This is a genomic window from Trinickia acidisoli (genome assembly GCF_017315725.1).
Taxonomy (GTDB): domain Bacteria; phylum Pseudomonadota; class Gammaproteobacteria; order Burkholderiales; family Burkholderiaceae; genus Trinickia; species Trinickia acidisoli.
Window position 1 is genome coordinate 749730 of the sequence record NZ_JAFLRG010000002.1, and the last position, 922746, is coordinate 1672475.

The following is a 922746-nucleotide window of genomic DNA, read 5'->3' on the forward strand; positions in this document are numbered from 1 at the left end:
AGGATTTCGGAGAGTCGCTGCTGCCGGGTGTCTTAGGCCGATTCGCCCGCGCGCACCCGAAGGTGCGTATCGAGGCGCGTGTCGCCCGCAACGCGGATCTGATGGAACGGCTCGATGCGGGTGAACTCGACCTCGCACTCGTGTGGGACGATCTCAATCTGTCGATGCAAGCTCGGCGCGCGTCTGGTGCGAATGTCGAGGTTGCCAAGCCGGCCCTGCATTGGATTGGGTCGGAGGCACTGGAATGGACGCCCGATTCGGGCGAGCCGCTGCCGCTCGTCTTATTCGACGGCGCCTGCATGCTTTGTTCGCTGGCGACCGACGCGCTCGATCGCGCGGGCGTTGCCTGGCGTGTGGCGCTGACGAGCCCGAGCCTGGCCGGCTTATGGGCCGCCGCCGCCGCCGGGCTCGGGATGACCGTGCGCACGCCGTACGGCCTGCCGTCGACCGTGCATACGCTCGACCCGAACGCGTTCGGCTTGCCTAAGCTGCCCTCGCTCGGACTGTCGCTGGTGCGCGCGTCGAGCGCCGCGACGCCGCCTGTGGAGCAACTGGCGACGATCGTCGTCGAAGCGGTGCGCGGCTACGCGAGTGCCGGCGGCGTCGGCAGCATCGCAGCCTGAGCGCGGCTGGGCTGGGCCGCTGCGGCATTCAGTTCCGTTCAGCCGTGTTCAGCCGTGTTCGGTCGCATCCGGCCGGCTCTAGCCGCGCGTGCCGCGGGCGATCTCGTCCCCGGCATTGGGGGCGAGCCGGCGCGTGATCGGGATGGACCCGAGCGAAAACGCGCCGACGACGAGAAACGATGGCCAGAAATCCGACCACATCGCGTGCGTATGGCCGTGCAGCCCGCGCGAGATCTGCAATACGATCCCGCCCACGGTCACGCCGAGCCCGAGCGACATTTGCTGGACGACACTGCCGAGGCTCGTTGCGCGGCCGACGTCCTGGCTCGCGATTTCGGCATAGATCATCGAGTTCAGGCTTGTGAACTGCAGGGCCGGAAAGAATCCGCCGAGCAGCACGACGAGCCAGATCACCCAAATCGGCGTGCCGGGAAAGAACGCGCCGTAGGCCGCGATCGCGATGCCCGAGAAGATCGCGTTGTAGATGAGCACCGTGCGAAAGCCGTACTTGCGCAGGACCGATGACGTCAGCGAGCGCATGAACATGCTGCCGAACGCCGACGCGCAAGTGATCGCGCCCGATTGAAACGCCGACATGCCGAGGCCGTTCTGCAAGGCAAGCGGCAGTAGGAACGGTACGGCGCCGAGCCCGATGCGGAACATCGAGCCGCCGAGCACGCTCGCGCGAAACGTCGGTACGCGCAGCAGCCGCAGGTCGAGCACCGGCCGCTGCGCGCGCTGTGCGTAAAGGACGTAGAGCACGACGAGCAGCGCGCCCGTGACGCACATTTCGTAAGCGGTGCGATCGGAGACGAGATCGCTGCCGATCAGCGAAAGACCGAGCAGCAAGAGCGACGCCCCGCTGGCCGAGAGCATGAAGCCGAACCAGTCGAGCGGACCGGGATGCGGCTCGTGCGTGTTGACGATATGGCGGTTCGTGAGATAGATGCCGAGTATGCCGACGGGCACGTTGACGAAAAAGATGAGCCGCCAGTGCAGGTACGTCGTGATGAAGCCGCCGAGCAGCGGCGCCGCGGCCGGCGCGAACATGGCGGGCAGACTCAGATAGTTCATGGCTCGCACGAACTCGGTTTTCGGCACCGCGCGAAAGATGATGATGCGGCCAACCGGCACCATCATCGCGCCGCCGATGCCTTGCAGAAAGCGGGCGAGCGTGAAAACGTGCAGCGTGTGCGCGAAGCCGCACATGATCGAGCCGGCAACGAAGATGCCGATCGCCGTGCGAAAAACGGTGCGCGCGCCGAAGCGGTCGGCTAGCCAGCCACAGATCGGAATGAATACGCCGAGCCCGACGACATAGCTCGTGATCGCCACTTTCAGCGCGATCGGATCGGTGCCGAAATCGCGAGCCATCGACGGCAACGCAGTGACGACGATGTTGCCGTCGACACTTTCCATGAACATGGCGCAGGCCACGATCAGCGGGGCAATGAAGGCTTTGATGGCGAGCGGCATGGACAAGCGGCGCTGCAACGACGTGTCGTGGGCAATGACGCAAAGCAAGGATTATGCGCCGACTTTTGCGAAAGTGTCCGCAAATGCGCATGAGCTTGTTGCGCGCACAACGAAAGAGCCGGCCCGGCAATAGGGCCGGACCGGCTCGCAGGCCGGCATCGCCGCTCGGTTCAAGAACGGCTGCCGGCGCTCGACAGCGGGCTCAGGTCGCGCGGGCGGTCATTGCCCGACCGAATGGCCTTTCATGTAAGACGCGAGGTTCGACATGATGAAGCTGCCCCAGCCGGTCGGATAGTCCCAGCCCTTTGCGGCTTTGTAGCCGTAACTTTGATAGCCGTTGCTGCCGGACGTCACGTCGTGTACGAGCGAGGGCGTCGATTTCACGGTGCTGTAGATGCTCGACGCAGGAAAGCCCAGCGTATTCGAATGGGCCGATTCGAGCCGTGCCCACAATCCGACGAAGATCGGCGAGGCTAGGCTCGTGCCGCCGATCTGCTGGATTTGGCCGTAGTTGTAGACGAGCGCACCCGAGCCTTGCGCGGCGTCGAATGCGATGTCGGGCACGGCGCGCCCGGTGGGCTTGGGGCTCACCGACAGCGAGCGTTGCCACGAGGGCAGCGATTCGACCTGGCTGATGCCGCCCGTCGACGCCCACAGTTTGCCGTTACCGTCGAGCCCTTCGTTCCAGACCGTTTCATTGGCCCAGTTGCTGCCCGAAGTGAAGAGCGTCGTGCCGCCGACGGCGATGACGTTCGGCGAAGAGGCGGGCCAGGAGATCGAGTAGGTGCTGCCGTCGGGATACCCGCGGTTGTTGCACTCGTAGACGCCTTCATCGCCCGACGACACCGAGAACGTTTGCCCTTGCGCCACGGCCATTGCGAAGATCTGATCTTCCGCGGCCACCGTACCGTCGGCTTGAGCATCGGTCTCGCACCAGCCGAGCGAAACGTTGATGACCTTGGCGGTGTTGTCGCTGACGGCTTGGTTGAACGCTTGCGTCAGCCCCGTGTTGCCGGATGCGGACTGATCGGCCTCATAGAAAATCAACTGGTTGACGGCACCGCCCGCCGCGCCGACGATGTCCTGGCTGTCGAGATCCCATTCGCTTTGACCGTCCTGGTCGTCGCTGTAGTCGCCGCTCGGATCGCCTGTTTGCTCGGCCGAGACGTTGACCTGAGCCAAGTCGTTCGCGCTCGTGAACTGGTTCAAATCCTGCGTGGCTTGGCTTGCGCCGCCGATCGTGATGATGCCGACCGTGGTCTTGGACGCCGTCGGCAGGCTGCTCGCGTTATAGAGCGAGCCGAATTCGAGTGGGTAGTGGCCTGTTTCCGTGCCCGTCGCCATCGTCTTCGCTTGCGTGCGCGGGCCTCGCACTGCCATCGTATGCGCGCGCGTCACGTTCTGCAGCCCGAGCACCGACAACACCGTGTCGCCCAGTGCCTCGGGTACCTCGGCCGGCGCGGAGTTGGCGAAGACGGGGCGGCTACCCTCGAGGAAATGCACGAGCGGCGTATTGAAGGCGGTCTTGACCGTGCCCGCCGTGCCATCGGCGGAAATCAGCAGACGATTCTTCGACGCGCGGATGTTGACAAAGCCGCTCTCGCGCAGATAAGCGACGACCTGTTGCACTTGCGCCTCGGTAGGCGCAAACCCCGCGAGAAATGCCGCCGGCGTGAGGAAATGATGGTACTGCGCGTTGCCGCGCTCGTTGGCCGCTTGTCCGAGCGCCTGGAGCTTGCTCATATTGCGTACGCGCAGGCTGACGAGGACATGTGCGGTTTCACCAGCCATCGCCTGCGCTTGCGGCGCTGCTGCAAACGCCGTCATCTGCTGTGGCGTGAGAAAAGCGCGCGTTTCGGTGCTGACCCATGTCGTCGGCGCGGTGGCCGCATGAGCCGGCAATGCCGCGACGACGAGCGGCAAGGCAAGCGCCGCCGTTTTGCAAATGCCGGGTACCGATCCCTTCGATTCGAATGTCGACTTCAATTTGACCTCCTAGGATTGCAACGCCAAGAGACGCCGTATCCGCGGAATAGCGGTGAGCCAACGGATTTTAAATTTGATGCCGTCTCGAGCCATCGTTTGAATTAATTTGACTTAATAGCACCGCTCAAAGATTTATTGAGCATGTTTAACCTAACAGGCCAAAAGTGCCGCGGGCTAGCTGTTAGCAGTGGTAGTGGAAGTGGCGGTCTGTCCGTGCTGAGCAAGGATAGGCCAGAAATGAAGAGGCCGAGGCAGTGATGCGGGCGTGTTTATGTAGCGATGAATCAATTCAATTCTAAATTGGCGCTTCTTGTGTTTTCTGCATCGCCTTTTATATGCAAATTAAATTATTGTTTATATCGGAAATATCCGAAAATTCTCTATATGTGATCTATCGAGTGAGTCGTGAATTCCACCTGGAATGATTGTTCAAGGATGAGCCGCATCGTCGTAAAATCGTGCCAAATCGCTCTTGAGGGCATGAAGGGCCGAGTCGTCGAGATAGATCATGTGTCCCGTCGCATAGTAGGTCACGCTCAGGTTCTTGCGCAGGGACGGCTCCAGGTTCATGTGGGCAAGGTCGTATTCGGTCTCGAAGAACGGTGTCGCAAGATCGAAGTAGCCGTTCGCGGACAGCACCTTCAGGCGGGGATTTTGCCGCATCGCTTCAGCCAGATCGGCGGCCGCGTACGGCACGCTGAGCGTTTCATCCCACCACTCGCGGTGCTTCCAATCCCATGTTGCGAGCACGTGGTCGTTGAAGACGCGATAGGGGCTGTCGCTCGGATAGTGGAGATCTTGGGCCAGGTGATGGTGAAGCGCCGCGTCGAACGCGCTCGTGATGTATTTCTCGGCGGCATCGTAATCGGGCGAGGACCAGGCGTCGTCGTATTCGATGCTCTCGAAGCGGCTGTCGTAGCGGCCGACGCCGCGCGCTTGCCCAAGCAAGAGTTGCTTGCGGAAGTGAGCAGGCTCGATGCGAAGTCGAGTCCTGACGACGTATTGCGCATCGAGCCCCGTGTAGCGAGCGACTTGCGCGGCGATCGCGTCGCGCTCGGCATCGGTCAACGCATCGCCCTTGGCGAGCGCTTGCGCATACGGCCCCGCCGCAAACTCGCGGACTTCGTCGAGAAATGCGGGCAAATCGGCAGGCTTCGAGGGGCCGAGCTTGTCGTGGTACCAAGCGGTCGCGGCGTACGACGGCAAATAGCGCACGTACATCAGATCGAGGCCCGGTGAATTTTCGGCCGAATTGAGCACCGACGAGATCAGCACGACGCCGTTCAGCGAGATGTCGTGCTCGCCGAGACGGTATGCCAGCATGGCCGCGCGCGCCGTGCCGTACGATTCGCCGATCAGGAATTTGGGCGAGTTCCAGCGGTCGTTGACCGTTAAATAACGGTCGATGAAACGGATGAACGCGTCGAGATCGCCGTCCACGCTCCAAAAGTGCTTGCCTTCCCCATGGCCGACGACCTTTGAGAAGCCCGTACCAATCGCGTCGATGAAGACGAGGTCGCTCTTGTCGAGCAACGAATCGGGATTGTCGGCGAGCACATACGGTGCGGGCGGGGTGGCCGACGGGCTCGACGTCTGGACGCGTTTCGGCCCGACCGAGCCCATTAGCAGGAACACGCTTGCCGCGCCCGGGCCGCCGTTGAAGAGGAACGTGACGGGACGAGGCGTGCCGCGCTCGGCTGGGCTCGTGTACGCCACGTAGAACATGCTCGCCTCGGGCGCGCCCTTGTCGTCGCGTAGCAGCAGCGTGCCTGCCGTGGCGCGGTACTCGATGCGGCGGCCATCCAGGCGCAGCGAGTGCTTCGTCACGACCGACGTTTCGCGCGGCGCGGGCTGGGCGGCAACGCTTGCCGCGGCCGACGACGCATGGGGTGCGCTTGCCGCGACGACGGCGTTCGTCCCGGCCTCGTCGGCGTCGGTATCCGCAAACGCAAGCCCGCCCGAGCCGAGCGTATAAGCGACGGCAACGGCGAGCGCGGCAAGCTTGGCCCCGCGGGTGCGGCAGTTGCGGCTGGATGAGGCGGAGAAACGCAAGTGCATGGCCGCTCCTGATGCGACGAACGTTCGAGGAAAATTCGAGGAAAGTTCGCTGAGATTCTTTGCAAAGAACGATTCGATGTCAATGACGCAGTGATCGGTCCAGGCGATATTCGATAAGATGTCGGCGATCGACACATCCATTGCAAAGGCGATCTTCATGCCCATTTCCCCGCTTGCCACGAAAGACTCCGAGGACCGAAAGCGGAGGCAGCGCGCCGCCACGCTCGCGCTCTACGCGGGGCTCGTGGCGCTCGCATTGTGGATCATTCGATCGTTCATCCCGGCGATGGTATGGGCGCTCGTGATTGCGATCGTCGTTTGGCCGCTGCTGCAGCGCTTGAGTTCGCCGAAGCAGAGCGCCCTTCGCTCGAGTGTCGTGGCATTGGCATTGACGACCGTGGTCGGTCTTTTCGTGGTCCTGCCGATCGTCGGAGTATTCACGCAAGCCCTGCATGAGATGCATCACTTGATCCATTGGGCCACGGACATCGAGGAGAACGGCATCGCCGTGCCGCTGTTCGTCACGCAACTGCCGTTCGGCAACCAGATTGCGCAATGGTGGCAAGCAAATCTCGCGCGGCCGCTCGCGGGCTCGCCGGCTTTCCTGGAGTTGCGCGGCAGCCACGTCGCCACGGCCGGTAGTCATTTCGGCACGCTCGCGCTCCGAGGCGCCGTGCACTTCGGCTTCATGCTGTTGACGCTGTTCGTCTTGCTGCGCACGGGCCCGCAAATGTCGGAGCAAGCGGTCAAGGCCGTGCGCCGCGTGTTCGGCGCGGACGGTACGCACCTTGCGATACGGATGGCCGCGGCCGTACGCGGAACGGTGACGGGCCTCGTCGTCGTCGGGCTAGGCGAGGGCGCGTTGATCGGCGCGTCGTATTTCGCGACGGGTTTGCCGCACCCGGCCGAACTCGGTTTCGTGACGGCGATTGCCGCAATGCTGCCGTTTTGCGCGCCGATCGCATTCGGCGCAGCGGCGCTATGGCTCTTCGCGCACGGCCAGGTGGGCGGCGCCATCGCGGTGCTGGCGACGGGCGGCATCGTCGTGTTCCTCGCGGAGCACTTCGTGCGCCCGGGCCTCATCGGCAGCGCGACGCGGCTGCCGTTTTTGCTCGTGTTGTTCGGCATCCTAGGCGGTGCCGAGACGTTCGGTCTCGTCGGTCTGTTTATCGGCCCTGCACTGATGACGGTGCTGACGGTGCTTTGGCGCGAAGCATTGCGCTGACGCGATCGAGGCGAAGCGGGCGCTCAAACCGCTTCAGGCAGCGGATTCCTGAAGCTCACGTTGAGCACGTTCCATGCGGTGATCGTTGCGATCACGAACCCCAGCTCCGCGATTTCCTCGTCGGTGAACTGTTCGCGCAGCCGTACGAACGCTTCGTCGCTCGGGTCGGTATACGGTACCCCTGTCACGAGTTCGGACCATTCGAGCGCCGCGCGTTCGCGCTCGTCGAAGAACGGGGCTTCGCGCCACCCCGTGACGGCGTTCAGGTGCCGAGGGTCGGCGCCAAGCTTGATGAGATCGCGCCAATGCATGTCGATGCAATACGCGCAGCCGTTGATTTGCGAAACGCGCAGCAGGACGAGGTCGACGAGACGATGCCCGAGCAGATCGCGACGTAAGCCCGTTGAAAGCTGGTATAGGTTGCGAAATGCCGTGGGCGCGAGCTGGCGATAGTCGATGCGAGCGGTATGTGTCATGGCGTTGCCTTTCGATTGGAAGCGGAGCGCCGCCCCATGCGGTGTCCATGCTTCCAAGACGTGGCGTTCTTGACGCTTGTGACAGATTTCGCGGGTTTTATCGAGGGAGCGTTTGAGGAATGTGCGCGAGCTTGTCGGGGTTGCGCACGGCGTAGATGCCGACGATGCGTTCGCCGTCCGTCGCGAATGCCAGCGCCGATTCGAGCTGACCGCCGACATACCGCAGCAGTCCGGGTTCGCCGTTGATGAGCGCGTGGCGGTAGACCGCTTGCGTGCCCCAACGCCGCGCGGTGACCCAAAAAAGATTGGCGATGCGATAGGGCCCGTGCAACACCTTGAAGATGGCCGGCACCTTGCCGCCGCCATCGCCCACGAGCTCTACGTCCGCGGCCAGCAACGCTTGAATGGCATCGCGCTCGCCCGATTGCGCTGCACGCATGAACTTTTCGACGACGCGGCGGTGTGCCTCGTGCGGCACGTCGAAGCGCGCGCGGGTTTGCTGCACGCGTTCCGAGGCGCGATGGACCATCTGCCGGCACGCCGCTTCGGTCTTGCCGAGCAGGGCGGCGATCTCGTCGTAATCGTGATCGAACACTTGGCGCAGCAAAAACGCTGCACGCTCCTCGGCCGACAGCCGCTCGAGCACCCAAAGCAGTGCGACCGACAAATCGCTCGCCAGCTCGGCGGCCGTCTCGGGCGTGCGCTCGTCAAGGGTTTCCACGAGCGGCTCCGGCAGCCACCAGCCGACATACGCTTCGCGCTCGGCTTTGGCCGCCCGCAGGCGATCGATCGAGAGCCGCGTCACGATCGTAACGAGCCAAGCCTCGGGCGACTTCACGGCCGCGCGATCGGTGTTCTGTCGCCATCGCAGCCAGGCGTCTTGGACGACGTCCTCGGCGTCGGCGCGCGTACCGAGCATGCGGTATGCCGCCGAGAAGAGGCGGGGCCGGAGGGCGTCGAACGGATCGGAATCGGCGGGTGATTCGGGCAGATCGGTGGTCATGTCGAGCTTGAGCAAAACGGGGGCGTGAGTCCTCAATCACCCTTAGACGACGCACGCTCCCGGTTTGTGACAGTCACGCGCGTTGCGGGATCGACAATCCGAACTCGCGGGCGAGAAGGTCGGCTACTTCGCCCGGCGCTACCGTGCGCTTGTCGGTATGACCGTTGGCGACGATCTTGAAGCTGTCGCCGCCGAGGATCTTGCGGCCGGCTTCGGTCATCAGCACGGCGACGATCTTTTGTACGAAGATCGAGTCGGGATGCGTCGAATTCAGGTGATTCGCCGGCACGAAATCCACCCACTCCTGCGTCGAAAGGTCGAAGGCGTACTGGTTCGCCCATTCTCCGTCGACTTTTGCCCGAAGCAAGTAGAAACCGTCGTCACCTAGGCTCAGCATGAACGTGTCGTTGTCCTGAACGATTTCGACGTCCAAATCGGAAAGACGCATCGGGGCGCGAATGCCGTAGCTGCCGAAGCCGAGGTCGCACAGCCAGCGTTCGCCGTCGAGCGTAACCACGACGACCATATGCGTGCGCGGGCGGCGAGCGGGATAGATCATCGGCCGCGCGGCGGCGAGCCGATAGGGAATGCCGAGTGATTCGAGCGCCATCGCGAATAGGCCATTCACTTCGTAACAGTAGCCGCCGCGTTTGCGATGAACGATTTTCTCGACGATCTCTTCGGGCACGAGCGAGACGATCTTGCCCGCTTGCACGTCGAGGTTTTCGAACGGCACGGAGAAGAGGTGGCGCCGCATGATGCGCGCAACCGTTTCGATGTCGGCCTTTGGCGTGCCCGTATAGTCGATGCGATGGAGGTAGTCGGTCAGCGAGAAGTTATCGGCGTGCATAGGTCCATCCTGCGTTGAATCGATAAATGGTTGTGTGCGCAACGAAATATGCCTGGTGGTTTTCCGTCAACGCAGCAAAAATTTCGAGGCGACCGAGAGCGCGTCGGAGACGGCTTGAGCATCCACGTCCAGATGCGTGACCCAGCGCTGGCGCGTCGAACCGTAAGTCGACACGACGCCGATGCCGTGCTCCGCGAGATGCGCGGCGAACGCAGGCGCGCGCGATGCCTCGACGTCGACGAACACGATGTTCGTGTCGGGCTGCGTGACGGTCAGCCCCGGCAGCTTGGCCAAGCCTTGCGCCAGCGTGCGCGCGTTGGCGTGGTCCTCGGCAAGGCGCTCGACGTTGTGCTCGAGCGCGTAAAGGCCGGCCGCGGCGAGGATGCCTGCTTGGCGCATGCCGCCGCCGAGCATCTTGCGCCAGCGGCGCGCACGGGCAATCGCCGCCTTGGCGCCGACGAGCACCGAACCCACCGGGGCGCCGAGGCCCTTCGAGAGGCAGACCGATACCGTGTCGAATGGTTGCGCGAGTGTTGCCGCGGGCGTGCCGAGCGCAACGGCGGCATTGAACAGACGTGCCCCGTCGAGATGGCACGACAGGCCGAGCCGCTTGGCAAGCGCCGTCGCGGCCAGCACGTAGGCGGTGGGCAGCACCTTGCCGCCGATCGTGTTTTCCAGTGCGAGCAGACGCGTGCGTGCGAAGTGCGGATCGTCGGGCTTGATCGCCGCTTCGATGGCCGCGAGCGGAATCGTTCCGTCGGCGGCATTATCGAGCGGTTGTGGCTGGATACTGCCCAGCACGGCCGCGCCGCCGGCTTCCCACCGATAGCAGTGCGCTTGCTGGCCGACGATGTATTCGTCGCCGCGCTCGCAATGCGTCATCAGCGCGATCAGGTTCGATTGCGTGCCGGACGAGACGAACAGGGCCGCTTCTTTGCCGATGATTTCGGCGGCGCGCGCTTCGAGCTGCTTGACCGTCGGATCGTCGCCGAACACGTCATCGCCGACTTCGGCCGAGGCGATTACCGCGCGCATCGCCGCGCTCGGGCGCGTGACGGTATCGCTGCGAAAGTCGTATTTCAATGCTGCTGCTTCCATCTTCGATCTCCTATCCGATGCATTTCGTCAGTGCGCCCATGATGGCATGATCCGTGTTGCGTCCCTATACACAACAGCGCCGAATCTGTTACATAACAGATTTTCGCGATTTTCTCGGAGCGTCATGGATTCCGGTGAGCAGGATCTGCCTTTGTACCGCCAATTGGCGCAACGGCTACGGGACGGTATCGAGCAGGCGGCGATGGCCGAGGGGACTCGCCTGCCGTCGGTGCGCACGCTGGCGGCTCAGTACGGCGTGAGCATGACGACGGCGCTGCAAGCGCTGCGCTGGCTTGAAACGCGTGGACATATCGAAGCCCGGCCGCGCTCGGGTTATTTCGTCGCTAGGCGGGCGCGACGCGGCAAGCGGGCGAGCAGCGCGGGCGATGTGGGCGATGTGGGCGACGCGAAGACCGGCGGCGCCAAGCGATGGGCGAGGCCCGCGCCCGAACTCGACGCACAGGCGCGCGACCATCTCGCGATCGCGGGGGCGCCCGCTAGCGTGCGGCTCGATCTGGCCTCGGCGGAAACGTCCCTCTATCCCATCGAGCGATTCAGCGTGCTCCTGCGCCGCTTCGCCTATCAACAACGAGATCTCGTAGGGTCGCACGTGCGCGGCACCGGATACCCCGCGTTACGCGCGCAGATCGCGCGGCAGGCGATGCAGTACGCTTGCGAGCTCGACCCCGACGAACTCGTCGTGACGAACGGATGCGTCGAAGCGCTGAATTTGGCACTGCGCGCCGTAGCCCGACCCGGCGACGTCATCGCCGTCGAATCGCCGACTTATTTCGTACTCCTACAGATGTTGCGCGCGCTCGAGATGCGCGCCTTTCCGATTCCGTGCCGGCCGCACACGGGCATCGACGTCGACGCGCTGAAACAGGCACTCGATCGCGGCGAGCCGATCAAGGCAGTGGTGACGGTCGCGAACGGCAACAATCCGCTCGGTAGCGTGCCGAGCGATGCGTCCAAACGCGCGCTCGTCGAGCTCTTGCACGAGCGCGATGTGCCGCTGATCGAAGACGACATCTTCGGGGATCTGTGTTTCGGCGAAACACGTCCGCGGCCTGTGCGCGCTTTCGACGATGCGCACGGCAACGTTTTGCTCTGCGGCGGATTCTCGAAGAGCTTGTGCCCCGGATTGCGCTTGGGTTGGATCGCGGCGGGGCGTTTCACCGAGCGTGTGAAGGCGCTCAAGTACACCACGAGCATGGCGACGGCGGAACTGCAGCAAGCGGCCGTTGCGGAAATATTGGCCACGGGCGGCTATGCGCTGCATCTGCGTCGCCTGAAGGCGGCGTTGCAAGAGCAGCAGCATGCGCTGCGCGATGCCGTGCTGCGCTGCTTTCCCGATGGAACGGAGGTGACCGATCCCGTCGGCGGTTTCGTGCTTTGGGCGAAATTGCCTCGGATCGACGGGCAAGCGCGCAGCACGCGCGTGCTGTTCGAACAGGCGCGGGCGGAAGGCATCAGCTTCACGCCAGGCCATTTGTTCGGCGAGGCCGCGACGTTCGACGATTGCCTGCGCTTGAACGCGGGCAATCGCTGGACGAGCGAGTTGGAGGCGGCCGTGCGCCGCTTGGGCGCGCTCGCGACGCATGCCGTGCGAGCCGATCGGGATGAGCGTGCCGAGCCGGTGCCTTGACGCTGTGCGGCCTACGTCATCGCCGCAGTTCATCGAACGCTTGCAACAATCGTTCGATGTCGGACGCGTTGATATCGCCCATAGTGGAAATGCGGAAGAGCCGCTTCGACAAGTCGCCTTGGCCCGCGTAGATCACGAACCCCCGTGCCTTGAGCGCATCGTGCAGCGGTTCGTAAGCAATGCCCGGCGGTAAGTCGTAGGCGCGCAGCACCACCGAGGATTGCTCGGGCGGCAGGATCGATGCGATGCCGCGCGAGGCGAGGCCGCCGCGGACTTGTTCAGCCAGTGCCGCATAGCGGGCATGTCGAGTGGACACACCGCCTTCGTCCTCGAACTCCCGCAATGCTTCGACGAGTGCGTAATACGCGTGAACGGAAGGTGTAAACGGCGTATTGCGCTGCGCTTGCAGCCTCGCAAGACGGGCTAAGTCGAGGTAGTACGCGCGGCTCGCCGCGCGTTCGATGGCTTCATGACGAGCGACGACGAACGAAGCGCCCGGCACCCCGTGCAGACATTTGTTGGCCGTGGCCGCGACGGCGGCGATGTTGGCCTCGGAAAAATCGATCGCCTCGGCGCCGAAGCTGCTCACGGCATCGACGAGCAATTGCGCGCCGCGCTCACGACAGAGGGCGCCGATTTGGCACAGGTCGTTCAGGCGTCCCGTCGTCGTCTCGTGGTGAACGACCGCCACGTGCGTAAACGGCTCGCTCGTATCGAGGCATGCCGCGATGCGCGCCAAATCGGGCGCATCCATCCAATCGTGGGCCAGCGTTTCGTATGCGATCCCATATTGCTTGGCGATGTTGGCGATCCGCTCGCCGTAGACACCGTTTTGCACGACGAGCAGCTTGCCGTGTTGCGGGACGAGCGAAGCGATCATGCTCTCGACCGCGCCTGTGCCCGAAGCAGTCATTAGGACTGCCGACCATTCCTGCGGATCGAGCCGATAGACATCGAGCAAGCGCTGGCGCGCTTCGTCTTGCAAGTCGTAGAACTCGCTTTCGCGATGGCAAAGATCGGGTTGCAGCAGGCTTTGCCGCACGCGCTCGGTCAACGTGACGGGGCCGGGGTTCAACAACAGCGTTTTCATCGTGAGCGGTTCCTCAGGCAGTTCGTTATGCGGCGCCGATATGGCGCATCAAACGCGCCTTGACGTCGGTGGGCGTGATCGTTGGACGGGGCAGACCGTCGGGTGTGCCGCGCCGAATCGTTAGGTGTCCGAAACGAGGCCCGCTGCGCGTGGCGTCGGGCGTCTTTTTCGCGAGCAGCAGATCGACGAGCGAAACGTCGTCGCCTTCGATTGCCGATGCATAGCCGCATGCCGCCGCGACCCCGGCAAACGATACGTGAGGCGAGACGGTGGCCTGCCCGCCGGTGGAGTCGTGCGCGCCGTTGTCGAGCAGCAGATGCGTGAGATTGGCGGGACCATACGCGCCGAGCGTCGAGAAAGCGCCTAGGCGCATGAGCGCGGCGCCGTCGCCGTCGAGTGCGACGACGTGCAGATCGGGCCGTGCCAACGCGAGACCGAGCGCAAGCGTCATCACGCATCCCATCGACCCGACCATATAGAGCTGATTGGGCCGGTCGTCGAGCGCATAGAGCTCGCGTCCGCAAAATCCCGTCGATGCGAGCACGACGGTCGATTCGAGCGGTGTATGTGCGATCACGCGTTTCAGCGCGTCGCGCCGAGACGGCAGGCCATCATCGGTCGCGTCGTGCCGGTACGATCGCGGTGCGCATGCGGCGAGGCGCGGCGTGGCCGCATCGGCGAGCGGGTAGGGCGCGACGCTGCCCTTCTGCATGACGAGCGCGTAGGGGCGCCCCGTTTTATCCATATGCGCCACGGCGCGCTCGAGCGCGGGCTCGATGGCTTCGGCTTCGCGTGGAAACGGCTCCCACGGGATTTCCATGGTTTCGAGCAGCGCGGGCGTAATCGGCCCCATCAACGCATGCTGCGGTTCGTCCGCCACACCGGGCTCGCCGCGCCACGTGACGATCAGCAATTGCGGTAGCCGAAACGTCCAAGTCAGCGACGTCAACGGACTCACGGCGTTGCCGAGGCCCGAGTTCTGCATCATCGTGACGCCCCGCGTGCCGTCGCGCGCACCGAGCGTAGCGCCCGCGATCAGCGCAACCGCATCGCCTTCGTTTGCGGCACTGAAATAGCGTAGCGACGGATCTTGCAGGACATAGTTGATGAAAGGCGTGAGAAACGAGCAGGGCACGCCCGCATACCACGCGAATCTGCGGCGCCGAGCCGCTTCGACGAATTGTGCTGCTTCGATCATGGTGCCTCACCGTGGCCGTTGCGTCCCAACGCGAACGGCGTTTGCGCATGCGCGAAATCACCCGCGCGCCGGAAGTCTTCGAGGTCGTTGACGCCGCACCAGTGCCCGTGGACATATTGCACTTCGACCGCTTCGCCCGCGTCGATGAGCGCGTTGATGAGTGCGGGCACGTCGAGCGAATCGAAGTCGGGCTGCAGCCTCAACTCCGCGAGCATCGTCCGCAAGCGCTCGATGCCACGCCCGCGTACGCTTAGTAGTCCTATCCATCGCCCATCGGGCGGCGCAGCCCCCGGCTTGCCGCTGCAAATGTGCTTGAGCAGCGTCTTGCGGCCGAATAGCGCGCGATCGTCGGGTGCCGAGCAATACGCGAAATCGCGCACGCTTTGATTTGCAGCGTGCGATTGCGACGAATCGACGACAACCGTGAACGGCGCATCGCTTTCGGCAAGATCACGCAAAATGTAGCTGCGAAAGAGTAGATCGCCGTACGAGAGCACGGTATCGGCGGTGAGCTTGTCGGCATCGACGGCGCAGGCGAGCGAGGCCAGTTCGCCTGTCTGCGCGTGCTTATCGTTGACGACGAGCTTGATGCCGGCGGTGTCGATCGCGTCGGCGCGATAGCCGCCGACGACGGTGATGTCGTTGACGCCTTGCTTCTTGAAGGCGTCGACGAGCCAGCGCAACAGCGGTTTGCCGGCCACGGGAAGCATGACTTTCGGGCGTTCGGCCGTGACCGCCTCGAGCCCGCTGCCTCGGCTCGCCGCAAGCACCACGGCGGCACCGGGCCTGCGCGATGCCGACAGATAGAGGCGCTCGGCCGACGCGTACTCATCAGCGTTTTGCAGCCGGAAAATCTCTTCGACGCCTGCGATGCGCTCCTCGACGTTGACGAGCGTCTCGCTGTCGTGAATCTCTTTCGCGACGGCCTGCATCGACGATGCCGCGGCGCGGACGAGATGGTTCGCCCAGATGACGGTGCTGATGCCGGCTTTGCGGAACACTTCGGTCGGCGTGCTGTAGTACTTCGTCGGCACGATGACGAGCGGTGCGCGGCCCGCCCATTCGCGTGCGAACGCGAGGATCTCGTCGGGGCGCGAAAGCTTGCTGTGGATCAAGATCGCATCGGCGCCGGCCAGGCGATACGCCTCTGCGCGCTCCAGCGCTTCTTGCAGGCCCCAGCCCGCGATCAGCGCTTCGACGCGTGCAACGATCGAAAAATTTGCTTCGGACTGCGAATCTTTTCCGGCCTTGATCTTGCCGCAGAATTCATCGACGTCGGCAAGCGGTTGACGCTCGCCGCCGATGAAGCTGTTCGTTTTCGGAAATTGTTTGTCTTCGATACAGACGCCTGCGATGCCGCGCTGCTCGAGCTTGCGCACGAGGCGCCGGACGTTGTTGAAATTGCCGTATCCGGTATCGCCGTCGAGCAAGATCGGCAGGTCGCTTGCGTCGGCCATGAATTCGAGTGTATCGACGACTTGCGTCCAGCTTGCCTCGTTGTTGTCGCGCACGCCGAACTGTGCGGAGATCGCGAGGCCCGACGCCCAGATGCCTTTGAATCCGGCCTCCCGCACGATGCGTGCGGATAAGCCGTTGTGCGCTTCCATCAAGAACTCGAGCTCGTGGCTGACGAGCATCTCGCGCAGCTGCGCGAAGCGCGAGCGCGTAGCGATTATCGGTTCGCGCGCGTTCATCGTGCGACTCCGGCCGGTTGTGTAAGGCGCGGCAACACCTCGTTTTCGGCGCGCGCAACGTCGCCGGGAAAGTCGATTTCGATCCACGGCAGCCCGGTGACGTCCGCTACGTCGTAATGGCGATCGCCTTCGAGCAGCAGGTCGCGCACGGCTTCCTCGTGCGGCATGTTTTGCCGTCCGCTCGCGACATAGCCGGCCACGATTTCGGCAAGCCGTCGCGCGGTGCTTTCGCGGAAGCGGAAGAAGCCGACGGATTCGCCGATCGTGTCGTATAGGAGCCCGACCGCAAGCTGTTTGCGCAGCTCGACGGGCACGCCTTGCGCGAGGCACAGCTTCACGGGCTCGTCGCCCGTTTCGAAGTCGCGATCGATCAGCAGACGATCGGCACTCGATCCGGTCACGAGCGCTTGCAAAATTGCTTCGTCGTACAACACGTCGGCGTCCATCAACAGCACGTCGCCGCCGCGCGTGAGTGCGTCCGCCATCGTGTGCACGGTCAGCACGCTGCCGAGGTCGTAACGGTCGTTCAAGACGATCGAAGGTCGCGGTTGCCATCCGAGGCGATCGAGTTCGGCTTCGACTTGCTGCGGTTGAAAGCCGAGCGCGAGCTCGACTTCGTCTACGCCGGCTGCGCGCAACGCACGCAAGTGGCGCTCGAGCAACGTCATGCCTTGAAAGCGCAACAAGCACTTCGGGAATTGCTGCTCGGGCGGTTGCTGCAGGCGCAGGCCGAGGCCCGCGGCGAGAATGATCGCTCGCATGGTTCTTCTTCTCCTGGCAAAAGCCGACAGGCGCGAGGCGTGCCCGCGTCAATCGGCGAGCGGCAAGCCGGGTGCACGCCGGCGTCGCCAATCCCGTTCACTCCAATGCAAGTAGACAAGGCCCGGCAATCCGAGCGCGAGTTCGCGTGCGCGCTTGGCGAGCGAAAGCGCGAGCGCGGCGTCCGGCGAGAGGCCCACGACGGGCGCAAGCAGCAGATAGCCGCCTTCCTGCGCGCCGAGCGACCCTGGAATCGCAAATGCCGCGCCGCGAATCGCTTGCCCCACGCTTTCGAGCAGCAACGCATCGAGCCAACTCACCGGATGACCGATGAAAGCGAGCGCGAACCATACTTCGCCGATGCCGACGACCCATCCGACGAAACTGAGCGCGAACGTGGCCGCGATGCGCCCGCGCCGACGGTATAGCGCGCGCACCGCCTCGTCGATGGCGTCGGCGCGCGATGCCGATGCCGATATCATCGCGCCGCGCGCGCCGAAGAGTTTGCCGGCCAAGCGCGAGAAGCGGCCGAACAAGCCCTGCTGCTGCGCGTAGAAGAACGCCGCGACGGCAACGGCAAGCACGACGCTGGCGCCCAGCGCGGCGAGATGCAGCGCGTGCGTCGCGCTCGCGCTTTTCACCGTCGCGAACGCCGCGAATGCGGTCAGGCCCATGAGCGCGAAGGCGATCTGCGCCACCGATTGCATGGTCGTCGATACGGTGATGGCCGCTGCCGCGTCGTGCATCGGCGTGCCGCGCTGGGCGAGATGCCGCGCCATCAATACGGGGCCGCCGATTTGACCGGCCGGCAGCAAGCTGTTGACCGATTCGCCGGCCCATCGCGCGCGTAGCGCATCGGCAAACGACGCGGGCCGTGCGATGAGCACGGCGATTGCGGCTGCGTCGACGACGAGCGGCAGCAGATGAAACGCCGCAACGAGCGCAAGACCCCAGCCTGCCGCTGCAAGCGTGGCGGCAACAGCGCCGGCGCCTTGCCACGCGAGCAACGCCACGAAAAGCGCCGTTCCGAGCGATAACAGAATTACGCCGGTGCGCGTCATGCGGTGTCCTTGCCGGGGAGCGAGGCGCCGCGCAAGCGAAACACTTGCCGAAAGCCGAAATAGGCGATGGCGTCTTTCATGTTCGAAACGAAGCGGCGCCACGGCCGCATGCGCGCGTCGGTCACGTACTCGAACGTCAAGGACACGCGCATTTCGCCCGCTTTCGAGGGCGTGATCCGATGACGCAGCTTGTCGCCGTCAAATAGCACGATCGCACCGGGCGGATACTGGATCGAGCCGGCCACCACCGTCGCGCCCGGCGTGCGGGTATGGAGTTCGTAGTCGAGGCGGCACGACGTATCGTCGATGACGCCGATCAGCAGCGTATAGCGTCGGCCCTCGTAATACGAGGTGTCGTAATGCCAGCCGATATGATCGCCTTCGCGCGTGTAGTAATAGAGCGCATAGGCGTGCGGATCGTCGTCGGGCGAGGGCAGCAGCCTATCGCCCGTGATGCGCTCGAGCCACTCGATAAGCGCGCGCGAGCGATAGAGTTCGGCGATCCGCGGCGCGAGCCGATCGATCGTATGACGGCTGACGCTGCCGCCTTGCTTATGGCCGGGCAAGTAATTTCGATTGACCGCCGGCACGAGTGCTCGCGCGCTATCCGCGAGCCCGGCCGTGACGTCGCTGGGCAGAAAGGCGTCGAGATAAAGGAATGCGCCTTGCTCGACGAACTGCTCGCGTAGTCGTTGCTGATCGAGGCGCCGTGTCACCGCATCCAGCGCGCAGTCGATCGGCGCCATCGCTGCCTGCCCCGCGCGAGCCGGTGGGTTCGCATCGTCCACGCGTGCATTCACCGCGACACCCATGCTTCGCTAGATTGCTCCGGCTGACGTGTGCGGCGCACAATGCGCCGATAGTCGAGCACGACCCAGAGTGCGAATACGGGGGCGCCGATCGATGCTGCGACGATGAAAGGCTCCACGCTGTGCGAGAGCGTGACGAGCGGCAGCAGATACAGCACGTCCTCGGTTTCGAAGCCGGCTGCCGATGCCTGCTTCGTTCCGTCTTTGCCGGCCATCGATTCGATGCGCATGCGCAGATAGAAGATGAGTGCGACGGCAATGCCGGCGATACCGCCGAGCCAGGTCGGCTCTGCGAACGGCCGGTCGTCATGCGCGGCTGCGACCCCGACCCCCATGCAGACGAACAGCGCGACCGTGACCAAGGCATCGCTCGCGAGATCGTAGAAGTGGCCGAGCTTGCTCGATTTGCCGCTGATGCGTGCGAATTCTCCGTCCGTATGATCGATAAAGTTGGACAGGACGATCAGCAGCGCACCCGCATTGGCCCAGGCGAATCCGCTTCGTGCAAGCGCGGCAGCGCCGGCAAGGCCGACGATAAGGCGCACAGTTGTGAGGTGATTCGGGGTGACGCGCGACGTTTTGAGGGGAGTGACGAGACGGCGAGCGAACCGGGCGTCCCACGTGCGAGGCATGGGAGGGATGGCGCGATTGGAGGAGTCGACGCGATTGTCCATCCACAGCAATATATACGTTTTCCCGTTGTGTTGTCTTCTAGGCCGGCGGGCATGCAGCCGGCCTGTGCCCGCAAGCCCAGGGCGGATATCGGGCAAGTCTTCGCCAAACGCGGTAAAGTGCCGGCCTTTCGCCTAGATTGAATTCGGCACGCCGCGTGCAAAACGCCATTCCGAAGCCGTGACGCTGCCGGCCGTGTTCCCGATGTCATTGCCATCATGAAACGATTCGTCATTGCTCTCTTCATTCTTGTCGCCTCGGCATTGCCCGCGTTTGCGTGCGCGACGTCGCTCGACGAATCGCTCCATTGCGATCGTCCCGCGCATGCATTCATCGGCGCTTTGGAGGCGCAAGGTTTGATCGATCCGCATCCGTCGCGCGTCGAGTCGAACTCCATCAATGCGTTCGATCCGATCCACGGCGTCGATTTGACCGCGTTCGGTTTTCACGTCTTCGCCATCGTCGGCTTTCAAAAAGATGACCCGATGTTTCGCAAGGGCGATGGCAAACCGATTGCCGATTCCGCGTACGGCGCGGTCGTGCTCGGTGCGACCAACAAGGTAAAAGCGGCCGTCGAGGCAGGCGGCAGCACGGCGATCGTCGAGCACGTCGCACCATTGGTGACGGCGATCTTTTGCCAGCAGGACACAAGTGCACCTGCGGACTCGCATTGAATTCGCTTTCAATTTTCTTTCGCTGTTTCTTGCGTTGCGGCGCATCGACGGTTGCCAATGGCAGTTCATTCTCAGGGTTAATCCTAGGTGGGGCCCGTTTTTGCCTACCGCTATCGACGAATGAAAGCCATTGCTGTCTCCTCAGTTGGCAATACGCAACGATGCTTCGCGAGTGCGCGCACCACGATGGACTTGCCGATCCTGTCGTGCAACCATCCTCTCCATTACGTCGTCATGACGAGCAGTTCGAGAGAGACCGAGCGCGATTCGATCGCCGGTCGCCGGTTGCGGAAACAGCAAATGACGGGCATGGCCCGGACAACAGCGGATCTCTCAGTCAATTCGTCGGTTTGGAGCATTCGATGAAAAAGCATGTGTTTTCTCTCGTCGCGCTGACGGCTTTCGCAGCGCCAGCATTCGCCCAAAACAGCGTCACGTTGTACGGTCTGATCGATGAAGGGTTCAATTACACGAACAACGTGCAGGGCAACCACAATTACGAGCTGGCCAGCGGGGACGCCCAAGGCAGCCGCTGGGGCTTGAAGGGCGCGGAGGATCTGGGCAACGGCCTCAAAGCGATCTTCCAATTGGAAAACGGTTTCGACGTCAACACGGGCCGCTTGAATCAAGGCGGCCGCCTGTTCGGCCGGCAAGCGTTCGTCGGCTTGTCGAGCGACTTCGGTACCGTCACGCTCGGGCGCCAGTACGACTCGGTCGTCGACTATCTCGCGCCGACTACGGCGAACGGCAACTGGGGCGGCTATTTGCTCTCGCATCCGTTCGACAACGACAACACGGACAACTCGTTCCGCGTCGACAACACGATCAAATACGCAAGCCCGAATTATTCCGGCCTCCAATTCGGCGGCACGTACAGCTTCAGCAACAGCACGGGATTTTCCGACAACCGTCAATACAGCCTCGGTGGCCAATACCAGAACGGCGGCTTGCTGGTTGGCGCGGCCTACTTGCAGGCGAACAATCCGGGCGTGACCGAGGGCGGCGCCATCGCAACGGACGACGCGAATTTCACCTCGTCGCGTTTGCGCATTTTCGGTGGCGGCGTCAATTACACGTTCGGGCCTGCGACTGCCGGCTTTGTCTATACGAATACGAACATCAGCAATCCGACGGCCGATGCGTATCTCACGAGCGCCGATTCACTGCTGCCCGTCACCGGGCCGCTCGCCGGTGCGACGTTGAATACGCTGAAGTTCCAGAACTTCGAAGTGAACGGCAAATATCAGCTCACGCCTGCGATGTTCATCGGCGCGCAGTATGTCTATACGATAGAGAACTACGACACGACGCTCGGCGGCGTAACGCCGAAGATTCATACGTTCGGGCTGATGGTCGATTACAACCTCTCGAAGCGCACGGACGTCTACATTCAAGGCGCGTTCCAGAAGGTGGCGGGCGATAGCACGGGCTCTTCGCTCGATCACGCCTACATACCGGGGGCGGACGACTTGTCGAGTACCTCGAAGCAAGCCGTGGCGCGTGTAGGCATTCGTCACAAGTTCTAATCATCATGGCCAACACGCAAGAACTTGCCGCGCGCATTGTGCAGGCGCGCCGCACGCATACGCTGATCGATCCGGGCTCGCTCGCATCGTGCAAGCCGGCCAATGCCGACGAAGCCTATGTCGTGCAGCAGCTCGTGCTCGACGAATTGGGCGGCTGTGCCGGCTACAAGATTGGCGCGCCGTCGCCGACGGCCGCGCCGCAGTGTTCGCCGTTGCCCGCGACGAAGGTGTTCGGTGCGGCCACGGGTATTCGCCGTAGCGACTATGCACGCATCGGTCTCGAACTCGAGATCGCTTTCAGCTTTGCCGAAGACGTCGACCATCGGTTGTCCGAGCAAGCGGATGACGTGATCGATGCGATCGATACGATGTCGGTCGTCGCCGAAATCGTCGACAGTCGCTTCGACGGCTGGCCGAAGGTCGACCCATTGCTTCAGCTTGCCGATTTGCAAAACAACGGAGCGCTCGTGATCGGCGATACGCGGCCGTATGATCGCAACTTCGATTTCAGCGCGCCGCGTCTGAGTTTTTACTGCGACAACCACGAGATTTTTCGAGGCACGGCGCGGCATTCGGCGGGCGATCCACGACGCTTGATTGCGTGGCTCGTGGCGCGAACGTTGGAGACGGGGCATTCGATACCGGCACGCACCGTCTTGACGACGGGTTCCTATACGCCGTTCTACATCGCGACGGGGCCGGGCGTGGTGCGTGGGACGATCGAAGAGTTCGGGAAGATCGAGTTCGAGATCAAGTAGGGGCTTTCTAATCCCCATCCGTCACGCGCCGGCCCACGACGTCGACGAGCCGATCGCCGGTGAACGCGGCCGCCGCAAGTGCGGCGACCTCGGGATAGGCTGCGCGTGCAATGGTGGTCAGCACATGCCCCGGCGGCGCCTCGACAAGCAACGTTGCTCCGCGTTCGACGATCGTCGTCAGCGCGTCGAACCATCGCACCGTATAGCGCATATTGGTGGCCAGGTCGTCGCGGATATCTTCGCCTTTATGCAGCGCGCGAGAGCGCCGATTGCCGATGTATATTTGCGTAGGTATCCTAAACGTTACATCGGCGGCATACGCTACGAGCGCTTCCGATGCCTCACGCAATAGTTCGCAGTGCGACGGAACGCTGACGGCGAGCCGTGTGGCACGACTCGCACCGCTCGCGGTGGCGCGTTGGTTGAACGCTTCGAGCGCCTGATCGGAGCCGGCGACGACGATTTGCCGTGGCGCATTGACGTTGGCGACATACACGCGAGCCGCCAGTGCCGCAGCCGCCGAATCGATCAGCGCCTCGACTTGCGCCTCGGTCAAGCCCTCGATGGCGGAGAGGCCGTATCCGCGCGGATAGGCTCGCTCCATCAACTCGGCGCGCATCTTCACCATCCGCAGCGCATCGGCGAACGCAATGGCGTCGCAGCCCACGGCGGCAGCATAGGCACCGACCGATAGACCCGCGTGCAGTTGCGCCTCGATGCCGGCATCGGCGAGACGCCGTGCAATTGCTACACCGGCCACGACGAGGGCGATCTGAACCGCGACGCTCGAGCGCAGCGCATCGCTCGAATCTAGCGCGGTGACGTCGAGCGCCAAAACGTCCGAGGCTTCCGCGATCGTCGACGCGACGATAGGATGGGGCGGCAGTCGATGCAGAAAGCCCGCGCTTTGCGCACCTTGGCCGGGATAGAGCAGCGCGAGCATCAGCCGTTCGCCTCGCCGAGCGAGCCCGCGCTCGCCCAGGGATCGGCGATGAGGCTTGGGCCGCATGCCGAACGCGCCAGTACGCGCGCTTTGTCTTCGGCCCATTCGCTGAGCGCCACGCCGCCGGCAGGCGTTTCGAGTTGCGCATCGATGCGCACGCCCATGTTGCGCTCGACGACGCCCAAGCGTGCGCGTAGCGTGCGCGCATGCTCGCGCACGAGCGGCGAAGGCGTTCGAATCAGTAGATCGAGATCGCTCGTGTCGGTCGCGGTGGGCCGGGCTGTCGCGAGCTCGAAGCCCACGCTGCCGGTCGGCCCCCAAACGAGCGATCCGAGGCAACCGCTTTCGACGATGACACGCAGCGCCGAAAACGGCGCGAGCGTCCAGCGGCCGGGACCGGCATGCCGATGCAAGAGTTGTTCGGGGGGCGATGCGGACTCGATGTCTTCATGTGCGACGAATGTCCCGTATCGTTGCTGCCGAGCGTGCCCGCGAAAACCCACGGCGACGGAACCGCGCGGCGCCTGCGCGCGCCGTACCACGGCGAACGGGGCATCGGCGAACGCGCCGGGGAGCCACGCGGGCATATCGTCGGCCAAGGGGAGCGCGTGCAACCGAAGCAGATCATGTGCTTCGTACTCCTTAGCATTTCGAAGGCTGTCCGTATGCATTCGCTGCCCGTATTGATCTTCACTCATCGCCGCCGATTCGATGTATCGACATATCGGCTCATCATGGCTATCCGTCGACGGCATCCCACTGCATCGCGAGACGGCGCCTGACCTCGATCGAAGCGGCTCGCGTCGTGCGCGCCGTGTCAGAATCGAGTCGCCGCGAGAGCTCGCGCGAGCCCGTACGTGCCGATGCCGCGGCTTCCGTTAGCGCACGGCGCACCGTCGCGATCTGTTCGTCGGTTGGCGCATCGGCATCGACACCCTCGATGAGACGATCGAGCAAACCGAGCTTGGCGAATGCCGCAAGCGAATAGGACATCGGCGTAATCGTCTCGCCCAATGCATCGAGTGCCTCGACGCAGCGGCGCGTCACGCGTGCGGCCGCTTCCTTGCCCATGGCATGCACCATCGTACCCGGCGCGGCGAGCGCGAGGATGCGATTGGCCTGGTAGCCGTGCGCGAGAAAGGCACCCGACATCGCCGGCCCGACGATCAAGGCGACGACCGGGTGTCCGGCGAGCCGCGCACAAGCGTAGGCGTCGACCGCCGCCGCGCAGGCGAGATGAATGCCGAGCATTTCCTCGCGATACCCGTACGCCTGACTTTTGACGTCGACGATCGCGACGATCGGCCGGCGCCGTTGCGCATGCGCATCGGCATCCACGACGTCGCGCACCGCACGTGCCAAGCGCCATCCCTGCTCGAGGCCGACGACGTTTTCGCATGCGCGCGGAAAGCGGTTCTCTGGATCGGGCACGACGGCAATATAGCGGGCCGATTCATCGCCGAGCAGGGCATCGGCGTAGCGCACGGGGGCCGGACTTGCCGACTGGCCCGCGAGAAGTTGGAGCCATCGCTCGCCGCGGGAGGGGGAGATCGTGTCGTTCATTAGGACTCCTTAGCGATCACGAGGTCACCGAACAGGGCTCGCATGTCGCCGGGCGAAACGGTTGCGGGATCGACCTGCGCGAGCAGTGACAGGTAGCGATCGACGGCTTCCGATCGATGGATTGAGGGGACACCCGCGTCGAAGGCTGCTCGTACGGCTGACCCGATCGCGTCGACGTCGTCGTCGACGAGATAATCGGCGAGCCCCGATGCGACCCGCTGTTCGCCGCCGATCAACTGCCAAATGCGCCGCCGGTCGCTCGAGTCGAGCTCGTCGATGCCGGCCTCCTGTTCGATCACTTCGGGGCCGTTCATGCCAAGCCGCCCTTGCCGTGTCATGATCAAGCGCGAGCAGAGCGCTGCCGCGAGCGACATGCCGCCGAAGCATCCGACCATGCCGGCGATGACGCCGACAACGGGCACGTGCCGTCGCAGCGCGACGATCGCCGCTTGTATTTCAGCGATCACGGCAAGACCGAGATTCGCTTCCTGCAATCGAACGCCGCCCGTTTCGAAGACGATGACGGGGCGAACGATCTTGCCGCGCTCGCAGTCTCGCCGTGCGAGCTCGAGGGTCGCGGCGATCTTGCTGCCCGATACTTCGCCGATGCTTCCGCCTTGAAAGGCCGACTCGATCGCCATGACGACCGCGGCCTCGCCGTCGATCGCGCCGCGCGCGATCACCGCGCCGTCGTCGGCCTGGCAGACGATCCCTTGCAACGGCAGCCACGGCGATGTGATCCGATCGAACGGGCCGAGCAATTCGCGGAATGTCCCATTGTCGAGCAGACGCTGCGCGCGCTGGCGCGCCGTGAGTTCGATGAAGCTCTCACGTGCGACGAAGGCCGGCGCGGCGAGGGAATCGACGGTGCTCATGCATTTTCTCCTTGCCCGCCTTCCACGGCCTCGACGGCTTCGGCGAGCCGCAGCGCGACGACGCCCGGTGTCGCGCCGAAATCGTTGATTTCGATCGACGCCGCCCCGTCATATCGAGTGAAGAACCGATCGAGCACGCTCTTCCAAATGTGCGCGTAACCGTCGACGCTCGTATTGACGACGACGCGCGCTTGCATCGCATCGTTCGGCGCGAGCAGCACTTCGAGATCGCCCGAGCCGACCACGCCCACGTGTGCGCGCGCGGCAACCGTGCGGCGCGCCGGGAAATCGAATGTCAGATGCTCCATGTTTGTGATCCCCCATTGGCGCTCGGCGGCGCCAGCCTGTCGATGAAAAGCGTTGCGGCGAGCAGATCGGCAGCGCCGCCCGGCGAAGCATTGAGTGCGAGCAGACGCGCTTCGAGCCGGTCGAATGCGGCGCGCCCGCTCAGTGTGGAACTGCCGCCCAGCGTCAGTATCTCGCGTGCGCCGTCCTTTGCCGCCGCCAGCGCGGGCGGGCCGGCGCGATGCAGTAGGCAAGTGTCGTCGAGCGTCGTCATGATTGCGAGTAGCGCGTCGATTCGCGCGGCGTTCTCGGCGATGCCGCAGCGTCGCGCCGCGTGCAACGCAGGTAGACCGGCGTGCAGTATGTGCGGGAACCCCTCCTGCGCTTCGCGTCGCGCTCCGCCGACACCGTAGCGTTCACGCACGCGTGCGCCGTTGCTCTCGATGAGCGGAGCGCCGTGATCGGGAAAGCAGGCGATTTGCGCGCCGATGCAGCAGATCGCATCGGCAAAGCGCGGCCGCCCCTGCGCGAGCTCGCCGTAAATAGTTGCACCCGCAACCAATAGACCGATAATCCAGATTGCGCCTCGGTGTGCGTTGCTGCCTTGCGTCGCGCGCATCATCACGGTTTCACCGGCACGGCCGATGGCGGCCAGGTCGGTGCGCAATGCGGCCGAGGGCCGTTTGCCTCGCGATGCGCGCGCGAGCGCGGCGAACGTGGGTTCGAGCGAATACGCGGATCGTTCCATCACGGCAACGCTCAAATCGCGATGCGCTCCGCTGCCGCGCCGATCGACGAGCGCGGGTTTGGGCGTGACGTGCGCTTCTTCGATCAGCGCATCGGTGGCGAAGCGCGCGAGCCGCATGGCGATGTCGTCATGCGGCGCCGCAATGTCGCGCTCGACGCGATGCGTTCGACGAACGGCTCGGGCAGGCATCGGTCACCAGCTCCGGAAGCGGGCCGGCGGCGCATAGAGCCCGCCCGACCATGCGACGAGATCGTCGATGCTGCGAGCAGCCAGCAGCGAGCGCTTGGCTTGAGCGCGCCGAATGCCGAGGTCTTCAGGGTAGGCGACGATGCCGCGACGCCTGAGCTCGGCCGTGCGCTCGGGCTTCGCTCGCAACCCGATCGACGTGACGCCGGCCACGGCGGCAAGCGCCGCGCGCCGCTCTTCGATGCCTTCCGCCTTGTGCAGATAGGCAATGCCTTCCTCGGTCACGACATGGCTGACGTCGTCGCCGTAGATCATCACGGGCGCAATCGGCATGGCGTTTTTGTTGCCGACGGCAATCGCGTCGAGTTCGTCGACGAACGTGGGCTCGCCGCCTTTCTTGTACGTCTCCGCCAGTTGGACGACGAGCTTACGGCCGCGCGCGACGGGGCCGTCGGTTTGCTTCAGCAGCTTGAGCCATGCCTCGCTCGCGTGGCGGCGTCCGTGCGGATCGTGGCCCATGTTGGGTGCACCGCCGAAGCCGGCGAGGCGCCCGCGCGTCACGGTGGACGAATTCGCATCGACATCGATTTGCAGCGTCGAGCCGATGAATAGATCGACGCCGTACTGGCCGGCCAACTGGCACAGCACGCGGTTCGAACGCAGGCTGCCGTCTCGCCCCGTGAAGAAGACGTCGGGACGCGCGGCAACATAGGCTTGCATGCCCACTTCGCTGCCGAAGCAATGGACGCTGTCGACCCATCCCGATTCGATCGCGGGGATCAGCGTGGGATGAGGGTTGAGCGTCCAGTTGCGGCAGATCTTCCCTTTCAAGCCGAGCTCGGCGCCATACGTCGGCAGAATCAGTTCGATGGCGGCCGTATCGAAGCCGATGCCGTGATTGAGCGACGTGACACCGTATTGTTCGTAAATGCCGCGAATGACCATCATCGCGGTGAGCACCTGCAAATCGCCGATGTGACGCGGATCGCGCGTGAACAGCGGCTCGACGGCGAACGGCCGGTCGGCCTGCACGACCACGTCCACCCACGAGCCCGGAATGTCGACGCGCGGCAGCGTGTCGACGACCTCGTTGACCTGGACGATGACGATACCGTGCCGGAATGCCGCCGCTTCGGCGATCGTGGGGGTGTCTTCCGTGTTCGGGCCGGTATAGAGATTGCCATGGCGATCGGCTTTCTCCGCACACAGCAGCGCGACTTGCGGCGTTAGGTCGACGAACATGCGCGCGTAGAGTTCGACGTAGGTGTAGATCGCGCCGATCTCGAGCAGACCGTCTTCGAGCAGTTGCGCGACCCGCAGGCTTTGCGGACCCGCGAACGAGAAATCGACCTTGCGTGCGATGCCGCGCTCGAATAGCGTCAAATGTTCCGGGCGGCTAATGCTGGAGATCAACAAATGGACGCCGTTGACGGTCTCGGGATCGACGCGTGCCAGCGCGCGCGACAAGAAATCGGCTTGCTTTTGATTGTCGCCTTCCAATGCGACGCGGTCGCCCGGACGAATCAGCGCTTCGAGTGCATCGACGATGCGTTCCGACGGCAAGATGCCGTCTTCGAGCCACGGCGAAACGACGGCGAGCCGCCGTGCTTTTTCGTCGCGCAGAGTGGTCCACGTGCGCTGGACCGGTGCTTCGGCTGCGGATGTCATCGGGCGAATCGGCTCCTATATAGGGAAGGGGCGAACGGGGGCTATCCGTGAGTACGCCTGCCGCGCTTTTTCGGCGCGAGCATCGACCCTTCCGGCGCCGATGCATTGCCGCGCTTGCGTGCGGGAGTGCCCGACGCGGATGCTTGTTCGCTCAGCAGACGATAGAGCAGTTGTCCGGTGCCGAGCAAATGCTCGGCGATCAGCTTTTGCGCAGCCGGAATGTCTTTGCGGCGGACGAAGCGCAGCAACTGTGCGTGTTCTTGATCGGAGACGCGCTTGTGCTCGGGCAAGCCGAACTTGACGCGCAAGTAGCGCTCGCCGCGCCGATGCAGCGTGCCGATCATGTCGATCAATTGCGGGCGGCCCGCGAGCGCATACAGGCTCATGTGAAACGCTTCGTTGCGCGCCACGTAGAGCGCGGGATCGCGTTCGAGTTCCGCTGCTTCGTGGAGCGCTTGCACTTCACGCAAGGTTTCCTCGGTGTGGTTCGGGATCGCGAGCGTAATCGCAAGGCTTTCGAGCGCCGCGCGAATTTCATAGATCTCGCGCGCTTCGTCGGCCGACAGCGGGGCGACCGTGGCCCCTTTGTGCATTTCGACCCTCGCCCATCCTTCGCTTTCGAGTTGACGCAGCGCCTCGCGCACCGGAATCGCGCTGACCGAAAAATGGCGGGCCACGGCGTCCTGGCGCAGCGGTGCGCCGGGCGGCAGCCGACCATCGACGATCGCTGCGCGCAGCGCATCGGCCACCATGCGCGATGCGCTCGTGCGTGGCGCGACGGCTACCGCTGCAAGCGGCAGGCCTGGGTCGGACTCGACCTCTAAGGGAAAACGATTCGTTGCGTCAGTCATGATGCTCGATATTATATATAAAATATTGAATCCGAAATCGGGCAAACCCGAGGCACATCGGGGTGGCGAAAGCGGGCGTGGCAAGCGCCGCATTCACTCGCAGTCATGAGAAATCAGTAGTCCTAACCGTTTCACCGGAGGAGCCAGATGAGTTCAACGACGGAAAGCGCGCGGGTCGCGCGACGGCGCACGCCGCTCAATCGTGCGCAGATAGCGGGATTTTGGGGCGCATGGGCAGGATGGACGCTCGACGGGATGGATTCGTTCATCTACGCGCTGGTGTTGACGCCCGCGCTGACGGAACTCTTGCCGCACTCGGGCATTGCGGCGAGCCCCGCGAACGTTGGCTTGGCTGGGTCGATCTTGTTTGCGTTGTTTTTGGTGGGGTGGGGCCTGTCGTTCATTTGGGGGCCGATTGCCGACCGCTTTGGGCGCACGAAAGTGTTGGCCGGAACGATCTTCATGTTCGCGATCTTTACAGGGCTTGCGGCCACGGCACATAGCGTCTATGAACTCGGCTTCTATCGCTTTCTGGCCGGCGTGGGGATCGGCGGCGAATGGGCGCTTGCGGGAACCTACGTCGCCGAGGCATGGCCTGAGGATCGACGCAAGATGGGCGCCGGGTATTTGCAGACGGGCTATTACGCGGGGTTCTTCTTGGCAGCCGCGCTGAACTATACGATCGGCGTGCACTTCGGTTGGCGTGCGATGTTCTTGACCGGGGCGGTGCCCGTCGTCATCGCGATCGTCGTGCTGTTGCGTGTGAAGGAGCCTGAGAAGTGGAAGCAAGCCGAGGCGCGCGTCGTCCACACCAAGCCGCTGAGAGAAATCCTCGGCCCCGGCTATCGCCGCCGCACCTGGGTGGCCTGCGTGCTGCTGACGATCGCGATCGTCGGTTTGTGGGCCGGCGCCGTCTATGAGCCATCGGCCGTCATTCAACTCGCTTTCAAGTCCGGTATGAATAAGGCGGGGGCGATCAAGACGGCCTCATTGGCAACGGGGCTGCTGTCGATCGGCACGATTCTCGGTTGCTTGGCGTTGCCGCCGCTCGCGGAATGGATCGGGCGCAAGAAGACATTGGCCGTGTATTTCGCGGGCATGGCGGTATCGATCGTCGGCGCCTTCGGCTGGGCCTTCTATTTGCCGAATGGGCTGGCGCCGTTCATTGCTTGGTTGTTTGTACTCGGATTCTTCGGCGGCAATTTCGCGTTGTTCAGCCTGTGGCTGCCCGAGCAGTTCGAAACGCGCGTGCGCGCGACGGCATTTGCGTTCTGCACCTCGTTCGGCCGTTTCATCGGCGCGGGGGTGAACTTTCTGCTCGGTGCGGCCGTGCTGCATATGCACACGCTCGGGCTGCCCGTTGCGTTGACGGCGGTGGTCTTCGTCTTGGGGCTGCTCGTGATTCCATTCGCGCCGGAGACGCGGGGCGAGGTGTTGCCGCAGTAGGGTGGGGGTGGCCGAGTCAGCCTTCGTTTTGTCGCCGCGCCTCAGTTCGTCTGATTTCTCGAGCCCGCCCGCGGTCACGCCACTTCTCGCATGGTAAAAGAGTAGCTTTTAAGCTACAACTGTGCCATGATCGAAGTTGTTCGGTACCGCAGCGCGGGTGGACGGGAGCCGTTTACGGAATGGCTTTGCTCGCTGCGGGATAAGGTCGCTCAAGCCCGCATCCGTATTCGGCTCCGACAGGTGCAAACCGGCAATCTTGGCGATTGCGAGTCAGTCGGTGAAGGGGTCATAGAGCTGCGCGTCCATATCGGTGCGGGTTACCGACTGTATTGTGCTCACCATGGGAAGGCCGTTGTGTTGCTTTTGTCCGGCGGCGACAAGGCCAGCCAAGCGGGTGACATCAAGCGAGCCAAGCAATTGTGGTCGGAATGGAAACGGAGGCAATGATGAACAACCTTAAAGGAGTGGTGTCGCACCATGACGCGGAGGTCGCCGAATTGCGCGCCGACCACGCATTGGCCGTGGAATATCTAAAGGCCGCGATGGAATCGCTCGACGATCCGAACGATCGGGCGGCTGGTTTGCTGGCTTTGCGCACCCTGGCCGAGGCATACGGGGGGTTGGGCGCTGTCGCGGCCACAGCCGGAATTAGCCGTGAATCGCTCTATCGCGCACTATCTGCCAAAGGTAACCCTACGCTGAAGACGCTATTGGCGGTCCTTAAAACGATTGGCATGAGGCTCTCCGTTGAACCCGTACACCACGCGCACGCGTGAGCCGCGGCCTCCATCCCTCAACTCGCCGGATTCTCCTCATCGGGCGGCGGCGCCGCGCCGCTCGGCATGCCGAGCACGCTGACTTGAAAGATCCGTGTGGCGGCCAGCGATTCGAGGCTTGGATCTTCAGGAATCCTAAGCAATAGCGGAAAGATCACCGATCCGCCGATCACGGCGCGACGGCTGTTGTCGGCCGGGCGCATGCCCCAGATGTCTTGGTAGACGAGCGGCACCGTACGCCCGTCGCGCGTCGTATTGCCCAGATACAGCATGACGTGGCCGCCGATATAGATCAGCGTCCGCATCGGCTTGCCGTGCTCGACCAAATAGTCGATCCGTTGCGCCGGCGAGTCCGACGAAAGGTCGGTCATGTCGCCGGCCGTCATCTGCGCCGACGAATGCCGCGGCAGCCAAACGCCAAACGTCGCGAAAATGCTTTGCAACTCCGACGAACAGTCGTTGTAGAAATTCATGTTGCCCCATCCGTAGGGGCGGCCGATCAGCGATTTGATCAGTACGGCTAAATGATGCGGCGTGGCGGCAATGGGCGCCGGCGCGAGTGCCGCATCGGGCATTTGCGCTTCGCGTATCACGGCGCGGCCGTCGATGTCGCGAGCGGGCACGAGCACCGTGTATTGCAGCGCTGCTGCCGTTGCGCTCTGCGCGAGCGGCAGCAGCGTGCCCGCCGTTGCGTCGAAGCGAAACGTGCCGCGTTGGTCGCGTACGGGCATGGATGCCGCGATCACCACGCCCCAGCCGTCGCTTGCACGATGCGACCAGGCCGAGACGAACGCGTCATCGACGAAGCCGACGCCGTGTGCCTGCACCCATCCTTGAACGTCGGGCGTTTGCACGTAATCCCATGCGCCGTCAATGCTGTGGCCCAGCACGTAGAGCGGCGTACCGGGACGCACCGACGAAATTTGCAGATTGTCGAACGGATAACCCTCGCCCGCAAGCCGGTGCGAATAGAACGACGGATCCATCGTCGGCAACTCGCGCACGAGTAGCGCGTCGGTCGCGATCGCTCGGGCGTTCGGCGCATAGTGCGGTGCCTGCGAGAACTGCTGCAGGTTCATGTTGCGCTCGACGTCGTAGATCCACTGAGCCGTGTGCGGACGGTAGTTCTGACCGTAGCCGATCGATCGGGTTGGTTTGCCCTCGTTGTCGTAATTGCCGATGCGGCGCAATTGCAAATCGACGATGTCGGCGCCGCCCTGGCCGTAAAGGCGATTCGTGATGAACGCCGGATTCCACGGCGATGCATCGTGCTCGCGCGTGCCGAAGTAGCGAGCGAGATAGGCTTCCCAGTGCGCGCGTTGCTGAGCGGTGCTCAGGAACGGGGTGTCGTAGTTCGCGCTCGCCGGGGCGATCCAATGGTCGACGTTCTGATCGTAGTCGGCCATCGGAAACAGCCCAATCGGGTCGACATAAGCGTGCGGCGCGATCGCAGGTGGTGTCGCACAGGCGGCGAGGGCCAACACGAGCGAGGCGAGTGCGGCGCGAGCGGCGAGCGTACGCGTCGGGGAAATGGCATGGAAGGACATCGAGGCAACCATTCGTCGAAGACGTCGAAGAAAGCATGAGGCCATCATGATACGGCCTGCCGTGAGCGAACTGGCTATGCGTCGTTGCCGCGTGGCAGGCCGACGTCGCGCAAGATCGTCATGGGCCCGATTCGGCGTATCGCATCCAACTGCTGCGCGTCGCGCACGAACAGCGAACCGGCGAAGCCGAGCGAGTTGATTGCGATGCCGTTGGCCTGCTCGGCCGAGCGCGGTACGATCAGCATCCAGTGCCGCGTGACGAGTAGATTGTAGGGGGCCGATTGATGCACGTGGTGCGTACGATGCGCGTGGTCGCCGGCGGCCACGGTGCGCAGCGCGAAGGCGTCGAGCAACATCCGATAGCGACCGAGCGCTTGCGCCGCGGCGTGTTCGGGCGATGCCGGCGCGAGCCGCGCGAACGCATGCCGGAACGGGAGCGCGGGCAGCGTGCCCACCGCACCGTCGAAGGTCGCAGTCTCGATCAGCGGGGCGAGCGGCAGCGATTGTCCGGCATCGCCGAGCGGCAGCGGCACGATCTGCAAATGCTTGTGCGGCTGGCTCGAGCCGGCGTCGCGTCCCCCGTTGTAGAATCCGAGCCCGTCGAATTGGGCAAGGCACGCGAACCATGCTTCGAAATCCGCGAGATCGAGGAGTGCTTCTTGTGGCTCGAACGCTCGCGTGACGATCAGCAGATGATGATCGATGACGTTGAACTTGTTGAGCAGCGCGAAATGCGTGGCCGACACGTCGGCGACGAATAGATCTGGGTCGTGCGGGAGGAACGGGTCGACGAACGGCCGCGGCGAGGGTGTTTCCTGCTGTTGCGGTTTGCGGGCCAAACTCGAAACCTGCCTGACGACGAATCGTATGCCGCCGTCGTCGAGCGTGGTTTGGATCGTCTCGATCGGGCGCAGCGCGCCGCATGCGAGCGCGTGGGCGGTGCGGCCGACGACGGCGGGCCAGAGCGTGCCGGGTTGCATGGAGCGGGCCGCTATTCGCTGAAGAGGCTGCGAATGTCCTTGCCTTCGTCCGCATCGGACAAGTTGTATTCGGCTTGCGCTGCGGTCAGCACCTCCTCGACGAATCGCTCGTACCCGAGCGCGTTGCCGAAGTGTTTCATGGTCCAATTGCAGCCCGTCGCGTCGGGTTCTTGCTTGTGCGGGCGCGGCACCCGGATTTTGACGCCGTCCTCGACGATCTCGTGGATGCGGTGAAGGCGGCGGCTTACTTCGTCCTGTAGACGGGAAGCGTTGAGCGTCTTGCGTATCACGGCGGCTCCTCATGGGTTCGATGTTGGGCCTGCCGTGACTATGCCATGGATACCGTTACCTCGGCACGCGTAGCGTACGCACCACCTGCGTCAATTGACGAGCACAGGGGGCACGTAGGCGCCGTAATACGGCGGCGGCGTACCTGTTCCCGGGCCCACGTTCGTCGGAACGTAGTTGGTGACGAAATGCCCCTGTATGTACTTGCCGCTGCCGCCGACCGACGCGTCGATTTCGAACGGCGCGAAGGCGACGATCGGAACGGCAGCGTTTGTGCTGACGTCTACGACGACTGGCAGCAACACTTCGACCGGCGTGTTCACGGCGTTGTAGATGGCCGTCTTCGTGCCGGGTTCGATCCACGTGTCGCTGCCGACGCTGAGCGAAGTCGGATTGCCGTTCGCAATCAGGTTCTCGACGGCCGGCGTGTCGTTCACGTTGAGGTTGAACGTCGTCCATTGTCCCGACAAGCAAGAGCTGTAGTGATACGACGAGCCGATGTCGAACTCGTAGGGCTTGCCTGTCGTCGGATCGATCACCGGCTCACCCGTGGTCGAATTCCAGTAAGTGTTGTACATACACTGCGTGATGGCGAGCGGGAACAGCGCGCCGGGGTTGGCCGTGCCGGGCGGTGTAATCGCTGCGACGGCCGTGGCGCTGACGTTGATCGTCTTCGTGCCGATGAGTCCCGCAAAGTACGTCTGGATAGGGCCGCCGTTCGAACCCGCCACGCGGCTGACCGTGACCTTGATTGCCGGCCTGTCGTCGGTCCCTGGCGTGATCGTCGTGGATTGCATCCCCGAGGGCGAGCCCGTCAGGTTCCAGTAGCCGGCGGTGACCGTGCCGGTGCTGAGCGTCTGACCGTCGGCCGCGTTGAGGCTGACCGCCGCCGTAGCCTTCGACGTGGCATTTGCCCACGTCGTCGAGGTATTGGTCCATTGGAGCTGCTCTGCGCCCGCCAGGGCGGCGGCGTCGGCGGCGTTCTGCAACTGATTGCGTACGACTAGTGCGCGTCCGATGTCGACGGCCAGCGCGATGAAGCCGATGGCGATCGGCAGCAGCAGCGCGACATAGATCGCGATCGAACCGCGTTGCCGGCCTGCACGCCGTGCGAGTTGCGCATCGTTTCGCATGATTTCCTCCGGTCAATCTGCCTTCGCATTTTCGGTGCTGAGCCGTGCAAGCGACTCGGCTCATTCGTAATTCATCGTGGTCGTCGCGCTCATCGACAACAAGCTCGGCATCGGATCGAGCACCGAACTCATGCCGAGGCTGGTATAGCCGTACGAAACGGTGACCGTGAGCGGGTTGCCCGCGCTCGTGCCCGACGAGTGGCTAACGGTGACGGTTGGCGTGGGTTTGCTGCCGAGGGCGATGAGGTAGTTCGCGCAATAGTTCGTCGCGACGGCGGAAATTTGCGTATTCGTCAATTGCGGTGATTCATAGACGATGCCCGCACGCGCCGCTTCCCGGCTCGCATTGGTGATGACGGCTTTGTCGTAGAGCGCGAGTGCGAACTCGATGATGCCGAACGTAATGACGAGCAGCAGCGGCAGCAACAGCGCGAATTCGACGACGGCGGAGCCGCGCTGATTGCGGCGACGCACGTGTGCGCGCGCGACGCGGCCCGATGTCCGGGGTGGGACGCGAAACCCAATGCGGGTCGATAGACGATTGTTCATGATTGCCCCGAGTAGTTGCGCTACGGCCGCGACGAACCGCCTGCCGGCGTTCCGTTCGAGCGACGGACTGACCTTGTGCATGGCTGCGGCGATGCTTGGTTTTGCAAGTGTCTGGTTGCCGCGACTGAATGGTTGTCGATCGAGTTCATTCAACCTCCACCCATGTGTGCCATCGTCGGCAGAAGCTGACGGTAGATTTGGATTGCCGCGGGGCCGACAAGGACGACCACGAGCGTCGGAAAGATGAAGAAGATCAGCGGAAACAGGAGCTTTAGCGCAATCTTCGCCGCTCGTTCCTCGGCCTTCATACGGCGTTTCGTGCGTAGGCTGTCGGTGTAGACGCGCAGCGAGTCGCCGACGCTCGTGCCGAATCGGTCGGCTTGAATCAGCATCGTCGTCAGCGCATCGATATCCTCGACGCCCGTGCGTGCCGCGAGGTTGCGCAGCGCTTTTTCTCGGCCCGCGCCGGCGCGCAACTCGAGCAGCACGAGTTCAAGCTCTGTTTTCAACGCAGGGCTCTTGTTGCCGATTTCTTCCGTTACGCGCTGCATCGCGGCGTCCAGGCCCAATCCCGCTTCGACGCATACCGTCATTAGGTCCACGGCGTCGGGTAGTCCCTCGACGATGGCGCGCTGGCGGTGGACCGTGAGCCGGGAAAGCACGACGTTCGGCGCGTAGAACCCGAGTGCCGAGGCGGCCAGCAGCACGAACAATGCATCCAACGTATGCCCGGCCGAGAAACTGGGTGCCGCGACGATCAGCGCCGCGGCAGGCAGTGTGAGCGCGAGCACCGTTTTCGCCGCGAAATAGTAGGCGGGGGCCGCCGCACCGCGAAAGCCCGCATGCATGAATCGGCAGCGCAGCGCAGAGCGATCCCAGTCGTCTTTCGGCAGCGAGAGCTTGGCTACCTGTTTGGACACCTGAGTGATTCGCTCGCCCCATTTGTTGTCTTCCGGCGAACCGAGGCTGCCCATGCCGCCGGCTCCAGCCGCCGACCCGGCGAGCGGCATCGAGAGTCCTTCGACGCGACGCTTCAACGGATCGGGGCGTGCGAGCTGCAGAGCGCGCAGCACGACGCCGAAGACGATGAGAAACATCACCGCGAGCAAGACGATTTGTTCGGTTTTCATGATCGATCCTTAAGGTATCCTCACGATCAGACGCGAAGCCGCACGATTCTTCCCATCCACAGAATGCCGAGCACCATCATGCCGAGGCAGATGCCGGCAAGCTTTTCCGCGGCGGGGTCGGTCCAGAAGATCTTCATGAATCCGGGGCTCAGGACCGATAGCACGCCGATGACGACGAACGGCAGCAGCGCGAGGATCCAAGCGGAGAGGCGCCCTTCCGCCGACAGCGCGCGAACTTTGGCGAACAGCTTCAGACGTTCGCGAATGATGAGTCCGATGTTGCCGAGGATTTCCGCGAGGTTGCCGCCAGATTCACGTTGTATCAGCACCGCGATGACGAAGTAGCGCAGATCGTCGATCGGCACGCGCTCGGTGAGGTTGTATAGCGCCGTGTTCATCGATACGCCGAAATTGATTTCGTCGAAGACGATCTTGAATTCGGTGCCGAGGGGATCGGCCAGTTCTTCGGCGAGCATGCCGAGCGCACTGGCGAACGAGTGTCCGGCTCGCAGGGCACGGGCAATGAGGTCGGCCGCATCCGGCAATTGCCGTTCAAGCTGCTTCAGACGTTGGTTGCGCTTGCGTCGTATCGCCAGCCACGGCAGCAGCGCGAATGCGCTTGCCAGCGTGAGTTGAACGAGAAGCGGAATCGGGAACACCGCGCCGAGCACGAGTCCTACCGCGGCGCAACCCAGCGTATAGCCGAGGAAACGGCCCACCGTCGTCGTCAAGCCCGCCTGCTTCAGTAAGCGATCGACCGCGTGCACGCCCGGCACGTCAACGAGCAGATGTACGAGCCAGCGCGAGTCGCTGAGCTTGCGCTCCTTGAGAATCGACAGGGGCTGGCCGCCGGCCTGCGCATTGCTGGACCCGAGCTCGATGCGCGCGGTGATGCGCTTGGCTTGGGCGCCGTGGCGACTGATCCAATACAGGTAGAGTCCTTCGACCGACAACACCGTCGCGAAGAAGAGCAGGACAGCAAAGCCGAGAAACGTCGTATCCATGGCTGGCTCCTTGTCGGCTTACGCCTCGAAGCGGCGCGACGGATCGAACAGATCGTCGGGCAGCGCCACGCCGAACGCCGCCAAACGCTCCGAGAACTTCGGACGCACGCCCGTGGCGCAGAAGTAGCCCGTCACCTTGCCCTCGGTATTCACGCCGGTTCGCTTGAACGTATAAATCTCCTGCATGTTGATGACGTCCCCCTCCATGCCCGTGATTTCTTGCACGCTCGTGAGCCGGCGCGTACCGTCGGTCAAACGCACCGCCTGTACCACGACATCGATCGCCGATGAAATCTGTTGGCGCATCGCTTTGACAGGCAACGAAAATCCGGCCATCGACATCATATTTTCGAGGCGCGTGAGCGCGTCGCGCGCGGAGTTGGCATGCAGCGTCGCCATCGATCCTTCGTGCCCCGTGTTCATCGCATGGAGCATGTCGAGCGCTTCCGCGCCGCGCACTTCGCCCAAGATGATGCGGTCGGGGCGCATCCGCAGCGCGTTGCGCACGAGCGCGCGCTGCGGGATCTCTCCCTTGCCTTCGATGTTCGGCGGGCGAGTCTCCAAGCGCAGCACGTGCGGCTGGCGCAATTGAAGCTCGGCCGCGTCTTCGATCGTGACGATGCGTTCGTTCGCCGGGATGAAACCGGACATCAGGTTCAGCATCGTCGTTTTGCCGCTGCCCGTGCCGCCGGAGATCAGGATGTTGAGCTTGGCCTTGCTCATCGCCTCGAACATGCGCGCGATGGCGGGCGTGAAGGTGCGGTTGCGGATCATGTCGTCGACCGTCAACGGATTGACGGCGAAGCGCCGAATCGAGACGAGCGGGCCGTCGATCGCTGAAGGCGGGATGATCGCGTTGACGCGCGAGCCGTCGGGCAAGCGCGCGTCGACCATCGGCGTCGACTCGTCGATATGCCGTCCGACGCGCGAGACGATGCGCTCGATGATCTTCATCAAATGCGCATCGTCGAAGAACGTGATGTCGGTCAATTCGAGCTTGCCGCGCCGCTCGACGTAGACCTGCCGCCATGTGTTCACGAGAATGTCGTTGATCGTGGGGTCAGCGAGCAGCGGCTCGAGCGGCCCTAGGCCGAACATTTCGTTGTGCACGTCTTGTGCGAGCCGGCGCCGCTCGGCCTCGTTGAGGGGAATCTTTTCCTCCTCGACGATGCGCTCCACGAGCTGGCCGAGTTCGCGCGTGACTTGCTCGGGCGTTAAGCGCTGCAGTTTGTCGAGCTCGACGCGTTCGATGATCGTTCGATGGACGTGCATCTTCAACTGCTGATACGCTTGGCCCGCCGTATGAGTCTCACCGGTACCCGCCGTTGTCGTGCCGATCGTCTCGAACGCTACGACGCCGCTTTGCATCATCAATTGTTCACGCAAGGACATGGCTGTCTCCGCGATAGGTCAGGATTTCAGGATTCGGTTTTCAGCGTGCGCATCGGCGACGCGGCGGCCGGCTTGGAAGCGAACAGGCGAGAGAAAACGCCCGCCGGCGCGGCGGACGCCTTCGGCCAAAGGAGCTCGGTCAGCGCGTCGATGCCATGCGCCAGCGCGCTCGACTTCGCCACTTCGAGCAGGGGGGTGCCCTGCTCGATCGCCTGGCCTGCATGCTTTGCGTCGTGAGGCAATCGATGTGCGACGCGCACGCCAAGCGCGTGCTCGAGCGTTCCTACGTCGACGCTTGCGCTCTTGTCGTAGTGATTGAGCATGACGCGTAGCTTGCTCGTCGGATAGCCGAGTTCGCGCAGGATGTCCACGAGCCTGCGGCCCGTGTGCAAATGCGGGATGCTCTGGCGCAACACGACGCCGATATCGCTGCTGCGATCGAGCGCGAGCATCGAGATCGGGTCGATGGATTGCCCGAGATCGACGAGTACGACGTCGTAGCGCGGCAGCACGAGCGAAAAGATGCGCTCGACTTGCGCCGGCTTCAGGTCGGCAGCCTGAATCGGATCGCGCGCGCCGGCGAGCACATCCAAATTCGGATGGACGTGCATCGCGCACGTATCGAAGAACGCACCGTCGAGCCGTTCGATTTGTCTGCACAAATCGACGAGCGTCGCGGTGGGCGGTTTGTCGGCCAGCATCAGATGCGCATCGCCGAATTGGCGACTCAAGTCGACGACGAGCGTGCGCTTGCCGCGCTCGCGCGCCAACGCATAGGCGAGATTGACCGTGATGAGCGTCGTGCCGCAGCCCCCGCGCGGCGAGACGAACGACAACATGCGGCTTTCCCGACCCATGCCGGCGGATTTCTTTTCTTCGATGAGCGCAAGCTCGGCAGCGAACGATGCTTCGTCGATGGGCCACGACAGCACGTGGCGCATGCCGGCGCGCATGGCCGCGACGAGCCAGTCCTGCGAAAGCGACGGTGTCACGAGCAGGCAACTGAGCCGTGGGGCGTTGGCCGCGACCGCTTCGACCGCCGTCAAATCGCCTTGCTTCAGATGAATGTCGTCGATGATCAGCAGATCCGTGTTTTGAGCGTTATCGCGGTACTCGGCAAGCCTGGCGGCGCCGGCACGAATCGTACGTAATCGGTGACTGGCGTTTTCCTGGGCGACGAGCGTGGCAATCCGATCCGCGCGCTCCTCGTCGGACGAGATCAGCAGAATGTCGAGCATGGCGTTACCTCGTTTGATCGCTAGGTGGCGTGGGGCTTGCGGGGCTTTCGTCGCATCAGTTGCCTGAACCGCTGCCGCTCGAGGAGCTCACGCCGATCGTGAACATGTTGGTCGGCGGTGGAGGGGCCATGAACGACTTGCCGTAGTTTTGCTGCGCGGCGGTGGCTGCCGTGCCATCGATGCCCATGACCGGGTCGGTGTTGGCGGATGCGTTCGGATTGAGCGTCTGCATCGCCGTGATCGCGTTGACGGATTCGCCGAACGTGCGGTCCCAAATCGGCGTGGAGCTGAGGCAGCCGTCCAGGATCGCGCAAGCGCCGACGATGAGCGCAAGGCGAAGAGCAATCTGTTGGATCTTCATGTCGATCTCCGATGTCTTTGGTTTGTGGCGTAGGCGGTCAATGGGCGGCCGGCTGCGTTTGATCGTCGGCAAGCTTGGCCGGCGCATCGGGCAACGGCGTGGCGACAGGGTTTGCCGTCGCTACGGGTTGCGCCTTCGCGTCGGGCGTAGCGGCATCCGGACGGGCCGCCGTATCGGGCTGTGCGGTTGCCGAAGGCGTTGCCGGCGCCGACGGGGCGGGCAGCGCGCTGACGGGCGCCGACGAGGGCGTGGCGGGAGCCGGCGCCGGAGCCGGAGCCGGAGCGGCAGGCTTGTCCGAACGATGCCCTTCCATATTCCCGGTTGCGAAGATGCCGCCTTCGGTCACCTTGCCGAAGTGATCGGTCGGCAGCGTATAGTTCTGCGGCAGCGGTTTGGCCAAGTGCGGGGTGATGACGAACACGAGCTCTGTCTTGTCGGCTTGGTAGTTCGTGCTGCGCGCGAGCGCCCCGAGGATCGGCAACTCTCCCACGCCGGGAATGGCCTTGAGCGTGCCCGTGATGTTGTCCTTGAGCAGGCCGCCGATGGCAAAGCTCTGTCCGTCGTTGAGCTGAACCGTCGTCGAGGCGCGTCGCGTCGTAATGAGCGGCAGGACCGAACTGTTGTTGCTGTTGGACGCCGTCACGACGACGCCCGTCGGCGACAGCTCGGACACTTCCGGCGCCACCTTCAAATTGATGCGGCCGTTCTCGAGCACGGTGGGGGTGAACGTGAGACCGATGCCGAATTGCTCTTCCTGCAGCGTGATCGTCGTGCCGCCGTTGCCGTTGCTTTGCGGCACCGGGATGAATACCTTGCCGCCGGCGAGGAAACTCGCTTCCTGCCCGCTGATCGCCATGAGCGTCGGTTGCGCGAGCATCTTGACGAGCTCGTCGTCCTTCTCCGCGTCCAGCAACAGGCTCAGCGGCTTATTGTTCGCCTTGGAGAGCGAGAGCGCACTCGCGCCGCCCGATAGGAAATTGGCGAGCAGACCAACGCTCCAACTGCCGAACGCGCCTTGAATATTCGGTGCTGCGCCGAGTTCGTCGATCAGCGTTTTCGACACTTCGGCCACTTTGACTTCCAGCATGACCTGCTGCGGCGCGGCGATACGCATCATGTCGATGATGTGCAGCGGCGTCGGGCTCGTCGTGGAGGGCGCGGCTGCGGCTGCAGGCGCGGCCACGGGCATTGCCGTCGCGCGCCCTGGCATGGCGAGCGGCGTCGCGGGACGTTGCGCAAACGCATTGGCAAGCTCGAGGATGCGCTGCGCCTTGACCGAATCCGAGACGGTGCCGGTAAGAACGAGCGTATCGGCTGCCACACGGACCTTGACGCCGCTCTCGTCGGGCAAGAGTTCGTTGATGGCCTGCTGCAGGCCGTCCGGGTCGGCGCCGACGACGACGTCGATGATGCTGCACGAGCCGCTGCGCCCCTGCACGATCATGTTCGTCGTCCCGATGTCGGAGCCGAGCAGATACAACGTGCGCGGGGAGACGAGCATGGCTTGCACGACCGAGGGATTGCCGACCGTGCGCGTGCGTACAGGCTCGGGCAGGTCGACCATCGTCGACTTGCCGAGCGGAACGACGACGGAGGTGTGCATTGCCACGTCGCCGACGCAATTCGGTCCATGCTCGACGAAAGGCATCGCTCGCGTCGACGCTTGCGCCGCAGCGGCGGCAACGGGCTGCGCCTGCACGTTCGTCAGCACGCTGAGGAACAGCGCGCCGGCCATGCCGCACGCACGAGTCTTCCAGAAGCGTACGCCTGCTTGCGAGTGAGCCTGCGCACGTACGCGGCGCGGCGATCGGCTGAGGCGGTCGGATTGAGTCTTCATGTCGTTCCCCCGGTGATGCGATAAGTGATGCAGATTCCGCTTTTCGCTTTCGAACCGCATGCCATGCGGCTCCTGCGTTATTGCGTTATTCCCGTGTTACGGTCCTTCGATCGGCCGCTGCGTTGTCACGCTGGTCAATTCGTTAGCAGTCCGAACGATCGATTCCATTTCATCAGAAGCATTCTTGCGTGCTGTTCGCTCCGTCGATGACGTGCACGCAGTCGCGCGGCGCTGCCTGGCGATGCACGGCGACCTTGACGGGCGCGGGGCGTGCGGGCGCCACCGGTTGCGGCAGCGTGAGCAGCGTGGCGCGCGTGGCGCCGTCCGTCTTCGGATCTTGCGGATCGACCTGATTGCGCAATACGAGCGAAAGAGTGCCGATGCTGCGGGCCAGGTCGATCTTCTCGGCCTGTTCTGGCGTGACTTGCAGGGTGACGGCATCGACGACCTTCGGCTTCGTTTCGTCGCGGCCGACCTCTTGCGCAACGGCGAGCACGAGGATGTGCTCGAGCACGATCTTCGAGATCTTCTGATCGGACTGCGCGTTGGAGTCCTTTTGCGTGTTGACGATGATGTCGACGTAGTTGCCCGGCAGCGCGAAGCCAGCCACACCGATCACGTCGTTTACGCGTACAGTGATCGCTCGCTTGCCCGGATCGATAACGGCCGACAAGCCTCCGGTCGTGCCTTGCGGCGAAAGCTTCGCCTCGAGGATCGGCTCGCCGCGCATCGCGCTTTCCTTGAGCACGCGCCCGTCGACTTTATCGACGTCGTGGAACGCGCCGGACGGCACGCTGCCCGAGGGCCAGTCGATCGTCTTGACGAATTCGGGCGAGATGCGTTGTCCGAGATCGATGTCGGAGGTGGCGACGACGACCTTGGTCGTGGTGCCCGAGTTTTGCTCCATCATCCAACGCGACGCGAATACGACGGCCGTCAATCCGGCCGCGGCGGCGATTAGAAGCATCATCAATGCGCGAAGGTTTTTCATGTCGTTCACCTATCGGTTGCTTCGCGGCACGCCCGGCATGCATGGATGCCGGCTGTGCGCGTCGAGGCGGCGTGAATCAATCGTGTCCCAATGCGGCGTCGCCGCGGCGTGTCGATATCAAGGCTCGGGGGAGTCGTGCAACGAGGCCGCAGCCCGCGTCGCTTTTCGCGTACGCGTCGTACACGTGCCGGATTGCGGCTTGGTTTGGCGTGACCGCCGTTCGCGCGGTCCGTTTGACGTTCTGACTCATTGCACTTCCCCCGAATAAGCCCGCCTTGCGGCGAGCGGAACATGTGGACGACGTAGCTGCGCGTCGCCGCGTATCAGCCCGTTGTCCTTGGCGTCCGCGTTTTCCTCCCGCACGCGGCTTCTCGTTGTCGTTGTCGTCGCGGCTTCGTTACCGGTGCATTGCACTCGGTTCGGCCGCGATCGACCCTCCCGGCCCCCTGCTAGTCCAATTCATGGCCCCCGCCCGGTCACGCGTTCACGATCAGCGTGATGGCCGATCCGATCGCGATCGCGACGCCGTAGGGCAGCGAACCTACGCTGAGCTCGCTTGCACGCGCCGGCTCCTTCTTGCTCGAAACGCTTTCTTCCGGCATGGCCGACATCGTGATGAGCATCGACATCGCGCTTGCCATGCCCTTGCGCAGCCTGCGTCTTTGCATCAATGCGACGAACGAGAGCACGCCGCCGACCACCGTCGCCGCAAGCACAGCTTCGAGGGCGCCGCGCGGCCCGAGCAGCGCACCGACCGCTGCCATCAGCTTGACGTCGCCTGCACCGAGCATGCGCATCAGATAGCCGGGCGTGAGCAGCAAGCCGCCCGTCAGCGCGCCGGCGAACCACCAGATCGGACCGATCGGCAAGCCGTTGGCGACAATTTGCACGGGCAGTGCCGCAATCAAGGCCGTCGCCACGAGCCAGTTCGGGATACGTCGTGCATGCAGGTCGTACGACATGGCGATGACGACGAGCGCCATCACGCATGGGCCGATCGGAAAGAGCACTGTGTTCATTGCATTCCCCGTTCGTCGCATTCGAATTCGGATGAGCACGTCGCCACCCGCAGGCACCGTACCGCTCGCGGCGGCGGGTGACGGTATTGCGTTGTTTGCGTGTGGCGAAGCGCTCGTGCTGTCGTCGTGATCGGCCTACGGGGCGACCACGGTGGCGAGTGCGGTGCTGACATAACCGAATACGGTGTTCAGATTCGTCCCGATCGCCGTAACGGCCACGACGATGGTCACCGCGATCAGGCCCGCGAGCAGACCGTATTCGATCGCCGCCGCACCATCTTCATTGCGTAGAAGCTGCTGGAGCTTGCCCATGTTTTCCCCCGTTCGATGTAAGTTGTGTCCGGCTCTCGAGCGCCGTCGGGCGCTCGAGATCGTCGGTCCGAGGTCAGGGCGCCACGACGCCGGCAAGCGCCGTGCTGACGTACCCGAAGACGGTATTCAGATGCGTGCCGATCGCGGTGATCGTTGTGATGATGGCCACTGCGATCAGCCCTGCCAGCAGACCGTATTCAATTGCCGCCGCACCGTCTTCTTCGCGCAGAAAATGTTGAAGCTTGCTCATGTTTGCCCCCGATGGAGAGGTTGAGATCAACCAAAACGCCACGGCCGTTGGTCAAGACCGCAGCATGCTTAGTCGTCCTAACGGACGACGACCTAGGCGGGGCATCGCTCGTATGTCCGCATCGCTCGCATAGCGCCGCGATGGCCCGTCGTTCTTCGGCTACTGCGTGCATGTCATGTCGCGCGCCCTTGCCGAAGCTCGTTGCCGCAGTCGATCAAACAGATCCGATGGCGGCGAATTCGTTTGGGATGCGATAAGGCAACGGATATGCCATGTGGCCGCAAACCGTTGTGCGACAAGGCACTCGACAATTGGCGTCATCACGTCTGGCGGTTATGGAAAGGGAGATGTTTCGTTTCTGAAACATGACGGCGGGCATTAAAGCGAGTGGTGCGTACGAATCGAACGTTCGTTTGACGATATTCATTCGATTGCCGCACCGCAGCGATAGCGTTGTCCGACACGGCACCCTCACGTCCGGCAATGGGATGAATTGAAAGAATCGGGGCACGGGACGGCCCAAAAACGTTCGTGCCACGGATGTCGCATTGCTGAGACGGTCCGCTCGAAGGTGTGTCGGGGCGGCCTTTCGCGCTACCTGCGGATGGCTACGCGCGCCAGCGAACGCAAACCGGTAAGAAATGCTGCGACTCCGTATTGAGCCGCATGGCGTTTTTTCCTATAGCAATTCGTAAGCTTCAAGACTATGTTGCATTGCATAACGAAATAAAGCGCTGCCGACGTCATGCATGACGAGACGTGTCGGATGGCGCCGCGCGGAAACTGATCGAGATCAAAAATGGCTTCGATTCGACGAGGTAACCTGGCTCGAGGAAACTCGCGTATCGACACGGGGGTAATACATGGGTACCGTTTCTGATTCGCTGCACGCGGAACGCACCGTCCTTCTCGTTTCGCTCAAGCCGGACGCGGAAAGCGTCGATCGGCTCGTCGCCGCGGGGTGGCACGTCGTGCACGCGAAGACATCTCAGCAAGTACAGCGGAGCGTCGAGCGCGGCGTTATTCACGTCGGTCTCGTTCAATTGCCGATCGACTGCAGTTCGCAACAGTTGGCCGAGCTCGAGTCGTGCATTTCGCACAGCGACGTGGCGTGGATTGCGGAGGTGCGCGCGGGGCAGGCGGACGATCCTTCGATTCGCCGCTTCATCCTCGATTTCTGCTTCGACTTCGTTACGCTGCCGTGCAACGACGAGCGGCTGACGATCTTGATGGGCCATGCCGATGGCCTATGGGCGCTGCGCGACACGGCGAACCATGAGGTGCCGGCGGTGCCGAGCAGCACGATGATCGGCCAATGCGAAGCGATGCAGCACTTGAACCGAGGCATGGACAAGTGCGCTCGCACCGAAGCGCCCGTATTCATCTCGGGCGAATCGGGCACCGGTAAGGAATTGACGGCGCGTGCCGTCCACGACCGCTCGGCTCGCGCGAAAGAAGCTTTCGTTGCGATCAACTGCGCGGCGATTCCGCCCTCGCTGCTGCAATCGGAATTGTTCGGCCATGAGCGCGGTGCATTCACAGGCGCGCTGCAACGGAAGATCGGCCGGATCGAGGCGGCGGCCGGCGGCACGCTGTTTCTCGACGAAATCGGCGACATGCCGCACGAATGCCAGGCCGTTCTGCTGCGCTTCTTGCAGGAAGGCACGATCGAGCGGCTCGGCGGGTCGGGGCCGATCAACGTCGACGTACGCATCGTCTCGGCGACACACGTCGATTTGATGTCGGCAATCGAAGCAGGGCGCTTCCGTATGGATCTCTATCACCGCTTGTGCGTCTTGCGGCTGGATGAGCCGCCGCTGCGCGCGCGCGACAACGACATCAAGCTGCTCGCGCAGCACGCACTCGAGCTCTATCGCCGCGACGGCGCCCGCAAGATTCGCGGGTTTTCGAGCGATGCGATCGCCGCGATGTTTCATTACAGTTGGCCCGGCAACGTGCGTGAGTTGATCAATTGCGTGCGCCGCGCCGTCGTAATGGCCGAGGGGCGCTTCATCACGGCCGCGGATTTGGGCTTACCTGGCGTGGAGACCAAAATCGGCCGCACGCTGGCCGAGATTCGCTGCGACGCCGAGCGCGCGGCCGTACGCGATGCGCTCGCGCGCCATGCCTACAGCCTGTCGAGCGCCGCGATCGAACTCGGCATTTCGCGCGCTACCCTGTACCGTTTGCTCAATTCGAGCGGGCTGCGTGACGAGGCGCCCGCGCCGCGTCATCCGCGTGCCGAGCACGGTTGCGAGCATCCCGTCGATTCGGCCCGGCAGGGAATCGAGCAGATGGCGCCATAAGCTGCCCGCCGGGAGCGCATCGCCGTTCGGCGCTTGGAAAACCCGGCCGCAGCGCATATCCTGACCTTCGACGTCCGCGCGCCCGCGAGGCGCGCGTTTTCATTGTGCGGACTAGGAGGAGTAGATACATGACGCGTGCCGTCGATTCGGGAATCATTCTCATTGCACGTTTAGCGCTCTCGGTGCTGTTTCTTTGGTCCGGCGTGATGAAGCTGCTCGGCTACGCGGCCTTCGTCGGCTATCTGCATGCGAAGGGCGTGCCGTTCGTGCAAATCGCGGCGCCGCTCGCAACGGCGGTGGAGGTGATCGGCGGGATCTTGCTCGTCGTCGGCTTCGCGATTCGACCGCTTGCGCTCCTGATGGCCGTCTATACGATCGCGACAGCCGTACTGGGCCACGACTTCTGGAACGTCACCGATGCGGCGCTTCAGCACGACATGGTGATTCACTTTTGGAAAAACGTCGGCATCGCGGGCGGCTTCTTGCTGCTGTTCGTGACGGGCGCCGGCGGCGCGAGCATCGACGCCGCGCGGGCGCCGAGAAGGCCTTTGCTGTAAGCGAGCCGGCCGCCGGTCGACCGAGGCGCGTCGCGCACGGTCTTTGCTTCTCCGATGAGATGCGCGTGCGCGAAAAGGAGGGCCTGCGAATGATTCAAAGCTTCGAGCAGCAAATCGACGGACGCACCATGCAATTTTGCGCCAGCCTCGGCGAGGGCGAATCGACGCATCGCGTCATCATCAGCCGCGACGATTCAGCCGAAACGCTCGTGATATTCGATGCGTCGGGGCTGTTCGGAACGTTGAAGGCGGAGATGGTTGCACCCGAGCAATTGATTGCGGACGCAATACGCAAGGCGCGCGACGAAGGACTGATCGAACGCGCGCTCGATACGGGTGCCGTCCTGAACGCGACGCTTTAGCGCTGCGCGATACATTCTGTTTCAAATTCGTTCGTTGTGTGGCCGCGGCGACACGCGGCGGCGCAGCGTAGCGTAGCGCGGCGCCGCTATCGCTGCGCGCTGGAGCGTGCCGTTTCCTTGTCGGCGGCCTCGCGCGCATGCGCCGACGGATGGACGAGGGCCGAGAGCAGCGCCCCCACGACGAGCAAGGCAGTTGCAATCGCCGCCGATATTTGCATACCGGAGACGACGGAAGCAGAACCGACTCCGCTCGCAAGTGCGCCGAACGCCGCGACGCCGACTGCGCCGCCCGCTTGCCGTGCCGTATTGAGCACCGCCGATGCGGTGCCCGCGCGCTTGTGCTCGACCGATGCGAGGACGGCCGTCGTCATCGCGGGAACGGCAAGGCCCATGCCCGCCGGGATCAAAAGAAACGGCACCAGCATCGCGGCGATCGGCGTATCGGCTTGCGTCAGGTGCAGCAGACCGTAACCGAGCGCGCCGACAATGGCGCCGATCATCATCGGAAGGCGCGGGCCATAACGCGCGACCACCCATCCGCTCGCGACGTTCGACACGAGAAATCCTCCGGTGAGCGGCAGGAAGGCAAGGCCGGCCTGCAGCGGCGTTTCGCCGTGCACGCGCTGCAAATAGAGGCTCAGCACGAAGACGGTGCCGTAGTAGGCCAAGTTGACGCAGACGCCGAAGACCACCGCGGCGCTGAACGTCTTGTCGCGCAGCAAAGCAAGCGGCACCATCGGCGCGCGGCTTTTCGCTTCGACCGCGACGAACGCGAGCGCCGCGAGTACCGTTGCGGCGAGCGCGCCGATGATCAGCGGATGTCCAACGCCGAGCGGCCGCATTTCGATGACCGCACCTGTGAATGCGGTCAGTGCGACGATCGCGATGCACTGGCCGGGCAGATCGATGCCGAGCGGTCGATGCGCGTGAGCCGCGCTGTCATCGCGGCGCGGTACCCATGCGAAGGTCGCGATGAGGCCCGCCAGGCAAATCGGCACATTGACGAGAAAGATGCTGCGCCATCCCCATGCCGCAATGAATATGCCGCCGAGCACCGGCCCGGCCGCGATCGAGATCGAGCCCGAGGCGGTCCACAATCCCACGGCGCGCGCGCGTAGGCGGGGGTCGTGGCTGCACATGCGATTGAGCAACGCGAGCGAGTTGGGCAGCATGGCCGCGGCGCTGATGCCTTGCGCGGCGCGTGCGGCGACGAGTGCGACGGCATTCGGCGCGAGTCCGCAAGCGAGCGACGACGCCGCGAACAGCACGAGGCCCGCGGCGAACAAGCGTCGCGCGCCGAAGCGATCGCCGAGCACGCCGGCAGACAGCATCAGCACCGCAAACGCGAGCGTATAGGCATCGACGATCCATTGCAGTACCGATACGGGCGCATGCAACTGCGAGCCGATGTTCGGTAATGCAATATTGACGATCGTCACGTCGAGTTGTGTGACGACGAATGCCACGCTGACCGTGGCGAGCACGCGCGCAATAGTGGGCGTGAAGGCGGGGGGAGAGGGATGTGTGTTCATGGCGACCATGCTAGCAGCGTGGTCGCGTCGATGTTTCGTGATCTGACGAAATGTCGAATTCGGAATCGGGCAACGCGCATTTGCCGGCGACTCGCCGATGGCAGATAAAGATTATCTACATATCAACTGCTCTATCACGGAGAGTGCGGGAAACAGTGTGCGCCTTCCTACACTTTCATTCGATTTGATAGCGCGAGAAGTGGTTTAACCGTGCATGCTGATAACGCAACGTAACGAATAGCGCTGAACCCCCTTCGGCCTATTCGTCCCGTGCTGATCAAACCTGAGATCCCTTCCGAGATGCGCCATCGAGCATCCCGGCGGGTCATTGCATGCCCAAACATGTTCGCTGCCGAGACCACGTGCGGATGAACAAGAAGGAGCCGGTTATGCCTGTTCGCGACATTTCCCCTCGCCGCCGCCAATTCGTCCCGTTGGCGATGGCCGCGCTTTTAACGATCACGCTTTCGAGCGGCTTCGCGTCGAACGAAGCTCGCGCCCAAAGCACGTCGAATAAAGGCGCAACGTTCCCCAATCCTGCCAGCAGTTTCAAGGTGCCGCCTCGTCCTATTCTTTCCGGGCATTTTCAAATCCAGCCTGGGATGTCGAAAAAGGATTGGGCTGACGCCTATAAGGAAACGGGCCGTCCCAAATTCAAACCCAACACCGTCAAGCGCGTAGGCGGCACGGTCGAACGGGACTAGGGAGAACGCAATGAAAAAGGTCATTCTCATCCTGGCGTTGTTGGCCGGATTCGCACAACTGACCGTGCCGGTGACGGCGCGGGCGCAGACGACGACGGCAAGCACGCTGATTCTGTACGACAACCCGCAGAACGATCCGTATTCGAAGCTCGGCTTGATGTACGCGATCATGCTGCAAAATCTGCTCGGGCATTTCAACACGACCGTTACGCTCGAGCCCGTGCAAAACTACACGGCGGGCCAGATCAACAGCACGACGGCCACGTTCTACATCGGCGACTACTACAACAACCCGTTGCCCACGGCGTTCATGAACGACGTGATGACGACGAAAAATACGGTCGTCTGGTTCAAGTACAACTTGTGGCAGATCGCCTGGAATACCGCTTACACGTTCACGCAAACCTACGGCATCAACTTCCTCGGGTTGGCGGGCCTCAATGCGACACCGACGTCCAGCAATCCGACGCCGGGCTTTTACGACACGGTGTCCTATAAGAACATGTCGATGGTGAAGTACTACTCGTTCGACGCCACGACAGGTGTGGTCAGCGCCGATCCCGACCTCGGCCTCACGTCGGTCGCCAATTCGGCGCTCGCGCAATCGCTCGTCACGATCACGAACAGCACGACCGGCGCGACGGCACCTTACGTGATCCGCTCGGGCAACCTCTGGTACTTCGCCGATATGCCGTTCTCGTATATCGGCCCGACCGACCGGTACCTCGTGATCTGCGACATGCTGCACGACATCCTCAACACCGGCGCGCCCACCAACCATCGCGCGATCGTGCGGCTCGAAGACCTCGACGCTTACACGACGACGACCTCGATGAAGACGCTCACCAACTACCTGTACGGCTTGAAGATCCCGTTCACGATGGCGACGATACCGCTGTACACGGACCCGAACGGCTACTACAACGGCGGCGTGCCCGAGACGATCCATCTTGCGCAAGCCACGGGGTTGAAGTCGGCGCTCACCTATGCGATTGCGCACGGCGGCTCGATCATCATGCACGGCTACACGCACCAGTACGATTCGACGCCGAACGTGCAGAACGCCGTATCAGGCAACGATTATGAGTTCTGGTACGAAGTGCAGAACCGGCCCGTCGATGAGGACTCCGAACAATGGGCGGAGGGGCGGATGAAGGATGGCTTGGCCGAGTTCACGAGCAACGGCTACAAGGTGGCCGGCTGGGGTGCCCCGCAATACCAGATGTCGCCGCTCGCCTCGCAAGCCGCTGCCGCGGAGTTCACGAGTTCGTATCAGCGCGCCGTCTACTACACCGCGACGGATCCGCAGATCGGCACCGGTGCAGCCAATCAGGATTTCTCGGCCGGCCAGTTCTTCCCGTACATCATCAATAAGGACTACTACGGAGAGCGCATCGTTCCCGAGAACCTCGGCAGCATTCAATACGACATCTGCAACATCGATCCGTTTTCGTGCACGGCCTACACGGAGCAGCAAATGCTGACGAACGCGCAGTACGCGCTCGTCGTGCGCGATGGTTTCGCGTCGTTCTTCTTTCACCCGTATTGGCTCGAGCCGGATCTGAAACTGCCCGCGATGAGCGACTTCGAGGCCCTCGTATCGGGAATCACGAAGCTCGGCTACACGTGGGTCGACGCAACGACGGCTAAGTAAACGGAGGTCCAGTGCCGAGCGTTCGAGCGGCAGGCAGGCGCAAGAGCGCTCGGTGGACCATGAGAAACGGCGTTCGCGAAATCAGCGGGGAAGAAAATGAAGAAGGTTTTAACGGTATTCGGTACGCGGCCCGAGGCGATCAAGATGGCGCCGCTCGTGAAGGCGCTGGCCGATGAGGATGGCATCGACGCGAAGGTGTGCGTGACCGCACAACACCGTCAAATGCTGGATCAGGTCCTGGACCTGTTCGAGATCGTGCCCGATTACGATCTCGATCTGATGCGCGAGGGGCAGACGCTGACCGATCTGACTTCGGGCATCTTGCAGACGATCGGCGCCGTCTACGACGATTGGCAGCCCGATGCGGTGCTCGTGCACGGCGACACGACGACGACGCTCGCGGCAAGTTTGGCGGCGTTCTATCGCTACGTCCCGGTCGGTCATGTGGAGGCGGGCTTGCGCACGGGCAATGTTTGGTCGCCGTGGCCCGAAGAGTTGAACCGGCGTGTCACCGACGCCGTTTCGTCATGGTTGTTCGCGCCGACCGAGCAGGCGAAACACAATCTCTTCAGCGAAGGCGCGCCAGCGTCGCAAGTGAGCTTGACCGGCAACACGGTGATCGACGCGCTGCTGCAAGTCAAGCTCAAGCTCGACCACGATGAAGCGCTCGCGGCTTCGATCGCCGCGCGCTATCCGTTTCTCGATGCCTCGCGCCGTCTGATTCTCGTCACCGGGCATCGGCGTGAAAGTTTCGGCGAACCGTTCATGCACTTCTGCGAAGCACTGCGTCAAATCGCGGTGAAGCACGACGACGTGCAGCTCGTCTATCCGGTCCATCTCAATCCGAACGTTCGCAAGCCTGTCAACGCGATACTGAGCAACCAGCCGAACGTGCATCTGATCGATCCTCAGGACTACTTACCATTCGTCTATCTGATGTCGAAGGCGTATTTGATCATCACGGATTCAGGTGGCATCCAAGAGGAAGCGCCTGCGCTCGGCAAGCCTGTTCTCGTCACACGCGAGACGACGGAGCGGCCGGAAGCCGTGCGCGCCGGTACCGCTAGGCTCGTCGGTACTCATACGGAACGGATCGTCGCCGAAGTGGGCAACCTGCTCGACGACCGCAGTCAATACGCGGCGATGGCGCATGCGAACAATCCGTACGGCGATGGCCATGCGAGCGAGCGGATCGTCGATACGCTGCTGACCGTTCCCGCGACGTTCTCGTCGACGAGCTATGCGGCGGCACATCCGATGCCGTTGCACAACGCGATCGCTTCGGGGCTGCAGGCATTGCGCTCGGCTTGAGCGGTGGCCGGGTCCGACGGCGCAGTCAGTGTGGGACGACGCACGGTCGTCGGCCGGCATTCGCCGCACGATGCAAGCGCGGCGATCAAAAAACGGCTGCTCGAAAATGCACGACATATCGATATGGGGTTCTTATCTGAGCGGATTGAACGCCGTCGCCATGACGACGGCGCTCATCATTTTCATCAGCACGATCGACGACCTATTTCTCGACGGATATTACTGGCTGTTCGAAATTAGACGCATGCTGCGCGGCGAATCGAGCGCGAGCGTCGACGTCGCGGCGCTGCGCGACCTCGATGAACAGTACTTGGCGATCATGGTGCCGGCGTGGAAGGAATACGACGTCATCGCGAAGATGATCGACAACACGCTGGCGACGATGGAGTACGAGCACTACCTCATTTTCGCAGGCACGTATCACAACGACGCGGAAACGACGTCCGAAGTCGAGCGGATGGTGCGACGCCATCCGGGCCGTGTCGTGCGCGCGACCGTACTGAACGACGGGCCGACTTGCAAGGCCGATTGCCTGAACTGGATCATCGCCGCCATTCGCCGCTACGAAACGACGCATCACATTCAGTTCGCCGGCGTAGTCATGCATGACTGCGAGGACGTGATCCACCCGATCGAGCTCAAGTATTTCAACTACGCGATCTCGGACTTCGATCTCGTGCAGTTGCCGGTCTTGTCGCTGCCGCGCAAGTGGAATGAATTCGTGGCCGGCACGTACATGGACGACTTCAGCGAAACGCACCAGAAGGATATTCCCTCGCGTCAATTGCTGACCGGCATCGTGCCCGGCGCCGGCGTGGCCTCGTGCTATAGCCGCCGCGCAATCGAAGCGGTATCGGTCGAGCGCGGCGGCAAGCCGTTCAATACCTCCACCCTGACGGAGGATTACGACTTCAGCTTCCGGCTGCGCGAACTCGGCATGAAGGAGATGTTCGCTCGCTTCCCGATTGCCGACGTCGTGCGCGAGCAGGTGCGCCGGCATCGTCGGCGCATCGCCACGGCGCGCAACCTGCTGGCGACGCGCGAGTATTTTCCGAGCACGCTGCGCACGGCTTATCGGCAACGCACGCGCTGGATTCTCGGGATTTCGTTTCAGGGCTGGCAGCAGCTCGGATGGAAGGGCAGTTGGCGCGACCGCTATATGTTCTTTCGCGATCGAAAGGGGATGGTCACGTCGATCATGTCGATCGTCGCCTACGCCGTGCTGATCAACTACTTGTCGGTCGCGCTGCTGCGCGCGCTGGGCGTGGCACCGCAGGGCGTCGCGGGCGAGGGGCTCGTGAGCGGATCGCTCGCGCCGCTCCTGACGATCAACAGCGTGCTGCTCGCGCTGCGGCTCAGCGAGCGGTTCTACTTCGTCGCGAAGCTGAACGGCGCATTGCAAGGCGCGCTGTCGCTGCCGCGCTTGTTCGTCAACAACCTCATCAATTTTCTAGCGGTCTGCCGCGCGTGGCGCATCTTCGTCAATCACCTCGTCACGGGAAAGCCGATCGCTTGGGACAAGACGAGCCACACCTACCTATCGAACGATCAGCTCGGCAAGGAGCGGCGCAAGCTCGGCGAGATTCTCGTCGAGTGGGGCGTCGTGACGGTTGCGCAAATCGAGGCGTGCCTCGCGCGCCAGGCCGAATGCGGAAAACTGCTCGGCGAGTTGCTGCTCGAAGGCGATGCGCTCAGCGGCGAGACGCTTGCCGATGCGCTATCCGAGCAAGCCGAACTGCCGCGCGTGAGCCTGGCCAACGTGGCGGCGGGACATTTCAAGGCCGCGTTCGCGCTCGAATTGCAACAGGCCTATCGAGCCGTGCCGTTTTCGACGGGTGACGATGGGACCTTGAACGTCGCCGTCGGCAGCCCACTCACGGAAGACGAGCGAGAGACCGTCAAGCGTGCGGCGGGCTGCAACGTGTCGTACTTCGTGGCATGCGATGCGGAAATCGCGACGGAACTCGCGCGTCATGTGCGGCGCTCGGATCTCGATCGCGGCATAGACGCCGCCGGACTGCACGCGCGCCGCGCGGCGCCGTCGGTTCAACCGGGGGAATGCAGATGAAACGCGCAAGATCGACGCGAACGAGGCGCCTGCCGGCGATCGTTCGCACGGGGGGGCTCGCGGCATTTGCCGCGCTCGCGCTCCATGTGAATTTGGCTTGGGCGCAACCGGGGAAATTGACGCCGCGTGCATACCGGCTTGCCGATGCCGCATACAAGGCGATCGCCTCCGGCGATCTGCCGCAGGCCGAGGATTATGCGGCACGTGCATTGAAGGTGCAGCCGTCGAGCTTGCAGTTGAGTCTATTGTTGCTCGACGTCTATTTGCGCGAGGGAAAGATCGAAGAGGCCAACCGTGAAGCCGATGCGCTGCTCAAGCGGTATCCCGACGACGGCAACGTGCTTGCGCAACACGGCTTCCTCGAGCAGAAGCAGCAGCGTTACGACGAAGCGGTGACCGAGTTTTCGGCCGCACTCGAAAAAGGCACGTGGGACGACACTCAGCAGCGCAATCTACGGCTCGCTTGGGCGGACAGCGCATTGATGGCGCATGAGCCCGATCAGGCCGAAAAGGCGTTGACGCCGATCGAAAACGATCCGGATGTGGCGGTTCAACTTCGCGTCGCCCAATTGCGCCTGCGCAACGGCGACCGCAAGGGCGCGCTCGAAGCGGCGCAGCTCGCGCAGGCGAATGCGAGCTCCGACGACGACAAGAAGAGTGCGGCGGCATTGATCGGTTACGCGCAGCAGAGCGAGCCCGATCCGCGCGACGAGCAAGCGCAGAAGACGCTGCAAAAGGCGTATGACCTGTTGCGCGAAAACAAGGACGAGGATGCGCTGGCGGCGTTTCAACAAGGGTTCGCCCTCGGCGGCGGCAAGGCCGGCAACTATGCCGACGCCGGCTATGCGGCCAAACGACTTGGCGACAACGACGAGGCCGTGAAACTCTTCGAGGCGAGTCTCGATGCCGACGACAACGAACATGCGTTCGACGATCAACGCCGTTTCGGCTATCGCCGCGAGGTCGAGGAGCTCGATCGCACGTGGGGTTTCGTCGTCAGCTTGCCGTATCAGGTGTCCGCGTTTTCGTATCAAGGCACGGTCAACGTGTTGCAGCCGGGCATCGAGGCGTATTGGCAGCCACCGACGATCGGCTATCGGAACGGGCGCATTCTGCAGTTCTTCGTGCGTGGCTACGGCACGGCCTACGATGGATCGGGCAACGTGACGGGCCTGCCGACGCTGCAAGGATCGATCGGCGCGCGCTACAAACCGCTCGTCGATCAGAATCTGGTGCTGAGCGCCGAACGACTCGTGCGCTTGGGCAACCAGTCGGTGAACGATTGGTTGGCGCGTATCGGGTTTTCTTCGGAAGCCGGCACCGATATGCGCGTGACCGAGCCGAGCTGGCGTAGTTGGCAGGTTTATGCCGAGGCCGATTACTTCGTGCAACAAGGCCGCTACGTGCTTTACTCGCAGTTCCGTTACGGGCATACGTGGGCGATTCCCGCAATCAGCGATCACTTGACCGTCTATCCGCACGTCGCGCTCGTGTACGATCACGACAGCCGCGAGGTGAACCAAACGGCGATCGGCGTCGGCCCCGGTCTTCAGTTTCGCTTCTGGTTCCGCGAGAGCCGTTACAGCGCCCCGGCCAGTTGGGCCGACTTGACCGTGCAGTACCGCTTCCCGCTGACGTCGGCTGCGCGCGCGCGCGGCGTTGCCGCCCAGCTCACGCTGTGGTACTGACATGTCGTATCGGAGGGGGCATGGTACGGACCGAGCGATGTCGATCGAAAAGGCGGATTCGATTAGCAATCCTAACGATCGGATATGGTCTTTCCGTCGCGTTGACGGCATGCACGAATATGCCGCGCGATAGCCAAGCGCAAGGCATCGTCTGGCAGGTCGACAACGCCACCGCCAATCCCGTCGGCGATTGGCATCTGCTCGGCGTGCGGCAATTGCTGGTTCAATGGATCGTCGTCGACGATACGGCGTTCGTACCGAACACCGGGCTGCCGAACGCGGCGAATATGCCCGACTGGGCACGCATCGGCCGAGAGCCGTGGGCGCACGACGTCTTGCTCGGTTTGGCAGGGTATAGCGATGAAAAGCGCGCTCGCGCCAATATCGAAAAGTTGGTGCGCGAGTCGACGCAAGTCGCGCGCGTGTCGTTGCCCTTGCATGTAACCGGTTACTACTTCCCGGCCGAAGTCGATCCGACTTGGACCGATGCGCCCAAGCTGGCTGCGTTGTTGCAGCCGCTGCCGCGCCCTTTATGGATTTCCGTCTACGATCGCTCGAACGTCGGCGGCAAGGCGCTCGCCGATTGGCTTGCAACCTGGCTGCCCGCCGACGTCGGCGTTTTCTTTCAAGACGGCTGCGGCGTCTACGCGCGTGGCCCATCGGTTGCGCGCGCGTATCTCGACACACTCTCGGCGCGGCTCGGCCACGATCGCGTGCGCGTCATCGCCGAAGCGTTTCGCCCGAGCGAGCACGGCGGCTTTCGCGCCGCGACCGCCGATGAGTTGCGCGCGCAACTCGCGGCATATCACGGGTACTCCATCTACCTGTTCGACGGGCCGCACTACGTATCGAACGACCTCGCCAAAGCGCTGGCGCCCCATGCCGCGGCGCGACACGGGGCCGGCTCTTGAAACGCCGCTGATTAAGCCGGCGCTTTCAGGTTGAGGACGGTGCTGCGAAGGAGCGTGAAGTACTTGCTCGTCGAGTACGGAAGCATTTCTTCAGCGTAATACCACCAGAAGAAGCCGCCGATGAACTTCGGATCGTTCAGGCTATCCACCATCGGATAGTACGTGCTGATCAGGTTCGATTGCACCGACCAAGGCGCGGACGTGTCCGACGTCCCGATCTCGCCGAAACCGACCTTCGCGTTCGGGAACAAGCTCTCGAGCGTCGAGAAGTCGCTCTTCCACGACGGATTGAGATCCGGGCAATCCTTGTAGGGGTAGTAGCTGAACAGGGCGTAATCGGCACCTTCACGCACGGTCGACGGCAAGAACTGCGTCGGCCACGTGCGCCAGTTGTCGATCGGCAACTCCCAGCAGTTGTTGCCGGACGGATCTTGGTTGTAGTACATCGTGACGGCCACCTTGCCGCCCGCGCCCTTCACGATGTTGTAAGCCGATTGGACCATCTGGCCGATTTGCTGCTCTTGCGTCGTGGCCGTGGCAGTGGGGCCATTTTCGTTAGGGCGCAGCCATTCGCCGTTGATCTCGTTCGCGATCTCCCAAACGTCGACGTTCGAACCGAGTGTCGAGACGAGTTCTTGCGTCCGCGCGGTGTACGTCGACAAAGTCGTCGGGAAGTAATACGAATCGTAGATCTCGCCCATCACGTACGCGTACTGATGGAGCTTGACGATGTAGGGGTAGTAATCCGCTGCCGACGTGCCCGGATCGAACACTACCCGGACGGTCGGACGGTAGGGCAGATTTTGTAAAGAAGCGATGATCTGGTTGAACTTGCTCAGATCGTCGAGCGTTACGCCGTAGATGGGCGCTTTCGGGGTTTCGACCTGCGCGTGCGCGGTTTGTGCGAAGGGCAGGTACAGTGCGCAGCTAAGCAGCGCGGAAGTGGCTAGTTTGGAGAAGGTTTTTAATCCTCTGAACATCACGTCTCTTCCTCCTAGTGGGTTGAAAGAAGCGCGATGTTACACGGAAATAAAACACTATTATCCGACGATAACCGTTTATTCGTGTGAGGAACAGGTTGATAAAATAGTTGTATTGGCAACTATTTGCCGCTTGAGATTGGCGGCGAGCGCGGCGTTTGGAAGCGAGAGTTTGGCGGTTGGAACGCGCCGATCAGGCGTAGGGAAGCGGCGTTGAAAGCCGCTTCCGGTGGGGGATTCAGAGCGTCGGCAATGGCGGCCGAGATTCGATAGTATTCCTAATTAATTGCTCGACGGCATTGCGTTCCTCGCCGGCGAGCGGCAGCCGCGGCGGACGTACCGGTTCGGTGCCGAGGCCGACGATCGCTTCGGCGAGCTTGATGTTTTGCACGAGCTTGGACGATACGTCGAGCGCGAGCAGCGGTGCGAACCAACGGTAGATCGTGCGCGCTTCTTCGATGCGCCCGGCTTGCAATAAGCGATAGATTGCGACCGTTTCGTGCGGAAACGCACAGACGAGACCGGCGACCCAGCCATGCGCGCCCATCAGCATCGCTTCCATGGCGAGGTTATCGACGCCGCAAAAGATCGCATAACGCTCGCCTACCGCGTTGATTAGATCGGTTACGCGTCGTACGTCGCCGCAGGACTCCTTGACGGCGACGATCTTCGGCTCGTCGGCGATTTCCTTGAACATGTCGGGCGTCATGTCGACGCCGTAGGCCAGCGGATTGTTGTAGACCATGATCGGCAGCGGGCTTGCCTTGGCGACCATGCGGAAGTGATTGATCGTCTCGCGCCGGTCGGACAAATAGCGCAGGCCCGGTAGAACCATGTAGCCGGCGGCGCCGTGCTTCGCGCCGCGCTGGGCCTGGCGGCAGCCTTCGAGCGTGCTGTCTTCGGCGATCGTCAGCAGCACCGGCACGCGGCCGCGTGCGGCTTCGACACCGATGTCGAGCACTTCGAGCTTTTCGTCGAGCGAGAGCGTCGACGCTTCGCCGAGCGAACCGCAGACGATGATGCCGTCCACGCCGGCGTCGATTTGCGCTTCGATGTTCTTCTTCGTCCAAGCGCGGTCTATGCTGAAATCTTCGTGAAATTTCGTCGTGACGGCGGGCATGACGCCTTGCCAGACTGGTGCCATTTCGTTTCTCCGGAAGCGGTCGTTAAGCAGAATGCGAGGGCAGTGTAGGACGCAGCCCGTGCGGCGTCTTGCGTCGTTCGCGCATTCGCGATGACGATTTCGGCACAGTCGCGCGCCGCGCGGAGAATATGCCGAAATCGGCACGCTCGACGCGCACCGGCGCCAAGACGCGGCGGCCCGGTGTTCCTACCATTAGGCCCATGAAAACCATCGACATCATCGATTCCCATACAGGCGGAGAGCCGACGCGTCTCGTGATCGCGGGCGGCCCGGACCTCGGGAGCGGCCCGCTCGCGGAGCGGCTCGAAATCTTGCGCACGCGCCACGACGATTGGCGCGCGAGCGTCGTGACGGAGCCGCGCGGCTCGGACGTCGTCGTTGGCGCGCTACTTTGCGAGCCATACGATCGGAGCTGTGCCGTGGGCGTCATTTTCTTCAACAACGTCGGCTATCTCGGCATGTGCGGCCACGGCACGATCGGGCTCGTCGCGTCGCTGGCCTATATGGGCCGGCTCTCGCCCGGGCGCCACCGCATCGAGACGCCGGTGGGCATCGTCGAAGCGACGCTGAACGCCGACGGCAGCGTATCGGTGCGCAACGTGCCGGCCTATCGCTATCGGCGCGACGTCGTGGTCGACGTACCCGGCGCGGGCCGGCTTGCCGGCGACGTCGCATGGGGCGGCAATTGGTTCTTTTTAGTCTCCAATCACGGCCGCATGCTCGAACCGTCTCGCATCGGCGAACTGACGGCCTTCACGCACGAGATTCGCGAGGCATTGATCGAGCAGGGCGTGACGGGGGCGGACGGTGCACTCATCGATCACATCGAACTGTTCACGCCTGGCGACGAGGACGGGATCGATAGCCGCAATTTCGTATTGTGTCCCGGCGATGCGTACGATCGCTCGCCGTGCGGCACGGGCACGAGCGCCAAGTTGGCTTGCCTCGCGGACGACGGCAAGCTCGCGCCCGGTGCGGTGTGGCGCCAGCAAAGCATCGTGGGCAGCGTGTTCGAAGGGCGGTATGCGCTGCTCGATGCGGCCGAGGGCTTGCCGCCCGGCACGCCTGCGATCGTGCCGACGATCACGGGCCGTGCCTACATCATGGCCGAAGGCCAGCTGCTGTTCGAGGAGAGCGACCCGTTCGCCGTCGGCATTCCGAGCACGCGCCCGGCATGAACGCCGATGCCGTCGTCATCGGCGCCGGTATCGTCGGGGCGGCCTGCGCCGCTGAGCTGGCCGCGCAAGGCATGACTGTCGAAGTGCTCGACACGGCCGGGATCGGCGGCGGCGCGACGGCGGCTGGGATGGGGCACATCGTCGTGATGAACGATTCGCCTGCCGAACTTGCGTTGTCGCGCTATTCGCGCGAACTTTGGCTGGCGCTGGCACCGTCGTTGCGCAGTGCCGATGCGTTCTCGCGCTGCGGCACGCTGTGGGTCGCGGCCGATGCCGAGGAATGGGCCGCGGCCTGCGCGCTGCGGCACGCTTTGGCCGGCGCAAACGTAGATGCGGAGTTGCTCGACGCCGCAACGCTTCGCGAGTGCGAGCCCGCGCTCGCGGTACCGATGGCGGGCGCGTTGCTCGTGCCCGACGATGCCATCGTTTATGCACCGCGCACCGCGCAGTGGCTGCTCGAACATTCGTTAGGAGCCCGAAATATTCGGGTTCGCTCCGGCTGCGAAGTGACCAAGCTGGCGAGCGGCGAAGCGCGGCTCGCCAACGGCGAGGTCGTCCACGGCGGCTTGATCGTCGTCGCCAATGGGCTCTTCGCTCAGCGGCTCGTGCCGTGGCTGCCGATCGTGCCGAAGAAGGGCCATCTGCTGATTACCGATCGCTATCCCGACTACCTTCATCATCAAGTGCTCGAACTCGGATACATCAAGAGTGCGCATCAAACGCAAGGGGCGTCGGTGGCATTCAACGCGCAGCCGAGACCGACCGGGCAAGTGCTGCTCGGCTCGTCGCGCCAATTCGACACGATCGATCCAGCCGTGGAATGGCCGGTGCTCGCGCGTATGATCGAACGCGCGGCGCGCTATTTGCCGGCGTTTTCGTCGCTGAACGCGATTCGCGCATGGACAGGCTTTCGGGCGGCGACGCCGGATGGGCTGCCGATCATCGGTCCGGCGGGCGATGCGCTGCCGGGCGTATGGGTGGCCGCGGGGCACGAAGGGCTCGGCGTGACGACCTCGTTGGCGACGGCGAAACTGCTCGCCGCGCAGATCGCCGGGACGCGGGCGGCGATCGATGCGGCGCCGTATCGGGTGGACCGTTTTGCCGCGGAGGCGAGCGATGGCGCATGAGACGGCGATGGACGATCGCGAAGCTACGCACGTTATCGTGACGATCGACGGCGCGCCGATTCGGGTGCCGGCGTATACGACGGTCGCGGCCGCGGTGCTGCGCCACTACGGCATTCGCGGCACGCGTGTATCGGTGAGCGGGCAGCCGCGCGCTGCGTTGTGCGCGATGGGCGTGTGTCAGGAGTGCCGCATGACGATCGACGAGCGTGCGCATGTGCTGGCCTGTCAAACGGTTTGCCGCAGCGGCATGACGATCCGCACGGAAGGCATGGCTTCATGAAGGCGACATTCGATCTCGTCATCGTCGGCGCGGGGCCGGCCGGGCTTGCCGCAGCGCGTGCGGCCACGGCAAGCGGGCTTGCCGTCGCGCTGGTCGACGACAATCCTCGGGCAGGTGGGCAAATATGGCGTCAAGGTCCCGGAGTCGTGGTGCCCTATGCGTTGCATGAATTGCTTGCTGAATTGATTGGCAGTCCTAACTTTACGCATTTTGGCGGCAGCAGAGTGTCGGCATTCGCAGGCTCGCGCGAGATGATCGTCGAATCGTCGGAGCGCGGTGGACTGTCGATTTCTTTCGGACAACTCATCATTGCCACAGGTGCGCGCGAGCGATTGCTACCGTTTGCGGGGTGGACATTGCCGGGCGTGACAGGGGCCGGCGCGCTGCAAGCGTTGATCAAAGGCGGGACGCCGGTGCGCGGCGAGCGTGTGGTGCTGGCCGGCAGCGGGCCCTTGCTCGTCGCGGCGCTGGCCACGGCGCGCGCGGCCGGCGCTCGCGTGGTGGCCGTCGTCGAGCAGGCGCCGTGGCGCGCGCTGTTGCCGTTCGGTTTCGCGCTCGGCGCGACACCGTCCAAGGTGTGGCAGGCGATTCGATTGACGCGCGGTTTCGTCGATACGCGTTATTGGCCCGACAGTGTCGTTGCTCAGGCACTCGGGGACGGGCGAGTCGAAGCGGCCGTCATCCGCCGCGGCGAGCGCGAGGTGACGCTCGAATGCGAGCGTATCGCGTGCGGGTATGGTCTCGTGCCGAACGTTTCGCTGGCGCAGATGAGCGGTTGTACGCTCGAGCAGGGCGCAATTGCCGTCGACCGTGCGCAGCTCACCTCGGTGCCCGGTGTCTGGGCCGCGGGGGAGTGCACCGGCATCGGCGGCATGGAGCTGGCGCGCGCCGAAGGCGAGATCGCGGGACTTGTTGCGAGCGGCCAGCCTGTGTCGGTCGCGCTCATCCACGAGCGCGATCGTTGGCGCCGCTTCGCGCAACGCGTGGCGCGGTCGTTCGAACTCGGCACACGGATACGTGCGTGGCCCAGCAGCGAGACGATTCTGTGCCGCTGCGAGGACGTGGCATTCGGCGAGGTTGCTGCGCATCCAACGTGGCGCGATGCGAAACTGCACACACGGTGCGGCATGGGTCCATGCCAAGGGCGTATCTGCGGTGCGGCCGTGGAAACGTATTTCGGCTGGAACGCGGCGACGCCGCGGCCGCCGCTCGTGCCGACGCGGATCAGCGCGTTGTTGGAGGCGCAGCGCCCGGACGGCGCTCGCCTATAATCGAGGCGCTTCGCGCGGCGCATCCATGCCGCGCTGTTTTCCGTGCCCAGTGACGATGCCTCCGACGATTCCGTTGCCGCAAATGCCCGCCGCCGAAACGCTGGCCGATATGCTGCCGTATTACGCGCAGCTCGAGCCGGTCCTCGATGCGCTACCCGACTTGGTCTTCTTCGTGAAGGATCGCGATGCACGCTATGTGCTCGTCAATTGCACGCTGGCGACGCGTTGCGGCTGCAAAGACAAGCGTGGAATCGTCGGGAAGACGACGGAGGAGGTTTTCCCGTCGCGTTTCGGCGCAGCTTACATGGAACAGGACCAGTCGATCGTCAATGGCGGCGCACCGATGATCGGTCAACTCGAACTGCATTTGTATCCGGGCCGCCAACCGGGATGGTGCTTGACGTCGAAAGTGCCGCTGCGCAACAGCGCGGGGCAGGTCGTCGGTATCGCCGGTGCATCGCGCGATCTGAAGGCCAACGAGCGGACGCATCCGGCCTATTCGAAACTTGCCGAGGTCGTTCAGTACATTCAAGAGAATTATGTGCAGCCGCTCAATTTGACGTATCTCGCGCAAATGGCAGGCATGTCCGTTGCTCAACTAGAAAGGTATTTCCATAAGGTGTTTCATCTGACGCCGCGGCAGGTGTTGCTGAAAACGCGTCTCGACGCGGCAACGGCATTGCTTGCATCGAGCGACAAGGTGACCGACGTGGCGGCGCTATGCGGTTATACGGATCACAGCGCCTTCACGCGCCAATTCAAGGCGACCGTCGGCGTGACGCCGAGTGAGTACCGGATGCTGTTGCATGGCGCGACCTCGCGCTGAAAACATGCACCGCGTGAAAGAAGTACGAACGCGTTGCGTGCGGACAAATGGCGTCGGATCCATTGGCATGGATCTACGAACTTCTGGCGGATTTGGCTGGCGCGAATTCGCGACTTCGTCTTGACGCATAGGAGCGGGTGAATGATAGTGGGCCACTTGTTCGATTCGATCAGTCGATGTCATGGTTAAGCTTTCCCATCGAATCGGGCGGTTAATCGCGCTCGCGCCGACGAGCGCTTATTCGAAGCGAGGCGCAACGTTTGCGTCGTCCGCACATTAGGAGTGCGGATATGCGCGATCAAACCGCTCACGAGCCGAAATTTCCGACAGCATGCGCCCGCTGTGGCGGCCGGATTTCGGAACCCGTTGCCTTCTGCCCCCACTGCGGCGCGCATGCGCGTTTCGCGTTGACCGGCGATGCGCCGCATGCAAGCAGTGCCGAGCGTGCGGGCTTTGTCGAGCGCGGTGGGCCTGCCGCGCACGCTGGCTCCGCCCGGCGCGAGCCGTACAGCGCGGCTGCGGCGGCATCGGTGCGCGCTGAGCCCACGGTGCCCGTCTACGATTTCGAGGGCGATCTGGATCCGCCGTGGCCCGGGCCGCCCACTCCCTTGTTTGCATCGCCCGACGGCGATCCTTATGGCGAAGTTCACGCGGGCGCATTTCGCGGAACGCGTCAATGGGGGCTCAAAGGCGGAACAGGGTTGGTCGTCGCCGCTTTCGTCCTCCTTTACGGCGGCGCGGTACTCGTGCATCGGCGCGACGATACTTCGTCAGTGTCTTCGTCGATGTCTTCGTCCGTATCGCAGCAGAGCGCATCGAAATCCGTGGAAGGCGCGATTGGGTCGAACGAGGACAATGCCGCGACATTCGCAGCGCCGACGAACGGTGGCGCGCTGCAGCCGCCGGCACCGTTCGCGAACGGCAACGGCGCTGTGCAGGCACCCTCATCGAACGATGCCGCCGCGCGAGCGAATAGCGTGCCACCGAGCGATGTGACGTTGAACAATACAGCGCCCGCGCCGAAGGCCGGCACGCCGATGTCGCCCAACACGGCCATTGCGTCGCTGCCGCCCCCGGTCGCTCCGGTTCAGGTGCAGCCCAGTGGTGTTGACGAGCAGGGCAAGTGGAACAGGCACGCGCACGGCTATGCACGCGAAGCCAACGCGCGCGCATTCGAAGGCGATGCGGCGATCACGCAAGCGAAACCGAAATCGCAACCGCAACCGAGGGAGGCGCGGACCGGGCATGCCGCGTTCGTGCGCGCGTTGGACAGTGCGCAAGTGCGGTTTGCAAAAAGCGATCTCCGAGGCGCGCGCGCGTCGCTGGCGAGCGCGTTGGCGGCCGATCCGAATAACGGCGATGCACTTGCGTTGCGCGATCAGCTCGTCTCGCGCGAGCAGCAACGCGATGCGTCATTGGGTGCGGCACGCGCGTGCGTCGTAGCATCGCGTTGGAATTGCGTGTGGCACAACGCGGGCAAGGCGCTCGCGATCGATGCCAGCAGCACCGAGGCGAAGGCGCTCGTGGACCGAGCGATCGTCGAGTCGGGCGCGGCGACGACGCCGGCCGGCCCGGGGCCGGACAACGTCGCAGTGCCGATGGTGCAGTAGTCGGCCGCGCAGTAACGCGAACGCATCGAGTCGGTGTAATTATCGGCGTTGGAGCGATTTCATGATCTCGTGAAATGCCGCCGATCGAGACGATGAATAGGTGCCTGCGCTTACCGATGCACGCGCTCGGCGATCGCGTCCGTGGCGATTTTCGTCAGGTAGGTCAATTCGGCTGCGGCGAGCCCGAGCAGCCCGTGCGTCGACTCAAGGCCAAAGCGCGAGAAAGGCGCTGGGATTGGCCGCGCTTCGGCGATCGCGGCTGCGAGCAGTTCGCCGGCGGCGGTCGTGGGCGCGACGCCGTGTCCGCCGAAGCCCACCGCATGCCAGACCCCGTCGCTGCCTCGCCCGATCTGGGGCATCTTGTGCCGCGCATAGCTCATCATGCCGCCCCATGCATAGTCGAGCTTGACGCCCTTCAATTGCGGATAGACGCGCAGCAAATCGCGCGTCAACAACGTGGCGATCACGCGCGGATTGCGTTCGAAGATCGAAATGCGCCCGCCCCAGAGTATGCGCGTGTCGGGAAGGGGCCGGTAATAATCGAACGCGAAGCGCGTATCGTAGACAGCCGCGGCGCAATCGATCGCTTCCTTCAGGCCTGCATCGAGCGGCTCGGTCGTCACGACGTACGTGGCGATCGGCAACACGGCGCGCTCGACAGGGCGATAGACGCCGCGCGCATATGCACCTCCAGCCATGACGACGTGCCGCGCTTCGATCGATCCGTTAGGTGTACTAATCAAATATCGATCGTGCTCGCGCTCATGTTCGAGGCGCAGTGCCGCGCTGCGTTCGTAGATACGCACCCCGGCGTCCATTAGGGTCTTTGCGATTCCGAGCGCGTATTTGAGCGGATGGAAATGAAAGCCGTGCCGCTCGAGCAGGCCGCCGTGATAGCGGTCGGTTTTCAATCGATCGCTCAGCGCGCTTTTCGAAATAGGCTCCCATTCGACACCGAACGACGTGCGCATCAATTCGCGCTGAGCGGCGAGGCTGCCGGGGCGGCCGAACCAATCGGCCAGGATGACGCCGGCATTCACGACGTCGCAGTCGATTTCGTAACGCGCGATGCGCTTGCCGATCAACTCGACGGCGTCGAGCGTCAGCCGATAGAGCGATCGCGCGTCCCGCGGGCCGAGCGCGCGCAGCAGGTCGGCACAATCGAGGCTATAGCCGCCGAAGACGAAGCCGCCGTTTCGACCGGACGCACCGAAACCCACGCGCTCCGCCTCGAGAATGACGACGTTGCGCATACCACGTTCCACGAGGCCGAGCGCCGTCGCGAGTCCGGCAAAGCCGCCGCCGACGATGCACACGGCCGCCTCCTCGCGCATGGCTGCCAGCGAGGGACGTTCCGTCCGCTCGACCGTGGCTTCGTAAAAGCTCGATGCTGCCGTTCGCATTGGGTATTCCTTGTTATGCCAGGTTTCGCGTGATTGTCCAGGCTACCTTCGCAATCGCGTGTTCTCATTCGCTCCGTTGAAAGAGCGATGAATATCGTCGTTTCTGCGGTCAGCGACAATCGACGATAATTTTTCAGACACAAAACTATTTCTTATGGATCTTCGTGTATGGCCAGACATCTGCCGCTCAATGCTCTGCGAGCATTCGAATCGTCGGCCCGCCATCTGAGCTTTACCCGCGCCGCGCGCGAGATGAACGTGACGCAGGCCGCCGTCAGCCAGCAAGTCCGCGCGCTCGAGGAGCGGCTCGGCGCTCAACTGTTCAAGCGGTTGCCGCGCGGGCTGGGGATGACGGACGAGGGGCAAGCGTTGCTGCCCGTCCTCTCCGACGCATTCGGCCGCATCGACGCGGTGCTCAAGCAGTTCGAAGGCGGCCATTTCCATGAGGTGTTGACGGTCGGGGTGGTCGGCACGTTTGCCGTGGGCTGGCTCATGCCGCGTCTGAATCGGTTTCGCGCGGCCCATCCGTTCATTGAATTGCGACTGCTGACGCACAACAATCTCGTCGATTTCGCGGCCGAAGGCCTCGATTTCGCGATCCGTTTCGGCGACGGCAATTGGCCCGGCACGCAAGCCGCGGCATTGCTCGATGCGCCGCTCACCGCATTGTGCGCCCCCGATTTGGCCAAGCGCCTGCGCGTGCCGCGCGATCTCGCAGCCGAAACGCTGCTGCGCTCTTACCGCGCCGACGAATGGGCGCTCTGGTTTGCCGCGGCGGATCTGTCGGCGGGAGCGATACGCGGCCCCGTATTCGATTCGTCGCGCCTGATGGTCGAGGCGGCGATGCAAGGCGCCGGGGTGGCGCTCGCGCCCGCACGCATGTTCGAGCGGGAGCTTCAGGCGGGACGCCTCGTGCGCGTGTTCGATGTCGAGGTCAACACCGGCAGCTACTGGCTTACCTGGCTCAAATCGAAGCGGATGTCGCCGGCGATGCAGGCGTTTCGCGATTGGATCGTGTCGGAGGCGGCGGCTTAGGGCGCGTTCGCCACGCTTTCGAAGATCGTTCGCGGCGCCGGCCATCGAAAGGGCCGGCGCAAGCCCGTGATTTGCGTGAACAGGCCCTGGCAGGCGCGTCGCTGTCACGGGCGCGACGCATCTGACGCCTGCGGCACGACGGGCACGAGCGAAGCAAGCCATTGCGAGAGGGCAACGAACGGCTCGTCGTTCGCGCCCGCGTCGGGGGCGACGAGGTAGTAGCCGGCGTCGCTCGCGAGCGGCATGTCGAGCGCGACGGCAAGCCGTCCTGAAGCGAGTTCGTCGGCGATCAGGATTTCCGGCATCAGCGCGACACCCATGCCGGCCAGCGCGGCGCTCGCCAGCATCGTGAACAGTTCGTAGCGCGGCCCGCGTACGGCGCGGGCGTCGTCGCCGAAACCGTGCGCGCGAAACCACTCGCGCCACGCGTCGGGCCGCGTCGATAGGTGCAGGAGCGGCATGTCGACCAAGCGTTCGCGCGTGAGCGGCGCGCAATCGGCCATCAATGCCGGGCTGCAGACCGGCACCGCATGGCCTTCGCGAAAGAGCAGCGTGCCTTGCGTGCCGGGCCATACCGCTCGACCAAAGTAGACGGCGGCGTCGAACGGCGAATCGCTGAACAGAAACGGCTCCGTGCGGATCGAGAGGTTGACCGTAATGTCGGGCCGCAGCGCTCGGAACCGCGGCAGGCGCGGAATCAGCCATTGACTTGCGAACGTCGGTACGACGGCGAGTTCGAGCACGCGGCCGACCCCGCGTTGCGCCATCAGCTCGAGCGTATCGCGCTCGATGCGCTCGAGGCTCTTGCGGATCTGCGCGGCATAGTGGCGTCCGTGCGGCGTCAGCACGACCCGCTTCTTGATTCGCAGGAACAAGGCGACGCCGAGCCGGTTCTCGAGCGAGGCGACTTGCCGGCAGACGGCACTTTGCGTGAGCGCGAGTTCGTCGGCCGCGCGGGTGAAGCTTTCGTGGCGTGCCGCCGCTTCGAAAACCTGCAGCGCGGCGAGATTGGGGATGCCTTTTCTCATCGTTGGGGTTGCGCCGGGAACAGGCTTCCGGCGGCAAGTTGGTGATTTTTGCGAATGAAGTGGTGAGTTTAAATCAATTGTCGGCTGGAGGGCAGGCGACGACAATCAATCTGATCAACGGGAACGGGTGCGCATGGAATAGGCCGATGTGCCTTGTCACGGAATGCGCTGCACCTCACAAAAACGGAAACGATGCAATGAACGGCAATCTCGACGCAATGCTCGCAGCCGCCTGCGGATCAGGCGCCGCCCAGCAGTTAGTGACATTGATGAATGTGCCGCCCTCGATGGAACGCTGGGAGGCCGGCATCGTGACACGCGCCGAGCTTGCGCAGGCGCTCAACATGGCGCTTTTCGCCGGGCTGCTCGATCGCGTCCCGACGGGGCGCGCCTATACCGACGGCGTCGCTCGCGAGGATGGGCGGGTACAGTTCGATCACGGTGCGCTTCGCACCGTGCGCTGGCCGCACTGCGGCGCGTTGCCTCCGGGTGAAGCCGCATTCACGCGCATCCTCAAGCCGCTCGGCTATCGTTTGAACGGCACCTATCCGCTCGATCGAATCAAGATGACCGGGCGCTCGTACGCGCATCTCGATGCGCCCGAGCACATCGCGCAGTTTTTCGTCAGCGAGTTGCACCCCGAGCGCTTTTCTAGCGCACTCCAGCAGGCTGTCACGAACGTCGTCGGTTCGTCGGCGGACCCGTTGACGCCGCGGGCCGTCGCATGGCTCGCCGAACTCGAGCGCGATGCGGCCTTGCCGCTCGCCGATGCCTGCGCGCTGCTGCCGATCCTCATACGCTGCTTCGATCGCCAGCATGCGGTGCCTCGTCTCGCCGACTATCTCACGTTGCTTGCCGAATCGGCTGAAATGGCGTGGATCGCTACGGAAGGCAACGCCTTCAACCATGCAACCGACCGCGTGTCCGACGTGTTCGCGGTGGCGGATGCGCAGCGCGAACTGGGCCGGCCCATCAAAGAGCACGTTGAAGTGTCGAAATCGGGCCGTGTCAAGCAGACGGCGTTTCAAGCCGATCCGGTCGTGCGTGTTTTTCTCGGCGACGACGGCAGCGAAGTGCGCCGCGAAGTGCCAGGTTCGTTCTATGAATTCATCACGCGCGACACCTACGTCGACGCGGAAACAGGGCGCGTGGCGCTGGATCTGGGCTTCGATGCAGGCAACGCGACCGGCATCTTCAAAATGACCGCGGCAGCGTGATGGCCATGCGCGAGGTCGTGCCCATCGTGCGAGATCGAGCGGAGAGGAGTGCGATGGCTTCTGCCGATACGACAAGTTCCGACACGCGAGACGATGCGTACGAATTTGCCGCGCCGTTTCGTGCGCCGCAGGGCTCGCCGATCCGCGAGCTGTTCAAGTACGTCGGCCGTCCGGGCATGATTTCGTTCGCGGGCGGGTATCCGTCGAAGGATTTGTTCGATCGCGACGGCTTCGCACACGCGCTCGATGCGGCCTACCGCAGCGATCCGATTGCATGTTTGCAATACGGCGATACGGCCGGCACGCCGGCTTTGCGTGGATCGCTTGCCCGGCTCATGGGCACGCGCGGCGTTGCTTGCAACGCCGACGATATCGTGGTGACGACGGGCTCGCAGCAGGGGTTCGATTTGCTGCTGCGCACACTGATCGCTCCGGGCGATACGGCGCTGATCGAAGAGCCGGCTTATCCCGCCGCGATCCAGGCGCTGCGGCTCGCGGGCGCGAACATCGTCCCGGTTCGGACCGATCGCGACGGGATCGACGTGGACGCGCTCGCCGCCCAACTCGATGCATGGCCCGCGGCGCCCAAGCCGAAGCTGCTCTATACCGTCCCCACGTTTGCAAACCCGACCGGGGCGACGCTGTCCCACGCGAGGCGTGAAGCCCTCGTGCGGCTGGCGGCGGCGCGGCGCATCGTGCTCGTCGAAGACGATCCGTACGGCGAGTTGCGCTTTTCGGGCACGCCGGTACCGCCGATGCGCGCATTGGCCGACGCATGTCCCGGAGCGCGCGACTGGGTGGTTTATTTCGGCAGCCTGTCCAAGATCGTCGCGCCGGGTTTGCGGATCGGTTGGGCGATTGCGCCCGCGCCCATTGCGCGCAGAATGATCGTTGCAAAGCAAACGAGCGATTTATGCACCTCACCGCTCGCGCAGGAGACGGCGCGCCATTATCTGGACAGCGGCAGCTTGGGGTTGCACCTGCGATCGATCGTCGGGGCTTATCGCTCGCGTTGCGAGGCGCTCGTCAAGGCCCTTGGGCATTTTGCGCCGGGCGAGATCGCGTTCACCGCACCCGAAGGCGGCATGTTCGTCTGGGCGAGATTGACTGGCGGGCGCGACGCCGGCGAGGTGCTCAAGCGCGCCATCGAGCGCAATGTGATGTTCGTTCCGGGCCCAGCGTTTTTCGTGCGCGAGCCGGATGCAAGCAGCTTGCGCTTGTCGTTCGCGGCGCCGAGCGAAGCCGAGGCGTTCGAAGGCGCGCGCCGGCTCGCGTCGGCGCTGGCGCAAGCTTAAGGGGCCGATGCAAGCGTAGCGCGCCCGCTTGCATAGGTGGCGTGAACGCGTTTCAATCGCCGGATCGAGGGCAATTTCATGCTGCGTGCCGTGTGCGGGCGGATGAATGGCTCCGGACAAATTTTGACGATGTAACTCGACACTAAGAGGACGTGATGGTAGTCAACGACATTCTCGCAGCGCTCAACGTCGACCTTTCCGCTTGGAAGGGCGATGCCTTGACGGCTCGTTCGCCGCGCGACGGCGCGACGCTCGCGACGCTGGCCGTCGATTCGGCCGCCGCTGCCGAGCGCAAGATCGATGCCGCCCACGCCGCCTTTCTGAAGTGGCGCACCGTGCCGGCGCCGCTACGCGGCGAACTCGTGCGTGTTTTCGGCAACGTGCTGCGCGAACATAAGGACGCGCTCGGCCGGCTCGTGACCCTCGAAGCGGGCAAGATCCGCTCGGAAGGGCTAGGCGAAGTGCAGGAAATGATCGACATCTGCGATTTCGCGGTCGGGCTGTCCCGCCAGCTCTACGGTCTGACGATCGCGTCGGAGCGTCCGGGCCACCGGATGATGGAAACATGGCATCCGCTCGGTGTCTGCGGCGTGATCTCGGCGTTCAACTTCCCGGTGGCCGTATGGGCCTGGAATGCCGCGCTCGCTTTCGTGTGCGGCGATCCGATCGTTTGGAAACCGTCGGAGAAGACGCCGCTCACGGCCATCGCTTGTCAAGCGTTGTTCGCGCAAGCCGTCCGCGAATTCGACAAGGTGCACCCGGGCGTCGCGCCCGAAGGGCTGTCGCAATTGATCATCGGTGGCCGCGAGGTGGGCGAAGCGCTGACGCATTCGCACAAAGTGCCGCTCGTGAGCGCGACGGGCAGCGTGCGAATGGGCATCGAGGTGGCACAGACGCTCAGCAAGCGGCTCGCGCGCAGCATTCTCGAGCTCGGCGGCAACAACGGCATGATCGTCGCGCCGAGCGCCGATCTCGACCTCGTGGTGCGCGCCGTCACGTTCGCGGCCGTCGGCACGGCGGGCCAGCGCTGCACGACGCTGCGCCGGTTGATCGTGCATCGCAGCGTCGCCGATACGCTGCTGCCGCGTCTTGAAAAGGCATTCGCATCGGTCAAGGTTGGCGATCCGCTCGATGCAGATACGCTCGTCGGTCCGCTGATCGATCGCGGCTCGTTCGACGCCATGCAGACGGCGCTCGCACAGGCGTGCAAGGACGGCGGACACGTGACGGGCGGCGAGCGCGTCGACGTCGGCCGCGACGGCGCTTACTACGTGCGCCCCGCCATCGTGCGGATGCCGGCCCAGACGGCCATCGTCGAACGCGAAACGTTCGCGCCGATCCTCTACGTGCTCGTGTACGACGACTTCGAGCAGGCGCTCGCCGTGCACAATGCGGTGCCGCAGGGGTTGTCGTCGGCGATTTTCACGAACGACGTGCGCGAGGCCGAGCAGTTCATGTCGGCGGCCGGCAGCGATTGCGGGATCGTCAACGTGAACATCGGCACGAGCGGCGCCGAAATCGGCGGGGCATTCGGCGGCGAAAAGGAAACGGGTGGCGGCCGCGAATCAGGCTCCGACGCCTGGAAGAGCTATATGCGCCGAGCGACGAACACGATCAACTACAGCCGCGAGCTGCCGCTCGCGCAAGGCGTGAAATTCGACGTTTGAGCGAGCGCTTTCTGTCTCGAGCCCCGGCGATGATCGCGCTGGGGCGATCGATTATCGCCGGCAGCCCGGGTGCCAGGTGCTGCCAGCGGGGTGCATCCTTACGCTCGGCCCAGGCGCTTCGAGAGGTCAGCGACGAGAATCGCGAGGCGTGCCGGCTTTTCGTAGCAAGCCACATCGAAGCGGCGGATGACTTCGCTGATCTCAGACTCGCTCGCCTTGCCGCTCAGGAGATCGCCCGTCAGCAGAAAGATCGGCGCATCGGGTTGCGGCGAGCGGCGCACCGCCTCGATGGCCGTTGCTGCCGTGTGCTCGTCGAAGAGCCAGTCGGTGACGACCGCGTCAAACGTTTGCGTTTGAAGCGCGTCGATAAACGCGGAGAGGCGATCGTAAGCGGTGGCCGCGAAGCCGTTTTGCACGAGGTAGTCGTTAAGCGCTTCAGCGGCGGCGCGATCGGCGTCGACGACGGCAACCGTCGCGCGCTGGGCTTCGCCTCGGCGCGGATGAATTTCGATCTTGAGTACTTCGTGCGCGTGTTCGCCGGGCGTGCCGTCGCAGCGGACGATGCGCCAGCGGTTGCCTTCTCCGTAGGCGACGAATTCGGCACGCTCGTAGGGGCCGAGCGCCTCGCCGATCCAGGCGATGCAGGGCCCTTCGAACGCGCCGACGTTGAGCATTGCCTCGCGCGGCTGCGTGCCGGTGACGCCGAGCCCATTCTCCTGCGTGGCGAATAATTGCGTCGGCGGCTCGCCGAACGCTTCCGCTACCTTGCGAATCTGCGCAAGCGTCCACGGGCTGCTGCCGCGCAATTTGCGGTGCCCTTGGGAAAAGCTCAGATCGAGGATGCGGCAAAGCTCGGTGGTCTGCTGCCGCTTGCCGATACCATGGCGAACCATCAATGCGCGCACGCGGTCGGCAACGGCGAGAGAGTCCGCTAAGGTGGCTTCAGTGGTCATACTGCTTCATGGCGCGGCGGCGTCGGTGGTGGTCACGGAACGAAGCCGTCGAGGCGCGAAATCGTGCGGCGGCGGCAAAAATAAGGAGGCGGGCGTATTTTAACGGGCAACGCGCTACGTGCCTGCGCCAAATATGTATCGACAGGTTACGTTCGTTACTGGTAGTCAACGCCGAGGCGCGAAGCAATCGGCAAATGCCCGATCCGGCCGCTTCCGGGCGAGGCCCCCTTATCCGATTGGAGAAAACCCTATGAAGCGGTTTTGCGCGTGGTTTGACCGTCATTGCAACGAGGCGCGCTAACGATGCTGCCGATCGACGTGGACACGTCCCTCTACTCCATCGTGCCGCTCGCTCGCGAGGACCTGCCCGTCGATACCGTCGAGCTTGCGCGCTTCATGGTCGGCAAGTGTCTCGTGCACGATTCACCCGAGGGCCGCGTGAGCGGGCGTATCGTCGAAACCGAAGCGTATCCGATCGGCGATTCGACGAGTTACGCCTACCGCGGCCTGCGCCCCTACAACGCGGCGTTGTTTCGCGCGCCGGGCCATGCGTACATGCGGCTCGTCTACGGCGCCTCGTACACGATCAATATGTCGTCGGAGCCGGAGGGAGAGGGGGCCGCCGTGCTGTTTCGCGCCGCCGAGCCGCTGGACGGCGTGCCGCTCATGACACGGCGGCGGCCTGCGGTGAAGTACGCTGATCTCGCGCGCGGGCCGGGGCGACTGTGCGCGGCCTTCGCGATAGGCCCTGAATGGGACGGCGTCGACCTATGCGGCGGCAGCTCGCTTTGGATCGGACGTCTAAACGGCGACGACGCGCCGTTTGCACGCGTCGCGGCCGCCAAGCGCATCGGCCTCTCGCGCGAAATGCACGAGTTGCTGCGGTTTTACGAGCCGGGCAGCCCTTTCGTCAGTGGTCCTAAGCGATTGCTCGAGCCCCTCGTGCGCTGAGCGGCGCAGCTTCGCACCCCCGAACAGCGCTTTGTGAGTTTGCTCGCCGAGGCCAATCGATAGGGCGACTGCGTTGACCTTGCCGATCCGCAGCGGCGGGCCGAAGCGCCTCGTTTCGATGCGAGCCCGCACGAGCAGCCGCTCGACCGCGGTGGTCGTAACGGTCACGTAGTTCGTGAGGTCGAGGTGGTCGGCAAACGTGACGACCGCTCGCATTGCATCGAGGGCCAACTCGCCGAAGCCGTACCCCGCGCACTCGCGCGAGACGATCGCGAAGCGGCTCAGCTCCCAGGTTTTCGACGACGAAGGGGCCTCCTGCCCATGCAGGAGCCGGGGAAACGTATCGCGCAACATGTACGGCCCTTGCGTCGGCAATAGACGCCAACACCCACATACGATGCCCGAATCGTCGTGCACGAGCATGTAGTAGGGCGAATGCGCATCGTAATCGTCGATTTCCATCCCCGATAATACGGCGACCTCCCACCCCATCCGCTCGCCGAAAACTTTGGCGCGCAGCCGATACATCTGCGCCAGTGCGTCGAGATCGAAGCTATGTTGTTTATCGATCGTGATCTTCGCATTCATCTCGCTCTCCCAGGTTGTTACTAAGTTTTTCGAAAGTATTGTCATACACATGAGACAATACGTGCATGAAATCGAAACGCACATCGGACGGCCGGAAACTGGACCACGCGACGTTGCAGGCGATGCGCCAGCAAGCGGTGAAGGCCATACGCGAAGGGCAGGACGTGGCCAGTGTGGCGGCGGCCTACGGGGTGAACGAACGCAGCGTGTATCGTTGGCTGGCCGATTTCGCCAACGGCGGTCAAAACGCGTTGCTGGCCAAGCCGATACCGGGGCGGCCGTCCAAGGTCAATGCCGAAGAGATGCGCTGGCTGGCACAAGCGGTGCGAGACAATACTCCACTGCAGTTCAAGTTCGAATTCGGGCTGTGGACGCTGTCGCTGATTGCCGCGCTCATTGAGCGGCAGTTCGGCAAAAAGCTGGCGCTTTCCGGGGTGAGCCGCATCATGAAGCTGTTGGGCTTCACGGTGCAAAAGCCCCTGTATCAGGCGTGGCAACAGGACGCGACGCTCGTTCGGCAGTGGGAGTTCGAAACCTACCCGGCGATTCGAGCCGAGGCACGAGCCGTTGGCGCGAGCATCTACTTTGCCGATGAGTCGGGCATTCGCTCGGATTACCACACGGGCACGACATGGGCGCCGCAGGGCTGCACGCCGGTGGTGGAAGCGACAGGCAGGCGTTTCTCGCTGAACATGATTTCGGCGGTCAGTGCTCAGGGCGAGTTCCGCTTCATGGTGCATGAGGGAGCCGTCACCGCTGTCGTCTTCCCAGAGTTTCTCACTCGCCTGATGCTCGGCGCACGCGAGCCGGTGTTCCTCGTAGTCGACGGCCATCCGATTCACAAGGCCAAGCTGGTCCAGGATTTCGTGAAGGCGCAGGAAGGACGACTGAAGCTGTTCTTTCTGCCGCCTTACTCGCCGCACCTGAACCCTGACGAGCAAGTTTGGGCGCACGTGAAGCGCAGCGTCTCCAAACGTCTCGTGCAGTCCAAAGACGAAATGAAGCGATTGGCTATCGGTGCTCTGCGCCGCATCCAGAAGTTGCCCGCGCTGGTGAAGTCCTTCTTTCGCCAGCCCGAATGTCAATATGCCTCTATGTGACATTTCTTTCGGAAATCTTAGTATCTCATCTAAGGGGCATCGACCATATGCAGTTTGCGTGCTAGCTGTAACTGTCAAGCAAGATAGGTACAAATCTTCGGTGACACTTGGGATGATGTGGGTATCGAGTACGTTCCCCCATCAGGTGAAAGCCATGTCCACAGCCGATATTCGTCAACCGCAAACCGAAGATGCGGCCCGTCCGGTTCGGACCGAAATCAACAGCACCTTCGTTCAGACTTACCGGAAGCAGGCGAAAGAAAGTCAAAAAACTTTCTGGGCCCGCTTTGGTGTTACGCAATCGCGTGGTAGCCGTTTCGAGCTTGGCGCCAATATCCCAAAACCTGTAATGATCCTCTTGAGACTCTATTTCGAGGCGCGGATCTCGGACGAAGACATTCGCAGCGTTTCGCAAAAGCGCGCGCCGGCGCTTCGGCCGGCACTGCTCAATCAGGATCTATCAACCCCATTCGGGTCGCCTTGACCGCCGCGGCGCTCCTCGAACTTACCCCGAATTTGCTACGGATGTTCGTCATGTGAAAATTCACGGTTGCTTCGGCGCAGCCGAAAATCTTGGCGATTTCCCACGTCGATTTTCCCTGCGCCGTCCATTTCAAGCATTCGTACTCGCGTGGCGTCAGCTTCGGTACGAGCCGCTCGGTGTAGCCGTCGAGGAAACGCTGGCTCGTATCGAAGGCGACGTCGCGCAGCAGCGTCAGCATCGGCAGCGTGCGTTGCACGTGCGCTTCGTCGAGCGAGTGCGGCGCCTGGTCGCTGCGCACGAAACACAGCATGCCGACCTCTTGCTTCGGGCCATGAATCGGCAGCGAAATGCCCGTGCAAAGCCCGTGATGGCAGGCCTCCTCGTACATCTCCTGCTGGCTGCGCTCGGCAAAGTGAGATGATGTCCAGATGAGCGGCGACGTTTGCGTCAGACAATGAGCGACGGTTGGATCGATGCGAAACAACGCTCGCTCGTCGTAGGTCTGACGCCAACTCGCATCATAAGTGCTCCGCAGGTAAGCGTCGGCGAAGCGCATGCCCGGTCGCGGCACGACCGCAAATAACGTATGGTCGAAGCCGTATTTCCTCCCCAGCAACGCAAGCGCCTCGAACCACGATTTCTCGTCGGTCGCTCGCCATAGCGGCGACATCGGTTCAATAAATTGGCGTGACATATGTCCTCGCATGTCGAAAATATTACTTGCCCGAAACAGGTAAATCGCCCAATCTACCTAATGAATTTTCGGGTGCATCCGTTTTTTGCGAAATCATATCAGACGTAAGTAATGTTATCCGCTTGTTTTCAGGATTGCCGGACCTTGTATGGCTGAAAATATGGGTTTTCGAATAGAAGTTCGACGAAGGGGTGAGCGAGATCGATTTCAGTTGCAATGCCGAATATTTGTGCGCTCGTTGAAATTATCGATGATCGTTTTTGGCGGCTCGAGAATGAGATAAACCGATTCCATCCCCGATGGCAGGGCATTTAAATGTTGTTGGGAATGATGTGAAGGGTATTGGGATATTTGCGATCAATGCAAGAGTGATTAACAAAAATCCGTATTTTTGAGTTTCTACGCGAAGCGCAGGCCGATTTCGACGTTCGGTACCGGTGCCGGGCGAATGAACCTGGAATGGGGACGTCTGGAAATGAAACCGATCGTGATCGCTGGATGGATGGCGTGCGGTTGACGGCGCGAGGGAGCCGAGAGGCCGGGATCGATCCTTCGGCTCGTGACCGAAGCGCAGGCGCTCGGGCCGGCGTTCTGCTGCTCGAGCGCCTGTGTCCCCTGCTTGGGCGCGTTAGGTGTGAACGCCCGAGATGTAGTGCTCGAGTTGCTGAATGGTGAACTGCTGCTCGGAGATGATCGTTTTGACGAGATCGCCGATCGACACCATACCGACCAACCTGCCGTTGTCGATGACCGGCAAATGGCGCATCCGGTGCTCGGTCATCAAGGCCATGCATGCCTCGGTGGTGTCGGTCACGCGCACGTGCAGCACTTGCTTGGTCATGATTTCGGCGACGCGCGTCGATTTCGACGACCGGTCCATCAAGACGATTTTGCGGGCGTAATCGCGCTCGGTGATGATGCCCGCGATTTTTCGCTCGCTGCCCTCCGTGACGATCAGCGCGCCGATCTGATGCTGGGACATCATTTTCACGGCTTCGAAGACCGATGCGTCGGCGTCGATCGTGATGACCGGCTGCTCGGCGATCCTTTTTGCGGCCTGTGGGTCATCCAGCTTCGACTTGAGAATCTGCGCTACGTTGGGCATGAGAGTCTCCGTCTTCTCGTTTGGGGGCGGGGATCGGCTCCGCCGCGCGACCGCGTCGGGCGAGCGGGCTATGTCCCAGTATAGGCGGTAGCGACGTGCGATGCGGCGCGCGCGGCCGGTCGCGTCGGACGATTCGCGTTAAACTTCCGGTGCGCGTACCGCCGTTGGTGCGCGCGCGAACCATCAATGCGTCATTCTCGAGAAGTCATGCCCATGCCATCCCAGCCGCCCCTAGCCGGCGGCGAAAGCACCACGCAATGCGTCACGTTGGCCGCCAAGGCCACTTTGCCCACTCGGTACGGAACGTTCATGTCGTACGCTTTTCGTGTCGAGGCGGGAGATGTCGAGCATCTGGCGTTGGTGATGGGGGAGGTGGACGGGCAGGCGTCGGTGCTCACGCGGTTGCATTCTGAATGCCTGACGGGCGATGTGCTCGGCTCGTACCGTTGCGATTGCGGCGAGCAGCTCGACCTCGCGCTGCGCTACATTGCCGCGGAAGGGCGTGGGGTGCTGCTCTACCTGCGCGGACACGAAGGCCGCGGCATCGGGTTGTCGAACAAGATCCGTGCGTATGCGCTGCAGGAGCAAGGGCTCGACACGGTCGAGGCGAACCTCGAACTCGGTTTGCCCGACGATGCGCGCGAGTACGATTCGGCGGCGGCGATCCTGCGAGAACTGAACGTCACGTCCGTTCGGTTAATGAGCAACAATCCCGAGAAGTTCGATTCGCTTTCGAAGCACGGCATTCCGGTCTGCGAGCGTGTTGCACTCGCCATCCCTGTACGCGACGAGAACGAGCGGTACATTCGGACGAAGCAGCTCAAGTTCGGCCACTACTTCGACGAGAACGAATAGCTTGGATTTGGGGCTGCGAGTGGTCGGCCCGATCTTTCCAGCAGGGCGAGGTGCCGCTTTTCCTCATCAGCCTGACGTCCGGGGAGCCTTGGCGGCTTTCATTCAGCGGATACGTCATTGAGTTCAAGGTTTTGCTCCAGCGATTGCTGGACGAGCCACCCGGACCGAACGGCAGCACGAACAGCGAGCGCAGTCGTGTCTTGCGGCGCGCCTTACGGGAGCTCGATTCCCCATCGGCAGGCTAGACTGATTGGCGATTTCCGCATCCATGTCTGAAACGCCCGCAGGGATCATCCGGCCGGCGAAGTATGCTGTCAATTCGGCAAGATTTGCATCGGTAACCCATTGTAGGATAAGGATTTTTATCTGGTTTATAATGGAACCTCGTACGCCGGATCTGGAGGTGACGGATGAACCTGGACAGTAAGCTTTTGATGTCGTTGAAGAAGCGCTCGGGCAACGTCGTGCTTCGACGCGAACTGGCTGGTCTCGGGAGTCCGTCACACCTGAGCGCCGCGCTTCAGCATCTCGTTGCCGATGGACGCATCATTCGACTTGGAGCGGGCGTTTATGCCAAGACGGGTCTGAATCTGGAAGGCCACGCACGATCTGCCGTTGGTAATGAGGTACTGTTGCGTGAGGCACTCGGGAAACTGGGCGTTGAGGTGCTCGATGTGACAATTGCGCACGAAAACGATCGCTCCGTTTGCCTGGTTAACACGGGCAAGAGCCGGATTTCTCGCAAGCTTGGGTGGGACAACGTCACGGTGCGGTATGTCGGTCAACATGAAAGACCGCGAACGGGCGTAGCGCCCAAGCTACCAGCAGATGTCGACAAGCTGCCGACCCGAAATGTCGGCAAGTTTGTTGAGCAGCTCGCGCAAGCCTACGGCATTCAATACCGGCGCTCGGGCCTCGATGATTTCGCGGAAGCAGTGACGCGAGCCGCGGGTGACGATGTCGAACTCGATCTCACGGGGAAACTGCTGGTTGCGCTCAAGAAGCAGGAGCGGATTAACGGCCGGCAGTTTGCCCGATTGATGGCGAACCACATAAGGGAGATCAAGCGTGTTCGACCCGTTCGGGGACTACGAAACCAGGGGCTACCTGCGTAACGTTGACGGCATCAAGGATCTGGACGAGCTCAAGTACATCGAACACGGGTTCTTCGAGTCGAACCTCGAGGCTGCAATGGCGTACCTTCACGCAGTCAAAGGGCCTATTGCCTACGTGCACTTCCTTGAGGTTCATCGGATCCTGTTCAGTGAGTTCTACCCGTGGGCGGGCCAAGATCGCCATAGTCTCGGTGTTGGACGATTGGTCGGGAAGGGGCAGCGAATACAGTTCGAAGCTTCGGAGTTGTGTCAGCGGGCCGTCGAATGGGGGCTGTCGGCTGGCAATAATCCCATGACGATGTGCGGAAAACCGGGCATGGTAATGGGCGCTTTCGCCTGGGGGCATCCTTTTCTTGACGGGAACGGTCGCACCATGCTTCTCGTCCATGCGGAGCTTTGCCACCGCGCAGGCTTCGCCATTGACTGGAATGCGTCCCGGAAAGACGATTACTTGGAAGCGCTCACTCGGGAACTGGGAAATCCCCATGGCAAGCACCTGGACTCATATCTTCTGCCATTGGTGGTCGCTCCCATTGTCGGCGGTGATCTCCGTGACCATCTCATGTCGTTGCCCGGCCTCAACGGAGAGGATGGCAGCAGTGCTCCGAATGTTGCATACCGGGCGGACGATCCTGTGGCAAACCAGAACTACCTCGAGTTGAAGCGTGCGCGTGGGGAGAATTAAGCGGCGTCCCGCGCCAGCGGGGAATTCTGCGGCATTTGTGGCGTAGGTTTTGGCGTAAGTTTCATCAAGCGGGCTTGCTGCGCAAGGCCAATGCACTACTCGACGAAAACGAATAGCTTCCCGCTCGCGAGGTCATGACGGCACGCTGGGGCCAGCAGGTGGGCAAGCCGCCTGCAATCGAAGCATTGGCGAGCCAATGCTCCGCCGTCATTCCCAACTGGCGTGTCGCTTCGGCCGCGATCCAGCGGCAGGCTGCCTCGGTGCATGCCCGAACGACGTCATCGGCCGCGTGGAACACGAAGCGAACTTCGACTTCATGGTCGATCACTCGCGTGAGCATCTCTCGCAAGTCCGCTGCGACACAGCTCATCCGTGCTCGTGCGCGTACCTCGGCGAAGTGGTAGTCGAGCCAGTGCGAAAAAAAGCAGGCGTCTTCGTGGTTTGCCACCGTAAAGATCGTGTCGCACGCTACTCGATAGCGTAGATCGTCAGCGCTTGCCGCCATCGATACTGTTTCGCGTCGCGACGCTGCTGTGCTCGATCGTGCCTTGGAGCGGGCGGAGGCATCATCCTGCCGCGCACGTGCTCTATCGGGCTGATCCGCGCCCGCCTTGACGCTGGCCGATCGCTCGCCCGACGGCGCTGCGCCCCCGTTGATGCGATAGGCGCAAAGCGCCTGCCACAGTAAGGCATGATCGTCGGCGCGCGACGGCTGTAGCGTCACCGTGATGGCGTGCCCTTCGGCGCGAGTCGCCGCACGCGCGACAAGCCTCAGTTCGCATAGCGGCACCGAATCGCCGACGATCAAGGCCCGCCTCGGCAAGCCGATCGACGGCAGCTCAGCATCGTCGCGGACAGCCACGGTCAGTCCATGCCGATCGAGCCGCAACAGCGGCATTGATCGTGCGGGATCCGCATACTTCACGGCGATTCGTGCCCATGCGGCGAAATCGTCATCGGAAACGGGAAGCGGCACGTCGCGAGAGGTATACATAGTGTTTCTCCTTCCATAGGACACAGGCCCGAGGGGCAACCGTGACCGGCATGCATGCCAGCCTTCGACATCAAAGGCCGACGCGTAAAGCAAGGTGATCGAGCGGCGCCGTGGCGTCGCGGCGCAAGGGTGTCCCGTGGCTGCGTCTGTCTCGTCCGACTCGCTCGTGCGAGGCAACCAACGCTTCCACGACGGCCTGCGCCAGCATCCTGGCGAGTGGCCTCGACATCAACGCGAACGCGGCTGCATCGAACGTCGGTGGTCGATGCAGCCGCGCGCGCCGCTGCGCGAGCGTTGTCTGCAAATCGTCGACGAAAGACGCCGCCGCGCAGGGCGTTGCGCGCAGGCGAGCGAGGAGCGCAGGTCGCGCGAGGAGCATCTCGATCGCCGGACCCGTCAACTCGCTCGCTGCCCGGCTGCCCGTCAGGAGCAGTTGCGTGGCGGCAGCCGTCGCTTCGTCTTGGATCGGGCCTAGCCGCGGCCGCCAGGCTGTTTCGAGCGCGGCGAACAGGTTGGGCACGCAACGCGTATAGCGTGGATACCGATACGCTTGGACGAACATCCTGCGCAATTCGTCGAGTGCGACCGTGAGGCCAGCGAGGCGCCGGGGGCAGAGCTGGTCCGGCTCGGCGAGGGCGCCCAATACGCACGCCAGGTGATGGAGACGGCGCCGCTGCTGATCGCCGAGCCCCGCCCAGGCCGCGAGCACGTCGGGCCATAGCGGTTGCGCCACTTCCTGAACGATATCGAAGCTCGCGCGCTGACGTGCTCGAATCAGCCCCAGACGCGCGAGCGCCAAGCGGCGGGCTTCAGCGAGCAATGCAGCGAACGTCGACTCGGTGCAGACCTGCTCGAGCCAAGCGAGAAACGCTTCGTGCCCGCTATGCGAGCGCGGACAGACGAGGCGAGCCAACAGGATCTGGACAGGCGCGGACATCTCGATTCGCCAAGCGGTGCCGAGCGTATCGAGTGCTGCGACCGCTTCGTCGCATATGCGCTCGCCGCGCGCCATCCCCCGTAATCCGGGGGGGCCGTCCGCTCGATTCGCGCTCGGGGTGTCGGGGGGCAGTGCGGGCGACTTCATGAGCGCTTCTCCAAGCGGCGATGCGCGCGCCGCGGAGCGCTCAGGCGCAGGCTTGCAGGGTCGGCTCGCAGCCGTCGCGTTGCGCAAGGACGGATGAATCGAGGCCGAGTGCTTCCAGCGTTTGGACATCCAGATCGATCCAACACGCAACGACCATGCGGCCGTCGATACGCTGCGCGGGCCCGGCCCGGTGAGCATGCACGCCGATGCGGCGGAACAGCCGTTCCATACTGAGGAACGTCACGCCGATCAGTTGGCGCGCGCCGAACTTCACCGCGCAATCGACCACCGAGGCGAGCATCGGGCGAACGGCCCACACGCCGGCATCCTCCCCGAACGCGCCATCGGCCGTGCTCGCGGCGAAGCGCGACAACTCCCATACGCCCATGGTCCGGGGCGGCACCATGCCGTCGGCCAGCAAGAAGGGGAAGAGCTCTTGCAACAGATAAGGATGAGTAGTAGGCAACAGCCTTGCACAACCGCAAATGGCCCCCGATTCGTCATGAGCGACGACATACACGGTGTCATCGCGATCGTATTGGTCTCGCTCGTAGCGGTCGTCGGCACACGGCAGGCTCCATCCCAACTGTTCGACGAAGACTCGGTGCCGATAATGCGCGAGTGCAGCATCGAGGTCCTCGGGCAGGCGCCCGTCGCCGTGAACAGAAGTCCGCATGAAATCCCTCGCTTATCGTTTTTTGATGAGCGCATTACAGCGCGCGCTCCGAGGGGCGGTAACTGTCAACCTTGACAGGACGGCGAAGGGCGTGACTATCCCTCCCGAAGCGTCGCGGCGCTTCAGGGCATATCAGTCGAAACTAATAATGAGATTGAAATGAGCCGACGATTTGCTTATAAATGAGACCTGTGGATGAATGTACTGATCAATCGAGCGTAGACCGGCCGATGCGGCTGCTCCGCTCGGCCTTATTGAAGCGTCGGACCGTGTACGGCCAGCCTGCCCCATGGGGCGAGAGCGGCTTGCGCAACGGCGTTCGGCCAGTTCAGGCCGGCGACGCGTCGCAGCAGGGCTTGCGTCGTACGGGCCATGCCGAGATCGAGGCCGCGCGGATCGACGCACATGACGTTGCTGCGAATGTCGCCCCAGGCGACGACCAATGCTCCGGACGTGCGGTCGGTATACCAATCCCAGCCAAGCGTGACGTGGGCCGCGCCGGGACCGCGCATGCGTTGCCATTCCGTGTAGCCGGCGCTGCTTGCATCGATGCCTTCCGCGCGCAGCTCTTCGAGCAGGCCGTCGTCGAGCGCGGAGTCGACATGCACGAGTTGGAGTTCGGTAAGTGCGTGTTCTTGCAGGCGGACGTAGCCGTCGGCGGATTGGCCGGGCAGCATGGTAGAAGGATGTTTCATGCGCCCGACTGTAGCAGCCTGCCGCAACCGTGGGACCTGGCAACTATGACAGCGTTGTGTCCCGTCTTATTTACGTTTTTGAGGTATTCATGGATACGCCGTTGCGCTGGCAAGATAGTTACGAACAACTGCGCGCCGCATCCGACGAGAGGCAATTGTTCGAGCGGATCGCGGGGTTCGCGAAGCGCCTCGGCTTCGAATATTGCTGTTACGGGATTCGAGTGCCGCTACCGGTGTCGAATCCGTCGGTTGCGATCTTCGATACGTATCCGTCGGGGTGGATGAAGCACTATCAGGAAAATCACTTCATCGACATCGATCCGACAGTGCGCGAAGGTATGTCCAGCTCGCGGCTCATCGTTTGGCCGGAGGCGTCGTCGAACTCGCCGCGCTTATGGACCGACGCGCGTGATTTCGGTTTGCGCGTGGGCGTAGCGCATTCGAGTTGGGCCGCGCACGGTGTGTACGGCCTGCTGACGATGTCGCGCCATGCCGACGCCCTCACGAGCGCCGAGGTCGACGAGCTGACGCTGCAAGCGAGTTGGCTCGCCAATCTTTCGCACTCGCTGATGAGTGAATTTCTCGTGCCGCGGCTCGCACCCGAAGCGAGCGTCGTGTTGACGCCGCGCGAGTGCGAGGTGCTGTGTTGGACCGGGGAGGGGAAGACGGCTTGCGAGATCGGCCAAATCCTCAATATCTCGGAGCGGACCGTCAATTTTCACGTCAACAACGTGCTGTTGAAACTGAACGCCACGAACAAGGTGCAGGCGGTCGTCAAGGCGATCGCGATGGGTCTCATCGCGTCGTGCTGACGTTTGGCCGGCCAGGGGTTCGCTTACGACGGCAACTGCGACGAACGATGCGGCGGCAGCTCGCCGAGGTCGGCGAGCGGATGCCGGGCGCTCGGCCAAGGCGAAGCCAGAAAATGCGCGACACGCTCGGGCCGAACGTCGGACAGCGAGGCCGGCTGCCAGCACGGCGTGCGATCCTTGTCGATCAAATGCGCGCGTACCCCCTCCAGAAAGTCACCTTCCTCGATCGCGCGAGACACGATCCCGAGTTCCATCCGGTAGGCATCGGCCAGCGTGATCCGTCGTCCGCGCACAATCGCCTCGCGCGTGACGTGCAGCATCGTCGGCGAATATCCGTGCAGCGCATCGAGCGCCGTTTGCAGCCACGCGCGCAGCTCGGCCGGCGGGTTCGAGATCAGCGCCGCCGCTAACGAAGCGGCCATTTCGTCTACGGCCAGCCGCGCGTCGAAATGCTTTTCGATGGCCGGCAGCAACGCGTCGATCTGCGCAGGCGGCAGCGGAGCCGACTGCGGGACGAAAGCTTCACGCAGGCGCGCGCCTACCTGGTCCGGCGGCAGGCTTTCGAGGCGCGCTTCGAAGCCTCGCAGCCATTCGCTCGGCACGCAGGCGTCGGCGAGACGGCAGCGCACTGCGTCGGCACCCGATAGCACCGCGCCCGTGAGGCCGATGTAGAGCGCAAGCTCAGCCGGCATCACGCTCAGGAAGCGAGTCGCGCCGACGTCGGGCACGAAGCCGATGCGCGTCTCGGGCATCGCGATCTTGCTGCGCTCGGTGACGATGCGCAGCGATGCGGCCTGGGCGAGACCCATGCCGCCGCCCATCGCGATGCCGTCGGCGAGCACGACGATCGGTTTGGGAAAGGCGTGCAGCGCGAAGTCGAGCCGATACTCGTCGATAAAGAATTGGCGCCAGCCATCCTCGCCTTCGGCAAGGCCCGCATTCGCCGCGTGATAGAGCGCGCGGACGTCACCTCCCGCGCACAGTCCCTTTTCGCCGCTGCCGCGCAGCACGAGCGCGACGATCGCGTTGTCTTCACGGCAGCGCTCGAGGTGCTGCGAGAGCGTGCGCACCATGGCATGCGAGAGCGCATTGAGCGCTTGCGGCCGGTCGAGCGTCAGGATGGCGACACCGTTGACGACGTGACAGAGCACGCGTCCCTCGGCCGGTTGCGTGGCGCCCGATACGCCGTCGCGAGCGGCTTGCGAGGGTTCGACACGTGCGTTCATTCATTGACTCCTTTCATGGTCGTTTCGTGGGCGGTCGCGCCGCGTTTCACTGCTTGGCGGCGCGACGTTGATAGAGCGAGATGACGGCGGAGAAGTCGAGTCCGCCTTGGCCGTTTGCGCTCATCGCCTGATAGAGCTGTTGCGCTAGCGCTCCGAGGAAGATCGGCTGCTTGGCCGAGCGGGCCGCCTCCGCCGCCAGCCCCAGATCCTTGAGCATGAGATCGGCGCCGAAGCCGCCCGTGTAGCCGCGCGACGCGGGGGCCGTCTCGACGATGCCCGGATAGGGGTTGTACGTGTCCGAACTCCAGCAGCGGCCCGTCGACGTATTGACAATGCCGGCCAATACCTTCGGATCGATGCCGAGCGCGGCGCCGAGCGACATGGCCTCGGCCACGCCCGTCATCGTGATCGCGAGCAGCAGGTTGTTGCAGATCTTCGCCACCTGGCCCATGCCGGTGTCGCCGCAGCGGACGATGTTCTTGCCCATTGCGCCGAGTACTGGGCTGATGTCGGCGAACAGCGTTTCGCTCGCACCGACCATGAACGTCAGCGTGCCGGCCGCGGCGCCGCCCGTGCCGCCCGAGACCGGCGCGTCGGCGAATGCATTGCCGCTCGCGGCGGCAAGCTCGGCGAATGCTTGTGCGCTGGCCGGGTCGATCGTGCTCGAATCGACGATCGGCACGCCCGGTGCGATCCCGGCAAGTACGCCTTGCTCGCCGGTCAATACGCCGCGCACGTGCGCGGCGGCCGGCAGCATCGTGATGACGAGCTCGACGTCGGTGGCCGCCGACTTGGGCGATGCGCAGGCCGTAGCGCCGGCATCGGTCAGCGAGCGCAGCGCCGCCTCGTTCAAGTCGAACGCTTGCAGCGAATGGCCGTTCTTGAGCAAGTTGCGCGCCATCGGTGCGCCCATGTTGCCCAGGCCGATGAATCCGATTTTCATGGCGAAGTCTCCGTGTTCGGTGCGATCGGGGGCGTTAGCGCAGGCTGATCGTCGTGTTGACGCCATCGGCGGACGACGGGGCATCGTCGAACCAACGCGACGTGACGGTTTTCGTCTGCGTGTAGAACTGGACGACCTGCTTGCCGTAGGGGCCGAGGTCGCCGAGCTTGGAGCCGCGCGAGCCCGTAAAGCTGAAGTAGGGCACCGGCACCGGAATCGGAATGTTGATGCCGACTTGCCCGACGTCGATTTCGCTCTGGAACTTGCGCGCCGCCGCCCCGCTTTGCGTGAAGAGGCCAACGCCGTTGCCGAACGGATTGCGGTTGACCAGCGCAATCGCGTCGTCGAGCGTCGCGACGTTCAGTACGACGAGCACCGGGCCGAAAATTTCCGTGCGGTAGATCGTCATTTCCGTCGTCACGTCGGAAAAGATCGTCGGGCCGACGAAATTGCCTTGTTCGTAGCCGGGCACGGTTACGTCGCGGCCGTCGAGCAGCAGCGTTGCCCCTTCCTCGACGCCCCTTCCGATCAGCGACAAGATTCGATCCTTGGCGGCCCTCGACACGACCGGGCCGATGTCGGTCTGCGGCTCGGTGCCGGCGTTGACTTTGAGCGTCTTTGCTTTCGCAACGAGATCGGGCAGCCAGTCGCGCGCCGCCCCCACGAGCACCACGGCCGACGTGGCCATGCAGCGCTGGCCCGCTGCGCCAAAACCCGCTCCGGCGAGCGCGTTTAGCGTCTGTTCGCGATTGGCATCGGGTAGCACGACGGCGTGATTCTTCGCCCCCATCATCGATTGCACGCGCTTGCCGTGCTCGCTGGCCAGCGTGTAGACGTGCGTGCCTACAGCCGTCGAGCCGACGAACGAGACAGCCTTGATCTGTTCGTGCGTGCACAGCGCATCGACCACTTCCTTGCCGCCGTGAACGACGTTCAGCACGCCGCGCGGCACGCCGGCTTCGAGCGCGAGTTCCACGAGTGCCATCGTCGAGAGCGGATCTTGCTCGGACGGCTTGAGGACGAACGTATTGCCGCACACGATCGCCATCGGGAACATCCACAGCGGAATCATGGCCGGGAAGTTGAACGGCGTGATGCCGGCGCACACGCCGAGCGGCTGGCGCAGCGTGTAGGTGTCGACGCCCGAGGCGACGTTCTCGGCGAACTCGCCCAGTTGCAGCGTGCCGATCGACGCCGCGTGCTCGACCACCTCGAGGCCGCGGAAGATATCGCCTTCGGCATCGGGCAGTGTCTTGCCTTGCTCGGCCGTCAGGATCTTCGCGATGCGCGGCATATGCTCGCGGATCAGCGCTTGATACTTCAGCATGATGCGCGCGCGAGCGGCAATCGGCGTGGACTTCCATTGCTCGAACGCCGCGTGCGCGGCACCGACGGCCGCATCGACTTCGGCGCGCGTCGCGAACGGCACGCGCGCGAGCACTTCCTGCGTGGCGGGATTGATGACGTCGCGCCATTCAGTCGAGGCGGATTCGACGAATTCGCCGTTGATCAACAGCTTGACGGTCGGGCGGCTCGCGCCGGCGGCGGAAGATGCGCTCATCGATAGACTCCGGTTCGGTTGTTGGAAATGCGCGGCGGGCAGACGCTCGCCGCGCGAAGACAAGCCGACGCGCAGGCGTGCGCGGCTTGCCGTGACGGGACAATCGGGTGGTGCGGTTGCGCCATCGTGGGAGGGCTCACCGCAGGTCAGGGAAGTCGTCTTCCCAATACTCGCCGGGCAACCGCTCGGCGGCATCGCCGCGCGCCATCTCGCGACGGCGCAATTCGACGCGGCGGATCTTGCCCGAGATCGTTTTGGGCAGGTCGTACGCCTCCAGGCGCCGGATGCGCTTGTACGGCGAAAGGCGTTCGCGGGAGAACGCGAAGATGCTTTTGGCGAGCTCCGGGCTGAACGTATAGCCGTGGCGCAGCATCACGTAGGCTTTCGGGACCGACAGCCGCAGCGGATCGGGGCTCGGCACGACCGCGGCCTCGGCGACGGCCTCGTGCTCGATCAACGCGCTTTCGAGCTCGAACGGGCTCAAGCGATAGTCCGATGACTTGAAGACGTCATCGGCGCGGCCGATGTAGACGTAGTAGCCGTCATCGCGTTGCATCGCGACGTCGGACGTGTGGTAGCGGCCGTCGCGCATGACGTGTGCCGTCGCATCCGCGTTGTTCGCGTAGCGCGTCATGAGGCCGAGCGGGCCCTTACGGCCTTGCGCCGCGCCGGGGGCCGTGCCGGCGTCTGTCTCGAGCGGCAGAGCGATCTCGCCTTCCTCGGCCGGTTGCCCGTCGGGGTCGACGAGCAACACGCGGTAGCCTGGCATCGGGCGGCCCATCGATCCGGGCACGACGGCCTGGCCCGGCGAATTGCCGATTTGGCAGGTCGTTTCCGTTTGACCGTAGCCGTCGCGGATCGTGATGCCCCAGGCCGCTTTCACGCGTTCGATGATCTCGGGATTGAGCGGTTCGCCCGCGCCGACGATTTCTCGCAGCGTGACCGCATACGAAGCTAGCGGCTCCTGCACCAGCATGCGCCAGACGGTCGGCGGCGCGCACAGGGTCGTGACGCCGTGGCGGATCAGCGTGTCGAGCACGGTCTTCGCGTCGAAGCGTGAGTAATTGAGCACGAAGACGCAGGCCTGCGCGTTCCAAGGCGCGAAAAAGCAACTCCACGCGTGCTTGGCCCAGCCTGGAGAACTGATATTCCAATGGATGTCGCCCGGTTGGAGACCGACCCAGTACATCGTCGATAAGCTGCCGACCGGGTAGCTCTCGTGCGTGTGCTCGACGAGTTTCGGTTTGGACGTCGTGCCCGACGTGAAATAGAGCAGCATCGGATCGCGCGCGCGCGTGGCGCCGCGCGGATCGAATGCGGGCGAGGCTTCGTAGCCGTCGGCAAAGCGGTGCCAGCCGGCCGGTGCTGCGTCGCCTTCGGCGCCGACGGCGATCTTCACGAGCGCGGCATCGATACCTTCGAATTTGCCGCATTCGGCGGCGTCGACGATCGCGAATGTCGGTTGTCCGATGTCGATGCGTTCGCGCAGATCGTCGGCTGAGAGCTGCGTGGTGGCCGGCATCAGCACGGCGCCGAGCTTGATCGCCGCCAGCATGGCGTCCCAGAGTTCGACGCGGTTGGGCAGCATCAGCAGGATACGGTCGCCGCGGCCGACGCCGAGCGCGCGCAGAAAATTGGCGATGCGCGAGGAGCGCACGGACATTTGCGCGAACGAGAGCTTGATGTCTTGGCCGGTGCCGGCATCGACGAGCCAGAGTGCCGGCTTGTCGTTCCCGTGCGCGATTTCATCGAAGTAATCGATTGCCCAGTTGAAATCGTCGAGCGCCGGCCAGGCGAAGTCGCGGTAGGCTCGGTCGTAGTCGGTCCGATGGCGCAATAGGAAATCGCGCGCGGCCAGAAAGCGCAGTGATGCAGTCATCGTTGTCTCCTTCCTATGTCGACGTGCGACCCAAAGCCAGCCTCGATCGCTTCGGCCATGCCGGTGCGCTGCGTATACGCGTTTCTTGAGTTATAGGACGTCGATGCGTCGACGCCGCCGGCACAACGCGCCATTGGGCGTACATGCCGATCTACTACGCGTCGAAGTGTAGGCAGCGGCCGGACCGCTTTCGATGCTCAAGCCGCTCACTTTGCGTGAGCGCATTTGCCACCTGCCGGACGCGCGGCGGCAACAGAAGAAGAAAGGCGGAAGAAAATCAGCTCAATCCGAGTACCCGCATGACGGCGTTGCCGTCCTCGGTCAATTGGAAGCGGGTGCCGCCCGACTCGAGCGTGATGGGTTCGACCAAGCCGGCCTCTTGCAACATCGGAATCTCGGGTTTCGCCGAAACGTCGATCGGCGAATGAAGCAGGAGCAGCAGCGTGGCGATTTCGTGATGGCTCAGGATGCGCCGCAGCATCGTGCGCGGCTTGCGCGGCACGGTATGTTCATTCAGGTCAGTCATCGGGCCGGCCTCCATCGCGAATAGCAGCGGCCCGATGGTGCGCACGGTTCCTTAAGCGATTCTTAAAACAGAAGATTCGGACTGAAACGGCATGTTACGGGGCGATCGGCTCGGCAGCTTTATCGCACCGTCCCGCGGCGGTCGGGTTCGTCTCTTACAGATGACGGGCGATGACCATGCGTTGAACTTCGCTCGTGCCTTCGTAAATTTGCGTAATGCGCGCGTCGCGATAATGGCGCTCGACGGGGTAGTCGGCGAGGTAGCCGTAGCCGCCGTGGATCTGGATTGCTTTGGAGCAGATGTCTTCGGCCACCTCGGACGCATAGAGCTTGGCTTGCGAGGCCTCCGACAAGCAAGGCTTGCCCGCGCTGCGCAGGCGCGCGGCGTGGTGGACGAGCAGCCGTGCCGCGTTCAGGCGCGTGGCCATGTCTGCCAGCATGTGGGCGATCGCCTGGTGCTCCCTGATGGCTTTGCCGAACTGCACGCGCTCGCCCGCGTAGGCTCGAGCTGCATCGAACGCGGCCCGCGCGATGCCGACCGCCTGTGCCGCAATGCCGATACGTCCGCCCTCGAGGTTGGACAAGGCGATCTTGAGGCCTTCGCCGCGCGCGCCGAGCAGATTGCCCTCTGGGATGGCGCAGTTTTCGAGCGTGATCGGGCAAGTGTCCGATGCGCGAATGCCCAACTTGTTCTCCGGTCGCCCAACCGAAAAACCCGGCGTGTTCGTCGGCACGATGAACGCGGACAACCCGCGCTTGCCGAGATCCGGATCGGTGACGGCAAAGACGATCGCCATGCCGGCCCGCCCGCCGTTCGTGACGAACTGCTTGTTGCCGTTGATGACCCAGCGCCCATCGTTCAGCACGGCGCGTGTTTTGAGGTTGTTCGCCTCGGAGCCGGCATGCGGCTCGGTCAGGCAAAACGCGCCGATCGTCTTGCCGAGCGCGAGATCGCCGAGCCACTGCGCTTGCTGCGCCGCCGTACCGAACTTGAGGATCGGCCCGCAGCCGACCGAGTTGTGAACGCTCATCATCGTCGCGCAGGCCGCGCAGCCCGCTGCAATCTCTTCGAGGGCTAGCGCGTAGGCGAGGTAGTCGGTGTAGGTGCCGCCGAGCTCGGCCGGCACCATCATGCCGAGCAAGCCGAGTTCGCCCATCTGCCGAACGACGTGAGCGGGCAACGCACCCTCGCGGTCCCATTCGGCCGCGTGCGGCGCAAGGCATTCGGTCGCGAACTGCCGTGCGGCATCGCGGATCATCCGTTGTTCGTCGGTATAAAACTCGTCCATGGCGGCGCAGTCGTGCGAAATGTGCGAAGTGGGTCAAAGAAACGTGGATCGAAAAGCGCGAATCGAAGCAACGCACCTCGTCCCGAGACGACGCGTCGCACCGCGTGCGGCGCGGTCGGCAGCTTGGCGGCGGGCGTTGCGGGCTTTACACTGTCGTGCTTTCGGCAGGCGGCCGGCCGAGCGCGGCGGATCGACGCGCCCGCCAGGCGAGCCGCACACGCGTCGAAGTGTAGGCAGGCTTGCGCCGGCTTTCGATGCTCAGGCCGCTCAATTGTCGTGAGCGCATTTGCCACGGGGGATCGGATGCGTCGGCGGTCCGTCGGAACGAGTCATGGATAAAGAAAAAGGGACCATCGCCGTCAGCCTCGTCGAAGAAGCCGTGCGCTGCGTCAAGCGCCGCGGCGTCGATCCTGCGCCGATGCTCGAGCAAGCGGGCATTTCCCCGCAACTGATGGCGTCGCCCCAGGCGCGCGTGTCGTCGGCGCAATACGGGGCTTTGTGGAGCGCGATCGGCCGCGGTCTTGACGACGAATTCTTCGGCCAGGACTCGCACCCCATGCGAAGCGGCAGTTTCATCACGATGTGCCAAGCCGCGCTCACCGCGCACAATGGCGCGCAAGCGATTGCGCGTGCGACGCTGTTCATGCGTCTCGTACTCGACGACATCGTGGCGCAGGTGGACACGACGAGCGAGCGCGTGCGTCTCGTCTATCGCCTGCGAGACGGCGTGCACGAGAAGGAGATGTTCGCCTACGCCACGCATTTCATTCTTGTGTATGGCCTTGTGTCCTGGCTCGTCGGGCGTCGCATTCCCGTGCGAGCCGCGCGCTTCAGTTGCCCCGAGCCCGCCGCGGGCCATGAGTATCGCTCGATGTTTTGCGACGATTTGCGTTTCGGGGAGCGGGAGTCCTACGTCGAGCTTGCGCCCGGCTTCTTGGCGTTACCCGTCGTTCAAACGCCGAAGTCGCTGAAAACGTTTTTACGCAATGCGCCGGCAAGTTTCATCGTGAAGTATCGCAACCCCGACTCGCTCGGCGCACGCGTGCGCCGAGCGCTCCGTACGCGTGCGATCGCCGACTGGCCGGCCTCGGACGCGCTGGCTGCCGAGCTCGCCATCGCCGAGGCGACGATGCGTCGCAAGCTCAAGCGCGAAGGCGAGACCTATCAATCGATCAAAGATGCTTTACGCCGCGATATGGCGATCGCCGCGTTGCAAAGCGGGGAACGTACGATCGCCGACATCGCCGTGGCAGTCGGATTTGCCGAGCCGAGCGCATTCCATCGCGCGTTTCGCAAATGGACCGGCGCTCGCCCGACCGATTATCGCCCGCCGGGCCTGGCTGGCGAATAACGATAATCATTACAAATCACTTTCAAATTCGATGAATGACGATTTGTCGTTGTGATTCGTCAGTCGAATTCCTATCTTGTAACGAAGCATCGTATGCACGTTCGAGGTGAAAGCAAATGGACATAGCTGTCAAACGGTTGGGGTTAGGCAGCACGGGGATCGGCCGCGCGGCGCAGCGCTGGGCCGGATGGGGTTGGCCCCTCATCGGGGTGCTCATGCTCGTGACGGCCGGGATCGGCGCGTTCGGCACGGTGAGCCTCTACAGCAGCGAAGCCGAAGTCCAGCATTCGAACGCGGTCTACGCCGGCCTCGAACGGCTGCTCGCGCTCGCGCGCGATGCCGAAACGGGGCAGCGAGGATACGTCATCACCGGTCGCGACGAATATCTCGAGCCCTATCGAGCGGCCGAGCCGCAGATCGGCGCGCAGTTCGACAGCCTGGCGTCGCTGCTCGCGGGCGATACCGCTCAGGAGCAGAGGCTGGCGCAATTGCGCATCCTGCTGGACGAAAAGCATCGCGAGCTGCGCACCGTCATCGACATACGGCGGATGCAAGGATTCGGACCCGCGCAGGCGATCGTTCTGAACGACACGGGCAAGACGTTCATGGACAAAGCGCGCGCGATCGTCGTCGACATGGAGCGCAACGTCGCAGCTCAACTGGCCGTGCGCCAAGCGAGCGCGCGCCGCACGCGAGACTTGGCGGTAGCCATTGGTCTCGCATCCGGGGTGTTGACCGTGCTCATCGTCTTGTCGTTCGGTTACCTGGCGCGACGCATGCTGCATGAGGTGTCGGACTCCGCTCGATCGCTTTTCTTGCAGAAGGAATTGCTCGAGGTGACGCTCACGAGCATCGGCGACGGCGTCGTTGCCGCCGACGTCGACGGACGCGTCACGTTTTTCAACCGGGTGGCGCAGGCGCTGACCGGCTGGCGCCCGGAGGATGCGCTCGGTCACCCCATCGACGATATCTTGCGGTTCGAGCGAAGCATCGACGGCAGCAGGGCGGACAATCCCGGCGTCGTGGCTATTCGCGAGCGATCCATCGTCGAGCATTTGCGTGGCACGGCGCTCGTCGGGCGCGACGGGAAGCGAACGCACGTGGACGCGAACGGCGCGCCGACGTTCGATTCCGAGGGCAAGCTCGTGGGTTCGGTGCTCGTCTTGCATGACGTCACGGAACGAGAGCGTGCCGAAGAACGTTTTCGCGTCGCCGTGGAGGCGGCGCCCAACGCGATGATCATGGTCGATCTCGCCGGCAAGATGACGCTCGTCAATACCCAAACGGAACGGCTGTTCGGCTATACGCGAGCCGAACTGCTCGGGCGCCCGATAGAGATGCTCGTTCCCGAGCGTTTTCGAGGCCACCACGTCAGCTATCGCACCGCGTTCTTCGCCAAGCCGTCGGCACGACCGATGGGTTCGGGGCGCGACCTGTTCGGCCTGCGTCGAGACGGCACGGAATTTCCGATTGAAATCGGCTTGAATCCGATCGAGACCTCCGAAGGTGTCTTCGTCTTGAGTTCGATCGCCGATATCACCGAGCGCAAGCGCGCGGAGCGGCAGTTACGGCAGCGCACCGAGGAGCTCGCGCGCTCCAACCGCGATCTCGAGCAGTTCGCGTACGTGGCTTCGCACGATTTGCAGGAGCCGCTGCGAGCGGTGGCCGGACCGTTGCAGTTGCTGCAGCGGCGCTACGAGGGGCAGCTCGACGAGCGCGCCGACGAGTTCATCGGTCACGCCGTGGACGGCGCCACGCGCATGCAGACGCTGATCGACGATTTGCTCAGCTATTCGCGCGTCGGCCGCCTCGAAGATCCGAAGCAGTCCGTGCAGCTCGCCAACGCGCTCGAGCTCGCGCTCAAGAATTTGGCGGTCGTCGTGGAAGAGACCGGCGCGCAGGTGACGCACGACGCGCTACCTGTCGTGCAGGCGATTCCGATGCAGTTGAGCTTGCTGTTTCAAAACCTGATCGGCAATGCCATCAAGTTTCGGGGCAAGGACCGGCCCGTGCGCATCCACGTCGGCGCGCAAGCGACCGCCGACGGATGGCAGATTTCGGTGGCCGACAACGGCATCGGCATCGACGAACAATACTTCGAACGCATCTTCGTCATCTTCCAGCGCTTGCATACGCGCCGCGAATATCCCGGCACGGGGCTCGGGCTTGCGCTGTGCAAGCGCATCGTCGAGCATCACGGGGGAAAAATTTGGCTGGCATCGACGCCGGGCAAGGGCACGACGTTCTTCTTCACCGTGGCCCGTTCGGCGGGCGCAGACGCAGGCTAACGCATCGTTCTTGGGAGTGTGTGCTCATGCTACGCGATGACAGCGGCAAGCTCGTTCATATCCTGCTCGTCGAGGACAGTCCCACCGACGTCATGTTGACGAAGGAGGCGATGGAGCAATACAAGGTCCTCAATCCGCTCGACATCGTCGAGGACGGCGTCGACGCGATGGACTACCTCAAAGGGCGCGGCAGGTACGCCGATAACCCACCGACCCGCCCGGGGCTCATCATCCTCGATCTGAACTTGCCGCGCATGAGCGGGCGCGAAGTGCTGTCCGAGCTCAAGAACGATCCCGAACTGCGCAACATTCCCGTCGTCGTGTTGACGACGTCGAAGTCGGAAGAGGACGTAGTCAAGTCTTATTGTCTCCACGCGAATTGCTACATTACGAAGCCCGTGGATTTCGCGAAGTTCATCGACGTCGTACGCAGCATCAATGAGTTTTGGTTCGGCGTCGTCACGCTACCGCCGGTTCGATCTTGAATACGCCGTCGTCCGTCAGGGTTTTGCTCGTCGAGGACAGCCCCACCGATGCGTTGATCATCGGTGAAGCGCTAATCGACGTTACCGAGTTCGAGCACGAGCTGACCCGCACCGAGTCGCTCGCCGACGCGCTCGCGCATGCGCAGGCGACGCGTTTCGACGTCGTCTTGCTCGACCTGGGGTTGCCGGACGGCAACGGCATCGATACGTTCCGCCGTTTCCGGCAGGTCGCGCCGGAAACACCCGTGCTCGTCCTGACGGGGCTCACCGATATTTCCGTCGGGCTCGTGGCGATTCAGGAAGGCGCGCAGGACTATCTGCTCAAGCGCGAGATTCAAGCGGCGCTGCTCAGTCGCGCGATACGCTACGCCATCGAACGCAATCGTGCGCTGACCGCGCTTGCGGCGAGCGAAGAGCGATTTCAACTGGCGGTCAGCGGTGCCAGCGCGGGCCTGTGGGATTTGAATCCGCATACCGGCGAGTTGTACCTGTCGCCGCATTTCCGCGAGATCGTCGGACACGACGAGGACGAACTGTCGAACGACATGCACGCGCATTTTCAGATCATTCATCCCGATGACGTCGAACGCGTCACGCTCGCGTTGAGGGCGCATACGCAGGACCGGCATCCTTACGACATCGAATATCGCGTCCGCACGCGCGCGGGGGACTACCGTTGGATTCAGTCGCGCGCACAGGCGCTTTGGGACGCGTCGGGCACGGCCTATCGGATGGTCGGCTGGATTTTGGACGTGACCGATCGGCGGCGTGCGAACGAGGCGCTGCGCGAATCGCGCGAAGAGTTGCAGCGTTTGTCGGCGAACATTCAGCACATCCGCGAAGAGGAGAAAACGCGGATCGCCCGCGAGTTGCACGACGATCTCGGACAATTGCTGACCGCGATGAAGATCGACATGGCCCGTTTCGAGCAGACGTTCGAAAGCAGGATCGACGCGGCGTCGGGCGGCGCGCTGCGCAACATCTATGGGCTCATCGATCAGCTCGTCGCTTCCGTGCGCCGCATTGCCGCCGATCTGCGTCCGGTGATGCTCGACGACCTCGGCCCAATTCCCGCGATCGATTGGTTCATCCACGAGTTTTCTGCGAGGCATGGCATCGTCGTCAATGCGCAACTCGACATCAACGAAGTCGCGTTCAATCGAGACAGCGGCACCGAGGTGTTTCGCATGGTGCAGGAAGGATTGACGAACATTGCTCGGCATTCCGGCGCGAGCGAGGCCAGTATCGAGATCGCCCGTGACGAGCCGTTTTGCATCGTCAAGATCCGCGACAACGGGCGTGGCGCGTTGCCCGACGCACGGCGCAGCCGCAAGTCGTTCGGATTGCTCGGGATGCGGGAGCGGGCCGCGCGGCTCGGCGGCGAACTGAGCGTCGAATCGGCGCCGGGCGAGGGCTTCGCGTTGACCGTCACGCTGCCGCTTGCCGTCGTCGAGACACCCGATGTCGACGATGCCGGCGTCGCAAGCATCGTCAAACACTGATTCGCCATTTCTCCTACGCGCGACCTCCAATCGAGCGGGCACGCGTATTGCTTGTGCTGTGCCCGGCTATGCCCTGGGGGCACGGCAGCCTGGGCGCGCGGGGCGCCGTTGCGAGGATTGCGGCAACCGGCCGCGGCATGAACGACGGAACCGCTGCGCTTACGACAAACCGTATGGAGGATTGAGTTCGTGGCGACGTACAAGGAATTACTGGCAAGAAAACAAGAGCTCGACGCCGAGATCGAGGAGGCGCGCAGAGTCGAGGCGGAGGCGGCGCTGGCAAGCGTGCGCGAGACTATTGCCGCATTCGGATTCACCCCGGACGACCTGTTCGGCACCCGTCGTAAATCACGTAGCGTACCGATCGCCGCACCGCGCTTTCGCCACCCGGAAACCGGTGAAACCTGGGGCGGGCGAGGGCCGCGGCCGCGGTGGCTGAAGGGCAAGGATCCGGAGCAGTTCCGCGTCGGCGAGTAACGATTCGGGGCTGACGAATCGCGCGGCGGACGGTAAATTTGCGCGTCGTTTCACGTAAGTTTTTCCGGCCATTGACTGGCCGTCGATCAAAAGATGGACTGCCGCTTGCCGCATCACACCGGCGGCTCCACGTCTGCCGCAAGTGTGATGCTCCGCACGACCTCGATGGCGCGCCGATACGACGCGTCGAACAGCGTACCCAACCGCTCGAAGCCGTCCACTTCGCCCGTGGACGCGCACGCCTCGATCTCCGCGCACAGGTCCCCGAGCGGCAACGCGCCGATCGAACGAGATGACGACTTCAGCTTGTGCGCAATGGCGGCCGCTTCGTGCGCGCGGCCATCGGCCAAGCGCGCACGCAATTGCTCGGCGAGCTCGGCCGAGCATTCGACATACTCGACCAGCAGCGCTTGCACGGTCTCATCATCGTCGCCGACGATGCCTTTGAGAACGTTGATGTCGACGATCGTTCCGGCGTCGTTGCTTTTCGCGGGTGGATTTGGCGCGTCGCGCGCAAGGTCTTTCGGCGCGGTGGCGGTAGCGGAAGGGGAAGGACTTACACCGTTCGGGGGCGACGAGCGCGGCGTCATGTGATCGCTCGCATGGGCGACGGCCGTGGCCGCGCCGTCTTGCTCGCCGCCGTGTCGTGACGGGGTCCATTGCGAGAGCGCTTGTGCGAGCAAGTGCAGTTTGAGCGGCTTCGTCAGGTAATCGTCGATGCCGAGCGTTTTGGCGCGGTTCGCTTCGCCGGTGATCGCATTGGCCGTCAATGCGACGATCGGCGCGCGTGCACGCGCGTTCAGCGCTTCGTCCGCGCGAATCGCCTGCGCAAGTTCGTAGCCGTCGCGCCGGGGCATGTGCAGATCGGTCAGAACGAGCGTGTAATCTTTCGCGCGCCACATCTCGAGTGCCTGCTCCCCATCGACGGCCATATCCGCCGCGTAGCCGAGCAGCGCCAATTGCCGCGAAATGACGCGGCGGTTGATCTCGTCGTCTTCGGCAACGAGCAACATGACGTCGTCGCCCGCAGGCGTTTTGAGAGCGAGGTCGTGTTCGCCCTCCGGGGCCGCCATCGTTTCACAGTTCGCGCGGCCGGCGGCGAGCGCGACGGCGTCGACGAGAACGCGCCGGCGCAGCGCCTGCGCGCCGATCGAGACGGTCGTGCCCGTGCGCGTCATTGGCGCGAGGCTGCGCGATGCCGCGATCAGCACATCTCCCGCCAGCACGGCCACCGCGGCCGACGTGCGAGGCCCGACCGTGTCGGTCGGGCAGCGTTCGTCGTGTACGAGCACGCGCGGGCCAGCCACGCGCGAAAGCGCTTGCCAGGCATCGTAGGCGTCCGCGGCGATCTCGACCTGCGCGCCCGCGTGCCGCAGATAATCGGCCGCATCGTCGCAGCGCCAGTCGGGCGAAGCGACGACGACGCAGGTGAGTCCCGACAGGTCGGCCAGCTTGCGCGGGACGGCGCCGGTCGCGGGCTGAAGCGGCAACTCGACGGTGAACGTCGAACCCCGGCCCGGCTCGCTTTGCACCGACATCCGGCCGCCCATTAGCGCGACGAGGCGGCGGCAGATTGCGAGGCCGAGGCCCGTGCCGCCGAAGCGGCGCGTCGTCGACGCTTCCGCCTGGCTGAACGGCTGGAACAGTTTCGCCAGCGTCTCGGCCGTCATGCCGATGCCGTTGTCGCTGACATCGAACCGCGCCTCGGGGATGGCGCCTTCGACGAGCGTCGCACGCAGTGCGATGCAGCCTTGAACGCCGGTGCGTCCCGCCGAAAACTTGATTGCGTTGCCGACGAGGTTGTAGAGAATTTCACGCAAGCGCGTGTCGTCGAACATCGCACTCGGCGGCAGCGCGGGCGAGACGTAGGTACGCAGCGCGACGGCGCGGGCATCGGCGACGGTCGCGAGCGACGACGCCAAGCTGTCGACGACGTCCTCGATCGAGGTCGGTACGCAGTCGATCTGCAGCTTGCCTGCCTCTATCTTCGAAAAATCGAGAATATCGTCGATGATCTTGAGCAGCGCCGATGCGCAATCGCGAATCGTGCAGACCATTTCCTTTTGATCGGCCGACAGCGTCGAGCGGGTCAACACCTCGCTCATGCCGATTACGCCGTTCATCGGCGTGCGGATCTCGTGGCTCATCGTCGCGAGAAAAGCGCTCTTCGCGCGCGACGCCGCTTCGGCATCGGAGCGGGCCTGTTCGAGCTGCGCGCCTTTCGCGATTTCCCGCTCGTGCGCGGCGGCCAAGCTCTGCAGCAAGGTCTTCGTGCGCCGCTCCGTCGCGACGATCAGCACCGTCAGCAACACGGCGGCGGCCAGCAACAGCAGGCTGCGTGTGCGCCACGCGACGAGGTACTCGCTCGTTGAATAGCCGACGGCGACGGCGAGCGGATAGTCGTTCAGCGTGCGATAGCTGATGATGGTGTCGCGCCCGTCGATGAACGAGGCCGTGCGCAAGTTGCCCGAGGGCGAGCGGGCCAATGCACGCCGAAACGGATCCGTCGGAGGCAGCGTGGCGCCGACCGTTTCGTCGTGACCCGAGCGCAGCGCGCGAACGATGAAGTCTTTCGTGCCGACGACGGCAACCACGCCGCTCTTGCCGATACGCAAGCCGTTGTAGAGTTCGGTGAAGTAGCTCGGGTCCACCGACACCACGACGACGCCGAGAAAGCGCCCATCGAGCGAGCTGATTCGCTGCGAAAGCTGCAGCGACGTCTTGCCGCTCGCGCGGCCGACGACGGGCCGGCCGATCATCAACGCCGTGCTCGGGTCGTGCACGTGAATCTGGAAGTGCTCGCGGTCGGACAGATTGATCGGCGCGAAGCCGGGTACCGTCGATGCACGCAGATAACCTTGCGAATCGATGACGGCGACTTGGACGAACACGTCGAGCTTGAGCAGCCCCGAACTCACGTAGTAGGCGAGCGGAATCGAAACGCCGTCGTTTTGGACTTGCCACGAGACGAGCGCCGCCACCTGTTCCGCCTCTCGTATGACGCGCACCGTGTGTGCCGATAGCGCATCGGCGAGCGCGGCGGCGCCCGATCGCGCGCTACGCATTTCGGCGTTGGCATCCCACAGCGTCAACGCGCCGAATGCGAGCCAGAGCGAGGCGATCAGCAACAGGCTTTGCAGCTTCACGTGCGTGAAGCGGCGGCGCAGCGAATTCGGCGACGAATCGATTGCCGCGGCGGGCGAAAGGTTCGAGGTGTCGAGCGGAGCATCCATGTTCGAGGCGCGAAAAACGTGGAAGCGGTGATCAGCGAAAGACGCCTGGTCATCGAGCGAATGGCGTTTACTACGGCGCGGCGCGCGAAAACTTCATACGGATTTCTCCGATTCGGCTTGTGTCTTTGTTGATAACGATCAATAGAACGTCACGCGAGCGTGCACGGATATTGCAGGGCGAATAGGGCCGCGACGAGCGCCAGCGTCACGGCACCCCTACCGGGTACCGCTCCGGCGTGAGGCGCGAGCGTCTACAATCGCCGCATTCTCATACGTTCACATCGAATTGCGCTCTCATGACGACCGAAGCACGGCGCGCACAGGCCAAGGCCTACCACCTCGCGGGTAACCTCCAGGCCGCGCGGCAGTTATATGAAGCGATTCTCGCCGACGATCCAACGGACGACGACGTATCGTTTCGCCTCGGCATTCTCGAATGGCAGATGAGCAACGGCGAAACGGCGCTCGTTCGCATCGCAGGGGTGCTGGCCCGCCAGCCGATGCAATTGCGCTATCGCTTGGGCGAAGCGCAAATTCTGGCCTCGCTGGGGAGGTTCGACGAAGCGGTCAGCGCATGCCGGCGCCTGCTCGCCGATGAGCCCGATTCGGTCGACGGTTGGTTCGCCCTCGCTTCGGTGTTCGAGACGCGCGGGCAATGGGACGATGCGGCACAGGCATACGCTTCGCTGCTCGAACGCGAGCCGGCCCATGCCGACGCCCTCAACGACCTCGGCAACTGCCGGCGGCGGCTCGGTCAATGGGAGGCTGCACTGTCGGCCTATCGCCGTGCGCTAGACGCGCGCCCCGGCTTTGCGGATGCACTCACGAACCTGGGGACACTATTGCAGGCGCGGGGCTTCGTCGATGACGCCATCGATCTGTTGCGCGAGGCAGCGCGTGCCGAGCCCAGCGTGGCCGTGCATCACGCAAATCTTGGCGTGGCGCTGGCTGCGTGCCGCCGGTTCGACGAAGCGGCGCAGGTCTTGTCCCAGGCGCGCGCGCTCGGGCCCGGCAGCGCGGATATCGCCTACAACCTCGGTAGCGTGCTCCATGCGCTCGGTCGCCATCGCAATGCCGTCGCTCAGTACGAAGCGGCTGTGGCGCTCGCGCCGGAACATGCCGACGCCTACAACAACCTCGGCATCGTGCTGAAAGAACTCGGCGCATTCGCGGCGGCGGCGCAGGCGTTCGATGCGGCGCTGCGCGTCAGGCCGGCTTTCGTTGCGGCGCGCAACAATGCCGGCAGCCTGGCGCGCACGCTCGGGCGCATGGATGACGCCGAGACGCACTATCGAGCGGCGCTCGCGTTGCAGACCGACGAAGCATTCGCCGATGCGAGCGCAGCGGCGCAATGCTCGGCGACCTACAACAACCTCGGCAACGTATTGAAAGACACCGGTGCGCTCGACGAAGCCGTCGAATGCTACCGGCGGGCCATCGCGTGCGACAGCGCCAACCTCGTCGCGCACTGCAACTTGGCTTACGCATTGACGTTTCAACTCGATGACGGCTACGCGATTCTGGCGGAATGCCGACGGCTGGCCGAGCGTCACGAGACGCCGCTCAACCCTACGCCGACGGTCCATGCCAATGCGCGCGTGCCGCACAAGCGGCTGCGGATCGGCTATGTGGCGGCCGATTTTCGCGATCATTGCCAATCGCTGTTCACCGTGCCGCTGTTGGCGCACCACGATCATGGCGCGTTCGAGATCGTTTGCTATTCGAGCGTCGAGCGCCCCGATGCGCTGACGCGGCGCTTGGCGGGCTACGCGGACCGATGGCGCGAGGTGCGCGAGTTCGACGACGACACGTTGTCCGACGCGATTCGCGAGGACGGCGTCGACGTGCTCGTCGATTTGACGATGCACATGGCTGACGGCCGCCCGCTGTTGTTCGCGCGCCGCCCCGCGCCGGTTCAAGTCGCATGGCTGGCCTATCCGGGTACGACCGGCAGCACGGCGATCGGCTACCGTCTGACCGACCCTTGGCTCGATCCGATCGACGCGGCGCTGAGCGACGATCGCTACAGCGAGCGCTCCGTTCGCTTGCCCGATACCTTTTGGTGCTACGACCCGCTAACGGACGAGCCCGCTGCGACAGCGCTGCCGGCAGGGCAAGCGGGGCGGCTGACGTTCGGCTGCCTGAACAACCCCTGCAAGCTGACCGAGCGGACGATACGCCTTTGGGCTCGCGTCCTCGCGGCCGCTCCTGAAAGCCGGCTCATGTTGATGGCGCCGCAAGGACGTGCGCGCATTCGGCTCCTCGACCGGCTGAAAGCCCAAGGCATCGACACGGCGCGTGTCGAGTGCGTTCCGTTCAGGCCGCGCGCCGAGTATTTGCGTACCTACCGTGAGATCGATCTCGCGCTCGACACCTTTCCCTACAACGGCCATACGACCAGCCTCGACGCGCTATGGATGGGCGTTCCCGTCGTGACCCGCGTGGGTGCGACGCCGGCCAGCCGCGGCGGCTTCAGTCAGTTGTCCAACCTCGGGCTGGCCGCGTTGGCAGCGCACACCGACGACGACTACGTGCGAATCGCAACGACGCTTGCGGCAGATCGCGAAGGTTTGGCGGCGCTGCGGGCCGAGTTGCGGCCGCGCATGCAGCGTTCGCCGCTGATGGACGGCCCGCGCTTCGCACGCAACGTCGAGCAGGCCTATCGGGCGATGTGGCGTGATTGGTGCGAACAAGGCGCCCCGCGCTGAACGCGGTTCTACGCATGCAGCGCGGCATGCTGCGGCGGCTCGCCGGGCAAGTCCGGGATCACTTCGAGACGATAGCCGTGCCCGTACACGGGCGTCAGGCGCACGCCGTTGTCGGGCCTCAATTGCAGCTTGGATCTCACGCGCGACATATGGGTGTCGAGCGTTCGAGAGATGGCATTTTGCGACTGACCCCAAAGCGTTCCGCCAATATGCTCGCGCGATAGCACGCGCCCCACGTGTTGGAAGAGCAGCAGGACGAGATCGAATTCCCGCCCCGTCAATTCGATCGGCGTTTCCTGTAGAAAGCACGCGCGGCGGATGGGGTCGATGCGGTAGCGGCCAACCTCGATCGTCGTCTCGGCCGCGGTTGCGTCGGGGTAGGCACGGCGACTGAGCGCATCGATCCGCGCAAGCAACTCGCCGTTGCGGATCGGCTTGATCATGTAGTCGTCGGCGCCCGCCGACAGCGCGGTCACGATGTCGCTTTCGAGCGAGCGGCTCGTCATGAACAGAATCGGCACGCGTTCGGGGAGATTGGCGCGTGCCCATATCGTGACTTGATGGCCGCTTACCCCAGGCAGGCTCCAATCGAGCAGTAATAAATCGAAATGTTCGCGCTTCAATCGGCGGATCAACTGGCTGCCGTCGCGAAACAACTCGCATTCGTGACCATTCGAATGTAATGTCTCGCCGATGTGCTCAGCGAGGACGTCGTCGTCTTCCAAATAGGCGATCTTCATTTTTTCTGATCTCGCTCGCATACATCGGATATGCTTGGTAAGTTTGCGTGGGAGGAATGCGACTGGAATTTATTTCGATCGAATTGTACCGCCGTTCCCAAAAAATGGATTGCCGGCTGTGCTGCGGGGAGGGTGATTGACACTTGTTTGCAATTGCCGCGGGGGTTCCCGGCCGCCCGTCGCCAGTGCTTGACCTACCGCAGTTGGAAATCGAATGTGGTGCACAAGTGCTGCGCTCGGCGGTGCGCGGGATAAAAATTTTTGTTGGCTCGCGGCTCCGGCATTCGTGAACGGGCGCGGGAAAGAGAGTGGGGAAAAGATGTCAGTTTCGGTGCCGATGCTGCATGCGGTTTTTGTCATTTTGGCCGCCGCTTCGATAAAAACAATCGTGCGTTCGTAGATAAGACAATGCATACCCAATACGCCGTCTCTGCAACGGCTTCGCGCGAGAAAGCGCTTGGCGTTCGTGAGACTTGGCGTCGCATATGGAATCGCCGTTCGGCGACAGCCGCTGTCGTCACAGCCGTCGCGGCCATCGCGCTCGTTGCCTCGTCTTCCGCCCGTGCGCAGACGACGATCGGCTCGCGTGATACGGCCGCCTATATCACCGTCGCCGGCGATACGCTCTACGAGGTGGCGCAGCGTTATTTGAGCGACGTTGGAGATTGGCGAGCATTGGCTCGGCTCAACCATGTCAGTGCGCCGCGACTCTTGCCCGCCGGGATGACGCTGCGGTTGCCGCTTGCCTTGCTGCGGCGCGACTCGATGCCGGTGAGCGTCGTCGCATTGAGTGGGCTCGTGACCGCGCGATTGCGACACCGCGCGCCGGACGGGCCGGCGGCTCCCGCCGTGCCGTTATTGGCGGGGCGCACGCTGGGCGAAGACGATATGGTCAGCACCGGAGCCAACGGGTTCGCCACGCTGGAGCTCGAAGATGGGTCGCTCGTCAGCCTCACGCCGAACAGCAGCATCGTGCTGTCGATTTTGCGCAAGATGGCGCTCACCGGTATCGAAGATCGCGTCATCGAGCTGGAGCGCGGCGAAGTCACGAACGAGGTGACCCATGCCAAACATCCCGACGATCGCTTCGAGGTACGTACGCCGTCGATCGTCGCCGGTGTGAGGGGCACGCACTTTCGAGTCAACGAGACGCCGTCGATGACGGCGGTCGAAGTACTCGACGGTACGGTGGCCGTCGGCGCGGATGACGCAAGTCGCGGCAAAGCGGATCGGAAAGCCGACGTGCAGCGCTTCGTCGGCGCGGGACAAGGCAGTGCGACGCCAAGCGGCGGCGCGGTCGGCGCGCCCGTGGCGCTGTTGCCGGCGCCGCGGCTCGTCGATCCCGCGAAGGTGCAAGCGGGGCGGGTGGTGACGTTCAACCTCGAGCCTGCATCGGGTGCGAGTGGTTATCGCGTGCAAATCGCGCGCGATGCCGATTTGCTCGATCTGATCCGCGATGCGCGCGTGCAAGCGCCGACAGCGACGTTCTCCGACGTGCCAGACGGCACGTACTTCGTGTGCATTTCGTCGATCGGCGCCAACGGCCTCGAAGGCTTGACGCGCGTCTACGCATTCGAGCGGCGGGCGAACGAGCTCAGTGCATCGGCCGCGCCGCGCGCGCTCTCTCACGAGTACCGGTTCGCTTGGCGCACGTCGCGCGCCGATGCGACCACGCGCTTTCGCCTGGTGCTGTCGCGGTATCAAGACCTGCGTGATCCGATCGTCGATGCGGTGGATTTGACGAGCGCCTCGCTCGTCGTCTCCGATCTGCCGGCCGGCGACTACTACTGGCGTGTCGTTTCCGAACAATACGATCACGGTCGTTTCTACGAAACGATGGGTCCCGTGAGCTCGTTCGTGCTGGCCACGCCAGGGGCACACGAATGACGGCTGACGAGCCGCTTGCCCTGCCACGCCGAGCGCGCTTGGCGTGGCGCCCCACGCTGAGCGTCTGGCAACGCTTCATATGGGAGTGGCTGGCCATCGGCTGCTTCGGCATCGTGGTCGTCTTCGTCTGTGTCTTCGGCGGCATCACGACGAATTTCAACCGGCTCGTCTACGACCGCATGCTCACGCTGCGGTCGCAACCGCTCGCGCGGGAGATCGCGATCGTCCGCATCGACGACGACAGCGTGTCGGAACTCGGCCGCTGGCCGTGGCCGCGGGAACTGCAAGCTCGCCTGATCGATGCAGTGGCCGACGCCGGTGCCGCCGCGATCGTCTATGACGTCCTGTTGACGGAGCCGTCGCAAGGAGACGAAGCGTTGGCGCAAGCGCTGCGCCGCGTGCCGACCTATCTGCCGCTGTTCGTCGATGCGGGTGCCAGCGGACAAGCGGTTCGGCCCGTGCCGGGACTGGCCGCGGCGGCGGCCGGAATGGGCCATATCGATGTCGAGCCCGATTCGGACGGCATCGTGCGCAGCGTCGCGCTGCGCGAAAGCGTAGCCGGGGCGACTTGGCCTTACTTGGTCATGCCGTTGCTCGCCGACATTCGCAGCGGCAAAGTCCCGCTCGCCAACGGGCGCTACCTGGTCGATCCGGAATATCCCCTTGCCGATGCCGCGGCCACGGACGATTCGATCGAGGACGGCGCGTCCCGCGTGCTCATTCCGTTTTCGGGCCGTGTGCCCGACAACGCCCAGGTTTCGGCGCGAGACTTACTGGACGGCCACGTGCCGAGCGGCAGGTTGCGCGGGAAGGTCGTGTTCGTCGGCTTGACCGCGTCGGGGTTATTGACGCACTTGGCGACGCCGATTACGGGACAGTGGGGGCCGACGGCGGATACGTTGCTGCATGCGAACGCGCTCAGCGCACTGCTGACGGGGCGGGAAATCCGACCGGTGAGCCCGCATTGGCTGTTCGTGACATCGCTGGCACCGCTCGCGGCGATGCTGGCGGGGTTGCTGTTTCTGTCGCCCTGGCGGACGCTGCTGCTCACGCTCTGTCTCGGTGTCTTTTCCTTGGTGCTCAGCGCCGTGCTGCTCGAGCGCGCCTGCATTTGGCTCTCGCCCATGCCGGCGCTGATCGCGCTGTCAGTCGTCTATCCGCTATGGAGTTGGCGTCGGCTCGAGATGACGATGTCGCGCATGCAGCGCGAACTGCGGCGGCTGGCAGACGATACCGACATGTTGCCGAGTATTCCGGCGCGCCCGCGCGACGTGCGCGGCGATGCGCTGGAACGGCATATCGCCCTCGTCGAACAAGCTGCCGATCGGGTGCAGGACATGAAGCGGTTCGTGTGGGACTGCTTGAACAGCTTGCCCGAACCGATCTTGGTAGCGGACCGAAACGGCTGCGTTTGCGTTGCGAACAAGGCAGCGCATGCCGTCTTCGGACGGGTAAGCGGCCTGCCTTTGGAAGGGCGACTGCTGACCGAGATGCTCGGCGAAATGACGTTTATCAAAACGATGGCCCCCGAGGTCGTTTCCGACGCGGAGGTCCAAGCGCGCTGGCCCGAGGTTCTCGATCCGACCGATCTCGAGCGCGTGAAAATCGTCGATCGCGGGATCGAGGTGCGCGATCGCTCGGAGCGCGACTTCCTGCTGCGCTACGCGCGCTGCCGCAATGCGCGTGGCGAGGCGTCGGGATATTGGGTCGTGGGCCTGACCGAAGTGACGGCGCTCCATACCGCGGAGCAAGCGCGAGAAGATGCGCTGAGGCTGCTGTCCCACGACATGCGCTCGCCGCACGCATCGGTGCTTGCGCTCATCGAAGAAGAGATGGCCTCCTCGCGCTCCGAACGCGTGCGCACGTTGCTCGAGCATATCGAGCGCTACACGCGACGCGCGCTGACGCTCGCCGACGACTTCGTGCAATTGACGCGCGCGGAGTCGCACGCTTATGTCTTCGAGCCCGTCAATCTCGCCGACATCGTGCTCGATGCGAGCGACGAGATCTGGCCGCAGGCACGCGCCAAGCGCATTCTCGTCGAGACGCACTTCGAAGGCGAGGGGCATTGGATCCATGCCGACAGATCGTTGATGACGCGAGCAGTGACGAATCTGCTCAACAACGCCATCAAGTACAGCCCGAGCGAAACGCTCGTTCATGTGTCGGTGATGCACGGCGCAAACCATCGTGTGCATTGCCGAATCGTCGACCAAGGCTACGGCATGACCGAAGATGCGCTCGCCCATTTGTTCGAGCGTTTTCGTCGATTCAGATCGCCTGGGCAGCCGCATTCGCAAGGGGCCGGCTTGGGTATGGCGCTCGTGAAGACGGTTGTCACGCGTCACGAAGGCGACGTGACCGTCACGAGCGAACCGGGGCGCGGGACCATCGTGACCGTGTCGGTGCCACAGTGGGAGGGCGGTGTTTGAAGCCAGCCGCTCACACGAGTCGAGGCGTTGCGACGTCGGCTGCCTCGCAACGACAACACTATGACGACCGCATGAAATGAAAACGATCTTGCTGTTCGCGGCTTGCGCGGCCGCGTTGATGGGGTGCGCACAGACCGAGACGGCCGTGCGCGTGAATTGCACACGCGCTTTCGGCACTGGTATGCACACCTACGCGTTCGCGGGCGATCCTGCAAGTCCATCCGATGCCGAGGACGAGCGCTATGCATCGGCGATCGCGCATCGGCTGGCCGAACTCGGCTATACCGCCGCGCCGGCCAAGGCGGCGCGCTATCGCATTGCGCTGTCGTACGCGACGCGCCCCGCGTCGGTCGGCGTTGCCTATCCGAGTTGTGCCGGCGGCCCGCCTTGCGGCGAAACCGCGCTGCCCGCCGGCTTCGTCTGGCCCGGCGCGCAAACGTATATCCATTCGCTGACGCTGCGGTTCTTCGATCGTGCCGACGGCAGCGAGCCCTATAGCATCAGCGTGACGAAACGCGATCGGGAGCCCGACTCGACACACGATATCGACTATCTCGTCACGGGGGCGCTGGCACGCCTGCCGTTTGCAACGGCGACGCGCAGCGATGACGGCGATAGGGGCAAGTTGGCCACCTCGGCTACCTCGGCCGACTGCGATGGCCACGCGGATTGGAAGGTGACGTTCCTCAAGGGTGGAACCGATGCCACGCCCCGTGTGGCCCGGATGACCTCGCTACCGCACTGACGGCCCGGCGCCGCCGCCGGCCGCACCGCTGCCGCATGGCTCGTACTCCCCGCCATTCTTCCGTAGAATGCGCGATGCGTACCTCACGCGCTTCACCTTTTTTCGCTTTAGAGCCGCGTCGCCGAAACAATCGCGACGGATGGGACGGTTTGGAATAGGGCCGGCGTATACGCGCAAGCGAGAACTCCGGCCTACCGCGAAGCATGGGACCTGGAGACACATGATGAATACGACAACGATGGCGCCGGTAGGCGATCCCCCTCGCACCGTGCGCCGCATCACGGGCTGGTATGCGGCCTTTCTCCGCGCGGCGTTCGCGCTGCTGCCGGCCTACCTGATCGCCTACCTTTACTACTTTCAAGACCCGCGTCTGCTGTTCGAAAGCCACATGTTTCACGAATTCGCCATCGCAGCCGCCACGCTCGAGGGTTTGTTCGTCAGCTATGTGACGTGGCAATGCTATCGCCTCTCGGGCGAGCCGATTCTGCGCTGGATGACGCTCGGCTTCACCGGCTTCGTGCTGATCTACGCGCTGCACGGTGCGTTCACGCCGCTCGCCCATCACCACATGTGGCTCTTCTTGCTTTACGGCCCGGCTTCGCGGCTGGTCATGTCGATCCTGCTTTTCATCGGCCTGCTTTCGTACGAAGCGAAAGCCGATTCCGTCGAGCGACGCACGGACCGTTGGCTATGGGGCATGTGGTTCGCCGCATTCGTCGTCGCCGATTTGCTCGTCGCCGTACTCGCGAATTCGTCGATCGCCGGCTCGCTCGGCGTGCGGCTTTCGCTCGAGGGCGGCGCGATGGTGATTTCGCTGCTCAACGTCGCGTGCCTAGTCGTTCGTCGGATCCGCTCGCCGCTCATGCAGATCTTCGGCATTTCCGTCATGGCGTTCGCGATGTCGTCGCTCGCGTTTCTCCTCGGCAAGCCGTGGAATCATATGTGGTGGCTCGCTCACGCGATCTTCGCCGGCGGCTTTTTCCTGCTCAGCTACGGCATCGTCCAGGCGTTTCATACGACGCGCTCGTTCTCGACGATCTACAGCCAAGAGGAATTGATGGCACGCCTGCGGGAGCAGATGGCGCGTACCGAAAGCGCGTTGCAGGAGTTGCAACGCAGCAACCAAAAGCTCGAATCGTTGGCGGCCGTCGATCCGATGACAGGTGCAACGAACCGGCGCACCTTCGTCGAACGCTTGGAGGCGGAAGTCGGCGCGGCCAAGCGCGGCGGGGCGCCGTTCTCGCTGCTGGCTGTTGATCTGGACAATTTGCAGCGCGTCAACGCACGGTTCGGCGAGCAGATGGGCGACGCCATCCTCAGAACCGTTGTGACGGCCTGCACCGAGGCAATGCGCCCTTATCACGGCATCGCGCGCGTAGGCGGCGGCGAATTCATGGCCGTACTGCCTCACGCCGCGCTCGATGCTGCGCTGATGGTCGGCGAGCGTATCCGTACGGCGATTCAATCGCTGCAATTCGATGGCGGGAGCGAACGGTTTTCTGTTACGGCCAGCATCGGTATCGCTCAGTTCGGGACGGACGGCACGACGTCCGACGCCGTCATGCGCGCGGCCGGCGATCGCTTGAAACGGGCCAAGACGCACGGGCGCAATTGCGTCATTGCGGTCTGAGCGCTTGCTTAGCGCGGCTTAAGGCTGCGTTAAGCTGCGCTATGCGATGCTCGGTGCGCACCGTTACCTCGAAACAAACGAAACATGCGCTTGCTGTTGGTCGAAGACGATCGGATGATCGCGGAGCCCGTGCTCGATACGATGCGCCGGGCCGGCTATGCGGTCGATTGGGCCCAAGACGGCCGTGCCGCGGAACTTTCGCTCGGCAATGGCGTGTACGACTTGGTGCTGCTCGATCTAGGCTTGCCGAAGAAGGACGGGATTGCCGTGCTGCAAGCCTACCGCGACGCCGGGGGGGCGGCGCCCGTCATCATCCTGACGGCGCGCGATGCCGTCGACGAGCGTGTGCGCGGCCTCGACACGGGGGCCGACGATTACCTCGTCAAGCCGTTCGATCTCGATGAGTTGGCCGCTCGCGTACGGGCGTTGCTGCGCCGGCGTACGGGCCAGAAGCATCCGGTCTACACGCACGGCGAACTCTCGCTCGATCCCGCCGCGCACGAAGTGACGAAGAACGGCGTACCCGTAGCGCTCGTTCCGCGCGAGTTTGCCTTGCTGCGCGCGTTGATCGAATCGCCCACACGCGTGCAAACGAAGGCTCAACTCGAAGAGAAGCTTTACGGCTGGGGCGAAGAGATTGGGAGCAATGCCGTCGAAGTGCACGTCCATAGCTTGCGGCGCAAGATCGGCGCCGAGCAGATCGTGACCGTGCGCGGCGTCGGCTATCGCTTGAGGCGCGTCGAATGACGTCGATTCGCCGCTGGTTGCTCGGTTGGCTCATTTTCGGTTTTGCTGCGGCCTCGTGCGTCGCGGGCTATGCAATCTTTCGGACCGCGCACGAGGAGGCGAGCGAACTGTTCGATTACGAGTTGCGTGCCGTGGCGATCTCGCTGCCGCCGAGCCTGGCGGCAACCGGTGCCTTGACGCATGGCTCCGCGATGACCGACATCTCCGACGATCGCATCGCGATCGAAGTATGGAATACGCAGGGGGGGCTCGTTTATCGATCCGAAGAAGCGCCGAGCATCGCGCGATTGGCGGAAGGCTTTCGAACGATCGAGCGCAGCGAAAAGCATTGGCGTGTGTACGGCTTGCGTCAAAGCGAGCGCTTCATTCAAGTTGCCCAGCCTGTTTCCGTACGCGAGGCACTCGCTCTGCGCCTCGCATTGCGCACGCTGTGGCCGCTCGGATTGTTGCTGCCGTTGATCGTGGCCCTGGTGCTGTTCGTGGTGACGCGCGCGCTTGCGCCGATCGGTGCGCTTTCGCGCGCGCTATCGACCCGCTCGCTCGACGCCCTCGAGCCCGTTCGCTTGCAGGGTGCCGTGCCGATCGAGATCCTTCCGCTCGTCGAGGCGTTGAACGACTTGCTCGAGCGGCTCAATGCCGCATCGAGCGCACAGCGGACGTTCGTTGCCGATGCAGCCCATGAATTGCGTTCGCCGCTGACCGCGCTGAAACTGCAATTGCAAGCCGCGCAGCGCGACGGCACGCTCAGGGGCGAAGGTCAGACGCTCGCACGACTCGAAGAGCGGCTCAACCGCATCATTCGCCTCGTGCAGCAGTTGCTCGCGCTCGCGCGCGAAGATGCCGAGCCGAACTCCGCCTTGACGAGCGTTGGATTGCGCCGCCTCGCCGAACAGGCCGTGAGCGATTTTTCGTTGCTTGCCGAGGAAAAATCGATCGACCTCGGATTGGAAATCGCGCCGTCCGCCGATACGAACGATACGAACGACGCATTCGACGTGCTTGGCGAGCCGCATGCTTTGTCAGTACTCCTGAATAATTTGCTCGACAATGCCATTCGGCACACGCCACATGCGGGACGTGTCGACGTTGTTTTGCATCGCGACGCAGGGCGCGTTTCGTTTGAGGTGAGAGATACGGGCCCCGGCATTCCCGAGGCGGAGTTGTCGCGCGTTTGCGATCGATTCTATCGAGGCACTGAAACCCAAGGGGCGGGCAGCGGGCTCGGGTTGGCTATCGCAGCGCGCGTGGCGAAACGTCACCGTGCCGAGCTTTCGTTGCGCAACAATGCCGACGGGCGCGGGCTCACCGTGACGGTGTCGCCGCTTAGGCCCACACCCGCGGATCTTCGTTTGGGAAACGCATCGGGCTGATTGCGGTGGCTCATGCGCCGCTCATGCATCAATAACCGCCGTTGCCGCCGCTATCGCTGCTGCTGCCGCTACTCGTACCGCCGCTGCCCGACGAATTCATGGAATCGCCGGTCGACGAGCACCCCGATGCCGATAGCGAGGAAAGCGCAAGCGCGAGCGTGATGAATAGCGCGGAAAGTATCCTGAGCGATCTCATCTTCGTTCCTCCAAGTGGGCTCCGGCGCCAAGGCGGCGCCGGTCGTGCCGTTTGAAGGATAGGACGGCGATGCACAATGCGACAGGGCCGGCGCATTCGGCCGGCCCTGTCGTCGATCAAAGATGTTGCGGCCACTAAACGGGCGTACCGCTGCCCGGCGCATCGTCGTACGAATCAGTACTGATGCGGCGGGGGCGGACGATGATCGTCGTGATGATCGCCTCGCGGATCGTGCGCATGCGGATGGCGGCGCATCCAGTCGTCGTGCGCCCAATAGCGGTGGCCGTCCCAATAGCGATCGCCGTGCCAGCCGAGCGAGATCTGCACGTCCACCGGCATCATGTGGGCCTGCCCGTACACGGGCGGTGCTTGCTCAGGCGCGTATTGCGCGAACGCGCTGCTCGCTCCAAGCAGCGCGCCGCCGGCGACGAGAGCGATCAAAATCGAACGGGGCTTCTTGTTTAACGGCTTCATGAGTGCTCCCTCCAGAGTTACGTTGCGAGCGTTGGCTCGAATCGAGCAAGACCAAACCGCGACTCGTGCTGTTTGTTTGCATGATGACCACCTTACCAGCACTGTCTTTTAACAAACGTGAGCACTTGTAAGAAAGATTACGCGTATGAAGTTTGGCGAAGCGCGATGAGGGCGATCGAACGCGAAAGCACTTCACGGATAGGCCGGTCGATCATGCCGTGATGTCTTTCGAAAGCCCTGTGTGAATCATGTCTTCAATTGAAGTGAGTTTCTCCCGCGGTTTCCCTAGATGCCTACCACTGGAAATTTCCTGCTCGTTGATCGCACACCAATCATTCCAACTCACTATTGGAGACTTGGTCAGAGATCGGATAAACGCCAAGTCAGGCGCGGGACGATCTGCCGGCATGCCGACTAGATCTCCCAGCATATGCTTCGTCGTCTCCGTGCTGTCGGAAAGATTCGTGCCGATAACCCCAGTAGGGCCACGCTTGATCCAGCCGGTGGTATAGAGCCCGGGAATGCGGTTGCCTTGGGCGTCAACCACTCGACCTTCGAGATTTGGAATCCGCGCGGAAAGGTCATCGAACGGTATCCCATCGACGCGTTGTCCGCGGTAACCCACGCAGCGCACCAGAAGATCGCACGGGACTGTGCTTACCGTGTCCTCTGAAAGCGCGATCTGACCAAACGGCGGCCCGGACAGACGGTTGCTCGTCAACTCCAGTCCGGTGACTCGGTCGGTACCTTGGACTGCTTTCGGCGATCTCAGAAAATCGAATTCGATGATTCGGTCATCAGCGCCATGCGGATGTTCGCGGTGTCCCAATGTGCTCAATATCTCCACGAGAGTTCGTTGCATCGCAGAACGGCTATCCGCGAGTTCGACCAGGCTGACGTCATTGAGTTCGAGATAACGAGGGTCGATCGCGACATGCCAGCCCTCGAGAGAGACGAGTTCACGAAGCTCCGCTGCGGTCACCTTCAGTTGGGCTGGGCCGCGACGGCCGACGATCCGAATGCTTGAAATGCTGCTGGTCCGAAGCTGACTCAATGCGTAGCCGGAGATGTCGCTTGCGGCAAGGCGGTCAGGCGCGGAGGCCAGAATCCGAGCTACGTCGCAAGCTACATTTCCTTGTCCGATGATGACGACGGACCGGACTGTTGCAAGATCGATCGGCAAGCTCGCGTAGTCTGGGTGACCGTTGTACCAGCCGACGAAATCCGCCGCATCCACGATGCCGGGCAACCACTCGTTCTTTATCCCAAGCGGCGTTCCACCACTCGCGCCAGTCGCGATCAGAAGGGCGCTGTATAGCGTCGTTAATGTCTCGACGCCGATGTCGTGGCCTACCCGGACATTGCCGAAGAATCGGAATCGTTCGGAGCCTGCTACCGTATCGAATACCCGAGTAACAGCCTTGATTTTCTGATGATCGGGCGCCACGCCGAAGCGCACGAGACCGAACGGGACGGGCAAGCGCTCATACATATCTACTTTTAAATTGCTATCACTGCGAAGCAGGTTCTGGGCGGCGAAGAACGCGGAAGGCCCACTACCCACGATGGCGACGGACTGGTTGCGCATGGGAGCCTCCTAGAAACCCAGTTCCGCTCTGCGTTGTTCAGCACCCGGCAGCGGTGCATGCTGTATCGCGATGGGTGGCTTCAGCAGCGATTCCCTGGCGTTGATTTCGACCCATTCGCGTTTGTCCTCGGGAAGATCGAACTCGTCGAAAATCGCATTGACCGGGCACTTCGGCACGCACGCCGAACAATCTATACAGACTGCCGGGTCGATGTAGAGCATGCTTTCACCAAGGCGGAAGGCTGCAACCGGGCATACAGTTACGCACTCGGTAAACCTGCACCCTTGGCAATTGTCGGTAACAACGATGGTCATGGCATCTCCTCTGTCGAATTCTCAACTGCCGCTTGCCTTACCTCGACCAACGTATCGTGGAAGGCGGCACCGCCACCCCAGTCTGAAAGTTGGTCATTGGTGAGCATATTGGCCACGCCCTTGTTTCGCTCGCCTTCCGCGGGCCAGGCAAAAGGCATCGAGACAAGTCCGGCGCGAACTTTATCGCTTATCCTTGCCGTCACCGAGATGCATCCTCGGTCATTGAATACTTCAACGACATCTCCGTCGGAAATTCCTCGATGCTCGGCATCCTGCCGACAGATATCTATCGAACAAGGTTCTTCGGATCGCCGATGTCGCGCCATGTTCGAGTAACAGGTGTTCAGAAAGTGTGATGATTTCTTCGTGATCAGGATCAAGGGGTAACGTGCGAAAAGCTGCGCATTTCCCCCGGGACTTTCTTCGAGCGGCTTGAACTCGGGGAGTGGGTCAAAGCCCGCGGCTTCCAACGACTCCGAATAAAATTCGAGCTTGCCCGACGGCGTGGTGAATCCGCCGTCTTTAAACGGCAACCAACCGTCAGGTACATCAACTCGACGCCATCCGTTTTCGGACAACGATTCGAAGTTGACGTTGTGCATCCACGGGTGCTCGACATCCAATACATCTCTAACCAATGTTTCGTCGTCGTCGAAGAGTGCCGCTTCGGTGAGTCCCATCGCCTTGGATAGCCGCCGAAAGAATTCCGTATTCGAAACCGATTCGCCTAGTGGTTCGATGGCGGGGCGATTCAGTGCAATGTTCAGGAATCCCCACGATGGGACGATATCGAGCTTTTCTATCTGCGTCGAAGCTGGAAACACGTAATCGGCGTATTTCGCCGTATCGGTCACGAATTGATCGAGGACGACGGTCAGCAAATCTTCGCGCTCCAGCCCGCGGCGAACGCTGGCCGCATTCGGAACGATGACTGCCGGATTGCAGTTGTACACAAGCAGCGCGTCGACTTTTGGATCGAGAGTCGTGTCATTCAGAATCTCGCCCAGTCTCGCCATGTTGAAAACCCGTGACGAGGCGCGCGCCAGATCGGGCCTTGTCAACTTGTCGAAGTTGAGCATTTCGCCCAGCACCGCGAAGGTGGAGCGGACCAAGCCTCCTCCTCGCACTTTCCACGCGCCGATCAGCGCGGGCAGACAGGCTATCGTTCGAAACATCATCGCGCCGTTTTCGTGGTGCTCCAGCCCGATCATCAGGCGGATTGCGGCTGGCGCGGTGCTGGCATAAGCGATGGCGAATCTTTCGATCTCGTCTTCCGAAAGCCCTGTGATCCGAGATACCTTTTCGGGAGAATATTCCTGCAACCTTTCCCGCAGCTTTTCGAATCCCTTGGTATGAGCTTGGATGTAATCCGAGTCGTGCAATTTTTCGCGCACGATTACGTGCATCATGCCGAGCGCTAAAGCACCATCCGAGCCAGGAAACGGTCGGATATGCCAGTCGGCGGCGGCGGCAGTCTTGGTCACCAATGGATCGATTACTACGATCTTGGCGCCCGCACTCTGCGCCTGCCGAATGGTGGGCCACAAATGAAGGTTGTTTGTCATCGTGTTGGTACCCCACAGCACGATGAACCGACTGTGCGCGAGATCCAACGGGTCGATGCCTTTCGCGTTGCCTTGTGTAGCGGCTAATCCCGCGCTCGCGGTGTCGCCGCACAACGAACGTTCAAGTTGGCTTGTCCCGACAAACGACGCGAAGCGTCTGTCGAGCGAGCAGTATTCGAGCAGGCCCTGTGAACCGGCAAAGCTAAAGGGCAAAATGGCTTGCGGTCCAACCGTCTCGATCATCTTGTTAAGACGCGCGGCGACATCGGACAACGCCTCATCCCAGGAGACACGTGTGAATTCTCCCGCGCCCTTGGGGCCCGTCCTCTTTAGCGGGTACAGAACTCGATCGGGATTGTAAACACGCTCGAGGAAATGACTGACTTTTGCACACAGCCCGCCTCGTGTGATCGGATGGTCGGGGGCGCCACGCAGCGCCGTCGCCTTTTCATCGCGTACGGTAACGTCCCACGCACATGAATCCGGGCAATCGTGTGAACAGACGCCTCTCACAGAGCGCTCGATGACCTCTGCTGAGGTTGAATTCGTGATAGGTTGCTGCATGGTTTTGCCGCCTCTGAATCCGCAGACATGATGGCCGCACTTGAAAAATGAAACGTGCTTCCGGTGGATCTCTCGCTCTAATCGGTGCCCGTGTTAAAACAAACGACCTTTGTTTCAGACATCTCTCTGACAGAGGCTTCGACGCCTTCTCTTCCTATTCCGGATCGGTTTCTTCCACCAAACGGCGCGGTATCGACGCGGAAATCGGTGGAACCATTGATCACAACGGTGCCGCACTTCAAATCAGTCGAAGCGCGCAGTGCATAATCAAGATTCTTCGTGAAAATTCCAGCCTGGAGGCCATAGTGGGAATCGTTCGCGAGGTGGATTGCATGGTCGAAATCATCGGCGCGCTGGATGACGGTCACAGGCCCGTATACTTCTTCACGACAAAGCGAGTCGTCTGACCGAGTGTTTTCGATCACAGTGGGTCGATAAAAACTCCCCGCATGCTCGCCGCCGGTCAGTACCCGAGCACCTCGCTCAGTCGCTGCGTAAACCATCTGATTGACCCGCTCGATGGCTGCCCGATTGATCAGCGGGCCCATGTCCGTTGTTTCGTCGAGCTTGCTACCCGTTACGATATGACGCGATCCGTCGACGAACCGCTCGCGAACCTCTTCGTAGATGGGCGTTTCGACGATGAGGCGCTGGACGTGAAGGCAGTTTTGGCCGGCAGCCCAGTAGGCGCCGGACAAACAATCAGGAATGGCAAGGGACAGATCTGCGTCGCGAAGGAGGATCGTTGCAGCATTACTCCCGAGTTCCATTGCAAGTTTCTTTACGCCGGCAGCTTTCGCGATGCTCGTCCCCGTCGCGTACCCTCCAGTGAAAGTGATCATATTGATGCGCTCGTCGGAAACCATCGCCGAACCTACTGTGCGGCCTGGTCCCGTTAAGACCTGGAGTTGACCGGCCGGAAGCCCCGCTTCCTCAAAGCATTGCGCCAGCATCAAACTGGTGAGCGGTGTGGCCGAGTGGGGCTTGAGAAGAACGGCGTTTCCGCTGGCGATTGCCGGGCCGACTTTATGAGCGACAAGATTCAGAGGATCGTTAAAAGGCGTTATGGCAAGGACGACGCCTATCGGTTCGCGCATCACGTAACCGGTTCGACCGCTACCGTGAGGCTGGCGATCGAACGTTATGCTGTCATGACCGACGGCCCCTGCATGATCCGCGCAGAACGATAAAGTCTGGATGGCGCGTGTGACCTCACGCCTCGCCTCCTTGATCGTTTTTATTCCCTCGCTAGCGATCGATGTCGCAAAACTATCGAATCGCTCCTCCAGCAATATGGACACGCTTCGCAGAACGTCAGCCCGGCGATAGGTGGGAACGCGGCGCGCGGCCGGTGCCCCAACGTTATGGGCGAAATCGATGGCGCGTTCGACGTCGGAATCACTGGCGAACGGTACGACATCCAAAATGTCGAGATTCTCTGGATTCCGCACTTCAAAAACGCCGTGTCCCTCGCTCCACTCGCCAGCTACGTACATTTTCATATGATGTTTCTCTTTGACAGATCCAAACTCAATTCACCCGATCGATCTACTCAGTGCGCCGAACTCAATACGCCCCAGGCGCTAGATGCGCGGTAAGGTACGTTTCCTTGTCGGGATATTCCTGCGATATCGCGTTCACCCACGCGTTACGCTCTGCGTTTATCACCACTTCCTCCCATACGCAGCTAGCGAAAGGCTGCGTGACGGGCTTGAAAGAACTGCCGGGCAATCCATCGTTTGAAGAAAGTAGCTGGCAGCGGATATCCGTGTTGGCCCACCAGTTCAACAGTAGCCAGGTAGCGTCCTTTCCTGCGTGAATGACGACGAACCCAACCTTCTCGGAGCCTCCTGCTTCATCGATCTCAGGCGTGCGATTCCGTACATGTTCGAAAGCTGCCTCCAGGACACCGCCTTCTAGCCCGTTGGGGCTCACGCTGATGCCGTAGACCTTCAGGTCGATCGCGTCGAGATTCCAGATTCCATGGAAAGTGAAATGCCGCGGCCGATAGCATCCCAGGCTGTGAGTAGCGGACGCACCTTGCGCATCCCGCTGGGCGTGAATCAAAGGTGGCGCCTTGATCTTTCTGAAGGCGTTTTTCGAAAAAAGCTTGCCGTCCCGGAAACGCAGTAAGTCACATCCGATGGATACTTCCTCGCTGCCATCGGCTTGCCTGAAGCGGTAAGTCCAAGTCTGGAACCCGACATCGCCGACGATCGCGATATCGTCGATGCGGACTTCAGAACCTGCGTCGTAGGCGAACATTGCGCTCAACCCGTCGCGGAGCTCCGTCGATGTCTTCCAGGTCGAGCCGGGCTCGGGGCCAACGGAAGACGAGTAAACGAAGTCCGGATGAACGGTTTCGAGCACGGTATCCGGATCATGCGTTGCCCACGCGGAAAGGAAGCGATCCAGCGCTGCCCGGTTCTGGTCGGAAGTGTCGGTCATGTCATTCTGCCGGTGTCGTTAGGGTGTATTCATGTTAGTTCGATGTGGACCTATACTTGAGACCATTCAGAAGCGGACCATAAGGCCATTACATGAAAACGCGGGATGCCACGTGGTTGTCTTTGTTCGAGCGGGACGAAAACTCGCATTTGTCTTTGACGGAAAGAATCTGCAGTACCGTGCGAGGCGCCGTGGGGGCCGGTTACTTGGGTTCGGGTGACAGGCTGCCTGCCAGCCGCGTGCTCGCGATTGATCTGCAGGTGTCTCGCATCACCGTGGAAGCCGCCTACGGCCGGTTGGAGGCTGAGGGCTATGTCGTTAGACGGGTGGGCGATGGGACGTTTGTCGCACTGACGATGCCCTCGACCGACGCGCGCCGCAAATCGGGAAGGCTGATACAAGCGCAACTCTCTCGGCGGGGGAGCGAATTGGTTGCGACAGGAGGCTGCGTGGATGCGAGAGTCGCTCATGCATTCACAGCGGGTTTTCCCGACTTACCGGCTTTTCCTCATGAAATCTGGCGCAGGATCGCGGCGAGGAAACTGAGATCCGATCCCATGATTGCGATGGGTTATGGCGATCCTCAGGGTTTGCCGGAACTGAGATCTGCGATTTCAAGCTATCTGTTTCAGTACCGCAACGTTCAATGCAGTCCGGAGCAGATCGTTGTCACGACGAGTTCTCAGCAGGCCCTGACGTTGATCTTTACGCTTTTGATCGACCCGGGAGACCCTGTTTGGGTCGAGGATCCTTGTTATACGGGCGCATACACCGCGCTCGTCAGTGCGGGGGCAGCCGTGGTTGGCATTCCGGTCGATGAGAAAGGGATATGCGTGCCGCCTGCCTCGGAACGTCCCGCACCGAAGATTGCTTATCTAACCCCGGGCCATCAATATCCGACCGGCGCTATCTTGTCGATGGAAAGACGGATGCAGATCGTGACCGATGCATTTCTCCAGAACACATGGATCGTGGAGGATGACTACGACAGTGAGTTTCGCTACGACGCACAGGCATTGCCGTCGCTACAGGGGCTCGACAAGCGGGGACGCGTCATCTACGTCGGTACTTTCTCGAAGTCGATGTTTCCGTCGCTGCGTATAGGCTACATGGTTCTCCCGCCAGGCCTGGTTGCCTCTTTCGTCACGGCAAGAACGACGCAAGATGGGCACCCGCCGTACCTTTCTCAGGCAATCGCGGCGGAGTTCATTGCGGAGGGACACTTCACGGCGCATATACGGCAAATGCGCCGGCTCTACACGAGTCGATGCGACTGTCTTCTCGAGTCGTTGGCCGAACATGTTCCGCGAGTATGGAGAACTTCGCCGGAACGAGCCGGCTTGCAAGTTACCGTCTGCGCGGACGTGCCGTCGGACTTGAACGTGGCACGCGATGCGAAAAAAGCAGGACTCGAGCTTGCCTGCCTTTCGCCCTTATATATCGGTGATTCTGCTCGGCAGGGCTGGATGCTTGGATTTTCCGCACTCGATAATGCTTCGATCAGGGCCGGCGCCAAAAAGCTGGGACGTCTGCTCGATGGTCGAGCCTGAACAATCCTTGAAGCGTTATGTGGCAAGGCATATCGGCGCATCCCCTCGTTACTTCTCCAACTCGACGAACAGCCAATCCTGAAAGCTGCGCAACTTCGGCAAATCGGCGCGCGATTTGAGTAAGTTCAACGTATAGCCTTGCACCTTCAATCCTTCCAAGCCGAGCGGCGCCACGAGTCGCCCCGATTCGAGCTCTCGTTGCGCGAGCAACAAACTCTCGAGACACACCCCTAAGCCGTCGACGGCAGCGCTGATCGACATGAATGAGCGATCGAAGCGCGGGCCGCGCGTGATATCGAGCGGGATCTTGCGATGCAGCCGCATCCAATCGCGCCAACCGACCAAACAGCCTTCGCTGTGAATGAGTGCGTGCTCGCGCAAATCGGCGACACGCGCGATCGGATGCGGGCCCTGCGCAAGCGCGGGAGCGCACAAGGGCACGACGGTTTCCGGCGGCAGTTCGAGCACCATCGTACCGGGCGGCTGCAGCTTGCGCGCGCCATATCGGATATCGACGTCGACGCTCTCGGAGACGAGGTCCACCGCGCCCGTGGAGGCGTTGAGCCGCACGTCGATGTCCGGGTGCAATGAACTGAAGCGAGCCAGGCGCGGCATCAGCCATTGCGTGGCGAAGCTCGGCGTGCAGTGGATCGTGAGGATGTCGCTTTTCTCCACGCGGCCGATCTCGCGCGTCGCATGTTCGATCCGCGTGAATGCCGCCGTGATTTCTTCTGCATATTGCCGGCCCGAGTCGGTCAGGATTGCCGCGCGGTGCACGCGATGGAACAGTTTGATGTTCAACTGCTCCTCGAGAAGCTTGATCTGATGACTGACCGCCGACGGCGTCACGAAGAGTTCTTCGGCCGCAAGCGCAAACGACGAGAGGCGCGCCGCGGCCTCGAATGCCTGGATCGACTTGAGCGTGATGCGATTGTGCATTGCAGCGTCAACATGAATTGAATTCAACGATAGGGGCATCGTAATTCGTTTGAGCGCAGCAATTCAAGCCGTTACGCTTTCTTCACTGGCGATGACTGCGGCGAAAGGGCTCGCAAGACCACCAGTGCAAAGCGAGCACAGGCACGTTGCCGCTCGCATTCGGCAATCGAAAGCGCCCGCGCATGAGATGCGCGGACCGCCAAAGGAGGACATAGTGACTAGGAGCGACAGCGGACGTCACGCTTATCTCGCACAGTGCGCGTACCGCATCCGGCGCAACGCAGTGCGGATGGGCGAGGTGCAGGGGCAAGGCTACATCGCGCAGGCACTCGATATTGCGGACGTCCTGGCGGTCGCATACTGCGACGCGCTGAGGCTCAAGCCCGAAGATCCGGAATGGGAGGAGCGCGATCGCTTTCTGCTTTCCAACGGCCACTACGCCATCGCGCTCTATGCCGCCCTGATCGAGGCCGGCATCATTCCCGAAGCGGAATTGGAAACCTATGGCAGCGACGACAGCCGCCTGCCGATGTCGGGGATGGCGAGCTACACACCGGGCATGGAGATGTCGGGCGGCTCGCTCGGGCAAGGCCTCGCGATTGCGGTCGGCCGCTGCCTCGGGCTCAAGCGCAAGGGTTCCGGCTCACTCGTCTATACGCTGTTTTCAGACGGCGAACTCGATGAGGGATCTGTATGGGAAGCGATCATGTCGGCGGCGCATTGGAAGCTCGACAATTTGATCGGCATCGTCGACGTGAACAATCAGCAGGCGGACGGGCCCTCGAGCCAAATCATGGCGTTCGAGCCGCTCGTCGACAAGCTCGAAGCATTCGGCTGGTACGTGCAGCGCGTGAACGGCAACGATCTGGCCGCCGTCATCGATGCGTTCGATGCGGCGCGCGCCCATGCCGGACAACGTCCCCGAATGATCGTTTGCGATACGAAGATGGGGAGCGGCGTGCCGTTCCTCGAGGCACGCGAGAAGAATCACTTCATTCGCGTCGAACCCCACGAGTGGCAACTGGCATTGGCGGCGCTCGACGCCGGGAGGCCCGCATGAGCACAACTGCGTCGAAACCGCGGATGAAGACGTCCGCGATGATCGCCTCGATTGCGGGCGAAGGGCAAAAGACACGTTCGGCGCCGTTCGGGCATGCGCTCGTCGAACTGGCGCGAGAACGCGGCAACGTGGTGGGCATGACCGCCGATCTCGGCAAGTACACGGACTTGCACATTTTTGCGAAGGCATACCCCGAGCGGTTCTACCAAATGGGCATGGCCGAGCAATTGCTGTTCGGCGCGGCTGCCGGCATGGCGCACGAGGGCGCGTTGCCGTTCGTGACGACCTATGCGGTGTTCGCGGCGCGCCGTGCCTACGATTTCATTCATCAGGCCATTGCCGAGGACAACCTCGACGTCAAAATCGCCTGCGCCTTGCCGGGCTTGACGACGGGGTATGGGCCCAGCCATCAAGCCGCCGAGGATTTGGCGCTGTTCCGTGCGATGCCGAACCTCACCGTGATCGATCCGTGCGATGCAATCGACATCGAGCAGATGGTGCCGGCGATGGCGGACCATCGAGGCCCCGTGTATGCGCGGCTCTTGCGCGGCAACGTGCCCGTCGTGCTCGACGAGTACGACTACCGCTTCGAAATCGGCAAGGCGAAGATGCTGCGCGATGGAGCGGACGTGCTCATCGTCTCGTCGGGAATCATGACCATGCGTGCGCTCGAAGTTGCCAAAGCGCTCGAGTTCGATCGAATCGGGGTGGGTGTATTGCATGTGCCGACGATCAAGCCGCTCGATACGGTCGCGATTCTGCGCGAGGCCAAGCGCAGCGGGCGTCTCGTCGTCGTCGCCGAAAACCATACCGTGATCGGCGGCCTGGGCGAAGCGGTCGCTACGCTGCTGCTCGCCAACGGCGTGACGCCGCCGTTCCGACAGATCGGCCTGCCCGACGCCTTTCTCGACGCGGGCGCGCTACCCACGCTGCACGACCGCTATCGCATCTCGACCACGGCAATTGCCGACACGATCAAGGTTTGGCTTCGCTGAAACCGACTCGATGCGTCGGCGCATTCAATCCATTCAATCGCCAATTAGTTAGGAGAACTACATGTCTGAAGCACGTCTGCTCGAAGGCAAAGTCGCCGTTATTTCGGGTGCGGCATCGCCGCGCGGCATCGGTCTGGCCACCGCGCGCATGTTCGCACGGCACGGTGCCCGCGTCGCCATCCTCGACCTGAACAAGGCCGACGCGTCCGAGGCTGCGGCCTCGCTCGGCGAAGCGCATCGCGGCTATGCCTGCGACGTCACGGATCGCGACGCGTGTCAGGTGGCCGTCGAGCGCATCGTCGGCGAGTTCGACCGGATCGACATCCTCGTGAACAACGCGGGCATCACGCAGCCGGCCAAACTGCTCGATATCGATGCCGCCGGCTGGGACCGCATCCTCGACGTCAATCTGCGCGGCGTGCTTTACCTCTCGCAGGCCGTCATCCCCCAGATGAAAAAGCAGCGCTCGGGCTCGATTGCCTGCATGTCATCGGTGTCGGCGCAGCGCGGCGGCGGTATTCTGGGCGGCCCGCATTACTCGGCCGCGAAAGCCGGTGTGCTGGGCTTGGCCAAAGCGATGGCGCGCGAGTTCGGTAACGACGGTATTCGCGTCAATTGCGTCACGCCGGGATTGATCCAAACCGACATCAATGCGGGCAAGATCAGCGAGGAAAAGCGCGTCGAGATTCTCGCCGGCATTCCGCTGAACCGGCTCGGCGTGGCCGACGACGTCGCGGGCGCGTTTTTGTTCCTCGCGTCGGAGCTATCCTCGTATATCACCGGCGCGGTGATCGATGTCAACGGCGGCATGCTGATTCACGGCTGAGCGCGCGTATTCCCGGCAGCAAATCGGCGCGCTCGACTGTGCGCCGACTCTCGACGAAAACTAAAAAACGACCCACACCATGTTGGAGGAGCAGATCATGACGACGGATTCGAACACGAAGAACGGGATGGACCGCCGCGCGTTTCTGAAAGCGGGGGCGGCGCTGTCGGCCGCGGTGCCGCTCTTGGGCGTGGCGCGTAAGGCATCGGCGGCGCCGCAGTTTTCGTACAAGCTGGCAACGGGACAAGATCCGACCCACCCGGTCAACGTGCGCGCCAAGCAGGCGGCCGATCGCATCTTGAAGGCATCGGGCGGGCGGCTCGAAATACGCGTTTTCCCGAGCAACCAGCTCGGCTCCGATACGGATCTGTTGTCGCAGATCCGCAATGGCGGCGTCGATTTCATCAACATGGCGGCCTCCGTCATGTCGACGCTCGTGCCCGCGGCCGGGATCGCGAACACGGGCTTCGCCTTCCCGGATTACGATCACGTCTGGAAGGCGATGGACGGCGACCTCGGCAAGTACATTCGCGGCCAGATCGAAAAGGTGGGGATGTTGACGATCTCGCGGCCGTGGGACAACGGCTTTCGGCAGATCACGTCGTCGTCGAAACCGATTCGGACTCCTGACGATCTGCGCGGCTTCAAAATCCGCGTGCCCGTCGCGCCGATGATGATCTCGCTGTTCCGCGCGCTGCAAGCGGGGCCGACTCCGATCAATTTCAACGAACTCTATTCGGCGCTGCAAACGCATCTCGTCGACGGCCAGGAAAACCCACTGCCGATCATCGCCACGGCCAAGCTCTATGAAGTGCAGAAATACGTGAGCCTGACGAGCCATGTGTGGGACAGCTATTGGATTCTCGGCAATCCGGCCTCGTTCAAGCGCTTGCCGCCGGACCTCCAAACGATCGTGCAGCACGAGTTCGACCGTGCCGCGCTGGAGGAGCGGGCCGACATCGCGAGCTTGAACGACTCGCTCGCGCAAAGTCTTTCGGCGAAGGGCTTGCAGGTACTCGACGTGGATAAGCAGGCGTTTCGCGCTCAATTGCGCAAGACGAGCTTCTACAAGGATTGGCGCGCGAAGTTCGGCGACCAAGCATGGGCGCTGCTGCAAAACACAACCGGAGCATTGGCATGACCGGCGTACTGTCTTTCGGCGAGCATCGTCCGCCCGTATGGCAATTGCGATGCGACACGGTGCTCGGCTGGATCGTCGAATTGCCGGCGGCGCTCGTCGTGCTGGCCGAGGTGGTCGTGCTGCTCGCCGGCGTCATCTCGCGCTTCGTGTTCGGCTATGCGCTCGTATGGGGCGACGAACTGGCTTCGATCTTGTTTCTCTGGCTGGCGATGCTCGGCTCCGCCGTTGCGTTGCGTCGTGGCGACCACATGAGAATGACGGTGATCGCACATCGTCTGCCGCCCGCGTGGCGCGCATTCGCTGAAGCGCTCGCCATCGGCGCGCCGTGCGTGTTCCTTGCGATCATGCTTGGGCCATCGATCGACTACGCACAAAATCAGTGGGTCGTGCAAACGCCGGTCATGGGGCTGTCCGACACCGTGCGCGTGGCTGCGGTGCCGGTCGGCAGCGTGCTCATGCTGGCCATTTGCGGTGTGCGGCTCGCGAGTCATCGGTGGCGCGAATTGGCCGGTGCACTCGGCACGCTCGCCGTGATCGCGCTCGCGCTCTATCTCGCGAGAGATTGGATCTGGTCGATCGGCAATTGGAGCCTCGTGATCTTCTTCGGGGTGCTGCTTGCCTGCGGCGTGCTCGGTGGCTTGCCGATCGCGTTCTGCTTTGGGCTCTCGACGGTGGCATGCCTGCTCGGCACGACCACCACGCCGCTGGCCGTCATCACCGGTCAGATGAATGAAGGCATGAGTTCGCTCGTGCTGCTGGCCGTGCCGCTGTTCGTGCTACTCGGGCAACTGATCGAGATGACGCGGATGGCGAACGCGATGGTCGCGTTCCTCGCTTCGTTGCTCGGGCACGTCAAAGGCGGCCTGTCGTTCGTGCTGATCGGCGCGATGGTGCTCGTATCGGGCATCTCGGGCGCAAAGACGGCGGACATGGCTGCCGTCGCCCCCGTGCTGTTCCCCGAAATGAAGAAGCGAGGCATTCCGGAGGGCGAGCTCGTATCGCTGCTTGCCGCCTGCGGCGCGATGGCCGAGACGATTCCGCCTTCGCTCGTGTTGATCATCATTGGCTCCGTGACCGGCGTGTCGATCGCGGCATTGTTCACGGGCGGCCTGTTGCCGGGCCTGGTGCTGGCGGTCGCGCTCGGCGCGATCGCGCGACGGCGCACCGGTGACTTGGCCGGCAAGACACCCCGCGCAAGCGCCAAAACGGTGATGCGAACGTTCATCGTAGCCGTGCCCGCGCTGGTGCTGCCGGTGTTGATCCGCTTTGCCGTGGCCGACGGCGTGGCCACGGCCACCGAAGTGTCGACGATCGGCATTGCCTATACGGTCGTCGTCGGCTTGCTCGTCTATCGCCACTTCGATTGGCGGCGCATTTACCCGATGCTCGTCGAGACGGCATCGCTGTCCGGCGCGATCTTGCTGATCATCGGCGCGGCGACGGCGATGGCGTGGGCGCTTACGCAAGCGAGTTTTTCGCAGGCGCTGGCGCAGGCCATGGCGCATATGCCGGGCGGCTCGTGGGGCTTCCTGTTCATCTCCGTCATCGCGTTCATCGTGCTCGGCAGCGTGCTCGAAGGCATTCCCGCGATGGTTCTGTTCGGGGCGCTGTTGTTTCCGATCGCGCGTCAAGCGGGCATCAATGAGGTGCATTACGCGATTACCGTGATTCTCGCGATGGGCATCGGCTTGTTCACACCGCCTTTCGGATTGGGCTATTACGCAGCATGCACGATTGGGCGCGTCGATCCCAATGCGGGCCTGCGGCGGATCTGGCCGTATCTCGGCGCGCTCGTCGTCGGCCTCGCGGCGGTCACGGCGATTCCTTGGATTTCCACGGGCTTCTTGAGTTGATGCGAGCGAGACTTCGCACGCGCATCGATTCCTTTCCCTCTCCCTTACGTTGCCGGCAGCGGCCCTGAAACAGGGCCGCGCGGAGGATGCTTTTGCTATGACGACTATGGATACCCCCCCGTTGGCCAACGCGATCCGGTTTCTTGCCATCGACGCGATACTGCGTGCCGGCGAAGGACACCAGGGCGTGCCGCTCGGAATGGCCGAAATCGCAACGGCGCTGTTTACGCGCCATCTGAAATTCAATGCGAGCGATCCCACTTGGCCCGATCGCGATCGATTCGTGTTGTCGAACGGCCACGGTTCGATGCTCCTGTATGCATTGCTGTACTTGACCGGCTATGAACGGGTGGGGCTCGACGAGATCAAATCGTTCCGAGAGCTAGGTGCGCATTGCGCAGGGCACCCCGAATACGACCGGGCATCGGGCATCGAAGTGACGACGGGGCCACTCGGGCAAGGCATCGCGAATGCACTCGGTATGGCGATCGCCGAAGCCTATCTCGCGGCGAAATTCGGCCGCGAGGTCGTCGATCACTACACCTACGCGTTCGTCGGAGACGGTTGTCTGCAAGAGGGCGTCGGTCAGGAAATGATTTCGCTCGCGGGTCATTTGCAACTGGGCAAGCTCATTCTGTGTTGGGACGACAACCGCATCACCGATGACGGCAGCACAACGCTGTCGATCAGCGAGGACGTGGGCGAGCGCTTTCGCGTCGCGGGCTGGCACGTGCAGGAGGTCGACGGTCATGACGTCGAGGCGGTGTCCGCGGCGCTGACGCTCGCGCGCAAAGACCCGCGGCCGTCGATGATTGCGTGCCGGACGGTCATCGGCCGCGGCATCGCGCGCCTCGAAGGCCAGCGCGGCGGGCATAGCGGACGCTTGTTCGCCTCGGACGCCGACGATGCCCGAACGCGGCTCGCATGGCCACACGCCGAATTCGACGTACCATCCGCAACGCTCGACGCATGGCGTGCGGCGGGGCGACGAAGCGAAGCCGAATACCGCCAGTGGCAGGCGCGCGTTGCAGCGTTGCCTGCAAACGATCGAGCCGAGTTCGAGCGCGTGATGGCCGGCGCATTGCCCGACGACTGGCACCAGGTACTCGACACCTATCGCCGCCGCGCGATCGAATGCGATGAAGCTGCGCCGGGCATCATGATTTCAGCCGACATCAACGACTTGCTCGCATCGTGCTTGCCCGAGCGCGTCGTGAGCTGCGCCGATCTCGAAGCGCCGACGGGACACAAGCGTCAATTGCAGGCGTTCACGGCGCAAGATCGCGCCGGGGCCTACGTGCACTGCGGCGTGCGCGAACATCTGATGGGCTCGATGGCCAACGGCATGGCCGCGCACGGCGGCGTCATTCCGCTGGCGGTGACGTATCTCGCGTTCTCGGACTATGAGCGTCCGGCGATGCGCATGGCCGCGCTCATGGGTTTGCCCGTGAAATTCGTGTTCAGTCACGACTCGATCGGCGTGGGCAAGAACGGCCCGACGCATCAACCGGTGGAAATCCTGGCGTCGCTGCGCGCGATGCCGAACATGCTCGTGATGCGCCCGGCGGATGCGGTCGAAGCTGCCGAATGCTGGGAGGTCGCGCTCGAGCATCGCACGGGGCCGAGCACGTTGGTATTCGCGCGTCAGTCGCTACGTCCCGTTCGACGCGAGCATGTGCCGCAGAATCTCAGCCGCAAGGGCGCTTACGTACTCGCGCAGGCCGAAGGCGGACCGCGCCGCGTCACGCTGCTGGCCAGCGGTTCGGAGGTCGTCGTCGCGCTCGATGCACGGCTGCAATTGCAGGCTGCGGGGATCGCGACGGCAGTCGTCTCGATGCCGTGTTGGGAGCAATTCGATCTGCAAGACGCGGCTTATCGCGCGTCCGTACTCGGTCCGGGCACCGTTCGCGTAGCCGTCGAGGCCGCGGTTCGATTCGGTTGGGATCGCTATCTCGGCGAACGCGGCGGTTTCGTCGGAATGACCGGATTCGGCGCGTCGGGGCCCGCCGATGCGCTCTACGAACATTTCGGCATCACGGCCAAGCACGTTGCAGCGGAAGCGATTCGCCTCATTAATTTAGGATAACTAAGTAGTTATTAGCACATGCACAAGATCGTCTTTCTCGACCGGGCCACGCTGGCACCGCATATCCATCTGCGCTCGCCGTCCTTTGCGCACGAATTGATCGAATATGACCGCACCGCTGCAAACGAGGTAGCCGAGCGGCTGGCGGGCGCCACGATCGTCATCACCAACAAGGTTGCGTTGCCGGGCGAGGTATTGAGCGCGTTGCCGGATCTGATGTTCGTTGCAGTCGCGGCGACGGGCACGGATTGCGTGGACAAAGCCGCGTGCCGGCGGCTCGGCGTCGTCGTGAGCAATATCCGCGGCTATGCCGTCAACACTGTTCCCGAGCATACATTCGCGCTCATGCTCGCCCTGCGCCGCAATCTCGTCGCCTATCGCGACGACGTGCTGGCGGGCGAGTGGCAGAAGTCCGGGCAGTTTTGCTTTTTCAACCATGCGATCCGCGATCTTGCGGGCGCTCGTCTCGGGATCATCGGCGAAGGCGTGCTCGGGCAACGCGTGGCGGAAATCGCGAAGGCGTTCGGAATGTTGCCGATGTTCGCCGCGCACAAGGGGCGGGAAGGGCAGGGCAGACTCTATACGCCGTGGGACGAATTCCTTGCGACGAGCGACATCGTCACGCTGCATAGCCCGCTCACGGAAACCACGCGCAACATGCTGGCGCTGCCCGAGTTTCGCGCGATGAAGCGGCGGCCGTTGATCATCAACACGGGGCGGGGCGGTTTGGTCAACGAAGCCGATCTCGTCACGGCGCTCGACGAGGGGCTCATCAGCGGCGCGGGGTTCGACGTTGCCGATGGCGAGCCGCCGTCGGTAACCAGCCCGCTCATGCGTGCGGCGTCGCGCGGCAACGTGATCTTGACGCCCCATGTCGCGTGGGCGTCGGACGAGGCGCAACAGGCGCTGGCCGATCAATTGGTCGATAACATCGAACGATTCGTCGAAGGCGCACCGACGAACCTAGTTTGAGAGTGGCGAAGCCAATTGTATTAACATCGAGCGCGGCAGTGATAGACGGCCGCGCTCGATTCGCCCATGCGGCGAGCGTGATACGGAACGCTTACGCATTGAGCCATGACCCCAGGCAAACGCCGACTCTTCGTCTTATCGTCGATTCTTTTGATCGGCGCCGCGCCTTTCATTTCGGTTTCGATCGCCGAGGTCGTCGCCAGTGCGAACCAATGCCGGCTCGATGAGGCTGGCATCTATCCGTGCGTCGTTCACGGGCACGATTTCGGCAACCTGCTGTCGACGATGTTCGTGGCCGGCTGGGCCGGCTTGGTGACGATTCCGGCTGCGATCTGCGCGCTCATGCTGTGGGGTGCCGTCGCGTTGATTCGTTCGGGGCGGCGCCTTAAGTCATGACAAATGACGGCAAATAGCGACAGTTGTCTTACCCATCCTCAATCCTTCTCCGCCAAGAGCTTTTCGATCCACGCTTCGGTCTCCCGGTATTGCCCTTCGCCGACGTGCGTGTAGACGATGTGCCCTTTCTTATCGATCAGATAAAACGCCGGCCAATACTGATTGCCGTAGGCATTCCACGTCGCATAGTCGTTGTCCTGAGCCACCGGGTAGCGAATGCCGTAGCGTTGGATCGCATCCTTTAGATTCGCGGTACTGTGCTCGTCCGGCGTTTCCGGCGTATGAATGCCGATGACCGTCAAGCCCTTGTTTCGATACCGCTGATCCCATTCCTTCACGTAAGGTAGCGTATGGAAGCAGTTGATGCAGCCGTAGGTCCAAAAATCGACGAGCACGACCTTGCCGCGCAAGCTTTGCATCGTCAGCGGGGGGCTGTTCAGCCAATGATCGATGCCCGTGAATTCCGGTGCCGTGCCTTGCATGGCGGCCGGAGCGCCGACGCCGTTCGCTTTGCTGACCACGGAAGCCGCGGCCGCGGCAACGAGGACCAAAACGGCGAAAACGCCTAGATGTCGAGTCGATTTACGCATGTCAGGTTCCTTCGAGGTTGGATTCGACCGCCGTGCGGTTACCTGACAATACGCACGCTTTCGGCGATCGGATGCATGCTCGCTCGGACGCGGCGTATGCTGACGCCTGCCGATTGAAAAGAAGCACACAGCCGCACAGCCACTCACGAAGTCATCGCCACGATCAACGATAAAAGCCATGCAGCGTCAATTCGGAGACCTCCTTCTGGGCAGCATCGAGCTGTTCTGCCTCGCGGCCGAATCGGAAAGCTTCACGATCGCCGCAACGGCCGCCGGCGTCAATCCGGCGGCGGTCAGCCGCTCGGTCGCACGCTTGGAGGCGCGGCTCGGCGTGCGTCTATTCGTCAGAACGACACGGCAAATCAAGTTGACCGATGCGGGCCGGCGATACTTCGAGGAATGTAGACAAGCGCTATCGCAATTGGCCGAGGCGGAGCGCGAGGCGATGGGCCAGCAAACGACGCCAGCCGGCGTGCTGCGCATCAGCATGCCGACGCCGTATGGGCACTATCGCATCCTGCCGTTGTTGGCGACATTTCGCGCGCGCTATCCGCAGGTGAAGATCGAAGCGCATCTGAGCAATCGCAACATCGATTTCGCCGAGGAAGGTTTCGACCTCGCGATTCGCGGCCGCGCACCCAGAGACTCGAACCTGATCGCGAGAAAGTTGGAGGATGCCGAACTCGTCGTCGTCGCCGCACCCGACTACTTGCGGCGAGCCGGCAAGCTCGAAACGCTCGACGATCTCGCTCGCCACGACTGCATCCAGTTCGAGTTGCCGAGCAACGGCAGGCCCGTACCATGGATGTTCAAGCAGGGCAAAGAAATCGTCGAGATTGCGCCGAGCAGTGCCTACGCGACTTCAGGCGACGTGCTCGCCGGCGTGACGCTGGCCCGGCACGGCGCGGGGCTGTTTCAGACCTATCGCTTTCTCGTCGAGCAAGATCTCGCGAACGGCACGCTAAAGGAAATGCTGACTGTCCATGGCGGCTGCACGCGACCGTTCGTACTGCTCTATCCGCACGGCCGCCATCTGTCGTCGCGCGTGCGCAGCTTCGTCGATTTCCTCGTCGAGCAAGTGCGCAAATAGCGCGTCACGTCTGTTCGGCCGAGCGTTGTTTGCGAAAGGCTTGCACCGGCAGTCCGCCCCAGCCCCAGTTTTCCAATTCGACCTCCTCGATCACGACGAACGTGGAGTCGAGCGGCTTGGCGAGGACGTCGCGCAGCACGTGGCTCACGCCCTCGATGAGGCGCGCCTTTTCTTCGGCCGTGATCGAATCCGCGCCTGGGCCAGTGCCTTCTCGCGTGACTTGAATAGTGACGATGGGCATGATGTTTTCCGTTCAATGACCGGCGCTTTGGCCGCCGTCGACGTGCAAGATTTCTCCCGTCACGAACGGCGCCGAGTCGAGATAGAGAATGGCGCCGACGATGTCGCTCATCTCGCCCATGCGGCCGAGCGGATGGAACGCGGCGAGCGTCGAGTGCGTTTCAGGCGCATGCATTGGCGATTTGATGATGCCGGGCGCGACCGCGTTGACGCGAATGCCGGCCTTGGCATATTCGATCGCAAGCGATTTCGTCGCAGCGTTCAGGCCGCCCTTCGTTAACGAAGCGAGTACGGACGGCACCTTGCTGTTCGCTTGATCGACGAGGGTCGCCGTGATCGTCACGACGTGGCCGCTGCGTTGCTTTTCCATCTGCGCGATCGCCCGCTGCGTGATATGAAAAAAACCGTTGAGATTGACGCCGTTGAACGCGGCGTAATCTTCAGACGTGTATCGAGTGAAAGGCTTGGCGATGAAGATGCCGGCGTTGTTGACGAGCGTATCGATGCGGTCGAAGCGGCCGATGGCGGCTTCGACGATGCGCTTGGCTGTCTCGGGGTTGCCGAGGTCGCCGGCAACGGTGACGAGATTGGGGTCGTCCGACGACGCGATCGAGCGAGCATTGGCAACAACGCGATGACCATTGGCGAGGAAGGCCTTGACGGTTTCCGCGCCGATGCCTTGCGATGCGCCTGTAACGATAATGACTTTCGATGTGTTCATGGTGGGTCTCGATGCAAAGGGATTCGGCTTGATGGCCGATCGAATCGTCGATCCGATGGCGCAACTGTAGGCGCCTGGATTCGCGTGTCGAAGACCCACCATGGACAAATAGTCTTGCGTCTGAGGAACAAATCGATCGCTATGCTGCGATGCACAGAACGATCACCGCTCCTAGCCTTCCTCGTGCCGTTTGTATTGCGCCGCGAGCTTGTCTTGCTGATTCGGCGGCACGGGATCGTAGTGGCTGAGTTCGATGCTGTAATTGCCGTCGCCGCCGGCCATCGCGTTCAGGCGCGACTGATATTCGGCCAGTTCCGATAGCGGCACCTTCGCCGCCACGGCCACCATATGTCCGCCGAGCGTGCGCGAGCCTTGCACCTGCGCACGCCGCGAGGACAGATCGCCGATGATGTCGCCCATCGCCGCTTCGGGCGCCGTCACTTCGAAATCGACGATCGGCTCGAGCAAGATCGGTTGCGCCTTGAGTACCGCATCGATGAAAGCCTTGCGACCCGCAACGACGAACGCCACTTCTTTCGAATCGACGGGGTGGTGCTTGCCGTCATACACCGTCACGCGAACGTCCTGCATAGGGAAACTGGCGAGCGGCCCACTTTCGATTACCTGAAGAATGCCTTTTTCGACGGCGGGCATGAATTGCCCCGGCACGGCGCCGCCCTTGACCGCATCGACGAATTCATAGCCCGCGCCGCGCGGCAACGGTTCGACGCGCAGCATGACTTCGCCGAATTGCCCCGCACCGCCCGTTTGCTTCTTGTGCCGATAATGCCCTTCGGCGGCCGTGCCGATGGTTTCGCGATACGCGATTTTCGGCGGACGCGTGACGACCGCGAGTTTGTACTGTTCGGTGAGCCGCTCGAGCATATGCCGAAGATGGAGTTCGCCGAGCCCGCGAACGACGGTTTCGTTGGTCCCTATCGGGTGTTCGATGCGCAAGCAAGGATCTTCGGCGGCCAGCTTTTGCAGGATCTCCCAGAGACGCTGCTCGTTGCCGCGCCGCTCGGGCTCGATCGCGAGCGCGTAAATCGGATTGGGGAATTCGAGCGGAGCCAGATGGATATTGCCGTCTTCGGGCGCATCATGCAGCACGGCATCGTAGCCGATCTCGTCGACTTTAGCCGTCGCACAGATATCGCCGGGGCCTGCCTTGGCGATGTCGACGTGGTCCTTTCCCTGCAGCAGCATCAAATGCGCCACGCGAAACGGTTGGCGCGCGCTGCCGATATAGAGTTGGCCATCGCGCCGCACCGTGCCCTGGTGGATGCGAAACAGGGCCATCTTGCCGATGTAGGGGTCGACCACGATCTTGAACACGTGAGCGAGCACATGCTTGTCGGCCACGGGCTGCGCTTGCACCGTTTCCCGACGATCGTCGACGTCTCGATAGAAAAGCGGTGGGTTGCCTTCGAGTGGATTCGGCAGCAGGCGTGCGAATACGTCGAGGAGTTCTTGGATGCCCGCACCTGTCGCAGCCGACGTGAAGCAGATCGGAATCAAATGTCCTTCGCGCAGCGCTTGCTCGAACGGCGCATGCAGTTGCTCGGGTTGGATGGCCTCGCCTTGCTCCAGGTAAAGCTCCATCAAGCCGGGGTCGAGTTCGATGACTTGATCGACGAGCGCATCGTGAGCTGACGCGACCGTCAGAAAATCGGCGTCGCCGGCCGGATTGAAGAAGCAGTCGACGACGCCGCGCGCTTGCTGCGCAGGCAGATTGATCGGCAAGCACGTCTTGCCGAACGTTTCCTGGATTTGCTCGACGAGGGAGGGCAAGTCGACCTTCTCGCCGTCGATGCCGTTAACGACGATGATCACGCAGAGCTTGCGTGCCTTGGCCCACGCCATCATCCGGCGCGTGGTCATTTCGATGCCGGTTCGGGCATTGACGACGACCGCGACCGTCTCGACGGCCGACAGGGCACTTAGCGAAAGACCCGAAAAATCGGGATATCCGGGCGTATCGACAAGATAGACGCGCGTGTCGCGGTAATCGAGGTGGGCGATGGCCGAAGTCAGCGAGTGGCGATACTTGCGCTCGAGCGGATCGAAATCGCACACCGTCGTCCCGCGCTCGACGCTGCCGGCGGTATGGATAGCGCCGCTTCGGTACAGCAGTGCTTCGATCAGCGAGGTCTTGCCGCAACCGGCATGGCCGACCAACGCGATGGTACGAATGGCTTCGGGTTGGAAGTCCATGGCGGCCCTCGTCCAGCGATCGCAATTGGGCCATTATTCGCGAAAAAAGCGCGCGCCGCCACCCGGTGCGGCGCCGATCTGCGCGGTCGGGCACGACGCCGACCCGCATCCGCCATGCCATCTAAACGCTGAGATCGCTACGGTCGAGCCGCGGGTCATCGCATCATGCGCTGCAACATGGCGCTTCGGCAAAGAGCGAAAGGCAGATCAAAAATCACAAGAGAACTGAAACGGTGGTGCCCCTTTGCGTTAAATGAATCTTGATCGATGGGTCGATAAACCCAGTAAACCTCGCGCCTGCGATAAACCACAACAATTGTCAATGTTGCTTTTTGGGGCGATCAAAATAGCGCCGCAATGTGGCCCGCTTTCGTACTGCGCGACCCCAATTTCTCGCGATCGCCGCCTACGCCCGGGAGTTGGGCGACGTGAAAAGGTAGAACGATCTTTGCAAAGCAATGAATCATAAATATTCATTATGTTTCTTGACATGCAATGCGCTACTTACTAGATTTATTTTCGGTTTCATATTTCGATCGTTTGGTGGAGCCGGGGTGTGGCAGCTCCGCTGCGGCACGGGGCAATGAACGGAGTGCTGGGTACCGTCCCGGATAAAAGTACAAAGGGTTTGCCGCGCTCCGCGCCGTACGAAAAACTGAGATAACAGTAGCAAAAAAGCTATTTCAAGTTGCATTCCCATGTTTCGGTACTCGATGTCTAGTGGCGTATGTCGCTGCATTCGATGCGATCGCGTGCCGGAATGGATCGACTGGTAGAGCAGCATTACGGCTGTGCGATTACCTTGTTCGACACGCTTATTCATCTAAATACCGGGGGCAAAACATGGACGATGTCGTGCGTTACGGAGATCAGGTCGTGTTCGAGAACTGCGAGAGCTGCGAGGGCGGCGAGCATTTGTTCCTCGGAATCGTGCAGCGCAAGGCTGGCCGGCGCCATCCGCTGCAACTGTCGACCGAAGTCGCCGAACCCGACAAGTACCCGGAGCGAGATTACCAATGGCGCGTGCTGCCCGTGGTCGGCGCGAAACGGAAGTGGGGCGATCCCGTCGCTTTCGCCGATCGCATCCGGCTGCAAATGGTCGACGACAAGGGCCAGTCTCGAATGCTGGCGGTCAGTCACTTGGACGACCGGTCGATCATGGCCGAGAGACGGCCGGCGCGGGTCGAATCGTGTACTTGGTGGCTCTCGTACACGAGGGAGTTGACGGTGGCCCGAGACGGGCGCGTGGCGCCGGCGGGCGAATTTTCCGAGTACCTCGAGTACGGCGACCTCAATTACGTTGCTCTCGTCAACCGGACCGGCTATCTCGGCGCGATGGACGACCCGTATCGAATCCTGCGCAAGCGCACCCTATTGCTCGACGATCTTCCAGAGAGGGGGAAGGCGGCCTGGTGGCGCGTGTATCGGTCGACGTCCGAGGTCGTTCCCGTTATGCGACACGTGCCGCGTGCGGTCATGGCGCAAGAAGTGCCGATGCGTTCGCTTTCGGTAGCCTAGCTGAACGAACCGGTCTACCACTGCCGGTGACCGCATCTCGAGCGATGGGCATATCGAAAGCCACGGTGGAACACGATCAGCGGTGGTATGCGACAACCTCGCCGTCGACGGACAACCGCACCCGCGTGCCGACAGCAGGCGCGCGATAACCAGGTACGCGCGCGTAAACGGCGATGCCGCCCGCCGCTGATGGATGTTCGAGCCGCAGGCTTAGGCGCGCATCGTGTCCGTAAAACGTCACCGCTTCGACGCGAGCATCACACTGTCCTTCGGTCGTGCGATCGGCGGCATCGTGCACTGCTACATGGATTTGTTCCGGTCGGATCATGACGTCGACGAGGCCATCGACATGGGGCGCCGACAGCTTCAGCACCCCGAGATCGCATACGACGCTACCTTGCTCGACGGTGCCCGGCAAAACCAGCGCTTCGCCGACGAACGACGCGACCTCGCGCGAGACGGGGCGTCGGTACAGGACGTCGGGCGACGCCGTTTGAATCAAGCGCCCATCCCAGAGCACGGCAACCTCGTGCCCCATCGACAGCGCTTCCGATTGATCGTGCGTCACGAGCACGGCCGTGGCGTTCGCATGCACGAGCGCGTCCGCAACGGCTTGGCGCGTTTCCGCGCGCAGCGAGGCATCGAGCGATGAGAACGGTTCATCGAGCATGACGAGCGATGGCGACGGGGCCAGCGCACGCGCGAGCGCAACGCGCTGCTGCTGCCCGCCGGACAACTCGTGCGGTGGCCGATTGCCGCAAGACAAGGGCAGGCCGACGAGTTCGAGCAGTTCGTCGACACGGTGACGGGCGTGGCGCTGCGGACGCGAAAGGCCGAACACGATGTTGTCGGCAACCGACAGATGCGGAAACAGCGAGCCTTCTTGCGACACGTAGCCGATGCGGCGTGCTTCTGCACGGACATGCACGCCCTCGCCGTCGACTTGGCGTCCGCCGATGGCGATCGTCCCTTGGGTCGCTCGCTCGAAACCGCACACGGTACGCAGCAACGTCGTCTTGCCGCTGCCGGATGGGCCGAGCAATGCGAGCAAGCCGCCGTTCTTGACCGAAAGATCGACGCCGCGCAAGACGGCGCGCTCGCCGAAGGCCTTGTGCAGGCCGCGTATGGTTAGGTCGCTCATCGGGGTGTCATGGCCGGCGGCCGAATGAAGCGTGGCATGTCAGATATCGGCGCGCGCCACGATGGAGCGGCCCAGAAAAGTGAACAGCAGGGCCGACGCTCCCAGCGAAATGCCGACGAGCAGGGCTGCATAGGGCGCCGCGGCGGCAAAGGCGAGCGAGGCGGTATCGCTCCATACTTGCGTGGCGAGCGTTTGCGTATCGAGCGGCGAGAGCAGCAGCGTCGCATTGAGTTCAGTGACGACCGAGATGAACACCATCGTCCCGGCCGCCCCTAAACCTGCACGTGTCAGCGGCAGCAGCACGCGACCGAGAATCGGCGCGGTACCGAGCCCTAGCGAGCGTGCGGCTTCCTCCAATCTCGGCGACATCTGGAGCAACGACGCGCGCACGCTGACGAGCGCGAGCGGCAGAAAGAGCGCCGCGTAGGCAGCGATCAGCAGCGTGGTCGTCTGGTAAAGCGGCTTGGCAGCATGCACGGCCAGCGATACCAGCGCGAGTGCAATGACGAGCCCAGGGACGCCTTGTGCGAGCAAGACGATGCGCTCGAGCCACATGGCGAACCGTCCGGGATAGCGAACGAGTAAAAACGCGAGCGGTAAGGCGAGAGCGGTTGTTACGAGCGCGGCGTTCAGGCCCAAGCTGACGGATGCTTTCGCCGCGTCCAGTAGAGACGCGGCCGAGACTTCCGAGGGCGTGATGGCCGCGGCCCCGTGCTGCGTCAACCAATAAGCGATGGTGCCGAGCGGTACGCCGAGCGTGACGATGCTTAGGAGTGCGAAGCATACGACGACGGGCCAGCGCCAATGGCCGAGGACATAGCGCGAGGCCGTTCGGCGCGTGCCGCGATCGACGCGGGCATAACGCGCGCGGCCGCGGACGCGGTGCTCGAACGCGATGCATGCCAGGCCGACGACGATCAACACGCATGCGAACATCGATGCCCCGCCGCCGTCGAAGCTCGTGCGGTACTCGGCGAAGATCTCAGTGGTAAACGTCCGAAAGCGCAGCAGCGAAAACGCGCCGAACTCGGACATGACGCCGAGCGCGACGAGCAGCATGCCGCCGAACAATGCCGGGCGAAGTTGCGGCAAGATCACGCGCAGGAAAATTGCGCGGCGGCCGCAACCGAGCGAGCGCGCCGTTTCCTCGAGCGCCGGGTCCATGCCGCGCAACGCAGCCGCTACCGGTAAGTAGACAAGCGGGAAATAAGTGGACGTGATGACGAGCAGTGCACCCGCGAAATCTTGCAGGTCGAGGCTCAGCGATACCCACGCGTAGCTCGCGATGAACGGCGGCATGGCGAGCGGGGCCACCATCAGCCCAGCCCAAAGCCGGCGCCCGGGCAACATCGTGCGTTCGACGAACCATGCTGCGGCGGTGCCGATGACGGCGGAAGCGGCTGTCGCCGAGACGGTGATCAGCACCGTATTCGCGAACAATTCGCCGACGAGCGGACGAAACAGCAGATCGATCGCGTCGCTAAGCCCGAACGTCGCGGCACGCCAAGCCGTGAATGCGATAGGCAACAGTACGAGCAGCGCCGCGAGCATTGCCGCGATCGATAGCGCGCGTGGAGGACGCGGGCGCTCGCGTCCCGTCGGCTGTGTTTTCTGCTTGGGTGCTCGCACTACCGCTGCGGTCATTTACAGCAAGCCTGCTTCTCGCAACAGCTTCGCGGCCTGGCTATCGTCGCCGAGTTGCTCGACGGTCAGAGCGGGCGGCTGCAATTCGTTGAAAGGTTTGACCATCGGATCGGGCGCAACGCCTGCGCGCAGCGGATATTCGTAGCCGATGTGACCTTGCGCCATCAACTGCTGCGCATGCGCGCTGACGAGGTAGGTGAGGAAGCGCTGAGCGCCGCTAGGGTTGTGCGCGTTCTTGAGCACGGCCGCACCCGACACGTTGACGAGCGCGCCGATGTCGCCGTGGCCGAAGTGGTAGAGCGCGCTGCGCATCTTGTCCTTACCGAGTTCGGTATACAAGCGATCCCAGTAATAGTTGTTGATGATACCGGTCGCGACCGCGCCGCGATTGACGGCGGCAACTACGCCTTCGTCGTCGTCGAAGATCTGCGAGTTGTCTTTCAAACCCTTGAGCCATGCCAGCGTTTGGTCGTGGCCCTTGAGCGCCAGCACGCCGCTGACGAGCGGGAGGAAATCCGAATCGCTCGGCGCGATGCCGACCTTACCTTTCCACTGCGGCCCGGCGAGGTCGATCAGCGAAGCGGGGAGCTGCGCCGGCGTCATCATGGCCGTGTTGTACGCCAATACGTTTTCGCGCGCGAATACGCCGACCCAATTGCCGCTCGGCGAATTGAAGCGGGCGGGGACCGTCGCCAGCGTCTTCGAGTCGACCGTGCCGAGCAGGCCTTTTTCTTGGAGGAGCATCAGCTCGGGCGAGTTCTCGGTGAAGTAGACGTCGGCCGGCGTCGCCGAACCTTCGGCAACGAGCTGTGCCGCAAGCGCGGGGCCTTCGCCGCTTCGGACGCGGACCGTAATGCCCGTTTCTTTCGTGAAATCCTTGGCGAGTTGCGCGACCAATTGTTCGTGCTGCGCGTTGTAGAGCGTGATGGACTCGGCTTGGGCGAACGAGGATGCGCTGCCGAGCACCGCGAGTGCGAGCGAGGCGACGATCGTATGCACGCGTTTGCCAAATCGGGATTGCTTCATATTCGGTTCTTTCATGGACGTAAGGTTTCGATCGCGGCGCTTGTCCGACGCCGCGATTGTGCTCATATTGTTCGAGGTGTTCAAGCCTCGAATAGGCCGGCGCCGATGAACGAGCCTTGCTTCACGCCAGGCGGGCACGCGAAGATCGCGCTCCCGACGTGCGTCGTGAACTGGTTCATCATGTCGAACTTCGAGAGTTTCTCGTTGATCGGAACGAAGGCCGTACGCGGGTCGCTCTGATGCGCAATGAAAAGCAGGCCCGCATCGTACTCGGTTTCTTGGCGCCACGGCGGCCAGCGCTCGATGTAGAAATTCGTGCTGTCGTTGTAGGAATAGGCGCGACGCAGAAGCCGCATGCCGTCGTGGCTGCCCGGGTTTGACAAACGCACGTGCGAATTGTCGGGAATGACCGGGTTGCCGTCCTTGTCGGTGGCGGCGAGATCGACCGGGTCGAATTCGTTTTGCTTGCCGATCGGCGCGCCGCTGAGCTTCTGGCGCCCGACGACTTGCTCTTGGAAACCGAGCGGCATTTGATCCCAGTGCTCGAGCGTGATGCGGATGCGCCGAACGACCGAATACGTGCCGCCTTGCATCCAAGCGGGACCGTCCGCGCCGGCCCAGACGAACTGCGCCATCAATGCGGGGTCCGAGCTCGAGGGGTTGTTCGTGCCGTCCTTGAAGCCCATCAAGTTGCGCGTGGTCTTGCCGCGGGCGCCCGACTGGAACCCGGCTTGGCCCCAACGCATTTGCACCGCGCCATACCCCATGCGCGCGAGCTGGCGTACCGCATGGAAGGCCACTTGCGGATCATTGGCACAGGCTTGCACGAACAGATCGCCGCCCGATTTCGCGGGCAACAGTTGATCGCCGTTGAAGTGCGGCAGATCGATGAGCGCGGGCGGGCGCCGCGCGGCCAGACCGTAACGGTCTTTGCCTTCGTGCGTAAAGAGGCCCGGCCCGAAGCCGAACGTGATCGTCAGACCGGCCGGGCCGAGGTCGAGCGCTTCGCCCGAATCGGTGGGCGGCTTATCGTCATTCGCCTGCGCCGGACGCGCCGGTTCGCCGCGGGTCAAACGAGCGGCCGCATCGGTCCATTCGCGCAGCAGGTTGATGACGTCGGCGCGTTTGTCGGTCGTCAGATCGAACGCCGCGGCATAGCTGTGGCTTTGCTGCGGCGTAACGATGCCGCCTTGATGCTCGCCGAAGAACGGCTCGACGGCCGTCATCGGATCGGGTGCGTCGGCCTGCTGGGTGCGCGCCGCGGTCGTGGCGGCGCGCGCCGCCGTGCCGGCGCCGAGTGCGCCGACCGCGGCCGTAGCCGCGCCCGCCTTCAGGAAGGCGCGCCGTGCGGCGTGCTTGGGGGGAGTATCGTCGTCGTGTGCCATGTCACTTCGCCAGTACGAGGGTGTTGACGTCGTCTTGAACGTAATAGAAGCCGTCGCCCTGCGGGGTCATTGCGATACCGAACAAGTCGCCGCTGCCCGGCGGCGATTGAGCCTTGTCCGCATCGATCCAGCGCGCGTAGAGTTGCTTGGCGCTGGCCGGATCGATCTCGACGACTTGCCCGTTCAGCGCATTCGTGACGAGCAGATGGCCGTTCGGTGCCGTCACCATCGCGAGCGGGCGATGGAGCAAGCCGTCCGCGGTCAGTTGGCGGCCCACGCCCGCGCTCGTATCACGCGTGAGCGGATCGTCGACAACGGTGATTCGATTGCCGATCGCGTCCGAGACATACAGTTGCTTCTGGTCCGCCGACAGCGCGAGCCCCGTCGGCCCAATCAGGAACACGCCTTTGTCCGCTTGCGCACCGAATCCGCCGGCGACGACCGTTTGCTTCTTGACGACGGGTGCCTTGCCCGGCGCAATCTCGAGATCGAGACGCAAGACCGTCGATTGCTTGAATACGGGCACTTCGCCGTCGGGGCCGGCGTTCGGACCGCCGACGCCAAAGCCCGCGTTGCTCACGAACAGCGTTGCCGTAGCGCCGTTGTCGACGACGGCCATGTTGCCCCACGGATCGTTGATGTTCTCGCCGGTGATCGTCGAGACGACCTTGCCGTTGCTGTCGAGCACGATCAGGCATCCGGCGCCTTTCGTCGTGGTCGTGCCGTCGTTACTGGGCGTGCTGCCCACGATCACCCAGCCCGACTTGAGCATCGTCATCGCGGTCGACAGGCCGATGCCGCCCGGACACGCCTTCAAGTCACGCGGTACCGTCGCGAACACCGACATCTGCTTCGTATCGGGGTGGAAATCGACGATCGTGCTGCCCGTGCCTTGCAGATTCGTCGAGTTGTTGAAGTTGTCGACGAGCACGTCACCCGCCTTGACCGTCCCGGCCGAGACGGGCGCGACCGCGATCGCATACGGGTTTTGATCGCCGTTGTCGGGTACGGTGTTGATGAGTGTCTTGTCGTGCTTGATCGTTTCGAGGAAGCCTCGCGGTTCGGCATGCGATGCGTTCGATACGACGGCGAGGACAGCCGCGACGGCGGCGGCTCGGGCAATGGCGATGGATTTCATGAAAATGCCCCGTCGAAGGTTAGAAGGTGATCGTGGTGCGCATGCCGACGACGAACGTATTGCGCAGCGTTTGCGTCGGATCGCTGGGGTTTTGGCCGGCGCCGGCGTTGAACGTGTATTGCGCGTCGCCTTGCAGTACCCACCACGGCGTGACTTGATATTGGTAAGTGGCTTCGAGCGCCGTTTCGCTGCCGCGCACGACATTGCCGCTATCGGCGTCGAGGCCGGCCGCATGGCTGCCGACCTTGACGTAGGCGAGGCCTAAGCCGACGCTGTCGTTGTCGCGCCCCTTGAACGGCGCCTTCATGACGACGCCCAAATTCGCGCTGACGCTGACGAGATTGCGGTCGCCCGGCGCGCCCATCAAGCGAGCGAATACGCCGATGCTGCGCGGCTCGTCGGGATTGGGGCGCCATATCATTTGATCGGCGACGGCGTAGAAGCTGTAATCGCCTTGATGCTGCGCGGCGACGCCGCTCGAGAGCGGGCTTGCCAGCGAGAGTCCCGTGTTGTCGATACGCTGATCGGCGAAGCGCTCGTTGTTGTACCAGAGGCCGAGCCTATAGGTGCCGGGCAGGCCGCCGCTCGGCTTGCCGGTGCCGTAATCCATCGCGCCTTCGTTCGGCTGATTGATGGCGTATTGCAACTCGCCGATATAGAGCGCGCCGTTGTGCAGATTGAAGTTCGTGCCGCTGCCGTTGAGCTTCTGCGGATCGCCCGTGCCCGGTGCCGGATTGCCGTCGAACACGCCCGCGAGCGCGGTGATCGACGGCGAGAGCTGTGCGCGCACGCGCACGCCGAGCGCGGACAGCGGATAGGCGGGGCCGCCCGACGGCATGTCGTACGAGGGCAGGCCGGCCCAACCGAACATCGTATTGACGAACGTGTTCGCGTACGTGCTGACCATGAATTCCTGGTCGAGACTTTGCTGCCCGACCTTGAAGTCGACATGGCCGTCGAGTATCGATTGCTGATACCAGAGTTCCCACAGGCGCGTCGTATCGTCGGCTTCGATGCCGCTTGCCGTGTTCAGCGTGCCGAGGTTGTATTGGCTCAGATTGCGGCCGTGAATTTGCAGTGCGCTGACGTTGAAGGTGCCGCCGGGCAGGCCGATCGCTTTTTGCGTATCGACGCTGAGCGTCATCGTGGTCAACCCGTCGTACGTGCCGCCGGTTGCGAGACCACCGCGCAGATTGTCGAGGTACTCACTGGTCTCGGTCATGTTGAACGTGATGCCGTATTTGCCGAGCCAGGGACGCAAGCCGCCGATATCGCCGAGCAGATTTTGGCGCGTGGCGAGGCCTGTCCATTGAGTGGTCGGCTGCGCTTGGATGCTGAGGTCCTGCTCGGGAGCTTGCGGCAATGCGTCGGGCGAACCCGCGGCAACGGCGGCGCACGATGCGAAAGCGGTCCAGGCCAGAGCGGCGTAACGCGCCAACGGTTGAGCGTTCTTGCGCATGGCGCGGCGAGCGGCTGGTCTGAACCTCATCGAAACTCCTCTTGTTGTCGGCACGATGGCGCAGTCTGCTTCGCGGCACAAGGCAGAAATGTCGACGTGCGCACAATCGCGGGGTGCTTGTATGCGTTACGTAATGCTAGGTGGCGCGGTGGCATGACCGTGTCACGCAGCGTTACGCGGATTGGGAACGAATTGTACTTAGTAAAAGTGGAAATGCAAATACTAATGCGAACCGTTCGCATTAGACGTTTAGTGTGATTATTTCAATTTGCTTTCAATTGAGCGCTTGAGCACGACTGAAGCACTGCCTAAACGTCTCTTAGGCGGTTAGGCAGTTAAGCGATGGGATGCCCGATGCCCGCGCGCGAAGCGTGCATGGCGTGTCCCGACGGGCTGCTGCGGCCTGCGCGAAAGAAAACGGATGACGGAATCATCGCTCCGTGCGCATCAGGCCTTCGATGAGCAGGGCGACACTTCGCCGCGCGGCGCGTTCGACCAACGCCGGTTGTTGCGCGCCACGCACTTGCCCGCCGCAGATCAGTAGGGTCAAGCCGTGAACGAGCGACCACGCCGTCAATGTCAGGTCCTCCGTCTTTGTCGATCGGAACACGCCCGCGCTTTGTCCGGCCTTGACGACGTCGGCTAGCACCCGCGCCAACGCGTCGCCTGCTTCGATGAGTGAGGGATAGGACTGCCGGTCGGCGATGATGCCGCCGAACATCAACTGCAGCACGTGGGGTTGCCGCACGCCGTACCGCACGTACGCCAAGCCGATCGCCTGCAATTGCCGAACGGGACCGCTCTTTGCGGCGCGCACGGCGCGTTGCATCGTTTCGTGCAACTCGCGAAAGCCCGATTCCGCGAGATCGGCCAATAGCGCTTCCTTGTCGGCGTAATGGCGGTAGACGGCCGTATGGCTGACGCCCGCCGCTTGCGCGATTTCCCGCAGGCTCACGGCGTGGACACCTCTTTCTTCCATCAGCGTGCTGGCCGTTGCGCGCAGTGCACGCTTGAGATCGCCATGGTGATAGGTGTGTTTTTCGAAGGAGTTTGCCGAGGTGTGCATTCCGTAGAGGGCATCTATGTTGACAATGGTCACATGTTCTCATACATTCCTCCGTGTTTCCAGTGGAAACATAAGGGTCGCATTGCGAAGCGGTGGCTGCGCGATCACGTTCAATTCCTTTCCTTTTTGCCGGATATCATGCTGACCATCCATCACTTGAACAATTCGCGATCCCAGCGTGTGCTTTGGATGCTCGAAGAACTCGGCATCGACTACAAGGTCGAGCGCTATGAGCGCGATCCCCAAACGATGCTGGCGCCCGAGACGCTGCGCGCGGTTCATCCGCTGGGCAAATCGCCGGTCATTACCGACGGCCCGCTCACGCTGGCGGAGTCGGGTGCGATTCTCGAGTATCTCGCCGAGCAATACGGCAACGGAACGCTCGTGCCCGAGCACGGGACGCCCGAGTATCGAAGCTATCGCTATTGGATGCACTATGCGGAAGGCTCGGCCATGCCGCCGCTGTTGCTCAAGCTCGTGGCGTTGCGCATTGCCAATGCGCGCATGCCTTTTTTCATCAAGCCGGTTGCGCGCAAGATCGCGGCTTCATTGCAGGCGGGTTTCGTCGATCCGCAGTTGGCGCTGCATTTTGGCTATGTCGCCAAGGCGCTTGAACGCAGTGGCTGGTTCGTCGGAGATTCGTTTAGCGTGGCCGACATTCAAATGAGCTTTCCGCTCGAAGCGGCGATGCAACGTGGTCCCGCGGCGGCGTATCCGACGATCGGTGCGTTTCTCGAGCGCATTCATGCGCGGCCGGCTTATCGGCGCGCGTTGGAGAAGGGTGGGCCGTATGCGTTTGCGCAGTAGGGGGGGGCGGGGTAGTGCGCGGTCGGGATTCGTGAAATCTTCGCCAAAATCAATTCGGTTCGCCGCAGGGCAACAGCCTTCGCTCCAGATCGCGTGCAGCGCGTGCTCGACGCACTACGATCGCTGCATCATTCTCAAGCGGCAGACTACCCATGAGCCCCGTCAATCCACTTCGCTCGGCGCCCGCTCCGGAGCCGGCCACTAACGCCCCATCGTCTGCCACGGGCACACCGCAGCGTCCGCCAATGCCGCCTCGCTCGCGATTGCGCGGCGTAACGTCAGGAATGCTATCGGCGTTGAACATACGGGGCGCGACGCATGAGCGCGGCGAGTCATCGGCGCAGCCACGACGCGCGGCGGTGCCGTCATCGGCGCTCGTCGCATCGGAGCAGGCGCATCGCGCAGCGGAGACGGCATCCTCATCGTCGGCTAGCCGCGCGGCGCCGATGCACACCGGCGAAGCGCAGCCTACGTCTGAAATGGGCGTCGACCTTGCTGAAGTCTACGCAGTCGCGCGACCGTCGATTCCAGCGCACATCCTTCCGACGCGCGGCGCGATTCCCGTCTACGAGGAGAAAGAGCCCGGCCGGCAGTTGGATGCTGACGAGGAAAACACGCTCGAAGCGTGGTCGGAGCGTATCACCGGGCATTTGGGCGGCCGGGCGCTGGCCACGTTCCGCAAGGAACTGGCTGAGTTGAAAGCAGACATGGAGGATGACCCGCATCTGCTTGGGCTGTGCATAGATCAGATGAAAGAAGGACTGAGGGATTGCGACGACCGCGCGTTCCTGATGTGGCAGCAGGTCAGAACGGCCCAAGAGGTGCATCGCGCCGCGAGCGGGCAATACGATGGCGCACAGGTTTTCGCAGTCGGGCGAGGCATGTATCGGCTCTCGGAAATTGACGACTATGTTGCGAAGCGCCGAGGGCCGACGTTCTTGCTCCAAGACGAAACCGCTGAAGGCATACTTTACGCGCGAGATCTGCTGCGAACGTCACTGAGCCTACCGGTTCCGCCGGCAGTGGGAATCGGAACCGGTGTCGCTGCGAATTCGCGCGATTTCAACGAGTCGGCGATTCGCGCGTTAGGCGCCCGTATCGTTCGGTGCGAAAAGGAGAACGACCAAAAGCCGCTTCGCGATTTTCTCGCTTCGTGGCTGCCGATGCAGACCCATCTGGCAGCGAACATGCCCGCACTGCGCGAAGCGCATGCGTCGATCAACGAATACCGGTACGCCGTGCTCGACAAACTCGATGCACACAACGGCGGCAAACTGCCCGTCGAGACGCATCCCCCGCTCAACAGCGCCGAGTACAAGGCACGCAACGACCAGTTGAAAAGCGAAGCCGAACAGTTGATGCGTGCCGCAAATCTCGCCGCGGTAGAGGGGATGTATTTCGCCTCATTCGAAGGCCGGTTGATGCAGGAAATGAAGATGAGCAACCCGCGCGTCGGTCGGCAGCATGTCGGCGCGCTGCGCGAGGCTGTGGCGCGCGGTAGCCTGGATGCCGAGTGGACGCACCCGACATATGGGTGGAACGCCATCCATATCGCCGCGGCCGCGGGGGAGGCTGAGCTGACCCGATCCCTGGCTGCTGCGGGAGTGAAAATCGACGTTGCCGATCGCGATGGGTTGTCTGCGCTGCACGTAGCGGCAGCGAACGGTTACTCGGACGTTGCCGCCGCACTGCTCGCGGCGGGAGGAGAGCCCAATGTTCCCGATGCGCGGGGCTATCCGCCGCTGCACTACGCAGCATTGTCGGGCAAGCGGGTGGTTGTCGAAGCGTTGGTGAGCGCGGGCGCGGAGGTCAACGCGCGCGACTCGCGAACCGGCAACACGGCGCTTCATGTGGCCGCCTCGCGCGGCGACGTCAGCCTCGTGCGCGCGCTTCTCTCGACCGGTGCGAACCCGACCATCAAGGCCGAAGACGGAAAGACGGCACGCACGTACCTCGAGTCGTCAGATACGTCGCGGGCTTCGAAAAGCGACTACAAACTGACCCTCAAGGCGCTGAAAGAGAGCGAAATCATCTGGAGCAAGATCGGCGCTGGCCGGGCTTCGTGAAGCTGGGGGGCAGTTGAATCAGGCGGATGCCCGATTTCAGTGCGCGTTCTATTCAAGCTAAACACCCCCATCCTCATTCGGTACGCCCTCGAGCTCCGCAAGCCAAGCGCTTGCCGTCGAATCGCTCGGCGCGCGGTAATCGCCGCGCGGCGACAGCGAGCCGCCCGAGCCAACTTTCGGCCCATTGGGCAAACAACTGCGCTTGAACTGCTGACCGCCGAAGAACCGCTGCAAAAACACACCAAGCCAGCGTTTGATCGTGCCGATGTCGTAGGCGTGCCGCTCCTCCTCGGGCAGATCCGGCCATGATCCGAGCGTCGCATCATGCCAAGCGGACCACGCGAGAAACGCAACCTTCGATGGCCGATAACCGAAGCGCAACAGATAGTAGAGATTGAAGTCCTGCAATTCGTAAGGACCGACCGTGTCTTCGGTCCGTTGAATCGCGCCGGTCTCGCCGGCCGGAATCAGCTCGGGACTGATCTCCGTGTCGAGCACGTCGAGCAAGGTAGCGCTTGCTTGATCGTTCAGCGTGCCCCATTGCGCGCTGCGGCGAATCAAGTATTGAATCAACGTCTTCGGCACGCTCGCATTCACACCGTAATGCGACATGTGATCGCCCACGCCGTAGGTGCACCACCCGAGCGCCAACTCGCTGAGATCGCCCGTGCCCACGACGAGCGCCCCGTATTGATTAGCCATCCTAAATAAATGATTCGTGCGTTCGCCGGCTTGCACGTTTTCGAACGTCACGTCGTGCACAGGCTCGCCGTTTGCGTACGGGTGCCCAATGTCTTCGAACATACGCAGACAACTAGGGCGAATGTCGATCTCGCGCGCTTCACATCCGAGTGCAGCCACGAGGCGGCGCGCCTGATCGAGCGTGCGCTCGCTCGTGCCGAAGCCGGGCATGATGCAGGCGATCACCGCCGTGCACGGCAGTTTCAGCGCAGCCACGGCACGTAGGCAAACAAGCAGCGCTTGCGTCGAATCGAGCCCGCCCGATACGCCGATCACGAGCCGCGATACCTTGGCGGCACGCATTCGCGTGACGAGCCCCTGTACCTGAATGTCGTAGATTTCGCGACAGCGTTCGTCGCGCAGCGCCGGATTCGAAGGCACGTAAGGAAACCGCTCGTACGTGCGTTCGAGCGGAAGGCGAATCGTGCGCGGCAGAACGGCGGGCACCGAGATCGTCCGAAAGCGCGCGCACGCGTCGCGATGCGTGTGGGCCGTATCGCCGAACGTCGTTTGGCGCATCCGTTCGCTGATCAACCGGTCGAGGTCGATATCGGCAACGAGGCATTGAGGCGCATCGAGAAAGCGCTGCGTTTGCGCAAGCAGATTGCCGTTTTCGTAGACGACGCCGTGTCCGTCCCAAGCCAAGTCCGTCGTCGATTCGCCATAGCCGGCCGCGCTATAGGCATAGGCGGCAAGGCATCGCGCGGATTGACCGCCCACGAGTTCGCGGCGGAAATCGGCTTTGCCGACGGTCACGTTCGATGCGGACAGGTTGAGCAGCACGGTTGCGCCGGCCAATGCCGCAAACGAGGACGGCGGCACCGGCACCCATAAGTCTTCGCAAATTTCGATATGGAACGTCAACAGCGGTTGTTGCTCGAGACGAAACAGCAAAGCGCCGCCGCAGGGAACGTCGGATTGCCCGAACAGCGCAATCGAATCCCTCAGTAAGCGATCGCCTCGCGCAAACTGCCTCGATTCATAGAACTCGCGGTAATTCGGCAGATAGGTTTTCGGCACGAGGCCGAGTATCCGTCCGCGGTGCACGACGGCCGCGCAGTTGAACAGCAAACCATCGATGTCGAGCGGCAAGCCGACGATCGCAACGGTCTCGATGTCGCGTGAGGCGATGACTACGTCGTTCAGTGCGGTGAGGCAGGCGTCGAGCAGTGCGCGCTGCTGGAACAAGTCATCGCACGCGTATGCCGAGAGCCCGAGTTCGGGAAACAGCGTCAAGGCCGCATGGCGCGAATCGGCTTCGCGCATCAGTGCGATCGTCTCTTTGGCGTTCGACGACGGATCGGCCACGTGCGTCCTGGGCACCGCCACGGCGATGCGGGCGAAGTTGTGTCGATACAGGTTGAAAAAGCTCGGCCCATCTGTCATGGCGAAACATCCTTGCGGTCGAAACGGCGGGCGGGCGCCCATGCGCGTATTGATAGCAGATCACGGAATCGAACGCATCTGAATTCGACCGCTAGACGCTCACATACACCCACGCTTCGGCGCCCGACTCGAGCTTGACGCTGACACGCCGGTAGTCCGCCACCTCGTAACGATCGGCCGCTTCCAGTTCCTCTGCGGTGATCTCGAACACCATGCCCGAAATCGCGCTCGATGCATCGGCACATGGGCGGATGATCGGATGGTGTGTCTTGCCGCTCGTGGCGACCACCTCCGGATCCTTGATCTCGACCCAGGCCTGTTCGTATCCCATCATGGCGTCGGGTCTTCCAGAGAGTTCGCGACCGAAATTCGCCAACTGCACGGCCTTGTCCTGAAGGGTGCCGTAGGAGAAAAGGAGAATCGGAGGGTTCGAGGCACGTGTCATGATTCAGCTTGTGTTGACCGAGAAGTATGATTCTGCCGGGCTCGGACGGGCGCGGCAACGCTGGTTTCGTTGTTCCGAGCCGGCACCGCCCCTCTGCCGATTGAGCCACTTGTCGCCAAAGAGAATGCGAGGCATTCGCCGACTCGTGGCTTATACAAGCACCGTAATATACAGAAAAATATAGCGTAGGCCGAAATTTGCCAGTTGCCGCGCCGCGCAGTTCCGAATGGGTACGCTTTCAAGCAAAGCATGCGTTCGTGTATGCTTTCGCGCATGACGAACCCTCGCACCCATTTAAAACGCACAGCTTCCGATCTACCGCAAGTGAGTTTCCGGATGCGCGTCCGCATAGGCGAAACGGTTGCGGTCGGGCCAGGCAAGGTTGCGCTGCTCGAGGCGATTCGCGAGCACGGCTCGATTTCCGCCGCGGCGCGGAGCCTCGACATGTCGTATCGACGCGCCTGGATGCTGCTCGACGAACTCAATCGTTCTTTGACCTCGCCCGCAACCTTGTCCGAGCAAGGCGGTGCGAACGGCGGCGGCTGTACGCTCACGCCCGTGGGCGAAAAGATCATTCGCGTTTATCGCGATATCGAGGATCGAGCGCGGCGAAACTGTGCGACGCAAATCGCTGCCCTGACCGCGCTTCTGCAGCCTTGATATCGGGCGGCCTCTGTCCAGTTACCGAAAGCACGTAAAAAAAAGGCCGAACACAAGGTTCGGCCAAACTGCTGGTCAGACAGGAGTCAGACAGAAAACAAACAACATCGCGACACACATCAACTGCAAAGAAGCAGGGCGGCCGGGCGGTGTTGCGCCCGGTACGCCGTTGAATACGTATCTTCCGACTAAATCGAACCCAATCTCGCTTTCAACGCACGCTGCGCGTGCGGCGCACGTGATCGAAGAGCACTGCGAGCAAGAGAATGCCGCCACGGATCAAATACTGATAGAACGTCGGCACGTTGAGCAGGCTCATCGCGTCTTGCACGGAGCCCATGATCAGCACGCCCACCAGCACACCCGAGATCGTCGCCACGCCGCCCGTGAGCGACACGCCGCCGAGCACGCAAGCCGAGATCACGCCGAGCTCCAATCCGACCGACGTCTTCGGATCGCCTAGGCTCATCCGCGACGCGAGCATGACGCCCGCGAAACCCGTCACGAGCCCCTGCAGCACGAACACGAGGATTTTGATGCGCATCACGGGCAAGCCCGCGAGCAGGGCTGCTTCGCCGTTGCCGCCCACGGCAAGAACGTTCTTGCCGAACACCGTTTTGCGCAAGATGAACCCGAACACGACGAAGCCGACTATGTTGCTCCAAATCGGATAGGAGATGCCGAGGAACGAGCCGCCGCCGAGATCGAAGAAGCGCTCTTCGGAGATCATGACCGCGTCGCCGTTCGAGACGATGAAGGCCAGCCCGCGCACGACTTCCATCATGGCCAGCGTGACGATCAGCGAATTGATGCGATAGCGCGCAACCAGCACGCCATTGAAGAGCCCGACCGCACCGCCGGCAATGACGCCGCCGGCGACGCCGAGCAGGACGCTGTGCGTCGCGGTGATCAGCGTCGAGGCGACGACGCCCGACAGCGCGACGATCGACGCCACCGACAGGTCGACTTCGCCGAGCGCGAGCACGAACATCATCGTCACCGCGATCGAGCCGATCAGCGTTACCGACAACAGCAGGCCCTGCATGTTGCGGCTGGTCATGAAGTCGGGCACGGTGAAGCAGAGGGCGACGAACAAAATCGCGAACACCATGACGATGCCGGATTTGTTGACCAGTCGCCAGGCGCTGGCCGCGTAAGCTGCCGGCCCGTGCGCGGTGGTTTGCGAAAAGCTTTGAGGTTGTTGCATGGTGTCGTGAATCCGTAGTTCAGTGCAGATGATTCATTGCGGCAATGCCAGCTTGATCAATTGATCGGGGCTCGCTTGCGCCTTGGGTAGATCGCCTACGATACGGCCTTCCTTCATGACGATGATCCGATCGGACACGCCGATGACTTCGGCGAGATCGCTCGATACGAGCAACACCGTGCGCCCCGCCTCGGCAAGGCCGTACAGCAACTCGTAGATTTGCGCGCGCGCGCCGACGTCGATGCCGCGCGTCGGTTCGTCCATGACGAATACGTCGATTTTTTCGGCGAGCCAGCGCGCCAAGATGACTTTCTGCTGGTTGCCGCCCGAGAGCTTGCCGATCGGTGTCGTGCCGTCGCGCGTCTTGATCGACAGTTTTCCGATGTACTCGTCGGTCAACTCGCGCTCGCGCCGATCGTTGAGCAGCCAGCGCGCAAAGTTCGAATGGCGGCGCGCGCTGATGTTCAAGTTGTCGGCAACGGATGCGATCGCGACGATGCCTTCTTGCTTGCGATCTTCAGGGCATAGCGCAATGCCTGCGCGCACGGCGTCGCGCGGGGTCGAGAAGCGCATGCGGCGGCCATCGAGTTCGATGTGGCCTTCGCTCGGCTTGACCGCGCCGCAAACTAGCTTCATCAATTCCGAACGGCCCGCGCCGACGAGCCCGAAGAAGCCGAGAATCTCGCCGCGGCGCGCACCGAACGAGGCGCTCTCCGACAGGCCACGGCCGAGCAGCGACTTCGCTTCGATGCGCATCTCGCCCAGCGTGCGTGTCCGGTATCCGTAGACGTCTTGGATCGAGCGGCCCACCATCGAGCTGATCAAGCGGTCTCGTTCGAGGCCGTCGACCGCCTCGAACGTTTCGATCGAATGGCCGTCGCGGAACACCGTCACGCGATCGCATAGCTCGTAGACTTCGTCCATGCGGTGCGTGACGTAGACGATCGCGCGGCCTTCCTGGCGCAACCCGTTGATGATCTTGAACAACTGTTTCGTTTCGCGGGCCGAGAGCGAACTCGTCGGCTCGTCGAAGGCAATCACGCGTGCATCGCGCATCAAGGCTTTGCCGATCTCGATCATTTGGCGCTGCCCGATCGAGAGATGCTTCACTTGCGCACGCGGATCGATGTGCTCGCCGAGCCGTGCGAGCGTGTCGGCCGCCCGCTCGATCAATGCGCGTTCGCTGAGCACGCCGAGACGGCTCGGCAGTTGGCCGAGCATGAGATTCTCGGCAACCGTTAGCTCGGGAACGAGATGCAGTTCCTGATAGATGATGGCGACACCTGCTTCGATCGCCGCTTTCGTTCCGGAGAAATGCTGCTCGACCCCGCCGAGCGTCAACGTACCCGCTTGCGGCACGTTGACACCCGACAGCACCTTCAACAACGTCGATTTGCCGGCGCCGTTCTCGCCCATCAGGCCGTGCACCTCGCCGGCACGTACCGCGAACGACACACGATCGAGCGCAAGCACCCCGGGAAAACTAACGGTGATGCCCTCGAGTTGCAGGTAAGGCGAGGGCGTGTCATCGTTGGCCGCGTCCCTACGCGAGGGCGTGGTCAATACACTCGGGGGCGGCACGGCGTGCTCCGAATGGATGTCGTTCGCGTCATGCATGCCGTTTAGATCCCCAGTTCCTTACGCACGTCGAGCCAGTTTTGGCGCGTCATCAGCTTGCCCGTCGTTTGCGTGTCGGCCGGCGGTTCCTTGCCCGTGCGAATCCACTGGACGAGGTTCTCGGCGCTTTCCTTGCCGTGATTCGTCGAGCTGACCGCGATCGTGCCGTAAAAGCCCGTCGCTTCCTTCTTCTGGAACTCGGCAAACGCTTCGCCGGCGCCGTTGATGCCAACCCCGATCACGTCGGACGAAGGAATGTGCAACTGCTCGGTCGCGCGCACGCCGCCGAGCACCGACTCTTCGTTCAGCGCGAAGATTACCCACTTCTTGATGTTCGGATGCTTGGACAGCACGGGCGACGATGCGACGAAACCGCCTTCGTCATCGGTCGTCTTTTGCGGCGCGTCGAAGATGTTCTCCTTCTTGAAGCCGTTCGCGAGCAGTGTTTGCGTAGCGCCGTCGGTGCGCAGCTTGGCCGTCGGCAGTTCGTAGTCGGAAATGCGGATCGCGCCCACTTCATCGGGATTCCAGCCGCGACGTTTCATCTCGTCGGAGATGGCTTGGCCCACTTGATTGCCGATCTTGAACGCGGACATGCCGAGGTGGGGCACGCCGGCCAGCGGCTTACCCGACGAATCGACGAGCTGGTCGTCGACGGTTACGAACTTCATGCCGTATTTGTTCGCGCGTGCTTGAATCGCAGGTCCGAGCCGAACGTCGGGCGCGCAAATGACGAAGCCCTTCGCGCCCTGGGCGCCGAGGTTGTCGATGGCGCTGAGCACGCGCTCGCCGTCGGGCGTGCCGATGTTGACGACGGCAAATCCTTCGCTCTTGCCGACCGCCGTGGCCGCTTTCTCCTCGTTGATGAACCATGCCTGTTCGGGCATCTTCACGAGGAAGCCGATCTTCAGAGGCTCGTCGGCGTGGACGCCGAACGAAACCGCGAGCGGAGCGGCTATAAGGGCGGCCAAGGTGGCGCGCAACGTGAAGCGGCGAAGCTTGCTGGTCATACTAGTCTCCTTCTTGTCGGTCTGCGTGGACCGTGTGATGATTCCCATTGAATCAATTACTTAGTAGTACTAAATATCTATGCATGTATCCTGCGCATCGCGGGAACACACAAAACCGGAATATCAGGTAGCGTTCGGTTTGGCCGCGCAAGCGAGTACTGAAACCCAAGCACCCGTCTTGCGCAGCGCCCCGGCGACGGAACTCATTCGACGAACGCTTCGACGCGCTCCCTTTGCCCCAATAAGAACGCATCGGCAACGAGACTCAGCGGCCGCACGTCGACGTCGCATTCGCCGCGCCCGATCAAGTCGTGCCAGCGGCTATAGAGCGCCGGGTATTCATGCACCGCGCCGAGCGCGACTTCGCGATCGTCGATCGTCAAGCGGTTACCGCCTTGCGAAAGCAACATTGCGCCGTCGGCAGTGCGAACCTCGATCTCCCATTGCTCGCGCGGGCCGTGGCGCCAGTCGAACTCCACGTGCACGGGCACGCCCGCCGTATCGGTCAACCGCAGATCCGCGGCGATCGGCATCTGCCGATTCGAGGGGATACTGAGCGTCGACGAGACGAGCGCGATCTCGCGCGGCAGGATGCGCGTGATGATCGATAGGGCGTTGATGCCCGGATCGAACACGCCGAGCCCGCCCGGCTCCCAAATCCACTCCTGACCCGGATGCCAGCGTCGCACGTCCTCTTTCCAACGCACGTGCACGGCACGCAGATCCTGAGTGGCAAGCCACGTGCGCGCGGCCTCGACACCGAGCGCGTATCGCGAATGCCAACTCGAAAATAGCGTCCGTCCCGCCGTGAGGGCCATCTCCTCGAGCGCACGTACTTCGCTCAAGCACGCGCCCGGCGGCTTTTCCAACATGACGTGCTTGCCGGCGGCAAGCGCCGTGCATGCCTGGGCAAAGCGCGGCTGGGGCGGTGCGCACAGCGAAACGGCCTCGATGCCGGGCTCTGCCTCCAGCAATGCCTCCAGCGTCGGATAGTTGCGTACGCCGTCCACCTTTGCATTGCGGCTTGCGCATGCAACGAGGTCGAAGCGTGGATCGGCCGCGATGGCCGGCAGGTGTTGGTCACGGGCAATCTTGCCGATACCGATGAGCGCGATCGAAATCTTTTTCATCTCTACCTCGGCACTCACAGGCCCCAACGCAGCGCAAGCGGCTGCGCCTCGTGCGCCAGTTCGAGCAATTCGGCCCGTGTGGCGGGCGAGAGCGCGTCCAGCGGACGACGAACGGCGTCGCTCTTGATGACGCCGCCTTCCTTCATGACGGTCTTGGTCGCTCGCAATCCGCATTGGCGGTTTTCATAGTTGATGAGCGGCAAGATACGTGCATAGCCCGCGCGCGCTTCATCGCGTCGGCCTGCGCGGTGATCGTCGAACACGGTGCGGATCAAATCGGGCAGCAGCGCGCTCGACATCGTGCCGGTTGCGCCCGCGTCGAGATCGGGCAGCAGCGTGATCGCTTCCTCGCCGTCGAACGGGCCTTCGATCGCCGCGCCACCGGCCGCGATCAGCGCACGCAGCTTAGCCGCCGCTTGCGGCACTTCGATCTTGAAGTAGCGTACGAGCGGCAGTTCACGCGCGACGCGCGTGAGGAACGGCACGCTCAACGTCACGCCCGAGAGCGGCGCGTCTTGAATCATGACGGGCACGTTTGCCGTCGCCGCAATCTGGGCGAAGAAATCGAACATTGCGCTTTCGTCGACGCGCAGCGTTGCCCCGTGATACGGCGGCATCACCATGACGATGCTCGCACCGGCGTCGGCAGCGCGCTTTGCGCGTTCGGCGGCGATCTGCGTGCTGAAATGGCTGCAAGTCACCATGACGGGCACGCGGCCGGCCACGTGCGTCAAACATAGGTCGACGAGCACGTCGCGTTCGGCATCGGTCAGCAGGAACTGCTCGGAGTAGTTCGCGAGGATGCAGATGCCGTCGACGCGCTGGTCGATCATGCAATCGAGTACGCGGCGCTGGCCGTCGAGGTCGAGTTCACCCGTTTCGGTAAACGGCGTGGGGGCGACGGGGAATACGCCCGAGAAGGGGCGGGTCGATGCGGTCACTATTCGGACTCCTAATAAAAACTATCCATGCATGCGCGGCAGCCGCGCGAGGCGTGCACGCAAACCGAGAGGGGCGGCGCCGCTTTGCCCATCGTCGACGTCGCGCTTCGCGCCGTCGCGGGCCGTCGTATTGCCGAGGCCCGAGCCGTTCGACTTGCGGCGCGCCGCTTGCCGTTCGATCACGCGCTGCAGCAGGCAGAACACGCAGAGCAGGGCGCCGATCACGATGCGCGTCCACCACGAACTGAGCGTGCCGTCGAACGTGATCAGCGTTTGAATGGTGCCGAGCACGCCCACGCCGAAGACGGAGCCGACGATATAGCCTACGCCGCCCGTCAACAACGTGCCGCCGATGACGCTGGCAGCGATCGCGTCGAGCTCCATGCCTTGTCCTTGCAAGCCATAGCCCGAGAGCACGTAGAGCGTGAACACGAGGCCGCCCAGCGCCGAGCACAGGCCGCCCAACGCATAAACGCCGACCTTCGTGCGGGCCACCGGCAAACCCATTAGGAGTGCAGACTTTTCATTGCCGCCGAGCGCATAGACGTTGCGTCCGAAGCGCGTGAAGTGCGCGACGTAGATCGCAACGGCCAGCGCGCCGAGCGCGATCAATGCACCCGCGGTCAGCGTGCCGCTGCCGATTTGCAAGCTGTAACCGGCCACCGCATGAAACGAAGGTTCGTCGATCGTGATCGATTGCGTTGTCACGAGAAAGCATGCGCCGCGGGCGAGAAACATGCCCGCGAGCGTCACGATGAACGGTTGCAGCTTCAGATAATGGATCAGCGCGCCCATTGCGGCGCCATAGGCCGCGCCGATAGCGAGCACGAGCGGGGCAACGGCCCAGATCGGCCAGTGCCAATGCTCGGCGCCGACCGCGCAAACGATCGTGGTGAAAGCGACGACGGCCCCGACCGACAGATCGATGCCCCCCGACAAAATCACGAACGTCGTGCCGATGGCGACGATGAGCAGGAACGAATTATCGACGAGCAGCCCCAACAGGACTTGCAGCGATCCGAAGCCCGTATACATGAACGAGCCGAAGCCGAACAGGGCCGCGAACAACGCGATCGTCACGACGATCGGCAGTGTGCGCGGATCGAGAAGACGGCGAATCAATGCGCTCATTGCACCTCCGGCCGGGCGCGGGTGGAAGAGATGGACGCAGCAAGCCGCATGGCGAGCCGAGCGAGCAGGTTGCGCGCACGCGCTGACTGAATGACGCTGACGATGAGCACGACGACCGCTTTGACCACGAGCGTCGCCTCGGGCGGCACACCGATCGAGTACGTGGTGTACGTGAGCGTTTGAATGATGAGCGCGCCGAGCACCGTTCCCGCGAGCGAAAAACGCCCGCCGTCGAGCGAGGTGCCACCCAACGTGACGGCCAGGATCGCGTCGAGTTCGAGCAGCAGCCCGGCGTTGTTGCCGTCGGCGCTGCGCACGTTCGAACTGATCAGGATGCCGGCGATCGCCGCGGTCAACCCGCAAAACACGTAGACGCCGAACACGATCGCGTTCGAACGCAAGCCGACGAGCCGTGCCGCGACGGGATTGACGCCGATCGCACGCACGAGCAGCCCGAGCGCCGTGCGATTGACGAGCAGCGACGTGATGGCGAGAACGGCCAGCGCGATCCAAACGGCGCACGGCACCATGAACAGGAAACCGTCGCCGAGCCGAAGATAGTCGCGAGCGCCGATCGGGATGATTTGACCGGCTGTCAGCAACTGCGCGACACCGCGCCCGGCAACCATCAGGATCAGCGTCGCGATGATCGGCTGCATGCCGACGAATGCGGTGAGCAAGCCATTCCATGCGCCGGCCAGCAAACCGACGCCGAGCGCCGCGGCTAGCGCGATGCCGATGTGGGTCGGATTGCCGGCCAGCAGGATGGCCGCGGTGGCGCCGGCGATGGCGACGATGGTGCCCACCGAGATGTCGATGCCGCGGGTGGCGATCACGAGCGTCATCCCGAGCGAGACGACGACGAGCGGCGCCGCGCGGTTGAGAATGTCGATCGGCGCACCGAAGAAGTGACCGTTGAGCATCGTGATCGCGAGGAAGTCGTGCCGGTGCGCGACGTCGAGCGCGAACAGCAGGACAAGCGTGACCACGGGCCACAACAGAGGATGGCGCGCGATCCTCTGCAACGAGCGTGCGATCATGTTTGGCCTCCGGCGATGAGTCGATAAACGGCTTGCTCATCGAGCTCGTCGCCCGAGAGTTCAGCCACCTTGCGCCGGTCGCGCAACACGGCGATGCGATCGCTCATGCGCAGCACCTCGGCGATCTCGGAGGAAATCAGCAAAATACCCAGCCCCTTCGCACACAGTTCTTTCACGCGATCCATGATTTCGAACTTGGCCGCGACGTCGATGCCGCGCGTCGGCTCGTCGAGAATCAGCATCTTCGGATCGGTCGCGAGCCAGCGCGCGAGCAATGCCTTCTGCTGATTGCCGCCCGAAAGCAGTTCGATCGGTTGCTCGATGTCGCGTGCACGTATGCCGAGCGTTTTCATATAGTGTTCGGCGATACGCTTTTCCTTCGCGCGACCGAGCGGCCGCCACCAGCCGCGCCGCGCCTGCAGTGCCAGCACGATGTTCTCGCGGACGGACAGCGCCCCGACGATTCCTTCTTTCTTGCGGTCTTCGGGGCAATAGGCGATCCCGTGCCGCACGGCATGCCGCGGCGAGCCGAGCTTGATCGGCTTGTCGTCGACGGTGATCGTGCCCGTATCCGCGCGGTCGGCGCCGAACAGCAGCCGCGCCGTCTCGGTGCGTCCCGAACCGAGCAGGCCGGCGAGGCCGACGATGCGCCCAGGCTCGAGTGTCAGATCGATCGGCTGCACGGCGCCGCGCCGGCCTATGCCGCGCATGTCGAAACACGAGGAGGTAGAACCGACGGGTACCGAACCGGCCTGCGCCTTCGACGTCGAGCGTTCGCCGGCAACCGGTATGTTGCCCACCATCTTGCGCACGAGCTCGTCGACGGGTAAGTCCTTCGCCAGATACTCGCCCTCGCGTTCGCCGTTGCGCATGACGGTGATGCGATCGGAAATGGCATACGTCTGCTCGAGAAAATGCGTGACGAACAGAATCGCGATGCCTGACTGCTTCAAATTGCGTAGGACTTCGAACAATTTCGCCACTTCGGAATCGTCGAGGCTCGAAGTGGGTTCGTCGAGAATCAGTACGCGCGCTTCGACGCTGACCGCGCGTGCGATCGCCACCATCTGCTGCACGGCGATCGGGTAGGTATCGAGCGATTGCGTGACGTCGAGCGAAATATTCAATTGCGCGAGCGCCGCGTGGGCGCCCGCATGAATCGCCTTCCAATCGATCGCGCCGCGACGCAGCGGCTGGCGGCCCGCGAAGATGTTTTCCGCAACCGAAAGGTTGGGACAGAGGTTGACCTCCTGATAGAGCGTACGAATGCCGGCCGCCTCGGCTTCGAGCGGCGCGGCAAAACGAACGCTCCGACCGTCGATGCGGATCTCGCCCGCATCGTGCGAATGAACGCCGGTCAGCACGTTGATGAGCGTCGATTTGCCGGCACCGTTCTGCCCCATCAGCGTATGCACTTCACCGGCGTGGAGACGAAAGTCCACGCCTGCGAGCGCGCGCACGCCGGGAAACGATTTGGTCAAACCGAGCGTTTCGAGTACGAGGGGGCCGGTCATGGGCGTCGCTCGCTTGGCGCGTATCAATACTTACGCGTCGGCAGCACTTGCGCCGCCACGTTCTCGGGGAACACCGTCTCCTTCGTGACGATGCGCTTGGGCACCGTCTTGCCGGCGACGAGATCCTTGACGGCGCTCATCAATTGCGGCCCGAGCAGCGGGCTGCATTCGACGTCGACGTTGATCTTGCCCGCGATCATCGCTTGGAAGCCGCCCTTGGTGGCATCGAACGAAACGACCTTGACGTCGGTGCCCGGCTTGATACCGGCCTCTTCCATCGCTTGGATCGCGCCGAGCGCCATGTCGTCGTTATGTGCGTAGACGACGTTGATCTGCTTGCCGTACGTCTTCGCGAACGCTTCCATGACTTGCTTGCCGCCCGCGAGCGTGAAGTCCCCGCTTTGCGATGCGATGATCTTGAACTTCGGATCGTTCTTGATGATTTCCATCAGGCCCGCATGGCGATCGTTCGCCGGTGCGGAACCGACCGTGCCTTGCAGCTCGGCAATATTGATCGGACCGGGATTGTTCTTGTATTCCTCTTCGAGCCAGCGGCCCGCGCGACGCCCTTCTTCGAGGAAATCCGAGCCGATCATCGTGACGTACAGCGACTTGTCTTTCACATCGATGTTGCGGTCGGTCAGGATCACGGGGATACCGGCCTTCTTCGCTTCGGTCAGCACCGGCTCCCACCCTGATTCCACGACGGGCGAGAACGCGATGACGTCCACCTTCTGCGCGATGTAGGAGCGGATCGCGCGAATCTGGTTTTCCTGTTTCTGCTGTGCATCGGAGAACTTCAAATTGATACCGGCGTCCTTCGCGGCCTCCTTGATCGAGACCGTATTCGCCGTGCGCCAGGCACTTTCCGCGCCGACCTGGGCGAAACCGAGCGTGATTTTCTTGTCCTGCGCGTGGCTATCCACGACTAACGACATTGCAAGGCTCACCCCGAGCAATGCGTTGAGTGCCAACCGTACCGTACGTCCCATGCTTGTCTCCGTTTGTCCTTGGTGCTTGCTTGGTTTTGCTACATCGAACGAACTACCGCGACTGCGCGCCGCACCGGCCTGTTGCTCGCCGCTGGACGCGCCGTTTTCTAAATAGCCATACTATAGGCACCAAGAACACCCGAATCGATTAGCGTTTTCCCCAGCTTCGTCAGTCAAATAGTCATGCTATTTATATTGGCAATCTGACAAGAAGTGCCTGGAAAGGCGTAAGATCGTGCCAACATATGGGACATCGCCGGTGCGGACGGTAGGGAAAGTCATCCTGCGATGAGGATCGACCCCTGCACCGACTTCTTTAATCGTTTTACTATATCTGCCTAAGACAGGCATCTAGCAATGACAGACAAACCCCGCAAGCTTCGCTCCGCCCAATGGTTCGGTACGGCCGACAAGAATGGCTTCATGTATCGCAGTTGGATGAAGAACCAGGGCATCCCCGATCATGAGTTCCAGGGCAAGCCGATCATCGGCATTTGTAATACGTGGTCGGAGCTCACGCCTTGCAATGCGCACTTTCGCAAGCTGGCCGAGCACGTCAAACGCGGCGTGTTCGAGGCCGGCGGGTTTCCGGTCGAGTTTCCGGTGTTCTCGAACGGCGAGTCGAATCTGCGCCCGACGGCGATGTTCACGCGCAATCTGGCGAGCATGGACGTCGAAGAGTCGATTCGAGGCAATCCGATCGATGCCGTCGTCTTGCTCGCGGGATGCGACAAAACCACTCCGGCCTTGCTGATGGGCGCGGCGAGTTGCGACGTGCCGGCGATCGTCGTCAGCGGCGGGCCGATGCTCAACGGCAAGCACGAAGGGCGCGACATCGGTTCGGGCACCGTCGTGTGGCAGTTGAGCGAACAAGTGAAGGCCGGCCACATCACGCTGCACCAATTCATGGCGGCGGAGGCGGGGATGTCGCGCTCGGCCGGCACCTGCAACACGATGGGCACGGCATCGACGATGGCCTGCATGGCCGAAGCGCTCGGCGTGACGCTGCCGCACAACGCGGCCATTCCAGCAGTCGATTCGCGCCGCTACGTGCTCGCGCATCTGTCGGGCATGCGCATCGTCGAAATGGCATTGGAGGACCTGCGGCTATCGAAGCTATTGACGCGCGAGGCGTTCGAGAATGCGATTCGCGCGAACGCGGCGATCGGCGGCTCGACCAACGCCGCGATTCACTTGAAGGCGATTGCGGGACGCATCGGCGTGCCGCTCGAACTCGACGATTGGAGGCACATCGGGCGTGGTACGCCGACGCTCGTCGATCTTCAGCCGTCGGGGCGATTCTTGATGGAAGAGTTTTATTACGCGGGCGGATTGCCGGCCGTATTGCGCCGCCTCGGCGAGGTCGGCTTGTTGCCGCACCCGAATGCGTTGACCGCGAACGGGCATTCGCTGTGGGAGAACTGCAAGGAAGCGCCGATCTATAACGACGAGGTCATCCGTCCGCTGGTCAACCCGCTCGTCGCCGACGGCGGGCTATGCGTGTTGCGCGGTAACCTCGCGCCACGCGGCGCGGTGCTGAAGCCGTCGGCGGCGACGGCATCGCTGCTGCAGCATCGGGGCCGTGCGGTCGTCTTCGAAAACTTCGACGACTACAAGGCTCGCATCGCCGATCCCGAGCTCGACGTGACGGCCGATTCGATCCTGGTCATGAAGAACTGTGGGCCGAAGGGCTATCCCGGTATGGCGGAAGTCGGCAACATGGGCTTGCCGCCGAAGTTGCTCGCGCAAGGCGTGACGGACATGGTGCGCATTTCCGACGCGCGCATGAGCGGGACGGCCTACGGCACGGTGGTATTGCACGTGGCGCCCGAGGCGCGGGCGGGCGGGCCGCTTGCCGTCGTGCGCAACGGCGATTGGATCGAGCTCGATTGCGAGGCGGGGCGCTTGCACCTCGACGTCGATGAAGAAGAACTCGCACGGCGTTTGACGACGTGGCGCGAAACGAATTCGCAACGCAATCCGGCCGATCTCAGCGGCTATCGCAATCTCTATGTCGATCACGTGTTGCAGGCGGACGAAGGGTGCGATTTCGATTTTCTGGTCGGATGCCGCGGGGCGGAAGTGCCGCCGCATTCGCATTGAGCGATTGAGGGGCGCAGCGGTATAAGCGCTATCGATATGAAGTGTGAGCGCCTTCGCCGGCAACGGGCGAGGGCGCTCGGCGCATTTTCATCGTGAAATCGTCTAACGTTCGGTGCGCGCGCCGATGACGAGAATCGTCTCCGCATCCGCCTTCGCATGTTCCAACTGCACGAGGCTCGCTTGTCGCGCCCCCAGCGGGTCGCGATGCTCGATCGCGGTCAGAATCGCCCTATGCCGCGGCAGCGACAACGCATGCGTATCGGGGTGACGGCTCGTCAATTTGATCGATTCGCTCAAGGCCATCGACATCATGTTGCCGATGAAGGCGAGCATGTCGTTGTGCGTCGAGGCCATCACGGCGCGGTGAAACTCGAGATCCGGTTCGAGCAATTCGCTCGCCGTCTGCGCACGCTCCATCCGCTCGAAGGCTTGGCGAATGCGCACGATATCCTCTTGCGTCGCTTCGGTCGCGGCCAGCGCGGCGGCCGCCGGTTCGATAATGCGGCGAACGGTCAATAGCGAACGAAAGAATTCGCCTTCCGGCGTGACGTTGATCGTCCAGAACAGAACGTCCGGATCGAGCATGTGCCACTCTTCGCGCGGGCGCACCACGCTGCCTACGCGCGGCTTCGATACGACAAGCCCTTTCGCGACGAGTACACGCGTAGCTTCGCGCAATACGGGGCGGCTTACGCCATAGGCTTCGCACAGCGTGGGTTCGGGCGGCAGCCGTTCGCCGGGTGCGAACTTGCCGCTGACGATCTCGATGCCGAGTTCCTGCACGATCCGCGCGTGCATGCTCTTGCGGTTCTTGAGATGTCGATAGTCCATAGGGTGGGCGTGATGTCTACTTCGCGCTTATGCGGCCGTTATGCGGCCGGCGAAGTGTTCGGCAGGATAGCACATGGGATGTGCCCCTTACGACCGGAACTAACCCTTGTGCGCGCCCCCTGTGCGCTTGCGCCGCACTGTTTCAGCGCATCGCGCATACAATGCGACGCAGAGCGGTCCGAACGGCAGCGGGCGATGTGAGCGACAAGCTTCGCACGTCAAGACGCGAGCCGGCACCGCGAGCGGAGACCGAGCATGGCCGAGGCATTTCGCTTTCAAACCGTTCCGACGATCGTGGTCGAATTCGGCGCCGCGCGGTGCCTCGGCGCGTTGCTGCGCGAGCGCTATCCGGCGCTTGCGCGGCTCTGCTTGGTCACCGACGGGTTTCTTCATCGCAGCGGATTGCTCGGGCCCGCGCTCGCGGATTTGGCTGCGAACGGCTGGACGGTGAGCGTGCTCGACAACGTCGTGGCCGATCCGCCCGAACACGTCGTGCTCGAGGCCGCGGAGCGCGCGCGCGATGCACAGGCCCAACTCGTCGTCGGGCTCGGCGGCGGTTCGTCGATGGACGTCGCCAAGCTGCTATCCGTTTTGCTCGCGTCCCAACAAACGCTTGCCGACATGTACGGCGTCAATCGAGTCGAAGGAGTGCGCGTGCCGCTCGTGCAAATCCCGACGACGGCCGGCACGGGCTCGGAGGTGACGGCCGTGTCGATCGTGACGGTGGGCGAGGCGACGAAGATGGGCGTCGTGGCGCCGCAATTGATCGCCGATCTCGCGATCCTCGATGCGGAGCTGACGTTGGGACTTCCGGCCGCGGCCACGGCAGCGACGGGTATCGACGCGATGGTGCATGCAATCGAGGCCTATACGTCGGCACGTTTGAAAAATCCCATCTCCGACATGTTGGCCGTGCGCGCGTTGCAACTGCTGTCGACCCATTTACTGACGGCGTGCACGAATGGCGACGAGCGCAAAGCGCGTGAAGCGATGCTGCTCGGTGCGACTTTCGCGGGACAAGCGTTCGCCAATGCGCCCGTTGCAGCCGTTCATGCGCTTGCCTATCCGATCGGCGGGATTTATCACGTGCCGCATGGGTTGTCGAATGCGCTCGTGCTGCCGCACGTATTGAAGTTCAATGCGCAAGCTGCCGCGCCGCTCTATGCGGAACTCGCCGAAGCCGTGCTGCCCACGGTCACGGGCAGTGCCGAAGAAAAGACGCGCGCGTTGATCGATCACGTGGAGCGCTTGATCTCCGACACGGGCATTGCGTCGACGTTGCGTGAGGTCGGCATCGAGCGCGACGGCCTCGAGCGCATGGCGAAAGACGCCATGCTGCAGCAGCGGTTGCTCGTCAATAATCCGCGGCCCGTGACCGAGGCGGACGCTTTGGCGATTTATCGCGCGGCGTTTTAGCGTGCAGCGGGATAGCGCGACGCCGCATCAATAGACGTCGCGCACGTACCGCTTGTCTCTCGTCAGCGAGGAGACATATTCGGCGGCCTTGTCATCGGACAGGCCACCGTGCGACGCAACCGCCGATCGCAGCGCGGCATCGACATCCTTTGCCATCCGGCTCGCGTCGCCGCAGACATAGAAGCTCGCGCCTTCCTGCAGCCATGCCCATATTTCGGCGCCGCTTTCGCGCATACGGTCCTGCACATAGACCTTGTCTTGCTGATCGCGGGAGAACGCCACGTCGAGCCGGCTCAAGAGGCCGTCGTTGCGCATGCCCTCCAGTTCGTCGCGATAGTAGAAGTCGGTTGCCGCATGCTGCTCGCCGAAGAACAGCCAGTTGCGCCCCTTGTCGCCGCGGGCGCGCCGCTCGTGCAGGAAGCCGCGGAACGGTGCGACGCCGGTACCCGGACCCACCATGATCATCGGCGTGTCGCCGCTGCGCGGGGGGCGAAAATGCGTGCTTTTCTGCACGAACACGGGGACGTTCGCATCGTCGGCGCGATCGGCAAGAAACGTGGACGACACGCCTTTGCGTTCGCGCCGGCCATTGCTGTAGCGCACGGCGGCCACCGTCAGATGCACCTCGCCCTCGTGCACTTTGGGGCTCGACGAAATCGAATACAGCCGCGGCTGCAAGCGCTTGAGCATGCCGAGCAACTCTTGCGCCGTCGGCGCGACCGGGAATTCATGCAGTACGTCGGTAAGCTGCTGCCCCCACAGCCATTGTTTGAGGTCGGCTTTACGATCTTCGCCGAGCAAGGATTTCAACGCGTTCTCGGGCGTGCGCGATGCGATGAAGGCCAACGCTTCGGGGTTCGGACGCGCGATCTCGAAGTGCTTGGCCAACGCATCGGCGAGCAGCATGTCGCCGATGCCCGACACGGACACGGACGCATCCGCCTTGAGCCCCGTCAAACCGAGCAGTTCATCGACGAGCTCCGGGCAATTGGTCGGCCATACGCCCAGTGCGTCGCCTACCTCGTATTCGAGACCCGAGTCGCCGGTCGCGAGCGCAAACGAACGCGTGTCCTTCGATGCGCCGGTCTGGTTCAGGCGCACGTTCCTGAGCAGACGCGACGGAGCAGGCCGCGCCTTCGTCGCCGCACAGCCGGGCAGCACCTCGGGTATCGCGCCTTCCGCGGGCACCGCGTGCAGCGCTGCATCGTCTTCCTTGATACGCACGGCGATGCGCTCGAGCCACGCGTCGGCATCCGGCTGGAATTCGGTGTCGCAATCCACGCGATCGAGCAGGCGGGCCGCGCCGAGTTCCGCCATCCGGCTATCGAGGTTGCGGCCATGTCCGCAGAACTGGTCGTAGTTGCGGTCGCCGAATGCCAGCACCGCGTAGCGCAGGGAGCCGAGACGAGGTGCGGAGTCGGCTTTCAGCGAGGTCCAGAAATCCTGACCGTTGTCGGGCGGATCGCCGTCGCCGAAGGTACTCGTCATCAGCAGCACGTACTGCGCTTTTGAGAGGTTGGCGATCGCGTAGTCGGCCATGCACGTAGCACGGATCTCGAAGCCGGACTTCATCAACTGCGTCGCGTAGCGTTCGACCAGCGATTCCACATTGCCGGTTTGCGAAGCCCACAGCAACACGACCTTCGGACGCGTGTGAGCGATTCGCATGCCGGCGCCCCTTTCATTCGCCGCTTCGCTCGCCTTCTCGTCGGCGAGCGCCAGAGCGGCAGGCGCTGCGAGCGCGGCCGCACCGGGTACGTCGCTGCGGCTGAACAGCCCGGCCAGCAAACCGTCGAGCCAGGCACGGGTCGTTGCCGGAAAGGGGGCATTCGTCGGCAGCATCGGCACGCCACGGTCGCTTCCCGCGGACGAACGCAGCCCGCTGACGAAGCCGGCCAGATACACGCGTTCCGCGCCGGACAGCGACGGTGCGGCGACGTCGCCGAGATCGAGGAGCGCTGCGAGCGCGTCAATACGGGGCATGTAGGATTCCTGTTTCGAAGGGGCTGCCTCGACGGCCGGGGTGGAGGATGGCTGCGTATGAGCAGTATCCGGCTCGAGCGATGAAGGTTCGGATTCGGTTGCGACCCGACTCAAAGCGACTGCGCAGAATTTGAATTCGGGCTGCTGAGAAATCGGATCGATTGCGTCGCTCGTCACCGCGTTGATGCACAACTCGTCGCCGAACACATCGTTCCAGTGCATCGGCGCGAAGCAGTTGCCGGGGCGCACGCGATCGGTTACGACTGCCGGCAGCACCGCGCGGCCGCGACGCGAGCGAATCTCGACTCGGTCCTTGTCCGCGATGCCCAAGGTCGTCGCGTCTTCGGGATGAACCTCCACGAACGGTGTGGGGCTCAGCTTGTTCAGCATGGCGATCTTGCCGGTCTTCGTCATCGTGTGCCACTGATGCTGAAGCCGGCCGGTATTGAGCACGACCGGAAACGTCTGATCGGGCATCTCCGCCGGATCGGTGTGAGGCCGTGGGAAGAACACGCCCTTGCCATGCGGCGTGGGGAATGCGAGGCGCGGGCGGCTGCCGTCGGCATGTTCTTTCAGGGTCTGGCTCACGCCGTCGTTCAGGTAGCGGATCGGGTTGCGATTGCGCGACTGATCGGGTGGACAAGGCCATTGCAACGGCGTGTCGCGCAGCGTTCGATGACTCGCGCCGCGCAGGTCGTAGCCGGTCTTCGGATTCGAGAAACGAGTGATCTCATCGAACACTTCTTCGGCCGACGTATAACCGAACGCATCGGCAAAACCCATCGCGCAGGCGACACGGGCGATGATCTGCCAGTCGGGCAGCGCTTCGCCGGGCGGCTCGATCGCTTTCTGCATGAGCGTCATGTTGCGTTCGGAGTTGATCATCACCCCTTCGGCCTCGGCCCAGAGCGCGCCCGGCAGCAGAACGTCGGCATAGCGGTTCGTCTCCGTGTCCAGAAACGCGTCCTGGGTGATCACGAACTCCGCCGCCGTGAGCCCGGCAATGACGGTCTGCCGATTTGCAACGGTCGCCACCGGATTCGTGCAGATGATCCAGCAAGCCTTGATGGTGCCGTCGGCCATGCGCGAGAACATATCGACGGTGCCCCCTCCCACCGACGTTCTCAACGTGCCGGGCGCAATGCCCCACGCGTCCTCGACGAACGCGCGATCCGCATCGACGAGCACCGAACGTTGTCCCGGCAAGCCAGGCCCCATGTAGCCCATTTCACGGCCGCCCATCGCATTGGGTTGGCCCGTCAGCGAGAACGGCCCACTGCCGGGCCGACAAATGCGGCCCGTCGCCAGATGCAGGTTGCAGATCGCATTCGTGTTCCAGGTGCCGTGCGTGCTTTGGTTCAGCCCCATCGTCCAGCAACTCATCCACTCCGGCGCCTCGCCGATCCATTGCGCCGCACGGCGGATGTCGTTCTCGGCGATGCCCGTGATCTCGGCGACCTTCGCCGGGGTGTAATCGTCGAGGAAGGCAGGCATGTCGCACCAGCCCTCGGTGTGCTGCGCGATGAAGTCGGCGTCGGTGTGGCCGTTCGCGTGCAGCAGATGCAGCAGGCCATTGAGTAGCGCGAGATCGGTGCCGGGCCGGATCTGCATGAACAGATGCGCCTTGTCGGCCGTCGCGCTGCGCCGCGGGTCCACCACGATCAGCTTCGCACCTGCTTTCACGCGGTCCATCATGCGCAGGAACAGAATCGGATGACAGTCGGCCATATTCGCGCCGATGACGAAGAACAGGTTGGCCTTGTCGAAGTCCTGATAGGAGCCCGGTGGCCCGTCGGCGCCGAGCGACAGTTTGTAGCCGCTACCGGCGCTGGCCATGCACAGGCGCGAATTCGATTCGATGTTGTTGGTGCCGACGAAGCCTTTCGCGAGCTTGTTCACGAGGTACTGCGCTTCGATCGACATCTGGCCGGACACGTAGAACGACAGCGCGTCGGGGCCATGCGCGTCGAGGATCGAGCGCAAACGCCGCGCGGTGTCGTCGATCGCCTCGGCGATCGGCGTCGGCACGGGATCGCCGCGACGCACGTGGCGCACGAACGCGTGCTCGAGCCGGCCCGACTTGCGCAGTGCGACGTGTGCCGAAGAGCCTTTCGTGCAGAGCCGGCCGAAGTTGGTCGGGTGGTCCTTGTTGCCGGAGATCTTGATGACTTGTTCGTTCTGGACGTGCAGCGTCATGCCACAGCCTACGCCGCAGTATGGGCACACGGTATCGACGGCTCGGTCCGTCACGCGCGGTTCCTCGAGATGGCGACGTGATTCCTGTTCATTACGGTCCAGAAAATAGAAAAGCGTCCTGCAAATCCGATTGCATGACCGGATCTGCGGACGCCGTTGCCCAATGCTGCTTATTCTTTGTAAATGTGTTGCGATGCAGCCATCCGGACCCACGATGGCGCGGACCACAAAGCCTACGCAAGTTCTGCGCCAGGCGTTCGATCGATCGCAATCTCAAGCGGAGACGGGGTTCGGCTATGTATCCGAGGGCAGCTTGCCGCGCGACAACACATTTCAGCGCAGTGCGGCACAGGGATGGTGCGACGCAGCACTTTTCATGTGCGGGGAGGGGAGACGCAATTGATTGCGTTTTCACGAGAAGAACAGGAGACTCACCGAACAACACATGGAGATGCCATGTCGACGACGAAGATCATGTTGATTCGCCACGCCGAGAAGCCGACCGGAAACATCGGCGGCGTGTCGCCTGACGGCACAGCCGATGCCGCAGACCTCATCGTGCAAGGCTGGCAGCGCGCCGGCGCGTTGGTCGGACTGTTCGATCCGCCGGCCGGGAAGGGATGCAGAGCCGGGTTGGCGACGCCGCAACATGTGTTCGCCTCCGGAATCGGCAAGCACAGCAATAGCTTGCGGCCCCAACACACGATTACGCCGCTATCGGCCAAGCTCGGCATCGAGATCGATACGCAGTATCTAAAGGGCGATGAAGCGAAGCTCGCATCTGCTATCACGGAAGTGGGCGGCGTCGTGCTCGTCGCTTGGGAGCACCAGAACATCCCGGCCATCGCTGCGGCGATTTTCCCCGGCGGCCCGTATCCGTCGAGTTGGCCCGACCCTCGATTCGATCTGGTGTGGGTGTTCGACCGCGTGTCGGGGAGCAACGCGTGGGCGTTCTCGCAAGTGCCTCAACTCTTGCTTGTGGGCGACCAGTCGAGCGTCATTGCGCCGAGCGGAAATCCCGATTGAGCATGCGTTGAGCTACGAGCATTCGTAAGCGAGCGACGCCTAATGCTGCGGTGAGCGCCAACGCTAGGCGTCGGCTAACGCGTGCGCAATGTGGGCGTACGCGACGGACAACTGCGGTCCGCTCATCGGCAAGCGGCTTGCGATGGCAACCAACGGCTGGCGTTGTTCGGCCGAATGCGCGGTGGAGAAGTATTCGACGCTGCCGGGGGCATGCGCGTGTGCGGTTAGGCTAGCTTCATGCAACAGCGCTTGCACGCGCCGCGCGATCGCCGAGCCCGTCTCGATCAACGCGAAGCGATTGCCGAACAAGCGGCGCACGGTTGCGGCGAGCAGCGCGAAATGCGTCGATCCGAGGATGACGGTATCGGCGCCGGCATTAGCCATCGGGGTGAGATAGCGCGTGAGCAAATCGTCGACGATCGCGCCGTCGAGCCTACCTTGTTCGATCTGCTCGACGAGACCGTGACCTGCTTGGCAAACGAAACGGCACCGTGCCTCGTGCTCGGCAATCAGCGCTTTGAGCCGATCGCTACGCAACGTAGCCGCTGTTGCCAGCACGCCCGCGATACCGCTCACGGTGGCGAATGCGGCCGGCTTCACGCCGGGCTCCACGCCGACCACGGGAACCGTCAGCGACGATCGCAGGTAGCCGATCGCGTGCGTGGTGGCCGTGTTGCAAGCGACGACGATCATCTTCGCCCCACGCTCGACGAGCCAGTCGGCAATGGCTTTACTGCGTTGCCGGATGAAAGCATCCGTTTTTTCGCCGTAGGGGGCGTAGCCGGAATCGGCGATATACACCATCGATTCGTTCGGCAGCCGCGCGCGCATTGCGTCGAGGACGGAGAGGCCGCCGAGCCCTGAGTCGAAAACGCCGATCGGCGCGTCGCGGGTCATCATGTCGGTTTCACGTAAGGCATTGAATGTCTGCGCATGGGTGGCGCAGCGATACGGGCGCGCTGTAGACACGCCGCAATCGACGAGATGATACACAGAAGCGGTTTGGTTCGTTCGCGGACGATTCGCGCGCGTCATGATTCGATGATGGCCAATTCGATCATCAATCAATTCAATCGTCCTGTGATCGACTGCCGCTCAAAAACGACTGATTATCACCCGGCGTCTGTCAGACTAGCATCGCTCCTTGTTTCAGGCATTGTCGGCTGCCGCGGCCGACGACCCCATCTTTTAGGAGCGACGCAATGACAATTCAAGCAAACGGTATTCGCATACATGTCCAGGAAGCGGGTGACGGCGATTTGGCGCTTGTCTTCCTGCATTACTGGGGCGGCTCGTCGCGCACCTGGCAACGGGTGATCGATGCATTGCCGGCCGGCCATCGAACGATTGCGTACGACCATCGCGGCTGGGGCGAGTCGGATGCGCCCCCCGATGGTTATGGGATCGGCGATCTCGCCGGCGACGCGCAACGCGTCATCAACGGCCTCGGCCTGCAACGTTACGTGCTCGTCGGTCATTCGATGGGCGGCAAGGTCGCGCAATATTTGGCCGCTCGGCGTCTCGAGGGTTTAGCAGGCCTCGTCCTTGTCGCGCCGTCTCCGCCCGTGCCGATGGCGCTCAGCGACGAGCAGAGGGCGCAGATGGTCGGCGCTTACGACTCGCGCGAATCGATCGAAGGCGTGCTCGATCATGTCCTGACGGCACGATCGCTCGATGTCGAAGCTCGCGAGCAAGTGATCGCCGATAGCCTTCGCGGCGTGCCGCAAGCCAAAGCGGCCTGGCCCAACGTTGCGATGCGCGAGGATATTTCGGAACTAGTGAAGGCTATCGACGTGCCGGTGCTCGTCATTGCCGGTGAGCATGATCGCGTCGATAGCCCCGAAACGCTGCGTCAGTCGTTGCTACCTTGTATTGCGCAAGCGCGGATGGAAATTCTGCCCGGTACCGGGCATCTATCGCCGCTCGAAGCGCCTGGCGCCGTGGCGTCGCTGATCGAGCGATTCGTCCGCGAATTGGATAAGTGATGCAGCGAAACATGGGCGGTGCACGGCAGTTGCGGATTTCGAATCCGCTGGGTGTCGCTTAAGAACGCTTGCTCATTCGCAAACGCTCGACGCTGCAATCGAACCGCATGGACGGTATATTTTGGTGCGTTCCGCACGACTTGAGCCACCGGAGACATGCCACCATGACGGACGATCGAAGCGAAGCACCCGATGCAACCGCGGTACGCGTTGCGCTCTGGCGCGCAATGCATGTTCAGGTCGATGCACCGCCTCACGTGCTCGAAGACGAGATCGGGCTCAAGCTCATCGCGCCCGCTGACGGTTGGCGCGATAGGCCCGACATGCATCCCGAGGGTACGCGCGGCTATCGCGCTTCGATCGTCGCACGTGCACGCTATATCGAGGAGTTGGCGATCGAAGCGGCCGCGCGCGGCGTTCCGCAGTACGTTCTACTTGGCGCAGGTCTCGATACGTTCGCACAGCGCAGGCCCGACGTAGCCGGCAGCTTGCTCATATTCGAAGTCGACCAACCCGCGGCGCAGCGATGGAAAAACCGACGCCTGATGGAATTGGGCTTTGGCGTCCCGCCTTGGCTGCGGCTGGTCCCCGTGGACTTCGAGGCCGGTGCATCGTGGTGGGACGAGCTTTTGTCCAATGGCTTCGATGCCGACCGTCCGGCTCTCGTGTCGTCGACGGGCGTGTCGATGTATCTGACGCGAGAGGCGATCATGGCCATGCTTCGACGCGTCGCCGCGCTGCCGAAAGGATCGACGCTCGCCATGACTTTTCTGTTGCCGCTCGAACTGCTTGCCCCGGAGGAACGGCCGCGGCACGAGACCGTCTACGAACGTGCGCGTGCGGCCGGCACGCCGTTCATCAGTTTCTTCACGCCCGATGAAGTCGTGGCGCTCGCGCACGAAGCAGGCTTCGCGCAGGCCCGGTATATTTCGGCCGACGATCTGGCACAGCGCTATTTCTCCGATCGCGCGGACGGATTGCGGCCGGCGACGGGCGAAGCATTCCTCGTGGCCGGCACGTAGATCGGCCCGACGCGATGGGGTGTTTAACCATGAGATACCTGGGATTCCCGTCTCGCGGAGGTCGGTCCAAGCCCAACGGCAATCCCGGCAGCGACTTGGATCGGCGCCCCAGAGCACCATGATTGTCTCTTCGAATGTCTACCGACCTCGGGTTCGCAGGAATTGCTGAAGGCGTTTCATTCCGGCTTCGATCTGTGGCGGCTGCCGCGCGATATTGATCCGGATGTAGGGCGACGCACCGCAATCCGCTCCCGGCAATACCAGCACGCCGGTTTCGTTGAGCAACGCATCGGCAAAGTCGCGATCGTCGTTCGCAAATACGGAAACGTCGACAAACAGATAAATGCCGCCGGCGCCGGCTGCTATCCGGAGCCCATCCATCGTGCCGATCATATCGGTGGCCATTTGCCGGTTCTCGGCCACACGTTGGACAAGCGCTTCCCGCGCCGCCGCGCCATCGACGAGCGCGGCAAGCGCTGCCGCCTGTCCAATGCTGGAAGGCGACGATGTGATCTGCGATTGAATCTTGGCCATTTCGGCAATCAGCTCCGGTGCGCCGATACCCCAGCCGATACGCCAACCCATCATCGCGTAAGACTTGGAAACGCCGCCGACGGTGAGTATCCGATCCTTGAGTGTCGGAGCAACCGCCGAGAAAGCCAGATGTGAGTGGCCATTGCAGACAAAGGCCTCATAAAGCTCATCCCACAGGATCAATACGTCGGGATGTCTGATCAGGATCGCACCCAGCGCAAGCAGATCGTCGACACCGTACACCGCACCCACGGGACTGGATGGGCTAGTCAGAATGAGCCAGCGGGTGCGGGGCGAAATGGCGGATTCCAAGGCATCCGCGGTGAGTTTGTAGCCGCTGGCGGCGTCACATGGAACGATAACCGGGGTACATCCCGCCATGACCGCCATGTCGATGTACGACGACCAGTAAGGCGCGGGGATGATCACTTCGTCTCCGGGTTCGGTGGTAACGAAGAGGCCGTTGTACAACGCCTGCTTCGATCCCGTCGAAACGATGACGTTGTCGTCGTGAACCGGTACGCCGTGTGCGGTGCGAAACGCGCTGGCGATTGCCGCCTTGAGACGTCCTTCGCCATCGACATTGGTGTAACCAACGGTCCCGGAGCGCGCCGCTTTCAATGCCGCCTCGATGGCAACGTCGGGAGTAGGGAAGTCGATGTCGCCCGATGCGAAATTGATGACGCTTTTGCCTTGCGCACTGAGCGCGCGCGCTTTCTTCGAAAGCATCGTAGCGGGGCTTTCTTTTACTTCCAACATCCGTGATGAACGATGCACGCGTGTCTCCTCATGAAATAGGTGCTCGCACTCAGTTCTTCTAGTTCGCCGGCACCGGCCCCAGCACCTGGGCGGCACGTATCAGCGCAGTTTCGTAGCGTGCCTGCGCCTCGGCAATTTCCGCTTCCGTCCAGCTACGCATGCCGCGTTTGGTCTTCATGCCGAGGTGGCCCCGAGCGACCAGTTCCGCAAGCGTCCGGCTCGGTATGGTGTCGTTGCACAGGGACGGATAGATCACTCTCGCGGCGGCATGCTGCGTATCGAAGCCGGCGAACTCCTTGAGCAAAATCGGGCCGGCTGCCGCGTATCGAAAGCCAAAACCGAACTGCACAGCAATATCGACATCGCCGGCACTCGCGAGTCCACTATCGATCACCGAAAAAGCCTCTCGCATCAGCGCGTGCTGAATCCGGTTCGCAAGGAAGCCCGGTACATCCTTATTCACGCGCACCGGTGCACGACCGAGTTCTCGGAAGATCGCATATAGCGCGTCGATGGTTGTCGCGTCGGTTTTTTCCCCCTTGGCGATTTCGACGAGCGGGACCAGGTGGGCCGGTTGAAAGAAGTGCGTGTTGGCCATACGAGAAGCAGTTTTACAGCGCTGCGCGACATCGCTGATTCGCATGCTCGAACTGTTGGACCCAATTGGAACGTGCGGCGGAACCCGATGATCGAGGGATTCGAAGAGGGCCTGCTTCGCATCCAAATTTTCGACGATGGCTTCCAGCACTACGTCCGTATCGTCCCAAACCACATCGCTGAGTCCTGCTCTGAAAACGAGCCTGTCGCGATCGAACGATGCCCCCAACTGTTGCACGGCTGCCGCGATAAGCCGCGCCGCGTCCGGCCATTTCGCCGCGTTCGACTCCACGATCTGCACGGTCCAGTTGCCGGCCAGAAAAATCGCTGCGATGTCGCGGCCCATGATCCCGCAACCAATCATTACACTCTGTCTCTCTTGCATACACCCGCCATAGTTGTCTATAAAATTGCATGCACTCATCGCCGAGCCATTCCTTGAACACAGCCGGATTCGGCGTTCAACGATGAGAAGCGTAGTGATCGAGCATTGCCGTCACAAGGATCTGTATGGAAGATCATGTTGCAGTGTATGTAGCCAACCATATGACGACTGGCCATGGTCCGGCCTACATGCGTATCGTCAAGGCGCTTGCCAGCGGCATCGATTCAGGGGAACTGAGGGCCGGTCTGCCGATGCCGTCCCAGCGTGAGCTTGCTCGCCAACTGGGCCTGCATTTCACCACCGTGACTCGAGCATGGAGCGAAGCGCGAAAACGAGGATTGATCGACACACAACCGGGGCTCGGAACCACGATTGCGGCCGGCGAGCCGCAACCAGGGCCGCTGCGGGAAAACGCCGCCGCAGGATCGGGGGTCATGGATCTATCCTCGGTATGGTCGCCGGTATTGAAGATTCCCTTTGATCTGTCGAGCGCACTGATTGCGCTGGGCGGGGATCAAGGTATTGCCTTGTTTTCCGCGCGAACGGGGCGCAAGGATAGCCGCGCGGCGCCCGCGGCTATCGAATGGCTACAACCGCGATTCTCGAAGGCGATCGAAGCGCACGTGGTGGCTAGTGCCGGCGCGCGGGCAGCATTGCTCGCTGTGATGCGGCTCGTGGTCGGCAATGGCGGTACGCTGCTGACGGAATCGATGACCTGGCCGACGGTTCGGGGGATGGCCGGCATGCTCGATATCCGATTGCGCGGCGTCGCGATGGACGATGAGGGTCTTATTCCGGCCTCGCTCGAGCAGGCCGCGCGTGAAACGGGAGCCCGGGCCTTGTATTGCGTGCCGACTTTCCAGAATCCCACGAACGCAGTGATGTCCGTCGCGCGCCGAAAAGCACTTGCGGAAGTCGCTGTCAGGCTCGGCCTCACGATCTTCGAGGACGACGTCTATGGTCAGCTAGTCGAACATCCGTTGCCGCCGCTCGCCGAGTTCGCGCCGGAGTGTACGTACTATATCGCTGGCCTTACCAAATGTTTGTCGCCGAGCATGCGTGTAGCGTATGTCGTCGCACCGAGCGCGCGGGCAGCCTCGCAGCTCAATGATTTACTCCGCACTACCATGCTGTGTCCCGCGCCCATCGAAGAGGCGCTGGTGAACCAGACCATGGCCGATCACTCCGCCTTGCGGCATATCGCCAAGGTGCGCGCCGAAGCGCGTCTTCGGATGTCGATTGCCGAGTCGGTATTCGTCGAGTTTCGCGATCTGATACACGTCGGACCGCTCTTTATCTGGTTGAAGCTGCCTACCTACTGGCATCGCACCCAGTTTGCCGAGGTTGCGAGAACACAGGGCGTCATCGTTTCGCCGGCGGATATATTCGCCGTCGACGGCGAACGTAGTGAGAACGCCATACGGATCGCGACGGGGGCCGCGCAGAATCAGTCGCGATTGCGCGATGCACTTCAGATCATTGCCGATATCGTTTCTACGCCTGCGGCGCTTTCCGTTCCTGGTAATTGAGTGAGTGAGTTGAGGTGCATGTTGAGCAATCACCCGCGCTAGGCGGCCTGCTCGCGTCCTTGCAAGACGGAATTTCGCGGCGCGATAACCGCCACGGCCGGCATGACGTTCGGTATGTATGGCGTATTGTTCCTGCTGCCCTTAACGCGGCAAAGCACCGGCAGGCTCGATGTCGCAGTCCTTGGGGCCGTGTTCGCGGCGGCGCATGGCGGGCCAAGTGGTCTGCGTCTCGCGATGCTGCTTGGAGGTCTCGTTCAGATTACGTGCGCTGCGCTCGCATGGACGACAACGCGTCCGGCTCCAGGCATGGCACGCTGAGCGTGTCCTGCATGCGAAGTTGTGTATGAAAACAAGAAGCGATGCTGCGGGTGCCTCGCATGAAACGGCGTTTACCGGAGTTTGTTTTCTCGGTGTTTTTCGTACGCCGAATTCGTTTTTAATCCGTAAGAAGAACCCGAAAACCCGATAACACGCCGACATCCGCTGTTCTGGCCCGATCGAGGTGTTCCAAATAGTTAATCGCTATCGATCGATGAGCATATGAATAGCGAGATTTATGCTTTTGTGCCGCGATGCGTCCTCACTAGAATTCGTAACTTTTGAACCGGACGCATCTGCCATGCCGATCGCCAATGCCCGGATGTACTCGGTCAATCCAGTTGCACGCGAAGATTGGAAAGCGCTATTTCATTGGATATTGGATCGGGCAAATCTCGAGTGGAGTGTGATCGACTACGACGCACCCGCACCGCTTGCCGCTTTATGGCAGCGCACCGATCTTGGCGCCGCAATGATGTGCGGCTTGCCGTTTGCGCAGCGCTCGCCCCAACCGCAGCTCATTGCGGCGCCCATACCGTCGCTCGCGCATTATGGCGGAAGGCCCGTGTATTTCACCGAATTCGCGGTGGCGGCAAAGTCCGCCCATCGCACCCTGGAGGACACGTTCGGCGGCCGCATCGGCTATACGCTCGACGATTCGATGTCCGGTGGCGTCGCGGTGCGCCATCACCTTGCGCCTTACCGAGCAGCCGGTAAGGAGAAGCTCTATCGCGACGCCATCGGGGGTCTCGTCAATGCGCGCGGCGTGATTGCGGCACTCGATGCCGGCACGATCGATGTCGGGCCGCTGGATAGTTATTACCACGATTTGCTGCGCGCCTATGAGCCGGAGTTGGCATCGAAGGTCCGCGTGGTGGCCAGCACGAAGTTCACGCCGATTCCGCCCGTGGTGTCGACCGCAAGCCTTAACGGCGACGTGCTCAGCCGGCTGCGGATGGCCTTCGGCGCGGTGGAATCCGCCACGGAATTGGCGCCGCTCAAGGCACGCCTGCTTTTATCCGGCTTCGCGTTTCCCGATGTGACGGATTACCAAGCGTTGTCGCGGATTGCCGGACATTCGATGCCTGCATTCGGGCAACTCTGAAGAAGATTTTTCGATCGACTGAAGGATGGATCTTGCATGAACCGGTTGAAACAGTTCTATGACCGATACGAGTTGCCCACGGTCGCGCTCGGCCTCGTGCTGTACGGCAGTTGGCTGCTTCTCACCCGCTACTACTACGTCATGCCAGGCTGGCTGCTGTTCCTTGCCGGCGGTTACGTGACGCAATGGCATTTCTCGTTGCAGCATGAAAGCATCCATGCGATGCGCAACTGGCCAGCATGGCTGCGCACCGCATTCGTGTGGCCGCCGATCGGTTTGTGGATGCCGTATCCGATCTACCGCCGCAGTCACAGTACGCATCACGTCAACTATCGGATCACGCACCCGGCCTACGATACCGAAAGCTACTACCAGTTCCGTGACGCATGGCCTGCCTATGGGCATGCGCACCGCGTCCTGTTACGGCTCAATCAAACGCTGTCGTTTCGCCTCGTATTCGGTCCATTCCTGCGCTTGCAAAAGCTCGCCACGCGCGAGATCGGCCGCTTGCGCCGCCGCGATTTCTCCCATGTCGGGCACTGGTTGGCGCATGTCGTCAGCGTCGCGGCATTGCTTTACTGGGTGATCGGTATCGCGGGCATGCCGCTCTGGAAATACCTGCTTTGCTTTGCCTATCCGGGGATGTCGCTCGGCATGTTGCGCACGTTCACCGAGCACCGTTACGGCAAATTGCCGATGGAGCGCGTGGCGATCGTCGAATCGAATCTGCCGATGGGGATTCTGTTTCTGTACAACAACCTGCATCTGGTGCATCACCGTCAGCCAACCATGCCGTGGTATCGGATTCCCGCGAGTTTTCGCGAGAACCGCGAGTCGCTGCTGGAGGTCAACGGCGGTTTTTACTATCGCGGCTATCTGGACATCACGCGGCGCTTCCTGTTCCGGTCGGTCTTCGAGCCCGCCCATCCGGAATGGTGAGCGCCCAACGCAGTGCCGCAAGAACGAGGCGCACGCGCCTACATCGTCGAGGAACGATTACACGGAATGACCATGGAATTCTCGCAAAGCACCAACATAAGCTGGGTTCGATCCGAGCCGGCGGTATCGTATAGAAAATTGATCGCGGCAGCGTCGCTAGGCACAGTGCTCGAATGGTACGACTTCTTCATCTATGCGCTGCTGGCGTCGATCATCGCTAGGCAGTTCTTTTCCGGTCTCGACGAAACCTCCGCCTATATCGTCACGCTGCTGTCCTTTGCTGCGGGAACGTTGATTCGACCATTGGGCGCTTTGTTCTTTGGCCGCTACGGAGACCGATTCGGGCGCAAACGCACGTTCATCGTCACCATTACGCTGATGGGCGTTGCCACCTTCTGCATCGGACTCCTTCCGAGCTATGCGACCTGGGGCGCGCGCGCAACGTGGCTGCTGATCGGCCTGCGCCTAGTGCAAGGATTTGCGCTCGGCGGCGAGTATGGCAGTGCCGCGACCTATCTCGCCGAGCATGCCCCCGAAAAGCGACGCGGGTTTTATACGAGCTGGATTCAAATCACCACGCCATTGGGCCAGATTTTCGCGTCGATCGTGATCTTCCTCATTCAGTTGAGCGTCGGCGGCAAGGACTTCAATGCGTGGGGCTGGCGAGTGCCGTTCGCGCTCTCGATCCTTTTGCTCGTGATTTCGTTGTGGATCCGGCTGTCTGCTTATGAATCGCCGATGTTTTCACACCTTCAAAAAAGCAATGCGGTGTCGAAGACGCCGATCAAGGACATGCTGCTCGATCGCGAGAACCGGCGCGCGCTGGTGTTGGCGCTCTTCGGCTTGACGGCAGGGCAGGCGGTGGTCATCAACGTCGGCATGACCTATTCGTTCTTCTTTCTAGCGCAAACGCTCAAGGTGAATCTGCAGACCGCCAATGTGCTTGTCGGTATCGCACTGGCGGTGACTGCACCGCTGTTCGTCGTTTTCGGTGCGTTGTCGGATCGGCTCAATCGCAAATATCTGATCCTCGTGGGTCTAGCGGCTGCGGTATTGACTTATCGGCCGATATTCCAGCAACTGACGCACTACGCCAACCCGGCGCTCGAAACGGCATGGCGCGATGCGCCGGTGAGGGTCGTCGCCGATCCGCAGGATTGTTCGTTCCAGTTCAATCCCACGGGAGTCGCCCACTTCAAATCGTCGTGCGATGTCGCCAAATCGTTTCTGAGCCGGCGCGGCACGCCTTACGTGAATGTCGACGCACCCCACGGCACGATTGCACACATCGAGATCAATGGCCACTCAGTGCAAAGCTTTGACGGCAGCGCGCTGTCGAGTCGGCAGTTTGCCCAGCGCGCAGCGCCGATCAACGCTGCGTTCGACAAACTGGTGACCGATGCGGGTTATCCGCTCAAGGCTGACCCCAAACGGATCGACGCGCCTAAGGTGATTGCATTGCTCGCGCTGCTGATGGCTTTCGCCGCGCTCGTGTATGGACCGATGGCGGCGCTGCTCGTGGAAATGTTTCCCACACGCGTGCGCCTGACTTCGGTATCGACCGCCTACAACATCGGCAATGGTTGGTTCGGCGGCTTTACGTCGCCGATTGCGTTCGCATTGATTGCAGCGACGGGCGATATCTATGCGGGCCTCTGGTATTGCATCGGCGTGACGTTGCTCACGTTGGTCGTGTCGGCGCTGTTTCTCAAACCCGTCCCTAGGGCGATCGCCTAATGTTTCCTTGTCGCGAGGCCGACTCCTCATGTTCTACGAACCGCATCTGAACAATCACGCGCTCCCGCACAATCCGCTGAAATCGTGCGTCGTGCCGCGGCCGGTCGGCTGGATCACGACCTTGGCCGACGACGGGCGAATCAATCTGGCGCCGTTCTCGCAATTCAACATCGTGGGTTTCGATCCAGCCTACGTGATGTTTTCGGCCAATCGGCATCCGCCCGATTGGCGCAGAAAGGATTCGCTGGAATTGGCGGAGCGTCGCTCCGAGTTCGTCTACAACATGGCCACCTGGGATTTGCGCCATGAGGTAACGCGCAGCTCGCAGATCTACGATCCGACGATCAGCGAACTCGATGCAGTGGGCCTGACAGCAGCACCTAGCAAGATCATCAAAACGCCGCGCGTGGCCGAGTCGCCGGTTTCGTTCGAGTGCGTGCACCACACCACGCTGTGTTTGCCGGGCGACACGATCGGCACTACGCACTACGTTGTGGTGGGGAAGGTGGTCGGCGTACATATCGCCGACGACGTGATCGGCGAGGACGGCAAGCTCGATATTCCGAGGATCAAACCATTGGCCCGCCTCGGCTATGCCGACTACACCTATGTGGATCGCGTGCTGCCGATCGAACTGATCGACGACTTTGCCGGCCAGGAGGAGGCGGCGAGACATAACCGGTACGGCCTGTTTGGTGGAGCCTGACGTTTCGCAACGCTGCGCTTCGATGCGCAGCGTTCGGTACACGAAGTATGCGTGCACCGCGAGACAGCGGAAGTGATGGGCCTTCCAGCAAGGCCCGTCACGCATCAATCGACTACGTTATTCCTGAGCGCGGCTCAAAAATTTGAATAGCGGATTTCCGCGAAAATTGAGCCGTCTCGACCAGCGGGGCGGTTCGTTCTTTTCAGGCATCGGTTGACCGATACGTGCGTAGAAGATGTCTTCCGGCTGCACTTGATCCACCGTGTAGTTGATCAGCTTCGTAGCAATCTTGATCGCGCCGTCCGCCTCCCTTTTTATCAGGAAGGTGTCGATGCCATCGGTTACCTGGTTGTGCATGATCTTCGGATCCCGGTAGGCCCAGCGCTCGGTCACCCACGTGCCCTCGGTGCCGGTTTCCCTGACGACCGTGTCGAACACGAGGTACTCGGTCGTCTTGAGCAAATGCGTTAGCCAGGCCGCGGACGTTTGAATGGCTTGCTCCCCGCGTGCGTTGAAATTGACTTCGCCCGTTAATGCGAACACCAGATCTTTCGAGTAGTTTCTTTCCAGATCCAGTGCGAGCAAGTCACCGCCGCATAGACGCAGGAGGATGTGCTCCCAGTACACTTCGCTGCCAGAACGTTCCCCTTCAGGCGGCAGATTCCCGCTGATCACGCTTTCGAGCGTTTTACGGCTCGGGCGGTCTGCCGGACTGTCGATGCTCGCGCAGAGCTTGTCGAACTCACCGCGCAGCCATGCCTCGCCCTCTGGCGTTTTCGGGTCGGTGATTTGATGGGGCGCTTCGCCACGCAACGCTCCTACAATCTTGCGCAGCCGCTGTGCCAAGTCCGTGTCGGATATGTGGGCCTGGATCGCTTGAAATGTAGGATGTTGGCGCACAGCTTGGCGTGCATCGAATGCACGCTGCGCGAGCCTACTCTCGGGCGGAAGCGGGGTGCCTTGCCCGCCAGGCAAACGATCGGACCGCAGCATAACGGCGATCGGCTCGCCTTGGGGCGCGGCTTCGGTGACCCTAGCGATGCTGGAACGGGCAGGCCCCACCGGGCCGCCAGGAAAAGACGCCCCCTCCCAAGCATTGAGGCCTGCTTGCGATTGTTCGGCAGGCAACTCGCTCGCCTCGGATTGGCTGCGTAGCAATCGACGACGGCGATTCAGCCGTTCGAGGAGAGGCGAGGATGCAGTCGGCTTCGGTGAAACCTCGGTGCGATCGTCGAGGGGCCGTGAGGATTCAGTCAAATTCTGAATTGCATCGTGGATTAGAGCTCCGATCGAAAGTCTTTCTGTCATGATCTTATTCCGTGAGCTTTTATAGCTAGAACGGGAGCGCAAAAGCGCAATGGAATCGACGCAGCGTGTCTGATCAGACGATGCTAAGAGCATGATCGAAGGGGTATTGCACACCAAAGCGAATCGAGATATTGCCGAGCGAAAATAATTAACGCATCATTTCATCGTTGCTTATTGAAGTATGAGATATATTTTAATGATGAATGGTTTTTATAAAAACAGATAAAGCAATGCCAGTGAAGTTCAATTAATCAGGCGCTTGGACGCGATCGCCCCCTTCGGCAATGCGATCTCATTGCCGACTGCTTGCCTGCTGATTCGACGGCTTGACGCCGTTCCACTGCCAACCGCCACCCAGGTTCTTGACGAGTCCGACGCTGCTTTGCACGAGCAGCGAGCGCGTATCCTGCAGATTCTGGTCGGCTTGCAACAACGTAAGCTGCTGCGTCAGTAGGTTCAACTCGCTCGCCGTACCTGCCGAAAGCTGCGCCTTCTCGCTCGCGAACAGCGCCTGATTGCGTTGATAGATATTCGCGTAGGCATCCGCTTGGCGCGACAGATGCGTCCATGACGACAGACTGTCTTCGACGCTCTGGAACGCCGCGAGCACCGTCTGTCGATAATCGGCGACTTCCTCGTCGTAAGTCGCGCGCGCCCCGCGCACGGCTGCCGATCTCGCTCCGCCGTCGAACAATGTCGCTGCAAGATCGGGACCAAGCGTCCAGACACGGCTAGGCAATGAGAACAGATGCGCGAACGTATTGTGCGAAAAACCGCCTTCGGCGCTCAAATCGAGTATGGGGAAGAACGCTGCCTCGGCCACGCCGATCTTCGCGTTGGCCGCGGCCGCGGTGCGCTCGGCGGCAACTACGTCGGGGCGCCGCTCGAGCAGTTGCGAAGGCAGCGCGAGCGGCACGGCCGGCGTCTCGAACCGGTAGTCGAGCCGCGGCGCGAGCGCGAACACCGCCGGCGGCTCGCCGAGCAGCACGGCGATCGCATGCTCGTCCTGCTCGCGCGACGTCTGCGTCGACTGCAACTCCGCGATCACGGCTTCGAGCGTGTCTTGAGCCACGAGCACGTCGTCGTTCGATGCGGTGCCTTGCGTATAGGCCGTGCGCGTGATGTCTAGAATCCGCTCATCGATGCTGCGCTGCTTCGTCAACGATGCGATGTCGAGATCGGCCTGCCGCAGCGCGAAATAATCCGTCACGACGCTCGCGGCAATCGACAGCCGCTCGCCCGCCAGTTGCGCATCGGTCGCCTGCGCGCTGGCCTTGCTCGACTCGATCTCGCGCCGGATTTGCCCCCACAGATCGGGCTCCCAGCTTGCCGCCAGGTTCGCACTGACGACGTTGCGCACGCCCGTGCTGGTGCTGGTACTGCTCGTCACCGCGGCGGGCCCGCTGCCGCTGCGTGTAGCCGATAGCCCCGCCGAAACCACGGGGAAGAGCGAGGCCACGCTCGAATCGACACTCGCCTGCGCGACGCGGTAGGCCGCCTCCGCGGCCGCGATCGACTGATTGGCATGCAGCGATTGTTCGACGAGCCCCGTCAGCGTGGGATCGCGATAGATCTCCCACCAGGTGCTCGACAGCGACGCCTGCGGATTGGCCTCGGCCCGCTGCCAATCGACCCCCTCCTTGAATGTGGCGGGAATCGCGACTGTCGGCGTGTGGTAGTCGGGGCCGACCGCGCAGCCGGCCAGGCACAGCAGCGCGATCGCCGCGCAGCAGCGGCGTACCGTGAAGCCGGGCCGCGCGCTTGCGAACGGGACAGGGGAGTTCGTCATGATGATGCTTCCTTCATACGACGGCGACGCAAACGTTGGTAAGCGCGGTCGAGCCAGAGATAGATGACGGGGGTCGTATAGAGCGTGAGCATCTGGCTGAACAGTAGCCCGCCGATGATGGAGATGCCGAGCGGCTTGCGGAATTCGGACCCGTAGCCGGAGCCGAACACGAGCGGCAGCGCGCCGAGGATGGCCGCGCTCGTCGTCATCATGATCGGGCGGAAGCGGATCAGGCAGGCGCGCGTGATGGCTTCGTCCGGCGGTAGCTTGCGCTCTCGCTCTTCGGTAATGGCGAAGTCGATCATCATGATCGCGTTCTTTTTGACGATGCCGATCAGCAGCACGACGCCCACGAGCGCGATGATCGAGAGTTGCGTGTGCGTAGCGAGCAACGCGATCATTGCGCCGACGCCGGCCGAGGGCAGCGTCGAGAGAATCGTCAGCGGATGCATCAGGTTCTCGTAGAGCATGCCGAGCACGATATAGACGGACAAAATCGCGGCGAGCACGAGCAGCGGCTCGCTCGCGACGGCCTGCTGGAATACCTGCGCCGTGCCCGCGAACTGGCCGACGATGCTGGCCGGCATCCGCAATTGCGCAACGGCCGCATCGACCTCGCGCGTGGCATCGCCGATCGAAGCGCCGGGCGCCAGGTTGAACGATGCGGTCACGGCCGGGAACGTGCCCTGATGGTTGATCGAGATCGCCGTGCGGCCAATCGTGAAATGCGCCACGGCCGCGAGCGGCACGAGCGCTTGGCCGCTCGACAAGGCAGCCGTCGATGGCGTGCCGGCCGGCGCGCCCGTGCCGCTCGCCGCTTTCGGAAACAGCGCCGAACTCGCACTCGTTGCCGTGCCCGAGCCGCCCGTCGAGCCGCCCGCTGCCGCGCTCGGCGCGCCGGCCGGGACGTAGATGCCCTGCAGCGCAGCCGGATCGGTCCAATACTCAGGCGCGAGTTCCATCACAACGTGATATTGATTCGCCGATCGGTAAATCGTCGAGACCTGGCGCTGACCGAACGCATCGTAGAGCGCCTGGTCGATCGAATCGAAGTTCACACCGAGCCGTGCGGCCGTATCGCGACTCACCTCGACGCTCGCCTGCATGCTGTTGTCCTGCTGGTCCGTGTTGACGTCTTCGAGGATCGGGATCTTGCGCATCGCGGCTACGACCTTCGGCACCCAAGTGTCGAGCTCGCTTTGGTCGTCGGCCGTCATCGTGTACTGGTATTGCGCGGCGCTTTGTCGCCCGCCCACCGTGATGTCCTGGGACGACTGCAAATAGAGCCGCGCGCCGGGCACATCCGAGAGCTTGCGGCGTATCTGCGCGATGACGGTGTCGGCCGTCACCTTGCGCACGCCGAGCGGCTTCAGCGTCACGAACATGATCGCCGTGTTGATCGAATTGGTGCCGCCGATGAAGCCCCCGACCGCCTCCACGTTCGGGTTCTGCAGCACCTGCTGCGTGATCTTCGTGAACTTCTGCTGCATGAGCCGATACGAGATGTTCTGCGAAGCCTGAATCGAGCCGATCAGGCGCCCCGTATCCTCCTGTGGGAAAAAGCCCTTCGGCACGATCACATAGAGCGTCACGCTCAGCACGATCACGAGGATCGTGACGATCCCCATCAGCGATGGGTGAACCATCACCCAATGCAGTGTGCGTGCATAGAAGCGGTGGAAGCGCGAATCCGGATACTCGCCTTCGTTGTGCCCAGCATGCTCCTTGCGCAGCGCGACGCTAGATAGCATCGGCGTGACGGTCAGCGAAATTACCATCGAAGTCAGGATCGCCGCGGCGAGCGACACCGAAAATTCGCGGAAAAGGCGCCCGACGATACCGCCCATCAGCAGCAGCGGAATGAAGACGGCGACGAGCGAGATACTGATCGTCAGCACCGTGAAGCCGACTTCGCGCACACCTTGCAGCGCGGCCAGCATGGGCGGCTCGCCGCGCTCGAGGTGCCGCATGATGTTCTCGACGACCACGATCGCATCGTCGACGACGAACCCGGTCGAGATCGTCAGCGCCATCAGCGAAAGGTTGTTCAGGCTGAAGCCGAGAAAGTACATCACGCCGAACGTGCCGAGCAGCGAGAGCGGCACGACGATGGCCGGCACGAGCGTCGCGCGCCAGTTGCGGAAGAAGACGAACGTGACCGCGGTGACGAGCAGGATCGAGATCATGAGCGTGATCTCGACTTCGATCAGCGAAGCGCGGATCGTCGTCGTGCGGTCCATCAGAATGTTGAGCTTGATGGTCGGCAGGATCGACGACTCGAGATACGGCAGTTCGGCCTTGACGTTATTGACCGTATCGATGACGTTGGCGCCGGGCTCTTTGTAGATGATCAGCAGCACCGCGGGCTTGGCGTTCGAAAGCCCGTAGTTCTCGAGGTTCTCGACGTCCTGGCGCACGTAGCCGAGATCGGAGATGTGCACCACATCGTTGCCCGACGCCCGGACAACTAGGGGCCCATAGTTAGCCTCGTTGTAGAGCATGTCGTTCGCGCCGATCGTATAGCCGACCCCGCCGAGCGCGGCCGTGCCCTTCGGCAAGTCGACGTTTGCAGCCGCGATGACACTACGGACTTGCTCGAGGCTGATGCCGTAATGGCTCAAGCGATCGGGGTTCAGTTCGACACGCACGGCAGGCAGCGCACCGCCGCCGACCGTCACGTCGCCGACGCCGGGCGTCTGCAGCAGCTTTTGCTGGAGGACGGTGGACGCGGCGTCGTAGAGCTGCCCGCGCGTGGCCGAATCGGAAGTCAGGCTGACGATCAGGATCGGCGCATCGGCCGGATTGACCTTGCGATAGGTCGGATTGCCGTCGAGGTTCGCGGGCAGATTCGTGCGTGCCGCGTTGATCGCAGCCTGCACGTCGCGCGCCGCGCCGTCGATGTTGCGGTTCAGGTCGAACTGCATCGTGATGCGCGTCGCGCCGAGCGAGCTGACCGAGGTCATCTGCGTGATCCCGGCAATCTGCCCGAACTGGCGCTCGAGCGGCGTTGCCACCGAGGTCGCCACGGTGTTCGGATCGGCGCCGGGCAGGTGCGCGGTCACGTTGATGGTCGGGAAGTCGACCTCGGGCAATGGCGCGACGGGCAGCAGCTTGAACGCGAGCATGCCGAAGAGCGCGATGCCGATCGCGAACAGCGTGGTCGCGATCGGGCGCCGGACGAACGGCTCGGACAGGTTCATTGCGCGTCGCTCCGCGGCTCGACGCGTGGGCGTGAGGTGCTTTCGATGCGATGCAGCGCAAGGTACATCACGGGTGTCGAGAACAGCGTCAACAACTGGCTCACTGCGAGCCCGCCGATGATCGCGATACCGAGCGGCTGACGCAGCTCGGCCCCCATGCCCGTGCCGAACGCGAGCGGCACCGCGCCGAAGAGCGAGGCCATCGTCGTCATCAGAATCGGCCGGAACCGTAGCTCGGCCGCGCGGCGGATCGCATCGATCGCCGAGAGTCCTTCGTTGCGCTCGAGATCGAGCGCGAAGTCGATCATCATGATCGCGTTCTTCATGACGATACCGATCAACAGCACGATGCCGATCAGGCCGATGATGTCGAACTGCGTGCCCGTCAACACGAGTGCGCCGAGCGCACCGAGCGCGGCCGAGGGCAGCGTCGAGAGGATCGTCACCGGATGGATGAAGCTCTCGTAAAGAATGCCGAGCATCAGATAGACGACGATGATCGCCGCCGCCACGAGAAACGCTTCGTTCGAGAGCGAGGACTGGAACGTCGCCGCCGAGCCTTCGAGCGAAGCCTGTACCGAGGCCGGTAGGCCGATGCGCTGCTCGACGTCGGTCAGATGCGAAAGCGCCGTGCCAAGCGAGTAGCCGGACCCGAGGTTGAACGAAACGTCGGCATAGGGAAACTGGCCCTGGCGATCGATCATCACGGGCATCGGCACGATCTTCACGCGCGCCATGGTCGCGAGCGGCGCAACGCCGCCCGACGATGTATCGACGTAGAGGTTGTCGAGCAGATGGGCCGGGTCGCTCGACGTGCTGTCCGCGGTCAGCACGACATGGTACTGGTTGAGCTGCGTGTAGATCGTCGAGACCTGGCGCTGACCGAACGCGTCGTAGAGCACGTCGTCGATCGCCTGCGGCGTAACGCCGAGCCGCGAGGCGCTCGCGCGGTCGAACGTCAGCTCGATCTGATTGCCCTTCTGAAGCGACTGGCTCTGCACGTCGGCGAACGCCGGATCTTGGCGCAGCGCGGCAATCAGCTTGCCGGCCCAGAGATCGAGCGTGGCTGAATCGGTCGACTGCAAGCCGATCCGATAGCTCGTCGTCGACACGGTGTCATCGAGCGTCAAGTCCTGCACCGGATGGAGGAACAAACGCATACCCGACTCGCTCGCCGTCGAATCCGACAAGCGCCGGATCACCTCGGCTGCTCGGTCGCGGTCGCCCACGTCCTTGAGGTTGATCAGAATCGTGCCCTGGTTCAGCGACGGGCTCGTCTGATTGATACCGATGAACGACGACAAACTCGCGACGGCCGGGTCCTTGAGGACCTGACGAACCAGTTGCTCTTGCTTCTGGACCATGTGCGGGAACGAGATGCCGGGCGCCGCCTGCGAGATTCCTTCGAGGAGCCCCGTGTCCTGCTCGGGGAAAAAGCCCTTCGGCATTGCATAGAGGATCGCGAACGTCAGCCCGGCCGTCACCGCGAGCGAGACGAGCGTGGCCACACGATGCTCGAGCACCCACCCGAGCGCCTTCACGTACTGCGCGTTGATGCGATCGAAGAAGTCGGCGCGGTGCTGCTCGCTCGCATGTTCGTCATGCGGCTTGAACATGCGCGAGCACATCATCGGCGTGAGCGTCAGCGAAACGAACGCGGAGATCACGATCGCAATCGCGAGCGTCAGCGCAAACTCGCGGAAGAGCCGCCCGACCACGTCGCCCATGAAGAGCAGCGGAATCATCACGGCGATCAACGAAACCGACAGCGAGATAATCGTGAAGCCGATCTGCTTCGCCCCCTTGAGCGACGCCTCGAGCGGCGTCAAACCCATTTCGAGGTAGCGCGAGATGTTCTCGATCATCACGATCGCATCGTCGACGACGAAGCCGGTGGCCACCGTCAGCGACATCAGCGTGAGATTGTTCAGCGAGAACCCGAGCGCATAGGCAATCGCGAGCGTGCCGATCAACGAAAGCGGGACCGTTACGGCCGGAATGACGGTGGCGGCGATCTTGCGCAGAAAGATGAAGATGACCATGACGACGAGCGCGACCGCGACGGCCAGCTCGTATTCGACGTCTTTCACCGAGGCGCGGATCGTTTGCGTGCGGTCGGTCAGCACGTCGACCTTCAGCGTACCCGGCAGGCTCGCGCGCAGTTGCGGCAGCAGCTTCTGTACGCGATCGACGACGTCGATGACGTTCGCACCCGGTTGACGCTGTATGTTGAGAACGATCGACGGCTTGTCGTTGGTCCAAGCGGCCTGCCGCAAGTCTTCGGCGCCATTGACGGCCTTCGCGACCTGCGAGAGCCGGATCGGCGCGCCGTTCTTGTAGGCGATCACGAGATCGGTATAGTCGTCGGCCGACTGTAGCTGGTCGTTCGCGCCGATCGAGTACGACTGGAACGGACCATCGAGATTGCCTTTCGCCTGGTTGACGTTGGCATCCGCGAGCGCCGTGCGCACATCGTCGAGCGACATTCCGAGCGCGTTCAACGCGCCCGTGTTCGTCTCGATGCGCACGGCGGGGCGCTGCCCGCCGCTGATCGTCACGAGGCCCACGCCGGAAATCTGCGAGATCTTCTGCGCGAGACGCGTATCGGCGAGGTCCTCGATCTTCGTGAGCGGCAGCGTGTCGGAGGTCAGCGACAAGGTCAGCACGGGCGCATCGGCCGGGTTCACCTTGCTGTAGACAGGCGGGTAGGGCAGGTTGGCGGGCAAGTAGCTTGCCGATGCGTTGATCGCTGCCTGCACTTCCTGCTCGGCCACATCGAGCGATTCCGATAGATCGAACTCGAGCGTGATCAGCGAGACGCCGTTCGAGCTGGTCGAGTTCATCGTCTTGAGGCCGGCCATTTCGCCGAGCTGCACTTCTAGCGGCGCGGTGATCGACGAACTGACGACATCGGGCGCGGCACCCGGGTACTGCGTGTAGACCTGGATCGTCGGATAGTCGACTTCGGGCAGCGCCGAGACGGGCAGCAGGTGATAGCCGAGCAGGCCCGCGAGCAGCACTGCCACCATCAGCAGCGCCGTCGCGATCGGCCGTTCGATGAAAGGACGGGAGACGTTCATCGGGCAATGATCAGTGCGAAACGACGCGCACGAGCGAGCCGTTATCGAGCTTGTCGGCGCCATCGGTCACGACCTGCTCGCCGGCCTTCACGCCATTGCCGAGCACGGCTGTGTCGTTGCCGGTGACGGGCCCTTCTTTGATGTTGCGCAGTTGCGCCTTGTTGCCGGGCCCCACGACGAAGACGAAATCGCCGTTGGTGCCATGCTGGATCGCCGCGGTTGGGATCACGGGCACCTGACTGAGCAGGTCCGCCTGCATGCGCGCGTTGACGAACTGGTTAGGGAAGAGCGCATCGCCGACATGCGGGAATACGGCACGCACCTTGACCGTGCCCGTCGTCGTGTCGACCTGATTGTCGAGCGCGAGCAGCGTGCCCGTCGCGAGCAGCGTGCGCTTGTCGCGATCGTAGGCGAGCACCTTGACGGGGCCGCGCCCCATCGCCGTATGAATACGACCTAGATAGTCCTCGGGCACGGCGTAGATGACCGTCGCGGGCTCGAGTTGCGTGATGACGGCCATGCCGGTCGTGCTCGTCGTGCTCACGTAGTTGCCCGGATCGACGAGCCGCAAGCCGATCACGCCATCGACGGGCGAAGTGATCGTGCAGTAGCCGACCTGCACTTGCAGGTTCTTCACGTTGCCCGCGTCGGCCTGCACGGTGCCTTCATCCTGCGCCACGGTGGCCGTCTGCGTGTCGAGTGTCTGCTGGGTAATCGAGCCGACCTTGATCAACTGCTGATAGCGCTTGAGGTTCAAGCGATCGTTCGTGAGCGTGGCCTTGTCGTGCTCGAGCGTACCCTGGGCCTGCTGCAGTTCGGCTTCGAGCTGGCGCGAATCGATATGGGCGATGACCTGCCCCTTATGAACGCTCTGGCCTTCCTTGAAATCGACCGAGTCGAGAATGCCGTTGACCTGCGTGATGAGCGTGACGGTGCGAACCGGCGTCACCGTGCCGAGCGCATCGATGTAAACAGGCACGTCCGCGAGCTTGACCGCGACGGCGGTGACCGGGGTGCCGCGCGGCGCTGCCGTGGGCTTGTCGGCACCGTGCGCGAAATGGGTTGCCGTCGCCCACACGGCGACGCATGCTAGCAGCCCCGCGGTGGCCAGCACCGGCCAGCCGAAATGTGTTCGTTTCATAAGGCCTCGTTCGGCCATCGGCTGCGGCACCGTCGTCTCGTGACGCCATCATCGGGACACGGCGCCGCGCAGCGTATGGTCATGCATGAAGGGGGAAACAATTGCGGGGGCATAATGGCAAGAAGCGTGCCATCGATGCCCGCTCGACTCGGCGGGCGGTTCACGACGGGCGCTGATCGTCAGCCGTCGGGAATCGCGACGGCGACTGTCGTGATTCCCGACACTCGTGCACCGATTTCGCGCGCAAAGTCCGATCGGGGCCGCCGGCGAGGCCGAGCGGTCCGTGTCCCGCACGCCGCGACGATCGCGGCGATCATCTGGCACGGCTTTCGCGTACGATAATGCCCGTCGATTTCTCAACCGCAACCTGCATAAACCGGAAACAGGCGATGCTCCGATCCCTGCGCGGGCGCCTCATCGTGCTGCTCGCTTTGCTCGTCTGCGCGGCCCTCGCATCGGGAATGCTGATGGTCGGGCTGTTCCATCAGTCGGCCGCCGCCCAGCTTGCCCAGGCCGCCACCGAGAACAGTCGAGCCTGTGATGCGATCGCCTCCGCCTATCGCCAATACAGCGTCACGCACCCTCGGCTCGTCGATACGACCAACTACACGGCGCTCAGCGAACAGCTCAACACCATGCTGGAGCGCTCGCTGCGCGAACGTCCGACCGTCCAGGGCGGCATCTGGCGCGACACGACAGGCTCGCTCGCGTACGCCTTCCCGACCTACGTCGGCGCGGTCAAGCGCACGACGCCGCCCGACGGCGAACTGCCGAGAATCCGCGCGATCAATGCAGCCGCGGTAGGCGGCGATCATACGGTCAGCCAGCATTATGGGAGCCAGTCGCAGACCCTGCTGCTCGCCGCCTGTCCGCTGCCAGGCCCGATTCCCAATCTAACTGCCTGGACGATGAGGTGGACGTTGAACTTCCCGAGCCGCAGCTATCACCAATTGATGGCCGGGCTTGGCGTCCTGCTCGCAACCGTGCTCGCGGCCGCGGTGCTGCTTACCCATTTGACGATGACCTGGTCACGCCATGTATCGCAGATCGAAGCCGCACTCAATACACATGATCTGGCCGAGCTTCCCGTGCTGCCCGCAACGCGCGAGCGCGAACTCGACCGTATCGTGCTCGCGCTCAACGAAGCCGGCGGGCGCCTTTCGGCCGCGCGCCGCCGCGCCGATACGCTTGCGCGGCAGATGGCGACGGCCGAGCGACTCGCGGCGATCGGGCGCGTGGCGGCCGGCGTCGCGCATGAGATCCGCAATCCGATCGCCGCAATGAGACTCAAAGCCGAAAGTGCGGTCGCGGCCGGGCCCGAACGGCAACCGCAGGCGTTACAGGTGATCCTTGGGCAGATCGAACGACTCGATGCGCTCGTGCGGCGCTTACTCAGCATCACCGAGCATGATGAGCCGCAGCGCGAGCGCGTGCGCATCGGCCCGTTTCTCGATGCGAGCATCGCGCAGCACGTCGACCTTGCTGGCGCGAAGCGTCTGACGATTAGGCACAGCGGCGATCTCGACGAGGCGCGCTTCGATCCGAACCAGGTGCAGCGCGCGCTCGACAACCTCGTGCTCAATGCGATCGAGGCCGCGCCGCCTGGCACGGCGATCGAAATCTCGGCACGGCACACAGCCGAGGCCGCCGTCTTCTCCGTGCTCGATCAGGGTGCCGGGCCGCCGGCGCAGATCCTCGATCATCTGTTCGAGCCGTTCGTCACGGGGCGCCCGGACGGCACGGGGCTTGGCCTCTCGATCGTGCGCGAGGTGGCGGAGGCGCACGGCGGCTTTGCTCAACTCGTGCCGACGCCCCAAGGCACCCTCTTCGAAATCGTTCTGCCATGGCCCAAGTCCTGATCGTCGACGACGACGAGACTATGCGCGATGCGCTCGCCGAGGTCGTCCGCGACCTCGGCCACAACGCTTGCCTTGCGCCGAACGGCGCGGTCGCGCTCGACCTGCTCGACCGCGAAGCGATCGATGCGGTGTTGCTCGACCTACGGATGCCGGGCATCGATGGGCTCGAAGTGCTCAGGCGCATGCGCGAGCGGCCCGTCATGCCGGCGGTAACGGTGTTGACCGCACACGCGACCGCATCGAACACGATCGAAGCGATGCGGCTCGGCGCGTTCGACCATTTGACGAAGCCGATCGGCCGCGACGACCTCGCTCGCGTCATCGAACGCATGCTCAGCAGCGTGGTGGGGACGCAATCGCCCGCGGCGAGCGCCGAGCCCGAGACGCTGGTTGGTTCGAGCGATGCGATGCGCACGGTGCAAAAGACGATCGGCGTGCTCGCCGACAGCGACGCGACGGTGCTGATCACGGGCGAGACCGGCACAGGCAAGGAAGTCGTGGCGCGCGCGATCCACGAGCACGGCCGGCGCCATCGCGGCCCGTACGTCGCGGTCAATTGCGCGGCGATTCCGGACGATCTGCTCGAAAGCGAGCTATTCGGCCACGTGCGCGGTGCATTCACGGGGGCAACCGCCGATCGTGACGGCGCGTTCCGGCAGGCCGAGCATGGCACGTTGTTTCTCGATGAGATCGGCGACATGGGGATCGCGATGCAGGCCAAGATCCTACGCGCGCTGCAAGAACGAATCGTCACGCCGGTCGGCGGCAGGCCGATTCCGGTCCAGGTGCGTGTGATCGCCGCGACGCATCACGATTTGACGCGCGCCGTGCGCGAGGGCACGTTCCGCGAAGATCTCTACTATCGGCTGCACGTCGTGCCGATCCACCTGCCGCCGCTGTCGGCGCGTATTGCCGACATCGTCCCGCTCGCCGAGTATTTCTTGGCGCGCGCGGGGGTGCGTAAGCGCTTGTCCGCCGACGCCGCCGCGCGCCTGATCCGCCACGGCTGGCCCGGCAACGTACGCGAACTGAAGAACGCGATGGAGCGCGTCGCGGTAATGGTGCGCGGCGAGTACATCCATACGACCGACCTCGTCTTTCTCGAGCAGGATCGCGAACCCGGCGAGCCGATCGTCGATTGGCCCGACGAGGACTTGCCGTCGGCGCTCGCGCGGCTCGAGGAGATGCTGATACGGCGTGCGCTGAAATACAGCGGCAACAACCGGACCGATGCGGCGCGGCGGCTCAATATCAATCGGCAATCACTTTATGTGAAGCTCAAGCGATATGGGATCGAATCGCCGGACGAAGATGCCGGCGCGGCCGAGACGGATCATTCGAATGGCTCGAATGCTGCGCCGCCGCGGCGCAGTGGGCCGGGGGCGTAGTCTTATTGGTCAGTCTGCGTTACGCTGCGGACTTGCGAATGGGCAACGACCACGTGACAATGCCCAGTGAAAACGGCGAGCCTCTGGCGGAAAAGCGCCGCGTTCGTCTTGATGCTTGCTTTGGTTGTGCCCAGCAGGAGGCGCCTGCCGTGCGTACCAAGCTTTGCCGGTGGGCCGGAGTCCTCTGTCATCTGAAGGCAGTCATCGTATCCGGAGGCTGGTATGAGCCAGGCATCGCCCGCCCCAGCGAAGCGCTCGAGCCTTTCCCGCGTGGTGATTGCGGTCGTGGTGCTCGTGCTCGTCGCGCTCATCGTCATGCATATTCTTCACAAGAAGGCGCCCGCGAGCGGCGCGGCGCGGCAAGTGGTGACGGTTGCCGCCGCGACGCTCGGCGCGATGCCGGTCGTCCTGTCCGAACTCGGCACGGTCACCCCGATCGCCACCGTTACCGTGCTGCCGCAACTCAGCGGCTATCTGGTCGAGGTCGGCTACCGCGAGGGGCAGGACGTCGTGAAAGGGCAGTTTCTCGCCCAGATCGACCCGCGCCAATATGAAATCTCGAAGCAGCAGGCCGAGGCGCAACTCGCCAAGGACAAAGCCTCGCTCGCGCAAGCCCGCTCCGACCTCGCGCGCTACTCGCAGCTCTACGAAAAGAAATCGATCGCCGAGCAGACCTACATCGATCAGAAGTTTCTCGTGCAGCAGGACGAGGCCGCGGTCAAATCCGACGAAGCCAACATCGCGCAGTTCGCGCTCGATCTCACTTATTGCCATATCACCTCGCCCGTTTCCGGACGGGTAGGCTTACGTCTCGTCGATCCCGGCAACTACGTGACGGCGTCGAGCCAGCCCGGCATCGCCGTCATCACGACGATGAAACCGACCACCATCGAGTTTACCGTGCCGCAGAACTCGCTCGGTGACGTGCTGCAGCGCTTCAACGCGGGTGCGAAGATGACGGTGACCGCGTACAGCAGCGACAACACGCGCGAGGTCGGCACCGGCACGCTCTACGCGATCAACAACCAGATGGCGACGGCCACCGGTACCGTCTCGATGCGCGCGACGTTTGCGAACGACGACGAAGCGCTGTTCCCGAACGAGTTCGTCAACGTGAAGCTGCTCGTCGATACGATGCAGAACGCGGTGCTCGTGCCGACGCCCGCCGTGCAAAGCGGCGCGCCCGGCGACTACGTCTATCTCGTCAATGCCGACCAAACCGTGTCGGTGCACAAGGTCACGCTCGGGCCGAGCGACGGCAAGCATACGGTGATCGCGTCAGGCCTCGCGGCCGGCAACACCGTCGTCACCGACGGCATGGACAGGCTCTCCGACGGCGCGAAGATCCAAGTCGCGCAGGCGCGGCCCGCGGCCAGCGGCGCAGCCGCGGCGTCGGCGCCCGGCGGTGCGAGCGGTACGCACCACCGGCGCGAAGCGAGCGCCGCGTCGCAAGCTTCGTAAGGCGCGAGGCGCACGCCGATGAACATCTCGCGCCTCTTCATCCTCCGGCCGGTCGCCACGTCGCTGCTGATGATCGCGCTCGTGATGCTGGGGCTCGTCGCCGTGCGCTTCCTGCCGGTGTCGTCGCTGCCCAACGTCGACTATCCGACGATCCAGGTGCAGACGTTCTACCCCGGCGCGAGCCCGACCGTGATGGCAACCACGGTGACCGCTCCGCTCGAAGTGCAGCTCGGCGAGATCCCCGGTTTGCAGCAGATGATTTCGTATAGCTCGGAAGGCGCGTCGGTCATCACGTTGCAGTTCGATCTATCGCTGAACCTCGACGTCGCGCAACAGAACGTCCAGCAGGCGATCAACGCGGCCAACAGCTTTTTGCCGAGCGGCCTGCCGGCGCCGCCGACCTACGCGAAAGTGAATCCGGCCGACCAGCCGATCCTCACGCTCGCGGTAACGTCGAAATCGATGTCGCTGACGCAGTTGCAAGACGCCGCGAACAACCGGCTCGCCACGAAGATCTCCGAGGTGTCGGGCGTGGGCGTCGTCACGACGGCGGGCGGCAACGTGCCGGCCGTGCGCGTCGAAGCCGATCCGCAAAAGCTCGCGGCCTACGGCCTCAATATCGACGACTTGCGCTCGCTGCTGGCGAACGTCAACGTGAGCCAGCCAAAAGGCAACTTCGACGGCCCGGAGCTCGACTACACGATCAACGCGAACGATCAGATCTCGGACCCGCAAGACTATCTCGACGCCGTGATCGCCTACCAGAGCGGCGCGCCGGTCTATCTGCGCGATGTCGCGCGCGTGAGCCAGGCGGCCGAGGATGTGGAGCGCGGCGCCTGGTACGGCCGTACGCCCGCGATCGTGCTGAACGTGCAGCGGCAACCGGGCGCAAACGTGATCGCCACGGTCAATCAGATCAAGAAGCAACTGCCGATACTCGAATCGACGCTGCCGGCGGGCATGCAGGTGACGATCGTCGGCGACAGCACCGGTGTGATCCGCTCGTCGGTCTCCGATGCCGCATTCGAACTCTTGCTCGCGATCGCGCTCGTCGTGGCCGTGATCTTCGTGTTCCTGCGCAACGTGCCGGCGACGGTCATCCCGAGCATCTCGGTGCCGGTGTCGCTCGTCGGCACGCTCGCGGTGATGTACGAGCTCAACTACTCGATCGACAACCTCTCGCTGATGGCGCTCATCATTGCAACGGGCTTCGTCGTCGACGACTCGATCGTGATGATCGAGAACATCGTGCGCTATCTGGAGGAGGGCATGAGCCCGCTCGAAGCGGCGCTCGAAGGGGCAGGGCAGATCGGTTTCACGATCCTGTCGCTGACCGTTTCGCTGATCGCGGTGCTGATTCCGCTTCTGTTCATGGGCGGCGTGATCGGGCGACTGTTCAGTGAATTCGCAATCACGCTCGCGGTGACGATCGTGATTTCGGCCGTAGTGTCGCTGACCGTCGTGCCGATGATGTGCGCGCGGATTTTGCGCGCGCAGGCGCAGCGGCACCCGAGCCGCTTCGAGCGCATCAGCGAAGGCCTCTTCAACAAGACCCTCAACGCCTACGACCGCGGCCTGCGCTGGGTGCTCGAGCATCAGATGCTCACGCTGCTCGTCGCGCTCGGCACGCTCGTGCTGACCGTCGTCTTGTACATCGTCATACCGAAGGGATTGTTCCCGGTGCAGGACGTCGGCGTGATCCAAGGCATCAGCGAAGCCGACAACTCCGTGTCGTACCACGCGATGGTGACGCGTCAGGCGGCGCTTGCCGACGCAATCCTCAAGGATCCCGACGTCGTGTCGGTCACGTCCTACGTCGGCATCGACGGCACCAACACGACGTTGAACAACGGGCGTTTTCTCATCAACCTGAAGCCGCGCGACGACCGCTCGCTCACGGCCCAGGAAATCGCGCGCCGCTTGCAGGACGAAGTTGCCGATGTGCCCGGCATCAAGCTCTATGTGCAGCCCGAACAGGACTTGACGCTCGATACGACAATCTCGCCGAATCAATACAAGTTCGTGCTGCGTGGCCCGAGCCAGCAGGCGTTCAACCAGTACGTGCCCGCGCTCGTCGAGAAGATGAAGCAGATTCCCGCGATCACGGACGTTCAGAGCGACCTCGACACCGACGGCATGAGCGTGAACGTCGAAGTGAACCGGCAGCTCGCGGCGCGCTACGGCATCACGGCGGCGACGATCGACAACGCGCTCTACGACGCGCTCGGCCAGCGCATCGTCTCGACGATCTTCGAGCAGTCGGACCAATACCGTGTGATTCTCGTGGCCAAGCCCGAATCGCTGTCCAACGTAGCGTCGCTCGGCAATCTGTATCTGCCGAGCCAGACGGGCAGCAGCGGGCAAGTCCCGCTCAAAGGCATCGCGAAGATCAGCATCACGCGCTCGCCGCTCGTCATCAGCCATCTCGCGCAATTCCCCGCGGTGACGATCTCGTTCAACCTCGCGAAGGACGCGTCGCTGTCGACGGCCGTCGATCGCATTCGCGCGGCCGAAAAAGCGGTCAACCTGCCGCCGTCGATCCAGTCGGCGTTCCAGGGCACGGCGCAGGCGTTCGAGGATTCGCTCTCCAGCGAGGTCTATCTGCTGATTGCCGCGCTCGCCGCCGTCTATATCGTGCTCGGCGTGCTCTACGAGAGCTATATTCATCCGGTGACGATTCTCTCGACGCTGCCGTCGGCCGGGATCGGTGCGCTGCTCGCGCTGATGATCGCGGGCAGCGACTTGGACGTGATCGGCATCATCGGCATCGTGCTCTTGATCGGCATCGTCAAGAAGAACGCGATCATGATGGTCGACTTCGCGCTCGTGGCCGAGCGCGTGCACGGCAAGCCGCCGAGGGAAGCGATTTTCGAGGCGTCGCTGCTGCGCTTCAGGCCGATCCTGATGACGACGCTCGCGGCCATGCTCGGCGCGCTGCCGATGCTGCTCGGCACCGGCACGGGCTCGGAGCTGCGCCGCCCGCTCGGCCTTGCGATCATCGGGGGGCTGATGTTGAGCCAGCTACTCACGCTGTTCACGACGCCCGTCATCTATCTGATGTTCGACCGGCTCGCGCAGCGCGTGCGTAACCGGAGCAACCGGAGCAACCGGAGCAACCGGAGCAACCGGAGCAACCGGAGCAACCGGAGCGCGCCGTGAACATCTCGGCCATCTTCATCCGGCGGCCCGTCGCGACCACGCTGCTTGCGATCGCGATTGCGCTGTCGGGTGTGCTGGCCTATTTCCGTCTGCCCGTCGCGCCGCTGCCCAACATCGCTTATCCGGTCGTCGTCGTGCAGGCGAACATGGCGGGCGGTAGCCCCGAAATCATGGCATCCACGGTGGCCGAGCCGCTCGAGCGGCGCCTCGGCACCATCGCGGGCGTGAACCAGTTGACGTCGATCAGCTATACGAGCTCGTCGATGATCATCGTCGTGTTCGACTTGAATCGCGACATCAACGGCGCCTCGCGCGACGTCGAAGCGGCGATCCAGGCCGCGCGTGCCGACTTGCCGACGACGCTGCGCAGCAACCCGTCTTACCGCCAATACAATCCGGCCGACGCGCCCGTGATGGTGCTCGCGCTCACCTCCGATACGCTCACCACGGCCCAGCTCTACGATTCCGCCGATTCGGTGATTCAGCAGCAGCTCTCGCAGATTTCGGGTGTCGGGCAGATCACGCTGGGCGGCGGCGCATTGCCGTCGGTGCGAGTCGAATTGCAACCGGGCAAGCTCACGAGCTACGGCATCGGCCTCGAAGACGTGCGCGCGGCGATCGCGGCGGCCAATGCGGACAGCGCCAAGGGCCACATCGACCAGGGCGACCAGCGCTACGAGATCCTGTCTAACGATCAGATCAGCACGGCCGCGCCCTACAAGGATCTGATCGTCGCCTACCGCAACGACGCACCCGTCAAGTTGCGCGACGTGGCCGAGGTCATCGATTCGAACGAAAACATCCGCAATGCGGGGCTGTACAACGGAAAGTCCGCCGTGCTCGTGATCGTCTATCCGATGCCGGGCGGCAACGTGGTCAAGACGGTCGAGCAAATCCGCTCGCGCTTGCCGATCATCGAGGCGGCGCTGCCGAGCAGCATCCACGTCGGCATTGCGATCGACCATTCGCAGTCGGTGAAGGCGTCCGTCGACGATACCGAACGCACGCTGTTCATCGCCGTGCTGCTCGTGATCGGCGTGGTGTTCATCTTCCTGCTGTCGCCGCGCGCCACCCTGATTCCGGCCACCGCGCTGCCGTTATCGATCGTCGGCACGTTCGGGCCGATGTACCTGCTCGGCTACAGCATCGACAATCTCTCGCTGATGGCGTTGACGATCGGCACCGGCTTCGTCGTCGACGACGCCGTGGTGGTGCTCGAAAACATCGTGCGTCACGTGGAGGCGGGCATGCCGCCGCGCGAGGCGGCGTTGCAAGGCAGCGCCGAAGTCAGCTTCACGGTGATTTCCATGAGCTTGTCGCTGATCGCGGTGTTCCTGCCGATCATGCTGATGCCGGGCATCCTCGGCCTGCTGTTTCATGAGTTCGCGATGACGCTGTCGATCGCGATCCTGATCTCGCTCGTGATTTCGCTGACGGTCACGCCGACGATGTGTGCCTACGTGCTCACGCGCCAGAGCGTCGAGCATTCGAAGTCGCGCTGGGCGATGTGGATCGAAAGCCAATTCGACCGCTTCAAGAACATGTATTCACGCACGCTGCATGCCGTGCTCGACCATGCGCTATTGATCGGCCTCCTGCTGATCGGTTTGCTGGCGGCGAACGTGTTCCTGTTCCGGCTGCTGCCCGCGACGTTCTTCCCGGAGCAGGACACGGGCATCCTGATTGGCCAGATCATCGCCGACCAGAGCATCTCGTTTCCTGCGATGAAGCAAAAGCTCGCGCAGTTGCAGGGCATCGTGCAGCAGGATCCAGCCGTGGCGGCCGTCGCCGGTTTCACGGGCGGCCGCGCGCTCAATACCGCGAACGTCTTCATCGAACTCAAGCCGCTCAGCGAGCGACATCTTTCCGCGACCGAAGTCGTCAACCGGTTGCGGCCGAAGCTCAATGCCGTATCTGGCGCTCGGCTCTTCCTTCAGGCACAGCAGGACTTGCGGATCGGCGGCAGGCAATCGGCGGCCGAGTACCAGTACACGCTGACGAGCGACGATCCCGATGCGCTCTTCAAATGGGTGCCGAAGCTCGTCGCGGAGCTCGGCAAGTACCGCACGCAGATGACGGACGTGAACTCGGACCTGCAACAAAACGGCTTGCAGACCTATCTCAGCATCAGCCGCAGCACTGCGATGCGCTACAGCTTCGCGCCGAACCAGATCGACAACGTACTGTACGACGCGTTCGGTCAGCGTACGGTCTCGACGATCTACAACGCGCTCAACCAGTACTTCGTGGTGATGGAGGTGGCGCCGCCTTACTGGCAATATCCGCAGACCCTCGACAACGTCTTCCTGAGCACGGCGGCCGGCAACGCGAGCGGCACGAACCAGACACAGATGCCCGGAGGCACCGTCTCGGCGGTCCGGCAAGCAGTAGCGGTGAGCGGCGCGCAAAGCGCCGCCGAGACGACGAACTCGCTGAACGCGAATGCCGAAGCGAACCAGCTCACGAACAGCATTTCGAACAGCAAGGGCGGCAGTTCGAGCGGCAGCGCCGACAGCACGGCGGCCGAAAGCATGGTGCCGCTGCCCGCGATGGTGACCTACGCCAGCAATCACACGGCAACGCAGGTGAACCACCAGAGCGGGCTCGTTGCCGCGACGGTCTCGTTCAACCTGCCGACGGGCGGCTCGCTCAGCGAGGCCAAGACGGCGATCGACAAGGCCGCGCTGGCGATCGGCATGCCCGCATCGATCCACGGCGCGTTCGCCGGCGCCGCGCAAGCATTCGCGCAGTCGTTGTTCGCGATTCCTTTGCTGATCCTCGCTGCGCTGATCGTCGTCTACATCGTGCTCGGCGTCCTCTACGAAAACACGATCCACCCGCTCACGATTCTCTCGACACTGCCGTCGGCCGGCATCGGCGCAACGCTCGCGATGCTGATCTTCGGGACGCCGTTCTCGGTGATCGCGCTGATCGGGATCATCCTCTTGATCGGGATCGTGAAGAAGAACGGGATCATGATGGTCGACGTCGCGATCCAGTTGCAGCGCCAGCAAGGCATGGACGCGAAGCAAGCCATCCACGAAGCCGCCGTGATCCGGCTGCGGCCGATCATGATGACGACCGCGGCCGCCGTGCTCGGCGCGGCGCCGCTCGCGGTCGGCATCGGGCAGGGCGCTTCGCTGCGCCAGCCGCTTGGCGTGACGGTGATGGGTGGCTTGATCTTGAGCCAGGTCTTTACGCTGTACACGACACCTGTGATCTACCTCTACCTCGACCGTCTGCGCGCGAGGCTCGTGAAGTGGAGCGCGCGGCTGCCGTGGAACCGCCGACCGGATACGAGTGCATGACGATGAAGACATTCTCCAAACCGCTGGCCGCCGTCATGATCTTGCTGCTCGGCGGCTGTATGGTGGGGCCCGACTATCGCAAGCCCCAAGTGGCCGTGCCCGCGCATTATCAAGAACTCGAAGGCTGGACCGAGGCCGAGCCCGACGCGGCGGCGGGGCCGAAGGGCGATTGGTGGACCGCGTTTCATGATCCGCTGCTGGACGAGTTGGAACCGCTCGTTAGCGTGTCGAACCAGACCGTGCGTCAAGACTATGCGAACTACCAGCAGGCGCTCGCCGAGGTGCGTGTCGCGCGCAGCGCGCTGTTTCCGACACTAGGCGCGACCGGCTCCGTCACACGCGCGCGCACCTCGACGGGCAGCCTCGCTAGCGCGAGCAGCTCGCGGCTCGGCAACTTCCAGGCCGTGAACAACTCCGGCTCGCTCGAAGGCAGCGTGAGCTGGGCGCCGGACTTATGGGGCCTCGTGCGTCGCCAGATCGAAGAGAGCGCGGCCACCGCGCAGGCGAGCGAGGCGACGCTTGCGAACGCGACGCTCTCGGAGCAGATCGCGCTCGCCACGGCCGTCATCGATCTGCGCATCACCGACGCCAACATCGATCTTCTCCAACGCACGGTCGAGGCGTACACGGGATATCTGCGAGTCGTCGCCGATCAAGACAAAGCGGGCACCGTGCCGCCGTCCGATCTCATCACCGCGCGCACCCAGCTCGACAACGCGCGAGCGAGCCTGATCGCGCTCGGCATCGCCCGCGCGCAGAACGCGCATGCGATTGCGGTGATCGTCGGCAAGAACCCCGAGGATCTCACGATTGCGCACAGCCCGGCGCTGCCGATACTGCCGACGATTCCCACCGGCGTGCCGTCGACGCTCTTGGAGCGCCGCCCCGACATCGCCATTGCCGAGCGGCAAATGGCGTCGGCCAACGCGTCGATCGGCGTCGCGGTGGCGGCTTATTACCCGTCGATTTCGCTCTCGGCGCTCGACGGCTTCACTCAATCGCCGCTCAACGGCCTGCTGCGGATCGGCAACTACGTGTGGTCGCTCGGCGGCAGCGCCACCGAGACGATCTTCGACGGCGGCGAACGCAACGCCGAAGTCGCCGCCGCGAAGGCCGCTTACGATGCCGCCGTCGCCAACTATCGCGGCGCTGTGCTCACGGCGTTCCAGAACATCGAGAACGACCTGGCCGGGCTACGTATCCTGGCACAACAGGCCGATGCGCTGGCCGCCGCCGTGCGCGACGCGACGCGCGGCACCGAAATCGCGCTCAACGAATATCAGGCAGGCACCGTCGACTACACGACAGTCGCGACCGCGCAGACGACGCAACTCACCGACGAGCAAAGCGCGTTGAATGTCCAGCAACAGCGGCTTCTCGATGCGGCGTCGTTGATTGGCGATTTGGGGGGAGGGTGGTCGGCGGATACGCTGCATGATCCGCGGCGGCAGCCGCAGCGTGCATGGGTGCCGTGATAACAACACGCGTGAACGGAGCGGTGGCGCGACCGAACGCATTGATATTCGGTCGCGGCAGATCTCAATTTGCAGATTGGTCGACGGCACGTCGTGAGAACGAATACACGCCGTTTACAGCCAGGAAAACAATTTGTCGATAATGGATTGGTGATCGGCAGGCGGCATCGGTGAAACATAGTCTGTATCGACTTCCTCTTCGCTAGCCCAATTGCGGTCGTACTGAGCAGTCAATTGGTTCGGATCGGCGAACGAACCATCCGGCTTGAGACCGCCTGCAGAAATCATCAATTCGTCGTCGTTGACGTAGGGATTGACTGGATCGGAACCCGGTTTGGACGGCATGGAGATGACGACGCCGAGCCCCGTACTGCTGCCGTCAAGATTGTAGCCGTTGAGGTTGTACGCGACATCCACCGAGATGGCGGGCGTATTCACAGTGCCGCATTGCAGCGTCACCTCTTGCTGGGGACCTTGAGTGAAATAGTCGTCGGGATCTGGGGCGAGGTCCTCGGAATGAAGGCCACCCTGATTGACGATGTTGCCGTCGACATATGAAAACGTCGCTGCGCGTGTTTTTCCGGTATTCGGGTCGACGCGAGGCTTGCCCGTACTCGGGTCGTATGCAGTCACGGTAACGGTATCGTTCGCATGGTCGACGACGACCGAACCGACCGTTTGATTCTGATTGTTCTCGAGCGTTGCGGTTGCCGTCACGCCGTGTCCGTCGACGCCCCAGACGAGATGAGCATTGCCGGCTGTGATTCCCGAATCGGCCTTCTTCGCGGGCGGCGGGTTATGTTGCGGCGGCGTCGAATCGGGAATATAGCCAATCCGTGCATGGATCGGAGCAGTACCTGTGGGATACACGTTAGTTCTCCTAAGTAAATACCGAAAACCCGAGCGCGAAACGGCGAACCACGGTTGCCGCTCGCAACGTGCATCATCCCAATTGCCTCGAACGCGGTGCACGTATTGATGGGCCGGAATTATGTGCGACGCCCCACGCGTTCGAAGGGCTTCGTTCCGTAGTCCGCGCCATGACAATTCGATGAAACCCTTCGCAAACTGCGAACCCGGGTCGTTACTTACGAGAGTTAGTAGCACTTGCAACGTCGGTGTAAGTAGCAAGCGCCCCATAGACAATCGGATGCCCACGTGACGACAACAATCGAAGGAGGCTCAACCGCTAAGCAATCAAAGCACGCTCCAAGACCCTGGCCACGTGGACCGCTTCTGTTTGAGCGCCGTCCTTGATTTGATGCCTACAACTGGTACCGTCCGCGACGACGATCGCGCCATCGGGACGTTTGCGCACCGCCGGCAGCAATGACAATTCCGCCATCGCCTGCGAGGTTGAGAAATGCTCCGCCTCGTAACCGAAGCTGCCTGCCATTCCGCAGCACGACGATTCGATGGGGGAGACATTGAGCTCCGGAATCCAACGAAGGACCGTCTGCACGGGGGCAAACGCATCGAAGGCCTTCTGATGGCAATGCCCGTGCACGAGTGCCTCCGATACATCGAGCGCGCGTAGAGGCAGCCTCAATCGTCCCGCTTCGTGCTCGTGCACGAGGAATTCTTCGAATAGATAAGCCTGACTGGCCAATCGCTTTGCGTCATCGCCATAGCCGTAGGTCAGAAACTCGTCACGCATTGAAAGCAAGCAGGAAGGCTCGAGTCCGACGACGGCGACACCCCGCTCGAGATAGGGCCGCAACGCATCCAGCGTGCGGCGTGCCTCCGCCTTGGCTGCGTCGACAAGACCTGCAGCGAGGAACGTGCGGCCGCAACACAAGGGGCGCTCGCCCGCCCGAGTATTGAAGCGAACGGTGTAGCCGGCAGCCTCGAGGACGGCCTGAGCCGCGCGTGCGTTCTCTGGCTCGTAATAGTTGCTGAATGTGTCGACAAAGAGCAGAACTTCCCGAGAGGAAGATTCGATGTCGGAAGAAGAGAACTGAACACGCGACAGGAATGGCCGCGAAAATTTCGGCAACGTCCGCTGCGATGCCAGCCCGATCCATCGTTTCACTGCGGGCGCGATATATGGCACCTTCTCCGCAACCGTCAACGCGCGGCGCACGCGTGCAGCCCACGGCGCATAACGCGGCAGATAGGCAATCAGTCGCTCGCGCAGGGTCGATCCGTGCTTCATGTTCCAGGCATGGCGTGCTTCGATCTTGAAGCGCGCCATGTCGATTCCGGTCGGGCAATCGCGCTTGCATCCCTTGCAGGACACGCAAAGATCCAGCGCCGCCTTGACGTCGTCGCCGGCAAGGCCGTCTCGACCGAGTTGTCCTGTCACCGCAAGGCGCAACGTATTGGCGCGGCCGCGCGTGACGTGTTGTTCATCGCGCGTCACGCGATAGCTCGGACACATCGTGCCTGCATCGAACTTTCGACAATGGCCATTGTTGTTGCACATCTCCACGGCCGAGGCGAGGCCATGCGTGGCGTCGGCGCCGGTACCGGGATCGGTCTGCTTGCCGGTCAATGGATCGCGGTTGACGTTCCACGCGGACCAATCGAGTGCGGGCTGTAGCGGCAGGGCCGCGTAGCCGGGCGCGAAGCGGAAATGCTCGCGCGCGTCCATGCGCGGCGGGTCGATGATCTTGTTCGGGTTGAAGCGGTTGTCTGGATCGAAGAGAGCTTTGATCTCCGCAAAGGCCGCGTTGATGCGAGGGCCATATTGCCAGGCCACCCATTCGCCGCGGCAAAGGCCATCGCCGTGCTCACCGGAGTAGGCCCCCTTGTATTCCCGCACGAGCGCGGCGGCCTCGTCCGCGATCTCGCGCATATGCGTTGCCCCGTCTCGCCGCATGTCGAGAATGGGGCGCACGTGTAGCGTCCCGACGCTGGCATGCGCATACCACGTGCCCTCGGTCCCGTGTTTGTGGAAGACATCGGTCAATCGACGCGTGTATTCGGCCAAATTTTCCAGCGGTACTGCGCAATCTTCAATGAAGGACACCGGTTTGCCGTCGCCTTTCATGCTCATCATGATGTTCAAGCCGGCCTTGCGGACATCCCACAGCGCTTTCTGAGCATTGGCCTCGGGCATCTTCACTACGCTGCCGGGAAAACCCAAATCGGCCATGAGCTCTGCAAGGCGATCAAGTTGACTGAGTTGGATGTCGCGCGACTCTCCGGCAAACTCAACGAGCAATATCGCGTCGGGTTGCCCCACCAAAGCCTGCTCGATGACAGGGCGGAACGCGGGATTCTCCATCGAAAGGTCGATCATGGTCCGATCGACCAGTTCCACTGCCGTCGGCTTGAGCGCGACGATGTGTTGCGTCATCTCCATCGCTTGGTAGAAGGTCGGAAAATTCACGACCCCTAAAACCTTATGTGCCGGCAGCGGCGCAAGCTTGAGCGTAATCCGACGGCTGTAGGCAAGCGTGCCTTCGGAGCCCACGAGGATATGAGAAAGATTGGCGTGGCCGTCGTCGGAATACGCGCGCGGGTTCTGGCATTCGAAAAGGTCGATGTTGTACCCCGCCACTCGGCGCAGCACCTTCGGCACCCGTTCGACGATCTCGTCGCGCTCGCGCCGTGCGATGCGCTCGAGGCCTAGTAAAATGTCGCGCGTACGATCGCCCTCTATCGAATGCGCCAGCGAGCCGAAATGGCATTCGCTGCCGTCAGCGAGCACCGCATCGATCGCGAGAACGTTGTGCACCATATTCCCGTATTCGATCGATCGAGAGCCGCACGAATTGTTGCCGGCCATGCCCCCGATCGTGCACTGTGCGCCCGTCGATACGTCCACCGGAAACCACAGCCCGTGCGGCTTGAGCCAGGCGTTCAAGTGATCGAGCACGATACCGGGCTCGACGGTCACGGTGCGCGCATCGGCATCGAAATCGACGATCCGATTGAGCCATTTGCTATTGTCGATCACGAGCGCTTCGCCGACCGTCTGTCCGCACTGGCTGGTACCCGCCCCGCGAGCCAGGACCGGAATCTTCCGGTCGCGCGCGATATCGAGCGCCACGAGGAGATCGGCTTGATCGCGTGGCACGACGACACCCAAAGGCATGATCTGATAAATGGATGCGTCCGTGGCATAGCGTCCACGGGTTGCACGATCGGCGTAGACGTCTCCGCGCAATTGCTTGCGAAGCTGCGAAAACAGCGGCGAGAGCGCGGCGCTGTGCGACGGCAAGAGACGTACGGGTTGCAACAATGGCGAAGAGACAGCGGAAGTCATGGCGGCGATGGATACGGAAAGAGATGACGTGTCAGATGAACGTGACGCTCACGGGAGGGAGCCCCGGGATGTGGCCGTTCGCCGAGCCCGCGTCCCCCGGAAAGTACATGCCGGTGTATGAGCCCGTGGTGACGATCGTGCCGGCGGGTAATGCCATTGCTCGCTGCGTTGCATGATTCACGAGCCGAGGCAGAAGGCGACGCGGGTCGCCCGCGGGATTGCACGCAGCGCCGCTGATGACGCTATGGCCGCCGAACGTGAACGACGGCTCCGGAGTTGCGAACGGAAAATCGGCGCGATAGGGTACCGTCTCGCCGACCACGAGCGCCCCGTGGTTCAACAGATCGGCAAGTTGCGCCGTGGGGGGGACCCCGGGCCATTCTCGATAGCGGCTGGCGACCACCTCGATGGCCGCGGCCATCTGTGCGATGCTGCCGAGCACGTCCTCATCGCTGTAGGCTGCAGGGCGCGGTTCGAAATCGCGCCCGAAGCGGAACGCGATCTCCAATTCGAGGCCGAGCGGTCGAAAAGCGCGGCGCGATAGCGTCGCGCCACTCTCTCGCAGGCAATCCTTCGGCAACGGCGAGCAACGGATCGCGTCATCCGGCGATTTTGCGCCGACCTTCCAGCCGCCGATCGCGGCGTTGCGTAGGCACAGCAGTTGATCCTGCACGGCATACGCGGCGTCGATATCGGCGGGAACGAGTTCGGCCGGCAAATCGCGGAATGCGATACCGTTCTCCCATCCGGCTGAGAGCAGGGCGGCCAGTTCGTGCGTGGTGTGAGTCATTGGATTCAAGAATTGATGAGCACTGCCGGTTGGGCAGCGCAATGTTGGGCTTATGCAGGGGAACGCTTGCTAACGGCTTGGGGTGCGTCGCACTCGTTGACGAAGCGGCTCTCCGGCTGCATGCGAAATGCGAGGATCGCGCCCAGCGCTGTCAGAGCGATACTTCCGATAAACGGCAATTCCCAGCTACCGAACCGATCGATCACGTAGCCGGAGATAACGGGCGACAAGATAGCCGCAAGCGCGGAGCCCGAATTCATCATGCCGCTGGCCGTACCGGAGTACTCGGGTGCAACGTCCATCGGCACCGCCCACATCGGCCCAATCGTCATTTCGGCGAAGAAGAAGCCGGAGGCCAGGCAAATCACCGACACGTAGAGATCGTGCATGAACAGCAAGGGCAGGAGTGACGACATCGTCAGCAGCATGCACACGGCAACCATCCAACTCCGAGCGATTTTCAGGCGGCCCGTTTTCGTATAGAGCTTGTCGGTCACCACGCCGCCCAGGGTGTCGCCGAGCACTCCGGCGAAGAACACTGCGGATGCGAACACCGCGGACTTTTTAAGATCCAGCGAATAGCTGTGCAAAAAGTATTGCGGGATCCAACTCAGAAAGAGCCACAACGTCCAGCCGTAGCAGAAATAGACGACCGTAACCGGCATCATGCGCTTGAAGAGCGAACCCCACGGGATGTTCGTCGATTTCTGCCGCGGCAACGGAAGGATGGCGAGTTCGGCCTGCGTCATGCGGGGATGGTCTTTCGGGTCTTCGGTATAGGTCAGCGCCCAAGCCAACAACCAGAGCAGACTGAGGCCACCGCAAATGTAGAACGACATGCGCCAACCGTACACGGCCATGACCGCTACGATCGCGGTCGGCGCGACGGCGTTACCGACACGAGCGCAGGCATGCGTGAGGCCCTGCGCAAAGCCGCGCTTCTCGCGAGGTACCCACCGTGACATGGCCGCGGTCGCGGCCGGGAAGGTCGCACCTTCGCCGAGTCCGAGAAGAAGCCGGGCAGCCAATAACGCGAGGAGTCCGCCCGCGCAGCCGGTGAGTACCGTTGCCACGGCCCAGAGCAACCCGCACGCGAGCAGCGTGCGACGAGCGCCAAAGCGGTCGCTCACCCAACCGCCGATGATCTGGAATACGAGGTACGGATAGGCGAAGGCCGAGAAGACGAGCCCGATCTCTGTTTTGTTCAATCCGAATTCCCGGCCGAAACCGGCAGCGGCCGTGCTTACGTTGACACGGTCGAGGTATGTGATGAAATACATCACGCACAACATCACCAATACGACATTCGTCGCGCGGACCAGCTTCATGTCTCGTCTCCTGATGTTGTAGGCCCGGTACTTGGAGCCGGGCTTATTTGCGGCTACATGTTGTGTCAGCGAGATTTCACGATCGCCCATCGACCTGGGCGAAGTAATCCCATGCGGACAAGTAGCAATCGAATGGAAGCGATGGCGCGCGGCTGTCGTGCGCGCCACCTTGCAGATGCGCTCAGGCTGCCGCGCGCAACGAGGCGGTTCGTGCGGTCGAGGTCAGATAGTCCATCGCCGCGACCACGCCGCTCGCCGCGACAGCAACGCCGGCGAGCCTCAATCCCATTTCGCAGCCGGCGAGCGTCGCCATCAACGTGAGGTCGTTGCAGTCGCCAAGATGGCCGATACGGAACATCGTGCCGCGGATTTTGCCGAGTGCTTGCCCCAGCGACATATCGAACCGCTCGTAAACAATTTTGCGTACGGCATCGGCGTCGACACCCTCGGGCATGATCACACCGGTCAACACCGGACTGTAGACAGCCGGGTCGGCGCACTGAATCTGCAGGCCCCACGCGCTTACGGCGCGGCGCGTGGCCTCCGCTAACCGGCGATGGCGGGCGAACACGTTCTCCAATCCCTCGCCGAGGATCATGTCGAGCGCTTCCGACAGGCCATAGAGCAAGTTGGTATTGGGTGTGTATGGCCAGTAGCCGGTCTTGTTGGCTTCGATGATCTCGGCCCAGCCCCAGAACGCGCACGGCAATTTCGCGTGCTGGCTTGCTTCGATTGCTTTGGGAGAGAGCGCGTTGAAGCTGATGCCGGGCGGCAGCATCAACCCCTTTTGCGAACCGGACACCGTCACGTCGACACCCCATTCGTCGTGGCGATAGTCGGCCGATGCGAGACCGGAGATCGTATCGACCATCAGCAAGGCTGGGTGACGCACCGCATCGATGGCGCGCCGAACGGCCGCTATATCGGACGTGACGCCCGTCGACGTTTCGTTGTGCACGACGCAAACCGCTTTGATTGCGTGGGCCGTGTCCGCGCGCAAGCGCGCTTCGATCATGTCCGCCTGCACCCCGCGTCGCCAGCCGTCTAGGCCCGGAAGGCCGATGAATTCGGGCTTCAGGCCCAGCGCCTCGGCCATTTTCTTCCAGAGCGTTGCGAATTGACCGGTTTCGTACATCAGCACGGCGTCGCCGGGACTCAGGGTGTTGGAGAGCGCTGCCTCCCATGCACCCGTACCGGAAGCCGGATAGATGATCACCGGGTGTTCGGTCTTGAACACCTTCTTGATGTCGGCCAGCACCTTGCGTCCCAGCGCACCGAATTCGGGGCCGCGGTGATCGATGGTCGGGTAACTCATCGCCCGCAGAATGCGATCGGGAACGGGGCTCGGCCCCGGGATCTGCAGGAAATGGCGACCGGACGGATGAAAGTCGAGGTTCAGCATGGCCTTTTGGCTCCTTGGTTGAATTTTGAATTTTGCATGCAAAATACTGTAGCAGACCGAGGGGCCGATCTCCAGGGAAGATTTCGCTATATCCCGTGGTGTTTACCCGGTGCTCGGGGGTAGCTTAGTGCGGGTGCACGAGTTGCAGTAAAATCGCGGCAGATGAGGACAAAGGACTTTGCATGCAAGAATCCACCCAACGAACCCCGAGTGGCGGGGCGCCTCTGCTCCCGCCGCTGGAACGCCAACGGCTGCACGACACGGTGGTGGAACACCTACGCAGGTTCATCGTGGAAGGCGTGCTCGAGCCGGGTACTCGGCTGAACGAGCGGGAGATGTGCGAGACGCTCGGTATCTCGCGGACTCCGCTGCGGGAGGCCCTCAAGGTGCTGGCCTCCGAGGGCTTGGTCGTATTGCTGCCCAACCGCGGGGCAAGCGTCTACCGCATGAGCGAATCGGAAATCCGGGAGACATTCGAACTGATGTCGGGGCTCGAAGCGTTTTCCGGTGAGTTGGCCTGCGAGCGAATGACTGCGGCGGAACTTGCCGATATCAAGGCGCTGCATTACGCAATGCTGGCGTGTCGATTACAGAACGATCTGCCGGGCTACTACAGCCGCAACCAAGAGATCCACGACCGTATCAACGAGGCGGCGCGTAACTCGGTATTGCGCAATACGTATCAGTCGATCAACCGGCGCATCATGGCCATGCGTTTTCGCTCGAATCAGCACGTCGAGAAATGGGATCGCGCGGTGCACGACCATGAAGAGATCATCAAGGCACTGGAGGCGCGTGACGGGAAAGCGCTAGCCGGCATTTTGCGGCGTCATTTGTTGGAGAAGCGCGATGCGGTGTTGCTGATGGGTCTGGAGGATTCGGGGACGGTGGGGGATGTGGCGTGAGGAAAGAGATACCCCTCAACTCTGCCTAATCTGACGCGATAGGTTGAATAGCATCGTTTTCATATCGCGTTGCCTGTTGCGGAGGGGGCCAAATCGCCATCGCCGTGCGTACGACCGCCTCCAGCGTTTTTTGCGTGACGCCGTCGCGCGCTTGTAACGACATGCCATGCAACACGGTAACGAAATAGGCCGTGAGATCGTCGACGTCGGTGCTCTTCGGCAATTCTCCGTTCGCCAGACCTTGCACAAGGCGTTTGCGGATGTCTTGTGATGTGGCAAGCCGCAGGCCGCGCAAAAACTCATTCGCCGCCCCGTTGGGCGGCGCGCAGTTGGTGGCGCCTAGGACCACAAGGCAACCGCGTGGCCGCCCATTCATGGTGAGATCGGCAGTTGCCGCCATCAACATACCCTCAACTGCTTCGCGCGCGGAAACAGCTTCGCGCAATGCCTTGCTGGTCGAACTGCCTTCGGTGGCGCGATAGTGCGCCACCGCCTCGCGAAATAGCGCTGCCTTGTCGCCGAATGCAGCATACAAACTGGGCGCCTTGATCCCCATTGCAGCAGTCAGGTCAGCCATAGACGTGCCTTCGTAGCCACGCGCCCAAAACACTTCCATTGCCTGCTGCAGAGCCGTTTCACGATCGAAACTGCGCGGACGTCCACGTTCGGGCATGCCGGATCCAATTTTTTAACAGTTACTAAAGAATTTGACGATCTCAGATATTTCTGGCTATTCTATAACGATCGTTAATCAATCGGAAGGACATACGATGACTCGACTGACTGGAAAGGTCGCGCTGGTAACGGGCGCAAGCCGTGGGATCGGCGTGGCAATCGCAAGGCGGATGGCCCAAGAGGGCGCGGATGTTGCCATCACTTACGCCAGTTCGGCGGCCAAGGCGATCGGCGTGGTGAAGGAGATCACCGAAACGGGTAGGCGCGGGCTGGCGCTTGTCGCTGACAGCGCGGACCCACATGCCGTCGTCGAGGCGGTGGATCGAACCGTAGCCGAGCTGGGACGCATCGATATTCTCGTGAGTAACGCGGGCATCGGCTACTGGAAGACATTCGACGAATTTACGTTCGACGAGTTCGAGCACATCATGGCGGTGAACGTGCGCGCCGTGTTCGCCGGTGCACAGGCCGCAGCGAGGCACATGGGAGAAGGCGGCCGCATCATCACCATCGGCAGTTGCAACGCCGAACGTGTGCCGCTGCCCGGCAGCGCACTGTACGCGATGAGTAAGTCCGCGCTGATCGGCCTGACCAAAGGCATCGCACGCGATCTCGGCCCGCGCGGCATCACGGCGAATCTCGTGCAACCAGGCCCCATCGACACCGACATGAACCCGGCCGATGGCGCGCACGCAGATTCGTTGCGTGCATTGATGGCGCTTGGCCACTACGGCAACGGCGAAGATATCGGCGGCTTTGTTGCCTATCTCGCCAGCGACGAAGGTCGCTTCATCACCGGCGCGGCGTTGACTATCGACGGCGGCTACAACATCTGAGATGCACTGCGGCGAGTAGCGGATAGCTACTCGGAACCCGAAGCATGTCCTTTCCATGGATGAGGTCTGCTGCTATGCAGAGTCGCCTGTCGTTCGATTTAAAAGCGCGCGCTAAGGATTTCAGATGGAAGTAACCTCGGAGAGCGATGCGAATAGACATCGCACAGACGGCGCCGACGCCAAAGCGTTCATCTTGGCTACCGTCTGCCTGGCAGGACTGGCGATGCCGCTCAGTTTCACCGGACCGGCGGTTGCCACGCCCGTGATCGCGCGCGAACTGGGCGGCAACCCGATGGCGCTTGCCTGGGTGGTCAACGCGTTCGTGCTGGCATTTGGCAGTTGCGTGATGGCAGCCGGCGCGCTGGCCGATCAGGTGGGACGCAAGCGCATCTTTCGCGCTGGCATGATCGGGTTCACGATGCTGTCGCTCGTGATCGCACTGGCGCCCAATCTTGTCGTGCTCGATGTGCTGCGCGGCGCGCAGGGCATCGCCGCCGCGCTCGCCATGGCGGGTGGCGCTGCGACGCTCGCGCAAGAATTCGAAGGCCCGGATCGCACCCGGGCCTTCAGTCTGCTGGGCACGACCTTCGGCGTGGGACTCGCGTTCGGACCAATGTGGTCAGGATTTCTGATCGAATGGCTGGGCTGGCGCGCGATCTTCTTTACCGGCGCGATCCTGGGCTTGCTGGTGCTGATTTTCGGCGTGCCGCGCATTCACGAAACGCGCGACCCGGATGCGCGGGGCATCGACTGGTTGGGCACGCTGAGCTTTACGGCGGCGTTGTCGTCCTTGATCTTCGGCATCACACTGGCGCCGCAATCTGGCTGGGCAAGTGCGTGGGTGCTCTCGTTGTTGCTGAGTGCCGTGGCGTTGCTGGTCGCTTTCGTGCGGATCGAATTGCGTCAGACGCGACCCATGCTCGACGTGTCGCTGTTCCTGTATCCGCGTTTCATCGGGGTGCAGTTGCTGCCGCTGGCGACCGCCGTCTGCTTCGTGGTGCTCCTGATTGTGATGCCGATCGGTTTTATCGGTGTCGAAGGCTATAGCGCCATCAAGGCCGGCACGATGATGATTCCCTTGTCCGCACCCATGGCCATCGTGCCGTTTCTCGCCGGCAGGCTGGCGCGGCGCGTCTCGTCGGGAACACTATCGGCGGTTGGCCTGGTGATTGCCGCAATCGGTCTCGTGTGGCTCGCGTTCGTACCGGTGGGGCAGCAGTCGATGGCGGTGATCGGGCCAATGCTGCTGATCGGCATGGGCACGGGCTTGCCTTGGGGCCTGATGGACGACCTGTCGGTCAGCGTGGTGCCGAAGGAGCGTGCCGGCATGGCCACCGGCATTTTCTCGACCATGCGGCTGGCCGGCGAAGCGATTGCGCTGGCCGGGGTCTGGGCGACGCTGATGGCACTGATACATTCCGATTTGCAGCGCAATAGCCTCATAGCGGGAGAGGCGATTCGGGCCATCACAAACGATATGGTGGCCGGCAACTTCGCCCACGCCGCCGCGATTGCGCCTCGAGCGAGCCGTGCGCTGCTCATTACGGTGTATGCCGACGCTTTCCGCACTACGCTGTTCGCGCTGGCGACATTGACCGTGTTGGCTGCGGTGACGTCGTTCGTTATGCTGCGCCTGCCGCGCAAGGCAGCGAGCGGCAGCATGGCGCTCAATTGCGAAGCGTAGCGTGGCTCGCCTTTGGAGAGGTCGATGAACGCAGACGTTATATGCCATTACGTCGCTGTGCTCGAACGGCAACAGCGGGGCGCCTGGCATATCCATGTCGCCGTAAGCGGCCGGCAGAATTGGAAGCTACTGCGTTCGATCTGGCTATCGGTCGTGAGCAAGCGCGGCACGGACGGCGCGGTGAACGACAGCACCGGGGCGCTTTAAGAAGTACTGCGCTTTCAAGCCGATCGGCGGCAAGGGCCGTGCGATGCGGCATCGGATCGCGAGCTACATCGCGAAGTACATCGGCAAGGATGCCGGCGCGTCGACGTTCAATAAGAAACGCTATTGGACGAGCCGGGGAATCGTTGTGCCTGAGGTCGAGCCATATGTGCATCTTGGGCGCGAATGCAGCGCACAACAGGCTGTAATTGCAGCGCACCAGTGCATCCTGTCGAGCGGTGGTACCTGCAATGTTGCACAGTTCTATTGGAATCAGGGAGTTGGCGTGTTCTGGATGGCAACGGGAAACATTTTTTAGTCACCAGAGTAGCCTCAGTTCCCTCGCGGTTGCGAACGGGGGTATTCTCTGAGGATTGCATTCCAACGGGGAGATAAAGATGGAGTGGGGATATCCTAAGAAGACGGGAGATTCAACGTATGAGATTCCGGGGCATTGGCTTCATATTCACTATTTTGAGGCGCTCAATATTTTATTTCGACTTGAGAATTCGCTTCGCATGTTTGTTTTCTCCGTGCTGAAAAACGCCATGTTCGACAATTGGGTTAACATTCAAATATCCGTCGAGGATGGGGGGCCATCAAACACAATTAGCGTAACGGCCAAACGCCGAGCAGGTCAGGCAAAAGGATTTGAATATCTTGGTTATCAGGTGGCATGCCCCATCATGTATTTGACGGGTGGTGAATTGTCGAGAATAATCGCGTCCGAAGAATATTGGAGGTTGTTCGCAGGCCACCTAAAAGGTTCCAGGGAATTAATTAAAACCAAGCTCGATGAAATTGGTTATATTCGCAATGCGTTGGCGCACTTTCGCCCTATCAGTGGCGACGATATCGAGGTGATTCGGCAGAACGCAAAACAAGTTTTGTCTCCGGTGGAAGACTATCTTGGCGGGATGACAAGCTCCACGGGCACCGTTCCTACAAATACCGACGACAAGTGGTACCACGATCTGCAGGCCCTTGCGGCTGTCTGCGCTGAAAATGACTATAGATTTGTACCGCGTCAGGATAACACCGGTGATTGGGTCGAGTTGGCTGTCGGATTTTCATTGCCAAATATAAAAGAACGACGCGACGGCAAATATCGCTCCGTTACCACTACGCTGTTGTGGACGTCTGCAATTCCACGTTTATTTCCGATTATTGGGAAATATATTACGCGGATTTCGGAGTCGTCGATATGGTTTGATGCGCCCGATGATGATTCATGCGAAATTAGAAAGAATTGCAAATTTTCTTTTCGAAAGAAAGTGCTTGAGGAGCACTCGGAAGAAATCGCCGAAGCGTTTGTTTCCTTGATTAAAAAGGTTGTGGAAGAAACGGTGCTGGTTGCCGAGGATAATCTTGCTCGGGGATCTCTTGTGCGATCCGGCCGGTGTCACGCCATATGGAAGGAGGATGCCGAACGGTGGGAGGGACGAATTGAGCGGTTGTGGTGTCCTGTTGGTGAGGACGATGCGCCAGAATACTGGGGTAGGTTAGATTTTGGCTTTGTCGATATCGTTGCGGGCGCATCGAGGTATCCGTGGATGGCAGTTGACGTTTCTTCGTCGACAGGATGGAAGATGTGAAAGATGGTGGAAGGCGGCGGTCGCCGCCTTTGGCTGTGTTCGCTATTTCATGCGATGTCTAGGCGAAGCTGCACTGCGTACTGTCGGTCGTTGGCTGCAGGCCGTACTTTGATATCGTCATGGTGATCGTGTCCGTTGCAGCCATCGCCGCCTCCGGCACCGGAGAATCGGCGCCGGTCAAGCTTAGGCCGCTTCAAAGCGGACATCTGAACTTGGCTACAAGCGGACGTTACAACTTAGCCACTACAACTAGCTCGGTTGATAATTGAGATTATGTCAAATATCATGACCGCGCTGCGCTGCGCGATTCGTGCATCGACAAGAAATGAAGCATCGTGCGAACCAACACACCAACACTCTCAGTGAGCTACGCCGCTACAAGCAGCCCCGCATCGAGCGCAAACGGCAGCCACATCAGCAATTGCGCACTGATCTCGTCCTGAGCCCGCCCGAGTTCGCCCGCCACGCTCGGAATCAGGTCGCGCACGCTGCCCTCTGTATCCCCCAGCAGGCTAAGGAACGAAAACGACCATGGCTCGAGCCGATGCAGCCGCACGCGATAGTGGCTGCGGGCCACGGCGACGTGTGTGTCGCCCGCTGCGGGATTGCTGAACGGCTGGTCGGCCGCCACCGCCGCAATCAGACTCGAAAAATCGAAGTCGAGCCGCAAAAGCCGCAGCGACGCCGGCGCGCGCAAGCGAAGCGCGTGTAACAAAACGATATCGAACGGAGCAGGAAACAGCGAACGTTCGCCCCCTTCGATACCGGGCGCGCGCTCCACTTCCGCAAACGCACGCTCGAGCCGCGCGAGGCTCGCCGGCAGCGCTTCGAGCGTGCCGCGCCCATCGTTGGGCTGCGGCCGCGCGGCTTCGAGAAAATCGGCAAAGCCAGCGCCCAAATCGAACAGCGTATAGGACGAAGGCGGCTTGGCGCCGAGATACGCGCCGGCAAAGAGATCGAAAACCTGATCGCCGACGAAACGCCTCAGCACCGGAAATTCCGCGCGCAGGCATTCGATGAGACGCATGCGATAGCTGACCACATAGATCTCGAGGCGCTGGCGCGCCGGCAATCGCTCCGTACCAACGATCGCCGCATCGCAATCGATACCGTATTGGGCTGCGACGCTCAGCGCGTCGTCGAGCGTCCAGGATTCGCCGGCGACGACATCTTGCATCCAGTGTTGCAGCGTGGCGAGATCGCGATCGTTCACGTTATCGGTCAAAGTCAGCGGCTCAATTGAAAGTCGACTGGGGTGGACAACGCCCCCCCTGTCACGAGGCGCACGTCGCCCGCCTCAGGCATCGCGCCGCCGCGCGCAACTTTCGCCTTGCCGAGTTCGTCGAGTAACGCGGCAAACGGCGGAATGCTCGCATCCCATTCGAGCAGCGTCGCCACACCCGCCGTGCGCGCCTGCGCGAGCGCGTAAAGCGGCCACACGGCGGCCGGCACGGGTTGGTCGTGCGTGTCGATGAGATGGGTACCGCAATCGCTAGGGCCCGCGAGATGGATCTGCACAATGCGCTCGGCCGGCAACTGCTCGATATAGGCGACGGGGTCGAAGCCGTGATTCCTGGCGCTGACGTAGACGTTGTTGACGTCGAGCAACAATCCGCAGTCCGTAGCGTCCGCCAGCCTCGCGAGAAATTCCGCTTCGGACATCTGCGACGCGTGAAACGTCAGATAGCTGCTCGGATTCTCAAGAATCAGCGCGCGCCCAAGATAGTCCTGCACGGCGCGAACGCGATCGGCCACGTGCGCCAGGCTTTGTTCGGTGAGCGGCATCGGCAGCAGATCGTGCGTATTGCGGCCGTTGACGCCCGTCCAGCAGAGATGATCGGAAATCCAGGCGGGGCGAACGCGCTCGGCCAGTTCGCGAAGCTTGCGCAGGTAGACGCGATCGAACGGCGCGACACTGCCGATCGAGAGCGACACGCCGTGCATGACGATCGGCCGATGCGCCGCGATGCGCTCGAGCACATGAGCCGCATAGCCGTGGTGATCGAGAAAGTTCTCGCTAATGATCTCGAACCAGTCAACGCCCCATTCCGACGGCGCCGTCGCCATCAAATGTGGAAAATGGACGTGACGCAGCCCGACCCCGTCACCGAGATTCGGCAGGCCGAGGCGGCAAGCCGATGCGCTTGCCGCCTCGTACAAGACGGCCCCTGCGGTCATGTCGACGGCGGCATGGCGATGCGCAGCGGGTTCGGCGGCAACTCGGGCGGCACCTCTTGCTTTCTTGCCTCCAGCACGCGCTTGTAGGCCTCGTAGGCGATCTTGTCGATGCGGTCGCCCTTCTCGAATGCGATCGTCGCGTCCGGGCCTTCGAGCGCTACCGCCTGCCAATGCGGTTGGAAACCGCCGATCTGCTTGTAGTCGAACAATTGCATCGTGCCCGCAAGCGGGAAGCGCTGAGAGGCCGAAATCGGCACCGCGCAACCACCGAAGCCCTGGCAGCGGTTGTCGCCGGGCGCGCTGTAAACCGGTAGCGGATTGCAGCCGTTGCCGAACGTGCGCATCTGCAGCGCCGTGCTCGCACTCGTGCTTGTGCCGCAATTGCCGCCGCCCGAGACCTTTTGCACGAAGCCGCAGCCGCCCTGTGCGTTGCATTGATTCGAGCCGCGGCAGCTATGGAAAACGCCGACCTGGGCGCAATCGTTCGGCGCTTTCGCGACATTGAGGTCGAGCCCTTGGCACGCGTGATACAAAATCTTCGAATCGAGCGGCTCGAGACCGATCGACAAATCGGGCGCCTTCCCATAAACGGCCCAACAGATCGCCATGCGATCGCCCGAGCCCACCATCGACGGAAACGGGAACTGTACGGGATTCTGTGCCTGGGCCGCGGCGCTCCAAAAGTCGTCGAGCACGGTCAGCACGCCCGCGATCGAACCGACCGCGGCCTGGCTCAGCGTCGGGTAGTAGCGCGCCGGCTCCGCGCGCAGCGTGTTGAGCGCCTCGGCGACCTGATCCGGAGAAGGAATGGGATCGTCGGCCGGCCGCACGTAATCGGGCTTCTTCAAATCGCTACCCTGCCAGCCACCGCCCTCCTTCGCCCGTTCGGCCCACCAGTCGATCCATGTGCGCACGCCGCCCTGCTCGAACAGATCCCGGATATCTCTGTTGAACCGCTCGAAGTGGTCGGCTTCGTCGTGATCGGTACGCGCCGCCGCATCGGCCGAAGGCATGAGCGCGCCGCTATCGTTAAAGCTCGGATAGTCCGATTCAAGCGCGACGGGCGACGGACGATACTCCTTCTTCACCGCGCGCAAACCGATCTCTCTCGCGCGCTGCAGCAGTTGCTGCTTGCGCTCGCCGCCTTGCAACAGCCCTTGCGGCTGCGCCGTCAGTTCGGCAAGCACCGGGAGCGCGTCTTCGGGCAAAGTATCGACCCCGAGCGCATCCTTGAAAACCTCGTGAAGGTTCTCGTAATTGTGCGTCTCGATCGCCTCTCCGAGATGCTCGCCGAGCACCGCCACGGCCTTTTCCACGCGCCGACGGACCCGCTCTTTGAGCGTGCTGCCTTCGCCTTGATCGGTGATGGCGCTCATCATATTCAACATCTGCTCTTTGGCGATGTCCTTGTATGTGAGCGCGATCGTTGCCTCGAAGCCCATGAACTCGCGCATCGGATGACCCGCGCCCGAGAAGTTGTTGAACAGGTCGTTTTGCTGGCCGTTCGGATTGAACACGCAATCCCACAACGTCGAGCCGTCCTCGTAGACCACATTCACATAGTTGCCGTAACACTGATACATCCAGCCGATCGAGCCGAATTGCGGCAGCGGCTCACCCGCCTCCCAGGGGCCGCGCTCGCCGCCCGACTTCCAGATATCGTCGAACGGGGCGATCGGGAAATACTCGCCGCGGTACTGCTCGAGCACGTCGGTGCGCGCGTCGGCATCGTCGCGCTCGATCGCGCAGAAGAGCCACAGTTTCTCGTCATTGAGCGCGCCGACATCGACATCGGCCGCCAGCCCCTGCTCTTTGCGATCCTGATAGCTTTGCGTATGAGCGAGATCGATGATGTTCGGAATGCGCGTCTTGCCTGGGCCGTAGCATTTCCATGCGTGCGTCTCGGGGTCGACGAGCGAGCAAGTGCTGTATTTCGGCGGCGAATTCGGGTCGCTGACGGCCGTCGCCATATTCGAGGCGAGTTGCAAATGCAGCATTTCGTCGATAAAGACGGAGAAGAGAATATTAAACGCCCGCTCTTCGTTGCTCGCCGGATTGCGCACCGGCTTCGCGCCGGGCCAGAGACGACCCTTGTAGAAATCGAGATTTTTTCCCGTAATGGCATGCATGCCGTAAATCGAATACAGGCTCGTCATATACAGTGGAATCGTGAAGAGCTCGACCTCGAGCGCGGCTTGGGCGATGGCCCGCAAGGCGGCGATGTCGGTTTCTTTATGTGCGGGGCTCCGCTTGTTTTCTCCGACTCCGTTACTGCTTTCAATGCTTTCCATGCGTGGTCTCCTACTGATCGGCGAGCGCATCGGAATGTCGGTCGCCGGCTGCGGGTGGGAAGCGACGGCTGGTAAGCCGTCTTTTTTTATAAAGACAGGCAGAACGACGAGCAACGGGCTTGGACCGGTTTCTCCGCACCGACCTTACATCTGACGAAACCATACGGTAGCCATATCGGCGTGTCAAGCGATGAGATGAGATTCAACTCACGCACCGCAAAGCCTGCAAGGCCATGGTGGGGTTGCTTGAACTGGCCGCGAATCGCGGAGTCGAGGCGGTTCTTGCCGAGCGGCTCGAGACGATGCTCACCGCTCGTGTTACGCTGCGCCGAAAGCAGATATTTGAGCTTGGCTAGAAGCGCACATCACGACTTAGTCGTTACAATTGAAGCGCTCCATGCAAGGCATGATGCATCAATAATTTACGATTGACAAAGGAGAGGTGTCGAACTTATGGAAAATAACGTCCCCCAAGAAAAAATACCCGCCCCTGTTGTGCGAGTGTCGCAGGCAAATTTTGATTCGAATCGATTTGCGGAAGTGAATAAAATGGCTGAGGATATCGGCAAATATTTGATTCCCGCAATAAATAAATTGCCAGGACTCATTCACTATTATGCAGCCTGCTCCCCTGCCGGCTTCATGATTCATGTAAGCATTTGGGATACGGATGAACATGCAAAACAAATGAGCCACCTAAAGGAAATGATCATTGACGCCAAAAATGATGCGGAAAAGGTAGGCGTTATCTTTACCCCCATCATTCACTACCCTATCAACTGGGAGATTGTTGCTCGATAGTAAATTTCTATCGTCTATAGCAATATTTTCTTCCAGCGCACGCTTGCACGTAAAACCGAGGAAGAGCCGCGGCCCTTCCTCTCGCACTGCACGGGATCGACGCCAATCAATCGTAAAGTACGGCTGCGATCTTCGGATCGTTCATATTGGTCTTGTCGTACCAGTAAAAGCCCGTGTCGACTTTCTTGGGCAACTTCTCGCCCTTCAACGCTTTCACCGCTGAATCGACGACGCATTTGCCGATGCCTACCGGGTTTTGCGTGATCGCACCCGCCATCAGGCCGGAGGTGATGTCGTCCTTTTGCTCCTTGCCGGAGTCGTAGCCGATCAACACCAGTTTCTTGCCCGATTCCTTGACGCCGATCGCCGCGCCTTCCGCCGAGCCTTCATTGGTACCGAAGATGCCTTTGATGTTCGGGTTGCCCTGGATCATCGCCTTCGCGATCTCCGCCGACTTCAAATGGTCGCCGCCGCCGTACTGCACGGAAACAATCTTGATGCCAGGATGCTTCGACTTCATCTCGTTGAGAAAGCCGTCGCGGCGATCGATACCCGTGCGGCTCGTCTGGTCGTGCACGATCATGCCAACCTCGCCTGAATTGCCGATCATCTCCGCCATCTTGTCGGCGGCGAGCGCGGCGGCCGCAACGTTATCGGTTGCGCACGTCGTCAGCGGAATGTTGCTGTCGACGCCCGAGTCGAATGCGATCACAGGTATCTTGTTGGCCTGCGCGCGTTTGAGCAGCGGAATGACCGCCTTGCTGTCGAGCGCGGCGATGCCGAGCGCCTGGGGATTCTTGGCGAGCGCGGCCGAGAGCATGTCGATCTGCTTGTCGACCATGGCCTCCGTTTCCGGGCCTTCGAAGGTGATCCTGACGTTGTGTTCCTTCGCCGATTGTTCCGCACCGGCTTTCACGGCTTGCCAGAACTGATGCTGGAAACCCTTCGAAATAAGCGGAATGTAGGGTTCTTCGGCATACGTCGAACCAGCCGCCCCGACAAGCGCGCCGACTCCGATCACGACACTGATGAGTTTTCTTTTCAACATGGCTTCTCCTCCTAAGGTGGGCTATCAACCTCCTGCCGTTAAGGGAGCCTTTCGGTACTCCCTGTTCTCTCTTTGCTGTTCCGCTCTTCCTTATCGGCCTCTCTTGCGCCGCAAGATATCCGCGTAGACGGCGAGGATGATGATGAGGCCCGTCACCACGATCTGCCATTCCTGCGCGACCGACATGATGCGCAATCCATTGGTCAGCACGCTGATGAGGAAAGCGCCGATGATGGTGCCGAGTATCGTGCCCGAGCCACCGCTCAACGACGTGCCGCCTATCACGACGGCCGCTATGGCTTCCAGCTCGTAACCCTGACCGAGCGCCGGTTGCGCCGAATTCAGACGCGATGCGATGAGCAGCCCCGCAATCCCGCAAATCGCCCCGCCGAGGCCATAAATGGCGATTTTCCAGCGGTCGACGTTCACGCCGGAAAGGCGCACGGCCTCTTCATTGCTGCCGAGCGCAAACGTATAGCGGCCAAGCGCCGTGCGATTGAGCGTGATCGAGCTGAGAACGGCGAGTACGAATAGGATCAGCACCGCATTCGGCACGGGCACGCTCGGCAGGATGCGGCCGATCAGCGAATCCTGCGAAATCATGTAGAAGTTTTCGGTGTCGGTGAAATAGATGGGCCTCTCGCCCGAGACGACGAGCGAAAGCCCCTTCAGCACCAGCATCATGCCCAGCGTGGCGATGAAGGGTGGGATTTTCATTTTCGCCGTCAGCGTTCCCGAAACGGTCCCGCTCAGCGCGCCCGTTCCGATCGCAGCGAGGATGCCCGTCCACATCGGCAGGTGCCAATAGCTGAGAAACACGCCGCAAATCACGGCCGTGAAGGTCATCAACGTGCCTACGGACAAATCGATGCCCCCCGTGATGATGACGAACGTACTGGCAACGGCCAGCACGCCATTGACGGCCGTCGCCTGCAAAATGCCGAGCATATTCGCTATCTGCATGAAATCAGGCGACGCGAAGCTGAAAAAAATCAGCATCAGAAGCAGGCTCGCAAAGGCAAGCAGCTTTTGCACCGCAGTCGGCGAGAAAATGCGCGCCCGCAAGCCGGACGACCGTTTTTGGTCGGACAGCGCCGCGGTATCCGATTGCATCGTCATGGATTCGACCTCTCGGGGCTCATGCTGTTCGTAAGGTTTCGCGCTGCGTCGCGAGATGCATGATGCGCTCCTGCGTTGCCTCGCCTGCGGAGAGTTCGCCGGTGACACGGCCTTCGCACATCACTACGATCCGGTCGCTCATGCGCAGGATTTCCGGAAGTTCCGACGAGATCATCACGATTGCCTTGCCTTGTTCCGCGAGCGCGCGCAAAAGCTTGTAGATCTCGCTCTTGGCGCCGACATCGATGCCGCGTGTCGGCTCGTCGAAGAAGAGCACGTCGCAGTTCCGCTCCAGCCACTTCGCAATGACGACCTTCTGCTGGTTGCCGCCCGACAGCAGCCGAACCGGCTGCGTCGCAGAAGGCGTGCGGATGGCGAGCAAATTGATGAAATGTGCCGCCGCCTTGCGTATCCGCACGCGACGCAGGAACAGGTTCAGCGACAGGAATTTGCCGAGGTTGGACATGACGATGTTCGATTCGACGTCCATGCCTGTCGCAAGGCCGAAGCGCTTGCGGTCTTCGGAGAGATAACCGATGCTGTGCGCAACGGCGTCGCTCGGTTTTCTGATCGGCGCCTTCACGCCTTTGACGAAGATTTCGCCGGATTCGATCGGGTCGGCGCCGAACACGGCGCGCGCGACCTCGGTGCGGCCGGCGCCCATCAGTCCGGCAAACCCCAGAATCTCGCCTTTGCGCAACGTGAAGCTCACGTCCTTGACGAGCGGACCAGCGTTCAGATGCTTCACTTCGAGCGCGATGTCACCCAGATGCGCACGACCCTGATAAGGCGCGACGTCCGCAAGCGTTCTTCCCACCATCATGCCGATGATGGCCTGCACGCTCGTATCGGCGGTGGCGACGGTGGCCACGTATTCGCCGTCTCGCAACACGGTGACGCGATCGGAAATCTGCTTGAGTTCATCCATCTTGTGCGAGATGTAGATGATCCCGACTCCGCGCGCCTTCAATTGACGAATGATTCGGAAGAGTTCGGCGATCTCCGCGTCATTGAGCGCGGAAGTCGGTTCGTCCATGATGAGCACACGCGAATCGAACGACAAAGCCTTGGCGATCTCGATCATCTGCTGGCTGGCGACAGTAAGCGTGTCGACGATGGTGCGTGGGTCGAGATGCACATGCATGCGGGCGAGGATCTCGCGCGCTCGTGCATTGAGTTCGTCTTCGTCGAGCAACAGACGCAAACGAGCGCGCGGCTCGCGGCCGATGAACATATTCTGCGCGACGGTCAAATGATTCATCAGTTGAAGCTCCTGATGAATGATGCCGACGCCCGCGGCTTGGGCCTCACGCGGGCTCGCGAACGCGACGGGCCGGCCGTCATAGAGAATTTCGCCTGAATCGCGGGTATATACGCCGGCGAGAATTTTCATCAGCGTCGACTTGCCTGCGCCGTTTTCCCCCATCAGCGCGTGCACTTCTCCCGCCGCGAGTTCGAATTGGACTTCATGAAGCGCTCTCACGCCGGGAAAGCTCTTGCTGAGCTTGTTGACGGAAATGAGCGGAGTCATTTTGACGTACGCCTAGGATGCGAAAAGATCCGGCCGTTCTTTCGCGGACCGATGCAACTCCGCCACCACCTGATCGAGATGCTCGTGCATCGCCTTTGCCGCCGCGTCGGCGTTGCCGGCGCAAATGGCCTCGAAAATACGTTCGTGCTCGTCGAGCGTGTGCACGAGCCGCTCGGGACTTGCCAGCAATTGCCTTGCGCGATCCAGCGCGTTACGTGATACCGCGACGATTTCCTTTACTCGCGGCAGATTCACCGCATCGAGCAGGATTTCATGAAAGACCAGATCGAGCTTATGAAAAGCAAGGCGCTGGCCGTTCCCGGCAACCTTACTCTGCTGACTGAGATTCTCGGCCAGTGCATCGATCGTGGCCCGGTCTCGCATCAGCGCGACACCGCGTACCGTTTCGACTTCGAGCGCGCTACGGATGAACAAATGCTGGCGGATGTCGTCGAGCGCGATCGGTTTGACGCGCGTGCCGCGCTGCGGCAACACTTCGACGAGGCCGGCATGGGCAAGCCTCGCCAGCGCGGCGGAAACGGGAAAGCGCGATACCCCCATCCGTTCGCAGATCGCCATCTTGTCGATCATCATTCCGGGTTCCAGCGCAAGCGTCACGATCGCTTCTCTCAGCGCCTGTTCAACCGTGTCGGTCAGGCTGCCGCGTTCGCCACCGCTCACCTTTTGCAGTGCGACATAAGGATTGCGGACGGCACTCGATACATCGGGTAAAAAGCTCACAGCGTGCTTGATTTTCAAGAGACATGCTAGCATGCTAGGTAGTGAATTCGGCATTGTCAACGCGTGCAAACGCCTGATTCCCCTCGCTTTGTCGATGTCGCTCGTACCGATGCACGCGTGAAACGGTTCGTCGTCGCTAACCGGCCAAAGCCGATAGCCGTCCCCCTGGAGGGAGGTCAGATGACCACGATCACAAGGCTGTCCGTTCGGGATATCCGGTTTCCCACTTCGCGTTCGCTCGACGGCTCCGACGCGATGAACGCGGCGCCCGATTACTCCGCCACTTACGTCACGCTCGAAACCGATTCGCCCCGCCAGTTCACGGGACACGGTCTTACGTTCACGATCGGGCGCGGCAATGAAATCTGCGTGACGGCCGTCAATGCGCTGATGCCGCTCATCGTCGGCAAGCGTCTCGAAGACATTACCGCGAATATGGGCGCATTCTGGCGCGCGTTCACGTCCGACAGCCAATTGCGCTGGATCGGCCCGGACAAAGGCGCGATTCATCTGGCTACGGCGGCCGTCGTGAATGGCGTTTGGGATCTGTGGGCGAAGTCGGTTGGTAAGCCGGTGTGGAAGCTGCTCGTCGATATGAGCCCCGAAGAACTTGTGCGCTGCTTGGATTTTCGCTACGTAACAGATGCGATCACCCCTTACGAAGCGTTAGCCATGCTGCACCGCCACGCGAAAACCAAGGGCGCGCGCGAAAGGGGCATACTCGCGCAAGGTTATCCCGCCTATACGACCTCGGCCGGCTGGCTTGGCTACGACGACGACAAGATCCGGCGTCTCGCGCGCGAAGGCGTTGCGCTGGGCTGGACGCATTTCAAGCAGAAAGTAGGCGGCGATCTCGACGAAGACGTGCGGCGGGCCCGCGTTCTGCGGGAGGAAATCGGCGAGAACCTGAAGCTGATGATGGACGCCAATCAGGTGTGGGACGTCGACGAAGCGGTTGCGAACATGCGGCGTCTAGCGGAATTCGACCCATGGTGGATCGAGGAGCCGACAAGCCCCGACGATATTCTCGGTCATGCGACGATACGCCAGCGCCTGGGAGGGATTGGAGTCGCGACGGGCGAGCACTGTCACAATCGCGTGATGTTCAAGCAGTTGTTGCAGGCGCACGCGATCGACTTCTGTCAGGTGGACGCTTGCCGGTTAGGCGGCCTGAACGAAGTGATCGTCGTGCTGCTGATGGCGGCGAAGTTCGGCGTGCCCGTCTGTCCGCACGCGGGCGGCGTCGGATTGTGCGAGTACGTGCAGCACATTTCGCTGATCGACTATATCTGCGTGTCGGCGTCGCTCGAGAACCGCGTGCTCGAGTATGTCGACCATCTGCACGAGCATTTCGTCGATCCGGTCATGATCCGCAATGGCCGGTATATGCCGCCTCGGCAGCCGGGTTACAGCATTGAAATGAAGCTCGACTCGCTCGAGAAGTACGCTTTCCCCGAAGGCGAAGCGTGGCGGCCTTAGACAGTGAGTTGAAATCAGTGAGTTGAAATGACAGGGGGAGTCTCTGACACTCCCCCTGTCATTTCAACTTTTAATCTCGAAGAAGCTCCATGAGTTTCTGCTTGATGAACGCTGCGTCCACGGGGTTGAGCGCTGGGCCGCCAGCCATATGCCCCCATATCGACGGAATGACGTGCAGTTGAGCATTGCGCATGTGCGCGACTTCGATCTCGCTATCTTCCGGCGGAAAATACAGATCCGTTTGCGACGGCATCACGAACGCTCGCGCGCGAATCTCCTGCAGTGCCCTTTTGAAGTCGCCGCGATAGTGCTCGTTGTCGCCGATATCGCCATGCTGCCACGTCCATAGCATTGCCAATAGGTCGTTGGCGTCGACGTCGAGAAAAGCACTTTCCCAGAATCCGATGATGAAGTCTTCGAGCGACGAGTAGCCGAGCGCCGTCAGGTCGAGACCTTCGCGATAGAACGCTTGCGATAGCGCCCAGCCGGCATATACGCGCCCCATCGCACGCAGCCCGCGCTCCGGGCGCGTCGTGTACGCCCCTCGCGCAAACGCCGCGTCCGCCGTAAGCGCCGCCCGCACCCCTTCGAGAAACACCTGATTATGGCGGGAACAGCGAGCGGCGCCGCAGAACGGCGCGATCCTGCGAACCAAGTCGGGATAAAGCGCCGCCCAATGAAACGCTTGCATGGCGCCCATCGACGATCCGGTCACCAGCTCGATATGCTTGACGCCGAGATGCCGGGTCACGAGTTCGTGCTGCGCACGCACGTTGTCCACCATCGTCACGGCCGGGAAGCGCGGCCCATCGAACGGCGCAGGCGTATTGCTCGGCGACGAAGACAGCCCGTTACCGAACAAGTTCGGCACGATCACGAAGTACCGCTCGGGGTCGAGCGGCTCGCCCGGACCAATGAGCCATGTATTCATGTCGTGCGTACCGGCAAACCATACCGGCGCGACGATGGCATTGTCGCGCGCGGTGTTCAGCGTGCCGTGGGTCGTGTATGCGAGTTTCGCCGCGCGCAGCGTGCCGCCCTTTTGCAGCTTGAAATCACCGAGATCGAAGACGAGAAAAGGAGTCGATGTCATACGAAAATGCACCTGAAAATTGCAGTGAAAAATGCCGATGTCTACGCGGTACGCTATCTAAGCGGTCCATGCGAGCTCATGCGGCAATGAGGAGGCAGGCAAGCGCATCGCAATGTCGAGCAAATCGCGATCGCTTCCGCGTGGGCCGATCAGCGATAGGCCGATCGGACACTTCGCGTGACGCGCGATCGGCAGCGTGATCTGCGGCAGGCCGCCGAGGCCGGCGATGCATGTCAGCGCGAGAATGCGCGCGCGCTGCAGGTCGAGTGTCTCGGCCGATGCGTCGCGCAACGGCGCGATGCCGGGTGCGCTGGGTATGCACAGAATCGTTGAAGGCGACACCGCATCGGCAATACGTTCGCGCACGTCGGCCAGTGTGGCCGCGTGGCTCGCGGGCGGCTCGGCATGGAGCTCGCGGCACGCCCGCAAGCGCGCCTCGATCGCGCTGTCGAAACGGGGGCGCTGCGCGGTGTACCACTCACCGTGCGCCGCCCAGACTTCAAGCGACTGCGCAACGCGATACGTTTGCGCCCACGCATCGAGGCTATCGACACTTAGGCATATCTCCGCGCATGCGTCGAAGCTGTCGCGCACCAGCATCAGCGCGAAATTCAACGATTGCGCCACGCCGGGATCGAGCAACGCGAAGGCGTCGCTCGCGATCGCGAGGCGGTAGCCCGACACTGCGTCGCGGCGTGGTGCGTGTCTCCTCGCCGGCAGCAGCACGTTGCCGAGACATTTCAGCATGCGGGGCTCGCGCGCGAACCACCCTACCGTATCGAAGCTAGGCGCAAGCGGCACGATACCCGTGGTATCGATCGCGCCCCAGGTCGGCCGCATGCCGTACAGGCCACACCAGGACGCCGGCAAGCGAACCGAACCGGAGGTATCGGTGCCAAGCGCCGCGTCGGCCAATCCCGCTGCGACGATTGCCGCCGATCCGCTCGACGAGCCGCCCGGCAGGCGATCGGGCGCCTGCGTATTCAGCGGCGTTCCATAGTGGATATTGCGGCCCGTTATCGAAAATGCGAGCTCATCGCAGAGCGTCTTACCGATGATCGTCGCGCCGGCGTCGAGCAGCTTCGCAACAGCAGCCGCATGGGTCGTAGCGGGTTGCGCCGTGCGCGCGAAATCCGGATTGCCGGCGCCGCTGACATGGCCTGCAATATCGAACACGTCCTTGACGGCGATTCGAAGGCCACGCAACGGCCCGCTGTCGAGCGGTGGGTGAACGCATACTCGCCGGTCGAAGCCGTAACGGTCGTACTGTTCAGTCATGCTTGCGTTCCTTTGGCGCAAGAAGGCCCTCGGCGTTGATGATCGATTCGGCCATCGCCGAAATGGACATTTGGCGCGCCATGGCTTCGGCGCGCATTGCCGCGTAGGCGGCGTCCTCGCTCAGTTCCAGCCGCGCCGAGAGCACGCGCGTGGCCCGCTCGATCAGACGGCGCGACTTGAGCGTGTCGTCGAGACGGGCGATACGTGCAAGCAGCTTTTCCTCGTAACGAGAAAGCGTGCACGCCACGAACACGCTCGCGAGAATGCCGAACGTGCGTATCGGCTTGCTGACTACCGCATGTGCATTAGCCGCGGCGATCGCTTCGAGAACCACCGGGTTCTCATAGGCAATGACCGCGACGCGCACGGCGGACACGGGCTCCGCGTGCCACAGATGGCGATGTCTGCCGGCTGGGTCTTCGAGGTAGAACACGACGTCCGCACGCGCAGGCAGCATGGCCGGCGGCGGCCACATTGCCGTCACGCGGCAGCCAATGCGGCGCAACTGCTGGCACAGCGCGGTACAGTCTTCGTCGTCGGGATGGATCACGACGACGAACGCTCGCGCCAGCGACCGGTATGAAGGTGGATCCCATGACATAGGACGGCTCCAGTTGCCGCCGGGTTAGCGGACGTGGCGGTTGTAGCTGACGAGATACGGATCGGGTTGCACGGCCGATTGCGCCTCCCAAATGATCTCGAAGCTCCCGTCGGGCCGCGCGCGGCCGATGCGCGGCTGCAACGACACGTGGTTGTTCTCCGCGTCGACGACGATCTCTCCGTGCGGCGTTCCGAGACGTGCGCCTTGCAGCGCCGCAAGCACCGCGCCGGTGTCGGTCGCACCGGCCTGCCTCACGCCCAAGGCGAACAGATGCACCTGGGAGTAGGCGCTCGCGGCATACATCGACGGCCATTCGGCGAGACCATAGCGCTGTTGATAGCGTTCGACGAACGCGCGATTCTCCGGCGTATCGATCGCGGGAAAGTAGGGATTGGCGGTCAGCACGCCTTCGCGCGCGCGAGGTACGGCGCGCGCAAGCTCGCCTTCGCCGGCGGTGAGCGTCGCGACTGGCGTGCTGCTCGCCCGTATGCCATGCGCGTTGCAGGCATTGAGCAGCGCGGCAGTGTCCTCGCCGACGACCGTCGAAAGGATCAAGTCCGCGCGGGCCTTGGCCACCTGCTCCACCGCGACGCGCAACTGAGCGGCACTCGGTGAAAAATCCAGATACAGCTCACCGGCGACGATCGCCTCGCTCTCTTCGAGAAACTCGCGTGTGATGCGGTTGATTTCTCGCGCGAACACGTAATTGGAGCCGATCAAGAACACCTTGCGGCCGCAGGTGCTGAACAGATATTCGAGCAGCGGCACGACTGACTGGCTCGGCGTGGGGCCACTGTAGATCACGTTCGGCGAGTACTCGAATCCTTCGTACACAGAAGGGTAGAACAGCAGCGTATCGTGCCGCTCGACTACGGGCAACACGGCTTTGCGGCTCGCCGACGAACAGCAGCCGAAGATCGCGCTGACGTGATCGTGAACGATCAATTTCGTCGCTAGGTCGCGATAGTTGATGTGATCGTCGAGCGGCGACTCGATATAGGGAATCAGCATCCGCCCTTCGATGCCGCCGGCACCGTTGATCTCGTCGATCGCAATCAAAGTGCCGCGCAGCATCGCTTCCTCAGTGACCGCCATATGTCCGCTCTGCGCAAACAAGACCCCGACGGCGATGCCGGTTTCCTCGACCGTACGCGCTGCAAGCGTGGAAATCGGAGCGTCATTCATCTGCTATCTCCTGTCGCGATGGCAAGCGCCTTCTCAGCGTGAACCTGTGCCGGGCCGCGCGTGTGCCACTCGCTCAATTGCTGAAAGCGTATGCCGATTTCGAGCAATGCGAAATCGGTCCCTGGCCGTCCGAGCAACGATAGGCCGACCGGCGCCCCCGCTTCGCCGATACCGCATGGCAGGCTGACGCAAGGCATGCCGGTGAAGTTCGCCAGCCACGGCATGCGCGTCATTGCGTCCTGCACGCTGACCCGGGTGTCGCCGAGCGTCACATCGGTTTCGTCCGCGAGCGGCGCGACGATCGGCAACGTCGGCAACACCCACGCATCGCAGTCGCCGAGCGCAGTGCCGCACTGCTCGAGGAAGGCGTTGCGATATTGTTGCGCGCGCAAGTAATCGACCGCGCTGATCGAACGCCCTGCCTCCAGGCGGCTGCGCACCGCCGCGGAATATGCGTCACCCGAACGGTCGAGCAAGTTTCGGTGCCATGCGCTGGCTTCGGCATGCATGATGACCTTCCAGGCCGCAAAGCCGCTTGCCAGATCGGGCGGATGGCGCGTCTCGATCGCGGCGCCGTCCGCAGCCAGCAATGCGAGCGCTTCGTTCACACATCGTCCGACGTCGGCGCTCGTTTCGAGTCCGACGCCGTCAAGCACGCCGATACGCAGCCCGCACAACGTAGCGAGGCGGCGCGCGGCGCGAGGCGGCGGGCACGCGCCCTCGGTCGTCGGGTCCTTGGCGTCCGGTCCCGCCAGTACGCGCAGCAGCAAGTGGAGATCCGCGGCGGAGCGGGCGATCGGGCCCACGCAGTCGAACGACCACGCAAGCGGCAGCACGCCATGACGGCTGACGAGCCCGTGTGTCGGTTTGATCCCGCTCACGCCGCAGGCGGCGGCCGGAATACGCACCGAGCCGCCCGTGTCCGTGCCGAGCGCGGCCGGCACGATGCGCGCGGCGACGGCGGCGGCCGAGCCGCCGCTCGATCCGCCGGAGATCCTGCCCGTGTCCCAGGGATTGCGGCATGCTCCGTAACGCGACTGGGCATTAGTCGCGCCATAGGCCCATTCGTGCATGTTCGTCTTGCCGACGACGATCGCGCCCGCGGCGCGCAACCGAGCCACCGAGGTCGCGTCCTGTGCCGCGCAGTCGGTCCCACGCACGTGCGAGCCGGCCGTGCTCGGAAAATCCGTCGTCAAGCAGTTGTCCTTGATTGCGAGCGGAACGCCCGCCAGCTCGCCGAGCGTTTCGCCCGCTTGAATCGCGATGTCGACGCGACGCGCCGCCTCGAGCGCAGCTTCGCGATCATGAGTGACGAAAGCGTTGATCGGTCCATTCAGGCTCGCCAGTGCATCGAACGTTGCGCGCATGACCGCTTCCGCGCGAATCTCCCTGCCGCGGATCGCTTGCGCAAGCGCTTCGGCGCTCAAGCCATTCAGTTGCGGGACGTTCATCGGCCGCACTCCGGTTTAGCGGCATCGAACCGCGGCCGAAAGGAGAAAGCCGGCTCGCGACCGCCGACATCCGGCAACATCGCCATGGCAGTCGCCAGTTCCTCGACGATACCGGCTACCTGCGAGGCAAAGGCAACGCCCTGCTCCCAAGGTTCGGCGATCGCGCGAGGCGGTACAGGATGAGAAGTATTTCGCATGTTCAGTTCCGTATCCGTCGTCGCTCAAACGGCAAGCAGCTCATGCAGCAGCGCCTTGTCGCCGAGCAGATCGTCGCGCGTGCACTCACGTGCGACAGTGCCGTGGTCCATCACATACGCGCGCGATGCGATCGACAGACAGAAGTCGAGATCCTGCTCGGCTATCAGCATCGCCAGCCCCGTTTCGCGATTGAGCCGCGCGAGAATGCCGGCGATGTCATCGACGATCGAAGGCTGGACGCCCTCGGTCGGCTCGTCGAGCAAGAGCACGGCCGGACGCGTGGCAAGCGCCCGCCCGATCGCGAGAATCTGCTGCTGCCCGCCGCTCAGCTTGCCGGCGAGCACCTGAGCGTGCTCGCGCAACATGGGGAATGTTTCGAAAAATGCAGCGACCGCCGCGGCACGCGGATAACCGCAGGCGTATGCGGCGACGGCAACGTTCTCGGCCACGGAGAGCCGCGCGAATACGCGGCGCCCCTGCGGCACATAGCCCAGGCCCTTGCGTGCGCGCAGCTCGGGCGAAGATCCCAGGCGCTCGCCGCGCAAGCTGACTTCGCCGCTCTGTTTGCCTGCGAGCAGCCCCATCGCGTACTGCATCAGGGTCGTCTTGCCAACGCCGTTGCGGCCGAGCAGACCGACCATCTCGCCGTTTCGGACCTCCAGCGAGACGCGGTGAAGAATGGGCGTGCCACCGTAGCCGCCGCTTGCATTAGATATCGAGAACATGTTTGCGTCTCCCGAGGTAAATGTCGAGAATCCGGTCGTCGTTGCGCAGCGCCTCGATATCGCCTTCCGCGAACACCTCGCCCCGATGCAGCACGGTGACGTGCGCATCGAGTTCGCGCACGAAGTCCATGTCGTGTTCGACGACGATGACGACGCTATGAGAGGCCAGCGCGCGAATCAGCGCGCAAAGTTCGCGGCGTTCCGCTCCGGTCATGCCGGCGGCGGGCTCGTCGAGCAGAATGACGTCGGGTGACGAGCACAGCACCATGCCGATGTCGAGCCACTGCTGCTCGCCGTGCGACAGCTCGCCCGCGAGCCGCTCGCCGATCGCGCTCTGGCCGATGACGCGCAGCATGTCGTCTGCATGGCGCGACGCTTCGTCCGCGTCATGCGACTTCGCATAGGCCGCGATCCACAAGTTCTCGCGCACGCTGATCGCATCGAATACTTGGGCGACTTGCATCTTGACGCCAAGCCCCGCCCGCACCCGCTCGAACGGCTTTGCGCGCGACATGTCGCGGCCGTTCAGTTCGAGACGGCCGCTATCGAGTGCGTACACGCCCGTGCAACAGCGCAGCAGTGAGCTCTTGCCGGCGCCGTTCGGGCCGATCAGGCAGCGGACGCGGCCGGGCGAGAACCTCAGGCTGACCTCGCGCACCGGAACCACGCCGCCGAACGCTTTGACGAGGCGATCCGCCGACATCGAGGGCGAGTGGTTCGCAAGCGGCGCGCGTAGGTCGGCAAGGCGCGCAAGATCGATCTTCGGCGTGTCGACGCCCTCCGCGCTCACTCGAGCCGACGCCTGGGTAAGACCGGATGGCGAATGCGCAACCGCCGTATCGACGCGCGCTTGCCCGGGCGTGCGTCCATCCTGCTTGCGCTTGAGCAGCGCGCCCAGCAGGCCCTCGCGCAAGAACAGCACGAGCAGGATCAGGCACACCCCCATCACGAGCGTCGTCTGCCCTCCGATCACGCCGCCGCCGAGCCAGAAGGACAGGCCGCCCACGAGAGCCGCACCCATGAACGGGCCGATCAGCGTGCCGAGACCGCCGACGAGCACATAGATCGGCAGCATCAGCGCCTCCTGGGCGCTGAAGATCGACGGACTCAGGTAGTGGGACCAAGCGCCGTACAACGCGCCCGCAATGCCGGCGATCCCGCCGGACAGCGCGAACAGCACGGTCTGATAGCGGCGCACGTCGTAGCCGAGCAACTCGGCCTTGTCGACGTTCATACGAATGCAGTCGATGACGCGGCCAAACGGAGAGCGCATCAGCGAGCTCGCGGCCACGCCGATCGCCACGGCAATGGCCAGCACGCAGATGAAGCCGGCGCGCGGCGTGAGCGCGGCCGCGTCGGCACCGAAGCCGAGGACCATGTTCGGGATGCCGGACAGGCCGTTGTCGCCGCCTACCGTCGCGGCGCCGACCTGGACGTTCAGCGAAACGGATGCGGTCCACAGTAGCAGCGTGCACGCGTACGTGAGGATCGTGCCTTGCAACGGCCCCATACGCCCGTAGAAGATCGCCGCGCCGAGCGCACCGGCCAGTAGCGCACCGGCCAGCGCACCAGCCGGCAGCGACCAGATCAACGTGTCGCCGGTCAACGGCGAGAAGTTGATCGCGACGATGCTGCCGACGTAGCCGCCGATGCCGTACAGCGCGCTTTGACACAGACTCAGGAAGCCGCCACGCCCCCATACGAGATCGAGGCTCAGGCCCGCGAGCCCGAAGATCAGCCACGACGTGGCGACATAGCTGAGGTAGGGGTCGGCAACCGAAGCGCCGATCACGAGCAGTAGAACGATGCCTGCGAGCAGATACAAACCGCGTCGTTGCGCCCCGTGGGTCGAGTGTCGCAGGCTGGGCATGCTGCCGGCAAAGAAAAGGTTGGCCAGGGTTTTCATGGGATGTCAGCTCTCAAAGTTTGATGCGCCATCCGGCGGACAAGCCACGGGGGAAGACGACCAGCAACGCGATCGTCGCGGCGAAGAACAGGAGATCACCCGCCACGCTCGACCAATACGTCGCACTCGCGCTCGCGAGTGCTCCCAGTACGCCGCCGGAAACGAGCGTGCCCGCGAGCGTCACCGGACCGGCGGCGACGACCGCGAGGAACGCCTTGATGACGAATGCAAAACCCATCCCCGGCGTGGCGGGAATGATGGGGAGCAGTACGGCACCCGCGAAGCCCGCAAGGCCCGACCCGAGCGCGAACGTTAGATTGTTCAGACGCACGGTCTGCATGCCGAGCGCACGAGCGATGTTCGGATCCTGAATCGCGGCGCGCGCGGCGATGCCGTAACCGGTACGCGTAAACAGCAAATACAAGCCGGCGAAAAGCAGCGCGGCAACGCCGATCATCGAGAGCGAGTACAGCGAGATCGAGTACGCGCCGATTTGCACGGACGTGGTCGCGATCGCCACCCCTGGGGTCACCGTGCCGAACATCAGTACCGCGCCCTGATAGAGCGCGAGACTGAGTCCCCATGTCGCCAGCATCGTGTCGAACAAACGCCCGTACAACCGGCTGATGACGAGACGTTCGATGAGCGCACCGAAAGCAGCGGCGACGAGCGTCGCGATCGCGATCGCGAGCACGAACGGCACGCCGGCACGGACGGCGCTAAGCGCCGCGTAGCCGCCAATCATGATGAACTCGCCGTGAGCGAGATTGATCACGCCCATGAGTCCGAACACGATCGCAAGGCCCAACGTGGCGATCAGCAGAATCGATGCGCTAGACAACGAGAGAAGCACCGTCTGCAGCAGATAGTCGAGATGCATGGCGCACTCCGTTACGGGTTTCGCGCCGGCGTGAATTGCGTGGCCGTGGCGGGATGGTGAATGAGGTCGCAGGTCTCGTTTTCGTACACCGGCGCAACTGCCGTGTGCGATTGCACGAGTTGGAAGCCGCGCTTGAGATCGGCGCGCACGATATAGATGTTTTCGCGCACGTGGTGCGAACCGGGCTCGAGCGTCACCTCGCCATTCGGGCCATCGAAGCCGATGCCCGATTGGAGCGCGGCAATCGTCTTGTCCGGGTCCGTGCTGCCGGCCTTCGATACGGCTTGGGCCCAGAGGTGCAGCGCATTCCACGTGTTCACCGCGACGCCGAGCACCGGCTCGGTATTGCCGTACGTCTTGTGCCAGAGCGCCTTGAACGCGGCATTTTCAGGCGTGTCGAGCGCGTCGAAATACTCGAGTGCCGAGACCACGCCGGCGCTCGCCGCCGGCGACACCACGACCTGCTGATTGCCGGAACCGTAGTTCGTCGATACGAGCGCGATCGAATGCTTGAGACCGGCAGCCGCGAACTGCTCGACGAACCCGGTCTGATTCGCGCCAACCGGCAGCGCCACGACGAAGTTCGGCCGGGCGGCCTGGATCTTCTGCAGCGTCGGCCCGAAATCGCTCAGCGTCAGCGGCAGGAACTCGACGCCGGCCACGGTGGCGCCATTCGCCTTGGCGTAGCGATCGATCCATTGCGCTGAGATCGTGCCGAAGTTGTAGTCGGGCGCCATCACGTAGATGCGCTTGCCATACTGCGCCACTGCCCATTTGATGAGCACGCTGAGTTGCTGCGATGCGCTGGGCCCGGTGACGAAAGTGAAGCGATCGCAAGCCCCGCCTTCATAGAGCGACGTGTAGAAGTACGGAATGCGGTAAGCACGCACGACGGGCCGAATCGCTTCGCGCGCCGCGCTCGTCAAGCCCGCGAACAGCGCAACGACCCGGTCGCGCATGATCAGCGTATTCGCGTACTGGGTGTACTTGCTTTGCTCCGACTGCGCATCGGCCTCGACGATTTTGATCTGATGGCCGAGCACGCCACCATGCTTGTTGACGTCGTCGACGGCCAGATGCAGCGCGCGGCTCTGCTGGATGCCGTAGATGTTGAGGCCGCCGGTCAGGTCGAAGATCGCGCCGACCGGAATGGCGTCGTCGGCCATGGCCGGACGCATGACGCCGACGAAAAGCAGGACGAGCACCGCGCACGCGCGCGCAATGACCGCGCAACGCAGTCTGCTCGATGAAAAGAAACGGTTCATTTCAGTCTCCCGCAGGATGAACTGTCGCGGCGGCGACAATTCATTGCCGCGCACCGCGATGGACCACCGGGAGAAAGGGAGAGCAGAAAAGCAAAAACGCCCTTCCTCCCGGAATCCGGGTAGGTAAAGGGCGTCATTGCCTCAGTAATGTCGGCTCGATACGTCTGCCGTTTGCACCGCTTGCCGCCACGCGAATGACGGAAACAGCGACGCTAGATTAGGTCTCGCAAACCCGCGAGACAACGGGGGGAAACCCGGGGGGAAACCCATAACTCGTCGTTCGAGCCGGCTCGAACCGGACCGTACGCCTCATGGACTCATTCGGTTTGCCACGCACTGCCCGGCGAGCGTGCGCGCCGGGCGATCGTCTGAAGCGCCATTTCCAGGATCTCTTTGGGCGGCTGGCTCAGCGCGAGGCGAACGGCCGCCGGCGGAAGGCCCGCGACGTTGAACGCCGATGCGGGCGTCACGGAGATACCATCCCTCGCTAAAGCCACGGCAAACGCATCCGCCGACGCCTGTGCTGGCAGCATGAGCCAGCAATGATATGCGCCATCGCCCCAACGCAGATCCAGGTCTCGTAGTAATCGTCTGGCAATCTGCATCCGTTGATGAGCATCTCGTCGCTTGGCCTGACAGATCTCGTCGACCGTTCCTTGTGTGATCCATTCGACCGCCGCTTCGACGGAGAACGCCGAAGGCGTCCAGGCACCGGCGCGGATCGCCGCAAATACCGCGTCGCGCAAGGCGAGCGGCACCGCGAGGATGCCCAAGGTCAGGCCCGGCGCCAGGCGCTTGGAAAGACTGTCGACGACGATGCAGTGGTCCGGCGCGAAGCGCGCGATCGGTGGCGGTGAATCCGCAAGGAAGGCGTAGATCGAGTCTTCCACGGCAACGATGCCCAGCTTCGTCAGCAACGCGCCTAATTCGCGGCGGCGCGCCTCGGATTGGGTCGCGCCCGTCGGGTTGTGAAGCGTCGGCTGAAGATAAACGGCTTTGATGGCGTGAGTGGCATGCGCATCGCGAATAGCCTGCGGCGTGACGCCCTGCTCGTCCATCTCCAGCGCAACCAACTCGAGGCCCATGCGTGCGGCGAGTTCCTTGACCTGCGGATACGTCAGCCGTTCCACGCCGATACGGTCTCCGCGCGCCGTCAGCGCGGCCAGGGCCGCCGCAATAGCCTGCTTGCCGTTACCGGCGAACAGCACCTGCGATTCGTCTGGATGCCAGTCGTGCTGAGCGAGCAGTTGTGCGGCGGCGCTGCGCGCGGCACTCGACACAGCCGGGTCGACCGGTCGGAGCGCTGCCGCGAGCGACTCCGGCCGCCGAAGGATCCGGTTCAATGCGGGCGCCATCAACGCGCTCTGCGACGCCAGCACGGGAAAGTTGTTTTGAAGGTCGACGCTCTCGTGTCCCTTCCCGGCAGCGATGGGCATTCGCACGAAACTGCCCCGCCCGACCTCCCCGATGATCAGCCCGCGGCGCACCAACTCGCGATACGCCCTTCCGGCGGTGGACGGCGCGATGCCGTACGACTGTGCGAATTCGCGCTGCGGCGGCAGGCGATCGCCAGGTCGCAGTTTTCCGGACAGGATGTCGGCCGCAATCGAATTCGCGACGGTTCGATAGTCTTCCATAGCTCAACTCAATTTTGTAAATTGCACCGATAAATTTTTCGTCACCCCAAGCGATTCTCTTGATTTCCGTGCAATCAAGAGTTTAAATTAAGAATCAATTCGAATCAATTACTTAAATTGCACTTACACAGGAGAAGCAAATGGCCATAGCGAAGACTGAAAATCTGACGATTCACTACGACGATGCAGGCGATGGAGACCCCCTTCTGTTCATCCACGGTCACCCCTTCGACCGGTCGATGTGGCGCGAACAGGTGAGCCTGTTCAGCCGCAGAGGGTATCGCGTCATCGCGCCCGACTTGCGCGGTTATGGATCGACTCCGCTGCCGGAAGGACCTGCCGGCTTCGAGGTGTTCGCACAAGACCTCGCGCAGTTGCTGGATCATCTCGGGATCGACCGCGTAGTCGTCTGTGGATTGTCGATGGGCGGGCAGATCGCGATGGACTTCTGTCGCCAGTTTCCCTCGCGCGTCCGTGCGCTGGCATTGATGGCAACCTTCCCGCAGGCCGAAACGGCACAAGGCAAGGTCGCCCGTAACGCCATAGCCGACCGGTTGGAACGAGAGGGGGTAAAGGACTACGCGGTGGAGTTGTTACCGAAGATGCTCGCGGCCAGCACGATCGAGCAGCAACCCGCCGTCGCGGCGGGATTACTGCGCTTGATGGGGTCGTCGAACGCAAGCGGATGCGCGGCCGCACTACGCGCGCGCGCAGAACGCCTCGACTTCGCCGAAACGTTGGCTGGCTTGCGCGTGCCTTCTCTGGTCGTGGTGGGAGATCAAGATGCCTTCACCACGCGCGCGGACGCCGAACGCATGCACGAATTGCTGCACGACTCGAAGTTGATCTGGATGGAAGACGTTGGCCATATGCCCAATTTGGAATCGCTCGCTTCGTTCGACGAGGCTTTCAGGCAGTTCCTGCAATCCGTTTGTCAAAGCGAGGCAGCCCAATGAGCACGCCGATCGAAACACCCTCCACCGTCCTCGTCACCGGTGCCAGTGCCGGCTTCGGACGTGCCATCGCGCGCCGGTTCGCCTCGAAAGGCTGCAAGGTCGTTGCCACAGGCCGGCGCCTGGAGCGCCTACAGGCCCTAGCCGACGAGTTCGGCGAGAACCTCGTGCTTCCGATGCTTATGGACGTACAGGATCTGGCGTCCATCCAACGCGCGATCGCCGACCTGCCGCCGCCGTTTGCCGCTATCGACGTCCTGGTGAACAACGCGGGCCTCGCGCTCGGCCTGGCCACCGCGCCGTCGGCCAGCCATGAGGATTGGAGCCAGATGATCGACACCAATTGCAAGGGTCTGGTGCACGTCACCCGCGCGGTGTTGCCCGGCATGACCGAGCGCGGCCGGGGGCACATCGTCAATCTTGGTTCCGTGGCCGGCACCTACCCCTATCCGGGCGGCAACGTTTATGGCGCGACCAAAGCCTTCGTCCATCAGTTCAGCCTCAACCTGCGCAGCGACCTTCACGGTACGGGCCTACGGGTGACGTGCATCGAACCCGGCATGTGCGGCGGCACCGAGTTTTCGCTCGTGCGATTCAGTGGCAACGCGCAAAAAGCGCAGTCTGTCTACGATGGAATGGTGCCGCTTTCTGCCGAGGACGTGGCGTCGGCCATTGATTGGGCCGTTTCATTGCCGCCGAACGTGAATGTCAACACGATCGAGCTGATGCCGGTGGCGCAGAGCTTTTCATCCTTCCAAGTCCACCGGCAGTCGTAGCGCCGAAACGGATTGTCAACGCACGGCGGGCGCGAGATCACCTCCTACTTTCCTCAGCCGCCCGCCCGATCCCGCAGATCAATTACACTTACGCCTTCCGGTCGAGGCATTGGGTTCTTTGTCGATCGGCACCGATTCGCAATTAGCCCCGAAAAATCGCGGCGATAGAGAGATCGCCGAACGCGATCGTCCGGCGCCGTGCGCAACAAAGCGGCTGCTCGACGATCGTCTCGTACTCGATAACTATGAGCGCCAACATCAGCGGCAGCGTTCCAGCCGCACGCCCCGACGCGGACGCCGCGGACAGCGAGGCAATTGCCCCGTCCTCGGTCCCGGCGCAGCCGTCGCAGCCGTCGCAAACGGCCCCAGGTTATGCCCCTGGGCTCTCGGGCCTCGAGCGCGTGCGCCTTGCTCGAAAACCCGAAACGACGCGCCGCCTACATCGGCTACGCCACGAACTCGGGAAGATCAGCCCTCTTCCATCGAACCCAACGCAAGCGCGTATCGAAATCGTGGATGCGATGGCAAGAGCCAACCTCTCCGCGTGGACCGTACCCGAGCTATCCGGTCCCTCGGCCGTTCGCCATGCCGACGGATCGATTTACGTCACGCTGATCTCCCACGCCATCATCTTCAATCCAAGTGGAGCGTTTCGGATAATCGATTTGCATCATGATGGGCGCGTCTACTTCGAAATGGCCGGCGAAGGAAATCTTACATTCCGTCAACTCGGCCGAGATGCGGGCGAGCCTGGCGCGTCGGCTTGCAATTAAGAAAATCTTTATCCAACCGTTAAGTTTCCTAAATCACCTACTCCGATTGCTTCGCATCCGATTCCACACGCTCGGCGCCCGCCGAGGGTCTATCGGACAACTCAGCCTCCGGTCGCTCCGCCTCGTCGGTTCTGAAACGCGTCATCTGCTCGGCGAGATCTTGCGGCCGCGCATGCAGATGGGGTTGCACATTCCAGTTGAACACCGTGCGCGCCACTTCCGCATGACCGTGAACGCAGTTGCTCTTTTCCATGCCGCTCGTTTCATAGTCGGCAAAGATCGGCCGCTCTTGAATTTCCTTCATACGCGCGATTTGCTCATCCGTCATTTCACCGTGATCGATCACGCGCGAGGCTTGGCTTCGATCGATCAACTTATCCTCGCCGGAATTGATTGCCGCGCCCTTGAGCGCGTTGACGCGAAACGGCTTACCGTCGGGAAGCGTGCTGCTGACCTTCAAGCGTTGAGGCCTTGGTGCCCCCCCATCGGTACGGCGCGAATGACCGATCGCGCGGGCAAGACTCGGCTCACGCCGGCGTTCCGCTTCCGATGTCTGGTACTGGATATGTCCCGGATCCCTGACTTTGCCGTCCTCGTCGATCTTCGTCTCGATCGCGACCGTATGAACACGTCTGTCGCGTGACGGTTCGGCAAAAACCGATTCCCCGCTGCGTCCCGCCTCCGATGCTGGCTGCGGGATGTGGACCGAGCCCGCAACAGTGCCGTCCTCGTCGGTCGTCTCATCGGTGACGACCGTGTGGATGCGCCTGCCGCGCAGCGCATCGAGCATAGGTGAGCCCGTCTTCGCGCGCGAAGACGCTACGTTCGCTTGCTGCTCGTTCGTCTGCTGACCCGTGTTCCTGCTTCCCGTCACTGCCGCCTGCGCCAACGCCCGCGCGGCGCGCCCCACCCCTCTGCCGTACATCCCCGTCTCCCCGCGTCTCGATCTGTAAGGTCAATATCTCGCGATGGGTGTACTCGCTTTCTCAATCGCGGCGAAAAACCGATTCCATTAACGAACTCATCGATCTCGTTCAATGGAGGCGAAATCATTTGATTTTCATTGTCACGCGCATGACATACGAATTCCGCGAAATAGTGTTCTGTGCTTTCTTCCCACAATCAAATATTTTATTATTGCCTCTATAAAAATTATTTATGAATCACGCTCTTCATTTCCTCTCGCCGGCTAAGGCTCGCCCTCGAGCCGATGAGCGCGCACGGGCACGCCGTCTGACTCACCGCGACTTACCCGCCCTGCTCGATCTCGAGCACGAGAAGTGGAACGACGTCCAGGCTGCGTCGCAGGAACAGCTTCGCGAACGGATCGATACTCATCCCGATCTCGCCATCGGCGCTTTTTGCGCGCAATCAGGCCGCCTTCTTGCATCCCTGTTCCTACGGCCCGTCGCCGACGATTTTCATCGAAGCGCGCACACGTGGGAGGACTGCACGTTACTGCCGGCGCCGCGTACGACGTCCACCCTGTTCGGTATCAGCCTGACGAGCCGCGATCAAGCCGGCGTCTTAGCATTGTTCGAATTTATATGGCCCTATGCGCTCAAGCGCGGCTGGCGCCATATCTATCTCGGCTCTCCCCTCCCCGGCTTGCGCGACTGGATGGATGCGCATCCCAAAGGACGCGTCGAGAACTACGTTTATGCACAACGACGCGGCCTGCCCATCGATCCTCAATTGCGCTACTACGGTTCGCGCGGCTTCGCCAAGATCGTTTCGATCAAGCGCAACTACTTTCCGCATGAACGGTCGCTCGACTACGGCGTGCTGCTGCGTCGCACGGTCCCATTGTCGGTATTCGGTCCGCTCTGGGCCGCCGTGTCGCTGGCTACCGTAAAACGCGTCACGCGGCCGCTGATCGCGTTGCTTTGAGTCGAGCCGCTATGAGTGTCCGAAATCGACGAGCCTTTTTGCGCCGGCATGCTGATGCACCGAGCGTGCTGTTCTTGATAGGAGTCCTAATCAATACCCTCTTGATTTCCGTTACGGGCAATTTTTGGCTCACTGCGCCGCTCACGCTATTGCAAGCGATCCTGTTGATCGGATGCCAGGAAGCGAAGCATATGTGCGTACATGGAACGTTCATCGGCAATCGCTATGTGAACGATGCAATCGGCGTTGCCTGCGCCGCGCTGTTCGGCGCGAACTTCATCGTTTACCGATACTTTCATCTCGCCCACCATCGCGCCACCTGCAATGAAGCCGATCCCGAAGGACGTCTGTACGCGCACAGTTGGCGTACGCGCTGGCTTTGGCTCGTCGCACCGATCGAGGTGGCTTGGGTGTCCTGGTACATCGGCCGCATCGGTTGGTCGACGGTTCCGCGAAACAAACGCGCACTACGAACCGCAGCACTCATTTGGATGGCGGCATTTGCAACGCTTGTCGCCGTCGGTTTGCACTACGCGCCGCGGGCGGTCATCTTCGCCTATCTGATCCCGTTCGCCCTCTTCTCGTGGTTCGATTTCCTCCTCACGCAAGCCGAGCATTACGGCGTGGCGATCGTGCCGGCATCGTCGCGGCGCGAGCAGGGTGCAATTACCCTCGACATCGCGCTGCCGCCGGTGCTCGGATGGTTGACGCTACATCGCTCGTTGCATCGCGTACACCACGGCGATCCCGCAGTGAGATGGTTCGAGGCGCCATATCGCCTAAAAGCCGATCCCACCTCAGCGCCGATCACATACGCCACGTTCATGCGCCTCTGGCTCGCCGGAGGACCCAGATTGTGGCGAACAGCGCAAGGCACATGTGCCAACGTAACCGCACCGATCGAATCGTGATCTAGATATCTACACCGCTTATGAGCTGCTACGAATTTTCCCTGGCACGCCCGACAGACGACGCTCAACTTCGCGAACGAATGGCGCTCGATTGGATCGAGGGCGCCGCCGCAATCAGCCTGCGCCGCGAGCCGTCTTTTTTCGAATCGTCGCGACTGTTGGGCTCGTCCGTGCAAACGATCGTCTGCCGCGACACGGTGACGGGCCGCATTCTGGCCGCTTTCAGCCGCTGCATCACGACCTCCTACATCGACGGCCAGCCGCAACGCACCGCCTATCTCTCGGACCTTCGCATCGACCGCGATCACCGTCATGGCTTGCTGCTCGCGCGTATCCATCGCTATCTAAGAACGCTGCACGATGCCGACCCGCTGCACTGCTGGGCGCTGATCTACGACGACAACGAAACGGCACTCCGCAATCTCGTCGGAGGACGCGCCGGGCTGCCGTTCTATTTGCAGCGAGGCCGCTTGCTTGCACGAGCGATCCGGCTCACGCGCCGGCGTGCCGCGCCGACCTTGCCCGGCATCGAACTTCGGCGCGCGCGCGCCGAAGAGCTGCCGGAGTTCGTGCGGTTCATCAATCGCCGACGCGCGTCGCGTTATTTGGCCCCTAGGCTCGACATCACCGATTTCGACCTGGGCCGCCGATGCGATACGCTGCGCGCGGAGGATTTCTTCGTGGCGACGCGGGACGGGCGCATCTGCGCCACGATGGCCGCGTGGGATCAAGCGTCGATAAGGCAGGCACATGTCGAACGATATCCTCGATCGACGCAATTGATTAGGATTCCTTATAATATCGCCGCATCGCTGCGCCGCCTGCCGAAACTTCCCGCCCGCGGCGAGGCGCTGCCCTACCTCTACCTCGCATTCATTGCGGTCGAGGACGACGATACGACGCTATGCGCCGCGTTGCTGCGCCATGCCTATAACGCACTATGTCATGGGCAATGGCTCTATGCGTTGGCTGCGTTGCATGACGACGATCCGCTACTCCCCGTGTTTGCCGACTATCCGGCAACGACGACTTCCGTCGTAAGGCTCTTCGAAGTCGATTTCTCCCACACGCCGAAGCTCGCGCAATCAGCCTATTCCCAGCGTGCTTGCGTCGAATTCGCACTGTCATGAACGCTGCGATGCGTGATGCTTACCGTCCCGCATCGGTATCGATTTCGTCGTAGGGCACGACGTTTCGTGCCAACGGATCGAACCGCAACACAGCGGCCCTAGGATGTGCGTCGTCCCCGCCTCCTATCTCGTCCGATCATGAAATCCGCACCGAGCCGCATACTCCCGGTAACGTCGCCTCCCACCGCCTCGCCTTCCGCGGCAGCGGCAGCGCCCGATGCACAGCAGCCTCAAGCTCCGGTGAATCCAACGCGATCCACACGCGGCACCGTGCGCGGCCGTTTGGCGCAATTGCTCGACATCAAGAAGGTGCCGCACGAACCGGCAATCAGCGTCGAGCGCTGGGACGAGGCCACGACGCTCGGCATCTGCGAGCGCTGGGCCGAAGGGCAGCGCCGGCAACCGTCGATCGTCGGCCTTGCGCGGCTGACGGCATTGAACTTCGAGCGCTCGCGGCCCGACGCGATCCCCGCCGACATGAGAGATCAGCGCTTACTGCCAGAGGGTTCGAGCGAAAGCGATTATTACCGTGAAATGATCGCGACGTTTCTCAAGACGGCGGGACTCGACGATACGGATGCTGTCATTGCGAGCTTCAAGACGACCGGCACAGGTGCCTTGCACCGTCAGCACGTCAGTGTTTCGGCGACGATCAACGGGGCGGTCAGTGTCGCGCAGCTAGCGGCTTCCGCTCATCTGCCCGCCAAAACGGCACTCTCCGCCATTCAGTTTCTGATGACGATACTGACCACGGAATTGGCATTCGAATCGGCCAATATCCGTTTTCGCAACTCGGGCACCGAGGAAATCATGCCGCTCGGCAAAGCCGACGCGTCGCCGAGCGCGAAGACGGGGCCTAACGTTCTGCAGGCTTCGAGGCGGCTCGCGTGGGATTTGCGCAAGGTCGGCCGCGCCGTGACAAAAATGGAGCGCGCGCAAGCCGATTTCGACGAAGCGCGCACGCGCCTGGAGAATCCGAACGCCACCGTACAGCAACGCCAACACGCGGAGCAGGACATGCGATCGGCAAGTCAAGCGCTCGGCGTTGCATACGCGCGATTTTGCATGCGTATGGAGTTGAAGTCCGACTACAAAACCGCGGCCGAAAGCGCGAAGATCGAATATCACGGCAACAAGCGGGCGCTCGGTGTCAGCGTCGCATCGAGCACGGCCAGCATCACGGCCATCGTGCTCGGTATCTTGACGCCCGTGGTCGTCGCCTCCACCGTGACGGCCGGGACGACAGCAGCAGCCGTCGCACTCGTGGCGGCGCTGTACGTTGGCTATCAGTTGAGCTCGGGGCCGAGCAAAGACGGCGAAGCCAAAGCCAAGCGCGCGATCGTTGCACTCGCCAAGTCGTTCGATCTACTCGCGGGCAACGCAGCCAAGCAGCAAAAAGAGCGCGCCGATGCCTATCGAACCTATATCGCCGAAAAACGCGTGACGAACAAACCCGAGCTGCGTCGGCAGGCCAAAGCGAATCTCGTCGCCGCGCTCGATGACATCGCGCGTCGCGACACGACGAAGAATGATTTCAATCCGCTCGAGAACTGGACCGATTACGCGAAGCATCGTCGTCAGATTGCCGAGGCAGGCGCAGACGAAGCCGCCGTGACAGAAATAGAAGCTACCTTCACGCAGGCTCACGCTAGCCAGTTCAAGACATCGACCGTATCCGACGCATGGAAGACCCCGGAACGGATGCGTTTCGACAGCATGGGACGGCTATTGCTCGGCAGGGTCAGCGAATCGCTCGCCTCATTGCACGATTTCAACGCCGAAGCGGCGCGCGTGGGCGCGCGCGACTCCCGCCGTCAAGCAACGGCGCGCACGCATCGGCACGCCGGCCGGCGCGCGGACGTCAAGGCCACTCTGCGCGACTGGCTCCACTTCGAACTCGCGCAGTCCCGGATGAAAGCGGCGCTTGCCGAGCAAGACCCGATTCAGGCGCGCACCACGCTGCAAGCCGCCGCACAAGCCCTGGCAGCGATCGAGAATGCCGACGCGCGCGCGCTGTTCAGCGGCGACGCCCGCAAACAGGTGGACGCAACGAAGCTCGCCAAGGGGATGACCATCGGCGAGCGCGAACGCTATACGATGACGAACGCCGGGCCCGCGGCGTTGGGCGCCGCGGTGAACACATTCGGCGCGGCAGTGAGCCTCGGGCTGAATATCGACAAGAACGTGGCGGTGAGCCACGGCCATCATCCGAGAGCGTTGTACGGCGACCAGAACGATGCACGCGTGCTCGCGCAAAGCACCGCACCGGTTACGGCGCCCTATTCCGCAGCCGAGCGCGCGCGATTTCAGAAGACCGGAATGGGCAAACTCGTCGGCACGCTCGAGCGCAAAGGCGAGGCCGTCGTGACAAAGCTCGATCTACCCGCCGCCAATCCGATGCTGCTCGATCTAGGCGATCGTCATAGCGATGCGGCACTCGACGCACTACTCGCGGACATCGAATCCAAGCACGACATTCCCGACGAAATAACGGTATCGGTCGGCGGCGCGAAATTGTCGTCGGGCAAGCTCAGCGGCACGACGGGCTACTACAACTGGCGCTATCGGCATGCGCCGCTGGCAACGAAGGCCAAATTCAAGGCACGACAACTAGAAATGCTCGCCGATAGCACTGCCATTTCCGTGGTCACGCCGATCGCTCAAGCGGTCGCGCAAGTGCCGCTGTCGAGAACACGGAGGGCCGTCGATCTCGGCAAGGCGATGAGCGCAGGCGTGCGTGACCGTTTGACGAGCGCCGCCATGCGCCCGCCGGTAGACGACGCGTCGCAACCCAACGAACACGCCTTAGCGCCAACGCCCGATCCTGAGCAAACGCCGCCTTCGTTCGACGCGCACACCACGGCGCTCGCGCTGCGCGACATCCCCGAACTGGGTGGCAGCGCACGCGTCACGCATCCGGTCATCCCTGCAGCCCGGCCCGAAAACGTCTTCGCGCCACGCCCCCACCAAGCGGCAACGCCCACGGGCGAACGCGACGAGCATCCCGAACTCCAACAACAGCGCGACATGATGATGGGGGATGGACGGGACGAAACGCTACGATGGTTCACGCAACACAATATCCGTGCGGCCGAAAACAGCGGCCACGCGTCGATGGACTGCTTGATCATTTCACTGCTGCAGCATGCGACGGGACGCTACGACGCGCAATCCGAGCCGCTACTCGCCGAACAAGCGGCCCGCTATCGGAGCGTATTGGCACGCGAGCATCCGGAGATCGAGCAAGGCGACCGCATGCTTTACGACGACGAGCCCGCCGTCGCTGCGTTGATGCGTATGGTCAACCGGGACTATCGCGTCGACATGAATCTGCAATTGATCATGCCGAGCGTCAGCGGTCCCGTGCGTTTTCAATCGTCGGGATTGGGAACCGATCCCGTCGGCATCGTGATGTTCGGCAATCACTTTCAGGCTGTGCACATGGCGGCCGACATACGCGACGAGCGCGTGGCCGATGTTTCCGTGGAATCGACGATATCGTCGATATCGTCGAGCGAGCAAACCGTCGATGCCGAACCGCCGCCGCAAGCAGTCGCGTCTGCGAACAGTCGCGTCGAGGCATGGTTGTCTACGTTTCCGCCCAAACCGCAGACGATCGGTATGCTCAGGCAGGCACAATTGCTATCGAACCGCGAAGCGGAACCCGCAAGCAGCCGCGTCGAAGCATGGCTGTCCACGCTTCCGATGGAACCGCAGACGATCGGTATGCTTAGGCAGGCACGATCGTTAGGACAACGAAGCGATGGTGAACCGAGATTCTCAGCGGCGAATTCACCGGCAGCGGCTGACGTTTCGAGCGATCGAGCCGCATCGGTGCGAGGCCCCGAGCTTCGTGCCCCATCCCTCGAACGGCAGCCATCGATCGCCGAATCTATAGCCGCGCTAGCGGGTTCTCGCCGTTGGACACAAGGCGTCCGCTTCGACGCGGCGGCCAAGACGGCTGACGGTGGGACAAAGCCGTCAAGGACACGCGCGAACGACGAACTCGCTCACCGGATCAAAATCAACGAACGCGCGCAAACGCTCTACGAGCGCAATCGCACGTCAATGCCCAAAGACACGAAGAAAAAGCTCCGCTCCGGCGAATGGGCGTTCGACGAAACGAAGGCGACGGGACGTGCGGTACTCGCTTCCTATGAAGAGATGGTCAAAAGCGGACATCGGGTATTGAAGAAAGACGTCAAAGAGCGCCGCGCTCGGCTCAGAGCATCCACTAAACGGCAGCAATCGGACGAACCGACCTCCGACTGACTCGCTGATGGCCTGCGCGGTCCAAGGCGGGAGCGCGGGGAAATCAATGGGACGAATACCCTAATGAACCACCCGGAGTAACGATGGGATTGAGCTTCTCCAAGACACGCAGTACCGAGAATCTTCGCTACGAAGAAATGGCGAGTGTGACGCCTGTGCTCGCCGACAGCGGTACGCCCGCTTCAAGCAGCCGGCGAGCCTTGGCGGCCGGCGGCGTTTTGGCCGGCCTTCCGCGTAAAAGCGCGAATATGTCCCGGAAAATCGTGCCGCAATCCGCAGATACTTGGAGCGCGGTCCGCGCGCACATCCATAACCCTGGCGACGACGCCCGAGTCTCGAAGCTGATAGCCATGCTCCAAACGCTCCATCGGGGATCACCGAGCTTCCGTTCACGTTTGCAAAAAGTTGCCATGGAAGGGGGTGTCACGATCACCGTGGCGGATATGAACAAGATGCCTCACGCCTTCACGCATCCGGGCAAACGCCGCATTCATCTGTCAGCGGAAATCGCGACCGACACTCAGGGGCACGCTGCCCGGTCACTTCCGGCGCTCGCGGTGGAAATTTCGAATCTATGCCGGCGCGACGAATTCGAAACCGTGAACAACCACTTCCGCAATCGACGAATCGGGATCGCACATGCTGCCCGATTGAAAGAAGCCGCGGAATACGGCTCCGTGAGCGACATGGTCCGCTATTTCTCCGAAGCGCGCGAGATGCTGGAGCAAATCGGCTTCGGCAACCCCTCACAGTGGTATGCGCGCGTAGGAGCCTACGGTGACGTTCGAGCTGCTTACCCAACGCTGAACGACTACCTGCGGGTAGCCATCAGTTCAGGCCATACGGCAGGCTACGAACGCCAGTTCTCGAACATTGCGGCGCAAATGGCTGATCGGGCCGATTCGCCGGTAAGTTCAGCCGAGCGTGCCGCGGATTGAGACAGCGTTCTCACGCATAACCGACCGGATAACCGATCGCATAGGCACGATGCCCCCGATAGCCGGCCGCATGAACGTGATGGCCGGCATAAGCCGCGCTAGCCGAGCCGTAGCCCGCGTAACCGGTAGACGGTGGCGCGTGATAAACAACCGGATTGAATAAACCGCTGCGCAGCCCCGCAAGAAAGTCCTTCGTCAAACTGCCAAATCCGAAGCGCAGCGTGTGCCGGCGGCCGAAATAATGAAAGCCGATATGCGCGTGCGCCCCGCCGAAAGCGTCGTGGCCATACCCGTAGGAAAACCCGATAGGCCGGTGAGCCCCAACGACATGTGTGTGATATCCGGATGCGCTCCAATGCGAGGCGTAGACCGGGTAACCATACACCGGCGCAGCGGTGGGCGCGGGTGCATGAATCGGCGTTGATTGCGCCGCGTTATTTGGACTCGCGTTTGCGCTCGGCTTCGGCTTCAACTTCGCACCACCAGGTTTCAAGCTCGGCCTCGAAGGCGTGCCCTCAGGCATGGATTCGCTTTCGCTCGTGCGCATATCCTCGTGTGTAGCAAGCAAACGTGCCGCCTGCGATCGCTCTCTCGACGTAGTCGGCATCGTGCGTTGCCGCTCGAGTGCCGCGCGCGAGAAATCGGCCAATCGACTCGTCGAATCGGCGCGCCGCAGCGGCGTCGCGCTTCCCGGCGCATCCGCGCTGTCGGTGCGCGTTCGTTGCGTCAACGATCCTAGCGCGGCCTCGCCGCCGCCCAGTCGAGCTCGAGTATTCGGCGGCGGCCATGCCGAGGACGGGCTATTGCTCGCCGGCGTTGGGTAGTGATCGCCGAGCGGCGTAGAGGATGATCCGATACGGGGTGGCATGGTGTTCTCCTGCGGCCCGCTCCGATCGCTAATCGGAGCGGCGATGGCTTACCGTTGATTTACCCGCCAGCGTAATCTCGCGGCTCAACGGTGATGCCTGCTAGGAACGATAGCGAGTGTCGTCGAGCGAAATATCGATAACTAAATCGCGATGCTGACGTACTGCCGCCGCGTGCCACCGACGACTGCGCTCTCAACGGCTCGCGAGCCGAAATTGCGAGACCGCCTCGGCCAGCGTGCCGGCTTGCTCTTCGAGCGACTGCGCCGCGGCCGCGGCTTGCTCGACGAGCGCCGCGTTTTGTTGCGTCACCTCGTCCATTTGCGAAACGGCCACGCTGACCTGCTCGATCCCGCGGCTTTGCTCGTCGGAAGCTGCGGCGATTTCGCCGATGATGTCCGAGACCTGCTTGATGGCGCGCTTGACATGCTCCATCGCTTCGCTGACTTCGCTCGCTTGCTTCGAGCCGTCCTGAATCTGCACCACCGACGATACGATCAGTTCTTTGATTTCCTTGGCGGCGCTTGCCGAACGCTGAGCCAAGCTGCGCACCTCGCTTGCCACGACAGCGAAGCCACGCCCCTGTTCGCCCGCACGCGCGGCTTCGACCGCGGCATTCAACGCGAGAATGTTGGTCTGAAAGGCGATGCCTTCGATCACGCCCGTGATCTCCGAAATCTTCGTCGAGCTACCGCTGATCTGCTCGATCGTGCCGACCATCGCCTGGACGGCATCGTTACCGGTATCGGCGAGGCCGGTCGCACTCACGGCAAGTCCGTTCGCCTGCCGTGCATTGTCGGCGTTCTGCTTTACCGTTTCGGTCAATTGCGTCATGCTCGCGGCCGTCTCCTCGAGCGAGGCCGCTTGCTGCTCGGTACGCGAAGAGAGATCGGTATTCCCACTCGCAATTTCACGCGAAGCCACACCGACCGAGTCGGCTGCGTTCTGAATCCCCCGCACGGTGTGCGAAAGCTGATCGTCCATTCGCCGCAGCGCTTCGAGCAATTCACCGAATTCACCGAGCACGTCGACGACGATACGATTCTCGAGCTGGCCGCGCGCAATGTCGTTGGCCACACCGATGGCCTTGCCGAGTGGCCGCGAAATGGCCCGCACGAGATAAACACCCGCGATGATCATCCCAACGACGCTCGCCGCCACGAGTGCGAATGCGACGATCGCGGCGGTTCGCGCCGTCGCCGCGCCGTCCACCATCGCCTGCTTGGCCTGTTTGCGGTTCACTTCGATGTCTTGGTCCATCAGCTCGATCGAGGCTGCGGACGCGGACGCTTGCCGATCCACGATTTTCGAAGCCTCGTCCCCGCTTCCGCTTGCAAACAGCGAAACCGCCTTTTGCGTCATATCGACCATATCGGGCATGCCCGCGTTGATCTTGTCGGCAATCGCGCGTTCGTCCTCGCCACTGATGGCGGCCGGGTAGTAATGGCTCCAGGCGCGGTTCATCCGCTGCAGATCGTCGCGAACGCGATCGAGCGATGTCGCCGCATCCGCCTGGTCGAGCGGCGTCGCCGCACCCGCCTTGTCGTGTTCAATTCGGCGGAACCGCAAACGAATGTCCAACTGCGCGGTGCGAACGTCGGTCAGATCGATGATCGGCAGCGTATTGCCTTCGTATGAATCCGTGATAAAGCTATCGAGCCTTGCGATGTTGATCGCGCCGTATGATCCGACGATCGCCAGCAACGCGACGCTGAGGCTCAGTACGGCGATGATCTTGAATTTGATTGTTTGGGTAAAAGTTTTCATGGCTCCGTGGATTCTTACTGTCATTCGGCGAAACGAAGCAGGGCGTGTCGCATACCCTATTCCCCGTGAATGGGTAAACGGCACGCCGCGCTTACCGGCACAGGGCAAACGGCAACCGGGAATCGCTGAAACCACTGTAAGGAATTCCTTAGCGTGCGGCAGATCGCTAAAGCGCCCAGCACGACGAACGGCCGCAGGAATCCGCAATCGTCCCGGCTAGAGCGAATGAATCCTCTATTTATTAGGACTTCTAACTTTTAACGACCGCCCCTTCTCTCACCTCGTGCGATTCCCCTCATATGATTTGGAAGGAAATCCTTACAGCGAAATCAAGCCTTCCTTACCCATACTTTCGGCTTCTCCCTATCGAGCCTGCGCGCACACACGCGTAGCATGGAATCTCGCACGCAAACCCGCGCACCAGCACCGACACGTTCTCATGCAACGCGGAACCACACCCATTCAATCGGAGAACAGGAGCACGCCGAAGATGATCACCTCGTTCCTAAACACCGATTCGCCGGAGCTGCCAGGGGAAGAATTCGAACTGCACCAGTGGTTGGCGGACTGGCATCACTACGCGCTGACCGACGGCCATATTCATTCGACGTATGAGCTCGATGACGAAACGGTCGAGCGGCTCGAAAGCTACTTCAAATTGGGGCTCACACCGCGCGAAGGCGTCGGCGTGCTATTCGGTACGCTGCATTGAATCGCGCAACGCCGGCATCGAGGTGCCGGCCATTCGAATATCGCCTGCTAGTATCGCCCGCTAAAAGCAAGCATTCACTGCGCCGCGAGACCGTGGCGTATGGAATAACGAAAGAGTTCGGCGTTGTTGCCAACCCCGAGTTTCTGCATCAAGCGCCGCTTGTGCGTGCTGATCGTCTTGGCGCTCAATGCAAACGCCTCGGCGATATCGTTGATGCTGCGCCCGCTCGCAAGCAACCGCAGCACCTCGAATTCGCGATCCGAGAGGATTTCATGCGGCGGCACGTCGCTCGAATGCCGCTCGAAAACGACCGCATCGACGAGCGTCGGATCGATGAAGCGCCCGCCCGTCGCGAGCTTGCGAATCGCGGCCAGCAGCACCTCGGGATCGCTGTCCTTCGTCACGTAGCCGCTCGCGCCCGCCCGCAGCGCGCGTGAAACGACTTGCGCTTCGTTATGGATGCTGAGAATCAGGATCGGCATGTCCGGATATTCGCCGTGTACGCGGCGAATCAGATCGACGCCGCTGATACCCGGCATCGTAATGTCGAGTAGCAGCAAGTCCACTTCCCGGCCGCGCAGCTTGCCGAGCACGTCCGCGCCGCTCGCTGCCTCGTCCACCACCGTCACGTCGGTAGCAGTCGCCATGATCTGCTTCAAGCCGCTGCGCACTACCGCGTGATCATCCGCGATCAGAATCTTGATCATCTTCTCTTCCACTCTCGACAGGAATACTGATCGATACCACCGTCCCCGAACCGGGGGCACTGTCGATCTGCAATGACGCTCCAATGAGCCTGGCTCGCTCGCTCATGCCGAGCAAGCCATACGAATCGCGTTTGCCGGCCGCCGCCGGATCGAAGCCGCAACCGTTATCGCTCACGTTCAGTATGAGCCCGCGCTCGTTACGCATCATCGTGACGTGAACGCGCGTGGCCCGCGCGTGGCGCGCGACGTTCGTCATCGACTCCTGCACGACGCGAAACAGCGCCGTCGCATGCGCATCGTCGAGTTCGGGCTCGCCGGCGTTCAAGACGAGCCGGCACGGAATACCCGTGCGCTTGCCGAAATCGTCCGCCAGCCATTCGAGCGCGGAAACAAGCCCGAAGTTGAGCGCGGCGGGCCGCAGATGGTTCGCCACGTTGCGCACCATCAGGATCGTCTGCTCGACGAGATCGCGCATGCCGGTTACCTTCTCCAGCAAGTCGGGCGCATCGCCCAAACGCATCTTGAGCAATGATACGTCCATCTTCAAGGCAGTCAGCAATTGACCCAGCTCGTCGTGAATCTCGAGCGCGATCCGCTTGCGGTCGTCTTCGCGTATCGCCTCCATGTAAGCGCTCAACTGACGAAACTGCTCTCGCGATTCCAACAGCGCTTGCTCGATACGTTTGCGCTCCGTCACATCGCGGATACCGACATAGATCGCGGGCTCGTCCTGAAACGTCGCCAGCCGCGCCGTGATCGCAACCCAGAACGTGGTGCCGTCGAGCCGGCGCACGGACACTTCGGTGTCGCTCACGTTGCCGTCGAGCCTGACGCGCTCGAGCAGCTTGCGCCGCCCGTCCTCCTCGACGTAGAAGTCGTTGATGCTGACATTCGGTTGCTCATGCTCCGCCACGCCGAACAACTGCCGCCACTGCTCGTTCGCATACAGGACGTGCGGCTTGGCGATCGAGCCGATGCAAAGCGGCACGGGGCTCGCCTCGACGATCTCGCGCAAGCGCGCCTCGCTGAGCTTCAAGCGCGCCTGCGCGTGTTCGCGTTCGGCGATCTCGGCGCGCAGGTCGTCGTTGGCGCGTGCGAGTTGCTCGGTGCGGCGGGCCACGCGCAATTCGAGCTCGTCGCGAACGCATGAGAGTTCGAACTCGGCCTGCTGCCTGACCCTCACCTCCTGCTGCAGTTGCCGGTTCTGCTCGACGAGCGCCGTTTGCATTTCGCGCATCGCCAGGTGCACGTCCATTCGCGCAATGACTTCGTCGATCCGTACCGGCTTCGTCACATAGTCGACGCCGCCTGCGCGAAAGCCCTCGATCATGTCGCTGATGCCATCGGCCACCGTCATGAAGATGACGGGTATGTCGCGTGTCTGCGCATCTCCCTTCAGTCGCCGGCAGGTATCGAAGCCGTTGATGCCGGGCATGTTGACGTCGAGCAGGATCAACTCGGGCTGGGAAAAGCGTGCGCGCTCGATCGCCTCCGCGCTGTCGAGCGCGATCAGCACGCGAAAACCGCGCTCGCCGAGCGCATCGACGACCACGGCAAGGTTAGCCGGCGTATCGTCGACGATCAGCACGGTCGCCGTACGCGGGCGGTAATCGTCCAATTGAGTCACGCAACCCCTCCCGCATGTAGATGACGCTCGACGAACGCGAGCAGCGCCTTCGACTGATAGGTGCGCGCAAACGTGCGCACGGCAGAGGCGAACGGCTCGTAGCGGGAATCGCCTGCATTCAGCACATCGGCCCAGTCCCGCACGCCACGCATGTCGCCCATGCGCGCGAGCTGGTGCAGTTCGTGCATCGATTCGGCCGGCGGCGTCGGCAACACGACGTTCGCGAGCTGCGCGAGATCCGGCGTCTGTTCATGACGTTGCAATGAATAGATCCACTTGATCCCGAGTAGCGCGGCGATTTCCGTCTCCAATCGATTGAAGTCCAGCGGCTTGGGCAAAAATGCATTGGCACCCGCCGCAAGCGTTTTGCCGACATCCGTTGCCGACGAACTGGCCGACAGCGCGATGATCGGTATGCCGTGAAACTCGGGTAGCGCGCGCACGTGACGAATGAACTCGAGCCCGTCGATGCCGGGCATCACGATGTCGGTCAGAACGAGCGACACGTCCGATCGCGTCAGGGCCACAAAGCTTTCGGCAGCGTCTTGCGCAGCGATGACCGCAAATCCCAGGCTGCGCAGCCAATCGGAAACGATCGCGCGGTTGACCTCGACGTCGTCGATGACGAGCGCGGTGCGCCGCGGGCCCTCATAGGCGGTTGCGATTCGCACGCTGTCTCGCGCCAGCGCGAATTCGCTCGTCTCGATCGCCGGCGGCAGATCGAAACGAAACACACTGCCGCGGCCAACCTCGCTATCGGCAGCGATGTCGCCACCCATGGCGCGAACGAACTGCCGGCTGATCGCAAGCCCGAGCCCCATGCCGCCGTCGCGGCTCGTCTTTCGCCTGCCTTGCTCGAACGGCAGGAAGATGCGTTCGAGTTCGTCGGTATCGACGCCGCACCCGGTGTCGCGCACTTCGAACCCGGCTCCGCCCGACGCGCTGCGTCGCACGCACAACTCGACGGTTCCGCGCCCCGTGAACTTGACGGCGTTCGTCAGCAAATTCAGCAGCACTTGCCGTAGGCGGCGCTCATCGGCGCGCACGCCGACGGGCACATCGGGTTCGATCTTGCAAACGAATCGAAGCCCCTTCTCCGCGGCCTTCATGACGATCACCTCTTTGATCGCGCTCACGGTTGCGGCCAGCGGAACGTCGGTAATCTCGACCCGCATGCGCCCCGCTTCGATCATCGCGAAGTCGAGCACCTCGTGAATCAACGCGAGCAACTGCTCGCCGCAACGCAGCATCACGGCAACGGCCTCGCGCTGCGTATCGCCGAGCGAGCCGTCGCGGCGCAGGATCTGCGCGTAGCCGAGAATCCCGTTCAGCGGCGTGCGCAATTCATGACTCATGCTGGCAAGGAACGCACTCTTGGCGCCGTTCGCGGCCTCGGCGGCATGTCTCGCCTCACGTTCGACCGCGGCGTCGAGCTCGTCGAGATACGCACCGTGCACGCGCGAGGCCATCGCATTGATGGCTGACACCACGTGATCGAGCTCGTCGGGCACGCCGCCCGAGCGGCGGTGGAGTGTCAACGGCGTCGGCAGCTCGCGATAATCGTAACGCGCGACCGCTCGGGCTATCGCCACTAGATGCCGCATCACGAGCCGGTTCAACAGCCACGTAATGAAAAGCGCGACGAGAAACGTATTGGCCGCCTGATTCACGAGAATCAGCGCAGCGGTACGCGCCAGCGAGCGATAAAGATCGTCCAGCGTGGCCTCGACGTGCAAAATTCCAATCGATCGTTGCGCGCCCTGCACCTCGCGCATGATCGGAAAATCGTGGGCGATCGCAGCGCTTGCGCCGACGAGGTGGCCCGCCGAAACGATCATCGGATCGGCGCCGTCCTCTCGCACTTGCACAGCACTGATGCCGTCGAGCCGAAGCATGCCCTCCAACTCGAGCGTCAGTTCCGATCGATCGAGCCGCCATAGCGCTTCGGAAAGGCTACCGCTATAGATGCGATCAACCTCGGAAAGGCGCCCTTGCAGGAGCGCAACGCCATGCCGGTACTCTCGATAGAGCTGCACGGCGGTCAGTGCTACCGTGACGATGCAACTGAACGCGAATACGACGACGAACAGCCGCAGTACCACGCTGCCGCGTAGACGATCCATCAAGCGCCGCCTCGAAATTGACGCATTGAAATTCATGTTTGCTTCAGAAGAAACACACCCTCACGACCACCGGATCAGTTGGGCATCCAGTATTCGTTCGGGATATCGCGGTCCGCGTCCGACAGATGCCGATTGTCGAGGTAGATGACCGTTCGGTGCCCGAGGTCGGCGCGCTCGAGTGCCGTCCGAATGCAGGGTTGCGAATCGAACAGCCGCTGGAACGAACCGTCGCGATAAGCCGCGCGCAAGCCCGATTCGATCGTCCGCGCGAGCTGTTCGTCACGCTTGCTCGTATAGAAAATGAAATCCGAGCGGTAGACAAGCATTAAATGACGCTCGACGACGAGATCTGGATTGGCCTCGTGTAGCGCCTTCAATTCGGTCCACGCTTCGACGAGGCCGCGCGGAAAGTAGTCGATGCGGCCCGCCTCGGTCATTCGAAACAACGAATCGTAGGTCGACGTGTCGATATGCAACCCGGCATCGCGAAGTATCTCCGTGTCAACCCATCCGAAACCCTGCCCCCCCGTCATCGCCTTCAATGCGTCGAGCGAGTTGATTTTATCGAACTCGGCCTGGCGATCCTTACGAATCAGCAGAACCCGGTAGCCGATCAGGCCTCGATAAATCGGCATTCGGATCGGGCGCAGCCTGGCTTCATCGTCGGCCGACATGCTAACCCAAGCGAGATTGACCGAGCGGCCTTCGGCCAACTCGCGCAGTGCCCGCTCGCGCTGCATGACGTCGTGCGACGGACGAACCGTATAGTCCGCATGGGCTTCGCGCATTGCGAGATCGAGAACGGCTTTGGCATAGGCCGCCCTCGGATCGTCGACGCTCATGAACCGCGGATAAACGATGTCGAAGTGCTCGGCGTGCGCGAACGGCGCGAACAATCCAAGCACGCCAACGATTGCCGCAGACAAGACATGGAGAGAAACGCGAATCATTCACTGCCCACTGCGAGCGACGTCCACGGGCTCGGCGAAGCGCACGCCGGGGGCCGCGCGCAACGCAGCGACGATCTTCTCGGTGTCGTGGCGTGGGCCGAGCGTGCCGAGCGAATAGACGCCGTCCTCGTTCGGGCCGCCGACGATCTGCAGATTCAGCGGCGCGAGCAGCGCCTGCAACTTGCCGACCGTCATCGAAGAGTCGACGACGAGCCGGATCGATGCCTGGGGCAATCTCGCATCGGACGAAGACAACGTGCGATAGGCGGGGCTCCGCGGGGATGTGCCCAACGCGACGAGGCCACCCGCTTCGAGCAGCACCATCGCGGCCAAGCCGCACGCGGCCCAAGCCCAACGGCTGCGCGCCGCTCCGCCGGCACGCGCGTAGCGGGCTCCCTGCCGCTCCTCGGCCTGCACTTTCTGCATCAATCGGTCGAGCCCCCGTTCGACGGGCAGGTCGACGTCTACGGCCACGTTCATCGCCGCATGTACGCGCCGTTGGCGAACGAGTTCCTCGCGGCAAGGGACGCACTCGCGCACGTGCTCCTCGACGTCGCGACGGACGGCGTCGGACGCGGTCCCGTTGACGATCCATGGCAGCAAGTCCCAAACACGCAGATGGGTGCGCTCGGAACCGTCGTTGATCGATATGTTCTTCACTGGTCGTCCTCGGCAAAGCCGGCCAGCGCCGGCATGACGTTGCGTAACTTCACGCGGGCGTGAAACATCCGAGCCTTCACCGTACTCACGGGCGAGGCGGTCATCTCGGCGATCTCTTCGAGCGAATGTCCCATGACATAAGCCATTTCCATCACGAGGCGCTGCTCGGGCGTGAGCCGCGTCAAACCCTTGTTGAGCCAATCGATCAACTCGTGATCGATTGACTCGCCCGCGACCATCTCGTGCTCGCCTTGCAACGGCTCGAAGGGTAGATCGCCTTGTCGCAGCGCTTTCAGCGTCACGCGATAGGCGATTCCCATGATCCAAGTGGACACGCGCGCCTGCGCCCGAAACTCATGGGCTTTTTGCCAGACGACAAGGAACGTATCGTTGACGACCTCCTCGATCACGTCTTCTCGACGCGTGAAGCGAACCAAGAAGCGAACGAGCCGGCGATGGTACTCGCGATAGAGCGTGGCCAGCGCCGCCTTGTCGCGCGCCGCGATGCGCTCGAGCAACGCGACGTCGTCCGCATCGTTGCTGCGGGCGGTGGCCGGCCGCGGCCGTGTTTCCGTGGGTTCGACGATCGGCAACATACTGTTCTGAATCCACCCGATTCGATATTTCACTGTAGGTACCCACTAGCGTGAGAAAAGTTGCAACTCATGCGCATCGATCCGGCGCAAGTTTCACTTTGCCCTATGCGTCTGACAATTTAGATCGGAAAACACGGATTCAAATGTAAGGAAATCCTTACGCAACCTATGCACAGGCCCGATGAAATCCTTTACTGCCGGCCATTTTGCCGCGTAAGGATTTCGGGGGCCACGTTTTTCCTGTTGCGCAACTAGCGCGGCGCCCATGCATCCGGCATCACGATCGCCGGCACTAACGGACAACAAGACTTCATTCATCGAAGCCGGGCGCGACCGAGCGCGTCCCACCTTTAGGGATGACATCGCAGAACAAGCGAGCATCTCCGGAACGAAACATCTGTCGTGAGAGGACAGTAGGTTTCGCCGTCTGATGGGACGGCGCCGATGCCGCGGGTGCAGAGGCGGCGCCGCTAGTGCACGTGACGCTTCGACGACGAAGCGCGCTGAATGGAGAGTAAAGTGCGATTCGCTCTTGTTACCGAAGATCATCAACTGACAGCCAGCCTGACGGACTCGTTTGCGGACGAGGCCATCGCGGTCGACGCGTTCGATGCGGAACTGCCCCTGTTTCGTGCAATGCGCACGACGGCATTCGACGCGGTGCTGATCGATGCGAAGAACAACTCGATGCTGGTCAATTCGCTGCTGTCCTGGCGCAACTGCAACGGGGACCTCTGTACACCCGTCATCGTACTGACGCCGTTCTCCAACTGGTCGGCGATGCTGCGGTGGATCAATGCGGGCGCGACCGACGTCGCGAACCGCTTCGATCTCGAGCAAGTGCGCCTGCGCGTACATGTCGCGCTGCAGCGACGCACGCAGGAAAAGGTCGACGATGTCATCTCACTTGGCTCCTATACGTTGCGACGCGATGTCGGCACGTTGACGATCGACGGCGAGGAAATTCCCCTAACGCCACGCGAATTCGCGATGGCATGGCTGTTCTTTTCGAGCCCCGGAAAATTCCTGAGCCGCGCTCAGATCGCCAGCAGTGTCTGGGGTTCGTGCGAAGACGTCGCCGGTCGCTCCATCGAGCAGCATGTCTATAAGCTGCGCCGGAAATTGCGCGTCGCGGGATCCGCGGGCGCAAATCTGAAGACCGTCTATGCGCTCGGCTACAAACTGGACTTGTCCGCTTTGGGTGCTTCGCAAGATGAAGAGCCCGCGTCCGCGGAAGTGACGCGCCAAGCCCCTTCCGCAGGCTCGGCGGAGCTTTCACCGAATCACTCCCTGCCGGCCATGAAAGTGGCCGAATTCTGAATCCAATCTCCCTCCGGCCTTTAGATCGCGTATCCATCATCGGCGTCGATGATGGATGTGGTCGATCGTCCATTGCCGCCATCAACATCGACCGTCGATGACATTCGCCGACGTCGTTCGTCAACATGGACACCGATTCGTCAACATCGACGCGAATCCATCAACGTCGATGCTGATTGTCGATATCGATTGCGCGCTCGCTCATCGATTTCACCGATTCGTTTCGCCGATGTCCCGACGACTTCGCCGATACCAGGAAGCTGACCGATAGCGGCCGCGTATCGTCGATCCCGAGCGATGTGCCATGCCGCCGTGTTTCCAGCGGGAACGTGCGTGGGCGCTTCGTCGCGCGGCGAAACATTCCCGCATTGCCCTCGGGCAGTGCGCATCCCCATTCATGATGACGAGGTTATTCATGAGCGTAGCAATCGACAATTCATCCGGCTCGGGCATCAATTCGCTTGATTTTTCGAGCCCGTCGCAGTCCGGCGGCAACTCGGCCCAGCAACTCGAGCAAATCCTGGCCGAAGTGCTGCAGATGATCGAACAACTGCTTGCCCAAGCGGTTCAAACGCAGAACGCACAAACCGGCATGGATTCGAACGGCGGCGGCGGTGGCGGCAGCCCCTCGCCTGATGCTGCGGGCGGTGGCGGCGCGCCGTCAGGCGCGGGCGCGGGTGGCGGTGGCGCGCCCGCAGCAGGCGGCCCCGCGGACGCAGGCGGCGCGAACGGTGTCGGTGGTCCGTCGGACGCCGCGGACGGCGGCCAGCAAAACTCGCTCGACTCGACGCTGCAGAGCATCCTGACGATGCTGCAACAGCTCGAATCGCAAAACAGCCAAACGGGCAGCGGCCAGAACAACAACGACCAAATCACACAAGTGCTCGGCGAAATCCTGAACATGCTGAAGCAGCAGATCGACGGCGCAGGTGGTGCAAGCGGCGCAGGTGGCGGCGGTGGCGGTAACGCCGGCGGTGCAAGCGGTGCAGGCGGGGGCGATGCCGGCGGCCCGAGCGGCGTGAGCGGACCCGACGGCGCGGGCGGCCCCGCAGCAGCAGGCGGCGCGAATCAGCCGCAGTCGATCGAATCGATGCTCGCGGAAATCACGGAGATGCTCCAGCAATTGCAATCACAAGGCGGCCAATCCAGCGGCGGCGGCTCCGGCTCCAACTCCGGCGGCGGTGGTCCGACGCAGAACCAAGTGCAGATGCTCGGCGAAATCACGCAAATGCTGCAGAAGATCATGGATCAGCAGAAGGCGTCGGGCGCCAGCGGCGTCTGATCTCAGGCGGAACGAGCCGGCGCGATGCGCCGGCTTTTCCCATTTGAATAGCGCTACTCGGTATAAGGATTGCCATGAGCATCTTTTCAAAAATCAAGCATGGGCTCGAGCACGTCGGCAGTGACATCGCGCACGCCGCGAAGGACGTCGGTCATGGGCTCGAAACGGCGGGCAAGGATGTCGCCAAAGTCGGCAAAGGCATCGTCAACGGCGTCGAGGAAGTAGGCAAAACGCTCGTCAGTGACGCCGCGCAAGTTGCCGAGCACACGCTGCAAGCGGCGGGCGACCTCATGCAGGGCCATCTGCAAAAGGCCTTGAATCAAGCCATGCAAGCTACGCAGGATCTCGCCAAAACCGCCTACGATGCAGGCACGGCCGGCGAACAAGCTACCGTCGATTCGCTCGCCCACATGCATCTGAGCAAGAAGATGGATACGGCGATGGGCAAGGCCGAGAAAGGCATGCAGCAAATCGGCCAAGGCATCAAGACCGGCGTGGGCATGGTCGGCACGACGCTCGGCAAAGACGTCGGCACGGTCGGCAAAGATCTCGCCAAGACCGGCGACGATCTCGTTCATGGGCGCTGGCAGCAAGCGCTCAACGATACGGTCAAGACTGCCCAAGACGGATTCAATACGGCCTACGACGCCAGCACCGCGCTCGGCCATGCCACCGTCGACTCGCTCGCGAACATGCATCTGAGCAAGGGGTTGGACAACGCGATGGGCAAGGTCGAGAAGGGTTACAACGCGCTCACCAACGACGTCAAGTCGAGCGTCGACCAGGTCGGCGCTCAGGTCGTCGACGGAACCGAAGGCGCGATCAAAGCCACGGTGCAGGCGGGCAAAGACGCGGCGCATGGTCAATGGGGTGCCGCGCTCGGCGATCTCGGTAGTGCCGGCATGGATACGCTCGAGGTTGCATCGGACCTCTCGCCCGAAGGCGCGATGGCGGCCGTCGGCACGCAGGCGCTCGTCAACGCGCACATCGGCAGCCAGCAACTCGACGAAGCGATCGGCGGCGCGTTGCACGGCAACGTCACGCAAACGGTCAAGGGCGTCGTCAAGAACGTCTCCGAGATGGAAGTCAGCAACGAGGCGGAGGACAAGCTCGGCTCGCTGGCATCGAAGGTCATGCCCGAGGGCGCTGCGGGCTCGGGCTCCCCTTACGCTGAAATTGCAGCCGCGGGTGCCATGGGCATCGCCGGCAGCGGCGGATTCTCGGTTGGCTCGAAGCGCTCGCACTCCTCGGTCGAAGGTAGCGCGGGCGGCGCGGGTGGATCGTCGAAGACGAAGCTCGGCGAACGCGTGAGTGCGATGGTGGGCCGCGGCGGGAGTCAGGGCCGCACGGCCGGAAGCAAGCAAGCGGCCGCCGGCAAAACCGAGGACAAGAAGGAAAAAGAGGAAAAGCAAGCCGACAATGCGCAGAATGCTTCGAGCAATACCGCCAACCAAGCTGCCGGCGCCAACGGGCAGCCTGACGAGGAGATGCTCGAGATGTTCATGCTGCAAGCGGGCATGTCGCGGCAGGACGACGCGAAGAAACGCCGAGCCGAGTTGACGGGCGACGCCTGAGCGGCGAACGTTCGCTTCGTGTCACGAAAAGGACCGGCTCGCGAGGCCGGTCCTTCATTAGGCACGTGCTGCGCTCAGTGCGGCCGGTTGGCATCGATCCAGGCCTGCGTGGCCGTCAGCGTCAGCCGGTACCGCGCGCAGTTGAATACCTCCAGCTTCCTCAACTCGTCGAGCAACATTGCCTGGAAGCCCGGGGCTTGGTCCTCGGTGAGCCCCAGCTCTTCCATTGCGGCCTGCGCGGATCTTCTATCGCGAACCACCAGGGCGATAGCCTCGGTCAGATGCTCCCGGTATCGCAATCTCAGAGGATTCGGGGCTGCCATGGACTCCATCACGACGACATACTTGCGCATCGAGCGACGATAAGTCCATGCGAACAAGTCCACCGCGCGCGAGACATCGAGGAATTCGTATACGCCCAGCATTGCTTGGGCGTAGTCGTGAGGGTCGACGTCCAGGAAGGACAGCGGCGAACAGTTATAAAGCATCAGCGGAATGTTTGCCGCGAGGCGACTGGTGCGCTTGTTGCCATCCTCGAATGGCTGTAGGTACGCCAGATTCACCCACGAAAAGAAGGCAGCCTCGATCGGGTTCTTGATGAGTCTAGCCTTGGCCAGGATCGTCTCCAGCATCTCGCCAAGCACCGCTGGCACTTGAGTTGGCACATAGACCGTGTCACTGATGTTGACCAACTTCTTGCGGATGACGCCCAGCGCCTCGGTATCCGCAAGCAGGTCCTGCATGAGCACGGCATGCAGATTTCGGATGAGCGCCGTCGAGAGGCCCTGCAACGGCACCGCATCGACCAGAAACTCGATGGCGGTCTTGTGGTTGAGCAGCATCACCGCGTCGGCGTCGCTGCCGGCGGTCCCGCGCTTGAACAAGTCCTCGGTCGCCAGCAAGGTGTAGCGGTTGCCCTCCAAACGAGAGGACGACCAGGACAGGTCGATGAGCAACTGCTCCAGCACCTTGCGCGCGTATGTCCCCGCTGGTTGTTGTCCGCCCAGGCGACCGTCACGATAGAGCGCTTCGGCCAGGTCTCGTGGCATCAGCCAACTCTTGTTGGGCACGTAGTCGTCGACAAATTCGCTCCGGTAGGTAACCGGGTCGCGGGCCGCCAAGGGCATGTCGAGTTTGCGGCCGAGTTCAACGGCTGCGGGCGACCATACCGGATGCGGGCCCGCGGGAGTCTCTTGCGGGGTGGCGGTCGGGACGGCTGCAGCCACCGCGGCCAGCCGGTAGCGAGTTGCGCGGCCCTTGCCACTACGTGTGAGTTGCCCGCTGCCGAAAAGCGCATCGAGGTGACGCCGGACGGTGGCAGAACTACCGTGCGTTGCGTGGACGACCTCGGTAGAGGAAACCTCCACGTGTCCCGTCTGGGCCAAGCGTTGGAAGGCGTCGAGAATAAGTGCCGACGTTACTCTGCTCATTTATCTGCTCAGTATCTGCTCACAGTTGAGCAAATACTATCCAAAATGAGCAGATACCTCAAGTTTTGAGCAGATACTGAGCAGATTCGCTGCCGTGAGCCGATTTGAGCAGATTGCAGAGCCTAGGCATGGCACCTTGCGGCGGCCCTACTCCCCCACTACTTCGTTAGCATTCCTAAAGATTCGGACGGCTGACATCCATCGCATGGAACGGCATCATCCGGCGAAGCCGATACGACACGCGGCGTGAGCAAGAAAAGCCGCTGAAACTTCTGCCCTTGGTGATGCTTGAAGCGAAACAGGCTGCCGATAACAGGAAGCTTCGACAGCAACGGAATGCCCGACTCGCTGCGATCGTCCTGATCGACGGTATAACCGGCGATGAGCAAGCTCTGTCCTTGATCGATCAGCGCCTGCGTATCGATCGTGCTCTTGCTGACGACGGGCAGGCTCCCCACGTTCGAAGTCGTCAAATTGCCGTCTTCGATATGCACGTCGAGCCGGATCTGCGGTTTGCCCTGCCCCGACACGATGCTCGGCAACACACGCAGCGCAACGCCGGCCGATACGCTATAGAGGCTACCCGACTCGAAGCCCTGGACCGGCACGTAGAACGTCTGCTTGTTGTCCATGACCGCTTCCATGTTGTCGAGCGTGGCGACCTTCGGGCTAGCGGTAATGCGCGCATTGTCGGTCTGCTCGAGCGCGCTGATGCGGCTCAGCAAATATCGCCCCGTGCCGCCGATCACGGCCGTCAGCACGCTGCCCGTGGGCGTCGCGGCCACCGCCGCGCCCGTTGCCGCCGAGGACAGCGTGCCGATCGTACCCGTGCCGCCCGGTGCGGAAAATCCCTGCGGGTTGATCGAATCGGGAAAACCCGCCTGCGTGTTCTGGCCGTTGCCGGTTTCGACGTCGAAATGGCTCGAATGCAAGCGCCAATCGACACCGAGTTCCTGCAAGCCCGTCTCGGTGATCTCGATGATGCTCGCATCGATTTCGAGCACGCCGGGCCGACGGTCGAGCGAGGCGATGAGCTTCTCGAGCGCAGGCATCGTCTCGGCGTGAGCGCGTACCAGGATCGCGTTGTTGCGTGCGTCTGCGCGAATGATGGGCTCATCCGGTCGTGTCGCATTCGACGAAGGATCGGTCCCCATGGCGCTCGAATCACCGCCGGGAAGCGGTGGCATCGATGCGTTGGCGTTCGTATCGGCACTACGCATGTTTGCCGGCAGAGGCGGGTTGCCCGCCGAACGCGCCGACGCGTTGTCGCCGAACAGATTCGGCAGCGGAGGAAACGAGCGGCCGTTCGCACCCGGTGTCGAACTCGAACCCGTTCCTCCAATATCGTGCAGCCGATAAGCATCGTCGCTCGGCATAGCGGGCGCCTCGGCGGCTCGCCCACCCGGGCTGTCGGGATAGAGGCTGCGCAACGTCGAGGCGACGCCGGGCACGACGACGGGTTGCCCGTTGATCGTCAACGTGCGGTCCGTCGCCCATGCATAGTGAAGACGGAATGAGCGAACCTCGGGCGCATCGCCGCGCGCAACGTCGTGATCGATCAGGTGCGCGACATCGGTCACCAGTTCGACCAACCGCGGCGGCCCCGAAACCAATGCGGTGCGCATCGCATCGTCATAGAGGACGGGAAAGCGCGGGTCGGATACGCCCAGCCTCGACAACGCACCGCGCAAATCATCCGTCGTGGCATGCACGAGCCCAATCGTCGCGTTGCGTGCTTCGTTCGGCCCTGATATCCGCAAGACGGACCCGTCGTAGTACCAAATGAAGCCGAACGAATCGGACAGCCGATCGAGGAAACGCTGCGGTGTCTCGTCGAATCGGCCCGTGACCACGCCGTCGACCTGTGGCGAAATCCAGGTCATGACGTTTTCGCTCGCGCCGAGATCGCGCAAAACCTCTTTGATGTCCTTATGATCGGCAACGTATTGAAAGTGATTCGACTTCCACGGAATGGGTTTGGCGCAGGCATCGGGGCTGGCGAGTGCGGCAGCGATCAGCATTGCGAATGCGAGCGCGTTCAGGCGCCGCATGCGTCCGGGCAATTTCATTTCGTTGTGCTCCAGGCGAATGGGGGCGTCACCGCGTATACGCGACGATCGTTTCGGACGGCGATTCGTTGAAGTGCTTGCGATAACCCTTCGCCAGCGTCGAGCGGCTTTTCAAGCCCCACCGCGCCGCAGTGTCGTAGATCGATGGCGCCGGGCCGTTCTCGTCGAGCAGCGCTTCGCGAATACCCTCGAGGCGCAGCGATCGAATCAGGGCGCATGGGGTCATGCCGAGCGCACGCTTGAACACGAGCTGAATCGTACGCATCGTCACGTTCATCTCGGCCGCGACTTCGCGCGTCGTCAAATCCTCGCGGTCGATGTTTTCGATGATGTACCGATAAGCGCGCCGATATTTGGCCGGCAGCCGCGCAGAGACATCGTCGTTGACCGCGCCCGCCGCGGCGCGCGGGCGTGCCGTGGGAGCACTTCGCAACGTCGTCGTTTCGTTTCGCAGGCAGCGCAGCGCTTCGGTCGTGTACTGCGAGTAGAACTTCAACGCGCGGACGAGATCGCCGCGGTACGCCGCGATTTTCGCCATGCAATAGAGGTAGTCGAAATCGCGGTGCGGTTGCTCGCCGGTCGCGGGCAGGTGATCCATCATCTCCGCGGCCATTTCGTCGAGGCCACCCGCAAGCGCGGCAAGCACGACGTCGAGACGCGCACGAAAAGCGAGTTGCCGATTCGGCGCGCCGCGGCTCAATCGCGCAGCGATCACCGTGGCCGGCGTACCGCGGTCGCCGTCGGCAAGACGCGCCATGCAGTGAAGCTCTTCGATACGCAGCGACAGCAGCGCCGGGCGCGTCGCCATCGCCGAAGCCGGCTCGAGGTGCGAGCGTGGGCCCGCCGTCAGCGAGATCGACGTCAGCGCCGATTGCCAGAAGGCATTGTCCTCGAGTGCGCGCGAAGCACGAATCTTCAAACGCACGTCGAACTCTTGGGAAAGCAGTTCGATGACTAGCCGAAAGCGCGTTTCGTCGATTTCGTCGGCCAATTCGGCCGCCTCGATGAGTGCGTCGTCGGCCGCTTGTTGCTGCGCCAATTGATGATGCGCGAGCGCCATGCCGAGATAGGCTTCGATGCGCTGCTCGACGTGCGCCTGCGGCTCGGAAACCACGCGCGCGAAGCTGCGCTGCGCAACGCCCAAGCGGCCACGCAGCAACGAGAGCCAGCCCGTGTTGCGGCACGATTGCATGCGAAGCTGATCGTCGTTCTTCCAGACCATCTTTTGTGCACGTCGATAGTAATCTTCGGCTTCCTCCGAATTGCCGAGCACGAGCGACACGTCGGCCAGCGCCGTCAGTTCTTCGTTGCTGCGGGTGCGCGCCTGCGAATGCACGCGCTCGCTCAAATCGGCCGCGTCGTCCACGGCGCAATAGGCGCGCGTAAAGTCGCCGTCGAGGGTTGCGCTGCAATAGCGGGGCAGGCTTTTGCGGAATTTCAAAGCGGACAACAACGCCAAATAGACCGTCGGATACATAGCTCGACACTCGCTGTGTGCGCCCGACTTTTTTGACGGCCGATCGGGCTCAGGCCTTGGCAATCGACATCGTCGCGAAACGTTCGCGTCGGTGCTTTGCTTGAGGTCGATATTAGCCAGGGCCACCACGTCCAATTTCAACAATCTCAGCGGATCCTCACAACAATTCTCAACCAAAAAAATGAATATCCGGCATAAGAAATTTCGATGCCCCTCACCCGCCCCGGTGGTTCTCGCAAATGCGAATCGATTCGCGCTCGAACCGCGATGGGCGGTCGCAATCTCAATCGATTCTCAACGCGCGTGCTGCGCGGAGCCGGGCGACGCCAACGTGGCCGCCTCACGCGTGAACTCATCGAGGCGCAGCGATCCCAACACCTGCTGCGCGAATACGCCGACGAGAAAAATCAGCATCAGCAAGCCGATTGCACCGCGAATCGGCTGGCTCAGCGACGAAGGTTCGAGCTTTTCCGCTGCACGCGCGAGCAGGCCGATCGCGAGATCGATCAATATCAGCGCGAGCATCACGGGCGTGCCGAGCTTGACCGTGGCCGTCATGATCGAATCGGTGCGTGCGACGATGAAGCTTTGGGCGACGTCGGCCATCGAAGGCGTCAGTGAAACGAGCGGCCACCATTTGAACGATTCGAACATCGCGCCCATAAAAAACGTCATGCCGCCGCCTACGTAGAACAATGCAACGGCCATCTGCAGCAGCGTGTTGGAAATCGGCGTGCTCTGATCGCCGCGCAGCGGGTTGTTCATCTGTACGCTGTTGTAGCCTGCCAAGTCGTCGATCAGCGTGCCGACGCACTGTGCGATGAAGAACACCGTCGACGCGGCGTAGCCGAGCACGGCGCCGAGAAACATTTCCTTCAGCGAGATCATCAGCAACTGCACGGAATTGACGCCGTCGAAGTAATGCGCAGGCTGCGCAGCCGCTACAAAAAAAGCGAGCACGTAAATGATGCCGTTGCGCGCGGTGCCGGGCAGCATGTCGCCGCTCGTGGGAGGAAAGATCTGAAACGCGACCGCGATGCGCGCCGCGCTTATCGCAAGCGTCAAAAAGAATCCCTGATATTCATAGAACAAATCGGCGAGCGCGCGCCCGATGGCTAACCCTTCGTACATCCTATGCTCCTCGATGTATGCGGGCGGCGGCGGTTTCGCCCGCTTCTTCGTCGTTACGCTCCTCGACGCGGCGCTCGGCGGCCTTGATCGATCGATTCAATTGCTCGCGCGCAGCTTCGAGCGACGCATCGGCGCGGCGCACGGCTTTGCCCAGTTGCTCGACGGCTTCCCGCTGTGCCTCGGCCGCTTCGACGGCGCGGCGCACGGCGGTGCGCGCTTCGTCCACTGCTTGGCCGAGCGGTGCTCGAAAGCGATCGTGATCGAGATAGACGACAGGCGAAAGTCCATTAGGACTGCTAAGCAACTGCGTCATCTTTTCTTCGTGTGCGAGTCGCCTCGATTGCGCCGCTTCGAGCGCTTCATTGGCTTGCTCGGTGGCGTCGATGAGCGCCGCATGATGGCGGCGTGCATCGGCCAGTTCGCGCTCGATCCGCTCTTTGGCTCGGGTCTTCGCGGCCACCACGATTTTCCAGACGTGCTGGACGGCTCGGCTCATGATCGGCGGGTGATCGTCGAATGTCAGGTCTGCCCGAAGCTGCTCAGCAGATCGCGGGTCTCGTTCAAATCGGCCAGCTCGTCCGTGCGTTGACGCACGAACCCTTCGATGTCGTCGTTCATGGCGATCGCTTCATCGGCGAGCGGATCGGAGCCGCTCTTGTACTCGCCGATCTGCAACAGCATCTCGATCTCGTCGTACTTCGCCATCAGACGCCGCACGCGACCGGCACCCGCGCAATGCTCGGGCGATGCGATTTGCGGCATCACGCGGCTCAAGCTGCCGAGCACGTCGATCGCCGGATAGCGATTGCGCGCGGCGATCTTGCGCGACAAGATCAAGTGCCCGTCGAGAATGCCGCGTACTTCCTCGCTCACCGGGTCGCCACCCTCTTCGTCGTCGGCCAGCACCGTGTAGAGCGCCGTAATCGAGCCTTCGCGTCCCATGCCGGCGCGTTCGAGCAAGCGTGGCAATTCGGCGAATACCGAAGGCGGAAAGCCGCGCCGCGTCGGCGGTTCGCCGGCGGATAGGCCGATTTCGCGCTGCGCGCGTGCGAACCGCGTGAGGGAATCCATCATCAGCAACACGCGCTGGCCGCGGTCTCGAAAGTACTCGGCAATGGCCGTACCGACGTGTGCCGCCTTCGCCCGCTCGATCGACGAGCGATCGGATGTCGCGCATACCACGACGCTGCGCGCCATTCCCGCTTCGCCGAGAATCAGCTCGATGAACTCGCGCACCTCGCGACCGCGCTCGCCGATCAGCACGATTACGTTGACGTCGCAATCCGTGCCGCGCGCGAGCATGCCGAGCAACGTACTCTTGCCGACGCCGGCCGGCGCGAAGATGCCCATCCGCTGACCTTCGCCGAGCGCCATGAGACCGTCGATCACGCGCACGCCCGTGCCCAGTTGCGTCTCGATCATGCGCCGCTCCAGCGGGTCGGGAGCCGGCGCGAAAACAGGCACGCGGCACTGCGCGAGCACCGGCCCCAAGCCGTCCGTCGGCTCGCCAAGCCCGTCGAGCACGCGCCCGAGCAAGCCGGGACCGACAGGGACCGACAACGGCTCGCCGCTGCCCGTCACGCGGGTGCTGCGCGAGACGCCCGTCATGCTGCCGAACGGCGCGACCAACACATACTGCCGAGCGATGCCCACGACTTCGGCGCGCTGCATCAAGGTACCGTCCGCGCGCCACAGCTCGCACAATTCGCCGAGCTGCGCATCGAGGCCGCCGACCTTGATCAGCGTGCCGACTGCTTCGAGCACCTTGCCATAGCGATCGAGCGAGGCGCTGGCACCGAGCGCCGTCTCCAAATAGTCGGCAAAGCGGACGATCGAGCTCATGCGGCAACGCCCTCGGCGCCCATGCCGTTGGCACCGGCGTGCGAATCGCCGCTCATTGCCTCGGCATCCGGTGCCGTAGTCGAGGCGGCCAACGCCGCGCCGTTAGCCAGTGCACGCTCGAGACTCGCAAGCTGCGCGCGCAGGCTCGATTCGACCACACCGTAGTCCCATTCGCAGATACAGGTGTCCTCGTCCGCTTCGTCGTCAACCACGACTTCCAGATTGAGCGGCGGCGTTGCCTCGCGCGCAAGCTCGCCGAACAGGCGCTCGGCGCGATCGGCGTTTGCGGGTGCGACGGTCACCGTGAGATGCGTCGCATCGTCGATCGATCGCGCCACGGCCAGCGTTATGCGACGCATCAGCGCGTCGCGATCGGTCTCGGCTATCACCTGTTCGACCGCCTTCATCACGAGGCGCGCGAGCCGATCGGACGACGCCTGAAGGTCTTCATGCTCGCTGCGCGCGCGCGCGATAAAACGCGCATGCGTCTCGGCCAGCGCACGTCGATGACCGGCTGCGTAGCCGAGTCGCGCACTATTGTCGAACTTGCGTCGCGCCGCCTCGACAAAGGCATCTGCTTCTCGGCGGGCCGCTTCGACGAGTTGGCGTGCGCGCTCGGTTGCATCGCGCATCGTCGCCTGCACGACCTCGTCGAGTGCTTCTAGCGCGTCATTCAATTCGGTCACGCGCGCGAGTTCTTCCGCGCGCACGACATCGGTATCGACGGCGAGCACCTTCGGTTGCGCTCTCAACCAAATAGCCATTGAAACTCCGGAAACAAATCGCCTGCGATGGAAAAGAAACGGCTCGTGTCGGTTGGACCTTGTGGCAGCGTTGCATCAACGCGAATGCGATCGACGTCAATGTCGGTCGTATCCGTTGACCGTCCCGCATGCTCTTGCCCTCGCGGATGGCCACAGTCCGCAAACCGCATCCTTTGCCACGCTTCGCCACCCACGATGAAAGCTAGGCCCAGCACCACGATATTGCCGAGTGTCTCGTTACGGCATGCCCCGTCGCCCGACAGCATTTGCCAGCCATGACGCGCGAGCGCGTCGGGCGAAAGATCGTCGGGCAATGGCAATGGCTCGCTCAGCGCCGACGCAACCGGTTGGTCTTGCAGTTGCTTGAGCGCCTCCTCCCCAACGGCTAGCGCAAGCGCGCGCCGCTGTTCGCGGTCGATGCAACGGCGAATGCTGTCCTGGCAACGAATCAGTGCACGAGCCGCGAGCACGCTGCGAAGCGCCTGCGGTGCGAGAATCGCGATGCGGTTACCCGGATGCAAAAAAGCATCGAGCGGCACGGGCGTGGAAAACCAGAGACGTCGCGCCGCTGCGACCTTGATTGCTAGCGCGCGCCGGTCGCATGCTTCGGCCTGCGTCGCGCCGTCGAAGTCGGCGTCGCCGGCACGCACCGTCTGCGCCAACGCTGTCGCCAACCCGAGCACCCTTGCCTCGAAGCCCGCCAACATGCGGATCAACGGATGATCGGCGCCGCTCATGATGCGTCCGCCCGCTTGGGCGCCTTCGCTTTGATGCGCTCGAGCCAGCGCGCAGCCGAACTGCCTTTCCGCGTTTTCGGGGTGAACGCGAACCCTAGTGCAAGCGCACCCGCAAGCGCACCGAGGACAGCAGCCGCAACGATCCATACCATCGACAAACCGCCGCCGGCCGCAGGCGCGGCCGATGAGTCGATCGGCTGCGGCTCGGCGGCCTGCACGAGCGTCACGCTGACGTTGTCGTACGAGAGCCCTTCCACACTGTGCACGACGAGGTTCTTGATGCTCGGCACGAGCGCTTGAACATCCGTACCCGAGCGATACTTGATGAATACAGCGGCCGACGACGGCTTCACGACGTTCGACAACGGATCGTTGTTCGGCAACACGATCTGCACCTGCGCGAACGCGACGCCGTCCACGCGCGACAGGGTTTCGGAGAGTTGTTGCGATACGCCGTAGATGAAACGCACGCGCTCTTCGGTGGGCGTCGAAATCAACCCGTCCTTCTTGAACAACTCTCCGAGCGACGTGTATTTCTGATGCGGCAACCCATGTGCTCTGAGCACTTCCATCGAACGCGCGAAGTCGTCGCCGTCGACATCGACCGTCCAGCTCTTGCCGCTGTCCGGCGACGATTTGTTCGCATCGATACCGGCCTCGATCAACACGCGCATCAGGTCGTTGGCGTCTTGCTCTGATAGTTGCGCATACAACTGTTTGCTGCAACCGGCCAACAACGCACTGGCCAGCACGGCAATTGCCAGCGCGCGCAACAAGGTCGAAACACGGCGCATCGCGCCCTCCCGTCATTGATTCTTCATGAGTGTCTGCACGGTGCTCTTACCGCCTTGCGCGACTGCGGTACCCGTGTAGATTTTCACCATTTGTTCGGTGATCTCGCGCTGGATCTGTAGCGATTGCGCTTCCACCTGCTGCAACGACAGGTTGCCGCTCGATGCCTCGAACGCATCGATCTTCTGGGTCAGTGCGCCGAACGCCTCGTCTTGCGTCGCCACGGCCTGCGAGACCGTCGACGGTCCTTGAATGCGCCCGCCTTCCTCGGGCGCGAGTCGAGCCTGAGCGAGCGCCTCGCGAAAGCGTTCTCCAAGGCCGTTCGGTGCCTGTGCGCCGAATGCGCTTTGCGCGGCGCCGGTCACGCCTGCGGTAGGATCGGCAAGCGCGACGGACGGCGGCGGTGCGATAGCTGCGATTGCGGAAGTCATGGCCGTCTCCTCAAGCGCGCATATAGCTGAACGACATCGCTTGCCGGAGCAGTTCGGCCGCGTCCGATTTGCCCGCCGCTCCCGCATTGTTCGCTTCGCTCTTTTCGCGTTTGCCCATCAGCAGATTCATCAGCCCGACCGATTCGGTGTCCTCGTCGCGCGCGAGGACCTGGTTCGCGTAGATGCGCCAGCTCGCATCGCCGAGCGAGGACATGCAGACCGCCAGTAACGCCGTGACGTAGGGGCCGAACGGGGCCTGCAGTTCGCGGCCTTCGAGTTGCCGCAGCAGTTGCGCCGCATCGGCCATGCGATTGCGGCGAATCAGCAACCACGCGTCGTACGCATTCAATTCGACGAAGTTCGGACGCATCAAATGCAGTGCCGCGAGCAAGCGGTCCGCCTCGTCCAGGTGCCCCTTGCGTGCGGCCCAGGTCAACAACTCGACCAAAGCCGACACCAAGCGGTTGCTGCATGTCGTGAGATTCATCGTTATGCCTCGCGAAGTTCGATTCAAATTCAGCTATCAGGACGGCAGCCGCGCCTGCGTCATCGAAGACCGCGCCGCCGATGGCCATAACGTATCCGGCCGTGCCGACGCCTTTGCAGCAGACGGCGAATTCCGTGGCCCGTCAGCGAACCCCGCATATCCCTTTCCGCGCTGCGCCGCCCGATTTCGCCGGCCGACGCGCGGTTTCGTCGCTCGGGATGCGGCGCAAGCGCACGCCGGGCGAGACTCGCGGCCAATCCCACTCAACGCATGCGGAGCGTCAGCCGATGTCCGACGAGAAAACCGAAGAGCCGACAGACAAGAAGCTCCGGGACGCCCGCCGCGACGGCGAGACGGTCAAGAGCCCGGATCTTTCGTTTTCGCTGCTGCTGATCGCCGCATCGCTTGGTCTGTCGTTCGCGGGACCGGCAATGGGCGAGCATCTGCGTGCCTTGCTCGGCGTCGCGCTCGACATGCAAGCCTCGGGCGGAACGGATACCGATCTGCGCCGGGCAATGGGGCGCATCGGCGTACAAGCACTGCTTCTGTCGATACCGGTGTTCGTTGCAGTGGTGGCGAGCATCGTGTCGGTCGCCTCGCAAATCGGCCTTGCCATCTCGTTCAAACCGCTCGAGCCGAAATTCAATGCGATCAATCCGGCCTCGGGTTTGAAGCGAATGTTTTCGCTTCGCTCGTTCATCGACCTCGCGAAGATGCTCGTCAAAGCCGCTGTGCTCGCCGCGGCTCTGTACAAGACGATGATCGGGCTCGTGCCGCTGATCGTCGGCGTTGCTTATGAACCCGTGCTCGATCTCATCGAGATTTCGTGGTCGACGCTATGCCGACTCTTCGCAGTGGGCGGCGTGCTGTACCTCGTGCTCGGCGTCGCCGATTACGGCATTCAGAAGTGGCTCTTCATTCGCGATCACCGTATGAGCAAGGAAGACGTCAAGCGCGAGCACAAGGATTCCGAAGGCGATCCGCATTTGAAGGGCAAGCGCAAGCAGGTCGCTAAAGAAATCGTCGAAGGCAATCCCGACAAAGCCGTGGCCAGTGCGCAGGCCGTCATCGTGAACCCTACGCACTATGCCGTCGCCGTGCGCTACATGCCTTCGGAATATGACCTGCCGCGAATCGTCGCGAAGGGCGTCGATGCCGATGCGCTGGAAATCCGGCGCATGGCGGAGCGCCACGGCGTGCCGATCGTCGGCAATCCGCCGCTCGCACGCGCGCTCTATCTCGTGCCGGCGGGCGATGCGATTCCCGAAGCGTGCTTCAAGGCCGTCGCGGCGGTGCTCGCGTGGGTCGAAGACATGGCAGCCGCGCGGCGCGGCGAGACACCTCATCCGTCGACCGGCGCAGCGGGTGTGCAAGCTCAACCTCACCAAGGCTTACCGTCATGACCAAAAACGCCACCTTGTCGAGCGTGTCGCAATACAGCGGGGAGGTCGGCATCGCCGGCGTCATCGTCGCCGTCGTTGCGTTGATGATCCTGCCGTTGCCGACGTTCCTCATCGACACACTGCTCGGCCTGAACATCACGACGAGCATCGTCCTACTGATGGTGACGATGTACATACCGAAAGCCACGTCGCTCTCGGCCTTCCCTTCGATGCTGTTGTTCACGACGCTGTTCCGGCTCTCGCTGAACATCGCTTCGACGAAGTCGATTCTGCTGCATGCGGAAGCCGGTCATATCATCGAGAGCTTCGGCGAGCTCGTCGTCGGCGGCAATCTCGTGGTCGGCCTCGTGGTCTTCCTCATCATCACCACGGTGCAGTTCATCGTGATTGCCAAAGGCTCGGAGCGGGTAGCCGAAGTCGGTGCGCGCTTCACGCTCGACGGTATGCCGGGCAAGCAAATGAGCATCGATGCCGACGTGCGCGCCGGCAACCTGACCGCCGAGCAAGCGCAAAAGCGCCGTGCGCTGCTCGCGATCGAAAGCCAACTCCATGGCGGCATGGATGGCGCGATGAAGTTCGTCAAAGGCGATGCGATCGCGGGCCTCGTCATCACGATGGTCAACATCCTCGCCGGCATCGTCATCGGCGTCAGCTATCACGGCATGTCGGCCGGCGAAGCGGCGAATCGCTTTTCCGTGCTGTCGATCGGCGATGCGATGGTTTCGCAGATTCCGTCGCTGCTCATTTCAGTGGCCGCCGGCGTGTTGATTACGCGCGTCGCCGACGAAGACAGCAAGCCGCGCTCGCTCGGCACGGAAATCCTCGAACAGCTTTCGGGCAACTCGCGCGCGCTCTTCGGCTCCGCTGCGCTGCTGTGCGGCTTCGCGCTCGTGCCTGGCTTTCCGTCGACGCTGTTCGTCGTGCTCGCGGGCGCGCTGACGACCGGCGCCTTCGCACTGCGGCGCAAGCAACGCAAGGCCAACGAGCCGGCGGGTCCTGAACTGCCGGCACTGACGCGCGAAGGTTCGAAGGAAAGCGCGCCGACGATCTCCTCGAAGCCGCCTGCGTTCGCCGTTCCGCTGGCCATTCGATTCTCGCCTCAACTCGCAGCGCTGATCGATGCGGCCAAACTCGATGAAGCCTTCGAACGGGGCCGCCGCGCACTGACCGCCGATCTCGGCCTGCCGTTTCCGCGCACGGCTTTATGGGTGGCCGACGAGTTGAAGGACCACAGCTATCAACTACTCGTGCAGGATGTGCCATCGATTCCGGTCGATGTTCCGCCTGGCCTTAGCGTATTGCGCACCGTGCCCGACCCGCTACGCGAGCAATGCGAGGCGCGCAGCGACGTTGCTGGCCTCGACCATAGCTATTGGATCGAGACAGCGAAGGTGCCGGCCGATCTGAGCCGGGATGTCGTTAGCCGCGAAGCGTTGATTGCCGGTCATGCCGTCGCGCAACTCGGCTCGGAAGCGAAACTCTTCATCGGACTGCAAGAAACGCAATGGCTGCTCGAGCGCGCCGGGACCGAATACCCGGGGCTCGTGGCCGAAGTGCAGAAGGCGCTGCCGGCGCAGCGGATCGCCGAAGTGCTGCGCCGCATGCTCGAAGAGCGCGTGCCGATCCGCAATATGCGCGCGATTCTGGAAAGCCTAGTGATTTGGGGTCCTAAGGAAAAGGATCTGCTGATGGTGACCGAATACGTGCGCGGGGATCTCGGCCGCTTCATCGCACATCGGGCAACGGGCGGCTCGGGCCAGTTACCGGCGATCGTGCTCGACGCCGAAGTCGAGCAGACGATACGCCAAGCGATCAAGCCGACACCTGCCGGCAACTTCCTCGCGCTCGAGCCGGCCACGGTCGACACGCTGCTCGGCAACCTGGAAGGTATCTGCGGCGCCGATCCCGTCAAACATCTAGCGGTGATCGCGGCAATGGACATCCGCCGCTACGTGCGCCGAATGATCGAGCAGCGCTTGCCGTGGCTGCCGGTCTATTCGTTCCAAGAACTCGGATCGGATGCGCGCCTGATGCCGGTCGGCCGCCTCACATTCTGAAAGCGAGGCAACCGCTATGACCGATCGCGTGCGCAATCCGCAAGACATTCGCATCGTGCCCAACGGCGCGACGACCAGTGGTGCATCGCCGTCGCAGTCATCGTCCGCCAACGCGACCGCCGTGCAGATCTTCCGGCTGCTGGCAAGTCAGGCGCAGGCCGGCCCCCTATCGATGCCGACGATCTCTGCCGATGCGCCATCAGCGGAAGCATCCGACGTTCAAGGATCGAATGCGACGGGCGAGGCATGTGCGGCTACGGCACCAGCACAATCGCGTGAACCGCAGCAAGCGCCCACCGCCGCGCATGAGGCACACGAAGCGACGAAGCGCGATCCGTCGCCCGGCACCGAGCCCACGGGCTTACGCAACACCGCTCACCGCGCGACACCCAAACCCGAGCAACCCGAGCACGACGCTGCGCTCGGCAAACAGATCGTGCAGGTCTGTGCAATGGCCGCGCATGGCGAGCTGTTCACACGCGAGCTAACCGATCGCATTGCGCGTTTTTGCTCGATGTCGGGTACGTCGGACGGCACATCGTGGGCCGTGACGCTGCCGATGAACCCGGCCGTGCTGCCCGACACGCTGTTGCATCTGCAACTTTCGCCGTCGTCCATCGCAATTCGCTTCGAAACGTCGAATCCGCGCGCGACGCAATTAATCTCAGACAACGCCGACGCTTTGCGCAAACGACTGACCGATGCCCTGGGCCGCCAGATCGATGTCGAAGTCGACGCATGACGGGTGCCGCACCGCGCATCCCTGCCACGAGGAGAGCACGCAGACCATGAACCCAGCCCTGTCGACTTCGCTCGAAGGCAAGCTGCCAGGCTATACGAGCGCGCTCGCTCTACTCACGCGTTCGCTGGCGCTTCGTCACTCGACGCATCCGGCTGCGAGCCAGCGCCTTCGACTGCGCGGTATCGAAACGAGCACGTTCGAACAGCCGATGACGCTGACGCTCGACAGCACGCACGGCCCGCTATCGATCGTTGCCGATGCCGCCGAACATTCTGCACTCCTAAGCATTGCGCTGGATAGCGAACCCAAGCGCGCGAGCGCGCTTGCCAACATGTGGCTCGCCGATTGGCTCGCCCGTCTCGATACCGGCGACGGTGCCGTACCGTCCGTCAAAGCGATCGCATTCGGTTCGCATGCGACCGACGTGCATGGGCTTCAGCTCACGATCGATGCGAACGGCGCCGCAATGAAATGCGCCGTCGTCGGCCTGCCCGCCGCGCTCGCGGCCGATTACGAACGCGCGTGGACACGCGCGAGCGTCCCGGCCCCGCTCGATACCGTCGACGACCTCGTCTTACCGGCCGCGATCCGCCTGCGCAGCCGCATGTGTTCGCCGTCGACGCTCGCCTCGCTGCGCCGTCACGACGTGCTGCTCGGCTGGCAGCCCAGCCTGCCGTACACGCAAGGCAGCCCGATCGAACGAGCGTCGCTGCGTCTGGGCGCCCCGCGCGGCCGCCAACTATGCGCCGGCGTGCGCATCGACACGCATACCGTTACTCTGGAGACCCCCGTGACCCTTGCCACCGCCGCCCAACCCGACGACTTCGACCCGCTTGCCGGCGCATCGAGCGACCCGTCAGCCGACCCGATCGTTCCCGTCGGCGCGATCGAGCTGCCGGTGCACATCGAACTGCTCAGCGTGAATTTGAGCGTCGCTCAAATCGGCTCGCTGCAACCCGGCTACGTGCTCGATCTTCCGCTTCCACTCGCCGATGCGACCATTCGCCTAGTCTCGTACGGCCAGACACTCGCATTCGGCAAGCTCGTCGCGGTCGGCGAAAACTTAGGAGTACAGATCAACCGCATGGCGGCCAGCGATGAACGGCAATCTTGACATCGCCTCGCTGCTCATCGCGCTCTTAGCGTTCGGCCTGCTGCCGTTCGCGGCGATGGTCGTCACCTCCTACACGAAGATCGTCGTCGTGCTCGGCTTGCTGCGCAACGCACTCGGCGTTCAGCAAGTGCCGCCGAGCACCGTGCTCAACGGTATCGCGATGATCGTGACCTGCTTCATCATGGCCCCCGTCGGCATGGAAGCCGTGCATCGCGCGCAGCTCTCTAGCGAGCAAACGGCAACGAGCCAAGTGATGCCGATCTTCGACGCCGCACGCGAACCGTTCCGGCAATTCCTGCTCAAGCATACGGACGAGCGCGAGAAGGCCTTCTTCATGCGCTCGGCGCAGCAGATCTGGCCCGCGGACAAGGCCGCGAGCCTCAAGCCCGACGACCTCGTCGTCCTCGCACCCGCGTTCACGCTGACCGAGCTGACGTCCGCTTTCAAGATCGGCTTCCTGCTCTATCTCGCGTTCGTCGTCATCGATCTGATCGTCGCCAATTTGCTGATGGCGCTCGGGCTCTCGCAAGTGACACCGACCAACGTCGCCATTCCGTTCAAGCTGCTGCTGTTCGTGTCGATGGATGGCTGGTCGACGCTGATTCACGGCCTCATCTCGACTTATAAGTGAAGGAGTGAAGCATGGACGCCGATGCGATCACCCGTCTGACGACGGATGCGCTCACCCTCTGTCTGCTGGTCTCACTGCCGGCCGTGGGCGTAGCCGCGGTGGCGGGGCTCGCCATTGCATTCCTGCAAGCCGTGACATCGCTGCAGGACTCGACGATCTCGCACGGTTTCAAGTTTCTGATCGTCACCGTCGTCATCATCATCGCCGCGCCGTGGGGCGCGTCGGCCGTCATGCACTTCGCGCAGTCGGTCATGCGCAGCGTGTTCCCATGAGCATTCATATTCGCAGCATCGGCCCGAGCACCGTGCCCGTCGACGACGGCGCACCGTCTCTGGACACGCAAGGATCGCTTGGCGTTCAAGGCCATCATCATCACCATCCGGTTCACCAAGCGCAGAAGAACGCCAATCGTTCACGCATGAAGCGCCGACGCGGCGCCGATTCGCAAGACGGCATCGACGAATCGGGCGCCAGCGAAGAGTTGATGATGATGCTCACCGAGCATCTGCAGAAGCAAACCGAGTTCGCGATGCGCGTCGCCGAGCGTCATCCCGGCGAACGCGGCGGGTCGAGCGGCGACAGTCGCGACGGCAGCGATGACGGCGATAGCGCCGCGTCTCGCCCGTCGAAGCGCCTCTCGTCCGGCAAACGGTTCTTACGCGGCACGGACGGGGCCGATCATGCGGCCGAGGCCCATGAAGCCGCCGAATCGGCGCTGCTCAGCGCACGTGAAGCGCAAGCCGAGGCCCAAGCGCAGACGAGTTCGACGTATTTGGTGCTGGCCGCGATGCGCGCCTTCCTCGCGCTGCCCAGTGCCGCGGCGCAGGCTGCCGGCACGCTCGCCTCGGTGCGGGAACGGCTCGTCGAAGCGGTCGAAACGCCGACCAAACGCGCCACGGCGCAGCAACAGTCGATCAATTTGCTACTGCCGTTGATGCTGCTGAACCTGGAACGCTCACGCACGGATACCGAGCGTGCGCTCGCGGTCGCCAAGCTCAGTTCGCTGCTCGAGCGCCGCCGCTCTTACATTTGAACGCATATGCGAGACGTTGAACGCAACGCAAGCAATGCACAAGGAGTTCGCTCATGACCAAGGAAATTCGTCTGCTCACGGGCCGCCACGCGGGTGCCCGAATAAAGTTCAATCCAACACTGATGCGCATCGGCAACGATCGCGAAGCGGAAATCCAGATCAGCGACTGGGATCAGCCCACGATGCAATTGAGCCAACACGACGACGGAAGCCTCACGATCGCGCGTGCCTCTGATAGCGGCGAGCCCATTGCGCTCGTCGACTTCAAGCCACATCGATTCGGCAATGTCGTGCTCTGCGCCGGCGATGCCGACGGGCAATGGCCAACCGACATCGCGCTGCTCGAAACGCTGCTGGCGCCCGCTCCCACGCCGGAGCCGGAAAGCATCGTCGTGGATGAAGCATTGCCGGCAACACCGTTCGTGCGCCCGAAGAACCGCCGCAACCTGCATGCGGTAGGCGTCGCAGGCGTCGCTTTGCTTGCAATCGGAGGCGCGGGCATTGCGCTACCGGCCGTGTTGCACCCGCGCATGAGCGGCGCGCAACACGGCGCGGCGCCCCAGCCGAGCGTCGATCAGCTTCAGCGGGCGCTGGACCGACTGCATCAAGCCGACGTCGCCGTCACGCCGCAAGGTGGGCGCTTCATCGTCGTCGGCGTGGTGCCCGATAGCACGAGCGAGACGCTCGTACGCACGACGCTCGAGACGATCGCGCCGGACAGGATCGTCTGGCGGATCGGCTGTATCGATCAGATTGCGCGGGACTTGCAAGAATCGCTGCACGACCCCGCTTTGCAGGTGCACTACCTCGGCCACCGTGAATTCGGCGTATCGGGGGTGGCGAAAGATACGCATGCCGTGCAGACGACACTTGCGCAAATGAGTGCCGATCTAGCGCCGATGGTTATACGCGTGGCCCAGCAGGTCACACCCGACGACCGGATGGCGATGCCGACATCGGTAGCGTCGCTGCTTGCCGTCGACGATTTGCAGTACGTCGAAGCAGACGACGGCACGAAGCAATTCATCGATTCACGCGCAGCCGCGCACCCACTGAACTGAGGACGATCATGTATGACGCCGTGACCCCCGAAATGATCGACACGATCGACAGCGTGAAGACGCTGACCGAACAGCCCACGCCACAGCGCGGCAAGCTCGGCGATGCGGCCCTCGGGCTCGAACGCCTCGCGACCGACATCGCATCGCAAGCGGTCAAGCTCGCCGACCCGATGTTGCGCCAGTCGGCTACGACCGTGGCCGACGGCTTGAATGCCGCCGCGCAGTTGTGCCGAACCGCGATCGAATCGCCGCCGCAAACGGTTTAGTCAGCAGCAAATCGCATTAGTCAGTCGTTCCCGTACGAAAGTACGAAATCGTCGTACCCGTGTCCGTTAGGCCATGGCAATTTTTCCGCCCGATCGTGGGCTTCAATCCAATCATTAGGAGTACTAAAAATGGCTGTCAATACCTCTGCTCTGTCGTCCGGCGCAACCGTTGGCTCGAACGCTTCGACGATCGCTGAAATGTCGGCCAGCACGGCCAGCTCGATTGCCCTGCAAGACGCATCGACGCAAATGGAAAACCAGCTCAACGACGACGCCGCCAAGGATCAGCTCGAAGAAGCCGGTCCGAAGAACGCGAAGAGCCTCACGCAAGGCTAAGCGTCATTCGGGTGCGTCCTCGCGCCGCGCGGGGCGCACCCTCTCGATAGGTCCTATGAGCCTCGAACGCCGAAATGGGTTGATCCGCGAACTGTGCGATCTACGCGGGATCGGCGATGCCGATGGCGCCATCGAGCGCGGCGTCATCTGCATCGACGATTTCGACATCGCCGTCGATTTCTACGAAGAAGATCCAGCCGCCATCTACGTCAATTTTCAGTTTGGAATCGTCTCGGGCGGGCGTACGCTGCGCGTTTTTCGGCTGCTGCTCGAAGCGAATTTGTCGGTCTATGCGCAGGACCAGGCACAGCTCGGCGTGGAAGCCGAAACCGGCGGCGTCGTGCTCGTCGTGCGTGGCGTGCTGGACGCGAATTCGAACGGCCAATGGCTCGTCGAGATGATCGAGCATTACGTCGAGCATGGCCGCTATTGGCGAGAAAACATTCTGCTGTCCGATGACGAAATGTTTCGCCATCTAGCGGACGGCAATTATGTTTGGATTCGCGCGTGAGTCGTCACGGCGTAATCGGCACCAAGTATTCGACACACAGTAATGCGCCATATGAAGAGTTCGCTGCCGCCCCAGAAAATTCGTTGCGACGCGGGTTCGACGGCGGCGACAGTAGCAAAGTAGAGTCCAACGCAGACGTCGACGAAGCGCCCCCTAACGAGGAATGACGGTAAGCGTGAAGTAGGTAATGTGGTAAGCAGCACAGCAAGTTCGTTGCAACCGTGTCCCTCCAGGTCACGGCATCTATCCGCTCAGAAATGGGCCAAACCTTGATGATTAGGAGTACTTAACATGGCAGTCAATACGTCCTCGCTCTCGTCCGGCCTCACGACTGGCTCGAACGCCGCCACCATCGCCGAAATGTCGGCTAGCACGGCCAGCTCGATCGCCCTGCAAGACGCATCCACGCAAATGGAAAACCAGCTCAACGATGACGCGGCCAAAGATCAGCTCGAAGAAGCCGGTCCGAAGAACGCGAAGAGCCTCACGCAAGGCTAAGCGTCATTCGGGTGCGTCCTCGCGCCGCGCGGGGCGCACCCCGAGCATCCGAAAGAGCAAGTTCATGCCTCGAGTCACAAGCGCGAACCGTACCGGCGATCTGCCGCTCGATCGATCCGACGACGAAACGGAAAGCGCTTCGTCGCAACCCGCATCGCCATCCCGCCTTGCGCGCGGCGCCGGTTTCGAATCGCTGAACCGTCGTGCGGAATTCGCCTCTGGTCGGCAAGCCGAAACAGCGCCGCGACGGCGTGCACAAGTGCCTCGGCAAGACGAGGCTCCGCAAGCGGAAGGCCGTCCACAGCCCGGCGGACAGCCGGCGCAAGCAGCGCCGAATGCGGCTGGCCCGGGCCGCATGGGAAATCTGTGGAAGTTCTACGTTGGCGCACTGGCCGTTGGCGCCGGTTACGGCGTGTACCACGGCAGGCGGGAAGCGGGGCAACGCCCGGAGCCCACGCCGCGTTCGAGCGCAAACCGTCCACTCGCACCGCCACCGAAGATCGCGAGCCCAAGAATCGATTTGCCAACGGCCTATCAGGCCCGAGCCAATGTATTGCGGCGCTTCGGAGCGGACATTCCGGACAACAGCGTCTGCCATTCGATCGAGCCGCGCGTAGGTTCGGATCTTCCGCCCGGCATGCCGGGCCTCACACACTTGCAATATTCGCCGGCGCGGCTGAACAACGCGAGGATCATCGGCATGAGCTTGGATCGCGCACTGCCGCGCGAGTTGGGCGCATATATCGCTCAGCACGAATACGTTCACTGCTTCGCTAGCCCCGCATTTCAGGAACTACTCCTGCGCAGTGGCTATCCATCGATCGACGAAGGCCTCGCGCAGCATTTCACGGAACAGCTTCCAGACGGCAAACGCTATCGCGGCACCATGCTCGAAAACGGACAGGCCGCCGCGCGGCTCTCCAACAATAAGTCGGGCTTGGAAATGGCTGCGCAGCTCGAGCGCACGGTAGGCAAGGACACGCTCCAACGCGCGTATTTCGGCGGGGAGCCCGAGGCCGTTACGAAGGTCGCAGATGCTATTTACAGCATCTGGCCAAAGGCACCGACCCCGAACGCATGGCTTCATACCTCGAGTTGGCGCGGCGACGCACAACGCGCCATGGCCGAATGCTTCGTCGGCGCCACGCTGCTCCACACAAGCACGCTGCCCAGCGAAACGCTCGGCGGCAGCTATCCGATTCGGCTCGCCTTACCCGTGGGCAGCTTCGCGGATATTTCCGTCGAGCAAGCCGCCACGCTGCGTGCTCAAGCCGTGAAGGTGCGAAAAGCACTGGGCCCGAACGCATTCGATCGAGCGTTTTGCGCCACCCATCCGGCCAAACAGGAGAAAGCCATGAACAAGTTGGCCGACGAACTGCAAAAACTGTGGAAGCCCGTGCTCGCTTAAAACGTGAGCTTCGCCACGCGTGACGCGCCGGGAAAAAAGCAAACACGCGCTTGATCGAGGCACGCACCAAAATGATGCACACAAAAAAGGCAATCGATTCATTGCCGTTTTGAAGCTCAATATCTCAAGTTCTCGTTGCGGTTGTCGTTATCTCCGACGTGGTGCGTTCGTTTTTAATTACGTCATTCAAGCTCTCGGAGAGATACGGCAATGCTCGGAACCATTCGCGGTCGAATCTTGGTGGCTTGCGTCGCGATCGTTGTCACCGCGCTCGCGGTGACGGGCGGCCTCATCTACTACGTCGTGAAAATTCATAACGACGAGACGATCGACCAAAACTTCCAATCGATTCTGACGGGCCATGCGCTCGCCATCGACGGATGGATCGAGAGCCGCACGCGCGAAACGCAGGCGGTCGCCGACACGATCGCAATCGGCGAAGGCGATCCCTTGCCGGCGTTGAAGCTGCTCGCCAAATCGGGGGGCTTCGAAGTCATGACGCTCGGCTTGCCCGACAAGACGGCGTTCTCGAACGTGCCGCTCGCGCCGGGCTACGATCCGACGGCGCGGCCCTGGTACAAGCAGGCGGTTTCGGCCGGCCACATCGTCGTCACCGCGCTCTATCGCGATGCCACCTCGGGCAAACCCGCGTTTGCCTTTGCGGTACCGATCATCCGCGATGGAAATGTGAAAGCGGTCATGGCCGCGAGCCTGTTCATGCAAAGCGTCAGCGAGATCGTGACGGCCGTGCATCCGACGCCCGCGAGTTTCGCCTTCTTGGTGGACGAGAAGGGTGAGGTCATCGCCAGCGCGAAGACCGATCTCATCATGAAGCCGGCCACGGACATGGCGCCCGAACTGACGCCGGAAGCGCTGAAAGCGATGCAAGGCGCGTCCGCATCGGTCGCCGTGAGCATCGATGGCGCGCAGAAGCTGCTGCGCGCTCAACCGATCACGGGCACCGACTGGACCCTCGTGCTCGCCTTGGACAAATCGGACGTGACAGCCGGCATGCGGGCCGTGGCGACGACGACGCTCATTGCGATCGTTTTGGTCGCACTGATCTCGGCTGCGCTCGTCGGGGCATTGACGAACGCCGCCTTCAAGCGCGTATTGCTCGTGCGCGACGCGTTGACCGACGTGGCGAGCGGCAGCGGCGATCTCGCGCGGCGATTGCCCGTCAACGGCAGCGACGAAGCCTCACAGATCGCGCATGCATTCAATTTATTCGCCGAGAAGATCAGTGCGATCTTGCGGCATATCCGCGAGTTCAGCGAATCGGTGAACGTGGCGAGCGCCGAAATTGCGCAGGGCAATCAGGATCTGTCCAGCCGCACGGAGCTTGCCGCCTCGAATTTGCAGAGAACGGCCGCCGCGCTCGAAGAAATATCGGGAACGGCGCGCAATTCCGCCGATGCAGCCACTCAAGTGAGCCAGCTCGCGGAATCGGCATCGAGTGTGGCGATGCGCGGCGGCAAGGTGGTGGGCGACGTGGTATCGACGATGGACGCCATCACGAAAGCATCGACGGAGATCGCGAACATCATCAGCGTCATCGACGGCATCGCGTTCCAGACGAACATCCTCGCACTCAATGCAGCCGTGGAAGCGGCTCGCGCAAGCGAGCATGGACGCGGCTTCGCGGTGGTGGCCGGCGAAGTGCGCGCGCTCGCGCAACGCAGCGCGCAGGCGGCCAAGGAAATCAAGCAGTTGATCAGCTCATCGGTCGAGCGGATCGAGTCGGGGTCGACGTTGGTACAGACGGCCGGGGCCACGATGGACGAGATCGTCGAAGGGGTGCGCGGAATCACGAGCGTGATCGGCGAGATCTCGGTGGCCGCGACGGAGCAAAGTACGGGGCTCGGCCAAGTGAATCAAGCACTCGCCCAGCTCGACAACACGACGCAGCAAAATGCGGCGCTCGTCGAGCAGTCGGCCGCCGCCGCGCAGATGTTGCGTGAGCAGGCCGCGAAGCTCGCGGAGGCGGTTGGGGAGTTCAAGCTGTCGGCCTAGCGTTGCCGCTGTTTTGCACCGACAACGCAGACGCGTCAGCGGCATCGCAAGATCAAAACCTGCGCCGCTTCGCTGAAGGTTCTGCCGATGAGGAAGGACGCGACGACTGAGCAGCGCCGTCGCCAGCACCCCGTTTCCCCGGCGAGTCGCCCGGCGACGACAACGCAGCGTCATCGCTGCGTTCCGTCGACGGCGCCTTCGAGTCGGAGCCATCGGTGTCGTCATCCGCTCCATGCCCTCGCAATTCATCGGCGGCCTCGTGGTGCTCATGCTCTACAGCATGCGCCAGCGCGCTACGGCCCGCGTTGTCGACGAGGCGGAAATCGGCGCTGTAGTCCAGCAACAACGCAACCGCTTCGCTGCGGCCTTCCCGCGCGGCATGCATCAACGCCGTGCGGCCTTCATTGTCGCGCCTGTCGACGACGGCATGCCCATCGAGCAACGCCTCCATCACGTCGGCATTGCCGTCGCATGCCGCGATGATCAGCGCCGTCATGCCCTGGGGATCAGCGTCTTCAGTGTCGGCGCCGTGATCGAGCAGCACCTTGATCGCATCGGTATCGTAGCTCGAGGTGCAGTGCATGAGCGCCGTCATCCCGTGTGCGTCCCTCTGGGCAACATTGGCTCCGGCGGCGAACAGTGCTTCCAACGCTTCGACGTGACCGTTGTCCGCCGCGATCATCAACGCGCTGCGTCCGTCGCCGTCGCCCAAATGAACGTTGATTCCCTTCGAAGCCAGCATTCGAATCGCCTCGGCGCAGTTCAGGCCCGCAGCGAGCATCAAGGCTGTCCGTCCCTGCGAGTTGATCGCATCGAGATCGAGGTCGAAATTCACGTCGGGCGCGACCGCGGCAAGCTTTTCTATCGCCGCGGCACGATCGTTGATTGCCGCGACCATCACGGCATTGCATCCGTCGTTGTCGGTGCGGCTCATGTCGGCGCCTGCTTTCAGGAGCGTCTCGACGATCGCTGGATCACCGGCTTTGGCCGCATGGAGCAATGCCGTCATGCCGTCCGGCCCGGCACAATTCGGGTTCGCGCGATTCGTCCGCCGTGCGGTAAGTGCCTCGACCGCAGCGGCCTTGCCTTGTGTAACAGCGAGCAACAACGCGGTCATCCCTTCGTTATCGGTCATTTCGAGGTTCGCGCCACGCTCCGCCAGCTTATCGAGTGCGGCAGCATGTCCGTTCCTGGCTGCGAGCATCGCCGCGGTCATCCGTTGCTGCGTGGCTAGATTCGGATCGGCCCCGAGGTTGACGAGTGGATCAATCGCTGCGGCGTGTCCGTACTGGCTTGCGCACATCAAGGCGGTGACGCCTTGAGCGGCGGTTCGATTCGGATTGACGCGTTCCCGCGCGAGCGATTCGATCGCCGCCACGCAGCCATACCTGGCCGCGAGCATCAGCGCCGTCACACCTGCCGGCGTCGCCTGCTCCATATCGAAGCCCCCTTCCGCCAACTCGGCAATCGCCCCAGCGCCGTTATGCGCCGCGGCGATCAGCAATACGCCCCACCCGTTGTTGTCTATCCGCATGCGATTCGCACCGACATCGAGCAACGCCTTCATCGCGCCGCGCTTGTCGTGGGCCGCGGCGATCATCAGCGCCGTGGCGCCGTCGGTTCTCGTGAGTTCGACATCCGCGCCCTTCTCGACCAGCGCGTGTACCGCGGCGGCGTGTCCGTTCTGTGCTGCCAGCATCAGCGGCGTGCGATTGTCCAAATTGCGCACATTGAAATCGAGCTTGCCGCCGAGCCTTTCGATCACGCGCAACATCTGTTGACTCGCCGCATAATGCAACGCCGCATTGCCTTGACCATCGAAGCCGCGCACGGTCGGGAAGCCGCCGGCAAGATAAGCAGCCAGTGATTCGTCGCCTGCCTTCGCGGCGCCAAGCAGCGCCAGTTCCTGCCGAACCCCGCCCAAGGCGCGCATCTTCTCGGGAATGCGCGTAAACAGGACTGCCTCGGCTTCCGCGCGGCTGTCCCGATAGTTGCGTATCGTCGAATCGCTCAGGTGCGAGAGCCAGGCCAACGGCGTGCGCTCGGTCTCGAGCAGATCGGTCATGCGATCGGCCGGTATCGCGGCCAATTCATGCTCGGGCGTGTTGCGCAGCGCAGCGAGCACCATTTGCGGCGTTAGTCCGTCACCCAAACCGTCGAGATCTGCGATGGTCAGAGAACGGTTCTGCTTCTCGGTTGCGTTGTTGACGACGAACGCTTGATAGGCCAATTGTAGAATCCGTTCTCGGCCTCTTTCCTGTACCACGTGGACGGGAAACTCGTTCAACAGCCGGCTTTTGACAAGGCTTTCGCCGATCGTCTCCATCAGCAGCGCGGGATCATGAACCATTCGGTACACGGTTTCCTCGTTCTCGTCTTCGCTGCTGACGAACAACACGGCGGGCGGAACGACACCGAAGCGTTCCTCCAATTCCGTCAGCGCCCAGTTCTCGAACTGCGCATAGAACGAAACGACCTCGTCGGTCGCAAGCGGCCGGTCCGCGAACGCATGAAAGTGGCCGCGAATCTCACCGAGGCAATTTTCGGCAACGTGATGAACGAGCCGTCCGGGCGTAACCTGCTGCATGACGTGACGCTCGCAAGCCTCGAAGTCGGCATCCGTCATGCTCAAGCTCGGAACGAATCCGTCGGCGGATATCGCCATGCCATAGTGCGAAGCCAGATGATTCCATAGTCCATTGTGGTAATGGATTTCATTGTTCCGATAGTTCTGCCTGAGGCCGAATCGCTCCTGAGCGAACTCCAGGATCGATTGCGTCAGCATCTTTTCCCATTCCGAGCGCGCGTTGAACTTCAACCCACCCGCGCTTTCGAGTTCGAGCAATCGCGCACGCCTGACCAGTTGATCGATCGCGCCGTCCGCACAGGCGATCAGTTCGGGCGCCAGATTCTTGAGCGTCACCTCGCGCCTTTCTTCGTCGTTCTGGGGATTTTCGACGTTGAATGCAAGTTGCTCGAGGGCTTCCTTACCCATTGAGTGCGCGAGCGCGACGCGCGTGGAAAAGAAACCCGTCGAGCCGGACTCGACGCGCTTGCCGAATTCATCGATCTGCGCCGACGCCGCTTGATTCACGGTGCTCTGTTTTCTGTCGAGGAACTGACGGAGCGAATCGAGACTCTTGCGGATCTGAGCCGTCGACGCGCCATATTCAGGCGATTGCTCGAAGCTGGAAAAGCTGCCGTGCTTGAGTGCATCGAAATATACCGGCTGCTCGCCATAGCGAATCTCAGCCTTCGCGGTCGCGGCCTCGCGAATGTGTGCTTGTTCCCCGTCGCTCTGCTCGACCTGGAAATCACCGCCTTCTTTGAAGGTGATTTTCATTAGCCGCGCGTGATCGCAAGCAAGGCTTCGCCGGCGCGCTGCGTGAGGCGCTGCAGCATCTGCGAGATCAGCATCGCCAAGTCGTTCAACGCTGCGATTTCCTGCTGCAGCAATTGATCCTGCTGCGATGCAGGCGCCGCCAGCGCGTGGTGCATGGCGTTGACGTGGTGGTTGACCTTGTCGGCAATCCCCGCCATTTCTTCGTGCGGTTTCGAATGCTCGATCTTTGCGCCTTCGATCTTTGCGCCTTCGGTCTTTGCGCCTTCGGTCTTTGCGCCTTCGGTCTTTGCGCCTTCGGTCTTTGCGCCTTCGGTCTTTGCACCCTCGATCTTCACACCTTCAGATTCGGTGCTCTCGGTTTTTGGATGGATCGAAACGGGGCGCAACAAACCGGCGTCGCGCTTTTCCGCGCCCGGTTCCTTCCCACGCCGAACCACATCGCCACCGTTATCGGCCTTGGGCATGCTCGCCTTCAGCTTGTCGAATCGCGTTTGAAGATCGAGCGGCAACGCCGGGCTCGGCAACGCTTGGATGCGGGCCACTTCGCGCGCCGTCACCGCGGCTTCTGCTCTTGCTCGGGCTGCGGCGCCTAGCCGGGGCAAATCACGAGCCGATAGCCTTGGACGTGCGGCCCCGCTCTTGAGCGAGGCTGTTCCGAGCGGCATAGCGCCCCTACGCGTTGCAAGATCTTGCAACGGGGCGTTCGTCCCAGGCCGCAATGCTCCGGTCTTTCCGGAGGCGGCAGGCGGCTTACCCGCACCGCGCGTGAATCCGATGAAGGACGCTATTGCCTTGGTGATTTTGGTCATGGCAAATCCCGCTGTTCGAATCCGTGCACGTCGTATCCCGTTGCACGCAACGTCGAAGCGTCGGCATGCAGCCACCGTGCGAGCAGGTCTAATCGATCGGAGCGAATCGGCCTCGAAAAAAAGACGCATAGGCAGACGAGCGCAAGCAACAGTACTCGCGACCCACGCCTGGGACGAACAGAATGAATTTTCATTTTCATCTCCCTCTCCGGAATTCGACTTGCGCAACACGGCAACACCGCAACACCGCAACGGCGGCACGATGAATCGATTGTCGTTGCGATCGAACGGACTGGAGACGGCCTGCGACGAAGATCAGCATCCATCGACGAATCAATTGGCCAGCATGATTCATGCAATGGCATGCTCAATTCGCTAAGGACTACTAATTTTAAATTCTTATGGCGGGAGAAGACCGACATATGCCGATGCACGGCATACAGAAGACACCGCGTTCGACGCATCGAACCGGTAAGCGGAAACGACCGATGAGTATCATCGTTCGCGAATGAAAAACTGGCTCGACGCCGAGCGCTCAATGCACGTGATTGACCGCCTCGCTGCATGCCACGCCGGCGGCCGACAGCGCACCGCACGCATCGACGGTTTGCCGCGTCGCGTCGCCATGCGTGCTGTTTTTTAGCGCCGCATAAATCTGGTCCGCGTCGAGTCGCGGATCGACCGCAAGCAATAGCGCGGCAACGCCCGAGACGAATGCCGTCGAAAACGACGTGCCGGAAAAGAAATCGTAATGACCGCCCGGCGTCAAGCTCAGAACACTGCGGCCAGGCGCGCGCACTACCGCCGCCGAAGTGTTCGCGCCCGGGTAGTCGGCTGCGATCACGTGCGCAATGCCGACCGGAAATGCGCGCATGTCACCGTCCGGTGGCACGGCGCCGACCACGACGATGCCATGCCGCAGCGAATATTCCACGAGCTGCGTCAGCAGCGGATCGGGCGGACCGCTCACGCTGAGATTGATGACGCTCGCGTGCGCTTCGATCGCCGCCGCGAGCGCCTGCGCAAGCGTCAGTGAATTGCAGACCGACGGATCGTTACCGCGGCCGTTCTGGCCGGCGGGTGCCTGCCAGCAGGCTTTCAGTGCGAGGATGCGTGCGCGCGGCGCAACGCCCATGATGCCGTGCCCGCCGTTCGGATTGGCCGCGATCACACCCGCCACGGCCGTACCGTGCACGTCGTGATCGAAGGCCGCCCAACCTTGCTCGACGAAATCGCGCTTCATCACGATCGATGCGGAGATGCCGGGATGGGACGTGTCGACGCCCGTGTCGATGACGGCGACGCGCACGCCCTCGCCTTGCGAGACCCGCTGCGCGGCAAGCGCATCGATCTCGTGCAAACCCCGTTCGAGGTTGACATAGTTGGCGTCGTAGCCGCGCGCCGATGCATCGGCGACCGTACCGATATCACCGCCGGGCTTGCTCAAGGATCCGACTGTACGAAAGGACTGCAAGGGCTGCACGATCTTCACGCGCCGATCGTGCGAGAGCTGCTCGATCACTTGCGCGCGCGTACGACCGTCGCGTACCTCCAATACCGCGCAATGCACTTGCAACGGCACGATCGGCCAAGCCATCACCTGTTCGAGTTTGTAATCGTGCGCGATGGCGTCGACCATCGCGCGCGCGCTGCCATATGCCGCGTAACCGGGACCGCCGTCGTAGCCGCCGATCGTCGTGCCGGCCAGCATAGGCACCGATTCGCTCGGATTGTCGACGGCTACGACGATCATCCGATCGCCCTCGTCGTGTATCTGGCGCAGCACGTCGGGATCGATCTGAACATTGGACGGCGGCACGAGCGGCTCGCCGCTGCACGCCACGACGAGCGGTGCAACGAGGGCGGCGAGCGCGACGAAGCGCAACATCGCCATGCGCCGGGCCGCCGCCTTCAATACCGCCACCCCTACCGCGACGATGCGCGTTCGGGCCCACATATTCATGGCTGTCTCCCGGTAAGGGATGCACCGCCGCGGTGCGGCGTGCCGGGCAAGCTGTTTCTCATTGGATATCTTTCTCCGGGTTGACTGATCGAGATGCAAGACGTGACAACCGTGAGTACCAATGGCGAGTAAAAACGTTGCTGCCCGAACGCATGAAATATATCAAACACGACCGGCGGCGGGCGGAACGACGCTGCTCGCGCGCCCCGCCCGCGCATTTCATCAGACATCGATCAGGCGTTGTCGAGTCCGCCCTGCGCCGCCCAATCGAAGTCGTTCGCGCCGGCAATGCCGTCGGCGCCGGGCACATCATGCGTTTCGATCTGGTTGAACGTATCGGGATTCTCGAGCATGAACTTCGCGGCATCGGAGACTTCCGACGACGTGCTGGCCGACGGGTTGTATGCCATCTGATAGAGCTGGTTAGGATCGAGCGACCAAATGCTCTGCGTATTCATGTACGCGGCGAGCGCACCCGAGGCGCTTTGCGCATCCATCGGCTCGCTCGACTCGTCAGCGGAGTCTTCGAAGCTCGACGCATCGTCCAAAATCGCCGTGTCGCCGGTATTCGAAGCGTCGCTCAACCCGCCTTGCGCCGCCCAATCGAAGTCGTTAGCGCCGGCAATGCCGTCGGCCCCTGACACGTCGTGCGTTTCGATCTGGTTGAACGTATCGGGGTTCTCGAGCATGAACTTCGCAGCGTCGGTGACAGCCGACGGCGTGCCGGCCGCCGGGTTGTACGCCATCTGATAGAGCTGGTTGGGGTCCAGCGTGTTGATCCCGTTCTGCTGCATGTAGCCCGCCAGCGCGCCGGCGGCGCTTTGCGCCGTCATGCCGGAATCGGATTGATCGCCGCTGTCGACGCTACCCGTGTCGGTCACACCGTCTTGGGCGAACACCTGCTGCAGCATCTGTTGGATCGATTGCAGCGCCGATTCGTAAACCGCCTCGTAGTTCGCCACGGCCGCATCGACCGGGGAGGTGTCCGTGGGACTCAGATCGAGTGATGCGATCTGTGCGTTGCTACCTGTGGAAACATTGACGCTCATGGTATTGACCTCCTCGTATGGTGTGGGGCGGCCCATGCACACCGTGCGCAACGGGCCTGCCGCATGAGCGGCGCAACATGGCCGGCATCCCTCGATATGGAAAAGGGCAACGCGTCGCTCTGCGCGCCAAGATAGCGATAGCGCTCGCCTGCCCCACTCACTCACGGCGAAATCCGAACGCTGCCGACGAATCGTCGCTTCCGGCACTGCGGCATATCGACGACATTGACCGGCAATACCGAATGTTTCGCCGCCGTCGACGGATTTTCGCCCGCCCGTATGCGCTCAATTGCAACACCATTCGCAATCGGGCTTACCCATAGCTCGTCGACCGTTATTTTCTGAGGTAGCATCGTCACGTCCGGGTTCCCTGCCGTGGAAGTCGTTGCCGTTGGCTGACGATACTTCGGCGCCCGGCTTTATCGAAAGGAAACCGGTACGGGTTATGAGTTGCAGGCATGCGTTGCTTCGAATACGAATGGGATTGCCATTGCTTTTGCCATTGCGTCCGTATTCGTTGATCGAGCGGCGCATGACAAAGGCTCTGCGATGTGCAATCGCGCTCACGTTCACCGCGGTATGGCTGCCGTCGGCACAGGCATCCGCATCGGATGCTTGGAATTTTCAGGTGGGCGGCACGACCGACCGAATCAATCGTGGCATCGATCTCAGCCAGGGCGAGCCCTCGGTGGACGTAGCCGCCACTTGGTATCCCGGTACGGGCCCGTTTGCGGGCATATCGGGTTGGACCGTGAGGCCGATCCCCGGAACATCCCTAGGCGGCGAGTTCGTTGCCGACGCCGGCTACGGATGGCGCGTCGGCGACTGGGACGCGAAGGCGATGGTCGTCCACTATCAGTTCGCTCATACGCCATTCGCCACGCTGCTCGAATACGATGAAGCGGGGCTCGAAGTCGGGTGGAGGGAAGCCCTGTTCGGCTCGGTCACCGTATCGCCCAATACGGCCTATGTCGGTTCACCGCGAACGCTCGCGCTGACTTACAACCTCGTCGGCCATTACCCACTGGCTCACGGCTTCTCTGCAACGGCCGGCGTGGGCTATTACGACTTGCATGCGGGACTGGGCGGCGGCTTTTTCTACGACGACGTCGGACTCAATTACCAATATCGCGCGCTGCAACTGCAACTCGCCTATTTCGGCACGCAGGGCCCGGCAAGCATTAAAGCGCAGTTCGGTCCGATGCTCATCCACCGCTGGGTCGCGCAGGTGAGTTGGGCTTTTTAGGCCGGCGGCATCGACCCGCATAAGCGCAAACGCAACGTTTCGCTACCGTCGGTACCTATTCGCCGCAATATTGTGCCCAATACGGGACGTACGGAAACAATCGGTATCACCGCACCGGCTGGTGCGATCGAATCCTTTCCGATTGGAGCAAATCCTATGTCCGGCACACGACCGCTCTCGCCATTCAGAACGTACCCGGCGACATCGCCGGACGCACACCGCCCCACGCCCGCCCAAACTCCACCCAGGGAAACGCCTAGCAGTCCGAAGGGGAAGACGGCAGGCGTCTTTCAAAATCTGTCGCGCTTCGTTCGCAAGACGATAAGCGGATCCTCCTCATCGTCGGCGGTGCCTGCCAATCAGGCTGCGCCCAGAGGAGCGCCCCCGGGAACCAAACTCGTACGGCAAAACGCGCTCAGCCCTGAGAAACGAAGGGAATACGAAACGCACATATCACAAGGCAGTTCGCTTGCACAACACGCTGCGCCGCCGACGCCGGACCGGCCGATGGGGCGGGTTTCCAAGGCCGAGGCGGAGCGGCGAACACAACTGCTTGCACAACGGCTCGGCGGACGGCTCACGGCTGCGTCAGGGCAGGCCATTCCCACGCCAACGAGTCGGCCTGCGGCCATGCGGCCGGGCCTCGCCAAAAAGCCAGGTACGACCGCGGCACTTTCTGCCCCGTCCGCAACTCGAACCGCCACTCAAAAGCCTGCGAGCGCGAACGGCCACATCCCGTTCACATCGCTGGAGCCAGCCGTTCAGGAAGCGCTGCTCAATCGCCTCGATCCGATCCGGAAGCTCGGGCTGAACGATGACACGGTGCTCTATCGAGCGACGGATAAGAGTTGGTTGAAGAAGGGAGGCAAAGGCGGACAGTTCACGCTCCAGGGAAACCCGAATTCTGTCGCGTCGATCACCAACCATCTCGAACTCAAACGTAACCCCTTTCACGGCAATCAGAAATTGTTGTCGACGCTGCCGCCAGAAATACGCCAACGTTTCGACACGGATCCGAGTATGCGTTATGCGCCTACGGCAACCGACGCTAATAAGCTGAAGGACCCGACGCTCAACGTGATGTACGGAAACCGCGCAACCGACGGCGCCGAGGGCTACGCGAACACAGGGAAGCACGTCCTGGTCAAGATGACGTTGGGCGACCTGCGTAAGGCAGGGGGCGGACAGGTGTTTTTTGACGACAGCGCGGCAGCTCGGGGGAGCAATACCGTCCCGTTGATCGTCACGCTTCCCGCTGGAAAATCCGTGCCCGTCGAGATCGTCTGACCTGCGAGCGAACGTGGGCCGCGCGGATCGTCGGCACGGTTCTGCTAGCCATAAGCGCGCCAATGCATTTGCAAATTCGATTCGCCGCGGTAACGGCAATTTCGCCGCCCATCGCAGAGCGCTCATAAACGGCTCGCGATACTAAGCGCCGTGACTTGAAAGAACTCGCGAGTTTCAGCCACACCGACGAGCGGCCGCCGTCTCACGGCTCGCTCGACTGTTCATCTCTGTCCAGGAAAAGTCCATGACAACCGTTCAATCCAGCCGCGCATCCACGTCGAGCGCCCATCTCGACGCATCGCCCGGGCACACCGATGGCGCTGCCCAAAACACACCCACCGGTACCGCGAAACGCAGCAACACCGAATCGCCGATCGGTAATTTAGCCAAGCGAACGAAAAGCGAAAGCAGCGACGCAGCTTCCACGCTGCAATCACATACGCGCTTTTTCGAAGACGGCAGTACCACCACGACCGGCTCGCGCGTGCCCTCGCGCGTGCCCATTGCCGAACGCGCCGGCCATATCGCGGCTGCGCTGCGCGGTCGGCAGATCGATGCCGTGACGCACAGCACGAGCAAGGAAGCGCTCGAGCAAGCGACCAAGACCACGCTCGGCAGTTGGACGTCCGACTCCCATTTCCATCCGACGCAATACACGCAGCAAGGCATCTTGCCCGAGGAAATGCTGGCGATGATGGACAAAGTAGGCGTGTTCCGCAGCGTGATCATGCCGATCCCGACCGACGTCATCCCCTGCGGCCATCCCGACGACAACCATATTCCGAAGGAAGACTATTACGTTCCGAAGGAAGACATGAGCATGGCGCGCCATGAGTTGACGGCGGAGCGAGAAAACAAGATCGCCAAGAGCGCGAGTCTCGTCGTCAATCAACAGGTCGATGCCGACACCGCCGATTTCATGGACATGTCGGGCTTGACCGATGCGCAGCGCGATCGTCTCGATCCGATGGTCACGGGCCTGCATCTGGGTTCGCCGCTGAGCTCGGAAGCGCTGCTGAAGAAACTGCACAAGGACCCAGGCACGTTTACCGGCGTGGGCGAGGTGACGATTCACAAGGAATTGGTCGAGCGTCAATTCGACGGCGCCCGTCAGGCGAACCTGACCAACAACGTGCAATCGTTCAAGCAACTGCTCGCAACGGCCGGCGTGGTCGGCATGCCCGTGGTGCTGCATTGCGACGTGGATTCGACCGAGAATCAGCGCAAGAACGGGCTGGGCGCACCGCAGCACCTCGATGGCATCAAGAAGCTGCTCGCTTCGCCCGAGGTCAAGAACACGTCGATGATCTGGGCGCATTTCGGCGGCATCGGCCGCTTCGTCGCCAAGCCCGACAATCATATGGACAACCTGCGCCAGATTCTCAAAGACCCCGAGATGAAGCACGTCAATGTCGACATCTCGTGGTCGCGCGTGGCGCGGCAAATCGTCATGAAGACGGATGAGCACGGCGTCGAGAAGCCGGACGAGGCATCGATCGACGCAGCGGCCAAGTTGATCACCGAGTTCCCCGACCGCTTCCTGATGGGCTCCGACGCTCTCGATCCGAAGAAGGAAGCGACGTGGGCCGAGACGGGCGACATGTACAAGCCACTGCTCGACAAGCTCTCGCCCGAAGTGCGCCATCAAGTGACGATCGGCAACTATGAGCGCGTGATCGTCGGCTCGCGCGCCAAGGTTCGCGCGTTCGAAAAGCATGTGCTGACGAACGACTTCATGAAGACGAGCATTCGCCCCTCGGGCCCGACGCCGGTGCGCGACGGTCCGCACATCGAGCCGGACAAGCTGCGCGCCGCGCGCGATGCAGCGTTCGCCGCGGCCGGCGTCGATGAGCGTGGCGAGCCGGTAGCGAGCACACCGCACTAATCGAAGGAGGCATCTCGCCGGCACCGATCCGATCCGCGTCCTATTCGATTCGATCGGTGTTCGGCGAGACGCCCGTACGCAAGAATGCATTGCAAGAACGACGCATTTCCTCGCGGCCAAAATCCCTATCGTCGCCCTGAAGCGAGAGCGAGACCATGAAAATCTTCCGAAGCGGCACTTCGTCCACCAGTGCCAGCCAAACGCCCACTCAGACAGGAAACGGCGCCCGCACGCGCGAGTCGCGTTCGAGCGGAAGCCGGTCCGTCACCGGTTTCTTTTCGAACTTGACGCGGATCGGACGATCTTCTAGGAATGCATCGCCGCAAGGGGGCGGTTCGGATCGCCGGCAAACGACGTCTACATCAGTTAGGAGTCCTGATAATCCATCGCTCTCCTCCAGCGAATCAGACGATGACCTGCGTGCCACCGTCTCTCGCGTCGTTTCACAAAGGAGTGCATACCGCAACGACGGCAGCGATGGGACATCGAACGTCGGCGAGCCGCCGATGACGATGGGGCACATCCTCGCTCAGGACTTCGGGATGGGACGCGCCCCTGCCGGGCTATCGACCCGCGCTTCCACGGAGATTTCGACCGACGCACCTACGCAGCGTTCACGGCGCGGCATCTCCCGGCTGTGGCGGCGCAAGTCCGGTTCGTCGACACAGACGAACACCACCCGCAACGAAGGTGCCGGGTCGAACGGACAGTCGCGCTTGAATCAAGCTTCGCCGGTGCGCACGCCACCCGTCGCGCCCGAGACCCCGACTGCTCTTGAAGACCCAGTCGGCGACGTCGTCTCGTGGATCAACGAACAGCACGACACAACGTCTTCCACGCTCGAATCGGCTAACCCATCGCATGGGGCCGTACCTACGCCGCCGCAACATGTGGATACGAACGCCGAGCATGAGGCATCTCGCACGTCGAGCGCTTCGAACACGACGTCCGAGCACAACGAAGACACGCACGTACAAGACGAGTCACCGCACCAATCGACCGCCGAGCAAAGATCGTCCGATGCATCGTCGACAGAGCAAACGCAGGGCCACGATAGTGGTCCGATCTTCGACAAGTCGGACGGCGAGGACGACACCGACGTCCAAAACAAGTCACCACGCCAATCCACGACCGATCGAAGAGCATCCGATGCATCGTCCACTGAGCAAACGCAGGGCCACGATAGTGGTCCGATCTTCGACGAGTCGGACATCGAGGACGAAAACGATCTTTTCGAGATCAACATCGACCGCACGCCTTCGGAGCCGCCGTCCGCGCAGCAGAGCATAAACCGTCGGGTTTCGTTTGCCGCGCAGCTCGTGACCGAAATTTCCCCGCCCCCCGAACCCGAGCCGATGCCTAGCGCCTCCGCGCCGCGCGGCGCGCTCGGCAAACTCAAACAATTGAAGCAAACGATCAAGGGCTGGCATGCACACGCAAAAGACGAAGCGTACGTTCACGGTTTCGGGATCTCATCGACGAGCCTGTCTGCTACGCCATTCAGAACAGACACGCGCACGGCGCGCGCCAAGCCATTCACGGGTGTCGTGCGGGAAGGCGACGCGGCCATCGAGCCGCACCAGCGTCTGACGAACCTGCCCGGCGGCACGCCGCCGGCCGTACTGCACGAAAGCCCCATCGTGCAGGCCCTCGAGGCGTCGAATGCACTCGACCGAATGTTCCTCGACGAAAGCATTCTCCCCGGAACGAACCGCCGCGCGCTGTTCGATTCGATCAAGCAAATCGCGGCGCAGAAAAAGCTGGAGCCATTCGAGGCCGCTAGCCTCACGCAAGCGCTGCATATCGCATTCGCCCCTCCGCCCAATCGTCAGCGCGACGCCGCCTACGATCCCGCATACGACGCCGCACACGATGCAAGCATCGCGCTGAAATCGCTCCCGCAGACGAATCTGCTCGATTCGCTGCGCGATACCGCCGAGCCGCCGGGGGAACCCCACTACGACGCGGACAAGGCTTGGGCACTCGCGCAAGAAATCGTTCATATTCCAGGCGGCGTCGGCATGAGTCTCCTGGAAAAGCTCACGCCGCAAACGCCACGTCCCGAAGGCACGCATGCCTCGGTCATCGAAAAGGACCGCATACTCGTGACCGTGCTGCTGAAGGCATCGCAGCAGGCCGTGCGTGAAGCGCGCGCTTCCGGGGAGCCGAAGAAGGACGGCAAGGCGCTCGGCATGTTCTCGCGGCCCTCGCGGCAAGTGGACAACGCGGCCTCGCCTTCGCCGGGCGGCCCGCGCATGCTCGCGCACGATCCCGCATCGATCTTCGCCGACGGTGCGCTGCACGCGGCAATCGCCGAGGCCGGCGAAGACAATTGGCCAGGCCGCAACAACACGCCGGTGCCGAGCCATCTCACGCTCGCACAAAAGGCGATGCTCGCCGTGAAGGAAGAGTTGAGCGAAATCGACGCGCACGTCGAGCGCGACGCGACGCGCGGCACGGCCTTCAGCAAGGGCACGCATGGCAGCCGCTTCGCGATTTCGATGATACGCGGCGACATGCTGACCGATGCGACCCACGAGCCGAACGGCGTCCGTAGTCAATTCGGCCTCACCGAATCGCGACTCGGCAAGAGCGTCGGCAAGCACTTGGATCGCGCAATGCGCCGCCCCACGACGTGGGCGCGCTTCATGGGCACGATCGAAGCAATGGGTAGACATGTCGGCGTCTACAAGAACAAGAGCCCGTTCTATACCTACAACCGTATCGCCGAGAACGACGACGGACGCGGCATGGGCGTCGGCAACCGCAGCGGCACGCATGCCGGCCGCGCGTTCCGCGACATGATCGACACGGTCCACTCGACGATCGATGACATGGCGAACCTCCCGCAAGAAGCCGCGAGCGGCGACGATCAGGCACTGCGCCTGCTCGTGCGATCGTCGATCATGCAGACGACGAAGGATGAAATCGGTCCCCTGCCGCGATATGCGCAGCCCGGTACCCTCTCCGAGCTTTCGCAAGAAAAGGTTGTCAAGGCGGTCATGGACAAGCTCGGGCGCACGAGCGACGACCCCTTGCATGCCAAAGCCATGGCAATGACGGCCGAAGAGAACCACCCCCTCACGGCACAAAGACTGATGCAGTGGGGAGCCGCGGTTGGCGGCCCCGCCAACGAAGAAGCGCTGGAAGCGACCCTGACCGAGCCGTCGGCCGACCGTTCATGGCACCTGTTTGCCGACGCGTTCAAACGCGCGGAAAACCCCGGCGATATCGCGCCGATCGAGACACCCTCTTTGCGCGGCAAATCGCGCGAGGAAGTCGCCGACATCCTGGCGAAGATCGTTGCGGCGGAAGAACTCGGCTCGGGCTTCGCGTTCGATAGCGCCGGCAATGTCCAAGGCACGACGAAGAACATCAGCGGCCTCATCTCGCGCGCCGCGATGCACTTCATCGGCAGCGTGCACGTCGATCTCGGCGGCGGCCAAGTCCGCACCGTCCGTTTCGAGTCGGTGACGAGCACCGACCGCAGCCAGTTGCGCGTGAGCGTCATGACGCTCAAACGCGGCCAAGGCGGCGTGGGCGGCACCGTCGGCCACTTTACCGGCCACGATCATCCGGTCACGCTCGGCGGCGGCATCGACGTCGGCGGCGCGTACGAAGTGGTTCATCAGGAAGGCGCCGTCCTCGGCTTCCCGCGCAATCTCTCGGGCGGCGTCATGGGCGACCGTGCCGTCAACGAGAAAAAAGCACAGCTCGTCAAGATGCTCGTACTTGGCGGCCAACTCGAAGGCCATACGCCACCAGCCAACGAAGAAGACCGCAAATCGCTGATCAAATGCGCGTATCAAGCATTCGGCGACGACCTCTCGATCGGCTTCTACGAGATGGATCAGACCGACAAGCAGGGCACGCTCGGCGTGAACGCCAGTGTCGGCATGCGCTTCGATCGCTTCAAGCTCTCGGGGCCCACGCTTGGCGTCACCGGTAAGTCGCAAGGCACGACGATTCGCTATCGCGATCAATCAGGATTCCTAAAGACCGAATGGGAGACCGATTCGACGAATTACAACGCGTCGTTCCAAGCATCGCTGGCGGGCTTGAACGGCTATGACGAGATTCAAACCGACCCTGGCGATCCCGGCGCTTCGGTCATGACGTCGGTGGCTCCGTTCCTCTCGGGCTCGGCGCAGTTCTTCCGCTTCGGCGTCGCCGATCGGCGCGTGCAGATCATGCAAGACGGCAAGGAACTGCCGACGAGTTTTTCGACGCGTACGTTTCAAGCGCCGATTTCGTTCCTGCAAGAGTTCGGGCAAAACGTCGACAAATATGCCGAGGAAAAAGCCAAACAGTACTTCGCGAAGGAATACAACGCCGGTGGCCAGGCGCGCGAGAACGTAGTCGCCCGTGAAAAGGCGCAGTTGATCAAGTTCGTCGATCACTACCTGAAGCAGAAAGATTTGACGTCGACCCCGCAGCTCTATACGGAATTCGGCGGCAACGTCGACACCGCGAACAAGCTGCGCGCTGCCGCCTATATGGCCGATCGGGCCGGCAACAAAGACACGGCCAATGCGGCACGTCAGGAAATCGACGCGATTCACACCGATCAGAAGTACCGCGAGGGCCGCTTCTTGACCAGCCTGCAGGTCGAGCAGGAAGGTCGGCAAGTCGGCGTCAACGGTATCGTCGGCCTGACTTACGCGCGCAATGATGCGCGTGCTCAGCAAGTGCTGACATTCACGTAAGCACAAGTATTCGCGGCGACGGAGAGGTCGCCGTACACGATCGTCGGCGCAGCCGCACCTGACGATCGTTTCGCAGTCGATAACTCAAATATGAACGTCAACATCAGCATGCGCGGTGCGGCCATGCTCTCCGCGGCAGATGCCTCGGACAGCGAGGCCGTTGCCGCTTCGCCCGCGCCGGCGAAACCGTTACAAGCCGCCCATGGACTCGCGGAACTGAGGCCGAGCCTGGCGCAACAACAACCGCGCGACCTAAGCCGCATCTGCCTTGCGCGCAAACCGGAAACAACCCGTCGCCTGCATCGGCTGCGCCGCGAACTGGGCAAGATCAGCCCTGCCCCCCCGAACCCAGCGCAGGCACGCGCGGAAATCATCGACGCAATGGCAAGAGCCAACCTATCGGGGTGGACGGTGCCCGAGCTATCCGATCCGTCGGCCGTTCTTCATGCCGACGGATCGATTTGCATCACGCTGCTCTCTCACGCCGTCATCTTCCATCCAAACGGAGCATTTCAGATCATCGATTTGCACCACGATGAGCGCATCTACTTCGAAATGCCGGGTCGTGGGACTCAAGTGTTTCGTCAACTTGCTCGGCAAGCCAAAGAGCCAGGCCGATGAATACCCGCGCCGCTCACGTCTTCATGCAGCTGCCCCGCCATTCATCGTGCTGCCGACGCTTTATTTCTTTATCAGTATTTGCGATCGTCGTTCGCAGAAAAATTCATAAGCACATTTCCTCATGTCTATGCAATAAGTTCAGAGCGAATTTTTCATCCTTTTCGCTCATTTTTCGTTTGCAAGGGTAATCACTAAAGCGACTGCCACTAAGGTCGAGCTACAGCGCGAACACCGAGCCGTTTCGATGTATCACGGCCCGGTAGCCGCGTATCAAAACCTACTCTTGGCAATCACTTATATGGAAAGCAAACGAATCTCTACCGGCGCTGTAGGTTCATCGAATTCTGCAGAACCTCGGAATGTCTCTCCGCGCACTCCTTCTGTCCGCTTACGCGCCGAAGCACCCGCGGCAAGTGCCGAGTTCTCGGACTTGCGGCCCTGGCGACAACAGGTAGGAACGAGCGGCTCGAGCGCACCACCGCGCACGGCAACGCTGCTCGTCTCCGATGCGAGCCCGAGCGCATCGCGTCGCATTACAGCAAGAACGGACTCCGATGTGGCGGCAGAATCTTTTAGCAGCGCCGTCTCGCGACTTTCAACCGAATCATCGAATACGTTCGATGCGCCGAGAATCTCGCAAGAACGCAGCATCGCGCGGGAGATTTCATTTGCCTCTCGGACCTCGTCCGTCAACGCCATACCGGAAAACCATGCATTCGTGGCGCCGCCACGTGGCGAGGAGGAAGGCACACCGGCGCCGGCCGCCCGACGGCGCCAATTGCTCGACGATTACCTATCTGCCACCCGGCGCCCGCTCGATCTAGAGCGCGCACTTGCCGCCGTCAAGCTGCGATGCGCCGCCGAAGTTTTTTGCGAGAAAAACGAATGGGCCCGCTTCGCGCCCCGGCTGCCGAAAAGAGGCGCGGCACGGCGGCGCTTCGCGGAATTGGCCGCCGTATCGGCGGACGAACTCATCGCGGACGTCCAAGCACACCCCGAGCACTATACGAGAACCCAGTTGACGGACCTCGCTCAACACCACTTGTTGACCGCGCTGAACATCGACGTCGAACTGTATAAACAAGGTCTTCACAAGGCTGGGCTATACGAGGGACTACACAGCGTTGCAGGCCGCGTGACCACATTGGCGGCCGCGGCCGCCACCGGCGGAGTCTCCACCATTCCAGGTGCCGAGCACGCCCTGAAAGCTGCTAAAAAAGCGATCAAAGTACTGGCGCACGAACTGCCGCCGAACATCGTCAATCCTGCTTTGACCGGAACCCTTCGATCGGTCACCGACGTCAAGGAAGCCTTCAAACGCGTGGGCGGCCAACCCGTCGTGGCACCGCAAATCGAAAGAAGCCCCGACCTGGCGACGATCGTCCGATCGCTTCGGACACAGCGCGGTGAGCTAACCAACGCGACGAATCAGTTTCGCGAGGCGGCGCAATCGGACGCTGTCGGGGCCGAAGCGATCGGCCCCATGATCGACGCGTTCCTTGCGTTGCACGACACGGCGGATCGGCAATACCGCCGCCGAATCGGCCTGAATAGAACGCAAACCTACAGCAAGGGCTGGGGCATGGCCGTAAACGGCGTGGGTGTCGCAGGCACCGTCGTGACGGCAACCGTGCCCGTCGTCGGGCAAATCGCGGGGCCCGCCATATTGGCAGCCACCGTACCGATGCAATGGGGCGCGGGCTACCTCGACGAACGGCGCAACAAGCATCGCTATAACCTGCGCGCCAACACCAAGTGGGGAGACTTCTTGACCGCAGGCGCAGCACGCATCCACTTCAAGGATTTGCGGCCCGAGCATGTTTCGGAAGCCGCGCTCAGACGGTCCTTCATGACGCAACCCGAAGTGCAAATCGCCGCGGTTCGCGAAGTATACGAAGATGCGCTCGGCGAATGGGTGCAGCAGCATGCGGAGTTGGAGCGCAAAGTTGGCGCAATGGAATCGAGCGGCACGACGCCGGTGCGCGCACTGATGCCGCATCGCGCGCAGTTAGCGCAACTGACCGAGCAGATCGAACTTGCCAAGCAGCACGCGGCACAATTCGAATCATTGGACCCGGCGCAATGGGCTGCCATCCCCCAGGACAGCCTCATCGGCCGCTGCCTGGACGATTTGAAACAGCTCGAGAAAGCGAATCGTCGTGCCCGCATGCGCAAACCCGGAGAAAGCGCGCAAATCGTGCAGCGCTATGTCCAAGCCTTCCACGCCGGCGTATCGACGGGCACTGCTCTGCCGATCATGGATGCAATCACGGCAACCGATTCGTCATACATCACCGATGCACAGGGTCATCAAACGCATCACCTGCACCCGTCCGATGAAGCAGGCACGCTCACCGCGGGCATCGGAGGCGGCGCGGTATTCACGGCGGCCACCGGCGAAGTTCGCATGACCAAGGCCGACAACAAGAAGGTGCTGTCGCAAACCCATGTAAGCCCGCTGCAAACACGCTTGCATGAGGCGCGTTGGGTATTCGAGGCAGGAAACCGGCGCGTGGACTTGCGCACGACCGCGGGCTATCGCAAGCACGTTCATTCGACGTGGGACGAACTCAGATTGCTCGGCCGCGCCGTTCGACATGGCTTGGTCAGCGGGCCCGTGGGCCTGACGAACTTGGTACGCGCGAAATGGTGGCCGCGAGGCGAGTTGCGGCTCGCCAAGCGTCAGTTACGCGACACGCTCGACGCGCTCGGACAAGCGGGACTCCAACGAAACCCACCGCCGGACGCGCGCCGAGCCAACACCATTTCGGCCATGAAAGACGAGCTTTATGACTACGCGGCAGTGCGCCGGCATTTGGGTGTGGAAACCGCGTAGCGGTATTGATCAGAGGGCACCGGCTTTATTACGACCCGCGATGCCTCAAATTAGTTGTGTACACAACCACTTAGAGACATCGCACAAGAATCGGCTCAACCGGACCTATAACGATTGGCCTCTTGCGAATGTTCGGCGCGAGGGTCCCACTCTCCTCCGTCGACATCGATCACGATCGTATCGTCCGGGCCCAGCAGCCGGCCGGACTGGGAGCGCAGTTCGAGACGCCTCACAGGCAATCGCTGCCGCTTGTCGACGAGGCTCACGTAATCCTCTCCGGGCTCGAAAAAATACGTCTCGCCCCACTGCCTCAATGCGACGAGTAGCGGAAACAGCCCCTTGCCCTTTTCAGTCAGCACGTACTTTTGATAAGCGCTGCCGTCAGATGCAGGGGCCATCTCCAGAATGCCGTGATCGACCAGATTGTGAAGCCGTGCGCTCAAGATGTTCTTGGCAAGACCGAGGCTTTTCTGGAACTCTCCAAAACGCTCCAAACCATTGAAGGCATCACGAACGATCAGCAGAGACCACCAGTCTCCAATTGCGTCCAAGGGCCTTGCAATGGCACAAGGCGCTTCCTTATGACTTGTTCGCTTGACCATCGCGGCCCTCCAGTTTCATGTAAACGCGCCGCGACTTCGAACAATAGGGCCGTGCGAAACGGCGGAGCAACTGGTCGCAGTATAAAACTAGTTCCGCGGCGAAACAAACAGGGCGCGCCATACGCTGTCGATTGCCCGCCTGCGCCCGCCAATACGGTGCGGCTAACGTTGCGTCTTGCTCGGCGAAAAGATCATGAAGCTGATCGCACCCAGAACCCAGACGCTGATTCCGCCGTACAGCATCAGCCAACTGAACCCCTCCAGCAACGCGGCATGCACGACGACCCCGGACGGGTCGGCCTGAAGCAGCATCGGAAAGTGCTGGCCGAGCGATTCCACCGTGCCGCCGCCGGCGATTCGTTCGGCCAGCGATTGCAGATCGGCGGCGCTCAATACGTTGGCCAAAGCGTCGCGCAGATGATCGGCGATGCCGGCCACGAGCACGAACCCCATCAGGGCAATGTTGATCGCGAGGCTGATCAAGCGCGCGCTCAGGTCCATCCCCGAGGCCATCCCGGCACGGTTGGAAGGCACGGAACCCGTGGTCGTGTTCGTCGTCGGCGTGTTGGTCAGGCCCAGCCCGATGCCGGCAATCAGCGAACCCGGCAGCATCGTCCAGCCGCTCGCCATCGAAGCCGTCGCGCCGAAGCGCATCAAGAGAAACCCCAAGCCGATCGTGAACAAGCCGAGCGGAATGATCGTGCCCGGCTGATACCGATGCGAAAGGCGTTCGGCCAAAGGCGGAATCGCGAGCGTCGGCAACGTATAGGCCAGCAATGAAAAGCCCGCCGTGACGACGTCGTAATGAAGCCCGCTCTGATAAAAGATCGGCAAGAAAATGATGAACGGCCAGAAACTGAAATTCATGCCGGCCGAGCCCATGATCGCACCGGAAAACCTTCTGATTCGGAACACCGAGAAATCGAACATCGGATGCGGGTTGATTCGCTCGACGAGTACGAATGCGATGAAGCCGACGACGGTTGCGCCGATGATGGAGAGCGCGGCGCGGCTCACGAATCCGATCTCGGCGCCTTGCGTGATGTAGTAAGTCAGTCCGAACACGGCCAGCGAGAGCGTGACGATGCCCAGGATGTCGAGCTTCTTGGCATCGGGGTCGCTCGACTCCTCCACGCTGCCGAACGCCAGCGCCAAGGTCAATACGGCGAGCGGAACGTGAATCAGAAAAACCCATTGCCAGCCGGACAATGCGACGATTGCGCCGCCGATCATCGGCCCGAAACCTAGGCCGAAGCCCAGAAATATCCCCCAGATACCGAAGGCCTTGACGCGCTCCGCGCCCTCCTTGAACTGATGCGAGAGGATCGCGATGGTGCAGATGAGCATCGCCCCGCCGCCTATGCCTTGAACGAATCGGCCGGCGATCAGCAACGGCGCGCTATGGGTGAGGCCGCACATCAGCGAGGCGATGCCGAACACCGACGAGCTGATGATGAACATCCGCTTTCTGCCGAATCGGTCCGCCAGCGTACCGGCCGCCATGAGCACACTCGTGCAAGCGATCGTGTAGGCGTTCATGATCCATTGCAGATCCTTGAAATCGGCATGAAGCACCTTTTCGAGCGTTGCCAATATCACCGGCACGCTCGAAATTTCCAGCGCGAACATCAACTGTGCGAAGCAAATAGCCGTCAATGCGATGACGTTTCGACTAGAGCGAGTGTAGGAAATATCCATGGGTCGTTCTTCCCAATTCGATGTTTGCGGGCCGGTCGTGCCAGCAACCGGTCTTGGTTTTAACATGAAACCAAGACCATCGTAATCGATGAAGTTTTAATTTGCAACCACGTTGCGCAAAGGTACGCGAGCGCAGGCGAAGCCATTCCTTTCGGTAGGCGCTGGTCGACAAATAGGGAAGAGTCGAATCGGCGCGCGACGGATCGTCGGCGTCGTGAAGGAGGTTCAGGCGAGGAGAATGCCGCCCGAGATGAAGCTAAGACACTTCATCTCGGGCGCGAACCACGACGTCATTCCACCGTGCTTGCCAGGCAGTGAAATACCGCCCCCATCACCGGCTTGCCTTCGGCAGTCGGCCGATAAGGCGTAACGAGCAACTCCCATGCGTCGCCCGTGGACGAAGCAATACGATAGACGTTCTGCGGAAGATTCACGTCCGCCGGCATTTCGAAAATCGCGGAATAACACACGTAGTTCTCGTCCATCGGAATGCCGTCGCGCACGTCGGTGAGCTTCGCCGCAACGGCCCAGTCGCCCGCTCCTGAAAACATGAAGGTGTGGCCGAGCGAAGCGGTCAACTGGGTTCGAGTCGGAATGGTCATCGCGCTGCTATGTCCTCATGCAATGAAAATGAATGGTTTTCAAGCGTTCACGCGCTTCTTTTTTCAGTCAGGCGTCGGATAGATACCCGTCAACGCAATCACGAAATTCGTCGCGAGATAGGGATTGCGAACGTCGACCGGCGTATTGCCGCCCGTGTTGCCGATCGTGAGTGAATTGACGCTGATCTTCGCCGGTGCATCGAAAGGTGCCAGCGTCGTATTCGGCGTATCGGTACTGTATTGCGTCGTCGGATGCGCACTCGCCATGCCCGCCGCAAGAACGGTGTTGGTGCCCGGCGCAGCTTGTAGGTTCGTCGAAGCCGTGGTTGCGGGAATACCGATTTGCACCGACGAGCCCGAGGCCGATATCGCCGCGGTATGGTTATGCAATGGCATTTGCGGAGTCGTCAGTTGCACGTCCTCCGCACCACCCGTGTCGGCCAACGACATCGGCGTCAGATTTTGTCCCGTCCCCGTCCCTACCGGGCTTCGACCCGAGAAATTCGGCAACTGAAAGTTGACCGGCGCCGTGCCGCCGTAAAGATTGCCGATCAGCGCGTAAAGAGCCTGGTTCTGGCTCACCTGGATCGATTGCCCTTGACAGAGTGCCCAACCGTATGGCGCGAACTTGAAGCTCACCATCCGAATTTCACCGATATATGGGTCGCTCATGAAGGTCTCCTGTAGTAAGTGCGATGGTTGTGAGGCAAGCGAAACGCGCTGACGTTTTGCGACGATATTAGTCTACAGATTGAGTCGGCGCAAACGCATCTTTATTGGCCGCCTCCTTGCGGCTACGTCGGCACGCACTTAGCGCGCGGCAGAAAAGTGCCAGCGAATGTGACTTTTGTGTAGAGGCATACACGAGCGGGTCACATAGCATCCGTTACACCACGACAGCACCCGCTGCATCGCGTTGTAGAGCGGTCGTCGACGGTGAGACTTCAACGAAAGTCGCTATACGACCACGTCGTTCAGATCAAATAAATCCACTTTGGACGGAGACATGAGAAATCTATCGATGGCTGCTTTGCGCAAGCCAGCTCTCGGCTTGGCCATCTTCTGCTGCATGGCCGAATTCAGCTACGCGGAAGTCCTCACAGCGCCGAACTCGTCCGCGCCTCCCCAGACGCAATCGGCATCGCCCAACGGCGCCGCACCGCCTCAAACCGTCGGCACGGCCGATCAACCGCCGGCCGATTGGAACGATACCTACATCGGCTATCGCTGGAGCAATGATTTCCACTACCCGGGCGTGCCGTCGTCGGTGGTGCAGAACATCGGATCTCTCACTTCCGTCGGCGGCTTCAAGTACGGCAGCTATGCATTCAACGTCGATTACCTCGTGTCCAACGCGGCCAATCCGGAAGCCGGCGGCCCCTCGAATGGCGGGGCGCAGGAAATCTACAGCGTCGGGCGTGTCGAGCTCAGCGCGGGCAAGATCTTCGGGCGCTATCTCGGCTACGGCTTCATTCGCGACTACGGAATGACGGTCGGTTACGAGTTCGGCACCAAGAACGATGCCTACGCCGAACGCGCTCGCATGCTCGTGCTGGGACCCACGATCGAGTTCAACATACCGCACGGCTATTGGAACGTCACCGCGGGCATGCGCACCGAGAGCAATCACAACGGCATCACGGAAACCGACGTGCATTTCCACGCGGCATGGCACGTCGAGAGTTCGTGGCTCTATCCGTTCAGAGTAGGCCCCGTGCCGCTCGTCTTCCGCGGTCTCGCCAGCCTCACCGGGCCCAAAGGACCTGACGGTTTCGGTGTGCAGACGACGACCGAATTCTTGACTCGCGTCTCCTTGCTTGCGGATGTCGGCTCGTTTGCGGGCCATCCGCGCACGATCTACGCCGGTGTCGGGTATGAATACTGGTACCACATGTACGGCACGCCCACGACCGAAACAACCGGCACGATCACGTCGACGCCGATGTTGATGGCCGAAATTCATTTCTGATTCGATTGCCTGATATATGCGATCATTGGCGGCCCATATCTCGGGTTGTCGATGATCGCTTACGCATTTCCCCATGGCGTGCATGCACCGGCAATGTGTTTCCGTATCAAGGCACGTCCTTCTAAATGAACAATAGCGTTCTCCAGCTTTCATCGTTCCGGTTTTTCTTTCTCAGCCGCATGGCGATGACGATGTCCACCCAGATGCTCATGGTGATCGTCGGCTGGCAGATGTACGACTTGACGCACAGCGCCTATGACCTCGGCCTGGTCGGCTTGGCGCAATTCGTGCCCGCACTCGCGCTGTGCCTGCTGGTTGGGCAAGTCGCGGATCGTTACGATCGCCGTTATGTGCTCATCGGCTGCCAGATCGGCCAATGCGCAGTCGCGTTGGCGCTGACGGCCGGCACACTGGGCGGCTGGCTCGGGCGCGACGTACTCTTGCTCGCCTCGTGCGCGCTCGGCACGGCCAGAGCATTCCAGAACCCGACGCAGCAAGCGCTGTTGCCTACGCTAGTCCCGCTGTCGGCATTGCCCAAAGCGCTGGCCATCAATTCGGCGGGCTCGCAGTTCGCGACCATCGTGGGCCCGGCGATCGGCGGCTTCCTCTACGTGGCGGGGGCCGGCCTCGTCTATAGCGCATGCGCCGCAATGTGCCTCTTTGCCGCCGCCATGATGGTCTTGATCAACCACCGCACCGAGCGTGCTCCGCGTCCACCGGTGACGCTGGGCACCCTGCTCGCCGGCATCGAGTTCATTTGGAAACGCGAGCAAATACTCGGCGCCATCTCGCTCGATCTGCTCGCCGTGTTGTTCGGCGGAGCCACCGCCCTGTTGCCCATCTTTGCACGAGACGTCCTGCATGTCGGCTCGTGGGGGCTCGGATTGTTGCGCTCGGCGCCGGCCGTGGGCGCGTTGGTGGTCTCGCTGTATCTCGCGCATCATCCGATCGAGCGGCGCGCGGGAAAGATGATGCTCGCGTCGGTGGCGCTTTACGGCGTGTCTACGTTGATCTTTGGACTATCCCGTTCGTTCGCGCTCTCGTGCGCAGCGCTCGCGCTGACAGGCGCATTCGACATGGTCAGCGTCGTTGTGCGGCAATCGCTGATTCAACTCGATACGCCGAACGACATGCGGGGGCGCGTCAGTGCCGTCAATTCAATTTTTATCGGCGCATCCAATCAACTCGGCGAATTCGAATCCGGCGTCACGGCCGGCTGGTTCGGCGCGGTACCGTCGGTCCTGATCGGCGCCACGGGCACGGTGCTGATCGTGCTGCTTTGGACTAAATTGTTCCCTACCCTCGCACACCGAGAAACATTGACGGTCTCGCAAGAAGTCGAAGCAAACCGCTCGATCGGCGCGGGCAACAACTAACCGCTCAAAAAGCAGATGGGGCGTCGCCGCGTGTTTCGCGCTCGGCCCCATGATTTTGCGTATTGCGTCCAACCTTCAAAGCCGAAACTTCGCCACCGAATCGACGAGTTGCGCAGCCTGCCGCTTGAGGCTTTCGGCTGCGGCCGCGCTTTCCTCCACGAGCGCGGCATTGCGCTGCGTGGTCTGATCCATCTGGCCCACTGCCTGGCCCACCTGCTCGACGCCGATGCTCTGTTCGGCGCTCGCACTGCTGATCTCGCCCACGATGACGGCCAAGCGCTGAATGGCACCGACGATCTCGGTCATCGTCACGCCGGCACCGTCGACGAGCGCGGTACCGTCATTGACGCGCTCGACGCTGTCCGAGATCAGCGCCTTGATCTCGTTGGCCGCTTGCGCGCTGCGCTGGGCGAGCGTGCGAACCGCGCTGGCGACGACGGCGAAGCCTCGACCCTGTTCGCCCGCGCGAGCCGCTTCGACAGCCGCATTGAGCGCCAGTATGTTGGTCTGGGCCGCGATCTCGTCGATGATGCCGATGATGTCGGCAATCTTGCGCGCGCTCTCCTTGATGCCCTTCATCGTCTCCACGGCCTGGCCCACCACTTCGCCGCCTTTCACCGCAACGGAGCAAGCGCCCGTCGCCAACTCGCTCGCTTCGCGCGCGTTGTCGGCGTTCTGTTTGACCGTCGAGCTCAATTGCTCCATCGAGGCTGCGGTCTCCTGCAGTGCGCTCGCCTGCTCTTCGGTTCGATGGCTGAGGTCGGCACTGCCCGAGGCGATTTGCGACGAACCGGACGCAATCGCATCGCTGCTGTGACGCACTTGCCCCACGATCCGCGCGAGCGAATCGGCCATGTCTTTCATCGCGGCCATCAGGCTATCGGTATCGCCGGGCCGCAGATGCAGGTCCACGGCGAGATTGCCCGTTGCGATCTGCCGTGCCGCGTCGCGTGCATCGTCGGGCTCGCCGCCGAGCTTGCGCGTAATCGAGCGCGAGAACACAATGCCGCCCGCTATCCCTGCCACCAATGTGAGCGCCATCGCACCGAAGCTCCAAAGCGCGGCACGCTCTTGCTTTTCCTTCGCTTCGGCGTCGGCGGCTCGCGTCTGCTCGACGATCTTGTCGGCGGTCACGCGAAGCAGGATCACCGAATCGCGATCGAGGCCGTCGATCTCGCGGTCGCCGACGGCGATATCGAATCCCGATGCCTTGAAGTCGCCGAGGGCTTTGCGAAACGCCTGCCCCATCTGCGCGTGCATCGCGTCGAATCGCTCGAGTTGCGAACGTACTTCGCCGGGCGGCAGTTCGAGTGCTAGCTTTTCCGTCGTGTTCTGTGCGGACTGCTCGAATTTCTGAAAGGCCCCCCAGTACTTTTCGTAGTCCCGCGGGTCCTTGCCTCGCAGCAAGATATCCTTTCCGTTCTGCACTTGATTCTTGAAATCGATCATCGCGTCGGTCACCTGGCGCGCCTGGGCACCGTTGACCTCGATGAGCCGCCGATACGTATCCGCGGCCTCGTTCATTTGAAATACCGCAAACAAGCCTGCCGCGGAGGCAAGCAGCAAGGCAGCGCCCAATGCCAGCGGAAGCTGATGAACCAGTTTCATTCTTCACCCACCCTCGGAATAAAAACGGCGCTGTGCGAATGCACAGCGCCGCCGTCACGTCGATGCCGTCAATGAATCATTTCTTGTTGGGGATGAAGAGAGGCATGGCCTCTTCCCACAACGTATCGGTGATCGCATGCGGATCGGAGCCGTCGGCATTCATCACCCAGTTCTGCCCGTCGGGCTGGAAGCTGTCGTCGTACAGCGAGAGCTCGTCCCGGAAGCCGTAGCTGCCCGAGCTGTAGGCGATGCGGCCGTCCCACGTCCACACGGCATGACCTTGATTGGAGCCGTCCGTCGTCAAACGCTTCAGATCCTTACCGTTCGGCTTGATCGTGAACACGTCGAAGTTGAACTTGTTCGGATCGGTCGGATTGACGATCTTGCGCGTGAACACGATCTTGGTGCCGTCCGGCGACCAGTTCGGAAGGTTGTCCGGATCAGTCGTCAGCACCGTGGTCTTGCGCGTGTCGAGATCGAGGATGCGCAGGCCCTTCTCTTTTTCGCTCCACACGCGATAGACGATCTTCTTGCCGTCCGGCGAGTAGCTCGGGAAACCGGCATTGATCGAACCATCCGTCAAGAATTCCGGATGACTGTTCATGCTGCCGTCCGTCTTGATGCGCGCAATGCGTCCAGGGCCGGCGCCGCGCGTGAAGAACCAATCACCGAGACCGAACGCCACCCATTTGCGATCGGGCGACCACGTCGGATAGAACGCACCGGCCAATCCCGCGGCAATCATGTGCGGATCGAGACCGCTCGTCGACGAATCATAGATGCGCCGATAGCCGGTGAGGTCCGCGTTCATGATGGCGATGGAAGAGCCGACCGCTTTCTCCGTGTACACCAACTGCTTTTGATCCCGCGACAGTTGCGGGAAAACGTCGATGTAGGTGTACTTCCACGCGGGATCGAAGCTGAACAGCGGCGTACCGTTCGCGCGGGCCGGACGCATCGTGATCTTCTCGTAGACCATCTTCGTGCCGTCCGCCGAATAGTGCGGCGAGCGGATGCCCGTATTGGCCGTCGAGCGGAACGTACCGGCGGTCGTATAGATGCCCTCGGTGTGGCCGCCCTTGACGTGGTATGCGACGTTCGTATCGCTCAGATACTGCGGAAACACCTTGAAGCCGGGGCTCGATGTCAAGTCGGTGCGGGCCAGGGTCGAAACATCCACCGATACGATTTGCGAGCTGACCTTGTCGATCAACTCGGGACGATGCGCGCCCCAAGTCGATTCCACCGGCGTTTCATAGAAGACGACGCGCTTGCCGTCGGGGGACCACGAGGGAGAGCCTTCGGCATAGCCCGGTTTGCTGGCGATCTTTCTCCAGCCCGTACCGTCGGGTCGGATCACATAAATGCTCGTTTCCTGCGTGCGCTCCCAGCCGACCGGCAGGTTGTGGCCGCGCCAATCGCTGCCGGTGTCGGACGACAGCGCGAGCCACTTGCCGTCAGGCGACCACGAGGGCCGGAAATAGCTATGCGGCTTGCTCGCATCGAACGGCAACGCGCCCGTGACGTTGTGCAGCGTGCCCGTCTTGATGTTCAACGTCCAAATGTTCGTCGTGCCGAAGCTCGCCTTGCCGCGGCGCGACGAAACGAATGCAATGGTGTTCGGATCCGTCGGCGAAAACACGGCGGCATCGTCGACCGCGATGTGATCGGTCAGGCGCTGCAAATGCGTGCCGTCGACCTGGACGCGATAGATGTCCGCTTCGCCCAAGCCGGCGCGTTCGGAAGTGAAGACGATCCACTGTCCGTCCTTGGAGAAAGACGCGTGATAGTCGAAGCCGTCCGTCGGGAGCAGGCGGTGTTCGCCGCTGCCGTCCGCATTGGCGACGTACAGTTCGGACGTGACGGGGCCGACGCGATTGAGCAACAGGACGCCCTTCGTTGCGGTTGCCGCACCGGCCGTGGCAAGCACGAACGTGCAGGCGCCGACGGCGACGATGCACGGCAAAACGCTTTTAACTAACTTGTTGAAGCGCACAGTGATTTGTCTCCTGAATGATGCGGACCGAGCGTGAAGAAATGCGATATTTTTCTGATGCTGCTTTGCTGGTGCGCGATCGTCTTCAATGACGAATCGAAGGCTCACCTACGCATGAGACGAGACGAAGCGAGGCGTCCGGCTCGCGCCGGATGCGTCATCTCGATGGAGAAAGCATATTTGAGGGAGGGTCGGGCGTCCCTACACAAAAGTCAGATTCGACAGCACTTTTGTGGTGCGCTGTGGTGCGCTGCGATGCGCTATGGCACGGCGATCGCCCGACGAAACAACTGAAACGGCCCGCGAATGGGCCGCTCGATTAATCTTCCGTGCTCGGTGATTCTTCCCTTTGTTGCACGGAGGCTCTTTTCACGACGAAACTGGGGCGCTCGCCGGGCCCGCTCTCGTGCCCCTCGTCCGGCACAGCGCTCGCGTGGCCGAAAATTCGAACGTGACGGAACTGCTCGACCTCCCGTTCCTCGGCAAACACGGACGTCGACGGCTTGAGTAAGTCGTGCCGCGATACGATGCCGACCAGGCGATACGTCTTCTCGTCCTCGACTACCGGAACGCGATCGAGCCCTTTGGTCGCCAGGCGTGCGGCCACGTTTCTGCAAGTCTCGCCAGGCAGCGCGATCTCGGGCGGCGTCCGCCCGAACAACGTGCCGAGTGCGGCGGTGCGGTTTTCGGCGGCAGCGCGATCGAGCAGCGCCCGGTCCACGATCCCGATGAGCGCACCCGAGGCGACGACGGGATAAGCGCGAAACTTCTGCTTTGCCCCGAAATAGGTTCCCAATACGTCGGCGATCGGCGTTTTCGCATCGATCGATGCGACCGTACGCGTCATGACTTCCTCGACGTAATGCCGTTCGAGCGGATCGATGCTGTACTCGCGATAGATGTGATAACCGCGGCGTGCGATCTTTTCCGTCAGGATCGAGCGGCGCATGAACATGACGGTAAAGCCGTAGGCCACCGCCGCCGCCGCGAGCAGCGGAAGCAAGGCGTTCGCATCCCCGGTGAGTTCGAACGCGAATACTGCCGCCATGATGGGTGCCCGCATCATGCCGCCGAGCGCCGCGGCCATGAAAATGAGCGGCCAGACGGCCGGCTCTCCCCCCGGCATATAAGGCGCGGCAATGGCGCCTATGCCTGCGCCCATCATGAGCAGCGGCGCCAACACACCGCCTGACGTGCCCGAAGCGAGCGCGACGACCCAGATAATCGCCTTGACCACGACGATCGAAATCACGGCGCTCAACAAGAGGTGTCCCTGCAGCATGTCGCCGATGACGTCATAGCCGACGCCGAGCGCTCTCGGTTGGAAATAGCCGCCGATGCCGACGGCGACCGCGCCCAACGCAGGCCACCACATCCAATGGATCGGCAGTTTGCCGAATGCGTCCTCCATTTTGTAGAGCGACGTGGATAACCCCCACGACAACGCACCCGCGATCAGGCCCGCAATGGCCGACGACAAGAGGCCGATCGGACCAAGCGGCAAGGTATGCAGCGGAAACAACGGCCCCGATCCCAACAGCAGCGGCCGCGTGAAACCCGCCACCGCGCAGGCGATGGCGACCGGCAAGAGGCTACGTGGCCGCAACTCGAACAGCAGCAGCTCGATCGCGAGCAGCACGGCAGCAACGGGCGTACCGAAAACCGCCGTCATGCCCGCCACGGCTCCCGCCACCAAAAGTGCCTTTCTCTCGGCGCTGGACAAGTGGAAGTACTGCGCGATGAGCGACCCGATCGCGCCGCCCGTCATGATGATCGGGCCTTCCGCGCCGAACGGGCCGCCGCTACCGATCGCGATCGCCGAGGCGAGCGGCTTGAGTATCGCCACTTTCGGCGACATCTTGCTTTTGCCGAACAGGATCGCCTCGATGGCCTCCGGTATGCCGTGGCCGCGGACCTGCTCCGAACCGTACCGGGCAATCAGGCCCACCAACAGGCCGCCGATCACGGGCATCGCAATGACGAGCAGTCCGAGCGCATTGTGCGACGGCGAGTTGTTTGCAGACGAAACCTGCTGGAAAAAGAACAGATTCGTGAACAGACGAATCAGGTGCAGAAGAAAATCCGCGGCAATCGTACTCAGTGCGCCACCCGCGGCAGCAATCGCGCTAATGCGCAGAAGCCTGACATCCGTCGCGAAATCGCCCTTGTTCTCACTCATGAACTTCCTCTTGGGGGAGGCCGGACCGTCCGTGGCCAATGGCTCCATATATATCACAACGTGATGTAATGTGCGCAAAACCGCGATGCGCGCAAGCAACTTGCGCGCGCGATCCGGTCTCAGTTGTCTGCGCTCGCGTAGTTGACGTACATCGACTGAATGCCGACGCGGCCTGGCCCGGTAAAGCGATTGACGATGAAGTTCACGCCCGCGCCGAACAGGCCGCTCGTCAGTCGATCGACGACGGTTTCCATCCGCAGGTCCGGCGTTTTATAAAGCCAGCCGCCGGGCTCGACGTCGATCGTCTCGCCGGGCGCGAGCATCTTCTCGAAGACATTCCCGTAGCCGTGCACCCACAGCACGCCATCGGCCGCGTGGCTGCGGAATTTGTCGATGAAAAAGCCGCTCTGCCCGAACAGCATGTTGCTGATGCCTCGCACGCGTTCGAACGTGTAATCGACGCTCGCGGTGGCCGCCAGGAATTGATGCTCGCGCACGTGCAGCTCTTCCCCCGCCGCAAGATGGATCGGCACGATGTGCCCCGCGCCGTCACGGCTGAAGGCAATGATGCCGGGCCCGCTCGCTTCGGTGACGAACACCTGAATACCCGCCATCATGCGCTTGACGGCGCCCTTGAGCGGCTTCAAGCCGATTCGGACCGTCGAATTCTTCCACAGCAGGATATGGTGTTCGAAGTACACGGGTTGCTTCGATACGTCGACCGACAGAACCGGCACGAGTTCGCCGCCGATGTGATAAGTCACGCCGCCGTAGGTTTCGTCGGCGGCACTGGTAGGAAGCAGCGTAGGAAGTTGATTCATGTTTCCCCCTTCGTGATTGATTACCCAACGGCGAGCCGCTCGATCAGTGGCTCGCCCGATCAGTCGACGCTGAGCGTGAAATAGCCAAACTCCAGGTTGCTGGTATCGAGCAATGCCCGGACTGTCGCGTTTGGGTCGTTGGTCGTTACGGTGTCCGTCGTCACGCCGTTGATCACGGCATAAACGGCATGCGTATCGCTCAATTTCAACGTCTTGGTGACGAATGAGTTCGTCACCACGACAGTCTGCAAGGGGACACCGTTCTTGGCGATCGTGAAGGTGACCGGGCCGATCGTCGTTTTCTGGAACTCCATGCGATCGGCAACCGTGCTCGGCCCCATTTGCACCTCGAAGTCATAGGTGCCTTGCTGCCGATTCTGCTTGACCTGCGCAAGGAAGCTGACCGCTCCGGAAACGTCGAGGGGCGCGGTCGAATACGTGTTGCCGTCGATGATCGTCGTGGCGGTGATTTGGTAGGTACTGTCCGTCGGAACCTGCAGTTGGGCGCCGGGGGCAATGCCTGGCACACGAGCGGTGATCAGGTCGCCGTTGAACACGACGAATTGGGCAACATAAGCGGTCTCGTTCAATAAAGTGAGTGAGCTCATCTAATTGGATACCCCGTTGGCAGAAAAACATCGATTATTTCGGCATCCTACTCGCGCAACGGGGAATAACGCTACCGCTTTTTTTGCCTTTCCGCGACAACCTCCATTAATCGCTTCGGTTTTGGCCTTGGCAATCGCCTCTACCCCGCACTAAGCAAACCGTTTCGAATCGCGGCAGTGATAGGTTGGGGCTCGAAAGCGGGATTTTTCGCCACGCGCGCCGCGACTTTCTCGGGATTGGGTTCGAATTCCGGGTGGATGACCGTCGGGACGCCGCGCTGTTGCGCCTCGACCAGTTCGTCGCGCGCAATATCGCCGCCGCCATACGCATAGTAGGCACCCCGCCCATCGGCCGCGACAGTCACCATATAGGACATTCCATCCGACGCGACCGTCGACCACGTCTGCCCGGGATCGGGCACATAAACGACATAGTCGCAATACGACGAAGCGCCGAACGCCCTCGCCTCCTCCGAAACGATCCCGAGCGTATCGATCGAGTAGTCCTTGGCAACGCGGTATCCGATGTCTCCAATGCCGTCACTCGTTGCGCCGCCGACGACGATGATATTTTCGGCGCCGTGGGCTGCGATCTCCCGCTCCAAATCTTGCGCGCACGCGCTCGCCACGGCATCCTCATCGGCATAACCCAACCCCGAGTAGCCGCCGAAAACGACCACGCGCTTGCCGCTCGTTTTCTCGAGGATCTCTGCAATGACAGGATCTTCCGACGGCGTCGCCCCGAACGCCTGCATCACCCCATTCAGCTTGAGATTGCTCAGAATCTTCGAGTTCTGAAGCATGCTCGACGCGGTAACCAATGCGCCCGACGTCCAAGCACGCCATGAGCTGGGATTCATCGCAATCTTCTGCGTCGCATCTGCAACCTGCAAAACCGAGGTCGCCTTGAGGTAAACCTGCGAGCTGTCATAGAGCAGCCCAAGCACCCCGTCAGCCTCCGGCGAAACGAACGATGCGACGCCCATCACGCCGAATCCCAATATCGCTCCGCTGGCTTGAAGCAGCACGTCCCAATTGCTTACGTGCTGCTTCGGTCCGGTAACCGTTTGGCCCCATACGTCGACCGGCGTACCGGCGCCGCTGGTCGTCAGGTGCGGCTGCGACAACATGGTGCCTTTGGCCAGCCCGTTGTCTTGCACCCACGCGTCATAGCTGTCGAAGGCCTGCGAGCTTGCGGGCCCGACATATTTGCGCCCCGCCTCCCCATCGACCTGAATCAATTGCAGAAGTTGCGCGTTCTTTTGTTGATCGTCGCTTTCCTTCGATAGGGATGCGTCGCTCCAATACATCACGGGAAGCAGCGTGATTTCGATCGGCGAGGCTTCGCTCGGCGCGCTCACGTTTTGCGAGGCCAGTACCGTATCGGCAAGATTGTTCAGGGTCGTGCCGCCGTAGACCTTGTCATTGCCGTCGTATTGCGGCGCACCCGGCGCCGCGTTCGTGACAGGCGTCTTGCCGTATGCGCTTCCGAGTGCATCGATGAGCGCCACGCGCGAGGTGATGATTTGCGTGCTGCCCTGCGGGGCGACCGAACCCGGCGCGGCGTAACCGACTGCGGACGACGCCGTCGATGATGACGATGCCGCCGATGCCCGGCCGTTCAGCGATGGCAGCTCGTCCTCGATGAACTTCGCGGTCTGCGAGTGCGGCTCTGATGTGACGATGTCCTGGAATAATTGAGGATTGACGTCCTGATTACCGTCTTTATCGATCCAATTCAGATCGTAGTCCTTCTCGTCGCCATCTCCTGTGACGACGAAGCTATTGCCGTCCATACGAGTCTTCACGACGTTCAGCAGAGCGTGGCCTGCTGCGGTCCGCGCCGCCGGGGTAGTCGCGTCTCCGAGTGCGGCGTAGGCGTCCCCCACGTCCATCGCATAACGCGGCCCATCATCGTGTTCCCAAAAAACGGACAATCCATCCGCCGTGTTCCAGGTTCCATGGGCAACCAAGTGCTCGAAACGCGCTTCGAACTTCTCCTGATAGAGCGCGAGCGTGAGATCCGCATCGGCGGGCGTGCCTACGCTTTTCAGAATTTGCGCATCGGCATGGACCACGTCGACGGCATGTCGAGCGTGCACCGACCTAGCCAAATCAGTGAAGCGCTGTTGAACAGGCGCCGATCGCGTCACGGCTGTCAGCAGATCCTGATAATTCAATGCTCCGCCGTTCTTGAATTCGGCCAATATCCCCGACGTCGCGCGCAGATCGGCTTCGGCCTTTCGCGCGGATTCAGGCGCCGTCGAGCCCGCCTCGCCCACCACATCGCTCACATCGCGGGTTTGCAGGTTCACGATCGACGGATCGTGCGTGATGTCGTTGTAGAGCGTCCAATCGTCCACGTTCACCACGCCGCTATACGACGTGAATCCGTATGGGTTCGCCGGTGCGGTCAGTTGATTGGTCGCCGGATCAATCGTTAGTACACCTAAATTTTTGAGTTGCGTCGTCAGTTCGATCGTTTGCGCGACATCGGTTTCCTTTTGCAGGGTCGACGGCGATTCGCCGGCCTGGTGCACAGGCGTTGCGTTCGCCACCGCGGCGAGCGTTTGCAGTTCGATCAAGGCCAGGCCGAGATCGTGGCTCGTGCGTTCGCGCGCGGCTGGGTTGGCCGAGGCCAAGACCTGCCGAACCACGGTTGCCTCGCCTTGCAGCCACGCATCGATACGAGTGGGATCGTCGATCCACGCGATACCCTTTTCACCGACGAATGCGTTTAGCGAATCGGCCAGCGCCGCTCGCAAAGCGCTCATATCGCTCGAATATTGCGCCGAACCCTCCGTATCCGCGGCGAGTCGGCGGGTCGCCGCCGCGAGTGCACGGTCGTCGATCGCCCCGGCACGGGGTGTCGCGGCCATTAACCGGGTGGCCTCGTCCAGCGTGCGCGCGTCGAAGTATTTCATCAGCGTTGCGGCGGCCAGGCGGACGGGGCTAGGCCCGCTCGGGTCGTGCAGGTAGCCTTCCATCGATACCGGCGCTTGTACGAAGAGCGCTGCGCAGGCAAGCGTCAGCGGATCGCAACCGGCTCCCCCATACTGCGTCGAGATGCATGCGAGCGCTTCGGGTAGCGTAGCGCCCGCGTTTAGGTAGCCGCTCAACTGCGATGCTGCGTTCTTGATCGACGATGCCGACGGTGCTTGCCCATTCGATGCATCGCTCGGGCCGACCAATGCGGCGCCGCCCGCGGTCGACGCCCCAGCTCCAGAGCGCATTGCCGCTTCCACTTTTGCGAGCGTTGCGGCGTTCAATAGAGGCAGATGGTCGGCTTCGAGCTCTTTCACCGCGCTATCGACGGCATCCGTGCCCTGCGCTCGGGTAGGTGCGCCAGGCTCCATGTCGTACTGAATTTGAATCGTTACCGCCGCTTGCCCCTCGATAAGCGCATCGTCGTTGCGGCATCGCCATGCGGCTTTGACCGCGGCGGCCATCGTGCCGGCATCGACCGGCTTCCGGCCGATGCTTTGCGTCATCGCCGCATAGGCCTGACTGGCGAGAGACGGCTCGGGGGGAGATGGCGCAGCGGGTGGAGCCGCCACTGCGCCCATTGATGAATCGATCAGTCGTGGAATCATGGCGCCTCGAACGGGCCGGTGCATGCGCAAGCATGCACCGGCCCGCGGAAGGCTAGATTTTGGGTCGACAGATTTGCGTCAGCAAGCCGGGCTTTACGTAGGGCCTACTCCCTTTGCAGCGGCGAAACCGTTCCCATTCCGAAGCTCACGTCGAAGACCCTGCGCGTTATCGTTCGCGGCAAGCGCTCCGTACCGCGAGCGCCGCGATTTCCGCAGTATCAATGCTGTACCTGCCACGCCAACACCGGATGCGTTGCGCCCACCGGCATCGCCCAAACGCCGTTCGGCCCGAAGTCGTACCCCGAGAACGAAGCACTCTGTTTCATCTGTGCATTCGTCAGCCCGTTCGCGGCGAGCACGGCCGTGCCCGAGTACACGCCCGACGTTGCGCCGGTCGTATCTTTGTTCCAATAGACATTGCTGCCGATCGTGCCGCCGTTGATCGATGCGATGCCTGCCACTGGAATACCGTTCGGGTCGGTCACCTGACCCGTGGCGAACGATTGCGTAATCGTGCCCAGGTTGTACCAAACGAGGGCCGCCGAGCCCGAAGTGCATCCGGGCCCCGGGCAAAAGGAAAACGCCAGCGTCGTATTGCCGGTCGCGTACGACTCGGTGATCAAGCCGCTGTTGCCGCCCACGAGCCCACCTGCTCCACCCGCATACGGCTCCGCGGTGAGGTTGCCGGTAGCGAACGATTGCGCGATCTTGCCGTCGTTCTCGCCGACGAGGCCGCCGAGATTGCCGGCCGAATCGATACCCGCACTGCTCGACGAACGCAAGATCGTGCCCGCGTTCGTCCCGACCAAGCCGCCCGACGTCGTGAGGTATCCCCCGAGATTTCCGGACTGATCGATGTTGCCCGACGAATTTGCACCGACGATCGTGCCGTCGTTCACACCCGCGAGCAGGCCGATCGAAAAATAGCCGCCTTCGCCGACGGAGCTGCCGCTCACGCCGACATAACGCACCACGCCTTGGCTGCCGATCACCCCGAACAAGCCTTGCGCGGCCAATTGCACGCCGGGCCCCGACTCGTAGGGGCCGCCCGCCACCATCTGGACCAAGTCGAGCGAACTGATCCGATAGCCGCGGCCGTCGAACTGCCCGGTGAACGGAGTGTTGTAATTGCCGATCGGAACGAACGAACCGTCGGTGGTCGAGCTTGCGTCGATGTCTTTGCCGAGCGCGTAATTCCCGGCGAGATCGCTCGACACGTTCGTTAGGTCTGCTAACGAATTGACGAGCTGGTAGCCCGTGATCTGCGTGACGAGACCGCTATAAGGCGCTGCCTTCCAAGACGCATTGGCGAGCAGCGTGCCCGGCGTGTAGATGCCGTTCATGTCGTAGAGCGCGGTGACGATGCCCGTGCTGTTCGACCAATCGATCGTGCCGTTGTTGACGATGCTGCCACCGTTGTCGAGTCGCGCAGTATCGGCATCGAGCGTCAAGTTGCCGGTGCCGCAGTTCTTCAGCTTGGCGCCTGCTTCGATCGTCAGCGACTGATACGCGCCGAGCGTCAGCGATGCCGCGCCCGTCCAATGAATCGACGACAGGACGTCGATATCGCCGATTCCACCCTGCGGCACGCCCGTCGCCTCGGCATCGATCGACGTGCCGGCGGACAGGCTTCGAGCGAACGTTGCGGCCGCCGCATCATCGATCGTGAGGTCCGGGCTAGTCACGTTCCATTTGCCGGCTTTGATCAAAGGGTCGACGCCGTCGCCCCCGAGCGCAAGCAGTGCGCCGTTGGTGTCGACGGTACCGCCGCTGCCGTTGGCGTTCGTCGCCTCGATCGTGCCGCCGAGCGCGACGATGCCGGAATCGGCAACGAGCCATACGTGCCCGTCGCGCTCGGCGGTGCCCGTTGCCCGAATCGTGGTGTGCTGGCCCGCCAGCGCGAAAATGTTGCCGTCGGCGGCCTGTAGGCTCACTTGCGCGCCGTCGATCGGGCCGGCGTTCTCGATCGTGCCGCCGCTGCCCGTTTGCACGAACACTTGCCGGCCCGTCGACGAATCGTGCAGCAGCACGCTTTGCCCAACGGCCAATTCGGCCGTACCGTTCGGGGCGGCGATCCGCCCTGCGTTGACGATGCTATTGCCCGCGATCAGCATGACGTCGCCGCCCGTGGAGCCAATCGTGCCGAGATTGATGATGCTTGCGCTCGAGTTGCCTGCGAACGTCAGCGGATGCCCTTTCATGAATCCGCAATTGCAGGTATCGAGCGTAGAGGCGACGAACCGCCCGCCCGTGCTGACGACGCCGCCCGGGCCAACGAGGATGCCTTGCGGGTTGATCAGATAGACACTGCCCGTGGCGGACAAAGTACCGTATATCGCGGACGGATCGCTTCCCGTGACGCGATTGAGCGTCGCACCGCTACCGTTGTCGAAAACGACTCGATTGCCGCTGCCGATCGAGAACTGCGACCAATCGATCACGCCGCGGCCGCTGGTTTGATCGATCGTCAAGGACGTGCCGTTGCCGCTGATCGAGCCCGCGCCTGCAACGAAATGGCCGCCGTTCGGCAAGATGCCGGCCGCATGGGCGGACAACGGCGAGACCGCAAAGCTCGCGAGCGCGGCGGCCAACGGCACCATGCGAGCGAGCGGCTTGAGTCGAATAGATCGATCTGCGTCGATCCCGCGAAAACTACGAACGTATCCCTCGGTCGCACTTCCGATGCGCATGGCCGCCCCCGTCTCCGTTAATTGATCGCGTTTGCGCCGCTCCGGTGCTCACCGGAGTGACACGACCCAAACGATAGCGGGAGTGACCCTCGGCATAGGCGCGGAATGACTACTCAATCCGCCAACAGTTCGGCGTTTTCGGTCGATGGCAATTTGCGCGAGTCGATGCCGAATTTGGGCGACCCTCGGGCGGACCATCATTGACATCATTGCTTTTGGCAACTAAAAATATGCCATAAGCAATGATGGAGCGACTTTCCATGTCCACGCAACCACTCCAACCACTCGACGACCACGCAGAAACGGTTCGCCGTTTCAATCGTTTCTATACCCGTCAAATAGGCGTGCTGCACGAGCATCTGCTGGACAGCGACTTCTCGCTGACCGAGGCCCGCATTCTCTATGAGCTCGCGCATCGCGACGGCCTGACCTCGTCCGACCTGTGCCGCGAGTTGGGCCTCAACGCGGGCTACGTGAGTCGGGTCATCGCCGGATTCGAGAGGAAGGGGTTGCTCGTCAAGACCCGGTCAGCCTCCGATGCGCGCGTCGCGCAGCTACGACTGACGGACGAGGGACGCGCAACGTTCCAGCCATTGAACGAGGCCTCGCGCCGTGAAGTCGGCGCGATGCTCGAACGGCTCGCGGCGCCGGCGCAGCATCAGTTGGTCGACGCCATGACCCAAATCGAAGCACTGCTCGGCGAAACCGAGCGCAGCTACATCCTGCGCGACCCGCAGCCCGGCGACATGGGATGGATCGTCCACCGACAGGCGATGCTCTACGCGCAGGAATATGGATGGAATGCGCAATTCGAGGCACTGGTGGCGGAAATCGTCGCGAAATTCATCCGCGAGTTCGATCCGACATCGGAACGTTGCTGGATCGCGGAAAAGGACGGTAAGGCAGTCGGCTCAGTGTTCGTCGTGCGGCAAGACGAAGAGACCGCGAAATTGCGGTTGCTCTATGTCGATGCCAGCGCACGCGGGCTCGGGATCGGGCACCGCCTCGTCGACGAATGCTTGCGCTTCGCGCGGCTTGCCGGATACAAAAAGATGATGCTTTGGACCAACAGCGTGCTCGTCGATGCACGCAGGATCTATGAGAAAGCAGCGTTCAGGCTGATCGAAGAAGCGCCTCATCACAGTTTCGGCAAGGATTTGATCGGGCAGATCTGGGCACGCGATCTGTAAGCGTTGTCGTGGTCGCGCTGTGGTCATTGTGCAACGCGATATACCGCTCTTGGCGACCGTTGGCCGCTTCCAGGGGAAATTTTGTGCATCGCACTAGCTTTTTAATAGGGAAAACCCTAGAATGTCGACTTAGGGATAACACCTAGTCAGCATTCAACCGGGAGTCGCCATGAGCTTCGTTTTTGCCCTTATTCAAAAGATCAACGATTTCTTCGCTTCGCCGCACCTGCCGCTCGATTCCGACTACTCGTTCGAAGCTCGCCATCGTGAAGCCGAACGCGCTCGGCTTTCGCGCTCAACCGTGTTCGGCATTCGTCTCATCGACTAAAAATTTCAGGTGGCGCGCCGCCCGCCACGGGCCGGCGAACTGAGCGTAGCGTCGCGCAGCGAGAACGGCACGAATCACGTCGGAAGCGGTGCATCGCGTGGCCAAACCCGATCGATCGCATCGATTTGCCGCGGTGTGTGAATCATCGAAATGAGTTCGCGCTCGCCGGTCGCGCTTTGGTCGAGCGTCGCACGCACGCCGAAGTTCAAGCCCGGGCTGCTTTGCCGTCCGACCCGCTCGTAGACTTTGAATTCGACCGGCAACCAAGCGTCGGGCCTGGCCAGCACTTCGGCATAGTCTTGTTCCCAACGGGCGACCTCGTCGTCGCTACCGCCGTTCGCGCGCAGCGTGGCGGCGCGATCGGCGTAGGCGTCGAGCTGCTTGGCGGCGTGCTCTCGCAAGCGGAAGCGGTGGAACAATACTTGGTTGTCCTTATGATCTCGCCTCACTTCGGCGAGATGGGACTCGATCCGCGCGCGCCCGCGGGCCAGCACGGCATCGCGCTCGGCGCCGCTCGGCATCGCCGGGTGGTCGGGATCCATCCCGAACATCAGCGCCCAACGGTCGTCGTTGCGAATCGCGTGCGCATAGTCGTCGACATGCGCGAATTCGGTATCGGCGTAGGAGACGCGGTGAACGAGCCGCCCCTCCTCGCGCACCAGCGACATCTTCGCGACGTGCTGGCGATCGCGGATGCGATAGCGGACCATCGGAAAATCGCTTGAAATCAGGCCGAAATTGACGACTTCCTTCGTCGAGTTCGGCGAATTGCCCAGACTCGTCGAAAGCCCGGCACTCGCGATGTGGCGGCCTCCCCGGCCGCTTCTATGACTTTCGATCGCGGTCGTGCCGCCCGTATCCTCGCTATCGGCGACGCTCTTCGATGCATAGTCGTAGGCATAGCCGAATTGCGGCCCTAAGCGCCCGGACATCTCGCCCACCGAAGCCTTCACGCTCACGCCGCCCGATAGATTGACGCCGTGGCGCCGCTCGTTCTGATGCTGTTCGTTCCAGATCGCCGAGAAATCGTCGTTTTCGAGAAACGTTTGGGCGAGCGCTTGCCACGCCGCCTCGCCATCGGTCAGATCACGGTCGCGCGCGTGATCGAACATGAACGCATTGACGGCATGCATCCCGCGCTGCAAGCGCTTATCGTCGAAGCCGCTGCCGTCCGCTTTCATCCGGCGAGCCACGATCAACGAGAAAGCATTGCGGTTCAATCGATCGGTCTGATAGGCGACGACGTTGGCCGTGACGCCCGCCCGAATGATCGCGTAGTCGCCGCCGAGTTGAATGCCCGCACCCGCGTCGAATGCGACGCGATCCTGCGAGCCGGCCGAGAAGTAAAAGCAGGCGGTACGACGGCCGTATTCGGCGAACGCTTGTCGGCCGCCACGCACACGTAGGTTCAAGCGCGGCGAAACGACGATACCGGCCACGTGCAAAAGCTTGCCGATATTCGCCGACAGCCCGGCGGTGCTGAAGCCGACTTGGCCGCCGTCGACGAGCACGACCTTGCCGCCCGACTTCATCGTATCGGCCAGTTCATCGAGGGCCGCCTTTTGCGCTACGGGCGAGAGATCTTGCGGCTTGATCGGCTTGGCGCGCGCGATGCGCGTGATCGTCTTCCAATCGGACTCGGCAGCCGTCTTCGCTTGCGGCAAGCGCTTGGCCATCGCATCGAGCTTGTCGATATCGAGCGTCGCGCTACCGTTCGCCAGCCGCGTACGCACCGGCGCCCAGGCATGCTTGCCGCCGCGTTGCGCGGCTTGTCTCAACGTCACGCAGAAGCTGCGCAGTGCGAACCACGCATTGCGCTGGGCCGGGGGTGCCGAAGCGGGCGGAATCGGCAGCCGCGCGAACGCCAGCCGAACGTTCGATGCAATCGCTTCGCAGTCCTCATCATTTAGTTTCTCGCCATAGGCACGCGCGGCACGATTCATCCACCGCGCGATTTCCGCGCGCTCCACGAGAACGGAGATCGCATCGCCGCCCGTTTCCTCCATGTGGGAAACGATGGCCGCGAGCGAACGCGTCGCATCTGCGCCCGAATGATCGGCACCCATCTGTCCGGCCAACGCCTCGAGCGCGCTGTCCGTCGACGTGCGCAATGCGGCACGCTCCTTGTCGACGATATCGAGGTGCGCGCTGTGAATGCCCTTGTCCAACACCGCGAACGCCGTCTTTTGCTTGCCCACGATGCGCGGCAGCGCCGTTTTCCATCGCGACTCCGATGCGCGCGGAATCGATGTATCGATCGTCTTGAACAGCCGCGATTTCACTTTTGCGAATGCCGTGCCCGGCCCGTCGGTCATGAAATCGTTGCGGCCTGCGAGGACAGCGCCCGCCTCGGCCGGCGTCAACGAAGCGAGGTTGCCGGTTTGCCAGAGCTTTGCGGCTGCGAGCGTCATCGCCGCCAAATGGCGCCGCGTCGGATCGGCCGTCGGGTCGCCAAGCCATTGCTGCGCGCGTTGCATCAGATCGACGGGGCTCGCGTTGGCATGTGTCGAGCGCACGATGGCATTGCCGGCGCGCAGCAAGACGCGGGGTGCGTAACGCACGCCATCGGTTTGCGGCCAGTTGCCACCCGCGACGCGACGCAGCGCTTCGTAGCCGCTCGTCGTCTGCGACATCAACTGCGCCGTACGCCAAACACAGCGCTCGACGCCTCGAGTTTGGGCTTGTGTCTGCACCTTGGTTGCTTCCGCCGTCGCCGCGGGCGTCGGCTTTGGTAATGTTTCGTTGTCCGAAGCAATTTCTTCAGGCTCGGATCGCGTGGCGCTCAAATTCAAATCGAGTCCCTGCTCGAGCCGGTCGAGCACGGCGTTCGCCAGAGCGGAATCGCCGCCGGTCGCCCGTGCGAGCGCATCCGCGCAGGCCATTGCATCCGTATAAGCCAATTCGTCTCGCGCAGCGGTCGGCCCCAGCGGCGGCGCGGCAAACAGATCCGCGATCCGCAGCGCCAGCACTCGGGCGTTGGTAGCGGCATCGAAGGGGCCCTTGCCTTGTGGATCCCCGCTGCCGAAATGCCTCAATACCTCGCCGATATAAGCGTCTTCGGCACTCAACGCCGATTTCGCGAGCGTGTGCGCGGCATCGGCGATCGTCGTCGCATGAAGCGGCGCGAATGCATCGATCACGCGGCCCATATCCGCGTCCGTCCGCGTCGACGATGTTGCCGCGCTTTCGAACATATCGTGCTTGAGCGGTGCCGCCGCCGACGTGGGCATCGCCGTCGGGATCGCGCTGTCCGTTTTCGAACCCGGTGTCGTGAACGTCTTACCGAAACGGCGTCCGCTGTACACGAAACTGTTGATTTCGAAGTCGTGCGTGCCGATGTCGCGCAGCTTGTCGGGTAGACGCTTCAAGCCGTCGCTGAACTGAGATGCGTTCGCTTGCGACGAATGGGCCTGCGTCGAGCGTAAAGGCGGCGGCGCCTGCTGCGCCTGCCCGAACGTTTGCAATTCCAATTGCTCATGCGGCGGCGTGCCGTCCGCGTCCGTCGTCCTGACCATGGCGTTCGCTCTCCGAGCGGTTGACGTCCATGCAATGTCAGGTCCGAATATGACCGCCTGAAGAGGCTAGCGAAGCGCAGTGACGTTATGCGAAAAAGTAGCCGGCCGCGTCGTCGTCGAGGAAACGGCTAATCGAGATCGCTTGCCCTACTCCGCAAACACTTCTTGCAGCGTATACAGGGTATTCATGAGTGCCTTGTCGGCAACGACGCCTTCTTTCTTGACGAGCCGCAGCTTGTCCACTGTGCGAATCTGATCGAGGAGGATAAGCCCTTGCTTTCGCTTGAAGGTGACCGGTACCCGGTACGGTGCGGGGCGGCCTTTCGAGGTCATCGGTGCAACGATGACCGTGCGCAGATGATCATGCAGTTCCGGCGGGGATATGACGACACACGGCCTTGTTTTTTGAATTTCGCTCCCGAGTGTCGGGTCGAGCGCGACAAGCCATATCTCGCCGCGCACTACCACACCAGCCCCGCGTCATCGGCATTCCCGAACTCGCCCATGACAAGTGCGTCGTCGCCAGCCTGCGCGAGCGTCCTGCTTGCGTCCGCCCAACCCACGCGCGCCTGTTTCTGCGGCTTTCGAATGACCAACGCATCGTCCACGACTTCCATCTCCACTTCGCCCTCCAATCCAAGCTGGGAAAGAATCGGTTTGGGAATGAGCACGCCTTGCGAGTTGCCCATTTTTCGGATCTTGACTTTCATAGCTCGATCGTAAGGGAAATGTTAGCCAAGGTGTTGCATGGCGTCAATACAATGTTATAACAAGAACCGCGGCTAGGCCATTCGCATCTCTAGAAGAGGCTCGCTGATACGGACCCTGCATCGACGCCGTTTCGCATCGATCGGTCAATATTTCAGCGCCTTATAAAAGCGCAACTCTTCGTACTGCTTCGGATCTCGAAACGCCGCTTCGTCGCCGCGGCACGCCCACTCTTCGGCACTCCTTACTCTTGCCCACATGAAGACGCATCTCCGGCGATGCGTCGCCAACCGAGGAACGCCTCATGTCGAAGTCAGCCGCCGAAGTCGTACCGCATTGCGGACACGTGAGCGATATCATGCGCCAAGCACTGCTCAACCACCTACCTGCCACCGTCTGGCTCACCGGCTTGAGCGGCGCCGGCAAATCGACACTCGCTTATGCGCTCGAAGCGCATCTCATCGGCGAGCACCACGCATGCTGCGTGCTAGACGGCGATAACCTCCGGCACGGCATCAACGCCGATCTTGGGTTTACGCAGGCCGAGCGCCGCGAAAACATGCGCCGCGTTGCGCAGGTCGCGCGCTTGATGAACGATGCGGGACTGATCGTCATCGCCGCCCTCGTTTCGCCGTTCGACGCCGACCGTGCACTGGCTCGCGAGATCGTCGGGAGCGATCGCTTCTTGCAAGTGCACGTTGCCACGCCGCTCGCCTGTTGCGAAGCGCGCGACGCCAAGGGCTTCTATCGTCGCGCCCGAAACGGCGACATGCGCGGTTTCACCGGCATCGATTCCCCTTATGAAACACCGGCCGATCCGGCGATCGTGCTCGACACGAGCTGGATGAGCGTCAGCCTTTGCATCGGTCGGCTCGCGCGGCTGCTCGAACCGTTCGGCGTGGCGTCGTCCGTTTCCGCGCGCGCCGCGTGAACCGAATTTTTCGATGACTTATTTAGGATTACTAACTTTTTCGGCGAAACGAACGTGTCCCAACTGCTCATCAGCTTTTGCTTCACGAGCCCGCCCGGCCATGCGCTCGCAAAGCTCGACGTCGATTCCGAACGGCTCGAATGGATCGATCTCGCCCACCCGGACTTCCTGATCGACGGGGCCATGGGCATCAGCCGCTATCGAGACGGCTACGTCGTCGTCTTTCATGCAACGCGCGACGCTCGGCCAGTCAACTGCATCGGCGAATTCGACGGCATGCTCTCGCTCAAGCGGCTAGCGCCTTTGCCATCGGTGCACGACGGGCATTCGGTCATCGAGCACGACGGCGCGCTACTCGTCGTCAGCAGCGGCACGAACCAAGTGATACGCGTCGATTGGCCCGATGGTGCCGCCCCGCGCGAGCGCGTGTTCTTCGAAATCGATCCGGGCGACGACACGCTACACATGAATTCGCTGCAAACGTTCGACGGCAAGCTTTTCCTATCGATGTTCGGCAATCGCGGCAGCTCGTCGTGGCGCGATGCCGCGAACGGTCGCGTCGTTCGCCTAGACGACGGTGTCACAGTCGCCGAAGGATTGCACCATCCGCATGGCCTGTTCGTCGACGACGGCTCATTGCTGTGTCTTGCTTCAGCCACCGGCGACATCCGCCGCGTCGGCGGCGCGGCCCGCGGTGCCAGCGCCAAGCTCGAAGGCTACTTGCGCGGCATCGCATCGGATGCGCGCTTCGTTTATGTCGGCACGAGCCGTCTACGAAACCGGAGCAAGAGCACGGGCAAGAAGCAGGGTGTGCCACTCGTCGAAACCGGCGTGGGCTGCGGGCTGCATCTCGTCGACAAAGCGGCAGGTACGTCGCGATGGCTCGACTTGAGCCCGTTCGCCTCGGAGATCTACGACGTCTTTCCGCTACCCGAGGGCACGCCGATCGAAGGAACGCGCGAAGCCGCCATGCTGTCGCGGCTACGCGCCCTGAACGCGCACACGCCGATCTTGATGGTGCAAGCAACACAAGCGGAGCAGTACTTCCATGAGTTCAACGGCGTCATCGGCGAATTGATTGCGGAACGCGACTTCGATACTGCCGCGACGCTACTCGAGCGGCTCATGTGCGGCCCGCTGCGCACACGGCTCGATTGGCACGCCGATTACGCACTGTGCCTGCTGCACAGGGGCGACATGATCGGCGCGATGCAGCATTACGCGAAGGCGCTCGGCGAAAATCATCCGCGCCTGACCGAGATCCAAAGCCTCGCGCTCGCCAGCCTGCAAAGCGGCAACCGCGACGATGCGATTCACCAATTGCGCAAGTCTCTGGCCATCATGAAGCGGCAATCGCGCAAGCTGAAGCAGCGTCGCACGGGTGCGCGGCCACCCCACAACGGCCGCGGCTCACGTGCCGCGGGACGCCGCGCAAACAACGCGACGGCGAACGTGGGCGCCGCGCCGCCACAAGGAATGCGCACCTGACGCGCAATGGGCAATGCGCGGCGCGTTCGAGCAAGGTGATCGCACGAACGGCACGATCTTGAAGCGATGTCCGCCGCACGTCGTTTCTTCAACCTGAAGGAGAAGCAGCATGAGCGTGAAGGTCACAAGTGGGTCATCGCCGAGCAGCGTGCCGTCGACGAGCAGCACGTCGTCCCCGAGCAGTACGTCATCGACAAGCAGTACGTCGTCGACGAGCAGCACGTCATCGGCAAGCAGTCCGTCGTCGGCAAGCAGTCCGTCGTCGGCAAGCAGCCCATCGTCGGCAAGCAGCCCATCGTCGACAAACAGCCCATCGTCGACAAACAGCCCATCGTCGACAAACAGCCCATCGTCGACAAACAGCCCGCCGCCGAAAAACAAAGCTTCATCGCCAAGCAGCACGCCGTCGACCAGCAGAGCTTCATCGCCGAGCAGCGCGTCCAGCGACAGCAAAACGAGTCCTTCGAAAGATCAGAGCCATATGGATATGCAACTGATCGAAAAGCTCATCCAAATGATCGAAGAGTTGCTGCAACAGATGCAAGGCTCACCTTCCGCCGGCTAGTCTCGACGCCACCCGTACAACGCGCCGACGCAACGGACGGTCCGCAGTTCATGCACATCGACCCTTCCGACCACACAATCAGACCGTCATGAGCCGCCTTCTCATCAGCTTCCGCGTCTCCAGCCCCCCGGGCCACGCCCTCGCGCAATTTAACACCGACACCGAAGCGTTCGATTGGATCGATGTCGGCGACCCTGTCTTGAAGATTTACGGGGCGATGGGCATTTGCCGTCACAACACCCGTTATTTCGTCGTGTTCCAAGCTCGCCGCGAAGGCAAGCATCTTTCCTGTCTCGGCGAACTCGACGCAAAGCTGCGCCTCACGCGATTGGCTGCGCTGCGCCGAGTCAAGGACGGGCATTCAATCGTCGCGCACGACAATGCGCTGCTGATCGTCAGCAGCGGCACGAACCAAGTGATTCGGGTCGTCTGGCCGCAAGGCGGCGAGCCGAAAGAAAGCGTCTTCTTCGAAATCGCCCCGGGCGCCGATACGTTGCACATGAATGCGCTGCAGGCATACCACGGCAAGCTCTATCTGTCGATGTTCGGCCCGCGCGGCGACGGCCTATGGCGCGACGCGTCGGACGGGCGCGTCATTCGCCTCGACGACGGAGCGGTCGTCACGCAAGGTCTCTATCATCCGCATGCGCTGTTCGTCGACAATGACGCGCTGCTATGCGTGAGCTCGATGAAGAGCCGCATTTATCGCGTGGACGGCGATGGAAGTGGCCGTGCCGAAGACGAGCCGACCGCATTGCCGGCGCTCGACGGCTACTTGCGCGGCGCCGCGACCGACGATCGGTACATCTATGTCGGCACGAGCACGGGACGCACGCGCAGCCGCGCCACCGGAGCGATCGTCGGCATGCCCGCGTTTGCGAAAGGGGTCGACTGCGGCGTTCATGTACTCGACAAATCGACCAACACCGCGCGCTGGCTCGATTTGAGCCCGTTCGCTTCGGAAATCTACGACATGATCGCGCTCGAGCCCACGGTGCCGATGCGCGGCGATCGAACGACGGCCATGCAGGAGCGGCTACGAGCGCTGAACGCGCACACGCCCGAACTGCGGCATCACTCGAGCCAAGCCGACCAATACTGCCGCGAATTCAACGGCGTCATTCGCGAGCTCATCGATACGCGACGCGATTACGCGACGGCGTCGCGCATCCTGAAGCGTCTGCTCGCACGCGCCGGCAGACCGCGGCCTCAATGGCAATTCGATTACGCCACCTGTCTACTTGAAACGGGCAACGCACAAGGCGCGCTCGAACACTATCGCCGCGCATCACAGCAAGGGTACCCGCGCGCAAGCATGCGCGATGCGATGGCACGCGCGCTTGCCGCCGCCGGCGTGGACGACGAGACGGCCCACGTTGAACTACAAGCCGATGAAGCGCAGGCGCATGCCGATTACGCTTCGCAGATGCAATCGAACACGATACTGCGGGCTGCCGCAACGCCAGCTCGCGCTCAGCCCGCTCCGGTGTCCGCGCCTGCCGACGCGCTCGCGCACGAGCCGGTGGACGCAACGTCCGATCCACGCGCACGGGCGGAAGCGACGCTCGCGCGCCTGCGCGAAAAAGCCGGGCGAACGAGCAGCCGAAGCGCAGTTGCAACGCTGGCTGATACGACATCCGGCGCAACGCCGCATGCGAGTTGAATCCACGATAACCAGTGACCCGAAAGGAAGCGATCATGACCATTGAACAACCAGGGCTCACGTTGGACATTCCCGAGTCCTTTTCTCCCACGCAAGAACTCGATTCCGGCTACGGGTCGAGTGATGGCGATCATTTCGACAGTTCGTCGCTGAACGAGATGGAACACGAGCTCCAGCATGATGACAAACAGATCGACAAGTCGATCGAAAAAATGCTTGCGTTCGAGGAGAACGAAATCGCGCAGTTGACGGGCAACGCCCCTTCGTCAGGGTCCGGCACCGGTATGCCCGGCGGCAAAGGGAAAGGACACGGTCACGCTCAAGGACACCAGAGCGTGCCGCAAGGCGCACACGGCTTCGGTACGAGCCATAGCCGCGATATGCCGACATCCGATTCGGGAACGCCGACCTGGGGCAGTACCGAGGGTTCTCCAAAGAACGATCACGGGAAGGTCACCAAGTCCTCGCCGAGCAGCAGTAGTAGCAGCAGCACGTCCGGCACGCCGCTCGTCAAAGGACAATACACTTCGTCCGATCTCGGCACGCTGCCGCCTGCGTTGCAGCCGTATCGCGCCGACATTCTCAACGCCGCCAACAAATCGGGCGTCCCGCCTAACGTGCTTGCCGCGCAGATTTATCAGGAATCGCGCGGCCAAGTCAACGCAGGCTCGACGAATCAGGCCACGGGGCTGACCGATGCGGGATTGATGCAAGTCGATCCGGCGACGTTCCAATCGTTGCGCCAGGAGCATCCCGACCTCGGTTCGGATCTCAGCGATCCGGCGACGAACATCCTCGCCGGCGCTTACTACGACGAGGACATGTACAAGCAATTCGGCAGCATCCCCCTGATGCTGCGCGCGTACAACTCGGGACCCGACGGCGTCGACAAGAGCAACCCGAACGCGATTCCGGCCGGCGTCGGCGATCCGAACTACGTGACGCTCGTCATGCAGTACGCCAACGACATTCAAGTGGGGAAGGCGCTGCCTGCCTGAGCCTCGATTCGAGCGACTGGAAAGGCTGCGGCGCACCTCGATCGAGGTGCGCCGCAGTTTCTTTTTGTGGCTTCTTTTTGAGCGTTTCCAAACTATTTCTTTACACCGAGCAACGCGCGCATTTGCGCCGAAATATCGGTCAACGCCAATTGACTATGGACTTGATTGATGACGACGCCAATCAGCACCGCCACGAGCAGCACGGCCAGCGCGCCTTTGATCGCATGCGCGAGCGAATTGATGTCGATTTTCTGCGCCGCCTTGCCGACGATGCCGAAGCCGAGATCGACGAGCACGAGAATCATCACGATCGGCGCCATCAGCTTGGCGATCGTCTGCATCATCGAATCGGTTTCATGCATCGTGAACGATTCGAGGATGTTGCCTGCAATCGGCGTGACGCTCGCGAGCGGCCACCAGCGATACGACTCGTAGATCGCCGACAGCAGAAACGACATGCCGCCGAGCAGCCAGAATGCGGCGACCACGCATTGCAGCAGCAGCGTCGACGTCAGCGTCGTTTGCTGCCCGCTCGTCGGATTCGTCAGTTGCACGTTGTTGTAGCCGGCTACGTCGTCGATATATTGACCGACGCTCTCGGCCGTCCAAAAGATCGTGGAGGCTGCGAATCCGATCACGAGCCCGATCACCGCTTCCTTCACCGCCACTTCGACGAGGAAAAAGCCGTGTAGCTGAGGCATCAGCGCCTGCTGTCCATAGGCAACGACGCTGCTCCACAGCAGTGCGAGCCCATTGCGGACGGGGCCTTGGATCAGGCTCTGATCGGTCGGCGGCAGCACGATCATGACGGTCAATAGCCGCACGCTGCACAGGCCGAACAAAATCGCGAGCTGATCGAGCGACGTGCCGATATGCTGCAAGCTCAAATCGCTCATCTCGTCCTCGCATTGCCGGCCGCTTCGGCATGGCTCTGCGCCTCTTGCGCCCGGCGCTTGCGCAGTGCGCGCGCGGCCATGCTTTCTTCGACCTCTTCGTCCTGCGCATCCTCGACGGCCTGCTCCGCCACGCGCTTGAGTTCGGCGATACGGCGTTCATAGACGTCGATCTGGCCTTCGTTGCGCAGGATCTGCCGGCGCGTCTCGATCATTTCGGACTCCTTTTTTTGCGTCGCCTTCTGCGCTTTCGTCCATTCGCCCTGCGCGGCCACGTGACGTTCGGCAACGACGCCGCGATACTCGCCGCAGTGAGTCAACAGCGGAATGCTGAGCGGCACTCGGCTCGACAGCATCTGCGTCAATCGCCTATCGTATTCGGCGAGTTGAGCCGCTTCGGCGTTCACCGCGGCTTTCGCCTGTGCCTCCTGCTGCGCAAGCGTTGCATGCGCCGCGCGCTGCCCCGCCAACGTTTCGCGCAGCGCTTCGTCGAGCCGCCGCCGGCGCTCGAGCATGACGTGAAGTGCAGCGACGCGTCTGTCTTTCATTGCACGCTCATCCAATCAACCGCGCAGTTGCGCGAGCATGCCGAGCGTCGCGGACGGCTCCACGAATTCGTCGGTCCGCTGATTGAGGAACGCGCGAATGGCCTCCATCTTGGCGATCGCCTCGTCGGCCAGCGGATCGCTGCCCTCCTTGTATTCGCCTACTTGCAACAGCGTCTCGATCTCCTTGTATTTGGCCATCAGACGCCGCACGTGCCCCGCGCGGTCCATGTGTTCGCGCGAGGTCACCTGCGGCATCACGCGCGATAGGCTGCCAAGCACGTCGATCGCCGGATACTGATTGCGCGCGGCAATCTCGCGCGACAAGATCATGTGTCCATCGAGAATCCCGCGCACCTCTTCCGCGATCGGATCGCCGCCCGATTCGTCCTCGGCGAGCACCGTGTACAACGCCGTGATCGAGCCGCGCGACGATAGACCGGCGCGTTCGAGCAAACGCGGCAACTCGGCGAAGATCGATGGCGGAAACCCGCGACGCGTCGGCGGCTCGCCAGCCGCGAGGCCGATCTCGCGCTGCGCACGCGCGAAGCGTGTCAGCGAATCCATCATCAACAAGACGCTCATGCCGCGATCTCGGAAATATTCAGCCACCGCGGTCGCCACATAGGCGGCCTTCGCACGCTCGATCGACGAGCGATCGGAAGTGGCGCAAACGACGACCGAGCGCGCCATGCCGTCCGGGCCGAGAATCTGCTCGACGAACTCGCGCACTTCGCGGCCCCGTTCGCCGATGAGTGCGATGACGTTGATGTCGCAACGCGCGCCGCGCGCGAACATCCCCATCAACGTACTTTTGCCGACGCCTGCCGGCGCGAAAATGCCCATACGTTGGCCCTCGCCGAGCGTCATGAGGCCGTCCACGATACGCACCCCCGTCGGCAAGCTCTTATCGAGTAGCGGACGGCTCATCGGACTTGGGGGATCGGCGAAGATGGGGCGATATTCATCGCAAACGATCGGCCCCGCTTCATCGATCGGCAGTCCTAAGCTATCGATGACGCGACCCAACAACCCATCGCCGACCGGAACCGAGAGCGGTCGCTTCAAACCGACGACTTGCGTTTCGCGCGAGATATCGCCGAGCCGCCCGAATGGGGAAAGAATCGCGACGTCGCGCGAGAAGCCGACGACTTCCGCGTTTTGCAGCAATTCGCCCGTCGGGGCGCGCAACTCGCACAGTTCGCCGAGCCGCACGTCCAGGCCCGTCACGCGCACGAGCGTGCCGATCACCTCGAGTACCTTGCCGCGCGTTTCGAGCCGCGGGCGCGCGCGCAGTTCACGTTCGATCGCGCAAGCCAAGCCATGCAAACCTTCGATTGCCTCCGACGAAGGCGAGGCGCTCGCGTAGGTATCGGTCATGTCGTTTCCTCCTCTGGATCGATGACGACGGCATCACATGCCGCAGCCGACACGGCCGCATCGCGCTCGAGCGCGCGCTCGACCGCTGCGCGGATGGCCGCGAGCTGAGTGGAGAGGCTCGCATCCACGGTGCCTAGATCGGATTCGCAGATGCAGGCGCCCGGCGCAAGCGCGCGATCGACGATAACGCTAACCGGCGCCATGCGGCCGCGTTCGCGCCGTTCGTCGGCGAAGCGGCCGAACTCGCGCGCGGCCGCTTCGTAGTCATCGGGATGCACGCGCACCTTCAGATAGCTGCAGCCCTCGGCAATTCGATCGAGTGCCGTCGTCGAGCGCGCGAACAGCGCACCCGTATCCTCGCTGCGCACGATTTGCTCGACAGCGACGACGACGAGTTCCGCGAGACGTTCACGCAACAGCGCATGCATATCGCGCTGATCGGCCGCGTGTTCGGCAACACGTGCATGCCAATCGCCGATCGCTTGCGTCGTGCCTGCCTCGTAACCACGCCGCTCGGCGCTCGCATATTCCTCCTGCGCCTGCTCGATCAGCGCAAGCGCCTCTTCCTCCGCGCGGGTAACGATGTCTTGCGCTCGCCGCTCGGCATCGGCAAGCATCGCCGCGTGCCGACGGCGGCATGCTTCGCTCGCCTCATCGAGTGCAACCACGGTCGCATAATGTTCGCGCCGCAGAACGTCGCCGTCCTCGAGCAGACCGACATCGACCGAGGCTCGAATATCGTCGCTCAATTCGACGTTGGGGTTTCGCAGCCAAATGACCATGCACGCTCCGGAAACAGAATGGGCAGGCGAGCGCAAACCCGCTCGCCGCCGTCGGCATCGATCTCGCGCGGACAGCGCGCGAGCCATGCGGGTCGCATCAGTGCACGCGGCAGTGCGAGGCGCAGCAGCGCCGCACATGCATTGCCCGCGATCAGCATGCCGTCGCGTTCGAACAAGCAGTAACCCTCCCAAGCGAGCGCGTCTTCATCGAGCGTATCGAGCGGCGCAACGCCGATCGTGCGTGCCAACGTCGACATCTCTGGTGCACCCGCAAGCGACTGCAACCACCGCAACAGTGCGCCGCCTTCGTCCCCGAGCGATGCGGCCAACCGCTCGCGCCGCGCTCGATCGACGACGCGCCGCACTTCGCCTCGACGAAACACGAGCGAGCGCAGATGCAGCATCCGCACTTGATCCGCCACGGGTAATGCCGCCAACCGCATACCGTACCGCCGCCCGGCCGCCGCTTGCCGAGTATCGGCATAGTCGAAGGCCAGGTCCGAGTCGAGCGCCGGCAATGCCAGGGCCTGCATCAATGCTTTGGCGCAATCCGGCGCGGCAAGCGCGTTTTCCGGCAACGATGCGGCCGCGAGCCAGGTAGGAAGCCACGAACGGTCGATCCATTCGACCGCCGTCGAGCGGTTTTGCTCGAGTTGGGTCAGCCACGCCGCCGCGCGGCCGGCGGGACTCTGAACATTCATCTCGACCTGCATCGCATTCTCCTGCCTGTCGATGTCGGCACCGCTTGGTCATCGCGGCGGTGCGATTACGCTGGGTCGCTCAAGCGTCGGCCGCGGCGGGTGCCGCGCTTTCGTCGCCTTCGCGCTTGCGCTTCACGCGTTCGAGCCAATGCCCCGCGGGACCATCGAGCAGCGCTTGCCGCTTGATCAGCAACAGCAGCGCGCCACCGCACAGGAAGAATGCGCACAGCGCCGCCATCACGAGCCAACTGCTCTTTTGCTGCTGCATCGGGGCGAAGTCGACCGGATCGGCAGGCACCGATGCCACGCTCACCTGGTCGTACGTCAACCCCTCGACGCTATGCACGACGAGATTCTTGATCTGCGGCGTAAGCGTCTCGAGGTTGGCGTTCGGCCGATATTTGATGAACACCGAGGCGGACGACGGTTTGATGGATTCCGCAAGCGGATCGTTGTTCGGCAGCACGATCTGCACGCGCGCGACGACGACGCCGTCGATCTTCGACAACGTATCGGACAGCTCCTGCTGCACGCCGTAGATGAAACGCACGCGCTCTTCGGTCGGTGTCGATACGAGTCCGTCCTTCTTGAACAGATCGCCGAGGTCGTCGTACTTGCGCTCCGGCAATCCGCGCGCGCGCAGCACTTCCATCGCGCGAACCATCTGCTTTTCGTCGACTTCGACGGTCCATGTCTTGCCGCCATCGGGACTGGTCTTCTGTGCATCGACCCCCTCCTCCAACAATGCGACGTCGATCTCGTTCGCATCGTGCTCGGTAAGCGCGCCGTACAACTCCTTCTGGCAAGCGGTCAATGAAAGCACGAGCGCGATGCAAGCGAGCGTGACGACACACTTGCGATACGGCATCGCGAACCGCGCCAACAGCCGTGCGAGGTTCATCATTGATTCCTCATCAGCGTGCCGATCGCATCCTTCGTCGACGTGACGACGGCAAGCTTCACCTGCATGTCGCATTGCAAGCCTGAGGTTTCCATCATCACCTGCGCCTGGGCGGCAAAGCTTTGCTGCATCGTCATCTGCGGCATCGACTGGATCATGAAGAGCGCGTCGTTGCTGACGGCTTGCGTGGCAAGATCCTGCTGGCGCACGACATTCGAGATCATCGTCTCGGTGTCCGTGCCCTGCGCTTGCGGCGGCGTCATGTGGCCGCGCTCGTAGAGCACTTGAAATTTGTCGGCAAGCTGCTGCGTGGATGCCGAGCCCGGCGCGCTCGCCGCGCTCTCATGCGCCAGCAACTGCTGCAACTGCATCGAAGCGAGCATCGAGTTCATGTTTGGCTCTCCAAAACGTCGCTCGTCGTGTGTCTCGCTCTCACAAGCGCATGTATTGATGGCCCATCATCAGCGACGGGTCCATCGCGGTGGGCACCGGTTGCGCCTCGGCCGCTTCGGTGGCCTCACGCTGCTGACGCTCGGCGACGAGCTGCTTCAGCGAATCGGGAAACGCGAATTCGCCCGTCATTTTCGATGCTTCGAGCGCGCGGTTCAGATCGTTGCGCGCGACCACGGTGCGAATGAGCCGGATCGCGTCGGGCGACGTTTCGTCTTCCAGCATGCGATGCGCTTCGACGCGCCAATCGGCGTCGTTGTTTTCGCTCATGCAATAGATTTGCATCGCTCGGCTGTTCGGCAGGCATTGTCCTTTTTCGGCCAACTCGCGGAACACTTGCGTGGCGGCGATCCAGTCGCCGCGCACGATCAGCATGCGGCCCGCGATCATATCTAGCTCCGGCACCGCCTCGCAGAGCAGACGCAGCGCCGCGGTCATATGGTCGAGTTCGTCGTGATCGATGCGTGTATGCGGAAATTTATCGATCAATGCCAGGTTCAGCACTTCGACGATGCCGCGCAAGATCTCGTCACCGCAGTTCACGTAATCCTTCAATTCGCTCATGTCGATTCCCCCAAGGATGCGTGACCGACAGCCGGCCACGCAACGAAAGTAGCAAAGGGGTGGCGGCCGATTCGAGGGTGACGCGAAGCGGATCGTTCAATTGCGAAGACAGGCCGCCTCTTCGCAATCCGTCCCGCCGCTTCGCCCGGCAAGCAAGTCCGGTCTCGTATGCCCGCTATCGTGCGCAGCATCGTCGGCCGCTCGAGCGCCGATGCCCTGGGAAGACGAACCCGATGAGCGAGAAGACCGAACAGCCCACTCAGAAGAAGCTCGAGGACGCACGCGAAAAAGGTCAGGTCGCGAAGAGCCCCGACTTGACCGAGACCGTCTGCATGCTCGGCGTCATCGGCGTGTTGACGATGGGCGAGCACATCTTCGCTGACGCGTTGCGTGGCCTCGTCACGCAAACGCTTACGTTCGTGAGCGGCGATCATTCACAGCAGAGCATTTTGCACACGCTCTATCACCTGCTCGGCGTGGCCGTCACGTTGGTGCTTCCGATCGCGGGTGCGGGTGCGTTCGCGGCTGCCGTCGGCACGGCGGCGCAAGCCGGGCTCGTCGTCGCATTCGAGCCCGTGATGCCGAAATTCGATGCGATCAACCCTGGGGCGGGATTGAAGCGCATCTTCTCGATGCGCGCTTTGATCGACGTGGGCAAACGCCTGCTCAAGCTGGCGGTACTGCTGCCCGTGATGTGGGTGTCGATCGAGAAAATGCTGCCGCTGATCTCGAGTGCGTCCTATCAACCGCTGGGCCCGCTCATGAAGGTGCTCTGGCAAGCGTTGCTCAAGCTGCTGACGACCTCGTTCGTCGCCTACCTCGTGATCGGCTTCGCCGACTTCAAGATTCAAAAGTGGCTCTTCATCCGGCAGAACCGCATGTCGAAGGATGAGATCAAGCGCGAACGCAAACAACAGGATGGCGATCCGCAAGTCAAGCGCGAGCGTCGCAAGCGCGGCCGCGAAATGATCAACAAGGGGCCGGACAAGCCGGCCGTCGGCTCGGCCAATGTCGTCGTCACGAACCCGACACACTATGCCGTCGCGATTCGCTTTCGGCCCGGCGAAGATCCACTGCCCGTGGTCGTCGCCAAGGGTGTCGATCAAGAAGCCGCGCTGGTGCGCCGCTATGCGACCGAAGCCGGCATCCCGATCGTCGCCAATCCGCCCGTCGCCCGCGCGCTGTATCGCATCGAGCAGGACGCGCCGATTCCCGAAGCTATGTTCGAAGTAGTCGCCGCGATCCTGCGCTGGGTCGATAGCGTCGGCGCCCCACGCATTGGAGCCTGATCATGTTCAAGTCGCTGCGTATTCCCGGCGCGGGAGAAATCGGCATCGCGATGCTCGTCGTCGCGATCGTCTCGCTGATGATCCTGCCGCTTCCGCCCGAAATCATCGACGTTCTTCTCGCTCTCAATATTACGCTCAGCGTGACGCTGCTGATGGTGACGATGTATGTCGGCAGCATTGTGTCGTTGTCGGCCTTTCCGTCGATGCTGCTTTTCACGACGCTATATCGGCTCTCGCTGAACATCGCATCGACGAAGTCGATTCTGCTGCACGCCGACGCGGGCCATATCATCGAAAGCTTCGGCGAACTCGTGGTAGGCGGCAATCTGGTGGTGGGGCTCGTCGTCTTCATCATCATCTCGACCGTGCAGTTCATCGTCATCGCCAAAGGTTCGGAGCGCGTGGCCGAGGTCGGCGCGCGCTTCACGCTCGATGCAATGCCGGGCAAGCAGATGAGCATAGACGCCGAACTGCGTGCGAACGTGCTGTCGCCCGAGGATGCACGCAAGAAGCGCTTGCAGCTTGCGATGGAAAGCCAGTTGCACGGCGGCATGGACGGCGCGATGAAATTCGTCAAGGGCGATGCGATCGCGGGCCTCATCATCACGATGATCAATATCCTCGGCGGCATCGCGGTGGGCATTGCCTACCATGGCATGACAGCCGGCGAAGCCGCGAACCGATTTTCGATTCTGTCGATCGGCGATGCGATGGTGTCGCAGATTCCGTCGCTATTCATCTCCGTTGCGGCCGGCGTCATCATCACGCGCGTCGAGGACGGCAATCATGAGGCCGAACGCTCGCTCGGCACCGATATCTTCCGCCAACTCGCCGGCAGCGCACGCCCATTGTTTTTCGCCGCGCTGCTGTTGCTCGGCTTTGCGGCCGTGCCCGGATTTCCCGCACCGCTCTTCATTTTGCTGTCGGCCGTTCTCGCTTTCGCGGGCTATCGGCTCACGAAGCAAGGCACGGGCCGGCGCGCGACGAGTGCCAAAGGCGCGCCCGTCGGTGCCTTTCAGCGCGCCGGCGCCAAGGGCGACGCGCCGTCGATCCTGCCGCGTGCGCCACAATTCACGGCGCCGGTCGGCGTGCGCGTTTCACCCGACCTGATCGCGCGGCTATCTCTTGCGCATCTGGACAAGGCGTTCGATACCGAGCGTGCCGCGTTGCAAGACGAACTCGGGCTGCCCTTCCCCGGCATCATGATGTGGGCCTCGGAATCGCTCGAAGCCTCCACCTACGAGATCCTCGTTCACGATGTGCCATGCTCCCGCACGGAACTCGCGCAAGGCAAAGCGATGCTGCCCGATGCGGCGAACGATGCCGCGCTCGCGGCGCAATGCGAGCTGCGCGGCGCGGCAGGCGGCTTTGCGCAAAGTTACTGGATCAACGAAAAGAGCGTGCCGGCAGGGGCGAAGGCATGGCGAGCCGAACAGGTCATCGCACGCGAGGCGATCACGCTGTTGCGTTCGCGCGCACAGCAATTCCTCGGCATTCAAGAAGCGCAATGGCTGCTCGATCAGCTCGGCGCCGATTATCCCGGGCTCGTCGCCGAAGTGACAAAAGCGCTGCCGCTGCAAAAGATCGCGGACGTGCTGCGACGTTTGCTCGAAGAACAGGTTTCGGTGCGCAACGTCCGCGGCATCATGGAGAGCCTGGTGGTTTGGGGTCCTAAAGAAAAGGACATGCTGCTGCTCGCCGAATACGTGCGCGGCGACCTCGCCCATTACATCGCTCATCGCGCCGCGGGCGGCACACGCATGCTGACGGCCGTCGTGCTCGACGTGCCTGTCGAACAACACATCCGGCAATCGATCCGGCAAACGCCTACGGGCAATTTCCTCGCGCTACCGCCCGACGAAATCAAATATTTCGTCGACAGTATCGCCGCGCATGCGGGCGACCAGCCGCGCGCGGCATTGGCGGTCGTCACGTCGATGGACATTCGCCGCTACGTGCGCCGCATGATCGAGAGCCGCCTCGGCTGGCTGCCGGTCTACTCGTACCAGGAACTCGGTGGGCACGTCGAGCTGCAGCCGCTCGGCCGCGTCACGATGTAACCCGCATGATGGGCATCATCCGCACGTATGCCGTGCATGCCATCGACGACGACGACCTTGGCGTCGCGCCGGCCGCACGGGCCGAAGCGCGCAAAGGATTCGACTACGCGGCGCTAGTGAGGCGCGCGCGGGTTGGCGCGCGAGCACCGCAGCGCCGGCAATACGAGGGCAATGAGCGGCATCCGGATCCCAATGAACGCGAGCACGTTTCCGAGCACGAGGGCTCGCAAGCGCACCGTGCGCCCAACGAATCACAGGCCGACAGCGGCACGGCCGACGAACGATCGCCGCATGCGCCGCAAGAAGACGCATGTCGTTCCTCGATTCATCAGGATTCCTCATCATCTTCCGCCGGCGGAGCGAGTCTCGCGCAAGCGCGGGGCGCCTCGGCGGAATCGCTGACGCAGCAATTGCAGCGGCTCGACACGCCGTATCTCGAAGCGCTCGCGCGCGAGCAACACGCGGTGTTCGTGCTGATCGATTACCTCGCCGCTCGCGTGGCCGATTTCTGCTCCGATCCCGCCGTGCTGGCCCAAGGACATTGGTCGATCGACTTGACGCTCGACCCTGCGATTCTGCCCGACTGTCGGCTTGCGTTGACGCTTTCGCAATTCGACTTGGCGCTTCGGTTCGACACCCAGCATGCGAGTTCGAAGCAACTAGTCTTACATCACGGAGACGTACTCAAGCGTCGACTCGAAGCGCTCCTCACGCAGCACGCTACCCAACACGATATGCAGCGGACGGTGGAGATCGTCGTCGAGTAGGACCAAGGCACCCGATCCGATTGACCAACAACAAGGCAAGCATGGAATTCACGTCACCGACCACTGCGGCCGCCGCAGCGCGCGGCCCGATCGTGCGGGGCGCGCAGGCACTCGCGGCACTGCCCGCGATCGATGCGCGCATGGCGCGTCTTGCGCGGCTAGCTGCCGACGAACGCCTCGCCGCATGGCTGCAATTGAAGCTCGGCATTACGGGTTTTGCCGTCGGCGCGGGCGATGCCGTCCGTATCGTCGAACCGGGTTGGATCGATCTCAGTCACGGGTTTGCGCATGCATCGATCGCAATCGATCTACGCCGTCACCCGGCGCTCGCGAGCGTCGCCGTCGACGGCGACAATCGCGACGCAGTCACGTCGAGCGCCGGTATCGATGCGGCCGACGGCGCGCGCAGCGGCGACATCGCATTGCGCAACGCTGTCGCCGCAATCCTGCTCACGCCGTTCACCGACCGCTTGGCCGCACTGGGATTGCCGGACGTGCGCGTCCTCGGCATCCGTCGCGGCCGCGAGCCAGCCGATCCTCGCACGGCGCTGTCGGTCGGGTTCCGCTTGGGCGAGCGTCATATCGAATGCCGCCTCGGTCGGCTCGACGACGCCTGCGTCGAAGCAATCGCCGGCTGCATCGGACGCCAACGCATTCCGTTCGCACAGCATGCCAGCGTCATCAATGTGCCGGGGCGACTCGTCGTCGGCGCGAAGACGTATCGGATCGCTACGTTGCGCACACTGCGCATGGGCGACGTCCTCTTGCGCGCGCTGGACCCGGCGCTCGCCGGCACATGTGCCGAGCCACCGCAGGCCGCCGATCTACGCGCGCTCTGGGGCATGCACGGATCGGTGCAGTTGGCCGCCACCGCGCGCCTCGAAGGATGCACGCTGACCTTAAAGGAGACCCCGACCATGAGCTATGAAACAGAAGACCACGATGCCGGCACCGCGAGCGGCGATGAACCGATCGACATCGGCGAACTGAACCTGCCCGTCAAGTTCGAGCTCGATACCGTACAGATGCCCGTCGTTCAGTTGTCCGCGCTGCGGCCCGGCTATGTCGTCGAGCTGCCCGTGCCGATCGCCGACGCACGGATTCGACTGACATCCTACGGCCAGACGATCGGCACCGGCGAGCTCGTCACCGTGGGTGATCAGCTCGGCGTTCGCGTACTTCAAATGACGCACGGCAATGGTTCAGTTCAGTGATTACACGGGCCTGCTCATCGCCGTGCTGGCGATGAGCATGGTGCCCTTCATCGCGATGGTCGTCACCTCATACGCGAAAATCGTAGTAGTCCTAAGCTTATTGCGCAACGCGCTCGGCGTTCAACAGGTCCCGCCTAACATGGTGCTCAACGGCATTGCGATTCTCGTGTCGATCTACATCATGGCCCCGGTCGGCATGCAGGCGATGGCGAACATGCAGAACCGCCAGCTCCCGACCGAGACCTCGCAGATGATGATCAGCGCGTTCGGCGCCGCGAAGGAGCCGTTCCGCCAATTCTTGATCAAGCACACGCACGAACGCGAGAAGCGATTCTTCCTGCGCTCGGCCTCGGTCGTCTGGCCGAAGCAAATGGCCGCCGAACTGAAGGAAAACGACTTGATCGTATTGGCACCGGCCTTCACGCTGACGGAGATGACCGACGCATTCAAGATCGGATTCCTGCTCTATATCGCCTTCATCATCGTCGATCTTGTCATCGCGAACGTGCTGATGGCAATGGGCCTGAACCAAGTGCAGCCGACCAACGTCGCGATCCCGTTCAAGTTGTTGCTGTTCGTCGTCATGGACGGCTGGTCGGTATTGATGCATGGGCTAGTCCTGACCTATCGATGAGAAGGCGCAACGGGCCTCAGCGAACCATCGGAACCGTAGGAACCGCGCCATGGAAGTCGAAAACCTCGTTCGCCTCGCAATGCAGGCGATGCTGCTCTGCCTTTACGTATCGCTGCCCATTGTGCTCATTGCCGCGATTACCGGCCTCTTGATCTCCTTCATCCAGGCCATTACGTCGCTGCAGGATCAAACGATCTCATACGCGGTGAAGCTCGTCGTCTCGATCGCGGCGATTGCCTTGCTCGCACCATGGGGCGGATCGGCGATCCTGCATTTCGCCAATGAAGTGGTCCAGCTCGCGGTGCCGACATGAGCGACATTCGCTACGACAGCTTCGCTCAAAGCGAGGAGGCGCTCGAAGAAGCGCGCTCCGAGCAGACACAAGCGCAACAGCAGGCGCAACAAACGCAGGCACAGCAAGCCGGCAACGACGCCGTCCGCTTCAAGCGTCAGCGTTTGCTCAAGATGCGCCAGGCCGCGGCGCGACGACGCGCGGGTATGCAGTTGCAAGCGCGTTTCGCAGCGGCGCGCGCATCGGCCGAACGCACACGCGGGTCGAAATCACAGAAGCTGCTGAGCGAACTGAGGCCGCGCAAGAAATCCGACAAGCAGGAAAAGGCGCACGGCGAGCACAAAGCGCATGGCGATCACAAACTGCACGAGCACTCGGCCCATAGCGACCATCCGCATGGCCCGCACGCTCCACGCGAGCACGGCGCGCATCGTCGCATCGAACGACAGGACGGCGACGGCCGGCAAGGGTCCGGACGCCAACAGCAACAGCAGCAAGAGGACCCTGCGCCCGTCGTGAAGGTGAAGCTGAGCAAGCGCATCTCCCCTTCTGCCATTCGAAGCGACTTGCGCTCGCTGGCCGATGCGAACGAAGACGAACCGCTTCGGCTCGAGAATCAAATGCGGCTCGCCTGGACGCGCACGTGTCTCGGTTTCGGCATGGCCATCTCGCTCGATCCGAAGGCCGCGGTCACGCCGATCATCCTCGGCAGCTCGCTCGACATGATCGCCGCGCGATTCCGGCACGCGGCGCTTCGCGATGCGACACGTCAGACGGGCTTGGTCGGCGTCAAACATCAGCTTCAGACGGTGCAGGACGAACCTGAGTTTCGATCGAAGCCATCGGGCGAGTTATCGCTATCGGATCGGCAAAAGGATCTGAACCTGCTCAAGCCGCTCTTCGTGCTGCACGGCGAGCGCCCTTCGACGCGGCCGCAATTGCGTTTGTCCGTCTGCCGTCTGCGCACGCTGCTGTTCGCGACGGGCCAAACGGTCGACCCAGCCCAAGCGATGCAGGCCGAACGTGCGGCACGTGTTACCCGTGCGCGGCAAACGAATGCTACGCGTACGCACGAGCGCGGTGCATCGCCTCACGAGCCCGGTAACGAGCCCAGTAATGAGTTCGGCAACGAGCCTGGCCCCGCTTCGCAAAACTTTTGACCGGTTCGCATCGACCGCTACGAAACAAGACTGCCTCACTAGACTGAGCATCAAGCAATCGGCGCGAATGCCGCATCGATCCACGTACACCCTGACGCGAGCGAAGAGGCAACCGAAATGAAAAAGCTGCGCATCTTGACGGGGGCACATTCCGGAGCACAAGTGACGCTCGTGCCCGGCGTCTATCGCCTTGGCGGCGACGACGGCGCGGACGTGTGCATCACGGACTGGACCGAAGACAGCATCTGCATCGAGCTCGACAGCGCAGGGGTGACGCGATGGACGTCGGCGGCCAAGCAACAGGCCAACGATGGCGAGGACAAGACGGCCGCGCAGCACGAATCGACGGTGACGCTGGTACCCGATCTCGTACCGATTCCGGTCGGCGAAATCGTGCTTTGCTTCGGGCCTGAGACGGCGCAATGGCCGGCGGACGTGGACCTGCTTCGCATGCTGTGGGTCAAGCCGGAAGAACCCGAGGCACCGGTGCCGCACGCCCTGGGCAATCCGCGGGCCATCGGCGTCGCACTCGCGGGCGGCATGATCGCGGCGGTGCTCGTCGCCGGCGCGACGCTGTTCGGCTCGAAGCCGCGCGACGCGCAGGCGATGCCGAGCCCCGAAGCGCTCGCGACACGCATCGGCGGTGCGCTGCATGCGGCCGGTCTCGCCGATCTGCAGGCGGTGCCGCGCGGCAATGCGGTCGTCGTGCAGGGAATGGTCGCGACGGCGGCCGAGGATGTCGCGGCGCGCGGCATCTTCGCACACGTCGCGTCCGATCAAAACCGGATCTTGCGCCAATACGACGTTGGCGAAACGGATCGACGCAATCTCGAGGATGCGCTCGCCGTCGACGGCACGCATGTGAAATATCGCGGCGACGGCGTCTTCGAAGTCGATGGTGCGGTCGATTCGATGTCGCAATTTCAAACGGCGCTGGCGCGCGTGAAGCGCGATCTCGACACCAATATCAAGCACATCGACGTTGCGGTAAGCGAGAGGCCCGCGCCTTTGGGCAGCGCGGGCGACTATACAGCGCTCATCGCGATCGGCGATGTGCGCTATGTGGAAACGCCCGATGGCGTGAAGCATCTGTACCCCGGCAATGCCGCGGTACCGGGCGAGCCACGCCATGCGGGCGCGAAGGGAAACGGGGTCTTGCGATGAGCGGACCGTCGATCGAAACCAAGTCGAACCAACGCGAGGTAACCACCATGTACGAAGCACTGCAAGCCGTCGCCGCCGATATGGCCAGCTTGGAAGCCACCCTCGATTCGCCGACGAGCCACGCGCGTGTCGCGCGCCTCACCTCGGCGCTCGATGCCACGGCGCAGCGTTTGTCCGACAAGCTCGCGGCTGCCACGGCCGAGCGCGAGCGCGCGCATCTGCAGACACTCCATCGCGGCTTCGTCGCTGCCGGCCGCGTGGTGCAGCGGCTGGCCGACTTGAAGGCGCAAGCCGGTATCGACGCCTGAGCGGATTTTTCGGCACAACCGCTTTAGCGATTTTTGCGTGGCCGCCAAACGCGGCGCGCACCCGGTTCGCCGGTCGCGGGTTTGCGCCCGCGATCATCGGCGAAGCAAAGCAGCAATCGTTCCTCAACCGTAGCGCTCTTTAGGAGACAGTCATGTCGATTGGCGGATCAGCAAGCGCAGCTAGCGGCTCGATGAAATCGAGCATGAGCCAAATGATGCCGATGATGCAGCAAATGGCTCAAATGCAGATGCAAATCACGATGATGGAGTCGGTTCTGAACCTGCAACGTTCGTTGGCAGCAGCGGTAAAAAACGTATCGACGACACCCCAGTGACGATCGGCCTGTCGTCGGGGCGGCTCTTTGGCTTCGACGTCAGGCGCTTCGATTACTGGAGCTTCTCGCTCATCGGGCCGATTGGGATCACTTGGACCGCTGGCCACGCTCTCGCAACGAGGGTGCGGCGCCTATTAGAAATCAGGACAAAGGATGAGCTTCGAACGTTACGTCGACGTCGTGCGGGAGACATGCGCGGTGATCGGGCTGCCCGATGCCGAACAAGTCCTGCAGACGCGCACGCTCGAAGTCGAGAGCTTCGACGTGCGGATGGATCACTTCGAAAACGATCCGCTCGCGATGTACGTCAACTTCCACTATGGCACGGTGACGGCCGGACGAACCCTGACGATCTTTCGTCTCATGCTCGAGGCGAATCTACTTATTTACGCGCAGGACCAGGCACAACTCGGGCTCGATGCGGATACGGGCGGCATGGTGCTGATTTTGCGTTTGCCGCTGACGCAGGACGTCAACGGCGAGGTCGTCGCCGATTTGCTTACGCATTACGCCGAGCATGGCCGCTATTGGCGGCAGAACGTGATCGAGTCGTCCGATGAGATGTTCGAAGGGATCGCGTCGGGGGCTTATTACTGGTTGAAGGCTTGAGGGTGTGAGGGTTCGATGGCCTGCGACCGGGCGGTCAGGGGCAAGTGCAGCGCTACTCCCCCTTCGCATAGGGCACGAGCAGCACCACGCGTGTCCGCGGCGGCACGCGTCCGCTGCTGGCCTGATCGCCTCCATCCGAGCCCTCGATCCACGGCGCCACACCACCCGCCGGCGCCGCGGCGATCAGCACCGCGCGTTGCGACGGCACATCGACTCGCACGGTAGCCGGCGGGCCGCCGGCGAGCGCGAATCGCGTCGTCAGCACCACGTGCGGCAGATCCATCGCCCCCTCGACCGCAGGCGTCACATCGAGCGTCATACCACCCGGCACGTCGAGCAGCGAAGCATCGCTACCTGCCCCACCAACGCCGTCATCGGCCGCTGCGACGAGTTTCGCGGCGCGCGCATCGAGTTCGACCGCTGTCCCGTCCGCCGTCAACACATCACGCTGCAATTCCATGCGCGCCCGCCCTTCCGTCACGAACTCTTTCAACTGCGCCGCGAGAGCCGCTCCATCGTCATCGCTATAGGCATAACGCGCGGCCGGCGGTGTACCCGGCACCGCATAGACGTCGGGTGCCGATCCATCCACTGCTCGCCACTGCAACGGCAATGCCGCCAACGCATCGGGATCGACGTCGGCGACGTAACCGACGATCCGTACGAGCGGCGGCTTCGTGTCGTAAGCACGCGCCATTTCGGCATCGCCGTCGAGCCGTTCGGGTCGATCGCGTATCAAGATCGTATTGCGGTCGATGTCGGCTTCGACGATCGGCAAAGGCGCTTCGAATTCCAATGGCACGATGCCGTCAGCAAATGGCTTCTGCCGATTCTGCGTGAATCGCTCGCGCAACCGCGTCGCCACGCCCGGCATCACCGACGGCACGCCACCTATCGTCTCGTGCCGATCGCCCGCGCGCGCCGACTGCAGCGTCACGACACGCACCGCGGTACGGACACGCTCGCGTGCCGTTCGTTCCAATGCGCGCGCCGTCGCCTCGATGCGCGCCACGTACGCGGGCGGTCCGCTAACGACAATCGTGCGCGTCGCCTCGTCCACCTGTGGAGCGAAGCGCGGATCGCTCGCGCCGGTACTCGATAACTGCGCGAGCAGCGCATCAGCCGACGCGTAATTCAAGCGCATCGCCAGCGTGCGGCGATCGGCTTGCGGCGCAACGTGCAGCACCATACCGTCGTAATACCAACTGACGCCGTACGTCGACGCCATCGCCGATAGAAATGCCTGCGGCGCCAAATCGAAGCGCCCCGTCACGCTGCCCATCACGTCGGGTGCCACGTCGATCTGCACGTGTGTTTGCGACGCAAGCGCCGACAATGCGTCCGCCAACGGCGCCGCGTTCGCCGTGTAATCGAATCGCTCGGTCTGCCACGGAATCGGCGCGCTTTGCGCAGCGCATGGCAGCGCTACCGTGCCAATACATAGGAGTGCGAAGCAATTGGATATTAGACGTCGGTTCATCGCATTCATCGCAACGCGACTCTCAAGAAGGTTTGCGGTTCGACCAGACCGATTCGAGCGAGGGCTCTTCGGAAGGGCTATAGGACGCGGCGGAAGGCGAGTCGGCAGGCGTGACTATCGCGCGCGACTCCGAGTCCGCGGCACCCTCCTCGCTTGCATTCATATTGAGCCGATAGCCCGTTGCGTAGACGGATTGAATCGTCCAGCCGACACCGGCCGCCTTCAAGTTCGATCGCACACGGCTCACGTACATATCGACCGATCGGCTCTGCACGTTCGCATCCCATCCCCATACGACGCTGAGCAGGTCTTGCCGCTGCACGACCGTGCCCGCATGCGTCGCCAGGTGCCAAAGGATATCGAACTCCTTCGTACCGAGCGGATGCGCGGTACCGTTCGCGACGAGCGCCTGTTTGCCGCGGTCGAGCACGCATTCGCCGACGATCATCTTGCGTCCATCGACGTTCGTGCTGCTCGCGCGTCGCAAAACCGCCCGCATCCGTGCGAGCAACACAGTTCGATCGACCGGCTTGACGAGAAAATCGTCGGCCCCCGTATCGAGAATCTTGGCGATATCGGCTTCCGACGAATGCACGGTCTGAAAAATCACGGGCACCGAAGAACGCGAACGCCCGCGCACGAACGAAAGTAGCTGCTCTCCGTTGACGCCGGGCACGTCCCAATCGAGCAACAGCAAATCGGCCCAGTGGTCAGATAAATAATTGCGCGCCTCCAAGCCATCGTGGAACGACGTGACTTGATAGCCCTCCGCCTTGAGCCACGCCACAAGCATCGCATGCTGCGCGGGGTCGTCTTCGACGACGAGCACGCGAACGGGTTTGCCTGCCGCCTGCATCATTTCAGTGCTCCGGCCGCAAATGCGCGCACCGAATCGCGCACGCTGGGCATGGCCGCGGCCGCGGGATCGGCCGCGCGTTGCTGTTTGATCAGGCTCGGCAAGCGCATGATGAACGTCGTGCCGCCGTCCTCGTTGATTTCCGCATGGAGGGTGCCGCCATGCAGCGTGACGATGCGCGTGGCCAGCTTCAAGCCAAGGCCGAATCCTTTCGATGTCTTTTGCGAGAGTTCGTCGAAGGAGTCGATGCGCCCCTTCTGATGCAAACCCGGCAAACCGCCGGCCGCATCCTTGACGCCGATTTCGACGAGATCGTCTTGCTGCTTGAACATAATGGACACCGTCGCCCCGCCCGGCGAGGCTTGAATCGCATTGTCGATGAGGTTTTGCAATGCGCGCGCGATGAACGGACGCAGGCCATTGACCCAAGCCGGCCGGCCGTCCGGTAGCCACAACCGCAACGACACGCCGCGATAGACTGCCGCCACTTCGAGTTGCGGCACGAGTTCGCGCAGCGTCGTGCGCAAGTCGAAGCGAGAAAAATCGCGGCGCTCCAGATTGCCGACGACCGAGGAAAACAAGAAGTTTTCGCCGAGACCGAGCGCATAACGGGCCAACTCGCCGATCTGCCGCATCCCCCCGCACTGCGCGAAAGTGGCGGCATCCATCTCCTGCAATTGGCTCAAAGCAACGATCGAATTGAGCGGCGAGCGTAAGTCATGCGATAGGAAGCGCAGCGATGCGATGCGCTCGTCGAGCGCTCGATGCACGGGACTGATATCGACGACGGCTACCGATGCCGCGACGAAGTACGGATCGTCGTCGCTCATGCCTTCCTCGTGCTCGACACGCGTGAGCTTGAGCCAGCACCATGCACCCTCGATCTCGACTTCACGGCCTTGTTCGAGTGCCGTATAGGGTTCGGCACCGTCACGCAAGCAAAAGCCGAATATCTGCTCCATCGGCGCGCCGATCGGAATCGGCATCCGCAGCATCGCGCAAGCGCGTGCGCTCGCGGCGACGACGCATCCGTCCGAGCCGAGGGCGATCGTCCCCCATGGCTGGCTGTCGAGCATCGACTGCAGCCGCTTTCTGTCGATATTTCTGTCGGCATTCCTATCGGCATCGTTGCCCTGCTCGCGCTGGGCGACGGATTGAATGTGTCGAAGGTTTTCCATGTTCGTCCCTCGCAAGATGCACCGCGTCATACGGCGCGTCATACGTTTAAGCGATTCGTCACGGTTCGATGATGCGCGGAGTCAGCAAAAACAAGCGCTCCATATGGCTGTTGCTCGTGTTCGTGGTCTTGAACAAATTGCCGATCAGCGGGATCTTCGACAACACCGGCACACCCGTGAGTCCGTTCGAACGGTTGTCGACGCGATAGCCGGCCACGAGTAGTGCCTGTCCCTGCTTGATGAATGCCGACGTATTGATGTCGGAACTCGTCACGACCGGCAAATTCGACACGGTTTGCCCCGTGAATTCACCGTCTTCGATCGATACGTCGAGCTTGATTTGCGTCGAGCCGTTTTCGGTCACGACCATCGGCAGCACGCGCAGCGAGACGCCCGTCGACACCGAATAAAGATTGCCCCCCGTGTAGCCCGTGACAGGCACGAAGAACTGCGTCTTGTTCGCCATCACGGCTTCGAGATTGTTCAGCGTCGTGACCTTCGGGCTCGCATCGATCTTCGCTTGGTTCGTTTGCGTCAGCGCATCGATGCGGGTCATCACATAGCGGCCTGCGTCGCCCAGCACGGCGGCCATCGACAAGCCCGTCGGCGAGACGGCTACCGGCGTTTGCAGCGAGCCGTTCAGCGTCGTGGTGCCGAAGGTCTGCGTGAGCGTGCCGTTGTAAGTGTTTTGCGGCAGCGTGCCCGAGCCCGTTTGAATGTCGACGTGGCTGTTGTGCGCCGACCAATCGACGCCGAGTTGCTGCAACGCGTTGTCGTCGATTTCGATGATGTGCGCTTCGATCTCGATCAATTGCGGCTTGACGTCGAGACGCTTGAGCACGTCGGGATACTGGAACATGCGGTCGGGCGTATCGCGTACGAGCACCGAGTTCGTGCGCGGGTCGGCCTGGATGACGGGCAACTCGTCGTCCTTCGGGTCCCCGCTCGAATCGTCGCCACCCGAGCCGCCATTGTTCGTCGCTTGCGCAACGGCCGACGACGGCTTGCCCGACAATCCCGCGAGCGGTCCGCCGCCCTGCGTCGGCGGCAACGGGGGCATGCCCGCCGTGCCCGTGCCGCTATTGGGGTACCCGCCCGAGCTCGAGCCCGAGACGTCGTTCATCGGCTTCGACTTCATGATGCCGGCCGCAGCGGTCGCCACGCCTGCGGCGGCACCCGCGCCCGATTGATTCGGGTGATACATGCTGTTGAGCAACGAGGCAACGCCCGCGAGCGTCACGGCCTGTCCATCGACGTCGACCGTGCGGTCGGTGGCCCACGCGTGATGCAATGGAAACACGCGGATTTCGGTGCCGCTCCGATGCGACGCGTTGTGATCGATGCGATCGGCCACGTTCGACACCATTTGCACGTAGCCGGGCGGCCCGTTGACGATGACCGAGCCTTGCGAGTCGTCGTAGATCAACGGGAAACGTTTATCGGCCACGCCGAGCTGTTCGAGCGTGCGCCGCAGTTGCTCGGCCGAGGCACTGTCCAGATGTATCAGCGTGCTCTTCATCTCGGCCGGCGTGACGATATCGAGCACCTCGCCGTCGTAATACCAGACGAAGCCGAACGTGGCGGCAAGCGTGTCGAGGAACCGCTGCGGCGGCATATTGAATCGGCCGCTGACGGTGCCCGACACCTCGTTGCCGATATTGGCCGGAATGCCTTGGCTCGCGGCGAGATCGCGCAGAACGTCCTTGACGTCCTTGCCTTCCGTCGAATAAGTGACGCTGTTCGTTTTCCAGTGCACGGTCGCGGCCGATGCGCCGGGTCCGATCAGCATCAGCGCGAGGCCGAGCACCGCGAGCGAAGCGATGCGCCGATGACGATACCGCGTCGGGCGATGACGATCGTGTTGACGGTGATTACGCACGCTTTGACTCTCCGTTTGACGCGACATATTCAATAGAAAGAATTGATCGTCCAGCCCGCCACGACCGGTGACGTTGGCACGACGTTGCCGGACGGGCCGCAGTAGTCCGTCGTATAGGGTGTCTTCAAGCCGTTGTAGTTGGCCCAGTCGGTCTCGACCACGACGTTGTAGCCGCTGTTGTTCGGCGAGGCCGATTGCAGGAGATTGGCGTTGATGCCGGCCGCGTCGTCGGTGATCGTCGGCGACTGTGCTTCGTTGCGGCCGATGAGCGCGCCGGTGTCGTTGTTGTAGATCGATACGTAAACGGCAACCTGGCCTTGATTGTTGAAATTGATGTTGCCGTTGACGCATTGTTCGTCGTACATGTGCGCCCAGACGGCTGCCGCGATGATGCCGGGCTTCGAAAGCTGAACCGTGCGCGTTTCCGTGTAGCTGTAGCTGCCGGTGCCCGCGTCGTATCCGGGGTTGCCGCTCGCGCTCGGGTAGGTCCCGCTATACGAGTAAGGGCACGAGTAGTCCGTGGCGCCCGGACTGCCCATGATGATCACGCACCCGACGTCGCTGCCGCCCGGGTTGATCTGCGATTGGTTTTGCCATGTGCCGTTTTGGCAGGACAGGACGTTTCCCGATGCATCCATCGAGATTTGCCCCGCACCCGTGATGAACTGAGAGTCGTCGGGACACCCCGAATTGATCGTGTTCGTCTGCGTCAAATCGAGCCGCGACGCGGCCATGAGCGCGTTGCCGATGATCAGGTTGCCGTTGTTGTCGACGACAAGCGAATGCCATACCCCGCCGACGTACTCGTATGGCACACCGGTTTGCAGCACCAACGCGACGTCGCCCTGCTGAGGCGTGCTCAGCGCATTGAGATCGGCTTGCGTCGCCACGGGATCTCGCCAGTACGATGAGCCCGCGAACTGCCAACTACCGCTCGATTCGCACTGAAGCACGCGGCCGTTGGCATCGGCCGTGATCTTGCCGATCGAATTCGCGAGGCCCAGCGAACAGTCGTTGTCCGATGTATTTTCGACGTGCGTAACCGTATCGTGCAGATAAAGCGGCGCATGCATGGCGTTCGCATCGGTATAGCCGGGTACGCGCACGCGATAGAGAAAATCGGCGTTTTCATTTGCGGGGGCGCTCGTGAACACTTCGCTGACGAGGTGGCCCGCACCCGTCGCCGTGCCGCTGCAGCTCGCGCCCGTTCCGTTAGGACTGCCAACGATCCATGCGCCATATGCGCCGTATGCCGCGCCATTATTAGCCGCGCCCGAAGCCGTCTTCGAAGGAATCGAGCCGCCGCCCTGCCCCGCATTTGCCGCGATGTATCCAAGTTCGAGATCGGGAATCGTCTGCCCGCCCTCGGTCACGAGCAGCGCATCGATTCCGCCGCTCGCCGGGGCGGTAATCAGCAAACACGGCGACTGACTGTAGGCGTTCCGCCATTGTATGCTCACGGGCAGGAAGCTGGCCAATTGCAGCGCGGTGCCGCTTGCGTGCAGCGGCACGACCACGGGGTTCGTCGGCGTCGCCTCGGAGGCCAGCGTCGCGTAGTTCGCCTGCACGAGCTGCCCCGCCGCGGTCGCGAGTTGCGACTGATATTGCGCGGCTTGCTGATCGCGAATGTTCTGCATCGACGTGTTGATGAGCATCGACAAGCCGATGAACATCAACGCTGCGATGAACAATGCGGCAAGCGCCTCGACGAGCGTGGCGCCGCGTTGACGAACACGTGAGCGATAAGCCGGCGAGCGGTGCATCGAATCGACCCTCCCCTTAGCTCGGATTGACCTGCGCCAGCCAAACGGGGCTGCCGTTCGGAATGGCGCTCGCGATGCCGGATGGCAACGTGACGGCGATCGTTGGATCCGTCGGCGGCACTTCGCTGCCGTTCAAGGCTCGCCCTGCTAAGACCGACCCTTGCGCGAGTTCCGACATATCAACGACGAGTTGCGGCGACACCGCGCTCGTCGTATAGACCACCACCATGCCGTTTTGCACATAACCCTGCCACATCGCGTTCGGCGTGTAATTCGCCGTGGGCGTCAATTGATTCGTCTGCACGGCTCCTTGAAACGAAGGATTGGCGAGAACATAGGCGATCACCGTTTGCCGATAGGCCGCCAGATTCAACGCGAGCGCCTGCGTCGACGTCGTCGAGACGACGTTCATTTGCTCGTCGGCAAACGTCTCGTAGCCGGCGATCAACATCGCAAACACCGCGAAAATGGCGATCACTAACACGCTTTTCTCCGTAACGAGGGTGAGCAGGGCCCGCCGGCCGCCGGGCCGGAAAAATAAGTAGTCCTAAGGATGGTGGCTAGTTAGAAATCCAAATGACCTTCCCGGCAGTCGTTCCGCAAGCCGTCTTAGCGGTGGCAGGACTGATCGGAGGTGGATACGGCGTGTTATCGCCGGGCCCGGTCACCGAAATCCAGCCCGTGGTCGTCGACGTCAACGCATTGACGCACACATCCACAGGAACGGCCGTGTACGTGATGTCGAATTCGGTATTGGTGGTTGCATCCGGCGCAACGGTAACCGCACCTCCCCATGCATTCGAAACCGTGGTATCGGTCGTACTCAGCGTCTGCGGAAAACCCTTCGCGCTAATGAGCGTCGCCGTGAAATCAGCGGCGCCATAGTTACCTTGAGTCGTCATGAACAGCTTGCGCGACGCCGTTTGAATCGCCGAAAGCTCGGAGTTCAACTCATTGGAGTTCGCGCTACTGAACGCCGTGTTGAGCAATGCGATGGCGCCGATCACGACGATCGCGGCGATACCCAGATAAGCGATGCCTTCCAGCAGCGAGGCGCCCTTTTGCAAACGGCGCGGCGTCGAATAGTGATGTTTCGTCATTTTGATCCCCAATTCATAAAAGACCGCTACACCATTGATCCCCGAAGTACCGCATCAGCGCATCGAGCGCGTGACAGCGGCGATCTCCTGCTGAATCCCGAAAAACCCGGTAATGAGCCATGCGATGACGAGCGCGAGAACGATGATCGCCGCACCGTTCAACACATGCATCTGCACGGAAATCGTCTCCACCCCCTCCTCCAACCACTCTTCGGCGATCGTCTTCAACGCATCGGCAAATCCGCCGTACTCGGAGTAGACGCACAAGTCGTCGACGATCTCTTGCGACGGAAACCGATAGCCCGCGTTGCGCATCGCCTCGCCTGCATTGAGCCCCGACTTCACGCCGAACAACGTGTCGTCGATCCGCGCGCGCAGCCAAGGCCGTGCGTTCGTGCCAAGCCGTATCAGCGACTTCTCGACCGTGAAGCCCGACGCTTGCAACGACGCGAACGCCATCAAAAACCCGCTGCCGACGACGAGCCGATAAATCGAGTAAGGCGGCATGCGATCGAGCATCGTGCGCACACGCCCGTTCCAATACGGCATCGACCAACCGACGATCGCGATGAAGAGCCCGAAGACGATCAAGCAGAGCCACAACCAATGCTCGACGAAGCCCGACATCAGATAGAGCGAACGGGCGGCGCCGTGCCAATCGGCAGGATTTGCGAATTGCTCGAAGCGAGGAATGACACGCGTGCCGAACAAGTAGACGTAGCAGACGATCATCGCGAGCACCATCACCGGATAGGCGATGCCGCCGAGGATCGACGAGCGGATCTTGCGGCTCGACTGCACGACGCCGGCCACCGAGATCAGCGCTGTCTCGATCCGCCCGGCTTGTTCGCCGGCCAAGATGATCAGTTGCTCCGATTCGGGCACCCAGCCCGCCATGCCCTCGGCGAGCATGCCCCCGTTCTGCACCGCGTGGCGCCAATCGCCGAGCACGATCGCCATCGCCTCTTTCGGCTTGCGTCCGCCCTGCGACGCGCGCGATTCGAGTTCTTCTAGCACTTTCAACAGCGGCAGCCCGTTCGACAACATCTTGCTGATCTTGCGATAGAGGCGTAGCCGCTCGTTCGTCGTCAGTTGCAGCTTCGCGAACGCGCGATTGAAATCGGGCAGCACGGCAGGCCAGTGCACGACATCAAGCCACGCCATAGTTGGCTCCGATCACGTTGCCGCCGAACCCGTCGTAGTCGGCGTGTTCCGTTAAATGCCCCACCACGCGCTCGGCCATGCGCGGGTCGACGAGGCCGTCGAGCACCTTTTCGATCGCGTGATCGACCACCGTCTGCCCATCGAGATGTCTGAGCCAGTACGTGATCGCACCGGCCTTATCGCCCTCGCGCAGCAGCGAGAAGAAGCGCGCGTCCGTGCGAATCACTTCGGCCACGACGGTCCGGCCGATCGTGCCCCGTTGGCGGCAGTGTTCGCAGCCCGGACCTGCCACGCAGATGTCGCCGATGCGAGCGCCGGCCACGCGCTTGACGCGCGCGACGAGCGCCGTATCGAGTTCATTCAATTGATCGGCGAAGCGCAGCTTGCAATGCTGGCATAGCAGCTTGACGAGACGCTGGCTGATGAGGCCGGTCACGAGGGACTCGTCCGTCACCATGCGCAACGGCAGCCCGAGATCGATCAGACGGTCGACGATGGCGATCGCGCTGTTCGCATGCAGCGTTGTCCAAACCTGGTGCCCCGTCATCGACGCGCGCAGCGCGCTTTGTGCCGAAGCGCGATCGCGAATCTCGCCGATCATGATCGTGTCGGGATCGAGCCGCATCGCATTCGCGATCGCTTCCGCGAACACCACCGAGCGCGCCTCCTCGCCCAGCGCATTGATGACAGGCGTTTGCACCGCACCGGCAATCGGATACTCCACCGGATCTTCGACGGTGATGACGTGGATCGTCCCTTCCGTCTCCGCGATTTCGCTCACCAGCACGCGTTGCAACGTCGTCGATTTCCCCGACCCGGTCGGCCCGCTGATGATGTTCATTCCGATCGGCTGCGCTCGCAGAAATTCGAGCGTCTCCGCCTGGGCATCGGTGAAGCCGAGCCGCTGCAATTCGGTCGCATCGCCGGCGTCGTTGTACAGCAGACGCAGCACCATCACGCTGCCCTCGCTCGTCGGCGCCGTGGCAATTCGAACCCCATACAATTGATCGGGCAGTTTGTCTCGATCGCCGATCGCCGCGTCTTGACGCTCGGTGGGCTTGTAGGTGTTGTCGGACACGCTTGCCATCGCCGCATAGAGCGTGGCGAGCAAGCGTTCGCCTTGCTCGCGTGTCTGCTCCCGTACGCGCTGCAACTCGTTGTGCACGCGAAACAGGATTTCCGTGCTGAAACGGTTCACGCGAATGTGAATGTCGGAGGCCCGTTCACGGCACGCCTGAGCGATCAACTCTTTGGCCAGTACCTGCATCGCCGTATGATCGAGCGGCTCGGCGCCCGAGCGCCGACGCTCGCGATAGGCGCGACCGACGACGTCGAGCCCGACGGGCGTTGGTACATAGCCATGGCGAAGCCGATCGAGCCGCGCGCGATACGAGAGCACGAACGGGTTCATCTCCTGCCCCTCGGCGATCAAGAGCCGGCCGTCGTCGAGCAGACAGAGAAACTTACGCTCCTCGTCGCTCGCGGCAAACTCGCCGCTGTCGGAGAGCGCCTTCGCGTTCGCGAGATTGAGCGGTACGTTCGCCGCCTTTACTTCGGACTGCTTAATACCGAGTGTCGCTCGCGCCACCTCGATCGACGTGCGTGCGGGATGCAAAGGAAGGGGAGCGGCCGGATGGTCTTTGGCGGTCAGCATGCGCATGATCAGTTCCTCGGCATCGTCGGCAGCGGCGGGAAGGCCGTCGTATTGGAATCGGGTGCGCCGGCGTATGACGATGCATCCCACGAGACCACCATCGGCAATTGAACTCTCGCGCCGCCTCGTACCTGCGCATAGACCGCGTTGGGCTTGATCGATACGATCCTCATGCCGTTGGGCAACGTGTCGCCCACCTTTACCTCGAATTCACCGGCTGTATGGCTCTCGAGCGTGGCGAAGAGCTTGGTCCCGAGACCTTCTACCGCGCGCACGCGAACGTCGTCGTTAGGTGCACCCGATCCGTTCAGTCGATTCAATTCGGCGGTGCGCTGCGCGATTTGCGTCTGCGTTTCGAGCTTTTTGAGTTCCGCCTTGAGCACCACCGTTTCGCCCTCGAGCCGCGTGAGCGCCGCGACCGTCTCCTGCGCCTGCGGCGAAGGAGGGTCGCCGACGGCCGGCGCGGAGGCCGCGGGGGCCACGGCAGCCGGCTTCGGCGGCACCGCAAACGCAAGCGGCGACACCGCGACGGCAACGCACGCGATGGCAAATGCCCGCATGCTTTGGATCGACTTACCTTGCATAGATCTCTCCTTCCACCGTCCAGGCGCCGTTACGGTACGACACCTTCTGAAGTCGAACGCCCGGTTGATCGAACAGCGAGGCGACGAGTGTGGGCGCGATGCCGGCGAGGTTTGCCGACAAGCGCCAGACGCGCCAATCCGGCGCGGCCGCGGGCGGATTGTGCCCGCCCGGTAGTGACTTCACGATTGCGGACTTCACCGAGGTGTCGTCGCGTTGCTGCACCACGTCCAGCTTTAATGCCACACCGAGCGGTTGAAAAGCGTCGAGCAGGCGCAGCCGCAAATGCGTTTCCGAATCAAGCGGCTCGTCTTCGGTGTTCGAGGCAGCAAGCGGCACCGTCATCACCGCGCGATCGCCGCTGCCGTCGATCTGCGCGCGTGGCTCATCGGCCAACAGATAGCCGACCGTCGAATCGTTGCGCGACCAGACGTAGCTCGCCGATACCTGCGAGCACGAATATTCGTCGAGCTGCCAGCCGCCCGGCGAGACGATCCCGAACGCGCGCATACATGAGCTCAGCATCGCCGAAGGCGCCGGCTGCGTCGCCCAGGGATGGGCGATCGTTGCAGGGCCTGCGGGAACGTGATTGCCCTTCGCGGCGGCACGTTCTCGCATCAGTTCCACCATCTTGTCGAACTGCACCTGGCGCTCGTGCTCGCGATACTTCGAATAGCCGAACGCGGCACCGAGCAGCAGCACAGCCGCGCACGCGCTCGCCAACAACGGCGTGCTGAGCGTGCGGCGCACCGGTTGCAGCGCCCACCGGCGCTGCACGCGCAACTTGCCGTTGCGCAGCGGCAGCAAGTCGTCGAGCGTGCGTGGGTAGAAATTGTGAAACCCAAGGCTTTCGAGTTCGGCGTCGCCGATCACGACGTTCCATCCGCCCAGGCCGTAATCGGCAACCAATCGATCGAACACTTCCTCGCGCGTGCCGAGCCAATCGCCGTTCGGCAAGAACAAGTTGTCGCGCACCGCGAAGTAGGCCCAGCGTCCATCGGGCACCTTGAATGCGCCGAGCCAGTTGGGAGCCGGCTGCTGGCGGCCGTCATAATGCGCACCCTGGGTCGCGATCGCTTCGCCCACCATCGCACCGAGCGACAGCAAGCCCGACTGCACGCCGTCGCGCGCACTCGAGAAGCCGGCCTCGGCAACATCGCGGCCGATGCGCACGATCAGCAAGTCGAAGTTCAGCTTGTGCGCGAGCTCGAGCGCTTCCTTGCGCAACTCGCGGCGCCGCGACAGCGACTGCCAGAACAGTCCGCTGACGAACCGCTGGCGACCGATCTGGATGATGAGGTTCGACATGACGTGGGCGCTTTTCAGGGCAATCGTGCAGCCTATGCGCCGGCCGACGACATCGTGATCGGCGTAATCAGGATCACGATGATGTCGCGCGAGCGAGTCGCTTCGAATCCGCCGCCGGCCAGGTAGTTCTGCGGTTTGCCGACCCCCTGCTGCGTGAGATTGTCGTTCGTGCCTTCATATCCGCTGATCACGAGCGTCGACCCCGACTTCATGGCCACGCGCTGCAGGAAATTGCGCGTATCGATCTCCGGTGTTTGAATCTGCAGCGGGTTGCTGCCGCCGCTCGAGACCGACTGCAACGTAACGAGCGACGACAGGTTCGTATAGAACTGCATCATCACCGTGCCGTCGTCCAACACGTGCGGCAGTAGCGTCATATTGAAGCCGGTCGTGACCGTGCCTGGGGTCAGCGACGTCTGCGAACCCACGTTGGCCGTATTCGTCGTCGAGATCGATGCGAGGTACCCCTGCTGCGTCGCGACCTGCACGGGCACCGGCTGATTGTTGAGCGTCGTGACCGAAGCGGATGTCTTGCGGCGCACCTTACCCTGTTCGGAGAGCGCGGAAATCATTGCCGACGTTCCATTCGCGCGGCTGCTCGGCGTAAGAACCGCGGCGGAGAACGACACCGGGTTCGTCACCGTCGGCGCGAACGTATTCGTGAGACCGAAGCGCGTCCCCAGTGCTTGATAGACCGCCGTCCAATCGATGCCGTAGCTGTCCGAATCGGTGAGCGTGACCGTCAGCACCGTGACGTTGATCATCACCTGCCGCGCCATCACGCGGTTCTGCTCTTCCATGAAGTGCGCGACACGGTCGAGCGCATCGGGCGTATCGGTGACCGAAATCGAACCCGTGGCCGGCGACGAAACGACTTGACCGTACGGCGAGAGCATCGCCTTGATCGCGGCATCCAAGCTGCCGAAGATCGACAGTTGCGAATTGACCTGAGTCGTCGAGGTGTTGTCGGACGAGACACCGGTGCCGCTCGTGCCGGACGTTCCGCCAGTCGAGCCCGTCGCCCCGCTCGTGCCGCCGTTCGTCCCGTTGCCGTTGTCGTTGTTGGCGGCGCTCACGACGTTGGCCTTCACCGCCGAATCGCCGGGCACTGCGCTGACTTGGAACGTGCGCGTATCGGTGAAATAGAAATCGACGACGCCGTTCGCAAACTTCCAATACACGCCGAACTCCGCACAAGCGGAATCGAGTAGCCCTTTGAGATCGCCGTTGCTGTAGACGATATGCAGCGGCACCGGGGCGATGCTGGTCGAGAGCGAACCGCCGCGCGTAGGCGGCAGCGGCGGTTTCACGGTCACGGCGCCGATCGCATTGCCGGCCGCGGCGCCTGCTCGCGTGTCGCCGCCCGCGACGCCTTCGAGCGTACGTTCGGCGGCGGCGCTCGCATCGGGTGCGACCTTCGTCGGCAATTGCGTCAAGCGCGTGACGCGCTCGGCGAATTCTTGCAGAGACGACACCGAACGATCGAACGTCGCCGGTTGCGCAAAGATGGCCGGCAACGCGGCCGCGGTACCGAGCTTGACCGTGCGGCCCGACAGCCAAATGCCGTTGTTCACGACGACATCGTCGAGCGCATGCACGGCAATGTGCCCTTTCTCCGAATCGGCGACGAGCGCGTGCCCCTGATCCGTGTCGTGACTCGTCGCATCGGCGATGCGCTGGGTAAGGCCCGTGCAGCCGGCATTCATTAGGACAACGAAAGAAATGCAGGCTGTCGCAAAACGGGTGAACCGGACGTTGCCCATCATGCTGCCCCCTTCGCGACGATTCGAAGCACCTTGTTACCCCTGTATAGGATCGCTTGAATGGGCGTCTCGGATTTTTTCAGTGCTTCGACGACGGCTTGCAGCGCTTGCTCGAACGTGCCTGTCACCGTCGCATCGGCGTCGATGCCGAAATCGATCGGCACGTCCCAGACGAGTTGCCAGCCATCCTCCTTCGCCCAGCGCGTGAGCGCGGTTTTGACGGTGTGGTCCGACACCGACAGATGCCATTGTCTGATGGGCTCTGCCGATGGTTGCGCGGGCAACGAATCGCCGATCGCGTCGGCGGTCGTCGTGGTGTTCGCCGTCGTCGTGCTCGCCGTCGTGGCGACGACCGCGCGCGGGTTCGTCGTTGCACCCATCGACGTAGCACGGTTGGCGATTGCAGTCGGTGCGGGCGCAACCGCGACATGAGCGGGCGGCGCCGATTGCATGGCCACAAGCAAGGGCGGCTGCGTGTTGAGCGTCGGTACCTGCACAGGCTCAACCGGAGGCGGTACCAGCGTGTTCGTCGCCGTGTTCGTCGCCGTGTTCGTATGAGGCGGCAAACCCCAGACATGCTTCATGGCGAATGCGGCGTCATCGCTCGTCGCATCGTTGCTTGCGCTCGCACGAACCGTGACGAGGCGCAGCTTGAGATCGACGTCGGCAGTGACATCGGGCGTGGTCGCGAGTGCTTCGCGCAGTGCGACGATGAACGGGACGTGCGCGTGCCAGCTCACCGGCGCGTCGGCCCAGGGGCCCGCGTTGGGCAGGTTGATGCTGTAAGCGGGCGGAACGATTTGCTCGAGCGCGTGCCGCAACGGCACGCTGCTGCCGCCCTGCTCGACGCGTGCCACATCACGGCTCTCACCGACGACCCGCACTTGCGCCGCATCCAACGTCTTCGCTCTCGCCGAGGAGCAATCGGCGACACCGCACATCAAACCCACGAGCGCGGCGATGCACACTGTCAGCTTCTGCATGTTCTTGTCCTTGCCGTCGGATTTGACGAAGCCGGCGGCAAGCCCGGACGCAAAAGCAGCATCCGACGATATGCGCGAACGTCCGCGCCCTCGTAGCCGTCCCCCCACGAGACGGCTCGCCTACCGCCGGTTTCGCTCCAGTCGCTTGCACCGCGCGAGTCTGGAATCGTCCGGCTGTTTCGTTTGTTTTCGCCTGCTTTACTTTGGCAGCGTTACTTCATAAGCTCGCGGAAACCGCAACGCCCCGCGCCGCGTCCATCACTCACAACGACAACTTACCGCCATGACTACCGACTTCGGCATGATGCGCGATCTGACGCGCGAAATTCTCGATCTCGTCGACCTGCGCCAGACGTTCACCGACATTCACATCGAGCAGGACCGCCCGATCATGATCAAGACGCCGCGAGGCTGGGCTGAAACAGGTGACGGCCCCGTGCTCTTCGACGAGATGCTGCCCATGCTCGAGGCGATCGATCCCGACTGGCAAACGCGGCTTGCCGTCGGCGCGCTTGATCGCCCGTTCGTGCTGACGCACTGCCGCTTGCGCTGCAACGTCTATCGCAGCTCGGGCGGACGCAAGACGGTGATCTCGATGCGCCGCCTTCCGCTCGAGCCGCTTGCGCTCGACAAGCTCGGCCTGCCCGCTTACGTGAAGACGATGCTCGAAGCGACGAAGGGCCTCGTACTCGTGACGGGCCCGACAGGCTCGGGCAAGACGACGACGATCTCCTCGCTGCTCGATCACGTCAACCGCACGCGCAACTCGCACATCATCACGATCGAGGAGCCCATCGAGTACTATCTCGACAGCCGCCAATCGATCGTCTCGCAACGCGAAGTGCCCACCGATACGCCCAGCTTTTCCGCCGGCTTGCGCGAGGCGCTGCGGCAAAAGCCCGACGTCATCATGGTCGGCGAAGTGCGCGACCTCGAAACGGCCGAGACAGTCTTGCAAGCCGGCGAATCGGGACATCTCGTATTCGCCACCATGCACACGAGCAGCGCGATCAGCACGCTCACTCGATTGCTTTCCTTCTTTCCCGCCGCGGAGCGCGAGCGCTATGCCGTGTCGCTCGCCAACTCGCTGATCGGTGTCGTGTGTCAAAGCCTCGTGCCGACCGAGGACGGCGAAAATTTGGTGCTGGCGAGCGAGCTCTTGTTCAATAACAACCAGCAAGTCAGCAAGCTGCTCGTCGATCCGAACAAGCTGCATTTCGTCGGTGAGTTCATCCGTCGCAAGGAGGACAACATGTCCCGTTCGCTGAACGAGCATCTCGCCTCGCTCGCGGCGAAGGGCGCGATCTCGTCGCGCGACGCCCTTCGTGCCACCTATAACCGGATGGAACTGCATGAGATGCTCCAAGGTTCGGTCAAGCGTTGAGCGGATTAAAACCGGTCAAACGCTCGCTCCGCACGATGTTTGACAAAGATTTACAAACTCGAATGCCCTGGCGATGCCCACTGATTATTGGTTCGAAAACTTACCGCTCTCTGACACGACAGCGACATGATTTTTGTGCAAAAAGAGAACCATCCTATGACTCTTCAGTGCATGCACCGTAGAACCGCCTTATCGGCAGCGGAGTATAACGTCCGTATTAGGGTTTTCACTAGAAGTAATTTAGTGCATTCATAATATTGCAAAAATTATTCCCTGAGTGATCCATTCAGTTCAATTTTCGGCTATCGATGCGATAGCTTTCTCCAATGCAAGCGGGTTCCGCTCGCCGCAAAATAGAATGAATTCGAAAGGTTAAGCGCGCCGCTTCGCGCCGGCTTCGCTTCGTTTTGAGAACCGGCGCTTCGCGGCGTTCGAATCGACGCCCAGGTACGGAGTATCGATACTGCCTCAACGGAGGTTGCACGCGCAACGGTCCGCACGATTCCGGCGTCGCGCCGGTCACTTCATGAGGAGAGCGCCATGCCTGTCGACAATATCAGCACCAACCCTTTCGAGTCGGCACCACTCGAGACCGAGAACGCTCATCAAGAGACGACCGCGCCTGTCTCGCAGGAAAAGCCTAGCTTCCCGTCGAGCAACCCGTTTGCCGAACTGATCAATAAAGAGGAGTCGCGCACGCCCATCCAAGACACCACCGGGTTGCGCCTGAACGCGAACATGTCGAAGCTCAATGCGTTCAAGCAAAGCAGAGGCGAGCAACTCATCGGGCAATCGGGGCGAGTCGGCGATGAAGGCGTGCACATGGCGGGCGAAGCGAACCATGTCATGGACAACAAGATGGAACGAATGATGCAGATGCAAGAGGATGCCGCCGAGCGCCAGATGACGCTCAAGATGTTCGAAACGTCCCTCGAATTTCAAAAGGACCTGGTCGGCGGAGTAGCAAGAATGTCCCAAAAGATTCAATAGCGCGATATTGCCGCTTGTTTAGCATATTTTCGGCTCTGTTTATCAAGCACGGCCGAGCCAGCGATGCGCCGCATTCCCGCGGCGCATTTCATATCTGCATTCCCGCGTTTCCGCCTGCTCGAACGTCATGCCCATCGGCGCAACCGCAACGTAACAGACCATCACAATCCGCCCGTCTCAGCACAACCCATTGAGAACATTGCAGCCAAGACACGAGATGTCGACCCGGTTGCAAGCACAACGATCTCAATGGAGTGTGTCATGTTCTCGACTCTTTACTTCGCCGTCGCTTCCGCGCTCTCCGTCAACGAGCGCTTTCCCGCGTACACGCGTAAGGTAATCGTCGGTCAGTTGAACGAGGCCTGTTCGACAGCGGCCGCATGGTCCGAGCCCGACGGCGCCGGCCGCGACCTGGACTACATCCCGCTGCTCGCCTATGGCGACGCACAGCTCGTACTCGGACGCCCCGTCGAAGCAGAGGAAACGTATCGACGCGCACAGCGCCTCATTCGCGATTGCCGCGAAACGATGCGCATCGTCTCGTGCCGCAACGCGGGCTGGCAGGCATTCTTTCAGCACCGCTTCACGACCGCCTTGACCTGCTTTGCGCGCATCGGCGGCGAAACCCATGCCACCGCGCAACAAAAGATGGAAAGTCTCGTCGGCGAAATCCTCGTCCTTCATCAACTCGGCCGGCTCCCCGCCATCGACGCGCGGGTCGACTCACTCAAAGCGCTCGCCGCGCAGGCGGACGACGCGCGCTGGTCGGCGCTCGCCGGCGCGTTGGTGCGCGATCTTCGTATCCAGCAACGAGTGCGCAGCGCCGACGAGCTGCACGACCACATCTACTGGCGCTCGATCGAATCCGATCGCCCCACCGCTGCCGCGGGCGCCGACGAAGACCTCGATGCGAAGGCGATCGCCGACCTGCCCGTCGTCTCGGCACGCCTCGCCTACCTCGGCCGCCTGCAGGATTTCGCCGAGGGCCGGCGCGACGTGGCCGACCAACTCGACGAGCATCTGCATTGGTCGTCGCGAACAGGGGTGTGGGCCTATCACCGCGGGCTGTGCCTCGAAATCGCCGTCGCGGCGCTAGCAGCGGGCGCGCCGCATACGGCTGAATCCATGCTCGAGCAGTGCCGAGTCGGGCAAGGGCAACAGCCTTGGCACGAGCGTTGGTATCTCGAGTACGCGTATTGTTTGTCGAAGGTCCGCCAACGGCAAGGGCGGATTCAGGAATACGCGCAGCTCTACGGGCGCTATGCGCTCGCCTCCATTCGTCACGTGCGCGCCGACAATGTTTCGATGACGGCCGTGACCGCCGATTCGCTGCAAGATACGCGTCAGCCGACATCGGACGACGTCAGTACGCGTCTGCCGGGCAAGTACCGGCGCGCCTATCGCTACATGATGGAGCACCTCGACTGCCCCGATCTGTCGGTGCGCGAGATGGCGACGCATATCGGCGTGACCGAGCGGGCCATTCAAGCGGCCTTCAAGACCTATCTGGGCCTATCTCCGAGCCAACTGATCCGACGTCAGCGAATGGAGCGCATCCGCAACGAACTGACGCGCGACGACGGGCGCTCGCCCGGCGTGCTGGAGGTTGCGAACCGTTGGGGTGTGCAGCACCGTTCGACGCTCGTCAACGGCTACCGCAAAGTCTTCCACGAGGCACCATCCGAAACGCTCGCGCGCTAGGACGCTGTTTCGCGTGCGCACGCTCGCATTCGCGCTCGTGCGTCCATACTCATCCGCATTGTCCGTGAGGTCGACGTTATGGAACCGTTCGTGCCGCCTCGCTTCATCGAGACCGATCATCTTTTGCTGCGGCCGTTCGCGCAAAGCGACGCGCCGCAATTCTTTCATGCGCTGTTCGGCGATCCCGACGTCACCGAGTGGCTGCCTACCGCGACGCTCGAATCGGTCGACGACGCGCGCGCCATGATTCGCAAGATGCAGTTGGGCTGGGAACGCAATGCGTGCTTCGCCTGGGCACTCGAGGACAAGCGAACCGGATTCATCTCGGCAATGATCGAGATCCGCCCCAACCTGCCGCGCGTCGAACTCGGTGTCGCGATCAGCATGCGCGAGACACACCAGCGGCGCCGTGCGGGGCTTGCCGCATTGCGCAAATTGATCGACTGGATCATTGCCCAGCCCGGCGTTCAACGACTCTACGCATGCTGCTCGCCGCAATCGAAATCAGCGCCCGTCATGGAAAAGCTCGGGTTCAAGTTCGAAGGCCGTCTCGTCAACTGGGACGCCCGCCCGAACGCCGGACTAGAAATCGACGATGCACTGATGTTCGCGATGACCAAACCGATGCAAGCGCAACCGGAGGCAACCTGTGCCCTGCACGAGGTGCAACCGATAGCAAGCCAGCCGCGAGCGCGCGAAACGGTAGGCGCGGTCTTGACCGCTTACTAAACGTAAGGAGTGCTAAGCAATGGAGTTCGGCACCTTCATGACGATGCAGTCGCCCGAGGCCGCGCCCGCCGACCGCATCTATGCACGCGCGCTCGACGTCGCGCAAATGGCCGAATCGATCGGCCTCACGCGGCTATGGCTCGCCGAGCATCACTTTACGAATTACGCGTATACGTCGCGGCCGATCGTACTGCTCTCGCACATCGCCGCGAAGACACGCCGCATTCGCCTCGGGCCGGCCATCGTACCGATCCCGCTGCATCATCCGCTGATCGTCGCCGAGGAACTCGCGACGCTCGACGTGCTGAGCGGCGGACGTGTCGAAGTCGGACTCGGCAAAGGCTATCAGCAATATCAGTACGACCGTTTCGGCATGACCAAAGGGGAGGACGAAACACGATATCTGGAATCGCTCGAGATCGTGCGCCGCGCCTTGCATCAACCGACGTTTTCATACGAGGGGGAGCGCTTCAGCATCGCACCGACGCGGCTCTACCCGCAACCGCTGCAGCGACGCGCGCCGTTCTGGCTCGTGGTCAATTCGAGCAAGCGCGAGTCGGTGGCGAGTGCGACGCTTGCGGGGATGAACCTCTTTACGGGCGTACTCGAGCCGATCTCGCGGCTCATCGACGTGCGCGCCGCCTATCCCGACCTGTTTGTAGACCACCCTCGTCTTCTCGTCGGCACGCAGCGGCCGGTGTACGTCGCGGAGAACGAAGCCGATGCGGCCGATGCGGTGCGCGCGGCGCGCTGGAACGGCCGTGCGACGGTGCGGCTTCGTTACGATGCCGCGCAAGTGCAGGACGGCGTCGTGCGCGCCGAGGCGTTCCCAGGCGAACCCACCGACGAACAGATGCGCCGCGATTACGTCGTGATCGGCACGGCCGACGAATGCATCCGTCAATTGCAACGAATCCGCGACGGCCTCGGATGCGATTATTTCAGCGCGAGCTTTTGGTTCGGCGACTTGTCGCACGAGCGTGTGCTCGCATCGATGGCGCGCTTCGCTCGCGACGTCATGCCGGCGTTCGCCCGCGCTCGCCAAGTCGAGCACGCCTAGACTAATCGTTGATCGCCACCGCTGCGCTTCGTCGATTTCCGCTACGCGCGCGGTGGTTGCGATAGATGACAGTCCGTTAGGATTCCTGATCGATGATCGCCTTGAGCCGCTCGCCCATTTGCGCGAACGTACGCAATTCTCGATTCGCGATTTGCACGTAGCGCTCGCGCAATTCGTCGAGCTTGGGACCGATGCCCGCATCGATGCGCTCGAGCACACTCTGTTCGAAGCCTTTCTCGTCGCACGAAAGTGCCCAATCGCCCAGCTCGTTTTCAGCGAAGAGTTGATCGATGCGGCTGTCCATCGATACACCGACGACGGGCACTCGATTGGCGATCGACATCACGGAGGCGTGATAGCGCGTCGTTACGTTCCATTGGGCATGCTCCAGCGTCGCCACCACCGCATCGAGCGAATGCTCGCCGCGCGCGACGACCGGCGCGTCGAACGGCAATAGCGCCGCGATTTCTTCGCATGCCGCTCGATCGAGGCGCTCCATGGCGACGAAGACAGGTGCATACCCCCTGCGTTTCAAACCCTCGGCAATGGCCGCGAAGCTGCGCTTGTAGGCGGCGTAGCGTGCTGCACGAAGATCGTCCCACGTGTGAAAGCTCAAGGGCCCATAGCGCAGCGGCGATTGCGCGCCGGCGACGTCGAGTTCGAGCGCGCGACGCACGTTCGTCTGCACGGGCCACCAGAACGGATTGTTCGGGCAGAGCACGGCATGGCGCGCCGGCAACGGCGGGCACGATCCTGGAGCCGCTCGAAAGCGCCAGGCGGTGTCGGCGCCTGGCGCGGCCGTCACACCCAACGTTCGCAGCCGCTCGCCCGCCCCACGGCTGCGACAAACGATGTCGACACCGTCGGCGGTTTGGGTGGCGAAGCGCGTCAATCGCTCGGTCATCGCGCCGGCATCGACGCCGTATGCGCAAGCGATGCGTCCATGCGCCGCCGCCAAACCGACGCCGCCGATCAGCAGCGCGGCAAGCGCATCGGAAAATTTCGACGTGTACGTCGAGCCTTCGACGTTGAGCACGACGTCGAAATCATCCATCGCTTCGGACAGCGCGTCGGGAAAATAATCGCTGCGCGGCGTGAAGACACGAACGGAACGCAATGCCGGGTGATCGAGCAGGCCGCCGAGCGCGAACACGGTCAACTCGAGTCGCCGATCGGCGAACAGCGAGCGCAACTGGCGGATCGTCTCGATCGTTCGCAGATCGGCGCCCGTGTTGCCTGCGCCGGTGTATCCGAGCAATAACACGCGCAACGGTGCCTTGCGGTCACGTGCACGCTCGCGCTCGCGCGAACGCGCGCGCGCCGCCTCGATCAGCACGTGAAAATCATCGAGCAGGACGGCGTCCGGATCGACCGCGCACAAAAAGCGGCGCTGACGGTCTCGCTTCGCCGCGGCGCCGTCGCCCGCATCCATGGAACCTGCTTGGCCTGCCGCGCAGGCTGTGTCGATGGCATTCAATCGCGTACTCCTCGTGTTGTCGTCATGCCCGGCACTGCGCGGTTGCGGCTATAAGTCAGCCAGCATCACTTCGAGACATTGCAGTCCGCTGAATGCCGAATCGGACGGCACGGCTGCTTCGACGATCGTGACGCTGTCATGCCGCGCCGCGCGATCGAGTGCCGTACGCAACGACTCTCGGCTCTGCGCGCGTTCGAAACGCAGTTCGAATGCGGCAGCCAGGTGTCCGATATCGAATTGGTAAGGATTCCTAATTGCCGTTTTGTACTCGGGCCGGCGCGCGAGCGGCAGGAAATCGAAAATCGCCCCGCCGGAATTGTTGATGACGCAAACGCAAGCAGGACGTCGATGCCGCTGCAAATTCGCGAGCGCGGGCAAATCGTGCAGAAAGGCCAAGTCGCCCAACACCAGCAAGCCGGGCGCATCGAGCGCGACGGCTTCGCCGAGAAAGGTGCCCAGCGTACCGTCGATCCCCCATACGCCTCGGTTCGAGAAGGCCGGTCGGCCGCTCGTGCGCGTTTCGTAAAAGAGATCGGCGTGACGGATCGGCATCGAGTTGCCGAAGTGGACGAAGTCGAAACCGTCGTGGGAGAAAATCTCGCGGGCAGCCGGCAACTCCCCCCACGACAGCACATCGGCCACACCGCGGCGTCGCGTCGCGACGAGGTCGGCCGCGCGACGCCAGCACGCCAGCCAATGCTTATCGCCGGGCCCGAGCACATCGGCCAACGCGTCGAGTTGCGCGGCACTCGGTGCGACGAGCGGTGCGAACGACCGATGGAGATAGTCGCGTTCGAGCGCGGTGCGGCTGACGCGAATCGTCGAGCACGGGTGTTCGAGCAGATAGTTCTGCACGCCAGGCATGACAGGCGCGAAGCCGAACCGAATCACGAGTTCGGGCACCTCGCGCGGCCGCGCGCTGCGCGCGCTGAGCGCATCATAGCCGCTCATCACGGACGGCACGCCCATGCTTCGCATGCCGCTCGCCGCATCCGCGAATACGGGGAAGCCGGTGCGCGCGGCGAAACGTGCGAGCGCATTGGGCGCGATACCGCACTCGGGTCCGGCCACGATGATGCCTCTCATGCCCGCACGCAAGTGCAGTGCGCCGACCAGCTCGGCGATGTCGTTCGCCGCGGGCGCTGCCGATGGGTGGAAAAGAGCCGGCCGTCTGGCTTCTCGTAGCGCGGTGGGGGATATCGCGCATGGCTCCGTCGAGTCATAGCGGCCGGCGAAAGGGATATTGAGCTGTACCGGGCCCGGCCGTGCACCGGTGGACGAAGCGAGCACTTCGACGACGCGCTTGCGCAGATCCACGAATGCCTGCGCATCGTCGATCGGATCGGGCAAATCGACGCTCGCGCGAACGAATGCCCGGCATGCCCCGACGTGATCGATCATTTGACCGAAACCGCTGCCGCGCAGCGTGCGCGGGCGATCGCAAGTGACAAGCACGAGCGGCAGCGCGCATTCGTCGGCCTCCGTCAGCGCGGGCACGAGATTGGCGACCGCAGAACCGGAGGTCGTGACGATCATGGCCGGTTCCCCCGTCGCCTTGATCATGCCCAGTGCCGTATAGGCTCCCGTGCGCTCATCGGTGCTCACGACCACGTCGGAGAACGACGTACGCTCGCGCACCGTCAACGCCATGGCGGCCGAACGAGCGCCCGGACACAGAACGACTCGACGCACGCCCGCGGCATCGATGGCGGCGAGCACGCACTCCAGCCACAACTGGTTCAGATTGGCTACGACCGTCGTCGCATTGCCGGCGCAGTCGTCGGAGGTCTCGAGGCAGATTGCATCCATCGTCGGTAGCTCCTGTTCAGCGGCCGAGTGTCGCGTAATCGGAGAGAAACACGGTAACGACGCGCTGCGCCGGCTCCCCGTATTCGCAGGCTTCACCGCTCGCGCGGGCAGTGTGATGTTCGCTCGCCGCTCGCGGCGAATCGGCGGATTCGTGCTCGCGCCGTTCCTCCGCGATCTTGCGCTCCATGATCCGGCGCGCGCGCACGCCCGCGGCATCGATCGAAAGCATGACGGGGCGCGCAGCCCAGAAGTCGCCGTCGCCGAGCGCGCGCTGCTGGGCTTCGAGCATCGGCAGATCCTCTTGCTTGAACGGCGTCATCAACCCGTGCACGGCGTATTCGACGAGCGCTCGCGCCGCTTCGCCCATCGCCTTGGGCAGACCGAACGCGAAGAAGTAGTGTGTCGACGCCTCCGTTTCCGGCGTGAGGAAGTGCCCCGAGAACGACACGCGGCCATACTCGGGCGGCAGGCCCGCCGGCGCGACGCCGACCTCGATCGACATCAGCCCCGGTGCATCCCACCGAACGTTCAGCCGGCGATCGACGGCCATCCCCGCCGGCACGCCGAACGCGCCGCCGACGAACTCGTGCAAGCGCTCGCCGCGGCATACGCGACGCGACCAGACCGTGTCGCCGATTTCCTCGAACGTCGCCGCGCCTTGGGCGGCCATCTCGTCGCTGCCGAGCGTTTCCGGGTGCAAGAATTGAAAGTGGCTCAGATCGAGCAGATTGTCGGCGCTCAACTGGTAGTGCGCCTTTGTCAGCAAATAGCCGCAACTCGTCTCGTTCTCGCGCTCGTCGAGATAATCGAACGACGGCAGCGCTGCGATTTGCGCGCGTTCGGGCTCGCCCATCCAAATCCAGACAGCCCCATAGCGCTCTGCGAGCGGATAGCTCGCCACTCGGGCCCCCGACGGAATGCGGCCATCGCCGTGCGGGTTGTGCACGCATCGACCGGTTCGATCGAAACGCAGGCCGTGATAAGGACATTCGATCGCATCGCCACGCACCTTGCCGCCCGACAGTGGCGCGAACCGATGCGGGCACTGATTCGCCAGCGCGACGCCTTGGCCTTGCGAGTCGCGAAACAGGACGATCGATTCGCCGAGCAACGTCCGCTGCAGCGGCGGGCCGCCGCTCAACTCGCGGCTCCACGCCGCAACGTACCAGGCGTTTCTCAAGAAAGGCATCGGTGATCCCCCGTCGTTTTCGTCATCGAATATCGAGCCCGCCGCGCGCAAGCGTCGGCGCTTCGAGGCGTTCGAAATGAGTCTAACGATGGGTTTGCCCGCGAGCGTCCCGCGCAGCGAAGCGCTCGCCTATGATGCGAAGCGCGCAAGATGATCTACTGGACCATCCCGTATAGCGCACGAACGGGCATCGGCGCTACACTCGGATATACCTCGCCCCCGGAGCGCCATCATGACCGATATCGATCCCGAGCGGACCTTCCGCGGGCTTCCGCTCACCCCGGAACAAGACGCCGAGATCCGGCATTACATCAAGGTGCGCAAGCAGCACGGGAAGCCCTGGGACACGCCCGAGCTCGCGGCCATGTTGCGCGACATGCTCGAGCCGCCGGGCGAGGAGGACGTGGAAAACGACTTCGACACCGATTTCGGTGTGACACGCACCGCGGCCGAGCGCGCGCAGTTTTCGGTCGAGGATGAAACGAATCCGATCGAAGCCTCTGAGGAATGGCATGCCGCAATCGAATCGGAAACGATGAAAAGGCTCGATCATTGAATCACGTGCCGGCGCCGGCACGTTCGGCCCCTAAAAGGAACGCGAAACGTGCCGGCCCCGCTCAACGGCCGTTACTTCGGCTGCGCGACGGTGCGCAGATACGGCTTGAGCGTCTTGAACCCTTGCGGGTACTTCTTCTTGGCGTCTTCGTCCGAAACCGACGTCGGGATGATGACGTCGTCGCCCGGATGCCAGTCCGCCGGCGTCGCAAGGCCATGCCCGGCGTTCACCTGCAAGGCGTCGACCAAGCGCAGCACTTCGTCGAAGCTGCGGCCCGCGCTCATCGGATAGATGAGCATCGCCTTCACCTTCTTGTCCGGCCCGACGATAAACACCGACCGAATCGTGGCATTGTCGTTCGCCGTGCGCGTACCGCCGCTCGCGTTCGGGTGAATCATGTCGTAAAGCTTGGACACGACCAGTTCGTCATCGCCGATGACCGGGAAATTGACGGCATGCCCTTGCGTCTCCGCGATGTCGCCAACCCACTTTTTGTGATCGCTGACGGGATCGACGCTCAGGCCGATGACCTTCGCCTTACGCTTGTCGAACTCGGGCTTCAAGCGCGCCACCGTGCCGAGTTCGGTCGTGCACACGGGCGTGAAATCCTTCGGATGCGAAAACAGGACGGCCCAGTTGTCGCCGATCCATTCATGGAACTTGATCGTGCCTTCTGTGGTTTCAGCAGTGAAATCGGGCGCGACGTCGCCGATGCGGATGGTCATATCAAACCTCCTCGATAAGGAACGTTGGCAAGCACGGAATCCGCGCGGCACGCTATTGCGCATAAGCGCGCCCGCGGTATGAGATGAAGATGCGGCTCCGAATTATAGACCCCGATGGCGCACCTCATCCGCCAAACACGCACCGAACCGGACATCGGCGCGCCGAACGAGTGCGGCGCGTTCGACACTCTGCACTGCTGCAGTGCGGCACGATGCCCCATCCTCGCCTTCGCGCCACCTTCCGACTCCAGCAAATCACCGCCCGTAAAGGGTCTTGCGCACATGGCATGCCCCTTGCATAGACATCGCCCGTACCCGGCAATGGCGTCGGGATGCATGCAACGCAACGCGATCGCGAGATAAGGGTCGAGCCGTTCGTCCCGACGCTGCGCCATCGCACACGCTTCAAGGACAACGGCGTCCCTCGTGCACGGGCACGAGCGGACGCCGTTTTCGTTGACGCATGCCAAGTGGCTGGTTTTGTCTACCTGTCGTGCAATGACGCTGCGACCTCAACGGTTCAAGGAGTAACACACGATGAACGCGCCCCGACTCGTCGTAATCGGCAACGGCATGGCCGGTATCCGTACGATCGAAGAGCTGCTCGCGCTCGCACCGAATCAGTACGAGATCACCGTCTTCGGCGCCGAGCCCCATCCGAACTACAACCGGATCCTGCTCTCGCCCGTGCTCGCCGGCGAGCAGACGTTCAAGGACATCGTGCTCAATCCGCTCGAATGGTACGAGCAGAACGGCATTGCCCTGCATCTGGGCAAGTCGGTCTCGCGCATCGATCGCAAGCGGCGGATCGTGATGGCCGACGACGGCACCGAAGCGCCCTACGATCGCCTGCTCATCGCCACGGGGTCCCAACCGTTCATCCTGCCCGTGCCCGGCGCCAACCTCAAAGGCGTCATCACCTATCGCGACATCCACGATACGCAAGCGATGATCGACGCGGCCGAGGTCAAACGCCGCGCGGTCGTGATCGGCGGCGGGCTGCTCGGGCTCGAAGCGGCCAACGGCTTGAAGCTGCGCGGCATGGACGTGACCGTCGTGCATTTGGCATCGACGCTGCTCGAACGCCAGCTCGACGCGAACGCGGGGCGCCTGCTGCAGCGCTCGCTCGAGGCGCGCGGCCTTAACTTCATGCTGTCTAAAGCGACGACGGAAATCGTCGGCAACGATGCCGGCGAAGTCGCCGCCGTGCGCTTCAAAGATGGCGACGAAATCGAAACCGATCTCGTCGTCATGGCTGCCGGCATCCGCCCCAATACCACGCTCGCCGAATCGGCCGGGCTTCATTGCGATCGCGGCATCGTCGTCAACGACACGCTGCAAACCTACGATCCGCGCGTCTACGCCGTCGGCGAGTGCGTCAGCCATCGCGGCGTCGCATACGGTCTCGTTGCCCCGCTGTTCGAGCAAGCCAAGGTCTGTGCGAACCACCTGGCACTGATGGGTATCGGCAGCTACAAGGGCTCGGTGCTGTCGACCAAGCTCAAGGTCACCGGCATCGATCTATTCTCGGCCGGCGATTTCATCGGCGGGGAAAACACCGAGCAGATCGTGCTGTCCGATCCTGCCGGCGGCGTCTACAAGAAACTCGTCATCGAGGACGATCGCTTGGTCGGCGCATGCTTATACGGCGACACCGCCGACGGCGCCTGGTATTTCAAGCTGCTGCGCGAAGGCCGCAAGCTCGGCGAGTTGCGCGATCGCCTCATGTTCGGCGAATCGAGCATCGGCGATGGCGGCGTGCAAGGCCATAATCGCGCAGCCTCCCTCGCGGACGCCGACGAAGTCTGCGGCTGCAATGGCGTGTGCAAAGGCACGATCGTCAAGGCCATCACCGAAAAGGGTCTCTTCACGCTCGACGAAGTCAAGAAGCACACGAAGGCCGCGAGCTCATGCGGCTCGTGTTCGGGCCTCGTCGAGCAAATCTTGATGAGCACGGTCGGCACGAGCTTCCAGGAAACGCCGAAGACCAAGGCCATTTGCGGCTGCACGGATCGTTCGCACGACGAAGTGCGCAAGGCCGTGCGCGAACACAAATTGCTGACGCATCGCGCGGTCTTCGACTTTCTCGAGTGGCGCACGCCGAACGGCTGCGCCACGTGCCGCCCCGCCATCAATTACTACTTGGTTTCGACTTGGCCGCACGAGGCCGTCGACGATCCGCAAAGCCGTTTCGTCAATGAGCGCGTGCACGCGAACATTCAAAAGGACAACACGTATTCGGTCGTGCCTCAAATGAAAGGCGGCGTGACCACGCCCGCTGAACTGCGGCGCATCGCCGACGTGGCGGACAAGTATCGGATTCCGATGGTCAAAGTCACGGGCGGTCAGCGCATCGATTTGCTCGGTGTGAAGAAGGAAGACCTCGTCGACGTATGGAAAGACCTCGGCATGAACTCGGGCCATGCGTACGGCAAGTCGATTCGTACCGTGAAAACGTGCGTCGGTAGCGAGTTCTGCCGCTTCGGCACGCAAAACAGCACGCAAATGGGCATCGATCTCGAGACGATGCTCGCGAACATGTGGTCGCCGCACAAGGTCAAGCTCGCCGTCTCCGGTTGCCCGCGCAATTGCGCCGAGGCCGGCATCAAGGACGTCGGCGTGATCGCCGTCGACAGCGGCTGGGAGCTGTACGTCGGCGGCAACGGCGGCATCAAGACGGAAGTCGCGCAGTTTCTCGTGAAGGTCAAGACGGCCGATGAAGTGAAGGAGTACTCGGGGGCGTTCCTGCAGCTCTACCGTGAGGAAGCGCATTACCTCGATCGCACGGTTCACTACATCGCACGCGTGGGGCTCGATTACGTCAAGCGCAAGATCGTCGACGACGCGGCGAGCCGCCACGCGCTCTATGAACGCTTGCTCTACTCGCTCGAGGGGCTGCCCGATCCGTGGCAAGCGCGCATCGACGGGCACAACGAGCGTGAATACATCCCGCTCAAAGTCATCGCTTGAGGACAAAGATCATATGGATATGCAAACCTCCGCTACGTGGACGCACGTTTGCAGCGTCTCCGACATTCCGCGGCTGGGCAGCCGCGTCGTCAAGCGCGCAGACGGCGACGTCGCATTGTTTCGTACTGCTAACGATGAAGTTTTCGCGCTGCACGATCACTGCCCGCACAAAGGCGGCGCACTGTCTCAGGGCATCGTGCACGGCAAGACGGTCACGTGCCCGCTCCATAGCTGGAACATCGCGCTCGAAACCGGCGAAGCGTGCGCGCCCGATGAAGGCTGCACGCTGCGCTTTGCCGTGAAGGTCGACGGCGAGGCCGTGTTCGTCAGCTTCGCGTGACGAGGGCGGGGGCGCGATGAAGACCGTCACGCGTTCGACGTGTTGCTACTGCGGCGTTGGCTGCGGTGTGCTGATCGAAGCGGAAGATGGCCGCGTGACGGGTATTGCAGGCGACCCCGATCATCCGTCCAACTTCGGCCGGCTCTGCACGAAGGGGCGAACGCTGCCGTTGACGGCAGCGTCCGACGCCGGCCGTGCGCTGCGCCCCGAAATCCGGCTCGCACGCGAGTCCGAGCGCGAGCCGACCGATTGGTCGCACGCGCTCGACTACGTCGCGACGCGCTTTGCCGACATCATCGAGCGCGACGGCCCCGATGCCGTTGCGTTCTATATTTCGGGGCAGCTCCTCACGGAGGACTACTACGTCTTCAACAAACTCGCGAAGGGCTTGATCCGCACGAACAACATCGACACGAATTCGCGCCTGTGCATGTCGAGCGCGGTCACGGCCTACAAGAAATCGCTCGGCGCCGACGGACCACCAACGTGCTACGAAGATCTCGAGCTCGCGCGCACCGTGCTGTTCGCGGGCAGCAACATGCCGTACGCCCACCCCATCCTGTTTCGGCGTCTCGAAGAAGCGAAGGCGAAGAACCCCGACGTCAAATGGATCGTCGTCGATCCGCGCCGTACCGATGTTGCCGCGCTCGCCGATCTGCACCTCGCGATTACGCCGGGCACCGATGTGGCGCTGTTCAACGGCATGCTGCATCACATGATTTGGGAAGGCTCGATCGATCCGGCATTCGTCGCGGCACATACGAGCGGATTCGACGAGCTCAAAGCGCTCGTACGCGGCTACACGCCGCGCATGGCCGCGGAGATTTGCGGCATCGCCGAGAGCGATTTGCTGCAGGCGGCCGAATGGTTCGCCGAGAGCGATGCGGCCTTATCGCTCTATTGCATGGGGCTCAACCAGTCGAGCCACGGCACCGACAAGAATCTTGCCCTCATCAACTTGCACCTCGCAACGGGGCAGATCGGCAAGCCGGGCGCGGGACCGTTTTCGTTGACGGGTCAGCCGAACGCGATGGGCGGACGCGAGGTCGGCGGCATGGCGACGATGCTCGCCGCGCATCGCGACATCGGCAACGCCGACCATCGCGCGCAAGTCGAAGCGTTATGGGGCGTGAGCGGATTGTCCGCGCGCGCCGGGCTGCCGGCGGTCGATATGTTCGATGCCGTTGCCGAGGGAAAGATCAAAGCGATCTGGATCGCCTGCACGAACCCGGTCCATTCGATGCCCAACATCGAACGCGTGCGCAAGGCGTTGCGCGCGGCGCAGTTCGTCGTCGTGCAAGAGGCATTCACGCAGACGGATACCGTGCCCTATGCCGACGTGCTGCTGCCCGCGGCCAGTTGGGGGGAAAAGGCCGGCACCGTCACGAACTCCGAGCGGCGCATCTCGCGCGTGCGCGCCGCCGTCGAGCCACCCGGCGATGCACGTCCCGACTGGTGGATCGCCAACGAATTCGCACGCAGGCTCGAAGCGCGATTGTCGGCGAATGACCTCGGCGATGGATGTCCCACGTTATTTCCTTTCGTGTCCCCGCAGGATGTGTTCGACGAACACCGGACACTCACCGTCGGACGCGATCTCGACATCGGCGGGCTCTCCTACGCGCGGCTCGAGGACGACGGCCCGCAGCAATGGCCGTTTCCGGCCGGCGCCGCAACGGGTGCCGCCCGCCGCTACACCGACGGCCAATTCGCCACGGCCGATGGCCGCGCACGTTTTCATGCGCCGCGCTACCTGTCCGTCGCCGAACCCGCCGATGCGCGCTATCCGTTCCGCCTGCTGACGGGGCGGCTGCGCGATCAATGGCATGGAATGAGCCGCACGGGGCGCTCCGGCAGTCTTTTCAACCATGCCCCCGAAGCCGCCTTGTCGATGCGCCGAGAAGATGCGTCGCGCCGCGGACTCAAGGACGGCGACCTCGTCACGGTGACGAGCCGCCGCGGCCGGCTAGTACTGCCGCTCGAAACCAGCGACGATCTCTCTTCCGGCACCGTATTCGCACCGATGCATTGGAGCGGCCAGTTCCTCGCGAGCGGCGGCATCAACGAAGCGACGATCGGCGCCGTCGACCCCGATTCGGCACAGCCCGAACTCAAACATGCGGCCGTGCGCATCGAAGCGGCGAAGCTGCCGTGGCGGCTCGTCGCCGCCCGGCGCGGGGACGCGCTCACGCTGCGTGCAGCCGTGCAGCCGCTGCTCGCCGAACGCCGCTATGCCTCGATCCGCGTCGAAGCCGATGATCTCGTCGTCGTCACAGCAGCCGATCTCGTAGCCGACCCGCAATGGACCGAACGCCTGCACGATGCGTTAGGATTGGCGCGTGGCGACGATCTGCTCGAGTACCGCGACGCGCGGCGGAACTTGGCGCAGCGCGTCGCCTGGCGCGACGAGTTCGTCGACGGGTTCCTGCTGACCGGTGATACGAGCTCGGCGGCGGCGCTGGTCGAACACATGCGCACGGCCTCGCCGTGGCAGGGCCCGCGACACGCCATCGTCTTGCTCGGCAGCGATACGCCCGCGCACGCGCGAGCGCCGCGTGCGCGCGTCGTCTGCAACTGCAAGCAGGTGACGCAATCGCAGATCGAGCAGGCGATCGCCAAGGGCGCCGCGCTGGACGAATTGAAGTCGACGCTCGGCTGCGGCACCGTCTGCGGCTCGTGCGTCCCCGAAATCAAGCGATTGCTGAGCACGACGACACCCGCCTAGATGCTGCGTATTTTGCTTGTCACCGATACCGACAAACCGATCGGCGAGCTGCGCGAGGCCCTCGCGCGCCTCGGCTACGAAATGCTGCCCGAGGCTGCCGCACCGCATGCGTTGACGAAGGTCGTCGAGCGCGAACGGCCCGACGTCGTCATCATCGATACCGAATCGCCCTCGCGCGACACGCTCGAACATCTGGCCGTCATGAACGAGACGGCGCCGCGTCCCGTCGTGATGTTCAGCCACGATGCCAATCAGCAGTTGATCCGCGCGGCCGTCGATGCCGGTGTCACCGCCTACTTGGCCGAAGGCCTCGCGGCGGACAAACTCGCGCCGATCCTCGAGGTCGCGCTCGCGCGCTTCGCGCACGAGGAAAAGCTGCGCCAACGTTTGGCCAAGGCCGAAACCGAACTCGAAGACCGTAAGACGATCGATCGCGCAAAGCGGCTGTTGATGGAGCGAGGCAAACTTTCCGAACACGACGCGTATGCAACGTTGCGCAAACGCGCAATGGATGCCGGCGTGCGCCTGGCCGAAATCGCACGCCGCGTGCTTGAGGCCACCGACTCATCGAGGTAGCAAGGCAATGGACATCGCAACGCCGACCGACGACGCTCCTGAGAAAACGCATCTGCGCATCGGCTACGTCGCGCTCTCCGATGCCGCACCGCTGATCGCAGCCAAGGTGCTCGAGTTCGGACATCGTCACGGGCTCACGCTCGAACTGTGCCTGCAACCGTCGTGGGCAGCCGTGCGCGACAAGCTGCTCTCAGGCCAAATCGATTGCGCGCACGCGCTGTACGGCCTCGTGTACGGCATCGACCTCGGCATCGGCGGGCCGCGCGACGAGATGGCCATTCTGATGGTGCTCAATCGCAATGGACAAGCTATTACGCTATCGACGCAGCTTGCCCGCGCGCTCGACACGCAAGGCGATCTAAAAAGGGCACTGGCCACGCTCGGACGACCACCCATCTTCGCGCAGACGTTTCCGACGGGCACGCATGCGCTCTGGCTCTACTATTGGCTCGCCGCGCACGGGGTGCACCCGCGCGACGATATCGAAAGCGTCGTCATCCCGCCGCCGCAAATGGTCGATGCGCTAGCGCGCGGCACGCTCGACGGATTTTGCGCCGGCGAGCCGTGGCATGCCGTGGCCGAAGCGCGCGGCGCCGGCGAGACCATCGTCGCCACGAGCGAGATTTGGCCGAACCATCCCGAGAAAGTGCTCGCGTGCCGCCGCGAATTCGTCGATCGCTATCCCGCTACGGCGCGCGCGCTCGTCCGCGCGATGCTCGAAGCATGCAGATGGGTCGATGCGCCCGTGCATCGAGACGAGATTTCATCTTGGCTGGCTCAACCCGAAGCGCTCGATGTGCCGCGCGAACTGATCGCGTCGCGGCTCACGGGTCGTGAAGGTGGCAAGCGCTACACGCACGCGCCGCTGCCCGTGGCATTTTTCGATGGCGGTACCGTCAACTATCCACGCGTGGCCGAGGGACGCTGGTTCCTCGCCCAATATCGCCGCTGGGGGCTGCTAAGCGAATCCGATGTTCCCGCGATGCGTGACGAAGCCATTGCCGCTCGCGTCAATCAAACGACGCTCTATCGAGAAGCGGCTGCGCTAGTCGACGTGCCGTTGCCCGCGACTGACGAAACCTACGTCGACATCTTCTGCGACGGCGCCGCTTGGCGCTGAGACCCGCGCTGAGACTCGCGCTATAACCTGCTCCAAGACCTCGAGCCCCAATTCAGTCGAGCAGCCCGCGCCGAAGCGCGACGGCCGTCGTCCCGCCGTCCCGCCATCTCCCATTCCTTATACGGAAGATTTGCGGTTTCGCTACAACGGTCCCGCTGCCTACGATGGCGCGTTTATATCACATTGACATATAATCGCCGGCTCTCGAGGCGACGGTGCGACCGTTCGCCGCTCTTTCAACATGTCATCCGAAGAAAACCGCCGTGCCTAGCCAAGCCGTGTTGCGCTGGTTCGCCAGCTTCGCCCCGCATCCGATTGCCGTCTCGTGGCGCGAGCGCTTGCGCGCCTGTCTCGGCGCGCTATTGGGCATCGCGGCGATGGGCGCATCGGTGCATTGGCTGCTCGGCCCGCAAGCGCAAGTCCCGTATCTGATCGCGCCAATGGGCGCATCGGCCGTGCTGCTGTTCGGCGTACCCGCCAGCCCGCTCGCACAACCGTGGTCGTTCGTCGGCGGCAATCTCGTTGCGGCGACGCTCGGCGTGCTCACTGCAATGTGGGTCGGCAATCCCATCGCCGCTTCGGCAATCGCACTCGCCGCCTCCATCGGCGTCATGTTCGCGCTGCGCTGCATTCACCCGCCGTCGGGCGCGGTCGCGTTGACGGCGGTACTCGGCGGCCCGGCCATTCACGCGCTCGGCCTGCGCTTCGTCATCGAGCCCGTCGCCCTGCAGTCGGTCGTGCTGCTCGCATCGGCCGTCATCTATCACACCGTTACCGGCCATCGCTATCCGCACGTCAGCCGCCCCGCCGCGCAAACGGCACCCGGCGCAGCCGGCGTGACGCGCGCCGATCTCGAGGCCATCGTGCGCGAACGAGGCGAATTGATCGACGTCGCCTCCGACGACCTCGAATCGCTCGTGCAAGAAGCGCAGTTGCTCGCCTATGCACGCAGCTTCAGCGAACTGACGTGCGCCGGCATCATGTCGCGCAACGCCGTCAGCGTATCGAGCGAAACATCGGCCGCCGCCGCTTGGCGACTGATCGAACGCCATCGCATCAAAGCGCTGCCCGTCGTCGACGAAACAAAACGCGTCGTCGGGATCGTCACGCGCACCGATTTCGTCGGACGCACCACGTTCGGGCTGCGCGGCCCCCGCGGCAAGCGCTGGTCGTTCCGGCGCAATGCGAGCGAAGCATACCGCGTCGACGACTTGATGACACCGAACGTGCGCACCGTCGATCCGACCTTGCCCGTCGCCGAACTCATTCCGGTATTCGCTCATTACGGACACCATCACATTCCCGTCGTGGACGATGCTCGTCGGTTGATCGGCATGATCACGCAATCGGATTTGATCGGTGGGCTGCATCGGCAAACGCAGACGCGCCAGCTCCGAACGGCGTAAGCAAGGAAACCGGGCGTGGCCGCGCTTCGGGGTCTGCGGCAGCACACCGATGCGGCGCTACTTTCGAAAGGCTCGATGTAAATCATTGCGCGCCAATATATATCACAACGTGATATTATTTTGGGCTTCGCACTTGCCTTCGACCATGATGAAAACGTCCGCAGCCCGCGCGCTCGCCAAAGGCGATTTCGAGCAACTATCGGAGTTCCGCTATCAGATGCGGCGCTTCGAACGCTTTTCCGAGCGCGCCGCGCAAGGTGAAGGCATCACGCCGTTGCAATACCTGTTGCTGCTGCACGTGAAGGGGTATCCCGGCGGCGAATGTCCAACGATCGGCGAATTGGCCGAGCGTCTGCAAGCGCAGCATCACGGCGTCGTCGCACTGGTTTCGCGCTGCGAAGCGCTCGAACTCGTGAAGCGCAAGGCGAGCGAAACCGATCGGCGGCAGGTGGAAGTCCATCTGCAAAAAGCCGGCGAAGCGGTATTGGCAAGGCTGGCGGAGCTGCACCGCGCGGAGCTGAAGTCGCTCCAAGGCGCGTTCAGTGTGCCGCAAATCGATTTGTGACTTAGGTAAATTTATGAGCACCGAACACCTCGACCCAAACAAACGGGACTTCTCCGCCAACGCGCGGTTACCCGGCATCTGCGCCTTGGCCGCCGTCATCGGCGTCCTCGGCACGGTAGCGGCCATCGTGCTGCTCAAACTCATCTACCTGTTCACGAACGTGTTCTTCTTCGGCACGTTCTCGCTCGCGAACCATTCGCCTGCCGATAACAAGCTCGGTTTTTGGGTGGTACTCATCCCCGCGCTCGGCGGGCTCATCGTCGGCCTGATCGCCCGCTTCGGTTCGGACAAGATCCGCGGCCACGGCATCCCCGAAGCCATCGAAGCCATCTTGTTCGGCAAGAGCCGCATGTCGCCGAAAGTGGCCATCCTCAAGCCGCTTTCGTCGGGCATCGTGATCGGCAGCGGCGGGCCGTTCGGCGCGGAAGGTCCGATCATCATGACGGGCGGCGCGCTCGGCTCATTGCTCGCGCAGTGCGTGAAGGTCACGGCGGCCGAACGTAAGACGCTGCTCGTCGCCGGCGCGGCGGCCGGTATGACAGCCGTATTCGGCACGCCCGTGGCGGCAGTGCTGCTCGCCGTCGAGTTGCTGCTGTTCGAATGGCGCCCGCGCAGCTTCCTGCCCGTTGCGCTCGCGTGCGCGGTCGCCGGCTTCATGCGTGCGCAGTGGTTCGGCGTGGGCCCGCTGTTTCCGCTCGAGACTGCGCCCCCGGGCACGATCTCGCTTATCTCGTGCTTGATTCTTGGCGTTGCCAGCGGCGCACTCGCTTCGGGATTGTCGGTTTCCCTCTACGCCACCGAAGATCTGTTCGCCAAGTTGCCGGTGCACTGGATGTGGTGGCCCGCGATCGGCGGCCTCGCGATCGGCCTCGGCGGCCTGATCGAGCCGCGCGTGCTCGGCGTCGGATACGACGTCATCGGCGATTTGCTGCACGGGCAACTTGCGGTGAAGGTGGCCGTCGCGATTCTCGTCGTGAAGGCGATCATTTGGGTCATCGCGTTGGGTTCCGGTACGTCGGGCGGTGTCCTCGCACCGTTGCTGATGCTGGGCGCAGGCTTGGGTATCGTGATGGGCCCCATCTTGCCGGGTCATGAGGCCGCATTGTGGCCGCTCGTTGCGATGTCGGCTACGCTCGGCGCCACGCTCGGCGCGCCGCTGACGGCAATCGTCTTCGCATTCGGCCTCACGCACGATGCCAACGCGCTACTGCCATTGCTGACGGCAACGCTCGTCGCTCACGGGTTCACGACGGTCGTCATGCGGCGCTCGATCATGACCGAGAAGATCGCGCGGCGCGGCTATCACATCTATCGCGAGTACGGCGTCGATCCGCTCGAACGCCACCATGTGGATGAAGTGATGACGCGCGAGGTACTGACCATCGATGCCGAGCTGCCGCTGCTCGAAGCGCTCACGACGTTCTTCGGCCCGAATCAAGCGCATCGCGCCTACCCTGTCGTGCGCGGCGAACGGATCGTCGGCATTACCGATCGCGCAAGCCTCGCCTCGTTGACCGACGCACACGGCGGCTCGGGCGCAGACATGACGATCGGCGATGCGCTCGCGGCCCATCCAGTCACCGTCGCCTTGCCGGGCGAAACGTGTCGGCTCGTGGCCGCACGGCTTGCCGTCCATGGTCTCGAGCGTATGCCGGTCGTGGCCGACCGCGAATCGATGAAGCTCATCGGCATCGTCTCACGCAGCGACCTCGTCAATCCGTCGCGCACGCACTTCGAAGAAGAACAGAAGCGGGAACGTTTCCGTCGCATCTCTTGGCGACCCGCCAAGCACCGCAATGGAGCGTAACGGCTAACGATCGCACGGCGCAGCGCCGGTCGGTATTACTTGACCCGCGACGCGCCCTGCGCTGCGGTACTCGAGGGGCTCGTCACAGGACGATCGCCCCTTTTTCATGCGTGACGCGCGCATGACTTCCGTCGGATTGTTCGCGCCCCTCCCCTGCGCGCACAGTGCACCTTGACCGCCGGCCATCGCCGGCCTCATCGGTTCACGCACGAGGACGATCGTCATGCGCCTGCCTGGGTCCCCTATCCGCCCGCGCGCGAGCGCGCCGCCGGCCGCATCCGCCGCATCTGCCGTTATAGGCGACACACTCGACGCGCAGCTTCGCAACGAATGCGACGCCATGGCGCGTTTTGCACTCCGTCACGGGCTGCCGATCGCACCGGACGCCATCGCTGAACTCGCGCGGTTGATCGCACATGCCGATACGGCCGAGCCCGGGCCGATCGACGACGAGCGCGATGCGCGCCGCACGCTGGCGGCGATCCACGGCAAACTAGCGGCCGTGATCGCACCGGCCACGCCTCACGCCGTGCTGCTGCTCGATGGGCATTATCGCGGCCGGCATCGACTCGCATGGCTCGGCCCCGTTCCGCTGATCCGCTGGCTCAGCGTCGCTGCGATCACGTTTCTCGTCGCCGTCATCGCAACAGGACTCTCGCCCGACGTCTCGGCGAAAAACATCGAGCAAGGGTTTCTCGACTCGAGCGGCGCAAGTCTGCTCTGGAACACGTTGTTCCTTATCTTCTGCGCAGGGCTCGGCGCCTCGTTCGCCGCACTCTTTCAAGCCCATCGCTACATTGCGAACGCCACCTACGATCCGCGCTACGACGCATCGTACGGCGCCCGTTTGATTCTCGGCGTCATCGCCGGATTGATCCTCGTCGAGATGCTGCCGCGCGATCTGTTCGCGAGCGGCGGCATGCGCAGCTTCGGCAAGCCCGCGCTCGCGATGTTGGGCGGCTTCTCGGCCACGGCCGTGCATCGTCTGTTGCAGCGTCTCGTCGATACGCTCGACGCCCTCGTCAAGGGCGATCCCGCAAGCGGCATTCAAGCCATGCGCGATGCCGAGCGCGCCCAGACCGCGCATGCTCGTACGCAGATGCAAAGCGAGATCGCGGCAAGCCTCGTCGAACTTCAGCAAGCGCTAGACGATACGTCTTCGACCGAAGACGTCAAGCGACGCCTCGCCGCCCTGACCCGCACGATGCTCGGTGCCGATGCGATCCGCCCCGCAAGCACCGCCGCGCCGCCTTCGAGTTCGTCATCGTCCTTTGACGCCGGCGCACGATGACGAACCGAGCAGATATCAACGTCGACGTCAATCGGCCCCCACCCACGCCACGCGCTGCTGCGGGGCTGGCCGCGCCGATTCGGCCGGCACGCGGCGCGCGAGCCACAGGGCAGCCTCCGTCCGATTGCTGACACCGATCTGGCGAAAGAGCGCATAGAGGTGGTTCTTGATCGTGCCCTCCGCGACGTTGAGCGCCCTGCAGATCTGCTTGTTCGACTTACCTTCCGCAAGCAACCTCAACACCTCGAGTTGACGCGGTGTCAATCGATCGAGCCGTCGCTCCCCGCCCCCCGTGCGCGACGATGGCTCGCCGTCGTCGCAATATCGCGACGGTACATAGATCGCGCCGGACGCCACTTGCTTGAGCGCCTGTGCGAATTCGTCGGCTGTCGCATGGCGTTCCACGACCCCCGCCGCCCCCGCGAGCAACGCGTCCGCAATCGCATGCCGTCCTCCGGTGCGCACGACGAACAACCAAGGCACCGCCCCGAATACTTCGGGCAACACCTTCGGCCAGCCGACGCGTGCCGCCTCGTCATCCCATTCGAGCGTGACGGCATCGATACCCTCTCCCAGTAATTCCCGGTGCACCCGATAAACGTCCTCGGGATTTTCCGCGGGCCATACTTTCCAATTCTTATCGAGCTTGAGCAGAGCATCGGCCACTCCGGCTACGAATAACGGCAGACTGTCGATCATCAGGACGTTCATTTATGCGCTTCCCTCGGTAGCGAGATGTTTTATTAACGACGCCTAACACATCTCATTCGGTTGCTTTTTACCGCCGTTTTCTTCGGGGCGCACTAGCACCGAAGCTCCATGACCGACGTTCTAATCCTAAAGGCCCGGGGCCGCGCGGCCCAGCGCAGCGCATTGGTCCTGTGTCTCCGGCCATGACCAGCGGCCTCTTCGTTCATCTACTGGAACCCCGTAATCTGAACTTCGACAGCGTAACTACGCTGCGCCATTTCTGACACGGAGGGCTTTTTCTTATGGAAGCGAATTTTATCGGGTCGGTGATCAACGCATTGCCGATGGACCAAATGATTGCGGGCCCGCTGAAGGCGATGATTACGGCGCAAACGCAAGCGGCGAAAAGCTACGCCGACTTTTTGATGCAGGTCTGCATTCAAGACGGCAAAGCAGTTGCCGTACAGTTCGATTACGACGAATCGCTCGTCGATGAAAACGGCGTCTCGAAGGGCGTCATGCAAAAGACGATGCGCATTCCGCTCCTGGCCGCCATCGTCCACCCGATCATCGCGATCGAAGAAGGCACGATCGACTTCGAACTCGAAATCACGCAGTCGGAGAAATCGTCGTCGTCGACCGAAGCCGGCGGCGAATTCCAGGCCAAGCTCGGCTGGGGGCCGGTCAGCGTCAGCATCTCGGGGCGAGTGTCGCACAAGTCCGAGCAAACGCGCAGCACCGATACCCGCGCGAAATACTCGATCCATACCCAAGTGCGTCGCCAGCCGCCGCCCGAAGCGCTCATGCGCGTCATCGATTTTTTGACCGATGCCGCCACCAAGCCCGTCGTGACCGAAGACAAATCGAAGAACGTGAAGGCGCTCCCGCCCACGCCGACCGACGGCACGCTGGTCGGTCAGAAGAGCAACGCGGCGGCGCCGGGCACGACGCCCGTGGCGAACGCGCAGCCGCAACCCGCGACGACGCCGTGAGACGCATGACACAGCCGACCAGAGATCGACATGTTCAAGCTCTTTAAGCGCCGGCGCGCGGCCGCCGAGCCCGCGCCTTCGGATGCGCAAGGACCTGCGCCGGCTCGCCCTGCCGACGACGACGCCTCGTGGCAAAAGTGGGACGGCGCTGCGTCTCCGATGAAAGAGCCGAGCCCTCTCGCGCCCGGCGACCCATCCGGCTCGCCACCGCCGACGCCCCCAACGCCGCCCGACCCGCCGCCACCGCCGGCACAACCGCCGCCGAGCGCACCGGCACCGCGCGGCCTGGCGCTCGACGAAATCGCTCGCGGCATGCAGCACGCGGCTGCCTCCGCCAACCAACTACTTGCTCAGCAGTACACGCGCGTCCTCGATACGTTCTTCGATTCGGACGGCAACGGCCTGTTGACCGCCCGTTCGGTCGACGTCGAACTCGACGCCGAGCACACGATGCCGGTGCCGCTCGTCGCGCTGGCCACGCCGCGCGGGCTTGCGCTGGAGAAGATGGTCGTGCACCTGACCGTGCGCGGCGATTTCGCCGAAGCGATGCCGGTCGACGGCGGCGACCACCGCGCGCGCTTTCACGTCACGCTCGCGCCGCCGTCCAAACGTGCGGGCGACGCAGGATCGCGCGAACGCGATACCGAGCACATCGACATCGAAATGCACTTCACGGCGCTCGATCCGCCCGACGCCATCATGCGCGTCATCGACGAGTACACGCACCGGCTCGTTCCGCGTCCGAAGCGGGGCAACCGTACCGACGAGGAGAAGACTCATGCTTGAACATCCCGAGCACACCGGCCCGGACGGCATCGACCTGATCAAACGCTTCGAAGGGCTGCGCCTGAGGCGTTATCTCGATGCCGTCGGCAAGCCGACGATCGGCTATGGCCATCTGATCTTGTCGAACGAAAAATTCGACGCACCGCTCACGGCAGCCGGCGCGCAGAGCCTGCTAAAAAAAGATTTGCGCAAGCACGAGCTCGCACTACGCAAGCTCGTACGAATCGCGATCACGCAGCAGCAGTTCGACGCGCTGATGGCGTTCGTCTTCAACCTGGGCCCCGGTCGTTTGCAGTCATCGACACTACTGCGTTGCCTGAACGCCGGGCAATTCCAACGCGCCGCCGATCAATTTCTCGTATGGAACAAAGCGGGCGGCAAGCCGCTCGCGGGTCTCACGAGGCGCCGCGAAGCCGAGCGCAAGCTGTTTCTCTCGTGACGCTTTCGTCACCGCTCACGAGCCGAAACCATCGAGGCGCGCACCGTGCCGCTCGTCATAGAACGGACATCCGGTGAAAAGACCTGTGGCATATGCCGCATTTAGCGCTCACCCAGCTTCTCGTACGCTACCGAAACCGATGCAGCTCCGGCACACCCAGATAGATAGGAATCCTAAATGAAAAATTCAACGGAACAACGCCGATCGACTTTACCGTATCCCGTTGCAAGTTCCGCTCGTCTCGAAGCCGTTCGCCACGCGCAGGCAGCCTGCGACGCGCGTCGCGCAACTGCCGGAGCGATACGGCGCATCGCGTGCGCCGCCGCGATCGGCTTCGCCCTCGTCGCGATCGCGACGGGGGCCGCTCGTGCGCAAGAGGCCACTGTCGCGCCGTTGCGGGGCTATGGCGCAGACCTGTCTCGTACCTCGGTTTCAGGCCTGTCCTCGGGTGCATTCATGGCGGCGCAATTCGACGTCGCTTACTCGGGCGAATTGATCGGCGCGGGCATCGTCGCCGGTGGCGAGTTCTATTGCGCGGGCGCGGCAGGCGTCAAACCGCTGTCGCTTGCGGCCGTCACCTCGTGCATGCAGCCGATCGGCCCCGCGCCGAAAGCGGAAATCGCACTCAAGGATGCACGACAATTCGCGGCCGAAGGCGTCATCGACGAGACCGCCAATCTGACGCGCCAGCGCATTTATTTGTTTAGTGGTGCTAAGGATTCGGTCGTCTTCACGAAAGTCGTCGATCAAGCCGAACGCTTTTTCGAACTGGCCGGCGTGCCGAAGCAAAGTATCGACTACGAGAAGTTGTCGAACGCCGGACACGCATTGCTGACGAACCGCACCGAAGACATCGCCTGCGACTCCAACGCGGGGCCTTACATCAACAACTGCGGCATCGAGCAGTCGCACCAAATCCTGCGATGGATCTACGGCACGCCCGGCGTTGAGCTCCATGCGGCGGACGAAAAAGCGACGGGCGAGCTGATCGCGTTCGATCAAAGCGAGTTCGATCCCGAGCGTCGCGCATCGCTGGCGCGCGACGGCTATGTCTATGTTCCGACAAGCTGCCGAACGGGGGGCTGCGCCATTCACGTCGTTTTCCACGGTTGCCTGCAAAACGCACACAAGGTCGGCTTGCGATTCGTTCGCGATACCGGCTACAACGAATTCGCCGACACGAACAAGATCATCGTGCTCTATCCGCAAATCGCGTCGCCCGAGCGCGGGTCGCCGAGCAACCCGCTGCAATGCTGGGACTTCTGGGGCTATACGAGCGACGACGCGAGCCACCCCGATTTTTACACGCGCAAGGCACCGCAAATGGCGGCAGTCATGAAAATGATCGAGCGCCTGCACGCCTCGCCCCGCTAAGCCCCCTCTCGATAAGGACTCGCCATGCTCACTGCCCTCATCGCGCAATGGGAGAACGCGCAAAAAGCCGCGCTCGACCTCGCCGACAAATTCGCCGCGGAAACGCATGCATCGTTGCAGACTGCCGGCGTCGTGCCGACCGCGGACACCTGGAAGCGCTTCGCGAAAGCCACGCTGAACATGAGCCGTCACTATGCCGACGCCGTGCAATCGGCACTCGACGACGGCTGGCGCAAGGAACGCGATCGATTGAAACTGAAGGACACCTCGGCATCGATCAAAGCATTGACCGAGATTCACACCGATTTGGCTTTACGCATAACACAAGGGCAAACGCAGCACGCAAGCGCTCTCACGAGTGCCGCCACGCAATACATCGAAGGCCTCGAGCGCTGCCGTAATCTGCAGGACGCATCGATGCTCGCGGCCAAGCTCGCAGGCGACGTGCACAACCAAGCCAGCGCCTACACAGCGCATCTTTCATCGCTCACCGTCGGCATTCCGGCGGCGCTCGTGCAATGGGCTGAAATGCAACTCGACGACGACAACGACGACGCGGGGGCGGCATGAACATCGCGCTGCGCTTCATCAATCGTTCGAATGATTGCGGCAACAGTGAGGTCGTGCTCTTTCAACGCAACGTCGTGCCTGAATTCGACGAGCTTGCGATCGCCTGGCGCGTGATCCGCTATTGCGGCCGCGATTGCATTCATCCGTTTGCGTATTCGAGCGACGTCGAGGTCGCGCTCGGCGACGATCACGGCAATTTTTCCCCACGCATTTCGGCCGCGAGCGGCAGCCGCCTCGTTGTCGCGGCCCATCCGGGCGGCCGGCCACGTCTTGCCGGCTCGCTCGAAAGCACACTGCATAGCGACATCGAAGTCGTCAATCAACTTGGGCGCGGCGCGGTCAACGTCAACGCCTACGTCGCGGGCCATCTGATGGCCGCGAAGTCAGCCGTCGCACCGGGTCAAAAGGCTGTCTTTCGATTTACACCCGTGCTTTGGATCGGCGTCGGCTCGCAAATCGAAGAAGGCCGCGCACTCGCATCGGCCGTGATTTCGAGTGCGAATACGCCGTTCGAGCTCGGCGGAATCGCGTCGGCCGACATCGTCATGACGGGCGGCGGCGGCGGCGAGCGTGCGCAGCCGTTCCTATTCGAACTCGAAAACGTCTTGCGTCTCTAGCGACGATACGCACGCATTCCTCGCAGTCTGTCTTTCAGGTAGTCGATTCACGTTCGACGATCCGCTCTCGTGCGGGCCGGCGGCCAGGTACGCGGCAAACCGATTGCCGCTCTTTGATCAGGAGCTGTAGATGGACATTCAACTGAACTTCGTCAATCGCTCGAACGACGCGAACAACTCGAGCATCGTCATTTTCCAAAAGAACGTCGCGACGGACTTCGACGAACTGCATGTCGCATGGAAAGTGATCCGCAATTGCGGCCAGGGCGATAACCACCCGTTCCGCTTTCCGATGGCGACGACCGTGAGCACGAGCGATAGCTATGGCAACTTTATGCCGCAACAAGACGCAACGAACGGCCAAGTGTTCCAGGTGGTACGCGCGCCGTCGGGGGACGTGCTCCAACTCGCTTCGCAGCCGGGCTCGAGCAAGGAAGTACAGGTGCGCAACGATCTTCCGCAAGGTGCGGTGAACGCAACGATCTACAAGGACGGTACCGCGCTCGCGCTGAAAACGTCGATCGCGCCCGGGCAAAAAGCCGTATTCGAGTTCAAGCCGACGGTTTGGATCGGCGTGGCATCGCAGGTCGAGCAAGGCAAGCTCATGAATTCGGCCGTGATGTCCGACATCAACACGGAAATCTCGTTGCTCGGCATCAAGAGCGCGGACATCGTCATGACGGGCGGTGGTCCGGGCCGGCTGTCGTTGCCGTTCACGTTCAAGCTCGAAAACGTGGTGATGGCGTAACGCACCATACGAGTCGCGGCATGAGCGACAAGCCGCGTCATCTATGCCGACAAACATTCAATAGGCAGGGTTAGCGATGGATATCAAACTCAACTTCATCAACTTGTCGAACGACGTCAACAATACGCAAATCGTCGTCTTTCAAAAGAACGTATCGACCGACTTCGACGAACTCGCGGTTGCATGGAAAGTCATCTCGAACTGCGGCCGCGGCGCGAACCACCCGTTCGTGTTCCCGATGGCGACGACGGTGACGGCCAGCGATTCGGACGGCAACTACATGCCGAAAAAGCCCGCGCAAAACGGCCAGCTCTTCGCCGTATCGCGCTCGCATTCGGGCAACGTGCTCGCCCCCGGCGGCGCCGCGTCGACGTCGCGCGAAGTGCAAGTGCGCAACGATCTCGCCGCGGGCGCGATCAACGCCTCGATCTTCAAGGACGGGCGCCTGCTGTCGACGAAGACAGGCATTGCACCGGCACAAAAGGCCGTCTTCGAGTTCAAGCCCACGCTGTGGATCGGCACGGCTTCTCAGATCGAGGAAGGCCGGCTCATGAACTCGGCGGTGCTCTCGGACATCAACACCGAGCTTTCGCTGCTCGGCGTCGCGAGTGCCGACATCGTCATGACGGGCGGTGGCGGCGGAACGGCGGCCGTGCCGTACCGATTCGAGTTGACCAACATCGTGATGGGCTGATCGATCGGGCACCGGCATTCCATCACTCCGACGTACCGCACCCGTCGCCGCGAGCCGTACGGCAGCGACGGGCGCTTGCGCATAGGTAGTTACCACGCTGTTGCTGCCGCACTGTGTCGACTAACATTCCTCATACCAAAGAATGTCGAAATGACACGGGGGGCGCTCGATAGCGCCGGCGCAGGGGAGCTGTGCAAGCCTTCGCGGATGACGAGTGAACGACGATAAGCAGCGGGCGGTACGCCCGCGCACATTCGCGGCGTGACGGGGGGCACGAGAATAAGCTCACGTGAAACAGCATGGATAACTCGGCTGTTTCGACGTGAATTTACGATCGTGTGCGTCAATGGCGCCAGCACAAAATGAAAACGAGCGAGCGGGGATGCCGGCTGAATACTCGGTACGAATGCGATTGCGTGCAGGATCGACACGCGCGCGACAAAAAAAGCTTCGACGAGAGATTCAGCCGGTTTCGCAACGCCACACCGTGCGGCAGCGCCTAACGGGGAGGCGTGACATGGACATCATCGAACTAGCCCGGCAAGCGGGCCTACAAGTACTGCTCGATGCACGCATCGGCAGCCAGACCTACCACAGCATATGCGGCTCACTGCCAGCGCTGCAGCGCTTCGCCGAGGCCGTCGAAGCCGCAACGCGCGAGCAATCGAGGCAGCCGCGCGACGCCGTGCGACACCGCGCGGGATCCGCGCACCGTCCAGCGGTGACACGCCTGCGCAAGCGCGCGCCGAGGTGTCGCGAGACACGGGCGCGCACCGGCGCCGGCACCGACAAGACACGCGCAACTTTTACCGCCCCCGTGCAGCTTGTAACGCGTGACTGATGTCGTCGCGCAAGCGGCCCAAGGTCTACTTCTAAAGCCTATCGGCCGACGGCCCCAGTCGGCACGGCCGCATTCGAGCGCCGCTTCATCGCGTGCCCGAGCCACATGACGACGAGCCAGGCGGGCACGAGCCAAACGGAAACGGACAACCCCGGCGTGAACGCGAGAATGCCGAGGACCATCGCCATGAACGCGAGGCAAATCCAATTGGCGACCGGATAGGCGATCGACTTGAACACGAGTTGCTGCCCCGCCGCGACCATCGCCTTGCGCGCCTTCAAATGCGTGAGGCTGATGAGCGCCCAATTGATGACGAGTGCGGCGACGACAAGCGACATCAAGATGTCGAGCGCGCGTCCGGGAATCAAATAATCGACGATGACGCACGCGAACGTCGCGACCGCGGACAGCCCGATGGCGACGTACGGCACCCCTCGCTGGTCGACCTTGAGCAGCGCGCGCGGTGCGTTGCCCTGCTCGGCCAAGCCGTAGAGCATGCGGCTGTTCGCATAGACCGAGCTGTTGTAGACCGACAGCGCGGCGGTGAGCACGACGACATTGAGCACATTGGCCGTGAGCCCCGCGCCGATCTGCGAAAAGATCATGACGAACGGGCTACCGCCTTGCGCGACTTCGTTCCAGGGGTGCAACGCGAGCAGCACGACGAGCGAGCCGATGTAAAAAATCAGAATGCGATAAAGCACCTGATTGACCGCTTTCGGAATCGTGCGGCGCGGCTCATCGGCTTCGGCCGCCGTAATGCCGATGAGTTCGAGGCCACCGAACGAAAACATGATGACGGCAAGCGTCATGAACAGCCCGTGCACGCCATGCGGGAAGAATCCGCCGAAGCGCCACAAATTGGAAATCGATGCCTGTGGCCCACCACGTCCGCTTTCCAGCAAGTAGATACCGAACACGATCATGCCGATGACGGCTACGACCTTGATGATCGCAAACCAAAATTCGGTTTCCCCATAGGCTTTGACGTTCGCGAGATTGACCGCGTTGATGACGAGAAAGCAAACGAGCGCCGAAGCCCAGGTGGGCACGCCGGGCCACCAGAAATGCACGTAAGTGCCGACGGCCGTGAGCTCGGCCATGCTGACGAGCACGTAGAGCACCCAATAATTCCAGCCGGAGAGAAAGCCCGCGAAATCGCCCCAATATTTGTACGCGAAGTGGCTGAACGAACCGGCCACGGGTTCCTGCGCAACCATTTCGCCGAGCTGGCGCATGATCATGAAGGCGATGAGCCCGCCGATCGCATAACCCAGGATCATCGAAGGCCCGGCCGCCTTCAATACGCTGGCCGACCCGAGAAAGAGACCGGTACCGATCGCGCCACCGAGCGCAATCAATTGAATGTGGCGATTTTTCAGCCCGCGCTTTAAGCCGTCGTGCTCGCTGGGACGCGTCAAAACAAACCTCCTCTCCGGATGGGAACGATGTATCGATGAGGTGCCCGATCGACTCATGATCGACCGGGCAAAGCCGAGTATTGTACGACGGCCCGTGTGCTACTCCTGCTCTCCGTTGCGCAGCAATAGGAGTGGGACGGTTGCGTCGTGCAGCAGCGATTCGGCCACGCTGCCCGTAAAGAGGCGCCGAATGCCGCTGCGTCCGTGCGAATACATCACGACGAGATCGGCATCGAACTCGTCGATGGCGCGCTTCAGCACCACCGCCAGCCCCTCGCCGTATGCATCGATGGCACGCACGGTGCCCTGGACGCCGAGCGGTGCGATGCGCTCTCGTGCTTCGGCGAGCACCGACGTCGCGGTGTCGCTCGACGTGTCGCGCACCTGCACCTGCTCGGCGAAGCCGGCCGCGACGTCGACCACCTGCGTCGGATGTTCGAGCACATACACGGCTTGCAATTGCGCACCTGAGAGTTGGGCGAGCTTGAGCGCCTCGTCGAGCGCATGCCGCGCACCTTCGCTGCCGTCGACGGGGACTAGGATTCGCTTATACACGGCATCCTCCATGATGTGCGCCGAACGCCCAAGCGCGCGCGGCGAGCTTCAAATCGTTCACAGTCCGAAGCAGTATTGCGACGGACTCCCCCGCGATCAACTGTCGAGATTACGAGTGGGCTGCCTCCCGTGCCGCCGGCGCGCCGAGAATGCGTTCCGACAACTGAGCGTCGTAGCTCGAATGCACGTGCACGCGCTTTTTATCGGGGAACGCATAGGCATAGGCCTTGCGCAACGCCAGCGATGCCTCGTGAAACCCTGACAAGATCAGCTTTTGCTTGTTCGGATAAGTCGCGATGTCGCCGACGGCGAAGATGCCCGGCACGGATGTTTCGTAGTACGAAGTATCGACGGCTACACGGCCCACGCGCACGTCGAGCCCCCATTGAGCAATCGGCCCCAAATCCGCCACGAGCCCATAGAGCGCAATCAGATGATCGGCCTCGATCGTGACGCCGCCGCCGAGCATTTTGACGTCGATCGACTGCAATGTGTCGCCGAGTGTGTTGAGCGTCGCGATCGTACCGATGACGAGATCCATCTGGCCGGACGCCACCGCGCGCTTGACCTCCTGCACGGTCGCCTCGGCGGCACGAAACGCATCGCGCCGATGCACGAGCGTGACGTGCTTGGCTTGGCCGCACAGCGCGAGCGCCCAGTCGAGCGCCGAATCGCCTCCGCCAGCTACGACGACGCGCTGATCCGCAAACATCGCTCGCTTGCGCACGGCGTAATGAACGTGCCGCCCTTCGAGCGCCGGCGCCTCGGGAAGCCCCACGCGCTGCGGCACGAACGCACCGTTGCCGGCGGAGAGCAGCACCGCGGCCGCGTCGAACACGGCACCGAGGTCCGTCGTAACGCGCCAGCGCTGCGTTTCGTCATCGCGCTCGACCCGCATTACACGATGCCCGAGATGGATCGGCGGCGCGAACGGCTTGCATTGCTCCATGAGGCGATCGATCAATTGACGCGCCGTACATACCGGGACAGCCGGAATGTCGAAGATAGGCTTGTCCGGATAGAGTTCGATGCATTGGCCGCCGACTTCCTCGAGCGCGTCCACGATATGGCAAGACAAACCGATGACGCCGGCCTCGAATGCCGCGAAGAGCCCTACCGGCCCCGCGCCGACGATGACGACGTCGGTGCGAAGCACCTGTTCGTCGATCGGTACTGATGCTTCATTCACGATCGCTACCTCGATGATGTCGATTGCTCCGACGATGTCGATGCATCCAGCGTGCACGAAGCGGATTGCCGTACGCACACATGACAAGGACAAGTATAGGGAGAACCCCGATGCCACGCCGCAGTGGCCCGTCGGCGAGTAGGGAGAAGCGCGGAATGTAGGAGGATGAAAAAATCGAATAAGAAAAAGGCGCCGCAAGCGCGACGCCTTTTATGCAACTCAACCGATAACCAAACCGATACTGCCGGCTTAGAAGCGGTGGCGCAGACCAACCGTGGCGGCGGTCTGGTTGTCCGAAGACGACGCACCACCAAGCGTGCCGTTATAAATCCACGCGGCAGCGCCCGTGCCGTTCGCGTGTTGGTACGTCACTTGAGCGTACACGTCGGTGCGCTTGGACAGCGCGTAGTCAGCTTGCGCGCCGATTTGGTGGAAGCGTTGCGACGCTTGCAGGCCGAACAGCGATTGGTTCTGATCCGTGAATGTGTAAGCAACGCCCAAACCCAGAGCCGGCGTCAGGTTGTACTTCGCGTTGATTTCATAGTTGTTTTGGTGGATCGACAGCGGGATTTGGCCATTGTCGATACGCGCTTGCGTCCACACCGCACCCACTTGCGCCGGGCCGAACGCATAGCTTGCGCCCGCACCGTACGTACGTTGACGGAAGTTGCCGATCGACGTCACAGCGCCGCCCGACAAGCCGCTCACGAAACCGCCCGCGAACGCGCCAAGGTTCGAGCCGGTGCTTGCGCCGCCGGCCGCGCCGAGGGGGCTGTTTTGCTGAGCATACGCAGCCGCCACGTGCAGACCTTGGAACGCATAAGCCGCGCCGAGGCTGTACTCGCGGTTGTTCGCGAACGCGCCGGCTTGGTTCGAGAAGCCGTACGTGCCGCCGAACGTGAAGCCAGCGTAATCGGCACTCGAGAACTTGATCGAGTTGTTGACCGCGATGCCGCCGTTCGTGTTCAGGTTGTCGAAGTTGCCGTAGTGGGCAAACGACGTACCGCCCCAGCTACCCGTTGCGCTCAACGGCGCCAAGTAGTCTTGCGACGCGTCGTACTGGCGGCCGAGCGTAACCGTGCCGTAGTTGCTCGACAGGCCGACGTACGACTGACGGTTGAACTCGCTGCCGCTGTTCGCGAAACCGCCGTTGTTCACGTTGAAGCCGCTTTCCAGGTTGAAGATCGCCTTCAGGCCATTGCCGAGATCTTCAGAACCCTTCAGGCCGAAACGGCTTTGATCGATGCCGCCCGAGCCTTCTTGCCAAGCGGCGTGGCCGCCGACATTGCTGGTGTACGTGATGCCGGCATCGACCACGCCATAGAGCGTGACGCTGCTTTGAGCGTGTGCGGCGACTGCGAAAGAGGCGGAAACCGCTGCAACGACCAGGGTTTTTTTCATTAGAGAAGTCCTATTTATAAAACTGGCTGGCTGCCAGACTTCGGAATAGACGGAGTGACCATCGACGCCGCTTCCGAAGCGGCTGTGTAGTCAAAACGATCGACCCGTCCGATGAGGGGCGAGTCTACGTGTCGACCCGAATAGGGTATACGCTGACCACACAACACATTCTTGCTCAAAAAGAAACAATCAATCTAGCAAAAACCCCTAGCACATTGTTTTTGAACGATTTTGTTTTGTGATAGCGAAAGGGGCGGCTGCGCCGAATACAGTTGATAAGCGGCCTGGAGTTGCAAAAGAGCAACGGTTTTTCACCAGATCGTCATGCTCAAGAGGCAAGCGCAGCGCGCGTTTCGAGACAGTTCGATGTTCGAGGCGCCGATTTCGGGCCCGCATCGGCATCGATTATTGTTTCCAAAGACTCAAATCGCACATCGTCCAGTTCTGGAAGGCGCGATAAATGGAAAGCAAGCGGGAATCGGCGGAGGGAAAAAAGACGGCCCGTCGGCGAGACGCCGAACGGGCCTAGGAGGGTTGGCCTCGAGATAGCCAAGGCCGACTATACCGAAATGAAAATCGCCCCGGGTGTTTCGTAACGGACCGTAAAACTTTTTCGCGCCGTCGCGAACGGCAACGATTACGGTCTCAACGCCTAAAGACACTGTGCTCGGGCCGAATGGCGTTTTTCTCCACAGCCTGCAAACGCCACATACCATCGGTCGCCCCGAGTTTGTCCGACGACCATTGCGCCCCGCCCTGCGCCGCGGTCGGGGAATCGCGCTCGACATGCAAGCCCCGCAACGTGCAAAGCGGTTGCTCGGCCGTGGGAGCGCAGAGTTGGGTCACACCGCCTTCGTCACGCAACTCCCCCCAGGGCGGAAGGTCGATCCCGTCATGCGATTCTCTGGACCATACGCGCTCGTCCGTATCGAGCCAAAGCACGGCGTAGTCATGATTGACGGTGGGATCGGGACCGTTAATCAAAATGGTCAGACGCATTGCCTAGTCCCCCAAGGTGTTCATCGAGACATAAAGTCTATGCCGCGAGGAGTCGATTGCAAGGCGACAAATGTCGCACCGGTACTCGCCGGTGGGGAAATGGAAGCGAGCGCCGCGCCTGTTCTATCGCGACGACGGACAGAGGTTATTGCACGCCGTATCCGCGCGCTTGCATGCAGTCGCCGTAAGCCTGCCAATAAGCCGTCATCGGCGGCTCCGGCGGCTCTGGCGGGGGTAGCGGCGGCAGATTCGACGATGCCGCCGAGGCCGCACCGGCCGAACCGGAAGCCGAGGCGGTCGCTTGTCCGGCAACGGCGTTTGGCACGGACGACGCATGAGATTGCGACGCAACCGTCGGCGCACTACCGGCTTTAGATGCGCCGCCCGCCGCGTCCGCCGCCGCCCCCGCTTGTGCCGCACGGGAAGCCCCGCCCGGCATGCCGCGCGGAGCAGGCAACGGCGGCTCGCTCGCCCCTCTGCCCGCATCGGGAGTGAATTGAATCGGCTTGGTGCGAACCGGGCGTTGCGACTGACGCGCCATGTCGACGCCGGTCTGCTTCCTCGCTTGCCAATAGCAATATGCGTTGTCGACGCCCTGGGCGGCCCCACTCTGGCTGCGCAACGGATAGACGAGCGGTCGCTGCGCGAACGCCGCCGTCGATAACGCGAGCAAGGCCGCACTCGCCCATAGGGAAATTTTCATCAGACGTCTTTCCTCGGTATCCGAACCCAATCGCCACGAGGCGTTGCAAAACACGGTGCGAGAGGCCGCGACGCAATTCTCGCGATCGAACGGACCGGCAGACGCCGCACGGCGCCGCTATGGTCAGCATAGAAGCGCGGGCAATCACCATAACGAGAGAGTATCGGCAGGATCCGCCATATTCCCCGCAATAAGGGACAGATAATCAAGGCTCGCGGCCACCATCGCGACAGCCTTTATGCGCATAAATTTCTTATAAAACTTCTAACGAAAATATCTGCTTGTAAGCATGCAATTTGGTTAGGACAACTAACGAATAGGCATGCATCGCATTCACCCTACTCCGCCGCGCGCGACGATCGATTCGCGTCGTCGCGCGTCCTGACGAACCGGAACGTCAAATTGATCCGCTCGCCCCGCAAACCGGAGACTTTCGCGATCCGGTGTCGCCAATCGTGTTGAGTACGTCCGCGCATGACCAAAAGACTACCGCTAGTGAGCTCAAATGCGCGCAGTTGGCCCGTTTCGTTGTGTCGAAGATCGAAGCGCCGCGCAACGCCTAGGCTCACCGAAGCGATCACCGGCTCGGTGCCGAGTTCTGGCTCGCGATCGGCGTGCCAGCCCATGCTGTCGTCCCCGCTTCGGTATCGGTTCAGCAAGACGCTGTTGAAGCGCATCTCGCATTCGGTCTCGGCCAGCGACTTCAACGCAAAAACGGTCGGCGTCCATGCAAGCGGCTCGTTGCGAATGCCCGAGTAGACATAGACCGCCCCCGGATCGCCCTGCCACGCCGTAAGACGCGGCAGCGGCTTGATGCCGCCCGGCGTGCGAATGAGATCTTGCTTCCACGGCACCTCATCGACGAGCGCGGAAAACGCCACCGTTGCTTCGTCCGGCGACAGCCAATGCGGATACCAGTCGACGTCGACCTGCGGTGCACCGCCGAACATGTCATCGATCATTCCTTAACACCCTTGCCGGCCACGCAGCCGGTTTATCGCTTCACCTACGTTCATATCGCACAATCGACGACACGACAATCGAGAACCTGCCGGCTCATCCTGCGCCGCCCGCCGAAAATTCCATACGCTGCAAGAAGATGCAGCCGTGGCTATCATTGAGCCCTCTCGAACTTTCGGCTCACGGCGCCTCTTCAGTCGATCATGACACTTTCCGACGACGCTCTCGATCAGCTTTTCCGCGAAGCACGCACGCACAATGCCTGGCTGCCCAAGGCGATCGACGATGCATTGCTTCGACAAATCGTCTCACTAACCGTGATGGGGCCAACGTCGGCGAATTCGAGCCCCGGCCGCTTCGTCTTCGTGAAGACGGCCGAGGCGAAGGAAAAGCTGAGGCCGGCGCTTTCGGCCGGCAACGTGGGCAAGACGATGGCGGCCCCCGTCACCGTCATCGTCGGCATGGACATGGCGTTCTACGAACATCTCCCGAAGCTGTTCCCGCATGCGGACGCGCGCAGTTGGTTCGTCGGCAACGACGAGGCGATCCGCGCAACGGCCTTTCGCAACGCTTCGCTGCAAGGCGCCTATCTGATCATGGCGGCGCGCGCGCTTGGCCTCGACGCGGGCCCGATGTCGGGCTTCGATGCGGTTAAAGTGGACGAAGCCTTTTTCGCGGGGACGACGATCAAATCGAACTTCCTGATCAACCTCGGATACGGCGATCGCTCGACGCTGCATGCGCGTAATCCGCGCTTCTCGTTCGACGAGGCGGCACGAATTGCGTAATCGGCACGCATTCAAAGAAAACCGTGCGCCGCTTGGGCAAAACCGGCATTCCGTCCTGCGCTAAGCCTCCCGGCAGCGCACCCGCAATGCCTGCCTTATGTAAGCAGCGCGATATAAAACACGACGGCGCCGATCAGTGCGCCGACAAAGCAAAAACCTTCGCCTTTCTCGTTGCCGTCGGAACGCAACCACGCGCCGGCAACCCCGAACAGACCGGCGATACCGAGTGCGACGAACACCATCGCCACGTCGAACAGTGCGCTACGGCTGATCTCGAGCAGATCCGCGCGACGGACGACGTAATAGACGACCAGCGCCATCAGCGAAAGCCCCACGAGCGGCAGCATGACATGACTGCCCTCGTAGCCGAGATGATGAGGACGATGCGTCCTATGGTGCCATTTGGCAGCTTTCATCATTCGCCTCCTCTCCCTGTCGAACGCCGAACCGGCGCGAGAATCGAATCATGAATATTCATAGCTTAGATCGATTTCACGAAGTGGGAAACCGACGTTATCCCGCCCCCGACTGAGCCGAGCGCGGCGTCCCGCCCCCCACGGGTACAATGCTCAACGCAATCCTCCTCGGTATGGCCGGTTCATCCCCATTTCGGCACCCTCGCTCATCGCCTATGCGTCGTTCCTCTTTCTTTACGCGCGCGATCCTCATCGGCGTGCTGATGCACATCTACGTCGGTCTTCGTCTCATTCCCGAGCTACCGGTCGGCACGCTCGTTAAAGTATTCGCCGGCTGCGCGCTCGTATTGTCATGCTGCTTGATCCCACTGGGGATGCTCGCTCGAACGTTCGACCTTCGTGCGCATGCCGACCGGATCGCTTGGATCGGCTTGATTGCGCTGGGCTTTTTCTCGTCGCTGCTCGTCTTTACGGTGCTGCGCGACGTTGCACTCGCGTCGGCGCTGACCGTCGATGCGCTTTGGCCCCGTGCGCTGTCTCTCGATCGCTTGCGTGTCGATACGGCTGCAGCCGTACCGTTACTCGCCGTATTGTCGACGGCCATCGGCTTCGTCAATGCGCGTCGGCGCGCCAAGGTCGTATCGATCGATGTCCCCATCGACGAGTTGCCTGCTGCACTCGTAGGGCTAACGATCGTTCAAATCAGCGATATCCACGTAGGGCCGACCATCAAAGCGCGCTATGTCGATGCAATCGTCGACGCGGTGAACCGTCTCGAACCCGATCTCATCGCGGTCACCGGCGATGTCGTGGACGGCAGCGTCGCGAAATTGGCCCGCCACACCAAGCCGCTGGGGCGCCTCACGGCTCGCTACGGCACCTATTTGGTCACGGGAAACCACGAGTACTACTCGGGCGCCGCACAATGGGTTGCCGAATTCGAACGGCTCGGGTTGCACGTTCTCTTGAACGAACACGTGGTGCTCGAGCATCAAGGCACCCCATTCATCGTCGCGGGCGTCACCGATTACTCGGCAGGGCACTTCGACGAAGCGCATCGCAGCGATCCCGCGGCGGCATTGGCCCACGCGCCACGCGACGTGCGCTTCAAGCTGCTGCTCGCGCACCAACCGCGTACAGCCCTTGCCGCGGCGAATGCCGGTTACACGCTGCAGTTGTCGGGACATACGCACGGCGGGCAATTCTTCCCGTGGAATTTCTTCGTTCGTCTGCAGCAGCCGTTTACGGCCGGGCTCGTGAAACTCGATGCCCTGTGGGTCTACACCAGCCGGGGAACAGGCTATTGGGGCCCGCCCAAGCGGCTCGGTGCACCGTCGGAAATTACACGCCTTCGGCTGGTCCGCGGCGCGGCGGCTTAAAGGGGATTAATGGAATTCGCCGGCACGCGTATGCGCGCAACGAGCGGATAGTGGTCGGACGCCCGCCGAGCAATTGCGCTGCGGTGAACTTTCACGTCGATCAAGCATTCCCCTGGGTGCACCCAGATACGGTCGAGTGCAAAAACCGGATAGAACGTCGGGAAAGTACGAGGCGCCGGCGCTCGCCGGAAATGCGAGACGAGCGCACGCAATGCACGCCCGCGCACGAACCATTCGTTGATATCGCCGACCAAAATAACGGGCAACTCGCTATTATCGAACGCGGCTAGCAGGGTGCGCACTTGCGTATTCCGTTCGCTGGCCGACAACCCGAGATGCGTCGCGACGACACGTATCAAACGCCCTGCGCAGTCGATGTCGGCGTCGAGCGCACCACGCGGCTCGCGTCGATGAAACGACAGATCGAGCGTACGCGCCATACGCACAGGCAGCCTGGATAGCACCGCGTTTCCATAACGGCGTTTTGGCGTATCGAGCGTCGGGCCCTCGACGGCGAACATTCCGCTCGCCTCGCGCAGTTGCGACAGCACGTCAGGTGTTTCGGAACCGCCGAGCGGGACCTCTTGCAAAGCGACGATATCGGCATCGAGTTCGGCAATGACCTGTGCGATGCGCGAGACCATCTGCCGCTTGGACTTCGCCGTCCACGCGGGCAGGCCGCCATGAATGTTGTAAGTCGCGATCTTGAGTTCGCCTACGCGAGACGGTGCGGTATCCGCATCGTTATTGTGCGCGGCTTCGCTGGACGCGAAATCAACGCTCGCATCGACGCGTTGGTTCAGATTAGCGTTCACTTGCGCCGCCCCAGCGAGCGTTGCAGCGCCACGGAAATACCGACCAGCACCGCCCCTATCGCTGCCATTGCCGCGACGGAGCCGAGGGTGGGATGCCGAATCGCACTCACCAATTGATGCGCGAACGTCACCGTCAGCACAATGCCCGGCACCATGCCGACGACGGAGCCGATCACGAAATCGCGCAGCCGGATGTGCGACGCCCCTGCAACGAGATTGACAATCGTAAATGGCGCGATGGGCAGCACCCGTAGAACGATGACGGTAACTACACCACGCGCTCCGATACGTTCGCTGAGCCGATTCGCGCGCGCGCCGGCGAGGCGGCGCACGGCGTCGCGCCCGAGTACGACGCCGAGGCCATAGGTCGCGATCGCCGACAGCAGCGTACCGCCGAGCGCGTAGCCGATACCCGGCCACGTGCCGAATACAAGGCCCGTAGCGGCGATCAACAGCGTGATCGGAATGGAAACTACCGCGGCAACGACATAGCTCGTCAGCACGATGAGCGGTGCGAACGGCAGTGCGTCGATTTGTCTGATGAGCCGCGCAAGTTCGGCGAGATTCAGCCGATTGCCGAGCGATGTGACGTGCCAAAGCAAGGCCATCACCGTCAGTGCGAGCACCAAAGCGCCGAGCAAGAGAAAGCGCGCAGTCAACGACTTGCCCCGCCCCTGCGGAATGAACTCGTGCACGAGCGCCTCGGGTGCGATCGGCTGTTCGGGATCCAGCCATGCGTTCAGCGGCACCAGCGCATCGAGGTCGGCCGTAACTATGGGCGTGAACGGCCGCAATGTGCGGCCTTGGCTATGCACGAGCGTATCGATGGCTGCATTGAGGCGATGTTCACGTGTGAGCGCGCAGGCCACGTCGGCCTCGCCCACGTCGAGATGCTCCGCCAATAGACGATTGCGCCAAAGCGCAATCGTCTCGCGCACGCGAGCGTCGCCGTTTGCGTCGATCGTGACGTTGCACTCGGTGTCGAGCACCATTGAGCGATTGTTGAGATTGGCGCTGCCGACCGTCATCGCGGTATCGTCGACGATCATCACTTTGCTGTGCACGTTGACGCAGCTATCACCGAGCCCATCGACGTGCGGGCAATACATGCGAAAGCGGGCTTGTCGATCGGCATCGACGAGCGCGCGATGCAAGCGCGCGCGCAGAACGCCCATCGTCGCTTCCTGGAGCCAGCCGCTTTGCATGCGTGGCACGACAATCGCGACATCGGGTGCATCGTCCTGCGCGAGCCGGGCACCGAGCGCCTCGCGAACGACCGCAGCCGTGAAATACTGGTTTTCGATGTAGAGACCTTCGCGTGCGGCAGCGATCATATCCGCGGTCAACGTTCGAATATGCTGGACCGCGCTGTTCGCGCGATGGGGCGGTTCGGTCAACGAAATACCGAGCATGACGTCGCGCAGTTCGACGTTTGTGGCTGGAGGCCAAGGGTCCGTATCGCGATCGACGGCCCGATGCGCGCGCACCGCGATCCGTTTGCCGCATGTACGGTGCCAGCGCTCGCGTGCGAGTACACCTATCGTGGCCGCCGCGTTGCCGTCGAACATTACCTGAACATCGTGAAACGGCCCATAGGGCAAACCGTTCGCGTCGCGGCGCCGAGCGTCGTCCGCCAGGTGCGCGGGCGTGTCCCAACGCGAACGCGTCAGGTCGAGCCCACCGACGAACGCCAGTCGATCGTCGATCACGACCATTTTCTGATGGTGCGATGCGCCTCGCGGGTGGAAACCATCCTGACGAAACACGATGCCGCGCTGCGAACGCCAACCCGTTTGATAGACGGGCATCCATTCGCGTTCGAACGCGTAAATCATGGCGAAGTCCCACGCAAGAATGTAGATGCGCAACCGCCGACGGATCGCGGACAGCGCTTGCAGAAACTCGCCTAACGCTTCGGGAAGGCCATCGTTAGCCCCCTCCGGCACCAGCCGCATACGACTGTCGAGATCCCAGCCGACGATGAAGATCGTACGCTCGGCGCGGACAAGTGCCTCTCGCAAGGCCGAAAAATAGGCGTTCCCATCGATTAGGAGTGCCAATCGATTTGCGTGCCGAATCGATTCGCAGTTGCGTCCGACCTCGAGCAAGCCATATCGAAGCGTCGGTAAACACGATGCGCGTGCCGGCTCGTGCTCCCGCTCGCGAATAGCCGCGTGCGTGTCGGCATCCCTCGTCATTTCTATCGGTGCGCAGTTCAAGTGGTCGACCGGTCGCCCGTCACGGCACCCGTCGCATCTGAAACGTAGCTTGCCTCGTCGCTTTAGGCATTGGCGGCGTCGGGTTGCTCGTCATGTCGGCTCCTATGTCGCGCGCTGCAAATACAGCACCACTGTGGAACGGCGAGCAATGGGCATGCCCCGTTTTATTTCGAGCGGACTGGACGCGTATCGATGCGAGCGCGACGCCGACAGGGAAAGGGGGATGAGTCGGCGCGAGGGGGTAACGATCGAGCGCGGTGCGAATTGTCGAGCGAGGCTTTCCGGAGCCTGCTTTCCGGAATACAACGAGACTTTTTGTTCGAGCATAAAGCACAAACCCCCGGTAGCGGGCGCGCTAACGGGGGTTTGTAGGGTAGGGAGCCTGACGATGACCTACTTTCACACGGGCAATCCGCACTATCATTGGCGTGGAGTCGTTTCACGGTCCTGTTCGGGATGGGAAGGGGTGGTACCAACTCGCTATGATCATCAGGCATGACTTGTTGCTACGAGGCTTGTGGGCCGCATAGCCAATCTGGGAAGAAGTATTGAGCGCGCGGTGTGGGCGGGCTCGGTGTTTCGGTGTAATGGGGGGTGATCGATGGGGGGTGATTGCGTGGCACGGATACGCGAGTCAAACCTTGAGCGCTGAGCCCCCGTTCGGGGGTGCTCTTCAGTCGGTGCTGAGGCACACACACTGAAGGCGAAACGCTCCGGTTATAGGATCAAGCCGTACGGGCAATTAGTATCGGTTAGCTAAGTGCATTACTGCACGTACACACCCGACCTATCAACGTCCTGGTCTTGAACGACCCTTCAAGGGGCTTAAAGCCCCGGGGATATCTCATCTTAAGGCGAGTTTCCCGCTTAGATGCTTTCAGCGGTTATCTCTTCCGAACATAGCTACCCGGCGATGCCACTGGCGTGACAACCGGTACACCAGAGGTTCGTCCACTCCGGTCCTCTCGTACTAGGAGCAGCCCCCTTCAAATATCCAACGCCCACGGCAGATAGGGACCAAACTGTCTCACGACGTTTTAAACCCAGCTCACGTACCTCTTTAAATGGCGAACAGCCATACCCTTGGGACCGGCTACAGCCCCAGGATGAGATGAGCCGACATCGAGGTGCCAAACACCGCCGTCGATATGAACTCTTGGGCGGTATCAGCCTGTTATCCCCAGAGTACCTTTTATCCGTTGAGCGATGGCCCTTCCATACAGAACCACCGGATCACTATGACCTGCTTTCGCACCTGCTCGACTTGTCGGTCTCGCAGTTAAGCACGCTTATGCCATTGCACTATCAGCACGATTTCCGACCGTACCTAGCGTACCTTCGTACTCCTCCGTTACGCTTTGGGAGGAGACCGCCCCAGTCAAACTGCCTACCATGCACTGTCCCCGACCCGGATCACGGGCCAAGGTTAGAACCTCAAACAAACCAGGGTGGTATTTCAAGGACGGCTCCACGCAAACTAGCGTTCACGCTTCATAGCCTCCCACCTATCCTACACAGATCGGTTCAAAGTCCAATGCAAAGCTACAGTAAAGGTTCATGGGGTCTTTCCGTCTAGCCGCGGGTAGATTGCATCATCACAAACACTTCAACTTCGCTGAGTCTCGGGAGGAGACAGTGTGGCCATCGTTACGCCATTCGTGCAGGTCGGAACTTACCCGACAAGGAATTTCGCTACCTTAGGACCGTTATAGTTACGGCCGCCGTTTACCGGGACTTCAATCAAGAGCTTGCACCCCATCATTTAATCTTCCGGCACCGGGCAGGCGTCACACCCTATACGTCCACTTTCGTGTTTGCAGAGTGCTGTGTTTTTATTAAACAGTCGCAGCCACCAGTTTATTGCAACCCCTTCACCCTTCTGGCGCAGGCCAGTCAAGCTACAGGGGCGTACCTTATCCCGAAGTTACGGTACCAATTTGCCGAGTTCCTTCTCCCGAGTTCTCTCAAGCGCCTTAGAATACTCATCTCGCCCACCTGTGTCGGTTTGCGGTACGGTCATCATGAGACTGAAGCTTAGAGGCTTTTCTTGGGACCCCTTCCGATTGCTTCGCAGCACTAGGCCGCTCGCGCCACACCCTTGAATTACGCGCCCGGATTTGCCTAAGCGCCTTCTCCAATGCAGCGACCGGGACTTCCAACACCCGGACAACCTTCCGCGATCCGTCCCCCCATCGCATCTCACGACGGTGCAGGAATATTGACCTGCTTCCCATCAGCTACGCATTTCTGCCTCGCCTTAGGGGCCGACTCACCCTACGCCGATGAACGTTGCGTAGGAAACCTTGGGCTTACGGCGAGGGGGCCTTTCACCCCCTTTATCGCTACTCATGTCAGCATTCGCACTTCCGATACCTCCAGCACACCTTACGGTGCACCTTCGCAGGCTTACGGAACGCTCTCCTACCATGCGCACTTGCGTACGCATCCGCAGCTTCGGTGACTGGCTTAGCCCCGTTACATCTTCCGCGCAGGACGACTCGATCAGTGAGCTATTACGCTTTCTTTAAAGGGTGGCTGCTTCTAAGCCAACCTCCTGACTGTTTTAGCCTTCCCACTTCGTTTCCCACTTAGCCAATCTTGGGGACCTTAGCTGGCGGTCTGGGTTGTTTCCCTCTTGACACCGGACGTTAGCACCCGATGTCTGTCTCCCGTGATTGCACTCTTCGGTATTCGGAGTTTGCTATGGCGAAGTAATCCGCAATGGACCCTTCAACCATGACAGTGCTCTACCCCCGAAGGTGATACACGAGGCACTACCTAAATAGTTTTCGGAGAGAACCAGCTATTTCCAGATTTGTTTAGCCTTTCACCCCTATCCACAGCTCATCCCCTAACTTTTCAACGTTAGTGGGTTCGGTCCTCCAGTACGTGTTACCGCACCTTCAACCTGGCCATGGATAGATCATCTGGTTTCGGGTCTACGCCCAGCAACTGAACGCCCTATTCGGACTCGCTTTCGCTACGCCTGCCTTAATCAGTTAAGCTTGCTACTGAACGTAAGTCGCTGACCCATTATACAAAAGGTACGCCGTCACCCCTTACGAGGCTCCGACTGTTTGTATGCATGCGGTTTCAGGATCTATTTCACTCCCCTCCCGGGGTTCTTTTCGCCTTTCCCTCACGGTACTGGTTCACTATCGGTCGATCACGAGTATTTAGCCTTGGAGGATGGTCCCCCCATCTTCAGACAGGATTTCACGTGTCCCGCCCTACTTCTCGTACGCTTAGTCCTTCAACACTGTTTTCGCTTACAGGGCTATCACCTGCTATGGCCGCACTTTCCAGAGCGTTCAGCTAACAACATCGATAACACGTACAGGCTCTTCCCATTTCGCTCGCCACTACTTTGGGAATCTCGGTTGATTTCTTTTCCTGCGGCTACTTAGATGTTTCAGTTCGCCGCGTTCGCTTCGCGTAGCCTATGTATTCAGCTACCGATACTCCATTCGGAGTGGGTTTCCCCATTCGGACATCCCCGGATCAAAGCTCGTTTGCCAGCTCCCCGGGGCTTTTCGCAGGCTACCGCGTCCTTCATCGCCTGTGATCGCCAAGGCATCCACCACATGCACTTGTTCGCTTGACCCTATAACGAGAGCGTCTCGCGGCCAGAGTTAGCGCTTTAGCGCTTACTCTGGGCTCGCCCCCTTGCGGGGCACCTAGAAGGTACCACCTACGGGGTTAGAACCACTCGCACTACAGGTTTGAGTTCTCGCGTTGTGCCGTATTCCAAGTCATCTTTCGATCACTTTTCATACTTGATACAATCACTACCCATCGATATCTTCCACGTCCATCTCATAGACGCTTCCAATATCCATTACTACTTCTTCCAGATTGTTAAAGATCGACAGCCGACTCGGACTACTTCAGTCGCTCTGACTGGCTCAATCGCCAATGACAAAGACTCTTCCTGCGCAACGCCTTGCGCCGAACCCTTGTCATTGGTGGTTGGTGGAGGCAGACGGGATCGAACCGACGACCCCCTGCTTGCAAAGCAGGTGCTCTCCCAGCTGAGCTATGCCCCCTCACTCAGTACAGACACAGACAGCCCACCTCTTCGATGAGCTCCCCAGGGGCGCAGACATATGGTGGGTCTGGTTGGATTCGAACCAACGACCCCCGCCTTATCAAGACGGTGCTCTAACCAACTGAGCTACAGACCCCTGAGTCTGTCTTGATCTACAGCCGATAAGCGTGAGCGCTCAACCTTGAACACGTCAGCTCGAGAAAGGAGGTGATCCAGCCGCACCTTCCGATACGGCTACCTTGTTACGACTTCACCCCAGTCATGAATCCTACCGTGGTGACCGTCCTCCTTGCGGTTAGACTAGCCACTTCTGGTAAAACCCACTCCCATGGTGTGACGGGCGGTGTGTACAAGACCCGGGAACGTATTCACCGCGGCATGCTGATCCGCGATTACTAGCGATTCCAGCTTCATGCACTCGAGTTGCAGAGTGCAATCCGGACTACGATCGGTTTTCTGGGATTAGCTCCCCCTCGCGGGTTGGCAACCCTCTGTTCCGACCATTGTATGACGTGTGAAGCCCTACCCATAAGGGCCATGAGGACTTGACGTCATCCCCACCTTCCTCCGGTTTGTCACCGGCAGTCTCCTTAGAGTGCTCTTGCGTAGCAACTAAGGACAAGGGTTGCGCTCGTTGCGGGACTTAACCCAACATCTCACGACACGAGCTGACGACAGCCATGCAGCACCTGTGTGACGGTTCTCTTTCGAGCACTCTCACCTCTCAGCAAGATTCCGTCCATGTCAAGGGTAGGTAAGGTTTTTCGCGTTGCATCGAATTAATCCACATCATCCACCGCTTGTGCGGGTCCCCGTCAATTCCTTTGAGTTTTAATCTTGCGACCGTACTCCCCAGGCGGTCAACTTCACGCGTTAGCTTCGTTACTAAGGAAATGAATCCCCAACAACTAGTTGACATCGTTTAGGGCGTGGACTACCAGGGTATCTAATCCTGTTTGCTCCCCACGCTTTCGTGCATGAGCGTCAGTGTTAGCCCAGGGGGCTGCCTTCGCCATCGGTATTCCTCCACATCTCTACGCATTTCACTGCTACACGTGGAATTCTACCCCCCTCTGCCACACTCTAGCTCGCCAGTCACCAATGCAGTTCCCAGGTTAAGCCCGGGGATTTCACATCGGTCTTAGCGAACCGCCTGCGCACGCTTTACGCCCAGTAATTCCGATTAACGCTCGCACCCTACGTATTACCGCGGCTGCTGGCACGTAGTTAGCCGGTGCTTATTCTTCCGGTACCGTCATCCCCCCTCGATATTAGCGAGGAAGATTTCTTTCCGGACAAAAGTGCTTTACAACCCGAAGGCCTTCTTCACACACGCGGCATTGCTGGATCAGGCTTGCGCCCATTGTCCAAAATTCCCCACTGCTGCCTCCCGTAGGAGTCTGGGCCGTGTCTCAGTCCCAGTGTGGCTGGTCGTCCTCTCAGACCAGCTACGGATCGTCGCCTTGGTAGGCCTTTACCCCACCAACTAGCTAATCCGCCATCGGCCGCCCCTTGAGCGCGAGGTCCGAAGATCCCCCGCTTTCCTCCATAGAGCGTATGCGGTATTAATCCGGCTTTCGCCGGGCTATCCCCCACTCCAGGACACGTTCCGATGTATTACTCACCCGTTCGCCACTCGCCACCAGGGTTGCCCCCGTGCTGCCGTTCGACTTGCATGTGTAAGGCATGCCGCCAGCGTTCAATCTGAGCCAGGATCAAACTCTTCAGTTCAATGCCTGTTACTGTTTTCGATTCACGTAGTTGCCTACGTCTTGAATCGGTCGCTCACTCAACGTACTGACAGGTCGAATCCATCTCTCGATGAACCCTACCTCAATACTGTGTGAGACTTGATACTTTCGCTTTCGGCCAGGCCCGAAGACCCAACCTCGCGCTCGCCATCAAGCGCCCACACTTATCGGCTGTAAATTTTTAAAGATCGCGTCGCTCAACCAACAGCGCCAGAACAACCACCCTTCCAGCACCGACCGTCTTGCGTTGCTGCGTCAGCAGCAGAGAAACGAGATTATGCAGAACCTTGCACATACCGTCAACTGTTTTTTAGCACTCGCGCTATCGAACCGTCGCCGTCGGAGCCTGGCGCAAACCCTCGCGCAGCAAGACTCCATCCACTCCTCGCTTCTCTCTCGCGCCGTCTATCGACCGACGCGAAGGGCGCAATTCTATGCACCTTCCGCAGGCCGCGCAAGCGGAAATTTTCCATCGGCCTCACATGCTCGTCGGTGCGCATGTGGCAACCGAGCATGCGGCAACGAGCGTACCGAGACGCTTGACGGCAACATGCGCTTGCGGGTTCCATACGGGCTCCGCCCGTTAGCACAGCAGAGAGCAGAGCGCGCGGCGGTGAGGCCTCTCGCACGCCTATCGGTCTACGAAAATACCCAATGAACCATCAGCCGAACTACACGCTCATCCTCGAGCAGATTTATCGCGACATCGACCCGTGGCGAACGAAAGGGCGCGTCGCCAACTACATCCCCGAACTCGCCAAGGTGCCCGCGGAACGCTTCGGCATGGCCGTCGTCACGTTGAACGGCGAAGTGTTTACGGTCGGCGATGCCCAAGCGCGATTCTCGATTCAAAGCATCTCGAAGCTGTTCGCGTGCACGCTCGCATTCCAATTGCTCGGCGACGCGCTGTGGGAACGCGTCGGGCGTGAACCGTCGGGCACCGCGTTCAACTCGCTCGTCCAACTCGAAACCGAGCGCGGCCTGCCTCGCAATCCGTTCATCAATGCAGGGGCACTTGTCGTCACCGACGTGCTTAGCCGTCGCTTCGTGGGCGCCGAGACAGCACTCGTGCAATTCGTGCGGCGGTTGTCCGGCGCGTCGGACATCGATTACGACTCGCGCGTCGCGCACTCGGAACTGCAGCACGCCGAGCGCAACCGTGCGATGGCGCATTTCATCGCGAGCTTCGGCAATCTGCAAATGCCGCCGGAAACCGTCGTCGATGCCTATTGCCGTCAATGCGCCATCGAAATGAACTGCGTCGAGCTTGCGCGCGCCGCGCTGTTTCTCGCCAACGGCGGCGTATCGCCCGCCACGCAGGAGCGAATCCTCGATTCGAGTTCGGCCAAGCGCCTATCGGCGTTGATGCTGACGTGCGGCACCTACGACGCCGCCGGCGACTTCGTTTATCGCGTGGGCCTTCCGGCCAAGAGCGGTGTCGGCGGTGGCGTTCTTGCCGTTCTGCCCGGGGAGATGGCCGTGTGCGTTTGGTCGCCGGGGCTCGATGCCAATGGCAATTCGCTCGCCGGCACACTCGCCTTGGAGTGGTTGACGACCTACTCAGGGCGATCGATCTTTTGAAGCACCGAGAGGCTGCACGACTGATCCGGCCAACGGCGACAAATTGACATCGACGCGCACCCGCCTCATGGTTCGGACGGGCATAACATCGAAGTGGTTTACCGCGAACCCAAAACCTAACCTTGCCGTCGAGAAGACGTCGGCGGCGCGGCGCTCGCCTGCTTGTTCCATGCGAACGCTTAACGAAACACTCAACGCTTCGGCGTCTTAACTCAATATCGTAGGTATTTACCCTAGCGCAGAATACTAACTCGTTGCTGCGGAACGTCGCGGCCAACTTCAAGTTAGAAGGGTAAGAACATGAACTTTTCGATCAAAGCCGCTTTCGTCACCGCCGTTGCCCTGATTCCGGCACTCGCATTCGCCCAGTCTAATGGGCCTCTCACGCGCGAGCAGGTTCGCGCGGAACTCGTACAACTCGAAAAGGCCGGCTACAACCCACTCTCGGATTGCTCAGGGGACTGCCCGGGAAGCCTGCGGCGTGCCGAGGCCGTCATCGCTCAACAACAGAACAACGCATACTCGGGTTACGGGCCCGCCATGACTGGCACCGGACAATCCGGGAAATGAGTCAGAGGCATTCCAGCCGCTGCACGGCACGAACGGAATAGGTCAACCGCTTTTGCGTGGTCAATCCGTTCAACCCGCTCAATGTAGCGGCGAGAATGCCCATTCTTTTCCCATTGATTGGCTCTTTCCGCGATGCTTCGTCGATCGGCCGCAAAATCGCTCGCATCATTGCGCACGTGGCCGGCAAGCGACACTTCAAACGTACGGCATGGAATGGGCGGGTTCGGCAGTCGTTCTTTTGGCGCCTACGCTCACTTCCGAACGCAGCGGTTAGCGAACCCGCGTGAATCGTCCTAATCTTTAAGCGTCAGGACAGCTTTTCCGCCGGCGGCGACGCACTCGCAGGCGTCGACTGAAAACGATGAACATCCATCCGTTGCCGCGAATCGCGTCGACTCGCCAACCGCGCCCGCCCGCGTGGCTGCGCCTATGGCTTTATCGCTGCATCGCCATGCTCGTCGCGCTCGCTGCCTGTACGGCGGCCGCCAAGGCAACGCCGGTCGGCAACGTGGTCGTCATTCCAGTCGCCGGTGCGATCGGCCCCGCCAGCGCCGATTTCATTACGCGCTCGCTCGCGCGCGCCGTAAGGGAAAACGCCCAATTGGCAGTCATCGAGCTCGACACGCCGGGCGGGCTCGATACGTCGATGCGGCAAATCATCAAGGCCATACTGGCCTCGCCCGTGCCCGTCGCCGCGTTCATCGCACCGGGCGGCGCACGCGCCGCGAGCGCAGGCACCTATATTGTCTATGCTTGCCACATCGCGGCGATGGCGCCGGGTACCAACCTCGGCGCGGCCACGCCGATCCAGCTCGGCGGCCCTGGGATCGCATCGCCCGAACCCAAGAACCCAAGCGAACATGACAAAGGCACGGCTTCGGCGCCGCTGGCCACCGATACGCAATCGACCGAAACACGCAAGCAAATCGACGATGCGGCCGCCTATATCCGCGGGCTTGCCCAACTACGCGGGCGCAATGTCGCATGGGCCGAGCGTGCCGTCCGCGAAGCCGTCAGCTTGTCGGCCAATGAAGCGCTGGCTCAAAACGTCATCGATCTCAAGGCGCGCGACGTGCCCGATCTGTTGAACGAGCTCGACGGGCGCACCGTCGAAACCGCAACCGGCGCACACAAGTTGGCGACCGCGCGCGCTCGCATCGTGACGCTCGAACCCGATTGGCGCAGCCACTTCCTCGCCGTCGTAACGGATCCCAACGTCGCGCTGATCCTGATGACGATCGGCATGTATGGGCTCTTTTTCGAATTCGCGAACCCCGGCTTCGTGCTGCCCGGCGTCGCCGGCGCAATTTGCCTACTGGTCGGCCTGTTTGCGCTGCAATTGCTGCCTATCAGCTACACAGGCTTGGCGCTGATCTTTCTCGGCATCGCGTTTCTCATCGCGGAAGCCTTCCTGCCGACGTTCGGCACGCTCGGCTTCGGGGGGATCATCGCGTTCGCCGCGGGTGCGCTGATGCTGATCGACACCGATACACCCGGCTACGGCGTGCCGCTACCGATGATCGCCGCCATCTCGGCCGCCAGCGCCGTGTTCGTCTTCTTCGTCTCGAGCTTCGCATATCGGGCGCGGCGACGGCCCGTTGCGACCGGCGGCGAAGCGCTCGTCGGTAGCCTCGGCGAGATCATCGATGCCGCGCTCGTGCCAGCCGAAGGCCAAGCGGAAAACGCAAGCGTCGGCTGGGCGCGCGTCCACGGCGAGCGCTGGCGCGTGTGCGCAGCAGCGCCTCTCGCGGCGGGCGCACACGTGCGCGTCACGGGCCGACACGGGCTCACGCTCGACGTCGTGCCGATAGAAGAGCCAAAACAAGGAGTGTCGCCATGATCGGATTCACTTTCGGCTTCGGTACTATCCTGTTCCTGATCGCGATCGTCCTCATCGCCTCCTCGGTCCGCATCTTTCGCGAATACGAGCGCGGCGTCGTCTTCTTGCTCGGCCGCTTCTGGAAGGTTAAGGGCCCGGGCCTCGTGCTGATCGCTCCGATCGTGCAGCAAGCCGTGCGCATCGATCTGCGCACGATCGTATTCGACGTACCGCCGCAAGACGTCATCACGCGCGACAACGTTTCCGTGAAAGTCAATGCCGTGGTGTACTTTCGCGTCGTCGACCCCGAGAAGGCCGTCATTCAAGTCGCCCGCTACTTCGAGGCAACGAGCCAGCTTTCCCAGACGACGCTGCGCGCGGTACTCGGCAAACACGAACTCGATGCGCTGCTCGCCGAACGGGAGCAATTGAACGCCGACATTCAAAAAACGCTCGACGCCCAAACGGACGCATGGGGCATCAAGGTCTCGAACGTGGAGATCAAACACGTCGACATCAACGAGTCGATGATTCGCGCGATCGCTCGGCAAGCGGAAGCGGAGCGGGAACGGCGGGCCAAAGTCATCCACGCCGACGGCGAACTGCAAGCGTCGCAAAAGCTGTTGCAAGCGGCTCAAACGTTGGCGCAGGAACCTCAGGCCATGCAATTGCGCTACCTCCAGACGCTAACGACGATCGCCGCCGACAAGAACTCCACGATCGTTTTCCCGCTCCCCATCGAACTGTTGAGCGGCCTGATCAATCGACGCTGAATCCCTAGCGCCGCGGCGCACGCGCGGCAGGGCCGTACGGGCGTCATGCACCGCGCGTGATGAGCGCCGATAGATAGGCGGCCTAGGGTAGCGCCGGCAAATGGTCGCTATTACACTGTGCGGCCGGTTTGCGAATAGGTGCTGTCGTATTCAGCGCAGCTAAACCCAGCGGTACTCGACCGGCATCGAACCTCATGGAACAAGTCAAAACACTTCCGCTCATGGAATCAGTCAAACGCTATTTCGGCTTCGACGAAGCCGGCACCGATCTGCGCACGGAAATACTGGCCGGCGTGACGACGTTTCTTACGATGGCTTACATCATCTTCGTCAACCCCGCGATTCTCGGAGACGCGGGAATGCCGAAAGATGCCGTATTCGTCGCCACCTGTCTGGTGGCGGCCATCGCTACGCTGATCATGGGCCTTTACGCGAACTACCCGATCGCCTGCGCCCCCGGCATGGGTTTGAACGCCTATTTCGCCTATACCGTCGTCAAAGGCATGGGCTTCACCTGGGAAGCCGCGCTCGGCGCCGTCTTTATTTCGGGGTGCCTGTTCTTGCTCGTCACGCTGGTGGGCGTACGCGAGATGATCGTCAACGGAATACCGCGCTCGATCCGCGCCGCCATCACCGGCGGCATCGGGCTATTTCTCGCCATCATTTCGCTGAAGACGGCCGGCATCGTCGTCGGCGACTCCGCTACGCTCGTTACACTCGGCAATCTGCGCAAGCCCGACGTCGCGCTCGCGACGATCGGCTTCTTCGCCATCGTGACGCTCGACTTCCTGCGTGTGCGGGGCGCAATCCTGATCGGTATTCTCGGCGTCACCGTCCTGTCGTTCTTTTTCGGCGGAAACCAGTTTCACGGCGTCGTCTCGGCGCCCCCTTCGATCGTTCCCACGCTCTTTCACCTCGATATCCGCGCTGCCCTTTCAACGGGGATCCTCAACGTCGTGCTCGTGTTCTTCCTCGTCGAATTGTTCGACGCCACCGGCACGCTGATGGGCGTAGCCAATCGGGCCGGCCTGCTCGTCGAGGGGAAGATGAACCGCTTGAACAAGGCGCTGCTCGCCGATAGCACGGCCATCGTCGCGGGCTCGCTGCTCGGCACGTCGTCCACCACGGCTTATATCGAAAGCGCGTCGGGCGTGCAGGCGGGCGGCCGCACGGGCGTGACAGCCGTCACCGTCGCGGTGCTATTCCTGGCGAGTCTGTTCATCGCGCCGCTGGCCGGCGTCGTGCCGGCCTATGCCACCGCGCCCGCACTGCTCTATGTGTCGTGCTTGATGCTGCGCGAACTGGCCGATCTGCCGTGGGACGACGCGACCGAAGTCGTACCTGCCGTGCTGACCGCGCTGCTGATGCCGTTCACCTATTCGATCGCCAACGGCGTCGCATTCGGCTTCATCACGTATGCAGGCCTGAAGCTCTTCACGGGACGGGCTCGTCAAGTCAAACCGATCGTCTGGATCATCGCCGCTATCTTTCTGTTCCGCTTCTTCTATCTAGGCGGGGGATAGCGTTATGCGCCGGCGTTCGCTTCGTAGAACCTGACGTAGCCGCTGCGCAGCGTCATGCATTGGCCGCTGGTTTCCGACAACAGCCTGCGTGTCGCCGCCTCGATCCGCGTTCGATGCGCATCGAACGCGCCGACCACGTCCTCGAGCCTCGGCGAAGCGGCACCGAAGTGGTCCTCGAGCGCTTCCGCCGTGATGCTGCACCAGACGCGCTCGCCGTTGACGAGCGCGGGAAACGCCACTTTCAGCTCGCGCCCCGAGTACTCGGGCGCTTCTTTCGGAAAACTGATCTGCATGGTATTCGCCTTTGCCGTGACGAAAACACCGCGCCGAGTGGGAGTGCTTCCTTCTTGCTGGAAGCGCGGACTACCGGCGAAAAACGAACCCTCTGTCTACGCCGATTGCATTCACTTTAGAACGTTTGCGGCGACGAGCAAGTTTTCCTTGGAATCGACGGTTTATCCTCCATTTCTTCACACGAAAGGCGCGCCGGCATCGGAAAAAAGCGGAGGCGTGCGGTAAGCTCGCCGAAATACGCTCCACAATGCTGCCGATCTTTCAATGCCGGCCTCTGTCTGTCATGACCGCACCGCTCAAAGCGCCTATCGTTCGCGTCGAACCGCACGGGTACACGTTCGAGGCGCCCCCATCGCTCACGCTGCTCGAGGCCGCCGCGGCTGCTCAGGTAAGGCTTCCACGATCGTGCCGCAACGGCACCTGCCGCACGTGCCTATGCAAGCTCGTCTCGGGGCGTATCAGCTATCGCATCGAGTGGCCGGGCATCAGCCGCGAAGAAAAGAGCGACGGGTGGATCCTGCCTTGCGTCGCAACGGCCGATACCGATCTGGTCATCGACGTTCCGGACGCGGAGCCGATGCAGTCGGCCCCGATGCGCGTCTAGGATCGCCACGGGCACACGGGCCGCTTTCGATTCCGCTACAACTGGACGACGTCCAGCAACATTTTCTTCCCGTCCTTATAGGAGAAGATCGAAATCGCGCCGTGACGGAGATCGCCCCGATCCGTAAACGTCGTTTCACCGATGACGCCCTTGTAGTCGGTGGCCGGCATAGCCGCCAGGATCTTCGCCGGATCAGTCGAATTCGCCCGTTTCATCGCGTCGACGATGATGTACACCGCATCGTAGGAAAAGGGGGCGTAGACCTGTAATGGTTGGTGAAAACGCAACTCGTATTTCTGCGCGAACCGAGCACCGCCGGGCATTTTCTCGAGCGCCATGCCGGCCTCCGAGCACACGATGTTGTCAGCGGCCGGGCCGGCAAGTTTCACGACGTCAGTCGAACAGACTCCGTCGCCGCCCAGAATCTTCGCTCGCACGCCCAACTGCCGCGCCTGTTTCGCGAACGGCCCGCCGGTTGCATCCATGCCGCCGTACATGATCGCGTCGGGATTCGCGCCCTTGATCTTCGTGACAATGGCGCGGAAGTCGACCGCCTTGTCGTTCGTCGCATCGCGCGACAACACTTTGATGCCGTCCGCCTTAGCCGCCTTTTCGAATTCGTCGGCAAGACCTTGCCCATACGCCGTGGCGTCGTCGACGATCGCCACCGTCTTCACACCGAGGCTCTTCGCCGCGTAACTCGCCAACGCCGGGCCTTGCTGCGCATCGGTCGCCACGACGCGATAAGTCGTATTGAATCCTTGCTGCGTATACGCCGGGTTCGTTGCCGCCTGCGAGATCTCGACGATACCTGCATCCTTGTAAATCCGCGACGCAGGGATGGACGTACCGGAGTTCAAATGACCCACCACACCAACGACCTTGTCGTCGACAAGTTTTTGCGCGACCTGAGTGGCGGTCTTGGGATCGCCCGCATCGTCTTGTGAATCGAGTTGCAGCGTCACGTGCTTTCCGCCTACCACCAGGCCCTTTGCATTGATTTCCTCGATGGCGAGCCGTGCGCCGTTCTCGCTGTCCTTGCCCAGATGGGCGATTGCGCCGGTCAGCGGCGCGACGTGACCGATTCGCACGATTTCATCGGCGCGAGCCGCGAAAGGATACGTAAAAGTCACGGCCAAAACCGTGCAGTACAGGGTATTTCGTTTCATCTCCATTTCTCCTCATGAAGCGCACGCGTGCGCCGTTTTCGTCTGCTTCTTACTTCAATGTCGGATGCTGGCCCGGGCCGCCCCAACCGACTTCGCACGCTTGCCGTTCGGGTTGCCGACCGCCATGCCGTAAAGATCTTTAGGATCGCGCGGCGCCGCAATGAGATCGAGCTCGATGCCGATGTTCCGCTCGCGCGAGACTGCGTATAGATAACGAAGGGCGGAAAAATCTTCGAGCGCAAAGCCGACGGAGTCGAATACCGTGATCTGCTCGGACGACTCCCTTCCTCTCTCCTCGCCCGCAACGATCCGATGAAACTCGATGACGGGAAACTCACGAGGCAGTTGCTGAATGTCACCCTCGATGCGCGTTTGAGGCTCGTACTCGACAACGACGCGCGAGCGCCTCAGCACGTCCGCATGCAGTTCGGTCTTGCCTGGGCAGTCGCCGCCGACTGCATTGATGTGCATGCCGGCTTCCACCATGTCCGGCGTCAAAATCGTGGCGTTCGTCTTGTCTGCCGTCACGGTCGTCACGATGTCGACTCCGCGCACAGCCTCTGCCGTGCTGCTGCAGCGAACGACGCGAAGCTGCCTGAAGCGCGCGAGATTGCCGATGAGTTTTTCCGTCGCCGCTTCATCGACGTCGAACAGGCGAATCTCGTCGATGCCCAAAGCCTCATGAAAGGCAATCGCCTGAAATTCGCTCTGCGCGCCGTTTCCGATCAATGCCATCGATCGGGCGTCGTTTCGAGCCAGAAAGCGCGCGAAGAGCACGGAAGTCGCCGCAGTGCGAATCGCCGTCGTCAATGTCATTTCGCTGAGCAGCAGCGGGTAACCGGTATCGACATCAGCGAGCACGCCGAAGGCCATCACGGTCGGCAAGTCGGCCCTCGTATTCTTCGGATGTCCGTTGACGTACTTGAACGAGTAGTGTTTCGCGTCGGACGTCGGCATCAGTTCGATGACGCCGTCCGGCGAATGGCTCGCCACGCGGGCCGTCTTATCGAACGTATGCCACCGGCGATAATCCTGCTCGATGCGGCTTGCCATCGAGCTCAGGACACGCGTCACGCCCACCTCCTGAATCAACTTTGAAACGTCATTCACATCGATATATCGCGTCATATTTAGTACTCCTATCTTTTATGGCCCTCATGGGGCCGAAATTTCTCGGCCCACCCTATCAGGCTCTACCTTCGAAGCCCAGCAGAACGTTGACGGCATTGATGCCGATCTCGTCGACCATGTAGCCGCCCTCCATCACGAACAAGGTCGGCGCGCCAAGCCGTTCGATCATTTCCCCGATGCGTAGGTAATCGGCCGTGCGTAGACGAAAGTGACTGATCGGGTCGCCTTCGAACGTATCGACGCCAAGCGAAACGATCAGCGCATCGGGCGCATGTCGTGCAATCGCAGCACCGGCCTGACGCAGCGCGACCTCGAATTCATTGATGGCGGTGCCCTTCGGCAACGGCAAGTTCAGATTGAATCCCTCTCCCGAACCGACGCCGCGCTCGTCGGCATGCCCCGAGAAGTAGGGGTAGGAGACGGCAGGATCGCCGTGAATCGAGACGAACAGCACGTCGGAACGGTCATAGAAGATGTCCTGCGTCCCATTGCCGTGGTGAAAATCGACGTCGAGCACGGCGACGCGCTTCGCGCCTTCCTCGATGCAGCGTTGTGCGGCAATCGCCGCGTTGTTCAAATAGCAATAGCCGCCCATGTATTCGCGGCCGGCGTGATGCCCTGGGGGACGACACAAGGCGAAAGCCGCGCGCATACCGGCGGACAGCCGGTCGATGCCCGTCAGCGCGGAATTTGCACTCGAGCAAACCGCGTCCCATGTGCCCGCGTTGATAGGCGAGCCCGCGTCCATCGAAAACAAGCCCAACTTCCCATCGATGAATTGCGGCAATTCAACGCTCGGCAATCCTCTTACCGGCCACACGAGCGGCAAGGCCTGGCATGTCCGCCCCGTGGACGTCCATTCGCCCCATGCCCCAGCGAGAAATTCGATGTACCGCTCGCTGTGCGCGCCGACATAGCTCGATCGGGGATAAGACTTTGGGCCGACGACCTCGCCCAATCCGGTGGCCCTCACCTGCGCAAGAACGGTTTCCGCTCGGGCAGGCTTCTCGAACGATTCTGTAATCGCGCCGTCCTTGAGTTCGACGCCATGGTGAAAGCGATGATCGCTGCTGTAGATGGTGAGCATGGTTGACTACCGCGTTGAAGATAGCCGACAGTCTACGGATGGTCGGCTGCGAAGATTTTGCTTTCGATTTTGGCTGAGCCTAGACTAGCGGATAGTTTGTCTACGAAACGATGAGAATGAGCACAAAGCGTCCAAAGGTCGAAATGGATACGGTCGATCGGTCAATGCTGCGCCTGCTTCAGGACGACGGCTCGCTGTCCAATGCCGCGCTCGGGGAGAAGCTCTCGCTGAGCGTGACGCCGTGTTGGAGACGTCGTAAGCATCTGGAGGATGAAGGCGTGATCACCGGATATCACGCAAACGTCGATCGGCGCGCTGTCGGATTGGATCTACTCGCGTTCGTGCAGATTCGAATCAACATTCACTCGGATCAAACCGCGGACGACTTCGAAGCCGTCATCGGCAGCCGGCCGGAGGTGCTGTCTTGTCACAAGGTGACCGGCGACGCCGATTACATTCTGCAGGTGGTCGCTACCGATCTAGACGCCTACGGCGAATTCGTCGAGCGGGTGCTGCGGCGGCAATCCGGCGTGGCGTGGATTCAGTCCAGTTTGACGCTGCGGGAAGTGAAACTTTCGTCGCGAATTCCGATTCCGGACGAAAGCTAGCCCGCGCTTGACTGCACCCAACCAGACCGGAAAGGCATTCCATGGATTTCGACGTCATCGTTCTCGGGGCAGGCATCGTCGGCGTGTCTTGCGCCATTCATCTGCAGGATCGTTCGAGGCGCGTCGCGCTCGTCGATCGACGCGGCCCAGGCGAAGGAACGAGTTTCGGCAACGCCGGGCTCATCGAGCGTTCGTCAGTCGTGCCCTATGCATTCCCCCGCAACTTCGGCACCGTGCTCCGTTACGCGCGCAACCAATCGACCGATCTCTATTGGGACTACAAGGCAATGGCCGATTTCGTCCCGTGGCTCGCGCGCTATTGGCACGAATCGTCGCCCACGCGGCTCGCGGCGGCCGCGCGCGACATGCTGCCGCTCATCCGCCTTTGCATCGACGAACATGAGGCGCTGCTCGCGCGTGCAGGCGCGGACGCAGCCGCGCTCGTTCACGATGGCGGATGGATCGAAGCATATAGGACTCCTAACGAGTTCATGCTCGCCGCCAAGCGCGCCGAAAACTTGGCGAGCGCACAAGACCTGCGTCTCGATACGCTCGATCGAGCGGCGTTGCTCGAACGCGAGCCGGCACTCTCCGATGCCTTTTGCGGCGGGCTGCACTGGCGCGACCCGAAAAGCGTAACGAACCCGGGAGCGTTGACCAAGGCTTACGCCGCACTATTTACGAAGGGCGGAGGACGAATCCTCGTAGGCGATGCGACCACGGCGCGTGCGCAAAGCGATGGCTGGATCGTACAAACCAGCGATGGCCCGATCAGCGCCCGCGAAATCGTGGTCGCGCTCGGCGCTTGGTCCGACATCGTATTCGCGCCGCTCGGCTATCGCATTCCGCTGCGCGCGAAGCGCGGTTATCACATGCATTACGAAGCGACACGCAGTGCGGCGCTCGGCCAGCCCGTCCTCGATCGCGAGCAAGGGTACGTGATCGCGCCGATGCAGCGCGGATTGCGCTTGACGACCGGTGTCGAACTCGCAAAGCGTGAGGCACCGCCCACGGGCATCCAGCTCGCCCGCGCCGAAGCCTACGCGCGCGAGGCCTTCGGGCTCGGGCGGCCCCTCGATGCCGAGCCCTGGCTCGGGCTGCGCCCTTGCACGCCCGACATGCGCCCGGTCATCGGCCCCGCGCCGCGGCATCGCGGCCTTTGGTTCGCATTCGGCCATGCTCATCACGGCTTGACGCTCGGCCCCGTCACCGGCCGGCTGCTCGCCGAAATGATGACGAATCAAACGCCCGTCGCCGATCCGCAGCCCTATCGCGCCACCCGGTTTTGACGACAGGCGCACCTTTTGCCGGCCGGGGCCAAAGCCGAGATTGGCGACCGCACGTCGGCAGCGTTTCGACCGTTTGGCAAATGCCGCGAAGGCATTACCGTGCTTAGGTGCAAAAACGTGTGCAGATTTGTGCAAATTGGCGTAACTGCCCCCCGATTATTGCTATTTTAAGAATTGTGTTTCTACGGATATAACGATAGCGATCCTGGCTCGACCCGAATACATTTAGGGAGCTCGATTCCAGGAGCCGCTATGAGGGCAAATAAGTCTCGCGCCGTAGACGCCAGCCGCGTCCAAATCGAAATTCTCGAACAATCCGATACCACGCTCATCATCCGATGGGTCGAGCCCGGCCGCTGCCACTATGGGGAACAGCGCTGGCGCCGACGCTCGGCGAATGCGTCGGGTACATGCGTCGTTTCGCGCCGGGCCATTCGCCGCGGCGATGCCGTATTCCGCCCTGCGGAACGTCCGGCACCCGCCAATGCAGCGGCCATGATTTCGGTCGATGCATTTCGTCCTACGGCCGAGGAATAAGTCGATTGAATCGGCCGTACGTCGCTACGATTTTTCGCAGTTGCGCGCTGCCGGCTTTCATGCTCGTTTCAGCGCGCGTTGACACACTCCCGCCTCACGTCTCTCATCACGTCGTGGTCGCAATCGAGCAGACCACCGTCGCCTGTTGGCAATAGATAACCATTTACGCTGCCGATATTCCGGCGGTAGGCGCTCGCTTGCGGCGCTTACCTCAACGGTCGTTTTGCCGTCTTTCGACGAACATCGACGCCCGTCCACTAGACGCGCGCGCCGTACGCGGATATCGCCATGCAAACATCGCTCTCGATTCGAGGCGGCCTTGCCGCCACCATAACCGGCTACACCGCGTTACTGATGCTCGTCATCGCCGGCGCGGTGGCAATGCTCTCGGCCGGCAACGTCGCGCTCGCCGCCATGTATCGCGACGACACCGCATCGCTGCTCCATTTGAAAACGAGCTCCGAGCGGCTGCTCGTGCTACGCGGCGGGCTGAGCGAAGTCGAGCAGTTGATCAGCGCCGGCAAATCGGCGAAAACCGAAACTGCCCGCTTGCACCAATTGCTCGCACAGAGCAACGACGAATTGGCCGCTTATCGGCGTCTGCACACCCCCGACGCGGTCGAAAAGCATTTGCTCGATACCTTGCTCGCGCGACGGCACGCGCTATTCAGTCAAACGATCGAAAAAGCGCTGTCGCAGTTGGACGACGACGATATGGTCGACTTCCTGTCGACCCAGCGCGATGCGTCGCCCGCACAGTTCGCCGCTTACCAGGACGCCATCACGGCATTGGAGAATCTGCAAGTGACTCGCGAAAAAGCGCGTTTCGAAGCCGCCGATCTGCGCTTTCGCCGTGCCTTGTGGATCCTCGGCGCCGCGGGCGCGCTGGCGCTCGTCGTCGGCGTCCTGACGCAACGGGCGCTGGCCCGAGCGATCGTCACGCCCATCAATTCGGCCGTCGATCATTTCGATCGCATCGCTCGCGGCGACTTGACGCGCGAAGTCTCGGTCGCGCGCGCGAACGAAATGGGCCATCTGCTCGCGCGCCTCAATCAGATGCAGGCCGGATTGACGCAAACGGTCGGCCAGGTTCGCTCGAGCACCGAAGCGATCGTGGGCGATGCGCGCGCCATCGCCCACGGGAACATGGAGTTGTCGGATCGCACGGAGCAGCAGGCGGCATCTTTGCAAGAAGCCGCGGCGAGCATCGAACAGCTAACCGCCACCGTGCGTCAAACCACCGACAACGCTCGCAGTGCCCGCACTCATGCGGGCAGCGCCGCCGACATTGCGCTGAGGGGCGGTGAGGCGATGACCCGCGTCGTCGCCACCATGAATGCGATTTCGACGAGTTCGACGCAGATCGCGAGCATCGTCGGCGTCATCGAGGGCATCGCGTTCCAAACCAACATCCTTGCCTTGAACGCAGCGGTCGAAGCAGCGCGCGCCGGGGAAAACGGCCGTGGTTTTGCCGTCGTGGCAGCCGAAGTGAGGAATCTGGCGCAACGCTCGGCGTCGGCGGCCAAGGAAATCAAGGCGTTGATCGGCGACTCGACGCAGCGCGTCGACGGCGGCAGCGCGCTCGTGGGCGAGGCTGGCGCGACGATGAGCGAGCTCGCGCATGCCGTCGAGCGCGTGCGCACGATCATCGCCGAGATCAGCCTCGCATCCGAGCAGCAATCGATCGGTATAGAACAGGTGAACACATCGGTCGCACATATGGAGCAAGCGATGCAACGCAACGCCGCACTTGCGGAAGAAGCATCGGCCGCGGCTGCCTCGCTCGAAGATCAAAGCCGCTGCCTCGACGAGGCCGTCGCGCGCTTTCGCCTCCCGCCGAAGGCAACCTGACGTGCGGATACCATCGGCACGGCGATTCGGTTCTATCGGTTAAAAATCCGGCCTGCTCTACTTGGACACGCCGCGCAGTGGTAGTTGTGCGCTCGTCTGCGCCACGCGCCTTTTCATGAAGACCAGGACTATTTCTATGTCAACGCCCGACCGTTCTCATCAATTCGTGCTGACGCTGGCGTGTCCCAGCGCCGCCGGCCAAGTCGCCGCCGTCGTCGCATTGCTCGACAAGCATCGCGGCTATATCGACGAACTCACCGTTTTCGACGACGACCTCAGCGAACGCTTCTTCATGCGCTGCGTCTTCCACGGAGTACACCAGTACGACGCATCGCTCGACATTAGCGCCCTCAAGGCGGAATTCGCCCCGATCGCCGCCACATTCGACATGACGTGGGCCATTCACGACGCCAACGTTCGCCCCAAAGTGCTCATCATGGTGTCGAAGCTAGAGCACTGCCTTGCCGATTTGCTGTTCCGCTGGCGCATGGGCGAACTGAAGATGGACATCGTCGGCATTGCGTCGAACCACACGACGCTCGAGCCGATGGCCGTTCAGCACGGCTTGCCGTTTCACTACCTGCCGGTGACCGCGGATACCAAGGCGCGCCAGGAAGCACGCTTGCTCGATTTGTTCGCAACGACCGGTGCGCAATTGATGGTGCTCGCACGCTATATGCAGATTCTTTCCGAAGAAACGAGCCGGAAGCTGGCCGGACGCGCCATCAACATCCACCACTCGTTCCTGCCCGGCTTCAAGGGGGCGAAGCCCTATCATCAAGCGCACGCGCGCGGCGTGAAGCTCATTGGTGCCACCGCGCACTTCGTCACCGACGACCTCGACGAAGGGCCCATCATCGAGCAGACCGTCGAGCGCGTCGATCATTCGCACAGCCCGGAACGCCTGCTGACCGTCGGGCGCGACGTCGAGTGCATCACACTGGCCAGGGCCGTAAAGGCGTTCATCGAACGGCGAGTATTCATCAACGGCGAAAGGACGGTCGTGCTCCAGTAGCCGTTCGCCGCCGATCGCGACGCCCCTCGAAAAAAAGCGGGGCGCAACGGCCTTCCCGGCCGTGCGCCCCGTATGGGACACCCGATACTTCGTACACTCAATACTTCGCACTATTTAACGTCGGCGAGCCAATCGGATACGCGATCGGGATGTGCCGACACCCACGACTTCGCCGCATCCTCAGGCTTGGTACCGTTCTGCGCGGCCAGCATCACGCCGTCGATCTCACCCGGCTTCCACTGAAATTTCTTCAAGAACTCGACCACCTGCGGCGCCTTCTTTTCGAGTTCGGGGTTGATCACGTTGTCGACGTGCTCCGCGCCGCCGAACACCTTCTTCGGATCGTCGAGGAACTTGAGCTTCCACTTCGCGAACATCCAATGCGGGGCCCATCCTGTCACGACGATCGACTTGTTCTCATGGATCTCGCGTGCGAGCTCGGCCGTCATCGCACTACCCGAGCTCGGCATCAGTTGATAGCTGAGGTTGTAGGCCTTGATCGCGTCGTCGGCTTTCTTCATGACGCCGGCACCTGCGTCGATGCCGACGATACGGCCGTCGAAAGCGCCTTTTTGCGCCTCGAGATCCGCAATCGTCGTCACTTTGGCGTCGGCCGGCACGACCAGCCCGATCTTCGCATTGTTAAAGTTCACGCCTAGATCTTCCACCTTCGACTTGTACTGTGCCCAATACGCAGCGTGCGTGGCGGGCAACCATGCCGACAGCGTCGCGTCCAAATCGCCGCGCGCCACACCGCCCCACATCACGCCCGCCGCTACCGGCACGAGCTGAACCGGATAGCCGAGCTTCGTCTCGATGACTTGCGCCGCGACGTTCGAGGTCGCGACGCTATCGTCCCAGCCCTCGACGTAGCCGATCTTGATCGTCGGCTTACCGTCCGCGAACGCCGGTATGGCGCTCGTCAGCGCCGCGCCGAGCGCGGCGGTCAACAGCAGTTGTTTAAGCAGATTCATGATGGTCTCTCCTGGTCGTCCATCCGCGGTGCGGTGATTCAGTTGTTAGCTTGATCAGCCATAAATCGCAGGTGAGTGCGGTTTCCGACATGCGTTTGTCCGCAAACGACGGCACGTTGCCGCTATTTGTCGACGATTAGATCACTGAGCGGTTTGCTGCAGCAAAGCAGCACCATTCCCTGGTCGATCTCGCGTTGCCGAATGCCGCCGTTATGGCGCATCTCCACTTGCCCGGAGACGAGCTTGACCTTGCAGGTGCCGCACATGCCTTGCGTGCACGACGCCGGCAGCCGCAGCCCGGCGCGTTTCGCCGCGTCGAGTACGTGCTCGTGCGCGCCGCACTCGATGTCGCGGCGCGTCTTCGTGAAGCTGACGGCGAATCGCGTTTCATCGTTCGTCTCGCCATCCGCCCCAACGCTATCGGCAAACGCGCCCGCGCCTTCGGATGCCGCAGCCCGATCCGCAGGCGGCAGCGCATCGAACGAAAAGCTTTCCTCGTGATAATGCGCACGATCGAAGCCCGCTTCGTCGAGCAGGTCGCGCACGGCCTTCATATAGGGCGCGGGCCCGCACGTAAAGATCTCGCGTTCCATGAAATCCGGCGCGATCAACCGCAAGAGCGGGAGCGTCAAGAATCCGATGATGCCAGGCCAGTTCGTCCGCTGCCCGATGCGCTCGCACACGAACGATGTCCGAAAACGCTGCTGATTCGCGGCGATGAGATCGAGCTCGCGCGCGAAGATGATGTCGTCGGGCGTACGGGCGCTATGCACGAAGACAATGTCGCGATCCTCGCCTAGCTCGTGGTGCGAGCGGCTCATCGACATCAACGGCGTCATGCCGGAACCGGCCGACAAGAACAAATACTTACCGGCCGCATGTCGCGCACAGGTGAATTCCCCTGCCGGCCCGAGCACCCGCACCGCATCGCCCGCGCGCAGATGATCGTGCAGCCAGTTCGATACCTTGCCTCCCGGCACCCGCTTGACCGTGATCGAAATCGTATGAGGCCGCGTGGGCGCCGATGAGATCGTGTAGCACCGATTGATCGTCTCGCCGTCGATCTCGAGCTCGAGTGTGATGAACTGCCCTGGCTCGAACGCAAACGTGCGCCCGTCGCGCGACATGAAGAAAAAGCTCTTCACGTCGTGCGTTTCCTGCCGAACCTGGCAGCAGACCAGCATCTCCTCCGCGTCGCTCGTCCAAGGCGCGCCGAGCGCGCTCCAGAATGCGGGGCGCGTGAGGCGCCCGTCTTGCCGCTCGAATGTTGGCGCATCTCGCATCATCTTGTGCCTCGCCTATCGCTGACTCACCGGCTTAGGCGCCGACATGCGCGCTGACATGCGCACCGACGCGCCGGATGTACCAATCGCAAAACTTCTCGACGAGGCCTTCCGTGTAGGGCGAGTACGGGCCCGGCTCATAAGCGCTACTGCCCGCACCGCGCTGCGAGAACTCGACGAGCGTGCGATCTTGCGCATTGGTCGCGTTCCAGACGGCCGTCAAGTTCGGGACATCGTAATCGACGCCTTCCACGGCATCCTTGTGAACCAACCACTTCGTGCGCACGAGCGTCTTGCCGGCCGAGAGCGGGATCACGGAGAACGTCACGATGTGATCGCTCATGAAGTGATGCCAGGAATTGGGTTGCGTCCAGAACGAAAGCCCGCCCAAGTCGGCGCGCTCGAATTCGCCGAGCAACTTCTTCGACGCGACCTTCGCATCGAGCGTTTGCGACTCGCCGCTGCGATCGAGCGGCAAGCGTTGCGTGCGAAAACCCGTGACGTCGCTCAAGCGATCGATCTCGACCGATGGCAAGCTCATCGCCTCCCACTCGGCCTCGCGCTCGACGCAGGTGCGCTCGAACGCGGCCATCCCTTCGGCATTGGCCGGCGACGGCTGATAGCCGAAGCCGTATTCGTATAGCGAGATCGTCAGCTCGGGATGGTTCGCCACGCAGTGGTAGCACTCGCGATTGTTTTCCATCGTGAGCTTCCAATTGCCTTCCTCGATGATGTCCACCTGCGCCGCAATCTTGCAGTTCGGCAGATCGTGCGGCAGTAGATAAGGCTCCATCGCGGCGCGCATCATCGCGAAATCGGTGGGCGCTTCGTCGGCGAGGCAAACGAAAATTAGGCCTCCTAAGCTTTCGACGTGAACCGACTTCAGGCTGTGCTTGCAGCGGTCGAACTTCTCGCCCATGTGTTCGGCGAACATCAGCGCGCCGCTGAGGTTGTAAGTCCAACTGTGATACGGACAGACGATGTTGCCGACGGTCCCGCGCTCTTCGTTGCACAATCGCGCGCCCCGATGGCGACAAACGTTGTGGAAAGCTCGGATCGTCATATCGTCGTCACGCACGATCAGCACCGATTCGCCGGCGAGTTCGACGGTCACATAATCACCGGGCTCGGGAATATCGGGCTCGACCGCGACGTGAATCCAGTGCTTGCGAAAAATCGCTTCCATATCGAGCGCGAAGATGTCCTCGCTGAGATAAAACGGCGCTTCCAGGCTATAGCCTTGTTTGCGCCGTTCGATGAGCGCGCGAATGTCTGCGGATACGGTCATGTCTGCTCCGGATACTTATTGCTTACGTGCTAGTGCCAGTACGAGTGCTTGTCGAAAGACAAGCGTCGCCGATGCTCACGGTCCCCCGCGACTTCAGTAATCGACGAGTCGATGCTCGCGCAAATACCCAAGGATGGCTTGTGCTTTTTCGACCGAAGTCCCTTCAATTACGACGTTTCCGCCACGGCTTTCCGTCGTCGTCGCGCTCTGCATCCGCGCGTGCCCCGAGCGCTTCTCGACGGCGGCGAGCTTGATCGGCTTGCGTTGAGCGGGCGCGATGCGCCAAGCGTCGACGTGCGCGTCGTGCGGCGCCCTCACGCGATGCGGCTCGACCGTTCCCGCCGCCGCACGCGCATAGGCGTAGCGCGGCGTGACGGCTGCTTGCGGATGCACCGCGACGACGGCAGGCAGCGCCGCCTCCACGCTGCGCCGAAACCCTTTCGGCAAGAATTGCGTAATGCGAATACGGTCGCTCTCTATGGCCAGGTCGAGCGCCGCATCGATCAGTGCATAGCCGAGTGCATCGGCCGCGCGATAAGGCAGCATGCCGGTGTCATACGCGCCCTCGGCACGCGTGCCGGTCAGCACGAGCGGCACGCCGCGCAGGCGCTCGGCCAGAACGGCCGCCGCGTCATCGTTGTCGCCGCATGTGAGCACATCGACGCGAGGCGCGCCGAGTGCGAGGTAATCGGTCAGCGCGAGGTTCGATCCATCGCCCGCGTGCAGCACTTCGAGTTGCGCACCATGCGCTTGCGCGAGCGTACGGGCGATCTCGAGCGCCACGGCATCGTTGCGGCTATAACAAGAAGCGCCGTTCACGCGATGGTGCGCCACCGAGACGAGTACCGCGATTCGATCCAGCTTCCCAAGTGCTTTCATGCGGTGACATCCTCACGAACGTTGGCGCCGGTCGCCGCCGCGACGGGCGCGTGATGCGCTTGCTTTGCCTCGTTGACCACGCTCGTCAACGCAGCCATCGCCGGCTGCGCATCGGCGATCACGGTCAGATTCGCACGCTTGGCGATCGGCGCGCTCGCGTCGAGATTGACGGCGATCACGTGTCGGCAATCCTTGATGCCCTGCAAGTGCTGAACGGCCCCTGAAATGCCGAAAGCGATGTAGACGCTGGCGTTCACGGTCTTGCCCGTTGCGCCGACCTGCTTGTCGCGCGTGAAATGGCCGTTGTCGACCGCGACACGGCTGGCCCCGACGGCGGCGCCGAGCACGCGCGCCAGCGCTTCGAACGCAGCGATGTCGGTCACGCCGTTGCCTGCGGAGATGATGAAGTCGGCCTCTTCGAGGGCCACTTGCGCCGCATCGAGTTGGGTTGTCCCACCGTCTCGGTATCGTGCAGGCGCGGCCGATGCAGCCGCTTCTTGACTCGTTTGCGGCAAGGCGATGCGCTCGCCCGCGCCGATGAACGGCAGCTTGGACGATACGGTCTCCGGATCGAGCAGGATCACGTCGGGCCATGCTCGCGAGGCAAGCGATCGCCCCGCGCCCGCATAGCATGCGACGTGCGCCGCATCGATCTCGACGACGTGCGTCGCAATACTCGCGTTGGCCTGCGCGGCATAGCGGCGCCCCACGTCGCCGTCTCCTGTCGCGTTATCGGGCAGCAAGACATGCGCAGGCGAAAACGCCGCCACGCATTCGCGCAATGCGGCCAGTGCCTGATCCGGCGCGAACACCGGCCGCGCGAGCGACGGCAATTCGACGACCTTGTCCGCGCCGAGCGCCGCGGCATCGTCGGTCAACTCGCCGAAGACGAGCAAGACGACTTCGGTTTTCGCATCGGCGACGATGGCGGCGGCGGCCACCGCCTGCCGCGCGTGTTCGTCGAGCGCGCCGCGATCGCTATGTGTCGCGACGAGCAGCGTACGGGTGCCGGCTTCGTAAGCGCGACGCGGCTTCGGTGCATCGGCGTGCGCGCTGCGCAGCGCCGCATGCGACGTCTGCGCTGCTCCATCGGCGACACGTTCATCGCCCAGCGTAATGCGCCTGAGCCCCGATGCGGCAATGATGAACGGCCGGCGCGGATCGATTCGTTTGACGGTTTTCATGACACCTCACTCCAGCGCGGCTGCAACGAGCTCGGCAACGTCGAGCACTTCGGGCCTGGGGCCCACCACGCCTTCGAGCATCGCCGTGCAGTTCGGGCAACCCACCGCCACGATGTCCGCTCCGACCGAGCGTGCATCGGCGATGCGGATGTCGGGAATCCGAGCTTTGCCGGGAATATCGGTCAACGGCGCGCCGCCGCCACCGCCGCAGCAGCGTCCGCGCATGCCGTGGCGCTCCATCTCGACGATCTCGATGCCGATCGATTTGAGCGCGCGGCGCGGCGCTTCGGTCTCGCCGTTGTAGCGGCCGAGGTAACAGGGATCGTGATAGGTGATGCGCTTATCGGCCAATGCGGCCGACGCCTTCGGCAAGAGCCGGCCGGCCTGCATGAGTTCCGCCACGAAGCTCGTATGATGCTGCACCTCGTAGCGTGCGCCGAATGCGCGGTATTCGTTGCGCAGGCTATGCATGACATGCGGGTCCGCCGTGACGATCCGCTTGAAGCTCAATGCACCGAGCGTCGCGATCATGCGCTCGGCCATGCGCCGGAACGTTGCTTCGTCACCGAGACGGCGGGCCACGTCGCCCGTGTCGGCTTCCGTACCGCCCAGCACGGCGAAGTCGACACCGGCCTTGTTCAATACCTTGACGAGCGCGCGCAGCGTACGTTGATAACGCATGTCGAACGCGCCTTCGCCCGCGATCAGCAGCACGTCCACCGCCAAGCCAGGCTGTGCGACGCGCGCATTCAGATCGACGGCCCAGTCGTAGCGCGCGGCGATGTCGTATCCGCCCGCGCTGCCCGTCTCGCGCAGATTCGCGAGGACTTCAGGCGCTTTCCCGGGGATATCGCCCTCCGTCAACGTGCGATGGCGCCGCATATCGACGATCGCATCGACGTGCTCGATCAGCATCGGACACTCTTGGACACAGGCGCGGCACGTCGTGCACGACCAGATCGTGTCGGACTCGATCAAGCCCGACACGATCGGGCCGTTCGGCCCCCCGCCGTGCCGCCCAAGCACGATGCCCGGCGTCGGACTACCCGCATAAGCGCCATCGGTGCCGCCGACCATGCCGACGACGAGGTCTTGAATCAGCTTCTTCGGATTGAGCGGCTGCCCTGCCGCGAACGCCGGACAAGCCGCTTCGCATTTGCCGCATTGCACGCAAGCATCGAAGCTCAGCAGTTGATTCCAGCGAAACTCGGCGGGCTTGCCGACGCCATAGTCGTTCGCTTCGAGCGCGGACGGTTTGAGCGCCGTGGGCGGTTGCGTGTCCCGGTCGCCGGCGCCGAAACGCTCTTGTCGCGGATGGAACGCGAGGTGAAGCAGCCCCGCCACCGCATGTTTCATCGGGCCGCCACGCGCGGCGCCGATCGTCATCGCGCCGGCGCCAATCGCGATCAACGCCGCGAACACGAGCGCGAGTACCTGCGACGTAGCCGCGGCCGGCACGCCGCACAACAGCACCAAACCCAGCGCGAACGATCCGAGCAGCCAAGGCAACCTATTCCACGGCCCACGCGAAAGCCGCGCGGGCATCGCCTTCTCATCGCGTCGGCGGCGCCACACGAAGACGGCACCGATCAACATGACGAGTGCCGCTGCGACGATCAACCGGTCGATCCACGGCGAGTAGATCGCCAAGCCGTAATTGACGAAGACGAGCGCGAGTGCCGCGATCGCTCCGCCTGCCGTAGCCACGTGCGTCCGTGCGATGTAGGGATCGCGAGCCACGACATGGTGCAAATCAACGAAATAACGCTTAGGAATCCTGAATAGATTCGTCCACTCGACGGCCGCGGGGGCAGCCGCGCGGCCAACGCGCCAATACGCCGCCCGCCGCGCCAGCGCGAACGCAAGGCCTGCGACCGAGAGCCACAGCAGAACCGTGATCAGAAACGCCGGGCTCATGATTAGAAGTCCTTGCAAAGCCGCAGCGCGTCATAGATCGCACCGTGGATGTTGTGCATGGAGATGCAATCGCCGACGCGAAACAGCAGGAAGCGTCCATTGCCCAGCGTTTCCGACAGCGAGGGCTGCGGCTCGGCGGCAAACAGTTTCTGCACGTCGGTCTGCCCTCGATTCACCGATTCCGGCTTCAGCTTCCAGTAGAGCGAATCGTTAGGAGTACTACCGTTTTCGATCACGACTTGATCGACGGCGCGTTCTTCCTGCTCCTCCGTATACTCGTTGCGTAGCACGGCGATCTGTTTGCCGTCTTCCTCATACACACGGTCGAGCCAGTAGTTGGGCGTATGAACGACGCCCTGTGCATAGAGGCGACGATAGAAGATCGGGAACGTCGTGCCCCCGCAATCGTCGGCGATCTTGACGTCGGGCGTCACGATCTCGACGCGCGAGCCGCGGCTCGCGATGAAATCGGCAACGCCCGCGCCCGCGTGCGTGCTGACCCCGTCGTAGACGAGCACGTTTTGCTTCGGCTCGACGCGGCCCGACAGAATGTCCCACGAACTGACTGCGAGCCCTTGCGAAACACCCCAGCCCGCGACCTGGTCGGAGAATGCGCGCCCGCCCGTGGCGAGCACGATGATGTCCGGCTTCTCCGCCATGATCGTCGTCACGTCAGCCTCGACGCCCAGACGCCGATCGACACCGAGACGTTTCGTTTCCATGTCGAACCAGCGCACGATGCCGGCCATCTGCTCGCGCTGCGGTGCCTTCGAAGCGAGTACGATCTGGCCGCCAACCTCACTGTGTTTCTCGAACAACACCACATCGTGGCCGCGTGAACGCGCCACGCGCGCCGCTTCCAAACCGGCGGGCCCGGCGCCAACCACAACGACCTTGCGCTTGGGCCCACGCGACTTTTCAATGACGTGCGGCATCGTCGCTTCGCGCGACGTCGCCGCGTTTTGCACGCACAGCACATCGAGGCCGTTGTACTGGCGGTCGATGCAATAATTCGCGCCCACACACTGCTTGATTTCGTCTTCCCGACCGTCGCGGATCTTGATGACCATGTGCGGATCGGCGATTTGCGCCCGCGTCATACCAACGAGATCGATCATCCCCGAAGCGAGCAGGCGTTCGGCCTGGCCCGCATCGCGAATGCTCTGCGCGTGCATGACGGGAAGCTTGACGACGGATTTGATGCCGGCGGCCAGATGAACGAACGGCTCGGGCGGCAATGCCATCGGCGGCATGCAATTCGCCAATGTGTTGTGCGTATCGGCGCCCGAGCCGATTACGCCGAGGTAGTCGATGAGGCCCGTCTCCGACATCGCATGCGCAATCTCCTTGAGTTGCTCGTGATCGAGGCCGTCCTCATGGAATTCATCGCCGCACATGCGAAGGCCGACGACGAAATCGGGCCCTACCGCCTCGCGCACCGCCGTCAGCACTTCGACGCCGAAACGCAGGCGATTGGCGAGGCTGCCGCCCCATTCGTCGGTACGAAAATTCGTGCGCGGGCTCCAGAACTGATCGATCAAGTGCTGATGAGCGGCCGAGATTTCAATGCCGTCCATGCCCGCCTGCCGCACGCGCCTGGCCGCAGCCGCGAAATCGCCGATGATGCGGCGGATTTCCTCGACCTCGATCGTCTTTGCGTTGCCGCGGTGCACGGGCTCGCGCACGCCCGACGGCGTCATCAAATGCGGCCAATGCTCGCCGTGAAACGCCGAGCGGCGACCCATGTGCGTCGCCTGAATCATGATCTTCGCGCCATGCCGATGCATCGCTTCGGTGAGCCGATTGAGCGGATCGATGACGCGATCGGTCGACAGGTTCACCGACTTCCACCACCCTTGCGGGCTGTCGATCGACACGGGGCTCGAGCCGCCGCACACCGCCAAGCCCACGCCGCCCTTCGCCTTCTCCTCGTAGTACCGGATATACCGATCCCCGGGCAATCCGCCCGGCTCCGCATAGACTTCCGCGTGCGCCGTGCTGACGATGCGGTTGCGCAGCGTCAGCTTATTCAGCGTCATCGGTTTGAACAGATGGGGGTAGCGCATGTCGATCGACCTCGAACGTATTCTTTGACGAGCCTTGTTGCTTTGCTTCCGTTGCTAGTTCGCAAGCGGTGACACTTCGAACACGCAGTACGCATGGCCTTCGCCCGCGCATTGCGTCTCTTTCGATTGCGAGCGGGGGCCCGGCTTTCCACCGGTATTCGTATCGTTGACCCAATCCATCGCACCGGCGAACCAGCCGGCGAACATGTAGCAAAGCTTGCCTTCCTTGCCGGGCTGAGCCAGGACGAACGACGAATGGCGCAGCTCGATGCGCGCGTGCGCGCGCGCCGGGTCCGCTTCGGCGATCTTGAACAACCCCCATCCTCGCTGCGACAGACGCTTCAGATAGTGTTCGAAGACAGCCATACCACTGAGCCCATGCTGCTTCGCCTCCTTGTCGCACCAGTGATAGGCCGACTTATGACCCGCGCGGTAAAGAATCTCGGCGTAAGCGTCACGCCCGAGCGCCTCTTCCACGGCAACGTGGTTGTTCGTGAAGAAATGGCGCGGTACGTAAAGCATCGCGAGCGCGTCGGTCGTCCATACGCCGGTATCGGGATCGACGTCGAGCGGAATTTGCGGTTGCATGAAAAGGTCCCTCGTTCAAAGACAGCGCGTCATGCGCCCCACACGTCGCTAAATACGCGCACCCAGTTCTCGCCCATGATCTTGCGGATGCGCGTTTCGCTCCATCCCGCGCGCTCCATGGCCGCCGTCAGATTCGGAAACTCGCCGATCGTGCGAATGCCCTCGGGATTGACGACCTTGCCGAAATTCGTCAACCGGCGATAACGGCCCTTGTCGTGCGTCAGCCAATCGAAGAAGTCGACGCTGAAGCCCTGCGTGAAGTCGGTACCGATACCGACGGTATCCTCGCCGATCAGATTGACGACGTAGTCGATCGCCTCGATGTAGTCTTCGATCGTTGCATCGATGCCGCGCTTGAGGAACGGCGCGAACATCGTGACGCCCACGAAGCCGCCGGCATCGGCGATTTCCTTGAGCTGCGCATCGCTCTTGTTGCGCGGATGCGCCTTGAGTCCCGACGGCAGGCAGTGCGAATAGCAGACCGGCTTTTTCGAGAATGCGATCGCTTCGGACGATGTATTGCCGCCGACATGCGAGAGGTCGACCATGATCCCGACGCGATTCATCTCCGTGATGACTTCACGGCCGAAGTCGGACAGGCCGCCGTCGCGCTCGTAGCATCCCGTGCCGACGAGGTTCTGCGTGTTGTAGCAAAGCTGCACGACGCGCACGCCCATGTCGGCGAAAGCCTCGATATAACCGAGGTTGTCTTCGAACGCATGCGCGTTTTGAAAGCCTAGGATGATCCCCGTCTTGTTCTCGCGCTTGGCGCGCAAGATGTCGTCGGTCGTGCGCACGAGCGTCAACATTTCGTCGTGCTCGCGAATTTGCTGCTTCATGAGCGCGATGTTGTCGACGGTCTTCGTAAAGCTTTCCCACACCGATACCGTGCAGTTTGCGGCGGTAATGCCGCCCTTGCGCATGTCTTCGAACACCGACCGCTCGAACTTGGAAATGTTCAGGCCGTCGATGATGATGCTCTTCTCGTGCAAAGTGGACATCGAATGCTCCGGGCTTGGGCTAGTTCAATAGATCGGGAATCGTTCGCAAAGCGCGAAGATTTCGCGGCGAACGCGTTGTTCCGTTTCGGCGTGGCCTTGCGGATGGCGCGTCAACGCATCGAATACCTCGAGGATCAGGTGGCCGATGTGCTCGAACTGCTCGACGCCGAAACCACGCGTCGTGCCAGCCGGCGTGCCCAGGCGAATGCCCGAGGTGACGGTCGGCTTTTCCGTATCGAACGGGATGCCGTTCTTGTTGCAGGTGATGCCCGCGCGCTCGAGCGCCGTCTCCACTTGCGTGCCTTTCAAGCCTTTCGGGCGCAAGTCGACAAGCAGCAGATGGTTGTCGGTGCCGCCCGTGACGAGATCGACACCGCCTTCGCGCAGCACGGCGCCGAGCGCTTTGGCATTGGCGAGCACGCCGTCGATGTAGCGTTTGAAGCCATCTTCGAGCGCCTCGCCGAACGCCACCGCCTTGCCCGCGATCACGTGCATGAGCGGGCCGCCCTGCAGCCCGGGGAAGACGGCCGAGTTGATCTTCTTCGCGATCTCCTCGTCGTTCGTCAGCACGAAGCCGCCGCGCGGGCCGCGCAGTGTCTTGTGCGTCGTGGAGGTCACGACGTGGGCGTGCTCGATGGGATTCGCATGGCGGCCGGCCGCGATGATGCCCGCGATATGCGCCATGTCCACCATCAGCTTCGCGCCGACGCGATCGGCGATCGCGCGGAACCGCGCGAAATCGAGCACGCGCGGATAGGCCGAAAACCCCGCAATGATCAAGCTCGGGCGATGCGCGTCGGCCAGCGCTTCGATCTGATCGTAGTCGATGAGCATCGTGTCGCGGCTGACGCCGTACTGCACGGCGTTGAACCACTTGCCTGAGAGTGCGGGCTTCGCACCGTGCGTCAAGTGACCGCCCGCGTCGAGCGACATCCCGAGCACGGTGTCGCCGGGCTTGGCGAGCGCGAGCATGACCGACCCGTTGGCCTGCGCGCCCGAATGCGGTTGAACGTTCGCATACTGCGCGCCGAACAAACGCTTCACGCGTTCGATCGCGAGCGCTTCGACTTCATCGACGAATTCGCATCCGCCGTAATAGCGCTTGCCCGGATAGCCCTCCGCATACTTGTTGGTCAACACCGAGCCCTGCGCTTCGAGCACGGCGCGCGAGACGATGTTCTCCGATGCGATCATCTCGACCTGCGATTGCTGCCGCTCGAGCTCTCTCAGGGCCGCCGCGCGCACGGGGGCATCACGTTCGGCAAGCGTCTGCGTAAAAAACGACTCAGTATTCGACATGGCGTATCCGTAGGGGTGGCGCGGCGCCTGCGCTGGGCTCGACGCCGCCGGCATTCGTTGGCGACGGCTCTATTCTTGTCGTTCGCCCTTTTTACGGATTGACGAATTCAGACGCGTTCTTTGCCTTTTCCGACACGCGCGTCCGTTTTGGACAAGTCGGATGAACGGCGTCGATGCGATTGATCAGACGAAAACGCCCTACGATAGGCCGCGTCGACACGCGCCGCGGTGCCGCTTGCTGCATTGCAATGCGCGCACCGCCGCGAGGTGGGAACGCGCCATGAGCAGGCTTCGCAAGCGCAGCCGCGACGCAATATCGCCTGAAACACCTACCGATCCTAGGGTTAAGCCGTATGGCCCGCTTGTTGCCCCGGAATCCACAATGAAGCGCGCCGGTTCGGCGGGACCCACGCCAGTACTAGCACTAGATCGGACTCGAAGGAACGCCCCCATGTCGCCTGACCGCACTGCGTCACTGTCGAACTTCGCGTTCATGACGTTGCCGAACTTCACGATGATTGCGTTTTCGAACGCGATCGAAGTGCTTAGGATGGCGAACTATTTGAGCGGCCAGACGCTTTATCGATGGACCGTCGTGAGTCCCGAAGGCGGCCCCGTGACGGCCAGCAACGGCTTGGCCGTCGAAACCGCGCCCGTCTCCTCGCTCGAGCAGCAGCCCGACGTCGTCTTCGTTTGCGGCGGCGTCGACGTTCAGCATTCGACGACGAACACGCATCTGTCGGAGTTGCGCCGTTTCGCGCGCTCGGGCATCGCACTGGGTAGCCTTTGCACGGGCACCTATGCGCTCGCGCGCGCGGGTTTGCTCAACGGCTATGCATGCGCGATTCATTGGGAGAACATGTCGGCGCTCAAGGAGGAGTTCCCCGGCACACGCTTCTTGAAGGAGCTTTTCGTCATTGATCGCGACCGCATCACCTGCACGGGCGGCGTCGCGCCGCTCGACATGATGCTGCATTTGATCGCGCCGAGAATCGGCACGCCTCGCGTCACGCAAATCGCCGAGCAGTTCATCGTCGAGCACGTGCGCGACACCAGCGCTCAGCAACGGATGCCGCTCGTCGCACGCCTTGGTTCCGCGAACAAATCGCTGTTCGAAGTCATCGCGCTGATGGAGAACAACATTGAAGAGCCGCTGTCGCGCGAAGAACTCGCACGGCTCGCGAACATGTCGCAAAGGCAGCTTCAACGGCTGTTCAGAGAACACCTCGGCATGACGCCGACCCATTACTACCTCACGCTGCGGCTACGCCGCGCACGCGAACTGCTGCTGCAGACGGATATGTCGATCATGCATATCACGATGGCGTGCGGTTTCCAATCGGCGTGCCACTTCAGCAAAAGCTATCGCGACGCCTTCGGCACCGCACCGACGCGCGAACGCCGCAAACAAGTGGCGCCACTCGCACGCCCCGCGTCGGCCACAGCGCCGGCGCCTGCGTTGCACGTTTGATCGCCCGTTGCGCGCCGATCGGTCGAATTCACCGAATCCCTCAATCGTCGGCAAAGGCATCGCGCAAACGCCGCGCGATGCGCGCCGCCTCGGCTTGCGACGCGACGTTCGTAAATCCCATCAGTAACCCTCTGTCTTGCCGGCGCGCCTTCGCATAACGTTCCGACAGCGGTTGGCAGTTGAGCCCAGCGCGTTGCGCACGATGTGCAAGCGTGCGATCGCCGGTGCGCGAACGAACGCGGACGACGAGATGCATACCGCCGCGTGTTTGATCGACGTGAACACGATCGCCGAACGTCGAGCGCAACGCGTCGGTCAACCATGCTCGACGACACGCATAGAGCGATCTCATCTTCTTCAAATGACGGGCGAAATACCCTCCCGTCAAAAAATCGGCCACGACGGCCTGCATCGAACGCGCGCCGCCACGCGGCCCCGCTTCGACGGCTTGCGCAAATGCCGGCACAGCCGCTTGCGGCACCACGATGTAACCGAGCGCCAGCGCGGGAAATAACGTCTTCGAGAAACTGCCGCTGTAGATCACGCGGTCGCTCGCATCGAGGCTCTTGAGCGCGGGCAGCGTAGCGCCTGCGTAGTGAAACTCGCCGTCGTAGTCGTCTTCGAACACCCATGCTTTCGTCCGCGATGCCCATTCGAGCAGCGCCAACCGCCGCGATACCGACATCGAGACGCAAAGCGGCGCTTGATGCGACGGCGTGACGACTACCATTTGCGCATCGGGCGAGAGCCGCTGCCCCTCCGATACGACAAGGCCTTCTTCGTCGACCGGTACGGGGACGGCAACCGACGCAACGTGATTCAATACGGCGCGCGTCGGCGCATAGCCGGGGCTTTCGACCCATACCGAAGCGCCATGCCGCAACAACGCGCGCACGCTCAAAGCAAGCGAGGCGCGATAGCCGGAAGTGACGAACACCTGCTCCGGCCCGCAAGCGACACCGCGCGAGACCCGTAAATACGCCGCGATGGCTTGCCGCAGCGCGAATTCGCCGCGCACATCACCGTATCCCAACTCGACGGGCAATGTCGTGCGTATCCGCCGAGCCGCTAGCCGCGCCCAGATTTTGCGCGGAAACGCATCGAGCGCCGGTACGCCTAGCTGCAAAGGCGGCGGCTCGGCAATGCGTGGGGCCGTTGTCTTTCTCGGCGCAATCTGCATCGCCGTCACGCCCCCCGCATCACCGTGAGCGCCGCGGGGCGCGGGTGGGAGATTGGGCGACACGACCGTCCCGGCAGGCCCGCGCGCGAGCAAGTAGCCTTCCCCGGCAAGACGCTGATAGGCTGCCTCGACGGTTCCGCGCGCCACGCCGAGTTCGCTCGCGAGCACACGTGCGGACGCGACGCGCGCGCCAGGGGCAAGCACGTGCGTATCGATGGCAGTACGCATGCGCTCGTAGATCTGCACCGCAAGCGGCATGCGCTTGCGCCGATCGATACCGGCGATCGCCGATCGATCATGGCCGCTTCGATTCGATACGTTCGATACGTTCGATACGTTCGATACGTTCGATACGTTCGATGCGTGAGATACGGGCAATGGCTTCGATGGCCTAGTCGTTTTCGTCACTTTTGGTTCTTTTCGTTGGGACATGGTGCGGTCACACTAACATACGTCAATGGTGGAGGATCGCGGTCATGAGCGGAAAGGTTTTCTTGGCGGGAGCGGCCGGAGCCGTCGGTGCGGCGTTGACGCCGTTGCTCGTCGAATCCGGATATGAGGTGTACGGCACGACGCGCCGTCTCGAACGGATGGACGCGATACGTGCAGCGGGCGCGCGCCCAGTGCTCGTCGACATATTCGATCGCGAGCGGCTCGCCAATGCGATCGACTGCATCGCACCGATGATCGTCGTTCATCAGTTGACCGATTTACCGCCAGGGCTCGATCCGACGCGGATGAGCGATGCCGTCTCGCGCAATGCCCGCATCCGCGGCGAGGGGACGGCCAATCTGGTGTCGGCGGCGCTCGCCGCCGGGTGCGAATGCGTCGTTGCTCAAAGCATCGCATGGGCCTACGCGGCGGGCGCCAAACCCTACACGGAATCGCAACCGCTCGACCTCGGCTCGGAAGGCGCGCGTGCCGTCACGGTCGTCGGCGTCGCGGCGCTCGAGCGATGGGTATTGGGCGTCAACGAAACGGGCGGCGTCGGCACAGTGCTGCGCTACGGGAATTTGTACGGCCCCGGCACGGGTCGCGACACGCCGCAAGGCGCGAGCCCACTGCACGTCGAAGCCGCGGCGTGGGCCGCGCTGCTCGCCGTCCAGCACATGAAGGGCGGCGCGTTCAATGTCGCTGAAGACGAAGCGGAAGTCACGAGCGAGAAAGCCAAGCGCGAATTCGGATGGCTGCCTGACATGCGCTTACCCGCGCAAGCTGCGCAATAGCAGCGCTTCAACTCAGGTGCGCCCCGATGCGCATCGTTGGTGATTTACTTCTTCCGCACCGCTGAACCGGCAGTGCAGATCATCGCGACGCCGGCTTCGGCCGTCGCACGCAGCGCCGAACGTTTGTCGCCGGCACGCGAACGCACGGCCAATGTATGCAGGATCGCCGACGCGATCTTCGCGAGCATGGCCGGGTCGGTGCTCGGATCCAACTCGCCGCTCTGCTGTGCGCGAACGAATCGCGCCTCGAACGAACGATCGAATGTCCGCAAACCGTCGCCGAGGATCGTGCGAACAGCTTCGTCGTTGACCGCTTCGACAACCGCGGTACCGGTCAGCAAACACCCCGTCGACACGCTGCCCGTGTGAAAGTACAACCCCAAGGCAAGGTCATACACGTGCAGCAGTGCTTGATCGAGCGGGTGTTCGCCGCTCAGCGCTGCATCCATCGCGGCCCGGTTGACCTCGACGTAGCGTTCGAGCGTCGCCAAATAGAGTGCGCGCTTATCGCCGAAGGCGCCGTACAAGCTCGGCCGATTCATGCCCATCGCGGCGCTCAAGTCGTCGAGCGTCGTTGCGCTGTAGCCACTCTGCCAGAACGTATCGCGTGCGCGCGCAAGCGCGTTTTCGGCGTCGAATGCGCGCGGACGGCCACGTGCGCGCTTCGGCTCCGCCTTCTCGATCTTCTCTTTTTGTACCATTTTGAATAAAAATACTTGACTGCCTGAATTTTTGTTCACTATAGTACAAAAACAAACCAACAAGGAGGTCGGTCAAACATGGAACTGTACTTTTCGCCGCTTGCATGCTCGCTCGCCACGCGCATCGCGTTCTACGAAGCCGGTTATGACGCGCACTACGTGCAGGTGGACAACAAGCGCAAGCGGCTGCAGGACGGCAGCGATTTCTTCGAAATCAATCCGCTCGGGCAAGTGCCGGTTCTGCGCACGGACGACGGCGCCTTGTTGTTGGAAAACGCGGCAGTCCTGCCCTACGTGGCCGATCACCTCCCCTCCGCCAAGCTTGCGCCGATAGGCGGCTTCGAACGTGCCCGGTTGCAGCAATGGCTCGGATTCATCGGCACCGAACTACACAAGGCCATCTTCGTGCCGATGCTGGACGACGCGGCGAGCGACGAAGTGAAGCGCTATGCGCGCGAGCATGTCGCGCTACGCATGGGTGTGCTGCAATCGCATCTGGCGACGAGCGACTGGCTGCTCGACAGCTTCAGCGTGGCCGACATCTACCTCGCGGTCGTGCTCAATTGGGCGCGCTTCTGCAACGTCGACCTCTCGCCATGGCCGGCGGTACTGGGTCTGTACAAGCGGGTTTTCGCACGCCCGGCCGCCGCGCGCGCGCTCGAAGAGGAGCTTGCACTTTATCGCGCCGGAGTCGAAAGCAAGAACCCCTGATGGGCGGCACCGCGGCGCCTAGCGCGTGCCGCGGTGTGCCGCGCGAGTCAATCGATCAAGTCGAGCACGGACATCGCATTTGCTTCGCAGTACTGACGATAGGCCGCGAGCTGCGTCGATGCCGAAACGCGATTGCGCACACTGCCGTCCGCGCCGATGAATTCGACTTCGCCGTGAACGACGACCATGACCGTCAACGGCACGTCGCCCACCACTTTCCACCAATCGGTGTTGCCCGGCGGCTCGAACACGTACTGCCCCGGGCCGATCCGCTCGCCCGTGCACAGTACCCGCTCGCCTTCGAGATTGAAGGCGTGAATCGCGCCCGTGTGCCGATGCAGCGGCATGATTGCGCCCGGGGTCATCCGCATCAATTCCACGAAACCGCTCCCGTCGGAAAAGAATCGCAACGGCTTCCATGATTTGACGGACGACTCGGGAATCCACGGCATGTCGTGCGCGCTCGTAATGCGTGCTGGGAGGTATTGGATCGGCGATACCGGCAGCGACGACTCGATTTTGTCCATGACGGTGGCTCCTGTGGTCGGCAACGAAAGTGCCGCTTGAAGTGCACTTTATCGCTACACTGGCTCTTATATTGAGCCAGTTTTTACCTCGTTTATGGAACCAGTTTTCGAGTTCCCGCTCGATCTCGCTAAGCTCAGCCACGAGAGCCGGGTTCAAAGGCTTCATCTGCAATTGCGCGCGGCGATCGTCGAGCGGCGCCTTCCGGCGGGAGCGCGGCTGCCTTCGACGCGCCGCGTTGCGCAGGCTTACGGCGTCGCTCGCAACACCGTCATCGCTGCTTACGATTTGCTGATGGCCGAGGGCTTCATCGTCACGCGTGCAGGCGCCGCCGCCGAGGTGGTAGACCTGGGCATGCAAGCGAACCCTAGCGTACGCAAACGCCTGCCTCGGCTCCCAGCGCAGCCGCCTGCCATCGACTGGCGCAAGGCAGCGCCAAGCACGACGCACGCACATCCCACGGCGACGAGAGGCTTCGAATTGGGTGTGCCCGACCATCGATGGTTTCCGTCTGATGTTTGGCGACGATCATTGCTGCACACCACGAGCTTCGCGCTTGCCGGCGCTTTCGGCTATCCCCCCGCCGAAGGTCGCCCCCTGTTGCGCGCGGCGATCGCGCAGCACGTCGCCTACGCGCGCGCGGTTGTTTGCGACGAACGCAATGTGATCGTGACCTCGGGGGCACAGCAAGCGTTCGACTTGCTTGCGCGCGTGCTCGTCAAACGCGGGCAAACGAAAGTGGCGATCGAGAACCCCGGCTATCCGCCGCTGCGCGCGGCGCTGCTCGCCGCGGGCGCACAACTCGTGCCGATTCCGGTGGATGACGAAGGGCTCATCGTCGAACGATTGCCCACGGACACTCGCATCGTTTGCGTCACACCCTCGCATCAATTTCCGACGGGCGTCGCCCTGTCGCTCCCACGCCGACGTGCATTGCTCGATTTCGCACGACGCAATGCGGCCGTCATCGTCGAAGACGACTACGACGGCGAATTTCGCTACGGCACGCAACCGCTCGATGCACTGCAAACGCTCGATCGAGACGCGAAGGTGATCTACGTCGGAACGTTTTCGAAGAGCTTGTTCCCCGCGCTGCGGCTCGGCTACGTCGTCGCACCGACTTGGCTGATCGCTGCCCTGACCGCAGCGAAGCAAAGCGCTGACAACGGCGGCAACGTTGCGCTACAAGAGGCGCTCGCACGCTTCATTCTCGACGGCCATCTCGCCCGGTATACACGCCGTATGCGTAAGCGCTACGAGGCTCGACGCGACACGCTGGTCAGGGCGATCGAATGCGAACTCGCGGCATGGTTGATTGCGGTTCCGCCCGGCGCCGGCATCCACCTCTATGCGCGGTTTCGCGATCGGCGCCAAGCCAAGCGCATCGTCTCGCTCGTCGATCAGCATGCAATCGGTGCTCAGCCCGTCAGCGATTTTCTTGTCGAGCGGGAGCGGGCCGCGGGCACCGGCATCGCGTTCGGGTTCGGATGTATCGACGCGGAAGAGATCGAAGCGTCGATCGCAGGGCTCGCGCGCGCGTTGCATCGAGGGTAAACGCGTGGCGCATGCAGACCTTGTACCGCACGCGCATTACCCATCATTTCACGCACGACATGAAATACTTCGTTGTCCGAAACAATCGAACGAGCGTGCAATGTCTCGCCGGTTGGGAATATGTTTCACTAGAAATACTACTTATTAAAGGCCCACACCGAGCCGACGATAACCAGTCATCGATGCTCGATACATAAACCGGAGAACACCTTGGGCTCTTTGAACTCCCTCTCGCTGCGTAAGCAGGTTTCGTTGCTGCTTGCCTTGCTGGGTCTTGCCGCCATTGCCGTGGGTTTTTGCGAGTGGCGGCTGGACGTCGCGAATCAACGCGTAGCTCAGGCCTATCAAAACCGCTATGTTTCGACGCAGCTCGCGAACGAGTTGCGCAGAAGCTCCGATGATCTGACCCGGCTCGCGCGCACCTATGTCGCCACGGGCGACGAGAAATGGGAGCGCGAATACAACGAGATCCTCGCGATCCGTTCAGGCAAGGCGCCTCGCCCGCTCCACTACGACCGCATCTACTGGGACTTCCGCGCAGCCGGCGAAGCGGTGCAAGACGGCGTAGGCGAGACGATCTCGCTGCAGGACATGATGAAGCGTGCCGGTTTCACGGATGAAGAGTTCGCGAAGCTGCACGAGGCCGAGGAGAATTCCAACGACCTCGTGAAAACCGAAACGATCGCGATGAATCTCGTCAAGGGTCTGACCCAAGACGATGCCGGCAACTTCACGAAGCAGGGGCCGCCCGATCTCGACAAGGCGAGAACGATGATGTTCGACTCGAACTATCACACGTTCAAGGCGAAGATCATGCATCCGATCAACGACTTCCTGATCCTGCTCGACCATCGCACGGAAGGCGCGATCGCCGATGCGCAGGCCACCGCTCATCTGTGGAAAGTCATCTCGGCCGTCGTCGCGATCGGCGTGCTCGCCCTCTTCGCGCTGATGCTCCACCTCATGTTCAAACGCGTGGTGGCCGGGCTCGAAGTTGCCGCCTCGACGGCCGGCCGCGTCGCATCGGGCGATCTCACCTCGCACTTCGACGTCAGCCACGTCGATCCGGCGTCGAAGGATGAAATCTCGCGCGTGATGCGGTCGCTGCAGACGATGAACGATGGTCTCGTGCGTATCGTCAGCGACATGCGCAACGGCACCGATGCGATCGCGACGGCCTCGGGTGAAATCACGGCCGGCAACAACGATCTGTCCGCACGAACGGAGCAGCAAGCCGCGTCGCTACAAGAGACGGCCGCGAGCATGAGCGAACTGACGGCCACCGTGAAGCAGAACCTCGAGAATGCGCGGCAAGCGAACATGATCGGCTCCAATGCCGTGGCAACCGTCGAGAAAGGGTCGATCTCGGTCGATCAGCTCGTCACCACGGTCAATGCGATCAGTACGAGTTCGGGCAAGATCGCCGACATCATCGCGCTGATCGAAGGCATCGCGTTTCAGACGAACATCCTCGCATTGAACGCGGCCGTCGAAGCCGCGCGAGCCGGCGAACAAGGCCGCGGCTTCGCCGTCGTCGCGAGCGAGGTGCGCAGTCTCGCGCAACGCTCGTCGTCCGCCGCCAAGGAGATCAAGGGCCTTATCGAGACGTCGATCGACACCGTTCGAGACGGCGTATCGAAGGCCGACGAAGTGGGTCAGAACATCGTGGAAGTGAAGCATGCCATCCGACGCGTCGCCGATCTCGTCGGCGAAATCACGGCGGCGTCGGAGGAACAGAGCCGCGGCATCGAGCAAATCGACACGGCCGTCAGCCAGATGGATCACGTGACGCAGCAAAATGCGGCGCTCGTCGAACAAGCGGCGGCCGCGTCGAAATCGATGAGCGATCAAGCCGGCAAGCTGCGCACGGCAGCATCGGTATTCAAGCTACCCGGTGCCGGTCCTCGCGCTCATGCCTGAACGGCTCGCCCGTCGCGCGCGATAAGCGCCGTGTGCGACGGGCGGGTCGCATCGAGTTAGCCGCAGCCGCACATGCGGCAATCGTTAGATAAATTGCACGCAGCCGTTAAGCAGCCTTAAGTATCCCGTGCGGATCGATGACGAACTTGCGCGGCGCGCCGCCATCGAATTCGCGATACCCTTCCGGTGCCTGATCGAGCGAAATGACGGTCACGTTGACGATCTTCGCGATCGGCAACCGATCCCACAAAATCGCCTGCATCAGGTTGCGGTTGTACTTCATGACCGGCGTTTGCCCCGTATGGAACGAATGCGATTTGGCCCAGCCGAGGCCGAAGCGCAGGCTAAGGCTGCCGCGCCGCGCGGCCGCATCCTTCGATCCCGGGTCGTCGGTCACGTAAAGGCCCGGAATACCGATCGCCCCGGCCGGCCGCGTAATTTCCATCAGCGAGTTCAACACCACCGCCGGCGCTTCTTCGTTATGAGCATGGCCGTGCCCGTGCGCTTCGAACCCGACGCAATCCACCGCGCAATCGATCTCCGGTTTGCCGAGAATCTGCTCGATCTGCTCGCCGAGCGACGCATCGAGCGACAAGTTGACGGTCTCGAAGCCCATCGCTTTGGCGTGCGCGAGACGCTGCTCATTCATGTCGCCGACGATCGTGACCGCCGCGCCGAGCAAACGCGCCGACGCGGCGGCCGCCATCCCCACGGGGCCCGCGCCCGCGATGTAGACAGTCGAGCCCGGCTTCACGCCGGCCGTGACCGCGCCGTGATAACCGGTCGGCAAAATATCCGACAAGCAGGTCAGGTCGCGCACCTTCGCGAGCGCCTGGTCGCGATCGGGAAACTTCAGCAAATTGAAATCGGCATAAGGTACGAGCACATATTCCGCTTGCCCACCGATCCACCCCCCCATGTCGACGTAGCCGTAGGCGCCGCCCGCGCGCGCGGCGTTGACGTTCAGGCAGACGCCCGTATGCTGCTCCTTGCACGTCTGGCAACGGCCGCAGGCAACGTTGAACGGCACCGATACGAGATCGCCGATCTGGAGCGTCTCGACGTCGCGGCCGACTTCGATCACCTCGCCCGTGATCTCGTGGCCGAGCACGAGCCCTTCCGGCGCTGTCGTGCGCCCACGCACCATATGCTGATCGGAGCCGCAAATATTCGTGCTGACGACTTTCAAAATCACGCCGTGCTGGATCGAGCGGCCGCTCGGATCGACCATCTTCGGATAGTCGATCGATTGCACCTGCACTTTGCCCGCGCCCTGATACACGACACCTCGGTTGCTGCTCATCGTATTCGTCTCCTTTCGTCTCGATCGCCGAGCGGCGATCCCTGTGGCGGGCACAACGCGCGACGCTGAACGTGCGATGCACGAGCGCAAGCGCATACCGTCCGCTGCCGCTTGCAGCGTAGTCCGCAACGGGTAGCGGCGATCGTACAAAACGCGACACATGCTTGCTAGAACACGACACGCGGGGCGCGATACCGCCCTGATCGATTGAACGGCGGGCGCAAAACGCCTATCGTTGAAGCCTTCGAAAGACTGACGAGATTTTCTGGAGAGTGTCGATGACCCAGCCCTGCGTCTATGGTCCGCAACGGCTTTACATCGGAGGAGCCTATGTCGACGCCACGTCCGGCACGCACTTCGAGACGTTCGATCCCGCGACGGGCGAGCGACTGGCCACGGTCGCGCAAGCCAGCCGGGACGACGTCGAGCGCGCCGTCGTATCGGCTCGTGAAGGACAGCGCGAATGGGCGGCGTTCAATGCGATGGCACGCTCGCGCATCTTGCGCCGCGCGGTCGAATTGCTGCGCGCGCGCAACGACGAACTCGCCGAGTTGGAGATGCGCGATACCGGTAAGCCGATCGCCGAAACGCGCGCCGTCGATATCGTGACGGGGGCCGACGTCATCGAATACTATGCGGGCCTCGCGACCGCGCTCGAAGGACGCCAGATTCCGTTGCGCGACGATTCGTTCGTCTACACGCGGCGCGAGCCCTTGGGGGTCTGCGCCGGCATTGGCGCATGGAACTACCCGATTCAGATCGCCTGTTGGAAATCGGCGCCCGCACTCGCAGCCGGTAACGCGATGATCTTCAAGCCGAGCGAGATCACGCCGCTATCGGCGCTCAAGCTGGCCGAGATCTACACCGAGGCCGGCGTGCCGCCCGGCGCTTTCAACGTCGTTCAAGGCAACGGCGCGGTCGGTGCGATGCTGGCCGAGCATCCGGCCATCGCGAAGGTGTCGTTCACCGGGGGCGTGGAGACGGGCAAGAAAGTCATGTCGCTGGCGGGCGCATCGTCGCTGAAGGAAGTGACGATGGAACTCGGCGGCAAATCGCCATTGATCGTGTTCGACGACGCCGATCTCGAACGCGCCGCCGATATCGCCGTCACGGCAAATTTTTTCAGTGCCGGCCAAGTTTGCACGAACGGCACGCGCGTGTTCGTGCATCGCTCGGTAGTGAAGCCCTTCGAAGCGCTGGTGCTCGAGCGCGTCAAACGCATCCGTATCGGCAACCCCGCCAACCCCGAAACGAATTTCGGCCCGCTCGTCAGCGCGGCTCAACTCGACAAGGTGCTCGGCTATATCGAAAGCGGCAAACGCGAAGGCGCGCGGCTCGTCATCGGCGGCACGCGTCTCGTCGAAGGCGGATTCGCGCGCGGTCAGTACGTTGCACCGACGGTGTTCGCCGATTGTCGCGACGACATGCGTATCGTGCGCGAAGAGATTTTCGGGCCTGTGATGTGCCTGCTCGAGTTCGATGAGGAGAACGAAGTCATTTCACGGGCCAACGCGACGCATTACGGTTTGGCGGCCGGTGTCGTCACAGAAAATCTTGCTCGTGCGCACCGCGCGATTCATCGGCTCGAAGCGGGTATCTGCTGGATCAACACGTGGGGCGAATCGCCGGCCGAGATGCCCGTGGGCGGCTACAAGCAATCGGGTGTGGGCCGCGAGAACGGCATCGGCACGCTCGAGCATTACACACAGATCAAATCGGTTCAGGTCGAACTCGGCCCCTACCGGCCCGTGTTCTGAAGGAGAGCGCTCGTGAGTGCCAAGGAATACGACTACATCATCGTCGGCGCGGGATCCGCGGGCAACGTGCTGGCCACGCGCTTGACCGAGGACGCCGACGTCACCGTGCTGCTGCTCGAAGCCGGCGGCCCCGACTACCGGCTCGACTTCCGCACGCAAATGCCGGCCGCCCTCGCCTATCCGCTGCAAGGCCGACGCTACAACTGGGCGTATGAGACCGAGCCGGAACCGCATATGAATAGCCGCCGCATGGAATGCGGACGCGGTAAAGGACTCGGCGGCTCGTCGTTGATCAATGGCATGTGCTATATCCGCGGCAACGCACTCGATTACGATGGCTGGGCGCAGAACAAAGGGCTCGAGAATTGGAGCTACCTCGATTGCCTGCCTTACTTCAAGAAGGCGGAAACGCGCGACGTCGGCCCCAATGCGTATCACGGCGGCAACGGGCCCGTGCATGTGACGACGAGCAAGCCCGGCAACAACCCGCTGTTCGGCGCCATGGTCGAGGCCGGCGTGCAAGCGGGCTACGCGCGCACCGACGACCTCAACGGCTATCGGCAGGAAGGCTTCGGCCCGATGGACCGCACCGTTACCGCGCAGGGCCGCCGCGCAAGCACCGCGCGCGGCTATCTGGACCAAGCACGGCAACGGCCGAACCTGACGATCGTCACGCACGCGCAAACCGACCGCGTGCTATTTAGCGGCAAACGCGCCTCCGGCGTCACCTACCTTCATCGCGACACGCCGGTGATCGCACATGCGCGGCGTGAAGTGCTCGTGTGCTCGGGCGCGATTGCATCGCCGCAACTGCTGCAGCGGTCGGGGGTGGGCCCGGGCGAGTGGCTGCGTGAACTCGCCGTACCGATCGTGCTCGATCTACCGGGCGTCGGCAACAATTTGCAAGACCATCTCGAGATATACATGCAGTACGAATGCAAGGAGCCTGTGTCGCTCTATCCCGCGCTGCAGTGGTACAACCAACCCGCGATCGGCTTGGAGTGGCTTGTCAAAGGCACGGGCATCGGCGCGAGCAATCAATTCGAAGCGGGTGGTTTCATTCGTACGCGCGACGACGACCCTTGGCCGAACATTCAGTACCACTTCCTACCGATCGCCATCAACTACAACGGGTCGAACGCGATCGACATGCATGGCTTCCAGGCGCACATGGGCTCGATGCGCTCGCCGAGCCGCGGTCGCGTTAGGCTGCGCTCGCGCGATCCGCGCGCCCACCCTAGCATCTTGTTCAATTACATGGCCGATCCGCTCGATTGGCGCGAGTTTCGCGACGGGATTCGCATGACGCGCGAGATCATTTCTCAACGCGCGCTCGATCGTTATCGCGGCCGCGAACTCAGCCCCGGCGCAGAGCTCGAGACCGATGCGGAACTCGATGCGTTCGTCCGCGCGCGCGCGGAGACGGCCTATCACCCCTCGTGCTCATGCGCGATGGGCTACGACGAGATGTCAGTCGTCGATGCGGAAGGACGCGTACACGGCATCGAGGGATTGCGTGTGGTGGATGCGTCGATCATGCCGCGCATCACGACGGGCAACCTCAACGCGCCCACGATCATGCTCGCGGAGAAGATTGCCGATCGCATCCGAGGGCAAGCGCCGCCGGCGCGGGAGGACGTGCCTTATTACGTGGCGAATGGGATGCCGGCGCGCGGGATAGCGAATCCGGCGGCGCCGAGGGCATCGGGGGTCCGTCCGACTACCGGCGCTTCACATGATCGATGAATGCCCGCAGCTTGGGCATCATCTGCCGACGGCTCGGGTAGTAAAGAAACACCCCCTGCACCATCGGCGCGTATGCCTCCAGCACATGCGCGAGTTTCCCCGTTCTCAATCCCTCGGCAACCATCGGCTCAGGCAACTGAGCTAGACCTATGCCTTCGACTGCCGCGCCAAGCATCGTGGGAAAATCGTTGGCGATGAGAGGGCCGGACACGGCGATCTCGATCGCGCGGCCGTTGTCGTTGAACGACCATAGCGCGATGGCGCCGTTCGAGCGCCGCCATCGCAAGCACGCGTGTTCGCGCAGGTCGTCCGTGTGCATGGGCCGGCTGCGCCGCACGAAGTAGTCGGGAGCACCGACGACGACAAGACGAAACGGCGGCGTCAACGGCACCGCAACCATGTCCGCGGCGACGAACTGGCCCAGCCTGATGCCGGCGTCGAACCCTTCCGCAGCGATATCGATCAACGCTTCGCTTGCGGCGATCTCCACCTCGACCTCGGGGTAAGCCTGGCAAAACGACGCGATCATCGGTTCAAGCAGGATGGGCACCACTGCGCGCGGCACGGAAAGCCGCAACAATCCCGTGGGCCGCTGGCCGAGCCCGCGCGCCACATCGCTCGCCGCGACAAGCTCTTCAAAGGCAGGCTTTGCGCGCGAAAGAAATTGTTCGCCGGCTTCGGTCAAGCCGACGCTACGCGTGGTGCGGATGAACAGCGCCGCGCCAATGCGTGCTTCGAGTACGCGCACCGCTTGGCTGATGGCCGATGGCGTCACGCCTAGTTCCGCGGCTGCGCGACGAAAGCTGCGATGCCGTGCAACGCACAGGAACGCTTCCACACCATCTAGCGCGCCCTGCCTGACTGTGAAGTTCTGCTTCATAGCCCGTCAACATTGTGGTGAATAGTCGCTTGCGCGCGACGATGGTACACCTATGCCTACTGTTGGCGAGTCGCGTGGATGTCGACGCGCATGCCCGAAATAGTCCACTCGAAATCTTGGAGGAATCTAGCAATGAACGATGCACTTCTTTTCCAACTGCAACTCGTGCTGGGATATGTCGCCTGGATGCTGTGCTTCAGCGTGTACATCTGGCCCAAGCTTAGGTCGATGGCCCCATTCGACGCGCAGCGCGCCATCGCCACGCTGCACAGCTTCCGCTTCTTCGGCCTGGTCTTCATCCTCCCTGGCGTCGTGAGCCCTCTTCTGCCCACCCAATTCGCCACGTTCGCCGTGTTCGCCGCATACGGCGATTTCGCAACCGGAGTGCTGGCGATGCTGGCACTGCTCACCGCACGCATACGCCTGCTCTTTTGGCTGTTCGTCGCCGCGTTCAACCTCGTGGGAACCAGCGATCTCATCCTCGACTACTACCACGCCATTCAAGCCGATCTTCCTGCGCGCGCGGGAGCGCTCGGCGCTGCGTACGCGATTCCGATCATCTACGTGCCGCTGCTGATGATTACACACGTTGCCGCCTTTTATCTGCTGCTGCGTTCTCGGCCCGAGGCGACTCGGGTCGCTTTATCTATTCGACGAGTGGGGGATGTAGGACACCAGTGATTCGTGTTCGTGCGCGATGCGAACATATCGGGTTTCGCGGCGACGTGAAGCGTGGGTTCGTCAAATACCGACGCCAATTCGCAGCCTGAGCAAAAATACGCGGAGCTACGCGCTCAAATCTCCGGCCTCAGCGTTAAGAGTTGGCGGCGCCTACGGGAGCAGGCAGCGAGGAAACGCCACCCGCTGCGATCGGATTGCTCGCAGTGGCTGCGACGCTTTCGTCAACGCGATTCGAATCGGCAGCGGTGCGCTGCAACTTGAAAACGAAGTTCGTTTCGACCGGGACGCTCTTGCCGTCCGCGCCGGTAAAAGGCCGGCATTGGGCGCGCCGCGATGCCTGAAGAGCGAGGTTGTCGAACGCGGAATTTCCCGACGACAGTTCTACAACTGCATCGCGGATCTCGCCCTGTTCACCGACTGACACCCGAACGGCGACCTGAGGGCGCACAAGATGCTGCAAAGTCGGTTCCGCCGATTGCAGATCGTCGGCGGACAAGCCGTAACTGCATGGAATGTTCTGCGCAGGCACATAGGATGGTGCGGACGTGATATTCGCCCTCGCCGAGGCACTGCCCAGAATGCAAGCGAACACGACGAACGCCTTTGCTGCGTGAATATGCGGCCGTGCATTCCAGCCGCGAAGCAGGGATTTGGTCATCATTCTTTTGTCGTATCGAGGTTGCGCGCGCGCAGGGGGCCACCCCGCCCTCAATTCACGCTCACTTCGGATCAGCTACTCACCGCCAGCAGTGCTTCACGGGCAGCAGCATACCGCAACTCGCGCATAGTTACGTTTTATCGGGCTACTGCATCTGATCGGGGTTGGAACTACTCACCGGATGGCGATCCCCCGCTTCGTCTTCGACTACCGCAAATATCCAACAATGAGCCGAGTCACCTCTTCGACGAGCGCTTCGAACGCTTGCTCCGAAAGATCATCGGAATAGTGCAAAACCGCCGTATGGGTCAGCGCCTCGATCGACGTCATGCACACGAACGCCGCCAAGCTTAGATCGACTGCCCGACACTCGTCGCAATGCGCTTCCAGGTAAGTGAAAAAGAGTGCGTACGCCTCACGATTGAAAACGCCGGCGTTCTCGAACCTACCTGTGCGTGGAATCTGCTCCGCAAGCACGCCATGCAGCTTGGGATCGACGCGATGCGCCTCGATCGCCGCCGCAACGAGCTTGGGCATCGCTTGTTCGAGCGGAAGCGCCATGATCTCCGCCGCCGTGTCACGAACGACCTGCATGAGTTCTCGGCGATGACGCTCCATGACGGCCGCGACGAGCGCCTCCTTGCTCGGGAAATATTGATAGAGCGAACCGACGCTGACGCCCGCCTTTTCCGCGATCCGGTTGGTGCTGGCTTTATCGAAACCGTCTTTGACCAAAATGCGAGCGGTGGCTTCGATGAGGACATCGACGGTTGCACGCGATCTCTCTTGAGACGCATGTTTACGGGGTTTCGTGAGCGGTTTTCGCGCCATTTTTCGCGCTCCAAATGCGAGTAGATCAATACGAGCGACCGCTCGTATTATGCCTCTGGCGCATCGAACCGTATCACGAACGCCGCCTTGCGTCGAACGTGCATTTCAACTCGGATAGGAAAGGAGAACGCTTATGGCTCGTCAGCCCGCTTTTCAGCCATACTCGCAACTGATTGCCATCAAACAATGGGCCGATCGCGGCCTCTACGACGTGGTCGATCAAAACCTCGATCGTCTAAGCTACGAGGATCGCTCGATCATGTTGCGCATCTTCGACCATATGCATGTGGTCGATCAAATCTTTCAGCACCACTTGCAAGGGGTACCCCACACGTTCCAAGCGGCGCGATCTCAGCAAGCGCCTGAGTTCCGGGCACTGGCAGACCGTGCCAGAGAAGTCGACGACTGGTACGTGTCCTACGTGAATGGCCTAACGCAAAGCGATTTCGAGCAACCGATCGATTTCACGTTCACGAGCGGGAAGCAGGCACGCATGCAGCGGGGCGAGATCATTCTGCACGTGTGCCTGCACGGGACTTATCATCGCGGCAATGCCGGCGCCGTTCTGCTATTGAAAGGCATCACCCCGAGCCGCGATTCGATTACGGATTTCCTCGAAGACACGGGGTCGATGCCGGTAAGCGCCGCGTCAGCATCGGCGTCGGCGTAAGCCCTGCCGCTATTGCCGCAACGAATCGAGGTCGATCACGAAGCGGTACTTCACGTCGCTCTTCAACATCCGCTCGTAAGCTTGATTGATACCTTGCATCGAAATCATTTCAATCTCTGAAGTGATACCGTGCTGACCACAGAAGTCGAGCATTTCCTGTGTTTCGGCAATCCCGCCGATCAGCGAGCCGGCGAGACGACGACGCTTGAAGATCAAGTTGAATACTTGCGGCGACGGGTGATCGTGCTCCGGTGCGCCAACGAGCGTCATCGTCGCGTCACGCTTGAGCAAGCCGATGAACGGATTGAGATCGTGTTGCGCCGCCACCGTGTTGAGGATGAAATCGAAGCTATTCGCATGCGCCTGCATGTGCGCCGGGTCTTTTGAAATCACGACTTCGTGTGCACCAAGGCGTTTCGCGTCCTCGATTTTCGACGGCGAAGTCGTAAACAGCACGACGTGAGCGCCCATCGCACGCGCGAGCTTCACGCCCATATGGCCAAGCCCGCCCAGGCCGACGATGCCGACCTTCTTGCCGGGGCCGGCACCCCATTGGCGCAGCGGCGAGTAGGTCGTGATGCCCGCGCACAGCAGCGGTGCCGCGCCGGCAGGATCGAGGTTGGCCGGCACGCTCAGCACGAACGCTTCGTCGACGACGAGGTTCGTCGAATAGCCGCCGTACGTGGTTTCGCCGCTCTCGCGATCGACACCGTTGTACGTGCCGACGAAGCCGTTTTCGCAGTACTGCTCGAGACCTTCGGCGCAGCTCGCGCACGTACGACACGAATCGACGAGGCAACCCACGCCGACGAGATCGCCGCTCTTGTAGCGCGTGACCGCCGAGCCGACTTTCGTCACGCGGCCGACGATTTCATGCCCAGGCACCACGGGATAGATCGTATTGCGCCATTCGTTGCGTGCTTGATGGAGATCCGAGTGGCAGACGCCGCAAAACAGCACCTCGATCTGCACGTCGTGCTCGCGCGGGTCGCGGCGTTGAATGTCGAAAGGAACGAGGGGAGAATCGGCGTCCTTCGCTGCGTATCCGTGAGTCTTGTACATGGATGATGGCTCCTGCAAAATGCGGCGCTCCGACGTGGAGCTTCGCAGGTGCTCATAGTAGGAAGCGACTCGCGCCTACGGAATGCCTGAATCTATCGAACGTTTGCCTTTTTCTCTCGGCCGGCGGCGGAAAGGCGAAATCGGCGCTATATTTCGAGCCTGTTTCTCCTAATCAACGCGTTCGACGGCCATGCCCATCCCCGCCTCGACTTCTCCATTCGTCAGTCCCGCGCAAGCGCGCATGGTCGAATTGCTGGCGACGCTTGCGCCCGACGAAGGGTTCACCTGCTCGTCGCTCGACGGCGTGAAGTTCATGCGGACGAACGTATCGATACCGCGCGTGCCGGTCATGTACGAGCCCTCCATCGTCATCGTCGCGCAAGGGCGCAAGAAGGGCTTTCTCGGAAGCCAGGCTTTCATTTACGATGCGCAGCACTATCTCGTGCTGGCCGTGCCGCTGCCGTTCGAGTGCGAAACCGAGGCAACGGCCGACGAGCCGATGCTGGCCATTTCGATCCGTATCGATCTCGCCGTCATCGCGGAGCTCTTGATGATGCTCAACGATGCGCGCGGGCCGATCGACAGCGAACCGCGTGCCATCTATGCCACGCCGCTCGATCCCACGTTGAGCGACGCGGTGCTCAGGCTGCTCGAATCGCTCGCCTCGCCCCACGATGCCCGCATTCTCGGGCCCGCGATCGTGCGCGAAATCTGCTATCGCGTGCTGACGGGGTCGCAAGGCGATATGATCCGCGTGGCCCTGACCCATCAAGATCATTTCGGCCGAATTTCAAAAGCCTTGCGCCGCATTCATGCGGACTTCGCTCTCGATCTCGACGTCCCCACGCTCGCACGAGAAGCGGGCATGAGCCTCGCCGTCTTTCATACGCAGTTCAAAGCGGTCACCGAAACCTCGCCGATGCAATATGTGAAGACGACTCGGCTGCATCATGCGCGTTTGCTGATGGTGCAGAACGGACTGAACGTCAGTGCGGCCGCCACGCGCGTGGGCTACGAAAGCGCCTCGCAATTCAGCCGCGAATTCAAGCGGCTGTTCGGGGTGAGCCCTGTCGACGACGTCAAGCGTATGCGCGGCGACGAACCGCCGCCGCGCTACGTCACCGCCGAATAACGTCGTCCGTTCGAGTCGCTCGACGTCGACCGACACGCCTACCGCTGTGCATCGCCGAAACGATACTCATGCGTGAGTTCGTCGAGTTTCGCTTTCAGTTGCGGATCGAGTTTCAAATCCACGGCGGCCAAGGTGTCGGCCAATTGCTCAGGACGGCTCGCACCCAGGATGGCGGACGTGATCGCGTTGTTGGCCAATACCCATGCAACGGCCACGGTCGGCAGCGAAAGGCCGGCATCGGCCGTCAGCTTCTTGAGCGCCTCGATGGTAGCGAACTCGCGCTCGTGCCAATACCGGCTTTGATACATCTCGCCCGCCGTCCCGACGGTGAAACGGCCTTCAGGCGGCGCGCTGTCGTGCCGATGCTTGCCCGTGAGCAGCCCGCCCGCGAGCGGGTTATAAGGTAGGACTGCTAAGCGTTCTTCCTCGGCGAGCGGCAGCAGTTCGCGTTCGATCTGACGAAACAACAAGTTGTAGCGCGGCTGAACCGACGTGAAGCGCGCGGTGCGCAGAACGTCCGCGCGGCCCAACGCCTTGGCAAGCCGATAAGCCAAGAAATTCGACACGCCGACATAGCGCGCGCGGCCCGAGCGCACGATGACGTCGAGCGCCTCGAGCGTTTCGTCGAGCGGCGTCTCGCGATCGTCGGAATGCAACTGATACAAATCGACGTAGTCGGTACCGAGCCGCCGCAACGAGGCGTCGACGGCATCGAGCAAATGCTTGCGGGAGGCACCTTGGTCCCAAGGCGACGGGCCCATTTTGCCGACGGCTTTCGTCGCGAGCACGTAACGCTCGCGCTTGCCCTTGAGCCAACGGCCGACGATTTCTTCGGTCCGGCCGACACGCGACTCGCCGCCGCCGAGCGGATAGACGTCCGCGGTATCGAAGAAGGTCACGCCGGCATCGGCCGCCGTATCCATGATCCGGATCGACGTCGGCTCGTCGATCTGAAAGCCGAACGTCATCGTCCCGAGACACGCGCGCGACACGCTGAGCCCCGTGGCGCCGAACTTACGGTATTCCATCGCATTCTCCCGAAGCGCGCCGCGTTAGGCGGCAAAGGCGAAAGCATAAACCCTCTTCGGTGAGGACGTGGTCCACGCCGGCAGACTCACTGCGTGCTCCGATGAATAGGAAAGGAAATCTTCGGACGATTTCACCATGGACCTCCGCGGCAGGCAGGGCCACATCCAATGCCGCGAAACGATGCCTAATGGCCGCGTTGTTCGGTCAATGGGTTCACGAATTCGCACCGTATTCTGCACAGGTCATAAAGGCGCTCGGACCGCGCCCGCCGTCTTACATGGAGCGATATGCACAAGCCTGCCCTTCCGTCGAACGAAGCCGCGCGCACCGCGCTGCTGCACTCGCTGCATGTTCTCGACACGCCGCCGAACGAGCGCTTCGATCGATTGACGCGTCTCGCCGAGCGCCTGTTCGGCGTACCGATCTCGGCGGTCTCGCTCGTCGATAGCGATCGGCAATGGTTCAAGTCGTGCGTCGGGCTTGCCGTGACGGAAACGTCGCGCGACATATCGTTTTGCGGACACACGATCCTGGGCGACGATCTCTTGGTGATCGAAGACGCGCGTACCGACCCGCGATTCTTCGACAACCCCTTGGTCACCGGCGATCTCAGCGTTCGCTTCTACGCGGGATGCCCGCTGACGCTCGAAGGCGATCTGCGTGTCGGTGCGTTATGCATCGTCGACAAGAAGCCGCGCAAGTTCGACGAAGCGGAGCGCGGCTTGCTGCGCGACCTCGGCCGCATCGCCGAGCGCGAGCTCGAAATGCTGCTACTGGCGGCGACCGACGATCTGACCGGCCTCTCGAACCGGCGTGGCTTCGAAGCGCTCGGGCTGCACCTGCTGCAGCTCTGCAAGCGGGGCGGCTCGCGCGCATCGGTACTCTTCTTCGATCTGAACGGGTTCAAGCAAATCAACGATGAATACGGCCACGCCGAAGGCGACCGCGCGATCGTCGGCTTCGCGAACGTGCTGCGCGCATCTTTGCGCGAAACGGACGTGCTCGCTCGGCTGGGCGGCGATGAGTTCGTGGCGCTCGTCGTCGGCGCGGAAGCGGGCACCGAGGCACGCATCATCGAGCGCGTTCAACTAGGCGTCGAACGCTATAACCACGATGCACGGCGCGGTTACGACTTGAGATTCAGCGTCGGATGCGCGCCATTCGACGGGGCAAAGGAAACGTCGATTGCCGACTTGATCGCCGTTGCCGATCACGCGATGTATGCGAACAAACGTGCGGGGCGAGCGGCGCGTGCGCTCGATGCGAAATTGACCCAGTACGGCGCGCTGATAGATGCTTAGTATTCCTAAATAGTAAAGCCGGATCTCGCTGCCTTCAGCGGGAAGAAAAGCTCAGCAAGTCGCACGCGCCGCGACCGCTTCCTGCTCGGCGCGCCAAGCATGGTAATCGGCACGCGTCCAATCGAGCTCCAGCCCGATGCGGCGCGTGCCTTCGCGAATCTTCGGCTTGTGCAACGCAAGCGTCAACGTCTCGAGCACGGGCCATTGCGTAAACGACAACGCCGCGACCTCGACAGCCAGCGTTTCGAGCAGGCGCGTATGGGGCTTCTCGGCGAGAAACGCCGTCACTTGCTGACAATAGCGTTCATAGTCGATCCAACCGTCGGCCGCTTCCGACGGCGCGCACCGGTAACCCAGGCGGGCGTCGACGACGACACGTTGCGGTGCGGCATACTCGTGCGCATGGATGCCCACGCGCGTGTGGGCGATCAAGCCGTCGACGAATACATACCAGCCGCGACCGCGACGCGCGGCAGCCACGTCGTGCAGCAACGCGCCGCGAACGGCAAACGGCTCGGCGGGCTTCACGATACGATCGGCGCGGCCGCGTCGAGCATGATGCGGCAGAAGTAGTCGGCGAAACTGCGGCGCACGACGAGTTCGAACGTGTCGTAAGCCGTCGGGATCAACACGATCGACGCCTTGAAGTAATGGCTTTGCGCGCACTGCCCCCGCTGCAGCACCTGCGGATGCAGATCGAGCGGGCATCCGCGCGCAATCACCTCGCGCACACGCTCGCCGCTCGCTTCGAGCACCGTGTACCCGCTGCCCACGTCGACCGCGGACGCGAACAGCGTGCCGAATGCCGTACGCAATTTTCCTTCGAGCTCGGGCACGCGCGCCTCGTTCGAGCGGACGAGCCACTCATCGGGGCCAAGCCAAATCGCCTCGTACTCGCTACCCCGCACGGCCGTATTCGGCTTGGTCGGCAGGCGCGCACCGATCACGCTTTCCACCGCGGCGACGAATGCGCCATCGCGCGCATCGCCGCGCACGTTGGCAAGATCGAGGAACGGCCGCTCGCGCAAGCGAAACAGCTTCGATTGCAGCGCTTGATCAGCGTCGAGCAACGCTTGCGCGCCCACGAGCGGCGATTCGAGCGGCGTGCGAACACCGGCAACGGCCGTATTGTTTCTGCTTTCATTCCACATGCTGACGCACTCCTTCGGTGTCGTAGAAGACAGGGCTCGTGATGGTCGCCGCCATCGATTTACCGTTCAGATCCACCGATACCTTCTCGCCCATCTTGCCGAGGCCGCCCTTGACGACGGCCATCGCGATCGAACGCTTCAAGATCGGGCTGTAGTAGCTCGACGTCACATGGCCGAGCATCGGCACCGGATCCGCAGCCACTTGATTCGCCGCCGGCCCATTGATGCCGTGCGCCAAAATCTGGCTGCCTTCGGGCAGGACATACGACGTATCGTCGGTTAGGAGTCCTACCAATTGCTTGCGTCCTTCCTTCGCCGTGTCCGAGCGCCTCAGAGAACGCTTGCCGAGGCAGTCCTTCGTTTTGGCCACGAGCCCGCCCATCCCGAGATCGAACGGCGTCATCGAGCCGTCCGTGTCTTGGCCGACGATGATGTAGCCCTTCTCCGCCCGCAGCACGTGCATCGTTTCCGTACCGTACGGCGTGATGTCGAACGCTTCGCCGGCCGCCATCAAGGCTTCCCACACGGCGCGGCCCGCATTGGCCGGCACGTTGACTTCATAAGCGAGTTCGCCCGAGAAGCTGATCCGCATCACACGGGCCGGCACCTCGGCCACGGTGCCTTCCCTGAACGTCATGAACGGGAATGCTTCATTCGAAAAATCGATGTCGCGACACACCTTGCGCAACACCTTGCGGCTGCTCGGGCCGACTACGGCGAACGTAGCAAAGTGATCGGTGACCGATGTCATCCGCACTTTCATATCGGGCCATTCCGTCTGTACCCAGCGCTCGAGCCAAGTCAGCACGCGCGCGGCGCCGCCGGACGTGGTCGACATCAGATAGTGCTGCTCGCCGAGCCGCACCGTCACGCCGTCGTCGAACACCATGCCGTTCTCGTCGAGCATGAGGCCATAGCGGCACTTGCCGACTTCGAGCTTCGACCACGGGTTCGTATAAACCCAATTGAGCAGCTTGGCGGCATCGGGGCCCTGCACGTCGATCTTGCCGAGCGTCGAGGCATCCATGATGCCGACACTCGTTCGGACTGCTAAACATTCGCGCGCAACGGCTGCGTGCAAGTCTTCGCTGCCCTTCGGAAAGTACCAGGGGCGCTTCCAATTTCCGACGTCTTCGAACAGCGCGCCGTGTTCGACGTGCCATTCGTGGATGCACGTCTTGCGAATCGGGTCGATGAAATCGCCGATCTCGCGCCCCGCGATCGCGCCGAACGTGACGGGCGTGTAGTTCGGGCGGAACGTCGTCGTGCCCGTCTCGGGAATCGTCTTGCCGAGCGCTTGCGCGAGGATCGCCATCCCGTTGATATTGCCGAGCTTGCCTTGGTCGGTACCGAAGCCCATCGCGGTGTAGCGCTTCACGTGCTCCACCGATTCGAAGCCTTCGCGCGCGGCCAGCAAGATGTCGGCTGCGGACACGTCGTTTTGGAAGTCGACGAACTGTTTCGGCCCGCGCGCGGCACGTTCATGCGTACCCACGAGCCAGAGCGGCATGATCGCGGACTCCTTGATATCGGCCACTTGCGGCGAAGCCGGCCGCGATGCCGTCTTCAATCCGAGCGACTGCGCAGCCTCTATGCCCGCGTCGAGCGCGAGCCGCAACCCGCGCGCCAAGCCGAACTCGCCCGACGCGGCGCCGACGCTGACCTCGGCCTGCATCCGCTTGCCCGGAACGAAACACGCCTTCTCGTCATGCCAATGCGCCTTGCCGCCCGATTGCGCGAACAGGTGCAGCACAGGGCTCCATCCGCCCGACATGGCGACGAGATCGCACGCCAAGGTGGCGGCATGCGCGCCCACCGTTCCTTGCGCGAACGATGCCACTTCGACGGAAGACACCCGCCACTTGCCGTTTGCCTTCGTGACCACGGCGCCGCTCATCACGACTACGCCGTGACGGCGCGCGGCCGCGGGCAGCGATCCGTCGCTCTGCGCGCGCGGATCGACGACCGTGACCTTCGCTCCGCTCGCTTTCAGATCGAGCGCGCATTGATACCCGTCATCGTTGTTCGTGAAGACGACGGCCTCACGCCCCGGCAGCACGCCGTAGCGCTGGATGTACGTCGATACCGCGGACGCGAGCATGATGCCGGGCAAATCGTTGTAACCGAATACGAGCGGCCGTTCATGCGCGCCGGTCGCCAAGATCACGCGCTTGGCGCGAATCTTCCAGACGAGTTCGCGCGTGCCTTTGCGCATCGACACCGGCAGATGATCGGTCAAGCGTTGCACGACCGTCACGAGGTTGTGGTCTTGATAGCCGAACGCGGTGCTGCGCGACAAAACCTTGACATCGGGCATCTGCGACAGCGCGTGCTCGATCTTTTCGACCCATTGCATCGCGCCCTTACCGTCGATCTGCGCGCGGCACGAGAGCAGCGAGCCACCCAGTTCGCGCTGATCGTCGACGAGGAACACGCGCGCACCGGCGCTGCCTGCCGCGTGGGCCGCGGCCAACCCCGAAGGGCCGCCGCCGATCACGAGCACGTCGCAGTGCGCGAAGCACTTGTCGTAGCGATCGGCGTCGCGCGTGTCGGGCGCCTTGCCGAGCCCCGCTGCCTCGCGGATTTTCTCTTCGTACTTCGGCCACCATTTGCGCGGCCACATGAACGTCTTGTAATAAAAGCCGGCCGGAATGAAGCGCGCGATCTTCTGATTGATCGCGAGGCGGTCGTTCTCGAGCGAAGGCTCGGCGTTGACGCTCGTCGCGACGAGCCCTTGGTACAGTTCGACTTCCGTCGCGCGCGCGTTCGGCACGCTGTACGCCCCGCTTTCGAGTTGCACGATCGCATTCGGCTCTTCGACGCCGGCCGTCACAATGCCGCGCGGGCGATGGTATTTCCAGCTTCGCGCGACGAAATGCACGCCGTTGGCGAGCAACGCCGATGCGAGCGTGTCGCCCTGATAACCCTGATACGTGCGCCCGTTGAACGTGAACGTCAGCGGGATCGCTCGATTGATCCGCCCACCCGCGCCCAGTCGATCCTTTTGATCCTTTTGATTGCTCATGTTATTTGCCCCCTTGCGTACTCTTGCGCGCGGCCGCATTGGGCTCGCTTGTGCCCGGCGCCGTCGCGCCGCCGAACGTGTCGTAGCCCTGGAACGCGTACGACACCGTATCGCGCGTCGCCATGAACCAGCGGCGGCACCCTTGCGTATGCAGCCATTGCTCGCGGTGAACGCCACGCGGATTCTTGCGCATGAACAGGTAGTCGCCCCACTCGCGATCGTTCAGTTTCTCGGGCTCGAGCGGACGAGCGATATCGGCCTCCCCGCCGCAGGAAAATTCGCTTTCGGCGCGCGGCCCGCACCAAGGGCATTCGATCAGCAACATGTCAGTCTCCTTGGCGGATTAGTGCGCAACGGCGGCGGCGCCGTGCTCGTCGATGAGGTGGCCTGTGTAGAAGCGGTCCAGCGAGAACGGTGCGTTCAAAGGATGCGGTGCATCGTTCGCGATCGTATGGGCGAACACCCAGCCCGATCCCGGCGTGGCTTTGAAGCCACCCGTGCCCCACCCGCAGTTGAAATAGAGGCCCTTCACGTCGGTTTTGCCGATGATCGGGCAGGCATCGGGGGAAACGTCGACGATGCCGCCCCACTGGCGATTCATGCGCACGCGCGAGAACACGGGAAACATTTCGACGATGGCTTGCAGCGTGCTCTCGATGATGTGAAAGCTGCCGCGCTGGCCAAAGCCCGTGTACTGATCGATGCCGGCGCCGATCACGAGGTCGCCCTTGTCGGATTGGCTGATATACGCGTGCACCGCGTTCGACATCACGACGGTATTGACCACGGGCTTGATCGGTTCGGAGACGAGCGCCTGCAGCGGGTGGCTTTCGAGCGGCAGACGCACACCGGCCATGTCGGCGAGCGTCGTGGTATTGCCGGCGGCGACGACGGCAACCTTTTTCGCTTTGATGAAGCCTTTCACGGTCTCGACGCCAATTACGGCGCCGCCATCGCGGCGAATGCCCGTGACTTGGCAGTTCTGAATGATGTCGACACCGTGTGCATCGGCACCGCGCGCGAAACCCCATGCCACGGCATCGTGACGCGCCACGCCGCCGCGGCGCTGGAACGATGCGCCGAGTACCGGATAGCGTGCGTTCAGATTGATCGTCGGTTCGATCTCCTTGATTTGCTCGGGCGTCAAGAATTCGGCATCGACGCCGTTGAGCCGGTTCGCATTCACGCGCCGCTGCGTGTCGCGCACGTCTTGCAGCGTATGGGCGAGATTCATCACCCCGCGCTGGCTGAACATCACGTTGTAGTTGACGTCCTGCGACAACCCCTCCCACAGCTTCATCGCTTTTTCGTAGAGCGCCGCCGATTCATCCCATAGATAGTTCGAGCGAATGATCGTCGTGTTGCGCGCCGTATTGCCACCGCCGATCCATCCTTTTTCGAGCACGGCGATGTTGCGCACGCCGTGCTCCTTCGCCAGGTAATACGCCGTGGCGAGACCATGCCCGCCGCCGCCGACGATCACGACGTCGTACTCGCGCTTGGGTTCGGGGCTGCGCCACTGGCGCTCCCAGTTCTCGTGATACGACAACCCGTTGCGTACCAAACTGAATATCGAAAAGCGGCTCATAGCGGTGGTCTCGATGGGTCGATTAGCATTCGATGACGTTCACGGCCAATCCGCCGCGAGACGTCTCCTTGTATTTGGTCTTCATGTCGGCGCCCGTCTCGCGCATCGTCTTGATGACCGAATCGAGCGAAACGTAGTGATCGCCGTCGCCTTTGAGCGCCATGCGCGACGCATTCAGCGCCTTGATCGCACCCATCGCGTTGCGCTCGATGCACGGAATCTGCACGAGGCCGCCAACGGGGTCGCACGTCATGCCGAGATTGTGTTCCATACCGATCTCGGCAGCATTCTCGACCTGCCGGGGCGTGCCGCCCATCACGGCCGCAAGGGCCGCCGCGGCCATCGAGCAGGCGACGCCGACCTCGCCTTGGCAGCCCACTTCCGCGCCCGAGATCGATGCCGTTTCCTTGTAGATGATGCCGATGGCAGCCGCCGTCAGCAGAAAATCGACGATGCCGTCGTCGTTCGCGCCGGGCACGAACTTCACGTAGTAATGCAGCACCGCGGGTATGACGCCGGCCGCGCCGTTCGTCGGTGCAGTGACGACGCGCCCGCCGGCCGCGTTTTCTTCGTTGACGGCCATCGCGTAGAGGTTGACCCAATCGAGCATCGAAAGCGGATCGCGCAGCGATTCTTCCGACCGTGCACGCAAGTGCTTGGCAAGCTCGGCGGCACGACGCTTCACGCGCATCGGGCCCGGCAGTTCGCCTTCCGTGCGGCAGCCGCGTTCGACACAGGCGGCCATCGCGCGCCAGATCGCCAGCAGTCCTTCGCGCACGTCGGCGGGCGAGCGCGACACGCATTCGTTCTCGAACGCGACTTGGGCGATCGATCGCCCGCTGTCGCGGCATGCGCGCAGCAGATCGGCGCCCGTGCGGAACGGATGCGGCACCTCCGCGCCGGCACGCACGCCGTTGACGCGATCTCCGTCGCGGTTGACGACGAAACCGCCGCCCACCGAGTAATACTCTTTTTCGACGAGCAACTGGCCATGCTCGTCGAACGCCTGAAAGCGCATGCCGTTCGGGTGGACGACGTTCGTGCCGCTCATGAGCTTGCGATAGAACGACACATCCTCCTTCTCGTCGAAGCGAATCTCGTCGCGGCCCATCAGCCGCAGCGATTTGCCGGCGCGAATCGCTGCCAGGCGCGGCGCGATCAGATCGGGATCGATCGCGTCGGGCAAATGGCCTTCGAGCCCGAGCAGCACTGCCTTGTCGGTGCCATGGCCTTTTCCCGTGGCGCCGAGCGATCCGTAGAGTTCGACTTTGATGCGGCGCACGTAGGCAAGCAGATTGGCGTCTTCCACGTGCGAGACGAAACCGCAGGCGGCAATCATCGGCCCGACCGTATGGGAGCTCGACGGGCCGATGCCGATCTTGAACAAATCGAAGATGCTGACGTTCATGGGGCTGCCTTGCGATGAGTATCGTTGGGAGGGTGGATCGACAGTTTGCGAACCACCGCGCTTGGACGTCAGTACACCAAAGCGTAAAATCCGCCGATAGAACAAAAGCGGCATCGCCGTGGGATGCCGTCGCCACACGCCCTCAATTCCTCGCACATGAACGCTGCCGATCCGTCACCGCTGGTTTCCACTGCCTCGCGCGAGCGCATCCGCTTCGGGATCGTGCTGCTGCCGAACTTCACGCTGACGGCGTTTTCCGGCTTCGTCGATATGCTGCGGCTGTCGGCCGACGACAGCGATTTCAGCAAGCCCGTGCGGTGCGCCTGGAGCGTTGTCGGCAAAACCCTCGCGCCCGTGCGCGCGAGCTGCGGCATTCAAATCACGCCGTGGGAAACGTTCGACGAAGCCGAACCGTTCGACTACGTGGTCGTCGTGGGCGGGCTACTGCACTCGGGCCCTCAGTCCGACGACGAGACGCTCGCCTTCATCCGCCGCGCCGCAAGCGGCAGCGCGACGATCGTCGGCATCTGCACGGGCGTGTTCTCGCTGATGCGCGCGGGCGTGCTCGACGGCCATCGCATCTGCGTAAGCTGGTTTCACTACTGGGATTTCATCGAACGCTTTCCGTCGGCAAATGCCGAGATGCTCGTGGCGGATCGTCTCTTCGTGATCGACCGCCGCCGCATTACGTGTTCGGGCGGGCGGGCATCGATCGACGTCGCCGCCGCCATCCTGCTGCGGCACTTCGATCATTCGACGGTGCAAAAGGCGCTGCGGATCCTACTCGTCGACGAAATGCAGAAGGGCAACGCGCCGCAGCCGCATCCGCCTGGGCTCGAGCCCGCAACGCATCCGAAAATCAAGCGCGCGATCTTGCTGATGGAACAGCATGTCGGGCGCGCGCTGCCGCTTGACGAGCTCGCTTGCAAACTCGATCTTTCGCCGCGTCAGCTCGAGCGGCTGTTCAAAGCGCAGACGGGCAAGACGCCGCAGACGTTCGCCAAGCACGTACGGCTGCGCACGGCCGCATGGCTGTTGACGAGCTCGGATAGAACCGTCGCCGACATTGCGTCGAGTTGCGGCTTCTCCGATGCCTCGCACCTGGGCCGGGAATTTCGCAAGCAGTACGGCATGCCGCCGATTGCGTTTCGCGAACAACGTACAGGCGACGAGTCAGACGATAAGGAGTGCGAAACATATTTCGCCGCATCGGGTGCGACGTTCTGAGCATCCGATGCATGCGTTGCGCCCCGAATCGGAAAACCCCGATCACCCGGGGTTTCGCAAGACATCACCCGCACGCGGCGGGTATCGATTTCACAGCCTCAATGCGAAGCGATATACGACTTCACCGCGGTGAGCCCGTCTTTGCCATCGAACGTCGTGACACCCGCCAGCCACTTGTCGAGCACCTGCGGGTTCTGCTTCAGCCACGCGGTCGCGGCCTTGTTCGGGTCTTCCTTGTTCATGATCGGCATCATCACGTGATTTTCGATGTCGGTCGTGAAATGCAGATTCGACACGAGCTTCGCGGCATTCGGGCAGCGCGCGGCGTAATCGGGCGGCGTCGCCGTAAAAACCTTGGCCTCGCCATAATTCGGGCCGAACACCGAATCGCCGCCGCTCAGATAATCGATCTTCATCTGCACGTTCATCGGATGCGGCTCCCAGCCGAGGAACACGATCCATTGCTTATCGCGGATGGCCCTGTTCACTTGCACGAGCATGCCGGCCTCGCTCGACTCGACGAGCTTGAATTTGCCGAGGCCGAATTGATTGCCGTCGATCATCTTCTCGATCAGCGCATTGCCGTCGTTGCCGGGCTCGATGCCGTAGATCCGGCCGCCGAGCTTGTCGGCATACTTCTGAATGTCGGCAAACGTTTTGAGGCCGCCGTTGTAGACGTAATCGGGCACGGCCAGCGTGTATTTCGCGCCGGTCAGGTTAGGCGTGCCGAGCACTTCGATCTGCTTGGCCTTGACGAACGGCTCGATCATCGGGTCCATCGTCGGCGACCAATAGCCGAGAAATACGTCGATTTGCTTGCTCTTGATGCCGGCGAACGTGATGGGCACCGACGCGATCGTTTTCGTCGGGTTGTAGCCGAGCCCCTCGAAGACGGCCGAAGCGAGGCCCGTCGTGGCCGCGATGTCGGTCCAGCCGACGTCGGCGAAACGCACGTTGCGGCACACCGCCGAATCCGAGGCATACGCGCTCGTCGTTACCAGGGCCGCGGCCGCCAAGGCCCAACCTGCTTTCATCAAGCATTGCTTCATTAGACGCTCCTCCATTCGTACAGTTATATCGGCTTATCGCCGTTTTTCGGATACATCGATACTTCGTAAGGACTCCTAAATATCCTCATCGAATCAATTCGCTTGGCGGCGTTCCCGGCTAGGCGCATAGCCGAACTGCGCGCGATAGGCTTTGCTGAAGTGGCACGGCGACTGGAAGCCGCAGACCGCCGTCACCCGTGCGATCGACGCATCGGTCGTGCGCAGCAGGTCGCGTGCGCGACGCAACCGCAACGAGAGGTAGTAGTGAGTGGGCGACACCTCGAGGTACACCTTGAACATCCGCTGCAAGTGCCGTTGCGACAATCGAACGAGCCGCGCGAGCTCCTCGAGCGATAGCGGCTCCTCGATGTTCGCCTCCATGAGCCGCACGACTTCGATGAGTTCCGCGCGCGAGAACCCGATGCGAGCATCGACCGGAATCGGTTGATGATCGGAAGCGCTGCGAATGCGCTCCAGGATGAACTGCGCCGATACTTGTGCGGCAAGGTTGCGGCCGTGCCGTTCGCCGACGAGGTGCAGCATCAAATCGAGCGGCGCCGTGCCCCCCGTGCAAGTCATGCGATCGCGATCGATGACGAACAACTCGTCCCGGAACTTCACGCGCGGAAATTCGGCATGCAACGCCGACATGTCTTCCCAATGCACGGTACAGCGATAGTCGTCGAGCAACCCCGCGCTCATGAGTGCGTAGGCGCCCGTGCAGATCGCGCCAAGCTGAACGCCGCGTTCGCCCAGGTCGGCCAGCAGCGCCTTCACGTTCGCGTCGACGACGCTGCGGATTTGCGTGCCGCCGCAAACGATGAGGGCATCGGGAATGCCGACTTCCTCGAGCGTTCTCGTCGGCGTGACGGTGACGCCGTTGCTGGCCCGCACCGGCACGCCGTCGGCCGATACGACGGACCAGCGGTAGTGCGTCGCGCGGCCGACATAGTTCGTCATCCTAAGCACCTCGACAGCGCTCGTGAATGCGATCATCGAGAAATTCGGAAGCGTCAGAAACCCGAAATGCACGGGCATCGACGGAACGGCTTCTGGCTGCATCACGGTGGCCGACGTCATGCTTGCCTCGCCTCGCTCAGCTTTGCGTAACGGGTTGCTGGGCGTTCGCGCGCAGCCGCATTACGCTGCGCAGGCCTTGGAAGCGCGGCGCGACGGCCGTGCCCGGCGTGCGACCGAAGCTTTCCGTGATCCGGTCGAGAATGATCGCGAGCAGCACGACGGACAAGCCGCTTTCGAAGCCTAGGCCGATATCCAGCCGTTGAATGCTGGCAAGCACGTCGTTGCCCAGGCCGCCCGCGCCGACCATCGACGCGATGATCACCATCGAGAGCGCCATCATGATCGTCTGGTTGACGCCCTGCATGATCGAAGGCAGGGCATTGGGAAACTGCACCTTGTAGAGCAACTGCCAAGGCGTGCAGCCGAAGGCCTGCCCCGCTTCGACGATCTCGCGATTGACATGCCGAATGCCGAGGCTCGTGAGACGCACCGCGGGCGGCATCGCGAACACGACGGTCGACAAGATCCCCGGCACGCGACCGAGGCCGAACAGCATGGCCGCCGGAATCAGATAGACGAATGCGGGCATCGTCTGCATCAAGTCGAGGATCGGGCGCACGACGAGTGCGACGTGTTTGTTCTTCGCCGTCCAAATGCCCAGCGGGATGCCGAACACGAGACTGATCAGCGTGGATGACAACGTCAACCCGAGCGTGATGACGGTTTGATCCCAAAAGCCGGTCGCGTAGATCAACAGCAGCGAAAGCGTCGTGAACAACGCAAAGCGCCAGCCGATGCGCCAAAGCCCCACGCCGATAAAGAACGCCATCAGCGCCCACATCGGGACCGCTTGCAGGCCGTGCTCGACGAGCCCGGCGAGACTGTCGATCGCGCGCCCGATCATGTCGAACGCGTGGCTGTCGTGATCGAGCAGATAGTGGACGGATTGATCGACCCAACTGCCGAGTGGAATGAGTTCAGACATGGGAGCCTCGCGTACGCGTGATGGCTTGAAGAACGACGGCACGATCGACCGAGCCGCAATAGCAGCCGTCGTCGTCGACGACGGGCAGTGCGCGCGGATGCGCCACGACGCGCGAGACGACCTGTTCGAGCGTCGCGCTGCGCGCGATGCATTCGATTTGCGCGAGGCTCGGCGTGCCGCCGCCCAGCGCGTCGCGCGTCACGAAGCCGCGAATCTTGCGCTCGCCGTCGAGCACGAAGGCATATTCGGCGCTGCCGTTCAGCGACGCGGCGACGCCCGCCGCATCGAGCTCGCGCACGAGCGGCACGGCATCGGTCTGCATCAGGTCGCCGGCCGTCAAGTAGCGGCTCGTATCGACGCCTTCGAAGAAGGCGCGCACGTAATCGTTCGCAGGACGGCTGATGATTTCCTGCGGCGTACCGAGCTGCACGACGCAGCCCCCTTCCATGATCGCGATGCGGTTGCCGATTCTGAGCGCCTCTTCGAGATCGTGCGAGACGAACATGATCGTGCGGCGCTGTTCCTTCTGAAGCTGCAGCAGCACGTTTTGCATTTCCTTGCGCTTGAGCGGATCGAGCGCGGAAAATGCTTCGTCCATGATCATCAGCGAAGGGTTGACGGTCAGCGCGCGTGCGAGGCCGACGCGCTGCTGCATGCCGCCCGAGAGCTCGGCGGGCAGCTTGTGCGCGAACGGCGCGAGCCCCACTTGCTCGAGCACCGACATCGCTCGAGCCTCGCGCGTCTTGCGCGCGACGCCGGCCACTTCGAGACCGAAGGCTGCGTTCGAGAGCACGGTGCGCTGCGGCATCAGCGCAAACGACTGGAACACCATGCTCATGTCCGTTCGGCGCAGCGCAGTCAGCTCGCTGCGCCGCGCCGCAACAACGTCGCGCCCGTCGATCAGCACTTTGCCGGCCGTCGGATCGACGAGCCGATTGATCAGTCGAATCAACGTGGACTTGCCGGAGCCGGAGAGCCCCATCAAGACGAATATTTCGCCCTCCTGAACGTCGAACGAAACATCGTGCACGCCGACGATCTGGCCCGTGCGAGCGAATATCTCGTCCTTCGTCGCGCCGGCGGCCAGCATGTCGAGCGCCTGCTTGGGGTTCGTGCCGAACACCTTGCACAGCCCCTGCACCATCACCTTCGGTGAACTCATTTCTTCCGTCTCCTTGCGGCAGGCCGACGCCTGCACAGTCTGCCTACATAGTTGCCAGAAAAAGCGCGGGGTAGCCGACGAATTCCGACGCACGCTTGCGAAAATGCGACACAGGCGCCACCGCCCATCCGCCCCTTCATCCCTGCAAGCGCCGTAGGATAAGGCGCTTCGTGTCGATTGCAATCTCCGCATGCGAGAGGCATGTCGCGAAACGACAGATCCGCGTCCGAAACAGCGTGCGCATTGCGCATATCGGTTGGCAATACTCAGCGCAATCAGATCCGTACCCGATTGGAGCCCGGGCAAGCAAGCTGACCAAGATCGATTACAACGACGACGACGGAGCGCACATGAGTCAACGCAAGACCCCGCCACGCCTATCGACCGCCGCTCTCGGCGGCGCGGCGCTATTGATCGGATCCCTGCATGCGCCGGCTGCGCTTGCGCAAACAACCGACGCGAACAGCGCGAATACAAGCGCGCCGAGCGCCGTAACGGCGGCGCCCGCCGATCCCGCCTCATCGGCGGCAAGCACGGCGCCGGCAACACTCGCGGCGACGCCCGCAGCGCCCGCCGCATCCCCCTTCATGGCCAACGTCACGCTCGCGTCGCAATACGTGTCGCGCGGCTTCCGGCAAACCTGGGGCAAACCCGCCATTCAAGGCGGTTTCGACTACACGCATCCGAGCGGGTTGTTCGCGGGGACGTGGCTCTCGAGCGTCAGCAGCAAATTCATCGAAGGCGGCACCGCCGAATGGGATTTGTACGGCGGCTACGGCGGAGCGCTCGGCGATCTGTCGTACACGGGCACGCTCTACTACTACGTGTACCCGGGCGCGCACATGGCGGCAAGCGCGACGAGCTACAACTACGGCGAGTTCGTGACGGCGCTGACCTACAAGTGGTTCACGGCCAAGTATTGGCTGACGTACACGCCGAATTACTTCGGCTACGACAGCCAGTCGCTCGGCATCGGCAGCGGCAAGAACAGCCGCGGCTCGGGCTACCTCGATCTCAATACGAACATCGACCTCACTCACGGCTTCTCGCTGCTGTTGCACTACGGCTGGGAACGCGTGCAGAACTTCTCGGCCTATAACTGGCAAGACGCGAAGGTGGCCGTCTCGAAGACGTTCGACGGCGGCTGGACGCTGACGGGCGCGATAACGAAAGGCTGGGGCGCGACCAACGTCTACGATCGCTATACGACGGGCGCACCCGATTCGTCGGGCAACATCGCCGTATCGAACCCGCTGCAAACGACGTTCTTCGCAACGATCACCAAGGTGTTTTGAAGGGCCTAGGTTCTGGGCTAGGTCCGGCGCATGCCGCCCCCCGAGAGCGGCGCCGGACGGCGTCTGCGTAGCTCGACGCCGTCCGCTTTCGTTTCATGACAGAATGGCCGCGTCTTGTCACCTGCCGATACGCGACATGCCATGTCTGACGCGCTGTGCTCCGAAGCGGCGGCCGATCATGCGCTGCGCTGCGCTTCGTGAAGTCACTATGTCGAGCACCCTTCTCCAATCGATGCTACGCGGGCGGCCTCGCCGCTCGTTCGTTCTCGCGGCTTGCGCGGCCGTCTTCGCGGCCGGTTGCTCCGTGCTCGCCGCGGCCGACCCCAATGCGCTTTGGCAAATCGTCAATTTCAATTGCGTACCCGCGGCGCACACGACGGGCAAGGCGGGCATCTGCGCGAGCGTCGATCTGCAAGGGCGCTACGCACTGCTGCACGATCGAGACGGTGTGGCCCAGCATCTGTTGATTCCGACCGATCGAATCTCAGGCATCGAAAGCCCGCTGCTGCTGGCGCCGGACGCGCCCAATTACTGGGCCGATGCATGGGATGCGCGCCGTTATGTCGAAGCCTCGTTGAACAAGGCGGGACGCGCAACGCTTGCCGACGATGAGATTGGATTGGAAATCAACTCGGCAATGCGCCGCTCGCAAGAACAACTGCATATCCATATCGACTGCATGCGCGCCGACGCCGCGTCCGCGCTCGCCCGACATCGAAGCGATCCGCCGCGCGTGTGGCGTTGGGACACGATCGATGGCGCGCGCTATCGCATCATGCGCATCCCTGGGCCCACCTTCGATTTCAATCCGTTCGACATCGTCGCGGGCGGCAAAACGAGTCCCGACATCATGGCGTCGCAGACGATTTTCGTGACGGGCGCCGGGCCATCGGCCACGGACGCAGGCTGGCTCATTCTCAACAGCAGCCTCGATACCCACGGCGGGACGGGTTCCGCCGAAACGCTGCTCGATCATCGTTGCGCGGCGGCGGAAGCGTCGTAGGCGGCGGTAGGCGCCCGCGGCGAAGAGGCGATCGAATATTCCTGTGACGCATAAATTGTGTTTATGCCCATAGAGAATATTTCACGCATACTCGGTCGCCGATAAAATATTTCCTATACGAATATTTGTTGTTTATGCCTGTGAGGCATATACTGGCTTTATTCCCCACAGGAATATCGACGATGATCATCGTGAGCACTCCATCGCAGCTTGGCGAGGTCCTACTTTCCGCTAGGAAAGCCAAAGGCATGACACAGGCTGAGGCGGCCGCATATCTCGGCGTCGGCCAGCCGCGCTTATCGTTGCTCGAAACGACGGCTACCGACTCGCTCTCGCTCGACCAAATGCTCGCCCTTTTTGCGCTATACGGGTTGGAGTTGCAGGTGCATCCGCGCGACGCCCGCTCCCACCAGGGCGCGGCAGACGACCAGCCGGAGTGGTAACACATGGGTCGCCGTTCACACACACGCGCCCTGTCCATCTGGGCCAACGGCGAACGCGTCGGCACTTGGATTCTTCCGGCAAACGGTGCGATGGAATTGCGCTACACCGAAAGTTGGAAGCAATCGGCCGTAGGCCGGCCGCTGTCTCTTTCCCTGCCTTTCGGCGTCGACGATCTTCCCTTAAGAGGGGAGCGCGTGGAAAACTATTTCGACAATCTGCTACCCGACAGCCCCGATATTCGCAAACGGATCGCGGCACGCTTCAAGACACAAACCCTGGAAGCATTCGATCTGCTCAAAGCCATCGGGCGCGACTGCGTGGGCGCCGTGCAGTTGCTCGACGAAGACGAAACGCCGAGCAACGTCGATCGGATCGAAGGCACACCGTTGTCCGCCGACGATATCGAACGCATCTTGCAACGCATGCTGGGCAGCGAGCCGATTTGGCCCACCGACGACGAGGACGATTTCCGCATTTCACTGGCTGGCGCGCAGGAGAAAACCGCCCTCCTGTATCGAGACGGTCAGTGGCTCCTACCGCGCGGCGCCACGCCGACGACGCATATTCTGAAGCTCCCGCTCGGACTGCTAGGTCGAAAGAAGGTGGACTTCCAGATCTCCGTCGAAAACGAATGGCTGTGTCTCGCCGTTCTCGACGCATACGGCTTGCCCGTGCCGAAAGCCGACGTCATGACGTTCGGCTCGCAGAAGGTATTGTGCGTCGAGCGATTCGATCGCACATACGGCCGCAATGGTGCGTTGCTGCGCTTGCCTCAAGAGGACTTTTGCCAAGCGCTCGGCGTCTCCCCACATCGCAAGTACGAAGCGCATGGCGGCCCAGGCATACGCGAGATCGCAGGCATCCTGCAACAGTCCCAGCGCGCCTCCGAAGACATCTCCAACTTCCTGCGTGCGCACATCCTCTACTGGATGCTTGCGGCGCCGGATGGCCATGCCAAGAACTTCAGCCTCCGGCTGCTGCCGGGCGGCCGCTTCCAAATGACGCCGCTCTACGACGTCATGTCGATTTGGCCCGTGGAAGGCGACGGCGGCAATCAATGGTCATGGCACAAAGCCTCGCTTGCCATGGCCGTTTGGGGCACCGGCAGGCACTACCGGATGCGCGACATCAAGCGCAGCCACTTCAACCAAACGGCCCGCCTCTGTCGCTACGGTCCCAATGCAGAGCCGCTCATCGCGGAAATTCTGCAGCGCACGCCGCAAGTGATCGAATCCGTCTCGGGCGCGCTGCCACCGCGTTTTCCCGAGAGAGTGGCCGAGCGAATCTTCAACGGCCTGCGCGAAGCGGCCGAGCGCCTGCAATCGATGGAGCCCGCGCAAGGGGATTAGGACGTCTCGCGTATTGCCTATCGGACTGCCTATTTGCAATTTTTTGCACTTTTTTCGTGTCATTCGCAAATCCGATGTTGCAAAATGCCGCGGCGCTGCACGCAAGGCGCCGCGAGCGATCCGCTTGATGAAAGCGGCCGCCCAAGGCGTATTTCGTGCTGGGCGAGAGCAATAAGCGACAGCAATAACGATCGCAATCGCAAGGGTAAGAACGAAGAGGCAGGGAACATGCAATACACCATGCACCGGTTTGCGGTCGCCGTGATCGCCGCAGTGGCCATCGCCAATCTGAACGGCTGCAGTTCGTTGTACACCGAAAGCGCTACGGCGGGCGCCGGTATCGGCGGCGCGGCGGTCGCAGCCAAAGTCACGCGCAACGCCGCCGTCGCGACCGGTATCGGCTTGGGTGCCGTGGCGGCCGCGAAAGCGGGCGTGCAGTACACGGAACGCGTCGTGCACACGCATACCCAGGACTCGATCGCAACCGCGGCGGGGCCGCTGGCGATCGGCGCGGTCGCGCCGTGGGCCATCAAGCACTCGGTACCGATCGAGGACAACGAGCACGGCCGCGTGACGGTGAGCCGCGCGATCAGCACCGGCGCGCTCGATTGCAAGGAAATCGTCTTTTCCGTCGATGAAGACGCGACGAAGAAGAAGCCTGCGTCGAGCGCGTTCTATGTCGCTTCGATCTGCCGCGACGGCAATGCGTGGAAATGGGCCTCGGCCGAACCCGCGACCGAACGCTGGGGCGCGCTCCAATGAGCGCGCGCCTCGTATTGGTCGCGCTCGTCTGCGCGGGCGTGAGCGCCGCGATGAGCGGCTGTGCGTCGATTGGGGCGGCGAGCGGCGCGGTCGCCGGCGTGGCGACAGGCGCGGTCACCGCGAACCCGGCGGTTGGGATCGGCGTCGGCATCGCCGTGCAAGCCGCGACCGATGAAGCCGTGAACCGCTACATGCGCGTCATGCATCAGGAGCAGCAGGATGCGATTGCCTCACTGGTTGGCGACCTGCCGGTCGGCGGGTCGCAACCGTGGCGGGTCAAGCATAGACTGCCGATCGAAAACGGGCACGGCGAAGTGCGGGTGACGCGCGCATTCGACACCGCGCTGGCGAGCTGTAAGGAGTTCGCGTTCTCGGTCGTCGACGGCGACAAGCCGGATGCGACGGCCGACTGGTTTACCGCGAGTGCCTGCCGGCAGGGCACGGTGTGGAAGTGGGCATCGGCGGAACCGGCGGTCGAGCGCTGGGGGACATTGCAGTAGCTATCGAGTGCCGTCCTCGCTATCCGCTTCGCTCTCACTCAGCATCGAAGCGATAAAGTTAGGATCCCTAAGTATCCACTTGCATTGCGTGACGCTTCCGCCGCACAAAGTCTTGACGGGTGGGCCGAAGCTGGGCGCAGCGTTGAGCCTCCCTTCCGATTGGCTGAAAATATTGGCCACACCCGCATAATGCGGCATACACCGATATCGTGTCGGGTCCGATACAAGGAGCCGATATGCCTCTTGCATCATGCACGTATAGATTGAACGGTGAGCAACGCTCGACGCTCACCTGCGACGGACGCTCGTTCATCGCTTTCTCCGGCAATGCCGATGACGTGAACTCGCCTACGGCCATCGCACATGTCGATTCGGGCCCGTTGCCCACCGGACGGTACTACATCGACGACGAAACGTATATCGACGGCGTAAGACGCGGCAACTTCAGGTTGCACCCGATCGGTAGCGGCCGCATCAGCAAGGGATGCATTACGCTTGTAAGCGCCACTTCATTCGCACAGTTGAGCGCATATCTCCGAGGCGGCAAAGTCGCATACATTCCGGGCACACGCATTCGCTGTTACGGCGTCGTGGAGGTTCTATGACCACTGTCTTGAAATTGCTTTTCATCATCGCGCTATCCACTGCTTTGTGTCGCTTGGTCTACGCGTCCGACGCATTCTCGGCGTGGATCAACAGCACGAGCGGCGTTCACTTTTTTGCGCCGCTTAGTCGTGGGCTCGGGTCGATCGGGCCGGAAGATGACGAAAACATCCTGCTCGCCGTCGCTCTCGGTCTTTGCTCGTTGCCATCGACGCTAGCCGTTCTGAGCGATCAGGCACTGGTACGAAAACGCTGATAAATGGAGATTGCTCGACACACGGGCGATGCCTATCCCGCCCGCAACCCACGCTCGGCCAACCAAGCCTGATTGAACAGCCGCGCGAAATACAAACTGCCGCGATCGCATAGCAGCGTCACGATCGTATGCCCCGGCCCTATCTCGCGCGCAAGCTGCACGGCCGCCGCCACGTTGATTCCCGTCGAGCCACCGACATACAACCCCTCTTCACGCAATAGCCGATAGACCATCGTCACGCAGGTCTGATCGTCGATACGCAGGGCATCGTCGATCGGCGTGCCTTCCAGATTGGCCGTCACGCGGCTCGAGCCGATCCCCTCCGTGATGGAATTGCCCTCGGCCTTGATTTCACCGGTTTTGACGAAGCCGTATAACCCACTGCCGTTTGGATCGGCCAGCACGATCTTGACCGCATCGTTGCGCTCCTTCAGAAAACGCGCCACACCCGCCAGCGTCCCGCCCGTGCCCGTCGCACAAACGAACGCATCGATCTTGCCGTCGGTATCGCGCCAGATCTCCGGACCCGTGGTTTCATAGTGCGCCTGACGATTGACGACGTTGTCGAACTGGTTCGCCCAAATGGCGTTTTCGGTCTGTTCCGCCAGTCTGCCCGCGATCTTCTGATAATTGTCGGGATCTTTGTAAGGCTTGGCCGGCACGGGTAGAACCTGCGCCCCGAGCACGCGTAGCAGGTCCATCTTTTCCTGCGATTGCGTTTCGGGAATCACGATCACGCAGCGATAGCCGCGTGCGGCACAAAGGTGCGCAAGACCGATGCCCGTGTTGCCGGCGGTCCCCTCCACAACGGTGCCGCCAGGCTTGAGCGCGCCACGGCGCTCGGCATCGCGAATGATGTAGAGCGCGGCGCGATCCTTGACCGACCCGCCAGGATTCATGAACTCGGCTTTGCCGAATATCTCGCAACCCGTTTCCTCGCTCAGACGAGCGAGCCGAATCAGCGGCGTGCCGCCGATCGCACCGATGAAGCCATCGCACCGAGGCATGACACCCTCCTCACCGAAGACAGGATGCAAACGCTTCCAGCATAGGCCACGCGACGAGGCATTGCGATGCTTCGATTGCGGCACCGCGCGGATGAGCGGCCCGCGATGAGCCGCGCCGCTTACTTCATCCTTACGACTTACTGCGCTTCCATGACGAGCAACTGCGCACCGTCGGCCACTTGATCGCCGACGCCGTAGAGCACTTCGGCCACCTTCCCCGCCGTAGGCGCGCCAATCGTATGCTCCATCTTCATCGCTTCCATCACGATCAGCGGCGCGCCTTTTTCCACGACGGCACCCGGCTCAACGAGCACCGCGATCACCTTGCCCGGCATCGGCGCGGTCAGTCGTCCTTCGCCATGCTCGGCATCGGCCGCATGTGCAAGCAGGTTCTGCCACTCGAACGCGAGCGCCGAGCCTTGGCAGAAAACGTGAAAGACGTCGCCGTCGGCAAACACGCGCCCCGTCACGCGCGCCTCTCCGAGACGCGCACCGAACGTATGCGGCTCGCTGCCGCGCCACCAGTCGAACGATTCGGCCACACCATCGTGCTCGAGCGTGCGCGAGTCGCCCTCACGCGCATAGACGACCTTGAACGCGCTTTCGCTTTCCGTGTCGCGCCATTCGATCGTTTGCCGATAGCTACCGTTCAAACGCCAATGCGACAACGCATCCCACGGCGATGCGGCCTGCGCGACGCCGCTTTCACGCATCAGCAACGCGCCGCATGCGAGCGCCAGCGCTTCTTTGAAGGGCTTGTCGACCGATGCGAACAGTTCGTCGTGGTGGCGTTCGATGAGGCCCGTATCCAATTCGGCCGTCGAGAACGGCTTGCTTTCGACGATACGCCGCAGAAATGCGACGTTCGTTTGCGGGCCGACGGCTTCGCAGCCTTGCAGTGCGCGGCTCAAACGCGCGAGCGCCTCTTCGCGATTGGCGCCGTGAACGATCAGCTTCGCGATCATCGGATCGTAAAACGGCGTGATCGTATCGCCCTCGCGCACGCCGCTGTCGATGCGCACGGGCGCGCGCGAGGGTGCGCCGATCGTGAACTCGACGGCTGCCGGCATGCGCAGATACTCGAGCGTACCTGTCGAGGGCAAAAACCCGCGAGCCGGATTCTCGGCATAGACGCGCGCCTCGATCGCATGACCGTCGATACGCAACTCGTCCTGGCGCAACGGCAGTGGGTCGCCCGCCGCTACGCGCAACTGCCATTCGACGAGGTCCTGCCCGGTGATCATCTCCGTGACCGGATGCTCCACTTGCAGCCGCGTGTTCATCTCCATGAAGTAGAACGCGCTATCGGTCATGATGAATTCGACCGTGCCGGCGCCGACATACGAGACCGCGCGCGCCGCCGCGACGGCGGCCTCGCCCATCGCGCGGCGCACGTCGTCCGACAAGCCAGGGGCGGGCGCCTCTTCGAGCACCTTCTGATGACGGCGCTGCACCGAGCAATCGCGGTCGAACAAATAGACGGCGCCGCCGTGCTGATCGGCGAACACCTGCACTTCGACGTGACGCGGACGCGTCAGATATTTTTCGATCAGCACGCGATCGTTGCCGAAGCTGCTGGCGGCCTCGCGTTTGCACGAGGCCAGCGCTTGCGCGAAATCTTCACCCTTCTCCACGACGCGCATGCCCTTACCGCCGCCGCCCGCGCTCGCTTTGAGTAGAACGGGATAGCCGATGGCATCGGCTTCGCGCTGCAATAGTTCGGACTCCTGATCATCGCCGTGGTATCCGGGTACGAGCGGCACGGCTGCCGCCTGCATCAGCGCTTTCGCCGCGGCCTTCGATCCCATCGCGGCGATAGCCGAGACGGGCGGCCCGATGAACACGAGCCCCGCCGCCTCGCAGGCTTGCGCGAATGCTTCGTTCTCCGAAAGAAATCCGTAGCCCGGATGCACGGCCTGGGCACCCGTGCGCAACGCGGCGTCGATGATGCGCTCGATGCGCAAGTAGCTCTCGCTCGCGGCCGCACCGCCGATATGAACCGCTTCGTCGCAAGCGGCAACGTGCTTGGCATTCGCATCGGCATCGGAATACACCGCGACGCTTGCGATCCCGAGCCGCTTGCACGTTGCCGCCACGCGGCAAGCGATCTCGCCGCGGTTCGCAATCAAAATCTTGTTGAACATGGAAAGTCTCGCAATGAGGCGGCTATCGGTTGCGTATCGGTTGCGTATCGATTACGGCTACGTACTAGTTGCGGTCAATCGCGCCAGGCCGGCGCGCGCTTTTCGAGGAAGGACGCCACACCTTCGCGCCCTTCCGCGCTCGCGCGGATGCGTGCGATGCGGCGAGCGGTATCGTCGATCAACGCTTCATCGAGCGCATGCCCTGCTACGTCTTGCACGAGCCGTTTCGATTCGCGCACGGCCTGCGGGCCGTTCGCGCACAGCGCCGCGGTGATCTTCTGGACGGTGCTATCGAGTGCATCGGGAGCCACCATCTCGTGCACGAGCCCAAGGCGCTGTGCCGTCGCGCAATCGAACGGTTCGGCCGTCGCGAAGTAGCGCCGCGAGGCGCGCTCGCCAAGCGCACGCACGACGTACGGCGCGATGGTCGCGGCAATGAGGCCGAGCCGTGCTTCGGAGAGACAGAAGCGCGCGCTGTCGACGGCCACGACGATATCGCTGACCGCGACCAGGCCCACGCCGCCCGCATAGGCGTCGCCCGATACGCGAGCGACGACGGGCTTGCCCGCCCGATAGATGGCCGACAGCATATCGGCCAGGCGCCGTGCGTCGACACGGTTCTCCTCGTCGGAGAACGCCGCCATCTTCTTCATCCAGTTCAGATCGGCCCCGGCACAAAACGCAGGACCCTGGGCGGCGAGCACGATCGCGCGAATGTCTTCGCGCGCTTCGAGTTGGCCGAATGCGTCGGTCAGCTCGGCGATCGTCGTCTCGTTGAACGCGTTGCGCACGTCGGGGCGATTGAGCGTAATGGTCGCCACGTGCCCGGCGAACGAGCATTCCAGCATGCTGTATTGCATCGATTGTCTCCAGTCGACCGGACCGTGCATCACATTCTGAATACGCCGAAGCGCGTGTCTTCGATCGGCGCGTTCATGGCTGCCGAGAGCCCAAGCCCCAGCACGTCGCGCGTCTGAGCCGGGTCGATGACGCCGTCGTCCCAAAGGCGCGCGCTCGCATAGTACGGGTGCCCCTGATGCTCGTATTGATCGCGAATCGGCTTCTTGAACGCCTCTTCCTCCTCGGCGCTCCAAGCGCCGCCCTTCGCTTCGATGCCGTCGCGCTTGACCGTGGCCAGCACCGACGCGGCCTGCTCGCCGCCCATCACGGAGATGCGCGCATTCGGCCACATCCAGAGGAAGCGTGGCGAGTAGGCCCGGCCGCACATGCCGTAATTGCCGGCACCGAACGAGCCGCCGATGATGACCGTAAACTTCGGCACCTTCGCGGTGGCGACGGCCGTCACCATCTTCGCACCGTGGCGCGCAATGCCTTCGTTCTCGTACTTGCGGCCCACCATGAAGCCCGTGATGTTCTGCAAGAACACGAGCGGAATCTTGCGCTGGGCGCACAGTTCGATGAAATGCGCGCCCTTCACCGCCGATTCGGAGAACAAGATGCCGTTGTTCGCCACGATCCCGACCGGGTGGCCCCAGATATGCGCGAAGCCGGTGACGAGCGTGGTGCCGAAACGCGCCTTGAATTCGTCGAACTCGGAATCGTCGACGATACGCGCGATGACTTCGCGCACGTCGAACGGCTTGCGCGTATCGACGGGAATCACGCCATAAAGGCTTTGGGCATCGTAGCGCGGCGGCTTCGGCTCGCGCATCACGACGCCCGGCTGCTTCGTGCGATTGAGCTTGCCGACGATGCCGCGCGCCAACGCGAGCGCATGCGCGTCGTTCTGCGCGAGATGATCGACCACGCCCGACAGCCGCGTATGAACGTCGCCGCCGCCCAGATCTTCAGCGCTGACTTCCTCGCCCGTCGCGGCCTTCACGAGCGGCGGACCGCCCAAAAAGATCGTGCCTTGGTTCTTGACGATGATCGACTCGTCGCTCATCGCGGGCACGTAGGCGCCGCCGGCCGTGCACGAACCCATGACGACGGCGATCTGCGCGATGCCCGCGGCCGACATGTTCGCTTGATTGAAGAAGATGCGGCCGAAGTGATCGCGATCGGGAAAAACATCGTCTTGATTCGGCAGGTTCGCACCGCCCGAATCGACGAGATAGACGCAAGGCAATCGGTTCTCCGCGGCGATCTCTTGCGCGCGCACGTGCTTCTTGACCGTCATCGGATAGTAAGTGCCGCCCTTGACCGTCGCATCGTTGCAGACGATCACGCATTCTTGCCCGGCGATGCGCCCGATGCCCGTGATGACGCCGGCGCCCGGCGCCGCGTCGTGATACATCCCGAACGCGGCGAGCTGCGAGAATTCGAGAAACGGCGTGCCCGGATCGAGCAATTGCGCGATGCGATCGCGCGGCAGCAGCTTGCCGCGCGAGATGTGCTTATCGCGCGCGGCTTGACCGCCGCCGAGCGCCAGGTGGGCCACCTTAGCCCGCAGGTCGGCGACGATCGCGTCGAGCGCGGCGGCGTTCGCTCGAAAATCTTCCGAGCGCGGGTTCAATTTGCTTTCGATGATCGGCATAAGACTCGATGCTCCGTCTCGCGGCGTTCGTCTTGAAGATGTCTTGAAGATGGCTCGGCGTCAAAGCGTTTCGGCGAACAGCTCGCGGCCGATCAGCATGCGGCGCACTTCGCTCGTACCCGCGCCGATTTCGTAGAGCTTCGCGTCGCGCCACAAACGGCCGACCGGATACTCGTTGATGTAGCCGTTGCCGCCGAGGATCTGGATCGCCTCGCCGGCCATCCAGGTCGCTTTCTCGGCGGTATAGAGGATGACGCCCGCGCAGTCCTTGCGTACTTGGCGCACGTGCTCCTTGCCGAGCGTGTCGAGTTGGCGGCCCACCGCATACAGATAAGCGCGGCAGGCTTGCAGCGTCGTGTACATGTCGGCGACCTTGCCTTGAATCAGTTGGAACTCGCCGATTGGCTGGCCGAACTGCTTGCGGTCGTGGATGTACGGCACGACGGCGTCCATGCAAGCGAGCATGATGCCCGTCGGGCCGCCGGCCAGCACGGCGCGCTCGTAATCGAGTCCGCTCATCAGCACCTTCACGCCGCCGCCCAGTTGCCCGAGGATGTTCTCTTCCGGCACTTCCACGTCTTGGAACACGAGCTCGCCCGTGTGCGAGCCGCGCATGCCGAGCTTATCGAGCTTTTGCGCGACCGAAAATCCTTTCATACCCTTTTCGACGATGAAGGCCGTGATGCCGCGCGCGCCCGCTTCGACGTCCGTCTTCGCGTAGACGACGAGCGTGTCGCAGTCCGGGCCGTTCGTAATCCACATCTTCGTGCCGTTCAGCACGTAGCGATCGCCGCGCTTGTCGGCACGCAGCTTCATGCTGACGACGTCCGAGCCCGCATTCGGTTCGCTCATCGCCAATGCGCCGACGTGCTCGCCCGACACGAGCTTCGGCAGGTATCGGCTCTTTTGCGCCGGCGTGCCGTTACGGTGGATCTGGTTGATGCACAGGTTCGAGTGCGCGCCGTAGGACAAGCCCACCGAGGCCGAGGCGCGCGAGATCTCTTCCATCGCGATCATGTGTGCCGTATAGCCCATGTTCGCGCCACCGTATTCCTCGGACACGGTCATACCCAGCACGCCGAGATCGCCGAACTTGCGCCAGAGGTCCATCGGAAACTGATCGGTGCGATCGATCTCGGCCGCCCGCGGGGCGATTTCCTTCGCCGAGAAGTTGGCGATCGTGTCGCGCAGCATGTCGATGTCTTCGCCGAGCGCGAATTGCAAACCAGGCACATTGCTCATGAATGTCTCCTCGAATTCGGATTGAGGCCGAAATGGCCCGTGAGCGGCACGCGCTCGATTACCGCGCATTTCACGCCACATTTACGTAAGCGTCAACAATTTTCTTGAGTAATGCTCATTTTTCATACCGCGACGACGACGCAGCGCCGCGGTGCTAATATCCAGTCCAGCAACCAAGCGGGCGCGACAAAGTTGAATACGACTCAGACTGGGGAAGAATCGAAGGCCGAAGCGGGCGGCACGCGGCGTCAGCCCGCCGGGCGCAAATCTCAGCAACGGGTGAAGGACATCCTTCGCGCGGGGCGCGAGGTATTTTCCGAAAAGGGATACGAACGTGCGACGACCGCGGAGATCGCGCAGCGCCTGGGCGTGTCCGAGGCGACCGTCTTCAGTTACTTTCGCGGCAAGCGCGAGCTTTGCGCACGCGTGATCGCCGATTGGTACGACGAAATCATCGCGGCAATCGAAACGGGCTTGCCGCGAGACGGCAGCGCGCGCCAGCAGTTCGCCTTCATCGTCCGCACGCACTTGCGGCTCATGCTCGTGCACGGCACGGGCATGTGCTCGCTCGTTTTGTCCGAAGGCCGGGCGAAGCATCACGAACTGAGCGCCGAACTGACCGCCCTGCAGCGCCGCTATACGGCGCCGCTGATGCGCGTGCTCGCACAGGCGCAGCAGGCGGGGCAGATTCGCGCCGATTTACCGCTGCGCCTGATGCGCTCGATGGTGTTCGGCCCGATGGAGCACGTGCTCTGGGACGCCGCGCTCGCGCATCGAAGCCCGGACCTCGACGTCACGGCCGACCGTCTCGCCGACGTTCTATGGGCAACGCTGCAGCCGCCGGCTCCCGCGATCACGGCCCTCGTGCGCTTGAGGGACGACCTCGGTGAAGCGATGCGGCGCTATGAGTCAGCCCCGCCCTTGTCGGCCAAAGAAAGTGCGAAAGGCGTCGCCGCGGGCACCGCATCCGACAAGCGCAAATCGCGGCGCGTGAAAACCGACGATTGACGCGACCCTTCCGGCGCCGCGGGCACGAGCCCACCCCGGCCGAGCGCACACAGGCATGCGTGCTTGCCGAACCCAAGTGCGACGGCTATCGTTAGGACTCCCCATCTTTTCCCCGCTTCGATGACTACCCGACTCACGCCCGAGATCGCCGCGAAGTTCGCTGACCTGGCCCTATCCCATCTCACGCTCGAATATCCGAACAAGCTCACGCATTCGCTCGCCGGTCCGCAAGACGTGCGCTCGCCGCGCGAGTTGCATCCGATCTTCTACGGCAGCTACGACTGGCATTCGTGCGTGCACGGATATTGGCTCCTGTTGCGGCTGCTCGATCGATACCCGGCACTGCCGCAAGCGCAGGCGATCAGCGAAGTCGTCGACACCCATTTCACCCAAGCCAACGTTGCCGGCGAACTTGCCTATTTGAGCCTGCCTCACAATCAAGGCTTCGAACGGCCGTACGGTTGGGGATGGCTGCTCGCGTTGGCCGGCCAGCTCGATGCGATGCGCTCGTCGCAGGCCGCACGCTGGGCCGCAACGCTTGCCCCGCTGACAAATGTCTTCATCGAGCGATTCGAGACGTTTTTGCCGAAGGCGACCTATCCGCTGCGCGTCGGAACGCACTTCAATACCGCGTTTGCCCTCGCAGGGGCGCTCGACTTTGCCCGCGCAACGGGGCGTACCGCGTTCGCGGCGCTGATCGAGGAAACGGCGCGGCGCTGGTATGAGCGCGATGCGGACTGCCAGGCGTGGGAGCCCAGCGGCGACGAATTCCTGTCGCCCGCTTTGATGGAAGCCGAACTGATGCGGCGCGTACTGCCGCTCGACGCGTTCAACGTCTGGTTCGACCGGTTCTTGCCCCGCTTGGCGCAGCGCGAACCGGCCACGCTGTTCGTGCCGGCAACCGTCACCGATCGCACCGACGGCAAAATCGCCCATCTCGACGGGTTGAATTTAAGCCGTGCCTGGTGCCAACGCTCGCTTGCCTCGGCGTTGCCCGACGGCGACGCGCGCAAGCGGCTACTCGAAGAAGCGGCGCAAACGCATCTGAATGCGGCGCTCGCTCACGTTGCCGGCGACTACATGGGTGAGCATTGGCTCGCGACGTTCGCGCTGCTGGCGCTCGAGGCTTGAACTCAACCGAGCGCGCGCAACGCCAGATCCACGATGTGCTCGAGCCGAGCATCGTCATCGACGACCTTGCTCATCACGCGCAAGCCCTGCGTCACGCAGAGCAGGAATTCGCCGACAGCCTTCTCATCGAGCGACGACTCGAATTCGCCGGCCGCCTGGCCTCGAATGACGGCTGCCGTCAATAAGGTCGTCATGCGTCGCTGAACGGATTCGACGCGTTCGCGCAAGGCTGCATCGCCTGCTTGCATTTCGAGGGTCGTATTCGTGATGAAGCAGCTACGCTCGCCGTTCATCGCGTTCGTGACGCGAGCGTAGTGCAGCAAGGCGTCCCGCAACGACTCGCGCGTAGGCAATTGCGCGGCCAGACGCTCAGCCAGACGCGCGACCACACCGTCGGCGTAATGATCGAACGCGGCCAGCAGCAAACCGTGCTTATCGCCGAATACGCCGTAAAGGCTTCCGCGCAGCACGCCGGTTGCCTCGCATAAATCGTCGATCGACGTCGCGTGGTATCCCTGGCGCCAAAAGATTTGGCTCGCGCGATCGAGCACGTCCACCGTGTCGAATTCGCGTGGACGGCCGCGCGGCGCGGCTCCCTGGGCACGCCGGGCTCGGGTGATCGGTTGGGTAGTCATGCGGCCGATATTATGACTTATCATTCAATAATTCAAGCGCCACCCAACCACCGAGCCCTCCGCGCTTAGAGCATCGCCACCACGCGCACGTTGCCGTCGTCCGCAGACGGGACGACCTTCTCCCCGACGCGCCGAAACGTGATCGAAACAGACCCCTCACCCACGCGCAAATCGCGAAGCTCGAGCCAATCGATACCCTCGGGCAGTGCCGGCCGATCGATTCGCACTTCGCCGCGCACCGCATCGACCGTCACGCCGAGACAGGCTTCGAGCATCATGAACGGCGCGCCCGCTGCCCATGCTTGCGGTAAACACGCAACGGGGTAAGCGGTCGGCGGTTCACCGCGCTGGCGCGTAAACCCGCAAAAGAGCTCGGGCAGCCTCATGTCGAAGCTCACGGCGGCTTCGAACAACGCCTGCAGCAGATGCACCGCCGCCTGCTTGTCGCCGTAGCGCGCGAACCCTCGCGCGCACAGCGCGTTGTCATGCGGCCATACCGAGCCGTTGTGGTACGCCATCGGATTGAAGCGCGCTTGGCCGGCGGCGAGCGTGCGCACGCCCCAGCCCGTATGAAAGAGCGTCGATTGCAGTTGCCGCGCGACGGCTTCGCCGCGCGCCCGCGTGGGCAGCCCGAAGGCGAGCAAATGCCCGGCGTTCGATGCGGGTACACGGCAGAGTTCGCCATGCCCGTCGAGCGCGATGCCGTAAAAGTCGAGTTCCGGCATCCAAAACAAGGCCTCGACGCGCTCGCGCAAAGCGACGGCCCGCGCCGCATAACGCGCGGCATCTTCGCTCAACCCGCGCTGCGTCGCGAATTCGGCCATCGTATCGAAGGCCGCGCACGCGTAGGCCTGAACCTCGACGAGCGCGATCGGGCCTTCGGGCATGCGTCCGTCCGCATGGAACACCGAATCGTGACTGTCCTTCCATCCTTGGTTGGCCAAGCCGCGATCCGACTCGCAGCGGTAATCGAGCAGGCCATGGGGATTCTTGTCGCAAACGGTCGACACCCATTGCGCCGCGCGTTCGAGCGCCGGCCACAACTCTCCGATAAGGGCATGATCGCCCGTACGCGCCGCATACGCGCCCGCGAGCACGATGAACAGCGGCGTGGTGTCCACACCGCCGTAGTAAAGCGCAAAGGGCACCTCGCCGGTCGCGGCCATTTCGCTCTTGCGCATCTCGTGCATGATCTTGCCCGTGGCGGCGTCGCGAAACTTCGAATCCTCGCGCGCTTGATGCTCGGCGAGAAAACGCAGCACGCCGCGCGCAAGCCACGGCTGCAGCCATAACGTCTGCAACGAGGTGACGACCGCATCGCGCCCGAATGGTGTCGAGAACCACGGAATGCCCGCGTAGGGATAGGGGCCCGTCGGCAAATCCGTGGTCAAAAGGCTGAGGTCGGCAAATGAACGGTCGAGCCAGGCGTTGAACAAAGGATTGCTCGAGCGCAGTCGCGCCGTCGCTCGGCGGCGTTCGCGCATCGACAAGTGCGCGTTCGCCAGCGCCGCGCGCACGGCCGCCCGCCCTACGCGAGGCCGCACCGCGTCGATCTGCGTCAGGTGCGCGGGATGCGAACTATGCGGCGGCAGCGCAACTTGCACGCGGGACAGCTCGGCGCCTCCTTCGGTCGACACGGCATGCGCGTGCGCGGCGACCGACAAATAGACCGACACGCATGCATGCGCCGGCAGTTCGACGGTGTAATCGGCACGGTCGGCAAAAAGCTGATTCGGCGCCGGCGCGAATGCGATGTCCACGCGCCGCAGAACGTGATCGAGCCCGACGTAAGCGAGCCGCACGTCGTCCCGCCCCACTTGAGGCGTTTCGGTCGTGCCGTGCTGCGCGCGCTTGAGGCCACGCACCTCGAACATATCCTTGAAATCGCTGGCGAAGGAAATCGACAGCGGCACGACGGCATCGGTAAAGCCGTAGTTCGTCAACGTGATCGCTTCATAGAGCACCGTGCCGCTCAGCACGCGCAGCCGCTCCACGTGGATCACGCCTTCGGGCGTGCCTTCGCCGCCGAGCGGGGGCAGCGGATTATTCGTGAGATGCGCGGTGAACGACGCGTTGTCGTTGCTGACGTTGCCGGACAGGAGCGACGGCGCCCGCCCGCCGAACGTCAGGCGCAGTTGCGACAGCATGCGCGTGTCGTTGACGAACAGGCCGTCGTCGAGGCCATTGATGTCGCCGAGCGGATCGTTCACGACGAACGTATCGCCCGACTTCAGCACGTATTGGCTCGTGCGCGCGATGTAGGGGTGCTCGGGCGCGATGAACGCGCCTGCTTGGTCGCCGTGCAGCGGCGCGCCCGTTTGCGTGGGGGTGTCATTCAGTGCTTCGGTGTCGAGCATCGTCTCGCTCCTGTTCGAAGGGGGTGCTTCACGCCGACTCCATGCCTTGCGGCCGTTGGCTTGCCTCGATTGTAGGAAGCGACGCGTGAAGGAAACAACCGGTCAAACCGATCTTGCATCGCTCGCCGATTCATGCAAGCGCGGTGCCCGCGCTTAGCGGCCGCGATTCATTCGCTGTCGCTGAGAAACTCGTCGACGTGGCGATTGAACGCGCTCGGATGCGCGAGGTTCATGCCATGCGACGCACCGCGTATCGTATGGCGCCGCACGTCCGGCAGCCAGCCTTCGAGCATGTCGACGTTGCGCCGGAACAGATCCGGGCTCTTTTCTCCGTCGATCAGCATCGTAGGGCACCGCAAGCTCCAGGCGGCCTCGCGCGTGTAGGCGGGCAACGGGTCCTGAAACTGCAACGGCAATGTCAGCGCGTTGTCGAGCGCCATCGTCCGAAACGCTTGCGTGCTCTTCGCCCACGAACCGACGCGGCTCACCGAGTCGACGAATAATTGCAACCCGGCCTCCGGATCGCCCCGCTCCACCCACTGCGCGGCCCGCGCGCGAAGCGGATTGACGGTATCGGGCAGCACGGCGCGCGCCTGCCCCAGCGACGACAACGGACCGCCTGGATCGGCAAGCGTCAGCGTACGCAAGTGCTGGGGATGTCGGACCGCGAATTGGAACGCCACGGCGCCGCCGCGCGAATGCGCCACGACGTGCGCGGGGCCGCCGTCGAGCTTTTCCAGAAATTGGGCGATTTCGTCGGCATGCTTGCTCCAACTGAACGGCACCGTACGCGGCAAGCCGGCCAGCGGCCAATAGTGAGTCAAGCTCACGGCGACGCAGCGGTAACGCGCGGACAAACCGGCAAGCTGCGGTTGCCAATATCGATAGTCGCAAAGCGAGCCGTGCACGAACAGCACGAGCGGACCGTCACCGCGCTCGATGTAAGGCATTCGTAACTCGCCATCGAGATCGACGAAGCGAACGGCGTCGTCCGGGGCGACCGCGGCTCGGCGAGAGGCGGCGACCGGACCTGCCAACGGTTCGACCTCGCTCATGCGTCGAAACGCAGTTCGGCGTCCACCGACTGGCCCACGGCTAGCGTGTCGCCGGCACCGCCGATGACGATTGCGTTCTGTCCAAAGGTGACCGCACCGTCGACTCGGCTGTCGGAACGGTAGGGGCTCATCGTATCGGTGGGCTCGTTCGGCCAGCGCGGATCGGGCGCGCCGCGTGCTTGATCGATGGTCGGCATCGGGCAGCGCGTACAAGGCTTGACGATGCGCAGTTCGACGTTGCCATCGGCGGCCTCGACGCGCAGCGCATCCGTGTAATCCTCCTCGTAAGCTTCGATACCGGCCAGAACCAGATTCGGTCTGAAACGGTTCATCGGAATCGGATCGATCCCTTTACCGGTCAAGCGCGCATTGAGATCGCCGAGCGAAGCTTCGCCGAGCACGAGCAGCGGATAGCCATCGGCAAAGCGTACCTTCGCCTCGACGTCGCCCGTCCACGTGCGGCTCGCGGTACGCTCGAAACCGGGATTGAAGCGCACGAGGCGCACCGAGGCTCCCAGGAAATCCGAAAACCAGCGCGCGGCTTCGTCTCCCGCATCGAGCGCGGGCACGGTGTCACGCCAAACCGTCGCGGCCACGGTGGGCGCGCCGGCCAACGCGGCGGCCTCCACCGGCAGCGTCAACGTTGCCATGCCGGGCGCGCGCACTTCGAGCTCGTTGCCGAAAAGGGCCGGCTGAACGCGTGCAAGCGTTGCGTGGGTACGTTGGGTGACGAAGCATCCGTGCGCATCGATCACCATCCAGTTGCGATCGTGTTCGAGGCCGTACGGGGTCAGGCGAACGGCGTCGCGCGAGATGCCGCCGCACGATTTGATGGGGTAGATGTGGAGTTGACTGATGGAGGGCATGGACGGCCGACGCTTTTGACGCGGATAACCAAACCGGAATGGTAACACCGCGCCGGCGCGCTCGTGGCCCGGCGATGCGCGTTGCGTATGGCTGCGCTACTGAAGGAACGAGGCTGAGTCGACGCACTCGGCGGCCGCACCGGCCCCGCGGACGGCACACGTCAACGGCTCGTTCGCCACGCGCACGGTAAGGCCCGTCTCCTCGACGAGCCGTTGATCCAGATTCGCCAGCAGCGCGCCGCCGCCCGTCAGCACGATCCCGCTGTCGGCAATGTCGGTGACAAGCTCGGGCGGTGCGTTTTCGAGCGCATTCTTCACGGCGCCGATGACGGTCTTGAGCGGCGCGGCCAGTGCTTCGGCGACGTCGTAGTTCGACAGTTCGATCGTCCGGGGCAAGCCGTCGGCCAGGCTGCGGCCGACCGCGCGCATCCGCTGGTGCGGCCCGTTCGCGGTTGCCGTGCCGATCGTTTTTTTGATGACTTCGGCGGTTTGGTCCCCGAGGATGACCCCGTAGGTACTGCGCACGTGGCCGATGATCGCCGCGTCGAACTGGTCGCCGCCGACGCGCACCGACGTTTGATAGGCGACCCCGCCGAGCGAGACGACACCGACTTCGGTCGTGCCGCCGCCGATATCGACGACCATCGAGCCACGCGCCTCGGCAACCGGCAAGCCCGCCCCCACCGCGGCGGCGAGCGATTCCCCGATCAACGTCACCCGGGCTGCGCCGGCCGCCAGCGCAGCCTCGCGGATCGCACGCCGTTCCACGGCGGTCGCATTGGAGGGTACGCAGATCGTGAACTCGGCGCGGCGCCCAAATAGCGAGCGCAGTTGAGCCATGTCGACGAATTCGCGGAACATGTGCTCGGCCGCGGAAAAATTGGCGATGACGCCGTGCCGCATCGGCCGGACGGCTTCGACGTTGATAGGGGAACGCCCAATCAGTTGTTTGGCTTGATCGCCGACGGCCGTCACCCGGCCCTTCCCCGCATCGGTCGCCTTTTGAAAGCAGACGACCGACGGCTGGTTCAGCACGATGCCCTTTCCGCGCGTGTAGATGAGGGTGTTCGCCGTGCCGAGATCGACCGCCACGCCTTGTGGGAACAGTCGATTGAAGAATGCATGATGCGACATCGTTGACTCTCTCATGGATGACAACAACGCATGCGTCCCGTGGCAACGGGCGAGGCGCCCGTTGGGCTCATTGCGGACAGCGCGGTCGGGCCGATGACCCCATTACGGCAGCGTTTCGCGCAACTTTAGGGGTCGGTTGCCCTTTTCTCGTTGTGCATCGCGGCAGAATATGATCGGCCGATCGATTCCCCTCGCGCATTCGTCGATCCTGCACGGACATGCATTCTTTGCGACGGAACGCGCGTGACGCGGCTACGCGTGGCATCCTTCTCGCTGGCACCCGTTCCCGTTCCGCTGGGCTCTTCCATTCTCTTCATGCGCACCACGATTCGTCGGCTGCTTCTGTTGTTTTGCGCGCTGCGCTACGGCGCGCGACTGCTGTGGGCCGCGGCACCGCAAAAGCACAAACTGCACTGGATCGCGAGCCTGGCAGCGCGCCTTCATACGTCCTCGGGCGCACGAGACGCGCTGCATCGAGCCCTCCCGCAATTGGGGCCGCTCGCCAGCGCCTTAGCGGCGCAATCCATGCAGAATCCGGAGGCGCTTGCCCGGTCGCTGCACGATGCATTCGCCCTGTTGGCCCGCACCGAGACCGCGCTCGCGGCGCCGCTTCCGCCGCAAGAGGCCGTCCTCGCCTTGCATGCCGCCCTGGGGCGCACGCACGAATCCGCGTTCGCGTCGATCGACTCGGTTGCGCTCGAAAGCAGCATCGCCGAGCAAGTTCACGCCGCGCGGCTGCGCGTGCCGGAAAGCACGACACGGCGCGAAGGCGGCTACGTCGACGTCGTCGTCAAGCTGCTGCGGGTCAAGGAAGTCCAACAGATCGGCGACGACATCGCCGTGCTGGGCTGGGTGGCGCGCGTGCTCGAACGCTGCCTGCCCAAGGCGCGCGAGTTGCGGTTGCGCGCGTTGGTGCAAGCGCTCGCGGCCGAAGTGCAGCGACGTTTCGATCTGCGAGCGGAAGCGTCGAATTTGTCGCAGACGGGGCAGCACTTCAGCGAAGACGCGCGCGTCGTCGTCCCCGAGGTGGTGTGGGCACTGAGCACCGATCAGGCACTCGTCATCGAGCGCATCGACACGCTCGGCGTGACCGACCTCGAAGGGCTGCGCCGGCACGGCGTCGACCTGGAAGCATTGGCCGAGCGCATCGTCGAAGTCGTCGTCGAGCAAGCATTCACGCACGGTTTCTTTCATGCGGCGCTGGATGCCGAGCGTCTACGTGTCAGCATCGAGCCTCGAACCCTCGGCCGGCTCGTGTTCGGCGACTGCAAGATCATGACGACCCTGACAGAAGCTGAACGCGAATTCTTCGTCCACGGAGCCAGTGCGTTGTTCGAGCAAAATTATGGACGACTCGCGACCATGCATCGCGAGGTGGGCCACGTCGCCACGAATACCCGCGACGAGGTGCTCGAGGCGGAGTTGCGCATGCGCGCCGAACCCCACTTCGCAGCACCGAGCGACCAGCGCTCCCCCGGCGCGCTGCTGCAGCACATGCTCAGCGCGGTCGAACCGTTCGACGGCAAGATTTCACCCACGCTCGAACTCGCTCATCAGGCCTTGGTTCGAGCAGAATCGCTCGCTCGCACCTTGGCGCCGACCATCGACATCTGGAGCGTCGTCAAAGGCACGCTGAAAGCGCTGGCACGCGAAGACGTGGGCCACCGCGGCTGGATCAAGCGGCTCGCGCGCGAATTGCCGCACCTGGCGGTCATGCCGCGCTTACCCACCCTCGTCATGCAACGGCTACAGCATGCCTATGACGTGCACGAGCGGCGCGATTCGATCGCATGGGCCGCCGAGCTGCGCAGCGAGCAGCGACGGACACGACGTCTGCTTTGGACCTGCGCCGTCGGCGGAGCGTTGCTTGGCGCAAGTGCGATCTGGCTCGCGCTACAGCCGTAGATAGGCCGCAGGCGTGCCGTCGCGCCTTCAGTCATGGCGCTGCCGGCCAGGGGTCGGCGCCGCGGTGCAGCATAGCGCTGGCGTCAATGGGTGTCGACCCAGTTGAGCAGCACCTGCGGAACCATTCCGGCAGCCACTACGATTTGCGGATTGACTCGTCGCAGCAAGCCGCCGGCGACCAGTTTCGGCTGCGTGATATCGGACTGCTCTACCTCCGCGCCCCTCGACGGCGGGCTGAGCCACGTCAATCCGTTACGACGCACCCTCTCGCCCAGACCATGATTGCGCGCATATTCGTCCTCGTACGCGTGCCGGAAACCCCGCGCGAACGTCGCGTCGGAGAAGACCATCCCCGAGAGCAACACGGCCGATATCGGATCGCCCGACACCGCGGCCCCTACCGCCGCCAGCGCATTGGCCACACCGAACGGCGCCGACGCCACACTGGCACCGAGCATCTGGAACTCGGTCAGGCGCCGATCGAGCGGCAGCCTGAACGCCCGTCCGCCATCCGGGCGAATCAGCGGGTGGGTCAAGTCCTGGCCCTGCAACGCTTTGCGCAGCGCCGATTGCTGATCGTTGCCCGGCTGGAAGTCGCGCAACGGCTCGCCGTCAGCGGGCACGGTCGGATCCAAATTGCGCTTGGCGCCGATCCTGCGGAGGGTGTTCTCCAGCCGCGAGCCACCGTTGCCGAGCAAATGGACAGGAACGAACGCCAGCGTGGAAAGGTCTCCTACCCACGTAGCCGCCTCGTGCAATGAACTGACCGGGTCGGTCAACAGGACGTCCGGTGCGAGCCAGATGCTGGCTCCCGCAATATCGCTCGGCCCATAGCTCAGTCCCCACAGGACCCGTCGCGCGCGTTCGATCACGCTATTGGGCGAAAACATGCGGCTGTTCGCGAGTTCGTCGAGCCGTTGATAGGCATCGACATCCTCGGGCAAGGCACGCAGCGTATCCGCGAGCAACTGCATCTCGGCGCGGTCCTCTCGCGTGAACCCGCGCAGGAAGCCGCGCACTCCGCCGGTACGGCGCTGCAACCGATCGAGTGCGGGGCTCGGCGTCACCGGCGACGTGTTCGGCTCCGCCGCCTCATCGCCGGCTGGCGAAGCGGTCGGCTGCAACGGCGTTTTGCGTTCCAACCGTTCCCCGCGCTCGGCCGCCACGACATCGACGAGATTCGCCAAGCGAATCTCCATGACAGCCTTTTGCGCATTGATCCACGCACGCACACCGAACATCGTGCGCCCCGTTTTCGTCATCATTTCGATCGTGTCGACATGCGACAAGCCTAGGCCATGCCGCATGCTCAGATAGGTGGCGACGGCGGTGCCGGTGATCTTGCCGAGACTGCCTACCGCGGCAAGCCGCTTGTAGCGCACGGGCATGCCGGTAACAGGCGGCGGCCCGTACAGTTCGCCCGGCTCGACCCGATACTTGGCCGAAGGGTTTGCTACCGTCTCGTGGTAAAGATTGCCGTGCTCGTCGACGACCATCGCGGCTCGTTCGATCAACTCGCTGGGAATCACGTTCCTGCGAATCTGCGCCCGCATCTCCTTCGCCGGCGCGACGAGCCGGAACATGCTGATGTCTGCGTCGGGATTGCTTTGCAACAGTTCGATCGCATATTCCTTCGCGCTTTCAAGCGTCGTGAACACACGCGTGCTCGAATCCAGTCGCAGATCCTGGCCGTTTGCACCGATCGTTTGATGCGGCATTTGGCTGGGTGAGACGGCATAACGCACCGTATCGCGCCTCGGGCCACTGGCGAAGCGATGCCCTTCGCGCCGCTGCTTCGGTGTGAGCGCGCCAAAGCGAGTCTTCAATGGCGTGTGATCGGACACGAACCGTGGGCCTGCCCGAAAGGCCGCCATACCTTCCGCGTCGTGATCGGATGTCTCGAACGGCTGCGTCCCGGCGCCGCGCCGCGCGTCGCGAACGCGTGCGGGGAGCGATTCGAGCGCACCGTCCTCAGGTCCCACGTGCGCGGTTTGCGGCGTGGCGGGCGGCTGTGGCACGCCGACGGCCAATCGCGCCTCGGACGACGCGTGCGGCGGAATATCGGCCCGGTGGACCCTGACGTCCGGGCGCGGCCTGTTGGCCTCGTCGCCGAGCAGCAAGGCCGGCAACGGACTTCCCGGCTCGACCGACACTCGGGTATTGAACAGCGCGTTGAGGAACTTGACTGCGCGAGGATCGGTTCCCGGCGCCACCTCGATCACTTCGTAGTTCCGCTCCGCGTTCCATTGCGCCTGATTGCCCGGCGGCTGCTCGCCGAATTCGACCTCGCGATGCGGCTGCGCATCGCCGAACGAGCGTTTCAGCAGCGCGCGCCGAAGCATGACTTCGGTGTCGTTCAACGTGACCTCGACTTTGCGTTCGGGATCGATCGGCTCGAGCACGCGGGGATCGTAGTACCCCACTTCGACGGCTGCACCCTGGATCGGTGCGGGCCTACCCGTCCTCTCCACGAACCGCGAGATCGCTTCTTCGAGCTTGACGGTGCTGCGCTTGTGCGCACCGTGCACTGCTTCCTCGTTCCTCAACCCGAACGCGGCCGCGTACTCGCCATTGGTCAGCACGCCAGCCAGGAATTCGACGATCGACTCGCTGTTCCAGTCGGCGATGTCTTCATAGCGAATGCTGCGCTCTGCCGGTGTGTTGAAAGGGCTCCGGTCGGGGTACGACAGCACATCGATCTTCACAAGGCTCGGGTTCGGCCCGAGATGGCTCAGGAAATCCACCGTCTGAGCCACGCGCAATTCACCGAACCGTGCCGCGTCCAGGTCTTCTTTCCCGGTCGCGGCCATCGTGGGGCGCTGAACGCCCGTTTTGCTCGTGAACACCGTGCCGCCATTGGAGGACGTAATGCAAACCAGATGAACCTCGATGCCGAGCCTGAGCATCGTCTCGATCGCCTTCGCATAAATCGTCTCGTCATCCGGGTGCGCATGCACGAGCAGCACTTTTTTGAACGACTTTCCCGGCAGATGCTCGTCCAGCAACGCCTGAACCGCGGGATGAACGGCGGATTCGTTTGCGTCGTGCGCTTGCGGGCCAGGCAGCGGCAGATGCGCCTTCGGAACCCAAAGTCCCGACGGACGCAATGCGAGATCACGCTGCGCCAACGCATCCGGCTGCACCAGACGCGCAGTCGATGCCTTGAATCGCGTATCGCTCGATGCTGCATCGCTCGACGGCGATCCTGGCCTCAGTGACACGGCTCTAGTGCCGGCCGTGCGAGTGGGCGCGGCCCGCAACGCCTCCGGAATGGGGCGACGCGCGAGGCCTCGCGCGCTCGAATCGACTCTCGCTTCCGAGTCACCGGAAGCCGAAGCAAAACCATCGCCCGGCGCAACACGGGGCGTCCTGCGAGCGGCGGCGGTCAGGCCGTCCAGCACGCTACCGCTGCTCGGCGGGGTAGTCGCGGGTTGCACTGCGATTGCGCTTCGGGGCGCAACGTGGAGTTCATGAATGGATACGGCATCCCCACGCTCGATACGATCGCCCATCGGTCCCTCGGTCGGAATTGAATTGCATTGCGTTGCATCTAACGCTCAATTCTGAGAACCGTAAGAAACCGTGTCCTCCAAGCAATGCTGCTTAGCAATCAACGAGAACCTGAGACTCCTTGCGGGACAGAGCCGCGCGCGGCGACACACGCTGCTCGCGAGCGCTCGTCACTTCGCTGTGTAGGTCACGACTTCGCTATCGAATCGAATGCGTGCGGCAATGGGCTCGCCGCGGGACACGAGCGAACTCAGTCCGCCGTGTCTTCGTTACCTCGCATCCGCGCGCGAATCGCCGGCCGCGGCTGCGGCGACCACGACGGCCGCACCTTCGCCCCCGAATCGATGACGACCAAGTAGCGACCCGCCCACGGCGTGACCGCGCGATCTGGATGAAGCACCCAGAGCGAGATGCCCGCATCGGCCATGGCCTGATAATCGGCATCGAGAATGCCGTGGTGGTCTAGAAAGCGATCGAGCGAACCGGGGATACGCACACAACCCTTCGAGTGGCGAATGCCGAGCAGTGGCTCGAGCTTGTCCGGGTCGGTCGCATGCATTTGAAAGCGCATCGACGAAATCCCGCCCTTGCCCCATCCGCGCTGCGCGTCGATCCACCCGAAATCGAAAATCCTCATGTCGCGCGCGCCATAGCCACGAATGCGGTTCTCATTGAGCGTCCCCTCGGCGCGAAAGTCCATGTTCTGGGGCGTGTGCTCGAAGACGCCGAGCGGCGTGATGAAATGGTCGTAGCGGCCCGGCCAGCCTGTGGACACCGGCGAAGCGCCGATCAGGGTCCAGGGGCCGGCCGGATCGCCGCGGAAATAGATGAACAACGCTTGGACATTCGGATTGCGATCAACGAGCACGACGTATTGCCGAGCCAACGCATCGAGCCCCTTCGCAGCCAAGGCCGCCTGCAGGCGTTGCGCATAGGCGCGTTGATATGCGAGCGGTACGGTCAAGCGTCGAGTCACATCGCGTTTGAATTGGTTGCCGAGTTTGAGCGCATCGCGGGGGTCGAGATGCGCAGCGACATCGGCGGCTTGCTTGGCGGCCGTCGCTACCGATGCGGATGCAGCGGCTGCGGCGGAAGCGGCCGACGCGGCTGAAACAGCCGATGCCGCAGATTCCGTCGCTGCGGCCGACGCAGCGGGCGCAGTCCCTATTGCCGCGGCCGAAGCCGATGAACCCGGCGCGGTCGGCTCCGCACCTGCACTCCGCGCTGGCGATGAAGCACCCGAAGCCGCCGAGGCGCCGATGGCTGGCGCAGCCGTAGCAATCGTCGAGCATGCGGCGGCAGCCCAACAAGCCAAGCGCACGAGCTGTACCGCCCTGCCCCAAAAAACGTCGATTCGTCGAATCAATTTGGAATTGATTTGCTGTCGCTTATCGGATGCTGTGTTGCCATGATGGGTGGAAATTTTTGCTTCGCTCATCAACTAGTCGCCGTAGAAAGTGCTTGCCTAATTGCGTTGAAGCAAAACCCGCGCCTATGCCACGCAGAACGAGAGGCCCACGTATCCCGCGCACAACGAAAAGCGGCAGCGCCGCTCGACACTGCCGCCCATTTGAGAGGCGCTGCTGCCTTCCGGCCGAATGCTGCCGTTTATGCCCGACGCCGCTGCTGCAGGACCCGCACGCGCGCCATGGCCGGCTCGTCGGCGTTCACGGTGTCGTACATCTTCGCGAGATCGGCTTTGAGCGCCGTGCGCGAGCCACCGTCCAGATACACCATATGCCCGGACGGGTAGAACCGCGCCGACAAGTTGTTACGCACGCTTTGTTCGATCAGCGGCATTTGCTGCAGATCGAGGACGGTTTGATAAAACGGCGTGACGAAATCGTAGAAGCCGTTGGCCGACAGCACCTTCAAATCGACGTTCAGCGCCATCACGGCGGCCAAGTCGCCCGCCGTATACAAAATAATGTTCCCCTGCGCGTCCTTTCCCTTTTGGGCTCCTGTCGGGTCGATGTGGCTGAAGTCCCAGTTCTGGAAAGCCTGATCGTTCAAATCGGTAAACGACGACGTCGACGTGTATTTCAACTGCTCGTTCAGATACTCGTTCCACATCGTCGTATAAACGCCCGTCACGGCCGTCATCGTCGGATCGTTGCCGCCGGAGTTCGGATCGATTTGTCCTGCGATGCCCGTATCGATTGCGGTGACGCGCCCGTCGTAGGACCCGAGCGCGACCCCTTTCGATTTCAGCAGCGTCGTCAAGAACAGCGAATTCCCACGGCTGTCGTAGCCGGCAATATCGAGACTCCACGCGAGCAGCGTCGTTTTATCGATACCCGTGTATTGCGACAGTTTCTCGACCACCGCGTCGTCTGTTTGGGGAAACTTGCGCAGCGCGGCGAGGTAATCGGTGCGGGCGAACTGCGCGACTTCTTCGACGAACGCACCGAGATCGGTCGGCGTCGGCGCAATGCCGAGCCGCTTGTGATACCAGGCATCCGCCGCGGCCGTCGGCAAAGCCCCGACGGGGTTTCCGGATTGGGTGTAATCGAGAATCGACGATTGCAACGTGACGCCGTTCAAGTCGATGCCGTCTTCATGAAGCATATAGGCCAGCACGCAACTGCGCGCCGTTCCATACGATTCACCGAATAAGTATTTCGGCGAATTCCAGCGGTCGTTCTTCGTCAAGAAGCGCTTGATGAACTGCTTGATCGAGCGTGCGTCCTGATCGACGCCCCAGAAATCGCGGTTCTTGTTCGGCGAAATCGCCGCCGAATAGCCGGTTCCGACGGGATTGAGGAAAACGAGATCGCTTTTATCGAGCAGGCTGTCGGGGTTGTCCTCCATCGCATACGGCGCGGGCGGCGTAAAGCCGGGCATCGCCGTCTTGATCCGCTTCGGCGCGAACGAGCCGAGCAGCACGAAGACCGACGACGAGCCGGGACCGCCGTTATAGAAGAACGTGACGGGCCGCGCCGCTTCCTTCTGGTTGTCCTCGGTGAATGCGACATAAAACATCTTCGCATTCGGCTTCGAACTCGATTCGTCCACCGTGACGAGATGACCGGCAGTGGCCGTGTAGTCGATCTTTCGGCCGCCGATCGTGATCGTGTGGTGCGTCACGGCTGCGCTCTCGCTCGCGTCCGTCACGAAATCGTCGGGCCCGTTTCCGTACGCGACGTCGTCGTGAAACGGTTGATCGTCCTGCCGGTGAAGGAACACGTGCGGCATCGAGGCCCTGCCCGGCGACGGCGCATGAGCGTTGTGAGTCGATTGCGGGCTGCCGGTATCGGAATTCATCGTAATCGCTCCATTGGTTATGGCCGGCGCACGGGTCCTAGCGCATACGCCGCCTGCATTGACGAACTGCTGCTGCCTGGCCGGTGCTCCATCCGGAGCGCACCGGCATTGACCCATTTCCGTTCGAAGTGCCGAATTGAATCGCCCAAAAGTGCCGAAGTGCTATTGCGATGAACCAAGCACGTTCCGAGGCCCCGCGGGGATCGCCGCGCCGGGAACGCCCAACGCCGCGGAAATACTGCGGCCGTTCGGGCTTCCCAGCCCCGTGCAGGCATCCCATCCGGGCGCGGCCGCATAGGTGCCGTTGTTGCCCGCAGTGATGTCATTGAATGCGTTCGACGACTGATAGAGCTTTTGATTCAAAAAACCCGCGCTCTTGCCCGACAGCGCGTTGATGCGTGCAACGAGGCTCGCAAAAAGCGGGGCGACGGCGCTCGTCCCCCCGACCGGCACCGTCTGCCCGTCGATGAGCACTTCGTAGCCCGAGGCCGGCGAGGCGTCGGCCGCTACGTCGGGCACGCCGCGGTGGCCGAGCGGCAGCGGCTCGGCGCCGACGCGAGCCGCCTTCAACCCTTCCTGCCAAGCGGGCAGCGCGAACCGGGTGCTGACGCCGCCGCCCGTCGCTCCATCGCTCGCCCCGTCGTTCCACACCACTTCGCTCTCGATCGACGAAGCGCCGGCCTTGACCGCGATGTGCGTACCGCCGCACGCCAGCACATAGGGGCTCGACGCCGGAAAATCGACTTGATCGCTGCCGTCCGACGCGCCGTCGCCCGAGCCGCTATCGCCCGCCGCCGCGCATATCGTCACGCCGAGCGCTACGGCCGACTGGAGCGCATCGCCGAAACTGGAGACGGCCTGGTCCGTCCATGAACTCTCCGGGCCGCCCCAACTGATCGACAGGACCGACGGCTGGTTCGCGGAGTCGTGCAGCGCTTGAGAAACGGCGTCGATAAAGCCCGCATCGCTATTCGGCGCGAAATAGACGGCAATCTTCGCTTTCGGCGCAATGGCGCCGACGATTTCGATGTCGAGGGTGACTTCTCCGTCAGGCCCCCCCGCGTCGCCGGTCGGGCTGTTGCCGGTACCGTCGACGGGCACCGAGACGACTTGCGGCGCCGGCACCCCGAGGCCGCCGAAGTAGGCAGACAGATCCGACGTCTCATAACCGCCGCCCAATTCGATCAAGCCGATGCACTGGCCCGCGCCGTCGCCGTCGGGAAAGTCGTACAGCCCCGCCACTTGCAGCGGCGTAAACGCATGCGTCGCAGCGCGAGCCGTAATAGGCCCTGGCTCCCTGCGTAGCCGGAAATGCGGGCGTGCTTGTGGACGATTGTCGAGGCCCAGCACGGCCGTCACGACCTCGGCGATTTCGCTCGGAATCGTGACAGGGCCGCTCCGGCCGCGAAACCGGCCAAGCGTCGGGTGCTCGTAGTGTGAGAGTTCGACGCCGAACGCCGCTTGGAAATGCTCGACGGTACCGGCCAGCACCACCTTGGCCGCGCTGAAATCCCGCCGCTCGACGCTCAGCTCGTATTCGCGCGCGAATACATCGAGCTTGGCGACGTCTTCGGGTGCAACAGCAAAGCGCTGCGCGAAAGCCTCTCGCGAGAGCGGTTCAACCGCCTCCCCGCAGGCAATCCGATGCGCTAGATCCTCGAGTTCGCGCGCGCCGCGCCGGCGCAGGATGACGACGACGCGTAGGGTTTCGTTCGGGTCGATCGGCCCGAGGCATGTTGAATCCTCGACGGCTGCACGCTCGCTGCCTGCGAGCCGCTGTCTCGCTTTGGTCATGTATGACTCTCCTCACGCAGTGGATACGCGGAAAGCTCCGACACCCGCCTGTGCCGCACAGTTCCTTCGCTTTGCGGCTTTGCAGCCACGCTGCGGCAAAACGACGAACGCCGCGAGCGAGACCAAGCGGCATTCGTCGGACGACTGCTCAAAGTGTAGTGCATCGCCGACCATGCGCGGAGCCGGCAACGGAAACGTTAGCTGTCCGGCCTAGGCGGAGCCGCAAAGCGGCCAGCGTCGCCGCGCATGCCGATGCACGATCTGCAAACCTGCTCGCATCGGCATATCATGGCCCGCGCAGCGGTGTGCGAGTCGGCAACGCGCTGCCGGGCCCGCCGCTCGCGACCCGACCGTCGGAAAGCATCAAGTACTCAAGTACAAAAGGAAAAACGCAACATGTCCCTGTCTATTTACGAAACTTCAGTGCCCGTGTTCGCCCGCGGGCTCACGAATCTGCGCGCCGTACTGCAAAAAGCGCACGACCATGCGCTGACGAAACACTTCGAGCCGTCGATTCTGCTGTCGAGCCGGCTCTATCCCGACATGCACCCACTGACCAAGCAAGTGCAGATCGCATCGGACGCGGCGAAGTTTTGCATCGCACGATTGGCCGGCGTCGAGCCGCCCAAGTTTGACGACGTCGAGACGACGTTCGACGAGTTGTATGCGCGCATCGACAAGACTCTCGCCTACCTGCAAGGCTTCGATGCGGCGAAATTGGAAGGCAGCGAATCGCGCACGGTGACGCTCACCGTGCCGAGCGGCAAGCACGAATTCGTCGGTCAGGTCTATCTGCTTCACTTCGCGCTGCCGAACTTCTTCTTCCACGTGACGACGGCCTACGCCATCTTGCGCCACAACGGCATCGAGCTCGGCAAGTTCGATTACTTGGGGCGCGTCTAGCAGCTCGAAGCCGGATCGGCACCTCGTGGAAGGCGGTTGCCCGGCAACCGCCTTTAATCGAGCGACAGACGCAGCGCGAAACCGATCAAAGCGGCGGAGAAAGTCCAACGCTGCAGCGTTTGCGCAAGCGGATACTTGTGCAGCACGGTCGCGATGCGCGCGGCGCCGACCGCATAGAGCGTATCGAACAACGCTCCGACGAGCAGCAGGATGACGCCGAGTTCCGTCACCTGAAGGGCCACGGGACCGGCGGCCGGCCGGATGAACTGCGGCAACAGCACCGAGCAGAACAGCAGTGCCTTGGGGTTGAGCAAGTTCGTCAAAAGGCCTTTGACGAACGCTTGCCGCAGTTCCCCGCCTTCGTGCGCCGGCCCGGTAACCGCGCTTTCGGGCTGCAGAGCGAAAACAGGCGAGCGGAATATTTGAATGGCGATATAGGCAAGGTAGGCCGCGCCGCCGTAGCGCACGATCTCGTACAGCCACGGCGCGGCTTTGAGCAGGGCCGCCACGCCGCATGCGGAAAGCGTCACGTGCGTCGCGCGCGACACGGCAAGGCCGCCCGCGGCAGTCAGCCCTTTGCGCGTGCCCCGGGCAATGCTGGTTTGCAGGATCAACGCCATGTCGGGGCCGGGAATCGCATAGACGACGATGAGCGCTACGATGAATGCAATGAGCAAGTCGGCGGAAATCACGGCAACCTCGATATCGTTTCGTATTTCGGAAACGATATTCTGCCGCTAGATCCGGAGCGATTTTCAGCCAATCGCGTTTTCCGTCAATCAAAAGATGGTGGATTTCGCCAAAATAAAACAATTCTGCAAGACCTTCCACCAACTCTCAATTACCCGGCAGCGCTTCAATGAGCTTGGCCATCCGATCTCAGCGTATCGGCGCACCGCAAAACTGCCGGCGCCGGGTCTTCGCGCTGCGGCGCTTCGCCCCCGCTCTCATTGATTCTCGGCGCCCATTTCCGCTGTAGCAGCACCACGGTGCTGGTCGCCCCGAGCATCAGAAACACGAAAATCGCGAGCATGGGCAGCGTATAGCTGTGTCCTAGATGGAGCAGCCAGCCCGACAGACTGGCAGACACGCCGCCCGCAAGGCTGGTCGCCACCTGCTGCAGGCCAGTGTTCAAGCCGACCGCTTGCTTCGGGATCAGGGTGAGCTTGACGAGGGCCAGGTTGTTCGCCGTCGCGAGGCCCAGCAGCGAGAGCGAAACCACGTTCCAAAACAACGCCATCTGCGGCGAGGGTGCATAAGCGCCAAGCAAGACGGTCGTGCCGCCGATAAAGCCAGCCACGATAAAGCATTTACGCACCAGCACGGCATCACGGCCACGCGCGATCAGCCGATCCGCCACCCATCCGGCGAGCGCCGCCACGATCGCGATGCCCGCGAAGCTGAAGAAGGTAAACAGCCCCGATTGCTTCAGCGAAAGACCGCGCTGTTCGACCAGATAGGCCGGCATCCAGGTCATGCAATAGAACGCGAAATAGCTGTAGCAAAAATTCGTGATCAAACCGCCCCATACCACCGGGCTTGCCAAGAGATTGGCAAGCGGTACCGAGGCCGCTCGTTGTTTAGCGGCCGCGAGTTCGGATTTCGACGGTAAATCGTTGTCGAGCATCAGCAACCAGGGCAACAACCAGACGAGCGCGACGAGGCCCGTGGCGATGAACATCGCATTCCATGAAAACGCGACGATCAGCCACGCTGCGATCGGTGCGCCAAGCGCGGGCCCCATCTTGCCGCCGATCGAATAGATCCCGAGGGCGGTACCCCTGCGGGCCTCCTCGAAGTTATTGGCGAGATAACGATAAGTAGCGGGTACCACCACCGCTTCCGCGGCACCGATCAGCAGACGCACGACGATGAGTGCGGAAAGCGTGCCGACCATGCCCGTGGCCGCGGCGGCGAGGCACCACAGGAAGAAGCACACTGCGTAGGGCCATTTCACGCCATAGCGATCCACGAGCCAGCCCATCGCGATCTGCAGGACCCCGTAGGACCAGAACACGGCCGAACCGAGCCAGCCGCGCTCGACATGCGTCAGTGCGAATTCCCGCACGAACCGATGGTCCGCAAACGCGGAGGCCATGCTCGAGCGGTCCATCCATGCAATCATCAGTCCGAGCGCCAGCAGTACGACGATGCCCCAGCGATTCTCGGGCCGCGCTCTTTTCCGTCGAGTCGCCTCTTCCAATTCGTTTTAGCCGAGGCTACCAGTCACGTCGTCGAACAACTCATCGACGGAAAGCCGGCGCGGAATGATTTTCTGATCGAGCGCCCAGTCGATCGCCAATTGGATTCCCTTGCGATTCGCCTCCATCCCGATCGGCGGAAACACCGCGGGCACACCCTCGGCCTGCGCACGGCTTTCGACGATCATTCGATAGAGTTCGCGAACGACGTCGGGACGCGTCTTCGAAATGCTTTCGTGCACGACGAACATATGGTTGATCGGCACGACGCCTTCGCGCGCGAACCACGCTTTCGCCGCGTTCTGCGCATCGGGCACGAGCGTGCGCACGCGCGGATCCTTGGGCATGTCTTCACCAAGCAATGCCGCGGCCAGTTCGCCGTCGAGCATCATCTGCGGAATCGACGAGCCCTTGGGCAAGCGCTCGCAGTTCTGCGGGTCGTTGTACTCGGCCAGATGTCCGTCGCCGAGCGTCATCCACGTGACCTTGTCCAGATCGACGCCGTATTCGTGACGCAAGATGCCGCGTATCCAGAGTGCGGTCGTCTGCGTATAAGTGCGCACGCCAACTTTCTTACCCTCGATGTCCTTCGGATCGAGATGACCGAAGTCGATGTTGAAGCCCGCGCAGTGATGCTGGAATCGCCCCGAGATCGGTGTCGGCAGCAACACGTACGGCTTGCCGTATGCCTTGGCCTGCAAGAACGTGACGATCGCGAGTTCGCCCGCGTCGAACTGGTTCTCGCGCACCATCGCCTTGAAGCCGTTGTGCGCCGGCGTCGGCCCGCAGAAGTCGAGCGTGACGAGGTCCGAGCTCACCCGTCCGTCCCGCATTGCTTTCGTCACCGCGTATTCAGACAGATTGGTGCGCAGCGTCGGCACCCCGGTCAGCGTCGTTGTCATGGATGTCATTCCTTGGCTTGAATCTCGTGAATCGAATTACAAACGGACTTCGATCAAACGCGGGCCGCGCTCGCGCGTCGAATCGACCATGGCTTTGTAGAACGCCTCGGCCGTATCGACAGCCACGGCTTCCACGCCCATGCTTTTCGCCATCGAAAGCCAATCGATGCGCGGGCGATCGATGTCGATCATCGACAGCGCGCGTTCGCCGGGCGTGCCCGCGCCCATGTTGGCGTACTCAGCCTTGAGAATTGCGTAGCTGTTGTTGGCGAAGATGATCGTCGTGACGTTCAAGCTCTCGCGCGCCTGAGTCCATAACGACTGGATCGTGTACATCGCGCTGCCGTCGCCGACCATGCAGAACACGCGCCGATCCGGGCACGCGAGCGCCGCGCCCGTCGCCACGGGCGTCGCATAGCCGATCGAGCCGCCCATGTTGTTGATGAGGTCGTGCGGCGCGGCGCCCATGGTCACGCCCATGGACTCGCGGCCCGTCGTCAGCGATTCGTCCACGAGAATGCAGTGCTCGGGCAGGGCCGCGGCCAACGCCTGCGCAATGCTCGTCGGGTTGAGCGCGCCGCTCGGCGCCGGCGTTTCGATGCGCGGCTGCACGAGCGCTGCGGTGCCGGCCGCGCCCAGTGCCTGCAGCAGCATGTCGAACGCGAGTTCGCTGTCCTCGTCGGCCTCGACGAGCGCATGCACCAGCGTACCCTCGGGCTTGAGCAAACTCGGTTTGTCCGGGTAGGCGAAGAAGGCCACGGGCTCCTTCGTCTCGACCGTGACGATGTGCTTGAAATCCTCGAGGAAAGCCGTAGCTTGCGCCACCGCGTAGGGAATGCGTTCGATCGGTACGCGCCCGGCGCCACGCTCGATGCGCGCGGTGAAGAACTGCGAGCCGAGCCGCGCGCCCGTGGCGGCGGCCACACGGCCCGCCTTTTCGAGTGCAGCGCCGCGCGTGGCTCGGTTGGCCAGAACGATCAGCGTCGGCTCGCCCGAGCGCAGCACCTGCGCGATGTGCTCGATGCGCGCAGCGCTCGGCGTCTTGCGCTTGACCGCAACGGGCGGCGGCAACAATCGGCTCTCGCCAGCCTGCTGCCAGGAGGTGTCGCCCGGCAAGATCAAGGTGGCGATCTGCCCCGGATGCTCGCTGGCCTTGGCCACGGCTTGCGCGGTGTCCCAGGCGATCGTGTTCGATGACTCGGCGCGGCGCACCCAGTGGCTGAGCGGCCGCGCGAGCCCCTCGATGTCCGAGGTCAGCGGCGGATCGTACTTGAGGTGCGACACCGAATGCTCGCCGACGACATTGACCATTCCCGACGACGCACGCTTGGCGTTGTGAATGTTGGCGAGCCCGTTGGCCAAGCCCGGCCCGAGGTGCAGCAGCGTCGAGGCCGGCGTCTCTTTCATCCGGTACCAGCCGTCGGCCGCACCCGTCGCCACACCTTCGAACAGGCACAGCACGCTGCGCATCTTCGCGTTGTCGCCCAGCGCCGCGAGAAAATGCATCTCCGACGTGCCGGGATTCGCGAAGCAAATGTCCACGCCCTGATCGACGAGGGTCGCGACGAGACTTTCGGCGCCGTTCATCAGTACCCCGCCATGTCGCGGGCGAGACCGACCACGCCGTAGGTGCGCTGCGGCGCCGACAACATCAAGCGGTAGCCCTCTTCGGTCAAACGGCGATGGTTCTTGGCCGTGACGTGCGGATTGCCGACGACGACGTTGTGCTTGCGGCAGGTCTCCACGATGCGACGCATCGCGTCGACGACTTCCGGGTGCTCGTATTGGCGTGCGAAGCCCAGCTCCTGGCTGAGATCGCCCTCGCCGATCAGGATGAAACCGATGCCGGGCACGTTGGCGAGGATGTCGTCCAGATTCTCGATGGCCTGCGTGCTCTCGCACATGAGGCCGACGAGAATTTCGCCTTGCGGCACCAGCGGCCAGACATCGGCCTTCGCGTAGTACTCGGCCATGCTCAAGCCCCAGTAGCGTGCGGCGTTCGCCGGGCCGTCGCCGCGCACGCCTTTCGGCTCGTACAGCGGAGCGTTCTTCGGGCGAGCGTAACGACAGGACGCAACGGCGTTGTAAGCCTGTTCGACAGTCGCCACGTGCGGCCAAATCACGCCATAGGCGCCGCGATCGAGCACCTGCTTGGCAAAACTCTGATTCATTTCGACGCCGTTGGCCGGAATGCGTGCGAGCGGCGTCACTTTGGGCGCGACCGACCCGGACTCGGCGATCTGCTTGCGGCTCAGCATGTACTGCAGCGCATCGCCGAGCGCGCTCACGTCGTAGGGGTTGTGCTCCATCTCGAAGACGATGCCGTCATAGGGCGAATCGCTCATCTCGATGGCAGTCTGCTTGTCGAGCTTGGAGAAGGCGGCGTGCGCGACCTTCCCCGATTCGAAAGCGCGGATGATGCTGTTCAGGCGGGTAGTGGACATGTGGATCTCTCTTTCTCGCTGCGCGGCGCCGGTTCACCCGGCGACATACGCGATTGGCACGATTCGAGCCTCAGCTCAATGTCGGGTACAACGTCTGCGCGGTCTTGCCGAAGATCCATGCGCGGTCTTCCTCGTCGAGGCAAGCGAGGCCCTGCTCGGCCGTCGCCAAGATCTCTTGGAGCGCACCCGGCGAGGTCGGGAAGTTCGAGCCCCAGGCCATGCGCTGCGCGCCGAATGCTTCGACGACGCGCGGGAAGAATGTCTCGGCGCTGGCCTTTTCCTTCTTCACGTCGCCGAAGATGCGCGGCGTGAGCTTCAGATAGATGTTCGGCAAGTCGGCCAACGCGAACAGGCCGGCGGCATTCGCGTAGGGCGCGCCGTCGAGCACGTCCGGGCGGCCAAGATGGTCGAGGACGATGTTCACCGTCGAGAACTTCTCGGCCAGCATGCGCACCTGCGGCAGGCCGATCGGGCCGGTCTGGATGCACATGGGCAGCTTCAGTTCCGCCAGCATTTCCCAGGCCTTGAACGATTTGGGGTTGTCGAGTTCGCTGGGATCGAAATCCTTGGTCGAGCCGCCCGTGAAGATTCGCAGCCCGACGAGGCCCTTGTCCGCCCAAGCCTTGATCACTGCGGGCACATCGTCGGCCAGCATGTCCACCGAACCCACGGCCGCAAGACGATCCTTGTACCGGTTGCAGCCGTCCACCACGTAGCTGTTGTCGAACCCGTAAGTCGTCGAGGAGTGCACGACGGCAGCCTTGGCGACGCCGGCTTCGTCCATCGCCCGGATCAGCGCCTCGACCGTGTTGGGCCGCTCCTGCGACCAATCCGAGCGCTTGCCGAACAGCGGCGCCGGCGGGTAACGCTTGTCATCGTCCGAGATGATGTGAGGATGAATGTCGATGATGTTCATGGCGTATTGCTTAAAGGCCCTTGGCCTTGAGGAACTTATCCAGACGCGGATAAACGCGGCGAGCGTTGCCCTCGAAAATGGCGTGCCGGTCGGCGTCGCTGAGCGCCGCACAGCCGTCGACGTAACGCTTCGTGTCGTCGAAGTACTCGCCGGTGTTCGGATCGCGGCCACGCACGGCGCCGATCATCTCGGAGCCGAACAACACGTTGCTCGTCGGCACGACCTTGGTCAGCAGCTCCACGCCCGGTTGGTGGTACACGCAGGTGTCGAAGAAGATGTTGTTCAGCAGGCCCTCGAGCGGGCGCTTGGCGATCTCCAGCGACATGCCGCGGTAGCGTCCCCAGTGGTAAGGCACCGCACCGCCGCCGTGCGGAATGACCAAGCGCAGCGTCGGGAAATCCTTGAAGACGTCGCCTTGCAGCAATTGCATGAAAACCGACGTATCGGCGTTCAGGTAATGCGCCCCGGTGCCGTGGTGGCAAGCGTTGCACGAAGCTGCGACGTGGATCATGGCGGGCACGTCGAGGTCACACAGCGCCTCGTAGAGCGGATACCACTCGCGGTCCGTCATCGGCTTGCCGGTCCAGTGCCCGCCGCTCGGGTCGGGATTCACGTTGCAGCCGACGAAGCCCATTTCCTCGATGCAGCGCCGCAATTCGGGAATCGAGTTCTTGGGCGGCACCAGCGGCGATTGCGGCAACTGGCAAACCGGCACGAAGTTGTCCGGATAGATGTCGCAAACGCGGCGCACGAGATCGTTCGACACTTCCGCCCACTCGAGGCTCGTGCGCTCGTTGCCGAGGTGGTGACTCATCAGCCCCGCGATCGGCGAGAACAACGTCAGGTCGCCGCCGCGCTCTTTCTGCAGACGCAACTGGCCGTTGCCGACACCCTCGCGGATTTCGTCGTCGCTGACGTATGCGCCGGAGAGCGGGGGCGCGTTCGCCGGGTCGTTGGCGGCCGCAATCTGTTTGGCGCGCCAATCACGGAACGAAGCGGGAACGGTCGTGAAGTGACCGTGGCAATCGATGATCATCTTCTACTTCCTTTCGTAGCTCAAACGCGGGGATCGACGAACAGCTCGCTCATGGACATGCGCCGCGGCGTCAGGCCCTGCTTGAAGGCGGTCGCTTCGAGCGCCTCGATGGTCTTGCGGTTTTCCTCGATGCCGTACGGCAGCGGATCGTAGCCGACGATCTCGCGCAGCTTGAGGTACTTCTTGTCGCCTTTCTCCGTCGCTTGACCGGCGTCGAGCTTGGCCAGCCATTGCTTCTTCGCCGTATCGAAAGCGTCGTAGATCGACTTGGCGATCCACGGATGCTCGGCCAACACCGAATCCTTGACGACGATGGTGCCGTGCATCGGATAGACACCGGTGCGCGCGTAGTACTCGGCTTCCAGTTCGGTTGCGTTCGGGAACAGATCGGGATAGTCGGCCTCGACCTCCTTCCAACCGCCCGTCGGTGCGCCGGTGCGCCCGATGCCTGCGTTGGCGCCGAAGCCCGCCGCCAGTTCGCCCTTCGCCATCATGTCCGCCAGCGAGCTGTCGGCCGGCGCGTGAACGACGTTCGACGGCAGCTTCAGTTGCGTGACGTGTTCCTCGTCATCCACGACCCAGGTCACCTTCGACGAATCGAGACCGAACTCGTCGATCAGCACTTGACGCGTCCATACGCCCGTCGTAACCGAATAGGCACGCACGCCGACTTTCTTGCCCTCGAGATCCTTAGGAGTCCTAATACCCGCATCCGGACGCACGAGCAGTCCAGAGTGGTGAAAACGGCGCACGACGAAAATCGGCAGCCCGACGAACGGTGCGCCATAAGCGCGAGCGATGATGTAAGTCGTCGGCGCCAGTTCGCAGACATCGAACTCGACGTCGCGAACCATGCGGCGGAAAGCGCCGATCTGGGGCTTGACCGTGACGAACTCGGCGTCGACGCCTTCGATGGGAATGGAACCGTCGCGAATACCCGACGTTTGCGGATGCTCGGCGATCGCGATCTTGAGCGGGACTTTTTTGGTCAACTTAGCCTCCTATTGGACGAGCCGCCTTATCGATATGACGCCCATCGCTGCCTTATGGCAAGGTGGGCAAGTCACGCGGCTACTCAGGTGATTTCGTTGACCACATGATCTTTCCGGGCTGGATTCGCGTCCATTGAATTAAGCCGCAATGGGCTTAACCGATTGGTAAAGCCTCACCGTTACTCGCGACTGAATGACCGATGAAATCGTTTTGAATTCGCCGGTCGCGTTCGGCATTTTCAAATGACGCCGAACGATGCGAGAACGCTTATCAAAAGGGGCTGGTGATTCGCGCGGGCCACCCGCGTCGAGAGAATCGGCAACGACAATGGCGCGTGGCAAGGCCAAGCGGCGAAAGAACCGACGAATACGCCGTCAATGAGGAGATTGCAGCAATGCGTTGCATCGGCACCCCGAGCTTCGGGGCACCGACGCTTTTACAGCGGAGAGATCCAAACGCGACCGTCGAACTCGGCGGTCAGACGGCCGTGACGGTAACCGACTTCGACACGAGGTACGGTTCGAGCGCCTCGGGACCCCCCTCCGAGCCGTAGCCCGAATCCTTCACGCCGCCGAACGGCATTTCCGGCCACGGCGTCGCCGGCTGGTTGATCCACAGCATGCCGACTTCCAAGCGCTGCGTCAGCAGATGCACGTTCGCGAACGACTTCGTGAACGCGTAACCGGCAAGACCGTACGGAAGCCGGTTCGCTTCGGTGATGGCTTCCTCGAGCGAATCGAATCCGCGAATGGCGGCAATGGGCCCAAACGGCTCGTTGTTGAACACATCCGAGTCGAGCGACACATTAGACAGCACGGTCGGCGCGAAGAAATTGCCCTCCGTGCCGATGCGCTCGCCGCCGGTCTCGACGCGTGCGCCGGTCGCGCGCGCGTTCTCGACGACAGAGGCCATCGCCGTGAGCCGGCGCGCATTCGCGAGCGCGCCGAGCGTCGTGCCTTCCTCGAGACCATTGCCGACCTTCAGCCCTTGCGCGTGCTTGACCAGTTCGTGCGTGAATGCTTCGCGAACGCTGTTGTGGACCAGAAAGCGCGTAGGCGAAATACAGACCTGGCCCGCATTGCGAAATTTCGAGCCGCCGGCGGCCCTCACCGCGAGCGCGACGTCGGCATCCTCGGCGACGATGACGGGCGCATGGCCGCCCAACTCCATCGTCGCGCGCTTCATGTGCTGGCCGGCCAAGGCCGCCAATTGCTTGCCGACCGGCGTGGAGCCCGTGAACGTGACCTTGCGGATCACGGGATGTGCAATCAAGTACGAGGAAATCTCGGCGGGATTGCCGAACACGAGACCGATCACGCCCGCCGGCACACCTGCATCGACGAATGCGCGCAGCAGCGCGGCCGGCGACGCCGGCGTTTCCTCCGGCGCCTTCACGAGGAACGAGCAGCCGGTCGCCAGCGCCGCGCTCAGCTTGCGCACGACCTGGTTGACCGGGAAATTCCACGGCGTGAACGCGGCAACCGGACCGACGGGCTCGCGCACCACCGTCTGCTGCGCCCCGAGATTGCGCGGCGGAACGATCCGGCCATAGACGCGCCGCCCTTCGTCGGCGAACCATTCGATGATGTCCGCGGCCGCGAGCACTTCGATGCGCGCTTCGCCGAGCGGCTTGCCTTGTTCCTGCGTCATCCATTGCGCGATCGTCGCGGCGCGCTCACGCACGAGCCCCGCCGCTTTGCGCATCGTCGCCGCGCGTTCGTGCGCGGGCACCCGGCGCCACTTTTCGAAACCGCGCTGCGCGGCGGCCAGCGCGCGATCCAGATCCGCAATGCCCGCATGCGCAACCTTGCCGATCACTTGACCCGTCGCGGGATTGACGACGTCGATCGTCTTGCCGCCGGCCGCGTCGCACCACTCGCCGTCGATCAGTAGTTGCGTATTCGTATAAGTCACGTTTGTCATCCAGACTCCCTGCTATCCGCAAAAAAATGCGCTTCCCAATCAAGCGAGGAAGCGCCGATTAATCACACGCCCATATACGCCCGCGGCGGTCTCGATCTTGGCAGCATACTCGTCTTTCGCAAATCCAGTGCGACGACGGTAAACCGCGCTCGAGCGAGCAAGAGACGAACGATCAAGCCTTGGGCTCGAGCGCGTGCAGGCTCATGGCGAGCGAGATCGAGGTGAAATAGCCTATCGTGATCAGCAATTCCGCGATCACCGCACGGCCCAGTTCGGCCACATATCGCGCAAAGCGCGCGTCGTCGACTACGCCGCCCGCGAGAATGTCGTGGACCGCATCGCAGACCACCCCGAGACGCCCGCTGTCCGGCTCCGTATGCCGGTTTTCAATGATGGCGGCGACCACCGCCTCCGGAACGCCCGCTTTCAGCGCATGCCGGCGGTGGTTTGCGATGACATAGGGCGCATTCCAAAACACCGCCGTCGACAGGATCGCCACTTCGGTTTCCGCCTCGCTCAGCACCGGCGACCGATCGACGTGGGTGCCGATGATCTCCATCCCTTCGGCGAGACGCGGGTTGTGCAGCCATATGTTGAACGGCGTGGGAATGCGTCCCCGCCCTTCGCCCAGTCGCGCGATGACGGTCTTCTGTTCATCGGTGGCCTTCTCCGGGTCGATACGCTCGAGTCGATTGTTCGTCATGCTCTTTCCTTCCAGCAAAAAAGATAACAAAGCAAGGCCTTGCCGTTGCACGTCACAGGCCCATGGCCCCTAGCGCGGGGAACCACTGCCCGATCAGGCTACTAGGCCAAGGAATATGAATGATCTGATCGAAAACGCCATAGATGAGCCCCGTCACGCAAACCGCGAGGATCAAACTGAGCCGCCAACGCTCGCGCCCCTCGATGCGCATGAACGCGACGATCATCAGCAGCACCGTCGGCAGCATGCCGATCACCGCCATGCAAAGGAGAAAGCCAATGAACCAGCCGAAGAACTTCGCAGCGCGTATCAACACGACCTTGCCGTGCAATGCTTCATCGTGGCTGCTCGACATATCCATGTGGATGCCGCCGCCAGCCGCCGTCCCAGCCGGCGCCGGCGTCACGAAAACCTTGTAGACGAGACTGCCCGTGCCGGCGATCACGAGAATGCTCGCGACGACCGTCGGCCCGATTCTGGCCATCAGCAGCCATCCCTGCGCGCTCACCAGCATGTAGATGCCTATGCCGATGAAGAACAGATAGGCGAGGTCTTGGCGCTCGAATACGGGCTTCCCGCTCGGCCGCAGCCGCGCGAGCCCACCCTTGAGCAAGGCATTGACCAGCGGCTTGAGAAAGACCAGCGCCGACAAGACGAGCAGAACCAGGACGACCGGCCGCCTCATCCAATCGGTGTCGTAGCGCATGAAGGAGATCGACATGTAGCGCTCCATCAGCACACCGAGCACGAGACCGAGAATCAGCGGCGGACGCGCCCATCTCAAACGCTTCATGGTCCAGCCGATCACGCCTGCGATCAGCAGCACGAACAAATCGCCCCAGCTACGCGAGCCTTGGAAGGCGCCGACATAGATGATCGGCATGATGACCGGCAGAATGAGCGTATAGCGCAGCGTGGAAATCTTCGCGAATTGTCCGCTCAGCAGGAAACAAAGGCCCGCGCCGAAGATATTGGCGAGCGCGATCGACCACACCATCGAATAGGTCAACGCGAGATGCTTGGTCAGCATATCGGGACCCGGAATAAACCCGTGCACCATCAATGCGCTGAGCAAAATGGCCTGTGCCGCGCCGCCGGGTACGCCGAACGACAGCATCGGCACCAGGCTGCCGCCCTCTCGCGCATTGTTGGCCGCTTCGGGCGCGATGACGCCGCGCACGTCGCCAGTGGTGAAGGTATCCTTCGCGCCCTTCGACGTTTGCAATGCATGTCCGTAGGCGATCCAATCGGTTACCGCGCCCGTGATTCCCGGGATGGCCCCGAGAATCGCGCCCAGGCCGCCGCAACGAACGATCAAGAACCAGTTTCGCAAACTGTCGGTGACGCCATGCATCATCCCTTGGCGCGAACTGAACTGGACTTTATCGGCGATCGCCGTGCGGCGGATGGCGAGCTCGCACAGCTCCGGCAGCGCAAACAGGCCAAGAATGATCGGCACCTTGGGGATGCCGTCCTGCAGATAGAGGAGATCGCCCGTCCAACGCATTTGCCCGGTTTCGACATTGGTGCCGATCATGCCGATCAGAATGCCGAAGCACGCGACGACGATCCCCTTGAGCGGCGCGTTGCCCGATAGGGCCGACACCATCGAGATCCCGAAAATCGTCAGCCCCAGCATTTCGGGCGTACCGATGGAGAGCACGAAAGGCCGCACCAGCGGCAACGAGATGGCCAAGATGACCGCGCCGATGAGCCCGCCGAACATCGACGACATGTAGCACGCGCTCAGCGCGCGCGATGCTTCACCGCGCCGGGTCATCGGCAGACCGTCGAGCACGGTCGCCTGTGAAGCCGCGTGCCCCGGTACGCCGAACAGCACGGCCGGAATAACGTCCGACGTCGTAATGACCGAAGCCATGCCGAGCAGCATGGCAAAGGCCGCGTACGGATCCATCGTGTAGGTGAAAGGCACCAGCAGCGCAAAGCCGGTCAACCCGCCGATGCCCGGCAACAGCCCAATGGCCAGCCCGATCAGAACGCCGAACCAGAGAAAGACCAGACGATTGAATTGCAAGATCGTCGACAGCGCATGGCCGGCCGCCGACAACGTTGCGTGGTTGAGGAATTCCATGAGTCATCCTGATTAGCGAGCGGGCTCGGCAGGCTCATCGTTTGAGCCGATGAGCGCCGAAGATAGGCGCGTCGTACCGAGCGGTGCGCGAGCGCCTATGACTTCGACACGTCCTACCGATCGGCGAGCGTGGGATAGAGAACCTTCGCCGTACCGCCCCATACCCACGCACGCTCCTCCTCGCTAAGCGAAGCGAAACAGGCATGCCCCTGATCGATGAGCTTCTTCAACGGTCCCGCCGATGCCGGGTAGTTCGAGCCGAAAGCCAAATGATCCGCGCCAAACACCTTCGCCAGATGCGGGAAGAAGGCCTCGGCTCCGCCCGGCGCCGCCTGCGCGAGATCGAAGGTACGCGGCGTGATCTTCATATAGACGTTGCTGTATTTCGCCAGATCGAACAACTCGTTGCAGGCCGCATAGGGCGGGCCTTCTTCGAGAACGGGGCGGCCGCAGTGGTCGAGCACGATCTTCACGGTAGGGAAACGTCGAGCCAGTTCGGCCACCATCGACAAACCGGTCGGCGTCGTCTGAACCGCCATCGTCATGCCGATCTGCGCGCAGCGCTCCCAAATCGGAAATGTGGCGGGATTGACCAGCCAGCTTCCGTCGCTTTGATGCGTAGCCCCGCCCGTGAACAGCCGAATCCCGCCCATGCCGCGCGTCAGCCAGTAATCGAACGTGTTCAGCGCACCGGGCGCCAATAAATCGAACGAGTAGACGCCCGTGAATCGCTTGGGCTGCGCAGCCACGCTATCGGCCACGTATGCGTTGTTGTGCCCATACGTCGTCGACGAATGCACGATCGCAGCCTTCGCCACCCCGGCTTCATCCATTTCCGCGACCAACTGCTCGAACGTCACCGCACGCGTGGCCGACCAGTTCGAACGATGTCCGTGCTGCGGAGCAATCGGGTAGCGAACCGCGTCTGTCGACACGATGTGCGGGTGAATGTCGATGATTTCTTGCGTCATGTCGATTGGACCTCTTGGAGATTTGCCGTCGTTCGCCCACGCCGGGTTCACGACATTCTCTTGCTCAGATCACGGCAGACGAAGCGCGCGGGAATAAGACCCGATACCCGCGCCGCTTCGAGCGGCCATCATTGAGCGCTATAGATGAGCTTGCGCGCGCGCTCGATCACCGATTCGGGCGTGGCATACAACTGGTTGACGATCTGCTCCACCGCGTTACCGTCGATCGGATCGATCGGGAAGCCTTGGGTTTTCATCGCCGCAATGAATTCGGGATCGGCGATCGCCTTCGCGAAGGCCACGCGCAGCGCGTCGAGACGATCCTGGGGCACGCCGTTCGGCACTGCGATGGGCCGCCCCGCCGCGAACGGCAACAGGAACAAGTTGAACAGCGCCTTGACGTCCGGCTGGGTGACATAGGCGCTCAGATTCGGAACGTTGGGGTAATCGGGCAGACTATTCCACCCCAATTGCAGCAACACTTTCATCTTGCCGTTGGCGAGCATCTGCGCCGGCGCGCCCTGGCTCAGCCCGTCGATGGTCGAGGCCCAGCCGTCGACCTCGCCGCGCTGCATCGCCAGATAAACCTCGCCGCGCCCCGTATAGCCGGGAACGATGCGCATCTTCGCGCCAACGTACTCATCGAGCAGCGCCGGCAGCGTCCGATCCTCGTTGGAAAAGCCGGTCGCGCCGATATACATCTTCTTTTTGAAGAGATCGTCTGCCGTGGTCACACCGGAGCGCGTCATCCCGACCAAGCAGTACTGCACCTTATCGAGACTGCCGAGCCATCTGACTTTTCTGGGATCGAAGCTGTGCTGCCTCGGGTCGAGCAAGGGGATATAGAGGTTGTTCCGTTGCAGGAAGCCGACGACAGTGCCGTCATTGGGCTGCGTGGACTGAAGCGAAGCCGCCGCCACCATGCCTCCCGCGCCCACGACGTTCATCACCACGGCGTCGGGGTGCCCGGGAATGTACTTGACGAAGAAACGTGCGAACTGACGTGCAAGCGTGTCGGTGGGTGTACCTGCATCGGCACTGACGATGAGCGTCACGGTTTTGCCGTGATAAAACTGTTCGACCGACTGACCGAACGCCGGCCCAGCGACCGCCATCACGGCAATGCATATCAGCGCCGCGCAAGTGCGTATTGCGGTCCTGTAGTTCATAGTCGTCTTCGTCTCCGTACACCGATCCGCAATCTGCCGTCGAGGCGAGCCGAGAATCGTTGCCGTCCCGGTGATAGATTACGTTTTCCTTCTGATTGCTGGGTAAACGCAGTTAGCGCAGTTAGATTCTGCCAGCGCGACGCCGCATATCAATTGAGAAAAGCTGCATGAGGGTTGAGCAAACGGTTAAGTGCCCGTCCACGCCCTCGCTTCGCGCCCGCTCATTGATGGGGCCGCTTCGCTTTGCCTTGCGAGAGCGCGCTCGACGAGGAATTGAAGCCGCCTCGCAGGCTTTCGGCCGCATCTTCCAAACACGTGACCATCAGCTTCGCGCTGGGGGTTAAACCGCGATTGCGATTCCACAGCACGCCGGCCGGGCGGAGCAATCGAGGCAGACTCAACGGAAGCGTATGAAAAGACTGCGTGGTGTCGTTCGTGGGCGAATCGGCCATCACGGCAATGAAATCGGAAACCTGCAACTGGGCACGCGCAACGTGAAGAGACAGCGTTTCGATGTAGTTGTTGGTCAACGGCACGTCATGCGCTTCGAGCGTCCGCTCGAGCGGATCGCGCAATATCGACCCGGACGGCGGAAGGATCCACGGATAGGGGAGCAGGTCCGCCCATTCCAGCGTTTTCCTGCGCGCCAACGGATGGTGACGGCCGGTCATCAACGTCACCGGCTCCTCGAGCAATTCCCTTTCCTCGAAACTGCCCAGCGTATCCGGAGGCGGCAGGCGGCCCACCACCAAATCGAGGTGGCCTTGCCAGAGTTCCGGCAGCAGCGACGACGTCGTCCCTTCGGTGACCGTCACATTGGTACCCGGCGAGCGCTCCTTCAAGAAGCTCAGCGCTCGCGGCAACAGCGCGGAGGCCGAAGCCGGCAACATGCCGATGTGAACCTTCCCCTCGGTCCCCGAACTCAGGGCTCTCAGTTCATCGCGCGCCTGATTCAGAATCGTCAGCATCGCGCGGGCGTGGCGAATGAGGCAATCACCGTAGGGCGTCGGCACTACGCCCTGGGCCGTACGCGAAAACAAAACGAGCCCAAGCCCGCGCTCGAGTTCGGCCAGCGACTTCGATACGGCGGGCACCGTCACGTGGGTGACGTCGGCCACTTGCGTCAAGTTGCGATACGTGTCGATCGCCACGAGCAAGCGCAAGTGCCGCGCTTTCAAATTGATCTGTAAGTACCAGTCGAGTTCCGACACTTCGCTTGACTCCACCGGCTTTACCGACAAGTTAATGGGCGATCCGCAATCAATCGGTTCTCACGGCAACGGTAGGACGCAGGTCGCCCCAATAGGCGATAACGTCGTGTCAATTCGCCCGTCGCGTGATTGCACGCAAGATTCTGCCAGCGCACCAGCGCGGGTCAATTGAGATAAACGGCTTGGGGTTTGAGGAAACGGTTAACGCAGCGAAGCACGAGCGCCGCTTCGAGGACGAGGGCTAACGGGGGCGCTTCGCCTTGACCACGGACAACGGCGCGCGCGCTGGCGTAGCCGGCGTATCGAGGCTGGCCTGCAACTGTTGCGCGGCCTCTTCCAGACACGAAACCATGAGTTGCGCGCTAGGCGTAAGACCCCGATTGCGACTCCACATGACGCCGGCCGGGCGCAGCAAGCGAGGCAGGCTAAGCGGAAGCGTATGAAGCGGTTGCATGGTGTCGTTGGCCTGCGTGCCGGCCATCACGGCGATGAAATCCGAAACCTGCAACTGCGCACGCGCGACATGAATCGAGAGTGTCTCGATGTAGTTGTCGGTCAGCGGCACGCCGTGCGCTTCGAGCGTCCGCTCGAGCGGTTCGCGCAATATTGTTCCGGGTGGCGGAAGAATCCAGGGATAAGGGCACAGGTCCGACCATTCCAAGGTTTTCCTGCGCGCCAGCGGATGATGACGGCCGGTGACCAACGTCACCGGCTCCTCGAGCAGCTCCATCTCCTCGAAACTGCCCAGCGTATCGGGCGGCGGCAGGCGGCCCACCACCAAGTCGAGGTGCCCCTGCCAAAGTTCGGGCAGCAGCAACGCCGTCGTCCCTTCGTTTACCGTGACATTGGTACCGGGCGAGCGCTCCTTCAGAAGCGTCAGCGCCCGCGGCAACAGCACCGAGGCCGAAGCCGGCAGCATGCCGATGTGAACCTTCCCCTCGGTCCCCGAACTGAGGGCTTTCAACTCATCGCGGGCCTGATTCAGAATCGTCAGCATCGCGCGGGCGTGACGAATGAGGCAATCGCCGTACGGCGTGGGCACCAAACCCTGCACCGTGCGTGTAAACAACGTAAGCCCGAGTCCTCGCTCGAGCTCGGCCAGGGACTTCGACACGGCCGGCACGGTGACATGGGTGACGTCGGCCACTTGCGTCAAGTTGCGATACGTGTCGATCGCCACGAGCAGGCGCATGTGCCGTGCCTTCAGATTGATCTGCAGGTACCAATCGAGTTCTGACACTTCGCTTAACTCCACCAGCTTGACCAAACCGTTAAACCGAAAGCCATTTTACTCAATCGACTTCGGGGCGACTCGCTGGCAACATCGAACAGCATCCACTCACGTCGATCGAGGCCGGCTCCTCGCACCTATCGTGACGAGCTTGCCGCCGACCGCTCTCGCAACCGCAAGCGCGACGCGTGTCAGCGCCGATCCACGTCTAGTCCCTGGGCGCAGTCTATGTCCGGCCACCATCGCGCGCAAGCGGACCCCTCGTCGCGCGATGGCTCGGTGCGATGGCTCGGTGCAATTCCTCCTTGACAGGCCTGATCCGGCGTGGACGTATTCGTCGCGGCTCATGCTCAGCATCATGCACGTACCCGAACGTATCCTCTCCGCAGCCATGCGCGAACCCGAGCGAATCGAACGTACATCGCCGCCGCGCGCCTTTCATCTACTACAACTCGCCGGCTCGACCGGCCACGGAGACTGACGATGAATCAAACCTTCACCCGCCGGCGCTTCTTGCGCGGCACCGGGCTGCTTGGGCTCAGCCTCGCCGCGGGAAGCCTCCTCATGCCGTTTATCGCGCGGGCCGCTTCCACGCAAATCAGAATCGTCAGCAACCCGGGGCTGGAGAACGCCACGTTGAACGCGCTAATGGATGAACGCGGCTATTTCAAGCAATACGGGGTCAATGCGCAAATCATCGAGGCCCCCGGTATCGCCGGTCCCTTCGACGCCATCGCGGCCGGCGCGGCGGACCTGTGCATGGTGTCGGGTTACGACAGGGTGCTATCGCGCATCGAGCAAGGCGCCAAGGTCAAGATCGTCGGTGCCGGGATGAAAAAGTGCGCACTGACGGTTTACGCGAAGCCCGATGCGATCCAAACGCTCGCCGATCTGAAGGGCAAGACGGTGGCGGTCGGTCCGCGATTGGGTCTGCTGCATACGCTGATGCTGCAACTCATGAAAGTGAAAGGCATCGATGCCGCGCAAATCAATTTCGTCGACAAGGGCGGCAACGAGCAGTGTTATGAAGCGGTCGTCAAAGGCGAAGCCGATGCATGCTGCGCGAGCATCTCGCATCTGAACGACGACGGCGCTCTGGTGGTGCTCCATGAGGCCGACATGTGGGAAGCACTTCCGCATTGCACTTTCCAGACGGCCTATGCGGCCGATTCCGCGCTCGCGCAGAAGCACGAGGGCATGGTTGCGGTCATGGCCGCCTATGGGGCGCTCTACGAATACTTGATGTCGCCGGCGTCGCATGATGCCTTCTTCGAAGCGCGCAAGCACGCCCAAAAGAAATTCGACGAGGCCTCGGCGCGCGCGATCTGGCATTTCAATCAGCAACAAAAGCCCTATTCCAAAGATCTTTCGCTGACCGACGCCGACATCGGTTATCTGCAGGACATGTACATCGGCGTGGGCAGCTTGAAGCGGAAGCAACCCGTCGCCGCGGTGGCCGACATGTCGGCGGCGAACGCCGCGGCGAAGTTGCTCGGCTAACCGATTGATGCTCCGCTAAAAGAAATTCGGCGGGGAAGGCCATGCCCTCCCCGCCGAAGTCGCATCGAGACGCCGATTTAGAACGTGTGCCGAATACCCGCGATGAGGGAAATCTGCGCGCCACCGGCCGGAGGCGCTACGACGGGCGTATCGTTCGTCGCCGAAAACGCGAGGTTGCCGCCGTTCTGCATGTGTTCGCCGGTCACATAGAGCATCGTGCGCTTGGACAGCGCGTAGGTGCCGCGCAATACGAGCGCCATGGCCTTGTTCGGCGAATTCTCGTATTTGATGTCGGCCACCATCGCGTCGACGAAGAAAAAGTGAGTCACGGGCACGGTGCCTGTCACCCAAACCAAATTGCTCTTCGGCGTAGCGATGCCTTCGTCGTCGCGCTTGATCCAACCTCCCCCGAATTTAGCGCCGCGAAACTTGAAGTAGCCGCCCACGATGAACCGGCTGTCGGTCAGTTTCGGCGAAGTGAGACCGCCCCACGTCGCCGAGGTGCCGCCGTAATTGCGCTCATACGAGGTGGCAACACCCCACCCGTGCCCCTCGTAATGAAGCAGCGTCGAGTATTCTCTGCATTCGTTGGACGGGACCGTTTCGCCCGGGCAATCCGTGGCGACCGAACTGTTGCCGGCAACGGCATCGCGGCCGAAACTGTAGTTCACGCCGGCTTCGAGCCCGCCGAGCGCGACGCGATAGCTGACGGCATTATCGGCACGCGCGTTCGCAATCCCGTTGTCCATCGTCGTCAGGCCTTGCGCTCCCGTTCCGAACGGATTGGCGATGTGCACGGCATAGAAGCGCATGGTGTATTGGCGCCCGAACGTCAATCGACCGTATTTTCCGTCGAGGCCGACGTAGGCCTGCCGCCCGAACATGCGCCCGCCCTGGAGCGACGTGCCGTTGCTCGGCGCAAAGCCGCCTTGCAAGTCGAATATGGTGTGCAGGCCGCCACCCAGATCCTCTTGTCCGCGCAATCCGAAGAAGGAAGTCGCCGTTCCCGAACCTTCGCGGAACGCATCGGAAGTCGTTTTGCCCGTGGCCACGTGATTGACGAACTCCACCCCCTGATCGATCAAGCCGTATAACGTGACTGAACTCCCCCCTTGGATCGATCCCAAATTTAAGCTGTCCCCTGCCCACGCCGGTGCAGTGCTCATCAGCGCCGCGCAGGCGCATATGGCGGTCTTGTATTTCATCTGTTCACTGTCTCCAATATAGCGTTCCGCGATCCACTGTAGTCGCGAGCCGGAGACGATCGCCGTTCCGGTGGTGGGTCACGTGTCCTCGTTCTTTTTACCGAGTGACGAGCGCAGTGTTGCGAATGCCTAACCGACGGTCCATTGAGAAAAGCGGCCTGTCGTTTGAGCGAACGGTTAACGTTGGTAACAATTGGCCGGGACGCATAGAGCTTGCCGGAAAGCAATAGGGGTCTTTCGCCCCGACATTTGGGGGAGGCTTGTTGCATCGGTGCCACGTCGAAATGGGGGCATTCTCACATTGCCCATCACTATCGCCCCCTTAGCCGACGAGGTCTTTACATATATCGTCAAAAAGCGATATATGATTCTGACAACGACGATCTTGGCCTGAACCTGCTTCACGCATCCTGCGTGAAGCCCGATCGTCCGAACCGCTTGCAATGACGATCGACATCGACGCCATCCACAAGGCACTCGCCAATCCCGTGCGGCGCGAGATTCTCGCGTGGCTCAAGGAGCCGAGCGTCTACTTCCCCGAGCAAGAGTTGCCGCTCGATTGCGGCGTGTGCGCCGGGCAGATCAACGTGCGCTGCGGCCTATCGCAGTCGACGGTGTCGGCCCACCTCGCCACGTTGCAGAGCGCGGGGCTCGTGACGGCGAAGCGGGTGGGCCAGTGGAGCTTTTTCAAGCGAAACGAAACCGTCATTCAAGCGTTTCTCGCATCGCTGCGCGACGAACTATAAGGCACGAACACGCCTGACCGTTCGCACGCGGCCCCATGTTGCGTTCACGTTTGCACAGCCCCGCGGCACGTTCTGCGCCGCGCACATAAGGAAAGCTTGCCATGCCCACTTTGTTCGATCCGCTCGTCGCCGGCGACCTGACATTGCCGAACCGCATCATCATGGCTCCGCTCACGCGACAACGCGCGGGCGAGGAGCGTCTGCCGAACGCGTTGATGGCGAAGTACTACGCCGATCGCGCATCGGCCGGCCTGATTCTCAGCGAAGCAACGTCGGTGACGCCGCAAGGCGTCGGCTATGCCGCCACGCCCGGCATCTGGTCGGATGAACAGGTGGCGGGATGGAAGATCGTGACCGATGCCGTGCATGCAGCGGGCGGCCGCATCTTCCTGCAACTGTGGCACGTCGGCCGCGTATCCGATCCGATCTTTCTGAACGGCGCACTCCCCGTCGCCCCGAGCGCGATCGCGCCGAACGGTCACGTGAGCCTCGTGCGCCCGCAGCGGCCGTTCGTCACGCCGCGCGCGCTCGAACTCGAAGAGATCCACCACGTCGTTGCCGCCTTCCGTAAGGGCGCGGAGAATGCGAAGGCTGCCGGCTTCGACGGCGTCGAAGTCCACGGTGCGAATGGTTATCTGCTCGACCAATTCCTGCAAGACAGCACGAACCGCCGCACCGACGCATATGGCGGCCCCATCGAAAACCGCGCGCGTCTCTTGCTCGAAGTCGTCGACGAATGTATCGCGGTGTGGGGTGCGGGACGCGTCGGCGTTCATCTCGCGCCGCGCGGCGATGCACATACGATGGGCGATTCGAGCCCCGCGCAAACGTTCGGTTACGTCGCACGCGAACTCGGCGAGCGCCGCGTTGCCTTCATCTGCGCACGCGAATCGCTCGGCGACAACCGCCTCGGGCCGCTGCTGAAGCACACGTTCGGCGGTGTCTACATCGCGAACGAAAAATTCACGAAAGACACGGCACAGCAGACGCTCGACGCAGGCGAAGCCGATGCGGTCGCATGGGGCCAATTATTCATCGCGAACCCCGATCTGCCGACGCGCTTCAAGCGCGACACGCCGCTGAACAAACCGAACCCCGAGACGTATTACAGCGCGGGGCCCGAAGGCTACGTCGACTATCCGACGCTCGAAACGGCTTGATCCTGCTCGATTCAATATGACTGCCACATCGCACCTCGTCACCAAGGCGATCGTCACCGGGCACACGCGCGGCCTCGGCGCGGCACTCGTCGATGCACTGCTCACGCGCGGCATCGACGTGCTCGGTCTCGCACGGTCGAATCGAGCGCCCGTTGCCGATGCACCGCCGCTGCCGGGCTCGTTCGTCGAGGTCGAGCTCGATCTATCCGACAGCGAACGGCTCGCGCAATGGCTGTCCGGCGACACGCTGGCCGCGTTCCTGCACGGCGCTGACCGCGCGCTGCTCATCAACAACGCGGGAACGGTCGGGCCGATAGGTCCATGCGCCGTGCAGCCGCCGGCCGACGTCGCGCGTGCCGTCACGCTGAACGTTACGGCGCCGCTGATGTTGTCGAGCGCGTTCTCGGCCGCCACGGCCGATGTGCCCGATCGGCGCATCGCGCATGTATCGAGCGGTGCGGCGCGCAATCCATACGCGGGATGGAACATCTATTGCGCCACGAAGGCAGCGCTCGACCATCACGCGCGCGCAGCGGCACTCGATGGCGAACCAGGATTGCGTGTCGCCAGCGTGGCGCCGGGCGTGGTCGATACGGACATGCAAGGCGAGATCCGCGGCATCGACGAGGCGCGTTTCCCCCTGCGCGAGCGATTCGCCGAGATGAAGCGCACGGGGCAATTGGCGTCGCCCGAGGACGCCGCGGATACGTTCGCCGGCTACCTGCTGTCCGACGCGTTCGGTGAAACACCTACCGCGGACGTCCGCTCGCTGTAGCGTGCGCATGCACGAGCCAGTCGACCGGCAAATCGACAGGCATCGCTCAGGCCACGCGCATCGGCGATAATCGGGGCATTTATCCGCCACCGCGCGGCCGATCGGCATCGCTCGATCGGCCGCCTGCGCGGCGTCCCGTTCCGCCCCACGTCTATCCATGAGCAAGCCCGGCAGCCCGCGCCATATCGATACCCTGCTTCGCGAAGCCGTCGAGCTTCAGCAAAACGGCGCGCTCGCCGAAGCGGAAACCGTCTACCGCGAGATCCTCGCCCTACGTCCGCGCCACTTCGATGCGCTGCAATTGCTGGGCGCCTTGTCGCTGCAATCGCGCCGATACGAAGAAGGCATCGCATTGCTCGAGCGCGCGCTGGAGATCGATCCTCGCCAAGCTGCCGTGCACTCGAACCTCTCGTTTGCCCTCAACGCGATCGGCCGTCACGATAGGGCCCTAGCAGAGGCAAATCGCGCGATCGCGCTCAAGAATGGTTTCGTCGATGCGTTGAACAACCGAGGCGTCGCACTCGCGGGCCTGGATCGCCCCGAGGAAGCACTCGCGGGTTTCGAGAAAGCGCTCGCCGCCAAGCCCGAATTTCCCGAAGCGTGGAGCAACCGCAGTTGCGCGCTACGCGACCTGGGCCTGGCCGATGCCGCCGTCGCCAGTTGCGATCGAGCGATCGCGCTGCGCCCCGGTTATGCCGAGGCATGGAGCAATCGTGCCAACGCGTTGTCCGATCTCAATCGCCCGCTCGATGCGCAGGCCAGTTACGAGCGAGCTTTGGCTGCATCGTCCCAATTCGCCGATGCCTGGAACAACCTCGGGCTGACCTTCGTCGACATGAATCGGCATGCCGATGCGCTCGCCTGCTACGAACGTGCGCTCGCCCTCGAGCCCGAGTCTGCCGAGACGCATTGGAATCGTGCGCTTTGCCTATTGCAGATGGGCGATCTCGCCGCCGGCTTCGCCGAATACGAATGGCGCTGGCGGCGCAGACGCATTGCGCCGAGCCGTCGCGCGTTCGATGCCCCGCTGTGGCTCGGCGATACGCCGCTCACAGGAAAGAAGATCCTTCTTCATGCGGAGCAAGGCCTCGGCGATACACTGCAATTCTGCCGCTATGCGGCGCTCGTCGCGCGATTGGGCGCGCATGTCGTGCTCGAAGTTCAACCCGAGCTCGCGCGCTTGCTCACGAATCTCGAAGGCGTTGCCGAACTCGCGACGGCCGGCGAGGCGCTACCTGCGTTCGACTACCATTGCCCGCTTTTGAGTTTGCCGCTCGCCCTCCGGACGGTGGTCACGACGGTGCCTGCCGATACGCCGTATCTGTTCGCGCAAGCGCAAGCATCGGCGCATTGGCGCACCCGCATCGAGCAAGCCGTGCCGCGAAGCGCGCTCAAAGTGGGCCTCGTCTGGGCCGGCGGTCATCGCCCGCACGTGCCGGAGTTGCGAAAGAACGACGCACGCAGGTCGATGAGCGTCGATCGCTTCGCACCGATCATCGAGGTACCCGGCGTGCAATTCTTCAGCCTGCAAAAGGGCGCAAAAGCCGAGCAGCAACTCGGTGCGATGCGCGAACACAACGAAGCGAGTAGGCGCGTGATCGACTGGACGGAGGCGTTGACCGACTTCGCCGATACGGCCGCGCTCGTCGACAACCTCGATCTCGTGATTTCCGTCGATACCTCGACGGCCCACCTGGCCGGCGCGATGAACAAGCCGGTGTGGATCTTGAACCGGCTGGACACATGTTGGCGCTGGATGCTCGGGCGCGAAGACAGCCCCTGGTATCCGAGCGCGCGGCTGTTCAGGCAACCTGCGCTCGGCGATTGGGACAGCGTGATCGAGGCGATCGCGCGTGCCTTGAGCTCGCTCGTGAAAACGCGGGCGAGCGAAGCATCGCGTTGATCGGTGATACGCGACGCTCAATCTGCTGCGAACGCAACCAACTCCCGGGTAAGCGCCTCGCTCGCGGGCATCATCGGCGCCCGCAATTCGTTCGCGATCCACCCTTGCACCGCGAGCGCAGCCTTCACCGGCGCCGGGTTCGGCTCGGATACCAACGCGCGCAGCAACGGCGCCAACTCGCGATAGATCGCACGCCCTTGCGCCAAGTCACCGCGGGCGAGCGCTCGATACATCGCAACGAAATGCTCCGTGCGCACGTGGGCGGCCGCCGAGATCGCACCCGCGCCGCCCATGCATAGCGATGAAAACATCGCGTCGTCATTGCCCGCCAGCACGGCAAGCCGCCCGTCGAGAATCAGCGCCAACGTCGTCTCCGGCACACCCGAGCAATCCTTGATCGCTTCGATGCGAGGATGAGCCGCCAGCGTCAGCAGCGTATCGAGTTCGATCCGCACGCCGGTGCGGTAGGGAATGTCATAAAGAACGATGGGCTTCGCGCTTGCGTCGGCCAACGTCGAAAAATGATCGACGAGCCCCGCTTGCGACGGCCGAATGTAATACGGCGCGCAAACGAGCACACCCGCGATCGGCTCATCGTTGAGTCGCAACACGCGCTCGCGCAACGCGACGGCTTGGTTGCCGGCTACACCCGCGATGACAGGCAAACCCTCCGCCGCTCGCAGAATCGTCGCAAGCACGGCATCTTGTTCCTCGTGCGATAGCGCCGCGGGCTCGCCCGTCGTACCGAGCGCAGCAAAACCGGCCACGCCCGCATCGCGATAGCGGGCAACGAGTGCCGCAAGCGCGCGATGATCGACCACCCCCGCCTGAAACGGCGTGACGAGCGGAATCCAAATACCGGAAAAAATAGACATGACTTCACCTCGTAACGTGACCGAATCAAAACCGAGGGAAGGCGCCGGGCAGGCTGGGCAAAGAAGAGACGCTTGTGTCGCTGCACCGTCGCAAGTCCGACGGCACAGCGCACCGGTCAGACGTGCGACTGTTTTTTCGCTTTGGAAACGGCAAGCGCCACGGCCCCGCTGCATGCGAGATGCAGATCACGGGCTGCGGCAACCAGCACGAAATAAACGGGGATCGTTTCCATTCGGCGCAGTGTACAGGCTCGCCGCGGCGGCGGCCAACATTTTCTCTCTCATTCCTTGACTTCCACTTCGGACGACGTAATATACGCATCGCGCATATCAACATACCGAGACTGCCGATGACCGTCCCCCAGCAAGCCTTTCTGCGCGACGCGATGCGCCGCATGAATATGACGCGCGATGCATTCGCGAATCGCATCGGCGTGAGCCGCCGCGCCCTCGATACGTGGCTGTTGCCCGACGATTCGCAGGAGTCGCGCTCGATGCCCGAAATCGTCGGGCGCTTCGTCTCCGAAATCGTCCTCAACAGCGCGCGCGAAGACGGATATACGCATCGCGTAGATACCTCATCGCTAGCCAGTCAGATGCTGTTCGAAGGCAAACCGCAACTGCTATCGGTCGATCAGTTCTCGCGCGAATCGGTGGAAGCGCTCTTTCGCGTCGCGGACGTCATGCAACCGATCGCGCGCCGGCAGAAGATCTCCCGCGTGCTGGAAGGCGCCGTGCTCGGCAATCTGTTCTTCGAAGCGAGCACCCGAACGCGCGTCTCGTTCGGCGCGGCGTTCTGCCGTCTCGGCGGGTCCGTCTGCGATACGACGGGCTTCACGTTCTCGTCGATGGCGAAGGGCGAATCGATTTACGACACGAGCCGCGTCATGAGCGGATACGTCGACGCGCTCGTCGTTCGGCATCCCGAACAAGGATCGGTCGCCGAATTCGCACGCGCGACGAACCTGCCCGTCATCAACGGCGGCGACGGCCCCGGCGAGCACCCAAGCCAAGCGTTGCTCGATCTCTACACGATCCAACGCGAGTTCTCCCGGCTCGGCAAGATTGTCGATGGCGCGCATATCGCCCTCGTCGGCGATCTCAAGTACGGCCGCACCGTGCATTCGCTCGTGAAACTGCTCGCGCTGTATCGCGGCATCAAATTCACGCTGATCTCGCCGCCCATGCTCGAAATGCCCGCGTATATCGTCGAGCAGATCTCGCGTAACGGTCATGTCGTCGAACAATCGAGCGATCTGGCCGAGGGCCTGCGCGGCGCCGACGTGGTCTACGCCACGCGCATTCAAAAGGAGCGCTTCACCGACGAATCGTTCGAAGGCTACACCCCCGACTTTCAGATCAACCAGGCGCTGGCGAATGCAACCTGCGGGCGCGACACGCTGATCATGCACCCGCTGCCGCGCGACAGCCGTCCCGGCGCGAACGATCTCAGCACCGATCTGAACCACGATCCGAGGCTCGCGATTTTCAGGCAAACCGATAACGGCATTCCAGTTCGCATGGCCATCTTCGCCGTGCTGCTCGGCGTCGACCACCTCGTGCAACATTCGATGCGCGACGCGACATGGCGTGCACCCGCCTACCTCGGGCCGGACGATGCGCTCTTCCACGGCATCGATTGACGTTCACGCGCGGTGATTCGATTAGGAGTCCGAAACGCCATTGTTCATACAATGTCGCCGCGCATATCGGCAGATTTCCACCGACCTGCTATAACGCTCTGGCGGGTGACTCGTCCCGCACGCTGCGCCCAGGCATTGGGCTTGATCGCCTTGTTTGATCGCACCCTCATACGCTTCGCATCGCCGCTCGAGCCGCCACCATGACCTACGCCTCGTCCACCACGGCGCTGCTGCTTGCCGCCGGCCGCGGTACGCGCTTCGATCCCACCGGTTTGCAAAACAAGCTGCTGGCGCCGCTTCCCGACGGCACGCCTGTCGCCTGTGCCGCCGCACGCGCATTGCTGACGATCCTCCCGCATGTCACCGCGATCGTACGGCCCGGCGCCGAGGGCCTCGCCCATGCGCTCAACGCGGCGGGCTGCGACGTGATCTTTTCGACGGACGCGGAGCGCGGAATGGGGGCGAGCCTCGCTGCCGGCATTCGTGCCACGGAAGATGCCGAAGGCTGGATCGTCGCGCTCGCCGACATGCCGTGGATCAGCCCTTCGACGATCGAAGCAATCGCACGCGGCGTCGACGCGGGCGCTTCGATCGTCGCGCCGGTCTATCGCGGGCGGCGTGGACACCCGGTCGGATTCGGCTCGATGCATCGCGACGCGCTATCGTCGCTCGACGGCGACGTCGGCGCGCGCGGCTTACTCGAAGCGGCCGCCGTCACGTCGATCGAAGTCGACGACGCGGGTGTGCTGGCCGACGTCGACACGCATGCCGATTTGCATCTTCAACGATAGCGTTCACTTCAGCATAAGCATCAGCGCTGCGCTTCGTCATGCAGCGCGATGCGAAGCAGCGCATTCGATCATGCCCCGCTCACCTTGACGACGACCTTGCCGAACGCCCCGCGTTCGAGATGGGCTAGCGCTTCGGGCAATTGCTCAAACCCGTAGTGTTCGTCGACGACAGGCTTGAGTTCCACCGCGTCGACCGCGCGTACGAGTTCCTCCAACGCACGCCGATGGCCCACGCCGATCCCTTGAATCACGGGCCGCGTCAAAAACGAAGGGACGCTCGGAAACGTCATCGCATAGTCCCCGAGCACGCCGATCAGCGAGATGCGGCCGCCTTGTCGAAGCGCGCGCAGCGAGGTGCCGAGATTGTCGCCGCCGACGAGTTCGAAGATGTGATCGACGCCACGGCCGCCCGTGTACTCGCGTGCTTCAACATCCCACTTTGCTGCGGCTATGCGATCGATCACGTGCGACGCGCCGAGTTCGCGCACGCGGCGCCGCTTCTCGTCGCTGCCTGATGTCACGATCACTTGCGCGCCATGCGCTCGCGCCAATTGCAACCCAAACAGCGCCACCCCGCCCGTACCCTGCACGAGCACCGTTTGCCCCGCCCGCAAGCCGCCTTTCTCGACGAGCGCAAACCATGCCGTTAGCCCGGCGCACGGCAGCGTGCTGGCCTGCACGGCATCGAGCGTTCTCGGCGCGCGCACGAGCCAGTCCTCGTGAAGCACGACGTATTGCGCAAGCACGCCGGGCAGCGAACCGCCGAGCACGCGTGCACCGAGGGGCCAATCGCCGTCGATCCACCCGGCCCAGAACGTACCGAGCACTGCGTCTCCTTCGCGAAAACGCGTCACGCGTGGCCCCATCGCGACAACACTGCCGGCGAGATCCGATCCGGGCGTCAATGGAAACGGCATGCCCGCCCCCGATTCTTCGCCCTTGATCGCGCCGATGTCGCGATAATTCAGTGAAACCGCATCGACCCGCACGAGCACTTCATGCTCGCCGGGCACCGGCATCGGCACGGTCTCGAGTGTCAGATGTTGCATACCCGGGCTCGTTACCGTCCACTTCTCCATCGTCGATGGCGCCATTTTCGTACCCCTCAATGATCAATTGATCGATGAAGAACAGCTTAATGGCGATTGAACGTCCTCAGTGGCGGCGATTTTTCATTTGATTGTAGACTTCATGGAATCAATCGAAATCGATACGACTCGAATGCAAGAAGGACGACGAACATCATGACGGATCGTTTAACAGGTATCTCCGTGTTCGTTCAAGCGGTCGAAGCGGGCAGCTTCGCGCTGGCCGCCGATCGGCTTCGCCTCACGCGCTCGGCGGTGGGCAAGAGCATCGCGCGGCTGGAAGAGCGCCTCGGAACGCGACTTTTCTTGCGCACGACACGCCGCCAAACGCTGACGGCGGATGGCCAGGCGTTTTACGACCGCTGCGTGCGCGCGCTGGCCGAACTCGACGCGGGGGAGGCCGCCCTGAGCGCGGCGCGTCTCTCACCGCAAGGCCGCCTGCACGTCAGCGCGCCGGTATTGTTCGGCCGGCGCTGCGTTGCCCCCGTTCTGCTCGAGTTGGCCTCGCGGTATCCGAAGCTCGAATTGCAGATGAGCTTTACCGATCGGGTAGTCGATCTCGTCGACGAAAACGTCGACCTCGTCGTGCGCAGCGGATCGTTGCGCCGCGCGCCGGCCGATCTCGTCGCGCGCAAGCTCGGCGAGCAGACGATGACGCTGTGCGCCAGTCCCGACTATCTGGCACGCCACGGCACGCCCGAAACAGTGGCCGAATTGGAAGGCCACCACGGCGTGCTCTATGCCGCCGGCCGGCGTGACGCCGCATGGCCGCTGTCCGACCAGACGGCTTCGATGCGCACGATCGCGATGAAGCACCGGCTTCGATTCGACGATCTGGAAACGATCGTGGCCGCCGTCAAGGCCGGCGCGGGCATCGCGCGCTTGCCGTGCTGGCTCGTTGCAAACGACGTGCGGGGCGGATCGCTCGTGCGACTTTTGGCGGACACGCCCGGGCCGCGGATCGATGTCCATCTCGCTTGGCGACGGACGCGCCATCTGCCGACCCGCGTTCGCCTGGCGATCGATATGCTCGCCGCGCGATTGCCTGCCTTATTGGCAACCGGCGCGGAACCGCAGGGCGGGCGATCGAAGGTGAACGTGTAGGCCGCAGCGCCTTGAACCCGGCCGCGGGCACGGCGCATGCTTGCCTGCTTCGACCTTCGCGCCGGGAAATACTGCCGTCAGAAGCGCCCCAAAATGACGCGCGCGGCCCCGATCGATGGCATATAAAAGAGAAAGCCGCGCCGCCATCTCGGGCGTGGCCGCCACTTGTCACCGATACGCGTACGCCATGGACTATCGCATGCATACCGCACCGATTCCCGATCCCCTCGCCGACCCGACGCGCGACCCGGAGGGCGAGCCCGTGGTGCCTCCCGCGCCCGGTCACCATAACGACGAGCCGCAGCGGCCAGAGGGCCCGCCGGACAAGAATCCGTCGCAGACGTAGCCCGTGCCGAGTTTACCGTTGGCATGACGGCGCTCGGCGCCACCGCTGCGAGCCGATCATCGGCTCGCAGCCTCCCGAATGGCCTGCACGTAGTCAGGGTTTCCCCCTCTGCGCCGCTGAAACGATGCGCCGATAAACCGGCCATGCGTGGCTTCGCCTCAAGTTGAGAATTCATCATACGAAGCCGCTGACGGATCGACCCATCGAGAGCGACGAATGCAGAAAATGACCTTGAATCGAAAACTTGGTTCGATGATCGCGGTACTGTGGGCCGGGCTCATCCTCATCGGGATAGCCGGTGTTTGGCAAAATCGGGCGTCGATGATCGATGATCGCGAAGCCCAGCTCGTCGCACTCACGCAGGAAGCGAACAGCATTCTGCAGCACTACTACGACGCAAGCCAGCAACATACGCTGAGCGAGGACGATGCGAAGAAGCAAGCGCTTCAAGCGATTTCCGTGCTCCGCTACGGCAAGGACGGATACTTCTCGGTCACCAATCCCGAATCGGTCATGCTGATGCATCCGATCAAGCCGGAGTTGGACGGCAAGAATCTGGCGAGTTTCACGGACCCGGCCGGTAATCACTTGTTCACCGACATCGCCAAGGCCGCAGGGCAAGACGGCGGCGGGTTCGTCCATTACCTGTGGTCCAAGCCCGGCAGCGAAGAGCCCGTATCCAAACTGTCCTACGTGCTGCGGTTCGCACCGTGGCAATTGGACCTCGTCACCGGCATGTATATGGACGACGTCAATGCCGCGTTCGTCTCGAACCTGATTCGCTGGAGCGGCATCATCGGCGTGCTCGGACTGTTGGCGACCGTCGCGATGGTGATCGTGCTGCGCAGCGTGCGGCGTGGGCTCGGCGGCGATCTCGAAGTGGCAGTCGACACGGCTCGGCGCATCGCTCACGGCGACCTCACGGCGCGCATTCCCGTCACGCACGGCGACGATTCGAGCCTGATGGCGGCGCTCTCGCAAATGCAATCGGGCCTCGCCGATGCGGTCATGCGCGTGCGCACCGGCACCGAGAACATCAACGTCGGCGCGAGCGAGATCGCCGCCGGCAACACCGATTTGTCGCAGCGCACGGAACAGCAAGCCTCGGCGCTCGTCCAAACGGCGTCGAGCATGGATCAAATGACGACGAATGTGAAGATGAATGCCGAAAGCGCGTCGCAAGCCGCGAAGCTCGCGGAGCAAGCGGCCGGCGTCGCCACGCGCGGCAGCAGCGTCGTCGATGACGTCGTGCGCACGATGAACGAGATCACGTCGAGCTCGCAAAAAATCGGCGACATCATCGGCGTGATCGACGGCATCGCGTTCCAAACGAATATCCTTGCGCTCAATGCGGCGGTCGAAGCCGCACGGGCCGGCGAACAAGGGCGCGGCTTCGCCGTCGTCGCATCGGAAGTGCGCAGCCTCGCGCAGCGCTCGGCCACGGCGGCCAAGGAAATCAAAGCGCTGATCGAAACGTCGACGAATACGGTCGACCAAGGCGCCGCGCTCGTGGCGAACGCGGGCTCGACGATGGGCGAAATCGTGCAGTCAGTGCGTCGCGTCAATGAAATCCTCGAAGAGATCAGCCATGCGTCTCGCGAGCAGAGCGCGGGGATCGAGCAGGTGAACCGCGCCGTCGGCGAAATGGACAAGGTGACGCAGCAAAATGCGGCGCTCGTTGAAGAAGCGGCGGCGGCCGCGCAATCGCTGAAGGATCAGGCGACTGCGCTGCGGGAAGCAATTTCAGGATTCTCGTTGCCGGCGTAACGGGTTCCGCTGCGCGACGGGCGTCATCGAGACATCGATCGACGCCTCCCCTTCTCGATTCGCTGCACGGTAAACCGCCGCACTCGCGGCGGTTTGTTTTTCTGAAACATCCTCATTTCGCGTTTGCCCGCCGGCCACGGCGGCAGCATTTTATGTGCACGTTTAGGTCGCGGATAAGAAAGAATAAACGGTTACGTTCGAGCGATACCATCGCACTTCGCATTTGCACCTCGGCGTGCGCCTCATAAATTCCCAAGACGTTTTAGTCGAGACTACGCTCGCGTTGATATAGACGATAGCCTTTCGCTGACAACGGAGCAGTCACTATGGCAAAAATTAACGGATCGGGTAGCCCGTACGTTCCCCATAACGGTCCCGAAAAAGGGGCGTCGAATGCGGAGACATCGGCGGCGCCGCGCACGACGTCAAATCGTCCTGGCCTGCTGTCATCGCTGAGAGCACGGGCCCAATCATCCGGGTCGCATCGGATCAGTCGAACTGTGGGTAGCGTCGCCGCGGTTGTGGCAGTCGTCAGTGGGGGGACAAACCTAGTAGCACACGCAGTAGCAGACAAGCGAGGTGCCGACGCTTTTTCAGCGCGTGTGAATGCGGACGACGCAGACTTCGCTGACGCGACAATGGGAGAGGCTGCGGACGTTCTTTCGAAGGGCACGCCAGTCGGTTTCGACCCTGAGCATGCTCAGGGTCTAGCGCAAATACGTGATCAACTGGCTCAAGGGTATCGAACTGCGGCTACGTCCGCGGATTTTAAACAACTGGCTACCACGTTGGACTCGTATCACAGCTTTGTGGACCAGCACGTGAACGGCGCATTCACTCCAGAAAGACCGGAAATCTACGGTGACTTGGCGAAGCGTAAGACGACGGAAGTGAATCTCAGCCTTGATGCGTATATGCGAAATCCAACCCAGGACAATGACTTAAAACACGCTAACGCGTACAACGAAGAGGCCTTTGCCAAGCGGCGTGCGCAGGCGGCCGAGCAGGCAAGTGGAACAGCCCAGCCCCCCAAGTGACTGTTCATTAGGCGCCCGGCGTCGCTCAACGGAACGTCGCTCGCGCGCCGGGTGCCTTCCTATTTATCGATTGCCGGAACCATATCATCGAGCCATAGCACATCGTCCGCGTACGATTGCAGATCGGCCGACAAGCTGTTCTGTCCTCCGTTCAGCCAAAATTCCTTGTGCAGTTCCGACTTGACGTAAGAGATAGCGTCCTCGAAATCGCCGTCACCGGCGGTCAAGATAAGGCGGTCGTACATGCCTTGACTGGCCAGCTTGACGATCAGCGTTGCAATGCCGACATCGACGCCCTTTTGAACCTGCCGCTCGAACTCGTGACCGCAAGACGAGCACTTGGCATGCATGTCCTTCAGCCGATATAACTGAACTCGCATCTTCGGGCCGCGGGGAGCGGCACATTTCAGCCATGTATGAAAGGCGTTCTGCGCGTCCGTTGCCGGGTCCTGCGTTGAGTTCAAGTAGTAGGCTTCATAAATGGGTTCGCCGTTGGCAGTCTCGAGTTCCTTTTTGAGCTTGAGATAGTCGACACCCGCGGGACGGCCTTTACCAAAATTCCAAAGGTATGCTCCGTCGACAATCCAAACAGTTCTACTCATCATGCAACTTTCCCTATTCCTCGTTCGGCTCATGCTCTGCGTTGCAATATCGCGATAGGACGGGGATGGCCCACGCCGGCAAATCCCGAGTAGCCCGCTTTAGCTTGCCATCCTCGATCGAAATCAACAGGCGCGCCCTCGGACTGGCATTATCAAGTCCGAATGCACGATCGGACTGCTTCAACGCTTGTCGCAAATTTGACATACTACGCTCGAAGCGGCGCACCACGTCAGTTGCGGGAATGTCATGCCCGCCATCCAATACACGCTGCGAGATCCTACCGATCGACATAGCCGGCGTGCCCAACGAGATGAACACGAGATTGATCTTGTAGCCAAGGCTCGCGGCCTTTCGCATCACGTCAAGTTCGTGCTGCCCTGATAACGTCGTTTCGAACGCAAAGCTCCGCGCGGATGCGAGCAACTCGCGCTGGCGAGAAATCGCCAATCTGCCGGCACGGATTGGGGTTACGTCCTCCGCTGCCGCAATATCATCCGGGTTGATAACGGGGAGTCGCCCGGAAACCGATCATCGCTGATGTAGATCGGTCGCCCCGCTTCTAGGTGATGCCGTGCAGCTTCATCGCTACCGGCCTCGACTTCCCGCTCGAACGCCTCGAAAAAACGACTTTCTTCGAGCGGCGTTGCTGTTTCCAAAACTCGAACGTCCAACATATCGACTTCTCCACGGGAGACTAGCTTTCACCCGGCGCGCATGCGCCGACCACGCCATTATCATTCACTCAAAATTTCCGAGCAGCGCCATCAGATCACTCGGAGCACAACCGACGGCTCAGTGGGTCGCGGGTCACCAAACGCTTAACGGCGGCCAAGCTGGAAACGCCGATCAACTGTTGGATGATCTTCAGTGATCGCCCTTGGCAATGGAAGCTGATAGCAAAGAACGTCATGCGGCTGTAGCGTTACCTTGCTCAAGGCTAGCTTGCTGACGAAGCCGCTTGACGATCTCGGTCAGCGACTCGCAAGAATAGCCTACTGCACGCGTTCTGGTGACGACTTCGACATTCTGTAACAGAACCGAAGTTGGCCCTCAAAAGCGGACACTTGTTTCGAGGCCATCTCAGATTTGAACCGAAAATATTACAATTTATTTACAATACGAGCCCGCGCCGCTCGGCGCGCCCTTCGAGCCCACTCGTCATCGCCCAATGACCGCACCGCCCCGGAAACGCCCCGCACCGTATTCGCCTCGACCTCTCGCAAGCACCGTCCTTCTCGCACCGCGCTGGCACACGAAACGTTCGGCCTTCGTCATGACCGCGATCACGCTTGCATTCGTCGGCCTCGCCGCACGTGCCGGCTGGGTGCAAATCGCCGAACACGAATTTCACGTCGCTCAGGGAGAAAAGCGGCATAAACAAATGCTCGCACTCGAAGCGAAGCGCGGCGACATCGTGGATCGTCACGGTGCCTTGCTCGCCGTCAGTCTCACGACATACGAAATATGGGCCGAACCCAGCCGTATCGATCGCGCGGCCCTCGCCCCCCTTTCCGACCTGCTTGCGCTCTCACTCACCCAATTGCACGAACGCCTCGACTCGACACGCCTCAACGTCTTACTCAAACGCCATGTCGACACACAAACGGCGAGCCGCATCGCAGGCCTCGGCATGCCTGGCATCACGCAAGCCCCTTCTTCCAAGCGCTTTTATCCCGAAGGAGAATCGGCGGCACATGTCGTAGGTCTGACCGATATCGACGACGTCGGCCAAGAAGGCGTCGAACTGGCTGCCAACGCGCAACTGGCCGGCCAACCGGGCGAACGCGAGATCATCCGCGATCGCCTCGGGCGTATGGTGTCGGACTTGCGGCCGCTCGTCCCCGCGCGTCCCGGAAAAACCGTTCGACTCACGATCGATCGTCGCATCCAGCAACTCGCCTTCGCGCAACTGAAGCTCGCGCTCGAACGCCATCGCGCGCACGCGGGCAGCGCCGTCGTCCTCGATGCGGCCACGGGCGAAATCCTCGCGCTCGCCAACGCCCCGTCGTTCGACCCGAATGCGCGTGCCGCCTTGACGCCACGCGCGATGCGCAATCGCGCCGTCGTCGATACGTTCGAACCCGGCTCGACGATCAAGCCGCTGGCGATCGCCACGGCGCTCGACGCAGGAAGCGTCGGGCCCGACACACTGATCGATACGGCTCCGGGCCGCTATCGAATCGGTGCGAATACGATTCACGACACGTCCAATCACGGCACCATCAGCGTGGCGCAGGCACTTGCCACATCGAGCAATATCGCACTCGCCAAAATCGCCTTGACGCTGCCGCCCGAAACACTTTGGACTGCTTATCACCGATACGGCCTCGGCCTGCCGCCGTCGCTGCCGTTTCCCGGCGTCGCTGCCGGCAGGCTCAGGCCGTGGCAGCGATGGCGTCCCGTCGAGCAAGCGACGATGGGCTATGGCTACGGCTTGTCGACTTCGCTGCTGCAAATGGCGCAAGCCTATACCGCCGTGGCCGGCGACGGCACGCTACAGCCCGTAGTCCTGATCGCCCAAGACGATGGCGCGATCGAACCGCCGATCGACGCCGGTGTACGCGTCATGTCGAAACGCACCGCAGCATCGCTGCGCACGATGCTCGAAGCGGCAACGCTAGCGGGCGGCACGGGACGCGCCGCGCACGTCGAGGGCTACCGCGTGGGCGGCAAGACAGGTACCGCATGGAAACATGCGGGGACGGGATACGCCAAAAACCGATACCGTTCGCTATTCGTCGGCCTTGCGCCGATCGACGCCCCGAAGCTCGTCGTCGCGGTGATGATCGACGAGCCTTCCGGCCCGTCGTACTACGGCGGCGCCGTCGCAGGGCCCGTATTCGCCGCCGTGGCCGGTGGCGCATTGCAATTGCTCGGCGTGCCGCCTAGCCCGCAACCGGCGCCCGACGCATAGGGCAGCGCTGCGGGTCCGATCCTCAAAGAACGGTTAGCGATTTGCGCGGCGCCGCCTACAATCGATTGAGCGTCCCACGCTTGTAAAGCGTGCCGCACGCAATCTTCGGCGGAATGATCGCTGCCTATCCATTTTTCGAGGCACCGCGCGTCGAGGCATGTGTCGATGTGCGCACCCGTGCGGGCCGCGTCGGGAGAAATCGATGAAAGAAACAGCCAACGGTGATCGAAGCGCATTCGTCCAAACCGCGGAACATCAGGGCGGCTATGTGTGGGTGCTCAGCTTCGTCGATTTTGCCGCCCATGAAGTCAAGCGTTCGCTCGTATCCGAGGAAGTCTACGCAACGAGCGCCGCCGCGCGCGACGCCGGCAATGCTTGCTTGCAAGGCATGAAGGCGGACGCGTGATCGCATGCGGCGCCCGATTAGCGCAATGCCTGTGCGAAGCGGCGCGCGCATGGCGATGACCCCACCTTGTTTTCAGTCACAGACGTAGTAACGTTTGAGGAAGAACAAAGGCAGCGCCCCGCGCGAGGCGCTCATCCAGGACATCAATCATGACGACGGTCGCCAGCTTTCATATCGAGTACACGCAATTTCTCGATGCTGACGGCGTACCGACAGGGCCCCTACCCGAATTCGCGAATGACACCGAAATGGTCGCGGCGTTCTATCGCGCCATGGTGCTGACGCGCGCATTCGATGCGAAGGCTGTTGCATTGCAGCGGACCGGCAAGCTCGGCACGTTCGCCTCCTCCGTCGGGCAAGAGGCCATCGGCGTAGGCGTTGCGTCGGCCATGCAGCCCGAAGACGCCCTCTTCCCCTCGTATCGCGACCATGCCGCGCAATTGCTGCGCGGCGTCACGATGACCGAAAGCCTGCTGTACTGGGGCGGCGACGAACGCGGCAGCGATTTCGCTGCCGCGCCGCACGATTTCCCCAACTGCGTTCCGATCGGCACGCAGGTATGCCACGCGGCGGGCGCCGCCTACGCGTTCCGTTTGCGCGGTGAAGCGCGCGTGGCCGTCGCGATCGTCGGCGACGGCGGTACCTCCAAAGGCGACTTCTACGAGGCGATGAATATGGCAAGCGTGTGGCAAGCGCCGCTCGTCATCGTCGTCAATGACAATCAATGGGCGATCTCGGTGCCGCGTGCGCGGCAGACGGCTGCGCAAACGCTCGCGCAAAAGGCGATTGCGGCCGGCATCGAAGGCCGGCAAGTGGACGGCAACGACGTCATCGCCGTACATGAAGCGGCGCGCGATGCGCTGGCCAAGGCGCGGCGCGGTGACGGACCCACGCTGATCGAAGCGCTGAGCTACCGCCTCGGCGATCATACGACGGCCGACGATGCCACCCGCTACCGCGATCCCGAGCTCGTTGCGCAAGCCTGGCTGGCCGAACCGATCGTGCGCTTGCGCAAATATTTGTCGTCGCGCGACGCATGGGACAAAGCACGAGAGGATGCACTCAATCAGGACTGCCAACGAATCGTCGACGCGGCCGTGCAATCGTATCTCGCCGTTGCGCCGCCCGACGTACCCGCCATGTTCGAGCATCTCTATGCGTCACTGCCGCACGCATTGAACGAGCAATTGACGATGGCGCAGTACTTCGCCGAACAAGAGGAAAAACGAGCGGAGAAAGGACATGGCTGAGGTCGCACTCGTCGAAGCCGTCAACCTCGCGCTCGCCCATGCGCTCGAGCACGATCCGTCCGTGGTGCTGCTCGGAGAAGACATCGGCGCCAACGGTGGCGTATTCCGTGCAACGCTGGGACTGCAAGCGCGTTTCGGCGCACAGCGCGTAGTCGATACGCCGCTTGCCGAAGCCGGCATCGCAGGCGCGGCGATCGGCATGGCTGCGATGGGTCTGCATCCTGTGGCCGAGATTCAATTCACGGGCTTCATCTATCCCGTCATCGACCACGTGCTCAATCACGCGTCCCGTTTGCGCCATCGCACACGCGGCCGCTTGACGTGCCCGCTCGTGATTCGTTCGCCGTGCGGCGCGGGCATACACGCACCGGAGCATCATTCGGAAAGCCCCGAAGCGCTGTTCGCGCACATTCCCGGCTTGCGCGTCGTCATGCCCTCCTCGCCCGCGCGCGCTTATGGATTGTTGCTCGCGGCGATCCGCGATCCCGATCCGGTGATCTTTCTCGAGCCGACACGGCTCTACCGATTGTTCAAGCAAACCATCGAAGACAGCGGCGAAGCGCTGCCGCTCGACACCTGTTTCACCTTGCGCGAAGGCACCGACGTGACGCTCGTCTCGTGGGGGGCCATGCTCCAGGAAGTACTTAGGACTGCCGAGCAATTGGCAGAGGACGGCATCGCCGCCGAAGTCATCGACGTCGCCACCCTCAAGCCGCTCGACCTCGACACCATCTTGGCTTCGGTGACCAAGACGGGCCGTTGCGTCATCGTGCACGAAGCACCGCGCACATGCGGCTTGGGCGCGGAGATCGCGGCTGCGATCGCGGAACGCGGACTCTATTCGCTGCTCGCGCCGATCGAACGCGTAACCGGTTATGACGTCGTCGTGCCGCTGTTCCGGCTGGAGTCGCAGTACATCCCAAGCGTCGCGCGCATCATGAGTGCGGTAAAGAAAACGCTCGAGGCACCATCATGAACATCTTCAAGCTGCCCGATCTTGGAGAAGGCTTGCAAGAGGCGGAGATCGTCGAATGGCATGTGAATGCCGGCGACGAAGTCAAAACCGATCAACCGGTCGTGTCGGTCGAGACAGCAAAGGCAATCGTCGATATCCCATCGCCGCAGGCCGGTCGCATTGCGAAGCTTTACGGCAAGAAGGGCGACATCGTGCACCTGGGCGCGGCGCTCGTCGGCTTCGAAGGCGAAGGAGGCCAGGCTGATACGGGTACCGTCGTGGGCCGTATGGAAACGAGCGAGCGCGTCGTGCATGAAGCGGCGCATTTCGTTGTCGCGCCCGGCGGTGGGCTCAGTGTGGGCACGAAGGCCGTCAAGGCTACGCCCGCCGTCCGGGCACTCGCACGTAAGCTCGACATCGATTTGACGATGGTGATGCCGACGGGGCCGGACGGTGTCGTCACCTCGAGCGACGTCGAGCGCACCGCGAAGCTGCTCGCCGAACTCGGTCCGCCCGAAGCGCTGCGCGGCGTGCGGCGCGCGATGGCGCAGAACATGGCGCAAGCGCAGAGCGAAGTGGCCGCGGCAACCGTCATCGACGATGCCGACATCGATGCGTGGGAGCCCGGTGCCGATGTGACGATTCGATTGATTCGCGCGCTAGTAGCGGGCTGTCGCGCGCAGCCGGGACTCAATGCATGGTTCGACGGGCGTAGTGCGAGGCGACGCGTTTTGGCGAAGATCGACGTCGGCATTGCCGTGGATTTGCCCGATGGGCTATTTGTTCCCGTACTGCGCGATGTGGCTCATCGCGATGCGGCCGATTTGCGCGCCGGGCTCGATCGCATGCGCGCCGACATACGCGCACGCAAGATTCCACCCGAAGAAATGCGCGGCAATACGATCACGCTGTCGAACTTCGGAATGATCGCGGGCAAATATGCGGCGCCGATCGTGGTGCCGCCTACCGTGGCGATTCTCGGCGCCGGGCGCGTGCATGATGCCGTCGTGGCGCACGATGGAAAGCCGGCCGTGCATGCCATTTTGCCGCTCAGTTTGACGTTCGATCATCGCGTGGTAACCGGCGGAGAGGCGGCGCGATTCCTGGGCGCGGTGATCGAGAATTTGGAGTTGGCTGCTTAAATTGACTGCCTAAATCGGCTCGGCTCTTTCCCCATACCGCCCCAATGTCGCCGCCCTCGCCTTCGCGTGATCGACGATCGGCTGCGGGTAGTCACGCCCGAGCACGAACCCGACCTCGTTCAATGCCTCGGGCGCGGCAAGCCACGGCGCGTGTATCCACTTGACCGGCACCGTCGCCAATTCCGGCACATAGCGCTTGATGAACCGCCCCTCGGGGTCGTACTGCTTCGATTGCGTCACCGGATTGAAAATGCGAAACCACGGCTGGGCATCGCATCCTGTCGACGCGGCTCATTGCCATCCGCCGTTGTTCGCCGCGAAATCGAAATCGTTGAGCCATTGCGCGAAATGCGCCTCGCCGCGCCGCCAATCGATGCCCAAATCTTTCACCAGAAAACTAGCCGTCACCATCCGCAATCGGTTGTGCATATATCCGGTCTGCACGAGCTGACGCATTCCCGCATCCACGAGCGGATAGCCCGTCCGCCCTTCGCACCAAGCATCGAAATCCGCATCGGCCTGCGGCCCTGCTTCCCAACGGATAGCATCGTACTCGGGCTTGAACGATGCCCCGCTTGCGAGCTGCGGATTCATCGCCAACACCATGAAGAAGAACTCGCGCCAAATGAGTTCGGACAGCCAAATCTCGGCACCTCGCCCGCGCGGTTGCAGCATCAACGCATGCGCCGCTCTAACGAGGCTACGAATCGAAAGCGTGCCGAAGCGCAAATGCGTCGATAGATAGCTCGGCCCTTTCACAGCGGGAAAATCGCGCTGCTCGTCGTATCGATCGATACGCTCCATGAAATCGTCGAGCAAGCGCGCTGCACCACTCATGCCCGTCGGCAACTTCAGCGTCGGCAAATCACTCTGTGTGAAGCCGAGCTCGCTAAGATCGGGCCACGGCGCACGCAGCGATTCGGGCGGCGCGCATAGCTGGCCATGCCGAGCATCGGCAGAGCGAGGGGCAACATCGCCCGGTGCCAGCCGTGTCAACCATGCGCGCTTATAGGGCGTAAAGACCGTATAGGGCCTGCCTTGCTGATTGAAAATCTCGTCGCGCTCGAAGATCACTTGATCCTTGAAGGTGACGAGCTTCGCTCCACTCGCTTGCAATCGCCGATCGACGGCCTCGTCGCGTGCGATCGCCGCGGGCTCGTAATCGCGATTGGCGAAAACGGCGTCGACATCCAGTTGCGCAGCTAGCCGTGAAATACATTCGATCGGATCGCCCTGTACGACGATCAACCCGCCGCCGCGCTTTTGCAGCGCGCGATCGAGTTCTATCAACGATGCGAGGATGAAATCGATGCGTCGGTCGGCCGGCTTTTCGTCGAGCCGAGTGCGTTGTTTGCACTGCAGCAGCGGCGCGAGAATCGTCGTATCGAATACGAATGCACACCATACGCGATCGGCGGTATTGAGCGCATCACTGAGCGCCGCATGATCGTCGCAGCGCAAGTCACGCCGGAACCAGACGAGCGCGCATCAAAGGTCATAGCGCCGTCCCGGTGCGGTTACCGCGCTGAGGTGCCTGCATGTGCCGATATGTCATCACGGCGTATTCCGTTTGTAATGTCGACGAATGCGGCACTATACAAGCGCTTGATGAAAACCTCCAAACGCCCGCCTGCTCGCGCCTCGCGCGATTGCCGGCTCGTGCGGCATACAAGTTGCGTACAGTGGCGGCAGCGGCTCGTGCCGCCGTTTCCAATCACTTCAAGCGAGGGCAGTATGTTAGGAACGATCTTGCTAGTCATCCTCATCCTGCTTTTGATCGGCGCATTTCCGGCGTGGCCACATAGCCGCGGCTGGGGCTATGGGCCGACGGGCGGGCTTGGACTCATCGTCGTCATCGTCATCATCCTCGTGGTGTTGGGGCGCATCTAGACGAAGACGAATCGCGGTACGCCCCGGTGCCGCGTTGTTGCGGCGGCGTCGCGGCATGTGACGAACTTTCGCGAGTGCGAGAATCGGAGAGAATCGCGGGACTTCCCTATCGGTACGAGGATGCCCAACGATGATCGCCCTCTTGCGCTCACTCAAGCTACTCGGCGTAACTGTCGCCCAAGTCTTCGTGCTGTGGTGGCTCGCGCCCATGGCGGCCCTTGCAGCGGAGCCGTCACCTCAACCCAACGCCGAGGCACCGAGCTACGGCCCCATGCTCGAAGGATTCGACTACCCGTATCCCGTCTCGTGGTTCTCGTTCGACTCGCAGCAACAATCGTTGCGCATGGCGTACATGAATGTGCAACCCGCCCATCCGAATGGGCACGTTGCCGTCCTTTTGCACGGCAAGAACTTTTGCTCTGCAACTTGGCAAGACACGATCGCGACGCTCGTCCAAGCAGGCTACCGTGTCGTGGCGCCCGACCAAATCGGTTTTTGCAAATCGACGAAGCCACTCTCCTATCAATACTCGTTTCAGCAGCTCGCGCTGAACACGCATGCGCTGCTCGCTTCGCTCGGTATCACGCAAGCCATCATCGTCGGGCATTCGACCGGCGGGATGCTCGCGATCCGCTACGCGCTCATGTATCCGCACGAAACCGAGCGCCTGGTGCTGGTCGATCCGATCGGCCTCGAAGACTGGCGCGCGAAAGGCGTACCGCCGATCTCGATCGATCAATGGTATGCACGCGAACTGAAAGTCACTGCGCAAAGTATTCGGCAGTACGAACGAATGACTTACTACGCGGGGCATTGGAGCCCCAGCTACGAACGCTGGGTATCGATGCTGGCCGGGCTCGACCGCGGCCCGGGAAAACAAGCCGTCGCATGGAATTCCGCGCTGCTTTACGACATGATCCTCAATCAACCGGTGGTGTATGAATTCACTCGGATTCAACCGCCGACGCTGCTCATGATCGGCGATAAAGACACCACTGCGATCGGAAAAGATGCGGCACCCCCCGAAGTGCGCGCGACGCTCGGGCACTACCCCGCGCTCGCGCACGAGGCGATGCATGCCATTCCCAATGCGACGCTCGTCGAGTTTCCGGAGTTGGGGCACGCGCCGCAGATACAGGACCCCGGGGCGTTTCATCGCGCGTTGCTCGGTTGGCTTTCGAAGCCGGCGGCGGCCGCGGATGCGGTTCCTGCGCATTAGCGGGTGCTTTGCCGGGCGCATCGTAAGGATTCGCTATTGCTTTTATTCGTGTGGGAATCCGGCGCCTTCGTCCTCAACTACCTGTTTGCGCGCGGGAGAGGTTACCCCAATTCCATGTAGTCAAAATTCCGAGTGGAATCAGTCGACCATCGACCATTGCAGCGATGTCGCACCGCTCACACGTCCCAACTCTCCGAACGACGTCGCAACGGAATGAAGCTCGAATTCTTCCTTCCAGCGCACCAGGTAGCGCGACTCGCGCGTGCCGTCGCGTTGTTCGACGTATTCTCCACGCGGCTCGAGTGAGCAACCCATCCGCGCGAGCTGCTCGGCCAATCGTTGCGGGCAGTCAGAGCCAATCGAATAGCAAAGCGTCAGCCATGCAGCCTTGCGACGCTCCAGCTTGCGCTCGACGAAACGCAACCCCCATAGCACCGCCAAGCCGACTACGCTCCCGCCCACGCCCAAGCGGTACTGACCGCCGCCGAAACACAGGCCGATCACGGTCACGAACCAGAGCGTCGCCGCCGTCGTCACGCCGGTCACGAGCCCGTCCTTGCGCAACACAGCACCCGCGCCGATAAAACCCATGCCCGTCAGAATGCCGAGCGGCAAACGCATCAAATCGAGAACCGCGAAGCTGTTTTGCCCTTTGCCTGTCTGATCGAGCAGCGCGTTCGCTTGCAACATCGCCACGCACGCGGCAAGACAAACGAGGATCGTCGTGCGCAATCCCGCTGCCTTACCCGACTCGCTGCGATCGATACCGAACGCGGCACCGGCCACCAGCGCGCACGCGAGGCGTGCGGCGGCGGAAGGCCAGTCGAGCGTAAGCGGCATCGTCTCCATGTTGAGTGCGGCTTCCGGTAGGCGTGATGTTCTAGTGACAAGCAAAGCGCGCGCCCGCGGGACGCAGTGTCCCGGCGTGAGAGGTGCGTCATTCGTCACAGCCAACCGCCTATGCGACCGTGCCTTAAAGCGCGTGAGACTGCATGCGCTTTAATGCGCAGCTATCAACGATCAATCGATCCAAATCAACCGATCAATCGCTCGTCGTCCATTCGACATTCGCCCCGACCGAGCGCAGATTCTCGACGAACCGCGGATGAGCGCGCCTGATCGGCAGTGCATTCGTGATGACGGACCGCCCTTCGATACTCGAAGCCACCATCAGCAATGCGATCGCGACGCGGATGATATAGGGGCTTTCGACTTTCGCCGGGCTCAGCGGGATGCCGCCGAACGTAATGAGCCGATGGGGATCGGACAGGAAAACGTGCGCACCGAACTTCGACAATTCGACCGACCACCCCATTGCGCCGTCGTACACCTTGTTCCAGAACATCGCGCTGCCTTCGGCGCGCACGCCGAGCGCAATGAAGATCGGCAGCAGATCGACGGGCAAATACGGCCAAGGCGCCGCTTCGACCTTCGTCAAGATGTTGGGCGTAAACGGCCTGCGCACGCGCAGCGGTCCATCCCGCAATGCGCGCGACCACCCATCGCGATGGACCAGGTCGACGCCGAACTTCGCAAACGTACGGTCGATCAGTGGAAATTGCTCGGGTGCGCTGTTCTTGACGACGATGTCGCCGCCGGTGATCGCGCCCAGTGCGAGGAACGTTGCGATCTCGTGGAAATCCTCGCTGAAGCGAAACTCTCCGCCGCCGAGCCGACGGCCGCCTTCAACGATGAGACGCGAGGTGCCAATACCTTCCACGGGCACGCCGAGCATCGAGATGAACCGACAAAACTCCTGGACATGCGGCTCGGAAGCGGCATTGACGAGCGTCGACGTACCCGTTGCACAGGCCGCGCACAACACGAAATTCTCGGTGGTCGTGACCGACGCGTAGTCGAGCCAGTGATTGTTCGCGGCCATGCGCGCTTGCGTGCGCACGATCAGCGAATCGGGCGTGCGCTCGATGCGCGCGCCGAAACGCTCGAACACCTCGACGTGCGGATCGATTTCGCGCACGCCCAGCGTGCAGCCCTTCACGTCGTTCTCGAGCCGCGCCACGCCGAAGCGGGCGAGCAACGGCGGCACGAGCATGATCGACGAGCGCATCTCCTCGGGCAAATGGTGCTTGACGGGGTCGAACGTCGTGGCGTGATGATGCAGATCGAGAATGCCCGTCGAGAAATTCATCGATACGTCGCTGCCTAGCGCGCGAAAAATATCGAGGATTTTCTTGACGTCGGTAATTTCAGGCACGCCGACGAGCCGCAGCGGCTGGTCCGTCAGCAAGGTGGCGCAAAGAATCGGGAGAACGGCGTTCTTATTGGCGGACGGGATGATCTCTCCGCGAAGCGGGAGGCCGCCATGGACGATCAGATCGGACATAGTTGGGGCAAAACGGATGAAAGAGGCGTGGGCGATCAATGCAGGCGCATATCATGCCATCGTCCGGCCGGGGCCGGACGGCAAGTTTGTAAATTCCTGCTACATCGCGTCGACGTCGGCTGCCGCAAATGCGAACTCGCGTGCCAGACGCTTTTGCATCAAGCACTTAAATACGCTATGAGCAAGTTATGCACAGGTTTGCCAACACAAACTGGGGATAAGTCACTTCGTCCGCCGGAATGCGTTGGCTACCGATCGAGCCATGCAAGCCTCGTTCAGCCGTCCCGCCTCACGAGCGTTGCGATAAACCGCCCGAGCGAGCTGCCTTCGCGCAGTGCCAACGCTAGGTTGCCCCTCACGATAGGCCGCGCTTGCCCCGAGCCGGAAGGCATCTGCCCGCCACGCAAGCGCTTGACGCCAGAGGCTGCTTGCTGAGCCGACGTGACCCCGACCGTAGCTTCCGTGGCCGCCTGAAACGCACCGCCGGCAGCCTCTCCCACTTCGGAAAGCGTCCCCCCTTGGAAGTGCATGAGCGCGTGCACTGTCTGCGCGACATCGTTGCCCATCCAAGGCCCGCTGGCCGCCGCCAACAGTGCCGCAGCGGCAGGCTGACTCATCCGCGACGGCGAGCGGGCATCCGTTTCCAGATTCATGTTCTCCCTCCCCCCAGCGTAAGCGAGAAGGTTCTGGCCGAGTAGCGCCGTATTGGCAAGACCGAACAGCACGCTGAACGCAACCGCAGCGGGATTGCCGCCGTGCCCGCTCGCCAGGAGCGCCGCGGTGTCGGTCACATTGACGAACAGCGTACCCGCCGTGATCCCGCGCACGAGCCTACCCGTCCGCGTCCGCGGATCCGTGGCGTTGAGCGAAGTCGCCTGAACACCAAGCGCCCGATCGAGATTGATTTGATAGCGGCCCACCTCGCTCATGACGACGTTGAACTTTTGCTGTTCGCGATCTTCGTTCGTCACGCCGACGGCGGGGTCCGAGGGTATCGTTTCGAACGCCGATGCCGGCATTCGCGTCAAGCGAGCATGATTCGCGCGAAATTGATCGGTCAAGCGCTCGGCTGCGTCAATTCTCTCAGGCTCGATGCCGAACTGCGGCCCGAGCTCGCGCAATCGCTCCATAAAGACGTTGAGATCCTTGTCGGAGAACTCACCCCACTCGAACATCCGGTCCGACTTGCCGCGCAAGCCTTCGGTATAGATGGCCCGGCCGGCATTGAGCACGCCGCGCGCGGCGAAAGCGGCTTCGGACATCGCAAGGGTTGCGGCAAGCGGCACCGAATGCATGTCGACGCCCGCCGCGACGGCTCCCGCCGCAACGGTTACCCCCGCTGCCGCGACGGCAGTCTTTTTCGCCTTGCTCATACTTCCCTGTCGGCCACGTGCCGTGCCCGCGCCGTACGGGTCGCCCTCCCAAGTCTGGGGCTCAGGCGTTGGCAAATTGTCGTGCGCCTCTTGGTAGGCGGATCTGCCCGTAGCCTGCCCCACGCCTGCCGAAGCCTCGTGGCCCTTCATCAACAACGCGTGCCACTGGTCGAAGCGGGCGCGTGCCTCCTGTCCGAGCTTTTCGCGAACCGGCTTTCGCAAACTTTCCATCACCTCGATCTGCTCGAGTTGTGCGATCAATTTCTTGCGCTGGCGCTTTGAAGTCGACGCGTCGAACTGCTTCGTGAGTTCCGCGTCGGTCCAGGCGTTCGATCTTTCGTGCGCATCGCTCGTCACCGCTTCGTAATTTCCGCGCAAGAGCTTGAACGCCGCTTCGGGATCGCGCCGCGCGACATCGGCAATCAACGGCGAGAGCAGCGTGAGCGCTTGGTTGTATTGGCCTTCGTTGACGGGTTTGACCGAATCGCTACCGAACAACACCTTATCCGGATAGCGCACGATAAAGTCGACGAGCCCTTTGCGCATTTGCGGATCGGACATATACGCTTCGCCTACATCGTTCCATGAGACGTCGAATTTCACGTTCGGCGCCCGCTTCACCGCCTCATAGAGCCTCGCGATATGCTCCGGCACTTCGATCGTTTCGGTGGTCTGCGCGGCTGCGTTGCGGCCACTTAGCCCTAACCGCGTGCCGACACTCTTTGCCTTCTCGAATGCCTTTCCCAAGCTGGGTCTTCCGTTGGCATTTTGCTCGCCGGCCCGCGTCATCACGGGAACCTCGACCTTCGTCATCGCGTCGTCGGGTCGCGCAAACCGCCCGATCCCCGTGTGCGCGAGGATGATGTTCGCGTTCGGAAACTTCGCGACGACGTCGATGAGGCGATCGAAGTGCTCATACGCGACCTGACGCGCCTCGGGACGCAGATCGTGTTCATTCAAGCCATGACGTCCCCAGTCGTTATGGATAAGCGTGACCATCCCCGTCTGTTCGGCGAAGCCGAGCGCCTTCAACGTTTCGGGATCGCCGAACTTGAACGCCTCGTTGCCGAGCAACGTGCTGACGAACTCCTTGTCTCCCGTCCACTCACCCACCCCAACGAATACGCCGGGATTTTCGAGTAGCGTCTTGCGCATGTATGCGACACTGCCGGGTTTGGACGGATCCACGCCGGTAAGCGACATATCCGAGCGCGCGAGCCGCATGGCAAAGTCCGTGGCCTTCTCTGCGTCGCCTTTTTTCTTTGCCTTTAGATAACCGCGATACAAGCCCGTGTAGTCGTCGGCGACACGGCGGTCCATTTTTCCCGCGAATCGCATCGTTAGCTCCGGCGCGTTCACGCTCGAGTAATGCGCGTCCCCGCAAAATTGCGGGATCGAACCGTGCATCATCAGCGATGTCGGTTTCGAGCGGTTTTGGATCTGCCGGAAAGTAAAATTCTTACGAAAGTCGTAGCCGCGATCGTGCGTGTGAATGTCCGCCTTGACGTATGCCAAGCCGCCAGGGACGCGAACCAGTTCATCCAGCATCGGATCGAACGTCGGCGACGAGACCGCCGACTCCAATCCGCGACGTCTGCCCCCCCCTGGGTGAGCGGCGGCAAGCAATAGACTGCCGCTGAGCTCCATCAAAGTCTGCTTCGGGGCACGAATGGCCGTATTCGCTGCTTGGATCGCACGGCGGCCGGCACCGTCTTCACGTGTAAACCCTACGAGCGCGCCCACGACGCCAGTACTGGTGGGGCCGCCTTTCGCCCGTCCCGTCGATCCCTCGACGGCGTTTTCTTGTTGTCCTTGCGGATTGGCCGCACCGCCCGTCTCCCCAGTTCGCGAAATCGATGACATGTGTCGCTGCTCCACGTTTGTCAGGTCTTCCCGCTGCCTCGGCGCTGTCTCCCGGCGCGATTGTCGTGTGTAGAGGCGAGGAACGACTCAATGCAGACGATTGTGTCATCGAGGTCATGACGAAGCCGCAAGTCGATCCGAAGCGCCTGTTGGCCACGCGAAGTCGCATACGCGATGTCATCAAATTGTCATTGAAGTCTTGTCCCATCTACTTTTCTTATACGGTCGATTTATTTTTCTCCCTGGACGCCTTGGGAGCCCCCCTTTCACAATCCGCCCGATAAAACCATGGTCGAAAGCGCATAAGCGCACCGGCAGTCACCTATCGCGGACGGAGAGACGAGTCAATGGAAGGGAAGTCGCAAGCAAGCGGGCGAAACGAAACGTCGCACGCCGACGATACGATCCTCGAGACAGAGGAACGGGATTGCCGCTGGCAATTCTGGGTCGATCGCGGAGGCACGTTTACCGACATCGTCGCCCGCAATCCGAATGGCGAACTCGTCACGCACAAATTGCTCTCGGAGAACCCCGAGCGCTATCGCGACGCGGTCGTACAGGGCATTCGCGATCTTTTGGGTGTCGGCGCCGACGAAGCGTTGCCGCAGGACAAGATCGAAGTCATCAAGATGGGCACGACCGTCGCGACTAACGCACTGCTCGAGCGCAAGGGCGCACGTACGCTGCTCGCGATCACGCGAGGCTTCGCCGATCAACTGCGCATCGGCTATCAGGAGCGGCCCGATATCTTTGCGCGGCATATCGAGCTGCCCTCGCAGATGTACGAGCGCGTGATCGAGATCGACGAGCGCCTCGATGCGCACGGCGACGTGCTCCAGCCGCTCGACGAGATCGCCGCGCGCGCAGCGTTGTCGGAGGCGCGCGCCGCCGGCATCACGTCCGTCGCGATCGTGTTGATGCACGGCTATCGCTTTCATCAACATGAGTTGCGCGTGGCCGCTCTCGCCAGCGAATGCGGCTTCACGCAGATTTCCGTCAGTCATCAAGTCAGCCCGCTGATGAAGCTCGTCGGCCGCGGCGATACGACGGTCGTCGATGCCTATTTGTCGCCCGTGTTGCGCGACTATGTGGACCGCGTGTCTCAGCATACGGGCTCGGTGCGCCTGATGTTCATGCAGTCGAGCGGCGGCCTGGCCGACGCCGACCGCTTTCGCGGCAAGGATGCGATCCTCTCTGGGCCCGCGGGCGGTATCGTCGGCGCCGTCAAGACGTGCGAAGCCGTCGGCGAGCGCCGGGTCATCGGTTTCGACATGGGTGGAACGTCCACCGACGTCGCGCACTACGACGGTGCGTACGAACGCGTGTTCGAAACGCGGGTAGCGGGTGTACGCGTACGGGCGCCGATGATGGACATTCATACGGTCGCGGCGGGCGGCGGCTCCATTTGCAGTTTCGAGAACGGTCGCTTCAAGGTCGGCCCCGAATCGGCCGGCGCTTATCCGGGGCCCGCGAGCTATCGCAACGGCGGCCCCCTCACCGTGACCGATTGCAACGTCATGCTCGGACGCGTGCAAGCGCACCATTTCCCGCACGTTTTCGGCCCCAATGGCGACTTGCCGCTCGACGTGGACATCGTTCGCCAAAAGTTTGCCGAGCTCGCTCGACAAGTCGAACGTGAAACCGGGCGCTCGATGAGCCCTCAAGCGGTGGCGGAAGGGTTTCTCGCGGTTGCCGTCGACAATATGGCGCAAGCCATCAAGACCATCTCCGTCGAACGCGGACATGATGTCTCCGATTACGCGCTGTGCGCATTCGGCGGTGCGGGCGGCCAGCACGCTTGCGAAGTAGCCGACGCGCTCGGCATGAAGCGAATTCTGCTGCATCCGTTCGCCGGGGTGTTGTCCGCGTTCGGCATGGGCCTCGCCGATATCCGCGTGCTGCGCGAGCGCGCCGTCGAGACGGTGCTCGAAGCTGCGACGGTCGAGGACGTGCGCGACTTCTATCGAGCACTCGAAACCGAGGCGCTCGACGAACTCTTGGCCCAACGCATGCCGCGCGACCGCGCCCGCGTGACGCGCGCTGTTCGACTCAAATATCAAAACACCGACTCCACGCTCGAAGTCGCATTCGCCGACGACGTATCGATGATGCAAGCCTTCGAAGCGCTGCATCGCAAGCGTTACGGCTTCGTGATGGCGGACAAGCCGCTGATCATCGAATCGATCGTGGTCGAAGCGTTCGGCGCTACCGACACGACGGCGCAAATCGGTGTCGCGCCGCGCGCCGCAAGCGCGATCCGCCCCGACGCGCGCGCCGCCATGTTCGTCGGCGGCCGTGAGGCGGACGTTCCGCTGCATGCGCGCAAGGATTTGAGCGTGGGCGAGATCCTGGAAGGGCCGGCGCTCATCACCGAAGAGATTTCGACCATCGTGCTGCAACCGGGCTGGTCCGCCAGCTTGCTCGAGGACGGCACGCTGCGCCTGGATCGCAGCGGCGACGCCTCGACGGCCGGCGCCGCGCAGCGCACGATCACCACCGCACGGCATCCCGTGCATCTGGAGATCTTCAACAACATCTTCATGTCGATCGCCCAGCAAATGGGCGTCACGCTGGAGAAGACCTCGTATTCGGTCAACATGAAGGAGCGGCTCGATTTCTCCTGCGCGATCTTCGACCGCGCAGGCGGCCTGATCGCCAATGCGCCGCACATTCCGGTTCACCTCGGCTCGATGAGCGACAGCGTGCTGAGCGTGATCCGCGAGCACGGGGCGACGATGCAGCGCGGCGACGTCTTCATGTTGAACGTTCCCTACAACGGCGGCACGCATCTGCCGGACATTACCGTCGTCATGCCCGTCTACGGCGACGACGACGCATTGCTCTTTTACGTCGCCGCGCGCGGACACCACGGCGACGTGGGCGGCATCACGCCAGGATCGATGCCGCCGAACAGCACGACCATCGAGGAGGAAGGGGTGCTGCTCGATAACGTGAAGATCGTCGCGGCCGGCACGTTCCTCGAGCGGCCCGTACGCAAGCTGTTTTGCACGGGCCCCTATCCGAGCCGCAACGTCGACCAAAACATCGCGGACTTGACGGCGCAAATCGCGGCTTGCGAGTGCGGTGCGACCGAACTCATGCGTGCAGTCAAACGCTACGGCGACGATGTCGTGCTCGCCTACATGGGACACGTGCAGGACAACGCGGAAGACGCCGTGCGCAACGCCATCGCCGATCTGTCCGACGGGCAATTCGCCTACGAGATGGATGACGGCGCGGTGATTCGCGTGAAGGTATCGATCGATCGCGAACGGCGTCAAGCGCGCGTCGATTTCACGGGCACGAGCGCGCAGCGTCCGACGAACTTCAATGCGCCGAAATCGGTCTGCAAAGCCGCGGTGCTCTATGTGTTCCGCACGCTGCTGACCGACGGCATTCCGATGAACGAAGGCGTCTTGCGCCCGATCGACATCGTGATCCCGGAAGGTTCGATGCTGAACCCCGTCTATCCCGCCGCCGTCGTCGCGGGCAACGTCGAGGTCTCGCAATCGATCACGGACGCGCTGTACGGCGCCCTTCAAGTGATGGCCGCCTCGCAAGGCACGATGAACAACTTCACGTTCGGCAACGACGCGCAGCAGTATTACGAGACCATCGCCGGCGGCTCGGGAGCGGGGCCGGCCCACCACGGCACGTCCGCCGTGCAAACGCACATGACGAACTCGCGGATGACCGATCCCGAAGTGATCGAATGGCGCTTCCCCGTCATCGTCGAGCAGCATGCGATTCGCACGGGCAGCGGCGGCGCCGGTCTTCATGTCGGCGGCAACGGCGCCGTGCGCCGGATCCGCTTCCGCCAAACGATGACGGCGAACATCCTCGCCAATCGCCGCCGCGTGCCGCCGTTCGGCCTCGCCGGCGGAGAAGCCGGGGGCGTGGGACGCAATTGGATCGAGCGCGCGGGGGGAGAAGTCGAACACTTCGGCGCAACACACACGACGACCGTCAACGCCGGTGACGTATTCGTGATCGAAACCCCCGGCGGCGGAGGATACGGCTGTCCGGCTTGATTCCAATAACTAAAAGCGCGAGATGACCAACGCGCACATCGGTCGCTCCGCACCCTACGCGGAGCGCTTCCATACGCAGGCTTGGAGGACCACATGCAACATGCAGTGAATCTTTATCCGTTGATCGGCGTCGCCGTGATCGTCATCGGCTTTCTGCTCCGATTCAATCCCATGCTGATCGTCGCGGCAGCAGCCATCGTGACGGGCTTTGCCGCGCGTTTCCCTGTCGATCACGTCTTCGCCACGATAGGAACGGGCTTCATCAAAACGCGCGTGATCCCGCTCATCATCATCTTGCCGCTGCCGGTAGTCGGTTTGCTCGAACGGCATGGCCTGCGCGAGCGCGCGCAGATTTGGATCTCGAGCATTCGCGCCGCAACGCCGGGCCGTTTGCTCATCGTCTATCTGTTCATCCGTGAAATCACGGCCGCGGTCGGCTTGACGGGGCTCGGCGGCCACGCGCAGATGGTTCGGCCGCTCGTCGCGCCGATGACCGAAGGCGCAGCCGAATCGCGGTTCGGCGCGCTGACCGACGCGGTGCGTTATAGGCTGCGCGCGTTTGCGGCCGCGTGCGACAACGTGGGCCTGTTCTTCGGCGAAGACATCTTCGTTGCATTCGGCGCGATCGTGCTGATGGTGACGTTCTTGAAGGAAGCCGGCATCGTCGTCGCGCCGATGCATGTCGCGGTCTGGGGCATGCCCACCGCGCTCGCCGCGTTCCTCATTCAAAGCTTCCGTCTGTATCGGCTCGACCGCTGGCTCGCGCGAGTGACAGGCGACAAACAATCGGGCGCAAAGCCCGAGGAGACCACCGCGCCTAAGGTTGCCGCGCGGACACAAGGAGAAAACGCATGATCGTTTCGCTCAACGCCTTCTTTTGGCTCGCCGGTATTTTGCTGCTCGTCATCGGCGGAATCATCGTCACGGATCGCGCGCACCCTAAGCGCTTTCTCGCAGGCGGCTTTTGGATCGTCTACGGTATCGTCTTCCTAGCGGGCGATCGCTTGCCCGCCGATGTGGTCGGCGTGCTCGTCGTGGCGATGGCGATCGTTGCCGGCGTCGGCGGCGTCGTAGGCGCAAAGCCAAAGGTACCGTCGGATGAGACGCTTCGCGCAGCCGCATTGCGACTCGGCAATAAGCTGTTCCTGCCGGCGCTGACGATTCCGCTCGTTACCGCAATCGGTACCCTGCTCGCGCCGAAGCTGATCTTCGGCGGCGTCGCGTTGATCGATCCGAAGAACGCCACGCTGACCTCGTTCGGCATCGGCTGCGTCTTCGCCTTGATCTACGCATGCCTGCTGACGCGCGATTCGGTGCAGCAATCGGTCAAGGAAGCGCGCCGGCTCATCGATGCGCTATCGTGGGCCGTCGTGCTGCCGCAGTTGCTCGGCATGCTCGGTCTGGTGTTTGCGGATGCGGGTGTCGGCAAAGCCGTCGCCCATCTGACGACCGCCTACATCGACCTCGATTACCGGCTGGTCGCCGTGATCGTGTACTGCGTGGGGATGGCGCTCTTCACCGTTATCATGGGCAACGGCTTCGCGGCGTTCCCGGTGATGACGGGGGGCGTTGCGGTGCCGGTGCTGATGGGCGTATTCCACGGCAACCCGGCGCCGATCGCGGCGGTCGGCATGTTCTCCGGTTACTGCGGAACCCTATTGACGCCGATGGCCGCAAACTACAACATCGTTCCGGCTGCACTGCTCGAACTGCCGGATAAATACGGCGTGATTCGGGCGCAAGTGCCGACCGCGATCGTACTGCTTACATTCAATATCATTCTCTTGAATGCGGTGATGTAAGAAGTCTGTAATCCGACGAGAAGTACGGTACGTGAAGGCCGGGTGGGCAATGCCACCCCGGCCTTTGTGCGTGCCGATGGGGGTAGGGGCAAAGTGAATCTGAAGTTTCTGGAAACGTTCATCTGGGTGGCCAAGCTGCGCAGCTTCAGTCTTGCGGCGCAGAAGCTTCATTCGACGCAGGCCGCGATTTCGAGCCGAATTTCCGTGCTCGAAGACGAGCTCGGCGAAAAGCTCTTCACGCGCGAGCCAAAGGGCGTCACCCTCACGCGGGCCGGCGAACGGGTATTGCAGCATGCGGAGAAAGTGAGCCGCTCGATGTCCGAACTCTATGGCGCGCTGCAAGACGAAAAGCTCGCGGCCGGAACCCTCCGGATCGGCGCCATGGATAGCGCCATCCATTCGTGGTTCATCGACTTCGTTGCCGATGCCACCCGTCATTTTCCGGGCCTCGACATCGAAGTGACGTCCGAGACCGCGCTGAATCTGAATGAGCAGTTGCGTCGCGGCATGCTCGATCTGGCGATCCAAACCGATATGCTGCGCGACGAATCGATCCGCAGCGTGGAATTGATGGAATTGTCGGTGGACTGGATTACAGCCGCTGATTCGACTGTGCCGGCCAAACAGCCCGACGAGACGATGACCGCCGCATTGCGTCGGCTCGGCAATGAACGCCTGATTACGTACTCGCGTCATTCCCGCCCCCATCAGGATCTACTGCGCCTCATGCAGTCGTACGGCATCTCGGAAGCCCGCGTGAGCTGCGTCAATTCCGTCGCGGCGATGATTCAATTGACGCAAGGGGGCTTCGGCGTGGCCGCCATGCCGCCGGCGCTCGTGCCCGATCTATTGCAATCGGGCGGGCTACGTCGGCTCCAGGGCATTGAAACGCCCGCGCCGCTGCCGTTCGTGATCGCCTGGCGCACGGGCGCGAATCGCGCCGAGAAGCTCGTCGAGATCGCAACCGAGACCGTGCGCAAATACGTCGAGCGAGTCGGCGAGTGCTCGGCTCGCTTGATCGTCTGAGCGATTGCGTCAGCAGCATCTCGGCGCTATCCATTTTTCTTATACCTATTCATTTTTCTTATACGGGCAATTTAATTTTTATGTTCGACCTGTGACTCAGGTTGCATAAAAATTCGCGCGTGTTCGGTCGTGTCGAATGCGCGCAAGCCCATCTTCACGCCGAGCACTCGCTGCTCGATCAGTCAGGTAAATCTCCGATCGACAGCCGGTGTCACCGCAAGCCATGTCATAGGCTCGGGGTAAATCAAATCAAAGTGGAGATCTGATGAAACAACTATTAGGCGGGGCGGCAATCGCCCTCTTCTGCTGCGGGGCATATGCACAGTCGAGCGTGACGTTGTACGGTTTGATCGATGAATCGGTTCGCTTTCAAACGTCGGGGGCGGGCAACACGGTAGAGCTCAACGAAGGGGCGATCAACGGCACGCGCTTCGGCTTCAAAGGCAGCGAGGATCTCGGCGATGGCTCGAAAGCGATCTTCGCCCTCGAGTCGGGTTACAACGTCGGCACCGGCAAATCCGATCAGCAGCAGCAATTGTTCGGGCGCTTTGCGTGGGTCGGATTGCAAAACGATAAGTTCGGCACGTTGAAGGCCGGCCGCCAATATGGCGGTGTCTACAGCTTCTATGCGTTCAACTTCGACCCGATCGGCGGCGGCAACATCAATGCCGTCGACTGGTCCCTCTTCCTCACCGGCATCCGCTTCGACGATACGATCGAGTACGACAATAAGTTCGGCCCTGTTGCGCTGGCATTGCAGCACTCCTTCGGCGGCCAACCGGGCAGCGCGGTATCGGGCAGCACGACGACGGCTTCGGTGATCTACAACTTCCGTGGCGGCAAGGTCGGCCTCGCCGCCGCGCAGTCCGACGACGGCAGCGGCCACAAGCTCCTCGTCGGCTCGGCGGGCGGCACCTATGCTTGGGGGCCCGTGGGGCTATACCTCTATGGGATCGATGCGCGTCGCGATGCCGGCTTCTCGGTTGCGGCCACGAACAGCGGCGGGCCGCTCTCGAACACGAACATCATCAGCAACGCGACGACGCAATTCGGCACGCAGACGGCCGCGCGCGACGACGTGTTCGTGCGCGTCGGTGCCTCGTATCAACCCGCGGCTCAATTGCGCTTCATCGCCTCGTACGCCTACGATCATGCGAACAATGTCGCGCCGGGCCACAACGGCACGATCCAGGGCATCTACGGGATTGCCGATTACATCCTCAGCAAGCGAACCGACGTTTATCTCGAGATCGACCACAGCCATTTGACCGGCGCTTCGATCGACGATCCGAATGGGCCACTCACGTTCGCCGGCAGTGCCAACAACTTCGGCGCAAGCCTCAGCCTGCGCGAAGTGTTCTGAGCATGAGGGGTAACGCCTGCGCCCCCAACGCAGGCGCTTTTGCGGGTGGGCTTTGCGGCCCGCCCGTTTTTTTATTGCTTTTTATCGCGGGCGGGGGGCTGGACCTGGGATCTCAATCGAGCCACGCAGATACAGCGTGCGTCAAAGACCTTCGCTCAAGAAGTTTTCAGCGTACTGATCGCGATTCGCCATGTTCGGGGTCCCGGCCTGTTCATAGTCCGTGTCCCAAACCTGCGTGGCGGCGTTCACGTTATTCGTTTTCTTCAGGTCCGTGATCGTTTTGCTGTACGGGCCATCCAACTCTTGATTCATGAACCCGATATTGGCTTGCTGGCTGCCCGGATCGAGATTGTGCTTCTGCGCATAGGCGATCTCACCCTCCTTCCGATCTCCCCCCCACTGCGCCAGCCCGTATCCATCGGCGCCGCCACAATTGCTCGGTGCTCCTGTGCTCCCGCCTTGATTGACGTTGCACTGCAACCCGCTTTCCTGCTGCAGATTGCCGAGGGCGCCCGCGGCCTGCGTTGCCGTGAGGCCGTATCGCTGTTCGAGATCGGATGTAACGGCTTGTGCCGTGTTGCTCGAGGAGTTGGTAGGGACCGTGTCGTCCGATGTGGACTGAGTCGATTTCTTGCGACGACGATGCGCAAAGCTTGAATGCGAAGTACCTGTACCGGAGGACGAGTACATTTTCATCAACAACTTGATGAGGAGACTATCCAGTAGCTGCTGCAACTCTCCGTTCGATTGACTCGTGCTATTCGCATTGGAAATCCCAGACGACTGATTACCACTCTCAACTGATGACAATTCAACCATAATATCGCCTCTAATATGAATGACGATAAAAGCAGGAAGCGAACGGCAGTCGACGCGCAAATACTGGGTGCGATAAATCTTATTATCTAGCGAGCCGCACTTTTAATGCTGTCGGCAAGCGATCCGATGAACTGCATTTCCGCATCAAATTTTGCTTGACGCATTTGGAGCGTTTTCTGGAAATGCATAAACCTTTCCTGTTGACGCTGTAGCTGCAACATACGGTTCTCGGTATGCGCCATATCCTCGGTCACCGCACCCCTCTCGGAATGCAACGATGGCAACTGCCCCCCCGCCGGCATGTGCATCCTGTTTCGCAGCGCCGCCAAACCTCCCTTCTCAGAGGCAGAAGGTGAGGATCGGAACTGCGGTGTCCTCAGGGGTCGCTGCAAGTTTCGCCGCAGCGCCGCCAACTCTGCCATGTCCCCTGTAGATGACGTAGCACTGGCCATCGGTGGCTGGCGTGTCTCGCCGGTGTTCGGACTTGAACCGGGTTCCGGTGCACCTTCGCCACCAGCTACGCGAGATTCGATAATGGACATGTATTTCTCCTAGCCAATGGCGTGGCGCCATACCGAGTGACATGGCCATCATCGCCGGATTGCATCGAGTCTTCAGAGCAAGGTACCGCGCGCACGCGCAAGAAACGAAGCGTCGATGCGACCCGACGTTTGAGAACCCGAAACGCTCCGGGTGCGGGTAGGTAGAAAAAATCCCCAACCCTCAACGGCTTGGGGATCACGACGAGCATCACGCTTAACCGACCCAAGCAAGCACCGCTGACGTTGCTTTCGCGCGCGACCGCGCTGTGCCGCTCGAAAACCTCCGTCGCTTACTTGGCAGCGGACTTTATCGCATCGGCCAGGCCGTTCGAGAACTGAGCTTTCGCGTTGTCCTTTGCGTTTTCCGTGTTCAACATCTGCTCCACAGCTTGAAACTGCTCGGCCTGTTGCTGTTCCGCCACCATAATTAGCTCGTTCGCCATAAACTACCTCCGCGTGAAGAAAGCAAAGAAGTGATCAAAGCCGAGAAAGCGATCGCATTCGCTTTTCGACATTGAGAAGAATAAAAAGCCAATTTGCCTTCAACAAACGGGCATACGAAGTAGTACATTGCGGCACGAAGCATCAATCGTATGCTCATTGCAAAGCTCGAATGTGTCTCGGTGCTCGACACGCAGGGGATCGATCTAGCCGCTCGCGCTGCGTATTCGCGAAAGCGCATGCGTGTTCAGTGAGGCGCAATGTCCAATGCTGCGATTAAATGTCATCGAGGCATCTAGTCAGACACCCCAGGCAGATTGCAGAGCCTAGCGGCACAGATCCCGATGAACCCCCACCGGAGTCAATCAGATGGACAACGTTTCATCCGTCGGCCCCTCGCCTTCGGGCGGCGATAGCGACAATGGATCCGGCCCAGCCGAGCGACGCACACCCGCGCAGCCTTCGAGCGGTCCCGCCGGCGTGGATGGTCTCGAGTCTCGGGCCCAGAAGCATGGCAAAGGATGGATCCCCCACAAACTTCGTCGGCCGTCCTCCTCCCTGCAGCGTGCCGTACTCGAAGAAGACATCACGCGTGCAGCGACATTGTTGGCGGATGCCGAGTCAATGGAAGTAGACGTGAGCCCGCAGGCCGTCGCGCGTCACTTGGGACTGACGTCGCCGTCAACTACGCGCCGCGCGCTCGAAACAATGTGGAACGCTATACCTCGCGTAACGACAGAGGCACAACGGATCGCTCAAGTCGAGAAATCTCAGGTAGAGCGTGCGATCGATAGGGAGACCGATGTCCGTTCCGGGGGGCAGATGGCCCGGTGGTTCGACCGTCTAAGCAACTCGCAGCGTCAAGCGGTCTATGTCGCACCGGCATCGGAAGGCGGGCCGCATTGGATACAGCCGCTGACGCTGTGTGTTCACGGGCAACCCGATCTCAAATTCGAAGCCGAGCACCTCGTCAATTGGCCGGAGCATGTCGTGGCACAGCTGCCGGATGAAGCGCGGGTCATGCTCGCGGCACGGCACGAGACACTCAGTGCATTGAACATCGACAGCGGCCCCGCCGCGGCAGGCTTCATAGAGAAACACTTCGAACGACACGATTTCGACATCAACGATGCGCCGCCGCGGGAAGTCGCGCGACTCGTCGCACTGCATCCGCAGATCGGGCCCATGCTGCAAGCGCTGCAAGAAAGCGGCGCTAAACTAACTCTCGTTCGATGCAAGCAAACACCGGACGTGGTACTGGATGCCATTCGACACGTCGCTACGAATTCGCAGCACAAGTTCGTCTCTACCTGGCTTTCGAGACTGGTAGCCTTCGGCATCGAGCCGAGTGTGCTCGAAAAGGACATCGAGAAGGTTCGGACGGACAATGCCAAGAGCAAAAACGCGGCGTTGAAGAAATTTAAGAACGAGCCGTTTCGCGCTGCGTTGGCCGCTCGTCAACACGACGACGAGCTCGACGAGAAAACCGACATCCAGGGATCCGTCAAGCTGATCAAGGCTTTCTCCGAAAGTGCGATGTATGTGACGTCAACGTCGCCAGCTGAAGCCGACGGCTTATCGCTCAGACCGATCAATAACTCCCTACGCGAACATTTCGGAAGCGAGTACGCACGCCGCAGAATGACGTTTGACGACGCAAAGCGCACGTCGGAAAGCACAGCGAAGATAATAGTCATGCTCGCTGTCATGTCGCCGATGGCCGATCTCCTCCAACTTGTGCCGCATCTAGATGGCATCGACAAGGCCGTCATGGCCGGCGGCGACGACATCGCAGGCGAGTTTTCAAACTGGCCGGCACTGAAACAAGCCGGCATGACTCTCCGCGAGATGCTCGGCCGAGCTGGCATAACAGCGCCGATCGCGCTGGCCGCACTGGCAATGGCAAACGCGATCGATGAAGCAGTGAAAGCGGTCGGTGATCACGTGGGCGGCGCGATGTATTCCCTCAGCGCGGTAGCCTTATCATTCACGACCGCCATGCTGTCAATCCGTTGGTTTGCGAAAAATTATGAGCGCCTAAAACGCGAAAATAAATTGCCACCGAATCTCAATCTTAACGAGGAAACGCGCGCATTGCTCGACACCATCAACAAGAGAAGCGTCTCGAAAGAAGACCTCCTCAGAATGATCGATGCATCGCTGGAAGCGACCGGTGCATCACAGGCCGAACGCGCCGCTGTCCGCGATCGACTGTCGCGTTCCCAAATACGTGCACGGAAATTGTTGCGCCAGCTTCGTAAGCACGGTGAACTGTCGATGCAGCAGAGACCATTCGCTGCCGGTACCAACGAAGCCGTCGCGGTCAACCCCGCAACCCTCGGCTTAATGGCAGGCACGTTGTCGTCGCCGCTGGTAGGCTTTGCTGCTGGTCCTTGGTTTCTCCATCAGCCGCTGCTGTATGCGCTCGCCGGCTCCTATGAAACCATCATTGGCGCATTTTCGATCTGGGCATTCGGCCGCTCTTTCGATGCACGCTGGAATCGCTTCGTGAGGCGTCGTAAGCCGGTAGATCTGCCGCAAGATTCTCAGCAGGCACACGGTCCCACAGACACGATCGACGACTAATTGCACAAGGCGTAACAAGAAGCAATCTATTCGAGCCGGCTATGGGTGCCGGCTGGCATTTTGCGTGGCGTCGCCGCGATTCTCTTCCTAGACAGCACGCCAAAGCGTGCCGTCTCAAGAAGTGATTCGAAACCTACTGATTTCTCATCAACGTCTCGATCGACGTCTTCGACGATTCGACCACGCCCATCTTCGCCTGCAAGTCGATCTGTGCGGTCGACATCTCCATCATCAATCGCATGCCGGCCGCGGAGAGTTGTTGCATCGACATGTTCGCCGCCGAGGCGTTGAATGCGTCTGCGTCCGCGGAGATGCGCTCGAGCTCCACATCTTGTTGACGAAGCATTTTCGACGCGGCTTCGACACCGTGAGAGCTCCCCGGATCGCTTGGCGGCGCGAGCTGCGCTCGCTGCATCAGCGACTGGAATTTATCGGCGAGTTCCGCCGGCGTTTGCGATAGCGCACCGCCCCCTTCCGCGAGTTTGGCGAGTTCAGCCTGCATCTGCGCGGCTTCGATACCAGCGGTCATTGAATCCTCCTATTGCACGCAAAAACCGAACGGACATCGATCGAGATCGATCGGTCCGATCTCGATGATCCGGTCCGCTCGCTCCGATAGGACGCGCGAAGCACATTCAGCGCGACGCTGCCGAACCTACCTCCTGAAAATGTCCGAGCACGCGCGACGCCGCCATAAAGCCGCGATACAGACGCGACAGATTATTGCGATCCAATTCGCTGTGGCTTTGCGTCTCGCCGATGCGGCTGGCCGTCGCTTCGAGTGCGCTGCGTATCGCTTCGATGGTCACGCTATCCTGCCTCGCAAGCACGGCTCGCAACTCATCGAATTCGGCGGCATGCGCTTCAATCGCTTCGTACATGACGTTCTCCAATCACTAAAAATAAAACGTACTGGCATGCAGCATCGACCGCGACACTTTCCGTTCAGCCTGCCGATGCCGATGCCGATGCCGAGCGGCGCGGCGGCGGGCTCCACGCATTGGGTAGCCCCGGGAATGATGTGCCGTATGCAGCCGTCGCCCTGACGGCAGGCGATGCGGGCGTCGCATTCACGCCACCGCTTGCGGCCACCGGCGCGTCGACCTGCGGCGAACTGGCGGCGACAGGCGACGAAGCAGGAATATCGATGGCAAAGATGTGTTTGACGCCGTCGGGCGTTTCGGCATATCGCACGTCGTCGGTGGCGACCATTTCCGAGTATGTTGCCGGCGCTTCCGGCACGGGAGACGAAGCCTGTTGGGCCTGAATGACGAGCATCTTCACGTTCGAATCCAAATCGCCGCGGACGCGAGCGACGGCTGCACGTAGCCCGTCCATATCGGCCACCGTACCCGTAATGAGGAATCGGCCGTCGCCGCCATAGGACACATGCGTGCCGACGATACCGAGCGAGTCCTGGAGGCTGCGTGCGTCGTCCTGGGCGACGTCGTATCGGCGTTCCACGCCATTAGGCGCTACCCGCTGGAGCAATGCGCGCACCGCGCTGTCGTCGCTGGGCGTCGCTACCATCCCCGTCACCACCACGGTATTGCCCAGCGCCTGAGCATGCAGCCCGCTCACATGCGCGTCCACGAGTGCCTGCGCCACGCGTACCGTGCGCTCATCCGCGCTCGGCGGAAACGCCGCGCGACTCAGTTGCGTCGTGCCCACCAAGGTGCCGGCCACGATCAAGCTCCCGAGCACGGCACAACCGGCCACCGCGATCAGTTGATGCCGCCGCTGCTGTTGCCGCCGAAACGAGGCCAACTGCGATTTGACGGGGCTGGCGAGCAGCGTAGAGAGCAGATCGACGTCCGCCGGCCACGCAACGTCGTTGGGCCCGATGCACAGCACGAGGTCGTCGAACTGCATCGGAACGAAATCGACGAGCAGGACCGATCCGGCTTCCTCGTTGTCGACGGGGTCGCCCGCGCCCTCCTTGTTGCCGGCAAGATCGCGCGTAATGCGTACGACGTCCGCCGCATCCACGTCCAACGTTGCGTCGGGACCTTGCCAGTCGGTCAGGCAAACATCGGCCTCTTCGTCGCTACCGATACGGTGCAACCCGTGCGTCAACTCGAGCGACGCGCCCGCATGGATGCCGGTCAGTATTCGAAGAATCTTCATCGCGCTTCCTCTCGTCCGCTCACATGCACCGGGCATAAGCACCCACCGCTGCGCACAATTCGCGTGCACACACGTATTGCGTTCAAGATATTCGCGCTACGCGGCTACGTCTTCACGGAACACGAAGCCTACCCAGCGCACGCGAAGCCGAGAACTCGCATGCAGACTTCACGATTCCTGCGTATGACAAGGCTTGATTCGGCTTTGATAATCGCGGGTCGGGGTCGTTGCCGCCGCGGTCATTGCGCGCTATTCATGCGCTGCGGATGGACGAACGCCAGAATGCTAGGTACATCCAGAACTATTTGCCGCAAATAGGCGACGCCAACGAATCCCTGCGCCAGCGCCCGACGAAGCAGGGATCTCGTCTGCGCGTCCTTGTCATCTCCGATCGGGATGCCGATCGTATGGGTCGATTCTTGCTCCATATGGTCGTCAAGATCGGTCGTACGCATAGCCGTCACATCTATTTCGTGCCGCTTGTTCTGCGTGAAATCTCGGCGCACGATCAATCTGTCGCCATCGCTGCCCGGAAAGTAGTTGTCGTGATAGCCGACGACATCGAACCGATTACTGTTCACCAGCCTATGCATGGACGTGTGGTTTTCCGGCCGCAGCGATGCGCGCATCTCCTCCACGCCATTGCGCTGCGCCGTGCGCATTATGTTAGTGAGCACCTTTGCGCCGAGCCCGTTCCCAAAGAGCGAGGGGGAAACGGCGAAGACCTCCAGATACCATTGCTTCGGCGAGAGCTGAGCGACGTACTGAATGTCGCAGTAATCGCATGGACGATTGATAACCGCCGCATAAGCAACGAGCTCTCCTGTCTGGTTTGGGATGCCAACGAAGAATCCATGCGCGCCTATGAGCTTCAGATCTTCCACCGATACAGTCTGATACGCACCGAACGCCTCCACGTCCAGGCGTCGTATTTTCGTTAGGTCGCCCATTGAAAGATCCTCGACGCGGCCCCACTTCGCGGGTCCGCTGTCGCTTGCCAATGCGCTCGCAAACGTTCCGTCGAAGGCCCGACGGCTGGAATCGGAGCGTGGGGCAAGCGCGTGCAACTGCTGAGGCACTGACAGCGACGTAGATGGACTGCTGTCGGGTCGCAACTCCCCATTGTCCACACCGTCGTTGTCGTCGTGATGAAAGGGCTCGCTCGGGCCGCCGGTCGACGTAACGTTGTTCATGCGCTCCTTCGGTCAGGGGTAAACATGCTCGGAGAATTCGGTACTTACTTCGTGCAGCCGTTCTTCAAGCGTTCCTATATTGCGCCGCACGTAGCCGACCGCAACATACGTTCAACGCGGGATCGTGCGGAAATCCAGTTCCGCACGACGGTTCGGGTAGGCGAAGCAAGTCCATGACGGGCCAACGTGTTGGTCATACGAATGCGCCTCTCGCCGCACTCGTCGGCATTGCCTTCCGTCGCGAAAACATGCCTTCGCCTCGGAACACGACACCGGCAACGCGGGCCGGGCTAAATGGGCCGTTTCATTCACGGCGGCAAGAAAATGGATCCCCCCCGCATTGGCGATGGCAGCTTCGATCCTTCGGGTTCTAACGAACCGGTCGACCCGAAGAAGCCTGATAAATCCGAGCCCTCCGCGAACACGAACGACGCGGGTGCGTTAGGCGGATTACCGCGCCGCCCGGAGTCCTCGTCCGGCGAAACTGGAAGCGCTCGGTTCGCATCTGATCAACCCGGTCGACCAACGCAACCCAGCTTGTCTTTGAATCGGATCGTGGAAGGCGCGAAAAATATCCCTGCGCTGCCACGTGCTGGCCGGATGCCGATGCTCAAACAGTTGGCGGCTCATGTCGTCCAATTAGCCGCAGACGATCAAGGCGAGGCGCTGCGCGCGCTCGCCTCAAAGATGTACGAGTTGCCGCGCGTCGACCGGCTGCAGGCAATCGAGCATCTGCTCGACGTGGTCCCGCGACTGTCCGTTGAACGCCAAGGCGAAGCGTTGAGCGCGATCACCCACGAAATCAGAATGCTGCCGCGCGACCAACGGCAGCCGATGGACCAGCGCGTCGCACATCAGGTTGCCGATATGCCTGCTTATCAGCAATGGCAATGGACGAGCCTGGTCGCCCGGCAGATCAGACAACGCAGCGAATCTGCTCGCTTGCCGATGTTCCGGAGCATCGCCAAGCGAGTCGCTCAGTTGCCCATTGACCAGCAAGAGCATTGGTTGGGCATGCTGGACCGACAGATCGAATGGCTACCGAGAGGGGACCGGTATCGCGCGTCCAGACAGGTCGTCAGTATGGTTGGACAACTGCCGCTCGACGAGCGGAACCGGTGGTTAGACGGTGTCAATTCGGTTGACCGATCTTTTAGTAAGTATCTCCGCCCGTGATGGGGCGTCTATATAGCTCGACCAACTCACTCAGCCACATATGGATGGTTGCAATGGAAGTCAATTCAATGGAATCACTCGACGCTGATGCTTCTCTTCTCAGAATCGAAGCGCGAAATGTCGCCTTCGATCTTTCCTATTGCGACCCGACTCACTGGCACGATGCCGGTCTGGCGGTTTCGCAATTTTTCAATGCAATGTCTTTATTTTTTCCGAAAGGAGAAAAATTCTTCATTCACAGCGTTCGCGAGCATCGTAGCAGCGTTGCGGACGCGTCGCTCCGTCGCGATCTTCAAGGCTTCATGCAGCAGGAGGCGGTACACAGCCGCGAGCACCGGCTGCATATCGACATGCTGAACGAAAGCGGATTCGCGACCGATCACATGGATATCAGGATGTTCGCGCAATCACTGAACAAAGTGAGCCCCAAACGGCGACTGGCAATGACGATTGCGATGGAACATTTCACCGCATCGCTCGCGCATGAAATCCTGTTCAAGGATGGCGTGATGCGTGGCGACGAGCAAATGTCCGCGCTGTGGCAGTGGCACGCCGCGGAGGAAATCGAGCACAAGGCGGTGGCATTCGATGTGTTTCGTGCCGCCTATGGCGATGGCCTTGCGTCGTATTTGTCGCGCTGCCGCGCGGCGCTTGAAGTGACGTTCAATTTCATGAAGCGCCTGTTTGCGAATTTCAACGATCTCTTATCGCAGCGGTCGACGCGATCGACTGCGTCGCATTGGTTCGATTTGTTCGTTTTTCTATGGATCTCTCCAGGCCTATTCCGACGATTGGCCCCCAGCTTCCTGGCTTACTTCAACTTATCCTTTCATCCATCCAAACGAAAGGATTTTTGGTTGGTTGAACAATGGAAAGCAAGAAACATGAACACTGGCCGGCGCGAACGGCACAACCACCCTCAAGGAGATCGACATTGAGATCCGCGTGGCGAATCGAATTGCCAGGCTGTCCGCTACGCGTGTATCACGCGGATACCGACGCCGCGGGAGTCGCGCATCACAGCGCATACCTGAGATGGTTCGAACGGGCGCGTGCCGACTGGTTGGCTGCGGCCGGATTCAGTGCACGCCGTCTCGATGTCGAGTACGGTGTTGCATTCGCTGTCGTGCACGTCTCGCTGAACTATCGTCGGCCAGCCGAGTTGGACGACGATTTAGCGATACACGGGTTTGCGACGATCGGTGCGCGTGGCGTCGTCGTGGCCGATCAAACGGTATCTCGCGGCGAAGAGATTCTCGCCCAATGCGACATCAAGCTCGCTTGCGTGAGTATTCGTAACCGTACGCTGGCGCCCCTACCCGCGCCGTTGCGATCAGCGCTCGTTGATGCTCATATCGAATAAAAAATATATCGCTCTCTCAAGTATCGACCGAGGGCGATTCAAACTCACTGATATGAACTCACAGGCGGTTTCTTCTGCCGCCGAAACACGCCTTCGCATTTTGAAAAGACACAGGCAATACGCACCGGGCTAAATAAGTCGTTTCGCTCATGGAAAAAGGAAATGGGTCCCCCTCGCATTGGCCCCGGCGTCCCCGGCATTCCCGATCCTTCCGGTTCTGACCGGCCGCCCGGCCCCCAGAAGCCCGACATATCCGCCCCTTCCACGAGCAAGCACCACTTTGGCGCGTTAGGTGAGCTGCCGCCTCGCTCGGAGTCGCCATCAGGTGCGACTAGGAAAACGGCACGGTTCGCATCCTCGCAAACCAATCGATCAACGGCACCCGATCTTTCCTTGGATCAGGTCGTGAACGGCATTATCCAGCTTCATGAGTTGCCACACGCGGAGCAGATGCCGATGCTCAAAAGGTTGGCCGGCCAGGTCCCCCGACTACCCGTCGACCATCAATGCGAGGTACTGCGCGATCTCGCCTCGACGATATCCAAATTCCCAGAGGCCGGGCGGCGACCCGCTTTCGAGCATCTACTCGATGTGATCTCTCACCTACCCGTCAAACAGCAAGGCGTAGCGTTGGGGACAATCACCGCCCACATGATGCTGCTACCAGCCGACGACCGGCTGCCGATGTACCACCGGGTCGCCGATCAGGTCGCCGGGATGCCCGCGGATCCACGACGGCAGTGGACGAATATGGTCGCCGAACAAATCTCGCGTCTGCGGGAGCCGCTCCGGTTTCCGCTGTTCTCGGGCGTAGCCAATCGGGTCTCGCAGTTGCCTGCCGAGCAGCGAGCCCCTTGGATGGACATGCTAGACCGACAGATCCAGTATCTGCCGCCGGAGAACCAGCATCGCGCCGCCTTGCAGGTCGCTCGTATGGCTGCGCAACTGCCATCTGAACAGATGAATCAGTGGTTAGGAGGCGCTCGATCTTTTGACAGGCACCTTGGCTCGTCGAGCGAAGGCGCATAACCGGCGACGCAAGGAACGTCGCGCGGCATGGAGGGCATGACGCACGGAGTCATTTGCACTTTCACTGCTAAAGAAGCAATTCGACAACATGTCCGGCAAGTACGAACTATCGTAATTTCTCGAGATCGAACGAAACCTTCAAGACCGCTATTCGCAATTCAGTCGCATCGACGGGGAAAGCGCGCTTTGCGATGCCAAAAAAATACTCAAAAAATCTGAGGCATCCTTACGAAACAGAAAGGTTTGGCAGGGCTTATGCAGCGCGGGTTTGCGAAGCATGCACGGCACCGTTACCGCTTTCCCCTCACAGCACCGCAATAACTACCGACCGGACGGTCAACACGGATTTCCGTTGAAACAACGTCGATCTTGCGGCCTACCCCGTTTAAAAACGACATCGGCGAATCCGCGTGGCAGAAGGAAATCTCAAATGGCCACGATTTCAGAGACACAATTTGTTACATCCCTGAATGACGAACGTCCGTAGCTTGCGATAACGCGGCCCGCAACCGCATAGATACGGAAATACGTCTTTGACGCTTTCCTTGGAGAGCAACGTGAAACTTGCCGTGATGACACCCAACAGCAACCTATTCAATCTGATCTGCCTATGCTCCGGCGAAGAAACGATCGAATGCTTCCGGTTCTTTGACGACATGGCGCTGTCTCGCGCGATATGCCGCGAGGAGTACGACGCGATCATCGTCGACGCGGCAACCGGCGTCGATGCAAAGCGCGCCTTGTTCGCACGACGCGCGTGCTACGGCGACCGGCGTGCGCCGCTGATCGTGGTCGGTTCGTTCGACAGCCGCGATGAGATCGAACGTGCTTTCAGCATCGGCGCCGACGACGTCGTGCGCTCGCCGATCGATCGCAACGAACTCGCTGTGCGCATCCGCCTAGCGTCGCGCCGCAGCAGATCGATCGCGCCGCCGCGCTCGGAGGACTGGATCGAATGCGGCCCGTATCGGCTCGATCGCAAAGCCGGCGTGGTGCAGCTCGACGGACGCGAAATTCGGCTCACCGCGCGCGAATTTGCCGTCGCGTGGCTGCTGTTCTCGTACGCGGGCCAGTATGTCAGCCGGCACATGATGGCAGGCGCCATTTGGAGTTGCACCGAAGACATTGTCGGCCGCACGCTCGAACAGCACATCTACAAGCTGCGCAAGAAGCTCGATCTCAGTGGGTCCAACGGCGTGCAACTGCGCACGATGTACGCGCATGGTTATCGCATCGACGTCGATGACGAGCACGAGCGCATCGAATTGCCGCCGACGGGCGAGCCGGCTGGCCTACCTCATTGCCCAACATCATCGGAATGCCTACGCGCGGTGCAGTATTGAAGATATCTGTCATAGATCGTCCTTGCCGGAATCTCCCCGTAGGCGTCGTAAATCCCGTTCACCAACAGGGCCAGCATCGCCGGTGTTTCGTCCTCGCGCTCCAAAGGTGATCGCGACCACTGCGCCTTCAGCTTGCTCAACTCTTGCTGCCGCGTGACCCCCGAGTCGCGATCTTCCGCGACCGTCCGTGCTCGCGCGGCCCTATCGGCACAGGTTTCCGCCGGCGGCACAGCTTGCTCACCCACGCCGGCTGCGCTGCGAATGCCGTTGGTCTGCGCATACGCAGGCAGCCCGCTCAGCGAGGTGACAATCAGTGCGCTGGTCAATGCAAGACATCCGGCCTGTCGCCCGACAAACCACGAAGCGCAACCACCGGTACGTCGATTCACAAATCGATTCATGTGTCAGGCCATCCACGCGAGTGAAACGGACGCGCCATGCTTGCTCGCATGCGCGTGGCTTTCGATGGAAGCGTCGGCCGCGAAGCGGCTTATCGACATCGTCGCGCCCTTCGCCCAGACGCAATGAAACCATCCTGTCGGAATCACCAAGAGATCCCCGGCATGAATCGTCACGTCGACATAACGAGCCCGCGCAAAGCGGGGAAAGCGCGCCAAATCGGGCGCATCCGCGTCGACGCGACACGGCCGATAGGTATTGAACACGTCGAGTGCATAGACATTGCACGCTTCCCGAGGCGGAAAAAGCCGCACGCGCTTGGAACCATGCACCTGCGCGAGAAACGAATTGTTGATGTCGCAATGCAGATTGGTCACGAGCGTTTCCTCGCTCAGCTTGCCGAACCATAATTGCGCTGCGCCAAAAAGCGCGGCGGCAAACCCCGGCACGCGAAAGCGTTCTTTCCATGCCGGCGGGACCGGACTGCCCCCGGTGTAGTTCGATACCGGGGAGAGTCTCGCGCGCGTTTCATCGAGCGCCCCGATCATGTCCTTCAGCGTCTGCACACGCCCTGTCCGCGGATCGCCTCTCAACACCGTCGCCCCATCCCGCTCGCACCACTCGGACAGCGTCCAGTCAACCTCCGGCCAATCGATGGCCCCACGCGCCAGCAGCGGCGCTCCTTCGAGGATCGATGTCACGATTCGCTGCGGCCATGCTGGCGTATCGCGCACGTCGATGATGTCGACTTCCCGCAATGCCGGCTGCTCTCGCGCTCTTGCACGCTCGAGCGCCGCCGATACTTCGGGTGCGGGTCGCTTCAGCAGTTGAAACCAATAGGCTGCAATCCGCTGCGCCCCCTCTACTCGGATGCCGCCCAACGCCGCGATTTCAGCGCTGCGCTCGTCGAACGTGGTCGAACACACGAGCAGATGTTTCAGCACGGCGGTCGTCGTCGTGATGCGTACGGCCGGCACATCTGCGGATGCATCGAGGCGCGAACAACCGATCGAATTGCCCAACGCGAACCGTCGGCTAGCATCGGGCCGATCGGTGACATACAGCTCGACACACGACGGCGCTCGCATCGGCGCATAGTGTTCGGCTAGAACCATGAGAAGCCGGTCCGGCAAAATGTCCAACCCGTCCTGCGCTGAAGGCCGAGCGTCGTCTGGAGATGCAGGAGCTTGTCGCATGATATTCGGGCCGACGATGCGATGAAGTTGCGAACGAGTATGACGCTGACATACGGTCGACACAGTCACCCGGGCGAAGTGCAGCGCAACAATCCGAAGCCGAATTGCCGATAGGCGCAGTGCGCAAGCGCATAAGTGCGTCGATCCGTTCAATGCTTCGCGTTTCGCGGCCGCACCCACGCGGATCGTGCGCTCAAATAGACAATTCGCTCTACGTTGCGTCAACGCTACGAGCAAACACAGCAGCAAGCTCGGCTCGCTATGAAGCTGTCTGCGCCGTCATCGAAACGGAATGGCAATGCGTGCGATTGCACGCGTCGCGGCATTGGATCGGGGTATGTCGATAGAACTGCACGAATATGGACGTGAAAAACATCCCCATCGAAAGTTTGAGCTCCGAGGATTTGATTCGGCCTGACATTCTCGCCGATCCGTATCCGCTGTTTCGCCGTCTTCGTCTCGAAGACCCCGTGCACCGGGATGCCAAGGGAAACGGATGGATGCTGACCCGCTATGACGATATTGCGTTAGTGATGAGCGACCTCCGCTTTTCCGCCGAACGTGTGCTCCCGCGCGATCGTGCCGACGGCGGTGCCACGCTCATGAGCATGGCCCTGGCGCGACAGATGCTCTTTCTCGATCCGCCCGATCACAACAGGCTGCGCAAGCTCTTCGCCAAAGCCTTCACGCCTCGCCGACTAGAAGGCCTGCGCCCGCACATCGCCGAAATCGCCAATGGGCTGCTGGACCGCGCGGCAACGGCAGGCATTCGTATCGACTTCATCGGCGATTTCGCTGCGCCGTTGCCGGTCGCCGTCATCGCGCAAATGCTCGGAATGCCCCGCGAGGATTGGCCCAGACTCCGCGTTTGGTCCCGCGCATTCGGCCAGTTGATCGCGGGACGCACGCTTTGCGCAAGCGAATTTCAGCAGGCCGAGCAGGACATCGGGGCGTTCATCGAATATTGTCGCGGTCTGATCACGCAGCGCAGGCAGTGCCCCGAGAACGATATGCTGAGCGATCTCATTGCCGTCGAGGAGATGGGGGACCGGCTCAGCGAGCAGGAGTTGATCATGAACCTGATCCTGCTGTTCGCGGCCGGGCACGGTACCACGACGCATCTGCTCGGGAACGGACTGCTTGCCCTGCTCACACACCCGGACCAATGGCGGCGGCTGCTCGACGACGAGTCGATTATGTCCACTGCGGTCAATGAACTGCTTCGATTCGATGCGCCGATTCAGGTCACCAGCCGCGAAGCGTCGGAAGACATCTTGCTGGCGGGTAAGCTCATCCGAGCCGGCGAGCTCGTCAGGGTGTTCTTGGGCTCCGCCAATCGAGACCCCGAGCACTTCACCGACCCCGACACGTTGGATGTCCGCCGCTCCGGCGCACGCATCCTGTCCTTCGGACACGGCATTCATACGTGCCTAGGTTCGGCGCTTGCCAAGCTGGAAGCAGAAATTGCCTTCACCGAATTGATCCGTCGATTCCCCCATGCGCGTATCGAGGAGCAGGCTCTCCAACGAGCGCCGAGCGTTTCCCTCCGAGGATTGCGACGCTTGACGGTCACGCTCGGATGAAGAAATTTTTGCGAGCGCGGCGGCGCGAAGCGCGGCTCGCGTGCTAATGACACGTATTCGAGCATCCAATCAGACTCTCATGACGCGGCTCTCCTTCTTCGCCGTTTCCGCTAGCGTAGCCCTCGCATCGAGCATGATCGGACTCGCAGGCTGCGCGTCCACCGCCGCGCATTCCATTCAACCGTCGGCGAACAGCGCATTGCCTACGGAGTTGCGAGTCGGGCCGAAGCAAAGTCTCGACGACGTCCTCGTCACGCTCGGCGACGAAACATGGCGTTGCGCGCGGGCGGCGGTCGATCCGGCGAGTAGCGCCGTGCGCTCAAATTCCGCGCTGCAGTGGGTACAGGTCGGCTCCGCGGGTACCCTCGTCACTCGCAAGCGGCGCAATGTCGGCACGGTGCTGCCCGGCGATTACTTCGTCGCCTACGACGGCAGCTTCGTGAAAGCCATCGTGACGCATCAAAGCCAAGTCGATGCCAATACGCTGACGTGGGCCCGTTATAGCGTGCAGTACGATGGAAACGCGTCGCCGGCGCAGGGCCGCTTTGCACATCTGTCTTCGATTCTGCGAATCGAAACGACGGGTGGCCTTCCCCCCAATCCGCGCTGCATGCACGAAGGACTGCAGCTACTCGTGCCATATAGCGCGACCTACCTACTCTATCGCGCTTCAGTCACCAAGTAACCGCAGTCTCTCGCTCGATGCGTGCGTACGTGCGCTTAGAACGAAATCACACGAGGTGTGAGCAAATACACCCGCTCCATGTGCGAATTCGTGTCGTTGTTATCGCGAAACAGCGCGCCGATCAGCGGAATTTTCGACAGGCCGGGCACACTCGTCGTGCCGTTGGATTTCGTGTCGGCGCTATAGCCCGCGATCAATAGACTTTGGCCCTGCCCCACGAGCGCCTCCGTATTGATCTCGCTCGATGTGATGACCGGCAACGTATCGACCGTCTGATCGCTGGCAAGCTGTCCGTCTTCGATATGCACGTTCAGCTTGATATAAGTCTTGCCGTCGTCGTGAACGAGCAGCGGCAACACACGTAGCGACACGCCCGTCGAGATGTTGTACAAGTCCGCAGAGGTGTAGCCGGACACGCGCACGAAGAAGCTGGTCTTGTTGTCCAACATGGCTTCGACGTTATCGAGCGTCGCGACTTTCGGGGTCGCTTCGATCTTTGCCAGCGTCTTCGATTGAGAAGCATTGATCCGCGCAAGCAAATAGCGCCCCGCATCGCCGAGTACCGCCGTGAGCGAGCCGCCCACCGGCGTCGTGCTAACTACCGACGTGCCGTCCGCCAGCGTCGTCGTGCCGAAATTCGGGCTGATGTTGCCGGTATAGTTGTTTTGCGACGTAGTACCCGAACCGGTCTGAAGGTCGACGTGGCTATTGTGCGCGTGCCAATCCACACCAATCTGCTGCAGGAAGTCGTTGTCGATTTCGATGATATGTGCTTCGATCTCGATCACCGTGGGCCGAACGTCGAGCGCATCGACGAGCGCTGCGTATTGATCGATCCGCTGCGGAACGTCACGCACCAGCACCGAATTCGTAATCGGATCGGCGCGAATGACCGGCAGTTGCCCGTCGTCGGCCGTACTCGCCGACCCGAGCAATTGGGCAGCCATACCGCCGCGCGCGCCGGCGCCACCGGCATTTCCCGCACCGAGCATGTCGCCATACGACATATTCCCGCTCACGCTGGACGGCAACGGCGGCATCAGCGTTTGCTGGCCGTTGCTGTTGACCGAATCGCTATTCGCCAGCCCGCCGCCGGTCGATTGGCCTGCGACATCGGTCATCTGCTGCACGCGCGAGATGTTGGGCGATCCCCCCGGTACCGTCGCGCTGCGCGCGCCGCCGTTGGCGTTGTTCACCGGATGATAGAGACTCGACAGCACGCTCGCTACGCCTTTCACCGTAATCGTGTCGCTGTCGAGTTGCACCTTATGATCGTCGGCCCAAGCATGCTTCAGCTTGAAGATGCGAACCACCGAACCACTGTTCCGGTCCTCGCTATCGTCGAGCGTTTGCGCAACCGACTGCACGATCCGCACGTAGTCCGGCGGACCATTGACGAGTATCGTTCCCGCCGCGTCGTCATACATGACCGGAAAGCGCGGATCGTCGAGCTGCATCGACCGCAGCGTGCCGAGCAACTGTTGCGGTGTCGCGTGCTGCAAACGCACTACCTCGCGCTTGACGTCGTTCGCATTGCTGATCGACAAGATGTTGCCGTCGTAGAACCATACGAAGCCGAACGTGGATGCAAGCGTGTCGAGAAAGCGTTGCGGCGACATATTGAATTCGCCGGTCACCGTTCCCTGCACGTTGCTCGCAATCGACGCCGTAATGCCTTGGCTTGCCGTCAAGTCCCGCAGAACGTCGGTCAGACTCTTGCCTTGCGCGTCGATATGAATGATCTGGCTACGCCAGAGAACAGGCGCAGCATGCACGCAACGCGGCGTGGCTACCGCGATCAAAGCGCCGATGAAAATTGCCCTTAGAAGCGTACCCAGTTTCATATTGGATTATTGGACTATTGGAATATAGGATGAAAAATCGACGACAACAAAATGGAACACCCCGTTAAGCGCAACGTTCAAGCGTCTCCGATGGCGCTTCATGAAATTGCTTGCGATAGCTGAGGAGCAGCGTCGAACGGCTTTCGACGCCCCAGCGGCTGGCTGCACGCAACACGCTGGCATCGCCTTGCGCTGCGCCGCTCATGAGCTCCGCGCGGATCCGCTTCATGCGTTCCCGGCGTATCAACTCGCGCGGCGATAAGCCGAGCAGGCTGCGGAAAGCACTTTGCAACGCCCGTTCGGTCACACCGATCGCGGCTGCCACCTCGCGCACCGAGAGATCTCGGCGGCCGAGATTGTCGAGAACGAATTGATAAGCGCGACGATACTTACCCGTGAGCCGCACCCCCACGTCGTCCAATTGCGCCGACACCGTCGCCCCGCGTTCGACCAAAGGCCGATGCAGATGCGCGCTCTCGCGCAAGCATTGCATCGCCACGAGCGTGTAGCGGCTATAGAGTTGCCAAGCTTCCTGAGTGCGCCCTTGGTGCTGGCGGATCTTGAACAGGCTATATAGGTACTCGATCTGCCGCTGATCGGAGAACGGCTGCGGCAGGCCTTGATTGATCAACGGCTCCAATACGGTTTCGGCGGACTGCGGCGTCCCGCCGGCGAGCCCGGCAAGCGCCGCTTCGAGGCGCACGGTGCGCGCATAATCCGGCAGCTTCTCATCGTTGGCCCAATTCACATGACCGAGCAACTTCATGAAGGCCGAACGATCGCCGTTCGCGGCCGCCCGCTGGCTCTGCAATGCGTCGATACGCATCCGCAGAATCGGCGACTTAACGTTGCGAACGGCAGCCTGCCACTCGTCGCAACTGCGCAGGGGTGCCCTGTCGGCGCGTGTCACGCCGTCGCTGAGGCCCGATTGCCAGAAAACGTGATCTCGCAACGCGCTTGCCGAGCGGATCTCGGCTTGCACGGCAATATCGAAGGCGAGCGTATCGTAGGCTTCGAACCATAACGCTTTATCCGTGCTGATCTGCGTATCCAGGTGCTCGTATAAGTCCTCGAGCGCGTCGGCGGCCTGCGCCGTCTTGCCCAACTCTTTCAGTGCAAACACGAGCGCGAAACGCGCCTCCGCACCGCGTTCCGGCGCGACGTCCGACTCCTCGGCGAGCCGCCAAAAGCACGCGAGGGCGGAACTCATACGATTGCGGAACAGCGCCTGCCATCCGGCATTCCGGCAAGATGCGACGCGCAGCGCCATTGCGGTACGGATCAGCTTTTGCGAGCGACGGTAGGCTTCTTCCGCACGCACCTCGGCGCGTGCCGCCAGTTGCAGATCCGCGTGCAACTGCACGATGCTGGCAGCCTCGTCGCTCGTTCCCGGATCCTTCGCCCAGCGAGTCGCGACCGTAGCGGCATTCGCCATTTCCCCGGCAACTACGGATTTCATCAAGCGTTCGGCGATGTATCGATCGGCCACAGGCTTCGGCGTGGCAATAGTGGAAATCAAAGGGAAATAAAGAGTCGAAAACACGGCTTCACTCCTGGCGAGACATTGATCGCGACGTGTGTCGCGATTGCGATCCATTTCAATCTATCAATCGCCGTCGGCCATATCCTCAATAAAGCTGAGATCCGCACCCCTTTTGAGAACTATTGAGCATCGGCTAACGAAGGGCGGGCGTGCTCTTGGACGCATCGTTCGTTCGCGTCTGATCGCTCTTATCCGTCGCTCCATCGAGATCGGGCGATGCCAATTCGTGCATATTCACGGAAAAATCGCGCAACGTGACCTGATCGGTCACCTGATCCACGAACAAACCTACGAACAACGCGAGCATTAAAGCGGCCAGCGCGCCTTTCACCGGCTGGCCCAACGCCATCAACTCGAGCTTGGGCGCAGCGCGCGAGGCAAATCCGAAGGCAATATCGACCAGGACCAGAAGTAGTACCATCGGCGCGGCAAGCTTCGCGACCGATTGCATCAGCGAATCGGTTTGCCGCATCGTGAAGGCCTCGATAATGTTGGACATGTTCGGCGCATGTGCCGACAGCGGCCACCATTGATACGACTCGTACACGGCTTCGAGCAGCAACGTCATGCCTCCGAGCGCCCAGAATGCGGTGATCGCGATCTGCCCGAGTAAGGTGCTGATGAAGGTCGAGGTTTCCGGCCTCAACGGGTTAGTGATCTGCACGTTGTTGTAGCCGGTGAGATCGTCCATGTACGTGCCCGCCGCTTCGGCCACCCAAAACACGACCGAAGCGGCAAAACCGATCACGAGGCCGATCAACGCCTCGCGCAGGCCCACCTCGATGAGCAGTGCCCCGCGCAGCGATTCGATGAAAGATACCGGCTGCCCATAGGTCACGAAGCTGCTGAACAAGATCACGAGCGCATTGCGCACCACGCCCTGCATGACGGTGTCGCTGGTCGGCGGGAATACAAAGAACGTCACGTATAGGCGCAGGGAACATAGCCCGGTGGCGACCAAATAGCCCTCGATCCAATGGGATATTTGCGGCAGCGCGTCGAGTAAGTTCATACAGCGGCGCTCCGCTCGCGCAGCGCCCGGGCCAACGCGGCTTCCTGTGCTTCGTCGTCGGCGGCATCGGTTGCACGGTCGTCGTCCGCACGTACGAGCACTTGCATGCGCCCCGCGAAAAATTCCGCGCGGGCCTGATTGCGGGCTAGGCTTTGCCGGGCCTTATCCAGCGCCGTCTCGCGCTCCGCTAGCACGGCCTGCTGACGCTCCATTTCCACCGCGCAGGCATGCTGGCGCTCGGCCACCACTTCCAGATAGCGGCGTGCTCGATTGAAGCCATCGAGCGAGAACGGTGCGTTGCCGCCGGTCATCGCGTCGAGTTCGTCGGTGCGGGCCTGCAACGCCGCGCTCGCCTCTTGCAGGCGCTCCGCATCGAGGCGGCACTGCTCGGCCTGCGCATCGTACTCGCGCCGGCATCGCTCGAGTTCGCGGCGCAATGTTCGCTCGAGCCGTTCGCATCGGCCGATCGATACGCGCAGCGCGGCAACGCGCCGATCTTTCATTGAGACGCCCTAGCGAGTTCGGAAAGTCGAGCCTGCGTTTGCTTGAGCGTCGCGAAATCGTTGACGTCCTGCGACAGAAAATCTTCGATCATGTCGCGCTTCGCGATTGCTTCGTCGGCAAGCGCGTTATTGCCCGGCTGATATTCGCCGATCTGCAATAGCATTTCCACGTCGCGATAACTGGCCAGCAATTGGCGCAGCCGAGCCGCGGCTTTCATCGATTCCGTCGGCATCACACGCGGCATGACACGCGACAGGCTGTTCAACACATCGAGTGCCGGGTAGCGATTCTTTGCGGCAATCTCGCGTGACAGAATCATGTGTCCGTCGAGAATACTGCGCACCTCCTCCGCCACGGGATCGGTGCCGCTCTCGTCTTCCACCAGCACCGTGTAGAGCGCGGTGATCGAGCCGGCGTTTCGATTCTGCGCGCCCATACCGGCGCGCTCGAGCAACCGCGGCAGCTCGGCAAAAATCGAAGGCGGAAAGCCCCGTCTCGCAGGGGGCTCGCCGGCGGCGAGCCCGATTTCGCGCGCGGCTCGGGCAAAGCGAGTCAGCGAGTCCATCATCAAGAGCACCCGCTGTCCGCGGTCGCGAAAATACTCCGCGATCGCCGTGGCAACGTAGGCCGCCTTCATACGCTCCATGGCGGAATTGTCCGACGTCGCGCAAATCACTACCGAGCGGGCCATCCCTTGCGCGCCCAAACTTTCGTCGATGAATTCGCGCAGTTCGCGGCCACGCTCGCCGATCAATGCGATCACGCTGACGTCGCATTGCGCGCCGCGCGCAAACATCCCCATCAGCGTGCTCTTGCCGACGCCGGCGGGCGCGAAGATGCCCATGCGCTGGCCTTCGGCCAACGTCATCAAGGCGTCCACCGCACGCACCCCCGTCACGAGGGGTACCGAGATCGAGCGCCGCTGCATCGCTTGCGGAGCGGGTGCGAAAACGGGCTGCGTCGCGCTCGTTTCGATCGGGGGGCCTCCGTCTATCGGACGGCCCAGCCCATCGATCACACGGCCCAGCAACGCTTCGCCGACGCCGATTTCAAGCGCCCGTCCCAGCCCAAATACTTGGGTCGAGCGCGATACCCCCGACAGTTGCGAGAACGGGGACAGCAATGCAAGGTCGCGTGTGAACCCGACCACCTCTGCGTATTGCACCATCGGTGTCGAGCGCGCGCGCAACTCGCAGAGGTCGCCAAGCGACACGTCCAGGCCCGCCACCTTGATCAGCGTTCCCACCACCTCCACCACCTTCCCGCTGCGCACGACGTTCGACGCCGCGAGCAGCTCGCGTTCGATCTCTTCGGCGAAAGGGCCTAAATCGGCATGCCCGGGCAGCCAGGATGGATTCATACGCCGGCACTCCATGCACCATCGTTCGAGTGCGTGATCGCACGCGGCGCCACGCTCGCATTCAGCGATACGGCGACGTCCGTCTCCCCTTGCGCATCGCACGCCGCGTCGGCCATCGCCGGCTGCTCGGAGGTGCGCGCCGCATGCTCGAGTGCGCGCGACACCGCGGCACGCATGGCTCGCAGTTGCGTTTCGAGGCTGGCATCGATTGCGCCGAGATCGGATTCGGCAAAGCAACTGCCTGGTTCGAGCCGCTGGTCTGCCACAACGGAGATCGGAAAAGGCTGGCCAAGGTCGTGCCAACGCGCCGCAAGCCGATCGAATGCCGATTGCGCGCGGGCATGATCGCTTGGATGCACGCTCACGCGCAGGTACGCGGCGCCTCCCGCAATTCGGTCGATCTCGCTCAGCGCACGCTCGAACAGCAATTCCCGCTGCTGCACGGCGACGATCTTTTCGACCGCGACGGAGACCACGGACGCGAGACGCTCTCGCATCCGCGTCTGCATGAGCGCATGGGCGTCGCCCGCCTGCGCAACGCGTTCCATCCAGTCCGCGATCGCTTCTTGCTCCCCATGTCGATACCCTTGCGTGGCTGCCTCGCTGCGCTCGCGCAGCGCCGCATCGACGAGTTCGCTCGCGCGCGCATGAGCCGCCGCGATCAGGCGCTCCGCTTCTTCATGCGCCGCTCCGAGGATCGCCTCGCGCTCACTGACCAGTTGTTGCTGGCATTCGTCCAGCGAGACCAGCGTCGCGAAGTCCTCCACGCTCAGCACGTCCGTACAAGCGCCCACGCGCGACGCGCCTGGTGCAACCGCATCTTCGCAACGCGCGTTTCTCAGCCAAATAGCCATGCCCACTCCGGTAGCAAGGTGGAAAGCCGTGCGAACAATCGAGCCGTCCCCCGCGCATCGACGTCGGGCGGCAGCCTCGCCATCCATGCGGGTTCGACCAAACGATGCGGCAATGCGCAACGCAGCAAGGGACACGGCACCACCGGTACCCCGCCGCTGTCTCGTTGAATCAGCAACAACCCTTCTATCGCCAGCGCCGTTTCGTCGAGCGAAGCCAGTACCGGCATATCGATCTGGGCATGGAGCGTCGCGATATTCGGCGCCTCCGGTAAATGCGCATCGAGACACAATTTGTCGACGGCCACGCCGGCCCAGGCGGACAGCAGCGTGCGCGTGCGCTTGTCGATCAGCCTGCGCACCTCACCGCGTCGAAACGATAAAGCGCGCATTCGGAGGATTTGCAGCCCGAGCGCCGCAGGGCATGCATCCAACAGCATGGGATTGAGCATCGTGCCTTCAGGACGGGCCGACACAATCTGCTGAGAAAGCTGCTCGATGGACGGCGCATCGGCGCCGGCGCTCGCACAGAGTGCAAACGATGCGCGAGCGAGCGTACCAACCGATGCCGCTTCTACCGCGCGCGACCATCGATCGAACTGCACGGCGTCGGTACCCAGCAGCGCCATCGACCAAGAAGGATGCATCCAACGCGCGGCGGTGGCCATGTTGGCGCGACACTCGCCCAGCGCAGCCGCGGCGCGCGCGAAGGGTCGCTTGAGCGATTCGTTCATGCCGGCCGCCATGTGCGTCCTTTACGAAGCGCGACCATCATCCCGCCGGGCCCGCGGGCGAGCGTCGGGTGAATCGGCGGACCTGCTCCCTGATTCGATCGATCAGGCCCGCTGCCACGCCGTTCACGCCTTCCGCACTGCCGACATGCGCTCCGCGTCTTGCCAACGCAAACAGCGAGAGCACGGCCACGAGGCCGCCGATCCCGATCAACGCGAGCAACCATGACCACGATGTCGTCGCGGGAGGCGACAGTCTCGACACAGTGACCGGATCGGCCGCCACCGCCGTCACGCTGACTTCGTCGTAGGTCAATCCTTCCACGCTGTGCATCACGAGCGTTTTGATCTGCGGCACGAGCGCGCCGATATCGGCATCCGGTCGGTACTTGATGAATACCGCAGCCGACGAGGGCTTGACCGTCTGCGCCAGCGGATCGTTATTCGGCAATACGATCTGGACACGCGCGACGAGCACGCCGTCGATCTTCGAAAGCGTGGAGCCGAGCTCCTGAGACAACCCATAAATGAAGCGGACGCGCTCTTCGGTCGGCGTCGAGACGAGGCCGTCCTTCTTGAATAGGTCGCCGAGGTTGTCGTAACTACTATGCGGCAGACCTGCTTCGCGCAAGACCTGCATGGCCGGCACCATCTGATCGCTCGCGACATCGAGCGACCAGGTCTTGCCGTCGTCGGGCGTGTCCTTCTCCGCGTCGACGCCGTGCTCGAGCAGTGCGACCACCATTTCGTTTGCGGCTTGCTCGGAAAGCTTTCCGTACAGTTCTTTCTTGCAGCCGCCAAGCAGAACGCAAAGCAGAACCCCCAACAGCACCCCGCAGCCCCGGCGGCGCAACACGCATCGATCAAGCATGAGATATCCCGTCCCAACAGACGTTCTCGAACGCAGCCGTACAACCGGCGCACCATTGCTCGCCATTGAATCTCGATGGCGCAGCCTCGCGCACGTCGGCGGATGCGTCAACGGCTAGCGCTGCCGGAGCGATGAACGCGAATCGACTACGCGATCGTCTCTACGCGCGCAGAAAGCCCATTTGATGGTCGACAGCAGTGGTCGGCTCGTGCGGCGCAATTGGCGCGGCGGGCTCGTCCATCAGCGCCTTGACCGAATCGGGCACCACGAATTGGGCCCCGAGCCTAGTGGCCCGCTGTGCCTCCATCAGGTCGTGCCGTGCAATGAGCACGCGCACAAGCTGCTGCGCATCACGCGATTCGTGGTTGGCCATCACCTCGCCGGCGCGCTGCTGCCATTCCGGATCGCCCTTGGCCGCAAGACTGAATGCCAGCAGCGCCCGCGCATACGCAAAGCCGGGCGACGTTTCCGATACCTGCCGCAAAATCCGGACGGCGTCGTCGTAGCAACCCTTCACGATGCAATGAATGCCGTCCAGCGCATCCAATTCGGGCGAATCGGGGCGCAACACATGCAGCGCATCCAGCACCATGCCGGCGTCGTTGGAGTCGACAACGGTGTCAGGGAAGTTATCCATCAGCGCAGCGCAGACCGTCTCGATCAATCCGCCAACGACGTCGGCGCTGCAGTTCAAATATTCTTGGTTGTTCGCGTACACGGCTGCTGACTCCTGAGCGAATGGGACCGACACGATCAAGTTAGCATCGCGCTTCGTCTGACGAGAAGCGCCAATCCGAAGCATGCATTCCCGAGCCGAAGCGGCACCGCGCTTCGCAACGCACCCACGCACTTCGTCTTGCGATTGGCCGCCGCTCGACCTGGGGCGCTATTTTCGTATTTGAGCCATGCGTGCAGGACCCAGCGAAGAGGATCCATGAGTCAGTCTCAGTCCGACGAAAAGACCGAAAAGCCCACCACCAAGAAGCTCAAAGATGCGCGCAAGGAGGGCCAGGTCGCGCATAGTGAGGATTTCACCGCCGCGGTCAGTATGGCCGCGGTGGTGATCTTGCTCGCGGCGGGCGCGAGCTACTTGCACGGAGTATTCCAAGAGATCGTCGTCGTTGCGATGCAATTCGTCAACGGCGATCACTCGACTACCAACATCCACGCGCAGTTGATGAGGATCGGGCGTGCGCTCTTGGATGCCGTCGTTCCATGCATATGCGCCGCCGCGCTGGCCTCGCTGCTCACGCAGATTTTCCAGGTCGGCTTCAAGGTCGCAATGAAGCCCGTCGTCCCGAACATGATGTCGGTGCATCCGATGAACGGGCTCAAACGCATCTTCGCGCTGCGCACGGTCGTGGAGATGGTGAAGATGGTGGTGAAAGTCACGCTGGTTGCCATCGTTGCGTATGTCACCTTGAAAGCACTGTTCCCGCTGATCGTCGGGTCGCTGTATCAGCCGCTCTCGGGTCTCGTGCAAATGACCGGAGACGTCGTGTTGAAGCTGACGGCCGTCATCGCCGCGATCTTCGTCCTGATAGGTGCCGCCGACATCAAGCTGCAATCGGCCTTGTTCATCAAAAAGATGATGATGAGCAAGCAAGAAGTGAAACGCGAGCACAAGCAACGCGAGGGCGACCCGAAGATCAAGCAGGAACGCCGCCGCCTCGCTCGCGAATACGTGAGCGGGCCGGCCCCCTCGCGCGTGCAGTTGGCCAATGTCATGCTCGTCAATCCCACGCACTATGCGGTCGCGATTCGCTACGCGCCCGATGAACATCCGTTGCCGCGTGTGATCGCCAAAGGGATGGACGAGCAAGCGGCCATGCTTCGCGTGCTCGCGCGCGACGCTAGCGTCCCGATCATCGGCAATCCGCCCGTGGCTCGCGCGCTATATCGAGTCGGGTTGGATGAGCCGATTCCGGAAGAACTCTTCGAAACGGTGGCGGCCATCCTGCGATGGATCGAAGCCATCGGCGCCAAACGCGACGCCCCCTCCTTTTCTCGCAGCAGCGATACGTCGGAGCTGCCATGCTGAAGTCCCTGAAAGTGCCTGCAGGCGGCGAGATCGGCATTGCCGCGCTCGTCGTCGCCATCATCTCGCTGATGATCCTGCCGTTGCCGCCATTTCTCATCGACGTCCTGCTGGCGCTCAACATCTCGATCAGCGTGACCTTGCTGATGATCACGCTTTATGTGCCGAGCGTCCTTTCGCTCTCGGCGTTCCCGTCGCTCCTGCTGTTCACCACGCTGTACCGGCTGTCGCTGAACATCGCATCGACCAAGTCGATTCTGCTGCATGCGGAGGCCGGCCACATCATCGATAGTTTCGGCGAGCTCGTGGTGGGCGGCAACCTGGTTGTCGGCCTCGTCGTGTTCGCGATCATCACGACCGTGCAGTTCATCGTCATCGCAAAGGGCTCGGAGCGCGTAGCCGAAGTCGGTGCGCGCTTCACGCTCGATGCGATGCCCGGCAAGCAGATGAGCATCGACGCCGATCTGCGCGCGAATCTGCTGACCGGCGAGCAGGCACGACTCAAACGCGCGACGCTCGCGGTGGAAAGCCAATTGCACGGCGGTATGGATGGGGCAATGAAGTTCGTCAAGGGCGATGCGATCGCGGGGTTGATCATCACGACGATCAATATCGTCGCCGGCATCGCCATCGGCGTGGCCTACCACGGGATGACCGTCTCGGACGCCGCGAGCCGCTTCTCGGTGCTGTCCGTCGGCGATGCGATGGTGTCGCAGATTCCGTCGCTGCTTCTGTCGGTTGCCGCCGGCGTAATGATCACGCGTGTGACCGACGAACGGCGCAAGGGGATTTCGCTCGGCGATGAAATCGGACGGCAGCTCAGCTCCAATACTCGCGCGTTGTATTGCGCGGCGGCGCTCCTGCTTGCGTTCGCGGCGGTGCCCGGTTTCCCCGCTGCGCTGTTCATCCTGATTTCGGGAACGTTGGCATTCGCGGCTTACCGGCTAGGCAAGAAAGCGCCGAGAGAGCATGGCAACGAAGGCGAGCCGCTCAAAGCCATGCAGCGTTCCGGATCGAAAACGGACGTGCCGCCGATTCTTTCGCGAGCGCCTCAATTTACTTGCGCGCTCGGTGTGCGCGTCGCGCCCGATCTTGCCGCGAGGCTCTCGATGCTGTCGCTCGATCAGTCGTTCGATACGGAGCGCGCGCAGTTGCAAGACGAGCTGGGGCTCCCGTTCCCAGGCATCGTCATGTGGAAGCACGATGCCCTCCCCGCACATACATTCGAGATTCTCGTTCACGACGTGCCGCAACTGCGCGTCGAATTGCCGCTTGGAAAAGTACTGCTGCTTCCCAACGCGGCCGCCGCGATTCCTTCGCTATTGCCCGATGGCGCTCCGAACGCGAATGCGGCCGCGCACGAAGCGCTGCTTGCAAGCAGCGAAACGCGCGGCCCGATCGATGCGACCGGCGGCGCAACGCACTGGATCGACGAACGGCAATCGCCCTCCAAAACCGCTGTATGGCGCACCGAGCAGATCGTTGCGCACGCGTCGGTGAGCATCATGCGTCGGCACGCACCGCTCTTTCTCGGGATTCAGGAAGTGCAATGGATCTTCGATCAGCTCGCCGCCGAGTATCCAGGGCTCGTCACCGAAGTGCAAAAAGTACTGCCGTCGCAGCGGATCGCCGACGTATTGCGCCGGCTGTTGGAGGAGAACATTTCCATTCGCAACGTGCGCGCCATCATGGAAAGCCTGATGGTTTGGGGCCCTAAGGAAAAAGACACGTTGATGCTGACCGAGTATGTACGCGGCGACCTGTCGCGCTTCATCGCGCATCAGGCCACGGGTGGAAGCGGCACATTGTCCGCCGTGCTGCTCGATCTGCAGGTCGAGCAGCACATTCGGCACTCGATCAAGCAAACGCCCACGGGCAACTTTCTAGCACTGTCGCCGGAGGATACGGCACTGCTGACCGAGCGGATCGAGGAATACGCGGGTCAGAAGCCCCGAAAAGACGTTGCACTGGTGACGTCGATGGACATCCGCCGGTACGTGCGGCGCATGATCGAATCTCGTATCGGCTGGCTGAGCGTCTATTCATACCAAGAGCTGGCTGAGCACGTGGAACTCATGCCGCTGGGCCGCGTCGCGCTCTAAGGGCGGTCATGACCTCCATTTCGTCGCGGCATGCGCGAGACCCGCTCGATGCGGAGCTAGACCATGGTTTGCCGAGCGCTGGCGAGACTCAGTCGCGGTTCGACTACGCGAAACTGCTGCGCGCCAGAGCGGCGCCGCATCGCCCCGTGACGCGGGCAGGACCGATATCGCAACACCCTCCCGCTTTGTCGCAGCAAAGCGGCACGCGGGAAGACGACGAACAACAGCGTCGCGCTGCCACGGCCGACGGGCAGTCGCGTGAAGACGTCGAGCCAGCCATTACCCCCGATAACGCGGCCAATCGGGCGCTCGCCTCGCGCGTCGCACATGCGGCCGAGCCCGTCGTGTCGTCGGTGCTCGAACGACAGCAGCGCGTCTTACATCTCGTCGGCACGCTGGCGCGTGAAATCGCCGGCTTTTGCAGCGACCCGTCGATCGCGAGCAGCGGCAACTGGGAAGTGCAGATGCGGCTCGACGAGCGTCTATTCCCGCATACCACGCTATACCTCACCCTTTCGTGTTTCACCGTCGACCTTCGGTTCGACGCTCTTGACTTCGAGGTGAAGCAACTACTCTTGGACCATAGTTCGATGCTCGAGCGGGAGCTCGGTGCAGCGCTTAGTGCATGGGGCGAGTCCCGCGACATAAAACTGACGGTCTGGTGACGGGCTAATCCAATCATGGATGCTTCCTATACTGAACTCCGCGACGAGCCGACTGCGGCATCAACGTTCGACACCCTGCTCGTGTCGCCCTCGATGAACTCGAGCATTGCGCGAGCTTCGGCTATACGCGGCACGACCCGCATCATGGCGAACTGCAGCGTGCCCGTGTCGCAACCGCCCTTACCGGCTATCGCCCCGGAAGCGCTGCGGCTGTCGCAGAGCATTTGCGATGTCCGCTTTGCGCGCTGCGCGGCGACCACCGAGATCGACGTTGTCAGCATTGCCGTTCTCGACGCTTCCCGCGCGGCGGATAAAGCGTCCGCTGCGCGTGACCCCGCAGTGCTCACGATCGCGTTTTCCACGGCCGCGACACCAGCGCAACGGTTCAACGCTTTGATCGAGCTCGATCTCGACGAGTACCCCGCGCTACGCATTGCGCTCGGCACCGAGAACACCAATCCGGCAGCCACGGCGGCAAACGCCGTCGCAACGAAGCGGCGTCAGGCTCTGACGCTGAGCGTCGCCGAACTGTTGATCGAATCGCTCCTCACGCGGCTTAGCGCGCTGCATTTCGACAATCTGCGCCTGATCGGCATCGCACGCGGTCGAATCGCACAGATGTCCGGCGGATCATTGGTTCATTTAGTTCTATCGCCCCGCGATGCGAACGCGGCAATCGGCGGGTCGCGCGTCTACTACGAGCACACCGTGTCGCTTCCCGATTGCGCCGTCGACTGCATCGACGCGCTCGTGCAAGACGCGCCCGTCGATCTTCAGTTCGGCGAATTGACCGTACCGGGCAGTCTCGTGATCGGCACGAAGCGGCTGTCGGTCGACACGCTCGCTCGGCTTCAGCCCGGCGACGTGTTGCTGCGCGCGCTCTTCCCTTCGTTCGACGCTCGGTTGCTCTTCTCGACGAACGAAGCACTCGGAGACGACGAGGACGACGCGTTATCGAGCGACACCGCGGGGAGCGCCCTCGCCGCTTGGGGAACGACCGGCCTTGTCCGTCTGTGCGCCATCGCCCGGTTCGACGCAATCTCGGCGGTTATCACTAAGGAGACCTATATGTCGGACCATCTGGACCCAGCGTTCATCGACGCCGGCCTATCCGCCGATCAGCAGGGCGATTCGGCCCGTATCGGCGATCTCGAGCTTCCGGTCCAGTTCGAAATCGACACGCTAGCTATCCCGCTTTCGCAGCTATCGGCGATCGGGCCCGGCTACGTCATCGAATTTCCCGTGCCGTTCCGCGATGCGAAGCTGCGTCTCGTGGCCCACGGCAGCACGATCGGCCACGGCGAGTTGGTGACGGTGGGCGATCACCTCGGCGTGCGCATCGTGCGCATGGCTCACAACGACAACACCTTGCCCAGGGCCGACGATGGTTCAATTTAGCGACATTACCGGACTGCTGCTCGCGATCGTCGCTATCAGCCTCGTGCCGTTCGTCGCGATGGTCGTGACATCGTACGCAAAGATCGTCGTCGTGCTCGGCTTGCTGCGCAATGCGCTCGGCGTCCAGCAAGTGCCGCCGAACATGGTACTCAACGGCATCGCGGTCCTCGTGACTGTCTACGTCATGGCGCCGATCGGCCTCGCGGCATCGAAGGCACTCGAAAGTCAGCCCATCGCGGCGCAGTCGTCGCAGGCCATGTTGCAGCTCTTCGATGCCGCACGCGAACCTTTCCGCTCGTTTCTCGAGAAGCACGTGCAAGAACGCGAGAAGCTCTTCTTCTTACGCTCGGCAAACATGGTGTGGCCTAAGGAGGAGGCGAAGGCGCTGAAAGAGAACGATTTGATCGTGCTTGCGCCGGCATTTACGCTGACCGAGCTGACCGAGGCATTCAAGATCGGCTTCATGCTCTACATCGCGTTCATCGTGGTCGATCTAATCATCGCCAACATATTGCTAGCGCTTGGCTTGAACCAAGTCACTCCGACCAACGTCGCCATTCCGTTCAAGCTTCTCCTGTTCGTCGTGATGGACGGATGGTCGACGCTGATTCACGGGCTCGTGATGACCTACCGCTGAAGGCAGCCATGCCGCTGGACACGCTTATCCAGTTCACCACGCAAGGCATGCTGCTGTGTTTGACGGTGTCGCTACCCGCGGTGATCGTCGCAGCGCTTGTCGGGCTCATCATCTCGTTCTTGCAGGCGATTACGTCGATGCAGGATCAGTCGATCTCGCATGCCGTCAAGCTGGTCGCCGTGACCGTCGTGATCGTCATCGCGGCGCCGTTCTCTTGCGCGGCCGTACTGCATTTCGCCAACGAGATGATGAGCACCGTGTTGCCGCAATAGCAAGGCGACGAAACCGATGATGGGCACGCACCGATGACGAGGATCGACGCACACAACGAAATGATCGCGGCGCAACGCGAACACGAGCAGATGGAGCAAGCGCAGCAGCGCAATGCGACGCTTCACCACGGGACGAGCTTTGCTTACGGCAGTAACTCACCGCATGGTCGGATGATGCGGTCCCTTCGCATGCGGCAACTGCAAATGTCGGCCCGCTTGCGCGCGATGTTGATGAAGCGCAAATCCGGCGCGCAGGAAGAGGCCGATGCGGAAGCCGCCGCGCGCGAGGAATCCATCGAGCGAAGGCCGTCCGAGCGAGAAGACGACGGAAACGAACGACAGCGCGCAGGCGACAGCGCCGATCGTTCTGGACATCCTCGAATCAAAACGCTCATGCCGAACAGCCGGCACAAGGTCAATCGGCGACAAGACGATGGCCGCGGCAGTAGTGGTGGTGGGGGCGGCCGTGGGGGCGACAGCAGCGGCGGTAGTGGTGGTGGTGGTGGTAGTGGCGGTGGCAACGGAAACGGCAGTGGGAGTAACGGTGGCGGTGGTAGCAACAACGGCAACGGCGAACCCGGGAGTGGTCGCGGCCAAGGACGCGATGACGATGGCCAAGGCGAACATCTCGATCAATCGCTGGATGCGATCGCGCGAAGCGGGCATTTTCCGATCGGAGGCATGCTCGGCGAGATGGTCGCGCAGGCCGGGATGGACGGTGTGGACGCGCTGCATAGCGACGCGTTCGGGACAGCGTGGATAGACGACATCCACGCACTACTGAGCAAACTAGCCTCCAACCCGGGGACTGACTTCCAAGCGTGCGCGCTCGAACTGAACCTCTCCTGGCTTCATGTCCAGGAGAGGTTCGGCAGGCACGAGTCGGGCGGAATCGCCAGATTCATTGAGCGTGCGCCGCCGCGGGGAGCAATCGAATCAGGTGAGACGGATCCCCTCCCCGCATCGACGCAAGAAGACCCGGACGCGGATTCGCGTTCGACACCCCGCCAGGCCGAGCGGCTTCGCGATGCGCGCGTTCTTGCCCCGCTGCTGTCGTTGAACGGAAACCATCCTCGCCGTGCCGCCTGGCTCGCTCGTGCGACGGCGAGACTCGAAGGCATGCAGGCACTCACGCGTTGCGCACGGCTACGCGCGACGACGCAAGAACACACGCTCGGTGACGATGCACCGTCCTCGCTAAAGCACCGCGATTCGGAAGCGTCGGCGTGATTCCTTGACTCCGCGATTTCGCGTACGCCGGATCGCGTTCGCATTGCGCGCAGACGTTGGCGTGCGACACGCGTATCGTGAATCGGTGTCGCAGACAGGTAGACGCGAAGCGCGCATAACAAGCACCGGCGCGACGCGTAAAGAGAGGCGCGAGTTCAGCTCACGCAATCGAACGAGAGGGGGCCCGGTGAAGATTCTCCAAGTATTGCCTGGTATTGGCGACCACATCGCGTTGAGTGCACCCGCGAGCGTGAGCGGGGCTTCGCGTGAGTTCTGAGCGCTATACGCAGGCCATAACGGAACTATGCGAGGCCGTAGGATTGCCCGATGTCGATCACGTCCTCGAGACTCGTTCGATCGATGTCGAAGGGTTTGATGTCCGGCTCGACTACTTCGATCGCGACCTCGAAGCGATGTACGCGAATTTCCACTACGGGACGGTGACAGCCGGACGCACGCTCGTCGTTTTCCGTTTGATGCTCGAGGCCAACCTGCTCATCTACGCGCAGGACCAGGCACAGTTGGGCCTCGATACCGACACCGGCGGTATCGTCCTCGTATTGCGCCTGCCGTTCGGCGATGAACTCACGGGCGACTTGATCGCGGAACTGCTGGCGCACTATGCGGAGCACGGCCGCTACTGGCGCGGCAACATCATCGAATCGTCCGACGAGATGTTCGAAGGCATTGCATCGGGCGAATATTTTTGGCTACGCGCATGATATCGCCGATCGAACTGCCAGGCACCTCCCCGATCGGTTCCGGCCGCACCGCCGACGTCTTCGCTTGGAACACGCATTGGGTACTGAAGCTGTTTCATCAGGAGCTCTCGCACAATTACGCTCATGGGGAACAGCGTATTGCTCGCGCGGTTCGGGAGGCGTTGCACGATGCCGCGTTCTGCGTACCCGAGGTTGGCGAGGTCGTCGTCATCCAAGCTCGCGTCGGCCTCGTCTATGCGCGTGCCGCGGGTACGCTATTGACACGAGCCTACGCTCAGAAGGACCCACACCGCCTAGCAATACAGGTCGGCGAGCGCCTCGCTGAACTCCATCTCGACATCCATCGCGTCGATTCGCGTACACATCGTTCGCTCGACGCTTTGCCCGATCAACGGCAACGATTTCGACGCGCGATCGGATCGGTAACAGGCGTGTCCGATGAGCACCGGCATGCACTGCTATGCCTATTGGAGGAAGTCGATTGCACCGCGCACAGCCTCTGTCACGGCGACTTCCACCCGCACAACGTCTTGCAGGACGAGAACGGCAGGGCAAGCGTGATCGACTGGGTCATCGCCGAACGCGGCAATCCACTCTGCGACGCCGCGACGACCTCGCTATTGCTGCGCTTTGCGCCAATCGCCGGGGCTGCGCGGACCGATCCCGCACACGCCGCAATGCGGCGTGTGATACGGCATGCCTACTTGAGCCGGTACTTCGCCGTCGACGACAACGCGCAACGCCGAGCGCAATTCGAACGCTGGCTGCCGCTGGCCGCCGCGGTGCGAGTGGCAAACCGCATAGGGGCAGCAGAGCGCGCGGATCTGCTCGCGTTGATCGAGCGCCGGCTTACACCCCAATCGGCTGGGCTACGGCGTCATTCCAACGTGCGTTCGGGCAGCGCAATGAGTGAAACGCAATCGTTCAATGTCAGTTAGAAGGAGCCACGATGTCCAGCGACGTACAACACGAACGATACTACGCAGCTCGCGCCCCCGAATACGACGCATCCGTCGGATATGGCAGCACGGCCATCGAGACAGCGCTGGCGCCGCTCAAAGCGCGTCTCGCCGAGCGGTTGAAAGGGCTCGACGTCCTCGAGATCGCCTGCGGCACCGGCTATTGGACCAACGTCGCCGCACGAACGGCACGCTCGATCCTTGCAGTGGATTTCGATTCGACGTCGCTGGGGCTCGCGCAAACGCGTATGGCGATGCACGACCACGTATCGTTTCATCGCGCCGACGCCTATCGACTCGACGGCGTACCGTCGGAATTCACTGGCGCGTTCGGGATGTTCTGGTGGTCGCACATGCCTCACGCCCGAATCGGGGAATTCCTCGATGCACTGCACAGTAAGCTGCAGCAAGGCGCGAGCGTCACGTTCGCTGATCAGATGCCGTACGCCCATACCGGTTCGCGGCACACGGACAATCACGGTAACGCTATTGAAGAGCGCGCTCTGTTCGACGGGACACGCTTTGAAATCGTCAAGAACTTTCCGACCGCGAAGCAAATGTCGCAATGGCTCGAACGACGCGGGCGCGACGTCGAGTTCATCACCGATCCGAACTCGCGCTTGTGGCTCGTCAATTATCGCGTCGCGTAACGCGGCATCGGCTCAGTCAAGTTCGGTCGCCTCGGAAGCTTCGAACGAGGCAAGCAACTCGCGCGTGTCCTGAACCGGATCTTCGATAGGCTCGGGCGGCGGTGCTTGCCGCGTCATCGCATAGAGGTAACTGTCGCCGGCGATCACGCGACGATTCGGCCGCGCCTCATAGTTGACGATCGTCCCTTCTCGTGTGAAGCCCAAGCGCTCCATGACGCTATAGGCACGCCCGTCCACCGCACAGTAAGCGAAGATGCGATAAACGCCCGGCTGCTCCATCAACCAATCCAACACCTGGCGCAGTGCGGCTAGCGCGTCGCGCCGACGGCGATTACCGCCTTGGCGGCTCGTTATGACGCCCAACTCGACCCGTGGCAGACGTGGCGTCAAGTCGATGACCGCGCACAACCTACCGTCATCCTTGCCAAACAGCCCGTAACGGAAGCGTGTTCGATACCGCCATCCGGCCATCGCGTCCGTGATGTACTCATGCGTTTGCCAAGCATCGGTGTAGCGCTCCCATGTCAGATCGCGCGTCGTCTCCGGATCGCTCAGCATCTGCTCGAACAACGCCTGGCAATCATCGGGAGCGAGCGGCCGCAGCAATAGACGCTCCGTTTCGAAGCGTTCGAAAGGCTCAAATGGCATTCGTCCCTCCCATGACCGAATTCGCCGAGAATCATGCATTGGGTGCGGCGTTGCCGCCGGTGCTTGTAACGTTAGCACCGCTTTGGCAAAAGCCCATCGTCGAGCACGAACCGACTGTCGGCCATCCGAAGCCGGCCCGAGTAGTACGTGATCGGAAAACATGCGAAAAGCGCAAATTAATACGGCCAATCGCGCATCTGTTACGACCATGCCACACACACGAAGGGCTTACCTCTTAGCGTCGGCGATCGTGTATGCTGTCCCACAACGTCGGCGTCGCATTCGAAGCCGTACTGCCGTGCCCGGTTCAACGACTGCTTGCCGCGGCGCAGGCGCATACACCCAACTCATCATTCGCCGTCGATAAGATGTCGGCGCAATGCAGTCGCTGAACGCATGCGAGCCGAAGTGCTTTTGTTTGCATGCACCACGACAATGCACGCATGACCCGCGAGGGCGCAGGGCATAGCAAGTTGATCACTGGTCTGAAGCTTAGAGCCTGCCGTAGAGCCTTTAATCCGATCGACGACCAGCCGCAAGATTGTCCGACTAGTTTGAAAAAAGCCGGAGACTATTTAGATGCCGTTACCGCGACTTTTGGGGCCGGTCATCGCCTTCTCGCATTTCTGGTTCGCGCGCGATGCGGGCTTGCTGATTTCAGATGGCAACGTGATCGAGCTCGCAGCGAGGCCATTTGCCGTCCTAGGCGCACTGCTCGCCGCGAACGGTCGCGCCGTTTCCGCGGCGGAACTACGAGTTTTCGTATGGCACGGCGCAAACGTCGACGCGAATACGGTACAGGCCCAGATCTCCGCGATCCGGCGAGCGCTTGGCGCGGAGCGCGATCTGATCGTGACCGTCCCCGGACGCGGCTATCGAATCGCGTGCGACATTCGGATCGTCGACTCGCCGAACCTCGGCGCTGCCGCCGCGCAGAGCGCCTCGTCCTCACCATCGTCGATACCGCTGCAGACGGCTGTGCGACGCCCCGCCCCGGCGCATCGCCTCGCGCAACGCACGAATGACGCACAGGCAACGCAACGCGCCACCCCTTCCCAGGCTCCGCTTGCCCCGATGTCGGCCGGCGGCGCGCCCCTTGGTCAGGCCACCACGCCTTCGCCGTTCATCGGGCGGCATGCGGAGCTATCGGAGTTGCTCGCGATCGTGCCGGCCCGCCGCATCGTTACATTGACGGGCGCACCCGGCATCGGCAAGACGCGGCTCGCGACCGAAGCCGCAGCACGACTCGCGCCGCAGTTTCCGGACGGTACGTTCTGCGCGGAGCTGGCTTCGCTCAGCCAACCGGAGCGCGTCACGAACGCAATCGTGGCGGCGGCCGGTCTCCATACCGGTCAGCACGCAGCCGCCGCAGCCGCCCCCGCGACGCTCGCCGCCGACGTCAGCGATCGCCGCATGCTCGTAGTCGTGGATCATTGCGACCATTTGAGCGAAGCCGCCGGTCAGGCGCTGGACACGCTGATTGCCAATACTCGAGGGCTGCACATCATCGTCACTTGCAGCTCGCCGCTTTTCATCGCCGGCGAGCTCCAGTTGTCAGTGGCGCCGCTGCGTGTGCCGGCCGCCAACGGCGACGGTACGACTGCACCGTTCTTCGACGATGCGCTCCATCTGCTGTGCGCAAAGCTTGCGCAAACGCTCAACGCAGCAGGCCACGATACGCGCTTGCGCGACATGCTCCAAAGCGCGCCCGTGGCCTTCCGTGCCGCAGCGGGTATCTGTCGGCACATGGGAGGCTTACCGCTCGCGCTCGAACTCGCTGCCGCCTCGATCGCCACGCGCGTCGTCGCGGGAGCAAGCGTCGAAGCAGCCATCGTCACGTGTGCGGATGCGCTCGACGCACGCCTCGTGCGCCGCACGGGCGGGCAGCGTGTCACGTTGCCGCGTCCGATCATTACGCAAACCGCGATCGAACTGTTCGGCGCCACACTCAACGTGCCGGTGCGGGCGACACTACGTCGAGTCGCGGTGTTCGCGAGTAAATTCTCGTTCGATGCGGCGCACGAAGTACTCGGCGCGTTCGATGCGTTCGGTGCTTCGGGCGCTACCCGCGACGCCACGCGCCGCGACGCGAATAGTCGAAGCCTGCAGGCCCTCGTCGCCGCGGGCTTCCTCAATGCGGTAGAGCGCGGCAATGCACTGCATCTGCAAATGCCGCACGCGATGCGACGCTATGCACTTGCCGAACTCGATCGCCGTGGCGAAAGCGACGCGGCCGCCGCGCATCATGCGCGCTATGTAGCGAGAGCGCTCGAACAGACTGCGCCGGCAGGGTTGCGCCGCGACATCGATGATGTGCGAGCAGCCCTCGAATGGTCGATCACGGCGGATAAGACCGAGCTATCCGCCGACATACTCGAGCCCTCGGCGCAACTTTGGGTCACGCTGTCGCTGCTCGACGAATATGTGAGTTGGATCCGTGCCGCACTCGAAAAAGCCACGTCCGCCGACGTGCGGCGCGTTCGTGACGAAATGCGGCTGCGGGTGGCGCTAGCCAGCGCACTCACACTACGCCGCGAAGCCCCGGACGAAATCGTCGCGAACTGGGAGCAAGCGTATAAGCTCGCCACCGTCTGCGCGGACACGCTGCAGCGGCTGCGCGCGCTGTTCTCACTCATCATGAATGCGCTCGACGCCGGCGGCTTCGAACGTTGCGAGGAATTGTGCGCCACCTTCAGAAAGATTGCGGAAGGCACGCCACTACCCGCCGCAGAAGTGAATGCCCGGCGACTCGAAGGGATCGTCAAGGCCTATCGCGGCGAATTCGATTCGGCGATTCAGCTTCTGAGCCCAGTTGCCGAGCACTATCCGCACGAAGCCGAAGCCAGCCGCCCCGACGCCCCACGCCTATACGACGACGAGACGCTCCGGGAAGCCAACGCGATGGCGACCGATTTCGGCGTATCGCTGCATATCGTGACCGAGGCAATTCTCGCGGCATCCTGCTGGTTCATGTGCATACCGCAACCCAGCGCGCGATTGCACCGTGTGCTATGCGCCCCACAGGACGAAAACGAACCCGTCGCATCCGCCATCGCACTCGAACTCGCGTGCGCGCTGGCCGTGCTCGACGACGACATTACGCGGGCCGAGTCGTACGCCACCTCGCTCGTCACGCGCGCGCGGTTGGCAGGGCTGCATCGGTGGCTGCGTGCGGGTCTCAACACGCAACTTTGGCTCGAAGCGCGCCGCGGCTCCCCCGATGCCGCGCTGCGGTTGCTCGCGGGCGTTTCGAAACGCCTCGGGCGCGGCCGCATCTGCCTGCTCGACTTGGCTATCGTCGCGACGCTGCTGCCGCACACGCAGTTCAGCCGCGATGCGGAGCTTACCGCTGCGCTGAGCGCCTCCATTCATATGGCCGTGAAACAAGGCGAAATGTGCGGCGAGCATTGGCACATCCCCGAATTGCAACGCATCGATGCGGTCTTGCGCCTCGCCACGGGCGAAGAGGCAAGCGTCGCGCGAGCGCTGCTCGAGCAAGCACTCGAGCGCGCGCGGCGCAATCGAATCAAGCGCAGCGAGTTGCACATCATCGCCGAGCTGGAGGCGCTCGACACCTGGAGCGCAACGGGCGCACTTCGCATTCACCCCGTGCCGTTCGTGCATAGCCTTTGAACCGTCACACACGCTGCTTACAGTGGGTCGCATTATCTGCATCGCGGCCCGCTTGATGTCCAACGTCACCCCCCCGTTGTCGGCTTCTGCGCTGACACAGCAACCCGGCAACCCGACCACGAGCGGTACCTCGGCACCAGCCACCAGTGGGCCGAACGCGCAACAGCAACTTGCGCTGCCGTTGCCGGGCACACCGGATGAATCGACGCTGGGACGGCTCAGGCGCACGATATCGCATTGGAGTCATGGGAATCGCGAACTCCGTACCGCGTTTACTCAAACGAACCTGCACGGCATGCCATTAGCGGCCGGTGAATTCCAGAAGGGCAGTCCTCTTCAGTCCGTACCAGCGAGCACTCCCACCACTGCGCCGGAGAGAGATGCGCGCGACCAAGCGGCCTTGGCAAAGAGTGCGCACACGCCGGCGCCTAGCGCTACCGGATCTGCGAAATCGTCCGCGCCGTCCGCCAATGGCGAATCATCACCTCCGCACGACGTGCCGCTCGATGCCACGGACGGTGGCGGTGCATTGCTTGCGTATGTCGCACGACACATGCCGGGCCCGCACAGCGATCCGCTCGCGGCCGCGGAACTCGTACAAGGCCTGACGATGCAGGGCGCGCCTGCCGGCTCACCGCCGACAACCCGAGGCACGTTGCTCGCGCATGCTCTTCACGCTGCAAGCGTCGACGATGCACACGGCGCGGCCGAAACGCTCGATGCGATGGCCAAGCTCGACTTCACGCACATGGATCGAGCGCGGTCCGGTTCGGACGCCGAAGCGAAGGCGTGGCATGCCGCACGCAGATTGGCGCGCACGGACGCGGGCTTCGAAGCGCTCGAGCATTTGCGCCGTACGGTCGGCAATCAACCGCCCGAGGCCAACCCGACGACGCGAATGGCGCACCTGATGATGCTGCAGGCCGCCGACGCCCTCGAGCCCGATCTCGATGCCGCCGCATACGATCCGGCACCTGGCGCAACAGCGCAGCGGCATGCACCGCCGGCGGGCGCTGAGCCGAGCGGCGCGCCGTTCGCGTGGCGCGCCTATCACGCGGCGCAGACGCTGACGGCGCACGGCAGAGCGGCAATGAGCCCTGACCAAAAGGGCACGTTCTTCGCTTGGCGGCAAAACTTCCGCGACGATGGGCGAGGCAGCGAACTCGCGCAAGCCCGCGTGCGTTTGAACAAGTTCGCCGCGAAAACGATCGACCAAGGCGCAGACAGCCGCTGGAAGACCTACCTGCCCCGCCTCTTCGGCAAGTCCGTTGCGCCGCAACGCGCGCTGGGCTACGGGATTCAGGGTGCGTTGCGCGGGCAAGTCACGTCCGAGAAGAGCGCGCTGCATAAAGCAATGAAAGCCGCGTTGCCGCCGCTCATCGACCGCCCCGAAATGCGGCCCGCAGCCGCGTTGTCGCACGCACGCCCCGAGCGCTCCATCGCAGAACTCGCAGCGTTGCACGTTTGGCTCGAAAGCGGCGGATTTACCAACGACCGTCCGGACGCGCAACAGTTGAAGGCGATTGCGAAACGCGCCGAGCAGCTCTGCGCGCAACTCGAGCCGCGCGACGTCAGTTCGCCGGACACGCTGAATCGGATGCAAAGCACGACCGCGGAGTGGGTAGCCGCCGATCCGCACGTGCTCGCACGCGACCCCGCGTTCAAGCAGATCGTCAAGCGGCCGTTCACCATCAAGCGGCTTGCGTCGTGGGGCAAGGTTGCGAATGTACCGCCCGATTCACCGTTCTGGGAAAAGGTCGACGGATTGATGCAAGCCGCGCGACCTTCCGTGTCGGCGGCGCTGGACGTCGCGAATGCCGATGAAGTACGAGAATCGCTGAAGGAAGTCGCGCTCGACTTAAGGGCCGGTGCCAATTTGCGGCTCAGCGACGGCGGCCGTATCGGCATCAGCACACGGGGCCTATCGGCCAACATCACCAGGCTGCTGCATGCTGGTGCCGTGCCGATCTCGCCGCGCATCGATATGCGCGCGTCGAGCCGGCGCGCAGGCGTAATCGGGCTGAGCCGAGGCCCGCATGGTGCCGACCTGTTCCTCGGGACCGAGAAGGTCTCGCAAACATACGCAGGCGTCGGCGTCCTGGTTGGATACGACATGGATGTCGGCTTGACGCAGGCGCGCGCCGGCGTCATCACTCGCGCATTGCTACATTCGCAGGAAGTCAGCGAGCCGAAAGGGATATCGCTGCGCGTCGCACGGCGCGTCAACACAAACGGTACGGGCTACGACGACGACGCGACACGCGAAAAACTTGCCGGCGTCATCGACCACGTGTTCGACGAAACGACCAACGCACGCCGCACCGATACGGGCGGCGCGAACGGCACCTGGAATCGGCTCGCGGAGCGCTACTTCGACGACCCCGACGTGTCGGTGAGTTGGACGGATAGCACATCGCGCACAGCGAAACGCGGCACTTTCGTCGATGCCGGCCTTTGGGTCAACGTCCCGAAGCTTTCGCGGTGGATGCGCCCCGGCTTCGCTATTGGAGGTGGGCGTGAGCGAATCACGAAACAAACGCTCGACTCGGTCGAAACGAGCGGACGCATGCAAATCGAGCAGCATCAAGTCGGCAACGGCATTCGTCAGATCGGTAGGATGGGCAACACGATCAGCGGCCACGACAACGGCACCCTCAACGAGGGCGAAGTCACCGTCGGCTACGTTTCACTCGCTGCCCCATCGGCGACATGGACGCTCAACGACGATACACGCGTAGCCAAAGTACGCATCTCGCGCGAAGGCACTAGCTTGATAGAGCGTGCGTGTCTGCTCGACTCCGAATATTCCAACGCCGAGTCTTACATCGGCGACGTCGAAGCCCATCGCGAGCAGTGGATCTCGCTATTTGCGGCGCAAGCCGAGGACGAACAACGTGCGGAGCGGAAACAGGCGGAGTTAAACGGCGTCGCGCTGCTGAGATTACCGTCTCCGCGCGACGTGGCGGCCGAACGGCTCGATGCATATCTTGCCAATGTACGGATGAATCGGCGCCTCAACCAAACCTACATGCACCGCTATCAACTAAGAGGCAGTGCCGCGAAACAACTCGACGTGCTCACCGCACTCGGCGCCCAGTTGCCAACGCACGGGGCTGCCGAGGCGCGCGCCAAAATCGACGCGAAGGTGCAACGCATACTGAACGATCCGAGTTCATGGGTGCCCGTCGAGCTGAAGGTCAAGGAACGCAGTTCCGTCTCGCGCGGCCCGGGCCTCAACTTTCTGGCGCAGATGCAGCCGATCACGACCGCCACCGGCATCAGGGAATTGTTCGCCGAGAAGATTCCTTTCGCGTTGCGTCAGAAACTTACCGCGGCATAAGAGAAGGGATGAGACGCGGCGCGCAACGCGCGGTCGCTTTTTGGAGAATCATGTCGATCGTTGCGAAACCGATAACGATCGCGCGCTTCGTGTCCGTGTCAGTTTCGTGTGCGCGTCATTTACGTTCGGCTGCCGCGCCCACGCGCTCGAGAAGCGCATTCGCCGCGGCAACGGCACCGTTATCTGAACTGCCAAGCGCGGAATCGATGCAACTGCGCCACTGAGGTTCACCGAGTTTCAACAAGCACCACGCGTGCAGCACTCTGAGCTTCGGCAAAACGCCATACTGCGCTTCGACCTGAGCAATCAGTCGCGATGCCTCGATCCAGCGACGTGATCGCATCAACAACCTTGCCTCGCAAAGATCGGCTAATGCGGAGTCGGGGCTCAACGCACGCAATGCGATCAGCAGATCTTCGAGATCCGTAAAGCTGGCATGCGTGAGCCCGATTGAAAAGACGGACAGCAGCGCTCGCACGGCAACCGAGTCGAGTTTCATCTCGTTCATCGCCGAATGTGCGCAACTGCCCGCATGCCCCACGAGAACACGCTATGCCTCAAGGAACTGGACGTTGCCTTGATTGCCCGTATAAGAGTCGTCCGACACGGCCTGAGGACCCGTGCCCCCTTCCGTGTTGTTCGAGCCGACCAGCGTAATGTTCCCGTTGTTATTGCTCTTAACGATCTCGACATGCTGGTCGCCGCCGACGATGCAAACGTCACCCGGCTTGGCTTGAGACTGGCTGACGGCATGCCAGCCGTCTTGACCCGTCAATTCGCTCGATAGCGTGGCAACACTGGCGGTTTGCTGCGAAGCAGGAATCTCACCGGATTTCTCCAAGCACGCCGACGTGAAGTTCGCGCAGCATTCCTCGGTCGAAACGCCTTGAGTCATCGGCACCGCTTGATTCTCCATGAGCTGCGCTGCTGAGGAGCCAACCAACTGATTGGCGATGGTCGCGGCATTGTTTGAACCGCCGGTATAACCGTACGACCCCGTACCGCCACTCAAGCCGCTCAAGCCACCCAAACTGCTCAAGCCACTGCCGCTCAAGCCGCTCAGTCCACTACCACCCAAACCGCTCAAGCTACCCAGACCGCTCAAGCCGCTGCCGCTCAAACCGCTCAAACCACTCAAACCGCTCAAACCGCTCAAACCGCTCAAACCACTGCCGCCCAAACCACCCAATGACGATTGCCCCCCGCTACTGCTCTGTTCGAGCATCTCGAGCAGCAACACGATGAGCACTTCGTCCATCAGATTCTGCGTACTTGCATCGCTCTGCGAGCTGCTGGAGTTGCTATCGGCAGCATCGCCGAAATCGGTATCGCTACCGGAGATCTGGCCGTTCTGACCGGGAAAGAACGAGGAGAAACTCCACGTAGACGCTCCGGTCGGGTTGGTATCGAGCATGACGGTTTCCTCAGACGGTTTGAGGTTGATGACCACCGCACGGCTCGCCGCATATCTTTCCGTGGAGCGGCCTGCGAGCCATACAGCCACGCGAATCACTGTACGGCAGGGCCACAAATCCACCTGAACCCGTATGCGTATTGAAATGCGAGAACCCGAAAAGGCAAAAAGCGCACCGGCGATCGCCGCCTGCTACGAGGCAGCGGCAAACGCGGACACGAGCGCCTCCTTGAAACTGCGAATGGGACCCACAAGGCGCCCGGACGGCGGCCTATGAACGAGCCAAGACGAAATACACGGCTCGAAATCCGCGACCTCCACGTCGCGCAATCGCGTTTGCAGCGGGCTTTCGGCGAAGGCGCGCCGATTGACGACGGTCAATCCGAGGCCACGCGCAACGAGCGATAAGCGCAAGTCGGAACTCATCGCTTCGATGCCGATCCGCAGCGCAATGCCTTCCCGTTCGAAGCGGCGGCTGACCACGCTGCGAATACCGCAGCCATCATGACTCAGCACCCAATCGAAACTCGATAGATGGTGCAGCGTCGCCGGCGATGCCACCACCGCGCTTCTCGGCGCAACGACGACGAGCCGCTGCACGCCGATCGCGAGTCCGTCGAATTCCAAAGTGGGATCTACGCTTTCCGGTGAACACACAGCCGCAACGTCGATTTCACCGCGGCGCAGCTTCTCCAACAACATATCCGGCCCACCGACGATGACACTCGTAGTGAGGTTGGAGAATTCCGTGCGGAGTCGATCGAGCGGCGTACCCATCGCGATTTCCGGCATGCACGGCGTGATCCCCACACGGAATTCACCTCTGGATTCTCTCGCCGAAGAAAAGCCGCTCTTGAGATCGTCTAGAACGCCAAGAATCCTGCGTCCGTGTTCATACGTGCGCATCCCTTCAAGAGTCGGTTTCAGCGGCTTCGACTGTCGATCGAGAAGCGTCGCGCCGAGCGTTTCTTCGAGAGCGCGGATGCGGCGGCTCACACCGGACTGCGTCAGATGCAACCGCATCGACGCCGCCATTATCGATCCGGCCTCGACGACTGCCAAAAAGGCCTCAAGATCACGGGTATTCATGCCAACTCCGCATGTTGATATGCCAATCGCTCACTTGAATCATGTTCGATCCGGCATAGAATTGTGAAGCGGTTTGCGCGCGTTGAATATGCATGGAAACGCGCGTTGGACCGACGCATAAAGTAGCTGCCGATAGCGGTGACTTAAGTAGCGAGCACGTTCAGGTTGACATCGGTAAGCGATCCCCCTGACACCAGACGGATCCGCGCTTGCTGCGAAAACCCCGATGCGCCGCGTGATTCCGGCCGGCAATCGGAACCCACACGCGGCGATAGTCATTGAAAAATCATGTGGGGAAGCGGCGATCGAGCGAGCGGCGGGCAAACAGTGCAAAAAATCGGCTCGCCGACGCCAAACGACGACGCCTGCTCCTTTCCGCTTATTCACCTTGCAATACGCGATCGATGCGATATGCGCGCCGTACCCGCCGTACGGCGTCGCATTGCAATGCTGCTCCAGCGGCAAGTGGCTGGCGTAGCGATAGGTGCGGAGCCGTAAACGACGGTACCGCAATCGCACCTGATGCCAGAAGCGTCGCGGTGCGTTCTTACACGTGGTTCCGAAGGAAAAGAAAATGAAGATCGCCATCAAATCCAGAGGCCTGGACCTCGTCGCAGTAATCAAACGTTGCTTGGAAGCGGAAGGCGCGGTGTGTCGTCGCTTCGGCGATGACCTCGCACTGTTGCGGGGCATCGTCCGCGACGATTACGACGCCATCCTCATCGACGCCGAGGCCGGCGCTCAGTCGCTGCAATCCATCGCTGCACGGCGCGCGAGTCGAGGCGAAAAGCGTGCACCGCTCGTCGTCATCAACGCCGCCCCGGACCGCGAAAACGTCGCCCGCCTGCTCGAGGCAGGCGCAGACGACGTGGTATTCGCCCCGGTCGACGCACGCGACCTCTCTTCGCGCCTCTACCTAGCGCAATTGCGCGTCAATGCGCATCGGTCGAATACGCTCAACGTCACGACGCTCGGGGAGTACCGGCTCGATAAGCAAACCTGCACCGCGCAAGTAGGCGGCGATCGGGTAAGCCTGACAGCGCGCGAATTCGCGATCGCGTGGCTGCTGTTCTCTTATCCCGGCGAGTACCTCAGCCGCCAACATATCGCCAAGGCGATATGGAGCGCGTCCGAGGACATAGTCGGGCGAACGCTCGAGCAGCACATCTATAGGCTGCGCCAAAAGCTTCGGCTCAACGGTGCCCTAGGCGTGACGCTGCGCACCCTATACGGCTACGGCTACCGTATCGAGTGCTCCGCCGCGCCCCTCGCGCAAGCACACCCAGCAACGACAACGGCAATCGCGCGCAGCCAACCTTGGACGCCACGCTCCACACCCGTCGCGAAGAACAACCACGGCAGCATGCCTGTGCCTGCGCAGAGCGTTGCCGACGCGACCGAATCCGTCGGCAATACGAATGCCGGCGCTCAGGACAGCGAGGATTTGTGCACGTGCAGGTGAGCCGTGCTCCCGACGCTAAGGATCTGGCACTTCCATTACTTTTATCTCAGTTGAATGTATCCGCGAATTTTCAAGCAACTCATTTTTTTAGGTCGAGCAAAAAATTTAAATCCACCGCATAAAACTAATTTTATTTGAGCGCGGTATTCCCTCGCGGCGCCTAAACGATTTCACTTTCGGACCCTATTCTTGTGAATCGTCGCATAGGTGCCATGCGTACGTGTCATGCGTATGCGCTACTGCGCATCGTGGCAGACGTTCGTCGTGCTGTCTCTCACGAAAGGTACTTCCCAATATGTGAATCGATCGATGAGAGTCGAGTCGCCGGCAAACGTTTGCTTCGTTTCTTGCTCCTCCACAGTGCACTTCGTTATCCCGTGCTAAGGTACGCATTGCCGCTTGATTTAAATTGAATTACCTCTTAGCAACGTGACACACACTCTTTCAACCACCGTATCCGTCTCAATCGAAATCCGCAAAAGCCGCTTCATCGCGTATGCAATGCCCGTGGCCGATCGCGATGCCGCGATGCAGGAATTGCGACGTCTGCGCGAAGCGCACCCTGGCGCCACGCATGTGTGCTGGGCCTTGCTCGCGGGCGGGCAATCGGGCATGTCCGACGACGGCGAACCTTCGGGTACCGCGGGACGGCCGATTCTCGAAGTGCTGCGCCACCACGATCTCGACGGGGTATTGGCGGCAGTGGTGCGGTATTACGGGGGCGTGAAGCTCGGCGCTGGGGGCTTGGTGCGCGCCTATACGGAAGCGATCGCGAGCGCGCTTCAACATGCCGAGCGTGTCGAGCGGGTAGCACAGACCCAACTCACGATCGAAATCGACTACCCCGACGAAGCGCGCGTACGGCGATGGATCGAACAGGAACGGGCCGAGCTCGCCGGCAGTGAGTATGGGTTATCGGTGCGGCTCGTGTTGCGCATGCCGGCAACGATGCGCGACAGCGCCCGAGATGCGCTGCGCGATGCGACCCAAGGACGCGCGCGTTTCGTCGACCCCGAAGGCGACGCAGCCGATTAGGCCAACCAACGCGCGCGGGCCGCGCTATTGAGCGCTGCGCTTATACGCTTCGAGTTCCGCCGTGTAGCGTTCGTTGCGAACCCCGTTGCTGCCGTAGTATTCCTCGACCGATTTCACCCAACGCCCCACCTCCGGCACATACCAGAAGGCCTTGTAGGTCTGCCCTGCCACCGCCTGGGGTATGACGCGGTGCGCTTGCGTGACCATCGTGGTCGTACCCGGCGAAGCCTGCGCTGCTTGAACAACGGTATTCATTGACGCCAGCTCTCCGCGCCATTGACCTTCGGCTTCGATTTTCAGGGCGTGGAACGTGCCGGCCGGCACCGTGACGTCCTCGAACCCGACGACCTTGTATTTCGTCGTCCATGTTTCCGAACTCAAGCGGGGATTCGGATGCGGTTCGGTGTATTGCACTTCCCAATGCTTGCCGGCCGTCAAAGGAAACGCCAGCGGCCGATTGACGACGACTTCGTTGCCATCGAACTCGCGCGTGCGCCCCCAATCCGAATCAGTGATCGCTTCGTGCCCGTTTTGCGCGGAGCCGGCTTGCTTCGCCGTGAAATAGATGTGCGAATCGGTCACGCGTTGGATGGTCAGTTCGTCGTGCGTCTGGGTCCAGCCGGACGGTCCTTTTTCGACGGTATCGGCGTATGTCCAAGAGTCGCCTTCTTTCAGCGACGGCGCGTCGATCGATTGCGCCATCGCCGCATACGGCGCATTACAAGCGGCGAGCACGAGCGCTACCGCCAAAGCTTTCATTTTCATTTTTCACGGTCCCGGAAGTGTGGCGCCGTTGATTTTACCCATATCGACGACGGTACCGAACGACGCGCGAGTGCCCGAAACCCCCACTAGCCGGGAGGTCTGACTCGATTCGAGCCGCTGACCGACGCTTCGGCCAAGGTCGATCGGATGAATTGAGCGTAAAAACGGACTCCTTTCGTGCAATTGCTTTGACACCGGCGGGTCTACACTGCTTTCCATGGAGCAAGACATCGACTCCATCCACGTGGCCCTCGCGAAGCGACGTGGCGTAAGACGGTTTAACTCAGTAGCTGGACAGCAATTGTTGGAATTCCTCTCAGCAGTCAGGGTTATCGCTGATAGGTTTCAGAAACCGGGGTTCGGGCAGGGCGTTGTGGCAGTTCGAAGTACCTAGCAGTTCGAAGTAAGTACCTCGCAGTAAGCAGTAAGTACCTAGCAGTAAGCACCTAGCAGTGACGAGTACCTGATGGGCAGTACCGCAGTTGAGTGCGCAGTACCCGCAGCACCAGCAGCACCACCTCGGAATAGCAGTACCTAGCAGTTGCAGCACCCCTGGTAGTAGAAGCACCCTAGCAGTAGCTTCACCTCACCTCGAAGTTGCAGTAGACGGGCCCTGCCTCTTCCCTGGGTAGGGCCCTTCGCTTTACTGCGTGCATGGCGCCCCGCTCAACCCAGTTGCTCGAGCCGTTCGTTGGACGCTCCGTCCGACGATGCCACCACGACACAATCGCGACCCAAGGCCTTTGCCGTATAAAGCGCAGCATCGGCTCGCGCCAGGACACGTGCGAGCGTATCTCCGGCGCCGAATTCATCCACACCTGCGCTGAACGTATAAGGCGTTTGACCGCAGGGGCGTGCCGCGATCGCCGCGCGCAAACTATTGGTCAATTGCAAGGCTTGCGCCTCGCGCGTTGCCGGAAACAGCAATGCGAACTCCTCGCCACCGAGACGACCGAAGAGGTCGCCGGGGCGCAGCGAGCGCGACACTGTCGAGGCGAAATGCACCAACGCCCGATCGCCGGCCGCATGACCGTAGCGATCATTGACCGCTTTGAAGTTGTCGAGATCCACTATCGCCAGGGCAAGCGGCGCACCGCTCGCATGCGCCGCCGCGACCGACGCCTCCGCCCGCTCCATGAACGCGCGCCGAATAAGCGTTCCAGTGAGTTCATCGATCGTCGCCAACCGCTCCATGCGTTCGGCCAGCCGATCGTGCGCCAGCATGACCATCGCAATCGACAAGAACGGAAAGCTCAGGATGCCGAGGCCCAAAAACGCAATGTTCAGAGGAGAGGGATCGAGAAAGACCACTTGATGATTCCATCCGACACCGTAGGCGATCGAACGGGCCACGTGCAGCAGCGCTCCGGCGAATGCGGCAATCGCGAGAAAGTAGTAGCTGTATTTCGGGCGCTGCGGCGGCCGATATCGCAACGCTGCCCACCCTATCGCAGCGCGCACATAGGCGAAGTAAGCCGAGCTGACGACTACGCTGTCATCGGGGCTGGGTTTGACGTAAATGAAGTAGAGCACCGCGAGGTAGACAGCGACGGACGCTGCGTACTCGATGGCCGATGCCCGCGGCCTTCCGAAAAACTCGCGCACGCCTTCCAGAATGAGCAAGCTCGCGAACAAGAACAGGCAGTGCGCTACGGACAAGCCGAGCCACAGCGGCACACGCGGGCCTACCAGCACCAGCAAGATCGCAACGGAAAAGATGCCGTAGGCTGCACACCAGCGCGGCACGCCGCGCACGTTCGCGCGCAGCAGCGAGCCAAGCACGGCGGCGCTCATCACGCACGACATGAGCGCAATGCCGAGAAGCGCGACAGTGCTGGGCATGGTTGAAAATCGCTTTCTTCTGAATTAATGGGCATGGGGTAAGACAGCCCCGTGCGTAGCCACGGCCAGCTCCCCGTAATGCGGCATATCGTAACGCACTCCGCGGGACTGACTGAATATGTGTTGCGAAGCAACACATATCGTGTGCGGCGCGGTGTCGCGTGACGCACCATGAAAAGCCTCATTCCGTGTGCGCGCCGAGGGCCGTGGCGACAGGCGCGCTTGCTTCGAATTTCGCTCTGCGCGTCGAAAAGAATGTCCGGACGTTGCGCACGTTGGACGCCTGCGTAAAGAGCCGTCGCGCAAATTCATCATATGAACGCACGCCCGGCAACTCGACGATCACGATGAAGTCGGGCCCGGGCGACACGCGATAACACTGCGTCACGGCCGGCTCCGCACACACATATCCCTCGAATGCGTCGAAATCCTCGGCCGCCTGACGATCGAGACTGACCTCGATGACAGCCGTGACCATCGGCGCGATCTTCGAAAGATCGACGACGGCGATTTCACGCGCGATGAGCCCCGCTTCCTTGAGCTTGCGGACTCGACGCAAACAGGTAGGCGCCGATGCGAGCGCCCTTTGCGCCAGATCGAGGTTCGATAGCGAGGCATCGGTTTGCAGAATCGCCAAGATCCGCAGGTCGAGATCGTCCAGTTCGAATTCCGGCATGCCAAGCCCCTTCGTTGCGACCTTAAGTGAAATTTAATTTCATATTCAATTTTACTTCATCATCTATTTCATTCGCACGTATTTTTTGAAATAACATTTCACAAGCTTACCCATACGATGGCCGCCATGGACCCGCGATACGGGTCGTCCAATGGAGAAACGAAAAATGTGCGGAATCGTCGGTGCAGTCGCCCAACGCAACGTCTTGCCTACTTTGATCGATGGATTGAAGCGGCTCGAGTACCGCGGCTACGACTCCTGCGGCGTTGTCGTCTACCAGGATCGCCAGCTTGCAAGGGCACGCAGCGTCGCGCGCGTTGCCGCACTGCAAGCCGACGTCGCCGCGCTCGGGTTGTCCGGCTACACGGGCATCGCGCACACGCGCTGGGCAACGCATGGCGCACCCGTGACGACGAACGCTCATCCGCACTTCTCCCCGAGCAATGAGAACGCACGCATTGCGCTCTCGCACAACGGGATCATCGAGAATTGCGATGCTTTGCGCGCCGAGCTCGAACAGCATGGCTATGCATTCGCAAGTCAAACGGACAGCGAAACGATCGTTCATCTGATCGACCATCTTTACGACGGGGACTTGTTCGAAGCGGTCAAGGGGGCGACGCAAAGGCTGCGCGGCAGCTATGCGATCGCCGTCATCTGTCGCGACGAGCCGCACCGCATCGTCGGCGCACGTGAAGGCATGCCGCTCGTGGTCGGCGTAGGCGATGGCGAAAACTTCCTGGCTTCCGATGCCATTGCGCTGTCGAACGAAACGGATCGAATCGTCTACCTCGAAGACGGCGACGTCGTCGACGTTCAACTGCATCGCTACTGGGTGGTCGATCGCGAAGGCCGTCGCGTCGAGCGCGCCGCGCACACCGTTGCCGCCCACAGTGCGGCGGCGGAACTCGGTGGCTATCGCTACTACATGCAGAAAGAGATCTTCGAGCAGCCGCAAGCAGTGGCCGATACGTTGCTCGACGTCAACGCGATCATGCCCGAGCTTTTCGGGGACAACGCTTGGCGCGTACTGAACGCCGTCGATTCCGTCCTGCTGCTTGCGTGCGGCGGCAGCTATCACGCCGCACTGACCGCGAAGTATTGGATCGAGAGCCTGGCGGGGTTGCCGACCAGCGTGGAGATCGCGAGCGAGTATCGCTACCGCGACAGCGTCGCGAATCCGCGCACGCTCGTCGTCGCCGTATCGCAAAGCGGGGAAACGGCGGATGTGTTGGGCGCCGTGCAAGTCGCCAAGCGCCTAGGCATGTCGAATACGCTCGCCATTTGCAACGTCCCGACGAGCGCGCTCGTGCGCGACTGCGCACTCAACTTCATGACGCGGGCGGGCATCGAAATCGGCGTGGCGTCGACCAAGGCATTCACGACGCAACTCGTCGCACTGTTCCTGTTGACGTTGACCTTGGCGCAGATTCGAGGACGCCTGACCGACGAAGACGAACGCAAGCATTTGCATGCGCTGCGGCATCTGCCCGATGCAATGGGCAAAGTACTGGCGCTGGAGCCGCAAATCATGGCGTGGTCGGAAACATTGACGCGCAAAGAAAACATCTTGTTCCTCGGCCGCGGCATGCACTATCCGATCGCGCTAGAAGGCGCGCTCAAAATGAAAGAGATTTCGTACATTCACGCGGAGGCCTATGCAGCCGGCGAACTCAAGCACGGACCGCTTGCGCTCGTCAGCGATGAGATGCCTGTCGTTGCAGTCGCACCCAACGATCGGCTGCTGGAAAAGTTGCGATCCAACATGCATGAAGTCAGCGCGCGCAACGGACGGCTTTTCGTATTCGCCGACGTCGACTGCGGATTGACGCCGAGCCCAGGCGTCAGCGTGATTCGGCTCAATGAGTACTATGGGCCGCTGTCGCCGATCTTGCATACGCTCCCCATGCAGTTGCTAGCATTTCATGCGGCGCTGGCGAGAGGGACGGATATCGATAAGCCTAGGAATCTGGCTAAATCGGTGACGGTGGAGTGAGAGGGGACCAGGGCAGCACACGCCATCATGCCATCACGCCATTGCACAAGGATGCGACGAGGACGTGGTCTACCTCGATCCCGTATCGAAAGCAACCGGCGTTCTTGCCTGTGGCCTTGACGAATTCTTCAAATCGGGGGAGCGGTCGAATGCCAAGCACCAAGCCTTTAAGCCAAAAATTTGCCTTCTGGGCGGGTTATCTCTACTTCTTCGGTGGGTTCGCCTATCTGATCTATACGGTAGCCACAAAATCTGGGCTCTACGAAATTGTCATCGGCTGGCAAGCGCGCCAATTCGGCTACTCCAACTCGTTCCTCGCTTTTTTGCCGGGTTGCTTTCTCTTTCTGCTCTCGATTTTTATTCTGCAGAAGTTACTGCCAAAGCGCTCACCCGTCATCGAATCCATAAGGGCCGGTATCGATGCGTCATTGTCCCGCCCTCCGAGAGGCCCGGGACTCGCGGCCGTACTGGAAGCACTCCCTCCCGAACGTCGCCAAGTGATCTTCCACCGCCTGCACATTGGATCACTCGTTTTCACTGCAATCGGGGTAATCATTTGCGCCCTTGTCGAGATCATCGGGTCGCAGGGCGCCGGCGCTGCGATTCCCGCCTACACCATCGAACAACTCACCGCCGCCGCCCCTGATACGCTACCGACCTACATCCGAATCACTGGCACCGTACCCAAGCCCGACCTCGCCTTTGCAAACAATTACAGAATCCGCTCGACGGACTACACCGACTATTACATCCCTCGTGTCAGCCCGGGCTGGACATCTAGCCATACGGTTACGATTGTGGAAGAGGATCGGAGTTTCCCCGGCGAGGCGCCAGGTACGGAATTCGGCATGCTGCCCGAGGGTAGCGCCGACCCGCAAGGCACGTTGACGATCAATGGCCTCGATAGTTGGATGCCGGCTCAAATCGCGAAAAGTGGGTGGTATCCAACGAACCCTGTTTTCGTCATCACGGAGAATGCGGGTCTTCACGGTGTGGTTCCCGGTCCCGATCAAAGTAATTTATTTTTCGCACTTCCGTTTTTCGCAATTGCAGCGATACTGTTTGTTCACTCGCTCTACCTGCAGGCTCGTTTTAAACGACGAGACCGATAAAGGTTCTGTCTCTCGCAACCGTGTCATCCCACGTTCTGCTCCACCCGTTCAAGGAATGAGTTGGGATGAACGCGAGCCTGGGCAATGCGTCGCATGGATCGCGTCAGCCAGGCTGGCCTGATATCGACACCGCAGCTATCCCGACACGTGGCGATAAAGCTTGATCACGGCCGAAAAATCCAGACGACCATGACCGGCCGCACTGGTGGCCTGATAGAGTTGCTGCGCCAGTGCCCCGAGAAAAACGGACTGCTTGGCGTGCTTCGCCGCGTCGGTGGCCAGCCCCAAATCCTTGAGCATCAGATCCGTACCGAAGCCCCCCGCATACTCTTTCGACGAAGGCGCCGCCGGGATCACACCCGGATACGGGTTATACGCCTCTGAACTCCAGCACCGGCCAGTCGACGTATTCATGATGTCGGCCAGCGTGTTCGGATCGATGCCCAGCGCAACGCCCAGGGACATCGCCTCCGATACGCCCGCCATCGTGATCCCCAGCACGAGGTTGTTGCAGATCTTGGCGACCTGCCCCGTCCCTACGTCGCCGCAGTGCACGATGTTCTTGCCCATTGCCTCGAGCACAGGCTTCACCTTCTCGAACGCCGCGCCGGTGCCGCCCACCATGAACGTCAACGTTCCTGCGGCCGCGCCGCCCGTCCCTCCCGAGACGGGCGCATCGACAAAGAGATTGCCTTGCTTCTGCGCGAGCACGGCGAACTCTCTCACGCTAGCGGGATCGATCGTGCTCGAGTCGACGATCGGCACGCCTTTCGATATGCCGGCCAACACGCCGTCCGCCCCCATCAACACGCCACGCACGTGAGCCGCCGCGGGCAACATCGTGACGACGAACTCCGCGTCCGCCACGGTGGCACGAGGTGACGCACCGGATTTCGCGCCGGCGTCGACCAGCAAACGGACTGCATGCTCGTTGAGGTCATACACCGATAGCGCATGCCCTGCCCTGAGCAGGTTGAGCGCCATGGGCGAACCCATGTTTCCTAGACCGATAAATGCAATTCTCACCATTTCCCCGGGAAGTCAGTCGTACAGATCAACGAAGGCTGATCGTGGTGTTCACACCGTCGTTGACGGTCGCGTCGTCGAACCACCGCGCCGTTACTGTCTTCGTCTGCGTATAAAACTGGACCACCTGCTTCCCGTAGGGGCCGAGGTCGCCAAGCTTCGATCCGCGCGAGCCCGTGAAGCTGAAATACGGCACGGGCACCGGAATCGGAATGTTGATCCCCACCTGGCCGACGTCGATTTCGCTCTGGAACTTGCGCGCCGCTGCTCCGCTTTGCGTGAACAGGCCGACTCCATTGCCGAACGGGTTGCGATTGACCAATGCGATCGCCTCGTCGAGCGTGTCGACGTGCACGACCACAAGAACCGGACCGAAGATTTCGGTCGTGTAGATCTGCATGTCGGTCCTGACGTCCGTGAAGATGGTGGGCCCGATGAAATTACCCTTCTCGTAGCCCGCCACCACGACATTGCGGCCGTCCAGCGCCAAGGTCGCGCCTTCTTTCACGCCCTGTTCGATGAGGCCCAGCACCCGCTCCTTTGCAGCGCGCGAGACGACCGGCCCGACATCGGTGTTCGGTTCCTTACCCGCATTGACCTTGAGCGTCTTCGCTTTCTCGACCAGTGCCGGCAACCAGCTCGACGAAGCACCGACGAGCACGACCACGGACGTGGCCATGCACCGTTGACCGGCGGCGCCGAAACTCGCGCCCACGAGTGCATTGAGCGTGTGCTCCCTGTTTGCATCGGGCAACACCACTGCGTGGTTCTTAGCGCCCATCATCGACTGAACGCGTTTGCCGTGTTCGCTACCCAGCCGGTATACATGTGTGCCTACGGCCGTCGATCCGACAAAGGAAATCGCCTTGACCTGCTCATGCGTACACAGCGCGTCCACAACCGCCTTGCCGCCATGCACCACGTTGAGCACGCCCTTCGGAATACCCGCCTGCAAGGCAAGCTCGACGAGTTGCATCGTCGAAAGAGGATCCTGCTCGGAAGGCTTCAGAACGAACGTATTGCCGCAAACGATCGCCATGGGGAACATCCACAGCGGAATCATTGCCGGAAAATTGAACGGCGTAATGCCGGCACACACGCCGATGGGCTGCCGCAACGTGTAGGTGTCCACGCCGCCGGCAACGTTCTCGGCGAATGCGCCTTGCTGGAGCGTTCCGATGGAAGCCGCATGCTCGACCACTTCGAGCCCGCGAAAGACGTCACCCTCCGCATCGGGAATGGTTTTCCCCTGCTCCGCGCTCAGCGTCGCGGCAATACGAGGCATATGCTCGCGGATCAACGCCTGAAGCTTGAGCATGATGCGCACACGCGCACCGATCGGCGTGTTTCGCCAAGACGCAAACGCCGCATGCGCTGCCTGAACGGCCGCATTCACTTCATCCGTTGTCGCGAACGGCACATGCGCCAGCACTTCCTGCGTTGCCGGGTTGATCACTTCCCGCCATTCACGGGTTTTCGAATCGACGAACTCACCGTTGATCAACAGTTTGACCTGATGCACAACGGCGTTTGCTTCCTTCGTGACTGCATTCATGTTTTGCGTTCTCTCAGCGTACAGCGGCACAACAGCGTTGATGCCGAACAATGGAACCTGCATTCGATACTTCGGTTCGCGCCGGCAGGCATCCCACCGAAACACGGCAACTCATTCGTGACTCACTCGCATCGCGAACGTGCATGCAAGGGCGATGAGTCCGAGCACGACCATATAAGCGACGACGTACCGGGGACTGCCCCCCGCGGCGGCCAGCAGCGCTGTCGCGATCATCGGCGCAATGCCGCCGCCCAGAACGCCGGCAACCTGAACGGAGACGGAAATGCCGCTGTATCGGACCTCGGCGGGAAACTGTGCCGCGAACAGTTGCGACTCGGGCGCATAGAGAATCGGAAACACGACGCCCACGCCCAGTACCATCGCCCACCAGATAGTCGAAGGATCGCGTGTGGCCAGCATCGAGAAGAACGGCGAGGTAAAAAGACACATGATCACCAAGCCGATGATGAAGAGCCGCTTCTGCCCTACCTTATCGCTGATATAGCCTGCCAGAGGCATCGTTGCGATCGACAGCACCGCGCCTGCCGTGATGGCATGCAAGAGTTGCGCTTTGGGAATCTTGAGTTGGTTCGCCGCATAAGCCAGCCCGAATGCGACCACGAGGTAGAACCAGGTATTCTCTGCCGCGCGCGCGCCGATGATCAGCAGCAACGTACGCGGCTGCCGCATGATGACGTCGAGCACCGGCGCTTTCACCGGCGCACTCTCGCGCTTCATGCGTTCGAAGTCTGGAGACTCCGGCACCCGTGCACGAATCACCCATCCAATGAGAACAAGCAGAATGCTGGCGAGAAACGGGACTCGCCATCCCCATGAAAGAAGGTCGGCGCTCGGCAATACGGCAACGGCCGCCATCGCGAGCGACGAGAGGATCAAGCCAAATCCCACCCCCGTCTGAGGTAGGCTTCCAAAGAACCCTCTCTTCCCGGCCGGCGCGTGCTCCACCGCCATCAATACGGCGCCACCCCATTCGCCTCCCACCGCCATGCCCTGCAGAAACCGCATCGCCACGAGCGTTGCAGCAGCCCAATAGCCGATGCTCTGGTACGACGGTATCAAGCCGATGGCCATACTCGGCAGACCCATCATGAGCAGCGTCGCCATCAGCATCGACTTGCGCCCGATGCGATCGCCGAAGTGGCCGCACAGAATGCCGCCCAGCGGTCGGCCAATGAAACCGACACCATACGTTGCGAACGCGGCAAGCGTACCGAGAATCGGATCGAGCGTCGGGAAGAAGACCTTGTTGAAGACCAGCGCGGCCGCAGTCCCGTAGAGAAAGAAGTCGTACCACTCGATCGTCGTTCCGGCCATGCTCGCCCAGCCGGCGAGAATGTAGTGCCGCGCCGATCTTCGCACTGGCGCTGCGAAGGGTGTCGCTTCGTTCGAAGCAGAACCGATGTCCATGTCGTCTCCTGATTTTTTGTCCGATGCAGATGCATCGTTATTTGCGTTCGCCCGGTGTTTGACCCAGGCTTGAGGCGGAGTATATTTCTTCGAATATCCACGGAGAATGCTCTAAAAAGCCCATCTGTTATGCAAAAACACACAACGCAGACACAGAGCCTGAATTGGGATGACTTGCGCTATTTCCTGGCTGTGGCGCGGACGCAGACGGCAAGCGCCGCCGCGAAGCGGCTCGACGTTGATCACACCACGGTCGCGCGCAGGATCCGCGAGCTCGAAGCGTCCCTCAACACGGTCCTGTTCGAGAAATCGCGATCCGGCGGTTTTGCGCTGACCTCGGAGGGTCTTCGTCTGCTCGCTTACGCAGATACCGTTGAAACCACGATCCAATCGGCCAGTGAACAGATCACGGGAGGAGCGCATTCGCTCGCGGGCCAGGTCCGCGTCGGGTCGACCGAAGGCTTCGGTTCATTTTTTTTGGCGCCTCAACTGACACGTTTCGCAAGGGCTCACCCGGACATCTCGATCGACCTGCTGCCGGTTCCTCACTTCGTGAATCTGTCCAAGCGCGAAGCCGACATCGCCATTCTTCTCGAGCGCCCCGAACGAGGGCAATTCGTGTCCACCAAGCTCGGCGACTACAGGCTCAGGCTGTATGGCACGCCCGATTACCTGCGCGAACATCCGACAATCGAACGGCTGCCCGACCTGCGCAGTCACGCGTTCCTGAACTACGTTACCGATCTGGTGTTCAGTCCGGAGCTTCTATATCTGGAACGCGCCGTTCCCGGCGCCAAGGCCAATTTCTGCAGTACGAGCATCGTTGCCCAATATCATGCGGCGCTGCAGGGCACGGCGCTCGCCATCCTGCCCTGCTTCATGGCCGCGTCGGACCCACGGCTGGTTGCCGTGCGTCCGGACGAGGTATCGGTGACGCGACACTTCTGGCTGTGCTGTCGCGAGGATCTGCGAAAGCTACGACGCATCTCGGCGCTATGGGAGTACCTGCGCGAGGCCGCCGATATCAATCGAGATTTATTGATGGGCGATTCCACCGCGATGTTTTTTCCGCCCGCCTGATCGGCCTGATATCGCGTTGATCGTGAATGCCCGACTCGCTCACGCCGCGGACGTCAGCAATGAGGTCAACCCCGGAAACAAACCGATCAGCGCCAACACCATCGCCATGATGAACACATACGGCAAGGTGCCGAGTACGATGCGCCGCAGCGGAACATCCGGCGCGACACTGCGCACGACGAACAGATTGAGCCCCACCGGCGGATGGATCAGCGCCATTTCCATATTGATCACGACCACCACGCCGAACCAGATCAGATTCCAGTGATACGCCTGCACGACCGGCACCAGCACGGGCATCGTCACGACGATGATGGCGATGGTCTCCATGAAGCAGCCGAGAAAGATCAGCAATAAGTTGATGCTGACGAACAGCACCCACGGTTCGACATGCGCGCCGGCCACAGCATGCGTGAGCGAAGCGGCAACCTCGCTCGTCGTCATCACGTAGCCGAACACGATGGCCGACGAGATCACCGCGAGGATCATCACGCTGCTCTGCGCGGCATCGACGAGGATTTTGCGAAATTTCTGCCATGTCAGTTCTCGGTACACCGCACCCGCGAGAATCAGGCTCGCGATGATGCCGAGCGACGCGGCTTCCTGCGGCGTCGCGAGGCCGCGATACAGCGAGCCGAGAATAATCGCGATCAGCAACGCAAATGGCCCGATGTCCTTGAGCGCGACAATGCGTGCCTTCAGCGACGCACGCGCTCGCGTGCGCTGCGGCTCACGGCGATCACCGCGGCGTAGTGCCATCGCGATCTGGAACACACCGAATGCGGCGGCCATGATCGCGCCCGGCACGAGCGTCGCGACGAACAGCTTGCCGATCGATTGCTCTGCGATCACGCTGTAGACGATCAGCGGAATACTCGGCGGCAGCAGAATACCGAGCGTGCCGCCCGCTGCCACGGAGCCGCACGCCTGTCCCTCCGGCACGCCGTGCCGGCGCATTTCGGACACCGCGAACCCGCCCACGGCCGCCGCCGTTGCCACGCTCGACCCGGAGACGGCAGCCATCACGCCGCATGCGAGTGTAGTCGCCACCGCAAGGCCGCCGGGCACGCCGTCGAGGATGGTCGCCATCGCGCCGTAAAGGCGCGCGCCCATGCCCGAGGCCGATACGATCGCACCCATGAACATGAACATGGGCACCGAAGTGAGCGTGAACGAGGCCACCGAGCCCCAATAGCTGCTCGCGATCAGGTTGAGCGCGTCCCAGCCGCCGCCGGTCACGAACAGCGACGTAAGCGCGACGAACAGCAACGCGAAAGCAATCGGGACTCCGCACGACAGTACTGCAAGCAGCCCGCCAAACATGCCGGCGCCGATGAAAAACTGGTTCACTTCTCACTCCCGAGTGCGAGTTCGTCGGCCGGATTGCACGATACGTTAGGCACGCTCGATGCACGCTCCTCACACGCGAACAGGATCGATGCGAGGCGCACCAGTTGGGCGATCACGAGCATCACCGTGCCGGCGACGAGGCACAGATAGGGAATCCATAGCGGCAACGAGAACATGCCCCAAGAGCGCTCGCCGCTGGTCCACGCGTCCCACCAGAAGTCCACGGCGAGCCGTGCGATCACCAAGGCCACCACCGTAACGATCAAGGTCGATACGAACGTCAGTGCACGGCGCGGCCCTTCCTTCAACCAATGGCCAGCCACGTCCACGTGTAGATGCCGAGACTTCCAGGCGAGCGCGGCGCTGCCGACGAAAGTCATATACGCCATCAGATAGGTCGTTACTTCCGTCACCCATACGTCGGAGAGACGCAGCACGTCGCGCGCGAGCACGCCGTACGAGATGGTCGCGACGGTCGCGAGCACGGTCATCCCAACCGACAGCTCGACGCCACGAAAAAACGCGTCGAGCACACGCGTACAGCGCGCCAATATCCGTGCCATGCGGTGGCCCCTACTTGTAGAACGCGAGGCTTTCGTCGAGGAGCTGATTGCCGCCAGGCACCTCGGCCCTGAACTTCTGAAAGCTGACCTTCTGGAACAGTGCCTGCCACTGATTCCATTCATCGAGCGTCATCTTGTGGACTTTCGCGCCATGGCTCGCGAACAGCTTCGCCACGCGTTGATCGTCGGCCTTCGCGCCTTCGAACGCACTCTGCTCGAGACTTTGGCCGACGTCGAGCATGATTTTTTGCTGCACGCTCGTGAGCTTGTTCCAGGTCTTCATGCTGATCGCGATCGGCACGATCGTATAGTAAATGCCGTAGTTCTCGGGCGAGTCGTAGTACTTCGACACCTCGTAGATGCGATACGAGCCGAACGTGCCGGACGAGGTCCACAGGCCGTCGAGCAAGCCGAGCTGCATGGCGCTATAGGTCTCGGACGAAGCCATCGACACCGTGCTCGCGCCCGCACCCTGCAGCGCGGCTTCCATCATCTTGCCCGCGCCGCGCACCTTCTCGCCGGCGAGATCGGCGGGCACGACGATCGGCTTGTCGCGCGAAGCCACACCGCCCGAAATCTGTATCCAGCACAGCGTCTTGAAGCCGTAGGCCTCGACCTTCTCTTCCAGTTTCTTCCAAGGTGCCGACGTGCGGAAGCGGAATACGTCCTCAGGCGTTTTCCATAGGCCCGGCAGCAGAATCAGGTTCAACTGCGCAATCGCGCCCGCGGCATAGATATAAGGGTAAAGCGCGAGATCCACGCTGCCGTTGCGCAACGCGGTATGTGTGTTCAGTGCCTTGACGAGCGATTCGGCCGGAAAGATGTCGATCTTGATCTTGCCGCCCGAGCGCTGCGTCACTTCCTGCGCGAACTTTTTCACCGTCGCCACGGCGTAGTCGTTCGGATCGTCGGGCCATTGATGGGCCAATTTCAGCGTGATCGTGTCATCGCCGCGCGCGGCCGGCAGCATGGCGCAAAATCCCATCACCACGCATGACAGCGCGAACATCAACTTCCGATACCATCTCATCGTTGTCTCCAGTCGTTTTATCTTGAGTGGGTGCTGCGTTGCTGCGTTGCTGCATGCCTTCATTCCAGCACGGCGAGACGGGCCATTGTGGCCTAAACAGCGCCTTCTGCCTTGAGCGTGTCGATCTCGTCGTCGCTCAAGCTCAGCAGGCTTCGAAGAATCTCCGCCGTGTGCGCACCCAACGCACCGCCCAGGTGACGAAGCTCCGCCGCCCCTCGCGATAATCGCGGCAGGGCCGAAGGCACGACGACTTCGCCAGCGCGATCGTCTTCGACGCAGCGGTAATCTTCTCGCGCCGCGTAATGCGGATCATCGAAGATATCGGCGATCGTCATGACCGGCCCGCACGGCACACCGGCCCTATCGCAGCGCGCCACAACCTCGGCAAGGCTCAGCGAAGCCACCCAGTTCGCAATTTCCCGATTGACGATGTCGCGCCCGACAATACGCTGCGGATTGGTTGCGAAGCGATCGGCTTCCGCCAGATCGAGCCGGCCCATCTCTTTCGCCAAACGCGCGAAGATCTTGTCGCTCGAACATGCTAGCGCGATCCATCGATCGTCCGCCGTTTTCCAGTGGCCATGCGGCACCACGTGCGGCACTTCGGTGCCGAGCCGCCCACGCACCTCGCCGAACTTCGCATAGGCCGGCACCAGTTCGTCGAGCAGCCGGAAAACGGACGCGTATAGAGGAACGTCGATGACCTGCCCTTCTCCCGTTCGCTCGGCGTCGCGCAGCGCGAGCAGCACGCCGACGGCGCCCCACAGGCCGGAAATGTAATCGGCCAGCGAAGTGGAGCCCGGCACCACCGGCGGGCCGTCCGGCATCCCCGACAAATGCGTGAGCCCGCTGAAGCCGTGTGCGACGCGTGCGAAGCCCGGCTTTTCCTTATACGGTCCCGTCTGCCCATAAGCGCTGACGCGCAGCAGCACGATGCGCGGATTCGCGGCACGCAATTGCTCGTAGCCGAGGCCCCATCGCTCCAGCGTGCCGGGCCTGAAATTTTCGAGCACGACGTTCGACGCGGCCACGAGATCGAGAAACAGCACCTTGCCCGCGGGCGTACGTAGATCCAGCGTCATAAAGCGCTTGTTGCGCGCCTCGCTGAGCCAAATCAGCGTATCGCCGCATTCGGTGGGCGTGCCGAACTTGCGCAGCGGATCGCCTTCGCGCGGCTGCTCGATCTTGATCACGTCCGCACCGAAGTCGGCCATGATCGTGCCTGCGAACGGCGCGGCGAGAAACGTCGCGATGTCCAGTACGCGCACGCCTTCGAGTGGACGCTTCGTTGTATGCATGGAAGACGCTGCATTCACGGGCGTGCCGCTCCTTGCATCGTCCGCTCGATCAGCTCCTGGCGTTTGACGATACCTTTCGCGAGCTTCAGATGGGCGAGGTCGATCAGCTTGCCGTTGTCCGAGAACGCGCCGTGCCCCGCGGCGACGTTCGCTTCGATCGCTTGCACGATCCGCCGCGCCCATGCGAGTTCGGCCTCGCCCGGTGAATAGATCTGATTGGCGATCGCGATCTGCGACGGATGGATCGCCCACTTGCCCTCGAATCCCAGCGCCGCCGAACGCAATGCGGATGCGCGATAGCCGTCGGAGTCGCCGAAGTCGGTAAACGGCCCGTCGATCGCGCGCACGCCGTTGGCTCGGCACGCGTTCACGATGCGCGCCAGCGCAAAATGCCACTGGTCGTTCCAGTGGTGCGTGCGCACGCCGTCGTTATCCGGTGCGGTCAGCACGGCATAACGTTCGCTGGGCACACCGAAGGTTTTGTCGCCAGTACGCATATCGACCGTGTAGTCGCCGACGCCGAATATCATCGCCTCCAACCGATCGGATGCCTCCGCGATCTCTTCCGCGTTGGCGACGCCGAGCGAGGTTTCTATCAGCACCTCGATGCCGACGCGCCGGGTTCGATCGTGCTCGCGCTCGATATGTGTCAGCACCTGCTCGACGAAACGCACGTCGAACGCGGAGCCTGCTTTCGGCAGCAAGATCATGTCCAAACGTGGACAATGCCTCGCCACGTCGACGAGATCGCTCAGCGCCCAGCGCGTATCGAGGCCGTTGATCCGTACGGCAAGCGTCTTGTGCCGCCAGTCGATGCCGTTGATTGCGCGGATCGCGGCCGCACGCGCATCGTCTTTCAGATGATCGGCCACCGCATCCTCGAGATCGAAGAAGATCACGTCGGCCTCGCTGTCACGCGCCTTTTCGAAGAAATGCGCCGAGGTGGCGGGTACGGCCAGTTCGCTACGTTGCAGGCATTCGCGTCGGGGCTTGATGATGGTCGCTGACATGTCGGTTTCAAATGGCTCGCGTTCGATTGGTGAGGAATAGCACGGCGTGTTTTTTCGGTTAAGCAGCCGCGATGGCGCCACGACCGGGCAGACCAATGAAATTGCCGCGGAAATAGAGCATGGGCTCCGCGTCCTCGTCGAATTGCGCACCACGCACGAGGCCCACGAAAATCGTATGCGACGCATAGTCCAGCGATTCGACGAGCTCGCATTCGAGACTGGCGAGCGCCGCGTTCATGACCGGCGCGCCGATCACGCCGACCGACCAGCCATCATCGAAGCGAGCCTCGCCCTTGAGGCCCGTTTGGCCGGAAAACTTGAGCGCTGCCTCGGTCTGCCCGTCGCGCAGCAGATTCACCGAGAACGACGCCGTTTCGCGGATCAACGGGTGCGCGCTCGCGTTGTGGTTCACGCAGACAATGACGGTCGGCGGCGAATCCGACAACGAGCAGAACGCGGTGGCCGTCAAGCCGGTCCGGTTGCCGGGCACGCCGGTCGCAATGATGACGGGGGCACCGGCGTGATTTCTCATCAGTTGGCGATAGTCCTGCCGTTCCATGACGTGCCTCCGGATTCAGTGCGCGCCGTATGCGCGTTTCCACTCATGCGCCGCCGGCTTCGACAGCCCGAGGTTTTCCCGCAACGTGGCGCCTTCGTAGTCGGCGTGGAACAGCCCGCGGCGCTGGAGTTCGGGCACGACGTGCAGGACGAAGTCGGCATAGGTACCCGGCATATGCGTTGCCGCAAGCACGAAACCATCGCACGCACCCGATGTGAACCACTCCTCCATCTGATCCGCGATGTCGCCCGCGCTGCCCACGAACGTGGGAAATTCGTCGGTCGTACCGCGACGGCTGTAGTGCAAAAAGTCCGCGAGCGTCGGGTTCTTCACACCGCTTGCCGTGATCACGCGATCGAGAATCGCACGCAGGCCGCTCACGGCCTGCAACTCTTCCTCGCTGAACGGTTCGTCCATGCGCTTGCGCGACAGATCGAAGTTCAGCGCCTCCGAGAGCAATGCGAGCGCGTCGATCGGCCGAACCAACGCATCGATCGCCGCCTTCTTGTCTTCGGCCTCGGCGTAGCTTTCGCCGACGATCGCGTACACGGCTGGCGCGATCCTGACCGAACGCGGATCGCGACCTTGCGCGGCCACCTTGTTCTTGAACGCCGCGTACGAGCGGCGCGCGACCTCGATGTCCGGGTAGATCACGAAGACGAGATCGCCCCAGCGCGCGGCGAAGTCGCTGCCGCGCCCGCTTTGTCCCGCTTGGATCAGCACCGGATGCCCCTGCGGCGAGCGCGGCACGGTGAACGGCCCGCGCGATTTGAACCACTCGCCCGTGTGATCGAGCCGATGCACGCGCGACGAATCCGCGAATTGGCCGGTCTCCTTATCGCCGAGGATCGCGCCCTCCTCCCACGTGCTCCAGTGCCCCTGCACCACGCGCAGGAATTCATCCGCGCGGTCGTAACGAAGATCGTGCGCAAGGTGCGCTGAATGACCGAAGTTCAGCGCCTCGGAGTCGTTCAGCGACGTGACGACATTCCACGCCGCACGGCCTTCCGTGAGCAAATCGAGCGTGGCAAACACGCGCGCCACATGAAACGGCTCGTAGTAAGTGGTCGAATACGTCGCACCGAGGCCCAGCCGCTTGGTTGCTAACCCCATCGTCAGCAACACGGAAGCGGCATCGAGCTTGACGGCCCGCACGCCGTTTTCCACGACGTCGCGAAAGCTGTCGCCGTAGCGATCGGGCAGTGCAAGCCGGTCGTCGAAAAAAGCCAGATGAAACTTGCCATGCTCGAGTATGCGTGCAATGTCCTGATAGTAAGCGGCACTCATATAGTCGGATCGCGTCTCGGGATGCCGCCACGAGGCAACGAGATTCGAGCAGTTCTGGGCCTGAAGAAAGGCCACGAGCGTCATGGAGTCGGTCGGAGAAGGGGACATGAAATAAAAATGCTTCGGGTTGTCGTGAAGCGGATCTTAGAATTGCGGGCGGCACGACTCAATTGAAATAGACTTAGCCATTATTCAGATTTTCTGAACCCCAAGATCTCGCCGAGGAACAAGGGCCATGAACATCAACCTCAAGTTACTGTCGACCTTTCTGGCCGTGGCCGAAAAGGAAAGCTTTGCCAAGGCGGCGACAGCGACCAATCGGTCGCTTCCCGCGGTGAGCATGCAGATCAAGCAACTCGAGGATCAGCTTGGCGTCGCCGTGTTTCAACGCACCACGCGCAAAGTCGTGCTGACGGCCGAAGGAGAAGACCTGCTGATCAGCGTGCGCCGCGCAATGGCTGAGCTCGACGCGGGACTCGCGCGCGTGCAGCAGGCATCCGACATCCAGATCGGCCGCCTATCGATTGCCTGCATCCCAACGATCGCCGGCACTCGGCTGCCGGCTGTGCTCACGGCATTCGCCGCCGCCTTTCCCGGCATCACCGTGCAAGTACGGGAACTCGTAGTTCAAGCATTACTGGAATCGGTTCGCAAGCGCGAAGTGGATTGCGCGATCGGGCCGGTGCTGGACGATTGCGCCGATCTCGAATTCTCGCCCCTGTTCGAAGATCCTTATTGCGCGTTGCTTCCGGCGTCTTACGCACATGACGGCAAGGACACCATCACGCTCGCGCAAGTGATCCGGTGTGGTCCCTTGCTCAAGTTCTCGAATGCGACAGCGTTTCGCGACCACATCGACTCAGTCATCGAGGCGAGCGGCGTCACCGTCCGGAACAGCTACGAATTCGTGCAGGCATCGACGTTGATCGCGATGGCCGAGGCGGGCCTGGGTGTGGCCTTGCTGCCGCGCATCGCGATTCCGCGCACGACGTCGCTGCCGATGAGGCTCATCAAGCCGAAGTTAAAACGAACGATTGCGATCATCAGCGTACGTGGACATCGCCCGTCGCCCGCCGCCGGTCATTTCATTCGGATGTGTCATGAACGGATACCCCCGTCGGCGTCGGAATTGCCGGTACGGTGATTTCATGTCCAGACGATGGAGCATTCGCCCTTGGGTTCAACAGAACCGAAGTATGGCTTCGGCGACTTGTCGAGGCGCTTCGCGTTGCGGGAAGTGACCCACCCCGTCGAGCACCTGTCGCTCGTAGCGCCCTTGGAAGAACCGTTCCCGGCCCAGCGAACTGTCCGGATGATTGCAGGAATCCGCCGCGCCATGCAGTACCAGCGTGGGGACTGCCAGCACGGGAGCAGGAGTCAGACGCGGCTCGTCGTCGGCGTAGGCCGGGTCGCCCTCGACAAAAGCCCAACGGTGACGGTAGGAATGCAGCACGACTTCGGCCCAGTCGTCGCCCCGGAATGCCTCGGCCGCTTCGTCGAAATCAGCCTCGCTGTACCAGCCGAGCGGCGCCCAGGTGTCCCACATCTGACGCGTAAAGGTTTCGCGCGCTTCCTTGACGACGCGCGCGCCGCGCGGTGTTGCCATGAACCAGTGATACCAGTAGTTGCGTGCCTGCTGCAGACTGATCACCTGGTTCGGGTCGTTGGTGCCATAGCCGACGGAGAGCATCACCATATGCGACGCCACGCCCTCGTGCAGTCCGCACGCACTGGCGACTGCCCTGGCGCCCCAGTCATGGCCCACCAATACCGGATGCGTCAGGCCCAATACGTCCACGAACTCCAGCAGGTCGCGACCCAGCGCAGACAATTGGCCACTGCGCGGCGTTGCCGCATCGCGAAAACGCGTCGGTGCAAATCCCCGCAAAGCGGGCGCAACGACCCGGTAGCCGGCCTCGGCCAGGATCGGCGCAACGCCCTTCCAGCACGCCGGGCTGTCCGGCCAGCCGTGCAGCAGCAACGCGGTTCGCTGCCCATCCGGATTCCACTCGAGATAGGCGATGTCAAGACGCGAGGTGGTGGCGATGCGGTAGGCGCTCATGACGTCACTCCTGTGGATTGCGATGAGTACAAGCGTAGCTGGACGAATCATCATGATTGGTGAATAATTAATCATCATTGATGATGTTTCTCGTTCAATTGATCTCGTGACGTCGCGATGGATACCTTGCCTCTTGCGGGCGGCCTGCCGCTGGATACCGTGCTGCTGCGCACCTTCCTCGAAGTCGTGGACAGCGGCAGCTTTGCCACGGCTGCGGAGCGGCTGGCCCTCACGCCCTCGGCCGTCAGCGGGCACATCAAACGCCTGGAACACACCACCGGCGCTACCCTGCTGGCGCGCACCACGCGTCGTCTCGATCTCACCCAAGCCGGCGACACCCTATACGCCTATGGCCGGAACATCCTCGATCTGGAGCGCGAAGCGCGCGCGAAGCTGCTCGGCGCGCCGCTGAAAGGACGCCTACGGGTCGGCGCATCGGAAGACTTCGCCAGTACCTGGCTGCCTGATGTGCTGCAGCGCTTTCGTCGTTGGCATGCCGACGCGTCGATCGAGTTGAAGGTCGGCATTACGGCTGACTTGCTGCGCCAGCAAGAACGGGGCCGTCTCGACATCGTATTCGGCAAGCAGTGCAGCCGAGTGGAAGGCGCCGGCACGCTGCTTTGGGAAGAGCCGCTTGTCTGGGCGTTCGCCGCAGACCAATCACTGGAGGCGGACCAGCCATTGCCGCTGGCTGTGTTTCCAGAGCCTTGCATCTATCGAGAGTCGGCGATTTCGGCCGTAGGCAAAACAGCGCTAGCGTGGCGCATCGTGTTTGAAAGCAGCAGCATGGCGGCGTGTCGGGCCGCGGCTCTGTCGGGTTTTGCCGTTACGGTCGTTGCCCGCAGCCAGCTCTGCGAGGGCTTGCGCGAGCTGGGTATCGAAGATCGATTACCCGACCTGCCTGCCGCTCGCTTCTACGCTTTCACGCGCGACGACATTCCCGCCGGTGCCGCCCTGATTGACGCGGCGCGCAGGGTTGGCCAACACAGTCGATTCACGCGTCGACGATGACGAGCGTACCGTGGCTGCCCGGCAGGACCGCGTGAGCCGTGCCGGCCAGCGCAAGAAACATCTGACCTGCTTCCACGACGATCTTTTCCCCTTCGACCTGCAACATCAATTGTCCGTCGACCACGAGCAATCCTTCGTTGTAGTCGTGCGCTTCTTCCACATACGACTGCTCGTCCATCCGCAGGACTTTGATTTGCGCCACCCCGACGCGACCGACCACCGATGATTTCCAGGTGGTGGCCAACGCTTGGGCGGCGGACTTGAAATCGACTAACGGCATGCGCGGCTCCGAAAAGCGAACATTATCCGTGACGAGGCCGTCATCGTCCCGGTACGGTCACTCACGCAGCCACATGCACCGCCAAACCCGCTGCCCCCGGCAAGATGTCTTCTTTCAGCGTGCCTTCCGGAATGTGGTAATCCCCCGCGTTCTGCTGCCGGTACGGAATCGGCCTCGTGCTCCACAATTCATCCAGCCGACGCCCCAGTGCATCGCGCGTCTGCGCAAATCGCGCTTCATCCATCCGGCCCGTTCGATAAACGACGAACGGCGGCAATACATCGAAGCCCGGATAGAACAGCACCCCGTGATTGATCGGAAACAAGACGTCGTCGATCGGACCGTTGATACCTCGCGAGCTATAGTGCGGCTCCCACCCGCCCGCCGTCACGACGAGCATCGCGCGTTTGCCGGCCATCGAGCCCTCGCCGTAGCGATCGCCCCATCGCTTGTCGGAATGTTCTCCCACCCCGTAAGCGAAGCCGTAGGCGTACACGCGCTCCACCCAGCCTTTGAGAATCGCCGGCATCGAGAACCACCACAGCGGAAACTGCAAGATCACGGCATCGGCCCATTTGATCTTCTCCTGCTCGGCCGCGATATCCTCGCTTTGCGTCCCGTTCTCGAATGCATGCTTCGATGCGAGCGACGCGTGAAACGCCGAGCCGGGCACGTGATCGGTGCTGTCGTCGGCATCGATGGTGGCCTTCCATTTCATCGCGTAAAGATCGGAAACACGGACGGTGTGCCCGGCCTCTTCCAGTCGCTTTACCGAAAAATCCCTGAGCGCGCCGTTCAAAGACGTCGGTTCGGGATGCGCATAGACAAGCAGTACGTTCATGATGTCGATCTCCAGTGGGGTTGGAGACACAGTACGGCTCGCCACGCTATAGTAGAAATGAATTTCTGAAATTCTAGGTATTACTGTGGATAATCGCTTAAGAAGCCTCGATCTCAATCTGCTCGTCACGCTCGACGTGCTGCTTGCCGAGCAAAACGTCACACGTGCGGCGCAGCGGCTGCATTACTCGCAGCCGTCCGTCAGCGTCCAGCTTGCCAAGCTGAGAGACGTATTCGGCGATCCCTTGTTGTTGCCCGGGCCTCGCGGGATGCGCCCGACCAAGCGGGCCGAAGCACTGCGCGAGCCGCTGCGAGAAGCACTCGCCACGCTCGAGCGAGCCGTCGCGCCGGCTCGCCCGTTCGATCCGCTGCATGCGAATCAAACATGGAAACTGGCCGCGACCGACTACGCCGAATCGACGATCGTGCTACCGGCGCTGCAGCGCTTGCGCACGGCCGCGCCGGGCAGCCGGCTTGCCGTTGTCGAGATGGCCCCACCCCGGTTCGAGAAGCAAGCCGAGCAAGGCGAAATCGACGTCGCGTTTCACACGGCCGAGGGCGCGCCCGAAGGCCTGCGTCGACGCGTCCTGTTTGCCGAGCGATACGTGCTGGTCGGTCGCATCGATCATCCACGCTTGAAACGTCGACCCACGCTTGCGCAGTTCTGCAAACTCGAACACGTCATCGTGTCGCCCGACGGCGGCGGGTTTCACGGCGTGACCGACGAAGCCCTGCGAGCAGCCGGGCTCGCGCGCCACGTGGCACTCTCGGTCCCGCATTTCCTGTTTCTCATTGCCGCGCTCGTACGCACGGATCTCGTTGCGATGGCACCGTTTCGATTGGTGCAAGACAATCCCGCGCTGCGTATCGTAACGCCGCCGATAGACGTGCCCGGCTACGAAATGTGCATGCTCTGGCATGAACGCGCGCACCGCGATCCTGCTCATCAGTGGCTGCGAGAGCAGATCGTCGAGTCGGTGCGATGAGGATGAGGATCACCGCGAGGAACGCTGCGGCCACATCCGCACCGCCAGCGCCGCGAGCGAAGCCGTCACCGCCATCACGATCACGCCGGCCCATCCCCATTGCGTCAACATCGCGCTGCCGATCGCCGCTCCCGCAGCCATGCCGATGAACATGACGACGAACAACACCGCATTGAGCCGGCTGCGCGACGCGGGGTCGATGCCGTAGACGATCGTCTGATGCGCGATCAGCGTGGTCTGGAACCCGAGATCGAAGCCGACCGTCGTGATCGCAAGCAACACCAATTGGGCATGGGGCGGCAACACCAAGCCCAGGGCCATCGCCGCGAACGAGGCCATCGCGATGCCGATGCCGAGCCGCGTCACCACTTCGGGCCCACGACGATCGGCCAAGCGTCCCGCAATCGGAGCGCCGAGCGCGCCGGCCGCACCGGCCAGCCCGAACGCACCGGCCACGGCACTGCCGAGATGGAATGGCGAGCCGTGCAGCAAGACGGCCAGCGTCGACCAAAACCCGCTGAATCCCATCGCCAGTAGGCCTTGCGCCATGGCGGCACGACGCAGTGCCCGTTGATGTCGCCACAGATGGCCGAGCGAGGCGATCAAGGCGCGATACCGCAAATGCGTCGTCGGTTTGAACGACGGCAACCCGCGCCATGCCGCCGCGCCGATTGCCGCCACGCTGACAGCCGCCGCCACGAACATGGCGCGCCAACTGAAATTCGCCGCGACCACCCCGCTGACCACGCGCGAAAGCAAGATGCCGAGCAACAAGCCCGTCATCACCGTCCCCACGATCTTGCCGCGATGCGCGTCGGGCGCAAGCATCGCCGCCGCGGGCACGACGTCCTGCGCCATCGTTGCCGACAAACCGATCGCAAAGCTCGCTGCAAGCAGGCATCCGATCGACGGCGCGAGCGCCGCAAGCAGCAGCGCGCCGACGAGCGCCGCGGCCTTGGCAAGGATCACGCGGCGCCGATCGAAACGGTCGCCGAGCGGCGCCAATAGCAAAATCCCGAGTGCATAGCCTAGTTGAGTCAGCGTCGGCACCATCCCGACCGCGCTCGCCGACGCGCCCATATCCGACTCGAGAACGCCGAGCATCGGCTGGCAATAGTAGAGCGGTGCAACGCCGAGGCCGGCCGCGGCCGCAAGCAGCAGCACGAGGCGCGGATTCAGCGGCGTGGCAGCGTGGTGCTCGAAGGCTGCGCGATGCAGGCTCGCGGGCGCCGGTTGAAAAGTTTGCGGAGTGGACATGATCTAGTTCTCACATGCGGATCGAAGGAATGGACCCGAGTGTGACGTCCAAGATCGGATGCCGGTAGTACCGCCGCGCGCAGATTTGCTATACGCTGCACGTATGACCACAAAAACCCGTCGTCCCACTATCTCAAAAGGCAAAGCGCGCGCTTCCGATTTCTCGTTGGAGGGCGCGAGTCAGCGCTTCCAGCTTATGGAAACGTTCGTACGTATAGTCGAATCGGGCAATCTATCGGCCGCCGCGGCGCAGTTGCATACGACGCAGCCGACTGTCAGCCGTCGCTTGCAGGCGCTCGAACGATCGCTCGGCGTGCGCTTGCTGCAACGCTCGACGCATACGATGCGGTTGACGGTGGATGGGGAGCGTTGCTTCCAACGCGCCAAGGAATTGCTGGCAAGTTGGGCGTCGTTCGAAGCCGACGTACGCGGCGCGCAGGAGGAACCCGAAGGACTGCTGCGCGTGGCGGTACCGCATGCCTTCGGTCAACAAAGATTGGTCGAGCCGTTGGTGCGGTATTTGAACGACTATCCGCGCGTATCGGTCGAATGGCTGTTGCAGGACGACGTGCACGACTTCATCGCCAATGGCATCGATTGCGCGATTCAAGTAGGCGAGCCCAACGATCCGGCCGTCGTTGCAATCCGGCTGTCGAAGGTATCGCGCATCGTGGTCGGCTCGCCGTCTCTGCTCGAAAGAGGCCGCGTGCCGCAAGAGCCCGAGGAGCTCGTCGCTTTGCCTTGGCTGGCGCTACGAACGTATTACCGAACCGAGTTGACGCTGACACATGAAGACACGGGCGAGATGCGGCGCGTGCCCATGACGCCTCGTATCAGCACCGACAACCTGTACGCGCTGCGCAGCGCGGCCGTGCTGGGCATGGGGGTATGCGTAGGTTCGGCCTGGCTGCTTGCCGACGATCTCGCCGGCAAGCGCCTGATCCAACTCGCACCGAAGTGGCAAGCCGCGGCGCTACCCGTCTACCTCATTTATCCGCACGCGCAGTTCTATCCGTCGAGACTGCAACGGTTTATCGATTTGATGCGCGACGCCGTGCCCCTCGTGATGGCCAGCGCTTAGCGTCGCAGGTTCACGCGTACTCGTACACGCCGCGGCCCGTCTTACGACCGAGGCGTCCCGCCGCCACGAGTTCGCGCAGCAGCAGGCACGGACGGTACTTCGGATCGCCGAGGTCTTTGACGAAGACTTCCATCACCGATAGGCACACGTCGAGCCCGACCAAATCGGCCAGCGCGAGCGGGCCTATCGGATGATTGGCGCCGAGCCGCATGCCTTCGTCGATTTCTTCCGCCTTGGCCACGCCCTCCGCCAACACGAAGAACGCTTCGTTGATCATCGGCACGAGAATGCGGTTGACGACGAAGCCAGGGCTGTTGCGCACGCCGATCGGCGACTTGTCGAGCCGGGCGACGACTTCGCTGACCGACGCGGCCGTCGCATCGCTCGTTTGCAGGCCGCGAATGATTTCGACGAGCTGCAGCAACGGCACCGGATTGAAGAAGTGCATGCCGATGAAGCGCGAAGGCGCCTTCAGCGAGGCGGCCAGTGCGGTAATCGAGATCGACGACGTGTTGGACGCGATGAGCGTGCTCGTCGGCACGATCGTTTCGATTTGCTTAAGTATCCGCGTCTTCAGTTCAAGATTTTCGGTGGCGGCCTCGACGACGAGATCGGCTTGCGCAAGACGTTGATAGTCGGTCGACGTTTCGATCCGCGCAAGTGCGGCATCGCGCGCGGCCGCATCGAGCTTTCCCTTCGCGACGAGGCGCTCGAGGCTCGAGCCGAGCGCAGCCATACCTTTGGCCAGCGCGGCGTCGGTCACGTCGATGAGAATGACCTTGAATCCCGACACCGCCGCTGTTTGTGCGATACCGTTGCCCATCGTTCCGGCGCCGATCACGCCCAATGTGTCGATTGTCATAGCTGCTCTCTTCTTTAGCGAAATGCGCGGCGCAAGTGCCGCACAGGCTCACTGCACGTTTTCGAAAATCGCGGCGATGCCCTGCCCGCCGCCGATGCACATCGTCACCAACGCATAACGTCCTCCGACGCGCCGCAATTCGTCGATCGCCTTGATCGTAATCACGGCACCCGTCGCGCCGATCGGATGACCCAGCGAAATGCCCGAGCCGTTCGGATTCACCTTGGCCGGATCGAAGCCGAGCTCACGCGTGACCGCGCATGCCTGCGCGGCGAACGCTTCATTGGCCTCGACCACGTCGATGTCGCCGACGCAGAGCCCCGCCCGCTGCAGTGCGAGCCGCGTGGCCGGCACAGGGCCGATACCCATGTGCAGCGGATCGACGCCCGCATGCGCGTAGGCCACCAGACGCGCCATCGCCTTCACGCCGCGACGCTGCGCCGCTTCACGCGACATCAGCAGCACAGCCGCTGCCGCATCGTTGATACCCGATGCATTGCCTGCCGTCACCGTCCCGTTCTGGCGGTCGAACACGGGCTTGAGCGGCGCGAAATCGTCGAGCGTCGCACCCAGGCGCACGTGCTCGTCTGTATTGAACACGACGTCCTTCCCTTTGACGCGGCGCGTGATCGGCACGATTTGCCGCGCAAAGCGGCCTTCGGCAATGGCACGCTCGGCGCGCCGGTGCGATTCCAGTGCAAGCGCGTCTTGGTCCGCGCGCGAGATGCCGAATTTGCGGGCGACGTTCTCGGCCGTCACGCCCATCGGCACCGCATGGAACGGATCGTTGAGCGCACCGAGCATCATGTCGATCATGCGCACGTCGCCCATGCGCGCGCCGAAGCGCGCGTCCGGCACGATGTACGGCGCGCGGCTCATGTTTTCCGCGCCACCGCCGATCGCGACTTCGGCATCGCCGAGCAAGATCGTTTGCGCCGCGGACACGATCGCCTGCAACCCCGAGCCGCACAAACGATTCACGTTGAACGCGGGCGTGGTTTCGGGAATGCCCGCGTCGATGGCGGCCACGCGCGACAGGTAGAAGTCCTTCGGCTCCGTCGCAATCACATTGCCGAACACGACGTGATCGACATGGGCCGCCTCGACGCCGGCGCGCGCCAGCGTTTCGCGCACGACGATCGTCGCGAGCTCGGTCGGCGCGAAATCCTTCAGGCTACCGCCGAATTTGCCGACGGCGGTGCGAACACCGCCTACAACGACCACTTCCTTATTCATACGTTCTCCTAAATGATTCGTCTATGGCCACTAGCTACATGTTCGAGTAATTGGGCCCACCGCCGCCTTCCGGTGCAACCCATACGATGTTTTGCGTGGGGTCTTTGATGTCGCAGGTCTTGCAATGCACGCAGTTCTGCGCGTTGATTTGCAACCGCTCGCCCGCGCCCTCGTCCGCAACGAACTCGTAGACGCCAGCCGGGCAATACCGGCTCTCGGGACCCGCGTACGTTTTCAAATTGACTTGCACCGGCACGTGGGCATCTTTCAGCGTCAGGTGTGCGGGCTGATTTTCTTCGTGATTCGTATTGGAGAGGAACACCGAGGAAAGGCGGTCGAAGGTCAGCTTGCCGTCGGGCTTCGGATACGCGATCGGCTTGCACTGCGACGCATGCTTGAGCGTCTCGTGGTCCGAATGGCGATGGCGCAGCGTCCACGGCGTTTTGCCTTTGAGCAGCTTCTGCTCGAAGCCCACCATCAACGTGCCGACGTAGAGGCCCTTGCTCATCCAAGGCTTGAAATTGCGCCCCTTGTGCAGTTCCGCGTGCAGCCATGAACCGGCGAACGATCGCGGATAAGCAGCCAGCTCATCACCGTGCCGCCCGGCGTGCACCGCGTCGAACGCGGCATCGGCCGCGAGCATGCCTGTCTTGATCGCCGCGTGACTGCCCTTGATCCGCGATGCGTTCAAAAAACCCGCTTCGTCGCCCACGAGCGCGCCACCGGGAAACACGAGCTTGGGCAGCGATTGCAACCCGCCCGCCGTGATCGCCCGTGCGCCGTACGACACACGCTTGCCGCCTTCCAGGAAGCCGCGAATCGCCGGATGCGTCTTATAGCGCTGAAATTCCTCGAATGGAGACAGGTACGGATTGGAGTAGCCGAGCCCGACGACGAAACCGACGACGGCTTGGTTGTCGTCCATGTGGTAAAGAAACGACCCGCCGTACGTTTGCGCGTCCAATGGCCAGCCTGCCGTGTGAACGACGAGGCCGCTTTGATGCTTGGCCGGATCGATGTCCCAGACTTCTTTGATACCGATGCCATATACCTGGGGATCGGCACCATCGCGCAGCTTGAATGCCTCTTGCAATTGCCGACCGAGATGGCCACGCGTCCCCTCGCAAAACAGCGTGTATTTCGCGTGCAACTCCATGCCGCGCTGGAAATTCTCGGTCGGTTCACCGTCCTTGCCGATACCCATGTCGCCTGTCGCAACGCCTTTGACGCAGCCGTCTTCGCCGTACAGCACCTCGGAGGCGGCAAAGCCGGGAAAAATTTCGACGCCGAGTGCTTCGGCCTGCTGCCCGAGCCAGCGCGTGAAGTTCGCGAGGCTGATCACGTAGTTGCCGTGATTCTTGAAGCTGTCCGGCAGCATCCAATTCGGAACGGCCATCGCCCCCGTCTTCGAAAGGAACAAGAAGCGATCCTCGCTGACCTCGACGTTCAGGGGTGCGCCCTTTTCTTTCCAGTCGGGAATCAACTCGTCGAGCGCACGCGGGTCCATCACGGCCCCCGACACAATATGGGCGCCGATCTCGGAGCCTTTCTCGAGCACGCAGACGCCTAGCTCGACGCCTTCCTGCGCCGCACGCTGCTTCAAGCGAATCGCGGCCGACAGCCCCGCGGGACCACCACCAACGATCACCACGTCGTATTCCGTCGATTCGCGTTGCGAGACCACCGTCGTCATGCCCACCACTCCTTCATGCTTAGAATTGTTCGGAGTCCAAAGCAAGCAAGCCTTCGCCGCTCTTCGCACTCACGATCGACGTTTCGAGTGCCGTGGCATGCGACAGCAGATGCTCGGCGAAGAATCGCGCGGTCGCGATCTTCGCACCGAAGAACGACGGATCGTCGCCCTGCTTCGCGTGTGCGACGAGTGCGGCGCGCGCCATCTGCCAACCCGCGAGCACGAGGCCGGCGAGCATCAGATACGGCACGCTACCCACGAACACGGCGTTCGGATCAAGCTTGCCCTGCTCGACGACGAACTCGACCACGCGAGCCAATGCGTGCCGGCCGGCTTCCAATTGCGTCGCAATGGAAACCAACGAACGGTCGTCGTGCAACTTCAACACGTCGACCGTTTTATCGATTTCGCGCAGCAGAGCTTGTGCCACGGCGCCTCTATCGCGCAGCGTCTTGCGCCCTACCAGGTCGTTCGCTTGAATGGCCGTCGTGCCTTCGTAGATCGGCAGAATCCGCGCATCGCGGTAGTACTGCGCCGCACCCGTCTCCTCGATGAAGCCCATCCCGCCGTGCACCTGCACCCCGAGGCTCGTCACCTCCAGCGACATCTCCGTGCTCCACCCCTTCACGATCGGCACCAAGTATTCGTAGATCGCTTGATGCTCGGCGCGCACGCGCTCGTCCGCATGCCGATGCGCGATGTCGCTATGTGCCGCCGCCACGTAGCCCAGCGCCCGCGCCCCTTCGGTCAGCGCGCGCATCGTCGCCAGCATCCGGCGTACGTCGGGGTGATGAATGATCGTCACCGATTGCTTGGCCGTGCCGTCCACCGGCCGGCTCTGCACCCTCTCCTTCGCATACGCCACCGCCTTCTGATACGCCCGATCGGCCACCGCCACGCCTTGCATGCCTACCGCAAAGCGCGCCGCGTTCATCATGATGAACATGTACTCGAGGCCGCGATTCTCCTCGCCGATCAGATAGCCGAGCGCCCCGCCGTGGTCGCCGAACTGCAGCACCGCCGTCGGGCTCGCCTTGATCCCCAGCTTGTGCTCGATCGACACGCAATGCACGTCGTTGCGCTCGCCCAGCGCGCCGTCCTCCCCGATCAGAAACTTCGGCACGATGAACAACGAAATCCCTTTCACGCCTTCAGGCGCATCCGGCGTGCGCGCCAACACGAGATGGACGATGTTCTCGGCCATGTCGTGCTCGCCCCACGTGATGAAGATCTTCGTGCCGAACACGCGGTACGTGCCATCGCCCTGCGGCTCGGCGCGCGTGCGCACGAGCGCCAGGTCCGAGCCCGCCTGCGGCTCGGTCAGGTTCATCGTGCCCGTCCACTCGCCCGAGATCAGCTTGGGCACATAGCGCTGCTTCTGCGCTTCGCTGCCGGCCGTGAGCAGCGCTTCGATCGCACCGTCGGTCAGCAGCGGACACAGCGCGAACGACAGATTCGACGCGTTGAGCATTTCGATGCACGGCGTCGCGATCAGCTTCGGCAAGCCTTGCCCCTCGTATTCCACGGGATGCTGCACGCCCTGCCAGCCGCCCTCGACGAATTGGCGGAACGCCTGTTTGAAGCCGGGCGACGCCGTCACGACGCCCTCCTTCCAACTGCTCGGATTGCGATCGCCCTCGACGTTCAACGGCGCTAGCACTTCCTCGCACAGCTTGGCCGACTCTTCCAACACCGCTTGCGCCGTATCGATCCCGGCATCTTCGAAACCGGGGAGATCGGCAACCTCGGCCAACCCGGCCAACTCCTTCAGCGCGAACAGCATGTCCTTGATCGGGGCGGTGTAGCTCATGGCGGCCTGTCCAAATGAATGAAAGAAACGAGGGCGGCGCGGTATGACAAACATGGCCACGCTGCAATGATTTGGAATAGATCGTAGCGAGAAATCGCCGCCGCAGGCTGGCTAAACCGGCCCACCTACTGACAAATCTGGCCATGACATTGGCGTTATCGCACGATCGGACCAGCGCGAGGACGGCGAAGCGACTACGGACAAGATAAGGCTAGGCCCGACGTCGATAGGTCCCCGGTGTGCTGCCGGTCCAATGCCGGAATGCCCGATGAAAGGCGCTGGGGTCATCGAAGCCGATGTCGCCCGCAATCTTCGTGATCGTTGCTTCTGTTTCGGTGAGCCGCTGGATGGCGATGTCGCGCCGAAGCTCGTCCTTCAATGCCTGAAATGTCGTCTCTTCACCCGCCAGGCGTCGGCAAAGCGTCCGGACGGAACAGTGCAGGTTCGACGCGGCTTGCTCGATCGTGGGCAGGTCGGGCAACTGCGCAGCGAGGTATTGACGCACACGATGGCTGACCAATTGTTCGCTGAACGAACCGAAGATCCAATCTCCAGGCGCGCGCACCAGAAACTTGTGCAAGTTGCGTTTGCTCTGCCGAATCGGCATGTCCAGATACGCCGCGCTGAAGCGCATCATCGTACCGTCGCAATCGAACTGAACGGGGCCTGAAAAAAAGTAACGATGATCGAGCGCATGAGCGGGCCGCGGGCACGCGAGATCGACTTGCAAGAGCGGGATGTTCTGGCCGATGAGCCAAGACGACACGCCATGAACGAGTTTGAGCATCAGTTCGTGCCCCAACGGGCCGATGCGATGGAACTCGGGGTTCGGAAGCAGCGACAGTTGAGCGACGGGCCCGGTACGACGCGACTCCAGACGAAAGTCATCGAGCACGATATGGAAAAACTGGCAGAAGCGATGAAGCGCTGTCTCGAGGTTACGCGCATCGAGCAGGCTCAAGCAAAGAAACTTCAACGTTCCGCTGCGCAGCGGCCGGCTGAAAAAGCCCGGCATCTCGTTGTCGAGTGCAATCGCGAGCGCTCGGTACAACGTCGAAAATTGCTCTTCGGTCACGCGTGCGCCCGGTTCGGCCAGCAGTTCTTGCGCAATGCCCGCCTCATCCAAGTAGCGACGAATCGTCTCCGGGCGCGCTTGCGCACCCGCGAGAAAAACCTTCACGAGGGAGATCGGCACGGTTGCGCTCGGCGGCTCAGGCGCCGAGGGCGGCGGAACCGAGCCCGGATCGTCGACGGGAAGTCGGTGCATAGGCGGCTATCATATCAGCGCCCCCGTCAAGCCCGTCGCGCCTGAATGCGCTCGACTCGGCGCTCGGCAAAGGCTGCCGATGCGCGCCTGCCGCACGAAGCCGAGCGACTCGTAGAGCCGAATCGCGTGATAGGTTTCATCGGCAACGATCACGAGGCGATCGCGCGCGCCGGCCGTGCGCTTGACGACTTCCGTCAACAGCGTCCGGCAAATACGCTTGTTGCGCTGATCTTCGCGCGTGACGATCGACTGAAAGCGGCCGATAGGGCCGAAGAAGAACAAGCCCAAACTTCCGACCAGTTCTCCGTCGACGAACGCGCCCCACCAATTGCCCCACTGCCGCTCGATCAGGCGCCGATAAGCCGAGCGCTGGAATTGGACGCATCGAAGGGACACTTCGCCCGTCGGATCGGGCATTTCCGTGAGCGAAAGACGCGCCCAATCGTCCCAATCGCGATCCGACTCGAAGAGCCTCACCTGCACCGCATCGTTGATTGCAGTCGAACGCAGTGCATGGCTCTCGGCAACGAGTACGCTGCATATCGATTGGTCGTAACCGTGAGCGGCATACTCATCGAGGTCGATGGACGCGCCTTCCTCCTCGGGCCACGCGAAGCTGCGGTGCGCAATCGTGGGCGGTGCGCCGACGAGTCGCGCGAACTCGCTCTCCAATCGTCGGCGGTCCTCTTGCGCGGGCCGCCCTTCGAGGACGAGCATGTTCCCGGAAAAATAGTCGGGCGCGTTCGGCGTGCGCATGACGATATAAGGCGCCTCATGCGACACGGTGCCAATTTCAGCATGCAACAGTAGATCCGTGGCCAACCCCAAGTTTTCTTGTATTTGTCGTTGCATTCGTCAATCCCACGGCACAACCGAAAGGGACGCAATGATAGCGGTTCATCGTCATTCCTGCTCGTTACCGTCGTGCCGACGCAAGTGCGCTCAAAATTCGATACGCAGCTTGCACACGTTCATCGATCGGGAAGTTCTTGTTGGCCAGTAAAACAATCCCCAACTGCCTTCGCGGAATGAAGGCGATATAGGCACCGAAGCCGTTCGTCGAGCCTGTCTTGTCGATCCATACGTCCTCGCTCGGCGCCTGCGCCGGTGTCACGCCCGACACCGGCGTCGGGTTCAGAATGACGGCCGCCGAATTGCCTTGCAGCAATGCATCCAACGTCACCGGATACGCATACTGCTCCCATATCAGATCCTGCGTCATCGCTCCCGTTCGGAAGTAGCCCGTGTGTGTCTTCGTCACCGCGCGTTGCCACTTGTCGTCGAGCGTGGCCGGATTCATGTTCGCTTCGATGAAACGCAGCACGTCGGCAGCCGTCGTCTTCACGCCGTAGGCTTGCGCCGACAGCATGCCCGGCGCCATCCGAATCGGCGCGCCCGGCTTCGTATAGCCTTGCGCATAGTCCGCCATGCGTGCCTCGGGAACGTCGATGTAGGTGCTCTTCATGCCGAGCCCTGGAAAGAGCCGCTGCTGCATCAACGACGTGAAGTCGCCGCCCATGCTTTTCGCGGCAATCAGGCCGAGCACGCCGATGCCGAGATTCGAATACGTGCGATATGTGCCTGGCGCATAGGCCGGTTTCCACGCCTTGAGGTAGGCGATGAGATCGGCCTCGCTCTTGATCGAATCGGGCACTTGCAACGGAACGCCGCCTGGCGTGTGCGTGCCGAGATTGACGAGTTCGATTGAGCCGAACTTCGTGCCGCGCAACGCCGGCAAATATTTGCTCGCCGGATCGGACAGCGAGAGATCGCCGCTCGTGTCGGCATACGATACGAGCGTCGCCGTCAAGGTCTTGCTGACGGAGCCGAGCTCGAACAGCGTGCGGTCGCTGACGGGCTGCGCGGTTTCGGTCGATGCAACGCCATAGTTGAACACGTAAGGCTTGCCTGCGTCGATGATGCCGACGGCCATGCCGTGAATGCCGTCTTGTCGCATGAGCGGTTCGATCACCGCATCGACGGCATTTCTCACGCTGCCTTTTGCGCTGTCTTGTGCGCGATCCTTTACGACGCCGGCCGCGCGGCTGACCGACGCGGTTGCGCACGTCGCGAAGACGATCGTCATGACGAGGCCGATCACTCTACCCTTCATTTGGCTGGTGCTCCTTCGTATGGGTCGGTGGAGGTACTTGGGCGTGGCCGCAGCGAAAGAGCCGGCCGAAATTCCAATGAGTCAACAGATCCGCTTGCAGCTCGGACGGCAACCTATACGGCAATCCGTGCCCGATGGCGCCGCCGATGCGTGAATCGATGAGGGAATATCCGCCCATTCGCGGTGGGTGACAAACGACGATTAGTTGAAGGAGACCAAAGAAAAACTAGGGGATCTGTAAGCCGGCACTACGTTGGCCGTTTGGATGAGAGCCGGATGATATATGATACGGATATCATGCGTGGAGTCATTGAAATGAACCGAATTCTCGTCGATCTGCCGGAGGAACAATTGCACGAACTGACAGCATTGGTGGAAGCGGAACAGCGTCCGCGCGCCGCGATCATTCGCGACGCGATCGAAGCGTATATTGCATCGCACAAGCGCGTGCTCGGTGCGGATGTTTTCGGCCTGTGGAAACACAAGAAGGCCGATGGTCTCGAATATCAGGAGGAGCTTCGTTCGGAATGGTGAAAGCACTTTTCGACACCAACATCCTGATCGACTATCTGAGCGGCGTCGGCGCAGCCAAGAAAGAATTGGCGCGCTACGAATACCGCGCCGTCAGCATCGTCACCTGGATGGAGGTCCTCGTCGGCACGACGGCAAACGACGAGGCTGCGATTCGAACCTGGCTTTCGTCGTTCGAGGTCATCGCATTGAACAGTTCGATCGCGAGCCGAGCGGTAGAGATCCGGAAGCAACGGCGAATACGCCTGCCCGATGCGATCGTCTGGGCATCCGCGGATGTCAATTCGCTGCTGCTCGTCTCGCGCAACACGAAAGACTTTCCCGCAGACGAACCCGGCGTACGCGTGCCGTATAAGGTATGGAAACCCGGATATAGAAACCCGGGTGTAGAAGCCTAACAGGACCACGATGCCTGTCAGGCGAATGAAGCAAGCCTGAATACCGACACGGCCTCTCTCAGATTCGCCGCCTGCTCCTCGAGCGACCGGCTGGAGGCGACGGCCTGCTCGACGAGCGCCGCGTTCTGCGCAGTCGTCTCGTCCATCTGCGTCACCGCCTGATTGACCTGCTCGATGCCGCGGCTTTGTTCGGCCGATGCAGCCGCGATTTCGCCGACGATGTTTGCCACCTGCTCGATCGACTGCTTCGCTCGCCCCATCGTCGCCCCCACCTTGCCTGCCTGCTTCGATCCGTCCGACACCAGCGCGGTCGACGCTTCGATCAAGCCCTTGATCTCGCGCGCCGCCGACGCCGCACGCTGCGCAAGATTACGCACTTCCGACGCAACGACCGCAAAACCACGCCCGTGCTCGCCCGCACGCGCGGCCTCGACCGCGGCGTTGAGGGCCAAGATATTGGTCTGGAACGCGATACCTTCGATCATGCCCGTGATCTCCGAGATCTCGACCGAGCTCTCGCTGATCTTGCCAATGATGCCGACCATATCCTCGACTGCGTCGTTTCCGGCATCGACCATGCTCGTCGCCTGCGCCGCCAGGGTGTTGGCACGCCGAGCATGGTCGGCGTTCCGCTTGACCGTCTCGGTCAGCTCCGCCATGCTCGCGGCGGTCTCTTCCAGCGCGGCCGCTTGCCGCTCGGTCCGCGCCGATAAGTCCGCGTTGCCGCTCGCAATCTCGCGCGACGCTACGGCGACCGATTCGGCGGACGTTCTAACGCCACGAATCGTGCAGGCCAACCGCTCCTGCATCCGCTTCATCGCGTACAGCAGGCTGCCGCTGTCGTGCGGTGCCGTCTCGACGGCCGCCGTCAAATCGTCGTCTGCGATCCGCATGACCACTCGTGCCGCGTAGGCGGGCTCACCGCCCAGCGAACTGAGCAGAGCCCGGTTGATGCGAGTAAAGACGACGCCCAACAACGTGCAGACAGCAGCGAGAAAGCCCAGACTCTCGTATAGGGTCGCGCGAAATGCTGCGTCGATGTCGTCGATGTACATGCCCGTGCTCAGAATCCAATTCCACGGGCGAAAAGCGTCGTTATAGGCGATTTTCGGAAAGACGCCGGTTACGCCGGGTTTGCCGAACGAGAAGCGCGTAAAGCCGTGCCCGTCACGCGCGATCTGATCGAGTATGTCTTGAAAGACGCGCACGCCGTTGGGGTCCGTGAGCCCGCGCATGTCCTTGCCCTGCATGTCAGGCTTGATCGGATGCATCAACACGACGCCACTCGTGTCGAGAATCGTGAAGTAGCCGCTCCCTCCTGCGTATCGCATGTTGCGAATCGCGTCGATCGCGCGCCGCTTCGCTTCGTCGGTCGTGATCTTGCCGGCCGCGGCCTGGCCGGCGAAGGTCTTGATCGTCGACATCGCGAGTTCCGTCGCATGCACGAGGTCGGACTTGCGTTCTTCGAGACGAATCGCGCGGCTGCGGTAAGCGTCGGTCATCGAAAAAAGCACGAAGCACACGACGCTCAGAACGAGCGGAAGCCACAGCTTCTGCGAAAAGGTGAGTTTCATTTTTCTGCGCTCCACGCACGCGTCGCCGCATTGATGCATTCGTCACGATCGATGCGCCATGCGCTCAGCGACTGATCTTCTCCAGCGCAAGGCCCTGCGTGCGTGGTCCAAGCAGCGTCATCGCGATCGCGACCAGCATCGAGACACCGATGAACGCCGCAACGCCCTGTACGCCATAGCCGTGCAACAGAATGCCGATGACGAGCCCCGCGAATGCCGCGGCGAGGCGGCTCCACGAGTAGACGAAGCCGATCGCCCGTGCGCGGATACGGGTTGGATACAGTTCGGCTTGATAGCCGTGATAGGCGTACGACATCACGTTCGCCGCCAATGTGAACAGGACGCCGAGCGCGATCAGCAGAGGCGTTGACGACGCTTGCGAAAACAAGACGATCACGATGCCCATCGTCAACAAGCTCAAGATGATCTGCGTCTTGCGCTCGATCTTGTCGGCGAACCACACGCCGAGCATCGGTCCGAACGGATTGGCCAACGCGATCACGAACGCATACGCAAGGCTCGCCGTCACGTGCACGCCGCGACTCACCAGCAGCGTCGGCACCCACGCGGCGAACCCATAGAAGCCGATCACCTGCGCCATGTTGAAGATCGACAGGATCACCGTGCGCTTCAGGTACGGCGGGCGCAACGCCTCGACCAGCGACCCTGCGCCGCCTTTCTCCGGCTGAATTTTTTGCGGGGTGGCGAGCGTGATGCCTTTTTCCGCCGCTACGCGCCGCTCGATGTCGGCGACGATCCGTTCAGCCTCCGCGAGCCGCCCGTGGTGCGCCAGCCAGCGCGGGCTTTCGGGGATGTTGCGCCGCAGGAACCAAACCACGGCCGCGCCGATCGAGCCGATCAAGATCACGACGCGCCAATAGTCGAGCCCCAACGGCTGCGTGTCCTTGAGGATATAGGCGAGAAACGCCACTACCGGCACGGCGGAAAACGTGATGACCTGGTTCACCGCGTAGGCGCGCCCACGCTCGCCGCTCGGAATCAGCTCGGAGATATACGTGTCGATCGTAACGAGTTCGATGCCGATGCCGATGCCTGCCGCGAAGCGCCAGAGATTGAGTAACAAGCCGGTGGTCTGAAACGCCATGATGGCCGTGCAGACGATGTACCAGATCAACGACCACGTGAAGATCATTCGCCGTCCGAAGCGGTCCGCGATCTGGCCGAACACGAGTGCGCCGACCCATAGCCCGATGAACGTCGAGAACACGAAGGTGCCGAAGCCAGCGACCTTGAGCGGCCCAAGCGCCGCGAAAAACCCTAGCGACTCGGGTTTGAACAGGCCTGAATGGATCATCCCGGGCGCGACATAGCCGGTGAAGAACAAATCGTAGAACTCGAAGATGCCGCCGAGGGAAAGCAGAATCACCATCGTCCAGACCGTGCGCGAAGGCGGCAGTCGATCGAAACGGGCGGCAATCTCCGCCGACTTCTCGACAGACGTCGATGCGCCAGCGCGCGCTTCTGCATCGCCCTTGACACGAGATTGATCGGATGAACTTGGCGCAACGCCGATGGGCTGCATCGACTGCATCGCCGTATCGGCAGCGAGCTCGTGACTACGAGAATCAGATTTCATGTCTCCTCCGGATGGGAATGGGCGCTAGGCATTCGAGAGCGCTCTATGACGGCCGATTATCGGCACGACCCTCGGGAGGCAGAATGCAAAAATGGCGCAACCAGCTTTCGCGAAACACGAAAGCTGGCTCGGTGTTTTCCCTTAAATCATTGAGATGGCGCTAGGGTTGCAATGCTGCCGCATCATCCCCGCGCGGCGGCAACGTTTCGCAAGAGGCATGCGATTTCGTGGAAGGCGGTCGCCGGGGGTTACGAAAACCGCCTGCGCAGATCGATCAACGACACACGCTGCCTACCTTGCTCGTCGAAATTCTCCGCCGCGAGCCATGCCTTGAATGCTCGCCGCAGCATCGGCCACTCGGTGTCGATGATGGAAAACCATGCCGTATCGCGGCTGCGGCCTTTGTACACCACGATCTGCCGAAAGACGCCTTCGAACGTGAAGCCAAGCCGCTGCGCCGCTGCGCGCGACGGTGCGTTGAGGCTATCGCATTTCCATTCGTAGCGACGATACCCAAGCTCGTCGAACGCGTACGACATCAGCAAGAACTGCGCTTCCGTGGAAACGGGCGTGCGCTTGAGCAGCGGCGAAAACGTCACATGACCCACCTCGATCACGCCATGCGCGGGCTCGATGCGCATCAGCGCCAACGTGCCGACCGCCTTTTCCGTCTTACCGTCGATGACCGCGTAGTGCCTCGGATCGGTACTGCGTGCCGCGGCCTCGGCGTAGCGCCGGTAAACCTGCGGATCGTCGAAGGGGCCGACGGCGAGGTAAGTCCAGTCGCGCCCATCGGCTGCCGCGCGATAAGCGGCATAGAGTTCATCCGCATGCCGCTCCGCATTCAACGGTTCGAGCCGGCAATAGGTTCCTTCGAGCGTCACCGCGCTCGGCAAGGGGCGAGCGGACCAGCCCAGCACGGGGGCGCCGATGGGCTGGCCGTATTCGTTGGTCAAGGTGGACATGGCATCTCCCGATTTGCGTCGTGTGGGGAAAACTTTAAAATCGCCGTGGCCCATATAAAAGAGCCACAAGCACCGAATTCGATGGTGCCACGATTGGCATTGCCCTTTATGGAGCGGACTTTCCGCATGTCAGCCTCAGCCTCCGATGAAAGCGCCAGCCCGGTGCTGGACCTTTTGCTCGAAACGCCGCTCCTCAGAGATCGAAGCGGCGCGTCCTTGCAGCGACAGTTGCACCAGCGCATTCGCAGCGCGATCTTGGAGGGCCGTTTGCTGTCCGGCTGCCGATTGCCGGGGTCGCGCGCCCTTGCCACCGCACTCGGTATTTCGCGCAATAGCGTCACCGCGGTGTACGAGTCGCTTGGGGCGGAGGGGTATATCGCGCTTAGCCGCCAGGGAACGCGTGTCAGCCTGCTCGAACGGCCCGCGAGCCACTCTCGCACGCCGCGGCAAGCGGCCGCGCCCGACGTTGCCGAGCGTACCGCTCGCGTCCGCGAAAGTTCGTTCGATGCGGCGGAAAACCTCCCGCTGCGGCCCGGCGTGCCGGCGCTTGCGCGATTCCCGCTGAACGCGTGGAAAAACGCGCTCGATCGTGCCGTGCGGCAAGCGGGTACAGCGGCACTCTGGTATGGCAATCCGCAGGGGGAAGCAGCGCTGCGCATCGCGATCATGCGTCACCTCGCCGTCGCTCGCGGGGTGCGTTGCGAGCCCGAGCAAGTCGTCATCACGGAGGGCGCGCAAGAAGCGTTGTCCTTGTGCGTTCGGCTCGTGACGAATCCCGGAGAAACGGCCTGGGTGGAAGATCCCGGCTACCGCGGCGCGAAAACAGCCATGCTTTGCGGCGACCTCGACGTCGTGCCGATGCGTGTCGACGGCAACGGATTGAACGCCCCCGACCGCGTCTGGAAAGCGCAAGCACCGCGCCTCATCTACACCACGCCCTCCCATCAATATCCGACCGGAAGCGTGCTCACGGCGTCGCGCCGGCTCGACTTGATCGGCAAAGCGCAGAAGCACGGCGCGTGGATCGTCGAAGACGACTACGACAGCGAGTTCCGGCATTCGGGCGAACTCGTCGGCGCCATGCAGGGGCTCGTGCCTCACGCACCCGTGCTCTATGTCGGTACGTTCAGCAAGACGCTGTTTCCTTCGCTACGCTTGGGGTTCGTCGTACTACCGGAAGCATTGGCCGCCAAGGCGGCACCGTTGCTGACGGAAACCCTTCGCGGCGGTCATCGCTACGAACAACTCGCGTTGGCCGAGTTTATCGAAAGCGGACAGTTCAGCCGCCATCTCGGGCGAATGCGCCGCCTTTACAGGCGGCGTCAAGATAGGTTGCGTGCGGCGCTGGAGCACTATTTCGATGCGTCCTACTTCGTTGCCGGTGGCGACAGCGGCATGCATCTGACGCTCAAGCTTCCCCCCGATTGTTCCGACGTACGCATCGCCGAAGCCGCCCGCGCGTTCGACATGGCGCCGATGCCGCTGTCGCGCTTTGCACTGCGCCCCCTGCCCGAGGACAACGGGCTCGTGCTCGGTTACGGCAATACGTCGGAATCGTTGTTCGTGCCGCTCGTGCGGCACTTGGCACGGTTGATTCAAGCCGACCGGCGAGCCGCAAAGCGATGAACGGCTGCCGGTTCGCCGGCGCCTTCGTTAGGACTGCGTACAATACGCGCTGATCGATTCCAACCGCAGGACATGTCCCATGGCAATGAAGAAATTCGACCTTGAAAAGAACAAGGCGCTGAAGCTGACCCAGTCGATGAAACAGGCACAGTCGGAGCGCTTCGGCAAAAGCGCGGCCGAGGCGCCGGCCAATCGCCGCGAGCAACGCAAGCTCGACCAGGCCAAAGGGCTCGTGCCGTTCGCATGCAAGCTCGACGGCGAACTCGTCGCCGCGCTGAAAGAGCGCGCCGCCGTTCATCCGGAAGGCATGTCGGGGCTGCTCGACGACCTGCTGCGTCAAGGGCTGGCCACAGCCAGCGGCAAGTAGTCTCGAGCCGAGCGTCGCCTACGACGCACCCATTCCGCCCTCCGGGCTTTCGAGCCAATGCACGCTGAACAACTGCGCATCGTCGGTCCAAACGGGGCCCGGCCGAAAGCCCGCTGAAACGGCCAGCTTGCGAAAGCCCTCTATCGTGAACTTGTGCGAGTTCTCCGTATGAAGGCTTTCCCCTTCGTCAAAGCTGAAATCGCGCCCCGCGACATGCACGGTCTGCGCACATCGACTCACCAGATGCATTTCGATCCGGCACTTGCGCGGATCGTAAAACGCGTAATGCCCGAACTCGCGCAAATCGAAATCGGCCGATAGCTCCGCGTTAGCTCGCCGCAGCAAATTCATATTGAACGCCGCCGTCACGCCTTGCGCGTCGTTATAGGCGCGATGCAGCGTTTGCGGATCTTTGACGAGATCGACGCCGACGAGCAACCCGCCCCCCTCGAGTACACGCGCGGCGAGCTGCAAGAACGCCATCGCTTCGTCCGCGTCGAAATTGCCGATCGTCGAGCCCGGAAAGAAACCCACTCGGCGGCCCGTCGATGCGTCGAGCCCCGACAATTGCGCTTCTTTCATATAGTCGGCCGCGATCGGCCGCACCTGCAGCCACGGGTAATCGGCGTGCAATCGCGATGCGGCCGCCTCCAAGTGCGCGGCCGAAATGTCGATCGGGAAATAGCGCCGGGGCAACGCGCGTGCGCCGAACGAGTGCAAAAGAATGCGGATTTTCTCGAGCGAGCCCGCGCCGAATTCGATGATGTCGGCGTGCGGCCCGACGACTTCGGCCATCTCGCGTCCATGCCGCTCGAGGATGTGCCGCTCCGTGCGCGTCGGATAGTACTCGGGCAACTCGCAAATGCGATCGAACAGCGCGGAGCCTTCGGCATCGTAGAAGTACTTCGGGGCGATGCTGCGTGGCGTCTTCGACAAACCGGCGAGCAGATCGCGGCGAAACGCGTTGTCGTTCCCGTTGTCGTTGTCGTCCCGATCGACCCGTACGCCTCGCGGGGGCGCTGCGCCCGTGAGCGCGGATGCGTCAGTTGTCTCGTACAAGGCGTACTCCCGTCAATTGCCAGCGCGCAGCCGGCGGGAAAAAGTTGCGATAGGTGCGGCGCGTATGCCCCGGTGGCGTCGCACTGCTGCCGCCGCGCAGCACTTGCTGCCCAACCATGAACTTGCCGTTGTATTCGGCCGCTACGCCGGGCAATGGACGAAAACCCGGATAGGGGTCGTAGGACGAGCGCGTCCACTGCCAAACGTGTCCCGTCATCTGTTCGATACCCGGCGTATCGAACGCCGCTTCCCACTCGAATTCGGTCGGCAGCCTGGCGCCCGCCCATTCGGCGTAGGCGGCCGCTTCGTAAAAGCTCAGGTTCGAAACCGGCGAATCGGCATCGAGCGCCTGCAATCCAGACAGTCCGAATACACGCCAGTTCCCATCGCCTTCTCGTTCGACGCGTTCGCCGCATTCGCCACGCTCGTCGCCGATCCAGTAGATCGGGGCCGTCCATCCTTCGCGTTGCACGGCGGCCCAGCCGTCCGACAGCCACAACTCAGGGCGCGCATAGCCGCCGTCGGCGATGAAGGCCGCATAATCGCCGCACGTGACGAGCCGGTGCGCAATGTCGTAAGAACGCAGCAGGTATTCATGCCGCGGCCCTTCGTTATCGAACACGAAGCCGTTGCCATCGTGACCGATGCCGACGATACCGCCCGTTTGCCGTAGCCATTCGATCGGCTGCGCGCGCTTCGGCTTCGATACCGCTTCGACGTGCGCGCAATGGTAGGCCGGCATCAAAGGGTTGCACGAAAACGCGTGAAGGATATCCGTCAGGATCAATTCTTGATGCTGCTGCTCGTGATGCAAGCCTAGCGTCACGAGCGGCTCGACGCGCGCCAAAAGCTCGGCATCTGCCGTATCGAGCAGCGCCGACATCGCTTCGTCGACGTAACGCCGATAGGCGCGCACCTCTTGCGATGAAGGCCGCGTGAGCAGCCCCCGGTGCGGACGCGCGTGGCGCGGGCCCAATGCTTCGTAGTACGAATTGAAAAGATAGGCGTAGCGCTCGTCGAACGGCCGATACCCCGGCACGTGGGCGCCTAGCACGACCGTTTCGAAAAACCATGTCGTATGCGCGAGGTGCCATTTCGTCGGGCTCGCGTCGGGCATCGACTGTACGCTCTGATCTTCTGCCGAAAGCGGCGCGGCGAGCGCGAGGCTGTAGTGTCGAACTTCATCGTAAGCCTGCTGCAAGCCAGGTACGGCGATGCTCATCGTATCGCTCCAGTCCAGGGTGGGTGTCGGCCAGCAAGGAATCGGCCCGCATCGCGGCGCGCTTGCGCCTCGCCGCAAGCGCTCCACTTTAAGCGGTTTTCGATGACACTGCTCGGCCGCGCCGCTACTTGGCGGGCGCGGCCGTTTCCTGAACTTATTGCACGATCACTGGACGATGCGCGTCACGCCACGGCCGCGCGGATCGGCCACGGCCTCGGGCGTCCCGCCGTCCACCTTGATGACTTGGATGTCGCCGTTGAAGCTTTGTCCTTTCAACACATAGCCTTTCGCTTCCAGTTCTGTCGCGAGCTCGCCTTCGATCGGCTTGTACGGTTCCCAGAAAATCGTATTGGGCGGCAGCAACTGATGATGAAAGCGCATGGCCGCCACGGCATCGGACAGCGGCATATTGAAGTCGTAGACATCGGTGATGACTTGGAAGATCGACGTGAAGATGCGCGAGCCGCCGGGCGTGCCGATCACCATCGCCACCTTGCCGTCCTTCGTCAGGATCGTCGGTGTCATCGACGACAAAGGCCGCTTCTTCGGCTCGATCGCGTTGGCATCGCTGCCGACCACGCCGAACATGTTCGCCACGCCGGGCTTCGCCGAGAAATCGTCCATTTCATCGTTCAGGACAATGCCGGTGCCGTCCACGACTTCCCCGGAACCGAAATAGCCGTTCAGCGTGTACGTGTTCGAGACGGCATTGCCCCATTTATCGATGATCGAGAAGTGGGTCGTTTCAGCCTTCTCAGGCATCGACGTGCCAAGCCCCGGTTGCACCGACTTCGTATCCGACGGCTTCTGCGGATCGACCTCGGCCGCGCGCTTGGCGAGATAGGCATCGTCGATCAATTGCGCAACCGGCACTTTGTAGAAGTCGGGATCGCCGAGATACTGCGCACGATCGGCGAACACACGCTTCTCGATTTCGGCGACGAGATGAATGTACTGCGCCGAGTTCAACGCGACACCCGTGAAATCGTCCTTCAAATCGGCCTTCATCTTCAGCAACTGCACGAGCCCGACGCCGCCCGAACTCGGCGGCGGCGCCGTAATCACACGGTAGCCGTTCCAGTTCGCCTCGACGGGCTGTCGCCACACGGCCTTGTACTCGCGCAAATCCTCTTTCGTAATGAGCCCGCCGCGCGCCTTCATCGCCGCGGCAATGAGGTCGGCCGTCTTGCCCTCGTAGAATCCTTTTGCGCCTTGATCGGCAATGCGCGTCAACGTTGCGGCCATTTCAGGCTGCTTGAAGGTCTCGCCGGCCTTGAGTTGCCCGAAGTATCGGCCGAAGTTGGTCTTGTCGCCGAAGTCCTTCGCCGAGTTGTCCCGGCGTTGCTGCAACTGCTCGCTGACGTCGAAACCATCGCGCGCATAGCGAATCGCCGGCGCGAGCACTTGTTTCCACTTCAGCCTGCCGAAACGCTTTTGCACCTCCCACATGCCCTCGACCGTGCCGGGCACGCCGACGGCGCGCATGCCGACGAGGCTCATGCCCTTGATGACGTTGCCGTCCTTATCGAGGTACATGCCCTTCGTCGCGGCGAGCGGCGCCCGTTCGCGGTAGTCCATGAAGTACGGTTTGCCGTTCACGTAGAGCGTCATGAAGCCGCCGCCCCCGATGTTGCCGGCCTCGGGATAGGTCACGGCGAGCGTAAACGCCACGGCCACCGCGGCGTCGACCGCGTTGCCGCCTTCTTTGAAGATGCGCTCGGCCGCGTCGGCGCTGAACTCGTCGGCCACGGCCATCGCCGATGCCGACAGCACCGGCTGCTGCGGGCCCGTCTTCGCAAAGGCCGGCGTACTCGGGGCAAACCCGAGCGAGACGGTCAATGCCGCGATCGATCCGGCGATGCGGGCCGACATTCCAATTCGACTTATCGTATTCATTGGCTATCCTCCGTGGTCGTCTCTACGGTCAAAATGACCGATTTGCCGCTTATAGCACGCGCATTTTCATTCCGAAATCCGGCAATCGCGTAGGATTTCGGCCCAACCGCAAAGCCCGGAGCCGGCCTGCGCGCCGCCATCCGCGCGGACAGCGCCGATTCCCGGCCCACTCCGACCAACCGGGCGATAATTGCGGTGCGGCTCGCCCCTCTTCGACTTTCTTTCACTTCGGAGTGTCTCTACATGCATATGCGTGCGGTCGCCGCCCGTCAAGGTTCACGATGGATCGCAGAGGGCTGGACGCTGTTTCAGCAATGTCCGGGCACGTGGATCCTGCTCGGCCTCATCGATCTGCTCGTCACAGCCGTGCTCTACGAACTGCCTTACGCGAGCGATCTGACCGCGGTCTTCACCGTGCTGTGGACCGGAGGCATGATTTGTGCCGCCGATCACTGTCGCACGACGGGCTCGGTACGCCTGGCCGACGTGCTGCGCGGCATCCGCACGAGCTTTCAGCCGCTGTTCGCGGCGGCCGTGTTCGCGCTGCTGATAGCGATCGTCTGCGACCTGACGGGCGATCGGGCGTCGAGTGCGTTACGCTTGCTCGCGTTTGGCGGTGCGTCGAACACCAGCTCCGTGCTCGCATTGATCGCCGGCGTCCTCTATTCCACCGCCGCGCTGCTCGGCACGATGGCGCTTTGGCTCGCGCCCGCCCTCATCGTGCTGAACGGCGCCACGCCGGCCGATGCGCTGCGCGCGAGTTTCGCGGCGACGTGGCGCAATGGAGCCGCCTCGCTCGTCTACGGGCTCATCGTGTCCGGGTTGATGCTCGCTTGCGTGCTGACGCTCGGCGTCGCGTTGCTCGTCGTCGCGCCGCTCATCTACCTATCGACCTATGCCGCCAGCCTCGACATGTTTCCGCGCGAACGGTAGAGCGATGCCATGAATGCCCCGTCCAGCGCCCGCCCGCTCACCACGTTTCATCCGGCTGTTGCCGCGTGGTTCGAATCGGCGTTCGCCGCGCCGACCGACGCGCAAATACGCGCGTGGCCCTCTATCCGCCGCGGCAAATCGACGCTCGTCGCCGCGCCCACCGGGTCGGGCAAGACGCTGACGGCATTCCTATGGGCGCTCGATGAACTCGTGCGCGAGGGCCTCGCTCATGGGGGCGCACTGCCCGACGAGACGCTCGTCGTCTACGTCTCGCCGCTCAAAGCGCTGTCGAACGACATTCACGCCAATCTCGAGCGGCCGCTGGCGGGCATCGGCGAAGCGCTCGCGCGGCTCGGCTCGCCGCGCATCGACATTCGCACGGCTGTCCGTACGGGTGACACCACTCAACAAGAACGCAATGCGCTCAAACGACGGCCGTCGCATATCCTCGTGACGACGCCGGAATCGCTCTACGTGCTGCTGTCATCGGATTCGGGGCGACGCATGCTCGCGACCACGCGCACCGTCATCGTCGACGAGATTCATGCAATGGCCGGCAGCAAGCGCGGCGCGCATTTGGCACTCTCGCTGGAACGGCTCGATGCGCTATGCAAACGGCAACTGCCGCGCATCGGGTTGTCCGCCACGCAAAAACCCATCGAAGCAGTTGCGCGCTTTCTCGTCGGTACGAGCGAGGCGGCGCGCTGCGCGATCGTCGACGTCGGCCATCATCGCGAACGCGATCTCGCGCTCGAGTTGCCGCCCGTACCGCTCGAAGCGGTCATGGCCAACGAAGTGTGGGAGCGCGTCTATGATCGGCTTGCCGAACTCGCGAGCGCGCATGCGACGACGCTCGTCTTCGTCAATACGCGGCGCATGGCCGAGCGCGCGGCCCGTCACTTAACCGATCGCTTGGGCAAGGACGCCGTGGCCGCCCATCACGGCAGCATGGCGAAGGAGCATCGGCTCGATGCCGAACAGCGGTTGAAGCGCGGTGCGCTGCGCGTGCTGATCGCAACCGCGTCGCTCGAGCTCGGCATCGACATCGGCGACGTCGAGCTCGTGTGTCAGCTCGGCTCGCCGCGCGCGATCGCCCCGTTCCTGCAACGTGTCGGACGCTCGGGGCATCAGGTCGGCGGCATGCCGAAGGGGCGGCTTTTCCCCACCTCGCGCGATGACCTCGTCGAATGCGCGGCACTCATCGATTGCGTGCGACGCGGCGAACTCGATGCGCTGACGATACCGCAGGCGCCGCTCGACGTGCTCGCGCAGCAGATCGTCGCCGAGGTGGCTTGTGCAGAGTGGAGCGAAGACGCGCTGTTCGCCTGCGTCAAACGGGCGGCGCCCTATGCCGATCTCACGCGCGCGCAATACGATGCCGTCTTGCGCATGCTGGCCGAAGGCTACACGAGCCGTCACGGCCCGCGCGGCGCCTACATCCATCGCGACGTCGTCAACGGAACGCTGCGCGGCCGCCGCGGCGGCAAGATGACGGCCGTCACCTCCGGCGGCACGATTCCCGACAACGCCGACTATGCCGTGCTGCTCGAGCCGCAAGGCTTGAACATCGGAACCGTCAACGAAGACTTTGCCGTCGAGAGCCTGGCCGGCGATGTGTTCCAGCTCGGCAACACGTCCTACAAGATCGTGCGCGTCGAGCCTGGACGCGTACGCGTCGTCGATGCGCAAGGGCAAGCACCGAATATTCCGTTCTGGCTCGGCGAGGCGCCCGGGCGCAGCGATGAATTATCAGCAGCCGTCTCGCGGCTCAGAGCTCGCGTCGACGAATTGCTCGGCAGTCCTAAGCGATTGCCGGCATCGCGCGATGAAGATCCCATGCACGCGTCCCCGCCCATGCATGCGCATGTCGTCCGCGTACTGATGGACGATTTGGCGATCGACGAAAGCGCCGCCCGTCAAATCGTCGACTATCTCGCGCGCGCGAAGGCGGCGCTCTCGGTATTGCCGACCCAACGCGCGCTCGTCATGGAGCGATTCTTCGATGAATCGGGCGGCACGCAGCTCGTCGTTCATTCGCTGTTCGGCAGCCGCATCAATCGCGCTTGGGGCCTCGCACTGAGAAAGCGGTTCTGTCGAACGTTCAACTTCGAGCTTCAGGCTGCCGCGACCGAAGACGCAATCGTGTTGTCGCTGACGGGTAGTCACAGCTTCGCGCTCGACGAAGTGTGGCGCTTCCTGCATTCGAACAGCGCCGAGCATGTCTTGATTCAAGCATTGCTCGACGCGCCGCTTTTCAACGTGCGCTGGCGCTGGAACGCCGTCACTTCGCTCGCGCTGCCGCGCTTCACGGGCGGTCGCAAAACGCCGCCGCAGTTGCAGCGTATGAAGAGCGAAGACTTGCTCGCCGCCGTCTTTCCCGATCAGGTGGCGTGCCTCGAAAACATCGTCGGCGAGCGCGAATTGCCGCATCATCCGCTCGTCGATCAAACCGTCGACGACTGCCTGCACGAAGCGATGGACTGCGAGGGATGGCTCGCGCTGCTGCGGCGCATCGAGCGCGGCGACGTCGCACTCGTCACGCGCGAGCTGTCGGCGCCCTCGCCGCTCGCCGCCGAGATCCTCAATGCGCGCCCCTATGCCTTTCTCGACGACGCGCCGCTCGAAGAACGCCGCACGCAAGCGGTGTTGTCCCGGCGCTGGAGCAATCCCGAGGCCGCATCCGATCTCGGCGCGCTCGATGCCGACGCGATCGAAGCCGTGCGCAACGAAGCGTGGCCGCAAGCCCGCAACGCCGACGAAATGCACGAGGCATTGATGGGGCTCGCCTGCATCGACGAAACCGAAGCGCGCGTACAGGAAGGCTGGCTCGGATGGCTCGACGCGCTCGCTCGATCCGGACGCGCGACACGCATGCAGATCGCCGAAGACGAAGCACTGTGGTTGCCCGTCGAACGTTTGGCGTGCTTGCGCGCTGTCTATCCCGACGCCGCGTTCGCGCCGCGCCTCGTCGCACCGAAGGGCTTCGACGAAGCGTGGAAGGACGAAGCAGCGCTCGTCGACGTACTGCGTGCGCGACTGTCCGGCCTCGGCCCCGAGCCCGTGCCCACGATCGCGCGCGCGCTCGCGCTGCCGGCGTCGAGCGTCGCCGCCGCGCTCGTGACGCTCGAAAGCGAAGGCTATGCGATGCGCGGCCGCTTCAGTCCCGGCGCCACGCAGGACGAGTGGTGCGAACGCCATTTGCTCGCGCGCATTCATCGCTACACGATCAAGCGGCTGCGCCGCGAAATCGAACCCGTGGAACGGGCCGAGTTCGTGCGCTATCTGATCGAATGGCAGCGCCTTGCACCCGGTGCGCGCGGAATGGGTCGCGACGCGCTCGCAGCCACGCTCGAACAACTCGAAGGCTTCGAAGCAGCGGCGGCCGCTTGGGAAGAGGAGATCTTGCCGGCGCGCCTGCGCGATTACGCCGGCAGCACGCTCGACGAGCTGTGCCGATCGGGCCAGTTCGTCTGGGCCCGCCTCGCCGCAGACGGGCGCAGCGCCGCGGCGCCGGTGCGAACGACGCCGATCGTCCTGCTGCCGCGGCGCGCTTTGCCCACATGGCACGCGCTCGCCGATTGCCGCGCGGCTCAAGCGCCCGCATCGGATGCGCTATCGCCTCGCGCTCAAGCGCTCTTCGATGCGCTGACGCGGCATGGCGCCATGTTCTTCGATGAATTGGCGGCTGAAGTGCGCGCGCTACCGCTCGAGATCGAAGCCGCGCTCGGCGAACTCGTCGCGGCCGGACTCGTCAACGCCGACGGCTTTGCCGGACTGCGCGCCCTCATCGCGCCTGCCGTCGCGCGCCAGCGCAGTGGACGCGTCATGACTCGGCGAGCGATGCATCGCGGCGCGTTCATCGGCGGGATGCAGGACGCGGGGCGTTGGGCATTGCTGCGACGGCCCACCGTCTCGGATCGATCGCCGTCATCGGACCCGCAAACGACGCAGGCCTCCGACAGGCCATCGCCGGCATCGCGCGCAAGCACGCAGACGCTGTCGCCGGACACGATCGAGCACGTCGCGATGGCCCTGTTGCGCCGCTACGGCGTCGTGTTTTGGCAATTGCTCGAGCGCGAGGCGGCATGGCTGCCGCGTTGGCGCGATCTGCTGCACGTGTTTCATCGAATGGAAGCGCGAGGCCAAATACGCGGCGGACGGTTCGTGAACGCGCTATCGGGCGATCAGTTCGCGCTGCCCGAGGCGCTCGCTTTGCTGCGCGAGGTGCGCAAGCGCGAACCGGATGGACAGTTCGTCTGCGTATGCGCGGCCGATCCGCTCAACATCGTCGGCACGATCCTGCCCGGCGAGAAGGTCCCCGCATGGGTCGGCAATCGCATTGCGTTTCGCAACGGCGCATGCGCGGCCACGTTGATTGCAAGCAAGTTCGAATTCGCGGCCGATTTGACCGCCGCGGAAAGGGAGGCTGCACGGCTTTGCCTCGCGCATCGAGCATGACGCATCAACGTGCTAACCGGCGCGGGCGAGCGGACAACGCGCAACCCGCTATGCCGTCAGGCAAGCGTATGGCACAAGCCTTCGAACAATAGGTCCGCGCCAAGGACGAAGCCGCGCCCCGCCACGTTGACATGCGCCGACAACGTCACGCAAAGATTCTTGGAGCTCGACGACATATACGGTTCACTGACGATCGTCTCGCCCGGGCGGACGAGCGCATCGCGGAAGTAGGCCCGTTTGGACCAGTTCGCCCCCGTGCTGCGCGCCAATAGCGGGAAGGTGGCACGCCGCCGGTCGTCGTGCCGGCTCGCCTCGATGTTCTCGCCGACCTGCTTGCCCGTATCGTCGAGCACGAACACGCGCAGCGCCCATTCGCATGCCAGAAAATGCCGCGCGGCCTCGTTCACCGGAACGCCGGCGCACCAGGCGTCGCGGAACATGCCGAACGCGCGCCGGTACGGCGCCAACTCGTCCAGATCGCCGACGCGGCGCAGCTTGCGCGCATCCATGAGTTGGGCGTCGAGCCCGGCCGTCGGGATGCCGGTAAGCGCCGCTGCCGCCTCGACTTCAATCGTCGGCCGCCCGAAATAATAGCCCTGGACGAAGTCGGCATCGCAATCGACGCTCAGCCTCGCTTGGTCCTCCGTCTCGATCCCTTCCACGACGATGAACGTGCCGATGTCGTGCAACAGATCGACGAGGCGCAGCAGGCTTCGCGCATTCCGATAGCTGGAAACTGCCTTACAAATCAATTCGCGGTCGAGCTTGACGACGTCGGGCCGCAAATCCCAGACGCGGCCCAGATTGGTCAGGCCCGCGCCGAAATCGTCGAGCGCGATCAAAAAGCCGTGGCTCCGGAGCCGTTCGACGGCGCCGATCAGCGCCGATGGCGTTTCCTGCCTCGCCTCGAGGATCTCGATGACGACACGCCCGGGCATGACCCCGCTCGCCAGCAGGTCGTCGACGAGCGCCGGCCCATGGACCGGATCGACGAGCACGTCCGGATGCAGATTGACGAACAAGACGCTTTCATCCCCGGCGAAGCGGACGAAGCGCCGCACGTGGTGCCGCGTGCAGGCACGCTCGTATTCGCCGTAGCGCCCGGAGCGTCGCGCCACGGCGAACGCTTGCTCGGGCGAGCAAGACGCCTCGTCGTGGGTCGCGCGAAGCAGCGCCTCATATCCGACGGCCGCGCCGTGAGCCAGCGACAGCACGGGCTGGAAGGCGCTTTCTATTCGCGGCAGTCCGGACGCTTGAGCATCGATCATGGAAAAAAATCGCGTCGTGGGGTCGAAAGCTGACGTGGCGATTGTAGTCGGACGGGTCCATCGCGTGACAGCCCATCCGCTATATAACGTCAGATGTTTCGGAGAACTTAATAGTTTTCTCGGGGGAAACGCGAACCTCGTATTAATTTTCCTGTTGGCGCGCCGTTATCAGCGGTACAGCCCGAGCATCGACGGCCGCGCCCCGCGCCCAGGGTGCAACCGCCACACACGGGCGCAACCCGAAGAGGAAATTTCGATGGCCGCTGATCATCACTCGATCGACGAACGCACCAACCTGACGAGCACCAACAAGTTCGAGCTCCTGCTGTTCCGGCTCGGTGCCGCGCCCGGGAACGACGACTCGCACGAGTTGTACGGCATCAACGTCTTCAAGGTTCGCGAAATCATGACGATGCCGACGATCACCCCGATCGCGGGCGCCTCGGAGCACATGATCGGCGCCGTCGACATTCGCGGCCAAATCATCCCCGTCATCGACTTGCCGAAGCTGATGGGTTGCAACCCGACACGCGGCCTGAACATCTTGCTCGTCACCGAGTTCGCCCGCTCGACGCAAGCGTTTGCGGTCGAGGAAGTGGACGACATCGTGCGTCTCGAGTGGAATCAAGTGCTGTCGGCCGAAGGATCGGCCGGCGGCAACTCGGTCACGAGCATCGCCCGCATCGACGGTAATACCGGCGATTCGCGCCTCGCGCAGGTGGTCGATGTCGAACAGGTGCTGCGCGACGTCTTCCCGGCTCAGCACAAGAGCGTCGAAGCGGCCGACGTGGGCACGTCGGTCAGGATGAGCGGCGGCGCCAAGATCCTGGCCGCCGACGATTCGGGCTTCGCCCGCAAGCTCATCGAACAAAGCCTCGCCGCCCTCGGCGCCGAGTACATCATCACGAAGACGGGCCAAGAAGCCTGGGATACGCTGACGAAAATCGCCGCCGAAGCGCAGAAGGAAGGCGTTCGGGCGCGCGACAAGGTCGCACTCGTGCTGACCGACCTCGAAATGCCCGAGATGGACGGCTTCATGCTGACGCGCCAGATCAAAGCCGACGAGCGCCTGCGCGACATCCCCGTCATCATCCACTCGTCGCTGACCGGCACGGCCAACGAAGCGCACGTCAAAAACGCCGGCGCCACGGGCTACGTCGCAAAGTTTGCGGCCGGAGATTTGGCCGAGGCCATTCGCCAAGCGCTCGCCGCTTAAAGCCGAGTTCGACCTCCAGGCCGTCCTATCGACGCGGGCTTGTCGCTCAAAGCAGCGGCAGGCCCGCGTCGCGTTTGACCTCGCGCAGCGATAGAACGGATTCCACCGACGTCACGCCCGGCAAGGCGCGCAGCACGTCGCGCACGAACGCGCCGTAGTCTTCGAGATCGCGCGCGACGACGTGCAGCAGATAGTCGGCGCTGCCCGAGACGTTATGACAGGCGACGATGCGAGGCAAAGCCTGGACTTCGCGCTCGAACTCGTCCGCCAGGCGCCGGTCGTGCACGCCGAACCGCATGAGGACGAAGGCCGTCACGCCCACCTGCAGGGCCGGCTTCGACAGCAGGGCGCGATAACCCTCGATATACCCGTCGGACTCGAGCCGCTTCAAGCGCCGCGCGCAAGGCGTCTCCGTCAAGCCCACCGCGTCGGCCAGGCTCGCGTTGGTAATACGGCCATCCGCTTGGATCGCCATCAGAATTGCTCGATCGGTCTTGTCCAGAGTCATGCGTCGCTGCCCCTCGTTGCCTCTCGTTGCCGGAGTTGCGATGGTAGCGCATGCGCGTTCCCGTCCGATCGAGGGGCAAATGCGGCATTCGCGGCATGTCCCTTGCATTGATTAGTATTCCTAACGAGCCTGCACGATGCGCGCGATTTGTCGCTTCGCCGCTTCATAGACATGATCGGCCGTGAATCCGAATTTTCCTTGCAGGTCGCGTATCGGCGCGGATGCACCGAACGTATGCATGACGATCTTTTCGCCGGTCCGCCCGACATAGCGATCCCATCCGAGCGTGGCGGCTTGTTCCACCGCGACGCGCGCGTCGATCTCGGGCGGGAGCACAGCATCTCGATAGGCATCGTCTTGCAACTCGAAGATGTCCCACGACGGCATCGACACGACGCGCGCCGCGATCCCTTCCTGCGCTAGCCGTTCATAGGCTTGCAAGCACAGGTTCACCTCGCTGCCGGTTGCAAGCAACAGCACGTTGGGCGTCGCGCCGCCGGGCGCGTCGGCCAGCACATAGGCGCCGCGCAACAAACCCTGCGCGCCCGCGTATCGCGTGCGGTCCAGCGTCGGCAACGGCTGTCGCGAAAGCACGAGCGCGGACGGACGACGCGCGGCTGTCAACGCGACGCGCCACGCCTCTCGCACTTCGTTCGCGTCGGCGGGGCGCAACACCGTCAGCCCGGGCACGGCCCGCAACGAGGCGAGTTGCTCCACGGGTTGATGCGTTGGCCCGTCCTCGCCGAGACCGATCGAGTCGTGCGTAAACACGAAGACGACGGGAATCTCCATCAACGCCGCCAGCCGAATCGGCGGCTTCATATAGTCGCTGAAGATCAGAAACGTGCCGGTATACGGCCGCAAATTCGACAACGCCAGGCCATTGGCGACAGCGCCCATCGCATGTTCGCGCACGCCGAAATGCAGATTGCGCCCTTGCGGATCGTCGCGCGAAAAGCTGCCGGCGTCTTCGAATTTGAGCAGTGTCTTCGTCGAAGGTGCGAGATCGGCCGCACCGCCGAGCATCCACGGAATACGCGCCGCTATCGCGTTGAGGACTTCGCCCGATGATGCGCGCGTGGCCTCGCCTTTCGGATCGGGATCGAACGTGGGCAGATCCGCATCCCAGCCGTCGGGCAGGCGATGCTGATCGATCAGCGCCAGCTCGCGCGCGAGTTCGGGGTAGCGCTGCGCGTAGGCACCGAGGCGCGATTGCCACGCCGCGCGCGCTGTCGAGCCGCGAGCGCCAACGCCTTCCGCGAACCGTTCGTGCACATGCGGCGGCACATAGAATTGCTTTTCTTCGGGCCATCCGTAAGCACGCTTTGCAAGCGCGACTTCCTCTTCACCGAGCGCATCGCTGTGTGCCGCCGACGTGCCCTGTTTGTGCGGCGCACCCCAGCCGATCACGCTCCTGACGACGATCAGCGTGGGCGCATCGGCCATGCGCTCGGCATCGCGCAGCGCCGCATCGAGTGCGGCCGTATCGTTGGCATCGTCCACCCTCAACGTGTGCCAACCGTAACCGCGGAAGCGCGATTCGACATCGTCGCTATAGGTCAAATCGGTGTGACCTTCGATCGTCACGCGATTGCTGTCGTAGATCCACGTGAGATTCGACAAGCGCAGATGCCCCGCCAGCGACGCCGCCTCATGCGAGACGCCTTCCATCAAATCGCCGTCGCCGGCGAGCGCGTAGACGCGATAGTCGAACAGATCGAAGCCCTCGCGGTTGTACCGCGCCGCATACCAGCGCGAGGCGATCGCCATGCCCACGCTGTTACCGAGGCCTTGACCGAGCGGGCCTGTGGTGGTTTCCACGCCCGTCGTCATGCGGTACTCGGGATGGCCCGGCGTTTTGCTGTCGAGTTGACGAAAGCGGCGGATATCGTCGAGCGACACGGCGAGGGTTTGCGTCGGACGGCCTTCATCGTCGACCGCTTTCACGCCGGCCAGATGGAGCACCGAGTAGAGCAGCATCGAAGCATGGCCGACCGAAAGCACGAAGCGGTCGCGATTCGGCCACAGCGGCTCGTTGGGGTCATAGCGCAAATGATGCTGCCATAGCTGATAGGCGACCGGGGCGAGCGCCATCGGCGCGCCCGCGTGGCCCGAGTTGGCCTTCTGCACGGCGTCCATCGCCAACGTGCGAATCGTATCGATGCAAAGCTTGTCGAGAGCTGGGTTCGAGCGCATGGCAAAGCGTCCTTTTCGAGGGTTGCAGCCGATGCCGCTGATCGAGCAACGGCCATACCTATTGCGGCGAGCGGCAAAGACTGCAGCGCCGCCGCACGTTTTACGACAGGCGCGGCGACGCTCGTCCCGCCATATCCCGCTATCCCGCGCGTACGGGCGAAGCACCCAACGCCGCCGGTGGAACGCTCGTTGCTGACCGACGAGGGTGGGTTCGGCGTCGTGCTTCACGACGCCGAACCCACGAACCTCTACGAAGGAGCACGTCATGACCATTTCACCCGACCCCATCGGCAGCCGCGGCGAGACTCGCATCGTCGGCACAGGCGATGCGAGCGCGGAAGGACCCGGCCCCTACGTAATGGCCGCGAGCACGCTCGATGGCGACAAGGTCTTGAGCGCCGACGGTCAGGACGTCGGCAAGATCAAGGAAATCATGCTCGACGTCTACACCGGACGCGTCGCCTACGCGGTCATGTCGAGCGGCGGCTTTCTCGGCATCGGCGATAAGCTGCTCGCCATTCCGTGGAGCGCGCTCACGCTCGACACCGACCGCAAGTGCTTCTTGCTGTCCGTCGCCGCCGATACCGTCAAGCGCGCCCCCGGTTTCGAGAAGGATCATTGGCCCGCCATGGCCGACATGGCCTGGGCAAGCGAGCTGCACGACTATTACGGCAGTGCGCCCTACTGGGGCTCGAGCATGGAGCGCGTCGAGACGAGAGGTGCCGCCTCCGGCACGATGCCGCCTCGGGACGAACACCACTGATCAATAGGGCGTTGCGGGCGGGCTATTGCGAGCGCCCGCGCGCTTCGACGCCGGGCCAAGCTGGGTTAAGCGAGGATTACCCTGCGCCGATGCCCTGCAGCACGCGTCCCGTCCCGCCGCAGATCGTGCAAGCCTGCCCTTCCACCAAGCCGGTGCCGCGGCATACGCGGCAAGTGCTTTCGCCGACGCCGGGCGCATCCGGCGACGCTTCGTCTCCGGGGTTCTTCGGTTCCTGGGTTTCTTGCATGTGCAGTGTCCTCCGGTAAACGGCCGCGGCTCGCGCTGCCGACACGGATGGCCGCAGCAATAACCGGGCCTCGCTGCGATACGGCAAACATCGCGGCAAACATCGGCTCCGCGGTGTGGCAACCCTCATCGAAACCCTACGCGAGCGCTTTTGGCATCGAAACCGCCGGCTTCATCCGTCCGGAAATACTACTTTTAGCACTGGAGTATCGCCTGATTGTGACGAACGGATTAAACCTTTCAAATTTACCGTAACCGAACATTTCTGAAAGTTAATGTTCGACCAGCCATACTAGCGTACCCATCAAAACAAATGGGGCAGTAGGCGAAGGCCGTCCTTCCATATTGCGAACTCTCGAAGACGGGATTAGTATTGCGCCAACCACGAATCGCGCCTGGTCCCACCCAAACAGCCAGGCATTCGAAACAATTACCGTATCACCGCGGGAAGCGTGCCAGCGGTGGGTAATTAGTACCTTCTCGCTTTGCACAAATAATTATTTGAAAACGTTTTATAGCGTCATATGAATAGTCATTCCGAAAGCCCGATGTTTTCACGCAATCGCCCGGAATTCTTTCCGGTTTCGCTCAGCGCGTTTCGTCAACGAAGTAATTGATGCATGGCAGCCGGTGCAACCGGTACCAGTCCCGACGTTAATCGATGCGATCAATCGACAGTCTGTGTTCTATTGGAGAGAAACATGCTGAGCCCACACGAACTCGCCACGCTGATGCTGGTCAAGGACGCCCCCGACCAAATCGGTGACCGCGCCGAGCTGGGCACGCTGCTCGAGCGGCATCTCATCGCGCTGGAGCAGCCGGAAGAAGAAGTCGGCCTGCCTCGCCCGCGCATCACCGAAAACGGCAACTCGATTCTCGCGGCGTGCTCGCGCTTGCGGTAACCCGCGCAGGCCGCCGCCCGAGCGGCGCGAAAAAGCGCTTATCGCGCCTGATCGCGCCGCTCACGTTTCACTTCGTCAAACGCTCATAACAGGAGAACCAAGATGACACGGAGAATTGCCCTCGTGACGGGCGGCATGGGTGGCATCGGCGAAGCGATCAGCATCAGGCTGCACGATGCCGGCTATGCCGTCGTCGTCACCTATTCGCCAAGCAACACGGGCGCCGACGACTGGCTGGCTCGAATGGAAACCTCGGGACGGCAATTCCGCGCCTATCCCGTGGACGTCGCCGATTACGACTCGTGCGAGCGCTGCGCGGCGCAGATCAAGGCCGAAGTCGGGCCGATCGACATTCTCATCAACAACGCCGGCATCACGCGCGACGCGAGCTTCAAGAAGCTCGACAAAGGCGGCTGGGACGCCGTGCTGCGCACGAACCTCGACTCCGTCTTCAACATGACGAAGCCGCTATACGAAGCGATGACGGCCCGCGGCTGGGGCCGCATCGTCAACATCTCGTCGGTCATCGGTTGCAAAGGCGGCTTCGGGCAAACGAACTATGCGGCTGCCAAAGCGGGCATGCACGGCTTCACGAAGTCGCTCGCACTCGAAGTGGCGCGCAAGGGCGTGACGGTCAATACCGTCTCCCCCGGCTTCATCGCGACGCGGATGGTCACGGCCGTCCCCGAAGAAGTCATGAAGACGAAGATCCTGCCGGAGATTCCGGTCGGCCGCCTCGGTGAGCCCGAGGAAGTCGCTGCGCTCGTCGCCTACCTCTGCTCGGATGAGGCCGGCTTCGTCACGGGCGCCAACATCTCCATCAATGGCGGTCAGCATCTGCAGTAGGTGTATGCGGTAGTTGTACGCACAGCGCAGAGCGGCATGCCTTATGCGCCGCCGTGAGGGCGACCCGGTGATGCGAGCGGACACACGTGCCGTCGCATACCGTCGGTCCACCCCATCCAACAGGAGAAACGCTATGCGTACCCATACCACGACGACTACGACAGGCGTCTCGCAAGGCGCTCGCATCGTCGGCAAAGGCAGCGAAACCGCGGCGGGGCCTGGCCCCGACGTCATGGCTGCGAGCACGCTCGACGGCGACAGGATCCTCAGTACCGACGGAGAAGAAGTCGGCAAGGTCAAGGAGATCATGCTCGACGTGCAGGCTGGCCGCATCGCCTATGTCGTGATGTCGTCGGGCGGCTTCCTCGGCATCGGCGACAAGTTGCTCGCCATTCCCTGGAACGCACTGACGCTCGACACCACGCGCAAATGCTTCTTGCTGTCGCTCTGCGCCGAGCAAATCAAGAATGCGCCAGGCTTCGACAAGCAACACTGGCCCTCGATGGCGGATGCCACGTGGGCGACGTCCGTGCATCAGTATTACGGACGCGCACCGTATTGGCGCAGTCTAGGCGCGGATGACGAATACGAAGCCGACTACGACGTCGCACGCGACGACTTGGACCCGGATGCTCCCGAAGCGGGAGGCGTCAAGCTGTAAACCAAGCCGTCAAGCTGCCGGCAGCAGCCGATGCGCGGCGCATGAACCCGATGCGCCGTCATGCGCCGCGCAATGCCTTCGTCACCGATGCAAGGTAGAGCGCATCTGCGTGACTTCACGCGGCGCCACCGGCTGCGCTTCATTGCCCCAAGCATGGCGGATGAAGGTCAGGACGCGCGCGATCTCCGTGTCGCTGAGCTTGCCGACGAAGGACGGCATGCGATGCGGTTGCGGCCCATCGATCGTGTCGGCGCTGCGGCTGCCCTCGATAAGCAAGCGAACGAGCGACGCGGCATGCGGTGCGACGACGATCGGATTGCCGGCCAGCCGCGGATATTTGCCGGCCTCGCCCTGGCCGTCGGCCCTATGGCAACGCGCACAGAACGCGTTATAGATGCCCGCGCCCGGATACTCGACCGAACCCGTGCGCAACACCTCGACCGTTGCTGCATTGCGAGCGGGATCGGTATCGACGTGTCCGCTTTTCTCGCGCGGCGGCAGTGTCTTCAAGTAGGTGGCGATCGCCTGCAGATCGTCGTCGTTCATGTATTGTCCGCTGTCCTCGACGACCTCCACCATGCTGCCGAACGCCAAAAGGCCACCACCGTGGCCGTGCTTGAGGAAGGCCGCGATGTCGTCGGCCGACAACCGGCCGAGCCCGGAGTTGGGATCGCCCGTGAGATTCGGTGCGAACCAATGGTCGTTCGTGCCGCCCGTCAGATAGAGGGGATCGCCGTCGTTCAAGCCGCGCTCCTCGTAGGCGGGCCCGCGCGGCGTATGACATGCGCCGCAGTGCCCGAGGGCCTGCACGAGGTAGGCGCCGCGATTCCATTTCGCGCTGCGATCGCTGCGCGGATCGAAGCGCGTCTCGGGGGCGAACACTTCGTCCCAAACGGCGAGCGCCCACCGCTGGTTGAACGGGAACGGCAGCTTCGTTTTCGGCGCCGGCACCGCCACGGGTTTCACGCCGTGCATGAAGTACGCGTAAAGTGCATGCATATCGTCATCGCTGATCTTCGAAAACGAAGGGAACGGCATAGCCGGGTACAAGCGTTTGCCACCCGGCGCAATTCCGTCGCGCACGGCCCGCTCGAAGTCTTCGTAGCTGTAACGGCCGATGCCGAAACCCGGATCCGGCGTGATATTGCTCGCCCAGATCGTGCCGAACGGCGACCCCATCGGCAGCCCGCCGGCGAATGGTGGCGAAGGCTTCGGCGGCCGGCCCGTCGGCGCGTTCGTATGGCATCCCGCGCAATCGGCGAGCTTCGCGAGATAGGCGCCTCGCGCGACGAGGGCGGTCGCCGTATCAGCAGTATCAGCCACATCAGCCGTGACAGGAGCCGCGGCGGCGGCGCGGCATATCGCCGGCAGCGCCACGGCGCATGCTAACGCACCGCATGCGAAGCACCGTCGAAGCGATTTAGCGCGCAAGCCGAAAACCATATGCCCCTCGTTATCGATACACGGCGTTACGAGCACGCCGAAACGAGCCTGATTGCGACGTCCGTCGCCACCAGCGCGAACAGGAACAACCCGCTCGCCATGAACCCCACGCGAGCGACGAACGCTTCGCCCTCCACCTTCGTATCGTTCGATTCGAGTGTTCGACCATGCCGTGCCCGCTTGAGGCGTTGCCAATTTCGCCATGCAAGCCAGGTGCCGAACACGCCGACGACGAGCGTCATACCGCTCAGGCCGATCACGCCCCATCCGACGCCCGGCGCCAGCGGCGTGCTCAGCGGGATGTCGTGCGGAAAGCAGGTATGGGCGATCAGCGCCTCGCCCGCGCACGTTTGCAGCAGCCAGGCGGCCGGCGTGGTCAACACGCCGACCGTCAGCGTCAGCTTCGAAACCGGTTCGGCTTGCTCAGCGCGGTTCGCTTCCATGTCGCTAGAACCAATAGGGCGTCAGATAAAGCGTCGTGAAAATGAAGAGCCACACGATGTCGACGAAGTGCCAATACAAGCTGCCGATCGTGAGCGCCGCATGGCGTCTTTCGTCGAAATAGCCAAGCGCGGTCCACCATCCGAGCAGCACGAGTACGACGATGCCCACGATCACGTGCGCCAAGTGGAAACCCGTGATCGTGAAATAGAGCGATCCGTAGAGGTTCGACGTCAGCCCGTAAGGATGCTCGTGCCACTCATGAAGCTGGATGCCGACGAACACGATGCCGAGCACGACCGCAACGGCCATCGAAGCCACCGCCGAGCGCTTGCGTCTGCGACGCACGAGCCGCTCGCAGAGCCACGCGAACACGCTGCTCGATAGAAGAATCGCCGTGTTGACCGACGAAAACCCGAGTTTGGGTAATCCCTCCGGCGGCCAATGCGTGGTTTGCTGCACGGCCAGATAGAGATACGAGAAGATCAGATAGCCGAACAGCGCCGCTTCCGTCGCGATCAACGTGAGGCAGCCGAGCAAGCCGCTCGCGCGCTCCCCTGCGCTGCCCACCGGTAACGTATAGGTTGGGCGCGATAGCACGGTTTGCGTGTCCTCGCTCATCTCACGCTTCCTCCACGGGCGCCGGCTCGCGCTGCACGAGCGCGCGCTCCGGCCAGAGCCAGACAGCAATCGACACGCCGCATGCGACGATCATTGCGAGCGCCCCACCCCACCAACGCAGGGCGAGCGCAGCGAAGAACAACGCCGCGAACAGCCCCAGCATGAACGGTGCGTAGGAATCCTCGGGCATCTTCAGAATGACGTACGGCGTGCCGCCCACGGCCGTCGTCCCCAATGCCTCGCGCCCCTGACCGAGCAGATAGCCTTCATCGAGATGCGATCGCGATCGCGCCGGCTTATCGGCCTCCTCTTCCATCCGCGCCTCCCACAGCGGATGGCGGCTCGCGACGATCGGTAGGACTGCGAAGTTATACGGCGGCGGCGGCGACGGCACCGACCATTCGAGCGACGGCGCGTCCCACGGGTTGCTGCCCGCGATCGGTCCGCGCTTCAAGCTGTAGACGACGTCGACGAGAAATACGAGGATGCCGAACGCGAACACGAATGAACCGATCGACGACAGCATGTTGACGGTATTCCACCCCATGTCCGGCGCATACGTGTATATCCTGCGCGGCATGCCGAGTAGCCCCGCGATATGCATCGGGAAGAAGCCGAGATTGAAGCCGACGAACATGAGCCAGAAGGCGATGCGCCCGATCCGTTCGCTCATCATGCGGCCCGTGAATTTCGGAAACCAGAAATAGATGCCGCCCACGACGGGAAACACGTTGATGCCGATGAGCACGTAGTGCAAGTGCGCGACGACGAAGTAGGTGTCGGTCAATTGCCAGTCGAGCGGCACGGCCGCCGTCATCACGCCCGACACGCCGCCGATCACGAACAGCAGCACGAAGCCCGCGAAGAAGAAGAACGGCACGCGAAACACGGGACGTCCGAGCCAAATCGTCGCAATCCAGGCGAACGTCGCGACGGCGCTCGGAATCGAAATGATCATGCTCGCCGAGCCGAAAAACGCCAAGGCCAACGGCGGGATGCCCGTCGCGAACATGTGGTGAATCCATACGACGAAGCCGACGACCATCGTCGCCACCGTCGAGATGGCGACAGGCCCATAGCCGACGAGCGGACGGCGGCAAAAAACGGGCAACGCATCGGAGACGATGCCCATCGCCGGCAGCACGACGACATAGACCCACGGGTGCGCGAAAATCCAGAACAGATGCTGCCAAAGCAGCGCGTGTCCGCCGGCCGCCACGTCGAAGAAATGCGTGCCGATGCGGCGATCGAGCCAGAGCATCAAGAACGCCACGCTGACGGACGGCACCGCAAGCAGATTGCCGACCGAAGCCGTCAACGTGCCCCACACGAGCACGGGAATACGATCGATCGACATGCCGGGTGCGCGCATGCGCAGCAGCGTCACGACGAAGTTGGCCGCGCCGACCGTCGTCGAAATGCCGAGCAAGACCATGCCGAGCGCGTAGATGTCGATGTTCGGGCCGGGATCGTACGTAAGGCCCGACAGCGGCACGTAATTGAACCAGCCGGCGTCGGCGCCTTGGCCGAGCGGGAAACTCGCATAGAGAAAGATGCCCGCAAACAGGAACACCCAATACGAAAATGCATTGAGCCGAGGAAAAGCCATGTCGCGGCCGCCGAGCACGAGCGGCCATAAATAGTTGGAGAAGCCCGACAGCACCGGCAGCGCGTAAAGGAAGATCATCGTCATGCCGTGCATCGTGAAGAGCTGATCGTATTGCTCGGGCGTCAGGACGCCGGCGTTGGGGCGCGCAAGTTGCACGCGCATGATCAACGCTTCGATGCCGCCGATCAGCAAGAAGAGGAATGCCGTCACCAGATACCGCAGGCCGATCGACTTGTGATCGACGGTCGAGAGCCAGCCGCGCCAGCCGGGGGGGGCCTCCCACAGTTCGTGCAGTTGCGCCTTGCCGGCCTCGTCGATTACGCCGCGTTGCAGCGGGCGCGATAGACGCACGGTACCGGGAGGATCGCCGGGCAATGCGGAGATAGGCGTCTCTGACATCGTTCGTCGCTCACTGCAAAGTGGTGAGGTAAGCCGATAGCGCCGCCGCATCCGAAACGGACAGCGCGATCGACGGCATCAGCGAGTCGGGCTTGATGCGCTGCGCGTGCTCGATCCAATCGAGTCGATGTTCAGCGGTATTCGTCATTTGCCCGGCCGCGATCAGGCGGCGCGAGGCTAGATGCGTCAGATCGGGCGCCTGCATGCCGGCCGCCGACGTACCGCGCACGGAATGGCATCCGGCGCAGCGATCGTCGAAGATGTGCTGGCCCGCGCGTGCATCGGGCGTGGCGACGACCGCGGCGCCGCTGCGTTGGGCCTCGCGCCACGCATCGAAGTCGGCCTGCGGCTGTGCGACCACTTCGAATGCCATGTGCGCATGCTGCGCGCCGCAAAACTGCGAGCACTGCCCGCGATAGATGCCGGGGGTGTCCGCTTCGATCCATTGCACGTTCGTTTGGCCCGGGATCATTTCGGTCTTGCCCGCAAGCTGCGGCGCCCAGAACGTGTGGATAACGTCGGCACTGCGCAATTCGACGCGTACGGGCACGCCTACGGGAATGTGGATTTCGTTCGCGGTGACGAATGCGCGCGACGGATCGTCGGCGTCGGGGTAATCGATCTTCCACCACCAATCGTACGAGGTGACGCTAATCGTCAGCGGCGGATCGTGCGGCGGCGACGCCACCGAATCGAGCGTGGTCATCGCGTAGACGAGTGCGGCGAACAATGCGATCGACGATAGGCCCGTGCCGATGACGATCCAATTCGTCCCGCCGGCGTCGGGCGGGAGTGCGTCGGAAGCCTCTGCGGGAAGCGGCCGGCGGCGCCTCGCCAATGCCCCGACGAGCAGCACCGCGATGATGACGACCACGACCGAGACGAGCGCGATCAGCGCCCAGCCGAGGCGATAGGTGGGGGCCGATGCGGGACCGGCCGCATGCAACACGTATTGGAGCGGAGCGGCGCTCATCGTGCCACGCACTCAGCCGGCCATTCCGGCTGGGCCGTTGTCGCGTTCTCCTGATGGGTTGCATGTGTTTGACATGAGGGAATCCTCCACGACGTTCGAGATCGAGACATACGAACGATGCAAACGACATGCCTACCGCCCGCGCGACGCGAAGGGCTTCATCAGCTTCATCGACGTACTCGATGCGCAGCGGCAATTGTCGCAAGTGCAAGCGCAATTCGTACAAGCTCAGACGCAAGTCGAGACCGATCTCGTCGCGCTTTATAAAGCGCTCGGCGGGGGCTGGCAGAGCGCGGCATAGCGCTTGCTTCGTCGTCGAAAGCGGCGGCATGCCGCCGCATGTCGGCTTCCGCCGCACGCGCAGATTCGACACGACCGGCACGATTCGAATGACGACGAAGTCCATTTCCGACACTACCTCGCGCGACACCGCGGCGCGCCACGGCATATTCACGCCTCGCGTTCCCGACGCGCTCGACTCGACACCGATCGCCGCCGTGCGTGCGCATGCTTACCAGATTCCAACCGATGCGCCGGAGGCGGACGGTACGTTCGAGTGGACCTCGACCACGCTCGTCGTCGTTGAAATCGACGCAGGCGGGTGTACGGGGCTCGGCTACACGTACACGGACGCCAGCGCCGTCGCGCTGATCAGAGAGACGCTCGCCAAGGAACTCCTGCACGAGCACGTCGGCCGCATTCGCGCGCTCACGCAGCGTTTATGGCGGCACGTGCGCAATATCGGTCGCTCGGGTTTGTGCGCAACCGCAATCTCAGCGCTCGATTTCGCGCTATGGGACCTCAACGCCAGATTGCTCGGCGTTCCGCTCGTGCAGCTCATCGGCGGCATGCTGCGCGAGCGCGTGCAGATCTATGGCAGCGGCGGCTTCACGAGTTACGACGATGCGACGTTGCGCGATCAACTCGCTCGTTGGGTCGATGTGGACGGCTGCCGTGCGGTCAAGATGAAAGTCGGCACACAGCCTGAGCGCGATCCGGAGCGGGTCGAGGCGGCGCGCGATGCGATCGGCAATGCCGCACTGTTCGTCGATGCGAACGGCGCATTGACCGTCAACGACGCGCTGCAATGTGCGCGGCAGTTCGCCGATCACGGTGTCGTGTGGTTCGAAGAGCCCGTTTCATCGGATGATTTGTGCGGTATGCGTCTAGTGCGTGACGCAGCGCCCGCATCGATGGATATCGCCGCCGGCGAATACGCCTACACGAGCGACGATTTTCGTCGAATGCTGGAGGCAAATGCGATCGACGTGCTGCAAGCCGATGCGACGCGTTGCGGCGGCGTGACCGGTTTCATGCAGGCGGCGCAGTTGTGCGACGCGTGGCATATCCCACTCTCCGCACATTGCGCGCCCGCGTTGCATCGACATCTGGCCGCCGCCGCCCCGCGTCTGCGGCACATCGAATGGTTCCACGATCATGTGCGTATCGAATCGATGCTGTTCGACGGCGCACCTCGCGCCAGCCACGGCACCATCGCGCCCGATCTCTCACGGCCCGGCTGCGGACTCGAATTCAAGCATGCCGATGCGGCGCCTTATGCTCTATGAAGCGCTATGAAGCCCTATGAAGCACGATGAATGGAGAACACCGCCGATGAACCGCACGACGAATGGCCTTGTCGCTGCGCTGAGCGTCGCCGCGGGCGCGGTAGCCGCTGCGGCAATGGTCAAAGCAGCGTCGTCGCACGGCGCGCCCATGGACGGACCGGCAGCACGCGCGCTGCGAACCGCGCGCAATGCAGGCCCGTTAGCCGCGCGCCGGGCAGCAAGCGAAGACCGCGTCGACGCACACATTCACGCCGCGCGCGCATTCAATCGCAGTTCCGCACTGCTCGCTTGGTCCGCATTGGCGGATTCCGCGGTCGAGCACTATCGCGGTTCGTTCGAGAATCGCGCGATGTACACGCCTTTGATCGTCGGCACGCTGTCGTTGGCGGCCGGATTGCATGGCGACGCCGATCGTGTCGGCAATCGCCATCGCGTGCGTCACGCGATTTATTTGGCGGCTGCCGGCGTCGGCGTCGCAGGAACGGGCTTTCACCTCTACAACGTGACGAAGCGGCCGGGCGGATTCAGTTGGCACAACTTGTTTTACGGCGCACCGCTCGGCGCGCCCATGGCGCTGCTGCTGTCGGGCGCGCTCGGTGCAGTCGGAGAGCGGCTGCGCGATGAACCCGCCCACGCTCCACGCCTGTTCGGTATGCCGGCCGGACAAGCGCTCGCACTACTCGCGGCGGCCGGCATGATCGGCACCGTTGGCGAAGTCGCCCTGCTGCATTTTCGCGGGGCGTTTCAACACCGCGCCATGTACGCTCCCGTGACGATTCCGCCCATCGCCACGGCGCTGCTCGTGCGCGCCGCACTCGCGCCACCACGGTTCAATGTGTGGACGCGCGTTTGGCTGCGCATGACGGCAGCGCTCGGCGTGGTCGGCGTCGCGTTCCATGTGCGCGGCGTCGCTCGCAATCAAGGCGGTTGGCGCAATTGGTCGCAAAACATACTGAACGGGCCGCCGCTGCCCGCGCCGCCTAGCTTCACCGCGCTGGCGACAGCGGCACTCGCCGCCTTGCGTTTAAGGGACACGGAACGATGAGCACAGATCGCCAATCGCGTTATCCAGGCTACGACGTCATGCTCAAGCGTGACACGCCATCGTGGGACGACGTCACACGCGAAGTGATCGATGCCCGACTCGCGCAACCCAACACGCCGCGCTTTTGCAACGATGCACAGTGGCGCGCACTGAGCGCGTTGTGCACGGTGATCGTTCCTCGGTCTCGCGCGGCCAAGGGAGCCGCCACGGTCAACGACGCCAAGGTCGAAGATCAAGGCAATCGTTGGCGCGAACCGTCCGTCCCGGTAGCGGCGTTCGTCGACATGAAGCTCTTCCATGACGATCGCGACGGATACCGCGATGCAAGGTTGCCACCGCTTCGCGACGCATGGCGCATCGGCCTGGCCGCGCTCGATGCCGAAAGCCGTAGTGCTCACGGCGCAGCATTCGCCGACATCGACGAAACGCAGCAACGTGCGCTCGTCACCCGTATGCAGCGCGGCGAGCTGACAGACGGCGCATGGGAAGGCATGCCGTGCGATGTCTTCTTCGGCTTGCGCGTATTGCCCGACATCGCGAGCACGTACTACGCGCATCCGCAGGCATGGAATGAAATCGGCTTCGGCGGCCCCGCGAACCCGAGGGGATACGTGCGCATGCAAGCGAATCGCCGCGATCCTTGGGATGCATCCGAAGCGAAGCCGGGACACGAAGCTCGCGCACGCGAGGAGAACCGTCGTGCGCGATGACGCCATGCATACCCCTCGCGGCAAGAACGGTCGGGCGCCCGATGTATTCACCGTCGGCGGTTGGCTGCCGATGCAGGAATATCCGCAGGACGATGCCGTCGACTTTGCAATCGTCGGCACCGGTGCCGGCGGCGGCACGCTGGCCTGCCGCCTCGCCGAGCAAGGCTTTCGCGTGGTGGCCTTCGATGCCGGTGCTTGGTGGCGCCCGCTCGAAGAATTCGCTTCCGACGAGACGCACCAATCGAAACTGTACTGGACCGACGAACGCATCTGCGACGGCGAGCAGCCGCTCAAGCTCGGCAGCAACAACAGCGGCAAAGCGGTTGGCGGCAGCACCGTCCACTTCGCGATGGTGTCGCTGCGCTTTCGTCCGGAGTGGTTCAAATCGCGCAGCCTGCTCGGCTATGGCGCCGACTGGCCGATCGATTGGCGCGAGATGTGGCGCTATTACGCGTACGTCGAAGACGCGCTGAAGATCTCGGGCCCGGTGAATTATCCGTGGGGCCCGCATCGCCCTCGCTATCCGTATCGCGCGCACGAGCTCAACGCGGCCGCGCTCGTGCTGGCTCGCGGCTGCGAAGCGCTCGGCATTCCGTGGTGTCCAACGCCGCTCGCCACGATTTCCTCGCCGCGTGGAAAAGCACACCCGTGCGTCTATCGCGGGTTTTGTGTGACAGGCTGCGCGACGAACGCCAAGCAAAGCGCGCTCGTCACGTGGATTCCGCGCGCGGTCAAAGCGGGTGCGGAAATCCGCGACTTGTCGATGGTCGGCCGCATCGCACTCGACGAGCACGATCGCGCACACGGTGTCGAATACTTTCGCGAAGGACGTTGGCAATTCCAGCGCGCTCGCAACGTCGTCGTCGCCGGTTACGCGATCGAAACGCCGCGACTGTTGCTGATGTCGGCAACGCCGCGCTTTCCGGAAGGCCTTGCGAATCGCTCGGGCCTCGTCGGCAAGAACTTGATGGTGCAGTCGAATCAGGCTGTCTGGGGCCTGATGGACGAAGAGATTCGCTGGTACAAGGGGCCGCCCTCGCTCGCGATGACAGAGCATTGGAACTACACGGACAAAGGCAAGGACTTCTTCGGCGGCTACTGCTACATGAGCCAGGGCCCGCTACCGAACGCTTGGGCCGACGTGCAAACGGGGCGTGGCCTCTGGGGCGAAGCGCTGCATGGCGAGATGGAGAAGTACAACCATCAAGCCGGATTGAAGATCGTCGGCGAGACCCTGCCGCAGGAGATGAATCGCGTGACGCTGGCCGATGAGAAAGACGCCTACGGATTGCCGATCGCGCGCGTCACGCATTCGCTGTGCGACAGCGACAAACGGCTCGTGCGGCACGCGCTCGACTTCATGAACACGGCTCTGGACGCCGCGGGCGCGAAAGAGATCTGGCGTCAGGACGACGATACGTGCCATCTGAACGGCACGGCGCGCATGGGTGACGATCCTCGAACGAGCGTAGTCGACGCGGATTGCCGCAGTTGGGACATTCCGAATCTTTGGATCTGCGACGGTTCGGTTTTTCCGACTGTCGGCGGCGTCAATCCATCGCTGACGATTCAAGCAATTGCTTGCCGCACGGCGGACCGCATGGCGGCGCTGCGTGCGCGCGGCGAATTGTAAGTCGTAGCCGTGTCCCACCCGGCACGTTCGTTGCGTGAAAACCAGCGAGAGGGTCCCACTTTTTGGAGGACAGCTATCGTGGAAAATGCGCAAAACAATCCGACTCAAGCGCAGCAAAATGAAATCGCGGCCAAGAGCCCGGCGAAGACGCCCGCCGCCGGCGACATGCCTGATGCGAAAACGCAAGGCCGCGAGTTCGGTAAGACCAAACGCGCCACGTCCGCCGAAGCCGTGGCCGCCAAAGATCCTGCCCCGCTCCCGTCGATCGAGCATGGCGCGAAAGATGCGGACAGCCCAGACCCGGTCGCGCGCGCGAACGCGCATATCGTCTCCGTGGACAACGCGGGCATGGCCGCTTCGGATAGCACTGTCGACACGGACGGCAAGGGACTAGAAGCGCGACACGATCGGTCGATGTGGCAAGACAACGTGATCCATTCGAATGCCTCGCTCGACGACTCCATACCGGTACCGCCCGACGGCCTGGTCGATCTCGACAGCCGTCCCGGACGCAATGTACCGATCATTGCGACACGAGCGGGATGGCGCATCGCCTATCACGGGACGGTCAACTTCGAGCAGCGAAACGGTACGCGTGCGGAGCAAGTGTTCAGCCTGGAGCGCACGGAGAACGGACATACGCACGAGTAGGCGATGCATTCCCGTGCAGGGTTGATGCTATGGGGTTGCGGCACCTGGACTGATTAGGCCGCCGCGAGCAGATCGAATTCCGTATGAATCTTCTCGTACGGCACATGGATTTTGCCGTTCGGCGTGCGCTCGATGAGCCCCCATTCGAGCAATACAGCGGCGTCTTCATGAACCCGCTTGACGTCTCGCTCCAGACTGCGCGCGAGCGCACGCAAGCTGACTTCGCCGAGTGCCTGCAGACGCTCGATCAATTCCCATCGCTTAGGCGTCAGCACAGAAAACAAAGCTTTCGGAGACTCGAACTCGAACGTGTCCGTATCGGAACCGCCGTCGCGCCAGGCTTTGATGAACTGCTCGCCCAGCTCCGCGAGCGCTGTCGCGGCATCCCGGCGAATGCGAATAGTGGCGGTTTTCATGGTGACCTCCTGCGCGTAACTTCTGCGATAAATTCTCGGACCAGTTCCTCGGGCCCCATGAAGCGATAGGGTTCTTCGACGCCGTCGACATGCCGATGGTCCCCCTTGGGCCGCTCATTGTCATATCCGACGACGCGATTGCCAGCGTAGCCGTAAAACAATCGATATTTGTAGCAATGCGAACTGCCTTCTACCGGCTTTGGAACTTCCCAGATAACCATTTCGAGAATCGCGCCGTCATCGAATGCCATCCGGTTACGGTGGATCAATCGTGCTTTCATGTTGGCGATTATGCCAACACCCCCTCTTCATTGTCAAATCCGCCGACACCCTGCGATGCAGCACCCGGCACGCCATATGCGCGCACGGAGCGCACGGCTGCGCGCACGATCTCATCGCGCCTCGACAACGAAACCGCATTCATGACCCTTGCCCCGTGGAGACTGCCATGCCCGCTCACGTCGCTTCCCCAACATCGTCGTCATCACGGGTGCCAGCGCTGGCGTCGGCCGCGCGGCCGCTCTCGCCTTTGCGCGGCTCGGCGCCGACGTCGCGCTGCTCGCTCGCGACGAAGAAGCGCTAGCGCAAGTCGCCGATCTCGCACGCGGATGCGGCGTACGCGCATTGCCGATCGCAACCGACGTGAGTTCATCCGATGAAGTCGAAGCCGCGGCCGAGCGCATCGAGACAGAATTGGGCCCCATCGACGTCTGGGTCAACGATGCGATGGTGACGATGTTCGCGTCCGTCGCGCGCATGACGCCGCCCGAATTCGCGCGCATTACCGAAGTGACGTACCTCGGCTACGTCTGGGGCACGATGGCCGCACTCAAACGAATGAGCCCGCGCAACAAGGGCGTCATCGTCCAAGTGGGCTCCGCGCTCGCCTATCGCTCGATTCCCTTGCAATCGGCGTATTGCGGCGCCAAGCACGCGATCCGAGGCTTCACCGACGCGCTGCGCTGCGAACTCATACACGACAAGAGCGGCGTACGCGTGACGATGGTGCAGATGCCCGCGCTCAACACGCCGCAGTTCGACTGGGCGCTCAGCCGCATGCTAGGCGCGCCGCGTCCCGTCGCTCCTGTCTATGAGCCCGAAGTGGCCGCGCGAGCGATCGTCTGGGCAGCAACGCATCCACGGCGCGAACTCCACGTCGGGCTGTCATCGATCAAAGCGATCGTCGCCAACAAAATCGCGCCGGGCTATTTGGATCGTTATCTCGCGAAGCGCGCATTTCGCGCTCAGCAGCGCAACAGTGCGACAGATCCCGAGCATCGCGTAGACCTTTGGCACCCTGTTCCAGGCGCACATCGATTGCGCGGCTCGTTCAGCAACGAAGCGAAGTCGACGTGCGCTTCGCTATGGCTCGACACGCATCGCGGCGCGGCATTGGGCGCGGCGCTGGCGTTGGGTTTGGCGGTGGCCGCATTGCTCTCGCGGCGCGGCGCTTGACTCGAAGACGTCGCCCTATTCAAGGGGGAGTCGGAGCAACGTAAATACCCACTCTATCGTGGCCATCGCGGTAGATCACCATGACATAACCGCGCTTCGGCACCCTTCCGCTCGAATATTCGCCATAAACGCTGAAAGAGAAATTCCCGTTCGTCACGGTGGCATTGTCCGGACCACCGATAGGCCACGTGCATTCGACGGTGCATGTGTCGCTAACGCCCGTTCCGGTCACCGTATCGAGTACCGTGCCCGAAACCGGCGCCGATTCTCCATCGGCAATCAGCCCCGGATAGTCGGTGATCTGAACCTTGTAACGCGCCGCCACCGATACGGGCGTAAACGTAAAGTCCTGAGACTGAGGCTGAACGTCGGAATGGTCCCGCAAAGAAGCCTTGAGCGTGACCGTTTCTCCCACGGTATCGGCGAAATAGGCATCGGCGATGTCCTGCCCGTTTTCGCTGTGCGTCTGCACGTAAAGCGTATGACTGTCCGAGCCCGATTGAACATACGGTTTGCTCGTATCGAAGCTTGCCGATCCGCCCACGAATTCGAATCTCACGATCTGCGCTTCGCCAAGTGCTTTGCCGTTGACCGTGACGACGGCTCGGCCTTCATTCTCGGATGTCCCGTCCGCCTGCTCGCCGTTGGGCGTGAGCGAGCTCAACGTCAACTCGTAGCTCGCCGCGACGGCGGTGAACGTATACGTCGCCGGATCGCTCTGGACGGTCGGGTTCTTCGTCATCCAAGCGATCATCTTGCCCGTCTCGGCCGTCGTGTCGGTGAAGCTCACATCGGAATGGCCCATCGGGCCTGTCTTCGGACCGTCAATCTGCTGCAACCCGTTGCTAAAGACGGCCCAGCCTTGGGTGATCTTGAACGTAACGGGCTGGTCGGACTCGAGCAAGCTGCCAAGCGTGAGCTTGGCGTCGGCCTGGTTCGTGGTCTTGCCGTCGGCGGCGACACTTGTATCGGGAATATTGAGCACGAGCTTGTAGCCCGACGTGTCGGTATCGTCGGCCGATTGCGATTGAAGCGCCTCGTTCGCCTGTGTCATGGATGGCCCCGTGAGTTGACAGTGGGCATCATTGCCCTGCATTCATTACGACGCCGACGGAAACGAGATGAATTCCACCGGATAGGGAAATTGAAGGGACCCCGTTTGCCCCGTCACGGACAACGCAACGTTCACCTTCTCTTCTTTCGTGTCGACGATCTGAGCCCATCCGCAACCGTCGCTGTACAACGTGACGGTGCGCGTATGCGGCGTGTCCGGATCGGCGCCCACGATCGTCGCGTGGCTATCCTCGTCGACGATCGTGACCGTCACGACCTGCTCGATGAACGCAGGCAAAACCTGAAAATAGATCGAACACGCCGTCGCACCGTCGCTCGGTACGTGGGTCGTGTAGTTGTATCCCATGAGGCCCGCGGCGCTTCCGTCCAAGTAATCGCTGAACGTCGCGTTCTCGACGGGTGGATCGCCCGGCAACGTATTGGAATAGGCCACGATCGTGATCATGCTTTGATCGCTCGTCGACATGCTGAAGGTGGCAAGGCCATCGCCATCGAGTTGCGTTCGATACGTCGTCGGGTCGCCGCTCTGCGCTTCGGCGATGACGCAGCCCGCCGAGACCGAGATCGTCACCGACAGTCCCGGTTCGCCGAATACGGTGCCACAATTGCAGGGCTTCAGGTTGGGGAGTTGATTCGACTGCTTCGCCGCACCCTGGGTGGAGGTCAACTGCAACGCGGTGATGTCGGACCACGAAATCTCAACCTTCGTGTTCAGCGAAGGGTGCGTGGCACCCTGCCGCAGCACCTCGTAATACGCCACGCCGCTGCCGAGATCGCCGAGCGGTTGAATACTGCTCAAAGGAATCGTATCCTGGATGTAACCGTTGTAAACATCCGCGGCTTGCGCCATGATTGGCGGATTCGTTTCGTAGGCGGCTTGCGGAACCTCACGCCCAGCTTCATCGAAGCCTTGCCAATGGAACGTGACCTGATCGCCCTGCTGAAGCCCGTATTCGGCCTTGATCGGCGTGCCGTCGTGTTCGGAAAGCTGCGCATAGCGCAGCACGCCGTCGACGGCATCGGGAAAGAGCGGGTTCGGGTAGTTGCTGGCCGTGGAGCCTTCGATGGTCACCGGCTGCGGGAGCGAATCGACGAGATCGCCAACCTCATTGGTTTTCGTGTAGGTCGCGCGATAGGACCCGTTCGGAATCTTGCCGGGATCGAATTCCGTATCCCACGACGTGTTGTCGATGTTGGCTTTGTCGATATAAACGACGTTTTCCGAGGGCGTATCGTTCAGATAGCCCTGTATCTTATCGCCCGGGCTGGCGTGCCAATTCTTTTGATAGTTCGCCACCTGGACGATGATTTTCTGACCCGGAGAAAGATCGTCGACGTGGATGATCCGTTGTCCCGCTTCTTCGACAGATTGCGGAAGCGTGGGGGCATCCAATTCGATCGTCTCGTTCTTGGTCGTGCGTCGTGTGTGCTCGTTCATCATCCGATGCTCATTCGCCATCGCTGCGCTCATTCCGAAAACGAAAGAAAGTCCAACGTGAATGGGCCGAGTTGATCGGTCCCGGGCGCCTTCGGCAGGCCGATCGTGAATTTGACCGATTCAGCGTTCGTATCGACGAGCAGGATGGTGGCGCAGCCATCGCTTTGCAGGTTCACGTCGTTCCAATGCGGATGCTCGGGCGGCGAGCCGACGACTGTCGCGCTACCCGCGGTGACGGTGACCCGAACCACGCCCCAACTTGCGCTGTCCGCTTGCACGTAGAGGCAACAGGGCGTGACGCCATCGGCGGGCGCACCCGTCGTGTAGTCGTAGCCGACCAAGTGCTGGTTGGGATCGTTCTGCGGATTCGCGTCCGAATAGTCCTGGAAAGTCGGGTACTTCGTGGCGGTGTTGCTGTCGTCATTCTCGTCCGTCACATTGACCGTGACGACGAGCAGTTCCGATGCGGCATGCGGTAAAGACGGGTTTTCGCCCCTGACCAAGAACCACGTGAATCCATTCTCGTCGAGCGTGGGGAGATAAGGACCCGTCCCATACGAGGTCCCGTCGCCACCATAGAGAATGCTCGGAAGTTGACTACCGTCATTGGGATCGTTCAGCCCGATGATCTCCCCGCCGGACGACAGGTTGCAATTCATCGTATGGCCCGCAGGCCCGTCGACCTTGACCCAATTGCAAGGCTTGAGCGAAATGCCGTCGGCGTAATAAGCGGCCCGCGACGTTACGATCATTCGCAAAGGGACGGTTGCCTTTTCCCCGGTGTCACGCGTAGTGCCGGCCATGGGTTTGGTCTCCTCGATATCGCCGCGCTCGGCCTACTCGGCGCGGCGTTCCGTGGGACTCGGCCCAAGGAACGCCGCGCTTTGCGCCAAGGAACTTCGTCGGCTCGGCCTTAGTAGCTCATATCCGCCGTATTCAATACGAGCGTGAGCACTTGCGAGCTTTGATTGGGCACGCCCGCCCTCTGAACCGTATAGATGATGTAGCAGTGACCTTCCGTATAGGGCGAGTCTTTCATCCGGTCCCAGCCCTTGAACGGATCGACACTGGGGAACTGCAACTCGACAGTGGCGCTGGTCAGGTCGACAACCGTGAAAGGATTTGCCGCAACGGAAATCGATTGATTCAGGACATCGCTATTGGGCTTGTAGCCGGTCAAAACAGCCGTCGCGGTGAGCATGTCACCGATCTGCGCCGTCCAGCCGTTCGTCTCCGATTGATCCAGATCGACTTTGATGGCAACCGGGGGCGCCTGGAGCGTATGCGCGTTGATGACGCCGGCGAGAGGCACGAGTTCAGGCGCATCGAGCGTGCCGTCCGTCTGAATGATCGGCCCTTGGTTGTTGCCCTGGCCCAGAAACGCGTTGATCAGGCTGGGCTTGACGAGACCAGACTCGATGTTGCTGACGATGAAAAGCGCCTCATTCTCTTTGCCGGCGTTAGGCCCGATGTCGCTATAGCCGATGCTCTCGAGAAACCTGGAGTTCCAGTTGTCGTTCTCGGTCATGGGGCTGTGATACGGGCCCGCGGCGATCTGTCCGTTGACGAGTAGATAAATGCGGTCGCCCGGAGCGTTACCGGGATAAGAAGGAATGAGAACGCTGACATAGGGCGGGTTTTGGAGATCGTCGTAGTACAGCGTGTTTGCCTCGATCGCTTCGACCGTCGGCATCAACTCACTGAAGCCCGCGAACGTATCGGTCGGATTCACGACGAGGAACGGCCGATCGTGTTCGTCGGTCGCGCTGAAGTTGTAAAGCGCCCGAACGCCCTGCGCGATCGCACCGGTGCTGTTTATGGCGACCAGATAGAGATTGGCGGTGCCGTCGGCGCCGGTCGTCATGCGCACGAAATACCCCTGCTGGGCTTTATCCTCGACGAGCAACGCGTTACCGGACTGAAGCCTATCTGCATAAGTGGCCGTTGCCGATACATACGCGTTCATCAAGCCGCTGAAAAGACCAAGAGAGTGTTCGGCCGATTCGTGCCACTCGATCACGTAATCCTTGACCGGGTTGCCGCTATCCGTGACTTTGCACGTGAACTGAGTCACGTACCGAGTCGCGCCCGGCGTGAGTCGGTCTCCGTCCTGTGCCGTCGGAATCGGAAGCATCGTCTCGCTCGGGCCCGTGCAGGTAATGACGGGGTCGTGGGCCTGAACGGTGTACGTGACCGTTTGCGCATCGCTAGGTTTCGTCGTCCAGCCGGCACCGGCTTGCGCGTTCACCACGATCGTATTCGTTTTATCCTTGGGATCGTGGCGAATACCTAGCGTCGCTGTACCAGTCGTGTTGTCTCCCTCCGTGATCTGAACCGGCACGGCCGTCACGTCATGCTGATAGGGAAGAAGCGTGAAGTACTTGCTTTCGCCGTTCGTGCTGCCTGAAAAGTCGATCGTGGCACCCGGCGGAATGATATTTGAGCCGCTCATCTTGATGGTCGCCGTGATGAACCGCCCTTGATTCGGGTAGATCTTCGTGGCTGCGTCCGGAGTGAGCGTGATCGTTCCGTTGCCGCCGGACAAGATACGTCCTTTTTCATCGTGCGACATGATGAATGCCTCCATTCTCAGGAGAAGTTTCGTTTCGGGGAATGACTTATCCGTGCCAGTGCAGGCACCGCCGCTGTCGCCACCGCCTCCCTCGTGACGTTCAGAGGTTTGAATCTTCTCGATACGGGAAATAAAAGTCAAACGACACTTTTGCGTTTTTCCAGCGCGTCCCAATTAGAGACATTTCACACGCGAGTTTCTACTTTTTAAAGCTATCCGCATTCCTCATTGCCTTTTGACTACCTGGATAGTTACCTTTACAGAACACCGACAATCTACTCGATTTGCATCGAGCGTCGAGATCGAGCGCCCTAGGCTTGTGCGTTTCTAGGCAGTTTAAGAATGATCGGATCGACACCCTGGCCCTACGCATCAACCATGTGAGGATCGAGTAAGTTTCGATCCAAGAAACCTGCATTCGGCCAGCGAAAGGCCAAATACTGAGATTCGACGAAGGTCATCGATCGAACGATGACACCGTTCCGTTGCGCATCGCATAGATGGCATGTAATGAAGACAGGGATGGATACCCCTTGCTGACGGACGATGCGTGCATCAGCAAATGCGGAATCGCCGCTTCATAAATTCTCGATGCGTTAAAAAAGCTTGCCTGAGAGAAAGCACTCAACCCACCTCGATCGTGGGAGATGAGATCACACAATGACTCTTTCATTTCCCAAATCTTGAATGAGGCGAACCGAGATTTTATTTTCATAAGAAGGCGAAACCTTATATGACCATTCGACGGAGCAGCGTTTCTCAACAAAAATGGCCTCGACGCCATCGCCTTGGGGAAGGCGAATCGATCGAATCGCCTAGCGCGGTACGGTCGGGCAAGAAGCCCCAGCATCGTTTGCGCGCTTCCGTAGTCATGCTCTCGATGGCGGGCACCATCACGGTGGCCGGTATCGCTCCTTGCTTCGCTCAAGTCGTCGACGTCGGCGGCGGCGCAGGCGCGTCGGCCGCATCGGGCAACGGCGGCGCAGGCGGCGGCAACAATGGAGGAGGCACGGGCGGAAGTGTCGGTTCGAGCGCGGGCACCATGGGCACGCTCGACCAGGGCGGCAACGGCGCCGGGGCCGCGTCGTGCGATACGGCGCCGTTTGGTACGGGCTGCGGCGGCAAGACCCAAGCGATCAATTCGTCGATCAGCGGCACCGTGACAGGAGGGTCCGGTATCGACGGAGCGAACGGCATCGGCGGGGGCGGAGGCGGCACGGGTGCGGTGATGACCTCGGGCAACCTGGTTCTAAGCACCGCGGGCAGCGCAGTGATACGCGGCGGCGCGGGCGGCGCAGGCGTGACGGCCGGCGCCGGGGGGGGAGGCGCGGGCTTGGTCTTTATCGGCGGTACCCTGATCGACGACGGCAACTACATCTACGGCGGCTTGGGTGGCGCCGGCACAGCGAACGCCGCCGGCGGAGGCGGCGGTGTCGGCGTGTTTTTCCAGGGCACGACGCTCACCTTCAATGCGGAAAGCACCGCTGAAATCAGCGGTGGCGTCGGCGGCCAGTCCAGCGGCAGCGGCGGCGTCGCCGTAGTCGTCGGCATCGACGGTGCGACGATCACCAACATCAGCAATGGCTTCGGTACCGGCTTCGCCGGCGGCAACGGCGCAGCCGGGCTGGGCGGTATCCCCGACGGCAGCGGCGGCGACGCCATCGACATCGATGGGAGCAACAACACGTTCCTGAACCGAGGCTACGTCAATCCCGGCGGTTCGGCGGGAAGCGCCGCGCTCGCGATGGGGCTCCACGTCAACGGCAACGACAATACGATCATCAACGAAAGCGGCGGCGACATCGAAGGCGGCTGGTCGCTTCTAGACTCATCGCAAACCGCACCGGGCGGGATTGCGATCAGGCTGGACGGCAACGGCAACTTGCTCGAATTGCAATCCGGATATGTCATCAACGGTAAGGTCATCGCTGCCGGCGGCGGCAATATCCTCGCGCTCGGCGGATCGGCCACTGGCACCTTCGACCTCTCGAAGATCGTTTCATCGCTCGATGACACGACCAATACGGAGCAATACCAAGGTTTCGCGCAATACGAGAAAACCGGCCTCAGCACGTGGACGGTAACGGGCAGCGTGGGCGACAGCCACCCTTGGGCCGTGGAGCAAGGCACGCTCGCGCTCGGCACCACCGGCGATCTCTCGCAGGCGAGCAACGTCAACGTCGATGCCACGCTCGACGTCTCCGGCATCACGGCCAGCAGCGCGCACGTTCAAAGCTTATCGGGCGCCTCCACCGGCAACGTCGTGCTCGGCAGCAAATCGCTCGTCATTTCCAACGGCCAGGGCGGGAGCACCCCCGTCGATCCGGGCAACTTCGCCGGCACCATCTCCGGCACCGGCGGCGTCGAAATCACCGGCGGCACGCAGATCTTCTCCGGCATCAACACCTACCAAGGCGATACGCTTCTCACCGGCGGTACGCTGTCGGTCTCCGCCGACGCCAATCTCGGCACCGGCGCGCTGACCTTCAACGGCGGCACGCTGGAAAACACGGCGGCATTCGACTCCTCGCGCGAGGTCATACTCGACGGCGGCGGCGGCACGTTTCTCACGAACGATTCCCTCACCCTGTCGGGCTCGATCTCCGGCAGCAGCGGCTTGACCAAGACAGGCTCCGGCACGTTGATACTGACCGGCGAGGGCACCTATCCGGGCGCCACCCTCATTTCCGCGGGCACGCTCGAAATCGGTAACGGCTTCAACAGCAATTTTTTCAGCACGATCACCGATAACGGCACGCTCGCATTCAACGACAGCGACGCATTTTCATATGCGAGTTCGATCAGCGGCAGCGGCAGCATCGCGCAGAACGGCGCAGGCACGATCACGCTTTCCGGCAACAGCAGCGGCTTTTCCGGTACGACCTCGGTCAACGCCGGCACGCTCGCGGTCGATGGCACGCTTGGCGGCACCGTTGCCGTCAACGGCGGCGCACTCGCCGGGACCGGCACGCTCGAAGGCAACGTCGCGATCGGTGCGGGTGCGCTCGTCGGACGGCAAGGAGATGTGCTGAACTTCGGCGGCAATCTCACGCTCTCGAGCAGCTCGAACGTCGACGTATCGCTCGGCGCGCCCGACCAATCGACCGGCATGTTCAACGTGGCCGGCAATCTCACGCTCGCCGGTACGCTCAACGTGACCGATCTCGGCGGCTTCAGCCCGGGGCTCTATCGCCTATTCGACTACGCCGGCAACCTCACGAACGACGGCCTCGCGATCGGCAGCGTTCCCACCGGCATCAGTCAGAGCGACCTTACCGTGCAGACATCGATCGCCCACGAGGTCGACCTCGTCAACACCGGTGGAGCGTCGGTCAACTTCTGGGACGGCGGCAATGCCGCCAACCACAACAATGGCGCGATAGACGGCGGCAACGGCACCTGGAACGCGACGAATAACAACTGGACCACGGCCGACGGTTCGATCAATTCGAATTGGAGCAATGGGCAGTTCGCAATCTTCGCTGCGCAGGCCGGCACCGTGACAGTCGACGACACGGGCGCTGCGATCTCGATCGACGGCTTGCAGTTCGCGACCGACGGCTATCTGATCAATGGCGATGCGATCACGCTCGGGAACGCGCAGACCATCATCCGCGTCGGCACCGGAGGCGGCGCGATCAGCGCCGGCATCACGGCTACGATTGCGTCGGAACTGACAGGCTCCGGCGGGCTCGAAAAAACCGACAACGGCACGCTCGTGCTGTCCGGCACCAACACGTATACGGGTGGCACGTTCATCGATGGCGGCACGCTGTCGATTTCTTCCGACGCGAATCTCGGCGCGACGCCGGGCGGCGTCACCCTCGACGGCGGCACGCTCGAAAACACGTCGAGCTTCACGTCCGCGCGCGGTATGACGCTCAGCGCAAGCAACGGTCAGTTCGAAACCGATGCCGATCTTGCGCTCACGGGTGTCATCGGCGGTGTCGGCGGCTTGATCAAGAGCGGCAGCGGCACGCTGACGCTCACGGCCAACAATACCTACGCGGGCGGCACCGAGATCTCCGCGGGCACGCTGCAGCTCGGCACCGGTGGGACGTCCGGATCGATCGCCGGGGATATCGATAACAATGGCCAGCTCGTCCTCGATCGCTCGGACACGTGGACGCTCGCGGGCGCAATCGGCGGCACAGGCGGCGTGACGCAGATAGGCACCGGCACGGTGATCCTGACCGGCGACAGCAGCTATCAAGGCGGCACGACGATCTCGGCCGGTACGCTGCAATTGGGCGACGGCGGCACGTCGGGCTCGATCGCGGGCAACGTGACCGACAACGGCACCCTCGCCTTCGACCGCGCGGATACGGTCGTCTTCGACGGCGCGATCAGCGGCAGCGGCAACGTGAAGCAAATCGGCGCTGGCACCACGGATCTCACCGGCGATTCGTCCGCCTTCTCCGGCGCGACGGCCGTCTTGACCGGTACGCTGGCCGTCGACGGCACCCTCGGCGGCACGGTGTCGGTGCTCTCCGGCGGCACGCTCGCCGGCTCCGGCACGGTGGGCACGACGACGATCGCCTCGGGCGGCACGATCGCTCCCGGCCCTTCAGCCGGCACGCTTCATGTCAATGACGACATCAGCTTCGATACCGGATCGACGTATGCCGTCGATATCTCGCCCGATCAAAGCGGCGACCTGATCGCTGTGAGCGGCAAGGCGAACATCCAAGGCGGTACCGTCTATGCGGCCAAGGTGGGCGGCGTCTATACGCCGGGCAGCCAATGGACGATCGTTTCCGCAAGCGGCGGCGTCAGCGGCACGTTCGATTCGCTCTCGCAGAACATGCCCTTCGTCGATCTGTCGCTCGCATATGACGCCAACGATGTCTATATCGACTCGACCCGCAACGACACCTCGTTCTGCAGCGTGGCGCAAACACGCAACGAGTGCGCGACGGGCAACGGCGTGGAAAGTCTCGGCCAAGGCAACGCGGTTTATAACGCCGTCGCGGCCGTCCCCGACGATGCCACCGCGCGCCAAGCACTCGATGCACTATCGGGCGAAGTGCATGCCTCGCTGAAGAGCGCGCTGATCGACGATAGCAGCCTGCCCCGCGAGGCGGCAATCGCACGGATGCGCTCGGCCTTCGACGACGGCGGAGCCTCGGGCTCTGCCGCGCTGGCCTCTACCGAGAGCGGGCTCACTTCCGCGGCGACGGGTGGCGGACGCGCCGTCTTCTGGGCGCAGAGCCTGGGCGGCTGGAATCAATGGGACGGCGACGGCAACGCGGCCACGCTCGAGCGCTCCGTCGGCGGCTTGCTCGTCGGCGTCGACGTGCCGGTTGCGAACACGTGGCGCGTCGGGCTCATGGCCGGCGCTGCCGATTCACGCTTCGAACTCGGCGCGCGCACTTCATCGGGCTCGAGCGTGGACGGCCACCTGGCACTCTACGGCGGCACGCAATGGGGCGCGCTCGGCCTGCGTTTCGGCGCCGGCTATACCTGGCACGACGTCGATACGAATCGCTCGATCGAATTCCCCGGGCTTTCCGAAAACGTCAGCGCGCACTACGGGGCATCGACGCTCCAGAGCTTCGGCGAACTCGGTTACCGGATCGACACCCAGCTTGCCGCATTCGAGCCGTTCGTCGATCTGGCCTATGCCACTCTCCATACCGACGGCTTCACGGAAAACGGCGGCGCCGCGGCATTGACGAGCGCCGGCGGCAATACCGATGCGACGTTCACCACCGTCGGCCTGCGCGGCGCGAAGGACTTCATCGTCGACGGCCACAGGGTGACGGTGCACGGCACCCTCGGCTGGCGTCATGCCTTCGGCGACACAACCCCGCTGTCAACCTTCAACTTTGCCGGCGGCGACGCCTTCACCATTGCCGGCGTACCCATCGCTCGCGATGCGGCAAGTGTCGACGCGGGGTTCGATTTCGGCCTGACCCGAGCCACAACGCTCAGCGTCGGTTATTCCGCGCAGCTCTCTAGAGGGGCGAACGACTACGGCGTTCAGGCTACGCTGACCATGACGTTCTGAACACGGTCAGCACACCGCGAGATTCACGATCGCGCCTGTCTCGATCGTGAATCTCGCCAGTGCAGAACACGATAGCGTCATCGCGCCATTGCCATTACTTAGGACTCCTTCTTTCCCGGTAGCACCGATGCCATGACCTGCTTGGCCGTGTTGACGAGAATGCTGCCTTCTTCGGGATCGCCTTCCATCAGCGTGCGCATGAACTTGCGTGCCTGCGCGAGCGTGATGTGCGGCGGCAGCGGCGGCACGTCCGGATCGGTTTTCACCTCGAGCACGACGGGCCGCCCGGCCGAAAGCGCCTCGTCCCACGCAGGACCGATCGCTTCCGCCGTATCGACATAAATCCCTTTGAGCCCGATCAATTCGGCAAAACGGTGATAGGGAACGTTCGGCAAGTCCTGCGAGGCTTCGAACTTCGGGTCGCCCTCCATGACGCGCTGCTCCCACGTCACCTGATTGAGGTCTTCGTTGTTCATGACCATGCAGATCCATCTACCGTCTTTCCATTGCTGCCAATACTTCGCGACAGTAATGAGCTCGGCCATGTTGTTCATCTGCATCGCACCGTCACCGACCATCGCGATAACGGGACGGTCGGAATGCGCGAACTTCGCGGCGATCGCATAAGGTACCGCCGCCCCCATCGAGGCCAGTCCGCCCGAAAGCGAGCACATCATGCCGCGCCGAATCTTCAGATCGCGCGCGTACCAATTCGCGCAAGAACCGGAGTCGCTCGTCAAAATCACGTCCGAAGACAGTCTCGGCGATAGTTCGGTAAAGATGCGCTGCGGATTGACACCGTGCTTGACGGGTTCTTTCGCGCGCTTGTCGAGCGTCGCCCACCATTCCGAGGTCCATCCCTCGATACGTTTGCGCCAAGCCTCGTCGGTCTTTTGATCGAGCAGCGGCAGCAATGCGCGCAGCGTCTCCGCGCTGTCGCCGACCAAGCTCACTTCCATTGGATAGCGCAGGCTCAGCATGTCCGCACCGATGTCGATCTGCACGCCGCGCGCTTGGCCCTCCTTAGGCAGGAACTCCGAATACGGAAAGCCCGAGCCGATCATGAGCAACGTGTCGCAATGCGTCATCATCTCCCAGCTCGGCTTCGTGCCGAGCAAGCCGATCGAGCCCGTGACCCACGGATATTCGTCGGGCACCGCCGCCTTACCGAGCAGCGCCTTCGCGACGCCCGCCTTCAACCGTTCGGCTACCGCAATCACTTCGTCCGTGGCATGCAGTGCGCCCGCGCCTACCAGGATCCCGACATGGCCGCCGGCATTGAGCACCTCGGCTGCGCGCGCGAGATCGGCGGGTTGGGGCAGAATGCGCGGCGGCGAATATCCGACACCGGAATGGGCCGTGCCGTGCTTGCGCGGCGGCGGCGAGTATTCGACGTCCTGCAGATCGTTGGGCAGCACGATCGCCGTCACGCGACGCTGCGAGCGCGCAATGCGCACGGCACGATCGACCATGTGCCGCACTTGAGCCGGCACGCTCGCCTGCTGCACGTATGAGCCTGCCACGTCCTTGAGCATGGAAACGATGTCGACTTCCTGCTGATAGTGCGAGCCGAGCGCCGAGCGCGCCTGCTGTCCGCAAATCGCGAGCACCGGCATGTGATCGAGCCGAGCGTCGTACAAGCCTGTCACGAGATGCGCCGCACCGGGGCCCGAAGTCGCGAGGCAAACGCCGAGTTCGCCGGTGAACTTGGCATGTGCACTCGCCATGAACGCGGCCATTTCTTCATGGCGCGCCTGCACGAATTCAATCTTGCCGCCCGCGCGCCGCAATGCGCCGAGCAAACCATTGATGCCGTCGCCGGGGTAGCCGAATAGGCGCCGCACGCCCCATTCGTGCAATCTTTCGACAATGAAGTCGCCCACCGTTTGCGCCATCTGTGCCTCCGATATAGTCGGTCTTCGAGACTCGATGTCGCGCAAGAAGCACGCCCGCAAAGAAAGACGCGCCGGCGCCGGCCTCAGTGCGGCCTCAGTGCGGCCTCAGTGCCGCCTCAAGTGCCGCCTCAAGTGCCGCTCATGCCCAGGCGAGCGCGCATGTCACGCGTGATCCGCTGCTTCGTGCTCACGTAGTCGGCCCATGGATCGGCGCTCAACGCTTCGAGCCGTTCGTGAATGTTTTCGACGGTCCATTGAGCTCCGTCCGTCGTGCCGGCGAGTTCGTCCCACGCGAGCGGCACCGACACCCCCATACCGGGCCGCGCGCGCGGAGAGAACGCGGCAACCGTGCTCGATCCCCTGTTATTGCGCAGGTAGTCGACAAAAATTCGGCTGCGTCGATTTTGCGCGCCCATCTTCGCGCTGAAGCGATCGGGCAATGTCGTCGTCATATGTTGTGCGACCGCCTGCGCGAATGATTTGACTTCGTCCCATCCCGCGTGGCGTGCGAGCGGCACGACGACGTGCACCCCCTTGCCGCCGCTCGTCTTGCACCACGATTGCAAGCCCAGCGCAGCCAGCAATTCGCGCGTGAGCTGTGCCGCCTCGATCATGCGATCCCAGCCGAGCTTCGGATCGGGGTCGAGGTCGAACACGATGCGGTCGGGCTTCTCGATGCTCGATGCCACCGCATTCCAGGTATGCAGCTCGACGGTGCTCATTTGCGCCGCACCGATCAGAGCGTGCTCGCGGTCCAGCGTAATCAGCGGCGGATGGCCGCGGTCAAGCCCCTCATGCGACGTGACGTGGGGAATCGAAAGACGATTGCTGTGCTTCTGAAAGAACAATTCTCCATCGATGCCTTCGGGCGCTCGTACGAGCGCAACGGGCCGCCCTTTGACATGAGGCAACAACCAAGGGGCAATCCATTCGAAGTAGCGGACCAAGTCGCCCTTCGTGAATCCGATCGACTTGTCGATCGTGCGCGCCGGATGCGAGATGCGCACGCCCGAAACCGTATCGCCCTCTTTCAAAGGTTCGGTAGATTGCTTAGTTGTCCTGATCGTTTTCACGACGTTCGCATTCTTTCTGATTTTCTCGTCCACGTCGGGCGACTTTTGCGGCGCTTCCTGAACGGCGTCGCGCGCGGGCTTGTCGCGACGCAGGCCGATGACGTGACGAGCGTCCGACGTTCGCACGAGCGCTCTGCATTCCTTGCAAAGCGCTCGTAATCCCTGCAAAGGCAATGGCCATCATTCTCCTTGCCGCGGTCACCTGAATACGCCGATCAAGAGCGTTGCCAAGAAAATGACGAGGAAAATGAAGAACAGAATCTTCGCGATCTCGGCCGCGCCGGCCGCAATGCCGGTGAAACCGAAGACAGCCGCAATGATCGCGACGATGAAGAAGATGAGTGCATATCGAAGCATGGCGTCCTCCTGATGAATGCCGGCACGCCGGCCGGGGCGTCGCCGCCGCGCTCTCCTCGCGGCAAGCATCGAGCGTCGTGGTTTATTCGAAGCAACGCTCTATCCGATACTGCAATGCGCATGCCCACGGAGCGAGCTGTAAGCGAGCCGATCACCGACGTCGCTCGTTACAACGGTTACCGCTGCTCGAAGGAGGACGTGGGAATTTGCACAAGGCCCTCGAGTTGGGGAAACGCCGCGCCGCGAACACGAGCGACCGAGCTGTCCACCCAGGCGGCACTCAGTTGCGTGCCGCTGCAGCGCACGATGATGTGAGTATCCTGTTTGCAGGTGGCGGTATCGAAGAAAAGAACCTTTGCATGCGGGTTGATCGCGCCGCGGATCAAGGCGCTCATTTTCTTTCTAGTATCGACGCCGGCGTATCGGGTACCGATTTTGAAGCGGCGAATCGCACCGATTACATAGATGTACTGAGCACTAGCGGCGCCGTCGCTTTTTAGCAGTGCGAGCGCTTGTTCGATAAGCTCCGCTTCAGTCGCGATCGTCAAATGAACGCCGGCAACACCTGTCGACACGCGCGCCGTCACTGTAATGCAACTGCTGACGTTCGGATAACAGATCGCCGAACTGCTGCGGCCGTGTTGCTCTTCCCAAAGCACGAGTTCGGCCGCACCCGATCCCGCGCGTTTCAGTCGCCCCATATCATCGCCGTCCCTTACCCGACTCATGGGAATCGACTTTACAACGGCTCAATGCGCGCGCGCTCGCCCGGCAAATTGCGCGGACGCTTGCGGAGGACCGGCAAAACCCATCGAACCAAATGTTGAGACTGCGTGGCACTTCCTGCAGAGGCCACACCGTCAACGACGGACCTGCGCTTCGGATTGCTGCATCGGCGCCGTCCGAATCGCCTCGCTTCCGATCGGCTCCACGTCCTTCGTCGGATCGAAATCGGCCCAGCGGCCATGCTGCCACCGCCCATGGGCCCGCTCCACTTCCAGGCTGCCGGCCTCGCGCAGCACGCGAGCCGCTTCCTGCTGGTTGTCGGGCGAGACATGCACGGCAACGAGCACTCCGGAATCGCGCGATTCATGGGGCACTTGGTGCTCCGGCACCTTGCCGCCGCCGCGCGTATGCGACATCGCGCCAACCAGCGAGCCGATGTAGGCTCCGACGCCCGCCGCCACCACGAGGATCAGTAACGGCGAAGAAAACGCGCTGAACAATGCCACGCCGACCACGGCGCCGATCACCGCACCAATCGCGCCGCCCTTGCCCGCGCCTTTCGACGCATGCGCCGCCTGCGGGTCCGCATCCTCGTCTCCGCCGATCGGGAAACGTGCGTGCTGTCCGCGCGGGTTGACGAAGAACAGCGTAACGTCCTCCTGCACGAACCCCGCAGCGAACAGCCGATTGGCAGCCGTCTCGGCCTCGGCGAACGTCGTAAAGCGGCCTGCGACGATCAACGACATGACACGTCCTCCCTATTCCGTTCATTCCCGTTCATTCGCGATTCGAATCGTCGCGCGCCGGGCCGGGTGCCCACCCTCACGCGCGACAATCGCGCGACAATCAAGCACGCTCGATTCGAAACAAGCCGCTGCGCAGGACGACGGCCGCGCCGCCGCTTTCTTCAATGGCTCGCCGACACACCGCGCGAATTCGCTCGCGACCCGCCTCGTAGGCGCGCAGGAGTTCGGCTTCGAGCGTCGAGCCCGCGCCGAAGTGATCCTCGAGCGCTTCCGCCGTGATCGCGCACGAGAGCGGCACGCCGTCGACCACGGCGATGAATCGCACGACCATCTGCGCGCCGTCGAACGCAGGCACATCATCGTCGGCGAACGTCACGCGCACGGCTGGCCCCGCCGTCTATCTCGCGCCACGCATCGTTGCCGTCTCATCGCGCCTGCCCTCGATGCTCGAGCTGGGCGATCAGTTTCTGATTGAATGCCGGGATATCGTCCGGCTTGCGGCTCGAGATGAAGTTGCCGTCTTCGACGACTTGCTCGTCGACCCAGGTCGCGCCCGCATTGCGCAGATCGTCCTGCAAGCTCGGCCAGCTCGTCATCGTGTGTCCTTTGACGATACCGGCCGAGATCGGCAGCCAGCCGCCATGACAAATCACGGCCACGGTCTTGTGTGCCTCGTCGAGCGCACGCACGAACGCCTGCGCCTCGGGCACCGTGCGAATCGCATCGCTGTTGACGACCCCGCCCGGCAGCACGACCGCATCGTATTGCTCGGGCCGCACTTGATCGAAGGTCGCATCGACGGTCACCATGCCGCTACGTTCCATGTGGCGAAAGCCTTGGATCTGACCGTGCTTCTTCGAAATCACATGCACCAATGCGCCGGCCTCCGAGAGCGCCTGCTTCGGCTCGATGAGCTCGGCCTCTTCGAAACCGTCCATCGCCAGCACGGCGACCTTGCAACCTTCCAGCGTTTTCGTCTTCGTAATCATCGGCGCCACTCCTCTGCAATGAAGTGAAGTGCTGCATGCCCCGCAGCAAATGCGGTGCCTACGCTCACTCAGTGCGCTTTCAAGTCGCCGGGCAGCCCGGCCAGCAGATCGGCCATGTCGTCGGCGTGCTCCTCTTCGACAGCCAAGATGCTTTCCATCACGCGCCGCGACGTGGGGTCCTTCTCGCCGAGATAGTCGATGATCTCGCGATAGCTGTCGATCGCGATACGCTCGGCAATCAGGTCCTCCTTGATCATGTCTTCCAGCGAGGTACCTTCCACATACTCGGCATGACTGCGCGAGAGCAAGCCGTCGGGCGAGAAATTCGGCGCGCCGCCGAGTTGGACGATGCGCTCGGCAATCTGGTCCGCATGCTGCTGCTCTTCGTTCGCATGCTCGAGAAACTCGTCCGCGACGCTCTTCGAATGAATGCCCTTGGCCATGAAATAGTGACGGCGATAGCGCAGCGTGCAAACAATCTCGGTCGCCAACGCTTCGTTCAGCAACTTCAGCACCGTTGCGCGATCGGCCTGATAGCCGGCGGTCACGGCTCCATCCTCGATATGCTGGCGCGCACGCTTGCGAATGGCCTGGACGTCCGACAAAAACGGTTGATTCGCCATGGGTTTTCTCCATCGATTTGTATTTACGAAACACGGCTTCGCCCACGAACGACGGCTACATGGCCCACCCGCTCGCGACGCGTTTTGGCATGCATCATCCGTGCCAAAACAAACGAGCTCGCGCACACGCGTTGGCATGTCCATTGCATCGAAGATGAGCGGACGCAGCCTGCTTACCCTTCGTCCGGCGCGTTCGAATTCGCCGGCGCCGGCGACATCGCGCAATCGCAAGCGCAACCCCACGCTCGAACGGACTGCATGCAAGAAACGATCTGGTTTTTCATCGTCGGCGGCATGTTCGTCGCCATCGGCATCACGAGTTCCCTGTTCAAACGGCTGCCGCTGACGGGGGCCATGCCGTTGATGAAACGCTACAAACGCTCACGCGCCTGAGCACGGAAAAACGGATAACTGCATGCGCGGTACGAGTCGAGACCAATGAGAAGACGACCCGGGCCCCGTGTTTTCGGCGATTGCGGCGATGGACCGGAGCCGCAGCGTCAGCCGCCCTCGTTGAAGTCAGCGGGCTTGTCAGGATCGGCCTGCGTGCGATACGGCAATGTATTCGAGGCGGGATTCGTCGTCGTTTCGTCGATGATCCGCTCGACGTCGGCGGTCTTGGCCAGCTCCGACAAAAAAGCCTGCTTGTCGAAGCCGGGCGCGACACAGCCTTGCACATAAACGAAACGTCGTTGCAACATCAGCCACAGTGTCGTGCGTTCGCGCCAATGCATCGACGGCTCGACGTTGGTCAAACGCCGCTTGACGGCCTCCTCGATTTCCTTGTCATAAAGGTAGCTATTCGAGAGCCGGCAGCGCCCTTCCCACCAACAGCTATTGCCGCGTTCGATCCGGTAATGCGACTCCCCCAGCCATTCCTGCTCCGTCTCCATCGGGCCCAGCGGAACGGGGCAAGCGGAGACGGCTTGCGAGACCTGAAAAAAAGGATCGTTGCCGCGATTCGCGCGCGGTGCGCCCGCCCACGCGGGTGGCGCTGCCATCACTGCGGCGACGGCGATGACGCATGCATGCAGCAAATGCTTCATGACCCCTCCTGCGCGAATGCACGATTGCGGCCTGGCCGGATCGGCGTCGGCCCGGCGCAATTGGATCACGACATATCGGCATTGGCAACGCGCCCGCATGATTGCATGCGTCACCCACTGCGACAAAAAAACGGCATGCGTATTGCTCCAAGCTCTGGCACGATTTGTCCAGACGTTCCGTAGCGGTATCGGCAACGATATCGAATAAGGAAAACAGCTATGTCGACCTACAACGCTGCATCGCGCTTCGCCGTCGCAGGCGCGCTGTTCGCGGCCTTTGCCCCCGCATCGGTCTATGCGCAGACGCCCTCGCCGCTCGCCGAATGGCAATACTCATCCGGCATCCTGCTCGAGCAGATGTTTACGCCGCAACTGCCGACGTGGCGTATCCGCGTCGGCCCATCGGCGAGTTTTCAGCCACGCTACGATGGTTCCGACAGTTATCACATGCTGGCCGGCCCGAGCATCGACATCCGCTATAGCGACCGCTTCTTCCTATCCACCGGGGAAGGTCTCGGCATGAACGTCCTCACGGGGCCGAACTGGCGCTTGGGCGTGGCGGCGGCCTACGATCTCGGGCGGCGCGCGGCGGACGACCTCGATCACTTGAAAGGCATGGGTAACATCAATCCGGCGCCGAGCCTGCGGCTGCTCGGCGAATATGCGATTTCGAAATCGTTTCCACTCGTGCTGCGCGCCGATTTGCGTCGCAACTTCGGCGGAGACAATGGCTGGATCGGCGATCTGGGCGCCTACATGCCGATGCCGGGCAGCTCGCAGAGCTTCGCTTGGTTCGCCGGCCCCACGATGACCATCGCCGATTCGCGCTATATGAATAGTTGGTTCGGCGTGAACGCTACCCAGTCGGCGAACTCGGGCTATCGCCAATACGATGCATCGGCCGGCATCCGTTCCGTGGGCTTCGGCGTTTCAGCCTCGTGGACGGTGAACAAGCATTGGATTCTGAGTGCCGACGGCGCGTTCCAGCAACTCGTCGGTGCGGCCGCGCATAGCCCGATCACGCAAACGCGGGCATCCGGGGTCTTCGACGTATCGGTGAACTATCAGTTCTGACCGCTCTGACCGCTCTGACCGCTCTGACCGCCCAAGCGCCGCTGCCTACGCCTAAGCGGTCGAATAGGTTCGCGCGAGAACGATCGGAATCACCGCGTGCGCGGGGCTGCGACAGCCTCGCGCGGCACCGACAAGCGGATGGCGAATCCACCGCTCGCCCCGCTGCCGATGACGACCGAACCGCCAAGCCGGCGTACCCGATCGCGAATACCCGCCAGCCCAGAGGGACTCGGACGCCCCGCTTGCTCGGCCGCCGGGGTTTCGATCGCGATACCGTTGTCCAGAATGGCGACATCGCACATCGCCGCGCTGCACATCAGGTCGATTTGGACCGCGGTCGCGCAATGCCCATGCCGCACGACATTCGTCAGCGCCTCCTGCACGATCCGAAAGATCGCCGTCGATCCGCTCTCGTTGAACGCGACGTCTTCGGCGTTGCTCGCAATGTCGATGCGCAGCCGCGACCGTTGACGGAAATCGTCGACGAGCCACTCGAGCGCAGGCAGCAAGCCGAGGTCGTCGAGCACGGCGGGACGCAGCCCCGCCGCCAGCCGCCGAACGGACGCGATCGCATGATCGACGGCCTCGCGCATCGCAAGCGCCCGCGTCCGCACCGCTTCGAGCGCATCGACCGGATCGGCGGCGATCGGCACATCGTCGGAGCTCAGCGTCGTCAAGTCCATCTTCAGCGCCGTAAGCTGCTGTCCGAGGTCGTCGTGCAATTCGCGCGCGATGCGCTTTTTCTCGTCTTCGCGCATCGCTTCGATGCGCGCGGCCAGTTCGCTGGCGTATTCGAGCTGACGCAACTGATTGCGCTCGGTGATATCGCGCACGACTTTCGCGAACCCGACGAGTTCTCCGTCCACGCCATACACGGCGGTCACGACGACGTTCGCACAAAAACGCGAACCGTCTTTACGCAAGCGCCATCCCTCTTTCTCGATGCGACCGCGGGCGGCGGCGTCGTTCAACTCGCGTTCGGGCTCGCGCCCGGCGATGTCTTCGATCGGATAGAAGCGCGAAAAGTGCCGGCCGATGATTTCCGACGCATGAAAGCCGAGCACGCGCGTAGCGCCGCCGTTCCAACTCGTCACTTGTCCCTGCGGATTGAGCATGAAAATCGCATCTTCGACGGCATCCATGAGCCGCCGCATGGACTCTTCGCTTCGCCGCAACTGCTCCTCGTTGCGCCGGCGCTCGGTCAAGTCGCGCGTGATCTTGGCGAAACCCATGAGCTCGCCCGCCTCGTCGCGCAACGCCGTGATGACCACGTTGGCCCAAAAACGCGTGCCGTCCTTGCGTACGCGCCAGCCCTCGTCCTCCCATCGCCCTATTTCGGCAGCGTGTCGCAGTTGCTCGCCCGGATAGCCGCGCGCCGCAACTTCCTCGGGATAAAACACCGAAAAATGGCGCCCGACGATTTCCTCGGCGCGATAGCCCTTGATTCGCTCGGCACCCGCGTTCCACGTCGCAATCCGGCCCTTTACGTCGAGCAGAAAGATCGCATAGTCCTTGATCGCGTCGACGAGGACACGGTAGCGATTCTCGGGCGTAATGCGGGCTAGCGACGGTTCGTCGGCAGGGCCATTCGATAGTGTCGGCTGAATGTTCACGGACCGGCTCCGCGGCGAGCGATACATCAGTCTAGCGCTCGCGGACACTCGCCGCCATGAAACGACACAGCCAAGAGCAAACGTTTGCATCGCAATGCCTGTAAGGCATGTCTGACAGCCGGGCCGAAAACCGGACACGAATCACGTCCCCGGCTGATTTCCAGGGGGAGCGGTTTGCCTGACACTCGAGGCATCTCCTTGAAATCGCTTTCTTCTTATGCCATGAAGGTGCTACTCGTAGAAGACTACGCGCCGATCCGCGAGCGCTTATGCGACCTCGTGCGGACCGTCCCCGGCGCGCAAATCGTGGCCGAGGCCGACGAACCCGCCACGGCCGTTGCCGCCATCGACGCGAACGAGCCCGACGTCGTCATCGTCGATTTGCAGTTGAAAGCAGGCACGAGCGGCCTGACGATTCTGAAGTGGCTGCACGAGCACCGGCCCGCGACGGCCGTCATCGTGCTCAGCAATTCGGCCTATGCGCAAATGCGCAAGGTTTGCTATGGCCTCGGCGTGCGGCTCTTTCTGGACAAGGCCGGCGAGTTCGGCCAACTGCATGCGGCGCTGAGCGAGCTTGCCCGCCGCTGTCCGCCTGCATCGTCCCCGCCGTCCTCGTCTTGAGCGGCGGCCATCCGCCGCCTGTCGATCCGCTTTCTTGTTCGGCCCATGACCGCGGCGGTGACGCGCGGCGGCTGCGTCGCGCTGCGTTTGGCTGAATGGCGCGGCCTGTAGGCGAATGCCGACACCGATACCCACCCGCCTACGCGATCTTCAGCGAGGCCTTATTTTCAGCGCTCGCGGCGCGGCCAATACTTCAGACATCGGATACCGCATCCGCGGAGCCGGACGAAAAACCTCATCGCCCGGCCCCCGACGAAACGCCATACGGAGAACCGCCATGTCGACCCAAGCCGCGAATCAAGCCACGACCGACGAGGTCGACGACATTCTCGAACTCGCGCGCAGCGCCGGCCTGCTCGTGACGCTCGACGGCCAGATCGGCCGCGAGAAATATCAAAGCGTCGCCGGCTCGCTGACGTCGTTCCTGCGTTTCGTCAACGCGCTGCGTGCGACGCTCGCGGCCGACATTCCCCTCTGAGCCGATCCGCGATGCGCGAGAGGCGGTGCACGCATGCCTGCGTCGAGCCCTCGGCCGGCATAACGGCAAGCAAGCGGACGTCTTTCATTTCTCTGACCTATTCTTCCTCCTGAGCCCTTTCGCGCTGACCGCGGATCGGCGCAGGACGGTTTGCAAGCCCGCCGCTGCGTCATAATTGGCAGCCGGACGCTAATCTAGGACAATTTGTCATAAGTCTACGGATTCGCGCAAAACGCGATCGCCGGCTCGACTTTTCGGCCCCGCGCCCGCTTTTCAGGCGACGCGGGAAAGCGTTTACCCGCAGGATGCGCATGCCCCCAGCAGGAAACCCGTCACCCTCCGCCACGCCGCCCGGCAACAGAACGAAGCCGGACGCGCCGCTGCGCGGCCCGCTACTGGCGGCGGCCGCCACCGCCATCATCGTCTTGCTCGCCGCATTCATCTCGGCGACGATCGTGCGCGAGCATTTGCTCGATGTCGCTCAGGCGAATTTCGATGCTCGCGCCTCGCATGTCACCTCCGATGTGAGGCGCGAATTGCTGCTTTGCACCGAGTTGCTCCGCGGCGCGAGCGGCTTCGTCGTCGCACAAGCTCAGCAAGCTGGCGACGGCACACCGTCCCCCGACGCGTGGGACCGATACATTTCGCGGCTCGATTTGGACGACGCCCCGCCCTGCGTGCGAACGCTCGGCTACGCCGACGCGTCGTCCGCCATCGCCGCGGCGCCCTCGGGCGCCAGCGCCGCCGCGGCACCCGAGGCGCTCGCGCATACCGTACTGATGTGGCCGCCGCGAGGCGACACGCCTGACGACGGCGACCTCGGGGTCAGCGACGTCACGCGCGCCGCGTTGATGCGCGCGGTCAACAGCGGTCAAGTGGCGATGTCGATCCGGCCCATGCCGCGCGAGAGCGCCAACGAAACGGAGCCTGCCGAAGGCCAACCGCGCGCGCGCGTCGACCTCTATCTGCCGGTCTACCGTACCGCGCCGCCGCCCGCGCTCGAACCGGCACGGCGTGCCGCGCTGATCGGCTTCGCACTCGCACGATTGGACACCGAGTACCTGTTCGCGAGCGTCGCCGCGCACGAGCCGCGCATGGCGCTCCACGTCTTGGGCGGAGCGCCGCCGATGGCCCTCTACCCGCCCGGCGTGCCGCTCGGCGCGCAAGACGAAGGCCTACCGCGCTTTCACCGCACCGATATGCTGCGCTTCGGAGGAGAAGCGCTGTCGCTCGCCTATGCGACGAGCGACCCCTCGCTCGCGACGTCGGCCGATTTCAGCAGCAGTGCGATCCTGTCGGCCGGCTTCGCAGCCGCACTCATCGCCGGCATCGCGATTTTCGTCTTCGTGCGCAAACGCGGCACGACGCTTGCCGAGGCCGGATTGGCGCGCTCGCGCGCGTCGCAGGACGAGGCGCGGCTGATGGCGATCATCCGCTCGTCGAGCGAGGCGATCATCACGCTCGACGAGCAGCAGCGCATCGTCATGTTCAACCCGGCTGCGGAGCAGGTGCTCCGCTGTTCGGCGATGGAGGCGATCGGCATGTCCATCGACCGTTTCATCCCCGCGCGCTTTCGGGACGCCCATCGCAAGCACGTCGAGCGGTTCGGCGAGACGGGCGTCACCGAGCGCAAGATGGGAAGGCAGCAGCCGGTTCTCGTGGGCCTTCGCGCCGACGGCGAGGAGTTTCCGATCGAAGCCTCGATTTCGCAAATCCTCGACGCCCACGGCAAGCTCTATACCGTCATGATGCGCGACGTGACCGAACGCGTGCGTGCCGAGGATGCGCTCAAGGCGTCCCAGCAAGAGCTGCGCGAACTGTCGGCCAATCTGCAAAGCGTGCGCGAAGACGAAAAGACGCGGATCGCACGCGAGCTGCACGACGACCTCGGCCAGCAGCTCACGGCATTGAAGATGGATCTTTCCTCGGTCGAGCAATCGCTCGCCGACATCCCGAGCGCCCCGCCGCCCGTGCTGACGCAGCTAAGCGGAATGCGCCGCCTGATCGATTCGACGGTTGGCTCCGTGCGCCGCATTGCCGCGGACTTGCGGCCCGTCATGCTCGACGATCTCGGCTTGTTGCCGGCAATCGATTGGCTGCTGACCGATTTCACGACCCGCTACGGCATCGAGATCGAGCGTCGCATCGAGCCCGGCGGCGCGCAGTTCTCGCGCAACGGCGCGACAACGCTCTTTCGCATCGTGCAGGAAGCGCTGACGAACGTGGCAAGGCATGCGGAAGCCACTCGCGTGTCGATCTCGCTCGTCGCCGAGGACGACCAATGCCTGCTGCGCATCGCCGATAATGGGTGCGGCGCGCGAGGCGCGCAGGGCAATGAAGGACACGGGGAAAAATCCTTCGGGTTACTGGGCATTCGCGAACGTGCGCATATCCTGGGCGGTTCGGTCTCGGTCGAAACCGCGCTGAAGCAGGGATTCGCGCTGACGGTGCGAATCCCGCTCGCCGCAATACAACAGGAAGAGGCTCTGCCATGACAAAAGTACTGCTGGCCGACGACCACACGCTCGTCCGGGATGGCTTGCGCCATATCCTCGAGGGCACGAGCGGGTTCGAAGTCGTCGGGGAAGCTTACGACGGGCCGACGACGATCTCGCTCGTGCGCGGCACGCAGGCCGACGTGCTCGTACTCGACTTATCGATGCCGGGCCGCAACGGTATCGAACTCGTCAAGCAGATCAAGGACGAATTGCCGGCGCTGCGCGTGCTGGTGCTGACCATGCACGCGGAGCAGCAATACGCGGTGCGCGCCTTCAAGGCCGGGGCATCGGGGTACTTGACGAAGGAAAGCGCGAGCAAAGAACTCGTATCGGCATTGACGAAGATATCCGCGGGCGGCGTGTACGTCAGCTTGTCGATGGCCGAACGGCTCGCGCAAAGCTTGAACGAGCCGACCGATATGCTGCCTCATCAGCGGCTGTCCGATCGCGAATTCGACGTTTTCCGGCGCATCGCGGCCGGCCAGACGATCAGCGAGATCGCGCATGAGCTTTGCGTCAGCGCCAAAACCGTCAGTACCTACAAAACGCGCATTCTCGAAAAGATGCAGATGCCGCACGAAGCCGCCCTCGTCCGCTATGCAATCCAGCACAAACTTTTCGAGGACAGCGAAGACTTGTAACGAGTCGTAACGCCATCTTTCGTCGACATTGCACCGAAGGCCCACCGCGCGGGCCGGCCGCACGGCTTGTAGGCGTAACCCTACAAATTCCTTCGCGGCGGCCTACAACACATTCCTACCGAGCCGATATTTATTTGATAAAGCGCTGACGATACTGTGCCCATGGACTCAAGCACCCCGTCACCGCTGAGAGTATTCGTCGTCGACGAGTCGACGCTCGTGCGCGAACGTTTGGTCCAGCATATCGGGCCGACTGGTGCCGCCCACATCGTGGGCGAGGCCGAGGATGTCGAGACGGCGCTGCGAGGAATCGAAGAAACCGACGCCGAAGCCGTGATCCTCGATTTGCGCTTGATCGACAGCAACGGCATGGATCTGCTCCATGCCCTGCGCAATCGCACCGACCCCATCGTCACGATCGTGCTGACGAACTATGCGTCCCCGGTGTTCCGCGAAGCGAGCGTCGTGGCCGGCGCCGATTTCTTCTTCGACAAGACGACCGAGTTCGATCTCGCGATGGAAACGATCGCGCGTCTCGCGCGCGAGAAAATCGACGGCGCAGCCTGAGCGCCCGCCAAAACATTGCTCTTGGTTTTCCTACTTATTGAGCCGAGGCAAGTCTTTGCCTCGGTGACCGAGTTCGCGCTCGGCATAATCGAAGGCAGCGCGCACGGCGGCCTCGGGTTCCTTCTCCGAGCAATGAGGCAACGGGATCCATTCCTTCTCGGGCGTGACGATGTCGAGCCGCGCGTCGTAATACGTGCCGCTCGGGCCATGTAGGGCTTCGATCGCGAGATGGCAGGCGCTCACGTGCGACGCAAAGCGCATGAGCCGCAACAATTGGACACCTGCCTCGGCCTCTATTCGTGCCGCCCCGGCAAATCCGAGATACACGATTTGCATGCCGATTCCCATTTACCGTCTCCCAAACCGATTCGCCGCCTGCTAGCTGAAAGCAGCGCGCACAGGGTAGTGACACGCCGACTCCCATCTTGGCGGCGCGAAACGAAAGCGGCTTGACTTGGGTCAACGGAGCGTGACGGCGCAACGGCCGAGCGGCGGGAACCGAACGGCAGGGCCGACGGGTAAACACGAACAACGGGGAGTGTGGGCGTCGAATCGAAGCATCGGCTGCGCGCGGGGCGGCCTGTGTGCGGGCTCGCCCCGTTCGACGCGTCGAACACCTAGGCGCCGCGCTGCAGCATGAGTGCGGCGACGGGGCGCCTGGCAATCGCCTCCGGGCGGACACAATATGCGGCGACATTGCTCTTGGCCTCGGGCTTCACACAGTAAGCAATCGCATCGCCCTTGGCTTCAGGCTTGACGCAATATGCCGCGGCACTACCCTTCGCCTCGGGCTTCACGCAATATGCCGCTGCATCGGCCTTCGCTTCAGGCTTGACGCAATACGCTGCCGCGTCAGCCTTCGCTTCGGGCTTCACGCAATACGCTGGCGCATCAGCCTTCGCTTCGGGCTTCACGCAATACGCCGCCGCATCGCCCTTCGCTTCGGGCTTCACGCAATACGCTGCCGCATCAGCCTTCGCTTCGGGCTTCACGCAATACGCTGGCGCGTCAGCCTTCGCTTCGGGCTTCACGCAATACGCTGGCGCGTCAGCCTTCGCTTCGGGCTTCACGCAATACGCTGCCGCATCGCCCTTCGCCTCCGGTTTCACGCAATACGCTCCCTCGCCGAACTCGTGCTCGGCCAGTTCATTGCTGGCCGCGGCAAGGGCAAAAAGACGGGCCTCGTCTTCGGCGCCATTGATTCCGATATACGGATTGTGATGGATCATGTAGCCGAAGATCCGCTCGCAATCGGCGCTATAGCGCTGCGTATCGAGGATGTGCATGTGCCAGAACTCGTCGACTTCCTCGCTCGGAACAATCGGCGCATCTGGATGTTTCGCCGCAAGCTTCAAGAATTGCCGATACCCAGCCTCCGCGCGCTCGACCTGCCGCAACGCGATGACGCCATCGCGCCGATGCATGAGCTTCGCTTTGATCTGGCTGAAATCGAGCTCGTCGATGGCTCGATACATGTCGGCGATACCCCGTTTTGTGGTCTGCATGATGCTATTCCTTCAAGACGTAATGAGAGCGCTCCAGTCGATTGACTTTGGCGCCGTTGGGTAACGATCTCGTCTGAGACGCGAGACCGGGATCCGCCACGCGACCGAGAAAGCTCTCGACATCGGCGGGGGGAATAGGACGGCTGAAGAAGTAGCCTTGCACTTCGTCGCAGCCTTCTTTGCGGAGAAAATCGATTTGCTTCTGCGTCTCGGCGCCTTCCGCGATCACCGCCAGCCCGAGGCTGTGCCCCAGTGCGATGACCGCGCTCGTGATCTGCGTATCGCTGTGGCTATCGGGCACGTTGCGGATAAACGACCGGTCGATCTTCACCACGTCGATCGGGAAGCGATTCAGATAGGCGAGCGAAGAGTAGCCCGTGCCGAAATCGTCGATCGACAGCCGCACACCCGTCCGTTTGATCGCCGTGAGCCAGCGCACGGCTTGCTCGGGATGACGCATCACCATGCTCTCGGTCAACTCGAGCTCGAGGTATTCGCCGGGCAGCCCCGCGTCGACGAGCGCGTCGAGAATGCTTTCGTGAAGATGCGGATCGGCGAATTGCCGGGCCGACAAATTGACGGCCATATGAATCGGCGCCAGCCCCCGGGCACGCCACTCGGCCCCCTGACGACACGCCTCGCGCAACACCCACGCACCGATCGGCACGATCGCGCCCGTCTCCTCGGCAACGGGAATGAAATCGCTGGGCGGAACCGCGCCGAGCGTCGGATTGTTCCAGCGCAACAGCGCCTCGACCCCCGTGCAGTGATTCGAGCGCAGATCGATGCGCGGCTGATAAACGAGCGTGAATTCGCGGTTTTCGACGGCGTGGCGAAGCTGCGTCTCCATCTCCACACGCCGATGCAACGACATGCTCATCTGGCGCATATACATCTGATACGTGTTCTTGCCGCGCTGCTTCGCGCCGTACATCGCCATGTCGGCGTGCTTGAGCAGCGTCTGGGCATCGTCGCCGTCGCCGGGGAACGAGCTCACGCCGATGCTCGCACTGACTTGCAGTTGCGATCCGCCGATCGGAAACGGCTGCGCGAGCGCTGCTTGAATCGCATCGATCGTTTCGATGACGAGGGCCACGCCATCGCTTTGTTGCTTCACGAGCACGACGAACTCGTCGCCGCCGAGCCGCGCAATCATATCGGCCTCGGATAAAGCATCGTGCAATCGCGCCACCACGGCGCGCAACAGCAAGTCGCCGACGTTGTGCCCGAGCGAATCGTTGACGTCCTTGAACCGGTCTAAATCGATGAAGAGCACGTGCAATGCGGTGGCGTCGGCCCGCGCGCGCGCGAGCAACTCATCCAGATGTTCGCGGAACATCAAGCGATTGGGCAGTCCCGTCAACGCGTCATGCGTGGCGAGGAAGTGCAGATTGTCCTCGGCTTGCCGGCGCTGCAGGAAATGGCTCATCTGGCTGACGATCGAGCGGGCCATGACGAGCGCCTGGGGCTCCGCGTGGCGCCGTTCGCGCGAATAGAACTCGGCTACGCCGACGATGACCGAGCCCAGGCGCAGCGCGAACGAGAACGTCGTCGCGATGTCGGCCTGCGCAAGCCAACTCTCGCCGCTCACGCGCGCGGCACCGCGGCCGGACACGATCCACCGCGGCGTGGCCGGCACATCGTCTTCGCTGGTCACGCTGGGCCCATGAACCATGAGCCAGGTTTCCAAGTCGCCTTCGATAGCGCTCGAGGTGGCGCACAGCAGTTGCTTCACGCCGGCAGGCGTCGGGCGAAACGCACCCGCATCCCAATCCATGCCACGCACGACCGATTCGATCAGATGGCGGCAGACGTCGAACTCGTTGCCCGCGGTGGCGAGGTACAAGGTAAACGCATGTTCGAGATCCCTCGCCCGTTCGATGGATTTCTGTTTCGTGATTTCGAGCGCGGTACCGCGCAGCATGCGCGCGCCCGCGGGCCCGTATGCATGGCCGATCACGCGCAACCAGCCGCGCCGCCCGCGCCGCGAGCTGTAACGGCACTCCAGTTCGAATGCCTGGCGCGTGATCACAGTGCGCTTCGCTTGCTCGAGCAACGCGTGGCGATCGGACGTGTCGAGTGCGCGCAACAGCGCCTTGAGCGATTGCGTCGACTGCCTCAGACCGACCAGGCGCGCCATCTCCCTGGACAAGTGCACGTAGCCCGTATCGACATTCACGCGCCAATCGCCCAGATGCGCGATTCGTTGGGCTTCGGCGCGCGCCGCTTCGCTCTCGCGCAGATCGTAAGTGATCGTGTCGGCAAGCTTGACGGCGCGCGAGCGCGAGCTCGACAACGCATAGGCCAAACCCGCAAGCAAGGCGCTGATGAGCAGGCCCGAGAAGAGCGCCAGATCGGGCAAGACGCGTTGGGTGCCGCTGAGCGCGCTCATGTCCGCCGAAAACACGATCACCCAGCGTCGCCCCGCAAACGGCTGCTGCGCCTGCCGCTGCAGCGTGGCGGGCCTGACCGGGCGCACCGCGCGCGGCGCACGCGGAACGACGGCGGCAACCGCATGCGTGGACACGCGCGAAATGCCGATGGAGAAGCCCGGCCGAGCGCTCGCCGCGCCATTGATGCTGTCGTAGAGCAACGACGCGTTCGTGAGCGGCGCTGCCGGCCCGCCCATGCTGCCGGCGTCGTAAATCTTGAACTTGATGACACGCAACGTCTCGGCGCTGAGCAACCCGTCCATCATGTCGTTGACGCGAATGCCGGCGCCGACCGAGCCCACATAGGCGCGGCGGCGCTCGATGACGGTCGCCGTCGGCATTCCCTTGCGATAGACCGGCATACGCATCGCCAGCCCGACGAACCGCGCGCCGCGATCATCGAGAATCAATCGCCCACTGCTGATGGGCTCGCCGGTATCGCGCAGCGTCTCCATGGCCGCGCGCCGATGCGGCTCCGCGTCCATGTCGATGCCGACGGACTCGCGATTCGGCGCGAGCGGTTCGAGATACGTGAGCACGTCGTAGCCGTCGCGCAAGCCCGGCGGCCGAATCGAGAAATCGATGCCGGCCTGCCGCAGCGTCTCGTCCTTACGCTGCGCGGTCACGAACGCACGCACGTCGGCACTGCGCACATAGGTCGCGTAATTCAACGTTTGAAAACCCGGATAGCGCCCCCGCAAATCGAGTCCGTCGACGAAATCGCGAAACTCGCCGCGCGTCACGCTGTCGTCTTCTCCGAACAGCGCGCGCATCGTCACGAGCACATCCGTATATAGCCGGACACGCACCGCGATTTGCTGCTCGACGCTGCGCGAATCGTTATCGAAACGCAACCGCGCCTCCCGCTCGACGAACTGGCCGCAAATCGAATAAACGGTCAGCGTGATAGTCAGCGCAAGCACCAGCACGCCGAGGGCGAACCCCTGAGCGTACCAATCGCGACACATATGCCGCATCCGTTCGAATACTTCGCGCACATCATTCCCCAAAGACCGCGCAGCAAGATCGGTCCATCGCCGGATGCGAGGTCGACGCGCGCGTGCCGCCACGCACAGGCCATAAAGCGCTGCACGTATCGGATCGGCGACGCCTTACGCCGCAAACGTTCGTTAATCGATTACCGGGCCGGTCGGTCATCCGACTCGTCTAGTGCCGGTACACGCGCCCGACAGAGCGAGCGACAAAGTGGAACGGCTACCCTCGTGCATCGTTGGGTGCCGCGATTGAAGTAGGTTTTCTTATAGGCTCTTTTTTACGAAGAATAACGTCCGAGAACGTTGATTCAAGTCAAAGAAACCCTATCGACAAAAACCCTTTATTCGTAGCGCACGCCCGCATCGGGGCCGTGCATTGGCGAATGCCGATCGTGGAATGACTCAGTTTCAGCAATAGTTACCGTCAAAATAGATGTCGCATGCCGATTGAAACAACCGTTTGCGAATTGGAACTCGAGGCGGGAAGGGAAAATAATTGCGCCTGTACGCCGCTGCTCGCGCGCAATAAAACTGCATTGCAATAGATATCGGTTCGTTTTGATAAGGAGTAATCGATACCACCCACGATTTGATTCCAATGTGCTTGACCGAGCTTCGAGTAGCCGTAGCTGCCCGCCAATGAAAGCGCGTAAGTCAATGAGTACTTCACTCCGCCCTCGGCCGTTCTTAATGAAGCGCTGGCTCCGTTCTGGCTGAAATCGACGAGCGTGAAAAGCCCGTGCAAAAACGCCGGCCCCCATTGGTAACCCACACCCACACCCGAGACCGTCAGCTTGTCGAAGACTTGAAATGGCGATAGCAGCCCCTGCGCACCCGTGCCGACGAGCGGCGTACCGAGCACGGTCGTTCCGATGCCGAATGCCGCCGTGAAATTATGGAGGCCGATATAAGCCGCGCCCGCTTTGAGCGGACCCTGCGCGTACGTGGCACCGAACGCAACGGCACTGTCGGCGACGAAATTGCCCGGCTGTCCGCCAAACGAATAGAGCGCGCCGAATTGAAAGCCGCCGATGCCAGGCGTCACATAGCGAACCGCATTGTCGAGACGTTCTGCGCCGAGTCGATCGAGATCGCCTAGATGAAAAGCGAAGACGGAGGGCGTCAACGTGCCGGCCGCGAATTGCGTGAGGTTCGTCGTCATGAAGTCGTATTGGCGGCCGAACGTCAAGGTACCGAACCGATCGCTCGTGAGCCCGACGAACGCTTGGCGGCCGAACTCGAGGCCGCCTTGCGAAAGCCGTCCGTCGTTGAGCGTGAAGCCGTTTTCGAGCCGAAAGATCGCTTGCCATCCGTTGTCGAGCGGCTCGACAGCGCGCATCCCCCAGCGGTCGGATTGCCCAACGCCGCTCGTTTGCGACCATATGTGGCTGCCGCCTTCGTTCGTCACGGACGTCAAGGCATCGTCGACGATGCCGTAGAGCTGAACCGTGCCTTGAGCATATGCGCCGCCGATGGCCCCGAACAAAGTCGCCCCGATGAGCAGGCTCTTGGCAGTCGTTGCACGCAAGCATCCATCCCAACGATACGACGTGTTCATCGCGCCTCCGTTGCATGTAGCCGCTAAAACGACACATACCGGCGCTCACGAGAGCCGAGTCACCGAGCACGCATTAGGATTTGTAAGACGGACCCTAGTAGCGCTCGATCGAAATTGCAACATCGAAACGCCTCTAGACGTACTACCAAAATTGACAGGTGCCAACGTCACAGGAGCAAACGAGCGTCGTCGCAGAGGAAATCGAGGAACGTTCTCACCTTGGACGAGAGATACCGGCGATGGCGATAAACGCCATAGAGTTTGGTACCGAAAAAGCGATAATCCGTGAGCACGGCCTCGAGCGTACCCGCTTCGAGATCGCGCGAGATCAACACCTTGGGAAGGAACGCGAGCCCCATCCCTTCGAGCGCCGCCAGCCGGAGCAGTGTCTCATTGTTCGTTTGCAAGGCGGGATCGAACTTGAATGCCTCGATGCCGCGCGGCCCTTCCGCTTCGAGCGCGCTGTTCGCGGGAAACGCCGAATAGCCGAGCATCATATGGCGCGCAAGCGCTTGGGCATCGGCGGGCGCGCCGGCCTTGCGCAAATAGTGCGGCGAAGCGACGAGATGGAACGTCACGGGCGCGATCGGCCGCGCGATCAGCGCAGGCCCCAATGAAAGCGGATTCGTCACGCGCAGTGCAAGGTCGAACCCTTCTTCGACGAGATTGACGAAGCGGCCCGACAAATCGACGTCGAAACGCACGTCGGGATAGCGCGTGCGGTAATCGTTCAGGACGCCGACGAAATCCGGATTGGCCATCCATACGGGTACGCTCAGCTTGAGCGTACCGTGCGGCGCCGCCGTCGATTGGCTGACCGCCGACTCGACGTCGTCGAGTTCGTCGAGCAGTTGGCGCACGTGCTCGAAATACGTCGCGCCCGATTCGGTGAGACTCAGGTGACGACTCGTTCGATTGAGCAGCAAGGTGCCCAGGCGGCGCTCGAGATGCATGACGTGCTTGCTCGCCATGGCCGGCGACATGTCCAGCCGACGCGCGGCCGCGGCGAAGCTCTTGGCGTCGACCGCCAAGCGAAAGACGCGCATGCTCGTCAGCGTATCCATCCGATCATCAACCAGCAGTAAATGATGGATCAATCATAGCCGAGTTGATCAGGCGACCCGACAAACGTATCGTTGCGCGATTCTCAAAGGAAAACATCATGATCAACGACAAAACCGCTCCACTGGCCGCATTGCTGCTGCGTGTCAGCCTCGGCATCATCTTTCTCGCGCACGTGGGCCTGAAGCTGTTCGTATTCAGCGTGCCCGGCTTCGTCGGTTATTTCGCGTCGCTCGGGCTGCCGGCCGTCGCCGCGTATTTGACGATCGCACTCGAACTCTTCGGCGGCCTCGCGCTGATTCTCGGCATCTACGCATCGTGGGTGGCGCTGCCGCTTGCCGCCGAGATGCTCGGCACGATCGTCCTCGTTCACGGTGCGAACGGTTGGCTGTTCACGAACAAGGGCGGCGGCTGGGAATATCCCGCGTTTTGGGCGATCTCGCTCGTCGTGTTGTTCTTGCTCGGCGACGGCGCCTATGCGCTGCGCCCCGCCAAGCGCAACGCCTAATCCCGTCGGCGCGACTATCGCGCCGCGCGCAATCTAGCGCATGTTGCCCGTATGCCCGAGTGAATAGCGCCCGGGTTGCGGCCATACGGCGAGCCCGTGCGGCTCCATGCCGACCGGGATCGACTTGACGGCGCCCGTGGTCGTATCGATCGCGTAGACGACGTCGTCGAAACGACCGGAGAGCCAGAGCGTCTTGCCGTCGGCGCTCACGTTGCCCATGTCGGGACTGCCGCCTCCGGGGATGGGCCAGGTGGCAACGACCTTGCGCGTGGCGAAGTCGAGCACCGACACGCTACCCTTGCCGTGCCGCGGCCCATGCACGCGATTCGATCCGCGATTGGCGATATAGAGCTTCGTGCCGTCGCGGCTCGGATAGAGCCCATGCGTGCCCACGCCCGTCTCGATGAAGCCGATCTTCGTGAAGCGGTCGCCGTCGATAACGTACACGCCGTCGGCCATCATGTCCGCCACGTAGAACACCTTCCCATCGGGCGAGATGCGAACGTCTTGCGGCATCCCATTCTTTTGGAGTTCTAAGTAACCGATCACCTTGCGGTTCACCATATCGATCTTCGCGAGTTTGCCGCCGAATTCGCAGGTAAAGATCGCGTACTTGCCGTCGATCGAGAAATCGGCGTGATTGATGCCCTTGCATTCGGGCACCTCGAGGCTCGATTGCAACTGCATCGTATGCGGGTCGCGGAAATCGAGCCGCGCGTGCGCTTCGGCCACGACGATGGCTTGCTTGCCGTCGGGCGTGAAGTACATGTTGTAGGGATCGTCTACGGGAATCGCTTTGCCGGGCTTGCCGGTCATCGTATCGATCGGCGTCAGGCTGCCGTCGGTGCGGCCCTCGGCATTGTTCGTCACCCAAAGCGTTTTCAAGTCCCACGACGGCACGATGTGCTGCGGACTGCGGCCGACCGGAAACTTGTCGACGACCTTGAACGTCACCGGATCGATGACATAGACGTCGTTCGAGCGAAGATTCGGCACATACACGCGCGCGAGCGCGCCGCGGACGGCCGCGCTCAGATGGTTCGCGCCCGCCTCGCTGTAGAGATTCGACGCATCGACGACGCTCGGCATACCCGGCACCGTCTGCACCGTCGATGCAAAAGCGCCGCTCGGCACCCACGCCATGCATGCCCCGGCAAGCACGGCACCGAGCGATGAAGCGAGCCACGTATCGCGATATGTTTTCAAGCCCATGAGATCTCCCAGTATTCAAGATCGTCGCCGCGCGCACTCGCGAAGACGACGATCGACGATGCTTCACCGGCCGGCGGTGTCCTTGCGTAATGCGTCGATCGTACGCGCGACGATCGCATCGATGCCCAAACGCCCGAGTTCGGCGCTCGCCCGCCGCGGGTCGCCTCCATAAACACCGTCCGCCGGGCCAAGCTTGGGCGCTGTACGCAAAGCATCGAGCCGCACCATACCCGGCGCCACCGCGAGCAGCAGCGACGTATCGGCGAGCCCTGCATGCGTGCCGATCTCGTCGTCGCGATAACCCTTCTCGCGCAGCATGCGCGCGTAGCCGCCCGAACTTTCGCCGTAGTACTCGGGCGGCACGAAGGCGCGCGCTTTCGTGCCGGCCCATGCCTTGTTCAAACGCGCGACCACGCGCTTGACGTCGTCCTGATAGCCGCCGTGATCCCCGAGGAACACGATGTTCTTGAAGCCATGCACTTCGAAACTGTACGCGGCGGACTCGAGCGTCTTTTCGAAGACGTCGTCCGGGACCGTAATGGTGCCTGGAAAACGCATGTGAGAGGTCTGCGGCGCATAGCCGCCCTCGGGCACATAGGCGATGACGGGCGCAACGAGCGCGTTGCCGAGCCCTTGCGCGATGCGCGTGGACAGATACTCGACACGCACGTTGTGCTTGCCGAGCGCAACGTACGGACCGCTTTGCTCCGTGCCCCCGATCGGGATGATGATCGTCGTCTTGCCGGCGGCGATCTCGTCGCGCAACTCGGTCCATGTCAGATCTTCGAGTTGGACCGTATTCGGCACTTGCGCAAAGGCCGTCGCCTGCGCGCACGCGAGGCCCAAGAAAACGCAAGCTTTGCGTAAGAAATATTGCATGCATGCTCCACAAAAAATGGCAACGACTCGCCGGTGCCGCGTCGATTATGAGCAAAACTGTAACGATGATTTATCGAAATAGGCGTTAACCCTAGCGCCTCCGATCGCTAGACTTCAGTCATCGGTTCACGCAACGAACCCGATGCAACTGGTAGGACAAATAACTTTTGGAGGTAATTGCCATGAAGTCGCTCATCCAATCCGTCGTGATCGCCGCTGCTCTAGCCGCTCCGGTTGCCGTGTTCGCGCAATCGAACGCACCCGTGACGCGCTCGCAAGTCCAGGCTGAACTCATTCAATACCAGCAAGCCAACGGCAGCCGCAACCTCGGCAACGATCCGTACTATCCGAACGACGCGCAGATTGCGCAAGCGCGCGTCGACGCGCAAAGCAACGACCGAGCGGTCGGCGGCGTACGCGCCGGCTCGTCGGCTTCGGGCGCGCCCGTGAGCGCCGGCGCCAGCGACACCCTTTACTTCGGCCGTTGATCCGCACCGCTGCACAACGCTGGCCGGCAGCGCCGCAGTGAGCGCGCCGGCCGAGACATAACATCTTCGCTGCATCGAACCGAATACGGCTTGCTATCGTCGGTCACGACAGCGAGCCGCTTCGCATCGATACCTCCGCCGCCGGTCACCGGCGGTTTTCGCCTAGCCCTTTATTCGGCTAGGCGCTTTTTCGCTGGTTTGCCCGCATCGCACGAACCGCGTGCGTTTAGCGCGTTCGCCCTCGCCGATGCGCGTCGATACGTTAGGACGTCCGTCAGCACGTCCAAGCGTGGAACGCGGCATAATTCGCGCATACCGCCGTTTGCGAGCGGTTGTCCTCGCGAGGAAACGTTCGATGCTCCACGACATGGTCGCGCGCTACGGCCCCGCCCTCGTCTTCGTCAATGCACTGGCTGCGTCGCTGGGGTTGCCCGTGCCGGCCATGCCGACGCTCGTCTTTTTCGGCGCCATGGCCGCGCTCCATCCGGCATCGATCGGTGCGCAACTCGTGCCGGTCCTCGGGCTAGCCGTGCTCGCTTCAGTCATCGGCGATAGCGTTTGGTTCCTGGCCGGCCGCTTTTATGGCGCAACCACGCTCAAGACGCTCTGCCGCCTCTCGTTGTCGCGCGACACCTGCGTGAAGAAAACCGAGCGCTTTTTCGGGCGCTGGGGCGTGCGCGTGCTGACCGTATCGAAGCTCGTACCGGGCTTGTCCTTGCTTTCCGTGCCGATGGCGGGCGCGATCGGCACGCCATACCGCGCGTTTCTCGCACACGATGGGATCGGCGCCGCGATATGGGCGACGATCGGATTGGCGGTCGGCGTACTCGTCTCGCGCCAAGTCGATTGGCTCTTCGCAGGCTTGAGCCGCTTAGGCCATGCGAGCATCTTCGTCATCGCGGCGCTCGTGGCCGTCTATGCGGCCTACCGCTGGGTGCGCCGACACGCCTTGATGAATCGACTGGCCGCCGCGCGCATCGACGTCGACGAACTGTACGCACTGTTGCTGGGTGAACCTGCGCCGGTCATTCTCGACGTTCGATCGGAAGAGAAGCGACGGCTCGACCCGTACGTGATCCCCGGCTCGCAGTTCGCGGACGAGCGCAAGCTCGACGAAATCATCGCCGCCTACCGTCCCGATCAAAAAGTCGTCATCTATTGCTCGTGTCCGAATGAAGTGTCGGCCGCATGGCTGGCGAAGCAATTGACCGATGCCGGTTTTCTCCATGCGCTGCCGCTCAAAGGCGGCATCGACGCATGGCGCGAAGCGGGCCGCGCCGTCACGCCATTGCAATTGCAAACGACGGCCGACGACCCAGCCGATCGTCATTCCGCACCGCGCGCCGCTTGACCCAACTTGCGGCCGCTTACGTCGCCGACCTCCCCACGAAGACACGCCAATCACATCGCCGACGCCTCGGCCGCGCGCGATTATGCGCAAATCCGTAACGATGATTTATCAAATTAGGCGTTAACCCTAGGACCTCCAATCGCTAGACTGCAGTCATCGGTTCACGCAACGAACCCGATGCAACAGACAGGACAAATAACTTTTGGAGGTATTGCCATGAAATCGCTCATTCAATCCATCGTGATCGCCGCTGCTCTGACCGCTCCGGTTGCCGTTTTCGCACAGTCGAACGCGCCCGTGACGCGCGCCCAAGTCAAGGCCGAGCTCGCGCAATTCGAGCAAGCCGGCGGCCGCGTCAACTTCAGCAACGACCCGAACTACCCGGCCGACGCGCAGGCCGCGCAAGCGCGCGTCATAGCGCAGAACGGCAGCAATCAAGCGATCGGCGGGGTGCGCGCCGGCTCGTCGGCTTCCGGTTCGCCCGTGAGCGCCGGCGCTAGCGCCCCCCTGTACTTCGGCCGCTAATGCGCATCCCAACGAAGCGTCGGCCGACGACACCGCCATGAGCGCAGCCGGCTGATCGCTTCGTGAGTAGTCCTAAGTATTCAACCGAACACCTACCCAGTAAGCGTCGCTCAGTCTTCTAGCACGAACGCTCGCACCGCGTCGACGAATGCCTGCTCCGTTTCCACGTTGGGCATATGCACGCACGGCAACGGCAGGTAGTGCGCCCCCGGTATGGCGGCAGCGATCGCTTCGCCGTGACTGGCTGCCGTGACCGTATCGTGTTCCCCCGCGATGACGAGCGTCGGCCGCACAATCAGCGCGACAACACGACGAAAATCGAGGTCGCGCACCGCCGCAAAGCAGCCTGCCAGCCCCTGCGGCGACGTGTGCAGAACCATCTCACGGAATACTTCGACAACAGGCAGCCGCGCATCGATCATTCGAGCCGGAAACCAATTGCGCATGAACGTCTCGGCCGTCTCGCCCATGTCGTCGATTCCTTCGAGCTCCGCGATGCGGCGATCGAACAGCTCCGCCGGCCCGAGATGCGCGGACGTGTTGCTCAATATCAAACGATCGATCCGCTCGGGGGCACGAACGCCGAGCCACTGCCCGATCATGCCGCCGAGCGATAACCCTAGAAAATGCACGCGTTCGATATGCAGCGCATCGAGCAGCTCGATCACGTCGCGGCCGAGCCGATCCACGGAATAGGCGCCGAGCGGCGCGCCGGACGCACCATGACCGCGCGTGTCGTAACGCAATACGCGAAAATGCCGGACGAGACTCGGCATCACCCCGTCCCACATGTGCAGCGACGTCGCGATCGAATTGGACAGCATCAGCAGCGGCGCGTCTTCGCGTCCGTCGAAACGGTAGGCGATCCGAACACCGTCGCCGGTAGTGAAGCACGACAGACCTTCCATGAATGATTTCTCCTCGATGAGCGTTTGAGCGACACGGTTAAACGCCAAGCATCGTAGGTCGGGCATCGAATTAAAAACATTACAAAGTTCGGATATTCTTTGTCATGTCTCTCTCGATGCACGGTGTTCCCGCCGCCCGACATGAACGAATTCACGCTTCACGATCTGCAGTGTTTCGATGCCGTCGTCCGCTCAGGCGGTTTTCAAGCCGCGGCGGCAGCGTTGCATCGATCGCACCCGGCCGTGTTCGCGGCCGTCGCGAGACTCGAACGACAGCTCGGCCTCGCCTTGCTCGATCGCAGCGGCTATCGCGTCCGCCTGACGGCCGACGGCCGCGCGTTCCATCGCAAAGCGCAAACGCTGCTGAACGAGTTTGCCGGGCTGCGAACCTATGCCACGCAATTGGCGATGGGGGAAGAAAGCGAGTTGCACGTCGTGATCGGCGATTTGTGCCCTCGCGAACAAACGCTCACGCTTCTCGCCCGCTTCTTCGGCGCGTGCCCGGGAACGCGGCTCCATCTGCATGTCGAAGCGGTCGCCGGGCCGCAAGAGCGTCTGCTCGACGGCAACGCCGATCTGATCCTTCATCGCGTCGACAAGACCGACCCTCGCATCGAATGGGTCGACGTCTGCGAGATCGAACTCGTGCCGGTCATCGCGCCCGCGCTGCTGCCCGAACGGCTGCCGCGTTCAGTCAAGCCCGAGCATCTGCGCGAACTCACGCAATGCGTCATGCGCGACACGGCGCGGCACACGCCCGCACGCGACTACTTCGTGGTCGAAGGCGCACCGCAGTGCACGGTCAGCGATCAATCGATGAAGCGGGAAATCATCTTGCAAGGCTTGGGCTGGGGGCATCTGCCGCGATACCTGATCGAAGACGACTTGCGCAAGAGCCGGCTGCGATCGCTTGCCGGCCGGCACCTGCCCGGAGCCAGCGAGGAAATCGTCGTCGCGCGCCGCAGCGATCGACCTCACGGCCCCGTCGCCGAACGGCTTTGGTGCTATCTGGGCGAACACGCGCCGAATGTCTTCGGCAGTCCTAAGCAATCGCGTGCGCCACGCCGCCGCCGATCGGCCTAGCCATCGCATGACTCGAATTAAGCGAGAAATGACTAATAGTATTTAATTATCGGTCTTCGCCAACGCCGTAACGATTGGAGGAAACGATCGATCGTGCACGTTGTCGCGATAAAGGGCGGCGTCAGAATCGCGCAACATACTGCCGTTAAATTGGCTGCACCTCGGCTTTTCTACATTAACGACCGAAACTGAGAAATACTTGAGCATGCAACGATCGGCGACGCCGAGAAGACGCATTGCGATGCAGATCCCTCTAAGCGGAACGCCTTATGGCATAAGGCCAAGCCGCCTCTTGCACCGAAATGGGGCGAGCGACGATCGAGCGCAAATCTGCACATCGCCTGCTCACGATTTGATAAATACGACGCCGCGCGACGCAATTACAACCTGGCAACAGGGCCAATCTCACGGTAGGATGCCTCCAACAGCTTCTCGGCAATTACCGCAGGGAAAACCTTAATAAATTAGATGATTGTGGGCGATTATGATGGCAGCGACCCGTGGCCAATCGTCCGCGATTTTCTCGTGCAAACTTCATGAGCACCGCCCTTCCTGACCAGACGAGCGCTGCGATCGAACGTGGCCTCGACCGCCGCCGAACCTGTACGACACGGGTTCTGCTCGCGGACGATCACCCCGTATTTCGCGAAGGCTTGCGCGAAGTACTCGAGTGCATGCCCGGCGTGCTAGTGCAGGGCGAGGCATCGGATGCCGCGTCGACGCTCGCGTTGGTTCGCCGCGCGCACGCGGACTTGCTGCTACTCGATCTCTCGATGCCCGGGCGCGGCGGCATCGAGCTCATCGGAAAAATTCGCGAAGACGCGCCGGGGTTGAAGGTGCTCGTATTGACGATGCATGAAGAACGTCACTACGCGTTGCGCGCGTTCATGGCCGGCGCGCATGGCTATCTGACCAAGCATGCGGCGGCGGCGGAGTTGGCGATCGCTTTACGGAAAGTCTCGGCGGGCGGCATCTATGTCGGGCCGTGGATGGCCGATTACGTCGCGCAGAATCTAGTGGCTCCGCCCGAGACAGCGCCGCACCAACAGCTCAGCGATCGCGAATTCGACATCTTCATGCGGCTCGCACGGGGCGACGACGCATTCGCCATCGGCCAAGCGCTGAGCCTCAGCACGAAGACCATCGGCAACTACAAGGCGCGCATCTTCCACGCCATGCGCTTTTCGAGCGACGCGGCGCTCGTTCGCTACGCCATGCACCATCAACTGATCGACGATCACGACATCGCGTGAAACCGCCCGACGACAAGCGCATACGCGATATACCGTCGGGCCGCCCGGCACGCGACGAGCCGCATTCGATCAAAGATGCGATCAAACGCGCCACATGCCTCGTGCGCGAAGAAGAGCGCAAACGTATTGCACAAGAACTGCACGACGACCTTGGGCAACAATTGAGTGCCCTCGAGTTGACCGCTCAACGCGTCGAACGGCTTGCCGGTGTGAGCGAAGACAGCCATCCGTTGAGCACTGCGATACGCGACCTCCAGGGGCAAATCGATTCCGCGCTGGTTTCCGTCAAGCGGATGACGCATCAATTGCGGCCCCTCGCCCTCGAAACGCTCGGTTTTCCGGCGGCCGTCGAGTGGCTAGCGGCAGAGTTCGCCAACCGCTCGAACGTGCGGCTTGCTTGCCGCTTCAGGGTTGACGGATTCGAGGTGTCCGAGCCGGCGGCCACGGCCATCTTTCGCATCGTGCAGGAAGCGCTTGCGAACGTTGCGCGCCACGCGTCGGCGCGAACCGTCACGATCGATTTCTACCGCAGCGGCGATGTCTGCGTCCTTCGGATCGTCGACGACGGCGTCGGCGCAACGTTGAATCTCGCACGGCGCCCGCAATCGCTGGGGCTATCCGGTATGGCAGACCGGGCGGCGCAATTTCACGGCACGCTTTCGATTCGCAGCGCAGCGGGGGCGGGCTTTGCAATCAGTGCGCGGCTGCCGCTTGCGGCCATCGCGCGTTCATAGCGGCAGCCGCGCGCGCCACCTAGCGTCGCACGCGCGGCTCGCCATTCTTTTTCGACTTGCGCGCGAGTTCGACGAAAGCGTGCAGATAGTCGATGCCCGCATCGCTCTCGCGCGTGCCCAGAAAGATCTGCTTCGCGATGCCCCCGCGCCCGAGTTTAAGGCTCACCAACGGCATCCGATCGGCGTACTCCTCGGCCAACCATCGCGGCAACGCGGCGACGCCGCGGTTGTTCGCCACCATCTGCAACATGATGTCGGTGGTCTCGATCGTTTTGTGGCGACGCGGCATCACGTTCGCCGGCCGCAGGAACTGATTGTAAATGTCGAGCCGATCGGTCTCGACGGGGTACGTGATCAGCGTTTCGTCGACGAGTTGTTCGGGCTTCACATGCTGCACGTTGGCTAGCCGATGCTGCTCGGATACCACGAGAACCTGCTCGTAATCGAACACCGGCTCGAATCGCAGGCCGGGACGCAGCAGAGGATCGGGCGTGACGAGCACGTCGATGTCGTAACCCAGCAGCGCTCCGATGCCGCCGAACTGGAAGCGCTGCTTCACGTCGACGTCGACATCGGACCAGCGGGTCAGATAGGGAGAAACCACCTTCAGCAGCCACTGGTAGCACGGGTGACATTCCATGCCGATGCGCAGCGTGCCTCGCTCGCCGTCCGCATACTGCTTCATACGTGCTTCCGCATGCTCGAACTGCGGCAGCATCCGGTTGGCGAGACTCAACAAATACTGCCCGGCCTGGGTGAGGCGCAGGCTGCGACCCTCGCGATCCCAGATCGACGTACCCAGTTGCTGCTCGAGTTTCTTCACCGTGTGACTGAGCGCCGACTGCGTGAGATGCAACGCAGCGGCCGCGGCCGTCAATGAGCCCTGCCGCTCCACTTCACGAATGAGAACAAGATGAAATCGCTCCAGCATGATCGGGCCCGCGCGTGTCTGACGTCAAAGCTGACATGAACAAAGATAATGGGTCAATGAAATAATTCCATTATCTTTCATAGGAAGCCGATCATATCATTGCCGCTGGAACTTTCAATCTTCGGAAACGGCAACGCTCATGGTCACGACACACAATCTCGGCTTCCCGCGCATCGGCGCGAAGCGCGAACTCAAGTTCGCCCTCGAAAGCTATTGGAAAGGTCAATCGTCGCGCGACGAGTTGAAGGCGCTGGGCGTGCAGCTTCGTGCGCGTCATTGGGACAACCAACAAGGACTCGATCTGGCGCCGATCGGCGACTTCGCGTTCTACGATCAAGTGCTCGACATGAGCTTCACGCTCGGCAACTTACCGGAGCGAGTGCAGGACTTTCATGGCGATGCGCTCGACAACTACTTCCGTGTTGCGCGCGGCCGTTCCGCGAACTCGGAGCAAGAGCACGGCGCATGCTGCGGCGGCGTTGCCGCGGGCGAGATGACCAAGTGGTTCGATACGAACTATCACTACATCGTGCCGGAATTCACCGCATCGACCGGCTTTACGCTCGACGCATCGCGCCTCGTCACGCAATTGGCCGAGGCACGTGCCGCCGGCGTGAATGCGAAGCCGGTGATCATCGGCCCGGTGACGTACCTGTGGCTCGGCAAGGCGAAGGACGACTCCGATCGTCTCGCGCTGCTGCCCAAGCTGTTGCCGGTGTACGGCGCGCTGCTCGACACGTTCGCGGCACAGGGCGTGGAGTGGGTGCAGATCGACGAGCCGGCGCTCGTCACCGAACTCGATCCCGCATGGCGCGAAGCATTCACGACGGCCTATGAAGCACTCGAAACGCGCCGCGTGAAGTTGCTGCTCGCCACTTACTTCGGCCAATTGCAGGACAATCTCGCACTCGCGTGCAAGCTGCCGGTGGATGGCCTGCACATCGATGCGATCAACGCGCGTGATGAAGTGGCAACGGCAGCACGGGCACTGGCGGCTGACCGCGTACTGTCGGTGGGCGCGATCAATGGCCGCAACATCTGGAAGACGGATCTGGCCGCCACGCTCGAATGGCTCGAGCCGCTCGCGAAGCAACTCGGCGAGCGCCTGTGGATCGCGCCGTCGTGCTCGCTGCTGCACGTGCCGGTGGATCTGGCAAGCGAGCAGAAGCTCGATGCGGACATCCGTTCGTGGCTCGCATTCGCGCTGCAGAAACTCGACGAGTTGAAAGTGCTCGCCGGCGCGCTGAACCAGGGCCGCGCATCGATGGCCGATGCGCTGGCCGAGAACGCCGCGGCGATTCAAAGCCGCCGCACGTCGCCGCGCGTCCACAGCCCGGCCGTGAAAGCGGCCGTCGCGAAAATCGACGCGGCGCTCGGCAAGCGCGCGGGCCTCTATGACCAGCGTGCGAACAAGCAGTCGGCGATCTTGAACCTGCCTGCTTATCCGACCACGACGATCGGCTCGTTCCCGCAGACCGCGGATATCCGTCACGCGCGCAGCGAACACAAGGCCGGCAGGCTCGACGCAGCGCTCTACAAGGCCGCGATGCGCCGCGAGATCGAGCGTAGCGTGCGCGAGCAGGAAGCACTCGGGCTCGACGTGCTCGTGCATGGCGAAGCCGAACGCAACGACATGGTCGAGTACTTCGGCGAACAACTCGACGGCTACACGTTCAGCCAGTTCGGCTGGGTGCAGTCGTACGGTTCGCGCTGCGTGAAACCGCCGATCCTGTTCGGCGACATCAGCCGCCCGAAGGCGATGACGGTCGAATGGATCACGTACGCGCAGTCGCTCACGAACAAACCGATGAAGGGCATGCTAACCGGCCCCGTAACGATCTTGAACTGGTCGTTCGTGCGTGACGATCAGCCCCGCTCGGTGTCGTGCTATCAACTCGCGCTCGCGATTCGCGACGAAGTGCTCGACCTCGAAAAGGCTGGCGTGCGTGTGATCCAGATCGACGAAGCCGCGCTGCGCGAAGGCCTGCCGCTGCGTCGCTCGCAATGGGGCGAGTATCTGCGCTGGGCGGTGGAATCGTTCCGCATCACCGCAAACGGCGTGCGCGACGAAACGCAGATCCACACGCACATGTGCTATTCGGAGTTCAACGACATCATCGCGTCGATCGCCGACATGGATGCCGACGTGATCACGATCGAGACGTCGCGCTCGGACATGGAGTTGCTCGATGCATTCGACAACTTCAAGTACCCGAACGAAATCGGGCCGGGCGTGTACGACATTCACTCGCCGAACATCCCGAGCCAGGAGCACATCGTGCAGTTGATGAAGAAAGCTGCCGAACGTATTCCGGCCGAGCGCCTGTGGGTGAATCCGGACTGCGGCTTGAAGACGCGCCAGTGGGAAGAAGTCATTCCCGCGCTGAAGAACATGGTGGCGGCGGCGAAGACGCTGCGCGGCCAGGTGCAGTAACGCTACGTTTCGTCATGTTTTCCCGCTGCGTGCGGAGCGTCGCACGCAGCGGGATGCGTGCACGTCCCGTGCGGGTACATGCCCGCGTGCGAATGCGGTCATGCGGCAACGACATGACGACCGTGAGCACAGTGTTGGATCCGGCGATTGCGTTTTCTGGAGGCTCACCTCTTGGAGCGCGTCGCGCGTCCGTCTATCCTTGACGAGCTTGCGAAAGGCCACCCAGGCCGAAAGCGCTCGGCAGGTTAGACATGGGATCCATCCAGCATGAAAATCTTGGCGATTTCCGGCAGCGCGCGCGAGGCGTCCATCAACACCGCGCTGTTGATGGCCATGAAAGACCTCGCGCCGCACGGCTGCGAATTGTCCGTTTTTCATCGGCTCGACGTGCTGCCCGTTTTTTCGCCGGACGCCGAGGGTGAAAGAACACCGCTAGAAGTCGTCGATTTCCTGGCGCTCGTATCCGCTGCCGACGGCATCGTCGTCTCGAGCCCCGAGTATGTCCGCGCGATCCCAGGCGGCCTCAAGAACGCCATCGATTGGATGGTCTCGCGATTCGAAGTCGTCGGAAAGCCGATCGCCCTCGCACACGCCTCTCACCGCGGCGACGATATGTTGGCCTCGCTCAGGCTCGTGCTCTCGACGGTCAGCGATCGATTCCTCGAGCACGTGTTTCTGCGCATTCCGCTCATCGGAAAAACCCAGCGAGAAGCCACCGACCTGCTGCGTCTTCCTGAGCATGAGGCGAAGATCAAGGCGTTCTTGGCTGATTTCGCGGCCGAGCTTCATTCGAAATAACAGAACGCCGCGCCCCTCAAGACCCGAGCAACCCCGCGGCAATATTCACCGACAAACCCAGTACCGCGGCATTGAAAAAGAACGACAAGATCGACTGCGCCAATGCCGTTCGCCTGGCGCGCCGCGAGCATACCGACACGTCGGAGGTCTGCGACGCCACCGCGATCGTGAAGGAGAAGTACATAAAGTCCCAATAATCGAGCGGTTCGTCGTGTTCGGGAAATTTCAACGACGCCTGCCCCTCGCCCGCCTGGTGGTAATAGCGCGCGTACTCCAACGTAAATACCGTCGGAATCAGCAACCAAGTGCCGATCATCGTCGCGCCGGTCAGCGCGTAGTTGATGCTGGCCTGCCGCGCGCCGAGCCCCTTCGCGGCCGACAATTCGACGATGATGGCCACCAAGCTCGCGACCGCGGCAGCCGTGATGATCGCGAGCATCGCCGTCGCCCCCTCGTCCTCCCGCTCGGCCACGCGCTGGATATCCTGCGGGCTCGCTCTCGCCATGAGAGTCCAAATCATGACGAGATACAGCCACATGCCCACGTCCCACGCGAATAGCGGCTTCTGGATCGGCCTCAAATGCCATGGCTCGATAAAGTAAGCGATAACGCCAAGGGCCACGCCGATAAAAATACGCGGTCGGTTACTCAAGAAGCGAGCGATGCGCGCCGATGCATCCATAGAGTTCATATCGAGTTGAGTGGAAGGGTCGCCGCGTCGCACGAAACGGCTGGCGGCTATTATCGCCTCCCGTGCGGCCGGAAGCGTCGTTCGAGTGCCGATCGACGGCAAACGCCTTCGTTCGCGGATTTGCTATCATCCCTGTACATTTATACAGCCCCATCGTGCCGCCGTGCCGTCCCCTGCTCCGTCGCCCTCGTCGACCTATTCGTCGCTCTATTACCTGCTGAACTTCGAGCGCGCGCTGGCGTGGATCGCCGAGCGTTACGACGACCTGCTCGACGCAAGCGAACGCAACTTTCTCCAAGCCTTCCCCGATCTGCCGCAGCCGTCGCGCGCCCTGCTCGTTCGGATGTTGATGCGGCAAGGGTCGCTGTTTCGCGCAAGCCGGCTCGTCTATGACGAAATCGGTTGTCCGTTTCAAGCCGCCGGCCCGCTGGCGGTAATCGGTTGGGTCGATGCGGATGCCCCTTTGACGATCGACGAACTGTTCGCCGTCACGACTCGCCCCGAACTCGCGCGCCTATTTCCGGCCACGGGCGGCAACAAGCACGCGCGCAAATCGGCCTGGCTCGATGCCCTACGCGCCGATCATCCTGAGCCGCTACGCTACGGCGAGTGGGACATCGATACAGCCGATCGCGCCATACGGACCCTATTCGATCCGCTCTGCGACCGCTTCCGGCTCATGTTCTTCGGCAATCTTCATCAGGATTGGTCGGAGTTCGTGCTCGCCGATTTAGGCGTCTACCAATACGAGGCCGTGTCGTTTCCGCCGTCGGCACGCGCGTTTCGCACACGGGCCGATATCGATGCCTATCTCTCGCTGCAGGCCTGCCGCGCCGCACTCGATACGCTCACGGACGCGCAAGACATCGACACCTTGATTGCCGCAGCCACGGCCATCGACATCGACATCGCCAATCCTTGGCTCGACACGCGACGCGCGAAGCTGCTGTTTCAAATCGGCCACCATGCCGAACGCCTCGCTCGCTGGCCCACGGCACTCGATGCGTACACGCGCAGCACTTGGCCCGGCGCACGGCACCGACGCATCCGCGTGCTCGAGCGGGACGGGCGCTCGGCCGACGCGTTCGCACTGGCCTCGCACGCGTTGCTCGAACCGGAAGGCGAAGCCGAATGCCAGCGCGTCGCAAGGATGATGCCGAGGCTGCATAGAGCGGTCGGGCATTCGGCAGCACGGGCCGCCGGGGTCGCCGGGGTCACCCGCGAAAACGCGATCGCACGCGAGACGCTCGTCTTGCCCTGCCCCGACGAGCCATTCGCCGTCGAATACGTCGCACGCGACCATCTCAGCACCGATACGGCCCCCGTCTTCTACGTCGAAAATGCGTTGATCAATTCGCTGTTCGGTTTGCTCTGCTGGGAAGCGGTATTCGCCTCCGTGCCGGGCGCGTTCTTTCACCCGTTCCAACGCGGCCCGGCCGATCTGCACGCGCCCGATTTCTTGACGCGACGAGTCGAAACGTTCGCGCGCTGTCTTTCGCAACTCGATAGCAGTGCTTATCGTTTCACGATCCTGCGCCACTTCGAAGAGAAAGCCGGCCTGCAGTCGCCGTTCGTGTTCTGGGGAATGTTGACGCCGGAACTGATGGAACTCGCGCTCGAGTGCTTACCCGCCGCACATCTGAAACTATGGTTCACGCGGCTGCTCGCCGATATCCGCGAAAATCGATCGGGCTTACCCGACCTCGTGCGTTTCCTGCCCGCGCAGCGGCGCTACGAACTCATCGAAGTCAAGGGCCCTGGCGACAAGCTACAAGACAATCAAACGCGCTGGCTGCGCTATTGCATCGCCCACGGCATGCCGGTGCGCGTGCTGGACGTTCGTTGGGCACAAGGGCCCGATGATGATGAAGCGAAGGCCGCGGCATGAGCTACGTCGTCGCCGTTCGAACCCTCTGCGAATTCACGGCCAAACAGGGCGATCTGGATCTGCGCTTCACGCCATCGCCCACCGCGCTCGAAGGTATCGAAGGGCATGCGGCGGTCACGGCTCGGCGCAAGGCGGAACGTCAAGGAGGATATGAAGCGGAACTTACGCTAGCCGGAAGCTACGGTGAATTGTCGGTACGCGGCAGAGCCGACGGATACGACCCGGCGCTCAATCGTCTCGACGAGATCAAAACATATCGAGGCCAATTGGACGCGATGCCCGACAACCACCGGGCGCTGCATTGGGCGCAAGCGCTCGTCTATGGTCATCTGCTCTGCCAAGCGCAAGGACTCGCCGAGCTGAATGTCGCGCTCGTCTATTTCGACATCGGCACGCGCAAGGAAACCATCCTTACCCAGAAGCACGACGCGGCCGCGCTGCATCGCTTTTTTGATCAGCAGTGCGAACGATTTCTCGGATGGGCAATGCGCGAAAGCGATCATCGCGGCGCGCGCAATGCGGCACTCGAACGTTTGCCGTTTCCGCACGGCGCGTTTCGCAGCGGGCAACGCGAACTCGCGGTGGCCGTCTATCGCGCGGCACGCGACGGGCGCGCGTTGATGGCGCAAGCACCGACCGGTATCGGCAAGACGCTGGCCACGCTGTTTCCGGCGCTCAAAGCATGCGCACAAGGCCACGTCGAACGCATTTTCTTTCTGACGGCGAAGACACCCGGCCGAGCCCTTGCACTCGATGCGATCGATTCCTTGCACCGTTGCGACAGCGCGCTGCCGCTGCGAACGCTCGAACTCGTGGCGCGCGACAAAGCTTGCGAACATCCCGACAAGTCGTGTCACGGCGAATCGTGCCCGCTTGCACGCGGCTTCTACGATCGGCTCGCCGCCGCGCGCGAAACGGCGCTCGCGAGCCGCCGCCTCGATCGCGAGACGGTGCGCCGAGCCGCGCTCGCGCATGAGGTCTGCCCTTACTACCTTGCACAAGAACTCGCACGCTGGTGCGATATCGTCGTAGGCGACTACAACTATTACTACGACAGCAGCGCGCTGCTTTATGCGCTCACGCGCATCAATCAGTGGAACGTAGCCGTGCTCGTCGACGAAGCGCACAACTTGCTCGAACGCGGACGCAAGATGTACACGGCCTCGATCGAACAAGCCGCGTTCAAGGCGGCTGCCAAATCGACACCGGCCGTGCTGAAAAAGCCGCTGCAACGATTGCAGCGCGAATGGAATGCGCTCAATCGTGCGCAAGCGAGCGCCTATCAAACTTATGCCGAGGTGCCGGCTCGCGTGTTGTCCGCGGCGCAAAACCTGATCGGCGCGGTCACGGATCACCTGGCCGACGCACCGCTCTCGCTCGGCGACACCCTGCTGCGCGTCTTTTTCGACGCGATGCATTTCGTTTCGTTGTCCGAACAATTCGGGGAGCACTCGGTGTTCGACGTGCGTCTCAGCGGAAAAAGCACGGCCGATCAAGACCGGTCACTATCGACGCTGTGCGTGCGCAACGTGGTACCCGCGCATTTTCTTGCCGCAAGGCATGCGGCAGCGCGTGCGACCGTCGTGTTCTCGGGCACGCTCGCGCCCCAGCAGTTCTATCGCGACATGCTCGGTCTGCCCGACGGCACCGCCGCCATCGACGTCGAAGGTCCGTTCCGCCCCCAGCAATTGAAGATCCACGTTGCCGCGCACGTCTCGACGCGATGGCGCGATCGCGAACGCTCGCTCATACCGATCGTCGATTTGATGGCGCGCCAATATGCGGATCGTCCCGGCAATTATTTAGGCTTCCTAAGCAGTTTCGATTATTTGCAACGTATCGCCGAGCGCTTGCGCGAGCACTATCCGGAAGTGCCGATTTGGACGCAAGCACCCGGCATGGACGAAGCGGCACGAGACGCATTTCTGGCGCGCTTTCGCATGGCCGAGCGCGAAACCGGCAGGATCGGCGGGATCGGTTTGGCCGTGCTCGGCGGCGCGTTTTCGGAAGGGGTCGATTTGGTCGGGGAGCAACTGATCGGCGCGTTCGTCGCCACGCTTGGCCTGCCGCAAGTCAACGACGTCAACGAGGAAATGCGCCGCAAGATGGACGCGAAGTTCGGCCGCGGCTATGACTACGTCTACTTGTACCCCGGCTTGCAAAAAGTCGTGCAGGCGGCGGGCCGCGTCATCCGCACGGAAACCGACGCCGGCGTATTGCACTTGATCGACGACCGTTATCGGCACGCGGAAGTGCGACGTCTGCTGCCGGCATGGTGGGCTTTGCCCTGAATAGTCGAGCGAACCCCAAGCCGCGCCGACGATCGTTCGCACGTCCTAACGTTTCGCGTTAGCTTCCGTTGCCCTTGGCCTTGGCGACTTGCGTCGTCCCGGCATCGGCCGTCATCTGGTCGTTCCACCCGCCGCCGAGCGCCTTCACGAGCGCCACGGAAAGCGACATCTGCTGGCCGTGAATCTGCACCTCGGTAAGCTGACTCGTCAGCAGCGATTGCTGCGCGTCGATCACGTCGAGATAAGCAACGAGGCCGCCGGAATAGCGATCGTTCGCCAGCGAGAGCAGTCGTCGCGCATCGATCACGGCGGCATGCGCTTGTTTCGAGGCGTCGTCGAGCACGGATAGACCGGTTACGCCGTCCTGCACCTGCTGAAACGCATTGAGCACGGCCTGACGATAGTTCGCTTCCGCCTCGACGTATCCCGCGCTCGCAAAGCGCACGTTGGCGCTGCGTCGCCCGCCGTCGAAGACGACCTGGCTCAATTGAGAACCGAGCGTCCACATCAAGCTCGGTGCGGTGAGAAGATTGGCGAATGCCGTCGATTCCCAGCCGATGCCGGGGTTCAGTATCAGACTAGGAAAGAACGCCGCCTTCGCCTCACCGATTTTTGCATTGGCCGATGCCATGGCCCGCTCGGCCGACGCGATGTCGGGCCGCCGCTGCAGCACATCGCTCGGAATGCCGATCGCGATCGGCGGCACCGTCGTCTCGGTCACCTTCGACGCGATCGAGAATTGCGGCGCCGGCACGCCGACGAGCGCCGCAATGGCGTGTTCGTACTGGGCGCGCTGATTGACGAGCAACGTCGCCTGAACACGCGTGGCATCGAGATGCGCCTGCTGCTGATACAGATCGAGGCCGGATACGGAGCCGAGGTCATGCTCGGCCTTCACGTAATCGAGCGCCTTGTCCTGCAATTTCACCGATTGGTTCAATACGTCGATTTCGGCGTCGAGTTCGCGCAGCGCGTAATAGTCGGTGGCGAGATCGGTCGTCAGCACGAGGCGCGCATTGGCCAAGTCGTCGGCCGCTTGCTCCTCGGATGCCTTCGCACCTTCGACTTCGCGCCGGATGCGCCCGAACAGATCCGTGTCGTACGTGATCGTCGGCCCAACCAACACTTCGTTCTGCACGGTCGATTGGTTCGGTGTCGAGTACGTCGTCGCCGGCCGGTCCTTCGATATCTTCAAACGATCGAGCTGCCCTTGCAGATCGAGTTCGGGCAGCCGCTGCGCGGACGTATAAGCGAGCGTATCCTTCGCCTGCGCGTAATGCGCACTCGCCGCGGCAAGCGTTTGATTCTGCATCAGCGCTTGCTTCTCGAGTCCGTCGAGCGCATCGTCGCCGAATGCCTGCCACCAGTCGAGCGCGAGCGACGCATGCGAAGGCGACGCAAGCCGCCAATACGAATCGGCCCGCCATGCTTGCGGCGCCGGTACCTGCGGGCGCTTGTAATCGGGACCGACGGTGCACGCGGCGCACAGTACAGCCACCGCGGCGGCGGCCCACGTCGGAGCGAAACGGCTGCCGCGCATCAGGAAAGCCCCTTGTCCGCGTTCTGCTGCATGACCTGGACGTGGTCGCCGTCGGCAATCGAGTCGCTCGGGTTCACGATGATCTTGTCGGTCGGCTCGACGCCGCTATCGATGACGAGCACTTGCCCGAGATCTTGCGCAATCGTGACCGGATGCAGATGCACCACGCCATTGCCGTCCACGACGGCGAGCCGCGGCCCCTCCTCGCGAAACAGCAGCGCGTTGCCGGGCACGAGCAAATGCGAGTGCAGCGCGCGCGACACGGCAACTTGCACATAGGCACCGGGCCGCAGCTTGTCGTCGGGGTTCGGCAACGTCACTTCGATTTGCAGCGAACGCGTGGGAACGTCGATCGCACCCGAGATATGCGTGATCGTGCCGCGGAACGATTGACCGGGTAGCTCGGCCTGCGTGACGGCCACGGGCATGCCGACCTTGACGTTTTGCGAATAAGCCTGCGGAAGCTGCACGTAAACGCGCAGCGGGTTCGATTGCGCCAACGCGAACAGCGCGCGGCTCGTGCCGCTGCCCGCGTCGATCAAATCGCCGATGTCGACGTTGCGCTGCGTGATCACGCCATCGAACGGCGCCACGATGCGTTTGAACGATTCGAGTTGTTGCAGCCGCTTCACGTTCGCATCGGCGGCGGCCAAGTTGGCGACGTCCTGGTTATACGTGCCTTGCCGGTCGTCGAGCTCTTGTTGCGAAACGGCATCGCGCTGGCGTAGCTGCGACCAGCGCGCGAGCGACGTCTTCGCGAGTGCGAGGCTAGCACTTGCCTGCTCCCGCTGCGCGATCGCCTGAGCGAGTTCCTGATCGATCTCGGGCGTGTCGAGATCGGCAAGCAACTGCCCACGCTTCACGTGCGCGCCGATATCGACATACCAATGCAGCAGATAGCCCGTCGCCCGGGCGTAGATCGGCGATTCGACGAAGCCGCGCAGCGTGCCCGGCAGCAGCATGTCGCCGCCGCCCTGCGCCATCTTCGGCATCACGACGTTGACGTACTCCTTCGCGTTTTGCGCCGTGGCGCTATCGACGGTGCGACGGTTGATCATGTTCGCGACGACCGTGCGCACGGCGCCGATAGCCAGCAGCACGAGCACGACGACGAGCGCGATCTTCGCGCGCCGCCAGACGCGATCGCGCGGCGGCAGCATGGGACCGTTTCCGTCTTCGCGCGCCGGAATGGCCAAGGAGGAGTGAGATTCTTCCGTCATTTCAATCAACCGGGGAAAGAAGGGGCTTCGCGTTCATTCGGCATCATCTTGCGCCTGTTCCCGGCGCGCTTTGCGCCTCGCGAGGCGTCCATGGATGCCGCCGAAAAGAAGCGGAACGAACAAGAGCGTCGAAACGGTGGCGAACAACAAGCCGCCGATGACGGCCCGGCCGAGCGGTGCGTTCTGCTCGGCGCCTTCGCCAAGACCCAGCGCCATCGGCACCATGCCGATGATCATCGCGCAGGCCGTCATCAACACCGGGCGAATCCGGCTTGCGCCCGCTTCCAGTGCGGCCGTGAGCGGCGGCGCACCCGCTGCCAGCCGTTGGCGCGCGAACGACACCATCAAAATACTGTTCGCGGTGGCCACGCCCATCGTCATGATGGCACCCGTCAAGGCGGGCACGGACATGTGCGTGCCGGTCAGGAACAACATCCAGACGATACCGGCGAGCGCGGCCGGCAATGCGCTCACGATAATGAGCGGATCGATCCACGATTGGAAGTTGACGACGATCAGCAAATAGACGAGCACGATCGCCATCGCCACGCCGACGACGAGGCCGAGGTACGAGCGCTTCATCGTCTCGACTTGGCCGCGCACGGTGATCTGACTCCCGCGCGGCAGCTTCGCTCGCGCTTGGTCCACGAGCTTGTCGATTTGCGAAGCGACGCTGCCGAGATCGCGGCCTTCGACGCTGACGAGCAAATCGACGACGGGCCGGATGTTGTAGTGCGTGATCGAGGCGAATTCGTTTGCCGCTTGCACCTGCACGAGATTGCCGAGCAGTTGCGGGGTACCGGTAGCCGAGGCCGCTCCCGCCACCGCGGCAACAGGCGTGCGCAGCAGCGCGTCGACCGAAGTCACTTGATATTGCGGCGTGCGCACGGAGATCTGATATTCCACACCGTTACGCGGATTGAACCAGAAACCGGGCGATGTTTCCGTACTGCCCGACAGCGAAATCAGTACGTTCTGCGCGACGTCGTTCGCGTCGAGGTTCAACTGTTGCAGCCGCGTGCGATCCATTTGCAGATGAATCGTCGGCTCGTCGAATTTTTGCTGAATGTGCGTATCGACGGTGCCCGGAATCATGCGCACCTGTTTCATCAACGCGCTCGCGACATTGAAATTCGCTAGTTGATCGGTACCCGTGACCTGCACGTCGATTGCGGCGGGCAAGCCGAAATTCAGAATCTGCGTGACGATGTCGGCCGGTTGAAAGTAAAACTCGACGCCGGGAAAACGCCGCGGCAGCAACGCCCGCAGTTTGTCGACGTAGCTGAGCGTCGGTTTGTGGCCCTCGTTGAGCGCGATCTGGATCTCGCCATCGAGCGTGCCGATCGTGCCCGAATTGCTGTACGAGAGATTGATACCGCTATAAGGCAGCCCGAGGTTATCGAGGATCGTCCCGAGGTCGCGGCGCGGCACCACCGTGCGGATCACTTTCTCGACGTTGTCGGCCAGCCGCGCCGTTTCCTCGATCCGTGTACCGGTCGGCGCACGCATATGCAATCGGATGTCGCCTGCATCCACCGTCGGGAAAAAATCGGCGCCGAGTACGAACGCGAGCCCGAGCGACGCGACGCAAAAGCCGAGAAACGACACGGCGAACACGCGCCGCCGCACCAACAGCGTGCTCAACAGGACGATATAAGCCGCGCGCATGCGCTCGAAGCTGGCCTCGAAGCTGTGATGCAGCCGCATCAACAGATTCGGGCGCTTACCCGCCTTCGGCTTGTGTGCATGGCCCATCAGCAGCATCGCCATGGTCGGCACGAGCGTGCGCGACAGAATGTACGAGGCAAGCATGGCGAAGACGACGGCCTCGGCAAGCGGCACGAAAAGATATCGAGCCACGCCGGTCAAGAAGAACATCGGCACGAAGACGATACAGATACAGAGCGTCGACACGAATGCCGGCACCGCGATCTCGCCGGCACCTTCGAGGATCGCTTCGTGCAGATCCGTGCCGAGATGCAAATGCCGCTCGATGTTTTCGATCGTCACCGTGGCATCGTCGACGAGAATCCCGACCGCGAGCGCGAGCCCGCCGAGCGTCATGATGTTGATCGTCTGACCCAACGCATGCAGCGCGAGCAGCGATGAAAGAATCGACAGCGGAATCGAAATCGCGATGATGCAAGTGCTGCGCCAGTTGCCCAAAAAGAGCAGGATCATCGCCGCCGTGAGTGCGGCGGCGATCACGGCTTCGCGCACGACGCCCGTGATCGCCGCTTTGACGAACAGCGATTGATCGAATAGCGCCCGGATCGTGATGTTGCGCGGCAGCGTCGATTCGACCGTCGGCAGCAGCCGGTGAACCGCATCGACCACGGACAGTGTCGACGCGTTGCCCGCCTTGAGGATCGAGACCAACACGCCGCGCCGGCCGTCTTGCCGCACGACGTTCGTCTGCGGAGCGAAGCCGTCGCGCACGTGGGCGACTTCGCGCAGATAGGTGGTCGCGCCGTTGACCGTGCGCACCGGAAGATCGTTGAGGCCCGCGATCGTCGTGGGCGAACCGTTCATGTCGACCGTGTATTCGCGCGGGCCGATCTTCGCCGTGCCGGTCGGCAAGATGAGGTTTTGCGCGCTCACGGCGTTGACGACGTCGATCGGCGTCAGACCCTTGGCGAGCAGTGCGCGCGTGTCGAGATCGATCGAGACGAGGCGCGACTTGCCGCCGTACGGGTACGGCACCTGCGCGCCGGGAATCGTGATGATCTGCGGGCGCAGGAAGTTCAGCGCCGTGTCGTTGAGATCCTGCTCCGACATCGTCGGGCTCGACAGCCCGAGCTGAATCACTGGAATCGACGAGGCCGAATAGCTGATGACGAGCGGCGGCGTTGCACCGCGCGGCATTTGCCGCAACTGCGCCTGCTCGACCGCGACGGTCTGCGCGATGGCCGTCTGAATACTGGCATTAGGCTGCAGGAACAGCTTGATGACTGCGATGCCGGGCAACGACTGCGATTCGATGTGTTCGATGTCGTTGACGGTCGTCGTCAGGCTGCGCTCGTTCACCGACGTGATGCGGTTGGCGATCTCCTGCGAGGACAGCCCCGTGTAATTCCATATGATGCTGACGACGGGGATATCGATGTTGGGCAACACATCGATAGGCGTACTCATCAATGAAAATGGCGTGGCCAGCACGATGAGGATGGCCATCACGATGAACGTGTAAGGCCGTTTGAGCGCTACGTTGACGATCCACATGCTGAGACGCGCAGGAAAGGTGCGAGTGAGAAAGGTGGAATGTAGTCGGTTTGAAGCAGAAAGTTAATTCCCGCGCCGAACAATTGCTGGTACTTTTGCACGAAACAATTACGGGCTATTACAAATTTCCGACGTTGCCCCGTCCTGCGACCATTGACGGCGGGGCTGCGCGCATGCGTGCACCAGATGAGCGCAGGCGCCGTGTAGCGGTTCGACCCGGCCTCGACCCGGCCGGCGTCTCGATGACGCGATGATACGCGCTCCCCGTCGCGTGCGTTCGAAGCGATATAGCGACAGGACGAGCCGGTGACGTTCGACGTTGCAAGAACTTCACTTGACGTCGAGCAAGCGCCGTTGCCTCCGCGCGGAAGCAAGCAGCGATCCCGTCTACTACCGGATCTTGATGACGACCTTACCCTTCGTACGTCCCGCCTCGACGTAAGCCAAAGCCTCCTGCGTGGATTCGAACGGAAAAATCCGATCAATCACAGGCCTTATCGCAGCGGCGTCGACGAGCTTGGCGATCTGGGCTAGCTGGCCTCCATCGGCACGCATGAAGAGGAATGAATAGCCGACGTCACGACGTCTCGCTGCCGTTCGGATGCGATAGCTTAGAAACCGCATCGCTGTTTTCAGGAACCAGGAGGCACCCATCTGCTCAGCAAAATCAGGATCGGGCGGACCGGCGATCCCAATGAGCTTGCCACCCGGCTTGAGCACTTGCAGTGATCTTTCGAGCGTATCTCCGCCCTGCGTATCCAGCACCACGTCGCAGTCTTTCAATACAGCGGCAAAGTCGTCTTTCCTGTAATCGATGACGATGTCGGCACCGAGTTGCTTCATCAATCCGGCATTCGCGGCGCTCGCGGTCGTTGCGACGGTCGCGCCCAGATGCTTCGCCAGTTGAATGGCAAAGGTGCCAACGCCGCCCGAGCCGGCGTGTATGAGTACCTTCTGCCCTTGCTTCAGTTGCCCTCGCTCGATCAGTGCCTGCCAGGCGGTCAAACCCACCAGCGGGATTGACGCCGCTTCTTCCATGCTGAGCGTTTCGGGCTTGAGGGCCACGGCATCTTCACTGATCGCGATGAATTCCGCGAACGTACCGATACGATCTTTGGGCGGTCGCGCATAGACTTCGTCGCCCGCCTTGAATCGCCGCACACGCGATCCGGCGCGGACAACGACCCCGGCCAGATCGTTGCCCAAAATCAGCGGCAAACGATAGGGCAGAATCAGTTTGAACTCTCCGTCCCTGATCTTTGAATCGAGAGGATTCACGCCGGCGGCGTGAATCTGGATCAATACGTCGTCCTCGTGCAGTTCAGGGACCGGCATATCGCCGGCTCGCACGCCATTCTTGCGTCCATATCGATCGACGACGAATGCCTTCATCATGGTTCTTTGTTCCTTGTCGGTTTCTCGTTGCGTGAGGTAACAGCGGCTATGTAGCGAGCCGCAGATCCTTGCGAATGCCGGCACCCACCAGGCCCGCAGGCGCAAATCTGCGCAGCCATTGCAGACGTCCGGCGAGACCGCCCGCTGCATAGCGGAGCCTCGGACGACCCGCGAGCGCAGCCTGCAATACGGTTTCGGCCACAACGTGAGGATCGTCAGCGTTCTCGACCACTTCTTTGACTCGCTTATCCACAGCCGCGCGCACCTCGTGGTACGCGTCAAGCGGGGCGTCGGGTGCCATGAAGTTCGCGTCGAAGGGCGTCTTGATGTAGGCAGGCTCAATGAGCGATACGCGGATTCCCATCGTGCGCAACTCGTGATCGAGCGACTCCGAAGAGGCACCTGTAACAAGCGCTATTCCGGTTTTCATGATGTCCTTCGGGGAGTGAGAAATGGTCTTCAGGTCTTTGTTCGAGAATTCATTCAGCCTTAAATATGATGATCATCATATTTTTAATCCATCAAAAAACGCACGCTGGGTGCGCGAATTTACTCGTCGATGGGTGCGATTTTTTTCAATGCCGCTTCAAGAAAACTGTCCGACAACTTGGGGTCGTCGACGGCTCGCGCCAGCATCAATGTGCCGACCATGGTCGCAACTATCATCAGTGCCTGCTCATGTGCGCCCGGTTGCCCCCAATCGGGCAATTGACGCGCAACGACATCGATCATCTCTTTGATGCGGCGGGTAGCCGCGCGCCGCACGACCGGCGCCTGGCGTGGCATCTCCGAGCCAAGCGCGGAGACTGGGCAGCCGGTCTCGATGGCTTCACGGTGCTCCTTCGATAGATAAGCGCGCACCATCGACGGCAATGCCTGATCCGACGGCACGGAGGCGGCGATCTGCTCCGACAGGGCGACGGCCTGCGCACCGGCACGGTCAGCCGCTTCGGCAAGCAGCACCTCGCGCGACGGAAAGTGCGCGTAGAAACCGCCGTGCGTCAGACCGGCCTCCTTCATGATGTCGGCCACTCCCGTCCCATCGTAGCCGCTGCGGCGAATCGCGCGCGCAGCGACCTCGACGATGCGCTCGTGCGTGATTTCCTTGCGGCTGGCGGCTTTCCGATTGAATGATGATTTCTGCATGATGAGCATCATATATCACTTCGATACAATTTGCTGCCCGAAGTCATCTCGACGGAGGTCAAGGCGTTTACCCGGGCAGCGTCAGCGTGCGCACCTTTCTTCAAGACATTGAGTGCGTGCCCGATGTTTCATTTCGGTGGACTTGTCAGGTATGGCCATCGCGCGCTTCCTGGCTAACGTCAGCGAGGACGGGCACTGCGGCTCCTCGTTGGACTTACGCTGGCGTGACCGCCTTATCTTGGAAGCGGACGTGTAGGCTACCCGGCATCGAACGGCTGATAGGCCTCGAACTGAGGAAATATCGGGCGCATCGCGAAGTTCAAAAAACGCTGTCTGGCGAACCATCCCGATACATTCGTCGGGTAACGATGCTTACGGAAAACGTCGGCTATCGTTCAAGCCAATTCTCGACGCTGATGATGTCCGTGTCCGGCAGATAGCCGCTCAAAATACGTCCTCCGGTCGAACAGGCGGATCTTCAATATCCGGAAACCAATCATCAAGTTCGAGCGGCGGCTCCTGTCTCCCGGCGGCCAGCAATTCGATGACATTCGCGGGCGTCTTCACCGGCTCGATGATGAGTTTGTCGCCCTCTCGATGGATCAGAACGCGATCGCCCGGCAACTCGAACTCGACAGGGATGCGCACCGCCTGACTCCGATTGTTGCGGAACAGCTTGGCCCCTTTGGGCCGGGTGGATGGCGTTGGAATCGACACGATGCACCTCCTTTGTATATGCAAAATGTATATGCCAAGATGCAGGCCGTCAGGATCGGTTTCTGGCGATGGACTTGATCGCCGCGATGCCGGCGCAAATGCGAGCGGCCGCAACGGTGTGAGCAGAATGAACGATGGCACGGGGAGAAAAGCCTGCAGCACCAACGGCATCCAGGGCGTCCGAACCCTGGACGCCAGAGGGGCTGCGTTCGGCAGCAGTCCTTCGGCCAGCTGGAGACATTCGACGCGCGCTCTTCGATCGTCGACAATCAGGGATGTCTATCCAACAACCATTCTCCGAAGCAGTAACTCCTATGAAACGAATTTCAGCGTTCCTGCCGATCGTTCTTTTCACGGGTACAGTTTTTGCCCAGCAAACAATCCGCCCCGATGGTGCAGGCGGGTGGGTGGTACAAGACACAGGGGGGTGCGGTGGCCTATTTGGCGCTGCCCAAGGCGCGTGTATCGCCGAGCAGCAGCGCGAGCAACAGCAGCAGGCGCAACAGCAACAGTTAATTCAACAGCAGCAGATCGAGAACCAACGATTACAAAACGAGTTGCTGCGGCGTCAATTGGAGCAGCAATCTTCGACGGGTCAGGTTGATTACTCAAAAACACCGGAATTTCGCAGCTGGCAGGCAGCTAATCCGTGGTTTGGCAGTGATCGCCCGAAGACCGAGTTTGCTTTGCTCTACGCAAAACAACTTAGACAAGAACGCCCGGATCTGGTCGGCCGTGCGTTCTTTGACGCCGTATCGGCCAAGGTCGCTGAGGTATTCAATGCCAAGAAATAACGGGTAGGACGTACAACATGGACATTGGGCGCTTCCTCAAACTGCTGCAAGACCCGCAGAAAAAGCAAGCTGACCTTGTGGAAATGCGCAACAACGCGCTCAAGAAAGGAGCTATTGAGCACGTGCATCTCGCCGAACGAGTTCTCGATGAGCGATTCCCAAGCTGGCGGTCGCCTCGAACGCGCCGCGGAGGCAGCAAACCGACAAACGTCATGTTCCTTGGCAAGACAAAGCACTTTCCTAGCGAAAAGGAAGCGTACGTCTGGCTGATGGAGGAGTTCACTCAACACTACCCACAGCTCTTCGAGAAGATCGACTGGCAGACGCGGTACGTCGCAAAAGGACCACGTGCCCTTTACTTTGCAAAGTCGCTGAAACAACTGTTCCACAGTGCACCCGATCATGGCATTGATCCCAACAAGTACCACCGGCTCATGAATGGCTGGTACGCAAAGCTTGTCCTGAGTGAGCGACAGAAGGTCGAGCTTCTTATGAAATTTGCCACCGTAGCGAATCTGCGGATGGGCGCCGATTGGGACTGGGATGACAGAGCAAAGGGGGCGCCGCAACTGTCCGCCGATGAGTTACTTGCCGAACTCGAAAACGCGCCTCAAGCTGGCGCTGCAGTAGACGCCCCGCCTATCGCCGACGCCCCCCCTGAACTTGGACGTTGAACGTCCTGTTTTGGACGCAGCATTTGTCGGGTGTGGGTCGGGTTATGCCTTTTGCATGAAAGCCCGCACCCGAGGCGATCGACGTGCCTGGTCGTGGGACGGTAGCCGTTAAGGTTTATTCGATGCCAGCCATCGGGCGCATGAATGTGCATACCTCTGCACATGTCGGCAGGCGTCGAATAAGCCCGATGGAGGAAACCGCGGAGTGCCCCGATGCGGTTGGAGATTTCGCGGCTATGGCGATTGATAGGCGGGGATGCTCAATCGTGCCGGGTGCAACTGGACGGAGTTGGATGCTGGCTGGGCGCTGACAGGGTAGCGAAGCGGTGCCGTCGTGTAATCGCGATGACGAGGCGGCCGTGCGAGGAGCGTGGCGACGTGACACGCGCAAACGTCCGCTCGTGGGCCGCGTTGCCGCAAAGCCGACGGTCGGTTCGGATATCGGGGAACCGTGGAGTTCATGTGTGCGGCCGGTGCGTTGGGGGTGCGCGGATTGGGGCGCTGCGCGCGAATACGTCGATGACGATCATCGGCGCGCCGCAGTGGCGGCAGACGAAGACGGGCCGGGTAGCGATGGTGGTGTCCGGTGACGGGGCGATGCCGGGTGCGACGTGCAGCAGCTCGCGCACTTTGGCGAGACTGGCGCGTCGGACCGGGTTGGCGAGCAGCCCGTAGTGACGGATGCGATGGAAACCACCGGGCAGCACATGGAGCAGGAAGCGGCGCATGAATTCGCTAGCCTCTAGCGTCATGGTTTTGTAGCGGGTGCGCCCCTTCGCGCGATAGTCCTTCCAACGGAACGTCACGCCGCGCTCGTCGAAGGCGAGCAGACGCTGGTTGGAGATGGCGACGCGGTGCGTGTAGCGTGAGAGGTACTCGAGCACCGCCTTCGGTCCGGCGAACGGGCGCTTTGCGTAGACCACCCATTCGCAGGTACGCAGCGGTGCCAGCCACCGGGCAAAGGTGGCGGGGTCCGCGAGCCCGGTGTACTCGCCGAAGAACTGTAGCTGGCCATTGCGGTGGGCCACTTCGAGCGCTTCGAGGAAGCGTCGGCGGAACAGGCGTGAGAGCACGCGCACCGGCAGGAAGAAGCCGGGCCGGCAGGCGATCCAGCGCTCACCATCGGGCGACAGCCCGCCACCGGGCACGATGCCGTGCACATGCGGGTGATGCGTGAGGGCCGAGCCCCAGGTATGCAGTACGAGCGTGGCCGCGATCTGGGCGCCGAGGTGTTTGGGATCGGCGGCGATCGTGCGCAGCGTCTCAAAGGCGATGTCGAGCAGCAGGCCGTAGATGATCCGCTTGTTGTACCAGGCGATGGCGCTGACGGGCGCGGGCAGCGTGAAGACGACGTGGAAATATTCGACGGGCAGCAGATCGGCCTGGCGTGCCTCCAGCCAGCGGTGTGCTGCGCTGGCCTGGCACTTCGGGCAATGCCGGTTGCGGCACGAGTTGAAGGACACCTCTGTCCTTGCGCAGCCTGAACAGCGCAGCACATGCCCGCCCAGTGCCGCCGTGCGGCACCGTTCGATGGCCGACATGACCTTCAGCTGCCCCAGGCTCAACTGTGTGGTGGCCCGCCACGCTGGCCCGTGGCTGCGGAAGATGTCCGCAACCTCCAGCATGAGGCGCTACAGCACGCGGGTCTACTCGGAGGGCAGACGGTCCAGCGGACTGGTGACCTCGCGCAGCAGGTCGGTGGCCACCTGGACGTAGAGCGCGGTGTTCTCGAGCTTCGCATGGCCGAGCAGCACCTGGATCACGCGGATGTCCACCTTCTGTTCAAGCAAGTGTGTCGCGAAGCTATGCCGAAGCGTGTGCATGGACACGCGCTTGTCGATGTTCGCAGCCTCGGCGGCGGCATGAATGGCGCGGTTCAGTTGCCGCGTGCTCAACTGATCGAGCGGATCGAGGCCGGGAAACAGCCACCCGCCATCGAGCATCTTGCCCTGCGCACGCGCCACGCGCCACCACGCACGCAGACGCTCGAGCAGCACCGGTGAGAGCATCGCATAGCGGTCGCGGCGGCCCTTGCCCTGCTCGATACGCAGTGTCATGCGTTCGCTGTCGACGTCGGTGACCTTCAGCGCGACCACTTCGCTGGCGCGTAGCCCCGCGCCGTACGCGACCGACAGCGCGGTCTGGTGCTTGAGGTTGCCGGCCGCCTCGATGAGGCGCCGGACCTCATCGGGACTGAGCACGACGGGCAATATGCGGGGCACGCGCACGGGATGCATTCTGACCATCAGCTCGGGCCGGTCGAGCGTGACGGTGAAGAAGAACTTCAGGCCGGTGATCGCGTGGTTCAGCGACACGGCCGATGTGCCGTGGTCGACCAGATGGAGCTGGTAGCGGCGCAGGTCCTCGACGGTGGCCGTGTCCGGTGAGCGTCCGAGAAACCGCGCGAACTCACGCACGATGTGCAGATAGATGTCCTGCGTCTTGGGGGCAAGCTGGCGCATGCGCATGTCGTCGATCATGCGCTGGCGCAGCGGACTGACGTTTGACTGTGAGGAGGTCATGATGGGACTCCTGCTGAAGAACGAGGCGGATTGCCTCATTCGCCAACATAAAGCCGCGCGACCGGCCTCTCCCTGACCTTCAGCGTCGGATCGTAGCCCCTACCGCGCGAGCGGTTTAGTCCATCGGCCATCTACAGCCGTTGGCCCGCGCTTTCGCGCGGACATTTGAACGTCGGCTACGCAGCAGATAACAGATGCTCGCTTCGAAACGAGCGGCGACAGGTGATCGACCAGCTTCACGCGAGAGAGGATCTCGTCTCAACTGCGAACCAATTCCCAATGGGCCTTCAAAGCCGATTTTGCTTTCCGTAACCAGTTCGGATCGAGTTTTCGCCCGGTGAGCTTGGCATATTCGCCCTGCGAAACTTCCTGTGCAACCCATATCGTGTAATGCTCGGGGTTAATGGCGACGAGCGCACTATCCCAGCCGAGCGGAACAACAAGCCGTTTTGAACGGTATTGTTCTTTGAACCGCGATACGGCGTGGGTGGGCCGCTTCCAATACCTCGACGACCTTGCAACCCGTTACTACACATTGGTGGCCATGCAAATCAAGTAGTCCGTTACGGAAGCGTGCTTGTCCGCGCCTGCGAACGAAACAACTCGTCAAGCTGTTGCAACGCGCTCAATGCCTTTGAAATATCGTCTGTGGCCGCCTCGAATGCTTGACGCCGAGGATCAAGCTTCGGAACCCGCATTGAAAGTACCACTGAACGGCCAGAATCGGAGATTGTTACGCGCTCGGGAAGATAAGGCGCAAATTGCTGGCGAATCTCTTCGCTTCGTTCCCGGGCTCCATTGAAGAAAAGTTTCGCATAGCCTGATGTGACCTGATGGCAGAGCGAAACGTTCTTCGGATAACCTGCGGGGTAAAACATTACCCAAGTGTTACCCGCAGGCCGGGGTTTGGGCGACTGCATGCCCAACTGCTCGTACTTTTGCTGAGCAAACCGGAAGTAGTCCGCAGCGAAAGCGGTCCACGGCACACTTATCGGTGACTGGGGATGGCGTCGATTTTGTTCAATGGCCTCGAGAAAGACGCGCGCCTTATATGCGTAACGCTCGTCCCGAAACCGCCGGGCTGAGAAGTATGCGAGCACTTCCTCGTACGTGAGCAGGCAGTGATAGTTTTTTGCATCCTCGGAATTTTCGAGATATCTGGCTGGGGCAAGAATGCACGTCCTGAACTCATCCCATGTCTTGCTTTCGATACCATTCTTCCCGCGCGCCTCATAGCGCGCTCCCTGTTCCTGCTGCGCGTCTGCGCTAATTTTGTTTTCGATCAACAATGCGAGTTTCTTGTTATCTGCCGAGTGGAACATATACACAATGTCAGACTCGCCAAGGCTCACGTCGGTTACCGAATGCCAGGATCCGATGTGCGAATGAAAGACCGGCTTTGTGAACACGCGACACGAAAGCCATTCGCGGAACTCATCGCTTACGGACAGTTCTTCAAGAACAAGTAGATCGATGTCCCGCTCGACAATCGACGCCACAAATCTGATTCCAAGCATAGCTTCCTCGCGTCAGGCTGTTTCCAGGGCTGTCAGGACGATGGTGCCGTTATCGATGGAGCCGGACACGTTGGACCCGGTATTGGTGACGTTGCCGTCGCTTTTCAGCATCGCTCAGCGGAGGGTCCCGGTGAATCGGTGGTCTGGCGTCTCGATGATCTGGGGGAACGATGCACTGTTGCCGTTGTGCGAGACGTCCATCCCGGAGACCGACCGATCCCCACAGCCCACGAGCAGCGTTGTGACGACGATACCCAAGCATACCGTCGGGCGTCCCCCCGATTGTTCAGCCCCATGTTGCCCCCCGCCCCCGTATTGGGTGCTCAAAGTATAGCGATGGAGGCGCTTGCCCGGTGCGAGAGCAGTCTGGAGTCAACGACCGTTGCACCTCGTAACCTGCCATTGAGGTGTGGCAGACTCCAGTGGCCGGGTCGGGTCGGCTGCGTCCTTCCGAAAACACCGCGTAGAACTCGTTTTTGCTGGCCAAAATGGGGCGTCACTGACATTGCCACATAAATCGATCTGCCGTAGATCGATAACGCATTCCTCGGGATCTGAGGCGCGCTTACGCGGGCGCGCCTCCGGTCGTGCGAACAATGGCTGCGTGAGGGAACACGCCTCGGCAGAACACTGCATTCGGCATGATGCCGACGAGATGCGGGATCATTGCATCAAGCCGCGTGCCGAGGAAGCGGTTTAATCTTCGGGGTAGGCTGCTGCAGCGCCTGCCACAAATCCCATTGCGCCTGCATGCCGACCCACATTTCGGGCGACGTGCCGAGCCACGCGGCAAGCCTAAGCGCGAAACTGGCCGTCACGCCCGACTTGCCGTTCAGCACGTTGGACAGCGTAACGCGGTTGATCTGCAACGCCTGCGCCGCCTGCCCCACGGTCATGTCCTCAGGGATCCACTCCCGCAGCACTTCGCCTGGGTGCGCAGGATTGTGCATCATCGTCATAACAATCACCTTAATGATAGTCCTGGTAATCGACCAGGATTGCGTCCGTACCTTCGAACGTGAAGGTCAGCCGCCAGTTTCCGTTGACCCAAATCGACCAATGCCCTTTCAGCTCGTCTTCGAGCGAATGCAATTTCCAGCCCGGAGCGTTCATGTCGTCCGGCTTTGTGGCTGAATTCAGAGCCGTTAGCTGGATACGAAGGCGCGTCGCGTGATGCGGTTGGATTCCAGCTTTGCTGCCTTTCATGAAAAACCGTTCGAGCCCTTTATGTCGGAAGGTTTTGATCATGAACGCTATTGTAGCCTGTAATGCAACACACTACAATGGCTTCCGTCGCATTGGTCCGTTCCGAAAGCTCGGAGCGCCCGTCGTCAGACGGGCCTATCGCCGAGTGGCCGTTGTAGTCGGGTAGCTGCCATCGAAGCGTCGCGGGGTGGAGTGACGCCTCTGGGTCGGGACCCGCCATTGATGTCGCGCTAAGTCGAAGGTCCTATACAGGGTCGATGGACTAAACCGCTCGCGCGGTAGGGGCTACGATCCGACGCTGAAGGTCAGGGAGAGGCCGGTCGCGCGGCTTTATGTTGGCGAATGAGGCAATCCGCCTCGTTCTTCAGCAGGAGTCCCATCATGACCTCCTCACAGTCAAACGTCAGTCCGCTGCGCCAGCGCATGATCGACGACATGCGCATGCGCCAGCTTGCCCCCAAGACGCAGGACATCTATCTGCACATCGTGCGTGAGTTCGCGCGGTTTCTCGGACGCTCACCGGACACGGCCACCGTCGAGGACCTGCGCCGCTACCAGCTCCATCTGGTCGACCACGGCACATCGGCCGTGTCGCTGAACCACGCGATCACCGGCCTGAAGTTCTTCTTCACCGTCACGCTCGACCGGCCCGAGCTGATGGTCAGAATGCATCCCGTGCGCGTGCCCCGCATATTGCCCGTCGTGCTCAGTCCCGATGAGGTCCGGCGCCTCATCGAGGCGGCCGGCAACCTCAAGCACCAGACCGCGCTGTCGGTCGCGTACGGCGCGGGGCTACGCGCCAGCGAAGTGGTCGCGCTGAAGGTCACCGACGTCGACAGCGAACGCATGACACTGCGTATCGAGCAGGGCAAGGGCCGCCGCGACCGCTATGCGATGCTCTCACCGGTGCTGCTCGAGCGTCTGCGTGCGTGGTGGCGCGTGGCGCGTGCGCAGGGCAAGATGCTCGATGGCGGGTGGCTGTTTCCCGGCCTCGATCCGCTCGATCAGTTGAGCACGCGGCAACTGAACCGCGCCATTCATGCCGCCGCCGAGGCTGCGAACATCGACAAGCGCGTGTCCATGCACACGCTTCGGCATAGCTTCGCGACACACTTGCTTGAACAGAAGGTGGACATCCGCGTGATCCAGGTGCTGCTCGGCCATGCGAAGCTCGAGAACACCGCGCTCTACGTCCAGGTGGCCACCGACCTGCTGCGCGAGGTCACCAGTCCGCTGGACCGTCTGCCCTCCGAGTAGACCCGCGTGCTGTAGCGCCTCATGCTGGAGGTTGCGGACATCTTCCGCAGCCACGGGCCAGCGTGGCGGGCCACCACACAGTTGAGCCTGGGGCAGCTGAAGGTCATGTCGGCCATCGAACGGTGCCGCACGGCGGCACTGGGCGGGCATGTGCTGCGCTGTTCAGGCTGCGCAAGGACAGAGGTGTCCTTCAACTCGTGCCGCAACCGGCATTGCCCGAAGTGCCAGGCCAGCGCAGCACACCGCTGGCTGGAGGCACGCCAGGCCGATCTGCTGCCCGTCGAATATTTCCACGTCGTCTTCACGCTGCCCGCGCCCGTCAGCGCCATCGCCTGGTACAACAAGCGGATCATCTACGGCCTGCTGCTCGACATCGCCTTTGAGACGCTGCGCACGATCGCCGCCGATCCCAAACACCTCGGCGCCCAGATCGCGGCCACGCTCGTACTGCATACCTGGGGCTCGGCCCTCACGCATCACCCGCATGTGCACGGCATCGTGCCCGGTGGCGGGCTGTCGCCCGATGGTGAGCGCTGGATCGCCTGCCGGCCCGGCTTCTTCCTGCCGGTGCGCGTGCTCTCACGCCTGTTCCGCCGACGCTTCCTCGAAGCGCTCGAAGTGGCCCACCGCAATGGCCAGCTACAGTTCTTCGGCGAGTACACCGGGCTCGCGGACCCCGCCACCTTTGCCCGGTGGCTGGCACCGCTGCGTACCTGCGAATGGGTGGTCTACGCAAAGCGCCCGTTCGCCGGACCGAAGGCGGTGCTCGAGTACCTCTCACGCTACACGCACCGCGTCGCCATCTCCAACCAGCGTCTGCTCGCCTTCGACGAGCGCGGCGTGACGTTCCGTTGGAAGGACTATCGCGCGAAGGGGCGCACCCGCTACAAAACCATGACGCTAGAGGCTAGCGAATTCATGCGCCGCTTCCTGCTCCATGTGCTGCCCGGTGGTTTCCATCGCATCCGTCACTACGGGCTGCTCGCCAACCCGGTCCGACGCGCCAGTCTCGCCAAAGTGCGCGAGCTGCTGCACGTCGCACCCGGCATCGCCCCGTCACCGGACACCACCATCGCTACCCGGCCCGTCTTCGTCTGCCGCCACTGCGGCGCGCCGATGATCGTCATCGACGTATTCGCGCGCAGCGCCCCAATCCGCGCACCCCCAACGCACCGGCCGCACACATGAACTCCACGGTTCCCCGATATCCGAACCGACCGTCGGCTTTGCGGCAACGCGGCCCACGAGCGGACGTTTGCGCGTGTCACGTCGCCACGCTCCTCGCACGGCCGCCTCGTCATCGCGATTACACGACGGCACCGCTTCGCTACCCTGTCAGCGCCCAGCCAGCATCCAACTCCGTCCAGTTGCACCCGGCACGATTGAGCATCCCCGCCTATCAATCGCCATAGCCGCGAAATCTCCAACCGCATCGGGGCACTCCGCGGTTTCCTCCATCGGGCTTATTCGACGCCTGCCGACATGTGCAGAGGTATGCACATTCATGCGCCCGATGGCTGGCATCGAATAAACCTTAACGAACTCGGCCGATCGCGTAGCTTTGGAAGCAGTCGTGGCGTGGGCAGCGGTACAAGCGCAGCACCATACCAAATCTCACCTCATTGTCAAAAACTGTGCGGGCTGGGACCCATGTCGGCGGGAGTGACGTCAGCGCCTTCTGCCGGTGAGGGAAGTGCTTGGGGCTAGGGGAACGCAGAGGATGCCTAAGATTCTCCCGCCTCTTCCGTTTCCCAGCGCTTTGAACGGATGCGCCACTGCGCCGGCGTCATGCCCACCTGCCGTTTGAAAACGCGCTGAAACGCGGCTTCCGATTGGTATCCCACCGCTTCGCCAATCTCGGCGACAGACAACCGTGTTTGCGCCAGCTTGCGTCCAGCGAGCGCCATGCGAATTTCCGTGAGCACCTCGCTTGCTGAGCGGCCGATCGCTTCGTCGAAATGGCGTGCGAACGTGGCACGCGACATGTGGCTGAGCTCAGCCAGCTTCGGAAGCGTCCAGGGCTTGCCGGGTTCGTCGAACATGGCCGCGAGAGCCGGTTGCAGGCGCTGACGCTGCGCAAGCGCGAGCAAGCCGCGTGGCGCTTCGTCGAAATCCGAGGCACAGCGCAGGGTCAGCGCAAACAGGGCGCCCGAAAGCTGATTCACGACTGTCTCGCTGCCCGGGCGCTGCTCGAACGCCTCCTCGCGCATCAACTCGATGACTCGCGCAAGCCGGCTTGCTGCAAACGCAGCGTCGCGCGTCTGTCCGTCGCTCGCGCTCACGCTGCTCACCAGCAAACGTCCCGGCAGATGGTCGCGCATCAGCTGCTGCGGCACGGCCGGAAGCACGAAGCGCCCGCACAGCACGTCGGCGCCCTGACGTGTGCTGCCGTTGGTGGCAATCGTCAATCCGTCTTTGTGCTGCTCGCGCACCGCACGGGGTGGATTGCCGCTGCCGTCGTGCAACGTATGAGCGCTGCCGGAGGGAAACAGCACGATATCGCCGGCTTTCATGCGAAGCGCCGGTTCGCTTTTCCCTCCGGTGACAGCTTCGATGACAGCCTCGCCGCGCAACAGCACGTGATAGGGGAATTCCCACTCGTTCGACTCGGGATGCTCGATCCGCCACGGCGAGCCGAAGTGGCACCGGACGTCCAGCCGTCCGGTGACCGGCATCAGCGAGAGCAGTCGGTCCAGAAGTTCCATTTGAGACGTTTGAGCATGAAGTTGCGGAAGTATGGCATTAAAGAACTCACTGCGCATCCCTACACTGACTCCCATGCCATACGACATGGCTAACCCGATCAACCCCGAAGGAAGGAGCCAATCATGTCCCGTTTCACCACCATTCGTCCCGAAGACGCAACCGGCGCGGCCGCCGAAGTGTTCGCGAAGATCAAGAAGGCCGTCGGCAAGGTACCCAATGCGTACGCGACCGTCGGCACGCACAGCCCGGAAGCGCTCAGCGCGGCGCTCGCGTTCGACGCAGCGGTTGGTGCCAGCACGCTCGGCAAGGCGGACATCGAAGTCATCAAGCTGGCCGTCAGCGAACACGTGGGCTGTGACTATTGTGTCGCCGCGCACACGCTGATGGGCAAGCTCGCCGGCCTGTCGAGCGACGGCATGAAGCAGGTGCGTGCCGGCGTTGCAACCGGCGACGCGAAGCGCGACGCGCTCGTGACCTACGTGCGCACGCTGGTCGGTACGCGCGGCACGGTGCCCGCGACGGCCGTCGATGCGGTGCGCGCAGCCGGTTATACCGAACGCCAGCTCATCGAAATTAACCTCGCCATCGCGTCGATTACGTTCACGAATCTCGTCAATCGCGTGAACGACACGACGCTCGACTTCCCGGCAGTCGAGTAACCCGCAGCTCGCAACACCCAGCCATCGACAGGGGAGATTCCCATGCGCACCATTCGTACAGACGTCGCCGTCATCGGCGCAGGTACGGCCGGGCTTTCGGCCTACCGCAGCGCGAAAGCCGAAGGCCGCACGGCCGTGATCATCGAAGGCGGTGAATACGGCACGACGTACGCGCGAGTGGGGTGCACGCCGTCGAAGCTGCTGATCGCGGCGGCGGAAGCCGCGCATGCCGCGAGCCATGCGGGCCCGTTTGGCGTGCGTGTCGAGGGCGTGCGGGTAGACGGCAAGGCGATAATGGAGCGCGTGCGCAGCGAGCGCGACCGCTTCGTCGTGGATGGCGTCTACGCGTTGCCAGAAGCGGACCGGGGGTCGATCAGCGACGATCGCGGACGGCCGAGTCCCCGAGAGCGCATCGGCCGCCCGGATTTTTGCACGAGCTGTGGCAATAGATTTCACTTACCTGGCACGGTTTTCACTTTCCGCGGCACCCGACAACGATAGCCCGCCCACGATCCGCCGCACGCTATCGAGCAGATGATCGACGTCGGCAGCCGTCGTCGCGAACGACGTGACCAGGCGAACGACACCCGGGCCCCAACGATCGTGATAGAACACGAAGCCCTGTGCGAGCAAAGCCTCGATCAACTCGGCCGGAAATCGGCAGAACAGGATGTTCGCTTGCGGCTCGCCCCGCACTTCGATACACGTCACTTGCCGCAGCCCCTGCACGAGTCGCTGCGCCATCGCGTTTGCCTGGCGTGCGTTGCGCAGCCAGAGATCGTCGCCGAGATACGCATCGATCTGCGCAGACAAAAAGCGCATCTTCGAAAACAAATGGCCGGCGCGCTTACGCCGGAACGCCATCTCGCGCGCCACCGAACGATCGAACAAGACGATCGCCTCGGCAGCAGGCACGCCGTTCTTCGTCGCGCCGAACGACAGCACATCGACACCCGCTTTCCATGTCATTTCCGCCGGCGTGCAGCCGAGCGCGACGAGCGCATTGGCGAAGCGCGAACCGTCCATATGCAAGCGTAATCCCGATGTTTCGCACTCCTTACCAATCGCTGCAATCTCATCAAGCGTGTAGAGACTACCGACTTCCGTCGCCTGCGTCATGCTCACGCACGACGGCTGCGTCGAATGAACGTCGCCGACTTTCGTGCGTGCGGCAGCGCGCAACGCGTCGATGTCCATCTTCGCCGCGGGGCCGCCCACCGCGACGAGCTTCGCGCCACCCGTGAAAAATTCCGGTGCACCGCATTCGTCGTTATTGACGTGGCTGTCGGGATGGCACAGCACGCTGCCCCAAGGAGGCGTCAGCGCGGCGAGAGACAAAGCGTTCGCCGCCGTGCCGGTCGGCACCAGAAGCACGTCGACCTCTCGCTCGAACAACTCGCTGAATTTGCGCTCGACGCGTGCGGTCAACTCGTCTGCCCCGTAGGGCCGCGCTTGCCCGACACTGCACGCGGCGAGCGCCTCGATCACTTCAGGCGACGCGCCTGCGATGTTGTCGCTCGAAAACCCCAAAGCCGGCCCCGCGGCCGGCGCTGTCTGCTCACGATTCGCCATGAATTTCGTCGACTCCCCTATCGAACTACCGAACTATCGAACACAGGCAAATGCCCACATCGTGGCGATATCGTATCGGGGCCGGTTCGGCGCGAATTGTAAAAAATTGACGATTCACGCGTATGGCGCGGTGCGGGCAAATTGCCCTAGTAGCTCGATGGCGCCACGCCGAATGCCTGCCGGAACGCGCGATTGAAATGGCTTTGATCGTAGAAACCAACACCCTGCGCAACTTCGGCGATCGTCTGCGCGCTATGGGACAACAGCGAACAGGCATGCTCGAGACGCAGCCTCAACAACCAGGCATGCGGCGTCATGCCGACGGTTTGCTTGAATTGCCGCAGAAATTGAAAGCGGCCCAGATCGCAGAGCGAGGCGAGCGCATCGAGCGTGATTTTTTCGCTTAGGTGTGCGAAGCAATAATCGCGAACCCGCTGCCATTGCAACGGAGATAACGCACCGCTCGTCTCTTGGGGCACGATCGTGCGAGATCGCGTCAGCAATACATTCAGCAACCGAAACCATTCCGACTGGACCGCAAGTGATCCCGCCTCGCCGCTCTCGCCCATGACGTCGAACAAGCGCACGAGATGCGCCGCGACCTCGGCGTCTTCCAACAGCGCGCCGGCCAGTTCCGGCTCGCGAGGTGTCCCGCTGATCTCCTCGGCAACGCCGTGCAGCAACGCATGTGAAAGACGAAAAGTCCTGAGCGTATAACCGCGCACGCCTTCGCTGGCGCCGTCGTGCACTTCGCCGGGCGGCATGAGCGACACGCAGCCCGGACCGATCAGCACGGTCTTACCCCGGAATCGTTGCCGCTGAACGCCTTCGGTGACGAGCCCGACGTGGTAATCGAGATGGAAATGGCGATCGAAGCTGAACGTCGAGAATCGCGCGGCGCCGAGCACGAGGCCGGGCATATCGGCGATATGTCGGTAATGGACACGATCTGACATAGGCAGGACAGGCGAAGCGCGAGCGAAACGTCGCATCGAAGGCGGCCAGTATACGCCGCCCGGTCGTCACGAACGATGCGAGGGATGGCGCTGCTGCGTCAATCGACGGCCTCCGCATGCCGCGCCGCGTCCGATGCCGCACCTTGGCTGCGTTCGTTCGTCTTGCGCGGGGACACGATGGCCCTGAGACTGCAATCGGCATCGTCGAACCGCTCTCGAAGGAACTCCAAAAACGCGCTGACTTTCGGCGAGGCATTCAAGCGCGAGGCGTACAACGCGTAGAGCTGGATGGGCTCGACCTCCCAATCGGGCAGCAGCCGCACGAGCCGGCCCGCCTCCACGTCGGCACGCGCCGCCTGTTGATTGAGCAACGCAATGCCGGTGCCGGTCATTGCCAGTAAATACCCGATCGTCGGATCGGCAACGCTCACGCGCGGCTCGAAACGCACCTCCTGTCCGCTCGCGCCGCGCCGCAGCCGCCACGACGAAACGCCGACCGGGAGGCCCGGCGTACAACAATGCGAAGCGATGCAGTGGTGCTCGCGCAGATCGGCCGGCGTTTCAGGTGGCCGTCGCCCGGCAAGATAAGCCGGGCTCGCATAGGCGGCGAGGCGCACTTGAAACAACGGGGTGGCCCGCATCGTCGAATCCGCGCTTGGATCCGGGCGAATGACGATGTCGGCCGCGGTGTCGCCCAACTTGAATTCGCTGCCGAGCAATTGCAACTCCAAGCGCACCTCGGGATAGCGCGCAAGGAAATCGCTGAGCACGGGCGCAAGCGCAAAACGCGCGAACGGCACCGACGCCGCGACGCGCAGCAACCCGCGCGGTTGCGCGTGCATCGCCCCGATCGCAAGGTCGGCCTGCTCGGCCTCCTCGAGCATTCGCACGCAACGCTCGAGGTAGAGTTCGCCCGCTTCGGTCAACATCAAGCTGCGCGTCGTGCGCTCGATGAGCCGCACGCCCAAGCGCTTCTCGAGCCTAGCCAGCGCGCGGCTCACGCTCGATTTCGGCACGCCGAGGCGCTCGGCGGCCACGGTAAAGCTCTGCGCCTCGCAGATCCGTACGAAGAACTGCAGTTCGTTCAGGTCGATCATGATTGCCCCCGCTCATTGTTCCCAACTGGCAACAGACTGTTCGATCTCTTCCAATTGTTGCTGATGATAGCCATTCTTTCGGGCAGACGTTCGAATCACGTCAAATCGCTCAATGGAGAAAAACGATGTATCTAGTTACTGGAGCCAACGGTACCGTCGGCAGTCAAGTGCTCGCGCAGTTGCTGGAGGCGGGACATGCGGTGCGCGCCTACGTCCGCAGCCCGGAAAAACTCGCGCAATGGGGTGACCGTATTGAAATCGCCGTCGGCGACTACAACTCGCCCGACGCATTTTCCGCGGCGCTCGAGGGCGTCGACGGCGTGTTCTTGATGAACATCGGCAGCGCCGAGGCATTCACCGCATTGGCGAAACGTATCGCCGCGCAAAAGGTGTCGCGCGCGGTATTTCTGTCGACCGCGATGGTCGAGATGCTGCCCGCTACGCTGCTCAGTCGCTTGCATCGGGAAAAGGAAGATATTCTGCGTGCCGCCGGCATCGACGCGCGTTTCCTGCGGCCGACCGGCTTCATGTCCAATTCCTATTTGTGGCTGCCCAGCATTCGCGCCGAAGGCACGGTCGCCAATCCGATGGGCACGGGGCGCGCCGCACCGATCGCACCGGAGGACATCGCCGCCGTTGCCGTGCGCGCGCTGACAGATGCGGCGCTCGCCGAGAAGGACTTGTTGCTGACCGGCGGCGAAACGATCAGCCTGCCCGAGCAAGTCGCATTGCTCGCGCAAGCGCTCGATCGCTCGCTGCGCGCCGTCGACATCACGCTCGACGTGGCGGCCGCCAACCTTACGCGCGTGGGCATTCCGGAGCCGATTGCCGCATCGATCGTGAAATCGTTCGAAGCCGTCAAAGCCGGCCGCGGCACGATGACGACCGATACCGTCGAGCGTGTGCTGGGTCGCAAGCCACTGCGCTTCGAGCAATGGTTGAAGATGCACATCGACCGGTTCAAGTAAGCGCACGCAGAGCACCGGCGCTCGAGGATGAGTTACCGGGGCCACCCGCCCCGCTCCCCTCCCGACGGCCGGAAAACCGTCCGATTCCGCGATCGATTCGACATATCGCGTCTTCATTGGCGATACTGGCGTCGTTAAGTCAAGCTAACGACAGCCATGAGCGAAACTGAATCGATCGACTCCGCCGACATTCGCCTTTTGCTGGCGATTCGGCAATGCGGCACCTTGGCGGCGGCGGCGCGGCAACTCGGCCTCACCGCCTCCGCCGTTTCCCAGCGGCTGCAACAACTCGAGCAGCGGCTCGACACGCGGCTCGTCGATCGCACGGCGCGCAAGCTGCAGTTCTCCGAAGAAGGCGCGCTGTTGTGCGATCGCGGTATCGAACTCGTCGCGCAATTCGACGCCCTGCACGAAGATTTGCGGGCGCAGCGGCGCGGGCTCGTCGGCACCCTGAAAATCAACGCGCCCTTCGGCTTCGGCCGGCGTCACCTCGCGCCCGTCGTCGCCGATTTTCAGCGGGAGAATCCCGAGGTTGGCGTCATATTGACGCTGACGGAACAGCCGCTGACGAACGGCACGGAGCGCTACGACGTGATCGTCCATATCGGCGAGCTGCGCGCCTCGAATCTCATCGGCCACTTGATCGCGCCCAACACCCGCTTCGTTTGCGCGTCGCCGGCACTCGTCCGACGTTTCGGCGAGCCGCAAACGCCTGACGAACTCGCGCGGCTGCCCTGCATCGTTCTGCAAGAAAACGACGAAGACGCGTCGCTGTGGCAATTCAGCAAAGGCAAGACGCGCTTGAGCGTGCGCGTTTCCTCCAAGCTCAACTGCAACGACGGCGACATCGTTCGGCGATGGGCGTGCGAGGGCCGCGGCATCATTTTGCGCTCCGAGTGGGACGTCGCCGACGACCTTCGCAGCGGCGCACTGCGCAAGCTGCTGCCGGCTTGGAAAGCGCTAGACGCCGACGTGATCGCACTGACTCACCACCGCTCGGGCCTGCCGCGTCGTACGCGCGATTTCATGCAGTATTTGCAAAGCCGCTTTCGACCGCTTCCACCTTGGAGGACCTAGCGCACCACGGCATGCCGCGTTCGGCGTTCGGCGTTCGGCGTTCGATGATTCAGATTCGCTAAACATAAGCGTTAGCTGGCCTTAACCCCCACCGCACCTCGAACGCCTAGAATCGATTCTGTCACGGCATGCCGCATACGGAGGTCCCCAGTGATACAGAACGCCTCGTCGCCCTCGGCCTTTCCGAAGGCCGTTCTTTTCGATCTGCTTACCGCTTTGCTCGATTCGTGGACGCTCTGGAACGGCGCGGCCGGGTCCGAGGCGATGGGCCGCGCGTGGCGCGCCGCTTATCTGCGGCTGACCTATGGCTGCGGCAACTATGTCCCGTACGAAACGCTAGTCGGAGAGGCGGCGCAGGAAGTCGGGCTTCCCGCATCCGTCGCCGATGCGCTCGAAGCAAATTGGCTTCAGCTTGCGCCGTGGAGCGGTGCGATCACTGCGTTGGAACAATTGCGGCCGCATTGCAAACTCGCGGTCGTAACGAACTGCTCCGAGCGTCTCGGCCGGCTCGCGGCGTCACGTCTGCCCGTGAACTGGGACGCAATCGTCACGGCCGAGCGGGCCGGTGCCTACAAACCCGACCCACGCCCCTATGCGTTGGCGCTCGCGGATCTACGCGTCGCCCCTGAAGAAGCGTGCTTCGTCGCGGGCTCCAGCTACGACATGTTCGGCACGGCGGCATGCGGCCTGCGCACCTACTGGCACAACCGTGTCGGCCTAAAGCCGGTACCGGGCACGCCCGCACCCGAACACGAATCGCCGACGCTCGATGCGCTCGCGGCATGGGCCAGCGGCTTCGGCGCGAAGGCACGCACATGAACGGGGATGACGCGATGACACTCGATCTGCTCGACACACCCGCGGCGATCGTCGACACCGGCCGCATGAATCGCAATATTGCCCGCATGCAAACGCGCATGGATGCGCTCGGTGTCCGCTTTCGTCCGCACATCAAGACGACCAAGTGCCTCGACGTCGTCCGCGCGCAGTTGCAAGCAGGGGCGCACGGCGTAACCGTCTCGACGCTGAAAGAAGCGCAGGCATGCTTCGCGGCCGGCATCGTCGACGTGCTGTACGCCGTCGGCATCGTGCCTTCGAAGCTGCCGCGCGCCATGGCGCTCAAGCGTCGGGGCTGCGATCTCAAGCTCCTCGTCGACAACGTCGCGGCGGCCGAAGCGATCGTGGCGTTCTGCCATAAGGAAGGCGACGCTGTCGAGGTATGGATCGAGGTCGACACCGATGGCCATCGTTCAGGCATCGCGCCTGAGCATGACGCGCTGCTCGAAGTCGGCCGCATCTTGCATGACGGGGGAATCCGAGTGGGCGGCGTGATGGCGCACGCGGGCTCGAGCTACGAACTATCCAGTTCGGAAGCCCTTCGTGCGCTTGCGGAAAGCGAACGCGCCGGATGCGTGCACGCTGCGCAGCGATTGCGCGCAAGCGGCATTGCTTGCCCTGTCGTCAGCGTCGGGTCCACGCCGACGGCGCTCGCCGCGGCGGCCCTCGATGGGGTGACCGAAGTGCGGGCAGGCGTGTATGTCTTCTTCGATCTCGTCATGCACAACGTGGGCGTATGTACGATCGACGATCTCGCCCTGAGCGTCTTGACAACCGTCATCGGCCATCAACTCGAGAAGGGCTGGGTGATCGTCGACGCGGGATGGATGGCGCTGAGCCGTGACCGTGGCACCGCGAAGCAGGCGCGCGATTTCGGCTATGGCGTGCCTTGCACTATCGACGGCACGCCGCTCGAAGGCTATCTGATGATCGGCGCGAACCAGGAGCATGGCATCGTGGCCGCGACGCAGACCGGGCCGAAAGCGCACGAAGCCGACCTATCGGTACGCTTCCCGATAGGAACGAAGCTTCGTATTCTGCCGAACCACGCGTGCTCGACCGGCGCGCAATTCCCCGAATACCGTGCGCTCGCGCCGAGCGGCGAACTGACGGTCTGGCAACGCTTCCGCGGCTGGTAGAACCACGTAATACCGGCGTAATGCCGGCGTTGACGCCATATTTGCGGCGAGATACGCTCAGCGCCGCCCTCTCCTTGCGCGCCGATCCGCCATGACGTCGATCCTTTCGCCGCGGCTCACTCACCGTCTCGTCACCCAACGCCTGACGCTCGAGCCGGTCAGCGTCGATTTCGCTTATCAGTTGCTCGATTTCCAACTCGACAACCGAACGCATTTGCGGCCATGGGAGCCGCTGCGTCGAACCGACTTCTTCACGCTCGATGCGATGACGGCCCGAACCCGCACCATGGCGGACAGCATCGCCGCGGGCAGTGCGTTGCATTGGCTGATGTTCGAGCGCGGACGCGACGCGGTCATCGGCGAGTGCAACTTCACGAGCATCGTCAGAGGCCCGTTCCTCGCCTGCCATCTCGGCTACGCGATCGATCATCGACGCGAAGGCCAAGGCTTGATGCGCGAGGCGCTGACCGCTTCGATCGAATACGTCTTCGAGCGGATCGGGCTCCACCGGATCATGGCCAGCTATCGGCCCGAGAACCTGCGCAGCGAACGGCTTTTGAACGTGCTCGGATTCGAGCGCGAAGGGTTCGCCCGAGCCTATTTGAAAATCAACGGCGTATGGGCCGATCACGTACTGACTGCGCTGATCAATCCGGCGGTCTAAGCATCGTTTTTCGCGAACGGGCTTGAATCCGCCATGCCAAGCGGACTATGCTTTCCCGTTGGTCACCCGAGGGAGCAAGCATGGACCGCATCCAAGCAATGGAAGTTTTTACGCGCGTCGTCGACGCGAATAGCTTCACGCGTGCGGCCGAAACGCTCGGCATGCCGCGCGCATCGGTGACGACGGTCATCCAAAACCTCGAAGCATTTCTCGGCGTAAGGCTCATGCAGCGAACCACGCGCCGGCTGTCGCTAACGCCCGACGGCGCCGCGTACTACGAACACTGCATCAAGATCATCGCCGAGATCGAGGAGGCCGATGCGAGCTTTCAAGCCGGCAACCGCAAGCCGAGCGGCGCCTTGCGCGTTCACATGCCGAGCGCGCTGGGCCGGCGCATCGTGATTCCGGCGCTTTCGACGTTTCATCAGCGCTATCCCGAGGTCACGCTCGATCTCGGCTTATCGGACCGGCCGGTCGATCCGATCGAGGAAGGCGTCGACTGCATGATCCGCGTCGGGCCGCTCGAAGATTCGTCGATGGTGGCACGCCGCATCGGCATGCTCAAGCGTCTGACCTGCGCCTCGCCGAGCTATCTGGCCAAGCACGGCGAACCGAGTTCGATCGAAGCACTCGCAGCGCACCATGCCGTGAATTTCCGCGCCGCGCACGGCGGCCGCTCGATACCGTGGGTATTCATGATCGACGGCAAGCCGGTCGAAGTCAAAATGAACGGCCTCGTCACCGTCAACGATTCCGATGCTTACGTCACCTGCGCCATCGAGGGCTTCGGCTTGATTCAGCCGACGCTTTTCATGGCGCTGCCGCATTTGCTCGACGGTTCGCTCAAAGAAGTACTAACGGGGTTCAATCCGAAGCCGAAGCCGATTTCGATCGTCTATCCGCACAATCGCCACCTTTCCGCGAAAGTGCGCGCGTTTGCGGAGTGGATCGCCGAACTGTTCGATTCGATGCCGGCGCTCGAAGACATCTCGCGCACACGCGAACCAGCAGCCGGAAAAGAAGGGCGGCAACGCCGCGATGCGGTAACGGCTTAAGGGGAATGCGGACGAAAACCCCTATCGGACCCTAAAGCGTTCAGGCAAATGGGATTGCAGCGCAACCCGACCCCGCGCGCCGACGACAAGATCCGCGCTTACACGCGCATGAAAGGGCTCGCCACCGCCCTGCTCGCGGCGATGGCCGGCGTCTACGTACTCTCGCGCATCTACGAGCCGAGATACCCGGCGCTCGGTTTTGCCCGCGCCTTGGCCGAGGCCGCGATGGTGGGCGGCATCGCCGATTGGTTCGCCGTCACCGCTTTGTTCCGGCATCCGCTGCGCCTGCCGCTGCCGCATACGGCCATCATCCCGCGCAACAAGGATCGCATCGGCGAAAACTTGGCCAAGTTCGTCGAGACCAACTTCCTCGCGCCCGAGCTCATTGCCGGCAAGCTCGAACGAATCGACTTCACGACACAATTCGCACGCTGGCTCGCCGTGCCGGAACGCGGCAAACAAATTGCGCAATGGGCGCTCGATTTCGTTCCGAGCCTGCTCTCGGCGATCGACGACGAGGACGTGCGGCGCTTCATCCACGATAACGTCGCCCAGCGGGTGCGCGACGTCGATACCCCGCTTCTCGTCGGCACGATTGCCGACACGCTGCTCGAAGACAACCGTCATCAAGCCGTCGTCACCGAACTGCTCGAACAATTGGCGCTGCTGTTCGAGGAACACAAGCCGCTGATCCGGCAGCGCGTGCGCGAAAGCACCGCGTGGATCTGGAAAAAGCTGTCGATCGACGAAAAAGTCTCCGACAATCTCATTGCCGTTGTCGACGATGCGCTCAAAGCACTCAGCGACAACCCCGACCATGCGTGGCGCCGCGGCTTCGACGATGCCATTCGCAGCTTCGTCGTTCAGCTCAAAACGTCACCCGACTATCTCGCCAAATGGGACGCCCTCAAAGAACGCTTGCTCGAACATCCAGCTCTTAAGGAGTACTTATCAATTGTCTGGCGCGACATCAAGGCGAGCATCGAACGCGACGCCGCCGCGCCCGACTCGTACGTCAAGGCGCGGATAGAAGCTGCGATCGCAGGCATTGCCAAGGGTTTGCTCGACGATGCGGCCATGCGCGAACGTCTCGACGCATGGTTGCGAGAAACGATGCTTGCGGTCATCGACGCCCAACGGCATGCGATCGCCCGCCTCATTTCGGACACCGTGCATCATTGGGACGCACAAACCGTCACTGAAAAAATCGAACTCGAGGTCGGCCGCGATCTCCAATTCGTGCGCATCAACGGGACGGTCATCGGCGGCATCGTCGGGCTCTTGCTTCATACGCTCGACGTCTTGTTGTTCAGATGAGAAGGCAATCTACACAGTTTACCTTCATATATGCTACAGTGCGTCACATGGATAAACGACGCATCGATTCCGGCGACACCTTGTCCGCCACATTGGCCGGCGACCTTCGCTCGATTGTCGGTCGACTCAAGCGACGGTTGCGCGAACAAGGCACGGTCGGCGATTTCACGCCGTCTCAGGTCGCGGTTCTGTTACGGCTCGAACGCGACGGCCCGGCTACCGTGTCGAGTCTCGCGCGCGCGGAAGGCATGCGGCCGCAATCGATGGGTACGACGATCGCCCCGCTCGAAGCGGCCGGTCTCCTCGCCGGCTCGCCCGATCCCGACGACGGGCGGCAAACGCTGTTGTCGCTGACCGAAACGTGCCGCACCTATCTGCGTAAGAACCGCGCCGCGCGAGAAGACTGGCTTTGCCGCACGATCCAAGCGCGGCTGACGGCCGACGAACAACGACACCTCGCCACTGCGGTCAAACTGCTCGAGCGGCTCGCCGCAGACTAAAGCCCCACGCATGCACCCATCCATCGCCGAAATAAGCACCTTTTTCGCAGCGACGATCGGCCCTACGCTTGATCTTGCTGCTTCGCCGCTCGGCAATGCTCCGCCACGAAACACCGCGCGGGAGCCGGCATGAGTGAAACGGCTGCGGGCGTCTTTCGGTCGCTTCGTTTTTTCAACTATCGGGTCTGGGCAGCCGGTGCGATCGTCTCGAACATCGGCACTTGGATGCAGCGCACGGCGCAAGACTGGCTCGTGCTGACAGAACTCACGCATCACAGCGCATCCGCCGTGAGCGTCGTCATGTCGCTGCAGTTCGGGCCGCAGTTGCTGTTGTTGCCGGTGAGCGGATACGCCGCCGATCATCTCGACCGGCGCAAGCTGCTGATGTTTACGCAAGCCGCGCAAGGCGCACTGGCACTCGCCCTTGGCGTTCTCACGATCGCCGGCATCGTGCAGCTATGGCACGTCTATGTGTTCGCCTTTTTGTTCGGATGCGTCACCGCATTGGATGCACCGGTGCGGCAGACTTTCGTGTCGGATCTGGTCGGCGACACGGAATTGCCCAATGCCGTCGCCCTCAATTCCACGTCGTTCAATCTCGCGCGGATGGTCGGGCCCGCCGTGGCAGGGATCCTCATCGCGTCGATCGGCACCGGTTGGGCCTTCTTGCTGAACGGATTGTCGTTCATCGCCGTGCTGACCTCGCTCGGCTTCATGCGCATCCACGAATTGCGCCGAGGGCCGCGCGCGACACGCACCCGCGGCGGCCTCGCGGCCGGCTTTCGCTATGTCTGGGCTCGCCCCGACTTGAAAGCGACGGTGATCATGCTGTTTCTCATCGGCACGTTCGGCCTGAATTTTCCGATCTTCATCTCGACGATGGCCGTCAGCGTTTTTCACGTTGGCGCAAGTCAATACGGCGCGCTGTCTTCGATGATGGCGATCGGCACCGTCACGGGCGCGCTCTCCAGCGCGCACGTGAGCCAGCCTCGATTCAAATCGATGCTCGCGTCGTCGGCCGTCTTCGGCCTCGGTTGCGCCATCGCCGCGGTGGCGCCCAATTATTGGTCGTTCGGCGCAGCGCTCGTCGTCATCGGCATGGCTTCGTTGATGTTCCTGACGACGACCAACAGCCTCATGCAACTCTCCACCGAGCCTGCGATGCGCGGGCGCGTGATGGCGATTCGCGTCGGCGTCGCGCTCGGCGGCACGCCGCTCGGCGCACCGATCGTCGGCTGGGTGGCCGATCACTGGGGGCCGCGTTGGGCCATTGTCGTAGGCGCGGCATCCGGTCTTGCCGCGGCCTTGGTCGCGGCGCGCGCGTTGGCCGTGGAACGCAACCGCAACCGCAGCCGAGCGGCGATCGCGGCGGAGGAATGAGCATTGCGCAATATGCGAGGGTGTCCCACTCGGTTGCACGAGAAGCGACATTTCTATTAAATGGACCCCGTCCCTTTATCAGAAAGCGCCACGCAAACCGTCAAGATGCCCGACCAATTAGAGACCGAGATCCAGCACGACGCGCCTCGAACAACGGCAATCATGCAGCGGAGCAGTAAAGCATCTTCGAAGCGCGGCGGCCAACCGGGCAAGCATTCACTCGGGCCGTTGCCCTATGTCGTCGCGGCAACCTTCTTCATGGAGTACCTCGACACGACGATCATCGCGACCGCCCTGCCGCAAATGGCGCACGCGTTCTCGATCAGCCCGAACGCGTTGAGCATCGGTATGAGCGCGTACATGATCGCGCTCGCGATCTTCATTCCGGCAAGCGGCTGGGTGGCCGATCGATTCGGGTCGCGCAGCGTGTTCTTTTCGGCGATCGTGACGTTTACGATCGCGTCGATCCTGTGCGGTCTTTCGCAAAACGTCGTGGAATTTACGGCTGCGCGCGTGCTGCAAGGTGTCGGCGGTGCGCTCATGGTGCCCGTCGGCCGCTTGATCGTCGTGCGCAGCACCGATAAGAGCCGCCTCATGCAAGCGATCTCCACGATCACTTGGCCCGGCATCGTCGCGCCCGTCATCGGACCCCCGCTCGGTGGGTTCATCACGACATACGCGTCTTGGCGCTGGATCTTTTTATTGAACGTACCGGTTTGTCTCGCCGTACTCTGCGCAGTCGTCACGTGGGTGCCGAATCTGCGCGGCGAGCAGCGCAAACCGCTCGACATCGTCGGGCTTGCACTGAGCGGGCTTACGCTCACGTCGATCCTCTACGGTGCCGACTTGGCGAGCCAGCCCGGCACGAACCCGCTCGTCGGGCTTGCACTCGTGGCGGCTGGCGTCGTCGTCGGCGTCATCGCCTTTCGCCATGCCCGCGGACATAGCCATCCGCTCATCGACATCTCGACACTTAGGATTCCTACGTTTTCGGCCACAGTCGTCACAGGGTCGATCACGCGCATCGGCATCGGCGCGGTGCCCTATCTGATGCCGCTGCTCTTTCAGATCGGCTTCGGTCTCTCGGCTTTCAAATCGGGCTTGCTGCTGCTCGCGAGCGCGGTCGGCAATCTCGGCATGAAAGCGCTGACGACCTCCGTCTTCCAGCGCTACGGCTTCAAGCGCGTGGCAATCATCGATTGCGTGGTGTGCGGCGTATTCACGATCGCATGCGGCCTGTTGACGCCCGAGGTGCCGCTCGCATGGACGCTATTCGTCGTGCTCCTCTACGGCATGACGCGCTCGATGCAGTTCTCGACGATGGCAACACTCGCCTATGCGGACGTACCTTCGCCGCAAATGAGCGCGGCCAACACCCTCTGGAACGCGGCCGCGCAAATGGCAACCGGCCTCGGTATCGCGTTCGGCGCGCTTGCGCTGCGCGGTGCGTCGGCCATCAACGGCGAAGGCGTCGATCAAGCATTCACGCTCAGCGACTTCCGGCTCGCTTTTCTGTGTGCCGGCTTACTGACACTCGTCTCGATCTGGGGATACGTGCGCTTGGCAAGCGACGCGGGCGACAAACTTCGCACACATCATTGACGCGCGAGTTTGGGCGATGGCGACGCCGCTGTACGCGCCGTCGCACCGCGCACTTCGAAGCGAACCGCGTCGACACTCGTGCCTTGCGCATCGACGAGTTCGAGCACGTGGTGTCCTGGCCACGGCAGCCAAAGCACACGTTCGGCATGGCCGAGCAGTCTGCCGTCGAGTCGCCACACGGTGCGCGTCGACGCGCCGCTCGCGCGTTCGAAGACGATGCGTTGGCGCGACGCCGGGATATCGGGATCGAGTGCGAACGTGGTGCCGTCCGTCGGCGACCCGATGCGCGGCGCAGCGCTTTCCGTATTACGGGCGCTCGGCGGCGCGTAGGCCACCGCGCGCGCCGATGCGCCGCCCGCATCCGCGGCAAGCCGTACCGTCGATACCTCGGTGCCCTTGAGGAACCACTCGGTGCGTGCCGGCTCGACGTTGCTCTCGAATGCAACGCGCGTTTGGACGACGCCGGGCGGCGCGACCGGCGGCGTACTCGGCACGTGCCGATGCAGGTATTCGACGACAGCCGCCCAGATCGGCGAAGCGCCCGTCACGCCCGATACGTCCCACATCGCATCGCCGTCGGCATTGCCGACCCACACGCCGACCGTATAGCGCGACGTAAAGCCGATCGTCCAGTTGTCGCGCATGTCCTTGCTCGTACCGGTCTTCACCGCCGAGAAAAAACGCGTCGCCAGCGGGCTATCGAAACCGAACGTGCGTGTCCTCGCGTTGTTGTCCGAGAGCACGGTCGTGATGATGTAGGTTGCGTCGGCGCTGAAGACGCGGTGCGGTGCATCCGCGGCTTGCGGGCTGCGCTTGCCCGGCAAGCGCGGCAAGTCATGCGTCGGCGTCTCAACGCCGCCGTTGGCCAGCGCGCGATAGGCGTTCGTCAACGACAGCAACGTAATATCCGCGCTGCCGAGCGCAAGCGAATAGCCGTAGTAGTCGCCGCTTTGCTCGAGCGGCAGGCCGAGTGCCGTCAGCGTCTTGGCGAAACGATGCGGCGTCACCATCACGAGCGTCCGTACGGCAGGCACGTTCAGCGAAGAACCGAGCGCCGTGCGCACGCTGACCCAGCCTTTGAAATCCTTGTCGTAATTCTGCGGAATATAGAGGCCGCCGCCCGTGGAGAGATCGAGCGGTGCGTCGTCGAGCAGCGATGCCGTCGTCAATCGACGATCGTCGATGGCCTGCGCATAGAGAAACGGCTTGAGCGTCGATCCCGGTTGACGGCGCGCAAGCACGGCATCGACGTCGCGGGCGCCGGAGAGCCCGCCCGACGAACCGACCCACGCCAACACGTTACCCGTCGCGTTGTCGAGCACGACGAGCGCGCCGTCGTGCACGTTGCGCGCATGGGCGGGCGCATTGAGTTCGGCCAGCGTTCGCCTGAGCGTATCGGTCGCGAATCGCTGCAGCTTGGCGTCGAGTGTCGTCACAACGCGCTTGCCTGCCGTAGGATGCGTTTGCGCCGCAACGCGCCGCGCAAAATGCGGCGCGAGCGATTCCGGATCGGGCGAAACCGCCAAGATAGCCGGCGCGGGCCGTGCAAAGGCAAGTTGAACGTAGCTCGCGAGGTTATCGCATCGCTGAGGCGCGTTCATGTCGCGCAGAATGCGGCACGCCCGTTCGCTCACTTTCATATACGGCGCGTTCGGTGCGCGAATCAATGCTGCTGCGATGGCCGCCTCGCGATCGTCGAGCCCCGACGGCGCCTTGCCGAACAGCGTCAACGACAACGCCGACAAGCCGATCGTTTCGCCGCGAAACGGCACGAGGTTCAAATAGGCTTCGAGGATTTGATCCTTGCGCCACGACCGTTCGAGCCAAAGCGCACTGACCGCCTGCCCCGCTTTCTGCACGATCGAACGTCGACCGGAGTGCTGCGGGTCATCGCTTAGGAGTCCTGTCAATTGCATCGTGACCGTGGAAGCGCCGCGCGTACGCGTGTTCCATAGGTTCGCCCATGCCGCCGCGGCCGCGCCGTGCCAATCGACGCCGCTGTGTTCGTAGAAGCGCTTGTCTTCCGACATGACGATCGCTTCTCGCAATGCGGGCGAAACGTCGGTCAGCGCGACCCAATCGCCGCGACGCTCCTTGTTGTCGACGCGGGTTCGCTCCAACGGCACGCCATCGCGCGAGAGCAGTACCCAATCGGAACTGCGCCATGCACCGCGCACTTGCTCGAATGTGGGCAGTGCATGGGCGTAGGGCGCCGTCACGAGCAGCAGTGCGCAGAGCATGCCGCGTACTTTCGCCGCGCTTCGTCGCATCGGTTGCATCGACTCGTCTCTCTAAACGTCGCTCTATTGCTTTGCCGCCGGCATCTGCACGGCGACGTTCGCGTTCGGCAGCACGCCGAACGTCGACGGCGCGTAAAGCGCTTCGACGCGCGTCGGCGGCAGACCGAACGTGCCGGCATTGTTCAATCGGATCGTGTATTCGACCGAGAATTTGCCCTTCGGTACGTAATCGTAATAAGCGCGATACCCGTCGAAGCTGCGCTCGACGAACGCCGGCCATACGTCGCCGCTCGACTTCTCGCCCGCGGTCGCCACCTGCGAATCGCGACCAAGACCGGAGCCGAGAATCGTCGCGCCCGCCGGCACGGGATCGTTGACGACGACCCACGTCATGTCCGATTGCGCATCGATGTCGAGATGCACGCGCAGGATATCGCCGCGGGTGTAGATCCCCTTCACGGCCGGATCGATCGGCGTCACCGTCTTCGTGATTCGGTATCCGGCCGAGAACGGCGCTTTGAGCGCAACGGCAGCGAGGCTTTCGATCGTCGCCCAAGGCTTGCCGGTGCCCTGCTGCGTGAGCGTCAACGAAACCGGCCCCGTGTGCGCCTCGGGCGGCCACGGCAACAATTCGCTGCGCGTGTTCGTCGTCTTCGTCACCGGTGTGGCCGATGCGGCATTCGCCGCTGCGGTCGCTGACTGATTCCATGCGATCGTCTTCGACGTCGTCCCGAGTTCGAGCTTGGTTTGCCCCGTCACGGGCGTGCTTTCGAACGCGCGCGAGAATTCCTCGACGGCAAGCAGCCCCCACAGATTGGAAGTCGTCGTCGACCATGCGCCGCCGCTTTGCAGCGCGAGCAGGCCCGCGACGAGACGCGGCATCTCGTCCTTCCAGCCGGGCGAGTCGACGAACGTCAACACGGTACGCGCGGCATTCGTTTCCGAACCCGTCATCAACCACCAGAGATCGTCGTTGTCGGCCGTCGAGAAGGTCAAGCGCGTGCCTTGGTACGTCAAGCGAGAGCGGATGATTTGCTCGGCCTGCGCCAGCTTCTCGTCGCGCTGCGGGACGTCCTTCACGCGCGTGAGAATCGCGTCATAGTCGAGCACCGCGGACGTCGGCCATTGGTTCGGCGCGATTTCGATCGATTCGAGCATGCTCGCGCGTGCATCGCCATAACGTGACAAGGCCTCGATCGCTTCGAGCTTGCGCAAATCGAGATCTTGACGCGGCGCCCAGACGTTGCGCTTGATTTTGCCCTCGACGAAATTCTCGAGGCCGGCTTCGAGCTTGGCGCGCAAATCGTCGGGCAGCGCGAAGCGCGCATCGACCTTCGCGGCTTCGTTGGTGACCGATAGCAGATAGGCGCTCAGCACCGTGCTGCCCGTGTTGCCGCTGTCCTCGCTAGGCGGAAAGTAGTTTGCTAGGCCGTCCCGATCGAGATAGACGGGCATCTTCGCCAGCACGGCCTGCCATTGCACGGGGTCCGCCATCCCCAGCGCGCGCGACGTCAACTGCTCGAGGCAACCGTACGGGTAGCGCTCGAACCATCGACGCACACCGGGCAGACCATCGGAAAGCTTCGGCTGCAGCGATACGGCGATGCCGCCGCGCACCGCACCGGCTTGCGTCGCCGTTGCGTCCGGCGGCGCGGCAACCGGAAGAGTGAACGTACCGTCGACCTGCGTCAGCGTCGCTTGTTGCACGGTCACGGGAATCGCGGCGGCAACACGCTCCGTCACCTTGAGCGAATCGGCTGCATGCGGGCCGCCCTGCTCGGCTGCGCCGACGGTCCACGTCAGCGCCGGAAGCATGGCATCGGAAATACCGTCCGGCGGCGTGACCATCCACGCAACCTCTCGCGCGGAATCGGCCGCGACGTCGACGGTTTGCGGTTGCAGCGGCACGCCGGGTACGTCGGGCGTCACCACGACCTTCATCGCGCGTGCCGTCGTGTTGCGTACCGTGAATTGCGCGCGGAATCGATCGCCTTCGCGCACGAGCGGCGGCAGCCCTGAGATCAGTTGCAGATCTTGCGTGCTGCGTATCGTCGTGCTGCCCGTCCCGAACGTCCCATCGCCGACCGCCGCGATCGCTACGATACGAAAACTCGTGAGCGAATCGTTGAGCGGTACGTCGATCGTCGCATCGCCGTTCGCATCGAGCGTCACGCGGGGATTCCACAGCAGTAGCGTGTCGAACAACTCGCGCGTCGGGCTGTGGCCGCCACCGCCGCCGGCCGGCACGGCCTTACGCCCGAAGTGACGGCGCCCGACGATTTCCATTTGCGCCGTTGCGGTCTCCACGCCATAGGAGCGCTGCTGCAGCATCGCATCGAGCAAGTCCCAACTGTCGTTCGGCATCAGCTCGAGCAGCGCTTCGTCGACAGCCGCGACCGCGATCTGCGTGCCGGCCGGCGCACGCTTGCCGTTCGGCATTTGCACGTGCAGCTTCACGTGCGCCTTGCCGCGCACCGTATAAGTCTTGGCATCGGGCACGACCGTGACGCCGAGCTTGTGCGCCGCCGTGCCTACCTTGATTTGGGCTAGCCCATACCGGTATGAGGGTTTCGATAGATCGACGAGCGGGGTCGGCGGATCGTAATGACGGCCCTCGTACCAGAACGCGTGCACCCATTCGAGCGGCGCCTTCCAGCCCCAAGTGAAGAACGAGTACCAAGGCACCTCGTGAATCCGCCCTCGCAATGCCAAGACCGAGACGTAAACGTTCGGCCCCCAATCCGGTTGCACTTTCAACGACACCGTCGGGTCCTTGCCGTCGAGCTTCACGACGTGCGTCTCGATGATGCCCTCACGCTCGACCGCCACGAGCGCCGTGGCGAAACGGAACGGCATGCGCACTTGGAAGCGCGCCGTCTCGCCGGGCTCGTACGAGGTTTTTTCCGGCAATACGTCGATACGATCCGTATCCTCGCCGCCGAACCAGAGGTCTTCCTCGCGCGTGACCCACACGGAGGTCGTTGCCGTCGATGCGTTGCCGTCGCCGTCCTTCGCCGTGACGACGAGATCGATGTTACCGGCTTGATTGAGCTTGGCATCGCAGGCGAGCAAACCATGGTCGTCGCTCTTGCCGCTGCAAAGCACCCCGAGATCCTTCGTTTCGGTGCGATTGTCGTACGCATAGAATCCGCCGACCATCCGTTTGCGCGTAGAGATGGTGATACGCGCAATGCCGCGCACTTCGAGCGGCACGCCGGCATGCGGCTTGCCTTGCAAGTCGAGCGCCAGCGCTTTGATCGGCACGCTATTGCCAACCGACACCCATTGCCCCGACTTCACGCCGGCCACCACCGCCGCGGGCCACAACATCGTCTCGCCGCTGATCGTCTGCACTTCGCCGTTGGGGTCGGCGAACGTCGCTTCGAGTTGAAGCGCTTTCGGTACCCGAACGTGCGGCAGATTCTTCAGCGTAATCGAACCCGATCCATTGCGATCGAGCGTCACGGGCTCTTTGTCGGCGATGAGCTTCGACGAATCGTCGTCGGCTTGCGCGTCGGTTTGCGATTCGTCGTCGGACGGGGACGACGTCGCACCGTCCTGCGGCTTGACGTATGGTTCGAAACTAAAGTCGGGGTACGTATCGGCAAATGAAGGCGACGTCGTTCGCATCAGCGCAGAGACTTGCACCGGCAAACCCGCCGCGCCGCCGCCCGACGTGTAGTCGATCTGCAACGTCAGCGGCGCTTGCTTGGCGGCGACGAGCGGATGGGCCTTTTCGTCGCGCACGCCGATCGAGCCTTTGAAGACGGGCAGGCGAAACTCTTCGACGCGGAAGCTGCCCGAGTCGTAGCTGTTGGCCGGCGAGTCGTCTTCGTCACCCGCACCACCGCTGTTGGTGGCCGCTGCGTCGCTGCTGAGCTTGCCGTCGTCGAGCGACACGTCGTACTCGCCGAGCTTGGCCGCCGCCGGAATCGCGAACGTCGAGTCCGCCGTATGATCGGCGGCCCACTTGAGCGGGAAATGCCACGTTTGTCCGCTGCCGAGGTGACGAATCGTCAGGCGGGTGGGGTAGGTCTTCGGAAATGCGAGACCGTGCATCGTTTCGACGCGAACGAAGTGCTTCATCGAAACGGTCTCGCCCGCGCGCAACAGCGTGCGATCGAATACGGTATGGACGCGCACCGTCCGCTCGAGACTCGTATCGGTCGGCACGTTGAAGCGCCACGCTTCGATGCCGCGATTCCAATCCGAGCGCACGAAGGCCATGTCGTGCCCCGTCTTCGGATCGTCGACGCGTGCCGACACGAAAAAGCCCTCGAAGCTGCCGTCCTTGCATTGGGCACGCGCCGTGAGCGGGCCGTCGATGGTCAAAAGCCCGTGCGCATCCGTCTTGCCCGCTGCGATTTGCGCACCGTTGCAGTCGCTGACGCGCACGTCGGCGTTGGGTACGGGATCGCCTTTATCGAGCGTCGTCACCCAAACGACGCTGTTCTCGCGCCCCTGCTTCAAATGAACGCCGAGGTTCGTCACGAGCACCGCTGTGCGCACGTACATCGGCGCCTGCTTGCCCAGCAGCGAAGCGCCGAGCGCGGGCGACGAAAGCTCGATGACGTAAAAACCCGGCTTCGCGATCGGTACGCCGACGACTTCGAACGGTCGCAGCGTCTTGGGATCGGCCTTCGGCAGCGTCAACGTTTGGACGCCCGGCAGACCTGCCAACAACGACAGCGAGCGCACGTCGATGCCGGGATTCTTCGGGTTGTCGTTCGAAGGCTGCTCGGTGTCGTGCACGATCACGGGATGCGGATTGTGCTGAAGCACCGCCGGCATCTCCGCGTTGATCTCGTTGCGCGTCATCGTAAAGCTGTCGAATCGATCGACGTCGCGCATCCAGCGGCGAATGTTCGTATCGGAATCGATGCGAAGCGTCGTGAACTGCGCCGTCCCCGCATTCAGGCCCATGATGTGCAGGTCCGCTTCGACGTTGCGCAACGTCACCGGCACGAGTGCGGGCATACCGGGCTCGGCAAACCGCTCGATGATGCCGAACGTGCCCGACGCAAATTTTGCGAGCGGGGGCAGCGGCGCCGTCGTCGTCTTCAACGGGAACAAATCGGCGTTCGTCAGCGCACGGCCGCTGACGTCCTTCAGATTCGGCGGCAGCACGATCGTCAAGTCGGCACGCTCGGGCAGCGGCGCGGCGAACTGAACCGCATCGGTTTGCGGGTCCTTGTCGTCGTCGGCAAACTTGGGCTTGATCTCGCCGTCGGGCCCTTTGATGCGAACCTTCTCGGCATCGGCGCGCGAGATGGGCGCGTTGAATTCCAAGCGAAGCGGGCGCAACGGCGTGCACGGTGCTTTCGCGTTTTCGCGCTCGCAGGTGAAATTGACTGCGAATGGGTTGCGCACTGAGAAATCGAAGCGGCGCTCGACGTCGTTCGCGATGCCGCTCGGGCTCGCGACGCCCTTGCCGTAAACGAGCTGCGCCTTCGTACCGGATGGCAAGGCTTGCTGGCACTGCAGCGTCAGCACGCGCGCCGCTTCCTTTTGCAGATCGAAGTTCTTGAGCAACGCCTTGCGCGTCGAGGCGTCGACGTCTTTCACGGGAATACGGTTGCCCAGGGAGCTCGATTCGCACCAGATATGTTCGAGAACCGAGGCATCGGTGGCCGGCCCGTTCAAGTACAAAAGAAACGCTTGGTTTTCTTCGATTTGCCCGCCGTATGGCTCGATGCGCTGAACGAACGGGCCACCCGTTTGAAATGCGTAGTGCTTCGGCCCCGTGAGCACCGCGCCGGCCGACGTTTTCAAGCCGTCTTTCAAATCGACGGCGCATGCCACGCCCGGGGGAAGATCGGCAGCGAAATCCCAGGCCCACGTTTTATCGTCGATCCAACGCGACTGGCCCGCGCTTGCCGATGGGTCGTTGCACTTGATCGCAGCCGGCGCCGGTAAATTAGGCGCGCCGAACGCGACCATCGGCGCGTCGAACTTCACGACGACCTGACGTACTTTCGTTACCTTGCCTTGCGGCGATACGCTCGTGATGCGCGCCGCATCGGCGCGCCACGTCGTTGCAGCAAGCAGCCCCAATACCGCAACAGTCGCGGCCACCCATTTATTCGTTCGTTTGATCGCGCTGCGTCGCATGCCTCATGCTCCCAGGCTTGATTGTTTTATCAATTGGGGGCGATTCTAACCGAGTTAAGCGACAGTTCGTATTTGGCGTGGGTGATATCCGACGCGACGCCTTGCAGCATCCCGATCTGAGCATCGGACAAACGCAACGCGATCTCGAGCGGCTGCACCAAGATTCTGACGATCGACATATGAAAGGACGAAGCAAAGCGTGGCCATGGAAGCGTCTCCGTGAAAGCGGACATCGATTGCAATGTCCAGTCAGATACGACAATCGGCAACGCGGCACGACATTTCCAATGCCGACGTTTGCCGTGATCGATGCCTTTCCGGCATCGAACCTTGCGATGCCTAAAAGGCATCATCATAGGTACTGAAAGGCATTGGACAGCATGGATAGAATCCGCCAAAGTGTCGCCATGTGCCACGACGTTTTTCGGACGATAAAAGCGGCACCGCCTTGGGAGCCATTCATGTCGACACCTTCCGCCATCTACCAGGTCGGCGCAGCCACGATTACGCGCGTGACCGAGCAAACGTTCGCCTTCGACGCGGCTCGGCTGTTCCCCGCCCTCGATCCCGCGGTCTTGCGCGCCAACGCGTCATGGCTCGTGCCCGCGCACGCCGATCACGCGCTCGCATCGGTGCAGTTGAGCGTGCATACGTGGGTCATCCGCCTGGGCGGCCGCGTCATCCTCGTCGATACCGCATGCGGCAACGGAAAAGACCGGCCGTTCGGCGCGATCTTTCATCAACTGGATACGCCCTATCTCGAACGCTTGGCCGCGGCCGGCGTTCGTCCCGAAGACGTCGATCTCGTGCTCATCACGCATCTGCACGTCGATCACGTGGGGTGGAATACGCGCCTCGTCGACGGCAAGTGGATACCCACGTTCCCGAATGCGCGTTACGTGTTCGCCGCCGCCGAGCGCGCGTTCTACGATTCGCCTGCTGCGGCAAATCGGATGATGGTGTTCGAGGACAGCGTGCTGCCCGTCATCCGCGCCGGCCTGGTCGATGAGATCGGCGACGAGGGCGGAACGTATCTGCCAGGCATCCGCTTCATTCCGACGCCGGGCCATTGCGTCGGCCACATGTCGATCGAAATCGCTTCGGAAGGACAGCGCGCCTTGTTTTGGGGCGACGTCGTTCATCATCCGATCCAAGTGCTCGAACCCGACTGGAGCTCGTCGTTTTGCGCCGACCGGGCAGCGGCCTCGGTCTCGCGCCGTCGCATCTTCGACTATGCGGCCGATCATGACGTCAGCGTGTTTACGTCGCATTTCGCCGGGTCATCCACCGGACGCATCGCACGCGACGGCCATGACGGCTTCGTGTGGCGCTTCGCCGCTTAGAATCTGCGCAACGTCACCGCCCAACGGACATTGCCGACATGCGACAGCCCATCGACGGCTCACTCGATCTCCTACCGAGCAGCGCACTCGTCGAGTTGCGTCATCTGCGCTATTTCATCGCCGTCGCCGAATCGGGCAGCTTTCGCTTGGCGTCGGAGCGCATCAACATCACGCAGCCGGCGATCACGCGACAGATTCACGACCTGGAATCGATACTCGGTGCGACGCTGTTCAAGCGCACCGTACGCGGTGTCGAATTGACGCTCGCCGGCGAGGTGTACTTGGGCGAAGCGCGTAAAGCCCTTGCAGCCGTACAAGCCGCATCGCTCGCCGTCAAACGCTTCGTGAGAGGCGAGACGGGCTCGCTGCGCCTAGGCGTCAACGACAACGCGAGTTGGGACGGCCCCGTTCCGGACGCGCTGCGCGCGCTGCAACGCGACCATCCGCAGCTCGCGATTCACGTGTCGTCGCTCAATACGCCGCGGCAATACGAAGCGCTGCTCGCAGGCTCGCTCGACGGCGGCTTCGTCTATCTGTTCGGCAATACGCCGGCCGGCATCTGCACTCGCGTGCTCGCGACGCATCAAGTCGTGCTCGCAGTGCCCAACGATTGGCCGCTCGCGAAGCGTCGCTCGGTATCGCTCGATGAGTTGCGTGACGTGCCGATCGTGTCGTTCCCGCGGCACGTGTACCCCGCTTACTACGACACGCTGATCGCCGCCTGCCGCGAAGGCGGACTCACGCTGCGCGTCACTCAAGAAGAGCAGACCGAATCGGCGATTCTTTCGCTCGTCTCGGCTGGCATCGGTACCGCGCTCGTCAATTCCGCGAACCGTTCGCGCGCTCCCGCGCGCGTCGCATTCGTCCCCATCCGGTCGTTTCCATTGCGATTGCCGCTGGCATTTGCCTATCCGCAGACCAACGACAATCCCGCCCTCGCGCGGTTGATCGCCGTGCTGAAGGCAAACGGCGCGCAGGCCAAGCATGCCGGCCGCTGATATAGCGCCCGACGTATTTCTTCGTCCATCCGCCTTACCCTCGGCATGTTTCAACTCACGCTGAAACATGAGTGGAAGCGGGCGTCATACACTGCCTCCATATTCCGATTGCCGAGGCACCCGTGGCACCCACGACATGCATTACACAGACCGTTCCGGCCGACCCATTACAAGCCGTCATACACGCCGACCCCTTCCCGTATTACGCGGCGCTTCGAGCACGCGCGCCAATCGTGCGCGACGAAGCGCTGAAGTTATGGATCGCGGCGCGTGCACATACGGTACGGGCCGTGCTCGACAATGAAAGACTGACTGTGCGCCCCACGAGCGAGCCGGTACCGCGCGCGATTGCCGGCCAACCGGCCGGGGAGGTCTTTGCGCGCCTTGCCCGCATGAACGAGGGAGCCGGCCATCGCATCGCCCGCCAAGCGCTCGTCGCAGGACTCAGCGCGGTGGACGGCGCAACGGTGTTTCAATCGGCAAGAAAACACGCGGCCTCCACGATCGAGCGATTCAACACAGACGATGCAGCGCTGCTCGATGTCTTGGCCTTCGCGCTGCCCGTGCGCGTCATCGCCGAGTTGGTAGGGCTATCCGCGCCCAACGGCCTGGAGGCAACCGTTCGGCAATTCGTCGCTTGCCTGTCTCCCACATCCACACCCGAAGCGCTTCGCGATGCGCACGATGCCGCATCGAGGCTGCAAACTCAGCTCTATGCGCTGACGCGAAATGCGACAGCCGGGTCGGCATTGGTCGAGCGCATCGTCGCCGGCGGACTCGCGCGCGAGATCGAACTACCGAACGCATTGGTATCGAACTTGCTCGGGTTGTTCTCGCAAACGTTCGACGCAACGGCCGGGCTCATCGGCAACGGTGTCGTCACGCTTGCGCGGCACGCAAACGTTGCGGCGCGCCTTGCCGCATCGCCTTCCGATATCCACGCCTTCATACGGGAAGTCGCTCGCTTCGATCCGCCCGTGCACAACACGCGCCGCTTCGCGCGCGAGACGGTTTGCATCGAAGGCGTAGCGGTGCAGTCCGGCGACTGCGTGCTCGTCCTACTAGCTGCGGCGAGCCGCGACGAAGCCGTGTTCGAAGACGCCGAACGCTTCGTGCTCGACCGTGAGGCGCATCCCCTCCCAGGTTTTGGCGCGGGACGTCATGCGTGCCCCGGAGAAACGATCGCACAGGCGATCGCCGCCGGCATCGTTGCCGAACTCGTTGCGAGCGAATTCGACTTCGCCAATCCCGCGCTGCGTTGGACCTACAGGCCGTCGTTGAACAGCCGGATACCGAAGTTCGCCTTCGTCGAGAGGAACGCGTCATGATCGCCGTCATCTTCGAAGTGACGCCCCGAGCAGGCCACCGCGACGAATATCTCGACATCGCCGCCAGCCTCAAACCGTTGCTCGCCGACATCCCAGGCTTCATTTCCATCGAGCGCTTTCAAAGCCTCAGCAACCCCGACAAACTGCTTTCACTCTCGTTTTGGGCGGATGAACAGGCCGTCGCTCAATGGCGCAACATCGAGGCCCATCGCCATGCGCAAGCGCAAGGACGCGCCTCCGTGTTCGCCGACTATCGTCTGCGTATCGCCGGCGTCGTACGCGACTACGGCATGAACGAACGCGAACAGGCGCCTGGCGACAGCCGGCGCGTTCATGATCGAGCCGATGATTGAGCGGGCTGCGGTCTGCATCCGGGTGATGCCTTGTGCGGCACTTTCGATAGGAGTCCTATCTATTCGATGTTGACGCCGTCGGCCCCGATCAAACCGCCCTCGCTTCCTCGACCCATCCGGAGAGGTTTTCCATTTCCATTTCGTCGGCCTCGATCGCAGGCGGCACGACCGACTTCACGAAGTCGATGAATGTCTTGACCTTCGCATCGAGATGCCTTCTCGACAGGTAGAGCACGCGAATGCCGTGGCCCGCCAACCTGTGCCGCGGCAACACGCGAACCAACTCGCCCGTGCGCAGGCCCTCGAGCGCAGTGGGAATCGGCAAAGGGCCGAGGCCCATTCCCGCTTTGATGGCATCGGCCAATGCGTCGGGCACGTTGACGACGAACGGCCAAGGCTCCGGCGGACTAAATAGTTCGTGCGACGGGCTGTCGAACATCCACGCTCCTGTCAACACGTTGGGTATTTCGAGCTGCAGACAGGCATGCTCCCCGAGATCTCGCACCGTCCGCGGTATGCCTCTCGAATGCAGGTATCGTGGCGATGCACAGAGCACGCAATAGGTCGTGCCGATCTGCTGCGACACGATGGTGGAGTCGCTCAGTGTGTTCGCGGCGACGATTGCGAGGTCTTGACCTTCGTCGAGCAGATTCGGCACGCGCTGCGCGAGCGTCAATTCGATCCGCACGTCGGGATAGCGTTCGCGATAGTGTGCGAGCCGCGGCAGCAGATACTTGCGGCCGAAGCCGGTGCTCGCGTGCACGCGCAACCGCCCGGACGGATTGACCGCGGCGCCCGCCGCTTCGACTTCGGCTAGATCGACGAGGTCGAGGATGTGCCGGCAATGCTCCATGTAGCGCTTGCCGACCTCTGTCACGGCGAGCCGCCTCGTGGTGCGATTGAGCAGGCGCGTGCCGAGCTTGGCCTCGAGCGTCGCGATGGCGCGCGACACCTGAGGCGTCGTGACGGAGGCGGCAGCGGCAGCTTTGGTGAAACTGCCTGCTTCAACCACCTTGACGAACAACCGTATGTTCTCGAGTGTATGCATGTCTATCGAATCGATTCGATTCGTTTCGATACTTCAACCATCCACCAGCCCCTGCGCGGCAGCCGTTCGCGCCACCTTGCGGCGTTCCGTCATCAACAAGACCGCCAGCGCGGCAGCCTCGAGCACGCCGCCTACCCACCCCAGATGCACCGCGCCGTTGTTCGTCAGGGTGTATGCGCCGAGCGCCGAGCCGACGGAAAAGCCGACGTACATGAACGATGCATGGAGCGACAGCGTGACCGGCGCAACGCTGACACCGCCCACGCCGATGAGCCGCGTTTGTTGCGGCGCGATGAACCCCCACACCGACATGCCCCAGAGAATGACGGCCACGATAACGGGAATGAGCGCGGCTTGCCGCTGGACGTAGGCGTCGATCGCCGACAACGCGACGAACGCCGCAACCAATACCGTCAAGGCGAGCACGATCACCCGGTAGTACCCGAGCTTATCGGTCAAACGCCCGCCGAGCACCATGCCGCTCACTGCCGACACGCCCCAGATGAACAGAATGAAACTGGTGGGCGCCCCGTGCGAGCCTAGCGCTTCGCCCAAGTACTCGGCGATATACGTGTAGACGACGAAGGCACCCATGGCCCAGAACAGCGTCGACATCAGCGCTGTCAGCACAGCGGGCCGCCGTGCCACTTGCAGGCGCTGGCTCAGCGACGCCGTCGGCAGTCCCTTGCCGAATTCCTTCGACAGCCCGAATACGAGACCGACAGTGCCGATCGCGCCGATGACGGCCACGCTGATGAACGTCGTGCGCCAGCCGCCGAAGCTGGCGATGATCGAGCCGATCGGCACGCCGAGCGCGATCGCCACACTCGAGCCGCCGTTGACGATCGCCAACGCGCGGCCTCGATGCTCGGGCGCGACGATCGAGCCCGCCACCGCATTGGCATTGGGAAGAAACAGCCCAGCGGCGAATGAGAGCAGCACACGCGCCCCCATCAATTGATAGAAGCTCGTCGCCCGCCAAGCGAAGAGATTGGCAAGCGTGAATGCGGCAAGGCTGAATATCAGCAGCGTGCGACGATTCAAGTTGCCGGTCAGCGTCGTCAAAACCGGCGAACTGATCGCGTACGTGAACGCGAAGACCGTCACGAGCAGTCCGGCCATGCCGACACTCACGGAAAGGTCCTTGGAGATACTCGGCAACAGCGGCGCAATCATGAAACCTTCGGTCGAGAGCGCGAATGCGCCGACCGCCAGCCAATAGAGCGGTCGTCTCGAGGTGATATGACGTGTTTCCATTACGACTCCACATTAAGAAGACGACCGTTGCATCGAGCATTGCACTCGATGCGTCAAACCGGCCCTCATGATTAGGACTCCTAACTTTATTGCCTTGATTCGATTGCGCTGGCGGCGCTCTTCGCCGCCGTGTGCTTTTCTTTTTGAGCCGCTTATCGTGATGCGCGCTTGCGCGAGATCGTGCGCCGCTAGGTGTGCCCGACGCTTGCCGACGGCCGCCGAAGCGGCTCGCGTCAGGATGCGGTCCGAGCGACCGATTCCACCCATTCGCACATGCCGTCGACCTCGCGTTGAATGAACGCTTCGTCGGCAAACGCGCTCGCCAGCATCGCCACGCCCTGCGTACGCGAAAGCAGATGCATCGCCAATATATCCGCTTCCGATTCCTTGCCTAGCAACGCGAATTGCTCGCGCAGCCACGAGCGGAACAACATGAACTGCGCGCTCGCCTGGCCACGCGATTCGTGATCGAGCTTCATCAGCTCCGTCCATAGCGTGCCGATCGGGCAGCCCGAACGCATGATCCTCGTTTGATTGACGATCAGCGTCCGGGCGAAATAACAAATGCGCTCGACCGGCGTCTTGCCCTCGGCCTCCCATTTGGCCAATAGCGTTCGAAGGTTCGACAAACGCGCATGGATGACGGCGTCGAGAATGTCGTCCTTCGTTTTGAAGTGATAGTAGAAATTTCCGCGCGAGATCTTTACGTCATCGGCGATGTCCGAAAACGAGGTGTGGCTGTAGCCTCGCTGGTAAAACAGCTTGTCTGCCGCTTTGACGATCAGTTCTCGCGTCGATTCGTCTTTCATGTCAGCACCTTGTCGGCCTCGCTCGCTTTGCGCTCCCGCGCGCCCGATTAGGACGCTCGTCTTAGCCGCAAGATTAGGACGGCCGTCCTACGTTGTCAAGCGGACATTTCGAGCCCCATCACTCAAAGTAAGACGGATCGAGATAATCGCCGAGGCGCGCGCGCATCCGATCGCGAAACACGATCATCGAAGGCCACGGCTGCATGTACGCGCGCCAATCGGCGATCCGTTCGTCGGCATCGAGCCGCGCGATGCTGACGATCTCGAGCGGCAACGCCTTCGACGTGAACGCCCGAAGAAATTGCATGTCGCTTCGCAGCGCCGGGCCGTATTCGCATTCGCCATATGCGGCGCCCGCATGCGCGAGGACATGCGTCACCGCGTCCACCCCGCGCACCGGCCGCACGAATGCGGGAGCATGGAATGCAGCCTCGTCGGCCAACGGAAACGGAAACCGCCGATGCACGAGTTCGGCGGAGTCTGCCGGTCTCGCATCCGGCGGCGCAACCTGCCATGTCCGCGGCTGACTCGAAAGCCAAGGCAGCAACCGTTCGCGCCACTCATCGAGGAATTGCACCGGACGCAAGGCAATCCGCACCTCGGCGAGCTTGCCCTGCTCGTCGAGCAGCGCAAGCGTGACGCCTTCGATCTTCCGCTCGGCCGGCCCGCTCGTCCATGCGACAGCCGCTGCGGAATCGCCCTGAAATCGGGCGCTTGCTTCGAGTTCCGAGCCCAGTGCCTCCGCGGCGGCTCGAAGGCTACGGAGCACGGCCTCTTTGCCTTCGATCGGCTCGATCACGAACGGATGCGCAAGCCGCATGTCTGAAGCGAGAACTGCAAACTCACTCAATTCATTCAGAAAGAACAGATCAGACATCTTGCACCTCGTGGTTTCGATTCATGTCTACGGCTCCCAAATGCTCGGCTGCTTCGGAGCGCGCCGTCCGTTCGATCTCCGAGAGGAAATCGGCGACTTGCGGCCCAAAGGTCGCCACGTTTTCTTTGTCGAATAGTGCGATGTGCTCGGCGAAGCACGAGAACGGCGACAGTTCGACGTGGCCCGGCGACGCGATGCGCACGTCCAGTTGCCGTAGCGCCGGAACGAAATGTCGCTCCCAGCCTCGCGAGTATTCGTTGTCCGTCACGTTGATCGAAAACGCCTGCGCCGCTAATGTCACGGAACCGTCGATTTCCCCCATCGTCATCCGATAGAAGCGGCGAATCGTGAAGAGTGTCTCGAGCGCTTCGGTGACTTCACCGCTCGGATCGGGCAGCATGAGCCCACGCCCGTTCTCGGCAAGCTGATCGAGAAACCAGCGTGCCGTGTGAGCCATGCCCGCGCTCACAATGTGCGCCGGCACCGATACGTCAGGCAGGACGAGTTGCGCGAGATGCGCGACATCCTGCGCGTCGGCAAGCCGTATGCCGGTGCCGAAGATGGTCACGAGGCGTTCGATGGCATGCATGCCCGCGAGTGCGCGGTCGTGCGCATCGGCATCCATCACGCGACGCGCTTCGACGAACTTCGCGAGCCGCACGCCGGTTTGCCGATAGACGTCGAACATCAGCACGCCGAGTACCCGTTCGCCTTGCCGCTCGAGCAGCGATGCGACTTCGAATGCAAGGCGGCCGCCGGCCGACCATCCGCCGAGAATGTAAGGGCCGTGCGGTTGCTGGCTGCGCAATGTCTCGACGAGCAACGCGACATATTCGGCCAGCGTCTCTCCGCCCTGCACCTTGTTCACGAGCACGAGCGGCCGATCTCCCGTGTACTGGCGCAGCGGCAGATAAGACCACGCATAGCCGCCCATGCCGTGGACCATCGTCAGCGGTACTTTCGACGCGTTGCCGGGCAACAGCACGACGTTCGTCGCAATCGCCGCGGTATCGGACGATGCGGATGATGCGGACGATGTCTCGTTCGCCTGCCTGCTGCCACGTGCGTCGCTCGCCGCCGCGGTAAATGCCGCAGACGTATCGCCCGAGGATGCGCTCGCCAGCGCATCGCCGAGTTCTCGCAGCAATTCATCGGCCATCGCGGCCACGGTGGGATGCTTGAGCGTGAATGTATTCGACAAACGCTTCCCACCCAGCGATGCCCCGAGCTTGAGCCGAAGTTCGACCGTCATCAGTGAGTCGAGCCCGATATCGACGACAGGCTGATCGAACGGAATGTCCTCGAGTGCACGGCCCGATACCGCGGCGACGCATTCGCGTATGAAATCGCGCAGCGCTTGGATGCGCACGTCCGGCGCCAAGCCCGAGAGTCGGCTCAACAGGTTCCAAGCCGGCGCGGCGGCCTTCGTTCCGGGGCGTTCGTCGGTCGTCGCCGGCACGACCGCCTGCGCCGGTTCGCCTGCTGCATCGATGAGCCCGTCGAGCACCTCCAATCCGCGCGCGGGATCGATGCTCAAACGCTCCTTCACAACGTTCGAACGAACCGCCATGCCGACGTCGGCCCATGGCCCCCAATTGATCGCGAGCGCGGGCAAACCCATCGCCTTGCGATGATGCGCAAGCGCGTCGAGGAACGCGTTCGCGGCGGCATAGTTCGCTTGTCCGCCAAGACCGACAACCGACGAATTGGACGAATAGAGCACGAAAAAATCGAGCGGATCGGCCTGCGTTTCGATATGCAGATGCCACGCACCCTCGACCTTGGGGCCGAACACCTCGTCGAAGCTATCGCTTGTCTGACGCTCGATCGAACGATCGGCCACCACTCCCGCGCAGTGAATGACCCCGCGCAACGCCGGCATCGACAAGCGAGCCGCCGACAGCACGCGCGCGATGTCTTGCGTTTTACCCACGTCAGCGCGTTCGACGATGACGCGCGCACCTTGTTGCGCCATCCAACGCAGCACCGATTCGGATTCCTCGGTCGCGCCGCGCCTGCCGACGAGCACGAGCGAGCGGGCCCCACGCTCCACGAGCCGGCGCGCGGCGATGAGGCCAAGGCCGCTCAATCCGCCCGTGACGAGGTAAGTCGCATCGGAGCGGATACGATTGTCAGATGCTTTCGAGGGCAACTGCAATCGCGCAAGCTGCGGCTCATGTCGAGTACCCGCGCGCACGACGACCTCATCCGCGCGCTTATCGTCGCTCATCGTCGATGCTTCTACGAGTTCGCTCGCTAGCCACGCTGCCTGAGCTTGCAGCGAACCCTGCGAATCGAGATCGACGAGCCTCGCTCCCAGTTCGGGGTGCTCGCGCCGCACGACGCGCCCGAAGCCCCAAAGCGGCGCCTGGTCGAGCCGTAGCGCATCCGACGCGCCTTCGACACGCTGCGCACCGCGCGTCACGAACGTCAGCCGAACATTCGCACCGCTCTCGTTGACGTAACTCAACAAGCCCTGCACGATATGCAGCGCCCTATGGCTTGTCGAAGCGAACGTACCGCCCGGGTTCTTCTGCGATGCACCCTCGTCATCGATCGACCAACCGTCCACGACATCGGTCACGGGCCGGCGCTGTGCCGCCTGCCGCACGATCTGCCCGAGTTCGCGTTCGCAGCTACCGGTTGAAACGAAGCGGCCCTCACTGAGATTCGCGTAATGATCACCGAGGCTCACAATCGTGCAGAGGTCGCCATGACTCGCCAAACGCTGCGCCAGTACTTGTGAAAGCACGCTGTTCGCAAGAATGAGCCAGTGACGCGCACTCGTCGATGCCGCTCGTTGCGCCACTCTGACCGCTGCCACCGGCTTCCACTGAGGGACCGACACCCAACGCGCCCAATTCGTCGAGGCGCCGATCAGCGTCTCGGCGCGAACTGCGCGCTTGGCGTATCCCTCGATCTTCACGAGCACGCGCCCGTCGGCATCGAAGAATTGCACATCCGACTTGATTTGCGGCCCTTGCTGATCCGTGATCCGCGCGTGACAGAACACACGTCGTGCCGGCGAGCCGTAGAACGTAATACGCTCGAAACCGACCGGCACGGACAACGTATGCATCTCGCCTTGAGCGACGCCGCTCAATTGGAAGCCACAATCGAGCATCGCGGGGTGAATCAGGTACTGCCCGAGTTCGCCGCTACGCGCGTCGTCGAGCTCGATTTCGGCAACGGCTTCTTCAGTACCCCTAAGGATTTCGCGAAGCCCTTGAAACGCCGGCCCGATTTGCAAGCCCAGCTTGTGCACCATCGCGTATTGCTCGGCCGGCACGACCGTGTGCTCGCAGCGCGCTCGCAATGCGCGCCAATCGACGGTCGGTGCAGCGCCGCCGGCATGTCGCAACTCCAGACGTGCATGCTCGACCGGGACGGCATCGACCGACCCTCGCACACCGCTGAAGATGCGCAGTTGCAGCAAATCGTCGCCGTCCGGTAATGCGTGGATATGCAAATGACGCGCGTCGCTGTTTTCGACGACGAGTGCGGCCATCAGGCTCATGTCGCGCAACTCGTAGGGCCCCGCCCCCCAATGCGTGCGTGCGGTCGCGAGTGCCGACTCGACGAATGCGGCACCCGGAAATACGACACGGCCGAACACGAAGTGATCGCCGATGAACGACGGTAGCGCGGCAAGCCGCTGCTCGAATCCGCCAAGCACGCCAAGTGCGTGCCCGAGCAATGGGTGCCCCGTATTCATGCCCTGCGGTGGCGACGAGCCGGTCGCTCGATGTCCGTCATCGTGGACCCAATACCGCCGCCGCTGAAACGGATAGGTCGGCAGCGCCATACGCCGATGATCGCCGCCGCGGTAGACGGCGCGCCAATCGACCGGGCCGCCGTGCACGTATACGGCGCCAAGGCTTTCGAGCAGTTGCTCCCAATTGCCGCGCGACTTGTGAATCGAAGGCAGCCACACGCCTTGCGGCACGCCGACGATCTCACGCGCCATGCCGAGCAGCGTCGGACGTGGGCCGACTTCGATAACGATGTTGCATTGGCTCGCGGCCAACGTTTCGACGCCTTGCGCGAATCGAACGGTCTGCCGAATATGCCGGCGCCAATAGGCAGCCGAGCACACTTCGTCTGCCGAAGCGATCGTGCCTGTCACGTTGGAGATCACAGCAAGGCGCGGTGGCCGGAACGTCACGCGCGCAGCGACCGCTTCGAAGTCGTCGAGGATCGGATCCATCAACGCGGAGTGGGGCGCGCCCGACACGGCCAAACGCGTACATTTGACACCTTCCGCCGCAAGACGGTGCTGCAATTCACCGATGCGTTCGCTCGTACCCGAAATCACGATACTTTCCGGGCCATTGATGGCGGCGACGGCCAACTCGTCGGGATAATCGCGCACAGCTTGCTGCGCGCGTTCCTCGTCGGCAACGATCGCAAGCATTTCACCCTGACGCGGCACCGACTGCATGAGACGGCCGCGCGTCGCGATCAAGCGCAGGCCGTCTTCCAAATCGAACATGCCCGCGACACATGCAGCGATCAATTCGCCAAGACTGTGTCCGATGACGAGATCGGGTTCGATACCCCACGAGCGCCATAGCTCGGTCATCGCGTATTCGAACGCGAACAGCGCCGGTTGCAAGTAGGAGAGTTGATCGATCAGCGATTTGTCGTCGACTTCGCCAAGCATCACCGCCTTGAGCGGGAATTCGAGCGCGCCTTCGAGCAGGCGCGAGCAACGATCGATTACGCTGCGGAAAACCGGCTCGGTCTCGTAGAGTTCGCGACCCATTCCGATGTATTGCGCACCGCTCCCCGTAAACAAGAACCCGATTTTCGGCGTGGCGCCAGCCGGCACGCGCCCCGACACCACACCGGATGCAGCACCGGTATCGGCGAATGCGCGCAACGCCTCGGCCATCGCATCGGGGGAGGCGGCAGCAACGGCCACGCGGTACGGAAGCTGGGCGCGCGTAAGGGCAGCGGTATAGCACGCATCGACCCACTGCTCAGCGTTCGTTTGCGCGACGTAGCTGCCGAATCGTCGAGCTTGATCACGGACCGCCGCTTCGCTCGCGCCGGACAGCACCAGCAGTTGCCGCGATCGCGCGAAGGCGCCATTCGCATCTGCATCGTCGTGCGCTGGCGCATCGCCATCGTCGCGCACGGGGGCCTCCTCGAGCACCACGTGCGCATTCGTTCCGCTGTAGCCGAACGAGCTGATGCCCGCGACGCGCGGGAACCCCGCATCCCACGGCTCCGTGCGCTGCTGGACGATAATCGGCAACTCGGCGAAGCGGATATGCGGGTTGAGCTGCTTCAAGTGCAGCGTCGGTACGAGCGTGCGCCGATGCAGCGTCAACGCGGCCTTGACCACGCCGGCCATGCCGGCCGCCGATTCCAAGTGGCCAATGTTCGACTTGACCGAGCCGATTGCAACCGGCGCCTCGCGCGGACCGTCCGACGAGAAGACCGCGCCGAGCGCCTCGACTTCGATCGGGTCGCCGAGCGCCGTGCCGGTGCCGTGCGCTTCGACATAATCGACGTCGCGCGGCCGCAACCCCGCATCGCGCAATGCCGCCCGTACGACCTCGCGTTGAGCCAGCCCGTTGGGCGCGGTCAAGCCGTTGGTCTTGCCGTCCTGATTGACCGCGCTACCGCGGATCACGGCATAGATTCGATCCTGGTCTTCGATCGCACGATCGAGGGGCTTCAACAGCAGCGCACCGACGCCTTCTCCACGCACGTAACCGTTCGCGCTCGCATCGAACGGCTTGCATTTGCCGTCGGCTGCGAAGAAGGTCCCGTGGCTCAGCGAAATCGTCCGCTCCGGCGTGAGGATCAGATTGACGGCCGCTGCCAACGCGAGATCGCATTCGCCATTGCGAATCGCTCGGCAGGCTTGATGGATTGCAACCAGCGAAGACGAGCACGCCGTATCGACCGACACACTCGGCCCGTGCAGATCGAACGTGTACGACAGCCGTCCCGACGCGACGGCAGGGCTCGTACCTGTCGCCACGAACGGGCTCGAATCGTGCGTTCTCGCGAGCGTAATGCGGCCGTAGTCCGATTGCGAAATGCCGACGAAGACGCCCGTAGCCGTACCGGCCAACGACTCGGGTGCGATGCCTGCATCTTCGAACGTGGCCCACGCCGCTTCGAGCAGCAGCCGATGCTGCGGATCGGTGTCGCGTGCGGCGCGCTCCGACAATCCGAAAAGTTCGCGGTCGAATAAATCGACGCCTTCGATGAATCCGCCCCAACGGCTATTGGTTTTGCCCGGTACGCCAGGCTCGGGATCGTACAAGGCTTCCGCATCCCAGCGTGACGACGGCACTTCCGATACGGCATCGATGCCCTCGGTTAGCAAGCGCCAGTAGTCGTCGAGCCCGTCGCCGCCGGGGAATCGCAGATACATGCCGACGATCGCGATGGGGCCGCCGGGTATGCCGGCGCGATTCGCTTGATGCTGCGCTCCGCTGCCGGTCTCGCCTTCGGTCAGATATCGCACGAGCGCATCGACCGTCGGATGATCGTACAGCTCGGCCGGCGACACGGGCCGCGCGAGATACTCGCCGAGCTCTGAGGCCAAGCTCACTAGACCCAGCGAATCGAGACCATATTCGGCAAATGGCCGATCGCCGATTTCGTCTTCAGACAGATCGACGCGCTCGGCGAGCGCGCGGCGGATATACGTTCGTATGTCCGATTGCGCGCGCGACGTTTGCTGCGTCGAGCGCGGCGCGCCGCGCTTCGTACGAACCAATACTTCCAACTCCCCCGATTCGTAGCGTTCGTGACAGAGCCTGCGTTGAAGCTTGCCGGTGCCTGTGCGCGGCAGCGAATCGGACGGAACGAACAGAATGTCGTACACGCGCAAGCCATGCTTGCGGCTAACGACTTCCCGTATCGTCGCCGCCACATCATCAGGATTCCTAAACGATAATGCATCGACCTCGACTGCGAGAACCAACACCTCCTCGCCGACGATCCGATGCGAAAACGCAGCGGCGCGTTGGATGCCGACTTGGCTCGCGGCCTGCTCGACATCGAGTTCGATGTCCTGCGGAAAATGATTGGCGCCGCGAATGATGATCAACTCTTTGAGGCGCCCGACCAGAAACAGCTCGTTCCGATAGACGACGCCAAGATCGCCGGATCTGAAGTAAGAGTGCGCATCGTCGTCGAGCGTGGCCCGAAAAATCGCTTCACTGTCTTCGGGACGATTCAAATAACCCTGCGCGACATCGGCGCCTGAAATCCATATCTCGCCAACGCGCCCGTCCTCGACGGGACGCATCGTTTCGGGATCGACGACGCGGATCTTGCGGCCGGCCCGCTCGAGCGGGCCATAACCCAACACCTCGGTGCCGACATCGTCGGTGCGTTCGCCCGATACTTCAACGGCGCGGCTTTGTCCCAACGCCTTGACATCGAACCGGTACATCGACGGAAACCGGCCGGCCGGCGATTCGGCCACACGCATCGTGACTTCCGATATCCCGTAGCTCGCTTGAAACGCATCGGCGCTGAAGCCGCTCGCCTGCGCCGCGCGCGCGAAGCGCCGCAGTGTTCGAACGCGCACGGCCTCGCCCGAGCTATACGCATGTTTCCAGCTATCGAGCCGCAACTCGTGCCATTGCTCGGGCTTGATCCGCTGCGCGCATTGATCGTAGGCGAAGTTCGGACCGCCGGAATGCGTCGCACGAAAATGCGAGATCGCACGCAGCCAGCGAACCGGCTGCTCGAGAAACAACCGCGTCTCGAGATGCACGCAATGAAAGCCTTCGCAAACGGGAATGCAGACCCCATACATCAAACCTGCGGCGTGCGACGTGGGCGACCACGTCACGAGCACGCTGTCGTTCGTGAACTGCGTGCCCTGCGCGGCACGCTTGCTGTTGGCGAGAAAATTGCCGTGCGACAGCATGACGCCTTTGGCGGTCCCCGTCGAACCGGACGTGTATTGCAAGCATGCCAAGCTCTCCGCGTTCAGCGCGGGCGCCTGCCAACGCTGGGCGAGCGCCGGCATATCGTCGATGCGATCCACCGCAACGCGCGGCAGATCGCGCAATGCCGGCGAATCGGCGAATGCCTGTGCGAGCAGCGCATCGGCGTCGGCCGTCGTCAGCAAACAATGCGGCTTCGCGTCGTCGGTCACACCTTCGATGCGTCGCAACACACCCTCGTGCCCGCGCTCGGGCATCGCGAGCGGCACCGCGATTGCACCGGCATAGAGACATCCCCAAAAGGCCGGCACGAAATCGAAGCCTGACGGAAAGACGAGCAGTACCGGCTTTCCCGCGGCGCCGCGCTCGGCCAGCAACACGCCGATTGCGCGCGCTCTCATGTCGAGTTCGCCGAAAGAGAGCTGGCCGGCCTCGCTCATGCTGTCGTCGTTCACGTACGTGAAGGCGCGGCGAGCGCTCTCGTGTTCGCCTCGCCACCGCAGCACGGCGACGAGATCGGCCAATTGACTCGGTTGTTTCGGTGTGGCGATCAGCATGATGGGGCTCCTACCCGTTCAAGCGCGGTTCTCAGTCGCTTTCGCAGTCGTTTGTCGATACTCCCGAGCCTCCGCGTCCTGCGGGCGATAACCGCTGAGCTGGAAGTAATTGCGGAACAGCCGATCGAGCGATCCGTACGTGCCGCCGGTGCTGGCGAAAACGGCCTGAATCTCCTTGGGCGCCTCGAGTTCGGCGAGCTCGCGCTTGAGCCCTTCCCACACGTGTGCGAACGCATCGACGAAGATGCGCTGGAACCAGGGAATGCCGGCTTCGCTGCCGACGAGATACCAGCAAATCGACTGCGTCAGCTCGCGCACGCTTTGGCGGACCGCGAAGTCGAGCTCGCCCGCCGCACGCATCGTCGAGACGTGCCGAATGCTGTTGACGTCGACGATGCCGCCGTCGAGCACGAGGTTTTGCGCCATGAGGCAATTGCCGCGGCCGAAGTGCGCCGGATCGGTCGGAATCCAACCGAGCGCCAAGAACTCGGCGGTCAAGCGAATCCAGCGCTGAATCGCCGTATCCGGATCCGATTGCTCGCGCAGCGTCGCATGTCGCTTGTCGTACGACACATCGGGGCCCACGTCGCCGCGCACGTGCATCGCGCGCATCGGATAGGCCGGGTAGTAATAGACGTAAGCGCCGAGATCGTCGCGTATCAACGAGTCGACGAGCAACGCCGTGCGCGGCGACAGCATCGGGCGCAGCATCGAGAGCGCCCGCTCGCGCACCTCGGTCGGCCAACGATAGACGAACAGCGGCGTAGGAATGCGCGCCAGCCTGCCGAAGCGGCGATAGTAGGCCGTTTGCAATTCAAGCGCGCAACGCGCCTCATCGTCGGCGTCCCACAGCGGATGAACGCCGGGTGGCTTACCTTCGCTGATCGGAAATCGTTCGAGCTGATTCATCAGCGTCAGATCTTCGAGAACGTGACGCGATTGCCCGCCGATCGTCCAGCTAAAGATGTTCCACATCTCGCCCATACGCTTGACGATGCTGTCGAAATTCTCGGCCACGGGCTCCGTGCCTTTGATCGCCACGAAACCTCGCCCGCGCGACACGCTCTTGAGCTTGCCGAGATCGAGGTAGAACGCGCGCACGTGACGATCGGGCCGCGAGACGGGGCCGTAATCGCCGAATGCCCACTGACGCTGCACGGGCAATTCGGTCTTGAGCAAGTCATAAACGCCGCTTACCGCGGGGTCCGCTTCGAGAAGCGCGTCGAAGATTTCTTTCGAGTGGTCGTAAAGCGTCCAGATCGGCTCGATCGATACGGCCTTCAGGCCGCCTTCGTCGCCCAGAATTTCATCTCTGATAAGCACCTTGTCTGCTCCTATTGATGCCGCGATCGAGCGCGCGCCTGCGCGCTCGATCGTGCGAACGTTCGAAAAGACATCGGAAAGCGACACGTGGCCGCCGGCGGCGTCGAGCTGGACGCCAAACGAGACATCAAACAAGCGACACGCCGTACTCCGTCATCCAGAGGTCGATCTGATAGAGATAGGCCAAGAACTGTGCGTCCTTCGCATACATGCCGAACCAGTGGCGATTGCGTGCGTCATCCTCTGACGCCGCCAGCACACGGTCCATCTCGCTCATGTCGAGCAGGCGGCGCAGCGGCGAGTCCGACTCCTTCAGCCGATCGACGAGCAGGGCGCGCACGTCGTGCAGATATTGCGGGTTATGCGTGGTCGGGAACGGACTCTTCGGCCGCCAAATCACATCGTGCGGCAAGATGCCCTCCATCGCATGGCGCAACAGCCCCTTCTCGCGATCGCCGGCGTTCTTCATCGTCCACGGCACATTCCATAGATATTCGACGATGCGGTGATCGCAGAACGGCACGCGCACCTCGAGGCCTTCGGCCATACTCGCGCGATCCTTCCGGTCGAGCATCATCGGCAGCCAGCGCGTGAAATTGATGTAGAACATCGCGCGCCGGCGCGCCTCGCCCACATCCTCGCCTGCGAGCTTCGGACATTCGTCGACGACCTGCCGGTAATGCCGCGCGACGAGCGCTTCGGCATCGAGCGTGCGCTTGAGCTCGGGTGCGAGCAGCCGCGCGCGCCCGTCGATCATGCGCACCCACGGAAAACGCTCGACGTCGTAATCGCGCGCCTGGTGAAACCACCGATAACCGCCGAAGATCTCGTCGGCCGTCTCGCCGGACAGAACGACCGTCGAACGCTTCCGAATCTCCCTGCAAAAGAGTTGCAGCGAAGCGTCGACCTCCCACATGCCCGGCAAATCGCGCGATCGCATGGCATCTCCGAGCTGGGAGATGAGCTCGCCCGTATCGAGCATCACGCGATGATGATGCGTGCCGAGGTGCCCCGTCACCTTCTCGACCCACGGTGCATCCTCGTCGGGCACGTAGTCGGTGGCCTTGAAGTGCGTGCTGTTGTCGACGAAATCGATCGAATAGGTATCGAGCGGACCCTTGCCGGCATCCTTGAAAACGCCGGCGGAGATCGCCGTGATCGAACTCGAATCGAGCCCGCCCGACACCATCGTCCCGATCGGCACGTCCGAAACCAACTGATTGGTCACGGAATCGATGACGAGCTCGCGCACGCGCTCGACGGTGTGTGCGAAGTCGTGCTCATGCGGACGGCTCTCGAGCTTCCAGTACGGCCACTTTTCGAGGCCGCCCGTACCGAGCGACATGCACCACCCCGCCTTGAGTTCCTCGATCTGGCGAAACACGCCGGAACCGGGCGTACGCGCCGGGCCTAGGAACAACAGCTCATGAAACGCTTCGAGTTCAACCTCGCGTGATACGAGCGGGTTTACCAGCAGCGCCTTCATCTCCGAGCCGAACAGAAACGCGCTGCCGATTCGCGCGAAAAAGAGCGGCTTCACGCCGATCCGATCGCGCGCGAGAAAGAGCCGCTTTTCCGACTCTTCCCACACTGCGAAAGCAAAGATCCCGTTCAGCCGATCGAGACAGGCCGGCCCCCATTCGATATAGGCCTGCAGCAGCACTTCCGTATCGCAGCGCGTGTCGAACCGGCAGCCGCGGGCCTCGAGCGCCCGGCGCAACTCGGGCACGTTATAGAGCTCGCCGTTGTAGACGATGACGTACGTGCGTTGGCGCACTTGCCGCACCATCGGCTGCGCGCCGTTCTCGGGGTCGATGATCGACAGACGTCGATGCCCGAGCGCGGCGGTGGCCGACACCCATTCGCCCGACGCATCGGGGCCCCGGTGCACGAGTGAAGCCGTCATCTCGCGCAACGTCGGCACGTGCTCTTTCAGATTGCGATTCCAATCGATCCAGCCCGAAATGCCGCACATGCTACCTCCCGTTGTTCACGAGTTCCGATCGCGGGCTATCGCTCGTTCTCGGTACGAACGTTTCGAGATCGTCGAGGCACAAGCGGTATTCGAGCGCCTCGATCGTCGCGTTCAACGTCGCATTCGTGATGCTCGAATTGACCGCACCCATCTTCCACGTGCGCAACCCATCGCTGAACTCGAGCACGACGCGAACGCGCTGCGGCTTGTCGTTGATCGCGCGCACCTTGAAATCGACGAGCTGCGTGCCGGCCAACTCCGGGAAGAACTCGATGCATCGCGTGACGAACCCTTCGACGAGTTGACTGAGCGAAGCCTGCTGCCCCGTGAGCGCGAAGTGCATGCGCTGATCGAGCGTGTCGCTGTGGCGCGTGAAGAAGCTGAAGTTGCCGTCGAGTTCGATGCTGCTGACGTCGAGCGGGATGCCCCAGCCCGTCAGTGCGATGAGTCCGGCGGTCGTGCTCGCGCCGGCCGACACTTCGCCATCGTCAAGCACGGCGCGATCGGCCAAGTTGACCGAGAGACGATTGACCTGAATCCGACGGCTCGACTTCCCGCAATGCCGAAGCAACATCAACACGAGCGACTCTTCGGAAGAGTTGAATTCGAAGCCGTTGTGCTCGAGCGCCTTCACGAGCCCGACCAATCCTTCGACCTCGTGATCGCCGAACAGATGATCGAGCCGATGCTTGCGCAAAAAGCTCTTCAGGTTGCTCTTGCCCGCCACCTCGGACACGATGATGTCGCTGCGATTGCCCACGAGATCGGGGTCGATGTGCTCGTAGGTGCGCCGATGCTTGAGGAAGCCGTCCACGTGCACGCCGCCTTTATGCGTGAACGCAAGCGATCCGACGTACGGATGGAATGTCGGCGGCGCCGTCTGCAGCAGTTCGGCTACTTCTTGCGACAACTTCGTGAGCTGCCTGAGCTTGCTCGGCTCGAGAATCGGATAGCCGAGCTTGAGCTGCAGATTGGGGATCACCGTGCACAGATCGGCCATTCCGCATCGCTCCGAATAACCGTTGACCGTGCCTTCGACGATCTTCACCCCGTTTTGCACGGCTGCGATCGTGTTGGCAACGCCGCAACCCGTATCGTTATGGCAATGCACGGCGAACTCGATGCCGAACGATCCCGTCACGGTCGATACGATCTGCGCGACTTCATGCGGGAAACAGCCGCCGTTCGTATCGGCCAAATCGATCCAATCGACGCCGGCTTGCACGGCGGCTTCGATCAGCTTCATCGCGCCTTGCGGGTTCTCCTTATAGGCGTCGAAGAAATGCTCGAATCCGAAGCTCACTTCTTCCATGTGCTGCTTCAGGAAGCGGATCGAATCGAATACCGACTCACGGTTTTCCTCGGGCGAGATGCCGAGCACCTCGCTCAGGTGGAGGTCCCAGCCCTTGCCGAAGATATGGCCGTGCGCGATGCCCGTCTTCACGAGCGCTCCGAGGCTGGCGTCGTCCTCCGCCTTGACGGAGGAACGCTTCGTGCGCCCGAATGCCACGACCTTGATACGCTTGAGCGAGAGACTCTTCAGCTCTTCGAAGAAGCGCGTGTCTTTGGCATTCGCGCCCGGCCATCCGCCCTCGGTATACGTGAAGCCGATGTCGTCCAACAGCTCGGCGATGCGAAGCTTATCGCGTACGGAAAAGGTGACCCCTGATGCCTGGGCCCCTTCTCTCAAAGTGCAATCGTAGATTTTTATCATGATGCTCTCTCAGCGTGCCCTCGGTCATACCGCTCAGTCCTTCAGGATTCCGTATAAGCGGCCGGCGTTTTCACAGGTGATCTTGCGCATTACGTCCGCCGGCAAGGACTTGAACTGCTCGGCGAACACCTTCTCGGATTCGGGCCAGGTGCCGTCCGAGTGCGGATAGTCGTTGCCCCAGAGGATCGTCTCGGCACCCAGGTCGTCGATCAGCTTCATGCCCAGTTCATCCGTTTGGAACACGGCTTTGCACTGGCGGCGCCAGTACTCGCTCGGCAGCATCGTTAGATCGAGATCGTTGAAGCGCCCCGTGTATTCGTGATCCATGCGTTGCAGCACATAGGGCAGCCAGCTCAAACCGCTTTCGCCGAGCACGACTTGCAGCGTGGGATAGCGTTCGAGCACACCCGCGCCGATCAGCGCCGCGAGCGGATGCACGAGGCTCATCTGAAAGCCCGATACGCTCGTAAAGAACGCTGCGCGTTTGGGCTTGCCGTCGACGTCGATTTCCTCGAGCGTCAACGGCAGCGAACGGAAGCAGTGGATATGCAGCGGCAAACGCACGTTGGCCAGCGTGCGCCACAGCGGTTCCCAGCTAGGATGCCAAAGCGGACGCGTGTCGCGATTCACCGCCAGATTGACGCCGACGATGCCCGCGCCGCGATACTCGGCGATGCGTTGCGCTTCCTTCGAGGCGGCCTCGACATCCGAATCGTGCAAGGCCGCGAGACCATAGAGCCGTCCGCTCGAACCTTTGCAGAATTGAACGAGCCAGTCGTTATAGATGCGACACATTTCGACGGCCGCCTCCGGGTCTTCCATGCGCAGCAGCGTTTCGCCGGCGAGACCGTAGATGACCTCCGCGTCAATCCGATCGCGTGCCATGTCTTCTTGGCGCAGCACCGGATCGCTGACACGACGCCGGCCTTTGGCGGCATCCGAATAGAGACCCGTGGCAGCCATGATGTCGATCTTGGCATTGCTGCCGGCCACGTACTTCTGGCCGTACGGGCCGAAGCCGGAAACATAACCGAGCCACGTGCCTTTCGGGTTCGTCCAATACGGATCTTCCGCTTCGACGACGAATGGCATCCGCTCCTTCATGGCCGGCGTGGCATTCTTCGTGAATAAGTCGGCCGGCAGCCAATGCAGATCGATGTGCGAGTCAGCGGAGATTCGTTCGAATTTCATAGCATTCCTTCCTTTTAAGAGTTACTCAATCGATCAAAATGAAGATTCTCAGACGATCAATGACACAACCAACACTCAACCCAACGGAGAAATATTCACCATGCGGAAGCACCCACCATTTTTAGCAGGCATCGAAATCGATTTATACGACAATTCACTTCGAATGAGCTTCGCAGCACCATAAATGAACAGAGAAAAGCAGTCCCTCCCCGGTATTTACGGGGAAACTTAAGAACGGCGAAAAGCAATGCGGGTTCGGCGGATAACGGCATCAGACCCGATCGGCCTGCCGGGAAAGCGCGGCCTCGACGACGAACGCATCGCGCTCGCTCGCCTCTCCATGAATTTCAGCGCAATGCATTCTAGATCAACGTTCGATAAAAAGGTTTAATCCGCATACCGATCAACACGAACAGAACGCCCCGTCTACCGCAATCGCACTCAATGATGAAAATTAATCATGCGATACGCGAAAAAATTCATTATTCCGCACATCCGTCCAGCGTGAACTTTTCGTGGCAAGTAAACCGATTTTTTGCAGACACATTTATACTGCCAAGGCGGCAACGAAATAATTCGTGTGCGACTCGACAGCGCGCGACAGCATAAACAGTGAGTTCCAAAGCACCCCGAAAAGAATTGGGCGCCGGCGTACGGAGAACGTACCCACTATGCAACGCTTCGGGGCGTTTGACCAGCGGCACGTATGACATGTATCGGGAAATTTATGCCACCTAGATCATCTCTCACCGTCGCTCCCTCGCGTGTCGCGAGCCCTGTCGTGGGCGTGCTCGCCTACGACGGTGTCAATGCGTTCGAATTCGGCATCGCTGTCGAAGTGTTCGGGCTGCGGAATATGGGCGCGAATTGGTACCGCGTCGTGGTTTGCGCCGACCAGCCGAAGCACCCGCTGCTCTTGGGGTTCGGCGTCAAGTTGCTGACCGATGCGGGGCTCGCTTGCCTCGAAGAGGCGAGCACGATCATCGTGCCCGGTTGGCACGATATCGATGCTGTCCCGCCCGAGCCGCTGCTCGAGACGCTGCGCCATGCTCATGCGCGGGGGGTGCGCATCGCTTCGATTTGCTCGGGCGTCTTCGTGCTGGCCGCCGCGGGCCTGCTCGACGGCCGGCGCGCGGCCGTGCACTGGGCGCAGGCCGATGCGCTCGCGCGCCGCTATCCGAATCTGCTGGTCGATCCGCGCGTGCTCTATGTCGACGACGGCGACATCCTGAGTTCCGCCGGCCGCGCGGCCGGGCTCGATTTATGTGTGCATATCGTGCGGCGCGACTATGGCGCGGCCGTCGCCAACGAAGTGGCGCGCCGCCTCGTCATTCCCGCACATCGCGAGGGTGGGCAAGCGCAATTCATCTCGGTTCCCGTGCGCGACGAGGGCGATCCGCTCGCCGATGTCCTAGCGTGGGCGCGCATGCACTTGGACGAGGACATGACGATCGATACATTGGCGGACAAAACCGGCATGAGCCGGCGTACGTTCATTCGGCACTTCGAACGCGCAACGGGTGTCAGCCCCGGAGAATGGGTACTGCAAGAGCGAATCACGCAAGCGCGCCAGTTGCTCGAAGACACCGCCATGCCGATCGAGGACGTCGCCACCGCATGTGGCTTCGGCTCGGCCGATACGCTGCGTCACCACTTCCGCGTTCGCTTCGGCACGAGTCCCGGCCGCTATCGCGCGAGCCTGCTGCACGACCCGCAGCCGCAACGTCTCGCGCGTCAGCCGTTGCGGGCTGCTTGAGTACGCTCGTCGATGCGCAGCAAGCGCCCGGCGTTGGCAATGACGATAAAGGTGCCGAGATTGTGCAACAGCGCGACGGTCACGGCCCCCATGAGGCCCAGTGCCGCCAATGCAATGACGCCGACGGTCCATCCGAGACCGATCGCCGCATTGACCGTTGCCGTCCTGCGGCATTGCCGCCCGAGCCGAATGCAGGTTGCCATGCGGCGCAGGTCGTCGCCTAGCAGCACGATGTCGGCGGACGCGACGGCAACGTCGATACCGCGCTCCCCCATTGCGATGCTAGTCGTGCCTGCCTTGATCGCGAGCAAGTCGTTCAGGCCATCACCGACGACGAGCGGATGCCGCCCAGCCTTCATTTCCCCGATGACGAATTCGAGCTTCTCATGCGGCAATGCTTCGGCCATCACCGTTTCAATGCCGATGCGCGAGGCCAATGCGTGCGCCACGGGCGCGCGGTCGCCGGTCAGCAGCGCATAACGGTGTAGCCCGAGTTCGCGCAAATCGTTCAACGCGTCGTGCGCCTCGGGCCGCAGCACATCGGCAAACGCGAACCACGCCATTAATTGCCCGTTCAACGCGAGCCCGACGCAAGGGCCGTCGATGCGCGCCGGCGCCGGCGGCAACGCCGCGACGTGATCGGCGAGCAGCGCATGGCGCCCCAGCACGGCCACGCCGCCCGACGTTTGCGCAATCACGCCCAAGCCGCGCAGCTCGTGCATGTCGTCGAACGGGGGTTTGTCCGCCTGACGCGGGTCGGTCTCGGCGGCATAGCGCACGAGGGCTCGGCTCACGGGATGGGCGCTGCCCTCGCCGAGTCGCGCCGCGAGATCGATCGCGTCGGACAACGCGAATCCGGATTGAAGCGCGACGTCGACCACACGCAGTTCGCCGTAGGTGAGCGTGCCCGTCTTGTCGAGTACGACGGAGTCGATCTCGGCAAGCTTATCGAGAAAGACAGCACTCCTAAATAAAATGCCGTGCCGCGCGCCCACTGCGATGCCGGCGATCGCAGTCGCGGGCGCGGCAAGCACGAGGGCGCACGGACACGCCGCAACGATGACGGCCAGCATCGCCGTCGCGTTCGACGACGTGAACCATACGATCGCAGCGATCAGTAGCACGAGCGCGAGATAGCCGCCCATATAGCGCTCGAGCATCTGCGTCACCGGCGGCTTCGCGCGTTCCGCGCGCTGCATGAGTTCGATGATCTTGCCGAGCGTCGATTGCTTGCCCACTTGCGTCACTTCGATGCGCAGCGGCCCGTCGATGTTCATCGAGCCACCGAACACGGGCGTGCCCAGCTCGACCTCGACCGGAATCGATTCGCCCGTAATGGGGCCGTTGTCGACGCTCGAGTGGCCCAAGCGCACGATGCCGTCGGCCGGAATCCGCGCACCGGGCACGACTTCGACGACGTCGCCCGGAGCGAGACTATCGAATGCGACGTCTTCGACGTGGCCCGCGGCATTCACGCGGCGCACCTTCGACTGCGTCAGTCTTCCGAGCGCGCGGATCGCTTCTTGCGAGCCCAACACGCTGCGCTCCTCGAGCGCATGCCCGAGCGTCATGACGACCGGCAGCAACGCTGCCGTCACCATATCGCCGGTAGCCCAGGCCGCGAGCATCGCCAATGCGATCAACCGATCCGTCACACCATGCAGACTCGGTTTGCGCAGACTGTGCCAGGCACCCGTGAAGACAGGGCCGGCCACGAGCAACGAAGCTAGGCCGGCCAAGACCTGCGAAAGGGGCTCGCCCGCTTTGGCCCAATAGCGCCATGCCATCGACAACACGAGCAACCCGGCCGCGGCCAGCGCCAACGCGATCTGTCTCGTCGCCGTCCGCTGCTCCGCTTCCGACAACGCGATTGCCGCGGTGTGCGTGTGTATCGGCTCGATCTCATGCAAGCCGGCTCGGTCGATGCTCGCGCTCATCTGGTGTTCCCCGGCAAGATCAAGTTCGACGTATCGTGCGGATCGACCGTCGTCACGTGCACCTTCGACAGAATCTGCCGCATACGGTCGCGATATAGGCGCGCGACGAGCCCAGGATCGCTTTGCGCCGCGCCTTCCAACTGCTCGATCAGCGCAGTGCTGGAGTGCGCCTGCGCGACACGCTCGGCCGCGTTCGCTTGCGCATCCGCGAGTATGCGATCGGCGCGCTGCTGGCCGTCTTGCCGCCGCTGCTCGCCGAACGTCCTCGCTTCGGCCACGTTGCGTTCGGCCTGTTGCAGCGACGTCAGAACGGCAGTAAATGCGCCGACCGCCGCCGCCGGAAACGAGGCCTGCAAATCGACCCGCACGACGTCGACGCCCAGGCCCGCGTGGACGCGCTCGAGCGCCGTCAAATGTCGCTCGATCTCGCGCGCGATGTCCATGCGCAATTGATCGCGCTCGAGCGCCATCCTCTGCTCCGATACGCGCTGCTCGGGCCGTGCCACCAAGATCGAGTCGAGATCGCGCTTGGCCGCCACTTGCACCGCCGCCGCGCACACGATCCGCTGCAGCGCCGAATCGAGCCGATCCTTCTGCAACACATAAGCGAAAGGATCGACGACGCGGTAATAGAGCGTCGCGTTCAACTGAACGACACCGTTATCGCCCGTGAGCATATAGCCCGATCCCGCCAATGCGTCGGGCAGCAGTGCTTCGGCCTGTTCCCCATTTAATGAGGACTCCTCATCGAACGGCTGCATGGCCCCGCCTTGTCCATCGGATTTCATGCTCGATGCCGAGGGGTCCGCCCCGCTCGCGCGCGGGTCGCGCTGCAGCGAGCGTATCGGCAAGCTCAGCACGTGCGCGCTGCCCGGCACCATGACGACGGTTTCGAACGGCCGCGGCCATGCGATCAACAACCCGGCATCCTGCTTGCGCACGAATGCGCCGAAGCGCGTCACGACCGCGCTACCGTCCGCCGGAATGCGCCGCACATTGGAAAACGCCCATGCACACGCTGCCAATAGCGCAATCGCCACGACGAACCAGAACGACAAACGCACGGCCTGGCCGCCCGGCCCGAGTGAGGAAGAGGCATCCCGGTTCATGGCGCGCGCTTGCCTCGTTTGAGCGGCGAAGCGGCGGCCGCCGCGGCGGGCACGGCCGAATCGAGCCCGACGGGGCCATGTACCAACGCGCTGAACGGTGCGGCATCGGTGCGCACGATCAGGTTCGTATTGGAATTGACGACCGAATCGAGCGTGTCGAGCGAGCGCAGTATCGTATAAAGGCGCGGATCGGCCGCATAGGCCTTACCGTAAATCGAGGCGGCATCCTTGCGCGATTGCGCTTCGATGTCGGCCGCCTTGACGGTCGCATCGGCCACGGCCTCGCGCGCCTCCCGATCGGCGTCGGAGCGAATCTGCGCCGCCTCGCGCTTGCCGTCGGCCATACGCTGCGCGGCCACCGTTTCGCGTTCCGCGCTCATGCGCTGCACCGTTGCGGCCAACGTCACCGCCGGCAACGTCAATCGCTCCAGACCGACCTGCACGACGTGAACGCCGTAGGCCGCATGCAATTGCGCGTCGATTTGGCGGCGCAGGCTTTCTTCGAACGCCGAAATCCGCACTTGCCCCGGATCGGTGTTGACGAGCGAGGCCAGGTCGAAACCCGCCGACGTGGTCTGCAGCGCGGAGCCGAGCAGCGAGCGAATCTGTCTGGCCGCCTCGTCGGGCTCGTTGCGCACGGCGCGCACGAAACGGCCGACATCACTCGGATCGCCGCCTACGCGCCATGCCACGTAGGCCTGCACGATGATGCGCGAACCGTCGCGCGTGCCGACGTCCTGCAACCCGCTCGAAGTCGTATGCAAACGCAGATCGACGGGCATCGCCGCTTCGATCGGCGCCGGCAGACGCCAAGCGAGGCCCGGTTCGAGCAGCACGCGCACGGGCTGGCCGAACCGCGTCACCACCATCGCCTCGCCCGAGCGCACCTGCACGAGGCTGGCTACGGCGGCAGCGACCAAGACGCATAGGACTGCTAACGATAGGCGCAAGGCAAAGCGGCGACGCGGCTGCCGGCCGTCGCCATCGCCGTCGTCATGCGAATGCCCCTCGCCGTCGTGATCGTGCCCACCGTGATCGTGGTCGTGACCATGCGCATGCGAATGAAAAAGACTCACCGTGTCACCTCGAAACGAATCGACGAGCGCGCGGCGCTGGAGGCCGTGGCGTGCTCATCGAAACTCAATGATTGGGACGCGCGATGCCGGCGACATCGCCGGCCGGATAGGCGCGAAGATCGAGCGTTGCGCGATTGCCTTGCGCGAGCCTGTCGTCGATGATCGTCAGGTGCGCATCGGGAAGGCCGCCCAGCAACTTGTGCAAGTAATACTCGAACGTAAAGGCCGGCCCACCGAGTTGCGCGGCGCCGACTTCGGCATCGAAATCGGTTTGCTGCGCGCGTGCGCGAGCGAGCGTCTCGGCCGCATCGCCCTGCGCTTGCGCGACGTCGTTCTCGGCGCGCTCCTGCGCATCGCCGAGCTCCGTCGCCTCGTAGGCGCGCGCTTGCGCGACGCTCGCCTGCGCACGCACCTGCGCGGCTTGAACGCCGTGATAGGCGGCGGCCGCGCCTGCCGGCGGATGAATGCTTTCGATCACGACAGCCACCACATCGATGCCGGCCCCGAGCCGATCGAGCTGCCGTTGCACGTTCGCGCGCACGACGTCGGCGATCGCCGTCTGCCGCGTCTCGAGCAGCGACGCGAGCGTATGCGACGCGAGATAGTGCACGACTTCGCGATTGGCGATCGAGCGCACCAAGCTTTCCGCATCGCTCGCGCGATAGAGCGCCGCGCGCGCATCGGCATCGGAGGCGCCAACGCGATAATCGAGCCGCACGTCGGCGCTGACGATCTGAAAATTCTGCTGATCGCCGCTCGCGCCAGCAATGACTTGCGTCGTCTCCCACGGATGCGTGACATCCCAAAGCCGATTCAATGCCTCGGGCGCGGGATCGTCGGCACGAACGGAAGGCGACGCGACGCTGCTGTTGTCCGCACCGCCCGACACGATCAGTTGATGCACGGCGCCGTTGTCGACGAGTCGCACCTTACCGAACGGCCAGGGCAGCCCCACGTGTGCGCCGGGCTGCCAGAGCGCCGCAGGTTCGCCGAACCGTTCGTACACCGCGCGCTGATCGGGCGATAGAAACACCACCGCCGTCAGCAACCATCCGCAGAGAACGATCGAAACGATCGCGGCGGGCAGCAAGCGCACGACACTACGCAAGACCCAGTTCTGCCGCAAATCGATGCCGTACTGATGACGCAAGGCTGTACCGAACGCGGCGAGAGGCGAAGGTTGCCACCGAACGATGCTGGCAATCGCGCTGGCCGGCACACGCGTCATGCTCGCGCGGCTCGCTGGCGGAACGAAGACGAGCACCGCCGCGCGCAAGGCCAGCTCCAGTGCGATGGCGGCGCTCAGTGCCGCTGCCACGCGAAGCGGCCAATCAGGCGCCGTACCCGCATAAGCGAGCCACACGCTCGAAGCGGCGGCCGCGAGCGTCACGATCAAGACCACGCGGAACATCCGCGTCAACGAGACGAACACGGGCGAGCGTTCGGCCTGCGCATGACAAGTGCGCTCCGCGATGAGCGTGACGAAGGCGAGAACCAGCAAGACGGCGCTGTTGGCGGTAGGCAGTGCGGGGGACACGAGTGCGCGTATCAACGTCGCGGGCGGTAGCGGCAACCAGGCGGCGGCAGTCGATGCGATCGCAACGCACGCGCATAGCAAAGCGCCCCATGGCTGCCAGGAAATCGAGCGCAGGGCGACGCAGAATGCCGTCGACCCATGCTGACGACGCGCAGCCCGCCAAGCGGTGCGGACGAATAGCCGCCAGCTCGCGGTTCGCACGCGGACCGCCCGACCTTGCGCCGACAGGCGTGCCCCGTTCGCGACGACGAAAAGATCGAGCCAAGCGCAAGCGAGCGGCGCATACCAGCGCACGTCGAGCGGCAGTGCCCACAGAAAACTTAGGAGAACGAACAATGCGCCGAGTCCGGCAGCGATGGCCGCCGTCCACGCGATGCCTCGCGCTTCGTGGCCGATTGGTTCGCTGCTGCCCCCTGCCAGGAACGACATCGCGCGCCCTCTACGTGCTTGAAGATGGTGGAGATTGGATTGCCCGGTGCCGTAGCGGCTCCGGGGCAAAGGTGGGTGCTGAATGTAGCCTGCCAGGCGCTGAAACTCAAGACCGGCACCCTGAGTTCGCGCAGGCTTGTCATGCTGCAATGATATGTTATATCATTGCATTCGGCCTGCCGCCGCCCGATCCGGGGATGTTTCGGGTTTCGCGAATGATACGTTATATCGTATCGATTCACGCCATCGCCACCGCTCGCGCCAGTTCGAACCGCCGTTCGCTCCGGCCGGCCCAGTTCGCGCGCATTGCAGCGCTTCATGGACTACATCGAAAAATGAACCGTCTGGTCTTCTCCGCCAAAGCATTGTTTGCGATGCCGTTGTTCGTTATGCCATTGTTAGCCGCGCCCTTATTCGCGTATGCCGCCGATCCAATCGGTACCGCTCGAACGACCGCGGCCAGCGCGCAAGCCGCCAGCGCGGCGGCCACTTCGGCTGACTCGGCAAAGGAAAAGGACGAAACGCTCGACGTCACCGTGCAAGCACGACGGCTCGACCAAGCGCGCAACGGCTTGTCGCCCGAGGTCGGCAGCAGCGTGTATCGCATCTCGCAAGCCGACATCGACTCGCTGCCGCAAGGCGCCGACACGCCGCTCAATCAGGTGTTGCTGCAAGCCCCCGGCGTGGCGGACGATTCATACGGACAATTGCACGTGCGAGGCGAGCATGCGAATTTGCAGTACCGGCTCGACGGCATCATCATTCCCGAGCCGATCAGCGGGTTCGGTCAGTCGTTCGATACGCGCATCGTCGACCAAGTCAGCCTGGTGACCGGTGCGCTACCGGCGCAATACGGCTACCGCACGGCAGGCATCGTCGACATTCGCACCAAATCGGGCGACACCGCGAACGACACCGACAGCGGCGGCGCGATCGACGTCTTTGGCGGTACCCATCAAACGTTCCAAACGAGCGCCGACGTATACGGGTCGAACGGCCCGTTCAGCTATTACTTCACCGGCACGCTCGGCGAAAACAATCTCGGTATCGAAGCGCCCACCTCGGACGGCAGTCCGCTGCACGATCACACGCGGCAGGGCAACGAATTCGGCTATCTGTCGTACCTCGTCGATCCGCTCACGCGGGTGGCCTTGATGTTCGGCACCACCAGCAATCAGTTCCAAATTCCGAATACACCGGGCCTACCTGGCGTGTTCACGCTCAACGGCAGTTCGTCGTTCGATTCGGCGAATCTGAACGAGACCCAATCCGAACTCACGAACTTCGCCGCGATCGCGCTGCAAGGAACGAACGGCGCAGCGCTCGACTATCAGGTTGCGTTGTTCTCGCGATACTCGCGGACTCAATTCAATCCCGATCCGACGGGCGATTTGATTTTCAACGGCGTAGCATCGAGCGATTTTCACAGCAATCAAGCCAACGGCATCCAAGTCGATACGACGTATCGTTTGACCGACACGCACACGTTACGCGCGGGCATCCTGCTGCAGGAAGAACACGCCGTATTCGACAACAGCGTGGCCGTGCTCCCTACCGACGCCAACGGCAATCAGATCTCCGACGTGCCTTTCACGATCAACGATTCGAGCGGCAAAACGGGCTACCTATACAGCCTGTACGCACAGGACGAGTGGAAGATCGCAAGCAAGGTCACGGTGAACTACGGCCTGCGGCTCGACCGCATGGACGAGTATGTACAAGCCGGACAGGTAAGCCCGCGTCTCGGCATCGTCTATCAGCCGACCAACGCGACGACGATACACGCGGGTTACGCGCGCTATTTCACGCCCCCGCCGTTCGAGCTCGTTTCCAGTTCGGCGATCGGCATCTTCAACGGCACGACGAATCAAGCCCCCTCGCCGCAGAACGATCCGGTCAAACCGGAGCGCAGCGATTACTTCGATGCCGGCATCACGCAGCGCATCACATCTGAATTGGCGCTCGGCCTCGATGCCTACTACAAGCGTTCGTCGGATCTGCTCGACGAAGGGCAGTTCGGGACTGCATTGATCTTCACGCCGTTCAACTATGCGATGGGACGTACCTATGGGCTCGAACTGACGGCGAGCTACACGCACGAGAACGCATCGGCCTACCTGAACGTCGCATATAGCCACGCACAAGGTAAAGACATCGAATCGGCGCAATTCAACTTCACCCCTGCCGAGCTCGCCTACATCGCCAATCATTGGGTCTACCTCGATCACGATCAACGCGTCACCGCTTCGTTCGGTGGCTCGTATGCGATCGGGAGAACCACGCTGACGGCCGACGCGACAGTTGGCAGCGGCCTGCGTAGCGGATTCGCCAACACCGATCGACTGCCTTGGTATACGCAAGTCAATCTCGGCGTCATCGAGCATTTGAACGCGCCGTGGCTCGGCAAGTTCGACACGCGTCTCCTGCTCCTCAATGCATTCGGCAGAGTCTATGAATTGCGCGACGGCTCGGGCATCGGCGTAGGTGCGCCTCAATACGGGCCGCAGCGCGCGATCTACGCCGGCATCACGAAACACTTTTGACGAGCGATTGGCAACGATAGGAGTGCACATATGAACGCATGGACGGGTTTCATCGATGCGATCCAGCTCGGGGGCTGGGCCGTCTATCCGTTGTCGGTACTGGCCATCGCCGCACTGGCGATTACGCTCGATCGCACCTACGTCTTCTGGCGTTTTGCACGGCTTTCCGCTCACGCGAAAGAAGCGCTGAAGGCCGGGGCGGCGGCACCGCTCGAACTCGCCCGGGTATTGCCGCCCGCGCACGCCTTCGAACGTGTCGCTCGCGCTCTGCAAGACGCGCGCGCGCCGCTGTGGCACATCGAGGCCCGCATCGAAGTCGCTGCTGCCGTCATCGAACGCGACATGATCCGAGGACTATGGCTGCTCGAAACGATCGTGACCGCAGCTCCGCTATTAGGGCTGCTCGGCACGATCGTCGGCATGATGCGCTCGTTTCGCCTCCTCGGCACGGACGGCCTCGTCAGCCCCGCCGGCGTATCGAGTGGGGTCGCGCAAGCGCTCGTCGCTACGGCGATCGGGCTCGTCATCGCAGTAGCGGCCCTCTTCGCATTCAACTACTTCTCGCGCCGCGTCGACAGCCTGATGGCCGAGCTCGAAGCATTCGCCAATGAAACGCTTGCACAGCTACGTCTCGCACACGAGCAACATCGCTTGGCGGAGGCGGCATGAAGCTGCGCCGCTCGCGCGTCTCCAAACTAGGGCGCATCGAGATCATCCCGATGATCGACGTCATGTTCTTCTTGCTCGCGACGTTCATGCTCGCCTCGCTCGCCATGCAGCGGCTCGACAGCGTGCGGATCGATCTACCGCAAGGGCAGGCACAATCACTTGCGCTCGATCGGCCGCTCACGCTGTCGATCGAGCGCACCAATACGATCTATGTCGACCGCCGGCGCGTAGCGCTCGAACAAGTTGCGGCGGTCGTGGCGCGGCTACTGCCTTCGAACCATGAAGTCGTGATGGCGGCCGACGCCGCGGCTTCCAACGGCGTGGTCGTCCAGGCGATGCTCGCGGCGCGCAAGGGTGGCGCGGAACATTTTCTCGTGGCCGTTCATCGTGAGTAAAACGCGTCTGGCCGCGCGTGCAGCATTGGGAAGCGACGGCTATCGAGTGCGACTGCTGATCGCAACGGGAATCGCGGGTACGCTGTGGCTTTTCTCGCTCGCTTACTTCGGTGTGCTGCTCTCGTCGAATCATCGACCGCAGCCCCCACGGCCACCGCGGAAGCCACTGCCGCTCGACATGCGCCTCGTCGAATTGCCCCCGCCCGTCGCCGAACAACGCGAGCAGACCGACGCTGCGCACATCGCACAGCGAACGCCCATGCTCGATCGTCTTCACCCCAACGCACAGCCTATGCCCCCTGCGCGCACGCAGCATGTCGCACGGCCATCGACCCCTTCGATCGCGCCCCCCACTACCGCACCGAGCAACGTGCAGCCGACAACGAGAAGCGACCATCCTGCGGTTCAACCGCAGGCAGCGCAATCGCCTCACACTGCCGACGTACCGGATCAAAAAGCCGATACGTCCAACAACAATCCGCCGTCATCCGCCGGCGCGTTCCATACCGAGCCGACGAGCCGTCCGGCTCAATTGCGCTCGCAGCCATTGCCGGCATTGCCCGACGATCTGCGCGAGCAAGCGTATCAGGCGGCTGCGTTGGCGCGTTTCGTGATTCACCCTGATGGAACGTTCGACGTCGAACTCGTCAAACCCACGCCTTATCCGCGGTTGAACGGCATCTTGCTGGAAGCGCTTCGCAAATGGCAATTCACCCCGGCTACGGAAAACGGCCGCGCGGTCGAAAGCCGTCAACAGGTACGCGTGCATTTCGATGTTCAGTGATGGCGACATCGGGCAAGATGCAGCTCGACGATCGCGCCGATATGCTCGCGGACGAATGCGGATCGAGCGATCGCTTCGGCGCACCCAATGATGCAATTCGCCGTTGACGGTTAAAATGCCGGAGCTTTGCATTCGCCGTCGAATCGTCGCCGAAACACAGATACTCCGGTACGCCGATAAGCCAATGCAGCGACCGAACGTCACCCCATTTCGGAGAACAACGCGTGAACGCCCTTTCCGCCTTCCCCATTACACGTAAATGGCCGGCTCAGCACCCCGAGCGCATTCAGCTCTACTCGCTGCCCACGCCGAACGGCGTCAAAGTGTCGATCATGCTCGAAGAGACGGGGTTGCCGTACGAACCGCATCTCGTGCGCTTCGATGCGAACGATCAGATGTCGCAGGAGTTTCGCTCGCTGAATCCGAACAACAAGATTCCGGCCATCATCGATCCGAACGGGCCGGGCGCAAAGCCGCTCGCACTGTTCGAATCGGGCGCGATCCTGATTTACTTGGCCGACAAGAGCCGCAAGTTCATGCCGCTCGACGAAGCGAGCCGCTATGAAACGATTCAGTGGCTGATGTTCCAAATGGGAGGCATCGGCCCGATGTTCGGCCAAGTGGGCTTCTTCAACAAGTTTGCCGGCAAGGACTACGAAGACAAACGTCCGCGCGATCGCTACGTGGCCGAAGCGCGACGGCTGCTCGGCGTGCTCAACGATCGGCTTTGCGAGCGTCAATGGATCATGGGCGACGGCTACACGATCGCCGACATCGCAACGTTCCCGTGGATACGCAATCTCGTCGGATTTTACGAAGCGGGAGAGATCGTCGGCTTCGCCGATTTTCCGCACGTCAAGCGCGCGCTCGACGTGTTCGTCGCGAGGCCCGCCGTGATTCGGGGCCTCGATATTCCCCGCCGGGGGTAAGCGCAGGCGTGTGCTTCACTGTCTAGCGACTGAGCGCGATCCCGAGATCGTCTCGATCCGCGCGATGAAGACGAGCGCCTTCCCGCCGGAGGGTTGCGCCGATCATTGCACCTGTGCCTGCGCTGCTTGGCGCTGCGCTGCTTTCTTTTCCTGTTCGTGCTTCTTCGCGAGATGGTGCCCGACGACGCATCCGCCGACGGCACCGACAACCGCATGGTGTCCCGCATAGTGGCCTGCCACGCCGCCGACGACCGCACCTTTCAAACAGCCTGCCGCGTGCGCGGTCCCAGCCGTTGAAAGCGCGAGCAGCGCAGATAACAAAAGGGCTTTCGTTCCAGTGGTTTTCATCATCGACACCTTGTGGTTGAGTCGCCCGAACATTGGGGCATGAATCGCGATTTCAAGCTAACACAAGGCGATGCATGAGCGACATTCTGATTACCGCCTACCCATGCGCTCCACAAACGTCTTCATTCATCGCACCACGTTGAGCTTGCGCCACAGTGTTGTCTTGCTGATCCCCAGCGCCTGGCAGGCCGCATCGCGATCGCCGTTGCAAGCCGCGAGCGCAGCGCGAATCTCGTCCGCTTCGACGTGCCGGCTTCGCTCGCGCAGGGTCTTCGCGTCGGCTCGACCGTTTTGCGCGCTGACGTCACCCGCGAACCATTCCGGTGCGATCGTGCGCATCGTGTCGACGTCGAGCAGCGGCACGCCACCGTTCGACGTTTCGACGTCGGCCAACTCGACCACGATCCGCTCGATGACGTTCTGCAACTCGCGCACATTGCCGGGCCACGCATAGCGGCACAGTGCATCTTCGACACCAGCCAGCACGCGCGCAGCCGTCTCGCCACTGCGAATGCGTGCTGCCAAACGCGATTCACGCCGCACGGCCTGCATGAACAGCGCCACGGCAAGCGGCATGATGTCGTCGGCCCGCTCGCGCAACGGCGGCAACGCCATGCTCAAAATGTTCAAGCGATAGTAAAGATCGGCACGAAAAGTCCCGCTCGCGATGCGCTCGGTCAACGCCCCATGCGTCGCAGCGACGACGCGAATGTCGACGCGCGTAGGCTCCGTCGAGCCGAGCCGCACCACCTCCCTCTCCTGCAACACGCGCAACAGGCGGCTCTGCAGCGGCAACGGCATCTCGCCGATTTCGTCGAGGAACAGCGTGCCGCGGTGAGCCGCCTCGATCAAGCCGGCCTTGCCGCCTTTGCGCGCGCCCGTAAATGCGCCCTCTTCATAGCCGAACAACTCGCTTTCGAGCAACGCTTCGGGAAACGCCCCGCAATTGATCGCGACGAAAGGAAACTCACGCCGCGCACTGAGCCGGTGAATACTTTGCGCCACCATCTCCTTGCCCGTGCCGCTTTCGCCGAGCACGAGCACCGTCGCATCGGATTTGGCGTAGCGCTTCACCAGTGTCTTCACGCGCTGCATCGATGCGCTCTCGCCCACCAGATCGTCGAGCCGATATCGCGCCGAGAATTGATGCGTCAACTGCTTCGATCGCAAAGTCCGATCGAGCCGTTCGACCGCGCGCGATTCTTGAAACGTCAGCACCGCGCCATCTTCCCCGCTGTCGCCGGCAAGCGGGCCGCGATGCACGAGATAGCTGACACCGCGAATCGAAGCGAGCACGTCGCCGTCGGCATCGGGCAACGAACGCGCGAGATCGGGCGCAAGCTCCGCCAGCGGCCGGCCAACGGCACCGGCCGCATCGATGCTGAGCGCGTCGGCCAGCCGCCGATTGATCGCCTCGACGCGGCCGTTCGCATCGAGCGCCACCACACCGTCGCGCAAATGCTGCAGCAAGTTGTCGATGTGCCGGCGACGCTTCGCTTCGACGCGCGTCGCCTCCGCCAAATCGAGCGCGGCGTCGAATGCGCGCCGTATCGACGCATGCGAATAAAGGAAGACGCTGTCGATGCCGGCCGCCGCCGCCAAGTCAGCGATGAGGCCCGGCCCGACGATCGCGCCGACACCGCGCTCGCGCAGCGCATGCACGCAAGCGTCGGCGTCCTCGGCAGAGCGATACGACGCGAAGACGACGTCGAGTCCGTATGCCGCCACGAAATCACGCACTTCCTGCGGCGTCTCGCCCGGGCTGACGAGCGCGACTTGCCGCTCGCCCTGCCGCCGCGCCCGCGCAAGCGACTGCATGACGTCGAATCCGGTCGGATTGATCTGCACGACCGGAACCGAGAGACGCGTCTTCAGGTACGCAGCATTCGATCCGCCCGCGACGATGACGTCAGGGCGCCTCGCCCCACCCGCATCGACTTCGCGCACGGCATCGTCATAAGCGCGCGAAATCACGCGTAGATCGGCGCGCTCCTCGTATTCGCCCGCGATTTCGAACAAGAGATCGCGCAGCCGGCTAATGCCGAATGCCCAGATCCGCGGGCGCGGAAGCACTTCGAATGAATGATCGGAAGGAAGACGGCTCACAGAGCAACTCCGTCGGTGGATAGCGCAGGCATGCGCAGCCGTATTATGCTCGCGACGGTTCTATTATGAAATCGTCGATTTCATTTTTGAAATAACATGGACGAACCAACGATGATCTGCTCCATAAGAATCAAGGGCTTAACAGGGATCGCACCACCTGGTCCGCACCTTGCTCTATGGGTACACCTTTCTGGGAGCCAACGTGAATACAGGTAATCAGCAACCCATGCGTGCCGGCGCGGCGTTCCGCGCGGCCGTCGCCGGCGAGCAGCCGCTGCAGGTCGTCGGCGCGATCACCGCCTATGCCGCCAAGATGGCGCAAGCCACCGGCTTCAAGGCCGTCTACTTGTCCGGCGGCGGCGTGGCCGCGAACTCGCTGGGCATCCCCGATCTGGGCATCAGCACGATGGAAGACGTGCTCATCGACGCGCGCCGCATCACCGACGCCTGCTCCCTGCCCCTGCTCGTGGACATCGACACCGGCTGGGGCGGCGCCTTCAACATCGCCCGCACCATCCGCTCGTTCATCAAGGCCGGCGTCGCCGCCGTGCACCTCGAAGATCAAGTCGGACAAAAGCGTTGCGGCCATCGCCCCGGCAAGGAATGCGTGCCCAAGGAGGAGATGGTCGATCGCGTGAAGGCAGCCGTCGATGCGCGCACCGACGATCAATTCGTCATCATGGCCCGCACCGATGCCGCGGCGTCCGAGGGGATCGATGCGGCCATCGAGCGCGCCCTCGCCTATGTCGAAGCCGGCGCGGATATGATCTTCCCCGAGGCGATGCGCACGCTGGACGACTACCGCAAGTTCAAAACCGCGGTCAAAGTGCCGATCCTCGCGAACCTGACCGAATTCGGCGCGACGCCGCTCTTTACGCTCGATGAGCTCAAGACGGTCGACGTCGATATCGCGCTCTATTGCTGCGGCGCCTATCGCGCGATGAACGCGGCGGCGCTCAACTTCTACGAGACGGTGCGCCGCGACGGCACGCAAAAAGCCGCCGTGCCGACGATGCAAACGCGCGACGATCTATACCAGTACCTCGGCTATCACGCGTACGAAGACAAACTCGACGCGCTCTTCGCCGCTAAGAAGTAATCATTAATTCGACTCTCGAAGCTGGAGACAACACCATGAGTGAAGCAGTGAAGGAAGCGCCGGCCGCCGGCACGTTCAAGCCGAAGAAGTCGGTCGCGCTTTCGGGGGTGAGCGCGGGCAATACGGCGCTTTGCACGGTCGGCCGCACGGGCAACGACTTGCACTACCGCGGCTACGACATTCTCGACATCGCCACCACCTGCGAATTCGAGGAGATCGCCTATCTGCTCGTGCACGAAAAGCTGCCGACCGCCGCCGAGCTGACCGCCTACAAGAAGAAGCTGAAAGCCCTGCGCGGCTTGCCCGCCAACGTGAAAGCCGCACTCGAATGGGTACCCGCTTCGGCCCACCCGATGGACGTGATGCGCACCGGCGTATCGGTGCTCGGCACGGTGCTGCCCGAGAAAGACGATCACAACGTCGCCGGCGCGCGCGACATCGCCGATCGCTTGATGGCCTCGCTCGGCTCGATGCTGCTGTACTGGTACCACTACTCGCACAACGGCCGTCGCATCGAAGTGGAAACCGACGACGATTCGATCGGCGGCCACTTCCTGCACTTGCTGCACGGCAAGGCCCCGTCGAAAGCCTGGGTGCAGGCGATGCATACCTCGCTGAACCTGTACGCCGAGCACGAATTCAACGCCTCGACGTTCACGGGCCGCGTCATCGCCGGCACGGGCTCGGACCTCTATTCGGCCATCACGGGCGCGATCGGCGCACTGCGCGGGCCCAAGCACGGCGGCGCGAACGAAGCGGCCTTCGAGATCCAATCGCGCTACGGCTCGCCCGATGAAGCGGAAGCCGACATTCGCCGCCGCGTCGAGAACAAGGAGGTCGTGATCGGCTTCGGTCACCCCGTCTACACGATTTCCGATCCGCGCAACAAGGTCATCAAGGAAATCGCTCACGCGCTCTCGAAAGAAGCCGAAGATACGCGTCTGTTCAATATCGCCGAGCGCCTCGAATCGGTGATGTGGGACGCCAAGAAGATGTTCCCGAATCTGGACTGGTTCAGCGCGGTGTCGTATCACATGATGGGCGTGCCGACGGCAATGTTCACGCCGCTGTTCGTGATCTCGCGAACGGCGGGCTGGAGCGCCCACATCATCGAGCAACGCATCGACAACAAGATCATTCGTCCGAGCGCAAACTACACCGGGCCGGAGAACCTGAAGTTCGTCCCGATCGGCAAGCGCTGATCGCGAAAGCAGGCCCATGCCTCGTTCATGGGCCCTCCGCGGCGGTATAGAGAGGTGGGAGACAAACCATGAGCACACACATGTACGAAGCGGGCCTCGGCAAGAACGCCGCGAACTTCGCCGCGCTCACGCCACTCATGTTCATCGAGCGCGCCGCAAGCGTCTATCCGACACGCCTTGCCGTCGTACACGGCGAGATTCGCCGGACTTGGCAGGAAACCTATGCCCGCACGCGACGCCTTGCATCGGCACTCGCGGCGCGCGGCATCGGGCTCGGCGACACCGTCGCCGTCATGCTGCCGAATACGCCGGCCATGGTGGAAGCGCATTTCGGCATCCCCATGACCGGCGCCGTGCTCAATACGCTCAATACGCGCCTCGACGCCGGCACGCTGGCCTTCATGCTCAATCACGGCGAAGCCACGGCCGTGCTGGTGGATCGCGAGTTCTCCGACTTGATGCGCTCCGTGCTGCCGGCCGTCGAGCGGCCCATCCTCGTCATCGACGTCGACGATACGCAATACACCGGCCCCGGCGAGCGGCTCGGCGAAATCGAGTACGAGGCGTTGCTCGCGGGCGGTGATCCCGAATTCGCATGGCAGCCGCCGAGCGACGAATGGAACGCCATCAGCCTGAACTACACGTCTGGGACAACCGGCAATCCGAAGGGCGTCGTCTATCACCATCGCGGCGCCTATACCGCTGCAATCAGCAATATCCTCGAATGGGACATGCCCAAGCATGCCGTCTATCTCTGGACGCTGCCCATGTTTCACTGCAACGGATGGTGCTTCCCTTGGGCCGTTGCCGCGCGTGCCGGCGTCAACGTCTGCCTGCGCAAGGTCGATGCAAAAGCGATCTTCGATCTCATTCGCGCCGAGCGCGTCACGCATTACTGCGGCGCGCCGATCGTGCACAACCTGCTCGTCAATGCCCCCGACGAACACAAGACCGGCATCGCGCATCGCGTCAATGCGATGGTGGCGGGCGCCGCGCCACCTGCCGCGTTGATCGAAAGCCTCGAGCTGCTCGGCTTCGAACTCACGCACGTCTATGGGCTCACTGAAGTGTATGGCCCCGCATCGGTCTGCCCTCAACAAGACGAATGGCGCACGCTCGACATCGGCGAGCGCGCCCGCCTGAATGCGCGTCAAGGCGTGCGCTATCACCTGCAGGAGGGATGCGCGGTGCTCGATGCCGACACCATGACACCCGTGCCGTCCGACGGTGAAACGATCGGCGAGGTCATGTTCCGCGGCAACATCGCCATGAAGGGATACTTGAAGAACCCGACTGCCACGGAAGACGCATTTCGCGGCGGCTGGTTTCATTCGGGCGATCTCGGCGTTGCCTATCCCGACGGCTACATCCGCATCAAGGATCGCAGCAAGGACATCATCATCTCGGGCGGCGAAAACATTTCGAGCATCGAGATCGAAGACGTTTTGTACCGGCATCCTGCCGTGCTCGCGGTCGCCGTCGTGGCCAAGCCCGATCCGCGCTGGGGCGAAACGCCTTGCGCGTTCGTCGAACTCAAGGCAGGCGCCACGGCCACGGCTGCCGATTTGATTGCGCATTGCAAGGCGCATCTCGCCGGCTTCAAGGTACCGCGCGCGATCGAATTCGCCGAATTACCGAAAACGTCGACCGGCAAGATCCAGAAATTCGAGCTACGCAAATTGGCCAAATCCGTGGCCGCGATCGACATATGACGTTCGTTCGCATTCCTAAATAAGCTTGACCCCGCCCGTGCCCTGCAACTCGGCGCGGCCGATTTTTACTCGATTCCGCTCGATGCCCCATGAACACTGAATACCGTAAAGCTTTGCCCGGCACCGGGCTCGACTATTTCGACGCGCGCGCAGCCGTCGAGGCGATCGAAAAGGGCGCATACGACACGCTCCCCTACACGTCGCGCGTGCATGCGGAAAACCTCGTGCGCCGCTGCGATCCCTCGCTCCTGACCGATGCGCTCAAGCAACTGATCGAGCGCAAGCGCGACCTCGATTTCCCGTGGTTCCCGGCACGGGTCGTGTGTCACGACATCCTCGGCCAAACGGCCTTCGTCGATCTCGCAGGGCTGCGCGACGCCATCGCCGCGCGCGGCGGCGACCCGTCGCTCGTCAATCCCGTCGTGCCGACGCAGCTCGTCGTCGATCACTCGCTCGCCGTCGAATGCGGCGGGTACGACAAAGATGCGTTTGCGAAGAATCGCGCGATCGAGGATCGCCGCAATGAAGATCGCTTCCATTTCATCGACTGGACGAAGAAAGCGTTCAAGAACGTCGACGTTATCCCTCCGGGCAACGGTATCCTCCATCAGATCAACCTCGAGCGCATGAGCCCCGTCGTGCAGGTGCGCGACGGCGTCGCGTTTCCCGATACGCTCGTCGGCACCGATTCGCACACGCCGATGGTCGATGCGCTCGGCGTCATCGCCGTCGGCGTCGGAGGCCTCGAAGCCGAAAGCGTCATGCTCGGCCGTGCATCGTGGATGCGCCTGCCCGACATCGTCGGCGTCGAACTGACGGGCGAGCGCCAGCCCGGCATCACGGCCACCGACATCGTGCTCGCGCTAACGGAATTCCTGCGCAAAGAGAAGGTCGTCTCGGCCTACCTCGAGTTCTACGGCGAAGGCACGTCGCGCCTGACGCTCGGCGACCGCGCGACGATCGCGAACATGGCGCCGGAATTCGGCGCCACGGCGGCGATGTTCTACATCGACGAACAAACGATGCGCTACCTGAAGCTCACGGGCCGCGACGATGCGCTCGTCAAGCTCGTCGAAACGTATGCCAAGGAAGCAGGACTCTGGGCCGATACGCTCTCGCACGCGCAATACGAGCGCGTGTTGCGCTTCGATCTGTCGAGCGTCACGCGTAATATCGCGGGCCCGTCGAACCCGCACCGCCGCGTGCCGACAACCGAACTCGCGGCGCGCGGCATCAGCGGCACGGTCGAGAACGAACCGGGCAAGATGCCCGACGGCGCCGTCATCATCGCGGCCATCACGAGTTGCACGAATACGAACAACCCGCGCAACATGATCGCGGCGGGCTTGGTCGCACGGAATGCCAATCGCTTAGGACTCCTGCGCAAGCCGTGGGTCAAAACCTCGCTCGCCCCCGGATCGAAGGCCGTCACGCTCTACCTCGAAGAAGCGGGCCTCATGCGCGAACTCGAGCAACTCGGCTTCGGTGTCGTCGCTTATGCTTGCACGTCGTGCAATGGAATGTCGGGCGCACTCGACCCCGTGATTCAAAAGGAAGTCCTCGACCGCGATCTCTACGCCACCGCTGTGCTCTCGGGCAATCGCAACTTCGACGGACGCATCCATCCTTATGCGAAGCAAGCGTTCCTTGCCTCGCCGCCGCTCGTCGTTGCCTATGCGATCGCGGGCACGATCCGTTTCGACATCGAGAAAGACGTCCTCGGCGTCGATGCGAACGGAAATGCGATCACGCTGAAGGACGTGTGGCCTTCCGACGAAGAGATCGACGCCGTCGTCGCATCGAGCGTCAAGCCCGAACAGTTCCGGCGCGTGTACGAACCGATGTTCGCCATTGCCGCGCAACAGAGCGAAAGCGCCGATCCGCTCTACGATTGGCGGCCGCAAAGCACCTATATCCGCCGCCCGCCGTATTGGGAAGGCGCGCTCGCGGGCAAACGCACGCTCAAGGGCATGCGGGCGCTGGCCGTGCTCGGCGACAACATCACGACCGATCACATTTCGCCGTCGAACGCGATCATGCGCACGAGCGCGGCAGGCGAGTACCTCGAAAAAATGGGCCTGCCCGAAGAAGACTTCAACTCGTACGCAACGCACCGCGGCGACCACCTGACGGCCCAGCGTGCGACGTTCGCCAACCCAACGTTGAAGAACGAGATGGCGATCGAGAACGGCCAGATGAAGGCGGGCTCGCTCGCCCGCGTCGAGCCCGAAGGCAAGGTCACGCGTATGTGGGAAGCGATCGAAACGTACATGGAGCGCAAGCAGCCGCTCATCATCGTCGCCGGCGCCGATTACGGGCAGGGCTCGTCGCGCGACTGGGCGGCCAAGGGCGTACGCCTGGCCGGCGTCGAATCGATCGTGGCCGAGGGCTTCGAACGTATCCACCGCACGAACCTCGTCGGCATGGGCGTGCTGCCGCTCGAGTTCAAGCCCGGCACGAATCGCACGACGCTCGGCATCGACGGCACCGAAACGTTCGACGTGATCGGCAAGCCCACGCCGCGTGCGGACCTCGCGCTCGTGATCGAACGCAAGAACGGCGAGCGCGTTACCGTGCCCGTCACGTGCCGGCTCGATACGGCCGAGGAAGTCTCGATCTACGAGGCAGGCGGCGTATTGCAGCGCTTCGCACAGGACTTTCTCGAATCGGCCACGACGGCCTAAGGGCCTAAAGCCTAAAAGTAAGGACAACTAACGAATGACGCACCTACCGCAAATCAAAGTGCCGGCCGTGTACATGCGCGGCGGCACCAGCAAGGGCGTGTTTTTCCGCCTGCAAGACTTGCCCGAGGCCGCGCAGGTTCCGGGCGCGGCGCGCGACGCACTGCTCATGCGCGTGATCGGCAGCCCCGATCCGTACGGCAAGCAGATCGACGGCATGGGCGGCGCCACGTCGAGCACGAGCAAGACCGTGATCCTCTCGAAGAGCACGCGGCCCGATCACGACGTCGACTACCTCTTCGGGCAAGTGGCGATCGACAAGGCATTCGTCGATTGGAGCGGCAATTGCGGCAACCTGTCGGCGGCGGTTGGCCCGGTCGCGATCTCGAACGGGCTCGTCGATCCCGCCCGCATCCCGCGCGACGGAATCGCTACCGTACGGATTTGGCAGGCCAACATCGGCAAGACAATCGTGGCGCACGTGCCGATGACGAACGGCGCCGTGCAAGAGACGGGCGACTTCGAACTCGACGGCGTCACGTTTCCGGCCGCCGAAGTTGCACTCGAGTTCATGGACCCGGCAGCCGACGAAGACGGCGCCGGCGGCGCGATGTTTCCGACTGGCCGCGTCGTCGACGATCTCGACGTACCCGGCGTCGGCGCGTTGAAGGCAACGATGATCAACGCCGGCATTCCGACGATTTTCATCGAGGCCGAAGCGATCGGCTACAAAGGTACCGAACTGCAAGACGCCATCAATAGCGACGACAAAGCGCTCGCGATGTTCGAGACGATACGCGCGCACGGCGCGTTGCGCATGGGCCTCATCGAACGCATCGAAGACATCGCGAAGCGGCAGCATACGCCAAAGGTCGCCTTCGTCGCAAAGCCGGCCGATTACGTCGCATCGAGCGGCAAGACTGTGCGCGCGGCCGACGCCGACCTGCTCGTGCGTGCGATGTCGATGGGCAAATTGCATCACGCGATGATGGGAACGGCCGCCGTCGCAATCGGCACCGCAGCGGCAATCCCGGGCACGCTCGTCAATCTCGCCGCCGGCGGCGGCGAGCGCGAGGCCGTGCGCTTCGGCCATCCGTCCGGCACGCTACGCGTCGGCGCGCAAGCCGCGTTCGTGGGCGGCGAATGGGTCGTCAAGAAAGCGTTGATGAGCCGCAGCGCGCGCGTATTGATGGAAGGTTGGGTGCGCGTGCCCGGATAACCATCGTTAGTAATGCTAACGATTGAAGGACGATGCCGCCCTGAATGCGATCGGCATCGTCGAACGCTCGATCAATGGCTCAATGATCGTGCTCGACGCCCGCCAACGCGGGCCGACCTGACTTCGCGCTCAACAACAGCGTGACGATCGCCGATACGGCCAGCGTGGCGCCGACGAAGTACAAGCCCGCGGCATAGCTGCCCGTTCGATGTTTCAGCCAACCGATCACGAACGGCCCCACGAATCCGCCGAGGTTGCCGATCGAATTGATCATCGCAATGCCGGCCGCCGCGCCGGCACCGGAAAGAAACTTGCTCGGCATCGCCCAAAGCGGCGCCTTTGCCGCGCTGATGCCTACGTTGACGACGACAAGCGCGAGCACGATCAACAACGCCGTGTCGGCCTGCCCGGCGAATATGAAACCAACGCATGCGAGCACGCACGGGAGCACGACGTGCCAAGTGCGCTCCTTCGTTCGATCCGAGTGCCGAGCCCAAAGTATCATCGTCACCACCGCGGCAACGCTTGGAACGGCATTGAGCAGGCCCGTCTCCATTGCGGTAAAGCCGTACTGGCGGATGATCAGCGGCGCCCACAGCCCAAGCGTATAAAGTCCAGCCGACGTGCCGAAATAAATCAGCGCAAGCGCCAGCACGCGTGGGTCGCGCAGGGCCTTCAATGCGCCGGCCGTATGACCCGCATGGGTCTCACGCTCTCTCGATTCCTCCTTCATCTTTGCGACGAGCCAATCGCGCTCATCCGCGCGCAGCCATTCTGCTTTCGATGGCGTATCCGAGAGGAATCGGAGCACGACGAAGCCTAGCGCAATCGCCGGAACCGCTTCGATGACATACAGCCATTGCCAATTGGCCAGCCCGAACATCGACGGCATCTGCATGATCGCGCCGGAAATCGGCGAGCCGATCACCGTGGAGAGCGGCGCCGCGGCCATGAACCAAGCGGCCGCCGCGGCACGCTGTTTCGTCGGAAACCAAAGGCTCAAATAGAGAATGATGCCGGGGAAGAATCCAGCCTCCGCCACGCCCAACAGGAAACGCAAGACATAAAAGCTGGTGGGGCCGGCCGTGAAAGCGGAAGCCGCCGATACGATGCCCCAGGTGATCATGACGCGCGCGATCCAAATACGCGCCCCCACGCGGTGAAGAATCAAATTCGACGGCACTTCGAACAGAAAGTAGCCGACGAAGAATAAACCTCCACCCAAGCCGAACGCGGTCGACGACAGGCCGATGGCCTTGTTCATCGCCATCGCCGCGAAGCCTACGTTGACGCGATCCAAAAAGCTCACGAAGTACAGCACCATGACGAACGGAATGATGCGCCACGCAAGCCTGCGCGTTACCCGCGATTCGACGTCTGAATGCATTGTGTCTCCTCCTTCGAGGTTGGGCGGCGCTCTGTTTGCATCGGCGCCGCTCGTATAGCGTTACGGCGATATCGCCTAGGCGGTCACGGCTTCTTTCTCCAAGAACGCGCAAACGGCGGCCGTCACCTGCGCGGTGGTCGCCTTGCCGCCGAGATCGCCGGTGTGCAATGTCGGATTCGCGGTCACGTTCTCGATGGCGCGCATTACATGCCCGGCAGCGTTCGCTTCGCCCAAGTGCTCGAGCAGCATCACGACCGACCAGAACGTGCCGATCGGATTAGCGAGCCCCTTGCCCATGATGTCGAACGCCGAACCGTGAATCGGTTCGAACATCGACGGATAACGGCGTTCAGGATCGATGTTGCCGGTGGGCGCAATGCCGAGACTGCCGGCCAGTGCGGCTGCGAGATCGCTAAGGATGTCGGCGTGCAGATTCGTCGCGACGATCGTGTCGAGCGTGGCCGGACGATTGACCATGCGCGCCGTGGCCGCATCGACGAGTTCTTTGTCCCATTGGACGTCGGGAAACTCCTGCGAGATCTGCTGAGCGATCTCGTCCCACATCACCATTGCATGGCGCTGCGCATTGCTCTTGGTGATCACAGTCAGCAACTTGCGCGGACGCGACTGCGCCAGGCGGAAAGCGAAACGCATGATGCGCTCGACGCCGGCACGCGTGAGGATCGACACGTCGGTCGCCGCCTCGAGCGGATGGCCTTGATGCACACGACCGCCCACGCCCGAATATTCGCCCTCGGAATTCTCGCGGACGATGACCCAGTTCAAATCCTCGGGCTTGCAGCGTTTGAGCGGTGCGTCGATGCCGGGCAGAATCCGCGTCGGCCGCACGTTGGCGTATTGATCGAGGCCTTGGCAAATCTTCAGACGCAAGCCCCAGAGCGTGACGTGATCGGGAACGTCGGGGTCCCCCGCCGAGCCGAAGAGAATCGCGTCTTTGTCGCGCAGTTGATCAAGGCCGCCCTCGGGCATCATCACGCCGTGCGCCCGATAGTAGTCGGCGCCCCAATCGAAATTCTCGAACTCGAAAGCAAAACGTGCGGTCGTCTTGGCAAGTGCGTCGAGTACCGCCTTCCCCGCCGGAACGACTTCCTTGCCGATGCCGTCGCCAGGAATGGTTGCAATGCGATAGGTCTTCATGTCTCCGTCCGCGCAGTGAGTCAACGAGTGAGTGTGGATGCACTCTACTCAATTGGAAGTTGAAAAAACGGTGCTAGACTCAAAACGCCTTTAACTTATATTCACAAATCGAACCGTGATGGACGCCGTTCAACCTGCCGATTTGGGCTTCTTCTCGACGCTGGCCGCGTCCGGCAGCTTGAGCGCGGCGGCACGCGAGCTGGGCTTGACGCCGGCGGCCGTCAGCAAGCGGCTTGCGCAGATGGAACAGCGCGCGGGGGTGCCGTTGATCAACCGCACGACGCGCCGGATGATGTTGACGCCCGAAGGCGAGGTGTATTTGGAGCATGCTCGCCGTATCCTCGACGAGATCGACGAACTGGGTGAGTTGCTCGGCGGCTCCAAAAAGAATCCGACGGGGCTGTTGCGCGTCAATGCGACTTTAGGTTTCGGACGCAGCCACATCGGGCCGGTGATTTCGCGATTCGTCGCGCGATATCCGCAGGTATCCGTGCAACTTCAACTTTCTGTCGCGCCACCCCCGCTCTCCGACGATACGTTCGATGTTTGCGTTCGCTTCGGCGAGCCGCCCGATAGTCGAGTCATTGCACGACGCCTCGCGCCGAATCGGCGACTGCTGTGCGCGGCACCCACTTATATCGCCCGGCGCGGCATGCCGGCCACGCCGCATGATTTGGCAAAACACAACTGCATCAGCATTCGCCAAGGAGACGAACCGTACGGCGTATGGCGACTCTCGAATCCACGCGGCCCCTCTCGTCAAACCGAAGCCGTTCGCATCAATGGAAATCTGACGACCAACGATGGAGAAATTGCCGTGAAGTGGGCTCTCGATGGGCACGGCATCTTGATGCGCGCCGAATGGGACATCAAGGAATACCTTGCCGACGGTCGCCTGGTTGCCGTTCTGCCCGATTACGAAACGCCGGGCGCGGATATCTATGCCGTCTATGCTCAGCGGCATCAATTGTCCACGCGAATTCGCGCGTTCGTCGATTTTCTTGCGCTGCAGCTTAGCGGGGCGCGAAGCGGCTAATGCTCGTCGATCGGCTGCCCGAACCTAATGAGGTTGCCTTCGGGTTCGCCCACTTTTGCTAGCCACCGTTTTGATCGCCGCGATAAACATCGAGCAATGCTTCGATGGGATGCCGCAGCCGACGGCCCCGCAAGCGATCCACCTGGCATCGACACGAGTAGCCAGTCGCTAACAACTCAGGTTGCTCGGTCGCGACCGGCTGCGAGCCATCCAACGATAACCATGCATCGACGTGTCGTGCCCAAGACTGCTCGAAAATCGTCTGCGACGTCTCGACATTGCGTGCTTCATGCCCATACGTCCCCGACATTCCGCAGCACCCGCTTGCGGGTATCGCTACCGACAGCTCTGCTCGAGCGAATAGATCTTGCCAAAGTACGGCTGCGTCCGGCGCGTTCGTGCGCTCCGTGCAATGCGGCAGCAGGCGATAGGTCGTCGACGTATTGCCGTCCTGGCTCGCATTGATTGCACCGCGATCGCTTCCGGGCACTGCTTCCCGAAGCGCCTCGTTCAGCCATTCTTGCGGCAGCAAAACGCTTGGGCACGCATCGACGCCAACCACCTTTCGATATTCCTGCCGGTAGACAAGCGTCATCGCGGGGTCCATGCCGACCAGCGGCACGTCGAAGTGAGCCAGCTTAGCGAGTTGAGCGGCATTTCGCTGCGCAGCGCGCTCGAACGCACGCAGAAATCCCTGAACGTGCAACGGCTTACCGTTGGGCGCATAGGGTGCAAGGAACACGCGGTAACCAAGCCGCACCGCGAGTTCAACGAATGCAGCCGCGACGTTCGTTTCGAAGAAGCGTGTGAACGCATCTTGCACGAAGATGACGCTGTGCTTTCGCTGCGCGTCATCGAGCTTAGCTAGGCGCTCGACGGTAGCCGGCTCGACCGCCCATCGCTGTTCTACATCGCGCCAAGATGTCGAGTTCAGTAATGGACTGTCGACGATACCGGCCATACGCCGCAACGCCGCCTTGACCGGACGGGCACTCATCACCGCATTGTAGATGCGACGCGCACCGGGAATTGCAGCGACGTAAGGCACGCTGTATTCGAGCGAGCCGATCAAATAATCACGCGGCGAACGGGCATAACGCGTGTGATAGTGCGCGAGAAAACGTGCACGAAAATCGGGGACGTTGACCTTCACCGGACATTGAGCCGCGCACGATTTGCAGGCAAGACAGCCGGCCATTGCATCGTAAACCTGGTGCGAGAAATCTCTCTCTCCGCGCTGCTTGCGCCATGTATTGACGATTCGCATCGGCCATGCTGCCCGCGTCGGCTCCGCAGTCAAATCGACTCCCGCCTCGCCTTGCAACCTCAACCACTCGCGCATCAGCGACGCGCGCCCCTTCGGCGAATGAATACGTTGCCGCGTTGCCTTCCACGATGGACACATAGCGTCGTCGGGATCGAAGTTGTAGCAGGCGCCGTTGCCGTTGCAATGCACCGCATCGCCGTTGCGTTGCCAGACACGCTCATCGATACGCCTATCCGCTTCGCCGCGCATCGGCACGGCATCGATTCGCAGCAAAGAGGCGACGCTATCGGGTGGCGTCGCGATCTTGCCGGGATTGAGTTGATTGTGCGGATCGAACGCAGCCTTGAGTTGTTGCAAGGCAGGATACAAGGGGCCGAAATATTCGGGCACGTATTCGGAACGGACGCCCTTTCCATGTTCGCCCCATAGTAGGCCGCCATATTTGAGCGTCAGCGCTGTCACCGCATCGGAAATCGGCCGGATCAGCGCGGCCTGATTCGGATCGCGCATATCCAATGCAGGCCGGACATGCAGCACACCGGCATCGACATGTCCAAACATCCCGTACCGCAGGCCCATACCATCGAGTAACGCGCGGAATTCGGCGATGTAACCGGGAAGGTTCTCGGGCGGCACGACCGTGTCTTCGACGAACGGCTGCGGACGGCTTGCACCGCGCGCATTGCCGAGCAGACCGACCGCGCGCTTGCGCATGGCGTAGATGCAATTGACGGCGGCTTCGCCATCGGCAATCGTGACGGCTACCCGGCTAACGGTGGTATCCGTTTTGAGGCGCTCGACGAAGGCGGTGATGCGAGCGTGCACTTCGGCCGCGCTGTCGCCGCCGAATTCCACGAGATTGATGCCTCCCGCTTCATTCTCGGCACCATCGACATCGCTGACATCAGGCAAGTATTCGGCGACGCTTCGCCACACGATGTCTTGCCGTGCCAGCGTCAATACGGTCGAATCGACCGTTTCGATCGACAGCGGGCGATGCGCCATGAGCGGCTGCGCATCGCGCAATGCATCCATGAAGCTCGCGTAGCGAATATTGACGAGTGCCGTGTGCGCAGGAATCGGCAACACGTTCAGCGTCGCCTCGACCACGAACCCGAGCGTGCCTTCCGAGCCGCACAGCACGCTGTTGATGTCGAAGCGGCCATTCTCATCGCGCAGATGGGCCAGATCGTAGCCCGTCAGACAACGATTCAATCGTGGAAATCGCTCGCGGATCAAATCGGCATGACGCTCGCTGATATCGCGCGCAACGCGGTAAATACGTCCGACGCTATCGTTTCGACCGCACAGGACATTCAGCGATGTTTCGTCCACGGGAACGCTGGACAAGCGCTCCCCGCCGATCAAAAACGATGCGAGCGCCTTTACGTGGTCGCGTGTTTTGCCATAGGTGCAACTGCCTTGGCCGCTTGCGTCGGTGCTGACCATGCCGCCGATCGTGGCGCGGTTCGACGTGGATAGTTCGGGGGCAAAGAACAAGCCGTGAGGCTTCAGCGCCGCGTTGAGTTGATCCTTCACGACGCCCGCCTCGACACGAACCGTTTGCGTTTTTGGATCGATGGCCAGGATGCGGTTCATGTGGCGGGAGAGGTCGACGACGATGCCGTCCGTCAGCGATTGCCCGTTTGTTCCCGTGCCGCCGCCGCGGGGGGCAACGGTGATCTGGCGAAATTGCGGGTGGCCGAGTAAGACGGCGATACGCCGCACGTCTTGTGCGTGGCGGGGAAATAGCGCGGCTTTGGGGTACCGCTGGTAGATCGAGTTGTCGGTTGAAAGGACGGCGCGCAGGGCTTGAGTGTGGTCGATGTCGCCTTCGAAGCCGGATTCCTTCATAGTTTGAAGGAATCTCGCGTGGAGATCGCCGAGGGAGTCGTCGGGAGAAAGACGTGAGATCATCGGTGGCGCGTGGGTGTGATGCACGGGATTTATCTGAAAACACGGCGAAAGGCCTTTCGCCTCGGCGTCTTGCAGGTTTCAACCTGCGATTGTCCTCGGCCATCACGCCCAATACAAATGGAAGTTTTACGTACACTTCATGAACTTTATGAATGAATGTTGGATGGCGCATCGAATCGCCCCACCAAGCGCGCTGTGCGGACTCGCTCAAGCGTTTGCGGGCGCAGCGCTATGTCGTTGAAAGTGGTCGGGTAAACATTCGCTCAACTCCTGCAGTATGACCTTCACATGCTTGGCATGCATAAAGCTGGGCCAGATGTATCTCAACACCCTATACGCGATGACGTATCGTCATTTCGCGCTCAGACGAGCAGTATGCGTTGCAAGCATCATGAGGTTTACGAATGAACTACCGCAAGCTCACCCCGTCGATGTCGCTCCTACTGGCGTTCGAGGCATCCGCGCGTCATCAAAGCTTCACGCGTGCGGCTGAGGAGTTGTCGCTGACGCAAAGCGCGGTCAGTCGCCAAGTACAAACGCTGGAAGCCATGCTCGGGGTCGCGTTGTTCCTTCGCGAGGGCAAGCGGATCACTCCCACCGACGCCGGTCGCGCTTACATGGCGGAGATTGGTGCCGCATTGACGCTAATCCGCAACGCAACGTTGCAAGCGCTGTCTTCCGAGGCATTCGGCGAGCGCCTGCGCGTCGCAACGCTCCCCACCTTCGGTGCCAAGTGGCTTTTGCCGAAACTTCATCGCCTCTATCGCGCGCATCCGGATTTGCAAATCGATCTTCACTCGCGAATCGAAGAGATCGATTTCGCGACGCAGTCACTCGACGCGGCAATCACCGTCGGAGACGGACACTGGCCCAACGTAGTCGCACATCGGCTATACGCGGAAGAATTGGTGTTGATTGCCAGTCCGGAAACGTTAACTACCACAGGGCAGCGCCGCCGCGGCCGCCAGCCCTCAACGCGATCACGCAATCAAGCCGCCCGCCCGACGGTCGCCATGCTCGAAGGACTCACGCTGCTGCGAGTAAATAGCTTCCCTGACGCGTGGCGAGAATGGTGCGCCCATTTCGACCTGCCGCATCACGCACTGCGGTTCGGCCCGAGCTTCGAACTGACTTCACACTTGATTCAGGCCGTCATTGCTGGAATCGGCATCGGGCTCGTACCGCGGATGCTCGTCGAAGACGAGCTGGGAGACGGGCGGCTCTGCAGCCCGTTCGCCCCTGTGCCGAGCTCACGTTCCTACTACTTCATCTATCCTGAGAGAGTCGGACAGCATCCGGCACTCGTGGCGTTTCGCGACTGGCTGCTGCGCGAGCAGGCCGCTCCGCCGCGATAAGGGGCGTTCGACGCATCGATAAAGCGCTCCGAAACGTGGAGAATAGACCTGCAGCGATGCATGGAATCCCCTATTGATACATCGGATGGTGATTGAAATGACAAGGAACATGTCCGTCGTGCTTTACGTCGCGTTGCTGGTCGTCGTTGTGGTTAGCGTGGATCTGCTTTTCTTTAGGTATCGATTCTGGGAGCGGCTGATGGCGAACGTCGGCATCGTGTTGGTGTTTGCAGCCTTCTATCTGCGATTCTTGAAGGACGTCCTGCGATGACGCAACTCGTTCGATCACCTCGGCGACCGCGTCACCGAGGCTATGTAGGGGCACACGTTATTTCGAGCGCTTCGGCAGATCAAAAACCCGCAACCAGTTGTTAAGGAAAACCGAAGCCGAGGCAGGGAATATCTGCATGGAGCGCAAGCGCAGGAACGGCTTTTCGATCAACAAGTAAGTGAAGGCAGAAAGCGCGGTTGTTATAACAAGCACGAAAAGGAGTCGCAAACCAAACGCCGCCCGAGTAGTTGAAACCGGGAAATGGATGTCATTAGCCCAAAAAAGTATAAGCAGGTGCCAAACATATATTCCGAAGGTAACGACTCCAAATATCTCGAGACATCGCTTAGGATTTTCTTTTAGCGCCCGCAAGCTGAGCGGGATTCGGCGCTGCGCATCGCCAGCCTCGAAGCAGAATAGCATGGCGCAAATTCCGATGGCGACTATTGATTGCAGACAGCAATAGAACAGCGGACCGAAGAAATGCTGTCCGAGTAGATACCCTCGATAGCCAACGTAGGCGGAGAAGATGTAACTAATGACAAATACACCACACCCCATAGCTTTAGATGGATGCCAGCTACGGCTCGATGAATTCCATTTCAGAATGAATACGTTCAATAGGAAGCCAAATACAAAAGCGTCTAAATTGCCGCTGAGTGGAATATAGATTCGGAGCAGCCATTCGACGGGCCACCCGGCCGCATGGTAATAGTGCAAATAAACCCAGACCCGATATGCAAACTCAACACTCACTACCGCCAACGCAAGGACGCAAGCAGCCCTACTCGTTCGAGCAAATCGCCGAACGAATAGAAAAATAAAAGGCGCTAGTAAATAAAATCTGAATTCGGTCGAAATCGTCCAAAGCACGGAGTCCGGAAAGCTTGCTTTCCCATAAAAACTTAAAAACAACAACTGCGTTATCGCTTCAACGCCCTCCTCGTTCAAGGGATAGCTTTTATGAAAAATAGCACATGTTACAACGATACTGACAATATATAATGGATATATTCTAAGAAATCTATCCCAATAGAATTTAATGATCCCAGTCAAATTACCTTGATAGCGATTTGTAAAGAACCCCTTCCCCATCAGGTAACCTGAAAGCACGAAAAAAATCCACACTCCAGTAGTGCCGACGACCGTGATGGCCCACGTATAGTCATGACCGAACACACTCAGGAGATCCGAATGAGGGAATTCGCCCGTGACATGAGATAGCACCACCAGGAGGCACGCGATTGCCCGCAGCACGAGCAGAAAGTCAAGCCGGTTATCACGCACCAATTTGGTCCTCAATTTGATAGATTCGTAACTGCAACAATCCGAAGCGGCAAGATAGCGTTCAAATGCTAATCGAATTGGTTATTGCGTCAATCGCTACTTAGACGGGCAACCCATTTACGGAGAATGCGGCCCCCCGCTGCGGTCAATCTGTGAACTGGATAGATGAAAATGCGTGCAATCATCCGAATCGGCATCGTATACTGCAGAGATAGCTGTACCATTCGGGCATACTCGGATGTCGCAAAACGACCAATTTCCACTAAGTCGTGACCGATTTTTATTATTTGCGCATCGGCTCGCTTATTCGAACAATCGATATTTCGCGGCTCAGTCTTTAAATGCGCCTGCAAGCGTTCGAGTAAGTCCTCGAGATTTTCACTTACCCAGACGTAGGGCTGATTTTCTCGAATATCGATATATTGCAGCGCCGACTGCACGCCCCCTTCGATCTCGGGATCGATTGCGACCCATCCGAGCGGCATGCTGAAAATCTCAAAGCCCAAGCGCTGTCCGCGCCAATGATTGCGGAATGGATCGTCGCTGTGCTGTGCAAGGGTTTGCTCGTACTCTTCGCAGAGTGCGCTCAACTCCTTGCGCGAACGTTTCCCGAACGCGATCTCGTTCAGTTTTTCGATCGGCTCGAACAGGTCGTAGGTAAATCCATCGCATGACACTAGAAAATCCCGAGCACGTTTCAGTGTTTCAGGATCGATCCGTTGCCGAGTTTCGCCACTAGTGATGGATGTGAGCACCTGAGTGTATATCCGATGGACACACTCATTCAATAATCGGAATCTCGTACCATCCCTCCGACCTTCCATGATCTTTGCGACCGAGGATGCTTGAATCGCACCCTTGTTCACCAAATATTCCAGTTGCGTTGCAACGCCCAGGCCCCAAAAATAGTCGTCTCCAACTCCAAGACGCTCTGCCAATTTCTTGAAATGTTGCACTTGCTTCGGAAGCGCGGAATTCCGATAGAAGACGAGCGGAAGGTTCACAATCCGGCAGCGCCGCTTTGAGAAGCAAATGAGCAACCAAACCACATGAGAATAAATCGGCGCAATCGCCTGCGCTTCCCAAGCTACGTCAACGTCGACGTGATCGCGCTTGAGGACGACGTTCGAAATGCCTGCCAACATAAATACAAAGCCGGCTGTCTGGATCAACGCGTCTCCCTGCATATCCAAATGCAAGGAATGCATTGGCGACATGCGTGACGACAGTAGCCCGCCTTCATCGTTGATCATTGCGGAGTTGAACACGAAGAAGTCCGCAACATCTTTGCGGATCATGTCGATCAGAGCCAATGCAGAGTCGACGATAGGAAGTTCATCGTCTCCATGAAACCAAATGTATTCACCGGTGCAATACTCGACCGATGCAAACATATTTTTTTCCGCATTATCAAGAAACACTGTGCGATTAATCAATCTAATTCGATCATCAACCAGTGGTGAGATCATCTCCTCCGTTCCGTCGGTGGAGCAATTATTCACCACCACTACATTGACGTCATTAGTGCGCACCAATAAATTTTGCTTTAGAAAAAGCAAAAGAGAATGCACCCGCTTCCCTCGATTATAGGTAGGGATACATATCGTCAAAGCAGGCCGCGCGATATCAATCGACATATCGAAATATATGAAAATTCTACCGGTTATTTATCTTACAACGCCCTATCCGCTCGATCAGCAATTGCCGCAGATCACCATGATCGCCGAACACTATGACGCTGCAGTGCCCACCGTCAGACAATCATAAGCCGTCGCCATGCGCTACCGTGAAGTATTTTGCGCCACGCTCAGTGTGGCCTTCATGTGCTGGCAGGCATCGATGAATTCCTGCGCATCGTACCCGTTGTCTACACCCAGGGCAATTTCCGCTGCGGAACTCTCTGCCGCCTGCCTTGATTCATCGATACCATGATCCTATCCGCTTCATGCTCGGCGCGCGCCCGTCAGCAAGTACGAGTACGCGCACATTGATAGCCCAGGCCGTGCCGACCATCGGTCAGCGCCGTGGCCCATGTACCGCAGTTCGTTGACCGTGTTGCCTGCACGATAGCAACGTGCAGGGGATCGGTCTCGGGTTGATGCTTAGTGCACCTCGGCAAACGGTCGATCCATCTTCATGAATTCAGCTCCCAGCTACGGTAGAGAGTTGAAACTTTCTATTGTTCGCTTGAATCCATCGCGAATCGATATGTTCGGTTGCCATCCAAGAGATTCCAGCTTTTCAGTAGACAGGAGAATGCTTTTCTGGAATGAATGAGATGACTGCCCAAGCACCTCAACGCGGATTTCGCGTTTCGGAAAAATATCTCGAAGGATCAAAGCCAGCTCTAGCATTGAGCATTCGTTATATACATTGACCAGATTGTAAGCCTCGCCTTTTTCACCGCACAGCAAAATGGTAAAGAGCCCTGTTATTGCGTCACTGATATAGCAAAAAGGTCGCACTGCCGCGCCGGCTGATTTAATTACGAGCGGTTCATTGCGGAGGATACGAAACACAAAATCGGCGAAAACACGCTCATCGGTTTCCTCCAATCCAGGGCCATAGGTGTGTCCAAGCCTAGCAATGGTTGTCGGCAATTCGTGCTGTTCCGACCAGGATCGGCAAAGGAATTCTCCCATGCGTTTCCCCTCCGCGTAGGACATGATCGGATTGAGATGGTTGTACGACGCCGCAACGTCCTCTCGCACACGCTGCCCTTCAGGTAGATCCGGCTGCCCGTATACAGCACCGCTGCTGACAAAGAGAAAGCCTTCGGCAGCGGACCGCTTCGCCATCTCAAGCAATGACTGAGTGCCGAATACGTTTGGACCGATCGTACCGAGAGGATCGTCGCGATGCATTGACGTGCGCGATGGGCTCGCCAAATGTATGACGAAGTCTGCCGCAATGCCGGGCGGCATAGTCGTCGAAAGAGAAAGCTCGGCAATTGCAAGATGGGCATGCTCACCCAATTTCCGTTGCAAAGTTGCCTTATCACGTCCAGATGCGATGACGTTGACTGAATTTTCGAATCGCTTGTTGAGCGCTAACAACGTCCATACAACGTAACTACCCACCAGTCCACTAGCGCCCGTCACGAGTATCGTCTTACCCTGAAAACGCTCCCAGGGTAAATTCGCACCAACAATAGTCTCAAGATCGTTCGAGACAATTGGGTGTGTAGCTTGATGTCGCATGATTTGGGAAATTGGCTCCGTCTAGATACGGAGGCGTTCTCGAGATTCAATTATATTTGCCGGCACCGCCAGTTTAGCATGCACCGTTGTCGAATGACACGCTCAGCCTTGTCCAATGGCAAAGGAGTCTGGGCGGGGCGGTGTGATTCCAACGGCAAAGGAGTCTGAGCGGGGAGTTTTAGGGGTCGATCATTGCGCGATGGTGATCGACATGAATACGACAAGGCTGGAGACGATCGGGCAAGTCCGGGAGTTCCTGGCGGGGGTCTGCGACGTTGAGCTGCACGTCGTTCAGGACGAGGCTGAGCGACGACGGTTCGTTGAGCGCACGCTGCGTTGGTTCGGCTATTTTCGGCGGTCTCGCGGTGAGCGCGGGCTGCTGTTCGCCTATGTGCAGCGGGTCTCGGGCTACTCACGTGCCCACGTCATTCGACTCATTGCGCAGTACCGCGAGAGCGGCACGCTCGAGCAGCGTGAACGCGGCACGCGCACCCAATTCCCACGTCGCTACACGGACGAGGATGTCGCCTTGCTGGTCGAACTGGACAGCCTGCACGACACGCTCTCGGGGGCGGCCACGCGGGCGCTGGCGCGGCGGGCCTGCCAGGTGTATGGCGATGCGCGCTACGAACGCTTGTCGCACATTTCCGTGTCGCACCTATACAACTTGCGCGCGGGCCAGGCGTACCGCCAGCGGCGCCTCACATGGACGAAGACGCGGCCCAGCCCGGTGCAGATCGCCGTGAGGAAGGCGCCGGCGCCTGAAGGCCTGCCCGGTTATATCCGTATCGATACGGTCCATCAAGGCGATCAGGACGGCGTCAAGGGCGTCTATCACGTCAACGCGGTGGACATCGTCACGCAATGGGAGGTCGTGGCCGCTGTCGAGCGCATCAGCGAGGCGTACCTGCTGCCGGTCATCGCGCTGATGCTCCAGAGTTTTCCGTTCGTGGTGCGCGGCTTTCACTCTGACGGTGGTAGCGAGTACATCAACCGCGACGTGGCTGGCCTGCTCGAGAAGTTGCGCATCGAGTTCACCCGCTCACGCCCGCGCCAGACCAACGACAACGCACTGGCCGAGTGCAAGAACGGCGCGGTCGTTCGCAAGCTCATCGGCTATGGGCACATCCCGCAGAGGCATGCCGCGGCGATCAACCGCTTCCACGAACAGGCGCTCAATCCGTACCTGAACTTCCACCGGCCCTGTTACTTCGCCGTGGACACGGTGGATGCACGTGGGCGCATCCGCAAGAGCTACCCGAGCGAGCGGATCATGACGCCGTGGGACCGGCTGCGCTCGATCCCGGATTTCGAGCAGTACCTCAAGCCCGGCGTCACCGCCCAGACCCTTAGCGACACTGCCATGGCCATGACCGACTCCCAGGCCGCCCAGCAGCTTCAGGACATGCGCCGCAACCTGTTCGCCTCGTTTCGTCGCAAACGAGCCTGAGCCGCTGCCGGTGGCTACGGCATAATCCGGGGGCGGGAGTTGCCCACCGCCGTGCCGGCCGTGGACAACTTCCGCTTTCCGATAGAGACACAGCGACCCCTGAACCCCACACCACCTACAGGTTCAGACTCATCTCAGGATTGGAAAATACTCGCTCAAGGCAAATGGCATGCGCTCATCGATGATCCGGCGTGGTGACTGCCGGTACAATGCCCCCGCGGGGAGTCTACGGAGGGCGCTGAGGCTCGCTGAAGGGGGCCAGGGGCACGGTCGACACTTCGCAATGCGATGTGCCGCGATCGATGAAATCGTCGACTGCCATGGCTTTTACAACGCATGTCGGTCGCAATCGACGTGGAACTATGCCAATCCTATGACGTTCGAGAAGAACTGGGCCGACCCTTCAACAAAGCCAAGCGGCTTGACAGCTTCGGCTATGAGATTCCTGAAACAGGGGTCGAGTCAGATCACATCGCGCTCGGAAATCCTCGCATATGTCGTCAATCACACCAGCTTTCATCGAGGTTTCATCGCTGACATCCTCCGCCGGATGTCCGTGTCGGTTCCCGCAACCGACCTAGCGACTTATATCCGAGATCGGAAATGAACGGTGCAAGTCAAGTTCCAGTCGCCGGCACGCTCTTCCTGCAGCAGATGGTGAAAACGTCGACCGCTACCGGTATTTGTCGCCCACCGTACTGCGGATGGGGTGAGTGTCATAGACGATGATCATCCGCTCTATCAGTCCGCTTTCGTCGAACTCGAATACGTCAATGCACTCGAAGCGCACGGCCGCACCATCCTTCAACCCCCAATCGTAAATAAAGTAACCCGTCGCACGTGGCACGCCCGTCGCACTGACGCAAATGTCGATCGGCGTGATCTTACTTTCACCCGACGCCGCAGCAACTTTCTCAAAGAATGACGCCGGCTTCATCCAACCGAGAAAGGGCGAGAAGATTTGTGCGTCCGGTTTGAATTGTGCGCAGATCGCCGGAACGTCGCCGCGTTCGAGCGCTGCGAGGTAGGTACGAATCTGCCGCGTGTATAGTGCTTCCAGCGAAGTGGCCACTCTCATCCTCCGATCATTCGTCGTCGACACCACCTGTCCCAACGAGCAGGCATTCGACACCGGCACGATAGCGATGCACCGATGACCGAACAATCGAAAAATTCGCAACCCGGGTATGTGCAGCATGCATACCCACTTGCCGACCTCACGCGTCCCCTGCCTCCACTGGCAGCGTTTCAATCGTTCGTCGCGGCAGCACACCTCGGCAGTATCAGCAAGGCCGCCAATCATCTATATCGCACGCAAGGCGCGGTTAGCCGCCAGATCCAGCAATTGGAAGCGCACTATCGATGCGCGCTGTTCCTGCGTCACGCATCAGGGCTGACGCTGACGACGGACGGACACGCGCTGCTGGACGTGGCAGTGGACGTACTCACACGATTGGTTGCGCACGCGAACGTTCAAGCGGGAACGAAGCCGATCCTCACGCTCCGGTTACCGTCGACATTCGCGGTTCGATGGTTATTTCCGCGACTTCCGGAAATCAATCGCGCATTGGAAGGGATTGAGTTGCGCATTTCGACCTCCGCCGACGACACGCCGGAGTTCACGACATCCGAAGTCGATGCGATCGTCGTGCGCGGGACAGGACTGTGGGCCGGCCTAGAAGCTGTTCCGCTGTTTGCGGAAACGCTCACGCCGATGTGCACGCCCGATCAGGCGGCAGCGCTGAGATCGACGACCGATCTCGCTCGCGCAACATTGCTTCATCCTGGGCCGAGTCATGACGAATGGCGATGTTGGCTCGACAGCGTTGCGGCGATGGGGGTCGATTCCGGTAGTGGACTGGTTCTGGATACACTCGAACTAGTCGGCCCTGCAAAATTCAGTGCGCCCAGCGATGGGATGTTTGGCGCCAGCGCTCGGCCCACAGCGTGAAGGATTTGTGGGAGCCGCGTGATTGGCGTTTCGTGAACTTCTCGGTGCCGAGCAAAGCGGCGAGCGCATAAAAGGCCTTCAGGCCCAAACGAGCAATGGCTCGCAGCAACCAACGCAGGTTGTAGCCGGCCGCGCACAGCACGGCATGCACGGCGTCGCCCGTTTGCCCCTTGAGCCAGCAGCGGCGCATGCCGTGATCGTGCTTCACGTGCCCGATGATCGGTTCGATGGCCTGCCTGCGTTTTAACCAGCGCCGTTGCCTGTTCGAAAGCGTCTTGCTCTTGCCGCGATGGACCAGTTGCACCGGTGCAATGTCGGCGTCCACGCCGCGATAGCCCAGATCGGTCAGCACCGTCTTCACGCGCGGTGTACCTTGCGCCTCTTGCAGCAGGATCGAAGTCTGTTCCAATTGTTCGGCCAGCACGTGCCCGTCATACGGATTGCCCGGGAACGCCCGCGCGCCGACGATCAAGCCATGCCGCTCGGTGATCGCCAAGCTGACCTTGATGCCGAACTCATACGGCTGTCGTGCTTTGCCTTTGCCAATGCACTCTGCTTCCGGCGCGTGCAAGGCGTACAGCTTGTTCTTATCCTTTGGGCGTTGACGGCAGATTCGCCACGCCCGCTCCAGCCAAACCCGCAATGACGTTTGTCGTTCGTGCGAGAGTTCGGACATCTTGCGTTCGATGTCGCGTAACACGCGGCCCAGCACGGTACGCTGGCGTTTGAGCACTCGACGAAGGCGCTTGAACTGCTTGGCATGTGCGTAGCCGCCAGCGCGCCGGCGCAGCCGCTTGCCTTCACGCTGATACGTTTGCTTGAGCACCAAACCCGCGCGCTGCGCCAGGCACACCAGTTTGATCCGAGCCACCTCGAGCAACCGGCTGTCGGTCGGATAGGCGATCGCCTTCTCTTGAACCGTGCTGTCGACGATCACCCGCTCGAATTCGGCCGGGGTGATCGCCTTCATTTGCGTCGCCGCGGCAATCGTCGTCGCCAGCAACTCCTCGACACCGGCCTCGCCCAAGGCTTGCCGAAAGCGAACGAGGTTGGTCGGATCGCAGGGCATGCGCGCTTGAAAGTACTCCTCGCCGCAGAAGAATTGGAAGTACACGTCTTGCGCCCAGCGCTCGCACACCGAGTCGTCGCTCTCGTTGTACGCATGCTTCAGGTACAGCAGCCCCGCCATCAAGCGAATCGGCAATCGAGGGCGGCCTGCCGCGCTCGGGCCGCTGCCAGCCAGTACCGCCGTCGCGCCGAACAGATCCGAGCCTTCCAGGACACGACCTTCACGAGCACGGCGCTCAAACATAGGCGCGAGCGCCGCTTCTATGGATGCCCACGGCATGCGCGTGGCCAACACCGCCAGGGGGTGACGAAGGTCGATCATCGTGTCCAGTCGGCTGCGGAAAAAGTCGGGCGTGCTCATCGGCGTAGCTCGCAAACTCCCAGAAAACCAATCAGATCAAAATCGATTCTGGGAGTTCGCTAAATCGTGATCTTCCTCCAACGCCCTGCTGCGCTTGCCTCGCCTACCTTATGCAGGGCCGACGAACTAACGCTCACCGCGGCAGCGCAGGGACACGGTGTCGCTATCGGCGATCCACGGATGGCCAGCGATCGGCTACAAGCGGGAACGCTCGTCACGCCCTTTGATCATGTGGCATCCAACGGCTTGGGGTACTTCCTCGTCTATCCGTCTCAACGTGCGGCGCAGCTTAAGATTCGCGCACTTGCGGATGTATTGTTGCAGCTCGCGCGGGAAGGATGATCGATAAAGCGGACGGTCCTCTCCTCGCAAACCGCATTGGGACGTTCGATGCATTGAATCGATACGTCGATGCGATCAATCGAAAAACGTGACTGCGCCGGTCTTGAGGTTGTACATCGCACCGACGATCTCGATCGTTCCGTTGGTTTCGAGTTCGGCGAGCACGGGGCTGTGTTCCCGAATGTTGGCGATGGTCAACTCGACGTTCTTGCGCGACACGGCGTCCACGAAATCATAGTTCGTCGCGGTGCGCTCGCCGTCATATTTCGTTGCCTCGACGGCGGGCTTGATCTTATCCAACAACCCAGTGAGATTGCCTAGCTCGGCGTTGGCAATGGCACCCTTGATTGCGCCACAGGCGGTATGTCCCATCACGACGACGACCTTTGCGCCCGATAGCTTGCACGCGAACTCCATGCTGCCAAGGATGTCACTGTTTTCTATGTTTCCGGCAACGCGACAATTGAAAACATCGCCGATGCCCAAATCCATGATCACTTCGGCCGGCGCGCGGGAGTCGATACAACTGAGCAGTACCGCTGCGGGGTATTGCCCGGCTGCGCTCGCACGCTGCTCTCGCAGATAATCGCGCGCTTTTCGCTCGCCCCTTTGAAAACGCGCGTTGCCGTGTTTCATGGCATCGACGATCTGTTTTGGCGTCATGCTATCGCGCTGCGCCTTGGTGAGTGCATCGGCGCGCGCTTGTGTCGAGAGAAGAGGGCCGACACCGAGCCCAACCACCGTGGCAGCGCCGGCAAGCTTTAGGAAATTCCGACGGCGTGTGCCTCTGTATTGCCCCGGATACTCGACTGTGTCGCACATGATGTTGTTCCTGTCGTTCGACAAATGGCGTCCGCCGCAAGCGATGGTTCAATATAGGCCATTGTTGGCGCCCTTCAAGCAGAAGGAAAGATTCGGGGTAAGTGCGTTTGTGCGGTGGAAGACGCTTGCGTCGAGACGGGTGGTCAATATTTGACGTGTGTTCGGTGCCGTACAGACTGCGTCGGCGGTTTGGCGGCCGGCGATCACTGCCTTGGATCTACGATACGGCCGATCAGCGTCGCGGTATATGGGCGACTATCGCCGACTTCCTAACATGAGGGCTCTGCGGCGACCAAGACCCGGAAGCGGCAGCGCAACAGAACCTCAACATCTTTGACTCTCACATCGCATTGACCACCCATATTATTTTTATAACGCACATAAATAAATATTTACACTGAAAACGTTTTCTCCCCAGCATCCCTCTCAGAAAGTGTTGTATCTCTCGGACCACCGGCAAATCACTTGACAATCCCGATAAGCATCACTAAGATCGCGTCCCTTTACGCATTACACAACTATTACATCGCCTGTCCACTTAAGACCACGACCAATAACAATTACAAGCTTTACTCAATGAATAAAACCTGCATCTTTCAATTGACCGATAGCGAGCGCGATCGTCTTGGCAACGCTTTGGTAGAAATCGCCTACGACCCCCACGGCAGCATGGGTTACATCACTGACCTGCGCATGATTGCGCTGTCGGCCCTGCCACGCCGCATCGTCGATGCCCTATCTGAGCAGCGCGCATCCATCAATCCACGTTCACACCTGATTTTCGAAAACCTCCCAACTGACGAGCAAATTTTCACGACACCCGCCCCCGAGGTATTCACGCCGGCGGCCAAGAGCGGCCACCTCAGTGAAAACCTAATCATGGCGTTCGCGTCGTTGATCGGCGAGCCTTACTCGATTTTTTTCGAGGGTGCCGACATTGTAAATAATCTGATCCCGACTCGAAAATCCAAAGGCGAATACACGGGTCTCGGATCTGAAGTGGAACTTGACTTCCATATCGAGAATGCCGCGCTTAAGTTCATGGACGACTACAACTTTTCGCCGCTGGGACTATTGCTCACGGGTGTACGCCACGACCCGCAAGGCCCGCTCACACGTCTCGCCGACGCGCGTGCCGCTCTTGAACGCCTGACACCGGAAGACATCGAGTGCCTCCGGATGCCGTTGTATCGCATCAAAGTACCCTACCGCTGGCGCCGTGACAGCGCTCAACAAACCGGCCCGGTGTCTTTGGTGCGCGGCAGCCCGGATCTGCCCGAGATAAGCGCCGTGTTCTATCCGGACATGGTCGAACCCACAACGAGTGCAGCCGCATTTTCCATGGAGAAGTTCTACGCGGCGATCCGCGAAGTCTCTTTCGGAATCGACATCGTCCCCGGTCGCCTTGTCTATATCGACAACCGCTTCACTCTGCACTCGCGTGACAAATTCAACGGGACGTATGACGAGGCCGGCAATCCGATGCGTTGGGTGCAGCGTGTCTTCGTCGCGCCGAATCTTTGGAACCACCGCAACCTCAATCCCGTGAAATCTCGCGTGTTTCAGCCCAAGGAGGCTGCGGTATGCTGAACGTATTTCTGTCGGTGTTGCCCATCTTTCTACTCATCGTCGTGGGTTACACGGCAAAGAACTACTTTCTGTCGGAAGAAGGCTTCTGGAAGGCGGCGGACAAGCTCGTTTATTATCTTTTCTTCCCCTCCCTGCTACTACTGGACGTGAGCCGTGCCAACTTCACCGGCGCCAATACCACGACGGCAATCGTCGCCACAGTGGGGAGCACGCTGCTAGTAGCTGGCCTGATCTTCGCCGGGCAACGAATCGTCAAGGTCAGAAACGATCTATTCACTTCCATCTTTCAAGGTGGCGTGCGGTATAACTCCTATGTATTCATCGCGTTAGCGCAATCGCTATTTGGCTCGGACGGAGTAGCGATGTCGGGCGTGTTCATCGCCTACATGATCGTGCTAACAAACGTGATGAGCGTACTGGTGATGAACCATTATGGCCATGGCGGCAAGAAGTCCTTCAAAGGCATGTTGACCGCTTTGGTACAGAACCCTCTCATCATCGGCGCCCTGGTGGGCCTCGGCTTCAATATGAGTGGGCTGCATATCACCGGCTGGATAAAGCAGTTTCTGAGTTATCTCGGCTACGCCGCGACGCCGCTCAGCCTCATGTCGGTGGGGGCCGGCCTTGTGCTGTCCATGCATACCAGTCGGACCGTCGCGACGATCTACTCGGCAGCATTCAAACTGTTGCTCATGCCCGTATGCACAATGGCGCTTCTGAGATTCCTGGGCGCCTCAGGCGCACCGGCCAATATCGCGCTCCTGTATGCGTCAGCACCCTGCGCAGGCAATGCGTATATTCTGTCTCGCCAAATGGGCGGTGATTCAGAGGCTATGGCGTCCATCATCACGTGGACTACCCTGCTCTCGGCCATTACCATCACCGTCATCATTGGCACCGTCGTTCTTTAGACCCATCAATGGCCGGAGCATCGCCCGATGCTCCGCCTCCCCCAAAAATATGAACATCTTGATCCCGGACGACTACCAGCGTGCCGTCGCCCAGCTCCAATGCGCCGAACTGCTGTCCGACCACACGCTCACCATTCTTGGCGACCTGCATCGCCAAGACGATCTTCACGCGATCCTCGCCCACACTGAATGCCTCGTACTGATTCGTGAACGCACCCGCGTGGATGCGGGCCTTCTAGCCAAGATGCCCGCGTTGCGCCTGATCAGTCAGACCGGGCCAATCGGCCGGCATATCGATATGACCGCGTGCGATGCAGCCGGTATCGCGGTAACACAGGGCAGCGGTTCACCGCACGCGCCGGCCGAATTCACTTGGCTGCTGATCATGAACGCTTGTCGCCGCTTTTACGAAGCAGTCGATGCGTTCCGCCAAGGGCAATGGCAAGTCAACTGCGGTAGCGAACTTCATGGCAAGACGCTGGGGATCCTTGGGTTCGGCAAACTGGGCAAAATGGTTGCGCGCTACGCACAGGCGTTCGGAATGAAGGTGCAGATATGGGGTAGCGAACGCGCTCGCGCAGAGGCCGTGGCTGTCGGATATAGCGCGAGCACGAGCCGTGCAGAATTTTTCTCGAGCGCTGACGTGATCACCGTGCATCTGCGCCTAGCCGATGAAACGCGCGACTCGATCAGCCTGGCCGATTTATCGCTGATGAAGCCGTCCGCGGTCTTCGTCAATACCAGCCGCGCGGAACTCATCGCACCTGGCGCATTGGAAACCGCCTTACGTCAAGGCCGGCCGGGATACGCCGCAATCGACGTGTTCGAATCCGAGCCGATTTACAACCGCACACACCCACTCTTCGCGCTGCCCAATGTGCTATGCACGCCCCACCTCGGCTATGTGGCAGAGCAAAGCTACGAAGCCTACTTCCACAGCGCATTCAGCAATGTGCTGCGATTCATTGCCGGAGACTATGGTGACGTGCTGAATCCCGCCGTGCTGAAGAAGCGCTGATGCGGGTTGAGAGGTCGGGTCAGCCACCATCACGTCGATGCCCGCGCATCTGACGCTCCCGCATCAGATGCGGCATCAGTTCTTCGATGTACTGTCTCGCATCGCCACGCGTGCACACCTGACTGAAACGCCGATGCGCTACGTCCTTGCCGACCAATTCCATATGGGCCTTACGCAACACGTGCAGCAGTCCCATTAGCGTACTGGGGTCGGGCAGCGGTTCGTGGTCGCGCTCATGCGCGGGCGCAGTCCGGGTCATGTGCCTATCCTCTCTGGGCAATCCTGGCGGCAAGTTTGAGTGATCAGCGACAGCACGTCATTGGCGTTCCTGTCGCGATCCGTCAACGGTTGAAGACCGAACAAGCGTTCAAGCGTCGCAAGCACCGAGCTGTGATCGTACGTCGTGTGATCGACCTGCCCTTGCGCGACCCAAGGCGACACGACGATGGCGGGAACGCGCACACCGTAGACATCGAACCCGAATCCGCTCGCATTCAGCGTCGCGGCTGCACCGTCGTTAGGCGGTGTCGCTTCGCCGGGTTTGACTGAGTCGTAGAAACCGCCGTGCTCATCGTAGAGAATCACGAAAAGGCTCTTGTCCCACAACGGCGAGTTGCGAATCGCACTGTAGACGCGGGCGACGAGTTGATCGCCGGCGGTGAGGCCGTCCATCGGATGCTGCGAACTGCCGTTCTCGTAGCTGTCGTTCACGATGTCGCCGTAGCTCGGCTCAATGAACGTATAGCGAGCTGTGTAGCCCGCGGCGAGGTCCGCTTCGAAATGCGACAGATCGTTGACGTCGCAAAAGCTGATGCCCTTGACGGACGCAACATGCGGCACGCGGCCAACCGGATTGCCCAGTTCGTCCTGGTACAAGCGGTAGTTGTTTTTACCAAGCGCGTCGAAAATCGATCCTTTCGGATAGACGAAGCCATCCAGCCCTTCCCATTTGCACATCTCGGCCGACGTCGGCGAATGATCGAGCCCGGCCGACGATGCGCCGTGCAGGAAATAGCGGTTCGGCCAGGTCGGGCCCGGCAGCGACGAATGCCAGGCGTCGCACAACACGAACTGCGTCGCGAGTTGGTACAGCGCGGGCGACTGCATACGAGCGTCAACGCCCCGCATGATGTCGTCCACATCGCCGCTTTGCGGTGGCGTGCCTTCGGTACGGGTGGTCGCGTAGTTCGAGACAAAGCCGGAGTTGTCGATGGGCGGATAGGGCTGGCCTGGCTGGAACTTCGCGCCCGCGCCACATAGTTGCTCGACCACGTCGACGAATTCATGCCCGGGATCGGTGGGCATCTGACCGGGCGCACCGTCGCCGAAGGCATAGGGGGTGCCGTTGTAGGTGTTCGCATTTCCAGAAGTGGCAGCGACGATTCCCGGAATACCCGATAGCGCGAACAGATGGTCGAAAGACCGGTTCTCCAGCATCAGCACGAATACGTGCTGAATGATCTGGTCCAAACCGCCTGCGGCGGCCGCGTTTGTGTTCATGAAGCACGCTCCTATCGTTCGTTGGACGACCGATCCGCTTTTCTGCTTCGTTCTTCGTTGTTGCCGCACCCTGTCGTTCGCATAAAACCCACAGCGACGCTCGCTGTCAAGGCGTGCCGAGCGCGTGCGTTTTCAGTGTAGGGGCTCGCCGATCTTCCGGCAACGATGAATCAGCTTCCACTAAACTCGACGATAATCTCGGCCGCCGTCTATTCCGGCAATCGTCGCCGACAAATGGCGTACCGCCTGACTAAAGGTCAATGACCAGTTCGTCGGATTTCGCTCGCGACACGCAGATCATCAGCGATTTGCCGGACGTCTGCTCGTATTCACTCAACACATAGTCGCGGTGTTCGACCTCGCCCGATAACACCTTCACTTCGCAACTGCGGCACAGTCCTTCCCGGCAAGAAAACGGTGGGCAGACGCCGTGACGCTCAAGACAGTCGAGAATCGACTCGTTGGGCTCGACCAGGCATCGCATTCCGAACCTTGCAAGAACGACCGTAAATGCCCGCTCATTCCTACCGGCAACTTGCACCGGCGATGCGGTAAACCGCTCGAAATGCAGATTCTCCCGCGGCATGCCGGCCTGCAGGCCCTGATGCGATACGGCGTCCATCAGCCCACCCGGTCCGCAACAATAAACATGCTCACCGGCCCTTACGTCGCCGACCAACGTCTGAATGTCAGGCGTCCCACCGGCTGATTCGTCGTTGGCGTGCACATGAACCTTGCCACCGACGGTGCGCAATTCGTCGAGGTATGCTGCGCACATCCGCGACCGCACGCAATAGTGCAAATGCCAGGGTACCGAATGACGGATGCACCAGCGGATCATGCTGAGAATAGGCGTGATGCCGATACCGCCGGCGATGAAGCGATGAGATGCGGCCTCACGTGACAGAGCGAATAAAGTGCGGGGCTCGCTGATCGTCAGCGAGTCGCCTTCGCGAAGCGACGTATGCAGATAACTCGACCCGCCGCGCGACGTCGCGGACAGGCTCACGCCAAGACGATAACGATCCGTTTCCGCCGCATCGTTGCAAAGCGAATACTGTCGCGTTAGGTCGCCGGGCAGATGAACATCGATATGCGCGCCGGGCTCGAACGGCACGAGCGCCGCGCCGTCTGCGGCCTGCAACTCGATTCCTAGTATCCCTTCCGCCTCGCGCTTCAGTCGCGTTACTTTCACCTGGATCATCTCAGGCTCCTTGCACTGCTTCCGGCACCTGCTGTTTCTCTTCTTCGAGACGTTGATTGACTGCCCAGCGAAACTGGGACAGTGCGGCGTCGATGCCGAACGACATCATCCTGAAGCCCGAGTCCAGTGCAAGATTCTTCTGCTGGGCGGTGATGATGTCGCGGTCCTCGTCGAATGCATCGACAACCGCCTGATGGATCGCTCGCGTGACGTCGGGTTGATCAATCGCAAAGTTGTGCGGATGACCGAAGAAGTAGTGCGTGGAGTTTTCTGTTTCGGGCGTGAGTGCCTGGCAGCCACGGAATTCCGCCGCGTCGACACGTGCCCCTTCTTGCGCGCCGGTACCGACCGGCGCCATACCGGAATCCATTCGCAGAATCGCAGGAATAGTGAAGTCGTAGACATTCCAACGATCGACCTTGCCAGGCCAGTTCTTGACGGCAGCGGCAAACGGAGGCGCATCCGTATTCAACGTCCAGCGCGTGATGCGAACGCCGCCGTCGATCCGCTCAACGTTGGGCTGTATCTTTGCATAGTCTTCGGGGCCGCCCAGCGTGGTTGGATGCACGAACGGCAGATGCGAGAAGTCCAACAAGTTGTCGCAGATCAGCAGGTAGTTCACGTCGTAGTGAATGTAACCGGGCAAGCTGCGCCACTGCGGATCGTCGAGCCAGTGAGTATCAGGAATCGTCTCTGGGTCGGCAAGCGAAGGGGCGCCCGTCCAGATCCAAATCCAACGGTGCCGCTCGACAACCGGGAAAGTTCGAACCTTCGCCTGCGGCGGAATACGCTGTTGAGCGGGCGCTTCAACACAGGTTCCGGTGCGGTCGAATTTCAGGCCGTGATACATGCAGCGAATACAATCGCCCTCGCGACGGCCAACCGACAACGGCGCGCCGCGATGACAGCAACGATCCTCGAGCGCAACGACGCCGCCGCCTTCCTCGCGATACAACAAAACCGGGATGCCGGTAATAACGCGAGCAAACAGCGCTTCGCTTTCCACCTCATGCGACCAGGCAGCCACGTACCACGTATTCCTGATAAACATCCTTGTCTCCGTCATGTGGGTGCGCCCTATCCTGGGACGCTTGACCTCAAGATAGATTTAGCACCATCATGCGTCAAGCCAATGGGGCTAATGCGAGGAATGCATGCTGTGCATATACGCGATCTCGATCTGAACCTGCTCGTGGTATTCGACGCACTGCTTCGCGAACGAAGCGTGACTCGAGCGGCATCCGAAGTGGGGCTGTCGCAGGGGGCAATGAGCCACGCGTTGAATCGGCTGCGGGTGTTCTTTGAGGATCCTCTGTTCGTCAAGACGCCATCGGGCATGGAGCCGACGCCGAAAGCAACCGTGCTTGGCATTTCGATCGTTGAAGTCATGACGACTTTGCGTCAGGACGTCGTCTCGCAGGCGCGCTTCGATCCTTCGACGGCGCGACGCACCTTCGTACTTTGCATGACGGACATGGGCGAATTGGTCTTTCTACCGCCGCTCATCCGGAAGTTGCGAGAGGAGGCGCCGAACTGCACGCTGCGATCCATCCAAGTTCCGATCGAGCAGATCGAGGGATTGCTTGCGTCTGGAGAAGTGGATCTCGCGTTGGGGTCGGTCCGTGCCGCGCCCGACGATCTCTACCAGCAACAACTCTTCTTGCACGCTTTCGTGACGATGGTGAGCGTGCGAAACAAGCTAATCGGCGAATCGATTACGCGTGAACAGTTCGAAACGATGCCGCAGATCGCCGTTTCCCTGACTGGGCGCGCGGGCGCCGCTTACGACAGTGCGTTCGACGAGTACGGCATCCATCGAAACGTTTATCTGACGACGCCGCACTTCCTGGTCGTGCCGCTATTGATCGACGAACATCCCGAACTGATCGCCACAGTGCCGCTGGAGCTTGGGAATGTCTTCGCCAAACTCGGGACCGTTAAGATTGTCCCGCCGCCGGTGCCGCTTCCACCGTTTGCACTTCGCCAGCTTTGGCACCCTCGGTTTCATGACGAACCGGCGAACGTTTGGCTTCGACAACTCATCAAGCGCACTTTTGAGCGGTATCCCGAGTTACCGGCAGGATAGTGATTGGCGAAGGGCGATCCGGCATTTGGGTAACTTGAAGCGGATCTAGTCGCGCGATTTGGATGTAAGAAGGGCAGTGTCGTAGCGGATACCGGCCGCTGGGATTTCTCTCGCAGCGGTTTCGTTCTGGGCGCACTGTGCGGTATGGCCGCTGGCTCAGTTCGCCCCCTACCGGTCGTCGCCGGAACCGATGGCAACAGCAGATGTTGGCTGGAAGCCGGTCAACTGGATGCTCCGCCAGGAAAGACCTCCATCTTCCCTCCGATGAATACACGCTGAATTGTCGATAAATCGGGTATTCCCAAATTCGCGCAAATCGGTAATCTGCGAGGTTTCAGTGAACGAAAAAGCCTCGCTGCCTGAATGCAACCATTCGGATCCTCCATGACTGAGCCTCGTCTGACATTCCTTGACCAGAATGAATGGGAAAATTGGTTGACGCAAAACGGCGGTACCTCGACCGGGATATGGCTGCGCCTTGCCAAAAAGGGCGCCAGGCAGTCAACCTTGACTTACGAACAGGCGCTGGAAAGTGCTCTTTGTCATGGCTGGATCGACGGTCAAAAACAGACTGAAAGTGAAGAATACTGGTTGCAACGCTTCACTCGACGCTCCGCAAAAAGTATCTGGTCCGTGCTCAACAAAGACCGGGCCGAAGCGCTGATCGCCACAGGCAGAATGCTTCCTTCGGGCATGCGAGAAATCGAGAAAGCCAAAGCGGATGGCCGCTGGGAGGCTGCCTATACGTCGGCCAGCAACTCGGTCGTACCGGACGACCTACAGGCCGCACTGGATGTCAATCCCAAGGCCCGCGCGTTCTTTGCGACGCTGAACGGCCGAAACCGTTACGCTATCCTGTTTCGAATACAGAATGCCAAAAAGCCCGCAACACGGGTGCGCAAAATCGAGGAGTTCATCGGCATGCTGAATCGCGGCGAAACCATTCATCCCTAGACCAGGAAGTTCGACAGCCGACGAAAGTCGCCGGACGATGCCGCGCTCAGGGCGGGCAATCCGCAGCGCTGGCGAACGTCGATCAATGCTGGCTTACGGTTTATTTATCTCTTTGACCGCTATTCGCACATGACCGGCCGTTACGAAAATCCGACTGAGCGTCGGCTCCTCGCCGTGCTCTGCCGATCAACCGATAATGCGGTCCGGCCCAGAGCGAACGGTTGGGCACGCTGAAAATGGCCGTCGCGGCTCTATCGGGAACGAACGCACCTGTGCATGGATCGGGCATCGGGCCCATGACCGCTGGTTGGATTCTGCGGCATCGCTCCGGAAAAGCACCCACTTCTTCCTGTTACTTAATGGCCACAACCCCGTTACGCACCGCGTCAAGCGAACCCTCAGTTGTTCAAGGAAAGATTTTTCGCACTCGCCACAATATTCGCGCTCCTGAAACGTCTTCAGACGCATGGAACCGCCACCCACCTCGCACATGACCGACCGAGACAGCGACATCACCGCGACCGTGGTGCGTGAGCGCACGAGGCTCGTCAATTTTATTCGGCGTCGAATACGCGACCCGGACGATGCCGAGGACATCCTGCAGGATGTGTTCCACGAATTTGTGCAGGCTTACCGGCTTCCCGCTCCGATCGAACAAGCGAGCGCGTGGCTTTTCCATGCCGCCCGCAACCGCATCATCGATCGCTTTCGCAAGAAGAAAGAGCAGCCGCTGACAGATCTGTCTGAAGCCGAGGACGACGCCGGCAGTGAGTATCGCCTCGACCTCGCCCTACCGGCGCACGATGCAGGTCCCGAAGCCCTCTACGCTCGCGCTCTATTGCTCAAGGCCTTGCAGGATGCGCTCGATGAGTTGCCACCGAATCAACGTGAGGTATTCATCGCGCACGAGCTGGAGGGGCGGCCCTTCAAAGACATGGTGGCGGAAAGCGGTGTCACGCTCAATACGCTGCTCGCGCGCAAACGCTACGCAGTCTTGCATCTGCGCGCCCGGCTGCAGGCCATTTATGACGAATTGGATATTTAGAGGAGTCGACGGATGAAATTTCGAATCAGGTGTGCGGGTAAAGCCCTGCTTGTGGTGGTCGCCATAGGCGTGCTCGGGTTGGTGGTCATGACGCTATGGAATTGGGTGATTCCGGCGCTATTCGTCGGCGCCCGTGCGATCGACTTCGCACATGCGTTGGGCTTGCTGGTTTTGAGCCGCATCCTGTTTGGCGGATTCCGCGGACACGGCGGCTGGCGCGCACGGCGTCACTGGCGCAAATGGGAAGCGATGACGCCCGAAGAACGGGAGCAGTTCCAGACGGCATGGCGGTCGGGCCGCGCTCGGCGCGCGGAAGATTGAACATGCGCGAGAAATCACCGGCCGACTGCAAACAGAAGCCGGGCGTGATTGCGCCCGTCGTCGACCTAAAACGTTGCGAAGGCAAGGGCGATTGCCTGGAGGTCTGCCCCGAGAATGTGTTTGAGATCCGGCGCATCGATGAGGTCGATTATCTGCGCCTCGATTTGATGCATCGCCTTAAGCTACGCGTGCATGGAATGAAAGTCGCCTACACGCCGAACGCACACGCCTGCCGGTCGTGCGGTCTTTGCGTGACGGCGTGCCCTGAACGGGCGATCAAACTGGCCAGAACAGAATAGCGTCACACGTTTTCGCTGATGACGGAAGGACACCGCAGGCTGCCTAAGGTAGTGGTCGGTCGTTGGACACGTCATCGGCATTATCGATCTCGTCAAGGAGCGCACATGGCTTCATCAACCACAGTTCTTCTGCGGCGGCTTCACGAACAGAGCCAGACAGAAGTGATAGCCCGCGCACGGGCGCAGTTCCAAGGATCGAACGACGAGTTTCTGACTCTCGCGGAGGAATACGAAACGCTTGCACCTCGACTGCGTGGACGGTTTCTCGAAACGCTCGGGCTATCTAGCGAAGATTTCGAATCCTCGCAAGGCACTCCTCTATCGTTAGCCGTGTCAGCGGAAACGGGAAGGTTTTTACGCAACATGGTGCTTTCGCACAAACCGGCTCGAATCCTCGAACTCGGCAGTTCCTACGGGGTATCCACGCTGTATTTCGCCGAGGCCCTTCGCACGTTAGGTCGTGGCATGGTTGTAGCGACCGAACTCGATGCTGTTAAGTGCGCACATCTTCGGGCCCACGTCAGAACGGCGGGCGTAGACGCTTATGTCGACCTGCGGGAGGGCGATGTATTCAAGACCGTTGCCGAACTGGACGGCACGTTCGACATGGTGTTTATCGACGTATGGGCCAACACCTATCTGAATCTATTCAAGCAAATCGAGCGCCTGCTACGTCCGGGATCTATCGTTCTCGCAGACAACATGTACACAGCCGAGGACGTCGTTCGGCCATACAAGCACTACCTCGACAGCAATCCGCGCTTTTCGACCACGACGCTGGGCTTTGAATCAGGGGTCGAATTTACGGTCGTCGTTTCCTAAGCTGATGAAGAGTGGGCTGCGTCCGGCACCCGGTTCATGTGCCAGGCAATGGGGAAGGTTCCGGCGATGGGGTACCTATCGCTGCACGCCTGCGTAGTAGGCAACCACCTTCGCCGCCTGACCGGCGTCATTCACGGTGACGCAGTCGATCACGCGATTCCCGTTTTCCCTTCTGTACGAGACTGCGTAACCAGAGGGGGCGAGGAATACCTGTTCAAGCTGAAATTTGAGCTGCGGTGCCAGTTCCAGCCCCAAGGCGAAGTGCTTCCTCAATTCCGCGAGTCCGATGAGTTTGCCGTCCGGTTTCCCCCAGCGCGTCCTAACCGTTTCGGCCTCGAACACCACGTCTTGCGAGTAGTGCGACATGATCCGTTCGAGGTCGTGAGCGTTCCAAGCGTCGATCCAGTCCTTCGCATGTGCTTCGGCATCTTCGTATGTCATCCCGCTTCCTTCAAGAAGGTTTTCCTTCGGATGCGCGCTTCAGCCAGCGCAACCTTCTCAACGTATTGACTTCAGCTTGCGCCGCCTTCCTCGCCCCTAATTAATCCAAGAAAGATCCGTAAGCACGTTGCTCTTTGCAATATTGCACTTCGCACAGTACGGCCTTAGATTAAAAGCGGAATGCATGCAGGCATTCAGTACCGGCTGCAATCCCGTCGACGCAATCAGCACGCTCAGCATCGTCATCCCCTTGGCCGTCAGCGTATAGCGCCGTTCCTTCCCGAAATCGGAAGAGGACGATGAATCGTCTCTACCCGCTTTCGTGGGCAACGGATCGGTCGTTCCCTCTCGGTATGCGGTCGCGAAATGTCCCTTGCCCGGCATCATGGTCAGGTAAGACGACAAGCCCCGAAGAACCTTCAAGATCGACTGATCTTGCCCTCCCGCCTGCGGCTTCATATGGTCGATCGTTATATGCGTGGCAGGCAGAATCAAGCCGCAGTTATAGCACGGTAGCGATGCCTCGGTGCTCGTGCGCGCCGTAGTGCCTTCGATGTAGTTGAAGTCCCGATCTTGAACGTTGAAGAGCTGCATCCAATACGGGTCCTGAAGCACGCGCCGATAGTCCGTGGTCATGTAGGCCGCCGTCAACGACTTTCCGATCGCGACAGCCTCGGTCAAATCGAGCGAATATTCAACTTTGGCGGGGATAAACGGCTTAGGTAGCTCGACTAGCTGGAATCGCTCGAGCATCTTCGGGAAAAACTTCTTCTCGACAAAGACTTTCGCACGGCCTTCCACTTGAATTTGACTGCCGATGCTCGTGTAAGCATCGAACGATGCACCATCGGCGTTTTGAGTAAAAAGCTCTCTGACTTTCGCTTCGAAATTGGCCACGTCGTCTCCTCGGATATTGTTCGTTGGCGAATATTGCTAGCGCGCCCCGGCCCGCGTTTTCGGAACGCACATTGTCGACGATTCCAGTCCGAGCGTCGAGTGGCTATCGCAGCAAACTCATGGCAGCAAAAAAAACGGGCCATGTCCAAGACAGGCCCGCCAAAGTACGACTAGGAGTTCGCTCAGAACGAATGCCGCATACCAACGCGTATATCGGCCTGCGTCGTGGTGGTGGACGGCGTGAAGCTATACCCGATCACCGCATCGACCCCGCTCGATGCCTTCAAGTAATCCCCCGAGATATAAACATCGGTGCGCTTCGACAACAGGTAGTGCAGCCCTGTCGATACCTGATTCCAATGGTGTCCTTCGAAATGCGTGTACTGGTAGCCGCCGTCGACACTGAACGCCGGCGTCACGTGCCACGCCGCGCCGCCCTCACCAACTTGCATCTGCGACGACTGCCCAAATGCCTTGATCGTCGTATAGGAATAGTTGCCCATCAGCGTGACCGTGCCAAGCGCATAGCTCGCGCCGACGCCGAACGTTCCTTGCTTGTCCACCGGAAAAGCCGTGCTCGAATATAGATCCGTAATCGCGCCCGTCGCAGGATCGACGCTTACGGTTGGCCTGCCGAGAAACGTCTGCGTTCCGATCATCGCGTACGGATCGAACGCATAAATGCCGCTCGGATTGTTCAACTGCGTATAGGCCGCGCCCATCGTGAAGGGGCCGTGTGCATAGTGCGCCCCGACGCTGTACGCGCTGTCCTGATGAAAATTCCCCGCGACGTTTCCGAATGACCACATGCCGCCGAACTTGAAGCCGTCGATGTCGTTCGACAAGAATTTCACCGAATTGGGCAGCCGGTCCCCGTTGAATCGATCGAAGTCCCCCTGGTGAATCGCATATCCGCTCGCCCACGCCGAGATGTTGTAGGAGAACACCATCTCCTCGGTCATATCGAGTTGATTGCCGAGCGATACCGTACCCCAGGGGCCCGAAAGGCCGACGTAGGCCTGCCGCCCGAACTCCGAGCCCCCGAACGCGAGCTTGCCCGTTCCGAGCTTGAACCCACTTTCGAGCGCGAACACGGCAGCAAGCCCGTTGCCGAGATCTTCGGTGCCTTTGATGCCCCATCGGTTGCCGTATGAAACACCATCGTCGAACTTGACGACGTGCGAACCGCCGGTGTTGCTGACATAAGTCACGCCGGCGTCGAGAATGCCGTACAGCGTGACGCTGCTTTGAGCGTGACTGACGGCGGGCAAACTGGCGAGCGCCAGCGCCACGCCCGATAAGATCGGAGCGCGTAATGCGTTCATGTTGGTGGTCTCGTGGGTGTTCTGTGGGTGTTCTGTGGGTGTCAGTGATCGCCAAGCGCGCTATTGACTGCCTGCAATCCATTTGCCCCGCTCGCGGTCGTGACACCGTCGAGCCAAGGGCCGAGCAACTTCGGATGCGCCTTCAATGCCTCGCGTGCGGCGGCATTCACGCTGACCTTGTTTTGCAGCACGTTCGCAATGATTTGGTTTTCGAGGTCGACGTTGAACGTGATCTGCTTGAACAGCCGGCCAAGATTCGTGCACTGGTTCGCAAATCCCGTACGCGTGACCGTATTCACCGTGGCGCCGCCATAGTTCGGGCCGAAGTACGCGTCACCGCCCGAGAGATACGTCAAATGAAACTCCGTGTTCATCAAATGCGGCTCCCACGCGAGAAACACGATCCATCGTTTGTCTCGAACGGCACGCGCGACCTGTGTCAGCATCCCGGTTTCGCTTGACGCAACCAGCGTCCAGTTGCCAAGGCCGAAGGCTTTGTCGCCGATCATCTTCGAAATATTTTGGTTCGCCGGCGCGCCCGGTTCGATGCCGTAGATCTTGTCGTCGAATTTGTCGGCGTACTTCGCCAGGTCCGCAAACGTGTGCACACCCGCCGCGGCTACGTAATCGGGCACAGCCAGCGTGAATTTCGCATTCGTCAGGTTGGCATGCAGCACGTCGATCGCGTGGCTATCGACGAACGGCTTTACGAGCGGGCCCTGAGCCGGCATCCAATTGCCGAGGAACACGTCGATCTGTCCTTTTTTCAGGCCCTCGTATGTGATCGGTACCGAAAGGTTTTCGATGTTTTGGTGGTAACCGAGCGCACCGAGCACCACACCCGTGATGGCGTTCGTCGCATCGATATCGGTCCAGCCTGGGTCCGCCATGCGCACTTGCGTGCAGCTACTCGGTTCGGCCGCATAGGTCGGCGTCCAAAGCATGACGGCCGCCGCTAAGATCCCGGCGATCAAGCGCCCGCCTCCCTTTTGCTTGCTTCGATTCATGTCTCGCTCCTGTGTGGTTGATCTATGTGTAATCGGCGTGTAATTCGATGGATGAAGACGGTCTGCTCACTCGCGCACGACGCGCGGGAAGCGTGCCATCGCTTCGAGCGTGTCGAGTTCGATGTGATTGCGCATGTAGCGCTGGCTCGCATCGCTGAACGGTTGCCAGTCCCAGGATTGAATGCGCCCTTGCGTCGACGCCGCGTAGTGGAAACGCCGACGTCGCTGGCTTGCGATCACCTCCCGATGCAATGCGTCGAGATTCCAGCGCGCCGCAATTTCGGTGCGGAAAGCCGCGACCGTCTTCGCATGCACCGGATCGTCTGCAAGATTGATCAACTCTCGCGGGTCGGCTTCGAGGTCGAACAATTGATCGGGATCGACAGGCGTATGAATGAATTTATAGCGTCCGCGACGAATCATCACGATCGGCGCGATCGCACCTTCAGCCAAATACTCGCCGAACGTCTCGTCGTGGCCGTCCTCGCTTCGCAGATGCGGCACGAGGCTGCGGCCGTCGATGGGATCGGGCCATGCCGGCTCGCGCTTGTCTGTCGCGAGCTCGACGAGCGTCGGCAACAGGTCGATGGTAGAGACCGACGCTTTCACTCGGCGCGGCTCGAACGCTTTCGGGGCATGCACGATCAAGGGGACGCGCGCAGCGTTTTCGAAAAACGTCATCTTGTACCAGAGCCCGCGCTCGCCGAGCATGTCGCCATGATCGGACGTGACGATGACGATCGTATCGTCGGCCAAACCCGTCGCATCGAGCGCATCGAGCATCGCGCCGAACTGCGCATCGACATACGACAACGCGCCGTAGTAGGCATGCCGTGCGTTGCGCACCTGCTGTTCGGTCGGCGGCGTGCGGTCGTTTTCGCACACGTGACGCAACCGCTTCGAATGAGGGTCGCTTTCGTCGAGGGTTAGCGTCGTGTACGGTAGGTCGATCTCTTCGTCGCGATACAAATCCCAATACGTCGCCGGAATCGCATAGGGATCGTGCGGATGCGTCAGCGACGCCACGATGCAGAACGGCCGTACGTCGCTGCCCGCCTGACGTTCGCGCGCGATGTCGTAGAGCTTTTGCCGCACGGTGAACGTGACTTCGTCGTCGAAATCGAGTTGATTGGTGCGCACGCACGGGCCCGCCTCGAGCACCGAACTCATGTTGTGGTACCAGCTCGGGCGCACTTCGGGTTGTGCCCAGTCGGGCACCCAGCCGAAATCGGCCGGGTAGATATCGGTCGTCAGGCGCTCTTCGAAACCGTGCAGTTGGTCAGGCCCGCAAAAATGCATCTTGCCCGACAGCACGGTCCGGTATCCCGCCGCGCGCAGATAGTGTGCGAACGTCAGCGTTTGTGCCGGCAATTCGGCTGCGTTATCGTAAGCACCGATCTTCGAGGGAAGCTTGCCGGCCATGAAGGCGAAGCGCGACGGTGCGCAGAGCGGGCTCGCACAATAGGCCGAATCGAACACCACGCCCTCGCTGGCCAGCGCGTCGATGCGCGGCGTCTTCGACACGGTATTGCCGTACGAACGCAGCGACGAGGGCGTCATTTGATCGGCCATCAGGACGAGAATATTTTTTCCGGTGTTGGGCTTCATGAGTTCGGTGTTTAGAATGCGTTGGAATCACGCTGAGTGCGTGACGCCAATATGGCGACCCACAATTCGCGTGTGAAGACGGCCGCTATTTATGGCCCCATAAGGCATGCTTATGTCTGACCAAGACCGTTTGCCGCCGCTGCAGATGCTGTCCGTGTTCGAATCCGCGGCTCGGTTGGCAAGCTTCACCGCCGCTGCGCGCGAGCTCGGTTCGACTCAGCCGGCCGTCAGCCAGCGCATCGTGCAGCTGGAGGCGGAGCTTGGCGTGCCGCTGTTCGAGCGCGGGCATCGCGGCGTCACGCTCACGGCCGACGGCCAGCGTCTCTATGAAGCGGTGCGCCAAAGCATCTCGACGATACGCGATGCCGTTGCCGACATTCGCGCCGCCCGCGCCAAGGGCGCGTTGACGATCCTGACCGATGCCGGCTTTGCCACGTATTGGCTCGTGCCGCGGCTCATGGACTTGCGACGCCTGCTGCCCGATGTCAACGTGAAGGTCGTCACGTCGCAGCTCGCATTCGATCCGCGCCGCGATCACGCCGACGTCGCGATTGCATTCGGCGACGGCAATTGGTCGCCTTGCACCGCAACACGGTTGTTTCCCGAGGAAGTCGTTCCCGTTTGCTCGCCCGCGTTTCGCGCGGCGCATCCTCATATCGTCGAACCGGCCGATCTATATGCCGCGCCTTTGCTGAATGTGCAGCCTACCGAACCGGAGCGCTGGCTCGGCTGGAACGGTTGGTTCGCGGCGCATGGGTTGTCGGCGCCGCCCGACGAGCATGGATCGACGTTCAACAGCTACGCGCTCGTCATGAACGCGGCCCTAATGCATCAGGGCGTCGCGCTGGGATGGCTGCCGCTCGTCGACGAACTCATCGCGAGCGGGCAGCTCGTCGCGCTGTTCGATGAGCCCGTGACGACGCCGCGCGGATATTTTTTGGTGTGCCCGCCAGCGCGCCCCGAAACGCCCGCGGCGCCGGCTTTTCGGCGGTGGCTGTTTGCGGCGTGTGCGGCCGGTGCGGTTTCTGCCGCGCCGTGAAGGTGGGAGTGCTATGGGTATTGCTTTCGCCGTCGAAGCCAATCCGCAAACGCTTCGTCTTCGACGCGGTAATGCCCAACGCCAAGCCGCGTGACGATGCTTTCCGCTTGCAACCGTCGCAATGCATGTGCGACGGTATTCTTGGTAGCGGGTTTGCCCAACCAAGCAGACAATACAGCCAGGCTCCCTGCCCCATGAATGTCGGCTTCTCCGCGTGCGAGCAGCGTAACGACGGCTTGGTCGGCCGGGTTCATGTCGCGCCACTGCTTCAGGAAATGATCGTCGGAGAACACGGAAGCTTTGGTGTGCGCTAGCGCCGCCTCCATGCCTTGCGGCTGATAGAGCATGTAGCGTTCAATGAAACGCTTGAAGAATTCGGGCGTGCGGTGCAACTCCTCGAATGCATACTTACCCTGCTCTACCTTCAGCTTGCTCTTGATCATGCTGTTCATGAGCTTGATGGTGAAGCTCACGAACTCGTCGCCCAATAACGGAAACGGCTCGAGCGTCGCCCAGTTGTAGAACGGTTCGGATGACCGCGCAAACATCTCACGCAATGTAGTCTCAGAGCTTCCTGCAAAGATCACCTTGATACGCAGCTTGCGAACGTCGAGCGCGGCGCGCAGCGTATGGGCGAAATCGCCGTGGTCGGCTCGCGCGAGTACCTGAGCTTCATCGATCGCCAACAGCAGCGGCTTCTTCTGCCGATCCAACTGCTTGAGGATCTCGCGCAACGCCGTTGCGCTATCGCCCTTCGGCGCAGCAGCCAACTCGGCTTCGAACGAACCCTCCATGCCGGGAATCGCAGCGCTCGCCCTCAATCTCTTCACCGGCCTACCCAGCTTGGCCAACACCGCCTTCACGCCTTGCGGTTCGAGCGCGTCCGAAAGCGCCGACAAAAGCGCCGTATCGGGGGCAGAGCGACAATCCCATAGGTTCGTGTACGCAACGAGGTACCCGCGTTCAAGTGCAGCCGGCAACAAATCGCGTCGCAGGAATTCCGTTTTCCCCATGCGCCGCCTTGCGAACAGCCCGCGGGCCGACGATAGCTTCAGATCGAAAGCGTCAAGATAGGCTCGCGCCACGTCGGATCGCGCAAAATGCCACGGGTCCGACTCGAAAGTATCATCCGGTATCATCGAATTTGAGAAGTATCAAAACTCATGATACCAGATGATACCAGGCCCGCCCTCACGCCTTATGCGTCGACAGCAAAATGCTCGTCTCCGTGTTGGCGATGCCGTCGATCAGCCGGATCGCGCCCAATACGCGATCGAACTCTTCCAGCGAATCCGCCTGCAACTCGGCGATCAAATCCCAACGCCCGTTCGTGCTGTGGATCGTCGTGACGTTGGGGTGACCCCGTAGTGCCTTGATGATTTCCGCCGCGCGATTGCCCTGCAAGGCAATCAACATCAACGCGCGGATACGATGCTTCTCCGCGGCACGCTTGAGCCGAACCGTATAGCCGACGATCACCCCTTCGTTTTCCAGGCGAGTCAGCCGGTTCTGCACCGTCGCACGCGCAACTCTCAGTTCCTTCGCCAGCGCCACCACCGGCATGCGCGCGTCGTCGCGCAGCAATGCGATGAGCTGCCGATCGACGTCGTCGAGATTGATCATGTCTCGTCATCCCCTTGGTTCCGTGCAACAGCGGCCACCAGCATGGCTGCCACCGCCGTCGACTGAGCAAAATCGCAGTCGAATTGAGCATATTGTCAATTTTGGCTAGCGATTTGTCACCTTTGCCATCTTTTTGTTGGCTCCGCTCACGGAAATAATATTTCCATTCAGCGGCTAACGAGGCCGCGGCTACTCAGGAGACACCCCATCATGACTCGCTTTCTCGACGTTCCCGCCACCAGCCGGCTCATCGCGCGCGTGGGCCTTACTCGGTTCTTGAGCGAACTCCTCGATACGCTGCGCGCGGACTACCTTCGATGGACAGACTTCGACAAATCGCCCCGCGTCGCGTGCCATTCGCCGAACGGCGTGATCGAACTGATGCCTGTCGCGAACAATGAGCTGTTCGCGTTCAAATACGTCAACGGCCATCCCGTCAACGCTCAGCGCGGCATTCATACGGTGATGGCGTTCGGGGCGCTCGCGGCAGTCGATACCGGCTATCCCGTCCTGCTCGCGGAACTTACGCTGACCACCGCATTGCGCACCGCCGCAACGGCGGTGCTCGCAGCGCGCGTGCTCGCCCGCCCCAACGCCAAGAAAATGGCTTTGATCGGCAACGGCGCGCAAAGCGAATTCCAAGCGATCGCGTTTCACACGCTGCTCGGCATCGATGAAATCCGCGTATTCGACATCGATCCGAGCGCGACGGACAAGCTCGTCCGCAATCTCGCCGCCTATCACGACCTGCGCGTGATCCGCGTCGCATCGACGGCCGACGCGGTACGCGGCGCCGACATCGTCACGACGGTAACGGCCGACAAGGCCTACGCAACGATCATTACGCCCGACATGATCGAGCCCGGCATGCATCTGAACGCCGTCGGCGGCGACTGCCCCGGCAAGACGGAGCTTCATGCCGACGTGCTGAGCATGAGCCGCGTCATCGTCGAGTACGAACCGCAAACACGGATCGAGGGCGACATCCAGCAGTTGCCCGCCGACTTCCCGGTGACCGAGTTGTGGCGAATCCTGAAGGGCGAAGCCACGGGCCGCGAAAACGCCTCGCAAGTCACCGTCTTCGATTCAGTCGGTTTCGCACTGGAGGATTACTCGGCACTGCGCTATCTCCATGCGCTCGATCAGCAGCACGATGCCGGCATCGACATTTCGTTGATTCCGCCTTCGGTCGATCCCAAGAATTTGTTCGGACTCATCGAGCAAGCACAGGTGATGTGCGCCGCCGCAACGCGCACGTTCGACGAGGCGCACGCTTTCGCGCGCTGAAGCCAGCCTGCCGCCGTGCGCTCGCTGCCGATGCCTTCTTCTCGATGTTTTCAATGAATACTCAGTCGATTCAAGCACCCGCCGCTGTCGTGATGGTTCGTCCGCATCGCTTCATGCCGAACCCGCAAACGGCCGCCGACAACGCGTTTCAATGCAATCCGGCAGCAAGCAGCGCGGCGACGATGCACACCTTGGCCGAGCAGGCGCGCGAGGAAGTCACGGCGGCCGCGCATGCGCTAACGCAAGCCGGCGTACGCGTGCATCTGTTCGACGATCATGGCGAGCACGATACGCCGGATTCCGCATTTCCCAACAATTGGCTTACCACGCATGCGGGCGGCCGCGTTGCGTTGTTTCCGATGTACAGCCCTAACCGCAGGCGCGAACGACGCGCCGACATCGTGGAGATGCTCAAGACGAAATACCGAGTGAGGGAGATCGTCGACTACTCGGGTCTCGAGCATGACGGTGTTTTTCTCGAAGGTACCGGCGCGATGGTCCTCGATCACGTGGGACGTATCGCATACGCCGCGCGTTCGCATCGCGCCGATCCGATCGCGCTCGAACGCTTTTGCGCGCAGTTTCACTTCGAGCCGATTTGTTTCGATACCACCGATCCCGAGGGCCGTGCGATCTATCACACCAACGTGATGATGAGCGTCGCCACGGCATTTGCCTTGGTCGGGCTCGATGCGATCCGCGATCCGCACCGGCGCGATGACGTTCGTCATCGTTTGCTGGAAACAGGCCGTACCGTCATCGCACTCGATCATGAGCAAATCGCGAATTTCGCGGCGAACGCCCTCGAATTGAACGGACGCGACGGTCGCATACTGGCTCTGTCCAAACGCGCTTTCGCATGCCTTACCCCTGGGCAACGCGAACTGATCGAACGCTCGGCGCGACTGCTCCCGCTCGACGTTCCCACCATCGAAACCGCCGGAGGCTCGGTGCGCTGCATGCTCGCGGGGATTCATCTTGCGGCCCGCATCGGCTGACCCGTAGCGCCGGAACGGCTCTCCTCCGGCAAGCGCCTCGGGGCGAACGAATGCGCACGGAGGTGTCCTCGCCAACATACCGCGCCTGCCATTTGACTCATAAGTCAAACCATTAGACAGCGGATAAAAGGAGGCCGCCATGACCCGGGCGAACCGCAGGCCTGACGCCAATCGCCGCACGATACTGAAGGCGGCTGCGGCGGCCGCGTCCCTGCAATTGGCGTCTCCGTTCATCATCAAGGCACGCGGCGAGACGCCGCTGCGGATCGGCATGGTCGATCCGCTGACGGGCGTCTATGCTGCGGTTGCACAAAACGAAGTGACCGGCGCGAAGCTGGCCGTCGCGCAAATCAACTTGCGTGGAGGCATCCTCGGGCGCCCCGTCGAATTGCTCGTCGAGGACTCGGCCAATGACGTCGGTACCGGCGTGCAAAAGGCGCGTAAGCTGATCGACCGCGATCAGGTCACGTTCCTCATCGGCGACGTGAATTCCGCCATCGCACAAGCCCTCGCTCAAGTCAGCAACGAAAAGAAAGTGCTGCACATCGTTTCCGGCGGCCATACCGATACGATCACGGGCACCGACTGCAAGTGGAACGTCTATCGCGTCTGCAACACGACGAGCATGGAAGCCAACGCAGTCGCCAACCTCCTGTTTTCGAAGTACGGCAAGCGGTGGCATTTCATCACGCCCGATTACGCATTCGGCCATACGCTGCAAAAGGCCGCGGCGGCCGACTTGCAGAAACTCGGCGGAACGATCACGGGCAACGAGTTGACGCCGCTCGGCACGACCGATTTCTCTGCGTATCTGATCAAGGCGCGCGCCGCGAAACCGGACGTGCTGCTCGTGTTGCCGCAAGGCTCGGACATGGTGAACTGCTTGAAACAGATCGCCCAATTCGGGCTCGGCAAGGACATGCACATTGCCGGATTGCAGCAAGAACTGGAATCGCTCGAAGCCATGCCGCCCGAAGCGCGCGTGGGTGTCTGGATGTTCGAATGGTATTGGAAGCAACCGGGCGTACCCGACGTCGACAAATTCGTTGCAGACATTCGTAAGGTGAACGGCGGCAAGGTGCCGACGGCGCGCCATTGGTTCGGCTACACCTCCGTGCGCACGCTCGCAGGCATCGCCAACCAGGAGCGAACGCTCGATGCAAAAAAACTCGCCGAAGCACTCGGCGGCTTCGAACTGCCGGACGACGTCAAACTACAACCGAACAAGTGCTATTACCGCAAGGGCGACCATCAACTGATGACGTCGGCGTTCGTCGGCCAAGCACTCACGGAGCCGGCACCCGACGATCCCGAAGATTTGTTCCGCGTCGAATACGTCGTACCGGGAGACAAGACCGCTCCGCCGGAAAGCGAAACGGGCTGCAAGGTGCAATGGCCCGCTTGATCCGAGGGAATCCGCCGCCGATGTGAGTTCCGGCCGAACGCGATGACGAGCAGGATGCGCGATGACTCAACTGCTTTTGTTCAACGTCACCAACGGATTGATCATCGGCGCGTTCTACGTGCTGATGGCGCTCGGGTTATCGCTGATTCTCAATCTGAGCAACGTGATCAATTTTGCTCATGGCGGCTTTCTCGTCGCGGGCGGCTATGTCGCGTACACGGTCACGCCTTATGTCGGCTTCTGGGGTGCGCTGCTGATTGCGCCTCCGTGCGTGGCCTTGATCGGGCTCGTCCTCGAGCGGCTGCTCATTCGTCGCGTCTACGGACGCGATCCGCTCTACGGTCTCTTGCTGACATTCGGTCTAGCGTTCGTTTTCGAGGACGGCACACGTTTCATCTGGGGTGCGCAGGGCAAACCGGTCAACGTCCCGGCGGTACTATCACGGCCCCTCAGCGATACGCTGTTCTTCATCACGGGCTACCGTTTGTTCATGGTCGGCACCGTGGCCCTCGCCGTGGCGTTGCTGTTCATCCTGTTGCGCTATAGCCGCCTCGGCATTCGCATTCGCGCCGGCACGCTCGACCTCGAAACCGTTTCAGCGCTCGGTGTCAACGTCGGCCGTCTGCGCTCGCTCAACTTCGCGGTCGGCGCCTTTCTTGCCGGGCTCAGCGGCGTGCTCGCGGCCGGTCAGCTCGGGCTGGAGCCGACGATGGGCACGGGGCTGCTGATGCCAAGCTTCATCGCGATCATCGTCGGCGGCGTGGGCAGCCTCACCGGCACGCTTTTGGGTGGTTTGCTGATCGGGGTGGCGTCGGGCATCACCGCGGTGTTCTTGCCGGCGGCGAGCGAGGCCATCATCTACGTGTTGATGGCGGTCGTGCTGTTGCTGCGTCCTCGCGGTCTGCTCGGCGAAGAGGGCATGCTGACATGAGCGCTCGAACATGGTCCCGCCTGCGTCATCCATTGACGCTCGCCGCCATCTGGGCGACGTTGCTGCTGGCGCCGTTCTGGATGCCTCCGCTCGGCGGCTACACCGCGCTCGGAACGCGTGTGCTGGTGCTAGGTCTTGCCGCGATGTCGGTCAACTTCTTGCTCGGCTTTACCGGCGTGCTGTCCTTCGGTCACGCCGCATTCTTCGGTCTCGGCGCGTACGGCGCGGGACTCTCGCTCAAGTTCTTGGCGCCTAGCACACCGCTCGCGCTGCTTTGCGGAACCTTGCTCGGCGGCATTTGCGGATCGCTGCTCGGCGCGCTCTGCGCCCGCCTGCGCGGCGTCTACTTCGCAATGGTCACGATCGCGTTCGGGCAGGTGTTCTACTACATCGCCTTCCAATGGAGTTCGCTGACGGGCGGCGATGACGGGCTGCGCGGGTTCGAGCGCGCGCCGTTGAACTTCGGCGTCATCAAGATCGATATCCTGACGCACTCCGTTGCGTTCTACTACTTCGTGCTCGTTTGCCTCGCCTTGGCGGTTGCATTGATGGGCTTCATTCTTCGCTCGCCGTTCGGACGCACGATGATCGCGATTCGCGAGAACGAGCGGCGCGCCCGCTTTCTCGGCATTCCGGTCAGTCGCCATATCTGGATCGCGTTCACGTTCTCCTGCTTCTTCATGGGTTTTGCCGGCGCACTGTACGCACTCCTAAACAATTTCGCCGACCCGCGCGGCCTGCATTTCAGCCAATCGGGCGACTTCGTGATGATGGCCGTGATGGGCGGCATGCGCAGTTTATGGGGGCCGTTGCTCGGCGCCGCGGTGTTCGTGGTGCTGCAGGACTATCTGTCGAGTATCACCGTCAACTGGATGTCATTCTTCGGCATGCTGTTCGTCGCAATCGTGCTGTTCTTTCCGCGCGGGCTCCTCGGCTTCATTCGCGGCAGGAGCAACTCATGAACGTCCTCGACGTCGAGCACGTAAGCAAGCGTTTCGGCAATCTGCAAGCCGTGCGCGACGTATCGCTACATATCGAACGAGGTGCGCTGCACGCCATCATCGGGCCGAATGGCGCCGGCAAAACGACGTTTTTCAACTTGATCAGCGGGCTGTTTCCACCGACGGCAGGCGCCATCGTATTCGACGGAAGCGACATCACGGCGCTGCCTGCGCATCGACGCGTCAGCGTCGGCATCGCACGCACGTTCCAAATCACCGAGATCTTTCCGGAACTCACCGTGCTCGAGAACCTGCGCATCAGCGTGGAGGTGGCGGCCGGTCTTCGCATGCGAACGTGGATCAACCGCGCGCAGGCCAGACAGGTACGCACTCGCATCGACGAAACAGTCGCACTGACCGGCCTCGGCCCTCGGGCCGAACGATTGGTAGGCGAACTGTCGCACGGCGAGCAGCGAATCGTCGAGATCGCGATGGCGCTCGCGCTACGGCCTCGCTTGCTGTTGCTTGACGAACCCGCAGCCGGCATGGGCGACCAGGAGACGGAAGCCATTACGCGATTGATCGCGCGCGTGCATCGAGACGGCGCGTTGACGATCGCTTTGATCGAACACGATATGCGCGTCGTATTCGACCTCGCGGATCGGATCACCGTCCTCGATCGCGGCAGCGTGCTGGCCGAGGGAACCCCGCAAGCGATTGCCGCCGACGAGGCCGTGCAAACCGCTTACCTCGGCGTGGCCGTATGAATGCCGCCCTCATCGCCGATGAGCTCCACACCTATTACGGCAAGAGCCATATCTTGCACGGCGTGAGCCTTACCGTCGAAGAAGGACGCATCACCGCGTTGCTCGGGCGCAATGGGGCGGGCAAGACGACGACGCTGCGCACGCTGATGGGTCTGACGCCGGCACGCCAAGGCCGCGTGACGATCTTCGGCGTGGATACATCCCGCTGGCCGACCTTCAAGGTTGCCGCAAGCGGCGTCGGTTACGTGCCCGAAGGGCGCCGCATCTTCGTCAACCTCAGCGTCGAGGAGAACTTGCGTGTGCCGCTCGCGCGCAGCGGACCCTGGACGATCCCACGCATCTACGAACTGTTTCCGCGGCTTGCCGAACGCAAGTCGAGCCGCGGACGTTCGCTCTCGGGAGGCGAGCAGGAAATGCTCTCGATTGCGCGCGCGCTACTGCTCAACCCCCGCTTGCTGATTCTCGACGAACCATCGCAAGGCCTCGCGCCGCTGATCGTACGCGAGGTATTTCGCGTCGTCTTGCAGATGCGCGATGAAGGCATCTCCGTCCTGCTCGTCGAGCAAAACGCGCGCATGGGTTTGGAGATCGCCGATCACGCCTACGTGCTGAACGACGGTGCGATCGTTTACGCGGGCAACTCGAGCGCGCTCGCCGCGGACGAGGAGCGCGTTCGCGCACTGACCGGCGTCAGCGCGCGAAAATGACCGCAACGCACGCTCACAGCGCTTCGATCAGATCGCGCCGCTGCGTCCTGCAAAACGCCGTGCAAGCGATATGGGCCGCACTGGCGGCCGCATTCACCATCGTGCTCGCGTTCGTCGGCTTGCACACCGATACGACGATCGGGGGCGGCACGGGCTTGAGCGGCAGCTCGACGAACTCGCCCGTCTGCAATTCGTCGTTGACGAACAAGCTCGGGATGCACGCGACGCCGTAACCGTCGCGCACGAGCTGCACGATCGCGGCCACCGATGGCGAGCACGTGATGCGCGTATGCTCGGGCCCGACGTTCTCCTGCCGTGCGAGCGTGAGCACGATGCTCTGCAATGCGACTTGCGGTGCCGTGCCGCGCCCGAACGTCAGGATCGGCCGCTGGAGTACGCGCGATGCAAGACCGCTCGTGCGCCGCGACAGCAAGCCGCGCCTCACGATCCAGCGCACGGGATAGCTCGCGATCGCGCTCGAGACAACTTTGGTACTGTCGATCCCTTCCACGCGAATCACAAGATCGAGTTCGCCCGCGAGCAGCCGCTGCTGAAGCACGGCGCTCGACTCCACGGTCAAATCGATGTCGAGCTGCGGGAATTTCGCATTGAGGTGCGTAATGTAATGCGCAAGCCACGAATGAACGACCGTCTCGATCACACCCAAGCGCAACTTGCCGCCCACGACGATTTCTTGCCCCGCCGCCTCGCGCAGCGCCCGCGCGGCATCCACCACGTTGCGCGCAAGGCTGAGCAGGCTCTCGCCCGCGGGCGTCAGGCGAAACTGCGTCGTCGACCGATCGATGAGCTCCGTGCGCAAATCGTCTTCGAGCGATTTGATCCGCAACGAAATCGTGGCCGGCGTCGCGTGCAACACACGCGCCGTGGCGCGAAAGCTCTCGAGTTCCGCTAACGTGACGAACGTCTCGACGAATCGCGTGTTCATCGTTTAGCGGTGTATGCCGCATCTGTCTCCACGCGGAACGCTTGCATCGCCACCCCGAGTTGCTGCGCCTGCTCGTTGAGCGACGTGGCCGCAGCCGCGGCCTGTTCGACGAGCGCGGCGTTCTGCTGCGTTGCACCGTCCATCTGCGAGATCGCGCGATTGACCTCCTCGATACCAATGCTTTGCTGAGCCGACGCCCCCGCGATCTCGTCGACGATCGTCGTGACGCGCTTGACGGCCGCGACGATGCCATCCATCGCCGTGCCCGCGCTTTCCGCCAGCACGGCGCCGCTCTCCACCTGCGTGAGCGAAGTGTCGACGAGCACGCGAATCTCTTTCGCCGCCGCGGCGCTGCGTTGGGCGAGGCTGCGCACCTCGCTCGCGACGACGGCGAAGCCCCGACCGTTTTCGCCGGCGCGCGCCGCTTCGACCGCCGCATTCAGCGCGAGGATGTTCGTTTGAAACGCAATGCTATCGATCACCGACGTAATGTCGGCCACCTTCTTCGAGCTTTCGGCGATCGCCCGGACCTTGCTCACGACGTCGCCGACCACCCCGCCGCCGCGCTCGGCCTCCGACGACGCGCTCGCCGCCACTTCGGTCGCGCGCGAAGCGTTTTCCGCGTTTTGCTTGACGGTCGATGTCAGTTCATCCATCGCCGCCGCGGTTTCTTCGAGCGACGCGGCTTGCTGCTCGGTACGGCTCGACAAATCGCTGTTGCCGGTGGCGATCTCGGCCGCGGCAGTGCGTATCGTCGCGGCGGCCGTCTTCACGCGCGCGACCGTGCCGGCGAGCGTATCGCGCGTATAGGCGATGGCCGATACGATGCTGTTGTCGTCGCCGTGAGCGACTTCGATATGTCCCGTCAAATCGCCCGATGCGATCTGCCGCGCAAGCTCGGCGGCCTGCGCCGGCTCGCCGCCGACCGAACGCCGCACGCTCTTGACCGCCATCGACGTCAGCAGCGAAATCGCCGCACCGAGAATGATTAGGACTACCAACGATGTACCGAGCGTGTGATAGAACGCGGACTGAATGTCGTCTTGATAGACGCCCGCAATGAGATCCCAATTCCAGGGCTTGTAGCGCTCGACGAAGCCGAGCTTCGAACTCGGCTCGGTCTCTCCCGGCTTGGGCCACCAATATTCGACATACCCCATCCCGTTCGGCGAGGCACCGGCCGCCGCGATATCCCGATAGAGCAGATTGCCCTTGGCATCCTTCCACTGCGACATGTCCTTGCCGTCGAGCTTCGGCGACATCGGATGCATGACGACCACCGAATCGGCCCCGACGACCGTGACGTACCCGTTGCCGCTATAGCGCAGATCCGCAATGCTGACCAAGGCCTGTTGCTTCGCGGCATCGGCACTCAGCTTGCCGGCCTGCGCATCGCGATCGAAACCCGCGGCGATCGAGTACGCCATCTGCGTGATGTCGGCAAGCGCATGCTTGCGCTCCTTCAACTGCATTTCGCGCATTTGCTGCGCGTGCCAAACCGTCAGCGTCAGCAGGCCGACCCAAGTCAGGAGCAGTGGGATCCAAAGCTTTTGTCGCAGGGTTAAATGGGACATGATGTTTTCTTCCGACGAATAAGGGTCATTCACATCTTTGGGCATGCCGAACGAGGGTTGCCTCGCCTACCCATCTGCATATCGGCATCCGTGAGCGGATGTTAAGCAGAACAAAAAGCCGGCGCACCCGGTCTCGATGCATGCATTCGAGCGTCTCGTACGGGGTAAGTCAACCCAAAATCGCGCGCGTCAACCGTCGCATTGTGCCGCTCACCCCTTATCGGACAAGGCTGCTCATGTTTTAAGCGAATACCGCGTGGCTTCGCCTCGCTCGGGAAAACCCGCATGAAAGTGTTAAGAGAAACTTAACAGAAGCGCGCGGAATAACTTGCTGGCGTGTCATCATTTTCAAACCTAATCTGCTCACCAAGCCATCTTCTTTCAGGGAATGCCCTCATGCCGCACCGTTTTCGTCAGCTCGTCCGCCGCAAGGACTTCAAAGGACCCACTGCCGGTCAGTGCGGCGAGTACGCTCAAGCCAATCTCGTCATCATCCCGAGTGCCTACGCCGAAGATTTCCTACGGTTTTGCATTCGAAATCCGAAGGCCTGCCCGTTGCTCGGCGTCGGCGAACGGGGGCAGTGGAACGTGCCCTCGCTCGGCCAAGATTTGGATCTGCGCACGGACGTGCCCGGCTACAACGTCTATCGCGACGGAGTGCTGAGCGAGCAGCCCGACGACATCCTTTCGCTCTGGAACGACGATCTCGTCGCGTTCGCGATCGGTTGTTCGTTTTCCTTCGAGCAAATGCTGGCGCACGAGCGCATCCCGCTTCGGCACGTCGACGAGGGCGTCAACGTCCCGATGTTCCGCACCCATATCGCCAACGCGCCGGCCGGCCCGTTCGGCGGGCAGCTCGTGGTATCGATGCGCCCGATGACGGGTGCGCGCGCGATTCGCGCCGTCCAAGTCACGAGCCGCTTCCCGTCCGTACACGGCGCCCCGGTGCATCTTGGCAACCCTCGCGCGATCGGCATTGCCGATCTGTCGCGCCCCGACTATGGCGACGCCGTGACGATTCACGAAGACGAAGTGCCTGTGTTCTGGGCGTGCGGCGTGACACCGCAAAGCGCACTCGAAGCGGCGCGCCTGCCCTTCGCCATCGCTCATCGGCCCGGGCACATGCTCGTGACCGACATCCCCAACGCATCGCTCGCGGTTCTCTGACGCGGTGCTTATGTATAGGAACGATAGAAACACCCGCAGCGCAGTACCGAGGAGACATCGATGAACACCGAAGCACATTACCCTGATATTGAACACGCCGACGACAGAAGCGGCGCAGCCGAGGCGGGCCGCGACGACCGCGGCATGTTCGGCTGGTACGGACACCTGGGCGCGAACGAGCGCCGCGCGTTTTGGAGCTGTAAGGCCGGCTATGCGCTCGACGCAATGGATACGCAGTTCCTGAGCTTCGTCATTCCGGCACTCATCGCCACTTGGGGCTTGACCAAGGGCGAGGCCGGACTCATCGGCACGGTTACGCTGCTGATGTCCGCGTTGGGCGGCTGGGTTGCGGGCATCCTGTCCGACCGAGTCGGACGCGTGCGCACGCTGCAGATCACGATTGTCTGGTTCGCCGTGTTTACGCTCGCCTGCGCTTTCGCGCAAAACTTTACGCAGTTGCTCGTCGCACGCGGCTTGATGGGCCTGGGCTTCGGCGGCGAGTGGACGGCCGGCGCCGTGTTGATCGGCGAAGTGATCCGCGCCCGTGACCGCGGCAAGGCCGTCGGGATGGTTCAAGCCGGCTGGGCGATCGGCTGGGCTGCGTCGGCCGGGCTCTATATCCTCGTGTTTTCGCTGTTGCCTGCCCACATGGCATGGCGCGCGCTGTTCGCGCTCGGCATTCTTCCTGCGCCGTTCGTCATCTACGTCCGCCGCTTGGTCGAAGAGCCCGAGGTGCATCGCGTGGCCAAGCAGCACGAGCGCGATACGAACACCACACACTCGTTCATGGAGATCTTCAGCGCCGACATGTGGTTCACGACGCTGCGCACAGCGCTGCTCGCGACCGGCGCACAAGGCGGCTACTACGCCATCACGACGTGGCTGCCGACTTACCTGAAGACCGAGCAGCATCTGAGCGTGGTAGGCACGGGCGGGTACCTTGCCGTGATCATCGTGGGTTCGTATGCCGGCTATCTGTGCGGCGCGTGGCTATCCGACCGTGTCGGCCGCAAGCTCGCGTTCATCACCTACGCGCTCGCATCGATGGTCATCGCGCTCGCTTATACGCACGTCAAGCTCGACAACACGCTGCTCTTGATTCTCGGCTTCCCGCTCGGCTTCTTCGCGTCGGGCATCTTCTCCGGCATGGGCGCGTTCATGTCCGAGTTGTTTCCGACGCGTGTGCGCGGGTCCGGTCAAGGCTTTTGCTACAACTTCGGCCGTGCGGTCGGCGCCGCCTTCCCGTTCCTCATCGGCATGGTGGCTCAAAAGATGACGCTCGGCGCCACTATCGGTACCTTCGCGGCCGTCGCCTACGGCGTCGTGATCCTGGCAGCCCTGACACTGCCCGAGACGCGCGGCGCACAACTGAAATACTGATTTCCTAACATCCTCTTCGATCGAAAGACATGAAAAACGACTCCACTCAAATTATTTCGGACTCCGAACGATGGCAGTTTTGGATCGACCGTGGAGGCACGTTCACGGACATCGTCGCGCGACGCCCCGACGGCGTGCTCGTCACGCACAAGGTGCTGTCCGAGAATCCCGAGCGCTACCGCGATTCGGCCGTGCAGGGGATCCGCGAATTGCTCGGCGTGCCGACGGGCGCGCCGGTGCCTGCCGAGTTGATCGAATGCGTTCGGATGGGCACGACGGTTGCGACGAATGCGTTGCTCGAACGCAAGGGCGAGCGAACCGTGCTCGCGATCACGAAGGGCTTCGCCGATGCACTGCGCATCGCGTATCAAAACCGGCCGAAGCTGTTCGTGCGCAATATCGAATTGCCGACGTTGCTTTACGAGCGCGTCGTCGAGATCGACGAGCGTATCGGCGCGCGGGGCGAAGCGGTCCGCGCACTCGATGAAGCGGGTGCACGTTCCTCGCTGCAGCGTGCCTACGACGAAGGCATTCGCTCATGCGCCATCGTGTTGATGCATGCTTATCGGCATCCCGAGCATGAGCGCGTACTGAAGGCGATCGCACAAGACATCGGCTTTACGCAGATTTCCGTGAGCCACGAAGTGAGCCCGCTCATGAAGCTCGTCTCACGTGGCGATACGACCGTCGTCGATGCCTACCTCTCGCCCGTCTTGCGTCACTATGTGCGGCAGGTCGAACGCGAGCTGGGCCCCGTGCCGCTGCAGTTCATGCAGAGCAACGGCGGCTTGACCGATGCTCACCGCTTTCAAGGCAAGGATGCGATCTTGTCGGGACCGGCCGGCGGCATCGTCGGCGCGGCACAAGTGGCCGCGCTCGCGGGCTTCGACCGCATCATCGGCTTCGACATGGGCGGCACGTCGACCGACGTCACGCACTATGCGGGCGAGTACGAGCGCGATTTCGTCACGGAAGTGGCCGGCGTACGTATTCGCGCGCCGATGATGAAAATTCATACCGTCGCGGCAGGCGGCGGCTCCATCTGCAGCTTCGATGGCGCACGCTTTCGCGTCGGCCCTGAAAGTGCCGGCGCGAATCCCGGCCCAGCTTCGTACCGGCGCGGTGGCCCGCTGACCGTTACGGACTGCAACGTCATGACGGGCAAGCTCGATCCGCAGTGGTTTCCGAAGGTGTTCGGTCCCGAAGGCAACGAGCCGCTCGACGATGCGATCGTGCGCCAGCGCTTCGCCGAGTTGGCTGCCAACGTGGCGAGCACAACCGGCATCGAGCGCAAGCCCGAGGAGGTAGCCGAAGGGTTCTTGAAGATCGCGGTCGAGAACATGGCCAACGCGATCAAGCAGATCTCCGTGCAGCGCGGGTATGACGTGACGCAATACACGCTTGCCTGCTTCGGCGGCGCGGGTGGACAGCACGCGTGTCTCGTGGCCGACGCGCTCGGCATGACGCGTGTCTTCATCCATCCGCTCGCGGGCGTGTTGTCGGCATACGGGATGGGTTTGGCCGACGTACGCGCATTGCGCCAGCGCGCGCTCGAAGTGCCGCTCGACAATCGCGCCCTCGCCGCTTGCGAAACCGCATTCATCGACCTCGCCGAAACCGCACGCGACGAAGTGGCCTCGCAGCGCATCGACGACAATCGAATCACGCTTTGCTACAAGCTGCACGTCAAATACGACGGCACCGATACCGCGCTCGAAGTCGATTTCGACCAAGACGTGGCGCCCGTGGTCGCACAGTTCGAGACGCTTTACCGGACCCGCTACGGCTTCCTGATGCCCAATCGCGCGTTGATCGTCGAGGCCGTGGCCGTCGAAGCGATCGGCCGCACGCAGCAAGCCGACGATGAACGTTGGCCGCTGGCCGACGATGCATCGACCGAACCGTCGCCGCTCGCGATCACGCGCGTCTTCACCGGCGGCCAATGGCGCGCAACGCCGGTCTACGATCGCGATGCGATGGCGCCTGGCGCAAAGATCGATGGCCCGGCGATCATCAAGGAGAGCACCGGCACGACGATCGTCGAACCGGGGTGGCAGCTCGTGGTGACACGCCACAACCATATGGTTGCCGAGCGCACGGTACCGCTCGAAGCGCGGCATGCGGCCGGCACGCAAGCCGACCCGGTACTGCTCGAAGTCTTCAACAATCTGTTCATGTCGATCGCCGAACAGATGGGCGTGACGCTCGCGAACACGTCGTATTCGGTCAACATCAAGGAACGCTTGGACTTTTCGTGCGCGCTGTTCGACGCGGACGGCAACTTGATCGCGAACGCACCGCATATGCCCGTGCATCTGGGCTCGATGGGCGAAAGCGTGCGCACCGTCATCGACCGCCGCACCGGCACGATGCGTCCGGGCGATGCATTCGCGTTGAATGCGCCCTACGCGGGCGGCACGCACCTGCCCGACGTGACGATCATCATGCCGGTGTTCGCTTCGGGGTCGAGCGAACCGATGTTCTATGTCGCCGCGCGCGGTCACCATGCGGATATCGGCGGCGTGACGCCCGGATCGATGCCTCCCGACTCGGTTCACGTCGACGAGGAAGGCGTGCTGCTCGACAACGTGCAACTCGTGGCCGAAGGCCGTTTCCTCGAGGGTCGCATTCGCGACAAGCTGCTTTCGGGCCCGTGGCCCGTGCGCAACGTCGAGCAGAATCTCGCCGACCTGCGTGCGCAAGTGGCCTCCTGCACGAAGGGTGCGCAAGAACTCGACCGCATGTGTAGTCAGTTCGGGCTCGATACGGTGCGCGCGTATATGCAGCACGTACAGGACAACGCGGAGGAGGTCGTACGCCGCACGCTGTCGGTGCTGAAAGACGGGCGCTTCGAATATGCGTTCGACGACGGCGCCAAGATCGTCGTCAACGTATCGATCGACAAGGTCCAACGCTCGGCGGTCGTCGACTTCGCCGGCACGAGCGAGCAGCAGCCGAACAATTTCAATGCGCCGTCCGCGATCTGCAAGGCAGCGGTGCTGTATGTCTTCCGCACGCTCGTCGACGAAGACATTCCGCTCAATGCAGGTTGCCTGAAGCCGCTCGACATCAGGATTCCTGAAGGTTCGATGCTGAACCCGCGCTATCCGGCGGCTGTCGTGGCCGGTAACGTGGAGACGTCGCAAGTCGTCACCGACGCGCTCTATGGGGCGCTCGGCGTGATGGCGGGCGCGCAGGGCACGATGAACAACTTCACGTTCGGCAACGATCATGTTCAGTACTACGAAACGATTTGCGGCGGTGCGGGTGCCGGGCCGACATTCGACGGCTGCAGTGCGGTGCAAACGCATATGACGAACTCGCGTTTGACCGATCCCGAGGTACTCGAATGGCGTTTCCCAGTGCGGCTCGATTCGTTCGGCGTTCGCCGCGGCAGTGGCGGCGAGGGGCGTCATCGCGGCGGTGACGGCACCGAGCGGCGCGTGCGCTTTCTCGAACCGATGACGGCCGTTATGCTCGCCAACCGCCGTCTCGTGCCGCCGTTCGGGCTCGCAGGCGGAGCACCGGGCGCAAGCGGCGTGAATTGGATCGAGCGCAAGGACGGCACGCGCGAGGATTTCGGCGCGCGGCATCGGATGCAGGTAACGGCAGACGATGTCGTCGTGATTCAGACACCGGGGGGAGGCGGATACGGCGCGGCTTGAGAACGTGTCGTAATGAGTTGTAGTGTGTTGGAGTAAGTTGCATCGGAGGCGGCGTCGCGGCATTGGCTGTGGCGCCGCCTTTCGCTTGAGTGAGTCACGCTGCGCTCCCGTTGAATCGCTGCTTCATGGCTCTCCCGCCACAGACCTTCATCAGACCTTCATCCGGCCGTTGCAAGATTTGCAATCGCACTGATATGCTGTGATCCCACTGCCGCGGCTGAGCACTGCACCGCCCAAGCATCTGGTAAAAACCCTGATAAGTAGTATCACGATAACAGGCAAGGAGGTGAATACCTATGCCAGCATTTGCGTCGCCAGTATTCACCGTCTTTAACCACGGGACATGCGCCAGCCGCGATGGGACCGGCGAAATCGTCGCTGAATTCGGCCGTCTCGCCGCGGGCACCGAATATAAAGACTTTCTCATTTGCGATGGCCCCGGCAGCAGCCCGACGACGAGCGTGATCCCGGGGCAATTCAATCCGTTCACGCGCGACAAGCAGCCCAAGGCGACTTTCGGCAACAAGGAATTAGGTCATACCCACATTAATTGGAAGGTGACCGGCGTGATGTCGGGCGCGGGGTGGGATGACAACGTCATGCACGCCGTCGCGACGATCGCGGAACTGAGCCCTGCCCCGAAAACGGTGAACATGCTCGGGTGGAGCCGCGGCGCAGTGACTTGCACGAAGCTCGCCTATAAGCTTCGCGAGATCTTCCCTGACATCGCCGTCAACATTTTCGCCGTCGATCCTGTCGCCGGGATAGGCAATAAGAGTGACGTCGACGCCAGCACTATCCGCGGCAACGTCAAGAATTATTTAGCAGTCCTATCGATGCACGAGACCCGAGGCTTCTTCAAGCCTCAAGATGCCAAGCGCGTGACGTTCACCAATGCCGCGACGAACGCGGTGTTCGTACCGTTTCCGGGCAATCACAGCGGCCAAGTCAATCTCGACAAGAACGTGAGCAAGAACCAGGGCGAAGCGGCCCAGATGGTATGGTTCCTAGCGTGGAAGTTTCTCGATCATTTCGGAACGCGGTTCATTTCGCCTCCTTCGCCCAGTTACAACGAATTGGAACAGTGCAACTTGTACGCGAAGATGAAGCAGAAGATGCCGGGGTACAAGAAAACGAGCCCGGGCACGATTGCATCGGCTTTCATGGGCGGCGGCAAGACGCGGGACTACCTCAATAACCGCATCGATCAGTACGTCAAGTTCTCTGACTTCTTTATCAGCGAGCACCATCGCCGCATATTCAAGCGGACGCTGCCTCATTTGTATCGGTGGGTGTTCGAGAATCAGGGAAGCGATACGGCGGCGGTCATTCAAGATTTCAAGAAGGCGGAATTCTATCCGGCGCTCAAGCAGACGCTGGTCGATGCCGGGTTCCAGCAGACGCGACTGAGCGGGGTGCCCACGGTACTGTTGCCGATTCGCGGCGGCGGACAACAGGCGGTCGACATCTCCGCGCAGCAGCTCACGGCGAGCATGTCGAGCATGGGTCTTTATGTTTGATCGATGAGTTCAAGGGGCGCTTGCGCGCCCGCTCAGTCGTTAGCCCGTTGTAACTTACGGGCTAGTCGCGCCTTCCAAGCAGATCGAGATACGCCGCGAGCGTGCGTTCAAGCGCCTCGGCAACGAGTCGCGTAATGATGCTGTACTCGCCCGTCACGCATGCCCGATCCAGCGCCTCGTAGTAAGCCAGACGCTCCTCTTGTCGAATCACCGCCGGCGGATAACCGGACTTCATCAACTCGAGATTGAGAAGCAGCCGGCCCGTTCGGCCGTTTCCATCGGAGAACGGATGAATTTTCGCGAACCGTGTATGCAGCTCGGCAGCACGCGCGACGGGGTGCGTATCCGTTGCGCTCGCATGCCAGCCGATGAGCGCGTCCATTTCGGCCGGCAGCAGCGAGAAATCCGGAGGCGTCGTGCTTGCGCCCGAGATCACCGCGTTCTCACGGCGATACTGGCCCGCCTCTTTATCGTCGATACCCTTGAGCACGCGAGCGTGAATATGACGGATCTGTGACTCCGATAGTCCCTCGTCACTACCGACGATGTCCTCGACGTAGAGAATCGCGTCGCGGTGATTCGTCACTGCGATATGTTCGCGAAGCAATTTTCCGCCTACCGCGATTCCCTCGAGCACGACCTTCGTTTCATGCAGCGAAAGCGTGTTGCCCTCGATCGCATTCGAGTGATAGGTCAATTCCAGCATCAGCGCGTCACGCAGCGACCCCAGCGTATTGAGCGGCAGCGGACGTGCCACGTCGAGTTTTGCCTTGTCGGCATCGATAGTGTGGAGCAAGGCGTGTAAGGACGAATCCATGAAGTCACCGGTGCGTTCGGAAGGCCCACATTGTATCGCTCCGGCGTATGCCGGAGCCGCTTGCCTTCGCTTGAACCGAATCGAGCCGAACCGGGCGGCCCCGTGCGACGCAGGACTCGCCCTACTCGACCGAATCAAGCGCCTTGACGACCGCCGACCGCTACGGGACGCACGCGAGCCGCCACCGCATCATCAGACACCAGTTGCGCAACGCCTTCCGCCGTGGCGGCCGACAATGTCCAGCCAAGATGCCCATGCCCCGTGTTGTAGAACACGCCGCGGCGACGGCCCCGGCCAACCCTCGGCAGCATGCTCGGCAACATCGGGCGCAAGCCTGCCCACGGAATGACGCGCGAAGTCGAGACCGCGGGAAAATGCGTCCGGACCCATCGAACGAGCGGTTCGATGCGATTCGCTCGAATGTCGCGATTCGCGCCGTTCAGTTCGGCCGTCCCCGCCACTCGAAAGCGATCGACACCGAGGCGGCTGGTCACGATTTTCGCGCGGTCGTCGAGCAGGCTCACCCACGGCGCGGCCTCCCGACTCGATGGATCGTCGAGCGATACGGTAATCGAATAGCCCTTCACGGGGTACACGTTGACGTGATCGCCGACATATGCGGCAAGCGCACGGCTGCCAACGCCCGCGCAAATCACGACGCGATCGAACATGCCCATTTCGTCGCGGCCTTCGCGCTGCGCCGCGATCGCAATCTCACCGTCGCTCGATCCGTCGATCGATTGCACCGCCGTGTCGTAGCGAAACTCGACGCCAAGGCGTTCGCACGCCTGAGCGAGGCCGCGCGTGAACTTATGGATATCGCCCGTCGAATCCGATTCCGTGAAAAAACCGCCATAGAACTGGCCGTGAAGCGTCGGCTCGATTGCGCGAATCTCGTCGGGCGTAACGGACCGCCGATCGAGTCCTCCTTCGCGCAGCAGCGTGTTCACCTTCGACGCAGCTTCGAATTCCGAGCGCGTCGCGTAGAAATGCAGAATACCGCGCTGCTCGAGATCGAACTCGATCGCTTCGCGCTGCGCGATGGAAAACAAATGCTCGCGCGCGGCGATCGCGAGGCGAACGGTTTCGATCGTGTTGCTGCGATAGTGGGGAATCTGCCGTAGGAATTCACCGATCCAACTGTATTTGTGCCAACTCGGACGCGGATTCATCAGCAACGGCGCGTCGCGCTTGAACATCCAACGTAAGCCTTTGAGCACCGTCGCGCGGCTGTTCCAGACTTCGGCATTGCTGGCCGACAATTGCCCGCCGTTCGCAAACGACGTTTCCATCGCGGCATAGCGATGACGTTCAAGGACGGTGACGCGGTGGCCGCGCCGAGCGAGCGCGTAAGCAGTGGTGACGCCGGTGATACCGGCGCCGATAACGGCAATTCGTGACATGACATGGTCCAGAGTTCGTTGGGCATCGCCGGCCGATAACAACCGGCGTCGATGCCCCATCTGTCCATGTACCTGAGAGTTTCGCCCGCGCACTTGCCGCGCGGGCTCCCCTTCGGTGGGCGCGCATGGCGCCGCTCTCCAGATGTTCCGGCTGCGAGGTCCTTTTGCCTGAGAGTTTCCGGGGCGGTTGCTCCGTCGGCGTCGCTCGAATCGAGCGATCTCTTCCATGCAGCGTGATGGAACGCGCTAAGGCTAGCCTTGGACGGAAAATTCGGCAAGCGATTTCTTTTCGTCGAAAACGACCTTCACCGTATCGAGTGCCGCCAAAAAGTCCGACGCGTCGAAAATTTCACCGAGACTGACGACGCCGCCCTTCGATACGGACTTCCCGCTCAGCAATCGCTCTGTGGCCTCGACGATGATCGGTGCGCTGACCGCATAAATGTCCTGCCCCGTGGCAGTCACGCGACGCGTTACCCCGCTCTGCGCAACGACGACATCCATGACGAATTGCTGCGCGGATCGTCCCATATCGTCGTGCGGCTGGGGCGGCGGCGTATTCGGATCGCGAAGTTCACGCAGAGCGGCGAGGCCGAACCAAGATTCGAGCGTGTCGACACGCAAATGACGCGACACGGTCAGCACTTCGGTAAAGGGGAGCATGACAACCTCCGCATCGCCCAGCACCTCGGCGAACGACCACGCGCCCTCCGGCATCGGCGAAGGCAGCGGTGTCAGCTTCCCGCTACGCTGAACGAACCTCGTCGCATGATTGCGTTCACCGGTCACGCGTGTGCCGCGCGTCGGATGCCAACTGTCGAGGCCGACGGCGATATCGACTCTTTCGATCGGCTGATCGGCATCCACGGCTGCCGTGACGAGCAAATCGGCGAGACCGCCGTAAAACGCCGCCGCGGGGATAAGACTGACGCCGGCGTCACGCGCACCGGCATGGCGCTGGTCGATGATCGCTTGGAGCGCTGGCTGTTCCGCAGTGACGTCGAGATAAGGTATTCCCGCGCGCAACGCTGCATCGACGATCGGCAGCGCGGTATCGAGAAACGGCCCCGCGCAATTGATGACGGCATGCGCCCCGCGGATTGCGGCGTCGAGTTGTTGGGGATCGTCAGTCGAAGCAACTCGCCACGGGCTGTCGTCGTTGGCACTGATTTCCTTCAGGCGCTCTGCATCGCGTCCGATACGAACGACACCAAAGCCGCGCCGCTTCAATTCGGCCACGACGAAGCGCCCCGTATGGCCCGTAGCACCGTACACCGCGACAGTCATTTTGTTGTTCATGTTCGACTCCGAGTTGGAATGGTGACTTTATAGTACAGATCTGTAGCGTCGTCAATACAGATCTGTAGCGAATAAGATACCGATCTGTATCGAAATCTACGCCGCACGCTTCGTAGTGCTATCATCGACGCCAATGCAGATGCATAAGGAACGTTCGAGGCCGACCAAGATGAAGAAGGGAGAACAAGCGCAGGGCGCGGCACCCGATACGCGCGAACGTATCTTGCGGACCGCCAGCGAGCTCTTCTATCGGGAGGGAACGCGCGCGGTGGGTGTGGATCTGATCGTGGCGAAGTCTGGTGTCGCCAAGACGAGCCTATATCGCCACTTCGCGACGAAGGACGATCTGATCGAAGCCTTTCTGCTGCGCGAGGACGAGGATTTTTGGCAACATTGGGACGCGGTGGCGGCCGAGCACAAAGGTGCGCCGCGCGAAGAACTCGATGCCCAGCTTCAATGGATCGGCGATCGCATTGCACGCCCCGGTTATCGCGGCTGCCCGCAAATCAACATCGCGGCGGAATACGCCGACGACAAACACCCGGCCCGCAAGGTTGCCGTAGCGCACAAGCGAGAACTGCGTCGGCGGCTGGCGGAATTGGCGGGCGCCATGCACGTCGATGAGCCCGAGACCTTCGCTTTGAGGTTTGGGACGATCATCGACGGCGCGCTCAGCAGCGGGCGGGCGCTGCATGCGCAAGGGCCTGCGCGGTTTCTGCAAGCGTTGGCGCAGATGCTGATACCAACGAAGAAACCGAAGCGAAAATCGGCCCCGCTTTAAAGGCCCCAGGCCCGTCAATAAATTTCCGGCACGATCATCTCGGTCGGCACGGGCTGACGAATGTACTCCGCGTTGTGCACGCGCTCCGGCAGCATGACGGTCGGATGTTCGACCTCACGATACGGCACCTGGCTCAGTAGGTGATGGATGCAATTCAAGCGGGCACGCTTCTTGTCGACGGCCTGCACGACCCACCACGGCGCTTCCGGATGGTGTGAGCGCTGCAACATCACTTCCTTTGTCTGCGTATAAGCTTCCCAACGGCGCCGGCTTTCGAGGTCCATCGGGCTCAGCTTCCATTGCTTGAGTGGATCGTGGATGCGCGCCTGGAAGCGGATTTCCTGTTCCTCGTCCGTGATCGAAAACCAGTACTTCAGGATCTGGATGCCGCTTCTCACGAGCATCTTTTCGAACTCGGGCACCGAGCGGAAGAATTCTTCGTACTCCTCATCATTGCAGAAGCCCATCACGCGCTCGACGCCCGCGCGGTTGTACCAACTGCGGTCGAACAGCACCATTTCGCCACCCGCGGGAAGGTGCGCGACGTAGCGCTGGAAATACCACTGCGTGCGCTCGCGATTGCTGGGCGCGGGCAGCGCGGCGACGCGGCATACGCGCGGATTGAGCCGCTGCGTGATTCGTTTGATCGCCCCGCCCTTGCCCGCCGCATCGCGCCCCTCGAAAATCACGACGAGCCGGTGGCCCGTCTGCACGATCCAGTCCTGCAGTTTGACGAGTTCGCCTTGCAGACGAAATAGCTCGCGGAAGTAGTGCCTGCGCATGCTGCGCGCTTCCGGCGTGAGGGCATCGGAGCCGTCCAGGATGCGATCGTCCACTTCCATTTCGAGTTCTTCGTCGTATGCGTCGACGAGATCCTCCTCGAAACGACGCTGCCGCTGAGCAAAGAACTCGGCATCGGATGTCGGATCCGGCTTGTCCATCACGTTCTCCCTGAATGAAGGTGAAACTGCGCGGTATGTCGCCCGAGACGGCGGCTGCGCATTCAGCGATTATCCTCGGCACGCCGTGTCAGGCATATTACCGAGCGGGCAGGTCAGAACGTAATCGCCGATTTGATCGATTGCACTGCGGCGCTGTTCAGGAAGATGTAGAAATCTTGCGGGGTCGAGCCTCCGGCCGGCAGGTTACTTCAAACCGTTCGACCCCGCCCGCAAAATCTCGCGCGGACCGACGCCAAGCAACCGATTCATCCAGTGCGCCATATGACTTTGGTGTGCGAAGCCTGCTTCGAGCGCGACCTGCGCCGCGCTGAATTTTCCGGTCGACAGCAGCACCTTCGCGCGCTCGACACGACGCTGCACGATATACCGATGGACCGGCACCCCGAACGTTTCTCGGAACAGCACCTTGAAATGCGGAACGCTGATATCGAGCAGCGCAGCCAATTCCGACAGCGTCAGCCGCTCGTCCAAGCTGTTCTCGATGTAATCAGCCAAGCGCGCGGCCGTTTTCGATGCAAGCGCTCGCGGCCTGCGTTCGAGCGACGGAACGCCGCCGATCAATCGAACGAGCATCGCGGTACAGAGACTTTCCGCGTAGAGAGAATCGGAGACTTCGTCCGTTTCCAGTTCGGCATGCAATGCCCACGCCAAATGCTGCAGCCGTGCATCGCGCATCTGCAAGCGCGGTTGAAAGTGAGCGAGCGAGGGTTTGAGATCCAATCGCTCGTAGATTGCCTTCGTAAAGACATCATCAAACCAAACTCGAAGAACGGTGCAGTCGGCATCGTCCGCCCATTCCCCGTCGATCCCGGCCGGTACGACGTCGATATCTCCATGGGCTTGCACGCGCGCATGTCGCTTGCCGTCACACACGCAGTTCGCCCGCACGGGCTTGCCCATATGAACACCGATGCGGTGTTGCTCGGCTGCGGGAATTCGATGCGTACCGGCCGAGATGCCGAGCAATTCCGCGCCGAACCCCTCCCAGCCCCGCCCGCTGCTGGAAAGCAAACGCTTGCGGGTGCCGTTACTTGAATCCGAACGTAAAGTCGCAGCCTTCATGGCGTCCCATTCCTTTGGCAACTTGTGCGCCTGCAGCATCGCTGCGGTGCGTCCAATCGGCGTCGATCAGGCTGTGCGCCGACGCGGAAAGCGAAGCATAAAACGAATCATCCGTTTCTGCTCATTCGATCCTCGCTTGAGCGCCCATCGCCTGGACAGTGCCTAGGATGACGTCATACGCACCGACGAGGAGTCGTTCATGTTCGTAGTATTCGGAGCATCGGGAAAAGTGGGCGGCGTCACGGCCGCAACCTTGCGCAAAGCCGGCCATCCGGTCCGCGCCGTCGTACGGGACGCACGGCAAGCAGAACGTCTCGCAGCGATAGGCTGCGACATCGCGGTGGCCGATTTGACCGACAAGCAAGCGGTCCGATCGGCAATCAAGGGCGCTCGCGCCGTCCAAATACTTTGTCCCGTGCCGGTCGGCGATTCGCATCCCGAATCCACGATGCGCGCGATGATCGACGTCGCGGCGGATGCGCTTCTCGCCTATCCTCCGTCCGCAGTGCTGGCGCTATCCGATTACGGCGCGCAATTGCACAAAGACACCGGCATCACGCTGCTCTATCACTACCTCGAAACGCGGCTGAAGCCACTCGGGAGACGCTTGACGCTGCTTCGATCGGCCGAGCATCTGCAAAACTGGGCACGCATGACTGCAACGGCATTGGAACGCGGCGTCTTGCCGAGCTTGCATCATCCGCTGTCAAAGATGTTTCCAACGGTGTCCGCCTATGACGTCGGGACAATCGCCGCGGAGCTATTGCTTGATGATCCGCGATCGGATAAGTCGCGATCGGACACGCCAAGAATCATCAGCGTCGAAGGTCCACATCGCATCACCGCGATTCAAATCGCCCACGCCCTAACCGAACTCAGCGGCAGGGAAATCACTGCGCTGGAACTGCCCCGCAGCGAGTGGGAGGCAACCCTGCTGCGAGCCGGATTGAGTGACAATCACGCGCAACTGATCATCGACGTGTATGACGCTCACAATGCCGGCAAGATCGATGTCGAGCCAGGCCAAGCAGAGCGTCGTTTCGGCACGACGCCACTGCATGAAGCCATGTCGTCGCTGCTCTCGTCAGTCGGCCACGCACGATCCCACTAGCTCGTCGGCGTAACGTCGAAATCACGCACGCCGCGTCTTGGCACCCAACCCTTTCGCGTGCACCCGCACCGCATCGAATGAGAGCAACGCGAATGCGCAAGCCACGAGCGCCGCGCATAGCAGGAACGCGGCGCGATACCCGAATGCGCCGATGAGCGTTCCCGACAATACGCCTGCGAGAATCGATCCAACACGAGACGCGTTGAAGAACAGCGCCGTCGCGGCGCCGGTCTCGCCGGGCATGAGATCTTGAACGTACGTCATACCCAGGCACGATGTAATTGCAACGACCATCGCGGACAACGCTTGAAGCGGAACCACAGCGAGCGGTTGCCGGATCGCCGCCAGCGCGATGAAATACGCGGCATGCACGGCCGCGGCTGCAGTGAGCCACTTCGGCTTGCTCAATCTCGACGACGTCGCACCGAGCCAAAGCATCATCGGGATCTCTAGCAGCGCCCCGGTACCGAGCACGGCCGACACGGTCAACCGCGTGCCATGCAACGCGTGCACGAGATAGAGCGGCAACAGAATCATCGTCGCGTTGGCCGCGAGGCCAATCAGCGTCAGCGCCAGCAGGATGCGCGGGATTGCCTGGCGTCGACGAGCGGCGAGCACGACGTTAGATGCGCTATCGCCGACCGCAATCGGCACGCACTCGATAGCGGACGCGGCGCACGGCGCCCCTCGCCGCAATGCTTCGCAGTCCTCACCATCGTGTCGTTCGGCGTGACCCCTCGCCTCCGACATCCGCAGCGCGATGAAGCCGCTGGCCGCGAAACTTGCTGCCGCAAACGCGAAGAGCCCTTTGAACCCGCCTTGCGCCAATATCAGCGCACCCACCGCCGGCCCAAATACCCAAGCGGCGGAAAGCAGCGTTCGCATCGCCGCCTGCGCGAATTCCGCCTGCGCCGTATCCTCGGCATGCAGCGTCGAACGTCCGAGTGCAAATACCTGCGATAACGATGCCGCGCCCGGCCCCAGCAACACGACGCCGACGATCATGAGTTCGGCGTAGCCTCGCACGATACTCAAGCTCGCATAGCCGAGCGCGGCCGCCGCGAGCGATGCGATGAGCGGCGTCCGATGGCGACCATTCCGGTCGGACCAGCGCCCCACCGCCGTGCTTGCAAACACGCCGCTCGCCGAGACGAGCGTCATGAAGACGCCGAGCCGCACGGGCGACATCGACGCTTCCTCGATGCCGAACAACGACAAGTATGGGGCCGTGAGCGACAACGCCACACCCATCATCAACGTCGCCGCGGCAAGCGGCACGAAGTGCGGAATCCGCACGAGATCGGTCAAACGCGCAGGCACAATTCAGTCTTCTTCGATCCAAACCGCGACATCAACGGGACCCACTATTGAACTGCCTAAGATGAACTTCGCATCGGCCGGTGCGGGTACGCCTTGGGATCGATCGCCATAATTGACGGCGAATCGCAATGGCCCGCGTCTGCGCAGTCGCAACCCCTCCGGCAACGCCGCCACATCGATTCCCGCATCGCGCGCGCACTGCGCGATCGCGGCACGCAACAGCGCCCGATCGAAGCAGGCCGTCATATACGTCACGCGCTCGCGCCGCAGCAATGCCGGCAAGCCGTCGTCAAAACGCGCCATCACTTCGACCCCGGCGCCCGGTTGCACATGCTCACGCCATCGCAACCCCGTCCCCTCGACCTTGCCGAGGCGCAGCATAGGCCGTATCGACGGCCGCAGCGATTCGACTTCGATCACGCGAGAGGGCAAAACGGTCCGAAGCTTACCAGGCGGCAACTGCGCAACGATGGCAAACGTTTGGGACTTCGAACCGGTACGCGGTCCGAAGACCCAATGATTCGAGCCAAGTTCGATCTGCTCGACCACGCTATCGGGCAAGATCGGCAACGTAGGCGCCACGACGAGCCGATAGGCGCGCAGGTCCGAGCGAGCGGACACGATGTCGACGTCGAGCCCAAGCTCCCGTAGCGCGCTATACCACTCGAAAACGACATGCTGATAGTCGAAATCGATGCCATGCCGCTGCGTTTCGATGACCCAATCGGCTTCATAGTCGAACAGCAGCGCGACGGATGCTCGTGCGCATCGCAAATCATCTTCGGACACGCCAAGCGTGCGCAGCTCTTCGCCGACTCGAACGACTTCACGGCCGCCCGGCGACAGTTCGTCATCCGGCGTATTGAGGCCCGAATGCATCTGCTCCTGTGCAAACGGACATTGGCGCCAGCGGAAGTACGAGACGAGTTCGGCCCCATGCGCGAAGGCCTCCCAGGTCCATAGCCGCACCATGCCCGGCTGCGGCACGGGATTGAACGGTGCCCAATTCACAGGCCCGGCTTGCTGCTCCATGACCCACATCCGCCCGTTGCCGACGCCGCGATAGAGATCGTGGCTGAACGCGGATACGTCGGGATGGCCCGTTCGTGCCCAGCGGTGTTTGTCAGCTTCGGGCAGCGGCAACACTTCGGTGCGCGGTATCGGGTAGCTGTCCCAGGCGGCCACGTCCAAACCATGTCGCGCGAAAACGTAATGATCGAACGCAGCGTAAAAGCCCATGAAATTGTGGAGCACGTCGCGCCCCGGCGCATGCCGTCGAATCAGTTCGGCCTGCAACGCATGAAAGCTCGCCACTTCGTCCGATTGAAAACGGCGAAAGTCGAGGACGTGCGACGGATTCGCATCGGTAGGCGTGCGATGCGGCAATTCGATTTCGTCGAAGCGACGGTATTCCATACTCCAAAACACGTTGCCCCATGCGCTATTGAGCGTGTCGATCGTCTCGTAGCGCGCCGCGAGCCAGCGCCGAAAGCGGTGCAAGGCGGCTTGCGTATAGCTTGGCAATGTGTTGTGACAGCCGAATTCGTTGTCGGTCTGCCATGCGACGACGGCCGGATGGTCGCCGTACCGTCGCGTCATCGCCTCGACGATACGCACGCAGTGTTCACGATAGACAGGGCTCGATATGTCGTAGTGACGCCGCGAGCCGAATTGCATCACGCTGCCGTCCCGCGTTACCGGCAGGATGTCCGGGTGTAGATCGACGAGCCATTTCGGCGGGGAAGCGGTCGGCGTGCCGATGACGATCTCGAGCCCATGACCGGCCAGCGTCGAGACGGCGCGGTCGAGCCAGTCCCAATCGAAACGGCCCGGCTCCGGCTCGATGCGCGACCACGCGAATTCGGCGATGCGCACGCGCGCTATGCCCATGTCGGCCATACGTCGTGCATCGCTGTTCCATTTGCTTTCAGGCCAGTGTTCCGGGTAATAACAAACGCCGAGCTGCATGGCGGATTTCCTTGATTCCGTAGATGAGAGTGCGTGATTCACGGTTGTGCGGCGGATTGCATGCTTGGTATCGACGTCGGCATCGGCATCATCCTTTCGTCGCGCCGAACGTCAGCCCCGCGACGAAATGCTTCTGCATCGCGAAGAACATCGCCACCGACGGCAACGCAGCCAATACCGATCCCGCCGAGACGAGATTCCACGCCGTCGTCCATTGCCCCCTCAACGCGGCGACGCCGACGGTAATCGGCGCGGCATCGTCGCCTTGCGTGAGGCATAGCGCCCAGAAGTAATCGTTCCAAACGAACGTGAAGACGAGAATGGCAAGCGCTGCCAACGCCGGCCGCACGAGCGGCAACACCACGCGTAGGTAGATCGCCCACTCGCTCGCCCCTTCGATGCGCGCTGCCTCGATAAGCTCATAGGGCAGTTCGCGAATGAAGTTGCGCAGAAACAGCGTGCAGAAGCCGGTTTGAAACGCCGCATGAAAAATGACGAGAGCCCACACGGTGTTGTAGAGCCCCAGATTCGCCATCAACTCGCGCACGGGGATCATCAGGATCTGAATCGGAACGAAGTTGCCCGCCACGAACAAGCCGAGCAGCGCGGTGTTGCCGCGAAACCGGTAATTGGCCAGCGCATGCCCGGCCATCGATGCCAGAAAGATCGAAATGGCCACGGCCGGCAGCGTGATCAGGCAGCTATTGCCGAAGTAGTGCAGCATCGGCGTTTGCGTGAGCGCCGTGCCGTAATTCTGTAGGAGTGCGAAGTGTTTCGGCCATCCCCAATAATCGCCCGCCATGAGCTCGTCGCTCGAACGCACCGACGTGACGAGCACCGCGAGCAGCGGCACGAGCCAAAGCAAGAGCGCGACGGGCAGTGACAACCGATAGACGAGCCGCGGAATGGGGCGCCACCGCTGAACCGGCATGGGATACATTGAGGACTCCTTATGAGTCGGTGCGCACGAGGCGCCGCAGTTGCCAAGCGATATAGACGAGCATGATCGAGAACAGCACCACGGCAATCGCGGCCGAATAGCCCACGCGGTAGTACTTGATCGCTTGGTCGTACATGAAATAAGCGAGCACGGTCGAGCTGTCGAACGGGCCGCCCCCGCTCATCACCGAAATCAGATCGAAGCTGCGCAGTGCACCGATGACGGTCAGCACGACAGCCATGAACGTGGCGGGCCGCAATTGCGGCAGGATCACGTGCCAAAGCAGCGCAACGCCGCGCGCGCCTTCCATGCGCGCCGCTTCGATGATCTCCGGATTGATGCCGGTGAGCCCCGTCAAGTAGAGAATCATGCAGAACGGAATCTGCGGCCACAGCGCGGCGAAGATGATGCCGTAGGTCACGTAGTGCGGATCGCCAAGCACGGGGATGCCGTGTCCGACGATGAGCTTGAGCAGGCCGAACGTCGGGTCGTAGAACCACGAGAAGACGAGGCCCACTACAACGCCCGGCAGCACGAACGGTGCGAAAAACAGCGATTTCACGAGCCGCATGCCGAACACGTTCTGATTCAGATACAGCGCCATTGCGAGCCCGGCCGGCGGTGCGAGGAGGAACAGCGCGAGCCAGATCAGGTTGTTCTTCAGCGCGACATAGAACGTATCGGATGCGAAGAGTTCGCGATAGTTGTCGAGACCGGCGAACGTCTTGGCGGTCATCCCATCCCAATGATGAAAACTGAGCCAGATGCTGCTCACGATCGGATAAATGACGAAGACGGTGAACAGCGCGAGCCCCGGCAGCAGAAACAGCAGTGCCGCGCGCGTGCGCCGTTGGCTGAGCGGCATCGGCTTGTTTGCCGCCGGGCGCGACGCGCGCCGCAGCGCTCGCTGGGTAACGGAAATCGACATGAATGTGCACTCCGACATGAAGGGTCGGGGACGGCCCAAGCAAGGCACCATCCCCGCTCGTCAGGCACGCCTACTTCTTGTAGATGCGCTTACGCGTGGCCTCGAGGTGTTGCAGGATCGCGTCGAGCTGCGTCGGATCGGAGTAGAACTGCTGCATCGCCTTCATGCCTTCGTCGGCCATTTCCTTCGTCATGTCGCGGTCGTAGAACTGCGCAATCCCGCCCGTCGTGGAGGAGAGCGTTTGGAAGCCGACCTTCGAGATCGGGTCCTGCGGCTCGGGCGCTTTGTTGTTCGACGGCAGTTGCCCCCAGCCTTGCGCGAGTTCGCCGTTGATCTGCGCCTGGCCCATGAAGGCGAGCAAGCGCCGTGCATCGGCCTTGTTCTTGGCTTTCGCCGGCATGATCAGGACATTGACGGGACCATCTTCGGCAACGGGGACGCGAGCGTCGATGATGGGGAAACGGAAATAGCCCATTTCGTTGCGCGTCGCGGTCGGCAAACCGGCCGAGAAGAACGTGCCCATCAGCATCATCGCGGCCTGTCCGTTCACGAGCAGCGGGCTGATCGAGTCGACGTCGTAGGAGAGTGCGTTGTCGACGAAGTACTTGTCGTCGATCAGCGTTTTCCATGCCTCGTAGACATGCTTCACGCGCGGATCCGTATACGCGATGTCTCCGGCCATGAGCTGCTGATGGAAGGCGTAGCCGTTGATACGCAAGTCGAAATAGTCGAACCACGCGGCCAACGTCCAAGCATCGCGAGCAGGCACGGCGATCGGCGCAATACCGGCCGCTTTCAGCTTCTTGCAGTCGTCGAGGAATTGATTCCACGTCGTCGGCTCAGCCGAAATGCCGGCCTTCTGGAATAAATCCTTGCGATAGAAGAAACCGTAGGCGTCATAGCCGAGCGGCAGGCTGTACTGCTTACCCGCGTATGTCGACGATGTCTTGACCGAGGCGTAGGTTTGATTCCAGCCGTTCTTTTGCCAGTCGCTCGTCATATCGGCAAGCAAGCCGCGCTTGGCGAAATAGGCCATGCGTTCGCCGTTGTGCCAGCTCAGTACGTCGGGCGGATCGGTCGCGAGCCAGCCCGACATCTGAACTTTGTAGGCCTCCTCGCCTACGTAGCTGACTTTCAGATCGACGTCCGGGTTCGCTTTTTCGAATTGGTCGAACGCGTTTTGCCACGTAGCGCGCTGGTTGCCGCGCGCCGACACGGTGACGTTCAACGTGCCGGCCGACGCCGGCGATGCCGCGATGAACGCGGCGCAAGTCATGCAGGCCAGCGCAAGCGCGCGAACGGGTTGCTTCATCTCTGTCTCCTTCGTTGGTCTCGAGTATCGGTAAGTCGACTATCTACTGCATCGGTCCTTCATGCGGCCACGAACGCCTCGCGCTCGAGTCCGATTGCCGCGCCGCGTTCATCGAACAAATGCCACGCACCCGCGGACAAATGGAATGCTTGACGATCGCCGGGGCGCAGCGGCGACGTGCCCTGCGCTTTGGCGAGCAATGGCGTGCCGCCCGGTTGATCCAGGTGCACATAGGCCGCCTCGCCCAGTTGCTCGACGAGTTGCACCGTCCGCACGATCGAGCAAGCGCTCTGCGAAACGTCGCCTTCGGGCGCCGCCGATAGATGCTCGGGGCGAATCCCCAGCGTCACGCGTTGTCCGATCGATTCCGGCTGTCGCAATGGGCGTCCGCGCAATGCAAGCTGTTCGCCGCTGTCATTCAAGCGCAATCCGATTGCATCTTCACTGGCCGATTCGATCGTTGCCGGCAGAAAATTCATGCGCGGCGAGCCGATGAATCCCGCCACGAACAGACTGGCGGGCCGATGGTAGAGATCGAGCGGCGCGCCGACCTGAGCAATGCTGCCCAAGCGCGCGACGTCGTCGCCGGCGCGCAGCAGGACGATCTTGTCGGCCAGCGTCATCGCCTCGACCTGATCGTGCGTGACATACACCGAACTCGCTTCGCGAAAACGACTGTGCAGTCGCGCGATCTCGATGCGCGTTTGCCCGCGTAATGCGGCATCCAGATTCGAGAGCGGTTCGTCGAACAGAAACACTTTCGGCTCGCGCACGATCGCACGCCCGATCGCCACACGCTGCCGCTGGCCGCCCGAGAGCTGTTTCGGCTTGCGTTCGAGCAGGCTGTCGAGTTGCAGCACGCGCGCCGCCTCCGTCACGCGACGCCGGATCTCATCCTTCGCCACGCCGGCGATACGTAGCCCGAAGCCCATGTTGTCGAATACGGACATGTGGGGAAACAGCGCGTAGCTCTGAAATACCATCGCGACGCGGCGCTCGGCAGGCGGCGTTTCGTTCATCCGCTGGCCGCCGATGTGAAGCTCGCCCGTGGTCAAGTCCTCCAAACCCGCGATCATGCGCAGCAACGTCGATTTGCCGCAGCCGGACGGACCCAGAAATACGCAAAACTCGTGTTCCGCGATGTCGAGATCGACGTCGCGCAATACCGGCGCGTGCTGCCCGTACTGCTTCGATACCTGGCGTAGGGAAATGGTCGCCATCACATCCTCCCGCAATCATCGATCGTGCAACGTGCGCTGGAATTTAAGCGCTTAAATTTTTGCCGCCAAAACGGCACGTATGCTCGTACCATATCGTCGTCTCCGGTCTGATGCAAAGCTGTCGCGATGGGATGAAACGTAGCGCAACCGATTGGAGGTGTGCAACTTTTGGGAACCCGTCCCAGCATTTGAACAATGATCGCCATTGCGTGTGCCGAGGTGCCGCGCGCTTTTTGGAAGTCGGGGGAAGAGTTTGTGGTGACGCTAGCCGAAGTTGCGCGACGGGCGAAGGTAACGGGCGCGACCGTATCGAACGTACTGCGCAATCCGCAGAAGGTAAAGCCGGAAACCGTCGAGCGTGTCATGGCCGCGATCCGCGAGCTTGGCTATCGGCCGAACTTGACGGCCCGCGCGCTCGCGCGGGGACGTACGTCGACGCTGGCGTTGATGCTCTCGAACATCACGAACCCGTTCTATCCCGAGTTCGTGCTCGCAGCGGAGCGCGAAGCGCGCAAACGCGGGTACTTCCTGCTCGTTTGCAACACCGACGACGATCCCGCGATCACGCGCGCGTATCTGGAGCAAATCGCCGGCTCGCTCGCATCGGGCGTCATCGTGATGAACACCGATCTCGGCGAACGCGAGTTGATCGAGTTCGCGCGCAAAGGCGTATCCGTCGTGCTCTGCATGTGGGAGCACGTGCAAGCCTCGCGCGCGCTGCCCTGCGTCACCATCGACTTCGCCGCGGCCGGCGCGCTCGCTGCCGCGCATCTGTCGGGGCTCGGACATCGCAGGTTCGGCGCGCTCGTCGGAGCCGGGTCCGGTGGCCCGCAGACGATCCGGCTCGAAGGCTTCGCGGCATCCCTCAGCGCGCATGGCCATGCCGAGAAATCGCTCGTCGTCGTCAACGCGCACGATTCGATCGAAAGCGGATATGACGCCGCAATGGGCTTGTTGCGTGCAAAGCCCGCTTTGACGTCGATCTTCGCGACCAACGATCTGATGGCGATCGGTGCCATGCAAGCGGCGGCCGACCTCGGCCGACGCGTGCCCGACGATCTGTCCGTCATCGGGCTCACCGACGTCGCGCTCGCTCATCAGTTTCGTCCGGCCTTGACGACCGTGCGACTGCCGACGGCCGAAATCGCGGCACGCTCGGTCGCGCTCACGCTCGAAATGGTGGAGGGCGGCGTGCCGACGCAAGACGTCTATGTGGTCAGAGCACCGGAGCTCGTCGTGCGTGAATCGACGGGACGTGCGCCGTCGCGGCGGCGTTGAACGAGAAAGCCCGCGGATTGGCGGGAAATACGGGGGCTATTTCACAGCGATCGCCACCGCGTATTGCGTCTCTCCCGCATTGGCGCATTCATCGTCGATCTCGAGCAATTTGTCGAGCAAGCCGTAGTCTTGCGCGGCAACGATGTTGTGAAGCACATCGTTCAGTGCAAGGTGATAAACGCCACCGCCGGTCTTTCGCACCCACGCCTCGGGGAAAAGCCGTGCGAGTTCGGGCAGGATGTTGCCCGAATCGGCGCACTCGGACGGATCGACAGCGATGATGGCGGCGGGCGGTATACGGCCAACGGTCGCGGACAGCATCCGACCGGGCCGCGCCGGATCGCGCAAATATTGAGGCGGCAGCGCGCCGAGCACAGCATTGTTCACGGCCAGCAACGCATCGGACCATTGGCAGCGAGTCGGACCGACGTAATCATCCATGAGCAGCACGCCGCCCTTGCGCAATACGTGCCAACTCCATTCGAGCGCCGCCTTGACGTCGAACATGTGATGAAGCGCGTTGTTCCAATACACGAGATCGTAGACACCATCGCGCGTCTCGCCGGCAAGCCCGTCTTCCATACGGAAAGTCATGCGATCGGAAAAACCCGCCTCGTCCGCTTCCTTGCGTCCCATCTCGATCGCAACCGACGATAGTTCGAATAGCGTGAAATGTTGAACGAGCCCGCTTTCGAGGACGGCGCGCTCCTTACTCCCCGATCCGCAACCGATCGAGACGCCGCGAGCAAACGGAAGCCGGTCGGCAAAATGTTGCAGCGCGAGGCGATGCAGGCCCGCCGACATACCAGGCAGAGATTCGCCACAGACTCGGCGGTTGATGCGTTGAACAATGTGGTCGCATTGCCACCAACGCGAGACGATCGACGTCGTTTGGCTGTATTGCCTCGACCAATGATCGCCGATTGCCGCGGCCTGCCCCATGCCGACGATCTGCCGGCCGTTCGGCAAGGCGACGCCCGAGGGCTCGAAACGAACCTCCAGCACGTTTTGCCCGTCCTTCAGCCAAGGCGCGAGATTGACCTTGAACGCGCGCGCACCCGCGTACCCCGCGGCAATCGCATCGTGACGCGAGGCCTCGCAGGTGGTCGTCGTCGCTTTCTCGCCGTTGAGGTAGAAGGCAAGCGTGATCGGCACGTCGGGCTGCATCGTGTTGGCAGCCCAGCCCGAAACCCCAT

Annotated in this window: 763 protein-coding genes, 2 tRNA genes, 3 rRNA genes, 13 pseudogenes and 1 riboswitch (2 of these 782 running past the window's edge); of the genes and pseudogenes, 350 read left to right on the forward strand and 431 right to left on the reverse strand. The window is 62.3% G+C overall.

What is annotated here, in order from left to right; genetic code table 11:
• On the forward strand, positions 1-623 hold the 3' portion of the coding sequence (locus J3485_RS21890; RefSeq protein WP_206956416.1) for a LysR substrate-binding domain-containing protein. It extends 304 nt beyond the left edge of the window; 623 of the gene's 927 nt are visible here — the last part of the coding sequence; its start codon lies off the left edge, out of view; the stop codon is at positions 621-623.
• A 78-nt stretch (positions 624-701) separates the two neighbouring features.
• On the opposite strand, the gene J3485_RS21895 is transcribed toward J3485_RS21890, so the two are convergent.
• The 3 genes from J3485_RS21895 to J3485_RS21905 form a co-directional block, all read right to left on the reverse strand.
• Positions 702-2099 carry an MFS transporter gene (locus tag J3485_RS21895; protein WP_206958276.1) on the reverse strand — a complete coding sequence of 466 codons (1398 nt, stop codon included), beginning with the start codon at positions 2097-2099 and terminating at the stop codon, positions 702-704.
• A gap of 219 nt (positions 2100-2318) precedes the next feature.
• Complete coding sequence (locus tag J3485_RS21900; RefSeq protein WP_374192455.1) at positions 2319-4085, reverse strand: S53 family peptidase; 1767 nt, start codon at positions 4083-4085, stop codon at positions 2319-2321.
• 429 nt (positions 4086-4514) lie between these two features.
• Positions 4515-6302: a S10 family peptidase gene (locus J3485_RS21905; protein WP_242538884.1), complete on the reverse strand. Its 1788-nt coding sequence runs from the start codon at positions 6300-6302 to the stop codon at positions 4515-4517.
• On the opposite strand from J3485_RS21905, the gene J3485_RS21910 reads away from it, so the two are divergent.
• Positions 6301-7368: an AI-2E family transporter gene (locus tag J3485_RS21910; RefSeq protein ID WP_206956417.1), complete on the forward strand. Its 1068-nt coding sequence runs from the start codon at positions 6301-6303 to the stop codon at positions 7366-7368. The two genes, J3485_RS21905 and J3485_RS21910, sit on opposite strands and share 2 nt — an antisense overlap.
• A gap of 23 nt (positions 7369-7391) precedes the next feature.
• Here the strand turns inward: J3485_RS21910 and J3485_RS21915 are convergent, their stop codons facing one another.
• From J3485_RS21915 to ltaE, 4 genes are all read right to left on the reverse strand, one after another.
• Entirely contained in the window at positions 7392-7844 is a 453-nt protein-coding gene (locus J3485_RS21915; protein ID WP_206956418.1) for a carboxymuconolactone decarboxylase family protein, read from the reverse strand.
• Between the two features lie 97 nt (positions 7845-7941).
• Positions 7942-8847, reverse strand: coding sequence for an RNA polymerase sigma-70 factor (locus J3485_RS21920; RefSeq protein ID WP_206956419.1), 906 nt, complete (start codon positions 8845-8847; stop codon positions 7942-7944).
• A 73-nt stretch (positions 8848-8920) separates the two neighbouring features.
• Positions 8921-9697: an arylamine N-acetyltransferase family protein gene (locus J3485_RS21925; protein WP_206956420.1), complete on the reverse strand. Its 777-nt coding sequence runs from the start codon at positions 9695-9697 to the stop codon at positions 8921-8923.
• A 66-nt stretch (positions 9698-9763) separates the two neighbouring features.
• Positions 9764-10795, reverse strand: coding sequence for a low-specificity L-threonine aldolase (ltaE, locus tag J3485_RS21930; protein ID WP_206956421.1), 1032 nt, complete (start codon positions 10793-10795; stop codon positions 9764-9766).
• 124 nt (positions 10796-10919) lie between these two features.
• Here ltaE and J3485_RS21935 point away from each other — a divergent pair, with 124 nt between their 5' ends.
• The gene (locus tag J3485_RS21935; RefSeq protein WP_206956422.1) at positions 10920-12443 is read left to right on the forward strand and encodes an aminotransferase-like domain-containing protein; all 1524 of its coding nucleotides are present in this window, start codon (positions 10920-10922) and stop codon (positions 12441-12443) included.
• A 16-nt stretch (positions 12444-12459) separates the two neighbouring features.
• On the opposite strand, the gene J3485_RS21940 is transcribed toward J3485_RS21935, so the two are convergent.
• The 7 genes from J3485_RS21940 to J3485_RS21970 are packed head-to-tail and all read right to left on the reverse strand — an operon-like array spanning position 12460 to position 19728.
• Positions 12460-13533, reverse strand: coding sequence for a 2-aminoethylphosphonate aminotransferase (locus J3485_RS21940; RefSeq protein WP_206956423.1), 1074 nt, complete (start codon positions 13531-13533; stop codon positions 12460-12462).
• Between the two features lie 25 nt (positions 13534-13558).
• Positions 13559-14731: a phosphonopyruvate decarboxylase gene (aepY, locus tag J3485_RS21945; protein ID WP_206956424.1), complete on the reverse strand. Its 1173-nt coding sequence runs from the start codon at positions 14729-14731 to the stop codon at positions 13559-13561.
• Positions 14728-16425, reverse strand: a complete 1698-nt coding sequence (gene aepX, locus J3485_RS21950; protein WP_206956425.1) for a phosphoenolpyruvate mutase — start codon at positions 16423-16425, stop codon at positions 14728-14730. The genes aepY and aepX overlap by 4 nt, the downstream gene beginning before the upstream one ends.
• Positions 16422-17186 carry a phosphocholine cytidylyltransferase family protein gene (locus J3485_RS21955; RefSeq protein WP_206956426.1) on the reverse strand — a complete coding sequence of 255 codons (765 nt, stop codon included), beginning with the start codon at positions 17184-17186 and terminating at the stop codon, positions 16422-16424. Before J3485_RS21955 ends, aepX begins: the two co-directional genes overlap by 4 nt.
• A 48-nt stretch (positions 17187-17234) precedes the next feature.
• The gene (locus tag J3485_RS21960) at positions 17235-18245 is read right to left on the reverse strand and encodes a flippase-like domain-containing protein (protein WP_206956427.1); all 1011 of its coding nucleotides are present in this window, start codon (positions 18243-18245) and stop codon (positions 17235-17237) included.
• Complete coding sequence (locus J3485_RS21965; RefSeq protein WP_374192456.1) at positions 18242-19057, reverse strand: HalD/BesD family halogenase; 816 nt, start codon at positions 19055-19057, stop codon at positions 18242-18244. The genes J3485_RS21960 and J3485_RS21965 overlap by 4 nt, the downstream gene beginning before the upstream one ends.
• The gene (locus J3485_RS21970; protein WP_206956428.1) at positions 19042-19728 is read right to left on the reverse strand and encodes a CDP-alcohol phosphatidyltransferase family protein; all 687 of its coding nucleotides are present in this window, start codon (positions 19726-19728) and stop codon (positions 19042-19044) included. The genes J3485_RS21965 and J3485_RS21970 overlap by 16 nt, the downstream gene beginning before the upstream one ends.
• Positions 19729-19944: 216 nt before the next feature.
• On the opposite strand from J3485_RS21970, the gene J3485_RS21975 reads away from it, so the two are divergent.
• From J3485_RS21975 to J3485_RS21985, 3 genes are all read left to right on the forward strand, one after another.
• Entirely contained in the window at positions 19945-20400 is a 456-nt protein-coding gene (locus J3485_RS21975; protein ID WP_206956429.1) for a hypothetical protein, read from the forward strand.
• Between the two features lie 362 nt (positions 20401-20762).
• Positions 20763-21926: a porin gene (locus J3485_RS21980; protein WP_206956430.1), complete on the forward strand. Its 1164-nt coding sequence runs from the start codon at positions 20763-20765 to the stop codon at positions 21924-21926.
• A 5-nt stretch (positions 21927-21931) separates the two neighbouring features.
• Entirely contained in the window at positions 21932-22684 is a 753-nt protein-coding gene (locus tag J3485_RS21985) for a fumarylacetoacetate hydrolase family protein (protein ID WP_206956431.1), read from the forward strand.
• A gap of 7 nt (positions 22685-22691) precedes the next feature.
• Here the strand turns inward: J3485_RS21985 and mdcH are convergent, their stop codons facing one another.
• The 8 genes from mdcH to J3485_RS22025 are packed head-to-tail and all read right to left on the reverse strand — an operon-like array spanning position 22692 to position 29803.
• Positions 22692-23627 carry a malonate decarboxylase subunit epsilon gene (gene mdcH, locus J3485_RS21990; RefSeq protein WP_206958284.1) on the reverse strand — a complete coding sequence of 312 codons (936 nt, stop codon included), beginning with the start codon at positions 23625-23627 and terminating at the stop codon, positions 22692-22694.
• Positions 23627-24325, reverse strand: coding sequence for a malonate decarboxylase holo-ACP synthase (locus J3485_RS21995; RefSeq protein ID WP_206956432.1), 699 nt, complete (start codon positions 24323-24325; stop codon positions 23627-23629). Before J3485_RS21995 ends, mdcH begins: the two co-directional genes overlap by 1 nt.
• A 40-nt stretch (positions 24326-24365) precedes the next feature.
• Positions 24366-25190: a biotin-independent malonate decarboxylase subunit gamma gene (mdcE, locus tag J3485_RS22000; protein WP_206956433.1), complete on the reverse strand. Its 825-nt coding sequence runs from the start codon at positions 25188-25190 to the stop codon at positions 24366-24368.
• The gene (locus J3485_RS22005) at positions 25190-26065 is read right to left on the reverse strand and encodes a biotin-independent malonate decarboxylase subunit beta (RefSeq protein ID WP_206956434.1); all 876 of its coding nucleotides are present in this window, start codon (positions 26063-26065) and stop codon (positions 25190-25192) included. Before J3485_RS22005 ends, mdcE begins: the two co-directional genes overlap by 1 nt.
• Complete coding sequence (locus tag J3485_RS22010; protein WP_206956435.1) at positions 26062-26373, reverse strand: malonate decarboxylase subunit delta; 312 nt, start codon at positions 26371-26373, stop codon at positions 26062-26064. Before J3485_RS22010 ends, J3485_RS22005 begins: the two co-directional genes overlap by 4 nt.
• Positions 26361-27287 carry a triphosphoribosyl-dephospho-CoA synthase gene (locus J3485_RS22015; RefSeq protein WP_206956436.1) on the reverse strand — a complete coding sequence of 309 codons (927 nt, stop codon included), beginning with the start codon at positions 27285-27287 and terminating at the stop codon, positions 26361-26363. Before J3485_RS22015 ends, J3485_RS22010 begins: the two co-directional genes overlap by 13 nt.
• A 3-nt stretch (positions 27288-27290) precedes the next feature.
• Positions 27291-28952, reverse strand: coding sequence for a malonate decarboxylase subunit alpha (gene mdcA / locus J3485_RS22020; protein ID WP_206956437.1), 1662 nt, complete (start codon positions 28950-28952; stop codon positions 27291-27293).
• A gap of 41 nt (positions 28953-28993) precedes the next feature.
• Positions 28994-29803 (reverse strand): GntR family transcriptional regulator, encoded by an 810-nt coding sequence (locus tag J3485_RS22025; RefSeq protein WP_206956438.1) that lies wholly within the window; start codon positions 29801-29803, stop codon positions 28994-28996.
• 147 nt (positions 29804-29950) lie between these two features.
• Between J3485_RS22025 and J3485_RS22030 the strand changes: the two genes are divergently transcribed.
• The 3 genes from J3485_RS22030 (at position 29951) to J3485_RS22040 (ending at position 32025) form a co-directional block, all read left to right on the forward strand.
• Positions 29951-31249, forward strand: a complete 1299-nt coding sequence (locus J3485_RS22030) for an MFS transporter (RefSeq protein WP_206956439.1) — start codon at positions 29951-29953, stop codon at positions 31247-31249.
• 126 nt (positions 31250-31375) lie between these two features.
• Positions 31376-31696: a type II toxin-antitoxin system RelE/ParE family toxin gene (locus tag J3485_RS22035; RefSeq protein WP_206956440.1), complete on the forward strand. Its 321-nt coding sequence runs from the start codon at positions 31376-31378 to the stop codon at positions 31694-31696.
• Positions 31696-32025 (forward strand): addiction module antidote protein, encoded by a 330-nt coding sequence (locus J3485_RS22040; RefSeq protein ID WP_206958286.1) that lies wholly within the window; start codon positions 31696-31698, stop codon positions 32023-32025. Before J3485_RS22035 ends, J3485_RS22040 begins: the two co-directional genes overlap by 1 nt.
• A gap of 17 nt (positions 32026-32042) precedes the next feature.
• Here J3485_RS22040 and J3485_RS22045 read toward each other — a convergent pair whose 3' ends face one another.
• The 15 genes from J3485_RS22045 to J3485_RS22115 all read right to left on the reverse strand — a co-directional run bounded on the left by J3485_RS22045 (position 32043) and on the right by J3485_RS22115 (position 46056).
• Positions 32043-33572: an SH3 domain-containing C40 family peptidase gene (locus J3485_RS22045; RefSeq protein ID WP_206956441.1), complete on the reverse strand. Its 1530-nt coding sequence runs from the start codon at positions 33570-33572 to the stop codon at positions 32043-32045.
• Between the two features lie 74 nt (positions 33573-33646).
• On the reverse strand, positions 33647-34552 hold the full coding sequence (locus tag J3485_RS22050; protein ID WP_206956442.1) for an ATP adenylyltransferase family protein: 906 nt from the start codon (positions 34550-34552) through the stop codon (positions 33647-33649).
• Positions 34553-34563: 11 nt separating this feature from the next.
• On the reverse strand, positions 34564-34842 hold the full coding sequence (locus tag J3485_RS22055; protein ID WP_206956443.1) for a hypothetical protein: 279 nt from the start codon (positions 34840-34842) through the stop codon (positions 34564-34566).
• 90 nt (positions 34843-34932) lie between these two features.
• A complete protein-coding gene (locus J3485_RS22060) occupies positions 34933-35973 on the reverse strand; it encodes a pilus assembly protein TadG-related protein (RefSeq protein WP_206956444.1) in 1041 nt (346 codons plus the stop codon).
• Positions 35974-36033: 60 nt separating this feature from the next.
• Entirely contained in the window at positions 36034-36603 is a 570-nt protein-coding gene (locus J3485_RS22065) for a TadE/TadG family type IV pilus assembly protein (RefSeq protein ID WP_242538885.1), read from the reverse strand.
• A gap of 68 nt (positions 36604-36671) precedes the next feature.
• A complete protein-coding gene (locus J3485_RS22070; RefSeq protein ID WP_206956445.1) occupies positions 36672-37652 on the reverse strand; it encodes a type II secretion system F family protein in 981 nt (326 codons plus the stop codon).
• 26 nt (positions 37653-37678) lie between these two features.
• Positions 37679-38656 carry a type II secretion system F family protein gene (locus tag J3485_RS22075; RefSeq protein ID WP_206956446.1) on the reverse strand — a complete coding sequence of 326 codons (978 nt, stop codon included), beginning with the start codon at positions 38654-38656 and terminating at the stop codon, positions 37679-37681.
• 18 nt (positions 38657-38674) lie between these two features.
• On the reverse strand, positions 38675-40048 hold the full coding sequence (locus J3485_RS22080; protein WP_206956447.1) for a TadA family conjugal transfer-associated ATPase: 1374 nt from the start codon (positions 40046-40048) through the stop codon (positions 38675-38677).
• Between the two features lie 26 nt (positions 40049-40074).
• Positions 40075-41286 (reverse strand): CpaE/TadZ family protein, encoded by a 1212-nt coding sequence (locus tag J3485_RS22085; protein ID WP_206956448.1) that lies wholly within the window; start codon positions 41284-41286, stop codon positions 40075-40077.
• A 55-nt stretch (positions 41287-41341) separates the two neighbouring features.
• Entirely contained in the window at positions 41342-41647 is a 306-nt protein-coding gene (locus J3485_RS22090) for a hypothetical protein (protein WP_206956449.1), read from the reverse strand.
• A gap of 37 nt (positions 41648-41684) precedes the next feature.
• Entirely contained in the window at positions 41685-43484 is a 1800-nt protein-coding gene (locus J3485_RS22095; RefSeq protein ID WP_206956450.1) for a type II and III secretion system protein family protein, read from the reverse strand.
• A gap of 172 nt (positions 43485-43656) precedes the next feature.
• Positions 43657-44475 carry a Flp pilus assembly protein CpaB gene (gene cpaB, locus J3485_RS22100; RefSeq protein WP_206956451.1) on the reverse strand — a complete coding sequence of 273 codons (819 nt, stop codon included), beginning with the start codon at positions 44473-44475 and terminating at the stop codon, positions 43657-43659.
• Between the two features lie 476 nt (positions 44476-44951).
• A complete protein-coding gene (locus J3485_RS22105) occupies positions 44952-45494 on the reverse strand; it encodes an A24 family peptidase (RefSeq protein ID WP_206956452.1) in 543 nt (180 codons plus the stop codon).
• Between the two features lie 135 nt (positions 45495-45629).
• Positions 45630-45806 (reverse strand): Flp family type IVb pilin, encoded by a 177-nt coding sequence (locus J3485_RS22110; protein ID WP_206956453.1) that lies wholly within the window; start codon positions 45804-45806, stop codon positions 45630-45632.
• Positions 45807-45879: 73 nt separating this feature from the next.
• Positions 45880-46056 carry a Flp family type IVb pilin gene (locus tag J3485_RS22115; protein ID WP_206956454.1) on the reverse strand — a complete coding sequence of 59 codons (177 nt, stop codon included), beginning with the start codon at positions 46054-46056 and terminating at the stop codon, positions 45880-45882.
• 863 nt (positions 46057-46919) lie between these two features.
• Here J3485_RS22115 and J3485_RS22120 point away from each other — a divergent pair.
• The 3 genes from J3485_RS22120 to J3485_RS22130 all read left to right on the forward strand — a co-directional run bounded on the left by J3485_RS22120 (position 46920) and on the right by J3485_RS22130 (position 49281).
• Entirely contained in the window at positions 46920-48362 is a 1443-nt protein-coding gene (locus J3485_RS22120; RefSeq protein WP_206956455.1) for a sigma-54 dependent transcriptional regulator, read from the forward strand.
• A gap of 128 nt (positions 48363-48490) precedes the next feature.
• Positions 48491-48919, forward strand: coding sequence for a DoxX family protein (locus J3485_RS22125; protein WP_206956456.1), 429 nt, complete (start codon positions 48491-48493; stop codon positions 48917-48919).
• Positions 48920-49008: 89 nt separating this feature from the next.
• Entirely contained in the window at positions 49009-49281 is a 273-nt protein-coding gene (locus J3485_RS22130) for a hypothetical protein (protein ID WP_206956457.1), read from the forward strand.
• 86 nt (positions 49282-49367) lie between these two features.
• Here the strand turns inward: J3485_RS22130 and J3485_RS22135 are convergent, their stop codons facing one another.
• Positions 49368-50822 carry an MFS transporter gene (locus J3485_RS22135; RefSeq protein WP_374192457.1) on the reverse strand — a complete coding sequence of 485 codons (1455 nt, stop codon included), beginning with the start codon at positions 50820-50822 and terminating at the stop codon, positions 49368-49370.
• A gap of 359 nt (positions 50823-51181) precedes the next feature.
• Here J3485_RS22135 and J3485_RS22140 point away from each other — a divergent pair, with 359 nt between their 5' ends.
• The 6 genes from J3485_RS22140 to J3485_RS22165 all read left to right on the forward strand — a co-directional run bounded on the left by J3485_RS22140 (position 51182) and on the right by J3485_RS22165 (position 59149).
• The gene (locus J3485_RS22140) at positions 51182-51517 is read left to right on the forward strand and encodes a hypothetical protein (RefSeq protein WP_206956459.1); all 336 of its coding nucleotides are present in this window, start codon (positions 51182-51184) and stop codon (positions 51515-51517) included.
• Between the two features lie 10 nt (positions 51518-51527).
• Positions 51528-53171: a DUF2334 domain-containing protein gene (locus tag J3485_RS22145; RefSeq protein ID WP_206956460.1), complete on the forward strand. Its 1644-nt coding sequence runs from the start codon at positions 51528-51530 to the stop codon at positions 53169-53171.
• Between the two features lie 96 nt (positions 53172-53267).
• Positions 53268-54482: a non-hydrolyzing UDP-N-acetylglucosamine 2-epimerase gene (gene wecB, locus J3485_RS22150; RefSeq protein WP_206956461.1), complete on the forward strand. Its 1215-nt coding sequence runs from the start codon at positions 53268-53270 to the stop codon at positions 54480-54482.
• Between the two features lie 106 nt (positions 54483-54588).
• On the forward strand, positions 54589-56550 hold the full coding sequence (locus J3485_RS22155; RefSeq protein ID WP_206956462.1) for a glycosyl transferase family protein: 1962 nt from the start codon (positions 54589-54591) through the stop codon (positions 56548-56550).
• On the forward strand, positions 56547-58238 hold the full coding sequence (locus J3485_RS22160; RefSeq protein ID WP_206956463.1) for an NfrA family protein: 1692 nt from the start codon (positions 56547-56549) through the stop codon (positions 58236-58238). Before J3485_RS22155 ends, J3485_RS22160 begins: the two co-directional genes overlap by 4 nt.
• 119 nt (positions 58239-58357) lie before the next feature.
• The gene (locus tag J3485_RS22165) at positions 58358-59149 is read left to right on the forward strand and encodes an alpha-amylase family protein (protein ID WP_206956464.1); all 792 of its coding nucleotides are present in this window, start codon (positions 58358-58360) and stop codon (positions 59147-59149) included.
• A gap of 11 nt (positions 59150-59160) precedes the next feature.
• Here J3485_RS22165 and J3485_RS22170 read toward each other — a convergent pair whose 3' ends face one another.
• Complete coding sequence (locus J3485_RS22170) at positions 59161-60129, reverse strand: glycoside hydrolase family 25 domain-containing protein (protein WP_242538886.1); 969 nt, start codon at positions 60127-60129, stop codon at positions 59161-59163.
• Positions 60130-60367: 238 nt separating this feature from the next.
• Positions 60368-61273: a dihydrodipicolinate synthase family protein gene (locus J3485_RS22175; protein WP_206956465.1), complete on the reverse strand. Its 906-nt coding sequence runs from the start codon at positions 61271-61273 to the stop codon at positions 60368-60370.
• Positions 61274-61464: 191 nt separating this feature from the next.
• Here J3485_RS22175 and J3485_RS22180 point away from each other — a divergent pair, with 191 nt between their 5' ends.
• The 6 genes from J3485_RS22180 (at position 61465) to J3485_RS22205 (ending at position 67565) form a co-directional block, all read left to right on the forward strand.
• Positions 61465-62451 (forward strand): 4-hydroxyproline epimerase, encoded by a 987-nt coding sequence (locus J3485_RS22180; protein ID WP_206958292.1) that lies wholly within the window; start codon positions 61465-61467, stop codon positions 62449-62451.
• The gene (locus J3485_RS22185) at positions 62448-63578 is read left to right on the forward strand and encodes an NAD(P)/FAD-dependent oxidoreductase (RefSeq protein WP_206956466.1); all 1131 of its coding nucleotides are present in this window, start codon (positions 62448-62450) and stop codon (positions 63576-63578) included. The genes J3485_RS22180 and J3485_RS22185 overlap by 4 nt, the downstream gene beginning before the upstream one ends.
• The gene (locus J3485_RS22190) at positions 63568-63858 is read left to right on the forward strand and encodes a (2Fe-2S)-binding protein (protein ID WP_374192458.1); all 291 of its coding nucleotides are present in this window, start codon (positions 63568-63570) and stop codon (positions 63856-63858) included. The genes J3485_RS22185 and J3485_RS22190 overlap by 11 nt, the downstream gene beginning before the upstream one ends.
• Positions 63855-65129, forward strand: coding sequence for an FAD-dependent oxidoreductase (locus J3485_RS22195; RefSeq protein WP_206956467.1), 1275 nt, complete (start codon positions 63855-63857; stop codon positions 65127-65129). The genes J3485_RS22190 and J3485_RS22195 overlap by 4 nt, the downstream gene beginning before the upstream one ends.
• Before the next feature lie 55 nt (positions 65130-65184).
• Positions 65185-65955 carry an AraC family transcriptional regulator gene (locus J3485_RS22200; protein ID WP_206956468.1) on the forward strand — a complete coding sequence of 257 codons (771 nt, stop codon included), beginning with the start codon at positions 65185-65187 and terminating at the stop codon, positions 65953-65955.
• A gap of 290 nt (positions 65956-66245) precedes the next feature.
• On the forward strand, positions 66246-67565 hold the full coding sequence (locus J3485_RS22205; protein WP_206956469.1) for a hypothetical protein: 1320 nt from the start codon (positions 66246-66248) through the stop codon (positions 67563-67565).
• 110 nt (positions 67566-67675) lie between these two features.
• Here the strand turns inward: J3485_RS22205 and J3485_RS22210 are convergent, their stop codons facing one another.
• Positions 67676-68968 (reverse strand): NAD(P)/FAD-dependent oxidoreductase, encoded by a 1293-nt coding sequence (locus tag J3485_RS22210; RefSeq protein WP_206956470.1) that lies wholly within the window; start codon positions 68966-68968, stop codon positions 67676-67678.
• 168 nt (positions 68969-69136) lie between these two features.
• Here J3485_RS22210 and gcvA (J3485_RS22215) point away from each other — a divergent pair, with 168 nt between their 5' ends.
• Positions 69137-70003 carry a LysR family transcriptional regulator gene (gcvA, locus tag J3485_RS22215; RefSeq protein ID WP_206956471.1) on the forward strand — a complete coding sequence of 289 codons (867 nt, stop codon included), beginning with the start codon at positions 69137-69139 and terminating at the stop codon, positions 70001-70003.
• 104 nt (positions 70004-70107) lie between these two features.
• On the opposite strand, the gene J3485_RS22220 is transcribed toward gcvA (J3485_RS22215), so the two are convergent.
• On the reverse strand, positions 70108-71031 hold the full coding sequence (locus J3485_RS22220; protein ID WP_206956472.1) for a LysR substrate-binding domain-containing protein: 924 nt from the start codon (positions 71029-71031) through the stop codon (positions 70108-70110).
• A gap of 197 nt (positions 71032-71228) precedes the next feature.
• On the opposite strand from J3485_RS22220, the gene J3485_RS22225 reads away from it, so the two are divergent.
• The 3 genes from J3485_RS22225 to amaB all read left to right on the forward strand — a co-directional run bounded on the left by J3485_RS22225 (position 71229) and on the right by amaB (position 75210).
• Complete coding sequence (locus J3485_RS22225; RefSeq protein WP_206956473.1) at positions 71229-72248, forward strand: DUF1338 domain-containing protein; 1020 nt, start codon at positions 71229-71231, stop codon at positions 72246-72248.
• A gap of 53 nt (positions 72249-72301) precedes the next feature.
• On the forward strand, positions 72302-73543 hold the full coding sequence (locus tag J3485_RS22230; protein WP_206956474.1) for an aminotransferase-like domain-containing protein: 1242 nt from the start codon (positions 72302-72304) through the stop codon (positions 73541-73543).
• Between the two features lie 155 nt (positions 73544-73698).
• Positions 73699-75210, forward strand: coding sequence for an L-piperidine-6-carboxylate dehydrogenase (gene amaB / locus J3485_RS22235; protein WP_206956475.1), 1512 nt, complete (start codon positions 73699-73701; stop codon positions 75208-75210).
• A gap of 98 nt (positions 75211-75308) precedes the next feature.
• On the opposite strand, the gene J3485_RS22240 is transcribed toward amaB, so the two are convergent.
• Positions 75309-76163, reverse strand: a complete 855-nt coding sequence (locus tag J3485_RS22240) for a helix-turn-helix domain-containing protein (RefSeq protein WP_206956476.1) — start codon at positions 76161-76163, stop codon at positions 75309-75311.
• A 303-nt stretch (positions 76164-76466) separates the two neighbouring features.
• On the opposite strand from J3485_RS22240, the gene J3485_RS22245 reads away from it, so the two are divergent.
• A complete protein-coding gene (locus J3485_RS22245) occupies positions 76467-77114 on the forward strand; it encodes a DNA-3-methyladenine glycosylase (RefSeq protein ID WP_206956477.1) in 648 nt (215 codons plus the stop codon).
• A 39-nt stretch (positions 77115-77153) separates the two neighbouring features.
• Here the strand turns inward: J3485_RS22245 and J3485_RS22250 are convergent.
• Positions 77154-77786 (reverse strand): annotated as a pseudogene (locus J3485_RS22250) (acyl-homoserine-lactone synthase); the annotation flags it as partial.
• On the opposite strand from J3485_RS22250, the gene J3485_RS22255 reads away from it, so the two are divergent.
• Together J3485_RS22255 and J3485_RS29075 are read left to right on the forward strand one after the other, a co-directional pair.
• The gene (locus tag J3485_RS22255; RefSeq protein WP_206955957.1) at positions 77768-78802 is read left to right on the forward strand and encodes an IS630 family transposase; all 1035 of its coding nucleotides are present in this window, start codon (positions 77768-77770) and stop codon (positions 78800-78802) included. The pseudogene J3485_RS22250 and the gene J3485_RS22255 sit on opposite strands and share 19 nt — an antisense overlap.
• Positions 78803-78956: 154 nt before the next feature.
• Positions 78957-79286: a helix-turn-helix domain-containing protein gene (locus tag J3485_RS29075; protein ID WP_242538888.1), complete on the forward strand. Its 330-nt coding sequence runs from the start codon at positions 78957-78959 to the stop codon at positions 79284-79286.
• Here J3485_RS29075 and J3485_RS22265 read toward each other — a convergent pair.
• Positions 79249-79956, reverse strand: a complete 708-nt coding sequence (locus tag J3485_RS22265; protein ID WP_206958296.1) for a helix-turn-helix transcriptional regulator — start codon at positions 79954-79956, stop codon at positions 79249-79251. The two genes, J3485_RS29075 and J3485_RS22265, sit on opposite strands and share 38 nt — an antisense overlap.
• Positions 79957-80608: 652 nt before the next feature.
• Positions 80609-81085 carry a CBS domain-containing protein gene (locus J3485_RS22270; protein ID WP_206956478.1) on the reverse strand — a complete coding sequence of 159 codons (477 nt, stop codon included), beginning with the start codon at positions 81083-81085 and terminating at the stop codon, positions 80609-80611.
• Between the two features lie 213 nt (positions 81086-81298).
• Between J3485_RS22270 and ribA the strand changes: the two genes are divergently transcribed.
• The 3 genes from ribA (at position 81299) to J3485_RS22285 (ending at position 83740) form a co-directional block, all read left to right on the forward strand.
• Positions 81299-81940 carry a GTP cyclohydrolase II gene (gene ribA / locus J3485_RS22275; protein ID WP_206958298.1) on the forward strand — a complete coding sequence of 214 codons (642 nt, stop codon included), beginning with the start codon at positions 81299-81301 and terminating at the stop codon, positions 81938-81940.
• Positions 81941-82350: 410 nt separating this feature from the next.
• Entirely contained in the window at positions 82351-83055 is a 705-nt protein-coding gene (locus tag J3485_RS22280) for a hypothetical protein (RefSeq protein WP_206956479.1), read from the forward strand.
• The gene (locus J3485_RS22285; RefSeq protein ID WP_206956480.1) at positions 83009-83740 is read left to right on the forward strand and encodes a Fic/DOC family protein; all 732 of its coding nucleotides are present in this window, start codon (positions 83009-83011) and stop codon (positions 83738-83740) included. The genes J3485_RS22280 and J3485_RS22285 overlap by 47 nt, the downstream gene beginning before the upstream one ends.
• Positions 83741-83804: 64 nt before the next feature.
• On the opposite strand, the gene J3485_RS22290 is transcribed toward J3485_RS22285, so the two are convergent.
• The 4 genes from J3485_RS22290 to J3485_RS22305 all read right to left on the reverse strand — a co-directional run bounded on the left by J3485_RS22290 (position 83805) and on the right by J3485_RS22305 (position 87189).
• Entirely contained in the window at positions 83805-84734 is a 930-nt protein-coding gene (locus J3485_RS22290; RefSeq protein WP_206956481.1) for a hypothetical protein, read from the reverse strand.
• 70 nt (positions 84735-84804) lie between these two features.
• Positions 84805-85818 (reverse strand): cytochrome P450 family protein, encoded by a 1014-nt coding sequence (locus J3485_RS22295; protein ID WP_206956482.1) that lies wholly within the window; start codon positions 85816-85818, stop codon positions 84805-84807.
• Positions 85819-85858: 40 nt separating this feature from the next.
• Entirely contained in the window at positions 85859-86494 is a 636-nt protein-coding gene (locus tag J3485_RS22300; RefSeq protein WP_206956483.1) for an acyl-homoserine-lactone synthase, read from the reverse strand.
• A gap of 251 nt (positions 86495-86745) precedes the next feature.
• Complete coding sequence (locus tag J3485_RS22305; protein WP_206956484.1) at positions 86746-87189, reverse strand: DUF4902 domain-containing protein; 444 nt, start codon at positions 87187-87189, stop codon at positions 86746-86748.
• 89 nt (positions 87190-87278) lie between these two features.
• Here J3485_RS22305 and J3485_RS22310 point away from each other — a divergent pair, with 89 nt between their 5' ends.
• Positions 87279-88001, forward strand: a complete 723-nt coding sequence (locus J3485_RS22310) for an autoinducer binding domain-containing protein (RefSeq protein WP_206956485.1) — start codon at positions 87279-87281, stop codon at positions 87999-88001.
• Positions 88002-88024: 23 nt separating this feature from the next.
• Here the strand turns inward: J3485_RS22310 and J3485_RS22315 are convergent, their stop codons facing one another.
• The 6 genes from J3485_RS22315 to J3485_RS22340 all read right to left on the reverse strand — a co-directional run bounded on the left by J3485_RS22315 (position 88025) and on the right by J3485_RS22340 (position 95424).
• Positions 88025-89227 carry an enoyl-CoA hydratase/isomerase family protein gene (locus J3485_RS22315; protein ID WP_206956486.1) on the reverse strand — a complete coding sequence of 401 codons (1203 nt, stop codon included), beginning with the start codon at positions 89225-89227 and terminating at the stop codon, positions 88025-88027.
• Positions 89228-89273: 46 nt separating this feature from the next.
• Positions 89274-90170 (reverse strand): 3-hydroxyisobutyrate dehydrogenase, encoded by an 897-nt coding sequence (gene mmsB / locus J3485_RS22320; RefSeq protein ID WP_206956487.1) that lies wholly within the window; start codon positions 90168-90170, stop codon positions 89274-89276.
• Between the two features lie 34 nt (positions 90171-90204).
• Complete coding sequence (locus tag J3485_RS22325) at positions 90205-91731, reverse strand: CoA-acylating methylmalonate-semialdehyde dehydrogenase (RefSeq protein WP_206956488.1); 1527 nt, start codon at positions 91729-91731, stop codon at positions 90205-90207.
• A 136-nt stretch (positions 91732-91867) separates the two neighbouring features.
• Positions 91868-93610 carry an AMP-binding protein gene (locus J3485_RS22330; protein WP_206956489.1) on the reverse strand — a complete coding sequence of 581 codons (1743 nt, stop codon included), beginning with the start codon at positions 93608-93610 and terminating at the stop codon, positions 91868-91870.
• Positions 93611-93887: 277 nt separating this feature from the next.
• Positions 93888-94136, reverse strand: a complete 249-nt coding sequence (locus J3485_RS22335) for a hypothetical protein (RefSeq protein ID WP_206956490.1) — start codon at positions 94134-94136, stop codon at positions 93888-93890.
• A gap of 154 nt (positions 94137-94290) precedes the next feature.
• The gene (locus J3485_RS22340; protein WP_206956491.1) at positions 94291-95424 is read right to left on the reverse strand and encodes an acyl-CoA dehydrogenase family protein; all 1134 of its coding nucleotides are present in this window, start codon (positions 95422-95424) and stop codon (positions 94291-94293) included.
• Positions 95425-95755: 331 nt separating this feature from the next.
• Between J3485_RS22340 and J3485_RS22345 the strand changes: the two genes are divergently transcribed.
• From J3485_RS22345 to J3485_RS22365, 5 genes are all read left to right on the forward strand, one after another.
• Positions 95756-96775 (forward strand): AraC family transcriptional regulator, encoded by a 1020-nt coding sequence (locus J3485_RS22345; RefSeq protein WP_206956492.1) that lies wholly within the window; start codon positions 95756-95758, stop codon positions 96773-96775.
• Between the two features lie 116 nt (positions 96776-96891).
• Positions 96892-99063, forward strand: coding sequence for a sensor histidine kinase (locus tag J3485_RS22350; protein WP_206956493.1), 2172 nt, complete (start codon positions 96892-96894; stop codon positions 99061-99063).
• Between the two features lie 26 nt (positions 99064-99089).
• Positions 99090-99548, forward strand: coding sequence for a response regulator (locus J3485_RS22355; protein WP_206956494.1), 459 nt, complete (start codon positions 99090-99092; stop codon positions 99546-99548).
• A complete protein-coding gene (locus J3485_RS22360; protein ID WP_206956495.1) occupies positions 99545-101050 on the forward strand; it encodes a PAS domain-containing protein in 1506 nt (501 codons plus the stop codon). Before J3485_RS22355 ends, J3485_RS22360 begins: the two co-directional genes overlap by 4 nt.
• 189 nt (positions 101051-101239) lie before the next feature.
• Positions 101240-101527: an H-NS histone family protein gene (locus tag J3485_RS22365; protein WP_309477071.1), complete on the forward strand. Its 288-nt coding sequence runs from the start codon at positions 101240-101242 to the stop codon at positions 101525-101527.
• Positions 101528-101640: 113 nt separating this feature from the next.
• Here J3485_RS22365 and J3485_RS22370 read toward each other — a convergent pair whose 3' ends face one another.
• Positions 101641-104760 (reverse strand): ATP-binding protein, encoded by a 3120-nt coding sequence (locus J3485_RS22370; protein WP_206956496.1) that lies wholly within the window; start codon positions 104758-104760, stop codon positions 101641-101643.
• Positions 104761-105056: 296 nt separating this feature from the next.
• On the opposite strand from J3485_RS22370, the gene J3485_RS22375 reads away from it, so the two are divergent.
• Positions 105057-107468: a tetratricopeptide repeat protein gene (locus J3485_RS22375; RefSeq protein ID WP_206956497.1), complete on the forward strand. Its 2412-nt coding sequence runs from the start codon at positions 105057-105059 to the stop codon at positions 107466-107468.
• A gap of 8 nt (positions 107469-107476) precedes the next feature.
• Here J3485_RS22375 and J3485_RS22380 read toward each other — a convergent pair whose 3' ends face one another.
• On the reverse strand, positions 107477-108208 hold the full coding sequence (locus J3485_RS22380) for a response regulator transcription factor (RefSeq protein WP_206956498.1): 732 nt from the start codon (positions 108206-108208) through the stop codon (positions 107477-107479).
• A 408-nt stretch (positions 108209-108616) separates the two neighbouring features.
• Here J3485_RS22380 and J3485_RS22385 point away from each other — a divergent pair, with 408 nt between their 5' ends.
• From J3485_RS22385 to J3485_RS22410, 6 genes are all read left to right on the forward strand, one after another.
• Positions 108617-110095 carry a FecR domain-containing protein gene (locus J3485_RS22385; protein ID WP_206956499.1) on the forward strand — a complete coding sequence of 493 codons (1479 nt, stop codon included), beginning with the start codon at positions 108617-108619 and terminating at the stop codon, positions 110093-110095.
• Entirely contained in the window at positions 110092-112527 is a 2436-nt protein-coding gene (locus J3485_RS22390; protein WP_206956500.1) for a CHASE2 domain-containing protein, read from the forward strand. Before J3485_RS22385 ends, J3485_RS22390 begins: the two co-directional genes overlap by 4 nt.
• Before the next feature lie 76 nt (positions 112528-112603).
• The gene (locus J3485_RS22395) at positions 112604-113272 is read left to right on the forward strand and encodes a DUF4136 domain-containing protein (RefSeq protein ID WP_206956501.1); all 669 of its coding nucleotides are present in this window, start codon (positions 112604-112606) and stop codon (positions 113270-113272) included.
• 223 nt (positions 113273-113495) lie between these two features.
• Positions 113496-114902, forward strand: a complete 1407-nt coding sequence (locus J3485_RS22400) for a GGDEF domain-containing protein (RefSeq protein WP_206956502.1) — start codon at positions 113496-113498, stop codon at positions 114900-114902.
• 84 nt (positions 114903-114986) lie between these two features.
• Positions 114987-115649 (forward strand): response regulator, encoded by a 663-nt coding sequence (locus J3485_RS22405; RefSeq protein ID WP_206956503.1) that lies wholly within the window; start codon positions 114987-114989, stop codon positions 115647-115649.
• Positions 115646-117019 carry an ATP-binding protein gene (locus J3485_RS22410; RefSeq protein ID WP_206956504.1) on the forward strand — a complete coding sequence of 458 codons (1374 nt, stop codon included), beginning with the start codon at positions 115646-115648 and terminating at the stop codon, positions 117017-117019. The genes J3485_RS22405 and J3485_RS22410 overlap by 4 nt, the downstream gene beginning before the upstream one ends.
• Before the next feature lie 28 nt (positions 117020-117047).
• Here J3485_RS22410 and J3485_RS22415 read toward each other — a convergent pair whose 3' ends face one another.
• The 7 genes from J3485_RS22415 to J3485_RS22445 all read right to left on the reverse strand — a co-directional run bounded on the left by J3485_RS22415 (position 117048) and on the right by J3485_RS22445 (position 124169).
• Entirely contained in the window at positions 117048-117215 is a 168-nt protein-coding gene (locus J3485_RS22415; protein ID WP_206956505.1) for a hypothetical protein, read from the reverse strand.
• Between the two features lie 174 nt (positions 117216-117389).
• Positions 117390-117689, reverse strand: a complete 300-nt coding sequence (locus J3485_RS22420; protein ID WP_206956506.1) for a hypothetical protein — start codon at positions 117687-117689, stop codon at positions 117390-117392.
• A 211-nt stretch (positions 117690-117900) separates the two neighbouring features.
• Complete coding sequence (locus tag J3485_RS22425; protein ID WP_206956507.1) at positions 117901-119277, reverse strand: FAD-dependent oxidoreductase; 1377 nt, start codon at positions 119275-119277, stop codon at positions 117901-117903.
• Positions 119278-119286: 9 nt separating this feature from the next.
• Complete coding sequence (locus J3485_RS22430) at positions 119287-119592, reverse strand: ferredoxin family protein (RefSeq protein ID WP_206956508.1); 306 nt, start codon at positions 119590-119592, stop codon at positions 119287-119289.
• Positions 119589-121721: a molybdopterin-containing oxidoreductase family protein gene (locus J3485_RS22435; protein WP_206956509.1), complete on the reverse strand. Its 2133-nt coding sequence runs from the start codon at positions 121719-121721 to the stop codon at positions 119589-119591. The genes J3485_RS22430 and J3485_RS22435 overlap by 4 nt, the downstream gene beginning before the upstream one ends.
• Before the next feature lie 77 nt (positions 121722-121798).
• Positions 121799-123223: an aldehyde dehydrogenase family protein gene (locus tag J3485_RS22440; protein WP_206956510.1), complete on the reverse strand. Its 1425-nt coding sequence runs from the start codon at positions 123221-123223 to the stop codon at positions 121799-121801.
• A gap of 64 nt (positions 123224-123287) precedes the next feature.
• Positions 123288-124169 (reverse strand): nuclear transport factor 2 family protein, encoded by an 882-nt coding sequence (locus J3485_RS22445; protein WP_206956511.1) that lies wholly within the window; start codon positions 124167-124169, stop codon positions 123288-123290.
• 92 nt (positions 124170-124261) lie between these two features.
• Between J3485_RS22445 and pdxR (J3485_RS22450) the strand changes: the two genes are divergently transcribed.
• Positions 124262-125719, forward strand: a complete 1458-nt coding sequence (gene pdxR, locus J3485_RS22450) for a MocR-like pyridoxine biosynthesis transcription factor PdxR (RefSeq protein ID WP_206956512.1) — start codon at positions 124262-124264, stop codon at positions 125717-125719.
• Positions 125720-125767: 48 nt separating this feature from the next.
• On the opposite strand, the gene gcvA (J3485_RS22455) is transcribed toward pdxR (J3485_RS22450), so the two are convergent.
• Complete coding sequence (gcvA, locus tag J3485_RS22455; RefSeq protein WP_206956513.1) at positions 125768-126658, reverse strand: transcriptional regulator GcvA; 891 nt, start codon at positions 126656-126658, stop codon at positions 125768-125770.
• 214 nt (positions 126659-126872) lie between these two features.
• Between gcvA (J3485_RS22455) and J3485_RS22460 the strand changes: the two genes are divergently transcribed.
• From J3485_RS22460 to J3485_RS22495, 8 genes are all read left to right on the forward strand, one after another.
• Positions 126873-127718, forward strand: coding sequence for a transketolase (locus tag J3485_RS22460; protein WP_374192459.1), 846 nt, complete (start codon positions 126873-126875; stop codon positions 127716-127718).
• Positions 127715-128713, forward strand: a complete 999-nt coding sequence (locus J3485_RS22465) for a transketolase family protein (RefSeq protein ID WP_206956515.1) — start codon at positions 127715-127717, stop codon at positions 128711-128713. The genes J3485_RS22460 and J3485_RS22465 overlap by 4 nt, the downstream gene beginning before the upstream one ends.
• A gap of 61 nt (positions 128714-128774) precedes the next feature.
• The gene (locus tag J3485_RS22470) at positions 128775-129539 is read left to right on the forward strand and encodes an SDR family NAD(P)-dependent oxidoreductase (RefSeq protein ID WP_206956516.1); all 765 of its coding nucleotides are present in this window, start codon (positions 128775-128777) and stop codon (positions 129537-129539) included.
• Between the two features lie 97 nt (positions 129540-129636).
• Positions 129637-130680 (forward strand): TRAP transporter substrate-binding protein, encoded by a 1044-nt coding sequence (locus J3485_RS22475; protein WP_206956517.1) that lies wholly within the window; start codon positions 129637-129639, stop codon positions 130678-130680.
• Positions 130677-132533, forward strand: coding sequence for a TRAP transporter large permease (locus J3485_RS22480; RefSeq protein WP_206956518.1), 1857 nt, complete (start codon positions 130677-130679; stop codon positions 132531-132533). Before J3485_RS22475 ends, J3485_RS22480 begins: the two co-directional genes overlap by 4 nt.
• Positions 132534-132630: 97 nt before the next feature.
• Positions 132631-134619 (forward strand): transketolase, encoded by a 1989-nt coding sequence (gene tkt / locus J3485_RS22485; protein WP_206956519.1) that lies wholly within the window; start codon positions 132631-132633, stop codon positions 134617-134619.
• A gap of 18 nt (positions 134620-134637) precedes the next feature.
• Positions 134638-135591 (forward strand): D-2-hydroxyacid dehydrogenase, encoded by a 954-nt coding sequence (locus tag J3485_RS22490; RefSeq protein WP_206956520.1) that lies wholly within the window; start codon positions 134638-134640, stop codon positions 135589-135591.
• Between the two features lie 105 nt (positions 135592-135696).
• On the forward strand, positions 135697-135987 hold the full coding sequence (locus J3485_RS22495; RefSeq protein ID WP_206956521.1) for a hypothetical protein: 291 nt from the start codon (positions 135697-135699) through the stop codon (positions 135985-135987).
• 38 nt (positions 135988-136025) lie between these two features.
• Here the strand turns inward: J3485_RS22495 and J3485_RS22500 are convergent, their stop codons facing one another.
• A complete protein-coding gene (locus J3485_RS22500) occupies positions 136026-136577 on the reverse strand; it encodes a thioredoxin family protein (RefSeq protein ID WP_206956522.1) in 552 nt (183 codons plus the stop codon).
• A gap of 178 nt (positions 136578-136755) precedes the next feature.
• Here J3485_RS22500 and J3485_RS22505 point away from each other — a divergent pair, with 178 nt between their 5' ends.
• Entirely contained in the window at positions 136756-137667 is a 912-nt protein-coding gene (locus J3485_RS22505; protein WP_206956523.1) for a LysR family transcriptional regulator, read from the forward strand.
• 4 nt (positions 137668-137671) lie between these two features.
• On the opposite strand, the gene J3485_RS22510 is transcribed toward J3485_RS22505, so the two are convergent.
• The 3 genes from J3485_RS22510 to fusA form a co-directional block, all read right to left on the reverse strand.
• Positions 137672-137908, reverse strand: coding sequence for a tautomerase family protein (locus tag J3485_RS22510; RefSeq protein WP_206956524.1), 237 nt, complete (start codon positions 137906-137908; stop codon positions 137672-137674).
• A 12-nt stretch (positions 137909-137920) separates the two neighbouring features.
• A complete protein-coding gene (locus tag J3485_RS22515) occupies positions 137921-138628 on the reverse strand; it encodes an SDR family NAD(P)-dependent oxidoreductase (protein WP_206956525.1) in 708 nt (235 codons plus the stop codon).
• Positions 138629-138799: 171 nt separating this feature from the next.
• Complete coding sequence (fusA, locus tag J3485_RS22520) at positions 138800-140842, reverse strand: elongation factor G (protein ID WP_206956526.1); 2043 nt, start codon at positions 140840-140842, stop codon at positions 138800-138802.
• A gap of 843 nt (positions 140843-141685) precedes the next feature.
• Between fusA and J3485_RS22525 the strand changes: the two genes are divergently transcribed.
• Positions 141686-142360, forward strand: coding sequence for a hypothetical protein (locus J3485_RS22525; protein ID WP_206956527.1), 675 nt, complete (start codon positions 141686-141688; stop codon positions 142358-142360).
• A 76-nt stretch (positions 142361-142436) separates the two neighbouring features.
• Here J3485_RS22525 and J3485_RS22530 read toward each other — a convergent pair whose 3' ends face one another.
• The 7 genes from J3485_RS22530 to J3485_RS22560 form a co-directional block, all read right to left on the reverse strand.
• Positions 142437-143501: an ABC transporter ATP-binding protein gene (locus J3485_RS22530; RefSeq protein ID WP_206956528.1), complete on the reverse strand. Its 1065-nt coding sequence runs from the start codon at positions 143499-143501 to the stop codon at positions 142437-142439.
• Positions 143502-143540: 39 nt separating this feature from the next.
• Complete coding sequence (locus J3485_RS22535; protein ID WP_206956529.1) at positions 143541-145145, reverse strand: ABC transporter permease; 1605 nt, start codon at positions 145143-145145, stop codon at positions 143541-143543.
• Positions 145146-146171 (reverse strand): iron ABC transporter substrate-binding protein, encoded by a 1026-nt coding sequence (locus tag J3485_RS22540; RefSeq protein WP_206956530.1) that lies wholly within the window; start codon positions 146169-146171, stop codon positions 145146-145148.
• Between the two features lie 80 nt (positions 146172-146251).
• On the reverse strand, positions 146252-147556 hold the full coding sequence (gene efeB, locus J3485_RS22545; protein ID WP_206956531.1) for an iron uptake transporter deferrochelatase/peroxidase subunit: 1305 nt from the start codon (positions 147554-147556) through the stop codon (positions 146252-146254).
• Between the two features lies 1 nt (position 147557).
• Complete coding sequence (locus J3485_RS22550; RefSeq protein ID WP_206956532.1) at positions 147558-148694, reverse strand: NHL repeat-containing protein; 1137 nt, start codon at positions 148692-148694, stop codon at positions 147558-147560.
• A gap of 19 nt (positions 148695-148713) precedes the next feature.
• A complete protein-coding gene (locus J3485_RS22555) occupies positions 148714-150183 on the reverse strand; it encodes a carbohydrate porin (protein WP_206956533.1) in 1470 nt (489 codons plus the stop codon).
• Positions 150184-150583: 400 nt separating this feature from the next.
• Positions 150584-151252, reverse strand: coding sequence for a TetR/AcrR family transcriptional regulator (locus J3485_RS22560; RefSeq protein ID WP_206956534.1), 669 nt, complete (start codon positions 151250-151252; stop codon positions 150584-150586).
• A gap of 105 nt (positions 151253-151357) precedes the next feature.
• Here J3485_RS22560 and J3485_RS22565 point away from each other — a divergent pair, with 105 nt between their 5' ends.
• Together J3485_RS22565 and J3485_RS22570 are read left to right on the forward strand one after the other, a co-directional pair.
• A complete protein-coding gene (locus tag J3485_RS22565; RefSeq protein WP_206956535.1) occupies positions 151358-152026 on the forward strand; it encodes a glutathione S-transferase family protein in 669 nt (222 codons plus the stop codon).
• Between the two features lie 296 nt (positions 152027-152322).
• The gene (locus J3485_RS22570) at positions 152323-154092 is read left to right on the forward strand and encodes an ankyrin repeat domain-containing protein (RefSeq protein ID WP_206956536.1); all 1770 of its coding nucleotides are present in this window, start codon (positions 152323-152325) and stop codon (positions 154090-154092) included.
• 57 nt (positions 154093-154149) lie between these two features.
• Here J3485_RS22570 and J3485_RS22575 read toward each other — a convergent pair whose 3' ends face one another.
• A complete protein-coding gene (locus J3485_RS22575) occupies positions 154150-156219 on the reverse strand; it encodes an NAD(+) synthase (protein ID WP_206956537.1) in 2070 nt (689 codons plus the stop codon).
• A gap of 91 nt (positions 156220-156310) precedes the next feature.
• Complete coding sequence (locus J3485_RS22580; protein ID WP_206956538.1) at positions 156311-156664, reverse strand: gamma-glutamylcyclotransferase family protein; 354 nt, start codon at positions 156662-156664, stop codon at positions 156311-156313.
• 336 nt (positions 156665-157000) lie between these two features.
• Here J3485_RS22580 and J3485_RS22585 point away from each other — a divergent pair, with 336 nt between their 5' ends.
• Positions 157001-157324 (forward strand): winged helix-turn-helix domain-containing protein, encoded by a 324-nt coding sequence (locus J3485_RS22585; RefSeq protein ID WP_206956539.1) that lies wholly within the window; start codon positions 157001-157003, stop codon positions 157322-157324.
• Positions 157325-157535: 211 nt separating this feature from the next.
• Here J3485_RS22585 and araH read toward each other — a convergent pair whose 3' ends face one another.
• The 9 genes from araH to J3485_RS22630 form a co-directional block, all read right to left on the reverse strand.
• Positions 157536-158531 carry an L-arabinose ABC transporter permease AraH gene (gene araH, locus J3485_RS22590; RefSeq protein ID WP_206956540.1) on the reverse strand — a complete coding sequence of 332 codons (996 nt, stop codon included), beginning with the start codon at positions 158529-158531 and terminating at the stop codon, positions 157536-157538.
• A gap of 33 nt (positions 158532-158564) precedes the next feature.
• Positions 158565-160148: an L-arabinose ABC transporter ATP-binding protein AraG gene (gene araG / locus J3485_RS22595; RefSeq protein ID WP_206956541.1), complete on the reverse strand. Its 1584-nt coding sequence runs from the start codon at positions 160146-160148 to the stop codon at positions 158565-158567.
• 5 nt (positions 160149-160153) lie between these two features.
• Positions 160154-161158 carry an arabinose ABC transporter substrate-binding protein gene (locus J3485_RS22600; RefSeq protein WP_206956542.1) on the reverse strand — a complete coding sequence of 335 codons (1005 nt, stop codon included), beginning with the start codon at positions 161156-161158 and terminating at the stop codon, positions 160154-160156.
• Between the two features lie 203 nt (positions 161159-161361).
• A complete protein-coding gene (locus J3485_RS22605) occupies positions 161362-162288 on the reverse strand; it encodes a Gfo/Idh/MocA family protein (RefSeq protein ID WP_206956543.1) in 927 nt (308 codons plus the stop codon).
• 14 nt (positions 162289-162302) lie between these two features.
• On the reverse strand, positions 162303-163229 hold the full coding sequence (locus tag J3485_RS22610) for a dihydrodipicolinate synthase family protein (protein WP_206956544.1): 927 nt from the start codon (positions 163227-163229) through the stop codon (positions 162303-162305).
• A gap of 21 nt (positions 163230-163250) precedes the next feature.
• Positions 163251-164360: a galactofuranose ABC transporter, permease protein YjfF gene (yjfF, locus tag J3485_RS22615; protein WP_206956545.1), complete on the reverse strand. Its 1110-nt coding sequence runs from the start codon at positions 164358-164360 to the stop codon at positions 163251-163253.
• Positions 164357-165400, reverse strand: a complete 1044-nt coding sequence (locus J3485_RS22620) for an ABC transporter permease (protein WP_206956546.1) — start codon at positions 165398-165400, stop codon at positions 164357-164359. Before J3485_RS22620 ends, yjfF begins: the two co-directional genes overlap by 4 nt.
• Entirely contained in the window at positions 165397-166914 is a 1518-nt protein-coding gene (locus J3485_RS22625) for a sugar ABC transporter ATP-binding protein (protein ID WP_206956547.1), read from the reverse strand. Before J3485_RS22625 ends, J3485_RS22620 begins: the two co-directional genes overlap by 4 nt.
• Before the next feature lie 23 nt (positions 166915-166937).
• A complete protein-coding gene (locus J3485_RS22630) occupies positions 166938-167852 on the reverse strand; it encodes an ABC transporter substrate-binding protein (RefSeq protein ID WP_242539033.1) in 915 nt (304 codons plus the stop codon).
• Positions 167853-168263: 411 nt separating this feature from the next.
• Here J3485_RS22630 and J3485_RS22635 point away from each other — a divergent pair, with 411 nt between their 5' ends.
• Positions 168264-170009: an IlvD/Edd family dehydratase gene (locus J3485_RS22635; RefSeq protein ID WP_206956549.1), complete on the forward strand. Its 1746-nt coding sequence runs from the start codon at positions 168264-168266 to the stop codon at positions 170007-170009.
• A 102-nt stretch (positions 170010-170111) separates the two neighbouring features.
• Here the strand turns inward: J3485_RS22635 and J3485_RS22640 are convergent, their stop codons facing one another.
• Positions 170112-170840 (reverse strand): FadR/GntR family transcriptional regulator, encoded by a 729-nt coding sequence (locus tag J3485_RS22640; protein WP_206956550.1) that lies wholly within the window; start codon positions 170838-170840, stop codon positions 170112-170114.
• Positions 170841-171095: 255 nt separating this feature from the next.
• Here J3485_RS22640 and J3485_RS22645 point away from each other — a divergent pair, with 255 nt between their 5' ends.
• The gene (locus tag J3485_RS22645; RefSeq protein WP_206956551.1) at positions 171096-172256 is read left to right on the forward strand and encodes an iron-containing alcohol dehydrogenase; all 1161 of its coding nucleotides are present in this window, start codon (positions 171096-171098) and stop codon (positions 172254-172256) included.
• A gap of 27 nt (positions 172257-172283) precedes the next feature.
• On the opposite strand, the gene J3485_RS22650 is transcribed toward J3485_RS22645, so the two are convergent.
• Complete coding sequence (locus tag J3485_RS22650) at positions 172284-176489, reverse strand: bifunctional nitrate reductase/sulfite reductase flavoprotein subunit alpha (protein ID WP_206956552.1); 4206 nt, start codon at positions 176487-176489, stop codon at positions 172284-172286.
• A gap of 402 nt (positions 176490-176891) precedes the next feature.
• Between J3485_RS22650 and J3485_RS22655 the strand changes: the two genes are divergently transcribed.
• A complete protein-coding gene (locus tag J3485_RS22655) occupies positions 176892-177461 on the forward strand; it encodes a hypothetical protein (protein WP_206956553.1) in 570 nt (189 codons plus the stop codon).
• A gap of 63 nt (positions 177462-177524) precedes the next feature.
• Here the strand turns inward: J3485_RS22655 and murI are convergent, their stop codons facing one another.
• A complete protein-coding gene (gene murI / locus J3485_RS22660; RefSeq protein WP_206956554.1) occupies positions 177525-178361 on the reverse strand; it encodes a glutamate racemase in 837 nt (278 codons plus the stop codon).
• 302 nt (positions 178362-178663) lie between these two features.
• On the opposite strand from murI, the gene J3485_RS22665 reads away from it, so the two are divergent.
• Positions 178664-179446 (forward strand): alpha/beta fold hydrolase, encoded by a 783-nt coding sequence (locus tag J3485_RS22665; protein WP_206956555.1) that lies wholly within the window; start codon positions 178664-178666, stop codon positions 179444-179446.
• Between the two features lie 164 nt (positions 179447-179610).
• The gene (locus J3485_RS22670) at positions 179611-180468 is read left to right on the forward strand and encodes a class I SAM-dependent methyltransferase (RefSeq protein WP_206956556.1); all 858 of its coding nucleotides are present in this window, start codon (positions 179611-179613) and stop codon (positions 180466-180468) included.
• A gap of 138 nt (positions 180469-180606) precedes the next feature.
• On the opposite strand, the gene J3485_RS22675 is transcribed toward J3485_RS22670, so the two are convergent.
• Together J3485_RS22675 and J3485_RS22680 are read right to left on the reverse strand one after the other, a co-directional pair.
• Positions 180607-181731, reverse strand: coding sequence for a pyridoxal phosphate-dependent aminotransferase (locus J3485_RS22675; RefSeq protein ID WP_206956557.1), 1125 nt, complete (start codon positions 181729-181731; stop codon positions 180607-180609).
• 88 nt (positions 181732-181819) lie between these two features.
• Positions 181820-182782: a 3-hydroxyacyl-CoA dehydrogenase family protein gene (locus J3485_RS22680; protein WP_309477072.1), complete on the reverse strand. Its 963-nt coding sequence runs from the start codon at positions 182780-182782 to the stop codon at positions 181820-181822.
• 149 nt (positions 182783-182931) lie between these two features.
• On the opposite strand from J3485_RS22680, the gene J3485_RS22685 reads away from it, so the two are divergent.
• The 6 genes and pseudogenes from J3485_RS22685 to J3485_RS22705 all read left to right on the forward strand — a co-directional run bounded on the left by J3485_RS22685 (position 182932) and on the right by J3485_RS22705 (position 189077).
• Complete coding sequence (locus J3485_RS22685; RefSeq protein WP_374192482.1) at positions 182932-184272, forward strand: aminotransferase-like domain-containing protein; 1341 nt, start codon at positions 182932-182934, stop codon at positions 184270-184272.
• A 72-nt stretch (positions 184273-184344) separates the two neighbouring features.
• Positions 184345-184590, forward strand: a pseudogene (locus J3485_RS29080) (MFS transporter); the annotation flags it as partial.
• Between the two features lie 301 nt (positions 184591-184891).
• Positions 184892-185695 carry a phosphate/phosphite/phosphonate ABC transporter substrate-binding protein gene (locus J3485_RS22690; RefSeq protein ID WP_242538890.1) on the forward strand — a complete coding sequence of 268 codons (804 nt, stop codon included), beginning with the start codon at positions 184892-184894 and terminating at the stop codon, positions 185693-185695.
• A gap of 36 nt (positions 185696-185731) precedes the next feature.
• Positions 185732-186634 carry a fatty acid desaturase gene (locus tag J3485_RS22695; protein ID WP_206956561.1) on the forward strand — a complete coding sequence of 301 codons (903 nt, stop codon included), beginning with the start codon at positions 185732-185734 and terminating at the stop codon, positions 186632-186634.
• 72 nt (positions 186635-186706) lie between these two features.
• A complete protein-coding gene (locus J3485_RS22700; protein ID WP_206956562.1) occupies positions 186707-188371 on the forward strand; it encodes an MFS transporter in 1665 nt (554 codons plus the stop codon).
• Positions 188372-188399: 28 nt separating this feature from the next.
• Positions 188400-189077: a flavin reductase family protein gene (locus J3485_RS22705; RefSeq protein ID WP_206956563.1), complete on the forward strand. Its 678-nt coding sequence runs from the start codon at positions 188400-188402 to the stop codon at positions 189075-189077.
• Between the two features lie 117 nt (positions 189078-189194).
• On the opposite strand, the gene J3485_RS22710 is transcribed toward J3485_RS22705, so the two are convergent.
• The 5 genes from J3485_RS22710 to J3485_RS22730 form a co-directional block, all read right to left on the reverse strand.
• The gene (locus tag J3485_RS22710) at positions 189195-190385 is read right to left on the reverse strand and encodes a hypothetical protein (RefSeq protein WP_206956564.1); all 1191 of its coding nucleotides are present in this window, start codon (positions 190383-190385) and stop codon (positions 189195-189197) included.
• A gap of 292 nt (positions 190386-190677) precedes the next feature.
• On the reverse strand, positions 190678-192174 hold the full coding sequence (locus tag J3485_RS22715; protein ID WP_206956565.1) for an efflux transporter outer membrane subunit: 1497 nt from the start codon (positions 192172-192174) through the stop codon (positions 190678-190680).
• The gene (locus tag J3485_RS22720; protein ID WP_206956566.1) at positions 192171-195374 is read right to left on the reverse strand and encodes an efflux RND transporter permease subunit; all 3204 of its coding nucleotides are present in this window, start codon (positions 195372-195374) and stop codon (positions 192171-192173) included. Before J3485_RS22720 ends, J3485_RS22715 begins: the two co-directional genes overlap by 4 nt.
• A complete protein-coding gene (locus J3485_RS22725) occupies positions 195371-198454 on the reverse strand; it encodes an efflux RND transporter permease subunit (protein WP_206956567.1) in 3084 nt (1027 codons plus the stop codon). Before J3485_RS22725 ends, J3485_RS22720 begins: the two co-directional genes overlap by 4 nt.
• 10 nt (positions 198455-198464) lie before the next feature.
• Positions 198465-199595, reverse strand: a complete 1131-nt coding sequence (locus J3485_RS22730) for an efflux RND transporter periplasmic adaptor subunit (RefSeq protein WP_206956568.1) — start codon at positions 199593-199595, stop codon at positions 198465-198467.
• Positions 199596-199984: 389 nt separating this feature from the next.
• Here J3485_RS22730 and J3485_RS22735 point away from each other — a divergent pair, with 389 nt between their 5' ends.
• From J3485_RS22735 to J3485_RS22760, 6 genes are all read left to right on the forward strand, one after another.
• On the forward strand, positions 199985-201454 hold the full coding sequence (locus J3485_RS22735) for a sensor histidine kinase (protein WP_206956569.1): 1470 nt from the start codon (positions 199985-199987) through the stop codon (positions 201452-201454).
• Entirely contained in the window at positions 201439-202842 is a 1404-nt protein-coding gene (locus J3485_RS22740) for a sigma-54-dependent transcriptional regulator (protein ID WP_206956570.1), read from the forward strand. The genes J3485_RS22735 and J3485_RS22740 overlap by 16 nt, the downstream gene beginning before the upstream one ends.
• 222 nt (positions 202843-203064) lie before the next feature.
• Positions 203065-204303 (forward strand): efflux RND transporter periplasmic adaptor subunit, encoded by a 1239-nt coding sequence (locus J3485_RS22745; RefSeq protein ID WP_206956571.1) that lies wholly within the window; start codon positions 203065-203067, stop codon positions 204301-204303.
• A gap of 18 nt (positions 204304-204321) precedes the next feature.
• Entirely contained in the window at positions 204322-207462 is a 3141-nt protein-coding gene (locus tag J3485_RS22750; RefSeq protein WP_206956572.1) for an efflux RND transporter permease subunit, read from the forward strand.
• Positions 207459-210770, forward strand: a complete 3312-nt coding sequence (locus tag J3485_RS22755) for an efflux RND transporter permease subunit (protein ID WP_206956573.1) — start codon at positions 207459-207461, stop codon at positions 210768-210770. The genes J3485_RS22750 and J3485_RS22755 overlap by 4 nt, the downstream gene beginning before the upstream one ends.
• Positions 210767-212245 carry an efflux transporter outer membrane subunit gene (locus tag J3485_RS22760; RefSeq protein WP_206956574.1) on the forward strand — a complete coding sequence of 493 codons (1479 nt, stop codon included), beginning with the start codon at positions 210767-210769 and terminating at the stop codon, positions 212243-212245. Before J3485_RS22755 ends, J3485_RS22760 begins: the two co-directional genes overlap by 4 nt.
• Positions 212246-212359: 114 nt before the next feature.
• On the opposite strand, the gene J3485_RS22765 is transcribed toward J3485_RS22760, so the two are convergent.
• From J3485_RS22765 to J3485_RS22785, 5 genes are all read right to left on the reverse strand, one after another.
• Positions 212360-213115: a hypothetical protein gene (locus J3485_RS22765; RefSeq protein ID WP_206956575.1), complete on the reverse strand. Its 756-nt coding sequence runs from the start codon at positions 213113-213115 to the stop codon at positions 212360-212362.
• Positions 213116-213434: 319 nt separating this feature from the next.
• Positions 213435-216458: an FAD-binding and (Fe-S)-binding domain-containing protein gene (locus tag J3485_RS22770; RefSeq protein WP_206956576.1), complete on the reverse strand. Its 3024-nt coding sequence runs from the start codon at positions 216456-216458 to the stop codon at positions 213435-213437.
• Between the two features lie 31 nt (positions 216459-216489).
• The gene (locus J3485_RS22775; protein ID WP_206956577.1) at positions 216490-217248 is read right to left on the reverse strand and encodes a 2-keto-4-pentenoate hydratase; all 759 of its coding nucleotides are present in this window, start codon (positions 217246-217248) and stop codon (positions 216490-216492) included.
• A gap of 50 nt (positions 217249-217298) precedes the next feature.
• Entirely contained in the window at positions 217299-218576 is a 1278-nt protein-coding gene (locus tag J3485_RS22780; RefSeq protein WP_206956578.1) for an MFS transporter, read from the reverse strand.
• Between the two features lie 181 nt (positions 218577-218757).
• Positions 218758-219978: a pyridoxal-phosphate-dependent aminotransferase family protein gene (locus J3485_RS22785; RefSeq protein ID WP_206956579.1), complete on the reverse strand. Its 1221-nt coding sequence runs from the start codon at positions 219976-219978 to the stop codon at positions 218758-218760.
• Between the two features lie 182 nt (positions 219979-220160).
• On the opposite strand from J3485_RS22785, the gene J3485_RS22790 reads away from it, so the two are divergent.
• The gene (locus J3485_RS22790) at positions 220161-220883 is read left to right on the forward strand and encodes a GntR family transcriptional regulator (protein ID WP_206956580.1); all 723 of its coding nucleotides are present in this window, start codon (positions 220161-220163) and stop codon (positions 220881-220883) included.
• 25 nt (positions 220884-220908) lie between these two features.
• Here J3485_RS22790 and J3485_RS22795 read toward each other — a convergent pair whose 3' ends face one another.
• Positions 220909-221556 carry a TetR/AcrR family transcriptional regulator gene (locus tag J3485_RS22795; RefSeq protein WP_206956581.1) on the reverse strand — a complete coding sequence of 216 codons (648 nt, stop codon included), beginning with the start codon at positions 221554-221556 and terminating at the stop codon, positions 220909-220911.
• A gap of 97 nt (positions 221557-221653) precedes the next feature.
• On the opposite strand from J3485_RS22795, the gene J3485_RS22800 reads away from it, so the two are divergent.
• The 4 genes from J3485_RS22800 (at position 221654) to J3485_RS22815 (ending at position 225877) form a co-directional block, all read left to right on the forward strand.
• On the forward strand, positions 221654-222394 hold the full coding sequence (locus tag J3485_RS22800; protein ID WP_206958301.1) for a 3-oxoacyl-ACP reductase family protein: 741 nt from the start codon (positions 221654-221656) through the stop codon (positions 222392-222394).
• 124 nt (positions 222395-222518) lie between these two features.
• Positions 222519-224078 carry an MFS transporter gene (locus tag J3485_RS22805; RefSeq protein WP_206956582.1) on the forward strand — a complete coding sequence of 520 codons (1560 nt, stop codon included), beginning with the start codon at positions 222519-222521 and terminating at the stop codon, positions 224076-224078.
• A 24-nt stretch (positions 224079-224102) separates the two neighbouring features.
• Positions 224103-224285 (forward strand): rolling circle replication-associated protein, encoded by a 183-nt coding sequence (locus J3485_RS29085; protein ID WP_242538891.1) that lies wholly within the window; start codon positions 224103-224105, stop codon positions 224283-224285.
• Positions 224286-224680: 395 nt separating this feature from the next.
• The gene (locus J3485_RS22815) at positions 224681-225877 is read left to right on the forward strand and encodes a hypothetical protein (RefSeq protein WP_206956583.1); all 1197 of its coding nucleotides are present in this window, start codon (positions 224681-224683) and stop codon (positions 225875-225877) included.
• A gap of 367 nt (positions 225878-226244) precedes the next feature.
• On the opposite strand, the gene J3485_RS22820 is transcribed toward J3485_RS22815, so the two are convergent.
• From J3485_RS22820 to J3485_RS22830, 3 genes are read right to left on the reverse strand one after another with little or no spacing between them, the layout of a single operon-like run.
• Positions 226245-227102 (reverse strand): HvfC/BufC N-terminal domain-containing protein, encoded by an 858-nt coding sequence (locus J3485_RS22820; RefSeq protein ID WP_206956584.1) that lies wholly within the window; start codon positions 227100-227102, stop codon positions 226245-226247.
• Between the two features lie 2 nt (positions 227103-227104).
• Positions 227105-228055, reverse strand: a complete 951-nt coding sequence (gene bufB, locus J3485_RS22825; protein WP_206956585.1) for an MNIO family bufferin maturase — start codon at positions 228053-228055, stop codon at positions 227105-227107.
• The gene (locus tag J3485_RS22830) at positions 228052-230346 is read right to left on the reverse strand and encodes a ferritin-like domain-containing protein (protein ID WP_206956586.1); all 2295 of its coding nucleotides are present in this window, start codon (positions 230344-230346) and stop codon (positions 228052-228054) included. The genes bufB and J3485_RS22830 overlap by 4 nt, the downstream gene beginning before the upstream one ends.
• Positions 230347-230799: 453 nt before the next feature.
• Here J3485_RS22830 and J3485_RS22835 point away from each other — a divergent pair, with 453 nt between their 5' ends.
• Positions 230800-231147, forward strand: a complete 348-nt coding sequence (locus tag J3485_RS22835; protein WP_206956587.1) for a hypothetical protein — start codon at positions 230800-230802, stop codon at positions 231145-231147.
• A 106-nt stretch (positions 231148-231253) separates the two neighbouring features.
• Here J3485_RS22835 and J3485_RS22840 read toward each other — a convergent pair whose 3' ends face one another.
• The 4 genes from J3485_RS22840 to J3485_RS22855 all read right to left on the reverse strand — a co-directional run bounded on the left by J3485_RS22840 (position 231254) and on the right by J3485_RS22855 (position 235619).
• Entirely contained in the window at positions 231254-232195 is a 942-nt protein-coding gene (locus J3485_RS22840; protein WP_206956588.1) for an ABC transporter substrate-binding protein, read from the reverse strand.
• A 90-nt stretch (positions 232196-232285) separates the two neighbouring features.
• Positions 232286-233314: an ABC transporter permease gene (locus J3485_RS22845; RefSeq protein WP_206956589.1), complete on the reverse strand. Its 1029-nt coding sequence runs from the start codon at positions 233312-233314 to the stop codon at positions 232286-232288.
• Positions 233315-233333: 19 nt separating this feature from the next.
• Entirely contained in the window at positions 233334-234845 is a 1512-nt protein-coding gene (locus tag J3485_RS22850) for a sugar ABC transporter ATP-binding protein (RefSeq protein WP_206956590.1), read from the reverse strand.
• A 12-nt stretch (positions 234846-234857) separates the two neighbouring features.
• Positions 234858-235619: a GntR family transcriptional regulator gene (locus J3485_RS22855; protein WP_206956591.1), complete on the reverse strand. Its 762-nt coding sequence runs from the start codon at positions 235617-235619 to the stop codon at positions 234858-234860.
• Between the two features lie 147 nt (positions 235620-235766).
• On the opposite strand from J3485_RS22855, the gene J3485_RS22860 reads away from it, so the two are divergent.
• Positions 235767-237065 (forward strand): L-fuconate dehydratase, encoded by a 1299-nt coding sequence (locus J3485_RS22860; RefSeq protein ID WP_206956592.1) that lies wholly within the window; start codon positions 235767-235769, stop codon positions 237063-237065.
• Between the two features lie 70 nt (positions 237066-237135).
• Here the strand turns inward: J3485_RS22860 and J3485_RS22865 are convergent, their stop codons facing one another.
• The 10 genes from J3485_RS22865 to J3485_RS22910 all read right to left on the reverse strand — a co-directional run bounded on the left by J3485_RS22865 (position 237136) and on the right by J3485_RS22910 (position 249284).
• Positions 237136-238158 carry an alpha/beta fold hydrolase gene (locus J3485_RS22865; RefSeq protein ID WP_206956593.1) on the reverse strand — a complete coding sequence of 341 codons (1023 nt, stop codon included), beginning with the start codon at positions 238156-238158 and terminating at the stop codon, positions 237136-237138.
• A gap of 57 nt (positions 238159-238215) precedes the next feature.
• A complete protein-coding gene (locus J3485_RS22870) occupies positions 238216-239436 on the reverse strand; it encodes an amidase (RefSeq protein ID WP_206956594.1) in 1221 nt (406 codons plus the stop codon).
• Entirely contained in the window at positions 239429-240037 is a 609-nt protein-coding gene (locus J3485_RS22875) for an ANTAR domain-containing response regulator (protein ID WP_206956595.1), read from the reverse strand. Before J3485_RS22875 ends, J3485_RS22870 begins: the two co-directional genes overlap by 8 nt.
• Positions 240038-240061: 24 nt before the next feature.
• Positions 240062-241222, reverse strand: a complete 1161-nt coding sequence (locus tag J3485_RS22880; RefSeq protein WP_206956596.1) for a transporter substrate-binding domain-containing protein — start codon at positions 241220-241222, stop codon at positions 240062-240064.
• Positions 241219-242673 (reverse strand): amidase, encoded by a 1455-nt coding sequence (locus tag J3485_RS22885; RefSeq protein ID WP_206956597.1) that lies wholly within the window; start codon positions 242671-242673, stop codon positions 241219-241221. Before J3485_RS22885 ends, J3485_RS22880 begins: the two co-directional genes overlap by 4 nt.
• A gap of 221 nt (positions 242674-242894) precedes the next feature.
• On the reverse strand, positions 242895-243596 hold the full coding sequence (locus J3485_RS22890) for an ABC transporter ATP-binding protein (RefSeq protein WP_206956598.1): 702 nt from the start codon (positions 243594-243596) through the stop codon (positions 242895-242897).
• Complete coding sequence (locus J3485_RS22895; protein WP_206956599.1) at positions 243580-245502, reverse strand: ABC transporter permease subunit; 1923 nt, start codon at positions 245500-245502, stop codon at positions 243580-243582. Before J3485_RS22895 ends, J3485_RS22890 begins: the two co-directional genes overlap by 17 nt.
• A 13-nt stretch (positions 245503-245515) precedes the next feature.
• On the reverse strand, positions 245516-246382 hold the full coding sequence (locus J3485_RS22900) for an ABC transporter permease subunit (protein WP_206956600.1): 867 nt from the start codon (positions 246380-246382) through the stop codon (positions 245516-245518).
• Between the two features lie 11 nt (positions 246383-246393).
• A complete protein-coding gene (locus tag J3485_RS22905; protein WP_206956601.1) occupies positions 246394-247647 on the reverse strand; it encodes an urea ABC transporter substrate-binding protein in 1254 nt (417 codons plus the stop codon).
• Between the two features lie 317 nt (positions 247648-247964).
• A complete protein-coding gene (locus J3485_RS22910) occupies positions 247965-249284 on the reverse strand; it encodes an aminotransferase-like domain-containing protein (RefSeq protein ID WP_206956602.1) in 1320 nt (439 codons plus the stop codon).
• A 140-nt stretch (positions 249285-249424) separates the two neighbouring features.
• Between J3485_RS22910 and J3485_RS22915 the strand changes: the two genes are divergently transcribed.
• The 3 genes from J3485_RS22915 (at position 249425) to J3485_RS22925 (ending at position 251786) form a co-directional block, all read left to right on the forward strand.
• Positions 249425-250240, forward strand: a complete 816-nt coding sequence (locus tag J3485_RS22915) for an alpha/beta fold hydrolase (protein ID WP_206956603.1) — start codon at positions 249425-249427, stop codon at positions 250238-250240.
• Complete coding sequence (locus J3485_RS22920) at positions 250237-251013, forward strand: SDR family oxidoreductase (RefSeq protein WP_206956604.1); 777 nt, start codon at positions 250237-250239, stop codon at positions 251011-251013. The genes J3485_RS22915 and J3485_RS22920 overlap by 4 nt, the downstream gene beginning before the upstream one ends.
• Before the next feature lie 245 nt (positions 251014-251258).
• A complete protein-coding gene (locus J3485_RS22925; protein ID WP_206956605.1) occupies positions 251259-251786 on the forward strand; it encodes a hypothetical protein in 528 nt (175 codons plus the stop codon).
• A 37-nt stretch (positions 251787-251823) separates the two neighbouring features.
• On the opposite strand, the gene J3485_RS22930 is transcribed toward J3485_RS22925, so the two are convergent.
• The gene (locus J3485_RS22930; RefSeq protein WP_206956606.1) at positions 251824-252711 is read right to left on the reverse strand and encodes a type III effector; all 888 of its coding nucleotides are present in this window, start codon (positions 252709-252711) and stop codon (positions 251824-251826) included.
• A 233-nt stretch (positions 252712-252944) separates the two neighbouring features.
• Between J3485_RS22930 and J3485_RS22935 the strand changes: the two genes are divergently transcribed.
• The 5 genes from J3485_RS22935 to J3485_RS22955 all read left to right on the forward strand — a co-directional run bounded on the left by J3485_RS22935 (position 252945) and on the right by J3485_RS22955 (position 260927).
• Positions 252945-253676 (forward strand): hypothetical protein, encoded by a 732-nt coding sequence (locus tag J3485_RS22935; protein WP_206956607.1) that lies wholly within the window; start codon positions 252945-252947, stop codon positions 253674-253676.
• Between the two features lie 38 nt (positions 253677-253714).
• On the forward strand, positions 253715-254587 hold the full coding sequence (locus tag J3485_RS22940; protein ID WP_309477073.1) for a fatty acid desaturase family protein: 873 nt from the start codon (positions 253715-253717) through the stop codon (positions 254585-254587).
• A gap of 80 nt (positions 254588-254667) precedes the next feature.
• The gene (locus J3485_RS22945; RefSeq protein WP_206956609.1) at positions 254668-255717 is read left to right on the forward strand and encodes a hypothetical protein; all 1050 of its coding nucleotides are present in this window, start codon (positions 254668-254670) and stop codon (positions 255715-255717) included.
• A 240-nt stretch (positions 255718-255957) separates the two neighbouring features.
• Positions 255958-259989, forward strand: a complete 4032-nt coding sequence (locus J3485_RS22950) for a type III effector protein (protein WP_206956610.1) — start codon at positions 255958-255960, stop codon at positions 259987-259989.
• An 83-nt stretch (positions 259990-260072) separates the two neighbouring features.
• The gene (locus J3485_RS22955; RefSeq protein WP_206956611.1) at positions 260073-260927 is read left to right on the forward strand and encodes a hypothetical protein; all 855 of its coding nucleotides are present in this window, start codon (positions 260073-260075) and stop codon (positions 260925-260927) included.
• Between the two features lie 10 nt (positions 260928-260937).
• On the opposite strand, the gene J3485_RS22960 is transcribed toward J3485_RS22955, so the two are convergent.
• Positions 260938-261126 (reverse strand): hypothetical protein, encoded by a 189-nt coding sequence (locus J3485_RS22960; RefSeq protein WP_206956612.1) that lies wholly within the window; start codon positions 261124-261126, stop codon positions 260938-260940.
• Positions 261127-261448: 322 nt separating this feature from the next.
• Between J3485_RS22960 and J3485_RS22965 the strand changes: the two genes are divergently transcribed.
• The gene (locus J3485_RS22965; protein ID WP_206956613.1) at positions 261449-261751 is read left to right on the forward strand and encodes a hypothetical protein; all 303 of its coding nucleotides are present in this window, start codon (positions 261449-261451) and stop codon (positions 261749-261751) included.
• Positions 261752-261988: 237 nt separating this feature from the next.
• Here the strand turns inward: J3485_RS22965 and J3485_RS22970 are convergent, their stop codons facing one another.
• Positions 261989-263560: a methyl-accepting chemotaxis protein gene (locus tag J3485_RS22970; protein WP_206956614.1), complete on the reverse strand. Its 1572-nt coding sequence runs from the start codon at positions 263558-263560 to the stop codon at positions 261989-261991.
• 490 nt (positions 263561-264050) lie between these two features.
• Between J3485_RS22970 and J3485_RS22975 the strand changes: the two genes are divergently transcribed.
• Complete coding sequence (locus tag J3485_RS22975) at positions 264051-264272, forward strand: hypothetical protein (RefSeq protein WP_242538893.1); 222 nt, start codon at positions 264051-264053, stop codon at positions 264270-264272.
• A 74-nt stretch (positions 264273-264346) separates the two neighbouring features.
• On the opposite strand, the gene J3485_RS22980 is transcribed toward J3485_RS22975, so the two are convergent.
• From J3485_RS22980 to J3485_RS23005, 6 genes are all read right to left on the reverse strand, one after another.
• Positions 264347-264979: a response regulator gene (locus J3485_RS22980; protein ID WP_206956615.1), complete on the reverse strand. Its 633-nt coding sequence runs from the start codon at positions 264977-264979 to the stop codon at positions 264347-264349.
• Positions 264954-266606, reverse strand: coding sequence for a hybrid sensor histidine kinase/response regulator (locus J3485_RS22985; protein WP_206956616.1), 1653 nt, complete (start codon positions 266604-266606; stop codon positions 264954-264956). The genes J3485_RS22980 and J3485_RS22985 overlap by 26 nt, the downstream gene beginning before the upstream one ends.
• A complete protein-coding gene (locus J3485_RS22990; RefSeq protein ID WP_242538894.1) occupies positions 266603-268729 on the reverse strand; it encodes an ATP-binding protein in 2127 nt (708 codons plus the stop codon). Before J3485_RS22990 ends, J3485_RS22985 begins: the two co-directional genes overlap by 4 nt.
• A 74-nt stretch (positions 268730-268803) precedes the next feature.
• Entirely contained in the window at positions 268804-269679 is an 876-nt protein-coding gene (locus tag J3485_RS22995) for a substrate-binding periplasmic protein (protein WP_206956618.1), read from the reverse strand.
• Positions 269680-270339, reverse strand: coding sequence for a zf-HC2 domain-containing protein (locus J3485_RS23000; protein WP_206956619.1), 660 nt, complete (start codon positions 270337-270339; stop codon positions 269680-269682).
• Complete coding sequence (locus tag J3485_RS23005) at positions 270336-270935, reverse strand: RNA polymerase sigma factor (RefSeq protein WP_206956620.1); 600 nt, start codon at positions 270933-270935, stop codon at positions 270336-270338. Before J3485_RS23005 ends, J3485_RS23000 begins: the two co-directional genes overlap by 4 nt.
• Positions 270936-271454: 519 nt before the next feature.
• On the opposite strand from J3485_RS23005, the gene J3485_RS29325 reads away from it, so the two are divergent.
• From J3485_RS29325 to J3485_RS23020, 3 genes are all read left to right on the forward strand, one after another.
• Positions 271455-272255 carry a response regulator transcription factor gene (locus tag J3485_RS29325; RefSeq protein ID WP_206956621.1) on the forward strand — a complete coding sequence of 267 codons (801 nt, stop codon included), beginning with the start codon at positions 271455-271457 and terminating at the stop codon, positions 272253-272255.
• Positions 272256-272670: 415 nt separating this feature from the next.
• On the forward strand, positions 272671-273537 hold the full coding sequence (locus J3485_RS23015; RefSeq protein ID WP_206956622.1) for a hypothetical protein: 867 nt from the start codon (positions 272671-272673) through the stop codon (positions 273535-273537).
• A gap of 74 nt (positions 273538-273611) precedes the next feature.
• Complete coding sequence (locus J3485_RS23020) at positions 273612-275111, forward strand: hypothetical protein (protein WP_206956623.1); 1500 nt, start codon at positions 273612-273614, stop codon at positions 275109-275111.
• 74 nt (positions 275112-275185) lie between these two features.
• Here J3485_RS23020 and J3485_RS23025 read toward each other — a convergent pair whose 3' ends face one another.
• The 11 genes from J3485_RS23025 to J3485_RS23075 all read right to left on the reverse strand — a co-directional run bounded on the left by J3485_RS23025 (position 275186) and on the right by J3485_RS23075 (position 286271).
• Positions 275186-276541, reverse strand: coding sequence for a Fic family protein (locus tag J3485_RS23025; protein WP_206956624.1), 1356 nt, complete (start codon positions 276539-276541; stop codon positions 275186-275188).
• 158 nt (positions 276542-276699) lie between these two features.
• Positions 276700-278610, reverse strand: coding sequence for a type III secretion system outer membrane ring subunit SctC (sctC, locus tag J3485_RS23030; RefSeq protein WP_242538895.1), 1911 nt, complete (start codon positions 278608-278610; stop codon positions 276700-276702).
• 28 nt (positions 278611-278638) lie between these two features.
• Positions 278639-280087, reverse strand: coding sequence for a helix-turn-helix transcriptional regulator (locus J3485_RS23035; protein ID WP_206956625.1), 1449 nt, complete (start codon positions 280085-280087; stop codon positions 278639-278641).
• 294 nt (positions 280088-280381) lie between these two features.
• A complete protein-coding gene (gene sctT / locus J3485_RS23040; protein WP_206956626.1) occupies positions 280382-281218 on the reverse strand; it encodes a type III secretion system export apparatus subunit SctT in 837 nt (278 codons plus the stop codon).
• Between the two features lies 1 nt (position 281219).
• The gene (locus J3485_RS23045; RefSeq protein ID WP_206956627.1) at positions 281220-281714 is read right to left on the reverse strand and encodes a hypothetical protein; all 495 of its coding nucleotides are present in this window, start codon (positions 281712-281714) and stop codon (positions 281220-281222) included.
• 23 nt (positions 281715-281737) lie between these two features.
• Complete coding sequence (locus tag J3485_RS23050; protein WP_206956628.1) at positions 281738-283060, reverse strand: FliI/YscN family ATPase; 1323 nt, start codon at positions 283058-283060, stop codon at positions 281738-281740.
• Positions 283057-283824 (reverse strand): type III secretion system stator protein SctL, encoded by a 768-nt coding sequence (gene sctL, locus J3485_RS23055; RefSeq protein WP_206956629.1) that lies wholly within the window; start codon positions 283822-283824, stop codon positions 283057-283059. The genes J3485_RS23050 and sctL (J3485_RS23055) overlap by 4 nt, the downstream gene beginning before the upstream one ends.
• Positions 283809-284561: a type III secretion protein HrpB4 gene (locus J3485_RS23060; protein WP_206956630.1), complete on the reverse strand. Its 753-nt coding sequence runs from the start codon at positions 284559-284561 to the stop codon at positions 283809-283811. The genes sctL (J3485_RS23055) and J3485_RS23060 overlap by 16 nt, the downstream gene beginning before the upstream one ends.
• Positions 284558-285355 (reverse strand): type III secretion system inner membrane ring lipoprotein SctJ, encoded by a 798-nt coding sequence (gene sctJ / locus J3485_RS23065; protein WP_206956631.1) that lies wholly within the window; start codon positions 285353-285355, stop codon positions 284558-284560. Before sctJ (J3485_RS23065) ends, J3485_RS23060 begins: the two co-directional genes overlap by 4 nt.
• Positions 285356-285367: 12 nt before the next feature.
• Entirely contained in the window at positions 285368-285784 is a 417-nt protein-coding gene (locus J3485_RS23070) for a hypothetical protein (protein WP_206956632.1), read from the reverse strand.
• 10 nt (positions 285785-285794) lie between these two features.
• Positions 285795-286271 carry an HrpB1 family type III secretion system apparatus protein gene (locus J3485_RS23075; RefSeq protein ID WP_206956633.1) on the reverse strand — a complete coding sequence of 159 codons (477 nt, stop codon included), beginning with the start codon at positions 286269-286271 and terminating at the stop codon, positions 285795-285797.
• Between the two features lie 287 nt (positions 286272-286558).
• Between J3485_RS23075 and sctU (J3485_RS23080) the strand changes: the two genes are divergently transcribed.
• The 14 genes from sctU (J3485_RS23080) (at position 286559) to J3485_RS23145 (ending at position 299344) form a co-directional block, all read left to right on the forward strand.
• A complete protein-coding gene (gene sctU / locus J3485_RS23080) occupies positions 286559-287674 on the forward strand; it encodes a type III secretion system export apparatus subunit SctU (RefSeq protein WP_206956634.1) in 1116 nt (371 codons plus the stop codon).
• Complete coding sequence (sctV, locus tag J3485_RS23085; RefSeq protein ID WP_206956635.1) at positions 287671-289731, forward strand: type III secretion system export apparatus subunit SctV; 2061 nt, start codon at positions 287671-287673, stop codon at positions 289729-289731. Before sctU (J3485_RS23080) ends, sctV (J3485_RS23085) begins: the two co-directional genes overlap by 4 nt.
• A gap of 16 nt (positions 289732-289747) precedes the next feature.
• Positions 289748-290473 carry a type III secretion system protein SctP gene (sctP, locus tag J3485_RS23090; RefSeq protein WP_206956636.1) on the forward strand — a complete coding sequence of 242 codons (726 nt, stop codon included), beginning with the start codon at positions 289748-289750 and terminating at the stop codon, positions 290471-290473.
• 46 nt (positions 290474-290519) lie between these two features.
• Positions 290520-291587: a type III secretion system cytoplasmic ring protein SctQ gene (gene sctQ, locus J3485_RS23095; RefSeq protein WP_206956637.1), complete on the forward strand. Its 1068-nt coding sequence runs from the start codon at positions 290520-290522 to the stop codon at positions 291585-291587.
• Positions 291571-292218 carry a type III secretion system export apparatus subunit SctR gene (gene sctR / locus J3485_RS23100; protein ID WP_206956638.1) on the forward strand — a complete coding sequence of 216 codons (648 nt, stop codon included), beginning with the start codon at positions 291571-291573 and terminating at the stop codon, positions 292216-292218. Before sctQ (J3485_RS23095) ends, sctR (J3485_RS23100) begins: the two co-directional genes overlap by 17 nt.
• An 11-nt stretch (positions 292219-292229) precedes the next feature.
• On the forward strand, positions 292230-292490 hold the full coding sequence (sctS, locus tag J3485_RS23105) for a type III secretion system export apparatus subunit SctS (RefSeq protein ID WP_206956639.1): 261 nt from the start codon (positions 292230-292232) through the stop codon (positions 292488-292490).
• Positions 292487-293251, forward strand: a complete 765-nt coding sequence (locus tag J3485_RS23110; protein ID WP_206956640.1) for a hypothetical protein — start codon at positions 292487-292489, stop codon at positions 293249-293251. Before sctS (J3485_RS23105) ends, J3485_RS23110 begins: the two co-directional genes overlap by 4 nt.
• A gap of 53 nt (positions 293252-293304) precedes the next feature.
• Positions 293305-294312: an HrpD5 family protein gene (gene hrpD5 / locus J3485_RS23115; protein WP_206956641.1), complete on the forward strand. Its 1008-nt coding sequence runs from the start codon at positions 293305-293307 to the stop codon at positions 294310-294312.
• A gap of 8 nt (positions 294313-294320) precedes the next feature.
• Positions 294321-294578 (forward strand): hypothetical protein, encoded by a 258-nt coding sequence (locus J3485_RS23120; protein ID WP_206956642.1) that lies wholly within the window; start codon positions 294321-294323, stop codon positions 294576-294578.
• 129 nt (positions 294579-294707) lie between these two features.
• The gene (locus tag J3485_RS23125) at positions 294708-294914 is read left to right on the forward strand and encodes a hypothetical protein (protein ID WP_206956643.1); all 207 of its coding nucleotides are present in this window, start codon (positions 294708-294710) and stop codon (positions 294912-294914) included.
• Positions 294915-294969: 55 nt separating this feature from the next.
• Positions 294970-295425, forward strand: a complete 456-nt coding sequence (locus J3485_RS23130; protein WP_206956644.1) for a CesT family type III secretion system chaperone — start codon at positions 294970-294972, stop codon at positions 295423-295425.
• 291 nt (positions 295426-295716) lie between these two features.
• Complete coding sequence (locus J3485_RS23135; RefSeq protein WP_206956645.1) at positions 295717-295923, forward strand: hypothetical protein; 207 nt, start codon at positions 295717-295719, stop codon at positions 295921-295923.
• Between the two features lie 64 nt (positions 295924-295987).
• The gene (locus J3485_RS23140) at positions 295988-297331 is read left to right on the forward strand and encodes a hypothetical protein (protein WP_206956646.1); all 1344 of its coding nucleotides are present in this window, start codon (positions 295988-295990) and stop codon (positions 297329-297331) included.
• A 210-nt stretch (positions 297332-297541) separates the two neighbouring features.
• Complete coding sequence (locus tag J3485_RS23145) at positions 297542-299344, forward strand: methyl-accepting chemotaxis protein (protein ID WP_206956647.1); 1803 nt, start codon at positions 297542-297544, stop codon at positions 299342-299344.
• A gap of 52 nt (positions 299345-299396) precedes the next feature.
• Here the strand turns inward: J3485_RS23145 and J3485_RS23150 are convergent, their stop codons facing one another.
• Both J3485_RS23150 and J3485_RS23155 read right to left on the reverse strand, forming a co-directional pair.
• Positions 299397-302687, reverse strand: coding sequence for an ankyrin repeat domain-containing protein (locus J3485_RS23150; protein ID WP_206956648.1), 3291 nt, complete (start codon positions 302685-302687; stop codon positions 299397-299399).
• Positions 302687-303229, reverse strand: coding sequence for a hypothetical protein (locus J3485_RS23155; protein ID WP_206956649.1), 543 nt, complete (start codon positions 303227-303229; stop codon positions 302687-302689). Before J3485_RS23155 ends, J3485_RS23150 begins: the two co-directional genes overlap by 1 nt.
• Positions 303230-303461: 232 nt before the next feature.
• Between J3485_RS23155 and J3485_RS23160 the strand changes: the two genes are divergently transcribed.
• Positions 303462-303875: a hypothetical protein gene (locus tag J3485_RS23160; RefSeq protein WP_206956650.1), complete on the forward strand. Its 414-nt coding sequence runs from the start codon at positions 303462-303464 to the stop codon at positions 303873-303875.
• A gap of 156 nt (positions 303876-304031) precedes the next feature.
• On the opposite strand, the gene J3485_RS23165 is transcribed toward J3485_RS23160, so the two are convergent.
• The 3 genes and pseudogenes from J3485_RS23165 to J3485_RS29680 all read right to left on the reverse strand — a co-directional run.
• Positions 304032-305459: a S8 family peptidase gene (locus J3485_RS23165; protein ID WP_206956651.1), complete on the reverse strand. Its 1428-nt coding sequence runs from the start codon at positions 305457-305459 to the stop codon at positions 304032-304034.
• A 236-nt stretch (positions 305460-305695) separates the two neighbouring features.
• A pseudogene (locus tag J3485_RS29675) lies at positions 305696-305959 on the reverse strand (hypothetical protein); the annotation flags it as partial.
• Between the two features lie 74 nt (positions 305960-306033).
• A pseudogene (locus J3485_RS29680) lies at positions 306034-306214 on the reverse strand (hypothetical protein); the annotation flags it as partial.
• 826 nt (positions 306215-307040) lie between these two features.
• On the opposite strand from J3485_RS29680, the gene J3485_RS23175 reads away from it, so the two are divergent.
• From J3485_RS23175 to J3485_RS23195, 5 genes are all read left to right on the forward strand, one after another.
• Positions 307041-307754: a TorF family putative porin gene (locus tag J3485_RS23175; protein ID WP_206956653.1), complete on the forward strand. Its 714-nt coding sequence runs from the start codon at positions 307041-307043 to the stop codon at positions 307752-307754.
• Positions 307755-308261: 507 nt separating this feature from the next.
• The gene (locus tag J3485_RS23180) at positions 308262-309041 is read left to right on the forward strand and encodes an AvrPphF family type III effector (protein ID WP_206956654.1); all 780 of its coding nucleotides are present in this window, start codon (positions 308262-308264) and stop codon (positions 309039-309041) included.
• A 244-nt stretch (positions 309042-309285) separates the two neighbouring features.
• Complete coding sequence (locus J3485_RS23185) at positions 309286-310926, forward strand: amidohydrolase family protein (protein WP_206956655.1); 1641 nt, start codon at positions 309286-309288, stop codon at positions 310924-310926.
• A gap of 506 nt (positions 310927-311432) precedes the next feature.
• Positions 311433-315632, forward strand: coding sequence for a hypothetical protein (locus J3485_RS23190; RefSeq protein WP_206956656.1), 4200 nt, complete (start codon positions 311433-311435; stop codon positions 315630-315632).
• A 90-nt stretch (positions 315633-315722) separates the two neighbouring features.
• Positions 315723-316253 (forward strand): hypothetical protein, encoded by a 531-nt coding sequence (locus J3485_RS23195; protein ID WP_206956657.1) that lies wholly within the window; start codon positions 315723-315725, stop codon positions 316251-316253.
• A gap of 294 nt (positions 316254-316547) precedes the next feature.
• On the opposite strand, the gene J3485_RS23200 is transcribed toward J3485_RS23195, so the two are convergent.
• Positions 316548-316952 (reverse strand): hypothetical protein, encoded by a 405-nt coding sequence (locus J3485_RS23200; RefSeq protein WP_206956658.1) that lies wholly within the window; start codon positions 316950-316952, stop codon positions 316548-316550.
• Between the two features lie 19 nt (positions 316953-316971).
• On the opposite strand from J3485_RS23200, the gene J3485_RS23205 reads away from it, so the two are divergent.
• Entirely contained in the window at positions 316972-319089 is a 2118-nt protein-coding gene (locus tag J3485_RS23205; RefSeq protein ID WP_206956659.1) for a hypothetical protein, read from the forward strand.
• A 95-nt stretch (positions 319090-319184) separates the two neighbouring features.
• Here J3485_RS23205 and J3485_RS23210 read toward each other — a convergent pair whose 3' ends face one another.
• The 4 genes from J3485_RS23210 to J3485_RS23225 form a co-directional block, all read right to left on the reverse strand.
• Positions 319185-319691, reverse strand: coding sequence for a winged helix-turn-helix transcriptional regulator (locus J3485_RS23210; RefSeq protein WP_206956660.1), 507 nt, complete (start codon positions 319689-319691; stop codon positions 319185-319187).
• A gap of 162 nt (positions 319692-319853) precedes the next feature.
• A complete protein-coding gene (locus tag J3485_RS23215; RefSeq protein WP_206956661.1) occupies positions 319854-321389 on the reverse strand; it encodes an MFS transporter in 1536 nt (511 codons plus the stop codon).
• Positions 321390-321679: 290 nt separating this feature from the next.
• Positions 321680-321991 carry a DUF6916 family protein gene (locus J3485_RS23220; protein ID WP_206956662.1) on the reverse strand — a complete coding sequence of 104 codons (312 nt, stop codon included), beginning with the start codon at positions 321989-321991 and terminating at the stop codon, positions 321680-321682.
• Positions 321992-322054: 63 nt separating this feature from the next.
• Entirely contained in the window at positions 322055-322663 is a 609-nt protein-coding gene (locus tag J3485_RS23225) for a phage tail protein (protein ID WP_206956663.1), read from the reverse strand.
• A gap of 334 nt (positions 322664-322997) precedes the next feature.
• On the opposite strand from J3485_RS23225, the gene J3485_RS23230 reads away from it, so the two are divergent.
• A complete protein-coding gene (locus J3485_RS23230; protein ID WP_206956664.1) occupies positions 322998-323960 on the forward strand; it encodes a hypothetical protein in 963 nt (320 codons plus the stop codon).
• A 125-nt stretch (positions 323961-324085) separates the two neighbouring features.
• Positions 324086-325336 (forward strand): MFS transporter, encoded by a 1251-nt coding sequence (locus J3485_RS23235; RefSeq protein WP_206956665.1) that lies wholly within the window; start codon positions 324086-324088, stop codon positions 325334-325336.
• A 75-nt stretch (positions 325337-325411) separates the two neighbouring features.
• On the opposite strand, the gene J3485_RS29330 is transcribed toward J3485_RS23235, so the two are convergent.
• The 7 genes from J3485_RS29330 to J3485_RS23270 all read right to left on the reverse strand — a co-directional run bounded on the left by J3485_RS29330 (position 325412) and on the right by J3485_RS23270 (position 338831).
• Entirely contained in the window at positions 325412-326944 is a 1533-nt protein-coding gene (locus J3485_RS29330) for a methyl-accepting chemotaxis protein (protein ID WP_206956666.1), read from the reverse strand.
• A 76-nt stretch (positions 326945-327020) separates the two neighbouring features.
• Positions 327021-328940, reverse strand: a complete 1920-nt coding sequence (locus J3485_RS23245) for a beta-propeller domain-containing protein (RefSeq protein WP_206956667.1) — start codon at positions 328938-328940, stop codon at positions 327021-327023.
• 319 nt (positions 328941-329259) lie between these two features.
• Complete coding sequence (locus J3485_RS23250) at positions 329260-331119, reverse strand: chloride channel protein (RefSeq protein ID WP_206956668.1); 1860 nt, start codon at positions 331117-331119, stop codon at positions 329260-329262.
• 119 nt (positions 331120-331238) lie between these two features.
• Complete coding sequence (locus J3485_RS23255) at positions 331239-331940, reverse strand: AIM24 family protein (RefSeq protein ID WP_206956669.1); 702 nt, start codon at positions 331938-331940, stop codon at positions 331239-331241.
• A gap of 59 nt (positions 331941-331999) precedes the next feature.
• Positions 332000-332548, reverse strand: coding sequence for a hypothetical protein (locus tag J3485_RS23260; protein ID WP_206956670.1), 549 nt, complete (start codon positions 332546-332548; stop codon positions 332000-332002).
• A gap of 140 nt (positions 332549-332688) precedes the next feature.
• A complete protein-coding gene (locus J3485_RS23265) occupies positions 332689-336141 on the reverse strand; it encodes a hypothetical protein (protein ID WP_206956671.1) in 3453 nt (1150 codons plus the stop codon).
• A 218-nt stretch (positions 336142-336359) separates the two neighbouring features.
• Complete coding sequence (locus tag J3485_RS23270) at positions 336360-338831, reverse strand: two-partner secretion domain-containing protein (RefSeq protein ID WP_242538897.1); 2472 nt, start codon at positions 338829-338831, stop codon at positions 336360-336362.
• Between the two features lie 260 nt (positions 338832-339091).
• On the opposite strand from J3485_RS23270, the gene J3485_RS23275 reads away from it, so the two are divergent.
• Both J3485_RS23275 and J3485_RS23280 read left to right on the forward strand, forming a co-directional pair.
• Positions 339092-340021 (forward strand): bifunctional helix-turn-helix transcriptional regulator/GNAT family N-acetyltransferase, encoded by a 930-nt coding sequence (locus tag J3485_RS23275; protein ID WP_206956672.1) that lies wholly within the window; start codon positions 339092-339094, stop codon positions 340019-340021.
• Between the two features lie 169 nt (positions 340022-340190).
• A complete protein-coding gene (locus J3485_RS23280) occupies positions 340191-340349 on the forward strand; it encodes a hypothetical protein (protein ID WP_206956673.1) in 159 nt (52 codons plus the stop codon).
• A gap of 74 nt (positions 340350-340423) precedes the next feature.
• On the opposite strand, the gene J3485_RS23285 is transcribed toward J3485_RS23280, so the two are convergent.
• The 3 genes from J3485_RS23285 to J3485_RS23295 all read right to left on the reverse strand — a co-directional run bounded on the left by J3485_RS23285 (position 340424) and on the right by J3485_RS23295 (position 344574).
• Entirely contained in the window at positions 340424-343864 is a 3441-nt protein-coding gene (locus J3485_RS23285) for a hypothetical protein (RefSeq protein ID WP_206956674.1), read from the reverse strand.
• Between the two features lie 147 nt (positions 343865-344011).
• The gene (locus J3485_RS23290) at positions 344012-344332 is read right to left on the reverse strand and encodes a type II toxin-antitoxin system PemK/MazF family toxin (RefSeq protein WP_206956675.1); all 321 of its coding nucleotides are present in this window, start codon (positions 344330-344332) and stop codon (positions 344012-344014) included.
• The gene (locus J3485_RS23295; RefSeq protein WP_206956676.1) at positions 344326-344574 is read right to left on the reverse strand and encodes an AbrB/MazE/SpoVT family DNA-binding domain-containing protein; all 249 of its coding nucleotides are present in this window, start codon (positions 344572-344574) and stop codon (positions 344326-344328) included. Before J3485_RS23295 ends, J3485_RS23290 begins: the two co-directional genes overlap by 7 nt.
• Before the next feature lie 302 nt (positions 344575-344876).
• On the opposite strand from J3485_RS23295, the gene cysC reads away from it, so the two are divergent.
• Both cysC and J3485_RS23305 read left to right on the forward strand, forming a co-directional pair.
• Positions 344877-345503: an adenylyl-sulfate kinase gene (gene cysC, locus J3485_RS23300; RefSeq protein ID WP_206956677.1), complete on the forward strand. Its 627-nt coding sequence runs from the start codon at positions 344877-344879 to the stop codon at positions 345501-345503.
• Positions 345504-345557: 54 nt separating this feature from the next.
• Entirely contained in the window at positions 345558-346991 is a 1434-nt protein-coding gene (locus tag J3485_RS23305; protein ID WP_206956678.1) for a tetratricopeptide repeat protein, read from the forward strand.
• Here the strand turns inward: J3485_RS23305 and J3485_RS23310 are convergent.
• On the reverse strand, positions 346914-347444 hold the full coding sequence (locus J3485_RS23310) for a hypothetical protein (RefSeq protein WP_206956679.1): 531 nt from the start codon (positions 347442-347444) through the stop codon (positions 346914-346916). The genes J3485_RS23305 and J3485_RS23310 overlap by 78 nt on opposite strands.
• A 200-nt stretch (positions 347445-347644) precedes the next feature.
• Between J3485_RS23310 and J3485_RS23315 the strand changes: the two genes are divergently transcribed.
• Both J3485_RS23315 and J3485_RS23320 read left to right on the forward strand, forming a co-directional pair.
• Positions 347645-349219, forward strand: coding sequence for a DUF4915 domain-containing protein (locus J3485_RS23315; protein WP_206956680.1), 1575 nt, complete (start codon positions 347645-347647; stop codon positions 349217-349219).
• Between the two features lie 35 nt (positions 349220-349254).
• Positions 349255-350217, forward strand: a complete 963-nt coding sequence (locus J3485_RS23320) for a lytic transglycosylase domain-containing protein (protein WP_206956681.1) — start codon at positions 349255-349257, stop codon at positions 350215-350217.
• Between the two features lie 92 nt (positions 350218-350309).
• Here the strand turns inward: J3485_RS23320 and sctT (J3485_RS23325) are convergent, their stop codons facing one another.
• The 8 genes from sctT (J3485_RS23325) to J3485_RS23360 form a co-directional block, all read right to left on the reverse strand.
• Entirely contained in the window at positions 350310-351113 is an 804-nt protein-coding gene (gene sctT, locus J3485_RS23325) for a type III secretion system export apparatus subunit SctT (protein WP_206956682.1), read from the reverse strand.
• Positions 351110-351658, reverse strand: coding sequence for a hypothetical protein (locus J3485_RS23330; protein ID WP_206956683.1), 549 nt, complete (start codon positions 351656-351658; stop codon positions 351110-351112). Before J3485_RS23330 ends, sctT (J3485_RS23325) begins: the two co-directional genes overlap by 4 nt.
• A gap of 15 nt (positions 351659-351673) precedes the next feature.
• Positions 351674-353035, reverse strand: coding sequence for a type III secretion system ATPase SctN (gene sctN, locus J3485_RS23335; RefSeq protein WP_206956684.1), 1362 nt, complete (start codon positions 353033-353035; stop codon positions 351674-351676).
• A complete protein-coding gene (gene sctL / locus J3485_RS23340; protein ID WP_206956685.1) occupies positions 353032-353817 on the reverse strand; it encodes a type III secretion system stator protein SctL in 786 nt (261 codons plus the stop codon). Before sctL (J3485_RS23340) ends, sctN (J3485_RS23335) begins: the two co-directional genes overlap by 4 nt.
• Positions 353781-354530, reverse strand: coding sequence for a type III secretion protein HrpB4 (locus J3485_RS23345; RefSeq protein WP_206956686.1), 750 nt, complete (start codon positions 354528-354530; stop codon positions 353781-353783). The genes sctL (J3485_RS23340) and J3485_RS23345 overlap by 37 nt, the downstream gene beginning before the upstream one ends.
• Positions 354531-354597: 67 nt before the next feature.
• A complete protein-coding gene (sctJ, locus tag J3485_RS23350; protein WP_374192483.1) occupies positions 354598-355419 on the reverse strand; it encodes a type III secretion system inner membrane ring lipoprotein SctJ in 822 nt (273 codons plus the stop codon).
• On the reverse strand, positions 355419-355811 hold the full coding sequence (locus J3485_RS23355; protein ID WP_206956688.1) for a type III secretion protein HrpB2: 393 nt from the start codon (positions 355809-355811) through the stop codon (positions 355419-355421). The genes sctJ (J3485_RS23350) and J3485_RS23355 overlap by 1 nt, the downstream gene beginning before the upstream one ends.
• A 40-nt stretch (positions 355812-355851) precedes the next feature.
• Complete coding sequence (locus J3485_RS23360; protein WP_206956689.1) at positions 355852-356433, reverse strand: HrpB1 family type III secretion system apparatus protein; 582 nt, start codon at positions 356431-356433, stop codon at positions 355852-355854.
• Positions 356434-356666: 233 nt separating this feature from the next.
• On the opposite strand from J3485_RS23360, the gene sctU (J3485_RS23365) reads away from it, so the two are divergent.
• The 11 genes from sctU (J3485_RS23365) to J3485_RS23415 all read left to right on the forward strand — a co-directional run bounded on the left by sctU (J3485_RS23365) (position 356667) and on the right by J3485_RS23415 (position 366265).
• Positions 356667-357722 carry a type III secretion system export apparatus subunit SctU gene (gene sctU / locus J3485_RS23365; protein WP_206956690.1) on the forward strand — a complete coding sequence of 352 codons (1056 nt, stop codon included), beginning with the start codon at positions 356667-356669 and terminating at the stop codon, positions 357720-357722.
• Positions 357723-357724: 2 nt separating this feature from the next.
• Positions 357725-359782, forward strand: coding sequence for a type III secretion system export apparatus subunit SctV (sctV, locus tag J3485_RS23370; RefSeq protein ID WP_242538898.1), 2058 nt, complete (start codon positions 357725-357727; stop codon positions 359780-359782).
• A 5-nt stretch (positions 359783-359787) separates the two neighbouring features.
• On the forward strand, positions 359788-360549 hold the full coding sequence (gene sctP, locus J3485_RS23375) for a type III secretion system protein SctP (protein WP_206956691.1): 762 nt from the start codon (positions 359788-359790) through the stop codon (positions 360547-360549).
• 41 nt (positions 360550-360590) lie between these two features.
• On the forward strand, positions 360591-361763 hold the full coding sequence (sctQ, locus tag J3485_RS23380; RefSeq protein WP_206956692.1) for a type III secretion system cytoplasmic ring protein SctQ: 1173 nt from the start codon (positions 360591-360593) through the stop codon (positions 361761-361763).
• On the forward strand, positions 361747-362397 hold the full coding sequence (sctR, locus tag J3485_RS23385) for a type III secretion system export apparatus subunit SctR (protein WP_206956693.1): 651 nt from the start codon (positions 361747-361749) through the stop codon (positions 362395-362397). The genes sctQ (J3485_RS23380) and sctR (J3485_RS23385) overlap by 17 nt, the downstream gene beginning before the upstream one ends.
• A 49-nt stretch (positions 362398-362446) precedes the next feature.
• Positions 362447-362710 (forward strand): type III secretion system export apparatus subunit SctS, encoded by a 264-nt coding sequence (sctS, locus tag J3485_RS23390; protein WP_206956694.1) that lies wholly within the window; start codon positions 362447-362449, stop codon positions 362708-362710.
• On the forward strand, positions 362707-363849 hold the full coding sequence (locus tag J3485_RS23395; RefSeq protein ID WP_206956695.1) for a hypothetical protein: 1143 nt from the start codon (positions 362707-362709) through the stop codon (positions 363847-363849). The genes sctS (J3485_RS23390) and J3485_RS23395 overlap by 4 nt, the downstream gene beginning before the upstream one ends.
• 117 nt (positions 363850-363966) lie before the next feature.
• Positions 363967-365013 carry a type III secretion system protein gene (locus J3485_RS23400; RefSeq protein WP_206956696.1) on the forward strand — a complete coding sequence of 349 codons (1047 nt, stop codon included), beginning with the start codon at positions 363967-363969 and terminating at the stop codon, positions 365011-365013.
• Positions 365010-365321, forward strand: a complete 312-nt coding sequence (locus J3485_RS23405) for a type III secretion protein (protein WP_206956697.1) — start codon at positions 365010-365012, stop codon at positions 365319-365321. The genes J3485_RS23400 and J3485_RS23405 overlap by 4 nt, the downstream gene beginning before the upstream one ends.
• Positions 365322-365473: 152 nt before the next feature.
• Complete coding sequence (locus tag J3485_RS23410; RefSeq protein WP_206956698.1) at positions 365474-365656, forward strand: hypothetical protein; 183 nt, start codon at positions 365474-365476, stop codon at positions 365654-365656.
• Positions 365657-365809: 153 nt separating this feature from the next.
• Positions 365810-366265, forward strand: coding sequence for a CesT family type III secretion system chaperone (locus J3485_RS23415; protein WP_206956699.1), 456 nt, complete (start codon positions 365810-365812; stop codon positions 366263-366265).
• A 52-nt stretch (positions 366266-366317) separates the two neighbouring features.
• Here J3485_RS23415 and J3485_RS23420 read toward each other — a convergent pair whose 3' ends face one another.
• The 13 genes from J3485_RS23420 to J3485_RS29605 all read right to left on the reverse strand — a co-directional run bounded on the left by J3485_RS23420 (position 366318) and on the right by J3485_RS29605 (position 381975).
• Positions 366318-367745 carry a secretin N-terminal domain-containing protein gene (locus J3485_RS23420; RefSeq protein ID WP_206956700.1) on the reverse strand — a complete coding sequence of 476 codons (1428 nt, stop codon included), beginning with the start codon at positions 367743-367745 and terminating at the stop codon, positions 366318-366320.
• Positions 367746-367767: 22 nt separating this feature from the next.
• Positions 367768-368604: a response regulator transcription factor gene (locus J3485_RS23425; RefSeq protein ID WP_206956701.1), complete on the reverse strand. Its 837-nt coding sequence runs from the start codon at positions 368602-368604 to the stop codon at positions 367768-367770.
• On the reverse strand, positions 368601-369677 hold the full coding sequence (locus J3485_RS23430) for a sensor histidine kinase (protein WP_206958311.1): 1077 nt from the start codon (positions 369675-369677) through the stop codon (positions 368601-368603). The genes J3485_RS23425 and J3485_RS23430 overlap by 4 nt, the downstream gene beginning before the upstream one ends.
• 160 nt (positions 369678-369837) lie before the next feature.
• Positions 369838-371568 (reverse strand): type III secretion system outer membrane ring subunit SctC, encoded by a 1731-nt coding sequence (gene sctC, locus J3485_RS23435; RefSeq protein WP_206958313.1) that lies wholly within the window; start codon positions 371566-371568, stop codon positions 369838-369840.
• Positions 371569-371687: 119 nt separating this feature from the next.
• The gene (gene pilV / locus J3485_RS23440) at positions 371688-373421 is read right to left on the reverse strand and encodes a shufflon system plasmid conjugative transfer pilus tip adhesin PilV (RefSeq protein ID WP_206956702.1); all 1734 of its coding nucleotides are present in this window, start codon (positions 373419-373421) and stop codon (positions 371688-371690) included.
• 16 nt (positions 373422-373437) lie between these two features.
• Positions 373438-373905: a type IV pilus biogenesis protein PilM gene (pilM, locus tag J3485_RS23445; protein WP_206956703.1), complete on the reverse strand. Its 468-nt coding sequence runs from the start codon at positions 373903-373905 to the stop codon at positions 373438-373440.
• 76 nt (positions 373906-373981) lie between these two features.
• Complete coding sequence (locus J3485_RS29335; protein WP_206956704.1) at positions 373982-374521, reverse strand: type 4 pilus major pilin; 540 nt, start codon at positions 374519-374521, stop codon at positions 373982-373984.
• 54 nt (positions 374522-374575) lie between these two features.
• Positions 374576-375652 (reverse strand): type II secretion system F family protein, encoded by a 1077-nt coding sequence (locus tag J3485_RS23455; RefSeq protein ID WP_206958322.1) that lies wholly within the window; start codon positions 375650-375652, stop codon positions 374576-374578.
• 19 nt (positions 375653-375671) lie between these two features.
• Positions 375672-377345, reverse strand: coding sequence for a GspE/PulE family protein (locus J3485_RS23460; RefSeq protein ID WP_242538901.1), 1674 nt, complete (start codon positions 377343-377345; stop codon positions 375672-375674).
• A gap of 2 nt (positions 377346-377347) precedes the next feature.
• On the reverse strand, positions 377348-377923 hold the full coding sequence (gene pilP, locus J3485_RS23465; protein WP_206956705.1) for a type IV pilus biogenesis protein PilP: 576 nt from the start codon (positions 377921-377923) through the stop codon (positions 377348-377350).
• Positions 377913-379229 carry a type 4b pilus protein PilO2 gene (pilO2, locus tag J3485_RS23470; protein WP_206956706.1) on the reverse strand — a complete coding sequence of 439 codons (1317 nt, stop codon included), beginning with the start codon at positions 379227-379229 and terminating at the stop codon, positions 377913-377915. Before pilO2 ends, pilP begins: the two co-directional genes overlap by 11 nt.
• Before the next feature lie 32 nt (positions 379230-379261).
• Complete coding sequence (gene pilN / locus J3485_RS23475; protein ID WP_242538902.1) at positions 379262-380935, reverse strand: PilN family type IVB pilus formation outer membrane protein; 1674 nt, start codon at positions 380933-380935, stop codon at positions 379262-379264.
• Positions 380936-380991: 56 nt separating this feature from the next.
• Complete coding sequence (locus tag J3485_RS29605) at positions 380992-381975, reverse strand: toxin co-regulated pilus biosynthesis Q family protein (RefSeq protein ID WP_374192460.1); 984 nt, start codon at positions 381973-381975, stop codon at positions 380992-380994.
• Positions 381976-382258: 283 nt separating this feature from the next.
• On the opposite strand from J3485_RS29605, the gene J3485_RS23485 reads away from it, so the two are divergent.
• From J3485_RS23485 to J3485_RS23505, 5 genes are all read left to right on the forward strand, one after another.
• The gene (locus J3485_RS23485; protein ID WP_206956708.1) at positions 382259-383359 is read left to right on the forward strand and encodes a type IV pilus twitching motility protein PilT; all 1101 of its coding nucleotides are present in this window, start codon (positions 382259-382261) and stop codon (positions 383357-383359) included.
• 540 nt (positions 383360-383899) lie between these two features.
• A complete protein-coding gene (locus J3485_RS23490) occupies positions 383900-384349 on the forward strand; it encodes a hypothetical protein (protein ID WP_206956709.1) in 450 nt (149 codons plus the stop codon).
• 261 nt (positions 384350-384610) lie between these two features.
• Positions 384611-386050 (forward strand): AraC family transcriptional regulator, encoded by a 1440-nt coding sequence (locus J3485_RS23495; RefSeq protein WP_206956710.1) that lies wholly within the window; start codon positions 384611-384613, stop codon positions 386048-386050.
• A 90-nt stretch (positions 386051-386140) separates the two neighbouring features.
• Positions 386141-386779 carry a GNAT family N-acetyltransferase gene (locus J3485_RS23500; protein WP_206956711.1) on the forward strand — a complete coding sequence of 213 codons (639 nt, stop codon included), beginning with the start codon at positions 386141-386143 and terminating at the stop codon, positions 386777-386779.
• A 19-nt stretch (positions 386780-386798) separates the two neighbouring features.
• Positions 386799-387839, forward strand: coding sequence for an LLM class flavin-dependent oxidoreductase (locus tag J3485_RS23505; protein ID WP_206956712.1), 1041 nt, complete (start codon positions 386799-386801; stop codon positions 387837-387839).
• 76 nt (positions 387840-387915) lie between these two features.
• Here J3485_RS23505 and J3485_RS23510 read toward each other — a convergent pair whose 3' ends face one another.
• From J3485_RS23510 to J3485_RS23520, 3 genes are read right to left on the reverse strand one after another with little or no spacing between them, the layout of a single operon-like run.
• Entirely contained in the window at positions 387916-389316 is a 1401-nt protein-coding gene (locus J3485_RS23510; protein WP_206956713.1) for a polysaccharide pyruvyl transferase family protein, read from the reverse strand.
• Positions 389317-389364: 48 nt separating this feature from the next.
• Positions 389365-391125 (reverse strand): 2-succinyl-5-enolpyruvyl-6-hydroxy-3-cyclohexene-1-carboxylic-acid synthase, encoded by a 1761-nt coding sequence (menD, locus tag J3485_RS23515; RefSeq protein ID WP_206956714.1) that lies wholly within the window; start codon positions 391123-391125, stop codon positions 389365-389367.
• A 16-nt stretch (positions 391126-391141) separates the two neighbouring features.
• Complete coding sequence (locus J3485_RS23520) at positions 391142-392314, reverse strand: aromatic ring-hydroxylating dioxygenase subunit alpha (RefSeq protein WP_206956715.1); 1173 nt, start codon at positions 392312-392314, stop codon at positions 391142-391144.
• A 232-nt stretch (positions 392315-392546) separates the two neighbouring features.
• Here J3485_RS23520 and J3485_RS23525 point away from each other — a divergent pair, with 232 nt between their 5' ends.
• The gene (locus J3485_RS23525) at positions 392547-392870 is read left to right on the forward strand and encodes a hypothetical protein (RefSeq protein WP_206956716.1); all 324 of its coding nucleotides are present in this window, start codon (positions 392547-392549) and stop codon (positions 392868-392870) included.
• 71 nt (positions 392871-392941) lie between these two features.
• On the opposite strand, the gene J3485_RS23530 is transcribed toward J3485_RS23525, so the two are convergent.
• Positions 392942-393595 (reverse strand): peroxiredoxin, encoded by a 654-nt coding sequence (locus J3485_RS23530; protein ID WP_206956717.1) that lies wholly within the window; start codon positions 393593-393595, stop codon positions 392942-392944.
• 537 nt (positions 393596-394132) lie between these two features.
• On the opposite strand from J3485_RS23530, the gene nirB reads away from it, so the two are divergent.
• The 9 genes from nirB (at position 394133) to J3485_RS23575 (ending at position 406395) form a co-directional block, all read left to right on the forward strand.
• Entirely contained in the window at positions 394133-396565 is a 2433-nt protein-coding gene (gene nirB, locus J3485_RS23535) for a nitrite reductase large subunit NirB (protein WP_206956718.1), read from the forward strand.
• Between the two features lie 19 nt (positions 396566-396584).
• Complete coding sequence (gene nirD, locus J3485_RS23540; RefSeq protein WP_206956719.1) at positions 396585-396905, forward strand: nitrite reductase small subunit NirD; 321 nt, start codon at positions 396585-396587, stop codon at positions 396903-396905.
• Positions 396906-396921: 16 nt separating this feature from the next.
• A complete protein-coding gene (locus J3485_RS23545; RefSeq protein WP_206956720.1) occupies positions 396922-399630 on the forward strand; it encodes a nitrate reductase in 2709 nt (902 codons plus the stop codon).
• The gene (locus tag J3485_RS23550; protein ID WP_206956721.1) at positions 399631-400206 is read left to right on the forward strand and encodes an ANTAR domain-containing response regulator; all 576 of its coding nucleotides are present in this window, start codon (positions 399631-399633) and stop codon (positions 400204-400206) included.
• Positions 400207-400213: 7 nt separating this feature from the next.
• A complete protein-coding gene (locus J3485_RS23555; RefSeq protein ID WP_206956722.1) occupies positions 400214-401326 on the forward strand; it encodes a CmpA/NrtA family ABC transporter substrate-binding protein in 1113 nt (370 codons plus the stop codon).
• 263 nt (positions 401327-401589) lie between these two features.
• Positions 401590-402732, forward strand: coding sequence for an HPP family protein (locus J3485_RS23560; RefSeq protein ID WP_206956723.1), 1143 nt, complete (start codon positions 401590-401592; stop codon positions 402730-402732).
• Between the two features lie 148 nt (positions 402733-402880).
• Entirely contained in the window at positions 402881-403297 is a 417-nt protein-coding gene (locus tag J3485_RS23565; RefSeq protein WP_206956724.1) for a MarR family winged helix-turn-helix transcriptional regulator, read from the forward strand.
• Between the two features lie 13 nt (positions 403298-403310).
• The gene (locus J3485_RS23570) at positions 403311-405104 is read left to right on the forward strand and encodes a chloride channel protein (protein WP_206956725.1); all 1794 of its coding nucleotides are present in this window, start codon (positions 403311-403313) and stop codon (positions 405102-405104) included.
• A gap of 340 nt (positions 405105-405444) precedes the next feature.
• The gene (locus J3485_RS23575) at positions 405445-406395 is read left to right on the forward strand and encodes a hypothetical protein (protein ID WP_242538904.1); all 951 of its coding nucleotides are present in this window, start codon (positions 405445-405447) and stop codon (positions 406393-406395) included.
• A gap of 27 nt (positions 406396-406422) precedes the next feature.
• Here J3485_RS23575 and J3485_RS23580 read toward each other — a convergent pair whose 3' ends face one another.
• Entirely contained in the window at positions 406423-407106 is a 684-nt protein-coding gene (locus tag J3485_RS23580; protein ID WP_206956727.1) for a helix-turn-helix transcriptional regulator, read from the reverse strand.
• Positions 407107-407387: 281 nt separating this feature from the next.
• Here J3485_RS23580 and J3485_RS23585 point away from each other — a divergent pair, with 281 nt between their 5' ends.
• The 9 genes from J3485_RS23585 (at position 407388) to J3485_RS23625 (ending at position 414146) form a co-directional block, all read left to right on the forward strand.
• Entirely contained in the window at positions 407388-408077 is a 690-nt protein-coding gene (locus J3485_RS23585) for a DUF2589 domain-containing protein (protein ID WP_206956728.1), read from the forward strand.
• A gap of 30 nt (positions 408078-408107) precedes the next feature.
• A complete protein-coding gene (locus J3485_RS23590) occupies positions 408108-408863 on the forward strand; it encodes a DUF2589 domain-containing protein (protein WP_242538905.1) in 756 nt (251 codons plus the stop codon).
• Positions 408856-409302 carry a lysozyme gene (locus J3485_RS23595; protein ID WP_206956729.1) on the forward strand — a complete coding sequence of 149 codons (447 nt, stop codon included), beginning with the start codon at positions 408856-408858 and terminating at the stop codon, positions 409300-409302. Before J3485_RS23590 ends, J3485_RS23595 begins: the two co-directional genes overlap by 8 nt.
• A gap of 177 nt (positions 409303-409479) precedes the next feature.
• Positions 409480-410676, forward strand: coding sequence for an extracellular catalytic domain type 2 short-chain-length polyhydroxyalkanoate depolymerase (locus J3485_RS23600; protein WP_206956730.1), 1197 nt, complete (start codon positions 409480-409482; stop codon positions 410674-410676).
• Positions 410677-410700: 24 nt separating this feature from the next.
• Positions 410701-411246, forward strand: coding sequence for a hypothetical protein (locus J3485_RS23605; RefSeq protein ID WP_206956731.1), 546 nt, complete (start codon positions 410701-410703; stop codon positions 411244-411246).
• A complete protein-coding gene (locus tag J3485_RS23610) occupies positions 411243-411863 on the forward strand; it encodes a hypothetical protein (protein WP_206956732.1) in 621 nt (206 codons plus the stop codon). Before J3485_RS23605 ends, J3485_RS23610 begins: the two co-directional genes overlap by 4 nt.
• Before the next feature lie 130 nt (positions 411864-411993).
• Positions 411994-412611: a hypothetical protein gene (locus J3485_RS23615; protein ID WP_206956733.1), complete on the forward strand. Its 618-nt coding sequence runs from the start codon at positions 411994-411996 to the stop codon at positions 412609-412611.
• 76 nt (positions 412612-412687) lie between these two features.
• Positions 412688-413305: a hypothetical protein gene (locus tag J3485_RS23620; RefSeq protein WP_206956734.1), complete on the forward strand. Its 618-nt coding sequence runs from the start codon at positions 412688-412690 to the stop codon at positions 413303-413305.
• 517 nt (positions 413306-413822) lie between these two features.
• Entirely contained in the window at positions 413823-414146 is a 324-nt protein-coding gene (locus J3485_RS23625; RefSeq protein ID WP_206958497.1) for a hypothetical protein, read from the forward strand.
• 38 nt (positions 414147-414184) lie between these two features.
• Here J3485_RS23625 and J3485_RS23630 read toward each other — a convergent pair whose 3' ends face one another.
• The 7 genes from J3485_RS23630 to J3485_RS23660 form a co-directional block, all read right to left on the reverse strand.
• Entirely contained in the window at positions 414185-415567 is a 1383-nt protein-coding gene (locus tag J3485_RS23630) for an amino acid permease (protein WP_242538906.1), read from the reverse strand.
• Positions 415568-415666: 99 nt separating this feature from the next.
• The gene (locus J3485_RS23635; protein ID WP_206956736.1) at positions 415667-416122 is read right to left on the reverse strand and encodes a universal stress protein; all 456 of its coding nucleotides are present in this window, start codon (positions 416120-416122) and stop codon (positions 415667-415669) included.
• A 109-nt stretch (positions 416123-416231) separates the two neighbouring features.
• Positions 416232-417311: an NAD(P)/FAD-dependent oxidoreductase gene (locus J3485_RS23640; protein ID WP_206956737.1), complete on the reverse strand. Its 1080-nt coding sequence runs from the start codon at positions 417309-417311 to the stop codon at positions 416232-416234.
• Between the two features lie 249 nt (positions 417312-417560).
• Positions 417561-418712, reverse strand: coding sequence for a porin (locus J3485_RS23645; RefSeq protein WP_206956738.1), 1152 nt, complete (start codon positions 418710-418712; stop codon positions 417561-417563).
• A gap of 645 nt (positions 418713-419357) precedes the next feature.
• Positions 419358-419711, reverse strand: a complete 354-nt coding sequence (locus J3485_RS23650; RefSeq protein WP_206956739.1) for a DUF3564 family protein — start codon at positions 419709-419711, stop codon at positions 419358-419360.
• Between the two features lie 145 nt (positions 419712-419856).
• Positions 419857-420414 carry a hypothetical protein gene (locus J3485_RS23655; RefSeq protein ID WP_206956740.1) on the reverse strand — a complete coding sequence of 186 codons (558 nt, stop codon included), beginning with the start codon at positions 420412-420414 and terminating at the stop codon, positions 419857-419859.
• A gap of 338 nt (positions 420415-420752) precedes the next feature.
• Positions 420753-421373, reverse strand: coding sequence for an alpha-ketoglutarate-dependent dioxygenase AlkB family protein (locus J3485_RS23660; RefSeq protein WP_206958330.1), 621 nt, complete (start codon positions 421371-421373; stop codon positions 420753-420755).
• A gap of 204 nt (positions 421374-421577) precedes the next feature.
• Between J3485_RS23660 and J3485_RS23665 the strand changes: the two genes are divergently transcribed.
• The gene (locus tag J3485_RS23665) at positions 421578-422162 is read left to right on the forward strand and encodes a malonic semialdehyde reductase (protein WP_206956741.1); all 585 of its coding nucleotides are present in this window, start codon (positions 421578-421580) and stop codon (positions 422160-422162) included.
• A gap of 95 nt (positions 422163-422257) precedes the next feature.
• Here the strand turns inward: J3485_RS23665 and J3485_RS23670 are convergent, their stop codons facing one another.
• Positions 422258-422581, reverse strand: a complete 324-nt coding sequence (locus J3485_RS23670; protein WP_206956742.1) for a hypothetical protein — start codon at positions 422579-422581, stop codon at positions 422258-422260.
• A 212-nt stretch (positions 422582-422793) separates the two neighbouring features.
• Here J3485_RS23670 and J3485_RS23675 point away from each other — a divergent pair, with 212 nt between their 5' ends.
• Complete coding sequence (locus tag J3485_RS23675; protein ID WP_206956743.1) at positions 422794-423957, forward strand: metallophosphoesterase; 1164 nt, start codon at positions 422794-422796, stop codon at positions 423955-423957.
• Here J3485_RS23675 and J3485_RS23680 read toward each other — a convergent pair.
• The 7 genes from J3485_RS23680 to J3485_RS23710 form a co-directional block, all read right to left on the reverse strand.
• Complete coding sequence (locus J3485_RS23680) at positions 423954-424772, reverse strand: endonuclease/exonuclease/phosphatase family protein (protein ID WP_309477074.1); 819 nt, start codon at positions 424770-424772, stop codon at positions 423954-423956. The genes J3485_RS23675 and J3485_RS23680 overlap by 4 nt on opposite strands.
• On the reverse strand, positions 424769-426970 hold the full coding sequence (locus J3485_RS23685) for a VTT domain-containing protein (RefSeq protein ID WP_206956744.1): 2202 nt from the start codon (positions 426968-426970) through the stop codon (positions 424769-424771). The genes J3485_RS23680 and J3485_RS23685 overlap by 4 nt, the downstream gene beginning before the upstream one ends.
• 401 nt (positions 426971-427371) lie before the next feature.
• Positions 427372-427485, reverse strand: a 5S ribosomal RNA gene (gene rrf / locus J3485_RS23690).
• A gap of 227 nt (positions 427486-427712) precedes the next feature.
• Positions 427713-430595 (reverse strand): 23S ribosomal RNA (locus tag J3485_RS23695).
• Between the two features lie 366 nt (positions 430596-430961).
• Positions 430962-431037: transfer RNA gene (locus tag J3485_RS23700), tRNA-Ala, on the reverse strand.
• Between the two features lie 61 nt (positions 431038-431098).
• Positions 431099-431175, reverse strand: a tRNA-Ile gene (locus J3485_RS23705).
• Positions 431176-431239: 64 nt separating this feature from the next.
• Positions 431240-432770 (reverse strand): 16S ribosomal RNA (locus tag J3485_RS23710).
• The 16S, 23S and 5S rRNA genes sit together here with 2 tRNA genes alongside, the layout of an rRNA operon.
• Positions 432771-433444: 674 nt before the next feature.
• Here J3485_RS23710 and J3485_RS23715 point away from each other — a divergent pair.
• The 5 genes from J3485_RS23715 (at position 433445) to J3485_RS23735 (ending at position 439056) form a co-directional block, all read left to right on the forward strand.
• A complete protein-coding gene (locus J3485_RS23715; protein ID WP_206956745.1) occupies positions 433445-434371 on the forward strand; it encodes a glutaminase in 927 nt (308 codons plus the stop codon).
• A gap of 300 nt (positions 434372-434671) precedes the next feature.
• Entirely contained in the window at positions 434672-434941 is a 270-nt protein-coding gene (locus tag J3485_RS23720; protein WP_206956746.1) for a DUF4148 domain-containing protein, read from the forward strand.
• Positions 434942-435317: 376 nt separating this feature from the next.
• Positions 435318-436781, forward strand: a complete 1464-nt coding sequence (locus J3485_RS23725; protein WP_374192484.1) for an NfeD family protein — start codon at positions 435318-435320, stop codon at positions 436779-436781.
• A complete protein-coding gene (locus J3485_RS23730) occupies positions 436778-437533 on the forward strand; it encodes a slipin family protein (RefSeq protein WP_206956747.1) in 756 nt (251 codons plus the stop codon). Before J3485_RS23725 ends, J3485_RS23730 begins: the two co-directional genes overlap by 4 nt.
• A 221-nt stretch (positions 437534-437754) precedes the next feature.
• Complete coding sequence (locus J3485_RS23735; protein WP_206958336.1) at positions 437755-439056, forward strand: NCS2 family permease; 1302 nt, start codon at positions 437755-437757, stop codon at positions 439054-439056.
• A gap of 2 nt (positions 439057-439058) precedes the next feature.
• Here J3485_RS23735 and J3485_RS23740 read toward each other — a convergent pair whose 3' ends face one another.
• Entirely contained in the window at positions 439059-439349 is a 291-nt protein-coding gene (locus J3485_RS23740) for a DUF1488 family protein (protein ID WP_206956748.1), read from the reverse strand.
• Positions 439350-439633: 284 nt separating this feature from the next.
• On the opposite strand from J3485_RS23740, the gene J3485_RS23745 reads away from it, so the two are divergent.
• Positions 439634-439954 (forward strand): 2Fe-2S iron-sulfur cluster-binding protein, encoded by a 321-nt coding sequence (locus J3485_RS23745; RefSeq protein WP_206956749.1) that lies wholly within the window; start codon positions 439634-439636, stop codon positions 439952-439954.
• Positions 439955-439989: 35 nt separating this feature from the next.
• On the opposite strand, the gene J3485_RS23750 is transcribed toward J3485_RS23745, so the two are convergent.
• From J3485_RS23750 to J3485_RS23760, 3 genes are read right to left on the reverse strand one after another with little or no spacing between them, the layout of a single operon-like run.
• Positions 439990-441123: a branched-chain amino acid ABC transporter substrate-binding protein gene (locus J3485_RS23750; protein ID WP_206956751.1), complete on the reverse strand. Its 1134-nt coding sequence runs from the start codon at positions 441121-441123 to the stop codon at positions 439990-439992.
• Between the two features lie 54 nt (positions 441124-441177).
• A complete protein-coding gene (gene ocd / locus J3485_RS23755; protein ID WP_206956753.1) occupies positions 441178-442251 on the reverse strand; it encodes an ornithine cyclodeaminase in 1074 nt (357 codons plus the stop codon).
• Positions 442252-442309: 58 nt separating this feature from the next.
• Positions 442310-443341, reverse strand: coding sequence for a histone deacetylase family protein (locus J3485_RS23760; protein WP_206956755.1), 1032 nt, complete (start codon positions 443339-443341; stop codon positions 442310-442312).
• A 116-nt stretch (positions 443342-443457) separates the two neighbouring features.
• Between J3485_RS23760 and J3485_RS23765 the strand changes: the two genes are divergently transcribed.
• The 5 genes from J3485_RS23765 to purU all read left to right on the forward strand — a co-directional run bounded on the left by J3485_RS23765 (position 443458) and on the right by purU (position 448641).
• The gene (locus J3485_RS23765; protein WP_206956757.1) at positions 443458-443949 is read left to right on the forward strand and encodes an Lrp/AsnC family transcriptional regulator; all 492 of its coding nucleotides are present in this window, start codon (positions 443458-443460) and stop codon (positions 443947-443949) included.
• Positions 443950-443990: 41 nt separating this feature from the next.
• A complete protein-coding gene (locus J3485_RS23770) occupies positions 443991-445238 on the forward strand; it encodes an NAD(P)/FAD-dependent oxidoreductase (protein WP_206956759.1) in 1248 nt (415 codons plus the stop codon).
• Between the two features lie 252 nt (positions 445239-445490).
• Complete coding sequence (locus J3485_RS23775; protein WP_206956760.1) at positions 445491-445775, forward strand: DUF3331 domain-containing protein; 285 nt, start codon at positions 445491-445493, stop codon at positions 445773-445775.
• A gap of 288 nt (positions 445776-446063) precedes the next feature.
• Positions 446064-447626, forward strand: coding sequence for a methyl-accepting chemotaxis protein (locus J3485_RS23780; protein WP_206956761.1), 1563 nt, complete (start codon positions 446064-446066; stop codon positions 447624-447626).
• Positions 447627-447762: 136 nt separating this feature from the next.
• A complete protein-coding gene (gene purU / locus J3485_RS23785; protein WP_206956762.1) occupies positions 447763-448641 on the forward strand; it encodes a formyltetrahydrofolate deformylase in 879 nt (292 codons plus the stop codon).
• A 110-nt stretch (positions 448642-448751) separates the two neighbouring features.
• Here the strand turns inward: purU and J3485_RS23790 are convergent, their stop codons facing one another.
• The 10 genes from J3485_RS23790 to J3485_RS23835 all read right to left on the reverse strand — a co-directional run bounded on the left by J3485_RS23790 (position 448752) and on the right by J3485_RS23835 (position 461120).
• Complete coding sequence (locus tag J3485_RS23790; RefSeq protein ID WP_206956763.1) at positions 448752-449615, reverse strand: glycine betaine ABC transporter substrate-binding protein; 864 nt, start codon at positions 449613-449615, stop codon at positions 448752-448754.
• 122 nt (positions 449616-449737) lie between these two features.
• Positions 449738-450901, reverse strand: a complete 1164-nt coding sequence (locus J3485_RS23795; protein ID WP_206956764.1) for an FAD-binding oxidoreductase — start codon at positions 450899-450901, stop codon at positions 449738-449740.
• A 31-nt stretch (positions 450902-450932) separates the two neighbouring features.
• Complete coding sequence (locus J3485_RS23800; protein WP_206956765.1) at positions 450933-452186, reverse strand: aromatic ring-hydroxylating oxygenase subunit alpha; 1254 nt, start codon at positions 452184-452186, stop codon at positions 450933-450935.
• A 93-nt stretch (positions 452187-452279) separates the two neighbouring features.
• Positions 452280-453065, reverse strand: coding sequence for an electron transfer flavoprotein subunit beta/FixA family protein (locus J3485_RS23805; protein WP_206956766.1), 786 nt, complete (start codon positions 453063-453065; stop codon positions 452280-452282).
• A complete protein-coding gene (locus J3485_RS23810; RefSeq protein WP_206956767.1) occupies positions 453062-454249 on the reverse strand; it encodes an electron transfer flavoprotein subunit alpha/FixB family protein in 1188 nt (395 codons plus the stop codon). Before J3485_RS23810 ends, J3485_RS23805 begins: the two co-directional genes overlap by 4 nt.
• A gap of 6 nt (positions 454250-454255) precedes the next feature.
• Positions 454256-456166: a (Fe-S)-binding protein gene (locus tag J3485_RS23815; RefSeq protein WP_206956768.1), complete on the reverse strand. Its 1911-nt coding sequence runs from the start codon at positions 456164-456166 to the stop codon at positions 454256-454258.
• 2 nt (positions 456167-456168) lie between these two features.
• The gene (locus tag J3485_RS23820) at positions 456169-458232 is read right to left on the reverse strand and encodes an NADH:flavin oxidoreductase (protein ID WP_206956769.1); all 2064 of its coding nucleotides are present in this window, start codon (positions 458230-458232) and stop codon (positions 456169-456171) included.
• 54 nt (positions 458233-458286) lie between these two features.
• Positions 458287-458820: a DUF5943 domain-containing protein gene (locus J3485_RS23825; RefSeq protein ID WP_206956770.1), complete on the reverse strand. Its 534-nt coding sequence runs from the start codon at positions 458818-458820 to the stop codon at positions 458287-458289.
• A 29-nt stretch (positions 458821-458849) separates the two neighbouring features.
• Complete coding sequence (locus J3485_RS23830; RefSeq protein ID WP_206956771.1) at positions 458850-459821, reverse strand: dipeptidase; 972 nt, start codon at positions 459819-459821, stop codon at positions 458850-458852.
• A gap of 24 nt (positions 459822-459845) precedes the next feature.
• Positions 459846-461120 (reverse strand): serine hydroxymethyltransferase, encoded by a 1275-nt coding sequence (locus tag J3485_RS23835; protein ID WP_206956773.1) that lies wholly within the window; start codon positions 461118-461120, stop codon positions 459846-459848.
• 445 nt (positions 461121-461565) lie between these two features.
• Here J3485_RS23835 and J3485_RS23840 point away from each other — a divergent pair.
• Positions 461566-462591, forward strand: a pseudogene (locus J3485_RS23840) (GlxA family transcriptional regulator); the annotation flags it as partial.
• A gap of 40 nt (positions 462592-462631) precedes the next feature.
• On the opposite strand, the gene pdxR (J3485_RS23845) reads toward J3485_RS23840, so the two are convergent.
• Positions 462632-464179: a MocR-like pyridoxine biosynthesis transcription factor PdxR gene (gene pdxR, locus J3485_RS23845; RefSeq protein ID WP_309477076.1), complete on the reverse strand. Its 1548-nt coding sequence runs from the start codon at positions 464177-464179 to the stop codon at positions 462632-462634.
• 68 nt (positions 464180-464247) lie between these two features.
• Between pdxR (J3485_RS23845) and J3485_RS23850 the strand changes: the two genes are divergently transcribed.
• The gene (locus tag J3485_RS23850; RefSeq protein WP_206956777.1) at positions 464248-464997 is read left to right on the forward strand and encodes an NAD-dependent epimerase/dehydratase family protein; all 750 of its coding nucleotides are present in this window, start codon (positions 464248-464250) and stop codon (positions 464995-464997) included.
• 44 nt (positions 464998-465041) lie between these two features.
• On the opposite strand, the gene J3485_RS23855 is transcribed toward J3485_RS23850, so the two are convergent.
• Positions 465042-465698 carry a TetR/AcrR family transcriptional regulator gene (locus tag J3485_RS23855; RefSeq protein ID WP_206956778.1) on the reverse strand — a complete coding sequence of 219 codons (657 nt, stop codon included), beginning with the start codon at positions 465696-465698 and terminating at the stop codon, positions 465042-465044.
• A 78-nt stretch (positions 465699-465776) separates the two neighbouring features.
• Here J3485_RS23855 and J3485_RS23860 point away from each other — a divergent pair, with 78 nt between their 5' ends.
• Positions 465777-466409 carry a glutathione binding-like protein gene (locus tag J3485_RS23860; RefSeq protein WP_206956779.1) on the forward strand — a complete coding sequence of 211 codons (633 nt, stop codon included), beginning with the start codon at positions 465777-465779 and terminating at the stop codon, positions 466407-466409.
• Positions 466410-466456: 47 nt separating this feature from the next.
• Here J3485_RS23860 and J3485_RS23865 read toward each other — a convergent pair whose 3' ends face one another.
• Positions 466457-466936, reverse strand: a complete 480-nt coding sequence (locus tag J3485_RS23865) for a cupin domain-containing protein (protein WP_206956780.1) — start codon at positions 466934-466936, stop codon at positions 466457-466459.
• A gap of 94 nt (positions 466937-467030) precedes the next feature.
• On the opposite strand from J3485_RS23865, the gene pdxR (J3485_RS23870) reads away from it, so the two are divergent.
• Positions 467031-468488: a MocR-like pyridoxine biosynthesis transcription factor PdxR gene (gene pdxR, locus J3485_RS23870; RefSeq protein WP_206956781.1), complete on the forward strand. Its 1458-nt coding sequence runs from the start codon at positions 467031-467033 to the stop codon at positions 468486-468488.
• Positions 468489-468698: 210 nt separating this feature from the next.
• The gene (locus J3485_RS23875; protein ID WP_206956784.1) at positions 468699-470408 is read left to right on the forward strand and encodes a methyl-accepting chemotaxis protein; all 1710 of its coding nucleotides are present in this window, start codon (positions 468699-468701) and stop codon (positions 470406-470408) included.
• 106 nt (positions 470409-470514) lie between these two features.
• Here the strand turns inward: J3485_RS23875 and fdhA are convergent, their stop codons facing one another.
• Positions 470515-471711, reverse strand: a complete 1197-nt coding sequence (gene fdhA, locus J3485_RS23880) for a formaldehyde dehydrogenase, glutathione-independent (protein ID WP_206956786.1) — start codon at positions 471709-471711, stop codon at positions 470515-470517.
• Between the two features lie 278 nt (positions 471712-471989).
• Here fdhA and betB point away from each other — a divergent pair, with 278 nt between their 5' ends.
• Positions 471990-473468, forward strand: coding sequence for a betaine-aldehyde dehydrogenase (betB, locus tag J3485_RS23885; RefSeq protein ID WP_206956787.1), 1479 nt, complete (start codon positions 471990-471992; stop codon positions 473466-473468).
• A gap of 12 nt (positions 473469-473480) precedes the next feature.
• Positions 473481-475214, forward strand: coding sequence for a choline dehydrogenase (gene betA, locus J3485_RS23890; RefSeq protein WP_206956791.1), 1734 nt, complete (start codon positions 473481-473483; stop codon positions 475212-475214).
• On the opposite strand, the gene J3485_RS23895 is transcribed toward betA, so the two are convergent.
• Entirely contained in the window at positions 475189-476094 is a 906-nt protein-coding gene (locus tag J3485_RS23895; protein ID WP_206956793.1) for a LysR family transcriptional regulator, read from the reverse strand. The genes betA and J3485_RS23895 overlap by 26 nt on opposite strands.
• Before the next feature lie 132 nt (positions 476095-476226).
• Between J3485_RS23895 and J3485_RS23900 the strand changes: the two genes are divergently transcribed.
• The gene (locus J3485_RS23900; protein ID WP_206956795.1) at positions 476227-476775 is read left to right on the forward strand and encodes a DUF8737 domain-containing protein; all 549 of its coding nucleotides are present in this window, start codon (positions 476227-476229) and stop codon (positions 476773-476775) included.
• A 133-nt stretch (positions 476776-476908) separates the two neighbouring features.
• Here J3485_RS23900 and J3485_RS23905 read toward each other — a convergent pair whose 3' ends face one another.
• Together J3485_RS23905 and J3485_RS23910 are read right to left on the reverse strand one after the other, a co-directional pair.
• Entirely contained in the window at positions 476909-477436 is a 528-nt protein-coding gene (locus tag J3485_RS23905; RefSeq protein ID WP_206956796.1) for an energy transducer TonB family protein, read from the reverse strand.
• A gap of 204 nt (positions 477437-477640) precedes the next feature.
• Positions 477641-478264 (reverse strand): TetR/AcrR family transcriptional regulator, encoded by a 624-nt coding sequence (locus J3485_RS23910; protein WP_206956797.1) that lies wholly within the window; start codon positions 478262-478264, stop codon positions 477641-477643.
• 133 nt (positions 478265-478397) lie between these two features.
• Here J3485_RS23910 and J3485_RS23915 point away from each other — a divergent pair, with 133 nt between their 5' ends.
• Entirely contained in the window at positions 478398-478934 is a 537-nt protein-coding gene (locus tag J3485_RS23915; RefSeq protein WP_206956799.1) for a DinB family protein, read from the forward strand.
• 9 nt (positions 478935-478943) lie between these two features.
• On the opposite strand, the gene J3485_RS23920 is transcribed toward J3485_RS23915, so the two are convergent.
• Positions 478944-479996: an NAD(P)-dependent alcohol dehydrogenase gene (locus J3485_RS23920; RefSeq protein WP_206956801.1), complete on the reverse strand. Its 1053-nt coding sequence runs from the start codon at positions 479994-479996 to the stop codon at positions 478944-478946.
• A 190-nt stretch (positions 479997-480186) separates the two neighbouring features.
• On the opposite strand from J3485_RS23920, the gene J3485_RS23925 reads away from it, so the two are divergent.
• A complete protein-coding gene (locus tag J3485_RS23925; protein ID WP_206956803.1) occupies positions 480187-481128 on the forward strand; it encodes an AraC family transcriptional regulator in 942 nt (313 codons plus the stop codon).
• Between the two features lie 38 nt (positions 481129-481166).
• Here the strand turns inward: J3485_RS23925 and J3485_RS23930 are convergent, their stop codons facing one another.
• Positions 481167-482156: an aldo/keto reductase gene (locus tag J3485_RS23930; RefSeq protein ID WP_206956805.1), complete on the reverse strand. Its 990-nt coding sequence runs from the start codon at positions 482154-482156 to the stop codon at positions 481167-481169.
• Positions 482157-482444: 288 nt separating this feature from the next.
• Here J3485_RS23930 and J3485_RS23935 point away from each other — a divergent pair, with 288 nt between their 5' ends.
• Complete coding sequence (locus tag J3485_RS23935) at positions 482445-483458, forward strand: GGDEF domain-containing protein (protein ID WP_206956807.1); 1014 nt, start codon at positions 482445-482447, stop codon at positions 483456-483458.
• 51 nt (positions 483459-483509) lie between these two features.
• Here J3485_RS23935 and J3485_RS23940 read toward each other — a convergent pair whose 3' ends face one another.
• The 6 genes from J3485_RS23940 to J3485_RS23960 are packed head-to-tail and all read right to left on the reverse strand — an operon-like array spanning position 483510 to position 490630.
• On the reverse strand, positions 483510-483986 hold the full coding sequence (locus J3485_RS23940) for a dihydroneopterin aldolase (RefSeq protein WP_374192461.1): 477 nt from the start codon (positions 483984-483986) through the stop codon (positions 483510-483512).
• A complete protein-coding gene (locus J3485_RS29110; protein WP_242538908.1) occupies positions 483983-484609 on the reverse strand; it encodes a sarcosine oxidase subunit gamma in 627 nt (208 codons plus the stop codon). Before J3485_RS29110 ends, J3485_RS23940 begins: the two co-directional genes overlap by 4 nt.
• Entirely contained in the window at positions 484599-487634 is a 3036-nt protein-coding gene (locus J3485_RS23945) for a sarcosine oxidase subunit alpha family protein (RefSeq protein WP_206956810.1), read from the reverse strand. Before J3485_RS23945 ends, J3485_RS29110 begins: the two co-directional genes overlap by 11 nt.
• A 1-nt stretch (position 487635) precedes the next feature.
• Positions 487636-487959 (reverse strand): sarcosine oxidase subunit delta, encoded by a 324-nt coding sequence (locus J3485_RS23950; protein WP_206956812.1) that lies wholly within the window; start codon positions 487957-487959, stop codon positions 487636-487638.
• Between the two features lie 18 nt (positions 487960-487977).
• Positions 487978-489222 carry a sarcosine oxidase subunit beta family protein gene (locus J3485_RS23955; protein ID WP_206956814.1) on the reverse strand — a complete coding sequence of 415 codons (1245 nt, stop codon included), beginning with the start codon at positions 489220-489222 and terminating at the stop codon, positions 487978-487980.
• 22 nt (positions 489223-489244) lie between these two features.
• Positions 489245-490630, reverse strand: coding sequence for an L-serine ammonia-lyase (locus J3485_RS23960; RefSeq protein WP_206956819.1), 1386 nt, complete (start codon positions 490628-490630; stop codon positions 489245-489247).
• A gap of 156 nt (positions 490631-490786) precedes the next feature.
• Here J3485_RS23960 and J3485_RS23965 point away from each other — a divergent pair, with 156 nt between their 5' ends.
• Complete coding sequence (locus J3485_RS23965; RefSeq protein WP_206956821.1) at positions 490787-491857, forward strand: GlxA family transcriptional regulator; 1071 nt, start codon at positions 490787-490789, stop codon at positions 491855-491857.
• 98 nt (positions 491858-491955) lie between these two features.
• Here J3485_RS23965 and J3485_RS23970 read toward each other — a convergent pair whose 3' ends face one another.
• The 4 genes and pseudogenes from J3485_RS23970 to J3485_RS23985 all read right to left on the reverse strand — a co-directional run.
• Positions 491956-492891: a choline ABC transporter substrate-binding protein gene (locus J3485_RS23970; RefSeq protein WP_374192485.1), complete on the reverse strand. Its 936-nt coding sequence runs from the start codon at positions 492889-492891 to the stop codon at positions 491956-491958.
• A 108-nt stretch (positions 492892-492999) separates the two neighbouring features.
• A complete protein-coding gene (locus J3485_RS23975; protein WP_206956823.1) occupies positions 493000-493986 on the reverse strand; it encodes a GlxA family transcriptional regulator in 987 nt (328 codons plus the stop codon).
• A gap of 16 nt (positions 493987-494002) precedes the next feature.
• The gene (gene choW, locus J3485_RS23980) at positions 494003-494911 is read right to left on the reverse strand and encodes a choline ABC transporter permease subunit (protein WP_206956824.1); all 909 of its coding nucleotides are present in this window, start codon (positions 494909-494911) and stop codon (positions 494003-494005) included.
• Positions 494904-496190, reverse strand: a pseudogene (locus J3485_RS23985) (quaternary amine ABC transporter ATP-binding protein); the annotation flags it as partial. The gene choW and the pseudogene J3485_RS23985, both read right to left, overlap by 8 nt.
• A gap of 233 nt (positions 496191-496423) precedes the next feature.
• On the opposite strand from J3485_RS23985, the gene J3485_RS23990 reads away from it, so the two are divergent.
• The 8 genes from J3485_RS23990 (at position 496424) to J3485_RS24025 (ending at position 502285) form a co-directional block, all read left to right on the forward strand.
• Positions 496424-497368, forward strand: coding sequence for a TorF family putative porin (locus tag J3485_RS23990; protein ID WP_206956826.1), 945 nt, complete (start codon positions 496424-496426; stop codon positions 497366-497368).
• 208 nt (positions 497369-497576) lie between these two features.
• The gene (locus tag J3485_RS23995; RefSeq protein WP_206956827.1) at positions 497577-498371 is read left to right on the forward strand and encodes a CDP-diacylglycerol diphosphatase; all 795 of its coding nucleotides are present in this window, start codon (positions 497577-497579) and stop codon (positions 498369-498371) included.
• A 248-nt stretch (positions 498372-498619) separates the two neighbouring features.
• A complete protein-coding gene (locus tag J3485_RS24000; RefSeq protein WP_374192462.1) occupies positions 498620-498814 on the forward strand; it encodes an XRE family transcriptional regulator in 195 nt (64 codons plus the stop codon).
• Between the two features lie 3 nt (positions 498815-498817).
• Positions 498818-500164 (forward strand): type II toxin-antitoxin system HipA family toxin, encoded by a 1347-nt coding sequence (locus tag J3485_RS24005; RefSeq protein ID WP_206956829.1) that lies wholly within the window; start codon positions 498818-498820, stop codon positions 500162-500164.
• Positions 500165-500392: 228 nt separating this feature from the next.
• The gene (locus J3485_RS24010; RefSeq protein WP_242538909.1) at positions 500393-500926 is read left to right on the forward strand and encodes a hypothetical protein; all 534 of its coding nucleotides are present in this window, start codon (positions 500393-500395) and stop codon (positions 500924-500926) included.
• The gene (locus J3485_RS24015) at positions 500923-501426 is read left to right on the forward strand and encodes a hypothetical protein (RefSeq protein ID WP_206956830.1); all 504 of its coding nucleotides are present in this window, start codon (positions 500923-500925) and stop codon (positions 501424-501426) included. The genes J3485_RS24010 and J3485_RS24015 overlap by 4 nt, the downstream gene beginning before the upstream one ends.
• Before the next feature lie 236 nt (positions 501427-501662).
• On the forward strand, positions 501663-502031 hold the full coding sequence (locus J3485_RS24020; RefSeq protein WP_206956831.1) for a tlde1 domain-containing protein: 369 nt from the start codon (positions 501663-501665) through the stop codon (positions 502029-502031).
• Positions 502028-502285 carry a hypothetical protein gene (locus J3485_RS24025; protein WP_206956832.1) on the forward strand — a complete coding sequence of 86 codons (258 nt, stop codon included), beginning with the start codon at positions 502028-502030 and terminating at the stop codon, positions 502283-502285. Before J3485_RS24020 ends, J3485_RS24025 begins: the two co-directional genes overlap by 4 nt.
• A 32-nt stretch (positions 502286-502317) precedes the next feature.
• Here J3485_RS24025 and J3485_RS24030 read toward each other — a convergent pair whose 3' ends face one another.
• The 5 genes from J3485_RS24030 to J3485_RS24050 all read right to left on the reverse strand — a co-directional run bounded on the left by J3485_RS24030 (position 502318) and on the right by J3485_RS24050 (position 509175).
• Positions 502318-503292, reverse strand: coding sequence for a cysteine synthase A (locus tag J3485_RS24030; protein ID WP_206956833.1), 975 nt, complete (start codon positions 503290-503292; stop codon positions 502318-502320).
• Between the two features lie 137 nt (positions 503293-503429).
• Complete coding sequence (locus J3485_RS24035) at positions 503430-505436, reverse strand: acetyl/propionyl/methylcrotonyl-CoA carboxylase subunit alpha (RefSeq protein WP_206956834.1); 2007 nt, start codon at positions 505434-505436, stop codon at positions 503430-503432.
• A 74-nt stretch (positions 505437-505510) separates the two neighbouring features.
• A complete protein-coding gene (locus J3485_RS24040; protein WP_206956835.1) occupies positions 505511-506296 on the reverse strand; it encodes an enoyl-CoA hydratase/isomerase family protein in 786 nt (261 codons plus the stop codon).
• A gap of 29 nt (positions 506297-506325) precedes the next feature.
• The gene (locus J3485_RS24045) at positions 506326-507933 is read right to left on the reverse strand and encodes a carboxyl transferase domain-containing protein (RefSeq protein WP_206956836.1); all 1608 of its coding nucleotides are present in this window, start codon (positions 507931-507933) and stop codon (positions 506326-506328) included.
• Between the two features lie 60 nt (positions 507934-507993).
• A complete protein-coding gene (locus J3485_RS24050) occupies positions 507994-509175 on the reverse strand; it encodes an isovaleryl-CoA dehydrogenase (protein ID WP_206956837.1) in 1182 nt (393 codons plus the stop codon).
• Positions 509176-509367: 192 nt separating this feature from the next.
• Here J3485_RS24050 and J3485_RS24055 point away from each other — a divergent pair, with 192 nt between their 5' ends.
• Together J3485_RS24055 and J3485_RS24060 are read left to right on the forward strand one after the other, a co-directional pair.
• Positions 509368-510183, forward strand: a complete 816-nt coding sequence (locus J3485_RS24055) for a TetR/AcrR family transcriptional regulator (RefSeq protein ID WP_242538910.1) — start codon at positions 509368-509370, stop codon at positions 510181-510183.
• Between the two features lie 120 nt (positions 510184-510303).
• Complete coding sequence (locus tag J3485_RS24060; protein WP_206956839.1) at positions 510304-511314, forward strand: DUF2891 domain-containing protein; 1011 nt, start codon at positions 510304-510306, stop codon at positions 511312-511314.
• Positions 511315-511316: 2 nt separating this feature from the next.
• Here the strand turns inward: J3485_RS24060 and J3485_RS24065 are convergent, their stop codons facing one another.
• From J3485_RS24065 to J3485_RS24085, 5 genes are all read right to left on the reverse strand, one after another.
• Positions 511317-511949, reverse strand: a complete 633-nt coding sequence (locus J3485_RS24065; protein WP_206956840.1) for a TetR/AcrR family transcriptional regulator — start codon at positions 511947-511949, stop codon at positions 511317-511319.
• Positions 511950-512014: 65 nt separating this feature from the next.
• A complete protein-coding gene (locus J3485_RS24070; RefSeq protein WP_206956841.1) occupies positions 512015-514306 on the reverse strand; it encodes an amylo-alpha-1,6-glucosidase in 2292 nt (763 codons plus the stop codon).
• A gap of 167 nt (positions 514307-514473) precedes the next feature.
• The gene (locus tag J3485_RS24075) at positions 514474-515256 is read right to left on the reverse strand and encodes an alpha/beta fold hydrolase (RefSeq protein WP_206958340.1); all 783 of its coding nucleotides are present in this window, start codon (positions 515254-515256) and stop codon (positions 514474-514476) included.
• 101 nt (positions 515257-515357) lie between these two features.
• The gene (locus J3485_RS24080; RefSeq protein WP_206956842.1) at positions 515358-516227 is read right to left on the reverse strand and encodes an MOSC domain-containing protein; all 870 of its coding nucleotides are present in this window, start codon (positions 516225-516227) and stop codon (positions 515358-515360) included.
• A 96-nt stretch (positions 516228-516323) separates the two neighbouring features.
• Complete coding sequence (locus J3485_RS24085) at positions 516324-517361, reverse strand: rod shape-determining protein (protein WP_206956843.1); 1038 nt, start codon at positions 517359-517361, stop codon at positions 516324-516326.
• Between the two features lie 315 nt (positions 517362-517676).
• Here J3485_RS24085 and J3485_RS24090 point away from each other — a divergent pair, with 315 nt between their 5' ends.
• On the forward strand, positions 517677-519266 hold the full coding sequence (locus tag J3485_RS24090; protein WP_206958342.1) for an ABC1 kinase family protein: 1590 nt from the start codon (positions 517677-517679) through the stop codon (positions 519264-519266).
• An 83-nt stretch (positions 519267-519349) separates the two neighbouring features.
• Here the strand turns inward: J3485_RS24090 and J3485_RS24095 are convergent, their stop codons facing one another.
• From J3485_RS24095 to J3485_RS24110, 4 genes are all read right to left on the reverse strand, one after another.
• On the reverse strand, positions 519350-522487 hold the full coding sequence (locus tag J3485_RS24095) for a PIG-L family deacetylase (RefSeq protein ID WP_206956844.1): 3138 nt from the start codon (positions 522485-522487) through the stop codon (positions 519350-519352).
• Positions 522488-523026: 539 nt separating this feature from the next.
• Positions 523027-523752 carry a hypothetical protein gene (locus J3485_RS24100; RefSeq protein ID WP_309477077.1) on the reverse strand — a complete coding sequence of 242 codons (726 nt, stop codon included), beginning with the start codon at positions 523750-523752 and terminating at the stop codon, positions 523027-523029.
• A gap of 632 nt (positions 523753-524384) precedes the next feature.
• Entirely contained in the window at positions 524385-526040 is a 1656-nt protein-coding gene (locus tag J3485_RS24105; protein ID WP_206956845.1) for a S10 family peptidase, read from the reverse strand.
• A gap of 162 nt (positions 526041-526202) precedes the next feature.
• Entirely contained in the window at positions 526203-527834 is a 1632-nt protein-coding gene (locus tag J3485_RS24110) for a S53 family peptidase (protein ID WP_206956846.1), read from the reverse strand.
• A gap of 396 nt (positions 527835-528230) precedes the next feature.
• On the opposite strand from J3485_RS24110, the gene J3485_RS24115 reads away from it, so the two are divergent.
• Entirely contained in the window at positions 528231-528737 is a 507-nt protein-coding gene (locus J3485_RS24115; protein ID WP_206956847.1) for a DUF1993 domain-containing protein, read from the forward strand.
• A gap of 53 nt (positions 528738-528790) precedes the next feature.
• Here J3485_RS24115 and J3485_RS24120 read toward each other — a convergent pair whose 3' ends face one another.
• From J3485_RS24120 to J3485_RS24190, 15 genes are all read right to left on the reverse strand, one after another.
• Entirely contained in the window at positions 528791-529429 is a 639-nt protein-coding gene (locus tag J3485_RS24120) for a LysE family translocator (RefSeq protein WP_206956848.1), read from the reverse strand.
• Between the two features lie 164 nt (positions 529430-529593).
• The gene (locus J3485_RS24125; protein WP_277991645.1) at positions 529594-530940 is read right to left on the reverse strand and encodes an MFS transporter; all 1347 of its coding nucleotides are present in this window, start codon (positions 530938-530940) and stop codon (positions 529594-529596) included.
• A 6-nt stretch (positions 530941-530946) separates the two neighbouring features.
• A complete protein-coding gene (locus J3485_RS24130; RefSeq protein ID WP_206956849.1) occupies positions 530947-531840 on the reverse strand; it encodes a substrate-binding domain-containing protein in 894 nt (297 codons plus the stop codon).
• A 36-nt stretch (positions 531841-531876) separates the two neighbouring features.
• Positions 531877-533427: an acetolactate synthase large subunit gene (locus J3485_RS24135; protein ID WP_206955378.1), complete on the reverse strand. Its 1551-nt coding sequence runs from the start codon at positions 533425-533427 to the stop codon at positions 531877-531879.
• Positions 533427-534284 carry an HpcH/HpaI aldolase family protein gene (locus J3485_RS24140; protein WP_206956850.1) on the reverse strand — a complete coding sequence of 286 codons (858 nt, stop codon included), beginning with the start codon at positions 534282-534284 and terminating at the stop codon, positions 533427-533429. Before J3485_RS24140 ends, J3485_RS24135 begins: the two co-directional genes overlap by 1 nt.
• 70 nt (positions 534285-534354) lie before the next feature.
• Positions 534355-535200 (reverse strand): amidohydrolase family protein, encoded by an 846-nt coding sequence (locus J3485_RS24145; protein ID WP_206956851.1) that lies wholly within the window; start codon positions 535198-535200, stop codon positions 534355-534357.
• Between the two features lie 10 nt (positions 535201-535210).
• A complete protein-coding gene (locus J3485_RS24150) occupies positions 535211-536236 on the reverse strand; it encodes an amidohydrolase family protein (RefSeq protein WP_206956852.1) in 1026 nt (341 codons plus the stop codon).
• Positions 536237-536256: 20 nt separating this feature from the next.
• Positions 536257-537228, reverse strand: a complete 972-nt coding sequence (locus J3485_RS24155) for an ABC transporter substrate-binding protein (RefSeq protein ID WP_206956853.1) — start codon at positions 537226-537228, stop codon at positions 536257-536259.
• A 478-nt stretch (positions 537229-537706) separates the two neighbouring features.
• On the reverse strand, positions 537707-539152 hold the full coding sequence (locus J3485_RS24160) for an NAD-dependent succinate-semialdehyde dehydrogenase (protein ID WP_206956854.1): 1446 nt from the start codon (positions 539150-539152) through the stop codon (positions 537707-537709).
• A 172-nt stretch (positions 539153-539324) separates the two neighbouring features.
• Entirely contained in the window at positions 539325-539855 is a 531-nt protein-coding gene (locus tag J3485_RS24165; protein ID WP_206956855.1) for a carboxymuconolactone decarboxylase family protein, read from the reverse strand.
• 52 nt (positions 539856-539907) lie between these two features.
• On the reverse strand, positions 539908-541947 hold the full coding sequence (locus J3485_RS24170) for a tripartite tricarboxylate transporter permease (RefSeq protein ID WP_206956856.1): 2040 nt from the start codon (positions 541945-541947) through the stop codon (positions 539908-539910).
• Positions 541948-542060: 113 nt separating this feature from the next.
• Positions 542061-542918, reverse strand: coding sequence for an amidohydrolase family protein (locus tag J3485_RS24175; RefSeq protein ID WP_206956857.1), 858 nt, complete (start codon positions 542916-542918; stop codon positions 542061-542063).
• A gap of 128 nt (positions 542919-543046) precedes the next feature.
• Positions 543047-544087 (reverse strand): Bug family tripartite tricarboxylate transporter substrate binding protein, encoded by a 1041-nt coding sequence (locus J3485_RS24180; protein WP_206956858.1) that lies wholly within the window; start codon positions 544085-544087, stop codon positions 543047-543049.
• Between the two features lie 221 nt (positions 544088-544308).
• The gene (locus J3485_RS24185) at positions 544309-545298 is read right to left on the reverse strand and encodes a LysR substrate-binding domain-containing protein (protein ID WP_206956859.1); all 990 of its coding nucleotides are present in this window, start codon (positions 545296-545298) and stop codon (positions 544309-544311) included.
• A 241-nt stretch (positions 545299-545539) separates the two neighbouring features.
• Positions 545540-546538, reverse strand: coding sequence for a LysR substrate-binding domain-containing protein (locus tag J3485_RS24190; RefSeq protein ID WP_206956860.1), 999 nt, complete (start codon positions 546536-546538; stop codon positions 545540-545542).
• Between the two features lie 474 nt (positions 546539-547012).
• Here J3485_RS24190 and J3485_RS24195 point away from each other — a divergent pair, with 474 nt between their 5' ends.
• Positions 547013-548029 (forward strand): ABC transporter substrate-binding protein, encoded by a 1017-nt coding sequence (locus tag J3485_RS24195; protein ID WP_206956861.1) that lies wholly within the window; start codon positions 547013-547015, stop codon positions 548027-548029.
• A 77-nt stretch (positions 548030-548106) separates the two neighbouring features.
• Here J3485_RS24195 and J3485_RS24200 read toward each other — a convergent pair whose 3' ends face one another.
• Positions 548107-549234 (reverse strand): porin, encoded by a 1128-nt coding sequence (locus J3485_RS24200; RefSeq protein ID WP_206956862.1) that lies wholly within the window; start codon positions 549232-549234, stop codon positions 548107-548109.
• 443 nt (positions 549235-549677) lie between these two features.
• Here J3485_RS24200 and J3485_RS24205 point away from each other — a divergent pair, with 443 nt between their 5' ends.
• The 4 genes from J3485_RS24205 (at position 549678) to J3485_RS24220 (ending at position 553818) form a co-directional block, all read left to right on the forward strand.
• On the forward strand, positions 549678-549980 hold the full coding sequence (locus tag J3485_RS24205; RefSeq protein ID WP_206956863.1) for an ArsR/SmtB family transcription factor: 303 nt from the start codon (positions 549678-549680) through the stop codon (positions 549978-549980).
• 101 nt (positions 549981-550081) lie between these two features.
• A complete protein-coding gene (locus J3485_RS24210; protein WP_206956864.1) occupies positions 550082-551140 on the forward strand; it encodes an alkene reductase in 1059 nt (352 codons plus the stop codon).
• Between the two features lie 16 nt (positions 551141-551156).
• Positions 551157-551915: an SDR family oxidoreductase gene (locus J3485_RS24215; protein ID WP_206956865.1), complete on the forward strand. Its 759-nt coding sequence runs from the start codon at positions 551157-551159 to the stop codon at positions 551913-551915.
• Between the two features lie 157 nt (positions 551916-552072).
• Positions 552073-553818 (forward strand): tetratricopeptide repeat protein, encoded by a 1746-nt coding sequence (locus J3485_RS24220; RefSeq protein ID WP_206956866.1) that lies wholly within the window; start codon positions 552073-552075, stop codon positions 553816-553818.
• Between the two features lie 17 nt (positions 553819-553835).
• On the opposite strand, the gene dapA is transcribed toward J3485_RS24220, so the two are convergent.
• Positions 553836-554693, reverse strand: a complete 858-nt coding sequence (dapA, locus tag J3485_RS24225) for a 4-hydroxy-tetrahydrodipicolinate synthase (protein ID WP_206956867.1) — start codon at positions 554691-554693, stop codon at positions 553836-553838.
• Between the two features lie 350 nt (positions 554694-555043).
• On the opposite strand from dapA, the gene J3485_RS24230 reads away from it, so the two are divergent.
• Entirely contained in the window at positions 555044-556336 is a 1293-nt protein-coding gene (locus tag J3485_RS24230) for an aspartate carbamoyltransferase (RefSeq protein ID WP_206956868.1), read from the forward strand.
• 200 nt (positions 556337-556536) lie between these two features.
• A complete protein-coding gene (locus J3485_RS24235; protein WP_206956869.1) occupies positions 556537-557127 on the forward strand; it encodes a nucleotidyltransferase family protein in 591 nt (196 codons plus the stop codon).
• 68 nt (positions 557128-557195) lie between these two features.
• On the opposite strand, the gene J3485_RS24240 is transcribed toward J3485_RS24235, so the two are convergent.
• Positions 557196-558176, reverse strand: a complete 981-nt coding sequence (locus J3485_RS24240) for a zinc-dependent alcohol dehydrogenase family protein (protein ID WP_242538912.1) — start codon at positions 558174-558176, stop codon at positions 557196-557198.
• Between the two features lie 195 nt (positions 558177-558371).
• Between J3485_RS24240 and J3485_RS24245 the strand changes: the two genes are divergently transcribed.
• From J3485_RS24245 to J3485_RS24260, 4 genes are all read left to right on the forward strand, one after another.
• The gene (locus J3485_RS24245) at positions 558372-559319 is read left to right on the forward strand and encodes a LysR family transcriptional regulator (RefSeq protein WP_206956871.1); all 948 of its coding nucleotides are present in this window, start codon (positions 558372-558374) and stop codon (positions 559317-559319) included.
• A gap of 115 nt (positions 559320-559434) precedes the next feature.
• The gene (locus tag J3485_RS24250) at positions 559435-559665 is read left to right on the forward strand and encodes a hypothetical protein (protein WP_206958499.1); all 231 of its coding nucleotides are present in this window, start codon (positions 559435-559437) and stop codon (positions 559663-559665) included.
• 225 nt (positions 559666-559890) lie between these two features.
• Positions 559891-561432 (forward strand): methyl-accepting chemotaxis protein, encoded by a 1542-nt coding sequence (locus J3485_RS24255; protein ID WP_206958347.1) that lies wholly within the window; start codon positions 559891-559893, stop codon positions 561430-561432.
• A gap of 821 nt (positions 561433-562253) precedes the next feature.
• Positions 562254-562469, forward strand: a complete 216-nt coding sequence (locus J3485_RS24260; RefSeq protein WP_206956872.1) for a hypothetical protein — start codon at positions 562254-562256, stop codon at positions 562467-562469.
• Positions 562470-562528: 59 nt separating this feature from the next.
• On the opposite strand, the gene J3485_RS24265 is transcribed toward J3485_RS24260, so the two are convergent.
• Together J3485_RS24265 and J3485_RS24270 are read right to left on the reverse strand one after the other, a co-directional pair.
• Positions 562529-563104: an NYN domain-containing protein gene (locus tag J3485_RS24265; RefSeq protein WP_242538913.1), complete on the reverse strand. Its 576-nt coding sequence runs from the start codon at positions 563102-563104 to the stop codon at positions 562529-562531.
• Complete coding sequence (locus J3485_RS24270) at positions 563085-563519, reverse strand: ATPase (protein ID WP_206956873.1); 435 nt, start codon at positions 563517-563519, stop codon at positions 563085-563087. The genes J3485_RS24265 and J3485_RS24270 overlap by 20 nt, the downstream gene beginning before the upstream one ends.
• A gap of 721 nt (positions 563520-564240) precedes the next feature.
• On the opposite strand from J3485_RS24270, the gene J3485_RS24275 reads away from it, so the two are divergent.
• The 5 genes from J3485_RS24275 to J3485_RS24295 all read left to right on the forward strand — a co-directional run bounded on the left by J3485_RS24275 (position 564241) and on the right by J3485_RS24295 (position 569739).
• The gene (locus J3485_RS24275) at positions 564241-565986 is read left to right on the forward strand and encodes a peptidoglycan D,D-transpeptidase FtsI family protein (RefSeq protein WP_206956874.1); all 1746 of its coding nucleotides are present in this window, start codon (positions 564241-564243) and stop codon (positions 565984-565986) included.
• Between the two features lie 202 nt (positions 565987-566188).
• Positions 566189-566392, forward strand: a complete 204-nt coding sequence (locus J3485_RS24280; RefSeq protein ID WP_206956875.1) for a hypothetical protein — start codon at positions 566189-566191, stop codon at positions 566390-566392.
• 149 nt (positions 566393-566541) lie between these two features.
• Entirely contained in the window at positions 566542-567642 is a 1101-nt protein-coding gene (gene pdhA, locus J3485_RS24285; RefSeq protein WP_206956876.1) for a pyruvate dehydrogenase (acetyl-transferring) E1 component subunit alpha, read from the forward strand.
• On the forward strand, positions 567635-568618 hold the full coding sequence (locus J3485_RS24290; RefSeq protein WP_206956877.1) for an alpha-ketoacid dehydrogenase subunit beta: 984 nt from the start codon (positions 567635-567637) through the stop codon (positions 568616-568618). Before pdhA ends, J3485_RS24290 begins: the two co-directional genes overlap by 8 nt.
• Positions 568615-569739, forward strand: coding sequence for a dihydrolipoamide acetyltransferase family protein (locus J3485_RS24295; RefSeq protein ID WP_206956878.1), 1125 nt, complete (start codon positions 568615-568617; stop codon positions 569737-569739). The genes J3485_RS24290 and J3485_RS24295 overlap by 4 nt, the downstream gene beginning before the upstream one ends.
• Positions 569740-569748: 9 nt before the next feature.
• Here the strand turns inward: J3485_RS24295 and J3485_RS24300 are convergent.
• Positions 569749-571221 (reverse strand): annotated as a pseudogene (locus tag J3485_RS24300) (cryptochrome/photolyase family protein); the annotation flags it as partial.
• A gap of 252 nt (positions 571222-571473) precedes the next feature.
• Between J3485_RS24300 and J3485_RS24305 the strand changes: the two are divergent.
• On the forward strand, positions 571474-571629 hold the full coding sequence (locus tag J3485_RS24305) for a DUF3309 family protein (protein WP_206956879.1): 156 nt from the start codon (positions 571474-571476) through the stop codon (positions 571627-571629).
• A 208-nt stretch (positions 571630-571837) separates the two neighbouring features.
• Positions 571838-572848: an alpha/beta fold hydrolase gene (locus J3485_RS24310; protein WP_242539058.1), complete on the forward strand. Its 1011-nt coding sequence runs from the start codon at positions 571838-571840 to the stop codon at positions 572846-572848.
• Between the two features lie 138 nt (positions 572849-572986).
• Here J3485_RS24310 and J3485_RS24315 read toward each other — a convergent pair whose 3' ends face one another.
• The 3 genes from J3485_RS24315 to J3485_RS24325 all read right to left on the reverse strand — a co-directional run bounded on the left by J3485_RS24315 (position 572987) and on the right by J3485_RS24325 (position 578428).
• A complete protein-coding gene (locus J3485_RS24315) occupies positions 572987-573697 on the reverse strand; it encodes an MgtC/SapB family protein (RefSeq protein ID WP_206956881.1) in 711 nt (236 codons plus the stop codon).
• A gap of 193 nt (positions 573698-573890) precedes the next feature.
• A complete protein-coding gene (locus J3485_RS24320; RefSeq protein ID WP_206956882.1) occupies positions 573891-575192 on the reverse strand; it encodes a UDP-N-acetylglucosamine 1-carboxyvinyltransferase in 1302 nt (433 codons plus the stop codon).
• 275 nt (positions 575193-575467) lie between these two features.
• Entirely contained in the window at positions 575468-578428 is a 2961-nt protein-coding gene (locus tag J3485_RS24325) for an amidohydrolase family protein (RefSeq protein ID WP_206956883.1), read from the reverse strand.
• 347 nt (positions 578429-578775) lie between these two features.
• Between J3485_RS24325 and J3485_RS24330 the strand changes: the two genes are divergently transcribed.
• The 5 genes from J3485_RS24330 (at position 578776) to J3485_RS24350 (ending at position 586650) form a co-directional block, all read left to right on the forward strand.
• Complete coding sequence (locus J3485_RS24330) at positions 578776-582459, forward strand: hydantoinase B/oxoprolinase family protein (RefSeq protein WP_206956884.1); 3684 nt, start codon at positions 578776-578778, stop codon at positions 582457-582459.
• Between the two features lie 93 nt (positions 582460-582552).
• A complete protein-coding gene (locus J3485_RS24335) occupies positions 582553-583314 on the forward strand; it encodes a DUF969 domain-containing protein (protein ID WP_206956885.1) in 762 nt (253 codons plus the stop codon).
• The gene (locus tag J3485_RS24340; RefSeq protein WP_206956886.1) at positions 583311-584261 is read left to right on the forward strand and encodes a DUF979 domain-containing protein; all 951 of its coding nucleotides are present in this window, start codon (positions 583311-583313) and stop codon (positions 584259-584261) included. Before J3485_RS24335 ends, J3485_RS24340 begins: the two co-directional genes overlap by 4 nt.
• A 93-nt stretch (positions 584262-584354) precedes the next feature.
• Positions 584355-585287 (forward strand): LysR family transcriptional regulator, encoded by a 933-nt coding sequence (locus J3485_RS24345; protein ID WP_206956887.1) that lies wholly within the window; start codon positions 584355-584357, stop codon positions 585285-585287.
• A 265-nt stretch (positions 585288-585552) separates the two neighbouring features.
• Entirely contained in the window at positions 585553-586650 is a 1098-nt protein-coding gene (locus J3485_RS24350) for a porin (RefSeq protein WP_206956888.1), read from the forward strand.
• 141 nt (positions 586651-586791) lie between these two features.
• Here the strand turns inward: J3485_RS24350 and J3485_RS24355 are convergent, their stop codons facing one another.
• The 3 genes from J3485_RS24355 to J3485_RS24365 form a co-directional block, all read right to left on the reverse strand.
• A complete protein-coding gene (locus tag J3485_RS24355) occupies positions 586792-587385 on the reverse strand; it encodes a phage tail tip lysozyme (RefSeq protein ID WP_242538914.1) in 594 nt (197 codons plus the stop codon).
• A 170-nt stretch (positions 587386-587555) separates the two neighbouring features.
• Entirely contained in the window at positions 587556-588011 is a 456-nt protein-coding gene (locus J3485_RS24360; protein ID WP_206956890.1) for a hypothetical protein, read from the reverse strand.
• 290 nt (positions 588012-588301) lie between these two features.
• Positions 588302-588454, reverse strand: coding sequence for a hypothetical protein (locus J3485_RS24365; RefSeq protein WP_206956891.1), 153 nt, complete (start codon positions 588452-588454; stop codon positions 588302-588304).
• A gap of 367 nt (positions 588455-588821) precedes the next feature.
• Between J3485_RS24365 and J3485_RS24370 the strand changes: the two genes are divergently transcribed.
• A complete protein-coding gene (locus tag J3485_RS24370; RefSeq protein WP_206956892.1) occupies positions 588822-591038 on the forward strand; it encodes a hypothetical protein in 2217 nt (738 codons plus the stop codon).
• A 133-nt stretch (positions 591039-591171) separates the two neighbouring features.
• On the opposite strand, the gene J3485_RS24375 is transcribed toward J3485_RS24370, so the two are convergent.
• The 4 genes from J3485_RS24375 to J3485_RS24390 all read right to left on the reverse strand — a co-directional run bounded on the left by J3485_RS24375 (position 591172) and on the right by J3485_RS24390 (position 594358).
• A complete protein-coding gene (locus tag J3485_RS24375; RefSeq protein ID WP_206956893.1) occupies positions 591172-591567 on the reverse strand; it encodes a type III secretion protein HrpB2 in 396 nt (131 codons plus the stop codon).
• A 106-nt stretch (positions 591568-591673) separates the two neighbouring features.
• The gene (locus J3485_RS24380) at positions 591674-591919 is read right to left on the reverse strand and encodes a type III secretion protein (RefSeq protein ID WP_206956894.1); all 246 of its coding nucleotides are present in this window, start codon (positions 591917-591919) and stop codon (positions 591674-591676) included.
• Between the two features lie 64 nt (positions 591920-591983).
• On the reverse strand, positions 591984-593165 hold the full coding sequence (locus J3485_RS24385; RefSeq protein ID WP_206956895.1) for a secretion protein: 1182 nt from the start codon (positions 593163-593165) through the stop codon (positions 591984-591986).
• Positions 593166-593404: 239 nt separating this feature from the next.
• Entirely contained in the window at positions 593405-594358 is a 954-nt protein-coding gene (locus J3485_RS24390) for a GNAT family N-acetyltransferase (RefSeq protein WP_206956896.1), read from the reverse strand.
• A 294-nt stretch (positions 594359-594652) separates the two neighbouring features.
• On the opposite strand from J3485_RS24390, the gene J3485_RS24395 reads away from it, so the two are divergent.
• The 5 genes from J3485_RS24395 (at position 594653) to J3485_RS24415 (ending at position 599269) form a co-directional block, all read left to right on the forward strand.
• On the forward strand, positions 594653-595534 hold the full coding sequence (locus tag J3485_RS24395) for a hypothetical protein (protein ID WP_206956897.1): 882 nt from the start codon (positions 594653-594655) through the stop codon (positions 595532-595534).
• 53 nt (positions 595535-595587) lie between these two features.
• Positions 595588-596472 carry a metal-dependent hydrolase gene (locus J3485_RS24400; protein WP_206956898.1) on the forward strand — a complete coding sequence of 295 codons (885 nt, stop codon included), beginning with the start codon at positions 595588-595590 and terminating at the stop codon, positions 596470-596472.
• Complete coding sequence (locus J3485_RS24405) at positions 596469-596897, forward strand: YbgC/FadM family acyl-CoA thioesterase (protein ID WP_206956899.1); 429 nt, start codon at positions 596469-596471, stop codon at positions 596895-596897. The genes J3485_RS24400 and J3485_RS24405 overlap by 4 nt, the downstream gene beginning before the upstream one ends.
• A 405-nt stretch (positions 596898-597302) precedes the next feature.
• A complete protein-coding gene (locus J3485_RS24410; protein WP_206956900.1) occupies positions 597303-597926 on the forward strand; it encodes a hypothetical protein in 624 nt (207 codons plus the stop codon).
• Between the two features lie 557 nt (positions 597927-598483).
• Positions 598484-599269, forward strand: coding sequence for a response regulator transcription factor (locus J3485_RS24415; protein WP_206956901.1), 786 nt, complete (start codon positions 598484-598486; stop codon positions 599267-599269).
• Here the strand turns inward: J3485_RS24415 and J3485_RS24420 are convergent.
• Both J3485_RS24420 and J3485_RS24425 read right to left on the reverse strand, forming a co-directional pair.
• Positions 599224-599595, reverse strand: a complete 372-nt coding sequence (locus tag J3485_RS24420; RefSeq protein WP_206956902.1) for a hypothetical protein — start codon at positions 599593-599595, stop codon at positions 599224-599226. The genes J3485_RS24415 and J3485_RS24420 overlap by 46 nt on opposite strands.
• A 78-nt stretch (positions 599596-599673) precedes the next feature.
• Entirely contained in the window at positions 599674-600783 is a 1110-nt protein-coding gene (locus J3485_RS24425) for a cupin-like domain-containing protein (RefSeq protein WP_206956903.1), read from the reverse strand.
• A gap of 581 nt (positions 600784-601364) precedes the next feature.
• Here J3485_RS24425 and J3485_RS24430 point away from each other — a divergent pair.
• Together J3485_RS24430 and J3485_RS24435 are read left to right on the forward strand one after the other, a co-directional pair.
• Positions 601365-602447 (forward strand): cytochrome P450, encoded by a 1083-nt coding sequence (locus J3485_RS24430; protein WP_242538915.1) that lies wholly within the window; start codon positions 601365-601367, stop codon positions 602445-602447.
• Positions 602448-602526: 79 nt separating this feature from the next.
• Positions 602527-603132 (forward strand): DUF3455 domain-containing protein, encoded by a 606-nt coding sequence (locus tag J3485_RS24435; protein WP_206956905.1) that lies wholly within the window; start codon positions 602527-602529, stop codon positions 603130-603132.
• 35 nt (positions 603133-603167) lie between these two features.
• On the opposite strand, the gene sctC (J3485_RS24440) is transcribed toward J3485_RS24435, so the two are convergent.
• From sctC (J3485_RS24440) to J3485_RS24480, 9 genes are all read right to left on the reverse strand, one after another.
• Positions 603168-604976, reverse strand: a complete 1809-nt coding sequence (gene sctC / locus J3485_RS24440; RefSeq protein WP_206956906.1) for a type III secretion system outer membrane ring subunit SctC — start codon at positions 604974-604976, stop codon at positions 603168-603170.
• Between the two features lie 64 nt (positions 604977-605040).
• Positions 605041-606519: a helix-turn-helix transcriptional regulator gene (locus tag J3485_RS29475; RefSeq protein ID WP_206956907.1), complete on the reverse strand. Its 1479-nt coding sequence runs from the start codon at positions 606517-606519 to the stop codon at positions 605041-605043.
• 133 nt (positions 606520-606652) lie between these two features.
• Positions 606653-607531, reverse strand: a complete 879-nt coding sequence (gene sctT / locus J3485_RS24450; protein WP_206956908.1) for a type III secretion system export apparatus subunit SctT — start codon at positions 607529-607531, stop codon at positions 606653-606655.
• On the reverse strand, positions 607528-608034 hold the full coding sequence (locus tag J3485_RS24455) for a hypothetical protein (RefSeq protein ID WP_206956909.1): 507 nt from the start codon (positions 608032-608034) through the stop codon (positions 607528-607530). Before J3485_RS24455 ends, sctT (J3485_RS24450) begins: the two co-directional genes overlap by 4 nt.
• A complete protein-coding gene (gene sctN / locus J3485_RS24460; protein WP_206956910.1) occupies positions 608031-609395 on the reverse strand; it encodes a type III secretion system ATPase SctN in 1365 nt (454 codons plus the stop codon). The genes J3485_RS24455 and sctN (J3485_RS24460) overlap by 4 nt, the downstream gene beginning before the upstream one ends.
• Positions 609392-610249: a type III secretion system stator protein SctL gene (gene sctL / locus J3485_RS24465; RefSeq protein ID WP_206956911.1), complete on the reverse strand. Its 858-nt coding sequence runs from the start codon at positions 610247-610249 to the stop codon at positions 609392-609394. Before sctL (J3485_RS24465) ends, sctN (J3485_RS24460) begins: the two co-directional genes overlap by 4 nt.
• Positions 610234-610980, reverse strand: a complete 747-nt coding sequence (locus J3485_RS24470) for a type III secretion protein HrpB4 (RefSeq protein WP_206956912.1) — start codon at positions 610978-610980, stop codon at positions 610234-610236. The genes sctL (J3485_RS24465) and J3485_RS24470 overlap by 16 nt, the downstream gene beginning before the upstream one ends.
• Before the next feature lie 37 nt (positions 610981-611017).
• The gene (gene sctJ, locus J3485_RS24475) at positions 611018-611848 is read right to left on the reverse strand and encodes a type III secretion system inner membrane ring lipoprotein SctJ (RefSeq protein ID WP_206956913.1); all 831 of its coding nucleotides are present in this window, start codon (positions 611846-611848) and stop codon (positions 611018-611020) included.
• A gap of 160 nt (positions 611849-612008) precedes the next feature.
• A complete protein-coding gene (locus J3485_RS24480) occupies positions 612009-612566 on the reverse strand; it encodes an HrpB1 family type III secretion system apparatus protein (RefSeq protein WP_206956914.1) in 558 nt (185 codons plus the stop codon).
• Positions 612567-612782: 216 nt separating this feature from the next.
• Between J3485_RS24480 and sctU (J3485_RS24485) the strand changes: the two genes are divergently transcribed.
• The 6 genes from sctU (J3485_RS24485) to sctS (J3485_RS24510) all read left to right on the forward strand — a co-directional run bounded on the left by sctU (J3485_RS24485) (position 612783) and on the right by sctS (J3485_RS24510) (position 618960).
• On the forward strand, positions 612783-613889 hold the full coding sequence (gene sctU / locus J3485_RS24485) for a type III secretion system export apparatus subunit SctU (protein ID WP_206956915.1): 1107 nt from the start codon (positions 612783-612785) through the stop codon (positions 613887-613889).
• The gene (sctV, locus tag J3485_RS24490) at positions 613883-615988 is read left to right on the forward strand and encodes a type III secretion system export apparatus subunit SctV (RefSeq protein WP_206956916.1); all 2106 of its coding nucleotides are present in this window, start codon (positions 613883-613885) and stop codon (positions 615986-615988) included. Before sctU (J3485_RS24485) ends, sctV (J3485_RS24490) begins: the two co-directional genes overlap by 7 nt.
• A gap of 8 nt (positions 615989-615996) precedes the next feature.
• Positions 615997-616653, forward strand: a complete 657-nt coding sequence (gene sctP, locus J3485_RS24495) for a type III secretion system protein SctP (protein WP_206956917.1) — start codon at positions 615997-615999, stop codon at positions 616651-616653.
• Between the two features lie 144 nt (positions 616654-616797).
• Positions 616798-618051 (forward strand): type III secretion system cytoplasmic ring protein SctQ, encoded by a 1254-nt coding sequence (gene sctQ, locus J3485_RS24500; RefSeq protein ID WP_206956918.1) that lies wholly within the window; start codon positions 616798-616800, stop codon positions 618049-618051.
• Positions 618038-618688: a type III secretion system export apparatus subunit SctR gene (gene sctR / locus J3485_RS24505; protein ID WP_206956919.1), complete on the forward strand. Its 651-nt coding sequence runs from the start codon at positions 618038-618040 to the stop codon at positions 618686-618688. Before sctQ (J3485_RS24500) ends, sctR (J3485_RS24505) begins: the two co-directional genes overlap by 14 nt.
• 8 nt (positions 618689-618696) lie before the next feature.
• A complete protein-coding gene (sctS, locus tag J3485_RS24510; RefSeq protein WP_206956920.1) occupies positions 618697-618960 on the forward strand; it encodes a type III secretion system export apparatus subunit SctS in 264 nt (87 codons plus the stop codon).
• 156 nt (positions 618961-619116) lie between these two features.
• Here sctS (J3485_RS24510) and J3485_RS24515 read toward each other — a convergent pair whose 3' ends face one another.
• Positions 619117-619695, reverse strand: a complete 579-nt coding sequence (locus J3485_RS24515; RefSeq protein ID WP_206956921.1) for a hypothetical protein — start codon at positions 619693-619695, stop codon at positions 619117-619119.
• A 761-nt stretch (positions 619696-620456) separates the two neighbouring features.
• On the opposite strand from J3485_RS24515, the gene J3485_RS24520 reads away from it, so the two are divergent.
• From J3485_RS24520 to J3485_RS24530, 3 genes are read left to right on the forward strand one after another with little or no spacing between them, the layout of a single operon-like run.
• Complete coding sequence (locus J3485_RS24520; protein ID WP_206956922.1) at positions 620457-620912, forward strand: CesT family type III secretion system chaperone; 456 nt, start codon at positions 620457-620459, stop codon at positions 620910-620912.
• Positions 620909-621850, forward strand: coding sequence for a phosphotransferase family protein (locus J3485_RS24525; protein WP_206956923.1), 942 nt, complete (start codon positions 620909-620911; stop codon positions 621848-621850). Before J3485_RS24520 ends, J3485_RS24525 begins: the two co-directional genes overlap by 4 nt.
• Positions 621851-621861: 11 nt before the next feature.
• A complete protein-coding gene (locus J3485_RS24530; protein WP_206956924.1) occupies positions 621862-622521 on the forward strand; it encodes a class I SAM-dependent methyltransferase in 660 nt (219 codons plus the stop codon).
• Positions 622522-622533: 12 nt separating this feature from the next.
• On the opposite strand, the gene J3485_RS24535 is transcribed toward J3485_RS24530, so the two are convergent.
• Positions 622534-623169, reverse strand: a complete 636-nt coding sequence (locus J3485_RS24535) for a GNAT family N-acetyltransferase (RefSeq protein WP_206956925.1) — start codon at positions 623167-623169, stop codon at positions 622534-622536.
• 579 nt (positions 623170-623748) lie between these two features.
• Here J3485_RS24535 and J3485_RS24540 point away from each other — a divergent pair.
• Together J3485_RS24540 and J3485_RS24545 are read left to right on the forward strand one after the other, a co-directional pair.
• A complete protein-coding gene (locus J3485_RS24540) occupies positions 623749-626802 on the forward strand; it encodes an ATP-binding protein (protein WP_206956926.1) in 3054 nt (1017 codons plus the stop codon).
• A gap of 55 nt (positions 626803-626857) precedes the next feature.
• A complete protein-coding gene (locus J3485_RS24545) occupies positions 626858-630142 on the forward strand; it encodes an autotransporter (protein ID WP_206956927.1) in 3285 nt (1094 codons plus the stop codon).
• Positions 630143-630257: 115 nt separating this feature from the next.
• On the opposite strand, the gene J3485_RS24550 is transcribed toward J3485_RS24545, so the two are convergent.
• From J3485_RS24550 to J3485_RS24560, 3 genes are all read right to left on the reverse strand, one after another.
• Positions 630258-630650, reverse strand: a complete 393-nt coding sequence (locus tag J3485_RS24550) for an HrpB1 family type III secretion system apparatus protein (protein WP_206956928.1) — start codon at positions 630648-630650, stop codon at positions 630258-630260.
• A gap of 42 nt (positions 630651-630692) precedes the next feature.
• The gene (locus tag J3485_RS24555) at positions 630693-631556 is read right to left on the reverse strand and encodes a CHAP domain-containing protein (protein ID WP_206956929.1); all 864 of its coding nucleotides are present in this window, start codon (positions 631554-631556) and stop codon (positions 630693-630695) included.
• Between the two features lie 192 nt (positions 631557-631748).
• On the reverse strand, positions 631749-632645 hold the full coding sequence (locus tag J3485_RS24560) for a LysR family transcriptional regulator (RefSeq protein WP_206956930.1): 897 nt from the start codon (positions 632643-632645) through the stop codon (positions 631749-631751).
• Positions 632646-633219: 574 nt separating this feature from the next.
• Here J3485_RS24560 and J3485_RS24565 point away from each other — a divergent pair.
• Together J3485_RS24565 and J3485_RS24570 are read left to right on the forward strand one after the other, a co-directional pair.
• Positions 633220-634107: a response regulator transcription factor gene (locus J3485_RS24565; protein ID WP_206956931.1), complete on the forward strand. Its 888-nt coding sequence runs from the start codon at positions 633220-633222 to the stop codon at positions 634105-634107.
• 429 nt (positions 634108-634536) lie between these two features.
• Positions 634537-635142, forward strand: coding sequence for an IMPACT family protein (locus tag J3485_RS24570; protein ID WP_206956932.1), 606 nt, complete (start codon positions 634537-634539; stop codon positions 635140-635142).
• A gap of 24 nt (positions 635143-635166) precedes the next feature.
• On the opposite strand, the gene J3485_RS24575 is transcribed toward J3485_RS24570, so the two are convergent.
• From J3485_RS24575 to J3485_RS24585, 3 genes are all read right to left on the reverse strand, one after another.
• Positions 635167-635907, reverse strand: coding sequence for a hypothetical protein (locus J3485_RS24575; RefSeq protein WP_242538917.1), 741 nt, complete (start codon positions 635905-635907; stop codon positions 635167-635169).
• Positions 635908-636573: 666 nt separating this feature from the next.
• Positions 636574-637749: a GGDEF domain-containing protein gene (locus J3485_RS24580; RefSeq protein ID WP_206956933.1), complete on the reverse strand. Its 1176-nt coding sequence runs from the start codon at positions 637747-637749 to the stop codon at positions 636574-636576.
• Between the two features lie 181 nt (positions 637750-637930).
• Complete coding sequence (locus J3485_RS24585; protein ID WP_206956934.1) at positions 637931-638425, reverse strand: Lrp/AsnC family transcriptional regulator; 495 nt, start codon at positions 638423-638425, stop codon at positions 637931-637933.
• Positions 638426-638591: 166 nt separating this feature from the next.
• On the opposite strand from J3485_RS24585, the gene glmS reads away from it, so the two are divergent.
• Positions 638592-640421 carry a glutamine--fructose-6-phosphate transaminase (isomerizing) gene (gene glmS, locus J3485_RS24590; RefSeq protein ID WP_206956935.1) on the forward strand — a complete coding sequence of 610 codons (1830 nt, stop codon included), beginning with the start codon at positions 638592-638594 and terminating at the stop codon, positions 640419-640421.
• 149 nt (positions 640422-640570) lie between these two features.
• A complete protein-coding gene (locus J3485_RS24595) occupies positions 640571-641533 on the forward strand; it encodes a hypothetical protein (RefSeq protein ID WP_206956936.1) in 963 nt (320 codons plus the stop codon).
• Positions 641534-641668: 135 nt separating this feature from the next.
• Here the strand turns inward: J3485_RS24595 and mmsB (J3485_RS24600) are convergent, their stop codons facing one another.
• From mmsB (J3485_RS24600) to J3485_RS24610, 3 genes are all read right to left on the reverse strand, one after another.
• Positions 641669-642559, reverse strand: a complete 891-nt coding sequence (mmsB, locus tag J3485_RS24600) for a 3-hydroxyisobutyrate dehydrogenase (RefSeq protein WP_206958352.1) — start codon at positions 642557-642559, stop codon at positions 641669-641671.
• 28 nt (positions 642560-642587) lie between these two features.
• Complete coding sequence (locus J3485_RS24605; RefSeq protein WP_206956937.1) at positions 642588-644114, reverse strand: CoA-acylating methylmalonate-semialdehyde dehydrogenase; 1527 nt, start codon at positions 644112-644114, stop codon at positions 642588-642590.
• Between the two features lie 111 nt (positions 644115-644225).
• The gene (locus tag J3485_RS24610) at positions 644226-645542 is read right to left on the reverse strand and encodes an MFS transporter (RefSeq protein ID WP_206956938.1); all 1317 of its coding nucleotides are present in this window, start codon (positions 645540-645542) and stop codon (positions 644226-644228) included.
• A 129-nt stretch (positions 645543-645671) separates the two neighbouring features.
• On the opposite strand from J3485_RS24610, the gene J3485_RS24615 reads away from it, so the two are divergent.
• Complete coding sequence (locus tag J3485_RS24615) at positions 645672-646622, forward strand: LysR family transcriptional regulator (protein ID WP_206956939.1); 951 nt, start codon at positions 645672-645674, stop codon at positions 646620-646622.
• A gap of 39 nt (positions 646623-646661) precedes the next feature.
• Here the strand turns inward: J3485_RS24615 and J3485_RS24620 are convergent, their stop codons facing one another.
• The 7 genes from J3485_RS24620 to J3485_RS24650 all read right to left on the reverse strand — a co-directional run bounded on the left by J3485_RS24620 (position 646662) and on the right by J3485_RS24650 (position 653827).
• Entirely contained in the window at positions 646662-647972 is a 1311-nt protein-coding gene (locus J3485_RS24620; protein ID WP_206956940.1) for a TRAP transporter large permease, read from the reverse strand.
• A complete protein-coding gene (locus tag J3485_RS24625) occupies positions 647969-648535 on the reverse strand; it encodes a TRAP transporter small permease (protein ID WP_206956941.1) in 567 nt (188 codons plus the stop codon). Before J3485_RS24625 ends, J3485_RS24620 begins: the two co-directional genes overlap by 4 nt.
• 10 nt (positions 648536-648545) lie before the next feature.
• The gene (gene dctP / locus J3485_RS24630; RefSeq protein ID WP_206956942.1) at positions 648546-649565 is read right to left on the reverse strand and encodes a TRAP transporter substrate-binding protein DctP; all 1020 of its coding nucleotides are present in this window, start codon (positions 649563-649565) and stop codon (positions 648546-648548) included.
• 92 nt (positions 649566-649657) lie between these two features.
• Positions 649658-650863, reverse strand: a complete 1206-nt coding sequence (locus J3485_RS24635) for a CaiB/BaiF CoA transferase family protein (RefSeq protein ID WP_206956943.1) — start codon at positions 650861-650863, stop codon at positions 649658-649660.
• Between the two features lie 14 nt (positions 650864-650877).
• Positions 650878-651873 carry an HpcH/HpaI aldolase/citrate lyase family protein gene (locus tag J3485_RS24640; protein WP_206956944.1) on the reverse strand — a complete coding sequence of 332 codons (996 nt, stop codon included), beginning with the start codon at positions 651871-651873 and terminating at the stop codon, positions 650878-650880.
• Between the two features lie 58 nt (positions 651874-651931).
• Complete coding sequence (locus J3485_RS24645; protein ID WP_206956945.1) at positions 651932-652432, reverse strand: flavin reductase family protein; 501 nt, start codon at positions 652430-652432, stop codon at positions 651932-651934.
• Positions 652433-652447: 15 nt separating this feature from the next.
• Positions 652448-653827, reverse strand: coding sequence for an LLM class flavin-dependent oxidoreductase (locus tag J3485_RS24650; RefSeq protein ID WP_206956946.1), 1380 nt, complete (start codon positions 653825-653827; stop codon positions 652448-652450).
• Positions 653828-653954: 127 nt separating this feature from the next.
• Here J3485_RS24650 and J3485_RS24655 point away from each other — a divergent pair, with 127 nt between their 5' ends.
• Positions 653955-654863, forward strand: coding sequence for a LysR family transcriptional regulator (locus J3485_RS24655; RefSeq protein ID WP_206956947.1), 909 nt, complete (start codon positions 653955-653957; stop codon positions 654861-654863).
• Positions 654864-654899: 36 nt separating this feature from the next.
• Here J3485_RS24655 and J3485_RS24660 read toward each other — a convergent pair whose 3' ends face one another.
• Complete coding sequence (locus tag J3485_RS24660; RefSeq protein WP_206956948.1) at positions 654900-655781, reverse strand: alpha/beta fold hydrolase; 882 nt, start codon at positions 655779-655781, stop codon at positions 654900-654902.
• A 117-nt stretch (positions 655782-655898) separates the two neighbouring features.
• Here J3485_RS24660 and J3485_RS24665 point away from each other — a divergent pair, with 117 nt between their 5' ends.
• On the forward strand, positions 655899-656792 hold the full coding sequence (locus J3485_RS24665; protein ID WP_206956949.1) for a LysR substrate-binding domain-containing protein: 894 nt from the start codon (positions 655899-655901) through the stop codon (positions 656790-656792).
• Here the strand turns inward: J3485_RS24665 and J3485_RS24670 are convergent.
• Together J3485_RS24670 and J3485_RS24675 are read right to left on the reverse strand one after the other, a co-directional pair.
• Entirely contained in the window at positions 656776-657072 is a 297-nt protein-coding gene (locus J3485_RS24670; protein ID WP_206956950.1) for a cupin domain-containing protein, read from the reverse strand. The two genes, J3485_RS24665 and J3485_RS24670, sit on opposite strands and share 17 nt — an antisense overlap.
• Positions 657073-657133: 61 nt before the next feature.
• Entirely contained in the window at positions 657134-657913 is a 780-nt protein-coding gene (locus J3485_RS24675; protein WP_206956951.1) for an NAD(P)H-dependent oxidoreductase, read from the reverse strand.
• A 70-nt stretch (positions 657914-657983) separates the two neighbouring features.
• On the opposite strand from J3485_RS24675, the gene J3485_RS24680 reads away from it, so the two are divergent.
• Positions 657984-658898, forward strand: a complete 915-nt coding sequence (locus J3485_RS24680) for a LysR family transcriptional regulator (RefSeq protein WP_206958354.1) — start codon at positions 657984-657986, stop codon at positions 658896-658898.
• Between the two features lie 9 nt (positions 658899-658907).
• On the opposite strand, the gene J3485_RS24685 is transcribed toward J3485_RS24680, so the two are convergent.
• A complete protein-coding gene (locus J3485_RS24685) occupies positions 658908-660155 on the reverse strand; it encodes an MFS transporter (protein ID WP_206956952.1) in 1248 nt (415 codons plus the stop codon).
• A gap of 103 nt (positions 660156-660258) precedes the next feature.
• Between J3485_RS24685 and J3485_RS24690 the strand changes: the two genes are divergently transcribed.
• Complete coding sequence (locus tag J3485_RS24690) at positions 660259-661236, forward strand: LysR family transcriptional regulator (RefSeq protein WP_206956953.1); 978 nt, start codon at positions 660259-660261, stop codon at positions 661234-661236.
• A 10-nt stretch (positions 661237-661246) separates the two neighbouring features.
• On the opposite strand, the gene J3485_RS24695 is transcribed toward J3485_RS24690, so the two are convergent.
• From J3485_RS24695 to ampC, 7 genes are all read right to left on the reverse strand, one after another.
• Positions 661247-662098 (reverse strand): 3-hydroxybutyryl-CoA dehydrogenase, encoded by an 852-nt coding sequence (locus J3485_RS24695; RefSeq protein ID WP_206956954.1) that lies wholly within the window; start codon positions 662096-662098, stop codon positions 661247-661249.
• Positions 662099-662146: 48 nt separating this feature from the next.
• On the reverse strand, positions 662147-663334 hold the full coding sequence (locus J3485_RS24700; RefSeq protein WP_206956955.1) for an acetyl-CoA C-acyltransferase family protein: 1188 nt from the start codon (positions 663332-663334) through the stop codon (positions 662147-662149).
• Between the two features lie 34 nt (positions 663335-663368).
• Complete coding sequence (locus J3485_RS24705; RefSeq protein ID WP_206956956.1) at positions 663369-665027, reverse strand: electron transfer flavoprotein-ubiquinone oxidoreductase; 1659 nt, start codon at positions 665025-665027, stop codon at positions 663369-663371.
• Between the two features lie 19 nt (positions 665028-665046).
• Positions 665047-666837, reverse strand: a complete 1791-nt coding sequence (locus J3485_RS24710) for an acyl-CoA dehydrogenase (protein ID WP_206956957.1) — start codon at positions 666835-666837, stop codon at positions 665047-665049.
• Positions 666838-667048: 211 nt separating this feature from the next.
• Positions 667049-668104: an AraC family transcriptional regulator gene (locus J3485_RS24715; RefSeq protein WP_206956958.1), complete on the reverse strand. Its 1056-nt coding sequence runs from the start codon at positions 668102-668104 to the stop codon at positions 667049-667051.
• 9 nt (positions 668105-668113) lie between these two features.
• Positions 668114-668956: a GNAT family N-acetyltransferase gene (locus tag J3485_RS24720; RefSeq protein ID WP_206956959.1), complete on the reverse strand. Its 843-nt coding sequence runs from the start codon at positions 668954-668956 to the stop codon at positions 668114-668116.
• 64 nt (positions 668957-669020) lie between these two features.
• On the reverse strand, positions 669021-670217 hold the full coding sequence (gene ampC / locus J3485_RS24725) for a class C beta-lactamase (RefSeq protein ID WP_206956960.1): 1197 nt from the start codon (positions 670215-670217) through the stop codon (positions 669021-669023).
• Between the two features lie 315 nt (positions 670218-670532).
• On the opposite strand from ampC, the gene J3485_RS24730 reads away from it, so the two are divergent.
• Both J3485_RS24730 and J3485_RS24735 read left to right on the forward strand, forming a co-directional pair.
• Positions 670533-670751, forward strand: coding sequence for a ribbon-helix-helix protein, CopG family (locus J3485_RS24730; protein ID WP_206956961.1), 219 nt, complete (start codon positions 670533-670535; stop codon positions 670749-670751).
• Complete coding sequence (locus J3485_RS24735; RefSeq protein WP_206956962.1) at positions 670745-671146, forward strand: type II toxin-antitoxin system VapC family toxin; 402 nt, start codon at positions 670745-670747, stop codon at positions 671144-671146. The genes J3485_RS24730 and J3485_RS24735 overlap by 7 nt, the downstream gene beginning before the upstream one ends.
• Positions 671147-671163: 17 nt before the next feature.
• Here J3485_RS24735 and J3485_RS24740 read toward each other — a convergent pair whose 3' ends face one another.
• The 3 genes from J3485_RS24740 to J3485_RS24750 form a co-directional block, all read right to left on the reverse strand.
• The gene (locus tag J3485_RS24740; RefSeq protein ID WP_206956963.1) at positions 671164-672720 is read right to left on the reverse strand and encodes a methyl-accepting chemotaxis protein; all 1557 of its coding nucleotides are present in this window, start codon (positions 672718-672720) and stop codon (positions 671164-671166) included.
• A 64-nt stretch (positions 672721-672784) separates the two neighbouring features.
• Positions 672785-674110 carry an MFS transporter gene (locus J3485_RS24745; protein WP_206958356.1) on the reverse strand — a complete coding sequence of 442 codons (1326 nt, stop codon included), beginning with the start codon at positions 674108-674110 and terminating at the stop codon, positions 672785-672787.
• Positions 674111-674565: 455 nt separating this feature from the next.
• Positions 674566-675282: a GNAT family N-acetyltransferase gene (locus tag J3485_RS24750; RefSeq protein WP_206956964.1), complete on the reverse strand. Its 717-nt coding sequence runs from the start codon at positions 675280-675282 to the stop codon at positions 674566-674568.
• 126 nt (positions 675283-675408) lie between these two features.
• Here J3485_RS24750 and pdxR (J3485_RS24755) point away from each other — a divergent pair, with 126 nt between their 5' ends.
• Complete coding sequence (pdxR, locus tag J3485_RS24755; RefSeq protein WP_206956965.1) at positions 675409-676908, forward strand: MocR-like pyridoxine biosynthesis transcription factor PdxR; 1500 nt, start codon at positions 675409-675411, stop codon at positions 676906-676908.
• Between the two features lie 79 nt (positions 676909-676987).
• Positions 676988-677275 carry a hypothetical protein gene (locus J3485_RS24760; RefSeq protein ID WP_206956966.1) on the forward strand — a complete coding sequence of 96 codons (288 nt, stop codon included), beginning with the start codon at positions 676988-676990 and terminating at the stop codon, positions 677273-677275.
• Positions 677276-677293: 18 nt separating this feature from the next.
• On the opposite strand, the gene egtD is transcribed toward J3485_RS24760, so the two are convergent.
• The 3 genes from egtD to ggt form a co-directional block, all read right to left on the reverse strand.
• Entirely contained in the window at positions 677294-678334 is a 1041-nt protein-coding gene (egtD, locus tag J3485_RS24765; RefSeq protein ID WP_206956967.1) for an L-histidine N(alpha)-methyltransferase, read from the reverse strand.
• The gene (gene egtB, locus J3485_RS24770; protein WP_206956968.1) at positions 678318-679556 is read right to left on the reverse strand and encodes an ergothioneine biosynthesis protein EgtB; all 1239 of its coding nucleotides are present in this window, start codon (positions 679554-679556) and stop codon (positions 678318-678320) included. The genes egtD and egtB overlap by 17 nt, the downstream gene beginning before the upstream one ends.
• A 165-nt stretch (positions 679557-679721) precedes the next feature.
• On the reverse strand, positions 679722-681452 hold the full coding sequence (gene ggt / locus J3485_RS24775) for a gamma-glutamyltransferase (protein ID WP_206956969.1): 1731 nt from the start codon (positions 681450-681452) through the stop codon (positions 679722-679724).
• Between the two features lie 243 nt (positions 681453-681695).
• Here ggt and J3485_RS24780 point away from each other — a divergent pair, with 243 nt between their 5' ends.
• Positions 681696-682385 (forward strand): BPSS1780 family membrane protein, encoded by a 690-nt coding sequence (locus tag J3485_RS24780; RefSeq protein ID WP_206956970.1) that lies wholly within the window; start codon positions 681696-681698, stop codon positions 682383-682385.
• A gap of 9 nt (positions 682386-682394) precedes the next feature.
• A complete protein-coding gene (locus J3485_RS24785; protein ID WP_206956971.1) occupies positions 682395-686843 on the forward strand; it encodes a DEAD/DEAH box helicase in 4449 nt (1482 codons plus the stop codon).
• A 56-nt stretch (positions 686844-686899) separates the two neighbouring features.
• Here the strand turns inward: J3485_RS24785 and J3485_RS24790 are convergent, their stop codons facing one another.
• The gene (locus J3485_RS24790) at positions 686900-688111 is read right to left on the reverse strand and encodes a sensor domain-containing phosphodiesterase (RefSeq protein WP_206956972.1); all 1212 of its coding nucleotides are present in this window, start codon (positions 688109-688111) and stop codon (positions 686900-686902) included.
• Positions 688112-688367: 256 nt separating this feature from the next.
• On the opposite strand from J3485_RS24790, the gene J3485_RS24795 reads away from it, so the two are divergent.
• The gene (locus J3485_RS24795; RefSeq protein WP_206956973.1) at positions 688368-689327 is read left to right on the forward strand and encodes a chemotaxis protein CheV; all 960 of its coding nucleotides are present in this window, start codon (positions 688368-688370) and stop codon (positions 689325-689327) included.
• A gap of 46 nt (positions 689328-689373) precedes the next feature.
• Here the strand turns inward: J3485_RS24795 and J3485_RS24800 are convergent, their stop codons facing one another.
• Positions 689374-689835, reverse strand: a complete 462-nt coding sequence (locus J3485_RS24800; RefSeq protein ID WP_206956974.1) for an Lrp/AsnC family transcriptional regulator — start codon at positions 689833-689835, stop codon at positions 689374-689376.
• 120 nt (positions 689836-689955) lie between these two features.
• The gene (gene tkt / locus J3485_RS24805; RefSeq protein WP_206956975.1) at positions 689956-692031 is read right to left on the reverse strand and encodes a transketolase; all 2076 of its coding nucleotides are present in this window, start codon (positions 692029-692031) and stop codon (positions 689956-689958) included.
• 265 nt (positions 692032-692296) lie between these two features.
• On the opposite strand from tkt (J3485_RS24805), the gene J3485_RS24810 reads away from it, so the two are divergent.
• Positions 692297-692794, forward strand: coding sequence for a PRC-barrel domain-containing protein (locus J3485_RS24810; protein ID WP_206956976.1), 498 nt, complete (start codon positions 692297-692299; stop codon positions 692792-692794).
• A gap of 76 nt (positions 692795-692870) precedes the next feature.
• Here J3485_RS24810 and J3485_RS24815 read toward each other — a convergent pair whose 3' ends face one another.
• Positions 692871-693041, reverse strand: a complete 171-nt coding sequence (locus tag J3485_RS24815; RefSeq protein WP_206956977.1) for a hypothetical protein — start codon at positions 693039-693041, stop codon at positions 692871-692873.
• Between the two features lie 700 nt (positions 693042-693741).
• Here J3485_RS24815 and J3485_RS24820 point away from each other — a divergent pair.
• From J3485_RS24820 to J3485_RS24830, 3 genes are all read left to right on the forward strand, one after another.
• Positions 693742-693942, forward strand: a complete 201-nt coding sequence (locus tag J3485_RS24820; RefSeq protein ID WP_206956978.1) for a hypothetical protein — start codon at positions 693742-693744, stop codon at positions 693940-693942.
• A 102-nt stretch (positions 693943-694044) separates the two neighbouring features.
• A complete protein-coding gene (gene phbB, locus J3485_RS24825; protein ID WP_206956979.1) occupies positions 694045-694788 on the forward strand; it encodes an acetoacetyl-CoA reductase in 744 nt (247 codons plus the stop codon).
• A gap of 133 nt (positions 694789-694921) precedes the next feature.
• Positions 694922-695449 (forward strand): PRC-barrel domain-containing protein, encoded by a 528-nt coding sequence (locus tag J3485_RS24830; RefSeq protein ID WP_206956980.1) that lies wholly within the window; start codon positions 694922-694924, stop codon positions 695447-695449.
• Positions 695450-695530: 81 nt separating this feature from the next.
• On the opposite strand, the gene J3485_RS24835 is transcribed toward J3485_RS24830, so the two are convergent.
• From J3485_RS24835 to coxB, 5 genes are read right to left on the reverse strand one after another with little or no spacing between them, the layout of a single operon-like run.
• Positions 695531-696892, reverse strand: a complete 1362-nt coding sequence (locus J3485_RS24835; protein WP_206956981.1) for a c-type cytochrome — start codon at positions 696890-696892, stop codon at positions 695531-695533.
• A 26-nt stretch (positions 696893-696918) separates the two neighbouring features.
• Positions 696919-697335, reverse strand: coding sequence for a hypothetical protein (locus J3485_RS24840; protein ID WP_206956982.1), 417 nt, complete (start codon positions 697333-697335; stop codon positions 696919-696921).
• A gap of 4 nt (positions 697336-697339) precedes the next feature.
• Entirely contained in the window at positions 697340-697954 is a 615-nt protein-coding gene (locus J3485_RS24845; protein ID WP_206956983.1) for a cytochrome c oxidase subunit 3, read from the reverse strand.
• 1 nt (position 697955) lies between these two features.
• Positions 697956-699962, reverse strand: coding sequence for a cytochrome c oxidase subunit I (gene ctaD / locus J3485_RS24850; protein WP_206956984.1), 2007 nt, complete (start codon positions 699960-699962; stop codon positions 697956-697958).
• 10 nt (positions 699963-699972) lie between these two features.
• Positions 699973-700935 carry a cytochrome c oxidase subunit II gene (gene coxB / locus J3485_RS24855; protein WP_206956985.1) on the reverse strand — a complete coding sequence of 321 codons (963 nt, stop codon included), beginning with the start codon at positions 700933-700935 and terminating at the stop codon, positions 699973-699975.
• Positions 700936-701023: 88 nt separating this feature from the next.
• Between coxB and J3485_RS29120 the strand changes: the two are divergent.
• From J3485_RS29120 to J3485_RS24885, 6 genes and pseudogenes are all read left to right on the forward strand, one after another.
• Positions 701024-701236 (forward strand): annotated as a pseudogene (locus J3485_RS29120) (TolC family protein); the annotation flags it as partial.
• An 88-nt stretch (positions 701237-701324) separates the two neighbouring features.
• Positions 701325-702503 (forward strand): enolase C-terminal domain-like protein, encoded by a 1179-nt coding sequence (locus J3485_RS24865; RefSeq protein ID WP_206956987.1) that lies wholly within the window; start codon positions 701325-701327, stop codon positions 702501-702503.
• A gap of 46 nt (positions 702504-702549) precedes the next feature.
• Positions 702550-703548, forward strand: coding sequence for a hypothetical protein (locus J3485_RS24870; RefSeq protein ID WP_206956988.1), 999 nt, complete (start codon positions 702550-702552; stop codon positions 703546-703548).
• Entirely contained in the window at positions 703545-704258 is a 714-nt protein-coding gene (locus J3485_RS24875) for a gluconate 2-dehydrogenase subunit 3 family protein (RefSeq protein WP_206956989.1), read from the forward strand. Before J3485_RS24870 ends, J3485_RS24875 begins: the two co-directional genes overlap by 4 nt.
• The gene (locus tag J3485_RS24880) at positions 704248-705891 is read left to right on the forward strand and encodes a GMC family oxidoreductase (RefSeq protein WP_206956990.1); all 1644 of its coding nucleotides are present in this window, start codon (positions 704248-704250) and stop codon (positions 705889-705891) included. The genes J3485_RS24875 and J3485_RS24880 overlap by 11 nt, the downstream gene beginning before the upstream one ends.
• 78 nt (positions 705892-705969) lie before the next feature.
• A complete protein-coding gene (locus J3485_RS24885; protein WP_206956991.1) occupies positions 705970-706542 on the forward strand; it encodes a DUF3005 domain-containing protein in 573 nt (190 codons plus the stop codon).
• A 53-nt stretch (positions 706543-706595) separates the two neighbouring features.
• On the opposite strand, the gene J3485_RS24890 is transcribed toward J3485_RS24885, so the two are convergent.
• Together J3485_RS24890 and J3485_RS24895 are read right to left on the reverse strand one after the other, a co-directional pair.
• A complete protein-coding gene (locus tag J3485_RS24890; RefSeq protein ID WP_242538921.1) occupies positions 706596-706958 on the reverse strand; it encodes an HVO_A0114 family putative DNA-binding protein in 363 nt (120 codons plus the stop codon).
• On the reverse strand, positions 706955-707239 hold the full coding sequence (locus tag J3485_RS24895) for a toxin-antitoxin system TumE family protein (RefSeq protein WP_242538922.1): 285 nt from the start codon (positions 707237-707239) through the stop codon (positions 706955-706957). The genes J3485_RS24890 and J3485_RS24895 overlap by 4 nt, the downstream gene beginning before the upstream one ends.
• A gap of 148 nt (positions 707240-707387) precedes the next feature.
• Here J3485_RS24895 and J3485_RS24900 point away from each other — a divergent pair, with 148 nt between their 5' ends.
• A complete protein-coding gene (locus J3485_RS24900) occupies positions 707388-708413 on the forward strand; it encodes an SDR family oxidoreductase (protein WP_242538923.1) in 1026 nt (341 codons plus the stop codon).
• 19 nt (positions 708414-708432) lie between these two features.
• Here the strand turns inward: J3485_RS24900 and J3485_RS24905 are convergent, their stop codons facing one another.
• The 5 genes from J3485_RS24905 to J3485_RS24925 form a co-directional block, all read right to left on the reverse strand.
• On the reverse strand, positions 708433-709467 hold the full coding sequence (locus J3485_RS24905) for a hypothetical protein (RefSeq protein ID WP_206956992.1): 1035 nt from the start codon (positions 709465-709467) through the stop codon (positions 708433-708435).
• 45 nt (positions 709468-709512) lie between these two features.
• Entirely contained in the window at positions 709513-710946 is a 1434-nt protein-coding gene (locus tag J3485_RS24910) for a hypothetical protein (protein ID WP_206956993.1), read from the reverse strand.
• Positions 710947-710954: 8 nt separating this feature from the next.
• A complete protein-coding gene (locus J3485_RS24915) occupies positions 710955-711728 on the reverse strand; it encodes a hypothetical protein (protein WP_206956994.1) in 774 nt (257 codons plus the stop codon).
• A 110-nt stretch (positions 711729-711838) separates the two neighbouring features.
• Positions 711839-713497, reverse strand: coding sequence for a hypothetical protein (locus J3485_RS24920; RefSeq protein WP_206956995.1), 1659 nt, complete (start codon positions 713495-713497; stop codon positions 711839-711841).
• Between the two features lie 457 nt (positions 713498-713954).
• On the reverse strand, positions 713955-714170 hold the full coding sequence (locus tag J3485_RS24925; protein WP_206956996.1) for a hypothetical protein: 216 nt from the start codon (positions 714168-714170) through the stop codon (positions 713955-713957).
• Between the two features lie 180 nt (positions 714171-714350).
• On the opposite strand from J3485_RS24925, the gene J3485_RS24930 reads away from it, so the two are divergent.
• The gene (locus J3485_RS24930; protein WP_206956997.1) at positions 714351-719507 is read left to right on the forward strand and encodes an autotransporter domain-containing protein; all 5157 of its coding nucleotides are present in this window, start codon (positions 714351-714353) and stop codon (positions 719505-719507) included.
• 98 nt (positions 719508-719605) lie between these two features.
• On the opposite strand, the gene J3485_RS24935 is transcribed toward J3485_RS24930, so the two are convergent.
• From J3485_RS24935 to J3485_RS24970, 8 genes and pseudogenes are all read right to left on the reverse strand, one after another.
• Entirely contained in the window at positions 719606-721402 is a 1797-nt protein-coding gene (locus J3485_RS24935; RefSeq protein ID WP_206956998.1) for a thiamine pyrophosphate-requiring protein, read from the reverse strand.
• Positions 721403-721530: 128 nt separating this feature from the next.
• A pseudogene (gene ligD, locus J3485_RS24940) lies at positions 721531-722625 on the reverse strand (DNA ligase D); the annotation flags it as partial.
• A gap of 48 nt (positions 722626-722673) precedes the next feature.
• On the reverse strand, positions 722674-722832 hold the full coding sequence (locus tag J3485_RS24945; RefSeq protein WP_206957000.1) for a DUF1328 domain-containing protein: 159 nt from the start codon (positions 722830-722832) through the stop codon (positions 722674-722676).
• A gap of 176 nt (positions 722833-723008) precedes the next feature.
• Entirely contained in the window at positions 723009-723380 is a 372-nt protein-coding gene (locus tag J3485_RS24950) for a hypothetical protein (protein WP_206957001.1), read from the reverse strand.
• Positions 723381-723692: 312 nt separating this feature from the next.
• Positions 723693-724304, reverse strand: coding sequence for a hypothetical protein (locus J3485_RS24955; RefSeq protein WP_206957002.1), 612 nt, complete (start codon positions 724302-724304; stop codon positions 723693-723695).
• 100 nt (positions 724305-724404) lie between these two features.
• On the reverse strand, positions 724405-724686 hold the full coding sequence (locus J3485_RS24960) for a DUF1488 family protein (RefSeq protein WP_309477080.1): 282 nt from the start codon (positions 724684-724686) through the stop codon (positions 724405-724407).
• A gap of 43 nt (positions 724687-724729) precedes the next feature.
• Entirely contained in the window at positions 724730-725293 is a 564-nt protein-coding gene (locus tag J3485_RS24965; protein ID WP_206957003.1) for a type 1 glutamine amidotransferase domain-containing protein, read from the reverse strand.
• Positions 725294-725361: 68 nt separating this feature from the next.
• Positions 725362-725916 (reverse strand): ferritin-like domain-containing protein, encoded by a 555-nt coding sequence (locus J3485_RS24970; protein ID WP_206957004.1) that lies wholly within the window; start codon positions 725914-725916, stop codon positions 725362-725364.
• Positions 725917-726174: 258 nt separating this feature from the next.
• Here J3485_RS24970 and J3485_RS29340 point away from each other — a divergent pair, with 258 nt between their 5' ends.
• Positions 726175-726309: a hypothetical protein gene (locus J3485_RS29340; RefSeq protein WP_277991646.1), complete on the forward strand. Its 135-nt coding sequence runs from the start codon at positions 726175-726177 to the stop codon at positions 726307-726309.
• Between the two features lie 107 nt (positions 726310-726416).
• Here the strand turns inward: J3485_RS29340 and J3485_RS24975 are convergent, their stop codons facing one another.
• The gene (locus J3485_RS24975) at positions 726417-726917 is read right to left on the reverse strand and encodes a hypothetical protein (protein WP_242539066.1); all 501 of its coding nucleotides are present in this window, start codon (positions 726915-726917) and stop codon (positions 726417-726419) included.
• 264 nt (positions 726918-727181) lie between these two features.
• On the opposite strand from J3485_RS24975, the gene J3485_RS24980 reads away from it, so the two are divergent.
• The gene (locus tag J3485_RS24980) at positions 727182-728036 is read left to right on the forward strand and encodes a MipA/OmpV family protein (protein WP_206957006.1); all 855 of its coding nucleotides are present in this window, start codon (positions 727182-727184) and stop codon (positions 728034-728036) included.
• A gap of 89 nt (positions 728037-728125) precedes the next feature.
• Here the strand turns inward: J3485_RS24980 and J3485_RS24985 are convergent, their stop codons facing one another.
• Positions 728126-729592: a PAS domain-containing sensor histidine kinase gene (locus tag J3485_RS24985; RefSeq protein WP_445267855.1), complete on the reverse strand. Its 1467-nt coding sequence runs from the start codon at positions 729590-729592 to the stop codon at positions 728126-728128.
• A gap of 255 nt (positions 729593-729847) precedes the next feature.
• Here J3485_RS24985 and J3485_RS24990 point away from each other — a divergent pair, with 255 nt between their 5' ends.
• The 5 genes from J3485_RS24990 to J3485_RS25010 all read left to right on the forward strand — a co-directional run bounded on the left by J3485_RS24990 (position 729848) and on the right by J3485_RS25010 (position 734454).
• Positions 729848-730270, forward strand: coding sequence for a response regulator transcription factor (locus J3485_RS24990; protein WP_206957008.1), 423 nt, complete (start codon positions 729848-729850; stop codon positions 730268-730270).
• Positions 730271-730547: 277 nt separating this feature from the next.
• Positions 730548-730748 carry a hypothetical protein gene (locus J3485_RS24995; protein WP_206957009.1) on the forward strand — a complete coding sequence of 67 codons (201 nt, stop codon included), beginning with the start codon at positions 730548-730550 and terminating at the stop codon, positions 730746-730748.
• Between the two features lie 311 nt (positions 730749-731059).
• Positions 731060-733243, forward strand: a complete 2184-nt coding sequence (locus tag J3485_RS25000) for a PAS domain S-box protein (protein WP_206957010.1) — start codon at positions 731060-731062, stop codon at positions 733241-733243.
• Entirely contained in the window at positions 733240-733887 is a 648-nt protein-coding gene (locus J3485_RS25005) for a response regulator (protein ID WP_206957011.1), read from the forward strand. The genes J3485_RS25000 and J3485_RS25005 overlap by 4 nt, the downstream gene beginning before the upstream one ends.
• Before the next feature lie 162 nt (positions 733888-734049).
• Positions 734050-734454, forward strand: a complete 405-nt coding sequence (locus J3485_RS25010; RefSeq protein ID WP_206957012.1) for a response regulator — start codon at positions 734050-734052, stop codon at positions 734452-734454.
• 30 nt (positions 734455-734484) lie between these two features.
• On the opposite strand, the gene J3485_RS25015 is transcribed toward J3485_RS25010, so the two are convergent.
• The 5 genes from J3485_RS25015 to J3485_RS25035 form a co-directional block, all read right to left on the reverse strand.
• The gene (locus J3485_RS25015; RefSeq protein ID WP_206957013.1) at positions 734485-734802 is read right to left on the reverse strand and encodes an RING finger protein; all 318 of its coding nucleotides are present in this window, start codon (positions 734800-734802) and stop codon (positions 734485-734487) included.
• A gap of 269 nt (positions 734803-735071) precedes the next feature.
• A complete protein-coding gene (locus tag J3485_RS25020) occupies positions 735072-735959 on the reverse strand; it encodes a glycine-rich domain-containing protein (RefSeq protein WP_206957014.1) in 888 nt (295 codons plus the stop codon).
• A gap of 4 nt (positions 735960-735963) precedes the next feature.
• Positions 735964-739359, reverse strand: coding sequence for a bifunctional diguanylate cyclase/phosphodiesterase (locus tag J3485_RS25025; protein ID WP_242538924.1), 3396 nt, complete (start codon positions 739357-739359; stop codon positions 735964-735966).
• 451 nt (positions 739360-739810) lie between these two features.
• The gene (locus J3485_RS25030) at positions 739811-740944 is read right to left on the reverse strand and encodes a porin (protein WP_206957015.1); all 1134 of its coding nucleotides are present in this window, start codon (positions 740942-740944) and stop codon (positions 739811-739813) included.
• A gap of 167 nt (positions 740945-741111) precedes the next feature.
• Positions 741112-742008: a LysR family transcriptional regulator gene (locus J3485_RS25035; RefSeq protein WP_206957016.1), complete on the reverse strand. Its 897-nt coding sequence runs from the start codon at positions 742006-742008 to the stop codon at positions 741112-741114.
• Between the two features lie 98 nt (positions 742009-742106).
• Between J3485_RS25035 and J3485_RS25040 the strand changes: the two genes are divergently transcribed.
• Positions 742107-742514 carry a DoxX family protein gene (locus J3485_RS25040; protein ID WP_206957017.1) on the forward strand — a complete coding sequence of 136 codons (408 nt, stop codon included), beginning with the start codon at positions 742107-742109 and terminating at the stop codon, positions 742512-742514.
• 33 nt (positions 742515-742547) lie between these two features.
• Here J3485_RS25040 and J3485_RS25045 read toward each other — a convergent pair whose 3' ends face one another.
• Together J3485_RS25045 and J3485_RS25050 are read right to left on the reverse strand one after the other, a co-directional pair.
• Positions 742548-743726 carry a YncE family protein gene (locus J3485_RS25045; protein ID WP_206957018.1) on the reverse strand — a complete coding sequence of 393 codons (1179 nt, stop codon included), beginning with the start codon at positions 743724-743726 and terminating at the stop codon, positions 742548-742550.
• A gap of 63 nt (positions 743727-743789) precedes the next feature.
• Entirely contained in the window at positions 743790-744605 is an 816-nt protein-coding gene (locus J3485_RS25050; protein ID WP_206957019.1) for a creatininase family protein, read from the reverse strand.
• Positions 744606-744787: 182 nt separating this feature from the next.
• Between J3485_RS25050 and J3485_RS25055 the strand changes: the two genes are divergently transcribed.
• The 3 genes from J3485_RS25055 to J3485_RS25065 all read left to right on the forward strand — a co-directional run bounded on the left by J3485_RS25055 (position 744788) and on the right by J3485_RS25065 (position 746969).
• Positions 744788-745093 (forward strand): DUF4148 domain-containing protein, encoded by a 306-nt coding sequence (locus tag J3485_RS25055; protein WP_206957020.1) that lies wholly within the window; start codon positions 744788-744790, stop codon positions 745091-745093.
• Between the two features lie 355 nt (positions 745094-745448).
• Positions 745449-746444 (forward strand): DedA family protein/thiosulfate sulfurtransferase GlpE, encoded by a 996-nt coding sequence (locus tag J3485_RS25060; protein WP_206957021.1) that lies wholly within the window; start codon positions 745449-745451, stop codon positions 746442-746444.
• A gap of 216 nt (positions 746445-746660) precedes the next feature.
• Complete coding sequence (locus J3485_RS25065; protein WP_206957022.1) at positions 746661-746969, forward strand: DUF4148 domain-containing protein; 309 nt, start codon at positions 746661-746663, stop codon at positions 746967-746969.
• Between the two features lie 110 nt (positions 746970-747079).
• On the opposite strand, the gene pcaD is transcribed toward J3485_RS25065, so the two are convergent.
• Positions 747080-747877 carry a 3-oxoadipate enol-lactonase gene (gene pcaD / locus J3485_RS25070; protein WP_206957023.1) on the reverse strand — a complete coding sequence of 266 codons (798 nt, stop codon included), beginning with the start codon at positions 747875-747877 and terminating at the stop codon, positions 747080-747082.
• 141 nt (positions 747878-748018) lie between these two features.
• Between pcaD and J3485_RS25075 the strand changes: the two genes are divergently transcribed.
• The 3 genes from J3485_RS25075 to J3485_RS25085 all read left to right on the forward strand — a co-directional run bounded on the left by J3485_RS25075 (position 748019) and on the right by J3485_RS25085 (position 750947).
• A complete protein-coding gene (locus J3485_RS25075; protein WP_206957024.1) occupies positions 748019-748960 on the forward strand; it encodes a LysR family transcriptional regulator in 942 nt (313 codons plus the stop codon).
• 536 nt (positions 748961-749496) lie between these two features.
• Positions 749497-750213: a response regulator gene (locus J3485_RS25080; protein WP_206957025.1), complete on the forward strand. Its 717-nt coding sequence runs from the start codon at positions 749497-749499 to the stop codon at positions 750211-750213.
• Positions 750210-750947: a sensor histidine kinase gene (locus tag J3485_RS25085; RefSeq protein WP_206957026.1), complete on the forward strand. Its 738-nt coding sequence runs from the start codon at positions 750210-750212 to the stop codon at positions 750945-750947. The genes J3485_RS25080 and J3485_RS25085 overlap by 4 nt, the downstream gene beginning before the upstream one ends.
• 19 nt (positions 750948-750966) lie before the next feature.
• On the opposite strand, the gene J3485_RS25090 is transcribed toward J3485_RS25085, so the two are convergent.
• Entirely contained in the window at positions 750967-751878 is a 912-nt protein-coding gene (locus tag J3485_RS25090) for a LysR family transcriptional regulator (RefSeq protein ID WP_206957027.1), read from the reverse strand.
• A gap of 139 nt (positions 751879-752017) precedes the next feature.
• Here J3485_RS25090 and metE point away from each other — a divergent pair, with 139 nt between their 5' ends.
• Positions 752018-754312: a 5-methyltetrahydropteroyltriglutamate--homocysteine S-methyltransferase gene (metE, locus tag J3485_RS25095; RefSeq protein ID WP_206957028.1), complete on the forward strand. Its 2295-nt coding sequence runs from the start codon at positions 752018-752020 to the stop codon at positions 754310-754312.
• A gap of 267 nt (positions 754313-754579) precedes the next feature.
• Positions 754580-755110 carry an NADPH-dependent FMN reductase gene (locus J3485_RS25100; protein ID WP_206957029.1) on the forward strand — a complete coding sequence of 177 codons (531 nt, stop codon included), beginning with the start codon at positions 754580-754582 and terminating at the stop codon, positions 755108-755110.
• A gap of 16 nt (positions 755111-755126) precedes the next feature.
• On the opposite strand, the gene J3485_RS25105 is transcribed toward J3485_RS25100, so the two are convergent.
• Positions 755127-755792, reverse strand: coding sequence for a DUF1345 domain-containing protein (locus J3485_RS25105; protein ID WP_206957030.1), 666 nt, complete (start codon positions 755790-755792; stop codon positions 755127-755129).
• A 172-nt stretch (positions 755793-755964) separates the two neighbouring features.
• On the opposite strand from J3485_RS25105, the gene J3485_RS25110 reads away from it, so the two are divergent.
• Positions 755965-757689 (forward strand): VRR-NUC domain-containing protein, encoded by a 1725-nt coding sequence (locus J3485_RS25110; RefSeq protein ID WP_206957031.1) that lies wholly within the window; start codon positions 755965-755967, stop codon positions 757687-757689.
• Complete coding sequence (locus J3485_RS25115; protein WP_206957032.1) at positions 757686-759980, forward strand: ATP-dependent DNA helicase; 2295 nt, start codon at positions 757686-757688, stop codon at positions 759978-759980. The genes J3485_RS25110 and J3485_RS25115 overlap by 4 nt, the downstream gene beginning before the upstream one ends.
• 58 nt (positions 759981-760038) lie before the next feature.
• Here J3485_RS25115 and J3485_RS25120 read toward each other — a convergent pair whose 3' ends face one another.
• The 7 genes and pseudogenes from J3485_RS25120 to J3485_RS25150 all read right to left on the reverse strand — a co-directional run bounded on the left by J3485_RS25120 (position 760039) and on the right by J3485_RS25150 (position 769214).
• Entirely contained in the window at positions 760039-761520 is a 1482-nt protein-coding gene (locus J3485_RS25120) for an efflux transporter outer membrane subunit (RefSeq protein WP_206957033.1), read from the reverse strand.
• On the reverse strand, positions 761520-762740 hold the full coding sequence (locus J3485_RS25125; protein ID WP_206957034.1) for an efflux RND transporter periplasmic adaptor subunit: 1221 nt from the start codon (positions 762738-762740) through the stop codon (positions 761520-761522). Before J3485_RS25125 ends, J3485_RS25120 begins: the two co-directional genes overlap by 1 nt.
• Before the next feature lie 33 nt (positions 762741-762773).
• The gene (locus J3485_RS25130) at positions 762774-765962 is read right to left on the reverse strand and encodes an efflux RND transporter permease subunit (protein WP_206957035.1); all 3189 of its coding nucleotides are present in this window, start codon (positions 765960-765962) and stop codon (positions 762774-762776) included.
• A 390-nt stretch (positions 765963-766352) separates the two neighbouring features.
• Positions 766353-767354 (reverse strand): NADP-dependent oxidoreductase, encoded by a 1002-nt coding sequence (locus tag J3485_RS25135; RefSeq protein ID WP_206958368.1) that lies wholly within the window; start codon positions 767352-767354, stop codon positions 766353-766355.
• A 49-nt stretch (positions 767355-767403) separates the two neighbouring features.
• Positions 767404-767751, reverse strand: a pseudogene (locus tag J3485_RS25140) (Rossmann-fold NAD(P)-binding domain-containing protein); the annotation flags it as partial.
• Between the two features lie 155 nt (positions 767752-767906).
• On the reverse strand, positions 767907-768515 hold the full coding sequence (locus J3485_RS25145) for a TetR/AcrR family transcriptional regulator (RefSeq protein ID WP_206957036.1): 609 nt from the start codon (positions 768513-768515) through the stop codon (positions 767907-767909).
• Between the two features lie 432 nt (positions 768516-768947).
• On the reverse strand, positions 768948-769214 hold the full coding sequence (locus J3485_RS25150) for an antitoxin (protein WP_206958370.1): 267 nt from the start codon (positions 769212-769214) through the stop codon (positions 768948-768950).
• 320 nt (positions 769215-769534) lie between these two features.
• Here J3485_RS25150 and J3485_RS25155 point away from each other — a divergent pair, with 320 nt between their 5' ends.
• Together J3485_RS25155 and J3485_RS25160 are read left to right on the forward strand one after the other, a co-directional pair.
• Positions 769535-770014 carry a hypothetical protein gene (locus J3485_RS25155; RefSeq protein WP_206957037.1) on the forward strand — a complete coding sequence of 160 codons (480 nt, stop codon included), beginning with the start codon at positions 769535-769537 and terminating at the stop codon, positions 770012-770014.
• A 17-nt stretch (positions 770015-770031) separates the two neighbouring features.
• A complete protein-coding gene (locus J3485_RS25160; RefSeq protein WP_206957038.1) occupies positions 770032-770688 on the forward strand; it encodes a hypothetical protein in 657 nt (218 codons plus the stop codon).
• Between the two features lie 458 nt (positions 770689-771146).
• Here the strand turns inward: J3485_RS25160 and J3485_RS25165 are convergent, their stop codons facing one another.
• The 5 genes from J3485_RS25165 to J3485_RS25185 form a co-directional block, all read right to left on the reverse strand.
• Positions 771147-772313 (reverse strand): IS91 family transposase, encoded by a 1167-nt coding sequence (locus tag J3485_RS25165; RefSeq protein WP_206955966.1) that lies wholly within the window; start codon positions 772311-772313, stop codon positions 771147-771149.
• Positions 772314-772334: 21 nt separating this feature from the next.
• Positions 772335-773210: a tyrosine-type recombinase/integrase gene (locus J3485_RS25170; RefSeq protein ID WP_206955967.1), complete on the reverse strand. Its 876-nt coding sequence runs from the start codon at positions 773208-773210 to the stop codon at positions 772335-772337.
• A gap of 563 nt (positions 773211-773773) precedes the next feature.
• The gene (locus J3485_RS25175; RefSeq protein ID WP_206957039.1) at positions 773774-774727 is read right to left on the reverse strand and encodes a PD-(D/E)XK nuclease family protein; all 954 of its coding nucleotides are present in this window, start codon (positions 774725-774727) and stop codon (positions 773774-773776) included.
• 671 nt (positions 774728-775398) lie between these two features.
• Positions 775399-775686, reverse strand: a complete 288-nt coding sequence (locus J3485_RS25180) for a HigA family addiction module antitoxin (RefSeq protein WP_206956137.1) — start codon at positions 775684-775686, stop codon at positions 775399-775401.
• A gap of 10 nt (positions 775687-775696) precedes the next feature.
• The gene (locus J3485_RS25185) at positions 775697-775975 is read right to left on the reverse strand and encodes a type II toxin-antitoxin system RelE/ParE family toxin (RefSeq protein WP_206957040.1); all 279 of its coding nucleotides are present in this window, start codon (positions 775973-775975) and stop codon (positions 775697-775699) included.
• Positions 775976-776314: 339 nt separating this feature from the next.
• Here J3485_RS25185 and J3485_RS25190 point away from each other — a divergent pair, with 339 nt between their 5' ends.
• On the forward strand, positions 776315-777190 hold the full coding sequence (locus tag J3485_RS25190) for a tyrosine-type recombinase/integrase (protein WP_206955967.1): 876 nt from the start codon (positions 776315-776317) through the stop codon (positions 777188-777190).
• A gap of 21 nt (positions 777191-777211) precedes the next feature.
• Positions 777212-778378, forward strand: a complete 1167-nt coding sequence (locus J3485_RS25195) for an IS91 family transposase (RefSeq protein WP_206955966.1) — start codon at positions 777212-777214, stop codon at positions 778376-778378.
• A 536-nt stretch (positions 778379-778914) separates the two neighbouring features.
• On the opposite strand, the gene J3485_RS25200 is transcribed toward J3485_RS25195, so the two are convergent.
• Positions 778915-779952 (reverse strand): cupin domain-containing protein, encoded by a 1038-nt coding sequence (locus tag J3485_RS25200; RefSeq protein ID WP_206958372.1) that lies wholly within the window; start codon positions 779950-779952, stop codon positions 778915-778917.
• A 66-nt stretch (positions 779953-780018) separates the two neighbouring features.
• Here J3485_RS25200 and J3485_RS25205 point away from each other — a divergent pair, with 66 nt between their 5' ends.
• Together J3485_RS25205 and J3485_RS25210 are read left to right on the forward strand one after the other, a co-directional pair.
• The gene (locus tag J3485_RS25205; protein WP_206957041.1) at positions 780019-780555 is read left to right on the forward strand and encodes a carboxymuconolactone decarboxylase family protein; all 537 of its coding nucleotides are present in this window, start codon (positions 780019-780021) and stop codon (positions 780553-780555) included.
• Between the two features lie 42 nt (positions 780556-780597).
• A pseudogene (locus J3485_RS25210) lies at positions 780598-780921 on the forward strand (FAD-dependent oxidoreductase); the annotation flags it as partial.
• 90 nt (positions 780922-781011) lie between these two features.
• On the opposite strand, the gene J3485_RS25215 reads toward J3485_RS25210, so the two are convergent.
• The 3 genes from J3485_RS25215 to J3485_RS25225 form a co-directional block, all read right to left on the reverse strand.
• Complete coding sequence (locus J3485_RS25215; protein ID WP_206957042.1) at positions 781012-782127, reverse strand: threonine aldolase family protein; 1116 nt, start codon at positions 782125-782127, stop codon at positions 781012-781014.
• Between the two features lie 146 nt (positions 782128-782273).
• Positions 782274-783083 carry an AraC family transcriptional regulator gene (locus tag J3485_RS25220; RefSeq protein ID WP_206957043.1) on the reverse strand — a complete coding sequence of 270 codons (810 nt, stop codon included), beginning with the start codon at positions 783081-783083 and terminating at the stop codon, positions 782274-782276.
• Between the two features lie 98 nt (positions 783084-783181).
• The gene (locus tag J3485_RS25225) at positions 783182-784180 is read right to left on the reverse strand and encodes a LysR family transcriptional regulator (RefSeq protein WP_206957044.1); all 999 of its coding nucleotides are present in this window, start codon (positions 784178-784180) and stop codon (positions 783182-783184) included.
• 125 nt (positions 784181-784305) lie between these two features.
• Here J3485_RS25225 and J3485_RS25230 point away from each other — a divergent pair, with 125 nt between their 5' ends.
• The 10 genes from J3485_RS25230 (at position 784306) to J3485_RS25275 (ending at position 794719) form a co-directional block, all read left to right on the forward strand.
• Complete coding sequence (locus J3485_RS25230) at positions 784306-785148, forward strand: NAD(P)H-binding protein (RefSeq protein ID WP_206957045.1); 843 nt, start codon at positions 784306-784308, stop codon at positions 785146-785148.
• Between the two features lie 156 nt (positions 785149-785304).
• Positions 785305-786225, forward strand: coding sequence for a LysR family transcriptional regulator (locus J3485_RS25235; RefSeq protein ID WP_206957046.1), 921 nt, complete (start codon positions 785305-785307; stop codon positions 786223-786225).
• Between the two features lie 153 nt (positions 786226-786378).
• A complete protein-coding gene (locus J3485_RS25240) occupies positions 786379-787044 on the forward strand; it encodes an HAD-IA family hydrolase (RefSeq protein WP_206958374.1) in 666 nt (221 codons plus the stop codon).
• Between the two features lie 14 nt (positions 787045-787058).
• On the forward strand, positions 787059-788201 hold the full coding sequence (locus J3485_RS25245) for a DSD1 family PLP-dependent enzyme (RefSeq protein WP_206958376.1): 1143 nt from the start codon (positions 787059-787061) through the stop codon (positions 788199-788201).
• Positions 788202-788292: 91 nt separating this feature from the next.
• Complete coding sequence (locus tag J3485_RS25250; RefSeq protein ID WP_206957047.1) at positions 788293-788865, forward strand: GNAT family N-acetyltransferase; 573 nt, start codon at positions 788293-788295, stop codon at positions 788863-788865.
• Positions 788866-788945: 80 nt separating this feature from the next.
• On the forward strand, positions 788946-789920 hold the full coding sequence (locus tag J3485_RS25255) for a LysR family transcriptional regulator (RefSeq protein ID WP_206957048.1): 975 nt from the start codon (positions 788946-788948) through the stop codon (positions 789918-789920).
• A 48-nt stretch (positions 789921-789968) separates the two neighbouring features.
• Entirely contained in the window at positions 789969-791237 is a 1269-nt protein-coding gene (locus tag J3485_RS25260; protein ID WP_206957049.1) for a DUF445 domain-containing protein, read from the forward strand.
• Positions 791238-791284: 47 nt separating this feature from the next.
• Complete coding sequence (locus J3485_RS25265; RefSeq protein ID WP_206957050.1) at positions 791285-791737, forward strand: MarR family winged helix-turn-helix transcriptional regulator; 453 nt, start codon at positions 791285-791287, stop codon at positions 791735-791737.
• 129 nt (positions 791738-791866) lie between these two features.
• Entirely contained in the window at positions 791867-793117 is a 1251-nt protein-coding gene (locus J3485_RS25270; protein ID WP_206957051.1) for an MFS transporter, read from the forward strand.
• Positions 793118-793279: 162 nt separating this feature from the next.
• The gene (locus J3485_RS25275) at positions 793280-794719 is read left to right on the forward strand and encodes an MFS transporter (RefSeq protein WP_206957052.1); all 1440 of its coding nucleotides are present in this window, start codon (positions 793280-793282) and stop codon (positions 794717-794719) included.
• Here J3485_RS25275 and pbpC read toward each other — a convergent pair.
• Genes pbpC through J3485_RS25290 form a run of 3 tightly spaced genes read right to left on the reverse strand, consistent with a single transcriptional unit; the run spans position 794713 to position 803486 of the window.
• Positions 794713-796989 (reverse strand): penicillin-binding protein 1C, encoded by a 2277-nt coding sequence (gene pbpC, locus J3485_RS25280; RefSeq protein ID WP_374192463.1) that lies wholly within the window; start codon positions 796987-796989, stop codon positions 794713-794715. The two genes, J3485_RS25275 and pbpC, sit on opposite strands and share 7 nt — an antisense overlap.
• A 33-nt stretch (positions 796990-797022) precedes the next feature.
• Positions 797023-803070: an alpha-2-macroglobulin family protein gene (locus tag J3485_RS25285; RefSeq protein WP_206957054.1), complete on the reverse strand. Its 6048-nt coding sequence runs from the start codon at positions 803068-803070 to the stop codon at positions 797023-797025.
• A 29-nt stretch (positions 803071-803099) separates the two neighbouring features.
• Positions 803100-803486 (reverse strand): hypothetical protein, encoded by a 387-nt coding sequence (locus tag J3485_RS25290; protein WP_206957055.1) that lies wholly within the window; start codon positions 803484-803486, stop codon positions 803100-803102.
• A gap of 45 nt (positions 803487-803531) precedes the next feature.
• On the opposite strand from J3485_RS25290, the gene J3485_RS25295 reads away from it, so the two are divergent.
• The 4 genes from J3485_RS25295 to J3485_RS25310 all read left to right on the forward strand — a co-directional run bounded on the left by J3485_RS25295 (position 803532) and on the right by J3485_RS25310 (position 807092).
• Positions 803532-804413 carry an MBL fold metallo-hydrolase gene (locus J3485_RS25295; protein ID WP_206957056.1) on the forward strand — a complete coding sequence of 294 codons (882 nt, stop codon included), beginning with the start codon at positions 803532-803534 and terminating at the stop codon, positions 804411-804413.
• A 38-nt stretch (positions 804414-804451) separates the two neighbouring features.
• Entirely contained in the window at positions 804452-805411 is a 960-nt protein-coding gene (locus J3485_RS25300) for a LysR family transcriptional regulator (RefSeq protein ID WP_206957057.1), read from the forward strand.
• Between the two features lie 122 nt (positions 805412-805533).
• Positions 805534-806739, forward strand: coding sequence for a cytochrome P450 (locus tag J3485_RS25305; RefSeq protein WP_206957058.1), 1206 nt, complete (start codon positions 805534-805536; stop codon positions 806737-806739).
• On the forward strand, positions 806736-807092 hold the full coding sequence (locus J3485_RS25310; RefSeq protein ID WP_206957059.1) for an antibiotic biosynthesis monooxygenase family protein: 357 nt from the start codon (positions 806736-806738) through the stop codon (positions 807090-807092). Before J3485_RS25305 ends, J3485_RS25310 begins: the two co-directional genes overlap by 4 nt.
• An 88-nt stretch (positions 807093-807180) precedes the next feature.
• Here J3485_RS25310 and J3485_RS25315 read toward each other — a convergent pair whose 3' ends face one another.
• The 9 genes from J3485_RS25315 to J3485_RS25355 all read right to left on the reverse strand — a co-directional run bounded on the left by J3485_RS25315 (position 807181) and on the right by J3485_RS25355 (position 825768).
• Positions 807181-808140 carry a LysR family transcriptional regulator gene (locus tag J3485_RS25315; RefSeq protein ID WP_206957060.1) on the reverse strand — a complete coding sequence of 320 codons (960 nt, stop codon included), beginning with the start codon at positions 808138-808140 and terminating at the stop codon, positions 807181-807183.
• Positions 808141-808173: 33 nt separating this feature from the next.
• Entirely contained in the window at positions 808174-809397 is a 1224-nt protein-coding gene (locus J3485_RS25320) for an MFS transporter (protein ID WP_206957061.1), read from the reverse strand.
• A 233-nt stretch (positions 809398-809630) separates the two neighbouring features.
• The gene (locus tag J3485_RS25325; protein ID WP_206957062.1) at positions 809631-810206 is read right to left on the reverse strand and encodes a TetR/AcrR family transcriptional regulator; all 576 of its coding nucleotides are present in this window, start codon (positions 810204-810206) and stop codon (positions 809631-809633) included.
• Positions 810207-810324: 118 nt separating this feature from the next.
• A complete protein-coding gene (locus tag J3485_RS25330; RefSeq protein ID WP_206957063.1) occupies positions 810325-811083 on the reverse strand; it encodes a hypothetical protein in 759 nt (252 codons plus the stop codon).
• On the reverse strand, positions 811076-819565 hold the full coding sequence (locus J3485_RS25335) for a type I polyketide synthase (protein ID WP_206957064.1): 8490 nt from the start codon (positions 819563-819565) through the stop codon (positions 811076-811078). Before J3485_RS25335 ends, J3485_RS25330 begins: the two co-directional genes overlap by 8 nt.
• Positions 819566-819583: 18 nt before the next feature.
• Positions 819584-820888: a hypothetical protein gene (locus J3485_RS25340; protein ID WP_206957065.1), complete on the reverse strand. Its 1305-nt coding sequence runs from the start codon at positions 820886-820888 to the stop codon at positions 819584-819586.
• Between the two features lie 127 nt (positions 820889-821015).
• The gene (gene asnB, locus J3485_RS25345) at positions 821016-822863 is read right to left on the reverse strand and encodes an asparagine synthase (glutamine-hydrolyzing) (RefSeq protein WP_206957066.1); all 1848 of its coding nucleotides are present in this window, start codon (positions 822861-822863) and stop codon (positions 821016-821018) included.
• Position 822864: 1 nt separating this feature from the next.
• Positions 822865-824577 (reverse strand): citramalate synthase, encoded by a 1713-nt coding sequence (gene cimA, locus J3485_RS25350; protein WP_277991647.1) that lies wholly within the window; start codon positions 824575-824577, stop codon positions 822865-822867.
• Positions 824578-824610: 33 nt separating this feature from the next.
• Positions 824611-825768 carry an amidohydrolase family protein gene (locus tag J3485_RS25355; protein WP_206957068.1) on the reverse strand — a complete coding sequence of 386 codons (1158 nt, stop codon included), beginning with the start codon at positions 825766-825768 and terminating at the stop codon, positions 824611-824613.
• A gap of 727 nt (positions 825769-826495) precedes the next feature.
• On the opposite strand from J3485_RS25355, the gene ftrA reads away from it, so the two are divergent.
• Entirely contained in the window at positions 826496-827524 is a 1029-nt protein-coding gene (ftrA, locus tag J3485_RS25360; protein ID WP_206957069.1) for a transcriptional regulator FtrA, read from the forward strand.
• Here ftrA and J3485_RS25365 read toward each other — a convergent pair.
• From J3485_RS25365 to hflK, 4 genes are all read right to left on the reverse strand, one after another.
• Entirely contained in the window at positions 827503-829461 is a 1959-nt protein-coding gene (locus J3485_RS25365) for a heavy metal translocating P-type ATPase (RefSeq protein WP_206957070.1), read from the reverse strand. The genes ftrA and J3485_RS25365 overlap by 22 nt on opposite strands.
• Positions 829458-830570, reverse strand: a complete 1113-nt coding sequence (locus tag J3485_RS25370) for an SPFH domain-containing protein (RefSeq protein ID WP_206957071.1) — start codon at positions 830568-830570, stop codon at positions 829458-829460. The genes J3485_RS25365 and J3485_RS25370 overlap by 4 nt, the downstream gene beginning before the upstream one ends.
• Positions 830567-831646: a protease modulator HflC gene (gene hflC / locus J3485_RS25375; protein ID WP_206957072.1), complete on the reverse strand. Its 1080-nt coding sequence runs from the start codon at positions 831644-831646 to the stop codon at positions 830567-830569. Before hflC ends, J3485_RS25370 begins: the two co-directional genes overlap by 4 nt.
• A 64-nt stretch (positions 831647-831710) precedes the next feature.
• Positions 831711-833612: a protease modulator HflK gene (hflK, locus tag J3485_RS25380; protein WP_206957073.1), complete on the reverse strand. Its 1902-nt coding sequence runs from the start codon at positions 833610-833612 to the stop codon at positions 831711-831713.
• Between the two features lie 335 nt (positions 833613-833947).
• On the opposite strand from hflK, the gene J3485_RS25385 reads away from it, so the two are divergent.
• The 5 genes from J3485_RS25385 (at position 833948) to J3485_RS25405 (ending at position 838932) form a co-directional block, all read left to right on the forward strand.
• Positions 833948-836155 (forward strand): TonB-dependent receptor, encoded by a 2208-nt coding sequence (locus tag J3485_RS25385; protein ID WP_206957074.1) that lies wholly within the window; start codon positions 833948-833950, stop codon positions 836153-836155.
• 30 nt (positions 836156-836185) lie between these two features.
• On the forward strand, positions 836186-836824 hold the full coding sequence (locus tag J3485_RS25390) for a MotA/TolQ/ExbB proton channel family protein (RefSeq protein ID WP_206957075.1): 639 nt from the start codon (positions 836186-836188) through the stop codon (positions 836822-836824).
• Positions 836821-837219 carry an ExbD/TolR family protein gene (locus J3485_RS25395; RefSeq protein WP_206957076.1) on the forward strand — a complete coding sequence of 133 codons (399 nt, stop codon included), beginning with the start codon at positions 836821-836823 and terminating at the stop codon, positions 837217-837219. The genes J3485_RS25390 and J3485_RS25395 overlap by 4 nt, the downstream gene beginning before the upstream one ends.
• Complete coding sequence (locus J3485_RS25400; protein ID WP_309477083.1) at positions 837212-838003, forward strand: energy transducer TonB; 792 nt, start codon at positions 837212-837214, stop codon at positions 838001-838003. The genes J3485_RS25395 and J3485_RS25400 overlap by 8 nt, the downstream gene beginning before the upstream one ends.
• Positions 838004-838227: 224 nt before the next feature.
• Positions 838228-838932 (forward strand): glutathione S-transferase N-terminal domain-containing protein, encoded by a 705-nt coding sequence (locus J3485_RS25405; protein WP_206957077.1) that lies wholly within the window; start codon positions 838228-838230, stop codon positions 838930-838932.
• 102 nt (positions 838933-839034) lie between these two features.
• Here J3485_RS25405 and J3485_RS25410 read toward each other — a convergent pair whose 3' ends face one another.
• Positions 839035-839280 (reverse strand): hypothetical protein, encoded by a 246-nt coding sequence (locus tag J3485_RS25410; protein WP_206958379.1) that lies wholly within the window; start codon positions 839278-839280, stop codon positions 839035-839037.
• 126 nt (positions 839281-839406) lie between these two features.
• Positions 839407-841386, reverse strand: a complete 1980-nt coding sequence (prpR, locus tag J3485_RS25415) for a propionate catabolism operon regulatory protein PrpR (RefSeq protein ID WP_206957078.1) — start codon at positions 841384-841386, stop codon at positions 839407-839409.
• A 226-nt stretch (positions 841387-841612) separates the two neighbouring features.
• Here prpR and prpB point away from each other — a divergent pair, with 226 nt between their 5' ends.
• From prpB to prpF, 5 genes are all read left to right on the forward strand, one after another.
• On the forward strand, positions 841613-842485 hold the full coding sequence (gene prpB, locus J3485_RS25420; RefSeq protein ID WP_242539076.1) for a methylisocitrate lyase: 873 nt from the start codon (positions 841613-841615) through the stop codon (positions 842483-842485).
• Between the two features lie 35 nt (positions 842486-842520).
• Positions 842521-843687 (forward strand): bifunctional 2-methylcitrate synthase/citrate synthase, encoded by a 1167-nt coding sequence (gene prpC / locus J3485_RS25425; RefSeq protein ID WP_206957080.1) that lies wholly within the window; start codon positions 842521-842523, stop codon positions 843685-843687.
• Between the two features lie 68 nt (positions 843688-843755).
• Positions 843756-845399 (forward strand): acyl-CoA synthetase, encoded by a 1644-nt coding sequence (locus tag J3485_RS25430; protein ID WP_206957081.1) that lies wholly within the window; start codon positions 843756-843758, stop codon positions 845397-845399.
• An 89-nt stretch (positions 845400-845488) separates the two neighbouring features.
• Positions 845489-848083 (forward strand): Fe/S-dependent 2-methylisocitrate dehydratase AcnD, encoded by a 2595-nt coding sequence (gene acnD / locus J3485_RS25435; protein WP_206957082.1) that lies wholly within the window; start codon positions 845489-845491, stop codon positions 848081-848083.
• A gap of 34 nt (positions 848084-848117) precedes the next feature.
• Entirely contained in the window at positions 848118-849299 is a 1182-nt protein-coding gene (prpF, locus tag J3485_RS25440) for a 2-methylaconitate cis-trans isomerase PrpF (RefSeq protein WP_206957083.1), read from the forward strand.
• 79 nt (positions 849300-849378) lie between these two features.
• Here prpF and J3485_RS25445 read toward each other — a convergent pair whose 3' ends face one another.
• On the reverse strand, positions 849379-850686 hold the full coding sequence (locus tag J3485_RS25445; protein WP_206957084.1) for an MFS transporter: 1308 nt from the start codon (positions 850684-850686) through the stop codon (positions 849379-849381).
• Between the two features lie 75 nt (positions 850687-850761).
• Complete coding sequence (locus J3485_RS25450) at positions 850762-851844, reverse strand: tartrate dehydrogenase (protein WP_206957085.1); 1083 nt, start codon at positions 851842-851844, stop codon at positions 850762-850764.
• Between the two features lie 115 nt (positions 851845-851959).
• Between J3485_RS25450 and J3485_RS25455 the strand changes: the two genes are divergently transcribed.
• Positions 851960-852880 carry a LysR family transcriptional regulator gene (locus J3485_RS25455; RefSeq protein ID WP_206957086.1) on the forward strand — a complete coding sequence of 307 codons (921 nt, stop codon included), beginning with the start codon at positions 851960-851962 and terminating at the stop codon, positions 852878-852880.
• 58 nt (positions 852881-852938) lie between these two features.
• Here J3485_RS25455 and ydiJ read toward each other — a convergent pair whose 3' ends face one another.
• Positions 852939-856064 carry a D-2-hydroxyglutarate dehydrogenase YdiJ gene (gene ydiJ, locus J3485_RS25460; protein ID WP_206957087.1) on the reverse strand — a complete coding sequence of 1042 codons (3126 nt, stop codon included), beginning with the start codon at positions 856062-856064 and terminating at the stop codon, positions 852939-852941.
• A 404-nt stretch (positions 856065-856468) separates the two neighbouring features.
• Here ydiJ and J3485_RS25465 point away from each other — a divergent pair, with 404 nt between their 5' ends.
• Together J3485_RS25465 and J3485_RS25470 are read left to right on the forward strand one after the other, a co-directional pair.
• Positions 856469-857419 carry a LysR substrate-binding domain-containing protein gene (locus J3485_RS25465; protein ID WP_206957088.1) on the forward strand — a complete coding sequence of 317 codons (951 nt, stop codon included), beginning with the start codon at positions 856469-856471 and terminating at the stop codon, positions 857417-857419.
• A gap of 109 nt (positions 857420-857528) precedes the next feature.
• Positions 857529-857690, forward strand: coding sequence for a hypothetical protein (locus tag J3485_RS25470; RefSeq protein ID WP_206957089.1), 162 nt, complete (start codon positions 857529-857531; stop codon positions 857688-857690).
• 57 nt (positions 857691-857747) lie between these two features.
• Here the strand turns inward: J3485_RS25470 and J3485_RS25475 are convergent, their stop codons facing one another.
• From J3485_RS25475 to J3485_RS25485, 3 genes are all read right to left on the reverse strand, one after another.
• Positions 857748-858977, reverse strand: coding sequence for an acyltransferase family protein (locus J3485_RS25475; protein ID WP_309477099.1), 1230 nt, complete (start codon positions 858975-858977; stop codon positions 857748-857750).
• Between the two features lie 89 nt (positions 858978-859066).
• On the reverse strand, positions 859067-860614 hold the full coding sequence (locus J3485_RS25480; protein WP_242538926.1) for a glycosyltransferase: 1548 nt from the start codon (positions 860612-860614) through the stop codon (positions 859067-859069).
• A 516-nt stretch (positions 860615-861130) separates the two neighbouring features.
• Complete coding sequence (locus J3485_RS25485) at positions 861131-862177, reverse strand: NAD-dependent epimerase/dehydratase family protein (RefSeq protein ID WP_206957092.1); 1047 nt, start codon at positions 862175-862177, stop codon at positions 861131-861133.
• Positions 862178-862376: 199 nt separating this feature from the next.
• On the opposite strand from J3485_RS25485, the gene J3485_RS25490 reads away from it, so the two are divergent.
• The 3 genes and pseudogenes from J3485_RS25490 to J3485_RS29135 all read left to right on the forward strand — a co-directional run bounded on the left by J3485_RS25490 (position 862377) and on the right by J3485_RS29135 (position 864234).
• Positions 862377-863627 (forward strand): integrase catalytic domain-containing protein, encoded by a 1251-nt coding sequence (locus tag J3485_RS25490; protein ID WP_206950637.1) that lies wholly within the window; start codon positions 862377-862379, stop codon positions 863625-863627.
• 151 nt (positions 863628-863778) lie between these two features.
• Positions 863779-864024: pseudogene (locus J3485_RS29130) on the forward strand (IS3 family transposase); the annotation flags it as partial.
• A 39-nt stretch (positions 864025-864063) separates the two neighbouring features.
• The gene (locus J3485_RS29135) at positions 864064-864234 is read left to right on the forward strand and encodes a DinB family protein (RefSeq protein WP_242539077.1); all 171 of its coding nucleotides are present in this window, start codon (positions 864064-864066) and stop codon (positions 864232-864234) included.
• 66 nt (positions 864235-864300) lie between these two features.
• Here the strand turns inward: J3485_RS29135 and J3485_RS25500 are convergent, their stop codons facing one another.
• Entirely contained in the window at positions 864301-864705 is a 405-nt protein-coding gene (locus J3485_RS25500; protein WP_242539078.1) for a nuclear transport factor 2 family protein, read from the reverse strand.
• Positions 864706-864780: 75 nt separating this feature from the next.
• Between J3485_RS25500 and J3485_RS25505 the strand changes: the two genes are divergently transcribed.
• The gene (locus J3485_RS25505; protein WP_206957095.1) at positions 864781-865578 is read left to right on the forward strand and encodes a LysR family transcriptional regulator; all 798 of its coding nucleotides are present in this window, start codon (positions 864781-864783) and stop codon (positions 865576-865578) included.
• Here J3485_RS25505 and J3485_RS25510 read toward each other — a convergent pair.
• On the reverse strand, positions 865526-867007 hold the full coding sequence (locus J3485_RS25510; protein ID WP_242538851.1) for an IS5 family transposase: 1482 nt from the start codon (positions 867005-867007) through the stop codon (positions 865526-865528). The two genes, J3485_RS25505 and J3485_RS25510, sit on opposite strands and share 53 nt — an antisense overlap.
• A 123-nt stretch (positions 867008-867130) precedes the next feature.
• On the opposite strand from J3485_RS25510, the pseudogene J3485_RS25515 reads away from it, so the two are divergent.
• Positions 867131-867349, forward strand: a pseudogene (locus J3485_RS25515) (LysR substrate-binding domain-containing protein); the annotation flags it as partial.
• 75 nt (positions 867350-867424) lie between these two features.
• On the opposite strand, the gene J3485_RS25520 reads toward J3485_RS25515, so the two are convergent.
• Positions 867425-868171, reverse strand: a complete 747-nt coding sequence (locus J3485_RS25520; RefSeq protein WP_206957096.1) for a carbonic anhydrase family protein — start codon at positions 868169-868171, stop codon at positions 867425-867427.
• Positions 868172-868747: 576 nt separating this feature from the next.
• On the opposite strand from J3485_RS25520, the gene J3485_RS25525 reads away from it, so the two are divergent.
• The 3 genes from J3485_RS25525 to J3485_RS25535 are packed head-to-tail and all read left to right on the forward strand — an operon-like array spanning position 868748 to position 871690.
• Positions 868748-869761 (forward strand): TauD/TfdA family dioxygenase, encoded by a 1014-nt coding sequence (locus tag J3485_RS25525; RefSeq protein ID WP_206957097.1) that lies wholly within the window; start codon positions 868748-868750, stop codon positions 869759-869761.
• The gene (locus J3485_RS25530; protein WP_206957098.1) at positions 869755-870672 is read left to right on the forward strand and encodes an AEC family transporter; all 918 of its coding nucleotides are present in this window, start codon (positions 869755-869757) and stop codon (positions 870670-870672) included. The genes J3485_RS25525 and J3485_RS25530 overlap by 7 nt, the downstream gene beginning before the upstream one ends.
• Before the next feature lie 49 nt (positions 870673-870721).
• Complete coding sequence (locus J3485_RS25535) at positions 870722-871690, forward strand: D-2-hydroxyacid dehydrogenase family protein (protein ID WP_206958381.1); 969 nt, start codon at positions 870722-870724, stop codon at positions 871688-871690.
• 19 nt (positions 871691-871709) lie between these two features.
• On the opposite strand, the gene J3485_RS25540 is transcribed toward J3485_RS25535, so the two are convergent.
• The 4 genes from J3485_RS25540 to J3485_RS25555 form a co-directional block, all read right to left on the reverse strand.
• A complete protein-coding gene (locus tag J3485_RS25540; RefSeq protein WP_206957099.1) occupies positions 871710-871949 on the reverse strand; it encodes a hypothetical protein in 240 nt (79 codons plus the stop codon).
• On the reverse strand, positions 871946-873190 hold the full coding sequence (locus tag J3485_RS25545) for an alkaline phosphatase family protein (protein WP_206957100.1): 1245 nt from the start codon (positions 873188-873190) through the stop codon (positions 871946-871948). Before J3485_RS25545 ends, J3485_RS25540 begins: the two co-directional genes overlap by 4 nt.
• Positions 873191-873440: 250 nt before the next feature.
• Positions 873441-874307: a PDR/VanB family oxidoreductase gene (locus J3485_RS25550; RefSeq protein WP_309477085.1), complete on the reverse strand. Its 867-nt coding sequence runs from the start codon at positions 874305-874307 to the stop codon at positions 873441-873443.
• A gap of 88 nt (positions 874308-874395) precedes the next feature.
• Positions 874396-875445 (reverse strand): aromatic ring-hydroxylating dioxygenase subunit alpha, encoded by a 1050-nt coding sequence (locus J3485_RS25555; RefSeq protein WP_206957102.1) that lies wholly within the window; start codon positions 875443-875445, stop codon positions 874396-874398.
• Positions 875446-875544: 99 nt separating this feature from the next.
• On the opposite strand from J3485_RS25555, the gene J3485_RS25560 reads away from it, so the two are divergent.
• From J3485_RS25560 to J3485_RS25585, 6 genes are all read left to right on the forward strand, one after another.
• The gene (locus J3485_RS25560; RefSeq protein ID WP_206958383.1) at positions 875545-876480 is read left to right on the forward strand and encodes a LysR family transcriptional regulator; all 936 of its coding nucleotides are present in this window, start codon (positions 875545-875547) and stop codon (positions 876478-876480) included.
• 384 nt (positions 876481-876864) lie between these two features.
• On the forward strand, positions 876865-877434 hold the full coding sequence (locus tag J3485_RS25565; RefSeq protein ID WP_206957103.1) for a YdeI/OmpD-associated family protein: 570 nt from the start codon (positions 876865-876867) through the stop codon (positions 877432-877434).
• 466 nt (positions 877435-877900) lie between these two features.
• Positions 877901-878479, forward strand: a complete 579-nt coding sequence (locus tag J3485_RS25570; RefSeq protein ID WP_206957104.1) for an RNA polymerase sigma factor — start codon at positions 877901-877903, stop codon at positions 878477-878479.
• 12 nt (positions 878480-878491) lie between these two features.
• Positions 878492-878800: a hypothetical protein gene (locus J3485_RS25575; protein ID WP_206957105.1), complete on the forward strand. Its 309-nt coding sequence runs from the start codon at positions 878492-878494 to the stop codon at positions 878798-878800.
• 2 nt (positions 878801-878802) lie between these two features.
• The gene (locus J3485_RS25580; RefSeq protein ID WP_206957106.1) at positions 878803-879099 is read left to right on the forward strand and encodes a 4Fe-4S dicluster domain-containing protein; all 297 of its coding nucleotides are present in this window, start codon (positions 878803-878805) and stop codon (positions 879097-879099) included.
• A 105-nt stretch (positions 879100-879204) separates the two neighbouring features.
• Complete coding sequence (locus J3485_RS25585; RefSeq protein ID WP_206957107.1) at positions 879205-879921, forward strand: O-methyltransferase; 717 nt, start codon at positions 879205-879207, stop codon at positions 879919-879921.
• A 75-nt stretch (positions 879922-879996) separates the two neighbouring features.
• Here J3485_RS25585 and J3485_RS25590 read toward each other — a convergent pair whose 3' ends face one another.
• The 5 genes from J3485_RS25590 to betC all read right to left on the reverse strand — a co-directional run bounded on the left by J3485_RS25590 (position 879997) and on the right by betC (position 885199).
• Positions 879997-880362 (reverse strand): YybH family protein, encoded by a 366-nt coding sequence (locus J3485_RS25590; RefSeq protein WP_206957108.1) that lies wholly within the window; start codon positions 880360-880362, stop codon positions 879997-879999.
• Between the two features lie 96 nt (positions 880363-880458).
• Positions 880459-881259 (reverse strand): hypothetical protein, encoded by an 801-nt coding sequence (locus J3485_RS25595; RefSeq protein ID WP_206957109.1) that lies wholly within the window; start codon positions 881257-881259, stop codon positions 880459-880461.
• 182 nt (positions 881260-881441) lie between these two features.
• Complete coding sequence (locus J3485_RS25600) at positions 881442-882584, reverse strand: porin (RefSeq protein ID WP_206957110.1); 1143 nt, start codon at positions 882582-882584, stop codon at positions 881442-881444.
• 41 nt (positions 882585-882625) lie between these two features.
• The gene (gene choX / locus J3485_RS25605) at positions 882626-883591 is read right to left on the reverse strand and encodes a choline ABC transporter substrate-binding protein (protein WP_206957111.1); all 966 of its coding nucleotides are present in this window, start codon (positions 883589-883591) and stop codon (positions 882626-882628) included.
• A 66-nt stretch (positions 883592-883657) separates the two neighbouring features.
• Positions 883658-885199 carry a choline-sulfatase gene (betC, locus tag J3485_RS25610; RefSeq protein WP_206957112.1) on the reverse strand — a complete coding sequence of 514 codons (1542 nt, stop codon included), beginning with the start codon at positions 885197-885199 and terminating at the stop codon, positions 883658-883660.
• A 112-nt stretch (positions 885200-885311) separates the two neighbouring features.
• Here betC and J3485_RS25615 point away from each other — a divergent pair, with 112 nt between their 5' ends.
• Positions 885312-886238 carry a choline sulfate utilization transcriptional regulator gene (locus J3485_RS25615; RefSeq protein ID WP_206957113.1) on the forward strand — a complete coding sequence of 309 codons (927 nt, stop codon included), beginning with the start codon at positions 885312-885314 and terminating at the stop codon, positions 886236-886238.
• Positions 886239-886249: 11 nt separating this feature from the next.
• Here J3485_RS25615 and J3485_RS25620 read toward each other — a convergent pair whose 3' ends face one another.
• The gene (locus J3485_RS25620; protein WP_242538927.1) at positions 886250-887251 is read right to left on the reverse strand and encodes an ATP-binding protein; all 1002 of its coding nucleotides are present in this window, start codon (positions 887249-887251) and stop codon (positions 886250-886252) included.
• Positions 887252-887429: 178 nt separating this feature from the next.
• Positions 887430-887861, reverse strand: coding sequence for an Lrp/AsnC family transcriptional regulator (locus tag J3485_RS25625; RefSeq protein WP_206957115.1), 432 nt, complete (start codon positions 887859-887861; stop codon positions 887430-887432).
• Positions 887862-888071: 210 nt separating this feature from the next.
• Between J3485_RS25625 and ocd (J3485_RS25630) the strand changes: the two genes are divergently transcribed.
• The 7 genes from ocd (J3485_RS25630) (at position 888072) to J3485_RS25660 (ending at position 894897) form a co-directional block, all read left to right on the forward strand.
• Positions 888072-889148, forward strand: a complete 1077-nt coding sequence (ocd, locus tag J3485_RS25630) for an ornithine cyclodeaminase (RefSeq protein WP_206957116.1) — start codon at positions 888072-888074, stop codon at positions 889146-889148.
• 53 nt (positions 889149-889201) lie between these two features.
• Positions 889202-890146 carry a citrulline utilization hydrolase CtlX gene (gene ctlX, locus J3485_RS25635; protein ID WP_206957117.1) on the forward strand — a complete coding sequence of 315 codons (945 nt, stop codon included), beginning with the start codon at positions 889202-889204 and terminating at the stop codon, positions 890144-890146.
• Positions 890147-890285: 139 nt separating this feature from the next.
• Complete coding sequence (locus J3485_RS25640; RefSeq protein ID WP_206957118.1) at positions 890286-891551, forward strand: ABC transporter substrate-binding protein; 1266 nt, start codon at positions 890286-890288, stop codon at positions 891549-891551.
• 61 nt (positions 891552-891612) lie between these two features.
• The gene (locus J3485_RS25645) at positions 891613-892482 is read left to right on the forward strand and encodes a branched-chain amino acid ABC transporter permease (RefSeq protein WP_206957119.1); all 870 of its coding nucleotides are present in this window, start codon (positions 891613-891615) and stop codon (positions 892480-892482) included.
• Positions 892479-893444: a branched-chain amino acid ABC transporter permease gene (locus J3485_RS25650; RefSeq protein WP_206957120.1), complete on the forward strand. Its 966-nt coding sequence runs from the start codon at positions 892479-892481 to the stop codon at positions 893442-893444. Before J3485_RS25645 ends, J3485_RS25650 begins: the two co-directional genes overlap by 4 nt.
• The gene (locus J3485_RS25655; RefSeq protein ID WP_206957121.1) at positions 893441-894190 is read left to right on the forward strand and encodes an ABC transporter ATP-binding protein; all 750 of its coding nucleotides are present in this window, start codon (positions 893441-893443) and stop codon (positions 894188-894190) included. The genes J3485_RS25650 and J3485_RS25655 overlap by 4 nt, the downstream gene beginning before the upstream one ends.
• Positions 894187-894897: an ABC transporter ATP-binding protein gene (locus tag J3485_RS25660; protein ID WP_206957122.1), complete on the forward strand. Its 711-nt coding sequence runs from the start codon at positions 894187-894189 to the stop codon at positions 894895-894897. Before J3485_RS25655 ends, J3485_RS25660 begins: the two co-directional genes overlap by 4 nt.
• A 13-nt stretch (positions 894898-894910) precedes the next feature.
• Here the strand turns inward: J3485_RS25660 and J3485_RS25665 are convergent, their stop codons facing one another.
• Positions 894911-895843, reverse strand: coding sequence for a LysR family transcriptional regulator (locus tag J3485_RS25665; RefSeq protein ID WP_206957123.1), 933 nt, complete (start codon positions 895841-895843; stop codon positions 894911-894913).
• Positions 895840-897417, reverse strand: a complete 1578-nt coding sequence (locus tag J3485_RS25670) for a methyl-accepting chemotaxis protein (protein WP_206957124.1) — start codon at positions 897415-897417, stop codon at positions 895840-895842. Before J3485_RS25670 ends, J3485_RS25665 begins: the two co-directional genes overlap by 4 nt.
• Before the next feature lie 396 nt (positions 897418-897813).
• Here J3485_RS25670 and J3485_RS25675 point away from each other — a divergent pair, with 396 nt between their 5' ends.
• The 4 genes from J3485_RS25675 (at position 897814) to J3485_RS25690 (ending at position 905149) form a co-directional block, all read left to right on the forward strand.
• The gene (locus J3485_RS25675; RefSeq protein WP_206957125.1) at positions 897814-898584 is read left to right on the forward strand and encodes a putative hydro-lyase; all 771 of its coding nucleotides are present in this window, start codon (positions 897814-897816) and stop codon (positions 898582-898584) included.
• A 60-nt stretch (positions 898585-898644) separates the two neighbouring features.
• Positions 898645-899964: an MFS transporter gene (locus J3485_RS25680; RefSeq protein WP_206957126.1), complete on the forward strand. Its 1320-nt coding sequence runs from the start codon at positions 898645-898647 to the stop codon at positions 899962-899964.
• 29 nt (positions 899965-899993) lie between these two features.
• Complete coding sequence (locus tag J3485_RS25685) at positions 899994-903629, forward strand: hydantoinase B/oxoprolinase family protein (protein WP_206957127.1); 3636 nt, start codon at positions 899994-899996, stop codon at positions 903627-903629.
• Between the two features lie 296 nt (positions 903630-903925).
• A complete protein-coding gene (locus J3485_RS25690) occupies positions 903926-905149 on the forward strand; it encodes a DUF5621 domain-containing protein (protein ID WP_206957128.1) in 1224 nt (407 codons plus the stop codon).
• A gap of 61 nt (positions 905150-905210) precedes the next feature.
• On the opposite strand, the gene J3485_RS25695 is transcribed toward J3485_RS25690, so the two are convergent.
• The 3 genes from J3485_RS25695 to J3485_RS25705 all read right to left on the reverse strand — a co-directional run bounded on the left by J3485_RS25695 (position 905211) and on the right by J3485_RS25705 (position 908668).
• Positions 905211-905966, reverse strand: coding sequence for a Fic family protein (locus J3485_RS25695; protein WP_206957129.1), 756 nt, complete (start codon positions 905964-905966; stop codon positions 905211-905213).
• Between the two features lie 134 nt (positions 905967-906100).
• A complete protein-coding gene (locus J3485_RS25700) occupies positions 906101-907369 on the reverse strand; it encodes a D-amino acid dehydrogenase (protein WP_242538928.1) in 1269 nt (422 codons plus the stop codon).
• 146 nt (positions 907370-907515) lie between these two features.
• Positions 907516-907606, reverse strand: a riboswitch (glycine riboswitch).
• A gap of 15 nt (positions 907607-907621) precedes the next feature.
• Positions 907622-908668, reverse strand: a complete 1047-nt coding sequence (locus J3485_RS25705) for a saccharopine dehydrogenase family protein (protein ID WP_206957131.1) — start codon at positions 908666-908668, stop codon at positions 907622-907624.
• A 169-nt stretch (positions 908669-908837) separates the two neighbouring features.
• Between J3485_RS25705 and J3485_RS25710 the strand changes: the two genes are divergently transcribed.
• A complete protein-coding gene (locus tag J3485_RS25710; protein ID WP_206957132.1) occupies positions 908838-909449 on the forward strand; it encodes a TetR/AcrR family transcriptional regulator in 612 nt (203 codons plus the stop codon).
• Between the two features lie 14 nt (positions 909450-909463).
• Here J3485_RS25710 and ppk2 read toward each other — a convergent pair whose 3' ends face one another.
• Together ppk2 and J3485_RS25720 are read right to left on the reverse strand one after the other, a co-directional pair.
• The gene (gene ppk2 / locus J3485_RS25715; protein ID WP_206957133.1) at positions 909464-910390 is read right to left on the reverse strand and encodes a polyphosphate kinase 2; all 927 of its coding nucleotides are present in this window, start codon (positions 910388-910390) and stop codon (positions 909464-909466) included.
• Between the two features lie 204 nt (positions 910391-910594).
• Positions 910595-911473 carry a helix-turn-helix domain-containing protein gene (locus tag J3485_RS25720; RefSeq protein ID WP_206957134.1) on the reverse strand — a complete coding sequence of 293 codons (879 nt, stop codon included), beginning with the start codon at positions 911471-911473 and terminating at the stop codon, positions 910595-910597.
• 199 nt (positions 911474-911672) lie between these two features.
• Here J3485_RS25720 and J3485_RS25725 point away from each other — a divergent pair, with 199 nt between their 5' ends.
• On the forward strand, positions 911673-912584 hold the full coding sequence (locus J3485_RS25725) for an NmrA family NAD(P)-binding protein (protein WP_206957135.1): 912 nt from the start codon (positions 911673-911675) through the stop codon (positions 912582-912584).
• 21 nt (positions 912585-912605) lie between these two features.
• On the opposite strand, the gene J3485_RS25730 is transcribed toward J3485_RS25725, so the two are convergent.
• From J3485_RS25730 to J3485_RS25755, 6 genes are all read right to left on the reverse strand, one after another.
• Positions 912606-913904 carry a sugar efflux transporter gene (locus J3485_RS25730; protein WP_309477086.1) on the reverse strand — a complete coding sequence of 433 codons (1299 nt, stop codon included), beginning with the start codon at positions 913902-913904 and terminating at the stop codon, positions 912606-912608.
• A gap of 3 nt (positions 913905-913907) precedes the next feature.
• Entirely contained in the window at positions 913908-915872 is a 1965-nt protein-coding gene (locus J3485_RS25735) for a beta-galactosidase (RefSeq protein ID WP_206957136.1), read from the reverse strand.
• Between the two features lie 88 nt (positions 915873-915960).
• Positions 915961-916812 carry a carbohydrate ABC transporter permease gene (locus tag J3485_RS25740; protein ID WP_206957137.1) on the reverse strand — a complete coding sequence of 284 codons (852 nt, stop codon included), beginning with the start codon at positions 916810-916812 and terminating at the stop codon, positions 915961-915963.
• A gap of 10 nt (positions 916813-916822) precedes the next feature.
• Complete coding sequence (locus tag J3485_RS25745; RefSeq protein ID WP_206957138.1) at positions 916823-917740, reverse strand: carbohydrate ABC transporter permease; 918 nt, start codon at positions 917738-917740, stop codon at positions 916823-916825.
• Positions 917741-917810: 70 nt separating this feature from the next.
• A complete protein-coding gene (locus J3485_RS25750) occupies positions 917811-919052 on the reverse strand; it encodes an ABC transporter substrate-binding protein (RefSeq protein WP_206957139.1) in 1242 nt (413 codons plus the stop codon).
• Between the two features lie 59 nt (positions 919053-919111).
• The gene (locus J3485_RS25755) at positions 919112-920272 is read right to left on the reverse strand and encodes an ABC transporter ATP-binding protein (protein WP_206957140.1); all 1161 of its coding nucleotides are present in this window, start codon (positions 920270-920272) and stop codon (positions 919112-919114) included.
• 255 nt (positions 920273-920527) lie between these two features.
• Between J3485_RS25755 and J3485_RS25760 the strand changes: the two genes are divergently transcribed.
• Positions 920528-921550, forward strand: coding sequence for a LacI family DNA-binding transcriptional regulator (locus J3485_RS25760; RefSeq protein WP_206957141.1), 1023 nt, complete (start codon positions 920528-920530; stop codon positions 921548-921550).
• A 36-nt stretch (positions 921551-921586) separates the two neighbouring features.
• Here J3485_RS25760 and J3485_RS25765 read toward each other — a convergent pair whose 3' ends face one another.
• A protein-coding gene (locus tag J3485_RS25765) for a class I SAM-dependent methyltransferase (protein WP_206957142.1) crosses the window boundary here: on the reverse strand, positions 921587-922746 show its 3' portion. 46 nt of this gene lie beyond the right edge of the window; 1160 of the gene's 1206 nt are visible here — the last part of the coding sequence; its start codon lies beyond the right edge, outside the window; the stop codon is at positions 921587-921589.

Bases quoted from the DNA above. Each gene is read 5' to 3' on its own strand.
- J3485_RS21895 (WP_206958276.1), bottom strand. From the start codon at position 2,099: ATGCCGCTCGCCATCAAAGCCTTCATTGCCCCGCTGATCGTGGCCTGC.
- J3485_RS21910 (WP_206956417.1), top strand. From the start codon at position 6,301: ATGCCCATTTCCCCGCTTGCCACGAAAGACTCCGAGGACCGAAAGCGG.
- J3485_RS21905 (WP_242538884.1), bottom strand. From the start codon at position 6,302: ATGAAGATCGCCTTTGCAATGGATGTGTCGATCGCCGACATCTTATCG.
- J3485_RS21915 (WP_206956418.1), bottom strand. From the start codon at position 7,844: ATGACACATACCGCTCGCATCGACTATCGCCAGCTCGCGCCCACGGCA.
- J3485_RS21920 (WP_206956419.1), bottom strand. From the start codon at position 8,847: ATGACCACCGATCTGCCCGAATCACCCGCCGATTCCGATCCGTTCGAC.
- J3485_RS21925 (WP_206956420.1), bottom strand. From the start codon at position 9,697: ATGCACGCCGATAACTTCTCGCTGACCGACTACCTCCATCGCATCGAC.
- ltaE (WP_206956421.1), bottom strand. From the start codon at position 10,795: ATGGAAGCAGCAGCATTGAAATACGACTTTCGCAGCGATACCGTCACG.
- J3485_RS21935 (WP_206956422.1), top strand. From the start codon at position 10,920: ATGGATTCCGGTGAGCAGGATCTGCCTTTGTACCGCCAATTGGCGCAA.
- J3485_RS21940 (WP_206956423.1), bottom strand. From the start codon at position 13,533: ATGAAAACGCTGTTGTTGAACCCCGGCCCCGTCACGTTGACCGAGCGC.
- aepY (WP_206956424.1), bottom strand. From the start codon at position 14,731: ATGATCGAAGCAGCACAATTCGTCGAAGCGGCTCGGCGCCGCAGATTC.
- aepX (WP_206956425.1), bottom strand. From the start codon at position 16,425: ATGAACGCGCGCGAACCGATAATCGCTACGCGCTCGCGCTTCGCGCAG.
- J3485_RS21955 (WP_206956426.1), bottom strand. From the start codon at position 17,186: ATGCGAGCGATCATTCTCGCCGCGGGCCTCGGCCTGCGCCTGCAGCAA.
- J3485_RS21960 (WP_206956427.1), bottom strand. From the start codon at position 18,245: ATGACGCGCACCGGCGTAATTCTGTTATCGCTCGGAACGGCGCTTTTC.
- J3485_RS21965 (WP_374192456.1), bottom strand. From the start codon at position 19,057: ATGGGTGTCGCGGTGAATGCACGCGTGGACGATGCGAACCCACCGGCT.
- J3485_RS21970 (WP_206956428.1), bottom strand. From the start codon at position 19,728: ATGGACAATCGCGTCGACTCCTCCAATCGCGCCATCCCTCCCATGCCT.
- J3485_RS21975 (WP_206956429.1), top strand. From the start codon at position 19,945: ATGAAACGATTCGTCATTGCTCTCTTCATTCTTGTCGCCTCGGCATTG.
- J3485_RS21980 (WP_206956430.1), top strand. From the start codon at position 20,763: ATGAAAAAGCATGTGTTTTCTCTCGTCGCGCTGACGGCTTTCGCAGCG.
- J3485_RS21985 (WP_206956431.1), top strand. From the start codon at position 21,932: ATGGCCAACACGCAAGAACTTGCCGCGCGCATTGTGCAGGCGCGCCGC.
- mdcH (WP_206958284.1), bottom strand. From the start codon at position 23,627: ATGCTCGCGCTGCTCTATCCCGGCCAAGGTGCGCAAAGCGCGGGCTTT.
- J3485_RS21995 (WP_206956432.1), bottom strand. From the start codon at position 24,325: ATGAGTGAAGATCAATACGGGCAGCGAATGCATACGGACAGCCTTCGA.
- mdcE (WP_206956433.1), bottom strand. From the start codon at position 25,190: ATGAACGACACGATCTCCCCCTCCCGCGGCGAGCGATGGCTCCAACTT.
- J3485_RS22005 (WP_206956434.1), bottom strand. From the start codon at position 26,065: ATGAGCACCGTCGATTCCCTCGCCGCGCCGGCCTTCGTCGCACGTGAG.
- J3485_RS22010 (WP_206956435.1), bottom strand. From the start codon at position 26,373: ATGGAGCATCTGACATTCGATTTCCCGGCGCGCCGCACGGTTGCCGCG.
- J3485_RS22015 (WP_206956436.1), bottom strand. From the start codon at position 27,287: ATGCCTGCCCGAGCCGTTCGTCGAACGCATCGCGTCGAGCGCGACATT.
- mdcA (WP_206956437.1), bottom strand. From the start codon at position 28,952: ATGACATCCGCAGCCGAAGCACCGGTCCAGCGCACGTGGACCACTCTG.
- J3485_RS22025 (WP_206956438.1), bottom strand. From the start codon at position 29,803: ATGACTGACGCAACGAATCGTTTTCCCTTAGAGGTCGAGTCCGACCCA.
- J3485_RS22030 (WP_206956439.1), top strand. From the start codon at position 29,951: ATGAGTTCAACGACGGAAAGCGCGCGGGTCGCGCGACGGCGCACGCCG.
- J3485_RS22035 (WP_206956440.1), top strand. From the start codon at position 31,376: ATGATCGAAGTTGTTCGGTACCGCAGCGCGGGTGGACGGGAGCCGTTT.
- J3485_RS22040 (WP_206958286.1), top strand. From the start codon at position 31,696: ATGAACAACCTTAAAGGAGTGGTGTCGCACCATGACGCGGAGGTCGCC.
- J3485_RS22045 (WP_206956441.1), bottom strand. From the start codon at position 33,572: ATGTCCTTCCATGCCATTTCCCCGACGCGTACGCTCGCCGCTCGCGCC.
- J3485_RS22050 (WP_206956442.1), bottom strand. From the start codon at position 34,552: ATGCAACCCGGCACGCTCTGGCCCGCCGTCGTCGGCCGCACCGCCCAC.
- J3485_RS22060 (WP_206956444.1), bottom strand. From the start codon at position 35,973: ATGCGAAACGATGCGCAACTCGCACGGCGTGCAGGCCGGCAACGCGGT.
- J3485_RS22065 (WP_242538885.1), bottom strand. From the start codon at position 36,603: ATGCACAAGGTCAGTCCGTCGCTCGAACGGAACGCCGGCAGGCGGTTC.
- J3485_RS22070 (WP_206956445.1), bottom strand. From the start codon at position 37,652: ATGAAAACCGAACAAATCGTCTTGCTCGCGGTGATGTTTCTCATCGTC.
- J3485_RS22075 (WP_206956446.1), bottom strand. From the start codon at position 38,656: ATGGATACGACGTTTCTCGGCTTTGCTGTCCTGCTCTTCTTCGCGACG.
- J3485_RS22080 (WP_206956447.1), bottom strand. From the start codon at position 40,048: ATGTCCTTGCGTGAACAATTGATGATGCAAAGCGGCGTCGTAGCGTTC.
- J3485_RS22085 (WP_206956448.1), bottom strand. From the start codon at position 41,286: ATGCTCGACATTCTGCTGATCTCGTCCGACGAGGAGCGCGCGGATCGG.
- J3485_RS22090 (WP_206956449.1), bottom strand. From the start codon at position 41,647: ATGAAGATCCAACAGATTGCTCTTCGCCTTGCGCTCATCGTCGGCGCT.
- J3485_RS22095 (WP_206956450.1), bottom strand. From the start codon at position 43,484: ATGAAGACTCAATCCGACCGCCTCAGCCGATCGCCGCGCCGCGTACGT.
- cpaB (WP_206956451.1), bottom strand. From the start codon at position 44,475: ATGAAAAACCTTCGCGCATTGATGATGCTTCTAATCGCCGCCGCGGCC.
- J3485_RS22105 (WP_206956452.1), bottom strand. From the start codon at position 45,494: ATGAACACAGTGCTCTTTCCGATCGGCCCATGCGTGATGGCGCTCGTC.
- J3485_RS22110 (WP_206956453.1), bottom strand. From the start codon at position 45,806: ATGGGCAAGCTCCAGCAGCTTCTACGCAATGAAGATGGTGCGGCGGCG.
- J3485_RS22115 (WP_206956454.1), bottom strand. From the start codon at position 46,056: ATGAGCAAGCTTCAACATTTTCTGCGCGAAGAAGACGGTGCGGCGGCA.
- J3485_RS22120 (WP_206956455.1), top strand. From the start codon at position 46,920: ATGGGTACCGTTTCTGATTCGCTGCACGCGGAACGCACCGTCCTTCTC.
- J3485_RS22125 (WP_206956456.1), top strand. From the start codon at position 48,491: ATGACGCGTGCCGTCGATTCGGGAATCATTCTCATTGCACGTTTAGCG.
- J3485_RS22130 (WP_206956457.1), top strand. From the start codon at position 49,009: ATGATTCAAAGCTTCGAGCAGCAAATCGACGGACGCACCATGCAATTT.
- J3485_RS22135 (WP_374192457.1), bottom strand. From the start codon at position 50,822: ATGGTCGCCATGAACACACATCCCTCTCCCCCCGCCTTCACGCCCACT.
- J3485_RS22140 (WP_206956459.1), top strand. From the start codon at position 51,182: ATGAACAAGAAGGAGCCGGTTATGCCTGTTCGCGACATTTCCCCTCGC.
- J3485_RS22145 (WP_206956460.1), top strand. From the start codon at position 51,528: ATGAAAAAGGTCATTCTCATCCTGGCGTTGTTGGCCGGATTCGCACAA.
- wecB (WP_206956461.1), top strand. From the start codon at position 53,268: ATGAAGAAGGTTTTAACGGTATTCGGTACGCGGCCCGAGGCGATCAAG.
- J3485_RS22155 (WP_206956462.1), top strand. From the start codon at position 54,589: ATGCACGACATATCGATATGGGGTTCTTATCTGAGCGGATTGAACGCC.
- J3485_RS22160 (WP_206956463.1), top strand. From the start codon at position 56,547: ATGAAACGCGCAAGATCGACGCGAACGAGGCGCCTGCCGGCGATCGTT.
- J3485_RS22165 (WP_206956464.1), top strand. From the start codon at position 58,358: ATGCCGCGCGATAGCCAAGCGCAAGGCATCGTCTGGCAGGTCGACAAC.
- J3485_RS22170 (WP_242538886.1), bottom strand. From the start codon at position 60,129: ATGTTCAGAGGATTAAAAACCTTCTCCAAACTAGCCACTTCCGCGCTG.
- J3485_RS22175 (WP_206956465.1), bottom strand. From the start codon at position 61,273: ATGGCACCAGTCTGGCAAGGCGTCATGCCCGCCGTCACGACGAAATTT.
- J3485_RS22185 (WP_206956466.1), top strand. From the start codon at position 62,448: ATGAACGCCGATGCCGTCGTCATCGGCGCCGGTATCGTCGGGGCGGCC.
- J3485_RS22190 (WP_374192458.1), top strand. From the start codon at position 63,568: ATGGCGCATGAGACGGCGATGGACGATCGCGAAGCTACGCACGTTATC.
- J3485_RS22195 (WP_206956467.1), top strand. From the start codon at position 63,855: ATGAAGGCGACATTCGATCTCGTCATCGTCGGCGCGGGGCCGGCCGGG.
- J3485_RS22200 (WP_206956468.1), top strand. From the start codon at position 65,185: ATGCCTCCGACGATTCCGTTGCCGCAAATGCCCGCCGCCGAAACGCTG.
- J3485_RS22205 (WP_206956469.1), top strand. From the start codon at position 66,246: ATGCGCGATCAAACCGCTCACGAGCCGAAATTTCCGACAGCATGCGCC.
- J3485_RS22210 (WP_206956470.1), bottom strand. From the start codon at position 68,968: ATGCGAACGGCAGCATCGAGCTTTTACGAAGCCACGGTCGAGCGGACG.
- gcvA (WP_206956471.1), top strand. From the start codon at position 69,137: ATGGCCAGACATCTGCCGCTCAATGCTCTGCGAGCATTCGAATCGTCG.
- J3485_RS22220 (WP_206956472.1), bottom strand. From the start codon at position 71,031: ATGAGAAAAGGCATCCCCAATCTCGCCGCGCTGCAGGTTTTCGAAGCG.
- J3485_RS22225 (WP_206956473.1), top strand. From the start codon at position 71,229: ATGAACGGCAATCTCGACGCAATGCTCGCAGCCGCCTGCGGATCAGGC.
- J3485_RS22230 (WP_206956474.1), top strand. From the start codon at position 72,302: ATGGCTTCTGCCGATACGACAAGTTCCGACACGCGAGACGATGCGTAC.
- amaB (WP_206956475.1), top strand. From the start codon at position 73,699: ATGGTAGTCAACGACATTCTCGCAGCGCTCAACGTCGACCTTTCCGCT.
- J3485_RS22240 (WP_206956476.1), bottom strand. From the start codon at position 76,163: ATGACCACTGAAGCCACCTTAGCGGACTCTCTCGCCGTTGCCGACCGC.
- J3485_RS22245 (WP_206956477.1), top strand. From the start codon at position 76,467: ATGCTGCCGATCGACGTGGACACGTCCCTCTACTCCATCGTGCCGCTC.
- J3485_RS22255 (WP_206955957.1), top strand. From the start codon at position 77,768: ATGAAATCGAAACGCACATCGGACGGCCGGAAACTGGACCACGCGACG.
- J3485_RS29075 (WP_242538888.1), top strand. From the start codon at position 78,957: ATGTCCACAGCCGATATTCGTCAACCGCAAACCGAAGATGCGGCCCGT.
- J3485_RS22265 (WP_206958296.1), bottom strand. From the start codon at position 79,956: ATGTCGCCGCTATGGCGAGCGACCGACGAGAAATCGTGGTTCGAGGCG.
- J3485_RS22270 (WP_206956478.1), bottom strand. From the start codon at position 81,085: ATGCCCAACGTAGCGCAGATTCTCAAGTCGAAGCTGGATGACCCACAG.
- ribA (WP_206958298.1), top strand. From the start codon at position 81,299: ATGCCATCCCAGCCGCCCCTAGCCGGCGGCGAAAGCACCACGCAATGC.
- J3485_RS22280 (WP_206956479.1), top strand. From the start codon at position 82,351: ATGAACCTGGACAGTAAGCTTTTGATGTCGTTGAAGAAGCGCTCGGGC.
- J3485_RS22290 (WP_206956481.1), bottom strand. From the start codon at position 84,734: ATGTATACCTCTCGCGACGTGCCGCTTCCCGTTTCCGATGACGATTTC.
- J3485_RS22295 (WP_206956482.1), bottom strand. From the start codon at position 85,818: ATGAAGTCGCCCGCACTGCCCCCCGACACCCCGAGCGCGAATCGAGCG.
- J3485_RS22300 (WP_206956483.1), bottom strand. From the start codon at position 86,494: ATGCGGACTTCTGTTCACGGCGACGGGCGCCTGCCCGAGGACCTCGAT.
- J3485_RS22305 (WP_206956484.1), bottom strand. From the start codon at position 87,189: ATGAAACATCCTTCTACCATGCTGCCCGGCCAATCCGCCGACGGCTAC.
- J3485_RS22310 (WP_206956485.1), top strand. From the start codon at position 87,279: ATGGATACGCCGTTGCGCTGGCAAGATAGTTACGAACAACTGCGCGCC.
- J3485_RS22315 (WP_206956486.1), bottom strand. From the start codon at position 89,227: ATGAACGCACGTGTCGAACCCTCGCAAGCCGCTCGCGACGGCGTATCG.
- mmsB (WP_206956487.1), bottom strand. From the start codon at position 90,170: ATGAAAATCGGATTCATCGGCCTGGGCAACATGGGCGCACCGATGGCG.
- J3485_RS22325 (WP_206956488.1), bottom strand. From the start codon at position 91,731: ATGAGCGCATCTTCCGCCGCCGGCGCGAGCCGCCCGACCGTCAAGCTG.
- J3485_RS22330 (WP_206956489.1), bottom strand. From the start codon at position 93,610: ATGACTGCATCACTGCGCTTTCTGGCCGCGCGCGATTTCCTATTGCGC.
- J3485_RS22335 (WP_206956490.1), bottom strand. From the start codon at position 94,136: ATGACTGACCTGAATGAACATACCGTGCCGCGCAAGCCGCGCACGATG.
- J3485_RS22340 (WP_206956491.1), bottom strand. From the start codon at position 95,424: ATGGACGAGTTTTATACCGACGAACAACGGATGATCCGCGATGCCGCA.
- J3485_RS22345 (WP_206956492.1), top strand. From the start codon at position 95,756: ATGGATAAAGAAAAAGGGACCATCGCCGTCAGCCTCGTCGAAGAAGCC.
- J3485_RS22350 (WP_206956493.1), top strand. From the start codon at position 96,892: ATGGACATAGCTGTCAAACGGTTGGGGTTAGGCAGCACGGGGATCGGC.
- J3485_RS22355 (WP_206956494.1), top strand. From the start codon at position 99,090: ATGCTACGCGATGACAGCGGCAAGCTCGTTCATATCCTGCTCGTCGAG.
- J3485_RS22370 (WP_206956496.1), bottom strand. From the start codon at position 104,760: ATGGATGCTCCGCTCGACACCTCGAACCTTTCGCCCGCCGCGGCAATC.
- J3485_RS22375 (WP_206956497.1), top strand. From the start codon at position 105,057: ATGACGACCGAAGCACGGCGCGCACAGGCCAAGGCCTACCACCTCGCG.
- J3485_RS22380 (WP_206956498.1), bottom strand. From the start codon at position 108,208: ATGAAGATCGCCTATTTGGAAGACGACGACGTCCTCGCTGAGCACATC.
- J3485_RS22385 (WP_206956499.1), top strand. From the start codon at position 108,617: ATGCATACCCAATACGCCGTCTCTGCAACGGCTTCGCGCGAGAAAGCG.
- J3485_RS22390 (WP_206956500.1), top strand. From the start codon at position 110,092: ATGACGGCTGACGAGCCGCTTGCCCTGCCACGCCGAGCGCGCTTGGCG.
- J3485_RS22395 (WP_206956501.1), top strand. From the start codon at position 112,604: ATGAAAACGATCTTGCTGTTCGCGGCTTGCGCGGCCGCGTTGATGGGG.
- J3485_RS22400 (WP_206956502.1), top strand. From the start codon at position 113,496: ATGAATACGACAACGATGGCGCCGGTAGGCGATCCCCCTCGCACCGTG.
- J3485_RS22405 (WP_206956503.1), top strand. From the start codon at position 114,987: ATGCGCTTGCTGTTGGTCGAAGACGATCGGATGATCGCGGAGCCCGTG.
- J3485_RS22410 (WP_206956504.1), top strand. From the start codon at position 115,646: ATGACGTCGATTCGCCGCTGGTTGCTCGGTTGGCTCATTTTCGGTTTT.
- J3485_RS22415 (WP_206956505.1), bottom strand. From the start codon at position 117,215: ATGAGATCGCTCAGGATACTTTCCGCGCTATTCATCACGCTCGCGCTT.
- J3485_RS22420 (WP_206956506.1), bottom strand. From the start codon at position 117,689: ATGAAGCCGTTAAACAAGAAGCCCCGTTCGATTTTGATCGCTCTCGTC.
- J3485_RS22425 (WP_206956507.1), bottom strand. From the start codon at position 119,277: ATGCGCAACCAGTCCGTCGCCATCGTGGGTAGTGGGCCTTCCGCGTTC.
- J3485_RS22430 (WP_206956508.1), bottom strand. From the start codon at position 119,592: ATGACCATCGTTGTTACCGACAATTGCCAAGGGTGCAGGTTTACCGAG.
- J3485_RS22435 (WP_206956509.1), bottom strand. From the start codon at position 121,721: ATGCAGCAACCTATCACGAATTCAACCTCAGCAGAGGTCATCGAGCGC.
- J3485_RS22440 (WP_206956510.1), bottom strand. From the start codon at position 123,223: ATGAAAATGTACGTAGCTGGCGAGTGGAGCGAGGGACACGGCGTTTTT.
- J3485_RS22445 (WP_206956511.1), bottom strand. From the start codon at position 124,169: ATGACCGACACTTCCGACCAGAACCGGGCAGCGCTGGATCGCTTCCTT.
- pdxR (WP_206956512.1), top strand. From the start codon at position 124,262: ATGAAAACGCGGGATGCCACGTGGTTGTCTTTGTTCGAGCGGGACGAA.
- gcvA (WP_206956513.1), bottom strand. From the start codon at position 126,658: ATGCACAATCGCATCACGCTCAAGTCGATCCAGGCATTCGAGGCCGCG.
- J3485_RS22465 (WP_206956515.1), top strand. From the start codon at position 127,715: ATGAGCACAACTGCGTCGAAACCGCGGATGAAGACGTCCGCGATGATC.
- J3485_RS22470 (WP_206956516.1), top strand. From the start codon at position 128,775: ATGTCTGAAGCACGTCTGCTCGAAGGCAAAGTCGCCGTTATTTCGGGT.
- J3485_RS22475 (WP_206956517.1), top strand. From the start codon at position 129,637: ATGACGACGGATTCGAACACGAAGAACGGGATGGACCGCCGCGCGTTT.
- J3485_RS22480 (WP_206956518.1), top strand. From the start codon at position 130,677: ATGACCGGCGTACTGTCTTTCGGCGAGCATCGTCCGCCCGTATGGCAA.
- tkt (WP_206956519.1), top strand. From the start codon at position 132,631: ATGACGACTATGGATACCCCCCCGTTGGCCAACGCGATCCGGTTTCTT.
- J3485_RS22490 (WP_206956520.1), top strand. From the start codon at position 134,638: ATGCACAAGATCGTCTTTCTCGACCGGGCCACGCTGGCACCGCATATC.
- J3485_RS22495 (WP_206956521.1), top strand. From the start codon at position 135,697: ATGACCCCAGGCAAACGCCGACTCTTCGTCTTATCGTCGATTCTTTTG.
- J3485_RS22500 (WP_206956522.1), bottom strand. From the start codon at position 136,577: ATGCGTAAATCGACTCGACATCTAGGCGTTTTCGCCGTTTTGGTCCTC.
- J3485_RS22505 (WP_206956523.1), top strand. From the start codon at position 136,756: ATGCAGCGTCAATTCGGAGACCTCCTTCTGGGCAGCATCGAGCTGTTC.
- J3485_RS22510 (WP_206956524.1), bottom strand. From the start codon at position 137,908: ATGCCCATCGTCACTATTCAAGTCACGCGAGAAGGCACTGGCCCAGGC.
- J3485_RS22515 (WP_206956525.1), bottom strand. From the start codon at position 138,628: ATGAACACATCGAAAGTCATTATCGTTACAGGCGCATCGCAAGGCATC.
- fusA (WP_206956526.1), bottom strand. From the start codon at position 140,842: ATGGACTTCCAACCCGAAGCCATTCGTACCATCGCGTTGGTCGGCCAT.
- J3485_RS22525 (WP_206956527.1), top strand. From the start codon at position 141,686: ATGGACGATGTCGTGCGTTACGGAGATCAGGTCGTGTTCGAGAACTGC.
- J3485_RS22530 (WP_206956528.1), bottom strand. From the start codon at position 143,501: ATGAGCGACCTAACCATACGCGGCCTGCACAAGGCCTTCGGCGAGCGC.
- J3485_RS22535 (WP_206956529.1), bottom strand. From the start codon at position 145,145: ATGACCGCAGCGGTAGTGCGAGCACCCAAGCAGAAAACACAGCCGACG.
- J3485_RS22540 (WP_206956530.1), bottom strand. From the start codon at position 146,171: ATGAAGCAATCCCGATTTGGCAAACGCGTGCATACGATCGTCGCCTCG.
- efeB (WP_206956531.1), bottom strand. From the start codon at position 147,556: ATGGCACACGACGACGATACTCCCCCCAAGCACGCCGCACGGCGCGCC.
- J3485_RS22550 (WP_206956532.1), bottom strand. From the start codon at position 148,694: ATGAAATCCATCGCCATTGCCCGAGCCGCCGCCGTCGCGGCTGTCCTC.
- J3485_RS22555 (WP_206956533.1), bottom strand. From the start codon at position 150,183: ATGAGGTTCAGACCAGCCGCTCGCCGCGCCATGCGCAAGAACGCTCAA.
- J3485_RS22565 (WP_206956535.1), top strand. From the start codon at position 151,358: ATGCTGACCATCCATCACTTGAACAATTCGCGATCCCAGCGTGTGCTT.
- J3485_RS22575 (WP_206956537.1), bottom strand. From the start codon at position 156,219: ATGACAGATGGGCCGAGCTTTTTCAACCTGTATCGACACAACTTCGCC.
- J3485_RS22580 (WP_206956538.1), bottom strand. From the start codon at position 156,664: ATGACACGTGCCTCGAACCCTCCGATTCTCCTTTTCTCCTACGGCACC.
- J3485_RS22585 (WP_206956539.1), top strand. From the start codon at position 157,001: ATGCGCGTCCGCATAGGCGAAACGGTTGCGGTCGGGCCAGGCAAGGTT.
- araH (WP_206956540.1), bottom strand. From the start codon at position 158,531: ATGCAACAACCTCAAAGCTTTTCGCAAACCACCGCGCACGGGCCGGCA.
- araG (WP_206956541.1), bottom strand. From the start codon at position 160,148: ATGCATGACGCGAACGACATCCATTCGGAGCACGCCGTGCCGCCCCCG.
- J3485_RS22600 (WP_206956542.1), bottom strand. From the start codon at position 161,158: ATGACCAGCAAGCTTCGCCGCTTCACGTTGCGCGCCACCTTGGCCGCC.
- J3485_RS22605 (WP_206956543.1), bottom strand. From the start codon at position 162,288: ATGAAAAAGATTTCGATCGCGCTCATCGGTATCGGCAAGATTGCCCGT.
- yjfF (WP_206956545.1), bottom strand. From the start codon at position 164,360: ATGAGCGCATTGATTCGCCGTCTTCTCGATCCGCGCACACTGCCGATC.
- J3485_RS22620 (WP_206956546.1), bottom strand. From the start codon at position 165,400: ATGATCGCACGCTCGTTGCAGAGGATCGCGCGCCATCCTCTGTTGTGG.
- J3485_RS22625 (WP_206956547.1), bottom strand. From the start codon at position 166,914: ATGACCGGCCCCCTCGTACTCGAAACGCTCGGTTTGACCAAATCGTTT.
- J3485_RS22630 (WP_242539033.1), bottom strand. From the start codon at position 167,852: ATGTCGTTAGTCGTGGATAGCCACGCGCAGGACAAGAAAATCACGCTC.
- J3485_RS22635 (WP_206956549.1), top strand. From the start codon at position 168,264: ATGACAGACAAACCCCGCAAGCTTCGCTCCGCCCAATGGTTCGGTACG.
- J3485_RS22640 (WP_206956550.1), bottom strand. From the start codon at position 170,840: ATGGACTATCGACATCTCAAGAACCGCAAGAGCATGCACGCGCGGATC.
- J3485_RS22645 (WP_206956551.1), top strand. From the start codon at position 171,096: ATGGCCGAGGCATTTCGCTTTCAAACCGTTCCGACGATCGTGGTCGAA.
- J3485_RS22655 (WP_206956553.1), top strand. From the start codon at position 176,892: ATGTCGACGACGAAGATCATGTTGATTCGCCACGCCGAGAAGCCGACC.
- murI (WP_206956554.1), bottom strand. From the start codon at position 178,361: ATGATGACCCGCGACGCGCCGATCGGCGTTTTCGACTCAGGGCTCGGC.
- J3485_RS22665 (WP_206956555.1), top strand. From the start codon at position 178,664: ATGACAATTCAAGCAAACGGTATTCGCATACATGTCCAGGAAGCGGGT.
- J3485_RS22670 (WP_206956556.1), top strand. From the start codon at position 179,611: ATGACGGACGATCGAAGCGAAGCACCCGATGCAACCGCGGTACGCGTT.
- J3485_RS22675 (WP_206956557.1), bottom strand. From the start codon at position 181,731: ATGCTTTCGAAGAAAGCGCGCGCGCTCAGTGCGCAAGGCAAAAGCGTC.
- J3485_RS22680 (WP_309477072.1), bottom strand. From the start codon at position 182,782: ATGAGTGCATGCAATTTTATAGACAACTATGGCGGGTGTATGCAAGAG.
- J3485_RS22685 (WP_374192482.1), top strand. From the start codon at position 182,932: ATGCGTATCGTCAAGGCGCTTGCCAGCGGCATCGATTCAGGGGAACTG.
- J3485_RS22690 (WP_242538890.1), top strand. From the start codon at position 184,892: ATGCCGATCGCCAATGCCCGGATGTACTCGGTCAATCCAGTTGCACGC.
- J3485_RS22695 (WP_206956561.1), top strand. From the start codon at position 185,732: ATGAACCGGTTGAAACAGTTCTATGACCGATACGAGTTGCCCACGGTC.
- J3485_RS22700 (WP_206956562.1), top strand. From the start codon at position 186,707: ATGGAATTCTCGCAAAGCACCAACATAAGCTGGGTTCGATCCGAGCCG.
- J3485_RS22705 (WP_206956563.1), top strand. From the start codon at position 188,400: ATGTTCTACGAACCGCATCTGAACAATCACGCGCTCCCGCACAATCCG.
- J3485_RS22710 (WP_206956564.1), bottom strand. From the start codon at position 190,385: ATGACAGAAAGACTTTCGATCGGAGCTCTAATCCACGATGCAATTCAG.
- J3485_RS22715 (WP_206956565.1), bottom strand. From the start codon at position 192,174: ATGACGAACTCCCCTGTCCCGTTCGCAAGCGCGCGGCCCGGCTTCACG.
- J3485_RS22720 (WP_206956566.1), bottom strand. From the start codon at position 195,374: ATGAACCTGTCCGAGCCGTTCGTCCGGCGCCCGATCGCGACCACGCTG.
- J3485_RS22725 (WP_206956567.1), bottom strand. From the start codon at position 198,454: ATGAACGTCTCCCGTCCTTTCATCGAACGGCCGATCGCGACGGCGCTG.
- J3485_RS22730 (WP_206956568.1), bottom strand. From the start codon at position 199,595: ATGAAACGAACACATTTCGGCTGGCCGGTGCTGGCCACCGCGGGGCTG.
- J3485_RS22735 (WP_206956569.1), top strand. From the start codon at position 199,985: ATGCTCCGATCCCTGCGCGGGCGCCTCATCGTGCTGCTCGCTTTGCTC.
- J3485_RS22740 (WP_206956570.1), top strand. From the start codon at position 201,439: ATGGCCCAAGTCCTGATCGTCGACGACGACGAGACTATGCGCGATGCG.
- J3485_RS22745 (WP_206956571.1), top strand. From the start codon at position 203,065: ATGAGCCAGGCATCGCCCGCCCCAGCGAAGCGCTCGAGCCTTTCCCGC.
- J3485_RS22750 (WP_206956572.1), top strand. From the start codon at position 204,322: ATGAACATCTCGCGCCTCTTCATCCTCCGGCCGGTCGCCACGTCGCTG.
- J3485_RS22760 (WP_206956574.1), top strand. From the start codon at position 210,767: ATGACGATGAAGACATTCTCCAAACCGCTGGCCGCCGTCATGATCTTG.
- J3485_RS22770 (WP_206956576.1), bottom strand. From the start codon at position 216,458: ATGACTTCCGCTGTCTCTTCGCCATTGTTGCAACCCGTACGTCTCTTG.
- J3485_RS22775 (WP_206956577.1), bottom strand. From the start codon at position 217,248: ATGACTCACACCACGCACGAACTGGCCGCCCTGCTCTCAGCCGGATGG.
- J3485_RS22780 (WP_206956578.1), bottom strand. From the start codon at position 218,576: ATGAAGCTGGTCCGCGCGACGAATGTCGTATTGGTGATGTTGTGCGTG.
- J3485_RS22785 (WP_206956579.1), bottom strand. From the start codon at position 219,978: ATGCTGAACCTCGACTTTCATCCGTCCGGTCGCCATTTCCTGCAGATC.
- J3485_RS22790 (WP_206956580.1), top strand. From the start codon at position 220,161: ATGCAAGAATCCACCCAACGAACCCCGAGTGGCGGGGCGCCTCTGCTC.
- J3485_RS22795 (WP_206956581.1), bottom strand. From the start codon at position 221,556: ATGCCCGAACGTGGACGTCCGCGCAGTTTCGATCGTGAAACGGCTCTG.
- J3485_RS22800 (WP_206958301.1), top strand. From the start codon at position 221,654: ATGACTCGACTGACTGGAAAGGTCGCGCTGGTAACGGGCGCAAGCCGT.
- J3485_RS22805 (WP_206956582.1), top strand. From the start codon at position 222,519: ATGGAAGTAACCTCGGAGAGCGATGCGAATAGACATCGCACAGACGGC.
- J3485_RS29085 (WP_242538891.1), top strand. From the start codon at position 224,103: ATGAACGCAGACGTTATATGCCATTACGTCGCTGTGCTCGAACGGCAA.
- J3485_RS22815 (WP_206956583.1), top strand. From the start codon at position 224,681: ATGGAGTGGGGATATCCTAAGAAGACGGGAGATTCAACGTATGAGATT.
- bufB (WP_206956585.1), bottom strand. From the start codon at position 228,055: ATGACCGCAGGGGCCGTCTTGTACGAGGCGGCAAGCGCATCGGCTTGC.
- J3485_RS22830 (WP_206956586.1), bottom strand. From the start codon at position 230,346: ATGGAAAGCATTGAAAGCAGTAACGGAGTCGGAGAAAACAAGCGGAGC.
- J3485_RS22835 (WP_206956587.1), top strand. From the start codon at position 230,800: ATGGAAAATAACGTCCCCCAAGAAAAAATACCCGCCCCTGTTGTGCGA.
- J3485_RS22840 (WP_206956588.1), bottom strand. From the start codon at position 232,195: ATGTTGAAAAGAAAACTCATCAGTGTCGTGATCGGAGTCGGCGCGCTT.
- J3485_RS22845 (WP_206956589.1), bottom strand. From the start codon at position 233,314: ATGACGATGCAATCGGATACCGCGGCGCTGTCCGACCAAAAACGGTCG.
- J3485_RS22850 (WP_206956590.1), bottom strand. From the start codon at position 234,845: ATGACTCCGCTCATTTCCGTCAACAAGCTCAGCAAGAGCTTTCCCGGC.
- J3485_RS22855 (WP_206956591.1), bottom strand. From the start codon at position 235,619: ATGCTAGCATGTCTCTTGAAAATCAAGCACGCTGTGAGCTTTTTACCC.
- J3485_RS22860 (WP_206956592.1), top strand. From the start codon at position 235,767: ATGACCACGATCACAAGGCTGTCCGTTCGGGATATCCGGTTTCCCACT.
- J3485_RS22865 (WP_206956593.1), bottom strand. From the start codon at position 238,158: ATGACATCGACTCCTTTTCTCGTCTTCGATCTCGGTGATTTCAAGCTG.
- J3485_RS22870 (WP_206956594.1), bottom strand. From the start codon at position 239,436: ATGACTGAACAGTACGACCGTTACGGCTTCGACCGGCGAGTATGCGTT.
- J3485_RS22875 (WP_206956595.1), bottom strand. From the start codon at position 240,037: ATGTCATGGGATCCACCTTCATACCGGTCGCTGGCGCGAGCGTTCGTC.
- J3485_RS22880 (WP_206956596.1), bottom strand. From the start codon at position 241,222: ATGAATGACGCTCCGATTTCCACGCTTGCAGCGCGTACGGTCGAGGAA.
- J3485_RS22885 (WP_206956597.1), bottom strand. From the start codon at position 242,673: ATGAACGTCCCGCAACTGAATGGCTTGAGCGCCGAAGCGCTTGCGCAA.
- J3485_RS22890 (WP_206956598.1), bottom strand. From the start codon at position 243,596: ATGTTCTCGATATCTAATGCAAGCGGCGGCTACGGTGGCACGCCCATT.
- J3485_RS22895 (WP_206956599.1), bottom strand. From the start codon at position 245,502: ATGAAAACCCTGGCCAACCTTTTCTTTGCCGGCAGCATGCCCAGCCTG.
- J3485_RS22900 (WP_206956600.1), bottom strand. From the start codon at position 246,382: ATGCATCTCGACTATCTGCTGCAGACGGTGCTTCTCTCGTTGTCTAGC.
- J3485_RS22905 (WP_206956601.1), bottom strand. From the start codon at position 247,647: ATGAACCGTTTCTTTTCATCGAGCAGACTGCGTTGCGCGGTCATTGCG.
- J3485_RS22910 (WP_206956602.1), bottom strand. From the start codon at position 249,284: ATGGAAGACTATCGAACCGTCGCGAATTCGATTGCGGCCGACATCCTG.
- J3485_RS22915 (WP_206956603.1), top strand. From the start codon at position 249,425: ATGGCCATAGCGAAGACTGAAAATCTGACGATTCACTACGACGATGCA.
- J3485_RS22920 (WP_206956604.1), top strand. From the start codon at position 250,237: ATGAGCACGCCGATCGAAACACCCTCCACCGTCCTCGTCACCGGTGCC.
- J3485_RS22925 (WP_206956605.1), top strand. From the start codon at position 251,259: ATGAGCGCCAACATCAGCGGCAGCGTTCCAGCCGCACGCCCCGACGCG.
- J3485_RS22930 (WP_206956606.1), bottom strand. From the start codon at position 252,711: ATGTACGGCAGAGGGGTGGGGCGCGCCGCGCGGGCGTTGGCGCAGGCG.
- J3485_RS22935 (WP_206956607.1), top strand. From the start codon at position 252,945: ATGAATCACGCTCTTCATTTCCTCTCGCCGGCTAAGGCTCGCCCTCGA.
- J3485_RS22945 (WP_206956609.1), top strand. From the start codon at position 254,668: ATGGCGCTCGATTGGATCGAGGGCGCCGCCGCAATCAGCCTGCGCCGC.
- J3485_RS22955 (WP_206956611.1), top strand. From the start codon at position 260,073: ATGGGATTGAGCTTCTCCAAGACACGCAGTACCGAGAATCTTCGCTAC.
- J3485_RS22965 (WP_206956613.1), top strand. From the start codon at position 261,449: ATGGATTCGCTTTCGCTCGTGCGCATATCCTCGTGTGTAGCAAGCAAA.
- J3485_RS22970 (WP_206956614.1), bottom strand. From the start codon at position 263,560: ATGAAAACTTTTACCCAAACAATCAAATTCAAGATCATCGCCGTACTG.
- J3485_RS22975 (WP_242538893.1), top strand. From the start codon at position 264,051: ATGATCACCTCGTTCCTAAACACCGATTCGCCGGAGCTGCCAGGGGAA.
- J3485_RS22980 (WP_206956615.1), bottom strand. From the start codon at position 264,979: ATGATCAAGATTCTGATCGCGGATGATCACGCGGTAGTGCGCAGCGGC.
- J3485_RS22990 (WP_242538894.1), bottom strand. From the start codon at position 268,729: ATGGATCGTCTACGCGGCAGCGTGGTACTGCGGCTGTTCGTCGTCGTA.
- J3485_RS22995 (WP_206956618.1), bottom strand. From the start codon at position 269,679: ATGATTCGCGTTTCTCTCCATGTCTTGTCTGCGGCAATCGTTGGCGTG.
- J3485_RS23005 (WP_206956620.1), bottom strand. From the start codon at position 270,935: ATGTTGCCGATCGTCGAACCCACGGAAACACGGCCGCGGCCGGCCACC.
- J3485_RS23015 (WP_206956622.1), top strand. From the start codon at position 272,671: ATGAGCGTAGCAATCGACAATTCATCCGGCTCGGGCATCAATTCGCTT.
- J3485_RS23020 (WP_206956623.1), top strand. From the start codon at position 273,612: ATGAGCATCTTTTCAAAAATCAAGCATGGGCTCGAGCACGTCGGCAGT.
- J3485_RS23025 (WP_206956624.1), bottom strand. From the start codon at position 276,541: ATGAGCAGAGTAACGTCGGCACTTATTCTCGACGCCTTCCAACGCTTG.
- sctC (WP_242538895.1), bottom strand. From the start codon at position 278,610: ATGAAATTGCCCGGACGCATGCGGCGCCTGAACGCGCTCGCATTCGCA.
- J3485_RS23035 (WP_206956625.1), bottom strand. From the start codon at position 280,087: ATGTATCCGACGGTCTATTTGGCGTTGTTGTCCGCTTTGAAATTCCGC.
- sctT (WP_206956626.1), bottom strand. From the start codon at position 281,218: ATGTACGAAGGGTTAGCCATCGGGCGCGCGCTCGCCGATTTGTTCTAT.
- J3485_RS23045 (WP_206956627.1), bottom strand. From the start codon at position 281,714: ATGAGCCGAGCCGTCCAGCACGTCTGGAAAATCGTGGTGGCCGCGAAG.
- J3485_RS23050 (WP_206956628.1), bottom strand. From the start codon at position 283,060: ATGAGCTCGATCGTCCGCTTTGCCGACTATTTGGAGACGGCGCTCGGT.
- sctL (WP_206956629.1), bottom strand. From the start codon at position 283,824: ATGGCTATTTGGTTGAGAGCGCAACCGAAGGTGCTCGCCGTCGATACC.
- J3485_RS23060 (WP_206956630.1), bottom strand. From the start codon at position 284,561: ATGAGCGGCGCCGATCATCCGTTGATCCGCATGTTGGCGGGCTTCGAG.
- sctJ (WP_206956631.1), bottom strand. From the start codon at position 285,355: ATGCGCCGTGTTTCGACCTTGTTGCGCGCGCTGGCAATTGCCGTGCTG.
- J3485_RS23070 (WP_206956632.1), bottom strand. From the start codon at position 285,784: ATGACTTCCGCAATCGCAGCTATCGCACCGCCGCCGTCCGTCGCGCTT.
- J3485_RS23075 (WP_206956633.1), bottom strand. From the start codon at position 286,271: ATGAATCTCACGACATGCAGCAACCGCTTGGTGTCGGCTTTGGTCGAG.
- sctU (WP_206956634.1), top strand. From the start codon at position 286,559: ATGTCCGACGAGAAAACCGAAGAGCCGACAGACAAGAAGCTCCGGGAC.
- sctV (WP_206956635.1), top strand. From the start codon at position 287,671: ATGACCAAAAACGCCACCTTGTCGAGCGTGTCGCAATACAGCGGGGAG.
- sctP (WP_206956636.1), top strand. From the start codon at position 289,748: ATGACCGATCGCGTGCGCAATCCGCAAGACATTCGCATCGTGCCCAAC.
- sctQ (WP_206956637.1), top strand. From the start codon at position 290,520: ATGAACCCAGCCCTGTCGACTTCGCTCGAAGGCAAGCTGCCAGGCTAT.
- sctR (WP_206956638.1), top strand. From the start codon at position 291,571: ATGAACGGCAATCTTGACATCGCCTCGCTGCTCATCGCGCTCTTAGCG.
- sctS (WP_206956639.1), top strand. From the start codon at position 292,230: ATGGACGCCGATGCGATCACCCGTCTGACGACGGATGCGCTCACCCTC.
- J3485_RS23110 (WP_206956640.1), top strand. From the start codon at position 292,487: ATGAGCATTCATATTCGCAGCATCGGCCCGAGCACCGTGCCCGTCGAC.
- hrpD5 (WP_206956641.1), top strand. From the start codon at position 293,305: ATGACCAAGGAAATTCGTCTGCTCACGGGCCGCCACGCGGGTGCCCGA.
- J3485_RS23120 (WP_206956642.1), top strand. From the start codon at position 294,321: ATGTATGACGCCGTGACCCCCGAAATGATCGACACGATCGACAGCGTG.
- J3485_RS23125 (WP_206956643.1), top strand. From the start codon at position 294,708: ATGGCTGTCAATACCTCTGCTCTGTCGTCCGGCGCAACCGTTGGCTCG.
- J3485_RS23130 (WP_206956644.1), top strand. From the start codon at position 294,970: ATGAGCCTCGAACGCCGAAATGGGTTGATCCGCGAACTGTGCGATCTA.
- J3485_RS23135 (WP_206956645.1), top strand. From the start codon at position 295,717: ATGGCAGTCAATACGTCCTCGCTCTCGTCCGGCCTCACGACTGGCTCG.
- J3485_RS23140 (WP_206956646.1), top strand. From the start codon at position 295,988: ATGCCTCGAGTCACAAGCGCGAACCGTACCGGCGATCTGCCGCTCGAT.
- J3485_RS23145 (WP_206956647.1), top strand. From the start codon at position 297,542: ATGCTCGGAACCATTCGCGGTCGAATCTTGGTGGCTTGCGTCGCGATC.
- J3485_RS23150 (WP_206956648.1), bottom strand. From the start codon at position 302,687: ATGAAAATCACCTTCAAAGAAGGCGGTGATTTCCAGGTCGAGCAGAGC.
- J3485_RS23160 (WP_206956650.1), top strand. From the start codon at position 303,462: ATGAAGGACGCTATTGCCTTGGTGATTTTGGTCATGGCAAATCCCGCT.
- J3485_RS23165 (WP_206956651.1), bottom strand. From the start codon at position 305,459: ATGAATATGTGGGCCCGAACGCGCATCGTCGCGGTAGGGGTGGCGGTA.
- J3485_RS23175 (WP_206956653.1), top strand. From the start codon at position 307,041: ATGACAAAGGCTCTGCGATGTGCAATCGCGCTCACGTTCACCGCGGTA.
- J3485_RS23180 (WP_206956654.1), top strand. From the start codon at position 308,262: ATGGGGCGGGTTTCCAAGGCCGAGGCGGAGCGGCGAACACAACTGCTT.
- J3485_RS23185 (WP_206956655.1), top strand. From the start codon at position 309,286: ATGACAACCGTTCAATCCAGCCGCGCATCCACGTCGAGCGCCCATCTC.
- J3485_RS23190 (WP_206956656.1), top strand. From the start codon at position 311,433: ATGACGATGGGGCACATCCTCGCTCAGGACTTCGGGATGGGACGCGCC.
- J3485_RS23195 (WP_206956657.1), top strand. From the start codon at position 315,723: ATGAACGTCAACATCAGCATGCGCGGTGCGGCCATGCTCTCCGCGGCA.
- J3485_RS23200 (WP_206956658.1), bottom strand. From the start codon at position 316,952: ATGGCGTTGACGGACGAGGTCCGAGAGGCAAATGAAATCTCCCGCGCG.
- J3485_RS23210 (WP_206956660.1), bottom strand. From the start codon at position 319,691: ATGGTCAAGCGAACAAGTCATAAGGAAGCGCCTTGTGCCATTGCAAGG.
- J3485_RS23215 (WP_206956661.1), bottom strand. From the start codon at position 321,389: ATGGATATTTCCTACACTCGCTCTAGTCGAAACGTCATCGCATTGACG.
- J3485_RS23220 (WP_206956662.1), bottom strand. From the start codon at position 321,991: ATGACCATTCCGACTCGAACCCAGTTGACCGCTTCGCTCGGCCACACC.
- J3485_RS23225 (WP_206956663.1), bottom strand. From the start codon at position 322,663: ATGAGCGACCCATATATCGGTGAAATTCGGATGGTGAGCTTCAAGTTC.
- J3485_RS23230 (WP_206956664.1), top strand. From the start codon at position 322,998: ATGAGAAATCTATCGATGGCTGCTTTGCGCAAGCCAGCTCTCGGCTTG.
- J3485_RS23235 (WP_206956665.1), top strand. From the start codon at position 324,086: ATGAACAATAGCGTTCTCCAGCTTTCATCGTTCCGGTTTTTCTTTCTC.
- J3485_RS29330 (WP_206956666.1), bottom strand. From the start codon at position 326,944: ATGAAACTGGTTCATCAGCTTCCGCTGGCATTGGGCGCTGCCTTGCTG.
- J3485_RS23250 (WP_206956668.1), bottom strand. From the start codon at position 331,119: ATGAGTGAGAACAAGGGCGATTTCGCGACGGATGTCAGGCTTCTGCGC.
- J3485_RS23255 (WP_206956669.1), bottom strand. From the start codon at position 331,940: ATGAATCAACTTCCTACGCTGCTTCCTACCAGTGCCGCCGACGAAACC.
- J3485_RS23260 (WP_206956670.1), bottom strand. From the start codon at position 332,548: ATGAGCTCACTCACTTTATTGAACGAGACCGCTTATGTTGCCCAATTC.
- J3485_RS23265 (WP_206956671.1), bottom strand. From the start codon at position 336,141: ATGATTCCACGACTGATCGATTCATCAATGGGCGCAGTGGCGGCTCCA.
- J3485_RS23270 (WP_242538897.1), bottom strand. From the start codon at position 338,831: ATGCGCATCGGAAGTGCGACCGAGGGATACGTTCGTAGTTTTCGCGGG.
- J3485_RS23275 (WP_206956672.1), top strand. From the start codon at position 339,092: ATGTCCACGCAACCACTCCAACCACTCGACGACCACGCAGAAACGGTT.
- J3485_RS23280 (WP_206956673.1), top strand. From the start codon at position 340,191: ATGAGCTTCGTTTTTGCCCTTATTCAAAAGATCAACGATTTCTTCGCT.
- J3485_RS23285 (WP_206956674.1), bottom strand. From the start codon at position 343,864: ATGGTCAGGACGACGGACGCGGACGGCACGCCGCCGCATGAGCAATTG.
- J3485_RS23295 (WP_206956676.1), bottom strand. From the start codon at position 344,574: ATGAAAGTCAAGATCCGAAAAATGGGCAACTCGCAAGGCGTGCTCATT.
- cysC (WP_206956677.1), top strand. From the start codon at position 344,877: ATGTCGAAGTCAGCCGCCGAAGTCGTACCGCATTGCGGACACGTGAGC.
- J3485_RS23315 (WP_206956680.1), top strand. From the start codon at position 347,645: ATGAGCCGCCTTCTCATCAGCTTCCGCGTCTCCAGCCCCCCGGGCCAC.
- J3485_RS23320 (WP_206956681.1), top strand. From the start codon at position 349,255: ATGACCATTGAACAACCAGGGCTCACGTTGGACATTCCCGAGTCCTTT.
- sctT (WP_206956682.1), bottom strand. From the start codon at position 351,113: ATGAGCGATTTGAGCTTGCAGCATATCGGCACGTCGCTCGATCAGCTC.
- J3485_RS23330 (WP_206956683.1), bottom strand. From the start codon at position 351,658: ATGAAAGACAGACGCGTCGCTGCACTTCACGTCATGCTCGAGCGCCGG.
- sctN (WP_206956684.1), bottom strand. From the start codon at position 353,035: ATGACCGATACCTACGCGAGCGCCTCGCCTTCGTCGGAGGCAATCGAA.
- sctL (WP_206956685.1), bottom strand. From the start codon at position 353,817: ATGGTCATTTGGCTGCGAAACCCCAACGTCGAATTGAGCGACGATATT.
- J3485_RS23345 (WP_206956686.1), bottom strand. From the start codon at position 354,530: ATGCAGGTCGAGATGAATGTTCAGAGTCCCGCCGGCCGCGCGGCGGCG.
- sctJ (WP_374192483.1), bottom strand. From the start codon at position 355,419: ATGAACCTCGCACGGCTGTTGGCGCGGTTCGCGATGCCGTATCGCAAG.
- J3485_RS23355 (WP_206956688.1), bottom strand. From the start codon at position 355,811: ATGAACTCGATGCTCGCTTCGATGCAGTTGCAGCAGTTGCTGGCGCAT.
- J3485_RS23360 (WP_206956689.1), bottom strand. From the start codon at position 356,433: ATGAGCGAATTGAAGGATTACGTGAACTGCGGTGACGAGATCTTGCGC.
- sctU (WP_206956690.1), top strand. From the start codon at position 356,667: ATGAGCGAGAAGACCGAACAGCCCACTCAGAAGAAGCTCGAGGACGCA.
- sctV (WP_242538898.1), top strand. From the start codon at position 357,725: ATGTTCAAGTCGCTGCGTATTCCCGGCGCGGGAGAAATCGGCATCGCG.
- sctP (WP_206956691.1), top strand. From the start codon at position 359,788: ATGATGGGCATCATCCGCACGTATGCCGTGCATGCCATCGACGACGAC.
- sctQ (WP_206956692.1), top strand. From the start codon at position 360,591: ATGGAATTCACGTCACCGACCACTGCGGCCGCCGCAGCGCGCGGCCCG.
- sctR (WP_206956693.1), top strand. From the start codon at position 361,747: ATGGTTCAGTTCAGTGATTACACGGGCCTGCTCATCGCCGTGCTGGCG.
- sctS (WP_206956694.1), top strand. From the start codon at position 362,447: ATGGAAGTCGAAAACCTCGTTCGCCTCGCAATGCAGGCGATGCTGCTC.
- J3485_RS23395 (WP_206956695.1), top strand. From the start codon at position 362,707: ATGAGCGACATTCGCTACGACAGCTTCGCTCAAAGCGAGGAGGCGCTC.
- J3485_RS23400 (WP_206956696.1), top strand. From the start codon at position 363,967: ATGAAAAAGCTGCGCATCTTGACGGGGGCACATTCCGGAGCACAAGTG.
- J3485_RS23405 (WP_206956697.1), top strand. From the start codon at position 365,010: ATGAGCGGACCGTCGATCGAAACCAAGTCGAACCAACGCGAGGTAACC.
- J3485_RS23410 (WP_206956698.1), top strand. From the start codon at position 365,474: ATGTCGATTGGCGGATCAGCAAGCGCAGCTAGCGGCTCGATGAAATCG.
- J3485_RS23415 (WP_206956699.1), top strand. From the start codon at position 365,810: ATGAGCTTCGAACGTTACGTCGACGTCGTGCGGGAGACATGCGCGGTG.
- J3485_RS23420 (WP_206956700.1), bottom strand. From the start codon at position 367,745: ATGAACCGACGTCTAATATCCAATTGCTTCGCACTCCTATGTATTGGC.
- J3485_RS23425 (WP_206956701.1), bottom strand. From the start codon at position 368,604: ATGATGCAGGCGGCAGGCAAACCCGTTCGCGTGCTCGTCGTCGAAGAC.
- J3485_RS23430 (WP_206958311.1), bottom strand. From the start codon at position 369,677: ATGCTCGACAGCCAGCCATGGGGGACGATCGCCCTCGGCTCGGACGGA.
- sctC (WP_206958313.1), bottom strand. From the start codon at position 371,568: ATGCTGATCGGACCCGGCGCATCGGCCGCGACCGTGCACTGGAAAACG.
- pilV (WP_206956702.1), bottom strand. From the start codon at position 373,421: ATGCACCGCTCGCCGGCTTATCGCTCACGTGTTCGTCAACGCGGCGCC.
- J3485_RS29335 (WP_206956704.1), bottom strand. From the start codon at position 374,521: ATGACGAAACATCACTATTCGACGCCGCGCCGTTTGCAAAAGGGCGCC.
- J3485_RS23460 (WP_242538901.1), bottom strand. From the start codon at position 377,345: ATGCGCATGCTGACCGCCAAAGACCATCCGGCCGCTCCCCTTCCTTTG.
- pilP (WP_206956705.1), bottom strand. From the start codon at position 377,923: ATGCAAGGTAAGTCGATCCAAAGCATGCGGGCATTTGCCATCGCGTGC.
- pilO2 (WP_206956706.1), bottom strand. From the start codon at position 379,229: ATGTCGAACCTCATCATCCAGATCGGTCGCCAGCGGTTCGTCAGCGGA.
- pilN (WP_242538902.1), bottom strand. From the start codon at position 380,935: ATGAATGCCGGCTGCACGGGCCTTACCCAGCGCATCGCCGATGCGACG.
- J3485_RS29605 (WP_374192460.1), bottom strand. From the start codon at position 381,975: ATGCAGAAGCTGACAGTGTGCATCGCCGCGCTCGTGGGTTTGATGTGC.
- J3485_RS23485 (WP_206956708.1), top strand. From the start codon at position 382,259: ATGACTACCGACTTCGGCATGATGCGCGATCTGACGCGCGAAATTCTC.
- J3485_RS23490 (WP_206956709.1), top strand. From the start codon at position 383,900: ATGCCTGTCGACAATATCAGCACCAACCCTTTCGAGTCGGCACCACTC.
- J3485_RS23495 (WP_206956710.1), top strand. From the start codon at position 384,611: ATGTTCTCGACTCTTTACTTCGCCGTCGCTTCCGCGCTCTCCGTCAAC.
- J3485_RS23505 (WP_206956712.1), top strand. From the start codon at position 386,799: ATGGAGTTCGGCACCTTCATGACGATGCAGTCGCCCGAGGCCGCGCCC.
- menD (WP_206956714.1), bottom strand. From the start codon at position 391,125: ATGGATGCAATCTGCCTCGAGACCTCCGACGACTGCGCCGGCAATGCG.
- J3485_RS23520 (WP_206956715.1), bottom strand. From the start codon at position 392,314: ATGCCTTTCTTGAGAAACGCCTGGTACGTTGCGGCGTGGAGCCGCGAG.
- J3485_RS23525 (WP_206956716.1), top strand. From the start codon at position 392,547: ATGACCGATATCGATCCCGAGCGGACCTTCCGCGGGCTTCCGCTCACC.
- J3485_RS23530 (WP_206956717.1), bottom strand. From the start codon at position 393,595: ATGACCATCCGCATCGGCGACGTCGCGCCCGATTTCACTGCTGAAACC.
- nirB (WP_206956718.1), top strand. From the start codon at position 394,133: ATGAACGCGCCCCGACTCGTCGTAATCGGCAACGGCATGGCCGGTATC.
- nirD (WP_206956719.1), top strand. From the start codon at position 396,585: ATGCAAACCTCCGCTACGTGGACGCACGTTTGCAGCGTCTCCGACATT.
- J3485_RS23545 (WP_206956720.1), top strand. From the start codon at position 396,922: ATGAAGACCGTCACGCGTTCGACGTGTTGCTACTGCGGCGTTGGCTGC.
- J3485_RS23550 (WP_206956721.1), top strand. From the start codon at position 399,631: ATGCTGCGTATTTTGCTTGTCACCGATACCGACAAACCGATCGGCGAG.
- J3485_RS23555 (WP_206956722.1), top strand. From the start codon at position 400,214: ATGGACATCGCAACGCCGACCGACGACGCTCCTGAGAAAACGCATCTG.
- J3485_RS23565 (WP_206956724.1), top strand. From the start codon at position 402,881: ATGAAAACGTCCGCAGCCCGCGCGCTCGCCAAAGGCGATTTCGAGCAA.
- J3485_RS23570 (WP_206956725.1), top strand. From the start codon at position 403,311: ATGAGCACCGAACACCTCGACCCAAACAAACGGGACTTCTCCGCCAAC.
- J3485_RS23575 (WP_242538904.1), top strand. From the start codon at position 405,445: ATGGCGCGTTTTGCACTCCGTCACGGGCTGCCGATCGCACCGGACGCC.
- J3485_RS23580 (WP_206956727.1), bottom strand. From the start codon at position 407,106: ATGAACGTCCTGATGATCGACAGTCTGCCGTTATTCGTAGCCGGAGTG.
- J3485_RS23585 (WP_206956728.1), top strand. From the start codon at position 407,388: ATGGAAGCGAATTTTATCGGGTCGGTGATCAACGCATTGCCGATGGAC.
- J3485_RS23590 (WP_242538905.1), top strand. From the start codon at position 408,108: ATGTTCAAGCTCTTTAAGCGCCGGCGCGCGGCCGCCGAGCCCGCGCCT.
- J3485_RS23595 (WP_206956729.1), top strand. From the start codon at position 408,856: ATGCTTGAACATCCCGAGCACACCGGCCCGGACGGCATCGACCTGATC.
- J3485_RS23600 (WP_206956730.1), top strand. From the start codon at position 409,480: ATGAAAAATTCAACGGAACAACGCCGATCGACTTTACCGTATCCCGTT.
- J3485_RS23605 (WP_206956731.1), top strand. From the start codon at position 410,701: ATGCTCACTGCCCTCATCGCGCAATGGGAGAACGCGCAAAAAGCCGCG.
- J3485_RS23610 (WP_206956732.1), top strand. From the start codon at position 411,243: ATGAACATCGCGCTGCGCTTCATCAATCGTTCGAATGATTGCGGCAAC.
- J3485_RS23615 (WP_206956733.1), top strand. From the start codon at position 411,994: ATGGACATTCAACTGAACTTCGTCAATCGCTCGAACGACGCGAACAAC.
- J3485_RS23620 (WP_206956734.1), top strand. From the start codon at position 412,688: ATGGATATCAAACTCAACTTCATCAACTTGTCGAACGACGTCAACAAT.
- J3485_RS23625 (WP_206958497.1), top strand. From the start codon at position 413,823: ATGGACATCATCGAACTAGCCCGGCAAGCGGGCCTACAAGTACTGCTC.
- J3485_RS23645 (WP_206956738.1), bottom strand. From the start codon at position 418,712: ATGAAAAAAACCCTGGTCGTTGCAGCGGTTTCCGCCTCTTTCGCAGTC.
- J3485_RS23650 (WP_206956739.1), bottom strand. From the start codon at position 419,711: ATGCGTCTGACCATTTTGATTAACGGTCCCGATCCCACCGTCAATCAT.
- J3485_RS23655 (WP_206956740.1), bottom strand. From the start codon at position 420,414: ATGAAAATTTCCCTATGGGCGAGTGCGGCCTTGCTCGCGTTATCGACG.
- J3485_RS23665 (WP_206956741.1), top strand. From the start codon at position 421,578: ATGACACTTTCCGACGACGCTCTCGATCAGCTTTTCCGCGAAGCACGC.
- J3485_RS23670 (WP_206956742.1), bottom strand. From the start codon at position 422,581: ATGATGAAAGCTGCCAAATGGCACCATAGGACGCATCGTCCTCATCAT.
- J3485_RS23675 (WP_206956743.1), top strand. From the start codon at position 422,794: ATGCGTCGTTCCTCTTTCTTTACGCGCGCGATCCTCATCGGCGTGCTG.
- J3485_RS23685 (WP_206956744.1), bottom strand. From the start codon at position 426,970: ATGACGAGGGATGCCGACACGCACGCGGCTATTCGCGAGCGGGAGCAC.
- J3485_RS23715 (WP_206956745.1), top strand. From the start codon at position 433,445: ATGAACCATCAGCCGAACTACACGCTCATCCTCGAGCAGATTTATCGC.
- J3485_RS23720 (WP_206956746.1), top strand. From the start codon at position 434,672: ATGAACTTTTCGATCAAAGCCGCTTTCGTCACCGCCGTTGCCCTGATT.
- J3485_RS23730 (WP_206956747.1), top strand. From the start codon at position 436,778: ATGATCGGATTCACTTTCGGCTTCGGTACTATCCTGTTCCTGATCGCG.
- J3485_RS23735 (WP_206958336.1), top strand. From the start codon at position 437,755: ATGGAATCAGTCAAACGCTATTTCGGCTTCGACGAAGCCGGCACCGAT.
- J3485_RS23740 (WP_206956748.1), bottom strand. From the start codon at position 439,349: ATGCAGATCAGTTTTCCGAAAGAAGCGCCCGAGTACTCGGGGCGCGAG.
- J3485_RS23745 (WP_206956749.1), top strand. From the start codon at position 439,634: ATGACCGCACCGCTCAAAGCGCCTATCGTTCGCGTCGAACCGCACGGG.
- J3485_RS23750 (WP_206956751.1), bottom strand. From the start codon at position 441,123: ATGAAACGAAATACCCTGTACTGCACGGTTTTGGCCGTGACTTTTACG.
- ocd (WP_206956753.1), bottom strand. From the start codon at position 442,251: ATGACGCGATATATCGATGTGAATGACGTTTCAAAGTTGATTCAGGAG.
- J3485_RS23760 (WP_206956755.1), bottom strand. From the start codon at position 443,341: ATGCTCACCATCTACAGCAGCGATCATCGCTTTCACCATGGCGTCGAA.
- J3485_RS23765 (WP_206956757.1), top strand. From the start codon at position 443,458: ATGAGCACAAAGCGTCCAAAGGTCGAAATGGATACGGTCGATCGGTCA.
- J3485_RS23770 (WP_206956759.1), top strand. From the start codon at position 443,991: ATGGATTTCGACGTCATCGTTCTCGGGGCAGGCATCGTCGGCGTGTCT.
- J3485_RS23775 (WP_206956760.1), top strand. From the start codon at position 445,491: ATGAGGGCAAATAAGTCTCGCGCCGTAGACGCCAGCCGCGTCCAAATC.
- J3485_RS23780 (WP_206956761.1), top strand. From the start codon at position 446,064: ATGCAAACATCGCTCTCGATTCGAGGCGGCCTTGCCGCCACCATAACC.
- purU (WP_206956762.1), top strand. From the start codon at position 447,763: ATGTCAACGCCCGACCGTTCTCATCAATTCGTGCTGACGCTGGCGTGT.
- J3485_RS23790 (WP_206956763.1), bottom strand. From the start codon at position 449,615: ATGAATCTGCTTAAACAACTGCTGTTGACCGCCGCGCTCGGCGCGGCG.
- J3485_RS23795 (WP_206956764.1), bottom strand. From the start codon at position 450,901: ATGATGCGAGATGCGCCAACATTCGAGCGGCAAGACGGGCGCCTCACG.
- J3485_RS23800 (WP_206956765.1), bottom strand. From the start codon at position 452,186: ATGACCGTATCCGCAGACATTCGCGCGCTCATCGAACGGCGCAAACAA.
- J3485_RS23805 (WP_206956766.1), bottom strand. From the start codon at position 453,065: ATGAAAGCACTTGGGAAGCTGGATCGAATCGCGGTACTCGTCTCGGTG.
- J3485_RS23810 (WP_206956767.1), bottom strand. From the start codon at position 454,249: ATGAAAACCGTCAAACGAATCGATCCGCGCCGGCCGTTCATCATTGCC.
- J3485_RS23815 (WP_206956768.1), bottom strand. From the start codon at position 456,166: ATGAGCCCGGCGTTTCTGATCACGGTTCTGCTGTGGCTCTCGGTCGCA.
- J3485_RS23820 (WP_206956769.1), bottom strand. From the start codon at position 458,232: ATGCGCTACCCCCATCTGTTCAAACCGATGACGCTGAATAAGCTGACG.
- J3485_RS23825 (WP_206956770.1), bottom strand. From the start codon at position 458,820: ATGCAACCGCAAATTCCGCTCGACGTCGATCCCGATACCGGCGTATGG.
- J3485_RS23830 (WP_206956771.1), bottom strand. From the start codon at position 459,821: ATGTCCACTTTGCACGAGAAGAGCATCATCATCGACGGCCTGAACATT.
- J3485_RS23835 (WP_206956773.1), bottom strand. From the start codon at position 461,120: ATGTCGAATACTGAGTCGTTTTTTACGCAGACGCTTGCCGAACGTGAT.
- J3485_RS23850 (WP_206956777.1), top strand. From the start codon at position 464,248: ATGAGCGGAAAGGTTTTCTTGGCGGGAGCGGCCGGAGCCGTCGGTGCG.
- J3485_RS23855 (WP_206956778.1), bottom strand. From the start codon at position 465,698: ATGGTACAAAAAGAGAAGATCGAGAAGGCGGAGCCGAAGCGCGCACGT.
- J3485_RS23860 (WP_206956779.1), top strand. From the start codon at position 465,777: ATGGAACTGTACTTTTCGCCGCTTGCATGCTCGCTCGCCACGCGCATC.
- J3485_RS23865 (WP_206956780.1), bottom strand. From the start codon at position 466,936: ATGGACAAAATCGAGTCGTCGCTGCCGGTATCGCCGATCCAATACCTC.
- pdxR (WP_206956781.1), top strand. From the start codon at position 467,031: ATGGAACCAGTTTTCGAGTTCCCGCTCGATCTCGCTAAGCTCAGCCAC.
- fdhA (WP_206956786.1), bottom strand. From the start codon at position 471,711: ATGAGCAGCAACCGAGGTGTCGTGTATCAGGGCGCGGGCAAAGTGCAG.
- betB (WP_206956787.1), top strand. From the start codon at position 471,990: ATGACCCAGCCCTGCGTCTATGGTCCGCAACGGCTTTACATCGGAGGA.
- J3485_RS23895 (WP_206956793.1), bottom strand. From the start codon at position 476,094: ATGAAGCAGAACTTCACAGTCAGGCAGGGCGCGCTAGATGGTGTGGAA.
- J3485_RS23900 (WP_206956795.1), top strand. From the start codon at position 476,227: ATGAACGATGCACTTCTTTTCCAACTGCAACTCGTGCTGGGATATGTC.
- J3485_RS23905 (WP_206956796.1), bottom strand. From the start codon at position 477,436: ATGATGACCAAATCCCTGCTTCGCGGCTGGAATGCACGGCCGCATATT.
- J3485_RS23910 (WP_206956797.1), bottom strand. From the start codon at position 478,264: ATGGCGCGAAAACCGCTCACGAAACCCCGTAAACATGCGTCTCAAGAG.
- J3485_RS23915 (WP_206956799.1), top strand. From the start codon at position 478,398: ATGGCTCGTCAGCCCGCTTTTCAGCCATACTCGCAACTGATTGCCATC.
- J3485_RS23920 (WP_206956801.1), bottom strand. From the start codon at position 479,996: ATGTACAAGACTCACGGATACGCAGCGAAGGACGCCGATTCTCCCCTC.
- J3485_RS23925 (WP_206956803.1), top strand. From the start codon at position 480,187: ATGCCCATCCCCGCCTCGACTTCTCCATTCGTCAGTCCCGCGCAAGCG.
- J3485_RS23930 (WP_206956805.1), bottom strand. From the start codon at position 482,156: ATGGAATACCGTAAGTTCGGCGCCACGGGGCTCAGCGTGTCGCGCGCG.
- J3485_RS23935 (WP_206956807.1), top strand. From the start codon at position 482,445: ATGCACAAGCCTGCCCTTCCGTCGAACGAAGCCGCGCGCACCGCGCTG.
- J3485_RS29110 (WP_242538908.1), bottom strand. From the start codon at position 484,609: ATGTGGAATGAAAGCAGAAACAATACGGCCGTTGCCGGTGTTCGCACG.
- J3485_RS23945 (WP_206956810.1), bottom strand. From the start codon at position 487,634: ATGAGCAATCAAAAGGATCAAAAGGATCGACTGGGCGCGGGTGGGCGG.
- J3485_RS23950 (WP_206956812.1), bottom strand. From the start codon at position 487,959: ATGTTGCTGATCGAATGCCCTTGGTGCGGGCCGCGCGCCGAAAGCGAA.
- J3485_RS23955 (WP_206956814.1), bottom strand. From the start codon at position 489,222: ATGAGCCGCTTTTCGATATTCAGTTTGGTACGCAACGGGTTGTCGTAT.
- J3485_RS23960 (WP_206956819.1), bottom strand. From the start codon at position 490,630: ATGAACGTCAGCATCTTCGATTTGTTCAAGATCGGCATCGGCCCGTCG.
- J3485_RS23965 (WP_206956821.1), top strand. From the start codon at position 490,787: ATGAACGCTGCCGATCCGTCACCGCTGGTTTCCACTGCCTCGCGCGAG.
- J3485_RS23970 (WP_374192485.1), bottom strand. From the start codon at position 492,891: ATGAAAGCAGGTTGGGCCTTGGCGGCCGCGGCCCTGGTAACGACGAGC.
- J3485_RS23975 (WP_206956823.1), bottom strand. From the start codon at position 493,986: ATGACGTCGGCCACCGTGATGCAGCCAGAAGCCGTTCCGTCGATGCCC.
- choW (WP_206956824.1), bottom strand. From the start codon at position 494,911: ATGTCTGAACTCATTCCACTCGGCAGTTGGGTCGATCAATCCGTCCAC.
- J3485_RS23990 (WP_206956826.1), top strand. From the start codon at position 496,424: ATGAGTCAACGCAAGACCCCGCCACGCCTATCGACCGCCGCTCTCGGC.
- J3485_RS23995 (WP_206956827.1), top strand. From the start codon at position 497,577: ATGTCGAGCACCCTTCTCCAATCGATGCTACGCGGGCGGCCTCGCCGC.
- J3485_RS24000 (WP_374192462.1), top strand. From the start codon at position 498,620: ATGACACAGGCTGAGGCGGCCGCATATCTCGGCGTCGGCCAGCCGCGC.
- J3485_RS24005 (WP_206956829.1), top strand. From the start codon at position 498,818: ATGGGTCGCCGTTCACACACACGCGCCCTGTCCATCTGGGCCAACGGC.
- J3485_RS24010 (WP_242538909.1), top strand. From the start codon at position 500,393: ATGCAATACACCATGCACCGGTTTGCGGTCGCCGTGATCGCCGCAGTG.
- J3485_RS24015 (WP_206956830.1), top strand. From the start codon at position 500,923: ATGAGCGCGCGCCTCGTATTGGTCGCGCTCGTCTGCGCGGGCGTGAGC.
- J3485_RS24020 (WP_206956831.1), top strand. From the start codon at position 501,663: ATGCCTCTTGCATCATGCACGTATAGATTGAACGGTGAGCAACGCTCG.
- J3485_RS24025 (WP_206956832.1), top strand. From the start codon at position 502,028: ATGACCACTGTCTTGAAATTGCTTTTCATCATCGCGCTATCCACTGCT.
- J3485_RS24030 (WP_206956833.1), bottom strand. From the start codon at position 503,292: ATGCCTCGGTGCGATGGCTTCATCGGTGCGATCGGCGGCACGCCGCTG.
- J3485_RS24035 (WP_206956834.1), bottom strand. From the start codon at position 505,436: ATGTTCAACAAGATTTTGATTGCGAACCGCGGCGAGATCGCTTGCCGC.
- J3485_RS24040 (WP_206956835.1), bottom strand. From the start codon at position 506,296: ATGCAATACAGCATGCTGGAATGCTCGTTCGCCGGGCACGTGGCGACC.
- J3485_RS24045 (WP_206956836.1), bottom strand. From the start codon at position 507,933: ATGCCGATCATCGAAAGCAAATTGAACCCGCGCTCGGAAGATTTTCGA.
- J3485_RS24050 (WP_206956837.1), bottom strand. From the start codon at position 509,175: ATGAGCAATGTGCCTGGTTTGCAATTCGCGCTCGGCGAAGACATCGAC.
- J3485_RS24060 (WP_206956839.1), top strand. From the start codon at position 510,304: ATGACTACCCGACTCACGCCCGAGATCGCCGCGAAGTTCGCTGACCTG.
- J3485_RS24065 (WP_206956840.1), bottom strand. From the start codon at position 511,949: ATGACTACCCAACCGATCACCCGAGCCCGGCGTGCCCAGGGAGCCGCG.
- J3485_RS24070 (WP_206956841.1), bottom strand. From the start codon at position 514,306: ATGCTCGACACCGAAGCACTGAATGACACCCCCACGCAAACGGGCGCG.
- J3485_RS24075 (WP_206958340.1), bottom strand. From the start codon at position 515,256: ATGCCTTACATCGAGCGCGGTGACGGTCCGCTCGTGCTGTTCGTGCAC.
- J3485_RS24080 (WP_206956842.1), bottom strand. From the start codon at position 516,227: ATGCCCTCCATCAGTCAACTCCACATCTACCCCATCAAATCGTGCGGC.
- J3485_RS24085 (WP_206956843.1), bottom strand. From the start codon at position 517,361: ATGTCGCATCATGCATTCTTCAATCGACTGTTCCCACAAGGCGTGGCG.
- J3485_RS24090 (WP_206958342.1), top strand. From the start codon at position 517,677: ATGCGCACCACGATTCGTCGGCTGCTTCTGTTGTTTTGCGCGCTGCGC.
- J3485_RS24105 (WP_206956845.1), bottom strand. From the start codon at position 526,040: ATGAATTCCGATACCGGCAGCCCGCAATCGACTCACAACGCTCATGCG.
- J3485_RS24110 (WP_206956846.1), bottom strand. From the start codon at position 527,834: ATGACCAAAGCGAGACAGCGGCTCGCAGGCAGCGAGCGTGCAGCCGTC.
- J3485_RS24115 (WP_206956847.1), top strand. From the start codon at position 528,231: ATGTCCCTGTCTATTTACGAAACTTCAGTGCCCGTGTTCGCCCGCGGG.
- J3485_RS24130 (WP_206956849.1), bottom strand. From the start codon at position 531,840: ATGACAACGACGCTGACCGGGGTGCCGACGCTGCGCACCAATCTGTCT.
- J3485_RS24135 (WP_206955378.1), bottom strand. From the start codon at position 533,427: ATGAACGGCGCCGAAAGTCTCGTCGCGACCCTCGTCGATCAGGGCGTG.
- J3485_RS24140 (WP_206956850.1), bottom strand. From the start codon at position 534,284: ATGTCCACTACCCGCCTGAACAGCATCATCCGCGCTTTCGAATCGGGG.
- J3485_RS24145 (WP_206956851.1), bottom strand. From the start codon at position 535,200: ATGAACATCATCGACATTCATCCTCACATCATCTCGGACGATGACAAG.
- J3485_RS24150 (WP_206956852.1), bottom strand. From the start codon at position 536,236: ATGATCATCGATTGCCACGGTCACTTCACGACCGTTCCCGCTTCGTTC.
- J3485_RS24160 (WP_206956854.1), bottom strand. From the start codon at position 539,152: ATGACAAACGTGACTTATACGAATACGCAACTACTGATCGACGGCGAG.
- J3485_RS24165 (WP_206956855.1), bottom strand. From the start codon at position 539,855: ATGACGAACAATCGACTCGAGCGTATCGACCCGGAGAAGGCCACCGAT.
- J3485_RS24170 (WP_206956856.1), bottom strand. From the start codon at position 541,947: ATGGAATTCCTCAACCACGCAACGTTGTCGGCGGCCGGCCATGCGCTG.
- J3485_RS24175 (WP_206956857.1), bottom strand. From the start codon at position 542,918: ATGACGCAAGAAATCATCGACATTCACCCGCACATCGTGTCGACAGAC.
- J3485_RS24180 (WP_206956858.1), bottom strand. From the start codon at position 544,087: ATGAACTACAGGACCGCAATACGCACTTGCGCGGCGCTGATATGCATT.
- J3485_RS24195 (WP_206956861.1), top strand. From the start codon at position 547,013: ATGAATCAAACCTTCACCCGCCGGCGCTTCTTGCGCGGCACCGGGCTG.
- J3485_RS24200 (WP_206956862.1), bottom strand. From the start codon at position 549,234: ATGAAATACAAGACCGCCATATGCGCCTGCGCGGCGCTGATGAGCACT.
- J3485_RS24205 (WP_206956863.1), top strand. From the start codon at position 549,678: ATGACGATCGACATCGACGCCATCCACAAGGCACTCGCCAATCCCGTG.
- J3485_RS24210 (WP_206956864.1), top strand. From the start codon at position 550,082: ATGCCCACTTTGTTCGATCCGCTCGTCGCCGGCGACCTGACATTGCCG.
- J3485_RS24215 (WP_206956865.1), top strand. From the start codon at position 551,157: ATGACTGCCACATCGCACCTCGTCACCAAGGCGATCGTCACCGGGCAC.
- J3485_RS24220 (WP_206956866.1), top strand. From the start codon at position 552,073: ATGAGCAAGCCCGGCAGCCCGCGCCATATCGATACCCTGCTTCGCGAA.
- dapA (WP_206956867.1), bottom strand. From the start codon at position 554,693: ATGTCTATTTTTTCCGGTATTTGGATTCCGCTCGTCACGCCGTTTCAG.
- J3485_RS24230 (WP_206956868.1), top strand. From the start codon at position 555,044: ATGACCGTCCCCCAGCAAGCCTTTCTGCGCGACGCGATGCGCCGCATG.
- J3485_RS24235 (WP_206956869.1), top strand. From the start codon at position 556,537: ATGACCTACGCCTCGTCCACCACGGCGCTGCTGCTTGCCGCCGGCCGC.
- J3485_RS24240 (WP_242538912.1), bottom strand. From the start codon at position 558,176: ATGCAACATCTGACACTCGAGACCGTGCCGATGCCGGTGCCCGGCGAG.
- J3485_RS24245 (WP_206956871.1), top strand. From the start codon at position 558,372: ATGACGGATCGTTTAACAGGTATCTCCGTGTTCGTTCAAGCGGTCGAA.
- J3485_RS24250 (WP_206958499.1), top strand. From the start codon at position 559,435: ATGGCATATAAAAGAGAAAGCCGCGCCGCCATCTCGGGCGTGGCCGCC.
- J3485_RS24255 (WP_206958347.1), top strand. From the start codon at position 559,891: ATGACCTTGAATCGAAAACTTGGTTCGATGATCGCGGTACTGTGGGCC.
- J3485_RS24265 (WP_242538913.1), bottom strand. From the start codon at position 563,104: ATGAGCCGAACGAGGAATAGGGAAAGTTGCATGATGAGTAGAACTGTT.
- J3485_RS24275 (WP_206956874.1), top strand. From the start codon at position 564,241: ATGACCGCACCGCCCCGGAAACGCCCCGCACCGTATTCGCCTCGACCT.
- J3485_RS24280 (WP_206956875.1), top strand. From the start codon at position 566,189: ATGAAAGAAACAGCCAACGGTGATCGAAGCGCATTCGTCCAAACCGCG.
- pdhA (WP_206956876.1), top strand. From the start codon at position 566,542: ATGACGACGGTCGCCAGCTTTCATATCGAGTACACGCAATTTCTCGAT.
- J3485_RS24290 (WP_206956877.1), top strand. From the start codon at position 567,635: ATGGCTGAGGTCGCACTCGTCGAAGCCGTCAACCTCGCGCTCGCCCAT.
- J3485_RS24295 (WP_206956878.1), top strand. From the start codon at position 568,615: ATGAACATCTTCAAGCTGCCCGATCTTGGAGAAGGCTTGCAAGAGGCG.
- J3485_RS24305 (WP_206956879.1), top strand. From the start codon at position 571,474: ATGTTAGGAACGATCTTGCTAGTCATCCTCATCCTGCTTTTGATCGGC.
- J3485_RS24310 (WP_242539058.1), top strand. From the start codon at position 571,838: ATGGCGGCCCTTGCAGCGGAGCCGTCACCTCAACCCAACGCCGAGGCA.
- J3485_RS24315 (WP_206956881.1), bottom strand. From the start codon at position 573,697: ATGGAGACGATGCCGCTTACGCTCGACTGGCCTTCCGCCGCCGCACGC.
- J3485_RS24320 (WP_206956882.1), bottom strand. From the start codon at position 575,192: ATGTCCGATCTGATCGTCCATGGCGGCCTCCCGCTTCGCGGAGAGATC.
- J3485_RS24325 (WP_206956883.1), bottom strand. From the start codon at position 578,428: ATGTCATCGATTTCGCGAACTGGGGAGACGGGCGGTGCGGCCAATCCG.
- J3485_RS24330 (WP_206956884.1), top strand. From the start codon at position 578,776: ATGGAAGGGAAGTCGCAAGCAAGCGGGCGAAACGAAACGTCGCACGCC.
- J3485_RS24335 (WP_206956885.1), top strand. From the start codon at position 582,553: ATGCAACATGCAGTGAATCTTTATCCGTTGATCGGCGTCGCCGTGATC.
- J3485_RS24340 (WP_206956886.1), top strand. From the start codon at position 583,311: ATGATCGTTTCGCTCAACGCCTTCTTTTGGCTCGCCGGTATTTTGCTG.
- J3485_RS24350 (WP_206956888.1), top strand. From the start codon at position 585,553: ATGAAACAACTATTAGGCGGGGCGGCAATCGCCCTCTTCTGCTGCGGG.
- J3485_RS24360 (WP_206956890.1), bottom strand. From the start codon at position 588,011: ATGTCCATTATCGAATCTCGCGTAGCTGGTGGCGAAGGTGCACCGGAA.
- J3485_RS24365 (WP_206956891.1), bottom strand. From the start codon at position 588,454: ATGGCGAACGAGCTAATTATGGTGGCGGAACAGCAACAGGCCGAGCAG.
- J3485_RS24370 (WP_206956892.1), top strand. From the start codon at position 588,822: ATGGACAACGTTTCATCCGTCGGCCCCTCGCCTTCGGGCGGCGATAGC.
- J3485_RS24375 (WP_206956893.1), bottom strand. From the start codon at position 591,567: ATGACCGCTGGTATCGAAGCCGCGCAGATGCAGGCTGAACTCGCCAAA.
- J3485_RS24380 (WP_206956894.1), bottom strand. From the start codon at position 591,919: ATGTACGAAGCGATTGAAGCGCATGCCGCCGAATTCGATGAGTTGCGA.
- J3485_RS24385 (WP_206956895.1), bottom strand. From the start codon at position 593,165: ATGAAGATTCTTCGAATACTGACCGGCATCCATGCGGGCGCGTCGCTC.
- J3485_RS24390 (WP_206956896.1), bottom strand. From the start codon at position 594,358: ATGAACAACGTTACGTCGACCGGCGGCCCGAGCGAGCCCTTTCATCAC.
- J3485_RS24395 (WP_206956897.1), top strand. From the start codon at position 594,653: ATGGGCCGTTTCATTCACGGCGGCAAGAAAATGGATCCCCCCCGCATT.
- J3485_RS24400 (WP_206956898.1), top strand. From the start codon at position 595,588: ATGGAAGTCAATTCAATGGAATCACTCGACGCTGATGCTTCTCTTCTC.
- J3485_RS24425 (WP_206956903.1), bottom strand. From the start codon at position 600,783: ATGGTTCTAGCCGAACACTATGCGCCGATGCGAGCGCCGTCGTGTGTC.
- J3485_RS24430 (WP_242538915.1), top strand. From the start codon at position 601,365: ATGCTGACCCGCTATGACGATATTGCGTTAGTGATGAGCGACCTCCGC.
- J3485_RS24435 (WP_206956905.1), top strand. From the start codon at position 602,527: ATGACGCGGCTCTCCTTCTTCGCCGTTTCCGCTAGCGTAGCCCTCGCA.
- sctC (WP_206956906.1), bottom strand. From the start codon at position 604,976: ATGAAACTGGGTACGCTTCTAAGGGCAATTTTCATCGGCGCTTTGATC.
- sctT (WP_206956908.1), bottom strand. From the start codon at position 607,531: ATGAACTTACTCGACGCGCTGCCGCAAATATCCCATTGGATCGAGGGC.
- J3485_RS24455 (WP_206956909.1), bottom strand. From the start codon at position 608,034: ATGAAAGATCGGCGCGTTGCCGCGCTGCGCGTATCGATCGGCCGATGC.
- sctN (WP_206956910.1), bottom strand. From the start codon at position 609,395: ATGAATCCATCCTGGCTGCCCGGGCATGCCGATTTAGGCCCTTTCGCC.
- sctL (WP_206956911.1), bottom strand. From the start codon at position 610,249: ATGGCTATTTGGCTGAGAAACGCGCGTTGCGAAGATGCGGTTGCACCA.
- J3485_RS24470 (WP_206956912.1), bottom strand. From the start codon at position 610,980: ATGAACGAATCGCTCAAGCGACCCTTCGCGCGCGCCGCGGCTGCGCTG.
- sctJ (WP_206956913.1), bottom strand. From the start codon at position 611,848: ATGCTTGATCGATGCGTGTTGCGCCGCCGGGGCTGCGGGGTGCTGTTG.
- sctU (WP_206956915.1), top strand. From the start codon at position 612,783: ATGAGTCAGTCTCAGTCCGACGAAAAGACCGAAAAGCCCACCACCAAG.
- sctV (WP_206956916.1), top strand. From the start codon at position 613,883: ATGCTGAAGTCCCTGAAAGTGCCTGCAGGCGGCGAGATCGGCATTGCC.
- sctP (WP_206956917.1), top strand. From the start codon at position 615,997: ATGACCTCCATTTCGTCGCGGCATGCGCGAGACCCGCTCGATGCGGAG.
- sctQ (WP_206956918.1), top strand. From the start codon at position 616,798: ATGGCGAACTGCAGCGTGCCCGTGTCGCAACCGCCCTTACCGGCTATC.
- sctR (WP_206956919.1), top strand. From the start codon at position 618,038: ATGGTTCAATTTAGCGACATTACCGGACTGCTGCTCGCGATCGTCGCT.
- sctS (WP_206956920.1), top strand. From the start codon at position 618,697: ATGCCGCTGGACACGCTTATCCAGTTCACCACGCAAGGCATGCTGCTG.
- J3485_RS24515 (WP_206956921.1), bottom strand. From the start codon at position 619,695: ATGCAGCGCGTCCACACCGTCCATCCCGGCCTGCGCGACCATCTCGCC.
- J3485_RS24525 (WP_206956923.1), top strand. From the start codon at position 620,909: ATGATATCGCCGATCGAACTGCCAGGCACCTCCCCGATCGGTTCCGGC.
- J3485_RS24530 (WP_206956924.1), top strand. From the start codon at position 621,862: ATGTCCAGCGACGTACAACACGAACGATACTACGCAGCTCGCGCCCCC.
- J3485_RS24535 (WP_206956925.1), bottom strand. From the start codon at position 623,169: ATGCCATTTGAGCCTTTCGAACGCTTCGAAACGGAGCGTCTATTGCTG.
- J3485_RS24540 (WP_206956926.1), top strand. From the start codon at position 623,749: ATGCCGTTACCGCGACTTTTGGGGCCGGTCATCGCCTTCTCGCATTTC.
- J3485_RS24545 (WP_206956927.1), top strand. From the start codon at position 626,858: ATGTCCAACGTCACCCCCCCGTTGTCGGCTTCTGCGCTGACACAGCAA.
- J3485_RS24550 (WP_206956928.1), bottom strand. From the start codon at position 630,650: ATGAACGAGATGAAACTCGACTCGGTTGCCGTGCGAGCGCTGCTGTCC.
- J3485_RS24555 (WP_206956929.1), bottom strand. From the start codon at position 631,556: ATGCTCGATACCAACCCGACCGGAGCGTCTACGTGGAGTTTCTCCTCG.
- J3485_RS24560 (WP_206956930.1), bottom strand. From the start codon at position 632,645: ATGAATACCCGTGATCTTGAGGCCTTTTTGGCAGTCGTCGAGGCCGGA.
- J3485_RS24565 (WP_206956931.1), top strand. From the start codon at position 633,220: ATGAAGATCGCCATCAAATCCAGAGGCCTGGACCTCGTCGCAGTAATC.
- J3485_RS24575 (WP_242538917.1), bottom strand. From the start codon at position 635,907: ATGAAAATGAAAGCTTTGGCGGTAGCGCTCGTGCTCGCCGCTTGTAAT.
- J3485_RS24580 (WP_206956933.1), bottom strand. From the start codon at position 637,749: ATGCCCAGCACTGTCGCGCTTCTCGGCATTGCGCTCATGTCGTGCGTG.
- J3485_RS24585 (WP_206956934.1), bottom strand. From the start codon at position 638,425: ATGCCGGAATTCGAACTGGACGATCTCGACCTGCGGATCTTGGCGATT.
- glmS (WP_206956935.1), top strand. From the start codon at position 638,592: ATGTGCGGAATCGTCGGTGCAGTCGCCCAACGCAACGTCTTGCCTACT.
- J3485_RS24595 (WP_206956936.1), top strand. From the start codon at position 640,571: ATGCCAAGCACCAAGCCTTTAAGCCAAAAATTTGCCTTCTGGGCGGGT.
- J3485_RS24605 (WP_206956937.1), bottom strand. From the start codon at position 644,114: ATGAATGCAGTCACGAAGGAAGCAAACGCCGTTGTGCATCAGGTCAAA.
- J3485_RS24610 (WP_206956938.1), bottom strand. From the start codon at position 645,542: ATGGACATCGGTTCTGCTTCGAACGAAGCGACACCCTTCGCAGCGCCA.
- J3485_RS24615 (WP_206956939.1), top strand. From the start codon at position 645,672: ATGCAAAAACACACAACGCAGACACAGAGCCTGAATTGGGATGACTTG.
- J3485_RS24625 (WP_206956941.1), bottom strand. From the start codon at position 648,535: ATGGCACGGATATTGGCGCGCTGTACGCGTGTGCTCGACGCGTTTTTT.
- dctP (WP_206956942.1), bottom strand. From the start codon at position 649,565: ATGAGATGGTATCGGAAGTTGATGTTCGCGCTGTCATGCGTGGTGATG.
- J3485_RS24635 (WP_206956943.1), bottom strand. From the start codon at position 650,863: ATGCATACAACGAAGCGTCCACTCGAAGGCGTGCGCGTACTGGACATC.
- J3485_RS24640 (WP_206956944.1), bottom strand. From the start codon at position 651,873: ATGTCAGCGACCATCATCAAGCCCCGACGCGAATGCCTGCAACGTAGC.
- J3485_RS24645 (WP_206956945.1), bottom strand. From the start codon at position 652,432: ATGGAACGGCAGGACTATCGCCAACTGATGAGAAATCACGCCGGTGCC.
- J3485_RS24650 (WP_206956946.1), bottom strand. From the start codon at position 653,827: ATGTCCCCTTCTCCGACCGACTCCATGACGCTCGTGGCCTTTCTTCAG.
- J3485_RS24655 (WP_206956947.1), top strand. From the start codon at position 653,955: ATGAACATCAACCTCAAGTTACTGTCGACCTTTCTGGCCGTGGCCGAA.
- J3485_RS24660 (WP_206956948.1), bottom strand. From the start codon at position 655,781: ATGAGCGCCTACCGCATCGCCACCACCTCGCGTCTTGACATCGCCTAT.
- J3485_RS24665 (WP_206956949.1), top strand. From the start codon at position 655,899: ATGGATACCTTGCCTCTTGCGGGCGGCCTGCCGCTGGATACCGTGCTG.
- J3485_RS24670 (WP_206956950.1), bottom strand. From the start codon at position 657,072: ATGCCGTTAGTCGATTTCAAGTCCGCCGCCCAAGCGTTGGCCACCACC.
- J3485_RS24675 (WP_206956951.1), bottom strand. From the start codon at position 657,913: ATGAACGTACTGCTTGTCTATGCGCATCCCGAACCGACGTCTTTGAAC.
- J3485_RS24685 (WP_206956952.1), bottom strand. From the start codon at position 660,155: ATGTCCACTCCGCAAACTTTTCAACCGGCGCCCGCGAGCCTGCATCGC.
- J3485_RS24690 (WP_206956953.1), top strand. From the start codon at position 660,259: ATGACCACAAAAACCCGTCGTCCCACTATCTCAAAAGGCAAAGCGCGC.
- J3485_RS24695 (WP_206956954.1), bottom strand. From the start codon at position 662,098: ATGACAATCGACACATTGGGCGTGATCGGCGCCGGAACGATGGGCAAC.
- J3485_RS24700 (WP_206956955.1), bottom strand. From the start codon at position 663,334: ATGAATAAGGAAGTGGTCGTTGTAGGCGGTGTTCGCACCGCCGTCGGC.
- J3485_RS24705 (WP_206956956.1), bottom strand. From the start codon at position 665,027: ATGACGACGGTGGTCTCGCAACGCGAATCGACGGAATACGACGTGGTG.
- J3485_RS24710 (WP_206956957.1), bottom strand. From the start codon at position 666,837: ATGAGCTACACCGCCCCGATCAAGGACATGCTGTTCGCGCTGAAGGAG.
- J3485_RS24715 (WP_206956958.1), bottom strand. From the start codon at position 668,104: ATGCACCGACTTCCCGTCGACGATCCGGGCTCGGTTCCGCCGCCCTCG.
- J3485_RS24720 (WP_206956959.1), bottom strand. From the start codon at position 668,956: ATGCAACGACAAATACAAGAAAACTTGGGGTTGGCCACGGATCTACTG.
- ampC (WP_206956960.1), bottom strand. From the start codon at position 670,217: ATGAAGGGTAGAGTGATCGGCCTCGTCATGACGATCGTCTTCGCGACG.
- J3485_RS24730 (WP_206956961.1), top strand. From the start codon at position 670,533: ATGAACCGAATTCTCGTCGATCTGCCGGAGGAACAATTGCACGAACTG.
- J3485_RS24735 (WP_206956962.1), top strand. From the start codon at position 670,745: ATGGTGAAAGCACTTTTCGACACCAACATCCTGATCGACTATCTGAGC.
- J3485_RS24740 (WP_206956963.1), bottom strand. From the start codon at position 672,720: ATGAAACTCACCTTTTCGCAGAAGCTGTGGCTTCCGCTCGTTCTGAGC.
- J3485_RS24745 (WP_206958356.1), bottom strand. From the start codon at position 674,110: ATGGTGATTCTGCTTTCCCTCGGCGGCATCTTCGAGTTCTACGATTTG.
- J3485_RS24750 (WP_206956964.1), bottom strand. From the start codon at position 675,282: ATGTCCACCTTGACCAACGAATACGGCCAGCCCATCGGCGCCCCCGTG.
- pdxR (WP_206956965.1), top strand. From the start codon at position 675,409: ATGTCAGCCTCAGCCTCCGATGAAAGCGCCAGCCCGGTGCTGGACCTT.
- J3485_RS24760 (WP_206956966.1), top strand. From the start codon at position 676,988: ATGGCAATGAAGAAATTCGACCTTGAAAAGAACAAGGCGCTGAAGCTG.
- egtB (WP_206956968.1), bottom strand. From the start codon at position 679,556: ATGAGCATCGCCGTACCTGGCTTGCAGCAGGCTTACGATGAAGTTCGA.
- ggt (WP_206956969.1), bottom strand. From the start codon at position 681,452: ATGAATACGATAAGTCGAATTGGAATGTCGGCCCGCATCGCCGGATCG.
- J3485_RS24780 (WP_206956970.1), top strand. From the start codon at position 681,696: ATGCATATGCGTGCGGTCGCCGCCCGTCAAGGTTCACGATGGATCGCA.
- J3485_RS24785 (WP_206956971.1), top strand. From the start codon at position 682,395: ATGAATGCCCCGTCCAGCGCCCGCCCGCTCACCACGTTTCATCCGGCT.
- J3485_RS24790 (WP_206956972.1), bottom strand. From the start codon at position 688,111: ATGATCGATGCTCAAGCGTCCGGACTGCCGCGAATAGAAAGCGCCTTC.
- J3485_RS24795 (WP_206956973.1), top strand. From the start codon at position 688,368: ATGGCCGCTGATCATCACTCGATCGACGAACGCACCAACCTGACGAGC.
- J3485_RS24800 (WP_206956974.1), bottom strand. From the start codon at position 689,835: ATGACTCTGGACAAGACCGATCGAGCAATTCTGATGGCGATCCAAGCG.
- tkt (WP_206956975.1), bottom strand. From the start codon at position 692,031: ATGCGCTCGAACCCAGCTCTCGACAAGCTTTGCATCGATACGATTCGC.
- J3485_RS24810 (WP_206956976.1), top strand. From the start codon at position 692,297: ATGACCATTTCACCCGACCCCATCGGCAGCCGCGGCGAGACTCGCATC.
- J3485_RS24815 (WP_206956977.1), bottom strand. From the start codon at position 693,041: ATGCAAGAAACCCAGGAACCGAAGAACCCCGGAGACGAAGCGTCGCCG.
- J3485_RS24820 (WP_206956978.1), top strand. From the start codon at position 693,742: ATGCTGAGCCCACACGAACTCGCCACGCTGATGCTGGTCAAGGACGCC.
- phbB (WP_206956979.1), top strand. From the start codon at position 694,045: ATGACACGGAGAATTGCCCTCGTGACGGGCGGCATGGGTGGCATCGGC.
- J3485_RS24830 (WP_206956980.1), top strand. From the start codon at position 694,922: ATGCGTACCCATACCACGACGACTACGACAGGCGTCTCGCAAGGCGCT.
- J3485_RS24835 (WP_206956981.1), bottom strand. From the start codon at position 696,892: ATGGTTTTCGGCTTGCGCGCTAAATCGCTTCGACGGTGCTTCGCATGC.
- J3485_RS24840 (WP_206956982.1), bottom strand. From the start codon at position 697,335: ATGGAAGCGAACCGCGCTGAGCAAGCCGAACCGGTTTCGAAGCTGACG.
- J3485_RS24845 (WP_206956983.1), bottom strand. From the start codon at position 697,954: ATGAGCGAGGACACGCAAACCGTGCTATCGCGCCCAACCTATACGTTA.
- ctaD (WP_206956984.1), bottom strand. From the start codon at position 699,962: ATGTCAGAGACGCCTATCTCCGCATTGCCCGGCGATCCTCCCGGTACC.
- coxB (WP_206956985.1), bottom strand. From the start codon at position 700,935: ATGAGCGCCGCTCCGCTCCAATACGTGTTGCATGCGGCCGGTCCCGCA.
- J3485_RS24865 (WP_206956987.1), top strand. From the start codon at position 701,325: ATGACGACGAAGTCCATTTCCGACACTACCTCGCGCGACACCGCGGCG.
- J3485_RS24870 (WP_206956988.1), top strand. From the start codon at position 702,550: ATGAACCGCACGACGAATGGCCTTGTCGCTGCGCTGAGCGTCGCCGCG.
- J3485_RS24875 (WP_206956989.1), top strand. From the start codon at position 703,545: ATGAGCACAGATCGCCAATCGCGTTATCCAGGCTACGACGTCATGCTC.
- J3485_RS24890 (WP_242538921.1), bottom strand. From the start codon at position 706,958: ATGAAAACCGCCACTATTCGCATTCGCCGGGATGCCGCGACAGCGCTC.
- J3485_RS24895 (WP_242538922.1), bottom strand. From the start codon at position 707,239: ATGAAAGCACGATTGATCCACCGTAACCGGATGGCATTCGATGACGGC.
- J3485_RS24905 (WP_206956992.1), bottom strand. From the start codon at position 709,467: ATGACACAGGCGAACGAGGCGCTTCAATCGCAATCGGCCGACGATACC.
- J3485_RS24910 (WP_206956993.1), bottom strand. From the start codon at position 710,946: ATGGCGAATGAGCATCGGATGATGAACGAGCACACACGACGCACGACC.
- J3485_RS24915 (WP_206956994.1), bottom strand. From the start codon at position 711,728: ATGGCCGGCACTACGCGTGACACCGGGGAAAAGGCAACCGTCCCTTTG.
- J3485_RS24920 (WP_206956995.1), bottom strand. From the start codon at position 713,497: ATGTCGCACGATGAAAAAGGACGTATCTTGTCCGGCGGCAACGGAACG.
- J3485_RS24925 (WP_206956996.1), bottom strand. From the start codon at position 714,170: ATGAAAGAGTCATTGTGTGATCTCATCTCCCACGATCGAGGTGGGTTG.
- J3485_RS24935 (WP_206956998.1), bottom strand. From the start codon at position 721,402: ATGGCGCAAACGGTGGGCGACTTCATTGTCGAAAGATTGCACGAATGG.
- J3485_RS24945 (WP_206957000.1), bottom strand. From the start codon at position 722,832: ATGCTTCGATATGCACTCATCTTCTTCATCGTCGCGATCATTGCGGCT.
- J3485_RS24955 (WP_206957002.1), bottom strand. From the start codon at position 724,304: ATGTCGTTGATCGTCGCAGGCCGCTTTACGACGTTCGCCGAGGCCGAG.
- J3485_RS24965 (WP_206957003.1), bottom strand. From the start codon at position 725,293: ATGATTACGAAGACGAAAACGCTGGAAGGTTGCAAGGTCGCCGTGCTG.
- J3485_RS24970 (WP_206957004.1), bottom strand. From the start codon at position 725,916: ATGGCGAATCAACCGTTTTTGTCGGACGTCCAGGCCATTCGCAAGCGT.
- J3485_RS29340 (WP_277991646.1), top strand. From the start codon at position 726,175: ATGCAAGAAACGATCTGGTTTTTCATCGTCGGCGGCATGTTCGTCGCC.
- J3485_RS24975 (WP_242539066.1), bottom strand. From the start codon at position 726,917: ATGGCAGCGCCACCCGCGTGGGCGGGCGCACCGCGCGCGAATCGCGGC.
- J3485_RS24980 (WP_206957006.1), top strand. From the start codon at position 727,182: ATGTCGACCTACAACGCTGCATCGCGCTTCGCCGTCGCAGGCGCGCTG.
- J3485_RS24995 (WP_206957009.1), top strand. From the start codon at position 730,548: ATGTCGACCCAAGCCGCGAATCAAGCCACGACCGACGAGGTCGACGAC.
- J3485_RS25000 (WP_206957010.1), top strand. From the start codon at position 731,060: ATGCCCCCAGCAGGAAACCCGTCACCCTCCGCCACGCCGCCCGGCAAC.
- J3485_RS25005 (WP_206957011.1), top strand. From the start codon at position 733,240: ATGACAAAAGTACTGCTGGCCGACGACCACACGCTCGTCCGGGATGGC.
- J3485_RS25010 (WP_206957012.1), top strand. From the start codon at position 734,050: ATGGACTCAAGCACCCCGTCACCGCTGAGAGTATTCGTCGTCGACGAG.
- J3485_RS25015 (WP_206957013.1), bottom strand. From the start codon at position 734,802: ATGGGAATCGGCATGCAAATCGTGTATCTCGGATTTGCCGGGGCGGCA.
- J3485_RS25020 (WP_206957014.1), bottom strand. From the start codon at position 735,959: ATGCAGACCACAAAACGGGGTATCGCCGACATGTATCGAGCCATCGAC.
- J3485_RS25025 (WP_242538924.1), bottom strand. From the start codon at position 739,359: ATGTGTCGCGATTGGTACGCTCAGGGGTTCGCCCTCGGCGTGCTGGTG.
- J3485_RS25030 (WP_206957015.1), bottom strand. From the start codon at position 740,944: ATGAACACGTCGTATCGTTGGGATGGATGCTTGCGTGCAACGACTGCC.
- J3485_RS25035 (WP_206957016.1), bottom strand. From the start codon at position 742,008: ATGGATACGCTGACGAGCATGCGCGTCTTTCGCTTGGCGGTCGACGCC.
- J3485_RS25040 (WP_206957017.1), top strand. From the start codon at position 742,107: ATGATCAACGACAAAACCGCTCCACTGGCCGCATTGCTGCTGCGTGTC.
- J3485_RS25045 (WP_206957018.1), bottom strand. From the start codon at position 743,726: ATGGGCTTGAAAACATATCGCGATACGTGGCTCGCTTCATCGCTCGGT.
- J3485_RS25050 (WP_206957019.1), bottom strand. From the start codon at position 744,605: ATGCAATATTTCTTACGCAAAGCTTGCGTTTTCTTGGGCCTCGCGTGC.
- J3485_RS25055 (WP_206957020.1), top strand. From the start codon at position 744,788: ATGAAGTCGCTCATCCAATCCGTCGTGATCGCCGCTGCTCTAGCCGCT.
- J3485_RS25060 (WP_206957021.1), top strand. From the start codon at position 745,449: ATGCTCCACGACATGGTCGCGCGCTACGGCCCCGCCCTCGTCTTCGTC.
- J3485_RS25065 (WP_206957022.1), top strand. From the start codon at position 746,661: ATGAAATCGCTCATTCAATCCATCGTGATCGCCGCTGCTCTGACCGCT.
- pcaD (WP_206957023.1), bottom strand. From the start codon at position 747,877: ATGGAAGGTCTGTCGTGCTTCACTACCGGCGACGGTGTTCGGATCGCC.
- J3485_RS25075 (WP_206957024.1), top strand. From the start codon at position 748,019: ATGAACGAATTCACGCTTCACGATCTGCAGTGTTTCGATGCCGTCGTC.
- J3485_RS25080 (WP_206957025.1), top strand. From the start codon at position 749,497: ATGAGCACCGCCCTTCCTGACCAGACGAGCGCTGCGATCGAACGTGGC.
- J3485_RS25090 (WP_206957027.1), bottom strand. From the start codon at position 751,878: ATGCTGGAGCGATTTCATCTTGTTCTCATTCGTGAAGTGGAGCGGCAG.
- metE (WP_206957028.1), top strand. From the start codon at position 752,018: ATGGTCACGACACACAATCTCGGCTTCCCGCGCATCGGCGCGAAGCGC.
- J3485_RS25100 (WP_206957029.1), top strand. From the start codon at position 754,580: ATGAAAATCTTGGCGATTTCCGGCAGCGCGCGCGAGGCGTCCATCAAC.
- J3485_RS25105 (WP_206957030.1), bottom strand. From the start codon at position 755,792: ATGGATGCATCGGCGCGCATCGCTCGCTTCTTGAGTAACCGACCGCGT.
- J3485_RS25115 (WP_206957032.1), top strand. From the start codon at position 757,686: ATGAGCTACGTCGTCGCCGTTCGAACCCTCTGCGAATTCACGGCCAAA.
- J3485_RS25120 (WP_206957033.1), bottom strand. From the start codon at position 761,520: ATGCGCGGCAGCCGTTTCGCTCCGACGTGGGCCGCCGCCGCGGTGGCT.
- J3485_RS25125 (WP_206957034.1), bottom strand. From the start codon at position 762,740: ATGACGGAAGAATCTCACTCCTCCTTGGCCATTCCGGCGCGCGAAGAC.
- J3485_RS25130 (WP_206957035.1), bottom strand. From the start codon at position 765,962: ATGTGGATCGTCAACGTAGCGCTCAAACGGCCTTACACGTTCATCGTG.
- J3485_RS25135 (WP_206958368.1), bottom strand. From the start codon at position 767,354: ATGAAGGCATTCGTCGTCGATCGATATGGACGCAAGAATGGCGTGCGA.
- J3485_RS25145 (WP_206957036.1), bottom strand. From the start codon at position 768,515: ATGATGCTCATCATGCAGAAATCATCATTCAATCGGAAAGCCGCCAGC.
- J3485_RS25155 (WP_206957037.1), top strand. From the start codon at position 769,535: ATGAAACGAATTTCAGCGTTCCTGCCGATCGTTCTTTTCACGGGTACA.
- J3485_RS25160 (WP_206957038.1), top strand. From the start codon at position 770,032: ATGGACATTGGGCGCTTCCTCAAACTGCTGCAAGACCCGCAGAAAAAG.
- J3485_RS25165 (WP_206955966.1), bottom strand. From the start codon at position 772,313: ATGCTGGAGGTTGCGGACATCTTCCGCAGCCACGGGCCAGCGTGGCGG.
- J3485_RS25170 (WP_206955967.1), bottom strand. From the start codon at position 773,210: ATGACCTCCTCACAGTCAAACGTCAGTCCGCTGCGCCAGCGCATGATC.
- J3485_RS25175 (WP_206957039.1), bottom strand. From the start codon at position 774,727: ATGCTTGGAATCAGATTTGTGGCGTCGATTGTCGAGCGGGACATCGAT.
- J3485_RS25180 (WP_206956137.1), bottom strand. From the start codon at position 775,686: ATGACGATGATGCACAATCCTGCGCACCCAGGCGAAGTGCTGCGGGAG.
- J3485_RS25185 (WP_206957040.1), bottom strand. From the start codon at position 775,975: ATGATCAAAACCTTCCGACATAAAGGGCTCGAACGGTTTTTCATGAAA.
- J3485_RS25190 (WP_206955967.1), top strand. From the start codon at position 776,315: ATGACCTCCTCACAGTCAAACGTCAGTCCGCTGCGCCAGCGCATGATC.
- J3485_RS25195 (WP_206955966.1), top strand. From the start codon at position 777,212: ATGCTGGAGGTTGCGGACATCTTCCGCAGCCACGGGCCAGCGTGGCGG.
- J3485_RS25200 (WP_206958372.1), bottom strand. From the start codon at position 779,952: ATGCGCAGTGAGTTCTTTAATGCCATACTTCCGCAACTTCATGCTCAA.
- J3485_RS25205 (WP_206957041.1), top strand. From the start codon at position 780,019: ATGTCCCGTTTCACCACCATTCGTCCCGAAGACGCAACCGGCGCGGCC.
- J3485_RS25215 (WP_206957042.1), bottom strand. From the start codon at position 782,127: ATGGCGAATCGTGAGCAGACAGCGCCGGCCGCGGGGCCGGCTTTGGGG.
- J3485_RS25220 (WP_206957043.1), bottom strand. From the start codon at position 783,083: ATGTCAGATCGTGTCCATTACCGACATATCGCCGATATGCCCGGCCTC.
- J3485_RS25225 (WP_206957044.1), bottom strand. From the start codon at position 784,180: ATGATCGACCTGAACGAACTGCAGTTCTTCGTACGGATCTGCGAGGCG.
- J3485_RS25230 (WP_206957045.1), top strand. From the start codon at position 784,306: ATGTATCTAGTTACTGGAGCCAACGGTACCGTCGGCAGTCAAGTGCTC.
- J3485_RS25235 (WP_206957046.1), top strand. From the start codon at position 785,305: ATGAGCGAAACTGAATCGATCGACTCCGCCGACATTCGCCTTTTGCTG.
- J3485_RS25245 (WP_206958376.1), top strand. From the start codon at position 787,059: ATGACACTCGATCTGCTCGACACACCCGCGGCGATCGTCGACACCGGC.
- J3485_RS25250 (WP_206957047.1), top strand. From the start codon at position 788,293: ATGACGTCGATCCTTTCGCCGCGGCTCACTCACCGTCTCGTCACCCAA.
- J3485_RS25255 (WP_206957048.1), top strand. From the start codon at position 788,946: ATGGACCGCATCCAAGCAATGGAAGTTTTTACGCGCGTCGTCGACGCG.
- J3485_RS25260 (WP_206957049.1), top strand. From the start codon at position 789,969: ATGGGATTGCAGCGCAACCCGACCCCGCGCGCCGACGACAAGATCCGC.
- J3485_RS25265 (WP_206957050.1), top strand. From the start codon at position 791,285: ATGGATAAACGACGCATCGATTCCGGCGACACCTTGTCCGCCACATTG.
- J3485_RS25270 (WP_206957051.1), top strand. From the start codon at position 791,867: ATGAGTGAAACGGCTGCGGGCGTCTTTCGGTCGCTTCGTTTTTTCAAC.
- J3485_RS25275 (WP_206957052.1), top strand. From the start codon at position 793,280: ATGCAGCGGAGCAGTAAAGCATCTTCGAAGCGCGGCGGCCAACCGGGC.
- pbpC (WP_374192463.1), bottom strand. From the start codon at position 796,989: ATGCGACGAAGCGCGGCGAAAGTACGCGGCATGCTCTGCGCACTGCTG.
- J3485_RS25285 (WP_206957054.1), bottom strand. From the start codon at position 803,070: ATGCGACGCAGCGCGATCAAACGAACGAATAAATGGGTGGCCGCGACT.
- J3485_RS25295 (WP_206957056.1), top strand. From the start codon at position 803,532: ATGTCGACACCTTCCGCCATCTACCAGGTCGGCGCAGCCACGATTACG.
- J3485_RS25300 (WP_206957057.1), top strand. From the start codon at position 804,452: ATGCGACAGCCCATCGACGGCTCACTCGATCTCCTACCGAGCAGCGCA.
- J3485_RS25310 (WP_206957059.1), top strand. From the start codon at position 806,736: ATGATCGCCGTCATCTTCGAAGTGACGCCCCGAGCAGGCCACCGCGAC.
- J3485_RS25315 (WP_206957060.1), bottom strand. From the start codon at position 808,140: ATGCATACACTCGAGAACATACGGTTGTTCGTCAAGGTGGTTGAAGCA.
- J3485_RS25320 (WP_206957061.1), bottom strand. From the start codon at position 809,397: ATGGAAACACGTCATATCACCTCGAGACGACCGCTCTATTGGCTGGCG.
- J3485_RS25325 (WP_206957062.1), bottom strand. From the start codon at position 810,206: ATGAAAGACGAATCGACGCGAGAACTGATCGTCAAAGCGGCAGACAAG.
- J3485_RS25330 (WP_206957063.1), bottom strand. From the start codon at position 811,083: ATGTCTGATCTGTTCTTTCTGAATGAATTGAGTGAGTTTGCAGTTCTC.
- J3485_RS25335 (WP_206957064.1), bottom strand. From the start codon at position 819,565: ATGCTGATCGCCACACCGAAACAACCGAGTCAATTGGCCGATCTCGTC.
- asnB (WP_206957066.1), bottom strand. From the start codon at position 822,863: ATGTGCGGCATTTCGGGCTGGATCGATTGGAATCGCAATCTGAAAGAG.
- cimA (WP_277991647.1), bottom strand. From the start codon at position 824,577: ATGATAAAAATCTACGATTGCACTTTGAGAGAAGGGGCCCAGGCATCA.
- J3485_RS25355 (WP_206957068.1), bottom strand. From the start codon at position 825,768: ATGAAATTCGAACGAATCTCCGCTGACTCGCACATCGATCTGCATTGG.
- ftrA (WP_206957069.1), top strand. From the start codon at position 826,496: ATGCCACCTAGATCATCTCTCACCGTCGCTCCCTCGCGTGTCGCGAGC.
- J3485_RS25365 (WP_206957070.1), bottom strand. From the start codon at position 829,461: ATGAGCGCGAGCATCGACCGAGCCGGCTTGCATGAGATCGAGCCGATA.
- J3485_RS25370 (WP_206957071.1), bottom strand. From the start codon at position 830,570: ATGAACCGGGATGCCTCTTCCTCACTCGGGCCGGGCGGCCAGGCCGTG.
- hflK (WP_206957073.1), bottom strand. From the start codon at position 833,612: ATGTCGTTCCTGGCAGGGGGCAGCAGCGAACCAATCGGCCACGAAGCG.
- J3485_RS25385 (WP_206957074.1), top strand. From the start codon at position 833,948: ATGAACCGTCTGGTCTTCTCCGCCAAAGCATTGTTTGCGATGCCGTTG.
- J3485_RS25390 (WP_206957075.1), top strand. From the start codon at position 836,186: ATGAACGCATGGACGGGTTTCATCGATGCGATCCAGCTCGGGGGCTGG.
- J3485_RS25395 (WP_206957076.1), top strand. From the start codon at position 836,821: ATGAAGCTGCGCCGCTCGCGCGTCTCCAAACTAGGGCGCATCGAGATC.
- J3485_RS25410 (WP_206958379.1), bottom strand. From the start codon at position 839,280: ATGAAAACCACTGGAACGAAAGCCCTTTTGTTATCTGCGCTGCTCGCG.
- prpB (WP_242539076.1), top strand. From the start codon at position 841,613: ATGCGTGCCGGCGCGGCGTTCCGCGCGGCCGTCGCCGGCGAGCAGCCG.
- prpC (WP_206957080.1), top strand. From the start codon at position 842,521: ATGAGTGAAGCAGTGAAGGAAGCGCCGGCCGCCGGCACGTTCAAGCCG.
- J3485_RS25430 (WP_206957081.1), top strand. From the start codon at position 843,756: ATGAGCACACACATGTACGAAGCGGGCCTCGGCAAGAACGCCGCGAAC.
- acnD (WP_206957082.1), top strand. From the start codon at position 845,489: ATGAACACTGAATACCGTAAAGCTTTGCCCGGCACCGGGCTCGACTAT.
- prpF (WP_206957083.1), top strand. From the start codon at position 848,118: ATGACGCACCTACCGCAAATCAAAGTGCCGGCCGTGTACATGCGCGGC.
- J3485_RS25445 (WP_206957084.1), bottom strand. From the start codon at position 850,686: ATGCATTCAGACGTCGAATCGCGGGTAACGCGCAGGCTTGCGTGGCGC.
- J3485_RS25450 (WP_206957085.1), bottom strand. From the start codon at position 851,844: ATGAAGACCTATCGCATTGCAACCATTCCTGGCGACGGCATCGGCAAG.
- ydiJ (WP_206957087.1), bottom strand. From the start codon at position 856,064: ATGATCTCACGTCTTTCTCCCGACGACTCCCTCGGCGATCTCCACGCG.
- J3485_RS25465 (WP_206957088.1), top strand. From the start codon at position 856,469: ATGAACTACCGCAAGCTCACCCCGTCGATGTCGCTCCTACTGGCGTTC.
- J3485_RS25470 (WP_206957089.1), top strand. From the start codon at position 857,529: ATGTCCGTCGTGCTTTACGTCGCGTTGCTGGTCGTCGTTGTGGTTAGC.
- J3485_RS25480 (WP_242538926.1), bottom strand. From the start codon at position 860,614: ATGTCGATTGATATCGCGCGGCCTGCTTTGACGATATGTATCCCTACC.
- J3485_RS25485 (WP_206957092.1), bottom strand. From the start codon at position 862,177: ATGCGACATCAAGCTACACACCCAATTGTCTCGAACGATCTTGAGACT.
- J3485_RS25490 (WP_206950637.1), top strand. From the start codon at position 862,377: ATGGTGATCGACATGAATACGACAAGGCTGGAGACGATCGGGCAAGTC.
- J3485_RS29135 (WP_242539077.1), top strand. From the start codon at position 864,064: ATGAGATTCCTGAAACAGGGGTCGAGTCAGATCACATCGCGCTCGGAA.
- J3485_RS25500 (WP_242539078.1), bottom strand. From the start codon at position 864,705: ATGAGAGTGGCCACTTCGCTGGAAGCACTATACACGCGGCAGATTCGT.
- J3485_RS25505 (WP_206957095.1), top strand. From the start codon at position 864,781: ATGACCGAACAATCGAAAAATTCGCAACCCGGGTATGTGCAGCATGCA.
- J3485_RS25510 (WP_242538851.1), bottom strand. From the start codon at position 867,007: ATGAGCACGCCCGACTTTTTCCGCAGCCGACTGGACACGATGATCGAC.
- J3485_RS25520 (WP_206957096.1), bottom strand. From the start codon at position 868,171: ATGTGCGACACAGTCGAGTATCCGGGGCAATACAGAGGCACACGCCGT.
- J3485_RS25525 (WP_206957097.1), top strand. From the start codon at position 868,748: ATGAATAAAACCTGCATCTTTCAATTGACCGATAGCGAGCGCGATCGT.
- J3485_RS25530 (WP_206957098.1), top strand. From the start codon at position 869,755: ATGCTGAACGTATTTCTGTCGGTGTTGCCCATCTTTCTACTCATCGTC.
- J3485_RS25535 (WP_206958381.1), top strand. From the start codon at position 870,722: ATGAACATCTTGATCCCGGACGACTACCAGCGTGCCGTCGCCCAGCTC.
- J3485_RS25540 (WP_206957099.1), bottom strand. From the start codon at position 871,949: ATGACCCGGACTGCGCCCGCGCATGAGCGCGACCACGAACCGCTGCCC.
- J3485_RS25545 (WP_206957100.1), bottom strand. From the start codon at position 873,190: ATGAACACAAACGCGGCCGCCGCAGGCGGTTTGGACCAGATCATTCAG.
- J3485_RS25555 (WP_206957102.1), bottom strand. From the start codon at position 875,445: ATGTTTATCAGGAATACGTGGTACGTGGCTGCCTGGTCGCATGAGGTG.
- J3485_RS25560 (WP_206958383.1), top strand. From the start codon at position 875,545: ATGCATGCTGTGCATATACGCGATCTCGATCTGAACCTGCTCGTGGTA.
- J3485_RS25565 (WP_206957103.1), top strand. From the start codon at position 876,865: ATGACTGAGCCTCGTCTGACATTCCTTGACCAGAATGAATGGGAAAAT.
- J3485_RS25570 (WP_206957104.1), top strand. From the start codon at position 877,901: ATGGAACCGCCACCCACCTCGCACATGACCGACCGAGACAGCGACATC.
- J3485_RS25575 (WP_206957105.1), top strand. From the start codon at position 878,492: ATGAAATTTCGAATCAGGTGTGCGGGTAAAGCCCTGCTTGTGGTGGTC.
- J3485_RS25580 (WP_206957106.1), top strand. From the start codon at position 878,803: ATGCGCGAGAAATCACCGGCCGACTGCAAACAGAAGCCGGGCGTGATT.
- J3485_RS25585 (WP_206957107.1), top strand. From the start codon at position 879,205: ATGGCTTCATCAACCACAGTTCTTCTGCGGCGGCTTCACGAACAGAGC.
- J3485_RS25590 (WP_206957108.1), bottom strand. From the start codon at position 880,362: ATGACATACGAAGATGCCGAAGCACATGCGAAGGACTGGATCGACGCT.
- J3485_RS25600 (WP_206957110.1), bottom strand. From the start codon at position 882,584: ATGAACGCATTACGCGCTCCGATCTTATCGGGCGTGGCGCTGGCGCTC.
- choX (WP_206957111.1), bottom strand. From the start codon at position 883,591: ATGAATCGAAGCAAGCAAAAGGGAGGCGGGCGCTTGATCGCCGGGATC.
- betC (WP_206957112.1), bottom strand. From the start codon at position 885,199: ATGAAGCCCAACACCGGAAAAAATATTCTCGTCCTGATGGCCGATCAA.
- J3485_RS25615 (WP_206957113.1), top strand. From the start codon at position 885,312: ATGTCTGACCAAGACCGTTTGCCGCCGCTGCAGATGCTGTCCGTGTTC.
- J3485_RS25620 (WP_242538927.1), bottom strand. From the start codon at position 887,251: ATGGGGAAAACGGAATTCCTGCGACGCGATTTGTTGCCGGCTGCACTT.
- J3485_RS25625 (WP_206957115.1), bottom strand. From the start codon at position 887,861: ATGATCAATCTCGACGACGTCGATCGGCAGCTCATCGCATTGCTGCGC.
- ocd (WP_206957116.1), top strand. From the start codon at position 888,072: ATGACTCGCTTTCTCGACGTTCCCGCCACCAGCCGGCTCATCGCGCGC.
- ctlX (WP_206957117.1), top strand. From the start codon at position 889,202: ATGAATACTCAGTCGATTCAAGCACCCGCCGCTGTCGTGATGGTTCGT.
- J3485_RS25640 (WP_206957118.1), top strand. From the start codon at position 890,286: ATGACCCGGGCGAACCGCAGGCCTGACGCCAATCGCCGCACGATACTG.
- J3485_RS25645 (WP_206957119.1), top strand. From the start codon at position 891,613: ATGACTCAACTGCTTTTGTTCAACGTCACCAACGGATTGATCATCGGC.
- J3485_RS25650 (WP_206957120.1), top strand. From the start codon at position 892,479: ATGAGCGCTCGAACATGGTCCCGCCTGCGTCATCCATTGACGCTCGCC.
- J3485_RS25655 (WP_206957121.1), top strand. From the start codon at position 893,441: ATGAACGTCCTCGACGTCGAGCACGTAAGCAAGCGTTTCGGCAATCTG.
- J3485_RS25660 (WP_206957122.1), top strand. From the start codon at position 894,187: ATGAATGCCGCCCTCATCGCCGATGAGCTCCACACCTATTACGGCAAG.
- J3485_RS25665 (WP_206957123.1), bottom strand. From the start codon at position 895,843: ATGAACACGCGATTCGTCGAGACGTTCGTCACGTTAGCGGAACTCGAG.
- J3485_RS25670 (WP_206957124.1), bottom strand. From the start codon at position 897,417: ATGTCCCATTTAACCCTGCGACAAAAGCTTTGGATCCCACTGCTCCTG.
- J3485_RS25675 (WP_206957125.1), top strand. From the start codon at position 897,814: ATGCCGCACCGTTTTCGTCAGCTCGTCCGCCGCAAGGACTTCAAAGGA.
- J3485_RS25680 (WP_206957126.1), top strand. From the start codon at position 898,645: ATGAACACCGAAGCACATTACCCTGATATTGAACACGCCGACGACAGA.
- J3485_RS25685 (WP_206957127.1), top strand. From the start codon at position 899,994: ATGAAAAACGACTCCACTCAAATTATTTCGGACTCCGAACGATGGCAG.
- J3485_RS25690 (WP_206957128.1), top strand. From the start codon at position 903,926: ATGCCAGCATTTGCGTCGCCAGTATTCACCGTCTTTAACCACGGGACA.
- J3485_RS25695 (WP_206957129.1), bottom strand. From the start codon at position 905,966: ATGGATTCGTCCTTACACGCCTTGCTCCACACTATCGATGCCGACAAG.
- J3485_RS25700 (WP_242538928.1), bottom strand. From the start codon at position 907,369: ATGTCACGAATTGCCGTTATCGGCGCCGGTATCACCGGCGTCACCACT.
- J3485_RS25705 (WP_206957131.1), bottom strand. From the start codon at position 908,668: ATGAACAACAAAATGACTGTCGCGGTGTACGGTGCTACGGGCCATACG.
- J3485_RS25710 (WP_206957132.1), top strand. From the start codon at position 908,838: ATGAAGAAGGGAGAACAAGCGCAGGGCGCGGCACCCGATACGCGCGAA.
- ppk2 (WP_206957133.1), bottom strand. From the start codon at position 910,390: ATGGACAAGCCGGATCCGACATCCGATGCCGAGTTCTTTGCTCAGCGG.
- J3485_RS25720 (WP_206957134.1), bottom strand. From the start codon at position 911,473: ATGAAGGCTGCGACTTTACGTTCGGATTCAAGTAACGGCACCCGCAAG.
- J3485_RS25725 (WP_206957135.1), top strand. From the start codon at position 911,673: ATGTTCGTAGTATTCGGAGCATCGGGAAAAGTGGGCGGCGTCACGGCC.
- J3485_RS25735 (WP_206957136.1), bottom strand. From the start codon at position 915,872: ATGCAGCTCGGCGTTTGTTATTACCCGGAACACTGGCCTGAAAGCAAA.
- J3485_RS25740 (WP_206957137.1), bottom strand. From the start codon at position 916,812: ATGTATCCCATGCCGGTTCAGCGGTGGCGCCCCATTCCGCGGCTCGTC.
- J3485_RS25745 (WP_206957138.1), bottom strand. From the start codon at position 917,740: ATGTCGATTTCCGTTACCCAGCGAGCGCTGCGGCGCGCGTCGCGCCCG.
- J3485_RS25750 (WP_206957139.1), bottom strand. From the start codon at position 919,052: ATGAAGCAACCCGTTCGCGCGCTTGCGCTGGCCTGCATGACTTGCGCC.
- J3485_RS25755 (WP_206957140.1), bottom strand. From the start codon at position 920,272: ATGGCGACCATTTCCCTACGCCAGGTATCGAAGCAGTACGGGCAGCAC.